Origin of the sequence: Micromonospora sp. NPDC007220, assembly GCF_040634035.1 — a bacterium.
GTDB classification, from domain to species: domain Bacteria; phylum Actinomycetota; class Actinomycetes; order Mycobacteriales; family Micromonosporaceae; genus Micromonospora; species Micromonospora reichwaldensis.
Genome location: NZ_JBEYEU010000001.1, coordinates 223,694 through 1,137,889, shown reverse-complemented (window position 1 = coordinate 1,137,889; position 914,196 = coordinate 223,694). Strand labels below are relative to the sequence as shown.

The window sequence follows — 914,196 nt, the reverse complement described above, 5'->3', positions numbered from 1 at the left end:
CCGGGCGCTCGCCGGCATGGATCTACAGGTCCCCGCCGGCACCGTCTACGGGCTGCTCGGCCCGAACGGCGCCGGCAAGACCACGGCGGTACGGGTGCTGGCGACGCTGCTGCGCCCCGACGGCGGACGGGCCCGCGTCTTCGGGCACGACGTCGTCACCGAGGCCAACACCGTGCGCGCCCGGATGAGCCTGACCGGCCAGTACGCCTCCGTGGACGAGGACCTGACGGGGCTGGAGAACCTGATGCTCCTCGCCCGCCTGCTCGGGCACCGCAAGCCGGCCGCCCGGGAACGGGCGGAGGGCATGCTCGCCGCGTTCGGCCTGACCGACGCGGCCGACCGGCAGGTCAAGAAGTACTCGGGCGGCATGCGGCGGCGCATCGACATCGCGGCGAGCATCCTCAACACCCCCGACCTGCTGTTCCTCGACGAGCCGACGACGGGGCTGGACCCGCGCAGCCGCAACCAGGTGTGGGAGATCGTCCGGGCCGTCGTGGCACACGGCACGACGGTGCTGCTGACCACGCAGTACCTGGACGAGGCCGACCAGCTCGCCGGCCGCATCGCGGTGGTGGACCACGGCCGGGTGATCGCGGAGGGCACCCCGGGCGAGCTGAAGTCCTCGGTCGGCTCCGGCACCGTCCACCTGCGGCTGCGTGACCCCGGGCGGCGGTCGGAGGCGGAGAAGCTGCTCCAGGCGGCCCTCGGCGTGCCGGTGCAGCTCGCACCCGATCCGGTCGCGCTGACCGCGCGGGTCGGCGGCGACGGCAGCGACCTCGACGCCAGCGAGCAGGCGGCCCGCGCGCTCGGGGACCTGGCCCGCGCCGGCATCGTCGTCGACGACTTCTCCCTCGGTCAGCCGAGCCTCGACGAGGTCTTCCTGGCCCTGACCGACCACCCCGCCGTCGCGGCCGACGAGCGGGACGATGAGCTGGAGGCAGCCCGATGACCAACGCCACCACGACCGGGCGGGCCCCGTCCGTCTACGTACCCTCGACGGAGGCCCTCGCCACCGTCCTCGCGCCCGGCGCGCGACCGCCCAGGCCCGGCGCGCTGTCGGCGTCGCTCGCGTTCGGCTGGCGCGCGCTGCTGAAGATCAAGCACGTGCCGGAACAGCTCTTCGACGTGACGGCGTTCCCGATCATCATGGTGCTGATGTTCACGTACCTGTTCGGTGGCGCCCTCGCCGACAGCCCGCGCGACTACCTCCAGTTCTTCCTGCCCGGGATCATGGTGACGAGCGTCGTGATGATCACCATGTACACCGGCGTCGGGCTGAACACCGACATCGAGAAGGGCGTCTTCGACCGGTTCCGGACGCTGTCGGTCTGGCGGCCCGCCCCGCTGGTCGGCATGATCTTCGGCGACGTGCTGCGGTACGTGCTGGCGGCCGTGGTCATCCTCGGCGTCGGGCTGGTGCTGGGGTTCCGGCCCGACGGCGGGCTCCCCGGCGTGCTGGCCGGGATCGGCCTGCTGGTGGTCTTCTCGTTCGCGTTCTCCTGGGTCTGGACGTTCTTCGGGCTCGTCCTGCGCAGCGAGAAGTCCGTGATGGGCGCGAGCATGATGGTGCTGTTCCCGCTGACGTTCCTCAGCAACGTGTTCGTCGAGCCCGCCACGATGCCCGGATGGCTCCAGGCGTTCGTCAAGGTCAACCCGATCACGCAGCTGGTGGCCTCGGTACGCGCCGTCATGTCGGGAACCTCGGACGCGTCGGCGATCATGTGGACGCTGCTGTGGACCGCCGGCTTCCTGGTGGTCTTCGGCACCCTGACCATGTACCGCTACAACCGCCGCTGATCCTGCGGACGACGGGCACCGCCACGCAGGTGGTGGTGCCCGTCGTCGTCCGGTGGCCGGCTAGGAGTCGACCCGGACGGTGGTCACCGTGCCGCCGGCGGCGGCGGTGACGCGTACCTCGGTGGCGTCGGCGGGTAGCAGCGCCGCGCCGCGCCCGGCGTCGTGCCACGGCCCGGCGCCGATCCGGTAGCTCAGCGCCGCGCCCTCGGTGGCGACGAGGACGCCCTGCCCGTCCGGCAGCCGCAGCCGCACCGGCAGCGGCGTGGTCCAGTCGGCGAACCCGCTGACCACCGGTTGGAAGGGCGCGCCGGCGTGGGCGAGCAGTGCGATCGCGCGGGCGGGGTCGTCGTCGTACTGGAGGGTCTGGAGCAGTAACTGCCGGCCGTCGGGGGTCGCCCCGTAGACGGTCAGGCTGGGCGATTCCCCAACCCCGTGGGCGCCGCCGGGATCGACGTAGGCGGCGAGCGCGTCCGTCTCGAAAGGGTTCCTGCCGACCTGCGCGGCGGGGGCGTCGCCCCACACCCGGTCCGCTCCGGGCAACGTGTAGGTGAGCTGTCGCGGCGACGTGCTGTCCTTCCCGTCGAAGAGGATTTCCGTCGCATTGGTGATGTGGACGATGTTCGCCATGCTGACCGGCGTCCGGGAAAGGGCCACGGTCAGCCTGTCGCGCTGGGGCGGCACGGGCAGGACGGCGGCCCCGTCCCGGAAGGCCACCGGCTGGAAGGTGCGCTCGATCCGGCCGTCGTCGGCGTACCGGAGCGTCGGTGAGAACTCCACCGGGTGTCCGACGTCGAGCACGACCAGCACGTCGCGGCGCGGCCCGAGCAGCACGGCCTGTGAGTTGCCGTCCGTGCCGGAGTCCACGAGTGTCTCGGTCGTCATGACCCGCGGTCCGGCGGCGGTGGGCTCGACGAACGCGGCCAGGCCGATCTGGCGGGCGCCGTCCGGGCTGGAGACCACATGGTTGATCTCGGTCCGGTGCGCGACGTAGGCGGCGGGCCCGGCCGGCGTGTCTCCCGCCCAGACCACGTGCGGATCGCCCCGGAGGCCGCTCCCGAGTTGCCTCGCCCGATGCCGCCACGCCTCGCGAACCTGTCGCAGATACGCTTCGTCGCCGGCCAGGTCGCCGCGGGTGGGTCCGTCGAGCAGCGGCGAGGCGACCTCCACCGCCGCCCCGTCGTCGGCGAGGTGAAGCGCACCGCCCACGGGTACCGCCACCAGGGCCGCGCACAGCGCGGCCAGGACCGCTCGACGCCGCAGCAACCGGCGACGCCCACCCCGTCGCACGTCGTCGAGCAGGGTCGGCGGGCCGACGAGGTCGTCCGTCACCCGACGCAGGACGCCCCGCACGTCGGTCTCTTCGATGGTCATCGCGCACTCCCGGTGTCGGTCGGGACGGACAGGACGAGATGTGACCCGGCCAGCGCCTCCCGGAGGTGGGCGAGGCCCCGGGAGGCGTGGCTCTTCACGGTGCCCTCGGAGCAGCGCAGCGCCCCGGCCACGTCGGCGACCGACAGGTCCTCCAGGTAGCGGAGCACGACGGCGGCGCGTTGCCGGGGCGGCAGGGTACGCAGCGCCGCGACGACCGCCTGGCGCAGCGCGATGTCGTCGGCATGGTCCCGGGCGACCACGTCGTTGTCACCCAGTGCCTGCTCCGGCCGCCGGGTCCGTCGCCGCCACCGGTTGATCGACCGGTTCACCAGGGCCCGCCGGGCGTACGCCTCCGGTGACTCCCGCACCCGGCGCCAACGCACGTACATCTGCTCCAGCACCTCCTGGAGCAGGTCCTCGGCCGCGTGCCGATCGCCGACCAGCAGGTAGGCCACCCGCAACAGCGCCACCGACCTCGTACGGACGAAGTCGTCGAACTCCGTGCCATGCGGATCTCGCATCTACCCTCCTGGGTCTCTCAGTCAGCAAGACACCGCGGAGGGCTGCGGGGTTTACCGGCCCTCGCCGACGACGCGCGACCGGTGCCCGGGGGCTAGAGGCGCCAGGGCGGCGGCTCGGGCGGGAGGTAGCGGCAGGTGCTACCCGTGGAGACGGTGTCGCGCAGGTGGGCGGCGAGGCCCGGGTGGCGCTGGTCGAGCTTGCGCAGCGCGTCCCGGATGCGGGCGGTGACCGTCTTGCGGGCCCGCTCGGCCTCGTCGCCCAGGCGTCGGCTGCGGCCGGCCAGCCCGGCGGCGGCGCGCAGCTCGGCGAGCAGAGCGCCGCGCTCGGCGTCGAGGTCGGCCAACCTCCGCTCGTCGCCGCGTTCGGCGGCCCGGTCGATCTCGTCGTCGAGCCGTTCCAGGTGCCGCCGGTAGCGGGCCTTGGCCTCGTCGTCGAGGACCGGGTCGCCGCCCATCCGGCGGGCCGCGACGAGTTCCGGCCCGGCGGCCGGGTCGAGCAACTCGACCGCCGGGACGTCGACGCCCGGCCGGCTGAGCAGCACGTGCAGGTCGCGTAGCCCCTTCGCGTCGGGCAGGTGCACCACCACGCCGGCGTAGGCAAGCTGCCAGACGGGCCCGTCGCGGCGGAACCCGTACGCCTGGCCGGCCTGCCGTCCCGCGGCGGACGGGTGCGGCCCGGCGGCGACCGCCGGCGTGGCGGGCGCCCCGGTCCCCACCGTCGGCGCGCCGGGCGGCCCGGCCATGACGGCCCGCGCCGGAGCTGGGCCGGCGGCCGGAGCGACGGTCGACGCCGGGCGCGGACCGACGACCGCGGCGACGACCCCCGGCCGGCCGGCGGGCGACGCCTCGGCCCCTGTGGACGGCGCGCCGGCCAGGCGGCGGGCCGTCGAGTGCATGCCGAGGTCGTCGGCGTCGCGGGCGGTGGTGGCGCGCAGCGCGGCGGCGGACGCCGCGTCGCCGGGACGGTCCCGCCCGGTCAGCGCGTCGGCCAGCGCGGCGCGGGCCAGGACCGACCACGGGCGGGCGCCCAGCCGGTCGGCGGAGTCGCGCGCGGCGGAGAAGCCGGTCACCGCGTCGTCCCAGCGTTCCTGCGCGGCGTCGACGAGGGCCAGCCAGTGGTCGACGGGGCCGCTGAGGTCGCAGCCGAACAACGCCGACATCCACTGCCCGCGGTGCGGTCGCAGCGCGTCGCGGGCCTCGGCGCAGCGCCGGGGGTCGCGACTGACGGCGGCGACCCCGGCGCGCAGCCGCAGCCACAGCGGCGACACCGATCCGGGGTACGTCGTGCCGGCGGACTCGATGCCGGCGACCACCCGTTGGGCCGTCTCGGCGTCGCCGCGCTCGGCCGCGGTGATGCCCCGGACGAGTTCCGGATGGGGGTAGCCGGTCGAGGACAGCTCGTCGAGCAGGGCGTCGACCTCGTCGGCCCGGCCCTGCAGGTGCAGGCGCGACCAGCGCAGGTGGTGGCCCATGAAGGCGAAGTCGGAGTGGTCCCACTCGGTGAGGGCGGTCAACTCGCCGACCAGTTCGTCGGACCGGGCGAAGTCGCCACGGAAGGCCGCGATGATGGCGTCGTCCATCGTGGCGGCCGCCCGGTGCCGGGCGTCGCCCTGGCGGGCACCGGCGACGAAGGTGGCGAGTTCGTCCTGGTAGCGGGGGTTGCCCAGCTCCAACAGGGCGACCCAGCGCAGCGCGGTCGCCCAGCGCGTCGTCTCCTGGTCGCCACCGCGGCGCGCCACGTCCCGGATCTCGGCGGTGATCGCGGCCCGGTCGCGGGCCGAGCCCAGCCCCCAGGTGGTGTCGTGGCGGGCCCACAGGCTGAAGGTGAGCGCCTCGTCGTCGTGCCCCCGCCGGGCCAGGGACTCCGTGGCGGCGATCAGGTCGGTGACCATCGTGCCGACCGGCACGGCGCCCGCGGACCCGCCGATCAACCGCCGGTACGCCTCCCGCAGCACGTCCTCCGGATCGGCGAGCCGCCCGGGGCCGTCAGTGTGGCGGCGGTGGACGACGAGGGCGACCCGGGCCAGCACCACCGGATCGTCGGCCGCCACGGCCAGCGTGGTGGCCTCGGCGAGCAGCCGCCGGGCCTCGTCGCCCGCGCCCGAGTGGTGCAGCAGCTCTCCCAGCTCGATCATGATCTTCACGCGTCGGGCCGGGTCGTCGGCGACGTCGAGCGCCCGGCGGAAGTGGACCACCGACTCGTCGATGGCCAGCCGGCCGACCGCGGCGCGGGCCGCGGCGACCAGCAGCTCGGCGGCGCGGGACGGGTCGAGGTGGGCGCCGGCGAGGTGGGCGTGCCGGGCCAGGTCGGCGGGGATCAGCCGCTCGGCGAGCGCCGGCGCGCCGTCGACGGCCCGGACGACCGCCGCGTGCCGGGAGCGCCGGTCGTCGTCGGGCAGCGCGTCGTAGAGGGTCTCCCGCACGAGGTCGTGGACGAATGCGAACCGGCCGCCGCCACGGGACACCACGAGCCGGGCGGTCACCGCCCGGTCGAGCAGCCGGTCGGCCTGCGCCGCCGGTGTGCCCGTGCAGGCGGCGAGGACCGGACGGTGGAACTCCCGGCCCAGCACGGCGGCGGCGGTGAGCGCTTCGACGACCGCCGCCGGCAACTGGGCGAGACGCCCTCGCACCGCCTCCCGTACGCCCGGGGGAATCGTGCCGATCCGGCTGTCGGCACGCCAGATCCGGGCGGTCTGCTCCACGAAGAACGGGTTGCCGCCGGTGCGCCGGTGCACCTCGTCGAGGAGGTCGGCGTCGGGTGCCCGGCCGGCCGTCCGGGTCATCAGCGCGGCCACCTCGTCGCGGGACAGGCCGGTGAGGGTGAGTGTGGTCGCCTTCGCCACCAGCGGCATCAGCAGCCCGCACAGCGGGTGCTCGGGTGACTCGACCTCGGCGTCGCGGTAGGTGCCGATGAGCAGCAGCCGCTCGAACCAGGTGTGCTGGGCGGCGAAGCGCAGCAGCCGCATCGAGGCGGGATCGGCCCAGTGCAGGTCGTCGAGCACGACCACGACCGGCCGGCGCTGGGACACCGCGACCAGCGCGGTGGTCACCGCGTCGTGCAGCGCGAACTCCTCCTGGTCGACGCGGTCGTCACCGCTCCGACGGCCGGCCGCGCCGTCGACCACCCCGGCGTCGCCGTCGACCACCCCGGCCGCGCCGTCAACCGCCCCGGCGTCGCCGTCGACCGCCCCGGCGTCGCCGTCCGACGACTCCCCGGCGGTGCCGCCGGCCGCCTCGCCGAGCAGCGCCGCCAGGGCCGGCTCGGCCGACTCCCGGGCCAACGCCCAGTCGTCGGTCGAGCGGCGCAGGCCGCGCAACACCTGCACCCAGGGCCAGTAGCCGGGGGCGCTGTCGGAATCCCAGCAGGCCGCGCCGAGCACCAGCGCGCCTCGTCGGCGGGCCTCGCCGGCCGCCGCCGTGACCAGCGTCGTCTTGCCGATGCCGGGCTCCCCGGCGACGAGGACCAGACCGCCGTGGCTGGTGGCCACCCGGTCAATCTCGGCGCGCAGCAGACCCGCGGGATGCTCCCGCCCGATGACGTCCCCGTCGTACCGCGGATCCATGACGCCCAGACCGTAGCGGAACGGTGGGACATCGCGAGCCCTTTACGCGGGGCGACGCCGCCGCCCGGCCCGTGTGCGCGGGTCCGCCCGGCGGGCGGTCGCCCACGAGCAGGCGGGCGGTCAGGTGCTCAGCGGGCGTCGGTGACCACGTGGGAGCAGGCGGCGCAGGCGGCCCGGCCCTGCTCCGCGTACCACCGGCAGGTCCGGCGGATCGCGCAGCGCGGCAGGTCTTCCTCCGCCGGACCGGCGACCTCCTGGAAGGACGCCGCCACCCGTTCGCCGAGGCCGCAGTGCGCGCCGGTCCAGAAGCCGCACTTCGACGTGACGCACGGGCCGGCCAGCCGGTACCGGGACTCGACCGGGGTGTCCGTGCCGGCCTGGGCGAGGGCGACCTCGGCGGGGAGCGGGGGCGTCACGTAGGCGACCCGCCCCGCCGGAGTGATCATGCCGAGGAACACCGTGGCGTTGGCCGCGGGGGTGCTCGGACACATCCGCTCCGGCGGGTCCGGCCGGTGGACGGTGTCCGTCACCGCTGCATCCAGAAGCCGATGTCGTTGATCTTCTGGCCCAGTTCCTCGGCGAACGGGCCGTCGATGACCCACAGGCCGTACCACTCGGGGCGGAGCTTGATGTTGGCGTGCCCGACGGCGAGCGGGTTGGTCAGCCTCTTGCCGGCGGTGGTGAGGGCGTTGAGGCCCGCCTTCTGGATCTCGCTCGCGATCAGGCTCTGCTGTTCGACGGTCAGGTCGACGCCGTCGACGACGAAACGGAACTCGCTGCGTGCCATGTCCTACCTCCGATGGTCAGTACGAATCGGTCCGCAGCCCGCGCCGCAGACTCGCCCTGGTGAATGCCGCCCAGCCGGAGCGGGAGGTGGGGTCGCCCCCGTGCCCGGCCCGGCTCAGGTGCTCGCGCCAGTCGGTCGCGTCGGCGGCGCGCAGCCCCCACAACTCCCGGCAGGCGGTGGTCGCGAACGCGACCTGTCCGGCCGAGCCGGTCCAGCCGGCGGGGCCGTCGGCCACCCGCAGCGCACCACCCGCCTCGACGCGTACCGACGGGAAGTGGTGGTGCAGGCTGGCGAGGGTGGCCAGGTGTGCGGCGTCCGAGCGCCCGGCGGCGAAGGCGTCCCGCGTCTCGTCGTCACGGGTGACCCGGATGGCGTGCAGCGTGAACGCGTCGCCGTCGCCGCCGGCCTGGCCCTCGACCTCCGTCGGGGTGCTCCAGATCCGGGGCGAGTTGGCCGACCAGAAGGCCAGCCAGGCGTCGAGGCGTTCGTGGAAATCCGCCTGGAGGCGGGCCGGTCCGCCGGCGAGCCGGGCGGTGGCGATCCGGTCCCGGGCGACGGGCCGCCGGGCCGGTCCTGCCGGGGGCGCTGCCCCGGCGGGTGGCGCGGCGTGTGCGGCGCTGGCTCCGGCGACGGTGGCCGCCGAGGCCGCGGCGGCGCCGAGCAGGATCCGGCGCCGGGAAAGTGGGGGATGGGATTCGTTCATGGCCCGCCTTTCATGGACGGCCTTTGCCACGACACGCTATCCACAGACGTAGATCAAAGGAGACGTCGCTCTATCGGTGAACCGACATGAAAACCGGTGATCGACGGCGGCGCATTCCCGCGCACTGTGCACTGCGCCCCCACCGACCGGACGGCCACCTAACGATTGATAAGCATCCATCGGCACTCGTAACATCGTCACCATGCGTGCCCGTCGCGTCACCCTCGCCGCCGTCCTCGCCGCGCTGCTGAGCCCGTTCGCCGTCGGCGCCGCGCGGGCGGACGACGCCCCGGCGCTCACCACACCCGGCAGCCCCGTCGTCGTGGTCGACGAGCCCCACCGCCTCACCCTCTCCTGGACGCCCTCGACCTGGGCGGGCGAGCCGGCCGGCGAGGAACCGATCACGTACGAGGTGCGGGCGCGGCTGGGCCCGTACGTCTACCGGAGCCTCGGCAGCACCACCGCCACCACCCTGACGCTGACCAACCTGGCGCCGGGCAGCGAGTACCGGCTCGTCGTCAGCGCCTACACCCTCGGCGGCTACTCCGACCCCTCCCCCGTCACCGGTGTCCGCACGGCGTACGGGCGGGCCAAGGTCAGTTACCTCAACCTCGACTGGTCGCCGACGGACAACCAGATCCAGCACGTCCTGAAGGTCACCAACACCGGCACCGGGCCGCTCGACCTCACCGCCGTGCGGGTGCGCTACCACCTGACCTTCGAGGGCGGCGACACCTCGCTGGCGCCGAACTGCGACTGGGCGGCGCTGGGCTGCGACCGGATCCGCCGCGACGTGACGTTCTTCCCGCCGCCCCTGCCGCCCGGCGGCCCGCCGACGCCGACGCCGACGCCCACCCCGACGCCGACCCGGTACCCGCTGCCGGGCACGCCGGTCCCCGGCTGGGTGGAGCTGACCTTCACCGGGGGCGTCCTCGCCCCGGGCGCGTCGTCCGGGCCGATCCAGCTGCGCCACCACCGGCCCGGGTGGACCGACATCGACGAACGCGACGACCCGAGCTGGCGCGCCGCCACCGGCCAGTGGACCGACAACAGCCGGATCACCCTCGACGTCGACGGGGTACGCGAGTTCGGTGACACGTTCGCCTGACGTACGCCGGCCGGTGACACCACCCCCGGGTCGGGGCGGCACCACCGGCCGGCACCGAGTGACTACGCCGTCGCGCAGATGGCGTACGCGGTGTTGGTCCAGTTGCCGGTGAACACGTCCTCCTCGTACGCGCCGGAGGTAACGGTGGCCGGCGCGGCGGCCGGGCCGCCGTTGGGGCGGAAGTCGTCGACGACGCCCTCGCCCATAATGCCGTCGAGCGCGTAGCCGGCTCCGGTCAGCACCTTCCCGATCGGGCAGGCCGCGGCGACGCTGTGGAAGTCGTTCGAGTCGCTGGGGCTCACCGCGGCGATGCGGGCCAGGCCGGCGAGGGGGTTGGCGCAGATCGCGTACGCCGTCGCGGACCAGTTGCCGGCGAAGGCGTCGGCCTCGTACGCGCCCACGAAGACCGACGTCGGCGCGGCGGCCGGGCCGCCGTTGGGGCGGAAGTCGTCGACGACGCCCTCGCCCATGACGCCGTTGAGCTCGTAGCCCGTCCCGATCAGCACCTTGCCCGCCGGGCAGGCGGCCGTGACGCTGCGGAAGTCGTTCGAGTCGCTGGCGGTCGTCGCCAAGACCCGCACCAGACCGGCGACGGGGTTGGCGCAGATGGCGTACGCGGTGAGGGACCAGTTGCCCGCGAACGCCTCCGCCTCGTACGCCCCGACGGTGACGGCGGTCGGCGCGGTGGCCGGGCCGCCGTTGGGGCGCAGGTCGTCGACCACCGCCTCGCCGGTCGCCCCGTTGAGTTCGTAGCCCGTCCCGGTGAGCACCTTGCCCACCGGGCAGGTCGCCGTGACGCTGCGGAAGTCGGTCGAGTCGCTGGCGCTCGTCGCGGCGATGCGCACGAGGCCGGGGACGGCGGCCGAGGCGGGAGCGGCGGGAACGACCACCCCGGCCGCCACGGCGACGCCGAGGATGAGGGTGAACGCGTGGGGTCGGAGCCGGCGGGCGGCTGCCTGAGCTGACATGGGGACTCTCCTGTCTGTCGCCTCGGCGGTGACCTCCCGCAGATGTCGGGGGGCGACCGTGACGAGGCGCTGCGATTGACGCGCTCACGCTATGTAGTCACGTGACCAGGCATTATCCCCAAGCTGACTACGTCGGGTAATCGACTGATCGCCCTCGCCCGGGCCGCCACGCCCGCCGGCTTCTCTGATCACCGGCGGGCGGGCGGTCGGCGGGCGGTGCCCCCGACACGGTCCGGTCGCCGTCAGGCGGTGTAGAGGATCTTCACCCCGTTGAGGCTCGTCGCCGAGACGGTGGTGCCGCGGACGCCGGAGTTGAGGTTGCGCCAGCCGGTGTTGCTCGCCGCCTCGTGGATCATGCCCCCGGCCACGGTGTAGACGTGCTTGACGCCGTTGACGTCCATCGCCGCCAGCGCGTCGGGGCTGACCCCGGAGATGCCGGAGTTCAGGTTGCGCCACCCGCTGTTGCTGGCCGCCTCGTGGACCGTACCGCCGGCCACCGTGTAGGCGATCTTCACGCCGTTGTGACTGATCGCGGCCAACGCGTTCGGGCTGACCCCGGAAATGCCGGAGTTCAGGTTGCGCCACCCCATGTCGCTGGACGCCTCGTGGACCATGCCCCCGGCCACCGTGTAGATGATCTTCACGCCGTTGTGACTGATCGCGGCCAACGCGTTCGAGCTGACCCCCGAGATGCCGGTGTTCAGGTTGCGCCAGCCGTTGTTGCTCGCCGCCTCGTGGACCATGCCCCCGATCACGGTGTAGATGTACTTGACGCCGTCGACGTGGATCACGGCGAGCGCGTTGTTGCTGACGCCCGAGATGCCGGTCCACAGGTTGCGCCAGCCCGTGTCGCTGGCCGCCTCGTACACCCGGCCGTCGTTGACCGTGTAGAGCAGCTTGTTCGTGCCCATGACCATCGACGCGGTGGTCGAGCCGGTGATGCTGTTGACCGGCAGCATCTGCCAGCCGCTGTGGCTGCCGGACTCGTACACCTGGCGGTTGGAGCTGACCTGCCCGCAGTTCCGGCTGGTCATGTTCCGGGCCGACGAGACGGGGCCGGAGACGTAGAGCGGCCCGGTGTTCGGGCTGCCGTCGGAGGTGATGCCGGAGGGCACGCCGTTGAAGTACGCCTCGGACTTGACGCCGTCGCGCGTCTGCTCGTAGTGCAGGTGCGGGCCGGTCGAGTTCCCGGTGCTGCCGACCCGGCCGATCTGCTGGCCGGTCGACACCCACTGCCCGGCGCGCACCGGCGGCGACTCGATCATGTGCGCGTAGCTGGTCCGCCAGCCGCCGCCGTGGTCGATCACCACGTACCAGCCGCCGCCGCTGGTCCAGCCGGCGAACGTGACGGTGCCGGCGTACGAGGCGAGGATCGGCCGGCCGTTGCTGGCCCCGCCGGTGAAGGTCATGTCGATGTCGTAGTCGTCATGCCCGTAGTAGGTGGCCATCCGCCAGGTCTCGCCGCAGGGGAACGGCATCTGGAAGTTCGGCCGTGGGCCCGCGGCCTGGGCCGGTGCGGCCACGACAGCGATGGCGCCCACCATGGCGAGCAGCACGGCGCCGACGCCGGCGAGTGCCAGGCGGGCCGAGGCGAGGACGCGGGCGAGTAGACCCGTCATAGGGAAGTTCCCTCCGGAGCCGGATTTGATGTTGATGGATGTTAGGGCAGCCATCACCATCCGGCGAGAGGGGGCGGACGGTTCCGTCCGGCGGGCGGAACCGGCCGGCGGCGGGGGCCGGGTCAGCCGGCCACCGTCGTGCCGGCGAGCAGGGCGAGGATCGTCTGGTTCGCCTCCCAGCCGTCCGGGAACTTGACCGGCACGTCGAGGTGCACGGTCTCCGTCGACGGGTGGGCGTCCAGCAGCTCCCCGATCCCGGCGCGCGCCACCACGATGCACGCCTGACGGTGCCGCGACGTCAACACGCAGAGCCGCCCCGACTCCAGGTGGAACGCGGTGGCGTCGCGCCGCCCCGACAGCGGGTGCAGCACGATCGTCACGTCGTACTCCCGGCCCTGGAGCCGGTTGGCGGTGTCGACGGTGATGCCGGCCCCCGCCGGCCCCAGGTGCGCGCGGATGGCGGCGGCCTGGTCGCGGTGGGCGGCCCCGACGGCGATCCGGTCGGCGGTGACCGGCGCGCCCGCCGGCGCGTGCTCGGAGACGGCGACCGCTCCCCGCTCAAGCACCCGCAGCGCCAGGGCCGCGCAGGCCAAGGCGGCCTCCGCATCGGTACGCAGGGTCTGCCGCGCCGGCAGCTCGTGCAGCGCCCAGCCGGTGGCCGCCGCCAGGTCCACCGTCCGGTCCAGGGCGTCGCCCGCCCCGGGCTCGCCGAGGCGCAACGCCCGGTCGGCCGGGCCGGTGCCGGCGCGGAACCCGGTGAACGGGTAGAACGCCGCCGCCACCACCGGGGCCGCCGAGGCGGGCAGCCGCCACGACACCGGCAGCCGGTGCACCGGCAGCTCCGGGTTGTGCCGCAGCAGCACGGCCACCGCCGACTGCATCGGATCCCAGGTCAGGCCCGTCCACCGGCCCGTCTCCACCGTCGAGAACGGGTCGAGCTGACCGGGATCGCCGACGAACAGCGCCCGCTCGAACCGCCCGGCCACGCGCAGCAGGGCGTCCGAACGCATCTGGTACGCCTCGTCGACGATCGCCCACGGCCAGGAGCCCTCGGCGACCGTGGCCCACTTGGCGGCCGTACCGATGATGACGGCCGGACCGCCGAGGTCGGCGACCTTCGCGGCGACCCGGACCGTCTCGTGGCCCCTGACCCGCTCGGACGGCCGGTAGTCGGCGGCGGAGAGCCGCCCGATGCGCAGCTCGGGCGCCTTGCGCGCCAGGCGGTCGATGAGGTCGTCGACCTGCTCGTTGGTCTGCGCGATGATGATCAGCGGTTCGCCGGCGGCGGCCAGCTCGACGGCGGCGCGCACCACCAGGGTCGACTTGCCGGCCCCCGGCGGCGAGTCGACCACCACGCCGCGATGGTCGCCGGAGCGCAGGTCGGCCAGTACGGCGGCGATGACCCGCTCCGCCTCGACCGCCGGCGGCACCTCCAGCCCGGAGCGCATCGATTCCCCCTCCCACCGATCACCGGGACACTACGCCTGCCCCACCGTCGAGCGGTGACGCCGTGCCCCGGTCACGCCACGCGGGACGGCCAGCCCCTCGGCGGCCGGGGTGTCGGAGCTGGAGGTGCGGGGCGGGCGGGGCGGGCCGCGACGGAACGCCGAAACCGGGCCCCTACCAGCGCGAACCCCTCTAGCGTGAACGTGAGGGCGGGGACGCCTCCGTCCGGTAACCGGCCATGTCGACCATGGGGGTGTCCGTGCGCGGGCCGAAACGTGGTCCGGTCTGGGCGGCCCAACTGTGGCTACGCCAGCGCCGGCGCCGGTGGCGCACCCGACGCGAACGCCGTACGGAGCGGGACAGCCGCCGGCGGACCGACGAGCGGGCCAGCAACCGGGTCAGGTGGCGCTACCGCCGCTGGCTGCGGTGGAGCATCGTCGCCATCGCCTGGACGTTGCTCGGCTGGACCCTGCTCTCCCTGGTCCTGACGGTCCTCGGCACCGAGCCGCACTTCCTGCGGGTGACCCGGTGGTGCGAGGGAGACCAGCCGAGGGCGTACTACTGCGGGCAGGTGCAGGGCTTCGTCAAGCCCCTGATGGCCGCGGCGCTTGGCGTCGCGTTCTTCTACTACTGGCGCTACGTCCCGGTCCGCCGCTGGTACCGGCGCAACGTGCGGCGCAACAGCCGGATGGTGCTGCCCAGCGTCGAACGGGGCCTCGACCCGGCTGACGTCGTCGGCCGCGACGAGCTGTGCGAGCTGCTGATCCAGCGACTGCGCGACCGGGCGACCCGGCGCCCACTGCTGCTGGTGGGCGGCATCGGCACCGGCAAGACGGCCACCCTGGCACGCCTCGCGGAGATGCTGATGGCCGCCGACGTCGTACCGGTCGGGGTCGACCTGCGGTCGGTCACCGACCCGGAGAAGCTGAACTTCCGCGAGCTCGCCGTCGAACAGTTCGGACGCACCATCGACACCCGGCTGCGCGCCTCGGGCGAGGCCGACCGGATCTGGCGGAGGCTCTGGCTGGAGAACCGCCTCGTGGTGCTCGCCGACGGGCTGGAGGAGAGCCTCGCCGACGCCGCCCAGCCCGCCGACCGGGACAGCGTGCTGCGGGACGCCGTCCGGGCCGCCGTCCGCGAGCGGCTTCCCCTGGTGGTCACCTCGCGGCCCGACGACCCGCTGCGCGGGCTGGACGCGCTGCTGCTGCAACTGGAGCCGCTCGCCCAGGGCCCCGCCCTCGAATACGTGCAGGCCCGCAGCCGCCGCTCCGAGACGGGCCACCGGTGGGAGCGCATCACCGAACTGGTCAAGGCCGCCGACGTCGCGGACTCGCCGTTCTACCTGCGGGTCATCGGGCAGCTCCACGAGGTCGACCGGCTGGACCGCGTCGAGCCGGTGGGCCCGGGCCGGGTGGCGCTGCGCTGGTGCCTGCTGGAGGAGTGGTGCGCCGCCACCGTCGCCGGCGACCTGTACGAAGACTACGGCCTGCCGCAGGTCGAACGGTCCGACGCGATCGAGGTGCTCTCCGCCCTCGCCTGCATCGGACTGCGCGACAACCGGCTGTCGGTACGGACGACAGAACTCACCGGCGGCGACGGCGCCACCGACGCCGGCCGGCGGTGGATCCTGACCGAGCTGCGCAACCGGCTGCGCAAGCTCGACGCCGGCAACGCACAGGACGTCGGGCTGGCCGAGACCACCGGGGACGCGCTGAACATCGTGGTGAAGCGGCAGGAGGGCGTGCGTTTCCAGCACGGGGTGATCCAGGCGTACCTCGGCGCGCGCTTCCTCACCGCCGCCATGCGCGACCCCGGCTTCCTCGACCGCGCCTTCGCCCACCACCACGGCCCGGGGCGGGAGCTGCTGGCCGCCCTCACCCTGCACACCCGCAGTGCGGGCGCGTTCGCGCAACTGGACGGGCGACGCCAGCGGACCGTCCGGCCCGGGAACCTGCCCCGCCTCGGCGACGCCGTACGGCGCAGGGTGGGCCTGCCGGCGGAGAGCCGGGACGCGACCGCCACCCGGAAGACGTCGATCGACCTCGTGCGGCGGCTCTGCACCGAGGCGGCGCGCACCCCGAACCGCACCCGGGCGCTGGAGATGTTCGCGGCCGCGCTGGAGATGGACGCCGCCACCGGGCACACCTCGCACCGACGGCTGGCCGACACCATCCACCGCGCCTGGTGTCACTACCAGGGCGACGGGTCCGTCACCGACCGCCCGCTCGAAGACGCCAAGATCGCCCTCGTGCACCGGTACGGCGACGCCGCCCGGCAGCTCGCGGAGCGGCCCCCCGATCCCACCGGGCTCCGGTCGCGGCGACCCGCCCCGCAGTACGACCAACTGTTCCTGATGATGGCCGACGAGGGTTCCTATCTTCCCCGGCTGGCCGCGGCCCGCGAGATCGCCGCCGGCGGCAACGCGGCTGTCCGCGCGCTGCGCGGCCGGCTCTCCGACCCGCCGCGAGCGGACGAGTCACCGGGCCGGGAGCGCCTCGACGAGATACGGACCTGGATGACGCCGGCGCTGTTCCTCTACGCGGACGACGAGCACGAACCCGGCGATCCCAACTGGCGGCACGAGGCCCACCGGGCCCTGCAACGCTGGGTGCACCGGCTGGCCACCAACGCCACCGAGGGGGCCCGCGTCCACGAGCTCACGCTCGCCCAGGGGTTCCGCCTCGCGGCGAACTGCCGGGTCTACCCGGCGCACCGCAGCCTGCTGATCGAGGAGGCCGAGAAGGCGCTGCGGTACTCCCGGTTCTGGTACTCGCACCTGGTGCTCATCCAGGCGCTGACCCTGCTGGCACTGCCCCGCGATCCCGGCGAGACGCTGCGCGAGCGGGGCCACGGATCGGACCCGCGCGGACTGGTCGACTTCTGGACCTCGATCGCCGGCGGCGGCGACCGCGCCCCGCACCGCCACAGCGGCACCGACCACCCGCTCGTACGCAAGGTCGCGGACCTGTGCGTCGAGTCGCTCGTCGACCGGCACCCCGAACGACGCTGCTGGATCGACGAGCGGGAGATAGTCGGTCGGGTGGGGACGGTCAGCCCACAGCCCGGCATCCGCCGGCTCCAGGACTCCTGGCTGCCCGCCTCGCACGGCTGGGCCGTCCTGGAACCACGGGCGCAACGGCTGCTGGCCGACGTGATGCTGCTGCTCAACCTCGCCGACCGGGGCCGGGACAGCACCGAACGGGCCCGCCGGCTCACCCGGGCCAGCCGGCCCGAACTGCCGCCGTGCCTCACCATCGACCGCACCGCCATGCGGGTCACCCTCAGCCGCCGCCAGGCCCACGACGTCCAGCCCGGCTCCACCTGCGTCGACGACTGCCCGTTCCGGCTGTGCCCGCTGCCGCCGAAGGGCGACGAGCTGCCGTACCAGATGGAGGAGGTCTTCTGCGCCCACCAGATCGACCTCGTCGGGCACTGGTTCCGGCCGGGCGCACGGGCCGACTGGCAGGCGGTCAACCGCAGGGACCTGCGCACGTTCTGGCACGAGATGTCCGAGCGGATGGCCCCCGCCTGGCGCAAGTGAGCCGTACGGCGTCCGGCACTAGGCTTCGACGCATGTGGACGTCGCGATGGCACGGCCTGGCGGCGAAGGCGGCCCTGGTGCCGGTGGTCGGCATCGTGGCCGTCGTCGGCCTGGTGGTGCAGGCGTCCGGCATCGACACCGGCGCCGAACGGGTGGCGCTGTTGGCGGTGCTGGCGTCCTCCGGCGCGCTCTACCTCCGCCGCCGCCATCCGGTGGCGGTGGGCGTGCTGGCGCTGGCTGCCGTCGGCGTGTACGGCGCGCTGCTGCACCGGCCCGGGCCGATCATGCTGGTGTTCGTCGTGGCGCTCTACACCGTCGTCGACGAGGGGCATCTCGGGGTCGCCGTCGGGCTCGGTCTCGCCTCGGTGGTCGCCTTCGCCGTCGCGGACAGCTACAACCGGACGGCCGAGAGTGTGAACGGGGCGACGCTGCTGCACGCCGGTTGGCTCGTCGCGGTCATCGTGGGCGTGACCCGCAACCGCCGGGCCTACCTCGCCGAGGCGCAGGCCCGGGTGCTGGCCGCGGAGCAGGGCAAGGAGGAGGAGGCCCGGCGACGGGCCACCGAGGAGCGGCTGCGCATCGCCCGTGAGCTGCACGACGTGCTCGGTCACCATCTCTCACTGATCAACGTGCAGGCCAGCGCCGCGCTGCACCGCCCGGATCCCGACCGGTCCGCGCAGGCGCTCGCCGCGATCAAACAGACGAGCAAGGAGACGCTGCGGGAGTTGCGCACGACGCTCGGCATCCTGCGGCGGGAGGATGCGGCGCCGAGCGGTCCCGCACCCGGCCTCGACCGCCTGTACGAGCTGGTCACGACGGCCGGGCGGTCCGGGTTGGAGATCCGCACCGAGCTGGCCGAGACCCGCGCGCTGCCACCGGAGGTCGACCTGGCGGCGTACCGGATCGTCCAGGAGGCGCTCACCAACGTCACCCGGCACGCCGGTGCGACCGCCGTGGTGATCCGCGTCCGACCGGACCGCGACGACGTGCTGCTGGAGGTCGAGGACGACGGCGCCGGCACGGCGGGCCAACCCGGCAACGGGATCCTGGGCATGGGCGAGCGGGCCCGGGCACTGGGCGGCTCGCTGACCACGGGCCCGGGCGTGGACGGCGGCTTCCGGGTACGCGCCCGCCTGCCGATACCGCCCGTCCCGGTGCCGGCGGGCCCGCCCGCGCCCCGACCGGGTCCGGGGGACGTGGCGTGATCCGGGTGCTGCTCGCCGACGACCAGACCCTGGTGCGCGCCGGGTTCGGGTCCATCCTGGGCGGTGAGGACGGCATCGAGGTGGTCGGCGAGGCCGCCGACGGTGCCGAGGCGGTGCGGCTCGCCCGGCAGCTGCGGCCGGACGTCGTCCTCATGGACATCCGGATGCCCCGGCTGGACGGCCTGGCCGCCACCCGGGAGATCGCCACGAGCTCCGACGTCCGCGTGATCATCCTGACCACGTTCGACCTGGACGAGTACGTCTACGGCGCGCTGCGGGCCGGCGCGAGCGGTTTCCTGGTCAAGGACACCGAGCCCGCAGAGCTCATCCACGGCGTGCGGGTGGTGGCGCGCGGTGACGCGCTCATCGCGCCGTCGATCACCCGCCGACTGATCTCCGAGTTCGCCGCCCGGGCCACGTACCCGGATCCGGGGCCGCGGCTGAACGCGCTGACGGAGCGGGAGCGTGAGGTGCTGGTGCTGGTCGCCGCCGGCCTGTCCAACGACGAGATCGCGGCGCGGCTGGTGCTGAGCCCGGCCACCGCGAAGACGCACGTCAGCCGGATCATGACCAAGACCCGAGTCCGGGACCGGGCCCAGTTGGTGATCCTCGCGTACGAGTCCGGCCTGACCGTTCCCGGCTGGCTCGCCCGCTCCTGACGGCGACCTCCGCGGCGCCGCACCGACCCGGCGCCCCTGGCCGGTCCACGATCAGGCGGTGCGCCGGGAACGCATCAGGGCCAGCCCACCGAGGACCACGGCGACCAGCCCCAGCACCAGGGCCACGTAGGCCCCGCCCCGCCCGTTTCCGGTGCCGATACCGCTGTCGGAGGTGGCCACGACCAGCCCGCCGAGGGCGACGCCCATCAGCCCCGCGGCCAGCGCCACGGTGGCCCCGAGCCGGCCGGAGCCGGTGCCGAACCGACCGCTGGGGCGGGCCAGAGCCAGCCCGCCGACGATCACGCCGGCCAGCCCCAGCAGGGCGGCGACGATGGCCCCGAGGCGCCCGGCGCTCATGGTGTAGGCGCTGGTGGCGGCAAGCAGGTGACGGACGTTCATCGAGGATCCCTTCGCTCGCATGACGAGTACAGCCGGCAGCGTATGTACCGACGTGGTCACGGGTCGTCATGCCGGAGTTGGCGATGGGCCTACCACCTGGGTTGCGTGCGCCCGGGGCGTCGTACCCCCCTGGTTGCCTCACGCCCTCGTCGATGGCAGGGCGGGCAGGACTAGTCGCCGGCACGTCGGGTACCCGCGGCTGGGATACGGAGGTGACGCCCGGATGGCGAAGTTCCTACTCACGTCGACCTACACGGTCGAGGGGATCAACGGGTTGATGAAGGACGGCGGCACGACACGCGCCGAGGTGATCCGAGCGTTGATCGAGAACTCCGGTGGCCGGATGGAGGCGCTGTACTTCGGGTTCGGCCAGTACGACACCTACGTCGTCTGCGATCTGCCGGACCACCGGACCGCCGTCGCCCTGGCCGTCACCATCCGGGCGGCCGGCGGCCTGGACACCCGGGTCAGCCCGCTGCTGACCCCCGAAGACGTGGACGAGGCGCTCGGAATGCAGGTGGCGTACCAGCCGCCGGGAGCCTGATCCGCAGTACGGGCCGGGGGACGCAGTTCCTGGCCGTGCCATTCGGCGTAGTGCGCGGCCCCCGCCTTGACCCGGACGCGGAGCAGGGCGGGCATGAGCCGCTCGGTCATGCCCGCCCTGCCGTCGTCGTCGGTCTCGTTCGTGCCCTTGTGCTGTGACCGCGCGTACGGTCAGCCGACGCGCTGGCGGGGGCGGGTCAGGGCGAAGCCGACCACGCCCGCGACGGCGGCCAGGATGCCGCCGCCGATGGTCCAGTACCAGCGGGACGACAGGCTCGGCCATTGCACCCAGTCGAACCAGCCGTCCTCCTCGCCACCGGCCGCCCCCGGGGCCGGAGTGCTGGCGGCCGGATCGCCGGCGAGCACCTTGCCCGGGTTCACCGCCGGGACCAGGGGCTCCTTCAGGTCGCCGCCCTCCGGCTCGGTGTCGCCGTCGGACTCCACCCCGACCAGCAGGCTCACCTCGATCGGCAGGCCCAGCTCCTGCTCCGGCAGCTCGATGCCGGACAGCCGGACGTAGTAGGTGCCCGGCAACGGGTCACCCGACCACGGCTCGGCCCACGAGCGCACCTGGCGCAGCTCGCAGTCGAGTTCGACGGTGGCGGCACTCTTCGACGCCACCGGAGTCTGCGCCCCCGCCACACACGCCTGCCGGCGGCGCAGCCCGTCGAAGACCTCGATCGTCCAGGTGGAGTCGCCCTTCCGGCTCGCCGCGGCGGGCAGCGACACGGTGGCCGCGACGTGATGGGTGTCCCCCGCCGCAGCCGTGAACGACCAGTACAGGTAGTCGCCCACGGAGGCACCGACCCGCACCGGCTGGCCGGGGCTGATCCCGGCGGCGGTGAGGAACGAGGTGCCGGCCTTGTTGATGGTGGCGGCCCCGGGCGACGGGGTGGGCGTGTCCGCGCCGGCGGCGGCCGGCAGCGCGACGGCGATGCCGGTGGCGGCGAGCAGCACCGCCGCCCGGCGGGCCGAGGTCAGGGCCGGAGCCTTGCGCATCCTCATCGGGTCCTCCAGACCGCTACCCACCAACGGGTCAGCCAACCAACGATCAACCCACTGAGCAGGCCCGCGAGCATGAGTACGCCCAGCAGCACCCAGCCCCGGCCGAGGCCCGGGCTGTTCGGGGCGGGCGACGCGTCGACCAGGTCGATGGTCAGTTCGAGCGGCATGCCCGGAGCCTGACCGGCGCCCGCCTTCGCGGAGAAGGAGTTGCTGACCACCAGGCAGACGACGGTGGGCTCGGGAGCCTTCTCCGTCGACTCCGTGAAGACGCCGCCCTTGTCGTCGTCCTCCGACTTTGCCTCGTTTTCGTCGTCATCCGCCGCCGACCAGCGCACGCCGGTCGACAGCACGTCGGTACGGCCGCTGCCGGCGTCGTTGCCCCGGACCAGTTCCCGCCCGTCGGTGGCGGTGGCCCGCAGCAGTACGCCGTAGTCCCGGTTCAACGGCCGGTCCAGGCCGATGCTCACCGAGGCCCGAAGCTCCTGCCCCGGCTGGACCGGGATCCGGTACCACCGGTGCTCCTCGAAGCGCTCCCGGTCGGTGTAGACACCGGGGGTGAGCACGGGCGCCTTGGCGCAGACGTCGGTGCCGGCCACCTTCGCCGGCGTCTTCGTGTGCGTGTCCTTGGCCCGTTCCACGATCTGCTTGATCCGCCGGGTCAGGTCTTCCTTGCTCTGCGCCGAGGTGTAGGTGCCGCCGGTCGCCGAGGCGATGCAGACGAGCTGCCTGCGTACCTTCTCGTCGGGGATGAGGCCGAGCGTGTCGACCACCAGTTTGGTGCCCTGGGCGGCCAGCTCGCGGGCCACCTCGCAGGGGTCCGGCGGCGCGCAGGTGTCCTCGCCGTCGGTGATGAGCACGATGCGCCGGGTGGTCTCGCCGGTGCCGAGGTCCTTCGCCGCCTCGCGCAGGGCCAACCCGACCGGGGTGAAGCCGGTCGGGCGCAGGGTGGCGATGGCGTTCTTGGCCTTCACCCGGTCGACGGGGCCGACCGGCACGAGCTGCTGGGTGTCCTGGCAGCCGACTTTCTTGTCGTCGCCGCCGTAGGTGGCGCCGAGGACGCGGATGCCGAGATCCGTCGTCTCGGGCAGCGCGTCCACGACGTCGTTGAACGCCTCCTGGGCCACGGCGATACGGGAACGCCCGCCGATGTCCTTGGCGCGCATCGAGCCACTGACGTCGAGCACCAGCTCCACTTTGGGCGGCTCGGCGGGTTCGGTCTCGTGCTCGTCGGCGTAGGCGGGAGGCACGCCCAGTGTCGGGAAGGCCACCAATAGTCCTAACAGGACTGCTGGGAGCCGTCGTTTGATCATCACGGCGCCGATCCTAGTGATCACCAAGCTTTCGGCCGATCCGGCGGCATCGCCATCGTCCATTCCGGATCGGTCGGATCCATCGACAGCCGACTCGCTTTCCCGGTGGTCGTCGCGACTCCTACGCGGCGGCTTCGGAGAGTCGAGCAGGAGCCCGGCCGTCAGGGCGTCAGCTCCGCCGGCAGGTGGATGCGGCCGGCGGGCACCCCGGCGGCGAGCAGCCGCAGCCGCGCGCCGGCGAGCATCGGGGGTGGGCCGCAGACGTACACGTCGTCGTCGGGGCGGCGATGGTCGAGGGCGATCGTGAGGGCGTCACCCTGCTCGGCGGGCTCGGCGCCGGGATCATGGCTGAAGGCGGGCACGACGGTCAGCCAGTCGTGGGCAGACTGAAGCTTGTCGAGGGCAGTCGCGTCGTACAGGTCCGCGAAGGCGCGCGCGCCGACGACCAGGGTCACCCGCCGGCCGTCGGGCGCGGCGGCGACCTGCTCGACCAGGGCGCGCAGCGGCGCCAGCCCGGTGCCACCGGCCACGAGCAGCAGGTCCCGCCGCGCGGACGGGTCCAGGCACAGGCCGGCGTCGCGCGGCGGGCCGAGGTGGAGCAGCTCGCCGGGGCGTACGTCGTGGACGAGGCGGTGGGCGACGGCCCCGGCGGCGATGGCGCGGACGTGCAGGTCGACGGTGCCGTCGGGGCGCGGGGCGTTGGCCGGGGAGAGCCAGCGCCAGCGGCCGGGCCGGCGCGGCGTGCAGACCGGGACCGCCTGGCCGGACTGGAAGGGCAGGCGTTTCCAGGGGCGTACGGTCAGGATCGCGATCGTGTCGCACGGCCGGTCGTGGCCGATCACCTCGGCGGGGCACCAGGCCGGCCCGTCGTCGGCGCGGGCGACTGCGCGGCGCACGGCCTCGTCGGCGCGGCGGCCGGCGCGCTCCCAGGCGTCGGCGAGCCCCGGCGTCCACAGTGGGCGGGCGCGCCGGGCGACGGCGGCGAGCAGCGCGTCGCCGATCGTGGCGGCGTGCGGCAGCAGGCCAAGCTGGCGGTACGCGCGGCCGAGCACCGCCAGCAGCGCCGCCCGCCCGGCCGGGTCGTCTCCGCCGACCGTGAGGCGGCCAAGCGCGGCGAAGAGCAGCGGCACGTCCCGCTCGGGAAGCAGGCCGGGGCGGCGGTCGTCCAGTGTGCACCAGAAGTCGTCGGCGCCCTTCTCGACGGCTGTCTCCCAGGCGGCGACGATGCTCACGCGCCCACCTCGCCAGCGAAGGCCCGGCGGGCGCGGGCGATCCGCTCGTCGGGCACGTCGAGCGCCCAGAACACCCCCGCCAGGTAGTCGACGACGCGCCGATGCTGCTCCTCCGACAGGCCGAACCCGCGCCACGGGTCCTCTCTTGGCTGGCCTTCGAGGGCCGCGGCGAGGCTCGCCGCCAGGTGCGCGCCGAGCCGCTCCAGGTCGACCCCGATGAGGTACGGCGACAGCTCCGCGTCCGCCACCACGAGCCGCAGCCACCGCCCGACCACCTCCTGCACACTCATGCCCAGCTCCTCACGGGGTTTGCCCTTGTCCACGGATTCCGTAGCGGAAGGGCCCTTGCCATCGGGTGGAGTGGCGCCGAGGTGGGCGGGAGCGGAGCTGTGTCGTTCGGGGATCGACGCAGTTCCGGAGCCAGCACCCGCCCCGGGCCATGCGTCCACCCTTTCCGAGCTGCGGAAAGTGCAGAACGACCACGCACTGCACTTGCCCAGTAACTGCACTGCATCTACTGCCGGTAAGGTGCACGATGACCGTTCTCGACCTGATCGAAGGCGGAACGATGACACCCGTGCAGCGATGGACCGGCAGCGAGACGAAGGCACTCCGCTATGCGCTCCGCATGAGCATCCATGACTTCGCCGTGCACCTGGGCGTGGCCGAACGGACCGTTTCCAAGTGGGAAGCCGGCGGGAAGAGCGTGAACCCCCGCCCTGAGATGCAGGCGGCCCTGGACACAGCCCTCGCTCAGGCTGCCGACGAGGCTCGACGCCGATTCGCAGCGACGATACCCCAGACGAACCTGCCGGCCCCGGCTTCCGGCAGCGGGCTCGACCTTGGAGCCGCAGCGTGCGGGCAGGTTGCGCGGACTCGTCAGGCCCTCGGACTGAGCGTCGGAGACTTCGCCGCCGTGCTGGCCCGGACGCTGACCTGGCGGCCCACCGGAAACGACGTCACCAACTGGGAGACGAGCACGGTCCCACCCGGCGACGTGGTTCTCGCGCTCTCCGCGATTCTCGACCCGTCCGGCGCGGGCAACCTGGATGAGGAGCGGTTCGGAGACCTCGTCGCCGTCCACCCGAACCGCTCCGAGTTCTCGACCAACCTTCCGCCCGATCAACTCCTCGGCGGCGCGAGCACCGTGCGCGCCGTTGGCCTGTCGCTCAACCTCCTGTCTCAGGGTTACCCGGATCGCCGCTGGCACGACCTGGTCGAGGCCGGTGCGCACGCCTGCCTCCTGTTCCTCGATCCATCGGGGCAGGCTGTCCAGGCACGTGAGGCGGAAGAAGGCTTTCCGGCAGGGCAGCTGTCCGGACTGACGAAGCTCAACATCGAAACGCTGATGCGTGTGCGTGACCGGCTGCCCGACGGGCTCCAGGACCGCATGGAACTGGCGGTCTACGACGACACGTTGCGCTTCAACGTGATCCTGGTCGACGACCTCTGCGTCGCGCAGCCGTACTTGGCGGAGAGCCGAGGGGTCGACTCCCCCGCGTTCGTCGCCAGACGCAGACAGGCTCGCGGCGGCCTGTATGCGGTGTTCGAACAGCACTTCGAGACGCAGTGGCGACGGGGGCAGCAGTTATGAGCGACTACGGAGCACTGTTGCCCGTTGCGATCGAGGCGGTTGCACGGGCGGCCGAGGACATGCGGCGTAAGCCACCGGGCGCGCTCACAGCCAAGGGCGACCGCGACATGGCGTCCGCGTTGGACTACGAGATCGAGCGCAGCGTCCGCGAGCTTCTCCGTATCGCAACTCCCGACATCGGGTTTCTCGGCGAGGAGGACGGCATCAGCGGGTCGGGAGAGCTGCAATGGGTGCTCGATCCGATCGACGGGACGGCCAACTTCGTGCGAGGCATACCGCTCTGTGCGGTGTCGCTCGGGCTGCTGCACAACGGCGAGGCGGCCCTGGGGGTCATCGAGCTGCCCTTCCTCGGCAACCGTTACGCCGCCGCGCAGGGCGACGGCGCAACGGTCGACGGCAAACCGATTCGGGTGAGCCAGACGAGCCGGCTGAGCGAGGCGATCGTGGCGATCGGCGACTACGCGGTGGGCGAGGGTGCGGCGGACAAGAACCGACTCCGGCTCGCGCTGACCGCACGACTCGCAGAGTCCGTGCAGCGTGTGAGGATGACTGGCTCGGCGGCGCTTGACCTGGCCTGGCTGGCCGAAGGCAAGATCGATGTGGCGCTTACGCTGTCCAACCGTCCCTGGGACATGACTGCGGGAGTGACCATCGCACGAGAGGCGGGAGCTCAACTGATAGACAGGGACGGGACCCGGCACGACGTGAACTCGTCCGCGACCCTTGGCATCACGCCAGCCCTACTCAAAGACACTCTCAGCCTGTTCAAGCAAGCAGCCACTTAACGTAGCCGAACGCGTACAAACACTTGCTCCGCGGCAGAACCTACAACCACAGCAATCGGGCAAAGCGGGTGATTTCGCGCAGAGGTGTGGACGGCCCCTCGTCGCAGGCCGCCGATAGGCTTGGGTGCCCCGGACGACAGACACCTCCAAGGATGACGAATAGCGCCGTCAACGCCTTGCGCGGGCGTCAGCAGCCGAGCATTCGCGTCGGACGTACCCGGCGGCACCGGCAAGTCGATGGACACGCCCCTGTCCACCTTTTGGCAACACGCAGTATTCAGGTAACGTGACGCAACCTGCGAGCAGTAACTACGCACGACCAGCAGAGCTAGCTACTGCAGTTTCTCGATCATCGACCTAGCAGGGAGCCCTTAGATGTTGGCATCCAAGCCCCAAGCGGTTGTACTGCTGAGCGGCGGGCTCGACTCGGCCACAGCCCTCGCTGTAGCAGTCAAGGAGGGCTTTGAGGCCAACGCCCTCAGCTTCCGCTACGGGCAGCGGCACACCGTAGAACTCGAAGCCGCCGCACGGGTCGCGAAGGCTCTCGGGGCGACGCGGCACGTCGTTGCGGACATCGATCTGCGGATCTTTGGCGGCTCCGCACTGACCGACGATGCTCTCGCCGTGCCTCACCACCAGAGTGCTCAGGAGATCGGGAGCGAAATCCCGATCACCTACGTGCCCGCGCGAAACACCATCTTCCTGTCGTTCGCGCTAGCCTGGGCAGAGACCCTCGAAGCCTCTGATGTCTTCATCGGCGTAAGCGCCCTCGACTACAGCGGCTACCCGGACTGCCGGCCCGAGTACATCGAGGCGTACGAGCACATGGCAAACCTCGCCACCAAGGCTGGCGTCGAGGGCAGTCAGCGGATGAAGATCCACACCCCCCTCATCGACCTGACCAAGGCCGACACGATTCGGCTGGGCCTCAGCCTCGGTGTCGACTACTCCCTCACTCATAGCTGCTACGACCCCGTCGATGGTCGGCCATGCGGCACCTGCGATTCCTGCCTGCTACGCACTCGAGGCTTCGCCGAACTCGGCATGTCAGACCCCGCCGCCGGCAGCCAATCATGAGATCCGCGTACCGCATCAAAGAGATCTTTTACACCCTGCAGGGCGAAGGTACTCATGCCGGTCGGCCTGCCGTCTTTTGCCGGTTCACGAGTTGCAACCTCTGGACAGGGCGCGAAACAGACCGTCATCGCGCCATATGCCAGTTCTGCGATACAGACTTCGTTGGCACCGACGGGCCCGGCGGAGGGCGCTTCCGGTCCGCCCAGGACCTGGCTGCTGCAGTGGCCAAAGCCTGGGCTGGTACAGCCCATCCAAAGAGTAAGCCGTATGTCGTCTGCACTGGTGGCGAGCCACTGCTGCAACTTGATGCCGCTGCCGTCGAAGCGCTTCACGACGAGGGCTTCGAGGTCGCCATCGAGACGAACGGGACACGACCCTTGCCCGCAGGCGTCGACTGGGTCTGCGTCAGCCCTAAGGCCGGCGCCGAGCTAGTCCTCACTCAGGGTGATGATCTCAAGCTCGTGTATCCGCAACCGGGCGCGGACCCTGAGCGATTTGAGGGCCTGGACTTCGCTCACTTCCTCCTCCAGCCCATGGACGGACCAGACCAGGCGGCGAACACGCAGGCCGCCATCAACTACTGCCTCGCTCACCCTCAGTGGTCATTGAGCCTGCAGACGCACAAGTACGTTGGGATCGCTTGATGGAAATCTTCCGTGAGTTCACCTTCGAGTCTGCTCATCGCCTGCCGCAGGTGCCTGAAGGACACAAGTGCGCGCGTCTTCACGGGCACTCGTATCGAGTTGAGGTGCACGTGCGTGGCGAGGTCGGCGCAACCTCCGGTTGGGTAATGGACTTCGGGGACATCAAAGCGGCGTTCCGGCCCATCTTGGACCAGCTAGACCACTACTACCTGAACGAGGTGCCTGGACTGGAGAACCCCACCAGCGAGGTACTGGCCCAGTGGATCTGGACGAAGCTTGTCGATCAGCTACCGCTATCGGCCATCGTGGTCAGAGAGACGTGCACGTCAGGGGCGGTCTACCGGGGCGATGCCCCGTGACGGAAGCGGCGGCCGACGAGCATCCACTAGGCGCAACCGTAGATAGAAGCCCGGCGAGACCGTCGACACGCATGCACATCGTCGTGACCTGCGCGAACCGCAAGAACCTCGCCGTGCCGGCCGCACTGCGCGTCGGAGCCCTGACGGGCTACCTGCCGAGACAGAGGCTCACGGAGTGGATTCGAAGGCTTTCCGAACCAGGTCAACCGTCCACTGCCGCCACGTCACTTTACGCCGGCGAGCATTGGACGGCGGTGCGTCAACTAACGACGTCGGTACGGGTGGAGGCGCAACTTTGGGTCTGCTCGGCGGGGTACGGGTTGATCCCTGCTACCGCACACGTCCGTCCCTACGCCGCAACGTTCGCGATGCGGGAAGGAGACTCGGTTGGGCAAAGCTCGACCGAGAACCGCGATTGGTGGCGCGGGCTGAGCGGGTGGGCAGGCCCGGAACCTGGCGCACCGCGATCGTTCTATGACCTCGCCCGAACGAACCCCGACGACACGATCATTGCCGTCCTGTCGAACGCCTACCTTCGGGCGTGCACTGACGATCTCCGTAGGGCGGTGGGGCAACTACGTGACCCGCAGCGGCTGACGATCATCGGCCCGGCACAGACGGATCCCGACCTGGACGAACTGGTCGTCGGCGTGGCCGCTCCGATGAGGTTGGCGGTCGGCGGCAGCCTGCTCGCTCTCAATGTCCGGGTGGCACAGCGCCTCGTTGGCCTCGTTACTGCGGATCCCAGCACCCATCGCCGCTCCCACCTCCGCGCCCTGGCCGGCGAATTGGCAGCCGCGCTGCCCCCGCCAGCGCCTCGAGCTCAGCGCGAGCGCATGACCGACGACGAGGTCAGGGCCTTTATACGGCCACTCACAGTGGCCGGGCCAACCTCGGCAACACGCCTGCTCCGACGGTTACGGGACTCTGGCAAGTCATGTGAGCAGGCACGTTTCAAGCAGTTGTTCGACGAGATCTCTCTGGACGGACGCTGCTGATGCCACCCCCACAGGATTCGAAGGCCATAGCACGCCGTGCGCTGCGAATCGCCCAGCCCGGCACCCCCGCTCTCTATTTGTTCGCGCTGCAAGCGGAAGAGGTCCTGCAAATCGCGGATATCTCCCGCGTCAGTCGGGACGACGCCGGGAAGTTGATCGGCTACCAACGACCGCAGGTGCGGAAACACATACAAGAGATTGTCGAGTACCTCGACACGGAGTCCGCCGTCTTCCCCAATCCCATCATCCTGGCCCTGTCCTCCCACGTGCGATTCCAATCGAGCAGAGGACCGGGCGCCGGAGACGGCCTCGCCACCTCTGGGCTACTCAGCATTCCCTTGTCGCAACCGGGCAAGCCCAAGCCCGCATGGATCGTTGATGGACAGCAGCGTGCTCTCGCGCTGTCCCGTACCCAACGGCAGCGTTTTCCCGTTCCGGTAACTGCATTCGTGGCGGACAGCGTCGGCCTCCAGCGCGACCAGTTCCTGCGCATCAACAACACCCGTCCGCTGCCGCGTGGGCTGGTGACCGAACTCCTGCCGGAGGTCGACAGTCCGCTACCTTCCCGACTCGCCATACGGAAGGCGCCCTCGGCCCTGTGCGACGTTTTGAACGCCGACAAGGCATCACCCTTCTACGGGTTGATCAAACGAGCATCGACGAACAAGCAACAGGCACCGAACGCGGTGATCACCGATACCGTCGTCGTTGAAATGATCCAAGAGAGCTTGACCTCATCGGCTGGCTGCCTCTTCCCCTACCGCGACGTCACCCACAACGAGACCGACTTCGATGGAATACTCCAGGCGCTCTATACCTATTGGTCAGCAGTCCGTGACACCTTTCCGGATGCCTGGGGCAAGCCGCCGAGCAGGAGTCGGCTCATGCACGGTGCAGGCATACGGGCCATGGGACGACTGATGGATCGGGTGTTGGGCACGGTGGACCCTCGCCTCCCCGAGGCGCCCGAACTGGTCAGCAAACACCTCGCGGTGATTGCACCGCATTGCCAGTGGGCGGGGGGAAGGTGGGATGAACTCAACCTTCGTTGGAACGAAATTGAGAACTTGTCCCGCCACGTTCAGGAGTTGTCCAACTACCTGATCCGCGTCTACCTGAACGAACGGGCCGGCATCCGATGAAGTTCTTTTTTCCTGACAGTCAGGACCAGGTCGACCCAACGTTCGACTTCCTGAGCGAAGAGCGCGACCCGTTCAGAGTCCGCCAGCGTGACGATCTGTACGCACACGAACTACTGAAGCCACCGCCCTTCAACGGCCTACTGGTCTCCAAGGCCATCGTCGACGGCAACGCCAGCTCCAGCACCGGCAAGTACACCGGGCCCCAGCGCCATCGACTGTACCGGCAAGGAGCGCGAGAGTTCTTCCGCCTCCACAACGGCAGCGTTCCATTGAAGATAATGGGTGACTGCGGGGCCTTCTCGTACGTCGGGGAAGAACACCCGCCCTACACCGTTGAAGAGGTGGTCAGCTTTTACGAAGGGTGCGGCTTCGATTACGGAATCTCCGTCGACCACGTCATCTTCCAGTACGAACCGAATGTCACCCGTATCGACAAGGCGGCCAAGGAATGGGTCCGCCGTCAACAGATCACGCTCCAACTTGCGGCAGAATTTTGGCAACGCTGTTCATCAAGCGACGTTCACTTCACCCCCCTCGGGGTAGCACAGGGCTGGAGTCCGGAGTCCTACGCTTATTCCGTCAAGGAATTGCAGCGTATCGGATACCAGCGCATCGCACTCGGCGGAATGGTTCCGTTGAAGACGAAAGACATTCTTGCCTGCCTCCGCGCTATCGATGACGCACGCGAGCCCGACACACAGTTGCACCTTCTGGGGATCAGCCGCGTTGACGACATCCCGACCTTCGCCAGCCACGGCGTGACTAGTTTCGACAGCACATCGCCCTTCCGGCAGGCATTCAAGGACGATCGGGACAACTACTACGCGCTCGACCGGACCTACGTGGCGCTCCGCGTCCCCCAGGTCGACGGCAATGCGAAGCTTAAGGCACGGATTCGTTCCGGCGAGATCAGCCAAGGTCAGGCCATGCAACTCGAACGCGCCGCCCTGACACGCCTTCGCGCATTCGACAGAGGCGAGGTCGACCTGGAAACTGCCCTGGAAGCACTGGTTGCCTACAGCGCTGTGTGGGACCGCAAGGCGGACCGGAGCGATCAGTACCGCGACACGCTCGAGAATCGGCCATGGCAGGCGTGCGACTGCTCGATTTGCAACAAGGCCGGAATCGAAACAATTATCTTCCGCGGCGCCGAACGCAACAAGCGTCGCGGCTTCCACAACCTACACGTATTCGGGCAACGACTGCGCCGGCAACTTGGAGATGACGATCGTGACTAAGCAGGGAGACAAGAGCACCATGGCCGGAAGCCGTGGGAAACTGTTACATCTTCCGGCTCTCGAAATCATGCAGGGGCCGAACCGCCGTCTCTACACCTTCGCGGTGGACGGCAAGCAGGTCCCGTCGTTTGCCGCCGTCTCGCGTGTCCGACGCGACAGCGAGCAGCAACTGCACGGCTATCAACGACCGGAGGTCCTGGCGCACGTGGCAGCGATTCGCCGCTATGTGGAGTCCGACGACAACCCCCTGCTGCCCAACGCCATTGTCGTCGCATTCGACGACCGGGTTCGCTTCGTCCCTGCCGGCGCTACTGCCGACGCCCCTGGCTACGTCCGCCTGGGCACCCTCGTAGTACCCGTGAGCGACGACTGGGAAGACGCCGACAAGCCTGGCTTTATCGTGGACGGCCAGCAACGGTGCGCGGCTATCCGTAACGCAGACGTCGAAGCCTTCCCGATCTGTGTCACCGCCTTCATCACCGCCGACCAGGCCGACCACCGATCTCAGTTCATTCTCGTCAACTCCACCAAGCCGCTTCCCAAGGGGCTGATCCACGAGTTGCTTCCGGCCGCGTCCGGTCCGCTACCGAACCAACTACGCGTGCGGCAACTCCCAGCGACGGTGCTCGAGCGCCTCAACTTCGACCAGCGTTCGCCACTGCGCCACATGATCCAGACGCCGACCAACCCTACGGGCGTCATCAAGGACAACTCCATGCTGCGCATGCTCGAGAACAGCATCTCGGATGGCGTCCTGTACCGGTTCCGCGGAAGCGATAAGACTCTGCCCAACATCGGACTGATGGTGACCGTACTGAGCGACTTTTGGACCGCCGTGCGGGAGGTATTCGGTGAGGGTGCCTGGGGTAAGCCCCCTCGCAAGTCGCGGCTGATGCACGGCGCCGGCATTATCAGCATGGGGTATCTGATGGATGCCATTGCCGACACCAACGGCAGTGGCGAGGACGTCCCAGACGCGCAAGGATTCGCCACGGGGCTAAAGACCGTGAAGGACTACTGTCGCTGGACCGAGGGCATCTGGGATCTGGGCGACGGCGTTCCTCGGCGATGGAACGACGTCCAGAACACTCCACGCGACATTCAGCGGATCACTGACTTTCTCGTGTCGACGTACTATGCCAAGCAGGGGAAGCGGCACGATCGGTCGAGCCGGCTTTTCTAGCCGCACGCGCCTCTCCTGGCAAGCGGCGGGACTGTTTTCAGCCCCACCGCTTGTGCCGCAGCCGGCGTGGGGCTACCCAATGCCGCGTCCGCCGCCGCGGAGGCACGACAGTCACGCGGCCTGCTCCTCAGGCGGGATCCGCGCGCTTTAGTGCAGCGGTTGCGGCACGGAGAAGCGAGGCCGAGCCACTGCCGTCCGCCTCCCGAATAACAGTCGCCGGCCTGCTGTGAGACCTTATGAAGCCGGTGGCCGCATGTGTCGCACAACGCGTCGCCATGACGACCACATCCGCCCGGCGTACCCACTGCTTGAACTGACGGCTGCCGACTTGGTCATGGCTCGTGACAACGTTAACCTGTGGCGCGAGCGTCGCCAATGCGGCGGCTACGCGGTCCAAGGCCCTCTCGTCGAGCGAGTACAGAAGGAGTTCCTGTGCCGGCACGGGTGACCACGCCGAGGCCGCCGTTTCCTCAGCCAAGGTGGGCCACGGGAGTTCGATGCCGATCTCCGTGCTCAATTGAGCCGCAAATGCTGCCTGATCTGATTCCAGCCGGCTGCCGTGGTCACTCAGAGGACGCAGCAGCATGTATCCGGCACGGAGCCTGGCGTCATGATCGGGGCAACCGGACCGTGCCAGCAGATCGATCAGATCGAGCACGATTGGTGCCCGGTCCGGGCCTGCCCACCGGGATGCCTCCGCAGTTAGGTCGTCCAGAACATGGGCGTACGTCGCGGCGTCTGGAGCCGACCGGAGCACGATTTCAGTGAGCGCAACAATGCCAGCCAGGTCCGCGGGAGTGAACCGGTCGTGGGTGAGCGCGTTCGTCAAAAACTCCCGCGCTGACCGGGGGGCAGGGCGCAGGTAACGATCCGCGTCCACGAACGGACCGACGAGGGCCCAGACTCGGTCGGCTGCCGCGTCGTCGAGTTGGCCGAGGACGGACGCCATCTCCTCATCAGTATCGGCGGCAGACGACCACAGCCGCCAGCGCTCATCCTTAAGAACCCCTCGGATGTCGGAGTCTGCCGCCACCGCGCGCGCCAACTCGATCCATGACGCTGGGGCAGTTGGCATCAAGGCCAGCCGTGCCGCCGCTTTCTCGGCCTCGTCTGCTGGATTCTTAGGACGCCCGTGGCAGTACCGACCGGCGAGACCAGGTGCTAGAGACTCGACCCGGGCGAGGAGACTGGAGCGTTCACGGAGCAACACCGTGATGGACTTGTTGGGCATATTGAGCGCCGCGAACGCCAGCACAGTGAGCGCTTCCGCACTCAACTCTTCCAGAGGACCATCCATGAGTGCGGGCACCAGTGCCCCCGCCTCAACGAGGCGCACCCGGGCAGTCTCAAACTCCCCAGCGGCGAGAGGTTCAGCCAATATGGTGGTGAAGGTGGCTGCCAGGATGGCGTCGCGTATCGGATTCGGTGGTCGGGTCGTAACAACGTCCGGCAACTCCGCCAGCTGCAGCAGTTCGGCATTTCGGCCGAGGCGGGCGAGGCGTTTGATGCGTAGATAGGCGATGTTGGTCGCGCTCAGGCCGCCGGTGGCCGATAGTTGCTCGAGGAGTGACGCAGATGTGGCGTTGTCGCCCGCCGCCATGGCGACGTCGAACTGGCTCAACAGCCGGCCAACCGGTGTGGGTACATGCAAGGAACGCTTGGGGCGTAACCGAACCGCCTGCTGGAGCAGTCGGATGGCGTTCCACATCGATTTTTCCGCCGAGCGTGGGCTGACGATAACAAAGATCGAGGAGTGACCGGCGAACCGCACCACAGCCTGGTCTATCGGGTCCCGGGGGTCGAGCTTGGCTGGCAGGCCGTGAAAGCGAGCGAAACTCGTTCCAACGAAGGCTCGGAGAAGTTCCCCTACGACGACTGCGTGCCGCTCGTCCAGAGAAATGACGTACGCCATCCATTGCCGGGTTTCTGGGTCTTGGCGCGGAAGGACCACCGGCACGTCGGAGTTCTCGTGCAGCACCTGCAGGTAGGGTAGGAGACGCCGGCCTATGGTTGAGTCCGGGTCGCGGTCCGGCCAGATGGGGTTCCCCCGCCCGAAGAATGCCTCGATGAGGGCATCGACCTTGGCCGCGTGACCATGCGCCGGGCGACGGCCCGTCATTCGAATCCTCCGAATCGGTGCCGGAAGTCGAGGCGGGCGGTCCCGGCGGCTTCGGCGCCGACCTTGTAGGTCATCGCCTCGTCGTTGATCTGCATGCCCCGCATGGTCAGGTTCATGGAGCCCGTAAGGATCCACCCGTCACCGCAAAAGGTCTTCTCGTGTACGTCCTCGTGTTCAAGAACCCGCAGATTAACTTGAATTGCATCGCGGCGGAGCCGGTCCAGGAACGTCACATTGTGGGGATCCGGGCGTACGACGACGGTCACTCGAGCACCGCTAGCGGTAAGTAGCGACAGGATCTCCGACAACGTGTAGAGCCGGTTCGACGGGTCGACGAAGACGCTGTCGTAGCTGCCGCTGGTGTTGTCGATGGCAGGAACGTCGCTGATCCACGGTGAGACCAACCAAAGCTGATCGCTCGGGGCTACCAGTTCGGCGGTGAGGATGGTGGCTAACACTGTATCGATGCGCAGGCCGGTCGTGCGACCGGTGCGGACCACTCTTTCCCAGGTCACTGTGCGGCCTCGCGGATCTCGATCGTCGCCTTCATGAGGCCGCTGTCACGAGAGACGCTGCGTATCTCGCCGTACACGCGCAGCACGTCCCGGTCGACCGCTACTGCGGGCACAGTGCGCAGGGCAGTGGCGAAGGCCGGCGTCCGATGTGCTGGCGCAGCCAGCACGACAGCGCTTCGCTCGCATATGGCCCTTCTGTAGGCAGCTAGCCAGTCCGGGTCCTCCAGGTCGACGACCGGAAGGCGCTCGTCGTGCGCCGCCTGCGCCAGCAGGCGGTCGATGATCGGCGGCCCGGCGTAAGGCTGGTAGTGCTGCAGATGCTGCACACGCGCCTTGCTACCGCGTGGCCACAGCAAGCTAAATACCTGGTCTGCGGTCAGGCTCGCCCCTTCTTCTATGGGAACGGCTAGCCGACCTGCGCTGACCAGGTAGGCGAACACTGCCGCTTCCACCTCGAAGCCGAGCCGTTGCTGGAGTGCGTCCCAGGCCCGTACAAGGTCCAACGCGGTGGCGTCCGTGGCGCTAGTAGTGCCCGGACGCAGGAGGCGGGTCGACACAGCCGCGATCGCCTGGTGCCGCGGATGGCCGGTCAGCGTTGCCCAAATCGTGCGCAACTGCTGCAGTGCGGCGTCGGCGGCACGCGCCGAGCGCGCCTCACGCAGGGCCGACATTGCCTGCGCCGCCGCCCCCGAGGGTTGCGACACGACGTGGTCGAGCAGTGGCAGGACGCTGCTGTGCACGTAGTCGTGGTCGCTCGGCCCCAGCGCGCTGTCGACCAGTCCCCAGAACCGGCGAGGATTCGCCGTGTAGAAGACAACCAGTTGTTCGATGATGCCAATCCCGCCGAGTGACGTCTCGCTAAGCCAGATGCTGGCATGGTCATTCCCTTGGGCCAGCGGTATGACGTCCACGATGAGGTCGCGGTCTTGCGCGTCCGGACAGGCCCGTTGAGTGGCGGCCAGTATCGCGGCGGCCACCGTGTCGCGGTAGACCCGTTGTGCCAGATCGGCGGTGAGCCGTCTGATGTCGTCCGTCCACAGCAGTCGGGCATGATGGTCCAGGCGGTCCGTTAGGCGGTTGTCGGCGCTAAGTTCGGTCAACCCCACGACGAGCCGATCGTGTGCTGCCACCTCCTCCGAGGTGGCATCGCGGTAGAGCGCCCGCAGGACCTGCTGGATGTCGTCGCGCCACTTACCACCACGGAGGGACGCGTGGATGGCCCCCCCCGGGCTGTCGGCCAGGTTCGGCTCGGTAGCCGCCAGGGCGTACGCGGCGGTGTAGACCGTGGTCAACCAGTTCCGCTGGAATGAGTTGGCGATACCGTCCAGGGCCGGATCTTCGGCCATCGCGGCGTTAAATGCCAACAGCCGCCACTCCGGCGATGTCAGGTACTCCGCCACCGCCTTGTTAGTGGCGTCGAGTGGAGCGAGTTCGAACCGGACCGCATCAACGTTCAGGCGGAAGCCCAGCGCGGCAGGTTGCCCTTCGAGGCAGTACCGCACGTTGCTGCTGACCCGGCGCACGGTCCCACGTTCGTAAAGCGTCTCGCATTCGGCGCCGAGCGTCATTCGTCGGACCTCGGCCGGGTTGCCTGCGGCGGTGGTGGCGAAGCCGACCGCAGTGATGCGGTCGGTCCAGGCCGAAGGCTTCGGGATGTTGCCCGCGTACAGGCCACTGGCCGGTTCGAGGATCTCCGATCCCCACACCGGAACACCCTGCGACCGGTCGGCCACCTCCTCGGGTGGTCGCTGGAGCCGGATGACGTATGGACGGAGCACCTCTACCGGTTGATGGCCCACAGGCGCCCACATGCCCTGCGGGCTGTGGGTCTCAACGAAGCTGCTGATCTCAATCTTCCCGTCGACTCCCGGCGCCGGTAGCGGCAACCAGGTGCGGTCAAGGTTGCTTTGGTAGCCGTAGCGTCGGCTAACCCGCCCCGGGACCGCTTCCCGCAGCGCCCGTTCAATCGGAAGGGCTTCCGGGTCCTCGGCGAAGGGCAGCCGGAAGTTCACCTCTGGGACGTTGAGCGGCTCGTACAGGGCAGTGGTCAAATAGTCCGGAAGCAGGCTGCCCGGCTGAGCTCCCGGATCCGGATCTACCGGCCGCCACCTGCTGCGCAGCCGCCGCAGTGCCGTCGGTGCCACGCTCAACAGCAGGGCACGAGGCTGTTCCCACAGCAGCGCCTGGGCTTCGTCGGCCGTGATGCCGAGAGCCCGGCGCAGGTGGACGACAAGACTGTCCTGCACCACGGGATCGGTTATGAGCCGTTCCAGTAGGTTGGCCAGCACCTGCTCCAACTCAGTGTCGGACGGACGAGCCTCCGGCCGCGGAGCCGTCAACAGGCGACGTGGATCGATGCGAGAGTTCGGTAGCGTCGCAGCGAGCCAGTCGAGCAGCGCCTGGGCGCCTTGGATCTTGAGAACGAAGCGGTTGCGGATGGGCAGTCGACGCGCCGTAAGTTCGGGCGAGAACAGACTGTCGTACGCCTGGTACGCCAACCGATCGCGCCCATAGTCAGACAAGGTGACGACCGTCCACGGACGCGTTCCGCGACGACGTCCGGCTCGACCGCGTCGCTGGATAAACGCGGCGGCGTCATATGGCGCCTTGTGCTGGAGCACAAGGCCCACCCGGTCGTCGTCGTAGCCCACCTCGAGCGAGGCAGTGGCAACGACAAGATCCGCACCGTCGTCCACACCGACGTCCTGCGACGACGTACGGCCGACGCGCAACTCCCCGACCACAGCGTTAGGGTCGAGGTTATGTCCGATCTGCCGTACTAGATCCCATGACTGGCCATCGTTGAAGCGTTCGGCCCGAAACGGAGCTTCCGGCGACCGCAGTCCGGCCAGAACGCGCCCCACACGGCCCCGCCCGGACCGGATACCACCCTCCGCGTCACGTAGGTCGTCATAGAAGCGGTTGGTGACATCGAGGTCATCGGTAAACAGAAATCCGCGCGAGCCATACAACTGCTCCCGGTCTCGAAGATCGAGCACCCGACCATAGAGCATGGCCGTCTGGATGGACGTGGACAACTGGCTGGCGCCGGAGACTGGGTCCGCGCGCACGGCTAGAGCGTACTCGCGGCCCTCTTCCTCTAAGTCCTGCGGCTGCGGCGTGACGTAGTCGACCGAGGCATCCGGAAGACCGGTCAGTTGCGCAAAAAAGGCTTTAGCATCGCGCAGCGTAGCGCTGAGCCCAACGAACGTTATCGTATTGCGCATCGCATGGCGCCATCGTCGCAACAGCAGGCCGACCTGGGCACCATGCATTCCGGTATAGGTATGCACCTCGTCGAGCAGGACCAGCGACGGCCGGCGGGGCCCGCGCCACCCGAGAAGGCGACCAAGCCCGGGATCAGTGGCATTGCGGTTGAGCATTTCAGTGGTGGTGAACAGCAAGTCCGGAGCGCTGCTGCGCAACTTGTCGCGGGTCAGCACGACATCGTCGATGACAAGCCCGCAGGCTCCGTATGTGCACCGCAACCGGTCCCGATTGGCGGCTTGGTCGAGGCGCGACCAAACGAGGTCACGCCGGCAGTGGGGGCACGCCAGGTAGGGGCAAAGAAGATCCGCGCCACGCTGGGCCCACGCCCGGGCCGAATGCGATTTCCGCGCCTGCAACTGCTCGGCGTTGTGCGGCGTGGCCCCGTACAGAACACCGAGCCGAAGGCGCCGACCGGCTCCGGGCTTCAAACTAGCGTTGATCCGAAGGACAGCGGCGACCGCTTCCCGTAACTGGTCACGCAGTAGTTCGATGCGCGGATAGAGTGCCAGCGTGTGGACGCCGCCGCCGCCCTTGCGAGCATGCTCGGCCATCGCGGCGAAGGCGGGAAGGTAGAAGCCCAACGTCTTGCCGCTACCCGTTCCGGCACCGACGATCACGCCGTTGCTCTCGCCGGAATGCAGGGCCTGGGTGATTGCCCGTGTGGCGTCGACCTGGAACCTGGCCACGGTGGGATGGTTCAACTGCGCACGGGCGGCGTGGGTGTGCACCTCCGTCCACGCCGCTGTGCCAGCGAGTTCGCGCAGCGCGTCGTCCACGGCGATAGCGCGTCGCGGATAGCGACGACGAGCAGTGTGCAGGCGATAGTCGGCGACTAGCGTTCGCCCCTGCTCCCACCAGTGGGCCGGAGGCGACGTCAGGTCGCGTGGACCGAACAGTTGCCGCAGCCGGGTGGTCAGGCGGACGGTCTCGGCCATCCTCGTGCGGTAACGGGGTGGTGAGGTGGCCGGAATTCGGAACAGCAACGCGGCGTCCTGCAGGGCCGATAGCACCTCGTTAGCGAAGGCCTCGGGCGCCCTCGGGCTGTTAAGTAATCGGTCGTTGATCGCGTCGAGCACCTCGCTGTGGGCGAGGGTGCCGGTAGTCACGCCCCACGCCAGTAGGGGAAGTTCCAAGTCCTCCAAATCGTCAAGGACGTCGGACAGGAAGCGACTGCCGAGTCGCTGCGTCACAAACCCCTCCTGTGAAGTTCTACCTGGTCGGCGAGGCCGTACTCGCGGAGCAGTGCGATGTCCGCGTCCGAGACCTGGTCAAGCATGATCCGACGGCTCAGTCGGAACAACAACTGCTCCAGTTCCGGGTCGGGCTCACGAAGGTTGTCAAGAGCCTCCTTCAATCCTGCATGGGCCGCCGCAAAGGAGGAGATCTCTCGTGCATGCGGAACATCGATTTTGCTTAGGCTCTTCAACTCGCCCAGGGTGGACTGCTCAGCCCGTTGCTCTGCGGCAGACAGCACCGCCAACCGCTGTACCGGCAATTCGGCAATCCGCTCACTCGCCCACTGCAGCCAAATCTGTGTCAATGCAGCGCGGGTCCGCTGTAGGACGGCATCCACGGTACGACGGGCCCCGACGATGGCCTGGACCGACGGCAACCCGTCCGTGGCCAGCCGCGAGAAGCGTTCCCGACCGTCGTCGACTCTTTCGAGGTCGAAATCGACACCCTGCGCCCGCAACGCACGGGCCGCCTCCACGAGTCGGCGCAGCCGCTCCAGTGTACCGCTGAGTTCCTCGGCCTGCGTAAGGACGCGCTTCGCGTTGTCTTCTGCCTCCGACCCTTCCCGCAGCCGATTCGCCTCCGCCGTGAGTGCCCTTGCCTTGTCGAGAACCGAGATCGCCGTCACTGGTCCACCTCCGCCCACTGTCGCTTCAAGTCCTGAACTCGCAGGGTGGCGGACTCGCCCGACCCGCCGGACCGCAACCGGGCCTGGTGGAGTTTCTCGGTCAACCAACCATCACTAAGGGTGAGGAACCGCTCAATCGTCGTGGTGTCGGCACCTCGGTCCACTGCACATGCCGCAACCACTGCGCGATATCGATCTTTGTCGTCCACTGCGGCGTCGATGCGTGCCAGGTCCCGCTCCAGCCGCTCGACGGATCGCCAGTCGCGCTCCCGGACGTTGTTCAGCAGCGACTCGAACCCCGCCAGATCAGCGGGACCTAACCCCTCGCCGACGGCGACGCGAAGAGCCTGGTCCACGGCGGCGACGGTCTCGCTACCACCGACACCCGACGGCAGCAAGCCTCGGATCGTCGTGAGTTGTTCCCGGAGCACGACCAGTTGTGCATCCGTGACGCCGACGAACTGGTTGAAGCCGCCAACGGCCCTCTCGGCCCACTCAGGAAGCCTGTCCGGTCGCCGCCACGTCCAGTCCTGTGCAGCCTCCCGCACCAGAGGCACCGCTCGGGCAGCGTCGATGATCCGCACGCCGCCTCGAGCACCACGGGTAAAGCCGACACCATCCCGCAGCCTGGTAACCAGTTCGCGACGGCCTGCTCGGTGTGTCTCCCAGAGCCGGCTCCACTGCGGGGTGCGTCCGGCGGCGTCCGCTCGTTGCCAGCCACTGCCATCGGCGAGCGCCGCGTCGATCAGCTCAGCGTCCGCCATACCCGGCCAGGCATGCCCGGCTAGTGCGGCACCCAACAGGGAAGCCCGCATCCCCAGCACTAGTTCCTCATCGGAGAAACCACGATAGCGTTGCACAGCAAACTGGAGATCCTTTTGGTGGCGTTCCGCAATCGTCTGCAGGCGGACCACAGCCGCCGCGTTGCCCGTCAAGTCGACGCCGGCTAGAAGCAACTGCCGAAAAAAGGTGGCGTTACCAGGGTTACGCTTGAACCGAATGGGAGCTTCCGCAGTCCCTGGAAGCCGCTCGCCGCCGGCGCCTTCAATGGAAACGACTGTGGACTTCGCCGGCCATGCCTTGTCAACGTCCACGACCAGAGGCTCGGCCATCACCGGGTCGGTCCATAGGCATCTGTTGATCACCGCCTGCCGGATAATGCCTCGGAGGTGGGCCGCGGTGCCCTGCGGAAGCAGGCTCTGACGCCCCTGCCACTCCTCGACGTCTTCGACCATTTTCGCGATGGCCCGAGAGATCTCACCGGTAGATGAAACGACGGACGTCTTGCTTCCCAACGAGGACCGGCCGGCGGCACGCGTCGTGGCGCGGCCGGAGGCGGTTTCCAGGTCGTTCAGGCTGAGAAGTCCGACACCGAACGCCTGGTGCATCTCCGGTTGAAGGTTGATAACTCGGCCTGGCGCATCGCCCCAGAGTTCGAGGAACGTCTTGCGCCGGGTCGCATCGACGACGTCCCGTTCCTCGATCTCCTGGGCCACGGCGCCGAGTAAAAAATCCTCCCCTGGGGGAGTGGGATATTCCTCGCGGAACTGCTGGTCAGGGAACGAACCCTCGCGCAGGGCCTGCGCATGGTCCACCAGCACGGGCCGGATGACCTCGCCAATAACCGCGCGCGGATTAAACAGTTCAGGACTGCTGTGCGCCGGGCGCGCCCGGATAGCGCGCCGCAGCGCCGACCAGTTGAACGGGTAGAGGCCATGGCCTTCGGGCGAAGCACCGAAGGTGGAGTGGCAAGTTTCCTGAAACTCGCACGTGTCACACGCGTTGGGCACGTCGGCGCCGTGTTCAACGTCGGCCTGGTCCAGGGCCTTCCGGCCGACCCGCGCCGCGTTGAGATACCGCCCGACAAAGGCACTGATTTCTGCCTGGCCCTGGTCGTCGTACTTGAGCGGAACGTGGAGGTCGTAGATATAGGGTGTGGCCGCCTTTGCGCGGGTCAGGACCGTCTCGGCGAGCCGGGCGAAGTACCCGGTGGTCACGGCCATGAGCGTGCGGACTGGCGCGAGTTCGGAGCGCCCGCCACGTACGCCCGCCTCGATTAACGCGTCGAGCAAATCCCGCTGAACGCCCTGGAGAACCACGAAATCCTCGATCAACAGCACGATCTCTTTGCCCTGCTCGGCATATCGGCGACGGATCTCGAGCATCGCCTGCTGCAGCCGCCCGCCGCCCATGTTCCATACCGCCGTGACGGCGACTGGGAGTTGCTCGGTAAGGATCTCGACTGCCGCAGTCTGCAGTTCGGGCCGGCTGGTGATGAGGCTCAGCAACCGCTTGGCTTTGTCGGAGGCCTTGTTGACGTCGGCGATGTCCAGGGGCAGGTCAGTCAGCGAGAAGTTGGTCGGCCGGTCGTCCTCTCGCTCGCCCCGGTCGGAGAGCAGACTGGCTGCGAGCCGGGGGATGAGCTTGCCCGGCTGCAGCAGATTGTCGCGGACGTGTGGATCCAGCAAGAGCGACGCCAACTTGTCCGGCCCAGCCAGAATCCGCGCCGGGCCCGGTCTGGGGTCCGCCACCGCGACCGCCTCGGAAAGCTCATTGATCAGACGGCGTTGCAGGCTGTCGACGTCCAGTTCCGAGCTCATCCGATCGACGTCGGCACGCAGTTGTGCCAACTCCGGGGTGTCCACACCCGGGTGATCCAGCAGGGTCCGAACGACCGCGCGCAGACTCGTGCTGGTCTTCGGCAGGTAGATAACCAGGCGCTCATCGGTTGACGGCGTCAACTCGTGGATCCAGCGGACCAGGTGCGACTTCCCCGTTCCCGATTCACCGGTCACCGGCATCAGCAGGACCCCGTTGGCCGTCGGCCGCTGTAGGAAGTCGCGCCGAACCTCCTCCTCGGTCACGGGCATACCCAGGTCGTCGGACTTGGCTTCCGGGTGTCGCCGCCGGATTCGCAGCGGCGCGTGCGTTGCGAAGAAGACCGAGGGTGACGGACTGACTGCCTCCGTACTGATGGTCGTGGCGGCGGTGGCCGGTGACCAGCAGACAACCTGACGGAACTCAGCCATCAATCGGCTCCATGATCTCAAGATGAGTGATACGGCGCGTGCCGGCAGCCCGATCGGGGTCGACGAGTAGAACCTCGTCGTCGGCGTCGGACCGGCGATCGAACCTCAGCCAGCCCTGTTCCTCACCGCAGAAGAGCGCGAACGACAAGGCCGACGACACGTCGGGCGCCGTCTTCTCAAGTTCGAGTTCGAGGCTGTAGCGACCGTCCGGCAACACGGGAAGTGCGTCGAGTAAAGCCGTGACGGCGTCCCGCGCCGCCAGCCGGGCACCATCCGGCCACAGCATCCGGGCGGTACGCCGCACGGCGGGCGTGCAATCGGGCTGGAGCGTCAACTTGGTCGGTGTCAGCAGGACTGGACCGGCCGCGAATCCCAGCGCTTGCGACCAATAGCCGAAACGGTTGCGCCGCACGTCGTTGAAGTTGGGGTCCGGAATGTGCTTTGGCAATGCCTCGCGCAGCAGGGACTCCAGCGCATCCTCGTCGAAGGCGCGGAACGCATCGAGCGTCAGGAAACACGCCAGCGCTCTGACCAGGTCCTTGGGCCCCTGATCACCCGGCTGGGCGATCCCCTCATTGCGATGCGGTTCAAGCACGCGGTTGCGCAACAGGTCGGTGAAGCCTTGATAGCTATCGGCGGAACCGAGGTGTACCTCATCTCGCAGCACGAGATCGTCGCCGTCCTCGGCGACTATGGCCAGATCCCGCAGCATCCGCACCGCGTAGTCGAAGGTCTTGTCCCCGTCGGCCTTGCCAGCCGGCAACAGGCTTGCCGGTTGCAACGCCGCTCGGGCAACCGCGCGGGACCGGCGTCGATGCGGCGAGACCAGCAGGTATCTGACCAACACCCACATCGCGGTCGGAAAGGAGGCACCTTCGTTTAGTAGCGCCATGTCACAAGGCTCCAAGGACGGTTTCAAGCGAGAGCGAAGCATCGCACAACTGCCGCAGCTGAACGTGCGGTCTTTCGGGGTCGGGCAGTTCACGTGGGTGAATCAGATACGTCGGTGCCCCATCCCGCAACCTCGAACGCGCCGCGGCCGAAAGGTCCGGCCCTTCATCCGCCACCCAGACGATGGGTCCGGCGAAGGATTCGGTGAGGTCGTCGTCGTGGTCCAGCAGCACCGGCTTCGGCCACGCCACACGCTGGACCTTACGGGCGACCGCATCCGTCACTCCCGGTCCGGCCAGCACCCCGAGACCACGCCGGGCCAACTGGGCGAGCAGTTCGGGCAGAAGATCGTCGCGCGCGGCCGGTGTGCGCCACCAGATGCTCAGCCAGGGACGGTCGCGGCGCAGTTTGGCGAGCGGGTCCCCCGTCTCCTGCCAGTGCGCCATCCGCGGTAGGGGTTCACCGCCAGCGCGGTAGAGACCGTCGTCCCCGCGGTGGGAGCCGCTGTGGCGGCAGTACGGGCAACCGCGGCAGTTCACCGGCGTGGTCAGTAGGCCGCCCCGCCATGGCATTCGGTAGTAGCTGCCGAGGACTTCGCCGACGCACCGGTCGCCACGGACCAAGGCGTACAACTGATTCAGGGCGGCGCCCTGCTGCTTGATCACCAGCGTTCGTTGCGCCTCGAAGGCCTCGCCCCAGTACGACCGGTCGTTGGTCCGGCCGTCGCGTAGTTGGACGACGACACGGGCGTCGAGCCCGGTGAAGTACTGGTCGAGGCGCGCCTGCCATTGGTCGTCCGGCTCGTCCCGCAGCCGGACCGGGGGCTGTGGCTCCTCGCGGGCGACCAGCCCAGCCCGTGACATGAGGTTGAGCGTACGGACGTTCCATTGCCGGTTCTGCCGCGACTCTTCGAGTAGGTGTGGCGGGAACGTGTCCAGGCTAGTTTCGCGGCGTCCGTCGCCGAGATCGACGGCGGCGCGATACATGGTTCGCCACCGGTTCCATCCCTTGTCAGCGCTGATGACGATGTCGCGGTTCAGCCGGCGTGCGGTGCCGTCGTCGCCCGGTGCGATCGTCAGGTAGACCACCGAGGGGCGGCGGTCGCGGCCGCTGCGCCCTACCTCCTGGTAGTAACGGTCGAGCGTCTCAGGCATGCAAGCGTGGATGACGGTACGGACGTTCGACATATCCAGGCCCAACCCGAACGCCGAGGTACCGACGACTATGTCGTGCCTCGTGGGCGTGGGTCTGCCGGCCTCGTCCTCGCCGCGCCAGCCCATAACCGCGGTCCGGCGCTGGAGGTCGTTCAGGTCTCCGGTGACCTCCGCCACCCGCAGGAGACCGGCTTGCTTCAGCAGTCCGGTCCACCGCCTCGCGTCCTTCTTCAGCGAGGTATATATGATCAGTGGTCGAGGCAGTTTGCCGATCGCCTCCAGGACGGCGGCAATGCGCTTCTGCTCGGTTGCGAACCGGTCGACAAAGTACGACGGCTCGCGACGGGTCTGGGACGCCCACACCACCTCCACCCGGCCGGGCGTGCCGAACAACTCGCACAGTGTTTGAACCTGCTGCTCGGTGAGAGTGGCGCTCATCGCAAGCGTGACCACCTGCCGGCCGGTCGGTGCAATCGCGAGCCAAGACCGGCGCTGCCCACTCATAGCTTGGAACTCGGGTCGGAACTCGTTGCCCCATTGCTCGACCAGGTGCGCCTCGTCGATGACGAGGTGAGTGAGGTAGCCCTGGCGCGCGGCGGCGTCCAGCGCCTGGCTGAGCCCCGTGAGGATGGCTTCCGGCGCGGCGATGACAACCCGCTGCCGCCCGTCACGAACGTCGCGTCGGATGGCTTGCTTGATGTCCTCCGGTGTTCCACCGGTGTAGGCATAGTGTCCACTGGGGCTGGGTTGCTCGCCGAGTGCCGCCAGCAGGCCCCGAAGTCTGCGTTCCATATCCATCGCGAGCACGACCGTCGGCACCACGACGACGGCGACGCCACGCTGCCGGGTGGCGGGCAAGGCGGCCGCCCACGCGACCTCCGTCTTGCCTTGGCCGGTGGGAAGGCAAACGATGGTGCTACTGCCGGGAGGCGCGGTCACGACCGTACGAGCGGCCTGCCGCTGCCCTAGCGAGGTGTAGTGGTCGAAGCCGAGACCAAGCGCCTGCCGCCAAAAGGGATCGGCGGGGTGAGTGTCGGTACACCAGGCAAGGCCTCGGTAGACGTCGCGTATTTCCGCCGAGGACGCCTCGCTACTGGGTGTCGTCGGTTCGCCGGGACACCAGATCACTGCCGTGATCGAGAAACCCAACTCCGTGGACAACGCCTCGCAGCCCGCCTGTTCCCACTGGTGTCGGTCGGGCAGAGCCGGTCCGCTCGGAATGGCGAGAGGCCAACTTCCGCCGTGTCGCGCTTCGTTCTCGAGAAGAACCTGCCGGGTCAGAGCGGCGACGTCCCGCCAGCCAGCAGCGCCCGTGCCCAGACCCACCAGCGCGTCCCGCAGCCGTGCACAGGTGCCTGCGGCGGGGAAGCCCACCGGCACCTGCGGCCACGTCCTCCAGAGTTCCTGGGCACACGCCCAATCGTCACGCGCCACTCGATATCGCTCCCAGTTCGCCGCCCACCACGCAGGTCACCGCCATGAGCCGGATGGCCGGCTGCCCCAACGCGTCGATCAGGGCGGCTGCGACACCTACGTCGGCAAGGTAACTGTCGGTGTCGGACAGCAGCCACCCGGCTTTGCGCCGTGCCTCCGCCTGGGCACGCCGGACCGCGAGCGCACGACCGGCCTCATCACGCGCCTGCTCCGCCCGTTGCAGCAACTGCGCGGAACGGGTCAGCGCGTCGCGCGCGTGTAACTCGGCGCGCCGGGCGGCAGCCGCCAGCCCTTCGACGTCGCCGAAGTAGTTCCAGACGCCGGCGATGCGTTGGTCGTTAAGGTTGACGTCGCCCCGGTCCGGCGCGTATGGAGCGTCCAGCCATCTCAGAAGGCGCTCGTCAGTGACGCCCTGTTCCTCGCCAGAGGGCAGCCAAAGCCGCTGCATCAGCGGCGGCAGAATGAGGTCGGCCTGGCGCCGAAGCGCACGGCTTGCGTCGGGAAGTGCGCCGATGAGTTCCTGTGCTGACTCGATGTCCGCCTCGACGAGAAAGTCAAAACCAAAGTAGGCAACCATGTCCCGGCTGCGCACACCTGGACGCCAGAGCACGCAGGCCTGTCCCCGGTCATCAATCGCAGCCACCCTCGCGAGTGTGTCGACAAACGGGTTGCCGACCCGGAAAAGCCGGGTACCGGGTGCGCGAAGTGCAACGTTGCGGTTAAAGGTTCCCTGCATGACGGCCTTCGGAATGGTGCGTCCTGACAATGCGAACAGTCGTGGGGACACGAGAGGGTCGGCTTGACCACGCGCGAAGCGCACGACTTGCCGGCTCTCCTCGGCGGGCTGTACGGCAAATCGGAGCCCACCGGCTTCGGCTCCGACGTACAGCATGGTCGCCTTCTCGTGAGCTCCCCAACGGGCCTCCATCCTGTTCATTTCCTCTGCGAGGATGCGGCCACGAGACCCTTCGTGGACGGCCTCCAGCGTGTCCATTCCGTCTATCTCACGACGTTCCTGCCGCAGTTTCTCGGCCACGTTCCCGCTCATCGCTAGCATCGCGGCCGGCCCTTCCCGCAGGCCGAACTCCCATACCGTGGTTGTCACGTTCTCGAGGGCGTCCTGCAGGGCAGTGACCGAGTCATCGAACATCTTGACGACGTCTACAAGAAAACACGCCCATGTGGCCCCGAAGGATTGGTCGGCAGGGCCAACGTCGATCACGTACTGCGCTGCGGCTCGTCCGCTGGAGCCAAAGGCTCCAGCGAAGCGGTCCACGCGCCCCAGCCGTTGCTCACATCGATTGGGTGACCAGGGCAGCCGTACGTGGACAACGGCATCGGCGTCCTGCAGGTTTACGCCATCCTCAACGCTGTCGTCCGCGATCAACACACCGCCATGGAAACGCCACCGATCGGCCGCAGCGGCGCTCTCCCCCGCTCCGCGACGATGCGTGTGCTCGGCGACGATGCGTGTGCTCGGCGACGACGAAAGGGCGTCGACGAGGCGACCGGCTAGGCTTCCTCCGCCGCAGAAGACGACGACGCGCCCGTGCTTGGCCAGCACGTGGGCGAGAGGCCGTACATCGAGGTCGCGTCCGTCGGTGTACTCGTCAAGCTTGCTTGACAGGACGCGGTCTGCGGGCAGAACGGCCGTTCCGGCGAGGATGTCGCGTTCCTGGCTGTTGAGTCCCGCGCGTTGGGCGGCCACGCCGTCCCGATACACCCGCCATCGGACAGCGTCGTGGAAGTCGTCGGAGAGGCCGTCGCTGCGTGAGGCCAGGACGGCAAGGACGTGCCCATAGGCAGCAGCCTGGTCCTCCGCATCGTGATCAACGAGCCAGTAGGCGACCTGCTGCTGCCAGGTCAGAAGCAGGTCACCCATTGGCTCCGCGGCGGACGCCCAGAAGCCCAGCACCGTGGGTCGCTCCCTGCCGGTGACCTCAAAGGGCAAAGCGTCTGTGTCGTCTCCGCTCGCCGCAAGGACGTTGTGCCGACGATGCCGGATGATCCGCCGGTGCAGGCGATACGTCTCGCTGATGTGTGCCCGCAACCCGTCCACCCGTGCACGCAAGGCTGGCCGCTGAGCCTCATCGCTCAAGTCTCCGTCCGGTGTAAGGAGGGACAGGACCTCATCGGCAAGGTCGCGGAAGGCAGAGTCTTCGGGCAGCAGGTCCGAGATCTCGGAGATAGCGCTGGGAAGTAGCGGTTCGAAATCCGCGTCCAACCCGAAGACGGCGTTGGCCAACACGCGCCGTGCCTGGAACCTCTCGGCAAAACGCGGCAGGTCATCCCAGCGGTAGAGAACTGGTTCAAGCAGGTGCAACATGCCCAAGTGTGCCTGTGGCCGAGAAATCGTCGGCGTGGCCGAGATAAGCACCAGTCGTTGCGCCGAGTGGGCCAGGGCGGCCAACTCGCGGTAGGGCGATTGCGCGGGGTCCGCCGTGTCAGTCAGGCGATGAACCTCGTCGACGACGACCAGGTCGAAGCCATGGTAGTCCTTCCACCGCTCAGGAGTCTCGTGGCGCGTGATCTTCAGCGTTGCGGCGAGAAAATCGTCAGTGAAGAACTTGTCGCGCAATTCCCGGTTCCATTGTTGCCGCAGCATGTCGGGGGCAACGACGACGATCCGGCTGGTGGGGTCGTCAAGGAGTCGCTGCCGGATGATCAGGCCCGCTTCGATTGTCTTCCCTAGGCCGACTTCATCCGCAAGGAGGTAGCGCTGGACCGGGTCGCTGAGCACAGTCAACGCCGCTTGCACCTGATGGGGGTATATCTCGATCGCCGCCGACAGGAGCGCAGGCAGATTGGCGCAGGCAGCTCGTTGGGCAACGAGGCTCCGCAGCATAGGCAGACGAGCGTCCCGGAAGTACGGCGATTCGTTGGCGCCGGCCGCCAGCACCTCGACAGGAGAAACGATCGGCCGGTCCCAGCGCACCCGGAGGTGCACCTGAGGAATTTGGTGGTCGAGGTCGAGGTTGGGGAGCCGCACGAAGTAGGTGTCTGGCCCTCCACCGACGATCCGTCCGGCCCTCCATCGACCCGTGTCCGGATTTTGCCAGTACACCCTGGTCTGCGGCAGTAACCGCACCGCTTGACACTCTTCAACGTCGACCCAGCAGCAGAACCCTACAGGGATTGCGACGGATTCGAACGCTTCAACCCGCACCTGGTCGCCTTGGCGTTCAGCAATACGCCCAATCCCCTCGATCTTTGGGTGTTCGACGAACTGGCCGACAGGCAGGACGATGGCATCGGCGGCAACTCGCCGACGTTGATGGAGTGACCGCGGGCTCGATCGTTCCTCGGTCCGCCCGGTTTGTGAATCAAATATGATTGCCACCCCCTTGATTGACGCGATCGCCGGACTGCCGGGCAATATGCTTCAGAGCAGCCCCGGTGCCGACGGGTTGTTGAACCACCGAGCACAACTCCGCCATACGGCGGCATGCGGTGCCAGGGTCGTCCTGGTGGCGCACCAAGGCAAGTCCGTCACGCTGCCACAGCGCACGGGTGCCAGCACGCCAGCCATCGCCCGCGCTGCTTCGACGGCGGGTGGCGCATCCAACCCAGCAAGCATCGACCTCACCTCCCCACAAGGTGCGCCAGGGACATTACCGGCGGGAGTCCCCTCAGCGGGACCCTAAGTAAGTCACCCGATCAGCCGGCCTTACGTGACCTGCTTGCGATGTCAATAACCTTCCAAGTTGATATTGCCGTCAAGCAACAGCCACCGTGATCCGTTGTATCGCCAGCTCAACTACGGTTTCGGCGGTGATAGGCAGGCGCTAGACCCGCCCGCAGGCGGACAGGCCCTGCAACAGCCCGAAGGGCCAACTGTCGCCAAGCCGACAGCCTGAGTTGCCCCCGCTGCGAACAGTCCTGCAGCACCACGCCACGCTAGGTTACGAAAGTGACGGATCTTGAACGGGGCATGTACGAGCACCTGATCACCGCTGAGCTGGCCGATCGCCTCCAGCACGTCAACCCCGCTCTCATCCAGCACCACAAGCTCGACCCCGCCGACGCCCCCGACGCCCTCGCCCGTCACATCGCCACCCTGGCCCATCGCGCCCTGCAAGCCGTCCCCAGCGGCGACGACAAGCTCCACCGCCAGATCGCACTCGCCAACCGCATCGCCGACGCCATCGCCGACGAAAGCCCTCAGGCGTCGACGCCACAAGACCAGGTCACCGACGCCAGGCACCTCCTGCACGCCATCGCCGCCCCACCCACCCCGTCCGCGCAACCAGCCTTCCCCCAACGCCCCACCACCCCGCTCTCCACCGGCGCGCTGCTGGTCAACGGCCGCCACCAGCCCCGCATCGGCCACGAGGTCACCCACGAGATGGCGTCGGCGGAGCAGGTCGACCTGCTCTGCGCGTTCATCAAGTGGTACGGGCTGCGCATCGTCGAGCCCGCCATCCGCGAGCTGATCGCCCGGGGCGGCAAGCTGCGCGTCATCACCACGACCTACCTGGGCGCGACCGATCAGCGGGCCCTCGATCGGCTCGCCGAGTTGGGCGCCGAAATCAAGGTGTCCTACGAGACCAGGACCACCCGGCTGCACGCCAAGGCGTGGCTGTTCCGCCGGCGCAACGGCATGACCACCGCGTACGTCGGATCGTCGAACCTGTCGAAGACCGCGCTCATCGACGGCGTGGAGTGGAACGTGCGCGTCTCCAACGTCGAGCAGCCGCACGTCATCGACACGTTCACCGCCACCTTCGAGGATTACTGGAACGACCCGGCTTTCGAGGACTACGACGCCACCCGGGACGCCGAGCAGCTGCGGAACGCCCTCAGCGGGGAGCGGCGCGAGGACCAGCCGACGCAGATCGCCAACCTGGATGTGCGGCCGTACCCGTACCAGGCGGAGATCCTCGCCGACCTGGACGCGGAGCGGCAGGTGCACGGCCGGCACCGGAACCTGGTGGTGATGGCGACCGGCACCGGCAAGACGGTCGTCGCGGCGCTGGACTTCCGGCGCCTGCACCGCAACAACCAGGTCGACTCGTTGCTCTTCGTCGCCCACCAGGAGCAGATCCTCACCCAGAGCCTGGCGACGTTCCGCCAGGTCATGCTCGACGGCAGCTTCGGCGAGACGCTGGTCGGGGGCAAGACCCCGACCAGGTGGCGGCACGTCTTCGCCTCCATCCAGTCGCTGCACCGGCGGGAGATTGACCCCGAGGCGTACGACATGGTGATCGTCGACGAGTTCCACCACGCGGAGGCACCGACGTACGCCCGGCTGTTGGAGCGGCTTCGGCCGCGCGTACTGCTGGGGCTGACGGCGACCCCCGACCGGGCCGACGGTCGGGATGTGCGGCGGTGGTTCGACGGCCGCGTGGCGGTGGAGCTGCACCTGTGGGAGGCGCTGGAGCGGCAGTTGCTCGCGCCGTTCCAGTATTTCGGGCTACACGACGACGTGGACCTGTCGCGCCTGCGCTGGAAGCGCGGCCAGGGGTACGACCTCGGCGAGCTCGACGGCCTCTACACCGGCAACGACGCGCGGGCACGGCTGGTGCTGAAGGCGGTGCGCGACACGGTCGACGTCGACCGCATGCGGGCGCTGGGGTTCTGCGTGAGCATCGCCCACGCCCGGTTCATGGCGGAGTGGTTCACCCGGCACGGCGTGCCGTCGGCGGCGGTGACCTCTCAGGTGGACCGGCCCGTGCAGCACGATCTGCTGCGGGAGTTCAAGGCCGGCAAGCTGCGGGTGCTCTTCACCGTGGACCTGTTCAACGAGGGCGTCGACCTGCCGATGGTCGACACGATCCTGATGCTGCGGCCCACGGAGAGCGCCACGATCTTCCTTCAGCAGCTCGGCCGGGGACTGCGCCTCGACGACGACAAGCCCTGCCTGACGGTGCTCGACTTCATCGGCGGCCAGCACGCCAACTTCCGCTTCGACCTGCGCTGGCGCGCCCTGACCGGGGTCAGCCGCAGGGAGATCAGGGACGCCGTCGAGCAGGACTTCCCGTCGCTGCCCAGCGGCTGCCACATCCAGTTGGACCCGGTCGCCCGCAAGGTCGTGCTCGACAACCTGCGCACCGTTATGCCGACGTCGAAGAATGGCCTGCTGGCGGAGCTGCGACACCTCGGGGATGTCAGCCTCGCCGAGTTCCTGCGGGAGACCGGCGTGGAGATCGAGGACGTGTACCGGTCGGCGACCATCGGCGGGTGGACGGGGCTGCGCCGGCTCGCCGGGCTGGAGTCGTCGACGCCGGGGCCGGACGACCGGGAGTTGGGCCGGGCCATCGGGCGGATGCTGCACCTCGACGACCCGGATCGCCTTGACCTGCTGGCCCGGGTCGCGGCAGGCCAGCGGCCGGGTGCCGGGCGGCTCTGGGACATGCTGCACTTCGACCTGTGGGGGCCGAACGCGGCGCTGGCCTCGCGGGACGAGCGGCTGGCGCGGCTCTGGGCGGAACCGGCCCGCTGCGCCGAGCTGCGGCAGGTGGCCGAGGTGCTGCGCGACCGGATCCACCGGGTCACGCCGCAGCCGCTGTCGGCGGAGGTGCCGCTGCGGGTGCACGCCCGCTACAGCCGCAATGAGGCGTGCGCGGCCTTCGGCATGCCGAACCCGGGCTCGCTGCGGGAGGGCGTGAAGTGGCTGCCCGACGCCCAGGCCGACCTCTTCTTCGTCACCCTGGTCAAGTCGGAGGCGCACTACTCCCCCACGACCATGTACGCCGACCGGGCCATCACCGACAGCCTGTTCCAGTGGGAGTCGCAGAGCACCACGTCGTCGGCCTCGGCGACCGGCCAGCGCTACATCCACCACGCCTCACGCGGCTCGACGGTGCACCTGTTCGTCCGCGAGACCCGGGTCGCGGACCGGGACCTGGGCGCGCCGGCCTACCTCTACGCCGGCCCGATGACCTACCGCGAGCACATCGGCGACCGACCCATGCGGATCATCTGGCGGCTGGCACACGCCCTCCCCGCCGACGTGTACGCCACCGCCCGAACCATCGCCGCATGAGCACCCGCCAGGAGGTGTTGGACCGGCTGACCTCCCTGCGGCTGCATCAGCAGCGTGGCCGACGCGCACCGCACAAGCCGCTGCTGGTGTTGCTGGCCCTCGGGCAGCTCGCCCGAGGCGGCTCCAGCGAGCTGCCGTGGCCGCAGGCACGGGAGCGACTCAACGACCTGATCGCCGAGTTCGGCCCGGCATCGAAAGCGGGGCGAGCGCTCGAGCGCTCAGGCGGCGTCGGCGTTCGGAGCGAACCTGACGTCCAGTTTCATGTTGAGCGCCCGTGCGAGACGCTCCAGGACCGGCAGGGTTGGCACTGTGCCGCCCGCCTCGAACCGGGCAACGGCGGACTGCGTCATACCGGCAGACCTCGCCAACTGGCTCTGGCTCCATCCCTTGTGTTCCCTCAGGAGCCGCACCTCCTGACCGAGCTCGAAGGCGATACGCGTCGCCTCGTACGCCTCGACGGCTCCGGGCTCCGCCATCCGGCGGTCACGCAGGTCGTTCCAGTCGACGCGATCACTCATCGCTCCGCCCCCTTGTTCACCGTGTGCCGCTCCGCCACGCATCGCTCGAACGCCCGGCGGGCTCGTTCCACCTCCCGGTCCTCCCGCATACGCGTCTTGCGAAACACGGTCAGCAGGATGATCCGCCGATCGGAGGCTATCCAGTACGTCACCCGGACCGCATCGCGCTCCAGGTAGAAGCGCAGCTCCCGCAGCTTGCCGTCGAGCTGCCGGGAGTGCGGCTCGCCGAGGAGAACTCCCCTACTCCCAAGTAGGTCGATATAAAACGCCGCTCGCGCGAAGTCTGCGCTTGGCAGCCCCTCCAGCCAGTCTCGAATCTCTGGTTCCAGCTCCACGCTACCCCAGGCCATAGCATCGATGCTATGACCTCGTGATAACTCCCCTGGGCATTGCGCCCCGCATGTCGTTTACGAACTGCTTGTCAGGACGCGTGTGCCGAGGCGTCCACCACGCGATTGCTGGCGATGGCCAACTCCTCGTCGGTGAAGAGCGGACGGAAGCGTGGCCGGATCACGACCGCCTCGGCGGTCAGGTCGACCCGCCCCCGCTCCCAGAGCGCCGTGAACCCGTCGGAGACCAGCGGGTGGTGCAGGAGCTGCCGGGCCGTGGCGAGGCCACCCTTCTCCGTCACCATCCGCAGCAGCAGGCTGGCGTGGTAGTTCGCCTCGTCCCGCGCCCGCTCGTACGTACGCACCATCGCCTCGTGGAACGCGGCTTCGAGCGCCCGCCGGTCGGCCGAGGCCTCGACCGGCTCGTCCGCCGGCTCGGCCTCCTGGTCGTACGCCCGCACCATCGCCTGGTGCAGCGTCTCCTCCAACTCCCGGCGGGCGGGCGTCCCCTCGCCCGCCGGTGCGGGCCGTGGCTCGCCTGGGCCGCGCGGCTCGGGCGCGGGCCGGACCGGCGGCGCGGCCGGGCGAGCGTCGCGGCTCTCGCCGCCCGACAGCCGCAGGAGCCGGGTGACGCTGCGGAAGCGTACGGCGGCGGGGCTGGCGGCCGGGAAGTACTGGACCAGGCCCGCGTGCCGGCCGCGACTGTCCTCCACCGGCATGTCGCGCTTCATCGACGCCGCGGTGATCACTGCCTTCGCCTCGTGCGGGCGCACCCAGCAGACCAGCCGCGCGCCGTTCGGGTGTGCCCGCTCGACGCGGACGTTGGCCCGGTACTTGCGCGCCTCGGCGGAGGCACTGTCGTAGTAGCGGGCCCACCCCAGCACCTTGCCCTCGTGCCGCACCGGCACGTCGCGGCAGTGCTGGTAGCTGTCCAGGGCGGCCACCGCCTCGTACGGCCGCAGCCAGGCCACGTTCCGGTAGCCGGCGGGCACGGGCGCCATGCCGGCGTCCGGGGTCCCCGCCGGCTCGTCGGCCGGTGGCGGGGGCGCGCCGGGCGTGGGCCGCACCGGGGGTACCGCCACCCCGCGCGGCTCCTTGTCGCCGCTGCCCTCGGAGCCGGCGCGGGCAGCCGGCGCCGGAGGAACGGGCTCGACCTCGACGGGCTCGGTCACCACCGACGGCGGTTCGGCGCTGACGGAACCATCGTTGCCGGTCGCCTCCACCGGCGGCAGAACGTCGTCGACCGGCACGGCGGGCACCGGGGCCGGCGCGAAGGTAGGCGTCGCGCGGGTTTCCTCCGTGCTGACCGGCGCAGCCTCGACTATCTCGGCGTCGATGACCGGCACCGTCGTCGGGGACGACACCTCGATGCCCAGCTCGGCGATGCGCTCCCACAGCGGCTCCAGCGCCGCCTCCGGGTCCCGGCTGAAGACGCTCCCCCGGATGCGTACGAAGACGCAGTTGCCGACCCGCTCCAGCACCGCCTGCCGGCGCATGTCGCTCTCCCACTGGTCCGGCCCGTGGTAGGCGTCGCCGTCGCACTCGATGGCGAGCCGCCGCCCGTCGGGTGCGGGGAGGACGAAGTCGATGCGGTACCCGCCGATGCGGTACTGCGGCAGTGGCCGGTATCCCCGGGTCAGGACGCGGCGCAGCACCACGCGTTCGAAGTCGCTGTCGCAGCGCTTCTCCAGGTCGTCGTAGGCCTCCTCGGCGGCGGTGACGTTCTGGCAGTAGGTGAGCAGCAGGCCCCGGGCGTCGTCCTCGCGCAGGTCGGCGGGCTGCACGGAGTGGAAGACCCAGAGCTGGTCGCGGGCGCGGGAGGCGGCGACGTTGACCCGCCGGTGGTGGTCGCGCTTGGTGAAGGCGGAGACCATGCCGTTGTGCGGGGAGACGACCGTGGAGACGAGCACGATGTCGCGTTCGTCGCCCTGGAAGGTGTACGGGTCGCCGACGCGCAGCCGACGTCGTTCCATCTCCTCCTCGCCCACCACCTCGCGCAGGCGGGTGAGCAGGTAGATGGCCTGACCGCTGGTGCTGAGCAGGCTCACCACCCCGATGGTGCGTCCCTCGTACGCGGGGTCGGCGACGATCGCGGCGACCCGGTCGACGAGCGCCTCGGCCTCGGCGACGTTGACGTTGCCGTAGGTGGGCAGGTCCTGGCGGATGCCCTCGGGGACGTGCACGGCGATGACGGGGTCGCCGATGCCGGCGGGCCGGTCGGTGCGCAGGGGCTCGATCTCGCCGCCGTAGTACGTCTGGCTGGAGAAGCCGATGATCGCCGGTACGGAGCGGAAGTGCTCGGTGAGCAGGATCCGCTCGGGTGAGCGGCGTACGGCGTGGTCGTAGAGGCTGCTCTCCGGGTCGAAGTGCTCGGCGGAGGGCACGTCGACCAGGTGCGAGTTGATCAGGCCGGTGACCGTGCCGACGAACGACAGCTGCGGGCCGATCTGCTGGTCGTCGCCGACGACGACGGCCCGTTCGGCGAGGCTGAGGATCGGCAGGGAGAACATGTCCGCCTGCGACGCCTCGTCGACGATCACGACGTCGAAGTGGGCGCCGCCGGCGAACTGCTCGATGGCCCGGTCGACGGACATGACCCAGACGGGCACGGCGTCGACGGCGGAGTTCATGGCCCGCTGGGCGTGCGCCTGCCACTGGGCGGCGTTCTTGCCCGTACCCTTGCCGATCTTGCGCAGTGCGGTGGTCCAGTCGGCGAGCGCGGCCCGGCGCCGGTCGTCGAGCGCCTTGGACACCTCCAGCCAGGACGAGGCGACGACGAGTTCCTGGGTCAGCCGGCGGATCCGTTCCCGCGTCTGCTCGATCCGGCGGCCCAGCGCGACGGGGTCGACGCTGCCGACGACGGTGTCGAACCAGGTCTGTGCGCGGCGCCACTGCCAGCGGTGCGGGCAGTCGGCCCCGGTGCCGCCGATCGCGACGGCGGTGCCGTCCTCGATCTGGGCGGTCCAGCCGGGCGCGACCGGCCGCAGCCGCTCGGTGAGCTGCGCGAAGCGTTGCGCGTCGGGGCGCAGGGCGGCGAGCCGGCGTACCTCGTCGAGGATGCCGTCCCACCCTTCGAGGTCGGCGCGCTGGCGGCTCTGGTCGAGCAGCCGCCACAGCTCGCTGGCGTCCGTGCTCGACATGCCCTCCTGGAGCACCGTGCCGAGGGCCCGCTCGTCGGCGACGAGCCGGTCGTGGTCGAACACGGTCGCGCACCGGGTGACCAGGTCGGCGAGGGCGGTCAGCCGGCGTACGTCGACCGCCTGCTCGGCCCGGGGGACGAGGCGGCGGACGGTGGCGTGCAGGGTGGGCCAGCGGCGGCGGTCCCAGTCGAGCGCGGTGGCGGCGTCGGTGAGCAGCCGACCCACCCACAGGTCGGGCTGGTCGCCGAGGTCGGCGGGGAGGTTGAGCAGTTGCCGCCACTCGGTCCACCGGGTGTTCAGCTCCTGACGCAGCCGCAGCCGGGTGACGTACGCGACGACGATGTCGACGTCCTCGGTGGTGCGCAGGGGCTCGCTGTCGATGCGGCATTCGGTGGCGAGCCGGGCGAGGGTGCTCTGGAAGAGCCGGTTGACGCCCTTGCCGGTCGCGAACCGCTGCCGCAGCTCACCGAGCTGGGCCAGGAGGCGGCGGGGCTCGGCGAGCTGCGCCTCGGGCACGCTCACCTGGTGGCCGGCGAGGGTCCGGGTCGCCGCGGTCAGGTCGGTGAGCGCGCGCTGACAGGCCGCGACGTGGTCCTGCCACATGGTCTGCCAGTTCGGGTCGGCCTGGAGCAGGGTGGCCAGCCGGTCGGTCCACGCCCCCTCGCGGCCGGCGAGCAGGGTCAGCGCCTGACGCAGTTGCCCGACGAGGTCGTCGAGCGCCGGCCGGCCGAACGCGCGTACCTCCGGCAGGACGACCCCGGCGGCGGCGAGCCGGTCGAGTTCCTCGCGGGCGGCGGCGAGTTCGCGCCGCCCGGCGAGGACGGCGGCCTCCGCGGGCAGTTCGGCGGCCGTGGGCAGGTGCCGCAGCGCCTGGGTGCGGTCCTGTCGGACGGTACGCCGGGCGATGTCGAGCAGCTCGGTGAACTCCTCCACGCCCAGCGGCGCGGCCACGTCCGGCGCGAGGGCGTCGGGGATGTCCCCGTAGCGGTCGGCCCGCTCGCGCAGCCAGTTGCCGACGTCGCTCGGCGACAGCCGGATGCCGTCGATCTCGTAGTGCGCGGACTCGTTCTCGGCCATGGTGCGCAGGCCGCCGAGGGCCTGGCCGAGGTCCCGCTCGGCCTCCTCCAGTTGGCGGCGCAGCCGGTCGACGCGCTGCTGTTCGCCCCGCTTGTCGAGGGTCGCCCCACGGTCGGAGAGTTCGCGGGCGGCCAGTTGGAGCTGCACGAGCTGGTCGGTGGAGCGGCCCAGCACCGCCAGGCACAGCGACTGGATCTCCTTCGGCAGGCCGTCGCGCAGGACCCGCAGCGGGTCCTCCTTCTGCGCCACGACGAGCACCCGCTTGCCGTGCGCCATGAGGTGGCAGATCAGGTTGCGGATGGTGTGGGTCTTGCCGGTGCCGGGCGGGCCCTGCACGGCGACGTTGCGGTGCTGCGCGAGCCGGCGCGCGATGGACTCCTGCGCCTCGTTGGTCGGCAGCGGCATGAGCAGCCGCTCCCCCAGCGGCGCCCACCGCGCCGGCTGGTCCTGCGGCATCTCCAGCCGGCTCGGCTCGTGCGCCAGGATGGCGGCCAGCGAGCCGATGCTCGCGGTGTCGCCGGCGAGCAGCCGGGCGCGCAGCTCCTCCAGGAAGCGGCGCAGCATCCGCTGCCGGGGCCGGACGAAGAGCACGCCCGTGTCGTGCACGTGCGGGCCGGCCGGGGCCGCCGCGCCGCTGTCCCGTACGACGGGGTCGTGCCCGAGCCGGCGCAGCGCCCGCTCGAAGAACTCGACGCGGTCGAGGTCGTGCCAGACGTCGAGGTCGAGCTGACCGCCGGAGCCGGCCAACGCGAGCAGTTGACTGAGGTAGCGCTCGTCGAGGCCGGTGAGCGGGTCGGTCTGAAGCCGGGGCGCGCCCTGCGGCGCCACCGTGACCATCGACCGGTCGGCGTCGAACTCGATGGCGACCGGAGTCACCACCAGCGGGTACTGCACCCGGTGCCCGGCGACGTCGGTGCGGATGACGCCGTGGCCCCACACGAGTTCGTGGGTGGCGGCGTCCATGTCGACGCGGTGCTTCAGGTCGAACAGGCTGCGGTGCAGTTGCCGCGTCGCCTCCGTACGCCGGGTCTGGTCGGCCCAGGGGCGCCACTCCCGCTCACGCCACTGCGCGAACCGCTCCTGGAGCCTCTCGATCGTCTCGTCGTCGCCGACGAGCCGGGGTTCCACGGCGTACGACGGCGCACCGGCCAGGTACGGCGCGAACTCCGCGGGCGTCCTGATCGGTCTCGTGGCGGCGGGCAGGCCGACCCGCAGCCAGCTGGCGCCGTCGGTCGAGACGCCCACCTCGCAGGCGGCGTGCGTGGGGAAGTCGTGCTGCCAGAAGGCGTCGGCGGTGGGAACCGTCCGGGCCGGCTTCTCCAGCTGCGCCCGCACGGCCATCAGGTACTCGACCAGCGAGGTGGCCCGGTCCCGGATGAGTGCGGGCGATTCCGTCGAGGACGTGGAGCGGGAAAGCATGCGGCACCTTTGGTTCTGGGTGGGTGGACCGGCCAGGACAAGGTCGGATCGACCTGTCGTCAGGAGGTCGGCCGGCGGGCTCGTCGCGCGAGCAATCGGTCCCGTCCGCGCTGTCGCACGGCTCCCACCTCCCCACTGGCGGTCCCCGGACCCTACCCACAAGAGTCCTACCAGCGGGACCCCCGAGGTTCCACCGATCGGCCGGCCTCGGCTCATCTGTTCCCGCCGTCAATTACCTACGAAGTCGATATTGCGCACACGCAACTACTTGCCGGTAATCCGACGTTTGCCCTGCTGAGCGGAAACAGCGGCTCCAGCGTCGACACTCGGCGCGGCGTCCGTCCCGAGCGAGCTGAGGCACCCGGGCGGAGCGGCGGTGTCAGACACGCGACAGTCGACGCGAAGCCAGCGCGGTGCTACCTGACGGCGTACCCGTCGCTGGGGGTTGCCGGCCCGAGTTGTGCCAGCGCCTGCGCGAAGTAGGTGTCGACGTCCGTGGCGTGGTAGACCCGCTCGCTCGCTTCGATGCCGTCGAGGAACATCGCGTACACCGCCGCCAGCCGCAGCGCCGCGACCGGCCGCAGCAGCTCCACGGCCCGCTCCGGCTCGCACCCCGGCACCTCGGCCCGCCACCGCGCGCACCACTCGGCGAGCACCGGGGCGGCGACGTCGTCGGCGAGCCCCTCCACCAGCCGCAGCGCGTCGAACGCCGGGTGTCCCACGAACGCGTCGCCCCAGTCGATGACGACGTGCCGCCCATCGCAGGCGCGTACGTTGCCGGGGTGCAGGTCGCCGTGCACGAGGGTGTCCGGCAGCCCGCATCCGCGTACCTCGTCGAGCTGCGCCTCCAGCCCCGCCAACAGGGACTGCACCGGAGAGGTGTCCCAGCCAGCCAGCCGGTCGCGGATCCAGCCCGGCAGGGCGTCGGCGCGCAGGTCCGGCACGCCCGCCGCGACCAGCTCCGCCGCGTCCGGGACCGACCGCAGCTGGACCGGATGGAAGTCGGCCGCCATCGCCAGCCGCTCCTCGACGGGGGCGCCGTAGCGGTCCTCGCCGGGCACGTGCTCGATCAGCATCCGGCCGTCGCCGTCGTCGGCGAGCAGCGTCGACGTCTTCCCCGGCGCGGCCCGGCCGAGCCAGCGCAGTACCGCGGCCTCGTGCCGGAAGAACACCGGCACCTGCTTCAGCCAGGCCGTACCGCCCGGCCCGTCGAGCCGCCAGACCGCCGACAGGTTCCAGGTGCGCTGCTGGACGACGGTCTCCGTCGGGCGGCCGAGCCGCCGCAGCCCGGCCATCGCCCACGCGAGGCTGCGCGCCGGGCCGCCGGGCTCGGCGTAGGGGGCGCGCAGCGGGTCCGCCGACAGGTCGAGCTTCGCCGGTACGAGCGGCGTGGCCGGCGGCCCGTCGACCTGTGCGAGGTACGTGACCGTGCCGCCCATCGGCTGCGGCGCGTCGCCGGTCAGCAGGCGGAGCACGGCCACCTCGACGCCGTACCGCCGGCGGGCCTCGGCCACGACGGGGCCGACCTCCTGCCACCAGGGCGACGGGACGTCGAACGGCGGCAGGGCGCCCAGCGGAGCGCCGGCGGCATCGACCAGGACGAGGGTCACGAGGCGGGACACGCCGGCACGCTACCGCCGACCGCCGGACCCGGGCGAGGGGTTAACCGGGCGAGGTCGCCAGCGCCGCCGGGTCCTCACCATGCCGGCGACGGAGCCGTCAGGGGCGGCGGGTGCGGGCGAGGGTGCCGACGACGGCGAGGGAGGCGACCGCCGCCCCGGCGAGCACCACGGCCATCGGCACGGCGCTGCCCTCGCCGCCCAGCCCGACCAGCGGGGCGGCCATCGCCCCCACCAGCGACTGGATGGTGCCGAGCAGGGCGGCGGCCGTGCCGGCGTGGGCGGGGTGCCGGTCCAGGGCGAGCGCGGTGCCGTTCGGCATCACCATGCCGAGGGATCCCATGAAGACGAAGAGCGCCACCGCCACCAGCGGCAGGCTGCCGAGCAGCGCGCCGGCGAGCAGGACGGCGGCGGCCAGCAGCCCCACGCCCAGCGGGCGGAGCAGCAGGGTGCGGGGCGCGAAGCGGTCCAGCAGGCGGGCGTTGAGCTGGCCGGCGGCGACCAGGGCGAGCGCGTTGACGCCGAAGATGAGGCTGAACGCGCCGGCCGAGACGCCGAAGACGTCCTGGAAGACGAAGGACGATCCGGAGATGTAGGCGAAGAGCGCGGCGAAGGCGAGGCCCTGCGCCAGCGCGTACCCGAGGAAGATCCGGTCGGTGAAGAGCGAGCGGCCGGCGGCGGCCGTGGCGGCGAGGCCGCCGGTGCTGCGCCGCGCGGCGGGCAGCGTCTCCGGCAGCCGCCACGCGACGGCGGCGGCGAGCAGCGCGCCGATCACGGCGAGGGCGACGAAGACGGTACGCCAGTCCCCGAAGCGCAGCACCAGGCTGCCGAAGGCGGGCGCGGCCATCGGGGCGACGCCGAAGACCAGGGTGAGCCGGGAGAAGTATTTCGCGGCCTCGCGGCCGGCGTAGAGGTCACGCACGACGGCGCGGGCGACGACGACGCCCATGCCGCCGGCGAAGCCCTGCGCGAGCCGCGCGGCGGCCAGGGTCTCGGCCGACGGCACGGCCGCGCACACCAACGACAGCAGGGTGTACGCGGCGACGCCCACCAGCACGGGCCGGCGCCGCCCGAAGCGGTCGCTGAGCGGGCCGGTGACGAGCTGGCCGAGGGCCATGCCGACGAGGCAGGTGGTCAGCGAGAGCTGGATCTGCGCCTGGCTGGCGGACAGGTCGCGGGTCATCTCCGGGAACGCCGGCAGGTAGGTGTCCAGGGAGAGTGGCCCGAACGCGGTGAGCGTGCCGAGCAGCACCAGCAGCACGACGGCGGCCCGCCCGGTGGGCGCGGCGACGCGCTCGTCCGGTCGGACGGGCGGCGCGGTGGCGTGCGGCATGGCGGTCCCCTCACTGGTGGCTCGGCCCGGATACGATAGCTCTGACTACAGAGCTATTTCGGCGTCGGAGGGCCTGACTGTGACGGAAGAGACGGTCGACCTGCTCGGCGGAGCGCTCGGTGACCTGCACCGGATGCTGCGCCGGACGGCCACCCAGCGGGTCGGCCGCACCGCCCTGCCGGACGCCCAGGTGGAGGTGCTGCGACTGGTGCAGCGGCGCCCGGGAATCGGCGTCCGCGAGGCCGCCGAACGGCTGGGCACCGCGCCGAACACGGTCAGCACCCTCGTCGGCGAGCTGACCACCGCCGGGCTGCTGCACCGCGAGCGGGACCCGGCCGACCGGCGCACGATCCGGCTGGAGCTGACCGACGCGGCGCGGGAGCGGATGGCCGCGTACGGGCGGCACCGGCGCGACCTGCTCGCCGCCGCGCTGGCCGAGCTGGACGCCCCGGACCGCGAGACGCTGCTCGCCGCCGCCCCGGCGCTGCGCCGCCTCGCCGACCGGATGACGGGGCGGGGCTGAGCCACCGGTCAGCGGGTCGAGCGGGGCGTCGTCGCCCGGATCGCGCAGGCCGGCGGCCGGAGCCGGAACGGCCGCCGGTTCGACGCTACGGTGGCGGTGGACGGTGTCGGGTCGTACGTGGAGGGTCGTCGGATGATGGAGCAGCGGATCAGCCTCGTGACGCTCGGCGTCGCCGACGTGGCCCGGGCACGCGCCTTCTACGAGCGGCTCGGCTGGCGCGGCCAGGAGGTCGAGGAGACCGTCTTCTTCCAGGCGGGCGGCCTGGCCCTGGTGCTGTGGAGCCGGGAGAAGCTGGCAGCCGACGCGGGCGTGCCCGACCGGGGCGCGGGCGGGTTCGGCGGGACGACGTTGGCGCAGAACGTCCGCTCCCGGGGCGAGGTCGACGAGCTGCTGACGGCGGCGGCCGACGCCGGGGCGGAGGTGACCGTGCCGGCACGCGAGACCTTCTACGGCGGCTACGCCGGCTGCTTCACCGACCCCGACGGGCACGTCTGGGAGATCGCCTGGAACCCGGGCTTCCCCCTCGGCCCGGACGGCTCACTCACCGTCCCCGACCTCACGCCACCGGACTGAGTGGTCAGGAAGCGATGCGGCGGGGGTACGCGTCGGCTTCGCGCGCCCACTGCTCGGCGGCCACGGAGAGGGCGTCGGCGGATACGGTGAGCGTCAGCGGGTAGACCGCGCCGAGCGGCTGCCGCCGCATCCAGGGTGGCAGCGACTCGTACGAGAACTCGACGGTCAGCGCCAGCCGGCGCCGGCGCAGCACCCGGGTGCGGAAGGCCAGGTTCGGCTCGGTGAAGCGGGCCACCGCCGAGGGCTCCGCCGGGTCACCGGTCGTCTCCGCCTGCTGCCGCAGCCAGCCCGCCAGCGCGTACGCCTCGGCCACCGTCAGGCAGGGTTCGAGGCGCGACCAGGCCTGCCCGTCGGCGGTGCGGGCGTCGGTCTCGACGAGCAGCCAGTCGTCCCAGTCCGCCGCCTCGTCCGGGTCGTCCGGCGGCTCGACCCCGGGCTGGTAGCCCACCGGCCGGATCCTCACCCGGGCACCGTCGTCGGAGCGGATCTCCATCCTGTCATCATGACCGATCCCGAGGCGCGGATGGCGGCATCCCCGCAGCTCAGGGCGCCCCGGCGAACAGCGGCCCCGGGCGCGGGCGCCCCGGTCAGCGCACCGGGTCGTGGGTGCCGCGCGGCACGTCTGGCCGGCAGCGGCGCACCCGGTCGGCGGCCATCCGCCCGCCGACGGCCAGCCCGTAGCGCTCCACGGCGGCGAGCCCGTACGCGCTGCACGTCGGGGTGAAGCGGCACTGCCCGGGCCAGCGCTGCGACAGCCAGCGCCGGTAGCCGAGGATGGCGGCCCGCCCCGCCCGGTCCACCAGCGGCGCCCGCCCGGCGGCGACGGTCGGCGGTGCCGAGGCCCGGCCGGGCGACACGAGCCGGGCGCCCAGCGCGCCCAGGGTCAGCAGGGTGGAGAAGAGCCCCAGGTCGCAGCAGGGGATGTCGCAGTTGCAGGCGTCGCAGTTGTCGAAGCGGCTCTTCTTCTTGCGACGCTGGTTGCTCGGGAGGTAGATCACAGGGAACATCATGCGACTTCCGCGCCACCCCGAATCCCTCGGATGGCGTTCCATCGCCCCGGTGGCGGCCGGCTCGGTGGTGGCCGGCTCGGTGGTGGCCGGCTCGGTGGTGGCTGCCGAGTCGGTCCGCCAGCGAAGGGACCCTACGACGCTGTCGAGCTGAGTCGTCTGTGACATCAGGTGGTGGTGTCCGGCCCGCTGTGCCACCAGAGGGCGGTGAATCGTCTACGACATCAGCTCGACAGCGTTGCGCACGTGAGCCCTCGCCCCGACCGGGAGCGCCGCGGAGCCGAGGGGTGCCGCACAGCCGGGGGGTGCCGCACAGCCGAGGGGTGCCGCACAGCCGGGGGGGGGGTGCCGCACAGCCGGGGGGTGCCGCACAGCCGGGGATGCCGCACAGCCGGGTGCGGACACCCACCTAGCCGGGCGACGACGCGTGGTCTGTCGTCTCCGCCGGTCCGGCGCAGCCCGGCCACCGACCCGGCGCAGCCCGGCCAGGTGGCGCAGCGGGGTCAGGTAACGCAGCCCGGCCAGGTAGCGCAGCGGGGTCAGCGCCGGACCGTGCGGCGCACGCCGTCGTGCCCGGCGCAGGCGTCGCGCCGCCCGCCGGTGAGGCTGACCGAGCCGTCGCCGCACTGCACCAGGTGGCCCCGGCCGGCCCAGAACTCGGGTACGCAGTCGAACCAGTCGCAGACCTCGACGGCCGGCCTGCGGATGCGCTCGCCGCCGCAGAAGTCGTACCCCATCGGGTTGGCCGGGGCGCCGCAGAGCCGCTCGCGGGCGGACGTGGGCGTGGGCGTGGGTGCGGTGGTGCCACGTCGCGGCTTCGACGCGGCGGGCGGCACCTTCGCCTGCGCGGCCGGGAGGGCGACCGGCGGGGCGACGAAGGTCGGCGCGGGAGTCGCGGCGACGGCGACCTCCGAGCCGGTCGGGTCGGCGGGATCGGTGTCCAGCAGGGCGGCGGGCACCAGCAGGGCGATGCCGGCGGCGACGGCCACGGTGCGCCGGCCGCCGGGCACGAACGCGAAGGGCTGGGCCTGCGCCGGGGTCGCGATCTGCGGCCGGAACGGCTTGAGCTGCGCGTGCTCGGCGATCGCCTCGTCGAGCTGGTCGAGCACCGCGCCGCGCTGCTCGATGGCGTCGGCGAAGGCCAGGGTCAGCTTGAACCGGAAGTCGGCGGCGACGTCGGCCGGGAGCATGAGGCCGGAGGTGCGCCGCCGGTCCAGCACCTGCATGAGGGTGACCGGCGCGTGCGGGTCGTGGGCCAGCCCGGTCATCCTCCCGTACGCCCAGTCGCGCCGGCCGCGACCGCCGAGCAGCACCAGCCGGCGGTTGGTGATCACCGCCATGCCGGCGTCGGCGACCCGGACACCGTCCGGCCTGCGGGGCCGCGGCGGCGCGGCCGCCGGGGCGACCGTCAGGTCAGGCGCGGGCAGCACGGTGGTGTGTCGTACCTCCACCAGCTGCGCGGCCGGCAGCACCCAGAACACCACCTCGTCGGGCGCGAGCTCCAGCGCCAGGCCGGCGCCCGCCGCGGCCGAGCCCTGGAACTCCTCGGCGAGGGTACGCAGGCGGCGCAGTTCGTCGTCGCGTCGTCGCCATGCCTTGTCGGCGCTGCGGAACTCCCGCCGCCGCCGTTCGTTCTGCCGGTGCACCCACCGGTACCGCCATGTGGAACCCGTCGAATCAGTCCTTGCCACGCCGACTCCTTCGCCGCGCAGGCCACCAACCGGGGTGTCACAGCTGTCAACGGTGACAACGGCCGACGGGGACACGCCGCAACGGGCAAAATGACCGAACGACGGGCGAAAACGGGCGATAGGTGGATTTCGTCGGGCCGCGGTCAGTGCCGGGGGCGGCCCTCCCCCACCCGGTAGGTGCGCAGGTTCGGGTCGGCCTTGATCTGCGCCTCCGTGTATTTGATGGTGTCCCAGCCCTTGCCCGAGTAGAGCCGGGTCTGGTCGCCGTACCAGGGCGAGTTCGGGTTGCTCGACTGCGAGTAGGTGAGGATCTGCCGCCCCGAGGGGCCGTTGCGGCCCAACTCGACGGCCATCACGAAGGACGAGCCGTGCACCACCTTCGGGTAGCCGACGCCCGGCGCCAACGGACCGATGATCATGTTGAACACGCCGGCCTCGGCGCGTCCGCCGTGGATCGGGATGCGCCGGTCGCCACGCGGCTCGGTCTGGATGTCGCCCAGGCGCGCGTCGAGGGGGATGCCGGCGAGCTTGCGGACGGCGTCGGCGAGCGCGGTGAGCACGCGCGGGTCGGCGGTGTTGAGCCGGCTCGGGGTGCGCACCGGGTCGGCGGCGTCGAACGCGTCGGCGAACCGGATGCCGCCCGACAGGGCGAACTCGGTGAACAGGTGCGCGCCGCGGCTGTCCAGGTCGACCCGCAGGTCCCAGCCCTTCAACGCCGCGCAGGCCCCCCGCAGGTCGACAGTGGTCCCGTCGGAGGCGGTCGCGGTGGGCTGCGCGGCGCAGAGCGCCACCAGGTCGTCGCGCAGCAGCTCGCCGCCGTACGCGCGGTTGCCGAAGACCGTCTGCCAGAGCCGGGACGTGGTGTAGCCCCGCCCGGGCAGCCCGTCGGTGCCGGCGAGCCGCTCCCGCACCTGCTCCACGCCGAGGCGCGTACGCAGGCTGCGCTCGGTGCGCTCGTTGCCGACGATCCGCGGGAAGCCCTCCAGCGGCGCCTCCGGGTTGGCCAGCCAGTGGCTGTCGTTGGAGTTGGTCACGTAGTCGGCACGGAACCGGATCGGCAGGTTGGCCGGGCCGAGGATGCCGGGCACCGCCGCGTCGCGGTCGCGGCCCAGCGCGCAGGCCGACCGGGAGCCGTCGAGGACGGCCTGGCCGCTGCTGGCGTAGAGCGGCTGGAACGGCGCGGGGATGCAGGCGGCGGCCAGCTCGTCGGTGACCCTGGGCACCACCGAGTGGTCGGCGTAGAGCGCCTCGCCACGGGCGTCGGCGGCGATGACGTTCACCCAGGGCAGGAACTGGTGCCGGTCGAGGACCTGCTTCAGCTCGCGGACCGTCTTCGCCCGGCCCATCTCGAGCCAGCCGTCGAAGGCCCGGTTGTTCGTCGCGTTGACGTCGGTGATCGCGTACGCGGCGGTGGTGGTCCAGTCGAAGGTGCCGGGGACGACGACCACCGGACCGAAGTGGGTGTCGTGGAAGGTGCGGCTGACCGGCACGGTGCCGCCACCCGGGGCGGGCACCTGGACGGTGACCGTGCGGGTGGTCATCTTCCGGGCCCGGCCGTCCACGTAGTACGAGGTGGGGTCGCCGGGGACCAGCGCGAGCCGGTGCCAGACGAAGCGGCGGGCGGTGGAGACGGTGTGGCTCCAGGCGAGGGTGCGGTTGTGCCCGATCTCGATGATCGGGTCGCCGATGAGCGCCGCGCCCTCCACGTCGTAGCGGCCCGGGACCTTCAGGTGCATCCGGTAGAAGCGTTCCGCCCCCTCCCACGGGAAGTGCGGGTTGGCCAGCACCATCCCGCCGCCGTGCGTGGTGGCCCGCGCGCCCAGCCCGTACGCGTTGCTGCCGACGCCGGCGGGCGCGCCGTCGCGGGCGGCGACGACCGCCGCGGCGCCCGGCGCGTCGAGGGCGGCGGCCGGGCCGGTGGCCGTGGGCGGGGCGGCGGCGACGATCCCGTCGAGCACCGCCCGCGAGCCGGCCCGCACCATGCTGGCCCAGCTCGCGCGCCACATGTCCAGCTCGGTCAGCGGACGCACCCACGGCTTGCCCCGGCAGGCCGGGTCGGTGAGGTTCGCCGCGCCGGTGCGGCGCAGATAGCTGTTGTAGCCGGCGACGAAGCCGCGGATCTGGTCACGGACCTCGTCGGACGGGGAGTGCACGCCGTCGCGGGGTCCCTGTAGCAGCCGCTCGGCGGTGCGGTCGTCGATCGCCTTGCGGTGGAAGAGGTCGCTGCGGACGTTCGCGTCCGTGGGGCTCGCCGCTCCGAAGTAGCGGGACCGCTCGGCGTTGACCGTGACGGCCTTCTCCGCGATGACGCAGATGTTGTCCTCGGCCTGGACGTGGCCGACGCCGAAGCCGAGGCTGGCGAAGGTGCGGGCGGTGATGTGCGGGACGCCGTACGACGCCCGGCGGATCTCCGCCGAGTAGCCGCCGTCATGGTGCCGCGCGGCGGCCGGCGGGACGCCGGCGACCGCTGTGGTGGCGACCGTGGCGAGGGCGGTGACCAGTGCGCAGAGCGGCCTTGGCCTCATCGGGACTTCCTCCCGTCCGGTGGACGTGTGAGAAGTTCACACGACCGGCATTCTCGCCGGGCGCGGGCGTGCCGAGGAAGACCCGACCGGGAAACCGGGTTGTTCCCCCTACGGACCACCCGGGTGCTGGGTAACGTCGGCGGCAGCCAGGGCCGACGAGGGGGTGGGACCGGTGGGCGACCCGCTCCGCCCGGTGGTGATCGGCGTCGACATCGGCACCACCAGCACCAAGGCGGTCGCGTACGACCTGGACGGCGCCCAGCTCGCCCACCACTCGGTCGGCTACCCCCTCGACGAACCCTTCCCCGGCTACGCGGAGCAGGACGCGCGGCACATCCACGCGGCGGTGCTGGAGTCGGTGCGCGCGGTCGTGGCGGAGCTGGACCGGCCGATCGCCGGGCTCTCCTTCGGCACGGCGATGCACAGCCTGATCGGCCTGGACGCGGACGGCCGCCCGCTCACCCCGTCGCTCACCTGGGCCGACTCGCGGGCCAGCCGGCAGGCCGAGCGGCTGCGCGCGGTCCCGTCCGGGCTGGCGCTGCACCGCCGCACCGGCACCCCGGTGCATCCGATGGCGCCGCTGCCCAAGCTGCTCTGGTTCGCCGAGCAGGAGCCGGTGCTGTTCGGGCGGGCGGCGTACTGGGTGGGCATCAAGGACTGGGTGCTGCTGCGGCTGTGCGACGCGCTGGTGACCGACCACTCGGTCGCCTCCGCCACCGGGCTGATGGACATGCACCAGCTCTCCTGGGACGAGGAGGCACTCGGTGTCGCCGGGATCACCGCGGAGCAGTTGCCGGAGCTGGTCCCCACCACCACCGTGCTGCCCGGCCTCACCGCCGAGGCCGCCGCGGCGACCGGGCTGCCCCGGGACACGAAGGTGGTCGTCGGCGCCGGGGACGGCCCGCTGGCCAACCTCGGGCTCGGCGCGGTCGCCCCGGGCGTGATGGCCTGCACGATCGGCACCAGCGGCGCGATGCGGGTGATGGTGGAGCGCCCCGGCGTCGACCCGCTCGGCGGGGTGTTCTGCTACGCGCTGACCGAGCAACGCTGGGTGGTCGGCGGGGCGATCAACAACGGCGGCGTCGTGCTGGAATGGACCGGCGACGCGCTCGCCCCGGAGCTGGGCGAGGACGCCGAGGAGGAGCTGCTGGCGCAGGCCGCGCTGGCACCGGTCGGCTCCGGCGGTCTGATCATGCTGCCGTACCTGCTCAGCGAGCGCGCCCCGCACTGGAGCGCGCTGCCGCGCGGCGCGTACGTGGGGCTGACCCACGGGCACCGCCGGGCGCACCTGGTGCGGGCCGCGCTGGAGGGCGTCTGCCAGCAGTTGGCGCTGGTACTGGCCTCGGTGCGGGCCGCCGGCAACGAGGTCCGGGAGATTCGCGCCAGCGGCGGCTTCGCGCGCAGCGCGCTGTGGCGGCAGATGCTGGCCGACGTGCTCGGCATGCCGGTGCACTTCCCCGCCACGCGGGAGGGCTCCGGCTTCGGCGCGGCGCTGCTCGGCATGGAGGCGCTGGGGCTGATCCCCTCCATCGAGGTCGCCGCCCACCTGGTGCGCATCGAGGAGACGGCACGCCCGGATCCGGCCGCCGCCGCCACCTACGCCGCCCTGCTGCCGCTCTTCGCCGGGCTCTACGACGCGCTGGTTCCCACGTTCACCTCGCTGCGCCGCCTCGCCCCGGGCCTGCCGCCGACACCGGCACCGGCACCGGCACCACCGACGCGGTAGGGCGCCGCCCGGACGGGTGACGCCGGCGGGGGCGCCGACACCGGCCCGGGCGTCGCCGGCACCGGTGGCCCCGGGGCCCACCGGCCGCCGTGCCACCCGGCGGCCCCGTCAGGGGGCCTCGACCCCGGAGATGAGGTAGCGGTGCACCTCCGCGCCGCGGATCGCCACCTCCTGCTCCGTCGAGGGGCCGGAGCCCCGGAAGTCGAGCAGTTGCTCCTCGGACTCCCAGCGCTCGTAGACGTTGATCCGCCCCGGCTCGACCAGGTCCGCGCCGATCGCGAAGTCGACGCAGCCCGGCGCGGACCGCGCCTGCCGGACGACCTCCACGCAGTCGGCCAGGTAGGCGTCCCGCTGGTCCGGGTCGACGTAGAGACTGCCGGCGACGATGAACACTGCTGACCTCCGGGTACGGCCGCGCGTCAGGCGCGGGTGATGGCGTTGGCGTGGATGGCCTCACCCAGGTACGCGGCCATCCCCGGCCTGATCGTCTCGAAGTACGCGGTGAACCGCTCGTCCGACACGTACATGTCGGCCAGACAGGTGTGCAGCTCGAGCGGGCAGTCGTAGAACCAGCGGCTGATGAGCTGCCGGTGCTCCTCGGCCAGGTCCATGGCCGCCGGCCCGTTCGCGGGCGCCCCGGATGCCATCACCTCGACGAACCGCCGCGCCCAGTCCTCGTTCTCGGCCTTGTTCCGCAGCCAGTCGTCCTTGGTGTAGCGGGCGACCCGCTCGTTCGACTGGCGGTACGCGTCGGTGTCGCCCCAGCGCTGCTCGACCTCCTCGGTGTGCGCGTCCGGGTCGAAGTCGCCGAAGACCTCGAACCGCTCCTGCGGGGTCAGTGGAATGTTCAACTTGCTCGCCTCCATCGCGAACTCGATCGCCGCGACCATCTCCTGGAGCTTCCTGATCCGTACGGACAGCAGCTCGTGCTGGCGACGCAGGTGCGCCGCCCGGTCACTCGCCGGGTCGTCGAGGATCGCGGCGATCTCCTCCAGCGGGAACCCCAGCTCCCGGTAGTAGCGGATGTGCTGCAACCGGTCCAGGTCGGCGTCGTCGTAGCGCCGGTAGCCGGTGCTGCTGCGGTCACTGGGCGAGAGCAGCCCGATCCCGTCGTAGTGGTGCAGCGTCCGCACGGTCACGCCGGCCGCCTTCGCGACCTGTCCCACCGTGTAGGCCATGGTTCCCTCCCTTCCGCCACCGAGGCTCCCGCCTGCCGTTACGTGAGGGTCAAGCCCGATCCATTCTGCGCCCCGCCGGCCGGCGCATCCGCCGTCCCGGCCCGGGTCGGGGCGGTTCGCCGGGCGTCGCCGGCCGGAGACGACGGTGCGGGCCGCCCGAGGATCGGGCGGCCCGCACGGTCACTGCGGTAGGGCGGTCAGGCGGTCACCAGCGGCGGCCGTCCGGCCAGGCGTCGTACGGGCGGGCCGAGAGGATCGGGTCCCAGCCCGTGTTGTTCCGGGCGTCGGGCAGGTGGATCTTGATGTCCGCCCCGCTGTCGTCGAACGGGCTGGCGTCCAGGTGTGCGACGACCAGACCGGAGTCGAACCGCTTGTAGTAGAGGCCGCCGCCGGGCCCGAAGAGCGATGCGGTGTCGCCCCACCCGGTCGCGGCGAGCTCCGCGACGGTCCACACGCCAGCAGCGTCGATGACGTACGCCAGCAGCTTGCCGGTGCTGGTCGTGCCGAGGATCCGGCCGGGACCGGGGGCGGCCAGCGAGGTCAGCGTGAAGTTGCCGGTGATCGCCTTCGCGTTGGTGATGTCGGCGTAGGCCGGCTTCGGCTTGGTCACCGTGTATCGGCGCAGCGCCGAGCCGGCGTTGATGCCGAAGAGCGAGCCGTTGCCGTCGTAGGCCAGCCGGTCCTGCGTCCATCCGGTGTCGGCAAGCTTCGTCGTGGTGAAGGTCAGCGGGTCGGTGCCGGTGACGTCCACCCGGTGGAGCTGCCCTCCCGTGCTGGTCACCAGCAGGGTGTCGGCGTTGAGGGTGGCCATCGCCTTCGGGGTGAAGCCGAGCGGCGCCGCGGCGACCACTTTTTGCTTGGCGCCGGTCACCGGATCGACAGTCGTGTGGGACAGCCGCCCTTCCGGCCCCGTGCCGAAGACCGACACGACACCCGTCCACGGCCGCGCGGAGAGCAGCTGGTGGCGGAACCAGACGCCGCTCACCGGCTCCTCGCCGATCAGCGTGATGTCGTCACCCCGGCCGTCGAACGGGTTGGCGTCGCGGTAGCGCTTGAGACCGTCGGTGGGATTGATGGTGAGATAGAGGCCCCCACCCGGCGAGACCAGCTCCCTGGGCCGGTCCCAGCCGGTCTGGTGGAGATCGGACCGGGACCAGGAATTGGCCCCATTGATCTTGTAGGAGATCAGGGGACCGGCACTGGTGGTGCCGAGGATCCGACCGGGGCCGGGCGAGGCGAGCGTCTGCAGACCGAAGCCGCTGCTGATCGTGGTGGGGGCCGTGAAGTCGGCCGCCGCCGGCTTGGCGCTGGTCACCGTGAAGCGACGCAGGGAGCCCGAGAGGATGCCGTACAGCGAGCCGTGTCCGTCGTAGACCAACTCGTCGAAGGCCCAGTCGGCGGACGCGATCTTCGTGATGGTGTAGGTCAGTGTGACCGTGTTCGCCACATCCACCCGGTGCAGCTCGCCGGCCCCGTTGGTCAGCAGGATGGTGTCCGCGTTGAGTGTGGCCATCGACTTGGGAGCGAAGGGCAGGAGCGCGGCCGCGGTGCGGGTCTGCAGGCCGCCGGTGGCGGAGTCGACGGCGTGGGCGACGAGCCGCCTCTGCACGGTGGCGTCCGGCATGAGCTGATTCGTGACGCCGAAGAGGTGGACGTCGGTGGTCTGCCAGCGGATCCACCAACCGAGGTCGTCGACCCGGGTGGCGGTGGCGCCGTCGCGGGTCTCGGTCTCGGCCAGGCAGCCCTTCTGCCACGAGGTGCTGACGACCGCGACCAGCTCGGCGGACCCGTCGCGGAACGCCGGGCCGCCCGCGTCGCCCTTGCAGAGCGTCGCGCCGGCCGACGCGCCGAGCAGGCCGACCGACGTGGCGTCGACGTCCTGCACCGTGAACGAGCCCTGGTGCAGGCGATCCGGCACCCATTCGGTGGCCGTCCGGCCGTAGCCGGTGACCTTGAGCGTCTCGGCGGCCGACGGCGGCGTGCTGGCGAGCGCGACCGGCGGCACGTCGGTGACCGGGGCGGCGAGGCGGACCAGGGCGACGTTGCGGTCGGGGTGCGGTGCGACCGCCGCCACCGAGCGCTGGTGGCCGGCGGTGCCGGTGAGGTCCGCGCGGCCGACCAGCACCGTGGTCGGCCGGCTGGGCGGGCCGGCGGCGACCGGCGCACTGCCCTCGGCCAGGCAACTCTTCGTCGTCACGACCCAGTTCTTGTCGACGAGCGCACCCGAGCAGGCGCGGAGATCGCCGAAGGTGACCTTGGCGCTGAACCGGTAGGTGCCGTCCGGGACCGGCTGGGCACCCGTGACGGCCTGGGCGGAAGCGCCGCCCAGCAGGCCTGCTGTGACCGTGGCGGCGAACAGGGCGGCACCCCATCGACGCGTTCGGTGAACTGACAATGCATCCCCCGTGATTGGTGAACCGTTGCGATCCGACCAGGGTCGGTTCGATCTCGGTGGATGCTATCGAGGCTGCCACGGCGGGGATGCCCCTGCGCGCATAGGCGTTCGAGACGGGACAAGAGGGCCGTCGGGTGCGGGTCGGTCAGTGCCCCTCCGACGCGGGATCGTCGTCCGCGTCCCCGGCCCCGTCGCTGGCGGCGGCCGGCGGACCACCGTGCGTCCACGGTGTCTCCTCGACCGCCGGGAACGCCCCCGCCGGCATGAACGCGTCCGACAGGGTGGTGTAGCAGAGCCGCTCCCCCACCTCGGGCACGCTGCCCGGCGGCGCGGTCAGCCCCCGGCCCATCCCGCCGGAGAGCTCCAGCACCACCTCGGTCTTGCCGTCCGCCGCCGGGGTCACGAAGACCACCCGGGCCTTCTGCGCCGGCCGGGCCGGCGAGTACAGCGTCGCGCCGATCGGCACCGCCACCGGCTCGGTGGTGACCAGCTGGATCCGGGGGCGCAGCACCGGCCGCTTCCCGGTGTCGTCCACCCGCTTCGGGTCCGCCAGGGTCACCTCGCCGACGAACGCCTCCCCGGTCAGCCGGTGTTCGGCCATCACCAGCGGGTCGTCGTAGGCGCGCTGCACCGCGTAGGAGGTCAGGGCCCGTTCCAGCCGGTGCAGCCGCTGGGCGGCGGAGACCGCCCCGTCCCGGCGGGGTTGCGGCGCGCCGCCCGCGTCGACGTGCTCGGCGTAGCCGGTGAAGGCGTCCTTGTCGCCGTCCCACCGGCCGGCCACCCGGGCGCCCGGGGGCAGGCCGCGCAGCAACCCCACGCCGCGCCACATCAGCTCCCAGGTGGGCGCGAGCTGGTCGCGCAGCAGCCGTTCCAGCTCCGCGTACGCCCCGGCGCGCGCGACCGGGTCGTCCTCGGCGGCGGCGTACGCGGCGATGGCCGGGGCGAGCGACCGGTTGTCGAAGTCCGGGTCGGTGGCCGGGCCGGCGGGCGGGCAGGTCGCCGGGTCCTCGGCCCGGGCCGCCGCCTCGGCGCCGGTGAGCCCGGCGGGCGGGTCGATCCAGCCGAGCAGCGCCGGCAGGTGCAGGTCCTCCACCACGCTCTGCCCGGTGGCCCAGTGCAGGGCCAGCGCGTCGGTCATCGCCAGCAGCGCCGACGAACCGGGATGCTCGGCCCGCTCGGCGAAGAAGGTCAGCCAGCGCCCGAGCACCGGCACCGACGGGTGCACCGGATAGTCCCCGTCGGGCCGGCGGAAGCGGGTGGAGCGGCCGAACAGCCGCAGGAAGGTGATCCCGGCGGGGTTCGGCACCAGCAGCTGCGGGGCGTCGACGTGGCGGTACCGCACGTCCCTGCCCCGGTCGACCGGCACCGCCTCGGAGACGCCCCGGAACCCGTCCAGGTAGGGCAGCACGATCCCGGCCAGCTCGGCGGCGAACGCGAACCGCTGGTCACGGTTGCGGGGCTGCGGCACGATCAGCAGCCGCGCCGCGTCCGGGGCGTCGCCGACCAGCGCCGCCAGTGGCGCGTTGGCCTCGCCGGCCATCGCCAGCGGCACCAGCACCAGCGGCCGCGCGGACAGGTGCAGGTGCCGGACGGTGGCCACCGGCTGGGCCACCCCGGCGGCGAGCGCCTGGGCCCTGGCGAACGCGCGGAGCGTACTCACGCGGGCCCACCCCGCCCGGTGCTCGGGACGGCCGGGCGGGAGTCGCGGGGCGTACTCATGCGGGGGTCCCGGTGAGGGCGTCGGCGCGCAACCGGGCGGCGGCCCGCAGCAGCGCGGCGGCCTGCTCCTGCCCGGGCTCCGGGGCGCGCTCGCCGGCGGCCAGCGCCAGCACCTCGTCGACCTCCGCGACCCCGCCGAGCGCCTCCCGGACCGGCCGGCCCAGCGCCCCGGTGTGTCCGCGCGCCTCGTGCCGGCAGAAGTACGCCAGCTCGCAGGCCGCCAGGCAGTCGGGCGCGTAGCGGGCCTCCACCTGCGACAACGCGGCGAGCAGGGCCGCCGGCTCGACCGTCAGGTCGGCGGTGAAGTCCTCGGGCACGGCGGCCAGCAGCGCGTCGACCCGGGCCATCCGGTCGAGCTGGCGGCGCAGCACCAGCAGCTGCTTGCGCACGTCGACCAGGCTGGCCACCGGCTGGAGGGCGAAGTCGCGCGGGCAGACCAGCACCGCGTCGTGCGACACCAGCTCCGGGTCGTGCCCGGCGGCGGCGAGCAGCTCGCGCAGGGCCAGCACGTAGACGGCGGACTGGATCGCGGCGGCGGACACCTTGGCCGGGTCGGCCTGGCCGTCGACCACCGGGAACGACTTGATCTCGACGACGTGGAACCGACCGGCGAGCCGGGCGGCGACCAGGTCCGGCTCCAGGTGCACCCGGCGGCCGGCGACCTCCAGGCCGAGCAGCGGGTGGTCGAACAGTGCGGCGGTGTCGTCCGTCCCGCCGGGGGTGGCGCCGGTCAGCAGCGCGGCGGAGCGGCGGTGCCGGGCGGCCGTGTCGTCCTCGACGCCGTCGCCGAGGTCCGTCCAGCTCGCCGCCGCCGGCACCGGTACGCCCAGCCGCTCGGCGACCAGCCGCAGCAGCTCGGCCCCGCCGTCGGCCTTGACCTGCGCCTCGAACGCGTTGCCCCGGGTGATGGCGAACCGGGACTGCCCGAACCGGGCGGGAAAGCCGATCCGCTCGGCCAGCTTCGGCTTGTCCACCCCCGCGCCGTCCAGCACGGCCCGCCGGGTGCAGCCCGGGTTGCCGGTCAGGGCGGCGATGGTGCGCGCGTTGTGCCGCCTCGGTGGCACGCCGCCGCGGATCGCGGCCAGTCGTTCCTCGGTGCTCGTCACGATCCGCCACGATAGGCGGTCGCCGCCGCCCGCGCCCGGCGCCGCCCCGGCCGGTGGCAGCCGCCGCAGCCGTCAACCCGGGGCCGGGCCGCGCGGGACCTGCTCAGAGCAGGGTGGTGAACGGCCCCAGGAAACCGCAGCAGATCAGCCCGAAGGCGCCCAACATGACCAGCGCAATGCTGTAGTTCGACCAGAGCCCGAACTTCGTCACGTCGGTGCCGTACCCGTCGTAGGCGCGGTTGCGCCAGCCGCCGAAGCGGAACGACAGATGGTAGGCCGCGCCGGGATGGGCGACCAGCGTGGTGGTGATCAGCGGCAGGCCCATGAAATCGGTGTACCGCACGTCGAGTGACCCGGGAGGAATCACCACGTACCAGGTGCCCTCGCCGGGGATCGGCACCGCCTGGCCGTTGACCTTGAACTTGCTCGTGGCGGGGGCGGGCACGATGTACGGGCCACGGTTCACCGTGACGGCGAGCACCGCGTAGCCGGGCGGGGGCGCGATCGGGTGGGGGTACACCATCGGCGTCACCGGGCCTGGCATGTGTGGGTACGACGCATGAGGGGGGTACGACACCGCCACATCCTGGCACGGTCCCACCAGTCCGCCGCGCCTCGGCGGATCACGAATCGGTCAGCGCCCGGCGGAGCGGTTCCAGGGCGAACGGGGCAGGGCGGTGCCGGCCAGCGGCCGGCGGTCGCGGCGACGACGGCGGCGGCCGGGGGTGCACGGCGGCCGGGAGACGGTGTGCACGGGCGCGGGCACGGCGGGCTGCCGGCCGATCAGCCAGCAGAGGAAACGGGCCATCGGTGGGCTCAGCCGACCGGGAGGCGCTCGGCCTCCGACCGGGAGATGTCGTACTGGGCGCCGCAGAAGGTGCACTGCTGCACGTAGCGGGTGCGGATCGGAATGAGCGGCACGAAGAACAGGCTGAACTTCGTCGATCGGCGCGTGATCACCTGCGCGGCCTGGTTGTGGCAGTTGCGGCAGACCTGCTGCACCACGCCGGACTGGCTGACCTTGGTGCGGAGCCCGAAGATGAAGAACATCGCCCCCCAGTACCCACGAGTCGCCCGACTATCACCTGCGACTTTCGACGGCCCGGGGCGCGCTCCGGCTGGAGCGCGCCCCGGGGGCGTGCGTCAGCTCGTCGCCTTCGCGGGCTCGGGTTCCAGGCCCGGCACCTCAGCGGGGAGCCAGATCGGCTGCCAGTCCTTCATCTCGTGGAACCGGCGCAGCTCGAACAGCGACGAGACCGACCCGGCCCACGCCCCGTACGGCGGGTTCTGCTCGTCGAAGCCGGACTGCACGAAGGTCAGCTTCGTCTTCCCCTGCGACTCGGCCAGCTCCCAGGTGCTGACGCCGGTCGGCCCCCAGTCCACCGACAGCTTCCGGCCCGGCTCCAGGTCGACGACCTTGGCCGCGTAGCCGTGCTCGAAGCCGCCCATGGCGTAGCGGCCGCCGACCCAGGGCTCGATGCCGATCGGGTAGCCGAACCAGGCGCTGGCCTGCTCGGAGTCGGTCAGCGACTCGAACACCTTCGCCGCTGGCGCGTCGATCAGCAGCTCGCCGCGCATCTCGGCGGAGGCGAAGTCGACCTTCGGCAGCAGCGACTGCCCCGCCAGGTGGGCGGCCAGGTTGGCGAGCGACAGGCTCCAGAACGTCTGGAGCACGCCCCGGATGGTGCTGCCGCTCATCGCCTCGGCGAAGTCGAAGTGGCTCTGGGTCAGCGTCAGCACCGTCGTCCCGGGGCCCTCCGCGAGCAGGGCGAACTCGGTGGTGGTCTCCACCCCGTCGAGCAGCCACGCGAAGCGCAGCGTGTCGTCGTCGACGTGTAGCAGCCGCTGGTGCGGCGCGTCGCCTTCCGGGGTGTGGCGCCCCCAGAACTCGTACCGTCGCGGCAGCTCGACCTCGGCGTGCTCGGCGAGCCAGACGCGCAGCTCGGCCGGGTCGGTCAGGGCGCGGCGGACGGCCTCGGCCGGCGCGGCGAGACGGACGGGCAGCCTCATCGGTTCAGTCACGTTCTTTCCCCTTCGGATAGCAGGCCACGGCGAGCTTGAAGGCGTCGCCCTCGGCGCCCCCGTAGCGGGTGAACAGGTCCTGCAGAGTGCTCTGCAGGTCGTGCAGGAACTGCTGGCGGAGCTCCGCCGGCACCCGGATCTCGCCGGCGACCCCGACCGAGGGGAGCTCGGGGGCGGCACGGTCGAGCCCGGCGATGTCTTCCTGGACCTCCTCCATCAGGTCCAGCAGGTAGCCGAGGCTCAGCTCGTCGCGGGCCCGGCGCAGGCCGATCCGGCCGACCAGCCGGGGGGACAGCCAGTAGGACCGGGCGGCGGCCTGGTAGATGCCCTCGGTGATGCCCCGGACCTTGCGTTCGTTGACCAACTCGACCAGCCCGGCGGCGACGAGCTGCTTGACGTGGTAGTAGACGCGCTGCGGCGTCTGCTCCAGCCGGGTGGCGACCTCGGTGCAGGTGCGCGGCTCGGCCAGTTGTCGCAGCACCTCGACGCGGTGCGGCTTGAGCAGGACCTCGGCCTGCTCGATCTGTTCCAGGTACAGGACGTCTCTCATAGCAAAATCAGTTTGTACGTACAAAATTTGTTTGTCAATAGCTTCGGCGACAGCCGCGCCGGCGGACGGCGCGGCTGTCGGACGCGGTCAGGGCAGCCAGTCGGGGCGCAGCGGGTAGCCGCTCGCCCCCTCCGGACCGAGGCGGGTGGCGAGCACCTGGTGCAGCTGGATGCCGTTGCGCTCGAACGCCAGCCGGGACCCGGCCATGTAGAGGCCCCACACCCGCGCCGTGCCGGCCCCCACCTCGGCGACGCAGGAGTCCCAGTGCGCCGCGAGGTTGCGGCACCAGCCGGCCAGCGTCAACGCGTAGTGCAGCCGCAGGTTCTCCTCGTGCTGCACCTCCAACCCGACGTCGTGGATCTCGCTGACCAGGCGCCCCGGGCCGGCCAGCTCCCCGTCGGGGAAGACGTAGCGGTCGATGAACGCGCCCGACCGGTGCGGCGCGCGGTTGTCGGCCCGCGTGATGCAGTGGTTGAGCAGCCGCCCGTCCGGCCGTAACCGGTCCCGCAGGGCCCCGAAGTAGGCCGGGTAGTGGCGCACCCCGACGTGCTCGGTCAGGCCGATCGACGAGACCGCGTCGAACTGCTCGCGCGGCGCGTCCCGGTAGTCGAGGTGGCGCACCTCGGCCAGGCCGGTCAGCCCCTCCCGCTCGATCGCCGCCCGGGCCCACTCGGCCTGCGCCCGGGACAGGGTCACCCCGAGCGCCTTCACGCCGTACTCGCGGGCCGCGTGCCGGACCATGCCGCCCCACCCGCAGCCCACGTCGAGCAGCCGCATCCCGGCCTTCAGCGCCAGCTTTTGCGCCACCAGGTCGTACTTGGCCGCCTGCGCCTGCTCCAGCGTGTCGTCGGGCGAGCGGAAGAGCGCGCAGGTGTACGTCATCGACGGGCCGAGCACCTTCTCGTAGAAGGCGTTCGAGACGTCGTAGTGGTGGGAGATCGCGGTGCTGTCCCGGGTGCGGGAGTGCCGCAGCCCGTTCACCACACGCTTCCAGCGCGGCAGCGCCTCCTGCGGCGGGGGCGGCGGCGGCATCAGCCGCTCCCAGCCCAGCCCGCGCACCAGGGCCAGCCCTTCGGCCAGCGACGGTGTACGCAGCCGCAGCTCGTCCTTGAGCACCCGCAACGCCTCGTACGGGTCGCCCGGGTGCACCCCCTGCAACGCCAGGTCGCCGCCGACGTACGCCCGGGCCATGCCCAGGTCGCCCGGGGCGGTGAGCAGGTACGTCAGGCCCCGCTCGGAACGGATCGACAGGGTGATGCCGGCATCGGCCGGGCCGACCGCGCTGCCGTCGTACCCGGTGACCCGCACCGGCAGGGCGCCGGTCGTCAACGCGCGGACGACGTCCGCCACGGTCGGACCCGGGCGCCGGCTCCCCGCCGGCGGGCTGGCGGGAGCGCTCGCCGCCCCCTGGTCTCGATCGGTCAGGCTCATGCTCTCGCTACCGCCTTCTCGTACAGTCCGGTGAGCCGGTGGTCCGGGTCGTAACGGTCCTTCACCGCGCGCCACGTCGCGCCGCCGTAGAGCCGGTCGAAGGATTCCCGGTCGTAGTACGCGTCGGAGTAGAGCGACTTGTGGCCCCCCGACTCCGACACCATGCGCTCGATCGCCCGGTTGACGTCGCCGTCGGCGGCCCCCGACGCGATCGGCACGCTGCCCCAGAAGCCGACGTTCACGTAGTTCTGCCCGGCCCGGAGCGGATAGAGCGGCCAGGCCCGGGCCGATCCGGGACCGGACGGCTCACGCAGCCGCAACGGGCACAGCCAGACCGGGGTCATCCCGACGGTGCCGGCGAACCAGCGCAGGAACCCGGCCATCCGCTCCAGCGGGATCTCCACGTCCTGCACCACCCGCTCGCGCGCCGGCTGGCCCCGCAGGCGGTCGATCCGGGCGGCCACGCCGTGCCGGTGCTCCCACCGGACCAACCGGTGGTAGACGTCGCTGCGCCGCCACCGCGCCGGCCAGACCCGCCGGAGCACCGGGTGCTGCACCCCGAACGCCGCCGAACACCAGAACCAGTCGGTGTCCCAGCGCCAGAGATAGTCGTACGTGGTCAGTGCGTCGTGCGTGCGCCGGCGCAGCGAGCGGTAGTAGATGTCCTGTCCCGTGTAGTCGCTGGCCGGCGGCGCGTCGTCGGTGAAGGCGCCCAGCACCAGGTACGCCTCGCCGGGGCTGAACATCACCCCGTCCATCGCGTCCACCGCCTCCCCCGCCCAGGACCGGGTCGCGGCGACCTCGGCGATCGCGTCGGCGAGCGCCTCCAGCCGGGTGAACCGGACGTTGCGCAGGGCCACGAAGCGGCGTACCGCCTGGAGTTCGATGCGCAGCCGGGTGGCGTAGCCGAGGCTGCCCAGCGAATTGGGAAACGCCGCGAAGAGGTCGGCGTGCTCCCCCTCCGGGCGGGCGGTCACGATCTCGCCGGCCCCGGTGAGCACGTCCATCTCGACCACCGACTCGTGCGGCAGGCCATTGCGGAACGAGGTCGACTCGATGCCGAGACCGGTCACCGCCCCGCCGAGGGTGATGGTGCGCAACTGCGGCACGACCAGCGGCATCAGCCCGTGCGGCAGGGTCGCGTCGACCAGGTCCTCGTAGGTGCACATGCCCTGCACGTCGGCCGTGCGGGCGACCGGGTCCACGGCGAGCACGCCCGTGAGCCCGGTGACGTCCAGGCCCGGCGCGCTGGGGGCGGACCGGGGACGGAACAGGTTGGAGGTGCGCTTGGCCAGCCGCACCGGCGCGCCCGCGGGCACCGCCGCGTAGGACCGTCGCAACTGGGCCACCGCACCGTCGTGGTCGACCGGATGATGATCCACACGGACCGCACACATGCGATCACTGTACGCGCTGTGGCCCTCGTGACGGGGGACGTCCACTGGTGCGTCCGCGACGTGGTCGGAGCACTGGCCGCCGCCGGGCCGGCGACATAGCGTGGGAACCATGCCGAGAGCCGTCTGGAACGACCTGGTCGTGGCCGAGAGCGACGACACCGTGCTGGTCGAGGGAAACCACTACTTCCCGCGCGCCGCCCTGCGCGACGACCTGCTCCGCGAGTCCGACACGCACACCGTCTGCCCGTGGAAGGGCACCGCGTCCTACTACACGCTGGAACACGACGGCCGGACCAGCGCCGACGCGGTCTGGTACTACCCCGAACCGAAGCCGGAGGCGGAGATGGTCCGCGACCGGGTCGCCTTCTGGAAGGACGTCCGGGTCGTCGACTGACGGGGGCCGCCGGCCCACTCCGCTCGCCCGGGTCGGCGCAGTTCCCGACCTGCTTCCAGCGGCGGTTCAGCCGGCGCGGAGCATGCGCAGTTGGGCCAGGTGCTTCGGCAGGTGGACGCGGGCGTGCAGGTCGAGGGTGCGGCCCCAGGGCAGCGACTCGTCTACGACGAGGTCGAACCCCTCCCGCAGGTGGGTCTCGACCGGGGTCTGCGCCGCCGCGCCGAGCCGCTCGGTCAGCGCGCAGAGCTTCTGGCTGGTGGCCCGCAGCAGGGTGGCCAGCCCGGCCAGCCCGCCGCACTCGACGACCAGCGCGTCCACCTGCGGGCGGTGGATGGTCTCCAGGTCGTAGTACGCGAACGGCGAGCCCGCGATGACCGCCTCGGTCGCCTCGGTCATCAGCTCGTCGTTGGCGGCGAGGTGCGCGACGATCTGCTCGGCGCTCAACTGCCCGGCCGGCGGCGCCGCGAACCCACCCGCCTCGACCTCCGCGAGCACCTCCGCGTACGCCCCCCGCAACGCCCCGCTGTCCATGTCCCCAGTCAATCCCGGCCCACGCTGTCCGGCCCGGAGTTCCCGCGGACGGTTCACCCGGAAGGGGCCCGTCGAATCCGCCAGGTCAGCGACGGCGGGGTTGCCGGGTGCGGAGGTAGTCGGAGACCACGTACTCGCCGAGATCCTCCAGGTCGGGAGTGAACATGCGGCCCTTCGAGCGGCGGGCCACGGCGTCGACGAAGCGGCGCAGGCCGGGATCATCGCCGAGCATGAACAGGTTGAGCGTGGCACCGTAGCGGGTGAGCCGGTCCACCTCGCCCACGGTCGCCGCGATCGTCTCCGGCAGCGGCGGCCAGTGGAACAGCGCCTCCCCGTCGTCCGGGTCCAGGTGGGCGGTCGGCTCCCCGTCGGTGACCACCAGCACCACCGGCTCGGCGTCCGGGTGCCGCCGCAGGTGCCGGGCGGCCAGCCGCAGCGCGTGCTGGAGGTTCGTGCCCTGCCGCAGGTCCGGCTCGACGGCGGCCAGTTCCTGCTGGGTCAGCGGCAGCGCCTCCAGACCGAAGCCGACGATCTGCAACGCGTCCTGGGGGAACCGGGTGGCCATCAGGTGCGCCAGCGCCAGCGCCGTCTGCTTCATCGGGCCCCACCGGCCCTGGGAGATCATCGAGTAGGAGAGGTCGACGCAGAGCACCACCGCCGCCGAGGCCCGCCGCTCGGTCTCCACCACCTCGAAGTCCTCGACGGCCAGCTGGACCGGCACACCGGAGCCGGCGCGGCGGACCGCCCGGGTCAGCGTCCGCACCACGTCCAGGGGCTGCTCGTCGCCGTACTCCCACGGCCTCGATCCGCCGCTGACCTCGCCGGCGGCGCCCGCCGAGCGCAGGTCGTGCTGGCCGCGCGGCCCGGCCGTCAGGTCCGCGAAGACCCGCCGCAGCGCCGTGCCGCCGAGCCGGCGCAGCGCCTTCGGGCTCAGGGTCAGCCCGTCGGCGTCCCGGCTCACCCAACCCTGCCGGCGCAGCTCCCGCTCCAGCTCCCGCAGCCGGCGTACGTCGTCGGCGGCGTCGCGGCCCAGCGTCCGGGCCACCGCGTCGACGTCGACGTCGTCCAGGGTGGCGCCCGCATGCTCCTGGTCGAGCTGGTCCAGCAGCTCGTCCAACTCGGCGATCTCGCCGAGCGCGCCGGCGGCCTCGCCGTAGCCGAGGGGCCGCTCGCCCCGCACCCGCTCGCCCGGGCCCCGGTGCAGGTCGGGGCGGAGCGCCCGGAGGTTGGCGTCCAGCGCGGACAGCTCCCCGGCGAGCCGGTCGCCGAGCGACTGCCGCATCAGGCCGGCCAGCTCCTCGCGCTGGCGGTCGGAGAGCGAGCGCATCAGCCGCTCACCGGCGGCGGAGCGCCGGGCCAGCACGTCGACCAGTTCGTCGACGTCGGCCGGCTGCTCGGGGAAGAACGCGCCGTGCCGGCGCATGAACTCGGCGAAGGCGTCGGTGGTGTCCTCCGACCGGGCGTGCCGGGCCAGCAGGTCGTTGAGGTCGCGCATCATCTCGGCCAGCCGCTGCTGCGCGGCCGGGTCCGCCGAGGCGCGCACCGCGTCGCGCAGCCCGGCGAAGCGCTGACCGAGCACGTCGTCGCGCAGCCCGTCGAGGATCCGCTGGTACGTCCGGCGGGCCTCGTCGCTGCTCCACCGGTACCCGGTCAGCTCCTCCACGGCGCGGGCCGTCGAGCGGGGCAGGTTGTCCAGCACCGCCTCGGCGAACCGCGCGTCGTCGCCGTCGCGCCCGCGCAGCTCGTCCCGCTCGGCGGCGAGCGCCTGGTCGAGCAGGGCCCGGGCCCGGGTGACCGCCCCGTCCAGGTCGCCCCGGCGCAACGCCTCCCGGCGCAGCCGCCTGGCCCGGGCGGCGAGGTCGTCGAGGCCGCCGCGCCCCTGGGGCCCCTGCCGCAGCAGGTCCCGCAGCGCCTCCCGGAGGCTGCCGCCGGCCAGCACCTCGGCGCCGACGGCGTCCACCGCCCCCCGCACGTCGTACGGAGGCGCGAGCGGGTCGGGGCCGCCCCGCCACTGCCCGTACCGGAACCGGTCGCCGGCCATGCTCAGGCCCGGCCGCCGTAGCGGGTCCGGCCGGAGTCGGTGACGTCCTTGCCGAGCCGGCGGGTCAGGTGCAGCCCTTCCAGGACGAACTCCACGCCGGCCGCGACCTGCTCCGGGGTGGGCGCGTCGCCCAACCCGAGCCGGTCCAGCGCCTTGGCCAGGCCGGGCACGGTGCCCACCTGGCGCAGCAGCTCGGCGGAGCCGACCAGCTCGCCGGTCTCGATGACGGCGTCCTCGTCGACGAGGGCGGTGAACCCGGAGAGGTCCAGCCCCGCCAGCCGGGCCCGGACCGTCTCGGCGGTCGCGGTCCGCAGCAGGTGGCCGAGGATCTCGACCTCCCGGCCCTCCTCGCCGCTCTCGAACTCGACCTTGCCGCGCAGGGTGCTGGTCACCGACACCGCGTCCCCCACCCGCGCGACCGCCGCCTCCGGGCGTACCCCGTCAGCCGGCTCCGTGGCCGCCAGCAGGCCGGCGCGGCGCAGCGCGGTGGCGGCGACCGTCTCGGCGGCGGCGATGGCGAACCGGGCGGAGACTCCCGAACGCGGGTCCACCGACGGCGACTCGCGCACCGCGCGGGCGAACCGCGCCAGGACCTCCAGCACGTGCTCCGGCACCTCGGCGACCAGGTCGGCCTCCTGCCGGATCAGGGCCAGCTCCAGGTCGAGGTCGACCGGGTAGTGGGTACGCACCTCGGCGCCGAAGCGGTCCTTCAGCGGGGTGATGATCCGGCCCCGGTTGGTGTAGTCCTCCGGGTTGGCGCTGGCCACCAGGAACAGGTCCAGCGGCAGCCGCAGCTGGTAGCCGCGGACCTGGATGTCCCGCTCCTCCAGCACGTTGAGCAGCGCGACCTGGATCCGCTCGGCCAGGTCGGGCAGCTCGTTGACAGCGAAGATGCCCCGGTTGGTACGCGGTACGAGGCCGAAGTGGATGGTCTCCGGGTCGCCGAGCGTGCGCCCCTGGGCGATCCGGATCGGGTCGACGTCGCCGATCAGGTCGCCGACGCTGGTGTCCGGGGTGGCCAGCTTCTCGCCGTAGCGCATCGAGCGGTGCAGCCACGCCACCGGCAGGTCGTCGCCGGCCTCGGCGACCAGCGCCCGCGAGCCGGGGGTGAGCGGGTGCAGCGGATGCTCGTTGAGCACCGAGCCGGCGATCACCGGGGTCCACTCGTCGAGCAGGCCGACGAGCGAGCGGATGAGCCGGGTCTTGCCCTGGCCCCGCTCGCCCAGCAGCACCATGTCGTGCCCGGCGAGCAGGGCGCGCTCGACCTCGGGCAGCACCGTGTCGTCGTAGCCGACGATGCCGGGGAAGCGGTCGGCGCCGGAGCGCATCCGGGCCAGGAGGTTGTCGCGGAGTTCCTGCTTGACCGTGCGGTACGCGTGGCCGGCCGCCCGCAGCTCGCCGAGCGTGCCGGGCAGGTCGGCCGGAGGTGCCGGGGTAACCGGGGAAGGCGCAGTCACCCGACCAACGCTAGCTCACGGGAGCGGGGGCGCCCGGTCCGTCGACCGGGCACCCCCGCCGGGGGTACGCCTCAGCCCTGTCCGCAGCTCCGGCAGGTGCCCCGGCGGCGCAGGTGGTACGCGTACGTGGCGGCGCCGAGCGCGACGCCCCAGACCGGCCAGAGCAGCATCGGCGCGGTGGCCAGGCTGAGCCCGGCGGAGAAGTCCCAGAAGGCGGGGGTGGCGAGCAGGCCGAGGCTCGCCGCGGTGACCGCCACCGCCACCAGCGTCGCCGGGACGACGGCCAGCCGGACCGGCACCGGGCGCCCGGCCAGGCCGATCATCCAGCGCGGGAACCGTTCGCCCCACCGCTGCACCAGCCCGAGGGTGAGGACCGCGCCCACCAGGGCGAAGCCGCCCAGCCCGGCGCCCGCCCAGACCAGCCCGGACTCGCGCATCTCGTCGAGGAACGACCGTTCGATGCCGAGCGGGACGCCGACCGCCCAGGCCAGCCGGGTGAGGGCGTACAGGGCGGGAACGGTGGCCGCGGTCCAGGCCGCCACGCGCCCCCAGCGGGCCGCCGAGGCGGCCGTGGTCCACCCGTGGTCGGCGCCGTCGCGCCCGCACGTCGGGCAGGCGCCCGCGGTACGCCGCTGCCAGCGCAGCACCGCCCCGGCCAGCAGCACCCCGCCGACCATGGCCGCGCACCGCGCGAACAGCGCCCAGGTGAACACGTCGGCGTAGTCCACCGGCGGCCAGCCGAACGGCGCGCCGACGATCAGGATCGGGAGGTAGCCGAGGATGACCAGCACCTTCACGTCCGGCACGACGACGGCGAGCAGGAACGCGACCGTCCAGGCGTACGCCGACAGCAGGGTGTTCAGCGGTCGGGCCCGGCGGCGGGCCGGGCCGGTCATGGCGAGCGCGGCCACCGCGGCGCCGAGCAGCAGCACGGCGAACAGCGGTGCGCCGACGTCGGTGGGGACCAGCCGGAGCAGGTTGGCCTCGCCGTCGACCGGATCGTTCGCCCCGAACGGGTAGCCGGCACCGGTGACGGCGGAGACCAGGGCGAGCAGCCCCCAGAGGCCGAGCCAGCCGGCGGCCAGCGGGGCGAGCCGGTCCAGCCGGCCCGGGGCCGGGCGATGGGTGGGAACTTCGGTCGTCGTCATGCTTCCCAGCCTCGGCCGGCGGGCCTCTCCCGCCCTCCCGTGCGGCGGTGAACCGGCTCCCCCTCGGGAGGGAACGCTCAGCCCGACGGGGTGACGAACCCCGACTCGTACGCCGCGATCACCGCCTGGGTGCGGTCGCGGACGCCGAGCTTGGCCAGCACGTTGCCGACGTGGGTCTTCACCGTCTCCACCCCGACCACCAGGTGCGCGGCGATCTCCGGGTTGGACAGCCCGGTGGTCATCAGCCGCAGCACCTCGGCCTCCCGGTCGGTGAGCCGGGCGGCCGCCAGCCGGTCGGCGCCCCGCCCCCCGTACGCCCCGGCGAGGCGGCGGATGGCGGCGGGGAAGAGCAGCGACTCGCCCCGCGCGACCACCCGGACCGCCTCCACCACCTCGGCGGGCCGGGCCCGCTTGAGCAGGAACCCGCTCGCTCCGGCGCGGAGCGCGTCGTAGACGTACTCGTCGTTGGCGAAGGTGGTGACCACCAGCACCCGGGGCGGGTCGGCGGAGGTGGCGAGCAGCCGCCGGGTGGCCTGGATGCCGTCGATGCCGGGCATCCGCACGTCCATCAGCACCACCCGGGGGCGCAGCCGGGCGACCAGCGGCGGCACCTCCGCGCCGTCGGCGGCCTCGCCGAGCACCCGCAGGTCGGGCTGGGCGTCGAGGATGGCCCGCAGCCCGACCCGGATCAGCTCGTCGTCGTCGACGATCAGCACGCCGGTGGTCGTCGCGGTTCCGGTCGTCACGGGGTCCCCTCGAACGGCAGTCGCACCCGGATGCGCCAGCGGTCGCCGTCCGGCCCGACGGTCAGCCGGCCGCCGAGCAGCAGCACCCGCTCCCGCATCCCGTCCAGGCCCCGGCCGCCCCGCCCCGGGTCGCCGCGGCGGCGCCGGCCCACCGCGTTGTCCAGTTCCAGCTCCAGCGCGTCGGCGTGCACGTCGAGGCGCAGCGTGACCGGTCCCCGACCGTGCCGGGCCGCGTTGGTCAGCCCCTCCTGGACGATCCGGTAGCCCTCCCGGGAGACCGCCGCCGGCAGGTCGGCCGGGTCGCCGGTACGCCGGGCCTCGACCGGCAGGCCGGCCGCGCGGGTGTCGGCCACCAGCCGGTCCAGGTCGGCGAGCGTACGCTGCGGCGCCGGCGCGGCCCGCCGGCCGTCGGGCTCGCGGAGCAGCCCCAGCACGTGGTCCAGGTCGTCCATGGCGGTCCGCCCGGCCTCCTCGATCGCGCCCAGCGCGCGCCGGACGAACTCCGGGTCCCGGTCGAGCAGCTCGCGGGCGGCCCCTGCCTGGAGGGTGGCGACGGTGAGGGCGTGGCCCACCGAGTCGTGCAGTTCCCGGGCCAGCCGGTTGCGTTCGGCGAGCCGGGCCGTGCGCGCCTCCAGGGCCGCGATCCGTTCCGCCTGGGCCGGGCCGAGCAGCACCGGGGCCATCGACACCGCCAGCGCGCCCAGCCCGGCCACGGCGTAGCCGAGCGCCACCAGCACGACGACGCCGGCGAGGGTCAGCCAGCCGGTGTCCCGCCCGTCGAGCGGCCCGAACCGGTCGCCGCCGGTCATCCCGGTGTCGAGCCCGAACTGCTGCCCGATGAAGGCGAGCGCCATCGGCACGGCGCTGAACAGGGCGGCCACCACCAGCCCGCCGCTGAACAGGTGCAGCCCGATCCAGAGCGCCGAGCGCAGCCGGGTCTCGCGGTCGGCGACGTGCCCGGGGGCCGGGTCCGGCAGGTCGACGCCGAGCAGGGTCCGCGCTGCGGCGATCTCCAGTGCCCGGGGGCCGTCGAGGAAGACCGGGACCGCCGCGATGACCGCCGCGACGCCGAGCAGCGCCAGCACGAGCGGCCGGGGGATGTCCGACCGGGTCAGCAGCTGGGCGAAGGCCACCGCCAGCAGCGCGTACGGCAGCGCGAGCACCCCGCCGAGCAGCAGGAACACGCCGCGCCGCCAGGTGCTGCCGGCCGTCAGCGGGGCGAGGACCGTGCGGGGCTTCACCGGCCCATTCTGTCCCGGTCGTGCCCCGGGGCGACTCCCCCGCGTCGGGGAGATCGACGTTCCGGTCAGCGGCGGTGTTCGTCGACGTAGCGCTGCGGGTCCTTGTCGGCGAAGGCCAGGTCGCGGCCGTTCTTGTGCTCGCCGTGGAAGGTCAGCCAGCGGCGGCCCAGCTCGGCCCGCAGCTCGACGCTCGCGTGCCGGCGGAAGTCGGGCAGCGCCTCGTCCTCCTCCTCGGCGAGGTGCTCGCTGTTCTCCCGGCGGGCGGTACCCACCGCCGCCCACCACTCGTCGGAGCCCACCGGGTGCAGCTTGGACTCGGCGACGGCGTCGCGGATCTTGTTGTGGTCGCCGATCGCGTCGACGGTCTCGGCCTCGCCGTCGTCGCCGTGGCGCACCAGGTGCGGGTAGAGGATCGCCTCCTCCGCCTCGGCGTGCACGTCCAGGTGCAGGGCGAGCGCGTCCCAGATCGCCAGCAGCTCGTGCTCGTCGCGGGCGTCGTCGAGGCGGGCGAAGCCCCGGCGGAAGGCCGCGTGGTCGTCGAGGATCAGCGCGGTGATGTCGTCCATCGGCTCACCTTCCGGCTCGGGCCCGCAGCAGGCGGGGCGCCGCCGCCAGGCCGGTGATCGGGCGGAACTCCTTCGCCGCGCGGGCCAACGCGGCGTGTTCGTCGTCGGCCAGGTCGATGTCGGCGGCAGCCGCGTTGCGTTCGACCTGTTCCACGCCGGAGGCGCCGGGGATGGCCAGCACGTTCGGGTGGCGCAGCAGGTAGGCGAGGGCGATCTGGCTGGGCGTGGCGTCGTGCGCGTCGGCCACCTGCCGCAGGGTCTCGATCAGCGTCGCGCCGCGCTCCAGGTTCTCCGGCAGGAAGTACGGGTTGGCCCGGCGCACCGCCCCGCTCGGCGGGTTCTTCGCGTCGTACCGGCCGGAGAGGAAGCCCTGGGCCAGCGGGCTGTACGCGATGACGACGCGGCCGGCCTGCTTCGCGTACGGCAGCAGGTCGTGCTCGGGCCCGCGGTCGACCATGCTGTAGCGGACCTGGTTGCTGAGCACGCGCCGGCCGAGCGCCGCCTCGGCGACCTGCCAGCGGCGCAGGCCGTAGTTGCTGACGCCGACCTCGCCGACCAGCCCGACGTCCTGCAAAGCGCGCATGCCGCGCATGGTGGTGTGGTCGGCGACCAGCGGGTTGGCCTGGTGCACCTGGTAGAGGTCGAGGTGGGTGACGCCGAGCCGCGCGGCCGAGGCGACCGCCCGCTGCTGCACCACCGGGGCGACCGGCAGGATCGGCAGGATCTTGGTGGCGATCACGACCTTCGGCCGGTCGTCGCCGAGCGCCTCGCCGAGGATCCGCTCGCTGCGGCCGAAGCCGTACAGCTCGGCGGTGTCGAAGACGGTGATGCCGAGGTCGACGGCGCGCCGGACGATGTCGGCGGCCCGGCGCTCGTACTCGGGGCCGTAGCCCCACTCCCGGGACCCGAACTGCCAGGTGCCGAGGCCGATCTTGGACAGGGGCTTGGGGGTGTCGAGCGGGACGAAACGCATGGTCCCGAAACTACCCCGGAGTCCGTTGTCGCAGGCCCGTTCGCCGCGCACGCCCGCCACCGGCGGGGATAGGGTCGGTGACCGTGACCTACCTCGCCGCGGATGAGCGCTACGACCAGATGACCTACCGGCGCAGCGGGCGCAGCGGACTGCGGCTGCCCGCCATCTCGCTCGGGCTGTGGCACAACTTCGGCCCGGACCGGCCGTACGAGCGGCAGCGCGACGTCGTCCGCCGCGCCTTCGACCTGGGCGTGACCCACTTCGACCTGGCCAACAACTACGGACCGCCACCGGGCAGCGCCGAGGAGAACTTCGGCCGGATGCTCGCCACCGACCTGCGGCCGTACCGGGACGAACTCGTCGTCTCCACGAAGGCCGGCTATCTGATGTGGCCCGGCCCGTACGGCGAGTGGGGCTCCCGCAAGTACCTGGTCTCCTCGCTGGACCAGTCGCTGCGCCGCCTCGGGCTGGACCACGTCGACATCTTCTACTCGCACCGCTTCGACCCGGACACCCCGCTGGAGGAGACGATGGGCGCCCTCGACGCCGTCGTCCGGGCCGGCAAGGCGCTCTACGTCGGCGTCTCCAACTACGACTCCGCGCAGACCGAGCGGGCCGCCGCGATCCTGCGTGACCTGGGTACGCCGCTGCTGATCAACCAGCCGTCGTACTCGATGCTCAACCGCTGGACGGAGGACGACGGCCTGCTGGACACGCTGGAGCGCGTCGGCGCGGGCTGCATCGCCCTACAGCCCGCTCGCCCAGGGCCTGCTCACCGACCGCTACCTGGGCGGCATCCCGGCGGACTCCCGGGTGCGCACCAGCGTCTTCCTCAGCGAGAGCGACCTCGGCGAGGAGAAGATGGCCACCATCCGGGCGCTCGGCGCGATCGCCGAGCGGCGCGGCCAGTCGCTGGCCCAGCTCGCGCTCGCCTGGGCGCTGCGCGACCCGCGGATGACCAGCGTGATCATCGGGGCGAGCAGCGTGCCGCAGCTGGAGGCGAACGTCGCCGCCCTGGACGACCTGGACCTCGGCGCCGAGGAGCTGGCCGAGATCGAGCGCCACCTCGGCTGAGGCGCGGCGGCCTCAGTAGATGTCCGCGTACGGCGACGCGCGGGAGAACGCCCTGAGCACGTCGAGGTCGTAGCCCTCCTCGAAGTTCGTCAGCTCCGTCAGCAGGTCCTCCGGCTCGTACCGGTACCGGCCGGCCCAGGTCTCGAACGACTCGACCTGTGCCGGGTCGGCGGCGCTGAAGCAGCGGTAGCCGCGCGGCGAGTTCCGGACCACCTCGTCGACCGCCGGGGCGAACCGGATGTCGATGTTCCACCGGATGCGGTCCGACACGTTGGGCGTCGAGCGGTGCAGCGTGGTGTCCGTGAAGATCACCACGTCGCCGGGCTCCATCCGGGCGGTGCTGACGGGGCCGTCCCCGACGGCCTCGTCCGACGTGCCGTACTCGCCGTTGGGCAGGCGGTCGCGGGAGATCCAGCCCCGGGTGTGCGAGCCGGTGACGAACTGGAGGCAGGCGGTGTCCTCGTCCACGGGCACCAGCGGGATCCACACCGACAGCAGCGGCCCGACCGAGGCGTCCCAACCCTTGTAGTAGTAGGCGTCCTGGTGCCAGGCGACCTGCTGGGTGCGGCCGTGGGGGTCGCGCGGCCGGGCGTTCCAGACGCCGTGCGCGTAGACCTCGTCGCCGAGCAGGCTGCGCACCGGGCCGAGCAGCTCGGGGGTGCGCCACAGGTCGTACACCGGCCGTCCCACCAGGATCCGCCGCCAGGCGGCCGGTACGCGGACCTGGCTGGACTCGATCAGGCGCAGGTAGCGCTGGTCGTACGGCAGGTCGGCGAAGGTCTCGGTGATCATCCCGCGCTGCTGCCACTGCCGGGCGAGGTGGTCGACGACGCGGCTGAACGAGCCGTGCAGCGCGTCCAGCGTCCCGGTCGGGAGCACGCCCCGCAGGATCAGGTGCCCGTCGCGCCGGAACTGGTCCAGTTGCTCGGCTGTCAACGCGTGGGGGTGGTCCACCATCGGCTCCTTCGCTGGCCGCACGGGATCGGGCCCAACCACCGGGCGGGGGAAAGGCCTCCAGTGGGGCGATCGTGACAGAAGGCACGGTGGGCGACAACGCCTCACTTGTGCGACAGGACCCCTATTCCCGAGGGGGACCAGGTCCGGGCCCGAGGAGGACGCCAGCCGACGCCTACCATCCTTGGTTGTGATCTCAACCGTGTGGCGGCTGCTCACCCGCCAGATCGATACGAACCTGGCGCAGGACGACGCCGTGCTGCGCGAGGCGTGCACGCAGGCGCGGTACGGCTCCGACGCCGAAGCCGCCCGGAAGGCTCTGGCTGCCACCCGAGGTGACCACGACCGTCGGGCGCGGTACGTCCGCGTCATGGCCGAATCGACCGCCGGTGGGCTGGGATCCCGGGTCGACCCCGCGACCGGCCGGGTCGACACCGCGGCCGCCTGGACCGACCGCTGGGCGGCGCGCACGCCCACCAGTCCGGATGCGCAACTCGTACGTGCCCGGTCCCTGATGGCACGAGCCTGGGAGGTGCGCGGCGGGGACTGGGCCGCCAGCGTCCGTCCGGAGCAGTGGACCGAGTTCAACCGCCTGCTGCAACTGGCCCGGCAGGTGAACGATCTGGCGATGCGGCTCGCACCCGAGGACCCCACGCCGTACGTGAACCTGTTGGACCTGATGATCGGCCAGAGCACGCCACGGGAGGACGTCGAGGAGACGTGGCGTGAGCTGACCCGGCGCGACCCCTGGCATCGGGAGGGGCACATGCTCAAGCTGACCTACCACTGCCGGAAGTGGAGCGGCTCGCACGAGGCGATGTTCGGCTTCGCCCGGTCGGTCGCCGCCGCGGCGCCTGCGGGCTCGCCGCTGCACGTGCTGCCGGTACAGGCCGCCGCCGAGTGGGCGCTGTGGGAGCAGGAGCGCGCATCCCAGGACAGCGCCGCCGGTGAGGTCAGCGAGCGGTGGCGGCAGGACCCGGTCATGCAGTCGGATCTCGACAACGCGCTGTCCCGGTGGTTCCACCAGCCGGCCACCCGGCACGCCGACTGGCTGAACGATGCGAACATCCTGGCGTACGGGCTGGCGCGCACCGGCCGCGACGCCGACGCCGCGCCGGTCTTCGCCTCGATCGGCCGGTACGTGACCGGCGTTCCGTGGGCCTGGTGGGACGGCGTACGCGGAGACACCGCCTTCATGCAGGCCCGCCGCCGCGCCCGCCGCGCCGCCTGACCGGCCGGAGAACGAATCAGCGGCCTGGTCGAATCTCTCTCGACCAGGCCGCTGACCTGTAAAACAAGGGTGGAGCCGAGGGGACTCGAACCCCTGACCCCCACACTGCCAGTGTGGTGCGCTACCAGCTGCGCCACGGCCCCTTGCCTCGTCCCGGTCACCCGGGCACGACAGAACTATACACAGCGCCCGCCGCATGGTCATCTCGCGGGGGCCCACCCCGCGGCTCAGTTGAGCGCCACGTCCGGCGGGAAGTGCGCGACCGCCGCCATCATGCCGCCCTGGCGGCGCAGCACCATCGGCCACAGGTCGTCCGGCCGGTCCACGAAGGCGTCGCCGGGCAGCGCGTCCAGCACGAACCAGGAGCCGTCCTCGATCTCCTGCTCCAACTGCCCCGTGCCCCAGCCGGAGTAGCCGGCGAAGACCCGGATGCCGGTGATGCCCTCCCGCAGCGGCCCCGGGTCGACGGAGAGGTCGAGGGTGCCGACCGCCCCGGAGACCTGGTGGAATCCCCTGAGCCGCTGCACCGGGTGACGCATCCGGGCCAGGCAGATCGCCGAGTCGGGCTGCACGGGGCCGCCCTCGAAGAGCACCGCCGGGTCGCGGGCCAGGTCGCTCCAGTCGCCGAGCACGTCGGCGACCGGCACCTCGGTGGCCCGGTTGAGCACCACGCCGAGGGCGCCGCCGGGCTCGTGCGCCACCAGCAGCACCACCGTACGGTCGAAGTTCGGGTCCTTCAGCGCCGGCGTCGCGACCAGCAGCCGCCCGGTCATCGACCCCGTCGCCCGCCCGCCGATCGCCTGCCCCTCTCCCTGCATGCCGGACACCCGTCAGACCGACCGGACCGGGACGCCCGGGGGCACCGGTGTCATCCGCGCTGTGAACGCCATGCCTGGCACCATAGCTTGCCCCCGGGGCGGTGGCTAAGGTCTGACGTGCGGTAGATCGGCGGACACGAGGGAGGGCCGATGGGTCCCACGGCGGAACTCGCGGTGATCGGCGGTTCGGGGCTGTACGCGTTGCTCGACAACGCGACCGAGCACGTGGTGGAGACGCCCTTCGGGCCGCCGTCCGACGCCGTCACGATCGCCGAGGTCAGCGGCCGGCGGGTGGCGTTCCTGCCCCGCCACGGCCGGGACCACCGCCACCCGCCGCACCTGATCCCCTACCGGGCCAACCTCTGGGCGCTGCGCTCCCTCGGCGTACGCCAGGTGCTCGCCCCCTGCGCCGTGGGCGGTCTGCGGCCGGATCTCGGGCCGGGCACGTTCGTGGTGCCCGACCAGCTGATCGACCGCACCAGCGGACGGACGCAGACCTACTACGACCGGGGCGCGGTGCACGTCTCCTTCGCCGACCCGTACTGCCCCTCGGGCCGGCGTAGGCTGCTGGCCGCCGCGGCCGGCCGGGACGTGCCCGCGGTGGACGGCGGGACGGTGGTGGTGGTCGAGGGCCCACGCTTCTCCACCCGTGCCGAGTCGCGGTGGTACGCCTCGATCGGCGGCACGGTGGTCAACATGACCGGCCACCCGGAGGCGGTGCTGGCCCGCGAGCTGGCCCTCTGCTACTCCTCGATCGCCCTGGTCACCGACCTCGACGCGGGCGTGGAGGGGGGCGGCGCGGTGACGCAGGAGGAGGTGTTCCGGGTCTTCGGGGAGAACACCGACCGGCTGCGGGGCCTGCTGCTGGCGGCCGTCGCCGCGCTGCCGGCCGAGCGGGACTGCGCCTGCGGGCGCGCGCTGGACGGCATCACCCTGCCCTTCGCGCTCCCCTGAGGCGAGGAGCGGCGAAAGGCCCGGATAGCCCGAGTCGCCCCGATAGCCTGAGGGCGATGGCTACGGTCCGCGACACCACGTACGACCTGCTCCGTGCCCTCGGCCTGACCACGGTCTTCGGCAACCCCGGCTCCACGGAGGAGCCGTTCCTGCGCGACTTCCCGGACGACTTCCACTACGTGCTCGCCCTGCACGAGGCGTCGGCCGTCGGCATGGCGGACGGCTACGCGCAGGCCACCGGCGGGGCGGCGCACGTCAACCTGCACACCGCGCCCGGCACGGGCAACGGCATGGGCAACCTGGTCACCGCGTGGCACAACCGCACCCCGCTGATCGTCACCGCCGGCCAGCAGACCCGGGAGATGCTGCTGATCGAGCCCCGGCTGGCCAGCCGGCGGGCCACCGAACTGCCCCAGCCGTACGTGAAGTGGAGCCACGAGCCGGTCCGCGCGCAGGACGTCCCGGCGGCGTTGATGCGGGCGTACGCGACGGCGGTGCAGCCGCCCGCCGGGCCGGTCTTCCTCTCGCTGCCCCTCGACGACTGGGCGCAGCCGGCCGACCCGCCACCGCCGGTGCGTACGGTGGCGACCCGGTTCGCGCCCGACCCGCGCCGGCTGCGCGAGTTCGCCGCCGTGCTGGCCGCCAGCCGCGCGCCCGCGCTGGTGCTCGGCGCGGCCGTGGACCGGGCCGACGGCTGGCCCGCCGCCGTGGCGCTGGCGGAGCGGCTCGCCGCGCCGGTCTGGTCGGCGCCCGCGCCGGAGCGGGCCGCCTTCCCCGAGGACCACCCGCACTTCCGGGGGGTGCTCCCGTTCGCGATGGGGCCGCTCTCGGAGGCGCTGGACGGGCACGACACCGTGCTGGTGGTCGGCGCTCCGGTCTTCCGCTACTACCCGCACGTGCCGGGCGACCACCTGCCCGCCGGGGCCCGCCTGCTGCACGTCACCGACGACCCGGACGAGGCGGCCCGCGCGCCGGTGGGCGACAGCCTGCTCGCCGACGCCGGGCTGGCCCTGGCCGCCCTGGTCGACCTGCTCCCGGCGGCGGACCGGCCGGCGCCGCCGGCGCGCCCGGATCCGCCCCCGCCGGTGGACGGGCTGCCGTTGGCCCCGGACGCCCTCTTCGCGGCTCTGGCCCGGCACTGGCCGGCCGACGGGATCCTGGTCCAGGAGTCGCCGTCCAGCCTGCCGGCGCTGCGCCGCCGGCTGCGCGCCACCCGCCCCGGGTCGTACTTCACGATGGCCAGCGGCGGCCTCGGGTACGGCCTGCCGGCGGCGGTCGGCATCGCGCTCGCGCAGCGCGACACCGGCCGGGGACGGCCGGTGGTCGCGGTGATCGGGGACGGCTCGTTCCACTACTCGGTGCAGGCGCTCTGGACCGCCGCGCGGCTGCGCCTGCCGCTGGTCGTGGTGGTGCCGGTCAACCAGCAGTACGCGATCCTGAAGGCCTTCGCCGAATTCAAGGACACCCCGGGGGTGCCCGGGCTGGACCTGCCGGGGCTGGACATCACCGCGATCGCCCGGGGCTACGGCTGCACGGCCACCGTCGTGGAGACCCCGGAGCAGCTCGGCGACGCCCTGGCCGCCGGCCTGCGCGCCGACGGCCCGACGGTGCTGCCGGTGCCGGTCAGCACCGAGGTGCCCCGGCTCCTGTGAGCCGCCGCCCGGTCGCTCCCGTCAGCGCGTCGCGAGGCGCAGCGGCGCGCCGGTGAGCACGTCGAGGATCGGCCGGTCGCCCAGCGGCGCCTTCAGCGTGGCGGTGACCGGTTCCATCTTCAGCATCGCGTTGCACACGCCGGTGGCGCGGATCACACTGCCGCCCACCACCACGACGTCGTCGCGCTCCTGCACCATCGGGGTGATCCCGGTGTCGCAGGTGCCCACGCCGAGCCGCCAGGTCAGCTCGGTGCCGTTCACGGACTGGACGTCCTGTGCGCCGACCAGGCCCTCCGGGGCCGGGCGGGCGGGCGGGGCGGGCTCGGGCGGGGCGGTGACGGCCTGCGGCGCCACGGCGAGCCGGGCCACCGGCGCGGTGATCTCCTCGACGGTGAACAGCCACGCCGGCACCTGCGCCTCGCCCCGGCTGGTGCGCACCGGCGCGGTGCCCAGCTTCACGGCCGTGACCGTCAGCGGGACGCAGGCGGTCTGCGAGTTGCTGCTCACCGGGCCGTCGGGCCCCGGCTCGATGGTGGGGCCACCACCGGGGAGCTTGGTCCCGGGGTCCTTGGGGCGGCCGTCGCACGGCGGCGGATCCCCCTGGTCCAGCTGCCCGTACGCGGTGGCGGCGCTGACCAGCGGGACGGTCAGCGTGCCGTCCGGGAACTTGATGGTGCCGTCGGCGGGCTGCGCGACGGGCATTGTTACCTGGTCGCGGTACCAGCCGTTGAGGAAGGCCATCTTGGTCTCCCCGGTGAAGCCCGGGTCGCCGACGAGCACCGTCGGGTCCTGCATGGGCACGTAACCGGACTTCCACGCCGGAAGCGGTCGCCACGAGTCGGCCACCTCGGTGGCCCGCTGGGCGAAGGCGTCCTGACGCGGGTCGGAGGCGACCGGGTCGACGGCCGGGTCGGAGCCGGCCGGCGCGCACCCGGCGACGATCATCAACAGCGGAAGGCCCAGCAGGGCGGCGGTACGGCGCATGTGGGTTGGACGCCGGTACGTCCACGCCGGTTCCCCCTGGTCAGGTCTCTCCGCCGAGATCCGTCTCGTACGCCTCCCAGAGCAGGTCCGCGCCGCGCTGCCGATGCCGGGCGAGGGCCCGTAGCAGGTGCGCGGCCCGACCCAGGAGGTCGTCGAGCGAGGCGTCCGGCAGCTCCGCCGCCTGCTGGAGGGCGCTCAGCGCGGCGGTGATGGCGACGTGCTCCCGGGCCAGCAGCCGCACCCCGCGTTCCAGCCGGGGCGCCTGGCCGAGCACCTCGGCGTAGAGGCCGGCGGGCCCCTCGGTGACCCGGACGTGCTCCGTGAAGCCCCGTCGCACGGGGCCGAGCCCCACGAGGAAACGCTCCCGCCAGCGCGGTCCGGCCGGCGCGACGGCCAGCGCCCGGGCGAGCGGGTGCAGGCCTCCGGGCGGGGTGCCGGGAGGCCGGCGCGCGGCGGGCGGCCGGAGCCCTCCGGGCGGGGTGGGCGGCTGCTGGATCGGACCGGTGACCATGGGCACCTCCCGCGTCGCGTCTGACCGCGTACAGCGATGGTGGACCCGCGCGTCCGCCCTGTCCAGAGGCGGGACGGACCTCATCGGTCCCATCCGCCCCTCCTGTCCCGTGCGACCCGGGCGCCCCAGGCCGACCAGTCCCGACACGACGATGCGCCCCGGTCCGGTGGACCGGGGCGCATCGTCTGGTGGTGGAGGTGCCGGGAATCGAACCCGGGTCCTTCGCCGGTTTGTCAGGGCTTCTCCGAGCGCAGCTCGCTGTGCCTCTACTCGGCCCCACCGCTCACGCGAGCAAGTTGGTGTGACGGGCCCAGTCGCTGATTGATCTCGCCGCACGGACCCCGCGACCGGGTCCGATTGGCCAGCCTTCTAGCTGATGCCGGCTAACTGGGTCGAAGGCGCTCCCAGGCCGACAGACTCACTACTCGCCTCAGGCGGCGAGAGCGAAGTCAGCGCGATTGTTCTTGGCGCTTATTGGTTTCCGACGACCGATTCTCGAGACGACGTCGGCTTCCTCGGCTCGCTTCCCCTGTCGCTGCGTACGAAGTCGAAACCAGTCACCCCCTCGACAGGCCGCCGATGTGGCGGCACTGACAAGCGTAACGCCTGCCGCAACGGGTTTCATCCCGAGCCCCCGGCGGGCGCGCCGAACCGGACAGGACGGACACCTCAGTCATCCATGCCCTTGCCACGCCGGCCGGCGACCCGGGCGATCTCCCGGTCCGCGTCCCGCTTGGCGAGGTCCTGCCGCTTGTCGTACGACTTCTTGCCCTTCGCCAGGGCGATCTCCACCTTGGCCCAGCCGTCGGAGAAGTAGACCTGCAACGGCACCATGGTCAGGCCGCCCTCGCGGGTCTTGCCGATCAGCCGGTCGATCTCCAGCCGGTTGAGCAGCAGCTTACGGGTCCGCCGGGGCTCGTGGTTGGTCCAGGTGCCCTGCGTGTACTCGGGAATGTGCATCCCGTGCAGGTAGAGCTCGCCGTTGCGCTCCTGCGCGAACGCGTCGACCAGCGACGCACGCCCGGCCCGCAGTGACTTGACCTCCGTGCCGGTCAACGCCATGCCCGCCTCGTAGGTGTCGAGGATCGCGTAGTCGTGCCGGGCCTTCTTGTTGGAGGCGACGACCTTGCGTCCCTTTTCCCGTGGCATCGGCGCCACCCCCTTCCGGTGATCCGCGCCGGACGTGACCGGCCGCGGGGCGGAGATCATGCTACCCGAACGGCAACGGCCCTCCCGCGCCGTTTGTTCCTGGCGCAGAAGGGCCGTCGTCGAGCCGTACGGGCGTCAGACCCGCAGGTAGAAGCGGAGGGTGACCCAGGCGGTGACCGCGCTGACCAGGCCGCCGACGCCGGCCATCAGCGGGAACATGAACAGGATGTCGCCCCAGCCGATCGGGGAGAGCAGGCCCTGCAGCGCCTGGAGCGACCCGTCGAAGAGTAGGTACTTGGCCGCGATGAGGGCCACCAGGCCCAGCAACGAGCCGATCAGGCCGGCGACCACGGCCTCCAGCACGAACGGCGCCTGGATGAACCAGTTCGACGCGCCGACCAGTTTCATGACCGCGACCTCACGCCGCTTGCTGTACGCGGCCACCTGGATCGTGTTGGCGACCAGGAGCAGCGCGGCGACGGCCATCACGATCGCGGCGGCCAGGGCGATGTTCTGGATCGCGGTGAGGATGTCGAAGATCTTGTCCAGCAGGCGACTCTGGTCGACGATCTCGTCGACGCCCTCGGTGTCCTTGTACTGGTCGTAGATGTTCTTGTACTGCTCGGGATTGTTCAGCGTGAGCCGGTACGACTCGGGCAGGCTGTCCGCCTTGACCGCGCTGAGCAGGTCGGGAGCGTCCTGGAACATCTCCTGGAAGCGCTTGTACGCCTCCTCCTTGTTGACGAAGATGACCTCCTTGACCAGCGAGTCGGCCTTCAGCTTCGCGTCCAGGGACTCACGCTGCTCGGGGGTCACCTCCTGTGTCAGGAAGATCGAGACCTGGATGTTCTTGTAGTAGAGGTCCTTCATGTCGTCGACCTGGCGGTACATGAGACCGCTGGCGCCGAGCATGGTCAGCGAGACCGCCATCGTGATGATCATCGCGATGGTCATGGTCACGTTGCGCCACAGTCCGACCAGTACCTCGGACAGGACGTATTTCACGCGCATCGGGATTTCCTCCGGGTCTCCGGCATGAGGTGTTCGTCGTCAGGCTGCGCAGGGGTGGCGTCGACTCAGCCGTAGACGCCGCGGGCCTGGTCGCGCACGATGCGGCCGCTCTCGATCTCGATGACCCGGCGGCGCATCTGGTTCACGATGTTGGAGTCGTGCGTGACCATCACGACGGTCGTGCCGGTGCGGTTGATCCGGTCCAGCAGGCGCATGATCTCGATCGAGGTGTCCGGGTCCAGGTTTCCGGTCGGCTCGTCCGCGAGCAGGATCAGCGGACGGTTCACGAACGCCCGGGCGACGGCGACCCGCTGCTGCTCACCGCCGGAGAGCTCGTGCGGGTAGCGGTGCTCCTTGCCACCGAGTCCGACCAGCTCCAGAACCTCGGGCACGACCCGGCGGGCGACCGCCTTGGTCTTGCCGATCACCTCGAGGGCGAACGCCACGTTCTCGTACGCGGTGCGGTTCGGCAGCAGCCGGAAGTCCTGGAACACGCAGCCGATGGAACGCCGGAAGTGGGGTCGCTTCCAGGAACGCATCGACGTGACGTCCTTGCTGTTGACGACGACCCGGCCCTTGTTGGGCGCGACCTCGTGCAGCAGCAGCTTGATGATGGTGGACTTGCCGGAGCCGGATGGACCGATGAAGAAGACGAACTCGCCCTTCTCGATCGAGACGGACACGTTGTCGAGCGAAGGCCGGGACGCCTTCGGGTACGTCTTCGTCACTTGCTCAAGCTGAATCACGGGTCGTGAGTCTACGCGGTGTAACCGGGGAGCCAAGCCCCACGCCCCGCCGTTGCGAGTCGCGTCATCCAATTCGGGCGTACCGGGAAGATCGACGACGCGCTCCGCCCACGGTTGATCACGCAGCGTCGCCGGCGAGCTGCTGCTGCTTGCGCCACCGGATGCCCGCCTCGAGGAACTTGTCCAGGTCGCCGTCGAAGACCGCGGTCGGGTTGCCGGTCTCCTGCTCCGTCCGGAGATCCTTCACCATCTGGTACGGGTGCAGGACGTACGAGCGCATCTGGTCGCCCCACGCGCCGGTGGTGTCCTTCTTCAGGCCCTGGAGCTTCGCCTGCTCCTCCTGGCGCTTGACCTCCAGCAGCCGGGCCTGGAGCACCCTCAGCGCGGACGCCTTGTTCTGCAACTGGGACTTCTCGTTCTGGCAGGTGACCACGATGCCGGTCGGGATGTGTGTGAGCCGCACGGCGGAGTCGGTGGTGTTGACGCTCTGCCCACCCGGGCCGGAGGAGCGGTAGACGTCGACCCGCATCTCGTTCTCGGGGATCTCGATGCTGTCGGTCTGCTCGACCACCGGCAGCACCTCGACACCGGCGAAGCTGGTCTGCCGGCGCCCCTGGTTGTCGAAGGGGCTGATCCGCACCAGCCGGTGGGTGCCCGACTCGACGCTGAGCGTGCCGTACGCGTAGGGCACCTTGACCGTGAAGGTGGCCGACTTCAGGCCCGCCTCCTCGGCGTAGGAGGTCTCGTAGACCTCCGTCGGGTAGCCGTGCCGCTCCGCCCAGCGCAGGTACATCCGCAGCAGCATCTCGGCGAAGTCCGCCGCGTCCACGCCGCCGGCGCCGGCCCGGATGGCGACCAGCGCCTCCCGGGAGTCGTACTCGCCGGAGAGCAGGGTGCGGACCTCCATCTCCTCGATGGCCTTGCCCAGCGTGGCGATCTCCGCCTCGACCTCGGTGAGCACCCCCGGGTCGGACTCCGCCTCGGCCAGCTCCAGCAGCACCTTGGCGTCGTCGAGCCCGGAACGGAGGCTGCCGAGCTTGCTGATCTCGCTGTTGACGTACGACAACTGCGAGGTCACTTCCTGGGCCTTCGCCTGGTCGTCCCACAGGTCGGGCGCGGAGGCCTCCTGCTCCAGGCGGTCCTTGTCCGCGCGCAGCCGGTCGATGTCGAGCACCGCCTCGATGTTGCGCAGGGTGGCGTCGAGGTCCTTGAGCTGTTCGGCGTAATCGGCAGCGGTCACGACAGACAAGGGTACTGCTCGTGCGAGGAGTGAGCTTGCGAGCCCCGCAGTCACGAGCCAAAAAAGACCCAGCTCGTGCGAGGAGTGAGCTTGCGAGCCCCGCAGTCACGAGCCAAAAAAGACCCAGCTCGTGCGAGGAGCGGGCCTGCGAGCCCCGCAGTCACGAGCCAAAAGATCCCGGTGGGAGGCCCTGTGGTCAGGCGACCGGGGCGCTCTTCAGCCAGGACAGGGCGGCCTTGTGGTAGGCGACGGCGAACTCCAGCGCGCTGGCGTCGTACGCGTCGCCCTCCTTCTTGGCGTTCTTGACCTGCTCCCGGACCTTGGCCAGGGCCTCGGTGTGGTAGTCGTTGGCCGCGGCCTGGAGGTTCTTGAGCTGGCTGGCCGAGTGCAGCTCGCCGAAGGCGATCCGCAGGGCGATCGGGTTGCGGATGGTGTCCCGCCCCGGCTCCTCGGCAAGCCAGCGGGAGAATGTCCGTTTTCCCGCTGCGGTGATCGCGTACGGCTGGCTGGAGCGCGGGCCGGGCTTGCCCATCCGGACCAGGCCCCGCTCGGCCAGCACCGGCAGCTCCCGGTAGACCTGACTACGCGTCATCGACCAGTACGGCGCCAGTCGGCGCTCGGCGGCGGCCATCAACTGGCCACCTGTCATGGGGCCCTCGTGGAGCAGCCCGAGCAGGGCCGCCGCCGTGGGGTTGACTCCGGAATCCGCCATGCCCCTCACGCTGCCACTTTGCCGACGCGGCGTCCAGGATTTGGCATTTTCGCCACCCGGTCGGGTTCCTATGTGCACTGTCGGCGCGAGACAGTCCGCCAGGGAGGCGCGGAACGGTCACAGTCGGCTACGCAGCTCCCACAGCTCCGGGTAGAACCGGGTCTCCACCCGGGAGCGCAGGTATGCCCCACCGGCCGAGCCCCCGGTGCCGGGCTTCGTGCCGATCTGCCGCTCGGCCATGAGCACGTGCCGGGCCCGCCACAGCGAGAACGCCTGGTCGTGGGCGACCAGCGCCTCAGCGAGGTCCCACAGCGGCCCGAACCGCTCCCGGTCCCCGGCGATGGTGGCGTACGCCGCGAAGCGGGACTCATCCTCGGTGACGTCGAAACCGGCCCGGCCGAGCACGGCCAGGAAGCCGTCCCAGAGGCTCGGCTCGGCCAGCCGCCGCTCCAGGCGCTCCCGCTCGACGTCGGGCAGGCCTCGGAAGCGGCGCAGGTAGTCGGGGTCCTTCAGGCCGGAGAGGAACTCGATCTCCCGGAACTGGGCGGACTGGAAGCCCGAGGCCGGGGCGAGCTTGGTGCGGAAGGCCAGGAAGTCCTGCGGGGTCATCGTGTCGATCACGTCGACCTGACCGATCAGGACCCGTTCCACCACGTGGCAGCGCTCCAGCCGCACCCGGGGCAGGTAGGTCTCGCCGTCCAGCATCCGGTCCCGGGCGTCGGTCAGCTCGGAGAGCAGCAGCTTGAACCACAGCTCGTAGACCTGGTGGATGGTGATGAAGAGCAGCTCGTCGTGGGAGGCCGGGTCGGACTCCGGCACCTGGGCGGCCAGCAGGTCGGCCAGCCGCAGATAGTCGGTGTAGGTGAGCAGGCCACCCTGCTCGCCGAAGTGGGGATCCTGCGCGGGGGTGGGGTGGGTCACAGCGGCCACGGTACCGCCGCCGACCCACCCCCGCCCGCCGGCAAGGAAGGGCCCCTTCCGGTACGCGAGGCGCGCGGAAGGGGCCCTTCCCTGCACCTCAGCCCATGTGAGGGTAGGTGTGGTCGGTCGGCGCGACGAAGGTCTCCTTGATCGTCCGGGGCGACATCCACCGGACGAGGTTGTGCCAGGAGCCGGCCTTGTCGTTGGTGCCGCTGGCCCGGGCGCCGCCGAAGGGCTGCTGCCCGACCACCGCGCCGGTCGGCTTGTCGTTGATGTAGAAGTTGCCGGCGGCGTACCGCATCTTCTCGGCGACCGCGTCGACCACCCGGCGGTCCGTCGCGAAGATCGACCCGGTCAGGGCGTACGGCGCGATCGACTCGGCCTGGTTGACCACGTCGTCGAAGCAGCCGTCGTCGAAGACGTGCACGCCGAGGATCGGCCCGAAGTACTCGGTGGTGAACGTCTCGTGCGCCGCGTCGGTGCACTCGAACAGCGTGGGCCGGACGAACCAGCCGACGGAGTCGTCGGCGGTGCCGCCGGCGAGGACCCGGCAGGCGTCGTCGCCGGAGATCAGCTCCAGCGCGGCGCGGTGCCGGTCGAACGCCTTGGCGTCGATCACGGCGCCGCCGAAGTTGCCGAAGTCGGTGACGTCGCCGTAGGTGAGGGACTCCGCGGTGGCGGCCAGCCGGTCGCGCAGCCCGCCCTCCCACAGCGACCGCGGGACGTACGCCCGGGACGCCGCCGAGCACTTCTGGCCCTGGTACTCGAAGGCGCCGCGGATCAGGGCGGTGTGCAGGGCGTCGACGTCGGCGCTGGTGTGCGCGACGACGAAGTCCTTGCCGCCGGTCTCGCCGACCAGCCGGGGGTAGCCCCGGTAGCGGGAGATGTTCTCGCCGACGGTCCGCCACAGGTGCTGGAAGACCTTCGTGGAGCCGGTGAAGTGGATGCCGGCCAGGTCCGGGTCGGCGAGCACCACGTCGGAGACCTCCTCGCCGCGCCCGGTGACCATGTTGATCACGCCGGGGGGCAGGCCGGCCGCCTCGAACAGCCGCATGGTGAAGTGCGCGGCGAACTGCTGCGTCGGGCCCGGCTTCCAGACCACGGTGTTGCCCAGCAGAGCCGGCGCCGAGGGCAGGTTGCCGGCGATGGCGGTGAAGTTGAACGGGGTGACCGCGTAGACGAAGCCCTCCAGCGGGCGGTGGTCGAAGCGGTTCCACACCCCCGGCGACGACATCGGCTGCGCCTCGAGCAGCTCCCGGGCGAAGTGCACGTTGAACCGGAGGAAGTCGATGAACTCGCAGGCCGCGTCGATCTCGGCCTGGATGACGGTCTTCGACTGGCCGAGCATGGTGGCCGCGTTCAGCGTGTCGCGCCACGGGCCGGCGAGCAGCTCGGCGGCGCGCAGGAAGATCGCGGCCCGCTCCTCGAACGGCAGGGCCCGCCACATTCCGGCGGCGTCCTTGGCGGCCTTCACGGCGGCGCGGGCGTCGTCGTGGGTGGCGTGTGCGGTGACGCCGAGCACGTGCGCGTGCCTGTGCGGCTGCACGACGTCGATCGACTCGCCGCCGGCCATCCGCTGCTCACCGGCGATGGTCATCGGCAGGTCGATCCGCTCGGCGGCCAGCTCGGTCAGCCGCCGCTGGAGCCGTTCCCGGTCGGCACTGCCCGGCTCGTAGTTGCGGACCGGCTCGTTGCGCGGCTCGGGTACGGAGAACACAGCGTCCATCAAGGCTCCTGGCGATCTCGACAGCGGTGGCGAAACCGGACCCGCGGGCACCGGCCGGGTGACCGGCGCCGAACGCCGTGCCGGGTTGACCGGTCACGGCAGCGGGACCTCTCCCCGATTCTTTCACGCCCCACCCTCGGCCCTCCCACCCCGCGCGGGGCGGGCGACGGGGGCGGGCGTGGTGGACGCGTACGCTGGGTGGCCGGTGAACTGCCGGCCCACCGGGGCCGGGCGTCCGTCGGAGGGAAGACGATGACCAAGCAGCCCGGCAGCTCCGCAGCCGCGGAGTCGGACCGGTCGGCGCCGGCCGCCGACGAGGTTCCCGAGACGACGGACGCCATCGGGGCCACCGCCGCCGCCACGACGGACGCCGCCGGGAACACCGCCGCCGAAGCGCAGGACGCCGCCGGCACCGCACCGGTGGACGAGACCGACGCGACCGGGGCCGGACCCTCCGTCGACCCGCGGGGCGGGACGGCGCTGCCGCTCGCACCCGGTGCGCCGGTGCTGGCGCTCCTGGCGCTCGGGTGGCTGGCCGCGATGCTCTGGTCGACCCGCGAGGTGATCAGCTCCGCGGCGGCCGGGCTCACCGCCATCAGCCTCTCCGCGTTCGCCCTGCCGGGGGTGATCTCGGCGGCGCTGGTCGCCGGCGCCGGCTTCGCCCTCTTCGGTGTCGACCTGCTCGCCCGCCGGGGCAGCGAGCGGGTCACCCTGCGCTTCGTGGCGGCGATCGGCACCGGCCTGCTCGTCGGGCTCGCCGCCGCGTTCGCGATCAACCTGACGTACGCCGACAACGCGACCACCAACGTGATCGCCGCCACCACCGCCGCCGCCGCGACCGTCGGCGGGGCCGTCGCCGGCGCGCGTAGCGGATCCGTGGTCGGGGCCGTGGTGGCCGCCGCCCTCGGCACGCTGATCTTCGTGGTGGCCTTCAGTCGGGCCCGCGACCCGCTCTTCGACCTGTTCGGCGGCGGCGACGGTCAAGAGTCGCTGCTGAGCGCGGCCAAGTGGGTGTCCCGCACCGAGTCCCTGCTCGCCGGCCTGGTGGCCGGGCTGCTGGCCTTCGGGTACCTGACCCTGGCCCGCCGCCGGGCCGCCCGGCTCGACGCGGCGGCGCCCGCGCCCCGCTGGCCCGCCTACCTGCTGGCCGGCGCCGGCCCGGGCCTGCTCCTGATCGTCGCCGAGGTGATCATCCGGGTCGGCGGGCGGTCCCTGCTCGACCTGGCCGGGGCGCTGAGCGAGGCGGACGCGGTGGCCCAGACCTCGCTGGGCACCTCCCGGATCGACAACGCCATCTGGGTGCTCTTCGTGGGCGCCCTGACCGCGATGATCGCCTTCGGCCGCACCCTGGGGCCGGCCCACGCCGACGACGACGAGCCGGTCGAGGCCGCCCCCACCCGCTGACCTCGCGGCACCCGCCCCGCCCCCGCCGCGCCGGCACCGGCCGTCAGGCTGCGCAGGCGGCGCGCGGGAGGTCAGGAGGTGGCGCGGAGCAGCAGGTCCAGCTCGGTGACGTCGTACCACTCCAGCTCGTGGTCCTCGGCGCCGTCGACCGTGAACTGCGCGTCCGGGTCGCCGGCCAGGGCCTCGGTGACCGCCTCCGCCGCAGCGGACACGTCCTCGACCGCGTCGGCGCCGTCCACATGGACGGCCGCGACGGCGCCCACCGGCACGGGAGCGCTCAGCTCGACCGCGCTGGAGCCCAGCTCCCCGTCGCCCCGGCCCACGGCCGAGGCGGGCAGGTCGACCGAGACGACGATCCGGCGGCGGGGCGCGTCGGGGTCGGCCCGGAGCAGCTGCAACGCGTCCTGGGCGGCCCGGGTGAAGGCCACGTACTCCAGCTCCTCCTCGTCGCCCTCGGCGTACCACTCCCGCAGGGTGGGGGTCACCGCGTGCGCGGCGGCCACCGGCAGCCCGGCGCCGCGCAGGAGGGTCAGCATCGGGACGGTCGCCGGCACGTACACCCGGACAAGCTCCTCGGTCACCGGTCGTCTCCCCCGCTCAGGTCCCTGCGCCGGCTTCCGCCGGCCCCGGCCGATCATGCCCTATCGCCGTGACCGTCATACACCGCGCACCTTCTGCGGTGGAAGCGTCCCACCGGTGTGTCCCGGGGCGGGTCGGCGCAGGTCGCGCCCGGGCGGCTGGGCCATGTCGGCCGTCGGTGGCAAACTGAAGCAAACGACGCCAACCCCGGGGGTTTCCGTGGAGCCGAGGTTCCTGCTGCTCTCCGACGTGGCCACCGAGCTGAACGTGTCGGACTCGCAGGTCTACCACATGGTGCGCAGCGGCGAGCTGCCCGCGATCAAGATCGGCGGGCGCGGCCAGTGGCGGGTGGAACGTGCCCGGCTGGAGGAGTACATCGAGCGCAAGTACGCCGAGACGGCCGACTGGGTGCGAAGCAACCCGCTCGCAGACCGCGACCCGGAGTAACCGGTCCGATCCGCAGGGGCATTGACCGTGAGCTCTGCCGTGCCCGAGAATGGAGCCTGTCGAAGGCAAACGAAGGCAAACGCAAGATCGTGGGAGGTTTCCGGATGACCGATCACCGCCGACCCGGGCCGGCGCGGCCTCCCGTCCGGCTACGCCCCGCCCCCTCGTTCGAGCCGTCGTTCACCGACGACGACGCCGCCCACTGGCCGGCCCCGGGCCACGCCCAGCTCGTCCTCGACCTCTTCGAGTCGTCCCGACGCGACGCCGACCGGCCGCCCGGCCGACGACAGCGGCCGGTACCGACCGGCCCCGGCCGTCGGCCCGTCGCCCCGCTGCCACTGGACGCGCTGGTGACCGCCACCCCCGAGGCGACCCGGGCCGCGCACCGGTTCGTCCGCACCTGCCTGGAGGTGCTCAACGGCTACCGCTCGCCCGGGCAGCTCAGGCCGCTGCTCGACCCGGCGCGCGCGGCCGGGCTGCTGCCCGAGCTGGCCCGCGCCACCGCCCGCTCCGGCCCGCTCCGCCGCCGGTCGACCCGCCCGGCCGTACGCCTGCTCCGGCTGCGGGTCTGCGAACCGCGCACCGCCGCCGTCGAGGTGGCCGCGGTGCTCGCCGGCACGGGCGGGCGCACCTGGGCGATGGCGCTGCGCCTGGAGCACCGCCGGGGCAGCTGGCTCTGCACCGCCCTCCAGGTGCTCTGAGCCACCGGGCTCCGGCCACGACGTGCCGGGGTGCGGGCCGCGCATGGTGCCCACCCACGAGCCCGGGGCGGACCTGGTGCGCGCCGACCCGGCGGTCGCCGAGGTGCGCACGCCCGGCCCGGGTGGCCAGCCGCCCGGACGGCGGCCGAGACGGAAGCGAGCCGTGGTCCACGAGGACCACGGCTCGACTGCTCCGGCGGGCGCGCGCCCGCTCAGCTGCCGGTCACGCGCCGCCGTTGGGGGAGCCGTGGCAGCGCTTGTACTTCCGGCCGGACCCGCACGGGCACGGCGCGTTGCGGGACGGGCCGTTGCCGGCCTCCGCCTGCCCCGACGCCGCCCGCCGGTTGTTGCCGGCCGGGACGCCCGGGCCGCGCAGACCCGACGCCGGCCGCTGCGGCGCCGCCGGGGCGGTCGTGCCGGGCGCGGCCGGGGCGGCCGGTGCCGGACGACCGACGCCCAGCGCGGGCGCCTGCTGCTCGGCGTGCTCGACGGCCACCGCACCGGCGCCGGCCTCGCCGTCGATGGTCGGCGCGGAGTATTGCAGGCCCTGCTGCTGCGGGGCCCGGCCCAGGCCCTTGGCCCGGATCTCGACCGGCTTGTCGAGCAGCTGGACCTCCTCGGCCTCGGGCTCCGGCTCGTTGACCTGGACCTCGAGGTTGTAGAGGAAGCCGACCGTCTCCTCCTTGATGCCGTCCATCATGGTGGCGAACATGTCGAAGCCCTCGCGCTGGTATTCCACCACCGGGTCGCGCTGGGCGTACGCCCGCAGGCTGATGCCCTCCTGGAGGTAGTCCATCTCGTAGAGGTGCTCGCGCCACTTGCGGTCGATGACCTGGAGCAGGACCATCCGCTCCAGCTGGCGGGTGCCCTCCTCGCCGAGCTGCTCCTCACGCCGGTCGTACGCGGCGTGCGCGTCCTCCTTGAGGCGGGAGAGCAGGAAGTCCGCGTCGATGCCGGCCCGCGAGCCGCCGGCCTCCTCCTCCAGCTCCTCGATCGTGATGCCCACCGGGTAGAGCTGCTTGAGGTTGGTCCAGAGCTGCTCCAGGTCCCAGTCCTCGCCGTAGCCGTCGGCGGTGGCCCCCCGCACGTACGCGTCGACGACGTCGTCGATCATGTTGCGGACCTGGTCGGAGAGGTCCTCGCCGTTGAGCACCCGCAGCCGCTCGGCGTAGATCACCTGGCGCTGCTTGTTCATGACCTCGTCGTACTTGAGGACGTTCTTGCGGATCTCGGCGTTCTGGCCCTCGATCTGGGCCTGCGCGCTCTTGATCTGCTTGGTGACCATCTTCGACTCGATGGGCACGTCCTCCGGGATGTTGAAGCGCTCCATGACCGCCTCGACGGCGCCGGAGCGGAAGCGCTTCATCAGCTCGTCCTGGAGGGAGAGGTAGAACCGGGACTCGCCCGGGTCACCCTGCCGGCCCGACCGACCGCGCAGCTGGTTGTCGATGCGCCGGGACTCGTGCCGCTCGGTGCCCAGCACGTAGAGGCCACCGGCGGCGGCGACCTCCTCCGCCTCGGTGTCGCAGGCCTGCTTCCACTGGGGCAGGACCTCCTCCATCGCCTTGGCGTACTCCTCCTCCTGCTCGACCGGGTCGAGGCCGCGCTGGCGCAGCTCGTTGGCGGCGAGGAACTCGGCGTTGCCGCCGAGCAGGATGTCGGTGCCACGACCCGCCATGTTGGTGGCGACGGTGACGGCGCCCTTGCGGCCGGCCTGGGCGACGATCTCGGCCTCACGGGCGTGGAACTTGGCGTTCAGCACGGAGTGCGGGATGCCGCGCCGGCGCAGCAGCTGGGAGATGATCTCGGAATTCTCCACCGAGACGGTGCCGACGAGCACCGGCTGACCCATCGCGTGCCGCTCGGCGATGTCCTCCACCACGGCGTTGAACTTGGCCTTCTCGGTCTTGTAGATCACGTCCGGCCGGTCCTGGCGGACCATCGGCCGGTGGGTCGGGATCGTCACCACACCGACCTTGTAGACCTTGTTGAACTCGCCCGCCTCGGTCTGGGCGGTGCCGGTCATGCCGGAGAGCTTCTCGTAGAGGCGGAAGTAGTTCTGGAGGGTGATGGTGGCCAGGGTCTGGTTCTCCTGCTTGATCTCCACCCCCTCCTTGGCCTCGATCGCCTGGTGCATGCCCTCGTTGTAGCGGCGGCCGTGCAGGATGCGCCCGGTGAACTCGTCGACGATCAGGACCTCGCCGTCGCTGACGATGTAGTCCTTGTCGCGCTTGTAGAGCTCCTTGGCCTTGATGGCGTTGTTGAGGTAGCCCACCAGCGGGGTGTTGACCGACTCGTAGAGGTTGTCGATGCCCAGCCGGTCCTCGACCTTGGCCACGCCGCGCTCGGTGACGGCGATGGTGCGCTTGGAGTGGTCGACCTCGTAGTCGCCCTCGCCGTCCTTGCCGGCCTGGAGCCGGGCCACGACGCCCGCGAACTCGCCGTACCAGCGGGCGGAGTGCTCGGCCGGGCCGGAGATGATCAGCGGGGTGCGGGCCTCGTCGATCAGGATCGAGTCGACCTCGTCGACCACCGCGAAGTTGTGGCCGCGCTGGACCAGCTCCTCCTTCGACCACGCCATGTTGTCGCGCAGGTAGTCGAAGCCGAACTCGTTGTTGGTGCCGTAGGTGATGTCGCACTCGTAGGCGGCCCGGTGCTCGGTGGCCGGCCGGTTGGGCAGCACCACGCCGACGGTGAGGCCGAGGAACTCGTGCACCTGGCCCATCCAGGCGGCGTCCCGCTGGGCCAGGTAGTCGTTGACCGTGATGACGTGCACGCCGTTGCCGGAGAGCGCGTTGAGGTAGACCGGCATGACCGAGGTCAGGGTCTTGCCCTCACCGGTCTTCATCTCGGCGATGTTGCCGAAGTGCAGCGCCGCGCCGCCCATGACCTGGACGTCGTAGGGCCGCTGGCCGAGCACCCGGGCGGCCGCCTCGCGGCAGACCGCGAACGCCTCCGGCAGCAGGTCGTCGAGGGTCTCGCCGTCAGCGAGCCGCTCCTTGAACTGGTCGGTCATGCCGCGCAACTCTTCGTCGGTGAGGTTGACGTAGTCGTCCTCGATCGAGTTGACGGCGGCGGCGATGGCCTTGAGCCGGCGCACCATACGGCCCTCGCCCGCGCGGAGGACCTTTTCCAGAATCGACACGGATCAACGCTCCCCTAGACAGTCTCGAACCATCGTAGGCGCTCCATCGGCGCGATGGTCACTGGTGGCGGCCCTCCGAGCCGGCGAAACCGACATAACACGCCCGACTCACGCCGCCCCGCCGAAATCCGGTTACGCCGTCCGCGAACGGTCCGGCACGATGGCTCGGGTGGAACCTGTCGAGATCACCGAGGACGGCCTGTTGCTGCGACCCTGGCGGGCGACCGACGCCGACGCGGTACACCGGGCGTGCCAGGACCCGGACATCCAGCGCTGGACCACCGTACCGCGCCCGTACCTGCCCGGACACGCGCACCGGTTCGTGACCGAGGTGACCCCGGCGGACTGGGCGACGGGCGCCGGGGCGCCGTTCGCGGTCTGCGACGCCGCCACCGGCGAACTGCTCGCCTCCTGCGGGCTCGTCTCGATCGACACCGGCCTGCGCTCCGGCGAGATCGGCTACTGGACCGCGCCCTGGGCCCGGGGCGCGGGCGTGGCCGTCCGGGCCAGCCGGGCCGTCGCCCGCTGGGCGTTCGACGCGCTGGAGCTGCGCCGGCTGATCTGGCAGGCCGAGGTGGGCAACCACGCCTCCCGCCTGGTGGCGCTCCGGGCGGGCTTCCGCGTCGAGGGCCGGCTGCGGCTCGCCGACCCCGCCCCCGGCGGCAGCGCGGAGGGCTGGATCGGCTCCCTGCTCCCCGGCGAGGTGCCCGCCCCCGGGGAGACCGGTCCGGCCGGGCCGGGCACCCTGGAGGCCCGTCGCGCCGCCGTCTTCGGCGGGCCCCAGCCCGTCCTCTTCGCCACGGCCGGCGCCACCGAGTTGCGGCTGCGCCCGATGGAGGAGCGCGACCTGCCCGCGATCGTCGACACCTGCCGCGACCCGCAGACCGTCCGCTGGACCAGCGTGCCCGACCCGTACGAGCGGGCGGACGCCGAGTCGTACCTGCACTTCGGCCGTGGCACCTGGGCGGGCGGCACCAGCGCCTGCTTCGTGGTCGCCGACGGCGAGGACCGGTACGTCGGCACGATCGACCTGCGGCTCTCTTCCGCCGACCCGCTGCTGGCCGACGTCGGCTTCATGGCCGCCCCCGCGGCCCGGGGCCGGGGCTACCTGTCGGCCGCGCTGACCGCGCTCAGCGCCTGGGGCTTCACCACGCTGGGCCTGGCCCGGATCGAGTGGCGGGCCAACGTCGGCAACACCGCCTCCCGTCGGGTCGCCGAGAAGGCCGGCTTCACGGTCGAGGGCGTCGCCCGGGGCGGGCTCACCCACCGCGACGAGCGGGTGGACGTCTGGGTCGGCGCGCTGCTCGCCGGGGACCTGACGTGACGCCCGAGGTGATCGAGGCCGACGGGGTGCGGCTGCGGCAGTTCCGCCCCGCCGACGTCGCCGACCTGGCCGCCGGCTGCGGCGACCCGGTCAACCTGCGGTTCAACCCCGGCATGCCGCAGCCGTACACCGAGGCCGACGCCCGCTGGTGGATCACCGAGGGCGCCCCGGCGGCCTGGGCCACCGGCGGGGCCGCGTACGCCATCGCCGACCGGACCACCGACCGGCTGGTCGGCGGCGCGGGCATCGGCCAGGTCGTGCCGCCGCGCCGGCAGGCGGAGGTGGGTTACTGGGTCGCGCCGTGGGCGCGGCGGCGCGGGATCGCCAGCGCCGCGACGCGGGCCCTGGCCGACGCCGCGCTGCGCCACGGCGTCGACCGGCTGGAGCTGATGACCCACGCCGAGAATCCGGCCAGCCAGCGGGTGGCGCTCGCCGCCGGCTTCACCCACGAGGGGGTACGCCGGTCGGCCGGCCAGCTGCGCGGCGGCGGCCGGACGGACCTGCTCGCGTGGGTACGCCTCGCCGACGACCCGCCCGGTCCCGCCCCCCGGCTCCTGCCGGACCTGCCCGACGGCCGGCTCACCGACGGCGTGGTGACCCTGCGCCGGCTCGGCCCGGACGACGTCGACGTGATGTACCGCCTGCACACGCGGCCGGAGGTGGTGGCGAACCAGGCCCCGCCGGTGCCGCCGACCCGGGCGGCCGTCGAACGGCGTTGCCTGCTGGCCGAGAGCGCGTGGCTCACCGGCGCCATCGCCCGGCTGCTGATCGTCGATGCGGTCACCGGCGAGCCGGCGGGCAGTTGCGGGCTCAGCCTCTCCGACCCGGTGGCCGGTGAGGGCTCGGTCGGCTACGCGCTGCTGCCCGACCAGCGGGGACGCGGGCTGGCCACCAGGGCGGTGCGGCTCCTGGCCGGCTGGGCGTTCGGTCCGGCCGGGATCGCCCGGCTGGTCGCCGGCACCGTGCCCGACAACACCGACTCGCACGGGGTGCTGGAGCGGGTGGGATTCCGCCGGGAGGGCCTGCTGCTCGGGCGGCTGCCGGGACTGGCCGGCAGCCGCACCGACGACCTGGTCTTCGGGCTGCTCCCCGACGAACTCCGCTGACCCGCCCGCCCGCCCGGATCCGGCGTCGGGCGCCCCGGGCGGCGTCGATCTCGGGCGCCCGGCGGGACTCCCCGCCCCGGGCGGCCGTGGTGGCGGGTGGGCCGCCACCACGGCGCCGGAGGGTCAGACGGCGAGGGAGATGATTCCGTAGTCGTAGGCGTGCCGCCGGTAGACGACGCTCGGGCGGCCGGACTCCTTGTCCTGGAACAGGTAGAAGTCGTGGCCGACGAGTTCCATCTGGAACAGGGCTTCGTCGACGGTCATCGGCTCGGCGGGGTGCACCTTCTCCCGCGCGATGTGCCAGGGCTGGTCGTGTTCCTCCTCCTCGACCCGTTCGGCGACGGCGGTGGCCGTCCCGGCGCCGTCGGGGGACGCGCCCAGCGGCGCGTCGAGGCCGGCCACCGGCAGGCCGGCGGTGGCGGCGGCGACGGAGAGCGGCGCGTGCCGGCCCCGGTGGACGCGGCGACGGTCGGCCGCCCGGCGCAACCGGGTGTCCAGCTTGGCGATGGCCGCGTCGAGCGCGCTGTAGAAGTCGTTCGTGCAGGCCTCCGCCCGGATCACCGGGCCACGGGAAACGCAGGTGATTTCGACGCGCTGGCAGTGGTCGGCCTGGCGCGGATTGCGCTCGTGGAACAGCTCCACATCGACACGAATAAGTTTATGGTCGTAGCGTTCGATCTTCGCGAGTTTCTCCGCCACGTGCACCCGGTAATGATCCGGCACTTCGACGTTACGGCCCTTGACCACGATGTCCATGTGACCTCCCTAGTTCGGACGGTCGTTCGTTCCGGCATCCGGTCGCGCGCCCCTGGGGGAGGCCCCACTCGGCGTCGACCGGTCAGTGCGGCTACGCCTCCTTTCACCACCGGGGGTGGATGGAAACACCTCCTACCCCCGACACGAAAACGCTAACTCCTGTTCGCCCGACAGTCACCCCCGGTCGCCGGGACAGCCAACAATTTTTCACAGCTCATACACCAACGGGTGAAACGGAAACACGCACCGTCACAAAGTGCGCCGTCGCTCGGTCGCGGCGAGCACTGCGGCGACCGTCGGTGACAGTCCGCTCGCGGTCAGCGCCCGCCCCACCGCGGCGAGGGTGGACCCGGTGGTCAGGATGTCGTCGAGCACCACCACCGCCGCCCCGTCGGGCGCAGACGGGACCCGCGGGCGGACCCGGAAGGCCGCCTCGGCCGCCGCCGCCCTGCCGGCGCTGTCCAGCGTCACCGAGTCGGGGCGGGGCAGGGCCCGCAGCGGCCGCCGCACCCGCACCGGCCAGCCCGCCCGGCGCAGCCGGTCCGCGCAGTGCCGGGTCAGCCGGCCGAGGTGGTCGCCGTACCGGGCGCGGGCCGCCGCCGCGGTGTCCGGCACCGGCACCAGCGTCACCGGGCGGACCCCGCCCACCGCCGCCGCCACGACCTCGGCGAGCAGCGCCCCCAGCGGCCGGGCCAGCCCGTGCCGGCCGTGGTCCTTGTACGCCAGCAGCGCCTGCCGCAGCGGGCCCGCGTACGGGCCGAGGGCGACGCAGGGCGGCAGGTCGGGCGGGGCGGGAGTGGGTCGTACGGCCCGGGGGCGCAGCGCGCCGAGCACCGCCACGCACTCCGGGCAGACGCCGTGCCGAAGCCCCGGCCGGCGCTCGCGGCAACCGGCGCACTCCACGGGCAGCACCAGGTCGGTGAGGTCCGCCCAGAGCCCGCCGAGATCCCGCACGGAGATCAGTAGAGGAAGAAGGGGGCGGTCGGGTTGCCGGCGCGCGCCCCGGCCGACGGCGGCGTGACCTCCTGCACCTGCTGCGGCTGGATCCGCTCGAACGGGCTGCTGCGGTACGCGACCCCGTTCGCCTCGTACATCGCGGCGCCGAGGCGACCCACCGCGTTCGCCGGGTACGCGGCGAGGTGCGTCACCCGGGCGCCGATCTTGTCCTCCAGCCGGCTCTCCCGGGCGCCGTCCACGCTGACCTCGTAGACCGCTGGGCGACCGACCGCGCCCGCGAGGACCAGGGTGTTCTCGCCGTACCAGTCGACGGCCGACAGGCTGGTCAGCCGGGTGTGCAGCCGACGGGCCGGGCCGGGGGTCGCCCCCGCGCCGTCGGGGCTGAGTGCGGCGACGTAGAGCGCGCCCCCGGCGATGACGGCGATCCGGTGGCCGTCCAGCGAGGCCGCCACGGCGGTCACCGGGCCGGGTACGCCCAGCGGCACGGCGGTGAGCTGCGCCTGGGCGTCGAAGCGGTACAGGCTCCCGTCGGCGACCACGAGCCCGGCCGGTTGCCCCCGGTACGTGGAGCGCAGCCAGACCGGCTGGCCCATGGCGGCGTACCCCTTGGCGCTGCGGGTGAAGGCGGCCACCGGGTCGGTGCCGGTGCCGACGGAGAGCCACTGGCGGTTGGCGTCGGAGACCACCAGCGCCGCCAGGATCTGGTTGTCGGCGCGGCTGATCCCGGCGGAGACGACGTTCCGGTTCGCCTTGGGGTCCACGGGCACCGGGCCGGTCGGCTCTCCCGGGTAGGCCAGCGGGTGGACGGCGCCCTCGTAGACGCAGAACCGCTGGAAGCTCTCCGGGAGCTGGTACACCGGGCGGTCCAGGCGGCGCCGTTCCAGGTCGGGGATGAACTCCTGGGACTGGTTGCGGATCTTGATTTCGAGCGGCCCGTCGAGGTCCGACAGCGACCAGGCGAGCTGCGTGCCGAGCTGCTCCAGCCGGGCCTTGTCCTCCGGCATCTCCAGGTCGACCTCCCAGCGGCCGTCCGTCCGGGTGGCGTTGTTGATCAGGCGGGTGCCGTCCGGCAGCCGGCGCACGGCCGTGCCGAGCCAGGCCGAGGGCCCGGCGGTCAGCCACTTGACCACCTCGCTGACCCGCCGCTCGTCCGGCACGGCGAGCGGAAGGTAACGCTGGTCGGGGACGAGGCGGGTGCGGTCGTTGTTCCAGAAGTAGATCGTCCGGCTCTGGTAGTACGTCTCCAGGGCGTCGACGCTGAGCAGCAGCGCGGTCGGCGGGTTCGCCACGTAGAGGCCCCCGTCCGCCACGCCCTCCTGCCCGGGCTGGCTGCGCAGCTCGAAGGTGTAGGTCGTGGTGCTCGTCTCCGGCGGGGCCAACGTGCCGTCCGTGCGCAGCTGCCCGACCTGCTGCACCTTGAGGGTGACCTCGGTCCGGTCCGGGGCGTAGACGGGCACCGGCTCCTCGGTGAGCCGGACGACGGCCAGCGTGACCTCGCTGCCCTGCTTGGTCTGAAGGCGGTCGCGGTCCGCCGGCACGATGAACTGCCGGACCCGCTGGTACGCCCCGTCCGGTTCGCCGGCCGCGGCGGAGAGGAAGTTCTGGACGAACTGCTCGGCGTCGGTGCCGGCCGCGCTCCGGCTCGGGGGCTCGCCCCGGCTGCCGCTGGTCGAGCCGCCCTCCGCCGCCGGCCCCGGCCCGTCCACCCGGACCTCGGTGTTCTCCGGGATGCCGCAGCCGGCCACGCCGCCCAGCAGCAGCGCGCCGCCGAGCAGGCCGGCGAGCAGTCGACGCCTCACGACCCCACCTCCGCGTGCCCCCCGTTGCCCGGCCGGCGCGGACCGACCGGCAGCGCGCCGTTGGTGCCCGGGCCGATCGTGAGTGTGCCCCCGGTGCCGGGACCGATGGCCAACAGCCCGCCCGCCCGGGGCCCGCCGAAGGGCAGCGTGGCGTCGGCCGGGACCAGCCGCAGCGGCGAGGTGGTCAGCCGGTCGCCGGCCCGCGACGGCAGGGTGAGCCGGAACTGGGCGCCCTGCCCGGGCGCGCCCCACGCTTCCAGCCAGCCGCCGTGCAGCCGGGCGTCCTCCAGGCTGATCGACAGGCCCAGCCCGGTGCCGCCGGTCTGCCGGGCCCGGGACGGGTCGGCCCGCCAAAAGCGGTTGAACACCAGCTTCTCCTCGCCCGGCTTGAGCCCCACCCCGTGGTCGCGGACGGTGATCGCCACCGCCGTGTCGTCCACCCCGAGCGTGATCAGCACCGGCTTGGCCTCGCCGTGCTCGACGGCGTTGCCGACCAGGTTGCGCAGCACCCGCTCCACCCGTCGGGGGTCCACCTCGGCGATCACCGGGGTGCCGGGGACGTCCAGCTCGATGGCCACCCCGACGCGCTCGGCGAGACCCGCCAGGCGGTCGGCCACCCGGTGCACGACCGGCACCAGGTCGGTCGGCTCGGAGTCCAGCATGGCGAAGCCGGCGTCGAAGCGGCTGATCTCCAGCAGGTCGGTGAGCAGCTCCTCGAAGCGGTCCAGCTCGGCCTGGAGCAGCTCGGCGCTGCGGGCCACCGCCGGGTCGAAGTCGTCCCGCTCGGCGAAGATCAGGTCGGCGGCCATCCGGACCGTGGTCAGCGGCGTGCGCAGCTCGTGCGAGACGTCGGAGGTGAAGCGGCGTTGCAGCCGGGACATCTCCTCCAGCCGCAGGATCTGCCGTTGCAGGTTGGTCGCCATCTGGTTGAACGACGCGGCGAGCAGGGCCAGGTCGTCCTCGCCGTTGACCACCATCCGCTGGTCGAGCAGGCCGGCGGAGAGCCGCTGGGCCGTGCGGGCGGCCACCCGTACCGGGGTCACCACTAGCCGGGTGACCAGGCCGGCGAGCAGGGCGAGCAGGAGCACCAGGGCCGCTCCGGTGGCGGCCACGGTGCCCCGTACGTCGGCGGCCGTGGTGTCCTGCCGGGCCAGCGGCACGAGGTAGTAGAGCTCCACCTGGCCGAACCGGGTCGGCACCGGCGAGCCGTAGACCAGGTACTTCGTGCGCTCCTCGCCGAGGCGCCCGGTGCGGATCTGGCTGGCGACCTTGCCCCCGGCGACGGTCTCGCGCAGCTCCCGGCTGATCAGCGGGCGGACGTTGACCGCGGGCGAGGACCGGGGCTGGATGGCCCCGGTGTGGTTGTCGGCGGTGAGCGCCACGATGACGCCGGTGGTCTGCTGCGGGTCACCGCCGGCCAGGTAGTTGACCGTGCCGTCGATGGTCTCCTGGAGCTGCCCCTCCTGCGGCTGGTTGTAGAGGCCGAACTGCTTCGCCGCGTAGTCCGCGCCGTTGCCCAGCCGGATCCGCACGTCGGTCTCGACGTTCTCCACCAGGATGCCGGTGATCTTGTCGGCGATCAGGTAGGCGAAACCGCCCACCAGCAGGCTCGACGCGACCAGTGTGATGGTCACCACCCGCAGCTGGAGCGACCGGCGCCAGCTCTGGTGCAACCCGGCGAGCAGACGCGCGGCCCGGCCGCTCACGCCACGCCACAGCTCCCGCGCGGCGACACGCCGGCGCGGAGCTGCCGTCGGGGGGTCCGGAATCGGGGAGGTGGCCACAGTGTGACCAGGCTATCCGGTGCCCGCCTTGTAGCCCACGCCCCGCACGGTGAGGATGATTTCCGGCCGCTCCGGATCCGGTTCGATCTTGGCCCGCAGCCGCTGCACGTGCACGTTGACCAGCCGCGTGTCCGCCGCGTGCCGGTAGCCCCAGACCTGCTCCAGCAGCACCTCGCGGGTGAAGACCTGGCGCGGCTTGCGGGCGAGCGCGACCAGCAGGTCGAACTCCAGCGGCGTCAGCTTCACCTCCTCGCCGTTGCGGCTGACGGTGTGCGCCGGCACGTCGATGGTGATCTGGTTGCCGGGCGGCCCGATGGTCAGCATCTCCGGGGCGACGTCCTCGCCCCGGCGCAGCCGCGCCCGCATCCGGGCGACCAGCTCCTTGGGCTTGAACGGCTTGACCACGTAGTCGTCGGCGCCGGACTCCAGGCCGAGCACCACGTCGACGGTGTCGCTCTTGGCGGTCAGCATGACGATCGGCACGCCCGACTCGGCCCGGATCGACCGCGCCACGTCGATGCCGCTCATGCCGGGGAGCATGAGGTCGAGCAGGACGATGTCGGGGCGGTTCTCGCGGAACGCGGCCAGCGCCCGCTCCCCGTCGGCGACGAAGGAGGGCAGGAATCCCTCGCTGCGCAGGACGATGCCGAGCATCTCGGCGAGCGCGGGGTCGTCGTCGACCACCAGTACCCGGGCTCTCATGGGGTTAATGTTTCCATCCCCTTCAGTTGGTGGGATCCCCGTCACCCGGCACGGTACTGCCGTGGGACGTCGCCGCCCAGCAACAGGTGCCCGGCGTCGCCGCCCCGACGTGCGGGTCCACCCGATCGGAACGGGCGTGTCACCATGATCCCCGCGTGCGCCGTCACGCGCCACCGCCGTCCGTCCCCAGGAGTACGCGTGCCCGACGCCGGCCCGACCGCCGTGCTTCCGCGCCGCCCCCTCACGGTCGGCGAACTGCTGGACTCCGCGGTCCTGCTGCTGCGTGGCCAGGCCCGGGTGCTGGTGCCGGTCGCCCTCGTACTGGCCGTGGCCGAACAGCTCCTGCTGCACCCGCTGCGGCTCGCCGCCGACACGGCGCCACCCGCCTGGCTGCCGGAGTTCGGGCGGTTCGGCGCGTACTGGCTGCTGCTGGCGGTGGGGGCGGCGACCGAGGCGGTGATCGTCCTGCTGCTCGGAAATCCTGCCGCCCGGGCCGCCGGGGCCGCCCTGTTCGGCCGCGCGCCGGGCCCCCGGGAACTGCTCCGCCCGGCCGGCGCGCGCTGGGGCGCCACCGCGCTGCTCGCCGTCCTCGTCGGCGTGGTGATGTGCGGGGTCGCGCTGTTCGGGCCGGCGTGGATCGTCGGGTTCGCCCTGCTCGGCGCCGTGGCGCCGGCGCTGGTCGTCGACCGGGTGCATCCGCTGCGCGCCCCGCTGCGCGCGGCCGCCCTGGCCGTCCGCGGCGCCGGCCGGGCCGGCTGGATCCGGCTGCTCGGCTACCTCGTGTGGTGGATCGTGCGCGTCGGCCTCGGCGTCGGCGTCTACGTCGGGCTGGACTCGTTCGACCTCGTCGACCGCGCCTGGGCCGGGTGGCTTTCGCTGGCCGTCTGGGCGGGCGTGAACAGCGTCGCCTACCCGGCCCTGGCCTGCCTGGACGCGGTGCTGCACCTGGAGACCCGGATGCGTACCGAAGGGCTGGACATCCGGTTGTCCCGGGCCCGGCCGGGCACGCCGGAGACCGTGCTGCTGGCGGCCGGGCGATGAGCCTCAGCCGGTGGTGGACCGAGACCACGGCGGCGCTCGGCGACCGGGTGCCGCTGACCCTGGTCGCGCTGCTGCTGGTGCTCGCCGCGGTGCTGGTCGCGGTCGGCTGGTACACGTTCCCGGCCTGGGTCCCCCGGCGGTTGCCCCGGCTGCGTCGACGCCGCCGGGAGACCGCGCCGCCGGACGCCCCGCCGCCGGTCGTCCCCGCGCCCCGCGAGCCCGAGCTGCCGGCCGCCGCGTACGTCTCCCTCGCGGACCGGTTCGCCGCCGAGGGCCGGTACGCCGAAGCCGTCCGGGAGCGGCTGCGCGCGATGGTCCGGGAGCTGACCGCCCGGCGCGTGGTGCAGCCGCAGCCCGGCATGACCGTCGCCGAGCTGGTGCGGGCCGCGACGGACACCCGGCCCCAGGTGGGTCCACCGCTGAGCGCCGCCGGCGCGATCTTCTCCGAGCTCTGGTACGGCCAGCGCCCCGCCTCCGTCGAGCACGACCACCGGATGCGGGAGCACGCCGCCGACCTGGACCGGCTGCTGACCGGGCGACCCGAGGACGGGCCACGACCATGAGCGCACAGGCCACCGCCGTACCACCGGCGCCACGCGCGGACGTCGCCCCCCGGCGACGGCGCCGCCGGCACCGGCTGCTGATCCCGCTGGGCCTGGCCGCGGCGCTGCTGGCCACCACCCTGGTCACCCGCGCGGTCGACCAGCCCGACCCCGGCGACCGGGGATTCCTCTCGCCGGTCGCGACCGGGGACGACGGCGGCAGCCGGCTCGCCGACGCGCTGCGCGGGCAGGGTGTCACCGTGCAGCGGGAGACGGACACGCTGCGCGCCCTGCTGGCCGCGCGCGGCGGGGCTGCCACGCTCTTCGTGCCCGCGCCGGGGCTGCTGCACCCGGACACGGTCGGCGCGTTGGACTCGCTGCCCTCGACCACCAGGCTGGTGCTGGTGGACCCGTCGCGACGGGTCCTGGAGGCGGTGAGGCTGCTGCCGGTGCAACCGGCCGGTCGCCGGTGGGCCGCGCAGGCCGTGGGGCCGGACGCGCGGGGCCTGCCCTGCCCGCTGCCCGAGTTGCGGCAGCTCGGGCGGGTGGCGGTCGGGCTGCAGCGCTACGCGCTCGCCCCAGGCGCGTCGGCGCCCGTCCGGTTCTGCTTCGCCGACGGACTCGCCCTGCTGCCCCGGGTCCCCGAGAGCACCGTGGCGGTGGGCGCCAGCGATCCGTTCCGCAACGACCGGATCGACGAGTGGGACAACCGGGCGTTCGCCACCGCGCTGCTCGGCGGGCCCGGCCGGGTGGTGTGGCTCGACCTGGACGGCCCCGAACCCCCGCCGGTCTTCGGCGACGGCAGCAGCGGCAGCCCGGCCTGGTCGCCGACGCCGGGCGGCTCCACCGGGTACGGCGGCCCGGGAAGCGGCACCGGCACCGGCACCGGGGACGGCACCGGCGACGGGCGCCCCGGCGGCCCGGCTGACCCGGGCGGGGAGACCGACGACGACAGCGAGGGGCGGGGCGACAACCGGGCCGACAGGCCCGACCCGCCGAACCCGCTCTGGTCCGCCTTCCCCGGCTGGCTGTGGGCGTTGCTGGCCCAACTCGCCCTTGCCGCCCTGCTGGCCGCGCTCTGGCGGGCCCGCCGGCTCGGCCCGCCAGCGGTGGAGCCGCTGCCGGTCACGGTCCGCTCGGCGGAGACGGTGCTCGGCCGGGCGCGGCTCTACGAGAAGGCGGGTGCCCGGGACGCGGCCGCGCGGACGCTGCGGAGCGCCGCCCTGGACCGCCTGACGCCCCGGCTGCACCTGCCGCCGACCGCGCCGCCGACCGACGTGGCCGCTGCGGTCGCCGCCCGCACCGGCGACGACCCCCGGTGGACCGACGAGGTGCTGCACGGCGCCGGGCCCGAGACCGACCAGGACCTGCTGGACCTGGCCCGCGCGCTGGACCGGCTGACCCGCGTCGCCGCCCCGCACGCCACCGACGGACCGCCCCCACCCGCCGCACCGCACCCGCACCGAGCCGAAGGAGACCCCCGGTGACCCGACCCGCCGGTACCGCCGAGCCGCCGACCATCGACCCCGTCGACCCCCGTGCCGCCCTGCACCGGCTGCGCGCCGAGGTCGCCAAGGCGGTCGTCGGGCAGGACGCGGTCGTCACCGGCCTGGTCATCGCCCTGCTCTGCCGCGGGCACGTGCTGCTGGAGGGCGTGCCGGGCGTGGCCAAGACCCTGCTGATCCGCACCGTGGCCACCGCCCTCGACCTGGGGTCCAAGCGGGTGCAGTTCACCCCGGACCTGATGCCGGGCGACGTCACCGGCTCGCTGATCTTCGACCCGCGCTCCGCCGCCTTCACCTTCCGCGAGGGGCCGGTCTTCACCAACCTGCTGCTCGCCGACGAGATCAACCGGACGCCGCCGAAGACCCAGTCGGCGCTGCTGGAGGTGATGGAGGAGCGGCAGGTCTCGGTGGAGGGCGAACGGCGGCCGCTGCCCGACCCGTTCATCGTCGCCGCCACCCAGAACCCGATCGAGTACGAGGGCACCTACCCGCTGCCGGAGGCGCAGCTCGACCGGTTCCTGCTCAAGCTCACCGTGCCGCTGCCCAACCGGGACGAGGAGCTGGGCGTGCTCCGCGCGCACCACGCCGGCTTCGACCCCCGCGACCTGACCGCCGCCGGCGTACGGCCGGTGGCCGACGCGGCCGACCTGGCGGCGGCCCGGGCGGCGGTCGGCCGGGTGCACGTGGCCGAGCCGCTCTTCGGCTACGTCGTCGACCTCTGCCGGGCCACCCGCAACACCCCGGCGCTGGAGCTGGGCGCCTCGCCCCGGGGCGCCACCGCGCTGCTCAACACGGCCAAGGCGTGGGCCTGGCTGGCCGGCCGCGACCACGTCGTACCGGACGACGTTAAGGCGGTCGCCCGGCCGACGCTGCGGCACCGGCTGCGGCTGCGCCCCGAGGTGGAGCTGGAGGGCGTCGGCGTGGACCAGGTGCTGGACACGGTGCTCGCCACCGTGCCGACGCCGCGATGACCTGGCGGGCGGCGCTCCTGCTGGCGGTCGGCGCGCTGACCCTGCCGGCCTGGCCGTCGCCGTTCGCCGGGCTGCTGGTGATGACCGGGGCGGTGCTGCTGCTGGTGCTGCTCGACCGGGCGCTGGCCGCGCCGCCGGGCGCGCTCACGGCCGCCCGGCAGGGGGACCGCGCGGTCCGGCTCGGCGGCACCGCCACCGTCGCGCTGCTGCTGCACAACCCCTCCGGCCGTACGCTGCGGGCGCGCGTCCGCGACGCCTGGGTGCCCTCCGCCGGCGCCCGCCCCGACGTACCGCCGGGACAGCTCGTACGCGTCGAGCCGGGCGCGACGGTGGCGCTGCCCAGCCGGCTGACCCCGCTGCGGCGGGGCGACCGGCCGGCGGTGGCGCTGACCGTGCGTTCGTTCGGGCCGCTGGGGCTCGGGTTCCGGCAGCGCTCCGGGCGGCCGGCGACCCCGCCGTGGACGCTGCGCGTGCTGCCCCGCTTCGACTCCCGCCGGCACCTGCCGGAGAAGCTGTCCCGGCTGCGGGTCATCGACGGCACCCAGGTGAGCCGGGGGCGGGGCCAGGGCACCGAGTTCGACACCCTCCGCGAGTACGTGGTCGGCGACGACGTGCGCTCGATCGACTGGCGGGCGAGCGCGCGCCGCGCCGACGTGCTGGTGCGCACGTGGCGGCCGGAGCGGGACCGCCGGCTGCTGTGCGTGCTGGACACCGGACGGACGTCGGCGGTGCGGGTCGGCGACGAACCCCGGCTGGACACCGCGATCGACGCCGCGCTGCTGCTCACCGCCCTCGCCGCCCGCGCCGGCGACCGGGTCGACCTGCTCGCGGCCGACGCGGCGGTACGGGCCACTGTCACCGGCACCGGCGGGCCGGCCCTGCTCTCCCGGGTGGTGCACGCCCTCGCCCCGCTCCAGCCGACGCTGGTGGAGACGGACTTCGACCTGATCGCGGGCGAGCTGCTGCGCCGGCAGCGCCAGCGCAGCCTGGTGGTGCTCTTCACCGCGTTGGAGGCCGGCGCCCTCGGCGAGGGGCTGCTGCCGGTGCTCCCCCGGCTGGCCGCCCGGCACAAGGTGGTGATCGCGGCGACGCACGACCCGGTGCTGACCGCCCTCACCACCACCGTCCCGCAGCGCCCGGCGGACGCCTACGCCGCAGCAGCGGCCTGGCGCGCCCTAACCGAACGCGACCGGGTCCGCACCGCCCTGGCCCGCCAAGGTGTGACGGTGGTCGACGCCCCGGCGGGCCGCCTGGCCCCCACCCTGGCCGACACCTACCTCCGCCTAAAGTCCCTGGGCCAACTCTGACCCACCCCACCCACCGGCAGGCCCCCGTTGATCATGAAGTTATTGCCCGTCCGCCCGGCGTGTCACGGCAACAACTTCATGATCAACGGGATCTGAGTGGGTGGCGCGGCGACCGAGGAGCACCACGTACGCCAGGAAGGCGAGCCAGACGGCGGCGCCCACGGCCACGCGGAGCGGAATGGGCACGGGCGCGGGGGTCACGAACGCCTCGATGACGGCGGAGACCGCGAAGAGCCCCACCAGCCCGACGGCGACCAGCACGCCCTCGCGTCCCGCCCGGGCCACCGACTGCCCCCGGGTGAGCTGCGTGGGCGGCGCGATCCACGCCCACCCGATGCGCAGGCCCACCCCGGCGGCCACGAAGACGCCGGTGAGTTCCAGCAGCCCGTGCGGGGTGATCAGGCCGAAGAAGACGTCCGCGCGGCCGTAGGCGACCATCACCCCGCCGACCACGCCGATGTTGAGCGCGTTCTGCCAGAGCAGGTAGAGCACCGGGACGATCAGGACCCCGGCGGCGAGGCACTGGGCGGCGAGCCAGGCGTTGTGCGTCCACAGGTGGAAGGCGAACGTCGGCGCGGAGAACTCGGTGTAGTAGCCGGCGAAGCCGGACTCGACCAGGTCGGCGGCCGCCGCCTCGCCGATGAAGGCCGCCGCCGTCTGCGGGTTGCCCGCGACGAACCAGATGAGGAAGAAGCTGAGCAGGCTGAACCCGGTCGCCACCCCGCACCACCAGGGCCAGGCGCGGTAGACCGCGGCGGGGAAGCCGGCCACGAAGAACCGCCCGACCGCCGCCCACGACGGGCGCGGGCGCCCGGTGAGCCGGGCCCGGGCGCGCAGCACCACCTGGGAGAGCTGGCTGACCAGCGCCGGGTCGGGTGAGCGGCTGCGCAGCACCGACAGCTGGGTGGTCGCCCGCTGGTAGAGGGCGACCAGCTCGTCGACCTCGGCGGCGTCGAGCCGGCCGCGCTTGGAGAGTTCCTCCAGCCGTCGCCACTGCCCGCCGTGTTCCGCGACGTACGCGTCGAGATCCACCGTCACCCCCGTCCGGCGATCATAGTGTTCACTGTCGGGGTGAGAGCACAACCTCGACCGCCGGCCCGACCCGCCCCGTGGGGTGACGCCGGGCTGGTCAGCGGGGAGGCCGTGGAGCTGGACGTCCGGGCCGCCCGGATCGGTTCCCGGGTGCTCGCGCTGCTGCTCGACGTTCTGGCGCAGGCGGCACTCATGCTGGTGCTGTCCATGAGCGTCGGCATCGCGATGCTCAACCTGCCGGAGGGGCTGGTCGACGGCGCCCTGGCCGGTGGGATCGCCACGGTGGGCCTGATCCTGGTGCTGGTCGGCTACCCGGTGCTGTGCGAGCGGTTCAACCACGGCCGCACGCTGGGCAAGATGGCGGTCGGGCTGCGCGTGGTCAGCGCCGACGGCGCTCCGGTCGCGGCGCGGCAGTCGCTGATCCGGGCGCTGGTCGGCGTGGCCGTGGAGTGGCCCGGCCTGGTGCTGCCGCTGGTGAGCTGGGTGGCCGGGGTGACGGTGATGGTGACCGACCGGCGCGGGCGTCGGCTGGGCGACCTGGTGGCGGGCACGCTGGTCGTGCACACCCGCACGGCGACCGCCTGGCGGCCCGTCCCCACGGCGGTACCCGCGCTGGCCAGTTGGGCGGGCGTGGTGGACCTGAGCCGGCTCGACGACGGCCTGGCGTTGGCCGCCCGCCAGTACCTGGCCCGGGTGCACCAGCTGGCGGAGCCGGCGCGGGGGCGCTTGGGGCACGGGTTGTGGACCGAGGTCTCGGCGGTGGTCACGCCGCCCCCGCCTCCGGGCATGCCCGAGTCGGTCTACCTGGCCGCGGTCCTCGGCGAGCGGCACCGGCGGGCGAGGTACCGGCTGGGGCTCGACCGGTCGGCCGCCGCGACGCTCTGGCCGGAGCTGACACTCCACCCGCCCGCGCCACCCCGCGCGACCACGTCCGCCGCCGGGCCCGCAGCCGTCGCCACGTCTGAAGGCGCCGCCGGACCCGACCTCACCGCCGGGCCTGCGGGTGCAGCCGGGCCCGCGGGTGCCGTCGGGTCTGCGAGTGCCGCCGGACCCGACTTCACCGCCGGGCCCGCAGGCGTGGCCACGTCTGAAGGCGCCGTCGGGCCCGCGGGCGCCGTGCCGCCCGGCACGGTCCGTCCGGCGGTGCCCGTCGGGGCGCCGGCCGCCGTGCCGGTGCAGCCCGTTCCGGGGGTACGGCCGGCGGTCGCCCCGGCGGCACCGGGTGGCGTGCCTGTGCCCGACGTCGGCACCTGACCGGCGGGCGGGGGCCGCACACGTCGCGACCTGGGATCCACTCCGTCCAGGAGCGCCGCCGGTCACCCGGCTGTGGCAGGATCCGGCTCGCTCGCCCCTACCGAGACGGGAACATCGTGGCCGACGATCTGTTCACCCCTACCATCGCGCCGGCGGCGTACGGGACGCGACGCCGGCCGTGGCGACCGCAGTCGCTGATCTTCCCCGCCGTCTTCGCCGGTCCGCTGGCCGCCACCGTGCTGGCCCTGGTCAACGGGCACCGGCTGGGCCTGCCCCGTCGGACGAACCTGATGGTGCTCGGCGTCGGGCTGGCCGCGCTGACGGCCCGGTTGGCGCTCACGCTCGCCTTCCTCGACGACTGGGGGGACCGTCCCGTCCGGCTGATCGCGGCGCTGGCCGGCGCCGGGGTCTGGTTCGCCGCCTCCGCCACGCAGAAACGTCCGTTCCGGGCCTACGAGCTGCGTGGCGACGAGCCGGCGTCGCTGTGGCTGCCCGGCCTCGGGGCGGTGCTCCTGTTCGGGGTCGTCGAGGCCCTGCTGTTCCTGCTGGTGGCCGCCGTATGACCGCCCCGGAGGCCCAGCTCGCCCGGGTGGCGCACCTGCTCGAGCTGAACCGCGCGGAGCAGGCCCTCGACGAGGTCGACCGGCTCCCGGCCGCCCTGGCCCTCAGCCCGGCGGCGTTCCGGCTGCGGGCGTACGCGCTGACCTCGCTGAGCCGCTGGGACGACCTGGCCGCCGTCGCCCGTCGAGGGCTCGCCGAGGCCGGCCCGGACCCCGAACTGCTCGGCCGGCTCGGCGTCGCGCTGCGCCACCGCCGCGAGTACCCCGCCGCCGAGCGGGCACTGCTCGACGCGCTCGCCATCGAGCCGGAGGACCCGTGGCTGCTGTGCCAGTACGCGCAGCTCTGCTCGGCCGTGGGGCAGCTCGACAAGGCGGAACGCCTGGTCGCCCGGGCCGCCGCGATCAGCCCGCAGGAGCCGGCCGTCTTCGCGTGCCGCGTCCAACTCGCGTACGCCCAGGGGGACGACCGGGAGGCCGACCGGATCGCCAGGGAGTTCCTCGGGGCGTGGCCGGACAATCCGGCTGCGCTCGCCCTGCACGGCGCCACCTCGGCCCGGCGTGGCCGGTTGGGCACCGCGCGCCGCGCGTTCGGCCAGGCGGTGGCGCACGACCCGACCGATGCCGACTACGCCGAGGCGGCATGGGAGGCGCAGGTGCACGCGCACCCGCTGCTGCTGCCGCTGCGCCCGCTGCACCGGCTGGGGATCTTCCGCACCTGGCTGCTCGCGGTCGGCGTGATCGTGCTGCTGAACGTCGCCGGTCTGGACGTGCTCGCCGGCCTGTTCGCCGTGGCGTGGATGCTCTTCTGCGTCTGGTCGTGGATCGCTCCGCCGCTGGTCCGCCGGCTGGTGCTCGGTCGGTGGCGGTCGTGAGGGCGTTCGGGCCGTGGCTGGCCGTCCTCGCCGTGGTGCTGCTGCTCGACGCGCTGCGGCTGCGCGCGCTGGCCGCCGTGGTCTCGGTGGCGTGGCTCGTCTGGTGCGTGTGGAGCTGGGTCCGCCCCGCCCGTCGCCGCCCCCGCCGGGACTGACCGCCCGGCGGCAGGCGGCCGCCCGCGCTGACGCCGGCCGGCTCGACCCGTGGCGGCGCGCCCGCCCCGAAACGCCGACCGGGCCGGCCGCTCGGAAGGGAGCGGTCGGCCCGGTCGGCGCGGTGGATGTCAGTAGCGGTAGTGCTCCGGCTTGAACGGGCCCTCCACGGAGATGCCGAGGTAGGACGCCTGCTCCTTGGTGAGGGTGCTCAGCTTGGCGCCGAGCGCCTCCAGGTGCAGCCGGGCGACCTTCTCGTCGAGGTGCTTGGGCAGCACGTAGACGCCGATCGGGTATTCCTCGGTCTTGGTGAACAGCTCGATCTGGGCGATCGTCTGGTTGGCGAACGAGTTCGACATCACGAAGCTCGGGTGGCCGGTGGCGTTGCCCAGGTTGAGCAGGCGGCCCTCCGACAGCACGATGATGGCGTGCCCGTCGGCGAACTTCCAGAGGTCGACCTGCGGCTTGATGTTGACCCGCTCGACGTCGGAACGCTTCGCCAGGCCGGCCATGTCGATCTCGTTGTCGAAGTGGCCGATGTTGCCGACGATGGCCTGGTGCTTCATCCGGGCCATGTGCTCGTTGGTGATGACGTCGAAGCAGCCGGTGGCGGTGATGAAGATGTCGGCCTGCTCGACCACGTCGTCCAGGGTGGCGACCTGGTAGCCGTCCATCGCGGCCTGGAGCGCGCAGATCGGGTCGACCTCGGTCACCACGACCCGGGCGCCCTGGCCGCGCAGCGACTCGGCGCAGCCCTTGCCGACGTCGCCGTAGCCGAGCACGACCGCCATCTTGCCGCCGATCAGCACGTCGGTGGCCCGGTTGATGCCGTCGATGAGCGAGTGGCGGCAGCCGTACTTGTTGTCGAACTTGCTCTTCGTCACCGAGTCGTTGACGTTGATGGCGGGGAAGAGCAGGGTGCCGGCGCGGTGCATCTCGTAGAGCCGGTGCACGCCGGTGGTGGTCTCCTCGGTCACGCCCTTGATGCCGGCGGCGATCCGGGTCCACCGCTGGTTGTCCTCGGCGAGCGAGCGGTGCAGCACGCCGAGGATGACCGCGTACTCCTCGGAGTCGGCGGACTCGACCGGCGGCACCGCGCCGGCCTTCTCGAACTCGGCGCCCTTGTGCACCAGCAGGGTGGCGTCGCCGCCGTCGTCGAGGATCATGTTCGGGCCCTGCCCGTCGGGCCAGGCGAGCACCTGCTCGGTGCACCACCAGTACTCCTCCAGGCTCTCGCCCTTCCAGGCGTAGACCGGGACACCGGCCGGGGCCTCGGGGGTGCCCTCCGGGCCGACGACGATCGCGGCGGCGGCGTGGTCCTGGGTGGAGAAGATGTTGCAGGACGCCCAGCGGACCTGCGCGCCGAGCGCGACCAGGGTCTCGATGAGGACGGCGGTCTGGATGGTCATGTGCAGCGACCCGGTGACCCGGGCACCGGCGAGCGGCTGGGCGTCGGCGAACTCACGACGGATCGCCATCAGGCCGGGCATCTCGTGCTCGGCGAGCTGGATCTCCTTACGCCCGAACTCGGCGAGCGACAGATCCGCCACCTTGTAGTCGCCCTCGGCGAGAGTGCTCGGCCGGGCCTCGGACGGCGTGCCGCTGGCGGACGCCGGGAGGGTGCTGGTCATGAAATCTCCTGTCGGACGATGTGCTGCGCGACCATTCACCTTACGCGCGCGAGCCGCCGACGGGAGGACCGGTCGGGTGAAGTGAGCACGAAGACATCAGCGGACAGCGCACGGGGCGGTCGGTCGTGAACGGTGTCCCGTCCATCGGCCGCCCGCCCCGTGCATCCCCCCGGTTTGGTTCCCCCGCGCGTTCTCGGACCTTCGTCGCGATAACGCTGCGTACTCATAGAGTTACACTCGGCCAGAGTCGCGTCAAGCTATTCCGGAAAAGTCGGACTTGCGCGTCGCCGCTGGGCCGGTCAGCGCAGGCCGCAGCTCGCGACGTACGCCTCCCCCGCGCCGCCCAGGCGCAGCGGCCCGGCGGCGGCGCTGCCGACGGCCGCCCGCCCGGGCGCCAGCGTCACCGCGCCGGCCCCGTCGTCGACCGAGACCTCGCCGGAGCGGCAGAGCACCACCCGGGGCCCGGGCACCTCGACCGACACCGCCGGCAGTCCCGCGCCCACCGTCACCCGGTGCAGCGCGAAGTCCTCCACCGGCACCGGCCACGTGACCACGCCCGGGGCGACCTCCAGCGGCGGCACCACCGGGTCGCGCAGCACCTCGAAGCGCAGCACCCGCAGCAGCTCCTCGACGTCCACCCGCTTCGGCGTCAGCCCGCCGCGCAGCACGTTGTCGCTGGCCGCCATGATCTCCACGCCGGTGCCGCGCAGGTAGGCGTGCAGGTTGCCCGCCGGCATCCAGATCGCCTCGCCGGGGGCCAGCCGCACCCGGTTGAGCAGCATCGCCACCAGCACCCCGGGGTCGCCCGGGTAGGCGGCGGCCAGGTCCCGGGCCAGCTCCGCGTCCGGCCCCGCGACCGGTGCCGACGCCACGGCCGCCACCAGCGCGTCGCGCCCGTCGGCGGGCCAGGTCAGCAGCAGTCGTACGGCGTCACGCAGGCCCGCCGGCCCGGTCCGCAGCGCCGCCAGCACCGGCTCCAGCGCGGGTACGCCGAAGCCGGCCAGCGCCGCCGCCGAGGCCGCCGGGTCCCGGAAACCGCAGAGCGCCTCCATCGGCGAGAGCGCGACCAGCAGCTCCGGCTTGTGGTACGGATCGACGTAGTTGCGCTGTCCGTCGGGGCGGGCGGCGTCGGCGGCGTGCCCGGCGCGGGCCTGCTCGGCGTCCGGGTGCGCCTGGAGGCTCAGCGGGGCGTCGGCGGCGAGCACCTTGAGCAGGAACGGCAGCCGGGTGCCGAACCGGCCGACCAACCGCTCGCCGAGCCAGTGGTGCGGCTCGGCGAGCAGCAGGTCGGTCAGGCTCACCCGGTCGCCGTCGCGGTCGACCAGGGCCGGGCCGCCCGGGTGGGCGCCCAGCCACAGTTCGGCCTCCGGGCCGTCGCTCGGCGCCGGCCGCCCCTGCAACTCGGCGATCGCCGAGCGGGACCCCCAGGCGTAGTCGCGGATCGGTCCGTGCAGCAGTTCCACCGGTCAGCTCCCGGACCGCCCGGCGACCTCACCCGGCTCGGCGGGCGACGCGGTCCCGGCGACCGCCCGCTCGGCGGTGGCGTGGTAGATGTCCGGTTCCAGGTAGATCACCCGGGCGGTCGGCACGGCGGCGCGGATCCGACCCTCGACGGTGTTGATGCTCTGCGCCAGCACCTCGGCGGTGACGCCAGCCGGCACGGCGACCTTGGCGGCCACCATCAGCTCCTCGGGCCCGAGGTAGAGCGTCTTCATGTGGATGATCCGCTCGAACTCGGGGCCGTCGGTGACCGCCTTCTCCAGCGCGGCGACGTCGTGCGCCTCGGCGCCCTCACCGAGCAGCAGGCTCTTGGTCTCGATGGCCAGGATGATCGCGATGATCACCAGCAGCACACCGATCATCGCGGTGCCCACCGCGTCCCACCGGCCGTTGCCGGTGATCAGCGTCATGCCCACGCCGAAGAGCGCGAAGACCAGACCGACCAGCGCGCCCAGGTCCTCCAGCAGCACCACCGGCAGCTCGGGGGCCTTGGCGCGCCGGACGAACTTCACCCACGACTGGTTGCCCCGGACGAGGTTGGACTCGACGATCGCGGTGCGGAAGGAGAACGTCTCCATGATGATCGCCGCCACCAGCACCACGACCGGCACCCAGTGCCACGAGGTGATGCCCTCCTCGTGCGACCACTTGTGGTACGCCTCGTAGAGGGCGAACAGGCCACCGACGCTGAACAGCACGATGGAGACGATGAACGCGTAGATGTAGCGCTCCCGGCCGTAGCCGAAAGGGTGCTGAGGAGTGGCCGCGCGCTTGGCCCGACGCCCGCCGAGCAGCAGCAGGGCCTGGTTGCCGGAGTCCGCGACCGAGTGGATCGACTCGGCCAGCATCGACGACGACCCGGTCAGCAGGAACGCGACGAACTTGGTGACGGCGATGCCGGCGTTGGCCAGCAGGGCGGCGACGATCGCCTTCGTACCACCGTTGGCGCTCACGCCGTCGCTCCGTCGTGTCGCGCGGCACCGCCGGGCATCGGCGCGACGCGCCGCTCGACCCGTTCCCTGCTATCGCTCACTGGTTTGCCAGCTCCTTCATTTCGGTGATGGCCGGCACGGCCATCGGGTCCAGTCCGTGTGCCAGGGCGAGGTAGATCGAGGCGAAGTCCGGCACGGCGACCAGCGAGGCGAGCCGCTCCAGCGCGGAGCCGCCCTCGGCGGTCACCACGTCGCAGCGCACGCCGCGCCGCTCGGCGAGGGTCTGCACGGCGTCCGCGCGGCGCTCCTCGACGTCGAGGGGCTCGTCGGCGTCGTCCTCCGGGTTCAGCCCGCCGTCGCGCAGCAGCACCAACCGCAGCCGGGTGCCCGACGGCGCCTCCGCGTCGGGGTCGGCGAAGATGTCGCGCTCCCCCTCGGCCAGACCGCCGAACACGCCGTCGAGCAGGCCGACCCGACCGCGCCCCGCCTCGCCGAGCGCCCCGCTGACCACGGGGTAGCGGGCGTTGGCGGACAGGGTGTCGCCGAACCGGCGGGCCGCGACCGTGGCCAGCGGCGACGAGCCCCAGACGATCGGCACCGAGCCGGCGAGGCCCAGAGCCAGCGACTTCGCGGGGTTGACGAAGGACTCGGCCGTCGGGCGGCAGCGGTCGGCGTCCGCGTCCAGCCGGGCCGCGGTCTCCGCCAGATCCGCCTCGTTGACCTTCACGAGCCCGAGCGTACGGGCGGCGAGCAGGACCGGCACGGTGAGCGCCCAGAGGCTGGCCCGGGCCGGGGCGCGCCGGGGCACCGGGATGAACGGCGCCCGGGCCCGCTCGGCCACGGACTGCAACTGCGAGTCGGGCGCGCCGACGGCGACCAGCCGGGCGCCCCGCCGGTGCGCGGCCTCGGCGGCGCCCAGCGCCTCGGGGCTGCGACCGGACGCGCTGACGGCGATGACCACGTCGGCGGCGCCCACCCAGCCGGGCACACCGGCGCTGCGGTGCGGGATGACCGGCACCGGGCAGCGCGGCCCGGCGACGGTGGCCAGCACGTCACCGGTACGCCCGGCGGTGCCGATGCCGGCGATGACGACCGCCCGGGGGCGGCCCTCGTCGGCGAGCACCTGGAGGTTGGCCTCGGCGGCCAGCGCGGCCGTCTCGCGGACCTGCGCCCCGGCGGAGGCGGTGTGCCGCAGCATGCCGCCCGGGTCGTGCTCGGCCAGCGCGGCCGGGTCGTCGAGCAGTGCCTCGTCGGGCTCGCGTCGGCCGCTGACCCCGGCCACACCGTCGATCACGACTGCTCCGAGGGGCCGCGCGCCTCGTCCAGCAGCAGCACCGGCACGTCGTCGCGGACCTCGAAGATCCGGCCGCACTCGGTGCAGGTCAGCGTCTGCGCCTGCGCGTCGTAGTCGAGCGGGGCGTGATGCGTGTCCGGACAGGCGAGGATTTCCAGCAACTGCGGGTCCAGGGCCACGGCGCGGCTCCTTCCACGTATGCGGTCTCACCGATCGACGGTGCCGACCGGCGCAGGCGATCTTATCGGCGAACGCGGTCGAGCACCTCGTCACGGAGGGCGGTCATCCGCTCCCGCGTCGGGGCCTCGACGTTGAGCCGCAGCAGCGGCTCGGTGTTGGAGGCGCGCAGATTGAACCACGCGCCGTCCGGGAAGCGCAGGGTCAGTCCGTCCATCTCGTCGACGTCGGCCTGCGGGTACGCGGCCCGCACCTCGGCCACCTTCGCGGCCTGGTCGGCCACCGTCGAGTTGATCTCACCCGAGGCCACGTACCGCTCGTACTCGCTGGCCAGCACGGACAGCGGCAGCGACTGCTCGCCCAGGGCGGCCAGGGTGTGCAGCGCGGCGAGCATGCCGGTGTCGGCGAACCAGAAGTCGCGGAAGTAGTAGTGGGCGGAGTGCTCGCCGCCGAAGATCGCGTTCGTCCGGGCCATCTCCGCCTTGATGAAGGAGTGCCCGACCCGGGCGACGACCGGCTCGCCGCCGTGCTCGCGGATGATCTCCGGCACCGCCCGGGAGGTGATCAGGCCGTGGATCACCGTCGAGCCGGGGTGCTTGGCCAGCTCGCGGGCCGCCACCAGGGCCGTGACCGCCGACGGCGAGACCGGCTCGCCGCGCTCGTCGACCACGAAGCAGCGGTCGGCGTCGCCGTCGAACGCCAGGCCGATCTCGGCGCCGTGCTCGATCACCGCGCGCTGGAGGTCGACCAGGTTGGCCGGGTCCAGCGGGTTGGCCTCGTGGTTGGGGAAGGTGCCGTCGAGCTCGAAGTAGAGCGGCACGATCTCCAGCGGCAGGGCCGGCAGGACGGCGTCGCCGAGCACGGCCGGGACGGTGTAGCCGGCCATGCCGTTGCCGGCGTCCACGACCACCTTCAGCGGACGGATGCCCGAGAGGTCGACCAGCTGCCGCAGGTACGCCGCGTAGTCGGCCAGCAGGTCGCGGCGCTCGGCCGGCGCGGCCGGCGTGCCGGTCGGACGCTCGCCCTTGTCCAGCAGCGCCTGCGCCCGCTCGCGGATCTCGGCCAGCCCGCTGTCCTGCCCGATCGGGCGCGCCCCGGAGCGGCACATCTTGATGCCGTTGTACTGCGCCGGATTGTGGCTGGCGGTGAACATCGCGCCGGGCAGCCCCAGCGCGCCGGAGGCGTAGTAGAGCATGTCGGTGGAGGCGAGGCCCAGCTCGATGACGGCGCGCCCCTCGGCGCGCACGCCGGCGGCGAAGGCGGCGGCCAGAGCAGGACCGGTGGCACGCATGTCGTGCGCGACGAGCGCCGCCCCGTCCCGCTCACCGAAGCCGTCCAGCACCTGCGCGAAGGCCGTGCCGAGGGCCTCGGCGGCCTGCTCGTCCCACTGGTCCGGCACCGTCCCACGGACGTCGTAGGCCTTCACGATCTGGGACAGATCAGACACCGGTCTCGCTCCTCGCGCCGCAGGTCCTCAACGGCCTGAGCGTATCGGAGCGGCGCGGCCCGGCCCGGCTCAGCCAGGGAGCCGGGGCATGAACACCGTGTGGTCGCCACCGCCGGTCTCCGGCGGCGGGTCACCGGGCTTGCCCTGGGCGGGCGGCACGGGCGGCGGCGCCCCGTACTGCCCCGGCACCGGGGGCGCCGGCGGGGCCGACACGGGCGGGGAGGCGGGCGCGCCGGGCACCACCTGCGGGGCCTCCGGGGCCGGTCCCGGGCGGCTGCCGTACACGCCGCCGGCGGGGCGCGGAGCGGGCGCGCCGCCGGCCGGCCGCGGAGCGGGCGCGCCGCCGTACAGGCCGGGGGCGGGCGGCTGCTGCCCGTACACCTGGCCGGGTGGGCCGGGGGCGGCGGCCGGGCCCTGCCCGGAGCGGTAGGTGGTGCCACCGGGGTTGCGGGGCAGCGGGACGTGGCCCGGGTCGGCCGGCTCCTTGTCCGCCCGCGAGCGGCGGAACAGCAGGACGATGAGCAGGATCCCGACGGCGACCATGGCGATGCCGAAGAACATGACCACCGAGCCGCCGGAGGACTCCTCCTCGGCAGCGTTGCTGACGGCGCCCGCGCCCTGACCGGCGGCCAGGCTCGGGTCCGCCGCGCCGGCCCGCACCTCGGTGGCGACCGCGCTCGGGGTGGGCGACGGCTTCTTCGACGGCTTCGGCGTCGGCGAGGGCGTGGCCCGGGCGCCGACCACCCGGGACGCCACCGCGCCCCGGCCCAGGGCCCGCCCGAGCGCGTCGCTGGCCGCGCCGCTGACGGCCAGCCGGCCGCCCGGCACCTCCGCGGCGAACGCCACCCGGTAGCGCACCGTGATGCTCTTGCCCTTGCAGAGCCTCGGCTTCAGGGGCGAGGTGGCCGACGTGGCCGCGCTGCCACGAGCACCGGAGAGCGGCACCGGGAACCAGCGTCCGCCCACGTTGACCTGCGCGCTGACCTGGTCGGCGCGCAGGCCGGCCAGGCGCAACCCCAGTGCGGTACGCAGCAGCACGCAGCCGTCGCTGCGCTTGCGCACCTCGATCGAGACGCTCCCGGCGGAACCGCCGGCGGTGAAGCTGCCGGCCGAACGCACCCGGACCGAGTCGCCTGCGGCGAGCGCCGGCGTCGCGCCGAGCGCCACCAGGCCGCCCAGCAACGCGCAGACCGTCGCAAGCCGCGCCGCGTGCCGACGTACCGCCATGATCACCTCGCCGTTCCTCCCCCGACGGGGGTCCGCCGGTCAGGCTACTACCGGGCCCCGTCGGGGCCCGATCATTGAGCGCTCCGGATGTGCGCCGTATTACCCCGCGACCCGGTCCGCGCACCCTGGCCGGCGGCGGAACGGTCACGCGTCCGTCGGTCCGGGCCTACCGAACCCGGCGGCGGCCCGAGGCGGCTCGCGGGCGGTCGCTCCGGCGGCGGCCTCAGGTGGTACGGACGGTCGCCTCGGCGGCGGCCAGGGCGTCGCGGCAGAGCCGGTCGGCGGTACGGGTGGTCTCCGGCAGCCGGTAGCGCGGCGTCAACGCCAGCACCCGCGCGGTCGCGTCGTCGAGGCTCATCCGGTGGCCGACGCTGACGAAGACCGGCTTCACGCCGTCCCGCGTACGCAGCACCCGACCCACGGTCTCGTCCCCGTCGCGCAACGGCGTCCACGCGCCCCGGCGCCCGGCCGGCGGCGTCCACTCCCCCAGCAGGGGCGTCTTGCCCACCCCGATGGAGGGCAGGCCGGTCACCACGCCCAGGTGGCAGGCGAGCCCGAACCGGCGCGGGTGGGCCAGCCCGTGCCCGTCACAGACCAGCATCTCGGGAAGCACGGTCAGCCGGTCGAGCGCGTCCAGCAGCGCGGGCAACTCGCGGAAGGCGAAGAGCCCCGGGACGTACCCGAAGGCGGGCCGGCCCACGCTCACCGCCGAGTCGACCACCGCGAGGGTCCGGGCGTCCAGCACGGTCACGGCCGCCGCCAGCCGGTCACCACTCTCGGCGTACGCAACGTCCAGCCCGGCCACCGTCGCGGGCTCGGCCGGACCGGGCCCGGCCAGGTCCACCAGTGGCCGCAACCGCTCCTGTACGGCAAGCGCCTCCGCCACACTGCCCGGCCTGTCGATCCGGGGATCCGACGCCCCGGTCGTCTCCACCCGCGCGGCTCCGGGTTCGCCCGACGTCACGACGGCCCGTCGGTACGCGACCTGTCGGCGCCCTGCCCGTCGTCGTCCTTGATGTCGTCGCCCTTACTGTCGGCGTCCTCGCTGTCGTCATCCTCGCTGTCGTCGTCCTCGCTGTCGGTGTCCCGGGTGCTGCCGGCTCCCAGGGCGACGGCGAACGCCACCCCCATCGCGATGCCGACGCCCACACCGGCGGCTCCGTCCAGTGCGGCCAGGCCGACGACCAGACCGAGCATGAGGCCGACCGGCCATGCCCAGGCGTTGGACTGCCACCCACCAGGGCCGGGCGACTTCTGCCCATTGTCTGATTCAGCCATTTCGCCATGGTATTCCGGCCCGGCAACCCGCCCCCGAACCCGCGACCCTCCAAGGCTGCGGACGCCTACGGGTCGGGCTCCGAGCAGCAGCGCTTTGCACCCTCCGACCGACGACCGTCCGCCGGAGACGGGCGCTCCACCTGCGTGGACCACCGACCAGGCCGAGTCACGACGGCATCGGCGGTTCTGGCGAACACTCCGGGTACGACTGCCCTTCAGAAGACGCCCTACGCCTGCTCTTCCGAGCCCAGGCTTGGGTCCGCGGCCAGATCGCCCGACTGCTGAAGTTGCTCCTCGAACATGACGAAAGTCCTACGTTGAATTCCGGCAATCAGGGCGAGTTCGGTGGGAGTCGGGTACCGCCTCTCGCGAGCGACCCCGTCTTGGATCGCCCGAACCGTCTCGTAGAGAGCGAAGACAGGGCCTTCGCCTCGAAGGTAGTACCCGCGGTCATGCTCAGTACGTTGGATGAACTCTTCGCGGGTCAATTCCTCGCTTTCATCATCATCGGCAGCAAGCAGCTTGCCCAGGAGATGATTCGCCGAATTCCAGCCACCCGCGTCTTTAGACAATCGCCAGACAGCGACGCCACCGTCACCCGCCGGAACGATCTTCACCGGAGATGAGTTCAGTGATCGGCCCTGCGCTTCGGCGATCACATTGCGTCAAGACCCTTTGCACACAAGCCAATAGCCTGCTGCCACACAGCACTCGCGAGCGGCGGAGCAGGCTGGCGCTCATGGACGCTTCATGATCGAAGATGGCGTCAGCCCTGTCGAGCGCAGTGCCGCCTGAACTCGCGCCAACACGCTCACCCTCTCGGCCTCCGGCAGTGGGGCCACACCTTCCACGTCAAGGCGCCACTCCAGCGAGTCGACGTCGCGCCATAATTCGACCCGGACCATCTGCCCTTGAACTTCCCACGCCGCTTCTCCGAAGAGCTCATCCCAATCGTCCGCCAGCCGACCGAGTCGACTGAGGCCAAGCTCCGCCCGCAACCGTTCAAGAGCGTGGGCGTCAACCGCTCCGGCCAATCTCAACACCCAACTATCGGCCACGATTATCCTCAATCATCCAGTCCTCCGGCTTGAAGTGGGACGATACACCGCCTGAAGATCGATCTGGCGGGCCCACCTTCGGAAATATCGCCGGGACCACATCGCGCCCCAGAACTCGGCTACATCTATCCGCCCAGTCAAAGATGGCAGGAAAACACAGCCTCGCGACCTTCCTGGTTACGAATCCGAATTTCTTGTTCACCACGCGGAGGTCCGGAAACTCGCGCGCGCCAACCGCCACAGCTCTTTCAACCATCACGTCCGACGATATCTGCAAGTCCAAATCACTCGGCTCCTCCAATCCCAACTTGTGCATTGAGTCGAAGGGTCGACGCACCGGCAGCGCACCATCCCCTCGCCACGCCCTCATCCGCTCGACCGATTCTGGATACTCGGAAATCTGATCCTCTGCGGGAAGGGTCTTGTGCGCCCCGGAGAAGAAGTTCGATGAGGAACCTTGAAGTCTGACATCGACCTGATCGCTGCGGATGCCATCTGCCTGGAGCGCGTCAAACAATGCTGCCGTCATCTGCTCGAAAGTCTCAGGTGTCAGGCCGAGTGGAGCACGTCGTTCCGCCCACGCAACTACCGCAGCAGGCGTTATCCCCAGGAACTCACAGTCTCGACGTTGAATCCTGTAACCGGAGTCATCGGATGGCAGCAAAGCCTCAGCCTGTTTCCAGTCCGGCTCGGGCCCGTCCACCTCATGAGTCGCCGGGCCCTCAGACAAGCCCGCCTGTTCCGCTCCCTGAGGAGCCGAGCCCGGTCCGTCCAGGAGGTACATGCGGTTGAGGTGTAGTTCGCCGTATCCCTGGTCGGTGTCGGCGGGTGGGTACTGCGGTAGGTCCGGTCGTTGGCTGAATCGTCCCCGTCGCAGTCCGCCCAGTGGCATTGGTCTGCCGTCGGAGCCGAGTATCAGGACTTCGGTGTCGACGGCGTTGTGGGGGTGCGCGACGCCGTGGTGTCGGTAGAGGGGTGTGGTCGACACGGCGCCGGTCTGTGGGTCGAGGTAGAGGATGGTGCCGTTCTGGTTGAGGGCGACCCAGATGTGGGCGCCGCCCTGTTCCCAGTTGTTGATGACGAAGGCGAAGCTGCCGTGGCCGCCGAGGCGTAGTTGGGCGTGGAGGTTGCGGTATCCGGTGTCGATGGCGTGCTGTCGCTGGGGGCCCTGGATGTCCTGGGTGGGCTGGCAGAGGCGTTGGAAGCGTCCTCCGGTGATGTCCTCCACCCGTCCGATGCCGTCTCGTTCGCCGTTGATGGGGCGTGTGACGTCGCCCGCCAGGTAGGCGTCGAAGGTGCGGGGGGCGGCGACCCGGGGGCGGCCGTGCATCCAGGTGTCGAACATCGACAGGGTGCAGTCGATGCAGTTGATGCCGCGCGTCGGGTCGGCCTGCGGTCCGCCGTCGTTGACCAACCCGAACCAGCCACCCACTCGCGGGTCGGCGTTGCGCCGCACGCTCCCGTCGGGTTCTCGGGGCACCTGCCGTTCGATGTCGCTCTGGTGCAGGGCCAGCGGCGGACGCAGACCGCCGGGCCGGCCGTAGTTCCGGGACCGGTCGATCGGCGGCGGATGGTCGTCACCCGTCAGCGCCGAACGGTCGACGGTCTCCACGGCACCGTATGCCAGGTCACCGACGTCGTCGTTGATTCGGCGGAAGTCCGCGGGATCGACGACGCCGACGACGGACGGCACGACGCCGCCGGCCAGTACGGCTTCCGCGTAGTCCAGGTACTCCCCGTACGCCCGCATCTCGTCGTTCGCTGCCCGCTCCCACCCGTCAGCCTGGCGCGCCTGGCCCGTCTGGTGCAGATGGAAGGCGTGGGCGGCGAAGTCCCGCGCCCTCTGGTGGTGCTCGTCCGCGCGGGCCCTGAGTCGCACAGCTTCGTCATAACGGCGCTTGTCCTCGAACCACGCCCGCTGCGACTCGTAGTAGCCGCGGTAGCGACGTCTCTCGAACGCGTCCCGGTCGAGGGCCCACTTGGCCGCGTACCACTCGGGGCTCCTGACCCGGGGGCCGGCCGAATCATGCTGACCGGCCGCTGCCGGCGTGTCGCTGCGGACGTGCGGATTCGGCTCGGCTGCCGGCGCATCGGGCGGAGGCAGCATCGTCGGTGGTGCCGGCTGCGGCTGTGCCGGCACCGTTCCGGTGGCTCCTCGTGCGACGGCGGGCTCGGGACTGGCGACCGACGGAACCTGGCCCGCACCGGGGACGGAGGCAACCGTTCTCGGCTCAGGGAACGAGGCGGGGGGCGGCCCGACCGTCGCGGTGCCCAGGCCGGTGCTGGGCCCGCTCACCGGCGCCGCTGTCGGCCCATTCGACGGGCCAGCACTCGCGACGTTGACGGAGCCGGCGCTGCTCGCGGCGTTTCCGGAAATGGTCGTCTGGCCCTCCACGCCGACCGGGACGCCCCCGGCGGCGCCGTGGACGGGCGCTGCTGTCGCGACAGAGGAGAGAGTCGGGCTGGGTGCGGACTCTGGCAGCGCGGGCAACGTGGCCGCGACGGTCGCGCCGACCCGTTCGGTTCCGGCAGCGGTCACAGGCGCGGTCGTGTCACCCGCTTGGGCGGCGGCGGTGGTCGTCGCGGGACCGGTCGGCTCCGTCCGGGCCTCCGTCGACGGCCGGGCCGACGGTGCCGTCTCCGCAGCGGTCACACCTCGCTGGCCCTCATCTGGCGCGCTGACCGATGCCCCCGCTCCCTGGGCCGGAGGACCCGCTCCCGCGTCGGGCACGGTGACGGACGGCGCCACCCCCGCGCTGGGCAGGGCGACAGGTGGCCCATCCGCTGCCGGCACTTCGGGAGGCGTCGAGGGCCCACCGGTTCCCGTCGACGTCAGCGACATCCCGGCCAGGGCGCTCATCTGGCCGCTGAGCCGTGCCTGCAGCGCCGCGTCGGCCTGCGCGGTGGCGGAACCACGGACACCGGACGCGGCCGCGCGGGCCGCGTCCTCCACCGAGGTCAGCCCCTGGCCGGTGGCCAGGCGCGCGGCCTGGTCGGCCATCACCTCGCCGGCCATCTCGCGGCCGAAGTGCTCCCCGACCCGGGCACCCCGGCCGGTGGCGTGCCGCCCCAGACCCGCCAGCGGCGCCACCGCCCCGCCGGCCATACCGCCGAGCGCCGTGGTGCCCAACTCCGTCACGTCCAGCCCGTGCCGGCGGCCCGTCGAGTTCTGGTACGCCTGCGTGGCGAGGTTGATGCCGCCCTCCTCGGCCGCCTCCGACACGCCGCTCAGCGCAGCTCGGCGGCTGAACCCCCGCATGCCGCCCTTGGTGACCTCCTTCGCCGCCCGCTCGCCGGCCTCCTTGAGCCCCTGCTTGAGCGACTTACGCGCCAACTGCGCCATCAACCGCTTGAAGATCTGCTGCACGATCAGCCTGGTGGCCGCGATCGCCGCCCCGGCGGCGGGCGAGGCCGCGCCGGCGGTGAGCACCGTCGCCACGGCCAACGACAGCAACTCGACGACCAGGATGCCCAGCTCGATCCACACCTCGAGCTTCGCGCCCTCGATGTCGCAGCCGCATTCCTCCACCAGCCGACCCAGCTCCGTGCTGACAGCCAGCAGCACCGGCAGCGGTGCCTCGTCGCCCTCCGCCACCCGACGCCAGGCGGCGTCGAAGGCCGCCGCGACCGCCCCGACGCCGCCGTACCCGCTGCGCACCTCACCAGCGGCGGCAACGGCGTCGGCACGCGGCCCGACCAGCGCCGCGGCCACCCCGTACCACTGGTCCGCCAACTCCCAGACTGCCCGCTCGTTGCCCTCCGGCCACTCGACACCGATCACCCAGTCGAGGGCCTCGTAGACCCAGCCGGGCAACTGCCAGGGCGAGTAGTCCAGCGGGTGCGGGATGGGGCTCGGCAACACACTCATCCGGGTCTCCTCAGCGGATCAGCGCTGCTGGTGCCGGTCGCCGACGCGGCCGAGCCGCCCCGCACTCGCCGCATCCGTCCGCAGGTTGGCGTCCACCGACCGGACCACATCGGCGCCGAGGCCCTCCAGGTGCCGGCCCACGCCGTCCCACGCGCGCAGGACCAGCTCCTCGAAGCCGCGGTACTTCTGCTCGAACGCGGCCCCGATGTCGTCCTTGCCCCACGGCGACCGGTCGCTCGCCGCCGCGATGGCGCCGCCCATCTGGCGGCGGCGTGCCGTGATGGCCTCGCCGGAGAGCGAGAGGTCGACGCCCCCGCGTCGGGCGCGCTGCGGGTCGAGCCAGAGCTGACCGTCCATCACTCGCCCCGGCGCAGCACGGCGTCGGCCCGGCCCAGCAACGAACCGAAGTCACCCGTACGCAGGAAGTCCGTCGCCCCGGAGCCGGCGGGCAGGTAGCCGGCCACGAGTTCCTGGGTGGCGGCGACCGCCGCAGCGCCGGCCCGGTGAACGGTCGCGGTGATCTTCCGGCTCAACGCCTTCGCGTCCCGGTCGTGGAAGACGGAGGGGTGCAGCTCGACCGAGATCAGCTCGCCACGGGCACCGGCGGTGGCAGTCACCTGACCGTCCTCGGAGCGCTCGGTCACCCGTAGTTCGGCGAGCCGGCCCTGCAGCTCGTCCAGACCGGACCTCAGTCGCTGGTAGTCCCCGTACACCTCGTCGAACCGCGCCCGCAGCGCGCGATTGGCGTCCCGGTCCACACTCTCGGTCAACGCCACCCTCCCCCGGTTACCGTCGGTAGGGCGAACCATACCGGGCGCCACGAATCCGTGGGGTCCGGTACTTTCGAGCCGTGATCGATCGCCAGCAGGCCGAGCAACTCGCCGCCGTGTGGGCCCGCCGCGAGTCACAACGCCTGGGACACGACTGCCGCCCCCACATCGACGAGTTCGACCTCGGCTACGTCATCACCTCCACTGTGCCCGTCGAGGCGAGCACGATGCCCGGCGAGGCGAACACGATGCCCGGCGACCTGCCCACCACCGTCGTCGACAAGCTCACCGGCGAGGTGACCACCTGGCCGCGCGTGCCGACCGACGCGGTCGCGCAGATGTACCGCCGCAGCCGCCCGCAGGGCCCCGGCGTGCCCCGCACCGTCGATCCCGCCAGCCAACTGCTCCGCGAGATCCACCGCCTGCCGACCCCCAACACGGCGGCGCACCTGACGGTCGGGGGACGACTCTTCCGCGCGCAGGGCGCCAAGGGCGACGTCACCCTCAACCACCACCCGCTCCTGCGCTCCTACCTGGACGAGCAACCCGCCGGCCACCTCGTACGCGGCGGCGACCGGCACGCCGAGCTGATCGTCGTCTCCGACGTTCTGCACCACTACGACCACCACCGCGCCGCCGAGGGCATCGCGCCGCTCGGCATGGCCGACGCGCAGGACATCCTGGAGACCGCCCGGTTCGAGGTCCATCGGGTACGCGAGCCGGGCGATCCGAACGGCGGCCTCGCCGACCGCCCGTGCGACTCCTGTGTGGACACCCTTGTGGACTTCCACGTGCTGCCCTGGTCCGACCGGGCCTTCACGATGCCGTGGCAGCCGGACCCGCAGCCCGACCCGGTCCCGGGCCGGTTTGATCCGGACGTCGCGCAGGCACTCGTCGCGGCTGGCTGGCGGCCGCACTTCGGGGACGAGATCGTCGCCCTGTCCGCCATCAGGGACGTCGGTGCCGTCCGGGGTGAGACGTCCGCGCATCCCGACTTCCCCGCGGTCTTGTCGACACTCACCGCCTTCCCGAGCCTGGTGGGCGCGCGACGCGGCCCCGGCGAGCAGGTCTGGATCTCCCGCTTCGACATCCGTCCACGACAGGTCGCGCACACCGCCGACACGCTGGCCGACTTCGCGGCCGTGCTCGGCGTACGGCTCTTCCCCATCGGCACCGAGCGGCAGGAGAGCATCCTCGCCGTCGACGAGCGGGGGCGGGTCTTCGCGCTGGACCAGGCCGGCGAGTGGTTCCTCGGCGACGACATCGACGCCGCGCTGACCACCCTGCTGCTCGGCCGGGCGCCAGCCCGCGTACGCGACGACGGCACCTGGTGAGCGGGCGGCGCTACAGCGACAGGCCGGTCAGCACCATGACCCGGGGCTCCGTGTAGTCCTCCATGGCGCTGCGCACGCCCTCCCGCCCGACGCCGCTGCCCTTCACCCCGCCGTACGGCATCTGGTCGGCCCGGTACGACGGCACGTCGCCGACGATCACCCCGCCCACCTCCAGGGCGCGGTGCGCCGCGAAGGCCGTGTCGAGGCGATGGGTGAAGACGCCCGCCTGCAACCCGTACGCCGAGTCGTTGACGGCGGCGAACGCGGCCTGGTCGTGCGCGACGCGGGCGACCACCAGCACGGGCCCGAAGACCTCCTCGGCGCAGACCCTGGCGTCCGCCGGCACGCCGGAGAGCACGGTCGGCGGGTAGGTCGCGCCGTCGCGCCGGCCGCCCAGCTCGATGGTGGCGCCGGCGGTGACGGCCTCGTCCACCCACGCCTCGACCCGGCGGGCGGCGTCGGCGGAGATCAGCGGCCCGACGTCGGTGAGGGGGTCGGACGGGTCGCCGACCCGCAGCTCCTGCACCGCCGCGACGAGGCGGGGCAGGAACGCGTCGTAGAGCCATTCGTGCACGTAGACCCGCTGCACGGCGATGCACGACTGGCCGGCCTGGTAGTTGGAGAACGTCGCGATGCGGTGCGCGGCGAAGGTCAGGTCCTCGGCGGTGTTCCAGTCCTCGCAGATCACGGCGGCGGCGTTGCCGCCCAGCTCCAGGGTGACGTGCTTCTCGGGCACCGAGCGGCGGATCGCCGCGCCGACCGGCCCGGAGCCGGTGAACGAGACCACCGGCAGCCGGGGGTCGGCGACCAGCTCGGCGGCGCGCTCGTTCGGTAGCGGCAGGACCGAGAACGTCCCCTCCGGCAGGTCGGTCTCGGCGAGCAGCTCGCCCAGCAGCAGCGCCGACAGCGGGGTGGCGGGGGCGGGCTTGACGATGATCGGGGCGCCGACCGCGATGGCCGGGGCGACCTTGTGCGCGACGAGGTTCAGCGGGAAGTTGAACGGCGCGATGCCGAGCACCGGCCCCTTCGGCACCCGCCGGACCAGGGCGATCCGCCCGGTGGCGGCGGGGTCGGTGTCGAGGCGTTGCAGCTCGCCGGAGAAGCGCCGGGCCTCCTCGGCGGCCCAGCGGAAGGTCGAGACGGCGCGGCCGACCTCGGCACGGGCCCACTTCAGCGGCTTGCCGTTCTCGGCGGTGATCAGCCGCGCGAACTCCTCGGCCCGCTCGGCGAGCCGCCGGGACACGTGGTCCAGGGCCGCCGCGCGGGCGTGCGCGGGCAGGACCGCGACCTCCGCGGCCACCCCGGCCGCTGCCGCGACGGCCGCTTCGACCTGGCCGGCGGTGGCGAGGGTGGTACGACCGACGACGCGCCCGTCGTACGGGTGGTGCACGGTCAGCTCGCCCTCGCCGTGTGCGGGGCGGGAGGCGACATGAAAGGCGACCGGGTCCACACGCAGCAGCGTAGACCTCCACGTGGCAGTGAGCCCGGCTGATCCATTACCGCAGTCCGCACCCCTAATACAAGTCCCCCTCACGTCTCCACATTTTGCCGTGGAGGCCCTACGCTCTTGCTCACTTTGATCAATTGCGATCGATGGCGCACCCGCCGTCGTGTAGCGAGAGGAACACCCGAGGGATGACACTCCCCTATCCAGCCGCGCGCCGCTGGCGCGCCGGTGTGCTGACCGCCGCCGTCGCCACCGCCGTGGCGTTCGGCGCCCCGGCGACGGCCGCCCCCGCCGAGGGACAGATCCTCATGGCGGGCGGCGCCACCGCCGTCGACGACTCGTACATCGTGGTGTTCAAGGACACCTCGGTGGGCCGGACCGACGTCACGAAGAAGGCGCGTGACCTCGCCGGCCGGCACCGGGGCGCGGTCAACCGGACGTACCAGAACGCGCTGCGCGGGTTCGAGGCGCGGATGTCCGAGGCGGAGGCCAAGCGGCTCGCCGCCGACCCCTCGGTGCGCTACGTCCAGCAGAACCACACCATGCGGATCAGCGGTACGCAGAGCCCCACCCCGTCCTGGGGCCTGGACCGGCTCGACCAGCGCGCGCTGCCGCTGAACAACTCGTACACCTACCCGAACACCGGCTCGGGCGTGAAGGCGTACATCATCGACACCGGCATCCGGTTCGGCCACAGCGACTTCGGCGGTCGTGCCGTCACCGGCTTCGACTCCATCGACGGCGGCAGCGCGGACGACTGCAACGGGCACGGCACGCACGTGGCCGGCACGGTCGGCGGCACCGCCTACGGCGTGGCCAAGGGCGTCACGCTGGTCGGCGTCCGGGTGCTCGACTGCGAGGGCAGCGGCACCGACGCCGGCGTCATCCAGGGCGTCGACTGGGTAACCGGCGACCACGCCGCCGGCCAGCTCGCGGTGGCGAACATGAGCCTCGGCGGCGGCTTCAGCCAGGCTCTCAACGACGCGGTGGCCCGCTCCATCGCCGACGGCGTCACCTACGGCCTGGCGGCAGGCAACGACTACGGCGCGAACGCCTGCAACAGCTCGCCGGCCAGCCTCCTCGCCGGCATCACCGTCGGCTCGACCACCAACACCGACGCCCGCTCGTCGTTCTCCAACATCGGCACCTGCCTGGACATCTTCGCGCCCGGCAGCTCGATCACCTCGGCCTGGCACACCAGCAACACGGCCACGAACAGCATCAGCGGCACCTCGATGGCGACCCCGCACGTGGTCGGCGCCGCCGCGCTCGTGCTCGCCGCCAACCCGACGTTCACCCCGCAGCAGGTACGCGACAAGCTCGTCGCCGACGCCACCAGCAACGCGGTGACCAGCCCCGGCACCGGCTCGCCCAACAAGCTGCTGTACGTCGGCGACGGCGGCACCACGCCCCCGCCGCCCCCGCCGCCCACCGGCTGCACCCAGACCAACGGCACCGACGTGACGATCAGCGACAACGCCACGGTGGAGAGCACCATCACCATCGCGGGTTGCACCGGCACCGCCGGCTCCACCAGCACGGTCGCCGTGCAGATCGTGCACACCTACATCGGTGACCTCGCCGTCAGCCTCGTCGCTCCCGACGGCAGCGCCTACACCCTGCACAACCGCACCGGCGGCTCCGCCGACAACATCAACCAGACCTACACGGTCAACCTCTCCTCCGAGGTCGCCAACGGCACCTGGAAGCTGCGGGTCCAGGACGCGGGCGCCGGCGACACCGGCTACGTGAACAGCTGGACGCTCAACCTGGGCGGCTCCGGCACGACGAACTGCACCGGCACCAACGCCAACAACGTCACCGTCAACGACAACGCGACGGTCACCAGCAGCATCGCGATCGCCGGCTGCACCGGTACCGCCTCGTCGACCAGCAAGGTCGCCGTGCAGATCGTGCACACCTACGTCGGTGACCTCGTCGTCAGCCTGGTCGCCCCCGACGGCAGCGCCTACACCCTGCACAACCGCACCGGCGGCTCCGCCGACAACATCAACCAGACCTACACGGTCAACCTCTCCACGGAGACCCGTAACGGCACCTGGAACCTGCGCGTCCAGGACGCCGCCTCCGGCGACACCGGCTACATCGACGGCTGGACCCTGACCCTCTAGGGACCGTCAGCTCCAGGCACGGCCGCACCGAAGGGCCCCTCGCCACCGCTCACGCGCGGCGAGGGGCTCTTCTCGTTCGTAGGGTGGCGGGGAGCACCAGTAGTAGCGCGAGCAGGAACATGGCGGTGCCGATGACGTTGACCTGCGGCGGGATGCCCCGCTGGGCGGCGCCCCAGACGTACATGGGGAACGTGACGGTGGTGCCGGCGTTGAAGTTCGTGACGATGAAGTCGTCGAAGGAGAGCGAGAACGCGAGCAGCGCGGCGGCCACGATGCCGGGCAGCGCCAGCGGCAGGGTGATCCGCCGGAAGGTCTGCCACTCGCTCGCGTAGAGGTCCATCGCTGCCTCCTCCAGCCGGGGGTCCATCCCGGCCAGCCGCGCCCTGACGGTGACCACCACGAACGACAGGCAGAACATGACGTGCGCGACAACGACGGTCCAGAAGCCCTGCGGCACCCCGGCGGAGACGAAGAGGGCCAGCAGCGAGGTGCCCATCACCAGTTCGGGGGTGGCCATCGGCAGGAAGATCAGCACGTCGATCCCGGAACGGCCACGGAACCGGTGCCGCGCCAGTGCGAACGCCATCAGGGTGCCGAGCACCGTGGCGACCACGGTCGCGATGAAGCCGATCTGGACGCTGCGCACCACCGCGTCGCACATGTCGGAGGTGGCGCACGGATTGCGCCAGTTGTCGAGCGTGAACTGGTCGAAGTCGTACGACAGGCGGCTGGAGGGGCGGTTGAAGGAGAGGGCGGCGACCACGGCGATCGGCAGGAGGAGGTAGCCGAGCACCAGCAGCGCCACGCCCGCCACCCAACGGTCGGCCAGCCAGCGGAAGATCCGCGCACTCATATGACCTTCTCCGGGCCGGTCCGGCGCAGGTAGCCGAAGACCACCGCGAGGATTGCCGCCATCAGCAGGAACGACAGCGCCGCGCCCTGCGGGTAGTCCAGCCGGACCAGGAACGCCGAGTCGATGACGTTGCCGATCATGTACTCGTTGGGGGTGCCGAGCAGTTCGGCGTTGATGTAGTCGCCGCTGGCCGGGATGAAGAACAGCAGCGTGCCGGCGACCAGGCCGGGCATGGAGAGCGGCAGGGTGACCCGGCGGAACGTCCGCAGCGGACCGGCGTAGAGGTCGCCGGCCGCCTCCAGCAGCCGGGGGTCCAGCCGCTCCAGGCTCGCGTACAGCGGCAGCACCAGGAAGGGCAGGAAGTTGTACGTCAGGCCGAGCACGACCGCGACGGGGGTGGCCAGCAGCCGGCCGTCGGGGGCGAGCAGGTGCACGTCGCGCAGCAGCCCGACGAGCCAGCCGTTGTCCGACAGGATGGTCTTCCACGCCAGCGTGCGCACCAGGAAGCTGGTGAACATCGGCGCGACCACGCAGACCAGCAGCAGGTTCTTCCACCGGCCGGCCTTGCGCGCGATGGCGTACGCGAGCGGGTAGCCGGCCAGCAGCGCCAGCACCAGCGCGGCGCCCGCGTAGCCGAAGGACCGCCCGAACTGCGGCCAGTACGCGGCGAGCGCGTCCGGGTAGTTGCCGAAGGCCCACGTCATGGCGTACCCGGTGGCGAGCGAGCCGGCGGGGTCGTAGAGGCTGGCGGCGGCGAGTTGAAGCAGTGGCACCGCGAAGAAGACGAGCAGCCACGCCGCCGCGGGCAGCAGCAGCAGGTACGGCAGGAGCCGGTGCCGCCCGGGCGGGCGGGGCGGTCCGGGTGCCGACGGCTGGGCGGCATCGTTGGGCAGGCGCGCGGGGGCGCTCACGAGGGTGCGCCGACCGGCTCGTCCCGCGCCGGAGCGGTCCGGTCCTGCCCGCCGGCTTCCCGGGGCAGCAGGAAGGCGTGCCGTGGCTCCCAGTACGCCGCCGCCTCCGTGCCCACGGGCAGCGGACGGGCCGTGCCGCTGTTGGCCACGAACGCGGTCAGCTCGCCACCCCAGCCGGTGCGCAGCAGGTACTGGGTGCTCACCCCCACGTAGGAGGCGTCGGTGACGATCCCGGTGACGTGCTGGCATCCGGCGGGGACCTGGTCGACGGAGTCGACCAGGTGCAGCTTCTCCGGGCGTACGCCCAGGTGGACCGGCCCCCGGTCGACCCGGGCCCGGCCGGCGGGCACCGAGAAGCGGCGGCCGTGCGCCGACACCGCCACCTCCTCTCCGGTCGCGCCGGCCGCCTCGCCGGCGAGCAGGTTGGACTGGCCGAGGAAGTTCGCCACGAACGCCGTGGCCGGGTATTCGTAGAGGTCGGCGGGGGCGCCGAGCTGCTCGATCCGCCCGGCGTTCAGCACCGCGACGGTGTCGGCCATCGTCATGGCCTCCTCCTGGTCGTGGGTGACGTGCACGAACGTGATGCCGACCTCGGTCTGGATCCGCTTGAGTTCGAGCTGCATCCGCCGGCGCAGCTTCAGGTCCAGCGCACCGAGCGGCTCGTCCAGCAGCATCACCTGCGGGCGGTTGACGAGGGCGCGGGCCAGCGCGACGCGCTGCTGCTGCCCGCCGGACAGCTCGGCGGGGCGGCGGCGGCCGTGGTCGTCGAGCTGCACCAGCGCGAGCATGCCCATGACCTCGTCGTCGACGGAGCGGATGCCCCGCCGGCGCAGGCCGAACGCCACGTTCTCGAAGACGTCCAGGTGCGGGAAGAGCGCGTAGCTCTGGAAGACGGTGTTCACCGGCCGCTTGTGCGGACGCAGCCGGGTGACGTCCCGTTCGCCCAGCAGCACCTGCCCGCCGGTCGGCTCCTCCAGGCCGGCGATCAGCCGCAGCGTGGTGGTCTTGCCGCAGCCGGACGGGCCGAGCAAAGCGAAGTACGAGCCCTGCGCGACGGTCAGGCTGAGGTCGTCCACCGCGGTGACGCCGCCGAACCGCTTGGTGAGGTTCGCCAGCCGCAGGTCGCCGGCCGGGCTCCCGCGTTCCGCAGTCGTCCCGCCCATCCCGCTCACGCCCCGATGACCCGCTGGAACTTGCTCTCGTACTCGCGCTCCTGCTTCTCGTCCAGCGCCATGAAGACCGCCGTTCTGGCGAGCATGGCGTCGTCGGGGAAGATCAACGGGTGGGCGGCCAGCGCCGGGTCGATCTTCTCCATCTCGGCCTGCGCACCCTTGACGGGGCAGATGTAGTTGACGTACGCCGCGAGCCGGGCGGCGACCGCCGGTTGGTAGTAGTAGTCGATGAGTTTCTCGGCGTTGCCCTTGTGGGTGGCCCTGTTCGGCACCAGCATGTTGTCCGACCAGAGCATCGCCCCGGACTCGGGTACGACGAATTTGATCTTGTCGTCTTCGAAGCCGAGCTGGATGGCGTCGCCGGACCAGCCGATGCAGGCGGCGATGTCGCCCTTGGCGAGCGCCGGCGCGTAGTCGTTGCCGGTGAACCGGCGGATCTGGCCCGAGTCGACGGCCTTCTTCAGCTTGGCGAGCGCGTCGTCGAACTGGGCGTCGCTGAAGTACGCCGGATCGTGGCCGTTCGACTGGAGCAGCAGGCCCATGGTGTCGCTCATCTCGGCCAGCGCGGTCACCCTGCCCCTGAGATCGGGGCGGGTGAGCAGCTCGTCGACCGTACGGATCTCCCTGGCGACCCGGCCGTTGTAGGCGAGACCGGCCAGGCCCGACTGCCACGGGATGGCGAGGTGGTCCGAGGGGTCGAAGGAGCGGTTGCGCAGCGAGGACAGCAGGTTGGCCTGGACGTTGGGCAGCTTCGACGGGTCGAGCTTCTGGACCCAGCCGAGCCGGATCATCCGCGCCGTCAGCCAGTCGCTGAGCACCATGATGTCCCGCCCGGTGGGCTGGCATCCCGCGAGCTGGTGCTGCACCTTGCCGAAGAACTCGTTGTTGTCGTTGATGTCCTCGGTGTAGGCGACCCGGATGCCACTCTTCGCGACGAACGCGTCCAGGGTGGGCCGCTTGGCGGCGTCGGCGTCGTCCACGTCCATGTACTGCGGCCAGTTGGAGAACGTCAGCGTCTTCTCGGTGCCGGACAGGTCCTCGCTGACGCAGCCGGCCTCCGTCTGGGTGGCGGCCTCGGTGCCGCAGCCGGCCAGCGAGCCGCCCGCCGCCAGCAGTGCCGCCGAGCCGAGGGCGCCGGTCAGCAGCCCACGCCGGGTGAGGGGCCGGAGGGGAGTTCGCATGTGACGACTCCTCTGGGTCATCGTCGGCGGGCAGGCGGGAGTGGCGCGCCGGCGGGACGTCAGGTGCGGTGAACGACAGATATTGGCATGGGCCGACGGCGACGACGGACGGCGGGTATCAGCGTGCGCGAAGGGCGATGACGCGACCACATCCTGCTCGACCACGGGAGCGATGCGGATCGTCGCGGGAGCGATGCGGATCGTCGCGGTGGCGGCCCTGTCCCGCCGGTGCGGCGTTCGCCTGCCGCACGCTGCGCGGGCAGGCGTACGCCTGGGGCACCGCCCCGATCAGCCGGCGCGCCCGTGCCGGCCGGCCGACCCGACGAACGCCAGCCAGGCGTGCGGCGCGAAGGTGAGCACGCCCCCGGCGCGGTCCTTGCTGTCCCGCACGAGCACCCGACCGGGCAGGTTGTCGGCCACCTCGACGCAGTTTCCACCGTTGTTGCTGCTGCGGGTCGCGGTGCGCCAGCGGGCGTCGGTCATGTCCATGTCGTCGCCACTTCCCCGATCAGCTCGATCGACTTGCGTCGCGGCAGCGCCTCGCCGGCGACGCTCTCCCATCTCGCGCCCAGGCTAGCAACGTCGGCACTCTCGGTCACCACCTGACCGCGAAGCTGGTTGTCCACATAGGCCGTCTCGGCGCCGTCGGGCAGGCGGATCAGGGCGAACGGCCCGGCGAGCCCGGTGTGCCACGGCGTCTCGGCGGGGATCACCCGCACCTGCACGTGCTCCTGCGCGGCGATTGCCAGCAGGTGGGCCAGCTGCCCGGCCATCACCGCCCGGTCCCCCACCCGCCGGCGCAGCACCACCTCGTCGATCACGACGACGAGCTGGGGCGGGGCGTCCCGGGCCAGGATCGCCTGCCGGGCCAGCCGGCCGCCCACGATCTCGTCCACCTCGGCCGCCGGGAGCAGGCCGCCGGTCGCCAGCACCGCGCGGGCGTACTTCTCGGTCTGGAGCAGGCCCGGCACCAGCGATGGTTCGTACGACCTGATCGAGACGGCGTCCTGCTCCAGCTCGGCCCACGGCCGGAACCACGGCAGGTCACGGCGGCGGAACGGCTCGGGCCACAGCTCGGCGGCGTCGCGCCCGAGGACCTCGGCGACGGCGATCCGGGTCCTGGGGTGCGGGATCCGCCCCGAGGCGAGCCACCGCCCCGCCGTCTTCGGGTCGACACCCACCTTCTCCGCCAGCGACTCGGCGGTCTCGCCCTTCTCGGCCATCGCCACCCGAAGTACCTCGTTCACCATCCGACCTCCCGCGCCCGCGATCACACTGGGGCGCACGGTAGCCACGCTGAGTGCCCTTGTCGTGACGCTGCCGGCGTGTCGCGGCGGGATCTGTTTCGCGCATCCGAGGTGGCCGACGACCGCCCGGAAAAGGCCCTGGACATGCCTACGCGGCTGCACCCGGACCGGGTTGCGGAACGAGTGGGGCGCAACGGTCCGGTCCCTGCCGCCCGCACCTCGGCCGGCAGGCTGTCGAGTCAGCGCGGACGCCTCGGCGCCCCGCGACCTCCGCCGGAGCGGCGGGTCAGTGGTTCGGGGGGATGACGCGGAGGTGACCCCGGCGGCCCGTCTGGGGGGTCGAGTTGACGGTCTGGTCGTCCTCGGGCGGGCGCGGAGCCACCGGGCGGGCGGCCTCGCGGACGGCCTCGGCGAGGGCGACCAGATCGTCGGTGGTGGGCGGCGGGGGTTCGAACTCGCCCTCGTGCCGGACCACGTCCCAGCCGCGCGGCGCCGTCAGGCTCCGGGCGTGCGGTTCACAGAGGTCGTACGTGTGCGGCTCGGCGAACGCCGCCAGGGGGCCGACCACCGCTGTCGACTCGTTGTAGACATAGGTCAGCGTGGCGACCGCTTGCCGGGGGCAGCCGTTACGGGAGCAGCGCCGTGGTGACCTCACGGCGGCAGGGTATCTCCATTACCGGGTCCGGCGCACTGCTTCGCGTTGCGACACGCCCGTCACGGTGATCACAATTCGGCCGGTTGCGCACCGGCCGGCCCCCGGGCGGGCGAGCGCCACCCCGCGGATGCCGACCGCGCCGCGCCGCGCCAGCGGCGCTGCCGCAGGCCAGGTCGGTGCGGGCGCTAACCTTTCCTCATGACGAGCCCGGAACACCGCCGCCCCGGCCCCGGCCGGCGCGCCCACCGCGACCGGCACGGGCGCGGCCTGCGCGGGCGGCTGGTGCCGGCGACGGTGCCGTTGGCGCGTACGAAGGCGGAGATCTTCGACGATCTGGTGCTGGACACGGTCGAGACCCTCGAACGGCGGTTCGCCAAGGAACTGGCCGGGGTCGAGTTCGCTGTGGAGGACGTTCCGCCGGACCTCAACGTCTACGACTCCGATGTGCTGGAGGACGGCGAGGTACCGCTCGCCCGGCTGCTGCCGGGTCGCCCCGGCCGGCAGGAGGTGCCCCCGCGGATCGTGCTCTACCGCCGGCCGTTGGAGTTCCGGGCGATGGACCGCGAGGACCTCGCGGATCTCGTGCACGACGTGATCATCGAACAGGTGGCCAATCTGCTCGGGGTGGACCCCGACGAGTTGGCCTGAGCCGGGCGGCCCCCACCGCCCCGGCCCGGCAAAGCTCAGGCGACCCGCCGCTTGAGCTTGCGCCGCTCCCGCTCGGAGAGCCCGCCCCAGATCCCGAACCGCTCGTCGTGGCCGAGAGCGTATTCGAGGCATTCCGTCTTCACCTCGCAGCGCGAGCAGATCCGCTTCGCCTCGCGGGTCGAGCCGCCCTTCTCGGGAAAGAACGCCTCCGGATCGGTCTGGGAGCAAAGCGCCCGCTCCTGCCACTCCGGCGCGTTTCCGAGCAGGTCGGCCACCTCAAGCTGGCCGTCCATCAGATGCCTCCTTGTCGCGCACCGGCGTCATCGCCGCTGCAACCCCCCACGCGGAAGGCGTGCTTGTCCGTACGGTCCCGATTTGTTGCGTTCCGTGCGAACAACCCCATTCAAATTACACGCGTGTAATGCGTGCGCCGTCAAGCTGAACTTGATAATGGAGTCGTCCTCCCGACAACACTCCGGACGGCCACCCGGCCACCCGGCCTCGCAACCTGCCCTATCGATTCAGACCCCGGCCGAGTAACGCCCTCTCCGGCGAGTTGCCCGAGTTTTCTCCCGTGGCGCTTCCCCGCCGACCGCACAGGGAAGGCCGATGAGGACGCTCGGAAGTCACCCACCGCGATTCGTTGATCTTGGTGGGGCACAGGTTAACCCGAGTTGCCGCCGACCGCCCGCCGAGCCGGCAACGCCGACGGCGCTGCGCCCACGATGTGGACGCGGCGCGGCGGTGCGCCCGCGTACCCCGAATCGCGGCGGGCCACCAACACGCTGCTGTGCCGGACGGATCCGGCCGTCCCTCCACTTGCGACAGAAATCCCGCCCACCGATGGCCGCTCGTCCCACCAGGCGGTACGGGTGAGGCGGACGAGTCAGGCCGGCGGCGTGCCGCGCGACGTCCGCTATGGACGAGGGCTGCCGTACGCCGTCGTGCGCCTGCGGGCCGGTCGTCCGGCGGCCGTCGCGATGGCGATCAACTGCTCCTCGGTACGGGCCGAGCCGTTGCCGGAGCCGGCCATCCGGGAGATCGTCTCCTCCATCAGCGTGCCGCCCAGGTCGTTGCAGCCGCCCCGCAGCATCGCCGCCGTACCCTCGTCGCCGAGCTTCACCCAGGAGCACTGGATGTTGTCGATCCGGCCGTGCAGCAGCAGCCGGGCCATCGCGTGCACGACCCGGTTCTCCCGCCACGTCGGCCCCGGGCGGGCGATGCCGGCCAGGTAGATCGGCGCGTTCGTGTGCACGAACGGCAGCGCCACGAACTCGGTGAAGCCGCCCGTACGGTCCTGCAACCCGGCCAGCACCCGGAAGTGCGCGAGCCACTGCCCGGGGTGGTCCACGTGGCCGTACATCATGGTGGAGCTGGACCGGATGCCCAGCTCGTGGGCCGTGCCGACCACGTCGACCCAGGCGGCGGCCGGCAGTTTGCCCTTGGTGAGCACCCAGCGCACGTCGTCGTCGAGAATCTCGGCGGCGGTGCCCGGGATGGTGTCCAGGCCGGCCTCGCGCAGCCCGGTCAGCCACTCCCGCACCGGCACGCCGGCCTTGGCGGCGGCGGTGACGATCTCCATCGGCGAGAACGCGTGCACGTGCATCCCCGGCACCCGCGCCTTGATCGCCCGGACCAGGTCGGCGTAGACGGTCACCGGCAGCTTCGGGTCGATCCCGCCCTGGAGGCATACCTCGCTGGCACCGGCCGCCCACGCCTCCTCGGCCCGGTCGGCGACCTGGTCCACCGACAGCCGGTACGCGTCGGCGTCCCGCTCCCGCTGGGCGAAGGCGCAGAACCGGCACCCGACATAGCAGACGTTGCTGAAGTTGATGTTGCGGTTGACCACGTACGTCACGTCGTCGCCGACCGCCGCCCGGCGGACGTCGTCGGCGAGCCGGCACAGCTCGTCGAGCGCCGGCCCGTCGGCGGCGAAAAGCGCCAGCGCGGCGTCGGCGTGCCTGGGCTCCAGCAGCGCCGCCGGGTCGTCGGCCGCCAGCCGCAACCCCGCCCGCAGGTCGAGGTCGGTCCCGCCCCCGGCCCCGGCGGTGACCTTGCCGGCCACCTCCGCCCAGTCGCCGTAGACGTGGTCGAAGTCGCCGCGCCGGTCACCGGTGCGCCCCGTGGTGTCGATGGTCGCGTGCAGGTCGGTCCGGCCGCCGTACGTCTCGTCGGGCTCCTGCCAGGGCCGGCCCACCGGTCGGGCCGCCTCGACGGCCAGCCCGGTCGCCGGATCGGCCAGCGCGCCGACGTGCGGCAACAGGCGCGGATCCAGCCACGGATCGCCGGCCCGCACGTACTCGGGGTAGATCGTCAGCCGCTCGCGCAGGGTGAAGCCGGACTTCTCCGTGTGCCGGGCCAGCTCGTCGATCTGCGGCCAGGGACGCTCCGGGTTGACGTGGTCCGGGGTCAGCGGGGAGACCCCGCCCCAGTCGTCGATGCCGGCGCGCAGCAGCAGGTCGTACTCGCCCGCGATGAGGTTCGGCGGGGCCTGGATCCGGGCCTTCGGCCCGAGCAGCACCCGGGCCACCGCCACCGTGGCGGCCAGATCGCGCAGCTCCGCGTCGGGCATCCCGCGCATCGCCGTGTCCGGCTTCGCGCGGAAGTTCTGCACGATCACCTCCTGGAGATGGCCGTACTCGCGGTGCGCCCGGCGGATCGCGAAGATCGCGTCGACCCGCTCGGCCGGGGTCTCGCCGATGCCGATCAGGATGCCGGTGGTGAAGGGCACGCCGACCCGGCCCGCGTCGTCGAGCACCCGCAGCCGTACCGCCGGCTCCTTGTCCGGCGAGCCGAAGTGCGGGCCGCCCGGCTCCGACCACAGCCGCGTCGCCGTGGTCTCCAGCATCATCCCCATGCTGGGCGCGACGGGCTTGAGCCGCTGCAACTCCGACCAGGAAAGCACGCCCGGGTTCAGGTGCGGCAGCAGCCCGGTCTCCTCCAGCACCGCCACCGCGCAGGCGCGCAGGTAGTCCAGGGTGGAGTCGTAGCCGCGCTCGTCCAGCCACTGCCGGGCCGCCGGCCAGCGCTCCTCCGGCCGGTCGCCGAGCGTGAACAGGGCCTCCTTGCAGCCCTGCGCCGCGCCCGCCCGCGCGATGGCGAGGACCTCGTCCCGGTCGAGGAAGGCCGCCGGCAGCCGGTGCGGCACGGTCGCGAAGGTGCAGTAGTGGCACCGGTCCCGGCACAGCCGGGTGAGAGGAATGAAGACCTTCTTCGAGTACGTGACCACGCCCGGCCGCCCGGCCTCGCGCAGCCCGGCGTCGCGCACGGCGCCCGCCACGTCGAGCAGTTCGTCCAGCGCCCCGCCCCTGGCGGCCAGCAGCGCGGCGGCCTCGTCGACGTCGAGCGCCCGCCCGCTCGCGGCCCGGTGCAGTGCCCGCCGCACGCTCGCATCGGTCGGGCCGGGCACGGTGCGATCAACCATCCGCCCAGCCTAGGCGCTCATCCGCCCCATCCCACCTCACCCACCCGGCCCACACGGTGACCCAGCGCACCCCACCCCCCTGCCACACCCCGCGCCGCTCCCAGGCCCACCCCCGCGCCGCCCGCCGGCTCCCGCTCCCCACCGCACCCCGGGGACTGCTCCCGGGCGTGACTCCAGGGCGGCTTCCGCCGAACGGCTTCGAGGCGGCTCCCGGGCGCGACTCCGGGGCAGCCCCGGGCGGCTCCCGGGCGCGACTCCGGAGCAGCTCCGGGCGTTGATCAAGAGGTTTTGGCCCCAGCGAGTGCCTTCTGCAGGCCAAAACCTCTTGATCAACGCGGCCTGAGGGCGGGGTGGGGCGGGGCAGTGGGGGTGCCGCCGGAGTCGTTGCCGGCCGCCAGGCCGTAGCTCACGCCGGAGTTGTCAGGCAGGGGCAGTGGAGGCGAGACGGGGGCAGTGGAGGCGAGACGGGGGCAGTGGAGGCGAGACGGGGGCAGTGGAGGCGAGACGGGGGCAGTGGAGATGGGACGGCGAGCGCCCCGCACGGGAGCCGTGCGGGGCGCTCGGGTGAGGCGGGGTCGCGGTCAGCGCGGGGCGTCGGGGCTCTCGCCGGGGTTGATGCGCTGGGTCCGGTCGGTCTCGTCGGCGGCGGGACGCGGAATCGCCTGGGTGGGCTCCGCCGGCTCGACGGGCTGGCGCGGGATCGCCTGGGTCGGGTCGGCCGAGGGCGGCTGGCCGAACGGCGGGGCACTCTGCGGCTGGCCGAACGGGGGCGCGGACTGCGGGGCGGGAGCGGCCGGGGGCGCGGACTGCGGGGCGAACGGCGAGCCCGGCTGCGGGCCGCCGGCGTACGGCGCGGGCTGCTGACCGTACGGGGCGCCGTAGGGGCCCGGCGCCTGCCAGCCGCCCTGCTGACCGGGAACCTGCTGACCCGGGACCTGCTGACCGGGAACCTGCTGACCCGGGACCTGCTGGCCGGGGACCTGCTGGCCCGGGACGGGGTAGCCGCCCTGCTGCTGGGGCCAGCCGGGCTGCGGCTGGCCGTACACGCCGGGCTGCGGCTTCGGCTTCGGCACGTGGTAGAGGGTGCGCCAGACCTTGAACACGACGTACGCGGCGACGGCGAACAGCGCCAGCCAGGCTACGCGGCTCAGCAGGCCCAGGAAGGCGTCGAGGATCTCGCCCTCGGCCAGCCGGTCGACCGTCCAGAAGAGGAAGGTCAGCCCGCCGAACAGCGCGCTGAAGGCGTACTCGCCCAGGGCGACCTGGGTGATCAGCTTCGCCTTCGGCACCGGGGGCTTCACGTGCGTGGCGAGCAGCACGGCCAGCAGCGGCAGGAACACCGACTCCACGCCGACGAAGGCGAAGAAGGCGCTGCCCGCCCGGCCCCCGATCGTGCTGTACTCGGTGGGCGTCACCAGCCGGATCAGGCCGACGAAGAGGAACACGGCGTTCGCGCCGAGGAGCACGAACGCGGCGAGTTCACGCAGCGGCTTGGTCAGTTGGCTGGCCTGCGTCGCGTCGGTGGACGCGGGCTCGGCGGGGCTGGTCACGGGATCCCCCTCGGGGCGAATGCGGACAGTTGCCGACGTGAGCCTAGTCTCCCGGCCCACACGCGGACCGGAGGCGGCCCGTACGCGAGGATGGGCGCATGCGCATCGTGGTTCTGACGGGCGGCATCGGAGGTGCTCGCTTCCTGGTCGGCGTACGTGCGTACGCCCGGGAGGTCGGCGCCGAGGTGACCGCCGTGGTCAACGTCGGCGACGATCTGCTCCTGCACGGGCTCAAGGTCTGCCCCGACCTGGACAGCGTGATGTACACGCTGGGTGGCGGCGCGGATCCGGAGCGGGGCTGGGGGCGCGTCGGCGAGAGCTGGACGGTCAAGCAGGAACTGGCCGCGTACGGCGCCGAGCCGAGCTGGTTCGGGCTCGGCGACAAGGACATCGCCACCCACCTGGTGCGGACCACGATGATCAACGCCGGCTACCCGCTGCACGCCGTCACCGAGGCGCTCGCCGCCCGCTGGCAGCCGGGCGTACGCATGCTGCCGGCGACCGACGACCGGCTCGAGACGCACGTGGTGGTGGAGCTCGACGGCGGCCAGCGGGCGATCCACTTCCAGGAGTGGTGGGTACGCCACCGCGGCGACGTCCCCACCCACAGGTTCGTCTTCGTCGGCGCGGAGGCCGCCCGGCCGGCGCCCGGCGTGCTGGAGGCCGTCGCCGGGGCCGACGTGGTGCTGATCGCGCCGAGCAACCCGGTCGTGAGCGTCGCCCCGATCCTGGCCGTGCCCGGGCTGCGCGAGGCGGTCGCTGACGGCCCCGCGCCGGTGGTCGGCGTGTCGCCGATCATCGGCGGCGCGCCGGTGCGCGGCATGGCCGACCGCTGCCTGGCGGTGCTCGGGGTGGAGTGCAGCGCGGCCGGCGTGGGCCGGCTCTACGGCGGCCGGTCGGCCGGCGGGCTGCTCGACGGCTGGCTGGTCGCCGAGGAGGACGCCGGCGCGGTGGTGCCGGAGGTGACGGTCCGCGCGGCACCGCTGCGGATGACCGACGAGGCGGCGACGGCGGCCATGGTCCGCGCCGCGCTGGAGCTGACGTGAGGCTTGAGATCCTGCCGGTGCCGGGCATCGGCCACGTGTCCGAGGGCGACGACCTGGCGGGCCTGATCGCCACCGCCGCGCCCTGGCTGCGCGACGGCGACGTGCTGGTCGTGACCAGCAAGATCGTCTCGAAGGCGGAGGGGCGCCTCGTCGACGTCCCGGCGGACGGGCCCGAGCGGCTCGCCGCGCGGGACGAGGTGCTGGCCGCCGAGACGGCGCGGGTGGTGGCCACCCGGGGCGCGACCCGGATCGTGCAGACCCACCACGGCTTCGTGATGGCGTCGGCCGGCATCGACGCCTCGAACGTCGACAAGACCCGGCTGGTGCTGCTCCCCGAGGACCCGGACGCCTCCGCCCGGGCGCTGCGCGCCGCCCTGCGCGAGCGCCACGGCGTGGACGTCGCGGTGATCGTCAGCGACACGATGGGCCGGCCCTGGCGCAACGGGCTCACCGACGTGGCGCTCGGTGTCGCCGGGATGGACGCGATCCGCGACCACCGGGGCGAGGTCGACCCGTACGGCAACGAGCTCCAGCTCACCCAGATGGCGGTGGTGGACGAGCTGGCCGGCGCGGGCGAGCTGATCAAGGGCAAGTGTGACCAGATGCCCGTCGCGGTGGTGCGCGGCTACCTCACCGCGCCCCAGCCCGACGACGGCGTCGGCGCGTCGGCGCTGGTCCGGGACGCGTCGATGGACCTCTTCTCGCTGGGCACCGCCGAGGCGAGGGCCGCCGGGCTGGCCGCCGCCGCCACCCTGGCGGACGGCCCCAACCCGAGCCCGCCCGACCCGGAGGCCGTACGCCGGGCGATCGGCACGGTCGCGGGCGTGGTCGCCCCCGGCACGGTCTTCAGCCTGGTCTCCGACGAGGAGGCCCACGCCGGGCTGACCTCCCGGGTGCCCGGCTGGCCGGCGGACGCGACGACGCTGGTGCTCGGCTCCCCGGCCACCCCGGCCGGCCCGGTCGACCTGGTCCGCTTCGGCGCCGACCTGCAACGCCTCCGCGCCGCCCTGGCGGCCGAGGGCGTCGCCTCCCTGCTGCTCCCCCCGCCCCCGGGCACCACCGCCAGCGCCGCGCTCGCCCTCTGACGGCGCCCGGGCGGCAGGGGCACAATCACCAGCCGTCCCTCGCCCGGGACCCGGCTGACGGCACCCGGGCGCGCTCAGGAGTTGAGCATCGCCCGCCCCAACGGGGTCAGAGTGTGCAGGACGGTGTTGCGGTCGCGCTGGCTGACCAGGAGGCCGGCGTTGCGCAGCACGGTGGTGTGCTGGCTCGCGGCGGCGGCCGAGATGTTGAGCCGGCGGGCCACCTCGCCGGTGGTGCAGCCGTCGTCGCTGGCCGCCAGCACTGCGGCCCGGGTCCGGCCGAGCAGCGCGGCCAGCGCCTCCCGACCCGGATCCGACGCACCGGGGCCGCCGCCCTCGCCGGGGGCCGGCAGCAGGCCGCCGAGCCGGTCCACCGGATAGACGAGGACCGGGGGCAGCGCCGGATCGAGCAGGGCGACCGGCGTGGCCGCGCAGAAGAACGACGGCACCAGCAGCAGGCCGCGCCCGCCCAGGTGCAGCTCCCGGCTGTGCGGGTAGTCGCGGATCTCCAGCATGCCGGCCTCCCAGCGCATGGCGGGCCGCATGCTGGCCAGCAGCCCCTCCACCCCGCCGTCGAGCAGGGCGCGGGCCCGCCGCGACCGGTCGGCCTCCACCGCGGCCTGGATCCGGGTCCAGTACGGGTCGATCGCCAGGCCCCGGTAGCGCTCCATCGCGCCGGTCAGACCGCGCAGGATGTCCGGCTCCCCCCGGGCCAGCGCCCCGGCGCCGACGGGCAGGGCACTGTTGGCGGCGAGCAGCGCCAGGTCGCGTTGCAGCAGGGCCGTGGGGGTGCTGCGGACCGCCTCCATGCCGGCGTCGAACCCCGAAACGCTCTCGTACGGGGTGAGGAAGTCGGGAAAGTAGCCGCGGGGCGGGTTGAGCGTCAGCAGGAGGCGCAGTCCCGCCGAGTCGCTGACCTCGCGCAGCCCTCGCGTGACGCTACGCCGCCAGCCCGCCAGCAGCGGATCCCGGCCACGGCCGGGCAGCAGGTGCAGGCTGAGAACCAGCTCCCACACCGGATCCGCCGCCGGAGCCACCCGGGTCCGGAGGATGTCCTCGGCGGAAAAGTAGATCTTCAGCATGGACGGCTCCCGCGTCGCCCGGCAGAGGGGATGCCTGGCAACCGTTTGCACTGTACCTGGCCGGCACTTATCTCCGTCTTTAAGCGTGGACTGAAAAACCTCGACGCCTCCGGGGGCCGTTCGGCATGCTCTCACTGCCCGTACACGGGGGCGGGCACGTCACCCGACGCGCCTGGAAACGGGCACCCGGGGGACGGGGAGAGACCGGCGACCGGGCGGCACCACGAGGGTCTGCGGCCGTGTTCCGCGGAGGTGTCGTCCGGCCGCCGGTCCACCACAGCTCAGGCGACCCAGAGCGCCACCCGATGGTCCTCGTCGGTGACGTAGAAGCTCTGCCCGTCCCACTCGGCCACCCCCTCCACGTGGTGGAACGGCGCCAGGTCGGCCACCAGCTCACCGGGGACCAGGTGCTTGTCGCCGGGCGCGGGAAACCGCACGTGCCGGGAGGTGACCTCGCCGCCGGTCGGATGGTCGTCGAGCAGCACCGAGCCCTTGCCCAGCGCGTCGATCGACCCGACGATCGCCGCGTAGCCGCCGTCCTCCGTGGGCGTGATCGCCCGGAAGCCGGCCAGCGCGCCGGGCGGCGTCACCCCCGTCAGGACGTACGCCCCCGCCGCCCGCGGCCAGCTCGGCGCCGGGTCGAACATCTCCGGCACACCGGTCAGCTCGACCAGGATCGGCTCACCGTCGGCGGTGACCGGGAACCGCAGTCCGAGCAGGACCCCGCCGGCCGGCGTGAAGGCCGCCGCCTCCACGTTCAGCGGCAGGTCGTCGGGGACGAGCCGGCTGACCCAGCCCTTCGACCGGGCGGTGCCCCGGGCGACGGTCTCCCCGATGAACCGGGCCCGCACCCGCTCGCCCGGCGGCAGCGGGGTGAAAGCCGCCGCGAGCAGGGCGTCGTTGACCGCCCGGTGCAGCCGGAACCGGTTGCGCACCACCTGCACCGGCAGGGTGCCCGCCGCCGCGTCGTCCTCGCGGAACCGGGCCACGAAGGCGCGTCGCGGGCGCAGCGGTCCCGCTTTCGAACCGAAGTGGGACCCGAAGACGTACACCCAGCCGTCGTGGTGGGCGAGCGCCTCGCCGTCCTCCGTGCGGCCGTTCTCGGCCCCGGCGTCGGCGGCCACGTGGTGGGCGACCCAGCGGCCGTCGTCCAGCTCCAGCAGCAGGGCCAGGCAGTGCTCCACCGGCCCCTCGTCGAGCACGGTCCAGAAGCCCCGCCGGGCACCGTGCGCCCGCAGCAGCGGCACGGAGCGCACCGGCAGCAGGTCGCTGGCCTCGTTGCCGGCCACGACGAACTCCAACAGTCGCAGGGTCACCGGGCCAGGGTACGAAGCGTCGGCTCGTACAGTGTCGACATGGCCGACTTCCCCACCGCCGCCTCCCGACCGACGAACGCGGAGCCGCACGCGGCCGCGCCCGCCGAGACGGACGAGGCGCGGCACGCCGAGGTGTACGCGGCGCTGCACGCCGACGCCGTCGCGACGCTGAGCCGGTGGGAGCCGACCGGCCCGGCCGCCGCCGAGGCCCGCGACCGGACGGTCGCGCTGCTGGCCGCCGGGCCGGTGGCGATGAGCCGGGCGCACCGGCCCGGGCACGTCACGGCGAGCGCGCTGGTGCTCGACGCCACCGGGTCGCGGGTGCTGCTCTGCCTGCACGGCAAGTTCCGGCGGTGGGTGCAACTCGGCGGCCACTGCGAGCCGGCCGACCGGACCCTCGCCGCCGCCGCCCTGCGCGAGGCCGGCGAGGAGTCCGGCATCGCCGGCCTGCTGATCGACCCCGTCCCGATCGACGTCGACATCCACCCGGTGAGCTGCCAGGGCGGCTCGCTGCATTACGACGTGCGCTTCGCCGTGCTCGCCCCGCCCGGGGCCGTGGAGCGGGTCAGCGAGGAGTCCGAGGCGCTGGGCTGGTTCCCGCCGGACCGGCTGCCGGAGCCGCTGGCCGGCGGGACGGCGCACCTGGTCGCCCCGGCCCTGGCGACGCTCAGACGAGCCCCTCTTCGCCCCGTTCCTTGAGCTCGTCGACGACCTTCTTCACGTCCTGCGCCCGGTCGCGGGGGCAGACCAGCAGCGCGTCCGGGGTGTCGACGATGACCAGGTCGCGCACGCCGACGGCGGCCACCAGCCGCCCGGAGTGGGGCACCACCACCAGTCCGGCGCTGTCCCGCAGCAGCACCCCCGGCTTGGCGTCGGCGCCGAGCACCACGTTGCCGTCCGCGTCGGCGGGCAGTACCTCGCCCAGGGTGTGGAAGTCACCGACGTCGTTCCAGCCGAAGTCGCCCGGCACGGTCGCCACCCGGCCGGCGGTCGCCGCGCCCTCCATCACCGCGTAGTCGACGGAGATCTTCGGCAGCGTCGGCCAGACCGTGCCGAGCACGTCGTCCTGCTCCTCGGTGCCCCACGCCTCGGCGATCGCGACGATCCCGGCGTGCAGGGCGGGCTGCTGGCGAGCCAGCTCGGCGAGGAACACGTCGACCCGCCACACGAACATGCTGGCGTTCCAGAGGTGCCGCCCAGAGCGCAGGTACGCCTCGGCGACCTCGGCGCTCGGCTTCTCCTTGAACTCGGCCACCGGCCGCAGCGGGCCACCGTCGACCGGGTCGCCGGTCTGGAGGTAGCCGTAGCCGGTCTCGGCCCGGGTCGGGGTGATGCCGACCGTCATCAGCAGGCCCTGCTCGGCGCCGCGTACCGCCTCCCGGACGACCTCCCGCCAGCGCTCCGGGTCACCGATCAGGTGGTCGGCGGCGAAGGAGCCCATCACCGCCTCCGGGTCGCGCCGCGCGATGACCGCGGCGGCCAGGGCGATCGCCGCGCACGAGTCCCGGGGCGAGGGCTCGACCAGGATGTTCTCCTCCGGCAGCCCGGCGAGCTGGCGCGCCACCGCCGTCACGTGCGCGGTCCCGGTGACCACCAGGGTGCGTTCGGCGGTGGTCAGCGGACCCAGCCGGTCCACCGTCGCCTGGAGCAGCGAGGCGGCGGAGCCGGTCAGCGGGTGGAGGAACTTGGGATGGCCGGCGCGGGACAGTGGCCACAATCTCGTGCCACTGCCACCCGCCGGGATCACGGCGTAGATCACCCGCACATCATGCCCGATTCGCCTGACCGGGGACGCATTCTCGCGCCGCCGGCCACGGCGGTCAGGCCCGGGCCCGGCTCCAGGCGGCGATGTGCACCTCGGCGCTGGACTCCCAGGTGAACTCCTTGGCCCGGTCGAACCCGGCCTTGGCCAGGGACAACCGCCGCTGCTCGTCGTCGAGCAACGCGGCCAGGTCCGTGGCGATCTGGTCGGGCGCCTCGCTGGTGTACGCGACCGCGTCGCCGCCCACCTCCGGCAGCGACAGCCGGGGCGTGGTGAGCACCGGGGCGGCGCACGCCATCGCCTCCAGGATCGGCAGGCCGAAACCCTCCCCGTAGGACGGGTAGGCGGCCACCAGCGCCCCGCCGAGGAAGCCGGGCAGGTCCGCGTAGCGGAGATAGCCGGGACGGAGCAGCCGCAGGTGCGACGGGACCTCCGCCACCGCACGGTCGATGTCGTCGTCGTGCCCCTGGCCCCCGGCGATCACCAGGGCCGGCGGATCCGCCCGGTCGGCCACCGCACGGGCCCAGCCGCGGATCAGGTTCGGCACGTTCTTGCGCGGCTCCTTGGCCCCGAGGAAGGCCACGTAGTTGGTGCCGCCGAGCCCCAGCCGGGCCCGGACCCGGGCCTTCTCCTCGTCGCCGGGCGCGTGGAAGGCAGCGTGGTCGACGCCGTGGTAGGCCACGTCGATCCGGGTGGGGTCCGCGTCGAGCAGCCGGATCAGCTCGTCCCGGGTGGCCTTGCTCGGCACGATCACCCGGTTGGCGCGGCGCAGCGACGTCTTGATCGCGCTGCGGAAGAAGGTGCGCCGCGACTTGTCGTAGTGCTCCGGCTCGGTGAAGAACGTCGCGTCGTGCACGGTCACCGTGACGGGGCAGCCGGCGCGCAGCGGGCAGGTGTAGAAGGGCGAGTGCAGCACCTGCGCGCCCACCTGCTGGGCGAGCAGCGGCAGGCCGGTCTGCTCCCAGGCGAGCCGGGCGGGGCGGTGCGCGACGGCCGCCGGGGCCGGGACGATCTCCGCACCGGGCAGCATCCGGGTGTAGCGCTCCAGGTCGGTACGCAGGCAGACGACGGCCAAGTCCACCCCCGATCCGCACACCTTGCCGAGGGCCCCGAGCAGGCCGTCGACGTATCGACCGACACCACCACGGTCGACGGGGACACTCGTGGCGTCGATGAGCACGCGGGGCGGGCGGCCGGCGGTCACGGGGCGACTCCTTGAACTGACGGAACTGTGGGGAACAACACTCCGGCAAGCCTACGCCGGAGCCCGGCGCGGACGCTGACTGCGACCCGACGGTACGCCGACTTCTCGCTGTCATCGAGTACGGCCGCCGGGCGCGTATCGTTCGCGCCGATGGCCGACAACATTGCCCGGGTCTTCGCCGACGCGATCGCGACCGACCCGACCCGACCGCTGCTGACCTGGTACGACGACGCCACAGGCGAACGGACCGAACTCTCCGGAGCCACGCTGGCGAACTGGGTGGCCAAGACGGCCAACCTGCTCGTCGACGAGGTGGCCGTGGGCCCCGGCGACGTCGCCGGGGTGTTGCTGCCCCCGCACTGGCAGACCGCCGCGGTGCTGCTCGGCTGCTGGTCGGCGGGGCTGACCGTCGCCGACACGCCGGGCGACGTGGACGTGCTCTTCACCGCCGCGACCCGGGTGGCCGAGGCGGACGCCTGGTCGGCGGGCGAGCGGTACGTCCTCGCCCTCGACCCGTTCGCCCTGCCGATGCGCCAGGTGCCGCCCGGCTTCGCCGACTACGTGTCGGAGGTACGCGCCCACGGCGACCACTTCAGCCCGTACGCCCCCGGCGGCCCGGGCGAGGCGGCGCTGCTGGGCCGCGCGACCGCCCGCGCCACGGAACTGGGCATCGCGTCCGGCGACCGGGTCCTGATCGACACGGGGAGGTATCCCGATCCGGTCGACTGGCTGCTCGCCCCGCTGACCGCCACCGCCACCACGGTCCTCTGCGCCAACCTCGACCCGTCCACCCTCCCCACCCGCACCACCACGGAACGGGTGACCCGCCCTCTCCCCTGACGCTCCACCCCTCCCACCCACACCCAGCCCGCCCCACCCCACCTCGGCCGCCCCGCCCCACCTCGGCCGCCCCGCCCCACCTCGGCGTCGATCATGGAGTTGTGGTGGACGGAAGACGTCGTTACGCCCCTTTCGCGGGGCACCACAACTGCATGATCGACGCCCCCCGGCGCAACCACGCACGGCCAGGGGCAGCGACGCACGGGCCCGGGCGGCCACGCGCGGCCGGGGCGGCGAACGCGCGGCCGGGGCGGCGAACGCGCGGCCGGGGCGGCGAACGCGCAGCCGGGGCGGGAGCGGGATGGAGTGCGGGTCAGGGGCGGGGGGTGCGGGTCTGGGCGAGGGTGGCGAAGGCCGTGAGGGACTCCGGGTTGGCCAGGGCGCCCCTGGCCGCCGCCGAGTCCACCGGGGTGCCCGTGAGGATCTTCTTCACCGGCACCTCCAGCTTCTTCGCCGACAGGGTGCGCGGCACGGCCCGTACCTGGTGGATCTCGTCCGGGACGTGCCGGGGCGACAGCGCCGTACGCAGCTCGCGGCAGATCTTCTTCCGCATCGCGTCGTCCAGCTCCAGGCCCTCGGCGAGCACCACGAACAGCAGCAGCTCACCGGCGCCGCCCTCGTCGTCCTCCAGGTGCACGACCACCGAGTCGACGACCTCGTCGAGCCCCTCGACCACCGAATAGAACTCGGCGGTGCCGAGCCGCACGCCGCCCCGGTTGAGGGTGGCGTCGGAACGGCCCGTGATCACGCAGCCGCCCCGGTCGTTGATGGTGATCCAGTCGCCGTGCCGCCAGACGCCCGGGTACAGGTCGAAGTACGCCTCCCGGTAGCGGGTGCCGTCCGCGTCGTTCCAGAAGCCGACCGGCATGCTCGGCATGGGCTCGGTGATCACCAGCTCGCCCAGCTCACCGACGACCGGCGTGCCGTCGGCCGAACGGGCCTCCACCTTGGCGCCGAGCGCCCGGCAGGTGATCTCACCGGCGTGCACCGCCAGCAGCGGCACGCCGCCGACGAAGCCCGTGCAGACGTCCGTGCCGCCCGAGAGCGACTGGAGTTGGAGGTCGTCGCCGACCGTCTCGTACACCCAGGTGAAGCCCTCGGCGGGCAGCGGCGCGCCGGTCGAGCCGACCCCACGCAGCGCGGAGAGGTCGGCGGTCTCCTTCGGCACCAGCCCGGCCTTGCGGCAGGCCAGCAGGAACGGCGCGGACGTGCCGAGGTACGTGGTGCCGGTCTCCCCGGCCAGCCGCCACAGGGCGCCCAGGTCGGGGTGGCCCGGGTTGCCGTCGAAGAGCACGATCGCCGCGCCCACCGCCGGCCCGGAGACCAGGAAGTTCCACATCATCCAGCCGGTGGTGGTGAACCAGAAGAACCGGTCCGCCGGGCCCAGGTCGTGGTGCAGGGCGAGCATCTTCAGGTGCTCCAGCAGGATGCCGCCGTGGCCGTGCACGATCGGCTTCGGCAGCCCCGTGGTGCCGGAGGAGTAGAGCACGTAGAGCGGGTGGTCGAAGGGGACCGGCGTGAAGGTCAGCGGCTCGTCGGTGTCGGCGGCCAGCTCCGACCAGGCCAGCGCTCCCTCGAACGCGCCCGCCGGCCGGTCCGGAGCGTCGCCGGACGGCGCGGTGGCCGGATCCCCGGCCGGGTCGAGGTAGGCGATGCCGACGGTGTGCTTCACCGACGGCAGGGCGGCCCGGATCGCGGCCACCTCGCCGCGCCGGTCGACCGGCTTGTCGCCGTAGCGGTAGCCGTCCACCGCGACGAGGATCTTCGGCTCGATCTGCTGCCACCGGTCGGTGACGCTGCGGGTGCCGAACTCCGGCGCGCAGGAGGAGAAGATCGCGCCCAGGCTGCTGGTGGCGAGCAGCAGCACGTACGTCTCGGGGATGTTGGGCGCGTAGGCGGCGACCCGGTCGCCGGCGGTGACGCCGAGCCGGCGCAGCCCGGCGGCCACCCGGCGGACCTGCTCGCGCAGTTCGGCGGCGGTGAGGGTGACCGGCGCCCGGGTCTGGCCGTGCGCGATGACCACCGGGTCGTCGTCGGCCAGGCCCGGCATCCGCAGCACGTTCTCGGCGTAGTTGAGGGTGGCGCCGGGGAACCATCTGGTCCCGGGCATCTCCCGGCCGCTCAGCGTGGCGGTCGGCGGGGTGTGCGCGACCACCTCGAAGTGGTCCCAGACCGACCGCCAGAACGCGTCCAGGTCCGTGACCGACCAGCGCCACAGCTCGTCGTAGTCGGCGAAGTCCAGCCCCCGGTGCTCACGCAGCCAGCGCAGGTAGCTTCCGATCCGGGACCGCTCGCGTACGTCCGCCGGCGGCGTCCACAGCACGTCACCCACTGCTCCACCCTCCCCTGGCCCCGCACGACACTGTGAAATGGGCCGTGGCGCCATCTTGCCCTACCTCAGAGCGCCATTCTCCGCACCCGACCTCCGTCGGCGCACGTGCCGAACCCACATGCCCTACCGCCCTGCTGTGTGTGCCGCGTCAGGAAGGGCGCCTTCCTGACGCTCTCAGTAGAGAGGAAGGGGCCCTTCCTTGCACCCGGTCAGCCGGCGCGGTGGGCCTGGATGGCGCGACGGCGGGCCAGCCGGTGGGCGCGGCGGATCTCCGCCTCCCGGAACCGGCGCTCGTCCTCCGGGCCCTCCGGCAGCACCGGCCGGACCGCCCGCGGCGCGCCGCCGAGGTCGACGCCCACGAAGACGAGGTACGCCGTGGCCACCCGCACCGGCTCGTCCTCGGCCGAGTCCCACCGCTCGGCCACCACCCGGACGCCGACCTCCATCGAGGTCTGCCCCGTCCAGTTCACCTGGGCGTGCGCGTGCAGCAGGTCACCGACCCGGACGGCCTCGGTGAAGACGATCTCGTCGATGGCCGCGGTGACCGCAGTGCCGCCGCTGTGCCGGGCCGCGGCGGCCCCCGCCACGTCGTCGATGAACTTCATCAGCACCCCGCCGTGCACGGTGCCGTACAGGTTGACGTCGACCGCGGTCATGATCCGGCTCAGGGTGACCCGGGAGTAGGAGGTCGGCTTGCCGGCCGGCGCGGTGGAGGGGTGCTCGGTCATGTCGAAAACGGTACGGTGCGCGGATGCGACATCTCTGGAGCTTCCTCGCGGGGTTGGTGGTGGCGCCCGTCACGTGGGTGCTGGTCACCCTCGGGCAGGACGGGTCGGCGGGCACCGTCGACCGTTGGGTCGAGATCGGCACGTCGAACTCGGCCAATCTCATCGAGCCCGCCGTCTACCTCGCCCTCGGCGGGGTCCTGCTCGGCCTGCTCGGCACGCTGCGCACGTCACCGCTCGGCCCGCTCGTGGCCGGGCTGCTGCTCGCCACCCCGTACGTGGCGATGTTCGTCGCGCCCTTCGAGGTGCGGGACCGCATCCCGGACGGCTGGAAGGTCTTCGGCGACCCCCTGCCGCTGCACCTGCCCGTGGAGAACGGCACGCTCTTCCTGATCGGCCTGCTGCTGGTCGTGGCCACCTTCAGCGGGCAGCGCTGGCGGCGCTGGCCCCGACCGGCGGTCGAGCCGACGCCGGCGCCCGCCGAGGGGCCGGAGCGCAACGACTTCACGCTGACCGACTGGCCGCCGGCCGAGCCGACGGACCGGGACACCGCCCCGCCGAGCCTCGGCTACCCGGACCCGACGCCGACGGAGCCGCTGCCGCGCCGCACCGGCGGGGGGTCGCCGTGGTCGGCGCCGCCGCGCACCGGCAACCGGCCGGAAGAGGACACGACGACCGAGATCCGGTGACGCCCCGGCCGCACGCGCGCCGGGAGCCGGGTGAGGATGCGGGCGGGCCGGACGACCGGCCCGCCCGCCGACCGGCTCAGCCCTTCAGGAGCTGGCGGGCCATCACGATGCGCTGCACCTGGTTGGTGCCCTCGTAGATCTGCGTGATCTTGGCGTCCCGCATCATCCGCTCGACCGGGTAGTCCCGGGTGTAGCCGTAGCCGCCGAGCAGCTGCACGGCGTCGGTGGTGATCTCCATGGCCGCGTCCGAGGCGAAGCACTTGGCCGCCGCGCCGAAGTAGGTCAGGTCGGCGTCGCCCCGCTCGGACTTGCCGGCCGCTGCGTACGTCAACTGCCGGGCCGCCTCCAGCTTCATGCCCATGTCGGCGAGCATGAACTGCACGCCCTGGAACTCGGCGACCGCCTTGCCGAACTGCTTGCGCTCCTGGACGTACCCCTTGGCGTAGTCGAGCGCGCCCTGGGCGATGCCGATGGCCTGCGCGGCGATGGTGACCCGGGTGTGGTCCAGGGTCTTCATGGCGGTGCCGAAGCCGGTGCCCTCGGCACCGATCATGCGGTCCGCGGGGATCCGGACGTTGTCCAGGTAGACCTCGCGGGTCGGCGAGCCCTTGACGCCGAGCTTCTTCTCCGGGGCGCCGAAGCTGACCCCGGCATCGGACTTCTCGACCACGAAGGCGGAGATGCCCCGGGACCGGGCCGACGGGTCCGTCACCGCGAAGACGGTGTAGAACTCCGACACCCCGGCGTTGGTGATCCAGCGCTTCACGCCGTTGAGCACCCAGTGATCGCCGTCACGCACCGCGCGGGTGGTCATCGACGCCGCGTCGCTGCCGGCCTCCGGCTCGGAGAGGCAGTACGAGAACATCGCCTCGCCCGCCGCCACCGGGGTCAGGTAGCGCCGCTTGAGCTCCTCGGAACCGGCCAGCAGCAGCGGCATGGTGCCGAGCTTGTTGACCGCCGGGATCAGCGAGGACGAGGCGCAGGCCCGCGCCACCTCCTCGATCACGATGGCCGTGGCCAGGGCGTCCGCGCCCGCACCGCCGTACTCGACGGGGACGTGCGGTGCGTGGAAGTCGGCGGCCCGCAGCGCGTCGTACGACGCCTTCGGGAACTCGCCGGTCTCGTCCGCCTCGGCGGCGTGCGGCGCCACCTTGGCCGCACAGACCTCACGGACCGCCTCCCGGATCGCCTCGTGCTCCTCGGGCAACCGGTAGACGTCGAACGACTGCTCTGCGGCCATGTCGGCCCCTCCCCTTCACCGCTATCATGCGCAGTCTGTAGCGTCTCCTGACCGCCGACGGCGCAGACTGAAGGATAGCGACCCGGTTCGGGGTCATGTTACCGCCGCGTAGCCTTGGACGTGGCGGAGCGCCGACGCCGCCCGGCGACGATGGAACAGGCAGACGTTAGAGTCCCTCCGGTGCCCGCCCAGGCGCCGCAGCAGAACGCGACGCGACGACGCGACGCCAGCGCGAGCGGAGAAGACAGGCGTGACGATCCCGTACCCCAACACCCAGCCGATGCCCGCCATCGCCGCGGTGACGCCCCCCTCCGGCGCGCAGCGACCGCGGGTGACCTTCCTGGGCACCGGCTATCTCGGCGCGACCTACGCCATCTGCTACGCGGAACTCGGCTACGAGGTCCTCGGCTTCGACGTCGACGCCGACAAGATCGCCATGCTCAACGCCGGCGAGGTGCCGATCCACGAGCCCGGGCTCGACGAGCTGCTCAAGCGCAACCTGGCGGCCGGGCGGCTGCGGTTCAGCACGGACATCTCCGAGGTGGCCGACTTCGGTGACGTGCACTTCATCTGCGTCGGCACGCCGCAGCGCGCCGACGGGATGGGCGCCGACCTGTCGTACGTCGAGGCGTCGGTCACCAGCCTGGCCCAGCACCTGACCCGCAAGGCGCTGATCGTCGGCAAGTCGACAGTGCCGGTCGGCACCGCCGAGTGGGTGGAGCAGCTGGTCAGCAAGCACAGCCCCGCCGACCTGGGCGTCGAGGTGGCGTGGAGCCCCGAGTTCCTCCAGGAGGGCTTCGCCGTCGACGACGTGCTGCGGCCCAACCGGATCGTCGTCGGCGTCAAGAGCGAGTGGGCCAACGGCATGCTCTACGCCGCCCACAAGGGCGTCTTCGACCTGGCTGCCACCGAGGACCGCGAGGTGCCCCTGGTGGTCACCGACTTCGCCACCGCCGAGCTGGTCAAGGTCGCCGCGAACGCCTTCCTCGCCACCAAGATCTCCTTCATCAACGCGATGGCCGAGGTCTGCGAGGCCTCGGGCGGCGACGTCACCCACCTCGCCCGGGCCATCGGCTTCGACCCGCGCATCGGCAACCGGTTCCTCCAGGCCGGGCTCGGCTTCGGCGGCGCCTGCCTGCCCAAGGACATCCGCGCGTTCCAGGCCCGCGCCCAGGAGCTGGGCGCCGGGGAGGCGCTGCGCTTCCTGCACGAGGTCGACCTGATCAACCTGCGCCGCCGGACCCGGGTGGTCCAGCTCGCCGCCGAGCTGCTCGGCCGCCGCTCCGGGCCCGCCGGACCGGATCTCTCCGGCACGCGCGTGGCCGTGCTCGGCGCGACCTTCAAGCCCAACACCGACGACGTACGCGACGCGCCGGCGCTCTCCGTCGCCTCGCTGCTGCGCAAGGCGGGCGCCGACGTACACGTCTACGACCCGCAGGGCATGGAGCGGGCGCGCGCCGTGGCGCCCGAGCTGGTCTACGAGCCCGGCATCAACGAGGCCGTGACCGGGGCTGACCTGGTCTGCGTACTCACCGAGTGGGCCGACTTCCGCAACGCCGACCCGGTGGCCCTCGGCGAGCTGGCCGCCGGACGCAAGGTGGTCGACGGCCGCAACTGCCTGGATTCGGCACTGTGGACGCAGGCCGGCTGGGAGTACCGCGGCATGGGCCGCCCCTGACGATCGACGACCGACGGCCGGTCGCGGAGCACGCTCCGCGACCGGCCGTTCGCCGTACGCGTGGACGATCTTTGCCCCGGACCCGCCGACAACTGTCGAAATCCGCGCCCACATTGGGCATGCTGCCAAGGTGGGAGTCCACAGTGCGGGTGGAGGGGTGTCGTGGCGAGCTTTCAGTGCTCCTCGTGCGGCCGGGAGATCAAACCGGCCGCCAGCTGCCCGCACTGCGGTGCGCACCAGCCACAGTGGGTCGAGCACCTGGCGGAGATCGAGCGCTCCATCGCGGAGATGAAGGCCCGCGAGGCCGCCATCGCCAGCGAGCAGCGGCAGATCGCCGCCAAGATGCAGGCCGCGCTCTTCCAGCGGGACATCCTCGCCCACGCCGGTGAGGAACGTCTCAAGCAGGCCACCCGCCCCCGTCGGGTGCTGCGCCGCAGGCCGGGCCGCCGGCCGCCCACGGCCGCCACCGGCGCCCCGCCCCGGGTCCCCCGGCAGGGCACCCCGGCCGCCCCCGAGGACCCGCCGCCGCCCCCGACGTCGACCGCCACCTGGCTCGACGCCGACGACCCGGAGCACCCCCCGGAGGCGTCCTCCCGCGAGGTGCAGAACATCCCCCTCGGGCTCGGCGCGCTGCTGCTCGGGGTCGCCGCCGTGGTCTTCGCCGCGGTGGCCACCAGCTCGATGGACGCGCTGGCCCGGCTGGGCATCCTGCTGCTCGCGACCGTGCTGATGCTGCTCGCCCCGCCGGTGCTGGCCCGGCGCGGGCTCACCTCGACCGCCGAGACCATCTCCGCAGTCGGCCTGCTCCTGGTGCCGCTCGCCGGGTACGCGCTGTGGGCGGTGGACCGGATCGGCAACGGCGGCGCCTCGGGCGCGATCTTCGCCGGCGTCATCTTCGCCGTCACCGCCGGCGTCTCCTTCGGCTACGCGGGCTGGACGGGGCTGCGCGCGCCTCGGTTCGCCACGGTGCTGGCCGCGCAGCCGGTGCTGCCGCTGCTGGCGTCCGACCGGATCACCGGCCCGGCCGGCTGGGCGCTCGTGCTGACCGCGGTGGCCCTGCTCGACCTCTGGCTGGCGCGGTCCGCGGTCACCGTGGAGCGGCCGGTCCGGCGGGACCTGCCCGGGCCCTCGGCGACACCTGCCGGGTCCCCGGCCACGCCCCGGCAGCGCCGCGCCGACAGCCGGCCGGAGGGGGCGCCCGAGGAGGTCGGCGAGGTGGTCGACGGCGGGCTGCCGGCGCACGAACGGGTGCCGGCCGCCCGCCCGGTGCCGTGGCTGCGCGAGCTGACCTGGGTGCTGCACGGGGTGGCGGTCGCCCTCGCCCTCGCGTACGCCGTCTCCGCCCTGCTCCGCGCGGGCACCGTGCCGGTCGCCACCGGGGCCGGCGTGGTGCTGCTGCTGGCCGCCGCGGTGGGGCTGGCCGGGACGCTGGTGCTGCGCCGGCCGCCGCTGCCCGACCTCGGCGCCGGGATCTTCACCCTCGCCGTGATCGGCGCGCTGAGCCGGATCGCCTCGGTGGCGTTCCCCGGGCGGGCGCTGCTGCTGATCGCGGCGGTCATCACGCTGACCGGGCTGGCCGTGCGGGCGGTGCCGGAGGCGGCCCGCCGCGGGCCGCAGCTCGCCTCGGCGGTGGCGCTCACGGTCAGTGGGGTGGTGGTCGCCGGGGGCGCCCTGCGCGCCGGGGTCGCCCCCGTCCGGGCCGCGCTGCCGGCCTGGGCGGCCGACCTGGACCGCTACCCGGCCGAGCTGTCGGCGGCCGTCGGACCGGCAGCCTGGCAGCTCGCCGCGAGCGCCTTCCTGCTGACCGTCGCCGCGGTGCTGGCCCTGCCGCCCGAGATCCGCCGGGAGTTCGCCGTGGTCGGCGCGGCGCTGACCGCGCTCGCCGTACCGGCGTCGTTCGGTCTCGGCTGGGCGGTGGCGCCCTGGCCGATGGTGCTGACGGCGGTCGGCATCGGGGTGGTCGGGCTCTCCGCCCGCACCGAACGCGCGGCGCTGGCGCACGCGGCGACCGCCGCCGGCGTCGGCCTGTTCGGCGCGGGCGCGGGACTGGCCCGGCCGGCGCTGACCACCGCGGTCCTGCTCACCCTGTTCGCCGCCGGGGTCCTGGTCGCCGTGGCGCCCCGGATGCGGCTCGCCCCGGCGGCGGCCGACACCGTCTCGGCCTGGGCGGCCGGGGGCGCGGCGTTCGCGCTGCCGGGCGCGGTGGCCGCCTTCGTCGCCGCGACCGTGCCGGTCGACCCGACGCCCACCCCGGCGAGCCTGCGCGAGGTCACCGTCCCGGTGCTCGCGGCCAGCTTCCTGGCGGTCTGCGTCACCCTCGGGCACGCCGCCATCGTGCAGGTCTCCCAGCGTCGCATCCCGACGCCGCTGGCGGTGGGTACCGCCCTCGGCGCGGTCACGGTCACCGCCGCCGCCTTCGGGGCCCCGGGCGCCACCGCCGCCGACGCCTGGGTCGGCGGCCTGCTGCTCGTCGCCGCCGCGATGGTGGTGTTCGCTGGCCCCATCGACGCCGGCCGGCGCTCCGACCTCACCCTGGACGGCTCCGACCTGGCCGCCGCGGCGGTGACCGCCGCCCTGATCGCCACCCTGGCCCGGATCGCGGCCGTGCTCGCCCCCGGCGGGCAGCTCGCCGTCGCCGCCGCGCTGGTGCTGGTGGTGGCCGTGGCCGCCCGGGCCATGCCGGAGGAGTGGCGACGGGGGCCGATCGTCGGCCTCGCCGTCGGCGGCGTGCTGATCGGGCTGCTGGCCGGCTGGAGCGCGCTGCGGGGCGGCCTGGGGGTGCTCGCCACCCCGGGCCCGATCTGGGCCGGTGACCTGACCGGTTGGCCGGCCGGGCCGACAGGTGGGTCGACGTGGCAGGCCCCGGTCGCGCTGGCCCTGCTCGGCGTCGCCGCCGCCGTCCTGCTGCCGCCACCGTGGAAGTACGACGTGTCGGGCGCGGCGGCCGTGCTCGCCACGATCGGCGCGCCGGCCGCGTTCGACCTGCCGTGGTGGTCGCCCGTCCTGGTCGGCGGCATGGTCGCCACGGTCTTCGGGGCAGCCGCCGTGGCCGCGGTCGCCCCCCGCGCCGGCCTGTCCCGGGCGGTCGTGGCCGGTGTCGTCGCCCTGCACGCCGCCGGGGCGGGACTGGTCCGGCCGTGGACCACCGCGCTGGCGCTTGGCAGCATCGCGCTGATCGGCATCGTGGTGGCGGCGCTGGCCCGGTCGCTGGCCGTGCCGCTGGTGGAGGACATCGAGACCGAGGGGATGCCGCCGCACCTCGCCCAGATCGGGGGCGCCGCAGCCGGTGCCGCGCTGCTCGCGTTCCCGGGCGCCGTCGCGGCGCTTGCGGCCGAGTTCGGGCGCGCGCCGGAGGTGCTGCTCACCGCCGCGTTGGCCGCGTCGAGCCTGGGCCTGGCGGCAGTGGCCGCCGTCCGGCGACGGATCCCGCAGTACCTGCCCTGGGCGAGCGCGGCGGTGGTCGGCGGCGCCACGGTGAGCGCCCTGGCCGCCGTCCCCGCCGGCATGCCCGTCGGCGTCTACGCGGCCGCGGCGGCCCTGCTCGGGGTGCTCGCCGAGCTGGTGCGGGGCGCGACGGAACCGCCGGTCGGCGCGGCCCAGCCGGTCCGGCGCTGGTCGGTGCTGCTCGACGGCGCGCTGCGGCGACTGCCGGACGACGGCACGCGGCGCCGCTGGCGGGTCAGCCCCGCCGCCGGTGCGCTCGCCGCCGCCGCGCTGCCCACCGCCCTGGCGCTGGTGTCGATCGCGCCGTCCCTGGTCGTCGCCCTGGTCGACCCGCACCGCAGTCTCGGCCGGGTCTGGCAGGGGCCGCCGCCGGAGCTGCTCACCCCGCCCCCCGACGCGGTCGACGCGACCCACGTGCTGACCGCGCTGCTGCTCACCGCGACCGCCGCGCTGGCCGCCACCGGCTTCAGCGGCGGGCGACGCTCCCGGGCCGTGCCGGTGGTGCTGCCCGGCGCCGCCGTCACCCTGCTGATCACCCCGGTCTCGCTCGGCAACGGCTGGCCGGCGAGCACCCTGGCGGCGCTGTCCGTGTTCACCATCTCGATGCTGGGCCTGGCGCTCACCCCGCCCCCGCCGCTGGCCGAGCGGGCCCGCTCGCTGCGGCTGGCCCGGGTGCTCGTCTTCGCCATCGGCCTGGCCGCCGGAAGCGCGGGCCTGGTCGGCGGCCTGGCGACGCGGGAGCTGACCCTGTTCACCCTGGGCGGCGCGGTCGGCGTCGGCGCGGTGGCCGCGATCTTCGGCACCACCCAGCGGGCGCGCATCCTCGGCTGGCTGTTCGCCTCGCTGATGGCACAGCTCTTCGTGCTCACCGCCGGCCTGGTGGCCGGCCTCGCGGCCGTCTGGTCCGCGTTCGGCGTACTGGCGGTCGGCGCGGCCCTCCAGGTGTTCGCCGCGACCCTGCCCCGGCTGCGTCGCCCCGAGGCCCAGCGGGAGGCGGCCACCGTCGAGTGGAGTGGGTACGCCGCCGCCCTGATCGCCCTGGCGTTGGCGTTCGACTCGCCCCGGCACATCGCGGCGCTGCTGGCCGCCTGGGGTGCGGTGCTGGGCGTGGCGGCGACCCGACCGGGCCGCCGGCCGGTGGAGCGGCGCATCCTGTTCTGGGCGGTGGTGGTCTGCGAGATCGCCGCCTGGTGGATCCTGATGCGGGTGGCCGACGTGGCGCTGCCGGAGGCCTACACGCTGCCCTTCGCGGCACTCGCCCTGCTCGTCGGCGTGCTGGAGTTGCGGCACCGGCCCGACCTGAGCAGCTGGGTCGCGTACGGGCCCGCGCTGGTCGCCGCGTTCGTGCCGACCCTGGCGATCGTGCTGGCCACCGACTCCAGCACGCTGCGCCAGGTGCTGCTGCTGCTCGGCGCCGTGGCCGTCCTCGTCTTCGGGTCGATGAGCCAGCAGCAGGCGCCGGTGATCGTGGGCGCCGCCGTGACGGCGATCGCGGCGGTGCACGCCCTGTTCAGCCTGGGCCCGTGGCTGGCCCTGATCCCCGTCGGCATCCTGCTGCTGGCGCTCGGTGCGAGCAACGAACGCCGGCGCCGGGCCCAGGAACGCCTCCAGACGGCCCTGCGCGGCATGCGATGAGATCGGCGGGGGTCCGTCCCCCGCGATCAGTTGCCACTGCTGATTGGCCCCGTCGAGAGGCCGGCCGTTGGATCACCGACCCGGAGAACACGTAGCGTGATTTCTCGGCTCGACCGGGCACTTGCCCCGTCTTCCCTTTGCTCTGCACCCATCGATGCAACAGTCACCGTGCGTGACGAATGCTTGAGGCGTCAACCACCGCGACTTTGCGAAAACCCCAGCTCAGGACGCTGGTGCACGGAGGCATGCAGAGCAAAGGGGCGGAGGAGGAGTTGACTCCCCGAGCCGTCACCGTAACCCTGCGCAACCTCGGCGTCCGTCACCCATAGTAACGAGTCCCAGGGTCCGGCCGGCGCGGAGACGTCAGGCGAGAGAGGCGCGCAGGGCCGCGTCCTTTTCGGCGACCAACTGCTCCAGGTCGGCCTGGTAGGCCGACATCCGGTCGAGCAGGGAACGGTCGGCGGCGGCCAGGATGCGGACGGCGAGCAGCCCGGCGTTGCGGGCGTTGCCGATCGACACGGTGGCCACCGGCACGCCGGCCGGCATCTGCACGATGGAGAGCAGCGAGTCCATCCCGTCGAGGTGCTTCAACGGCACCGGGACGCCGATCACGGGCAGCGGGGTGACCGAGGCGACCATCCCGGGCAGGGCGGCGGCGCCACCCGCCCCGGCGATGATGACCTTCAGGCCCCGGTCGGCTGCGGCGCGCCCGTAGTCGATCATCTTGATCGGGGTACGGTGCGCCGAGACGACCTCGACCTCGTACGGCACCTCGAACTCGTCCAGCACCTCGGCGGCGGCCTTCATCGTCGGCCAGTCCGAGTCGCTGCCCATGATCAGTCCAACGGTGCTCACGCGTGCCTGCCTCTCACTCGCGACTGCGGGGCCCGCAAGCTCACGCCCGCCCCTCCCGCAACCAGCGGGCGGCTCGCGCGGCCCGCGTCCGTACGTCGTCCAGGTCGTCCCCGAGCACCGTGACGTGCCCGATCTTGCGGCCGGGCCGCACCTGCTTGCCGTAGAGGTGCACCTTGGCACCCGGCTCGGCCGCGAAGAGGTGGTGCAGCCGCTCGTCGATCGACATCCCGCCCGGCTCGCCACCGAGGACGTTCGCCATCACCACCACGGGAGCGGTCAGCGAGGTGTCGCCCATCGGGTAGTCGAGCACCGCCCGCAGGTGCTGCTCGAACTGCGACGTGCGTGCGCCCTCGATGGTCCAGTGCCCCGAGTTGTGCGGCCGCATCGCCAGCTCGTTCACCACGATCCGGCTGCCCCCGGGCGCGGCCCGGTCGGCGACCTCGAACAGCTCCACGGCGAGCAGGCCGACCACGCCGAGCGCGGTGGCCAGGTCGATGGCGAGCTGCTGGGCGGCGACCGCCAGCTCCTCCGGCAGGCCCGGTGCGGGGGCGAGCACCTCGACGCAGATGCCGTCGCGCTGCACCGTCTCGACCACCGGGTACGCGGCGACCTGCCCGAACGGCGAGCGCGCCACCTGCACGGCCAGCTCCCGGCGCAGCGGCACCCGCTCCTCGACGATCAGCCGGGTGCCACCGGCCAGCAGGGTCGTGGCCAGCTCCTCGGCCTGCGCCGCGTCGTCGACCATCCAGACGCCCCGGCCGTCGTACCCGCCGCAGGCCGCCTTGAGCACCACCGGCCAGCCGATCTCGTCGCCGAACGCCACCAGGTCGGCGGGCTCGGCGACGGGTCGCCACGCCGGGTTCGGCGCGCCCAGCTCGCCGAGCCGCTCCCGCATGACCCGCTTGTCCTGGGCGTGCAGCAGCGCGTCGGCCGGCGGGAAGAGCTTCACGCCCTCGGCGGCCAGCGTGCGGATGTGCTCGGTGGGGACGTGCTCGTGGTCGAAGGTGACCACGTCGCAGGCCTTGGCGAAGGTGCGCAGCGCGGCGAGGTCGGTGTGATCGCCGTACTGGACGTCGGCGGCGACCAGCGCGGCGCCGTCGTCGGGGGCCAGCGCGAGCACGCGCAGCGACTGGCCGAGGGCGATCGCGGACTGGTGGGTCATCCGGGCCAGCTGGCCGCCGCCCACCATGCCGACAACGGGCAGACCGGTACGGGAATCCATAGCGGCGCCAGCCTATCGGGACGCCCCGCCACCTGCGCCGCCGGATGGCGCATCGAACACCCACCCCCGCTGCTGAAAGGATCATGGCATGACGATTCGCAGTCTGCTCCGTGGCCTGCCGGTGCTCGCGCACGACATGCCGTCGTTCGATCCTGCCGCCGCCCCGGCCGAGCCGCTGCCCCTCTTCGTCGAGTGGATGGCCGGTGCGATCGACACGGGCGTCGACGAGCCGCACGCGATGACCGTTTCCACCGTCGACGCCGACGGCATGCCGGACGCCCGGGTGCTGATCCTGAAGGACCTCGACGAGGCCGGCTGGCACTTCGCCACCAGTTCGGTCAGCGCCAAGGGCCGCCAGCTCGCCGAGAACCCCCGGACCGCGCTCAGCTTCCACTGGCGCGAGCAGGGCCGCCAGGTCCGGGTGCGGGGAATCGCCGCCCCGGCGGACCCCGACGTCTCCCGGGCCGACTTCCTGGCACGGCCCGAAGGGTCACGGATGGCCGGACTGGCCGGCCGGCAGAGCGACGTGCTCACCGACCGCGCCGAGTTGGACCGCGAGCTGGCCCGGATCCGGAAGCGGCTGGCCACCGACCCCGATCTGGTCGCCAAGACGCACACCGTCTACGCGGTCGCGCCGCACCTCGTCGAGTTCTGGCAGGCGGACGCGCAGCGCCGGCACGTCCGGCTGCGCTACCGCCGCACCGGCACGGGCTGGGAACGCGAGCAACTCTGGCCGTGAGCACCGGCACGGACCGGAGGCACCCCCGCACCCAAGCGGCAGCCTGAGCGACGGCCGGAAGCCTCAGGGCCGGGTGAGAGCGTTAGCGCCGGCCGAGCTGGGCGACCAGGTCGTCCACCGTCGTCACCGGGCGCTCGCAGACGAAACCCCGGCAGGCGTACGCGGTGGGCCGCCCGTCGACCATCGGCCGGTCGGCGAGCAGCGGCACCCCGGGCTGGCCCGGGCGGCCCGCCACGATCACCGCGCCGGGCGGGGCATGCCGGTGTGCCGCCGCGACCAGTGGGTCCCCGGTCGGCTCGTCGGTGACCACCGCGATCTCGTACGGCCCGGAGAGCAGCGCCTCGCCGACGGTGGCCGCGTAGCCGGTGAACCGGGCGTGCCGGCCGACGATGGGCGCCACGGTCGACAGGGCGGCCTCGGCGGCCTCCCGGTAGCGGGTCTCCCCGGTCAGCGCCGCGTACGCGACCAGCGCCGCGACTATCGCCGAGCGCCCGGACGGGGTGGCGTTGTCGGTGGGGTCGGCCGGTCGGCTGACCAGCCGTTCGGCATCGTCGGCGGTGTCGTAGAAGGCGCCGCCCGGCGCGGCGAACCGCTCCAGCGCGACGTCGAGCAGTCCACCCGCCAGTTCCAGCCAGCGCCCCTCGCCGGTGAGCTGGTGCAGGGCGCAGAACGCCTCGGCCACGCAGCCGTGGTCCTCCAGCACCCCGGCCGGCTCGCCGACGACGCCACCGCGCGAGACACGGCGCAGCCGCCCGGCCACGATGTGGCGGTCGGCCAGCACCTCGCCGATCCGGACCGCCGCGGCGGCGGTGACGGGATCCCCGGTGAGCGCGGCGTGCTCGACCAGCGCGGTGACCGCGAGCCCGTTCCAGGCGGCGACCACCTTGTCGTCGCGGGCCGGTTGGGGTCGGCCGTCGCGGACCTCGCGCAGCCGGGCCCGGATCCGCTCCCACCGGGCGGCCACCTCGGGGGCGACGTCGTCGACGTCCCGGGCCAGCCGCAGCACGCTCGTGCCGTGCTCGAACGTGCCCTCGTCGGTGACCGCGAACAGGTCGGCGGCGAAGCGGCCGTCGTCCTCCCCCAGCACCTCGACGAGCTGGGCCGGCGTCCAGGAGTAGGTGAGCCCCTCGACGCCCTCGGTGTCGGCGTCGAGGGCGGAGGCCAGGCCGCCCTCGGGGGTGCCCAGGTCGTCGATCATGAACGCGGCGGTCTCGGCGGCGACCCGGGCGGCGAGGGAATCGCCGGTCAGGCGCCAGAGCTGGGTGTACGCCCGCAGCAGCAGCGCGTTGTCGTAGAGCATCTTCTCGAAGTGCGGCACGGTCCAGTGCCCGTCGACGGAGTAGCGGGCGAAGCCGCCGGCCAGCTGGTCGTAGATGCCGCCCCGGGCCATCGCCTCGCAGGTGTGCCGGGCGATCTCCAGGCTGCGCGGCGAGCCGGTGCGCTGGTGGTGCCGCAGCAGGAAGAGCAGGTTCATGTGCGGCGGGAACTTCGGCGCACCGCCGAAACCGCCGTTCACCTCGTCGTACTCCTTGGCGAGCTGGTCGGCCGCGGCGTCGAGCAGCGCGGCGTCCAGCGGCGCGGTGGGCCCGCCCACCGCCTGCGCGCCGCCGATCGCCTCGACCACGGCGGCGCCCTGCTGGACGACGGCGTCGCGCTGGTCCCGCCAGGCCGCGGCGACCGACTGGAGCAGCCGGACGAAGTTCGCCCGGGGGAAGTAGGTGCCGCAGAAGAACGGGGTGCCGTCGGGCGTGGCGAAGACGGTCATCGGCCACCCGCCCTGCCCGGTCATCGCCTGGGTGGCGGTCATGTAGACGGCGTCGACGTCGGGGCGTTCCTCGCGGTCCACCTTGACGCAGACGAAGTCGTCGTTCATGAGCGCGCCGACCTGCTCGTTCTCGAACGACTCGTGGGCCATCACGTGGCACCAGTGGCAGGCGGCGTAGCCGACCGAGATGAGCACCGGCACGTCCCGGCGTTTCGCCTCGGCGAACGCCTCGTCGCACCACGGCCACCAGTCGACCGGGTTGTCGGCGTGCTGGAGCAGGTACGGGCTCGTGGCGTCAGCGAGTCGGTTCACCCGACGACCATAACCACCCGGTGACGCGCCCGCCCGCGCTCCGACGTGGACCGGCCGTGCGGCGGGTGGGGTCAGGAGGCGCCGTCGGCGCGCAGCGGGAAGACGTTGGGGCGGGCCTCGTCGAGCAGGGTGCCGAGGACCGCGCCGATCTTGTCGGCCGGCATCGGCTTGAAGAAGTGGTAGCCCTGGGCGGCCGTGCAGCCCAGCTCGGCCAGCGCGAGGCGTTGCTCGGCGGTCTCCACGCCCTCGGCGACCACCCGTAGCCCCAGCTCGTGGGCGAGGCCGACGGTGGTCCGTACGATCGCCGCCGCCTCCGGGGAGTCGGCCATCCGGATCACGAAGGAACGGTCCACCTTGAGCTCGTCCACCGCGATCCGGGTGAGGAACGTCAGCGAGGAGAAGCCCGTGCCGAAGTCGTCGACGGCGAGCTGCACGCCCATCGACCGCAGGGTGGCGAGCACCTCGTCGATGACCTCCAGCTCGCTCATCACCACAGTCTCGGTGATCTCCAGGACCAGCCGGTCCGGCGGCACCTGGTGCCGGCGCAGGGCGTCGGCGATCTCGGTGGGCAGGCGGGGGTCGAGCAGGCTGCGCGCCGACAGGTTGACCGAGATCGGCACGTCGAGCCCGTCGCGGGCCCAGCCGGCGGCGACGGCGAGCGCCTTGTCCAGCACGTAGCGGGTGAAGGTGCCGAGCTGCTCGCTGTTCTCCACCGGGCGGATGAAGTCGTGCGGCCCGAGCCAGCCCCGGCGCGGGTGCCGCCAGCGGATCAGGGCCTCCACCCCCGTCGGGGCGCCGGTGGTCAGGTCGACCGCCGGCTGCAACGCCAGCACGAGCTGGTCGTCGGTCTTCAGCGCCTCGCGCAGCTCCGCCAGCAGGGCCAGCTGGTCGGTGCTGGCGGCGTCCCGGGCGGAGTCGTACGCGGCGACGCTGCCGCCGCCCTCCTTGGCCTGGTACATGGCGATGTCGGCCCGGCGCAGCAGCTCGGTCAGGTCGGCGGTGCCGGCGTCGGCGACCACCACCCCGACGGAGACCTCGACGGACATCCGCACCCCGGCCACCTCGGTCGGCGCGGCGAGCCGCTCGGCGATCTCGCGGGCCTGCCGCAGCGCGTACGCCATGGGGGCGGCCCGGTCGCCGATCACCGGGACCGACGTCAGCAGCAACGCGAACTCGTCGCCGCCGAGGCGGGCGAGCAGGTCCCCGGGGCGGGCAAGGGCGCCCAGCCGGTTGGCGGTCAACCGCAGCAGCTGGTCGCCGGCCGCATGCCCGAGGGTGTCGTTGACCTCCTTGAACTGGTCGATGTCGAGCAGCAGCAGCGCCACCGGGTGGTCGTGGGCGAGCTGGCGCAGCGCCTGGTCGCCCTTGCTGAGCAGGGCCGACCGGTTCACCAGCCCGGTGAGCTGGTCGTGCACCGCCTCGTACGACGAGCGGGCGGTGACCAGGCGCAGCTCGCGGTGGGTCGCGGCGTCGTGCAGCGCGGCGGCGAGCGCGTCGCCGAACGCGGCCACGGCGTCGCGTTCCCGGGCGTTGGGTGGCGCGCAGCGCGGGAACCGGACCCGCAGCTCGCCCACCCGGGAGGCCCCCACGGAGAGGGTACGCACCAGCTCGTGGTCCTCCGGCTCGGTCCGGCCGGGCGGTGCGACCTCCCGGTCGACCAGCTGGCCGCCCGGGTCGCCCCGGTAGCGCCGCCACCGGCCGTCGCCCCGGGCCACGTCGACGTCGACGAGTTCGGCGTTGAACAGGGTCAGCGCGCCCGTCACGGCGGCCGTGGCGACGCCCCGCTCGTCGAGCTGGTTGAGCGCGGCGGTGGCCTCGGCGAAGGCCCGCCAGGTGCGCCGCTCCTGGTCGGCGCGGAGCCGGTGCCGGTAGGTCTGCTGGAGCAGCCAGAGCGCCGGCGGGAGCAGCAGCAGCCAGCGCGCGTCGAGTTCCAGCAGTGCCACCACGACCAGGCCGACGGCCACGTTGCCGACGAACATCAGCAGCTTGCCCCGCAGCGCGGCGAGCAGCGGCGGCGCCACGGGGATGCCGTGCCGCAGCGCCAGGGTGGCGCCGCCGAGCCAGGCGGTGGCGAGAAGGTAGGCGACCGAGCCCGCGAGCACGGCCAGGGCGAGCGCCGGGGTCGGCGTCGCCAGCAGCGGCTCGCCGAGCACGGTGGTGACGGAGACGGCCAGGGCGGTGGCGGCGGTCAGCGACGCCGTGATCCGGACGACCTCCAGCACCGGCCGCCGGTCGCCGAGCAGCGACATGGCCGACCAGGCGAGCGCGGCGCCGAGGAGCGCGGCGGAGGGGAGCCAGCCGGTGGGCGTCAGGTAAAGGCAGATGATCAGCGCGGCTTCGCCCCAGGTGATGCTCACCATCCCGGCGGCGGTGCGGAAGCGCAGCCGGGCCAACTGGGCGACGGCGAACACGGCGACGGCGAGGCCGAAGCGGGCCGGCCCGCCGAGCGGGTCGTCGGCGGGAAGGTGGGTCGGGGCGGTCCACCCCAGCCCGGCGGCGACCAGCGCGGTCAGCGCGACGGCAGCGGTGAGCAGGAGCAGCCGCGCGGGGGTGCCGCGGGCTTCGACCCGGTCGGTCGACTCGCCGGCCCTGCCGGAGGTCACCGGGCCGCTCCGCCTGCGGGCCGCTCGCCGGTACGACGGGCGACCGGTGGTGTGGTGGTCATCGGCGCCCCCTCCCGCGCACGGCTCGGGAACTCTTGGTCCCCCCGGCGAGAGGCTAAGGCAAACCCGGTGGCCGCAACAGGGGGCGACGACCGGGTTCGACGTGAATCATGGGCGGACTAGCCGTTGCGACGCTGCTGACGCCCGGTGGGAGCGGCGGAGGATGAATCCTGCGTCAGCGCACCTTCTGTCGGATCGACGACTGCCGCGTCCGCCTGGTCGGGGGTCGCCGGCGGGCCCTGCTGGGGGAACCGGTCGGGCAGCCGACGCAGCCGGGAGTTCATGTTGCGGATCAGCAGGACGGTGGCGGTGGCCAGAACGAGGATGAGGAAGAGGCCCATCGGCCCGGCCAGGCCACCCGTGCGGGTGTCCCCGAAGTTGTTCTGGGCGAGCACCTCTGCGGCGGTCAGCATGGCGTTCCTCCGGTGTGCGGTTGGTGACCAGGGTAGCCCCGGCCCGGATCAGCGGGCATGGGCCGTCTCGCGCACCCCGGCGAAGAGGTCCGACTCGGGCAGCGGGCTGTCGACCAGCGAGCGCACCAGCTCGAAGTCCTCCGTCGGCCACGCCCGCCGCTGCATCTCCATCGGCACCTGGAACCAGAAGCCGTCCGGGTCGATCTGGGTGGCGTGGGCGCGCAGCGCGTCGTCGCGGACCGGGAAGTAGTCGGCGCACTCGACCCGGGTCGTGATCCGGGGGCCCTTGTCGGTGCGGTCCTCCCAGCGCTTGATCCACTCCTCGTAGGGCGACGTCAGGCCGGCGGCGAGCAGCGTCTCGTGCAGCGCCATGATCTTGCCCCGGGAGAAGCCGATGTCGTAGTAGAGCTTGAGCGGCTGCCACGGCTCGCCCAGCTCCGGATAGCGCTCCGGGTCGCCGGCGGCCTCGAACGCGGCCACGCTGACCTTGTGGGTCATGATGTGGTCGGGGTGCGGGTAGCCGCCCTCCTCGTCGTACGTCGTCACGACGTGCGGACGGAACTGGCGCATCAGCCGCACCAGCGGGCCGGCGGCCACCTCGACGTCCTGGAGGGCGAAGCAGCCCTCGGGCAGCGGCGGGAGCGGGTCGCCCTCGGGCAGGCCGGAGTCGACGAAGCCGAGCCACGCCTGCTCGACGCCGAGGATCGCCCGCGCGGCGTCCATCTCCGCCCGGCGGACGTCGGCGATGTTGGCCCAGACGTCCGGTCGGTCCATCTTCGGGTTCAACACGCTGCCGCGCTCGCCGCCGGTGCACGTGACCACCAGGACGTCCACGCCCTCGGCGACGTACTTCGCCATGGTCGCGGCGCCCTTGCTCGACTCGTCGTCGGGGTGTGCGTGGACGGCCATCAGTCGCAGTTGCTCTGCCAACGTCGGCGCTCCTCGTCTCTGGCCCCGGCGGACCCCCCGCGGGACCGCCCGGCTGACCTGCCGGAATCTTCCCCCCGCGCCGGGACCTGCCGGTGCCGACCTGTCATATTTGACGACGTGACGGGCTGGGAAGATGGAACCCTGCCATTCTTGCCGATGCCCCCGACAACGACGCCAGGAGATACCCGCCGGTGACCGAGACGCACGCCACACTTCCGCCGGGCGCGCCGGCCTTCCCGCCCGGTCGGTACGGCCGCCGCCGGGAGCCCGGGCGGCGCCGGCCGCTGCTGGTGGCGCTGCTGGTGGTCGCCCTGGTCGCGGTCATGACCCTGGTCGCGGTGCGGCTCTACCGGCAGTACGGCGACCCGAACTACGACGCCGAGGTGATCACCTACACGGGGATCACCGACAGCCAGGTGCTTGTCGACTTCCGGGTCACCGTGCCGAAGGGCGGCTCGGCGGTCTGCCTGCTGCGCGCCCGGGACCGCGACGGCGCCGAGGTGGGCCGGGAAGAGGTGACGGTGACCGCCCGGCCCGACCAGCGGCAGGTGACCGCGCAGCACCGGCTGGCCACCACCGCCCGCCCCTTCGTCGGCGAGGTGCTGCGCTGCCGGCCCGCGGGCTGAGCGGCCGCGGCGCGGGCTCGGGCGCGCGGCCCGGACAGCCTCGGCGGCCCGGGCACCGGGGGTACCGCCGGTGTTCGAGCGCGCCCTGTGTCGTACCGCACTGGTAACTTGGAAGTTCACCTGTCAGCCAGCACGCACGAACGAGGAGAACGCCTGTGTCCACTGGCAACGAGGCGCCCGCCACCTGGCTGTCCCAGGACGCGTTCGACCGGCTCCAGGGCGAGCTCGACGAGCTGATCGCCAACCGGCCGGTCATCGCCGCCGAGATCAACGCCCGCCGCGAGGAGGGCGACCTGCGGGAGAACGGTGGCTACCACGCCGCCCGCGAGGAGCAGGGCAAGGCCGAGGGGCGCATCCTCTACCTCAAGGAGCTGCTCCGCACCGCCAAGGTGGGCGGGGCGCAGGCCGCCGACGCGGTGTCGCCCGGCATGGTCGTGACGATCTACTTCGACGATGACAAGGACGACACCGAGACCTTCCTGCTCGGCTCCCGGGAGATCGCGTCGACCACCGAGCTGACGGTCTACAGCCCGGAGTCGGCGCTGGGCCAGGCGATCCTGGGCGGCCGGGCCGGCCAGACCTGCACCTACACCGCCCCCAGCGGGGCCGACATCAAGGTGACCGTGGTCAGCTTCGAGCCGTTCTCCGGCTGAGCCCCCGCCGCCGGGCCGGGGCGGCCCGGGCTGGCGACACGGCCGCCCGAGCGCCGATCCGGCCGGGCGACGACGAGCGACCCCGCGAGGCGTGGCACCGGTCCCGGTGTCACGCCTCGCCGGCGAAGACCACCTGGTAGCCGCTGGCCCGCAACGCGCTGATCAGCGTGTCGGAGTGCTCGACCCCCCGGGTCTCCACCGACAGGGCCACCTCCACCTCGCCCAGGCGCAGGTGCGGATTGGCCCGCTGGTGCTCCACGTCCACCACGTTCGCCCGGTGCTCGGCGATCTCGCCGAGCAGCGACGCGAGCTGGCCGGGGCGGTCCGAGCAGCGCACCGTCACCCGCAGGTAGCGTCCGGCGGCGGCGAGGCCGTGCTCGATCACCCGCAACATCAGCAGCGGGTCGATGTTGCCGCCGGAGAGCACCGCCACCACCGGCGCCTGCACCTCGACGACGCCCGCCAGCAGCGCGGCCACGCCCACCGCGCCGGCCGGCTCCACCACCTGCTTGCCCCGCTCCAGCAGCATCAGCAGCGCCCGGGAGATGTCCTCCTCGGAGACCGTGACGATCTCGTCCACCAGCTTGCGGACGTGCGTGAAGGTCAGTTCCCCCGGCCGGCCGACGGCGATGCCGTCCGCGATGGTGCCGAACGACGGGAGGCGTACCGGCTCGCCGGCCACCAGGGAGGGCGGGAAGGCGGCGGCGCCGGCGGCCTGCACCCCGATGATCCGCACGTCGGGCCGCAGCGCCTTGGCCGCCACCGCCATGCCGGAGACCAGCCCGCCGCCGCCCACCCCCGTGATGATCGTCCTGACCTCGGGACACTGTTCGAGGATCTCCAGTGCCACCGTGCCCTGGCCGGCGATCACGTCCCGGTGGTCGAACGGGTGGATCAGCGTCGCGCCCGTCCGCTCGGCGTAGTTCTGCGCCGCGACCAGGGACTCGTCGACGGTGTTGCCGACCAGCTCGACCTGGGCGCCGTAGCCCTTGGTGGCGGCGACCTTTGGCAGGGGCGCGTTCACCGGCATGAAGACCGTGGCGTGCGTACCGACGAGGCCGGCGGCGAGCGCGACACCCTGGGCGTGGTTGCCGGCGCTCGCCGCGACGACTCCGTCGGCCCGCTCCGCCTCCGACAGCCGGGAGATCCGCACGTACGCGCCGCGCACCTTGTACGAGCCGGCGCGTTGCAGGTTCTCGCACTTGAGCCACGTCGGCCCGCCCAGCGCCGCGCTGAGCGGCCGGGAGGGCTCCAGCGGGGTGGTGCGGACGACGTCGGCGAGAAGTTCCCGCGCGGCCCGTACGTCGGCGAGACCGACCAGTTCCGTCATGCCCTGATCGTGCCACCCGCCACCCGCGCCGACGCGCGGCACGCCACCCCTCAGACGGGGGCGGGGATCCGCGGGTAGCCGGGGGCGTGCCGGGACCAGGGTGCCTGCATCTCGAACTGGCCGGCGATGCCGAGCAGCAGCAGCTCGCTGCCGGGCGGGCCGATCAGCTGCACGGCGACCGGCAGCCCGTCCGGGCGGCGGCCGACCGGCACCACCAGCGCAGGCAGGCCGGCGATGTTCCACGGCGCGGCGAACGGGGCGTACCGGATGCTGGTCAGCATGTTGGCCCGCCAGGACCGGCCGGACCAGCCGTCGGCCTCCGGTGGCACGGTCGCCAGGGCCGGCGTGAGCAGCAGGTCGATCGAGTGGTCGGCGAAGAAGCCGATCGACCGCTCACGCCAGGCGGCCCGGTCGGCCTCCCGGACGTACCCGCGCCGCTGCGCCCACTCGCCGAGGGCGACGTGCCGGCGGCTGCGCCGCTGGAGGCCGCGCCGGTCCAGCCCGGCGGCGCGGACGTCGGCGGCGGCCGCGGCGAGCCAGGTGGCGATGCCCTGGAGCCCCAGGGCCGTCGGGTAGACCGGGTCGGCCGGCACCGTGTCGTGCCCCGCGCCTGCGAGCAGCCGGCCGGCGGCGGCGACCGCGTCCCGGTTGGGGGCGTCGGCGTGCACGCCCCGCACCGGCGAGCGGAGCGAGACGCCCACCCGCAGCCGCTGCGGCGGCACCAGCTTGTCCGGGCGGCGGCCGGCCAGCACCGAGAAGCCGACGGCCGCGTCGGCGACCGTGCTGGTCAGCATGCCGTGCTCGGTCAGCCCGAACCAGTCGTCCGCGCCGAGCTGGCACGGGACCACGCCCCGGCCCGGCTTGAGCCCGACCAGGCCGCAGCAGGCCGCCGGGATGCGGATCGAGCCGAGGCCGTCGTTGCCGTGGGCGATCGGCACCAGGCCGGCGGCCACGGCCGCGGCCGCGCCGCCGGACGAGCCCCCGGGGGTACGCCGGGTGTCCCAGGGGTTGCGGGTCACGGCCGTCTCGTCGTCGGTGAGGCCCCAGAGGCCGAGCTCCGGCATCCGGGTCACCCCGAGGATCACCGCGCCGGCACCGCGCAGCCGCCGGACCACCTCGTGGTCGGCCTCGGCCACCGGCGTACGCACCGCCGCCGACCCGTTCCAGGTGGGCAGACCGGCGACGGCGGTGTTCTCCTTGACCGCCACCGGCACCCCGGCCAGCGGGAGGTTGGCCAGGTCCTCCTGCTCGTCGACCTTTTCCGCCTCGGTGATCGCCTCCCCGCCGCGTACCGTGCGGAACGCGGCGAGGTCGGCGTCGACCCGGGCGATGTGGTCCAGGTGGTCGGCGACGACCTGGGTGGCCGTGACGTCGCCCCGGCGTACGCCCCGGGCGATCTGCTTGGCGGTCGCCCCCACCCAGGTCGGCATGATGTCCTGCACGGCCACCCTCCCAGCCAGCGGTCAGCCCAGCGCCTGCTCCAGATCGGCGAGCAGGTCGTCGACCGTCTCGATGCCGACAGACAGTCGCACGAGATCGCCGGGAACTTCAAGCGGCGAGCCGGCAGCACTTGCGTGTGTCATCCGGCCCGGGTGCTCGATCAGGGATTCCACGCCGCCGAGCGACTCGGCGAGGATGAAGAGCTTCGTCCGGTTGCAGATCTCGACGGCGTGCTCCTCGCCGCCGGCGGCCCGGAACGAGATCATGCCGCCGAAGCGGCGCATCTGCTTCGCGGCCACCTCGTGGCCCGGGTGCGCGGGAAGCCCCGGGTAGATCACCTGACCGACCTTGGCGTGCCCGTCCAGATAGGCCGCGATCCGCTCGGCGTTGTCGCAGTGCCGGTCCATGCGTACGCCCAGGGTCTTGATGCCGCGCAGGGTCAGCCACGCGTCGAAGGGTCCGTTGATGGCGCCCATCGCGTTCTGGTGGTAGCGCAGCTCCTCGCCGAGCCCGGCGTCGGCCGCGACCAGCGCGCCACCGACCACGTCGGAGTGGCCGCCGATGTACTTGGTGGTCGAGTGCACCACCACGTCCGCGCCGTGCGCGATCGGCTGCTGGAGGTACGGCGAGGCGAACGTGTTGTCGACGACCAGCAGGGCGCCCGCGTCGTGCGCGACGCCGGCCAGCGCGGCGATGTCGGCGATGCCGAGCAGCGGGTTGGTGGGCGTCTCCACCCAGACGATCCGGGTCCGGCCCGGCTCGACGGCGGCCCGGATCGCGTCGGGGTCGGAGACCTTCGCCGGCGTGAAGTCCAGCCCCCAGCGCTCGGCCACCCGGGCGAAGAGCCGGTACGTGCCGCCGTACGCGTCGTCGGGGATCACCACGTGGTCGCCCGGCTTGCAGACGGTACGCAGCAGGGTGTCCTCGGCGGCCAGGCCGCTGGCGAAGGCGAGCCCGACCGGGCCGCCCTCCAGCGCGGCGAGGCACTCCTGGAGGGCGTCGCGGGTCGGGTTGCCGGAGCGGCTGTACTCGTAGCCCAGCCGGGGCGCGCCGACGGCGTCCTGGGCGTAGGTGCTGGTCTGGTAGATCGGTGGGATCACCGCGCCGGTGCGGGCCTCGGGGTCCTGGCCGGCGTGGATGGCGAGCGTGTCGAAGCCGTGACTCATCCCGTGAGGCTAATCCCCCGTCCCGAAGGCTGGAACGGAACGGTGCTGTCGGGTCCGCGCCCACGGCGGCGGGCCGGCGCGGGGACGTCTCCCATCCGGGCGGCCGGCATAGCCTGGACGGATGAGCGGGTGCGTGTTCTGCGGGATCGTGGCCGGCGAGACTCCCGCCTTCCGGGTCGCCGACGAGCCCGACGGGGTGGCGTTCCTGGACACCCGGCCGGTCTTCAAGGGGCACGTGCTGGTGGTGCCGCGCACGCACCTGATCGCCCTGGCCGACCTGCCCGCCGAGGCGCTGGCCGGCTACTTCGGCCTGGTGCGGCGGCTCGCGGTCGCCGTCGAGACCGGCACGGAGGCCGGTGGGACGTTCGTGGCGATGAACAACAAGGTCTCCCAGTCCGTCCCGCACCTGCACACGCACGTCGTGCCACGCACGAAGGGCGACGGCCTGCGCGGCTTCTTCTGGCCGCGCACCCGCTACGCCGACGACGCCGAGGCCGAGACCTACGCCGCCCGCATCACCGCAGCCCTCTGACGCGCCCCAGCCGCCCGGAGGCGGGCGGAGCGGGCGGAGAACCGGGGCGAACGCGACAGCCCACGCGAAGCGGGGCAGGCGTGGCGGGCGGCAGGACTCCCCTGACGCGCACCTCTCGACACCCTTCGTCACATACAGTAACGATGACCATGCGTCACGCTCTGCGACGGGCGCGCGGGGCGCTCCGGGTGCCATCTCGCGCCCTTTGCTCTGCAGCCATATCCGCACCAGGCCACTGACCTGCCACGACACGAAACGCCCGCGCCGCCGCGACAGCACCAGTCACCACCCAGCGTGACTGCTGCATATAGGGATGCAGAGCAAAGCGGGTGAGGCGAGGGAGGCGCGGCCAGCGGGCCATGTCACCGAGAGCGACGGAGCGGGTGGCAGGCGTGACCGGCCCGAGCGCGCCACCGCTACCCGGGGGACGGCTTTGACCTTCTCCTGGGCGGCGGTCGCCTGAGTGTGGGTGGAGCGGGTAAGGAAGGCGGATCCGGCGGTGTTGCACGCTGGGAGAGTTACGAGAGGAGTCCCACCGTGTTCCTGCGCCGCATGAAGGCCGAACTGCCCACCTCCGACCAGGCCCTGCCGGGTCGCCTGATCGCGATGCCGATCGCGGACCGGCACGAGGTGCTGGGCACCCCGCTCAAGGGTCCCTTCCCGGAAGGCGCCCAGGTGGCCGTGTTCGGCATGGGCTGCTTCTGGGGCGCCGAGCGGCTGTTCTGGACGCTGCCGGGTGTGATCACCACGTCCGCCGGCTACGCGGGCGGCATCACGCCGAACCCGACGTACGAGGAGGTGTGCTCGGGGATGACGGGGCACGCCGAGGTGGTCCAGGTGGTCTACGACCCCGCCACGATCAGCTACGAGGACCTGCTGAAGGTCTTCTGGGAGAACCACGACCCGACCCAGGGCATGCGCCAGGGCAACGACGTGGGCACCCAGTACCGGTCGACGATCTACGTGACCACGGACGAGCAGCTCGCCACCGCCCAGGCGTCCCGGGACGCGTTCGCACCGATCGTGGCGCGGGCCGGCAAGGGCGAGATCACCACCGAGATCGACCGGCTCGGCGAGTACTACTTCGCCGAGGACATGCACCAGCAGTATTTGGCGCCCACGAAGAACCCGAACGGTTATTGCAACCACGGCCCGAACGGGCTGAGCTGCCCGGTCGGCGTCGCCCGGGTGCCGTCCGACCTTCACTAGCCTCCTGGACAGAGCCGGCCGCCACCGCTCCCCCGCCGACATCGAGGTGCAAATTTCCCGCCCGAGTGTCGTATCCGCTCGACGCCGTTCGTAGCGGAGATGGTGGCAGACAAAGGTCCGCCCGAGACTAGGGAGCAGACATGGCCGAGTACCTCATCTACTTCAACCAGCAGTGGGTGGGTGACCACACTGAGGAGTGGTTCCGCGCGCGGGGGCCACTCGCCATGGCGGTCGTGGAAGAGATGAAGGCGGCCGGGGCGTACATGTTCGCCGGGGGCCTGGAGGAAGGGGACACCCCCGTCTTCAGTGCCGACGCCACGAGCGGCTCATTGGTGTTCACCGACGGGCCCTACGTCGAGACCAAGGAGTGGCTGGGCGGGCTGACCGTGGTGGACGTGGCCGACGTGGAAACGGCCCGGATGTGGGCCGGCAGGCTCGCGGAAGCATGCGGCTGGCCCCAGGAGGTCCGACGGTTCGGCCACATCCCGCAACCCGGTGACGAGTGAGTGGGGAGTCGACACGGCGACCACGGCCCGAACGGGCTGAGCTGCCCGGTCGGCGTCGCCCGCACCTCGGGCTGAACCCCGCTCGGGGCGGGACCACCGGCACCGTCACGGAGGCCGGCGCGGCACCTGTCGCGCCGGCCTCGGCGCTTCCGAGACTGAGCAATCGATCACATCCGCCGCCGGGCGGAAACCGCCCCATCCGCCACTCCTGACGCGGTCCGCCGCCGGAGCCGACACGTGCTGTGACGGAATCGCGCAGTGTAGCAAAACTTCAAGAAACTGTTATCAGCTCAACGGGCAATCCTCGTTTCCCTCTGGCAGCATTGCCTGGCATGTGCGGACTTGCGGGAGAGTTCCGCCGTGACGGCTCACGCGCCGACGTGGCAGCGGTGGAGCGCATGGCGGCCACGATGAGCGACCGGGGGCCCGACGACAGCGGCGTCTGGGCCCAGGGCCCGACGGCCCTCGGACACCGCCGCCTGAAGATCATCGACCTCTCCGCCGCGAGCGGGCAACCGCTGGTCGACCCCGGTGCGGGACTGACCGGCGTCTTCAACGGGTGCATCTACAACTACCGCGAGCTGCGCGAGGAACTCCAGGCCAAGGGCCACCGGTTCTTCTCCTCCGGCGACAGCGAGGTCGTGCTCAAGGCGTACGCCGAGTGGGGGCTCGACTTCGTCGACCACCTGATCGGCATGTTCGCCGTGGCGATCAGCGAGCGGGACACCGGCCGGCTGGTGCTGGCCCGGGACCGGCTCGGCATCAAGCCGCTCTACCTGGCCGAGACGCCCGGCGCGGTGCGCTTCGCCAGCACCCTGCCCGCGCTGCTGGCCGGGGGCGGCGTCGACACCGGCATCGACCCGGTCGCGCTCGCGCACTACCTGAGCTTCCACAGCATCGTGCCGCCGCCGCGCACCATCCTGCGCGGCGTCACCAAGCTGCCCCCGGCGACCGTACGGGTCTACGAGGCGGACGGCCGCACCTCCGAGCGGGTCTACTGGGACCCGTCCTTCACCCGCTCCGCCGAGCGGGCCGGCTGGTCCGAGAAGGACTGGCAGGACGCCCTGCTGGAGTCGCTGACCACGGCCGTACGGCGGCGGATGGTCGCCGACGTGCCGGTCGGCGTGCTGCTCTCCGGCGGGCTGGACTCCAGCCTGGTGGTCGCCCTGCTCGCCGGCGAGGGCCAGCGCGGGCTGTCCACCTTCTCGATCGGCTTCGACGCGGTCGGCGGCCGGGAGGGCGACGAGTTCCGCTACTCCGACCTCGTCGCGAAGACGTTCGACACCGACCACCACCAGATCCGGGTGGCCGCCGCCGACCTGGTGCCGCCGCTGGAGGCGGCCGTCGCCAAGATGTCCGAGCCGATGGTCAGCCACGACTGCGTGGCGTTCTACCTGCTCAGCGAGGTGGTGTCGCAGCACGTCAAGGTCGTCCAGTCCGGCCAGGGCGCGGACGAGATCCTCGGCGGCTACCACTGGTACCCGCCGCTCGCCCGGGTCGGCCGGGACCGGGCGCTCGACACGTACGCCGGGGCCTTCTTCGACCGGGACGCGGCCGGGCTGGCCCGGGTGCTGAACCCGGCCTGGCTGACCGACGGCGACCCGGCGCGGGAGTTCGTGGCCGCGCACCTCGGCCGCGCCGGGGCGGAGACCGCCGTCGACGCCGGCCTGCGGATCGACACCCAGGTCATGCTGACCGACGACCCGGTCAAGCGGGTGGACAACATGACGATGGCGCACGGGCTGGAGGCCCGCGTGCCGTTCCTCGACCACGAGTTCGTCGAGCTCGCCGCGAGCTGCCCGCCGGAGCTGAAGCTGGCCCAGGGCGGCAAGGGCGTGCTCAAGGAGATCGGCCGCCGGGTGCTGCCGCACGAGGTCATCGACCGGCCGAAGGGCTACTTCCCCGTACCCGGCCTCACCCACCTGGAGGGCAAGCTCCTCGACCGGGTACGCGACGCGCTCTCCGCGCCCGAGGCCCGCCGCCGCGACCTGTTCCGCGCCGACTACGTCGACGCCCTGCTCGCCGACCCGAACGCCGAACTGACCCCGTTGAACGGAAACAAGCTGTGGCAACTCGGACTCCTGGAAATGTGGCTCCAGAGCCACGGAATCGACTCACCGTGACCGACACCCTGGCGACCGGCGCGGCCCGGACCGACCGGTCGCGCAACAGCCGGCGACGGGAGCGGGTGGGCCCCGGCGGCGATCCGATGGCGCCGGAGCCGGCGGAGCCGGCGACCCGGGAGGGCGACACCGACGTGGTGCTGGACTGCGGCTGGGGGCGGCTCGTCTTCGGGCAGACCTTCGTCGACCAGGCCGCCGTCGCCGCCGTGCTGCGCTCCGAGGCCGCCGGTTCCCGGGACATCTGCATCTACCTGCGCGACCCGCACGTGCTGGTGTCCCGGCTGCCCGACGAGCTGTTCATCGATCCGTCGCTGACCTACCGGCTGCCGCTCGACGGTGACCGTCCGACCGGCGACGGCGACGTGCCGGGGCTGACCATCCGCCCGTTGGCCGACGCCGCCGACGCGGACGCGGTCAACCGGATCTACGCCCGCAACGGCATGGTCACCGCCGGGGTCGACGTGCTCGTCGCCAACGCGCGCACCGACCGGTTCCTGCACCTGGTCGCCGAGGACACCACCGGCGAGATCGTCGGCACCATCACCGGCGTCGACCACGTCGCGGTCTTCGACGACCCGGAGAACGGCGCCAGCCTGTGGTGCCTCACCGTCGACTTCAACACCGCGCCGCCGGGCACCGGCCAGGCGCTGATCACCGCGCTGGCCGCCCGGCTGGTCGAGCGGGGCCGGGCGTACGTGGACCTGTCCGTGCTCGCCGAGAACGGCGGGGCGATCCGGCTCTACGAGCGGCTCGGCTTCTACCGGACGGCGACGCTCTGTGTGAAGCGGAAGAACCCGATCAACGAGCGGCTCTTCCTGCCCGCCATGCCCGAGGGGTACGACCAGCTCAACCCGTACGCCAGGATCGTCGCCGACGAGGCGATGCGGCGCGGCATCCGGGTGGAGGTCACCGACCCCGCCTGGGGTGAGCTGCGGCTGAGCAGCGGCGGGCGGACCGTGCTGACCCGCGAGTCGCTGTCGGAGCTGACCTCGGCGGTGGCGATGAGCCGCTGCGACGACAAGCGGGTCACCCGCCGGATCCTCACCGAGGCGGGGCTCTCCGTGCCGCGCGGCCGGACCGCCACCGGCGGCGAGGACGACGTCGCCTTCCTCGCCGAGGTCGGCCGGGTGGTGGTGAAGCCGGCGCGCGGCGAGCAGGGCAACGGCATCACGGTGGGCGTACGCACTCCCGAGGCGCTGGCCGCCGCCGTCGAGTTGGCCGCCCGGTTCTGCCCCGACGTGCTGATCGAGGAGATGCGCGCCGGCGAGGACCTGCGCGTCGTCGTCATCGACCACGAGGTGGTGGCCGCCGCCGTCCGGCGCCCCGCCTCGATCACCGGCGACGGGGTGCACGACATCGCCGAGCTGATCGAGCGGCAGAGCCGCCGTCGGGCCGCCGCCACCGGTGGCGAGTCCCGCATCCCGCTCGACGACATGACCCGCGACGTGCTCGCCGAGGCCGGCCACGAGCTGCACGACGTGCTGCCCGAGGGGCAGGTGCTGGCCGTACGCCGGACCGCGAACCTGCACACCGGCGGCACCATCCACGACGTCACCGCCGAGCTGCACCCCGCGATCGCCGAGGCGTGTGTGGCGGCCAGCCGGGCGCTGGACATCCCGGTCACCGGGCTGGACCTGCTGGTCGGCGCCCCGGACCACCCGGAGCACGTGTTCATCGAGGCCAACGAGCGGCCCGGCCTGGCCAACCACGAACCGCAGCCGACCGCCGAGCGCTTCGTGGACCTGCTCTTCCCCGGCACCCGGGCGCCGCAGCGGCTCTGGACCCCGGCCGGCCCGGGAGGTGCCGCGTGAGCCCGAGGCCCCTGGAGATCGACCTGGACTACCTGCGCCAGGTGCTGGTGGAGCTGCTGGAGATCCCGAGCCCGTCGGGGCGTACGGACCACGTGCAGCAGTACGTCGGCGAGCGGCTCTCCGCGCTCGGCATCCCCTCCACGCTGACCCGCCGCGGCGCGCTGAGCGCCTGCCTGCCCGGCCCCCGCTCGACGGGCGCCGACCGGGCGATCGTGGTGCACACCGACACCATCGGCGGCATGGTGAAGCGGCTGAAGGAGAACGGCCGGCTGGAGCTGAAGACGATCGGTACGCACAGCGCCCGGTTCGCCGAGGGCGCGCACGTGCGGATCTTCACCGACGACCTGGAGCGGGTGATCACCGGCCAGGTGCTGCCGCTCAAGGCCAGCGGCCACCGCTACAACGACGACGTGGACCTCCAGGGCGTCGGCTGGCAGCACGTCGAGGTCCGGGTCGACGAGCCGGTCGAGGACATCGCCGGACTGCGCGCCCTCGGCATCGACGCGGGCGACTTCGTGGCGTTCCTGCCGAACCCGACGATCACCCCCAGCGGGTACGTCAAGTCCCGGCACCTGGACGACAAGGCCGGCGTGGCGGCGGTCCTCACCGCCCTCAAGGCGATGGTCGACGCCGGCGTACGCCCGGCGGTCACCGCGCACCTGCTGGTCACCGTGACCGAGGAGATCGGGCACGGGGCGTCGCACGGGCTCGACCCCGACGTGGCGGAGATCGTCTCCGTGGACGCCGCGGTGGTGGCGCCCGGCCAGCAGTCCCGCGAGGACGCGGCCACGCTGGCCATGGGCGACGGCGTGGGCCCGTTCGACTACCACCTGACCCGCAACCTGGCCTCGATCGCCGCCGAGCACGGGGTGGACCTGGTCCGGGACGTCTTCGAGTACTACCGCTCGGACGTGGCGGCGGCGGTGGAGGCCGGCGCGCACGCCCGGGTGGCGCTGCTCGGCTTCGGCGTGGACGCCACCCACGGGCACGAGCGCACCCACCTGGAGGGCCTGCGCCAGCTCACCCAGCTGCTCTGCCTCTACCTCCAGAGCGACCTGGTCTTCCCCGAGTGGGACGCCGAGCCGGAGGGCGACCTGGCCGACTTCCCGTCGCTGGCCGTGCAGCCGGCCAGCGAGGAGGGCCCCCGCGAGGGCCCGATCGGCATCGCCGAGAACACCTGAGCGCCGGCCCGCCATTCCCCGGCGCTGTGTGATCGAAATCCGTTGCCGGCGGCGCGCGGGCTGGATAGCGTGGCGGTACACGGGAAAGGAGGTGGTCCAGACTTGTATAGCAATCGGACTCGTGAGGTGGCTGTCCGCTAGCCGCTGTCCTCGACAGTGAAACCGTCCGCCGCGAGGCGGGCAACACAGCACCATCGTCGAGACCGTGTGGCAGCGGTGCGGCGAAACCACGACAGCCACCCGACCCCCGGGGTGCCGGCCCAGTCCAGCCGGCCCGTGCGCGAGCACGGAAGCCCCGGGGGTCGACCCTTTCCGCAGGCCGGTTGGCCGACGCAGCCGGAGGTCACCGTGTCGATGCGCGAGCTGGTGGTGCTCGGGACGGCCAGCCAGGCCCCCACCCGGCAGCGCAACCACAACGGGTACGTGCTGCGCTGGGACGGCGAGGTGATCCTCTTCGACCCGGGCGAGGGCAGCCAGCGGCAGCTCCTGCACACCACGGTCACCGCCACCGACCTGACCCGGATCTGCGTCACCCACTTCCACGGCGACCACTGCCTCGGCCTGCCCGGCACCATCCAGCGGCTCTCCCTCGACCGGGTGCCGCACCCGGTGGCGGTGCACTTCCCGGCCGGCGGCGCGGAATACTTCGCGCGGCTGCGGCACGCCGCCAGCTTCCACGAGACCGCCGAGCTGCGCGTCGAGCCCATCGAGTCCGACGGGCAGCGCATCACGCTGGGCGTCGGCACGCTGGAGGCCCGCCGGCTGCGGCACCCGATCGAGACGTACGGCTACCGCCTCGTCGAGCCGGACGGCTGCCGGATGTTGCCGGAGCGGCTGGCCGCGTACGGCATCGCCGGGCCGGCGGTCGGGGAGCTGATCCGCGTCGGCCACCTCGACGTCGACGGGCGCCGCGTCACCCGCGACGAGGTGAGCGTGCCCCGGCCCGGACAGCGGTTCGCCTTCGTCATGGACACCGGCCTCTGCGACGGGGTGTACGCCCTCGCCGAGCACGCCGACCTGCTGGTCATCGAGTCGACGTTCCTCGACTCGGAGGCCGCGCTGGCCGCCGAGGTCGGGCACCTCACGGCGGGCCAGGCCGCGCGGGTGGCGGCCGAGTCGGGCGTACGCCGGCTCGTGCTCACCCACTTCTCCCAGCGGTACGCCGACCCGGCCCGCTTCGCCGACGAGGCCCGCGCGCACTTCGACGGCGACCTGGTGATCGCCGAGGACCTGACGACCGTGCAGGTTCCGCCCCGGCGGGTAGCCTCGGCCGGGTGACGGTCACCCTGCGCCCCGCCACCGTCGACGACCTGATGGCGGTGGGCGCGCTGCACCAGCGTTCCCGGGTCGCCGCCTACGCGTCCTTCCTGCCGGCGCGGGCGCTGGCCGACCCGACGCCCGAGGCGATGGGCGCGTACTGGACCGAGCGGTGGACGTGGGAGCGGGACGAGCACCGGATGACGGTGGCCGAGCGCGCCGGCCGGCTGGTCGGCTTCAGCTATCTCGGCCCGGACGACGAGGGCGACCCGGTGACCGGCCTGCTCAACGCCATCCACCTCGAACCCGCCGAACGCGGCCGGGGCACCGGGCGCACCCTGATGGTCGATGCCCTGGACGCCATGCGCGCCCGCGGCTGGTCCCGCGCGGTCCTCTGGGTGCTGCGGGACAACGCGCACGCCCGGCGCTTCTACGAGCGCGGCGGCTGGACCCCCACCGGCACCGAACGCGACGAGCACATCGGCCCGGCGGTCACGTCCCAACTCCGGTACGCCCGAGGGCTCTGAGCGAGGGTGTGCCTGCCCTCCGGCGCGGGCGCGGCAGGCACGGCGAGGGCCCCTCCCCGGGCGGGGAAGGGCCCTCGTGCGGACGTCGTCCGGGTCAGCGGGCGCCGAGGTGGGCCAGCAGGTCCTGCCGGGTGAGGACGCCCTTCGGCTTGCCGTCGACCAGCACCAGGGCGGCGTCGGACTTCTCCAGGAGGCCGACCGCCTCGCTCACCGGCTGCCCGCCGCCGATCATCGGCAGCGGCTCGGCCATGTGCCGCTCGATGGTGTCGTGCAGGTGCGCCTGGCCGGTGAAGAGCGCGTCGAGCAGGTCCTTCTCGGCGATCGAGCCGGCCACCTCGCCGGTCACCACCGGGGGCTCGGCCTTGAGTACCGGGAGCTGCGAGACGCCGTACTCGCGCATGTAGTCGATCGCGTCGCGGACCGTCTCGGTCGGGTGCACGTGCACCAGCTCGGGCAGGCCGCCCGGCTTGCCGGCGAGCGCGTCGGCGACCGTCGGCTCGGTGCCCGAGTTGTCCAGGAAGCCGTACCGGGCCATCCAGGTGTCGTTGAAGATCTTGGACAGGTAGCCCTTGCCGCTGTCCGGCAGCAGCACCACGACCACGTCGTCCGGGCCGGCCTTGCGGGCCACCTCCAGGGCGGCCACGACGGCCATCCCGCAGGAGCCGCCGACCAGCAGCCCCTCCTCGCGCGCCAACCGCCGGGTCATCTCGAAGGACGCCTTGTCGGAGACCTCGATGATCTCGTCGGCGACACCCCGGTCGTACGTCTCCGGCCAGAAGTCCTCGCCGACACCCTCGACCAGGTACGGCCGGCCGGTGCCGCCGGAGTAGACGGAACCCTCCGGGTCGGCGCCGACGACCTTGACCCGCCCCTCCGACGCCTCCTTCAGGTAGCGCCCGATGCCGGAGATGGTGCCGCCGGTGCCGACGCCCGCCACGAAGTGGGTGAGCTCGCCCCCGGTCTGCTCCCACAGCTCGGGGCCGGTGGTCTCGTAGTGCGAGCGCGGGTTGGCCGGGTTGCTGTACTGGTTCGGCTTCCACGCGCCGGGGATCTCCCGGGCCAGCCGGTCGGAGACGTTGTAGTAGGAGCGCGGGTCCTCCGGCGCGACGGCGGTCGGGCAGACCACCACCTCCGCGCCGTACGCGCGCAGCACGTCCTGCTTGTCCTGGCTGACCTTGTCGGGGCAGACGAAGACGCACCTGTAGCCCCGCAGTTGCGCCACCAGCGCCAGCCCGACGCCGGTGTTTCCGCTGGTCGGCTCGACGATCGTGCCGCCCGGCTGGAGGATGCCCGCCTTCTCCGCGTCCTCCACCATCCGCAGCGCGATCCGGTCCTTCACCGAGCCGCCCGGGTTGAGGTACTCCACCTTCGCCAGCACGGTGGCCTGGATCCCGGCCGTGACGTTGCGCAGCCGTACCAGCGGGGTGTTGCCGATCAGCTCGACGACGTTGTCGTAGTACCGCACCTCGTTGTGCCCTTCTCCTCCGGCGCCGCCGGCGGCGGCCGGGCAGACGTCTTCTCGACGCCCCAGGGTACGTGGGTTCAGGACGCCACGTGTCCGGGGATCACCGAGCTGCGCCGGGCCTCCCACTCCAGGAACCGCTCGGTCTCGGCCAGCACGCTGCCGGCCAGCCAGGTCACCATGACCGCGTCGTCGGCCAGCCCGAAGATCGCCAGCGGGATCTCGGGAAGCAGGTCGACCGGCGAGACGATGTACGCCGTCGCCGCGGTCATCAGGGCCAGCCGCAGGCCGCCGTCGTACTCCCCCCGGGTGGTGGCCCGGATCATCCGCGGCAGCGCGCCAAGCCGCGCCCCGAGCGACGGCCCGCCCCGCGACCCGGCCGCGAGTGCCCGGGCCAGCGCGCTGAACGCCGCCGTGCGCTTCAATGTCTTCCCCATGTTCGGCCCCTCTCCACGTGCCAGGGTGGCGTGCCCGCGCAACCGTCCCCCGGTCACCCGTACAGGTACCCAGGAGCGTCGCCTTCCAGGCACCCGCGAGCCGACACGACGACAGCGGTGTGTCGTGCCGGCGCGATAATGTCGCTGTATGGGGGTCGCTGGTTCCGTCGTCCCGGTTGGTCCGCGCTGGCAGCGCGCCCGGCAGGTCGCCCGCCTCGCGGCGATCGGCACGGGCGCCACCGCCGCGGCCGTGGTGGCGACCGGCGGCGTGCTCCTCGGGCAGGCCCGGCAGGCCCGCCGCACGATCCCGATGGCCGAGGCGCCCCCGCCGCGCTGCGACGGCGTCTACGGCGCGAAGCTGCCCGGCCCGCCGGTCACCGTCGTCGTGCTCGGCGACTCGTCGGCCGCCGGCTACGGCGTGCACCGCCGCCGGGAGACGCCCGGCGCCCTGCTCGCCACCGGGCTGTCCCGCCGCCTGCAACGCCCCGTCCGGCTGCACCGCTTCGCCGTGGTGGGCGCCATCTCGGCGGTGCTGCGGCACCAGGTGGAGGCGGCGCTGGAGTGCCAGCCCGACGTCGCGGTGATCCTGATCGGCGGCAACGACGTGACCAACCGCGCACCGTTCGCCCTGGCGGTGCGCTACCTGGTCGACGCGGTCCGCACGCTGCGCGCGGCCGGCTGCGAGGTGGTCGTCGGCACCTGCCCCGACCTGGGCGCGATCCGGCCGATCCAGCCGCCGCTGCGGTGGCTGGCCCGGCACTGGAGCCGGCAGCTCGCCGCCGCCCAGACGGTGGCCGTGGTCGAGGCCGGCGGCTGGACGGTCTCCCTCGGCGACCTGCTCGGTCCCCGGTTCACGGCGGAGCCGACCCGGATGTTCGCCTGGGACCGTTTCCACCCCTCGGCGGAGGGCTACGCGATGGCCGCCGCCGCCCTGCTGCCGACCGTGCTGTCCGCGCTCGGTGCGGGGCAGGAACGCCGCCCGACCCTCGTCCGGGACGAGGGCGTGCGCTCGCTGCCGCAGGCCGCCCAGGAGGCGGCCCGCCACGCGGGCACCGAGGTCAGCGGCACCCGGGTCAGGGGGCGCGAGCGCGGCCCCGCCGGCCGGTGGGCGCAACTGCGCCGACGGGCCTTCTTCGGTGTCGGCGCGGCGCCGCAGCCCAGCCCCGCCGCCGACTCACCCACACTGGAGGGACTGGCATGAGCGAGCGCTTCATCCCCTCGGGGCTCGCCAATCGACTGGGCCGGGCGGCGACGCTCAGCCTCATCGCCGGCACGGTCGGCGGCGCCGCCGTCCTCGCCGGTCAGGCCTTCGCCGCCCGGCACCGCCGGTACGCCCAGCCGGAGCTGGCGCTCGCCCTGCGCGCCACGGTCGGGCGGGCCGACGCGCCGCCGCTGCGCCTGGTGCTGCTCGGCGACTCGTCCGCCCTCGGCGTCGGGGTCGGCCGCCTCGACGAGACCATCGGCGGGCAGCTGGCCAACCTGCTCGCCGAGGGCCCGAGCGGTCGCCGGGTGCACCTGTCCAGCGTCGGCGTCTCCGGCTCACGCTCGACCGACCTGGCCACCCAGGTGGCCCGGGCGCTGCTCGGCGAGCGCCCCGACGTGGCGGTGATCCTGATCGGGGCGAACGACGCCACCACCCTGCGTCGCCCGGTGGAGGCCGCCGCCTACCTCGGGGCGGCCGTGCACCGGCTCCGCGAGGCCCGGGTGGAGGTGGTCGTCGGCACGTGCCCCGACCTGGGCGCCGTACGCGCCATCGCGCCGCCGCTGCGCAACGTGGTCGGCTGGTCGGGGCGGCGGGTGGCCCGCGCCCAGGCGGCGGCGGTGCTCGACGCCGGCGGCACGGTGGTCGACCTGGCCACCGAGACCGGCGCCGTGTTCCGGGCCGACGCCGGGACGCTGTGCCACGACGGCTACCACCCCTCCGCCGACGGCTACCGGGTCTGGGCGCACGCCCTGCTGCCGGCCGTCGCCGCCGCCGCGGCGGTCGCCTCCCGGCAGTGACCCGCCGGCCGTCCCCGCACGGACGCGGTGCCCGCGTGCCAGCGCTGGTCCACCCGCCGTCCCGGCCGGGCACGGTGGCCGGCTCCCGGCACTGACCGCCGGCTGTCCCCGCTGTCCCGCCGGGCGTGACATTTCCCGGCCGGCGGGCAGCTTCCGCCCGAAGTTACCGACGGGTTAACGTTGGTTCATGCCGACTGAGTCGTCCCGCGACGCCGTCATCGTCGCCACCGCCCGCTCCCCCATCGGCCGGGCACACAAGGGTTCCCTGCGCGACGTCCGCCCGGACGACCTCGCCGCGACCATCGTGCGGGCCGCCCTGGACAAGGTTCCCCAGCTCGACCCGACCGAGATCGACGACCTCTACCTGGGGTGCGGTCTGCCCGGCGGCGAGCAGGGCTTCAACATGGCCCGGGTGGTCGCCACCCTGATGGGCCTGGACACCCTGCCCGGCGCGACGCTCACCCGCTACTGCGCGTCGTCGCTGCAGACCACCCGGATGGCGATGCACGCGATCCGGGCCGGCGAGGGCGACGTGTTCGTCTCCGCCGGCGTGGAGACCGTCTCCCGGTACGCCCGCGGCAACTCCGACGGGCTGCCGAAGGAGGCGCAGGCGCTGGTCGGCGGCGGCTGGGAGAACCCGCGCTTCGCCGCCGCGGCCGAGCGTTCCAAGGCCCGCGCGCAGGGCGGGGCCCCGGTCTGGACCGACCCGCGCGAGGCCGGCGAGCTGCCGGACATCTACCTGACCATGGGGCAGACCGCCGAGAACCTGGCCCAGGTGTACGACGTGACCCGCGCCGACATGGACGAGTTCGGCGTACGCAGCCAGAACCTCGCCGAGAAGGCCATCGCCGACGGCTTCTGGGCCCGGGAGATCACCCCGGTCACCACGCCGGACGGCACGGTGGTCGGCACTGACGACGGCCCGCGCGCCGGGGTCACCCTGGAGGGCGTCTCCGGGCTGAAGCCGGTGTTCCGTCCGGACGGTCGCATCACCGCCGGCAACTGCTGCCCGCTGAACGACGGCGCCGCCGCCGTGGTGATCATGAGCGCCCAGCGGGCCAGGGACCTCGGCATCACGCCGCTGGCCCGGATCGTCTCCACCGGCGTGACCGCCCTCTCGCCGGAGATCATGGGCCTCGGCCCGGTCGAGGCCACCCGGCAGGCGCTCAAGCGGGCCGGCATGACCATCGACGACGTCGACCTGGTGGAGATCAACGAGGCGTTCGCCGCGCAGGTGATCCCCTCGTACCGCCAGCTCGGCATCCCGCTCGAGAAGCTGAACGTCGCCGGTGGCGCGATCGCCGTTGGGCACCCGTTCGGCATGACCGGCGCCCGGATCACCGGCACCCTGCTCAACGCCCTGGACTGGCACGACAAGACGATCGGCCTGGAGACCATGTGCGTGGGCGGCGGCCAGGGCATGGCCATGGTCGTCGAGCGCCTGAGCTGAGCGGACGGCGCCACCACGGGCTGCCCGGCCGGGCGCCGGGGTCGTCCCGAGCGGACCTCGCCGCCCGGCCGGAGCCCGGACGCGGTCGTCGGTCATGGTGAATTCCGGCGGGCTGTGGGTCGCCGTCACCCTTAGAGAGCGTCGCGGGTTGCCGTCGCGCTAGAGAACGTCGCGGGTCGCCGTCACCTCGGCGGCGGCCCGCGCCAGCACCTCCGGCGGCGGGGCGGCGGCGACCAGGTCGGCGGCCACCACCCGGAGCTGGTCGGGCAGCGCCAGGTCGTTGTCGAGCCGGGGCACCGTCCGCCGGGGTCCGCCCTCGACGTCGGCGGCCAGGTTGGCGATCTCCTGCACCAGCCGGTGCACGAGATCGGCGCGGGACACGTTGCCACCGGCGGCTGTGGCCGCCCAGCGGGGCTGCTGCCAGTGCCCGACCTGGCGCACCAACAACTCCACCGCCCGCCCCAACTCCCCACCACCCACACCCAAAGTCTACGAACCCCCGCCCCGCCTCCCCGCCCCGCACCCCGACCCCGCCCTGCCCGCCCGGGTCCTGCCTGCCCTGGCCCCGCCCCGGCATGCCCTGGCCCCGCCCGGCCCCGCCCGGCCCCGGCCCGCCCTGCCCCGGCCCCGGCATGCCCCAGCCCAGCCCGCCCCAGCCCAGCCCGGTCCGGTCCGGTCCGGTCCGGTCCGTCGATCATGGACTTGTGGTGGGCGACTGAGGCGCTTTCGCCCCTTTCGCGGGGCACCACAACTGCATGATCGACGGCGAGAGGTGGGGGCAGGGCTGCGGGGCGGGAGGGTTGGGCGGGATCGGCGGCCAGGGTGGGGCGAGGGCCGGGCCCAGGGACGGTTCGCGCGGAGATCGGGGCGAGTGGGGGTGGGGGCGAGCGGGGTAGACGAGCGGGGGAGCGAGCGAGGGGTGGGGCGAGCGGGGTAGACGACGGCGCCCGCCCTCGCGGATGCGGGGGCGGGCACCGGTCGGTCGCGGGCGACTGTCAGTCGTCGCCTTGGAAGTAGCTCAGCAGGCGCAGGATCTCGATGTAGAGCCAGACCAGGCTGACCAGGATGCCGAAGGCGGCGACCCAGGAGTAGCGCTGGGGCAGCCCCATCCGGACGCCGTCCTCGACCTCCTTGAAGCTGAGCACGAAGCTCAGCGAGGCGACCACGATGCAGACCAGGCTGAACCCGATCGCCAGCGGGCTGCCGTCGCGCAGGCCGGTGTTCACGCCGAAGAGCGCGAACACGAGGTTGATCAGCATGACGGCGAAGAGACCCGCCATCACGGCGATCATGCCCTTGACGAACTTCGGGGTGGCCCGGATGACCTTCGCCTTGTAGAGCATGGCCATCACGAAGAAGACACCGAACGTGGCGGTCACCGCCTGGACCACGATGCCGTCGTAGAGCGAGTTGAAGAACTTGCTGACCATGCCGACGAAGACGCCCTCGACGACGGCGTACGCGACGACCAGCGCCGGGTTCGCCATCCGGGAGAACGAGATGATCAGGCCGAGGACCAGGCCGACCACCGCCGCGCCGATCCAGGCCGCGCCGAGCAGCGCATCGGGCACCAGCACCCAGGCGGCCGCGGCGGAGACGCCGAGGATGCCGAGGAGCGTGACGGTCTTGACCACCACGTCGTCGATCGACATGGTGTTGACGGTCGGCGGGGCCGCCGGGTAGCCGGCCTCCGTCGGGTACTGCTGTGGATAGCCGGGCTGTCCGTACGGCCCGGTCGGGGCGTACCCGGCGGAGCGCTCCCGCTCGGCCGCCTGGCCGAGCCGGGCGAGCACCGGGTTCGAAGTCTTCACTGTCAGGCCTCCCTCAGGGGGTCGTTGCACGTGAACGTGCACCCCCAAGAGTAAACGCCCAGGACAGTCCCGTGGAGATCGCCAAGCTGAGCGGAAGCTGAGAGTGCGGCGTGCCCGGGGCGGGGGTCGAACCCGCACGCCTTGCGGCAGCCGCTTTTAAGGCGGCCGTGTCTGCCGTTCCACCACCCGGGCGGGTGACACCGCGCGGGTCGACACGCGTGGTGCAGTGTCACGGTAGCGGGTCGGCGGCGACCCGGCGTACCCCGGCGGGCGGGTCGCACTAGGGTCGAGACCGTGAGCAGCGCAGCCCCCACGGCCCCCGACGCCGTCCCTGACCAGGCTGTCCTCGCCGTCGACCGGCCGTCCCGCCGGCTCCGGCCGGCGCGCCTGCTGACCGCCGTCCACCGTCGCCGGGCGGACGTCACCGTCGTGCTGCTCTTCGTGGCGCTGGCCGGCTGGCTCACCCACGGGCTCTGGCCCGACCCGGCGGCCCGGGTCCTGGCGCTCAACCCGGAGGACCAGGCCCTCTACGAGTGGTTCCTCGCCGTCGACTCGCGGGCGCTGCTCGGCGACTTCGACCTGCTCACCGGGCGGCTCAACGCGCCGGACGGGGTCAACCTGATGACCAACACCACGGTCATCGCGCTCGGGGTGCTCCTGGCCCCGGTGACCCTGTCGTTCGGCGCGCCGGTGACCTTCGCCCTGCTGGCCATGGCGAACCTGGCCGGCACCGCGATCGCCTGGTACCTGCTCTTCACCCGGGTCCTGCGCGCCCGCCGGCTCGCCGCCGCGCTCGGGGCGGCGCTCTGCGGGTTCGGCCCGGGGATGGTCTCGCAGTCCAACAGCCACCTGCACATGACCGCGCAGTGGCTGGTGCCGTTGATCGTCTGGCTGGTGGTCCGCATGCTGCGGGCCGCCGACCCGGCGGGCACCGCCGACGGGCCGGACCGCCGGCGGGTGGTCAGCTCGGCCGTCGGCCTGGCGGCGGCGGTCACCGCGCAGGTCTTCGTCGGCGAGGAGGTGCTCTTCCTCTGCGCGATCACGCTGCTGGTGATGGCGGTCACCTACGCGGTGGCGGACCGGAACCTGGCCCGCCGCGCCCTGCCCGGCTTCGCCGCCGGGATGATGCTCGCCGCCGGGCTGGCCCTGGTCGTACTGGCCTGGCCGCTGTGGTTCCAGTTCGCCGGCCCGCAGGGCGTCTCGGACGGCATGTTCAGCCCGCACTACTTCTCGGCGGACCTGCGCAGCTGGTGGACCGTCTCGCCGCTGTCGATCGCGGGCGGCGACGGGGCTGCCCGGCTGACCACCGGGCCGGCCGAGTACAACACCTTCCTCGGGCTGCCCCTGCTGCTGGTCGCCGCCGCCTGCGCGCTCTGGCTGGGCCGCCGCCCGCTGGTCACCGCGTGCGTGGTCGGCACGCTCGTCACGGGGGCGCTGTCGCTCGGTCCCCGGGTGGTCGTCGACGGCGAACGCACCGCCGTCCCGGGCCCGTACGCCCTGCTCTCGGGGCTGCCCGTGGTGGACGGTGCGCTGCCGATGCGGTTCGCCCTCGCGGTGCTCCCGCTCATCGCCACGCTGCTGGTGCTGGCGGTCGACCGGGCGCTGCGCGGCACCGGCCTGGCCCGCCGCCTGGTGCCGGCGGCGGTCGGCGTGGCGCTGCTGCCGCTGCTGCCGACCCCGCTGCCCACCGCCGAGCGCCCGCCGCTGCCCGAGTTCGTGACCGGCGGGCACTGGCGCCAGTGCGTCGAGCCGGGCGGAGTGCTGGTGCCGGTGCCGCTCGCCACGCCCAAGCAACCATGGCCGATGCGCTGGGCGACCGCCGCCGACGCGGCGTTCGGCATGCCGGAGGGCTTCTTCATCGGCCCTTACGGTCGCGGCGGCACGGCGGCGATGGGCACCTACGCGCAGCCCACGTCGGCCCTGCTGGCCGAGGTCGGCAGGCGCGGCGGGCAACCCGTCATCGGGGACGAACAGCGCCGGCAGGCCGCGGAGGACGCGGAGTTCTGGGGCGCCTCCTGCGTGGCGCTGGCCGACGGCACCCCGCACGCCGACAGCCTTCGCGGCACGCTGGAGCAGCTCTACGGCCCCGCCACCCGAATCGCCGACGCCTGGACCTGGCGCGTCTGACCCGCACCCGCTGAACGCGCGAAAAGCCCCCTCCGCCGCAGGCGGAGAGGGCTTCGCGTGCTCCGTCAGGCGCGGCCGGCGCCGACCGGCTGGGACGCCTCGGCGAACTCCTCGCGCGGATCGTGCAGCTGGCCGAGGGCGACCACCTCGCGCTTCAGGAAGAACGCCAGCGACCAGTCGACCACGACCCGGACCTTGCGGTTCAACGACGGGATCCGGCTCATGTGGTACGTCCGGTGCATGAACCACGCCGGCCAGCCGGTCATCTTGATCCCGTACACCTGGGCCACGCCCTTGTGCAGGCCGAGGCTGGCGACGCTGCCGGCGTGCTTGTGCTTGTACTCCACCGGCTCCCGGCCACGGACGACGTTGACGATGTTGTCGGCCATCCGGGCGGCCTGGCGGACCGCGTGCTGGGCGCTCGGCGAGCAGTAGTTGCCCGGCTCCTTGGTCAGGTCCGGCACGGCCGCGCAGTCACCGGCGCTCCAGGCGCCGTCGACCACCCGGTCGCCGTCGACCACCTGGAGGGTCGGCAGGCAGGTGACCCGCCGCCGCTCGTCGCGCGGGAAGTCCGTCGCGTCCAGCATCGGCGACGGCTTCACGCCGGCCGTCCAGACGATGGTGTCGGAGCGGAAGCTGTCGCCGTCGGAGAGCTTCACCACCCCGTCGAGGCAGGACTCCAGGCGGGTGTCCAGCCGGATGTCCATGTTCCGCTTGAGCAGCTGCTGCACCGTGTAGGCGCCCATGTCCCGGTCGACCTCGGGCAGCACCCGTTGGGTCGCCTCGACCAGCACCCAGCGCATGTCCTCGGGCTTGAGCTCCGGGTAGTACTTCAGGGCGTCCCGGGCCATGTCCTCCATCTCGGCGAGCGCCTCGATGCCGGCGTACCCGCCGCCGACGAAGGTGAAGGTCAGCGCCGACCGGCGGACGGCCGGGTCCGGCGTGGCGGCGGCCACGTCGAGCCGGTCCAGCACGTGGTTGCGCAGGTAGATGGCCTCGCCGATGGTCTTGAAGCCGATGCCCTGCTCGTGCAGGCCGGGGATCGGCAGCGTCCGGGAGACCGAACCCGGGGCGACGACCACGTGGTCGTACGGGATCTCCCGGGTGGGGCCGCTGATGGGCTGCACCACGGCGGTCTTGCGGTGGTGGTCGATCCGGGTCACCGCGCCCGCCACCACCTTGCACCGCCGCAACTCCCGCCGCAGCGGCACCACGGAGTGCCGGGGCGAGATGTTGCCGGCCGCCGCCTCGGGCAGGAACGGCTGGTAGGTCATGTGGGGCTGAGGGTCCACCACGACGACCTCGGCCTCACGGGAGCTGAGCTTCTTCGACAGGCGCAGGGCCGCGTAGAGACCGACGTGCCCGGCACCCACCACAAGGATCCGCTTCGGGTTCACGTCATCTATCTTTCCCCGCGCGGCCCGGCTAATCCCGCTCGCGCCCCTTCTCTGTGACGGAGCACAACCCCTGTGACCTGCATGACTACCCCGAAAAAGGGCTGTCACCTGCGGCGCAGCAGCCACCCCAGCAACGCCGCCACCGCCACCGCCACGAGCAGACCGACCACCGTCGCCGCCTGGTGTCCAGCGTCACCACCGAGCCTGCCGACCTCGACCAGCAGGACGCCGAGGACGAAGGTGGCCAGCAGCACCGCACCGGCCCGGGCCAGCCACCGCACGATCAGGTTCGGGTCGACCACCGCGTCGTACGGCAGCACGGCGGCCAGCGCGCAGAGGGTGTGGGTGAGGTAGAGCACCGCCGCCACGGCGAGCAGCCGCCAGAGGGCGATCGGCCGGCCGTACCCGTCGGTGGCCATCAGCCAGCCGCCGACCGTGACCAGCGCCGCGAAGGTCGGCCAGAGCCGGCGCGGCCCGACCGCCGGCAGGACCGCCACCGCCACGAGGGCGAGCAGCGGCCGCCCGAGCAGCACCTGCGACGGGTACGCGAGCAGCAGGCCGACCAGCACGGTGAGGAAGATGCCAGCGCGCACCAGCAGCGGCGTCAGGCTGATCCGGGCGGCGGCGTACCGCAACGCCCTGGCCCGTTCGGTGACCGCGCTCACCGGGCCCGCCTTTCGTTCGCGACTGCGGGACTCCGCTGCGCTACATTCCTCGCGCTCACCGGGCCACCCTCGGGGCGGTCGCCAGGCGGGCCACGTCCCGCAGCACCTCGTCGAGGCTGCCCGCGCCGGCCCACCGCACCACCGGCACGCCGTGCTCCCGCAGCTGCCCGATCATGGTGTCCCGGTCCAGCCGCCACAGCCGGTACGCCACCTCGGCCCAGCCCCGGTCCTTCGGCGGGGTGAGGTCCGCCGGCAGGGTGTCCACCGCGACCACGAACCGCCCGGAGCGGGCCAGCCGGGCCAGCATCTGCGCCGACCGCTCGTCGAGCAGCGGGGTGAGGACCACCACCAGCGCGTCCGCCGACAGCAACTGCGGCCCGAACACCTGGTCGTACGGCTCGTGCGGGGAGTGCTCCGCCCGCACCTCCAGCAGCCACTCCAGGACCGTGAGGTACTGCCGGCGGCCGGCGGCGGGACGCAGCCGGCGGGCGGCCGGGCCGTACTCGAGCATCGACACCCGGTCGCCCCGGTGCAGGTAGTGCTCGGCGATCGCGGCGGCGGCCCGGACTGTGGTGTCCAGCACGGAGGCGGCCCCGGACACCCCACCCGAACGGCCCGCCTCGGCGAGCACGTCGAGCAGCAGCACCACCTCGGCGTCGCGGTCGGAGAGGGTGGCCGCCACGTGCAGTTGCCGGGCCCGCAGCGACACCCGCCAGTCGACCCGGCGCAGCCGGTCGCCCGGGGCGAAGACCCGTACGCCGGCCAGTTCGCCGCCCTCGCCGGGCCGGCGCGAGTGGTGCGCGCCGACCAGGCCGGCGGCCCGGGGCATCGCCTCGACGGCGTCGAACGGCTCGGTCCTCGGGTAGACCCGCAACCGGGACGGCTCGGCGATCACGGCGCGGGAGACCAGCAGTCCCTGCGCGGCGGCCGCCCGGGCGCCCGCCGGGCCGATGGGGTGCCGGCCCCAGCGCAGCGCCGTGCCGGTCAGCTCCAGGTCCACGGCCGCCGCCGTCGGGACGGCGGTCACGAACGGCCGGTCGGCGACGGACGGGGCGACGGCCGAAGCCGCCCCGGACGCGGTGGTCGCCCCGGCGATCGTCACCTGCTGCACCCGCAGCCACGGCGAGACCCGGCTGCGCACCACCGCCACGTCGTAGTCGATCAGGTCCGGGTTGCCGACGGTGACCGTGCCGGTCAGCTCGCCGCCCTCGACCAGGTGCCCCTCGTCGGCGGAGATCCAGATCTGCGGCAGGGCGGTCGGCCGACGGCGCAGCGCGTACGCGGTGCCCAGCGCGAACGGGGCGGCCAGCACGACCAGGTCCACCCGGCCGAGCAGCACCCCCGCGATCAGCAGCAGCCCGGTGAGGAGCACCGCCCGGCCGAGCGCCCACGTGGGCACCCAGCCGGTCGCGGGCTCCGGCTCCTGCGGCGGCGACTCTCGGGGCGACACGGCGGGCGCGACCATCAGTGCCCGGCGGCGTAGCTGGGCAGCGCGCCGCTGGCGGGGGCCGGGGTCGCCTCCAGCACCTCGCCGACCACGAAGGACGGATCGACGCGGCGCAGCCACATTTCCGGCCGCAGCGTGATCCGGTGTGCCAGGGCGGGCGCCGCGACCTCCTTGACGTCCTCCGGGACGACGTAGTCGCGCCCGGCCATGACGGCCCGTACGCGGGACAGCAGCAGCAGCGCCAGCGAGCCGCGCGGCGAGGCGCCGACCAGCACCGACGGGTGTTCCCGGGTGGCGGCGGTCAGCGCGACGATGTAGCGGCCGACGGAGTCCTCCACGACCACGTCCTCCAGCGCGGCCTGCATGGCGCGCAGGGTCGCCGCGTCGACCACCGGCTTGATGTCCGCCTCCTCGCGGCGGCGGGACATCCGCCGGCGCAGCACCTCCCACTCCTCCTCGGCTTCGGGGTAGCCGAAGGAGACCCGGAGCAGGAACCGGTCGAGCTGCGCCTCCGGCAGCGGGTACGTGCCCTCGTACTCGATGGGGTTGGCGGTGGCCAGCACGTGGAACGGCTCGTCCAGCTTGTACGTCACGCCCTCCACCGAGACCTGCTTCTCCTGCATCGCCTCCAGCAGGGCCGACTGGGTCTTCGGCGGGGTCCGGTTGATCTCGTCGGCGAGGAGCAGGTTGGTGAAGACCGGCCCGGCCCGGAACGAGAAGTCGCCGCTGCGCTGGTCGTACAGGAACGAACCGGTCACGTCGGCGGGCAGCAGGTCGGGGGTGAACTGGAGCCGGCGGAAGTCCAGCCCGAGCGCCTGGGCGAAGGACCGCGCGGTCAGCGTCTTGCCGAGGCCCGGCAGGTCCTCCAGCAGCACGTGGCCGCCGGCCAGGATGCCGGCGAGCACCAGTTCCAGCGCGTCCCGCTTGCCGACGACGACCTGACCGACCGCCTCCAGCACCGACCGGGCGAGGGGGCCGACCTCGGCGGCGGGCATGCTGCGGTCCACGTCGTTCATCACAGTCTCTCCAGTTCGGCGACGATCGCCGCGAGGTTGCGCGGCGACGGGGTGCGGCGAGGCGGGGTCTCCAGGAACTTCCACAGCTGGTCACCCAGCAGCACCCGGGCCCGGGCCGGATCCGACTCGCGGGTCACGCCGTGCCGCTGGCTCAGCCGCTCGTCGGCCAACTCCCCGAGCCGGGGCAGGATCACGGTGGTGAAGCGTTCGGGCCGGGTGGCCGACCAGTCCAGCGGCAGTTCCCAGCCGTTGATCGCGGTGCGCAGCGCGTCCCTGGCGCCCCAGTTCCAGGTGCCGTCGTCGTCGGAGACGGGGGCCCGACCGCCGCCGCGGGGCGGGGGCGGGGGCGTGAGGGCGGCGACGACGCGACGCACCACGAACAGCGCGACCACCCCGGCCACGAGGATCGGCAGCGAGACCCGCAGGCCCACCAGGCGCAGGCCGGCGACCAGCACGATCACGACGGCCGCGACACCGGCCAGGGGACGGAGCACCCGACCGACCCGCCCGCCCCGCCGGGGCTCGGCGCGTGCCGGTCGCTCGTCCTCGACGCTCAGCAGGTCGTCGATGCTGGTGCTGCTCACGGCGTCACCTCGCCACGTCGGGCGGGCGCCGGCCGCGCCCCGGTCACGCCGGTGGGTGCCCCGGTCACGCCGGCACCTCCGTGTCGTCGGCGACCACGACGGTCAACTCGCCGCGCAGCCGGCGCAGCGCCGCCCGGGCCTGGTCGCGGGTGCGCTCGTCGACCTCACGGGTGGCGTAGCGGGCCTCGCGGTAGACGTGGGCGAACTCGGCCAGCACGTCGGCGCTGGCGATGGCCGGGATGCCCACCGACGGGTCGCCCCGCAGCAGCCGGGTGACCAGGTCGGTGGGGGTGTCGCCGGCCAGCCGGGGCACGCCGGCCCCGGCGGCGGCCTGCTCCAGGCGCACCCAGCAGGCGATCACCGCCGTACGCGGATCGGTGTCGCGGTCGTCCAACTCCTCCAGGCCGGCGTCGAGGGCGGCGGCCACCTCGCGGGCGGTGCCCTCGGGTGTCCGCCGGGACCGCTGCGTTGGCAGCGCCCGGGTGGTGCGGCGTATCGCGCCCCGGACCAACGTCCAGGTGAGATAGCCGAAGACGACGAGGATCGCCAGCCCGAGCAGTACGATGGCGACGGTGGCGATCCACTGCGGGATCGACGCCTGGGTGGCCTGGCCGGCGTCCCTTGGTTCGACGGGGATCGACTCGGCCGGCTCGGCGCTCGGATATTCCGGCACGTACGGGATGCTGTCGGCGGCGGGCGGGATCCGACTGGCGCCGATCGACGAGTGGGCGGACGAGAACGCGGCGACGGCCAGCAGGAGCACCACCGCCGCGACCGGCCACCACCTGCGCAGGGCGCTGAATTCCATCGAGGGCTACCTCCGGGTCGCCGGGGCGTGTCCCACGACTCGACGCGTTCCGTCCGTCATCGCCACCGCCCCCACGCCTCAGTCCGCCCCGGCCAGTTGCTTCGCCCGGGCGAACACATCGTCCAGCATCCCTGGTGTCAGCCGCCCGGTGAAGGTGTTCTGCTGGCTGACGTGGTAGCAGCCGAGCAGCGCCGGTGCGCCCGTGCCGGACCAGTGTGCCCCATGGCCGAACGCCGGTCGCGGGCTGGGCGGGCGCAGACCGTACACCTGGCGCAGCACCGGCCACCACGAGGCCCAGGCGAACGCTCCCAGCGCGACCACGACGCGCAGGGTGGGCCGGATCAGCGCCACCTCGCGGTGCAGCCACGGCGCGCACGTGTCCCGTTCCTCGGGGGTGGGCTTGTTGTCCGGCGGGGCGCAGCGCACGGCGGAGAAGATCCGCAGGTCGCGCAGGGCCAGCCCGTCGTCGGCGGCGACGCTGGTCGGCTGGTTGGCCAGCCCGGCCCGGTGCAACGCGGCGAACAGGACGTCGCCGGACCGGTCGCCGGTGAAGATGCGGCCCGTGCGGTTGCCGCCGTGCGCGGCGGGCGCCAGTCCGAGGATGGCGATGCGCGCGTCGGGGACGCCGAAGCCGGGCACCGGCCGGCCCCAGTACTCCTGGTCCCGGAAGGCCGCCCGGCGGACGCGGGCCACCTCCTCGCGCCACCGCACCAGCCGCGGGCAGGCGAAGCAGTCGCTGACGGCGGCGTCGAGGTCGGCCAGGCCGGTCGCCCGCGCGGCGCGGGCGACCACCTCGTCGGGCGTACGGGGCTCAGCCAAGCTTGGCCCGGAAGAGTTCGAGGGTGCGGGCCCAGGCGGTGGCGGCGGCGCGCTGGTCGAAGTTCTCCGGCCGGTCCTCGTTGAAGAAGGCGTGCGAGGTGCCGGGGTAGTCGTGGACCTGGCAGGTGCCGCCGGAGGTCTCGATGGCGCGGCGGACGGTGCGTACGCCGTCGGCAGCGGAGGTGCCGTCCTCTTCGGAGCAGTGGATGAGCGCCGCCTTGCCCGCGTAGTCGGGCCACTCGGGGCGCATCCCGTCCCACGGCAGTCGGGGGTAGAAGGCGGTGGTGGCGACGATCCGCTCGGACCGGGTCGCCGCCCAGAGGGCCAGGCTCGCCCCGGCGCAGAAGCCCGCACAGCCCACCTTGCCGGCGACCTCGGGCCGGCTGGCGAGGTAGTCGGCCGCGCCGGCGATGTCCGCCGCCGCCTCGTCCATCTGCTGGCTGTTCAGCATCTGCCGGGGCTCACTCGGCTTGCTGGCCGGGCCGCCGTGGCGGAAGTCCGGGGCGAGGGCGACGAAACCGGCCTCGGCGAAGCGGTCCACGACCGCCCGGACGTGCGGCACCAGGCCCCACCAGTCCTGGATGACGATGACCGCAGGGCTGGTCGCACCGCCGGAGGGTATCGCGAGATACCCCTCGCCCGTCCCCCCGTTGCCGCGGTAGCTCACCATCTCGCCCATCGGCCGTCCTCCTAGCGGTCAGTCATCGTTGGCTGGTCGCACAGTGTTGCTACGTGTCGGTAGCCTGCCACGCCGTGAGCGCCCCGGGGAAGACGCCGGAACAGTGGCATACACCTCCTGTCTACGCCCTAGCCACGGACGCCGACGGCGGCGCGGACGATGTCCGCGCCGCCGTCGGCGGTCCTGTCGTGCCGGGGGATCAGGCCTTCTTCGTCAGGCACAGCAGGTAGCCGGTCTTGCCCGGCTCGATGCTGTAGTAGACGTAGCCCTCCTGGCCCTCCTTGATGTACTGCCCGCACGCCTCGCCGGAGCGGGCCTGCGCCTGGGTCTGCCCGTCGACACGGCCGACCACGTTGTAGACGGCGTCGGTGGAGGTGCACTCGACGACCTTCGCGCCGTCGACCTTCTCCTCCTTGGTGCCGGTCACCTCGGGCAGCTCGGCGATGCAGTCGCCGACCTTGGCCTCAGCGGTCTCGTCCTTGTTGAAGAAGTTGCCGATCGCCGAGCCGATGCCGAACTTGAGGCCCGCGACGACCAGGAACACGACGATCGCGCCCACGATGCCGAGCAGCTTCTTGGAACCGGACTTCTCGGCCTGGGGCTCCGCCGGGGGCGGCGCCTGGACGGCCGACGGGGGCTGGGCGGCGTCCGGCGCGGGGGGCGGTGCGACCTGCTCTGACACGCGTTTTCCTTCCGGGGGGTGAGTGAGCAGACGACACCGTAGCGACCGGGACCGACAGCCGTTGCCCCGCTGGACTCATCCGTTCAGCTATTTCCCAGCTTCATTCCATGATCCTGTTCACGTCCGGCTCGGCGCGGGGGTGCCGGTCGGCATGCCCGTCGATGCGGGCGCGGGGGTCGAGGTGCCGGTCGGCGTGGGCGTCGGGGTCGGGTTGCCGCCCGGCGCGGGCGCGGCCTCCGAGGGTGCGGGTACGGGCAGCCCCGGCGGGTTCAGCAGAGGCGGAGTGCTCGCGCCCGGCCGGGGCCCGAACGGCGCCAACTCCGGGCAGTACGGGTACGGGTGCAACAGCGCGTTGGCCAGGTTCAGGTCCGGCGGGTTCGGGCACATCGGACGACCGAGCCGGATCGGGTCGCCGTTCTGGTCGAAGAGCCGGGCGTTGGACACCAACCGCCCCTCGCTGTCGTAGACGAAGACGTCGCGGATGTGGTCGTACCGGCCGTCGATCGAGATCTGCTCGTAGTCGAGGTCGCCGCTGCCGACCCGGTCGTTCATGTCCGCCAGGCCGACCAGCCCGAAGATCACCAGCACCGCCGTGCCGACGTGCAGCACCCGCCGCTTGGGCCGGGTCAGGCCCGGCGTGTGGTGGCCGAGCCAGATCGAGGCGAGCACACTGCCGGCGAGCAGCACCAGGCCGGCCAGCAGGCTGCCGTTGAGCTCGGGCAGCACACCGAACGTGTCGCCGGTCGTGACCACCGTGACGAGCATGGCGGCCAGGTAGCCCCGCAGCACCCACCACGCCGGCCGGAGCAACCGGAGGAACTCGCTCGCTGAGGCGTACCCGAGGGGTGGTCCGAGTTGGACGTCCCAGCGGTGCGCCCGGGCGCGGAGCCGGTCCACGGCGACACCGAGGCGACGGTTGCGGCGCCCGCCGCCGCTGGTGGCGCCGACCCCGGCCGCGACGCGCAGCTCGGCCGCGTACGCCTCGGGCTCGCCGAGCCGGTCGACCAGCGAGCCGCCGGCCTCGGCGGCGACCTCGGCGAGGTGCTCCGGCAGGTCCTCGGTCAACTCGTCGCGCTGCGCCGGCGGCAGGTCGGCCAGCGCGGCCCGGACCCGTGCGGCGTAGTCCGCGATCTCCTGCTCCATGACGGTCATGCCGCCATCCCCCGATCGTCGAGCAGTGCGTCCATGGTGGTGGCGAACGAGCGCCAGAGCTTGCCGGAGCGGGTGAGCTGGTCCCGGCCGGCGGCGTTGAGTGAGTAGTACTTGCGGTGCGGGCCGGACTCGCTCGGCACGACGTAGGTGGTCAGCAGGCCGGCGGCGTAGAGCCGGCGCAGCGTGCCGTAGACCGAGGCGTCGCCGACCTCCTCCAACCCGGCGTCGCGCAGCCGGCGCAGGATGTCGTAGCCGTAGCCGTCCTCCTCGCGGAGCACGGCGAGGACCGCGAGATCCAGCACGCCCTTCAGCAGTTGTGTGGTGTCCACGCAATGCACACTAGTGCGCAATGCACAGTACCGTCAACGACATCGGGCACGAGGAACGGATGCCGGATCAGGCCGCGCGGCGGGCGGCGTCGTCCGCGGTCCGCAGCAGATCCCGGAGTACGTGCACCAACGCGCGAGCCTGCGCGAGGTCGATCGGCCAACGCTCCGGCTCGTCGCCGGCGGACAACTCCAGCAGCACTCCGGACGGGCGCAACCGCCACGGGTCGGCGGCCGGGCCGGCTCGACGCGGCCAGACTCGGCCCCGACTCCGCCAGGCGGGCGCCGAGCGCGGCGGCGATCACGCCGCCGACGACGATCGCTAGGGCTGTCACGCGCCCGTCAACCCACCGGCGCCCGCCGTCGCCCTCGGCGGAAGACCGTCATCCACACGGCTGACCTGCCCGGACAGCCGGCCAACTGCCAGAGCAGCATCCCGAGCATTCGCGGGAAGACTCTTCCCATGAATGTGGCTTTCCTCCGCACTCACTCTGGCGCAGCTCATTGCGGCGCCGATGGGAGCAGCCCTACCGTCGGAGACAGGCCGCAGAGACGGCGTCAAGATCGGGCGCAACAACCGCTTGAAAGAGGGGCACCAGATTATTGACGGCGACAACGAGGAAGTTGCAGGGAATTAGTTGGCCCACAGAAGCAGTCGCCCGGGAGGCCACCCGGGCGCTGCTGGTGACTCCCGCCTCAACGTAAGCCCTGGTAGACGTACGAAAATGGAGCCGACATGAATGTACCCACACCCCCGGAAGGCGTCAACGCTGACGCAGAGGAGAGGCCGGAATGCATCACGCCTGGCGCGCGGGAAAGCGGAGCTGAACGGCGTCACAGGCGACGCGTCGAGCTGTTGAAGCTCGTGCCTCCGCTCCTGCTGGCGTTGGCTGCGCTGATCACCGCTTTTCGGTAGCGGCCGGGATGGGACAGGGGGCCGGGCTCTTCATCGGCCCCCTGATTGTCCAGCCCAGGAACGTGTTGAACAGCGGGTAGGGTCCTGCGTCATGTCGGGTACCTCCTGGCGGGGCCCGGGTTCAGCGCGCCAACGGCGCCTGGGGCCGACTTGTTACAGGATGCTCCAGGCGATGCCGTCGAGGATGTCGTGCTCGGAGGCGACCACCGAGTCCATCCCCGCCCGTTCCATGATCACCCGGAGCACCAGGGCGCCCGCCCCGATCACGTCCGCGCGGCCCGGGTGCATGACCGGGATCGCCAGCCGCTGCTCCCGGCTCTTGCCGAGCAGGTCGGCGGTCGTCGCGGCCACCGCGTCGTACGACACCCGGGCGTGGTGGATGCGGCTCGGGTCGTACTGCTGGAGGCCCTGGGCGATCGCGACCACGGTGGTGACCGACCCGGCGAGCCCGACCAGCGTGGCGGCCTGCCGGCCCGGCACGGCCTCCAGCGCGCGGTCCACCGCCGCCGCGATGTCGGCCTGCGCGGCGGCGACCTCGTCCAGCCCCGGCGGGTCGCCGTGCAGGTGCCGCTCGGTCATCCGGACGCAGCCGATGTCCATCGAGATGGCCGCCTCGACGCCGCCCGCGCGGGTGCCGACGACGAACTCGGTCGAGCCGCCGCCGATGTCGACGACCAGGTACGGCTCGCGCGCGTCGGCGGGCAGCCCGCGCACCGCGCCCGTGAAGGAGAGCCGCGCCTCCTCGTCGCCGGTCACCACCTCGGGCGCGACCCCGAGGGTCCGCTCGACCATCTCCCGGAACTCGGCGGCGTTGGTGGCGTCCCGGGACGCCGAGGTGGCGCACATCCGGACCCGCTCCGCGCCCAGCTTCTCGATCTCGGCGGCGTACGAGGCCAGCGCGACCCGCGTGCGTTCGATCGCCTCCGGGGCCAGCCGCCCCGTCTTGTCGACGCCCTGGCCGAGGCGCACGATCTGCATCCGTCGGCTCAGGTCGGCCAGCGGAGCCTCCGGACCCGCCGAGGCGTCCGGCAGGTCGGCGACCAGCAGTCGGATCGAGTTGGTCCCGCAGTCGATGGCGGCCACACGCGTCGTCACGGCAGCAACCCTACGCCAGGCGCGCTCAGGTGACCCGGCGTAGCCCGCGTCCAGCAGTTCGGTGCCGAGCGGCGTCAACCGGTGCAGCACCGCGCCGCCGTCCCGGACGCTGGCGACCAGCCCCGCCGCCCGCAACGCCCCCGCGTGCTCGGACGCCGAGGAGGTGCTGATTCCGACGGCCCGGCCGAGCGCCGTGGTGGTGTGCCGGCCGGGGCCGGCGAGGCGGCGCAGCACCGCCGCCCGGGTCGCCCCCAGCAGGCGGCCCAGCGGATCGGGGGTGGTGGCCCTCATCAGGCGCGGCATCGGCGCGGGGTACACCACCAGCACCGGCCGACCGGGCTCCACCAGCACCCGGGGATGCGGGCCGGCCAGCGGCGAGGGCAGCAGGAGCAGGCCGTGGCCGGTGCCGGACAGCGAGGCGCTCCACCAGGTCCGCACCGTCAGCGTCGGCGCCTGCCATCGGATCGCCGGGTGCAGCGCGTTCAGCAGCCCGTCCAACCCGTGCGTGGCGAGTTGCGCGGTCGCCCCCGCCACGTGGTGCCGGTGCGCCTCCGTCAGGTCGGCCCAGTGCGGCGCGAGCACCGCGTCGTGCCAGGTGCCCAGGGCCCGGCCGAACAGGTCCATCGTCTCCCCGTCGGCCTCGGCGAACCGCCTGCGCAGCGGCGTCGCGGGCAACTGCGCGTACGCGGCGGTGACCTCCGCCCGGATGCGCCCGACGGGGGCTGCCCGGATCGCCTCCAGACCGGCGACGACCGATTCGAGGCCGTCCAGCGGGGTGAGGAAGTCGGGCAGGCGCCCGCGCGCGGGAAGCAGGTGCCGCAGCACGGAGGCGGCGGACCGGACCGGACCCGACGCGGAGGCCGCGTCCGCCGCGGGGCCCGGCGTCATCCGGGCCGTGTCCGCGTCGTGCAGCGCCTGGCAGGCCAGCAGGGACATGCCGACCGGGTGCAGGCGGTCGGCGAAGCGGACCCGGCACAGGTCCGCCAGTCCCAGGCGGAGACGGAGCATGCCAGCAGACTGCCGCTCTTCGGCCTGGACCGAAAGGGTTGCCCCGTTCAGGCGGGGCCATCCAGTGTGGACCGGGGTCACGGAGGGGGCGGGGCGTGCGACGGACGGTGGCAGTGCTGACGGGGTGCTCTTCGCCGTCGTCGCCACGGCGTGCGGTGGGGACCGGGGTCAGTCCCGGGTCACGCCGGCCCCGTCGCCTTCGGGGGCCGTCGAGCGCCCCGCCGCCGGCGACCACCGGCTCACCCTGGCGCACGGCGGGGCCGACCGCCGGTACCTGCTGCGGGACGACCGACGACGTCGGCTTCCTCAAGGACCTCACCGCCCACCTCGTACGGACGTGGCGGGCTGATCCGGACCGGGTCTACCTCATCGGGATCTCCAACGGCGGGGACATGAGCTTCCGGGCCGCCGTCGAGGGCGAGAGGCTCTTCGCGGCGATCGGCGTGGTCAGCGGCGGCTACAGCGGCCCCCGAGACGTACGTGCCCCGGCGACCGGTCTCGGTGATCACCTTCATCGGCGGGCAGGACCGCTACGCCGACGTCTTCACCGAGGGCGTACGGACCTGGCAGCGACGGCTGCGCTGCACGCCGGCGACCGGCGCACCGCCGGCGGGCGCGCCACGGGTCACCCGCACCGGGCCGGTCAGAGGCGCAGCAGCATCCGGGTGTTGCCGAGGGTGTTCGGCTTGACGCGTTCCAGGTCCAGGAACTCGGCGACGCCCTCGTCGTACGAGCGCAGGAGCTGCTCGTAGACCGGCTGCGGCACGGGCGCGCCGTCGATCTCGGTGAACCCGAACGAGCCGAAGAACCGGGTCTCGAAGGTGAGCACGAAGATCCGGGCCACCCCCAGCTCGCGGGCGCCGTCGATCAGCTCCGCGACGATCCGGTGGCCGAGCTTGCGCCCGCGGCAGGAGGGGTCGACCGCCACCGTACGGATCTCGGCCAGGTCCTCCCACATCACGTGCAGCGCCCCGCAGCCGACCACCGCGCCGTCGCCGGCCCGGACCGCGACCCGGAACTCCTGCACGTGCTCGTAGAGGGTCACGGTGGCCTTGCTGAGCAGCCGCCGGTCGTCGGTGTAGGTGTCGACCAGCCGCCGGATGCCGCGCACGTCCGAGGTGCGGGCCCGCCGCACCACGATCTCGTCGGCCCCCGCCACGCCCCCGTCCGCGCCCGCCATGGTCAGTCCGCCGCCGGCACGTCCACGCACGGGCCGGCCGCCCACCACTTCTCCACCAGCGCCAGCGTCTCGTCGCCGAACGGGTTCACCCCGGGCCCGGCCCCGAGCGCGTGCCCGAGGTGCACGTGCAGGCACTTCACCCGGCCGGGCATCCCGCCGGCGGAGATGCCGGCGATCTCCGGCACCTCGCCGATCGCGTCCCGGCGGGCCAGGTAGTCCTCGTGCGCGGCACGGTAGCGCGCGGCCAGCTCCGGGTCGGCGGCCAGCCGGTCCGCCATCTCCTTCATCAACCCCGCCGACTCCAGCCGGCTGCACGCCGCCGTCGCCCGGGGGCAGGTCAGGTAGAACAGCGTCGGGAAGGGGGTGCCGTCGGCCAGGCGCGGGGTCGTCTCCACCACGTCCGGCAGGCCGCAGGGGCAGCGGTGGGCCACGGCCCGGGTGCCCCGGGGCGGGCGTCCGAGCTGCGCGGCCACCGCGGCCAGGTCGGCCTCGGTGGCCGGTTCGCGCCGCGGCGGGGGTACGGAGTCCGCCGCCGGCTCCTGCGGTGGTACGACAGTCACGATGCTGATCTCTCGTTCGATGCTCGGGTGCTGCTCACCGGTCGGGCTGCTCGCCGTTGGCGGCCTGCACGCTCGACCAGAGGGTGTCGTACCAGGAAGCGGGGGTGACGGGTGCCGACGGGGCCGTGGACGAACCGGCGTCCCGGGCGGCGCCCGCCGGGTCGGAGAGCACCACCAGCAGCGTCTCGCCCGGTGGGCCCATGAAGAACCGCTCCCTGGCCTGGATCTTGATGTATTCCGGGTCCTGCCACTTGGCCGCCCGCTCGGACAGCTCCTCGATCGCCTCCCGCTGGGCGGCCTGGGCGGCTTCCATCCGTTCGATGTCGGCCTGCTGGTCCAGGTAGACGCGCACCGGGTAGGTGTAGGCCAGGGCGAGCGCGATCAGCACCGCGAAGAGCACGGTGGCCCGCCCGGTGAGGCCCCGGGAGCGGGGTGCGGAGAGCCGCTTGACGGTGCCGGCGGCCGTACGACGGGCCGCGGCGGGCCGGCTCGCGGAGCGTACGCCCTCCGCGCCCCGGGCCGCCCCCGGCGCGCGCCCGGCCGTGGCCCGCGACTCGGCGCGGACGCCGCCCTCGCGGACCGACGCCCGGGCGCCCCGGGCCCCGCCCGGCCGGCCGGTGTGACCCGGCCGACGGGCGGGGCGCTGACCGCCCGGTGTGCGGCGCTGCTGCATCGTCACACCCCTCCCCCGAGGCCTCGCGCGTCTCAGGCCGAACGGTAGCGCGGGAAGGCGCCCGCCCCGGCGTACCGCGCCGCGTCGGCCAGCTCCTCCTCGATCCGCAGGAGCTGGTTGTACTTCGCGACCCGGTCCGAGCGGGCCGGGGCACCGGTCTTGATCTGGCCGCAGCCCGTGGCCACCGCCAGGTCGGCGATGGTGGTGTCCTCGGTCTCGCCGGAGCGGTGGCTCATCATGCACTTGAAGCCGGCCCGGTGGGCCAGGTCCACCGCGTCCAGGGTCTCGGTCAGCGAACCGATCTGGTTGACCTTCACCAGGACCGCGTTGGCGGCCTTCTCGGCGATGCCGCGGGCGATGCGCTGCGGGTTGGTGACGAACAGGTCGTCGCCGACGATCTGGATGCGGTCGCCGAGCGAGGCGGTCAGCGTCTGCCAGCCGGTCCAGTCGTCCTCGGCCAGCGGGTCCTCGATCGACACGATCGGGTAGTCGCCGGCGAGCTTGGTGTAGTAGTTGCTCATCTCCTCGGCGGTCTTCGCGGTGCCCTCGAAGGTGTAGGTGCCGTTGTCGAAGAACTCGGTGGCGGCCACGTCGAGCGCGAAGACGATGTCGGTGCCGAGCCGGTAACCGGCCTTCTCCACCGCCTCGGCGATCAGGTCCAGGGCGGCGGCGTTGGTGGGCAGGTTCGGCGCGAAGCCGCCCTCGTCGCCGAGGCCGGTGGAGAGCTCCTTCTTCTTCAGCACCGACTTCAGCGCGTGGTAGACCTCCGTGCCGGAGCGCAGCGCCTCGCGGAAGCTGGGCGCGCCGATCGGCGCGATCATGAACTCCTGGATGTCGACGTTCGAGTCCGCGTGCGCGCCACCGTTGAGGATGTTCATCATCGGCACGGGCAGCAGGTGCGCGTTCGGGCCACCCAGGTAGCGGAAGAGGCTCAGCTCGGCGCTGCCGGCCGCCGCCTTGGCCACCGCCAGGGAGACGCCGAGGATGGCGTTCGCGCCCAGCTCGGACTTGCTGTCCGTGCCGTCGACGTCGAGCATCTTCTGGTCGATCAGCCGCTGCTCGCTGGCCTCGTAGCCGATCAGCTCGTCGACGATCTTGTCCTCGATGTTCGAGACCGCCTTCTCGACGCCCTTGCCCTGGTAGCGGTCGGCGTCACCGTCGCGCAGTTCGATCGCCTCGAAGGCGCCCGTGGAGGCGCCGGAGGGCACCGCCGCCCGGGCGATCGTGCCGTCGTCGAGCCCGACCTCGACCTCGACGGTCGGGTTGCCCCGCGAGTCCAGAATCTCCCGCGCGACGATTCCCTCGATGGTTGCCACTGAGTCGCTCCTCGTTTGTGTGTTCCGGTCCGGTATGGGCCGCGACGGTGCGGCTGAGGCAGTTGTTGAACGCAGCGTATCGGGCGACGCTCGGACGCGGGCGGTCCGGGCGCTCGCCGGCCCGACCCGAAACCTGCCTCCGGGCAATGCTTTACTCGGACATTCCCGGATTCTCGTGCCTCAACCGGCAACGGGTTTGCGCGCGGTTGGCCCGATCGGCCAGGCTGGTCGCCATGCCCGCCGCCTCGACCACCCTCCGCATGCTCGCCGCGTCGGTCATCGCGTCGCTCACGGTGACCGGTTGTCAGACCCTCGACGACGCCGGCCGCACGATCGGGCGGTCCGACCTGGTGAACGACATGGCCGCCCGGCTCGACCGGGCGCTGGAGCTGACCTACTCCGCCGACTACCAGCTCTCCGGCGGGCAGACCGCCACGATCGCCCAGGCCCAGGACCCGGCCCGCTCCGCCTACACCTGGCCCGGCGGCAAGCTCACCGTCACCCCGGAGGCGACGACCCGCTGCGAGACCGGCGCCGGGCGCGCGACCTGCACCCTGGAGGCCCCGCCCGCGCCCAACGCGAAGCCCACGGTGACCATGTTCACCGAGGCCAAGCAGCGGGGGCTGGTGACGCCGCCGGTCGTCGTGGGGCTGCTCACCACCGCCGCGCTGGACCCGGACGCGGTGATCGAGCAGAGCGACACCACCCTCGCTGGCCACCACGCCACCTGCGTCGACGTGGCGCAGTCGGCCGGGGACTTCACCGCCTGCGTGACCACCGACGGGGTGCTGGGCAGCTTCACCGGCCTGGTCGACGGCCGCCAGGTCGAGCTGGCACTGAGCCGCTACCGCGAGACGGTCGACGGCGCGGTGTTCGACCTGCCGCCCGACGCCGGCGTCGTGGACCGCCGCCCGGCCAGCTCGTGACCGACCCCGCCGGCGGTCCTCAGACGCCGAGCAGGGTGCGCAGGTGGCGCGGGGGCGGGCAGTCGTGGGCGAGCATCGCGTCGTGCCACTCGCGCACCGCCACGCCGGCCGGGCGGGCGGCGGCGATCGCGGCCACCTCGCTGTAGCCGACGAAGTACGTCGAGAGCTGCGTCGAGGTGAGCAGGGCGCGCCGCCACTTGCCGGCCGCCTCCCCCTCCTCCTGGAAGCCCCGCCCGGTCATCAGCGCCATCGCCTCGGCCTCCGGCAGCTCCTCGCAGTGCACGAGCTGGTCCAGCAGCGCGTTGATGGTCATCCGGAGCTGCATCTTGAGCTGCTGCAACCGCACCGGCAGGCCGCCGAAGCCGAGGCCGGCCATCAGCTCCTCCGTGTAGACCGCCCAGCCCTCGATGAAGGGGCCCGACTCGGTCAGCGCGCGGACCCGGGTGGGGCCGACGTGCCGGCGGGCGTGGGCGAGCTGGAGGAAGTGCCCCGGCATCGCCTCGTGCACCGTCAGGTTGCGGATCATGTGGTCGTTGTACTCGCGGTAGAACGACTCGACCCGGTGCGCGGGCCAGTCCGCCGGGGTGGGCGCGATGCAGTAGAACGTCGGCACGTCCGCCGTCTCCAGCGGGCCGGGCGAGTCGCAGTAGGCGACCGCCACGCCCCGGGCGAACTGGGGCATCTCCTGGATCACGCACGGGTCGTCGACCAGGGTGACCAGGTCGTGGGCGCGCACGAAGTCGGTCGCCTCGTCCAGGGTGACCGAGGCGAGGTCCACGATGGTGTGGTCGTCCGGGTGCTCGGCGGCCAGCAGGTCCAGCGCCCGGCGTACCGTCTCGTCGTCGGCGGGGCCGCCGACCAGCTCGACGGCCGCCGCGCGGATCTCCTCGCCGACCCGGTCCAGGTTGGCCCAGGCCCGGCGCTGGATCTCGGCGGCCCCCAGCTCCGTGTCGAGGGTGTGCCAGAGCCGCGCCTCCCAGCGGCGGCGGCCCAGCCGCGGGTCCCGCCCGGGGCCGGCGTCGGCGGCCAGGCCCTGACGCAGCCACGCGACGAACTCCTCCAGCGCCGCGATCGCCGCGGTGGCGGCCGGCTCGACCCGGTCGTGCAGGGCGGGGGCCTGCGCGAGCAGCGCCGGCACCTCGTCGCGGATCAGCGCGGCCGCGCCGGTGAACTGCCCGACCGCCGTCTCCGCGTGGATGCGCGGCATGTCGCGCAGCGTCGCGCGCGCGGTCGCCAACGCGTCCGGTACGGCGGCGAGCCGGCCCGCCAGGCTGGTCAGTCGCACGTCGACCGGGGCGTACGGGCGGGCGAGCAGCGCGTGCAGCAGCGGCCCGGGGTTGTGCCGCAGCGGGTCCCACTCGTGCGCGCGGATGTCGCCGGACTCGAACAGCTCCCGGTCCACGAACGAGGTGAGCAGCGCGTGGTCGACGCGCTCCTCGACGTCCAGCGCGTCCGGGTCCAGCTCGGCGAGCGCGTCCGCGGCTTCCTTGAGCATGGTCCGGTCGGCCGCGACCGCCTCGGCGGAGAGGTCCGGCAGCCGGTCGTCGTAACGGTGGTCGCCGGTGGAGGTCGCGACCCCCGGCCGGCTCTCCAGCAACGCGTCGACGATCCGCTCCGCGAGCGGCACAAACGATTCCACCCGCCGACCCTACCGGGTCGACTCAGGCCTTTTCGGCGGCGCGGACCGCGTCCGCGTAGGCGAGGGCGGCGCGGCGCAGGGCCGCCTCCGGGTCCAGGCCCGCCTCGCGGGCCGCCGCGACCGTGGCGAGCAGGCCGGCACCGAGCCGCGCCTCCGGGTCCACCTGGGAATCCGCGAGGGGCGGCGGTACGGCGAGGCCGACCCGCCCGGCGCGCTCGAGGATCTTGGCGGCCAGGGCGAGGGCCGGCTGGCTCAGCGCGATGCCGTCCAGCACCGAGTCACGCGCCTTCTCGGTCCGCTTGATCCGCTCCCAGCTGGCCTCGATCTCCTCCAGGGTGCCGGCCTCGGCGTCGGCGAAGACGTGCGGGTTGCGCCGGACCATCTTGTCGACCAGCCCGCCGGCCACGTCGTCGACGGTCCACCGCTGCTCCTCGGGCAGTTCCTCGGCGAGGCGGGCGTGCAGCACCACCTGGAGCAGCACGTCGCCCAGTTCCTCGCGCAGCGCGTCGGTGTCCCCGGCGCTGATCGCGTCGTACGCCTCGTAGCACTCCTCGATCAGGAAGCCGGCGAGGCTGCGGTGGGTCTGCGCGCGCTTCCAGGGATCGCCGCCGGGAGAGGCCAGCCGGTCCATCACCGCCACCGCGTCGAGCAGCCGGGCGCCCGGCGGGTCCCAGGAGCCGTACATCAGCTCCAGCTCGGCCAGGCCGGGCTCGCGGGCCAGCCGCAGGCCCAGCTCGCGGGCCAGCGACTCGTCGCCGGCCGGGCCGGCCAGCCACACCGCGACGCCGTGCGACGCCGCCGCGTCGAGCAGCGCCTGCGTCGCCCGGCCGTCGACCACCGTGACCTCGGCGCCCGCCACGCGGACCGCCGTCGTCAGCTCGCTCTCCGCCCCTGCCAGCACCGGATGCCGGCGTACGACGTCCCACGCGGCGGCGGTCAGCAGCCCGGCCGGCAGCCGGGGCGAGGTGACGAGCAGGACGATCCGCGCCGGCATGCTCAGCTGTGGGTCCCGCCGGCCGCCTCGGGCGCGACGGTGGGCAGCGGATCCGGGGTGGAGACGTCGGTGACCCCGTTGGAGCCGGCCTCGCCCAGCGGCACGCTCACCGCCGGCGCGTTGCCGGAGAAGCTCAGCACGGGGAACTCCAGCGGGCGGTAGCGGGGGTTGACCGTCACGTCGTACGCGGCGACCGCGTCGGCCAGCGACTTGCGGGTGGCCAGCGCGCCGCGCAACTGCTCGCCGTCGAGCTGGCGGGCGGCCGCCTCGTCGGGCACGTCGGCCGGGATGGCGCCCGCCTTGCGGCCCGCCGCCACCACGTCCGCCAGATCCTGCGCGGTCGGCTCGGCCGGTGCCCCGGTCGGCACCCCCGACAGGCAGTTGTAGAGCTCGGCGGACTGGCGCACGTAGCCGGTGTCGGGCGACAGGCGCAACTGCTGGGCGACCTGCTCCGGCGCGACCTGCCCGCGCGGCTGGTAGTTCTTGTCCGCGGAGAGCCGCTCGCAGACCTCGGTCAACACGAGCATGCTGACGATCTGGCCGCGGTCGGGCAGCTGCGGCACCTGCGCCGGGGGCTGCCCCTCGGGCGCCTCGGGCGCCTCGGGCTGCCCGGTCGGCATCGGGTTCTTCGCCCGCAGGTCGTCGACGATCCCGGTGACGGCATCCTCGGTGATCCGCAGGTCACCGACGTAGGCGGCGACACCGGGCTCGGCACGGCAACCGGAGAGGGCGACGAGGCCGAGCGCCACGCTGGCGACGGCGACAAGACGGCGAGCACGCATGTCGGTCACTCTCTCATGCCGCCCGGGGCCGCCGTGACACCGCCCACCGGTCTCCCCGCGCGCCCGCCCCGCGCGCGCCCGGGTCCCCACCCCCTGCTCACCCGCCGGCTGCCGGTCAGCCATCGTCGACCGCCACTCACCGCGCGGCGGCTCCCGCCGTCGCCGGCTCGCCCAGGACGTCCTTGAGCAACTGGGCGCACCACTCCAGCAGGGCCTGGTCGCGCAGCGGCTCGCCGCCCACCCGCCGGGTGCTGGGCCGGGGCACGCTGACCTGGTCGAGCGCCTGCTTGTAGACCGAGTCGGGGTGGTAACGCTTGAGCCGCAGCTGCTTCGAGTCGGGCAGCGGCAGCGGACCGAACCGGATGTGCTTGCCCTGCATGGAGACGTCGGTCAGGCCGTAGCGGCGGGCCAGCAGCCGGAACCGGGCCACGGCGACGAGGTTCTGCACCGGCGCGGGCGGCTCGCCGTAGCGGTCGGTCATCTCGGCCACCACCTCGCTCAGCCGGTCGGCGTCGCGGGCCTCGGCGAGCTTGCGGTACATCTCCAGGCGCAGCCGCTCCACGGCGACGTAGTCGTGCGGCAGGTGGGCGTCGACCGGCAGGTCGACCTTGACCTCGGTCTCCTCCTCCGGGCGCTCGCCCTTGAACGCGGAGACCGCCTCGCCGACCATCCGCACGTACAGGTCGAAGCCGACGCCCTCGATGTGCCCGGACTGTTCGCCGCCGAGCAGGTTGCCGGCGCCCCGGATCTCCAGGTCCTTCATCGCCACGTACATGCCGGCGCCCAGCTCGGTGTGCTGGGCGATGGTCGCCAGCCGCTCGTGGGCGTGCTCGGTGAGCGGCTTCTCCGGCGGGTAGAGGAAGTAGGCGTACGCCCGCTCCCGGCCCCGGCCGACCCGGCCGCGGATCTGGTGCAGCTGGGCCAGGCCGAGCAGGTCGGCCCGCTCCACGATCAGGGTGTTGGCGTTGGGGATGTCGATGCCGGACTCCACGATCGTGGTGCAGACCAGCACGTCGAACTCCTTCTCCCAGAAGCCGACCATGACCTTTTCCAGGGCCTCCTCGCCCATCTGGCCGTGCGCCACCGCGACCCGCGCCTCGGGCACCAGCTCGCGGAGCTTCCGGGCCGTCCGGTCGATCGACTCGACCCGGTTGTGCAGGTAGAAGACCTGCCCGTCGCGGAGCAGCTCGCGGTGGATGGAGGCGGCCACCTGCCGCTCGTCGTGCGCACCGACGAAGGTGAGCACCGGGTGCCGCTCCTCCGGCGGGGTGGCGATTGTCGACATCTCCCGGATGCCGGTGATCGCCATCTCCAGCGTGCGCGGGATCGGCGTGGCCGACATGCTCAGCACGTCGACCGAGGCGCGCATCGTCTTCAGGTGCTCCTTGTGCTCGACGCCGAAGCGCTGCTCCTCGTCGACGATGACCAGGCCGAGCGACTTGAACCGGGTGGCGGCCTGGAGCAGCCGGTGGGTGCCGATGACGATGTCGGCGGTGCCCGCGGCGGCCATCTCCAGGGCCTGCTCCGCCTCCTTCGGCGTCTGGAAGCGGGAGAGCTGCCGGATGGTCACCGGGAACTGGCTCATCCGCTCGGCGAACGTGTTGTAGTGCTGCTGCACCAGCAGCGTGGTGGGCACCAGCACCGCCACCTGCTTGCCGTCCTGCACCGCCTTGAACGCCGCCCGGACGGCGATCTCCGTCTTGCCGTAGCCGACGTCGCCGCAGATCAGCCGGTCCATCGGGACGGTCTGCTCCATGTCCCGCTTGACCTCCTCGATCGCGGCGAGCTGGTCCGGCGTCTCCTGCCACGGGAAGGCGTCCTCCAGCTCCCGCTGCCACGGCGTGTCGGGGCCGAAGTTGTGCCCCTTGGACGCCTTGCGCGCCGCGTAGAGCTGGATGAGCTGGGCGGCGATCTCCCTGACCGCCTTGCGGGCCCGGGCCTTGGACTTCTGCCAGTCCGAGCCGCCCATCTTGTGCAGGGTGGGCTGCTCGCCGCCGACGTAGCGGGAGAGCTGGTCGAGCTGGTCGGTGGGGACGAAGAGCCGGTCCCCGGGCTGGCCGCGCTTGCTCGGGGCGTACTCGATGACCAGGTATTCCCGCGACGCCCCGTTGACGGTGCGCTGCACCAGCTCGACATAGCGGCCGATGCCGTGCTGCTCGTGCACAACGTGGTCGCCGGCCTTCAGCTCCAGGGGGTCGATGGTGTTGCGCCGTCGGCTCGGCATCTTGCGCATGTCGCGGGTCGAGGTGCCCCGCCCGCCGGTGACGTCGTTGCCGGTGAGCAGCACGAACCGGGACGCCTCGTCGACGAAGCCGCCGGTCAGGCTGCCGCAGGCGACCAGCACCTCGCCGGGGGCGGGCGCGGTCGGGATCTCCTCGGTCAGCCGCGCGCCGAGGCCCGCGTCGCGGAGCACCTCGACCGCCCGCTGGGCGGGGCCGTGCCCCTCGAAGACCAGCGCGACCGACCAGCCCTCGCCGGTCCAGCGCTTGAGGTCGTCGACCACCCGGGCGGTCTCGCCGTGGTAGAGCGGGGCCGGCTGCGCGGAGAGGGTCACCGCGATCGCGTCGTCGGGAGTGACGTCGTACGCCTCCGGCCCGTCCTCCCAGGGCTGCCGCGCCGGGGCGGCCTCGGCCTCCACGAGCCCGAACGGCGACAGCGTCCACCAGGGCTGGCGCAGCTTCGCCGCGACGGCGCGTACGTCGCCCAGGGTCCGGAAGGCGGCGGCGCCGAGGTCGACGGGGGCCTGGCCACCGACGGCGGCCGCGGCCCAGCTCGCCTGGAGGAACTCGTCGGAGGTACGCACCAGGTCGTGCGCCCGGGTGCGGATCCGCTCCGGGTCGCACAGGAGCACGTGGGTGCCGGCCGGCATGGCGTCCAGCAGCAGCTCCATCGAGTCGGCGCCGATCAGCGCCGGGGCCAGGGACTCCATGCCCTCCACCGGGATGCCCTCGGCCAGCTTGTCGAGGATCTCCGCCAGCTCCGGGTGCTCCTCGGCGAGGGCGGCGGCCCGCTTGCGCACCGACGGGGTGAGCAGCAGCTCCCGGCACGGCGGCGCCCACAGCTGCGGCACCTGCTCGATGGTGCGCTGGTCGGCGACGGCGAAGGTGCGGATCTCCTCCACCTCGTCGCCCCAGAACTCGACCCGCGACGGATGCTCGTCGGTGGGCGGGAAGATGTCGAGGATGCCGCCGCGCACGGCGAACTCGCCCCGCTTGGTGACCAGGTCGACCCGCCCGTACGCCATGTCGGTCAACCGGCGGGCGACCTCCTCCAGGTCGGCCTCCTGCCCGGCGGCGAGCTGCACCGGCTCCAGGTCGCCGAGCCCCTTGAGCTGCGGTTGCAGCAGCGACCGGACGGGCGCCACGACCACCCGCAGCGGGCCGGTGCGACCGTGCGCGTCGGCCGAACCGGGGTGCGCGAGCCGGCGCAGCACGGCCAGCCGACGGCCGACCGTGTCGGAGCGGGGCGACAGGCGCTCGTGCGGCAGCGTCTCCCACGACGGGAAGACCGTCACCTGCTCGGGCGGGAGCAGGCTGCCCAGCGCGGCGGCCAGGTCGTCGGCCTCCCGCGTGGTGGCGGTCACGGCGAGCACCGGACGACCCGCGCCACCGCCCGGCCCGCCGTCGCCGGCCTGGTCGGCGGCGACCGCGGCGACCGCGAACGGGCGCAGCGCGGCCGGCGCGGTGATGTCGAGGCCGTCGACCTGCGCGGCACCGGAGCGCGCCAGGTCACGTGCCCGGGCCAGCCCCGGGTCGGCCAGGGCGGCGGAGAACAGACCGGTGAGCATGGGATCACTTCCAGCGGGAGGACACGACGATCACCCCTCGTCCGGCTGGACGGGGGGCCACTGGTCGACACTATCTCTCCGGTCGGACGAACCGCCCCCGCGTAGGTTGGATCGTCGACAATCGGCGCAGGGCCACCCGGGGGGAGAACGGATGCCTGAGGGAACCGGCAGCGACCCACGCCGGAAGACCACGCCGGCCCGGTGGCGGATGCTGGGTCACCCGGACGGGATCCTCATCTACGAGGTCCGCTGCATCGTCGAGAACCACGGCTGGACGACACCGGCCATCGAGCTGAACTACAACCTCATCCTCGGGCGGTCGGGGGCGTACCGGCGGCGGCTCAACGGTCGTACGGCGTTCTCGGACGCCACCTCGGTGCTGCTCACCCGGCCGGGCGACGAGATGTCCGTGTCCCACCCGCTGGGCTGCGGCGACTCGTACACCTGCCTGGAGGTCGACCCGGCGGTGCTGGCCGAACGCCCGGACGGGACCCGCTGGCTGGAGACCGCCGGCTGGGAGGGCACCTCCGACGCGTCGCTCGACCTGGCACACCGGATGCTCATCGCGGAGTTCCGGCGGGGACTGGACCACTTCGAGATGGCGGAACGGCTGCACCGCTTCCTCGACGAGGTGCTCAGCCGTACCGGTGCCCGGGACGAGCCGGGGACGGACCTGGCACGCGCGGTCAGCCGGCGGCCCGCCACCCAGGCCGCCCACCGTCGCCTGGCCGACCGGGCCCGCGAGGTGCTCACCGCCGGCGACTACTCGCTCAGCCTCGACGAGGTGGCCCGCGAGGTGGGCGCCTCCCCGCACCACCTGAGCCGGGTGTTCCACCGGGTCACCGGCAGCAGCCTCACCGCCTACCGCAACCGGCTGCGGGTCCGGGCGGTGCTGGACACCCTCGCCGAGTCGGACGAGCGGCCGCTGCGCGCGGTGGCGGCGGAGCACGGCTTCGCCGACCAGGCCCACCTCACCCGCGTGGTCCGGGACCACGTCGGCCACCCCCCGGCCCACCTGCGCCGACTCCTCACCCAAACCCGACGGACCTGACCCCGCCCTCACCCCCCACCCGCTGTCCCTGCGTTTGAACCGGGTTGGACGGCCGGGTCGGGCCGTCGGGTTGGGTCGGCCGGGTCGGGCTGGTCGGGTCGGGCCGGTCGGGCCGGATCGGATCGCGGGTTCTGAGTTGGCGGTCAACCGAGCATCGATGTTCAAGACCCGGACCGCCCGGCGGCCGAAGATGGAATCCGTCAGCCGGGATCGAGCCGCCGGATCGGCGGTCGCGGGGTGCGCGGACCTGTTCGGGGAGGCCCGCAGCTCCAACCGGCTGCGACCTCGGCGACGGCGAGGCGCCGTCGCCGCCCGCCGGTGGTGCCGTACACCCCCCTGTACGGCACTCCGGTGGGCACGGGGCAGCCCGTTCGAAGGATCTTGACGGGGGTGGCCGGCCGTGATCGGCTGCGCTGATGGGCAACCAGTGGCGGGCACAGTTCGACGCGGAGGTCACCTTCGCCAACGGCGGCGGGCTGCGGACGGACGGGTTCCGTCTGGACATTCCCGGCCGCGACATCGCCGACGACGAACTGGCGGCGCTGTTCGTCCGGCACCTCGGGCTGCTGATGGTGGCCGAGGTACGGATCACCGGCCGGACGATCATCGAGGAGCCGCACAAGGGCGGCCGGGGTGTGGCCGCCGGCCCGGGGGACAGTTCCCGGCGACGGCTGGTCGAGTTGAGCCACGTCGTCACCGACGGCATGACCACCCTGCCGGGCTGGCCGGCGCCACGGATCACCGAATGGCTGACCCGGGAGGCGTCCCGCGCCAACTACGCCCCCGGCACCGAGTTCCAGGTGGGGCGGATCGACATGATCGCCAACACCGGCACGTACCTGGACACGCCCGCCCACCGCTTCGCCGACGGCGCCGACCTCGCCGGCACCCCGCTGGACCGCCTCGCCGACCTGCCCGGCGTCGTGGTCCGGGTACCGGCCGGCACCCGCGCGGTGGACCGGCTGCTGCTGGCACCGTACGACGTCGCCGGGCACGCGGTGCTGCTGCACACGGGCTGGTCGGCGCACTTCGGCACGGACCGGTACGGCGCGCCGGAGGCGCCCTACCTCACCGGCGACGGCGCCCGGGCCCTGGTCGACGCGGGCGCCGCCCTGGTCGGCATCGACTCGATCAACATCGACGACATGAGCCCGGCGGCGGCCGGCGAGCGACCGGCGCACAGCGCCCTGCTGGCCGCCGGCGTCCCGATCGTGGAGCACCTGACCGGGCTCGACGCGCTGCCCCCGACCGGCTTCCGGTTCACGGCCGCCCCACCGATGGTGGCCGGCATGGGCACCTTCCCGGTACGGGCGTTCGCGGTCCTCAATCCCACCTGATCGACGACCGAGGGCCACGTCGACAGCCCGGGATCAACCTTCGGGTCGGCGCGCGGGCGGGCTGTGACAGCAGGCTGCCGGAATGTCACGGGCACCGCGCGTCCCCAGAGAGTTGGCGTTCCTCCCGTTCTCCGGCAGTCGGGCCGTCGCCGCCGGCCTGGTCACGTGGCGGATGCTCCGTGGGCCGTCCTGGTGCCGGCTGCTGCCCGACCTCTACGTCCACGTCGACGGTTACCGTGAGAACGACCACCGGATGTGGTGCGACGCCGTTGCCCTCACCCTGCCGGCGGGGGCCGCCATCAGCGGTCTCAGCGCGGCATTCCTGTGGGGCGTGGAACTCCTCCCACACGCGAGCCCGGTCTTCGTCACGCTCCCGGCGACGGCCCGCCGACGCTCCACTCGGCGTGTGTCGGTCGACCAACGGTCGTTCTCCGCCCGGGAGATCACCCGCTTCGCCGGCTTGCCGGTCACCACCGGCGTCCGCACGGCCTTCGACCTCGGGCGGCAGTTGCCCCGGACGGACGCGCTCGTCGCGGTGGACGCGCTGCTGCATCGGCGGGTGGTCAAGCTCCCGGCGTTGGGCAGCTACCTGGACACGCACAACGGCTGGCCCGGCACCGCCCAACTGCGGGAGGTGCTCACGCTGGCCGAGCCGCTGAGCGAGTCCCCCATGGAGACCCGGCTCCGGCTCGTCCTGCACGACGCCGGTCTGCCACCCCTGACCGCGCAGCACGACGTGTACGGCACCCACCCGCACCGGGGACGCGTCTTCCTCGGCCGCGTCGACCTCGCCTACCCCCGGTGGCGAATCGCCATCGAGTACGAGGGTGACCACCACCGGGAACGCACCCACTTCCAGCGCGACGTGGCTCGGCTCAACGCACTCCGCGCGGCGGGCTGGTTGGTGCTGCGCTTCACCGCGGACGACGCACTGCGGCACCCCGCCCGAATTGTCCGGCTGGTAACTGCCGCAATCCAGGAACGCCGCCCCGGCCAATGCTGATCAGGACGCCATGGACCTTAAAACGGCCAGTTAACGTCCATGGCGTCCTGATCACCAGGGCGCTCGCACGCGCGCACGCCAAGGCGCGGGTGGGTCAGTAGCGGACCGAGATGTGTCGGGTGGTCGCGTCGATGCGGATCTCGCCGCCGTACGGGACGATCAGCTGCGGGTCGGTGTGGCCGAGGTCGACGTCGAAGACCACCACCGCGTCGGGGCAATAGGCGGCCAGCGCCCGGGTGACCGCCTCCCGCTGCGCCTCCGCCCAGTCCCGCCGCTCGTCGGGGGTGTGCTGCCGGGTGAAGTCCCACGCCTTCGGCCGGCCGACGAGGACCGCCGGGAAGCCGGCGAGCAGACCGCGCTCCCCCATGTTGCGCAGGATCCGGAACACCTCGGTGGCCGGGGGCAACTCCTCGGAGGTCTCGACCATCAGCACCGATCCGGCCAGGTCCCCGGCGTCAGGGACCCGGTCGGCGGCCAGCAGCCAGTGCAGGATCTCCAGGTTGCCGCCCCAGGTGCGCCCCTCGACCACCGTCGACGGCCCCTGCCAGCGCCAGCCCTCGCCCGGGAGCATCTCCGGCTCGTCGGCCAGCGTCGCCGGGTCCTGCCAGTCGTTCGGCCGGTCGCCCCACTGCGGCGCGGGAGTGAGGTCGTACCAGCCGGAGGTGAAGAGGGCCGCGCGCAGCGAGTCGAAGGTCAGCGGGTGCGGGCTGCCGGGCCGGCCGAGGTGCACGAGCACGGACCCGCCGTGGTACGACACGACGCCCAGCCGGTACAGGTGGTTGAGGACGTTGGTGTTGTCGGAGTAGCCGAAGTACGGCTTCGGGTTGGCCCGCAGCACGGCGTCGTCCAGGTGCGGGGTGACCGTGATCAGGTCGTCCCCGCCCACCGTGGCGAGCACGGCGGCGATCGTCGGGTCGGCGAAGGCGGCGGTCAGGTCCCGGGCCCGGTCGCGCGGGTCGGCGCCGAGTACCCGGGTGGTCGGGTACTCCACCGGCTCCAGGCCGAACTCCTCGCGCAGCCGGCGCAGGCCCAACTCGTACACGTGGGGGAAGAGGGCCGGCAGGCCGGCGGACGGCGAGACGACCGCGACCCGGTCTCCCGGTCGGGGCTTGGGGGGATAGCTCGGCGACGTCATGATCGGACGCTACCGACCGGCTCCAGCGATTTTCCGCTGGTCCGGCCCGCCGGGACGCTGGCGGACGGCCTCTAGGCTGGCCCCGCCGAAGTTGATCGAGTATTCGGAGGCCGCGTGAGCACCCCCGCCGGACATCCGCCGCAGCCCTTCCACCACGGCCCACCGCACGGCGGCCCGTGGGGAGGCCCCGTGCCGCCGCCGGTGACCAGGCGCATCCCGGAGGACCAGCCCTTCGTGGTACGGCCCAACGTCGCGAAACGCGGCCTGCTGATGATGGGGGTGGTGCTGGTCCTCATCCTCCCGATCGCCTGCTGCGCCGGTCTCGGCATGGTGAACTCGTCCGATCCGCAGCTGCGCTCCCAGTCCGTGGTCGCGATCCTCGGCGTGGTGGGCTGCCTGCTGGCCCTGGTCGCCCTGCCGCTGGGGATCCAGCTCTGGCTGATCGGTTCCGGCGGCCCGGTGCTGGCGCTCGGCCCGGCCGGGCTCTGGATCCGCACCCGGCCGACCCGGGGCCAGGCGATCTGGCTGCCGTGGGAGGGCGTCGCGCGGATCTCCCGGCGCCGGTGGAGCCTGGAGAAGATGCTGGTGGTCACGCCACGCGACGCGCGGGCGCTCCAGCACCTCGGGGCGTTCACGGCGCTCGACAGCGCGGCCCTGAGCGCCTTCTACGGCTCGGGGCTGGTCGCCACGCTCAACTTCGCGGACCGGTCCGAGGCGGAGATCATGGCGGCGGTCGCCCACTACAGCGCGGGCCGCTGCCAGCTCACCTGACCGATGCGGCACCGGCGGCCCAGGCCGGGAAACGTCACATTCCGGGCACGAGCCGCCCTAGGCTGGCGGCGTGGACCAGGAGATGCGCGACGGGCTGCCGCGTACCGCCGCGCTGCTGCTCGGCACCCTGGTGCTCGCCACCGCGTTCATCACCGCGTACGTCGGCGCGCTGCACCGTCCCACGCCCCGCGACGTGCCGGTCGGGGTGGTGCGCGGCGACCAGAAGGCACAGGCCGTCCTCGCCGCCGTACGCAACCAGAGCGACACCCTCGACGCCGTCGAGTACGCCGACCCGCGCGCCGCCGACGACGGCCTGCTCACCCGCGAGGTGTACGGGGTGCTCGCCACCGGCGCCGAGGGCGGGCTGGTGCTGACCACCGCGAGCGCCGCAGCGCCGGCCGCGACCGACGTCGTCGTCCGGGTCCTCGACACCGCCGCCCGGCAGGCGGAGATGCCGCTGCGGGTCACCGACGAGGTGCCGGTGGCCGCGACCGATCCGCGCGGGCTCGTGCCGTTCTACCTGGCCGTCGGGTACGTACTGGGCGGCTACCTCGCCGCCACCGTGCTCGGCCTGGGCAACGGCACCGCCCCGCGCAGCCTGCGCCGCGCCGGGCTGCGGATCGCCGCGCTGGCCGGCTACAGCCTGGTGCTCGGGGCCGCCGGCGCGATCGTGGTGGGACCCGTCCTGGACGTCTGGGACCACGACCTGTTCGGCGTCGCCGCGAGTGGGACGCTGGCGGTCCTCGCGGCGGCGATGATCGCCTCGGCGGTGCAGGGCTGGCTGGGGCTGTTCGGCACCGGGCTGGTGATCCTGCTGCTGGTCGTGCTCGGCAACCCCGGCTCCGGCGGCATCTACGCCCCCGAGTTCCTGCCGACCTGGCTGCGCGGCATGCACCGCTGGAACGTGCCGGGGCTCGCCACCGACCTGCTCAAGTCCGTCGTCTACTTCGACCGCCGGTCGACCGGTTGGCCCATCGCCGGGCTCACCATCTGGACGGCGCTGGGCGTGGCGGGTGTGCTCAGCGCCACCCCGTTCCAGGCCCGCCGTCGCGCCGGCCGACGCACCGCACCCGGCCCCACCAGCGAAGATGCGCCCCGCGCCGGCTGAGACGCGAGGAACGGCTCCTTCCTCTGCCGCAGACGATTGCAAGGGTCCCCTCCTTCCCTGCGGGGGACGCGGATACGATCCAGGGAGTCGGACAGCGCTGTCCTTCGTACTCGCGTAAGGAGCGCATCGTGACCGACCAGCACGACCACGACGGCCCCGACGCCGCCCTGCGGGCCGACATCCGCCGCCTCGGCACCCTGCTCGGGCAGACCCTCGCCCGCCAGGAGGGCAGGCCGCTGCTCGACCTCGTCGAGGAGATCCGCGCCCAGGTGCGCTCGGACGCCCCCACCGCCGCGCAGCGCCTCGCCGGCCTGGACGTCACCACCGGCACCAAGCTGGCCCGCGCCTTCTCCACCTACTTCCACCTGGCCAACATCACCGAGCAGGTGCACCGGGCCCGGGAGCTGCGGCGCCGCCGGGCGGTGCAGGGCGGTTGGCTGGACCAGGCGGCCAAGATGATCGCCGAGCGCGGGGTGCCGGCCGAGGAGATCGCCGCGGCGGCCCGGCGGCTGGCGGTACGGCCCGTCTTCACCGCCCACCCGACCGAGGCGGCCCGCCGGTCGATCCTGTCCAAGCTGCGCGCCATCGCCGACGAGCTCGACACCGAGACCGCGAACGCGATCCTCTACGGCGCCAGCGACGAGGGCCCGGCCAACCGCCGCCTCGCCGAACTGCTCGACCTGATGTGGCAGACCGACGAGCTGCGGCTGGACCGGCCGGACCCGACCGACGAGGCCCGCAACGCCATCTACTACCTGCGCGACCTGTACGCCGAGGCCGCCCCGCAGGTCCTCGACGACCTCGCCGACACGCTGCGCACCCTCGGCGTGGAGACCTCCCCGACCGCCCGGCCGTTGTCCTTCGGCACCTGGATCGGCGGCGACCGCGACGGCAACCCGTTCGTCACGCCGGCGGTGACCCGCGAGGTGCTGACCATCCAGCACGAGCACGGCATCGCGGCCACCGAGAAGGCGATGGACCACCTGATCGACGAGGTGTCGGTGTCCCGGCGGCTGCGCGGGGTGTCGCTCGACCTCTCCGCGAGCCTCGCCGCCGACCTGGACGCGCTGCCCGAGGTGGCGGCCCGGTTCCGCCGGGTCAACGCCGAGGAGCCCTACCGGCTCAAGGCCCGCTGCGTGAAGGCGAAGCTGGCCAACACCCGGCAGCGGCTGCGCCAGGGCACCGCGCACGTGCCCGGTCGGGACTACCGCGGCTCCGCCGAGCTGGTCGCCGACCTGGAGCTGCTGCGCGCCTCGCTGGCCCGCAACGCCGGCCAGCTCACCGCCGTGGGCCGGCTCGCCTCGACCATCCGTACGGTCTCCGCGTTCGGGCTGCACCTGGCGACCATGGACGTCCGGGAGCACGCCGAGGCGCACCACGCGGTGCTCGCCCAGCTCTACGCGGCCGTCGGCGAGGTCTCCGACTACCCGTCGCTGAGCCGGCAGGAACGCACGAAGCTGCTCGCCGACGAGCTGACCGGCCGCCGACCGCTCTCCACGCTGGACACCCCGCTGACCGAGGCGACCCGCAAGACGTTCGACGTGTTCGGCACCATCCGCGAGGCGCAGGACCGGTTCGGCAACGAGGTCATCGAGTCGTACATCGTCTCGATGACGCTCGGCGTGGACGACGTGCTCGCCGCCGTGGTGCTGGCGCGCGAGGCCGGCCTGGTCGACGTGCACAGCGGCCGGTCCCGGATCGGCTTCGTGCCGCTGCTGGAGACCCCGGCCGAGCTGAACACGGGCGGCGAACTCCTCGACGAGCTGCTCTCGCTGCCGGCGTACCGGGCCCTGGTGGCGGCGCGGGGCGACGTGCAGGAGGTGATGCTGGGCTACTCCGACTCCAACAAGGAGGCCGGCATCACCACCAGCCAGTGGTCCATCCACCGGGCCCAGCGCGCGCTGCGCGACGTGGCGGCCCGGCACGGCGTACACCTGCGGCTCTTCCACGGCCGCGGCGGCACGGTGGGTCGCGGCGGCGGGCCGACGCACGAGGCGATCCTGGCCCAGCCGTACGGCACCCTGGACGGCGCGATCAAGGTCACCGAGCAGGGCGAGGTCATCTCCGACAAGTACTCCCTGCCGTCGCTGGCGCGGGAGAACCTGGAGCTGACCCTGGCCGCGGTGCTCCAGGCCACCCTGCTGCACACCGCGCCCCGGCAGCCCGCCGAGATGCTGGAACGCTGGGACGCCGCGATGGATACGGTCTCCGACTCGGCCTTCCGGTCGTACCGGTCGCTGGTCGAGGACCCGGACCTGCCCGCGTACTTCTGGGCGTCGACGCCGACGGAGCTGCTCGGCGCGCTGAACATCGGCTCCCGGCCGGCGAAGCGGCCGAACACCGGGGCCGGGCTCGCCGGGTTGCGCGCCATCCCGTGGGTGTTCGGCTGGACCCAGACCCGACAGATCGTGCCCGGCTGGTTCGGGGTCGGCTCCGGCCTGGCCGCGGCCCGCGAGGCGGGGCTGGAGGACGTGCTGGCCGAGATGCACCGCAACTGGCACTTCTTCCGCACGTTCCTGTCGAACGTCGAGATGATGCTCACCAAGACCGACCTGAGCATCGCCCGCCGCTACGTCGAGACGCTGGTGCCGAAGAAGCTGCACCCGATCTTCCACAAGATCGAGCAGGAGTACGAGCTGACCAAGCAGGAGGTGCTGGCGGTGACCTCCTCGCCGGCCCTGCTGGAGAACTCCCCCGTGCTCCAGCGCACCCTGGCCGTCCGCGACACGTACCTGGAGCCGCTGCACCACCTCCAGGTCGCCCTGCTGCGCCAGTACCGGGAGTCCGGGGCGGCGGGCCGGGCGGTGGCCACGGCGCCGGGCGGCCGGCGTGCGCCGAGCGACGGTACGGCGCTGGAGCGGGCGCTGCTGACCACGGTCAACGGCATCGCCGCCGGCATGCGCAACACGGGCTGAGCAGCGAGGAAGGGCACCTTTCCGCGCTTCCCGCAGCGGAGGGTGCCCTTCCTTCCCCCGGCACCGCCGAGCCGGCCAGCGCCGCCGATGCCGGTCGTGCCGTCGGTGTCGGCCCTACCAGTCGCCGCCGCCGAAGTCACCGCCGCCGAAGTCGCCACCCCCGAAATCTCCGCCGCCGAACCCGCCGCCGCCGAAGTCACCGCCGCCGGCCTCGCCGCCCTGCTCGCCGAATCCGGTGCCGTCGCCGAAGCCCTCCTGGTAGCCGGCCTCGTAGCCGTACCCGGGGTCGCCGAAGCCGGGCGAGAAGAGCGCGTCGGCGATCAGCACGCCGCCGAGGACACCCGCGCCGGCGCCCAGCGCGGTCTTCCACCACGGAGTGGAGTACCAGCCTGCCGGCACCGGCCGGCCCTGGTAGCGCCCGCCCGGGTAGTAGTAGGGAATGTCGCGGCCGGGCTGCGGGCCGGCCTTGAAGGTCTGCCCCTGCACGTCGACCTGGCGCTCCCGGGTGAGCTGCCCGGCGCCCTGCGCGGCGGCCAGCGGGGGCAGCTCGGGGCCGGGGTCGATGCCGAGCGCCACGCGGGCCGCCCGGGCATATGTCAGCCCCTCCAGCGCGGTCTCCCGGGCCAGGCGGTACTGCTCGACGCTGCGGGCCTGCTCCAGCTGGCTGCCGGCCGCGTTGTAACGCTCCCCGGCGTCGACCAGCGCCTGGCGCACGGCCGGGTGGTCGCCGTGCAGGTTCATCACCTGGCCGCCGAGCCGCTCGTACCAGCGCTGGGCGTCGGCCCGCGCGTCGGCCAGGCGGCGCTCCGCCCGGGCGGCGCTCTCCCCACGCCACCAGACGACCGCACCCACCAGCAACACCACGAGGATGAGCAGCGGCAGATATCTCATGTCTGCGACGTTACCCAGGCCAGGCCAGCGCCACGCCTCCGATCGACGCAGCTCGGCTGCGCGGATCGGAGGCAGGGCCGAGGATGTCCGGGCCAGGCCCAGCCGGGCGAGGGCAGGGGCGGGCCGGGGCGGGTCCCGGGCCGGGGCGGGGCGCAGTCCCGGGCCGGAGCGGTCTCCGGCCGGGCTAGTGTCGTCGGCCGAGGTTCCACACGACGGCGTGCACGTCGCCGCCGGTGGCGGCCAGTTGGCCGGCGACGAGCCCCCGGTCGTTGACGAAGCCCACCCGGCCGCCGGAGCGACCGAGATCCAGCGGGCCGAGGTCGACGCCGCGGCCCCGCACCCAGGCCACGCCGTGTTTCGCGCCGCTGGCGACGGTCGCCTCACCGACCACGGTGCCGGCCTCGTTGATCGCCATGGCCTGGCTGTACGAGCCGCCGAGGGTGCCCAGATTCGTGACGGCGCCGTGGTGCCACCGCACGGCGCGCATGTCCGTCGGGGTCTGCGCGCTGCCGGCGACCTGCCCGCGTCCGTTGACGCCCACCGGGTAGCTGTCGGTGCCGCCGAGGGTGCCGAGATCCGTGAAGACACCGTCGTACCACAGGAAGGCGTGCCATCCGGAGCCGTCGACCCGCATGGTGCCGACCACCTGGCCCCGGTCGTTGATGCCGGTGGCCATGCTTGTCGCGCTGGCCGGCGGCGTCAGCCGGACCAGCCTGCCGTCGCGCCACAGCGCCGCCTCGGTGCTGGACCCGTCCGCGCTGTTGGTGAAGCCGACGACGTCGCCGCGGTCGTTGATCGCCGCCGCGAGGGTGTCGCCACCGCGACCGGGCAGGTCCGTGCTGATCCCGTTGCGCCAGCGGAACGCCCGGCCGTACTGGCCGCTGTCGTCGGTGTATCTCGTGCCGATCACCTCGCCGCGCTCGTTGACGCCGAGGGCCGAGGACGGCCCGTGGACGGCGGAGAGGTCGGTCATGACGCCGTCGCGCCACCGGAACGGCCTGGTCCGCCCGTCGGCCAGGACGGTGGTGCCGACCACCACGCCCCGCTCGCTGACGGCGACGCCGTGGCTGTCCGTGCCCAACGTGCCGAGGTCGGTCAGGGTCCCGTCCCGCCACACGAACGCGTGGACGCGGCCGTCGGCGGTCTGGCTGTCGCCGAGGACCAGCCCGGAGTCGGTGAGCCCGACGGGGACGCTCCAGTCGCCGCCCAGCGTCCCGAGGTCCCGCCAGCCGCCTGCGCCCCCGGGCGGTGCGGCGACCACCGCGACCGGCGTGGCCAGGGCGGCGAGGAGGACTCCCGCCGCCGTCACGACGAGTGTCCGTACGGGACGCAACCGACCAGCCATGCCGTCTCCCTCCGAGGCCCTGTCGTCACTCTGAGCCATGTCGTCGCTTCCTGTCTGCCCCGGGACGGCCAAACCCCGCCGCGCCGCTCGGCACGATTGGCCACAACGTCCATCCGCGACAAAGGCGGCGGGTGCGACGAGAGCGGCACGGCGGCGCGCGGCGCGCCGGTCTGGCAAGCTCCGGGGGTGGACTTCTCGACGCTGTCCGTGGTGATCGTCTGCCTCTCCGCCGGGGGCGCGGCGGGCTGGTACGCCGCCCGGACCCGCTCGGCGACCGAGATCGCCCGGCTGGACGCCACGCTGCGGGCCACCCGGGAGGGCGAGGGCCGGCTCGAACAGTCCATGCGGGCGCTGAGCTACGAGGCCACCGCGCAGTCCCAGGAGGCGGTGGCCCGCGCCGTCGCCCCGCTGCACGACACGCTGCGCCGCTACGAGCAGCGCGTCGCCGAACTGGAGCACGACCGGATCGACGCGTACGCCGAGCTGCGCGAGCAGGTCCGCTCCATGAGCACGGTCTCGGGCGAGCTGCGTACGGAGACGAAGCAGCTGGTGGCGGCCCTGCGCGCACCCCAGGTGCGGGGCCGCTGGGGCGAGCACCAGTTGCGCCGGATCGTAGAGGCGGCCGGCATGCTGGAGCACTGCGACTTCTCGGAGCAGGTCACCGCCGCCACCGACCACCAGGGGGTCCGCCCCGACCTGGTGGTCCGGCTGCACGGCGGCCGGTCGGTGGTGGTGGACGCCAAGGCGCCGTTCGACGCCTACCTGACGGCGATGGAGGCCCGCGACGAGCGGGGCCGCGACACCCACCTCGACGCGCACGCCAAGCACCTGCGCGGACACGTGGACGCGCTGGCCGCCAAGACCTACTGGGCCGCGTTCGACAGCACGCCGGAGTTCGTGGTGCTCTTCGTGCCGGCCGACCCGTTCCTCGACGTCGCGCTGCAACGCGACCCGACGCTGCTGGAGCACGCGTTCGCCCGCAACGTGGTGCTGGCGACCCCGGCCACCCTGGTCGCGCTGCTGCGTACGGTCGCCTACTCGTGGCGGCAGGAGGCGCTGGCGCGCAACGCGGTCGCGGTGCACTCGCTGGCCCGGGAGCTCTACGGGCGACTGTCGACCCTGGGTGAGCACGTCGGCAAGCTCGGCTCGTCGCTCGGCGGCGCGGTGACCGCGTACAACCGGGCCGTGGGGTCGTTGGAGGCGCGCGTGCTGGTCAGCGCCCGCAAGCTCGCCGAGCTCGGGGTCTCCGACCAGGAGCTGGCCGCGCCGGCGCAGGTCGAGCTGGCGCCCCGTCAGCCGCAGGCCCCGGAGCTTCTCGGAAACGCTGAGGCCGGGGCGCCGAGCGGTCGGTCGGCACTGGACTGACGGCCGATACCTATCATCGCCGATGTGACAATGGACGCTCACCCATGTCACGAAGTGGTCACAACGAACTCCACGGTAGTGACAGTGACCAGCGGCAGCGCGAAGGATTCGCCTCACGCGTGCCCTGCATCTGAGGGCCCTGTTCTCTGGAGGAAAGAGAACGTGAGCAAACCCCGAAACCTGAGCCGGCGGACCTCCGCCGCGCTCTTCGCGTCGGTCGTGGCGGCCAGCGCGGTGACGGTGGCCGGTGGTGCCGCCACCGCGAGCGCCGCGCCGACCGCCGCACCCGACGCGTCCCAGGCCACCCCTGTGGAGGCGCTGGGCTCGCACGACGCCAAGCTGCTCGCCGAGGCGGAGGCGAAGAAGGCCCCGACCGTCACCCTGATCGTGGCCACCAAGAAGGGCGAGGCGAAGGACGTCGCCGCCGACCTCAAGAGCCTGGGCGCGGCCGTCACCGAGCGGTACGACAGCATCGGCTACGTCCTGGCCAAGGTCCCCACCTCCAAGGTGGTCAAGGCGGCCACGCTGCCCGGCGTCTCCGCCGTCGACCTCGACGAGACCATCCAGCTGCCCGACCCGACGCCCGAGGTCGCCCCCTCCGGCAAGAAGGCGGCGAAGCAGGCCACGACGCTGACCGGCCCGGGGGCCGACACCCCGGCTGCCAACCCCTACATGCCGACCAACGAGATCGGCGCGGTCGACTTCGTCGCCAAGAACCCCCAGTGGGACGGCCGCGGCGTCACGATCGGCATCATGGACTCCGGTGTGGACCTCGGTCACCCGGCGCTGCAGAAGACCACCACGGGCGAGCGGAAGATCGTCGACTGGGTGACCGCGACGGACCCGTTCGAGGACGCCACCTGGCGCCCGATGCTCACCGAGGTCACCGGTCCGACGTTCACCTCCGGCGGCGCGACCTGGAAGGCCCCGGCGGGCACCTACCGGTTCAACCGGTTCAGCGAGTCGATCACGGCCGCCAGCGACCCGGCGGGTGACGTCAACCGCGACGGGGACCGGACCGACACGTTCGGCATCCTCTACGACCCGGCCACCCACAACATCTGGGTGGACGTCAACCAGAACAACGACTTCACCGACGACGCCCTGATGCGGCCGTACAAGGAGAAGTTCGACGTCGGGCACTTCGGCACCGACAACCCGGCCACCCCGGTGGTCGAGCGGATCCCGTTCGTGGTCGAGTACCGCGAGGACGTGGACACCGCCCCCATCGGCGGTCCCGGCCTGGTGGACTACGTCAACATCGGCATCGTCGAGAGCACCCACGGCACCCACGTCGCCGGCATCACCGCCGCCAACGACATGCTCGGCAACGGCGCCTTCGACGGTGCCGCGCCCGGTGCCAAGCTGGTCTCCGCCCGGGCCTGCTCGTGGGGTGGCGGCTGCACCTACGCCGCCCTCACCACCGGCATGGCCGACCTGGTGATCAACCGCAAGGTCGACGTGGTCAACATGTCGATCGGCGGTCTGCCGGCGCTGAACGACGGCAACAACGCCCGCGCCGAGCTGTACAACAACCTGATCACCACCTACGGCGTGCAGATGTTCATCTCGGCCGGCAACTCCGGCCCGGGCCTGAACACCATCGGCGACCCGTCGGTGGCCGCCAACGTGGTCAGCGTCGCGGCGAGCATCAGCAAGGACACCTGGCTGGCCAACTACGGCTCCGCGGTGAAGACGAAGAACGCGCTGTTCAACTTCTCCTCCCGGGGCCCGCGTGAGGACGGCGGCATCAAGCCGAACATCGCCGCCCCCGGCTCGGCCATCTCCACCGCCCCGACCTGGCAGGCCGGCAACGCCGTCCCCGAGGCCGGCTACCCGCTGCCCCCGGGCTACGCGATGCTGAACGGCACCTCGATGGCCTCCCCGCAGGCCGCCGGCGCCGCCGCGCTGCTGCTGTCGGCCGCCAAGGCGACCGACAAGGGCGTCACCCCGGCCGCGCTGCGCCGGGCGATCTACAGCTCGGCCAAGCCGATCAAGGACGTCCCGACGTACGGCCAGGGCTACGGCATGTTCGACGTGCCGGGCGCGTGGAAGCTGCTGCGCAAGGGCGTGGAGACGCGCTCCTACACCTCCGAGGCCCCGGTCTGCACCGTCCTGTCCGGTCAGCTGGGCACCCCGAACCTGGGCACCGGCCTCTACAACCGTTGCGCCTCCACCGAGGGTGGGCAGCGGATCGGCCAGTCGAAGAGCTACCAGGTCAAGGTCACCCGTACCAGCGGGCCGGCCGGCACCGTGAAGCACAACGTGGGTCTGCGTGGCAACGACGGCACCTTCACGGCGCCGAAGACCGTCTCGCTCCCGCTGAACAAGACCGTCACCGTCTCGGTGACCGCCAAGCCCGCCACCGCTGGCGCACACGGCGCGATCATGACGATCGACGACCCGGCCACCTCGGTGATCGACTTCGAGGTCTCCACCGTCGTCGTCGCCTCGAACGACGTGAAGAAGCCGAACTTCTCCTTCTCGACCGAGGGCTCGGTCGACCGGAACGGCTTCACCTCGTACTTCGTGACGGTTCCGCCGGGCACGGGCGCCCTCCAGGTGAACCTCTCCGGCATCGCCACCGGTTCGCAGACCCGGTTCATCGCCTTCAACCCGTACGGCGTTCCGGTGGAGAGCACCTCCAGCCTCGCCTGCTACACCAACTTCTCCGACGCCAACGCCTGCAAGCCGCAGGAGCGCGACTACCAGAACCCGATCGCCGGGGTCTGGGAGATCGAGGTGGAGTCCCGTCGGACCTCGCCGTCGCTGAACAACCCGTTCCAGCTCACGGCGCGGGTGCAGGGTGTCGCGGTCGAGCCGGCCGTGGTCGAGCTGCCGTCGGTCACCGCCGGTGCGGCGACCCCGGTGACCTGGTCGCTGACCAACACCTTCGGCCCGGTCGCGGTGACCGGTCAGGGCGGCCCGCTCTCCAGCGTCCACGCTGAGCGGCCCACCATCACCGAGGGCACGTCGCAGGAGTACACCGTGGAGGTGCCGGCGGGCGCGACCCGCTTCACCGCCCGGATCGGCAACCCGGCCAGCGCCGCGGCCGACCTCGACCTCTACGTCTTCCGCGGTACCGCGGAGGTCGGTCGGGCCGCCGACGGCGACTCCGAGGAGGCCGTGACCATCAACAACCCGCCGGCGGGCACCTACCGGGTGGTCGTCGAGGGCTACGCGGTGGACGGGGCCGGTGGCAGCACCGCCTACGACTACCGGGACTCGTTCTCCGCGGCGGCGCTGGGCACCCTCTCGGCGCCCGCCACCCCGCTCAACCTGGCCCACGGCGCCACCGCCACCCTCACCGGTACGGTGACCGCCCAGTCCACCCCGGTCGCCGGTCGGGCGCTCTTCGGTGAGCTGTCCGTGGTGACCACCGAGGGCGCGGTCGTCGGCCGCGGTGCCGTCTCCATCGGCGCCGTGAACTGACCCGTCCCGCACCGGAACACCGGAGCCCGTCCCCACCCGGGGGCGGGCTCCGCCCGTTGCGGTGACCTCCGTCGCGACGCGGGGTGCTCGGGCCGCCCGACACAGCACGGACGGACGTGCTCGCCACGTCCGTCGCGACGCAGAGGGCTCAGCCCGCCCGACGCCGCCACGGACGGACGCGCTCGCCCCTGGTGGGCAGGCACACCCACGTGCGGCGGGCGGCCGTCCGGTCAGCCCCACCGGGCGGTACCGGTCAGCCCTTGCGGGCGGAGCCGGTCAGCCCCGGCGGGCGGTCTCGACCAGGAAGGGCGTGCCCTGCTGGCAGGTGGTGAGCAGGTCGCGCTGGACCCGGCCGGTGACCGTGACCTTGGCGCCCGGCTTCAGCAGGTCACGCGGGCCGCCGATCAGCAGGTAGTTGTCGAGCAGCAGGCAGTTGGGCTCCACCCCGGAGGTGACGGTCCCGTTCAGGGTGGTGCCGCCGGCCGGCGGCGTCTTCGTCGGCCCGCCGCTGGGCCTCGTGGGCGGGGGCAGGGCCGGCCCCGTCGGGTCCACCGGGTCGCCAGGGGTCGGCGGGACCGCGGGGCTGCTCGGATCAGGGCTGGGCGGGCTGGTCACCGGCTGCGCTCCCGTCGGGGTCGGGGTGGGGGTGTCGCCGGTACCGTCCTGCCCGCCGCAGGCGCTCAGCGCCACGCAGACGGCCAACGCGGAGACGGCGAGCCGAAGAGTCCTCATACCCTGGTCTGACGCAGCGGGACCGCCCACCGTTCCCGCCGGTCAGCCACGGGCCGCGGCGGCGGCCTTCATGTCCCGCTTGAGCTCCTGCGGCAGCGAGAAGGTCAACCGCTCGTTGGCGGTCACCACCTCGTCGACGTCGGTGAAGCCACGCGCGGCGAGGTGGGCGAGGACCTCCTGGACGAGCTGGTCGGGAACGCTGGCGCCCGAGGTCAGGCCGACCGTGCGCGCTCCCTCCAGCCACGCGTCGTCGATCTCGTGCGCGAAGTCGACGAGGTGACCGGCGCGCGCCCCGGCGTCCAGGGCGACCTCGACGAGGCGTACGGAGTTGGAGGAGTTGGCCGAGCCGACGACGATCATCACGTCGCACTCGGGCGCGATCTCCTTGACCACGTGCTGCCGGTTGGAGGTGGCGTAGCAGATGTCGTCGCTGGGCGGCGACTGGAGCATGGGCAGCCGCTTCTTGAGCCGGGCCACCGTCTCCAGCGTCTCGTCGACCGAGAGGGTGGTCTGGGAGAGCCAGACGACCTTGTTCGGGTCGCGGACGGTGATCCGGTCGGCGTCCTCGGGACCGTCCACGAGCTGGATGTGCTCGGGGGCCTCGCCGGAGGTGCCGATGACCTCCTCGTGCCCCTCGTGGCCGATGAGCAGGATGTCGTAGTCCTCGGCGGCGAACCGCTTCGCCTCCTGGTGCACCTTGGTGACCAGCGGGCAGGTCGCGTCGATCGCCCGCAGCGAGCGGGTCCGGGCCTGCTCGTAGACCTCCGGGGCCACCCCGTGCGCGGAGAAGATGACGGTGGCGCCCTCCGGCACCTCCTCGTTCTCCTCCACGAAGATCGCGCCCTGGGCCTCCAGCGTCTGCACGACGTGCTTGTTGTGCACGATCTGCTTGCGTACGTAGATCGGGGCGCCGTAGAGCTTGAGTGCCTCCTCCACGGTCTGCACCGCGCGGTCCACGCCCGCACAGTAGCCGCGGGGCTTGGCCAGGATCACGCGCTTGCCGGTCCGGGACGTCACTTCAGCCTGAGTCACCCGCCCATCGTACGTGCCGTCCCGGAGGGCGACACGGGCCGCGACCGCCACCACGGCGCGATGCCGGCCGCACGCCGCCCACCCCCGGCCGAGCCGCACGGAACTGTCCGGGACGGGCCGTAGGGTGGGCGGGTGAGCACAGGCGAGGTGGGGCGGAGCACGTCCGAGGAGCCGTGGCCGGTCCGGGTGGTCAGCCAGAAGGTCGGCGCCTGGATCGCCCGGCTGGGCTGGGTGTGGGTGGACGGGCAGGTGGCGCAGATCAGCCGCCGACCGGGCGCCAGCACCGTCTTCCTCACGCTGCGGGACCCGTCAGCCGACCTGAGCCTGACGGTCACCACCAACCGGGACGTCCTGGACGTCGGCGCCCCTGAGCTGCGCGAGGGCGCCCGGGTGGTGCTGCACGCCAAGCCGGAGTTCTACGCGGCCCGGGGCACGCTGAGCCTGCGCGCCGACGAGATCCGGCAGGTCGGCCTCGGCGAGCTGCTGGCCCGGCTGGAGAAGCTGAAGAAGCTGCTCGCGGCCGAGGGGCTGTTCGACCGGGCGCGCAAGCGCCGGCCGCCGTTCCTGCCCAACCGGGTGGGGTTGATCACGGGTCGCGCCTCGGCCGCCGAACGGGACGTGCTGACCAACGCCCGCCGGCGCTGGCCGGCGGTGGAGTTCCGCACGGTCAACGTGGCCGTGCAGGGGCCGAGCGCCGTCCCGCAGATCGTCGACGCGCTCAAGGTGCTGGACGCCGACCCGACCGTCGACGTGATCGTCATCGCCCGGGGCGGGGGCGGCATCGAGGACCTGCTGCCCTTCTCCGACGAGGCGCTCTGCCGGGCCGTCTTCGCCTGCCGCACGCCGGTGGTCAGCGCGATCGGCCACGAGACCGACGCGCCGTTGGTCGACTACGTCGCCGACGTACGGGCCTCGACGCCGACCGACGCCGCCAAGCGCGTGGTCCCGGACCTCACCGAGGAGGTGCGCGTCATCCGGCAGGCCCGGCACCGCCTCGAACGCGCGGTGCGCAACCTGGTGGACCGCGAGTCGCACCGGCTCGACGGTCTGCGCTCCCGACCGGTGCTGGCCCGCCCGCAGGTGATGGTCGACCAGCGGCTCGCCGACCTGACCGGGCTGCGCCAGCGGGCGGGGCGCTGCCTGGACCACCGGCTCGCCGCCGCCGACGACGACCTGCGGCACACCCTGGCCCGGCTGCGCGCCCTCTCCCCCGCCGCCACCCTCGACCGGGGCTACGCGATCGTCCAGCGTGCCGACGGCCAGGTCCTGCGCGCCGCGTCCGAGGTGGGCAAGGGCGACCCGCTCCGGGTACGCCTCGCCGATGGCGAGCTGGCGGCGACGGTCGACGGCTGAACGGAAGCGGAAACACGATGGCGAGCTGGCGGCGACGGTCGACGGCTGAACGGAAGCGGAACACACGATGGCGGGCCGGCCGCGACGGTCGACGCTGAACGGCGACGGGATCACGATGTGGTGGGATGGCAGCGATGACTGACGAGAAGAAGGCCGAACAGCTCAGCTACGAGCAGGCCCGCGCCGAGCTGGCGTCGGTGGTCGAGCGGCTGGAGACCGGCGGCACCACGCTGGAGGAGTCACTGGCGCTCTGGGAGCGCGGCGAGAAGCTCGCCGAGACCTGCCAGCGCTGGCTGGACGGCGCCCGCGCCCGCATCGACGCCGCCCGCCAGGACCCCGCCTCCTGACCTCCCCCGCCCGGGCCCCGGCTCGCGCTCCCCTCGCGGACCCGGCTCGCGCCTCGCGCCCCCGCTCGCCCGGCGATCATGGAGTTGTGGTGGGCGATACAGGGCGTTCTGCACCTTGTGTCACCCACCACAACTGCATGATCGGCGCGGGCGGGAGCGGGGGCGCGGGCGGGAGCGCGGGGGTGGGGAGGGGGGTTAGTTGAAGAGGTTGTAGAGCTCGGCGGGGGCCTCGACGACCTGGTCCGCCGGGGGCTTCTGGGCGGCGGTGGCGCTGCCGTAGTCCGAGTACGTGATCTTGATGTCCTGCGCCTGGTTCTGGCCGGCGGCCGGGATCTGGACGACCATCTCGCTGAGCCGGCCCTGCGGGTCGAGCTTCGCGGTGAACGGCACCGACTTCGCCTGCGCCCCGAGGGCCGTGATCACCGTCGGGTCCACCGAACCCGCCTCCGCCGCCTTCGACACGTCGATCGTACCGGCGTACGCGCCGTCGCCGGTCTGGCGTACCTCCGTGATGCCCTGCGTCAGCACCTCGCTGCCGGCGGGGTCGACCTTGTCGAAGTCGAAGCCGAGGTTGCGGTTGCCCTTGATCCGGGTCTGGTCCAGGTGCTGGTACTTGCCGAGGTTGAGCTTCTGCACCCCCGGCACGCTGTTGGCGGTCGTGCCGCCGAGTTCGACCTTCACCCAGCTGTCCGGCTTGTAGTGCACGAGGTCGAGCTTCATGAACAGGTCGTCGGTCGGCTTGCCGATCGTCACCCGCATCTCGGCGCTCTGGGTGGGCTCGTGCACCCGTCCCTCGGCCGTCGAGCCGACGCCGGACATGGTGAACCGGAAGTTGCCGTTGCTGATCTCACGGGTGGAGGCCAGCAGCGCCTGCTTGGCGTCACCGGACGCCGGGGCCGCGCTGCCGGAGGGCGCGGGCGTGCCGGACGCCGAGACGGTCGGGGAGGCGGACGAGCCCGCCGTCGGGGTCCCGGAGGAGTTGCAGGCCGCCAGGCCGGGAGTGAAGAGGGCGGCGGCCACCAGGCCGGCGCTCAGGCGTCGAACAGTCATACGTGTCTCCCACATGGGTCACCCGACGCACCTGGCGGCGGCCGGAAACCGGGCGACGCACCACGTCGGCTGCGCCGCGCGAACCCCCTGAGGCCGGCTGCCGGGGCGACCGGTCCGGGTCCGCCCCACTCCTGTTCCCTGTCGCCGCGTCGCACAATCACCGGGATGTCCGGTTGCCCCGGACGGGTGACCCCGGAACGCGGAAACGGGGCGGCCGGAGCCGCCCCGTTTCCGTGTGTCGCTGTTACTTCTTGAACATCTCGTACGTCTCGGGGGACGCCTCGACCACCTTGTCCGCCGGCGGCTTCTGCGCGGCGGCGGCGTTGCCGTAGTCCGCGTACGTGACCTTGATGTCGTGCGCCTTGGTCTCACCGGCGGCCGGCACCGAGATCACCAGCTCGGTGAGCCGGCCCTCCGCGTCCAGCTTGGCGGTGAAGGGCAGCGTCTTGGCCTGCGCGCCGAGGGCCTTGACCAGGTCGGCGTCCAGGGTGGCGGCGTCGCCCGCGGCGGACACGTCGAGCTTGCCGGTGTAGCTGCCCTCGGCGGTCTTCTGCACCTCGGTGATGCCCTTGGTCAGCTTCGCGCTGCCGGCCGGGTCGACTTCCTCCATGTAGCGGCTGAGCTCGCCGGCGCCCTTGACCTTGGACTGGTCGAGGTGCTGGTACTTGCCCTTCCACTTCTCCGCGCCCGGGATCATGGCGCCCAGTTCGCCGAGGTCGAGCATCACCCAGCTGTCCGGCTCGATGTAGATCAGCTCCATGCCCATCGACATGCCGCCGGACTCGTCGTCGAACTTCATGCTGAACTGGGCGCTGTTGCTGGGCTTGTGCACCAGGCCCTTGCCGCTCAGCCCGGCACCAGTGAGGGTGAAGGTGAAGTTGCCCTTCTCGATCTCCTTGGTGGAGGCGAGCAGCGCCTCCTTGGGGTCGGCGGGCACCGCCGACGCTGCCGAGCCCGCGGCGGTCGGCGCGGGATCGTCCGCCTTGCAGGCAGTCAGGCCGGGAACGAGCAGGGTGGCGGCGAGCACGCCGACGCTCCACCGTCGAATGTTCACAGTCAGTTGTCTCTCTTCACGCGAAACGGTAAGCACCTGGCGGACTTCAGCCGCCGGGCAGTGAGCCGGGGCAGCGTAGCCGATCCGACCGACACCCGGGGGGCAGCCGTGGAAGCGGGCTACCGGATCGCCGAGGCCAGGTGCCGCAGTTCGTTGTCCCGGGCGTCGCCGACCACGATCACGGTCCGGTTCGGTTCGAGCAGGACCAGGGCCTGTTCGTTGCCGCGGGCGGTGTACCGCTGCCAGGAACGCCCGCCCAGGTCCGTCTGGCCCTGCGGTTGCCCCTCGGCGGTCAGCTCGGTGGGCAGCAGCCGCTCCGGAGGCACGCTGCTCTGCACCAACTGGGCGGCCCGCCCCTCCGGGGTGAGGTAGCCGAGGCGAAGGCTCGACCCGCCTTCGACGGTCTGGAAGTTCGCGCTGACGGTGCGCCAGCCGTCGTCCAGCCCCGCCGGCTCGCTGACCGGGAAGGCGTTGGCGGCCCGCGCCGATTCGAGGGCGGGCGCCGGGTCGACGGTCGTCGGCTGGTCGCCGCCGAGGAACCCCCGGTAGAAGGCGAGCAGCAGGGCGATCGGGATCAGCAGCACGAGCAGCGAGATCGCCATGTCCTTCGGCGAGCGCTCCGACTTGCGGGTGTCGACCGCCGGCGGCGGCGCGGGCCGCTCGCCCGTCTCCGCCCCGCCGTCGGGCGGGGCCGCCCCGGGGGCGCCGGCGGGTTCGACCAGCGCCGGCTCCCCTTCCGGTACGGCGGCGGCCCGGGTCGGGGCGACCGGCGGCTGGCCGTCCGGCGGCGTCGAGTCGGCGGGTACGCGTTCGGCAGGCTGTGCGGCTTCCACCCCACCATCTTCGCAGCCTCCCGACCGGCCGTATCCGGGCCATCACCGCCCCGACCCCGCGTCGGGTGAGCGATCGTGTGAGGATCAGCGACAAACCCGGCAGCGGCGACGCCGCACCCTGCCGCCCCGCAACGTCGCGAGGAGGAGCCGTCATGACGAACACCAGGACGCGGATCCCACAGGATCTCGACCGCAACCTCGCCCTCGACCTGGTCCGGGTCACCGAGGCCGCGGCGATGGCCGCCGGTCGCTGGGTCGGTCGGGGCGACAAGGAGGGCGGCGACGGAGCCGCCGTCGACGCGATGCGCAAGCTGATCAACTCGATCCCCATGCGGGGCGTCGTGGTGATCGGCGAGGGTGAGAAGGACAACGCCCCGATGCTCTTCAACGGCGAGCACGTCGGCGACGGCACCGGCCCGGAGGTGGACGTCGCCGTCGACCCGGTCGACGGCACCACGCTGATGAGCAAGGGCATGCCGAACGCGGTGGCGGTGCTCGCCGTCTCCGAGCGGGGCGCGATGTTCGACCCGAGCGCGGTCTTCTACATGGAGAAGCTCGCCGTCGGCCCGGCCTACGCCGACGTGGTGGACATCAACGCCGGGGTGGCCGAGAACCTCCGCCGGATCGCCAAGGTCAAGGGCACCGACGTCTCCGAGGTCACGGTCTGCGTGCTGGACCGCAGCCGCCACGACGACCTGGTCACGCAGATCCGCCGGGCCGGGGCGGGCATCCGGTTCATCTCCGACGGCGACATCGCCGGTTCCATCGCGGCGGCCCGGGGCGAGTCCGACGTCGACGTGCTGATGGGCATCGGCGGCACCCCGGAGGGCATCATCTCCGCCTGCGCGCTGAAGTGCATGGGCGGGGCGATGCAGGCCAAGCTCTGGCCGCGCGACGCCGAGGAGCGGGAGAAGGCGCTCGCCGCCGGGCACGACCTGGACCGGGTGCTCACGACCGACGACCTCGTCACCGGGGACAACTGCTTCTTCGTGGCCACCGGCGTCACCTCGGGCGACCTGCTGCGGGGCGTCCGCTACCGGGCCGGGGGCGCGTACACGCAGTCGATCGTCATGCGCTCGAAGAGCGGCACGATCCGGGTGATCGACTCGTACCACCGGCTGGAGAAGCTCGCGCTCTACTCGGCCGTCGACTTCGACGGCCGCCCGCTGGCCGAGCAGGAGTGAGCGTCGCCGGGACGCTGGCCACTCCAGCCACGTCGGCGGCCCGCCGGATCACCGGCGTGGGCCTCGCGACCGCCTCCGGGCTGGCCGTGGCCGTGCAGTCCCGGATCAACGGCGAGTTGGGCGTACGCCTGGCCGACGGGATCGCCGCCGCGGTCGTCTCGTTCGGGGTGGGCCTGCTGGTGCTGCTGGTGCTGGTCCCCGCCACCCCGGGTGGGCGGCGGGGGCTGGTCGCCCTGCGCGGCGCGCTCACCGACGGCACGTTGCGGCCGTGGCACTGCCTCGGCGGGGCGTGCGGCGCGCTCCTGGTCGCCGCCCAGGGGCTGACCATCGGCACCCTCGGCGTGGCGATCTTCACCGTCGCGGTGGTCGCCGGCCAGTCCGGCAGCAGCCTGGCCGTCGACCGGGCCGGGATCGGTCCGGGCGGTCGCCAGCCGGTCACCGGCCAGCGGCTGGCCGGCGCGGCGCTGACCGTGGTCGCGGTCCTACTGGCCGTCGGCGACCGGCTCGGCGACCCGGGCACCCTCGTGCTGGCCCTGCTGCCGCTGCTCGCCGGGGTGGCCATCGCCTGGCAGCAGGCGGTCAACGGCCGGGTACGGATGGCCGCCGGCAGCGCGCTGACCGCCACGCTCGTCAACTTCTCCGTCGGCACGGTGGCCCTGCTGGTCGCCTTCGCCGTCGACGTCGCGATCCGGGGCTGGCCGGCGGGCGGCGCGCCGGCCGAGCCGTGGCTCTATTTGGGGGGGCCGATCGGGATCGTGTTCATCGCGATCGCCGCGGCGATCGTCCGGTTCACCGGCGTGCTGCTGCTCGGCCTGGCCACCATCGCCGGGCAGATCGTCGGTGCCGTACTGCTGGACCTGCTGCTGCCCACGGCGGCCTCCCGCCCGGGGCCCGTCACCCTGCTCGGCGCGGCGCTGACCCTGGCCGCGGTCGGCGTCGCCGCCCTCGCGCCGACCGCGCCCCGGCCCTCGGTCCGCTGACCGTCGCCGACCGCGCCCGGCGGCCAGGGAACCGCCGGCCGGGCCCCGCACCACACCGGCGGCGGGATCAGCGGGGCGGCCAGGCGGGGCCCGCTGGCCAGGGCGGGTCGGCCCGGTGGGCGGGCGCCGTGACCAGCCGGGCCGCCCGCCAGCCCAGCAGCAGCCCCGGCGCGGTGGCCGCCACGGCGAGCAGCAGCGCGGTGTGGGTGTACGCGGGTCGCCCGTAGAGCCAGCCGACCAGCGGCAGCGCGGCCAGCGCCAGGGCCAGCGCGGCGGCCAGCAGCACCTCCAGCGTCCACCGCCCCGACTGCTCGGCCGGCGTCCGGACGGACAGCAGCAGCACACCGAGCAGGACCGTGAGCAGGGCGACGACACCCGCCTGCGCGAAGAGCAGCGCACCCGACCAGACCACGGCCAGCAGCGCCCAGGCGGCGACACCGAGCGCGGCCAGGCAGATCAGCCGCAGGCGGGCGGTGCCGGCCCGCAGCCCCGCCCGCACACCCGACACGGCGAGCACCGACCCGGCCAGCGTGAGCCCCAGGAACAGCGCCAGGAGCGGATCGTCGCGTCGGTCCCCGGGGGTGCTCCGGCCGAGTGCCGGTGGTCGCCCGTCGAACGCATATCCTCCGGCCTCCTCGGATCCGACGAAGCCGAGCCGCTCCCAGCTCCCGTCGGGCCGACGGACGGCGAAGCCGTCCCGGCCGTTGGCCACCAGCACGACGTGCCGGCCGTCGCCGGTGTCCCGCACCGTCAGCTCCTGCGCGGCGATCCGCTCCCCGCGCGGCCCCGGATCCGGGTACTGCCGGCGGAGCACGGCCCGCTGCGCCTCGGTCGCCCCCCAGGCCGGACGCCAGCTGCGACCCGCGTCGTCGCTCTGCTCCACGGCGAGCCGGCCGGGGACCATCCGGTAGCAGCGCGTCGGCGTGGCGGTCGAGCAGCCCCGGCTGACGGCGCCGGCGACCGGCCCCTTCGCACCGGTCAACGCTTCGACCTCGCCCCGCGTCGGGTCGCGCCACGTCGCCCCGGCGTCGTCACTCACCCGCCAGGCGGGACTGTCGTCGAAGACCTTGTCGGCGTAGCCGTGGCCGATGCCGGCCGCCAACCGTCCGTCGAGGACCGCCGCCCGGACGGCGTCGGGGTGGTGGACGGGGCTGGTGGCCGCCACCGCCAGCGTCGCCGCCGGCAGCAGCACCAGCAGCCGGACCAGCCGGGCGGAGCGCCGTCGCACCGGCTCCCGCCGCGCCCGGGACCAGCTCCACCACGCGACGGCCAGCGCCGGCAGGGCGAGCAGGTCGGTGCCGTCCGCCCGGACCAGCGACGGCCCGCTCACGGCGCTCCACGCCGCCGAGGCGACGCCGGCGGCGTACCCGCTGGACTTGACCGCGGTGAACCCGACGGCGACGAGCCCGAGCCCGAGCCCGGCGGCGGCGCGGGCCGGCAGCCGCGGCGCGAGCAGCGCGAGCAGCACCGCGACCAGCGGCGGCGCGAGGACCAGCCCGGCGACGTCGCTGAGCTTGCCGGTCACCGGGCCGGGGAAGGCCGCCTTGAGCAGGTGGTCGTTGGTCACCAGCAGGACGAGGGCGGCGACCGTCGCGGGGTGCCCCAGCCAGGCCAGGGTCGCGGGAGCGCCGTCGCGGCGCGGGGGCGGAGCGCTCATCGGCCCACGATCACAGTCGTTGATCTCGATCCGGCCACGGCCGGGGCAGCATCCGGTACCGGCGCGTCAGGTGCCGTCGGACGAGTGCCCGGGGAACAGGTGCGCGCTCGGGTCGATGGCCACCGCCGCGTTGTTGACCGCCGTGGCCGCCTCGCCGAAGCCGGTCGCGATCAGCCGCACCTTGCCCGGGTACTCCGTGATGTCGCCCGCCGCGAAGACCCGGGGCAGGTTCGTCGCCATCGCGCTGTCGACGACGATGTGCCGGCGGTCCAGCCGCAGCCCCCACTCGGCCAGCGGGCCGAGGTCGGCGGTGAAGCCGAGGGCGGCCACCACCGTGTCCACGGGCAGCAGCTCCGCCGCGCCGCCGCGTACGGTGATCTCGGCGCCGGTGACCGTGCCGTCGCCGTGCAGCCTCGTCACCTCGGCGTTGACGATCACGCGCACCGGCAGCCCCAGCACCCGGGCGACGGTGGCCGCGTGCGCCCGGAACTTCTCCCGCCGGTGCACCACCGTCACCGAGCGGGCCAGCGGCTCAAGCGTCGACGCCCAGTCGAAGGCGGAGTCGCCTCCACCGACGATCAGCACGTCCCGGTCGGCCAGCTCCGTCGGCTGCGGTACGAAGTAGACGATCCCGGCGCCGGCGAAGTGCTCCGCCACCGGCAGCGGGCGGGGCGTGAAGCTGCCCAGCCCACCGGTGACGATCACCGCCCCGCACCGCAGCTGCCCGCCCCCGGCGAGGCCGAGCACCGGCTGCCCGTCGGCGTACGAGAGCTTCTCGGCGCGGGTGCCGAGCAGGTAGCACGGGTCGAAGGGAGCCGCCTGGGCGACGAGGTTGGCCACCAGGTCCCGCCCCTTGACGGCCGGGAAGCCGGCGACGTCGTGGATCAACTTCTCCGGGTACATGGCGGTGATCTGGCCGCCGGGTTCGGGCAGCGCGTCGACGACCGCGACGGAGAGCCCTCGGAATCCGGCGTAGTAGGCCGCGAACAGCCCGGCGGGGCCGGCCCCGATCACCGCGACATCGACCTCGCGCATGTGCGTACCGTCGCTTTCCGCTCACGGATCAACGCGTGCTGATCCCGACGGTAGGGCCGGCGGCGCACCCGGGGCAAGCATGTCCCACCGGGCCGCGCGGCACCGGCGCGTCGGCGTTCAGGGCATGGTGAGCGTGGACTCCGAGCGGTGGGGGCCGCCCAGGTCTCCCCGGCGGCGCCGGAAGATGATCGCGGCGACCACCCCGCCGAGCAGCCCGAACAGGTGCCCCTGCCAGGAGATCCGCTCGTCCGTGGGGAGGATGCCGACCAGCTGCCAGCCGTAGAGCAGGCCGACGAGCAGGAAGACCGCGAAGTTCCACCAGCTCCGTTCGACGATGCCCCGGGTCAGCAGGATGCCCAGGTAGCCGAAGATGACCCCGCTCGCGCCGACCACCACGGAGGTCGACGAGCCGGTGAACCACACACCCAGCCCGCTGACCAGGATGATGACGAGCGTCGACCAGAGGAAGCGGCGGGCGCCGGCGGCGAGCACGAAGGTGCCGAGCAGGATCAGCGGGATGCTGTTGCTGTAGAGGTGGTCGAAGCCGTGGTGCAGGAACGGCGAGAAGAAGACCCCGTCGAGCCCGTCGATGCGCTTCGGGATGATTCCGGCCGTGGCGTCGAGGCCGACCGCGAGCCCCTGGTCGAGGGCCTCGATGAGGAAGAGGAACGGCACCACCGCGCACATGGCGACGAAGGCCCGGCCGAGCGCGGCGTAGAACGCCTCGGTGCCGAACCGGTGCGGGTCGCCGCTTCCCGGGTGCAGGGTCACCCGTCAAGAGCTATCAGGTGTCGGCCACAGCCGCCACTTCTGCGGCGATCCGTACCCGGAACGACGAGGGCGGGGTGTGTGGACGCCCACACACCCCGCCGTCGAAGGTCGATCAGTACCAGCCCACGTCCTGCGAGTGGGCCCAGGCCTTGCAGGGCGAACCGTAGCGGCCCTCGATGTAGCCGAGGCCCCACTTGATCTGGGTCGCCGGGTTGGTCTGCCAGTCGTCGGCGACGGAGCCCATCTTGCTGCCCGGCAGCGACTGCGGGATGCCGTACGCCCCCGACGAGGGGTTGCGGGCCTTGTGGTTCCAGCCGCTCTCCTTGTCCCAGAGCTTGTTCAGGCACGGGAACTGGTCCATCCCGAAGCCCGCCTTCACCATGAGCGCGCAGCCGACCTCGCGGTTGCCGCTGAACTCGGCGCAGGAGGCCGGGATCGGTCCGGTGTACGGCTTGCTCTCGGCGGCCTTCTCGGCCGCGGCCTTGGCGGCGGCCTCGCGGGCCTTCTTCCGCGACGCGGCGGCGGCCTCGGCCTCGCGGGCGCGCTTGGCGGCCTCCTTGGCAGCCGCGGCGGCGCGCAGCTTCGCCTGGTACTCGGCGGTCCGCTGCTTCGCGGACTGCACCTGCTGGGCGGCCTGCCGCTCGCGCTGGTACTCGAACTCGGCCTGCTCGACAGCGGCGCCGACCTGCGCGGTCAGGCCCTGCTGCTGGGTCTGTCGGTCTTCACCCAGGTAGACACCGCCGGCAACGCCCACGGAGAGCAGTGCGACAGCGGCCGTACGGGCGCCGAACCGGCTCCACAGCCGACTCACGAAGTGGTCCCTTCGTCGGGTGCAAGGACACGGCGCGGGGCGTCAACCCGGGTGGGTCGCGTCCGCGTCGCGAGCGCCCCGACCCGGTGCCGGTCGCAGCCGACGTACCCCGGTGAATGTTGGTGTGTCCTGTGACGAACGATCACCAACGATCTTCTCGGTACGTGGGCGCTCGTGGGACACCATCGCGCACGGTGAGGCTGATGGGAAACGAAGAGCGCCGATTGTGATCTGCGCCACAAAGAGAATGCGGACAAACCCCTACATAACGTCCGTCATTGCGGGATGTCCTCCAGAAGATCCGTCACCATCGCGGCGATCGGCGAACGCTCCGAACGGCTGAGGGTGACGTGGGCGAAGAGCGGATGGCCCTTGAGCGCCTCGATCACGGCGGTCACTCCGTCGTGCCGGCCGACGCGGAGATTGTCCCGCTGGGCGACGTCGTGGGTGAGCACCACCCGGGAGCCCTGGCCGATCCGGGAGAGCACCGTCAGCAGCACGCCGCGCTCCAGCGACTGCGCCTCGTCCACGATCACGAAGGCGTCGTGCAGGCTGCGGCCCCGGATGTGCGTCAGCGGCAGCACCTCCAGCAACCCCCGCGAGGTGACCTCCTCCAGCACGTTCTCGTGCACCACCGCGCCGAGGGTGTCGAAGACCGCCTGCGCCCAGGGCGACATCTTCTCCGACTCCGAGCCGGGCAGATAGCCCAGCTCCTGGCCGCCGACGGCGTAGAGCGGGCGGAAGACGACGACCTTCTTGTGCCGGCGGCGCTCCATCACCGCCTCCAGCCCGGCGCAGAGAGCCAGCGCCGACTTGCCGGTGCCGGCCCGCCCGCCCAGCGAGACGATCCCCACCGACTCGTCCAGCAACAGGTCGAGCGCGATCCGCTGCTCGGCCGAGCGGCCGTGCAGCCCGAACGCCTCCCGGTCGCCACGGACCAGCCGTACGGTCTTGTCGGGCAGCACCCGGCCGAGCGCGGAGCCCCGGCCCGAGTGCAGCACCAGGCCGGTGTGGCAGGGCAGCCCGGCGGCGGCGTCCAGGTCCAGCGCCTCGCCGGCGTAGAGCCGGCCGATCTGCTCCTCGGCGAGTTCCAGCTCGGCCATCCCGGTCCAGGTGGGGTCGCTGGCCTGGCCGTGCCGGTACTCGTCCGCCCGCAGGCCCACCGAGGCGGCCTTGACCCGCAGCGGCATGTCCTTGCTGACCAGGGTGACCTCCCGCCCCTCGGCGGCGAGGTTCAGCGCGACGGAGAGGATCCGGGTGTCGTTGGAGTCGGTGCGGAACCCCGGCGGCAGCACGCCGTCGTCGGAGTGGTTGAGCTCCACCCGCAGCGTGCCGCCGGAGTCGTTGGCAGGCACCGGGCGGTCCAGCCGCCCGTGCCGGACCCGCAGCTCGTCCAGCATGCGCAGGGACTGCCGGGCGAACCAGCCCAGCTCCGGGTGGTGCCGCTTGCCCTCCAACTCCGAGATGACCACGAGGGGCAGGACCACCTCGTGCTCGGCGAATCGGTGGAAGGCCGCCGGGTCGGACAGGAGCACCGAGGTGTCCAGGACGAACGCCTGGCCCGCTGGTCGGGGCTCCTCGGTGTCCACTGGGGCGGCGGACGCGCCGCGGCGGCTCCGGGTGGCGCGGCGGGTCGTGGCAGTCGCGGCCGGGGTCTGGTCGGTCCCGGCGGGCGTACGGCGAGTCGTCACAGGCCTGCTCCGACGGATGGGCACCCGCCACCCGCGTTCCGCCTCCTCCGGTGCCCGGGGACACGGGGTCGGATGCGGAACCCCGTGCGCGAGGTCGCAGATCCGGGCGGACCGGCTGGCCCGGGAGAACCCCGTGCCATGCCTAGACGCTAGCCGCGTCGGACCCCGTCGGCTAGAGGTCGGCGGTGGATCTCCGGGGACCGGCGGGTGAACTCGGCCGGCGGCGGATCCGGCCGGGATGCATGCCCCCTGCGCGCACCCCGGCCGGCGGGAACCACCGTCACCGGTCTGACGTGGTCCCGACGGTGCGTGTCCGCCGCGGACGACGCACCGTGTCCTGGTTCCGGTCGACAGGGCCTCGGGCTCCCCGTCGACCGGGATTCAACCGGTCCGCCGGACCAGGGTGCCGGTCGGGTGCCGCCCGGCGACCGGGGCGACCGGCGTCGAGAACGACGAGCCGGTGTACGTGGTGCCGGGCCGCACCACCGTGCCGGTGACCCGGGCGGTGGCGGGCGACGGGCCGGCCAGGGCGGACGCGATGGCGGCCTGGGCGTCGCGGCGACGTCGGTTCCAGGCCCCCCGGTCGCCGTCGAAGTAGCCCTGCCGGTAGCCGAACCGGTAGCCGATGCGGTAGCTGAGCTGGCCGTGCAGCCGCCCGGCCGCGTAGCTCGTGGCGCCGAGGACGAGGACGAGGAAGACGGCGAGGAAGGGGCTCATCCGGCGGCTCCGGTGCGCCGCGGGTCCCGCTTCATCGCTCCTCCGGCTCGGTCGGCGTGGGCTCGGCGACCAGGAGCCGGTCCAGGTCGTCGGTGCTGACCTCCTCGACCAGCTCGACGCTGATCCGGCAGCCGTCCAGGACGACCTCGGCCACCGAGGAGCGGCGGATCTCCCCGCCGGCGTCGTACACGCGGACGCTGACCTCGGGGCAGCCGAGGTGGGTACGCCAGGCGTCCCACTCGGTGCGGTCGCCGACGCTGAGTGACAGGTAACGGCAGCCCCGGGCGAGATAGAGCCGCCATGGCGCGCTCAGGCCCGTGGCCACCCCCTCCGCGATCAGGCCGAAGGCCTGGGCACGGGTGGCTAGCTCGGTCACCACACCCCCCTCGCGCCGGGGGCGTGACGCATGTGAGCACTGATCGTCTCATGCACGTGACACACCGTAGATTGTCTCATGGGCGTGACAGTATCAGCTTTTCGTCCGTTTACGGCGGCCTCTACGGGCATCTATTCTGCCCAGGTGACACCCCTCAGAAGCGGTGCCGGATCGTTTACCGGCATCCCGAAGAACACGTCACGTCCGCGTGACAACAGCGTGCCAGGACACGCACCGGTGGCCGGATGGTCGTACCGTCACCGGGTGACCGAGACGGCCAACGCACGGAAGATCGCCTTCGCCACCTTCGTCCGGAGGGCGCTCGACGAGGCCCGGGCCACCCGGGCGTGGAGCGGCACCGAGGTGTCCCGTCGCACCGGCGTCTCCCGGCAGACCATCAACCGCTGGGTCCGGGGCGACTGGGCGAGCGACCCGGAGGCCGAACGCGTGGTGGCGTTCTGCGAGGGCCTCGGCCTCAGCCCGGCGACCGCCTTCGCCGCGCTGGGCTGGGAACGCGCGACCGCCCCGCGCAGCACCCCGGCCACGCCGCCGATGGACCCGGACGTGGAGGCGCTGCTGCGGCGGCTCGTGGACCCCGACGTCTCCGACGCGGAGAAGTTCCACATCCGGGAAACCATCAGATATCTCGCGTATCGCCCCACCCTCCCGGTCCATGTCCGAAAACGAGGTAAACAGGCCGGCTAGTTCCTCAGATGGCGAAAGAACGGCAGGTCAGACTCATTCGTTTCGCTCCGGGGCCGGAACGGGCGCGCTAGCGTCCGTACTCGTACTGCTTGGGCTCGTCGTCGGCGGGGGGACGGGACAAGGCCGAACCCAGCCCTGCGGGACAGAAGGAGGGGTCTGTCCATGACCCTGAAGTGGATGGCAGTCGTGATCGCCACCGTGTCGCTGACACTGGGCGTGACCGGAAACGTGGTGACCCTGGCGGTCAACGGCGGGCAGCTTCCCCTGCTCGTCAACCTCGTCGCGCTCACCTGCGCCGGCACCGCGGTGATCCTGGCCGTGGTCGCCGAGCTGCACGACCGGCTCGACAACAAGGTCAGCGCCCTGACCGAATTCCTGGTCAACAAGCTGCAGGAGATCGAGGACCGCACCGGCGACCGCAACAGCGGGTTCGTCGAGGGTTACCTGCTCAACCACGGCCAGGAGGCCGCCGTCGTGCCGTTCGGCCGGCGGGGACGGGGAGCCGCCGAACGCTGACCGTCGGGCCCGTCGCACCCCGACCGCGCGCCCCCCGAGGCGCCGGTCGGAGGCCACCTCTCGGCCGGGGATTGAGCCGCCCCGCCCGGGGTACGCTGTCGCGCGTGCCGCCGTTGAATCTGGGCAACCAGCAGCCGAGGAACCCGTTGGACGCCGACCAGGCCTGGCGGACGACCGCCGGGAGGGCGGCCAGGACCGTGCTCTTCTTCGACTTCGACGGCACCCTGGCGCCTGTCGACGACGATCCCACCGCCGTGCGTCCCGCCCCGAAGGTGCTGGCGGCGATCGAGGCGCTCGCCCCGGTCGTACGGCGGATCGCGATCGTCTCCGCGCGCCCGGTCGACTTCCTCCGCGACCACCTCGGGGGGCTCACCGGCGTCGACCTGTACGGCCTCTACGGCCTGGAGCACAGCCACTCCGGCGGCGAGACCGTGACGGAGCCGGCGGCCCTGCCCTGGGTGCCCACCATGGCCGAGCTGGCCGACCTGGCCCGGGCCGAGCTGCCCGAGGGCGCGCTGGTGGAATACAAGCGGCTCTCCGTGGCGCTGCACTGGCGCACCGCGCCGCAGCTCGGCGCGGCCGTGGAGCGGTGGGGCCAGGCCCAGGCCGAGCGGCTCGGGCTCAAGGTCCAGGCCGGGCGGATGGTGCTGGAGCTCAAGCCCCCGGTCGACCGCGACAAGGGCATGGTGATCGACGAGATCGTCCGGGACGCCGAGGGCGCCTGGTACTTCGGCGACGACGTCTCCGACATCAAGGCGTTCGCCGCGCTGCGGGCCCGGGCCGCCGCCGATCCGGACTTCTTCGGCGTCTGCGTCGCCGTCGCCAACCCGGAGACGGGCCACGAGGTCGCGGAGGCCGCCGACCTGACCCTGGACTCCCCCGCCGCCCTCGGCACGTTCCTCACCGACGCCACCCGACACCTCACCTGACGCCCTCGGGGCCGGCGAGGTGCTCCGGGTCGGTCAGGCGCCGTAGCGGCGCTGGCGGTTGGCGTACGAGCGCAGGGCGCGCAGGAAGTCGATGTGCCGGAAGTCCGGCCAGTTGAGCTCGCAGAAGTAGAACTCCGAGTGCGCCGACTGCCACAGCATGAAGCCGGAGAGGCGCTGCTCACCGCTGGTGCGGATGACCAGGTCGGGGTCGGGCTGGCCCCGGGTGTAGAGGTGCTCGGCGATGTGCTCGACGTCCAGCACCTCGGCCAGTTCCTCGAGGGTGCCGCCGTTGGCGGCGTACTCCAGCAGCAGCGACCGCACCGCGTCGGTGATCTCCCGCCGGCCGCCGTAGCCGACCGCGATGTTGACCTCGGTCCCGCCGCTGCGGTCCCGGGTGCGTTCCTCGGCGGCCTTCAGCGCGGCGGCGGTCGAGGCCGGGAGCAGGTCGAGCGCGCCGACCATGCGCAGCCGCCAGGGATTGCCCTCCTCGGCCAGCTCGACCACCAGGTCCTCGATGATCTGGAGCAGCGGGTCGAGCTCCTTGGCCGGTCGGCGCAGGTTGTCGGTGGCCAGGAGGTAGAGCGTCACGTGCTCGATGCCGGCCTGGTTGCACCAGCCCAGCATGTGCTTGATCTTGACGGCGCCCATCCGGTGACCATCGTTCGGGTCGACGTAGCCCATCTCCCGGGCCCACCTGCGGTTGCCGTCGCACATCACGCCGACGTGCCGGGGCACCGGCTTGCCCGCGAGCTTCGCCGTGAGGCGACGCTCGTACACGGAATAGATCAGGTCCCGCAGAGTCATCACCTTGCAGCGTAGCGACCTGCGCGCCGAATCACCGCCTCGGAGTCCGCTCCCACGCCGGCAGACCGATGCCGATCATGCCCAGCGTGCGGGCGTCGAGCCGCCCGTCGCCCAGCCCCAGCTCCACCACCGTCCGGTAGACGCGGTCGTCCCGACCCGCCGCGCGGACCGCCGCGTCGACCACCCGCCGGCGCCGGGCCAGCCACGCCGCGAGCGAGCTGTGCCGCAGGTGGGTGCCGAGGCGGCGGCGCAGCGTCGCCGCGTACCGTCGGGCGGCCTGCTCGGGCGAGCCCGCCGCCGCCGCGCCGGCGAGCGCGCCGGAGAGCAGCGCGTAGAAGATGCCCTCGCCGGTGAACGGGTTGATCAGGGAGAGCGCGTCGCCGGCGAGCAGCAACCGGCCGCGCCCGGGGGCGGGACGGTGCGTCGACAGCGGCAGGTGGTGGGCCCGCAGGTCGGTGACCGTGGCCGGGTCCGTGCCGGGCAGCAGCGCGCCGAGCCGGTCGACCAGGTGCGCCCGGGTCAGCGGCTCGCCCCGCAGCACCTCCCCGTACCCGACGTTCGCCCGGCCGTCCCCGATCGGAAACGACCAGGCGTACGCCGGCCAGCGCGGCGCCGAGGTGACGATGAGCTGTTCGGGCGGGCCGGGCAGCGCCGGGGCGTACCCCCGGATGGCGAGCGCCAGGTGACGGTCGGGGTTCGGCCGGTGCCCGAGCGTCCGCCGGAGGACGGACCCGGCGCCGTCCGCCCCGACCACCGCCCGCGCCGCCAGCACGCCGTCGAGCACCACCCGGTCGGCCCGCACCTCGACGTGCCGCACCGCGTGCCGGCGCAGCCGCGCGCCGGCACCGACCGCCGCAGCCACCAGCCGCGCGTCGAAGACCCTGCGGGGCACGGTGTACGCCGGCCGGGGCAGCGCCCGGGCCACGGCGCCGCCGCCCGGCCCGACCAGCCGCAGCGCCGGCAGTGGCGCGTACCCGGTCACCGCGTCGGGCACCCCCAGCTCGTCGAGCACGTCCAGCGCGTGCGCGGCGATGCCGTCCCCGCACGCCTTGTCGCGGGGAAAGTCGGACCGGTCCAGCAGCAGTACGCTCGCCCCCGCCCGCCGGGCCGCCAGCGCGGCGGCCGACCCCGCCGGACCGGCCCCCACCACCACCACGTCGAACTCGTCGCCCACGGACTCGTCGCCCACGCGTCGCCTCCCACCGCCGGTCCGGCTCCTGCGGGTCATCCTGCCGCCGCAGACGCACACCGCGCCGAAACCCGCCCGGCACGTCAACGAGGACCCCGAACTCCCCGGCGTCCTCCCGAGACCCTCCCGAAGCCCTCGCGGGACCCTCCCGGGGCCCTCCCGGCGTCTCCTCCCGGGGGCCTCCCGGCGTCCTCCCGGGGCCCTCCCGAAGCCCTCGCGGGGCCCTCCCGAAGCCCTCGCGGGGCCCTCCCGGCGGCCCACGAACCAGACGCCGAGGTCCGTCCGGGGTCCCCCGGACCCTCCCCGGCAGCGACGGCGCCTCCCCACGCATCGCGGGATGACGGCGCGCGCAGGAGATCTTGGTAGTTACGTGCCCCTGGAGGGGCATGTTCCTACCAAGATCGGCGAAGGGCTAGGCGTGACGGGCCCGCGGACGCTTGCGTGGGCGGGGGGACGAGGGGCGGAGCGGGGCGGGCCCGCGGGCGGTCTCGTGGGCGGGGGCGAAGGGCGGGGCGGGGCGGGCCCGCGGGCGGTCTCGTGGGCGGGGGCGAAGGGCGGGGCGGGGCGGGCCCGCGGGCGGTCTCGTCGGCGGGGCGAAGGGCGGGCGGTTCGGGGCGGTCAGCCAGTTCGACGCGCCGTAACCTGAGGGCGGTCTTGTGGGCGGGGCAGGTCGACAGCGCGAAGGCACCGTCCCCGGGCGGGTGGGGAACGGGCCCGTGGCCCTGCTCGGGCTGGGCGGCCTACGCCGGGCGGGTGGCGCGTTCGGCGCGGGTGGCGCGCCAGAGGCCGTAGATCGTTAGCGCGGCGGCAGCCACCAGCGGGCCGCCGTCGCGGACCAGCCCGTCCGGGCCGAGCAGCCACCAGCACAGCGGCAGGTCGACGGCGAGCACGATCGCGGTGACGGCCACCAGCAGCGTGCGCGCCCAGCCCTTGCCGCGCATCAGGAAGGCGGTGCAGAAGAGCACCGCGTAGCTGGTCACGATCCCGGCGGCGAACCAGAGCAGCACGGCGGGCACGGCGGCGAGCCGGTCGTCCAGCACCGCGCCGCCGGCGACCAGCGCCGGGACCAGCATGAGCGGGCTGTACGTGAACGCCGCGACCCGGCTGGTGAGCAGCCAACCGCTGACCTCCGGCCGGCGGGGCGGGGTCTCCCGCCAGGAGATGCCCTCCCGGTCGATGACCAGGCGGGGCCGGTGGCGGACCAGGTGCCCGGACACCGCGGACGAGCGGTAGAGCAGCCAGACCACGGCGGCGCAGAGCACGGTGAGCAGGGCGAACCCGAGCAGCCCCGGCAGCGGCGGCACTCCCTGCCGGGGCACGATCAGCCGGCCGACCGCGAAGACCGTGGTCACCGCCAGGATCAGCCCGAACGGCCGGGCCACCGTCCGGCCCCGACGGACGTGCCCGATCAGCAGCAGGAAGCCGAGCGAACGGAGCATCGCCCAGCCCGTCCGCACCGCCAGCCCGAAGCCCTGCTCCGGGGCGTACCACCAGTTGAGCAGCTCGACCACGACGGTGGCCGCCGCGGTCAGCGCGAGCAGTGCGGTCAGCGCCCGGACGGCGGACGGCCGCCGGACCTCGGTCGCGGCGGCCGTCCTCATGGGATCCGATGATGCCCCGTCGGGGCGTCGGTCACACCTGTCCTCAGCGCTGCGGCGCCGCGTCGAGCCGGGCACGCAGCGCGTCCAGCTCGGCCCAGAGCACGCCCGGCAGCTTGTCGCCGAACTTCTCGAACCACTCGGTGACCATCGGGAGCTCCTTGCGCCACTCCTCCGGGTCGACCTTCAGCGCGATCCGGACGTCCTCCGGGGTCATGTCGAGGCCCTCGACGTCGAGCGCGTCCTGGGCCGGGACCATGCCGATCGGCGTCTCCACCGCCTCGGCGCGCCCCTCGATCCGCTCGATGACCCACTTGAGCACGCGGGAGTTCTCGCCGAAGCCGGGCCAGAGGAAGTTGCCCTCCGGGTCCTTGCGGAACCAGTTGACGTAGTAGATCTTCGGCAGCTTGGACTCGTCGCCGTCGGTGCCCTTGCCCATCTCGATCCAGTGCCGGAAGTAGTCGCCGGCGTGGTAGCCGATGAACGGGAGCATCGCCATCGGGTCGCGCCGGACGACGCCGACCGCACCGGAGGCGGCGGCGGTGGTCTCCGAGGAGAGCGTCGCGCCCATGTAGACCCCGTGCACCCAGTCGCGGGCCTCGGTCACCAGCGGGATGGTGTCCCGGCGGCGACCACCGAAGAGGATCGCGTCGATCGGCACGCCGTTCGGGTCGAAGTAGTCCTCGGCCAGGATCGGGCACTGGGTGATCGGGGTGCAGAACCGGCTGTTCGCGTGCGAGGAGAGGCTGTCGCTCTCCGGCGTCCAGTCGTTGCCCTTCCAGTCGACCAGGTGCGCCGGCGGCTCGCCCATGCCCTCCCACCAGATGTCCCCGTCGTCGGTCAGGGCGACGTTGGTGAAGACGGAGTTGCCGCGGTCCAGCGTCCGCATCGCGTTGGCGTTGGTCTTCCAGTCGGTGCCGGGCGCAACGCCGAAGAGGCCGTACTCGGGGTTGACCGCGTAGAGGCGGCCGTCCGGGCCGAAGCGCATCCAGGCGATGTCGTCGCCGATGGTCTCGACCTTCCAGCCCGGGACGGTCGGCTCCAGCATGGCCAGGTTGGTCTTGCCGCAGGCCGACGGGAAGGCCCCGGCGACGTGGTAGACCTTGCCCTCCGGCGAGGTGATCTTGAGGATGAGCATGTGCTCGGCGAGCCAGCCCTCGTCGCGGCCCATCACGCTGGCGATCCGCAGCGAGTAGCACTTCTTGCCGAGCAGCGAGTTGCCGCCGTAGCCGGATCCGAAGGACCAGATCTCCCGGGTCTCCGGGAAGTGGGAGATGTACTTGGTCTCGTTGCACGGCCACGCCACGTCCTGCTGGCCGGGGTTGAGCGGGGCGCCGATGGAGTGCAGCGCGTGGACGAAGTCCGCGTCGTCGCCCATGGCCTCCAGGACCTTGGCCCCCATCCGGGTCATGATGCGCATCGACGCGACCACGTACGGGCTGTCGGTGATCTCGACGCCGAACATGGGGCTCTCGGCCTCGACCGGGCCCATGCAGAACGGGATGACGTACATGGTGCGCCCGCGCATGCAACCGCGGTAGAGCTCCGTCATCGTCCGCTTCATCTCGGCCGGCGCCATCCAGTTGTTGGTGGGGCCGGCGTCCGCCTCGTCGACGGAGCAGATGTAGGTGCGCTCCTCGACCCGGGCGACGTCCGTCGGGTCGGTGCGCGCGTAGAACGAGTTGGGCTTCTTCTCGGGGTTGAGCCGGATCAGGGTGCCGGCCTCGACCAGCTCGTCGGTGAGGCGCCGCCACTCCTCGTCGGACCCGTCCACCCAGACGACGCGGTCGGGGGTGGTCAGTTCAGCGACCTCACGGACCCAGGCGAGCAGTTTCGGGTGGGACGTCGGGGCCTGATCGATACCCCGAACGGTAGCCGGAGCAACCATGACACATCTCCTTGTGGTCGACGCTGACCGATCTATGGGATGCACGAGTCTTGACGGCGCTATGCGTCGTCTTCGTGGAAACCTGGGATTGGCCTCAGCGTAAACCGGGCGAGGTCACCAGTCAGTGGGACTGGTTGTGAAGAACTGCACAAGGTACGGGCACGCTGCGGCATCACGAGCTAATACCCGCTTTCACGCGCAGTTTCACGCAAATCCTGTGGGGAACCGTCACCGGCCGGGCTGGCGGTGCCCCGGACGGCGGAACCCGTGAACCGCCCCGCAGGCGGTCCGATCTCGTTACGCTCTGTCCACAGGCGCACACCCGGGTGAGCGGTCCGCCGTTGCTACCCGTGCGGGATGACCCCAGCCGGTAGGCTCGCGTCGTGGCCGCGACGACGACCGGGGAGCCCGGCTCTCCGCAGACCCGCCCGGGTCTGGTCCGCGCGCTGGTGGACCGCTTCGGCCACCTGGTCCGCGAGCTGAGCAAGTTCGCCACCGTGGGCGGGATCGCCTTCCTGATCGACTTCGCCCTCTTCAACTACCTGACGAGCGTGCGGGGCGTCGAGCAGGTCACCGCGAAGACCATCTCGACGGTGATCGCGGCGTCCGTGGCGTTCGTCGGCAACCGGTTCTGGACGTGGCGGCACCGCAAGCGCTCCAACCCGGCCCGCGAGTACGCACTGTTCTTCTTCTTCAACGGCGTCGGCCTGGGGATCGCCGTGGCCTGCCTGGCGGTCAGCCGCTACGGCCTGGGCAGCATCTGGCCGGAGGTGTTCCAGACCCCGCTGGCCGACAACATCGCCAGCTTCATCGTCGGGACCGGGCTCGGGACGCTGTTCCGGTTCTGGTCCTACCGACGGTTCGTCTTCGTCGAAGCGGGAACCCCCTCCGTTCCGGAAGAGAAGCACGACCGAGACCACCGGGCGTGACCAACCGCCCACCTTCGTCCCGGCCGGAGCCTGCCGGCCCCGCCCACTGCCCTAAGGTGTTCCGCATGCGTCTTGTCCGTCTGCTGCCTGAGCGCTGGCAGAAGTTCATCCACGAGGCGCTCAAGTTCGGAATCGTCGGCGGCGTCAACACCGTAATCAATTACGCCGTGTTCAATGTGCTCGCACTGACCGTTTTCGTGGACGGTCAACTGAAGGCGACGGTCATCGCGACCGTGGTGGCGACGATCACGTCTTATCTGATGAATCGTCACTGGACGTACCGGGATCGCCCCAAATCGGCCATGCGACGCGAGTACGTCCTCTTCTTCCTCTTCAACGGGGCGGGCCTGCTCATCGAACTGGGCGTCCTGGCCGCCGCCAAGTACGGGCTGGGCCTGACCAGCCTGCTGGCCCTCAACGTGGCCAAGACCGGTGGCGTGCTGCTCGCGACGCTGTTCCGCTTCTGGTCCTACCGCACGTTCGTCTTCCAACCGGCGCCCGCCCACGCGGCCGAGACGTGGCACAGCATCCCGCGCGACGAGTGGGACACCATGGCCGAGATGGACCCGGTGGCCGAGTTGGCCGAGTCGATCTCCGAGCTGGAGGAGTCCGAACCACCGCCCGGCGCCGCGCGGCGTGCCCCACGCGGCAAGCCCGGCCCCGAACCCGCGTCGGCGGCGGGCCCGGCGGCCCCGGTCCAGGGGCGCCCCGTCCCGCTCGACGCCGGCCTCGGCGGCTCCCTCGACCGGGAGCTGGAGGCGGAACTGGCCGCCGAACTCCAGGCCACCACCCGCCGCCCGCCCCGCCGCTGACCCACCCGCCGTCCCGGCCCACCCGCCCGTCCTGACCCATGCGCCGTCCCGGCCCGACCGGTTCCGGCCCGCTCCCGGGCCGCGCCGGTCGGGCCGTACCGATTCAGGCCGTCGGGCCGTGCCAGTTCAGGCGGTCGGGCCGTGCCGGTTCAGGCGGTCGAGGCGCGCAGGTTCAGGCGGTCGGGTCGCGCAGCGGCTTGCCCTCGTGCAGGTCCGCCAGGATGTCGCGCATCTCGTCGTCGCCGAGGGAGTGCTTGTCGTGGTGGGCCTCCACCAGCTCGTAGAGCTTGGTCTGCACGCGGCCGACCCCCGGCACGTCGTGCAAAACGGACTGGCCGCGCTCGCCGGCGGACTCGATGGTGAGCGTCCCGCAGCCGAGCAGACGTTCCACGAACCGCTGGTTCATCGCGTGGTCGTTGATCCGGGTCAGCGGGATGTCCCGCCGGTCGCGCGAGAGCACCCCCTGCTGGAGCAGCACCCGCTCGTTCGTGAAGAGGTAGTGGGTGCTCCGCCAGACCAGGAACGGCCACAGGGCCAGCCACAGCACCGCCAGCAGGGCCAGGCCGCCGATGACGGCGAGCGCGATCGAGCCGCCCCCGCCGGACGGCAGCAGGACCAGTCCGGCCACCACCGCCGCGACGGCGAGCACGAGCACCGCGACCGGCCGGATCAGCGCCTTCCAGTGCGGGTGCAGGTGCAGCACGACGTGCTCGTCCTCGGTGAGCACGTCATCGGGGAACGCCACGGGAACCTCCTCGCAGAAACGGACGCGCTGACCGTAGCCGCTCCCCTCCCGCCGGGGGATCAGCCGCGCGGCGGGAGTCCGCGATCAGCGGAGATGCAGGACGTCGCCGGCCGCCAGGGCGCGGGTGCCGGCGGGGGTGGCGACCAGGAGCTGGCCGTCGGCGTCCACGCCGGTCGCGGTGCCGGTCACCTCGTCGCCGCCGGGCAGCAGCACGCGTACCTGCCGGTCGATCGTCGCGCAGCTCGCCAGGTAGGCGTCGCGCAGGCCGCTGGCGACCGCGTCCCCGCCGGCCGCGCGCCACTCGCCGTACCAGTCGGCGATCCCGCGCAGCAGCGCCCGCAGCAGCGGATCCCGGTCGGTGGCCGCCGCGCCGGCCAGTTGCAGGGAGGTCGCCGGCAGCCCCGTCGGGTTCTCCGGCAGCTCGTCGGCGCGCAGCGTGACGTTGAGGCCGACACCGAGCACGATCGCGGGCGGCCGGGCCGGCGAGGGCCCCGGCACCGCCTCGGCGAGGATGCCGGCACACTTCGCGTCGCCGACGAGCAGGTCGTTCGGCCACTTCAGGCCCGCGTCCAGCTCGGCCAGCCGGGTCACCGTCTCGACCAGGGCGACGCCGGCGAGCAGCGGCAGCCAGCCGTACCCCGTCTGGGGCGCCGACGGCCAGCCACGGTCGGCGACGGCCTCCCCGGGGCGGAGCAGCACGCTGGTGGCGATGCCGGCCCGGGCCGGCGACTGCCAGGCCCGGCCGCGCCGACCGCGCCCGGCGGTCTGCCGCTCCGCGACCACCACCAGGCCCTCGGGCTCGCCGGCCCGGGCCGCCTCGGCGACGTCCGCGTTGGTCGAGCCGGTCTCGACGCGCAACTCCAGGCGGGTCCAGGGCCCGTGCGGGGCGACCAGCGCCCGCCGCAGCCGCGCCGCCGACAGCGGCGGGCGGTCCAGATCGGTGTACGGCGAGCCCGGCATCCCGTCAGCCTACGGCCGCCCCCGTCCGGCCGACCGGGGACGTCGCGGCCCGGCTGAGGCGAACTGCACAGCGGCGACGGCCTGAACCATCGTTATATTCCCAGGGTGACTACCGAGACCGGGATCAACATCCACAGCACCGCGGGCAAGCTGGCCGACCTGGATCGGCGGGTCGACGAGGCGGTGCACGCCGGGTCGGCGCGCGCGGTCGAGAAGCAGCACGCGAGGGGCAAGAAGACCGCCCGCGAGCGGATCGAGATGCTGCTCGACGAGGGTTCCTTCGTCGAGCTGGACGAGCTGGCCCGGCACCGGTCCACCAACTTCGGGCTGGCGAAGACCCGCCCGTACGGCGACGGCGTCATCACCGGCTACGGCACCATCGACGGCCGGCAGGTCTGCGTCTTCGCCCAGGACTTCACCGTCTTCGGCGGCTCCCTCGGCGAGGTCTTCGGCGAGAAGATCGTCAAGGTCATGGACCTGGCCATGAAGATCGGCTGCCCGGTCGTCGGCATCAACGACTCCGGGGGCGCGCGCATCCAGGAGGGCGTCGCCTCGCTCGGCCTCTACGGCGAGATCTTCTTCCGCAACGTACGGGCCAGCGGCGTCATCCCGCAGGTCTCCCTGATCATGGGCCCGTGCGCCGGCGGCGCGGTCTACTCCCCGGCGGTCACGGACTTCACGGTGATGGTCGACCAGACCTCGCACATGTTCATCACCGGCCCGGACGTCATCAAGACGGTCACCGGCGAGGACGTGGGCATGGAGGAGCTGGGCGGCGCCCGTACGCACAACTCGCGCAGCGGCAACGCGCACTACCTCGCCACGGACGAGCAGGACGCGATCGACTACGTCAAGGCGCTGCTGTCGTACCTGCCGTCGAACAACCTGGACGAGCCGGTGGTCTTCGACGCGCCCGCCGACCTCGACGTGACCGACGAGGATCGGGAGCTGGACACGCTGATCCCCGACTCGGCGAACCAGCCGTACGACATGCACCGGGTGCTCGAGCACGTCCTCGACGACGGCGAGTTCCTGGAGGTCCAGCCGCTCTACGCGCAGAACATGGTCATCGGCTACGGCCGGGTGGAGGGCCGTCCGGTGGGCGTGGTCGCCAACCAGCCGATGCACTTCGCCGGCACCCTGGACATCGCCGCCTCCGAGAAGGCCGCCCGGTTCGTGCGCACCTGCGACGCGTTCAACATCCCCGTGCTGACCTTCGTCGACGTCCCCGGCTTCCTGCCCGGCACCGGCCAGGAGTGGGACGGCATCATCCGCCGGGGCGCGAAGCTCATCTACGCGTACGCCGAGGCCACCGTCCCGAAGGTCACCGTCATCACCCGCAAGGCGTACGGCGGGGCGTACGACGTGATGGGCTCCAAGCACCTCGGCGCGGACCTGAACTTCGCCTGGCCGACCGCGCAGATCGCGGTGATGGGGGCGCAGGGCGCGGTGAACATCCTCTACCGCTCGGAACTGGCCGCCGCCGAGGACCCGGCCGCCGTGCGGGCCGAGAAGATCGCCGAGTACGAGGACACCCTCGCCAACCCGTACATCGCGGCGGAGCGCGGCTACGTGGACAGCGTCATCCCGCCGCACGAGACGCGGACCCAGATCGTCCGCGCGCTGCGGGTGCTGCGCACCAAGCGCGAGACCCTGCCGCCGAAGAAGCACGGCAACATCCCGCTCTGACGTCGCCCGCCCGCGGTTCCGCGCGGCCCGCACGGCACGGCCCCCTACCGGCGGACCGCGTCGTGTCGGGGTCGCGCGGAATCGCGCCGGTCCGGCCGTCAGCAGCCCGGGACCGCCGACGCGCACATGCGGCGCGCCGCCGTCCTGCCCAGCGTCTCCAGGTCGGCGTAGCTCAGGCCGTCGCCGGGGCGGGCTCCGTCGACCCTGTCCTCTAGCGCGCCGGGGCCGGTCACGACCACGCTGACCAGGTCACCGACCCGCACCACCATGGTGACCTCGACCGACGCGTCCGGGGCCGCCACCTTCCCGGCGGCCGGATCCTGGGAGCGGAGCGACACGTGGCGCAGCATCACTGACTCGTCGCCGGCGAAGCCACTGACGGGCGTCTCCCAGCGGTGCGTGCGGACGGTGGACTGCCACTCGGCGCAGGCGCCGAGCAGGATCCCGACCAGACCGAAGACCAGCCGGCCCTGGCCCGGGTCGACCCGGTAGACGTCCTGGGTGAGCAGCGCGGGGTGTCGCGTCGTCGGGTCCGCCGACACCCGCAGCAGCGTCCGCGACCGCGAGTAGCGGGACGTGGGCGGGTCCGACGGCACGCCCCGGTCACGGCCGCAGGACTCCAGCACCGGGTCGACACGCACCGGCTCCCGCAGTCCGGCCGCGCCGAGCGACACACCGGTCTTCAGGGGCACGTCCACGGGGGCGAGCAGGGCTTCCTGTGGGATCTCGGCCCGCACCGCGGTCGCCGGCGACGCGAATGTGGCGGCCGACAGGGGGGCCGGGGGCGCCTCCTCGCGCCCGGCCCACCCCCCAACCGTCACGGCGGAAGCGGAGACGACGAGCACCGCGACCGCCGCCAGCACCGCCGTACGCCTGCTGCGCCTGCGGGCCCGGGCGCGGATCTCCGCCGGCTCCGGCCAGCGGACCTCGCGCAGGTCCCGGTGCAGTTGCTCGACGAACGTCGTCTCGTCACGCATCGGCGGCCTCCTCCAGGTCAGAGACGGCGAGCAGCCCGGCGAGCGCGGCGCGCCCCCGGAAGAGTCGGGCCTTGACGGTGCCCACCGGGGCGGCCGTCTGCCGGGCCACCTCGGCGACCGGCATGCCGACGAGGTAGTAGAGGGCGATCGCGGTGCGCTGCTCCTCGGGGAGCCGGCGCAGGGCGGTGACCACCTCGACGGTGGCCGTGTCCGGGCCGGGCACGCTCTCGCCTGGGCCGTGGCGCAGGTAGGCGCGGGCCCGGCTGCGCAGGCTGCGCCACCGGCTGACCGCGATCCGGCTCGCCACCACCCGCACCCACGCCTCCGGCTCCTCGTACGCGCTCACCGTCGACCAGCGCTGCCAGGCCCGGATGTACGCCTCCTGCACGGCGTCCTGCGCCTCGGCGAGGTCGCCCGTCAGCGCGTAGACGTAGCCGAGCAGCCGTTGGCGGCTGCCCCGGTAGAACTCGTCGAATCCGTCGACGTCCGGCACCTGCTACCTCCCCGTGACGGTCGCAGGGGACACGCGTCGGACGGTGCCGCCGGTTGCCCGGTCGACCGGTCAATTTCCGTGCGTCAGGCCGGCGTCGGTGAGGATCGGGCCGGCCAGCAGCAGCGCGCCGGCGCCGAGGGCGGCCAGGTTGACCAGGGCGAAGACGGTGACCCAGAAGAGGGCCGGCAGCGGGGTGAGGCCGGCGAGCTGGTCGGCGTCGGAGGCGGGCATCCGACCCCGCGAGCGCAGCCGTTGCAGCTCCACCACCGGCCGCACGCCGCCGAGCAGCAGGAACCACACCCCGGCGTACGCGAACGCCGCCTGCACCTGCGGCTCGGCGTACCAGGAGACGGCGAGGACCACTCCGCCGGTGACCAGCAGCGAGAGCACGCCGAAGACGTTGCGGATCATGATCAGCATGGCCAGCAGCAGCGCCACGGCGACCCAGAGCAGCAGGGTGATCCGGTTACCGCCGAGCAGCCACGCGCCGGCCAACCCGACCAGCGGCGGGGCGACGTAGCCGGCGAGCAGGGTGAGGATCATTCCGGGGCCGGTGGGCCGGCCGGCGGAGAGGGTCAGCCCCGAGGTGTCCGAGTGCAGCCGGATGCCGTGCAGCCGGCGGCCGGTGAGCAGGGCGACCAGCGCATGCCCGCCCTCGTGGGCGATGGTGATGGCGTTGCGGGCGATCCGCCAGGGCAGTTGGGTGGAGACGACCACCAGGGCGACCGCGGCGGTCAGCAGCACCAGCAGGGGCGGTGGGTCCGGCTGCGCCGCGAACAGCTTGTCCCAGAGACCGCCGAGCCCGTCGATCGACACCATGGGGCGCGAGCCTACCGGCCCCGACCTGTGTCACTGCGTCCTCTCCGGCCCGTATCGTGGAAGCCTGATCCGGTGGCGACAGGAGCGGGAGGTGGACGCCGGTGACTGCGGCACCCCTGGAACCCCACGTCGGCCTGTGGACCGAGGCCGAGTACCTCGCCATGAGCGAGACGTCGAACCGGATCGAGTTGCTCGACGGGAGCCTGATCGTGAGCCCTGCCCCGAGCAAGCGGCACCAGTTGGTGTCGTGGAGCCTGACGAACAGCCTGCGGCCAGCAGCGCTGCCGCAGGGCCTACTGGTCTTCGAGGCGGTGAACGTCCGGCTCGGCGTCGACCGCATTGTCATCCCCGACGTGGTGGTGGCTGACACCGACGACGAGGGCACCGTCGTCGAGGCAGGCGAGGTGGTCCTCGTCTGCGAGATCGTCTCGCCGGGGAACGCGGCAGCCGACCGGTTGGTCAAGATGCAGCTCTACGCGATCGCCGGGATTCCGTGGTACCTGCTGGTGGAGCAGGACGGCGCCGGCCACTCGCTGCGGCTGCACCGGCTCGACGGCGCGCACTACGTCGAGGACCAGGTGGCGAAGCCGGGCGAGGAGTTCCGCCTGGCCGAGCCGATCCGCTGGCGCGTCGACCCGGCCACGCTGCGCTGAGGCGGAGACACCCGCCGTCAGGGCGGCCGACTTCCGCCGTTCCTGAAGATTTCCTTAGCTCCCCTTGCCATTCGGGGCGCTTATCTCCAAAGATGAACGTCTATTCAGTCCGGCGTCCTTGGAGGCATCCATGCCCCGTACCGGAACATCCCTGCGGCAGCTGTTGGCCGCCACCCTCGCGGCCCTCGCCACCGCGGCGGCGGGGCTCGTCGCGACCGCGACCCCCGCGGCGGCCGCCACCACGCCCGGCATCGACGTGTCCCACTACCAGGGCGCCATCAACTGGACCAGCGTCCGCAACGCGGGCATCCAGTTCGCCTTCATCAAGGCGACCGAGGGCACCAGCTACAAGGACCCGCGGTTCAACACGAACTACGTGGCCGCCTACAACGCCGGCGTCATCCGGGGCGCGTACCACTTCGCCCGGCCCAACATCTCCTCCGGCGCGGTCCAGGCGAACTACCTGGCCTCCAACGGTGGCGCCTGGTCGGCCGACAGCCGCACCCTCCCGGCCGCGCTGGACCTCGAAGCCAACCCGTACGCGGGCGGCTACTGCTACGGCCTGAGCACGACGGGCATGCGGAACTGGGTCCAGGACTTCCTCAACACCTACCGCGCCCGCACCGGCCGCTACGCCGTCATCTACACCACCACGAGCTGGTGGAACCAGTGCACCGGCAGCTGGAGCGCCCCGTGGGCGAACCATCCGCTCTGGGTCGCCCGCTGGTCGAGCACGGTCGGCGCGCTGCCGGCCGGGGCGCCGTTCTGGAGCTTCTGGCAGTACACCGACCGGGGCAGCGTCGCCGGAATCAGCGGCGGGGTCGACCGCAACCACTGGAACGGTGACCGGAGCCGGCTGATCGCCCTGGCCAACAACACCTGAGCCTGACTCGCCTGGGGAGGCGGTTGGCGGCAGCGGGATCGGTTGTCACCGTACGGTCGACAACTGGTCCGGCTGCCGCCAGGCCGCTCTCGCGGGCGTCAGACCTGCCGTCGGGCCGCCACGGGCACGGCCGCCGCGTTCTCGCGGGCGAGCGCGTTCCGCCGGGCGAAGCGCCGGACGCCCACCCCGGCGAGGGTGACGGTCACGACGCTGAGCAGCGCGAACAGCAGCGGCAGGCCGGCGGCGGCGAGCAGCAGGACGATGTCGCCGAGGGCCACGAGCATCCACAGTGCCACTCGGGGCCGGGCGTCCCTCCGTCGGTAACCCATGTCGTACCCTCCCTTCCGTCGTGAAGGTCAGATACCCCGTACGGCGGAAGGTCATGCGAGTCGATCTCGCAACGGGCGCGAATCCCGCGGGTCAGTCCTTGCGGTCGGGCACGAAGCCCTTGGCGATCCGGTCGAAGTTGGCCAGGTTGGCCTGCCAGTCCTTCGCGGCGACCTCCCAGCGCAGGGCGTAACCGCGATTCTTGGCCGTGACGAAGCCCCGGTTGCGGACGTGGATCCGCGTGCCGTCGCGGGTCTCCAGCCACTCCCAGTCCGCGCAGGTCTTCCAGTAGTCGCAGCGCTTGATGCTCAGGTACTGGTAGTTCTTCACGTAGTTCTTGCGGGCCGGTTCGGCCCCCTTCCAGTCGGCGTAGGCGTCCGACTTCGGGCTGGACGTCCACTGCACCAGCAGCTCGCCCGGCCCGCCGGGCTCGTCGAAGACGACGGTGTTCGCTCCGGCGTTGCGGCGCACCCAGTTCGCCGGGATCGGCACCGTGAAGCCGCCCGGGTCCTTGTGCAGCTTCCAGCCCGCCGGCAGCGCGTCCGGGGTCGGCGACGGGGTGGCCGAGGGCGTCGGGCTCGGCGCGGCGCTCGTGGGCGGGGCCGGCGCGGACGACTGCGGCGGCTGTCCCTGCGAGGTCGCCGCGCCGGTCGGGTCGGCCTGCGGGGTGCCGCCGCCGTCCCCACCGTCGCCGCTGGTCAGCATCGGCACGATCACCACCAGGCCGATCAGCAGCAGCGCCACCAGCGCCCCGATCAGCACGTTGCGCCGGGTGTTGTTCGGCTTCGTACCGCTGGACGCCACGACCGTCGCCCGGCCGGACGGCGGGCTGACCGGCGCGGGCATCACCGAGGTGGGGTTCGCCGGCCTACCGGGCGCCGGGACCGCCGGCTCGGCCTTCGTGTCGTCGAGCGCGGGCTTCGGCGGGTCGACCTTCGCCGTCGGGGCCGCGTCCGAGGTGGAGGATCCAACCTTGGCGGTCGGCACGGAGTCCGAGGAGAGCGCCGCCGTCGCGTCCTCGGCGGTGGACGCCGCGGCGGCACCGGCGGCCGCCAGCGGCGTGCGCGGCGCCGGCGGGCTGACCGGCTTGTCGGTTCCACCCTCGGCCGGGCGCGGCGCCGGCACCAACGGCGGGCGGGGCTCACGCGGACCGTTCGGCCCCGGCCGGCGTACGCCGTCGAGCAGCGGAATCGTGCGGGTGCGCTTGCCGCCGGCCCGGCGCAGCAACTTCTCCGCCACCTCGGCGGTGATCCGCTCGTTCGGGTCCTTGCGCAGCAGGCCGTTGAGCACCGGCTTGAGCGGCCCGGCGTTCTTCGGCGGCGGCATCGGCTCGGTGGCGAGCGCCGCCAGGGTGGCGATCGCCGACGGTCGCGCGTACGGCGACTTGCCCTCGACCGCCGCGTAGAGGGTGGCGCCCAGCGACCAGAGGTCGGCCTCCGGCCCGGCGGTGCCCTCGCGGGCCCGCTCAGGCGAGATGTACGCGGGCGACCCGAGCACCATTCCCGTGCGGGTCACGTTCGGGTCGCCGGGAATCGTGGCGAGGCCGAAATCGGTCAGCACCACCCGGCCATCGTCGCCGAGCAGCACGTTGCCGGGCTTGACGTCGCGGTGCATCACGCCGGCCTTGTGCGCCGACTTCAGCGCGGCCAGCACGCCCAGGCCGATCTCCACCGCCCGCGCCGGCGTCACCGGGCCGTCCTCGGCGAGGGTGTCCTGCAACGACTTCGACGCCACGTACTCCATGACGATCCACGGGTCGCCGTCGGTGCGCAGCACGTCGAAGATGCGGACCACGTTGATGTGGTTGAGCCGGGCGATGGCCCGGGCCTCACGCAGCGAGCGTTCCCGCATCTCGCGGCGTTCCTCGTCGGTGAGGCTGGGCGGCGGGACGAGTTCCTTGATCGCCACGTCCCGGTGCAGCACCTCGTCGCGCGCCTTCCACACCCGACCCATGCCGCCCTGACCGAGCGGCGAGAGGAGCCGGTATCGGTCAGCGACGAGTTGGGGCAGCGCGTTCGACATCGCCCAGACGGTACCCGGAGCCGACGACGCTCACACCGCCGGCACGCCACTGTGCGGTCAAGGTCAACCTCTTCGCCGCGTACGCTGACGCCATGTCTGCCGAAGAGCCGCTGTTCCGGGTCGTCCGCGGGGTCCCCACCGCCGAGGAACTGGCCGCGCTGGTGGGCGCGATCGTCGTACGGTCCCGCCCGGCCCCCGCGACCCCTCCGGTCGCCGCGTCCGCCTGGGCGCGCTCCGGCCGGCCCGTCGCAGCGACGGTCGCCGGCCCCGGCGCCTGGCGGGCGTCCGGCCTGCCCCGCTGACCTTTTCCGCACGGATCACCGCAGCTCGGCGCCCCTGCACACCCGCAGGGTGGCCGGTGTGTGCCGGGGCGGGGCTGCCGACACCCCCGGGGACCTATTAACCTCACTCAGGGAAACGACGCAGTGACGGGCAGGGAGGGCCGATGATCCCCGAGGAGGACGGTCCAGCGTCCTGGCTCCGCGGCTACGGCGGCATCGAGGCCGACATCCGCCAGCTCCGCGAGTTCGCCGACAAGCTCCAGGCCGAAGTGGAACGCAACTACGACCCACACCTGTCGTACATCGCCGCGGACCTGACAGCACCGGTGCCCAACCCGGCCGACGCGTTCATCGAGCTGGTCGACTTCCTGCGCGCGCACCACGAGACCCAGCAGGCCACCGCCGACATGGTCTGGGGCGTCCGCGACGTCACCGGCCACCTGGCCGTCGCCGCCGGCACCGTCGCCACCCGCTACACCGGGTCCGACGCCTTCGCCGCCGCGCGCGTGACCGACATCGAGCGGGCCCTCGCCAACCCGGCCCCCACGGCGCCTCGCGGCGCGCCGCCGATGCTGCCCGATCCCACCGGGCCGGAACCCGCACCGGGTCAGGGACGGGGACAGGGTCCGGTGGTGCTGCCATGATCGAACGGGGCACCGGCGGCCGCACGTCCGCCCTCACCGACTGGCGGCTGATGGACGTCGCCAGCATGTGGGCCTGCCTCCAGGACCATGACACCACCAACCACTGGAAGCAGGTCGCCGGCTGGCGCAAGATCTGCGACCTCGCCCGGATGCACCTGAGCCGGCTCCAGGAATACCGCAAGGGGCTCGCCGAGGCATGGCCCCCGGAGACCAACGAGGCGGCCCGGGCCTACGTTCGCGAGCTGGACGAGCTCATCGACAAGGTGCAGCGCACGCACGACGCCGCCAGCGCCAACTACACCGCGCTCTCCGCCGCCACGCAGGCCATCAGCGCCACCCGCACGGAACTGAAGAAGATCTACGAGACGTACGCCGTCAAGGTCCAGGAGAAGCAGACGTACGACGCGACGCTCGCCGACCCGAAGGCGGCCATGGGCAGCCGGGTCCCCGATCGCCCCGTGACGGACGCGGACCTCGAACGCCTCAACGTCCAGGCGCGCGGCATCATGTACGGCCTCAGCGGCGAACTCCAACACGCCCGAGTAATGCTCCGCCAACCACCACCCAGGCCTAAGCCTCTGCCTGAGGCGGACCAGCACAACTCCGATATCTACGGAGGCGCCGTTTCGGCCGCTCCGGTAATTCCTCCCGTCGTTCCCGTGCCGTTGTCAAGTTCGACTACTTCGTCCGTTGCACGGCCGACCACTAACGCGCGACAAATCTCCGCACCAACCACCCGTAACGTCGGGCCTGTCCTCGGCGGGGTGAAACCTGGTGTAGCGCCTTCTCCAATCAATCCCGCAATGCCAGGTCCAACTCCACCCGGCCTCCCCGCTGGCTCCGGCAGTGGACCGATGCCTGCGATGCCGCCAGGCGTGCGGCCTGGGCACGGGATCTCTGGGTTGCCGATCGGTCAGCCTGGCCCTAGCAGCCGGCCGGTCAACGGAGCCATTCCGGGGCTCCCGCCTGCCACGCCACCGGCATCACCCCGGCCCATGCCACCAGGTGGTCTGATCGGCGGAACCCCCGGAATGGGATTTGGACCCTCTAGTGGCAGCGGCGCACAGCAACGTCGAGTTAACCCGATTGGTGGAGTAATCGGCGGCGGGGGCGCGGGCACCGCTCCGACCGGGGGCGCAGGCTCCCGTCCTGGGGTTGGCCGCAACCTCAGCGCGGTGCAGGGTATACCGCCAATCGGCGGAGCACCTGGCATGGGCACTGCCCGTTCAGGCGGGATGGCGGGTCGGTCGGGACGGTACGACGGCAGCGACAAGGAGTCGCGGCACTGGGATCCGGACCACCCATGGGAAGTGGACCGAGGCGTAAGCCCGGTAGTCCGCCCTCCGGACGAAGATGGCCCCATCGACCCAGGTCCGGCTATTGGCTTCAACCGTTGAGGACTCGGACCATCCAGGCCGCCTTGGCGCTGTTCACTCTTACGGCAGCACTCCTGCCGCCGACTGCCTCGCATGCTTGGTCTAACCGTGGCGCCGCAAGTCCGCAGGGAGTTGACCGGATCCGAGGGGACCAGTGGCACCTGAGCTTTCTCAGGGTCGCCGAAGCACACAAGATCACTCAAGGCGAAGATGTGACGGTTGCGGTGCCAGACACCGGCGTTCATCCGCATCCCGACCTTGCGCACAATCTGCGCCGAGGCACAGATATTGTTGCTGGAGGTAGTGGCGACGGCCGACAAGACCGAGATAGCCACGGAACCGGCATGGCAGGTCTAATCGCCGCCCACGGGCGAGCTGGCCAGCAAGGCGCCCTTGGCATCGCACCGAAGGCGAAGATCCTTCCCATACGCGTAAAGAATAACGGCCAAGGGGGAACCAGTCACCAATTGAAAGATGCGATCAACTACGCGATCACGCAAAATGCCAAAGTAATCAGCATTTCAGCAGCAGGAGCGGCAGATAGCCGATTACATACGGCAGTCGAGGCCGCAATTCGCGCGGACATAGTTATTGTCGCTGCAGCAGGCAACAAGCCCCTTAGCCGACACGTCGGATTCCCTGCCGCCTACCCTGGCGTAATTGCCGTAGGTGGGGTTGATCGGCTCGGCCAGCGAGCCTCAGTGTCAGTCACCGGACCAGAGATCGACGTGGTCGCCCCGGCAGTTGACATCTTCAGCACAAGCATCGACGGCAAGTATCGCAAGGGCACCGGCACCTCGGACTCCACAGCCATCGTCGCTGGGGCCGTCGCCTTGATCCGGTCCAAGTACCCGTACCTGCCCGCCGCCGAGGTGGCGCACAGGCTCACCGCCACAGCGATCGACAAGGGCCCGCCGGGACGGGACGACGAGTACGGCCACGGGGTCATCGATCTGGTGGCGGCGTTGACGGCTGACGTACCGCCGCTGGGTTTCGGATCGGCGACGGCGAGCGTGCCGGCCCGCACCCCCTCGACCACGACGGCGGTAGCGGAGCCAGCGGGCGACGGGAATGGTGCGGCGATGGCCCGTGGCCTGGTCACCCTCGGCGTGATCGTGGCGGCCGGCGGCGCGTGGACGTTCATCGCCCGTCGGCGTCGTCGTGGCGGCGACCCGCCGCCCCGCGTCAGTCGCTGAGCGACCCAAAAGACGGAGACGGGCGAGGAAGGGTCGACACGTCCTACCCGACACGTCGTCGTCCGGGTCAGCCGGTAACGTCGGCGACGTGCCGAAGTCCTTGCCGCTCCGCCTCGTGCTCGCCTCCGCCAGCCCTGCCCGCCGCAAGATTCTCCAGGCCGCCGGGATCGAGACGGATGTGCTGGTCAGCGGCGTCGACGAGTCCCTCGTGGTCACGGAGCGGGCCGAGGAGCTCTGCCTGGAACTGGCCCGGATGAAGGCGCAGGCGGTACTCACCCGGCTGCGGCCGGCCGACGACCAGCGGACGTTGGTGATCGGGTGCGACTCGGTGCTGGCCTTCGACGGGGAGATCTTCGGCAAGCCGACCGACGCGGCCGACGCCACCCGGCGCTGGGAGCGGATGCGCGGGCGCAGCGGCGTGCTGCACAGCGGGCACTGCCTGATCGACGTCGAGGCCGGGCGGCGGGCCGAGGCGGTCGCCTCCACCGTCGTGCACTTCGCCGACATCGGCGACGACGAGATCGCCACGTACGTGGGTACGGGCGAGCCGCTGGCCGTGGCGGGTGCCTTCACGATCGACGGCCTGGGCGGGCCCTTCGTGGAGCGGATCGAGGGTGATCCGAGCACGGTGATCGGGCTCAGCCTGCCGCTGCTGCGCCGCCTCCTCGCCGAGTTGGACCTGCGGCTCACAGATTTGTGGACGAAGGTCGCGCCCGGCAACCAGACGGTCGAGCCGCTCGGTTAGCGTCCGTTCTTGACTTCCTTCCCACGCCTAGAGGCGGGGGATTCCAGCGGTCGCCCGCTGGGTTTCCTGCTTCACCGACGGCCGCCCCGTCCGGACGTTCGTCCGTTGGGGTCTTACACCGCCTCCACAGGCAATCACGGAGAGCCCCTCCGCGAGAATGTTGCGGGCCGCGTTGACGTCGCGGTCGTGGGTCTGCCCGCATCGGCAGGTCCACGACCGCATGTTCAGCGGCATCCGCTGCGCGAGCGCACCGCACACCGAGCACAGTTTGGACGACGGGAACCAGCGGTCCACAACAACGAGGTTGCGGCCGTGCCAGTCGGCCTTGTATTCGAGCAGGGTGCGGAACTGCCGCCAAGCCGCGTCGCTGACGGCGCGAGCCAGGCTGTGGTTTGTGACCATGTTGCGCACGGTCAGGTCCTCGACGACGATCGTTTGGTTCTCACGAACAAGCCGAGTGGTCAACTTGTGCAGATGGTCCCGCCTGCGGTCGGTGATCCGGGCGTGCACGCGGGCGACCTTGATTCGGGCCTTGGCCCGGTTCGCGGAGCCCTTCTCCTTCTTGGACAGGTTCCGCTGCGCCTTGGCGAGTGCGGCTCGGTCGCGGCGTTCGTGCTTCGGGTTGACGACTTTCTCGCCGGTGGACAGCGTGAGCAGGCTGTCCAGGCCGGCATCGATCCCGACGGCCGGGCTCGGTGCCGGAGCCTGCTCGATCCGGTCGTCGCACAGCAGCGACACGAACCAGCGCCCGGCCGCGTCCTGCGACACGGTCACCGTGGACGGCTTCGCGCCCTCGGGAAGCGGCCGGGACCACACAATGTTCAGCGGTTCGGCCATCTTCGCCAAAGTGAGCTGGCCGTCGCGGTAGCGGAACCCGCTGGTGGTGTACTCCGCCGACCGGCGCGACTTCTTCTTGCTCTTGAAGCTCGGGTACCGGGCTCGTTTGGCGAAGAAGTTGGTGAACGCGACTTGCAGGTGCCGCAGCGTCTGCTGCAACGGCACGGACGACACCTCGTTGAGGAACGCCAGGTCGTCGGTCTTCTTCCACGCGGTCAACATCGCCGACGTCGCGTTGTAGTTCACCCGTTCTTGACGCAGGGCCCACGCCTCGGTGCGGGCCTGCAACGCCATGTTGTAGACCAGCCGGACACACCCGAACGTGCGGGCAAGCTCGCAAGCCTGCCCGGGGCTCGGGTAGAAGCGGAACCTGAACGCCCGCTTCACAGCCCTGGCCATGGCTCACAGCCTAGCAAGATAGCCAGTAAGCTTTACGGTGACATGCGGGTGGACACCCATCCTCCTTGGCCGCGGATCGGCCTTTCCTGTCCCGCTCTGCAAGAGTTCCGTTTCCTCCCCACGGCTAAAGCCAGGGGTTCCACGGAGGTTTTCGATGACCACCAAGTCGATCCCGCTCACGTCGGAACTGCATTCGTACCTGGTCGGGCACGGTGCGCCGCCGGACGAGATCATGCGGGACCTGGCCGAGGAGACCCGCGCGGCCCTGCCGAACGACGCGCAGATGCAGGTCGCACCGGAGCAGGCCGCCTTCCTGACCTTCCTCACCCGGCTACTCGGAGTGCGGCAGGCCGTCGAGGTGGGCACGTTCACCGGCCTCTCGTCGCTGGCGATCGCCCGTGGGCTGCCGGAGGGCGGGCGGCTGACCTGCTTCGACATCTCTGAGGAGTTCACCGGCATCGCCCGGCGGTACTGGGCCCGCGCCGGCGTGGACAACCGGATCGAGTTGCGGATCGGTCCGGCCGGCGACACGCTGCGCGAGCTGCCCCACGAGCGCCACCTGGACTTCGCGTTCATCGACGCCGACAAGACCGGCTACCCGGTCTACTGGGCGGAGCTGGTGCCCCGGATGCGTCCCGGCGGGGTGATCGCGGTCGACAACGTGCTGCGCGGTGGCCGGGTGATCGCCCCGCAGAACGCCGACGACCGGGCCATCGCGGCGTTCAACGACGAGGTGCTCGCCGACGTCCGCGTCGACGCGGTGATGCTCCCGATCGCCGACGGCCTCACCCTGGCCCGAGTGCACTGACCCTGACCGGCCTCTGCGCGATCTTGGTAGGAAACGGCCCCTGGAGGGGCCGTTTCCTACCAAGATCCAGCGGGACCCAAGGTCCACCCGGACGCAAGATCCACGGGGGACGCAAGAACCGTCGGAGGACGCAAGATCCACGGGGGACGCAAAGTCCGCCGGAGGAACCAAGGTCCGCCGGAGATCCAAGATGCGCGGGGGCGCTTGGCGTCAGACGGGGGTCGGGGATCGGAGGTCGGCGGGGGCCGGGCGCAGGGCGCGGCCCAGGCGGGCGGCGAGCAGCGCAGCCGCCGCGATGAAGGCCGGCAGCAGCAGGAAGGCCAGGTGCGGTCCGACGCCGTCGGCCACCCAGCCGAGCGCGACCGGCGCGATCCCGAAGCCCACCCCCATCGAGTACGACGCATAGCCGGCCGCCCGGTCCGCGGCCGGCCCGGCGACGGCGAGCGCGATCGAGATCGCCAGCGGGTAGTGCAGGGCGTTGCCGAGGCCGAGGACGACCAGGCCGGTGACGGCGAGCCAGCCGACCGGCGCGATCCAGAAGAGCGCGAACCCGGCCAGCGAGACGCCCAGCGCGGCCAGCAGCAGCGGCACGGGCCGGTACCGCAGGGCGAGCCGACCCCCGGCGAGCCGGCCCACGAACATGCCGCAGACGATCGCGGCGACGGCGGCCGAGGCGCCGCCGGCCGCCATCCCGGCGTGCGAGCGGAGCACGTCGGCCGTCCAGAGCGACAGGCAGACCTCGATCGAGCCGGTGACCGCCATCAGCACCCAGGCGATCCAGTACGCCACCGGCAGGCGCCGGCCGGATCCATGGGCGCCGGCCACCGAGGCGACCCCGCCGGAACCCGAAGAGCCGGAACCCGAAGAGCCGGAAGCGGAAGAGCCGGAAGCCGAAGAGTCGAGAGCCGGAGAGCCAGGAGCCGGAGAGCCAGGAGCCGAAGAGCCGGGAGCCGCGGCAGCGGGGGCGGGCTGCGGCAGGCGTACGCGGAAGGTCACGGCGGCGAGCGCGACCAGCGCGATCAGGCCGACCTCGACGGCCATCGCCGGTCGCCAGCCCCACCCGGCGTCGACGCTGGCGCCGATGACCAGCGGGGCGAGGATGCCGGCGCCGGCACAGGCGGCGTTGGCCTCGGTCAGCGCGGCGGGCGCGCCGGTGCCGTGCCGGTCGGTGAGTACCACGGACACACCGCTGATCACCAGCATGCCGAAGGTGGCGATCACGGCTACGGCGGTGATCGTGGCGGGCAGGGCGCGGACGACGCCCAGGGCGGCGACGCCGGCCGCCACGCCCGCCAGCCCGACCCAGATCGCCCGGCCCCGGCCGAGGCGGCGGGCCAGGGGTGCGAAGAGCGCCCCGCCGGCCAGCGCGCCGACGGCGATGCCGGTGCTGTGCAGGCTTGCAACGGCGGCCGAGGTGCCCTGTTCGTCGCGCAGCAGCGGCACGACCGGCCCGAAGCCGTAGAGGAAGAAGCCCCACAGCCCGAGCTGGGCGTAGGTCAGCCAGGTGAGCCGGTCACGGGTGAGGCAGGGCACCGGCCTCACGCTACAAGCGTCGGGCCGGTGCCCCGCCCCTGGTGAGAGGCAACTCTCCCCGGCGTCAGGAAGGGCCCCTTCCGCTACCGCAGGCGTCAGGAAGGTGCCCTTCCTTTCACCTCACCGGACGCTGCTGGCGAACTGCCGGGCGGCCCAGACGACGCCGGCGGCGGCGAGGAGCGCGATGATGCCGAGGCCCTGCCAGACCTTGTCGTCGCCGAGCTGGCCGGCGAAGAGGGCCCGGGTGCCGTCGACCGCCCAGGAGAACGGGTTCCACTCGGCGATGCCCTGGAGCCAGCCGGGGGCGAAGGTCAGCGGCAGCAGGATGCCGGAGAGCAGCAGCACCGGCTGGGCCACGGTGTTCATCAGGGGGGCCAGCGCGTCCTCGCTCTTGACCTTGAGCGCGATGCCGTAGGAGACGGCCGAGGTCATCAGCGCGATCAGGGCGAGCATCAGGTACGCCAGCAGCAGGTCGACGAGGGAGACGCGCAGGTCGAACAGGAGCGCGAGCAGGGTGATGATGACCGCCTGCACGATGAGCGACACCACGTCGCGCAGCGAGCGGCCGAGCAGCAGGGCGAGGCGGCTGACCGGGGTGACCCGGGAGCGTTCGATGACCCCGGCGCGCAGCTCGGCGATCAGGCCGAAGCCCTGGAAGAGGCCGCCGAAGATGGCCAGCAGCACCAGCAGGCCGGGTACGAAGATCTTGTAGGCCTCCGCCTGGGTGGGCGCGTTCAGCGCCGGCTTGAGCAGCGGGGCGAAGAGCAGCAGGTACATCACCGGCTGGAAGACGCCGACGAAGACCCAGACGGGGTTGCGCAGCAGTAGCTGAAGCTGGCGCTGGAAGATCAGCCAGGTGTCACGGGCGAGTTTCATGGGATCTCTCCGGTCGGGATCAGGACTCGCGCAGCGAGCGGCCGGTCTTGGTGAGGAAGACGTCGTCGAGGCTGGGCCGGTGCAGCTCGATGGACCTGAGCCCGAGGCCGGCGGTGTCGACGCGGCGCAGGATCTGCGGGATGGCGGTGGCGCCCTCGTCGACGTAGAGGCGTAGCCCGCCCTCCTCGGCGGTCTCCAGCTTGTTGACGTACGGCTCGCCGTCGAGCAGCTGCGCGGCCTGCGGGGTGGCCGCCGCGTCGAGCCCGACCAGCACGACGTCGCCGGAGATCTCGCGCTTCAGCTCCGTCGGGGTGCCCTCCGCGACCACCTCGCCGTGATCCATGATCGCGATCCGGTCGCAGAGCGCGTCGGCCTCCTCCAGGTAGTGGGTGGTGATGAAGACGGTCATGCCGTCGCCCCGCAGCCGGCGGATCTCGTCCCACATGTGCGCCCGGCTCTGCGGGTCGAGGCCGGTCGTCGGCTCGTCGAGGAAGACGATGCTCGGCTCGTGGATGATGCCGAGGGCGATCTCCACCCGCCGGCGCTGACCGCCGGAGTAGGTCTTGCACTTGCGGTCGGCGTACTCGGTGAGCTGGAAGGCGTCGAGGGCGCGGGCGGCCCGCCGGTGCGCGTCGGCCTTGCCGATGCCGTACATCCGGGCGTGCAGGACGAGTTCCTCCCGGGCGGTGGACTCGTCCCAGGTGCTGCCGCCCTGGGCGACGTAGCCGATGCGGCGGCGCACCTCGGCCGGGTCCTTGCGCAGGTCGACCCCGGCGACGGTCGCCTCGCCGCCGTCCGGCTCGATGAGCGTGGCCAGCATCCGCAGGGTGGTGGTCTTGCCGGCGCCGTTGGGGCCGAGGAAGCCGAAGATCTCCCCCTCGGTGACCTTCAGGTCGACGCCCCGCACCGCGTCGACGGTCTTCTTCTGGCGACCCTCTCGGGAGCGGAACGACTTCCGCAACCCTCTGGTCTCGATCATCTCTGCTCCTGGTCGTCCGGGCCGGTGCCACCGGCCACCTGTCTGTCCCTCGGAGACGACGCCGGACGGCATGCTTCCCCCGTGGCGCCCCGGGCAGGCTAACGCGATATAGCTCTTTTAGTCAACGTTGATTATTCGCCCTCCGTCGGCCGGGGCGGCAGCTGCTCCTCCCAGCCCTCCCAGCCCTGCGCCCGCTCCAGCCCCTCGGGCAGGTACGACACCCCCGACTCGATCCGTTCCGCGATCCGCTCGCACCAGGAGATCTCCGCCTCGGAGCGGGCGGTCCACAGCTCGAACATCCACCCCACGTGCACCGGCTTGGTCGAACGCATCCAGCCAGAACTCAACGACGTACGCATCCACTCGACACCGGCGCGCAGCAGGTTCGCCCGGTTGCGCAGGGCGGCCGCCGCCTCCTCGCGCGGCATCGCGGGCAGGAAGGAGAACGCCGCCGCGAACGGGTCCGGCGGCTCGTGCAGCTGCCACCACAGGCCGCGCAGCAGCGACTCGAACTCCTCCTCGCCCTTCGGCGTCACCTCGTACGTGGTGCGGGCCGGACGGGCGCCCACCTGCTCGGTGGCCACCTCGCGCAGAAGCCCTTCCTGGGTCAGCTTGCGCAGGGCGTGGTAGATCGACCCAGGCTGCACGTTCGCCCACCTGTCGGCGCTCCAACTGAGCAGCTCACGGCGCACGTCGTAGCCGTGCACCGGCTGCATCCAGCGCACCAGCCCGAGGATCATCATTCGCGTGGCAGACACCGGATGAGCGTAATAAGCAAATTTGACTAGGGCGCGGTGAACAGTGCGGCATCCCACACTGAGCGATCGTTAGGGTCGCCACGGTGGCCGATACACTCCCGGTCAGTGACCCTCCGGGAGGAGCCAGCAAGGTGCGCAAGGTACTCATCGCCAACCGCGGCGAGATCGCCGTCCGCGTCATCCGTGCCTGTCGCGACGCCGGCCTCGGCAGCGTCGCCGTCTACGCGGACTCCGACCGGGACGCTCTGCACGCCACGCTTGCCGACGAGGCGTACGCGCTCAGCGGGGACACCGCCACCGACACGTACCTGCGGATCGACAAGCTGTTGGAGGTCGCCGCGAAGGCCGACGCCGACGCGGTCCACCCCGGCTACGGCTTCCTCTCCGAGAACGCCGACTTCGCCCAGGCCGTCATCGACGCCGGGCTGACCTGGATCGGCCCCACCCCGCAGGCGATCCGGGACCTCGGCGACAAGGTCACCGCCCGGCACATCGCCCAGCGCGCCGGCGCTCCCCTGGTGCCCGGCACCCCCGACCCGGTCGGCGGCCCCGACGAGGTGTTGGCGTTCGCCGTCGACCACGGCCTGCCGGTCGCCATCAAGGCCGCCTTCGGCGGCGGCGGGCGCGGGCTCAAGGTGGCCCGCACGATGGAGGAGATCCCGCACCTGTTCGAGTCGGCCACCCGCGAGGCGGTCGCCGCGTTCGGCCGGGGCGAGTGCTTCGTCGAGCGCTACCTGGACAAGCCCCGCCACGTCGAGGCGCAGGTGCTGGCCGACCGGCACGGCAACGTGATCGTGGTCGGCACCCGGGACTGCTCGCTCCAGCGCCGGCACCAGAAGCTGGTCGAGGAGGCTCCCGCGCCGTTCCTCACCGACGCGCAGCGCGCCCAGATCCACGACAGCGCCAAGGCCATCTGCCGCGAGGCGGGCTACCACGGCGCCGGCACGGTGGAATACCTGGTCGGCGCCGACGGCACCATCTCCTTCCTGGAGGTCAACACCCGCCTCCAGGTCGAGCACCCGGTCACCGAGGAGACCGCCGGCATCGACCTGGTCCGCGAGCAGTTCCGGATCGCCGACGGCGAGAAGCTGCGGTTCACCGAGGACCCGACGCCGCGCGGGCACTCGATCGAGTTCCGGATCAACGGCGAGGACCCGGGCCGCAACTTCCTGCCCGCCCCCGGCACGGTCACCGCGCTGCGGCTGCCCACCGGCCCCGGCGTCCGGGTCGACACCGGCATCTCCGCCGGCGACGTGATCGGCGGCAACTTCGACTCGCTGCTGGCCAAGGTGATCATCACCGGCGAGACGCGTACCGAGGCGCTGGAGCGCGCCCGCCGTGCCCTGGACGAGATGGTCGTCGAGGGCATAGCCACCGCGCTGCCGTTCCACCGGCTGGTCGTCCGGGACGAGGCGTTCACCGCCGAGCCCTTCACCGTGCACACCCGGTGGATCGAGACCGAGTTCGACAACACCGTCGCGCCGTTCACCGCCGCCGCCGGGCCCGCCGACGCGCCGGCCGAGCGCGAGACCGTCGTGGTCGAGGTCGGGGGCAAGCGGCTGGAGGTCAGCCTCCCCGCCGGCTTCGGCGGGGGTACGGCCACCGCCGCGCCCGCCGCGCGCAAGCCGGCCCGCCGGGGCGGCGGGACCAAGGCCGGCGTCGCGGTCAGCGGCGACGCGCTCACCTCCCCGATGCAGGGCACCATCGTCAAGATCGCGGTCGCCGACGGCGACACCGTGGCCGAGGGTGACCTGGTCGTGGTGCTGGAGGCGATGAAGATGGAGCAGCCGCTGCACGCCCACAAGGCGGGCACGGTCAGCGGCCTCGCGGCCGAGGTCGGCGCCGTCATCACCGCCGGCGCGGCGATCTGCACCATCGCCTGAGGGTGTAAGGAAGGGCACCTTCCTGACGTTTCGGTACAGGTGCCCTTCCTAACGGCGCAGCACGGCACGGCACGGCACGGCACGGCGCAACACGGCGCGGCGCAGCACGGCACGGCCGGCCGGGGTGCGCCGCGGCGTGGCACCAGCCCGCCGGACAGGGCGCGGCAAGCAGCCCGGGCGGTCAGCGCAGTTCGGCGCCCGCCACGGTTCGGACGGCGGCCGTCAGCGCGTCCAGGGTGGCGGAGTCCACCCGCCAGTGCTGCCAGTACAACGGGCGGTCCAGGTGACGCCCGGCGCCGAGGTCGACGCAGCGTCCGGCGGCGACGTCGGCGCGGGCGATCCGCTCCGGGACCATCCCCCAGCCGAGCCCGAGCCGCACCGCCTCATTGAAGCCGTCGAAGGACGGGACGTAGTGGACCGGCGGGTCGAGCCGACGCCGGGTGACGGTGCGGGCGAACCGCTGCTGGAGCTGGTCCTTGCGGTCGAACGCCATCATCGGCGCCGACGCCAGGGCGGCCTCGGTGAGACCGTCGGGGAAGTGGCGCGTGGCGAACCCGGTCTCGGCGAGGGCGACGTACCGCATGGCGCCCAGCCGCTCCACCCGGCAGCCCTGCACGGCCTCGCGCTGCGCGGTCACGGCCGCCATCGCCGTGCCGTCGCGGATCAGCTCCGCCGTGTGGTCCTCGTCGTCCCGGCGGACGTCGAACAGCAGCGCCAGCTCGGTGGGCAGTCGCGCCAGCGCGCCGACGAACCAGGTGCCCAGCGAGTCCCCGTTCGCCACGACCGTCACCCGGGTGGGCGCGGGCCCGCCGAGGGCGGGCCGGGCGGCGTCCAGCGCCTCCCGTTCCAGCAGGGCCACCTGCCCGGCGAGCCGCAGCAGCGGCCGGCCCGCGTCGGTGGCCCGGCACGGCTTCGTCCGCTGGACGAGCACCTGACCGACGGACTGCTCCAGCGCCTTGAGGCGCTGGCTGACGGCCGAGGGGGTGACGTGCAGGGACCGCGCCGCCGCCTCGAAGCTGCCCTCGCGGACCACCGCGGCGAAGGTCCGGAGCTGCGTGGTGTCCAGCATGATGAAGCAGAGCTTATCCGCCATGAGAATCTTTAGCTGGGCTGCATGACGCGGGGCTCGTAGCCTCGGCTCGTGCCCGACATCCTCAGCAGCTCCGTGGCCGGCTCCGCCGCCGCCGGCTTCTCCCTCGCCATCGCGCTGATCGCCGCCATCGGCGCGCAGAACGCCTTCGTCCTGCGGCAGGGCCTGCGCCGCGAGCACGTCCTGCCGGTCGTCGCCGTCTGCGCCGCGTCCGACGCGCTGCTCATCGCGCTCGGCATCGCCGGCATGGGCGGCGCGACGGCGGAGCACCCCACCGCCCTCACCGCCGTCCGGTGGCTCGGCGCCGCGTTCCTGCTCGGGTACGCCGCGCTGGCCGCCCGCCGCGCGCTGCGTCCCGGCGCGCTCTCCCCCGCCGACCGGCCGCCGGCCACGCTCGGGGCGACGCTGCTGGCCTGCCTCGCGTTCACCTACCTCAACCCGCACGTGTACCTCGACACCGTCCTCCTGCTCGGCGGGGTGGCCCGCCAGCACCCGCACCACTGGGTCTTCGGCGCGGGCGCCGTGCTGGCCAGCGCGGTCTGGTTCACGGTCCTCGGCGCCGCCGCCCACCGGCTCGCGCCAGTGCTGGCCCGCCCCGTGGCCTGGCGGGTGATCGACGGGACGGTGGCCGTCGTGATGGTGGCGGTCGCGGCCACCCTGCTGTTCGACTGAGCGCGCCGGTGGCGGCGTTGGTGTTCCGGGCGTGGTCGGGGTGTTTTCGGCTACCACCCGGGGCGCGGGCGCCGGCGGGCGTGAATGATGGCGACGTGCGGTTCCTTCACGGCGCGGTCCCCGCGCACGACCTGACCTACAACGACGTCTTCATGGCGCCCGTCCGTTCCGAGGTGGGTTCGCGGCTCGACGTCGACCTGGCCACCCCCGACGGCACGGGCACCACCATCCCGCTGGTCGTGTCGAACATGACGGCGGTGTCCGGCCGCCGGATGGCCGAGACGGTCGCCCGGCGCGGCGCGATCGCGGTCATCCCGCAGGACATCCCCATCGAGGTGGTGGCGAACGTCGTCGCCTGGGTCAAGCAGCGGCACCTGGTGCACGACACGGCGATCACGCTGGGCCCGACCGACACCGTCGGCGACGCGATCCACCTGCTGCCGAAGCGGTCGCACGGCGCCGTGGTGGTCATCGACGAGGAGAGCCGGCCGGTGGGCGTGGTGACCGAGGCGGACACGGTCAGCGTGGACCGCTTCGCCCAGCTCCGGCACGTGATGTCCACGGAGCTGCACACCGTGCCGGCGGACGCGGACCCGCGTACCGGCTTCGAGCGGCTCTCGGCGGGGCGACGCCGGTTGGCCCCGGTGGTCGACGCCGAGGGGCGCCTGGTCGGGGTGCTGACCCGGCAGGGTGCGCTGCGGGCCACCCTCTACCGGCCGGCGGTGGACGACCGGGGCCGGTTGCGGATCGCCGCCGCCGTGGGCATCAACGGCGACGTGACCGGCAAGGCGGCGGCGCTGCTGGAGGCCGGGGTGGACACGCTGGTGGTGGACACCGCGCACGGGCACCAGGAACGCATGATCACCGCCCTGCGGGCGGTCCGCGCGCTGGACCCGGCGGTCCCGGTCGCGGCGGGCAACGTGGTGACCGCCGAGGGCGTACGCGACCTCGTGCGGGCGGGGGCCGACATCGTCAAGGTCGGCGTCGGTCCGGGCGCGATGTGCACCACCCGGATGATGACCGGGGTGGGCCGGCCGCAGTTCTCCGCCGTGCTCGACTGCGCCGCGGCGGCCCGGCAGCTCGGCCGGCACGTCTGGGCCGACGGCGGCGTGCGACACCCGCGCGACGTGGCGCTGGCGCTGGCCGCCGGAGCCTCGAACGTGATGATCGGCTCCTGGTTCGCCGGCACCTACGAGTCGCCCGGCGACCTCTACACCGACGCCGACGGCCGGCGTTACAAGGAGAGCTTCGGCATGGCCTCGGCGCGGGCGGTCAGCGCGCGGACTGCCGACGACAGCGCGTACGACCGGGCCCGCAAGGCGGTCTTCGAGGAGGGCATCTCCTCGGCGCGGATGTACCTGGACCCGGCCCGTCCGGGCGTGGAGGACCTGATCGACGAGATCATCGCGGGGGTACGGAGCGCCTTCACCTACGCGGGTGCGCGCGACCTCGCGGAGTTCCACGAGCGGGCCCTGGTCGGCGTGCAGAGCACGGCCGGCTACACCGAGGGGATGCCGCTGCCCACCAGCTGGTGACACCGCCGCCACCGGCGGGCCGCGCCGCAGCCGGCTGGCGGTGCCTGTCGGTGAGCGGTGCCCGTCGAGAGCGGTGCCCGTCGAGAGCGGTGCCTGTCGGGCTGAATCGGCTACGACATCAGCTCGACAGGACCGGCACGAGCACTGCCACCTGGCCGTCCCGCGCCCGTCAGGGCTGCGGGAAGAGGCGGTGGATCACCTCGCGGGCCGCCTTCCGGGGGTCGTCGCCGACGCGCGGCGGCAGCGCGCCCGAGATCCAGAGCGTGGCGAAGCCGTGCACGATGGACCAGGCCGCGAGCGCGTCGCCCTGCGGATCCTCCGCCGTCAGGCGTCGCTCGGACAGCCCCGCGACGCCCGAGTGCAGCGCGGCCCCGGCGCGCTGGCGGGCCGCCACCAACTCCGTCGCGTCGGCCCGGTAGAGGTCCGGACGGAACATCACCTCGAAGTGCGCGCGGTGGCGGACCGCGAAGTCGACGTACGCGACGCCCCGGTCGAGCAGTTCGCCGCCGGCGCCGTGCAGCGCCTCGGCCAGCAGGTGGAAGCCCTCGGTGGCGAGGGCGGTCAGCAGCCCGGCCTTGTCGCCGAAGTGGTGGGCCGGGGCGGCGTGCGAGACGCCCGCCCGGCGGGCCAGGTCGCGCAGGCTCAGCGCCGCCGGGCCCGACTCCTCGATCACCTGCACCGCCGCCGCGAGCAGGGCGCGACGCAGGTCGCCGTGGTGGTAGCCGCGCGTTCCGGTCATGCCGCCATCATATCTTGCCATTGACAAGATGACACCTCCGAAGGCAATCTTGTCGGCGACAAGTTGCTACCGAGGAGGTACCGATGGCTCCGTTGATCGCACTCGTGGCCGGCACCGCGCTCGCCCGGCTGGCCGGGCTGGCCGGCGTGGCCACCCTCGACGGCTGGCATCCGGCGCTGCGGGTGGGCCTGGCGCTGATGTTCGTGGTGACCGGTGTCGCGCACTTCGCCCCCGCCTACCGGGCCGACATGATCGCGATGGTGCCGCCGCGCCTGCCCCGGCCCGACCTGCTGGTCACCGTCACCGGCGTGCTGGAGCTGGTGGGCGCGGTCGGGCTGCTGGTGCCGGCGACCGCCCGCTGGACCGCGGCCGGGCTGGCCCTGCTGATGCTGGCCATGTTCCCGGCGAACGTCTCGGCGGTGCGGCGCGGCCTGACCCTGGCCGGCCGCCCGGCTACCCCCCTCGGCCCGCGTACGGCGGAGCAGATCCTCTTCGTCGGAGTGGCCGTCGCTATTTCGTTTGGGGCCTGACGTTCAGGGCGCTAATCTGCCGTCCATGGAACTGTTGACGCTGCGGGACGTGCCGATAGCGCGACTGCTCGTGGTCGCCGGGCACGTCACCGGACAGCGGTGGAATCGTTACCTGGCCGAGGCGCACGGCCTCACCCAGGCCGGGATGGTCGCTCTGATGACTCTCGCCGAGCACGGCGAACTGGCGCACCGCGCGGTCGCCGAGCACTGTTTCGTCCGGCCGGCCACCCTGACCGGCATCGTCGACACCCTCGAACGTGACGGCCTCGTCGAGCGGCAGCGCGACGAGGCCGACCGGCGCAGCGTCAAGATCGCGATCACCCCGGCCGGCCGCGCCCGGATCGACGCGCTGACCGCCATGATCCGCTCCGGGCAGCCGCTGACCTCGGTCGACGCCGACCCGGCGAAGGCGGCGGTGATCCGCGAGTTCCTCCTCGAGGTCATCGGCAACGGCGACCACGGCACCCCGGAAGGGAGCCCGGCATGCTGACCCGGCTGCTGCGTACGCACCTTCGCCCGTACCACCGGCCGCTGGCCGCCGTGGTGCTGCTCCAGTTCGTCGGCACCATGGCGTCGCTCTACCTGCCCAGCCTCAACGCCGACATCATCGACCTGGGCGTGGCCCGGGGCGACACCGGCTACATCATGCGCACCGGCGGCTGGATGCTCGCGGTCAGCCTCATCCAGATCGTCTGCTCGGTCGCGGCCGTCTACCTCGGCGCGCGCACGGCGATGGCCTTCGGCCGGGACGTCCGGTCGTCGATCTTCGGGCACGTCAACCGCTTCTCCGCCCGCGAGGTCGCCCGGTTCGGCGCGCCCTCGCTGATCACCCGCAACACCAACGACGTGCAGCAGGTGCAGATGCTCGTGCTGATGAGCTGCACGATGCTCGTCGCCGTGCCCATCATGAGCGTCGGCGGCGTGGTGATGGCGCTGCGCGAGGACGTCGGGCTCTCCTGGCTGATGCTCGTCAGCGTGCCCGTGCTGGCCGTCGCCCTGTGGCTGATCATCCGGCGGATGGTGCCGGGCTTCCGGCTCATGCAGACCCGCATCGACACGGTCAACCGGGTGCTGCGCGAGCAGATCACCGGCATCCGGGTGGTGCGGGCGTTCGTCCGGGAGCCGTACGAGACGGACCGCTTCGCCACGGCGAACGCCGACCTCACCGCGACCGCCCTGCGGATCGGCCGCCTGATGGCGTTGATCTTCCCGGTGGTGATGCTGGTGCTCAACGTCTCCAGCGTCGCGGTGCTCTGGTTCGGCGCCGAGCGGGTGGACGCCGGGGCGATCCAGGTCGGCGCCCTCACCGCCTTCCTCCAGTACCTGATGCAGATCCTGATGGCCGTCATGATGGCCACCTTCATGCTGATGATGGTGCCGCGGGCGGCGGTCTGCGCCGAACGGATCGTCGAGGTGCTCGACACCGACTCCTCCGTGGTGCCCGCCGCCCGCCCCGTGACCGAGGTGACGAGCCACGGCGAGCTGGAACTGCGCGACGTCGCGTTCCAGTACCCGGGGGCGGCCGAGCCGGTGCTGCGCGACGTGTCGTTCCGGGTGACACCGGGGACGACCACGGCGGTCATCGGCAGCACCGGCGCGGGCAAGACCACCCTGCTGTCGCTCGTACCCCGGCTGGTCGACACGACCGCCGGCGCGGTGCTGGTCGACGGCGTCGACGTGCGGAAGCTGGCGCCGGACGAGCTGTGGCGCCGCATCGGGCTGGTGCCGCAGCGGCCGTACCTGTTCACCGGGACCGTGGCGAGCAACCTGCGCTACGGCAACCCGGACGCGACCGACGCGGAACTCTGGGGGGCGCTGGAGATCGCCCAGGCGCGGGACTTCGTCGAGGCGATGCCCGAGGGGCTGGCGGCGCCGATCGCGCAGGGCGGCACGAACGTCTCGGGCGGGCAACGGCAGCGGCTGGCCATCGCGCGCGCCCTGGTCCGGCGGCCGGAGATCTACCTCTTCGACGACTCGTTCTCCGCGCTCGACCTCGGCACGGACGCGCGGCTGCGGGCGGCGCTGCGCCCCGTCACCGCGGACGCCGCCGTGGTGATCGTGGCGCAGCGGGTCAGCACCATCGTCGGCGCCGACCAGATCGTCGTGCTCGAGAACGGGGGCGTGGTCGGGATCGGCCGGCACGACGAGCTACTACTCACCTGCCCGACGTACGCCGAGATCGTGGCGTCGCAGAACACCACGGAGGTGGTCGCGTGAGCGAGCGGAGCGAGCCAACCGTCAGGCACAGCAGCGCGGGCGCGAGCGCCGTACCGCAGCAGAAGCCGGCCGCCGACGCCGCGACGCCGAAGCGGCTGCCGCCCGGCGGGCAGCGCGGCGGTCCGCACGCGGGCGTCGGGATGCCCGCCGAGCGGTCGATGAACTTCGGGCCCTCGGCCCGGCGGCTGCTGGGCCGGCTGCGCCCGCAGCGCCTCCAGCTCGTCGCCGTGATCGCGCTGGCCGTGCTCAGCGTCGGGCTCAGCGTGGTCGGGCCGAAGGTGCTCGGCTGGGCCACCGACCTGATCTTCACCGGGGTGATCGGCCGGCAGCTGCCGGCGGGCACCACCGCCGACCAGGCGGTGGCCGCCGCGCGGGCGGCCGGCAACGACAACTTCGCCGACATGCTCGCCCGGATGGACGTGGTGCCCGGCGAGGGCATCGACTTCACCGCGCTGGCGCGGGTGCTGCTGCTGGCACTCGGGCTCTACCTGGTGGCCAGCCTGCTGATGTGGTGGCAGGGCTGGCTGCTCAACGGGGTGGTGCAGCGCACCGTGCTGCGGCTGCGCGCCGAGGTGGAGGAGAAGCTGAACCGGCTGCCGCTGCCCTACTTCGACCGGCAGCCCCGGGGCGAGCTGCTCAGCCGGGTCACCAACGACATCGACAACATCTCGACGAGCCTCCAGCAGACGCTGAGCCAGCTGCTCACCTCGCTGCTCACCGTCGTCGGCGTGCTCGCCATGATGTTCTGGATCTCGCCGCTGCTGGCCCTGGTGGCCCTGGTCGCGGTCCCGGTCTCGGTGGTCGTCACCACCGCCATCGCCAAGCGGTCGCAGCGGCAGTTCATCGCCCAGTGGGAGCACACCGGCGAGCTGAACGGCCAGATCGAGGAGGCGTTCACCGGCCACGAGCTGGTGAAGGTCTTCGGCCGGCAGCGCGAGGTGGAGGCCGCCTTCACCGCCAAGAACGACGAGCTGTTCCGGGCTAGCTTCGGCGCCCAGTTCATCAGCGGGATCATCATGCCGGCGATGATGTTCGTCGGGAACCTCAGCTACGTGGCGATCGCCGTGGTCGGTGGCCTGCGGGTGGCGTCGGGGTCGATGAGCCTCGGCGACGTGCAGGCGTTCATCCAGTACTCGCGGCAGTTCACCCAGCCGCTCACCCAGGTCGCTTCGATGGCGAACCTGCTCCAGTCCGGGGTGGCCTCCGCCGAACGGGTCTTCGCCGTGCTCGACGCCGAGGAGCAGAGCCCCGACCCGGCCGAGCCGGCCCGGGTACGCGACCCGCACGGCCGGGTCGAGTTCGCGAACGTCTCCTTCCGGTACGCCCCCGACAAGCCGCTGATCGAGGACCTCTCCCTGGTCGCCGAGCCCGGCCACACGGTCGCCATCGTCGGGCCGACCGGGGCCGGCAAGACCACGCTGGTCAACCTGGTCATGCGCTTCTACGAGCTGGACGCCGGCCGGATCACGCTCGACGGGGTGGACGTGACCACGATGCGCCGCGACGACCTGCGCGGCCGGATCGGCATGGTGCTCCAGGAGACCTGGCTCTTCGGGGGCACCATCCGCGACAACATCGCGTACGGCCGCCCCGGGGCGAGCGAGGAGGAGATCCTGGCCGCGGCCCGGGCCACGTTCGTGGACCGGTTCGTGCGCAGCCTGCCCGACGGCTACGACACGGTGATCGACGAGGAGGGCAGCAACGTCAGCGCCGGCGAGAAGCAGCTCATCACGATCGCCCGGGCCTTCCTCGCCGAGCCGTCGCTGCTGATCCTGGACGAGGCGACCAGCTCGGTGGACACCCGCACCGAGGTGCTGCTCCAGCGGGCGATGGCCGCGCTGCGGTCGGACCGGACGAGCTTCGTCATCGCGCACCGGCTCTCCACCATCCGCGACGCCGACCTGATCCTGATGATGGAGGACGGCCGGATCGTGGAGCAGGGCACGCACGAGGAACTGCTCGCCGCGCGGGGCGCGTACCACCGCCTGTACCGGTCGCAGTTCACCGCCGCCCTCCAGCCCGACCCCGACCCCCAGCCCGGCCTCGACCTCCAGGCCGGCCCCGAGCCCGCGCCGCTCGAAGGGTCGTCCCGGTGACGGGGAGACCGCCGGCGGCGACGGGCGGGCGGTCGACGGGGTCGGGGCCGGGCGGGGGCTCAGCGGGTCGGCAGCAGCGCCGGACCGCGGTCGGCCACCACCGCGCCGATCAGCCGCAGGGCGTCGGCGGCGGGCATCGGGTCCAGGGCCCGGCCGCCGCGCAACCGCAGGGAGACCGCGCCCTCGGCCGCCTCGCGGGGTCCGACGACGGCGGCGTACGGGACCCGGGCGCGGGCCGCGTCGCGGATGCGGGAGCCCAGCGAACCGGCCCCGTCGACCTCGACGCGCAGCCCGGCGGCCAGCGCGTCGCGGGCGAACCGGGCCGCCGCCCCGGCCTGGTCGTCGCCGACGGGCAGCACCACCAGCTGCACCGGGGCGTACCAGGCGGGGAAGGCGCCCTCGTGCACCTCGATCAGGTACGCGAAGAGCCGCTCCATGCTGCCCACGAGGCTGCGGTGCACCATCACCGGTCGACGCCGCGCCCCGGACGCGTCGGTGTACGACAGGTCGAACCGCTCCGGCTTGTCGAAGTCGAGCTGGACGGTGGAGAGGGTGAACTCCCGGCCGGCGGCGTCCCGCACCTGGATGTCGATCTTCGGGCCGTAGAACGCGGCCTCCCCCGGGGACTCGGTGAACTCCACCCCGTCGAGCGCGGCGCGCAGCAGCTCCTCCGCCCGCGCCCACTGGGCGTCGTCCCCGACGTACTTCTCCCCCGGCCCGCGCAGCGACAGCCGGAACCCCGCCGGCCGTACGCCGAGCGCGGCGTGCGCCTCGCGGATCAGCCGGAGGATCTCGGCGACCTCCTCGCCCACCTGCTCCAGGGCGCAGAAGTTGTGCGCGTCGTTGAGCGAGATGGCGCGCACCCGGGACAGCCCGCCGAGCACCCCCGAGCGCTCGGCGCGGTACATGCCGCCCAGCTCGGCGATCCGCAGCGGCAGCTCCCGGTAGGAGCGGCCCCGGGCCCGGAACACCAGGGCGTGGTGCGGGCAGAGCGCCGGCCGCAGCACGAACTCGTCGTCGGCGGAGAGCCGCATCGGCGGGAACATGTCGTCGGCGAAGTAGCCGAGATGGCCGGAGAGTTCGAAGAGTTCCCGCCTGCCCAGCGGCGGGGTCGACACGTGCCGGTAGCCGGCGCGGCGTTCCAGCTCGCGGACGTACTCCTCGACGGCGTGCCGGGCGGCGGCCCCGGCCGGCAGCCAGAGCGGCAGCCCGGCGCCGGCCAGCGGGTCGGAGGCGAACAGCTCCAGCTCCCGGCCGAGCTTGCGGTGGTCGATCATGTCGCGCTCCTTGATCGGGTACGACCCGGAGTCGACCCGGTCACCGGACGCCGCGAGGCCCCGGGGCGGATCGCCCCGGGGCCTCGTCGACGGTCAGGTCAGTACGGCGCGCCGGGGTCTCCCGGCGTCGTGGTGGATACCGCACTGCGCATGCCGCGACGGTACGGCCCTGCCCGCGGGGACCGCAGCCGGTTTTTCCGGGCGCTCCGGCACGGGGGCGGAAGCGCGGACGGGCACAGGGGCGGGCCGCCGGCACGGGACCTGCCGACGGCCCGCGGCGGCCGCACCGTCAGGAACGGGGGACCCGACGGTCGTGGGGCCGCGCCCCGACAACGGTACGCCGGGGTGCCCCGGTCCGCCGACCCTCGCCGCCGCGCCCATCCGTCACCTGCGGCGGTCTCCGCTCGTTGTGTCCGGTGGCCCTGCCGTGTCGGTGGTCACCACGCGCCAGGGTCCCGCCCCGTGACGCCGGGCGACCCGTCAGGCTCGGTACCCGCAATCGGCCCCGTCCGGCGAGGTGGCAGTCGTGCCCGAACTACTCACTGAGGTCGCAACGCCGGCCTGGGCGTACCTCGCACTGCTCGCGCTGCTGGTCGCCGACGCCTTCGTCCCCGTGATCCCCACCCAGGTCGTGATGATCACCGGGGGCGCCCTCACCGTGTACGGCGGGCTGAACCTGCCGGTGACCATCGCCGTCGGCGCGCTCGGCGTCTTCGTCGGGGACCTGGCCTGCTACCTGCTCGGGCGGGGCGCGCCGGACCGCCGGGCGCCGCGCGACGCCCAACGGGGCCGGGCCCGGCGCGTCGCCAGCCGGGTCACCCAGGGGCTGCGCCGACCCGGGCCGCTCGTGATCCTGCTCTGCCGCTTCGTGCCCGGCGGACGGATGGCCGCCTGCTTCTCGGCCGGCCGCAGCCGGTACCCGTACCGCCTTTTCCTGCTCTACGAGGGCCTGGCGGCGCTGGCCTGGGCGACGTACGGCGGGCTGGTCGGGCACCTCGGCGGGACGGCGCTCACCGAGTCCGCGTGGCGGCTGGCGCTGATCGCGGGGGTCGCGGCGGCCGGCTTCGCGGCGGCGGGCTGGGCCATGACCGCCGTCGGGGCCCGGCGGGCGGCCGAGTCGGTCGCGGTGCCGGTCGTCGTCGCGGCGAGGCGGGACGCGCCCGGGGCGGAGTGACCGGCCGCCCCGGCGCCGCCTAGGGGTGGTCCCGGGGACCGATCTCGGTGGGCGGCCCGGATCCGTCTGGGGTCCCTCGCGGGACAGGCTGAGCCATGCGCGGAACCCGGAACAGTGGACTGCTGGCCCTCGGCGGGATCGCCCTGGCGACGCTGCTCGCCGTGATCGGCCACGTCGAGGTGAGCGAGAACCTGGACCCGTGGACGCTGACCGTCAGCGACTACGCCGTCTCCGACCGGGGCGGCGTCATCGACGTCGCCATGCTGGTGCTCGCCGCGGCCACCGCCGTGCTCCTGCCCGCCCTGTGGCGCGGCCACCGGCCGGCCGCCACCGGAGCGGGGCGGGCGGCGGAGGCCTTCCTGGCCGCCTGGGTCGGCGGGCTGCTGCTGGCCGCGGTGGTGCCGACGAACGAGCCCGGCCTGCCCATGGACACCGCCGCCTACGTCCACCGGTACGCCTCGGTGGTCGCCTTCCTGGCGCTGCCGGCCGCCGGTTGGCTGCTCGCCCGACGCCTGCCGGCAGCCGCGGGCCGCCGGGTACGCGGTCTCGCCACGGCCAGCGTGGTCCTGGCGGCGGCGATGGTCTGGTCCGCCTACCCCGGCGACCGGCTGCTGCTCGGCCTGGTCGAGCGCCTGCTGATCCTCACCGAGGTCGCCGTGCTCGTCGTCGTCGCGGTCGCCCTGCTCCGGCGGATCACTCCAGCTCGTGCAGCATGAGCTGGCGGGCGGCCTCGGTGATGGAGCCGGACAGGCTCGGGTAGATCGTGATCGTCTGGGCCAGCTCGTTGACCGTGAGGTTGTTCTCCACCGCCATGGTGATCGGCAGGATCAGCTCGCTCGCCTTCGGCGCCACCACCACGCCGCCGATCACCTGCCCGCTGGCCGGGCGGCAGAAGAGCTTGACGAAGCCGTCGGCGAGGCCGTCCATCTTCGCGCGGGCGTTGCCGTCCAGCGGCAGCATGACCTGCCGGGCCGGCACCTTGCCCGAGTCGACCTCGTCCTGCGAGACGCCCACGGTGGCCAGCTCCGGGTCGGTGAACACGTTCGCCGCGACGGTACGCAGCCGCAGTGGCCGGACCGCCTCGCCGAGCGCGTGCCACATCGCGATCCGGCCCTGCATGGCGGCGACGCTGGCCAGCGGCAGCACCCCGGTGCAGTCGCCGGCCGCGTAGATGCCGGGCACGTTGGTCCGGGAGACCCGGTCGACGGTGACGTAGCCGCCCCGGGCCAGCGCGACGCCGTACTCGGCCAGGCCCAGGTCGGCGGTGTTGGGGATGGAGCCGACCGCGATCAGCGCGTGCGAGCCGGCCACCTTCCGGCCGTCGGAGAGCTCGACCTCCACCCCGTCGGCGGTACGCCGGACCGCGTCGGCCCGGGAGTTGTTGAGGATGCTCATGCCCCGGGTGCGGAAGACCCGCTCGATGGCCATGGCCGCGTCGGCGTCCTCGTGCGGCATCACCCGATCGCGGCTCGACACCAGCGTCACCTGCACGCCCATCGCCAGGTAGGCGCTGGCGAACTCCGCGCCGGTGACACCGGAGCCGACCACGATCAGGTGCTCGGGCAGCTCCGGCAGGTCGTACACCTGGCGCCAGGTCAGGATGCGCTCGCCGTCCGGTACGGCGGTGGGCAGCTGGCGCGGCGTGGCGCCGGTGGCGACCAGCACGGTCGACGCGGCGATGGACTGCTCGCCGCCGCCGTCGGTCGGGGTGACGAGCACCCGGTGGGTGTGCCCGAGGGTGTCCTCGCCGAGCCGGGCGGTGCCCGACACGAAGGTCACCCCGGCCTTGACCAGCTTGGCGTGGATGTCGGCGGACTGGGCGAGCGCGAGGCGCTTGACCCGCTCGTGCACCGCGCCGGCGTCGACCGTGACCGCCTCCAGGCCGTCGGAGTCCACCCCGAACTCCTCCGTGTCCCGGTAGCCGGTCACCACCTCCGAGCTGGCGATGAAGGTCTTCGACGGCACGCAGTCGGACAGCACGCAGGCCCCGCCGGCGCCCTCGGCCTCCACGACGGTGACATCAGCGTCCAGCTGCGCGGCGACCAGGGCCGCCTCGTAGCCGGCCGGTCCACCGCCGATGATCACGATCCGGCTCACAGGGCCATCCTTTCGTTCGCGACTGCGGGGCTCCGCTCCGCTGCGCTCCTCGCGCTCACCGTGCCCGCCCCCCACCAATGCTCACAGTGACTTTCTTCTCCCGAACGCGTCCGACACGCTCAGTCGTATTCTCCCCCAGCCCGTGGGCGGGCTATCGTCATCGCCGTGCGTCATCACGCCGCCTACGGCTCTAACCTCGACCCCGCCCGCATGCGCGCCTACTGTCCGCATTCGCCGATGGTGGGCACCGGCTGGCTGGAAGGCTGGCGGCTCACCTTCGCGGGCGAGGACGTGATCGGCTGGGAGGGTGCGGTCAGCACGGTCGTCGAGTCGCCCGGCGACCGGGTCTTCGTGGCGATCTACGACATCCACCCCTACGACGCCGCCCAGCTCGACGAGCTGGAGGGGGTGACCGCCGGCACGTACCGCAAGCTGCACGTGCGGATCTCCACCCTCGACGGCGACGTGACCGCGTGGATCTACGTCTTCGACGGGTACGAGGGCGGGCTGCCCACGGCGTGGTACCTCTCGGAGATCGCGAACGCCGCCGAGAAGGCGGGCGCGCCGGACGACTACGTCACCGAGCTGCGGTCCCGCCCCACCGGCACCGCGTCGGCCTAGCCCGTACGGTCGGCCCCGCGCGTATCCCACGGCCCCCAGTCTGCTCCGGCACCGGGCGGGGCCCCCATCCGGCCCCGCCCGGCGTCGTCAATCACACACCGGTGGCCGGCACGACCAGCTCGTACATGTCGACCCAGCGCACCTCGCGCAGCCCCACCGACCGGTAGAGCGAGAGCGGGGCGGTCGGGTTGGCCAGGTCGACCCCGAGGCCGACGGTCTCCCGGCCCTTCTCCGCGTACCGGGCGAACGCGTGGTTCAGCAGTGCCGCGCCCACCCCGCGACGCCGGTGACCGGGCAGCACCGCGAGGTTCCTGACCCATCCCTCGTTCCGGTCGAGCGCCTGGTCGGACGACCGGAGTACGCCGGCGGGCTGCCCGTCCACCTCGGCGACGAACCACTCGTCCCAGGCCGTCCCGGGCCTGATGAGGGCCCGCCACCGGTCGTAGCCCGACGGCTCGTAGTCGGGGGTGTCGCGGAAGGCGGTGTCGAAGATCCGGTGGAAGTCGCGCAGCTCCGACTCGTCGCCGGGACGCACCGGCCGGACCGTCACCCCGGGCGGCGGTGGCGGCGGCTCGCCGGGCACCCCCGCCAACGAACGGCGCAGGAGCTGGTACCGCTTGACGAAGTCGAACCCCGCCTCGGTCAGCTCGGCTGCCCACCGGCGCTCGGGCTCGCAGGCGGGGCAGCGCACGGTCAGGTCCGGCAGGCCGCGCTCGGCGGCCCGCGCGGCCACCCGGTCCAGCTGCCGGGCCAGCAGCGGCCCCCGCACCTCCGCGCCCCGGGCCGGGTCGACGAACACGTCGACGAACTCCCGGCCCATCCCGGTCTCGTTCTGCAGGATCGCCCAGGCCACCAGAGCGCCCTCCGGATCGGTCACCACCCAGGAGTCCCGCTCCGGGTCGACGTGCGGCGCGGTGAGCGCGTCGCGCACGTCGTCGGCGTCGAAGTCCGGATAGCCGATGGCGAAGGTGTCGGCGGCGTGCACCACCGCCAGGATCGCCGGTACGTCGTCCAGGGTGGGTCGGCGGGCGTGCCAGCCGGCGGGAAGAGTCACGGGGGCGATCCTGACAGGCGGGCCGGCGGGTCGCCGCCGATTTTCCGGCCCGCCCCGGCGGCCGGGGTCCGGCACGGGCCGGGTTCCGGCGCGGGCCCCGTTCCGGCGCGGGCCGGGGTCCGGCGCGGCGGCTCAGCCCGGGTCGGTCAGGTGGGCCCGGGTCGCGGTGAGCAGCTCCACCAGTTCGGTGCCGTCGGCCGGGCCGAGCGCCGCGAAGGCCGGTGAGGCCAGCCGGTCGGTCACCGCCTCGGCCCAGAGCCGCCTGCGCACCAACGGCCCGACCGGCGGGTACGGCGGCGGCCAGCCGCAGGCGACCGCGCCCGCCTCCCCGTCCGGGCCGGCGAGCACGGCCTCCAGCGGGGTCATCCCGCTGGCCCGGACCGCGATCAGGTGGGCCCCGGCGAAGTGCTCCCGGAGCAGGCGCAGGCCGACGGCCGCCCGGGCGCCGGCCGTCCGGACCGGCACCGGCATGGCGCGCCAGGCCGCGAAGAGCGGCATGCCGCTGGCGTCCGCGGCGTCGACCGCGCGGCTGAGCAGGGCGGCGAGCCGGCTCACCCCGGCGAGGGCGTCGAGCCGCTCCTCGCCCCACCGGCAGCACTCGACCATGGTGGCGGCGGCCACCTCGACCGGCGGGACGACCCGGCGGGCCGCGTCCCAGCCGTCGGCGACCGCTTCGGGGGCCAGGAAGCCAAGGGCGGCGGCGACCGTCTCGGCGCGCACGTCCCCGAGGGCGCCGGCCCGCCCGGTGACGTAGAACGCCCAGCCGGGGATGCCGAGCAGCCGGGCCCGCCGCAGGGTGGTCGGGCAGCGGGTGAAGACGTCGCCGAGGTCCAGCACGATCGGCTTGCTGGCCGCGGCGACCTGTTCCGGCGTCATCCGCCCGCTCCCCGTCCGTCCACAGGGGTCAGTCTGCCGCGCCGCCGCCCGACTCGGCATCCCCCTCTTCGGCGTCGAGGGCCTCCATCGCCGCCTCGACCTCGCCGGCGCGGCGGCGCCGGGCCGTCACCGTGCGTTCCGCCCCGCGCCGGGCCAGCCTCGCCCGGCTCAGGTCCTGCTCGGCGACGGCCCGGCGCCGCTCCAGCTCGGCCAGTTCCGCCTCGATCGCGTCCAGCGCGCCGACGCCGTCGCGCTCGGCCGCCGTCGCGCCGGCCAGCTCCGCCTCGGCGCGTTCCTGGTCGGTACGCGCCCTGGCCAGCTCCTTCTCCAGCGCCCGTCGGCGGCGCGCCCGCTCCGCCCGGGCGGCCCGTTCCGCCTGCTCGGCGCGGAGCGCGGCCCGGTCGACGCCGCCCCGCTGCTTCCCGGTCGGCTCGGGCCGGGGCTCCGGCTCCGGCTCCTCCCCGCCGGTCACCAGCCGCAACTGGGGGCGGGGCACCTCGCCGAAGCCGGCGTACGTGGCGGCCCGCAGCAGCCGGCCGGAGCGGACCTGTTCGGCGACGTCGGTGTCGGCCAGCGCGGCGTTGAGGGTGGCCTCCACCTCGCCCAGCGGCAGCTTCCCGGCCGGCGGGGCCTCCTCCGCCCCGGCCGCCAGCTTGCGTACCTCGGCGACGAGCGCGCCGACCACCGCCCGCCGCTGGGTGGAGAGTTCCCGCAGCCGGGGCCCGCGCAGTTCGCGTTGGGCGGTGCGCAGGGCCTCGGCGAGCTGGGCCAGGTCGGCGACCAGCTCGGGGCGGCGGATGGCGAGCAGGTTGACCAGCCAGGCGGCCACGGTGGGCCGGCGCAGCCGGGCGATCTCCCGGGCGGCCTTCGGGTCGCCGGCGCGGCGGGCCTCGGCGACGGCCTCGTCGCGGATCGCGACGAACCGGTCCGGCGGGGTGGTGTATAGCCGGTGCACCAGCTCTCGGGGCGGGCCGGGCATCGCCGTCAGGCGTCGATCCGGGTGCCCGGTTCGAGCCGGCGGTACTCCACGTCGGACAGCCGGGTGAAGTTGCCGTTGAGCACGTTGAGCCCGTTGTCGTTGAGCAGCCCGTCGTGCAGCGCGTACGCCCGGCGCGGGGCGACCGCCCGGAGGAAGTCCAGCGACTCGGAGAACTTCGTCCACGGCGCGTGGATCGGCAGAAAGAGCGTGTCGACCTGCGCGTCCTCGGGGACGACCAGGCTGTCCCCGGGGTGGTACACCGTGTCGTTCAGCAGGTACGCCAGGTTGTCGATCACCGGGATGTCGGGGTGGATCACGGCGTGCCGGCCGCCGTGGGCGCGTACCGGCACGCCGGCGGCCGTGAACGCCTGTCCGGGCCGGACCGCGTCGAGCGCCTCGGCGGCGTCGCCCAGGGTGTCGGCCAGTGACGCCGGCCCGTGGATGACGAAGCGCCGTCGGTCGAGCTGCCGGGTGACCGCCTCGACGTCGAGGTGGTCGGGATGCTCGTGGGTGATGAGCACCGCGTCGGCCCCGTCGAGCGCAGCCGGATCGCTGAACACGCCCGGGTCGATGACCAGCACTCCCCCGTCGTGTTCCACCCGCAGGCAGGAGTGGGCGTACTTGGTGAGCTGCATCGTGACTCCAAGATTATCGAATCGTGATGTCCTGAGCGCAGTCTGCCGGAACCGACGTGGGGACGCGTCACGTCTGAGGTATCGCCCCGCACGGGGGCGAGGACGATGGAGGCGGAATGGACGGACGGGATCGGCGACGTCGAGGCGTACGGCTGACGGCCGCCGCGCTGGTGGCGCTGTTCGCGCTCGCGGGTTGCGGCAGCGACGCGCGGGACAACGCCGACAGCGGACCGGCGGCGGCCCCAGCGGAGCGGGACCGGGCCGGTGGCGCGGCGGACCAGGCCGGTGGCGCTGCGGACCCGGCGGGTGGCGCGGCGGAGCGGGGCGGTGGCAAGGCCGAGCAGGGCAGCGGCGCCGGCGCACCGGACCTGCGGGTCGACCAGCGCTCCATCATCTACACGGGCACGATGCGCGTGCAGGTGGACGATGTGGACGAGGCGGCGCGGAGCGCGATCGCCACGGTCACGGCGGCCGGCGGTTTCATCGGCGGCGACCAGCGGCGCAGCGCCGACGCGGACGCGCGGGCCGAGCTGGAGCTGCGGGTGCCGGCGGCGAAGTTCCACGGCGTCGTCGACGAGCTGGCGAAGCTCGGCCGGCAGCAGCGGCGGGAGATCCGCACGGAGGACGTCACCGAGCAGATGGTCGACCTGGACGCGCGGATCACCACGCAGCGCGCCCGGGTGGAGAGCGCCCGCAAGCTGCTGGCCCGGGCCACCTCGATCAGCGATCTGGTGTCGCTGGAGAACGAGCTGTCGCGCCGGGAGGCCGACCTCGCCTCGCTGGAGGCGAAGAAGGAGCGGCTGGCGGACCTGACCAGCCTGTCGACGATCACCGTGTCGCTGGTCGGCCCCGACGCGAGCACCGCCGACGAGGAGACCGAGGTCGGCTTCCTGGTGGGGCTCAAGGGCGGCTGGAAGGTCTTCCTGACCTCAATGACCATCCTGCTGACGGTGCTGGGCGCGGTGCTGCCGTGGCTGCTGGCGATCGGCGTACCGGTGGCGGTGCTGCTGGTGGTGCTGCGCCGGCGGCGGCGTACGGCCCCGCCGGCGATGACGCCGACCGGACCGGCCGCGCCGCTGCCGCCTACCGCGCCGCCGCCAGTGCCCGCAGCGCGGTCTGGACCATGAGTCGTACGCCGACCGGGATGGCCCGTTCGTCCGCGTCGAACGAGGCCCGGTGCAGGTCCACGTTCGGGCCGGAGCGGCCGACGCCCAGCCGGGCGAGCGCGCCGGGGACGTACTCCAGGTACCAGGAGAAGTCCTCGCCGCCCATGCTCTGCGGGGTCTCGGCGACGCCCTCCGGCCCGAGCGCGGCGACGGTGGCGCCGGTCAGGACCTGGATGGCCCGGGAGTCGTTGCACACGGGCGGGCGGCCCCGCAGGTATTCCAGGTCGACGGTGGCACCGGTCGGCGCGACGACGTCGCGGACCACCTGACCCACGATCTTGGGGGCCAGCTCCCAGGTGTCGCGGTCCATCACCCGCAGGGTGCCGGAGGCGCACGCCTCGGAGGGGATGACGTTGTAACGGGTGCCGGCCGAGGCGTGGCCGAAGACCAGCAGCAGCCCGCTGTTGGCCGGCACCCGGCGGCTGACCAGGGCCGGCACCTCGGTGATCAGGCGGCCCAGCGCGTCGACCAGGTCGACGGTCAGGTGCGGGCGGGCGGTGTGCCCGCCCGGGCCGGTGAGCCGGACGGTGACGTTGTCGGCGGCGGCGGTGATCGGGCCGACCCGCAGGCCGATCTGCCCGACCGGCAGGTTGGGGTCGCAGTGCAGCGCGAAGATCTGCACCACGTCGTCCAGGCCGCCGGCCTCGATGACCTCCAGCGAGCCGCAGGGCAGGATCTCCTCGGCGGGCTGGAAGATCAGCCGGACCCGGCCGGGCAGCTCGCCGAGGTCGGCGAGCTGGGCCAGCAGCATGCCGACGCCGAGCATCACGGTGGTGTGCACGTCGTGGCCGCAGGCGTGGCAGACGCCGTCCACCGTGGAGCGGTACGGCACGTCCTTCGAGTCGGTCAGCGGCAGGGCGTCGATGTCGGCGCGCAGCGCGACCACCGGGCCGTCGGGGCGGCCGTCGATGTCGCAGATGACCCCGTTGCCCTTCGGCAGCAGCCGCGGCCTCAGCCCGGCCAGGGTGAGCTCCCGGGCGATCAGGGCGGCCGTCTCGAACTCCTCGCCGGAGAGCTCCGGGTGGGAGTGGAGGTGGCGACGGGTGGCGATCAGCCCGGGCACCCGGAGGGCGAGCAGGTGGTCCAGCTCGAACGGCAGGGGCTGGGAGCCGGACGGCGCCTCCGGCCAGGACGACGCCAGCTGGTTGCCGGTGGGCAGCGTCAACGCACTCGTCACGTCGAATTCTCGTTCGCTAGAGATGGATGGATCATCAGGAACAGCAGACAGCCTAGACCTCCGACGGTGACGCTGCGCAACGTCGTTCCGGTAGCCGTCGGACCGCGCAGCGTCACGTATGCCCTGCTCGGAGCGCTCGTAGATCTGCGGGACAGCAGGTAGATCGCGGTCGAACGCCGTCATCCGCCCCCCACCTCCTACAACGCGTAATCGGCCCGGCCGCCGCGAAATCGATGCCGATCGCAGAGGCCGCTTTTCCGAATTGTCGCATTAGTCGGTCACACCGACGGACACTCCGACAATTACCCGACCATCGCCCGAGCGAGGGCACCCGAGACGGTCACACACCCCGTCGCCGACCAACCGCACACCGTGTGCGTCCACGTCCACCCGGTCGGGTTACCCCCGAACCCGTCCGGCACACGCCGTGGCCGGTCGGCCACGTCGCCCCGCACCGCGCGCGGCCCTCCGGCGGCGTCGCCGGGACTGCTCCACGCGCCCGCGCCGCCGATGGGCGGCCAGCGTCTGCTCCGACTGTAGCGCTCCGCCCCGCACGCCCGCGACCAGCAGGAACGCGCCGTGGGCGGGTCGTTACCCGGACGTGCACCGGCCGGTTACGGCGCACGGGTGAAGCGGCGCCGCACCGGACGCCGACGGCCGCCCGCCCCCGACGCGGCGGGAGGTCGGACGGCCGTCGGCCGACGTGATCAGAACCGGTCGCTCGGGCGGTACAGCCCCCACACCTGGCGCAGGGTGCCGCAGACCTCGCCCACCGTGGCGCGGGCCCGCAGCGCATCCCGCATCGGGTAGAGCACGTTCTCCGTGCCCTCGGCGGCGGCCCGCAGCTCAGCCAGTCCCCGCTCGACCGCCCCGGCGTCGCGCTCGGCGCGCAGCCGCGCCAGCCGCTCGGCCTGCGCCGCCTCGATCGTCGGGTCGACCCGCAGCGGCTCGTACGGCTCCTCCTCGTCGACGGTGAACCGGTTGAGGCCCACCACCACCCGCTCGCCGGAGTCGATCTCCTGCGCGATCCGGTACGCGGACTGCTCGATCTCCCGCTTCTGGAAGCCCGCCTCGATGGCGTCGACCGCCGAGCCGTGGTCGGCCACCCGCTCCATCAGCTCGGTCGCCGCCGCCTCGATCTCGGCGGTCATCGCCTCCACCACGTACGAGCCGGCGAACGGGTCGACGGTGGCGGTCAGGTCCGTCTCGTACGCCAGCACCTGCTGGGTGCGCAGCGCCAGCCGGGCCGCCTTCTCGGTGGGCAGCGCGATCGCCTCGTCGAAGCTGTTGGTGTGCAGCGACTGGGTGCCGCCGAGCACCGCGCCGAGGCCCTGCACCGCCACCCGGACCAGGTTGACCTCCGGCTGCTGGGCGGTGAGCTGCACGCCCGCGGTCTGGGTGTGGAAGCGCAGCATCAGCGACTTCGGGTTCTTGGCGCCGAAGTCGTCGCGCATCAGCCGGGCCCAGATCCGGCGGGCGGCCCGGAACTTGGCCACCTCCTCCAGCAGGGTGGTGCGGGCGACGAAGAAGAACGACAGCCGGGGCGCGAAGTCGTCCACGGCCAAGCCGGCCTCCAGCGCGGCCCGGACGTACTCGACGCCGTTGGCCAGGGTGAACGCGATCTCCTGCGCGGGCGACGCGCCGGCCTCGGCCATGTGGTAGCCGGAGATGGAGATGGTGTTCCACTTCGGCACCTCCTTGCGGCAGTAGCCGAAGGTGTCGGCGACCAGCCGCAGCGAGGGCTTCGGCGGGAAGATGTACGTCCCGCGGGCGATGTACTCCTTCAGGATGTCGTTCTGGATCGTGCCGTTGAGGGCCGAGCCGGCGACCCCGTTCTCCTCGGCCACGAGCTGGTAGAGCAGGAGCAGCACCGAGCCGGGCGCGTTGATGGTCATCGAGGTCGAGACCTTGTCGAGCGGGATGCCGTCGAAGAGCAGCCGCATGTCGTCGATCGAGTCGATGGCCACCCCGACCTTGCCCACCTCGCCGTGCGCGATCGGGTCGTCGGAGTCGTAGCCCATCTGCGTCGGCAGGTCGAAGGCCACGGAGAGACCCATCGTGCCGGCCCGCAACAACTGGTGGTAGCGCGCGTTGGACTCGGTGGCGGTGCCGAAGCCGGCGTACTGGCGCATGGTCCAGGGGCGGGAGGTGTACATGGTGGGGTAGACCCCGCGCGCGTACGGAAACTCGCCCGGGCCGCCGAGCCGGGAATCCAGGTCCTCCGGAAGGTCCGCGGCCGTGTAGACGCCCTTGATCGGAAAACCGGACTCGCTTGACCGCGGTTCGCTCATTAGCGGATGGTAGGACGCGCGACGGCGTCGGCGGGTGAGGGATACCGCACACCGGGCGACACGTCGACGGGCATCGACGAGAGGTGAACGCTCGGACACGTACCGTCCAGTTCGACAAACGTCCGCCGCGTCGGGTTTCGCATCGGGCGTCGGAACCAGCAAGATAGGGGGGTTGTGTCCCAGCCCCCCTCGAATTCCCCCGGTGGCTTTTCTGTGACTCAGATCCCGACGTGGAGCGGCGGACCAGTCAGTTCCCCCAACGGACGCGCGACGCCCGGCACGACCATCGGCGAGCGCTACTCGCTGCGCTCGGCGGTGGGCAACGGCGGCATGGGCACGGTCTGGCGTGCCACGGACACACTCCTGCGGCGGGACGTGGCCGTCAAGGAGGTCGTCCTGCCCCCGGGGCTGGCCCCCAGCGACCGCGACGCCATGTACGAGCGCACCCTTCGCGAGGCCCGCGCGGCGGCGGCCATCCAGCACCCGGCCGTCGTCCAGGTCTACGACGTGGTCACCGAGGGCGGCCGGCCGTGGATCGTGATGGAGCTGCTCGACGCCCGCAGCCTCGCAGACATGGTGATCGAGGACGGGCCGGTCGCGCAGCGGGTGGTCGCCAAGATCGGCATCGCCCTGCTCGGCGCGCTGGAGGTGGCGCACGCGATCGGCGTGCTGCACCGCGACGTCAAGCCGGCCAACGTGCTGATCTGCGCCGACGGGCGCTGCGTGCTGACCGACTTCGGCGTGGCCCGGATGCCCACCGACGTGCAGCTCACCACCCCCGGGATGGTGCTCGGCTCGCCGCACTTCATCTCCCCCGAGCGGGCGATGGGCCAGGAGTTCGGCCCGCCGAGCGACCTATTCTCGCTGGGCGTCACGCTCTACACGGCGGTGGAGGGGCGGCCCCCGTTCGACAAGGGCGACCCGATCGAGACCATGCACGCCGTGGTCGAGGACCCGCCCGCCCCGCCGCAGCGCAGCGGGCCGCTGGCCCGGGTGCTGATGGGCCTGTTGGAGAAGGACCCGGCCCGCCGCCTCGACGTGCACACCGCCCGGGCCATGCTGCGCGAGCTGCTCGCCGGCCCGCTGACCAGCAACGCCGCCGCCGTGAACTCGGTGACCGACCCCTACTCGGTGGTCCCGGTGCAGCGGCCCGTGCCGACCCCGCCGGCCGCCGAGCCGGAGCAGCCGAAGCCGAGCGGGCAGATCGGCGGCCGGGCGATGCTCAACCCCGGCGAGTCGCTCACCGACCGGCTGGCGGCGCTGCGCCGGGGCGAGCGCCCCGCGCAGGCCGCCCTCGCCGCGAGCCCCGCCGCGATGGACGACACCAGCGCCGACGCCCTGGCCGGGCCGCTGCACACCCCCACCGGCGCGATGCCCGCGCCGAGCGGGTCCACGCCGGCCGGCCGCACCTACGGCGGCGCCGAGGCGACCCAGCGGATGACGTCCGGCGGGTCGGACGCCACCCAGCAGCTGCGCACCAACGCCGCCGGCCTGGTCGGCTTCAGCGGCCCGACCGAGGCGACCCAGCGGGTGAAGGCGGGCACGCCCACCTTCGGCACCCCGCCGGAGGCCACCCAGCGGGTGGGCGTCGGAGCGCCCGTCTTCGGCGCACCGCCGCCGGAGGCCACCCAGCACCTCGGCGGCACCTACGGCGGCGGCCAGTGGTCGGTACCGGGCACCGGGCAGCCGTGGGCGACCCCCGCCACCGCGCCCGCCACGAGCGACTCGGGCGGTGGCTTCGGCGGCCGGGTCGGCGCCGTCGGCAACCAGCTCGTCGGCACCGTCAAGGGCTGGCCGCGCAAGGTGCAGCTCGCCGCCGCCGGCGGCCTGGCCGCACTGCTGCTGATCGGGGCGGTCGTCCTCTTCACCGGCGGCGACGACCCGGCGCCGACCGTCCCGCAGGCCGCCCCGACGTCGCAGGCCCCGGCCGCCGGCGTGCCCGAGATGAAGGAGCACACCGGCAAGGGCGTACGGGTCATGGTGCCGCAGGGCTGGGAGATCAAGAGCGCCGGCAACTGGGTGGACTACGTCGACCCGGAGGACGAGGGCCGCAAGGTCCGGATCCTGGTGGAGGACTTCCGCACCAACTCGATGCGCTGGGCCGAGGTCGCCGAGGACGGTCTGAAGAACCGCTCCAAGTCCTGCGCCAAGCCGTACGCCCAGCTCGCCATGAACGAGGTGCAGTGGGTCGGCAAGGCGGCGGCCGAGTTCGAGTACACCTGCGGCGAGGGCGAGGCCAAGCGGCACGGCGTGTGGCGCGGCGTGGTCCACGAGGGCAAGGTCTACTCGTTCTACCTCACCTCGACCGACACGAAGTTCGCCGACAGCCGGCCGATCTTCGACGAGATGGTGAAGTCGTTCCAGCTCACCGAGGCCGGCTGAGCCCGGGGGAAGCGCGGTGGTGATCCGCCGGCGTGCTATCAAGAGACATGCCGGCGGAAACCACTGACATCGACGACATTCGCGAGCAAGCACGGCGCTGGCTCGACGACGATCCCGACCCGGCCAGCCGGGAGGAGTTGCGGGCGGTGCTCGACCGCCTGCCGGCGAGCGCCCCGGAGCTGGCCGACCGCTTCGCCGGCCCGCTGACCTTCGGCACGGCCGGGCTGCGCGGCCCGCTGCGCGCCGGCCCCAACGGGATGAACCTCGCGGTGGTCACGCGGGCCGCCGCCGGGCTGGTCGGCTGGCTCGCCGCCCAGGGCGGCTCCGGCCCGCTGGTGATCGGGTACGACGCCCGGCACGGTTCCCGCGAGTTCGCCGAGCGGACCGCCCAGGTCGCCACCGGCGTGGGACGCCCGGCGCTGCTGCTGCCCCGCCCGCTGCCCACCCCCGTGCTCGCGTACGCGGTGCGCCACCTCGGGGCGGTCGCCGGGGTGATGGTGACCGCCAGCCACAACCCGCCGCAGGACAACGGCTACAAGGTCTACCTCGGCGCGGAACTGGGCGGGACGCTCGGCGACGGCGCCCAGATCGTGCCCCCGGCCGACGCCGGCATCGAGGCCGCGATCCGGTCGGTCGGGTCGCTGGCCGAGGTGCCCCTCGGGCCGGCCGGTCAGGTGCTCGGCGACGACCTGGTGGCCTCCTACGTGGAGCGGGCCGCCGCCGTCATCGACCCGGACGGGTCGCGCGACCTGGCGGTGGCGTACACGCCGCTGCACGGGGTGGGCGCGGCGGTGCTCACCGCGGCGTTCGCCCGCGCGGGCTTCCCCGTGCCCGGTGTGGTGCCCGAGCAGGCCGAGCCGGACCCCGCGTTCCCGACCGTCTCCTTCCCCAACCCGGAGGAGCCGGGGGCGGTGGACCGGCTGGTCGCGCTGGCCGAGGCGACGGGCGCGGACATCGCCATCGCCAACGACCCCGACGCGGACCGCTGCGCGGTGGCCGTCCGGGACACCGGTCCCGCGGTGAGCACGCAGGCAGCGGTCGCCGGCCCGGATCAGGCGGTGGGGAACCCGCCCGGCTGGCGGATGCTGCGCGGCGACGAGGTGGGTGTGCTGCTGGCCGACCACCTCATGCGGCGCGGCGTGACCGGCCTGTACGCCACCACGATCGTGTCGTCGTCGCTGCTGCGGGCGATGTGTGCCGCCCGGGGCCTGCCGTACGACGAGACGCTGACCGGGTTCAAGTGGATCGTCCGGGCCGGCGGCGGGACCCAGCCGCTGGTCTTCGGCTACGAGGAGGCGCTCGGCTACTGCGTCGCCCCGGAGCACGTACGCGACAAGGACGGCATCACCGCCGCGCTGACCGTGGCGGAGCTGGCCGCCGGGCTCAAGGCGCAGGGGCGCACCCTGACCGACCGGCTGGACGAGCTGGCCGCCGAGTTCGGCGTGCACCACACGGACCAACTCTCCGTACGGGTGGACGACCTACGGCTGATCGCCGACGCGATGGCCCGGATCCGGGCCGCCACCCCGACGACGCTGCTCGGGCAGCCGGTCACCGAGGCGCAGGACCTGCTCCCCGAGGCGGACGTGGTGATCCTGCGTACCAGCACCGCCCGGGTGGTGATCCGCCCCTCGGGCACCGAGCCGAAGCTCAAGGCGTACCTGGAGGTGGTGGAGCCGGTGGCGGACGGCGACGTCGCCGCAGCCCGCGCCCGCGCCACCGCCGCGGTAGCCACCCTCCGCAAGGAAATGGCCACCACCCTGGGCCTCTGACGCTGCCCCCACCCCCACCCACGGGACCGCGCCGCCGCGCAGCCAGGCGCCCCGGGCGAGGCCAGGTGATCAAGAAGTTTGCGTCAGGGAACGCGCCTCTCCAGGACGCAAACTTCTTGATCGACAAGGGTCGGCGACGGGGGGCCGCCGGGGGCCGCCGGTCGGGGTGGGGGTGGGGGTTGGCGGGTGGGGTGGTCCAGGTCGGGTGGTTAGCGGCGGGGGCCCAGGGCGGCGTCCACGGCGCTGCCCAGGGCGGCCACGACGAGGCCGACGGAGGGGCGGACCACGGAGTCGTCCAGGCTGACGGTGCCGGAGAAGCCGGAGCCGCCGGCGATCTCCTCCAGCCGCTGCCGGGCCTCCCGGGCCGCGTCACCGCTCAGGCCGAGCGCCGGCTCCATCCGCAGCACCGCGACCAGGGTGGCCAGGGCCGCCGTCCGCTCGTCGGGCAGCTCGCCGCTGGCCAGCGCCTCGGCGAGCCGGCGTCGGGTGTCCGCCTCGACGGCCGGGTCCACCGTCGGGTAGCGGTGCACGTGGATGAAGCCCAGCTCGGTCTCGTCGACGTCGCGCACCACGCCCTGGGCGCACAGGTCACCCAGGATCTTGTCGCGCAGGCCGTGCCGCAGCCGCTGCACCCAGGACGAGGGGCTGTGGGGCGTGTCGGCGGCCATGCGGGCGAGGACCCCGTCGACGAGCGGCTCGCCGGTGGGCGTCGGGTCGACCACCGTCAGGGACCCCTCGGAGTACACGATCCGCCCGGCCAGGGCCAGTTCGATCAGCACCGCGGCGGCCATCCCCAGGTCGAGGCTGATCCGCGGCATGGTCGCCTTGCCGGTCTCGTCGTCGTACGCGAGGAGAAGCAGCTCTTCGGCGAGCGCAACACCAGTCATGGCCGGAGACGGTAGCGGCTGCGCGCATCCCGCGCACGGACTCGCGCACGGATTCACGCGCAGCCGCGCGACGGACCTCAGAAGCGGGGCATGCCACCGAACTGGCGGTCGCCCGCGTCGCCGAGCCCCGGCACGATGAACATGCGGTCGTTGAGCCCCTCGTCGATCGAGGCGGTGACCAGGCGCAGCGGCAGCCCGGAGCGCTCCAGCCGCTCGATGCCGACGGGCGCGGCGAGCACGCAGAGCACGGTGATGTCGGTGCAGCCCCGGTCGGCCAGCAGCCGGCAGCAGTGCTCCAGCGAGCCGCCGGTGGCGAGCATCGGGTCGAGCACCAGCACCGGCAGGCCGCTCAGGTCGCGCGGCAGCGACTCCATGTAGGCGCGCGGCTCGTACGTCTCCTCGTCCCGGGCCAGGCCGACGAAGCCCATCGAGGACTCCGGCAGCAGGCCGAGCGCGGCGTCGGCCATGCCCAGGCCGGCCCGCAGCACCGGTACGAGCAGCGGCGGGTTGGCCAGCCGGGTGCCCTCGGTGCCGGTGACGGGGGTCTGCACCGGGTACTTCTCGACGGGGAAGGAGCGCGCGGCCTCGTACACCAGCATGGTGGTGAGTTCGTGCAGCGCCGCCCGGAACGAGGAGGAGTCGGTGCGCGCGTCCCGCATGGCGGTCAGCCGCGACTGGGCGAGCGGATGGTCAATGACGTGTACGTCCACGATCGCTCAACCTACCGGTCCACCCGTCCCGGCACTGCGGGTGCGGCCGGACCGGCGACCTCGCTCACCACCGCGCCGGCGACAGCACGGTGACCAAGATCACTGTCCGGCCGGGTGCGTAGACTTCGGGGCATGACGGCGACAGCGACGTCGGCCCGGTCGGAGCTCTCCGAGTTGGGACGATCCGAGACCGCTCTGCGGACCTTCCTGCACGGCCTGCCCGGCGTGGACCAGGTCGGCGCGGAGCAGCGGGCGGCACAACTCGGCACCCGCTCCATCAAGACCACCGCCAAGGCCCAGGCCATCGACCTGGCGATCCGAATGGTCGACCTGACCACCCTCGAAGGGGCGGACACCCCGGGCAAGGTGCGGGCCCTCGCGGCCAAGGCGCTGCGCCCCGACCCGGCCGACCCGTCCTGCCCGCACGTGGGCGCGGTCTGCGTCTACCCGGCGATGGTCCCGCACGTTGCCGAGGTGCTGCGCGGCTCCGGCGTGCACCTGGCCAGCGTGGCGACCGCCTTCCCGTCGGGCCAGGCCCCGCTGGAGGTCAAGCTCGCCGACACCCGGGCCGCCGTGGCGGCCGGCGCCGACGAGATCGACATGGTGATCAACCGGGGCGCCTTCCTCGCCGGCCGCTACCAGGAGGTCTACGACGAGATCGTGGCCACCAAGGAGGCCTGCGGCGACGCGCACCTCAAGGTCATCCTGGAGACCGGCGAGCTGGCCACGTACGACAACGTGCGGCGCGCCTCCTGGCTGGCGATGCTGGCCGGCGGCGACTTCATCAAGACCTCCACCGGCAAGGTCCCGGTGGCAGCCACCCCGCCGGTGACCCTGGTGATGCTGGAGGCCGTCCGCGACTTCCGGGCCGCCACCGGCCGGCAGGTCGGCGTGAAGCCGGCCGGCGGCATCAAGACCACCAAGGACGCCATCAAGTACCTGGTGATGGTCAACGAGACCGTCGGCGCGGACTGGCTGGACCCGGACTGGTTCCGGTTCGGCGCCTCCAGCCTGCTCAACGACCTGCTCATGCAGCGCACCAAGCTGACGACCGGCACCTACTCCGGTCCCGACTACTTCACCCTGGACTGAGAGCCGATGTTCGAATACGCACCCGCCCCCGAGTCCCGCTCGGTGGTGGACCTGAAAGCCTCCTACGGGCTCTTCGTCGACGGGGAGTTCGTGGACCCCACCGACGGCGGCACGTTCAAGACGGTCAACCCGGCCTCCGAGGAGGTGCTCGCCGAGGTCGCCGAGGCCGGCGCGCAGGACGTGGACCGCGCCGTCCGCGCCGCCCGCCAGGCGTACGAGAAGGTCTGGGGCCCGATGCCGGGCCGGGACCGGGCGAAGTACCTCTTCCGGATCGCCCGGATCCTTCAGGAGCGCTCCCGCGAGCTGGCCGTGCTGGAGTCCCTGGACAACGGCAAGCCGATCAAGGAGTCGCGCGACGTCGACCTGCCCCTGGTCGCGGCGCACTTCTTCTACTACGCCGGCTGGGCCGACAAGCTGGAGCACGCCGGCTTCGGCGCGAACCCGCGCCCCCTCGGCGTGGCCGCGCAGGTCATCCCGTGGAACTTCCCGCTGCTGATGCTGGCGTGGAAGATCGCCCCGGCGCTGGCCGCCGGCAACACGGTGGTGCTGAAGCCGGCCGAGACGACGCCGCTGACGGCACTGCTCTTCGCCGAGATCTGCCAGCAGGCCGATCTGCCCGCCGGCGTGGTCAACATCGTCACGGGCGCCGGCGAGACCGGCCGGGCGCTGGTCGAGCACCAGGGCGTGGACAAGGTCGCCTTCACCGGTTCGACCGAGGTCGGCCGGGCCATCGCCCGCTCGGTCGCCGGCACCCGCAAGAAGCTCACCCTGGAGCTGGGCGGCAAGGCCGCCAACATCGTCTTCGACGACGCCCCCGTCGACCAGGCCGTCGAGGGGATCGTCAACGGGATCTTCTTCAACCAGGGGCACGTCTGCTGCGCCGGCTCGCGGCTGCTGATCCAGGAGAACGTCGCCGACCGGGTGCTGGAGTCGCTGAAGCGGCGGATGGCCCAGCTGCGCGTCGGCGACCCGCTGGACAAGAACACCGACATCGGCGCGATCAACTCGGCCGCGCAGCTGGCGCGGATCCGGGAGCTCTCCGACGCCGGGTCCGCCGAGGGCGCGGAGCGCTGGTCGCCGCCGTGCGAGCTGCCGGACCGCGGCTTCTGGTTCGCGCCGACGATCTTCACCGGGGTCACCCAGGCGCACCGGATCGCCCGCGAGGAGATCTTCGGCCCGGTGCTCTCCGTGCTGACGTTCCGCACCCCGGCCGAGGCCGTCGAGAAGGCCAACAACACGCCGTACGGGCTGTCGGCCGGGATCTGGACCGACAAGGGTTCCCGGATCCTGTGGATGGCCGACCGGCTGCGCGCTGGCGTCGTCTGGGCCAACACGTTCAACAAGTTCGACCCCACCTCGCCCTTCGGCGGCTACAAGGAGTCGGGCTACGGTCGCGAGGGCGGCCGGCACGGGCTGGAGGGCTACCTCAATGTCTGAGCGGGTCGCGGTACGCAAGACGTACAAGCTCTTCATCGGCGGGAAGTTCCCGCGCAGCGAGTCGGGACGGTCGTATCTCGTGCAGGACGCCAACGTTTCCCTCGCCTCCCGCAAGGACGCGCGGGACGCCGTGGTCGCCGCCCGCGCCGCCGTGAAGGGCTGGGCCGGGGCGACGGCGTACAACCGGGGTCAGATCCTCTACCGGGTCGCCGAGATGCTGGAGGGCCGGCGCGAGCAGTTCGTCGCCCTCGGCGTGCCCGGCGACGAGGTCGACGCGGCCGTGGACCGCTGGGTCTGGTACGCCGGCTGGTCCGACAAGCTCCCCCAGGTCTACGGCGGCGCCAACCCGGTCGCCGGGCCGTACTTCAACCTGTCGGCGCCCGAGCCGACCGGCGTCGTGGCCGTGGTGGCCCCGGAGTCCCCGGCGCTGCTCGGCCTGGTCAGCGTGATCGCCCCGGCGATCGTCACCGGCAACACGGTGGTGGTGGCGACCTCGCCGACGCAGCCCCTGGCGGCCGTGACCCTGGCGGAGGTGCTCGCCACCTCCGACCTGCCCGGCGGCGTGGTCAACCTGCTCACCGGCCGGATCGCCGAGACCGTGCCGGCGCTGGCCGCCCACATGGACGTCAACGCCATCGACCTGACCGGGGTGGCCGACGCCGAGCTGGCGACGGAGCTGGAGGTCAAGGCGGCGCAGAACCTCAAGCGGGTGCTCCGGCCGGCCCCGGCCGACCACGACTGGTCCGCCGACCCCGGCATCACCCGGATGACCACGCTGCTGGAGACGAAGACGGTCTGGCACCCCAAGGGGGTGTGACTGTTCTGTCCTGGGGTTTTCCGGGGAGCCCCGCCCGCTCCGGGCGGTCAGGCTTGATCCCTGCGCGGGCGGGGCTCCCCGGAAAACCGTTCGTGGACAGGTTCGTGGGAGAGCTCGGCTCTGGGTGCTGCCTCGGGTGGGGTCGGCTCTGGGGTGCTGCCTCGGGTGGGGTTCAGCGGCTGGGGTGCTGCCTTGGTGGGGTGGTCGGGTGTGCGGGGCGGGGCGGGTCTACTACGGGGGGTAGGATTGCGGCGTGACTCGGCTTGGTGATCTCGAACGTGCGGTGATGGACGTCTTGTGGGACTCGGTCCCGGGCACGTCGGACGGGATCACCGTGCGCGAGGTGGCCGACGCGCTGGACGGCCGCGAGCTGGCGTACACGACGGTGATGACCGTGCTGGACCGGCTCGCCGGCAAGGGCATGGTGCAGCGCGAGCGGGAGGGGCGGGCCTGGCGATACCGGGCCGCCGCCAGCCGCGAGGCGTACATCGCCCAGCTCATGCTCGACGCCCTCGACCTCGGCGGCAGCCGGGACGCCGCGCTGGTGCGCTTCGCCCGCTCGGTGACCGGCACCGAGGCCGAGGTGCTGCGCGCCGCCCTCGGGGCCGAGGCCGAAGGGGCCGGGCACGGTGGGGACGCGCTGACCGACCGGGTCGAGGCGCCGTCGGTCGACGGCCAACCGCCCCGGGCCGACAGGGCAGCGGACAGGTAGGGCGGCGGTCGTGGCGTACGCCCTGCACTTCGCCGCGTCGATGCTGGCCTGCTGGCTGACCGCGCAGGTGCTGTCCCGCTCCACCTGGACGTGGCGCAGTCCCCGGGTCGCGATCGTCTGCTGGCAGGCGGTCGGGCTGGCCCTCGGGCTCTCCGCCATGGGTGTGCCGATGGCGCTGGGCCTGTCCGCCTACGACCGCCCGACCGGCAGCGCGCTGGTCGCCCTCGCCACCGACCTCGCCCACGGCACCCTGCCCGTCGGGCTGGGCGCGCCGCACCTGGCCGCCGTCGGGGTGGGCTTCGGCATCGGCGCGGTGCTGCTGACGACGACCGTCCGCAGCATCCACGGCACCGTACGCGCCCAGCGTCGGCACCGGGACCTGCTCGCCCTGGTCGCCCGCCGGGACCCGACGGTGCCCGGGGCGCTGGTGCTGGACCATCCGAGCGCGGCGGCGTACTGCCTGCCCGGGATGAAGCCCCGGGTGGTGGTCAGCGCGGGCACGCTCGACCTGCTGGACAGCGCCGAGTTGGCGGCCGTGCTCGCCCACGAGCGGGCGCACGCCCAGGAACGGCACGACCTGGTGCTGCTGCCGTTCACCGCGCTCAGCCGGGCGCTGCCCTGGTTCGCCTGGGTCCGCGAGGCGCACGACCGGGTCGCCCTGCTGGTCGAGATGCGGGCCGACGACAAGGCCCGGGAGGCGCACGCCGACGCCCCGCTGGCCGGTGCGCTGCGCCGGTTCGCCGCGGCCGGCAACCGGGTGACTCCGGCCGGCACGCTCGGCCTGGGCGACCGGGACCTCGACGTCCGGGTGCAGCGGCTCCTGGTCGCCGACCGGCCGCCCCGGCTGCTCGGGGCCGCCGCGCTGACCGTGGCGACCAACGTGGCCGCCCTGCCGGTCTCCCTCTTCCTGAACTGACCGGGCGGGCGTCCGCCCCGTCCGCTCCGGCCCACCCGGGGACCGTCGGCGTGCGCTCCGCGCACGGTGGAGTTACCGCCGCGTGGATCGCCGCCGGACATGCTGGGACGGGACCGCGCGCGTACGCGAACCGCCCGGCGCCCCACCCTCCCCCACGGCTACTACAAATCGTCGTAGCATCGTCTACGACGGGCCATAGTAGTTATGCGTAGGGAATCTACGTGTAGGCTCGCTACGACAAGTGAGCCAACCGTACGGAGAGCCGGCCATGGACACCCTGCTCCTCGCCCGCCTGCAGTTCGCGACCACCACCTCGATCCACTTCCTCTTCGTGGCGGTGACCCTCGGCCTCGTGACCCTGCTGGTCGGTCTCCAGACCGCCTGGGTGATCACCAACAAGCCGGTCTACGAACGGCTGACCCGCTTCTGGGGCCAGCTCTACGTGATCAACTACGTGCTCGGCATCGCCACCGGCATCGTGATGGAGTTCCAGTTCGGACTGAACTGGAGCGGGCTGTCGCGCTACGTCGGCAACGTCTTCGGCGCGCCGCTGGCCATCGAGACGCTTGTCGCGTTCTTCCTGGAGTCGACGTTCCTCGGCATGTGGATCTTCGGCTGGCACCGGCTGCGTCGGGGCGTCCACCTCGCCCTGCTCTGGGGCGTCGCGATCACCGCGTACGCCTCGGCGTTCTGGATCATGGTGGCGAACTCCTGGTTGCAGAACCCGGTCGGCTACGAGGTACGCGACGGGGTCGCGCACCTCACCGACTTCTCCGCGCTGCTGGACAACCCCACCTTCCGCGTGGCCTTCGGGCACGTCGTCACGGCGGCGCTGCTCGTCGGCGGAATGCTGATGGCGGCGGTCAGCGCGTGGCACCTGGTCCGGCGCACCGACGACTTCGCCCTGCACCGCAAGGGGCTACGCATCGGCCTGATCACCTCGGCGGTGGCGATCTTCTTCGTGCAGGGCTTCGGCTTCGCCCAGTTCTTCGCGATCAGCGACGTGCAGCCCACCAAGTTCGGCGACGACGCCGCCGCCGCGCCGCTGATCGCCGACTGGACCGCCCGGTTCGGCCCCGGCGACTACACCCCGCCGGCCCTCGCCGACGTCGGCCTCGGTTTCATGATCCTGATCGGTTTCACCCTCGGCCTGCTCTGGCTGATGCTCCCGCTGCTCTGGCGGGACTGGGTGATCCGGCTGCGCGTCCCGCTGTGGATCCTCCAGTTCGCCCTGCCGCTGCCGTTCGTCGCGATGATCCTCGGCTGGATCGCCCGCGAGGTCGGCCGCCAGCCCTGGGCCGCGTACGGGCTCCTGCCCGTGGACCAGGCGGTGTCGCCGGTCAGCCCCTGGCTGATGCTCACCTCGCTGATCGGCTTCAGCCTGCTGCTCGGCGCGCTCGCCGTCACGAACTGGGTGCTGCTGGCCCGGCACGCCGCCCGGGGCGCGCACGACCCGGCCCTGGGCCGGCAACCGGACCAGCCGCCGGCCGACCCCCACCCCGAGCCCGCCTTCGCCTGAGGAGACGACCGTGGAACTCGCCTGGTACGCCCTGCTCGGGCTCTTCTTCGCCGTCTACCTGGTGCTCGGCGGCTACGACTACGGCGTCGGCCTGCTGCTCGCCCGGGGCACCGACCCTGCCCGCCGCCGCGCCGCGCTCAACGCGGTCGGCCCGTTCTTCCTCGGCAACGAGGTCTGGCTGGTGGCCGCCGTCGGCATCCTGTTCGGCGCCTTCCCCGTGTTGGAGGGGGAACTGCTCTCCGGCTTCTACCCGGCGGTGCTCGCCGCGTTGACCGGGGTCATCCTGGTGACCGCCGGCGTGCAGCTGCGCAGCCGCCCCGACGGGCAGCGGGCCCGCGCCTGGTGGGACCGGATCGTGGTCGTCGGCAGCGTGCTCGCCGCGCTCGGCTGGGGTGCCGTGCTGGCCGGGCTGCTCCAGGGCGTACCGCTGCACGCCGACGGCCACGTCGCCGGGGTGACCCACCTCTTCACCCCGTTCGTGGCCGCCGCCGGGCTCGCCGTCGTCGCGCTGGTCGCGCTGCACGGTGCGACCTTCCTCACGCTCCGGCTGCCCGCCGCCGACGCCGCGCCGGTCGGGCGACTGGCCGGCCGGCTCGTCCCGGTCGCGCTCACCACAGTCGGCGCGGCCACCGTCCTCGGCCTGCTCTCCACCGACGTACGCGCCGCCGCACGGCAGCCGGTGGTGGGCGTACTGCTGCTGTCGTTGCTGGTCGCGGCGCTGCTGACGGCCCGGGCGGCGCTCGCGCGGCGGCGGCCGGGGCTGGCCTTCGCCGCCACCTGCGCGTCCCTGGCGCTGCCGGTGGCGCTGGCCGGTGCGACCATCTGGCCCTACGCGCTCGTCTCCACGGTCGACCCGGGCGCGTCGCTGACCGTGGCCGACGCGGCGGCGAGCACCCCCACGCTGCGGCTGCTGAGCTGGCTGACGCTGCCGCTCCTGCCGGCCCTACTAGGCTTTCAGGCGATGTGCTGGTGGGTGTTCCGGGGACGGACCGACGGCAGGGCACCGGTGTACTGGTGAACCGCCGTCCCTTCGACCCGCGTCTGCTGCGCCGGGTCCCGGGGGCCCGGCGCGACCTCGCCGTGCTCGCGCTGCTCGGCGTGCTGGCCGCGGGGCTGGTCGTCGCGCAGGCCACGGCGCTGGCCGCGCTGCTGGCGACCGCGTTCGAAGGGCGGCTCGACCGGCCCGCGCTGGCCGGCTTCGCCACCGCGGTGGCCGCCCGCTCACTGCTGCTCTGGGCGCAGGGCACGGTGTCGGCGCGGGTCGCGGCGACGGTCAAGGCGACGCTGCGGGCCGACCTGCTCGGGGCGGTCGGGCGGCACGGCCCCGGCTGGGTCGCGGGACAGCGCGCCGGGCAGCTCGCCACGCTGACCGGGCGCGGGCTGGACGCGCTCGACGCGTACTTCACCGGCTACCTGCCGCAGCTGGTGCTCAGCGTCACCGTGCCGGTCGCCGTACTGGCCCGGATCTTCCTCGCCGACTGGAGCTCGGCGCTGATCATCGCGGTCACCCTGCCACTGATCCCGATCTTCGGCGCGCTGCTCGGCTGGCAGGCGCAGGCCGCCACCGAGCGGCAGTGGCGGCGGCTCTCCCTGCTCGGCGGGCACTTCCTCGACATGGTCGCCGGCCTGCCCACCCTGCGCGCGTTCGGCCGGGCCCGGGCGCAGACCGACGTGGTCCGCCGGATGGCCGACGGCCACCGGGTCGCGACCATGAAGACGCTGCGGATCGCGTTCCTGTCCGCCCTGGTGCTGGAGCTGGTGGCCACCCTCTCGGTGGCGCTGGTCGCCGTGCCGGTCGGCGTGCGGCTGCTCGGCGGCGGGCTGACCCTCCAGACCGCGCTGCTGGTGCTGCTGCTCACCCCGGAGGCGTACCTCCCGCTGCGGGCCGCCGGCGCCCGGTTCCACGCCAGCATGGAGGGGCTCACCGCGCTGGACGAGGCGCTGACCCTGTCGGCCGCCGCCCCCGCGCCGGCGCGCGGCGCGGGCGCGGCCGTCCCCGACGGCCGCGGCGAGATCCGGTTCGAGGCGGTGACCGTGGCGTACGAGCGGACCACCGCCCTGCGCGACGTCACGCTGACCATCCGGCCGGGCGAGCGCGTCGCCGTGATCGGCCCCAGCGGCGCCGGCAAGAGCACGCTGCTCGGCCTGCTGCTCGGCTTCGTCACCCCGACCGCCGGCCAGGTCACCGTGGGCGGGGTCGACCTAGCCGACGCCGATGCCGACGGCTGGCGCCGCCAGGTGGCCTGGGTGCCCCAGCGGGCCCACCTCTTCGCCGCCCCGCTGGCCGACAACATCCGGCTCGGCGCGCCGGACACCCCCGACGCGGCGCTCGCCACGGCGGTCCACGACGCCGCCCTGGACGACGTGGTCGCCGGGCTGCCCGACGGGCTCGCCACCGTCCTCGGCGAACGCGGGCACGGCCTGTCCAGCGGGCAGCGGCAACGGGTCGCGCTGGCCCGCGCGTTCCTGCGGGACGCGCCCGTGGTGCTGCTCGACGAGCCGACCGCCCGGCTGGACACCGCCGCCGAGGCCGTCGTCCTCGACGCCACCCGCCGGCTGGTGGCCGGGCGGACGGCGCTGCTGGTGGCGCACCGGCCGGCGCTGCTCGCCGACGCGGACCGGATCCTGCGCATCGAGGACGGCCGGGTCACCGAGCTGACGCCCACGGCGGCCGGGGAGGCCACCCGATGACCGACGACCGTCCTCCCGCCGACGCCCGACCCACCCACGCGCCCGGTGCCGCCGCCGACGCCCGACCCGGCACGCAGAGCACCCACGCCCCCGGGGACGCTGCCGACGCCCGGACCGGGCCGGGGCGGGCCGGCTCCGCCGAGCGGGCCGTGCTGCGGCTGGCCAGGCCGTACCTGAACCGGCTGCTCGGCGCGGGACTGCTCGCCGCCGCCACCGAGTTCGCCGGCCTCGCCCTGATGGCCACCGCGACCTGGCTGCTGATGAGCGCCGCCGGCCAGCCCCCGCTGGACCGCCTCACCGTGGCGATCGTGGCGGTCCGGGCGCTGGCGATCAGCCGGGGCGTGCTCCGCTACACCGAACGGCTCGCCGGGCACGACGCCGTGCTGCGGCTGATCACCGACGTCCGGGCCCGGGTCTTCGGCACCCTCGCCGCCCGCCCGACGGCCCGGCAGCGCTCCGGCGACGCGCTGAGCCGGCTCGTCTCCGACGTGGAGGCCGTCCAGGACCTGCTGCTGCGGGTGCTGGTGCCGGCCTCGGCGGCGGCGCTGGTCAGCGTGCTCGCGGTCGGCGGGGCGGCGCTGATGTCGCCGGCCGCCGCCGGGGTGCTCGCGGTCGGGCTGCTGGTCGCCGGGGTGGCGCTGCCCGCCCTGGCCACCGCGCTGACCCGGCGCGCCGCCGCCGAGCTGGCGCCGCTGCGCGGCGCCCTCGCCACCGACGCGGTCGACCTCACCCACGGCGCCGCCGACCTGGCCGCGTTCGGCGCCACCGGGCACGCGCTGGAGGCGGCCGGGGCACGGACCCACCGGCTGGCCCGGTTGGAGCGGCGGCTCGCCGCCACGGGCTTCGCCGTCGACGCGACGGGGGTGCTCGTGGCCGGGCTGACCGCCGGCGCGGTGGTGCTCGCCGCACTCGCCGACGACGTGGACGGGGTGCTGGTCGGCGTCCTGGCGGTCGGCACGCTCGCCGCCGTCGAGATCGCGCTGGCGCTGGTCGGGGCCGCCCGGCAGTGGACCCAGCTGCGGACCGGCCTGACCCGGGTCGCCGCCCTGCTGGACGCCCCGGCCGGTCCGGCCACCTCCGACGGCGCGGAGGTCGGCCCCGGGCCGTACGACGTCCGGTTCGAGGAGGTCACCGTCCGGTACCGGGAGGGCGCCCCGCCCGCCCTGGACGGGTTCAGCCTGGACCTGCCGCCCGGTCGCCGGGTCGCGGTGGTCGGGCCCAGCGGCGCCGGCAAGAGCACCCTGGCCGCCGTCCTCACCGGCGCGGTGCGCCCCGCACACGGCCGGGTCACCCTCGACGGGCGCGGGCTGTCGGCGTACCGGGCCGAGGAACTGCCCCGCGCGGTCGGCGGACTGCTCGCCGAGGCGTACGTCTTCCACGCCTCCGTGCGGGAGAACCTGCTGCTCGGGCGGCCCGCGGCCGGCGAGGAGGAGCTGGCGGCGGCGACCGCGGCGGCCGGGCTGCTGGACTGGGTGCACGAGCAGCCCGACGGCTGGGACACCGTGGTCGGCGAGGAGGGCGGCCAGCTCTCCGGCGGCCAGCGGCAGCGGCTCGCGCTGGCCCGGGCGCTGCTCGCGGCGCCGGGTGTGCTGGTGCTCGACGAGCCGACCGAGGGGCTCGATCCCGCCGCCGCCGACGCGGTGCTCGCCTCCGCGCTGGCGGCCACCCCGGCCGGGCACTCCGTGCTGTTGATCAGCCACCGGCTCAGCGGGCTCGCCGAGCTGGACGAGATCGTGGTGCTGGACGCCGGGCGGGTGGCCCAGCGCGGCCGGCACGCCGAACTGGTCGCCGCCCCCGGCTGGTACCGGGACCAGTGGCTGATCCAGGAGGCGGCCGAACGCGGGTACCTGGCGCTGCGCCCCTGATCTCCGCCCGGCCCGACCGCCCGTCGGCTCCGGGTCGGGCCAGGGTTTGTCCCCGACGACGTCCGGCGGCGACCCGTGACAGGGTGGGGCCATGCGGGGCGAGGACGACGCGACGACGGTGGAGGAACGGCTGCGGGAGCTGGGCGCGCACCTGCGGGGGCCGCGCCGGCTCAAGTCCGACCTGCTGACCGAGGCACGGCACGGGCTGCTGGACGCCGTCGACGCGTACCGGGCGGACGGGCTGCCGGCGACGGAGGCGCAGCACCGGGCGGTGGCCGATTTCGGCTCGCCGGCGGAGCTCGCCCCGGCCTACCAGGCGGAGCTGGCGGCGGGCGCGCTGCGCGGGCTGTCGCTGCGGGTCATCGCGCTCGCCACTGTCGCGTTCGTCGCCGGCGACCTCACCTGGCAGGGGTCGAGCTGGGGCGGCTCCCCGCCGCCGGCCGCCTACCAGCTGCTGTCGGCGTCGGTGGGCTGGATCTGGGCGGCGGCGTTCGCGCTGGCCGCGACAGGGCTGCTGCGGGCCGGCCGGGCGGCGCTGCGCGGCGGCGCCGACCGGGCGGTGGGGGCGGCCCTCGTCGGGGTCCTCGCCCTCGGCGTACTGACCGGCTCGGCACTCTTCGCGTGGTCGATCGGCCTCTGGGACGACGCGCTCACCTGGCCGCCCATGATCATCGGCGCGGCGGTGGCCGCCGCCGGCTACCTCTGGCTCGGCCGGGCCGCCCGCACCTGGCTGCTCGCGGCCCGCTGATCCCGGCCACGGATCGGGCGCCTCGCCCGGGTCGAGGGCTGCCGCCCGTCCCGCACGACGGAGGACGGACGAGGGACACCGGTCTGTCGCGCTGGCCGGTGCCCGTCAGGCCGGCGCCGCCGGCGTGGTGTCGGTGTCGAGGAACCGGCCGACGGTGGAGCGGAACTCGCGCCACCCGGACCGCTCGCCGGCCAGCGCCCGCCGGCCCTCGTCGGTGAGTTGGTACGTCCGCCGTTCCCGCCCGTTGACGGTGCTCCAGGTGCTGGCCACGTGGCCGGCCCGCTCCAGCCGGCGCAGCGCGGGATAGATGGTGCCGGTCGGCAGGTCGAGCTGCCCGTCGCTGCGGTTGCGCAGCGCCTCGATGATCGCGTAGCCGTGCAGCGGGCCCTGCTCGAGCACCGCGAGCAGCAGCGCGTCGAGGTGTCCGTGCAGCGCCTGGGCCTTCATGCGTAGCAACGCTACTTGTCGGCCGCCCGCTCCGCCACCGGGGTGCGGGCACCGGTCTCCCGGAGACGCCCACTAGGGTATGTGCCCAGAGTCACTCGCCGGCGGCGGACGCCGGCGGGCAACCCGAAGCACACGGAGGTCAGCGTGGCCCGCCAGTCGCCCCAACGGCCCGACGCCGACGAGCCCGAGCTCGACGACGCCGACGCCCCGGCCGAGTCCGGCACCGCAACCGTCTCGGCCGAGGCCGCCCGCGCCCTCTGGGACGAGCTGCGGATCGACCCGGTGGAGATCGCGCTGCCCGCCGGCACGGGCTACACCCTGCGGGCCTACCGGCCGGCGCGGGAGCTGACCCCGACCGACGTCACCGAGCGCGACCAGGACGACCCGTTCCTGGCCCGCCGCCAGGTCACGGAGGAGGACGAGGAGGACGACGACGAGGCCGTCGTCATCCTCGACGAGGAGGTCGCCCAGGAGTTCGCCGAGAGCGACGACGAGGAGGCCAAGGGCCGCCGCCGCGACGCGACCGACGACGAGGACGCCGAGACCGCCGCCGAGGACGACGAGGACGAGGCGGGCGACGAGGAGGTGCCGGTCTTCCTCACCCACCGTGGGAAGCTGCTGCTCTTCAAGACGCCCGAGTCGCTGGTCAGCTTCATCCGCTCCGGGGCGCCGAACGACCTGTCTCAACTGGACAGCTGGAATGAACTGTCCGAACGGGTGGAGCCGGCCGACATCGCGCCGCTCGACGAGGACGTCTACGAGCTCGACCTGGTGGTGGAGAACCTCCGCGGCGGGCACGACACCTGGGACTGGACGCTGCTCATCGAGGCCGGTGAGGTGGCCCGCGACCTGGCGTACGCGCTGCGGCTGCCCGCGGTGCTGGACATGCTCTCCGCCGGCTCCAGCCTCGACGACCTGGACGAGGCGCTGCGCGCCTCGGTCGACGGCGGTGTGGGCGGGTTCTTCGGTCGGCGCCGGCTGAGGAAAATCGGGGCACAAACCGCAAGTCTGGGTTGGCGCACCATTGTCGGGAAGATCTCTGCGACGGTGGACTGGCGCGACTGACCCTTTACGGGGAGCATCAGTCTCTGGCAGTGAAAGCCTTGTGTCCCGGGAGGAGGACGACGCCGTGGCGCTCGTGCGCGTGTACTGCGGTCTGGCCTCGGCGGATCCGGCCGACCGACCGGTCTCGGCCGGTTCGACGCTGACGTCCGCTGTGGTCGACGACGCAGGCCGTCTGCTGCATGTCTGCGAGATCGGTGACGACCCCGCTGGCTACGCCCAGCTGGTCGCGCTGCTCGTGGAGCGGTCGGGCGGGCCGAGCGGTGCGGCCATCGCCGCCGACAGCGACGACCACACGGTCACCTCGCTGCTCAGCGCCGCCGGGCGTCCACTGGCGATCGCCGACGACGACTCCGTCGACGACTTCGCCGAGCGCTTCGCCGACGACGACTCCCTGGAGGAGATGCAGTCGCCCCCGGCCGAGCGGCGCGCCGTCGGCCTGGCCCGCGCCCTGCAGGCCGGCGCCCTCTCCGCCGTCACCCTCCCGGCCCCCCGGGACCTCGCCGGCTACAAGCAGGTCCTCGCCGCGCACGCCGCCCTGGCCAGCGGCCGGCACTCCGCCGCCGTCGCGCTGCGGGAGGTGCTCCGCGAGCTCTACCCGGCCGCGTTGCGGGCGTACCCGGACCCGGCCGAGCCGGTCTCGCTGGCCGTGCTGGACGCCCTGCCTGAGCCCGGCATGCTGAGCGGCACCGTGGGCCACGGCGACGACGCCCCGGCCCCCGCCGAGGCGGTCACGGCGCGGCTCGCCGCCGACGGGGTCGCCGACGCCGACGAGCTCACCTCAGCGGTGACCGCCCTGCGGGTGGCCATCAGCGAGACGCCCCGACGCGCCACCGTCAACCGCGCCCTCACCTCCGCCGTGGCGGAGACCGTGCGGCAGGCGGTCGCCTCCGTCCGGGCCTGCGACGCCGGCTGCCAGGCGCTGGTGGGCGCGCTCAACGACCGGGTCGGCACGCCCGCCACCCCGGCCCCCGGCCGCCGCGCCGCGATCCGGCACGGCGAACCGCTCGGCGACGCACCCGGCCTCGCCCCCACCGGCGGCGCTCTGCCCGGCCTCACCCCCGCCGGCAACGGCCTGCGTGCCCTCCGGCCCGCCGAGCCCGAGCCCGCCCCGGGCGGTGGCCGCCGCAGCCGGCCCGAGCCCGCCTCCGGCCCGACGCCGCCCCCGGCCCCCCGGCCGCTCGGCCCGCCGCCGGTCGCACCGGCCCCCGTCAGCCCGCCGCCGGTCGCGCCGACGCCGGTGACGCCGGCAGCGGTCGCCGGTCCCCCGGTCTCCGCGCCCCCCACACGCCCCGGGTCGCTGCCGAGCCGAATCGACGGCCCGACCAACCGCCCGGTGTCCGCGCCGCCGCCTCCGCCGCCGGGGATCACCCCCATCGCTCCGGCGCAGCGGGGCACGGTGCCGCCGGCCGAGGCGGGAGAGCCGTTCCGCCCCACCCTGACCACGGCGGCGATCCAGAGCGCCCGCGCGGAGCGCCAGCGCACCGTGATCCCGCCCCGCCCGAAGACCAACGGCGAGCCGGCCACGCCCACGGGTGGCTTCAGCGCCACCGACCTGAGCGTTCCCGTGCCCACGCCACGCCCCGGCCAGGAACCCACGGCCGACCGGGCGGAGTCCGCTCCCCCCGGGTCCCGGGCGAACTGGCCGCTGGTCAACAACCCGGAGGACCCGGCCGACAGTTCCGCCAAGAACCCGGTCGTCGGCTCCTACGGCGACCGCGACGGGCGCGGCGTCGACGCCCCGACCGATCCGGGGGCGGAGCGCCGGGTCACCCCGCCCTGGCTGGCCGACGACCTGCCCCAGGAGCCTCCGGTGCTGCGGCTGGTCGAGCCGCCGCCGCTGGCGGACCGCGCGCTGCGCGGCGGAACGGGCCCGGCCGCCGACGCCCAGCCCGAGACGCCCCCGCTGCGGCTGGTCGACCGCGAGGAGGCCGCCCGTAATGGCCGGCCCGCCCCCCGCGAGGAGCGACCGCCGACCGAGTACCGGCCGGCACCCCGTGACGAGCGACCGGCCGCCGACTACCGACCGGCACTCCGGGACGAGCGGCCTGCCCTCCGCGACGAGCGACCGGCACCCCGTGACGAGCGACCGGCGGCCGAGTACCGGCCGGCACTCCGCGACGAGCGGCCCGCACTCCGCGACGAGCGGCCCGCACTCCGCGACGAGCGACCGGCGGCCGACTACCGCCCGGCGCCCCCGATGGAGCGCCGCCCGCCGCCCGTGTCCGACGAGGGCGACGGCGACCTGCTGATCTTCGCCCAGGCCAAGTCCGCCTGGTTCGTGGGGCACGACGACGAGTCCGACATGGAATGGTCGACCACGGCCGACACCGGCTGGCAGGCGGCCGAGCAGGCCGCCCGCCCGGCGGTCGGTGCCGAGACCTCGGCAGGGCTGCCGAAGCGGGTCCCCCAGGCCAACCTCGTCCCCGGCTCACCGCTGCGGGACGAGCGACCCCTGCGGATCGTCCGCGACGCGGCGAGCCTCGCCGAGAACACCACCGGCTACTTCCGCGGCTGGCGCCGTGGACAGGAGATCGGCGGGTTCGCGGTCGGCGGCCGACCCGGCCGGGAGGCCGCTGGCGGCTGGGACTTCACCCGCGACACGGGCGACCGCGACGACGACCGGGAATACGAGTACCGCTCCGCCGGCTACCGTTCCTGACCGCCGGGAAACCGCCTCCCACCTGCGTGTTCCTGCCCACACCCGGATAATTTGACGCCATGTCGCGGCGGCCGGGAGCATACCGGCGGAACAGCCGGCGGCAGGGGTCGCCGGGTGGGAAGGCGACTCATGGCGACATCGGCGAACGGCCCCTCCGTGTTCACCCGTCGGGGCCTGCTGGCCGCGACGGCCGGCACGCTCCTGCTCGGCGCCTGCGGGCGCGGCGAGGCGGGCGAGGGCGGTCGCGCCACGGCCGTCGCACCGGGCGGTCAGGAGCTGCTGGTCGGGGTCAGCCTGGAGCTGACCGGTCCCGGCGCCGCGCTCGGCGTCCTCCAGCAGCGGGCGCTGGAGATCACCCTCGAATCGCTCAACGCCAAGGGCGTACCGATCGGCAACCTCCGCCGCGCCGTACGGCTGGAGGTGCGGGACAACGCCGGCAACCCCGCGCTGGCGGCCCGGCAGGCCACCGCACTGGCCCGCGAGGGCGGCGTACACGCCCTGGTCGGCGGCACCATGGCCGAGACCTCGATGGCCCTGGCCGGGGTGGCGCAGAAGGAGCGGGTGCCGTTCCTCTCACTCGCCTTCGGCGACGGGATCGTGCTGCCGCTGGCGCAGCGGACGTACGTCTTCAAGATGACCCCGGACGCCGGCGACATGGCCCGACGGCTCGCCCGGCTCATCGCCTCGCAGCGGCTCTCCCGGGTGGCGCTGCTGGCCGCGGACGGCCTGCACGGCGACTCCGGCGTACGGGCCATGACAGGCGCCCTGCGGACGGCGGGGGTGGCGCTGAGCACCGCCACCCGGCTGCCCCGCACCGGCACGGACCTCCGCCGGGCGGCCCGCGCGACGACGGGCTCGCGCCCCGACGGGGTGGTGGTGTGGGCGACCGCACCGGACTCGGCCGCCGCGGTCGGGGCGCTGCGCCGGGCCGGCTACGACGGGCCGGTGTTCCTCGACGCGGGCGGGGTCGCCGAGCAGACCCTGGAGGGCGGGAACGCGGCCCTCCTGGAGGGCGCGTACGTCGTCCACCCGACCTCGCTGGGCGGGGCGATGCTCGCCAACACCACCATGTCGGCGCTGGACCGCAAGGAGTTCGTCTACCGCTACGTCCAGCTGCACGGCGGGTTCAGCGGCTTCGCCCCGTACGCGTCCGACGCGGTGCAGTTGATCGCCGACGCGGCGCGGCTGTCCACCAGCGTCGACCGTGGACGGATCCGGGCGTTCCTGCAGAACCAGGTCACCGAGGGGATGGCGGGGATGTACTCCTTCACCCCCATCCGGCACGGCGGCATGGACCAGGGCTCACTGGGCGTCTACACCGTCAACGCGGGTGCCTGGACGCGGGTGTCCTGACCCCGCGCCACCCTGGTGCGGGCAGCGACGAGCGCCCGGTGGCGGCCGAGGCCGTCACCGGGCGCGTCGCAGCGATCAGGCCGGCGCCACGGCGCGCGAGCGCCGCATGGTCAGCACGTACTCGACCAGCGAGATCAGCACGTGCTTCGTCGACTCCCGGTTACGGGCGTCGCAGGCCACCACCGGCACGTCGCCGGGGATCGCGAGCGCGTCCCGGACGTCCTGCGGGTCGTGGTACTGCATCCCGTCGAAGCAGTTGATGGCCACCAGGTACGGCAGCCGCCGGTGCTCGAAGAAGTCGATCGCCGCGAAGCAGTCGGCCAGCCGGCGGGTGTCCACCAGCACGACCGCGCCGATCGCGCCGCGGACCAACTCGTCCCACATGAACCAGAACCGGGTCTGCCCCGGCGTACCGAACAGGTACAGGATCAGGTCACGGTCGATCGAGATGCGGCCGAAGTCCATCGCCACCGTGGTCGTCGTCTTGCCCGGCACCTGCCGGGTGTCGTCGACGCCCACGCCGGCGGAGGTCATGATGGCCTCGGTCGTCAGCGGCGTGATCTCCGAGACCGAGCCGACCAGCGTCGTCTTGCCGACGCCGAATCCACCGGCGATAACGATCTTCGCCGACGTCACGCGCCCACTCGGGGTCGGCGGGCGGTGCGACATGTCAGAGCCTGCGAAGTCCACTCAGCACCCTCTCCAGCAGTTCAGTGCCCACCGCGTCGTCCGAGTCGTCCAGAATGGTCGGCTCGTGGACCGCGACCAGGCCGTCCGTCGCCATGTCGGCGATGAGCACCCGTGCCACACCGAGCGGGAGCTGCAGCCGCGCCGCGATCTCGGCGAGCGACTGCACACGTCCATCACACAGCGCAGCGATGTACTGGTGCTCGCGGCCCTGAGCGCCGTTGCCATTGGCAGCGGCGCGGCCGCGCACCGTCGTCTCGACGAGCGCCTCCAGCGCGATGTCGAGGCGGGGGCGGGTACGACCACGGGTAACGGCGTATGGACGGACCAACGCTCCGGTCGGCTCGTCACGATCGACCATGTCGCCGCTCACCTCCCTCGCACCCGGCACCGGCTCCGGATGGAGCCGTCGTCGTCGTTGTCGTTGTCACCCCGCCGACCTCACGGGTCAACGTGTCGTCAGCCCAGCATTCCCGCAGCCGCGCGTGGCTGCGGGGTCAACGCGTCGCCCACCCGGTCGACCAGCAGGGCCATCTCGTAGCCCACCTGTCCCACGTCGCTGCTGCGGGCGGCGAGCACCGCGAACGACGATCCGTCCGAGATGGACATCAGGAACAGGAAGCCATTGTCCATCTCCACCACTGTCTGCAGCACCGCGCCTCCCTCGAAGCAGCGGGCCGCGCCCTGGGTGAGACTGACCAGGCCGGACGCGATCGCGGCCAGCTGATCGGCCCGGTCCCGCGGGAGGTCCCGTGACGACGCGAGGAGCAGTCCGTCCGCGGAGACGGCGACCGCGTGCGCGACACCGGGTACCCGGTCGGCGAAGTTGGCCAGCAGCCAACCGAGATCCTGCGTAGTTGTCATCGTTCTTGCTCCTTCTGCCCGCTCCCGGCCATTGGGCCTGAGCCAGACTGCGAGGATTGCTGCCCTCCCGGAGTCGCCTCCGGGCTGGTCGGGTTGCTGTCCGACGGGTTCGTACGCCCCCGCTGCACGCCCCGATGGTAGGCCGAAAGCAGGCCTCGGACAGCCTCCGGCGTACGCCGCTGCACCGAGGTGGTGGGCTTCTCCACCGCGCCGGGCACCAGCTGCGCCATCGGGGTGCGCTTGGGGAGACCGGTCGAGGTGGTCGCCGCGACGGGCACCTCGGTCGCCGCCGAGGCGGCGCGCCACCCGTCGTCGGCCGCGGTCTGCCAACCCCCGGTCTGTTGGGAGGACCGGCGGTGACCGAAGCTGTCGGCGACGCCGGGGCGGGCACCCCCGTTGGTCGTCGGTCCGTTCTCGCGCGGCGCTCCTCCGGCCGCCGGAGTGTCTGCCATCGGTGCGTTACCTGTCGTCCCGGGTGGTGTCGGCTGCACGGCCCGACCGCCGGCGTCGACCCGGGCGAACTGCTGGGTCGGTGCACCGTTGGTCGGCGTCTTCTCGGCGGCCGGTGCCGCCTCCTCCGGCCCCGGGCGGCGGGTACGGAACCAGGCCGACTCGAGCTCCCGGAAGATCGGCAGCTCCATCGTCTCGTCCGCGTACCGCTGCGGGGTCTGGGCTGGCGGCGTGGTCGGTCGCGCCTGCGGGACGGCCGGTGCCGACCGCTCCGCCGGCGCGGGAGCCTGGGCCGCCGGGGTCGGCGCGCCGGAGCGCGGCACCCGCGGCAGTTCGGTCGTCATGTCCAGCGCGGCGGCCAACCGCTCGGGCACCGGCGGGGTCGCCACGTCCCGGTCCGCACCGGCGACCGGCGGCCAGGCCGGCGGCGCCGGCGTGCTCGGACCCGGCATGCCGGGGGCCGGGCGCTGCGGCAGCGGGCCGGTCGACGGCGGCGAGTACGGCGGGCCGGAGTACGGCGCGGCCGAGACCGGCGGGCCCGAGTACGGGTGGCCGGAGACGGGTGACGCCGAGACCGGCATGCCGGAGACCGGCGGGCTGGACACCGGCGGCGCGGAGTAGGGAACCGGCGGGGTCGACACCGGCGGGCCCGCGTAGGGCACGGGCGGCGCGGAGACCGGCGGGACGGAGTACGGCCGGGCCTCGGGGCTGCTGGGCAGCTGCCGGGGAACGGCCTGCTGCTGGCCCGTGGCGTCCTGGTCGTCGGTCAACCGGCGCTGCGGCAGCGGGTCGATCGGCTCGCCGTTCGACGTGCGCGGCCGGTAGGCCTCGCCGCCGTTGAAGCCGCTGGCGCCGGTCAGGTCCGACCAGGCCGGCATGGACCGCGTCGAGCCGGCCGGCGTGCCGGCCCCGTTGCGCGGCGCCGGGTCGAACGGCCGGCCGCCCAGGGTGACCTGGTTGCCGGACTCGCCGGGGCGCTGCGTGGGCATCGGGTTGGCCGGGCCGTTGCCGAGCGCCGGCAGCGCGCCGAAGGCGGGAGCCGGGCCGTGCGACTGCGGGCCGGGCGCCGGCAGCGCGGGCGACGACTGCGGGCGGCCGGAGAGCGCCCGGGGCACGAGCACCGAGGTCGGCATGACCACCTCGGCGACGGTCCCCCGGTCGGTGCCCGGACGCAGTTCGACCTTGACGCCGTGCCGGGACGCCAGCCGGGCGACCACGACCAGGCCCATCATCCGCGAGACGGCCACGTCGACCTGCGGCGGCGTGGCGAGCCGCTCGTTGAGGTCGTGGAGCTGGTCGGGGCTGATCCCGATGCCCCGGTCCTCCACGTAGAGCGACGCGCGGTCGCCGACGCGCCGGGCCTCCACCATGACGTGCGAGTCCGGCGGCGAGAAGGCGGTGGCGTTGTCGAACAGCTCGGCGACCAGGTGGACCAGGTCGTTGACGGCGTGCGCCGCGACCTCGATGTCCCGGTCGATCACCCCGAACTCGATCCGGGTGTAGTGCTCGACCTCGGACTGGGCCGCCCGGAGCACGTCGATCAGCGCGGCCGGCTGCCGCTGCACGCGGGTGGAGTCGGCGCCGGCGAGCACCAGGAGGTTCTCGTCGTTACGGCGCATCCGGGTGGCCAGGTGGTCGAGCTGGAACAGCTCGGCCAGCCGGTCCGGGTCCTCCTCGCCGCGCTCCAGCCGGTCGAGGTGACCGATCAGGCGGTCGACCAGGATCTGCGAGCGGCGGGCCAGGTTGACGAACATCGTCGCGACGGACGCGCGCAGCGCGGCCTGCTCGGCGGCGGTGCGGACGGCCTCCAGGTGGACCGCGTTGAACGCCTCGGTCACCTGGCCGAACTCGTCCTTGCTGCGCACCGGCAGCGGCTCGGCGATCTGGTTGGCGAGCTGCACCGGGGAGAGCTGACCGGTCACCTTGGGGTCGCGCAGCCGGGCCACGGCCTGGGGCAGGCCGTACTGGGCGATGGAGAGGGCGCCCTGGCGCAGGTCGCGCAGGGAGCGGGCCATCGAGCGGGCGACCAGGTAGGCGAAGAGGATCGCCAGGAGCAGCATGCTGAGCAGCAGGCCGGTCTCCAGGAACACCTGGCGCTGCACGTCCGAGCGGAGGTTCTCGGCGCCCGCGACGACCTCACGGTCGATCTTCGTCTCGACCGTGCGGATCAGCTTGGCGTTGGCCACCATCGCCGCGTCCCACTGGTCGGCGTCGAACGGGGCGCCGGTCAGGCTGTCGGCGGTGGTGATGCCGTTGAGCCAGCTGTTGTAGGTGTTCGCCTCGCGCAGGTCGGGGCCGGCGACCACCTGGGCGTAGTACTCCTGCTCGGGCTGGCTGGCCACCACCTGGAAGCTCTGCAGCCACTGGCTGGAGCCGGTGCTGGTGGCGATGTACTCGTTGCGCAGGTTCGGGGTGAGCCGCTGCTGGATGAACGCCCGGTGCACCACGTCGCGGCGGCGGGAGAGGAACTCCTTGTTCCGGGCGGTGGCGGTCGACGCGCGCATCTTGTCGCTGAGCTCGTTGTCGCCGGCGAGCTGGGTGGCCGAGTCGCGGATGCTGATCAGGTCGTCGATCAGGCCGTCGTAGGCCTGCATGGCCGGGACGAGCCCGAGCTTGCCGTTGAAGACCTGGCTGCGGGTGCCGGGCAGGTCGGTCAGCGTCTGGTCGATCTCGCCCAGCAGACCGTCGAGGTTGGCCGGAAGGTCCTCGACCTCGGCCCGCTGCTGGGAGTACGACTTCTTGGCCTCGTCGACCTCGGCGTTGGCCCGCTCGTACGCCTGCTTGTAGCGAGCGTTGTCCTGGCCGCGCGGGACGCCCAGCAGGCGCAGCGCGTTGGTCCGCTCGTCCTGGAGGGTGTCGACCAGGTCGCCCGAGTAGCCGACGAGGTTGGCCAGGTCGCCGGCCCGGTTGGCGTTGTTGAGGGTCTCCAGGTGGTCGACCAGACCACTGGTGCCCACGACCACCGTGGCGATGGTCGGCACGATCATGATGAGACCGAGCTTGGACCAGATCGGCATGTCGCGGAACCGACCGGCCGGCCGGCGCAGACGCGACAGGAAGGAGCCCGCCGGCTTTGGCCGTTTGCTCACGTCACCGCCCTCGCGATTTCTGGATCCGCGTTGCCCCTGGACAAGGACCAGCGGCCGACCCTACGGGCCGGACCATCCGAGATTCCATCACGCTACCTGCGAAAGAGAAAGCCCAGGTTGGCCGCAGCCAGCGGTGTGATGAGATGTTGATGCAATTTGATAGCAATCCGTCTGGCCGGAGTCACTGAAAGTAATGAAGCAGCCTCATCGCGTTGTCCTGCTCGCCGGTCCTTCCGGGTCCGGAAAGTCGTACATAGCGCAGCAAACCGGCCTTCCGGTGCTCTGCCTGGACGACTTCTACAAGGACGGTGACGACCCTACGTTGCCGCGACGAAACGGCCTGGTGGATTGGGAGTCCCCGCGCTCCTGGGACGCCGCGGCGGCCGTGGAGACGATTGCCCGACTGGCCAGGGAGGGCAAGGCCGATGTGCCGGTTTATGCGATCGGTGCGGACCGTCGGGTGTCCACCCGGCCATTCGAGGTCGCCGGTTCGCCACTTTTCGTGGCCGAAGGGATCTTCGCGGCCGAGATCGTCGAGGAGTGCCGCCGGAGAGGGGTCCTGGCCGGGGCGTACGCCCTGCGGCGCCCCCGGGGGGCGACCTTCGTCCGCCGGCTGGCGCGCGACCTCGCCGAGCAGCGCAAGGCGCCCGCGGTGCTGGTGCGCCGCGGCCTGGCGCTGCTGCGCGCCGAGCCGGCGGTGCTGCGGCGGCAGACCGGCCTGGGCGCCGAGGCGGCCCGGGCGGGCGAGGTGCTGCGCGCGGTGGCCGGCCTGCTCGCCGGCCACCCGCACCGCACCTGACCGGGCCGCCGGAACGCGACGGCCCGCCGTGGTCAGCCCAGCAGCTTGCCGTACGCGGGCTTGATCACCTCGTCGATGATCTTCAGCCGCTCGTCGAACGGGATGAAGGCGCTCTTCATGGCGTTGATGGTGAACCACTGGAGCTCCTTCCAGCCGTAGCCGAAGGCGTCCACCAGCAGGGCCATCTCCCGGGACATCGACGTGCCGCTCATCAGCCGGTTGTCGGTGTTCACCGTCGCCCGGAACCGCAGGTCCCGCAGCAGCCCGATCGGGTGCTCGGCGATCGAGGGGGCGGCGCCGGTCTGCACGTTCGAGGACGGGCACAGCTCCAGTGGGATCCGCTTGTCCCGCACGTACGCGGCCAGCCGGCCGAGCACCGGCTCCGGGCCGGGCGTGATGTCGTCCACGATCCGCACCCCGTGGCCGAGCCGGTCCGCCCCGCACCACTGGATCGCCTGCCAGATCGACGGCAGGCCGAACGCCTCGCCGGCGTGGATGGTGAAGTGGAAGTTCTCCCGCTGGAGGTACTCGAAGGCGTCCAGATGCCGGGTGGGCGGGAAGCCCGCCTCGGCGCCGGCGATGTCGAAGCCGACCACCCCGGCGTCCCGGTGCCGGACGGCCAGCTCGGCGATCTCCTGCGACCGGGCGGCGTGCCGCATCGCGGTGAGCAGCGTGCCGACCCGGATCTGCCGGCCCTCCTCGGCGGCCAGCGCGGTGCCCTCGACGAAGCCGGCCAGCACCGCCTCGACCACCTCGTCCAGGGTGAGGTCCCGCTCCAGGTGCTGCTCCGGGGCGAACCGCACCTCGGCGTAGACCACCCCGTCGGCGGCCAGGTCCTGGGCGCACTCCCGGGCCACCCGACGCAGCGCCGACGCGGTCTGCATGACGGCGACGGTGTGCGCGAACGTCTCGAGGTAGCGCTCCAGGGAGCCGGAGTCGGCCGCCTCGACGAACCAGCGGCCGAGCGCCTCGGGGTCGGTGGTGGGCAGTTCGTGCCCCACCTCGGCGGCCAGTTCGACGATCGTCGCCGGCCGCAGGCCGCCGTCGAGGTGATCGTGCAGCAGCGCCTTCGGGACCTTGACGATGTCCTCGTAACGGATTGTCGCGACCATGCTCAGACCCTAGTCGGCCGCACGGGAACCGGCCGACGGGACCGGCCGGGATCCGGTCAGGGACGCCAGCCGTACAGCCGCTCGACGGCGAGCCGGAGCACCAGCCGGCCGTCGGCGACCATCGCCGCCCGGTAGTCCGCCCAGTCGGGGTGCTCGCCGCGGATGCGCCGGTAGACCTCGACCAGCTCCTCGACGGTGGCGTCACCGGGCGCCGCCGCGGGTGGGGTGAGCGTGACCACGCCCTCCGCGACCGCGTAGGCCCCGCCGTCGGCGGTGGTGACGTGCAGGCTGGCCCGCGGGTCGCGGCGCAGGTTGCGCACCTTGGCCCGGCCGTCCGTGGTGGAGCAGCGGATCAGGCCGGGCTCGGCGAGGAAGTCGAGGTTGGACAGCTGGGGCCGGCCGTCGCGGCGCAGGGTCACCAGCACGCCCCGGCCGCGCTCGCCGAACAGCTCCCACAGCCGGGCGGTCACGCCGTCACCCGCAGCGGGGCGAGGGCGGCGGTGAGCCGGGCCAGCCGGCCCGGCAATCTGGTTGACATGTCACTCACGGTAGGAGGCAGGTTGATGACATGTCAACCAGATGGCTAGGATGATCGGCATGGCACAACCACGCTGGCTGGACGAGCGCGAGCAGAACGCCTGGCGGGGCTACCGGCGGATGCGCCGCCTGCTCGACCTGGAGCTGGCCCGCGAGCTGATGCGCGACGCCGGGCTCTCCGAGCCCGACTACGACGTGCTCTCCGACCTCTCGGAGACACCCGACCAGCGGCTGCGGCTCAGCGAGCTGGCCGACCGGATGCTCTGGTCGCGCAGCCGGCTCTCCCACCACCTCACCCGGATGCAGCAGCGCGGCCTCGTCACCCGCGAGGAGTGCGCCTCGGACGGGCGCGGCGCCGTCGTCGTACTCACCGCCGAGGGCCGGCGCGCCATCGAGGCCGCCGCCCCCGGTCACGTGGCGGCCGTCCGTCGACACCTCATCGACCTGCTGACCCCCGACGAGGTCGCCGCGCTGGACGCGCTCACCCACCGGGTGGTCGACCACCTCACCCGACCCGGAGAATGAGCCGGTGGACCCCCGCATCGTGGACCGGCTCCGCTGCCCGGTCTGCGCCGAGCCGCTGACCGAGGTCGCCACCGGCGGCGCCCGCGCGCTGCGCTGCCCGCGCCGGCACAGCTTCGACGTGGCTCGCCAGGGCTACGTCAACCTGCTCGCCGGCCGCGCCCCGCACGCCGGGGACACCGCCGAGATGGTGGCCGCCCGCGCCGACTTCCTCGCCGCCGGCCACTACGACCTCGTCTCAGCCGCCCTCGCCACCGCCGCGGCCCAGGCCGTACGGCACGTCGCCGAGGCGCGCGCCGACGGGGCGCACCCCCTGGTGGTGGACGCCGGGGCGGGGACGGGCCGGCACCTCGCGGCGGTGCTGGCGGCGCTGCCGGACGCGGCGGGTCTCGCCCTGGACGTGTCGAAGCCGGCGCTGCGCCGGGCCGCCCGGGCGCACCCGCGCGCGGCGGCGGCGCTCGCCGACACCTGGCAGCGACTCCCCCTGGCCGACGCCGGCGCGGCCGTGCTGCTGAACGTCTTCGCGCCGCGCAACGGCGCGGAGTTCCACCGGGTCCTCGACCCGGCCGGCACCCTGCTGGTGGTCACGCCGGCCGAGGACCACCTCACCGAGCTGGTCGGCGCCCTCGGCCTGCTGCGGGTGGACCCGGCCAAGGCGGACCGGGTCGCCGAGAGCCTGGGCGGGCACTTCACCCCGGCGGCGTCCACCCTGCACCGGCGGGAGCTGGCGCTGACCGGCCCGGAGGTCGCGACGCTGGTCGGGATGGGCCCCAGCGCCTGGCACACCGACCCGGCCGGGCTCGCCGCCCGGGTCGCCGCCCTCGCCGAGCCGGTCCGGGTGACCGTCGCGGTACGCCTGACCGTCTGGCGCCCCGCACCGCGCTGAACGCCCGGGTCAGGTGGAGAGGTCGACCTCTTCCCAGCCGGGGGGCTCGTCGTGGTACGGCCCGCGCAGCATCACCGCCCACTCCAGGGCCCACCGGCGCTGGCCGATGGCGTTCGCGTCCACCAGCCCCGGCGGCGTACGGCCGGCCCGTTCCGTCTCCAGGTAGGCCCAGTCCAGGCAGTAGTGCAGGTCCAGCAGGGCGGCCGCGTCGGCGGGGTGCTGCGGGGCGGTGAGGATCCGGGCCCGCCAGTGGCCGAAGGTCTCCCCGTCGTGGATGTGCGGCATCCGCTCCACCAGCCGCTCGTCGACCGGCAGCGTCGGGTCGAGCTGCTTGGTCAGGCCGAGCACCCAGGCCAGCGCGAAGAGCGCGTCGTGGTGCAGCACGAACGACCGGTGGTCGCCCTTGCCTCCGGTCACGAACTGGAACTCCGGCGGCGTGACCATCTCGACCAGGTGCGAGGCGAGCAGCCAGCTCATCGCCGACTGCGGCGGCATCCCGAAGCAGCGGGCCAGGATCAGGTGCAGCACCGCGATGCGGGCCTCGATCTCCACGGTGGGACGGAGCTCGATCTGGTCGCCGGGCTCCCACACGAGCGGGAACTGGGCGGGCGGCAGCGGGAGGCCCAGCCGGGACAGCTCGTCCAGGCTCGCCTCACGCACCTCCCGTGGATCGGGGGCAGGTACGGTCACGGCGAAATTTCCTGTCTGCTCGCGACGACTCGGCGCCGGTTGTCCCCCCTGGCCAGGGAGGATAGCGGTCCGAGCGGGCCGGCACCATGCCGCCCCGGTGACCGCCGCGCTCAGCCGATCCGCTCGATGACCAGCGGCGTCGCGGCGGGTGCGGTCGGCGCGATCCGTACCGCCCGCGCGGCGTCCTCCCGGGCCGCCGGGATCCGGGCGGCGTCCTCCGCCCGCAGTTCGAAGAGGACGTCGCCCGCCCGCACCGGGTCGCCCGGACGCCGGTGCAGCACGACCCCCGCCGGCACGCTGACCGGGTCCTCCTTGCGGGCCCGCCCGGCGCCGAGCCGCCAGGCCGCCACCCCCATGTCGTACGCGTCGATCGCCGCGACGAAGCCGTCCGTGTCCGCGCGGACCACCTCGACCTCGTTCGCGGTCGGCATCGGGGCGTCCGGGTCGCCGCCCTGGGCGCGGATCATCGCCCGCCAGGAGTCCATCGCCCGGCCGTCACGCAGGGCCGCCGCCGGGTCGACGTCCGGCAGCCCGGCCGCGTCGAGCATCTCGCGGGCCAGCGCCAGGGTCAGCTCGACCACGTCGGCGGGACCGCCCCCGGCGAGCACCTCGACGGACTCGGTCACCTCGACGGCGTTGCCGATGGCCAGGCCCAGCGGGGTGGACATCTCGGTGAGCAGGGCGACGGTCCGTACGCCGTGCGCGCCGCCCAGCTCCACCATCGTCCGGGCCAGCTCGCGGGCCTGCTCGACGGACTTCATGAACGCGCCGGAGCCGACCTTCACGTCGAGCACCAGCGCGCCGGTGCCCTCGGCGATCTTCTTGCTCATGATCGAGCTGGCGATCAGCGGGATGGCCTCGACGGTCCCGGTCACGTCGCGCAGCGCGTACAGCTTGCGGTCGGCGGGCGCGAGCCCCGCGCCGGCCGCGCAGATCGCCGCGCCGACGTCCCGGAGCTGAGCGGTGAACTCGTCGTTGCCCAGCGCCGCCCGCCAACCCGGGATCGACTCCAGCTTGTCCAGCGTGCCGCCGGTGTGCCCGAGGCCCCGGCCGCTGAGCTGCGGCACGGCGGCACCGCAGGCCGCGACCAGCGGGGTGAGCGGCAGGGTGATCTTGTCTCCGACGCCGCCGGTGGAGTGCTTGTCGACGGTCGGCCGGTCGACGGCGGAGAGGTCGAGCCGCTCCCCGCTGGCGATCATCGCGGCGGTCCACCGGGCGATCTCCGGCCCGGTCATGCCGCGCAGCAGGATCGCCATGGCCAGCGCCGACATCTGCTCGTCGGCGACCACCCCCCGGGTGTACGCGTCCACCACCCAGTCGATCTGCGCGTCGGAGAGCACACCCCCGTCCCGCTTGACCCGGATGACGTCAACCGCCGTGAAAGCACTCATCAGAAAAGATCTTCCTAGTCGTATGCAGATACCGGCACGCGGACCGCGACCACCGAGGGCTCGGGCCGACCGTGCCCGGCGGAGGGATCAAGCCTGACCGCCCGGAGCCGGGCACGGTCGGCCCGAGCCCCAAAAGCTCAACCCCAGCGGACCGGGATCTCCATCGGCGGCTCACCCTCGCCGGCCCAGAAGATCGCCCCCGAGGCGTCCACGACCACCACCCGGGGCGTACGGGCGAGGCCCCAGGCGATCGCCTCAGCCGGCTCGTCCCAGCTCGGGCCCTCCTCCAGCACGCCGGTCTCGGCGCCGTCGTCGTCGCCCGCGGACCGCTCCCAGTAGCCGGTCCAGACCTGCTGGCCGGCGGAGAGGTCGGGGTGCACGAAGACCGTGCCGCGCCCGCGCCAGGCGGCCAGCCGCTCCGGCACCACGGGCACCGGGGCCTCCCCCGTCACGGCCTCCAGGTCGGTCACGTCGAAGGCGTGCGGCAGCAGCTCGGCCATCCGCAGCGGCCCGCCCCTCGCCTCGATGAGGCACTCCGGGCCGCCCTGCTCCCAGAGCAGCTGGCGGCACCGGCCGCACGGCATCAGCGGCTCGCCGGTGGCGTCGACGCAGGACAGGGCCACGATCCGGCCGCCGCCGGTGGCGTGCAGCGAGGAGACCACGCCGCACTCGGCGCAGAGCACCACGCCGTACGCGGCGTTCTCCACGTTGCAGCCGACCACCACCCGGCCGTCGTCGACAAGCGCGGCCGCCCCGACCGGGAACTTCGAGTACGGCACGTACGCGTGCCGCATCACCTCGGTGGCGGCGGCCCGCAGCCGCTCCCAGTCGATCTCCATGTGGTACTCCCCCGTCAGCCCTTGATGTACGGCTTGCCGTCGGCGGCCGGTGCCCGGACCCGACCGACGAGCCCGGCCACCGCCAGGATCGTCGCCAGGTAGGGCAGCATGGCCAGGAACTGGTTCGGGATCACGCTGTTGATGGCGCCCAGGTAGGTGGCGAGCTGGTCGGCGAAGCCGAAGAAGAGCGCCGCGAGCAGCGCCCCCGTCGGGCTCCACCGGCCGAAGATCAGCGCCGCCAGGGCGATGAAGCCCTTGCCGCCGATCATGTTCTTGGTGAACGAGTAGAGCGCCAGCGTGTAGGACGCGCCGCCGATGCCGGCGACCACCCCGGCGAGCAGCACGTTGCGGTAGCGCAGCCCGAGCACCTTGACGCCCAGGGTGTCGGCGGCGGTGGGGTGCTCGCCGACCGAGCGGGTGCGCAGGCCCCACCGGGTGCGGAACAGCGCGATGTGGATGACCAGCACCAGCAGCAGGCCGAGGTAGAGGAAGATGTTGCCCCGGAACAGCGCCGGGCCGAGCAGCGGGATGTCCGACAACAGCGGGATCTCCCAGTTGCCGAACCGGGGGGCGCTGTTGTACTTCTGCGCGTTGGTCTGCATCAGCCGCTCGTAGAGGAAGCCGGTGACGCCGACGGCCAACAGGTTGAGCACGATGCCCATGACGACCTGGTCGACCAGGTAGCGGATCGAGAAGACGGCCAGCAGCAGCGAGATGAACGCGCCGCCGATCGCCGCGGCGACCAGGCCGACCCAGACGCTGCCGGAGAGGCTGCCGAAGAGCGCGCCACTGAAGGCGCCCATCAGCAGCTGCCCCTCGATGGCGACGTTGACCACGCCGGAGCGCTCGCAGAGCACGCCGGCCAGGGCGCCGAAGACCAGCGGCAGGGCCAGGATGAAGGTGCCCCGGAGGATGTTGACCAGCGGCATGAAGTTCTGCCCGGCCGGCGCGTCGGAGACCTGCCAGCAGAGGAACGACAGCACGAAGCCGACCAGGCCGACGCCGAGCACGAGGGTGAACCAGCGCTTCGGCAGCCCGGCGAGCATCGCGACGCCGGCGGCGACCGCGACGAGGCCGAAGAGGATCGCGCCGACGGTGCCGTGGATCTCGAGCGCGGCGCCGGCGGCGTCCTCGCTGAGGGTGAAGCGGGCCTGCTCGCCGGTGGCGAGCGCCCCGAACAGCACCGTCGCCAGCAGGCCGAGGGCGAGCAGCACGGCGCCGACCTTGCGGGTACGGGTCCAGAATCCCTGGTCGACGGGGGCGACCGCGACGTCTTCGACAGCCATGGTGGACATGAGTTACCAGCCCTTCGCCAGGCTCGTCTGCAACCGGGCGGCGCGGGCGGCCCGGAGCTGGAAGATCGCCTTCACCAGGGCCGGCGCGGCGATGAAGATGACGATCAGCGCCTGGAGCACGGTGACCAGCTCCAGCGAGATCCCCGAGTAGGACTGCATCCGGTTGCCGCCGGCCTGGAGCGCGCCGAAGAGCAGCGCGGCCAGCGCGACGCCCCACGGCTTCACGCGGCCGAGCAGCGCCACCAGGATGCCGTCGAAGCCGATCTGCGCGACCACCAGCGGGGTCAGCGCGCTGGCGGTGGAGCCGAGCACCATGTTGGAGCCGCCGAGGCCGGCCAGGATCCCGGCGAAGACCATGATCAGGACGTACGTCCGGGTGACGCTGATGCCGGCGGTCCGCGCGGCGTCGGGGTTGGCGCCGACGGCGCGCAGCTCGAAGCCGAGCGTGGACCGGTTGAGCAGCCACCAGACCGCCCAGGTCGCCAGCACCGCCAGGATGATGCCGGCGTGCACCCGCAGCCCGTCGCCGAGCAGCCGGGGCAGCTGCGCCGACCCGTCCACCGGGCGGCTGATCGCGTCCGTGCGGTTCGGGTCCTGGACGCCGTTCTGCACGATGATCCAGGTCAGGAAGTACGTGGCGACGTAGTTGAGCATGATCGTGTTGATCACCTCGTGGGCGCCGGTGCGCGCCTTGAGGATGCCCGGGATGAAGCCCCAGATCGCCCCGCCGAGCGCGCCGGCGAGCACCGCGACGAGCAGGTGCAGGCCGGGCGGCAGCGGCAGCAGGAAGCCCGCCAGCGCGGCCAGGATCACGCCCATGGTGGCCTGGCCCTGGGCGCCGATGTTGAACAGGCCGCCCCGGAAGGCCAGCGCCACCGACAGGCCGGTGAAGACCAGCGGCGCGGTGTAGGTGAGCGTCTCCGAGATCGGGCTCATCACCGCCTGGAAGCCGACCGCGTCCGGGTCGAAGACCGCGCCCTTGAACAGGTTGCCGTACGCCTCGCTGACCAGCGTCCAGCTCGCGTTGAGCGCGTCGGCCGGCCGGGCCGTGATGTAGCTGTAGGTGGCGAGCACGTCGGGATCGGACACGATCATCAGGATCGCGCCGACGATCATCGCCAGCACCAGCGACAGCAGGGTCACCGTGAAGGTGTTCGCCGCCCAGAGGTTGTCCAGGAACAGCCGGCCCAGCGAGGGCTTCGCCTCCGGGGCCGGGACCTTCGGGGAGGTGGCCGTACCGGCGCGCTCGGTGTTGCCGAGCGCGGTCTGCGCGGCCTGCGCCTCGGTCGCCGGCTCCTTGTCCGGGGAGCCCGACGGGGGGTTCGGGTTGCCCGGGGAGCCCGACCCGGGGTTCGGGTTCGTCATGCCTCGTCCTTGCTACCAGGGCCCTCGGCGGCGGGGGCCGCCGCACCGCCGTCGGCCGGGGTCGTGCCGGTCGCGGCGGCGGGCGCCGCGTCGGGGGTGATGCCGGCCATCAGCAGGCCGATCTCCTCGCGGGGGGTGTCCGGGCCGACGATGCCGATGATCCGGCCGCGGTACATGACCGCGATCCGGTCGGCCAGGCCGATCACCTCGTCGAGCTCGCTGGAGACCACCATGACGGCGGTGCCGACGTCCCGTTCCCGGATGACCTGGCTGTGGATGAACTCGATCGACCCGACGTCGACGCCGCGGGTCGGCTGGGCGGCGATGAAGAGCTTCAGCGGCCGGGACAGCTCCCGCGCCACGATCACCTTCTGCTGGTTGCCGCCGGAGAGGGTGCCGACGGGGGCGTCGGCCGAGGAGGTGCGCACGTCGAACTGCGCGATCCGCTCCTTCGCCGACTTGGCGATGGCGTCCGGCTTGAGCGCCAGGCCCCTGCCGAAGGGCGGCCGGTCGTAGATGTCGAGCACCAGGTTCTCCGCGACGGAGAACTCCTTGACGACGCCGTCGACGCTGCGGTCCTCCGGCACGTAGCCGACGCCGGCGCGCAGCACCTTCTTGGTCGACCAGCCGTTGACCCGCTGCCCGTCGAGGGTGACCGTGCCGGCGAGCGTCGGGCGCAGCCCCATGATCGCCTCGATCAGCTCGGTCTGGCCGTTGCCCTGCACGCCCGCGATCCCGAGCACCTCGCCCGCGCGTACGGTCAGGTCGATTCCGTCGACCGCCCGGATCTGCCGGTCGTCGTCGACGACCAGGCCGGAGACCTCCAGGACCGGCTTGCCGGGGGTGGCGGTCTCCTTGTCCACGGTGAGCCGGACGCTGCGGCCGACCATCAGCGCGGCCAGCTCGTCGCGGCTCGCCTCGGGGGAGGCGGTGCCGACGGTCTTCCCCCGCCGGATCACGGTGATCCGGTCGGCGATGGCCTTGACCTCGCCAAGCTTGTGGGTGATGAAGACGATCGACTTGCCGGCGGCCTTGAGCGACCGCATCACGGTGAGCAGTTCCTCGGTCTCCTGCGGCGTGAGCACGGCCGTCGGCTCGTCGAGGATGAGCAGGTCGACGTCGCGGGTGAGCGCCTTGACGATCTCCACCCGCTGCTGGATGCCGACCGGCAGGTCCTCGATCACCGCGTCCGGGTCGACCCGCAGGTTGTACCGCTCGGAGACCTCGGCGACCTCGCGCCGGGCCCGCCGCCGGTCCAGGAAGCCGGCGATGCCGCCCCGGACCTGCTCGGCGCCGAGCATGATGTTCTCGGTGACGGTGAAGACGGGCACCAGCATGAAGTGCTGGTGCACCATGCCGATCCCGGCACCGATCGCGTCCGACGGCCCCCGCAGCTTCAGCGGCGCACCGTCGACCAGGATCTCGCCCTCGTCGGGCTGGTAGAGCCCGTAGAGCACGTTCATCAGGGTCGACTTGCCGGCGCCGTTCTCGCCGAGCAGGGCGTGGATCTCTCCAGGCTCCACCGTCAGGTCGATGTGATCGTTGGCGACCAGATCACCGAACCGCTTGGTGATGCCGCGCAGTTCGAGTCTCAGCGCAACCTCCTGGAGTGCGAAGCGATGGTGCAGCGTAGCTGCCGGTGGACCGCTCGCGGCGCGGGGCCGTCGTCGGGTTGGAGCGGATCGGCCGCCCCGGCGCCGTGGGGTGGATTCCCCCACGACGCCGGGGCGGCCGGATCGTCGTGCTGTACCGCCCGCCGGCCTACCGGGGTGATCGTCTCACCACCGGCGGCCGGCAGAGCCTCACTTCGGCTGGGCCGCGGAGGTGACGGCGACGGTGCCGGCGGCGATGTCCGCCTTCAGCTTGTCGATCTCGGCCTTCAGCTCGGCCGGGACCTTGCCGTCGAACTCGTGGTACGGGGCGAGCCCGACGCCGTTGTTGGACAGGTTGCCGAGGTAGCCCGGGGTGGCCGACAGCTTCTCGCCGCCGGCGGCCTTGACGACGGCCTCCTTGACGGCGTCCGGGATGTTCTTCTCGACGGTGGTGATGATCGCCGCGCAGTCCTGGGTGCTCTCGCAGCCGTCGACGTCCACCCAGATGGTGTTGTACTTGCCGCCCGACGCCTTCGCGGCGCCGGTGGTGCCGAGGCCCGCGCCGCCGGCGACCGGCATGACGATGTCGGCGCCCTGGGCGACCAGCGCGTCGCTGACCTTCTTGCCCTCGTCCTGCTTGACGAAGTCGTTGGTGAAGGAGCCCTTCTGGGTGGCCTTGTCCCAGCCGACGACCTTCACGCTCTTGCTCTTGGTCTTGTTGTAGTGCGCGACGCCGTCGGCGTAGCCGTCCATGAAGATGGTGACCGGCGGGATCGGCAGGCCGCCGTAGGTGCCCACCGTGCCGCTCTTGCTCATGCCGGCGGCCAGGTAACCGGCGAGGAAGCCGGCCTGGGCGGTGTCGAACTGCATCGGGTAGACGTTGGTCTCCGGGACCTTCGCGTCGACGATGCCGAACTGCTGGTTCGGGTTCGCCTTGGCGATCTTGGAGGTGGCGTCACCCATCAGGCCGCCGACGGCCAGGATGAAGTCGCACTTCTGGTTGACGTACTGGGTCAGGTTGACCTCGTAGTCCGCCTCGGCCTTCGACGCGACGTACTTGATGTCGATCTTGTCGTTGGCCTTCTTCGCCTCCTCCAGGCCCTTCCAGGCGGAGGTGTTGAACGACTTGTCGTCGATGCCGCCGACGTCGGTCACCATGCAGGCGCTGTACTTCTTGTCGCCACTGCCGGCGTTGTTGTTCTCCTCGGGAGCCTCGCCACACGCGGCGGCACTCAGCACGAGCCCACCCATCGCGAAGACGGAGGCAATCCGCATCCCACGCACAGAGCGCAAGACGTCTCCTTCCCATTGCACACCGCGTCCTGCACGGTGGCAGCCCTTTGAGCCGGCCTGCGCTGCGCCGCCGGCGTCCCACGTTACGGACGGGAGCGTACGCCCGCGCCCACCCACCGGCCGACAATCGTGCACGACTGTTGAGCGCCTGTTACCCCTACGTAACCCTTAGGTGGGGCAGATCACTCTCAGTGCTGGTGGGTGCGCGGCGGGGCGTCGCGAAACGTCCGGTTCTGCGCGTCGTCCCCTGCCGGTGACGTTACCGCCAGAAGACGGCCACCGCCGCGTTGACCAGGGTCAACCCGACGATTGCCAGGAAGTGCCCACGGTTGACCACGTCGCGCTTCCGGGAAAAGAAGACCATGACAAAGATCAGTATGGCGAGCACCAACTTGGTAACAAGTTTCGCGGGGGCCGGCTCGTCGCCGTCACGCAGCGGCGCCGAGAGGCCGATCCCGGTCGCCAGCATGATCACGGACCCCCAGAGCATGGCCGGGTTGATCCGCAGCTTCCCGCTGATGTACTGGACGATCGCGCCGCCGAGCAGCAGGGCGAAACCGATCAAATGGACGTAGCGAAGTATCAGTCTCAGAGCTTCCACGCCCACCATCCTCCCCCATCAACGACGGATTGTAGTAGCGGGGCGGTAGGGGGTCAGGGCAGCCGCCATGCCTGGAAGGTGGGGCCGTCCGCCGGGAGGGTGACCGCGCCGTCGGCGTCGGGGCGCAGGGCGGGGGCGCCGCCGTACAGGTTCTCGGCCGGACCCAGCCCGGTCAGGCGCAGCGGCTCGCCAGCCGCACGGCGGGCCAGCACCAGCACCGTGCCGGTCGGGGCCTCGCGCAGGAAGACCAGGGTGTCCGCGTCGGCGCGCAGCCAGCGCAGGCCGCCGTGGCGCAGCGCGGGCTCCGCGCGACGCAGCGCCACCAGGGCACGGTACGCGGCGAACGTCGCGGCGTCCCAGCTCTCCGGCCGGTGCCACGGCATCGGCGTACGCGAGCCCTCGCCGTTGCTGCCCGTCAGGCCCAGCTCGTCGCCCGCGAAGATCATCGGAGTGCCGGGCATGGTGGCGAGCAGGCCGGCGGCCACCTCCTGCCGCGCGGCGTCGCCGACCACCGTGCGGATCCGGGCGGAGTCGTGCGACCCGAGCAGCTGCCACGAGTGGGTGTACGACCGCCAGGAGACCAGCGAGCGGTAGGCGTCCATGGTGGCGAGCACCGCGTCCGCGTCCCGGCGCACCACCCCGCCCGGCGTGCCGAGGAAGTTCGGTACGGGCTGGTCGCCGTGCCGCAGCCAGGACCAGACCGGGTCGGTGAAGCCGACGTAGTTCATCGTGCCGTGCCAGCCGTTGCGGTCGAGGTCGCCGGTGTGGTCGTGACCGTGCTCGGCCATCAGCAGGGCGTCGGCCCGGGTCCGGGCGACCACCTCGCGCAGCAGCGCCGCCACCTCGTGCGTGTACGCGTCCGCGCCCCGCCGCCCGGTCATGTTCGCCACGTCCACCCGCCAGCCGTCCAGCCCGTACGGGGGGCGCAGCCAGCGGCGCAGCAGCGAGTCGTCGGCGGTGGCGAAGCGCCGGCGCAGCTCGGCGCTGCCCCAGTTCAGCTTCGGCAGCGACTTGACCCCGTTCCAGGACTCGTAGTCACCGGAGACCTCGTCGAAGTAGTACAGCCCCCGCTCGGGCGCGGACACGTCGGAGGCGGCCCTGGTGAACCACTCGTGCGCGTCGCCGGTGTGGTTGCTGGTGATGTCGCCGAGCAGCCGCCAGCCCCGGGCGCGTACGGCGTCGGCGAGGCGGGCCAGGGCGGCGTCCCCGCCGAGCAGCGGGTCGACGGTGTCGAAGCTGGCCGCGTCGTAGCGGTGGTTGGAACGGGCCGGGAAGACCGGGGTCAGGTAGACGGTGTTCACGCCGAGGCGGTCCAGGTGGTCCAGCCGCTCGGCGACGCCGTCCAGGTCGCCGCCGTAGAACTGCCGGGGCGTCTCGGGCCCGCGCCCGATCACCGGGGTGTCCCAGTCGCACGGGATCGCCCAGTCCGGCACCTCGCGGCCCGCGGCGGCGGCGGAGCGGGCGAACCGGTCCGGGAAGATCTGGTAGATCACCGCGTCGCGGGCCCAGGCGGGCGGCGGGGCGTGGGTGACCAGCTTGAAGTCGCCGTTGTCGGGCACGTCGTGGCCCACCACGCCGGCGGCGTTCAGCCAGCGGCTGCCGCGGCTGCCGGTGAGCATGAACCGGTAGTTGCTGACCGGGTTGCGGGCCTCGACGGGCACCCGCCACCAGACGTCGGCGCCGTCGGTGCGGTCGACGACCGCCTCGGTGAACCGGGGCTCGCCGTCGCCGGTGGTGCGCACGTGCACCTGCCGGACGTCGGCGCCGGCCGGCACCCGGACGAAGACGTCGACGACGTCGCCGAGGGCGGGCTCCTGCTCGGGGACGTACAGGGCGGATCCGTCGTGGTGCGGCAACAGGGACATGGTGGCGCCTTTCGCGTCGGTCGGACGGGGAGAGAAATGGGTCTCCCGCCGCGGCCGGTTCCCCGACCGCGGCGGTCGATCCGTGACTGCTCCGGTGTACGTCGGACGCCGACGCCCTTGCCGCAGCGGTGAGCCGAGGAGGCTCAGCCCTTGACCGCCCCGGCCGTGAGGCCGTTGACGATGTAGCGCTGGAGAAGTTGGAACACCAGCACCGTCGGGATGGCGGTGAGCAGGGTGCCCGCCGCGAAGATCCCGAAGTTGTTGTTGCGTTCGCCGGCCACCAGCCCGAACATGCCGACCGCGAGGGTCTTCGAGTTGGTGTTCGTGAGGAACACGTTGGCGATCACGAACTCGTTGATCGAACCGATGAAGGCGAGCAGGCCGGTCACCGCCAGGATCGGCGCCACCAGCGGCAGCATGATCCGGAAGAAGATCTGGGCGTGCGAGGCCCCGTCCATGGTGGCGGACTCGTCCAGCTCCTTCGGCAGCGTGTCGAAGAAGCCCTTCATCAGCCAGGTATTCGCGCCGAGGGCGGCACCCATGTAGAGCAGGAAGAGACCCCACGGGGTGTTGAAGCCGATCACCGGCCACAGTTCGGTGACCTTCGTGAAGATCAGGAAGATCGCCACGATCGCCAGGAACTGCGGGAACATCTGGATCAGCAGCAGGGAGAGCAGCCCGACGCGGCGGCCGGCGAAGCGCATCCGGGAGAAGGCGTACGCCGCCAGCGCCGACAGGAAGATCGACGCGAAGCTGGCCACCCCCGCCAGGAGCAGCGAGTTGAGGAACCAGCGACCGAAGGCGGTCCGCTCGAAGAGGTTGGTGAAGTTCTCCAGCGAGGCACCGGTCGGCACCAGCTCCGTGGAGGAGAGCGTGCCGAGCGGGTTGAGCGCCGCCGAGACGACGAACAGGATCGGGAAGAGGCTGAACGCCACCGCCAGGATGCCGACCAGGTGCCGCCATCCCACCTGGGCGAACCAGCGGTTCCGCCGTCCGGTCGCGTTGCGGTTGGCGATGGGCGCTTCGGTGCGGGTGCTCACGAGTACACCTCCTCCTGCTTGCGGGTCCGGGAGAAGCTGATCGCCGACACCGTCGCCACGATCGCGAAGATGAAGATCGAGACAGCGGCGGCCAGTCCGTACTCGGCGCCCTGGGCGCCGAAGGCCAGCCGGTAGGTGTAGGTGATCAGCAGGTCGGTGGCGCCGGCCGTCGGGTTGTCCGCCGGGAACGGTCCGCCCTCGGTGACGAATTGGATCGCGTTGAAGTTGTTGAAGTTGTACGCGAAGGACGCGATCAGCAGCGGCGAGATCGCCACCAGCAGCAGCGGCATGGTCACCGCGCGGAACGACTGGAACGGCGACGCCCCGTCGACCGAGGTGGCCTCGGTCAGCTCACGTGGGATGGCCTGCAACGCGCCGGTCGTCACCAGGAACATGTACGGGTAGCCGAGCCAGAGTTGCACCAGCAGCACCGCGAGCCGGGCCGACCAGGTCTCGCCGAACCAGTCCACCCCCAGCCCGAACAGGTTGTTGATCAGGCCGAAGTCGGTGTTGAACATGTCCCGCCAGACCAGCAGCATCGCGAAGGACGGCATGGCGTAGGGCAGGATCAGCAGCACCCGGTAGAAGTTCGTGCCCCGCATCCGGGGCGAGTGCAGCGCCAGCGCGATGCCCATGCCGAGCAGGAACGTGAAGCCGGTGGAACCGAGCGCGAAGGCGAAGTTCCAGATCAGCGTGCTGAAGAACGGGCCGGAGATGGCCGGGTCGGTGAGCACGTCGGCGAAGTTGCGCAGCCCGACGTTGACCTGCCAGCCCTGGGCCAGCGTCTCGCCGTCCGCGGCGACGAAGGAGCCGACCTTCCCGTCGGCGGTCCAGGTCTTACCGGTCTCGCTGTCGCGGATGCAGTCGCAGCCCGCGTCGTACGCCCGGACCGCCTTGCCCTCGTAGGCGCGCGACAGGCCGGACGAGCGCAGCGCGCCCCCGGAGGTCGGCACCACCATGTCGGTGATGTCCTTGCTCCGCGTGCTGGCCTCGCCGAAGTTGAGGATCTGGTAGCCGTCGGCGGCGGTGACCTTGCCGCCCGGCGCGACGGTGACGCTGCCGGCGTCGAGCGGGCGCAGGCCCTCGGTGTCGCCGACGGAGACGGTGTTCGTCTGCGGGTCGGTGACCAGGAAGACCAGCGCGCCGGTGGCCGGGTCGCCCTTCGTGGCGACGGTCAGCGGGTACTGGACCGAGCCGGGGACCTGCGTCACCGAGCCGCTCTGGATGGCGACGATGGCGTCGTCCTTGCTGCCCCGGTGGCCGTCGCCGAAGTTCGTGAAGGCGGTGCTCGCGGTGTAGAGCACCGGGATGATCTGGAACGCCACCAGGAAGAGCGTGCCCGGGATCAGGTACTTGACGGGGATGTGCCGGGGCGTCAGGTAGAGGTAGAAGAGGCCGGCGGTGGTCGCCAGCAGGACCGCCAACCCGACCCAGAGTTCGGCCTCGATGAGCGGGAACGCCGCCCAGACCGCGATCCCGGCCACGAGGCCGAGCAGGACCACCTTGACGAGCAGGCCCGTCAGGGTGATCGGCGCGTGGTTCCGCGCGGTACGGGACGTGCGCGGGGACCCGGACCGTACGGGCCCCCGGCCCGGGGGCTGCGTGGCAGTCCCCGGGCCGGACGACGACGTGCTCATTACTTGATCTGGCCGGCGATCGTCTTACCGGCGGCGGTGATCGTCTTGGCCGGGTCGGCGCCGCCGATGATGGCGGCCTCCGCCTTGCCGAACGGGTCCCAGATCGCGGCCATGGCCGGGATCGCCGGGAGCACCTGGCCGTTCTTGCCGGCCTCCTGGAACTTGGCCAGGTCCGGGTCGCTGCCCTTGACCTGGTCGAGCGCGGCGGTCAGCGCCGGGGGACGCGGCTCGGCGTTGTAGAGCGCCATGGCGAGGTCCGGGGTGGTCACGTGGTTCGCGACGAACTCCTGCGCCAGGGCCTTGTTCTGCCCCTTGGCCGCGACGTAGAAGGACTGGACGCCCACGAACGGCTGGGCCTCCTTGCCGCCGGCGAAGCCGGGGACCGGGGAGATGTCGTACTTGATGTTGGCCTTCTTGGCGTCGGCGATGGCCCACGGGCCGGAGACCAGGAAGGCGCACTTCTTGCCGGTGAAGGTGGCGATGGAGTTCTCGCCGGTGATGGAGCGCTTCAGCGCACCCTCGCCCTTCTCACCCAGCTTGGCGATCTTCTGGAACGCCGCGATCGACTCCGGCTTGCCCACGCCCAGGTCCTTCGGGTCGTAGTCGCCGTTGGCGGCGGTGCCGAAGAGGTAGCCGCCGGCCGAGGTGTAGAGCGGGTAGATGTGGTACGCGTCGCCGTTCTGGCCGGACTGGAGGCAGAGGATCTCGCTGGCCTTCTTCTCGGCCTTGAGCTTCTTGCCGGCGGCGACCAGGTCCTCGATGGTCTTCGGCGCCTCGGGAGCCAGCTCGGTGTTGCGGATCAGCGCCAGGTTCTCCATGGCGTACGGCACGCCGTAGAGCTGGCCGTTGAACGTGACGGCCTTGACGGCGGTCTCGTTGAAGGCGCTCTTCTGCTCGGCGGCGAGCTGGACCGGGTCGATGGCGCCGTTCTGCACCAGGTTGCCGATCCAGTCGTGCGCGCCGACCACGACGTCCGGGCCGCTGCCCTGCTGGGAGGCGGTGACGAAGTTGGTCTGGAGGTCCTTGGAGACGGCCTGGACCTCGACCGTGACGCCGTTCTCCTTGCCGAACTTCTCGCCGAACGGCTTGAGGGCGGCGGCGCGCTTGTCGTCGGCCCAGATCACCAGCTTGCCGCCGGTGGCGGCCTTGCTGGATTCCTTCGCGGCCGGCTCGTCGTTGCTGTCGCCACCACAGCCGGAGGCGGCGAGCGCCAGGCCGAGGACGGCGACCACACCCGCGGTACGGATGCGCATCGGTACTCCTGTCGTCATGGCGGCACGCCGGGGGAGAGGCGATCCCGCCAGTGGAAGCTCTGTAAGTTTCTTGCCAACCGGCGCTCGGCGTGCTGCGCCGCTGCTCTCGCGTGTTGCGGGGACGTTAGCAAGAGGTTGCAGAGAATGGAAGGGCTTGCAGAAGTGTACGCAAGAACTTGCCTTTGAGCTAAAGTGCGCCCATGCGCGCTCGACTGTCCGACATCGCCCTACAGGCCGAAGTCAGCGAGGCCACGGTGTCGCGGGTGCTCAACGACCGCCCGGGAGTGGCCCCCGAGACCCGGCAAGCCGTACTCACCGCCCTCGATGTGCTCGGTTACGAGCGCCCGGCCCGGCTACGCAAGCGCAGCGCCGGTCTCGTGGGTCTGGTGGTCCCCGAACTCGACAACCCGATCTTCCCCGCCTTCGCCCAGGTGATCGAGTCGACCCTGGCGCAGAGCGGCTTCACCCCCGTGCTCTGCACCCAGACGGCCGGCGGGGTCACCGAGGACGAGTACGTCGAGATGCTGCTGGACCGGCAGGTCTCCGGAATAGTCTTCGTCTCCGGCCTGCACGCCGACACCGCCGCCAACCACGACCGCTACCGGGCCCTGATCGCCCGCCCGCTGCCCGTCGTGATGATCAACGGGTACGCGCCCGGCATCCCCGCGCCCTTCGTCTCCTGCGACGACGGCGAGGCCACCGAGCTGGCCGTGGCCCACCTGGTGGCGCTCGGGCACCGCCGCATCGGCCTGATCACCGGCCCGGACCGGTTCGTGCCGGTGCAGCGCCGGGTGGCCGGCTTCCGGGCCGCGATGAGCCGGCTGGTCGGCCTCGACGAGGCCGGCCTCGACGAGCTGGCCGAGCTCTCCCTGTTCGGTGTGGAGGGTGGCGAGGCCGCCGCCGCCCGGCTGCTGGAGCGCGGCGTCACCGGCATCGTCTGTGGCTCCGACCTGATGGCGCTCGGCGCGATCCGGGCCGCCCGGCAGCGCGGCATGTCGGTCCCCGGCGAACTGTCGGTGGTCGGCTACGACGACTCCCCGCTGATGGCCTTCACCGACCCGCCGCTGACCACGATGCGGCAGCCGGTGGCCGCGATGGCCGTCGCCGCCGTCCGGGCCCTGGTCGACGAGATCAACGGGCACGCCGCCCCGCACTCGGAGTACGTGTTCCGCCCGGAACTGGTGGTGCGTGGCTCCACCGCGGTCGCCCCCACCGCCGCCGCGCGGCCGGCCCCGGGCGGCGCGACCCGGCAGCGCCCGGCCCCGCCCGCGCTCGCCGTCCCGGCCTGACCGCCCCGGCTCCCGCCTGACCGCCCTCTCCGACCCGGCCGCACGCCCGGAAGGGCTCACCGGGCGTGAGCCGACGGAGTCTTGGCGTGATCATTGCCATTTCTTGCGCAAGGAATGCTTGACTCTTGCAGTCGCGGGCGGCATTCTGCTCAGACACCGCACCCGCACCCGCGCCACGCCGGGTGCCGCCGTCCCGCGCCACAGAACGGGGAACGCCACCGATGACCGTCAGCAACCCCACGCCGCTGACCTCCGACGACGACTGGTGGCGCTCCGCGGTCGTCTACCAGGTGTACGTACGCAGCTTCGCCGACTCCAACGGCGACGGCGTCGGCGACCTCCAGGGCATCCGTGAGCGCCTGCCGTACCTGCGCGATCTCGGGGTGGACGCGCTCTGGCTGACCCCCTTCTACACCTCCCCGATGATCGACGGCGGGTACGACGTCGCCGACTACCGCGACGTCGACCCGATGTTCGGCACCCTCACCGACTTCGACAACATGATCACCGACGCGCACGCCCTCGGCCTGCGGATCATCGTCGACCTGGTGCCCAACCACACCTCCAGCGCGCACCCGTGGTTCCAGGCGGCGCTGGCCGCCGGCCCGGGCTCCGCCGAGCGCGAGCGCTACCTCTTCGCCGAGGGCAAGGGCGAGAACGGCGAGCTGCCCCCGAACGACTGGGAGAGCATCTTCGGCGGCCACGCCTGGACGCGCATCGACGACGGCCAGTGGTACCTGCACCTGTTCGACCCGGCCCAGCCGGACCTGAACTGGCGCCACCCCGAGGTGCGCGCCGAGTTCGAGGGCGTCCTGCGCTTCTGGCTCGACCGGGGCGTGGACGGCTTCCGGATCGACGTGGCGCACGGCATGATCAAGGCCGAGGGGCTGCCGGACGTCGGGTTCAGCTCGATGACCACCGGCCAGCGCCAGGCGGAACTGCTCGGCAAGGGCCGGCTCCCCTACTTCGACCAGGACGAGGTGCACGACATCTACCGCGCCTGGCGGCCGATCCTGGACAGCTACCCGGGCGGCCGGATGGCGGTCGCCGAGGCGTGGGCCGAGACCCCGCAGCGCCTTGCCCGCTACATCGGCCCGGACGAACTGCACCAGGCGTTCAGCTTCGACTTCCTCGACGCGACCTGGTCGGCCGACTCGTTCCGCAAGGTCATCGACACCGCGCTCGCCGAGTCGACGATCGTCGGCGCGCCCACCACCTGGGTGCTGTCCAACCACGACAAGCAGCGGCACGTCACCCGCTACGGCGACGGCGCCGAGGGGCTCCGCCGGGCGCGGGCCGCCACCCTGCTGATGCTCGCCCTGCCCGGCTGCGCCTACATCTACCAGGGCGAGGAACTGGGCCTGCCGGAGGTGCTCGACCTGCCGGACGAGCTGCGCCAGGACCCGGCGTTCCTGCGCACCGGCCAGAGCCGGGACGGTTGCCGCGTGCCGATCCCGTGGAGCGGCGAGCTGGCCCCGTACGGCTTCGGGCCGCAGGGCAGCGAGCTGAGCTGGCTGCCGGCCCCCGCGACCTGGCGTGGCCTCTCGGTCGCCGCCCAGGCCGGCGTGCCCGGCTCGACGCTGGAGCTCTACCGCACCGCGCTGCGGATCCGCCGGGAACACCCGGCGCTGGCCGCCGACGCGGGCGGAGTCACCTGGTTGGAGGCCGGGCCGGGCGTGCTCGCCTTCAGCCGCGCCGCCGGCGACACCGTGCTGACCTGCGTGGTCAACATCAGCGGTGCGCCGGCCCTGATCGACGGGTACGGCGTGCCGATCGCCGCCAGCGAGCCGCTCACCGGGCAGGGCTCCGGCCATCTGCTCGGAGTCGACGCGGCGGCCTGGTTCGAACGGCGCTGAGCGGGTAACCCGTCATCGACCTGGTCGTCCGTTGTGCCCCGCGCCGACGGGCGACTGGGCTACCGACCCCTTGTGGTGGGGGGTGAGGTGGCGCCGGCGCCACCGGAGTCCGCTCCGGCGGCGCCGGCGTCCATCGGAGCGCGTGTCGCCCCCGGCCCCTGCGGGTACGACGGACCCATGGTGGTTCGCGTCGCGCAGTACACCCTCGACGTCGTCGATCTCGACCTGATGGCCGCCTTCTGGGCGGCGGCGCTCGGCTACGCCGTCGATGCCGGCGGCGACGGCAGCGCGAAGCTCCATCCCCCGGACGACCGGGTCGGGGCTCCCACCGTCTGGTTGCAGGGCTCCGGCACGCCCAAGCACGGAAAGAACCGGCTGCACCTGGACGTGGTCGCCGACGGCGATCCGGCGGACGAGGTGAGCCGGTTGATCGGGCTCGGCGCCCGGCCCGCGGACGTGGGGCAGCGCGGCGACGAGGGGTTCACGGTGCTGGCCGACCCCGAGGGCAACGAGTTCTGCGTGCTGCACAGCTCGCCCCACCGCCGCTGACCCGCGCCGCCCGGGCGGCCCGGCCCCGCCCGGGCCGGCTCAGGCGCCGTTGGTGAGTTTGGCGGCGATGCGCCCGAAGCCAGCCCGCAGCTCGGCCTCGGTGGGTGGGGCCAGCGGCTCCGCCAGGTCGGCCTCCTCGGCCGCCGCCTCCAGTTCCTCGTCGATGGTGTCCTCGAAGTCGCCGTAGAGGTCGGCCTGGTCGAGCTGCGCCGCCTCGTCCTCGGCGGCGACCTGCGCCGCGGCGATCTCGCCCCGGATCTCCTCGGCCGAGACCGCGGGCAGCAGCGGCTCGACCACCGCCATCAGCTGCTCCTCGGCGACGATCGCCTCGGCCAGCGCGAGGGCGTGCGGCCGCTCGTAGGGGCCGCAGACCACCGGCTCCCACTCGTCGGCATCGCCGAGCGGGCCGAAGGTGATGATCCACGGCAGGCCGAGCATCGGCGAGTCGTCCGGCAGGTCCAGTGTCACGAGTGCGCCCACGCGCCCATCATGGTCCGTCGCGCCCCCGGGCCGGGAGGCATTCGCCCCTAATTCACCGCCGTCGTGGCTGTCGGGACTCCGCCGTGCGTCAGCCCGGCCGGGCCGCGTCCAACGCCGCGCGGACCAGGGCCAGCGCCGCCGCGGGCGGCACGCCCAACCGGGCGGCCTCGGCGGCGTAGTCGGCCGCGACCCGCTGCAACCGGTCCGTCGCGTCGTCGCGCCCGGGCGCGACGAAGGTGCCGTGCCGGCCGCGGGTCTCCAGCAGACCGGCCGCCTCCAGCTCCCGGTAGGCCCGCGCCACGGTGTTGACCGCCAGCCCGAGGTCGGCCGCGAACGCCCGGACGGTGGGCAGCCGGGTGCCCACCGCCAGCCGGCCCGTCCCGATCAGCTCCGCGAGCTGCCCGCGCACCTGCTCGTACGGCGGCACCGCCGAGGCCTGGTCGACCGAGATCCGCACGCCCGCTCCCCCGCTCATCCGGCCCCGCCCGGGGTGCCGGGATCCGTCTCCGCGTCCGTCTCGGCCGGCGCCGGGCTCGCCGCCAGGTCCACCACCCGACCGCGCGGGCTGGTCGCGGCCAGCGCCGCGCCGAAGAGCACCAACTGGTTGAGCAGGTAGAGGTAGAGCAGCAGGCCCACGGCGCCCGCCACGACCGTGTACGCCGGGTTCCGCTCGGTGCGTACCACGTAGAAGCGCCCGACGGTGTTCAGCAGCGTGATGCCGACCGCGACCAGCAGCACCACGGGGCGTAGCCGGGACCGGGTCATCCGCAGCCTCGGCACCGCCACCAGCAGCAGGGTGGCCAGCACCGCGTTGACCAGCACGCTGAGCACCGCGCTGACCGTGGTCAGGCCCGCCGAGCCGGTGCTGCGCAGCAGGAAGCGCAGCAGCGACTCCAGGGTGTCCACCGCCGCCACCGAGACGCCGAGCAGCACGAAGATGACCACCAGCACGCCGAGGTCGACCAGGCGGCGGACCACCAGGTTGCCCGGTTGCTGGTTGAGCCCGTACATGAGCCGCTGGGAGGAGCGGATCGCCTCGACCCAGCCGATCCCGGTGAACGCCAGGATGATCAGGCCGACCACCCCGACCGTGCCGCTGCTGTCGGCGATCTGCACGGGGTCGAGGAACGGCAGGTTCTCCCGGAGGAAGTCGGCGGCGGCGTCGCTGACCTCGTCGTTGTCCTCCAGGATGGCCCCGAAGATCGAGTACCCGACCAGCGCCAGCGCGAAGACCGCGAAGAAGCCGTAGTAGGCGATCGCGGCGGCCAGCCGCCCGCCCAGCACGTCGGTGTAGAGCACGCCGGCCCGCCACAGGTGGTCCGCGACGCCCCACCGGCGGCGCACCGCGCTGATCCTGCTGTCGATGCCCGCCTCGATGCGGCTCAGCACGTTCACGCCGTCATCCTCGCCGATCCTTCGCCCCCGCGCGGGCAACCGGACGCCGCCCCGCGCCGGGCGGCGGTCGTCCGACGCGGGCCGGCGCCGGGAAGGTGGACGCCGTGGCGCTCGTGGCGCACCCGGGCCGACCGCTCAACCGCCCAGCCGGAAGTCCCGGCGCGGCTGCCACCGGGTCTGCCCGCTGTGCGAGAAGAGGGTGAACGCCTCGACCTCGAACATGGCCGAGAAGTCGGCCAGGTCCTCGTACGCCCTGTCCAGCGCCTCCGGCGCGACGTCCTGTGCGACCGTGACGTGCGGGTGGTACGGGAAGCGCGTCTCGCGGTGCAGCTCCGGGGCGGCCCTGATCGCGGCGGCGAGCAGCTCGCACTCGCTGATCCCGGCGGCCACCGCCACGAAGACGACCTGGGTCACCGGCCGGAACGTGCCGGTGCCCCGCAGGTGCAGGGTGAACGGCAGGTGGGCGGCGGCGACCGCCCCGAGGTGCCGTTCCACCGCCGGCAGCGTCGCCACCGGGATCTCGGTCGGCCCGAGCAGGGTCACGTGCGCGGGCACGACCCGAGGGTCGCCGGCCTCGACCCGCCGCCGGGTGAGCATGCCGCCCCACGGCTCCGGGATGTCGACCGCGATGCCGATCTCGATGGTGTCACCGGCGTCCGGCGTCCCGTCCCTGCGATCCACGCTGTGCGTCATCCCTCCGGCCACCGGCCCGTCCGCCCTCACCCGTCGCGCCGGGGCGCTACTCGCCGCGCACCGGCGGGAAGAAGCCCACCCGCTCGTACACGGTGCGCAGCGTCTCGCCGGCGGTCGCGCGGGCCTTCTCCGCGCCGGCGGCGAGCAGCTTGTCCAGCTGCGCCGGGTCGTCGAGGTAGGTCCGGGTGCGTTCCTGGATCGGGCCGACGAACTCCCGCACCACCTCGCCGAGGTCCTTCTTCAGGTCGCCGTAGCCCTTGCCGGCGTACGCGGCGACCAGGTCGTCGACGCTGCGCCCGCTCAGCGCCGAGTAGATGGTCAGCAGGTTGGAGATGCCGGGCTTGGTCTCGGTGTCGAAGACGATCTCCCGCCCCGTGTCCGTGACCGCGGAACGGATCTTCTTGGCCGAGCGGGCCGGGTCCTCCAGCAGGTTGACGATGCCGGCCGGCGACGAGGACGACTTCGACATCTTGGCCGTCGGGTCCTGGAGGTCGGTGATCTTCGCGGTGTCCTTGACGATGTGCGGCGCGGGCACCGTCAGGGTCGGCCCGAACAGCGAGTTGAACCGCTGGGCCAGGTCGCGGGAGAGCTCCAGGTGCTGGCGCTGGTCCTCGCCCACCGGCACGGCGTTGGCCTGGTAGAGCAGGATGTCGGCGGCCTGCAGGACCGGGTAGGTGAACAGGCCCACGCTCGCCCGCTCGCCGCCCTGCTTCTGCGACTTGTCCTTGAACTGCGTCATCCGGCTCGCCTCGCCGAACCCGGTGATGCAGCCCAGCACCCAGGCGAGCTGCGAGTGCTCGGGCACCTGCGACTGCACGAAGAGCGTGCTGCGCTCCGCGTCGAGGCCGACGGCGAAGAGCTGGGCGGCCGCCATCCGGGAACGCTGCATGAGCGTCTTCGGGTCGTGCCCCGCGGTGATCGCGTGCAGGTCGACCACGCAGTAGTAGGCGTCGTGGGTGTCCTGCAACGCCACCCAGTGCCGCACGGCGCCCAGGTAGTTGCCGAGGTGGAACGAGTCGGCCGTCGGCTGGATGCCGGAGAAGACGCGGGGGCGGGCGGGTACGTCGGACATGGCGGCAATTCTGTCAGCAAGACCCGGTGCGCGTCATGACGGCCCGGCGGGTCGGCTCCGCCCCGTCGGTGTCGGGGCGCCGGCCTCGCGCCGTGGCTCCGGCAGGCGCCCGGCGGTGACCGTGAGCCGGGCCACCCGTCGTCCCTCCAGCGTGAGCACCCGCAGCAGCCATCCGCCGGACGGGTCGTCGGGTGCCGCGCCGCCGTCGCCGGCCGGGCCGGCGGTCACCGGCACCTCGTCGCCGGCGACCGGGAGCCGGCCCAGCGCGGCCATCACGAATCCACCGACCGTCTCGTACGGGCCGGGTGGCAGGCTCACCCCGGTGCGCTCGGCGAAGTCGGCGAGGTTGAGCCGGCCGTCCACCACGGCGGGCAGGCCCGCGTGCACCGGCTCGGGGGCGGTGTCGTACTCGTCGTGGATCTCCCCGATCAGCTCCTCGATCAGGTCCTCCAGGGTGACGATGCCGGCGGTGCCGCCGTACTCGTCGACCACCACGGCGAGGTGGTGGCGTTCCCGGCGCATCTCGCTGAGCGCGGCGAGCACCCGTTTGCTGCCGGGCAGCCGCTTCACCTCCCGGGTCAGCTCGCCGACGGTGGTGCGGGGGTCGAGGTCGGGGCGGAGCAGCACGTCGCGCAGGTGCACGAAGCCGACCACGTCGTCGTGGGTGCCGTCGACCACGGGGTAGCGGGTGTGCGTCTCGGCCCGGACCAGCCGCTCCGCCTCGGCGATGGTGTGCCGGGCGGAGAGGAAGACGACCTCGGTGCGCGGCATCATCACCTCGCGGACCAGGCTCGCGCCCGCGGCCAGCACCTCGTCGATGATCCGGCGCTCGACCGGGTCGAGCAGGGTGTTGGCGGCCACCAGGTCGCGCAGCTCCGCCTCGCTGATCCGCTCCCGGCCGGCCGCCGGGCTGGCGCCGAGCAGGGCCGTCACCGCCCGGGTGGCGGCGTCGGCGGCGCGCACCACCATCCGGGCGACGGCCCGGGGCAGCGGCCCCGGCTCGCGGCGGGGCCGGCCCCGGGCGCGTCGCCGCGGCCCGGGAGCACCCGCTTCCCGCATGACTGTGATGGTAGACAGCACGGCGCCGACAGGCTGTCCGTGTTCGGCTCTGTTCGAAGTTGGGGAATCATGGTGGAATGGCAAGGTCGCCGACGGAGGGCGGCCACCGGGCGACCGGCCGTAGGGTGATCACGACACGGGCCGCTACCGGGCGGCCAGGCTAGGAGGAGACCGACGTGAAACTGCTCGTCACCGGCGGCGCCGGCTTCATCGGCAGCGTGGTGACCCGGATGCTGCTCGACGCCGGCCACGAGGTGGTGGTGCTCGACAACCTGCGCACCGGTCACCGGGAGGCGCTCGCCGCCGACGCGACGTACGTCGACGCGTCCGTCCACGACGCCGCGCGGGTGCTCACCCCGGGCGCGGGCTTCGACGGGGTGCTGCACTTCGCCGCGCTGATCGCCGCCGGCGAGTCGATGACCAGGCCCGAGCTCTACTGGCACGCCAACACGGTCGGCTCGATCGCCCTGATCGACGCCGTCCGGGCCGCCGGCGTACCCCGCCTGGTCTTCTCCTCCACCGCCGCCGTCTACGGCAACCCCACTGAGCTGCCGATCCCGGAGACCGCGGTCAAGGCCCCCACCAACACGTACGGCGCCACCAAGCTCGCCGTCGACATGGCCCTCACCTCCGAGGCGATCGGGCACGGCCTGGCCGCCGTCTCGCTGCGCTACTTCAACGTGGCCGGCGCCTACCTCGACGGCGACGTCGCGCTCGGCGAGCGGCACGACCCCGAGACCCACCTGATCCCGATCGCGCTGGAGGTGGCCGCCGGCCGGCGGGAGAAGCTCCAGCTCTTCGGCGACGACTACCCGACCGTCGACGGCACCTGCGTGCGCGACTACATCCACGTCGCCGACCTGGCCCGCGCCCACCTGCTGGCGCTCGGCGCCGCCACCGCCGGCCAGCACCGGATCTACAACCTGGGCAACGGCAACGGCTTCACCAACCGGCAGGTGGTCGACGTGGTCCGCGAGGTCACCGGCCACCCCGTGCCGGTCGAGGTGGCGCCGCGCCGCGAGGGCGACCCCGCCGAGCTGGTCGCGTCGTCCGCGCTGGCCCGCGAGGAGCTGGGCTGGGTGCCGCAGAAGCCGACCCTGCCCGACATCGTCGCCGACGCCTGGGCCTTCTACCGCACGCACGTCGCGGGGCCGCGGTGACCGACGACGTCGCGGCCCGCGCCACCGCCGGCTTCCGCTCGGCGTACGGCGAGCCGCCCGCCGGCCGCTGGGCGGCTCCCGGACGGGCGAACCTCATCGGTGAGCACACCGACTACAACGACGGCTTCGTGCTCCCCTTCGCCCTGCCGCTGCGCACGGTGGTGGCAGCCGCCCCGCAGCCCGGCGACACCTGGACGGTCTGCTCCGAGCTCACCGGCGAGACGATCACCTTCGGCGCCGACGAGCTGGCCGGGCCCGACCGGGTCGACGGCTGGGGCGCGTACGTGGCGGGGGTCGTCTGGGCGCTGCGGGAGGCGGGGCACGCGCCACCCGGCGCGCGCCTGGCCATCGCCTCCGACGTGCCGCTGGGCGCCGGGCTGTCCTCCTCGGCCGCGCTGGAGGCCGCCGTGCTGGCCGCCCTGGTGGACCTGGGCAGGCTGGACCTGCCCGCCGAGCGACGGCCCCGGCTGGCCCAGCGGGCGGAGAACGACTACGTGGGCGCGCCGACCGGGATCATGGACCAGTCGGCGGTGATCCGGTGCCGCGCCGGGCACGCGCTCTTCCTCGACTGCCGGGACGAGTCCGTCGAGCAGGTCCCCTTCGACCTGGACGCCGCCGGCCTCGCCGTGCTGGTCGTCGACAGCCGGGCCCCGCACCGGCACGCCGACGGCGAGTACGCCGCCCGCCGCGGCTCCTGCGAGCGGGCCGCCGGGCTGCTCGGCGTCGCGGCGCTGCGGGACGTCCCGGCCGACGGACTGGCCGACGCCCTGGCCCGGCTCGACGAGGACGAGACCCGCCGCCGGGTACGGCACGTCGTCACCGAGAACCAGCGGGTGCTCGACACGGTCGCGCTGCTGCGCGCCGGGCGGGTACGCGAGATCGGCCCGCTGCTGACCGCCTCGCACGCCTCGATGCGCGACGACTTCGAGATCACCGTCCCGGAGATCGACACGGCCGTCGAGGCGGCCCTGGGCGCCGGGGCGCTCGGTGCCCGGATGACCGGCGGCGGCTTCGGCGGCTGCGTCCTCGCCCTCGTCGACGCGGAACGGGCCGACGCGGTCGCCGCCGCCGTCACGGCCGCGTACGCCGAGCGGGGCTTCGCCGCGCCCGGCCACGTCACCGTCCTGCCCGGCCCGGGCGCGACCCGGCTGGACTGAGCACCGACGCGGCGCCCCGCCGGCCGCCCGGCGGGCAGCGGCGGCTGCGCGCCCGGGGCCCTGCGCCGGGCGCGGTCAGCCCGGCAGGCGACGGGCGGGTGTCGGCACCCGCCCGTCGGCGGGACTCACTGCGCCTCGACGATCATCCCCGCGCCGACGGTGCGGTTGGTGGCCTCGTCGATGATCACGAAACCGCCGGTGGTGCGGTTGCGGCGGTACTCGTCCGCGAGCAGCGGCACGGTGGTCCGCAACCGCACCCGGCCGATCTCGTTGAGCCCGAGCCCGTCGGCGGACTCGTCGCGGTGCAACGAGTTGACGTCCAGCCGGTAGTGCAGCCCCCGCACGATCGCCCGCGCGGAGCGGGTGGTGTGCTTGATCGCGTACCTGCCGCCGACCTGGAGCGGACGGGTCTCGTCCATCCAGCACACCATCGCCTCGATGTCCTGGGACACCGCCGGCGCGTTGTTGGGACGGCAGATCATGTCTCCCCTGGAGATGTCGATCTCGTCTTCCAGGCGTACGGTCACCGACATCGGCGGGAACGCCTCCGCGACCGGCCCGTCGGCGGTCTCCACGGCGGCGATCCGGCTGGTGAACCCGGACGGCAGCACCATCACCTCGTCGCCCGGCTTGAGCACGCCGGAGGCGACCTGGCCGGCGTAGCCCCGGTAGTCGGTGACGGTGGTGGACTGCGGGCGGATCACGTACTGCACGGGGAACCGGACGTCGACCAGGTTGCGGTCGCTCGCGATGTGCACCCGCTCCAGGTGGTGCAGCAGCGACGGGCCCTCGTACCAGGGCATGTTCTCCGACCGGGCGACGATGTTGTCGCCGCGCAGCGCCGAGATCGGCACCACCGTCAGGTCGGGCACGTCGAGCTTCGCGGCGAACGCGGTGAACTCGTCCGCGATCCGCTCGAAGACCTCCTGCGAGAAGTCGACCAGGTCCATCTTGTTGACGCAGAGGACCAGGTGCGGCACGCGCAGCAGCGAGCAGAGGAACGCGTGCCGGCGGGACTGCTCGACCAGGCCCTTGCGGGCGTCCACCAGGATCAGCGCCAGGTCGGCCGTCGACGCCCCGGTGACCATGTTGCGCGTGTACTGGATGTGCCCCGGGGTGTCCGCGATGATGAACTTCCGCCGGGGGGTGGCGAAGTAGCGGTACGCCACGTCGATGGTGATGCCCTGCTCGCGCTCGGCCCGCAGGCCGTCGGTGAGCAGCGCCAGGTTCGTGTACTCGTCGCCCCGGGCCGCGCTGACCGCCTCGACGGCGGCGAGCTGGTCGGTGAAGAGCGACTTCGTGTCGTAGAGCAGCCGGCCGATCAGCGTCGACTTGCCGTCGTCGACGCTGCCGGCGGTGGCGAAGCGCAGCAGGTCCATCGGCCTGCCGGGCGTCTCGGTGGCCGCGGGCGCGACGGTCTCGGTGGTCATCAGAAGTAGCCCTCCCGCTTGCGGTCCTCCATGGCGGCCTCGCTGACCCGGTCGTCGCCCCGGGTGGCGCCGCGCTCGGTGATCCGGGTGGCGGCGACCTCCTCGATGACCTTCTCGACCGTGTCGGCGTCGGAACGGACCGCCGCCGTGCAGGACGCGTCGCCCACCGTCCGGTAGCGCACCCGCGCCTTGAACCGGTCCTCGCCCGCCCGGGGGCGGAAGAACTCGTTGACCGCGTAGAGCATCCCGTCGCGCTCGACCACCTCGCGCTCGTGGGCGTAGTAGATCGACGGCAGGGCGATGCGCTCGCGCGCGATGTAGTGCCAGACGTCCAGCTCGGTCCAGTTGGACAGCGGGAAGACCCGGATCGACTCGCCCGGGTGGTGGCGGCCGTTGTAGAGCGACCACAGCTCCGGGCGCTGGTTCTTCGGGTCCCACTGGCCGAACTCGTCGCGGAAGCTGAACACCCGCTCCTTGGCGCGGGCCTTCTCCTCGTCGCGGCGGGCGCCGCCGAAGAGCGCGTCGAACCGGTGCTTCTCCACCGCGTCCAGCAGCACCGGCGTCTGGATCCGGTTGCGCATCCCGTCGCCCGACTCCCGCACCAGCCCGCTGGTCAGCGCCTCCGGCACGCTCGCCACCACCAGTTGCAGCCCCAGCTCGGCGACCCGCTGGTCCCGGTATTCCAGGACCTCGGGGAAGTTGTGCCCGGTGTCCACGTGCATGACCGGGAACGGGATGTTGGCCGGGGCGAACGCCTTCTGGGCCAGCCGGAGCATCACGATCGAGTCCTTGCCGCCCGAGAAGAGCAGCACGGGCCGCTCCATTTCGGCGACCACCTCGCGCATCACGAAGATGCTCTCGGCCTCCAGCGCGTCGAGGTGCGACACCTGGTAGGCGGCGGGGGCGGTCATGACACGGGCTCGCTTCGCTCGAATCCGCTCATCGATATTCCAGACCTTTCCGGTCGGGCATGCCAAGAAGTGCCGCTCAGGCTACCCGGAATGACGCTGCAACGCTGCAAGCAACCGACTGGCGAGATCCTCGCGGCAGACCAGCAGGTCCGGCAGGCGCGGATCCGCCTCGTTGTATCTCAGCGCAGAACCGTCGATCCGGGAAGCGTGCAGCCCGGTGGCCGTCGCCACAGCGACCGGCGCGGCCGAGTCCCACTCGTACTGGCCGCCCGCGTGGATGTAGGCGTCCACCTCACCGGTGACCACCGCGGCGATCTTCGCCCCGGCCGAGCCCATCGGCACCAGGTGCGCCCCGACGTCCTCCGCCAGGTCGGTCAGGAACACCGGTGGCCGGCTCCGGCTCGCCGCCAGGCGGATCGTCCGCCCGCCGGGCGCCGCGGCCGCCTCCGGGGTCAGCTGCGGGTACGCCGGCGGATAGTCGGTGCCCAGCACCCGTTGCTGCGCCGGCAGCCCGACCGCGCCCGCCACCAGCCCGTGCGGCGTCGGCGCGTCACGCGCCCAGAGCGCCACGTGCACCGCCCAGTCCGAACGGCCCTCCTCGGCGAACTCCCGGGTGCCGTCCAGCGGATCGATGATCCACACCCGGTCCGCCGCCAGCCGGGAGACCGCCTCGGCGTTCACCTCCGCCGCCCAGGCCAGCCGCGAACCCTCGTCCTCCTCGGAGAGGACCGCGTCACCCGGCCGCCACTTCGCCAGCTCGGTGCGGATCAGGTCGTGCGAGACCTTGTCGCCCGCCGACTTCAACGCCCCCGCGTCGGCGAAACCCATCTCGGACCGCAGGCCGAGCAGCGCCTGACCGGCCCGGGCCGCCAGCCACCGGGCGAAAGCGCCGTCGATCATCGGAGGACTGCCCATGACTCCTGCTCCCGTCGCCTCGCCGTGCTCCGCACCCGGCACGCCGCCGCCGACGAGCCGCCCCGACGGTCGCGTCGCGCCGAAAGGCGAAGACTACCGGCCCCCGGCGCCCGACCCGGCCCTCACACCCCGTGGTAGAGGTTCTGCGTCGGCTCCACGCCCCTGGTGATCACCGACTCCACCACATCCGCGGCCCGGTCCACCAGGAACTCCAGCTCCTTGCGCTCCGCCGCGCCGAAATCCGACAGTACGTAGTCCGCCGGGTCCTGCCGCCCCGGAGGCCGGCCGACGCCGAACCGCACCCGGACGTACTCCTTCGTGCCCAGCGACTTCGACATCGAGCGCAGGCCGTTGTGCCCGCCCTCGCCACCGCCGCACTTCACCCGCACCTGCCCGTACCCGATGTCCAACTCGTCGTGCACCGCGACCACCCGGCCCGGCGGCACCTTGTGGAACTGGGCCAGCCCGGTCACCGGCCCGCCGGAGAGGTTCATGTACGTCAGCGGCTTGACCAGCACCAGCTTCGGCCCGCCGAGCCCGAGCCGCCCCTCGGCGACCTCCGCCACCGCCCGCTTGTGCCGGCCGAACCTCGCGCCGAGCCGGCCCGCCAGCAGGTCGGCCACCATGAAGCCGACGTTGTGCCGGTTGCCGGCGTACTCCCGACCCGGGTTGCCCAGGCCGACCACCAGCCACGGCCCCGTCTCGTCCGTCACGCCCCGTCCCTCCCGCTGCTCGCCGTCACCCGCCCGCCCGGACACCGATACGCCGACAGGCGCCCCCGACCGCGCGGGGACGCCTGTCGCAACGATGCGAACCGATCAGGCCTCGGTCTTCGCCTCGGCGTTCTCCTCGCCCTCCGCGGCCGGAGCCTCGGCGGTCTCCTCGCCGACGCCGGCCTCGGCCTCCTCGGTGGCCTCCTCGACCTCGGGGAGGGTCGCCTCGAGCTGCTCGGCGGTCGGCGCGGCGGTCACCGAAGCGACGGTCTGCTCCGAGTCGGCGGCCAGCTCGACGCCGGCCGGCAGCTCCACGTCGCCGGCGGTGACCTGGGTGCCGGCCTCCAGGCCCTCGATCGAGGCCTCCAGGTGGTCCGGCACCTTGGTGGCGTCGGCGGTGACCGACAGGGTGTCGTGGTCGTGCACGATCAGGGTGTCCCGCGCGGCCTCGCCGGTCAGCTGCACCGGGACCTCGACGGTGACCTTCTCGCCCCGGCGGACCAGCAGCAGGTCCACGTGCTCGAAGGTGTCCTTGATCGGGTCGCGCTGGATCGCCTTCGGCAGCGCCAGCACCTGGGTGCCGTCGCTGACCTCGATCGCGAAGAGCTGGTTGGCGCCGCCCTTGCGGATCGCGGCGGCGAACTCACGCGAAGGCAGCGCGATGTGCTTGGGCTTCTCGCCGTGGCCGTACAGCACGGCGGGCACCTTGCCGGCCCGGCGGGTACGACGGGCACCACCCTTGCCGAACTCGGTGCGGGGCTCGGCGCTGATCTTTACCTCGGACACGGGAGAACTCCTGATGCTTTCGCTGCGGCGGCTTGTCGTCTGGCGGTGCTGGGGCGAGGGGCTCGCTGGGGCTCATGCGTCGAGAACGACTGCCCGGAGCACCGCGTCGATGACGGTGCCTCCGTGCGGCGCTTCTCAGCGGCCCGCCGGGCACCCTCGCCGTGGCAACCGCACCAGTCTACCCGAGGTGATTCCGCGCGTTCCGGCAGTCCCCTTATCACCGTTCCCGCAGGCCCGCAGGGCGATTTCGGCCTGCCCCGGCGGCACCCGCCGCCGGGAGCCGCGCGACGCCGCCGTAGGGCGACCGCCCGGCCGCCGGGCCGGCCCGCCGCCGACCGGCCTTTCCGCCCGTGACCGGTCGATGCAGCGTCGCCGCCACGGCGGTCGACGCCGGACCGGGGCGGCGGTACCCGCCCGGCCCGGCGTCAGACGGTCAGCTCAGGCCGCCGAAGAGGGTCGTCACGGAGCCGTCGTCGAAGACCTCGCGGATCGCCCGCGCCAGCAGCGGCGCGATCGACAGCACGGTGATCTTGTCGAGCTGCTTCTCCGGCGGCAGCGGCAGCGTGTTGGTGACCAGGACCTCGCTGATCGGGGCGTTCTTCAGCCGCTCGGTCGCCGGGTCGGAGAGCAGCGCGTGCGTCGAGGCCACGATCACGTCGGCCGCGCCGGACTCCCGGAGGATGTCCGCCGCCCCGCAGATCGTGCCGCCCGTGTCGATCATGTCGTCGACGATCAGGCAGACCCGGCCCTCGACCTCGCCGACCACCCGGTTCGCCACCACCTGGTTCGGCTTCAGCGGGTCCCGGGTCTTGTGGATGAACGCCAGCGGGCAGCCGCCCAGCCGGTCGGTCCACCGCTCGGCCACCCGTACCCGGCCCGAGTCCGGCGCGACCACCGTCATCGGGCGGCCGGCGTACTTGTGCTGGACGTACTCGGCGAGGATGTCCATCGCGAAGAGGTGGTCGACGGGGCCGTCGAAGAAGCCCTGGATCTGCGCGGTGTGCAGGTCGACGGTGAGGATCCGGTTCGCCCCGGCCGTCTTCAGCAGGTCCGCCACCAGCCGGGCCGAGATCGGCTCCCGGCCGCGGTGCTTCTTGTCCTGCCGGGCGTACGGGTAGAAGGGCAGTACCACGGTGATGCGCTTGGCCGAACCGCGCTTCAGCGCGTCGATCATGATGAGGGTCTCCATGACCCACGTGTTGACCCCGTGCGTGACGGACTGCACCACGAAGGCGTCCGAACCGCGTACCGAGTCCTTGAACCGTACGAAGATCTCGCCGTTGGCGAACTCGTACGCGTCGGCCGGCGTCGGCGCGACGCCGAGCACCTCACCGATCTCCTTGGCCAACTCCGGAAAGCCACGTCCGGAAAAAAGCATCAGGCTCTTGCGGTTTTCGGCGACGATGCTGCCCATGGGCCCGTCTGCTCCCGTTGGTCGGTGGTACCCGGCGGTGGTGGTGGGCCGGGGACTATTCGGTTGCAGTATCCCCCGCGCCCGGGGCCGACCTGACCGGCTCGGCATCCCCGTGGATTGCCTCACCTTCACTTGCCCCGGATCCCGGCGCCGACGCACCCTCATCCGCTGCCTGGGCCCGCGCGGCCGCCTCGGCGGAGACCGTGCCCGCCCGCTTGCGGGCCACCCAGCCGTCGATGTTGCGCTGCGGCGCCCGGGTCACCCCGAGCGCGCCCGCCGGCACGTCCTGCGCGATCGCGCTGCCCGCCGCCACGTACGCCCCCGCACCCACCTCGACGGGCGCGATGAGGCTGGTGTCGCAGCCGACGAACGCGCCCTCGCCGACCGTGGTGCGGTGCTTGTTCACCCCGTCGTAGTTCACGAAGATCGTCGCCGCGCCGATGTTGGCCTTCGCGCCGATCGTCGCGTCCCCCACGTACGACAGGTGCGGCACCTTCGCGCCCGCACCCACCTCCGAGTTCTTCACCTCGACGAACGTGCCGACCTTGGCCTTCTCGGCGAGCCGGGCGTCCGGCCGCAGGTACGCGTACGGCCCGACGCTGGCGCCCGCACCGACCTCCGCGCCCACCGCGTGGCTGCGCAGCACCGTGGCGCCCGGGCCGACGACGGTGTCGATCAGCGTCACGTCCGGCCCGACCACCGCGCCCGTGCCGACCACCGTGCCGCCGCGCAGCTGGGTGTTCTGGTCGACCACCGCGTCCCGGTCGAGAGCGACCGTCACGTCGATCCAGGTGGTGTCCGGGTCGAGCAGGCTGACCCCGGTACGCATCCACGCCTCGTTGACCCGGTCGCGCAGCAGCCGGCGCAGGGCGGCCAGCTCGACCCGGTCGTTGCAGCCCAGCGTCTCCACGTGGTCCGCCGCCACGTGCACCGCCACCGGCTCGCCGGCCGAGCCCAGCAGGGCGAAGACGTCGGTCAGGTACTCCTCGCCCTGGTCGTTGTCGGTCGACAGCTTGCCCAGCGCGTCGCGCAGCCGGGCGGCGTCGAACGCGTAGATGCCGGCGTTGATCTCCCGGATCGCCCGCTGCGCGGGGGTCGCGTCGCGCTCCTCGACGATCTGCTCCAGCCGCCCGTCGGTGTCGCGCACGATCCGGCCCAGGCCGGTCGGGTCGGGCACCTCGGCGGCGAGCACGGTCGCCGCAGCGCGTGTCTCCTCGTGCGCCGCCACCAGCGCGGCCACCGTTTCCGGGCGGAGCAGCGGCACGTCACCGTTGATCACGACCACGGTGCCGGTGGCGTCCGGCGCGGCGTCCAGCGCGATCCGGACGGCGTGCCCGGTGCCGAGCTGCTCGGCCTGGAGCACCGGGGTGGCCTCGGGGGCGATCTCCGCGAGGTGCGCGCGGACCTGGTCTGCGCCGTGCCCCACCACGACCACCGTGCGGTCCGCGGCCAGCGGAGCGGCGGCGGCGAGCACGTGGCCGACGAGAGTACGGCCGAGCAGCGGGTGCAGCACCTTGGGCAGCGCCGACTTCATCCGCTTGCCCTCACCGGCGGCGAGCACGACAACGGTGCGGAGGTGGGGCTGGGACACGACACGGGCTCCCGTCGGGACGGCGAACAGTCTCGCGGCCATGCTAACCAGACATCGTCCGCGACGAACGGAAGCTCCCGGGAGAGGACTCGAACCCCTACAATCAGGACCAAAACCTGACGTCCTGCCATTAGACGACCCGGGACGGTCTAAAACGGGCAAAGGAACAGCTTGCCAGCCCCCTACACCTTAGCGCCCCTCGCCCGTGACGCCATCGCCCATTCCCTTCATGATCCCCTCGACCTTCCAGTAGAGGCGGCTCGATCGCGGGACGTAAACCGTGAGGCAGCCCCGATAGTCCGCCCCGACGTTCTGCCGTTTCGTCGCCGGCCGGTGCCGCTTCAGTGACGAACGCTGAAACTCCGCCGCCGGCACCCCGACCAGACCGGCCCACCATCGCACCGCCTCCGCCTCGTCCGCGCTTTCGTGGATGCTGACCCGGAACCGAAGCGTGGTCCGGGCAACTCCGAGCGCCTCGACGAACCGGAGGAACAACAGCACCAGCGTCGGATCGCTGTTGATGAACTTGAGCCGACAGTCGTTCGGACGCCAGGGTTTCGCCTTGCCCCCCTCGCACCAGTAGATTGCCGCTCCCACCAGGACCAGCTCCCGATATCGCAGGCGCTTGACCCAGGCGGCGACCTTCGCGACCGTCTCCGCCCGTGCTGCGTCGCGGGCAGCACGATATTCACCCCACTGGGCGTCCGTCATCGCCTTCGAGTGCGCTCGTCGGCGCGCCCGAACCTCCTCGGAGTCGCGATCTATCGGCAGGTGCCGCACCCACTGATAGGCGGTGGAGCGGGCCACACCGACCCGTTTCGCGATCTCCGGGACGGTGCAGCCTCGGCGCCGCAGGCGAAGCGCCTCCTCATGCAGATGCGGGGTCGGTCCACGGTATTTCCGAACCGACGGCGGGTGTGGTTGATCAGGTATCGGATCGTTCATGAGCAGCACTTTAGAACAGACGTACGACAGTGTCAGATATTCATGCCTGACGCTGTCCCATGCGCCTCGCCAGCGCCTAAGTTACGGTGACGTAGGCGTAACTTCGTGATCACTCCGTCCCTCTGCGAGGTGCCCATGTCCGCTACGTCCCTCGACCCCGCCGCCGGACCGAAGCCCCTCACCCAGGGCACCCAGTCCCGAGGCATTCTCATCGCCCTATGGGCGTTCGTGGTGATCCCCTTCCTGGCCCTCGTCGCCGCCGTACCGGTCGCCTGGGGTGGCTGGCTGAGCTGGACCGACGTGGCCGTCGCCGGGTTCTGGTACGTGCTCTCCGGGCTGGGCATCACGGTCGGCTACCACCGGTACTTCACACACGGGTCGTTCAAGGCGAAGCGCTGGCTGCGGATCGCGCTGGCGGTGTCCGGCTCGCTGGCCGTGCAGGGCGAGATCATCCAGTGGGTGGCCGACCACCGGCGCCACCACGCCTTCTCCGACCTGGAGGGCGACCCTCACTCGCCGTGGCGGTTCGGGGAGAGCCTCCGCGGCCTGACGAAGGGCCTGTTCCACGCGCACGTCGGCTGGCTCTTCGGCCGGGAGCTGTCCAACCGGAAGCGGTTCGCCCCGGACCTGCTCGCCGACCGGGACATCACCAGAGTGGACCGGCTGTTCCCGCTGTTGGTGGTGGTCTCGGTGCTCGGTCCCGCGCTGATGGGCGGCCTGGTCACCTGGTCGTGGCGGGGAGCGCTGTCCGCGCTCTTCTGGGCCGGCCTGGTGCGCATCGCGCTCCTGCACCACGTGACCTGGTCCATCAACTCCGTCTGTCACGTCTACGGAGAGCGGCCGTTCGCGATGCGCCAGGGCGACCGCGCGTCGAACTTCTGGCCGCTGGCGATCGTGTCGTTCGGCGAGAGCTGGCACAACCTGCACCACGCCGACCCGACCAGCGCCCGGCACGGCGTACTGCGCGGCCAGGTGGACATCTCGGCCCGGGTGATCTGGCTGTTCGAGAGGGTCGGCGCGGCGTGGGACGTGCGCTGGCCGAAGCCCGAGCGCATCGCGGCCAAGCTCGTCGCACCGGCCACCGGCCGGTAGAGCGGTCGATGGGCGCGGAGGTCGCCTGGCAGGATGGCCGGGTGACAGAGCGCCGGCGGAATGACGAGAACATGGCGGATGTCCCTGGCAACGACGGCACGACCGGCCGGCGGCGGGCGATTCCCGCCGCGGCCCCCAAACCCCCCTCACGCGTACGCATGTCGGCGGCCCAGCGCCGGGAGCAGCTGATCTCGACCGCCCGGCAGATCTTCGCCGAGCGCGGCTTCGACGCCACCTCCATCGAGGAGGTGGCGGCCCGCGCGAAGGTCTCCAAGCCGGTGGTCTACGAGCACTTCGGCGGCAAGGAGGGGCTCTACGCGGTGGTGGTGGACCGGGAGGTACGCGCCCTGCTGGACCGGATCACCACGGCCCTGACCGCCGGGCACCCCCGCGAGTTGCTGGAGCAGGCGGCGCTGGCCCTGTTGACGTACATCGAGGAGGAGACCAGCGGCTTCCGGGTGCTGGTGCGGGAGTCGCCGGTGCTGTCGGCGGCGGGCAACTTCAGCAGCGTCATGAACGACGTCGCGCACCAGGTGGAGCACATCCTGGGCGCCGAGTTCTCCAGCCGGGGCTACGACCCGAAGCTGGCCGAGCTCTACTCGCAGGCGCTGGTGGGGATGGTGGCGCTGACCGGCCGCTGGTGGCTGGAGGTGCGCAAGCCGCGCAAGGAGACGGTGGCGGCGCACCTGGTCAACCTGGCCTGGAGCGGGCTGTCGCACCTGGAGGCCAAGCCGGGCCTGATCACGGTGCGGGGTCGCTGACCCCGACGTCGGTCAGCGGCCGTGGGCCTCGGAGACCGGGTGGTGCCGCAGCCGCCGTTCCTCCTCGGCGTGCTCGTCGGTGCCGACCTTGTCGTACAGGCCGGTGCCGAGCAGGAGCAGGCCGAAGAGCATCGACACGATGACCGTGGACATCGAGAAGTTGAGGAAGTTGGCCTCGGTCTGGAGCACGGACATCATGAGGACGCTGGTGACCAGGAAGACGACCCCGGCGGTCAGGTTCATGTAGTGGCCGAGGTTGCCGCGCCGGGACGCGCCGACGATGAGCACGATCCCGAATGCGACGGAGGCCAGCGAGAAGGCCAGGTTGGTGCGGAGCCCGAGGGCCCAGTTGTCGCCCCGGTCGAAGAGCGGGTCGCCGGCCGTCAGGGCGACGCCCCAGACCCCGAAGACCAGGATGTAGAGCCCCACCAGGCCGGCGAGGACCCGGTAGACCGGCCGCGCCGGATGGTTCACGGGAAAGTGCGGCATGACCCCTCCACCAGTCAGGACATTCGCCCCGATTGTCCCAAAGGAGGAGGTCACCCGTCCGCCAAACCGCCCGACAAAGGCGGAAACCACAAAGGTCCCACCCCACCGGGCAGCAACGGCCGGACGGGAGCGGGACCACGACAGGTTTTCGCCGGAGCCCGACCCGCGCAGGGATCAAGCCTGACCGCCCGGAGCGGGTCGGGCTCCGGCGAAAACCCCACAACCACTCAGAGCACGAGCCGGGCCTTCTGCCAGGCCTCCTGCTCCTCGTCCGTGCCGACCTTGCCGTACATGCCGACCATCAGCAGGACCAGGCTGACCACCATCAGCGCGATGACGGTGAAGATGCTGAAGTTGAAGATGTTGGCCTCGGTCTGGATGAAGGCGAGACCGGCGAGGCTGATCACCATGATGGCGTACGCCAGCCACTGGTTGATCATGACGTCGATGTTGCGGCCGATCGCGGTACCGGCCAGCACCACGGCCCCCAGCAGGACGCTGAGCAGCGAGAAACCGAGGTTCGTGCCCTGACCGAGGACCTGGGTGTCATCCTGGGCGAGGGCCTCGTTGCCGGCGCTCGCGATGATGCCGAGCACGCCGAAGGCCACCAGGTACAGACCGGTCAGCCCGCCGATCGCCCGGTAGACCGGCCGCGCGGGGTGGTTGACGGGGGTGTGGGCCATGTCTGAGTCTCCAACGCCGTTCGGGTGAGGGGTCGCCGACGATTGTCCCGCACCCCGAGGTGTGACGCCGCACACGGGGGCCTCCGGTGTGCGGCGCCGCGACCAGGCGGGCGACTCAGGTCGCCGGGATCTCCTCGGCCAGGGCCAGCCAGGACTCCTCGGTCCGCTCCCGCTCGGCCCGCAGTTCCTTGAGCTGGGCGTCGAGCTCGGCGACCTTCGCGTAGTCGGTGGCGTGCGTGGCGAGCTGGTCGAGCAGCGTCGCCTCCTTCTGCTCCAGCTTGCCGACCTGCCGTTCCAGCCGGGCCAGTTCCTTGCGGGCCTGCCGCGCCTCGGCGGCGGACATGCCGGTCGCGGCGGGGGTGTCGGCGCCGCCCCCGGGGGCCGTCTCCGGCATCGCGGGGCCGGGCTGGCCGGCGGCCCGGGCGAGGTACTCGTCGACGCCCCCGGGCAGGTGCACCAGCCGCCCGTCGCCGAACATCCCGTACGCGACCTCGGTGACCCGCTCGATGAGGTACCGGTCGTGGCTGGCCACGATGACGGTGCCGGGCCAGGAGTCGAGCAGGTCCTCCAGCGCGGCGAGGGTGTCGGTGTCCAGGTCGTTGGTGGGCTCGTCGAACAGCAGCACGTTCGGCTCCCCCGCCAGCAGGCGGAGCATCTGCAACCGGCGACGCTCGCCGCCGGAGAGGTCGCTGACGGGCGTCCAGAGCCGCCGGTCGTCGAAGCCGAAGACCTCGGCGAGTTGGGCGGCGGAGACCTCCCGGTCGCCGAGTTGCACCCGCCGGGCGACCTCCTCCACCGCTTCGAGCACCCGCAGGTGGCCGGGCAGTTCGGCCAGCTCCTGGGAGAGGAAGGCCGGCCGGACGGTCGAGCCGGTGGCGAAGCGCCCGCCGTCGGGGCGGGTGATGCCGGCCAGCATCCGCAGCAGGGTGGTCTTGCCGGCCCCGTTGCGGCCGAGGATGGCGATCCGGTCGCCGGGGCCGACCTGCCAGGTGGTGTCGCGCAGGATCTCCTTCGGGCCGGCGTGCAGGGTGACCTGCGCCAGGTCGTACACCTGCTTGCCGAGCCGGGCGGTGGCGAGCCGTTGCAGCGACATGGTGTCGCGCGCCGGCGGGACGTCGGCGATGAGGGCGTTGGCGGCGTCGATGCGGAACTGCGGCTTGGAGGTGCGGGCGGGCGGGCCGCGCCGCAGCCAGGCGATCTCCTTGCGGAGCAGGTTCTGCCGGCGGGCCTCGGTGGCCGCGGCGACCCGGTCCCGCTCGGCGCGGGCGAGGGTCCAGGCGGCGAAGCCGCCCTCGTACGCCCGGACGGTCTGGTCGGCGACCTCCCAGGTGGTGGTGCAGACGGCGTCGAGGAACCACCGGTCGTGGGTGACCACGACGAGCGCGCCCTTGCGGCCGACGAGGTACTTCGCCAGCCAGTCGACGCCGCCGACGTCGAGGTGGTTGGTGGGCTCGTCGAGGATGAGCAGGTCGGACTCGCGGACCAGCAGCGCGGCCAGCGCGACCCGCCGCCGCTCGCCGCCGGACATCGGGCCGACGGGCTGGTCGAGGCCGAGGTGGGGCATGCCGAGGCCGTCGAGGATGGCCCGCACGCCGGCGTCGCCGGCCCACTCGTGCTCGGCGCCCATGCTCTCGCCGAGCCAGGCGGTGCCGAGCACCACGTCCCGGACGGTGGCCTCGGGGGCGAGCTGGAGGCTCTGCGGCAGCCAGGCGACCCGCAGGTCGCGGCGGTGGGTGACCCGCCCGTCGTCCGGTTCCTCGATGCGGGTGAGCAGCCGCAGCAGGGTGGACTTGCCGGCGCCGTTGAGGCCGACCACGCCGATCCGGTCGGCGTCGTCCAGGCCGAGGGACACGTCGGTGAGCAGCGGCCCGGCGGCGCCGTAGCCCTTGGAAACCCGGTCCAGGTTGACGATGTTGGCCACGACCTCACCTCCCATGATCAAGGCGTCCCGGTGCCGGGCCGGCACCTGGGACGCCTGAGTCTCCAGCGTACGCGGACCGCCCCGCCGCCCGCCGGGCGCGGGCTCCACCCGGCGCCCCCTGGACAGGCGGTACCCGGGGGCCGGAAGCGCGGGATCGGGGCGGGGTGGGCCGGTCAGGCGATGCGCGCGCCGGGCACCGGACCGTACGCGGTGCGCGCCTCGCGGCACACGTCGGCGGTGGCCAGCTCCGCGGCGATGCGCTCGGCGTCGGCGGCGTCCGCCGCGAGGAAGACGCAGGTCGGCCCCGAGCCGGAGACGATGCCGGCCAGCGCGCCGGCCGCCTCGCCGGCCTTCAGCGTCTCCGCCAGCGACGGGCGCATGGCCAGGGCGGCGTCCTGGAGGTCGTTGCCGAGGGCCGCGGCGAGCACCCGCGGGTCCCGCTGGCGCAGCGCGGCGAAGAGCGCGTCGGTGCTGCCCAGCGGCTCACCGGCGGTGCCGGCCTCGCGCAGCCGGTCCAGTTCCCGGTAGGCGACCGGGGTGGAGAGGCCGCTGTCGGCCACGGCCACCACCCAGTGCCAGGTGGTGGGGCGGGCCAGCACGGGGCTGACCGACTCGCCCCGGCCGGTGCCGAGCGCGGTGCCGCCGTGGATCAGGAACGGCACGTCGGAGCCGAGGTCGGCGGCGATCCGGGCCAGCTCGTCGCGGGACAGCCCGGTCCCCCAGAGCGTGTCGCAGGCGACCAGCGCCGCGGCCGCGTCGGCGCTGCCTCCGGCCAGCCCACCGGCCAGCGGGATCTGCTTGCGCAGGTGCAGCCGGGCGTGCGGCGGCACCCCCGCGTAGCCGGCGAGGGCGCGGGCCGCCCGGATGGCCAGGTTGGTGTCGTCCAGGGCCAGCTCGCCGGCGCCCTCACCCTCCATGGTGAGGGTGAGCGTGTCGCCCCGGCGGGCGGTCAGCTCGTCGTGGATGGAGATGGCGTGGTAGACGGTGTTCAGCTCGTGGTAGCCGTCGGGGCGCAGCGGTCCCACCCCGAGGTGCAGGTTGACCTTGGCGGGCACCCGGACCCGCACCGGTCCGCTGGCTCCGCGCCGCCGCTGCTCGTCCTCGTCGTCCGGTCCCCAGGCCTCGGTCACGGGCGTCAGCCTACTGCGCGGCGGGTGGGGCGGCCGGGGCCGACGCGGCGATGGCGGCGAACTGCTCGACGGTGAGCGACTCCCCGCGCGCGCCGGGGTCGACGCCGGCGGCGGTGAGCGCGTCGGCCGCCCGGTCCGCGCCGCCGGCCCAGCCGGCCAACGCGGCGCGCAGGGTCTTGCGGCGCTGCGCGAAGGCCGCGTCCACCACGGCGAAGACCCGTTTCCGGGGTACGTCGGCGCGGGGCGGCTCGCGGCGGGTGAAGGCGACCAGCCCGGAGTCGACGTTCGGCACCGGCCAGAAGACATTCGGCGGGACCTTCCCGGCGGCGCGGGACGAGGCGTACCAGGCGAGCTTGACCGACGGCACGCCGTACACCTTGGAGCCGGGGCCGGCGACGAGCCGGTCGGCGACCTCCTTCTGCACCATCACCAGCCCGTGCCGCAGGCTGGGCAGCTCGGCGAGCAGGTGCAGCACCACCGGCACGGCCACGTTGTAGGGCAGGTTCGCCACCAGCGCGGTGGGCGCGGGTTCGGCCAACTCGGTGGCGCGGACCCGCAGCGCGTCGGCGTGGTGCACGGTGAGCCGCGCGGCGTCGGGCCCGGCGTGCCGGGCGGCGGTGTCGGGCAGCGCGCCGGCCAGCGTCGCGTCGAGTTCCACGGCGTGCACGTGCGCGGCGGCCGGGAGCAGGGCGAGGGTGAGGGAGCCGAGGCCGGGGCCGACCTCCAGCGCCACGTCGTCCGGGGCCAGCCCGGCGGCAGTGACGATGCGCCGGACGGTGTTCGGGTCGTGCACGAAGTTCTGGCCGAGCCTCTTGGTGGGGGTGACGCCCAGCCGGGCGGCCAGTTCCCGGATCTCCGCCGGGCCGAGGAGACCGGTCACGCCCCGTAGCCTATGCGGGCGGCGTGGGGGGCGCGCGGGCCAGGGGCCCTCCTGCTCACCACGGGCCGAAGACGCGGTCGCCGGTGGCGGAGACGGCGGCGCAGAGCTCGTCCAGGTCCGTGCCCGTCGTCTCAGCCAGCGACCGTACGGTCAGCGGGATCAGGTACGAGGCGTTCGGCCGGCCCCGGTGCGGCATGGGGGTCAGGTAGGGCGCGTCGGTCTCCACCAGGATCTGCTCGACCGGGGTCAGCGCGGCGGCCTCCCGCAGCGCGGCGGCGCTGCCGAAGGTGACCGTGCCGGCGAAGCTGAGCAGGAAGCCCCGGCGGACGCACTCGCGGGCGAAGTCGGCGTCGCCGGAGAAGCAGTGCAGCACCACGGTGTCCGGCGCGCCCTCGTCGTCGAGGATCCGCAGCACGTCGGCGTGCGCGTCCCGGTCGTGCACGACCAGGGCCTTGCCGTACCGCTTGGCGATGGCGATGTGCGCCCGGAAGCTCTCCTCCTGGACGGCGCGTCCCTCCTCGCCGGTGCGGAAGAAGTCCATCCCCGTCTCGCCGATCCCCCGTACCCGGTCCCGGGCGGCGAGCGCCTCGATCTCGCGCAGCGCCTCGTCCAGGTCGGGCAGGCGGGGGGCCTCGTTCGGGTGCAGCGCCACCGTGGCCAGCACGGCCGGGTGGCTGTCGGCGACGTCGGCCCCCCAGCGGGAGGAGGCGACGTCCACCCCGACCTGCACCAGCCGGTCGACGCCCACCGAGGCGGCGACGGCCACGGCCACGGCGACCGGGTCCTCGACGGGCACGACGCCCGGGTCCCCGTCCGCCTGCGGCTGCGGGGGCACGCCGGCCTCGCTGACGGTGATGTCGAGGTGGGTGTGGCTGTCCAGCACGGGGCGGGGCAGCGGCTCGGGCACGGGCGGGAACTCCCCGGCCCGGCGGGCGGCGCGCTGCTTGCGGGTTTCGGTGGGCTCGCTCATCGCGGCCAGCATCACACACCGCCGGTGGCCCGTGTCGTGGGGACGCCACCGCCTGTTCACCGGGACGGCACATCCCGCGCCTAGCGTCGTCGGCGTGACCATCACCCCTCAGGCCAGCGGAAACGGCCCGCGTGTGACGTACGGGGGCGTGGTGTACCCGGCGGAGGAGATCGCCCGGGGCGCGGCGTACGAGCTGTTCAGTGCCGAGGAGGCGCCCGGCTTCGAGTGGGCGCCCCGGTCCGGCGCCGCGCTGCCGTGGCGCAGGTTCGTGCACGCCACCGAGGTCACCGTCGTGCCTCCCGTGGCCGACCCGGGCGACGAGGCGGAGTCCCCGCTGCTGGTGCCGCTGCACCGCGAGCGGGGCTGGGCGTACGTGCAGCAGCTCAGCCAGCAGCCCGCGGCGGCCGGGGATCCGACGCTGGCGGCGGTGCGCGCCTCCGCGGTAATCCGGCGGGGCACCCGGATGGTGAAGGTGCTCTCCGCGCGGCAGCTCGCCGGTTACGTGCGCGGGTGGCTGCCGCACGGTTTCTGCTACCGGGAGCACGACGTGGCGCACCTGCGTACGCCGTCGGCGACGGCCGTGCTGCGCACCGACGGCGCGGCCGGTACCGACGGCGCGGACGTGACGTACGCGCTGCGCTGGCGGGCGGCCGACCCGGCCGACTACGACGTGCCGGTCGGCGGGGCGCACCGGGGGCTGACCGCGCTCGCGCCCCGGGACCGGCTGGGCGGGGCGGTGCTCGGCACCGGCTTCGTGCCCAGCAGCGCCCAGCTCGTCCCGGAGTTCGTCACCCGGGACTTCGCGGACCTGCCGATGCCGGCGAACGCCACCCTGCTCGCCTATCCGGCCGACGGCGTGGAGGTGGTGCTCTACAGTTACCAGGCCGAGCAGCGCGGCTGGCTGCGGATGGCCGGCCCGCAGTGGCGGCACCTGCTGGCGGCGGTGCCGGGGCTCTCCCCCGACCAGGAGTACGTGCCGACCGGCGAGACGCCCCGCTCCACCCGGCTGGTCGGCGACTACGCCGGCGGCGAGTACGAGGCGGTGGCCGACCAGCCGGGCGGGTTCCGGGTGCTGGCGATGACCCGGGCCGCCCGGTACCCGGTGGAGTCGGCGGCCCGCCGGCTGCGGCTGGCCGACTGGCGGGGCGTGCCCTGCCTGGTGTTGCGGGAGGAGTCCGGGTGGCTGCGCCTGCGCCTGCGTCGGCCCGGCCCGGACGCGGTGGCGGAGACCGGGGCGCAGTGCCAGGAGCGGGGCGTCTACGAGACGTGGGCGCCCGCCTCCGAGGTCACCGACGACCAGGTGGTGGACCTGCCGTACGCGCTGTGAGCGGGGCTGGGCGCCGGTCCCGGGCGGCATAACCTCGGGTGGGGTGGGAAAGCGCGGGCGTCCGATCGTCACGTGACCAGGAGACGCGCATGCCTTTCATCACTGTGGGGACGGAGAACTCCGCCCCCATCGACCTGTACTACGAGGACCACGGCTCCGGTCAGCCGATCGTGCTGATCCACGGCTTCCCGTTCAGCGGGTCGACCTGGGAGAAGCAGACCGGGCCGTTGCAGGCCGCCGGATACCGGACGATCACGTACGACCGGCGGGGTTTCGGCAACTCCGCCCAGCCGGCGTCCGGGTACGACTACGACACGTTCGCCGCCGACCTCGACGTGCTGATGACGGAGCTGGACCTGCGGAACGTCATCCTGGTCGGCCACTCGATGGGCACCGGCGAGGTGACCCGCTACCTGGGCGTGTACGGCTCGCAGCGGGTCGACCGGGCGGTGCTGCTGGCCCCGCTCGCGCCGTTCCTGCTGAAGACCTCGGACAACCCGGAGGGCGTCGACAAGAGCCTCTTCCAGGGCTTCCAGCAGGCCATCATCGACGACCGGTTCGCCTACCTGACCACCTTCTGCGAGGCGTTCTTCAACTACCAGGAGAACAAGGGCAAGCTGGTCAGCGAGGAGGCGTTCCGGGCGCACTGGGAGATCGGCGCCCGGGCCTCGGCGAAGGGCACCCACGACAGCGTGGACGCCTGGCAGACCGACTTCCGGGGCGACGTGTCCCGCATCGACGTGCCGGTGCTGATCGTGCAGGGCGACGCCGACGCGGTGCTGCCGTACCCGAAGACCGGTCAGCGGCTGCAGCCGATGCTGCCCGGCAGCCAGCTGGTCACGCTGAAGGGCGCGCCGCACGGCACCCCGTGGACGAACGCGGCCGAGGTCAACCGCAGCATCATGGACTTCATCGGCGCGCCGGCGATGGCCCGGGCCTGACGCGCACCGGCGCCAGGTCCGGCGCGGCGGCCGGCACGACGGGCGACGGGCGCGGCCCCTTCGGGGGCCGCGCCCGTCGGCACGCAGGCGGCCGTCAGTCGGCCAGGCGGGCGAGTTCCTCGTCGACGATCGACGGGTCGAGCTTGCGGAAGACCGGCTTCGGCGCGGCCAGCGGCCGGCCGGCCTCCAGCGGTACGGACTCCCACCGCGCGCCGACGGTGTAGTCGCCGGTCAGCACCGGGTACGCGGGCCCTCCGTCGAGGTCCTCGACCTCCTCGATGACCGGCATCGGCGCGTGGACGCCGGTGCCGCCGAGCAGCTCGTGCACCTTCTGCGCGGAGTGCGGCAGGAACGGGGTGAGCAGCGTGTTGGCGTCGCTGACCACCTGGAGGGTGACGTGCAGGATGGTGCCCATCCGCGGCTTGTCGTCCTCGCCCTTGAGCTTCCACGGCGCCTGCTCGGAGAGGTACCGGTTGGCCTCGGCGACCACCCTCATCGCCTCGCCGATGGCCTGCTTCTGGCGGTGCCGGGCGATCAGGTCGCCGACGGTGGCGAAGCCGGCCCGGGCGACCGCGAGCAGCGCCTCGTCGGCCTCGGTGAGGCCGGCCGGGTCGACGGGCGGGATCGCGCCGAAGTTCTTCGCCGCCATGGAGACGGACCGGTTGACCAGGTTGCCCCAGCCGGCGACCAGCTCGTCGTTGTTGCGGCGGAGGAACTCGGCCCAGGTGAAGTCGGTGTCGTTGCTCTCCGGGCCGGCGGCGGCGATGAAGTAGCGCAGCGCGTCGGCGTCGTAGCGCTCCAGGAAGTCCCGTACGTAGATGACGACCCGGCGCGACGAGGAGAACTTCTTCCCCTCCATCGTGAGGTATTCGCTGGAGACCACCTCGGTGGGCAGGTTGAGCCGGCCCAGGTCGCCCGGCGCGCCGTCGCGGCTGCCCTCGCCCGAGTAGCCGGAGAGCAGCGCCGGCCAGATCACCGAGTGGAAGACGATGTTGTCCTTGCCCATGAAGTAGTAGGCGCGGGCGTCCTTCCCCTCACCGTCGGTGGACCACCACCGGCGCCACGCCTCGGGGTCGCCGGAGCGGCGGGCCCACTCGATCGAGGCCGACAGGTAGCCGATCACCGCGTCGAACCAGACGTAGATGCGCTTGTCGGGGCGGTCCCGCCAGCCGTCGAGCGGGATCGGCACGCCCCACTCCAGGTCACGGGTGATGGCCCGGGGCTGGAGGTCGTCGAGCAGGTTCTTCGAGAAGCGCAGCACGTTGGGCCGCCAGCCCTCGCGGGTGTCGAGCCACTGCCGCAGCACGTCGGCGAGGGCGGGCAGGTCGAGGAAGAAGTGCTCGGTCTCGACGAACTTCGGGGTCTCCCCGTTGATCCGCGACTTCGGGTCGATCAGGTCGATCGGGTCGAGCTGGTTGCCGCAGTTGTCGCACTGGTCGCCGCGCGCGCCGTCGTAGCCGCAGATCGGGCAGGTGCCCTCGATGTAGCGGTCGGGCAGCGTCCGGCCGGTGGACGGGGAGATCGCCCCCATGGTGGTCTTCGGGACGATGTAGCCGTTGCGGTACATCCCCTCGAACAGCTCCTGCACCACCGCGTAGTGGTTGCGGGTGGTGGTGCGGGTGAACAGGTCGTAGGAGAGCCCGAGGCCGTGCAGGTCCTCCACGATCACCCGGTTGTAGCGGTCGGCCAGTTCGCGCGGGGTCACGCCGTCGGCGTCCGCCTGCACCTGGATGGGGGTGCCGTGCTCGTCGGTGCCCGACACCATGAGCACGTCGTGCCCGGCCATCCGCATGTACCGGCTGAAGACGTCGGAGGGAACGCCGAAACCGGAGACGTGGCCGATGTGGCGCGGGCCGTTGGCGTACGGCCAGGCGACCGCCGCGAGAACGTGACTCATGACCAGCAAGCCTAGTGACCCGCTCGCGGTGACCGCGAACCAATAGGGCCCTCGGGTCGGCGGCCCGGCGGGACCGGATCCGTTGTTCGCCCGATTTGTCGCCGACACGCGGCCTGAGCTGCCTGCGGATGCCCTGGTCGCGGGGTGCAATGAACGCCGTGACTGGCAGACGAGCGGCCCGGGATCGTGACGACCGTCCCTCCGGCCCGACGGACGGCGACGCGGGGAGGGCGCCGCGCGGCACCCGCGCGCCGCACCCCCGGGCGGTCCAGGCCGCCGCGCCGCCGGAGTCGCCACCGGAACCGCCCGTCGAGGCCGCCGGACCGGCGGCGGCCCCGCCGTCCGCCGCGCCCGCCGTCGAGGTGGAGCCCACGACCGGGGCGCCGGTCGACGCCGTACCGCGCCGGGTCCCCGTCCGACAGCCGAACCGCTGGCCCCGCCGGGGACGTCCGTCCGCCGGTGACCCGCCGGACCGGGACGACGGCGGGCGTACGCCGGACGGCGAGGGTGGTGGGCCTGCGTCTGACCGGGGCGACGGCGGGCGTACGCCGGACGGCGGGGACGGGTCCGACGATGGTGACGGGGCGTACTGGCCGCCGATCGAGCTGGTGCACTGGGACGGCACCCCGATCCGGGAGGAACCGCCGCACGAGCGGGAGCGGTCGGCCCGGGAGGAGGCCGCGCGGCGTCGGGCCCGGCGCACCCCGCGTCCGCCCGATCCGCTGCCGGGGCTGGCCGCCCTGCTGGCGCTGAGCCTGATGGCGGCGTTCTTCGCCTGGGTCAGCGCGGGCCCGTTCTGGCTGGCGGTGGGGCACGCCACGCGGGGCACGGTGGTGATCGCCGACTGCACCGGGGGCGGCCTCGCGCAGCGCTGCCGGGGCAACTTCGCTCCCGCCGACGAGACGTGGACCGCGTACGGCGTGCGGGTGAGCGGGGTGGCCGCGGAGCGCACCGCGGCCGGCACGATCCTGCCGGCCCGGATGACCGGCCCGGACGGCGGCACCGCGTACGCGGACACCGGCGCGGCCGGGCACCTGCGCTGGCTGCTCGGCCTGCTGGTGGTGCTGGGCTGCGGCGCGGGGATCGTCCGGTGGACCGGGTCCACCCGGATCGCCGACCCCCGCGCCCGCCGCTGGGCGGTGACGGGCGCCGTGGCCGGCCCGCTGGCGATCACCCTCGGCTTCCTCGTCGCCGCCTGGTGAGCCCGCCCGTCGGGTGCTGCCGGGCGCCCGACGGCCGGGCCGCCGAGGGTGCCCGGCCGGGCCGGGTGGAAATTCCAGTCGGGCGTCAGGCGTGCCGACTCGGGTGTCAGGCGTGCACGACGGCGTAGACGTTGCGGCGGCGCAGGGCGTACTCCGTGGCGACCTCGGTGATCGCGTCCCGGCGGGACAGCCCGGCGGCCTCGCGGGCGGCGACGGCGGCCCGCAGCGTGTCGTCGTCGGGCCGCTCGGGGGCCGACTCGGGCGCGCCGGCCACGACGAGGGTGATCTCGCCGCGCGGCTCCCCCTCGGCCGCCCAGTCGGCCAGCTCGCCGAGCGGGCGGCGGACGATCTCCTCGTACGTCTTGGTCAGCTCGCGGCAGAGTGCGGCGGGCCGGTCGGCGCCGAACGCGGCGGCCAGGTCGGCGAGCGCGGCGGCGATCCGGTGCGGCGCCTCGAAGAAGACCAGCGTCCGCTCCTCGGCGGCCAGCGCCCGCAGGCGGGACCGCCGGGCGCCGCCGGTGCGCGGCAGAAAGCCCTCGAAGCAGAACCGGTCGCAGGGCAGGCCGGACAGTGCCAGGGCGGTGGTGACCGCGCTCGGGCCCGGCGCGGCGGTGACCGGCACGCCGGCGTCGAGGGCAGCCCGGACCAGCCGGTAGCCCGGGTCGGAGACGCTCGGCATGCCGCCGTCGGTGACCAGGGCGACCAGGTAGCCGGCGGTCAGCACGTCGACCAGCTCGGGGGTGCGCCGCTCCTCGTTGCCCTCGAAGTAGGAGACGATGCGGCCGCCGACGGTGACGTCGAGGTCCCGGGCCAGCCGGGTCAGCCGGCGGGTGTCCTCGGCGGCCACCACGTCCGCGGCGGCGAGCACCTCACGGAACCGGGCGGAGGCGTCGGCGGGGTTGCCGAGCGGCGCGCCGAGCAGGACCAGGCGCCCGGTTTCGGACTTTTCACCCACGAGATGCAACTCCTTCATCGACGGCTTTACCGGTATCGGGGACGACGGGCGCCACCGGGCACCTTCGCAGCCTACGATCGCCGGGTGACGAGTGCGTCGACAGCACAGAGCGCGGACCAGGCGGGGCAGGACCTCACGGACGGGAGTCCGCCGGAGGGCAGGTCCCCGGCTTCCGGCGGGATCCCCGGCGTGGTCCGGCGGCGGCTGGCCACCGTCGAGGCCCGGCTGGACGGGCGTTCCTGGCTCGCCACCGGCGTGATCGTCGCCATCGCGGCGATCCTGCGCTTCGTCGGCCTGAGCCACCCGCCGGGCAAGATCTTCGACGAGACCTACTACGCCCGGGAGGGCTGGGGGCTCATCGACAAGGGCGTCGAGTGGAACTACAAGGACGGCGGCGCGTCGTACGTGGTCCACCCGCCGCTGGGCAAGTGGCTGATCGGGTTCGGCGAGTGGGCCTTCGGCTACGCCGACGCCGAGCACGGCATCTCCGTGCCGGGGCACCTGATGACGACCGCCCCGGAGTTCGGCTGGCGGGTCTCGGCGGCGGTCATCGGCACCCTGTCGGTGCTGCTGCTGGTCCGCATCGGCCGGCGGATGTTCCGCTCGACCGCGCTGGGCTGCGCCGCCGGCCTGCTGCTCGCGCTGGACGGCTTCCACCTGGTGCTCTCCCGCACCGCGCTGCTCGACATCTTCCTGCTGTTCTTCGTGCTGGCCACGTTCGGCGCCCTGGTGCTCGACCGGGACGCCCGGCGCCGCCGGTGGGCCCGGGCGCTGGAGGCCGGCCTGGACCCGGGCCAGCCCGGGCGGGCCGGGCGTCCGGCGGGCGGCTGGCGGAACTGGCCGTGGTGGCGGCTCGCCGCCGGGGTCCTGTTCGGCTGCGCCTGCGCGGTCAAGTGGAGCGCGCTCTACTTCCTGCCGGTCTTCGCGCTGCTGGTGATCCTGTGGGAGGTCGGGGTCCGCCGCTCCGCCGGCGTACGCCGACCGTGGCGGGACACCCTCCTCGACGAGGTGCCGTGGCTGGTGCTGGCCGGGGTCCTGATCGTGGTCACCTACGTCGCCACCTGGTCCGGCTGGCTGCTCAGCGACGAGGGCTACTACCGGCTGGCCGAGCGCTACCCGAACGCCCCGCTGAGCGACACCCCGGTCTTCGGCGCGTTGAACAACCTGATCGAGTACCACAAGGCCGCGTACGGCTTCCACACTGGCCTCGACGACTCGCACAAGTACCAGTCGTGGCCGTGGCAGTGGCTGCTGCTCGGCCGGCCGGTCGCCTTCTACTGGGTTGGCAACGGGCCCTGCGGGGCGCCGAGCTGCGCCTCCGAGGTCCTGCTGCTGGGCACCCCGCTGCTCTGGTGGTCGTTCCTGCCCGCGCTGGCGGCGCTGGTCTGGCTGGGCCTGGCCCGGCGGGACTGGCGCGCGGGGGCGATCCTGCTCGTCGTGGCGGCCGGCCTGCTGCCCTGGTTCTGGTTCGCCCTCGACGGCCGGACGATGTTCTCCTTCTACACCGCGCCGATCCTGCCGTTCCTGGTGCTGGCGGTGGTCTACGTGCTCGGCGCGATCATCACGCCGGCCGGTCCACCGGGCGCCGTCGCCGCGCAGCCGGGAGACGGCGGACCTGCCGCCGCGCGCGAGGAGTCGGACGAGATCCGGGACCGCAGGCTGGTCGGCGGGGTGATCGCCGGGGCGTACGTCCTGCTCGTCGCGCTCTGCTTCGCGTACTTCCATCCGATCTTCGTCGGGAAGGTGCTGCCGTACGCCGAGTGGTCGGCGCGGATGTGGCTGGACGGCCGCTGGATCTGAGGACGGCACGGCACCCGCCGCGCGCCCCGGGCGGCGCGGCGGGTGCACAAAGAACGGGCCCGCACGCGGTGGCGTGCGGGCCCGTTCGACGTAGATGCGCGCCCCGATCGCCTGCCACGGGGGAAGCGGGCGATTGGGGCGCGCATCAAGAGCTTAACCACCACCTACCACTGGCACAACGGGTCGACTTCGGTCAGATTTCCGACCAACGCGACACCGCACGGATGGTTTACATCCGGCACTAACGGTCCGTCATCTCGCGCAAACGGTACGGATCGACAGCGCCGGCGGGACCGGGATCTGCCAGATTTCGCAGCTATCGGGATTCCCATCGATGGGAGACTTCCCGTAACGTATCGATCGATTTGGTTCTCCAGTAACCCTGGGTCCGGTCCGTCGGCACCCGGGCCGGTTGCACTGTCAGCCATCCCGATCGATCGGACGGAGTTCACGATGACCCGTACCCTCCGCTGGACCGGCGGCCTGCTGGCCACCGTCACCGCCGCCACCCTCGGCCTGTCCGCCCCCGCCCACGCGGCCACCGTCTCGGTGCCGCTGCGTACCCTCGTCGCCGACCTGCCGGTGGCCGCCGAGAGCCGTACCGGCTACAACCGGGACCTGTTCCCGCACTGGACCGACGCGGACTCCGACGGCTGCAACACCCGCTACGAGGTGCTGATCGCCGAGGCCACCACCCGCCCCACGGTGGGCTCGAGCTGCCAACTGACCGGCGGGCGCTGGCGCTCCTACTACGACGCCGCCTACTGGACCAACCCGTCCGACCTGGACATCGACCACATGGTTCCGCTCGCCGAGGCGTGGGACTCGGGCGCCCGGAACTGGACCACGTCGCGGCGGCAGGCGTTCGCCAACGACCTCGGCGACGTCAGGTCGTTGGTCGCGGTGACCGACAACGTCAACCAGGCCAAGGGCGACCAGGACCCGGCCACCTGGCAGCCCACCAACGAGAAGTGCCGGTACGTCGGCGAGTGGGTGGCGGTGAAGACCCGGTGGCGGCTGAGCGTCGACAGCGCCGAGAAGAGCGCGTTGACCAGCCGGGCGAACTCCTGCACGAACATCACGATCACGGTGACGCACGCGTACTGACCGCCGGGCACCCCGGGGCGACCGGTCGCCCCGGGGTGCGGTCAGGACGTCCGGGGGCTGCGGGGCAGCCAGCCGAGGAACCGGTCCTGCAGGGACGTGCCGGAGGACGGCGGCAGGTCCTGCGCGGCGGCCGCGAGACAGGACCCCAGGTACACGCTGAGCATGGCGCGGTCCCGCCGGTACTCCTCCAGCAGCCGGGACCGTTTGGCCGGGCACGGCCATTCCGCCCCGCACGTGCCGCAGGTCCAGCCGGGAGCGAGTGGAGCGTGCTCGTCCGCCCCGGACGCCGAGGATTCCGCACCACCGGTCATCGCACTCCCTCTCCGGTTCACGTGGCGACCCGCCCCCGGTGGGCTGGTCGACAGTGGACCATTCCCGCCCACCGGCGACGCCCTGTCAGCGCCGCAGGACGCTGCGGTGTTACGCCTTGCGGTACGTTCACCAACCATGACCCTCGCGACGCCGACCGTGGGCGGGGCGCCGGCCCGGCGGTCCGTTCGCCAGCCGCCGCACCGGCCACCGGCCGACGGGCTCGGAGCCGGGCGGGCGCGCGGACGGTCGCACCTGTCGGGGGGCGGCGGTGCGTGACCTGCTGCCGCCGGCCGTGGCGGTGGCCGTGGCCGGGGCGTCGGACTGGGCTGGCGAGCTGCTGCCGGCCGAGCGGGCCTGCCTGGGCGAACGCGCGGTGCAGAGCCGCCGCCGCGACTTCACCGCCGGGCGGGTCTGCGCCCGCCGGGCGATGGCGGCCCTCGGCGTACCCCCGGTGGCGGTGCCGTCGGCCGCGGACCGGTCGCCGGTCTGGCCGGCCGGCGTGGTCGGCGCCATCACCCACACCCGCGGCTACTGCGCGGCGGTCGCGGCCCGCTCCGGCGAGGTCCGGTCGGTCGGCATCGACGCCGAGGGGCACCGGGAGCTCAACGCGGGCGTACGCCGGCTGATCTGCCTGCCCGAGGAGCAGGACCGGTGCGCCCGCCTGCCGGTGGGCACCTCCTGGCCGGCGGTGCTGTTCAGCGCCAAGGAGACCGTCTACAAGGTGTGGCACCCGGTCGTCGGCACGTGGCTGGACTTCCACGACGCGCTGGTGGAGTTGGATCCGGACGCCGGCACCTTCACCGCCCGGATCGCCCCGGCGCGACTCGACGCGGCTCCGCTCGCCCGTCCGCCCGCGCTGGTCACCGGCCGGTTCGCGGTCGACGACGCGCTGGTCCGCACCGCCGCCGTGCTGCTGTCCGGTTGACCCGGGCACGGAATCCGAACAGGGGACGGCGCGGCGCTGCCGGAGACGCGAAGATGGTCCGTTGTCCGCGCACGGTAGCGTCAGCCGCGTTTGCCGTCGTCGTCAGGTGCCTAGGAGTACGGTGAGTCACCCCCCGCCCCCTTACGGGCCGCAGGATCCGAACCAACCGAGCCCGGAGCAGCAGCCGCAGCCGTACCCGCCGGCACCGATGCCGCAGTTCCCCGCCGACCAGGGCGGCCACCCGCCGCAGCCGCCGACCTCCGGCGCCCCGCAGGCCACGGGCGACCCGTGGGCCCCGCTCCCGCCCGTGCCGCCGCAGCAGCCGGCCGGCGACCCGTGGGCCGCGCCGCAGCCGCCGGTCTCCGGGGCACCGCAGCCACCGGTGTCGGGCGCGCCCGGCGAGCCGTGGGCGCAGCCGCCGGTCTCGGGGGTGCCGCAGCCACCGGTGTCCGGGATGCCGCAGCCACCGGTGTCCGGGATGCCGGGCGAGCCGTGGGCCGCCCCGCACCAGCCGACCTCGGGCACGCCGTACCCGCCGGTGTCCGGCACGCCGGGGTATCCGGCCGCCGGGCCCGGCTACCCGCCGCCCGGTGGGCCCGGCTACGCGCCCGGTGGGCCCGGCTACGCGCCCGGTGGGCCGGGCTACCCGGGCGGCGCGCCCGGTTACCCCCTCGGCGCGCCGCATCCGGCCGCGCCGCCGAAGAAGAACAAGACCGTCCTGATCGTCGTGGCCGTGGTGGCCGTGCTGGCCCTGCTCTGCTGCATCGGCGGCGTCGTCGCGCTCATCGCCGGCGCCAACAAGGCGGCGGACGACCTGAATAAAGCCGCCCCGCGAATCACGCTGCAGCCGGACGGCCCGTCCCCGTCGGCCAGGGACGGCGAGACCTTCAACATGAAGCCCGGCGCCACCCTGGTGGTCTCCGACGACGACGGGACCATGGAGATCACGGTCACCCGGTTCACCACGGAGACCAAGGGCTGCCGGTCGTACGCCCCGCCCCCCGACAAGGGCATGTACCTGATCGCCCACGTCACCGCGACGGTGACCAAGGGCAAGAGCTCCATCAACCCGTTCTACTTCAACTGGGTGGCCGCCAACGGCACCACCGCCAACGGCCTGGCGAGCGCGCTCTCCGGCTGCGGCGACACCCTGGACTCCGGCAACAACCTGCCCGAGGGCAGCAGGCGCGCGGGCACGGTGGTGTTCAACGTGGCCGACAAGAACGGCGCGCTGGAGTACCTGCACAGGTTCGAGACCACCGGCTCCTGGCGGCCGTGATCCACAGCTCGTGACGGGAGGCCGGGCCCCTGGGGTCCGGCCTCCCGCGCTCTTCCCGCCGGCCGTCCCGTCGGGGAGGCCGGCGCTCGTCAGCGGCCCTGCTCCAGCAGGTCGGCGACCGTGATCAGCGGGGTCACCAGCGACGGCACCAGGGCGGCGTCCTCCAGCCGGCCGCGCCGGTAGGTGACCAGTTCCGCCCCCCGCACGCTCCACGCCGGCACCGCTCCCGCCAGGTGCGCCGCGATCAGGGTCGGCCCGACCAGCGCCTGCTGCCCCGGGGCCGCAGCGGCCACCCGCCACTGCCGGTCGAACTCCTCGTGCCCGGTGGCGTAGGTGTCGCTGCCGAACAGCGCGCGGCCCAGCTTCGAGAACGCGTGGCGTGGTCCGACCGAGAGCGCCGGGAACGGCCGCCGCAGCCACACCGAGCAGACGACGTACGTGTGGGTGTGCGTGGTGGTCGTCTGGTTGCCGTCCGCGCCGGTCGAGCTGTGCGTCTCGGTGTACGCGTACTCGGCCACGCAGACGGGTCGGCCGTGCAGCGTCCCGGTCAGCGCGAACCGCACGCCCCGGCGGTTGCGGCCCGGCACCCGGTCGGTCCAGGTGATCTGGGGCCGCTCGTCAAAGGTCCAGCCGTACCGGGCGGCCCACTGTCGCCAGTGCTCCCGCCGCTCCCGCTCCCGCCGGTGGGACGCCACGACCAGCGCGACGACGCCCGCCACGAGCAGGACGGCGACTGCCGCGCAGCCACCCGTCCAGAACACACCCGCCATCCGCTCCACGGGCCGCAGCGTAGTGACCGGCCGCACGCGCGCCCGTCCCCGGACGGTGGCGGCCGCGGATCCGGCTGCCGGCCGGGTTGCGGGGTTTCCTCGACGCCGCGCCTCGCATTCGTCACCCGGTGTCGTCGGGACCCCTGTCGATCCACTGATCGCACCCCAGACATCGACGAATCGATTGATCCTCATTTGGCGCGCTGCTTAGCTCCCACCGGCACCCTCGACGACGATGGTCCTGGCCGGTGAGCGTGAACCACCACGCGTGACCCGGCCGGGCCGCGCTCCCGCGCGAGGCGCGTCGACGGAGATCGTGCACCACCACCATGACGGGGAAGTCGAATGACGGCACGGACGAACGACGCGGTCGAGCTGAGCGTGGTCATACCCACCTACCAGGACGCGCAGTGCCTGGCGCTGACGCTGCGGTCGCTGACGCGACAGACGGTGAGCCCCGAGCGCTTCGAGGTGGTGGTCATCCGCGACGGCGGCTCCCCCGCCGGTTACGCCGACGCCGTCGAGGCTGCCACCGGTCTCGACCTCCGCCTGCTGGAGTTCCCCAGACGGCGGGGACGCTCCGCAGCCCGCAACGAGGCGGTCCGGCACACCCGGGCGCCGCTGCTGTTGTTCCTCGACGCCGACTCGTACGCCTCCCCGCAGTTGCTGGAGCGCCACCTGGCCCACCACGCGGTCGCCGGCCGGCCCGCCGTGCTGATGGGCCGGCGCGACGAGCTGAGCCTGGAGCACGTCGAGGCCGCCCTCGACGACCGGGAGATGACCGACGTCCCCCGCCGCCGCGCGGACCGCGCCGGCGACCTGCGCTTCCCGCACGGTCAGCCCCCGGGGCCGGAGTGGCTCCGGGCGGGCTGGGCGCTCGCCTACACCCACAACATCTCGCTCGCCCGTGACCTCTTCGACCGGACCGGCGGATTCGACGAACGCTCCGGGCTGCGCTGGGGCCTGGAGGACATCGAGCTGTTCTATCGGGTGCACCGGCACCTCGGCGTGACCGAACTCAATTTCGCCTTCGACGACGAGGCCCGCGCCTTCCACCTCCCGCACCACCGCAACACCGACCGCAACTGGTCCGACTTCGCGGCCAACCGGAGCCTCCTGACCGGGCAGTACCACGTCATCGAATGGGAGTTCTACGGCCTGCTGGACGTGTACGACTCGCTGGAGCGCATCGTGTACTACCGCTCCGCGGCCACCGACTGCGCGCGGCGCTCGACGTGCCGGATCGGGCCGGCGTTCGACCGGCTCGCCGACCGCCTGCCCGGCCCCCGCGTGCTGTGGGTGGGCACCGGCAGCGATCAGGTCGACCTGCCGACCGGGGCGCTGACCTTCGACTACTCCGCCCCGCCGGGCCCGACGAACCACCACCTGGTCGGCATGGACCCGCCCATCCCGCCGGGCAGCCTCGACGCGGTGGTCAGCGTCGACTTCTGGCGGTACCTGCGGTGGGACGATCTCTGCCGGTTCGTCAACACCTCCGGACGGCTCGCCCGCGAGGTGCACCTGGTCGGCACGGGCGACACCGGATCGGCGCCGCTCACCCCGGGGCCGGCGGTGCTGGACTACCTGCGCCGCGCCCTGAGCGCCGCGTTCGCCACCAGGCTGACCCACGTCGACGGGCTCGGTGAGGTGCTCACCCTGCGGCCCCTGCCTGCCGCCGCTCGGAGGGGCCCGGCGCGCGTGTGACGTCGGCCAGGGACATTGGCGCCCGCTCCAGCCCTATACGGTGACTTGCGTGGATCTCCGGTACACGCGTAGCGGCTCGACCAGAGTGATGGGCAACGTCGCCCTGGCCGCCGGGCTGCTCATCTCGTTACTGATGATCAGCCCGGATAATCCTTCGACCGGGGGATACGTCCTCGCCGCCCTGCTCGTCATGACGGGGCTCGGGCTGCGGCTCGAAGCGGCGCTCCTCGCCCTGCGTGACGACGGGCAGACCAGGTAGCGCCTTCGCCTCGTCGACCGTGTCCTCACGGGACGGACCAGGACCGTAGGCGTCGCCTCCGCCGGCGCGATCTTCGACGCGCCCGACTTCCTTCGCGCCCTGTCCGGGCACGTCTCGGTCGACCTGCGCCCGTAGGCCTTCATCCGGTCGCCCTCGACGGCGCCACCGTCGTGGTGGTCGCCGGTCACGGGCGCCACCTGCGGCGCTGGCCAGCACACCGAATCCTCAAGGTTCCCTCTGGCCGTCGCATCGAAGGGTTGATCAAACGGCTCAGGCGATGCAAAGATCCAGGTCAAGCCACGTCGTCGACGTGAAAGACGCCTCCGCCGCCTCAGTTCCGCCCATGCTCCACACGGTCCTCGACGCGATCCGTCGAGGCCTGGATCGCCGTGGGCGGACACACGACGCACTGCATCCGACGCACCCGGCCCGCTCGCACCCGGCACGATCCTCCGACGCGATCCGTCGGAGCCGGGCTCGTCGTGCGCGGGTGCAGCATGTCCATCTTTGGATGAATCGATGCGGTCCGGCCCGCGCTCGGGCCGGCCGCGACATCACTGACGGCCACAGACAGAAGGAGGGGAGCATGCGAGGTAGACAGCCACGCATCGTGTTCTTCGCGATGTCCGCCCTGGTGGCAACCACTTTCGTCGCGACCGCGCCTGCGGGCGCGGACCCCACGAAGCCCACCGCCACGGGCTCCGAAGGAGCCCACCACGCGGATCATGAGTCGAACCACGTACGCATCAAGCTGACCGGATCCGACATGCTCGACAAGGTGGTAGCCGCCGGCTACGACGTCGAGCACGGCCTCACCCGTGTGCCGGACGGCATCGAGGGCGAGGCGCACGTGGACGCCGGGCAGGTCGCCGAGCTCAAGGCGATGGGCGTCAAGATCCTCGGCGAGAACGAGCGCTTCACCTGGAGCGACGTGGCCGACGGCGGCTTCCGGGCCGCCGGGGCACGGGCCGCCCAGCCGCTCGCCCAGCCGGCGCAGGTGACCGAGGCGAACGACGCGACGGTACGAGTCGTCCGCGCCGACTGGTTCACCACGAAGGGCCAGGGCTTCCTCTACGTCGAGGCACGGACCACCGAAGGCGCGCAGACCAACCCGATCGTCCTGATGCAGCTCGAGAACGACTCGGGCGTCGGTACGCCGTTCGGCTCCGCCCGGACGATGAGCCGCTTCGTCGACTCCGGGCAGTACATGTTCCACCGGAACCTGTTCAAGCTCGACGCGCGTCCTGACCAGATCAAGGTCAGCAGCTCGACCGGCGGCGTCACCACCGGCAAGGTCTCCAACTGGCTCGAGGGCGCCCCGCCGCCGCTGACGGACAACCCGGGCTACAGGTCGGACTTCATCGACGGCTACAAGCATCCGCAGCAGCTCTTCAGCCGCGCCGAGGAGATCGCCCGGCAGTACCCGGACATCGCCGAGATCGTCTACCTGCCGCACAAGACGAACGGCTACCAGCGCAAGGCGCAGGCCACGATCGGCGGTACCGGGCAGGCGGCGGTCGTCGTCAGTTCGGCGGCGTGGGGCCACGAGGGTGGCAACGACGTCACCGTCGAATTCGTGGAGCGGCCGGGGGCGAGCCTCCCGCTCGGCGTCGACGTGTCGGGCAAGGCGGTCCGCGTCCTCCTCGCGAAGGACGCCAACGGCGCGCTCGCCAGCACCGCCGCGCAGGTGGCGGCGGCACTGGAGACCCAGTCGCAGGGCCTGATCGACCGGGCGCACCCGTACCGCAGCAACGCGGGCACCGGGCTCGTCGTGCCGACGTCCGCCCCGGTCGCGCTGAGCGACTTCCTCGACCAGAAGCGCGTCGGCGCGCCGGAGGGCGAGGTGCCCCGCGGCGAGGCCACCATCCCGGTCCTGCGGATCGGCAAGCACCGCGACGGCCGCAACCCCGGTGTCCTGATCCAGGCCCAGGACCACGCCCGCGAGTGGGTGCCCGCGACGACGACGCTGGAGACGGCCGAGCGTCTGGTGCACAACTACAAGACCGACAAGGACACGAAGAAGATCGTCCAGGAGACGGACATCTTCCTCGTCCTGTCGAACAACCCCGACGGCGCGAACTACAGCTTCTACAACTACGCCTCGCAGCGTAAGAACCTGACGAACCACTGCGAGGACGCGAACGCCGACCCGGACCGCCGTAACTCGTGGGGCGTCGACCTGAACCGGAACTACCGGGTCGGGTCGGGCCACGACGGCTACGCCGGTGGGTCGACGGTGTGCACGAGCGGCACCTACCAGGGGCCGGAGAAGCTGTCCGAGCCCGAGTCGAAGAACATCGTCTGGCTGGTCGAGAAGTACTCGAACATCAAGTTCATGATGTCGGTGCACTCCAACGGCGGCCAGCTGTTCTGGCAGCCCGGCGCCTACATCGCGGACGGCCGGGTCACCACGCCGCGTCCGCCGCTGGGCGACGAGGCGTTCTACTGGCAGTCGGCCGGCAGGATCCTGTCGCAGGTCAAGGCGTACCGGGAGACCGTCGTCACGCCGGAGAACGTCGGCGGCTCGTCGGACGTCCTGTACTCCTCCGCCGGCAACGTCCGTGAGGACATGTACCACACCTACGGGATCTACTCCTTCGGCTGGGAGGTCGGCGGCTCGATCTACAACCCGGCCACCGGCAACTGGCAGGGCGGCTCGTTCCAGCCGGCGTGGGAGGGCAATCCGGCGCTCGTCAGCGGCCACTCCGAGACGATGGAGTACGCCAACGGGATCATGGAGATGTTCCGGATCGCGGCAGAGTGGGGCAAGGACAAGAAGAAGCCGACCTCCGAGCTCGTCCCTGGCGGCGGCAGGTACACCGGGTCCGTCGACGTGCGCTTCGAGACGAGCGAGCCGGCCACCATCTACTACACGACGGATGGCAGCCGGCCGACCCTCGAATCGCCGCGCTACCAGGCCACCGAGTTCCGTGAGCCGGGGCAGGTCTTCCGCGTCACCAGCACCACCACGTTCCGCTGGTTCTCGGTCGACGCCTCCGGCAACGTCGAGAAGGGCTACGACCCGGAGAAGAACGGCAAGAACTACCGCTCGGCGACGGTGACGATCGTCAAGTAGGTAGCGCCCATCCGGTAATTCGTTGCCTCGTCGGTGCGGGAGGCCGCACCGACGAGGCAACGAGCGTTTCCATGGTGAGTCCGGGCGCGTCAGCGTCGCAGCCGTGGTGGGTGGGTGGGCGGGTGCGGCACCGACCGAGCGGGAGCCAGTCAGGTCGTCAGTGAGCTCGCAGAACGTGCTCAAGCCGCTGCTCGAGTCGGCTGCGAGCGAGGTCGTCACTGATGCTTAGTCCAGAGTCGCGCCATGGCTGGACGACTTTCACCGGGTCCGGCAGGTAGCCGACAATGTCCATGACGTTCCAGTACCGGCACCCGTCCTCGTCGTGACGGTCATCAGCCCGGCGACGGTACGCGTTCGTGAATCTGGCTCCAGCCTCAACGCCGTGCAACATCGCGAGGTAGGTCGCGGCATGTGCCACGTCCAGGGTCGCCGGTCCCCACGATGTCTCGACCCAGTCCACGACGCCGCTGACACGCCCCTGCGACCACAGCAGATTCCCCAGATGAAAATCTCGGTGCAGGAACGTACCGGCATAGGCCGGTACGGGTTGGTCCAGCAACTCGAACGCCTGATGCCAGAGCTGTCGCCGCTGCGCCCACGGCGGCACGACTCGTTTGTCCGGCGCCGCCCAGGACTGGTACTGCCGTGGCCTGTCCCGGCCGGGCGCGAATTGGTGGATGCTGACGAGGACCTGCGCCATCGCCTCCAGGATGCCGTCCGCGGCAGAGGTCAGGCACAGACGCCCGGGCAGCCAGGACATGAGGTGTGCCGGTGCCCCGGCGGAGTCTCCGGACAGATCGAGGGCGACACTTCGAGGCGCTGGGATCGATGACCGTTGCAGTTGGTGCTGGACAGCCGCCTCCCTGGAAAGCAGCCCGGCAGCGTGTCGGCGCCACGGCTCCTTCGTCATCAGTCGGAGTACAGCCTGTTCGCCGTCGTATCCGGTCAGGCCAAGCATGGTGGACGTGCAACCACCCGTGAGGCGCCGCACCCTGGTGATCCGACGCTGCCAAGCCGACTCAACCCAGCGAATCTCGCGCTCGGTCGCACTGCCCACGAGTACCACTCTGTCATCGGCGCTTCCGGGCGCGTGCCGGGGTGCCGTCCACGCTCACGCCAGGCTCTTGACCTGAACCGACGTTGAGGTTCTACCTTCGTTCCCAATGGTTCCGTCCTCGGCGAAGGAGATCACATGACGACGCTGCAACTGTCCGACGCAGAACTCGCGGGCCAACCGGCCGCCTACTGGACAGGCGTCGCCTACGAATCCCTCATCGCTTTCACCCGAGCCCGGCATGCCGAACTCGGGTTCACTCAGCCCCAGTTCTGGCTGCTGCGGAACCTCTCCAGGAACGACCTCCTGCCCGACGGCGGCGGGATGACACTTCCTGAGCTCCGACGGGCGATGAGCTCGTATCTCAGGGCCGAAGACGATCTGGACGTCGAGGCGGAGGCTCTGCTGGAGCGCGGGTGGCTGACCCGCGACGAGGAAGAAAGACTGTGGATCACCGCGGCCGGAGAAGACGCCCGAGTCAGCCTCAAACAGCACGCGCCGGCAATCCGGGCCCGCATCCACAAGGGCATCGACGACGCGGACTACGTCGCGACCCTCAAGGTTCTCCGGCAGTTGATCCTGAACACCGGTGGCGCGGCATAGCGCGCCCAGCCTGGTCAGTCCAGCTCTGTAACGTGAGGCCATGCCTCTTGACCCGGTAGCACACAACCGCACCGCCTGGGACCGGCAGGTCGAGCAGGGCAACGAGTGGTCACGCCCCGTCTCCAGCGAGACGATCGCCAGGGCGCGGGCCGGTGACTGGTCGGTCGTCCTGATCGGCTACCAGCCCGTCGACCGTTCCTGGTTTCCCCCCGACCTCGCGGGCACGGACGTCCTGTGTCTGGCCTCGGGCGGCGGGCAGCAGGGCCCGACGCTGGCCGCTGCGGGGGCCCGGGTCACCGTCTTCGACAACTCGCCCCGGCAGCTCGAACAGGACGAGTCGGTCGCCCGGCGGGACGGCCTGGAGCTGCGTACCGTCCTCGGGGACATGCGCGACCTGTCGGCGTTCCCGGACTCCTCGTTCGACCTGGTCTTCCACCCCGTGTCGAACCTGTTCGTGCCCGAGCTCGCGCCGGTGTGGCGGGAGTGCTTCCGGGTGCTGCGACCGGGCGGGACGCTGCTGTCCGGCTTCCTCAACCCGGACGTCTTCCTCTTCGACAGCGAGGCGCTGGACCAGCGCGGCGAACTGGTGGTGCGCCACCGGCTGCCGTACAGCGACCTGACCCACGTCCCGGCGGCGGAGCGCGAACGCCTGTGGGGCGCGGACGCACCGCTGGAGCACAGCCACACGATGACCGCGCAGATCGGTGGTCAGCTCGCCGCCGGCTTCGTCATCGTCGGCTTCGAGGAGGCGCCGCACCACTCCGACGCCACCGCCGGATGGCTGCCCGGCTACTTCGCCACCCGGGCGTTGAAGCCGTGACGGCGGGCGGCTGACAGGCGCGCCGTGGCAGGGCTGACCCGACTCGCGGGCCAGCCAGGTGCCCGGGCGCCCGCAGGTGGCAAATCCCTTGCCGGCCGGACTGCCAACTGCGACGCTCCGCCGATGATCGACAAGCCTGGCGTCGACGAACGGCTCCTGGCGGCTGAGGTGGCCGCCGCCTGGGCCGTCACCATCGTCGACATCGTGTTCATGCCGGTCGGGCTCGACGGGCACGCATGGGCGTACCGGGTGGACGCGTCCGACGGCGAGCGATACTTCCTGAAGCTGCGCCGCGGCACGTTCACCCGGGCGGCCGTCCTGCTGCCCGGGTTCCTCAAGGCGCAGGGCGTCGGGCAGGTCGTGGCACCCATCGACCTGCCGGACGGCGGAGCCTGTCACGGCTTCGGGGAGTACCAGCTGCTGCTCTACCCGTTCCACGACGGCGGCAGCCTGTGGCGGCGCGGCCTCACCGACCGCCAGTGGAGCGAGTACGGCGAGTTCCTGGGTCGCCTGCACGCCGTCACGCCGAGCGCAGACCTCGCCGCCGTCCTGCCGGTCGAGACCTACCGATCGGACGCTGGCGAGCGGCTGCGGGCCCTCGGCGGACAGGCTGCGACGAGCGAGGTCCTCGGCGCGTTCTGGGACCGGTACGGTGCCGCGCTGCACCGGTTGGCGGAGACGGTCGACGAGCTGGCCTCCCGCGTGACGCACGCTCGACACGTCATCTGCCACGCCGACATCCATCCCGGCAACCTGATCGCTGACGACGACGGTCCCCTGCACGTCGTGGACTGGGACGCGCCGATCCTCGCGCCACGCGAGCGGGACCTGATGTTCATCCACAGCCAGGACTTCGGCGACCACCCGATCGACGCGCACCGCGCCGAACTCTTCCGCCGAGGCTACGGGCCGCTGGAACCGGACCAGACCTTGCTGAGCTACTACCGCAGCGAGCGGCACCTCGACGATGTCGCCGAATTTCTGCGTAGCATCCTCAACCCCGAGGCCAGTCCGGAATCTCGCGCCAACGACCAGTACTGGCTCACCCGCATCGCCGAGACCGTCGCCGACCCGAACCCCTGACCCCCTCGGTAGTCACTCAGTCCACGGGCGGGCTTGTTTGGCCGCGTGCGTTCTAATGGCCTCGTGCCGAAACCCTCGTCCCCCTCACTTCTCTACTACCTGCGGTTCCCCTTGTGGCTCTTCGTGGTGCCCGTGCTGCTGTTCGCCGGCATTCCTGCCCTGATGTTGGCCGGTCACGGCGAGATTGGCGCAGCTGCGCTGGTCTTGATCGGCAACGTCTACGCGATCATCCTCGGCCGCCTGATCCTCGCTAGAAAGCTTCTCGGGAAGGGAAGGGTGAAGCCCGAGGACCTAGCCTGAACGCCGTTGCTGCACTCAGCTGCCGTACAAGATCGGAAAAGGCCGTCTCCGACGTGCGGAAACGGCCTTGAGCTGGGTGGAGTTGAGGGGATTCGAACCCCTGACCCCCTCGATGCGAACGAGGTGCGCTACCGGACTGCGCCACAACCCCTCCGCCGGCGGACCGGCATCGGTCCCACCCGGCTTTCACCGGGCGGGCCGGCGCCAAGGCTAACAGGTTCACCGCCCCCGCCGCGAATCCACCCCCCGCGCGCCGAGATCTTGGCACGAAACGGCCCCTCCGGGGGCCGCCAGCCACCAAGATCTCGAAGAAGGACCCCAGGCAGGCGGCGGAGGGGGAGCCGATCGGCGCGAAAGTCGGTGGACATCGCGGGTGGTAGTGGGAAGCGTGGGGCGTATGCGACAGGAAGACGTCTGGGACGACGACACCGCCCGCCGCTACGACACCCCGGGCACCGGCATGTTCGCCTCCGAGGTGCTGGGGCCGACCGTGGATCGCCTGGCCGAGCTGGCCGGCGGCGGGGCGGCGCTCGAATTCGCCGTCGGCACCGGCCGGGTGGCCGTTCCGCTCGCCGCGCGCGGGGTGCCGGTCAGCGGCATCGAGCTGTCCCGTCCGATGGTGGAGCGGCTGCGGACGAAGGTGGATGAGGCGACCGTTCCGGTGGTGATCGGTGACATGGCGACCGCCACCGCCCCGGGCGAGTTCTCGCTGGTCTACCTCGTCTACAACACGATCTCGAACCTGCTCACCCAGTCCGAGCAGGTGGCCTGCTTCCGCAACGCCGCCCGCCACCTCGCCCCGGGCGGCCGGTTCGTGATCGAGTTGTGGGTGCCGGAGCTGCGCAAGCTCCCACCGGGCCTGGATGCGACGGTCTGGTCGTCCGAGCCGGGGTACATCGGCCTCGACACCTACGACGTGCTGCGCCAGCAGGTCGTGTCGCACCACTTCCGGTTCGACGAGAGCACGCACGCCCAGCTGTTCCGGTCGCCGCACCGCTACATCTGGCCGGCGGAGCTGGACCTCATGGGTCAGCTGGCCGGGTTCGAGCTGGAGAGCCGGCACGCGGACTGGTCCGGCGCCGAGTTCACCGCCGACTCGCGGTCGCACGTGTCCGTCTACCGCCTGCCAGCCACGAGCTGACGTGGCCGGTCAGGCCGAGTGGGAGCCGCGGCCGGACTGGTAGGGGCGACCGCGCAGGCCACCCGAGCGGCGGTAGGAGACCGAGCCGCCGTTGGCCGCCGCCGGCAGGTCCGCCGGGCGGTCCAGGCCCATCGCGGCACGGCGTACCACCTCGCGCTGGGCCGCCAGGCGGCGCTGCGCCTCGCGGCGGGCCGCCGCCCGGCGGGCCTGCTCCCGCCGCACCTCGGCCTGCCGGGCGGCCAGCCACGCCGCCTCGCGGGCCTGCGCCCGCCGCCGCCGGCGATCCGCCAGCGCCAGCCGCCGCAGGTGTACGACGTACGCGACCAGCAGCGCGGCGGTGACCCCGAAACTGATCCAGAAGCCGGGGCTGACCACGATCACGCCGATGAGCTCGACGAAGTTCAGCAGCAGCAGCGCGGCGAGCACCCGACGGCGGCGGTAGACGGCGGGGGTGTGCTGTCGGCGGGGCGGCGGCCTGCGGCGGCCCTTGCGGGGGGCCGGCGGCACGGCGCGCAGCCGCTTCGACCGGCGCGTGGCGGGGGGCGCGGAGACCGGCGCGGAGAGCCCGCCCGTGTTCGCGTCTTCACTGAGGGTGATGACGAGGCTGCGGGGCAGGTGCACCGGGCGGCGCCCCGGCACAGTGCGGCGCCGCCGGCGGCGCTGGAGCACCCGCGCCGTCGACTGCGCCCGCTCCGCCACCAGCCGCTCGGTGGCGTCGTACCGGCGAACCAGCGCCGGGGCGAGGGCGAGCAGACCGGCGGCGGCGAGGACGGCGAGGAGCACCGAGGTCGGCACCCTCACCCCTCCCGTCACCGAATTCGGAGCAACCGCCGCCCGGCCGCAGGATCTTCCACCGATGGTGGTCGGGTGCGCGGATCGTACGGGTGGAGCAGCGCTTGCCACAGCTTGCAGTTACTTGAGGTTACGGGCCGTGGACGCGGATGCTGACACGCCGCGCCGATCCCGTGCGTGGGACGCCTCACCCCGTGGTGGCGCGGAGCCGGTGCCAGCGGGCCAGCAGCCCACCCTCGGCCGCGACCTCCTCGCTGGTCATCGCGTATCCGATATGGTCCCGCCACGCACCGTCGATGTGCATGTAGCGCACGTGGTACGACTCCTCGCGGAAGCCCAGCTTCTCCACCACCCGCCGGGACGGCCGGTTCTCGGGGCGGATGTTCACCTCGACCCGGTGCAGCCCACCCACGCTGAAGGCATGGTCGACCGCGAGCGCCAGCGCCGTGGGGATGACGCCGCGACCGGCCACCCGGGAGTCCACCCAGTAGCCCACGTACGCCGAGCAGAACGCCCGCCGCACGATGCTGCCGACGTTGAGGTGGCCGACCAGCCGATCCCGGCCGTCCTCGCGCAGGCACACGGCGAACGGCATCCCCTCGCCGGTGCGCGCCGACCGGCGCTGGTCGCGGTACACCCAGCGGAACGCGGCCGGCGAGTTCAGCTCGTGCCAGCTCCCCGGCACGGACGACTCCCACGGCGCGAGCCACTCCCGGTTGGCGCGGCGCACCTCGGACCAGGCGGCGGCGTCCGAACGCCGGTAGGGCCGCAGCAGCACCGGCCCGTCGGCCAGCACCGCCGGCCACCCCGGCGCCCGCCCGACCCCGAACAGACTCACGGAACAGACCTTCCGCTCACGACCGACGAAACCGAAGCTCGGACGGCGCTCACCGGCGCCGGTCCAGCAGGAGGACGTCCACGGTGGACCCGGCCGCCGCGGTGGTCACCCGCTCGCCGAGCACCATCAGCCCGTTCGCCTCGGCCAGCCCGGAGAGGGTGTACGGGCCACCGTTGAGCGGCTGCACCGTGTAGCCGCCGCCGCGCCGCTCGGCGACGTGCGCGGGGCGGAACTCGCGCAGCCCCACCGGGGACGAGATCGTCTCCAGCAGGTGGGCGCGGACGCTGGGCCGGAACACCGGTTCCGCCCCGGCCAGCAGGTTGATCGCCGGGCGGGCCAGCACCTCGAAGCCGATCAGGGCGGAGCCCGTGTCGCCGGGCAGGCAGACCACCGGCACCTCCTCGGCGCCGACCGTGCCGAAACCGAGCGAGGTGCCGGGGTAGAGCGCGACCTCGGTGAAGGTGACCGGGCCGGCCCGGCTGCCCTCCCGCCGGGAGAGGATCCGCCGCACCATGTCACCCGGCCCGGTGCCGGTCCCACCCGTGGTGATGATCAGGTCGGCGCGCAGCGTCTGGTCCTCCAGCAGCCCGCGCAGCCCCTCCGGATCGTCGTCGCAGATGCCCACCCGGTACGCCAGGGCGCCCACCTCGGCCGCGGCGGCGGTCAGCGCGTGCGAGTTGGCGTCGACCGTCTGGCCGGGCTGGCTGCCCCGGCCCACGTCGACCAGCTCGTCGCCGGTGGCCACGATCACCACGCGGGGGCTGGGCCGGACCACGACGTGCCCGATGCCGGTGGCGGCGAAGACCGCCACCAGCGCCGGCGACACGTAGGTGCCGGCCCGGGCCAGCAGGGTGCCGGCGGGCAGTTCCTCGCCGGCCCGGCGCACCCCGTACCCGCGTTTTGGCACGCGGAAGATCTCCACGGCGGCCATGCCCTGGTCGGTCCACTCGACCGGGACGACCACGTCCGCGGCGAGCGGCAGCGGCGCCCCGGCGGCGACGGAGAAGCAGGCGCCCGGGGTGAGCCGGACCGGCCGCCAGCTGGCCGCGCCGAGGTCGCCGACGACGTTGAGCCGGACGTTGCGCCCGCCCGGCCCGCCGGACTGGCTCGGGACGTAGCCCACGCCCCGACCGCCTCCGGAGATGTCCTCCCAGCGGGCGGCGTACCCGTCCACGGCCGACTGGTCGAAGGCCGGGAAGGAGTGCGGCGCGACGACGTCCTCGGCGAGGACGTTGCCGTGCGCCTGGGTGAGGTCGAGGTCGAGCGGAGGCAGCGCGCGTAACCTGCGCAGCACGCTGCCCAGGTAGTCGGCGAGCGGCGTCAACTCGTTCGCGGCCGCCTCGGCGTCGGCCGACGCTGTCATGTACCAGTCACGCCCGACGCGTCGGAGTTGACGAACTCGGCCAGCCACTTGCGGAACTCGGCGCCGAGGTCGTCGCGCTCGGCGGCGATCTGCACCACGGTCTGGAGGTAGCCCAGCGGCATGCCGGTGTCGTAGCGGGTGCCCCGGTAGACGATCGCGTGCACCGGGGTGCCCTCGCTGCGCAGCAGCTCCATGGCGTCGGTCAGCTGGATCTCCCCGCCGCTGCCCGGCTCCGTCCGCCGGATCGCGTCGAAGATGCTGCTCGGCAGCACATAGCGGCCCAGCACCGCGAGGTTGCTGGGCGCGTCCTCCGGCTTGGGCTTCTCCACCATGCCGGTGACCCGGACGACCTCGCCGATGTCGGTCAGCTCCGCCTCGGCCGGCTCCACCGAGGCGATGCCGTAGCGCTTCGTCTCGGCCGGGTCGACCTCGAAGAAGGCCAGCACCACGCCGCCGGTGCGCGCCTGGAGCTCCAGCATGGCCGGCAGGAGCGGCTCGGCCGGCTTGACGAACTCGTCGCCCAGCAGCACCGCGAAGGGCTGGTCGCCGACGTGCGACTCGGCGTAGCCGACGGCGTGGCCCAGGCCGAGCTGCTCGGGCTGCCGGCAGGTGTAGATCTCGGCCAGCTCGCTGGGGCCGCGCACGGCGGCCAGCCGCTCGGCGTCGCCCTTCGCCTCCAGCCGCGCCTCCAGGTCGGGGCGGCGGTCGAAGTGGTCCACCATCGACGTCTTGCCCCGCCCGGTGATCAGCAGGACGTCGCCGATGCCGGCCTGGGTGGCCTCCTCGACGATGTACTGCAGCACCGGCCGGTCGACCACCGGGAGCAGCTCCTTGGGCACCGCCTTCGTGGCCGGCAGGAACCGGGTGGCCAGACCGGCGGCCGGGATGACGGCCTTGACCGCGCGGGAGCGACCGGTTGCGGCGGTCGCCGATGAGGGGTTCGCTGAGTGCTCCGACATGTCGCGAGACTATCGGCCACGGCTCTGTCGTGGAGGGTGAGGACCGGAAGACGCGCCGCCGCAGGGACCCGGCCGCACCGGGTCGGGCGCGCCCGGAGCGCTCCCCGGGGCGGCGTCGGCCGGATCGGCCGGTTCGGGGCGGACCCGCACCGGCTGGCGGGGAGCGCCGGCGCGCGGCAGACCGTCCTCGGGGGTGGCCGCCGCAGCCGGGACGGGGATCTCCCGCGCCGACGGTCCGGCCCGCTCCTCGGCGATGCGCCAGGTGTCCCGGCCGGCCGCCTTGGCGGCGTAGAGGGCGTCGTCGGCGGCGTCCAGCACCTGCTGGCCGGTGCTGCCGTGGTCGGGGTGCACGGCGATGCCGACGGAGACGGTGACACCGATGGCCACGGCCGCCCCGCCGTGCCCGTCGGCGGCGATCGGGGCGTCCCGGATCGCCGCGCCGAGCCGCTCCGCGACGATCGCCGCGCCCCGGGCATCGGTCTCCGGCAGCAGCAGCACGAACTCCTCGCCGCCCTGCCGGAAGGCGAGGTCGACCTCGCGGATCTCGCCGCGCACCCGGCGGGCGAACTCGGCCAGCACGGCGTCCCCCGCCGCGTGCCCGTACGTGTCGTTGACGGTCTTGAACCGGTCCAGGTCGAGGGCGAGGACGCTGAGCATCCGGCCGAACCGGCTCGCCCGCTCGACCTCCCGGCGGATCGACTCCTTCAGGTAGCGGTAGTTCCACAGCCCGGTGAGCGGGTCGGTCAGCGAGAGCCGCTGCGCCTCCTCGTGCACCCGGACGTTGTCCACCGCCACCGCGGCGTGGCCGGCGAAGGTGCGCAGGGTGACGAGGTCGTCGTCGTCGAACTCGTCCGCGCCGAGCCGGTCGTAGAGGGCCAGCACACCGAGCGCCCCGGCGGGGGCGGCCGGCTCCGCCCCGGGGCGCGGAGCGGAGCCGTCGCGGGCGGTGCCGTCGGGCGGGCCCGTCGTGCCGGGGGCCGCGAACGGCACCGCGATGTACGTCCGGCAGTGCGGCTCCCCCGGCGGCGCGACGGAGGGCTCCACCCGCCCCCGGCGCGGCTCCCCGGTCGCCGCGACGGCGCCCACCACACCGCTGCCCAGCGGCACCCGCAACGGCCCCGAGGGTTCGTCCGCCGGGTCGGGCTCGTCCAGCCCCTCGGTGCACTGCGCGACGAGCACCCCGCCGTCGTCGACGAGCAGCACCGCCCCGGCCCGGGCGCCGGTCGCCGCGATCGCGCTGTGCAGGATCACCCGCAGGATGCGTTGCAGGTCGTGGGTGCTGGCCAGGGTGTCCCCCAGCACCGCGAGGTGCCCGCGCAGCTGGTCGCGGCTGCTGGTCAGCGCCGCCACGTAGGTGCCCGTCTCGCGGGTCATCCGGTTGAACGCGCCGGCCAGCCGGCCGATCTCGTCCCGGCTGCGCACCGGCACCCGGGCGGTCAGGTCGCCGCGCGCCACCCGGTCCACCGCGCCCGCCAGCTCGACCAGCGGGCGGGTCGTGACCCGGGCCAGCCGCCAGGCGGCCACCACGGCCAGCAGGGTCGCCACCAGCACCGCCGAGCCCAGTGCGACGTACAGGCCGCGTGGTCGTTCGCTGGGGACCGAGAGCACCAGCGGCAGGGGCTGCCCGGAGGACGGGCCGACCAGGCGGACGTACCGGCCGTCGGGGGTCTCGGCGACGCGCTCGCCGTGCAGCGTGTCGGCGGCGGCGAGCACGGCGTCGCGTACGCCGGTCGACTCGGTGCTGTAGGCGAGCCGGACGGGCGCCGCGGCGTCGTCGATCAGGGTGACCGCCACCCCCGTCACGGCCGCGAGGCGCGCCACGAAGGCCGGGTCGACCGGCTGCGCGGCGGTGACCGTGCCGAGCGGCCCGCCGGCCCGGTCGCGCAGGTCGGCGCGGGCCGCGAGCGCCCGCACCGGCCCGGCTGCCGGCGGGTCGGCGCAGTCCCGCCAGGGCCCCGCGGGGCCGCCGGGGCTGGCGTAGGTGACCCGGCCGGTGACGTCGGCGACCCGCACCGCGGCGGCCAGGCCACGGCGGACCACCTGGCTCGCGGCGGCCGGCCGGTCGCCGGCCAGGGCGACCGCGTCGGCGGCGGCCCGCAACTGCTGGCAGAGGGCGTCGACGGAGGTGCGCACGGTCGCGGCGGCCACCGCGAGCCGCTCGGTGGAGCGGCTCGAGTCGACCGCCGCCACGGTCGCCCCGACGAACATCACCCCGAGCACCACCGGGCCGAGCGCCACCGCCAGGAAGGCTGTGGTCAACCGCCCGCGTAGCGTCACTCGGTCCCCCCGGAAGTTCCGCCGCCGTTGCTTGCGATGCTGACACAGAGCCACCAGGCGACAAACGTTGCGTCAGGAGTGTTGCGTGCCCGATTTTTCTGATGGAGCGCAAGAGGCGAAGCGGGATGTGCGCGCCGCCGTTCTCGCCCGCCGCCGGGCGCTGACCGCGCCGCAGCGGGCCGACGCCGCCGGGCGCGTCCAGGCCGAGCTGGTGGCTCTCGTACGCCGGCTGCGCCCGCTGCGGATGACGGCATACGTGCCGGTCGGCTCCGAGCCGGGCGGGCCCGACCTGCCGGCGGTGCTGCACGCGGCGCTGCCGCCGGGCGGGGAGCTGCTGCTGCCGGTGCTGTGCGACGACCTCGACCTCGACTGGGCGGCCTGGAGCGGGCCGGCCGGGCTGGTGGCCGCCGGGCGGGGGATGCGCGAGCCGGCCGGGCCGCGGCTGGGCCGGGCGGCGGTCGCCGGGGCGCAACTGGTGGTGCTGCCCGCGCTGGCGGTGGACCGCCGGGGGCTGCGGCTGGGCCGGGGCGGCGGCTCGTACGACCGGGCGCTGGCCCGGGTGCCGGCGACCGCCCTGACCGTGGTCCCGCTGCACGACGGCGAGCTGGTGGAGGCGCTTCCCGCCGAGCCGCACGACCGCCCGGTACGCGCGGTCGTCACGCCCGCCGACGGCCTGCGTACGCTGGACGCCGCCCCGGGGGGCGTGGCGGGTGTCGCGCCCCACACTTCCGCTGGACGAATCCGGGGGCGATGACGCACCATTGGCACTCGAATCCGTCGAGTGCCAGAACGGCCGTGCCAGATCCGGAGGAGAACGTGCCCACGTACCAGTACGCCTGCACCGCGTGCGGCCACCAGCTCGAGGCGGTGCAGTCCTTCTCCGACGCACCGCTGACCGAGTGCCCGGCGTGTGAGGGACGGCTGCGGAAGGTCTTCAACTCCGTCGGCATCGTGTTCAAGGGATCGGGCTTCTACCGCACGGACTCGCGCTCGTCCGGCTCGGACAGCGCGAAGAGCGGCGCCGCCGCCAAGCCGGCGAAGTCCGACTCGTCCTCCGGCGGTGACTCCGGCTCGTCCGGCGGGTCCTCGTCGTCGGGCTCGTCCGCCGGTTCCTCGTCCTCGTCGTCGGGATCGTCCCCGTCGTCGGGCTCGGGCGGCTCCACCGGCGGCGGGGGCAAGGCCCCGGCCGCCAGCAGCGCCAGCTCCTCCTGACCCACGCCGCCCCGGCCCGGGGGCCGGCCCCCGAAGCTGGGCCGGTCCCCGGGCCGGCCGCGCCCGTCCACCGGGCGGCGGTGAGCCGCTCAGTCCCAGTGCGGGGGGCGCTCCGCGAGCAGCCAGTCGTCGTTGCCGCCCGAGCGCTCGCCCCAGCCCCGGTCGGTGTCGTCGGCGGTCTGCTCGGGCAGCACCACGAAGTCGTCGCTGAGGTCGACGGCGCGGTCGTCGTCGCCGCGTACCGCCGGCAGGCCCGGATCCTCGGTGATGCTCACGAGCGGCAAGACTAGCGCAGCCACCACCGGCGGGAGCGACGACGAACCGCCGGGCCGCCGCGTCCGGCCGGCCGCCGGGCCGGGGCGTTGGTAGCGTCGGACGGCGTGACGACCCCCACCTCCGGCGGCGCCCCGGACGAGTACTGGCGACGGCCCGACGCCTCGCCCGAGCGGCCCACGGGCGCGCCGCCGGGGCCGGCCACGCCACCCCCGGCGCGTGGGAGCGGCTACGCGGGCCCGCCCGCGACCACCCCGCCACCGGCCGGGTGGCGCCCACCGGTGCACCTGCGACCGCCACCGCCCCGGCGGCTGCCGGCGCAGGACATGGCGGAACTCGACGCGGCGGAGCAGCGGGCGCAACGACTCACGTACGGCGTGGGCACGGTGGCCGGTGTGGTGCTGGTGCTCCTCGTCTGCGTGCTCTGCTCCCGGCTCGTGTTCTGACCTCGGCCCGGTCGCGGCCCGCGCCGCCTGTCGGCCCGACGCGGCCGGCGGGACGTCAGAGGGTGTTGCCCCAGACGGTCTCGGCCCCGGAGTGCCCGGTCAGGTACACGTAGACGAGGCTGACGACGCCGAGCGCCACCACCACGACCGACAGCACCGGGGTCACCCAGGACGGCAGCTTCGGCACCCGCCGGTGCCCGCTCGTCACGAACAGCAGCAGCAGCGACGCCACGGCCAGCGGCAGCACCCAGCGGAACAGGATGTCGCCGTAGCGGGAGTGCGTGAAGATCTGCTCCACGATCGGGCCCTGCATGCCCCGGGCGAGGAACGCGTCCGTCAGCTCCTCCCCCGACTCGACGGCGACGAAGGCCGACACGGGCGCCACCACGGCGAGGATCGCCACCGCCCAGTCCAGCCGCGCCCGGAACCGGGGCAACGCCACGTACGCGGCGGAGAGCAGGGCCAGCAGCGGCACGAGCACGACGACCGCGTGCACCACCAGCACGTGGGCCGGCAGACCCAGGATCTCCTTGAACATCCACACCTCCGGCGTACGCGGTCGCGGGGCCAGCGTACGGTGCGCCGGTCGACCCGCCCAGTCAATCTCGATCGGGAACACGCGCCCGGAGCCGGTCCGGTTCACCGTTCCCCGGCGAGGAACCCGCCGACCCGGCGGCCGGCTCGGGACGACCGGGGTTGTGGCCGGCGCCACCCTGCACCGGAGGCCGGTTGTCGGTCCCCGACCCGCGTGCTGTCATTGGCACATGCCCGGTGGCGAGGAACTGCTCCGGTCGAGGGGCCTGCGGGTCACCCGGCCGCGCCTCGCCGTGCTCGACGTGCTGGCCGCCGGCGGCCACCTCGAGGTCGACGAGATCACCCGCCAGGTGCGCCAGCGCATCGACTCGGTCTCCACCCAGGCGGTCTACGACGTGCTGGGCGCGCTGTCGCGCGCCGGGCTGTCCCGCCGCATCGAGCCGGCCGGCAGCCCCGCCCGCTACGAGGCCCGGGCCGGGGACAACCACCACCACGTCGTCTGCCGGGGCTGCGGGGAGATCGCCGACGTCGACTGCGCGGTCGGCAGCGCGCCCTGCCTGGACCCGGACATCGCCCACGGGTTCGAGGTCGACGAGGCGGAAGTGACGTTCTGGGGCCTCTGCCCCACCTGCCAGGCCCGCCGCTCCGCCGACGACTGAGGGCCGACCGCTCTCCACGCGGCGCGCGGCGGCACCGCGTGGCACCCTTGGTCGGTGGACTCCGATGACCTCGGCCTCTTCGGTCCGGGTTCGGTCACGTGGAAGGTGCACGAGGAGCCGATCCTGATCGTCGCCGGCCTGCGTTCGCTCTACCTCCAGTCGTTGCATCCCCGGGCCATGGCCGGGGTCGCCCAGAACAGCAACTACCGCTCCGACGCCTGGGGCCGCCTGGTGCGTACCGCCACCTACGTCGGCACCACCATCTACGGCACCACCGCCGAGGCGGAGGCCGCCGGGCTCCGGGTACGCCGCCGGCACGCCCGCCTGCGGGCCACCGACCTGTTCACCGGGGAGGAGTTCCGGGTCGACGATCCCGAACTGCTGCGCTGGGTGCACGTCACCGAGGTCGAATCGTTCCTCGACACGGCCCGCCGGGCCGGGCTGCCGCTGACCGCCGACGAGATCGACGGCTACTACACCGAGCAGCGGCGCTCCGCCGCCCTGGTCGGCCTGGACCCGGCGACGGTGCCGGGCACCGCCGCCGAGGTGGCCGACTACTACCGGCGGATCCGTCCGGAGTTGCGGATGACCCGCGAGGCGGCCGAGACGGCGCTCTTCCTCACCGCGCCGCCGATCCCGTGGAAGCTCAGCCTGCCCGCCCGGATCGGGCTCAACCTCGGGCCGCCCCGCTGGGCGTACTTCGGCATCGCCGGCACGGCGCTCGCGCTGCTGCCGGCCTGGGCCCGGCGGATGTACGGCGGGCTGGGCCTGCCCACGACCGCGCTCTCCGCCGACCTGAGCGTCCGGGCGCTGCGGCTGACCCTCGCCACGTTGCCCCGCCGGTGGCGGGAGGGGCCGTTGCAGCAGGCCGCCAAGGAACGCGCCGCCCGGCTCACCGGCACGCCGGCCTGACCCACGGCCGAACCGGCTGCCCGGTGGGCGCCCTGTGCGACCCGGGCCGGCACCGTGTCGCCGGCAGGGTGACCGTGCCTGCGGGGGTGGTCAGTCCTGGCCGGACGCCGGGTCGATCGCGGGCGCGACCACCGGGTCGGCGGCGCGCTCGACGGCCGCCCACGGCTCCTTGCCCGGCGCCTGCGCCCCCACCGGGCAGGTGCGCCGGTAGTCGCACCAGCCGCAGCGCGGGCCCGGCGTGGTCGGGAACGCCTCGTCGGGGTCCTCCCCGTCGGCGACCGCCCGCTCGGCGGCCATGATGTCGCGGGCGGTCTCCTCCGCCCGGGTGAGCTGCCGGGCCAGCGACTCCACGGTGTGCTCGTGGGCGGCCACCGTGCCGGTCGGCAGGTGGTGCAGCTCCACCCGGCGGCACGGCCGGCGGAACACCCGCTCGGCGGCGTACGCGTAGAGCGCCAGCGCCTGCGAGCCGCGCGCGTCGTCGGCGTCCAGTCCCGTGCGGCCCGTCTTGTAGTCGACGATCACCAGCTCCGGGCCGTCGGGCCCGGGGCGGGAGTCGATCCGGTCGGCCCGGCCGTTGAAGGCGAGCACCGCGGTCTTGACCGCCACCACGCGCTCCACGCCGAGCGGGTCGGCCCCGGGCTCCAGGGTCTCGACGTAGGACTCCAGCCAGCCCAGGGCCCGCCGGTAGGCGGCCCGCTCCTGCTCGTCGTCACGGTAGCCCTCACGCACCCAGGTGCCCTTGAGCAACGCGGCGAGCGCCTCCGGCCGACGCCGCTCGGGGCTCAGGGCATACCAGTTCTTCAGGGCGTTGTGCACGCTCGCGCCGAGGGAGTTGTGCGCCCACGGCGGGCCCTTCTGCGGGGCCGGACGGTCGACGTAGGAGTAGCGGTAGCGGCGGGGGCAGTCGGCATAGGCGCCGAGCTTGCTCGGGGTGCAGACGAAGAGCCGCTCCGGCATGCCCTCGAAGCCGAGCTGCTCGGGCTGCTCGCCGCGCGGCCGGGGCGCCCGGCCGCCGCTGGTGGAGGACCGTCCGGCTGAAGAGGCTCGTCGCACACCGCGATCCTGCCATCCACCCCCGACAGAACCGGCCGCCGGTCAGGTCATGTTGGCGTACTGGGTCACGAACGCGGCCACCGCGTCCGCGATGAGCTGCACCGCGATCGCGGCCAGCAGCAGGCCGGCGATCCGGGTCAGCACCTCGATCCCACCGGGTCGCAGGATCTTGACGATCCCGCCGGAGAACCGCAGCACGATCCAGACGGTGACCATCACGGCCACGATCGCGGCGGCGATGGCCGTGACGTCCGCCCCGCCGTCGGCCTGCTGGACGAAGAGCATGGTGGCCACGATGGCGCCGGGGCCGGCCAGCAGCGGCGTACCCAGCGGCACCAGGGCGATGTTCGAGGTGGCCTGCTGGCTCGGGTCGTCGGCCTTGCCGGTGAGCAGCTCCAACGCCACCAGGATGAGCAGCAGCCCGCCGGCCGCCTGCAACGCCGGCAGGTCCACGTGCAGGTAGTCGAGCAGCGTCTGCCCCGCCACCGCGAAGATCACGATCACGCCCAGCGCCAGGGCGACGGCCTGCCAGGCGGCGCGGTTGCGGTCCCGCGCCGTCAGGGGGCCGGTCAGCGCCAGGAAGATGGGCATCATGCCCGGCGGGTCGACGATCACCAGCAGGGTCACGAAGACCTCGCCGAACAGCTTGGCATCCACGTGATCAACGTAGCCGCGCCGCCGGAGGCGGAAACGCGGATCAGCCGGAAGCGACCTCGGTCACTCCGCCCGCCTCGGCGACGATCCGCTCGTACGCCCCGGGATCGGTGGTGAACGCCCCGAGCCGGACGGTCTTGTGGGTGCCGTGGAAGTCCGACGAGCCGGTCACCAGCAGGCCCAGCTCGCCGGCCAGGGCCCGCACGTGCGCCCGCTCGGCCGCGGAGTGGTCCTCGTGGTCGACCTCCAGCCCCGCCAACCCGATCGCGGCCAGGTCGGCGATCAGCTCGTCGGGCGCGATCCGCCCCCGCCGGGTGGCCCGGGGGTGGGCGAAGACCGGCACACCGCCCGCCGCGCGGACGAGCCGGACCGCGCGGAAGACGTCGATGTCCTCCTTGGGCAGCCGGTAGCGCTCGCCCAGCCAGTCCGGCCCGAACGCCTCCGTCGTGGTGGCCACCAGGCCGGCCCGGATCAGCGCCTGCGCGATGTGCGGCCGGCCCACGGTTCCGCCGCCCGCGCCGGTCAGGATCTCCGGCCAGCTCACGTCGATCCCGTCGGCCCGCAGCAGCGCCACGATCCGCTCGCCCCGCTCCTCGCGGGCGGCCCGCACCCGGGCCAGCTCCGCGACGAGTTCCGGGGCGTCCGGATCGAAGAGGTACGCCAGCAGGTGCAGCGGCAGCGCGGGCTCCTCGCCGTACCACCGGCAGGAGAGCTCCGCGCCCCGGACCAGGCTGAGCCCGGCCGGCAGCGCCGCCAGGGCCGGCGCCCAGCCGGCCGTGGTGTCGTGGTCGGTGATCGCCACGACGTCCAGCCCCGACTCCGCCGCCGCCCGCACCAGCTCGGCCGGGCTGAGCGTGCCGTCGCTGGCGGTGGAGTGGGTGTGCAGGTCGATCCGCGGTGCCGCGCTCATCGGCCCGACGCTACCGGCCGGCGGCCCGCCCCGGGCGCGCGGGCGCGGTCAGGGACGGCGGTCGCCGCCCACCGGCACCACGCGTTCTCCGGCGGGCAGGCCGGTCACGGGCACGGACACGGCCACCTCGCCGTCGAGCACGCGGCTCACCTCGACGCGCACCAGGGCGCCGTCCGCGGCCGGGTAGTGGGCCGTCCCCTGCGGCGTCCACGCCACCGGCCCGGCCACGGGCGGACCGGCCGGGCGGGTCGCCGGTGCGGCGGCGAGCTGGTCCAGGTCGACCAGCAACGCGCGGTCCTGCCGGCCCGCCTTCCCGTTGACCAGGAGCCACCGCCCGTCGGCGGACACCCCGCCGGCTCCGGCGCCGGTCAGCGTCGGCCCGCATCCGGTCCGTACCGGTGCGAGGTTCCGGGCCGGGTCGAGCAGGGCGACACAGGGCCGGCGGGGAGTGCCGGCGGACACCAACGCGACCGCCAGCCCGTCCGGGCGGGTGCCGTAGACGTGCAGGGCGGCGTCGCCCGCGCCGCGCGGCGGACCCGCCGCCGGGCGCCACAGGGCGTGGCCGGGCCGGTCGGGGGCGAGGCGGACCAGGACCGTGTCCCCGGCGAAGGCGACCGGTACCGCGTCGGGCGACGCCGGGGTGCGGGCGGCGGCGACGACCTGGGTGCCGACGATGCCCGCGACGACCAGATCCGTCCCCTCCCGCCAGGCGACCTGCCGCGCGTCGGGGCTGAGGACGATGTCCCGGGCCCCGGCCAGGAGCAGGTGTGCCTTGCCGTCCGACAGCACGATCCACAGCGACCGGCCGGCCGCCGTCGGCGCGCCCACCACCGCCCACCCGGCCCGGTCGGGGAGCCGCTGGGCACGCTCGGCGGCCGTGCCCACGTCGGGCAGGGCGAGCCGCTGCCCGCCGGCGGTGACCAGCACGTCGTTGAGGATGAGGTCCACCTCGCCCCGCCCCAGGTCGGCCCGGGGAGCGGCCGACAGCTGCGGGGTCGGGTCCGGCAACGGCGAGGCGTACGGGTCACCGAGCACCACGGTCGGATGGGTGGGTCGCCCGGGCTGCTGCCCGAGCTGGGCCATTCCGGCGCTGACCGTCACGGTGGCCACCGCGGCGAGGGCGATCCCGGTCAACGTCCGCCGGCGCCGGGACCGGTCGGCCCGCCGGATCGCCAGTCCCGCCGGATCGGCGACGAGCGGACGCGCGACGGACACCCGGCGGGCGAACGTCTCCCGTACCGCCTGCGCCAGCTCGTCCTCGGTCACGGCGAATGGACGCGTCGGGCCTTCGGTCCGGTTGTCACCACGACCGACGGGACGGCTCACCGGTGCTCTCCGGAGCCGGCCGGTACGGCCGGGAGGGCGGCCTGCCGGCCGCGCTGCTCGTCACGGGCGGTACGCGACACCGCCCCGGCCCCGGCCCGCGCCCCCGAGGCGACGGGCACAGGATCGCCCGCCGACTCGTCGGTCAGCTCGGCGGCCGACGTGGCACGTCCGGCGTCCGGCGCCGGAGCAACGGTGGCCGGCTGCGCCGGAAGTCCGGTCGCGGCACCGCCCGGAGCGGCGGTGACGCCTCCCGACCGACCCGGGGCGATGGCGCCTCCCGACCTGCTCGGGGCGGCGGTGGTGGTGCCGGCCGGCCGGCCCGCCGTGGCCGGCGCGACGAGCGGCGACGGGGCGTTCGTCGCCGCGACCACGGCCGCCGCGTCCTCGCCCACCACCATCGTCGGCGCCCCGTAGGCCGTCGACGGGCGGACCGGCGCGCCGCCGCGGACCGGAGCGGGACGGTCGGTGCCGCCCTGCGCGGGAGCGGGACGGTCGGCGCGATCGCGGGCGGGGGTGGGGCGGTCGGTGCCGTCGGCCCGGGGCAGGGCCGGGGTCGGGTCGGCCCCGGCCGACAGGTCGAGGACGGCCTCGGCGCCCATCCGGCGGCGCAGGGTGCCCAGGGCGCGCGACGTCTGGCTCTTGACCGTGCCCGGCGAGATGCCGAGCAGCGCGGCGGTCTGCGCCTCGGACATGTCCTCGTAGAAGCGCAGCACGAGCACCGCCCGCTGCCGGCTGGGCAGCGCGCTCAGGTGACGCCAGAGCAGGTCCCGGTCGAGCTGCTGCTCGATCTCGTCGACCCCGGCCCGCTCCGGCAGCACGTCGGTGGGGCGTTCACCGTGCCAGCGCCGCCGCCACCAGCTGGTCGAGGTATTGATCATGACGCGGCGGGCGTACGGCTCGATCGCCTCGATCCCGCCGAGCCGCTTCCAGGCCAGGTACGTCTTGGTCAACGCGGTCTGCAACAGGTCCTCGGCGGTGGCCCAGTCGCCGCTGAGCAGGTAGGCGGTGCGCAGCAGGGCGCCGGAGCGGGCCGCGACGAAGTCGCGGAACTCCTCCTCCAGGGGATCCCTGCTCACCATCGGCCACCTCCGCACCCCGTTGTCCTGGCAGGTTGCCATGCCCGGGGTGGTCGGGTCGACGGCGAATGGTGCGCAGTTCCTCCGATGTTCGGACGAAAAGTTTCACGCCCCGTCGTCGGCCTTGGCCTCGTCGGCCTCCTTGCCCAGCCGTGCCTCGACCGCCTGCGGCTCGTACATCTCCTCGACGACACGCAGGTAGAGCTCGTTGGGGTTGGGCAGGTTCTTGATCTCACGCAGCGCCTGCTCCTGACCGGCGGACTCCAGCACGAAGGTGCCGTAGTTGAGCGCCCTGCCGGTCGGGCTCTGCTCGTACTTCATGTCGGTGACCCGGACCAGCGGCATCATCGCGACCCGCCGGGTGATGATGCCGTTGACCACCATCACCCGCTTGTTCGTCAGGATGAAGCGGTCGTACCACCAGTCGGCGACCTTCCAGGCCACCCATCCCATCACGGCGAACCAGAGCAGCACCGCGATCGTGGTGAGCGCGCCCACGTCCTGCCCGGCGAGGAAGCCGGAGAGGTAGCCCAGCACGAAGGTGGCGGCGATGCCGACCAGCAGCGGGGTGGAGAGGTGGATCCAGTGCCGCTTCCACTCGCCCCGGTAGCGCTCGGTCGGGAAGAGGTAGCGCGCCACCAGCGAGCTGGGCTCGTCCTCCAACGGCAGCACCCGGCGGGGCGCCATGCCGGCGGCGTCGGCCCGCAGACCGGCCAGCTCGTCCTCGGAGATCTGCGGTGGCTGGTAGCCGGCCTCCGGGTCACGGACCCAGGCCCGACCGGACCGCCCCTCCCCTGCGTACGCCGGGCCGTCGCCGAAGCCGGCGTCGTCCGAGAGGGAGGGACCGTCGGAGAGACCCGGACCGGTGCCGTAGCCCGGCCCGTCGTCGGGGCCGATCCGGGGGATCGGCTCCGTGTCCCGCTCCCGGCGCTCCCGATCGGGATCGTCGGGATCGAAGGGTGGACCGGAGGGGTTTCCCATCGGCGGCTAGGCGACGAGGCTGGTGAAGAAGTCGCCGAACCCCTGGGCGATGTCCATGATCCCGCCGCCCAGTGACTTGAACACGTCCGCCGCAGAATTTGGCCGGTATGCGACGAAGAAGATCAAGAATGCGATTCCGGCCCAGGTGAGGACCTTCTTGACCATGGCGGGCCATCCTCTCGCGCGGCGCCGGGTCCCATTACCGCAGCGGCACCCAGAGTATCAGTGTGGTGTCGTACAGTGAATATCTGCGTCCGTTCTCCGACATTCCGGGATGCCTGTCAAGCCCTAGGGCCCGTCAAGCCTTCCCGTGCAGATACGGAGACGGTGCGCCGTACACGAGCTCGGGCGGTGTCCACTCGGTCAAGTCGTGCAACACGACTTCTTCCGCGAGGAGGTGACCCGCACTCGCCGGCCAGGCTATCGCATGGAGCCACAATCCCCGAGCCTCGCCGGCGTACGCGCTTCGATCCGTCGGCGAGTTCACGAGCCACAGTGGAGTCGGATGACCGGCCACCTTGATCCTGGCCTGCCCGACATGCTCCGGATGGCCCGGCCCGGGATCGGTCAACGCCTGTGCGAGTTCCGGGCCCGGATCCGGGCCGGCCAGACCCGCGAACCGGGTGCCCAGGCCGACGCCCGGCTCCTCGGCGACGAAGACCAGGTCCGCGGGACCCCCGCCGAGCGGCTCCGGCCCGGCGCAGGCGACCGCCGTGGCGCGCACCCCGGTGCGGTCGTCGCCGGCGTACGCCACGCCGGTCATGGTCCAGCCCGTCGGCAGCGGCCACGGGCACCACAGCGGCGTCCTCGGCCGGGTCGGCGGGTCGGCGGCGGCGACGATCCGTTCCACCACGCTGGCCACGATCTCGGTCCCGATGTGCTCGGGCACGTGCAGCGGGGAGACCGGCCCGCAGTCTAGGCAGCGCGACTCGGTGTGCATCAGGTCCGGCGCCCGCACCGGTCCACCGCATTTGGGGCAACTCACCGCGACACTCACCATCCCACCGTCACCCCCACACGCCGCCCCGTCAAGCGGAGCGCCGGTTTCGGTGCCGCCGACCACCTCCCGGGGCGGGTCGGCTGAGGTCCCCCGGCGAGCCCGAGGCCGGCGAGCGACAGCGGTCAGCCCGGCGAGTGGCGGCGGTCAGCCCGGCGGCGGTCCGGCGTGCGTACGGATCCAGGCGTGCATGGCGATGCCGCTGGCCACGCCGGCGTTGATCGACCGGGTGGAGCCGTACTGGGCGATCGAGAAGAGCTGGTCGCAGGCGGCACGCGCCGGATCCGACAGGCCGGGGCCCTCCTGCCCGAACAGCAGGACGCAGCGCCGGGGCAGGGTGGTGGTCTCCAGTGGCCGGGAGCCGGGCAGGTTGTCGATGCCGACGACCGGCAACTCCCGTCCGGCCGCCCAGGCGACGAACTCCTCGATGGTCTCGTGGTGCCGGACGTGCTGGTAGCGGTCGGTCACCATGGCACCGCGCCGGTTCCACCGCCGGCGGCCGACGACGTGCACCTCGGCGGCGAGGAAGGCGTTGGCGTTGCGGACGACCGTGCCGATGTTGAAGTCGTGCTGCCAGTTCTCGATCGCGACGTGGAAGTCGTGCCGCCGCCGGTCCAGGTCGGCCACCACGGCCTCGCGCCGCCAGTAGCGGTACCGGTCGACGACGTTGCGCCGGTCGCCCTCGGCGAGCAGCTCGGGGTCGTACCGCGGGTCGTCCGGCGGGTCCCCGGGCCACGGTCCCACGCCGACGTCGAGCTGGTCTCCGGTCACGGTCACGCAGGGTACGGCCCACGGACCCCGCCCCGGGTCGCGACCCCGGCGCGGCACCGGACCGGGCCGACGCGGACGGGACGCCAGGTCGACCGGGGCGGTTCAGCGCAGCCCCAACGCGCCGCCGAGCCGGTCGAGGAAGCGGCGGTCGGCGGGGGCCGGCGGCAGCCCGGGGGCTCCGGCCGTCGCCGCCCTGCACACCCGGGCCGCCACCGACTGCACCCACTGCCGGTACGCGGCCGAGTCGGCGGGATCGGCCCGCCGCCGCAGCACCCGGGTCGCGGCTCGGCAGGCGGCGAGGAGGTCCACCACGTCGGTGAGGCGCTCGACGGGATCGCCCGCCCCGTCGTGCCGGGCGTAGATGGCGGCGACCACCGCGCGTACGAGATCGCTGTCGAAGGCCCGGCCGGCGGCGACCGCGTCCAGGCCGGCGAGCCCGGCGGCGACTCCCGGGTGGGGCCGTCCGGGGCCGGGCGCGGCGGCGGCCACGATCACGCGGCCGGGCAGGCTGGTCAGCAGGTCCCACTCGGCGGCGGAGTAGACGGCGGTGGTCAGCGGTGCGGCACGGCGGCCGGCAGAGGACGGCTCTCCGGCGACGGAGTGGCTCATGGGGACCTCCGGCGCCAGCATATGCCCCGGATCGGAAAAAGGGCCCCTACCACCCGGAACCCGGATGAGAAGGGGCCCGTCGGTCAGCGCGGCTCGGGGAAGCTGGGCCGTTCCGGGTCGACGCCCTCGGGCACCGCCGCCGTCGCGTACTCCTTCTTCGGGACCATCACCCGGCGGCGGAAGACGCACACCATCGTGCCGTCCTGGTTGTAGCCCCGGGTCTCCACGGAGACCACGCCCCGGTCGGGCTTGGAGGACGACTCGCGCTTGTCCAGCACGGTGGTCTCGCCGTAGATCGTGTCGCCGTGGAAGGTGGGCGCCACGTGCCGCAGGGACTCCACCTCGAGGTTGGCGATGGCCTTGCCGCTGACGTCGGGCACCGACATGCCCAGCAGCAGGGAGTAGATGTAGTTGCCGACCACCACGTTGCGCTTGAACTGGCTCGCCGTCTCGGCGTAGTGCGCGTCCATGTGCAGCGGGTGGTGGTTCATGGTGAGCAGGCAGAAGAGGTGGTCGTCGTACTCGGTGACCGTCTTGCCGGGCCAGTGCCGGTAGACCGCGCCGACCTCGAACTCCTCGTAGTAGCGGCCGAACTGCATCCTTGTCCCCTTCGACGGGCGGCGATGGAGTTCGGCACAGCATGCCTTATGGAGTGTTAAGGCGAGGTGCGGGGCGCGGGGCGTGCGGAAATGTCACACCGCCACAACCGGGGGGAGACGCAATGAGCGGCGGGGCCCTCCCCGGCACCCGCCGCCCACGCTCTGATGCGGAAGATTCTGCCGTACGGGAAGGCGAACCGAACAGAGACGGAGGTCACATTTACCTTTTCGTAACACTACTGTGCGTGCTCGGTCGACCGGACCTCGGCGATCTCCGCACGCCGGATTGCCGCTTGTCAACCGCCTGATTGCTCATTCGTTCCGGTCAATCGTGTCGATCTCCCTGGAAACGCTCCCATCACGACCGGTCACGCAAATGCGTCGTGCACTTGCGTACCGCAACGGCGAGCAGGAACCATCGTCATCGATGTGAACGTGACCCGCGCAACGCCGTGACGAGCACGTTTCGGCGGAGACGGGCCGGGAATTCCACGAGGTACGCCCTGGTTCCACCAGACGTAGCTATTCCGCGCCGATCGGAGACTTTCATGGCAACCGTAGAGCTGACCACGGCAAACTTCGACGAGGTGACCGGCAGCGACGGCATCGTGCTGGTCGACTTCTGGGCCGACTGGTGCGGCCCGTGCAAGCGGTTCGCCCCGGTCTACGAGCGCTCCTCCGACAAGCACTCCGAGATCGTGTTCGGCAAGGTCGACACCGAGGCGCAGCAGGAGCTGGCCGCCAAGTTCGACGTCCGCTCGATCCCGACCATCATGGCGATCCGCGACGGCGTCATCGTCTTCGCCCAGCCCGGCGCCCTCCCCGAGTCCGCCCTGGAGAACCTGATCGAGCAGGTCCAGGCCCTCGACATGGACGACGTCCGCGAGAAGCTGGCCGGACACAGCCACTGAGCCGCAGCGCTCCACGACGGCCGGACCCCGACGGGCCCGGCCGTCGGCGTACACCCGCCGGGTGACGGGGAGCGGCCGGCACCCGCACCTCCGCCATGCGCCCGTGGAGACGTCTCCGCCATGCGCCCGAGACGCGGCAGCCCTGGCCCGCCGGCCAGCGGGAAGTGGCCGTCGGAGGGAGCCGAGGCGGGCGGTACATCCCGTATCGTCACGACCCGATGGAAACCTTGACCACCCGCGGTCGCGCCGTCCGGCTCGCCGTCACCGCCCTCGGCCTGGCCGTCCTGGTGGCCGGCACCGCCTGGGGCACCGACGACCACTTCCCGTTCGGCCCGTTCCGGATGTACTCCACGTCCAACCCGCCGAACTCCCCCGCCCCGGACACCCGCGTCGAGGGCGTGGACAGCAGCGGAGCGGTCGTCGACCTGGGCGAGCGGGCCACCGGCATCCGCCGGGCCGAGATCGAGGGCCAGCAGAGCCGCTACGCCGCCGACCCCACGCTGCTCGCCGAGGTCGCCGACGCGTACGCCGAGCGCCACCCGGAGGCGGCGGAGCTGGTCGAGGTCCGCATCGTCATCCGTTGGCACGGCATCCGCGACGGGCGACCCACCGGCCGCTGGACCGACGAGACCGTGGTCGCCTGGCAGGCGGACCGATGAGCCGCTGGTTGACCGAGGCGGTGCCCCGCGGCCGGGTGGCCGCCTTCCGCACGCTGATCTACCTCTTCGTCGCCGCCGACCTGGTCGTCTTCACGCCCTGGGTACGCACCCGGGTGGCGGTGCCCGGCGAGCTCTACCAGCCGCTGCTGGTCGGTCGGGTGCTGCCCCTGCCGACGCCGACCCAGACGCTGGTCACCGTCGTCTTCTGGGCCCTGCTGCTGCTCGCCCTGCTCGCCGCGACCGGCCGGGCACCACGCCTGCTCGGCTGGGCGGTCTTCGCGCTCTACTTCGAGTGGATGATCGTCGCGATGAGCTACGGCAAGGTCGACCACGACCGGTTCGGCCTGCTCGTCGCGCTGGCCGTGCTGCCCACCGCCGGCCGGGCCCGGCACGGCGACACCACCCGCACCGAGGCGGGCGGCTGGGCGCTACGGGTCACCCAGATCGCGGTCATCTGCACGTACTTTTTGGCCGCCTGGGCCAAGCTGCGCTTCGGCGGACTGGACTGGCTGACCGGCTCGGTGCTGGCCCGGGCGATCCTCCGGCGCGGCACCGAGCTGGCCGACCTGGTCGCCTCGGTGCCGTACCTGCTGATCGTCGCCCAGTTCGGCATCGTCGCGTTCGAGCTGTTCAGCCCGGTGGTGTTCCTGCTCAAGGAACGCTGGCGGCTGGCCACGGTGGGTTTCTTCTACTCGTTCCACCTGGTCACCGTCGCGACCATCACGATCTCGTTCGCCCCGCACCTGGCGGCGATGACCAGCTTCCTGCCGCTGGAGCGGGTCCGGCCGGTGGTCTGGGCGCGCCGGCTGCTCACCCGCCGGGGACGGGACACCGCAGCGCCCGCCGGCGCCGCGCCGGCACTCGCGGGTCAGGCGTCGGCGGCCGGGCGACCGGACGGTCCGTAGAGGCGCTCCCGCGCCTCCTGCGGCAGCGCGCAGGCGGCCGTGCCGCCGGGGAGCCGGTGCCGGTTCCGGGCCACCCAGCGGTACGCGGGCCAGGCGGCGGCGCGTACCGGCGGGAAGGCGAGGCCGGCGCCCGCGACCCGCCAGAGCGGACCGCTGTCGCGGAGCAGCCTGGCGATGGCGTCCGGACCGGCCGCGCGGGAGCCGTCGGCGCCCACCCACTGCACCGCCTCCTCGCACTCGGCCTCGCTCAGGCCCAGCGCGTCGAGGTCGGCGAACTGCCACGGCACCACCCGCACGCCCGTCGGGATGCGCCGGTCGATGAACTCGGCGCACCGGGTGCAGAACGCGCAGTCCCCGTCGTAGACGAACGTCGACCTCTCCATGCCCTCCATCCTCCACCCGCCGGGCGCGTGCGGTGCCGCGAGGTGGGCGGGAACACCGCGGGTCGCTTGCGTTCCGCTCGTACGCGTGTTCGAATGAGGGCCATGCGCTGGGACAACCTCGCCGCTCCCCCGGACGAGGGAGTCCCCGACCGGGCAGCGCCGGCGACACCACCCCTGCCGCTGGCGCTGCCCGGAGCGGTCGCCCGCACCTTCGACACGCCGGGCTTCGCTGGCATGACGTTCTACGAGGTGCGGGCCAAGTCGATCATCAACAAGGTGCCCGGCACGTCCCGGGTCCCGTTCGAGTGGACGATCAACCCCTACCGCGGATGCAGTCATGCATGCAAATACTGCTTTGCACGGAACACGCACACCTACCTCGACCTCGATGCCGGGGAGGACTTCGACCGGAAGGTCATCGTCAAGGTCAACGCCGGCGAGCTGGTCCGGCGGGAGCTGGCCGCACCGCGCTGGCGGGGAGCGCACGTCGCGATGGGCACCAACGTCGACTGCTACCAGCGGGCCGAGGGGCGCTACCAGCTCATGCCGCAGATCATCGCGGCGCTGCGCGACTTCGCGAACCCGTTCTCGATCCTCACGAAGGGCACGCTGATCCTGCGTGACCTGCCGCTGCTGCGCCAGGCCGCCGAGGTCACCCGGGTCGGCGTGTCGTACTCGGTGGGCTTCGTCGACGAGCGGCTCTGGCGGGCGGTGGAGCCGGGCACCCCCAGCCCGAGGCGGCGGCTCGACGCCGTACGGGCGCTGGCCGACGCCGGCTTCGACGTCGGCGTGCTGATGGCGCCGATCCTGCCCGGGCTCAGCGACGACGACGAGTCGATCGACGCGACCGTGGCGGCCATCGCCGCCGCCGGGGCGACCAGCGCGACGCCACTGGCGCTGCACCTGCGCCCGGGTGCCCGGGAGTGGTACGCGCGCTGGCTGGGCCGCGAGTTCCCGCACCTGGTCCCCCGCTACCGCGAGCTCTACCGCTCCGGCGCGTACGCCCCGCAGTCCTACCAGCGGGAACTGACGGCGCGGGTGCGCATCGCGGCGCGCCGGCACGGGCTGCCCCGGGGCGAGCGCGGCGACGACCACCGCCGCACCGGACCAGCGCCCGCGCCGCCGCCCGCCGAGCAGCTCACCCTCCTGTAGAGGTCGCGGGAGCACGCCCGGCTGCGCAGCGTGCTCGCGGGCGGCGGCTGAGCGGCGGGGTTAGAGTCGGCGGGTGCGCTCCGCTCAGCAGATCCTCGCCGACTCCGCCGTGATCGCCGTCGTGGGCGCGTCCCGCGACCCGCGCAAGGCCGCGCACAGCGTGCCGTTGCAGATGCAGCGGTACGGCTGGCGGATCATCCCGGTGAACCCGACGGCCGATGAACTCTTCGGCGAGCGGGTCTACCGGTCCCTGGCCGACATCCCGCACCCGGTCGACCTGGTCGACGTGTTCCGGCCGGCGCAGGACGCGGTCGACGTGGTGCGCGAGGCGGTGGCGATCGGCGCTCCGGCGGTCTGGTTGCAGCTCGGCATCGTCTCGGCCGAGGCGCGGCGGATCGCCACGGAGGCGGGCGTCGACTACGTCGAGGATCGTTGCCTGATCGTCGAGCGCGCCGCCGCCGGCCTGACCCGGCTGGGCTGACCGGGTTCGGGAAGTCCCGGCACGGCGGTCGGTCCCGTCCGCCGTGGCGGTTGCACGAGGCGGCTGGGCGGTTGGTCGGGCCCGTACGTTGTCGACGGCTCGTACCCTGCGGTCATGTCTGTCCGCCTGTCCGGCCGGCTGCCGAAGCGCGACGACGGGCTCTGGTCCCGCCGGCTGCTGGCCGCGACGGTGGCCGCAATGGTGGCGGTGCCGATGGCCGCCGCGCTGTTCCGGGTTCCCCGGTTCGATCCCGATGTCTGTGTCTTCTGGCTCTTCGTCGGTGTGACCGCGCTGCTGCGGCGGTGGTGTCCGCGGCAGGACGCCCGGCTTATCTGGCGGGAACGGGTGGCCGGCGTGGACGGGACGGAGCCCGGTCTGGTCGCTCGGCGGTCCCTGGCCGGCTGGGTCGACCTCGTCACCGCGCTGGCCTGGGCGACGGCGGTGATGCTGGTGGTGACGATGGCGCTGCCCGCCGACCCGCAGTGGGCCCGGGTCGTCCGGCTGGTGCTCCTGGTCGCGGTGGCGGCGGCGGGCGGCCTCGTCGCCTATTTCGGCATGCGGTTCACCGGGCGGTTGGCGCTGACGGCGAGTGGGATCCGGCACGGCCGCCAGCGGTACGACTGGTCCAACATCGACCGGGTGAGCCTGCACCGGGAGGACGGCCGGCTCGCCGGGGTGCGGCTGCGGCCGAGGGTGTGGCGGTCGCTGGAGCCGGCGCCGGTGGTCGGGGGCCGTGACGTGGCGGTGCCGGAGCAGCGCCTGGCGGCCGCGATCGAGGCGTACCGGGAACGACCGCAGGTGCTGGCGGCGGGGCCGGTCACCGCACCGGAGCCCGCCGCCGGCGCCGACGTATCAGGAAGGGCACCTTCCTCTACCTGAGGCGTCAGGAGGGTGCCCTTCCTTGCGTCAGAGCTTGTACTGCTTGAGCAGGCCGCGGGAGATGATCGTCTTCTGGATCTCCGAGGTGCCCTCGCCGATGAGCAGGAACGGGGCCTCCCGCATCAGCCGCTCGATCTCGTACTCCTTGGAGTAGCCGTAGCCGCCGTGGATGCGGAACGCCTCCTGGACGACCTCGGCGCAGTACTCCGAGGCGAGCAGCTTGGCCATGCCGGCCTCGACGTCGTTGCGCTGGCCGGCGTCCTTGAGCCGGGCGGCGTTGACCATGAGCGCGTGGGCGGCCTCGATCTTGGTGCCCATCTCGGCGAGCTTGAAGGCGACGGCCTGGTGCTTCGCGAGCGGCTGGCCGAAGGTGTGGCGCTGCTGGGCGTACGCGACGGCGAGTTCGAAGGCGCGGATGGAGATGCCGCAGGCGCGGGCGGCCACGTTGACCCGGCCGACCTCGATGCCGTCCATCATCTGGTAGAAGCCGCGGCCGACCTTCTCCGCGCCGCCGAGGACGGCGGACTCGTCGACGGTGACCCCGTCGAGCACCATCTCGGTGGTCTCGACGCCTTTGTAGCCCATCTTGTCGATCTTGCCGGGGATGGTCAGGCCTGGCGCGGTCTCGCCGAAGCCGGGCTCCTTCTCCAGCAGGAAGGTGCTCATGTTGCCGTAGACGGAGTCGGCGCCCGTGTCGGTCTTGACCAGGGTCGCCACCACCGACGAGTACGCCCCGTTGGTCAGCCACATCTTCTGGCCGTTGATGACGTACCGGTCGCCGTCGCGGACGGCCTTCGACTTGATCGCGGAGACGTCGGAGCCACACTCGGGCTCGGACATCGAGAAGGCGCCGCGCACCTCGCCGGTCGCCATCTTCGGCAGCAGCCGGGCCTTCTGCTCGGCGGAGCCGTGCTGGGAGATCAGGTACGCGACGATGAAGTGGGTGTTGACGATGCCGGAGATCGACATCCAGCCCCGCGACAGCTCCTCGACCACCAGCGCGTAGGTGAGCAGGGACTCGCCGAGCCCGCCGTACTCCTCGTCGATGGTGAGACCGAAGAGGCCCATCTCGCGCATCCCGTCGAGGATGTCGCTCGGGTACTCGTCGGCGTGCTCCAGCCGCTGCGCGTGCGGGATGATCTCCTTGTCGGCGAACTCCCGGACGGTCTCCAGGATCGACCGCTGCACATCGGTCAGGCCGGGCGTCTGGGCGAGTCGGGCCATCTCAGCCTCCGGGGGTCGGCGCCTTACTCATGGGTAACTGAACGCTCCGTCAGTATTGGCCGCACGGCGGTCGAGGCCAAGGTGACCAGTCCACACAACCGCTGTGAAAAGGTTCACCGCTGCGGGTAGCGTCCGGCAAGAGGGGACGCGATCCGCCACCGGCAGGAGGAGACCGTGAGCCAGCCACCGTCGTCGGGGCCGCCCGATCCGGACCGGTCGCCGTCACCCTGGGAGCCCCCGCCGGGGCACGATCCGTCGAGCTACGAGCCCCCACCGGAACCACCGTCGTACGGGCCGCCGTCCTACGAGCAGCCGGCCCACCAGCAGCCCGCGTACGGGCAGCCCAGCTACGAGCAGCCCGGCGAACCACCACACGGGCAGCAGTGGGGGCACCAGCCCCCGTACACCCCGCAGACGCCCTACGGGCAGTACGGCCCGCCGTCCGGTCCCCGGGCCGGCGGGACGAACGTGCTCGCCATCCTCTCGCTGGTCTTCGCGTTCGTCTTCTCCCCGATCGGCATCGTCCTCGGGCACCTGGCCAAGCGGCAGATCCGCACGACGGGCGAGGAGGGCGACCAGCTCGCCACGTGGGGCCTCATCCTCAGCTACGTCATCACCGGGCTCGGCGTGCTGGCCTGCTGCGGCTGGATCGCGCTGATCGCCCTCGCCGGCAACAACGGCCCCAACTACTGAGCCCCGCGGATCAGCGGAACTCGGCCTCACGGACGCTGTTGCCGCCGTCCACCACCAGCATCTGCCCGGTGATGTACGAGGCGGCCGGCGAGCAGAGGAAGACGATCGCCGCGGCCACCTCGTCCGGCGTGCCGGGGCGGCCGACCGGGGTGCCGAGGCCCTGCCGGATCTCCGCCACCGTGGAGGCCGCGGTGTGGATGGTGCCCGGCGCGACGGCGTTGACGGTCACCCCGTCGGCGATCATCTCCATCGCCAGTGCCCGGGTCAGCCCGACCACGCCCGCCTTGGCCGCCGCGTAGGCCGCCTCGGTGGGCAGGGCGTTGACCGGCCCGGCGGTGGCCGACAGGTTGACGATCCGGCCCCAGCCCCGCTCGGCCATGCCGCCGATGAAGGCCCGGCTGCACAGGAACGCGGTGGTGAGGTTGCGGTCGATCTCACCGCGCCACTCGTCGTAGCTGAGCTGGGCGACCGGGCGCAGCACCTCGGGGCTGGCCCGGCTGGCGAGGCCCGCGTTGTTGACCAGCACCTCGACGTCCCCGAGCTGCTCGGCGACCGCGTCGGCGAGCGCGCCCACCTCCGACTCGTCGGTGAGGTCGGCGACGAAGCCGGTCACGCCCAGCTCGCCGGCCCGGTCGTGGATGCGTCGGGTGGTGGAGACGATGGCCACCCGGGCGCCGAGGTCGGCCAGCCGGCGGGCCGTCGCGTACCCGATGCCGTCCGGGCTGCCCGCCCCGGTGACCAGGGCGACCTTCCCGTCGAGGCGCATGGTCACCGGGTCCGGCAGCGGCGCGGGCTCGTCGATGCCGGCGGTGCCCGGCTGGGCGGCGGCGCGGGTGCGCCGGGCCACGCCGGGGCGGCTCGCGTCCCGTCTCGGTCGGCTGCCGGAGCGGTCCGCGGCTCGCGCGTCAATCACCATGCCAGGATCCTGCCCGCTTCCTCCGGCCCGGGCAACGCGGCACACCCGGTGGTGACACCTCGGGGTCTGGGCAGGCCTGACTACCCTGACGGGCGCACCCCGCACCCTACGGAGCAGACGAATGACATATCCCCCGCCCTCCGGCGGCTGGAACGACCCGGCGTGGTCGGGCCAGCAGTCGAGCCCACCCGCCGACCCCGCCCTCCCGGTGAGCGGTCAACCCGTCCCCACCCAGCCCACCGGCCCCGACCCGTACGCGCCGGCCGACCCGTACGCCCCGGACCCGTACGCGGGCGGCGACCCGTACGCCGGGATGAAGCACCCCGCCGGGCAGCCCGGGCCCGCCGCCTACCCGCCGGCCTACCCGAACTACGGCTACGCGCCCTCGTTGAGGACCAACGGCCTCGCCATCGCCGCACTGGTGCTCGCCCTGGTCGGCATCGGCTCCTGCATCACCGCGCCGATCGGCGCGATCCTCGGCCACGTCGCGCAGAAGCAGATCCGGGAGACCGGCGAGGGCGGCGAGGGCATGGCGAAGGCCGGCATCATCGTCGGCTGGATCGTCACCGGCCTCTACCTGCTGGTGGTCCTCTTCTACGTGGCGATCATCATCTTCGCGATCTCCCAGGCCGACACCGGCGGCACCAACTACTGACGCGACGGTGCCGCCCCGGCGCGGACCGGGGCGGCACGGATGTCGGGAGGCGCGGGGACTACTCGGCCGGCGGGGTGAAGGACGAGGTGCGGGTCATGCCCGCGGCCCGGCCCTTCGCCGCCACCACGAGGGCCATCTTGCGGGACGCCTCGTCGATCATCTCGTCGCCGAGCATCACCGCGCCCAGCCGGCCGCCCGCCTCCGACGTGTAGTGCTCGTACGCGTCGAGGATCAGCTCGGCGTGGTCGTAGTCGGCCTGGGCCGGCGAGTAGACCTCGTTCGCGGCGTCGATCTGGCCCGGGTGCAGCACCCACTTGCCGTCGAAGCCGAGCGCCGCCGAGCGCTTGGCCACCTCGCGGAACGCGTCCACGTCGCGGATCTGCAGGAACGGGCCGTCGATGGCCTGCTTGTCGTGCATCCGGGCTGCCATCAGGATGCGCATGAGGATGTAGTGGTAGGGGTCGCCCGGGTAGTCCGGGATGAGCGCGCCGACCACCAGGGACTTCATGTTGATCGAGGCCATGAAGTCGGCCGGACCGAAGATGATGGTCTCGACCCGGGGCGAGGCGGCCGCGATGGCGTCGATGTTGACCAGGCCGGCGGCGTTCTCGATCTGCGCCTCGATGCCGATCCGGCCGACCTCCAGGCCGAGCGTCTTCTCCAGCTGGGTCAGGGTCATGTCGAGCCACTGCACCTGGGCCGCGTTCTGCACCTTGGGCAGCATGACGCAGTCGAGGTTGGCGCCGGCGCCCTCCACCACGTCGATGACGTCCCGGTAGGTCCACGGCGTGGTCAGGTCGTTGACCCGGACGACGCGGGTCTTGCCCGACCAGTCGCCCTCGTTGAGCGCCGCGACGATGTTCTTCCGGGCGTCGGGCTTGGCCAGCGGGGCGACCGCGTCCTCCAGGTCCAGGAAGACCTGGTCGGCCGGGAGCCCCTGGGCCTTGCCGAGCATCTTGACGCTGGAGCCGGGTACCGCGAGGCAGGACCGACGGGGGCGACCGACTGCGGCCATGGATGCGCTCCTTCCAGCGTGCGCGGGCACGCCGACGTCACCTGACGAAATGCGAGGGCTTAACGATCCCAAAGGTCTTTGTGACGCCACGGTAACCTCGTGCCGTGACCGGGGTGAATGGACCTGTGGAAGATCTCACTGGGCGTCGGATCGTGGTGGTGACCGGGGCCAGTTCGGGCATCGGGCTGGCGGCCGCCGTCGACCTGGCGCGCCGCGGTGACCAGGTGGTACTGGTCGGCCGCGACCCGGCCCGACTCCAGGCCGCGGCGGAACAGGTGCGGGAGGCGTCCGGCGAGCGACCGGAGCTGTTCCGGGCCGACTTCGCGGTGCTGGACGACGTCCGCCGGCTGGCCGGCAAGCTGCGCGAGGCGTACGACCGGATCGACGTGCTCGCCAACAACGCCGGGGCGATCGCGCTCCAGCCGCTCACCACGGTCGACGGCTTCGAGCTGTCGATCCAGGCCAACCACCTGGCCCCGTTCCTGCTCAGCAACCTGCTGCGGGACCGGATCGGCCGGATGGTGGTGACCGCCTCGGGCGCGCACCGCAGCGGCGTGCTCGACCCGGCCGACCTCAACGCCGCGCTGCGCCGCTACCGGCCCATGCAGGCGTACGGCACCAGCAAGCAGGCGAACATCCTCTTCACGGCCGAGGCGGCCCGGCGCTGGCCGGAGATCCCCGCGTACTCCTTCCATCCGGGGGTGGTGCGCAGCCGGTTCGGCAACGACAACCGGCTGGTCGCCCTGGGCATGCGGATCCTGCCGCTGCGCAGCCCGGAGAAGGGCGCGGAGACGCTGGTCTGGCTGGCCAACCAGGACCCGGAGCGGCTGGTGACGGGCGGCTACCACGTCGACCGGCGGCTGCGCCGGCCGCTGCCCAGGGCGACCGATCCACAGCTCGCCGCCCGGCTCTGGACGGCCAGCGCCGAGGCGGTCGGCGTCGCCGGATAACGGGGCCCCGCCCGGCAGGCGGCGCCGCCGGATTTGCGGTGTCACCGGGGGCGGGGCGCTGCGATACTCCGCCGCATGACGACCACGGGGAACGACGCCGGCAGCGTCCTTCGGGTGCTCCGCGAGGACAAGGAACTCCAGGCACGGCTCGACGCGGAGCTGACCGTCTTCAACAACCGGGCGACCGGCGCGGACGACGAGGCCGGCCTCTGCGTCCGGGTCGACGACGCCGACGGCGAGCTGGTGGCCGGCCTGACCGGGTGGACCTGGGGCGGCTGCGCCGGGATCAACATGGTGTGGGTGCGCGAGGACCACCGTGCCGAGGGGTGGGGCGGCCGGCTGCTGCGGGCCGCCGAGGACGAGGCCCGCCGGCGCGGCTGCACGGAGATGTCGGTCTCCTCGTTCTCGTTCCAGGCGCCGGAGTTCTACCGCCGGCACGGCTACCTCGACACGGGCCGCCGGGAGGGCATTCCCGGCGGCCACGTCGACCACCACTTCTTCAAGTCGCTGGTCACCGACCCGGCCGCCGCCGTGCGCCTGGTGGCGCTGGTGGAGCTGGCCCCCGACGCGGTCGAGACCGGCCAGCGGTACGAGGACGCGGTGCTCGGCCTGCTCGGGCGGCACGGCGGGCGGCTGGAGCGTCGGCAGCGCACCGGCGACGGGCGTACGGAGGTGCACCTGATCCGGTTCGACACCCGCGCCGGCTACGACGGTTTCCTGGCCGACCCGGAGCGGGTGGCGCTGCGCGGTGAGCTGGGCGACGCCGCCCCGACCACCCGGGTGCTGGAGGTCCACGAGGCCTGAGTCGGCGCGGGAGCGGGTCGGCTCGATCCATGTCGGTGGGTGTGTTCACTGTGGACGGTCTGATACGGTGCATCACAGTGATCAACGCCGATTAGTGAGGGGAGCTCCCGCATGACCGAGCAGATCGAGGCCTTCGAGCCGGTGGCGTCCGACGACTACGACCAGGAACTGACCTGCCTGGAGCCTCCGGTCGAGGTCTGACCGGTCGAAGCCTGAGTAGTCATGCGTGTCCGTGTGTCGCGGCTGGTCGTCTTCCTGTGGCGTGACGGCCAACTGGTCTGCGACGACCCGCTGAGGCACCGGCAGTTCGCGTTGACTGTGGAGGCGGAGAGGCTGCTGCGCGACTATGCCGACTGGGCCGAGCCCGAAGGCCGGCTCGCGCAGCAGCTCCTCGACGCCCACGTGCTCGTCGCCGAGGGTTCGCCGGAGCACGCCCGGGAGGAACGCCTCGGCGCGTGGCGCGACCTGGGACCGGCAGCCACCTACTACCACCTGGCCAGCCGTACGCTCGGCAGCGACGTCTTCCGCTCGGCCGCGCAGGACGCGGCGGTGTTGCGCGCCAAGTCCGGCCAGCCGGATCCGGTCAGGGAGCACGACGGGCCACGGATCGCCCTGCCCCCGGCCGACCCGCCCGCCGTCGACTTCACCACGGTCCTCGCGGCCCGGCGCTCGACCCGATGGTTCGACCCGGACCGCCCGGTGCCGCTGCCCGCGTTCGCGGCCCTGCTGCGCTGGACGGCCGGGGTCCGTCGCGAGGTGGACGTCTCCGGGGTCGGGACGGCGCTGCTCAAGACCGTCCCCTCCGGCGGGGCCCGCCACCCGGTCGAGGTCTACCCGGTGGTCCGCGACGTGGCGGGGCTGGAACCCGGGATCTACCACTACGCGGTGCGCCGCCACGAGCTGGTGCGCCTCGCGCCCGCCCCCGGCGAGGACCGGCTGCGCGAGTGGTGCGGCGGGCAGCCGCACGCCGCCCAGGCCGGCTTCCTGCTGATGTACGCGGCGGTGCTCGACCGGACCGTGTGGAAGTACCCGGCCGCCCGCGCGTACCGTGCGCTCCTGCTCGACGTCGGCCACCTGAGCCAGACCGTGTACCTCACCGCGACGGCGCTCGGGCTCGGGACGTTCTTCACCGCCGCCACCCGCGACGCGCCCGTCGAGGACGCCCTCGGGCTGTCCTGGCCGGACGAGGCCTTCCTCGGCGTCTCCGGCGTCGGCGTGCCGCACCCCGCCGAGCGGGACCGCCAGGCGGCGATGCTCGCCGGCGGCGACGCGGCGTTCTCCTTCCCGCCGGACGCCTGGCACGGGCGCGGCGAATGACGCCGCGGGTGACCGTCGACCTGGCCCGGCTGGACGCGAACGTCGCGCGGTACGGCCGGCGGGTGGCCGAGGCCGGCGTCGCCCTGCGCGCGCACGTCAAGGGGCACCGGAGTCCCGAGATCGCCGCCCGGCAGGTGGCCGCGGGCGCGGTGGGCGTCGCGGTGCACTCGGCGGCCGAGGCCGAGGCCTACGTGGCGGTGGGCGTGACGGACGTGGTGGTGGCGTGGCCCTGGCGTGACGCGTGGCGGTGGACCAGGTTCGCCCAGCTCGCGCGGCACTGCGCGGTGACGGTGCACGTGGACCACCCCGACGCGGTGGCCGGGCTCGGCGCGGCGGCCGAGGCCCACGGCGTCGAACTCGGCGTACGCGTCGAGGTCGACACCGGTCTGCACCGCGTCGGTGTCGACCCCGACGCCGCCGTGGGGCTGGCCGCCACGATTGCGCGGACCGGCGGGCTGCGGATGGCGGGCGTCACCGGCTATGTGGGGATCACCGACCCCGCCGCCGCGCGCGACCGGGTCGAGCTGGGCCGCCGCCAGGCGCGCCTGCTGGTGTCGGTCGCCGAGCGGATCCGCGCGGCCGGGTCGCCCTGCCCGGCCGTCAGCGTCGGGGGCACCCCGACCCTCGCCGGCGTGCTGGACGTCGCCGGCGTGACCGAGGTCTGCGCCGGAGCGTACGCGCTGCTCGACGGCGGGTTCGCCCGGCTGGGCGAGTGCGACCCCGGGGCGGTCGCGATATCCGTCGCCACGACTGTCACCGGCACCGACGGGCAGGTGCTGCGCACCGACGCCGACGAACTGCTGGCGGGCGCCGACCAGACCTGGATGAGCGGTGTCGTGCTGACCGCACCCGACGGCGGGCCGGTCGACGCGGGGTCGGTGTCGGTGGGCGACGAGCTGCGGGTGCTGCCCGGACACGTGTGCCCCGTGGTGGCCCGCCGGCCGCTGCTGCACGTGCTCGACGCCGGCGAGCCGGTGGCGCGGTGGCAGGCGATCGTCCGCCCGGACCGGGCATGACCGACACCGTCGCGTCCGTGGACCGCCCGGCGGACCCGCTGCGCGAGCGCCGGTTCGTCCTGTTCGCCACGGCCAGGACGATCTCCGTCTTCGGCAACGCGATGGGCCCGCTCGCGCTGACCTTCGCCGTGCTCGACCTTCCCGGCGGATCGCCCACGGCGCTGTCGCTCGTGCTCGCCGCGATCTCGGTGCCCCGGATCGCGCTGATGCTGCTCGGCGGCGTCATCGGCGACCGGCTGCCGCGCCACCGCGTACTCGTGGCGGCGGAACTGATGTGCGGTACGGCGTACGGCGCGATGACCGTCCTCGTGCTGAGCGGGCGGGCCGGCGTCGCCACCCTCGCCGTCTGCGCGGCCGTCGCCGGCACCGCCTCCGCGCTGCTGCTGCCCTCGCTCAACGGGCTGACCGCCGAACTCGTCGCGCCGCAGGCGCGCCAGCGGGGCAACGCCCTGCTGCGGCTCGGCACGAACACCGCCACGGTGGCGGGCTTCACGGCGGGCGGCGCGCTGATCACCTGGCTCGGGCCGGGCTGGGCGCTGGCCCTCGACGCCGCGACGTTCGCCGTCGCCGCCTTACTCCTCGCGCGGCTGCGCCTCGCCGCGACGACCCGGCCCGCCGGGCGGAACCTGCCGGCCGAACTGCGCGACGGCTGGCGCGAGTTCGTCCGGCGACGATGGCTGTGGCAGATCGTGCTCGCCGCAGCGGTGATCAACGCCGCCGTCGGGGTCACCTTCGGGCTCGCGGGGCCGCTGCTCGCCAGGGCGCACCTGGGCGGCGCGGGCGCCTGGTCCGGCGTCCTGGCCGGGTACGCCGTCGGCATGTTTGCCGGCGTGCTGGTGGCGATGCGGATCAGGACGACCCGGCCCCTGCGCACGGCCGTCCTCGCCGTGTCGCTGCTGGGGCTGCCGGCGCTGCTGCTCGGAGCCGGTGCCGCCCTGCCGTTCGTGATCCTCGCCGCCGTGCTGGCCGGGGTCGCCTTCGACGTCTTCGGGGTGCTGTGGGAGACGACCGTCCAGTCCGAGGTGCCGACGGAGGCGATGTCCCGCGTGAGCGCGTACGAGTGGCTGGGGGCGGTGGGGCTGGGCCCGCCCGTCATGATCGCCGCCGGTCTCGTCGTACCCGCGATCGGCGTGCGAACGGCCCTGCTCGCCCTGGCCACGGTGATCTTCGTGGCCGCGCTCGTCCCGTTGGCCAGTTCCACCGTCCGGCACTACGAAAGGCAACCCGATGGCCGAGTACGTTGACGCCTTCGTCACGGCGTATGACCGCTTCTGGGCGCCGTACCCCGAGCGGATGGGCGAGGCGTGGCTGCGGCTGCACGCGCACGTCGCACCCGGGTCGGAGCTGAGCCTGCTGGATGTCGGCTGCGGCACCGGCATCGTGGCCGCCCGGTTCGCCGCCGCCGGCTACCGGGTCGTCGGGGTCGACGTCTCCGAGGCGATGATCGCCCGCGCCCGGGAACGGCTGGCCGGCACCGACGCGGTGCTCATCGCCGCGGACGCCGCGGACTTCGAGGTGCCGCGCACCTGCGCGTTCGCGGTCTCCACGTACGACGTCCTCAACCACGTCGGCGACATCGACCGGGTCCGGTCCTACCTGCGCTGCGTGCACCGGGCGGTCGCGCCGGGCGGCTGGTTCGGCTTCGACATGTCCACGACGAAGGGGCTCCTCGCCGACGTCCCCCCGGTCGCCCGGCAGGACGGCACGGTCTCGGTCGAGGTGGCCCGGGGCCCGCTCGACGGCGACCGCCGCCCGCTGCACGTCACCGGGGAGCTACGCACCGACGACGGCCGCACGGCCCCCTTCACCACGACGATCACCAACACCGCCCACCCCGTGGCCGACGTGCTCTCCGCCCTGGCCGACGCCGGCTGGACGACGAGCCACGTCGCCGCCATCGACGACCTGCTCACCCCCGTACCCGACCCGGAGGCGCTGCCCCGGGTCGCCGTGCTCGCCCGACGCGACTGACGACCCGCGCAGACGCCGCGGAGGGAGCTACCCGCCCGGGTGCACCGGGAGGCTGGTGACCACCACCCCCGGCAGCCGGCGCAGCGCCGTACGCAGCCGTTGCTCGGTGCGGCTGTGCAGCAGCCGGTGCCAGCGGCTGCGCACCACCACCTCCGGCACGACGACGGTCAGCACCAGGTCGGCCCGGGAGGCGTGCAGGGCCTCCAGGTAGTGCGCGAGCGGCCCGACCACCGCCCGGTACGGGGACACGATCGTCTCCAGCGGCAGGTGGTCGCCCCACACCCGCCACTGTTCCCGGAACCGGTCCGCCTCCGGTTCCTCGGGGGCGATGTGCACGGCCAGCGTCGGCTGCCCGAGCGAGGCCGCGTACGCCAGGGCCCGCAGCGAGGCCCGGTTCAGCCGGGCGACCGGCACGACCACGAGGTGGCGTACCTGCTCGGGCAGTTCCTCGTCCTCCGGCGCGGCGGGCCCGGTGGCGGGCGGCGGGGCCGGCACCACCGGCGGCCCGGGCGCCGGGCCACCCGGCGGCGGGTGCAGCGCCAGGGACCGGTGCAGCCTCCGGTAGTGCCGGTGGATGGCCCGGAACAGCAGGACCAGCAGCGGCACGGCGACGACCACCACCCAGGCGCCCTCGGTGAACTTGGTGACGGCGGCGGTCACCAGCACCAGGCCGGAGAAGGTGCCGCCCACCGCGTTGATCGTCGCCCGGCGGCGCCAGCCGGGACCGCGTCGGCGTCGCCAGTGCCGCACCATCCCGGCCTGGGACAGGGTGAAGGCGAGGAACACCCCGACCGCGTAGAGCGGGATCAGCGCCTCGGTGTGCCCGCGGAAGGCCACCAGGATCACCGCCGCCGCGACGGTGAGCGCCACCAGCCCGTTGCTGAAGGCGAGCCGGTCGCCCATGTGCAGGAACCGGCGCGGCGCGTGCCCGTCCCGGGCCATGAAGAAGAGCAGGCGGGGGAAGTCGTTGAAGGCGGTGTTCGCGGCCAGCAGCAGGATCAGCGCGGTGGCGGCCTGGATCAGGGCGTACCAGGGACCGCTGGGAAAGGTGACCCGGGCCAGTTGGGAGAGGAGCGACTGCTCGGCGGTGGGCGCCAGCCCGGACAGGTGGATCAACCCGACGAGGCCGCCGAAGAACAGCACCAGCATCGCGACCATCCAGGTGAGCGTGGTGCGCGAGTTGCGCCACTCGGGAGGCCGGAACGCCGGAACCGCGTTGGAGACCGCCTCGATGCCGGTCATCGAGACCGCGCCGGAGGAGAACGCGCGGAGTACCAGCAGCAGCCCCAACCCCTCCACGGCCGGCACCGGCGGCGGGGCGACCGGGACGAAACCCCGCCCGGCCGCGCGGAACCAGCCGACCGCGAGCAGCGCCAGCAGCGCGACCACGAAGGCGTACGTGGGCAGCACGAAGAGGTTGCCGGCGGCCCGTACGCCGCGCAGGTTGCCCGCCAGCAGCAGACCGATCACGGCCAGCCCGAGGGGCACCGTCCAGCCGGCCAGTCCCGGCATCGCCGAGGTGATCGCCCTGATGCCGGCGGAGACGGACACCGCCACGGTGAGCACGTAGTCCGTCATCAGTCCCGCCGCCGCGGCCAGCCCCGCCCCCGCGCCCAGGTTGTCGCCCGCCACGATGTACGACCCGGCCCCGTGCGGGTAGGCGGCGACGGTCTGCCGGTAGGAGACGCCGACCGCGATCATGAGCAGCGCCAGCCCGGCGGCCAGCGGCAGGGACAGCCCGAGCGCCCCGCTGCCGGCGAGCAGCAGCACGGCGAGCATCGCCTCCGGCCCGTACGCCACCGAGCTGAGCAGGTCGGAGGAGAGCACCGGCAGGGCCACCAGCTTGCGCATCCGCTCGTAGACCACGGCGGCGCTGGTCAGTGGCGGCCCGAACAGCGTCCGCCGCAGCCGGGTGGTCGCCCGGCCGAGCCGGCTGCCGGGCAGGTTGGCCGGTGCGGTGGCGACCAACTCGTCCGGCTCCCCGATCCGGAACATCGCGATCGGGGCGAGGCGGCCGAACCGTGTGGGGGCCGGCCGGTCGGGGTGCCGGCGCAGTGTCGGGTCCACCGGCAGCGTGTCCGCGCCGGGGGGTCGGCCCCGCCGGGCGTTCCGCCACCGGTCACCGATCCGGCGTAGGGCCCGCAGCTCGTCCGGGTCGAGCGGCGGGAACTCGGCCGACGGCGTGACGGTCGTGCCGCCCTCGTCGCCGTCCCGCTCCGCCATCCGCCTTCCCGCCGCCGCGTGTCCTCCCTCGCACTCTCACGGACGCCGCCGGATCCGGCAGGCGGAACGGCCGTTCCCGCGCCGAAGGAGTGGCCGTTCGCCGGCCGGGTGGCCGTCCGGCGGCAGGGGGTGGACGGCGGCGGGCCAGGTGGCACCGTTCGGCCGCCGGGTGGACGGCGGCGGGCCGGGTGGCCGTTCGCCGGCCGGGTGGCCGTCCGGCGGCAGGGGCCCGTTCGGCGGTCAGTCGGGCGGTGGGCCGGCGTCGGCGGGGACGGCGGTGGCGACCGGGCGGAGGCGGCGGGCCGAGCGGGCGCCGCCGAGCACCACCACGGCGACGCCGGCCAGCAGCAGCCCCAGCCCGGCCAGGGCGGTCACCCCGGGCAACTGCCCCAGCCAGGCCCAGCCGATCAGGGCGGCGCCCGGGGCCTCCAGCAGGGCCAGCACGCTGACCGTGGTCGCCGAGACCTTCTTCAGGGCGTAGTTGAACATCGAGTGCCCGAGCAGCTGGGCCCCGGCCACCAGGGCCAGCACGACGAGCCAGGTGCCGGTGTCGAAGCCGGTCAGCGGCACCCGGCCGACCAGGCAGACCACGAGCAGGACCAGGGCGCAGACCCCGTAACAGACGGTGGTGTAGGTGGTCGTGCTGATCGTCGTACGGGCCCGCTCGCCGAGCGCGGTGTAGACCGCCGCGAACAGGCCGCCGGCCACCGCGAGCAGGTCGCCGGCCACGGCCCGGCCGGAGACGGCGAAGTCCGCCCCGGTCGCCACGACCGCGCCCGCGACCGCCACCCCGATGCCGGCCCAGACGGCGCCCGGCAGCCGGCGGCCCTGGGCGCGGGCGATCAGCCCCTGCCAGACCGGCTGGGTGGCGCAGAGCGCGGTCGCCGCCGCGACCGAGGTGAGCTTGGTGCTGGGCATCCAGGTGGCGAAGTGCGCGGCGAGCGCGACCCCCGACAGCACGCAGTAGACGCCCTCGCGCCGACCGGCGCCGACGGTCAGCGACCGGAACTCGGCGCGTCGCCGGGCCGCCGAGAACGGGCCGAGCACGGCGACCGAGAGCAGGTTGCGCCAGAACGCGACGGCCAGCGCCGGCGCCGCCGCGACGGCCACCAGCGGCGCGGACGACGAGACGGCGACGACGGCCAGGACGAGCGCCCCGGTGGTCGCCGGGTGGAACGACGGGCGGTGCGCTGCGGGGGACACGGGGAGCAATCCTCACACGCCACGGGCCGACACGGAACGTCAGCACTCCGTTACGATCATGCCTGTCCGCGCCGGCGATTCCCCTACCGCCCGGAGGCGCTCCCCCATGCCCACCTACCAGGCGGTCCTGTTCGACTTCTTCGGCACGCTGACCCGTTCCGTCCAGCGGGGCGAGGCCCACCGGTCGACCGCCGAGCTGCTCGGCTGCGCCCCGCGCACGCTCGTCGACGTGCTCGACCGCACCTACTACGAGCGGGCCTGCGGGCGGCTCGGCAACGCCGAGGCGACCCTGCGCTGGGTCTGCGAGCAGGCCGGCGTGCACCCCTCCGACGACGCCGTCCGCGCGGCGGTCGCCTCCCGCCACCGGGCCATCCGCGCCGACACCCGGCTGCGCGACGAGGCCGTGCCCACGCTCGCCGCGCTGCGGGGGCTCGGCCTGCGTACGGGAGTGATCAGCGACTGCACGCACGAGCTGCCGGCGTTCCTGCCGCAGCTGCCGATCGCCCCGCTGCTCGACGTGCGGGTCTTCTCCGTGCAGGTGGGGCGCTGCAAGCCGGACCCGGCGCTCTACCAGGCGGCGTGCCGGCGGCTCGACCTGGCGCCGGCGGACTGCCTCTACGTGGGCGACGGCGGCAGCCAGGAGCTGACCGGGGCGGAGCGGGCCGGGATGACAGCCGTACGGCTGGCCGCGCCGGACCTGGCCGGCCACATGGTGTTCAACGCCGACGAGGCCTGGATCGGGCCGGTGCTGCGCTCGCTCGACGAGGTGGTCGAACTCGTCGCGCGGGTGCCGGGGCGCGCGACTGGCCTCGTTCCCGCGATCGCCCCCGTGCCGGCCGGCTGCGTCTCCTGAGCCGGCGGCCGGGCGTCTCAGCGGCGGCGGACCCGGTGCAGGCGGAACGGCTTGCGGGTCGCCCGGACGGCCGGGGTCTCGCGGGGTACCTCGGCCAGCGAGTCCGCGGGCAGCCCGGCGCCGGCGAGCGGCTCGCCGGCCGGCTCCAGCCGGTTCACCGCACAGCCGTCGGTCGCCCAGCGCTCCACCAGCTCCGCCGCGGGCCCGGGCGCGTTGAGCCGCTTCGCGGCCACCAACGGCGCGGTCGTCTCCCAGTGCTCGGTGCCGGGCGCCAGGCGGCTCACCCGCGCCGGCCAGGTGACGATCCGCCCGCCGTGGTCACCGCGCAGGGTGACCTGTGCCTCGGTCGCGTCGGCCAGCCCCGGGGCGGACTGCTCCCCGGGGCCGCTGACCACGAAGAGCGCCCCCTCCAGGGGCAGGCACCACAGCGCGAGCGCCGGCCCGCCGGGCACACTCACCCAGGCCACGGCGGCCTTCTTCATCGCCTCGTCGACCAGCGGCGTGCTGGTCCGCTCCGCGTCGGTCACCCTCGCATCCTCCCGCATCCGTCCCCGTCCCGTCAGTGCCGCCCGGGGTCCGGCCGCTCGCCGACGTGGACGCGGTCGGGGCGCACGGCACGGGCACGACGCCGGACGATCCGATCCGGCGGCACGGATCGCGCAGGTCAGCCGACGAACGGCGGGACCATGATCTCGCCCCGGGCCACCGGTACGACGTGCCCGGCCACGGTGGCGCCCACCGCCTGACCGTCCTCGGCGGTCACCGTGCAGGCCAGCACGGACGGGCGGTTGATCTCGATGCCCTGGTGGACGGTGTACTCCGCGCGCCCGTCGGCGGGCAGCAGGCCGCTGGCGACCAGCCACACCCCCAGGCCCAGGGCCGCCGAACCGGTGGCCGGGTCCTCCGGCACACCCAACCCGGGGACGAAGACCCGGGCGTGCGCGGTTTGAGCGGCGGCGTCCCAGGAGAAGACGCTGACGTGCTCCACTCCGTACCGCTGTGCCGCCGCCGCGTTGACCCGTGCGCGGGCCACCGCGTCCGGGCGGACCGGAAGGTAGGGGAACTCCAGCCCGCAGCCGGCCACCCGGGGCGCCGGGCCGACGTGGTCGTCCGCGTTCAGGCCGGCCATCTCCAGCAGCGGCTCCGGGTCCAGCTCGGGGCCGAGGGTGGGTACGCCGCCGGTGAGCGTGGCCCCGGTCGCGGCCACCTCGATCGGCAGCACGCCCGCCCCACATTCCTGGGTGACCTGCCCCACACCGAACATGCCACGGCGGCTGGCGGTCACCGCCGCGCCGACGCTGGGGTGACCGGCGAAGGGCAACTCCTCGGCCGGCGTGAAGATGCGGGCCCGGTAGGTGGCGCCGACCTGGGTGGGCGGGAGCACGAACACCGTCTCGGAGAGGTTGAACTCCAGCGCGAGCGCCTGCATCTGCTCGGTGGCCAGCCCTTCGGCGCCGAACACCACCGCCAGCGGGTTGCCGGCGAACGGGCGGTCGGTGAAGACGTCCACGATCTCGTAGGCCAAGGTCGACATGTTGATAAACACTAGGCGCTTAGGCTGGTGCCCGTGAGCACGCCGACCCGGGTCTACCTCGCCCGGCTCGCCGGGGTGGCCGTCTTCGATCCCAACGGCGACCAGGTGGGCCGGGTCCGCGACGCGGTGGGCAGGCTGCGGCCGACGCAACGCCCGCCCGAGGTGGTCGGTCTCGTCGCCGAGATGCCGATGCGGCGGCGCATCTTCCTCTCGCTGAACCGGATCACCTCCATCGACGCCGACGCGGTCGTGCTCGGCAGCGGCACGCTCAACCTGCGCCGCTTCGAGAAGCGCCCGAACGAACTGCTCGTGCTCCAGGAGCTGCTGGACCGCCGGGTGCAGGTCGAGCCCGGCGGGCAGTCGGGCTCCGTGGTGGACGTGGCGATGGAGTGCAGCCGGGGCGGTGAGTGGTCGCTGGCCCGGGTCGCCGTACGCGAGCAGACCGGCCGGTTGACCCGCCGGGGCCACCTGCACCAGGTCGAGTGGGAACGGGTACGCGGGCTCAGCGGCATCGCCGACAGCCGGGGCACGGCCAACCTGCTCTCGGTGCTGGAGGACATGCGCCCCGCCGACCTCGCCAACGCCCTCCAGGATCTCCCCGACACCCGGCGCAACGAGGTCGCCGCCGCGCTGGACGACGAGCGCCTGGCCGACGTGCTGAGCGAGCTGCCGGAGCGCGACCAGGTGGAGATCCTGGCCGCGCTGGACCGCGAGCGGGCCGCCGACGTGCTGGAGGAGATGGACCCGGACGACGCCGCCGACCTGCTCAGTGAGCTGCCCCCGCCCGAGCAGGACGTCCTGCTCGACCTGATGCAGCCGGGCGAGGCCGATCCGGTGCGTCAGCTGCTCAAGTACACGCCGGGAACGGCGGGCAGCGTGATGACCTCCGAGCCGGTCATCCTGCCGCCGGACGCCACCGTCGCCGAGGCCCTGGCCCGGATCCGGGAACCGCAGCTCTCCCCCGCGATCGCCGCGCAGGTCTTCGTGTCCCGGGCGCCGATGACCACGCCGACCGGCCGTTACCTCGGCATGGTGCACTTCCAGCGGCTGCTCCGCGAGCCGCCGGCCGACCTGCTCGGCGGCATCGTGGTCAACGACATCGACCCGCTGCGGCCGACCACCCCGCTGCCGGAGATCACCCGCCGGATGGCCACGTACGACCTGGTCGCCATGCCCGTCATCGACCGCAACAACCGGCTGGTCGGCGCGGTCACGGTCGACGACGTGCTGGACCACCTCCTGCCCCGGGACTGGCGGGACCGGGACGCCGCCGAGCGCCCGTCCGCCGCCGGGCCGACGCTGGACGGCGCGGATGACTGAGCAGCGACGGGCGCAGCGGCTCGACCAGCCGCGCGAGCCCCGGGGCGTCAAGCTGCCCCGGTTCGACCCGGAGGCCTTCGGCCGGTGGTCCGAGGGGATCGCCCGGGGGATGGGCACCGCGAACTTCATCGTCTACATGACGATCGTGATCGCGCTGTGGTTCGGCTGGAACACCCTGGCCCCGGCGCACCTGCGCTTCGACCCGTACACCTTCACGTTCCTGACCCTGGTGCTGTCCCTCCAGGCCAGCTACGCGGCGCCGCTGATCCTGCTGGCGCAGAACCGGCAGGCCGACCGGGACCGGGTCTCCCTGGAGGAGGACCGCCGCCGGGCGACCATGCAGAAGGCCGACACGGAGTACCTGGCGCGGGAGATCGCCGCGCTGCGCAACGCGATGGGCGAGGTCGCGACCCGGGACTTCCTCCGTTCGGAGCTGGCCCGGCTGGCCGAGGAGCTGGACGAGGCGGGCCGGCGCCGGCAGCGGCTGGAGCGCCGGCAGCAGGACAGGGTCCCGCAGCACGGCGACGGGCTGGAGGAGCCCCGCGACGACCTGGACGGCGATCAGGCCCATGACGGCCGCCCGGAGGGCCGGGAGGCCGAGGCCTGAGCGGCCCGGACGCCGCCCGCCCCGGGGTCCGGCTCGGCGGGATCGACTCGATCGTCCCGCTTCGTCCGGTATGCCGCGCGGCGCAGCCGTCGCCATCGATTCGCTCACACCGCCCCCCGCTGACGGCGGTGGGTCAGGGCCACCGACGTAGCATTGCGGGCATGTCAGCACCCGTCAGCACCGTCTCCGACGCGATCCAGGCCGCGCTGGCCACCGTCAACGACCCGGAGATCCGCCGGCCCATCACCGAGCTGGGCATGGTCCGCTCCGCCGAGGTCGGCGACGACGGCGTCGTACGGGTCGAGCTGCTGCTCACCGTCGCCGGCTGCCCGCTGAAGGACAAGCTGCGCTCGGACATCACGGCCGCCGTCGGCGCGGTGCCCGGGGTGACCGGCGTGGCGATCGAGTTCGGCGTGATGAGCCCCGAGCAGCGCCAGGAACTCCAGGCGAAGCTGCGCGGCGGCGGCGCCTCCCAGGAGCCGGTCATCCCGTTCGCCCAGCCGGGCTCCCGCACCCGCGTGTACGCGGTCGCCAGCGGCAAGGGCGGCGTCGGCAAGTCCAGCGTGACGGTCAACCTGGCCGCCGCGCTGGCCGCCCGCGGGCTCTCCGTCGGCGTGGTCGACGCCGACATCTACGGCCACTCGGTGCCCCGGATGCTCGGCGCGGACGGGCGCCCGACCCGCGTCGAGGACATGATCATGCCGCCGCAGTCGCACGGCGTGAAGGTCATCTCGATCGGCATGTTCACCGCTGGCAACGCCGCCGTGGTGTGGCGCGGCCCGATGCTGCACCGGGCGTTGCAGCAGTTCCTCGCCGACGTCTACTGGGGCGAGCTGGACGTGCTCCTGCTCGACCTGCCCCCGGGCACCGGCGACGTGGCGATCTCCCTGGCCCAGCTGCTGCCCAACTCCGAGATCCTGATCGTCACGACCCCGCAGGCCGCCGCCGCCGAGGTGGCGGAGCGGGCCGGCGCAATCGCGTTGCAGACCCACCAGCGCGTGGTCGGCGTCATCGAGAACATGTCCTGGCTGGAGCTGCCGGACGGCTCCCGGATGGAGGTCTTCGGCGCGGGCGGCGGCCAGGCGGTCGCCGAGTCGCTGACGAAGACCATCGGCGCGCAGGTGCCGCTGCTCGGGCAGGTCCCGCTCGACACCCGCGTGCGCGAGGCCGGCGACGTGGGCACCCCGATCGTGCTGGCCGAGCCGGAGTCGCCGGCCGCGAAGGCGCTGGGCCAGGTGGCCGACCGGCTCGCCCTGCGCCGGGAGTCGCTGCTCGGCAAGCCGCTGGGCCTCAAGCCCGCCGGCCGCTGACCGTACGCCGGCCACGGCCGGCACTGTCGCCACCCGCACGGGGGCGGCGTTCCCCCGGGAGCGCCGCCCCCGTCGCCGTCCGTGGCGACGCCGAGGCGGGCCGGGGTCAGGGCGGCGCGGCGTCGCCGCTGACCGGAGTCAGGTCGCGTCGCGTCGCAGCTGGCCCGGGATCAAGTCGCGTCGGCGCAGCTGGCCCGGGGTCAGGTCGCGTCGTCGTAGCTGGCCCGGGGGGCGGGGGCCGGGGCGGCGCCGGTGGCGGTCGCCGGGCGGCTGCCGTTCGCGCGCACGTCGGCGGCGGAGGCCACGTCCTTCAGCTCGTTGTGCACGCCGGTGACGTCCGCCCGCAGGTTGTCGTAGACGCCCTGGAGGGGCTTCCGGATCGCCTGCTCGTCCTCCTCGCTGAGCAGGTGCTTGCGGATGAACGCCTTCGGGTGCAGGTCCTCCAGCTGGATGTCGGTGCCCAGCTCGCGACTGAGGTCGGTGGTGGCGTTGCTGGCCATCGCGCGCAGGTTGCGCACCATGCGCAGGCCGTCGCTGATCACCGCGGGCAGCCGGTCACCGAAGATCAGCAGCGCCAGGAGCAGCAGCGCACCGATCTCCCACCAGTTCAGGTTCTCGAACACTGCGCGGGCCTCCTTCGGCGTCAGCAGCAAGACTACGCACGTGGGGCACCGGTCGGGGAGGGGGTGACCGGTCCCTACTTGGCGTCCGCGGCCAGGGTCACGGAGGCGTTCTGCCGGTTGGCGCCACGGCGGTACTCCACGGTCACCACCGCGCCGGGCGCGAACTTGCGGACCAGGGCGATCAGGTCGGTCGGTTCGGTCATCGGCCGACCGTCGAGCTTGAGGATCACGTCACCGGCCCGCAGCCCCGCGCCGGCAGCCGGGCCGGACGGCTCCACGGCCGCCAGGCGTACGCCGGCTCCTCCGGTGCCCGCGCCGGACCCGCCGACCTGGGCGCCGATCACCGTGCGCCGGGCCTTGCCGGTGCCGATGATGTCCTGCGTGATCCGCTTGGCCTGGTTGATCGGGATGGCGAAGGCGAGGCCGATGTTGCCCGCCTCCTGCCCCTCGGAGACCAGCGACTTGATCGTCGAGTTGACCCCGATCACCCGGCCCGCGCCGTCGACCAGCGGGCCGCCCGAGTTGCCGTGGTTGACCGCCGCGTCGGTCTGGATCGCCGCGTAGTAGCGCGTCGGGCCGCCGGGCTCACCGGCCCGCATCGTCCGGTCCAGGGCGCTGACGATGCCGGCCGTGACCGTGTTGGCCAGCGAGAGCGGCGAGCCCATGGCCAGCACCGGGTCGCCCACGGCCAGCGCGTCGGAGTCGCCGAACTCGACCGGCCGCAGGCCCGTCCGGGAGACCTTGATCACTGCGATGTCGGACTCAGGGTCCTGCCCGACGACGGTCGCCGGGGCCGAACTGCCGTCGTTGAAGACCACCGACGCCTTGCCGGTCGCCCCCGCCACCACGTGGTCGTTGGTGATGACGTGCCCGTCGGCGCTGGCGATGAAGCCGGAGCCCTCGCTCGTGCCGCCGAGGCCCGCCACCCGGACGGTCACCACGCTGGGCAGCACCCGCTCGGCGACCCCGGCCAGCGACTCGGGCCTGCGCTGGGCCAGGCCGGGCGCCTGCGGGTCCGCGCCGAGCACCGTGCCGGCCACGGCGCCACCGCGGACCGCGAAGGCGTACCCGAGCGCGCCGCCCAGGCTGCCCGCGAGCAGCGCGGTGATCAACGGGATGAGGAGGAGCTGCCGAAGCGTCGGCCGGCCCGGTGCGTCCGGGTCGCTGACCGGCTCCGGCTCGGTGCCGGGGCTCGGCGCGGCCGGCAGCACCACGGCGGCCGGCGCGGTCGGGTCGCGCCACGGGTCGGCCAGCGCGTCGGTCCACCAGGGCGAAGTCGTGCCGCCCCCGGCGCCCTGAGGCGTCGGCGGCGACCCCACCGGCGGATGTCCGGGCACCGGCGGTCGCGCCGGTGTCGGAGTTCCCCCGGGCTGGCGCCAGTCCCAGCCGTCGGTCACGTCGGTGCCCTCCCAGTCCATCCCCGGATCCCGCGCTCCACGGACCTGGCGACAGCGTCGCCCGGTCGCGCTGGCCGGAACACCGCTTCCAGGATTACACGGATGCCGCGGATGGAGTCACCGGTTGCCGACCGTGATCGTCGGGTGGCGGACGCGCGGCTGCGCCCGTTCGACGTCGCCTCTAGGCTCACAGTGCCCACCCGCCCCCGCACCACGCATGCCGCCCGGAGGTGTCCCATCGCCACGGTCGCCGGTTCCGGCAATTCGACGGCCCAGACCCTGCACTTCGCCGAGTCGTACGTGACCGAGGATCTCGTCCTGCGCACCGCCCGCAGCCTGGCCCACGAGGTCGGCCTGGAGGCGGTGACCCCCGGCGCCGGTGCGGCGCTGCGGCTGCTCGCCGCCGCCGGCAGCGCCCGGGCGGTGGTGGAGATCGGCACCGGCACGGGAGTCAGCGGGGTCTGGCTGCTGCGCGGGATGCGCGCCGACGGCGTACTCACCACCATCGACGTCGAGGTCGAGCACCAGCGGATCGCCCGGCGGATCTTCACCGAGGCGGGCTTCGCCGCCGGTCGCACCCGGATCATCACCGGTCGGGCGCTGGACGTGCTCCCCCGGCTCGCCGACGGCGCGTACGACCTGGTCTTCGTGGACGCGGAGGCGACCGGGTTCGCCGCCTGCGTGGACGCCGCGCTGCGGCTGCTGCGACCGGGCGGCGTGGTCGCGCTCAACGGCACGCTGGCCGGCGGCCGGATCGGCGACCCCGCCGCCCGGGACGTCGAGACGGTGACCGTCCGCGAGGCGATCAAGGCGATCCGGGAGTCCGAGCACTGGATCCCGGCGCTGCTGCCGGTCGGCCACGGGCTGCTCGCCGCCGTCAAGTGCTGACCCGCCGCTGACCGGGGGCCCGCCGGGGGCGGGCGCCGCCGGGCGGTCAACCCAGCGAGCCCAGCCAGCGCAGCAGCGAGCGTACGCCCCAGCCGGTCGCGCCCCGGGTCAGCTCGGCGTCGTCGCCGTCGGCCCACGACGGCGCGGACATGTCCACGTGCAGCCACCGGTCGCGCAGCCCGCCGGTGAACTCCCGCAGGTAGAGCGCGGCCATCACGGACCCGGCGCCCCGGTCCGGCGAGCTGTGCAGGTCGGCCAGGTCGCTGCCGAGGTGCTCGGCGTAGTCGGCGGGCAGCGGCATCCGCCAGGCTGCCTCGCCGGCGGCGGCGACAGCGGCCAGCACGTCCGCGGCGAGCCCGTCGTTGTCGCTGTAGAGGGCGCCGGTGCGCTTGCCCAGCGCTACCGCGTTCGCCCCGGTGAGCGTGGCGAGGTCGACCAGCAGGTCGGGCTGGAGTTCGGCGACGGCGTACGCGAGCGCGTCGGCCAGGACCAGCCGCCCCTCGGCGTCGGAGTTGGTGGTCTCGCTGGTCGTGCCGCCGTAGTGGCGGATGATGTCGCCGGGGCGGAACGCCGAGCCGCTCAGCATGTTCTCCGCCAGCGGCGCGAGCGTGGTGATCCGGACCGGCAGGCGCAGGGCCGCCGCGCCGAGGGTCGCCGCAACCACCGCCGCGGCGCCCGCCATGTCCTTGCGCATCAGCTTCATCGACGCCACCGGCTTGATCGAGATGCCGCCGGTGTCGAACGTGATCCCCTTGCCGACCAGCACCACGTGGGTACGCGCGTCGGCCGGCCGCCAGTCCAGCTCGACCAGGCGCGGGCCGCTGGCCGAGCCGCCCCCGACGGCGAGGATCCCGCCGAAGCCCTCGGCCGCCAGCTCCTCCGGGTCGCGGACCCGCAGGTGCAGGTCCGGCACGTCGGCGGCGAGGGCGGCGACCTGGTCGGCGAACCACTGCGGGTTCTTCACCGACGAGGGGGTGTTGGTGAGGTCGCGGGCGAACCGGGTCATCCGGGCCGTCGTCCGGGCCACCTCGAGGGCCGTGGCGTGCGCGTCCGGGTCGGCCACCACGACGTCGACCTCCGCCAGGGCGGGGGCGGTGCCGGCGTCGGTCAGCCGGAACCGGTACGAGGCCAGCAGCAGCCCCTCGACAAGTCCGCGTACGGCCGCCTCGGTGACGTCGGCAGGCATGGCCAACGTGACGTGGATCTCATCCTTCGCGGCCCGGGCCAGAGCCGCGCCGGCCGTCCGCCAGCCCGCCTCGTCGCCCTCGCCGACACCGAGCAGCAGCAGCCGGCCGGGGTCTCGCCCGGGTCGCAGCTGCGCATGGACCTCACCGGGGCGCCCGGTCAGTCGTGCCGCCGGCACCAGGGCGACGGCCTCCTCGGCCACGCCGTCGGGCAGCGTCGCCCCGGTCGGGGCCGGTCGGGCCGGTTCGTCGCCGGCCGCACCTGGCCGGACGGGGAGAACGAGGGTGTCGAGCCGGTCCGGCTCGGCGAGCAGACGGATGGCGAGCACGCGGAGCCGTACCTCCAGGAAGCTCGCGGAGCGTGGCTCCGCGGGAGAATGAAGACCCTGAGCCACCGGCGGGGCCGGTGGCTCAGGGGTTGACGAAAGGCCCACGCGGACGCGCGGACCGTTCCTCGGTCAGCCGGCGGCTGCCTTCAGTGCGTCACCGAGCGCGTTGGCCTCGTCGGGAGTCATCTCGACGACGAGCCGGCCACCGCCCTCCAGCGGGACGCGCATGACGATGCCCCGGCCCTCCTTGGTGACTTCCAGCGGACCGTCGCCCGTCCGCGGCTTCATCGCCGCCATGTTGTCTCCCCTCAGACCTACACCAGGGTCGGTGGGTTGCCCCACAGCCACTTCGTCTTGACCACCGCAACCTACGCGGGGGTGTCGACCAACGATTTTCCCTGATGAACACCGCCGGACCCAAACCGAAGCAGCATTGATGTAACAGCATCTAGCTTATCCTGAGAAGGCCTGTCACAATGTGCGGTCATGCAGGCACGGTCGGCACTCTTCGACCTGTACGGCGACCACCTCCGGGCGAGGGGCGGCCGGGCACCCGTCGCCGCCCTGGTCAGGCTGCTGGCGCCGCTCGGGATCGCCCCGCCCGCCGTGCGCACGGCGGTCTCCCGGATGGTCCGCCAGGGGTGGCTCGACCCGTGTCGGCTGACCTCCGGGCCGGGATATTCGATCACCCCGAAAGCCGCCCGCCGGCTGGACGAGGCGGCGGCGCGGATCTACCGGACGGGTCGGATCACCTGGGACGGGCGGTTCGACCTGCTGGTGCTGGAGGCCCCCCTGTCCCGCCGGGACCGGCAGCGGCTCGCCGCCAACCTGACCTTCCTCGGCTACGGCGCCCTGGACGAGTGCACCTGGGTGGCGACCCGGCCCGGCGAGGACGTGGACGTGCTGCTCGACGAGGCAGGCGTGCGCTTCGAGCGGTTCACCGCCGCGCACACCGCCGGCACCCCCGGCGCGATGGGTGTGGTGCGCCGGGCCTGGGACCTGACGGAGATCGGCCAGGCGTACGAGCAGTTCGTCGCCGAGCAGCGACCGCTGCTGGCCGGGGTCACCGTGCGCAGCCTCGACGAGGAGGCGTACGCCGCCCGGTTCCGGCTCGTGCACGCGTGGCGTACCTTCCTGTTCCGGGACCCGCAGTTGCCCCCGGCGCTGCTCCCCGAGCGTTGGCCCGGCACCGCCGCGGCCAGTTTCTTCGACCGGCACGCGGCGCGGCTGCGGCCGGCCGCCGACCGGTACGTCGAGCAGTGCCTCGACTCCGGCAACCGCATCGCCCGACAGAAGGGTCGTTAGAAGTGACCGAGCCGCTGCTCGTCGACCGAACCGACGCCGTCGTCACCCTGACGCTGAACCGCCCCACGGCGATGAACGCGCTCGACGTCGCGCTCAAGGAGGCGCTGCGGGACACGCTGGCCGAGCTGGAGACCGACCGGTCCTGCCGCGCGGTGGTGCTCGCGGGTGCGGGTCGGTCGTTCAGCGCCGGCCAGGACCTGCGTGAGCACGTGCAGACCCTGGAGTCCACCGACGGCAACCCGCTGGACACCGTCCGCGCGCACTACAACCCGATCGCCGCCCGGCTGGCCAACCTGCCCAAGCCGGTGGTCGCCGCCGTGCGGGGGATGGCCGCCGGGGCGGGCGCCTCGCTGGCCTTCCTGGCCGACATCCGCATCGGCGGGCCGTCGACCAGCTTCCTGATGGCCTTCGCCAAGGTCGGGCTCGCCGCCGACACCGGCGCCTCCTGGACGCTGCCCCGGCTGGTCGGGCACGCCAAGGCCATTGAGCTGCTGATGCTGGCCGAGCCGGTGGGCGCGGCGGACGCCTGCCAGATCGGGCTGCTCAACCGCCTGGTGGAGGACGACGAGCAGGTGCTGCCGACCGCGCAGGAGCTGGCCGCCCGGCTGGCCGCCGGCCCGACCGTCGCGTACGGGGCGATCAAGCGGCAGCTCTCCATCGCCGACGCGGGCACGCTGGCCGACGCCCTGTCCGCCGAGGCGCAGGCGCAGTCGATCTGCGGAGGCACCGCCGACCACCGCGCCGGCACCCTGGCCTTCGTCAACAAGCAGAAGCCGGTCTTCGAGGGCCGCTGACGCCTCCCCGGGCCCGCCCGGCCCCGCATTCCACCGGCCGGTGGGCCGGGCGGCCGTCGACGGTCGGGTCAGTCGTCCTCCTCCGGATCCTGGTTGGCCTCCGCGCCGAGCACGAACGCCTGCATGGCCAGCTCGTCGCCGGAGGGCGAGACGAAGGCCGGCAGCTCGCGGGGGCCCAGCTCCTGCACGTAGGCCCAGAACAGGCGGACCGCCTCGGCGGGTGACGCGGCCTCGATCGGCAGGTCCAGGCTGACCAGCCAGGAGCGCCGCTGCGGCGGCGGGCCGAGCCGGTCGGCCAGGGCCCGGAAGGCCGCCGGGTCCAGCGCGGTCACCGGCCCGTCGAGCGCCAACGCGTCGGCCGGCGCCGGCTCGTCGAAGGCCCGCCGGGTGTACGCCACCACCAGCGGCGCCTCGACCCGCTCGGACTGCGGGTCGTCCGGGTCCTCCCGCTCCTCGCCGCCGGCCCCGGTGACCCGGCCCAGCGCCACCAGCCGGGGCGGCGCGTCGACCAGCACGGCCACCCGGTCGCCGGGGCGGGGTCGGGGGGCGTCGGCCAGGCCGGTCAACTCGAGCGTGTCGTGGTGGACGAGCCGCTCGGCCTCGTAGCGCCCGGTGGGCAGCAGCACCGCCCAGGCGCCCGTGCCGTCGGCGGGGCGCGCCCCGTCCACCCGGTGCGCGGTGTCGGTCGTCATGGCCTCCATCCCATCACGCCGCCCGTGCCGCCACGACGTGGCAGCCCGCAAGGTGGTCGTCGACCATCCCGGTGGCCTGCATCAGCGCGTAGGCCGTGGTCGGGCCGACGAAGCGGAAGCCCCGCTTCTTGAGCGCCTTGGCCATCGCGGTGGACTCGGCGGTCAGCGCCGGCACCTCCGCGAACGACGTGGGTCGGGCCGGCCGGGGCGGCGGGGCGAAGGACCAGAGCAGCGCGGAGAGCCCCTCCGGAAGCTCCAGCGCCGCCCGGGCGTTGGCGATCGCCGCCTCGATCTTGGCCCGGTTGCGGACGATGCCGGCGTCGGCGAGCAGCCGGGCGACGTCGGCGTCGCCGTAGTCGGCCACGGTCTCGATCCGGAACTCGTCGAAGGCCAGCCGGAACGCGGGACGTTTGCGGAGGATGGTCAGCCAGGACAGCCCCGACTGGAACGCCTCCAGCGTGAGCCGCTCGTAGAGCGCGTCGTCGCCGCGCAGGGGCCGGCCCCACTCGGTGTCGTGGTAGGCGGCGTAGTCGGGGGTGCTGTGCCCCCAGCCGCATCGCGGCAGCCCGTCGGCGCCGATCACCAGGTCAGTCACGCGTCCACGCTAGGGCACGGCCCCGACGGGCCCGCGCCCTGCGGCCCCGCGCCGCGCCCCGGCCGCCGGGACCGGTCCGCCCGGGTTCGCCGACATCGGGGCGTCCCGGTCACGCCGACACCCCGATGTCGGCGACATCGAGTCGATCACGCCAAGTCGCCCGACGGGGCACGATCCCCGGCCGCCCCGGTCAGGGGAGCCGGCCCTGCTCCACCAGCCGACCGAACTTCTTCAGCGCCTGGCTCAGGCTGAACTTCGACCCGGGCCAGAGCACCGGCCAGGCCACCCGGCCCGCCGGCCCGCCGGGCAGGTGGAACCACTCGTGCCAGACCACCTGGGTGCGGTTCCGCTCCAGCGGCGTGCAGCGGAGCACGCCGGGGCCGCGCAGCAGCTTCCCGCAGTGCACCACGCCCACCTCGTAGGGCGCGTCCACCCGGACCACCCGCATCTCGTCACGCAGCACGGCGGGGCCGAGCGCCGTGACCGCCTCGACCAGGCTGCCCTCGCCGCCGTCGCCCTCGACCACCCGGACGGTGGTGAAGGGGATCCAGTCCGACTGCCGCTCCCAGGCGGTCAGCGCCGCGAAGACCCGCTCCGCCGGCGCGTCGACGATCACCGTGGCCGTGACCTCGCCCGCGCCGGGCTGCGCCACGTCGCGCAGGTCGTCGCCGGGTTCCGGACCGGTCACTTCGACTCCGACCCCGACCCGACCACCGGGCCGGGGCTGGTCGCGTCACCCGCCGGCCGCGTCGTGCCGTCGCCCGCGTCGGTGCGGTGCGGTGCGGCGTCGCCCGCGCCGGGCCGATCCACGGCGGCGTCGCTCGCGTCAGGCCGGTCCACGACCGCGTCGCCCGCGTCAGGCCGGTCCACGGCGGCGTCGCCCACGCCGGGCCGGTCCACGGCCGCGTCGCCCGCGTCGGACCGGTCCACGGCGGTGTCGCCCGCCCCCGTCCGGTCCACGGGGGTGTCGGCGGCGGTGTCGGCGTCGTCCTCGCCGGTCCGGTCCGCGGCGCGGTCGGCGCCGGGCCGGGCAAAGGCGGCGTCGCCGGAGTGCCTGGCGGCTGCGGAGCCGGCCGGCGTCGCGTCCTTCGCCGCCGACGCGACGGTCGGGCCCGCGAACGCGGGGATCGGCGCGACGACCACGTCGGTGCCCCCCGGTGCGTCCGCCCGGTCGGCCCCGACCGGCACCGTCCCCCGGGCCTCCGGCGACGGCTCGGCGGCGGCGGCCCCGGCCGCCTGCTCCCGCGCCCGGCGCAGGGCGTCGGCATCCGCCGTCCGCCCCTCGCGCAGCGCGGCGACCTCCGCCTCCAGCACGCCGATCAGCTCGGACTTGTAGCCGATGTCGTAGGCCGCCCGGCGCAACGCGTGGTCGACCTGGGCCATGCGGTAGCCCCGCGGCGCCGTGTCGAACCGGACCTCGCCCACGTCGGACTCGGCGAGCGGGCGGGACGCCGGCAGCGGCACGGACCGTCCGTCCGGCTCGGCCGGCACCAGGCCGGGATCCCGGCCGGAGACCAGCACCGTCACCCCGAACACGACCGCCGCGACGGTCAACGCCACGACCAGCAGGAGCAGAACCTGACCCATGCACAGATCGTGGCACGTCGAACCGCCGGGAGCGACCCCGCCACCCGCCGCGCCCCGGATCCGTGCCGAAGACCCCCGCCCGACGCACCCGTACGGAAGGCGGCGACAGCGGACCGGCGGGGCCCGACCCGGGCGGACCGGCTAGCGTCGTCATCGGCCGACGGCGGGGACGGGTCGGCGGTGGACCTTCAGGAGGCGGCATGGCCGGGGCGCTTCGGCTCGGTGGGCGCACGTTCGGCCCGGACGAGCTGGTGGTGATGGCGATCGTCAACCGCACGCCGGACTCGTTCTTCGACCAGGGCGCGACCTTCGCCCAGGACAGCGCGCTGCGCGCCGTGGAGCGGGCGGTCGAGGAGGGCGCCGAGATCATCGACATCGGCGGGGTCAAGGCCGGTCCCGGCGCCGAGGTCGACGTGGCCGAGGAGATCCGTCGTACGGTGGCGACCATCGCCGCCGTCCGGGCCGCCTTCCCCGACGTGGTGATCTCGATCGACACCTGGCGGGCCGAGGTGGCGGTGGAGGCGGTGGCGGCGGGCGCCGACCTGCTCAACGACACCTGGTCCGGCGCCGACCCGGCCCTGGCCCAGGTGGCGGCGCAGACGGGCGCCGGACTGGTCTGCTCGCACGCCGGCGGCCTGGCGCCCCGGACCCGCCCGCACCGCGCGGCCTTCGCCGACGTGGTCGCCGACGTGCTCACGACGGTGACCGGGCTCGCCGAACGCGCGGTCGCGTTGGGCGTACGCGCCGACGGGATCCTGATCGACCCGGCGCACGACTTCGGCAAGAACACCCGCCACTCCTTGGAGATCACCCGCCGGCTCGGCGAGCTCTCCGGCACCGGCTGGCCGCTGCTGGTGGCCCTGTCGAACAAGGACTTCATCGGCGAGACGCTGGACCTGCCGGTGGCCGAACGGCTGGAGGGAACGCTCGCGGCCACGGCGGTCTCGGCCTGGCTGGGCGCCCGGGTGTTCCGCGCGCACCAGGTCCGCCCCACCCGGCGGGTGCTCGACATGGTCGCCTCGATCCGGGGCGACCGTCCGCCGACGCTGACCCGGCGCGGGCTCGCCTGACCGTCGCCGTGCGGGAGCGGCGGCCGCCCGTGGCGGGACAGGGCGGTGAGGGGCTGACCGAGCCCGAGGTCAGGACCAGCGCAGGATGTTCTTCCGCCAGGCGTAGAGGATGCCGAGCGCCAGCACCGCGACGAAGACCGCCATCTCCACGACCGTGACCATGCCGAATCCCGGCCGGTCGAAGACGACCGCCCAGGGGAAGAGGAACACCGACTCCACGGCGAACAACACGTAGAGGTACGCGTACACGTAGTAACGGATCTGCATCTGCGCCCAGTCGGCGCCGACGGGGTCGAGGCCGCACTCGTAGCTGGTGCGCTTGCCGAAGGGATCCGCCGGACGGGCAGGACGTAACACCCGGTTGGCCGAGAACGCCGTAACGAAGAAGAGGACGCTGGCGAGCAGCAGCAGCCCGAGCGTCGCGTACGAGCCCAGGTAACCGGTCACGGTCGCTGAGCCTACCGCTCCTCGTCGCGGCCCGGGTCGAACCCGTTACGGATTCGTTTCCCGGCGGGACTAGTGCCCTCTGGCAACAATTGCCGAATATTGGGATCTCACTCATCGTCACCGGAGGACAGATGGCTCGCGTGGACGTACGGCCCGGCCGGCGGGCGCGTGACCGACGCGTCGTGCCCCTGTTGGCGATCGGCCTCGCGGTCGGGCTGACCATCGCCGCGGTGCCCGGCTGGGCGACCGCCGCACCGACCGGCGCCCGGGCCGCCTCCACCGCGACCGAGCCGGCCGGCGAGCCGGGCGGGGACACGCCCACGGCGGATCCGACGGACACGGGGCCGGTGCCCACCGAGGCGCCCTCGACCACGGCGCCGCCGCCGGAGACCACGCCACCGGCCCCGACGACCGAGCCGGCCCCGACGACGACGGCCCCGGAGCAGCCGGCGCCGACCACCGCCGCACCGACCACCGCCGCACCGCCCCCGGCGCCGTCGGTGCCGCCGGTCCGGCCCTCCGCGCCCGCCACCACCCCGCCGGCGCCCCTGGCCGGGGTCAGCGTCACGACCGACGACATCACCCTGACCGCCGCGTACTGGAACTCGCCGAGCACGGTGACCACGCTCCGGGTGACCATCACGAACACGGGCGCCACGCCCGCCCGGATCGGGCTGTCCTACACGCTGCCGGCCGGGCTGTCCGACGCCGGCACCGCGGGCTGCGCCCCGGTCGGCGGCGGGGAGCGCCGCTGCGGGGAGTGGGCCAGCGCGCCCGGCGCCCGGTTCAGCACCCTGCTCCGGGTACGCGTCGACGGCGACGCCTGGAAGCGGATGCCGCTCAGCGGCTCCGTCCGGGTCACCGCGACCGCCCCCGGCGTGCCCGGCCCGGTGGGCGACGACGAGGGGTTCGCGGTGCTCTTCCCGCCCGGCCCGCCGGTGCCGGGGATCAGGCTGGACGCCGACGCGGTCTCCTTCGACATCAGTGGCGGGTCGAGCGGGCTCGACGTGCGCCTGGGCAACACCGGGAAGGTGGACGCCGAGGGCCGGATCGAGGTGGTCCTGCCGGCCGGGGTGACCGTGCCGACGCCCCCGTCCGGCTGCACCACGGTCGACCCCTCCCGTACGCGCTGCGAGCTGGGCACCCTCGCCGCCGGCCGGACCGTACAGCTGCGACTGCCGGTCTCCGCGACCCCCGAGGCGCAGCGGCAGGCCCCGCTGGCCGGCGCGGTGCTCGGCCAGCTCGACCCGCGCAGCGGCCGGGCCCGGCAGGTGCAGATGAGCTTCCGGATCACCGCCGCCGCCGCGCTGGCGACCCCGGTGGCCTCGCCGCCCGCGCCGACCGGGTCGCAGGGCGTGCTCGCCGCCGACGCCGCGGCCGTCAGCGGCGACGGCGGAGGTGGCTCGGTACGGCGGACGGCGATCCTGCTGATCGTGGTCTCGACGCTGCTGGTGGTGTTCGCCCTCACGCTGGCGACCACGTCCCTGCGGCGGCGGACGACCGCCCCGGCGGGTGGACCGTCCACGGCACCGACCGAGTGACCCGGGCGGCCCTGGTCCGACCGGGTCTGCGTCCCGCCCACCCCGCGACCGGTGATCTGGATTACGGCGGGCGGACGGAAACACCTCAAATCGGGGTGGAATCTCGCTGGATCGCATCCCACAGGGCGGCCTCCGAGAAGGTTGGGGCCGCGATTCGACGTAGGCTCTCAGGTGAGGTAACTACAGCGGACCGGGCCCGCCTCGGCGGGTCTGGTGCAGCGGTGCGTCAAGGAGGTCACGTGGCCGGGCAAGGCGAGGTCACCATCATGTTCAGCCGCCCGCGCGACCGCGCCCAGCGAAGCGAGGTGCAGGCGTGACCAAGCAGATCCGTCAACTGGACCGGGTGGTGATCCGGTTTGCCGGTGACTCCGGCGACGGCATGCAGCTCACCGGCGACCGGTTCACCTCGGAGACCGCGCAGCTCGGCAACGACATCTCCACGTTGCCGAACTTCCCGGCGGAGATCCGGGCTCCCGCCGGCACCCTGCCGGGCGTGTCGAGCTTCCAGGTGCACTTCGCCGACTACGACATCCTGACCCCCGGCGACTCGCCGAACGTGCTGGTGGCGATGAACCCGGCGGCGCTCAAGGCGAACCTCGCCGACCTGCCGCGGGGCGCGGACATCATCGTCAACACCGACGAGTTCACCAAGCGCAACCTGGCCAAGGTCGGCTACCAGTCGAACCCGCTCGAGGACGACTCCCTCGCCGGCTACGTCGTGCACCCGGTGGCGCTGACCTCGATGACGGTGGGCGCGCTCGCCGAGCTTGCCGTGTCCAAGAAGGACGCCGAACGGGCCAAGAACATGTTCGCCCTCGGCCTGCTCTCCTGGATGTACAACCGGCCGTACGAGTCGACGCTGCGCTTCCTGGAGCGCAAGTTCGCCGCCCGCCCCGAGCTGGTCGCGGCGAACGTCGCGGCGTTCCGGGCCGGCTGGAACTTCGGCGAGACCACCGAGGACTTCGCGGTCCGCTACGAGGTCAAGCCGGCGAAGATGCGGCCGGGCACCTACCGCAACATCACCGGCAACGCGGCCCTGTCGCTCGGCCTGGTGGCCGCCGGCGTCCGCTCCGGGCTGCCGGTCTTCCTGGGCGCCTACCCGATCACCCCGGCCTCGGACATCCTGCACGAGCTGAGCAAGCACAAGCGCTTCGGCGTGCTCACCATGCAGGCCGAGGACGAGATCGCCGCGGTCGGCGCGGCGTTGGGCGCGTCGTACGGCGGCTCGCTCGGCGTCACCACCACCAGCGGCCCGGGCGTCGCGCTCAAGAGCGAGACGATCTCCCTCGCGGTGGCGCTGGAGCTGCCGCTGGTCATCGTCGACGTGCAGCGGGCCGGTCCCTCCACGGGCATGCCCACCAAGACCGAGCAGGCCGACCTCAACATGGCGCTCTACGGCCGTCACGGGGAGGCGCCGGTCGCGGTGATCGCGCCGAAGTCGCCGTCGGACTGCTTCCACGCGGCCATCGAGGCGGCCCGGATCGCGCTGACCTACCGCACGCCGGTCATCCTGCTGTCCGACAACTACGTCGCCAACGGCTCCGAGCCGTGGCTGCTGCCCGACGTCGAGTCGCTGCCCGACCTGCGGGTCGAGTTCGCCACGAAGCCCAACGGCGACGACGGCACCACGTTCCTGCCGTACCTGCGCGACCCGGAGACCCTGGCCCGGCCGTGGGCCGTCCCGGGCACCGCCGGGCTGGAGCACCGCATCGGCGGCCTGGAGAAGGCCGACAAGACCGGCGACATCTCGTACGACCCGGCGAACCACGACTTCATGGTGCGCACCCGGGCGGCCCGGATCGAGACGATCCCGGTGCCGGACGTCGAGGTCGAGGACCCGGATGGCGACGCCCGGGTGCTGGTCCTCGGCTGGGGCTCCACGTACGGGCCGATCGGCGCGGCGTGCCGGGGCCTGCGCCAGCGCGGCCACGCCATCGCGCAGGCGCACCTGCGGCACCTCGCCCCGATGCCGGCCAACCTCGGCACGGTGCTGCGCTCCTACGACCGCGTGGTCATCCCCGAGATGAACCTCGGCCAGCTCGCCCATGTGATCCGGGCGAAGTACCTGGTCGACGCGATCGGCTACAACCAGGTCCGCGGCCTGCCGTTCACGGCCGTCGAGCTGGAGACGATGCTGGAAGAGGTCCTGAAGAATGTCTGAGCCCGTCGCCCTCAAGCTCACCGCCAAGGACTTCAAGTCCGACCAGGAGGTGCGCTGGTGCCCCGGCTGCGGCGACTACGCGATCCTCGCCGCGATCCAGCAGTTCATGCCGGAACTGAACATCCCCCGCGAGCGGACCGTGTTCGTCTCCGGCATTGGCTGTTCCTCCCGCTTCCCGTACTACATGAACACCTACGGGATGCACTCGATCCACGGCCGCGCCCCGGCGATCGCCACCGGCCTGTCGGTCTCCCGGCCCGACCTGTCGGTCTGGGTGGTGACCGGCGACGGCGACGCCCTCTCCATCGGCGGCAACCACCTGATCCACGCGCTGCGCCGCAACGTCAACCTGAAGATCCTGCTGTTCAACAACCGGATCTACGGCCTGACGAAGGGGCAGTACTCGCCGACCTCCGAGGTCGGGAAGGTCACGAAGTCGACCCCGGCCGGCTCGGCCGACGCGCCGTTCAACCCGCTGTCGCTCGCCCTCGGGGCCGAGGCCACCTTCGTCGGCCGCACCATCGACTCGGACCGCAAGCACCTCCAGTCGGTGCTGCGGGCGGCGGCGGAGCACCAGGGCTCGGCGTTCGTGGAGATCTACCAGAACTGCAACATCTTCAACGACGGCGCGTTCGACCAGCTCAAGGAGCCGGCCACCCGCGACGACTTCCTGATCCGGCTGGAGCACGGGCAGCCGATCACGTTCGGCAAGGACGGGCAGTTCTGCGTCGTGCACCCGCCCGGCGGGTTCGGCCTGGAGGTCCGGGAGACCGCGTCGGTCAGCCCGGGTGAGATCGTCGTGCACGACGCGACGGTCACCGACCCGGCGTACGCCTTCGCGCTCTCCCGCCTGCCCGGCCTGGACCTGCGGAACACCCCGATCGGCGTGTTCCGCTCGGTGGACCGGCCGTCGTACGACAGCGTGGTGCAGGAGCAGCTCGCCGAGGCGAAGGCGAAGGTCACCGAGACCCCGGAGCAGCAGCTCGCCGGCCTCCTCGCCAGCGGGGACACCTGGACGATCCTCTGACCGGCACGGCCGGCCGCCCCTGAGCGAGAAGCCGGGGAGGCTGGCCGCCCAAGGGGCCAGAACCGCGAGAAGGGTCCGCCACCGACCGGTGGCGGACCCTTCTACGGTTGCCGGAACCCGAGCGCCGGGGCCGCATCGCCGCGTCACGTTGAGTGACAGGCCTCGCCTCCTCGCGATTCACTACGTTCAGTGACAGCGATGTCGGCTTTGAAACGAGCCCTGACTGCCGCCAATGAGGTTGGCAGCCCTGTGAACAGCGAATTCATTGAAAGTCGCGCTGACGGGTCGCCCCGACCTTGTGGGCCCTTTGCTCTGCAGCCGTATACGCACCAGGCACTCAGGGTAGCTGGCGCGTATATGGATGCAGAGCAAAGGGCCCGGACTGCAGTGGCGCTCGGAGGACGAGTTGTTACCGAACGTGACCACAGACGGGTCCGTTAACCATGCGAAGAGCGGTGCCGGCTCGGACCCACGGATCGGACGTCCGCGGCCCGCCACCAACGCCCGACCGATCAAGGGCGACCACGGATCAGGGGGCGGCTGTCGCGTGCGGGCGGTCGTCGCGTACGTGCACCAGCATGTCGCCGGTCTCGATGACCGCGCCGGCCTTGTCGGCCAGGGTGACCACCTTGCCCCGCCGGACCAGGGCGATTACCAGCGATTCCAGCTCCCGGGGCGAGCGGCCCACCTCGGAGCGCTCGGCGGAGCGCATCGCCAGCGCCATGCCCTGGCCGGGGGTGAGCAGGTCCTCCACCACGTCGATCAGCGGCGGGGCCGAGGTGGACAGGCCCAGCAGCCGGCCGGCGGTGGCCGAGGAGACGATCACGTGGTGGGCGCCGCTCTGCTTGAGCAGCGGGGCGTTCTCCGCCTCCCGGGCGGCGGCGATGATCCGCACCTGCCCGGCGGTGAGCTGCCGTACGGTCAACGCCACCAGGACCGAGGCGTCGTCGCTGTCGGTCGCGATGATCACCGCCTTGGCGTTGCGTACGTGTGCCTCGTTGAGCACCGACGAGCGGGTCGCCGAGCCCTCGATCGCCACCAGGCCGGCCGAGGTGGCCTGCCGCAGCGCCGGACCGCTGCGTTCCACCACCACGATCCGGGACTTGTCGAGCCCGTTCTCCATCAGGGCGGAGACCGCGCTGCGGCCCTTCGTCCCGTAGCCGCAGATGATGACGTGGTCCTTCACGGCTCTCCTCCACCGCGACAGGCGACGCCCGGTGCGGTACTGCTCGGTCAGCACTTCCAGGGTGGTGCCGACCAGGATGATCAGGAAGATCACCCGGGCGGGCGTGATGTAGACGACGTTGATCAGCCGGGCCGTCTGGCTGACCGGGGTGATGTCCCCGTAGCCGGTGGTCGAGAGGGTGACCACCGCGTAGTAGAAGCAGTCGAGGAGGGTCAGCGCGTCCTCGTTGACGTCGCGGTAGCCGTCCCGGTCGAGGTAGACCACGGCGACGGTGGCGAAGACCAGGCCGATGGCGGCGGCCAGTCGGAGACTCAGCGCGCTCAGGGGGCCCCGTCGCTGGGCCGGAAAGTGGATCACGTGAGGGCCTGTCCCGGCCCTGTCGTCGCCTGCACGACCACAACATAGCGGCCAGCGCGGATCTCGCACGGCGGGGTCGCCGACCCGGGTCACCACGGCTCACCCCACGGCTCACCCCACGACGCGCGGCACGACGGGACGACCCGCGCGCCCGACAGGGGGCATGATGGGGGTGTCCCGGACGACGAGCCCGAGAGTGAGGCCCGCATGTCGTTGCTGCGACGAGTGATCGGCGGGGTGCTGCGCCGGCTCCGGCTGCGGCAGGGCCGCACGCTGCGCGAGGTGGCCGAGGCCGCCGGAGTGTCGGTGCCCTACCTTTCCGAGGTCGAACGCGGTCGCAAGGAGGCCTCCTCGGAGGTGCTCGCGGCGATCTGCCGGGCGCTCGGCATCCACCTGTCCGACCTGTTGGAGGAGGCGCGCGACGACCTGCGTCGGGTCGAGCCGCGCATCCCGTCCGCACCCCGGGCCGGCCTGGCCCGGCTGGAGCGGGCGGAGGTCGGCCGGCCCGACGCCGCCGCCCCGGCCGTGCGGGTCGCTCCCCGGGCCGGCGGCCCCCTGCTCCACCTGGCTCCGCGTTCGGGCGGCACGACCCTGCGGGTCGGGCGGCCCACCTCCGCCGTGGGCGGGCGCTCCGGTCCGCGTACCCGCGTCGCGCTGGGCTGCGGGCGGACACGGGCGGGCACGCGGACGTTGACCGTCGTCTAGGCCGGCCGGTTCTGCCGTCGGCTGATCTGCCGTCGGCTGATCTGCCGCCGGCAGAATGGCTGGCCCCGCGCGTCCCGTTCCGCGCAGGCTGGAGGTGCCGGTCCCCCGGGCGCCCCTCCGGTCGCCCGCCGGCAGTGCCGGAAGGGCGGACGCGATGATCGGTCTCGACGTACGGATGTTTGACGGTGGGCAGCCGTCCTTCGGCGACCAGGTGTTCGACCGGCTGCTGAAGGAGCGGATCATCTTCCTCGGCACCGAGGTCACCGACGCCTCGGCGAACCAGATCTGCGCCCAGATGCTGCTGCTCGCCGCCGAGGATCCGGAGCGGGACATCGTGCTCTACATCAACTCGCCGGGTGGCTCGGTCAGCGCGGGCATGGCCGTCTACGACACGATGCGGTTCGTCCGCAACGACGTGGCGACGGTGGCGCTCGGCTTCGCCGGCTCGATGGGGCAGTTCCTGCTCTGCGCGGGCACGGCCGGCAAGCGTTACGCGCTGCCCCACTCACGGATCATGATGCACCAGCCGTCCGGCGGGATGGGCGGCACCGCCGCGGACATCACGATCCAGGCGGAGAACATGCTGCACGTGAAGCAGACCATGCAGGAGCTGATCGCCCGGCACAGCGGGCGCAGCCTGGAGGAGATCCAGCGGGACTGGGACCGCGACCGGTGGTTCACCGCCGAGCAGGCCCGCGAGTACGGCCTGATCGACCGGGTGGTCACGAGGGCCGAGCAGCTCCCGGGGAGCTGACGGAGCCGGGCCGCGACGGGAGGCGGCGACACCGGCGCCGGACGCGCCCCCTCGATCCGCGTCCGACCTCCGGTACGCGATGGCCATCGCCGTGCTGGCCGCCGATACGACGGAGCCTATTCCCGCCAGTGGGAATCCGCGCGGACTGCTGGCGCAGCGTCTTGTGCACGAATCTCGTTACGTCCGCCTACGCCGCGTAGCGCAGGTGTTCGCCGTTCGGCGCGCAGGACCGGTAGCGTGCCTGGGCGTGATCGAATCCGAGCACCCGCATGACACCCGATCGTCCTACGACGCCCTGGCCGTCGACTACGCCGAGCGGTTCCAGGACGAGCTGGTCGCCAACCCGTGGGAGCGGGCGGTCCTCACCGCCTTCGCCGACCTCGTGCGCGCCGCCGGGAACGGGCCCGTCGCCGACGTCGGCTGCGGCCCCGGCCGGCTCACCGGGTACCTGCACGGGCTCGGGCTCGACGCGTTCGGCATCGACCTCTCCCCGCGGATGGTCGAGGTCGCCCGCCGGGTCCACCCCGACCTGCGCTTCGACGTGGGCGCGATGCCCGATCTGGGGCTGCCCGACGCCTCCCTCAGCGGCGTCGTGGCCTGGTACTCGACCATCCACGTCCCGGACGACCTGCTCCCGGCCACCTTCGCGGACTTCCACCGGACGTTGACGCCCGGCGGTCACCTGGTCCTGGCGTTCCAGGTCGGCGACGAGCCGCTGCACCTGACCGAGGCGCTCGGCCACCCGGTCTCGCTGGAATTCCGGCGCCGCCGACCGGACCGGGTCGCCGAGCTGCTGACCGACGCGGGGCTGGACGTCCGCGTCCGGCTGGTGCGCGAGCCCGAGGCCTTCGGGAGCCAGCCGGAGCGCACGCCGCAGGCGTACCTGGTGGCCCGCCGGCCGGCCGGCTGAGGCGCCGGGTCAGCGTGCGACGGTGAGCACCACCTTGCCGAGCGCCCGGCGTCCCTCCAGGTCGTCGTGCGCGGTGGCGGCGTCGGCCAGCGGGTAGGTCGAGACCAGCGGTCGCCACCAGCCCTGCCCGGCCAGCTCCAGCGACCGGGCGGCCAGCGCCGGGATGCCGCCGGGCAGGGCGCGAAGCCGCTGACCCAGCCAGCCCACGGTCAGGCCCCGGCCGATGACGTCGCCGGTGTCGATCCGGGTCGCCTCGCCGGCCGACCAGCCGAACATCATGAACCGGCCGCCCGGCCGCGTCAGCTCCAGGGCGGCCCGGCCCACCGCGCCGCCCACCCCGTCGTACACCAGGCTCAGGCCGCCGACCCGGTCCCGCACCGTCCCGACCCAGTCCGGCTGGCCGTAGTCCACCACGAGGTCCGCGCCCAGCTCGCGCAGCTTCGCCGTCCGGTCGGCGCCGCGCGCCGCCGCCACCACGGTGGCGCCGGTCGTCCGCGCGGCCTGCGCCAGCAGCCAGCCGACCCCGCCGGCCGCCGACGGCACGAAGACGACGTCGTCCGCCGTCGGCGGCTCCAGGTCGAAGATCCCGAGTGTCGTACGGCCCGTGCCGACCGCGGCCACCGCCTCGGCGTCGGTCAGCCCCGGCGGTACGGCGTACAGCGAGCCGACGTCGGTGACCGCCTGCTCGGCGTACCCGCCCGGCACCATGCCCAGGTGCGCGACGACCCGCCGCCCGCGCCACGCCCCGTCCACGCCCTCGCCCAGCTCGTCGACGACGCCGGCGACCTCCCGGCCGGGGATGGTGGGCAGGTCGGGCAGCGGGAGCGGGCCGCCGGCCTCGCCCCGGCGCAGGGTCGTGTCGAGCAGGTGCACGCCGCTGGCCGACACCGCGATCCGGACCTGGCCGGGGCCGGGTGTCAGGTCGGGCAGGTCGTCGAGCACCAGGTTTCCGGGGGGACCGAACTCGTGAAGCCGAATGGCACGCATGTCCCCATCCGACAACCTCAATCCCGCTTCAGGTCAACCCCGGAGTCAGACGGTCGGCACCACCATCGGGGTCCCCGTCGCCGGGTTCGGCATCACCAGGCTCGGCAGGCCGAACACCTCGCGCATGAGGGCGGCGTCCACCACGTCGGCCGGCGGCCCCTGCGCGACCACCCGGCCGTCCTTCATCGCCACGATGTGGTCGGCGAACCGGCACGCCTGGTTGATGTCGTGCAGGACGGCGACGATCGTGCGCCCCTCGTCGCGCAGCCGCGCGAAGAGCGCCAGCAGCTCGTACTGGTGGGTGATGTCGAGGAAGGTGGTGGGCTCGTCGAGCAGCAGGTACGGCGTCTCCTGGGCCAGCACCATCGCGATCCAGACCCGTTGCCGCTGGCCCCCGGAGAGCTCCTCGACGGGCCGCTCGGCGAGGTCCGTGACGCCGGCCACCGCCATGGCCGACCGGACGGCCTCCTCGTCGGCGGCCGACCCGGTGGCGAGCAGGGACTGGTGCGGGTACCGGCCCCGGGCGACGAGCCGCCGGACGACGATGTCCTCCGGGGCGACGAGGCCCTGGGGCAGGAAGCCGACCTGACGCGCGAACCGCTTCGGCCGGTGCTCGGCGACGTCCCGGCCGTCGAGGCGGATCGTGCCCGACGAGGGCGTGAGCAGCCGGACGAACGCCTTCAGCAACGTCGACTTCCCGCACGCGTTGGGCCCGACTATCGCCGTGAACGTGCCGTCCGGCACGGCCAGGCTCACCCGCGTCGACACCACCCGCTCGCCGTAGCCGAGCGTGACGTCCTCCGCGGTCAGGCGGCTGGTCACCGTCGTTTCACCTCCATGCCGAGCAGCCAGATGAGATAGCAGCCGCCGATGGCCGTCGTGACCACGCCGACCGGCAGCGCGACCGGCGCCAGCAGCACCTGCGCGACGAGGTCGGCGGCCAGCAGCAGCACCCCGCCGGTCAGCGCCGCCGGCACCAGGGGCACCCCGGCGGCCCGCGCGAGCCGCCGACCGATCTGGGGCGCGGCGAGGGCGATGAACACCACCGGCCCGGCGATCGCGGTCACGGTCGCGGTGCAGCCGACGCCGGCCAGGACCATCAGCAGCCGGAGCCGGCCCAGGCGTACGCCGGTGGTGCGGGCGACCTGGTCGCCCAGCGCCGCCTGGTGCATGGCGTGGGAGATCACGACGAGCAGCAGCACGAACAGCCCGATGACGGCGAACGGGAGACGGACCTCGGCCCAGTCGACGCCGTTGAGCGAGCCGGCGCTCCACCCGGTCGCGGCGAGCGCCACGTCGATCTCGGCCCGCAGGACGATCCAGGAGTTGAGCGCCGTCAGCATCGCGTTGACGGCGATTCCGACGACGATCAGCCGGAGGCCGCTGAGCCCGGAGTCCAGCGACAGCACGTAGATGACCGCGGCGGCCAGCAGTCCGCCGGCCACCGAGCCCGCCGCGAGCTGCCCGGCGGTGCCGTTCAGCACCGTGATCGCCACCAGCGCCCCGGTGTACGCGCCCGCGTCGAGGCCGATGACGTCCGGGCTGCCCAGCGCGTTGCGGGTCAGGTTCTGGAAGACCGCCCCGGCGAGCCCGAGGGAGGCGCCGAAGACCAGCGCCGCGGCCACCCGGGGCAGCCGCCACTCCCGGATCACGAAGGCGGACTCGCCGCCCCGGGTCAGTGCGGTGAGCACCTCCGCCGGGGTGGCCCAGTCCTGCCCCTGGCACAGCCCCAGCAGGGCGAGGCCTGCGGCGACCGCGACGAGCGCCGACGTCACGACGGCCGTACGCCGTTCGACCTCGACCATCACCGGCCCAGCCCGCAGCGTCAGCGTGCTCACAGCGCCGCCGTGCCGTAGCGACGGACGGCCCAGATCAGCACCGGGCCGCCCAGGAACGCCGTGACGATCGACACCGGCACCTCGCCCGTGGGCAGCAGGATCCGCGACCCGATGTCGGCGGCGAGCAGCAGGAACGGGCCGAGCAGCATCGAGTACGCCATGATCCAGGGAATCGAGTCGACGGCGAGCCGCCGCGCCAGGTGCGGCACCATGAGGCCGACGAACGCGATCGGCCCGGCGACGGCCGTGGCGACTCCGGTGAGCAGCGTGACGAGCACCAGGACGGTGACCCGGATCCGCGTCACGTGGGCGCCGAGCGCGTGGGCGACGTGCTCGCCGAGCGCCAGCGCGTTCAACGGCCGGGCCGCGACCATCGCGGCGACCAGGCCGGCCACGGTCACCAGTACGGGCAGCGCCAACGGGGTCTGCTCGGTGCCGGCCATCGCCCCCACCGACCAGAACCGGTACCGGTCGAAGACGTCGGGGAAGGTCAGCCGCAGGCCGAGCGAGACGCCCATCAGGACCCAGCTCAGCGCGACGCCGGCGAGGACCAGCCGCAGCGGCGAGGAGCGCCCGACGGCGTGGACCGCGACCGCCGCGGCGACGGCACCGGCCACCGCGAGGCCGAGCTGACCGGCCTGTGACCCGGCGACGCCCGCCAGGACACCCAGGTTGATCGCGAAACCGGCCCCGGCGGTCACGCCGAGGATCCCGGGCTCGGCCAGCGGGTTGCGGGTCAGGGTCTGGATCAGCACGCCGGCCGCGCCGAGGGCGGCGCCGACGCAGACGCCGAGGATCGTGCGGGGCAGCCGGATGTCGCGTACGACGAGGTGGTCGGTGGTGCCCGCGAAGTCGGTGAGCGCCCGCCACACCTCGGCCGGCGCGACGGGGCGCGCCCCCACGGCCATGCTCGTGCCCGCCGCGACGACGAGCAGCGCGGCGGACACGAGCAGGAGCGTCGCCCGTCGGGGCAGGTCAGTCTTCAAGCCCGGCGATCCCGCGTTTCCAGTACCCGGTGATCAGCGAGTCCAGGCGGTCCCGGCTCCAGGCGCGCAGGGGCCTGATGTCGGTCGCCTCGCCGGCCGCGAAGAGGAACGTACGCCCAGCCGGCAGGCGCAGCGACCGCACCTCCTCCGCCAGCGTCGACCCGGTGCCCTCGCGCACCAGCCACGTCACGGCCACCCGGTCGCGCGGCGCCAGCGGGTAGCCCCGTTCGGCGGCGTCGTCGACCTCGGCCACCAGGTGCGCCGACACGTCGGCCGGCGATTCCTCCAGCCACCGCGCGACGGCCGGCAGGGCGGTGGCGTCGACGGCGAGGACGTAGTGGTCGTAGGTGTGCGGGAACGCCTTCGCTCCGGGCGGGCCCGCGATCGTCACCTCGTCGCCCACGGCCGCCGTGGCCGCCCACGTCGAGGCGACGCCGCCGTCGTGCAGCACGAAGTCCAGGTCGAGTTCGTTGGTGGCGGGGTCGTACCGGCGCACCGTGTACTTGCGGGTGGTCGGCAGCGGGCGTGGCCAGTCGAGCATGCCCCGGCCGTCCGGGACGGGGTCGCGGCGGGTGCCGTCCGGGTCGGGGAAGACGATCTTGACGTGGTCGTCCGCCTGGTAGGTGTGGAAGTCGGCGAGGGCCGGGCCGCCGAGGGTCAGCCGCAGCATGCGCGGGGTCAGCTGCCGCCGGGCGACGACCCGGACGCCGCGCACCCCGATCGGGTAGCCGATCCGGGCCGTACCGCTGCCGGCGCGGTGGTGGGCGGCGACCCGGCCGGCCGGATCGTGGCGGTCGACGGTCATGACGCGAGCAGCGGCGCGAACGCCTTGTCGACGGAGTCGAGGGTCCTGAGGGCAGACTCGTACGTCGCCGCCTCCGTGTACTGCAACGGGAACACCCGGCCGGCCTTGACCGCGGGCAGGTTCTTCCACAGTGCGGAGTCGAGCACCTGCTTCACCGCCTCGGCGGGGGTGCCGTCGGGCTGGAGCGTGTACGTGATCGCGTCGGCCGCGCCGAGGCTCTCCGGCAGTTCCTCGATCGCCGGGTACTCGGTGACGTCGAGCCCGCCCCCGCCCTGCTCCTTGACCTCGCCGTAGTAGGTCACGCCCACGTCCTGGGCGATGTTGGTGCCCCACGACTTGGCGAACTCGCGGTGGAACGTGCCCTTGGAGATGTCGCCGTACGCGCCGACGTGCCCGAACTTGAGGCTGGCGAGGGCGTCGCCGTACTTGGCCTTCAGCTCCCCCGCCTTCTTCTCGTACGCGTCCTTGGCCGCCTGGAAGTGCGTGGTGCGCCCGGCGGCGTCGGACTGGCGGCGGGACAGCTCGCGCCAGGCGTCGGGGACCGTCGGGCCGATCGCCACGACGGGCGCGATGCTCTCGAGCCGCTTCATGTCGATGTCGCCGAGGACGGGCTTCGGCACGCCGATCACGATGAGGTCCGGCTTGGCGGCGGCGATGGCCTCGTAGTTGGTCTCGGCGGCCGCCTCGCCGGCCACCTTGGGCAGCCGGTCGTAGGTGGCCCGGTCCTGCGCGGTCATCATCGCCAGGCCGCGCTTCCAGGTGGAGATCCCCACCAGGGCGGCGTCCGCCTCGATGAGGACCGGCACCGCGTATCCGGTGGCGACGACGCGCTCAGGGTCGACCGGGATGGTGATCTCGCCGTTGTCGGCGGAGAAGACGCGGGTCCCGGCGGAGCCGTCGGACGTCGCGGCGGATTCGGCGCCGTCGGAGCCGCAACCGGTGACCACGGCGAGCGCCAGGGCGGCGGCGGCCAGACGCCAGTGCTGTCGTACGGACATCTACTGATCCTTCGAGGGGCTGCAAGGGGGTGGCAGCCCCGCTGGGCTGCAAAGCTTAGGCTAGCCTTACCAAAGGTTCCGGGATGTCGACGAGAGGTCAACCCATGTCGGGGAGAGGTCAGAGCGTCACCGTCACGGAGCCCCTCGCGGCGGATCCCGTCAGCTGCGAGGAGTTCGGCTACGGCCTCGGCCAACCCGACGGCATCCTCGTCCTGAGATACCGCTCGGTAACCCGCCTGGCGTTCGGCGAGAACCGGCAGGACTTCCTGCACCAGCTCTACTGGTCGCCCGACGGCCTGCTCTCCGCCCGGCACGGCCGGCACACCAGCTTCACCGGCCCCGACGAGGTGTTCTGGGCCCACCGGGCGGTGACCCACGAGGTGCAGGCGGCGGACCGGCAGACCGTCTACCGGATCTGCCTGCGCGAGGTGCCCGCCGCCCTCGACGGGCTGCGGGCCGGCGTCGCCGCCATCGACGCCGAGGCGGCACGGCTCGTCCTCGCGCTCACCGACCCCGGGTACGACGAGCGGGACGCCCCCGAGGCCCGCAGCCGCATCATGGCCGGCATCGGCGTCCCGTCCCACCCGGCCGACGACCGGCAGGCCGGCCGGCCCGGCGTCGCGGTGACTGTCGCCATGGCGCTGGCACACGACCCCGGTGACACCACCAGCCTCGCCGAGTGGGCCGAACGCCTGCACGTCAGCGTCAAGACCCTGCAACGCGACTTCACCCGCGAGTTCGGCATGTCGTACTCGCAGTGGCGGACGAAGCTGCGCCTGCGTGCCTCGCTGGCGCTGCTGGAGACCCGGCCCGTCGGGGAGGTTGCCCACCGCATCGGCTACGCCAGCCCGTCCGCCTTCATCGCCGCCTTCGCCCGGGAGTACGGCTACACGCCGGGCCGCGCCGCCGCGATGAGGCACACCGCCGACGAGCCCGGAGGGGCCTCCCGCCCGTAGCTGACGTTCCCACGCCGAAGACACCCCCCGGAAAGGTTGGGTCGGACCCCGATCCGGGTACCAGAAGACACCCGGGCGAGACGCGGTTCCGGTCCGTCCGGGATTCGGTCCCCCGGGACGACCTTTAGACTAAGGTCACAGTCCGTAATCCGGATTCCCCGGACAATCGGAAGGACTACACGTGATCGAGACCATGCAGATGAGGCCGATCAACCCCGAGTCGGTGCCGGAGGCCACGGGCGGTTACCACAACGCGCTGGAGGTCCAGACCGCCGGGCGGATGCTGTTCATCAGCGGGCAGATCCCCCAGTCCCGGGACGGCCACGTCCCGGCCACCCCCGAGGCGCAGTGCCGGCTGGTCTGGGACAACATCCGGGCCGTCCTCGCCGACGCCGGCATGGACGTCGACAATCTGGTCAAGGTGACCACGTTCCTGGCCGACCGCCGGCACGCCGACGTCAACACCAAGGTCCGCAACGAGGTGCTCGGCGCACACCGCCCCGCCCTGACGGTGATCGTCACCGGAATCTTCGACCCGGAGTGGATCATCGAGATCGAGGCGATCGCCGTCGCCTGACCGGCCCGTCCGACGGCCGACCCGGCGACGATCACCCGCCGGCAGCCGGGCCGCCGTGCCGCGTGCCCGTCCGGGCCGGCTCACCGGCGCGGTCGGGCAGTCGTGGTGGGATGCTGACCGCGCAGGGCCACGACCTGGTCGCACTCGGGGCTGCGGCCCAGTTCGCGTACGTGGGCACGGACGAGCTCGGGGATCCGGTAGCGGCCGTCGGGCAGCGCCTCGGCGAGCCCCGCGTCGACCAGGCGTTCGGCGGCGACCTCGGCGGCGGCCATCGGCTGGCCCGACAGCGCGGCGAGGTTCGACACGCCGACCAGGCCCCGGTCCAGTCGACTCAGCAGCCGCAGGGCCCGCAGCGCCACACCGTCGCCGTCGCCGTACCGGGTCAGCACCCGTACCGCGCCGGCGAGGCAGTCCCGGATCGACATCGACTCGCAGACCAGGGCGTCGAGCCGGGCGGCGGGATCGGCCAGCCGGGCGGCGAAGGCGGCGAGGGACCAGTTCTGCCGCGTCGCCAGCCGGGCGGCCACGATCCGCAGGGCCAGGGGCAGTGCGTCGCAGCGCTCCACGAGCGTCCGCGCCGCCTCGGGCTCGGCGTCCACCCGCTCGGCGCCGAGGTGGTACCGGAGCACGTCGAGCGCGTCGTCCGTGTCCAGGGCGCCGACGGAGACCCGGGTGGCCCCGTCGAGGGTGGTCATCCCGGAGCGTGAGGTGACGATCAGGGCGCATCCGACGGGCACCGGCCCGAGGACGCGTACCTGGGCGGCGGTCGCCACGTCGTCGAGGACGACCACGACCCGACGGCCGGTCAACAGGGCGGACCAGCCCGACGCGGGGTCGTCGCCCGTCGGCGACGACAACCCGAGCGCCTCGGCCAGGACCCGCACCGCCCGGGCGGCCTCCGCCGGCCCCTCGGGTGTCCCCCCGCCCATGGGCACGAACACCGACCCGCCCGGGTGCTCCGCGGCCAGCTCGTGCGCGGCGCGCACCGCCAGGGCGGTCTTGCCGGCGCCGGCCAGCCCCTGGACCACGCCTGGCCGCCCGGACCGCACTCCCTTGACCAGCCGGCCCAGCTCGACCCCCCGCCCGTGCAGGGCCACCGGGTCGGCGGGGAACCGGGAGGCCGGCGGGCTCGGCGTGACCACCCGCACGGGTGGGCGGGCCCCGGGGTGGTGCAGCCGCAGCGCCGGATCGTTGCGCAGGATCCGCTGTTCCAGGTCGCGCAGGGACTCGCTGGGCTCGATGCCCAGCTCGTCGACCAGCAACCGCCGCAGGTCGCGGTACGCGCCCAGGGCGACCGCCTGCTGGCCGTCGCGGTACAGGGCGGTCATCAGGTGGGCGTGCAGGCGCTCCCGCAGGGGATGCTGGCTGACGAGCACCTTGAGTTCCGGCAGCAGCATGCCGTGCCGGCCCAGCTCCAGCTCGGCGCCGATGCGGGCCTCGACCGTCGCGATCCGGGTCTCCTCCAGGCGGGCTACCTCGGCCATCACCAGCGGGGTCGGCCGGACGTCGGCCAGCGGGGCGCCGCGCCACAGCGCCAGCGCCGCGTCGAACCCCTCGACGGCGGCGTCCGGCAGGCCGGCCGCGAGATCGGCGTGGGCCTGCCTGATCAGCCGCTCGCACTCGCCGATGTCGATCGTCTCCGCGGCGACCACCAGGCGGTAGCCGGGACTGCGGGTGGTCAGGACGCGGCCGTCGCGGTCGTTCAGGGCGCGGCGCAGCCGCCACGCGTACCCGGCGACGAGGCCGCTGGCCGAGGCCGGCGGGTTGTCGTCCCAGAGTTCGGCCACCAGTTGTTCGAGCGACACCACCTGATCGGCCTTGAGCAGCAGCATCGCCAGCAACGCGCGCTGTTTCGCCGAGCCGATCCCCCGCCACTGGACGCCGTCGTGGAACTCCACCGGCCCCATCAACCGGAAACGCAGGCGGGCGGGTGGTGCTTGCCGCGGGATGGGCATCTCTGCTCTCGATTCGTGAGCGTGGTGGGAGTCGGCGCCGCTCAGACCAGTCCGACGTCCGCTGCCAGCCGCCGGCGGTCGACCTTGCCGTTGGCGTTGACCGGGAAGAACTCGACCCGGTGGTACCGCGCCGGCGCCATGTAGGGCGGCAGGTGGTCGGCCACCAGTTCCGCCAGGGCCGCCTCCGCCACGGTGTCGCAGGTGTAGAGCGCGTGCAGCTCGACCGCTCCGGCACCGGGCAGCGCCAGGACGACGACGTCGTGCACCCCCGGGTGCCGGCGCAGGACGGACTCGATCTCGCCCAGCTCGATGCGGTAGCCGTGGATCTTGACCTGGTCGTCGAGCCGCCCCAGGTGGACCAGCTCGCCGTCCTCCCGGCGGACCCGGTCCCCCGTCCGGTACCAGCTCGCCGGGCCGGGCGGGCCGTCGACCGGCGTCGACTGGCGGCCGTCGTGGTCGACGAACCGGCCGGGGTTCTGCGCGGGGTCGAGGTAGCCGTCGAACCGCTGGCCGCCCCGCACGCAGAGCTCGCCGTCGTCCCCGGCGGCCCCGTCGGCCGCCAGCAGGACCCCCTCCAGGTGCGGATGGATCCGCCCGATCGGCACGGTGTCGTTGCTGGTGCGGGGCCACCGCGCCGGATCGGCGGGAAGCTGGTAGCGGGTGCAGGTGACGGTGAGTTCGGTGGGCCCGTACAGGTTCTCCAGGGTGCTGCCCGGCGCGGCGTCCGCCCACGCCCGCGCCTGGGCCAGGGTGAGCTGCTCACCGGCGAAGAGGCTCCACCGCAGGCCCGGCATGCTGCCGGGACGCAGGGTGCGCAGGCGGCGGGCCAGGGAGATCACCGACGGTACGGAGAACCAGTGGGTGATCTGGTTGTCGTTCACGTAGCGGACGGGGGCCAGGGTGTCGCCGGGCGCGGCGACCACCAGCAGCGCGCCGGACGACCAGGCGACGAACATGTCGAACACCGACGGGTCGAAGGTCAGCTCGAAGGTCTGCGACAGCCGCGACCCCGGCCCCACCTGGTAGGCCTGCACGCAGTGCGCGAGGTAGGGGGCGAGGTTGCGGTGCCGGATCGGCACCCCCTTGGGCGTGCCGGTGGATCCGGAGGTGAACAGGGTGTACGCGACGTCGTCGGGGCCGCCGGCGTACGCGTCGGTCCACCGCTCGGCCGGCACGTCGTACCAGCGCTGCTCCGGGGTGTCGGGCAGGTGCAGGACGCCGACCGGCCCGGCCGCCTCGTCGGCCACCCGGCCGCCCGCGTCGTCGGCGAGCAGGGCGTCCACCCCGGCGTGGGCGCAGGTCCGCCGGATCCGTTCCGCCGGCGCGTCGGGGCCGAGCGGCACGACGGTCGCGGCCAGCCGCAGCGTGGCGAGATAGCCGACGTACGCCGCGAGGCTGCGCGACGCGCAGAGCCCGACGACCCGGGGCGGGCGGCCGTGCAGGGCGACCAGCCGGGTGGCCAGCCGCTCGACCCGGTCCAGGAGTTCGGCGTACGTCAGCTCGTGCCCGGCGACGCGCAGCGCCGGGGCGTCGGGATGGCGGCGGACCGTGTCGGTGAACCCCTGGAAGAGCGTCGGGTCGTCCGCGCTCACCGGGAGCCGCCGGTGGTCGCCGCCTCCGGCCGGTCCCCACCGTCGTCGGCGGTGCCGGCGCCCCCGCTGTCGTCCGGGTCGCCGGACGCCGGGGCGGCGGCCGGGCCGTCGACCTCAGCCATGCGCTCCCGGGTGACCACCTTGAAGAACGGGTAGATCAGCAGTACGCAGAGCACCGCGAAGAAGCCGAACGCCACCTGGTAGGAGAAGAACTCGGCGAGGATGCCGGCGAGGATCGCGGCGACCGGGGTCATGCCCCAGGCCACGAGGCGGCTCGCGGCGCTGAACCGACCGAGCATGTCGGCCGGCACCAGGGACTGCGTGATGAACCGGGAGTTGACCGTCCACATCGTGCCGCCGGCGCCGGCGAGGAACGCCGCGGCGCCGATGGCCCAGGCGCTGGACGGCGCGGCGGGCAGCAGCGCCGGGGCCGCGACGAGGGCGAAGGCGCCGACGATGTCGGTGAACATGGACCAGCGTCGGCCGATCCACCGGTTGACCGGCCCGACGATGACGGTGCCGATCACCCCGCCCGCGCCGAGGCCGGTGAGCAGGAAGCCGTACTGCCGTTCGTCGAGGCCGAGCGGGCCGCCGACGGCGTAGACCGGGATGAGGGCGAGCCACGCCGCCCAGCAGCCGGCCATGATCGCGATGAGCAGCGCCATCGTCCGGAGCAGCCGGTGCTGCCAGAGGAACCGGAGGCCCTCGCGGATGTCCTCGTTGACCGAGCGCTTGCGCTCGGGGGCCGCGACCTTGAAGTTGCCGACCAACAGGAGCAGCAGGACCGCGCCGGCCACGTAGGCGAACCCGGTGACGCTGAGCGCGAGCCCGAACCCGACCGCCACCAGGAAGCCGCCGATCGGCTGCCCGGCGAAGCCGTTGAACAGGTATTCCAGGGCCGTGATCCGCGCGTTGGCGGTCTCCCAGCGGTGTTTCGGCACGGCCGACGGGACGATGGAGACTCCGGCGATCCCGGCCACCACGTCGGCCAGGCCGATGACCAGGGCGGCGGCGTAGATCAGCGCCAGGGTGGGGCTCGCGGCGAGCACGGCGACGAGGAGCGCGCCGACGGCGACCATCCGGGCGATCTCGGCGCCCATCAGCAGGGCCCGCCGGTCCATCCGGTCGACGAAGACGCCGACGTGCAGCGCGGCCACCAACCACGGCAGGCTCATGATGGCCGCGACGGCGGTGACGACGACGGGTGATCGACTGATCTGGGCGGCGAGCAGCGGGAGGGCGATCCGGGCCACCGCGTCGGCGATGTTGGTAGTGCCCGTGAAGATGACCAGAATCCATTCGTTTCGCCTGGCTCCGGGCGGATCCGCCTGCGCTGTGGTTTGAGCTGTGGCCACGACAATCCCTCGCACGGTCTTGAATTGGGAGAAGTGAATCAGAACTCCGCCGCGGAGTTCGCACAGCACCCGGACAAACGATAAGGGACCATTTACCCGACCGTGCTTGTCAATTAGCTGACACGCAATGCCGGGCGGGTCGGGGACCGATCCCGCACTTCCGCCCCGGCCATCGCCGGCAATTCCGATCGGACCGGTCGCCGGGGCTGAACGGAGTCGCAGGTCATCGGGGTCCGCGCGTTGACAGGGTGGTCGTACGGGTATCGGCAGGCGGCTCCAACAATCGCGGAAAGTCCTTTTCGCACCTTATGGGAATACTCTGCGTTGCGCTGGTTGCACCATAGGTCATCCGGGGGAACGTGTCCATCCTCACGTCAGTGCGTCGGCCGGCCCTTCCGGCGGCGGCCACGGCAGCCCACCGGGACCCGAATAATACGTACGGGGGTTTCTGTCGCCCGGTGCCGCATCTGAGGCGATTACGGCGGCATTGCCGCCCCGCCGGGCCCCGCCTCCAGGCTCGCGCCACTGGCCAGCGCCCCTTTTACGCCGCCTCCGCCCGGTACCGGACGGGCTCCGGGATGCCACCCGAATCAGCGACCAACGACATTCCATCCCGGGAACATCGAGAGAACATCGGCGCCGGGATGCTCGGACCCGTAGAACTTTCAAGCGCAAATTCAGTCGACCCCCACCTCGATCGGCGGCCCGGCTCCTCGCCCGGTTTCCGATCATTGCGGCGCGGCCGACCTCAGGTGAACGGGAAGCAGGGATGACGACTCCAGCTGACCTCGACACGACGATCGCGAAGTACGCGTCGGTGGCCTTCGACGACTCGACCCCCCTGCTGGAGGCCGGCCTCGAATCGCTGTCCCTGCTGCGGCTCGCCGTCGAGCTGGCCGACGACGACGACGCGGAGATCGACGCCACCCGCCTGGTGGACCTCCGCACCGTCGGTGACCTCAAGCAGTGGCTACGCGAGCTGAGCGCCGTGGGCGCCGAGACCGGGGGCGCACGGTGACCACGACGGCCGGGACGGAACCCGCGACGGACACCGGGCCGGTGCGACTGCCGATCACCGAGTCGCAGAAGGGGCTGCTGGTCGTCAACGAACGCTCGCCCGGCCGCGCCGTCTACAACCAGCTCGTCCGCTTCGACATCGACCCGTCGATCCCCGACGAGACGATCGAACGCGCGCTGGCCACGGTGGTCGCCGTCCAGCCGGCGATGCGCCAGGTCTTCGGGCTGCTCCCGGAGATGCACGCGCGGCTCACCCCGCCGCCGGGTCCGGAGGACTTCCCGCTCGAACGGGTCACGGCTCGGCTGCGCGACTTCGAGGAGGCCGTCGGCGCGGCGCAGCGGCGGATCGGCCGACCCGAGTTCGACCTGGCCAATGGCCCCGCGTACCGCTTCGCCGTCGTCCGCTGCGTCGACGAGCCCCGGGTGGCCGTCCTCCTCTGCGACCACCACATCATCCTCGACGGCGTGTCGATGGGGCCCCTGGTGCGGGACCTCCAGGAGGCACTGTCCGGCCGCCTCGCCGGGGCGGAGGTCGAGCAGCGGCGCGCCGCCCGCGAGAAGGCCTTCGTCAAGGAGCTGGCGGCGCAGAACCGCACCGCCACCTCCGACCGCGTCGTCGACCGGTCCCGGGAGTGGGCGGCCCGGTTGCGGGAGGTCCCGCCCCTGGTGCTGGCCCCCCTGCCCGGCCGCGCCGCGCAGACGGAGTTCACCGGCGACCGGGTCAGCTGGTACCTCAGCCAGGCCGAGACGGCCGCGCTGTCGGAGACCTGCCGGCGGCTGGAGATCTCCCCCTTCGTCTTCTTCTCCGGCATCTACGGCACCGTGCTGGCCCGGCACGGCAACGTGTCCAGCGTCCTGGTCGGCAGCCCGTTCATGGCCCGCCGCACGATCGGCGCCTTCGACCTGGGCGGCTTCTTCGTCAACACGCTGCCGGTCACCGTCGACGTGGAGTGGAGCCGCACCGTCGACGAGCATCTCGGCAAGGTGGTCCGGGAGTCCATCGACTTCTGCCGCGCGAACGTCGACGTCACCTTCAACCGGCTCGTCGCCGACGTACGGCCCGACCGATCCAGCAACCGCAACCCGCTGTTCTCGGCGATGCTCGCCATGCAGGACACCTTCACACCCGAACCGGGCGGGGCCGTGCTGCGGGTCCTGGAGCCCGGCAACGGCACCGCCAAGTTCGACCTCTGGCTGGGCGCCACCCCCGTCGACGGCCGCTGGCTGCTCGAACTCGAGTACGACCGGCAGCTCATCGCACCCGTCGTCGCCGACGGGCTGCTCACCTCGCTGCGCGACGCCGTACGCGGAACGGTCCGGGACGGCTCGCAACGGCTCGGTGACCTCTTCGCCGACGCCTCCGCCACGGCCAGCGTCCGCTCCGACGGCTGGACCAGCCCGCTGACCGGCGACACGCCGTGGGACTGGGTGACGGCGGCGGCCCGGCAGCGACCCGACGCCCCCGCGATCGAGGACCCGACCCGCCGGCTCGACTACCGCCAGTTGCTGGCCGAGGCCGAGCGGATCAGCGCCGGGCTCGCCGCGCACGGCGTGGGCCCCCGGGCCGTGGTGGGCCTCGCCGCGACGACGCTCTGCGACACGGTGACCGCCATCCTGGCCATCCTCCGCCGGGGCGCGGCGTACCTCCCCCTGGATCCGGGCCTGCCCGCCGAGCGGCTGGAGTACATGGTCCGGCGGGCCGGCTGCGAGTTCGTCGTCGGCGAGGCCCTGGTGCCGGACGTGCCCACGGTCGCGGTGGCGGACCTGGCCGCCACGACGGAGCCGGTGCCCGACCCGCTGGCCGATCCCGACGCCCCGATCTACGTGATGTACACGTCGGGCTCCACCGGGCAGCCCAAGGGCGTCCAGATGGGACACCGCCCCCTGGCCAACCTCACCAGCTGGCAGATCGCGGCCCTCGGCATGGACGCCGAGACCCGCTTCCTCCAGTACGCCCCGCTCGGCTTCGACGTCTCCTTCCAGGAGATCCTGCCGACCCTGGCGGCGGGCGGGACGGTGGTCTCCCGCGAGCCGGCCGACCGGCGGATGTTCACCGCCGTCCTCAGCCGGATCGCCAGGACCGAGGTGACCCACGTCTACCTGCCGGTCGCGGCGCTGCGACCCCTGGTGCAGACCGCCGCGAGCCGGGGCACCCGGTTGCCCGCGCTGCGCTACCTGTGCGTCTCCGGCGAGCAGCTCATCGTCGACGACGAGATCCGCGACTTCTTCCTCGCCCACCCGCACTGCACCCTGGTCAACCTGTACGGCCCCACCGAGACCCACGCGGTCACCTCGCACCGGCTGTCGTACCGGGACGCGGTGTGGCCGACCCACGTGCCGATCGGCCAGCCGTACCCGCGGGTGAGCGCGTACGTGGTCGACGCCACCGGCCACCTCGCCCCGCCCGGCGTCGCCGGCGAGCTGCTCCTGGGCGGGGACTGCCCCGCCGACGGCTACATCAACGACCCGGAGATCACGGCCGAACGGTTCGTGCCCGACCGGTTCTCCGGTGCGCCCGACGCGACCATGTACCGCACCGGGGACCTCGTGGTCCGCGACGACCGGGGCGACCTGGTCTTCCTGGGCCGGATGGACACCCAGGTCAAGATCCGGGGGTACCGGATCGAGCTGGGCGAGATCGAGGCGGTCGCGAACCAGGTCGACGGCGTCCGACAGTCGGTGGCCGTGGTCCGGGGCTCCGGGTCCGACCGGGAACTCGGGCTGTTCGTCCGTCCCGACGCGGACTCGACCGTCGACCCGGAACAGGTCCGCCAACGGCTGACCACGGCGCTGCCGGTCTACATGCGTCCCCTGTGGATCTTCCCGGTCGACCGGGTCCCGACCACGCCGACCGGCAAGACCGACCGCGACGCCCTGCTGCGGCTCGCCGACGAGCTGCTGGTCGAGCAGCAGAGCGCCGACACCGCCGAGGTCGCGTACGCCGACGACCTGGAGCGGGAGCTGGCCGGGCTGTGGGGCGGGGTGCTCGACGTCGAGGGCATCCGGCCGGACCGCCCGCTCATCGAGTACGGCGCACACTCGCTGAACATCTTCACCACCCTCGCCGAGGTGCAGGAGCGCTACGGGGTGGCGGTGCCGCTTGTCGACTTCTTCGCCGCGCCCACCGTGGCCACCCTGGCGGGGCTCGTCCGCGCGGGGCGGGGCGGCGACGATGCGGCGGTGACGCCGTGACGACCAGGCTGCCCGGCCGGCTGGTCCCCCTGCTGCGGCGGGGCGCCCGACCGGCGTGCGTACTGCTGCCGGGCGCCGGTGGCGGGCTGCACCCCTACCTGCGGCTCGCCGCGGCCATCGGCAAGACCCACAACGTCGCGGCGGTACGCGCGGCCGGCCTGCTGCCCGACGAGGAGCCGGAACTCAGCATCGCCGAGATGGCCGACGCGGCGGCGCAGGCGCTGGACGCGGACGGCACGGTCCCGGCGGCTGTCCTCGGCTGGTCCCTCGGCGGCTCGGTCGCCTGGGAGCTGTGCGTCCGGCTGGCCGAGCGGGGGCACCTGCCCGACCTGGTGCTGGTGGACGCGACGCCGCTGCCGCGCCGCGCCACGGCCGAGGAGGACGCCCGGGTCCGCGAGACCGTCGTCGGGATGCTCGGGCCGCGCCCCGCCCCGGCGACCGTCGAGCGGGTCCGGCGGGTCTTCGACACCCAGGTCGCCGCCCTCGCCGACTACCGGGCCGAACGGCCGTACGCCGGCCGGGTGCTGATGCTGATGTGCACCGACGAGGAGTTCGGGTTCCGCGCCGAGGCCGAGGCCCGGTGGCGGGAACTGGCGCCGGAGCTCAGCGCCGGGCGGCTCGACGCGGGGCACTTCGACGTCTTCGACCCCGAGCGCCTGCCGCAGCTCGTCGACGAGGTGACGCCGTTCCTCGGCCGCGCCTCCGGTGCGGTGCTGCGATGAGCCCGCTCGCGGTCGTCAGCGGCGGCACCCGGGGCATCGGGCTCACCTTCAGCCGCCGGCTGGTGAAGCTGGGGCACCGGGTGGTCGCGCCGTACCGGGGTGACGCCGTCGCGGCGGCGTCGGCAGCGGCCGAGCTCGGCGCCGCGTTCCACCCGGTCCGGCTCGACGTCGGCGACGCCGACGCGGTCAACGCCGCCGTGGAGACGGTCCTCGCGGAGCACGGCCCGCCGACCGTGCTGGTCAACAACGCGGGCATCAACATCGACCGGCCGTTCCTGGAGATGTCGACCGAGGACTGGCGGCGGGTGCTCGACACCAACCTCTCCGGCGTCTTCCACCTCACCCGGGCGTTCGCGCCCGCGATGCTGGCGGCCGGGCGCGACGGCGTGATCGTCAACGTGGGGGCCACCACCGGCATCCGCCCCCGCCGCAACGGCGTGAACTACTGCGCCAGCAAGGCCGGCCTGCTCCAGCTCACCAAGTGCCTGGCGCTGGAGCTGGCGCCCCGGATCAGGGTCAACTGCCTGATCCCGGGCATGACCGAGACCGACGAGCTGGTGACCCGGTTCCGGCTGGACGACCCGGCCGCCCGGGCGGCGGTGGTCGCGGAGATCCCCCGGGGCCGCATCGGCACCACCGAGGAGATCGCCGACGCCCTGGAGTTCCTCGTCGGGCCGGCGAGTGGATACCTGACCGGGCAGAAGCTGATCGTGGACGGTGGGCAGTTCATGTGGTGACCGATGTGGACGAGATCCTGGACGGCGCGACGCGGGCCCGGGCCGAGCTGCCCCCGCCCGGCGACGTGCGCTACGACCGGTACTGCGCGGCGCTCGCCGACCGGCTCGCCGCCGGCTGGGCCGACGTCCTGGCGGCGAACGCCACCGACGTGGCCCGGGGCACCGAGGCGGGCCTCGGCCCCGAGCTGGTGGACCGCCTGGCGCTCGGCAAGCGCCACCTCGACGCGCTGGTCGACCTGATCGCGCGGACCCGTGCGGCGCTGCCGACGGTGACCGCGCCGAGCGCCGGACACCGGGCCGGCAACGGCGCCACCGTACGCCGGCTGCCCAAGCCGCTCGGCGTGGTTCTGATGATCTTCGAGGCGCGGCCGACGGTGACGGTGGAGGGCGCCCTGCTCCCGGTGGCGGTCGGCAACGTGGCCGTCCTGCGCGGCGGGTCGGAGATCGCGGCCACCAACCGGGCCCTCGCCGTCGTCGTCGGGCAGGCGCTGGCGGACGCGGGGCTGCCCGACGGCACCGTACGGATCGTCACCGACCCCGACCGCCGGCTGGTGCGGGCCCTGCTGAAGCGGCACGACGCGGTCGACGTGCTGATCCCCCGGGGCAGCCCGACGCTGATCGACTACTGCCAGACCAGCTCCACCATCCCGGTGATCGCCAGCGGCGGCGGGGTCAACCACCTCTACGTCGACCGCAGCGCCGACCTGGAACTGGCCGCCCGGATCGCGCTCGACAGCAAGCTGGGCGAGCCCACCGCGTGCAACACCCTCGAACTGGTGCTGGCCCACGCCGACGTGGCCGAGGAGCTGACCCGGGCCCTGCTGCGGGCCGGCGCCGGGCTGACCGAGCCGTGGCTGCTGCGGGTCGACCCCCGGCTGACCGCCGCCGTGCCCGCCGGGGCGCCGGTGGCCGAGCTGACCGCCGCCGACGACGGCCGCGAGTTCCTGGAACGCGCGGTCGGCATCCGGCCCGTCGCCGGCCTCGACGAGGCGGCGGCCCACATCCGCCGCTTCGGTTCCCGGCACACCGAGGGCGTGGTGGCCACCGACCCGGCGGTCGTGGACGGGTTCCTGGCCAGGGTGGACGCCGCCGCGCTGGTGGTCAACGGCTCCCTGCGCCTGCACGACGGTCCGACGATGGCACTGGGACCGGAGCTGTCCATCAGCACGGGCCGGCTGCACGTACGCGGGCCCGTCGACCTGTCCGCCCTGCTGACCTGGAGCTGGGTCGTCGACGCCGGGGGCAGGCTGCGCGGCGACGGGACGGAGGCGGCATGACGGACCGGTCCCTGATCAACGAGGCGGTGAAACGGCTGGTCGTACGCGAGTCCCGGCTCGCGGTCGACCCCGGCACGGTCGACGACCACGAGCCCCTCAACGGCGACCTGCTGCGGGTCAACTCGCTCGGTTTCCTCGGCATGCTCGTCCGGCTGGAGGACGAGCTGGACGTGACGCTGCCGGACGACATCTTCGCCGGGCGGGTCTTCACGACCGTCGCGGACCTGGTCGACGTCGTCGCCGACGTGGTGAAGGAGGAGTCGTGACCGAGACGCCCCGGGCCTGGCGCAGCGTCCTGCCGCACCTCGGCTACGAACTGCCCGCGGACGTGACGCCGGAGGACACCGACGGCCCGGTGACCGCCACCCTGCCCCTGGAGCTGATCCGGCAGAGCGTGTCGGCCCGGGAGTTCTGGCCGATCCCGGAGCCCGTGGCCGAGCGCTACCGGGCCTACCGGCCGGCGCCGCTGTGGCGGGCCCGCCGCTTCGAGGCCGAGATCGGGGCCACCGTCCCGATCTACGTCAAGTACGAGGGCGGGAACATCTCCGGCAGCCACAAGTTCAACACCGCGCTGGCGCAGGCCCACTACTACCACCGGGCGGGCTTCCGGGAGCTGGTCACCGGCACCGGCGCCGGGCAGTGGGGCAGCGCCCTCGCCGCCGCCTGCGCCGCGTTCGGCATGGCCTGCACCGTCTTCATGGTCGGCGGGAGCCTGCGCGACAAGCCGTACCGGGGCAGCCTGATGCGGCTCTACGGCGCGGAGCTGCACGCCAGTCCCAGCCCGCTGACCGGGGTGGGACGCGCCGCCGCCGAGCAGCCGGGGCAGGGCAACAGCCTCGCGCTGGCCATCGGCGAGGCCGTCGAGTACGCCCGGGCGGATCCCAAGCGGGCGTTCTGCATCGGCAGCGGCGAGACGTACAGCATCCTGCACCAGTCGGTGATCGGCCTGGAGGCGATCGACCAGCTCGCCGCCATCGACGCCACCGTGGACGCGGTGATCGGCTGCGTGGGCGCCGGCAGCAACTTCGGCGGGCTGGCCCTGCCGTTCTTCGCCGCCTGGCGGGCCGGCGAGCTGGACGTGCCCGCCGACCTGATCGCGGTCGAGTCCAGCGCCACCCCGAAGCTGACCCGTGGGGTGTACGCCTACGACCACACCGACTCCACCGGCACCGGCCCGATGGAGCCGATGTACACGATCGGCAGCGGGTACGCGATCCCCGCGTCGCACTCGGCCGGGCTGCGCTTCCACGGCGCGGCGAAGCTGATCTCCGCCATGCGGCACCGGGAGCAGATCTCGGCGCTGGCGGTGGGCCAGCGGGAGGCGCTGACCGCCGGCCGGACGTTCGCCCTGACCGAGCTGGTGCTGCCCGCGCCGGAGTCGGGTCACGCGCTGGCCGCCGCCGCCCGCGTGGCGACCGGGCGGGAGTCCGGGCACCCGGCGCGGCACGGGGTGCTGGTCTGCGTCAGCGGGCACGGCCTGCTCGACCTGGCCGCGTACGACAAGCTCCTCGCCGGTCTGCCCGAGGACCGGCCGGCCGACGCGGACGCGTTGCGGGCGGCGACGGCGTCGCTCCGCGCGGTCCACGAGATCTGAAGGGCGTGACATGGTCGCTGTGCCTGCGGTGCCGACGCGCAGCCGGGAGTGGACGCCGGTGCTGACCGGTCTCCGCGCCGACGTGCTGGACTGCGTGCAGGTGAACCTGGCCGCGCTGGCCGACCGGGCCTACGGGCCCGGGGCGCACCTGGCGCTCGGGGCCACCCTGCGCTTCCACACCGCCGAGGGGCCGGCCGGGACGCCGGCGGTGACCGCGTCGGTGGACCAGCGGCTGGCCGAGGCGGCCGACCTGCTCGGCCTGCGGGTCGCCCGACGCTGGGACGACGTGCCGGGCGCGCGGCTGCGCGAGCTGGTGGCCGAGCACTCGCCGCTCTACGTGGTCGCCGACACGTTCACCATGAGCTGGCTGCCGTACGCCGGAAACCAGCACATGGAGCACAGCTTCCTGCTGGTCGACGCCGGTGAGCACTGCGTCGTGGTCGACGGCTACCACAACTCCACCCAGTGGGGTGACGCGCGACCGGGGACGTGGCGGATGTCGGCCGCCGACTTCGACGCGGCGGTGCCCCGAGCGACCGCGATGACCGTCGTCGCCGACGGCGCCCCGGTGCTCGACCGGGCGGCGGTGCTGCGGGACAACGCCGCCGCGTTGCGCGCCGAGGCCGACCGGATCGAGGACTACCTGGCGGCCGTCCGACGGCGGGCGGGCGAGGCGGAGGTGGCGGCCCAACTGGTGCTCGACGTGTGGCTGCTCGGCCGGTCCCGGGCCCTGCACGCCGCCTGGCTGGCCGGCGACCCGGACGCCGCCGACGCGGCACGGGAGGCCGCCGGTCGCGCCGACGCCTGGCTCGCGCTCGCCGGGCAGAGCTACGTGGCGATGCGCCGGGTCCGCCGGGGCGGCGTCTTCCCCGCCCCCGTCCTCGACCAGCTCGCCGGCCTGCTGCGCGACGACGTGGCGCTCGCCGGACGGCTCGCCGACGCCGGGCCGGTGCCACCGCCGAGGGGCGGGCCGACCGCCGACCTGGGCCGGATCCGCGAGGTGCTGGCCGACGAGGTGCGTGGCGTCCTCGGTGTGGGCCCGGAGGTGCCGGTCGACGGGCGTCCGCTGCGGACGCTGTCGGGCTTCAACTCGTTCCGGCTGGTCGAGGTGATCGAGCGGGCGGAGACCCGGCTGGGGGTGGAGCTGGACCCGGACGACCTCACCGGGACGGCCCTGCACGACCTCGACTCGCTGGGCGCCGTGTTCGAGCGGGCCCGGCCGGCGACGCAGGGGGTGTCGGGCCGGTGAGCGGGCTGCTGCACGAACTGCTGGACCGCACCGCGGCCGCCCGGCCGGACGCACCGGCGATCGCGCACGGCGACCTGGTCCAGAGCTACGGCGAGCTGGACGCCGCCAGTCGGCGGGGCGCCGGCTGGCTCGCCGGGCGGGGTGTGGGCCGGGGCGAGCGGGTGGTGGTCTGCCTGCCCACCGACCCGCTGCTGCCCGCCCTGCTGTACGCCTGTTCCCGGGCGGGCGCCGTGTTCAGCGTCGTCAACGACCAGTCCCCCGCGATCGCCCTGGCCCACGTGCTGACCGACGCCGAGCCGGCGCTGCTCGTCAGCGACAGCCCCCGGGCGCTCGCCGTGGCCGCCGAGCACGGGGTGCCGGCCGTCGGCTCGGCGGAGCTGCGCCGGATCGTGCGCGACGGCCCGGACGCCGAGCCGGCGGCGGCCCCGCTGGCCGTCGATCCGGTCTGCCTCATCTACACCTCCGGCAGCACCGGCATGCCGAAGGCGGTGGTGTCCACCCACGCGCAGGTGGTCTTCGCCGCCGGGGCCATCGCCGCCCAGCTCGGCTACCGGGCCGACGACGTCGTGTGGTGCGCCCTGCCGCTCTCCTTCGACTACGGCATGTACCAGATCTTCCTCAGCACGCTGGCCGGCGCCCGGCTGCACCTGGCCTCCCCCGCCGACACCGGCCCGACGCTGCCCCGGCACCTGGTGAACAGCGGCGCGACCGTGCTGCCCGCCGTGCCCGCCCTCGCCCGTGGCCTGGCCCGGATGCTGTCCCGCCCGGGCACGGCCGTGCCGGCGCTGCGCCTGCTCACCAACACCGGCGCGGCGATGCCGCCCGAGGTGCTGCGCGACTTGCGCGCCCGGATCCCCACGCTGCGCGTACAGCTGATGTTCGGGCTCACCGAGTGCAAGCGGGCCGCGATCATGCCGGTGGACGAGGACCTGCGCCGGCCCGGCGCCTCCGGGCGGGCCCTGCCCGGCACCGAGATCCTGATCGTGGACGCGGACGGCGCGGCGGTGCCGCCCGGCACCGTCGGCGAGATCGTGGTCCGCGGCCCGCACGTGATGGCCGGCTACTGGCGTCGCCCGGACCTCACCGCGCAGCGCTTCCCCCGCGCCGAGGGGCTCTTCCCCCAGCTACGCACGGGCGACCACGGCTGGCTCGACGCCGACGGCTACCTCTACTTCGTCGGCCGGCGCGACGACATCTACAAGGAACGCGGCATCCGCGTCAGCGTCACCGAGGTCGAGGCGGCGGCGCACCGGATACCGCAGATGCAGGCCGCCGCCGTGCTGCCGCCCCGCGCCGAGGACGGCGGCGACTCGGCCACCCTGTTCGCGGTGACCGAGCTGACCGCGCCGGAGGTGCTCGCCGCGCTGCGCACCGAACTCGACGAGATCAAGACGCCCCGGACCTGCCTGGTCGTGCCGGAGATCCCGCTGACCCGCAACGGCAAGGTCGACCGGGCGGAGCTGTACCGGATGTGGTCGGAGCGCGCCCGTGTCTGAGCTCGCGGAACTCTTCGACCGGCCGGACGCGCCGCAGACCCCGGCGTACCTCTACGACACCGACGAGCTGGCCCGCTCGTACGCCGCGCTGCGGGCCGCCCTGCCCGGGCCCGCCGAGCTGTTCTACTCGCTCAAGGCCAACCCGCACCCGACGGTGGTCGCCGACCTCACCGCCGCGGGGTGCCGGGCGGAGGTCTGCTCCCCCGGCGAGCTGCGCGTCGCGCTGGCGGCCGGCTGCGATCCGGCCGAGATCCTCTACACCGGCCCCGGCAAGCGGGACGTCGACCTGGTCGAGGCCGTACGGGCCGGCGTCGGGCTCTTCTCCGTCGACTCGCCGTACGGGCTGGACCAGCTCGACCGGGTGGCCCGCGAGCACGACGTCGAGGTCCGCACGCTGGTGCGCATCAACGACGACACCCCGGCCCCCGGGCAGGGCCTCACCATGACCGGCGTCGCCTCGCAGTTCGGCGCGGACGTGCGCTGGGTGCTGGACCGGCCCGAGCTGTTCGGGCCGCGCCGGAACGTGTCCCCGGTCGGGTTCCACCTCTACATGGGCAGCAACGTCGACGGCGAGGACGCCCTGCTCGCCCAGTTCACCCAGTCCGTCGACACCGTACGGCGGCTGGCGGCGGCGACCGGGACGCAGCCGGAGCTGATCGACCTGGGCGGTGGCTTCGGGGCGCCCTTCGCGCGGGCCGGCGACCGACCGGAGCTGCCGAAGCTGGCGGACCGGCTGACGGCGTTGCTGGGCGACGCCTTCCCGGGCTGGCCGGAGCGCGGGCCGGGCGTGGCCTTCGAGTCCGGCCGGTACCTGGTCGGCACCTGCGGCACGCTGGTCACCCGGGTCCTGGACGTGAAGCGGTCGCAGGGCGCCACCGTGGTGGTGCTGGAGTCGGGCATCCACCACCTCGGCGGGATGTCCGGGCTGCGCCGGCTGCCGCCGATCGTGCCGGACCTGGTCACCGTGGACGCGGCGGCCGGCGCGCCGGTGCCCGGGACCATCGTCACCGGTCCGCTGTGCACGCCGCTGGACACGTGGGCCCGCGCCGCGGCCCTCCCGCCGCTGGTCCCGGGCCAGCTGGTCGCCGTGCCCAACGTGGGCGCGTACGGCCTCTACGCCAGCCTGGTGGCCTTCCTCGCGCATCCCATGCCGGTCGAGGTCACCGTCGCCGGGGGCCGGATCACCGGCGTGACCCGGCTGGAGCTCACCCGGCACACCGTCATCGGCAGCGACAGGGGTTGATCTGACAATGGACGCCGCTTTTCCGGACCTGCTCAAGCCGTTCCTCAAGTACGCGGGAACGCAGCCCATCACCGCCGAGGCCTCGCTCAACGAGCTGGGCCTGGACTCGATGCGCGCGATCGAGCTGCTGTTCACCATCGAGGACACCTACGGCGTGTCCATGCCCGACGAGCTGCTGACCGACAGCACCTTCGCCACCGCGGGCAGCCTGTGGAACACCATCGAGTCGCTGCGGGGGCGGGCGGCGTGAGCGCCGCGACCCGCCACGAGGCCGCGCTGGAGCAGGTGCTGGCCGCCGCCGCCGCGCACGCGGAGCAGGCCGACGAGGCGGCGGAGTTCCCCGTCGCGGCGCTGGACGCGATGCGGGCCACCGGCCTGCTCGGCCTGCTCGTGCCGGCGGAGCACGGCGGCGGGGGCGGCGGGCTCGGCGACCTCGTCGACGTGACGCTGCGGCTGGCCCGGGTGGACATGTCCGTCGCGTTGATCTTCGCGATGCACTGCCAGCAGGTGGTGGCGGTGGTCCGGCACGCCGACGGGCCCCTCGCCGCGCGGCTCCTGCCGGAGCTCGGCAAGGGCGACGTCTACCTCGCCTCGGTGACCACCGAACGCGGCAAGGGCGGACACCTGCTCAGCTCGGAGTCGACGGTCCGGCAGGACGCCGGGACGTTGACGATCGACCGGGACGCCCCGATCGTGACGGGCGGCCAGCACGCCGACGCGTACCTCATCACCACGCTGGCGCCGGACGCCACCTCGCCCAGCCAGGTCTCCCTGGTGTACGCCCGCCGCGACCAGCTGACCCTGGAGGTGCGCGGCGGCTGGCAGCCGCTCGGGATGCGGGCCACCCAGAGCGTGCCGATGCGGCTGACCGGGCGGGTGCCGGCCGACCAGGTGATCGGCGCACCCGGGAAGTTCCGCGAGATCGTCGCCCCCACCTTCGGGCCGCTGGCACACATCGGCTGGTCGGCGGCGTGGCTCGGCGCGGCGACCGGCGCGCTGTCGCGGATCCTGCACCACATCCGCGACGCCGGCCGGGGCCAGTTCGATCCCTCCTCGGAGCTGCTGCTGACCCGGCTGGCCCGGGTCCGGGGCCGGCTCGACCTGGTCAACGCCCTGCTGCGGCACACCGTCGCCGCCGTGGAGGGCACCCCGGACGTGGCCGACCCGTCGACCCAGCTGCTGGTCAACTCCCTGAAGGTGCACGCCGCCGAGCAGTGCTTCGCCGCCGCCGACGAGATGGTGGAGCTGGTGGGCCTGCGGCACGGCTACCTCAGGTCGTCGCCGCTGTACCTGGAGCGCGTCTTCCGGGACCTCCGCTCGGCCTCGCTGAACTACGCCAACGACCGGCTGCTGCTCGTCAACGGGGCGCTGACACTGCGCGACCGGCAGGTGCACCTTGCCTGAGCTGCGGACGGCACCGACGACGGCCCCCACGGCGCCCGTCCCGGCGGCACCCGATCCCGGCGCCGACGTGGCCGCGCGTACCGAGGCGGCGCTGCGCGGGCTGGCCACCCCCGCCGACGCCCGCGCGGTGTGGCGGGCGCTCGGCGAGCACGGCCTGCTGCGCGACCTCGGGCCGGCCGAGCTGCCGGGGCTGCTCGGCACCCTCGACGCGTACTGCCCGGTCGGGGTGGTGCTGTCGGTCTGCGTCCAGGTCGCCAGCGCGCTGCCCGTCCTGCGCGAACAGGTCGACGCGGAGCCGGCGGACGGGCCGGTGCGGGCCGCGTACCTCGACGCGGTCGCCGGTCGCGCGACGCTCGCGCTGGCCGCGACGGACCGCGACGGCGCCGGCTCCGACCTGATGGAGCTGGGCACGACGGTACGCCTCGACGACCGGTCGCTGGTGCTCGACGGCGGGAAGCGGTGGATCACCAACGCCCGCACCGCCGGCCACGCGCTCGTGCTGGCCCGGCACCGCCCGCAGCGGCACTTCACCAGCTTCGTGTGGGTACTGGTGCCCACCGACGCCCCCGGCGTGCGGGTGTCCGCGACCCGGGGCACCCCGCTGAGCGGCGCCGGCCTGGGCGACCTGCACTTCGACCAGGTGTGCCTGGACCGGTCGTACCTGGTCGGCCGGCCCGGCCGGGGCATGGTCAGCTTCGCCCGGCACATCGCCACGGAACGCTTCGCGGGCGGCGTGTGGGCCGCCGCGATGTGCCGGCGGGTGCTCGCCGACACCCACCGCCGGCTCGTCGAGCGTCCCCTCGGCGACGGCCGGGCCTGGGACAACGCGGCGATCCGGGAGCGGTTCGCCCGGTGCGTGGTGGAGGCCTGGCGGATCGGGGCGGCCTGCGACGCCCACCGGAGAAGCACCGAGCCCCTGGTGACCAGCATGCTGCTGAAGACCTCGGTGGCGCAGGGCCTGGACGTGGTGCTCGGCGAGTGCGCCGCCCTGCTCGGCGCGGAGGCGTACGCCGAGGGCGGGCTGGCGCAGCTGCGGGCCGCCGCCGGTATGTTCGCCACGGCCGGCGGCGCCACCGGCGCGATGCTCGCCGGGATCGCCGAGCACGTGCCGGACCTGCTGCGGGACCGGCCGTGGTGACGGCCCGGCAGCGGACGGCGCTGGCCTGCCGGGCACGGCCGCGCCGGGACCCGACGGGCCGCCACCGGGGCATCGTCCGGCTGCGGCTGGGCGCCCGGGTGCGGGTGGCCGTGGCCGAGCAGCGACTGCTCGCCCACCTTCCGCCGGCCCCGGCGGACCTGGCGACCGTCGGTGACCTCCCCGCCGGCCCGCGCGCCGAACGGCTGGCCGCGCGGGCGCTGCTGCGCCTGCTGCTCGCCGCCGAGCTGGGCCGGGCGGCCGGCGCCACGCCGATCGCCGCCCGCGACGGCGGCCAGCCCCACCTGCCCGAGTGGCCGGGGATCAGCGTCAGCCTGTCCCACGACGCCGGGACGGTGGCCGCCGCGCTCGGCCGGGGCGTGCCGGTCGGCGTCGACGTCCAGGTGCCCGTGCCCGCGCCGCCGGCCCTGCTGCGCCGTTGCTGCGCCCCGGCGGTCCGCGCCGCCCTGGACCGGCTGCCCGCACCGGCCCGGGACCGCGAGTTCGCCTGGATCTGGACGGTGCAGGAGGCGTGCGTGAAGGCGACCGGCGCAGGCCTCGCCGGCCGGCCCTGGGCCATTCCAGTGCCGGCGGGACGACGGACGGGCCGCTGGGCCGACCTGCGGTGGGTGAGCCTGCGCGGGCACAGCCGGGTGCCGGCGAGCGTGGCGCACGTGGTGGGTACGCGATGACCGCCCCCGACCCCCGCTTCGCCGGGCTGAGCTGCTACACCGCCAACCTGGCCGGCTACCGGGCCGGCGAGTTCGCCGACACCCCCGACCGGTTCGCCGACTCGGTACGCGTCGCGGTGCGCACGGACCTGCCGGAGGGGCAGCTCGCCTTCTCCCACCACCGGGTGCCGCTCGACCGGCTGCCGGACGGCACCCGACTGGCGTGGGCCACCGCTCCGGCCGACGGCATCGTCGAGTCCGTCGACGCGGAGCTGCGGCGCCACGGCCGGGTGCTGGTGGTCACCGACAACGTGGCGCTGCCCTGGTCCCCCTCGACCGGCGGCACGGCCCACGCGCCGCACTGGCTGCTGGTCGACGACCGGCGCGGCGACGACTGGCACGTGGTCGACGGGTTCAGCGGGCTGCTGCCCGCCGGCGAACAGGAGCCGTACGCCGGCTGGCTCGGAACCGCCGGGCTGCTCGCCGCGATGACCCCGCCGCCCGCGTGGCGCCCGGAACAGGACCGGCGCAACGCGCTGGCCTTCGGCTTCTGGATGCCCCCGCCAGCCGGCGGGCACCCGCACTGGCTGGTCCGTACGGGCAGCGCCGGGGACGAGCCGGAGCTGCCCGGCGACTGGCTGCTGGACGAGGACGCGGCCCTGGAGTTCCTCCGCGACCACGTCGTCGCGCACCCGGAGGCCGCCGGGGCGCACCTGGACGACCTGTGGGCCGTCGCGCAGCACCGGACGTTCCGGTACCGCCACCTCGGCGACGACGAGGCGGTGCGGGCCTGGGCGGACCTGCCCCGGGCCCTGCGCTTCGCGGTGGAGTCGGCCCGCCGTGGACGCCCCCGGTCCGCGCTGGTGCGGACCACCTTCGACCACCTGCGGCACCTGGAACGAGACCGGTCGACCACCCCAGCGCCGGCGGCGGAACGCCCGCACCGGCAGACCTTGTGAAGGATGTGCGATGCAGACCCGTACCCTCTACGACTGGTTCCGTACGTCGGCCCGGCAGTACCCGGACAACGTGGCGATCGAGGTCGCCTCGGACGCACTGACCTACGCCGAGTTGCGGGCCGCGGCCGAGCGGTTGTCGGCCGCCATGCAGCGCGCGCCGGGGCGGCCACCCCGACGGGTCGGGCTGCTCACCTCCCGCAGCCTCGTCGGCTACATCGCCTACCTGGCCGCCCTGCGGCTGGGTGCGACGGTGGTGCCGCTCAACCCCGCCAATCCGGCGGCCCGGAACCTCGCCATCTCCGACGAGGCAGGGCTCGACCTCGTCATGGTCGACGACACCTCCGGCGACGGGCTGGCCGAGTTCCGGGCGCAGACCACCGTCACGGTCCTCGACCTGACCGGTGAGGGCTGGCGCCGGTTCCTCGCCCCGGGCGACGCGACGGAGATCCCGCCGGAGGTGGAGCGGGGCCGCGACGACTTCGCGTACATCATCTTCACCAGCGGCACCACCGGTAAGCCCAAGGGCGTGCCGGCGACCCACGCCAACGTCGACTCGTTCCTGACCGAGGTGACCAAGCGGTACCGGTTCCGGCCCGAGTCGCGGGTCTCGCAGACCTTCGAGATGTGCTTCGACGGCTCGATCCTGGCGATGTTCGGCGCTTGGGGCACCGGCGCCACCCTGTGCGTGGCGCAGCGCGGCGACGTGCTGACGCCGGTGCGCTTCATCAACACGAAGCGGCTCACGCACTGGCTGTCCGTGCCGTCGCTGATCTCGTTCGCCAAGCGGTTGCGGGCGCTGGCGCCGGAGAGCATGCCGACGCTGCGGCTGAGTTCCTTCGGCGGGGAGCCGCTGACCATCGAGCAGGTCAACGACTGGACGGCCGCCGCGCCGAACACCGCCGTGATCAACTGCTACGGCCCCACCGAGACCACGGTCATCGTCACCGCGTACGAGGTGCCCGCCGACCCGGCCGCCCGGATCGAGTCGTCGAACCGGTCGGTGCCGATCGGGGACATCTACCCGCACCTCGACTACGTGCTGCTCGACGAGGACCTGCGCCCGTGCGACGACGGCGAGCTGTGCGTCCGTGGTGAGCAGCGCTTCCCCGGCTACCTGGACCCGACGGAGAACGCGGGCCGGTTCGTCTCCTTCGACGGCGACCGGGCCCGGCTCTACGACGGCACCGGGCCGCTGACCGCCGCGCACTGGTACCGCACCGGCGACCGGGTCCGTCGCGAGTTCGGCGAGCTGGTGCACCAGGGCCGCATCGACCACCAGGTGAAGGTGCGCGGCAACCGCGTCGAGCTCGCCGAGATCGAGGCCGCCCTGCGCGCCCACGCGGACGTGGTGGAGGCCGTGGTGCTCACCGTGGCCGGCTCCGACGGGGAGCTGGACCTGCACGCCGTCTACACCGGCGCCGCGCTCGCCGACGACGACCTCACCCACCTGGTGGGACACCTGCCCCCGTACATGCGGCCGCGGGCGTTCCACCACCGGGCGGAGATCCCGCTGACCGAGGTGGACAAGGTCGACCGCAAGCGGTTGACCTCCGAGCTGCTCGCCACCCGTGGCTGAGCAGCACGCCGGGGCGGCCCCGGGCCCGGTCCCGGCCACCGGCATGCAGGAGGCCCTGTGGTGGGTGCACCAGCGGGCCCGGAACCGGTCCGTCTACCACCTCACCTGGCGGCTCGCGGTCGACGAGCCGCTCGACGAGGCGGCGCTGGCCGTCGCCTGGCAGGCGATGGTCGACCGGCACGAGGCGTTGCGGACCTCGGTCGTACGGCAGGCGGACGCCGTCACGCTGGTGGTGGCGCCCCGGATCGTCGTGGGCCTGCACCGGGTGGAGGTGGACGATCCGGGGCCGGCCGACCCGGGCACCCTGCTGCGGCTCGTCGCCGAGGAGGTGCACGCCGGGCCGATGGAACCGGAGGCGGCGCCGCTGGCCCGGATCACCCTGGTCCAGGTCGGCGACCGGCACGAGGTGCTGCTGACCGTGCACCACGTGGTGCTCGACGGCTGGGCGGTCCAACTGCTCGTCGGCGAGCTGTCCGAGGCGTACGCGGCGACTCGGGAGGGCCGTGCCGTCAGCTTCCCGGCCGACCCGGTGCCGTTCAGCACGTACGCGCGGGAGCAGGCCGCGGCCCGCACGGACGGCCGGTGGGACAAGAGCCTGGCGTACTGGCGCGACGCGCTCGCGGGCGCCACCTCCGCCGTCCTGGAACCCGACCTGCCGGGCGAGGTGGCCAGCGGCGCGCCCGGCGCGATCCTGCGCTACGGCTTCAGCGCCGAGGCGGGCGCCGGGATCGCCGCCCTGGCGAAGGCCACCTTCGCCACCCCGTTCGCGGTCATCCTCGGCGCGGCGCAGATCGTGCTCGCCCGGGCCGGCGCCGGGCCGGACGTGGCGGTGGGCGTGGTGACCGCGAACCGGATGACCGCCCGCGACCAGGCGCTGCTCGGGTACACCGCCAACCTCTGCGTGGCCCGGGCCACGGTCGACGGGGCGGACACCGTCGCGGGGGTGGTGGGTGCCGCCCGGGACGGGATGTGGCAGATGCTGACCCACCAGGCGGTGCCGTACCCGGTGGTGTTCGGGGCGCTGCCCGAGGCGACCCGGAGCGCGCTGGGCGATCCCGCGCCGCTGCTGCTGAGCTACCTCGGCCCGATCGGCACCGACCTGCGGCTCGGCCCGGTCCCGGCGACGCTGCTGCCCAGCCCGAACCGGGCCGCCCGGGCCGACCTGGCGATGTCCGTCTGGGAGGCCGACGGCGGCTACCTCGCCGAGATCGAGTACCACACCGGGCGCTACCGGGAGAGCAGCGTGCTGGCCCTGCTGCACGACCTGGACGAGGTGCTGGCCGACGGCGGCGCCGAGCCGCAGCGTACGGTCGGCTCGTTCGACGTCGCCACCCGCGCCCGGGCCGGCCGCGCGGCCCCGGCCACCGTGGACCGCGACCGGGCGACCGGCCCGCTGCCCGAGTCGGCGGACTGGCAGCACGTCGTCGCCGCCTGGACCGACGTGCTCGGCGGCCCGCCGGCCGACGCGGACGTCGACTTCTTCGCCGCCGGCGGAAACTCGCTGAGCGCCCTGCGCCTCGTGGACGCGCTGACGGCCGACGGGCGACCGGCGGTGGACGTCGTGCGGTGGCTGGGCGAGCCGACCCCCCGCCGGCTGGCCGACCTGCTGGGCAACGGGTCGCAGCCGGTGGCGGCGGAGTCGACGCTTGTGGAGTTGCGGGCGGGCCCGGGGCCGCACCTGCACCTCGTGCACGGCGCCGGGGGCAGCCCGCAGGACTACCAGGACCTGCTGGCGGAGCTGCCGGAGCACTGGCGGGTGACCGCCTCCCGCGACAGCGCGGAGCTGCCGACGGTGGCGGCGCTGGCCCGCCGGTACCGGGCCGACCTGGACGCGGCGGGGCTGGTCCCGGACCTGCTCGGCGGGTGGTCCTTCGGCGGTCAGGTCGCCTACCAGATGGCCGCCGACCAGGCCGGACGGCGCTCGGCGCTGGTGCTGCTGGACTCCGCCCCGCCCGTCGGGTACGAGCTGCCGGCCGACGAGGTCCGGGACCGCTTCGACACCTTCACCGAGAACATCCACCGGGCCCTCGACCTGGAGCCGGACGCCCCGAGGCCCCGGGTGACGGGTGGCCCGGAGCCGGCCGGCTTCGACGAGCGGCTGGCCCTCGGTGCGCTCGCGGCCAGCCTGGCCGCCGTCCAGCAGCCCGTGCCCACGGCGCTGCTGGCGCACCGGTGGCGCAGCTACGAGCGCCACGTCCGGGCCAGCGCCGAGTACGTCCACGACGGCCCGGTCGACACTCCCGCGCTGGTGATCGGCGCGGACCTGCTCGACGCGCAGCTCGCCCAGTGGACGGCGCGGGTCGGGGCGGCCCGGTCCCAGCGGATCGGCACCGACCACTTCGGAGTGTTGCATTCCGCCGCCGTGACGCAGGTGGCGGCGGCCGTCATCGATTTCGCGCGCGTCGCGGCGGCGCGAGGTTAACCAAGGAGGATCCGTGTTCGACTCGAGAGTCTTGTACCAGGAACTGCGGGAGCACGTGGAGCGCGACGTGGCGCCGGACGACATCGCCACGGCCCGCCGCGACTTCTCCTACCTGGGGCACGCGAAGGTCTCCTTCGTCGCCCCCGACAGCGTCAAGAAGGCCGTCGCCGACGAGGTCAACGAGCTGATCGACAAGGCCGGTACGCGCCGGGACCTGCGGTTCGCCGAGACCGACTACACGCCGCGCCGGATGCGCAACGTGACCCGGGCCGAGATCGCCGAACTGGGCACCGTCATCAACGGGATCTACACCGCGGAGCCGATCCTGCGGGTGTTGTCGGAGGTGGCCGGCGAGCCGGTGCACCCCTGCCCGTACGAGCCGGAGCAGTTCGTCATCACCTGCCTGGAGAAGGACGGCGACACCCACGGCTGGCACTGGGACGACTTCACCTTCGCGCTGGTCTGGGTGGTCGAGTGCCCGCCGGTGGAGCACGGCGGCTTCGTCCAGTGCGTGCCCAACACCGTCTGGAACAAGGAGCGTCCGGAGATCAACCGGGCGCTGGTCAGCCGTCCGATCTACTCGATGGAGCTGTTCCCCGGCGACCTGTACCTGATGCGGACCAACACCACGCTGCACCGGGTCGCCCCGGTCCGCCAGGGCCGCCGCAAGATCATCAACATGGGGTACGCCTCGACGTCCGACCTGACCCGCGACTTCACCCACGAAACCATGGACCAGCTGTGGGCGACCGTGCCCGCCGGAGAGGTGTGACCATCATGTCGACTCGGAACAACATCGCCCCCCAGCACATCGTGCTCGCCTTCTCCGGCGGGCTCGACACGTCGGTGGCCCTGGTCTGGCTCAAGGAGCGGTACCGCTGCCGGCTGACCGCGTTCATCGCGGACCTCGGGCAGGGCGAGGAGCTGGACACGGCCGCCCGCAAGGCCGAGAAGCTCGGCGCCGACGAGGTGCGGGTGGTCGACCTGCGCGAGGAGTTCGCCCGGGACTACGCCTTCCCCATGTACCGGGCCAACGCCCTCTACGAGGGGCAGTACCTGATGGGGTCCTCCATCGGCCGGCCGCTGATCGCCGCCGCGCAGGTGCGGGTGGCCGAGGAGGTCGGCGCCGACGCCGTGGCGCACGGGGCCACCGGCAAGGGCAACGACCAGATCCGCTTCGAGATGACCTTCGCCGCGCTGCGCCCCGACCTCACGGTGATCAGCCCGTGGCGGGAGTGGGACCTGGCCTCCCGCAGCGACCTGCTCGCGTACGCCGGCAGGCACGGCATCGAGCTGGACCTGAGCAGCGGCGAACGGCCGTACTCCATCGACAGCAACCTGCTGCACACCTCGTACGAGGGCGAGGCGCTGGAGGACCCGGCGCAGCCCGCGCCCGAGGGGCTGCTGTTCCGGGTGCGCGACATCGCCGACACCCCCGACGAGCCCGAGACCGTCGAGATCCACTTCCAGGGCGGCAACCCGGTCGGCGTCAACGGGACTCCCTTGTCCGCCAGCGCCGTGCTGGAGGCGCTCGACGAGATCGGCCGCCGGCACGGCATCGGCCGGCTCGACATCGTGGAGAACCGGATCTTCGGCATGAAGACCCGCAACATCTACGAGGCCCCGTCGGGCAGCCTGCTCTGGCACGCCCACCGGGCGGTGGAGTCGCTGGTGCTCGACCCGGAGGTGGCGCAGCTCAAGGAGGAGCTGATGCCGAAGTACACCGCCCTGGTCTACCGGGGCCTGTGGTTCGCCCCCGAGCGGCTGATGTTGCAGACCGCCATCGACTTCAGCCAGCAGGACGTCACCGGCGACGCGATCCTGCGGGTGCACCGGGGCACCGTCCAGGTGATCGGCCGCCGCTCCCCGCACAGCCGCTACGACACCGCGTTCGCCACCTTCGAGGCGGACGACGTGTTCGACCAGCGCGACTCCTCCGGCTGGCTGCGGGTCAACACCGTCCGCTTCCGGGCCGGGCGGGCCACCCGGGCGGCGAAGCCGTGAGGATCGTCTTCTTCGGGTACGGCGAGCTCGGCGCGACCGTGCTGCGGGGCATCGCACCGCACCACGAGGTGCTGCTGGTGCTCACCCACCGGGCCGAGTTCAGCGGGCTCGGCGAGCCGGACGTGGAGCTGGCCGCGGCGGAGCTGGGACTGCCGGTGCGCTACTCGGCCACCGCCCGCGAGCCCGACCTGCACGAGCAGCTGCGCGACCTCGCACCGGAACTCATCGTCTCCACCAACTGGCGGACCCGGGTGCCGGCGGAGGTGCTGCGGATCCCGGAACGCGGCGCGGTCAACACGCACGACGCGCTGCTGCCCGCGTACGCCGGGTTCGGGGCCGTCAACTGGGCCATCCGCAACGGCGAGGAGGAGACCGGCCTCACCGTGCACTACATGGCGGAGGAGCTGGACACCGGCCCGGTCATCACCCAGGCCCGCGTGAAGATCGGCCCGCACGACACCGCCGGGCAGATCCTGGAACGGCTCCTCGCGGAGTACGTGCCGGTCACGCTCGAGGCGTTGGAGCGGGTCGCCGAGGGCCACCGGGGCGAGCCGCAGCCGCCCGAGGGCGCGTCGTTCTACCACCGGATCGGGGTCGAGGACACCCGCATCGACTGGCGGGACAGCGCCACCACCATCTGCGACCTGGTGCGCGGCCAGTCGGACCCGTTCGTCAACGCGTGGACGACGCACCGCGGGTTCCGGCTGTGGGTCAAGGCCGCCACCCGGCCGACCCGGGCGCACGGCGGCACGCCCGGCCGGATCGTCAAGGCCGACTACGGCGGTGTGGTCGTCGCCAGCGGCGGACCGGGCGACGGCGACGACCGCGGGGTGGTGCTGCTCCAGGTCTCCACCGAGACCGGGCCACCCGTGCGCGCCATCGACTACTTCACCACCTTCGGCGAGTACCTTCACTGACACGGTGACCGGGGGCGCCGGTCATCGCGCGTACGACGATGACGGGAGAGGTCGGATGATCGGTCGACTGCACTCGGTGGTGCTGGACTGTCCGGACGCCGAGAAGTTGGCGGAGTTCTACGTCGAGCTGACCGGCCTGGAGTGGGCCGACAGCGACGGGTACTGGGTGACGTTGAAGGGCGCGGACGGGCATCCCCGCCTCTGCCTCCAGAGCGTCTCCGACTACCAGCCGCCGCAGTGGCCGGATCCGGCCTTCCCGCAGCAGGCCCACCTCGACGTGGAGGTGGACGACATCCAGGAGGCCGAGGAGGCGGTGCTGCGGCTGGGCGCCACCCGGCTGCGCGGCGGCGGCAGCCGCAACCACGGCTTCCGGGTCTACGCCGACCCGGTGGGACACCCGTTCTGCCTGGTCTGGGGTCAGGACTGACGCCATGACCAACCAGGACCGGGCAGTGGAGTTCCGCCGTACCGCCGGGGCGTTCGCCACCGGCGTCGGCATCGTCAGCAGCGTGTACGACGACATCCCGCTGGCGATGACGGTCAACTCGTTCACCACCGTCTCGCTGTACCCCACCCTGGTCCTGACCTGCCTGAAGCACCGGAGTCGACTGCTCGCCCAGATCCGCGACTCAGGCATCTTCGCGGTCACCGTGCTGGCGGCGGACCAACGGGACGTCGCCCGTTGGTTCGCCGACGCCCGGCGGCCCTCCGGCGCGGCCGCGTTCGCCGGCGTCCGGGTGCACCGGGCACCGGCCACCGGCTGCCTCGTGTTCAGCGAGGGACTGGCCTACTTCGACTGCCGCGTACGCGACCTCTCCGACCAGGGCGACCACTCGGTGGTCATCGGGGAGGCGGTCTCGTACGGCCCACTGAATCCGGCGAAGGCGCCGCTGCTCTATCTCCACGGGTCGTACCGGTCGATCGCGCCGGTGCCCCCGGCGGTGTCGGCCGCGTAAAGGCCCACCCCACCCGGCGGCGTCCGCCGCCCCGCGCCGCGCGGGCCGCGATTCGGGTACGACGACGGAGTACAGGGGATGGCAACCAGACAAACGAGCCCCTCCCTTTCGGGACGAGCACTGTCGCGTCATGGCCAATTCCCTTCGCCCGGCCAGGATCCGAACCTGCGACAACCAGCCCGGTCAGGAATACCGCACGACGCACGCCTCGTGCGGGCCTATCACCTGCTGCCACGGAAGGCGCTCCAAGCCATTAGGGCAAGAGCGAGCTGCCAATGGTCCAACGCCCATGGGCGGCTCGACCGCGACTCGGCAAATCGCCCCGCACCGGTCGCCATAACCACCTCGATCGCAGCCAACAACAGCATGGTGCGCCAGGTCGAACGACCAATTACTAACCGGCCCGCGCCGCCCCAAGGTCGCGCCCTCTGGGATCGGCCCAATTTGACGGACCGTGACCATCGACTACGTCCGCCACGGCACCACCGACCTGTTTGCCGCGGTGGACGTGGCCCATCGGCCAGACCCAGCGCATACGCCGCGACCAGGGAGTTGTGCGCTTCCTCCGCACCATCGACCGGGCGGGCCAGGACCGAACTGGAACCACATATCATGCTGGGCAGATACGCCAGCCCGCCATCCAGCAGGGACTCATTGAGCACGCCAGTTCCACCTGAACTTCACCCCGAACTACTCGTCGTGGCTGAACCTGGGCGAACTGGTTCCGCGAACCAACCTACCGCAACCACGTCGGCTTGCCCGGCGCAGTCTCACCGACCTGAAAGCAGATGTGACCGCCTGGATCGCGGCACGAACGCCGCCTCAAGCCGTCTACCTGGGCGGGGGTAGCAGACGACATCCTCGAAACAGCTCTCGCGCCCCACGAACGATTTAACAACCGTCAACACCAGGCGCGATTTAATTGACAGTGGTTGATTCTCGTGGCAGGCTCAGGGCATCCCTTCGAACAGAACGGAGCTTCAATGCGCGCGATTCGAAAGATCCTCGCTGCCACCGCCGTCACCGGCGCGACCGCGGTGTCCCTGCTGACGGGTGCGGCTCCCGCGTCCGCCGACGCTGGAGCCAACGCAGTCGGCTGGTACACGGGTTACGGCTCGGGATCCTCCGCCTCGCTCGCCATCTGGTCGGCGGAGAACGACGCCAAGTGGAAGGCCCAGATGGGCGGCTTCAACACCTACCTCGACTGCCGCACGACCTACAGCAGCAGCACGAAGGTCAGCGACTACTACTACACCGCCAACGTGCAGTTGTACTGCTACACCTTCAACTGAGCCACCCCTCGCCGATCGCCGGAAGGAGTTCGTCGGGCACCACCAGGCGCACTCCTTCCGGTCGTCGGCGATCTGCCCGGGGCGCGGAGGACGTACCAGCTCGTCCGCAAGACGCACAACGTCGCCGCGGTGCGTTCGCTGGTCGTCCGACACTCCGCTCCCCGGACCGCTTTTCTCGCCGCCACCCCAACAAGATCGTTATCTGGTTCGACGAGCCGTGCCGTCGAGCAGCGCGAAACAGCCGCCCACGTGGACACAAGGCTGACTACCCTGGCCGCCGTGACGACCATCGAGCAGCTTGAGCGGGAGGTATGGCCGGACCCCGACCCGGACAGCACCCGTGCCGCCCCTCGGCAGCCTGCACGCCACCGATCGACCGCGCCTCGGTCCCGCCTCGGTGATCTTCACCGGTCAGGCCCCGCGCCTGACATACGGCGACGAGGGCAGCATCATCGCGGTCGTCGGCGCGGACGCCGACCGCTACCGGATCATCAAAGGCGAAATCGAGGCTCAAGCCGGCGAGGACACGGTGCTGTCTCCCGACGGTCGCCGCGTCGCCTTCACATCAGTCGGCTTCACGAACACCCGAGTGGAGATCGTCGACCTGGTGACCGGGCGCAGCCGTACCGTGACCAGCGGCGTCGCCGGCACCGCCATGGCCGAACCGGCGGGCTGGTCGCCGGACGGGCGGGCGCTGGTCGTCCGAGACACTGTGCCGGCCAACCCGGAGCGCAGCGCCTACCGGCAGGTGCTCAGCATCGTCTGGCTGACTGGCGACCGCCGGACCCGGCTGGCCGACGATCACGAGGGGCACGGGTCCCCGATCGCGTTCGCCCCGGACGGTGCACGGCTCGCCTTCCAAACCGGGCGGACGGTCACCGTCGCCGACCTCGACGGCCGGCGGCTCTCCTCGTTCACCCTCGCGTCCGACACGGAGTTGGCCGGCAAGGGTGCCTGGAGCACCGACGGTAGGACGCTGACGGTCACCCGGCGGGACGGCGACAGCTGGAGCCTGTGGCGGATCGACGCGGCCACGGGCAGGGACCTCGGCGCGACCGGCACGCCGGCCGTCTCCGGTGTGACCGCCATCAGGCTGCTGGGCTGGGCGGTGGATGGGACTGCGTGGGTCGTCGCCTACCAGCCCGCACCCCACGCTCCGGCCGCGTTCGACAGGCCCCTCGAGATGGAGCAACGACTGGCGTACGGCAACGTCGGCACGGTGCGGGTGCTGGCCCTCGGTCGTGGCGCGGACGCTCCCGCCACCCTGCTCACCGCCCCAAGGGACGTCGTCGCGATCGACGTTTCCGACGACGTGATCCGCAGCGGCCGCACCCGTGAGGCAAGCCCGCCCCGCGTGGGCCCCCGATTCTGGTTCTGGACCATCCTCATCCCCGTCCTGGTGACCGGCATCGCCGCGTACCGCTGTCGCGAACGGATAGCACTTTGGCTCGACGCCCGGCGTGTCAGGCGTGCGCGCGGGCGGGTGGATGTTCTTGATCGCAAAGGTTGGAAGATTGAGTAGAGCTTGGCGGATCTTCACCCGAGCCGGAAGACCGCTCACGGATGGACGACCCCTTCGGGGAAAGTGACCTGACGTAGTGGCGAGTGTGGTCAAGTGCCGTACCGCGTGGTCAGACGTACCGGTCGTGCCGTCGAGCATGATCGATAGTTGCCACGGGGTACGGCTTTCGCTGAGAATCCGCTGACTTCCGGATGACGGGCTGCGGGCGTCTGAGGACGGCCGGAGGCGCCCGCAGAACGGTCCGCAGCGCGTCTTGATCAGGGTTAGGAATGGAGTACGGCTCAATGCGCATACGGCCCTCTGATCTGCTGCAATGAGTCACGTATGCCACCCCGTGGGCAAGATCAGTCCGTAAATAGTCCGCGACCTCGGTAGGCCACAGCGTCCGCCGTCACTGCCCTTCGGCAGTGGGCGCGGAGCTATTCAGCCAACCGATGAGCGACAGGTACTGGCGGAGTTCGTCCGGGATTGGCCCCGGCTGGCAGACCCATTCGTCCGCCAGGGTCGCGACGAGCAGCTCGGTCCGGTCGAAGCGCAGCAGGAGCCCACCGACAGCCGGAATCGTGCTGTATCCCTGGAGGAGCCCTACGTCAACGAGGTGCTGTCCAATGACCTCGCCGAGCAGGTCTGTGAGTTGGACCGGCCCAACTGCGGTCCGCCCGTACTCCTGCATGTCGTACGACGAGTAGGGATCTTCCTCTGTGAGCTTCAGCAGCTCACCGCAGCCGTGAGCCATGATGGCTGGCGCTCCCTCGAAGTGCAGCCAGAAATGCAGCAGGCCGTCAATTCCCGTCGCCGGCTTGTCGTCGAACCAGTGCCGCGCCTCGGTCACCGCAAGCAGTCGTCGACCCAGGAGCGGGCGAAGTGAAGCGGCAACGGTCACGGGATCCGGCACGGCCGCACCATAGCAGCGCCAGATCGCCAGTTTTGAAGATCAATCTCGGCTGTCGTGATGTATCCGGTACGCCTGGTCAGCGGGTGCACGACCGCGTGGGTTGAAGCACCGGGCGGCGGCGGAGTCGCGGGTCGTGCCGATCCCGCCGGAGCTGGTGGGGATCCTGCGGCGACACGTCAACCGGTTCGGCGCCGCCGATGATGGTCGGTTGTTCCGCAGCGACAAGGGAAACGTGGTGGCCGCGTCGACATACTCGCGGGTGTGGAAGGCGGCGCGAGGGCTGGCGCTGAAGTGCCCCGCACGGGCGGCGACGTCGATTGCCGGAACACCGGAGTTCAGCCGCAGCGACACCGCCGCGTGCCGTAGGGTCGTACGGCCGCCTGGCCAGCGGGGACACCACCTGCACCGGAGTTCCGTGGACGTGCTGCTGAAGGTGTACGCCAAGTGCATCGACGGCCAGGAGGCGACGGTCAACGAGCGGATCGAGGCCGCGTTGGGTGGTCCGGGTGCGTAGTCTGCGAGCTGTCCTCACCAGTCCGGATCTTGGCGGAAACAGCCGGCGCGACCTGGGAAAACGCAGCCAAGATCAATCCGTGAATAGTCCGTGGGCAGCGACGAACGGCGGCTTCGGGTGGCATCCGGTTGCACAGGTCGATCGATCGACGCACGAACGTATCCGCTGCTCAGATGGCGTTCTGGCTGATCTTCGAGGTGCCCCCGGCAGGATTCGAACCTGCGACACACGGTTTAGGAAACCGATGCTCTATCCCCTGAGCTACGAGGGCGCGAGGGCCTAGTCTAGCGACCCGGGCGTTCACCTGGGGTGGCAGGGAGTGGCCCACGTTCACCCGCGTCACCCGGACCCCTGTCCTCCCAGCCCAGGAGCACACCCGGAGCACACGAACCCCGGGTTGCGACCGGCGGTCGTCCGCAATGACCCGCGTTGGCGCCGGTTGACCCCGGGTGGCATCCGCTGGAGAGCACACACCGCGCACATCACGCAAGATCATGGTGTGCCGCCCGCTCCACCGATTGGGGAGTCGCCGGCCGACAGGAGCGCGCCTGAGCGGCGTCCCTCCACGGGCTTTGAGCGCTGGCTCATGTCTCAACGCGGACGCCGGGCCAGCGTTCGGCGAGGCGGTGGCGGGCGAGTCGTTGCCGGGACGTCTCCGGGCTGACCCTGGTCGGGTTGCGGCGCCACACCCCGTCGAGCAGGTCGTCGAGGCCGTGCGGCGCGTATACCGTGATCTGGTCGTGAGCGTCGAGGCATACAGCCGCGGCGGTGGTAGTTGTGGCCCCTTGACGAACCAGCGAGGCCCGGCACGCCGCAGGACAGGCATTCCGATTCCTGAGCCCGTTGAAGGCCGTGATCGCGGACGCGAGCGGCAGGTCGGACATTCGGGCGGCCACGACGAGGTCGATGTTGCTGTAGGTCGGCGCTGCCTCGCCCGAGAGATCCCACGAGCCACGTCGCGTCCACGAATCGCCGCTGCCGTAGCGCGTCGACAGTGGCGGCGAGCCAGGCCGAACGGGCTTCGACCACGGCTGTCAGCTGCGCAGCTTCCCTCCGCAGGAATGGCTGTGGAGCCTCAGCGGGTCCCGCCGGCTCATGCCGGATCGCCCCTACCGCATGATCATTCCGCTAACGCGGTACGTGTCCCACCAGGATGGCCGGTGTTCGTGTAGTTCTCCTGCGACTCGCGTCAGCAGGAGCCAGTTGCCGTTGAGTACGAGTGCGGCGTCTTCCTGTCCGCTGTCGAGGACACGGGCGACGGCCGACACCATGTTGGGGACCACGTCCTCGGGTGGGTCGTTCTTGCGCAGATGGAAGACGACGTTTGCATACGTGTCGGGTTCCCACTCCCATTGGGTTCCGTCATCGTCTTCGGCATCGAAGTAGCCGTGCTTGCCGCCGGAGATGGTGATGGTGTAGCCGAGCTCTTCTGCGAGGTCGGCGGTGAGGAGCCGGGGGTAGCCGGGCAGTGTCGACTCCTCGACGCCGTGCGGGGCGACGAGGGGAGCGAGGTGCTCCAGCGGGATGTCGCCGGCCAGTGTCAGTCGGTACTCGATGCCCACGTCTGCCTGCTTTCTCAGTCTCGTCGGATGATCTGAATGATCGCACCGCTTCGGGTCACCGCTGCCAGTTCCTTGAGGTGCGGGATCGGCCAGTTGTCGAACTGCTTCTGTAGGGCGGTGATGTCGCCGCGCCAGTCCTGCAGGTTCAACACCACACGTTGGGTCTGCTGCCTGGCCACCTTCTCTGATACTTCCGTCCATACCCCGCGTACCGCTTTGCCGGGGGTGGGTGAGTAGCAGTCGAAGACGTGGCCCTCGATGAGGTAGTCCGGCTCCTTGTCGGGATTGCCTACGTCGCCGGTGCTCTGGCGCGCGTCGGCGATCTCCCGCCGCGTCGGGTTCTGGTGCACGCGGTAGCCGTCGTGGGCGAGAGTGTCGGCGCACTCGTTCTCCAACTCGAGCGAGCGCCGTACCGCGGCGTCCTGCTGCGGTGGGATCCTGGTCCGTGGTCCGGTCGGTGAGCCGCCGGGAACGCCGGTGGGCAGCCTGCTCCACGGGGTGGGGCCCGATCCGGGGAAGTCGGGGTCACCCTCGGTGGGTGCTGTCGTAGTCGAGCCGTCGGCGGCGTCGGGGGTAGGGCTGGCCGGCGTGGGACCGCCAGCCCCGGTCAGTTTCCCGACGACCCCAGCCGCCGCGCTTCGCCGGCCGCCGCCTCGATGACCTGTCGGGTGGAGCCGGTACGTTGAACGATCAGCACCACGACCTGCTTGGCGCCCTCCAGAGCCTGCAACAGGGGACCTGGCTCCCCGCCGTGCAAGACGGCTGTGACGAGCTGCTGCGCCTCGCCGACCTGACCGATCACTCCGGTCCCCGCATCGCGGGCGCTGTCCAGAGCACTCCCCACCGGTGCCAGCCCGGCGACCGTCTCCTGCGGCGTGCCTTGACGAGGCACCGCCGCAGCAGCCTGCGCCGCCTCTCCGATCGAGGTGGATAGGCGGCCCAGACCAGCCTGGATCTCCGTGATCGCGTCGCGGACCCGGACCATTCCAACGGCCACCGCCGCGAAGCCAGCGCCCGCGGCACGAAAGCCGACCTCCTGCGCCTGGTTACCGGCAGCAGCGGTAAGGCCGCGGGCCCTGTCGGCACCGGCTGTCAGGGCACCCAACTCAGCGTTGATCTTCTCGATGTTCGACACGTGGAACAGTTCTCCAATCGGCGACGACATGGCTGTGCATCTTGTTGGGGTTCTGGTACAGGTTGACCTCGAGCCCTACCGGTGAGCCGGAAGTCCGCGAGTTCGACGGGTACGTGCGTCACCGACTACCGCTGGCGGCGGTGTAACCCCCATGACCGTTGGCCCTATCCGCCATCACCGAGCGGTAGTGAGCCAACTCCGCCTCCAGCGCCGCGCCCGCTCGGCTGGACGTCGCCACATAGTGACCGACATCAGGAAGGAGCAACACCTCGGGCGCCATGCCGAGAGACGTCAACTCGTCGGCGAGTTCGCGTACGTCCTCGACCACGGCCACCTCGTCGGCGATGCCATGGATGAGCAGCACCGGCCGCTGGACAGCGGCGGCACGGATCTGACCGGCACCACCTCGCAGCCGCATCGCGTGCGCCCGCTGGAACCGCGGCACCGTCTCCGCCCACCCAGTCAGGATCCACGATCGCCGACACGGCGGTGGCGGCGGCGAACGGGCCGTCCTGTGCCACCGCGTGCAACGCGGTGTATCCGCCGGCGCTGGCACCACGGATGAACACCTGCCCCGGCACTGCCCGCCCGGTAGACAGCAGGTGGCCCGCCACCGCCGCGCAGTCATCGACGTCGTCCAGACCCCATCGGCCGTACAGCCATTCTCGGAACGTCCGGCCGTAGCCGGTGCTGCCGAGGTAGTCGACATCAACGACGGCGAACCCGCGGCTGGTGAAGAACTGCGTCTGCCAGTCGAGGCGCAGCAGGCAGGAGGCGGTAGGCCCGGGATGCGCCCGGACGATTACCGGTGCCCGCCAGTCAGCCGCCGAGCCCGTCGGCGGATACACCAGGGCGAGCACTTCCCGATCGTTCGCCACTCGAACGCGCAGCTCCGTCGGCGTGGATACTCGTGCCCCGTCGAGTTCGGCGTGCTCGGGCCGGGCAAGAACCTCGACCTGGGAATCGGCGTTAGCCAGGTCCACGAGCGCGACCTGTGGGGCTGCGGTCGGTGACGATCCGATCAACGCCACCGTCGTCCCTCGGACGGCCAGATACGGCTTGATCGACGTGTACGGGAGGTCGACCGGGCGGACAGTGCCGTCGGGCTCGATGAGGACAAGGCGGTGTCGCGGCCCCTCCTGCACTGCCACGACGATCCGTTCGTCGTCGAGGAAGCCGTACGACGCGTAACCCAGCTCCCATGGCTCCGCGGCGCACTCACCCGCGATCGGTGCCACCGCCTTCACCTGGTGGCCATCCCACCGGTAGAGGTTCCACCAGCCACTACGGTCGGACACGAAGTACAGCGCCCCGTCGGGTCCCCACCCTGGCTCCACCGCCGATTCATCCGGGCCGCCGGCCAGTTTCACCGGGTCCTCGATGACGCCACGCGGCGAGTAGGAGGCCACCCAAATCTCACACGCGTCCCAGGGCATGTCGCGCTCGCTCCACGCGGTCCAGGCCAACAACTCCGGACCTGGCCGAGGCGCACCGAGAAACCCCCGAGACACGGCGAGAGTCCGGATCTGCGGAGCACCGGTGAGCGATACCGCGACGAGTTCGTCACCCTGCTCCGACTCCCGCACAGCCAGCAACTCGCCGTCACCGATTGTCAGGTCACCGAAGGATCCCTGGCTGACCAAGTCGAGTTCCTCGCCGTGCCGACGGCTCCGGTAGAGGCCATCTCCGCCGACACACCACAACGTTTCATCGGTGACAGCGAACGATCCGCCTCCGTACGCGTGAACGCCGCTGCTGATATCGAAGCCCTCCGGGCTGACATCACGTTTGCCCTCGCCGGCCCGCCAACGTGTCACCGTCGCAACCCCGCCGGCTTCGGGGCGAGTCTCCAGCCAGTACAGGCCGTCATCACCGGTACGCAGTTGGTCATAGCTCACCGACGCGCGGACGGCGTCGTCCACCGACGCTGCAACGATCCTGTCCGCCAGCCTCACGGGTCCTCCTCGAACAGCTTTCACGCGGGCCGGATGACGGCGGGCGGGTCAACCAGTCGCCGGGCACCGGCAAAGCCAGCGGAGTCTCAATTCTCCAGGTCGAACCATCTTGATCTTGGTTCCGGCTGGCCACGGCTCCCTGTATCCCTCTTTGCCGGCTTCACGTCAGCCCTACCGGGAACTGGCGGCCATCGCGCGGCAGATCAGCTCACTTCTTGGCATGAGGCTGGCCCTGAGAAACAGCCGCAAGGGCTGCATCGACGGCGCGGTCGTGGACAACTCCCGATCTCGCAATCTTTGCCTGCGTTTCGGTGCAATCGACAATAGTTAGGTGATTGGCCAGTGGGCTGATGCCGCCGTCTATGCAGTAGGCGACGCTGATCTCAGACTTCGCCACAAAGCTTTCAACCTCCGCTGCTGTGATCGCTGGCCCAGACGTGCCGGTCGGATCAGAAAAATTGGCAGTGGTGGCAGCGATGGGAACGCGGCTTTGCCGAGCAATTTGGCCGAGTGGGCCCGGATCGAGGTTAACGAGAGCATTGGGGTCGCCGACCGGCTGGTGCTGCCGAGCGTGTTCGGAGTCTCGCCAACGGAGGATCATAGCCAAGTCGCCGGGCCAGAAGACCGAGGCGAGTTGAATCGCGGCCGGCGTCATGACGAACAGCTCGTCGGCTGCATCGGGCGATGGCAGTACGTAGGCCAACGACTTCGAGCGTGGCCGGCCCTTGCCAGCGTAGATGCGGGCGCAGGCATCGTGGTCGCGCGCGTTGGCGCAGATCATGTACCAGCGTCGAGTTGGGACAACGACAAGTTCGCCGGCTTCAAGCGCTTCAACTGCGAGCGGGAGTTCGTCCGGACGGATCAATTTCACGACATCAGCCCTTCAACCCTCGGAGTGGGTTCTGCTCTGCGTGGTCATGGTTCTGCCGTATTGCGGCATCGCATGGCCCCGAATCTGGACGAACGCGAAGGCAGGACGGTGCTGGCAGGCGTCCGACGCCACCTGTGGGAGAAGGCATCGTCCTTGGATACCAGGATCAGCTATCGCGCTTGCGCCGTGAGTGGCGGGAAGTCCAGCCACGGGTCGCGAAGTGCGTCGAGACGTCGGCTGGCGTGGTTCACGTGGGATACCCGGAAATAGGCCATGATCCGCGGGATAGCGGTCAGGTTGCGGCCAACGGCGTGGGGGACCAAGTGATGCATCAGCAGTACATCACCAGGCTTGCCGAGTAGCGGGGTACCCTGCTCGGCGTCGATGTGCGGGGGAACCTGGGCGGTGATGCCCAGTGACCATTGAGTCCGGAACCAATCCGCCATCCGGAGGTGTCCCCCGACGACGTAACGCAGGGCGCCACCGGCTGGGTCGCTGATGTCGGAAAGCACGACACCCACGAGGAGCGAAAAGGTGCGCAGTTCGGCGGGGTCGAGGTGTGGGCAGGCGACGCCATCCACGTGCATGGCCTTTTCGGGCTGCGCTTGGCCGAGTTCGCGTTCCGGAACGCGAATCTGGATCTGCGTAGTGGTGATCGGTGCCAGGTCGCCGATGAGGTCGCCTGCGAGCCCGGCCACACCGGACTCACTGAACAACGCGAGCAGGTTCTTGTGGTCGCCAAGGTGCGGGGCGAAGGTCCGCTGCGTGAACTCGGCGAGTCGGCGTTGATTTAAGTCGGTGCGGTACCAGTCGGTTACCAGCGCCGTCGCGCGGTCGATCAAGTGAGCCGGAACGAAGTTTCGTTTGACGACCATTCCTCTGGTGGCGAAGGTGGACAGGTCGTCAGCGGTGAGGGGCATGGTCGTTCCCATCATTGAGGACTACAGATGTTGTAGAATATGATCGGATGCGTCCAGGGCGCTGGTGATGATGGCTTCCCCCAGTTCAGCGGAGGCCAGCCGTGGGTCACCGCCAATGATGCCGAGGCTGGCGATGCAGTCGTCGCCCGAACTCCACGGCCAGGTGGTGCCGCGGTCGAGGATGAGTCGCTGAATTTCGTCGCGGTGGGCTGGGTCGGCGGCGAACGTCTCCGGTAGCCGGTCCAGGTGAACGTCGTTGGGGGCGAGGGTCAGCATGATGCTGGTCTCTTTCATGCCCGCGTGGATCTCCGGCAGTCCGGACGTCGCATGTGCGGTCGAGAGTGAGCTGGGGTGGATGACGCCGACCCGCACCTGATGCGTGGTCTGCAGTTCGTAACTGAATGCCTCGAGGATGCCGCGATTGCCGCCATGCCCGTTGACGATGAGCAGCCGACGGGCCGGGGTGGCCCGCGCGTACTCGCCGAAAATGGCATTGAGCAGGGTGGTAAGTGCGCCGACCTTTAGGGAAACCGTGCCGAGAGCCCAGGAATGTTCCAGGGACAGGCCATAGGGCAGCGCGGGCAGCGCCCAGAGGTCGTGTTGGTCGCCGTAGCGGTCGACGAGGCGGTTGGTGAACTGCCCGGCGATTACGGTGTCGGTGTGCAGGGGCAGGTGCGGGCCGTGCTGTTCATATGAGCCGATGGGCAGGCACAGGATCGATCTCTCGGTTAGCTGCATGGCGATCTCCGGCGCTGAGAGCGATCCGTACCATCGGTTCATGCCCGTTCTCGCCGGCCGATGCGGATGAGGAACTCGTTGTCCTCGGTGAAGGTGTCGGTGTCGCTGTATCGGGCGAGGGTGGCACGGACGGCGCTGTCGAACTCGCCGAGCCGGTCGCCGAACAGTTGTGGCGCGGCGAACGAGGTGGAGTACAGGTACCCAAGGATGCTGTTGGCGGTCCAGGTCCGGTTCACGGGCACGCTGTGCTCCTCGACCTGGCTGAACGGCGACTCACGCATGATCTCGCTATACGGGCGGTTGTGGTGCTGGAACGTGCGTTCGCCGGCGCGACGCTGCTCGCCGAGGAAGTCCTGAATGACCGTGCGGATTGCGGCCTTCCAGTCGCTGGTTGCGGTCCAGAAACTGTTGTCGCCGAAGATTGCGACCGCGCCGTCGGGGCTGACCTGCGCGTCCAATCGGGTCAGGATCGCGGCCTGGTCGAGCCAGTGGAACGCCCGGCAGATCGTCACCAGTTCGGCCTGCCATCCCGCCGGTGGCGTGAACTCCTCCGCCGTGACCTCCTGCAGGCGCAGCTGAGTGTCGGCGGGCAGCTGCGGGCGGAGCGCGTCTTCGGCAGCGGCGAGCATGTCTGCATCGTTGTCGATGGCGATGATGTCATCAAAACGGCCAAGCAGGGCCTCCACCACGAGGCCGGTGCCGGTGCCTACGTCGAGCAGGCGCCGCGGCGCACCGGTAGAGACCGCGCCATCCAACACGTCGGCAACGGTCGTCGGGATGCCGGGCCGGTACTGCCGGTAGAAGCGAACGGTTCCGTGGAACATACTCATGATCTTCTCCCAGTGGCGAGGTCGGTGAGGTGCTGGCTGGCGGCGATGAGATCAGTGGCCACGAGCACGCCGCCGTCTTTGAGCCATTCGGGCTCGGGCACCGGCCGTCCGTTCGACACCCAGATGACGGTCACCCCGGCGGTTCGGGCACCAATGACGTCGCAGGCCCAATCGTCGCCGATGTGCACCATATTCGCCGGGCTGGTCCGGCATGCGGTGGCCACGCATTGGAAAGCGGCTGGATCGGGTTTGGCGTAGCCGGTCCGGTAGGAGGGGAAGTAGTCGATTACCCACGGATGCAGCAGGGCACGCAAACGGCCAGTATCGGCCTCCAGGCAGCTCACGTTCGACAACGTGACCACGTTGGCGTGCCGACTCATGGTTCGCAGCGCCGCGCCCGCCCCTGGCAGCAGCTGTGGAGGCGAGGACTCGACGGGTGTCGGAAAGGCACTAGCCGGAAGCTGCAGAGCATCGCAGACCTCGGCAATGACTGCGGCGTCGATCGAGGCTCGGGTGTACAGCTGCTGGCGGATGACGCGGCGCGCGTCGGCAGGTCTGAGCGGCGAAGCCGTCGCCAGGATCGTGGCTACTGTGGGTCCTTCGATCCGACAAAGGGTCCCTCCGACATCGATGCTTAGCAGTAGCCGTGTCACGGGGAAGTATCCGCCGCTGGTAGGGCATTGACGATCGCTTCGATCCTGGCCTGCCGGATCGCCGGAGTGCTTGCCTCGGCGAGGAACGTAAGCGCGTAGCGGCTCTCCGCCTCGTCCAAGGCGGTTAGGTCACGGCGTGCGGCGCGGGCTGCGGTCGCTAGGTCCTCAGGAACCGACCGGGTGCGCCAGCCGTGCGGTAGGTGCAGGATGCCGGCCCACGGTCCGGCGGGAGGCACGTGCGTGGGGTCGAGCAGGCGCAGGACGGTGACGTCGTCAAAGCTCAAGATCTGGACCTGTACCGGCCGAGCGGCGGGGAGTTGGAGCTGGCCGGTCAGAAACGTGTCGTGTCCGTCGAGTCGTTCGGACAGCACGAGGAACGTGCCGTTCGAGTCGGCGGCGACGGTACCGGTGATGGGCAGGCGCTGAAGGGTCTCGGGCATCAGCAGCTCCTCGGCGTGGCACCCAGGCCCGGAGACCTGGGAACGGTGATCGCTCCGTCGATGGGTAGCCACGGCTGCGCATACACCTGCTGCCGAACCGGTTCCCATTGCAACCGGTACTCGACTGCGGCGATCGCATCCGGATAGGCGGCGGCGAGGTGAACGGCCGGAACGAACGAACGGCCGTGCGGATAGACCGGCACGCCGCGCATGTGTGCCGCACCCACCAGGTCGACGGCGCGTGTGAGACCGCCGCACGCCACTACGTCAAGTGTGAACGCCTGCAGCTTGAGCCTGAGCATCGCCTCAGAGTCGGCATGCAGGGGCAGCCGTTCGCCGAGGGCCAACGGGATGTTTATCGCCAACGCCTCATACGTTTTAAGATCGCACTGTGGAAGTGGGTCCTCCAGCCAGCGCACCGAAGCCGAGTCCAGCTCATCGAGAAACAGCCAGGCGAATTCGGCATCCCAGGTGAAGACGGCGTCGAACGCAGCTTCCCGCCTGAGCGCCGCCGCAATACCCCGTACCGCTGCGGCAAGCCGGCCGGCCTCCGCCCTGCGGTCGTCGGTTGCTGGATTCCTGCGCAGGCCCCATTTCGTGAATTGCCATCCCTCGCGGTTGACCCGCTCGACAGCCGCGAGGGGTATGCCCTTTGCGACGTCGAGGCTCAGCCAGGAGGCGTAGAGCGGCACCTGCCGCTGCGGTGCCGCCGCAAGCAGGTCCGCGACGGGCACTTGGGCAAGCCGGCTACGTAGATCCCAAGCGGCGCAATCGACTGCACCGACGGCCCATGACGCCACCACGCTTGCATCTGTCCGGGTCGCCCTGCACAACGCCGCATGAAGTCTCCACGGGTCGTCCACCGGCTCGCCGAGTGCCGGCTGAGCCAGGATCGCCTCCACGTACCGTCCAATCTCCGCCGTCACCGGCCCGTACCAGCCGATCGCCCCGGCCGCGTGGAGGGCGACGAACGTGTCGTCCTCGCCCGACCGGGCTTCGGTGGTGACGACAAGGACCGCTCCAATCCTGGCTACCATCAGCGCTTCCGCTTGGCTAGCAGTGCCGCGGCCGCCGAGGTGACACCCGCGACATCCAACTCGGCGTGCGCCGCCAACCTGGCCTGTGGCATCGGGAACGGCGGCTCGGCCCAGCCGATTACGTCGACGTCGCGGTGCAGCCGCCCGCCGAGCAGCCCCCAGATCGCGGCCCGATGCCCGAGCGTCACGATGAGCACGGCGGCGTGAGTTCCGATGTAGTGATGCAGGTCCGGGTCTGTAAGCGCTGTCAGGTCGTGGACGTTGACCACTCGGACCCGACAGCCAGAGTGGCTGCGGATCCTCGTAGCGGCATCCGTGACCACTGCCGCGGCCAGATCGCCGGCACACACCAGCGTCAGGTCTGGCTCGCCAGGGTCGCTCAGATGGTGCCAGACCGCCAAGCCGCGGTGACGCTCCTCATCGACCGTCTCCCGGGGGTAGTTCACGGTGGTGTGCTTGCCCGTGACGATGACGTTGACTCGCCCTGTTGACCGCAATGCGTCGTTGAGCACGACAGCGACCCGGTCCGAGTCGGCGGGTGTGAAAACATGCACGGCCGGGTCGCCCATTCCCAACAGTGCCGTGATCAGGGAAGGGTCTCCGTGGCTGTACACGTTGTGCCAGCCATACGAGGTCAGCAGCAGATTGATGCTCGGCAAAGCGTCCTTGTTGAGCCGCCGTTGCTTGAGCTGACCGACCAGTCCGGTCAGCAACAGCGGGGCGAATGCCTCATACGAGATGATCAGGCCGCGACGGCCTGTCGCTGTCCACCCGGCAACCCAGCCGAGCAGCACTTCCTCAGCAAGCACCTCATGTGCCCAAGCTTCGCCCTGCAGTTCACCGAGACGATTCGACCGCAGTTCGTCCGGGCTGAACACCTTGATGCCGCCGGTTGCGGCGTACGCCCGCAGCACCGCGGTTACCTCCGTCGCAAAACCCCGGCCCGTTGCCGGTACTGACGGCGGCAGTGGCGGGGCATCCGGCAGCGCGCTGCCAACGTCAATGGTGTCCAGCGCGGACGCGAGCGCACCAATGGGCTGCGCGTCGGCGTCGAACAGCTCACTGGGTCGGTAGGACGACAGCCAGGCACGCAGCGCCGCTAGCTGGCTGGGATCGCCGGCCAGGTCAGTGAGTGGTGTCTTGTGCGCCCCGATGGGGCCGGACCAGCCCTTCACGCACCGTAGGAACACCACGCGATGTGCTCCACGGGCGGATGCCTCGACGCCGGCCATCAGGGCACGGTGGAACTCGGCATGCTCGGCCAAGCCGGGGCCTGTCCCAACCTCGACGACGACCGGCTCCCAGCCCAGACCGCGTGCGTAGGCGCTCACCTGCTCGTCGTTCATGGCACCCAGCAGAGACGGACCGCCCATTCGATGACCGTTGAGATGCACGATCGGTAACAACCTGGTGTCACCTAGCACGCGGTGGGCCAGCCAGGAGGCCGCAGTGGAAGGCGTCTCGCATTCGCCGTCACCGATGATTGGCAGGACGACCCGGTTCGGAGAGTCCAGGGCCATGCCCTGGGCGAAGGCGAGCGCGCCGCCGAGCCACCCGCCCATGTACGCACCGGCTGGCAACTCCGGATGAACCTCGGAGCCGAGCGCATCCCCGTCCGGGAACGCCGCAGCCAGGGCGGCCAGTCCAGCAGCGTCTCGGCCGTACCGCGCATCTATCTTGGCCATGTCCCCGGTCAACCAAGCCAACGCACGCTGGACGACACCGGCATGGCCGGCGCCCAGAACTGGAACAATCTGCACACCGATGCGGCAGCCGGCGGCGAGGCCGGCATGCGCCAGCGCCCATGCCGTGCCGGGCACGGTGCCCCAGTGGCCTGCCGGGCGCTCCTTGACATCGGAGACGTCGAGGCAGTTGGCAGCGAGCACGTTCGATCGCAGGTGCAACTGCGCAACCGACAGGTATGTGAGCGCCCGCCAGAGCGCGTCCGCACGATGGGCGAGATTCACCGACACTTCAGGCTCCCAGCAGTCGTTCACCAGCGAAGCTGAAGTACCACAGCGGCCGATAGCACTCCCAAGCCAGTGGCCGCAGCCCGCGCCCGCCCAGCAGTTGTTCTATGGATGCCCTGGCCTGCAGATAGAACTCCAACTGCTCGGCGCCCGGCGTCCGGAGACCCGCCATGATCGAGTTATGGGCCTGGTACACCTGGAAGTTGGGAAACTCGGTCACGTGTTCGCCGAGCGCGGCCACACCGGTGCGCAGTTCGGTGAGCGGATCGAGACCCACAATGTACGTAAAGGAGGTGCCGAGTCCCGCGTGGCGGGCCCGACGGAGCAGGTCGGGCATGTCGGCGCGCCGTAGCCGCGCCTTGCTCGCCTTCAGCAGCAGGTCACGCCGGGTAAAGCACTCGGCGGTCAACCGCAGCACGAACGGCGCGACGCGAGCAGCGAGATCGGCGAAGGCGCTGTCTGACTGGATGACCGACGTCAGGAAACCTATCCGGGCGCCGATGCCCCGCAGCCCGAGCGCGGTCCGCATGCCTACGAGGTGAGCAACGGCGGCGTCTTCCCGCTCGAAGCATCCGGTCGAGACAGTCACCTCCCGGAGTTCGCTCAAGTCCCGGCGCGGGTGCTGCTCAACCATCGCCGCCAGTAGTTCGGTGAGCTCCCGCTCCTCAGAGAATCGTGGGTCGGCGGCAGCTTCCAGAGTGTTCGGGCAGAACGCGCAGCCCACACAGCGGCTTCGGGCGTTCGGGTTCAACGTCGCGGCCCTGCCGCCATCTCGAAAGTAGCCGCCAACCGCCTCGTCGGCATCGATCCGCTGCACACTACCAATGCATTGCTGTCCCAAATACAGATCGTGATCGCGGAGCCGGAACGGCGACCCCACCGCATTCAGGGGCACAATCACCTTCCATGCCACCTTTGAGGCCGAGGCAAGCGTTATACTCACCCGGGCTCGGTGCTGACAGTGAGCCGACGAGATTCCGTACAGGTTAAGCGCGATCAGCACAGCGTCCTCGACTGGCACCTCATAACGAGCGGCCAGCCTGGCTACCTCATCGACCTCCAGTTTGGTGTCGGGCGTCGCTATGGGCATCCGAACCCCTCTTCGAATCGTGGACCAAGTTCCCGCATGTCGCCGTTGGTCGAACCCCAGGGCCTCTGACCGTTGCTGCGAGGCCAGCGCGACAGCCATGCCACCACTTGTTTGCGCCGACCTTTACGGATCGGCGCTTTCATCGGGAATTACCTCGGTTCCAGCCCGCTCCAATGCGCCTCACCCTGCACTCCTTGTTAATTGCCGGGAGTCGCTCAAGTATTTCGAGCGCGTCGCGCGCTGTCGACCCCCACGGTGGGGGGCCACGATGGGGGTGACGGCTGCCACTACGGCGAGGATCATCTGAGGAGCTGCCACCTGTCGCAAGGCACCGAATCGACTTGTCGCCAGGGACGCGAAGTGATGACATATTGATCGGAACCGTTTCCATTCGACGGGAGGTTGTCGTGGGCGCCCAAGTCGATCCGGCTTGGTGGGCGTCGGGCGTCTGGGAGGGTCGACCGATCCGCGAGTTCCTGGAGCGCCGTGACGTCGCCGCCACGTTCCGATTCCTGCATGCCCGTGGCGTTTCCTACGGCACTATCGCCGCGTTGGTCGGCGTGTCCCCGAATCGAGCCGCCGAGATCACCAAGGGCACGCGCCAGGTAACGGCCTACGACGTGCTCGAACGCATCGCGGTCGGACTAGGTGTTCCCAGAGCCTGGATGGGCTTGGGCCAGGACGGAACGGGTGATGCGAGTCGCCCGCTCGACGGAGAGGTGGGAGCTTCAGCGGACTTCTCGTCGGCCCACCAACGAGCAGGGGTCCGGCCGGATGAAGCGATCGCCGCGCTCGCCCGGCTTCGTACTGGGCTGGACGAAGCGCTTGCTTCATCGACCGTCGCTTTGCGACAACTCGACCTGATTGAGGAAGCGGCCGGTGAGCACATGCGGATTTATCCGGCAGCTCCCCCGAGGGCGATGCTGTCGCGGCTGGCCACCGAGTGCGCCGAGGTGCAGGTCCTGTCCCGACGTAGACAGCCGGCGGCGGTCCAGGCGCGGCTCTCCGGCACAGCGGCTCTGTTGGCGACCATGTGCGCCGACGCGCTCATGCGGCTCGGGAACGCCGACGAGGCACGCCTGTGGTACCGGACAGCGATCCACGCGGCAGATGACAGCTCGGACAGCCGGCTACGGGTGCTGGTCCGGGCCCAAGCGGCGATGCTGCCCTACTACTTCGGTGACCCCCGGCAGACGGTCGTCCTAGCGGAGGCGGCGCTGGCGGTCACCGCGATGCCGTCGTCCTCGGCGGCGCTTGCTGCGGCGGGACGCGCACGGGCGCTGGCCCGACTCGGATCGGCTGAGCAGGCGCGGCGGGCGATCGTTCAGGCCCGGCAGATGTTCGACCAGGTCGGCGATGACGACAGTGACACGGCCTTCCGCTTTCCGATGAAGCGCCTGTTGTTCTACCTCTCCGGAGCGAGTACCTGGCTGGGCGACACGGGCGAGGCCTACCGGGTGCAGGACGAGGCCCTGCGACTCTACGGCCCCACACCTTCGGTGCCGATCGATCCCGCTCTCCTCGCGCTAGACCGATCGATGTGCCTGGTGGGTGACCGGCGAGCGGCAGAGGCCGCAGCGTCGGCGCTCGACGCCGTCGCCACCCTGCCCGAGACGCAGCGCACGGAGATCATCCTGACGAGAGCGAGCGACGTGGTCTCGGCGATTCCGGCTAGACATCGCGGCAGCGAGACCACCGAGCTGACGGACTATGTGCGAGCCTGCCGGGAGCGAGCCCGTACGCTTGCTGCCGGAACTGCCGCGCTCGATCCCTAGGGGCCCCATGTTCGTCGAAGCGCGAACACGTCCGGCGCTCGCCGAGGTGTGTCGTCGCCTGGAGCTGTCTGACGCCGACGCCGTCCTGATCCGGCATCACACGAACGCGGTTTACGCGGTCGGTGACGTGGTGGTCAAGATCGCTCCGGCGGAATTCGGCGTGGAGCGCATGAACGCCGTGGTGGCCGTCGTGCGGTGGCTGGTTGGTCAGGGGTTCCCGACTGTTGGCCTCAGCTCGCGGCTGCCACAACCCCTGCTCGTGGGCGAGCATGCTGTGACCGTCTGGCAACGGCTCGATCCGGCGAACGACACTCCGGTCACCACGGCCGAGCTGGGCGCTCTGCTCCGGCAGTTGCACGCGCTGCCGGCTCCTCCGGTGAGCCTGCCGACCTTGGAGCCGGTGGACAACATCCGACGGTCGGTACAAAGTTCGACGATCCTTACCTCGGAGGACCGTCACCTGCTGATGAAGCGTCTCGAATCGCTCGCCACCCACTGGAGCGGAATGAGCTTTCCCCGGGGCGCAAGCCTGATCCAGTCCGATCCCCAGAGCCGTAACGCACTGCGCCGCTTCGACGGCACGCCAGTGCTTGCCGACTGGGACGGTGCCGCTGTCGGTCCCCGGGAATGGGACCTGGCCACCGTCGCTGTGCACTGTCGCCGGTTTACCCCACCGGGCCCTGCCGCCTTCTCTGACTTCACCGCCGCATACGGCTGGGATGTCACCTCGTGGCACAGCTTCGAGAAGTTGTGCCAACTCCGCGAACTACAGATGATCGCCACCAACGCCCGCAAGTCCCGTCCCGGCACCGATGCCGAAGCCGAGGTGCTCCGCCGCATCAGCGCACTCAGACGGGGCGACCAGGAACTCGTTCAGTGGCGCATCCTCTGACATTCCGGACCGGCTTGACGGTCGGACAGCTGAGCCGGGATGGCCGTTCCACCCCAGGTGTCGGCATACAGGTCATGGGGCTGGACCAACCGGCCTCACTTCGGATGTCATGGAGCGGGTTGCTTGTCGACGTCGAGCCGATCCAGTGTTCGGCGGACGTGCGCAATGAGGAGCGGCTCTGCTCGCTGAATCGCCCGGTGAACGGGGCTCTGCGGAGAGTACCGGCGGAGGATCTCCTCGATGCGCTCGGCGACCTCGAGACGTTGTCCCAGCGGTCCGACCGTGAGGTCGGCGGTGACGAGCGCGTCCATCAGGGGTCCCTCTTCGAGCGGAAAGGCCGCGAGTTGGTCCGCCAAGCCGCGCTCGGCCGCTTCGATGCGGGCGCAGGTGTGGTGGGCGACCAGCCCGACTAGCCGCTGCGGGTAGCCGTTACGTCGCAGGTATCGGGCGCCGTCGAGGGAGTGCAGACCGGTGTCCACGAGGTCCGGCGCATAACCGACATCGTGCAGCCATGCGGCTGCCACCAGCAGGTCACGATCGGCCGGCGCCACCGTGCTCGTCAGTTCCGTGGCCCGCTGGCCGACACCCTGGACGTGTGCCCATCGCCGGGCCATCTGTGGGGAGTAGAGGAGACCAGCAGCAAGGTCCTTGGCATTGGCCGTCAGGTCAGACACCCCCCGAACGTAGCCGCACCGCGGGCCGCCGTCCTACCGGCTCGGCGAGACGGTTGGGACGTCCCCGGATTCGGGAAACGCCCCTCCGACGTCAGCCGATGTACGGCGCGGTCCGACTGTCGAGGGCGTGGTCGATGCGCAGCCGCATTGAGGGGTGGATGTCCAACTGGTCGAGTTCGGCGGGATGCACCCAGCGGACCTGACGTGACTCGCTGGAGGTCGTCAGATTCCCACCGACGGGTCTGGCGGTGAAGCACAGTGAGAACTGCTGGCGCACCTCACCGTCGTCGTAGGCCATCACGTGGTGAGGGTTGGTGTATGTGCCGACCAGGCCCGTGACCTCCACCTCGATGCCCGTCTCCTCATGTACCTCCCGCACCACCGTGTCGGCGATCGACTCACCGATGTCGTGACCACCGCCAGGAAGAGCCCACAGGTTGTTGTCGGTGCGGTGGATCATCAACAACTCGCCGTGCTCGTTCTGAACTGCCGCGACCACCGACGGCACCACGCTGTTGGCTTCGGGGGCATCAGGGTCGTTGAAGAAGTCGCGGCGTGGCATCCGTCATCTCCCGTTGAACGCGGCTATTGCCGCATTGATGTTCGAGGTGGGCTCAGCCTGGGCCCAGACCCGGTCGAAGCTGGCGAGGTAGTGGTCGACGACCCGGCCCCCAGGTACGCGCCGGAGATGTATCACCGGGTTGTGGGCGGCAGTGGATCCGTACACGTGGGTGTTTACCAGCATGGCTTCGTCCACCCGGAAGATGGACGCGTACAACGTCGTGTCGTGCAGCCGGACCTGCACGCCAGGGATGGTCGAGATCGGCTCGTAGTAGCGCAGGCTCAGCAACACCCGGTGGGCGAGCCCAACCCCGAAGCCCTCCTCATCTCCGCGGCGACGTACTGCGGCACCGTTCGGATCGGCCAGTAGCACCCGTATCCGGCAGCCCTGGCGGGCCCGGTCACCGAGCTGGGTGATGTCGTGGAGCTCGGGCAGGAACAGCCCGGCGTAGACGAGGATGTCGACCGACTCCCGCGCCTGCTGGATCAGCGACCGCCACAGCTCCAGCGGCACCGCCGACCGGGATGGATAAAACTCCACCATCTCGGCCCGCCCCGCAGACACCGTCCTGGGATCGTCCACGACCGAAGGCCACAGGTATGTCTCGTCCACGCCCAACAGATCTGCAGCCGCGACGCGGTGTGCGCGATGCGGGACACGATCGCGGGTGATCCAGCGTTCCACCGTCTTCGGGTCGACTCCGAGCAGTTCCGCACACCGCTGTGTGGTCAGCCCTTTCGCTGACACAGCTCCTCGCAGACGTTCGTTCGGCATCAGAGGTCGAGACCTGGCAAGGGACGCATAGGGGCGTTTATACCCCACCGGGACGTCCACGACAGTCCCTGACCGGGGGTGGCCACATCCCCACGATCAGCGATCGGATGTCGAGGCGAGGGTGATCGCCGGAGAAGCGCACCTTGGTCACCCCAGCGGCCCGCCGCAGAAGCTGACGCGCTGGCATCACCCCACACCTTCAGGAGAGAGCGCTTTGACCATCATGGCCATGAACACCCGTACCGCCACCACCGCTGTGCTCGAGTCACAGTCTGCGGGGTACCCGGGGTGGCGGGCACACAGCCAGGCTGATCCAAACTGGTGGATCGACGGGCACTTCGGGGGTCGCTCGCTTGCCGACCTGCTCCGTCAGCGCGACATCGGCTCCCTGTTCCGCTTCCTCAAATCGCGGGGATGGAGCCAGGCGACGATTGCTGCGGCGACCGGAACGACCGAGAACCAGGTCCGAGCGGTTATCCAGGGCCGCCAACGAGTTACCTCATATGACGTGCTCGAACGAATCGCCGAAAGCCTGGGCATTCCGCGAGGTCTCATGGGGCTCGCGTACCTGCCCTGATGCACCTCGGCCGGAAGCGCCGGGATCCCGCGGCCTGGTTCTGGCCAACTGTCATGGTGAGGGCTCATGGTGGCCTGCCGCGGTGGTACTGGTTCTGGCTCGATGACGACGCAATCATCGACGTTCACAAGGGCATCAACGGCCAGATGTCTGGACCGATTGCCAAAGGGCTACCAGCCAGAGCCGTCAGTGTGACCTGAACCGGAAACCACCCAGTTAGACACCGGCCCGGAACGGTGCCGGCGCTACACGGTCTCCGCTTCCGATTCACGTGGCAAGGTCCCGCCCGCCTCGGTGCCTTGGCTGCGCCCGTTCAAGCTCTCGAACCAGGAAGGACTGTTGTGCCTGTTGCTCGGAGGCTTGCGCTCCTGCTGCTGGTCCCGTTGGTGGCGACTCTGGTTTTCGCCTCGTGGGGTGTGGCATCGACGAGCCGTCAGGCGCGCGGTGCCGACCGCCTGCAGTCGCTGGTGGCCGTGTCGGCCGCAGTGGGTGAGGTCCTGCACGAACTTGACCGGGAGCGGCAGGTCGCCGGCGGGCTGGTCGTTGATTCGGCGGTTGGCCTCAACGGTTATCTCGAGCAGGTCGCGACATCCGACAGGGCGGTCGACGCCTACCGGCAGCGCCGCGGCGAGCTCGATGCCTCGGATTCGGTGAGTCGGCTGGTGGGGCCGTTCGACGAGCAGCTGCGGTTGCTTCCGGTGTTCCGGGAGCAGGTCAAGGCACGGTCAGCGTCGCTGACGGCGGTGCTGGTGCGGTATCGGGCGGTGGTCGCGCAGGGGCTGGCGGTACGGGAGACCGTGGGCCAGGTCGGCGGTGCGGACGGTGCGGTGGCCGACCAGTTGCGGGTGGCGGCGGCGTTGTCACAGGCCGGGCAGTACGCGGGTATCCAACAGGCAGCTGTAGCCGCCAACAACGACGCTGTGGTGTCGCAGGCGGTGCAGCGGGAGCTGGCCGCGACCCGTGCCGGGTATGACGAGGCGTTGCTGGCGGTGTCGCAGCGGTCGCCGGCGCGGTGGCGGTCGTGGCTGGACCAGGCGCTGTCCGGGCCGCAGGTCCTCGCGGCGCAGCGTCTCGACGACGAGGTTGCCCGCACTCAAGTGGGTCAGCGGTTGCGGGTGAATGCGTCCCGGTGGGCCGCGGTCAGCAATGAGCGGCGCGATCGGCTGTATGAGGTGCAGACCCGCGTCGACGCGGACATCGCCGCCGAGGCGGGGCGTCAACGCCGACAGCAGTGGGTCACCACGGGCGTGCTGTCGGCGGTCGCCGTGGCGCTGACCGTGGTCGCGGCGGTGCTGGCGTGGCGACAGGGTCGGGCGTTGGCGCGGCGGCTGCGGCGAGTCCGTGACGCGGTCACCCGTGTCGCCGAGCAGGACCTGCCGGACCTGGTTCGTCGCGTCGACGCGGCGGACCCTGCCGACCCGGCGTCGGTTCCGCCGCCGCCTGCCGCGCTGGCACCCGGTTCGGCGCGGGACGAGGTGGCCGAGGTGGCCGCCGCGTTCGACACGCTGGCGTTGAACACGTACCGCATCTCGACGGATCTGGCGCGGCAGCGGCGGGTGGCCGCCGGTGCGGTGGAGGCGGTGGGGCGGCGGTGTCAGGGGATGACGCACCGGCTGCTGCGCGAGTTGGACATGGCCGAGCGGGACGAGAAGGACGCCTCGACCCTGGCGACGTTCTTCGCGGTGGACAGTCTCGCCGCGCAGTTGCTGCACGCCACGCAGAGCCTGTTGGTGCTGTCGGGCCGGTCGCTGGGGGCGGTGCACCCGCAGCCGGCGGAGCTGGTGACGGTGGCGCAGGCGGCGCAGGGCCGGATCCAGGAGTACCGGCGGGTGCTGCTCGGGATGATCGACGAGCGGGTTCTGGTGCCACCACCGATGATCGACGACCTGGTGCACCTGTTGGCGTCGCTGTTGGACAACGCGACCCGCTACAGCCCGGGCGACGCGCTGGTCACCGGGCACCTGCTGGGCAACCGGGCGATCATCCAGGTCACCGACACCGGCCCCGGCATCAAGCCGGACCTGCTGGCCCGGCTCAACGCCGAGCTGGCCGAGCCCGCGCCGATGATCGAGGTGGAGCACATCCGGCGCCAAGGCCTGGCCACCGTCGCGCTGCTAGCCGCGGCGCACGGGCTGCGCGTGCGGCTGCTGCCGGGACAGCCGCACGGCACGGTCGCGGAAATCGAGATCCCCGCGGCCAACCTCCTGATCAGCATTCCCGAGCCGGCCGCGCTGCCCACCGGCCCTATCGCCGGCCGGCGTGCTCCCGGCGGCACGCCGGCGTCCACCCTTACCCTGCCCGCGCCCACGGCGGTGCCAGCCCGGCGCGGCGGTCCGACCGCGCTGCCCGCCCGACGCCGGCCGCCCGCCCCGAGCACGACCGATGGCCCTACTCAGGCGCTACCGGTGATTCCGGTGCCGCAGCGGGTGACTGAGTCGGAGCCGACGCCGGCCTACGACGAGACAGCCCGACACCTGCCGCCACCGGCGTGGTTCGTCGAGGGAGCCACGGTGCACATGCCCTCCACTCCTGCGCGCGGGCTGCCCGGACAGGACACCACCACGGCCAACGGCCTGCCAAAGCGACAGCCCAAAGCCACATTCACACCCCCGCCCCCGCCCCCGCCCGCTGCCGACGCGCCGGTCCGCTCGATGGGTGGCCTGGCCAGTACGGCGGGGGCCTACCAGCGCGGCCTCGACCGCCGCTTTCCCCAGTCGAAGGGCCAGTCATGAGTGATCTGAGTTACCTGCTGAACAGCAACCTGGTCGCCCGCGTACCGGGGATCAGCCAGGCCGTGGCCGTGTCGGCCGATGGGCTGCTGCTGGCCTGGACCGATGGGCTCAACCGGGAAGCCGCAGAACGCCTCGCCGCGGTGGCGGCCGGGATGAACAGCCTGCTCAACGGTGCCGCCCGCGACCTGTCCGCGGGCGGGGTGCGGGGCAACCTGACTGAGCTGGCTCACGGGTTCCTGATCCTGGTTGCGGTGAGCACCGGTGCGTCGCTGCTCACCCTGGCCACCCGCGATGCCGACCTCGCGTTCGTCACCGAAGAGCTCGGTCGTTTCGCCGACCAGGTCGGTGACCAGCTCACTCCCGCTTTCGCGGGTGCCCACGCCGTGGTGGGAGCCGGCCGGCGATGAGCACACGCGCCCTCGCGGCCCGCCCGCCTGCGGGCGCGCCGCCGAACTTGAAGATCGTGCTGACCGGGCCGTTCGGCGTCGGGAAGACCACCCTCGTCGGGGCGGTCTCCGACATCGCGCCGCTGACCACCGAGGCCGCCATGTCGCCCGGCAACGCCGACGACACCTCCTATACCCCGGCCAAGACCACCACCACGGTGGCGATGGACTTCGGTCGTCTCGAGGTCGACGGTGTGACTCTCTACGTCTACGGCACCCCGGGGCAGCACCGCTTCTGGTTCATGTGGGACGCCATCGTCCGTGGCGCCGCCGGCTCGGTGGTCCTCGTCGACACCCGTCGGCTGCAGGACTCGTTTCGGCACCTCGACTACGTCGACCACGTCCGGCTGCCCTACGTCGTCGCGGTCAACCAGTTCCCCGGCGCCCGTTCCTATTCCGTTTCCGCCATTCGTGAAGCCCTCGCCCTGACCGCGGACGTGCCGATCGTCGGCATCGACGCCCGCGACCGCGACAGCGTCCGCCGGCTGCTGATCGCCCTCGTCGAGCACGTTCTCACCCGCACCGCGCCCCGCTCGGCAGCCACGCAGTCCTGACCCCACCGAACCCACCTGTCACCCCGCACGAAGGAGCACCTTCATGTCCGTTCCCCGCCCACGCCCGCGACGCGGACTCGCCGCCCTGACCGTGGCCGGTGTCCTGCTGGCGGGTGCCGCGTGCAGCAGCACCGCCACCGACTCCGGCACGGTCCGTGTCGGGCTGCTGGTGTCGCTGTCGGGCACCTACGCCACCGTCGGCGAGGACATGCGACGCGGCTTCCAGCTCTACCTCGACACGCACGACGGCAACCTCGGCGGCCGGAAGATCGACCTGATCGTCGGCGATGAGGGCGACGGTCCGGCCACGGCCGTCCCGGCCGCGCAGAAGCTCCTCGAACGCGACCGGGTCGTCGCCCTGACCGGCCTGGTTGGTGGCGCGACGGTCGACAAGGTGCAGACCCTGACCACCGAGCGGAAGGTTCCGCTGCTCGGGTCGAACGCGAGGCCGGCGTTCGCGCCGGTGGGCGGCAAGCCCCGCGACCTCGGCTACACGTGGCACACCTCGTACAACTCCGACGAGCCCGGCATCGCCATCGCCTCCTACATCAAGTCGCAGGTCGGCGACGGGACGGTGTACGCGATCGGCCCGGACTACCAGGGCGGCTGGGACGAGCTCCGCGGCTTCACCGACACCTTCACCCGCCTGGGCGGGAGACTCGCCAACCCGGACGGCAAGACGCTGTTCACCCCGTTCCCGGCGACGGAGAACTTCCTGCCGTACCTGAATCGGGCCGCCGAGTCGAAACCGAAGGCCGTCTACACCTTCTACGCCGGGGCGGCGGCGGTGGCGTTCGTCAAGCAGTACGCCCAGTCCGACCTGCGCGACGTTCCCCTCTACGCCGCCGGCTTCCTCACCGAAGGGTCCGTTCTCGCCGCGCAGGGTCCTGCCGCGACCGGAATCCGTAACGTCCTCAACTACAGCCCCACCCTCGGCAACCAGGCCAACCAGGAGTTCGTCGCCGCCTGGTCCGCCGCCGGACACCCGGGGCAACCGACCACGTTCGCGATGGCCTCCTACGACGCGGCCGCCGTCCTCGACCGGGCGCTGTCCGCCGTCGACGGGCAGGTGACCGGGGAGAAGCTCAACGCCGCGATCGGGCAGGTCGGGCGGGTCGTGTCGCCGCGCGGGGACTGGCAGTTCGAGCCCACCGAGCACCGTCCGGTGCAGCGCTGGTACCTGCGCGAGGTCAAGCCCGACGGCCCGGTGCTGTCCAACGTCCTGCTGCAGGACCTCACCACCCTGCCCTGACCGAGACAGCCAGAACGAAAGGGGGCACGGTGCGCGTGGACGCCTACCTGATACCCGCCGTCGACGGGGTCGCCTACGGGCTGCTCCTGGCGATTGCCGCCGCGGGCTTGACCGTCGCGTTCGGCGCCGGAGGTGTGCTCAACCTCGCGCACGGCACCCTGATCGCCGCCGGCGGCTACGTCGCCGCTGCCACCAGCGCGGGAACCTGGGCCAGCCTCGCCCTCGCCGCCGGCTACGCCACCCTCGTCGGGGCCGCCGGTGGTGGACTGCTCGCCGCCGCGACCGCCGGCCTGCGCGGCCGCGGGCATCTCGACCAGGCGCTGCTCACCTTCGGTGTCGCGCTCATCGGCGCGGACCTGCTCACCACCGCCTACGGCCACGACACCCTGAGACCCCGCCTGCCCGGGGCGCTGGAGACGACCGTGCGGGTCGCCGGGCACCGGTATCCGGTCGACCGGCTCGCCGTGCTCGGCATCGCCCTCGTGGTCGTCGCGACGGGGTACGTGCTGCTGCACCGCACCCGCGCCGGGCAGCTCGTCCGGGCCACGGTCGACGACCGGGCCATGGTCGCCGGCATCGGTGTGAACCCCCGCCTGGTGGACGCGGCGGTGCTGGTGGCCGCCGGGGCTCTCGCCGGTCTCGCCGGGGCGTTGACCACCCCGATCCTCGGCGTCGGCCCGCACACCGCCGACACCACCCTGCTGCTGTCCCTGATCATCGTGGTCTGCGGCGGTCTCGGCTCCGTTCCCGGCGCGCTCGCCGCCGCCCTCGCCGTCGGACTCGTGCAGACCGTCGGCGTGACGTCCTTCCCCACGGTTGCCCCGTACCTGCTGATCACCGCCATGGCCGTGGTGCTGCTGGCCCGCCGGACCAGCCTTCCCGGACGGGCACCCGCATGAGCAGCCCGGGACCCGGCATGCCACCGACGGTGGCACGGGCGCTGGCGCGACGCGGCCGGCCATGGGTGACACCTGGTCTGGCTGCTGCGGTGGTGGGCGTTGTGGCGTTGTCACCGAATCCGTATCTGCACGCCACCGCGGCGCGGATGCTGCCCCTGGCGGTGTTGGCGGTCAGCGTCGCGGCGGTCACCGGCCACGCGGGCCTGCCCACCCTCGGCCAGGTCGCCCCATACGCGGCCGGCGCCTACACCACCGCACGCCTCGCCCTCGCCGGCACCGACCTCGCCCTACTTCACCTGCTGGCAGCGGCCGGCGCGGGAGCCCTGACCGCCGCAGTGATCGGCGCGGTGCTGGTCCGCCACCGCCCCACGGTGTTCCTGATGCTCAGCCTCGCCGCCGCGGAACTGACCGCGATCACCGCCGCCCAGCGGCGGACGGTCAGCGGCGGCACCGACGGGCTCGCCGGGATCCCCGCCCCCCGCCTACTGCCCGGCGTGCCGCCACTGCTGGCCGACCGCACGGTACTGCTCTACGCCGCCGTCGTCGCGATCGCCGCAACAGCCGCCGCGATAGCGCTGCTCGGCGGTGACCGGCGGACGCTGCTGGCGGCCGTACGCGGCAACGCGGCCCGCGCCACGGCCAGCGGCCATCGAGTCACCACCTACCTGTGGGCGGTACATGCCGGCGCGGGCGCGGTGGCCGGCATCGGCGGGGCACTGCTGATCCACACCCACCGGTGGATCACCCCAGCCGACGTCGGCTTCACCACCGCCGCCCTCGCCCTGCTCGCCGTGGTCATCGGCGGCGCCATGTCGCTGCCCGGCGCCGCCACCGGCGCGATCGCGGTCCTCACGGTGCGAGACGTGGTCGCCGCCCCGCTGCCCGGCCACGCGCCCCTGCTGCTCGGTGCCCTCTTCGTCACCGCGGTGTATCTGCTGCCCGGCGGCCTCACCGCCCTACCCAACCGCCTCTCCCTCCGCCTTCACCCTCGCTCTGCCCACGGCACGGGCCACCCGGCCCCGGCAGACGAGGCGGGCCGATCCACTGTCAGGAGCACGCTGTGAAGACCGTCCACCGCATCGATCCCGACAACGTGCCCTCGCAGCGCCTACCGAGCGACATCGACCGTGCCCACGGCAACGGCCTGGTCGCCACCGGACTGCGTCACGCCTACGGCCGGCTGACCGTCCTCGACCTGGACGCGTTCACGGTCGCCCCCGGCGATCGGCACGCCGTCATCGGCCCCAACGGTGCCGGCAAGTCCACCCTGCTGGACCTGCTCGCGGGCACCACCCGCACCCAGACCGGCGCCATCACCTACAACGGGCAGGTCATCACCCGTCGCGGCGCGGCCTGGCGGGCACGCACGGGCATCGGGCGTACCTTCCAACACCCCATCGTCTACCCCGACCTCACGGTCCTCGACTGTGTGCGGATGGGCGGCTGGCACCACCGCCACCAGCCCGACCGCACACCAGCCGAGGTCCTCGACCTCGTCGGCCTCGCCGATCACGCCGGACAGGTAGCCGTCACGCTGTCGCACGGGCATCGCCGCATGCTCGACCTGGCCGTCGCGCTCGCCGGGCAGCCACGGGTGCTGCTGCTCGACGAACCCGCCGCCGGCCTCACCGACACCGAAACCAGCCGGCTCCTCGACATCCTCGGCAGCCTGCCCGGGTGGATGGCGGTCGTGCTCGTCGAGCACCACATGGACGTCGTGGCCGCCCTCGCGGACTGGATCACCGTGCTTCATAACGGCCGCCGCCACACCGACGGCCCCGCCGACACGGTGCGCGCCGACCCTGCCGTCGCCGCCCTCTACCTCGGCGCCGGGGGTGACGATGCTGCGCATCGGTGACCTCGCCGCCGGCTACCACGCCGACACCCCCGTCCTCCACCAGATCAACGTCGATTTGACGGCCGTCGCCGTGCACACGGTGGTCGGTCCCAACGGCGCCGGAAAGACCACCCTGCTGCACACCCTCGCCGGGCACCTGCGCCCCACCGCCGGGTGGGTCCTGCTCGACGGCCGCGACGTGACCGGCTGGACGCCTGTCCGCGCCGCTCGCGCCGGGGTCGCCCTCGCCCCGCAGGGCCGGCGGCTGTGGCCGTCGCTGACCGTCGCCGAACACCTCACCGTCACCCGGCCGCCCGCTCGCCACCCGAACACCCGCACCTGGACCGTGGACGAACTGCTGGAAATGTTCCCGGCCCTCGGGGCCCGGCTGCGTCACCGCGGCCACCAACTCTCCGGCGGGGAGCAGCAGATGCTCACCATCGCCCGCGCCCTGCGCACCGCGCCGCGGCTGCTGCTGTGCGACGAACCCACCGAAGGACTCGCCCCCGCCATGGCCGCGCACGTCACTCAAGCGCTGCGGGACCTGCCCCGCCACGGCGTGACCGTCCTCGCCGCTGTTCCGCACGCCCGCGCCGCCGCCACCCTCAGCGACGCCGTGCACGTCCTAGCCGGGGGGCGCCTTACCGGACCGATCACCACCAGCGGCGGGCAAGCCGAGCAGGCGCTGCGTGACCGCCTCGCCCTAGTCTCACCCACCCTGCCCAACCGTGAGCAGGCCCACCGGTGACCCCGGCAGCTGCGGCAACGACGGCCCTGGTGATGCTCGCCGCCACCGCCGTACCCGCCGCGACGATGCCGGCACCGATCCCCGCCCAGCCCAGGGCCGCGCACTGTCCCACCTCAGCGGCCCCGCAGCCCCGGCTTGCAGCGGCAGATACCACCACCGGCCATCAGGGCACCCCGGTGGCGTACCCGCAGCCGGCGCGCGCCCCGTTGCGGGCGCTGGCGGCACGCCTGCGGGCCAGCGCGTGCGACACCGCTGCGGGCCGGTATGACCTCGTGCACTACCGGCAGTGGAACAACCCCGCCCTCTCCGGGGCGGCGGTACGGGAGGTGGTCCGGTGGCGCGGCGACGACGGGTCCGGCGGCCAACTCGCCACCCAGCACCCCGCCAGCGTCGTTCCGGTCACCCACGACTGGTGGCGTCCCGGCGGCCTGTACCACGTCGGACCGATCGCCCCCTTCACCCGCACCGACGTGCTGCGGCGAGACCTCGGCATCAACGAGCTCCCACGAGCCGATCCCACCGAGATGCTGGCGGACCTGGCATATCTGTCGACCTGGTACAGCCCTCGTCGTGACGGCCGCGCCGCCGCCCTGACCGTTCTGGCCAGTCTGAGCCCGCTCACCTACTACCCGCGCGTGGTCGATCGTTCCGGCCGCCCAGGCATCGCCGTCGCCGCCACCAGCGGTGACCGGCGCGCCCTGCTCGTCCTGCATCCAATCACTGGGGAAGTCCTCGCCTACGAGTCCGCCCACCTGAGTCTCTCCGGGTGGCGCGCGGAGACGTACCTCCTCTACCTCGCCCACAGCCACGCCACCCGCCGCTGGTGGGAACCCGAAGCCCTCCCCCGGCCAGCCCCGCCACCCCGACCGCTGCACCCGCGACCGCAACAGCACTGGCTACTGACCACGCCCCTGCCCTGCCACACCACGACGACACGAGGAGCCACTCCATGACGGCCACCGCACCCACGCAGCGCTACCAGTTCCGCAACAGCCCCCACCAGCTCCACCCCCTGCAGGAGATGCTCGACCCGGTCACCCTCGACGACCTGACCCGCCTGGGCGTCACCGCCGGGCACACCGCCCTCGACGTCGGAGCCGGCGCCGGCTCCATCGCCCAGCACCTGTGCGAACTGGTCGGCCGCACCGGGAAGGTAATCGCCGTCGACATCGACACCAGCATGCTCAACCCCACCGGCGTTCTCGACGTCTACCAGCGCGACCTGCGCACCCAACCACTGCCGGTCGAACCCGGCACCATCGACATCGCCACCGCCCGCTGCGTCCTGGAACACCTACCGAACCGGCACCTGCTGCTCCACCAGATGATCAACGCGCTGCGCCCCGGCGGGCACCTCGTTCTCGGCGAGATCGTCTACGCACCCGTATCCGCGCACGCCCCCGCCGACAGCGACAACGAACTCATCACCCGCGTCGTGCACACCATCCTCGACGTCCTCGCCGGCCGCGGTGTCGACCTGCACTGGGGCGACAAGGTTCCGTCGGTCCTGCTCGCCAACGGCTTCGAGCAGGTCCACACCCGCTGGGCCGCCGAGACCTGGGCCGGGGGCAGCGCCGGCTGCCGCCTGTACGCCGACAACGCCACCCAGCTACGCGACCGGCTCCTCGCCCAGGACCTGTCCCACGACGAGCTGGACCGGTTCGCCGAGCTGATGGCCGACCCGGCGGTGCTGGTGCGCGGGTACCAGTTCGCATCCACCACCGCCCACAAGCCCCGCTGAACCCGGCACGCCGGGGGCAGCCGAAGCCGGTCGCCCCCGGCTGGGCCAGGAGATTATCGGGCCATCCGCGTGACCCCTCGCCGCAAAATACCTGGCGGAGCCACACCATGGTTCTTTATCCAGCCTGAGTTCCCCCGGTAGCTCGGAGACTTTCGATCGTGGTCTTATAGGCCCTGACCAGGAGGTTCTCTATGCCCGGGGTGAGTCAGTTGAGAGCTCGCTGCGCATGCGGCAGCGAGACTTCCCGCTCCGCAAAAATGGAAGCACGAGTACGTTCTCGATGTGAGTAGCTTCCCGGCCCAGGCCGCTCGCGTCCGAGACAGTCAGTTACCGCTGCGACGCCGGCTGCTCGCGCTACGCGAATGCGTCCTGCACTTCGCCCCATACGGGTTCCGAGCCACCTGGCACCACCTGGTCATCGCGGCTCACCTGCCCGCCAGGCTCGAGTCGGATCCAGACTCCCTGCTTCGGGCGGTCGCGGAAGTTGAGCGGGCTCGCCGGCTCTGGCTCACCGAAGCGCAGGCCTACACGTCGCGCCGCCGAGCGGAGAAGACGGCCGGGCGGCGCCAGCCACTCCCAGGCGACTGCTGGAACCGTTGGCCACATTGGCTGGCCTTCTGCCCGGATCCGGCAGTGCACCCCACGGAACCCATGGCCACCGTCGTGCGGCGGCTGATCACCGCATACCGATCAGGACAGGTCTCGGCGGACCGTTGCCCAGTGTGCGGAACGTCCCGCCTACCCTTGCAAGCCTTGCCCGACCTGCGGAGTGCGCTCCTGGAACCCGTCGGCCTATCCCTGGAACCTCGCCGCCACCCAGCCAGCAACCCCGTCAGGCATCGGGTGGCCGTGGAACCTGATCTGGCACCGGCTGGTTCCGACGAACACCACCGTGGGCGGCGGCGATGTCACCAAGTTCCGGGCGGAATGCACCCCGACTAGCCACGACGGGCGCTTCGGCATCTTCCAGCTCTACGGCCGCGGAACAGCTCTCGGCGATGCGACCGCTACCGCCCTATATCCCCACGTCAAGAACCTGCGGGCCCTGTGCGATGCGGCCAAAAGCGTAGGCACACGGCGACCGAAGCCGCTCATCCTCGGCGACACCTTCGATCACCTAACCCTTATGCTGGAGGCCACCGAGCAAGACCTGATCTTTCACTTCGCCACGGCTCCAGCAAACCAATGGGCCGAACCACCGCCATGGGCACCGCCACCAGAACGGGAGATACGCCTTCTGGTGAGGCGCACCGAGGTAATCGAGGCATGGCATGCGGCGGAGCCGGCCTTCCAGCGCATCCTCAGCAGATCCTGACTGCTGCGGCGCGCGCCACACCAAAGCTTTTGGACCGTTTGGGGTCTGGGCTGCCGGGTGGCTGCGTCGGTAGATTACGTCGGACGTGTCTAGACCGCTGCTGGCCATCCGATTGATGGCAGCTGTTGAGGGGCGAGGTCGGGTATGGAAGACCAAGTGATCATTCCTTCACGGGCCGACGACATGGTGCGGTCCGTCGGCCGCGAGTTTATCGACGTCGGACTTGGTCAGGCCCGATCGGTCTTCCTTCCCGGTAGATCTGTGTGGACGCAGGCGGCCGCAGCGGAGCTGTTCCGTGTCTACAACGAGCGCCCGGACGAGGGCTCCGACCCGTTTATGGTCAAGCTGCGAGGACAACTCGATGGCGCTTCCGATGAGGCGAAGCTGTTAGCTGCGGAGCTCTTGGCGCTGCATGCGCTGCCGCTACGCAACCTCACCGCAGCAACAAAGCGGAGGCGGGTCGAGTCCGTGCTGGCGTGGATGCGCACGCCTGCGGCGGTGCCGGAGGCCGTCCTGGCTGCGTTCCAGCAGCATACTTGGAATGGCGGCACCGGGGCACACACGATGCTGTGGAAGTGGCTCGCCGACGCGGTCGAGTTCCTCCTGGCATGGTGGGCGCTGCCCGAAGAACGGCGCGCCTCGGCCCTGACTGATCCATGGGTATGGCAGGAAGTCGTGTACGGGAAGAAGTTGATGGCGTCGCTCCGGGAGGCGCTGCTCTACCTCGGGTTTCCGACGCACTTCTTGCCGATCGTCAACGTCGCCCATAAGCGGGCGATTCGCGACGCGTTCGCCCTGAGTGCAGACGTGGTGCCCACCAACGACCTCAATCGGGACCTTTTCCAGATCACCGTTCGGGTGCAGGAGCAGGTTGGTGGGCAACGGGTTGACTTCTATCGACCCCCGTTTGCTAGCCAGTGGAAGTCGCCTCCTCAAGGGCGGCGTGCTTGGCTGGTTCGGCCGCGGGGAGCCGACGACATGCTCGACGCCTGGAAACGCGACGGGGCGGTCTGGCTCGTGGCCACCCATCTTGGCGAGGTCCGCCCGGGCGCCGAGCGGTCCGACGTCCGGGCCGCCGTAGATGCCGGTTTCGGGCATCTGGACTACGCTGGCCGGCTGGTGCTCGCCACGGAGTACCACGCCTTCCTGTCGCTGATGAATGTTGAGGACATCGTGGCGACGGTCGTGGACGACCGACTCCACCTCGGTGTAATCGATGGCGATCCAGAATACGTCTCGGATGACGACGGTGTTTGGCTGCGCAGGTCGGTGCAGTGGGTTGCAATAGAAGCCCTCACGGTGGACACTCTTCCGGCACCGCTGCCCGCTGAGCTGGATCAACAGGGCATCGTCGTCGATCTGACCGGCGCTCTTGAGGTACTCACCGCGCTGGTCGAGAAGGTGGTCGAGCCGGCGAATCCGGGGGCGGACGATGGCGGACGCGGGCCGGAGTTGGGGCAGGTGATGCCTGTGCTGGCGGCCGCCACCGACGACCTCGCTGATCGTCTGCACCTGTCTCGACGTTGGTTGCAGGACCTACTGGCTCTGTGGCATGAGCGCTCCCAGGTTGTGCTCTTCGGCCCACCCGGCACTGGTAAGACGTTCATCGCCCAGGCCATCGCCCGGCACATCGCCGACCGGGACGCCATTCGGTTGGTCCAGTTCCATCCCTCCTACGCCTACGAGGACTTCTTTGAGGGGTTCCGGCCGGTCGAGGGCGCGGACGGCGGAGCCGTGGGTTTTGCCAAAGTGCCGGGACCACTGCGGGAGGTCGCCGCTGCGGCCAAGGCGAACCCTGGCAAGCCGCACGTCCTGGTCATAGATGAAATTAACCGGGCAAACCTGGCCAAGGTTTTCGGTGAGCTGTACTTTCTCCTGGAATACCGGCAGGCCACCGTCCGCCTTCAGTACTCGCCGGCGGAGGCGTTCAACCTGCCGCCCAACGTCTTGCTCATCGGCACCATGAACACCGCAGACCGGTCGATTGCTCTAGTTGATGCCGCCATCCGGCGCCGCTTTGCGTTCGTCGAGCTGCACCCCGACGAGGAACCGGTCAGATCAGTGCTGAACGAGTGGCTGAAGAAGCGGGGCAAGGCCGATGATGCACGGCCGGCACTGCTGCGTGCCCTCAACGAGGCGATCGGGGAGTCGGACCACGACTTCAAGATCGGCCCCTCCTACCTCATGCGACCAGGCGCAGACCACGAGGGCGGACTCGACCGAGTCTGGGACCACGACCTGCTGCCGCTGCTGGAGGAGCACTACGCAGGGCGCCTGTCACGCGCGGCGGTTCGCAGCAAGTTTGGCCTCCCGGCTATCCGTCTGCGGCTGAGCGCCGGGCTGCCCAACGGCCCGCATGGCGGTAACGGCACGGACCCCGGATACGTTTTGGCGGTGCCAGACGGTGCCAACGCAGCTGCGGGCGAGGCGTGAACTCCATCAGTGTGGCGGAACCTGTCGTCCTGACAGAGGTCGGGACCAAGGAGGTCGTGCTGCCGCTGGACGACAACCAAGTGGCGGCCCTGCGCGCGGCCGACCTGGTGACCGTGCGCCGAACGGCCAGCGGTCAATGGAAGCTCAAGGCTGGCCGCAAGGTCGGTGCGATCCGGATCGGCAACATCGAGATCGAGGTGACGCCGAAGGTCGGCATTGCCAACATGCTCTTCTTCCTCGGCTACGCGACGCACCCGGGATTCCGCCCCGAAGACGTGGCAGGCATCCCGACCACCGGCCTGTGGCCCGCGCTGGCCACGTCGCTGATCCGCCATATCCGCCGGGCACTGGCCTCGGGTCTACTGCGCGGATACACCACCGTCGACGACGCCCTACCACTCGTCCGCGGACGGATCCGGTTCGGTGACCACATAGCCAGCCGCCCAGGCATACCGCTGCCCGTAGAGGTGCAGTACGACGAGTACAGCGAAGACATCCCCGAGAACCGAATCTTACGCACGGCCATACGACGTATGCTCGCCGTGCCGCGGCTTAGGCCGGCCGACCAGGCCGATCTGATCGAGCTGGACTCACGCATGGCCGGCGTGACCGTGTTGCCGCCAGGCGCCCTACCGCCCATCTGGCACAACAGCCGGCTCAACGCCCGTTACGCCCCGGCGCTCCGCCTTAGCGAGCTGATCCTGCAGCACTGCTCCGCCGATCCAGGCGCCGGCCCCCACACCATCGCGGCTTTCGTGGTCAACATGGAGAAGGTATTCGAAGCGTTCATCGGCGCCGCGCTGCGCGAGGCACTGTCGATCTATCCCGGCCACACCGAAACCCCAGCCAAGGGCGCGCTCGATGAAGAGAAAGCCATCCGGATCGAGCCGGACGTCCTGCACGTCATCAACGGGCAACCGGCTGCGGTGTTCGACGCCAAGTACAAGATCGAACCTGGCGCGGGAAAGCCCACCAACCCCGACGTCTACCAGATGCTCGCCTACTGCACCGCGCTGAACCTCCGCATCGGATGGATCATCTACGCCGAAGGTACAGAACCGCCCACAACGTGGCGCATCCGCAACTCTGGCACCATGATCGGCTATCGGCCCCTCAACCTGCGCCAACCACCTGACGAACTACTGAAAGACGTGCGGTACTTCGCTGACTCGGCCATGCGCGAAGCTGTACCACTTCGCCATCGTGCTTGATCCGTGGTGGCCGTTTGCCGGCGTACAGGTCCGAGCACAGAGGTAGGTACGGCGCAAGTGCACACCGCGCCGATCTCGACCTGCGCACGGCGACTGCCCGGACGCACTGTTGACATCTTGATCTTGCCGGTCACGTAGTGTGTCGCGCCATGACGATGACCGATGACGCTCCGGACGCTGCGATCGAGCGGGTCTTGGACGAGGCGTACGCGGCGTTCGACGCCGAGCGGTACGACCGCGCCGGTGAGCTGCTGGCGGGGGTGGCCGCCGGGGTGGCGCCCGGTCTCGCCAAGGCGCTCTGGTTTGATGCCGCGTTGTGCGCTCTGCGGATGCGGGACTGGCCGTCCGCCCGTGACCGTGGCTTGCAGGCGGTCCGGTTTGTCGAGCGCGGTGCGAACGAGCCGGCGTACTGGAACCTCGGCACCGCCGCGACCGCACTGCGGGACTGGGACCTGGCCCGTGACTGCTGGGCCGGCTTCGGGATGGAGCCGCTACCGGGCACCGGCCCGATCGACATCGACGGTGGACCCACCTGCGTCCGACTCGGCATCGGCGAGGTGGTCTGGGCCAGACGGATCGACCCTGTCCGGGCTCGTGTCCTCAACGTGCCGTTCGATCCGTCGCGCCGGTACGGCGAGATCGTCCTGCACAGCGGCGCCCCGAGCGGCGAGCGGGTCTCCGGCGGTGTCACCTACCCCGTCTTCGACGAGATCGAACTGTTCGAGGCGTCGCCGCTGGCAACGCTGGCCGTCAGGGTCACCGCCCGAGACGCCGACGACATCGAGGACCTGTCGGCGCGGTTCGCGCGGGACGGATACGGCATGGAGGTCCTCAACAGCCGGGTTGACCGGTGCTCCTGCTGCAGCGAGGGCACCCACCGCAGCGAACGGGGCCGCTTCGACGGCGAACAACCGCTGTTCATCGCCGCACCCGAGGACACCGCCCACGCGGTCCTTGACACTTGGACGCGGGACCGCCCGGACGCACGCTCCTGGACAGACCTACATCCAGCGTGACGTGGCCCCGATCAGCGGGCTGAAGTGAGCCGATGCCGAGGATCCGGACGACTACGACGATGAGTAGACGGATCGGCCGGGAGTGCCCGCTCTCCGCGCCGGGGTGCGGTGGGCACCCTGGCGCCGCCGCCGTGCACGTCTCGGCCATCGGACTTCCGTCTTCCGTTACGCGGTCTTTGGGCGGCGTCGGTCGATCGTGTTGGCCACCGCGTCGGCGGCGCTGCGGTGCAGTTCCTTGGTGACGCTCTGGTAGGTGTCGCGGGTGAGGGTGGTGGTGGAGTGGCCGAGTTGTTCGGCGAGGACCTTGATGTCGACGCCGGCATCGAGGGCCACGGTGGCGGCGCCGTGGCGGAGGTCGTGCAGCCGGATCGGAGGCAGCCCAGCCTTGCGGACGAGCCTGCGGAAGCGTTGGGTGACGGCGTTGGGGTGCCAGGGCTGTCCGTCGGGCCGGACGAAGAACAGGCCGGTGTCGGGCCAGCTGCTGCCGGCGGCAAGCTGCCAGGCGGCGCGGCGGGCCTTGTAGGCGGCGAGGACCTTGACGGTCTCGGCGTCGAGCATCAGGTCGCGGGTGCCGGCCCTGCTCTTGGGGGGCTTCTGCACCGCCGTGTAGCCGTGGGTGGCGATCTGGTTGTTGATCGTCGTCTCGCGGCGGTCGAGGCGGACCTCGCTGTCGCGCAACCCGCACGCCTCACCCCGGCGGGGCCCGCGGTAGGCCATGTAGTGCCACATCGGGTACAGGTCGGGGGCGTGAGCGGCTGCGTAGTCGAGGAACCGCACGATCTGCGTGTCGGTCCACACCATCACGGGGCCGGGCACCTCCCCGGTGGCCTCCCACCGCCGTACCCGTTCGTCCTCCCAGACGACGGGCAGCGGCCGGCTGGCGGGAGTCTTGACCAGCGCCGCGGGATTGGAGCCGACGATGAGTTCGTCGGCGAGGGCGTCGTTGATCGCCTTGCGTAGGCAGGCGCGGATGCGCTGACGGGTCGAGGGCCCGGTCGAGCGGACACCGGCGACCGTGGCGCGGACCGCGGGATCGGTGCTGGCTTTCGCGGTACGGATCTCCTCGTTGCGGTTCTCGATGGCGGTGAACATGGCACGGACGTGGCCGGTACGCAGCTTGTCCAACGGGATCTGGCCGAGATGCGGGATGAGGTGTACCCGCACGATCGACTCGTAGCCACGGATGGTGTTGGCGTCGATGGTGAGCTCGCTGACCCATTGGATGAGGTACTCGGCCACGGTCGGCATCTGTCCGAGTGGGCCGTCGCCGCGCAGCCGCTGACGTACGCCGTCGATGTCGGGAAGGATGCCGCCGGCACGGACCGTGGCTTGGAGCAGGTCGGCGATCTCGGTGCGGCGGCGGCGGTCGTGTCCGGCCAGCGCGAGAAGCGTGCGGGCGTGGTCGAGTTCGGCGGCGGCCTCGCGTCGGCTGTCCAACCCGGCGCGGCGCAGTTGCCGGCGGCGGCCGTCGCCGGTGGCGGGAAGTTCGAGTTGGTAGGCCCAGTGGCCGTGCTCGGAACTCCAGGCGCGGTTCGGTCGGCGCAGCTTCGGGCAGGCGTTGCCGAAGGGCTTGCCGGTGTCGGGCTGGCGGCATCCGCAGCGTTTGAAGATGCTTCCGTCTGGCATGGCAGGTGGTGCTCCCGTTCGTGAGGGGGCCGGGGCATCGGTTTCGTCGATCGACATCCACGCGTGACGGGCGGGCGGAATCAAGTCGTGACGCCCGGTCCGGCCGGCTGGCTCGCGCCTGGCTGGGAAGGTGGGTCGTGGGTGGGCTCAGCGCGGTTCCCGGCCGGTGGCGTCCGTGCCGCCGGCCACGTGCCCGCCGGTGTCATTCCCCGTAACGTCGTCGGTGCCGTCGACCGACGGCGCTGGTGGCTCAAGGTGCAGGGCCCGCAGGATCGGGGCGGTTGGTACGCGATAGTGGGCACCGGCGCGGAACAGGGGCGTTGGGAAGGCGCCGCGTGCTGCGAGCTTGTAGGCCGCCGAGCGGGATATGCCGAGAATGGCCGCGGCGGTCGCGAGATCCGTGGTCGTGCCCAGCGCCGTGATGCGTTCCACGGTCCACGTCATGGGCGTGCTGCCGGTCGCTGAGGTCGATGTGGGTCTGCGGGTTCGTCGTGACGGCACGGGAGTGGCTCCTTACGGGGGCCGTCGTCGCGCTGCGCGACGACAGCGGCGAGGAATCGGCTGCGTTCACTGCTGATGCGAACAGAAGAGGCCGCCTGCCCTGGGCGACCAGCAGCGGGAGCGTGGCACTCTGCACACTGGCGCCCAGGGACAGGTAGCGGTGATCGGGTGCGGTCAGAGCACCGTTCCGGCTTCCGTCGCCGGACTCTTGATGAACACGAGGACGTCCTCGTGCGCGATCAGGTGCATGGGGGTGCCGGCCGCCCGCGCCCTGCGTACGGCCTGTAGTTGGAAGAACGACGGTCGGGCCACGAGCCCGCCGTCGCGGACAGCGGCGAGCAGCGCCACGCACCGGTCGACGGGAGTGAGGCCAGCCCGTGTGCCAGCGCCGATGACGGCTGACGGAAGATCCACCAGTTCGCCGTGCTTGCGCCACGGTCGGGCGGTCACGACGACGACTCCGCCGGGCTTGAGCAGGGTATGGCAGCCGGCGAGGATCCGGGCGAATCCGTCGGCGAGCCCGGTGAGGTCGCGGTAGGCGAGGTTCCCCCGATCCGTACCGTCGTTGTAGGTGTTGTCGAACTTCGCCACGCCGTCGGTGCCGGGCCGGACCAGGCCGTGCACGGTCGGCCCGTACGGCGGCGAGGTCACCACGAGAGCTACCTGGCCGGCCAGGGCCGCCGGCACCAGCGACAGGATGCTGGTGGAGTCGCCACGGATGACACCGGCGCGGCCGGTGGCGCCATGGGTGTGGGCGTGCTTGATGTTGGCGTCGGCGATGTCGGACCAGCGGGACTCGTACTCGACCCCGATCGCGTCGCGGCCGGCGTGGATCGCCTCGACCAGGGTCGTGCCGATCCCGCACATCGGGTCGAGCACCAGGTCCCCGGGCGCGGTGTAGGCGGCCACGGCGTGCGCGGCGATCGCCGGAAGCATCCGTGCCGGGTGTTGCACCGACTCGCGGACGTACCGGCCGCGGCGCTGGACGGGGCCGGTGGCCTGCGCGGTGGCCCACACCGACAGCCGCTCCGCCGCAGCGGGGTGCCGTTCTCCGCCGGTACTGTCCGCGGCGCCGCTGGTGGTAGCCCGCTCGTCGGGCTCGGCCGCTACGGGGTCTCTGCGGTGCTCACCCACGGCGACCACCGCCGTCACGCCCACCCCGCCGATGCGAGGGCTGGCGCTGGCCCTGGGCCTGGCTGAACACCATCAGGTCCGCGTGGGCCCGCAGGTGCGCCACCTGCCGCCGCTGGTTGGCGGTGCTGGCGAGGGTGAGCAGTTCCTCGTCGGTGACGTGGTAGACGAACGCGTCCCCGTCGGTCTCGGCGGTGACCGCCACGAGGTGCTGCAGGTAGCCCAGTCCGACGCTGGCGGCGGCCCGGACCACACCGGAGTAGTCCTCCGGGGTGGCGGTGATGCCGGCCGGGACGGTGCCGACGAGGATCAGGCAGCCGCCCGGTTGCAGCAGCGCGGCGCAGGCCGTCAGCAGCCGCGGCAGCCGGGCCTGGTGGGCGGTGGCGTTGGCGTCGAGCGGCCAGCAGGTGACCACGAGACTCGTTGCTGCCTGCAGGGAGTCGCCAGACGGCAGATCGGCCACCGGTTCGGCCGGCGGGTGCAGATCGGGGTCAGTCAGGTCGTCACCGAACCAGGCGCCCATCTCCGGAAGCTCGTCCTCCTCGTCCAGGTCCGCGCCCGTGGTGATACCAGCGGCCGGCGAGATCGGGGTAGCCGGGCCGACGATCAGGCTGGACGCCCCGGTGAACCAGGCCGGATGGTGACGACGGTCCCCCGCCGCGCAGGACCGGGCGAGAGCGTGGCCGGTGGTGAGATCGACGACCGCCTCACCAGGACGGCTGTAGGCGCTGATGAGCCGGGCGGCAAGCCGGGCTCCGACGCTGTGGCCGGCGTCCTCCGGGGTACGGGCGGTGCGCCAGACGGTGAGTGGTACCGGCGGGTCGCCGGCGACCAGGTCGGTCGGTGTCGGGTCGACCTCGGCGTACGGGCCGGTGTCGACGGTCGGGCCGAGACGGGGATCGTGGTGCTGCGACGTGTGCTCGCTCATGTGGCGTCGGCTCCACGCCGCGCCGTGATGCGCTGACACCCTCAAACCGGTTTTTGTCAGCGGTGGCGAACACCTACCGTCCTTACGGCGATCTCTCACACTTCTGACAGCGGACGCCCCGCCCCGCTGCCGGGACTGCTCTCGCGACGCCCGCTCCGCCGTGCCGGGTCGCCGCCGCGAGGCTCGCCAGGACCACCATCGCCGCGTGCTGTCAGACTCAGGGCTGTGACAACGCACCCGTGTCATCGACCTGTGCCGATGACACGGGGGTGACCGGTCTTGTCAGGCCGCTGCTGGAGTCCGGACGTCAACGGCGTCACCGAGCCGCGCGCCGCCGCATTGTCACCCGGACGGCGGTCTCGTCAGACCGTCCCGGCCAGCCGGATGGGCACTGTCAGCCGGCCCGTCGATGACAGCGTGAGATGACGACGCCCTCGATGGCGGCGCCCCGCCGACCACGGTCGGGTACCGGTATGCCGTCGGCGTTGTCAGGTGCTGTCAGGCCGGCGGAGGGGCGTTGTCACTCCACAGTCCTCTCTTCACCGCCTCGTCGCCGCCGGCACCGTGTCCGCCGCCACGTGTCCGTGTCAAAGCGCAGGTCGAAGTGACGTCGACGTGGCCATGGCACACGGCGGCGCCCGGTGGCCAGCGGCCGGCGAGCCGGGACGGACGGCGCTGCCGAACCGCCGCACGTGCCCGCCGGCCTGCGCTGTCAGAGGACCGTGAGAGCGGGATGTCGCAATTGCGGTCAGCCGCGCCGGCCACAGACGCCGGCCGCGAGATCCCCGACGAGGAGTTCGTGACATGACCGCATCCGGCAAGGACTGGCCCGACTCACCCCTGGACACCGTGGACACCGCGTTCGCCCAACTGACCTGTGACCCTGCTCCGTTGTCACTGGATCTCGACACACTGGCCGACCAACTCGATGACACCGCCGGCCTCCCCGGCGGTGTCATCGCCCTGCCGGCGTTACGCCAGTGGCTGCTGGCGCACCCGGACGCCTACACGGCTCGCGACGTGGTGTGGCGGGAACTGATCCGCCGCGCCCGCGTCGAGGGGCCCGCCTGGGTCATCGCTGCCGTCGCCCTCGCGATGCCCGCGCTGCGCCGCTACGCCGGCCGGCTGCGCACCGGCTGGGCCGGCGACGCCCACGACCTGGACGCCGAGATCCTTACCGGCTTCCTGTCCGCCCTGCAGGACCGGGTCGACCTGGCGAAGCCAGCACCGTACGCGGCGCTGTGCATGGCGGCATGGCGGGCCGGGCACGAGTTGCGTCAGCGTGACGGCGCTGAGGCGATGCCGGTGGACAACCTCGAACACGTCACCGGCCCCCGCACGCCGAAGCGGCCCTACGGGCATCCCGACCTGCTGGTGCGACGCGCGGTCGAGCTGGGCATCGTCGACGAATGTGACGAGCAGCCTTACATCGACCTGCGGCTGGGCCGCCGGGCCATCGAACCCATCGCCGTCCTTGTCGGCCTGGAGGTCGACACCCTGCGGCGGCGCGTCGAGCGCATCGACAACCGCATCGCCGAGGCGCTTGCCGCCGGAGTTCTCACCGAGGTGACCTCGCCCCGGGTGCGGGAGGACCTCGCCGCAGCCGCCGAGCGACGCCAGCGCATCCGGGCCGCCCGTAGTGGCGGCGCACGACCGGCTGCCGCGCAGGCGAGGCTGGCAGCAGCCTGACCGCTGACCGATCCCCGACGCGGGTCCGACCATCTGGTCGGACCCGCTGTCGGCGTACGGCTCCGAGTGCAGAGCCGGGTACGCCACCGAGCGCACGGCAGCTATCGACATCCGCGAGTGCGGCTGCGCTTGCGGCCGAACTTGCTCTGCAAGATCAACTACAGCCAGTCATGCTGGTCGCCCCGGCAGCGTCCGGATCTGGCGAAAAGCGGATGCCCGGCGAAGAGCCTCGCGTGGGCTCGCGAAGGATCAGGATCCCGACGGAAGCCAGTCGTAGCCTTGCCCAGGTACGGCGAACCATGCCGGCGCGGCGGTGTCGAAAGCGGTATCGATGCGTAGCCGGTCGACCGCATCGAGGTCCGGCAACGTTTTAGGGCTGTACCAGCCCACGGCCAGGGATTCCTCGTCATTGACGCGCGCGTCACCCCCGACCGGCCTGCAGCGAAACCACACCGTGAGGTACTGACAGATGTCGCCGTGGGGATAGGTGACCTCGCGAAGCGCCACCCCGGCGAGGCGCTCAACAGTGATGTGCACGCCCGTCTCTTCGTACACTTCGCGTACTGCCGCATCTGCCGGCTGTTCGCCAGGGTCGATCGCTCCCGCCGGCAGGGACCACCTTCCAGTATCGGCACGCCGGCCCAACAACACGCGTCCGCTGTCGTCAACGACGACGGCACAGGCGCTCGGCAGCATGAGCAGATCCTTGCCCACAAGCTTCCGAAGGCCAGCCACGTACTGTGAGATCGCCATTCGCAAGATCGTAGCCGCAGCGCCGGCGGCGTCGTGAGGACTCAGCGCAGCCCTCTGCATGATCGCGTGCACTGATCTGCCGCGATTCGGGCGACGCCCACGTCCACCGGTTACTCATCGTGAGCAACGGACGTGCGTCGCCGGGGCGACCGGCGCCGCAGGGTCCCCAGCGCCGCTCGCCCATGCCTCTGCACATTTGGCGTACCTGGAACCCGTACGCCGCCACCCGCGGTTGCGTGTGACGGAGCAGCCGCCTCCACCACTGCGGCCGGCTGCCCGACGGTGCGGAAACCAGCCCGGGTCCTGTCAGGCGTCGGATCCCGCCCGACCCTGACGGCAGCGTCCCACGGGGCGACGTCCGGCTGCTGTGAGACTCTCGCGCCGTCCCCACAGCGGATCCTTTCCGAGCGGCATGATCGTCAGATTTCGCCGGTGAGCCGGGCTGTCAGGCCTCCGCGAGATCGTGTCGGATCGCTGTCGGACCGGCAGGTGTCCGCTACAGCTCACAACGGCCGTTTTGAGGGTGCGGGACTCCTCCGGCGCCACCATGGCGCCATGGAGAGCTGGTCCCGCCGCCGCCGGGCCGGGACACCTGGCCGACACGGGATCGGGCCCCTCGGGTGCCGCGCCACGTTGATGCGCTGACACCTCATCGATCACCGCCAACCCGAATGGGAGGACGAGCTCCTCCCGAGGTTCGCCGCGGTCCCCGTCCGACACGTGATTCCCAGCCCGGCGGCGCCTTCATGACCCGCTTCGAGTGTCGCCCCGGCTCGTGCCGGGGCGGGAGGTGCAGCCACCCATGTTTTCCACGATGAGGGCACGTCTCCGTGCCCTGACCACCGCCCTCTACACATCCCGCGTGCTTCACCGCCTCGTCCGGTTCGCCGTGCCCGTCGCGGCTGCCGCAATGGTGCTGGCCGCGTCGACCGCCGCCTACGCTGCCGCCCCCGACAAGCCGGTCACTCCGGCCCCCAACGACCTACCGACCGTCATCATCAACCTGCAGACCTGGGTAATGGGCATTCTCGCCGCCGTCGCCACCCTGTTCCTGGTCCTGGCCGGGGTGTACTGGGCCACCGCCGGTGGCGACCCGGCCCAGGTCGACAAGGCCAAGGGCGCACTGAAGAACGCCCTGGTCGGCTACGGCCTCGCCGTGCTCGCTCCGGTCCTGCTGCAGGTGGTCCGGGGAATCGTCGGAGGTTGACGATGACCTGGACGCTCAACCAGATTCTCGACTGGTTCGCCAGCCTGCTACTGGACTGCCTGAACGGGCTCATCACCGCGATCACCCACGCGCTGCTGATCACCCCGGACGTCACCAGCCTGCCGCAGGTGCAGGCTCTCACCGGACGGTCGATCTGGGTTGTCGACACCGTGTTCGTCCTGGCGTTCGTCGCCGTCGGCGTCCTCACCATGGTCGCCGGCGGCGACGAACGCGCCCGATACACCGCCAAGGATCTTCTGCCACGGTGCGTCGTCGGATTCGTCACCGCCCACTTCTCCCAACTGATCGCCGGCAGGCTCATCGAGTTCGCCAACGCCCTCACCACCGCACTGACCGCACAGGACTTCAAGGGAGACAGGGCCCTCGACGCCGTCAAGACCCACCTGACAGCGTCGCGTGACCAGACCGCCGGTCTGCTGTTCATCGTCTGCCTGGCGATCATCGTGTTCCTGCTCGCCACCACTGCCTGCAGTGTGATCGTCCGGTTCGCGGTCGCGCTGGTGCTCACCGCGGTCGCGCCGATCGCGCTGGCGTGTCACGCCCTGCCGCAGACTGACCCGGTCGCCCGCATGTGGTGGCGGTCGTACGTCGCCATGCTGGCGATCCCGGTGGTGCAGGCGTTCGTGCTCTTCGCCGGTCAGTGGATGCTGCTGGACACCGGCGCCATGCTGCCCGCCCTCGGCCTACCGGGCGAACCGGGCGGTGTGCTCAACCTCTTCGTCGTGATGGTCCTGCTGTGGACCACGGTCAAGGTACCGGGGCTGATGCAGCACTTCGCCACCAGCGGCGGCGCGCGTGGCGGCAATCCGATCGGCGCGGTCGTGCGGGTCGTCGTCGTGCAGCAGCTCACCCGCGGGCTGCGCATCCCCGCCCTTGGGTCGGTGCGACGATGAACCCCGACCGCCGCGACGAACAGGCCGTCACCGCCCGGATGCCCGCCGACGTGGACGCGCCGGACAAGGTGCTCTACGGGCTGACGTTCCGGCAACTCGCGATCCTGGCCGTGGCCGCCGTCGTCTTCTACTGCGGCTGGAATGCCCTGCACACCGTCGTGCCCGCGCCGGTGCTGCTCGGCGCAGCCGTCGTCCTCGGCGGCTTGGTGTTCGGTCTCGCTGTCGGCCGCCGCGACGGGCTGCCCATGGACATGTGGCTGGCCTCCGCGGTGCGCCACGTCCGGGCGCCACGCGCGTTGTCCACCACCGACACCACCGCGAGGACACCCGACTGGGTGCAGGCCCCGGCGGCGAAGGTGATGCTGCCGGCGCCGCTGAAACTGCCCGCCGACGCCATCGACGAACATGGCGAGATCAGTCTCGGGGCGGTGAAGGCGGCGATGGTCGCGGCAACCAGCGTCAACCTGGCGCTACGCACCGCCGACGAGCAGGCCGCCCTCGTCGACACCTTCGGCCGCTGGCTCAACAGCCTCTCCACGCCGACGCAGATCGTCGTGTCGGCGCAGCCGGTCGACCTGCACTCCGCCGCCCGCACCCTCGCGCAGGCGGCGGAAGAGATGCCGCACCCGGCTCTCGCGGACGCGGCAGCCGACCATGCCCGGTTCCTCGACGACCTCGCCGAGCGGCGGGATCCGCTGCGCCGGCAGGTCCTCATCGTCACCCGCGCGAACCCGGGCGAACGCAGCGAGCATGCCGCCCGACGCCGCGCCGACCAGACGGTCCGGTCCCTGTCGGGGCTGGGCGTGACCACCCGTGCCCTGGACGGCCACGCCACGACCGCCGCCCTGGCCGCCGCCGCCGATCCCTACCGGCCGCCCCGCCCCGGCGGACTGGCCGCCTCACACACCATCATCACCGCGACTCCCGCCAGGGGGCCGCGCATCAGGAGGACATCGTGATCTCCGTCAGGCGCCGACGCGCCCAGAACGACGACCACCCCGGTCCCAGCCCGCTGTCCACCGGACTGGCGGCGACCGTAGCGCCGGCCTCGGTGGAGGTCACGCCCCGGTTCCTGCGGGTCGGGGACGGCTACGCCGCCACCCTGGTGGTGACCGGCTACCCGGCCGAGGTCGGGCCGGCGTGGCTGGAACCGCTGCTGTCCTGGCCGGGCAGGCTGGACCTGGCTCTGCACATCGAGCCGATTCCCACCCCGGTCGCCGCCTCGCGGCTGCGTAACCAGCGGGCCCGGTTCGAGTCCTCCCGTCGGGCGGACGAGCAGCGGGGCAAGCTGACCGACCCGTACGTGGAGGCCGCCGCCGACGACGCCGCCGACCTCGCCGAACGCCTCGCCCGCGGGTCGGCGAAGCTGTTCCGCGTCGGCCTGTACCTGACCGTGCACGCCCGCACCGAGGCCGAGCTCCTCGAAGCCTGCGCGCAGGTGAAGGCCGCTGCCGCATCCACCCTGATCGAGGTGCAGCCCGCGACGTGGCGGCACCTGCCCGGCTGGACCACCACCCTGCCGCTTGCCACCGACAGCCTGCAGATGCGCCGCACCATGGACACCCAGGCACTGGCCGCCGCGTTTCCCCTCGCCTCGGCGGACCTGCCCGCGCCGCTACCCGGTGACCCCGCGACCACCGGAGGGGTGCTGTACGGGGTGAACCCCGACTCCCAGGGCATCGTCTGGTGGGACCGCTGGGCGCAGGAGAACCACAACAGCGTGGTCCTCGCCCGCTCCGGCGCCGGCAAGTCCTACTTCGTCAAGCTCGACGTGCTCCGCAACCTGTACCAGGGAGTCCAGGTCGCCGTCGTCGACCCCGAAGACGAGTACCTGCGCCTCGCCGACGCGGTCGGCGGCACCATCGTGCGACTCGGTGCACCCGGCGTGAAGATCAACCCCCTGGATCTGCCGGCCGGGGACACCCGCCCGGACGTGCTCACCCGACGCGGCCTGTTCCTGCACACCCTCACCTCGGTGCTGCTGGGGCAACTGCCGCCGCCCGCCGAGCGCGCCGCCCTGGACCGGGCGATCCTCGCCGTCTACCGCCAGGCGGGAATCACCACCGACCCGGCCACCCACCACCGGCCCGCACCCCTGCTGAAGGATCTGGTCGCGACACTGCGGGCCGACGACAACGCCGCTGCCCACGAACTCGCCGCCCGGCTCGCCCCGTGGGTAGCCGGCTCGTTCTCCGACCTGTTCGACTCACCAACCACGGCCCGCCCGGACGGGCACCTGGTCGTCTGGAGTCTGCGGCACCTGCCGGACGAACTGCGCACCGTCGGCACGCTGCTCGCCCTCGACTCGATCTGGCGGTCAGTAGACGCACCAGGTCGGGCCCGACTGTCCACCCGCCGCCTCGTCGTGGTGGACGAGGCGTGGCTGCTGATGCGCGACGGTGAAGGCGCCCGGTTCCTGTTCAAGATGTCGAAGGCCGGACGGAAACGCAACGCCGGCCTGTCGGTCATCACCCAGGACGTCGCCGACGTGCTCGGCACCGACCTCGGCCAGGCCGTCGTGTCGAACGCGGCCACGCAGGTGCTGCTCAAGCAGGCCCCGCAGGCCATCGACCAGGTCGCCGACGCGTTCGGTCTGACCGGCGGGGAACGGCGGATGCTGCTCGCGGCCCGGGTCGGGCACGGCCTGCTGATCTCCGGCACGAACCGGACCGCGTTCGAGTCGATCTCCTCGCAGGCCGAACACCTTCTCGCGACCACGAAGCCGTCCGACCTCGCCGACCTCGACCCCGACGACGGGGAGGAGGAGTTGTGACACCACCCCTTGTCGTGCCGCCAGCACCGGCGCCCAGCCCTTCCGGGCCGGGCGCCGGTGTCATTTCCCCGCCCGACGCGCCCACGCGCTGGGTTCCGCACGCCGCGCACTGGGCGGTGGACCGGCCGTGGCTACTCGGCGTCGCCGCCGCCCTGCTGGTCGCGTACATCGCCGGGCGCAACCTGCTCGACGGGTGGCGGCACCGCCGCCACGCCGACGGCGCCCGCCTCGTCATCGTCGCCCCACCACCGGAGGTCGACCCGCACAGCGCCGCCGCGCTGTGGGCGAACCTGCACGGCACCCTCACCCCGTCCCGCCGACGCCGCCTGCTGTACGGCAGCCCGCACGTGGTGTGGCAGTACACCTGGACCGGCCGGCAACTGCTCATCAGCATCTGGGTGCCCGGCACGGTGCCGCAGGGAGCGGTCGAGGCCGCCGTACGCGCCGCCTGGCCCGGCGCCGCCTGCACCACCGACGACCAGGCGCCCCCGCCGATCCCGCGCGACGTGCCGGCCGCCGTCGGCGGGCACCTGCTGCCGACGGCCGCCGAGTGGCTGCCGTTGCACACCGACCACGACAACGACCCGCTACGGGCGCTGATGTCCGCCGGGTCGCAGCTCAAGCCGGACGAGTACGCCTGCACACAGGTCCTCGCCCGCCCCGCCACCCCACGCCGCGCCGCACGGGCCCGGCGCGCGGCAGGAAGGCTACGCGACGGCAGGACCGCCGTACCGGCCATCAATCCCGCCGCGCCGCTGCTGTGGCTGATCGAGGTGTTCCTTTCCGGCCACACCACCACCCGGAGCGGCGGCCAGCCAGCCAGCCGCCGGGACCCCGGCGTGGAGCGGGATGTGCGGGCGATCCTCGACAAGATCAACCACCCGCTGTGGACGATCGGCATCCGCTACGCGGTCGCCAAGAACACGCACCGCGCCGGCAGCGACCCCTACCCGAGACTGCGGGGCGTCGCGGACGCTCTCGCCTCGTCGTTCGCCGTGTACGCCGGCCGCAACCGCCTCGCCCACCGGGCGCGGATGCCGCAGCCGGTCGCCGCGCTGGCCACACGGCGGCTCGGAGCAGGGTTCCTGGCCTCCACCCCCGAACTGGCCGTCCTCGCCGCCCTACCGCAGGATCTGGCCGTACCGGGGCTGGACCGGGCGCGGGCGAAGTCCATGCCGGCCCCCGTGGCGGTGCCGACCGGTGGCCGAGGGACGAAGGTCCTCGGCGACGCCGAAGTCGGTGGCCACGCGGTGGCCCTGACCGTCGCCGATGCGAGGTACCACATGCATGTGGTCGGATCGACGGGCTCCGGGAAGACCACCCTGCTGGTCAACATGGCCGTCGACGACATCAGAGCCGGCCGGGGCACCGTCGTCATCGACCCGCACGGCGACATGGTCCTCGACATCCTCGACCGGCTCCCCGCCAGCGTCGCCGGGCGGGTGGTGCTCTTCGACCCCGACCAGCCCAACCCGCCCACCCTCAACCCGCTGTCCGGCAACGACCCGGACCTCGTCGTCGACAACCTCGTGTCGATCTTCGGGAACATCTTCGCCAAAGCGTGGGGGCCGCGGATGGACGACGTCATGCGGGTGGCCTGCCTGACCCTGCTGCGGCACGCCAACGTCACCCTCCAGCACATCCCGCCCCTGCTGAACTCCGCCCAGTTCAGAAGCGCGATGACCGTCGGCCTGGACGACCCGGCCGGCCTGTCCGGGTTCTGGCAGTGGTACGACGGCCTCAACCCGGCCCTGCGCTCCCAGGTCATCGGCCCCGTCCTGGCCCGCCTGCGGGCGTTCCTGCTGCGGGACTTCGTCAAGCGCAGCATGCGCTACCCCCGGTCCAGCTTCGACATGGGCAAGGTTCTCGACGGTGGGGCGCTGCTGGTACGCATCCCGAAGGGCCAGCTGGGCGAGGACACCAGCAAGCTGCTCGGCTCCCTCGTCCTGGCACAGGTGTGGCAGGCCGCGACCGCCCGCGCCGCCGTGCCGGCGGACAGACGCCGCGACGCCACCCTGATCATCGACGAGTGTCAGAACTTCCTGACCCTCGCCAACTCCCTCGACTCCATGTTGGCGGAGGCGCGGAAGTACCGGCTGTCGATGGTCCTCGCGCACCAGGACCTGGCCCAGTTCCCGAAGGACCTGCTCGCCGCAGCGTCGGCCAACGCCCGCAACAAGCTGTACTTCTCCGTCGCCCCGGAGGACGCCCGCGTCCTGGCGAGGCACACCCTGCCCGAACTCGATGAGCACGACCTGACCCACCTCGACGCCTACACCGCCGCCGGGCGCCTCGTCGTCGACGGGCGGCAGACGCCGGCGTTCACCCTCAGGACCCGGCCGCCGAAGCCGGTCGTGGGCGAGGCGACGGTGATCCGGCAGGCCGCGGCGCGGGCGGTGCCGGCGCAGGACACCAGCGCGATCGACGATCTTGTCAACCGGTTCTCGACCCCACCCGACGGCAACCGCCGCCCCCGGGTCAGGAGCGGCCCGAAGGCGGATGCCTGAACGCCGCAGCGCGGCTGGAGCGAGATCGACAGACCGGTCGACCGGAGTCGCCCGCGTCCCGGTCGCCCCTTCCGTGAGGGCTTCACCAGCCCTTCACCACCGATCACCACGCGGCACTGACAGATCCGGCCGTACGGGTCTGTCAGTGCCGCTCACCGGCGATCACCAGCTCGCGGTGACCACCCCACCGAACTCAGACACCCTCCCCTCGGAGGGACTCCTCTTCCGCCTGGAGCATCCACCGTGCCCGCCAGCAACTCCGCGTCCCGCTCGTCCTCCGCCTCTTCTGCCTCCCGTCCGTCTCGTCTGGCTCGTCTTGACCGGCTTCGTCGGCTCACCGTCCGGGACCACCAGCTGCTGCGGTGGCTCGCCGAGCACTACGTGCTGTCCACCGACCAGGTCGCGACGGCCCTGTTCCCCTCGCTTCGCGCAGCCCGGCTGCGCCTCGCCCGGTTACACCAGATGGAGGCGGTCAGCCGGTTCGTCGACGTCACCACCGGCAGCAGCCAGCACCTCTACACCCTCGGCCCTCTCGGCGCCGTGGTCCACCCCACCCAGTTCAACGACCCGAACCAGGCCGGCGCCCGCGCCCCCCGGACCAGCATCGACCGCACCGAACGCATCATCGGCAGCCGCCGCCTGGCCCACCTGCTCGGCACCAACCAGCTGTTCATCGACCTCATCGGCCACGCCCGCACCCACGAGCACGCCCGGCTGGCGCGCTGGTGGTCCGAACAGCACACCACCGCCGCCTTCGCCGCCGCCTCCTACGCCGCCGGCAGCGGAACCGGTGTCCAGCCCGACGGGCACGGCATCTGGCACGCCGACGGGCGCACCGTCGGGTTCTTCCTCGAACACGACAACGGCACCGAACCCCTCGCCACCGTGCTGCGCAAGCTACGCGGCTACGAGCAGCTCGCCACCTACGGGCCGCGCTACCCGGTGCTGCTGCACGTCCCCGGCCGCCGCCGCGAACACCACCTCCTCGACGCCCTCGCCGGAGTACCCACCGCCATGCCCGTCGCCACCGGCCTCCACGGCGAACACCCCGCCGGACCCACCTGGACCCTCACCACCGACCCTGGTCATCGCCACAGGCTGCACGAACTGCCCTCCGACCACGGCCCGGACAACCCGCCCACCAACCCGCACCGCTTCCCCGACACCGAACCCGGCGGCACCGACCCGCAGCCCTGACATCCACCCCCACCGCGCGCGGAGGCAGGTTGCCCACCGCTCGTGGGCGACTGTGAGACCGACGAGATCTCACAGTCCCGCAGCCCCTCACCCGCGGAGCCGGACAGTCGTCTGACAGTGCAGGCCAACCGCACTACTGACGATCATGACGGTGGCCGGCGCTGACAGATCCGGCCGCTACCTTCATCGGCACCACCCTCACCCACATATCGCTCCACCCGGTCCGGTCCCACCTCGGGAACCATCGCCGCACCCCACGGTGCCTCCGCCCACCCGCCTTCCCGGCCGGTCGGCGCCCGCGCCGCGCGGCGACCCCCAGGTCGCACCGCACCACCAGCACCACCCCGCTGCACCCGCCCCCTGTTCGCTTCGCGAGCCGACCCATGCACCCGGTGGGCCGGCCACTTCCGCGCGCCCACAGCGCGCACGACCGAAGGAGAACCCCAGATGACCGCAACCAACGGTGCCGCGACTCCCCTGAGCCGCTACGGCACCCGCGTACCGACGGTGACGACCCGCAAGGGCCGCACGACCGCCCCCACTGCCACCGGCAGCACCACGGCCGCCACCACCCCGGTGGTCACGCCGACCGCGACGATCAACACCATGATCGTCTGCCTGCCCGACGGCCTACCGTCGCAGGCCCTCACCGCCACCCAGCTCGACCGGCACTTCGGTGTGTCCGGCACCCTGCAGCCCCGCTTCTGGGCCACCCCGGGCATGTGGCTGTGGCAGCGCGGCCACCTCGTCGCGCCCCGCAAGGGACGCCCGGTGTACTGCGCCGGTGGGCCGGTCAAGCTGCTCGACCTCGCCGCCATGCGCCACGCCGCCGGGGTCGGTGCCGGCATCCGACACCAACTGTGGCAGCAGGTCGTGCACGGCACCCGGCCGGCCACCCCGTGGTCGGCCCTGCTGGCCCGTCACCTGGCGGACCCCGCCCGGTATCCGCGCGAGCGGGCCGAGGCGGACTTCCACAACCAGGCCCGTGTCTGCGCCATGCGGATGCACAACGCGGCCAACTACGGCGCCGCCCACCTCAGCGTGGGAGAGCTGGAGATGTTCCAGGCAGGTCCGATGGCCTACCAGCACTACAGCGCCACCACGGCAGTGTGCGGCGACGCCCTGCTCATGCCGGACGGGCACAAGCTCACGCCAGCGAGCGACGCCCTCGCCCACCGGGTGACCTACCTCGAACAGGCAAACCGCTACCTCACCACCCTTGAGGCTGACCAGCGTCTGCTCGCCGTCGCCCTGTAGCAGCACCGAACCGGGAACCGGTCGGGCCGCCACCCGTCCCCTGCCTCCCGGGGATCGGCGGCGGCCGACCGGCTCCACCAACCCCACCCGCGCCGCGCCGGCCCCCGGCAGCAGAAACGAACTCTGCAGCCGGGCCCCTGCCCTGCGACGCACACCCGGCCAAACGAGTGCGGCCACAGCCGCCTCGCCAAGCCCACCGCCACCTGAACCACGCCCGCCCGGAGTGCATCCGACCCGCCTCTGCGGGCCACGCACCGTACCCCTGGGCCGGAGCAGCGTGGCGTGGACCCGCTGCGGCCCGGGCGGCACCGCCCGGCGCCCCGGGCCGGGGTGCCCCGCAAGCTCCGGCCGGCAGAAGCGGCCGACCTTTCCCTCTTCCACGATCACGACCAGGAGATCTCCTCGCCATGTCCGACCGACTGTGGTTCCGCCTCGACGACGTCCTGCCTCTCGCCGAACACGCCGCCGCCACCCACGCGCACCTCAGGACCCGGCAGCAGTGCCGGGCCGGCCTGCCGGACCAGGCCGCACTCATCTGGTCCCACGACACCGACGGCGACTGGTTGTCCTCCAACGGCGTCCCCCGCTGGTACGACGCCGACGGCACCGACCACCGCGTCCTCGCCGAAACCTGGACCCACACCGCCACCGGCGCGACCGGCAACCCGGTCCCCGCCGACGACGGGCACGGATTCCTGCCCCTGCACACCGAACACCTCGACGGCCGGCGGAACCTGCTCGACCTGCTCCGCTACGCCCGCCACCACGGGATGCACTGGTTCGGGCTGCACCCGGACCCGGCGAGCGAGGCCACCAACGACCGCTACCGCATCTCCCGCAGCCGTGGTGACATCAGCCCGTCGCCTGCCACCTGGACCCCGGCGACCGTCACCTGTGGGGTGCTCGGCGGCGGCGCCTACCGCGCCATGGTCGCCGCCGGCTACACCACACTCACCCGCACCGGGGTGCTGTGCCGCTTCCCCCGGTTCGCGGTGCAGCGCATGGCCGCCCACCTCGACGCCCTCTGTCCCGGTGACATGCCGGGCGAGCATCCCCGCCTGCGGTTCGACGGCGACGAGGTCGTCGTCGAGTGGGAGGACGACGGCCTGGACAGCCGCTGGGTCGAGCACGACCGGGTCGCCCCGGACGCCAACCGCTGCTACGCCATCGGCGCCTACCAGTGGCCCTGGGTCCTCGTCGCGTCCGGGGCGACCACCGCCGCCAGCGACCCGGCGGACCGGTCGCGGTGATCGTCGACGAGGTGTTCCACCAGGGTGGCCACGGCACCTACGAGCTGACCCGGGTGCACCACACCGACGGGTACGTCCTGCGGGTGCGGGTCTGCCGCGACAGCTACGCCACGCAGAGCACGGCGGTCGCCGAGGTTCTCACCCCGCTGTCCACCTGGACGGCCATCGCCAGCAGCCCCGGTGGCGGCTGGCACCGCACGACCCCGACCGCTTCACCGGACGCGGCGCCGCTGGTCCCGGTCGCCGACGAGGTGCTCCAGCGGGCGCGGCGGATCCTTCCCGTGCCGCCGCCGTTCATCACGCCCGGTTGGTAACCCGCCGGGGCCGCGCCCTCCCCCGCGGCCCTGTCCGCCCGGTCGCACCTCGCGCACCAGCGGACGCAGCCCGGCGCCACGCCTTCCGAGCCTCCATCCGCCCGCCGCACCACGGCGGCTGATCAGCGCGTCCGCGGCCCACCGCCGCCGACCCGCTCCTACCACTGGCACCACCTGGCCGATGCCCGGCCACCCGCGCACCGCGCACACCCGGGCACGGCCGTGCCCGGGTTCCCACCTGCAGAAGGGAACCGATCATGACATCCAGCACCATGTCGGCCTCCGGCCGGCAGCCCACCATCGCCGTCGTCGGCGGCAGTATCACCGGCCCCGTCACGGCGCTGCTGTTGCTGCGCGCCGGATTCGACGACATCACCGTCTTCGAGGCCGCGCCCGCGTCCGCGCCCCTGGGCGGTGGCCTTATCGGCCTGGAACACCCCGCCCTCGACGTGCTCGACCGCCTCGGCATCCCGCAGCACGAGATCGTCGCCCACGCCTCCGAGGCCATCGTCCAGATGAACGTCCGCGACCGTCAGCCGGCCGAAACCATCCGACGCACCTACCCGGGGCGAAACACCACCTGGACGCTGCTGCACCAGGCGCTGACGCGCCGCCTGCCCGCCGGCGTCCTGCACTCCGGCATGAAGGTCACCGCCCTGGCCGAGGAGGCCGGCCATCTGGTGCTGCGGTTCCGCGACGGCCACACCGCGTCCGCCGACCTGGTCGTGTTCGCCGACGGCCGGTCCTCCACCGGCCGCCGGCTGCTGGATCCCGACCGGAGCCTGCGCTACGCCGGCTACGTCGCCCACCGTGGCATCGCCGACATCACCCCCGAGCCCGGCCTGCGGGACTTCCTGCGGCTGCAGCCCTGCCCCGGCGTGCAGTTCAACCTCGCCCCGGTACCCGGCGGCTGCGACTGGACCTTCTACCTCAACTGCACCAGCGCCGAGTACGCGCAGCGGTTCGGCGCCGACCCCATCCGCCGGGTGTTCGCCCTGCCCCGGCACGTCAGCCCCGCCGCCCGAACCCACGTCGACACCCACGCCGACCTGCTCCTCCCGGCCGGCCACGCCGCCGTCGTCCACACCACCACCACCCGCATGGCGGTACCGGTCCTCGACATCACCCCACCGGACCGCATGGTCTGGCCGATCGGAACTGGTCACGCCGTCCTCCTCGGCGACGCTCTCGCCCCCGTGCGCCCCCACACCGCGCGCGGCGCCAACAACGGCATCGAACAGGCCGCCGGCCTCGCCGCCGCCCTCACCCAGCACCGCAAGTACGCCGCCGACCTCACCGCTGCCCTGCACGGCTGGCAACGCCGCCACCTGCCCGTCGCCGTCGCCTCCGTGCACCGCGGGCCCGTCATCGGCCGCCGGCTCGGCCTCGGCACCCACCGACCCGCCCAGTAGCCCACCCCGAGAGGAAAGGAGGTGGCTCCCTCATGGCCACCAGGATCACCGCGATCCTCGTCGACGACCTTGACGGCTCCACCGACGACGTCGCCACCTACCAGTTCGCCTTCAACGGCGCCACCTACGAGATCGACCTGTCCGCCGGCAACTTCGACCGGATGGCCGCGGCATTCGGCCCGTTCATCACGGCCGGGCGGCGTCTGCCGAAACAGCCTCAGGCACCACGGCGGAAGGGCGGCACCGCGACCGGCCGCACCCAGAGCCATGAGATCCGCACCTGGTGGTGGACCGCCGACTGGGAAGGACTGAACCTGCCCCGGCCACGAACCGGGGGCGTCATCCCCGCCGCGGTGCGCGACGCGTACCACGCCGCGCACTGACCCGGCTCCCAACGTGCCGCCCGGCGAGCGATCACCGGGCGGCACACCCGTACGCGTCGCCGCAGTCCCACGTTCCGGGCAGACGACTTGATCAATACCCGGATCGAAGCGTGCATCAGTGCACACGCCTCACTCACCAACACCTGCCGCCGGCAGGAGAAAGGGGGCCACGCGCCCATGACCAGCGCCCCGACCAACACGACCACCGATACGCCCGCAACAGCGCCCAGCGTTGCGAAGGTCCTCGCCGCGCTGCACCGGCTCGGCGAGGCCACCGCCGCCGCCATTGCCACCGAAGCCGGCCTCGGCTACTCGACCACCACCCCGAAACTGCGCACCCTGCTGACCGCGGGACTGGCCGAGTCCGCCCGAAGCGGCACCGGACGCAGCCTGTGGCGGCTGACCGACACCGGCCGCGCGCACGCCGAACAGGGCGATCACGGCCAGGCCGCAGCGGAGCCCGCCACCCGCGACGCCGGCACGTCCGGGACCGCCGCAGAACCAGGGCCGCGCGGTGACGAACCGCAGGAGAGCCAAGAGGCTGCCGGGCAGGAGCATGACCAGCGGCCGACCACCGAGGGTCCCACCGACGGGCAGCCGGAGGCCACCTGGGAGTCGGCATCGCCGGCTCCCGGTGACGTCGAGGCGGCGCCCGACGAATTCACTGAAGCCGCGGACACCGGAGCCGAGCATGGCGACGACAGCGGCCCCTCGATCGCCGAGCCCGAGGTGCCGGGCGCGACCGGCGGCACGGGGCAGGCCACCGGCACGACTCCCGCAGCGGACGATGCGGACGCCGGGCCGGCCGTATCGGACGAGCCGGCCAGCGGCAGCACCACCGGCGACCCGGCCACGGACGAATCACCCGCCACGGCGCCGGCCACGGAGGCGGCGGGCGAGGCGGCACATGCCCCTACCCGGCGGGCATCGGGTTCCCTGCGCGGCGCGATCCTCGACATCCTCGAGGCCAACCCCGGCCAGCAGTACAAGGTCAGCGAGCTGTGCAGGCTGGTCGACCGGGCCAACGAGGGAACCGGCGCGAAGAAGGCCAGCGCGGGCGCGGTCCACAACGCCGCCGTGAAGCTCGTCGGAACCGGGCGGGCGGTCCTGGCCGCCGAGAAACCCGCCGCGTTCGCCCTCGCCGACACCACCGCCTGAACGACCCCGCCAGCCGGTAGCCCGGGGGCGGGCGTCGAACTTCCCGGAACCACGCCCGCCCCCGGTGCTCCTTACACGACAAGGAGCTCCCGAAGTGTCTCCCATCCTGACCTCGATCGTCACCGCCGTCGGTGGAATCCTCGCCGGTCTCGCCCTCGCCGCTGTGCTGCTGTGGCGCCAGCAGCAGGCGCTGACCCGCGCCCGCTACGCCGCCGAGCACGACGACACCACCGGTCTGCCCAACCGGCGGGCCCTGCTCGCCGCCGTCGGCCGCGCCGCACAGCGCGGCACCCCGTTCGGGCTCGTCCTGCTCGACCTCGACAGCTTCAAAGCCATCAACGACACGCTCGGCCACGAGGCCGGCAACGACGTCCTCACCGAAGTCGGCCGACGCCTGGCCGCACTGCGAGCGCCGGTGCGACTCGCCGCGCGGCTCTCCGGCGACGAGTTCGCCCTGCTGGTCGACGGCAACCGCGACGACGTCGCCGCCGTCGCCCGCGCCGCCTGGCGGGCGGTCGGTCGTGACCCCGTCGACCTCGGCGCGCACGCGCTGGCCGTGCGCGCCAGCGTCGGGCACACCAGCGCCGCCCTCGGCGTCAGCCTCCGTACCCTGCTGCACCAGGCAGACACCGCCATGTACCAGGCCAAACAAACCGGAACCGGGGTACGCGGCGCCACCGCCACCACCGGCCACACCAGGCCACTGCCGGGTACCCGCCCGCGGGACCTACACCGCCGCTGACCGCTCACGGAAACGCCAAGAGGACCTCGCGCCCGTCGACGTGCGCGAGGTCCTCACCATGCGCCGCTCGGCGGCAACGAGGGCCACTACCGGCGCGGCGTCTCCCGCCACTGCTCACCACCGTCGACCCACCCGCGTACGCCTCCGCCCTGAGCAGCGACCCCGCACCGCCGTGCCGGGCGGGCAACGTCCTACCCGCCCGACACGACTTGACCTTTATCAAGAGATGAGCGTCGATCAGCTCCGGTCGTCGTCCGCCGGACGGACATCAGCATCCCCAGAGGCCCCGACTCGAGTCGGGCGACGACCACGCATGCCCGCGATCCGCCGACCGAAGGGCCACCCGCCATGGCACACCCCGCACACCCCGAGAACCGCAGCCAGCGTCCCAGCGACCGCACCGCAGTACCGGACGACGTCACCGACAGGCTTCTGTGGGCGCTCGCGGTCGACGTCGCCGCCGCCCACCGACCCGGATCCGACGGCGCCTGCACGAACCTGCAGTGCCGCGGGCAGCACGGCCCCTGCTGGGCGCTACGCACCGCCCGCCGCGCCGAACAACGCGCCCGCCGCGCCACCACCCTCGCCCCGCCGTCCGCACCGCCCTCCTCGCGCCCGGTCGGCGTCGCGCGCGGACGCGCCTCCGTTCCCGCCGTGCCGCGTCGCTTCACCGGCTGGTTCACCCCCGCCCACCCGCCGACGCCCCTGATGCGGCCCACGCCCGTACCGCACGCGGCGCCGGCGGAGTCCAGGCTCCACCGGCGTCCACCCGTCGCAGCACTGGCCGCCTGAACACGCATCAGCTCATCTGGATCGCCCCCATCAAAGACCCGACGGGCGTCCCTGCTTCACGGCGAGACACCCGGCGTCCTCGCCCGCTGAGCCCCGTACTCGTCCGAAGGCCGCGCGACGCCCCTCCACGGGTCCGCGCGGCCTTCGCCGTCTCCGCGCTGCACCGGCCCGCCGCCCGCCTGGCATGAAGGAGTGACCAGTCATGACCACCCGCGTGCTGTCCTGGATCGCCATCGCGGTCGCCGGCGTCCTGCTGTTGTGCTCAGGGTTGGCCACCACCCTGATCTTCGGCGGCGGCGCCGGCACCTGCGGTACGACCGGCAGCGTCACGGCCACCGCGTCGTCGGCGCTCGACGCCGCTCCGGACGGGACCGCTCCGATCGGTGACTGGAGCGCCGAGCAGGTCGGCAACGCCGCCACCATCACCGCCGTCGGCAAGCGCCTCGGCGTCCCACCCCGCGGCTGGGTCATCGCCGTGGCCACCGCGATGCAGGAATCCTCCCTGATCAACACCCCGGGTGGGGACCGTGACTCGGTCGGCCTCTTCCAACAGCGACCCTCCCAAGGCTGGGGCACCCCCGAACAGTTGCAGGATCCCCGGTACACGGCGACGAAGTTCTACCAGAGGCTGCAGGCCGTCCACGGCTGGCAGGCAATGCCGCTCACCGAGGCCGCCCAGGCCGTGCAGGTCAGCGCCTTCCCCGACGCCTACGCCAAGTGGGAGGGACCGGCCACCCGGTTGGTCACCGCGACCGCCGGCACCGCCGGCCTATCCACCGAAGGCCTGGCCGTGTGCGGGACCACCGGCCCGTGGACGCAGCCGGTCCTCGCCCCTGTCGGGTCGGGGTTCCGTAGCTCGGACCGACCGGGCCACGACGGCGTCGACCTCAGTGTCCCGCGCGGCACCGTCATCCGCGCGGCGTCCGCCGGGACCGTCCGCACCGTCCGCTGCAACGCCGTCCACGCCGACACCGGCGCCGAATGGGGCTGCGACCGCGACGGTGACCCCGTTCTCACGCGCGGCTGCGGCTGGTACGTCGACATCGACCATGCCGGTGGGCTACTCACCCGCTACTGCCACATGGACCAGCCGCCGATGGTGGCGGTCGGGCAGCCGGTCGCTGCCGGTCAGCCCCTCGGCGTCGTCGGCTCGACCGGCCACAGCTCCGGCCCGCACCTGCACTACGAGGTGCACCACAACGGCGATGCCAGCCCGAACGGCGCGATCGACCCGGTGCCCTTCATGGCCGCTCAGAACGCGCCGCTCGGCACAAGGCCCTGAGCGATACCGGCGGATCCATGGCCACCCAAGCTCGGCTGCCGTCCCGCCGGGGACGGCCGCCCCAACCCTCATCCACAGATTCCCAAGGAGGAAGGCACGTGAGCACACCCACGCTGATCGGCGTTGCCGAGTTCGGCGGCAGGTACACCGCCCGCCTGATCCAGTTCGGCGAGAGTCCGGAGGTCCTGGTGCCGCTGCTGCGCCGGATCTGGACCGACACCTTCCGCCGCGACACCGACACCATGGCCGCCGCCCTGCTGGCCCGCGACTGGTGGCCCCTCGCCATCAACCCCAGGCACAGGCGCTGGGACCCGCAGCCGCCCGTGCCCGGACTGGGCTACCCGGCCGTCACCGAGGACGACACGATCCGGCAGGGCTCGCTGCGGGAGAACCTCGGCGGTTTTCTCGAGTGGCTGTATCTGCTGCACCTCGACCAGCGGCTGGTGGTGGTGTACGAGGCGACGGTCCACGGCCGCTGGCTGCGGCACAGCGCCCACCACCTCGACCCGGTCGAGGATCTGTTCGTCACCGCCCCCGCTCTCGATGAGGGCGGTCCGGAGATGACGGTCTGCACCGTCTGCGGCGCGGTCGACGAGATCGACCACGTCGAGGTGCCGTCCATGGCCGGCTACGGCCACGACACCGCCACCAGCTGCACCCGCTGCGGCTCCTCGGTCGCCACCGACCCGGTATCCGGCGGCCACGTCACCCGTAAGCCCTGGCCACCGCACACCCCCACGACGGGCAGCACCCGGTGAACACCGACCACATGCCGCCACCGGCCGCCGATGACGCCGGCCCTTCCACCGACCCCGGAGACCGATCGGAGACCACCATGACCAGCTACCAGGCCGGACAGCGCGTCGCCCTGCTCCACACCAACGACCCGTACACCCTGCTGCGGCCCGGCGACACCGGCACCGTCCGCCGCCACGACCAGGCGCACAACATCGTCGAAGTCACCTGGGACAGCGGCTCGACACTGTCGATGTGCCTCGACGACGGTGACCGCATCGCACCGGCCGCCACCCCACCACCCACCGGCGATCCGGTCGCCGAGGCCGCGGGATGGGCCGCCGCGCTGCAGCGGATGCGCGCCGCCGGCACGGAGGCCGGCCGTACCGCCGCCGAGCGGTGGGCGCAGGACACCATCGGCGCCCGCGCCAGCGGCGGCACCCGCCTGACCGCGCGCCGGAACCTGGCCGGCCTCGACGAAGTGGATCCCGTCGTCCTCGACGCCCTGCCCCGCTTCTCCTCGGCGGGAGATTCGGTCGACACCGCCGGGTGGGAGTTGTTCGCCGACGCCACCGGCGACGTGTCCGGCTGGTTCGGGCTGGGCATCCAGACGCGCGACGAGGCGATGGCCGTCTACCGCGACGCCTACGACACCGCCGTCACCGACCGCGTCGCTGAACTGTGTCACCTCGCGGCCAGCCCCACCGGCCGCGACCTATCCCACCTGCGCCCCGACCGGGTCCGTATCGGCGGTGTCGGCGTGTTCTCCGGCGACTGGGCGCGCACCACCGGCCCCGACGGCGACGACCGGATCGAGGTCGGGTTCGTCGGCACCCTGATCGATCACTGGAACGGGTGGGCGGTGTTCTCCTGCACCCGCGAAGTGGCCGAGGCGATCGTCGCCGACCAGCAGCGCCACCGTGACCGGTACCGCCACCGCCTGCGCGAGCAGGGCGTACCGGCCGACGACCTGGACCGGCGGGTGGACTCGGAACTGGCCGACCTGTCCTTCGACGGCGACGTCATCGTCGCCGACCAGCGCGCCCTGTCCGACGACCCGGAAGCCATCGAACGCATCCCTCCGGACGGTGACGGTCGGTACGTGGTGATAGGCCGCAGCTGGTGCTGGGAGGCCGTCGACCCGTACGCCTGCGACCGGATCGTCGGCGACATGCCCGACGCCGACCAGGCATAGGCCGGCACCCCAACCATACGGCATCTGCCGGGGCTGAGCCGGATTCGGCGACGGCATCCCTCACCCCACGACAGGTAAGACCAACAGGAAGGAAACCCCAGTGACCATCCGTACCCAAGAGGAGATCGTCACCCGGGTCTGGGCTCTCCGGGCCGGACGCGGGGACATCTTCGGCTTCCGGGAGGAGGTGCTCGTGGAGGCACTCGACCTCGACCATGCCCGCCAGGTCATCGCCCCTCGACACCCGGGCGAGTGGACCCAGCGGGTCGACCACGAGACCTACGCCCGGGACTACCTGCGATTCGCCGTCGGGAAGATCCTCGACCACCGCGGCAACTCGGCGAGCCGGTCGGTGGACAAGCTCGGCGAACTCGCCTGGCTCCTCGGCCGCGACGACATCGTGGCGGCGATGAACCACGCCGGCTACCCGATGTACGGGGCGCCCAAGGTCAAGGCGTTCGCCGACGGGTTCGGCTGGCCGTTCCTCGACGACCTCGACGGCGACGACAGGCTGGCGCTGGCCCGGATGGCCGAGGGACAGCAGTGCGACCCGCAGGGCTGCGAACGGGGCTGCGCCGACTGACCACGACCGCGCTGTCAGCAAGTCTCCCGGCCCTCACGGTGCACGCGTAATCAGCCGGCGCTCCCGCGATCCCGCACCGCGCACCCATTCGACTTGATCGATTGAGAAGGTGGGGGTTCCATCGTCGGCGCCGACACCGCCCGCGCGGCCTCGACACCGACCAGCACGCACCAGCGGCGATCCAGCGCGTCGCCGTAACCCTTCAGCACCACCGGGGTGTGGTCGCCCTCCTGCCCGGCCCGGGCCGGCAGAGGTTGGCCCCACCCGTCTCCGCTGTGCGGTACCCACCGCCCGCGCACCCGGAGACGGGTGCGCGGGCCCGACCCTGGAATCGAGGCAACCCCATGACCACACCACACCCGCCGGCCGGTTCACCGCAGAACGACCCGGCCCCGGCCAGCGGCGCCGGCACTCCCACCACCGAGGCGGGCACCGTCCGGTCCGGCTACCTCTACCGCAAGGTCGCCCTGCACCTGGCCGACCACCCCGATGACATCCTCAAGGTCGGCGAGATCACCCGGGGCATCGGCGCACCGTCGTCCGGAGCGGTGTTCGAGGCGCTGAAGAAGATGGCCACCGCCGGACACGCCACCCACCACCGCGACCCGCACCACCGCTTCCAGATCACCCAGGCCGGCATCGACGCCGCCGGCACCCTCCCACCCGCCGCACCCCGCACCCGCTCCAGCGGCAGTGCCGGTGGCGGCCGGCAGTCCCGGCCCGCGCCGGTAGCACGACCGAACGGGACGCTGTACCACCCACGGCGGCTCGGCAGGGGCTGGGACGTCGAGGAACTGCGACGGCTCCGCGCCCAGCAGGTGCCCGTGCTGCTGTACGGACCACCCGGCACCGGCAAGACCGCCATGGTCGAGGCCGCGTTCCCCGACCTGCTCACCGTCGCCGGCACCGGCGACACCGTCGTCGACGACTTCCTCGGCTCCTACAACCCGGTCCCCGGCGGCGGCTACGAGTTCGTCCACGGCCCCCTCGTCACCGCGATGCGGGAGGGGCGCGTGCTGCTGGTCGACGACGCCACCCTCATCCCGCCCCGCGTCTTGGCCGTGCTGTACCCGGCCATGGACGGCCGCGGTGTCATCACCATCCCCGCCCACGGCAACGAGACCGTGGAAGCCGTCGACGGGTTCTACATCGTCGCCGGCCACAACCCGGGCGTGCACGGCGCGGTCCTCACCGAGGCCCTGGCCTCCCGGTTCACCGTCCACCTGCACGTCACCACCGACTGGGACCTCGCCCGCCAACTCGGCGTCCCCAAGCAGGTCGTGGCCGCGGCGATCGACCTCAACGCCGACCTCGCCGCCGGCAAGACCGTCTGGGCGCCGCAACTGCGCGAGCTGCTCGGCTTCGTCAAGGTCCGCGACCACCTGGGCACGACCGCAGCCCTGGCCAACCTGGCCGGCATCGCCCCCGAGGACGCCCGCGACGACGTCACCGCCGCCCTGTCCCGACACACCGGCACGCCCATCACCGCGCTGGCCCTCGGCAAGCGCTGACCCTTCACCCCTTTCTGGAAGGAGCCACTCCGTGTCACACCCGCACACCCACCTGCGCCGGGGCACACCACCGGCACCGGCTGGCACCGCCGACTGGCGGGCCTGGTCGCAGGCGTGGACCCAGCACGTCCCGCTGCTGACCGGCCGCACCGACCTCACCGTCCTCGTCGCCCCCGGCGCCGCCGGAGACGCCCCCGAATGCTTCTACCCCAACCTCAACCGCATCGAGGTCGACGCCACCTACATCGCCGAGCGCCCCGACGTCACCGACCCGGCCAAGGCCCGACACAAGCGCCTCGTGCCCACCGGCTACGGGCTGCTCGTGCACGGCGCCGCGCACGCCGCGCACAGCCGCTGGACCACCCCAGCCGGCACCCCGCCGATCCTCGCCGACGTCGCCGCCATGCTGGAGGAATCCCGGGCGGAGGGACGCCAACGCGCCCGCCGCCGGGGCGACCGCCGCTGGCTGCGTCACGTCGTGAAGACCCTCCTCGACCCCGACGACGCGGCCGTCGACGACCCGTGGCACGCCGGGCAACTCGCCGCCCTGCTGCTGGCCCGCGTCGACGCCCGCATCGTCACCAGCAAGGACGTCCGCCCGGTCCGGGCGGCGGTCACCAGCGTCCTCGGCCGCAAACGCCTGCGGCAACTGCGCGACATCTGGCGCGAGGCCCACACCTGCGACGACACCGACGCCGACACCATGATCACCCTGGCCCGCCGATGGTGCCAGGTCCTCGGCATCGACCCCGACCAGCAGTACGACACGCCCGTACCGGACGCCGGCCTGTTCCCCGGCCGCCTCGCCGCGGCCCTCGTCGACTACCTCGCCGTCGCCGCCGGTGTCACCCCGACCGAGTACGCCACCGCGCTGCTGGCCCACCGTCACAGCCCACCAGCCCAGTGGGACCGCACCGACCCGACCGAGCACGAACACCGCGCGGCCCGCGACCTGTCCAACCGGCTGCGGCAGGCCCGCACCCAGCACCCCGAACCCGGCCGGCGCCCCTCGGCCATCCCACCCGGTCGTCTACGGACCCGGCAGGCCATCACCGCCGAAGCACAAACCGCCGCCGGACAACTCCCGACAGCCGCCCCGTGGCAGCAACGCGCGCAACTGCCTCCGGAGAAACCCCGCCTGCACCTAGCGGTCCTGGTCGACCTGTCGGGGTCGATGAGCCGCTACACCGAGGCCATGTCCTCCGCCGCGTGGATCTTCGCCAACGCGGCACGCCGTGCCGAGGCGACGACCACCACCATCGGGTTCGGCGACCGCACCACCGTCCTGGTGCCTCCACGCACCTACCCCAGGCAGGTGCTGCACATGCGCACCGGCCTCGCCACCGCCACCTTCCCGGAAGCAGTCAAGGTGGCCGACCAGCTCCTCGACCTGCGCCACGGCCGCACCCTGCGGATGCTGGCTGTCGTCTCCGACGGCTACCTCGACGACATCCCCGCCGGGCAACAACTCGTCACCACCCTGCACCGCGCCGGCTGCGCCGTGCTGTGGCTACACCCCGCCGAACCGCCCGCCAGCGGCGATCCGGCCGACCCGGACAAGATCTGGGGGCACACCTTCACCCACGCCACCACCCTGACCGTCACCGACCCGACCGGGGCCATCGCGGCGATCGCCGACACCGCCGTCACCGCCCTCACCCAGGCCTGATTCCCGGCCGGGGCCGGCCCTGAGCCAACGGCCGACCAGTCCCACCCCGCGCCACGGTGCTGCCCGGCCGCGTGGCCGGGCAGCACCGCGCGCCGGGACCCACGACGTACCAGGGCCGGGAATGCGGGGCTGCCACAGGCCGCCCGACTCGTATCTCGCGGAGGGCCGATGCCGAACGGCCTCGCTGCGTCTCCGCGACTTGACCACCCCGCGCCATCGAAGCGTGCATGCATCGCGTCCCGACCGACCCCGGGTCCGGGACGCGATATGACGCTGCCCAACAAGGAGTTCCTCATGCGTTACGGCACCGACGACGAACACCCCTTCGACACCGACAACCGCGCCTGGCGGCGCCTGCGCGACGTCACCAGCGAACACTTCGACGCGATCACCTGGACCCGGGACCCGGACGGACGGCCGGTCCTGCTCACCCTGCGCGACATGCGCACCGGAGACACGGTCACCCTCGCCGTCCTCGATTCCCTGGAGATCCGCGATCCGCACGCGCTGCTGGCAGTCCAAACCAGTGGCGAACTCGGCGCCCACGGCCCCACCAGCGGCGCCGAAGCGGCCCGCTCCCACGCCGCCACGCTCGCGCTCGACAGCACCACGCTGACCGTGACCAAACCCGTGCCGCTGCACGACCCCGTCGTCACGGCGCTACCCGCAACCGGCTGGGTCGGCCTACCGCCCGACCTCGTCCCGGTCCTGCGGCCAGCCCCCGACGACGCGCGGGCCGTTATTCTCGTGCTGCTCGACCGTGCCGAAGGCTGGCTCGCCGCCGTCGGCCCGTTCGCCACCCGCGCCGCCGCCGGCAGGTGGCAACCCGCGGACGGGCCCGGCCGCGCCGCCGACCGGCTCACCGTGCCGCTGCACCCGGTCACCATCGAGCAGGCCCAGCGGTGACCAGCACCCGACCACTGGCACAGCCCGCCTCACCCATCGTGGCCATCGACGTCGACGGCGTCCTCAACCCCGCCGACCCGGCCCACGCCGATACGCTCGGCTACCGACCGCACCGCTACGACGGGCCCGACCCGGACGGCCGGCGCGTCACCGGCACCGTCTGGCTGCACCCCGACCACGGGCCGTGGCTGCGGGAACTGGCCGAGCACGCCCAACCGGTGTGGTGCACCAGGTGGAACCACCTCGCCGCCGCATGGATCGCGCCACGACTCGGCCTGCCGACCTGGCCGCACATCCCCACCCACGCCGGCAGTGTCCGCTTCGGCCACCAGAGCAAACTCGCCGACCTGTACGCCTGGGCTGCGCGACGGCCACTCGCCGTCCTCGACGACGAGTTCGGCGGCAAGGACCCCACCGCCGCCGGCCAGCGCACCGCCAGCGGCGCACCCACCCTGCTCCATCCGGTCGACCCGTACGACGGGCTGCGCCGTGCCGACGTCGACACGGTGCTGACCTGGCTGGGTCAGCTCTGACCAGGCCACACGGGCGCCACCCGGCGCCGAGGCATTCCCCTCACCCGGATCCGCCGGCCCCGCATCCACAGATGTGGGCTCCGTGCCGCAGTGACAAGGAGTTGGCTATGGACAGCTTGTCCGATCCCGCTGACGAACCAGGTATCGACCGGTCACCCGGACTCAGCGTCGGCGACCCGGAACTGGGCAAGACCCGACGGCTTACCCGTGAGTGCGCCACCTGCATCTTCAAGCCCGGTAACCCGATGCACCTCGAACCCGGTCGGCTCAAGCAGATGGTGGCCGAGGCGCGCGGCGGCGCCGGCTACATCATCTGCCACTCGACCCTGCCCTACGCCGGTAGTCCGGTCCCGCCCGCGGTCTGCCGTGGTTTCGCCGACCGCTACCGCACTTGGCAACTCGAGGTCATGGAACGGCTCTGGGGCTTCGTCGACGTCGAGCCACCCGACCCGGACTCCGCCCGCACCCCCGAATGATCAGGAGACACCCTCGTGCGTGACATCGACGACTTCCTCCGACGCCAAGAAGAGATCATCGAAGCCGCCGGCTGGGCCGTCACCCACGTGCTGCCCACCGACGACGCCACCGTTCCGTTCGCCTACACCGTCGGACTCACCGCCCACGACTACCCCGAACTGATCACCGCCGGACTGCCACCCGAGGTCGCCCACAGTCTCCTCAACGACCTGGCCCGCCGGGTCTACGACAAGGCCGAACGGTTCACCCACGGCCAGCGCATCAGCGACCTCATCGCCGGCTACGACGCGATCGTCATCGGCGGACCACCCACCGACGAACTGCCACCCGCGATGGCGATCAACCGCTACGGCCGCGACCGGATCCGCCTCCAGCAGCTCGTGTGGCCCGACCGGCACAACCGGTTCCCCTGGGAAGACGGGTACAGCTTCGCCCCGCAGGCACAGCCGCTGATCGCCCAGCCATCGCCATCGCCGCTGACTGGCCATGGACCAACGCCCTAACCGGCGCAATCAGCCGTCTCGCCGCACTGCCACGACCCGCCGGCTGACCCCGAACCCTCACACCTCGACACGCAGCACGGAGGAACCCGGCCCAGCGTCGGGCCATCAGCGTGCCAGCGAACCGGCCGACCAGCCCAAACCAACATCGTCGACCAGCAGCTGTCAGCGACCGCCGTGATGGAGGACAGAGGCTAACCGTTCCGGCGGTCGGGCCAGAGCCGGATCAGGTACTGCTCGGTGCCGTCGAGGCTTCGCCAGGCGGCGAAGGAGTCGTCGGAGGAGGCGGAGAGGGTCGCCCCGCCCACCCGGGCGGCCTCCTGCTGCATCTTGGCGCGGCCGGTGTGTCCGAGTGCGACGGCGTAGCGACCCGGCCCGTCGGGCAGGTGGACCTCCGGTACGTCGAGCGGGAAGCTCGGGTCCGCTTCCACCACGAGCCGTCCGGTGGCGAGTTCCAATGTGGTGCGTGGTTCCCAGTGCCAGGGCGGCTCGTCGGCGGGCGCGACGTCCAGAACCTCGATTCGGATCCGGGGGCAGGTCATCTGGTGGGCGCCACGGACGAGGAGGATGCCGCTGGCGGCGGCGCAGAGACGTCCGCGACGGCTGTTGGGAATGCGGGAAGCCTGGAAGGCAGCCAGCCGGGCTGCACGGCTGGTGGCATCGACATCCCGAACCAGAAATAGGCCGTTGTCGGTGGGAATGACAGCGTCGACGACCGTCGGCACGGATCCAGCTCCTTCGGAACGCGCTCGGGGCCCCGCGTCGGCGTGACGCGGAGCCCTGAGCCGTTGGATCAATTCCTTGTACGTCGTCTCGGGCTAAAAGGCGCCAACCTATTTCGCGGAGCGACTGGTGTCGTGCTCGTTCGCGGTGCGCGGCACGGGTGGCCAGTAACGGCGGACGGTGCGCTCAGACCGACCGATTCTAGTGGCGATCTCGGCCGGATGCAGCGACGGATCCCTGCGGTACCAGTAGGCGACGGCCCCAGCGGTGCCGGGCGGCACCTCTGCGCTGCTTCTGCCGCCCTCCGGTACGGGGCCACATCCCTGACCTTCGCAGGGTTCTAGCTCAATTCTGTGGGCAGCGCCCGGAGGATGGGCCCTGTTCTGCTCGTTCGCCTTCTCGACGGGGGTGCCTGGAGAGCCAGTGGTGCGGGACCTGCTGGTTCCAGATCCTTCTGTAGCGTGGTGTGAGGGTTCCGTGCCCCGCAGCGGCGGTGCGTGCGGGGGCGCCGCGGCGTCGTCACCGGTCCGGGCGAGGTGAGCGTCCTCGTGGTCGATTGCACCGGTCGGCTTGTGCCCGCTGGTGTCCGCGATCGGAGGCGCGCTCTCGTCCCTGCGGATCTCGGCCTCCGGCATGTCCGTCGGCGGCACGTCGAGGCCTTGGGCCATCTGCGCTGCCGGAGGCGTCCCTGAGGCAGGGGCCGGTGCCTTCAGGCTCTGGGGCTCGGCCGTCTCGAACGGCATCTCCGCTGGCACGGTGGCGGAATGCTCGCCTTCGGCCGGGCTGACGGAGGGGGCGCGGATTCGTCCCGCGATCTCGACCAGGCTGATGCTGGCCACTACGACCAATCCGTCGACGGAGATGGGCAGCAGGTAGGAGGCGGCGGCGCTGGTTTCGCCGTACCGGGCGGCGACGCCGACCATGTGCCAGTAGCTCACCCAAGCGGCGATGCCGGCGATGACACCGGCGGCGATCAGTCGTACGGCGGCCAGACCGCGTCGGTCTGCGGGGACCCGCGAGATGAGTTCGACGGTCAGCAGCAGCGCCAGCGGTGGCCAAGCAGCGATGATCTGGCTAATGAGGTTCGGCCGGGCGTGCAGGACGTTCGCCGCGACGGACGCGGCAACGCCGAGGGTGAGCACGGCCCGCACGGCCCACCGGAGGCGGGTCAGGTTCCTGGGCTCGACGTCCGCCACCTGCGGGGTGCGGGCGGAGTCTTGCGGGAGTAGCGGTGCGGCGGTCACGAGGCCGCTCCGTCACCAGGCCGGGACGCTGGTCGAAGGTCAGAGCGTCGGGTGGAGCGCTGCGTCTGGGCGACCAACTGGTCGGCCAGGGCCATGGTCTCGTCGCTGGGCTCGGCATCGATGTCGCTAAGAGCGCGGGTCAGGGCGCGGCGCAGGGCGCGGATCGCATCGAGGTGTCCGAGCGCGGCCCGCGCCCGCATCGCCTGCTGGTACAGCTCTTCGGCGTACGGGTTGTGGCGGATCGCGGCGTCGAGAACCGGGAGCTGCTCAGCCGGGCTGCCAGCGAGGGCGTCAGCGAGGGCCAGATAGGCGTCCAGTGCCTGCTGTCGTACCGCTTCGCGGTAGGGCTCGATCCATTCGTAGTCGGCGCCTTCGGCCAGGTGACCGCCGTAGGTGTCGACCGCGCGGCGCAGCGCGGCGAGACGTTCGCTCGGGTCGGTGGCCTGGTTGGCATCGCGTATCGCGGCGCGCATGCGCCACAGGTCCACGTCGATCATGTCGCGGTCGAGGGCGTACCGGTGGTTGGGATGGGTGAGGTAGGTGCCTGGTCCTGCGGTGCGGCGCATGGTGGCGCGCAGGTCTGATACGTAGGTGTAGAGCCGGCCGGGTGCCTTGTTGGCCGGGGCGTCGGGCAGCAGGTCGTCGAGGATCGCCTCGGCGGAGGCGTTGCCGTCGTGTACCGCCAGGTAGACGAGCACCTCGAGGGCCTTCTTGCGCAGGGTCGGCCCGGGTGGCACGTCGGCGATAGCGGCCGGGCCGAGCACGGTGACCTCCACTCGACCCGAACCGGCCTGCCGGCTGCTCCCGGCTGTGCCGTCGATGTCCGGCTTTTCTAAGGCGCGCGTCGCCACGCTGTCGCCGGCCCCACCGTCATCGGTTGTGTCCGCGTCGGGTGCGGTGGCAGTGCCGGCGCGCGTGGTGGCCGCCGCCGTCTCGGTGGTCGTCGTCTGTCCGCTGTCGGAGGGAGTCGGTGTGATCGTCGTGACGGCAGGCACGGGTCCGGGGCCGGATGCCGGCAGTGCGGCGCCATCCTCGAGGAAAGAGGGGATGTCTGCCTTCGGCTGGACGGCCTGGGACGGGGTCTTTTGCTCTGTCGGTCGGCTGGGGTGGTCCGGTTCCTCGGCAGCGGTGCTGGCTGGCTCGATCGGTGCGGGTGTGTGCGGCTGGCCGGTGTGGGACTCGGCGAGTGTGATGAGCAGGTCGATGGTCTCGGTAGGGGTGAGGACGGCCAGCCGGCCGATGTCGGCCGGGTGACCGCTGTGGTCGGCGTCCTGGCCGTCGGCGCGGCTGGTGGTGCCGTCTGCGGCGATGACGATGGCTTGGCTCGGGTCGAGCACGGCGAGTCGAGCGGCGTCAGTGGGCGGGGCGCCTTCGGTGTCGGTGGCGGTAGCGGTAGCGATAGCGGTGTGGTTCTCGGGCCAGGTGCCGAGCAGCACCCCGTAGATGTCCAGGTGCTTTCCCTGGGCGAGGAGGCCGGCGATGCGGGCACACTCTCGGCGGTTCGTGGCGGCGGTCAGCAGCATGACCGGCGGAAGCGGTTCCTCGTGGGGGTCGACGCGGCGCAGCTCGGTGACGCTGTCGACCTCGTGCTGGTGCAGCAGACGGGTACGTCGCATCGTCTGGGCTTCCAGGAGCTCCAGTGCCTCGTCCACGCTGGCGGTGATGGTCAACCGGGGCGTGTGCGGCAGGGTGAGGGCCGCGGTGCCCAGCAGCATGACTGCGGTCGTTGACGGGACGACCACCTCGGTGGGGACTTCTGGGTGCTGCGCGCCGTCGGCGGCCAGGGCTGCGGTAAGGAGTCCCCGAGCTGCGGCCTCCGCGCCGGGACCGGTCAGTTCCAATCCGGTTGACGGCCACAGCGCCGACGGCGGGTCGTCCAACGTCAGCGGCGGCGCGGGTTCGCCGCCGCCGCCGGAAGAGCGGGCGGTTGCGCCTTGACTGTCGGCTTCCTGGGCGTCGCCGCCGTCGCCAGTGCCGGTAGATGGCGGCTCGTCCACGAAATCGTGCGCGTCATCGTCGTGGCCGCCGTGCCAGTCGTACGGGGTGGGGTTGTCCCCGGCGGCGCGGCGCAGGCCGCGCAGGATCTGCCTGACCACCTGAGGCATCGGAGCCAGGGCCGGGGCGTTCATGTGGGGAGTTGCCGTGGGCTCGCGGGGCACGTAGCGGCGCCGCCGGTTCGCCCAGACCAGCGCGACCGCAGCGGCGATCGCGAGGGCCAAGCTGAGATCGACCCAACTGCCGCTGGGCAACCACACTTCCCGCGTCGTCCGGTCGCTGGTGCGGCTGGTGTCGTGTGTCGCCGGGCTCGCCGTGCCAGGGGCGGCGGGGGCCGGTGCCTCGGCACTACGGCTCGGAGCCGTGGTGCTCTGGGGTGAGGCAGTGGGCGCGCGGGGCGTACTGGTGACCGGCTCCGGACTGGTCGGGGGTGCCTGCGGGGCCTGCGGCGACGGCTGGGTGTGGGCCGGGCCTTTGCGCGGTGGCCGGTCGATCGGTGTACGGGTGGGTGGGGCCGCGTCGGCGGGCAGGTCGAGCGTCCAGCCGGGGTGGATGAGGTCCGGGTCGCGCAGGGTGCCGCCGATGCGGGGAAAGTGTGTGCCGCGGTTGAGCGCATAGATTTCCGGCCAACGGTCGGCGTCGCCGAGTGTCCGCTCGGCGATCCGGCAGAGGCTGTCGCCGCGGTTCACTGTGTAGGTGGGCCCTGCCCGCGTGGTCCGCGGCGGATCCGGGTGGCTCAGTTCCCTAGTTGGCGGGGTGGACGCAGTGGGGGCGGGCTCAGCGGCGGGGAGATCGCCGCCGCTGGTGGTGACAGGAGCGGCGTGGGCGGTGGCGCCGGCGACTGTGGTCACGGCGGTCGCGCCGAGCAGCGCCGCCGTGAGGCTTTGGATCGGGCCGGGAAGGCGGACCTTGGCCGTCCAGCGAAGCTGGTGGCCGAGTGCGCGGTAGGCGTGGGTGAAGATGGCGGTGGCCAGCAGCAGCCACAGTGCCGTCGCAGCGGTGACGGCGAGAGCCGCGATGAAGTCGGCGCTGATCGGTTGGGCGATCCACTGCCGCACGGCACCCGGTGCGGGTAGTGCCGGTGTCCAGGTGCCGGTGACGGCGAGGACGAGGGGTACAGCAGTCGTGGAGAGGACGCTGGTAGCGATCGCGAGAATACGGGCGGCGCGGGAAGTCATGTGGCGTCCGTTCGTCGTCCGACCCGCGACGTGAGGCGGCGTCGTCAGGCGGGATGGGCGGTGCCATGACGCTATGACTACTGGGACAGCGGTGGGATGGGATGCCGGCTGACAGCGCCTTACACCGCCTCACACGGCCTTACACTCGCAGGCCAACCCGGTGGCGGGTGGCCGCGTTCCTGCACACGTAGACCCTCCAGTGCCGGCGGTGTGGGCCGTGTACCGGCCCGGTCAGCGGCGGGTGCCGACTGGTGTCTCGCTGGCGGCGACACCGCTGCGGTGCAGAAGCTGCTGATGGGCGTGCAGGAGCCGCTCGGCGGCGACCGGGTCGCCGAGCGCGGTGAGTTCGTCTGCGGCGCGCTGGTGTAGGTCCTGGTTGTAGGGGTCGACGAGGATCGCCGCCTGCAGGGTCCGCAGCCGGTCGTGCGGGTCGTTGTGCGCTGCCGCGAGGCTGGCGTAGGCGTCGAGGGCCAGACGGCGGATGGCCTCGCGGGGTTGGTCGATCCACGGCCAGGTGTGACCTGCGGCGAGGTCACCGGTGTAGGCGTCAATCACCGATTGCCAGGCGGGCGCCGGATCGGTCAGGCTGGCGGCGGCATGGTGGGCGGCTGTGCGCAGCCGCCACAGGTCCACATCGACACGGTCGGGATCCAGGTGGTAGCGGTCGTCGGTGCTGGCGAGCACCGTCACGGGGGTCGCCGCGCGGACGGCGACGCGTAGGGCGCTGACAGTGGTGTACAGGCGGCCGGTGACGGTGTGGACGGGCACGCCGGGCCAGATGGATTGAACCAGTTGCGTGGTGGTGGCGCCGTCGGGGTGTACGGCGAGGAGGACCAGCACCTGCAGGGCGGCGCTGCGTCGGATGGTGACCGGCTGTCCGTCGATGGTCAGGGCGGGGCGGCCGAGCACCCGCAACTGGACCGCTGGCGACGCGGCGGGTGGCGGGATGACCGCGGGTGGGTTGTCACTGCCAGGCTGGCGGGGAATCCGAACGCTTACGTCAACTGCCGGCTTCTGTGGTGCGGGCGCCGATGAGGTGTCTTCGGGCATCGGGGTCGTGGGGTGGGCGAGGACGGTGAGCAGGTCCGTCGCGGCGGTGCGATCGAGGACGCACAGCCGCGGCCCCGCCTGCCCGGTCCGGGCGTCGATGGTGTGACCGTGGCGGTCGATGTGCCAGGTGTACCCGAGTGGTGCCGCGCCGAGCGCGACGACTTGTGCTCGCCTCGTCAGGCCGGTCAGCCGGTCAGTCGTTTCTGCGGAGGGCGGGGCGGTGATCAGCACCAGGGGGCCGCTGTTGCCCTCGATCAGTGCGGGCGCGCCGGCTGGGGACGGTAGCAGCGAAATGGCTTCCTCGAAGGTGTCGGCGACTCTCAGCCCGGGGATCGTGATGGCTGCTGCGGCGAGGTCGGGCAGCAGGGTGGTCAGCGTGGTGCGGGTGACGAGCACCCGGGCGGTGTCGGGTGGGTCGCGTAGGGCGGCGAGTAGGCGCGTGACCAGGACACCGCGGGTGGCGTCGGCGGCACCGTCACCGATGTACGCCACCCCGGTAGCGGGCAGGTCCGGCGCTGCGGCCTTGGTGGTGGCCGTTGGCGTTTGGCGGTCGGCGACGGCTGCCCGCGCGGCGTTCACCGTGTCCGGCATCGGCGTCAGCGGTGCGGCTTCGCCGGAATCGCGGCCGGGTTGGTAGGCGCGACGGCGGCGCAGCCACACCAGGGCTGCTGCGGCTGTGACCTGTCGGGCGGTCTCGTCGGGAAGCCAGCCCCCGGCAACCGTCACTCCTTCGCCGGCCCGAGCTGTCGCGTCGGAGGGGAGCTGGTGGGGTCCCTCGGTGGCCGCCGGGAGAGGCACGTCCGGCAGCTCGGAGGCGGGGGCGTGGGCGTGGGCGGTCGTAAGGGCGGCGGCGCCGGCCATGCTCGTCGCAGCGGCCTGCCACGGCGTGGGCAGCGGGAGGCGGCGCAGCCAGCGGGCCCCGGCCCGTAGCCGACGGGCAGCCGTCACCGCGACCGTGTAGGCCACCGCCAGCCAGAGCAGCCATGCCAGGGCGGTGAGTCCGACGGTGAGTGCCTGCGGGGTCAGCGGGTTCGCGATCCAGTCGCGGAACTGCGCCCCGGTCGGCCATCCGGGCAGCGGCGGCCCGACGACGGTGGCCAGCAGCCATGGCGGAGCCGCCAGCACCAGCAGTACGAGCGCGATGCCCATCGCCCGGCGGGGCCAGCTCATCCCCGCCACCCCTTCGCGTGGACGCGGCAGCGCGCCGTGGCCGACAGGCTCATCGCAGCGGTCGACCAGCTCTGCCGGGCAGGATGCAAGTCCACAGTTGACGCAGCCACCATGCGGCCACCGCGATGGCGTAGATGACCCCGAGGATCCCCGAGGCCGGCCTGCTGACCAACGCGGCGGTGATGACCCCCAGTGGTGCGCCCAGGATCAGCCGCAGGATCGGCTGGGGTACCACCGCCATGACGGTTCCAACGCCGAGAAGCAGGCCACCAACACGACCGGCGAGGTCGATCCACACCACCATGTCGGGCCAGCGGTCGGCGGTCAGCGAGTACTGGATCATCGCCATACCCAGCCCGGCGGCGATCACCGACCCGGTCGGAAAAGCGAGCATCTGCGACCAACCGCCCACCGGCGTGCGCCACTGCCGGGCCGCGACGAGGGCCATCACCGCAGATGCGGCGACGATCGGGGCAACCGGCAGCAACGACCACCGCAGGAATCCCGCGACGGGATCACCGATATACAGACTGCCGACGACGGCGTACATGCCGACGACGGCGACGCCGAGGGACGCTGACGCCAGAATCCCGGTGCCGGTCTGCGAGCCAGGACTGAGCGACGGTCCCGCCGCCAGGCTGGTCCGGGCGGCGACCGCCGAGCCGAGGACGGTGCCGGCGCCAAGGCTGGCGGTAACCGCGAACACCGCCGCGACCGCGAGCTCGCCCCAGTTGAGCACCGCTGACCGGTACATCATGGCGCCGTTCCACTCCGGCGTGAGCAGGAACTGCGAGACCAGGCCCAGCGACGCGAAGCCGGGCACCGCGATCGCCACGGCGCGCCGTACCGGCGGCACCGGCACCTCCGGCGGTACCGCCGCCGCTCCGGGGCTGATGGCGCCGACATCGGCAGCGCCACGTACCGCCGCCATCGCCGGCTCCGGAACAACGGTCAGGGCCACCGGCACCGCGTCGGCGAGGACCTGCCGCAGCAGCGGTAACCGGGCGACACCGCCCACGCAGTACACGCCGACGAGGTCGTGCACGCTGATCTCCGCCGCGGCGATCGCCTCGGCCGCCAGGTGCGCGACGCGCTGTAGGACAGGATGAGCGGCCTGGTCCAGCAGCCCGACGGTGAGCACCGTGGCCGAGGCGTCGGGCAGGGGCAGAGTCACCGCGGCATGGTCGGCCAGGGCGTGCTTCGCGGCCCGGACGCTGGCAGCGAGAGCCCACCGGCCGCCGTCCCCATCGTGCGGACCGTCGTGGGCGGTGAGGGCCATGATGATGGCGTCGTCGATCGCCGTGCCTCCGGCGGCCGGGTCGGCCAGGGTGGCGAGAACCTCGAATCCGGCCGGGCCCCGGCGCAGGACGGTGACCTCCGCCCCCGCTCCGACGTCGCAGACCACGAGGAACGATCCGACCGGCAGTTGTACGCCGGTGGCGAGCAGATGCTCGGCGACAGCGACCGGCGCCTCGACCAGTCGCGGTTGCGCCAGACCCGCGCGATGAGCGGCCTGCCGCAACCAGGTGCGCCGTCGAGGCCCCCACCCGGCGGGCACCACCAGCCGCACATCCTCCACCCGCGCCCCGACCGCGTTATATGCCTCATGTGCGACGCGGCGCAGCGTCGCGGCCACCAGGTCGACGCCGTCCACCTGGGTGTCGGCGATGGCCAGGCGGTGCTCGTCAGGTGAGTGACGCGGGGCCGGAACGAACCGGTCCGGGACGCTCGCGGCCGCCTGCCACGCCTGATGACCGGTCAGCATGGCACCGTCAGGGGCGAGCAGTACAGCGCTCGGCAGGTCCGGCTCGCCGTCGAACAGCAGCGGCGTCCAACTGCCGTCCGGCCACGCCACCGCCGCAGTCGTACCCAGGCTTCCACAGTCGATTGCCAGCCGCGCTACCCCCGCCCGCATAGATCCAGTCAAACATGAGGGTCACATTCACGTAACCCACAAGACGCCCTCAGCCAACGGCGCTCGGCCGCGTGGGACCGCTCATCTGGCGGCAGCCCCATTTCGTCGATGACCCCCGTCACTCGCCGGCCACGTTTGGACGGCAGTTGCCACAACCGCAGCGTTACCACCGCCGCCGGGAAGGACATATCCATTGAGGCAGATGCTGACGAGAACCTGCCCAACGACGGGTGACTACGGCGTCACCGCCGAGATCAGGTGACTCCGAAGGCTTTCGACGACAGCGAGAGCCTCTTCCTCCTCGATGTCATCAGCCCATCGCAGTCGCCACGCTGAACCATTCGCGAGCACTTCGCCGAGCGCTCGCACGGCCAGGTCTCGAATTGATGACTCGACTGCCATGGCCCCTCTGTCGGCCAGGAAGCGTGGAGCGTACGCCGAGTTCGAGAACGGCACGCCGCTGAGCGATTGGAGCGCCGCGGCGGCCGCCGCCACCGCTCGAGCGGCTTCCCCCGCCGTGAGGGCCCGCCCGGCCGCCGCCACCGCAAGGGTGTCGCGTACGAGTTCGGCGCGCCGGTCGGCGGTTGCGGCCTCAAGGGCATCGCACCACTCGACCGCGTCGTCGTTGTCGAACGGACCGAGCTGCCAGGTTGCCATCACCCTCCTCCTGATGGCGATACCCAACCACACCCCGAGTCGCGCGGATGCCGCGGCTCGGACGGACTCAGCCGACACCAAGACCCGGCGGCTGCGACGATCGCGCGATTCGCCTTTTCAAGATCGACAACTCCGCGGTATGATCCCCGCATGTCTGAGCCGCCTGGAGAGCAGATCAGGGACCGCACTTCGGTTGAACTCTTCGCGGGCGGTGGCGGCTTGGCGATGGCTGTTCACCGGGCGGGCTTTCGCCCCCTCCTGGTCAACGAACTGGTCAAGTACGCGTGCGACACGCTTGAGGCCAACGTCGCCGTTGACCGTGGGGAGACCGAGCGGGTGCCCCTCCCCGGTGAGAGGTGGCCCTTGGTCAGGGGCGACGTCAGTAGGGTCAAGTTCGACTACCTATGGGACCGGGTGGATCTCCTCGCCGGGGGACCCCCCTGCCAGCCGTTCAGCCTGGGCGGCGTCGCGAGGGGCGACGAGGACAAGCGGAACATGTTCCCGGAGATGTTTCGCGCCATCCGCAAGATCCAGCCCAAGGCCGTCATGTGCGAGAACGTGCGAGGCTTGCTGCGCCCGTCCTTTCGACCATACTTCGAGTACATCGAGCGCGAGTTGCGGCTCCCCTTCCAGGAGCGTGACCACGACTCGACCTGGCGCGACCATGACGAGGTACTCAAGGAACGCCTGGCAGAGGATCCGCCGGACCCCAAGCGGCGATACGACGTCGTCACCACCACGGTCAACGCCGCCGATTACGGCGTTCCGCAGATCCGCAACAGGATTATCATGGTGGCGTTTCGGTCGGATCTGGGAGTCGACATCGAGCGCTTCAAGCGGTCGGTGCGTCCGCGGTACTCGGAGGCGGCGCTGGTTCGATCGATGCTCGACGGCACCTACTGGCGGAGGCATCCCCAGGTGCCCGAGCACGTACGCGAGCGCGTCATGTCCCGACTACCAACTACCCCTCCCGAGGATGACGGCAGGCTTCCGTGGCGGACCCTGCGGGATGCCCTCCAAGGACTTGACGGACAGCCCCCCCTTCCGCCCGTACCTTGGGATCGGCTCGATCGGCGAGAGCACAATCTCGGTGGGTTCACCGACCACATCGGCTGGCCGGATGCGCGCATCTACGCCGGCCATACACCGAACGAGCTCGACCGACCCGCCAAGACGGTCAAGGCGGGGGTGCATGGCGTCCCTGGCGGCGAGTCGGTGATGTTGACCGACGACCTGTTGCCTGAACCGGCCCGCGAGAAGCAGTATCCCTACCGGCATCGGTACATGACCGTACGGGAGACAGCGCGCGTCATGACCTTCCCAGACAACTGGCTGCTCGCTGGTCCTCGGGGTGAGAAGATGCGCCAGCTCGGCAACGCTGTACCCGTCGTCCTCGGCGAGTTCTTCGCGAAAGCCATCGCCGCAGCCCTCGACGAGGCCGAGATCCAACGGTGACCACCACTGCGGCCAGATCCGAAAGTCACTGGGCGGATAAGCCCCCAGACTCAAGAGCCTGGAGGGGCCGGCGCGGCCGCAGCCGAAAAGCGGCATCCCTAGAGCAGGACCGTGCCGCCGGAGGACCCGATCGGCGATGGGTTGACCTCGGCGATGGACGTCGGGCCCGCGCCTCCGTGGAGCTCAAACTGCTGCCCCGGACTCGCCGGATTCGGGCCTATCTGCGATGGTCTGACAGGGGTCGCTCGCCCGCTCGATACCTGGGCGAGGTCGAACACGCCACCCGGGCCGACAACCTGGCCGAGGGATGGCGGCTGGCCTTGGCCCGAGGCCTTCTCACTCCATCGGACACCGCCTCATCGGGTTGGGCAAAGAGCCCGGCCGTTCGGACCGTCATGCGCGCGAACAAGGCTCGGGACACAGGCCCGGAGCGACGAGTACGCTCGCTTCTGCACAAGATGGGCTTGCGGTACCGGATCAACGCCAGACCATTGGCCGGCCTGCGTCGAACCGCTGACGTCGTCTTTCCCGCAGCTCGCGTCGCGGTCTTCATCGACGGCTGCTACTGGCACGGCTGCCCCGAGCATTACCGTCCCGCTCGCGCCAACGACCGCTTCTGGAGCGACAAGATCGCTGGGAACCGCGCCCGCGACGCGGAGACCAATGGACTACTCACCGAAGCCGGCTGGACCGTGATCAGGATTTGGGAGCACGAGAATCCCACCGAGGCCGCCGATCGCGTCGCGACTGCGGTCCGGGAGGCGGCTTCCAACCGGCGGGCTCGTCCAAAACGATCCTCTTTGTCGTCTTGATCTTCCTCACGATGCGAGTAGTTGACCGCTGTACGTGGCAGCTAACCACGGCGGCTCGACGCCTCGAAAGGACGACCCATGCCAAGCCGATACAGATGCGGAGAACCGCCAGGACCGGACATGCCTACCGACGGGGAGTACCGGATGCCGTCGATGGCGTGTCTCCATAGATATGCAGGTGGTGCCACGTTAGGTACCTCGCCCGCGGAGGCGGCGCGGCTGCGGGCAGGAGGAGACGGTCAGCCAACGGCGGTCGACCGAAAGCGGCGCGGGTCGCCGTGTCCGTCCGTACGGCGTCCGCGAGTGAGGGCTTGAGATGGATACGTAGGCCGCCGTTGACAGTCATGAGGCCAGTGTCGAAGGCGACGTCATGCGTAGGGCAGGCGGTAAGGCCGTTGCGCGCGTCTAGGCGCTCTGCCGGGGTGCTCGTCCGCCATGGCTTGATGTGACTGGCAACCAGCATCCGGGGAGCCTTATCGCCTGCCACCTTCACCGACAGGCCGCAGAAGACGCAGCGGTGACCGTGGTTGCGCAGCACCTCCTTGGCGAATCGGTGCTGACCGATGCGGGCAGCGGCGACGAGGAGGCGTTCTGTCGTCTGTTCGTCGAGATCGGCGCGCGACTCGAGCCAGGCAGCCGAGGTCGCCTGTACGGCCTCCTCGACTTCCGCTGCCTCGAGTTCGTCCTGACCGATAAGCCGAAGGTCAGTGTCGTCCTCGGTGATGCCAAGAAAGTCCGGCAGGTTCTCTGAGCCGATACCGACGTCGCGCGCTGCGGCGAGTATGACCCGGTAGACGGCGCCCAGGCGCCCCGGAACCGCGAGGAGATGAGCGGCTACCTCGATCTCGTACTTGGCGCCGTTGCGTCTACTGCCGTCAAGGTTCGCCATCTTCGCCAGGACGCTGCTGTTGGGGCGTTCAAACAGACGCCCGAGTGCGGGGACAGGCTCCTCGGCCCTATGCGCGGTCGAGCCGCCGTACTTGCGGTGGTTGACCAGCAGGCTCGCGGCGAGGCACGTCAACGTCTCGACAGGAAGGAAGGCCACCTGCCGGCCGGCAGTGACCGGTGTGCGCGTGAGAATGGCCCGCCACTGGTCTCGTGCGGCGGCGGGACTAATCTCCACGTAATCGACGAAGGTGGGCACTCGCGATCGACGCCTCTCAGTAATGCAAGTTACGTGTCGAGTTCGAAGAGCGAGCCGGCGTCGGCAGCACTCACGTCCGCTGTCTCCGCGTCCACCGCACCTGCTGCGAACTGGCGGGGACCCGGGGTGTACTGCACGTCACCGCCCGACTCCCGTCGCCACCAGCCAAGGGCACTGTCATACCGACGACGCTCTTGATACAAGATGAGGTAGCCAGGCAACGCCGTCAGCTGCCATCCAGCGGGTAGAGCGGCAACCAACTGCTGGGCGAGATCTCTCGCGGCCAAGGGCTGGGCGGGCACAACCATCAACGCGTCACGGTAAGTCTTCTTGGCTGCCGCGCCGCTGTCGAACCGCAGCAGATAGGGCAACTGGCCCTTCGCGGCCTCCAAGACGGCCGCTACCGACTGCATCCCCGGCTCCGGACGGCACTGGTATTCAAGATCAATGGGATAGGTAGCGTCGAAGTGCGCCGCCTTGACCACGCTCGTGTCGCGATTGCGCCCCGGGTCCTTGTTACCGAAACCGTTGGTGTTCCACGGGATGCTGTCATGTTCCCGATACTTCTTGATGAGCAGCTTTTCCGGCGCTGCCGCGTCAAGGTCCTCGTCAACGTAGACGCACACGAATCGAACGGCTGCGGAGTCGAACCCAGTGCGACCGGACAGCTTGCGGAGATGTTGGGTCAGCCGGTCCTGCAGCGATCCGGCGGCCTTCCCGACGTAGACGCGCCGTTCGTTGAAGAACAGCGCGTACACGCCGGGACGACTCAGGACCGCAGAGAGGTTAGCCGCTGTCAGGGGGGTGGGCTTGAGGGGCCGCAGGGTGGTTTCCAGCTGGTCGGCGAGTGCGCGGGTGATGCTGAGGCGAAAATCAGCCGCCCACTTGTCTGTCAACGCCGCCTCCGAGCTCGCCGATCTGGGTTCCGCAGTCTGACACGTCAGACCTCGGGTGCCAACCGCATGGTGGGGCGGCGTTGACATCTGGATCTAGACTTCGAGTTGCACGATCCGTGGGCAGAGGACGCCCGCCATGTCGGCCACACGGTTCCCGCGCTTCTCGAGCGATTCATCGCCGGCAGCGTCCACAACTCGTTGACTCGGGAGATAAGCGACCGATGACCGCTCGGCTCAGCAGCCTCAACCTCACGCCGTCGCCACGAATCTTGGAGATGATCGCCGAGGTCGACCTGCAGCTTCATCAGTGCCTCGGGGAGTTGATCGACAACTCGCTGGACGAGCTGATCGAAGCCTCGACGCGAGACCGATCGCTGGAGCCTCGAATCGACATCACGCTGCCGACCTCCGGCGCAGCCGGTAAGTCGTCGGTCATTACGGTGGGCGACAACGGTCGGGGCATGTCGCCCGAGCGGCTGCAGCGGGCGCTTAGCGCCGGCACCTCAGGCAAGCAGCGCTTTGGCAGTCTCGGCCTGTTCGGCATGGGGTTCAACATCGCCACGGCGCGTCTCGGAGCTGTAACCGAGGTCAGGACCGGGTGTCGGGGTGACGATCAGTGGGTGATCGCGACGATCGATCTCAGGGCGATGCAGCGCGAGTCCACCTACCAGGTCCCGTTGCGTTACGAGGACAAGTCGCGTGAAGAGCACGGCACGCTGGTCACCATCACGAAACTACGCGAAGACATGGTGACTCGGCTGAAATTCACCCGCGCGATCAAGGAGACGATGAGCCTCTTGGGGCGCGTGTACACGTACATGCTGCGGGATCCACAGGCTGGCCACTCGGGCGCCGAGCTTATGGGTGGGGCCAATCAGCGCCTGTACGTCAACGGTCGCGCCGTCGCGCCCCACCTTCCATGCGTCTGGGACCCAAGCCGTTCGGTGCCCTACAAGGGCTCGGACGTCCACGCCGGCATCAGGATCAACATTCCGCTCACCAACGCGTACGCCTGCATGAACTGCGGCCGCTGGTACAGCTTGGCCCACGAGGAGTGCGTCGACTGCGAGAGCGCCGACATCGAGGAGCGGGAACGGCGGATCTGGGGCTGGCTCGGCATCCAGCGGTACGCCGACAAGTCCGACTTCGGGCTGACATTCCTGCGCCACGGCCGGGCGATCACGTACCAGGACAAGTCCCTGTTCAGTTGGGAGACCCCGGACGGTGACTTCGAGCTGGAGTACCCGGTGGAGCTCGGGATGGGGCGGATCGTCGGCGAGATCCATCTCGACCATGCGCCGGTGAACGTGAGGAAGAACAACTTCGATACCTCATCCCACGAATGGCGTTTCATGGTCGAGAAGATCCGCGGGCCGGAGCCTCTCCGGCCGCAGATCGCCATGCGCCTGGTCGGACGCGAGAACGCGTCTCCGTTGAGCCGCTTCTTCAACGCCTACCGCGAGAACAAGCCGGGACTTCGCTACCTCGTCCCGGGTAACGGCACAACCTCGATCCATGAGACCGCCAAGGGCTGGGCGAGCAAGTTCCGCTCCAACGATCCTGAGTACCTCACCGATGAAAAGTGGTACGAGGCCGTCGAGGCGCACGACAGCATCAAGAACGGTCCGCCGCCCGGCCCGCCGCCGGCGGCGGCCGACGATGACGACTGGCTTGACGACGAAGGCCTCGGACACCTCGGCGGGGAAAGGGACGAGCCGGCCGATGAGCCGGAACCGATCACACCGGAGACCGAGGAGGAGCGGTTCGCGCGGTGGCGATCCGCCGCGACGCTCTTGCCGGACACCGACCGGGAGGTGCGCATCGGCCACGCGCAGCCCGTTCTGCGTGTTTACATCACGTCTGGAGTCGAACTGAGCATGGACGGCCAGAGACAGCCGTCCGCCATTCGGATCGTCGCCGGCGAGATCGAGATCTACGTCGACGCCGAGGCGACACTCATCCGCCAGTACGGATGGTCACCGATGAACCTCGCCCTGGTCTGCTGCGCGCCACGACTCAAAAACGTCTACTCCGTCGACGGATCCTTCGACAATCTGGTGACCTCGATCCTCGAGCAATTCCCCGACCGCCGGGTTGACGCCGCCGCTGTGCGGGCTCGCGGCGAAGCCCTGCTCGAGAACATGCGCGAGCGCCTCGCCCATCTCGCGCCGAAGAGTCCACACGCTTACTGGAGCGCCCTGTCCGCCGAGTCCAGGCGAGCCGCCGAGGCGATCGCGGTGAGCATCACGCCCGACGTCGACTGGAGCGGCGCGATCGAAAATGGGGAGTTCGCGCGCTATCTCAGCGCGGAAGGCGTCTACGACCTGGTGACCAACAGTCCCGCCCTCGTGCTCGACGCCGCCTTGTTCCGGACCACCTACGCCTCCCTCAGCGAGGACACCCAGGCGGACCAGATCTCCCGGATCGCAGCACTGCTGGCCGACCTGCGAAGGATGGTCGCGGGGTCGCCCATACGTAAGACGCTGGAGCTGTCTCGGCTGCTGCTGACCGCCGATCTCCTCGACGACGAGGTCGTCACGATATGACGAACTCGTTTCTCGATTCGGCGTTCCTGGTCGACGAGGGGCCGAAGGGCTTCACGCGGCAGCTCGAACGACTGCTTGGTCTCATCGCGTTCACCGAGGTCGTCAACATCGACGGCCCAGGTGACAAGGGCGCCGACATCATCGCTCGCCTGAAGGAGCAGGACTGGGTCTTCCAGGCCAAGTGGAAGAAGTCGGGGTCAGTCGACTACGACGCCGTGCACGAGGCCCACACGGCGATGCGCCACTACGGCATCCACCGGGCGGTGGTCGTGACGAACAGGGCTTTCACCCGAAAAGCCCATGAGCGCGTTCAGGCGTTGCGGGACGTAGGAATCAACATCAGCCTATGGGACGGACGCCGACTCGCGACCGTCTACGACCGCGCCCCCGACAACGTCAAACCGTTCGACCTGCATCTGTACCAGGACCGCGCGGTGGAGGCCACGTGGGCGGCCCTCACCGATGCCGGCCAGGCTCTGGTATATCTGGCCACCGGCCTCGGCAAGACCGTCGTCGCCGGTCGAGTACTGAGACGCTTCCTGCTGGCTAACCCGGGCGCGCGCGTGCTGGTCACCGCACATATGATCGATCTTGTGGAGCAGCTGGAACGCGCCATGTGGCGTGACATTCCCAAACAGGTCCCCACGCGGCTCCTCCACGGTGACTCGAAGCCGCACGCCTTGCCCGGCGTGACCTTCGGGGTCGCTCCGACGGCCCGCAGCTACGTCGAGTCCGGCTATTCGCCCGGCCTCGTCATCGTGGACGAGGCCCACCACGTCGGCGAAACCGGCAACTACGCCTCGCTGCTCGAACGTTTGCCCGAGGCCAAGCGGCTCGGGGTGACCGCAACGCCGTGGCGTGGCGACAAGTACGACATCGAGCGGACGTTCGGAAACCCGGTCGTCCGGGTGTCCATCTCGCAGGGCATGAACCTCGGCTACCTGGCCGACGTCAAGTACAGCGTCTTCGCCGACAACATCGACTGGGACTTCGTACGTGAGGCATCCGAGCACGGCTACACCATCAAAGACCTGAACAAGCGTCTGTTCATCCCCGAGCGCGACGACGCGGTCAAAGGGCACATCGAGAAGATCTGGGACCAGACGCCGAACCCGCGAGCCATCATCTTCTGCCAGACGATCGAGCACGCGGAGCGGATGCGCGCCTTGATCGCGTTGCGTCCCGGTTGGGAGCGGGCTGCAACGCTGCACGCGAACCTGAAGACCAGAGAACGACGCAAGCGGCTCTTGGGCTTCCGCTCCGGCGAGGTACCGATCCTGGTAGCCGTGGACATCCTCAACGAGGGCGTCGACGTCCCCGACGTCAACATCCTGTGCTTCACCCGGGTCACCCACAGCCGGCGGATCTTCGTGCAGCAACTCGGGCGAGGCCTACGCCTATCGAAGGGCAAGAGCCGCGTGGAAGTTCTCGACTTCGTCAGCGACATCAGGCGCCTCGCCGAGGTCTACGACATGCGCGAGCAGGTGTCCGAGGCCGAGATCGAACAGGTATCGGTCGGGCGCAGCCAGTTCGTCTTCGAGGACCTGCGCGTACGGGACCTGCTGGAACAGTGGATGGCCGACGTCGGGGATCTCGGTGGCGCCGACGACAGCGTACGCCTTGAGTTCCCACCCATTGGGGGGATCTGATGGCGGTGCTTCCACCCCAGGTACGGACCGAGGTACTCAGGGAGATCGTCGGCCAGATGGACACGGCACGCTGGGAGGAACTATCCGCACCGGCCGCCACCGATATGTACAACCGCTTCGTGAAGGACCCGAAGATCGGCGGCAGACTGGCGCCGTTCATGACGGCGCATCAAATCAGGGTCTGGATCAAGGACGGGCCGGCGAAGGAGTATCGTCGCGCGCTCGAGGGCATCGGGACGATCGCGACCTTTACAAAACGCGCCTACCCCGGCCCAGCGTCCGTCGTCCGTCTCGCGCTCGGAGACCAGTGGTCGCCCAGGCCGGACACGATCGAGATAAAGCCCATGAGGTGCTTCGCCGACGGCCCCACCGGCGCGTCCATGTTCATCATCTGGGGGCCGCTCACCGCCCTTCAAAGCTTGATCTGGAATTCTTGCCTGATTCGCGCCCATGATCCACTCCAACCGATCACCGTGGTCATCACCAAGCCCAACAGCGCGCCCCTGCCCCCCGCCGACTGGGAGTTGGTAAAAGCGCTCAGCGCCATCGTCGACGCCAACTGCCAGCAGATCACGTACGCGGTGAGCCGGAAGCCCGGAAACTAGGCTGCGGGCCGTACCTGTCGCTCACGTCGCCGCCTGGTCCGGTGTCGTCTACGTCGCGTTCGTCGTTGATGTCTACTCCAGGGCGATCGGGGGATGGTCCGCGGCGGCGAACAAACGCACCCCGCTGGTCCTGGCCGCCGCCACCTTCCACCAGTTCTTCCACGCCATTCGAACCGTCTGCGATCCGGGCCAGCGCGGATTGTGCCGCGAACAACCATCTGGCTTCATCCCGCGTTGCCACGAGCGCCGACAGCATCTGGGCACGGCAGCGGTGGCCACCAAGCTGGAGTGGCCGAAGAGATTCTGCAGGGCTCGTGGGTCGGCTGGGCCACGCCAACGCCCGCTCATCCAGATCGGCGGGCGGCCACCGTCGCTGCCCGCTCAACGCGGGGACAACATCCCGGTCCATGTCGCGCAGGGGTATCACCACCAGCGGCTCCTGACCTTGATCTCGCGTACGGGTATCTCGGAGGGGTGTAGGGGGCGTTCGACGACGGGGCGCATCGTGTGGGGTGTTATGCGGTCGCGTTCGTGTTCCTCGGCGAACCGGGCGGCCTGTTCGTGTTCGCCGAGGGTGTCCAGGGCCTTGAGGAGGTCGGTTACCAGGATGTCGAGGCGGTGGGTTTCGGCTTCGGCGGCGAGGAACCGTTCGTGGTGAGTGACTGCCCGGTGGCCGCACCACTGGCGTAGTAGTTCGTGACCGGGCCGGTCGTGGCGGCGGTACCAGTCGTACTCCCATTCCGGTGTCGTCGACCGGCTGTCGCGGCCGACGCGGTGCTCATCGCCGAACTTGCATTTGCGGCGGGACTGGGCTTCCTGCTCGATGACGAGGTCGAGGACCTGGGTCGGATGGGCACGGCACGCGGCCTCGACCAGTTGGAGGGTACCGGCCGGTGACAGGATGGTCCGGCCGTCGTGGTCGAACCATTCAGCCGAGGCGAGGACGTCGTCGATCGGGCCGCCGATGATCTCGCTCAGCCGAGCCCTGCCTCGGATGTCGGTGGCGCATGACACCGGCGACCAGAGCAGTTCGGCTACGTCATCGCTGATCAAGAGGCCGAAGATCTCCTCGACGCAGGCTTCCTCTGTGCGATCGAGGCTCAGATCGTCGATGCGTTGCCAGTTACCCATCAGCGCGTCGAAGGTCCCGACCTCGCTCCACGGCACCCGCAACCGCGACCCGGGGACCTTCTCCACCCGTTCGTCGGGGTCGTCGAGGAATCTGATCTCGAGGCGCGCGCTGTTCTTCTTCGGCTCGACTGCCAGGATACGGACGCGTTCGGACGGGCCGTGGTCCGACTGCCGGTACGCCCATTCGTCGCCGACCGTGAAGCGGGAGGGGTCGATTCTCATCCAGCCGTCCTTCGGGTAAGCGTCGCTTGTTGCGTGGTACCGGGTCGTGCTGGCGGTTCGCGCCGCGATGGCGGCAGGTCCCGGCGCAGGCTCGTGCGCATCCGGCCGGAGTGTGGTGGCGGTTGAGGTGTGGACGCACTTCAGGCGCCGCGGTCGAGCAGCCCGTGGTGCCACGATTCGGCCTGCCGGTCGTGATCAGGGCGCTGCTCCTTGCGTGGTCCGTGAGGGCTCCAGTCACCGAGGAACGGACGCAGGTCGTCGGGTCCGGGTTCGGGGTTGTAGTCGATGTCAGCCAGCACGCGTGGGTTGCGGATGGGGTCGATCCGGTCGGCGGCGGCCCTGCCCCACGCGACCCAGCTGGCGAGGTACCCGCCGGCGCCGGTGCGCCCCTCGGCCGCTTGTTCAAGGGCGGTGCAGAACGCGCGGATGTCAGCTGCGGTGGTCCACGCCCGGTAGGCGTTACCGAAGGTGTCCACGCGGATCTTGTCCACGGCCCGGACGCGGGCGTCGGCCATCGCGGTGTGCCATTGCGCGAGGGTGGCCTCCTCCTGCCGTCTGCGCTCGGCCGCGGCTTCCTCCTGCCGCCGCCGGTGCTCGGCCGCGGCCTTCTCCCGCGCGGCTTCGGCTGCCCGCCGTTGCTGTTCGTCGGCGGTGACACCCGCCTCGAACCCTTGGATGATCTGCGCGACACGCTGTTCCAGACGCACGCGTGCGGTGTCGGTCCAGGTGTCCCGGTTGTCGTATCCGGCCCGGGCGATCTCCAATCGGAGCCTGCCGGAGTCGACGACGTCGAACTCCGCGGGTTTCATCCACGGCCGCAGGCGCAGCACCTTCAGTTCCTCGGCGGTGGGCTCGTGCGGGACCTGGTCGCGTTCCTCGGTCAGGGTCACCGTGCGTCGAACCTGCCCGGCCTGGAGGAACACCCGCGGGTGTTTCGCCTTGGTGTTGACCCCGAGCCGGTGCCCACGCCGGGCCGCCTCGCCGGCGAGCTGCCGGATCAGCAGCAACGCCCGGGGCAGTAGGTCCGCGCTGACGGCGAGGTTGGTCGGATCGGCTTCGAGGGCGCTGAACGCCAGATGCGGGTCGGTGGTGACACGTCGGGTGTTGAGCCGGATCCGGTTCCAGTCGGTCTCGTCCGGACCGGCGTCGGTGTATAAGCGGATGACGATGTCTCCGGCGTCGCGGCCAGTGTGGCGCAGGTGGTGACCCGAGGGCACAAGTCCCTGCTGCTTGAGCGCGTGAATAATCCGGCGGTACCGCGCCCGGGTTCCACTGTCGGGACTCTCGATACGCACCATGCCGCCCTCACGCTGCAGGCGGTCGAGCAGTTCGCGAGCCGATCGCAGCAGGTCCGCCGACGAAGCGCCACCGGCGATGCCGCCAGGCGCCGGCGCCTCTGACCGCGGGAGGAAAGAACGGTGGTCGGGATGATCGGGATGGTGACCATGCTCAAGGTAGAAGCGACCGGCATCGGTCGAGCACGCCCTCCACACCCCTGCCTTGCGTGTCACCATCACCAGGTTCCGGTCCTGCAGCGCACGCGCCGACCGGCGGTACTCCACGCCGTCCGGGCCGCTGAGGTCATCGCCGCCGTGGATCCGGCGAAGCAGGTCGAGCTGCCGCTCATTGAGCGAATCCCATCGCTGCACCACCCGACAGTAAGGGGCACGGCGTATTCGATGGAGCTCAACACGGCTGTATGAGGCAGCCCGGTCTGGCGAGGCGGCCGAACCGGCCTGCCGCACCTCTTCCCCGCGAGGGCAGTGCCACACCTACGGGCAGCACAAGACCCACTCATTCAGGGTGGCTGCGGCTGATTGCCGTCGGCCCCGCCCTCCTGGCTTATCGCCGTGTGAAGGGCGGAGCGCGCTGTCATGCGGGGCGCTGCCGGCGGCCGTCGAACGACAGCCAACGTCCCGGACGGAGCCCTAATACTCCAGCAGGAGCAGCGGCGCCAGAGTCACGAGCAGTCCGGGCTGTGGCTTACAGGTCAGGGCATCTGACCACCAGAACCATCCAGACGATGATCCTTCGGCCCACCAGATCGGTCAGCCACACACACCTGAATGTCCTCCAACCCCGTCGATCGAGCCCTTTCCTACTGCCCGGAGCACACCTAGATTGGTGCGGTGTCGGTCAATTCCTCAGTCTCTCGGCCCAGGCACACAAACACCGTCGAATGGCTGAACCGCGCGGTCGACGACGGACCCGTCCGGACATCAGCAGCGTCCGGGCGGTCAGGGCGGGCCGGACGGTAGCCCCGACCGGACCGAGGGCTTGCACGCCAGGCCCGCCCCTCGGCCCTTCGCCACGTCGGCCGAGGCCGTCGGTCCGGCCTCGTGACAGCGGCCGCCGGAGACCGGGACCCCATTCGGTGGCTCCGGTCCCACCCGGCCTCCACGCTCTATTGAGCACACTTGACGGCGTTGCCGCAGGACGGGCGGGGCTACGGAACAGTCCGCGTCGATCACGGAGGATGACAGTGCGCACGCTCGGCGGATCAGTCCGGCGGTTCTTTCCTGATCCTGGTGTCCTCGCGGTCACTCATGGATATCACCCGCTGGTGACGGATGCGACCGCCATGCTCGCAACCGGGCTCTTCACTGACGTACTGGCTCTCGGCGCCGATCTGCCCGATCCTGCGGGGTCGGTCGAGCGGGTGAGGCAGATCGTCGTCCCAGCGGTGAGCCTGCCTGAAGGGGTCTACTGGTTCGGGGGCCTAGATCCGGCTCCGCTGCTCGTGGTCACCTCGGGTGCGATGCCCGGTGCGGGGATCCAGGAGCCGGCTGCCGAGGTGGCCGAGGACTCGCCCGTGGCCTCTGCACTGGGCTGGTTCGACCACCTCTGGGAAAGCGCCGACGAGGTGCCGCTGCCCCGGTTCGACGTCACCGATGAGGTAATCACCCGAGCCGGGCAGGACGGCATGGTCAAGTCCCGTCAGTTCGCGCACGGCCGTTGGATCTACCAGGTCTTCGCCGGCAGCCGCGTCCAGCGTGTCGAAGAGGGCGCCCTGCTGCCGAGGCCGACGGTCGACTCTCCCGAGGCATGGGTGCGCACCGAGCCCGCCCCCGCCGAGCGCCTCGCCGCCACCCTGACAAGGGCGAAGCTTGAGAAGCAGTTCACCGACACGGTCTTTTCGTTCCGGGCGACGCGCACCATCTTTCGGCCGTACCAGTTCAAGCCAGTAATGAAGTTGCTGAGCACAGGGTCACTGCGGTTGCTCATCGCGGACGAGGTCGGTCTCGGCAAGACCATCGAAGCCGGACTGTTGTGGACTGAACTCGATGCCCGCAGGCACGCGAATCGAGTGCTCGTCGTGTGTCCCTCCGTACTGCTGGCCAAATGGCAGCACGAGATGCGCGAGAGATTCGGCTTCGAGTTGACCGAGCTCACCGGCACGGGGCTGGCCGACCTCAAGGACCGGCTCGAGTCGGATCGCCTGCCCAGGAGGATGGCCTGGATCTGTTCGGTGGAGCGGCTGCGGGCGTGGAAGGGGCTGGCCGACATCGAGCAGCTGGGTCTCCAGCTGGACCTGGTGATCGTGGACGAGGCCCACGTTTTCCGCAACTCGAACACCAAGAGCCACGCGTTGGGCGAGCTGCTGTCCCGCTGGGCGGATGCGTACGTCTTCCTCTCCGCTACCCCGGTGAACCTGCGCAACAACGATCTGTACAACCTCCTTGAGCTGTTGGTGCCTGGCGAGTTCCAAGACCTGGCGGACCTGCAGGAACGGATCGAACCCAACAGGGTCCTTAACCGGATTACGGGTTCGCTGCTCGACGCCTCGGTCAGCAACGCCACACGTAGGCGGTGGCTGTCGGACCTGTCCGACAGCACGTTCGGCCGAGTCATCGCCATGCGGCCCGATTTCGTTCTGCTGTGCGAGATCTTGGAGCGGCCTCACCTGTCCTCGACCGACGTGGTTCAGGTGAAGCGGATCTGCAGCGAGCTGGGCGGGCTGTCGGCGCAGGTCACGCGCACCCGCAAGATCGAGGTCCAGGAAGACAAGGCGATGCGGGAGCCGCGCCCTGTCCTGGTGGGTTGGACCGGGCGTGAGCACGACTTCTATCAGGCGTACCTGCAGTGGTGCATCGAGCGGGCGAGGGTCAGAGACACGCCGCTGCACTTCGGCATGCAGATGCCGCTCCGCCTCGCGGGCAGCTGTCTCCCCGAGGCGGCGGCACTGGTTCTGGCCTGGGGGCAGACACCCGGCGTGCAGGATGAGGTGAACGCCTCGGCGAGACCGTCGGCTGCTGTGCGCGGTCCGGATGTGCCGCCGTCGCCGCGGTTGCGAGAGCTGGCAGCCGGCATCGACGTGGACACGAAGCTCGAGCAGTTCCTCGACGTGGTCGACGATCTGATCAGCCAGGGCAAGCAGGGGCTTGTCTTCACGTTCTCCCGTAGGACGTTGTCCTACCTCGAGCGGCATCTGCGGGGCCGGTGCAGGACCGCGGTACTGCACGGTGGTGTGAGTAGGGAGGACCGGGCCAAGGTCATGGCCGATTTCCGGGCGGGCGGCTACGACATTGTCGTGGCTACCAAGGTCGCGAGTGAGGGCTTGGACTTCGAGTTCTGCTCCGTCCTGGTCAACTACGACCTGCCGTGGAATCCGATGGAGATCGAACAGCGTATCGGTCGGATCGACCGGATCGGCCAGACCGAGCAGAAGGTCGTGATCATCAACTTCACGACTCCCGGAACGATCGAGTCGGACATCCTCGAGCGGGTACTCACCCGGATCGGCATCTTCGAACACGCCATCGGGGCACTGGAACCGATCATCGAGAGCATGTGGCCCGACGTCGAGTCCTCCCTGCTCGACTTCGCCCTGACTACCGCCCAACGGGCGCAACGCACCCAGGAGTTCCTGGTGGCGGTCGCAGAACGGAAACGGGCCGCCGCCGAGATCGAGTCGGCCGCACCCCACCTCATATCGAGTGACGGCGTCGATATCGAGGGTCTCGAGCCCGACCTGCTCGCATCCGGCCGGTATGTCGGGCAACAGGAACTGGCCCTGCTGGTGAGCGACTGGGTGGGTAGCTACGACGGACGCTGCCGGATCAGTGGCGACCACGTGACCGTGATCGGCAACAGCGAGCTCGCTGGTCACGTTCGTGATCTCGCACAGCGTGGGGAAAGGACGAGGTCCGAGGTGGATCAGGTCCTCAGCGACCTGACACATCAACTGCCGATTCAACTGTCCCTGGACCAGGAGGCGTCCCGAACCACCGGGGTGCCGCTCCTGACGGCCAACCACCCGTTGGTACGGGCGGCGTTGGATGTACCGGGGCACCGGCAGACCAGATTTTCCGCCATTACGATGCCGGCGCACGACGTCGGGGCGGCCCCGGGCACCTATCTGGTCCATCTGTGCGTCGCCAATTGGAACGGTGTCAGGCCGCTGCACGAGGTGTGGACCGTCACCGTTGACGCCCGGACCCTGCAGGTCGCCCACGACCTTGGCGACCGGTTGATGGCGGCGGTGGCAGCCGGAAACCTGCAACCCGCGTGGTTCGACGGGGCAATCGACCTACGCCCAGCGCTCCGCGTGAGCAGTGACCTGCTGGTGCAAAGACAGGTCCGGAGCCAGAGCACGTTGGCCGCCGAGAACCAGGCGTTCCTCGCCTCACGGCGACTCAGCCTCGAGCAGGTGCATCAACGGCGGACACAGGCACTGGACTCACGCATCGCCACCCTACGAGCCCGCGGCAGGGGGCGCATGGTGCCGCTCTTCGAGGCCCAACAGCAGCGAGAGGACAACCGCTACGCGGGCCTCCTGCAGGACATAACTGCACGATCGACACCCATGCTCAGTACCGAGAACCTGGCCGTCTGCGTAGTGGAGGTGCAGTAGGTGGCCAAGATCAGCGACGAGGAACTCGCCTACGAGGTCGCCACCAACCGAAGCTACCTGCGGGCGTTGGAACGACGGCTCGCCCGAAAGAATCCCGAAATCTCCGTCACCGCGAACGAGCGCTACGTCGACAACGTCCCTCGAGGTGAACGGGCAAGCGTCGGCCCCCTCTACGGCCGAGTCGGCCTTGCCGGTCCCGACAGGGATCTCGGGGTTGCCTTCTACATCGGTACGCGGTACCTCAACAGCGCGGACTGGGACTATCCAGTCATCAACTGGGCTGCACGGACAGCGAAGGTATTTTTCGACCCATACACCACACATGAGCTAGACGCAGACGTAGTGGTTCGCCGAACACTGACGACGCGCGGTGCGGAGGTGGTACACGCCTCCGACGACTGGGCGGTCACGGTGCCGGCCGGCCAGTCGCCTTTCAAGGCAGGAAAGCTGCACGTCCCTCCGGCACCGCCTCGCCGGAAGGTCAGCCGCCCTACCAACTCAACGTCGTCTTCTGCCCGCACCGCCGCGTCGACAGGCCACCCCGGAGGGCAGGTGCCCCCAACTCGGCGGGCCACGGCACCCGCCTTGGTGCCCGGATCGAGGACAGCGAGGAAGGAACAGTCACCGGATGCGCCCGCAGCGCGTCCGGCCGCCGTGGCGGGAAAGAACACCACAAGCCGGCTACCACTGCCGGGCAAACCGGCGGACCTGGCAACATGGCAACCGCATGCACCGCTTGTCGTCGCCTTCACGGAGGACTCCCGGGCGGATCCCGACGGTATCGCGGCCGTGCGCGCAGTCGAGATGGTGCGGCACCTCGCCCGCAAACAACGGCGTGTGCTCATCGTGTCAGCATGGACCACTCCGCTGCCGAAGATCGTCCGCAGGATCCACACCGCAGCGGCGCTCGTCGGACTGCCAAGTGCGGATATATCCAAGATCATAACCGTCATTCAGGACACCGCGTGGCTGGTCAGAGTCGCCGGCTACCCCCGCTTCACGGACACCCGAGAACCAGACGCCCTTGACGTGGGCCGGTACGTCAAGGACATCGTGGAGCAGGCCGTACAGATCTGTCGCCGACGCCTGGGATGGGCCCAGCGCGAAGTACACCTGTCGACGAAGCTCGAGGTCACCTACGAGGTGATCCGAATGGGCGGAGTGCCCACTGAACCACTGAAGCTCGGCAAATACTCCGCAAGATGGATCGCTACCCTGCCGCCGTTTGGAGCCGCGTGGGGGCAACTGCGCTATCTCGCACTGTTCGCCCAACTGGTCACCTCGATCAAAGGCCCCGACAGCCGGAGGCCCTACGGCCACGTCATCGTCCACGGCGAACACGATCTCTCTGGCCTGTCCTGCGCCGTCCTACGAGCGAACAACCCCACCGCCCAGTGGACGATCCTCACCGAGCTGACCGGCCCCGGATCACCAACCATCGACAAAGGTCGCGCGCTTAACATCGCGGAACGCCTCGGCGTCCAAGGCAACCGCGGAGAAGTTGACGCGATCACCGTCCACGGCGCCAGACTGACCAGACACACGGTCGCCCTGCCCATACCGAAAGCCGCCCCCGCCACGCCATCCGGAGTCCACGACCGGGCACCCGACCGCCGACCCCAACCGACCGAGCACCGACAGCGGTCCGCCTCCGCGGCCGGCGACCTCGAGAGCGGCATGCGTGCCGTCGACGCGGTCCGTTACGCCCTGCACGCGCCCCGAACGGAGGCGATGACCTCCGTGCTCGCCACTCTTCAACCCGACCAGTACCGCCTGGTCACCCAACCGCCAACGATGCCCCTGATCATCCAGGGGCATCCGGGTACCGGGAAGACGATCATCGCCGTGCACCGTGCGGGCTACCTGGTCAACGAGGAGACAACCAAGAAGAACCCCATCCCACGGGTGCTCCTGCTCGGACCTACCGAACAGTATGTTCGCCACGTATCGCCAACGGTGCGGGAGCTCGACCCGGCCGGCGCCGTAACGGTCAAGTCACTTCCCGAGTGGCTCGCCGAACTGGCCGGTCTGGGCACCACCACCATACAGCCGGGTGAGGGGACAGCGGAGGACGTCGCTGGCTTTATCGTGGCCTTGGCGAAACACGCGGTGGCAGAGTGCCAGAACCGACCGGGGTGGAACGCGAGCCGCCTGGTTGACAAGGTCAAGATGGCCTACGAGGCCCTCCGCAACAGCAACGACCCACACAGACGACCACCGGCAAGCCAGACGGAGCAGCGGTGGATCGAGAGCCTCCCACCTTTCCCGAAGGTCTGGGGAAAACGTCGCTACCTCCCTCTCCTCGCGCAACTGGGTCTGCTCCTGAGCGAGAACAAGTCCCGATACGGGCACATCGTCGTCGATGAGGCCCAGGACGTCTCGGAACTTGAATGGGAGATCATCCAGGCCCACAACACCGGACGATGGACGGTCGTCGGAGACCTGAACCAACGCCGCCGGCTGGACATCGGCCACCTCGACTGGCGCCAACTGGCGGAAAGGCTTCACATACTTCCCGATGCCCAGCTGTTCGAACCTGAGGTTGTGGAACGGGGATACCGCTCCACCCAGCCGATTCTCGACTTCGCCAACCGTCTTCTGCCACCCAGCGAGAACCAACCCTGTTCACTCCAGACAGATGGGCCGGAACCGTCCGTCATCCGAGCCAGCACACCCGGCAAGCGCGACCTTCGGGCCGTCGGTGAGGCGAGCAGACTGCTGGACTCGTACCCGGGCGGAACGGCAGCGATCATCACCACCGATCCGGACGCCATCGACAAACTACTTCTCAGCGACGGGTGGCGACGAACCGATACGGCAGCGGGTGCGGGTGACTGGACCAGGGAGGGACGCCGGCTAGCCGTCCGCACGCCCGACTCGGCAAGGGGTGTTGAGTTCGACGGGGTCGTGGTCGTGGAGCCGCGCTACTTCGTGCGACAGGAGGAATTTGCCGGGACCCTGTACACGAGCCTGACCCGGGCGAATCGGGAGCTTGTCGTGGTACACAGCAAGCCACTGCCTGAACCGCTCACACAACGCTGACAGCCAACTTGCTGGCTCCATCTGGCCAAGTCTCTCGAGGTGTGGCGCGGTGTCGGCTGAGCACTCGTGCTGATCTTCGGCAGGCGACCACAGCAACACCCTGATGCCACCGGTACAGGACAGGTGCCATCGCCGTGATGCCGAAGGTCGGGCGAGGATCGGACGTAGAGAACTCCGAATCGGATCCGAGCATCCCGGCTGCACAGAATAGGGCAAGCCGGACCAAAGCTACCATTTCTTACGCTCACTCCTACAGCCACGTCATGTAGTTGATTAACCGCTCGCGGTATCATGCTTGATCCAGGAAGTTCCACCTAAGCCAAAGCCCGGAGCCCGCGCGCGACAGCAGAACCTGAAAGGCTAAGAATGCCCCAACTGTACGTGAATATGGATGCCCTCGTACCTCGCGATGATTTCGAAGTCGATTCTGAAGAGCCAATGATGGAGCAGTCCAAGCTTGGCCAGACCATGAGGATCACAGATCTTGGCGTGGACGGCCTCATCTATCACGTACTTCGAAAGCCAGACTTTCAGCGGGAGACAGCAAACTGGACACCTCAAAAGGTGGCCGACCTGGTCAAGAGCTTCCTTGACGGAGATCTAATACCCGCGCTCATCCTTTGGCGCTCACCGAAGAGCGGAAACATTTTCATCATCGACGGGGCGCACCGACTCAGCGCTCTCACTGCATGGGTTCACGATGATTACGGCGACAGCCATACGTCAATGCGATTCTTCGAGAACAATATTCCGCCCGATCAAAAGCGTGCTGCGGAGACGACGCGGAGTCTGATTAACCAGACCGTGGGCTCATACAGCGACCTGCTACTTGCGCTCCGCAATCCGGACACCGCGCCCAAGGATCGACTGCGCCTTGCCAGGAATTTGAGCATTCTTGCCATGGATCTCCAATGGGTCTCAGGAGGCGCAGAGAAGGCAGAAAATTCCTTCTTTAGAATTAATCAACAGGCAACTCCGATTGACCAGACAGAACTGGACCTGATTAAAGCCCGAAAGAAGCCCAACGCTCTTGCCGCACGTGCCTTTATTCGGGCAGGCACGGGTCACAAATACTGGTCAGACTTCGACGACCACACCAAGGGCATAATTGAAAAATTGGGCAAGGAAGTTTACGACCTGATCTTCAAGCCCAACGTTGAAACATCAATCAGAACAGCCGACCTCCCGATCGCCGGCCGAGGCTACTCTTCAGATAGTCTCAAAATGGTGTTCGAGTTGGTGAATTTCGTCAATAAGCTCACACCAGACATGTGGCGGGAAGTCGAATCAAAACCAGCTAGGGCCAAGGCTGGAACGCCTCCCCCCAGCCTTCTTGTGGACGACATCGATGGTTCGGAAACGATCCGCTTCATGCGCGCTGTACGAAGGGTTGCCGGGAGGATGTCAGGCAACGAGCCAGCTTCTCTAGGCCTACACCCGGCAGTCTACTTCTACGGCGCCACGGGAAAATTCCAGCCTGCGGCCTTCTTGGCCGCAGTTGAATTCGTTCTCGACCTAGAGAGAACTCGCTCGGTCGCGAAATTTACCAACGTAAGAGCAGAATTCGAAGAGTTTTTGATCAAATATCGCCACTTCTTTAACCAAATAGTTCGCAACTATGGAAGCTTTAGCAAGGCGGCACCGCATGCAGTTAAGATGCTCCGGACTATATTCGAGGCGCTGAGTGACGGGTGTGGTGAGTTGATGATTCTTGAGCGCCTAAAGGCGGAGCCCACGCTCAAATCTCTGAGGGAGATAACAGATGACGACCGCCTGCACGGGCGGAACTTTTCCCAAGAGACCAAGAATATGCTTGTGCTCAACGACCTGCTTGAGCGTGAGACGAGATGCGGCATCTGCGGGGCAAGGGTGCCCCGCAATTCAATCTCCTTTGACCACCTACTGAGAAAACAGGACGGGGGCACGGGCGCACCCGAAAATGGGCAGCTAACTCACCCATACTGCAACACCGGATATAAGGAGTCGGCGCATTCGAAGAGCGTTTCACAACCGGCTTGATCGACGTTGCGGGTGCCGAAAACCTCATCCGTATTGGACGGCGGCTTTTTTCGTATTCATGAAGGCCGCCGAGTCGGTCGTCGATGCAGGCGTGCAGCTTTGCAGGGCCGGTAATCTTTTCGGGCAGCGGCCACAGCAGCGTTGATCCGATGGCGCATGGGTCGATGCCTGCCCCCGTGCTGCGAGGCTTGCCATAGGTGGGCTCCGCGCCGCCGCCTCACCCGTTCGGACTGCGGTGGGCATGCTCGAGCAGCGCCAGCGCGTATTCGGGTTGCCCATTAGAAGAAGGATCATCAACCATCAGCTGTTTCCGTAACCAGTCGGGGTTCCCACCGGTCCCTGGGGGTTGAAGGTTGGGCTAAGGGACGTCTGAGGCGCACCAGAGATCTTGGACATGTCATCGGCCGTTCGGACAACTGGCGGACCACCGAGAGGACCTCGGCCATCCGCCGCTCGTCAGCGAGCCGCGCGGCCACCTCGTCGGCGAGATCACCACCGGCGTACCGCTCCGGAGGTAGACGCCGGAGCAGCGCTCCGAGGACGTCACCCAGGCGACGTTCCTCGTCGCCTGGCGCCGCCGGCACGACGCCCGGCTGGTGGACGGCTCGGCGCTGCCGCGGCTGCTGGTCGTCGCCACCAACGCGGTCCGCTCCGAGTGGCGGTCGGCGCGCCGGTGGCTGTCCGTCGACCACGACCCGGTCAACCGGAACGCGTGGTTGTAGACCGGACGGGCGTACCGGTCGAAGAGCCGACCGAACGCCGGCTCGTCACCGGCGGCGATCGAGGACCACAGTTCCTCGTCCGACGGCCGTACCTGATGCCTCACACCCCACTATGACCGCCCACGCCGACTCTGTTGCAGGTCGCGGCGCACCTCTCGAACGAATACGTGGATCCAAATCTTCGATGCGCGGATGGTTGGCGAGGGCAGGGTAGCGCTATCGGGTGATTCGTTCGTTGCTGGGTGTGGCGTTGTGACTGGTGCCGGACATAAGCACGGTAGGAGGTGCCATGGACGTCGCGGAGAAGCAGTTCACCGAGTTGTTCGAGCGCCATCACGGGGACGTGTGGCGGTACGTGGCTCGGCGGATCGGCGGATCGGACGTCGGTGATGTTGTTGCCGAGGTCTTTCTGGTCGCGTGGCGACGTCTGGGTGATGTCCCGGCCGGGTCGGCGTTGCCGTGGCTGTACGGGGTGGCTCGACTGGTGCTGTCGAACGCGACCAGGGGCCAACGGCGGTGGCAGGAGTTGACGCTGCGGGTCGCGGCGGAGCCGGACGGGTCGGTGACCGTGGATCACGCGGACGAGGTCGTCAGCCAGCGTGACGTCGCGGTGGCGTTCGGGCGGTTGTCCGCCGCGGACCAGGAGGTGTTGCGGCTGGTGGCCTGGGAGCGGCTGAGTGTCGCTGAGGCTGCCGTCGTGCTCGGCCAGTCGCGGGCGACGTGTGCGATGCGGCTGATGCGGGCCCGCCGCCGGTTGCGGACACAGCTGGGCATGGTCGGTGACGGAGCGCAGCAGGCGCGGCGGGCGACGCCGTCGATGTCGAATCGGGGTGCATGAGATGAAGGCTGTCAATGAGGTGCGCCAGCTGCTGGGCGGTCTGGATCCGGCACGAGATGTCCATCCTGCAGACGAGAACCGCCGCGTGCGGGACCTGTCGCGCATTCTCGCCTCTGACCGGGTCGCGATCAGTGGGAGGCGAGGGGTTCCCCGGCGTCGTCTGGTGTTGGCGGCGGCCGGCACGGCGGTCCTGGCGGTGGCGGCTGGCGGGGTGGCGCTGGAGACGTTTCGGCAGCCGCAGCCCGCGTTCGCGGCGACGCCTGCGATCCTGAGCTACGGTCCGCCCGCGAGCGCGGAGCCAGCCAGCGCGAGGTTGCGACGGCTCGCCGCCTCGGCAGCGGCTCAGCCGGCGCCGCAGCGGCCAGCAGGAACGGTGGAGCACCTCGAGTCCGCGAACTGGTTCCTGAACTCGTCGATATCGGGCGGTCGGACGACGTCTGCGGTGGTGCCGCAGCAATGGCGGTCCTGGCGGACCGACAACGACGCTGGGCGGATGGTCAAGAGGGACCTGCCGCCGACGTTCCGCACAGCTGCCGACCGGCGGGAGTGGCAGCGGCGGGGTGGCCGCGTCGACTCCGTCCAAGAGGTACGCGACTCCGCCGCCGGTGACTTCTACACCCCCTTCCAGGGGCCGGTCCCGACTGAGGCCGGGGCTCTAAGACAGTGGCTGACGGCGGGTGCGTCCGCGCCTGAGGCCCCCGTGCAGTATCTGGAAGATGTCGCCGAGCTTGCCGGTGTGCGGCTGTTGAACCCGGCGCAACGCGCGGCGGTGCTCATGCTGTTGGCCGATCTACCGGGGATCACGGCTGCCGGAACGGTCACCGATCGAGCCGGGCGTCACGGGGAGGCGTTTTCGATCGTGTCCGATGCCCATGGCTTGCCTGCCCAGTACACCGTGATCGTCGATCCCGGTACCGGCGCGCTGCTGGGGTATGAGGAGATGCTGACCACGACGGCGGGAAAGTTGAACGTCGTGATTCCTGCGGTCATCAGCTATCGGTCTTACCTGATCGCCGAGTACGCCCCCATGCCGCGTTGACGTCCTCGGCCGTCGACCAGGACCCGGTCAACCTCATCGTCCACGTCCATCACGCAAGGTTAGGACGCATCACTCGGCGAAACGGTTCTCTCCACCGCGCCACACGCACCGCGGACACCGATGACGGTCTCCGTTCTCTACGCTGCTCCCATGGCAGCGTGTCCCGAGCTGACCAGGCCGCTCCCCCACGCGGGGTCCGGTCACGGTCTCTCCGGGGCAACCCCGGGGACGGACCACTCACCTCGGCACCACACCACAGGTGCGTCGGCACGCTCCGCGAGCCTGTGCACCCGCACGACCGGGCATCGTCGGGACACGCTGCCGCCACCGGCCCGCTCGTGACCACTATTCACGCCCTCGCCACCGCGCTCGCCGACGCGTTCCTCGCCGGCGACGGCTGGCGCCGCGCCGACCTCGTCGACCAGGGTGGGCTCGTCCTCGGGGTCCGGCGGCGATGGCTGTGGCCGGTCGCCGACGCGGTGCAGGTCGCCTACCCGCGCCCACCCACCGACCGGCCACGCGAGCTCGCCGAGTTCCTGAGCACCCTCGATCCGCTCCGCGCGGCAGTCGCCGCATCCCGCCAGCACCAGCGGCCCATTGTCATCCACACGCGGCCCGTGACGCCGACCCGCACCGTCCGCCGACCCTGGCACACCCCGGCCATCGACACAGTCGGCGACCTGGCCGGGATGCTCGACCTGAGCATCGAGCACCTCGACTGGTACGCCGACCGACGGGCCATGAACCGACGCGCCATCGCCCACCGGCTGCATCACTACCACTACCGATGGACCGACCGAGGCCGGTTGATCGAGGCACCGAAATCTCGGCTTCGCGCCCTGCAACGCCGGCTGCTCGCCGAGGTCCTCGGGCCGATCCCGGTCCACCCCGCGGCGCACGGCTTCGTACCCGGTCGCTCCGCGCACACCTTCGCCGCCGCCCACACCGCACAGCCGGTCGTCGTCCGGATCGACCTGCTCGCCTTCTTCACCCACATCCCCGCCACCCGCGTCCACGGCCTGTTCCGCACCGCCGGCTACCCCGAACCCGTCGCCCACACCCTCACCGGACTCTGCACCACCCGCACTCCGTCCCCCGTCCTCCGCCGGGCACCCACCGACCTACCGCACCGGGCGGCCCGGCTCGCCGCGCTGCGCACCGGCCACCTGCCACAAGGCGCTCCCACCTCGCCCGCACTGGCCAACCTGTGCGCCTACCGACTCGACCGACGCCTCACCGGCCTCGCCAAGGCCTTCGAGATCACCTACACCCGGTACGCCGACGACCTCGCCTTCTCCGGCGACCTCACCACCCGCCGCACCCACGACCTGATCGCCGCCGTCACCGACATCGCCCGCGACGAAGGCTTCCAAGTCCACCCAACCAAGACCCGCGTCCGCGGCCGAGCCGACCGGCAACTCCTCGCCGGACTCGTCGTCAACCACCACCCCGCCACACCACGCGACGAATACGACCAGCTCCGCGCCATCCTCCACAACGCCGCCCGCACCGGCCTCGCCTCGCAGAACCGGAACGGCCACCCCGACTTCGCTCAATACCTCATCGGACGAGTTCTCTGGGTCGGTCATCATCATCCGGCACGCGCAGCCAAACTCGCCATGCTGCTGGCCCACGCTCTCGCGGCACCGTAAACTGACGCGGCGCGACAACTTCACCGGATCCCGGCAAGGACGCGTCGAACCGACCGAGGCGCGGCCTGAGCAGGACTTACACCTGTTCTGCTGATCTTCGGCAAGCGAGCACAGCAACGGGCGCGTGCGACCCGATAATGGGAAAACTGAATAAGAACCCGCAGGTCATCAGCCAATGGGCACAGATAGAGCTTCGTCTTAGGAAACCGATGCTCTATCCCCTGAGCTACGAGGGCGCGAGGGCCTAGTCTAGCGACCTGAGGGTTCACCTGGGTGGCAGGGCGTGGCCCACGTTCACCCACGCTTCTCGGACCGCCGTTCTCCCAGCCCAGGACTACACCCGGAGCACACGAACCCGGTTGCGGCCGATGGTCGGCAGCGGTGACCCACACTGGCACCGGTTCGCCCATGTTGGCACCCGCCGGAGAGCACACACCGCGCACCTCATCGAAGATCAACGACATTCAACTACGAGCCATCCCGCCCGCGTACGCACCGGCGCGTCTCGCTGCCAAGATCCTCGCGTGCGCCGCCGCCTGCACAGGCAGGCAACAACGGGGTGGTCCCACACCTGGCGCTGGCCGCGACCCCACTGGCACCGCATACCTCCGAGTCGTTGGTCGCCCGGTGGAGCGCGACGTTCTTGACCAAGCCGGCCACAGCCGCACCCGGGTCGGGATCGCTGTCTGATCCACCACCAACCGGGGCGGTGCACGGCGGGTATCGCCGCAGCCGGGTCCGCCGTCAGCGCAGCGAGTGGCTGGGCGTCGCCCAAGCACGCAGCAACCGGCCCGGTCCACCCGGCGATCTTCCTGGAAGCGACCGACGCGCAATGTGACCTACGAAGACGCATGCCCTGGCCTGGCTACTTCACGGAGAGGGCTCGCGTGACGCCCCAAAGCGAATCGCAGGGAAACCCTTGCCCTCCAACGGAAGTAGCCTTAGGTTGCATCGATGATCCTCAGCGAGGAGCCTCGCCCTGACCCTCCTCAGGGTGTCAGCCACGATCTGCCGCCCGAGGATCTCGGTGGCATCGCCTATCTGCGTGGACTTTCGAGACGGGGGTTCATCACAGGCGCTGCGTTGGCGGCATCCGGGGTGTCGGCCGCCTTTGCTCTGCTGCCCGGCTCCGCTCAGGCTGCCGGCAGCTATCAGAGGCCGTGCGGAAACGTCCGGATCTCGAGCTCTGGCAAGACCACCGGAACCGGACGCCGCCCTCGGGTGAGCCGGGCACCGACTATGCGGTCGGAACCGGTACTCCCGTCAAGGCCGCGGCGAACGGCACGATCCGTTACGTGAAGACCGACACCTCCACCGCGACCGGGCGCGTCGTGGGGATGGCCCACGATGATGGCAACTACACCCGGCACCTGCACCTGTCGACGATCGCCGTCTCGACCGGGCAACGTGTGTCGCGAGGCCAGACGATCGCGTACTCCGGCGCCTCGGCGAACGGCAGTGACCGTGGTGTCGGGCCGCATGTGCATACGAGTCTCTGGCTGAACACCGGCAGTCCGACGAATTTCCGCGCGACGGTCAGCGGGACCGTCGTCCGCGAGAGCCGTCGGCGCAGCCCCGGCCCGCCGTCCCGTCGATATCCGCTGACGCCCGAGGCGGGCAGTGGGTCAGGAGGCTGTGGCGGACTTCGTGGCGGGGCCGGCCGAGGCGGCGCCCTGAGTGAGGCGGCGGGTCAGGACCTGAGGGCCGGAAGCCGTGATGGCGACGGTGTGTTCGGAGTGGGCGGTGCGGGAGCCGTCGGCGGAGCGGATCGTCCAGCCGTCCTTGTCGAACTTGATCTTGTCCGTGGAGCGGCAGAACCAGGGCTCGATGGCGATGGTGAGGCCGGGGTTGAGCTTCAGGCCGCGGCGGGGGCGGCCGTCGTTGGACACGTGCGGGGCCTCGTGCATGGTGCGGCCGATGCCGTGGCCACCGAACTCGGCGTTGACGCCGTAGCCGTAGGAGCGGGCGACCTCGCCGATCGCGGCGGAGATGTCGCCGAGGCGGCCGCCGGGCTGGGCGGCGGTGATGGCGGCCTCCAGTGCGACCTCGGTGGCCTCGATCAGCTTCAGGTCGGCCGGGTCGGGGGTGCCGACAACGACGGAGAGCGCGGAGTCGGCGACCCAGCCGTCGATGCCGACCGCCATGTCGATGCTGAGCAGGTCGCCGTCGCGCAGGACATAGTCGTGCGGCAGGCCGTGCAGCACCGCGTCGTTGACCGACAGACACAGCACGTTGCGGAACGGGCCGCGGCCGAACGAAGGGGCGTAGTCCCAGTAGCAGGATTCGGCGCCGCGTTCCTTGATCCGGCGGCGGGCGTGGTGTTCGAGGTCCATCAGGTTGACGCCGACCGCGGCGACGTCGCGCAGTTCGGCGAGCAGTTCGCCGACGAACTGGCCGGTCACCGCCATCCGGTCGATCTCCTCGGCGGACTTGAGCTCGATCACGACAGCCTCCCTCTCCCCTGTGCGGTATTTTTATACCACGCCAGGTCGGGATGCTCCGGGGGTATCCTGCTGGCATGGTTCGCCAACCACTCACCGCCGAACAGATCGCAGCGGGCCAGCGCCTCGGAGCCGCCCTCCGGGCCGCGCGGGCGGGCCGCAGCCTCGTCGAGGTGGCCCTGGCAGCCGGCATCTCCCCCGAGACGCTGCGCAAGATCGAGGCGGGCCGCCTTCCCGCACCGGCGTTCGGCACCGTGGTCGGCCTCAGTCAGGCGCTCGACGTCCCGCTCAGCGACCTGGCCGACGTCTGGCGGGCCGACATGCCCGTCCGCCAGGCTTCCTAGGGACCAGCCGCTCAAGGCGGTGATGACTGACGGAGCGGGAACCGCGCCCGTGGAGGGAACGCTGCGGCCGGACGGCGCCGGCTCGGGGCGGGTCGTCATCACCTCGCGGGTCCATCAAGGCCATGGCCTCGGGCTCATGCCGGTCCGACGGTCTGGCCGCCGTCGATGACCATGGCGTGGCCGATGACGAAGGCCGCGGCGTCCGAACAGAGCCAGAGCACGGCTGCGGCGATCTCGTCGGCGGTGCCCATGCGCCCGATCGGTTCCTGGGCGATGACGCGGTCGCGTCCTTCGGAAGTGCCGCCGGTGAAGCGGTCCATCATCTCGGTGGCGACGATGCCGGGGCAGACGGCGTTGATGCGTACGCCGGAACGGGCGTAGTCGAGGGCGGCGGACCTGGTGAGCCCGACGACGCCGTGCTTGGCGGCGGTGTAGGCGGCCTGTCCCGCGATACCGACGACCCCGGCGCCGGAGGAGGTGTTCACGATCGCGCCACCGCCGTGCTGGAGCAGCAGCGGGATCTCGTGCTTCATGCACAGGAACACGCCGCGCAGGTTGATCGCGACGGTCCGGTCCCAGTCGTCCTCGGTGATGTCGGCGGTGGGCGTGACGGGCTGCTCGACGCCGGCGTTGTTGAAGGCGACGTCGAGGCGGCCGAACGTCTCGACGGTCTGGGCCAGGGCGGCGGTCACGTCCTGGGACGAGGTGACGTCGCACCGGACGGCGAGCGCCCGACCGCCGAGTTCCTCGATCATGCGCGCGGTTTCCCGGACGCCTGGCTCGGAGACGTCGGCGGCGGTGACGCTGGCACCGGCGCGGGCGAACGCCAGTGCGGTGGCGCGGCCGATGCCGCTGGCCGCGCCGGTGACGAAGGCGACCTTGCCCTCGTAGTCGGCGGTCTTGCCCGTGGCGGTCATGGTCTGCTCCTCGTCGTCGGGGTCGGTGGCGCCGGCTCGTGCCCTCGTGGGTGCCGGCGGGTGGCTGTCAGGCGTGGTGCTGGTTCGCGATCAGGTACTGCTCCTCGGTGTGCTGCTCGGCCAGGGGCGAGGCAGCGCCCTGCTGGCGCGGGCGCTCGTCATGGCCTCGCAGCCCGGTGCGGAAGCTGCGGGGCCACCGGCTGGCTTCCCTCTAGCCGGGTGTTGAATCTGCTCGCGGTGCCAGCCGGCGTCAGCGATGGTGACGGTGGGACCGCCCTGCACCCTCCCGCGCTGTGGCGCCGTCGCTGTCGGGCGGCGCGAAGGATCACGGACGTAGCAGCACCTTGATGGCGCGGCGCTCGTCCATGGCCCGGTACGCCTCGGCCGCCCGGTCGAGGGGCAGGTCGAGGTCGAAGACCTTGCCCGGGTCGATCTGCCGGCTCGTGATCAGATCGACCAGTTCGGGCAGGAAGCGGCGCACGGGTGCGGGCCCGCCGTGCAGGTGCACGTGGGAGAAGAACAGCTCCATGCCGGGCAGCCGCACGTCGTGGGTGACGCCGACGTAGCCGACATGCCCGCCGGGGCGGGTGGCGCCGATGGCCTGCATCATCGACTCCTGGGTGCCGACCGCCTCGATGACCGAGTGCGCTCCCAGGCCGCCGGTGAGGTCCTTGATCCGCGCCACCCCGTCGGCGCCGCGCTCGGTGACGATGTCGGTGGCCCCGTACCCGATGGCGAGCTTCTGCCGTGGCTCGTGCCGGCTCATGGCGATGATCCGCTCGGCGCCGAGCTGCCGGGCCGCCAGGACGCCGAGCAGCCCGACGGCGCCGTCCCCGACCACCGCGACCGTCCGGCCCGGGCCGACCTCGGCGGCCACCGCGGCGAACCAGCCGGTCCCCAGGACGTCGGAGGCGGTCAGAAGGCTCGGGACCAGGTCGTCCGACGGCATGTCCGGGGTGGCGACCAGGGTGCCGTCGGCCAGGGGTACGCGCAGGTACTGCGCCTGGGCCCCACCGACGCCCTCCCGGTGGACACACGCGCTCTGGTATCCGGACCGGCAGATCTCGCAGGTGTTGTCGGAGGCGAAGAACGAGCCGACCACGAACTGCCCCGGCCGCACCGTACGGACGTCGCGGCCGACCTCCTCGACCACGCCGACGTACTCGTGCCCCATCGGCCGCGGCCCGTCGAGCTTCTCGATCCCCCGATACGGCCACAGGTCGGAGCCGCAGACGCAGGCTGCGGAGAGGCGGACGATCGCGTCCGTGGGCGCGAGGATCCGCGGCTCGTCGAGCCCTTCGACCCGGACGTCACCAGGGGCGTGCAGGACGGCACCACGCATGGCGGTTCTCCTCTGTCTCAGGTTGAACTCTGACCACGTTTCCCAGGCCGGCCAGCGGGTCGCGCGGCCAGCCACGGGACAACGACCACCAGCAAAGCGCGGATCCCGCCGAACAGGGAGTTCCTGCTGAGAGGTGTACCGACAGGGCACTCCCAGCGCCGCGCCACGCGACGTACCGTCGGAGCCGTGGACAACCGCACCGAGGTCCGCGAGTTCCTCGTCTCGCGCCGCGCCAAGATCACGCCCGAGCAGGCCGGCCTGCCCGCCGGGACCAACCGCCGCGTCCCCGGGCTGCGCCGCACCGAGGTCGCTGCCCTGGCCGGGGTCAGCATCGAGTACTACTCCAAGCTCGAACGCGGCGCCCTGGCCGGGGTGTCCGCCAGCGTGCTCGACGCGGTCGCCCGCGCCCTACAGCTCGACGACGCCGAACGGGCACACCTGTTCGACCTCGCCCGCGCCGCCGACGGCAGCGCTCTGCTGAAGCCCCGGCGCCGCCGCACCAGGCAGTGGACCCCGCACCGCAGCCTGCAATGGACCCTCGACGCCGTCACCGCCGGTCCCGCGTTCGTCCGCAACGGCCGCATGGACCTGCTCGCCGCCAACCAGCTCGCCCGAGCCTTCTACGCCCAGGCGTACGCCGATCCGCAGCGCCCGGCGAACATCGCCCGGTTCACCTTCCTCGACGACAACGCCCACGACTTCTATCCCGACTGGGACTCCGCCGCCGACGTCTGCGTCGCCATCCTGCGTACCGAGGCCGGCCGCGACCCGCGGGACAAGGACCTGCACGACCTCGTCGGCGAGTTGTCCACCCGCAGCGCCGAGTTCCGCACCCGGTGGGGAACCCACGACGTCCGCCACCACGGCACCGGCGCGAAACGGTTCCACCATCACATCGTCGGCGACCTCACCCTCGCCTACGAGGGCCTGGAGATGGCCGCCGAACCCGGCCTCACCCTCACCATCTACGCCGCCGAACCCGGCTCCCCGTCCGAGGACGCGCTGCGCCTGCTCGCCTCCTGGGCCGCCTCCCAGGAATCGGACACCACCGCGCGGAAACTGCCCACCGAGTAGTTTCAGCCCGACCTGGACGTTCGGCCGCGCCGGCACTCACGCTGCGCGAGTGCCGGCGTCGGAACGGCCGAGGTGCTCAGGCGCAGCCCAACCCCTGGGCGTACGCGGGCGGCGGGTTCCCGGCGGCGACCTTGTCGGCGATCTCCCAGAACACCTCCGGCCAGTCGCCCTCGTCGTTCATCTGGTGCAGCACCCGCCAGTTGTGGCTGCTGCGCAGGGCGTCGCCGGCCCGCTGGAGTGCGGCGTCGTCGCCGGCCCGCTTCGCGCGTAGCCATTCGGCGATCCACGCGCAGCCGACCCGGGAGGTCACCTGGGCGCCGAACTGGTAGGAGTCGTTGGTGCCGACGTCACCCAGCGCGGTGGGGTCGAAGTTCGGCGGAAGCGGCACGTCGGCGAGCACCTTGGCCGCCTCCTCGTTTACCCGCGCGGGCGTGACGATCTCCGCCGGTAGCGCGGCCAGCCAGGTGCGTACGTCGACACGGACGACGGCGGCGAGGACCTCGTCGAACTCGTCCCGGCTCCAGCCTCCTCCGGTACGGAGCTCGACGAAGGCACCGTCGCGGGGGCGGAGCATGACCGCGAAGTCGTCGGCGCTGTAGCGGAACAGGTCACCCGGCCAGCCGTCGACCCGCACCGCTTTCGGGGGGCTGACATTGCGCCGGTCGGCGTGGTAGCCCTCGTACTGTGCGGCCGGGTACCAGTTCATCTCCAACTGGCGCCCGCCGTTGCTGAACGCGATGGTGCCCTGCTGCTCGGTGAACCCGTAGACGGTGGTCACCTTCCAGCCCGGCTGGTCGATGAGCAGCCGCGGGTTCCCCTCGGCGGCCTTCATCGCCACGGGCGAGTAGACGACGGGGGCGCCCGCGCTGGCGGCGTCCGTGGGAGGGGACTGGCTGTCGTCCGGATGCTCTCGGAACACGGTGGAGACGACGAGGACACCGGTGAGGACGGCGGCGGCGGTCAGCGCGCCGGCGAAGCGGCGGACCGTGCCGCGGCCCACGCGGGAGCGTGGTGGCGGTGATTCGACGACGCGTTCGAGCCTCGGCTCGGACATGATCTCCTCCAGGAGGATCTGCTTCGCCCCGTCCAGGTGCCCGACGACATCGGGTCGGTAGGGGTCGGCGTCTCGAACCATCCGGTCGAGGTGCTCCTCGGTCATCGGTCCTCCTTCGGGGTGGGTGCGGTCAGGACGTCGAGTACATGTCCGGCTGGGTCGGGGTCGTCACGGACGAGGTCGCGCAGCCTGGCCCGGGCGCGCGAGAGGCGGGTACGGACCACGGCCGGGTTCACCCGGAGGACCGCGGCCGCCTCACGGGGCTCCAGGCCCTCCCAGACGGTCAGCATCAGCACCTCCCGGTCCAGCTCGCACAGGCGGGCCAGCGCGGCCCGGACGGCGAGCCGTTCCGGCACCTCACTGCCCGGGTCGGCGGCGATCGCGGCCGTGATCCCCTGCCGTAGCCGCTCGCCCAGCCGCTGCCGGCGTCTGCCGCTGCGGTGGTGGTTGGCGAGCACCCGCCGGGCGACGCCGTACAGCCACAGCCGGGTCTCGGCGTCCGTCGGCATCTCGTGTCTGCGCCGCCAAGCCACGAGGAAGGTCTCCGCGACCACGTCGGCCGCGTCCTCGGGATGCTCGACGCGCCGCAGGGCGTACGCCAGCAGCGGCTCGAAGCCGTCGGCGTAGACGCGTCGGAAATGGTCCTCGTGCTCGGTCGCGGAGGTCACGTCCATTCCATGTCCGGTCGGACGCCGATCGTGACGGCCCCGGCCCGGAATGGGCCTCGATCCGTTCCCGCGAGTCGTCCCGGCCGGCCCTCGCAGAGCTGCCGGGGCCCTCCGGTCAGGAGCGGCCGGAGCTGATGCGGTCCAGGTGGGGCGCGAGTTCGTCGGTGATCAGCAGGTCGCGGCGGATCTCGTCGTGCGGGTAGCCGGCCCGGCCCACCATGTGCGCCGCGACGGGCGCGGTGGCGAGTTGGAAGGCGCCGACGAGCACGAGGGTGGTGATGTCCACCCCCGTACGCAGGCGCAGCGCGCAGCCGAGCAGGACGAGCAGCAGGCCGAGCACCTGGGGCTTGGCCGCCGCGTGCATCCGGGCGAGCAGGTCGGGGAAGCGCAGCAGCGCCGCCCCGGCGGCGACGCAGAGCAGCGCGCCGGCGATCAGGCACACGCCGGCGGCGACGTCGAGGACGGCGTCGAGCGTCACTTGTCGTTCCTCCGGGCGGCGAACCGGGCGACGCTGACCGAGCCGACGAACCCGAGGATGGCGAGGACGACCAGCACGGGCAGCGCGGTGGCGTCGCGGCTGTAGGCGGCCTCGGTGGCGATGGCGGCGACGACGACGGCGAGCAGGACGTCGGTCGCGACGGCGCGGTCGAGGATGGACGGTCCGCGGATGATGCGGACGAGGGTCAGCCCGACGGCCACGGCGAGCAGCGCGGCGACGGTCACGGCGACGACGGTCATCTGGGTACCCCTTCCGGGTGGGCCGGCTCCGACGGGCCGGCGGCGTGGGGTTGCGTCACGCGGCGCAGTTCGTCGGGCGAGCCGATGGCGGCGACGATCCGCGCTTCGAGGTCGAGCACGCCCTGCCGGAACCGCTCGACCTCCTCGCGGCTGCGTACGCCGATGACGTGCACGTAGAGGGTGCCGGTCGTCCGGTCGGCCTCGATGATGAGGCTGCCGGGCACCAGGGACAGCGCCTCGGCGGTCAGCGTGAGGTTGAGGTCGGTGTTGACCCGCAGCGGCACGGCGATGATCGCGCTGAGCGGGGGTTTCCCGATCCGCACCGCCAGCCAGGCGATCTGGGCGGAGGCGACCACGAGGTCCCGCAGGAAACGCACCCAGAACCGCGCGAGCGGCACGGGGCGGATCCGCCCGGCGAAGGTCACCGGCGGCAGTGGGAAGACCGCCAGCAGCACGACGGAGAGCACCAGCCCGCTGATCAGGTTGGCCCAGGAGAGGGTGCCCCACAGCAGCACCCAGACGCCGGTCAGCCCGGTCACGGCGACGATCCGGTTGCGCCGGAGGGCCGTGCGGGTCAGCGGCGGGTTCGTCGGCGCGACGGGCTTCGGCGGGCTCATCGGGTCACTGGTCACGGGGCACCGTCCGGAAACACGGCCTCGACGTACGGGGTCCGGCGCAGCAGGTCGTCGGCCGCGTCGGTGCTGATGTCGAACAGCGGCCCGGCCACCACGGTCAGCGCCAGGCCGAGCACCACCAGGGCGGCGGTCGACCCGATCATCAGCCGCGGCAGCACGGCGCCCGACGCCTCGGGGTCCGCTTCCCGGTGCGGCTGCTCGGCGCCCTCGGTGCGGGCGGCCCGCACGGCGTCGCCGGCGGCGGGCATGTCCGGGTGCGGGGCACGCCAGAAGGCCAGGTTCCAGACGCGGGCGATGGCGTAGAGGGTGAGCAGGCTGGTGAGCAGACCGCCTACGACGAGCGTCCAGGCCAGCGGACCGCCGTCGTCCACGCCGGCCTGGACGAGGCCGAGCTTGCCGAGGAAGCCGGAGAACGGTGGGATGCCGGCGAGGTTGAGCGCGGGCAGGAAGAACAGCACGGCCAGCAGCGGCGAGAGTCGGGCCAGCCCGCCGAGCCGGTCCAGGGCGGTGCTCCCGCCCCGGCGTTCGACGAGGCCGGCGGCGAGGAACAGGGTGGTCTGGATGGTGATGTGGTGCACCACGTAGAAGATCGCCGCGGACAGCCCGAGGGAGGTGCTCAACCCGACGCCGAAGAGCATGTAACCGATGTGGCTGATGAGGGTGAACGACAACAGTCGTTTGACGTCGGACTGGGCGACCGCGCCGAGGATGCCCACCACCATCGTCAGCGCCGCCACCACCAGCAGCAGGTCGGCGGTGCGCCCGCCGGGGAACAGCAGCGTCTCGGTGCGGATGATCGCGTACACGCCGACCTTGGTGAGCAGGCCGGCGAAGACCGCGGTGACCGGCGCCGGGGCGGTGGGGTAGCTGTCCGGCAGCCAGGCCGACAGCGGGAACACGGCCGCCTTGATGCCGAAGGCCAGCAGCAGCATGCCCTGCAGCACCAGCCGGATGTCGTCCGGCAGCGCGTCGAGCCGGTCCACGAGCTGGGCCAGGTTGAGGGTGCCGGTCGCCGCGTAGACCAGGCCGATCGCGACCAGGAAGATCAGCGACGAGAGCAGGCTGACCACGACGTACGTGGTGCCGGCCCGGATCCGGGTCTCCGTGCTGCCCAGGGTCAGCAGCACGTAGCTGGCGACCAGCAGGATCTCGAAGCCGACGTAGAGGTTGAACAGGTCGCCGGAGAGGAACGCGTTGCACACGCCGGCGGTCAGCACGAGGTAGGTCGGGTGGTAGACCGACAGCGGCGTCTCCTCGTTGCCGTCGGCCGTGCCCTGCCCGATCGAGTAGACGAGCACGCAGAGGGTGACGGCGGCGGAGACGACGAGCATCAGCGCGGCGAGCTGGTCGGCGACCAGGACGATGCCCAGCGGCGCCACCCAGCCGCCGACCTCGACGACCAGCGGCCCGTCCACGGAGGAGCGGACCAGCAGCGTGGCCGCCACGGCGACGGTGGCGGTGAGGACCGTGAGGCTGACCCAGCGCTGGGCGCGGGGCCGGCCGACGAGCAGCAGCGTCAGGGCCGCGCCGAGCAGCGGCATCACCACCGGCAGGGGTACGAGCCAGGTCATCGGCCCCTCCCCGCGTCCCCGGCCGGGCTGGCCGTGGTGTCGTCGGCGGGCACGGTGGCCAGGGCGACGTCGCCGTCGCCGTCACCGTCACCGGCGTCGTTGTCGGCGGTGCCCGGTCCCTCGTCCCGGTCGGCCAACTCCATGATGCGGCGGTCCTCGACGTCGTCCTGCACCTCGTCGTGCCCGTTGAGGTGCCAGCTGCGGTACGCCAGGGCGAGCAGGAACGCGGTCATGCCGAGGGTGATGACGATCGCGGTCAGCACCATGGCCTGGGGCAGCGGGTCGCTCATGTCCCCCTCGGCGGTGGTGCCGACGATCGGCGGCCCGCCGGCCTTGCCGCCGGTGAGCAGCAGGAGGTTGGCGCCGTTGCCGAGCAGGATGACGCCCATCAGCACCCGCGTCAGGCTGCGCTCCAGCAGCAGCGTCACCCCGGCGGCGAAGAGGACGCCGACCACGAGGACGTAGGTCAGGTTCGGGTTCACACCAGCTCCTTCGTCCGGTCGTCGGCCTGTTCGGTCTCGCGTTGGTCGGTCTCCTGTTGCCGGTCCATCTCCGCGCCCAGGCTGCGCAGGATGTCCAGGACCAGGCCGACCACGATGAGGTAGACGCCGACGTCGAAGAAGACCGACGTGACGAAGTGGACGTGGCCGAAGACCGGCAGGTGCAGGTCCAGCAGGGCGCTCTGGAGGAACTCCCCGCCCAGCAGCATCGCGGCGACGCCCGTGCCGACCGCGACGAACAGCCCGGCGCCGAGCACCGCGCCGGCGTCGACCGGGGCGGCCCCGTTGAGTTCCGTGCGCCCGCCCGCCAGGTAGCGCACGGCCAGCGCGAGCCCGGCCACCAGTCCGGCGGCGAAGCCGCCGCCGGGGGCGTTGTGCCCGGAGAAGAGCAGGTAAATCGAGAAGAGCACGATGGCGTGGAACAGCAGCCGGGTGACGACCTGGAGGATGACCGACTGCTGACGGGTGGTGGCGCCGGTGGTGAGCCAGCGGGGCCGCGCCGACTCGGTGCGGCCGACGCCGGGGATGCCCCTGCGCAGGTCGAGGTCCCGGGAGTGGCGGAAGATGAGGCTGGCCACGCCGGTGGCGGCCACCACCAGCACGGCGATCTCGCCCATGGTGTCCCAGGCCCGGATGTCGACCAGGGTCACGTTGACGATGTTCTTGCCGCCGCCGTAGGAGACGGCCTCGTCGGGGAAGTCGACGGAGATCGGGGTGGCGATCCGCGCTCCCGCCGCCACGTACGCCATGCCTGCGGTGACCACGCCCACGGCGACGCCGAGCGCGATGCGACCGCGCCGGCTGGACCGGATGGGCCGTTCGGAGAACTTGGCGGGGAGGTGGCGCAGGACCAGTACGAACATGACGATCGTGACGGTCTCCACCAGGAACTGGGTCAGGGCCAGGTCCGGGGCGCCGTGCAGGATGAACAGCAGCGCGGTGCCGTAGCCGGCGACGCCGACGAGGATCATCGCGGTCAGTCGGCGCCGGGCGCGGGCGGCGGCCACGGCGGCCACGATCACCACCGCGGCGGCGACGGCCTGCAACGGGGTGTCCCACAGTTGGAACCGCTGCGGCCAGGGCATCCCGGCCAGCAGCGCCCCACCCGGCAAGGTGATCATCACCAACAGGATGACGCCGAGGTAGAAGGGGAGGGAGCCGCGCTGCGTGGCGCCGGTCAGCTCCACCGCAAGCCGGTCCACCCCGCCGATGAGCCGGTCGTAGACCGCGGCCCCGTCGAAGGGCAGTCGAACCGACGCGCCCAGCCGCCCCCGGTGCCGCAGGAGGAACAGCCCCACGCCGCCGGCGACCGCCAGCGCCGACAGGCCCAGCGCCAGGGTCGGCCCGTGCCACAGCGCGAGGTGGTAGCCGGGCTCGGCACTCTCGTACAGGTCCGCGTACGGGGCGAGGACCTTGTCGACGGCGGGCGCGAAGAGTCCCACCGCCAGGCCGGCGGCGGCGAGCACGACGGCCGGCGCGAGGAAGGGCCACCCGGCCGACCGGGCCTCGGTGGCGGGCACGTCGCCTTTGGTCGCGAACGCGCCCCAGACGAAACGCAGCGTGTACGCCACGGTCAGCGCCGAGCCGAGCACCAGGCCGGCGAGCACCACCAGGTCGCCGGTGCCGCCGTGCAGGAACGCCTCGACCGCCGCCTCCTTGGCGACGAATCCGGCCAGCGGCGGGAGGCCGGCCATGGAGGCCGCCGCGAGGCCCGCCACCACCGCGAGCGCCGGCGCCCGCCGCCCGAGGCCGCTGAGTTCGCGCAGGTCACGGGTGCCGGCTACGTGGTCGACGACCCCGACGACGAGGAACAGGGTGGACTTGAACAGCGCGTGGGCCAGCACCATCGCCGCGCCGGCCAGCGCGGTGTCGCGGGTGCCGGCACCGAGGACCACCATCAGCAGGCCGAGCTGGCTGACCGTGCCGTAGGCCAGCAGCAGCTTCAGGTCGGCCTGCCGCAGCGCCGCCCAGCCGCCGAGGAACATGGTGATCAGCCCGCCGGCCAGCAGCACCGGCCGCCACGGCGTGACCCCGACCACGGCCGGTCCCATCAGCGCGACGAGGAACACACCCGCTTTGACCATCGCCGCGGCGTGCAGGTAGGCGCTGACCGGGGTGGGCGCGGCCATCGCGCCGGGCAGCCAGAAGCTGAAGGGGAAGATCGCCGACTTGCTCAGCGCGCCGAGCAGGATCAGCACCAGGGCCACGGCCAGGTAGCCGCCGCCGGGCAGGTCGGTGGCGATCTGCGACCAGCGGTACGTGCCGGCGTGCTGGCCGAGCATGACGAACCCGGCGAGCATCGCCAGGCCACCCAGGGTGGTCACCAGCAGCGCCTGCATGGCCGCGCGCCGACTGGCCCGCTTGGTGGGGTCGCTGCCGATCAGCAGGTAGGAGAGGACGGTCGTCAGCTCCCAGAACACGTACAGCAGCAGCAGGTCGTCGGAGACCACCAGGCCGAGCATCGCCCCGGCGAAGGCGACGAAGACGGCCGCGAAGCGGCCCAGGCCCGGGTCGTCGGAGCGGAAGTAGCGGGCGCTGTAGGCGAGCACCAGCGCCCCGACCCCGCCGACGAGCACCACCATCAGCCAGGCCAGGGTGCCCATCCGCAGGGCGATCTCCAGGCCGAGCTGGGGAACCCAGGTGACCGTCTCGACGACCGGATTGCCGGAGCGGACCGTCCCGGTCCGGGTCAGCGCCCAGACCAGGGTCGCCGCGGGGGCCAGGGCCACCAGGTAGAGCCCTTTTCGGCCCCAGATACGTATCAGTCCCGGGGCGATCACGGCTGCGAGTGCGTGGACCGCCACCAGAACCAGCACATACCCTCCCCAGAGTTCGACAACCGGTTAGCCAACCCTAACCGGTAAGGAGCGAATCTGCATATCGGCGATACGGCGCCGCCAGCGTGCCCGTGCCCGCCGGCGGCGCGAACGACCGGCCGTCGGCCTCCCGTCGGGAGGTCCACGGGGGCCGATGCGGCGGCCTCGTCGCCCGCGCCCCTCCTGCTTATCATGATCAGGAGGCGATCGCCCACCTTGCGGATACCCTTGGCGACCTGGCGAGCAGGGCGACGACGCGCACCCGGGCGCGACGCGACGGCGCCGGAAAATCGAGGGCGACGGATGGGTGGGGCGATGCGGAGTGGGATGCTGGTGTCGACCCGGACGGCTCTCGCCGGGGCGACGGGCAACGCCCTCGTGATGGGTGTGGCCGAGGTGAGCACGCCGCTCGGCTGGGTGCTGCTTCCGGGGCTGCTCGGCGTGTCCACCCGCCCCCGGGTGGCGGCGCTGATCTCCGCCTGGGCGGCCGTCCTGCTGGCGGCGTCCGTGGTCGTTCCCGTCGTACCCGGGCACCGCGCCGATCCGTGGGCGCTCGGCGCCTCCGCGGCGAGCCTGGCCGCCGTACCGCTGCTGGCCTGGGCCAGGCGACGCCGCGAGGCGCGGGCCGTCGCCCGCGTGCCCGCGCCCCGCGACGTCGCCGTGTTCACCATGCCCGCCGGCACGGGACGCGCCGCGCTGGCCGTCTGCCGCGCCCCCGGGGAGGTCGCGGCGGCGGTACCGCTGCGCCGGGGTGGCCTGCGCGTCCTCCTCGGCGTGGCGCACGGCGCCACCCTGGCCCGCCCGGAGCACACCCGGGCGCTGGAGTCGGCCTTCCGCGACGAGGCCCTGCGCGGCGGCGGATCGCTGCCGCGGATCGCCGGGGCCCTCGACGACCTCGTGCGGGGCATCGCCCCGGGCGGTTACCTCGCCGCCACCCTGGTGGAGGTCTCCCCCGAGGGGCGCGTCACCCTGCTGCGCTGCGGCGGCCCGGACGCCACCGCGCACGCCGGAGACGGGGCCCGTCCCGCGGACCTGCCCGACGCCGGCCCGCTCGGCCTGACCGGGGCGGCGACCAGCGTGACGGAGGCGCCGGCCGGCGCCCGGCGACTGACGGTCGCCCCGGCCGACGCCGGGCCGCGCCGGCCGACCGAGGAGGCGCTGCGGTCCCCGCGTGCCGCGGACGCCGTGGTCGCGCTGACCCGACGCCCCGGCGACCGCCGCCGGACCGGCCCGGCACTGGTGGTCGACCTGCCGCCCGAGCGGCCCGCCTGACCGCCGACCCCGGCCCGGCGGGCGAACGTGGGGTGGCGGGCAAGGGGCGACCCCGAGCGACGGCCCCGGTCAGCGCTGCCAGCGCACGACCCCGCCGACCACGGTGAGCGCCACCGTGAGGTCGCGCAGGTCCGCCGGCTCGACCCGGTACGGGTCGGTGGGCAGCGCGATGAAGTCCGCGAGCATCCCCGGGGTCAGCCGCCCCTTCAGGTGCTCCTCATAGGAGGCGTACGCGCCCGCCTCGGTGAAGCAGCGCAGCGCCGTGTCGAGATCGACCCGCTCGTGCGGGTCCACGCCGCCGGGCGGGGTCCCGTCGGGCTGCTGCCGGGTCACCGCGGCGTGGATGCCGAAGAACGGATCCGGGTCCTCCACCGGGGCGTCCGAGCCGAAGGCCACCGTCGCGCCGGCGTCCAGCAGGCTGCGCCAGGCGTACGAGGCGAGGTCCCGGCCGGCGAGCATCCGGCTGGTCAGGGGAATGTCGCTGGTGCAGTGCGTCGGCTGCATCGAGGCGATCACGCCCAGCCGGGCCAGCAGCGGCACGTCCGCCGGGCGCAGGTGCTGGGTGTGCTCGATCCGGTGCCGCAGCCGCCGTACCGCCGTCGGGTTGGTGCGCGCCGACTCCTGCCAGTTGGCGTACGCCCGCAGCACCATCCCGTTCGCCGCGTCGCCGATGGCGTGCGCCGCCACGGCGATGCCGGCCCCGGCCGCCTTCGCCACCAGCCGCTCGAACTCCTCCGCCGGGGTGACGGCGATGCCGTGGTTGTCGGGCTCGCCGTCGTACGGCTCGGTCATCAGGCAGGTGTGCGAGCCGAGCGCCCCGTCGGTGAAGATCTTGACGGGGCCGGTGCTCAGCCAGCGGTCCCCGTCGCCGGTCGCCCAGCCCAGGTCGATCACCTCGTCCAACGCGGTCGACGGGATCGACTTGTGCACCCGCAGCGGCAGCTCGCCCCGGGCGTACAGGGTCTCGTAGGCGGCCCGGCAGTCCTGCCCGTCGATGTCGTGGATGCTGGTCAGGCCGACGGAGAGCAGCCGGGGCAGGTGGGTGCGCAGTTGCGCGACCAGGTCACCGCTGAGCGAGGTGCGCATGACGTCGTACGCCGCGTCGCCGGCCGCCTCCCGCAGGATGCCGGTCGGCTCGCCGCGTTCGTCGCGGACGATCTGCCCGCCGATCGGATCGGGGGTGCCGGCGTCGATGCCGAGTCGCCGGAGCGCGGCGGTGTTGACCCAGGTGGTGTGCCCGTCGATGGTGGGCAGCACGGCGGGCCGGTCCGGGCAGACGCGGTCCAGGTCGGCCCGGGTCGGCTGCACCGGGCGGTCCCACTTGTGGCTGTCCCAGCGCCCGCCGAAGAGCCAGGCGTCGGGCGGCAGGGTGGCCGCGTGCCGGGCGATCCGCGTCAGCGCCTCGTCGAGGCTGGTGGTGCCGCGCAGGTCCACCTGCTCCAGGCCGCGCACGTAGAGCGCCGAGTGCAGGTGGCTGTCGATCAGGCCGGGCAGCACCGTCATCCCGCCGAGGTCGACGCGGCGCGCACCGGCGCCGGCGCGGTCACGGCACTCGTCGAGGTCCCCGACGGCGACGATGCGCTCGCCGCGCACCAGCATCGCCTCGGCGTGCGGACGGGCGGGGTCGAGGGTGTGGATCCGGGCGTTCTCGAAAACCGTACCGGTCATGGGCTGCCTGCTTCGACGGTCGGGCGGGGCCGTCCATGCTAGACAGCAGCCCTCGGCGACGGGCGCGGTGGCACCCGGCGGCGGGGGCGTCGGGGAGGGTCGCCACCGGGCCGCTTGCGGTACGCTACCGACCAGTCACTACTACGACCCGTCGTGATCACCGTCGGGCACCCGCCCTCCGGTGGCCGACACGGAGGTGCCGGATGGCTGACGACGCGGAGCTGACCGCGTGGGCGCTGGCCGCCGGCCGGGGTGACCGGACGGCCGCCGCCTGCTTCGTCCGGGCGACGCAGCAGCAGGTCCGCCGCTTCCTCGCCGCGCTGGTCGCGCCCCGCGAGGCGGACGACCTGACCCAGGAGACCTTCCTGCGGGCGATGCGGTCGCTGCCGTCGTACGCCGGACGCTCCTCGACGCGGACGTGGCTGCTCGCCATCGCCCGCCGGGTCGCGGCGGACCACGTCCGCACCGTCACGTCACGGCCGCGCACGGTGCCGATGCCCGACGGGTACGACGTCCCCGACCCGGCGCGCAGCGGCTTCGACCGGCAGGTCGTGCTCGAACGCCTCATCGCGGCGTTGCCCAGGGACCGGCGGGAGGCGTTCGTCGCCACCCAGGTGCTGGGCCTGTCATACGCCGAGGCCGCGGAGGTGTGCGGCTGCCCGGTGGGCACCATCCGCTCCCGGGTGGCCCGGGCCCGGGAGGATCTGGTCGCCGCCGCGCACGGCTGGTCGGAGCCGGACGCGGGCCGGGGCGGCGACGCCACCGGTTGACCCACCCGCCCGCGCTGACCTGCGGGAAGGCTACGGCCCACGAAACTGCGCGGGAACCAACGACGGGTCCGGGACGACTACCGGTACATGGGGTGTGAGCAGTGGCGTGAGGTGCTGTCGGCGCAGTTGGACGGGGAGGAGACCGCCGCCGAGCGGACAGCCGTGGCGGCCCACCTGGCCGGCTGCGCCGGCTGCCGGACGTGGTACGACCGGGCCACGGCGGTGACCCGCCGGGCGCGGCTGTCGGTCGCCGTCGCCGGTGACGACCGCACCGACGCCATCCTCGGCGCGCTGCCCGCCCCGGCTCCGCGCCGCCGGCGGGAACGGGTCGTGCTCACGCTGCGGGCGGTCCTGGGCCTGGTCGGGGCGCTGCAACTCGTGCTGGGCCTGGCGCAGATCGGACGCGGCACGGCGAGCGCCCACGCACACGCGGCGACCGGCGGGCTGATGTCGGGGCACCTGTGGCACGAGTCGGCGGCGTGGAACGTCGCCGTGGGCGCGGGCTTCCTCTTCGTGGCCGCCCGGCGCACCCCGCCGACCGGACTGGTGCCGATGTTGAGCGCCTTCGTCGGCATGCTGGCGCTGCTGTCGGTCAACGACCTGCTGACCGGGCGGGTGGACACCGCCCGGCTGGTCAGCCACGGCTTCCTGCTCGCGGGCTACGTCATCGTCGTCGCCCTGTCCCGCCCGGGGCTGCGCCCCGACGGCCCGGCGCGGCGCAGCCGCCCGGACGAACCCCGCTGGAGCCTGCCCGCCGACGAGCCCACGGAGGCACCGGGGCTGCGGCTGCTCCCGTCGCCGTATCCCGGCTCCGCCCACGTCTCCGACCGCCGCGCGGCCTGACCGGTCACCAGCTGCCCGGCCGACCACCACCAACCAGGAGAAGCGCCAGACATGCACATCCCGTCCCGCCGCCCGACCGTCGCGGCCCTCGTCGCCGCCGCGCTGGCCGCCGCGCTGCTGCTCGTACCGGCCGCCCCCGCCGCCGCGCACAACACGCTGCGGGCCGCCAGCCCCGCCGACGGCGACCGCCTGACGACACCACCGACGCGGGTCACGCTGGAGTTCGCGCAGCGGCTCGACCCGACCTTCACCACCATCGCGCTGACCGACGCCGCCCGGCGGAAGATCCCCACCGGCGGGCCCACCGTCGACGGGACGAAGGGCACGGTGACCGTCGACGAGACGCTGGGCGAGGGCACCTACACCGTCGCCTACCGGATCGTCTCCGCCGACGGGCATCCGGTGCAGGGGTCGTACCGGTTCACCGTCGCCGGCGGCGGCGACACCACCGGCGGGGCGGGCACGGCGACCGGGGCGGTCACCGATCCGCCGGCCGCCGCCGCGTCTGCCGCCGCCGCACCGACCGCTGCCGCGGCCCCGACCGCTGCTGCCGCCCCGCCGGCCGCCGGGTCGGTCGACCCCGCCGCCGCGACCGGCTCCGGCGGCCTCGGGACGGGCGGCGTGCTGCTGGCCGCCGGGGTCCTGGTCGCCGTCCTCGGCGGGACCGCGCTGCTGCTGCGCCGGCGCCGCGAGACCCGCTGACCGGCAGCACCCCGACCCCGCCCCTCCGGCACCGCGCCCCGGGCCGCCCCCGGACGCGAACCGCCGCCCTCCCCGAACCCAAGGGACACCGACGTGCCAGACACCACCTCCCGCCCCGCCCAGCCCGCCCGGGGCCCGGACGCCGACGCCGTGGCGACGACGCCGCCCGGTGACGCCGGGCCGGTCGCGGGCCCGCCCGGCGCCGGCGTCCGTCCCGGCTCCCGGGGGCGGGGCGCGTGGCTCGTACCCGTCGCGGCCGTGGCGTCGGCGGTGGCCGTACTCCTACTCGGTCTGCGGGCCGGCGACGCGCTCGCGGTCGCGATCCCCGGGCTGCCGGATCCGGGGCCGGTCACGGCGTGGGCGCTGCCCGTGGTCCGGCTGCTCGCCGACGGCCTCGCCACCCTGACGGTCGGGATGCTGGTGACGGCCGCCTTCCTGCTGCCCGGCGACGGGCGGAGCGTCTCGGCGTACGGCTGGCTGCTGCTGCGCCGCGCGGGCACGGCGGCGGCGGGCTGGGCGGTGGCCGCGGTGACGCTGATCGTGCTGACGGTCTCGGACCTGCTAGGCGTCCCCGTGGACGGGCTTGGCGCCCCCACCGTGGTCAGCTTCGCCACCTCGATCTCGCAGGGGCAGGCGCTGCTGCTCCAGGCGGGGCTGGCGCTGGCGGTGGCCGTGCTGGCCCGGGCTGGCGTGTCGCGCGGGCTCGCCGCCGTGACGGCGTTGGTCGCGCTGGTCGGGGTGCTGCCGCCGGCGTTCACCGGGCACGCCGCCGGGGCGGGCAACCACCAGATCGCGGTGTCCAGCCTCGCCCTGCACGTGCTGGCCGCCGCCCTCTGGGTCGGCGGGCTGGTGGCGCTGCTGATGGTCCGTCGCAGCCGGCAGCTCGCCGACGCCGCCCACCGGTACGGCCGCCTCGCCCTGGGCTGCTTCGTGGCCGTCGCGGTGAGCGGATCGGCCAACGCGGCCGTACGCCTCGGCGACGTGGCCCAGCTCTGGCAGTCCCGGTACGGCTGGCTGGTCCTCGGCAAGCTCGTCGCCCTGGCGGTCCTGGGCACCCTGGGCGCCGTGCACCGGTCGCGGACCCTGCCGGCCCTGCGTACGGGTCGACGCGGCGCGTTCGCCCGGCTTGCCGCCGGCGAGGTGGTCGTGTTCGCCGCCACCGTCGGGCTGGCGGTGGCGTTGTCCCGCAGCCCCACCCCGGTGACGCAGGACCCGCTCGACGCCGATCCGATCACCGAGCTGCTCGGCTTCCCGATGCCCGCCGCGCCGACCCCGGAACGCCTGGTGGGCCAGCCGCTGCCGGACATGTTCTTCCTGACCCTCACCGTCCTCGGCATCGGCGGCTACCTGGCCGGGGTGTGGCGGCTGCACCGGGCCGGGCACCGCTGGCCGCTGGCCCGGACCGCGAGCTGGTCGGCCGGTCTGCTGCTGCTGGCCGCCGTCACCAACCTGGGCGTGGCCCGCTACGCGTACGTGCTGTTCAGCGCCCACATGGTGCAGCACATGGTGCTGTCGATGCTGGTGCCGATCCTGCTCGTCGGCGGCGCCCCGGTCACCCTCGCGCTGCGCGCCCTGCGTCGCCCCGCCGACCCGCAGGTCCGTGGTGCCCGGGAGTGGCTGCTGCTGGTGCTGCACAGCCGGCCCGCGAGGCTGCTCACCCATCCTCTGGTCGCGCTGGGCATCTACGCCGGCAGCCTCTTCGGTCTCTACCTGAGCGACCTGCTCGGCACGCTGATGCGCTCCCACCTCGGCCACCTGGCCATGCTTACGCACTTCGTGGTCGCGGGGTACCTGCTGTTCTGGGTGCTCATCGGGGTCGACCCGGGCCGGCCGAGGCTCCCCCACCCCATCCTGGTGATCATCCACCTCGCGGCGATGATGGCGCACGGCTTCTTCGGCCTCGTGCTGATGCAGACCACCAGCGTCATCGCGCCGGACTGGTACGTCGCCGTCCACCCCGACTGGGCGTCGTCGCTGCTGGAGGACCAGCGGCTGGGCGCGGGCATCGCCTGGGCGTTCGGGGAGATCCCCGCCGCGATCGTGCTGGTCGTGCTGGTCCGCCAGTGGATCCGCGCCGACCGGCGGGAGCAGGCCCGCCTCGACCGGGCCGCCGCCCGAGCCGAGGCCACCGGCGAGCCGGACGACCTGGCCCACTACAACTCGTTCCTCGCCGCCGCCGGCCGCGCCGACGCCGCCGACTCCGGTGGTTCCGCCGCGACGTCGGCCCGTACCCCGTAGGCGTCGGCGCGCGGCCCGGAGGAGGCGGGCCGGTCAGGGCTGCGGCGGGAACGGCAGGTCGACCACCCGGGTGGCCCAGCGGGCCATCAGCGCCGGATCGTGGGTGATGAGCAGGACCCCGGCGGCGTGCTCCCGCTGGTAGTCGGTGATGACGGCCGCGAGGTGCGCCTGGGTGGAGGCGTCGAGCATGGCGGTGGCCTCGTCGCAGAGCAGGTAGTCCGGCCGGTGCACGAGCGCGCGGGCGAGGCAGGCGCGTTGCAGCTGCCCGTCGCTGACGGCGTGGGGGCGGCGGGCGAGCAGGTCGGGCGTGAGGCCGACGAGGTCGGCCAGCTCCGCCGCGCGGGCCCGCGCCTGCGCCTCGGGCGTGCCGGTGGCGCGCAGCGGTTCGGCGATGATGTCGGCGAGGCCCAGCCGGGGGTCGGTGGCCGCGCGGGGGCTCTGGAAGAGGATCGCGACGCGGGTACGGACGGCGGCGGGCAGCCGGTGCCGGGCCCCCACGATCCGGTGGCCGTCGAGGGTGACGTGCCCGGCCTCGGGGGCGTGCAGCAGGGCCAGCACCCGGGCGAGGGTGGACTTTCCGCTGCCCGAGGGCCCGCGCAGGCCGACCGTCTCGCCGGGGGCGACGCGCAGGTCGACGCCGTCGAGGACGCGCCGGCCACCGTAGGAGACGGCGACCTCGTGGGCGGCGAGCGCGGTGGTGGTCATGCCGGCGGTGCTGCTCATGGCCGGTGCTCCGGCGGTGCTGGGCACGCCGGCAGTGCTGCTCATGCCGGCAGTGCTGGTCATGCCGGCGCTCCGAGGGTCAGCGGGTGGTGACAGGCGATCCGGGCCGGGGCGCCCGCCGAGGGCGCGGGCGGGGTGCGGCAGACGTCGGTGGCGCGGTCGCAGCGCGGGGCGAAGGCGCAGCCGGGAGGCAGGTCGGTGAGCATCGGCGGGTGGCCGGGTACCGGCCGGAAGGCCCGCTCGGGCAGGGCGTCGAGCAGGCCGGCGGTGTAGGGGTGGGCGGGTGCCGCGAAGAGTTCGGCCGTCGGCCGCCGCTCCACGATCCGGCTGGCGTACATGACGGCGACCGTGTCGGCGACCCGGCGGGCGGCGGCCAGGTCGTGGGTGATGAGCAGGACGGCGCCGCCGGCGTCGCAGCGGCGGCGCAGCAGGTCGAGGGTGTGGTCGACCAGGGGCCGGTCGAGGCCCGTGGTGGGTTCGTCGGCGAGCAGCAGCGGCGGGTCGGGGGCGAGGGCGAGGGCGGTGGCCAGGCGTTGGGCCATGCCGCCGGAGAGCTCGTGGGGATAGCGGTCGAGGTCGGCGGGGTCGAGCCCGACGTCGTCGGCGACCCGCTCGGCCGCCGCGGGCGCCTCGCGCCGGGTGCGCCCGTGGGCGCGCAGGGTCTCCTCCAGCAGCCGCCGGCCCGTCCGTACGGGGGTGAGGGCGGTGGCGGGGCTCTGCGGCACCAGCCCGACCGCGCGGCCGCGTACGGCGCGGGCGAGGTGTCGCTCGGAGGAGTTGACCAGGTCGACCTGCGCTCCGGTGGGCGGGCGCAGGTGGGCGTGACCCGTGACGGTGGCGTTGCCGGGGAGCAGGCCGAGCAGGGCGTGCGCGAGCACCGACTTGCCGCAGCCGGACTCCCCGACCACCGCCAGGAGTTCGCCCGGGTGGATGGTCAGGTGCAGGTCGGTGACGGCCTGCACGACGGCGTCCCGGAGTTGGAAGCGGACGGTGAGCCCGTCGACCTCCAACAGGCCCGGCCGACCGTCGGCGGCGGCACCGGCCGGGGCGACGGCGTCGCCCGTGGCGGCGCTGCCGGCGGGGGCGGCGGTGTCGGCCCGGGCGGCGGTGGGCTCGCGGGTGGTGGTCACAGGTGCAGCTCCGCTCGTACGCGCGGGTCGAGGCGGTCGCGCCACCGGCCGGTGAGGGCGGCCAGGGCCAGCGTGACGACGACGAGGAGCAGGCCGGGCACGATGCTGGCCCACCAGGCGCCGGTGAGCAGGGACCGCTGCCCGTCGTTGATCATGTTGCCGATCGAGGCCAGGTGCGGGGGCAGGCCCAGGCCGAGGAAGGACAGCGCGGTCTCGTGCCAGACGGCGTGCGGCACCATCAGCGTGGTGGCCAGCGCCAACCGGGGCAGCACGTGCGGGAGCAGGTGCCGGGTGATGACCCGGGCACGGCTCGCGCCGCCAGAGATCGCGGCGTCGATGAACGGCCGGGTGCGCAGGCTGAGCAGCTCCGACCGGACGATGCGGGCGGTGGAGAGCCAGTGCGTCAGCCCGATCGACAGGATCACCGCGCCGAGGCTCGGACGCAGCATCGCGACGATGAAGATGCCCAGCAGCAGGTGCGGCAGCGCCGCGATGGTGTCGACCACCCGCATCAGCACCCGGTCGACCCAGCCGCCGAGGGTGCCGGCCACCGCGCCGACGAGGCCGCCGATCACGGTGGCGACGAGCGCGGCGACCGCGCCGACGAGCAGCGAGACCCGCAGGCCGTAGAGGCTGCGGTGGGCCACGTCGCGGCCCAGGTCGTCGGTGCCCGCCGGGTCCGCCCAGGATGGCGCCAGCCGGGTACGGGCCAGGTCCACCGCGCTCTCGTCGAGCGGCCAGAGGACGGGGGCGAGGAGGCAGGCCAGGCCCGCGCCGACGAGCACGGCCCAGGCGACGGCGGCACCGACCCGGCCCGTACGCGGCTTCGGCCGCCGGAGCCGGGCTGGCAGGGCGAGGTCAGTCATCGAGGCGTACCCGGGGATCGGCGGCGGCGTAGGCGAGGTCGGTGCCCAGGTTCGCGGCCAGCACCACGACGGTGGTGGCCAGGGTCGTGGCGGCCAGCAGCGGGAAGTCGCTGCCCAGCGCGGCCTGTACGGTCACCGCGCCGAGGCCGGGCAGGGAGAACACGGTCTCCACCAGGACGGCGCCGCCGATCAGCTCCGGCAGGTGGGTGCCGACGAGGGTGAGGAACGGCAGCAGGGCCGTACGCAGGGCGTGGCCGAACAGGACGGTGCGGCCCGGCAGGCCCCGGGCCCGGGCGGCGAGGACGTGGTCGTCGCGGAGGCTGTCGGCGACGGCGTCCCGGATGAACAGCACGAACCACGGCATCTGGGCGATCGCCAGCACGCCCACCGGCAGGATCAGGTGCCGGGCCACGTCGGCGGGGTCGGTGCCGGTGGCGGTGATGTCGGTGAGCCCGCCCGCCGGCAGCCAGCCGAGGGTGAGGGCGAACAGGGCGATCGCGGCCAGCCCGATCCAGAACACCGGCATCGACTGCACGGCGTACGCGGTGGCGCGCAGCGCCCGGTCGAACCAGCCGCCCCGCCGGTACGCGGCCAGCGTGCCCAGCAGCAGGCTCGCCACGAGGACGAGGGCGAGGGCGGCGCCGACGAGCAGCAGGGTCCAGCCGGCGCGGGCGGCGAGCACGGCGGTGACCGGTTCGTGGCGGCTGGTGGACCAGCCCAGGTCGCCCTGGAGCAGGTTGCCCACCCAGCGCAGGTACTGCACGGGCAGCGGGTCGTCGACGCCCCAGTTGGCGCGGATCTGCGCCAGGTTCTCCTCGGTCGCGGTGAACGCCGCCGCGCCCGCGTACTGCTGGGCGGGGTCGATGGGCGAGGCCGCGCCGAGGGCGAACATGCCGACGCTGGTGGCGGCGAGGATGGGTACGGCCACCAGCAGCCGCCGGCGGACCACCGTGCCGGCTCCCGCCAGCCGCCGCGGCCGGCGCCGGGCGGTGGTCCTCGCCGCGGGCGGCGCGGCGGTCGGGGCGGGGGTCTTCGCTGTCGGGGCGGGCGTCGTCACGACTTCCTCGTCCAGGTGTGGATGTTCCACCAGAGGCTGTTGGCGACGTCGTGCTCGTGCGGCTCCACCCGGGGGGTCACGCCGACGACCGCGTCCTTCACCACGTAGGTGTGCTGGAGGTAGGTGAGGAAGACCCACGGCATGTCGGTGGCGAGCTGCTTCTGGAACGTGGCGTACGCGGCCTTGCGGGCGGCCGGGTCGGCGTTGGCGCGGCCGTCCTGCAACGCCTTGTCCACCACGGGCGACCGGTAGGAGCCGGGGTTGAAGAAGCCCTGGCCGGCGAAGGCGGAGCCGAACAGCTTGTAGGAGACGAAGTCCGGATCGTACGGGGTGCCGTAGCCCATCATGAGCGCGTCGCTGCCCATCCGGGGGGTGATCGCGTCCCAGGTCAGCCCCTCAGGGGTGATCTTGATGCCGACCTTCTTCGCGTCGGCGGTCACCGCGAGGGCGAGCTCCTTGCGGAGGCTGTCCGTGGCCGGGTACATCAGCGCGAACGCCGCCTGCCGGCCGTCCTTGGCACGGATCCCGTCCGGGCCCGGCTTCCAGCCGGCGGCGTCGAGGGCGGCGGTCGCGGCGGCCGGATCGGCGGCGGGCCTGCCCACGATCGACGGCTCGGCGAACTCCGACGTCGGCGGGACCGGCCCGAACGCGGGCTCGCCCGCCCCGCCGAGCAGCCCGGTGACCATCGCCGCGCGGTCCACCGCCGCGTTCAGTGCCCGCCGCACCGCGAGGTCGGCGGTGACCGGGTTGCCCATCGGCAGCATCACGCCCCGGTAGTCGGCGGTGGGCACCCGCTGCACCCGGTAGCCGGCCTGCCCGTCGAAGCCGGTGGTCAGCTTCGGCGCCAGCTCCGCCGCGTCGAACTCCCCCGCCCGCATCCGCTGCGCGCGTACGTTGTCGTCGGCGACGAACGCCACCACCACGCCGCCGTTGGCGGGCTTGCCGCCCCACCAGCTCTCGTTGGCCGCGAGCACGAGCCGGTCGCCCGGGGTCCACGACGTCACGCGGTACGGGCCGGTGCCCACCGGCTTGCGGTTGAACTCGGCCTTGTTGATGTCCTGCCCGGTCAGCGCCTTGGCCGGCACGATGCCGAGGGCCAGCCGCTGCGCGAAGGGCGCGTAGGCGTACTTCAGGGTGAACACCACGGTCGACGGGTCGGGCGCGGTGACCGAGGCGAGCATGTCCAGGTCGGAGCGGAGCGTGGAGTCGACCTTCGGGTCCAGCACCGCCTGGTAGGTGAAGACCACGTCCTGGGCAGTGAACGGGCTGCCGTCGTGGAACAGCACGCCGTCGCGGAGCTTCGCGGTGACCGTCCTGCCGTCCGCCGACACGGTCGGCAGCTCCCGGGCCAGCGCCGGCACCAGCTCGTTGCGGGCGTCGCGGGCGACCAGCCCGTCGAAGATCAGGGAGCCGCCGTCGACGCCGTAGTTCAGCACCGGGTTCAACGCGTCCGGCTCGCCCGCCGTCGCCACGACGAGCGTGCCGGCGCCGGCCGCGCCCGTCGACGTGGTCGTCGGCGAGGAGCAGCCGGCCACGGCGAGGACACCGGCGACGGCCACCGCCGCCACGCGCTTGGACACAGGCGTACCCATCACATGCTCCCGGGTCTGTTCTTCGCACGACCGCCCGGCGTCGCACTCGGGCCGGCGTCCTGATCTTGGCCGACGTGCCCGCAGCGGTCCACGGTCACGAGCGGGCGGACGCCCCGGCCGTGGTCTGGATCATCGCGCCCGGGGCAGCCGGCCACTAACGCCAGCATTCCGCAATTGCCAATCTCGTGCAACAAGCGCCAGGCGGCCATGTAGCCCAGGCCACACCCCGTCCACGCGGGAGCGCGGCGGTCAGCCGGCGGCGCCGCGGTCGTACGCGGCGCGGGCGCGATGAACCTGCTCGATGTGCGTCTCGGCCCAGTTCTTGATCGCCTGCTGGATCGGAAGCAGGGTACGACCCAGCGCGGTGATCCCGTAATCGACGCGCACCGGCACCGACGGCGTGACGGTGCGGGTGAGCAGGCCGTCGCGTTCCAGCTTGCGCAGCGTCTGGGTCAGCATCTTCTGGCTGGCCCCGGGGATGGTGCGGCTCAGGTCGCTGTAGCGCAGGGGCCCGTCGGCGAGGGCGGCGAGGACCAGCGTCACCCACTTGTCGCTGAGCGTCGCCAGCAGCTGGTGACCCGGGCACTGCGCGAGGAAGGCGTTGTACTCGTCGCGCTGGTGCTCCCGCAGCTGGGCGGCGCTGAGGGTCGCCATGACGGACCTCCGGGAGGGTTACGCACCTTCGGGTACCTACTTACCGCCGGAGAGTAGCAGCCCTAGCGTGAGCGGCATGAAGGCTGTTGCCGTACGCCGCTTCGGCGGCCCCGAGGTCCTGGAAATCGTCGACGTACCTGCGCCCGAGGCCGGGCCCGGCCAGGTGCGCGTCCGCGTGGCCGCGGCGGCGGTCAACCGGATCGACCTGTCCACCCGCAACGGGGCGCTCAGCGAGGCCGGACTGCTCGCCCCCGCCCCGGTGGTGTGGCTCGGCTGGGACGTGGCCGGACGGGTCGACCAGGTCGGCCCCGGCGTCACCCGGTTCGCCCCCGGGGACCAGGTGATCGGCCTGCGCGACGTGCTGTCGGCCGGCGGCGCCCAGGCGGAGTACGTCGTCCTGGACGACCGCGCGGTGGCCCCGGCGCCGGCCGGCGTCCCCGCCGCGCGGGCCGCCGCCCTGCCGCTCGCCGGGCTCACGGCCGACCGGTCGCTCACCCTCACGGGCCTGCGCGCCGGGCAGACGCTGCTCGTCACCGGCGCCGCGGGCGGCGTCGGCGGGCTGCTGCTCGAACTGGCCACCATGCGGGGCGTGCGCACCGTGGCCGTCGCCGACTCCGACGACGAAGCGGTCGTCCGTGGCCTGGGCGCGACCTGGTTCGTGCCGCGCACGCAACGGCTCGCCGAGGCCGTACGCCGAAAGGTGCCCGGTGGCGTCGACGCGGTGGTCGACGCCGCGGTGGTCGGTGTCGCGGCGCACGAGGCACTGCGGCCGGAGGGCACCTTCGTGGCCCTGGTCGCACCGTTCGCGCCGCCGCCCCTGCGGGCCACGCGCGTCGTCGTGCAGGAGGTGTTCGCCGACGGCGCGCGGTTGACCGAACTGGCCGCGCTGGTGGGCGCGGGACGGCTCAGCCCGCGCGTCGCGGACACCCTGCCGCTGGACCAGGTCGGCGTGGCCCACGACCGCCTCGCCGGAGGCGGCCTGCGCGGGCGCCTCGTCCTCACGCCCTGACCACACCCGGACGCCCGGCGGGGCCGGCCCGGCTCCCACCGGGCAGCGCCTGCCGGGCGGCCGGATCGGCCCCCGTCCACCACCCGGGCGTCCGGGCCGGCCCGTCCGCCGGGCGTTCTCGTCGTCGGGGTCAGCCGACGGGCAGGGCGGCCAGCCAGTCCTGCCAGGCCCGCTCGCTCCGGGCCGGGTCCTGCCCGGGGGCGAAGACGTGGTGGCCGAGGACCAGGGCGTCGCCGCGCTCGGCACCGGAGTGCAGGAACCGGTAGAGCGCGTCGGCGGTGCGGACACCGACGTAGGTCGGCAGGCCGGCCAGGTCGACGACGCCCTCGATCGGCGGCAGCCCGGCGACGGTGAACCGGACGCGCTCCCCCTCGGCGAGCGGACCGGCCGCGCCGAGGGCTTCGGCCACGGCCGCCCACGCCCGGTCCGCGCCGCCGACGCCCGGGCGGAAGGCCGAGACCGGGGTCGCGGTCCGGCCGGGGAAGTGGGCGAGGTACGCGGCCAGCGTCCCGAGGTACATGTCCCAGCCGATCCCCATGGCCTCGTACTCGGTCTCCCAGTCGTCCCCGAGGACGCCGCTCTGGACGAGCCGCAGGGTCGTGCTGCCCCGCTCGCGGCCCTCGATCAGGTATTCCATGGCCATGAACGTGCCGTCCGGGGCCGGTTCGGTGCGGTCGGCGAGCCGCTTGCCGGGCTCCCACGCGGTGATCGTCGACTCCTCGACGTGGCCGGCCATCGTCAGGCGGGTCCGGCCGCCCACGCCCGGCTCGACCTCCGTGCGGCCCATGAACCAGGAGTCGATGCCCGGACCGGTGGCGATGGCCTCCCACACCTGCTCGGGCGTGGCGGCCAGCTCGACGTCCTTGCGCAGCTCGAAGTGATGTCCCATGTCAGTCAGTGCTCCTCGTTCGCGGTGCTGTCGTCGGGGTCGGCGCTGGGGTGCAGGGCGACCACCACCCGGTGCTCGCGGCCGCCGGGGGCGTTCTCGTCGTGGTACCTGCCGACCAGGGCGGTGACGGTGGCCGCCAGTTCCTCGGCGAAGGCCGCCCGGTCGGCCGCCGAGGCGAACCGGACGGTGCCGTCGACCGCGAACGTCGCCACCCGCTGCTTCGCCCGCTCCGCGCCGGTGATGAGCGCACCGACGTCCTGCACCAGGCGGGCGGCCAGCGCCAGCAGCCACCGCGCCGACAGCCGGTCCGGCGACTGCGCCGGGTCGGGCCGGACGGCGGCGAGGGCGGCGGGCGAGATCACGTACGACGCCGCGGTCGCCCGCATGACCCGCTCGGTCACGTTGCCCTTCCGGCGCTCCTCCACCAGTTCGACCAGGCCGTGCTGCTCCAGCGCCCGGAGGTGGTAGTTGACCTTCTGTCGGGGCAGGCCGACGCGGGCGGCGAGCATCGTCGCCGAGGCCGGCTCGGCGAGCGCGGCCAGCAGCCGGGCCCGCATCGGGTCCAGCGACGCCTCGGCCGCCGCCGGATCCTCGATCACTGCGATGTCGAACATGATCACAGCGTCCCACCGACAATTTTTCTTGTCAAGACAGCTGCAATTGTCGGTCGCTACCCACCTCGGCCTGCGATGACGGGGCACCCCGCCCCGCAGGCCGGTCACTCCTACCGGTCGACGAACGTGGCGTCGCGCCCCGCCTGGTAGACCCGACCGCCGAGAGTGGCGGACGCGTGCTGGGTGACGGTCACGGGCTGCGTCGGAGCGTTGGCCGCCGACACGATCCGCTCCACCAACGAGACGCGGTCGGGATAGTCGGTCAACCGGGTCAACAGCACACCGGCGACCTGTTCGCGCAGTGCGTCGGTGGCCGCGTCCCGGTCGCGGCCGGGCAGCGTCGCCAGGTCCTGCCGCCGCTTCTCAAGCCACTCCAACGCGACCGCGTCACGCTCGTCGCTGCCGCCGACCAGCCGGGCAGCCGTGCCGCGTACGGCGGTCCATGCCTCGGTCGCCATCGCGGCCACCAGCGCGGCCGCCCCGGCCTGTGCAAGTTCCGCCCATTGGCTCGGATCCATCGATGCCCTCCTCGTGGTCAGATGTCGCCTTCGGCTGATGTCCTGGACGACGCCCGGGCACCGTTGACCCGGCCGTTTCGTGGTCGGGTCGTCGGTGCGTCGTCGGAAGCCCCTGGCTGGGACGCCGCCGACCGTCGCAGACGTTGAGCCAGATCCTGCACCGCCCTGCTCCCCTCGGCCTCGATCTGCGCGGTGTGCCTGCGCACCTCGAAGTCGATGCGCTGGCGCCGCATGTCACCGTCGGCCCGGGCGCGGTGGCGCTGGACATCGAGATCCTCGGCCACGGTCGACTCGGCACTGCGCGTCGCCTTCTCGTGAAGGCGCTCGGTACTCGCGACGCGCTGGTCCACCAACCGGTCGTACGCCGTGGCTCCGGTAATGAACTTCACCAGCACCGGAAGGCAGTCGATCAGGATGAAGAAGATGCGGATCAGCCAGGTGGCCGCGAGCAGGGACGGCACGTCTTCCGTGAGATCACCGAGTGCCTCCAGTCGCTCCAGGAACCCGATCGCGCCCTGATGGCTCGCCAGTTCGGCCACCTGCCTGTCGATCTCGGCGGCCCGTTGCTGCTCGGCGGTCTCGGTCCCGGTACGAACCTGCGACTCCAGTTCCGAGATCGTTCTCTGCAGGGCCACGAGACGTTCGTTGTCCGCCCCGATCGGGTGTTCCGCCTCGAACGACTGGGCCTGGCGTTCCAGACGTCGGCAACGAGGGCCCTCGCCGACCTCACCGCTGAGTCCGCTGCCGCTGGCACCCGCACATTCCCGCCGGGTCAGATCCCGCAGGCGGCGCAGTTCCGCAGTGTCCTCGTCGATCTGCTTGCGCAGCGCTGACGCGTCTTTCCGGGCAGCGGACAGTTGGCTGGCGGCACCGGTCGGAGATGCTCCCGACGCGACGACGAAAGGCCGGCAGTCCGACGGCGTCGTGATCGTCCTCTCCCGAGAATCCGTGGGCAGCGGATTGCAGGCGACGATGCTTCCGCGGAGGTCGTCGAGTTCCTGTTTGCGGCCGTCCTGGATGTGCTCCACCACCGCCGTGTGAAAGATCTTGAGCACCAGGGGTTCGGCCACCACGACACCCAGGAACACCGCGACGACCAACCTGGGTACCAGCACCGACGCCCGCCGCCGCCACTGCGACCCGGTCGACGTGGCCACCAGCCAGCGGTCGAGGTTGAGCACGAACAGCATCCACGCGAGCACCGGCAGGGCGAGCCACCAGTAGTTGCGGCCGAACACCGCGCTGAGTGCGTTCCACATCGAGAACCCGGCGAGCACCGCCGTCCCGAGCACGACCCCGCCCAGTGCGGTGTATCGGGCGCGTTCGGTCGGCACCCACGCCAGCATCTCCTCGTCGACGCCGGTCAGCACCCGCAGGTAGCGGCCGGGGCCTCGGTCCGTCGGGGCCTTCTCCACGTGGAAGCTGGCGTCACTGTCGGTCGTCGGCTCCTGCACGGCAGCCGCCTCCGGCGACGGTCCCTCCTGGGGACTACGGCTGTTCATCATTCAGTTCGTCCTCGTCCAGGAGCAGATCGTCGCCGCCCTCGGCGGTTATGCTGCGGGGCCGCTGCCCAGGCCCGCCGCCGGACTCGATCCCGGAGGCGGGCTCCGACCGACGCAGTCGGAGGCTGTCGGTGAACGCCTGCACGAGCAGGCTCGGATCGACGTTCAGACGCTCCAGGTGGCCGTCCTTCTGCAGGATGGCCAGCAGTTCCGTGATCTTGCCCTGGTCTTCCGCCGATCGGGCGTAGGCCCGGTCGGCGGCGTGGGACACCCTGGTCTCGCCACGGGCGATGGCCAGGGCCTCCAGCACCTCGGGGCCGGTACGGATCAGGTCGGCCAGTTCCTCGGCCTGCTTCGTGACGAACCCGCCCTCAAGGTCCTTCAGGTTCTGCTGCCACTTCGTGTCGCGGATTTTCGAGGCGTGGTCGACGAGCGCGGACGGTGTCGCCACCTCGACCATCCCGAACTCCACCTCCATTCCCCGGATCCGAGGCGGGTGGATGGTGCAGTACGCACTCAGCTCGGCGTTGACCTCGTCGCGGACCTCGTTGATGGCGTCGACGGGATAGCTGACGCCCAGGCTGTCGAGCTCCCGGTCCCGCTTGATGTGGTCGAGTAACGGCCCGGTCACGTCGAGCAGGCCGTCCCGGACGACGGTCTCGGGGTCGGTGACGCGGCACTGGAAGGCCACCCGGACGCGGAACACGTCCGCCGGGCTCTTCGACGGGATCCGTACGTCGACCGTGACCCGCCTGGGGCGTACGTGAACGAGGCTGACGGCGACGGCCTCCACCACCGCCTCCTCACGGCCGGTGAGGTGCCGGCGGTCCTCGAAGACCGCATACCGACTGCCCAGATCGAACACGAGGACCGTCCCCGGTTCCTGCCGCGGCAGCTCGGACAGGTCCCGCCGGGCGAACTTCAGGAAGGACGAGCGGGGTCGGTCGAGTGGGCGTTCGCAAATCACCGGATAGGTACTGTCAGTCATCGGGCTCTCCCTACGGCCAGGTGGTGGTTGTCGATAACCGGCACCCGAGCAGCGCCGTCAGCACGGTGGTGAGAGGCAGCCCGTTGTCGGCACGGTCCGCCTCCTGTCGCAGGCCCCCGTCCAGGTCCGCCCACTGCTGCGGAGAGAGGACCTCGCGCATCGCCTCCCCCAGTCGACGAACGGCAGGCAGGGAGTCCTGGTCGCCGTTCAGCGCCTGTAGCGCGGCGAACAGCGTCGTCCGGGTCCGGCTCCGGTGCGGGGCGCTGCAAAACAGTTCGCCCCACAGCGAGCCGAGCCGAGCGGCGTTTCGCTGGTCCTGCCGGATCACGGTGGCCGCCACCAGCGCGTCCGTCGGCTCCTGCCGGGCGGACAGGACGTTGAGCACCGTCTCGAAGGTGGCCCGACGGTCTCGCTGGCGGGAGCCGGGCTCGAGCGAGCGCCGCAGTTGGATCTGCAGGAACTTCAGCACCCGACGGGTGGTGTCCGGATCCTCCACGGCGGTGGCGAACAGCATGCCCAGCGCCGCGCAGGCGACCATGCGGATACTGACGCTCCGCATCGCGAGGGCCCACAGCCAGCGCAGTGCGTCGGACGAGTACCGTGCGCCCAGAGGTCCGCCGAGTGCACTCGCGGCTGTCGTCGCCCGTCGCTGGCCGGAGTTCTGCGCCCACCGCTTGGTGATGCCGAGCGCCGCGGAGGCGTTGCGGCCGTCCAAGCCGATCCAGGACAGCGTCGAGGCCGCCGCGAGGCGTTCCGGGGCGGTGCCGTCCGCCCACCGATCGAGGATCGCGTGTCCGACCTCCTGAAAGGACAGCGTGCTGTAGAGCGCCATACCGATGCCGAGACGTATGTGCAGCGAAGACGGCGGGCGGGCAGCGACCTCGTCCAACCAGTCGCGAAGCGGAGCCCACAACTCGTAGCCGTAACGGTCGTGCAGTTGCCGCAGCACCAACTCCTGCATGCCGGGCTGCGCGAAGGACACGCTGCGCCCGGCAGCCTCACCGTCCAGATTCAGCTGCTTCCTGTTGTCGACGGCGATCAGGCTGTCGTTCCGGTCGCGGCGTCGGGACTGCGGCATCACGGTGCCCACGGCTGCGGCTCCGGTCTCCACGCGGGCCGCCGGGACGGGACCGTTCCTCTGGCGGTAGAGCGCCTTGAGGCGGTCGAGCAGGAATTCGTACGTCGGCTCTGGCGTGCCCGCGGCGAAGGTGAGCGCGGCGACCCCGAGCACCTCGTCAACGCTCGGTTCACGATCGAACCAGGCTGCCACGCGTTCCTGCTCGGAACTCCTCAACCCGGCGAGCGCCTGCTCCGGGCCGTCCGCCAGCAATTCCACGACCTTGAGGACGTCCCGGGGACAGATCAGCGTGCGGACGTGCTGGCGCAACTGCTCGAACGCGGGGGTGTTGCAGACCTCGCCTGGCATCTCGGCAAGCCACTTGTCGAACAACCTGACAGGATCGGGCGCCGCCCAGTCGACCATCAGATCGGCCATCGGGCCCCGGGGCCGCACCCCGAGGTTGGTGGTGATCACCAGATGCGCCTGTCCCCGCAGCGCGGCGGTGAGTCGTTGCACCTCGAACTGCTGGACGGCGCTGGCCTCTCCGTCGCGCAGTTGGTCCCGCACAATGTAACCGCCGGCGTTGCCGAACTTGAGCCGCGCCAGTTCGGTCAGGGACAACGCCGGCGAGATGTTCGTGGGTGGGATCTGGTCCGACGCCACCTCGTGCAGCAGCGCGATCGCCCCGGTGTACTTGCCGATGCCGTCAGGACCGCAGAGGACCACCATGCCGCACCGGTTCAACACGTCCCGCGCCTTGCGGAACGCCTCCGGCGGCCGGAGGTAGCAGCGAAGGGCGTGCCGCACATCCTCGGGCCGCATGGGCCCGGTGGCTGCGGCAGGACGGCGCGAGGACCCGTCGAACGACATGCCGAAGTTCGAGTTCGACGCCGAGACGCCGTAGAAGTACTGGTAGTTGATGTACCTCGCATGCTCATGCACCTCGTCGCGGAGGTCCTCCTCGGACTCCGCCGCCGGCGCCGTCCCCTGCGGCGCCGGGGCACCTGGTGGGTTCTCGTCGGTCGGCTTCTCCTCCGCCGGCGGAACTGGGGCGCCCGGCTCGTCGTCAACCATTTCGTTCGCCCCCGAAGTTGAAACCGATGACGCCGCGATCGACCGTCACGCCCTCCTCGAACGTGGTGTGGTTGACGTACGTCGGGCCCTCGCCCCCGCCGTAGCGCGCGCCGGTGAGGTCGCGGCCGGCCTGCTGTACCCGGCCCTCGCTGTCGGCTGTCGCTGCCTGCCGCAGCCTGCCGCGGCCATCTGCCGCAGCGGCATCCTTACGACCCTCGGCCGCGGCGGCCTTCTTACCGAACACACGCTTCAGCACCGACGGCGCGAGGCCCGGCACCCGCACCCAGCCCACGTGATCGGATTCCTTGGCGCGGACCCGCACGGGCACGAAATCGGTCGGCTCAAGGCTGGTGTGCGCGGCGACCACGGTGTCCTCGTAGACCTGGCGGGACAGCATCACCGCGAGGAACGTCTCATCGGACGCATGGAGGGCCTGCCGCAACTGGTCGCTGTTCAGCAGGCGCCCCACGGTGACCGGCGCACTTCCGGCGAATCCGTTCGCGGCACGCCACGCCGGCCCGTGATGGATCGCCAGGCGCAGGCGGATGCACCAGTCAGCCTTACGCCCTTCGTTGACCCGGCGCAGCCCGGTGTTCAGCTCGCGGACGAAGTCGTCGACCAGCAACTCTTCGCGCTGACCGGTCGGAAGCACCGAAAGCTCGCCGTCTCCGCTGCGCTGCGTATCCCAGGTGTCGTGGTCGAGACCCACACACGACGCCGCGTCGGCGATCAGTGAAACCAAATTCTGCTGGATGTCGGTGTGTTGACGGCCGGCCCGGCGGCCGTAACCCTGCATGTCGACGGCTACGCACAAACGACGGTCGGTACTCGTAGATCGGGCCACCATGATCCGTTCTCCTGCCGCATCGGTTCGGTGGCCCCACTCTGACGCCGATCCCCCAAGATCAATCCGTCTCAGTGCGGGATCTCGTCACACATCTCCGCCGCCCGCCGCAGGCCCGCCAGATCAGTGATCACCATTCGTCGGTATCCGCGGGCGACGAGACCGTCCTTGTTCAGGCCGTGCAGCACCTTCTCGGCGGTGCGCAGCGCGACACCGGCAAGGGACGCCAACTCGGCCTGAGTCAGGGCCACGCCCAGGTCCCAGCCGTCGGCTGCCCGGTGGCCGTAGATCCGCCCGATCTCCAGGATGATCCGGCTGAGCCGCACCCCGGCGGGGCGGGTGGTGATGTCCACCCGTCGACTGTTGGACCAGCGCAGCCGCTCGCTCATCATGCGCATGAGTTCCAGCGCCGCATCCGGGTACGAGCCGATGAACGCCGTCAATTCGGCACGGCTGATGATCCGGGCGCGGGTTTCCACGGACGTGACCACGCTGGCGGAGCGGGGTCGCCGCTCCAGCGCCGCCATCTCTCCGACCATGTCACCGGAGACCCGCACCGCGAGCATCGATTCCTGGTCCGCCTCCGTTGTGGTGACCTTGACGATGCCGGAGAGCAGAAGATAAACGTGACTGTCACGGTCACCCTGCCGGATGATCACACGGTCAGGCGGGAACAATACGCCGGTCCCGATTCCCAACAGTGCTCGGCTCGTCGTCGGATTCATCCGGCCGAGGAGCGTCGCCCTCGGCCAGGCCCGGAATTGCGCCTGCCCATTGCCCGGCCCGTTCAACGCGCCTCCGAATTGTTCCCGCACGCCCCATGCGAAGCGCAGTCCAGAAGACATGAGAGCAGCAGGAACAGTCAAGAGCACGATCGACGTACGCCACCTGGACCTTCACGCCAGATCAGCCTCGGTCGGTCGGAGCGAAATGATGGCGGACGGGCCGGCAGATCAGGCGTTACGTCGGCGACTCCCCACGGCCGTCTCATAACGAGCGACGTTGCCGGAGATCATCGGCAGCCGATCGAATGGCCGGTGACGGATAAATGACGGTTCCCGCTGCTGTCCGCTCGTCACCCCTCGACGGGACGCAGACGCACGCGGCGCAGCAGTTGGGCGTTGAGCGCCACCACGATCGTCGAGGCGGACATCAGGATCGCGCCGACCGCCGGGCTGAGCGTCACCCCGGCCCAGGCCAGCACGCCAGCGGCCAGCGGAAGGGCGACGACGTTGTAGCCGGCCGCCCAGCCCAGGTTCTGGATCATCTTGCGGTACGAGGCCCGCGACAGCCGGATCACGCCGGTGACGCCCCGCGGGTCGGACGAGGCGAGCACCACCCCGGCGGACTCGATCGCCACGTCGGTGCCGGCGCCGATGGCGATGCCCACGTCGGCCCGGGCCAGCGCGGGGGCGTCGTTCACCCCGTCGCCGACCATCGCCACCCGCAGCCCGCGCCGTTGCAGGTCGGCCACGGCGTCGTCCTTGTCGGCGGGCAGCACCTCGGCGAACACCTCGTCGACGCCGGGACGGAACCCGAGGTCGGCGGCGACCGCCTCGGCGACCGGACGGGCGTCCCCGGTGATCATGACGATCTTGCCGACGCCCTGCTCCCGCAGCTCGGCGATCGCCTCCCGGGCCTCGGGACGGACCTGGTCCTCTAGCGCCAGGGCGCCGAGGACGGTGGCCGTGTCGCCGTCGAGGCGCAGCAGGTGCAGCACCGCCGCGCCCCGACGCGACCACTCGCCCTGCCGGTCGGCCAGGTCGTCCGGCACCTCGGCGCCCAGCTCGCGGAGCAGGGCGGGACCCCCGACGGCGTACGCCGTGCCGTCGACCTCGGCGCGGACGCCGCGCCCGGTCAGCGAGCGGAACCCCGTCGCCCGCCGGGCCACGCCGCGCCCGGCCCCGGCGGTCACGATGGCCCGGGCCAGCGGATGTTCGCTGTCCGCCTCCACCGCCGCCGCCAGGGCGAGCACCTCGTCCTCGCTGCCGTTCCCCGTGGCCGCCACCCCCGACACCACGTGCTCGCCCCGGGTCAGGGTGCCGGTCTTGTCGAACAGCACCGCGTCGACCGTGCGCATCCGCTCCAGCGCCAGCCGGTCCTTGACCAGGATCCCGCCCCTGGCCGCCACGGCGGTCGACAGCGCGATCACCAGCGGGATGGCCAGGCCCAGCGCGTGCGGGCAGGCGATCACCAGCACGGTGACGGTACGCACCACGGCCCCGCCGAGGTCGCCGAGCACGGCCCAGGTCACCAGGGTCGCCAGGGCCACCACGGTCGCGACGTAGAACAGCCAGGCGGCGAAGCGGTCGGCTAGCACCTGCGCGCGACCGCTGGACTGCTGGGCCTGGGCCACCAGGCGCTGGATGCCGGCCAGCGCGGTGTCCTCGCCGACCGCCTCGACGCGTACCCGGACCGCCGCGTCGGTGGCCACCGTGCCGGCGACCACCCGGTCCCCGACGCCCCGGGAGACCGGCCGCGACTCGCCGGTCACCATGGACTCGTCCAGCTCGGCGCCGCCCTCGACGATCCGGCCGTCGGCCGGCACCCGCGCACCGGGCCGGACCAGCACCAGGTCGTCGACCCGCAGGTCCGCCACGGACACCCGCTCGACCCCACCGTCCGCCGCCACCCGCTCGGCGTCGTCGGGCAGCAGCGCCGCCAGGGCGGACAGCGCGCCCTGCGCCTGCCCGATGGCCTTCATCTCCTGCCAGTGCCCGAGCAGCATGATCGTGACCAGGGCGGCGAGTTCCCACCAGAAGTCCAGGTCGAAGACGCCGAGCGCGGTGGCCGCCGAGGCGACGTACGCCACCGTGATGGCCATCGCGATGAGCAGCATCATGCCGGGCGCCCGGTCGCGCACCTCCCCCACGGCCCCGGCCAGGAACGGCCAGCCGCCGTAGAGGAAGACGACCGTGCCGAGGACCGGGCCGACCCATGCCATGCCCGGGAACTCCAGCCGGTAGCCGAACCAGTCCATCACCATCTCGCTGGTCAGGACGATCGGCACGGTGAGCGCCAGGCTCAGCCAGAACTTCCGGCGGAACATCTCCGGGTCGTGCCCGGCGTGCTTGTCGTGCCCGGCGTGCCCGCCCGCGCCGTGGGCGTGCTGGCCGGCGTGCGTGTCGGAGGCACCCGTCGCGCGGGGCGGGTGGCCGTCGTGGTGGTGCGTCTCGTGGGGCATCTGCGCCTCCTCCCGACCCACGATATACCCCCTCCGGGTATACGTCGTCGGATCGCTTCGAGAAGCCGGCCCCGGGGCCCGCGCCTCCCCGGCGATCCCGCACGGCAGCCCCGGGTTTGGCTGACCCCCGGCGGGTCACCTGGGAGAGGCGGGCGGAGGGTTTGCGGCGGTGGGCGCCGGGAAGCCCGACGGTCGAACCCGCGCGAGAGGGAGATGACGCCATGCACGTGCTCCATGAGGATCCGCGTCGGGTGAGGGACGAGGCCGCGCCGCGTCCCGGGGGCGCGTCGTGAGCGGGCCGGTCGCCGCCGAGCCGGTCGGCGAGCTGGAACTCGTCCACGCCTTCACCGGCCCGATGCCCACCGGCGTGAGCGTCTCGCACACCGGCCGGATCTTCGTCAACTTCCCGAAGTGGGGCGACGAGGTGCCCGCCACGGTGGTCGAACTGCGCGACGGCCGAGAGGTGCCCTTCCCCGACGAACGGTGGAACAGCCCGTCGGGCGACGACGACGCGGAGGCGTTCGTGTCGGTGCAGAGCGTCGTCGTCGACCCCGCCGACCGGCTCTGGGTCCTCGACACCGGCAGCCCGATGTTCCGCCCCACCACGCCCGGCGGCCCGAAACTGGTCCGCGTCGGCCTGGACACCGACACCGTCGCCCAGGTGATCACCTTCCCGACCGACGTCGCCCTGCCCAGCACCTACCTCAACGACGTGCGCTTCGACCTGCGCCGCGGCGAGGCGGGCACCGCCTACATCACCGACTCCTCCGACTCCGGCCCGAACGGGATCATCGTGGTGGACCTGGCCAGCGGCGCGTCCTGGCGGCGGCTGCACGACCATCCGTCCACGAAGGCCGAGCCGCTGGAGACGTTCCGGCCCGTGGTCGAGGGCCGGCCGTTCCTGGAGCGCCCCGCCGACGGGCCGCCGAAGCCGGTGACGATGGGCGCGGACGGCATCGCCATCTCCGCCGACGGGTCCCGGCTCCACTACTGCCCGCTCGCCTCCCGCCGCTGGTACAGCGTGTCCACCGACGCGCTCACCGACCGCTCGACTGCCGACGACCAGGTCGCCGCGTCGGTGGTGGACGAGGGCGACAAGGGCGGCGCCTCCGACGGCCTGGAGACCGACGACGTCGGCCGGCTCTACCTCACGTCGTACGAGCACGACGCGGTGCTGCGCCGCCTCCCCGACGGCGGATACGAGACCGTGGCCCACGACCCGCGGCTGCTGTGGCCCGACACCATGTCCGTGGCGAGCGACGGGCACCTGTACGTGACCGCCAACCAGTTGCACCGCCAGGCGAAGTACCAGCGCGGGCAGGACCTCCGGCGCAAGCCGTACGCCCTGTTCCGCATCCGGATCGACGCCGGCCCGGTCCGGCTGCGCTGACCATCGCCGCTGACGGCACGGCGCCGGCACCCCACGCGGGATGCCGGCGCCGTGTCCTCCGGGGACGGTCAGCTCATGGTGGCGAGCAGGTCCCGGCAGGCCCGCTCGCACGCGCGGCAGGCCTCGGCGCAGATCCGGCAGTGCTCGTGCATGCCCGCGTGGCCGGCGCACTCGTCGCCGCAGGACTTGCAGGCGGTGGCGCACGCCTCCAGCAGCGTGCGGGTGATGTTGGCGTCGTAACCGGTGTGCCGGGACAGCACCCGGGCGGTCGTCGTGCAGATGTCCGCGCAGTCCAGGTTCGTCCGTACGCACTTCGTCAGCTCGGCGACCATGTCCTCGCTCAGACAGGCGTCGGCGCAGGCGGTGCACGCCTGGGCGCAGGTGTTGAGCGCCTCGACGACGGCGGCCAGCTTGGCCCGGTCCAGGTTGATCGACTTCGGGTACGTCTCGAGCATCGGCATCGTGGTGCTTGGCACGGCGTTCTCCTCTCGGTCATTGCCTGTGCACTACCCGCGACCGTCGCCCGGCATGCGGCCCGCGGCGGTACCGGTCGATACCGCGTCCGGGGCGACACCGCTTCCGGGTCCCACCGGCCGGTCGGCTCCGGGGGCGACAACGCGTCGGGCGTCGCATTGGCCGATGATCGGACCGTGATGTTCAGACGCCTCCGGGAGACGGCCCGCGAGAACCGCCGGCAGCAACGGCTCATGTCGAAGTCGAAGAACCCCGACGGCTGCTGCGACTGCTGCGACCTGGGGCTGTTCTCGACCCTGCTGACGCTCGGCGCGGCGACGGCGGCGACGACCCGGGCGCCGGTGCTGGACCGGGCGGGGGTGGCGGCGATCCGGGGCTACCGCCGGTGGCTGTCGCCGCACTGGCCGGGACGGTGCCGCTTCACACCGACCTGCGGGGCGTACGGGTTGACGGCGGTGGAACGGCACGGGTTGGCGGTGGGCGGACGGATGGCCGCCGAGCGGGTGCGTCGCTGCCGCCCGGGGGTGCCCCGGGCACCCACGATCCGGTGCGCCGACCGATGAGCCCTGGAGTGAGCCGGCCGGAGATCGGGTAGAACGAGACCATGGGCCAGCTGAGCAGTTCCACACCCCCGCCGCAGGCCGTTGAGCTGCGGCGGTGGACGTTGCAGGAGGCGGTGGACCTGCGTGCCCTGCGGGCGTCCCTGCACGAGGAACTGACCGGCGACGTGCTCGGGGAGGGCGAGGCCCTGGAGGAGGTTCCCGAGCTCGTCGCGCTGATCGCCACGGAGCTGGCGACGAACGCCCTGCGCCACGGGATCCCGCCGACCATCGTCCGGCTGCTCGCGACCGACGACTGCCTCATCCTCGACGTCGCCGACCACGACCTGGGGTCCCTGCCGCAGCTCGCCGAGGCCCGGCCCGTCGGCGACGGCGGGCGCGGCCTGGAGCTGGCCCGCGCCCTCTCCCTCGACGTCGGCTGGTACGCCACGGGCACCACCAAGAACATCTGGGCGTCCTTTCCCCGCACCGAGCGCCTCAGTGGCGCGCGGAGCGCCTGACCGGGCACCGGCCGGCGCGGCGGCGCAGCCCCCGGGGGGCGGAACGGCCGGCCGGCCCACCGTCGGGCAACGAACCGGTCGAAAGCGTCCGCCCCCGGCGTCCCGGCAGGTCGCGGACCCGGTGCCCGTTCCGGGGCGGCCTACACTGGTCAGCGTGAGGCGACCAGCATGATCAACAGCGAACGGCGGACCGCGCCGGGCAGTCACATCTGCTGGTCGTACGACGACCTGGAATCCCTCGCCGACCAGGCGGAGCGCCACCTTGCCGCGGGCCTCGCGGCCGGCGAGCGCTTCTGGTACGTGACACCGCGCCCCTCGGACCTGGTGGCCGAGCGGCTGCACGCGCTGCCGAGTTTCACCGACGCGGAGCGCCGGGGCGCCGCCGCGGTGGTCCCCCTGGTCTCGACCTACTCGCCCGACCAGGTCGTCGACCCGGCGGCGCAGGTCGCCGCCTACGCGGCCGCCACGGACGAGGCGCTGGCCGCCGGCCACACCGGGCTACGCGTGGTCGCGGAGGCCACCGAACTCGTCCGCACCCCGGCCCAGCTCGACGTCTTCACCCGCTACGAGCACCAGATCGACCGCTACATGCGCACCCGGCCGTTCAAGGCCATGTGCGCCTACCACCGGGTGAAGCTGGGCGACCGGGCGGTCACCGAGCTGGCCTGCATGCACCCGCAGACCAACGTCGAGGACCTGCTGTTCCAGTTGTACGCCGTGGCGCCCGCCGACGGGCACGCCGCGCTCGCCGGCGAGCTGGACATGTCGAACCACGACCTGTTCCGCACCGCCTTGGACCGCGCCGACCTGCGGCCCACCGACGGTGAGCTGGTGCTGTCGGCGGCCGGCCTGCGTTTCGTGGACCACCGCGCCCTGACCCACCTGGCCGAGTACGCGCACCGCCGCGGCGCGACCGCCGTGCTGCGCACCCCCCGCTCGGCCGCGGCCCGCCTGGTGGAGCTGCTGGACCTGCCCGGCGTGCGGGTGGAGGTCACGCCATGAGGACGGGTGCGGCCGCCCAGCACCACGGCTACTACCACGAGGCCGTGCGCTACGACTCCGACGACGAGCTGCTCGCCGTGGCGGTGCCGTTCCTGCTCGGCGGCGTCGAGGCGGGCGAGCCGACCTTCGTGGCCCTGGGCGAGCGCACCGGCGGGCTGGTCCGCTCGGCGCTGCCGGCCGGTTCCGGGGTCGAGTTCCTGCCCGGCGGCGACGTCTACGCCCGGCCCGCCGCCGCCATCCGCTCCTACCGCCAGCTCCTCGCCGAGCAGGTGGCCGCCGGCGCCGGGCAGATCCGGATCATCGGTGAGGTGCCCTCGGTCTCGTTCGGCGCGACCTGGGACTGGTGGGCCCGCTACGAGTCGGCGATAAACCACGCGTACGACGACTTCCCGCTGTGGAGCATGTGCGCGTACGACACCCGGATCACGCCGCCGGAGGTGCTGGCGGACGTGGCCCGGACGCACCCCCGGTTCGCCACCCCTGACGGGCGGCACGTGCCCAGCCCGACCTGGACGCCGCCGAGGGAATTCCTGCGGCAGGGCCCCCGGGTCGTGCCCGACCCCCTCCAGGCGCAGCCGCCGGCCGTGGAGCTGACGGACCCGACGGCGGCCGAGGCGCGCGCCGCCGTGCACAAGGCCGACCAGGGCCAGGTGCCGGACGACGACGTGGAGGATCTGGTCGTCGCGGTGAGCGAGATCGTCACCAACGCGCTGCGCCACGGCAGGCCGCCGGTCCGACTGCGCGTGTGGGCCGGCGACGACCGCATCGTGGCGACGGTCAGCGACGGCGGCGACGGGCCGGGCGACCCCTTCTGCGGGCTGCTCCCCGTGTCCGACGGCACACCCGGCGGGCTCGGCCTCTGGATCACCTACCAGTCCTGCAACCACGTCACCTGGCAGCGCGACGACACCGGGTTCACGCTCCGGCTGACGGCCGGAAAGGCGTACACCGGCTGACCGGGACGGCCTCGCCTCCGGGCGGGCCCGCGCCGGCGGAGGGTGCCGGTCGGCGGGGTCGGCGCCGGTGGTACCAGGCCGCGAAGAGGGCGGTGGCGAGCAGCAGTTCGGCGACGTCGCCGCCGTAGTACATGAACCGGGCCGCCGCGCGCAGCGCGTCGACGTCCCGCTCGGGCAGCCCGGGCGGCAGGGTGGCGGCGTGCGCGTAGAGGTACTTGGCCAGCACGGCGTGCCCGGCCCCCGCCGCGAGCAGGGCGCCAACCCGCACCGCCGGGCCCGGCCGGCGCGGCGCCGGGTCCGGGCCGGCCACCGACCAGGCGAACAGGTAGCCGGCGGCCACGTAGTGCGCGTGCAGGGCGTGGTGCAGCACCGGGTTCCGCTCGGCCGCCGCGTAGAGCGGCGTGAGCAGCACCAGCGCCAGCCCGCCGGTGGTGAGCAGCGCCGCCGTCACCGGATGGGCGAGCACGTGCACCGGCCGGGCCCGCAGGAACCGGCCCACCCGGCGGCCGGCCGCCGGCGGCACGACCCGCAGCAGCAGGGTCACCGGGGCGCCGAGGGCCAGCGCGAGCGGCGCGACCATGCCCAGCAGCAGGTGCTGGGCCATGTGCACGCGCGGGTCGCCGGGCCCGCCCGCCAGCGGGCCGAGGGCGACCGCGAGCACCCCGCAGCCGGCCAGCCAGGCGACCGTACGCCGGCGACGCCAGCCGCGCCCGTCGCGGGACACGGCCAGCAGGTAGCCGGCGGCGAGCAATGCGACCGCCGCGAGCGGCAGCGGGGCGGGCCCCGCGGCGGCACCGGTGTGCGCGAGCGCCGTCACCGGGCGTCGCGGCCGGAGCGGGACCGCACCCGCCAGGTCACCCACGCGCCGAGCAGCAGCAGCGCCACCGCCGCCACGTTCCACACCACGTCGTACGGGAGCAGGTGCACCCCGTAGCGGATCTGGTGCAGCCGCAGCACCTTGTGGTCGACGATCCCGTCGAAGAGCTGGAACGCCCCCGCGCCGAGCAGGAACCCGCCCCAGGCGGCCCGGGGCACCAGGGCGTCCCGGCGGCGCAGGTCGGCGAACCAGAAGAAGCCGCCGACCAGGGCGAGCAGCTCGGCCGAGTGCAGCAGCCCGTCGGAGAACAACCCGACGGAGAGGGTGGACCGGTCGTAGAAGTGGTGCCAGCCGAGGATCTGGTGGAAGACGATCTCGTCGACGGCGGCCATCACCGCCACCCCGATGACCGCGGCGGCGAGGACCGACCGGCGAAGATCAGGTGCGCCGGAGCCGTTGCCCGAAAACCGCGATCCCGCCATCCCACCACCTCGCATCGCTCGACACCCCCCGAACTACCCAGGGCTGGCCGAACCATGCGGAAGTTCCCCGTCGACGGGGCGGCCGGGCCGGGGCCTTCCGGTGGCACGGATCACGACCGGCGGACGGCGCGCGGGCCCGGCGGTACCTTCGGCGGGCGGGCGGGCGACGATCGTTTCCCGGCGCGGAAGAAGCAGACCCCAGGAGGACACGGCCGTGCCGGACGCCGAGGAACTGGTCAACGACGCGCTCGCGGCGGTACGCGGCACCGACGTACGCCTCGCGGAGCGGCAGCTGGACCGGCTGATGATCGGGACGGGCGCCGCGGACGGCGCGGCGGCGGTGGACGCCGCGCTCCTCCGCCGCCTGGCGCGGGGCGTGGGGCGGCTGGCCCAGCACGGCTGGCAGCCGGTGGACCTCGGCCGGCTCGCCGCCCGCCGGCTCGACCCCCGGGCGGCCGGGCTGGTCACCGACGCGCTCGCCGCGCAGCGCCGCGAGCTGACCGACCCGGTGCCGCCGTGGTGGGACGACCAGCTGCGCGACCTGGGCGCCGGGGTGTGGTGGGACGCCGACGAGAGCCACCTGGCCGCCTGGTCCACCCGCGTCGGGTGCGACCGGTTCACCGCGCTGCGGGCGGCGGTCGACGCGCTGGCCCTGGTCGAGGGACTCCCGCCGATCGCCGTGCTGCGCCCGCCGCCCGGCGCGCCCGGTACGGCCGTCGCGCGCGGCGGGTCGGGCAGCGGCTCCCGGATGCTCGACCGGGTGCGGGCGCTGCTGGCCAAGGCGGAGTCGACCACCTACCCGGCCGAGGCGGAGGCGCTGACCGGCAAGGCCCAGGAGCTGATCGCCCGGCACAGCATCGACCAGGCGCTGCTGGCGGGCGTCGCCGAGCCCGCCGACCGGCCCGGCGGGATGCGCCTCGGCACCGAGCCCCCGTACGCGGGCGCGAAGGCGCTGCTGGCGCAGGAGGTGGCGGCGGCGAACCGCTGCGAGGCCGTCTGGTCCGACGACCTCGGCTTCACTACCGTGCTGGGCTGGCCGGCCGACCTGGAGGCGGTCGAGCTGCTCTACACCTCGCTGCTGGTGCAGGCCACCACCGCGATGCTGCGCGGCCGGGGGGAACGGCGGGCCAGGAGCACCGGCCGGCGGACCCGGGACTACGACGAGTCCTTCCTCAACGCCTTCGCGCTGCGGATCGGCGAGCGGCTGCGGGCCGCCACGGACGCGGCCGACCGGGAGGCGACGGCGCAGGCCGGGCCGGAACGGCTGCTGCCGGTGCTCGCCACCCGCGCCGAGGCGGTACGCGAACGCCTCGACACGCTCTTCCCCGGCGTCGTCCGGGGGCGGCTCACGGTGCGCGACGCCGAGGGCTGGTCGTCGGGCACCTCCGCCGCCGACCGCGCCTCGCTCGGCGCCGGCCCCGCCCCGAAGCGCCAGGTACGCGGCCGGCGCTGAGATTCCGTACCGCCGGCTGTCGGAACCGGCGGGTCGGCTCCGACCCCTCACCGGAAACGCGCCACCATGGGCTCGGCCGAGGAAACGAGGAGCACCCGATGAAGTACATGCTGCTGATCTGGAACCGCCCGGGGTTCGTGGACGGGCTGTCGGAGCAGGAGCGCAGCGCGCTCTTCGGCGAGGTCGACGAGCTGATGCGGGAACTGACCGAGTCGGGCGAGTTCCTCGGCGGCCAGGCCCTGGCCGACCCGTCGCAGGCGCGTACGGTCCGGCTGGCCGGGGACCGGCCGGAGGTGACCGACGGGCCGTACATGGAGAGCAAGGAACAGTTCGCCGGCTACCTGATGGTCGACTGCGACAGTCCCGAGCGGGCCGCCGAGATCGCCGCCAGCTGGCCGGACGTGCGGCGGGGCTTCGGCGTGCTGGAGGTGCGGGCGATCATGGATGAGGCCGGGACGGAAATGTGAGCGGAGGCCACCTGGAGGACCTGCTGCGCGACCTGGCGCCGCAGGTCCTCGGCCTGCTCGTCCGCCGGCACGGCCAGTTCGACGCCGCCGAGGACGCCGTGCAGGAGGCGCTGCTCGCCGCCGCCGTGCAGTGGCCGCGACAGGGCGTGCCGGACAACCCCCGGGCCTGGTTGCTCACCGTCGCCACGCGCCGGCTGACCGACGAGTGGCGCAGCGAGCGTGCCCGGCGCAACCGGGAGGCCGCGCTGGCCGCCCGCGAGCCGGCGTACGCGCCGGCCGTCGACGAACAGCCACCGGCGGGGGACGACACGCTGGCCCTGCTGTTCCTCTGCTGCCATCCGGCGCTGGCCCGGTCGGCTCAGGTCGCGCTGACGCTACGGGCGGTCGGCGGCCTCACCACCGCGCAGATCGCGAGGGCGTACCTCGTGCCCGAGGCGACGATGAGCCAGCGCATCCGCCGGGCCAAGCAGCGGATCGAGGCCGCCGGGGCGCGGTTCACGATGCCCGCCCCCGGGGACCGGGACGAGCGGCTGCGGGCGGTGCTCCAGGTGCTCTACCTGATCTTCAACGAGGGGTACACCGCGTCCAGCGGGCCGGACCTGCACCGGGCCGACCTGACCACCGAGGCGATCCGGCTGGCCCGGCTGGTGCACCGGCTGCTCCCGGGCGACGGCGAGGTGACCGGGCTGCTCGCGTTGATGCTGCTCACCGACGCGCACCGGGCCGCCCGCACCGGGCCGGCCGGGGAGCTGGTCCCGCTCGCCGAGCAGGACCGCGACCGCTGGGACCACGAGGCCATCGGCGAGGGGACCGCGCTGGTCACCGAGGCGTTGACCTGGTCACCGCCCGGCCCGTACCAGCTCCAGGCGGCGATCGCCGCCGTGCACGCCGAGGCCCCGTCCGCCGGACGCACCGACTGGCGACAGATCCTGGCGCTCTACCGGCTGCTCGCCCGGACCGCCCCGAGCCCGATGGTCACCCTGAACCAGGCCGTCGCGGTGGCCATGGTGGACGGTCCGCGCGCCGGCCTGGCCCTGCTCGCCCCGCTCGACGACGACGACCGCACGGCCGGGCACCATCGGCTCGCCGCCGTCCGCGCCCACCTGCTGGAGCTGGCCGGCGAACCGGAGCGGGCCCGGGCGGCGTACCTGGCTGCGGCCCGGGGGACGACGAGCCTGCCGGAGCAGCGCTACCTGGAGTTGCGGGCCGCCCGGCTGACGGGGACCGACGAGTCCCGGCGGCTGCGGGAGCCGCACTGACGGACGCCGGCCGGCGTGCGGCACGGGGGTGCATGCCGACCGGAGTCCCGGGTCAGGTGTCGACGACGCCGGGCGACGTGCCCGTCGGCCTCAGGCGCGGCACTCGCGGGTCAGCTTCGGGGGGATCGCGGTGAAGGTGGAGTCCATCCAGGCGGCCGGCCGGGACGCCCGGGAACCGGCGTCGATCCGGTCGGCGGTGTCCTGGATCAGGGCGCGGATCTCCGGGTCGGCGGCGCGGCGGGCCTGCGCGCGTACGTCGTCCGCCAGCCCCGCCAGGTTGCGCCGGAGCTGGTCGGCGACCTGCTCACCGGTCAGGTCGCGGGTGACCGAGGCCGCCGAGTCGGTGGCGATCCGCCGGCTGCCGGCGAGGATGAGCTGGTCGACCTCGCGGCAGACCTCGACGGTGTTGGCGGCGGTCGTGGCGACCGGGGAGGGGCTCGGGGCGGCGCTCGCCGGGGCCGTCGGGCTCGGCGGGGCCGCGCCGGTCCGGGCGGTCTCCTCCCGCGCGGTGTCCTGGCATCCCACGGCCAGCACCCCGAGCGCCACTGTGGCGGCGGCGCGGCGCGCGTAGACGACGGATCGGGACACGGGACCTCCCGTTCGGGGTCTCGGCCTTCCCGGGGGTGACGGCACGGGTGCGGCCGGCGCCGGGCGGCGGGACGTCGACCTGCCAACGAGTGGCGCCTGCCGGGGGAAACGTCCGCCGGGCGCGCCAGTACGCCCTCCGCCGGGTCGGCTGGTGACCGATCCGGCGGAGGGCGCGTACGCGGGTCAGCTCTTGAAGGCGTCCTTGATCTTCTCGCCGGCCTGCTTGAGCTTGGCGCTGGCCTGGTCGTTGCGCCCCTCGGCCTCGAGCCGTTCGTTGTCGGTGGCCCGGCCGGCGCCTTCCTTCAGCTTGCCGGCCGCATCCTCGGTCGTGTTGTTGACCTTGTCTTCGAAACCCATGTCGACCTCCCGATTGGCGGTGCCGGTACGCCCCTCGAATACCCCGCACCGCCAGCGTCCAACCGTCCGGTCACCCACCGCCGCCGGCCGGCGGGCCGCCGGGCCCGCCACGACCGGTGCCGCCGGCCCTTGACGGACGGGGCCGGCGGCACGGTGCGCAGGGGTCAGGAGACCGGGCGGAAGCCCCGCAGCCGGAGGCTGTTGGCAACCACGAAGACCGAGGAGAAGGCCATCGCGGCGCCGGCGATCATCGGGTTCAGCAGGCCGGCGGCGGCCAGCGGCAGGGCCGCCACGTTGTAGGCGAAGGCCCAGAACAGGTTGCCCTTGATGATGCCGAGGGTGCGCCGGGCGAGCCGGATCGCGTCCACGGCGGCCATCAGGTCACCCCGGACCAGGGTCAGGTCGGACGCCTCGATCGCCACGTCCGTGCCGGTGCCCATGGCCAGGCCGAGGTCGGCCTGGGCCAGCGCGGCGGCGTCGTTGACCCCGTCGCCGACCATCGCCACCACCCGACCCTCGTCCTGGAGCCGCCGCACGACGTCGACCTTGTCGGCGGGCAGCACCTCGGCGACCACCTCGTCGATGCCCAACTCGGCGGCCACCGCGTGGGCGACGGTGGTGTTGTCGCCGGTCAGCAGCACCGGCGTCAGGCCGAGCGCGCGCAGCTGTGCGATCGCCGCCCGGCTCGTCGGTCGGACCACGTCGGCCACCGCGAGGACCCCGCGGGCCCGACCGTCCCAGCCGGCCAGCACCGCCGTCCGTCCCTGGGCCTCCGCCGTGGCCGCCGCCCGCGCGACCTCCTCCGGTACGTCGAGGCCGTGCTCGCGCAGCAGTCGGGGCCGACCGATCAGCATCTCCCGACCGTCGACCGTCCCGCTCACGCCGAGCCCCTCGGCGTTGACGAAGCCGGTCACCGGCGGCAGCGTGCCCGCCTCGGCCGCCCCGGCGGCGACGGCCCGGGCGATCGGGTGCTCGGACGCGGACTCCAGCGCCCCGGCGAGCCGCAGCAGCTCCGCACGGTCCTCGCCGGCCGCCGGGACCACGTCCACAAGCGTCATCCGACCGGTGGTGACGGTGCCGGTCTTGTCCAGCACGACCGTGTCGACCTGCTTCGTGGACTCCAGCACCTCCGGCCCCTTGATCAGGACGCCGAGCTGCGCGCCCCGGCCGGTGCCGACCAGCAGGGCGGTCGGCGTGGCCAGCCCGAGGGCGCACGGGCAGGCGATGATCAGCACCGCCACGGCGGCGGTGAACGCGGCGGTGCCGCCCGACCCGTTGCCGAGCCACCAGCCGAGGGTGCCCACCGCGAGGGCGATCACGATCGGCACGAAGACGCCGGAGATCCGGTCGGCCAGCCGCTGCACCGCCGCCTTGCCGGTCTGCGCCTGCTCGACCAGCCGGGCCATCTGGGCCAGTTGGGTGTCGCCGCCGATGCGGGTGGCGGTGACCACCAGCCGGCCGCCCGCGTTGACGGTCGCGCCGACCACGGGCTCGCCCGGGCCGACCTCGACCGGGACGGACTCGCCGGTGAGCATGCTGGCGTCGACCGCCGAGGTGCCCTCGTCGACCACGCCGTCCGTGGCGATCTTCTCACCGGGCCGCACGACGAACCGGTCCCCCACCACGAGCTGGTCCACCGGGATCCGGGTCTCCGTGCCGCCGCGCAGCACCGCGACGTCCTTGGCGCCGAGTTCGAGCAGGGCCCGCAGGGCCGCGCCGGCGGTCCGCTTCGCCCGCGCCTCGAAGTAGCGGCCGGCGAGGATGAACACGGTCACCCCGGCCGCCGCCTCCAGGTAGATGTTGCCGGCGCCGTCGGATCGGTTGATGGCGAGACTGAACGGGTGGGTCATCCCCGGCGTACCGGCGGTGCCGAGGAAGAGCGCCCAGACCGACCAGCCGAACGCCGCCAGGGTGCCGAGCGAGACCAGGGTGTCCATGGTCGCCGCGCCGTGCCGCAGGTTGATGAAGGCCGCCCGGTGGAAGGGCAGCCCGCCATAGGCCACGACCGGGGCGGCCAGGGTGAGCGACAGCCACTGCCAGAACTCGAACTGCCAGGCGGGCACCATCGCCAGCACGATCACCGGCACGGTGAGCACGGCCGAGACCCACAGCCGGGTACGCAGGCCGCGCAGCTCGTCCACCGGCTCGGCGGCCGGTTCGCCGCCGGCGGGCGTGGGCGGGGGCGGCAGGGCCGCCGTGTAGCCGGTCTTCTCCACCGTGGCGATCAGCTCGTCCGGGGTGACCTCGTCGGCGTACCGGACGGTGGCCTTCTCCGTGGCGTAGTTGACGGTGGCGGTCACCCCGTCCATCCGGTTCAGCTTCTTCTCGATCCGGGCCGCGCAGGAGGCGCAGGTCATACCGCCGATCGCCAGCTCGATCTGGTTCGGCGCCGTCAGCAAGGGCTTGGTGGTCATCATGCTTCCCGTCAGTCGTGCCCGTGACCGGGGACGCCGTGGCCGGCGCCGGCGGTCGGGGAGCTCGTGGCGGCGGGCGTGCCCGCCGTCGGGGAGCTGGTCGCCGCCGGGACACCCGGCGCGGTCGGAGGGCTGCCGGCGACGATGGTGAACTCGGCGGTACGCACCACGCCGCCGTGCTTGAAGTCCAGGTAGAGGCGGTAGGCGCCGGCCGACGGCATCTCCGCCGAGAAGCTCACCTCGGGGCCGGGCCGCGTCCGCCCGTCGCCCGGCTCGCCGTGCGGGTGCACGTGCAGGTAAGCCAGGTCGCCCTGGCGCAGCGCCACCAGGTGGCCGTACGCGCCCAGGTAGGGCTCCAGGTCGGTGACCGGGGCGCCGGCGCGGCTCACGGTCAGGGTCAGCTCGGCGGTGCGGCCGGGCTCCGGGGCGCCGGCGAGCGTCACCGTGTAGCCGTCGACCGTGGTGCTGGTCGCCGGGGCGGGCAGGGGCCGCCCGGTCAGCGCGCCGGGGACGGTCACGTCGACGCCGAGCGTCAGCGCCTCGCCCCCCGTCGGGGTGAAGTCGGCGAACGCCCGCCAGACGCCGGGCCCGGCGAGCGGCGAGTCGACCCGCCAGGTGCCGTCCGGCGCCATCTCGGGGTGCACGTGCCGGAAACCGGAGAGGTCGCGGCGGGCCACGATCAGGTGCATGCGCTTGTCGTGCGCCACGTCGTACGCGGTCACCGCCCCGCCGTCCGGGCCGGTGACCTGGAAGGCGAACTGCCCGGCCGGGGCGTCCACCGGGCGCAGGGTGTAGCCGCGGTCGGAGACGAGCAGGCCGCCGGGCAGGTGCGCCGCCGCGCCGTTGTCGCCCCCGTGTCCGGCTCCGCCGTCCTCGCCGTGCCCCCCGCCGGCCTCGTGCGGGGCCTCGGCGGGCGGCGCCACGGGGTCGGCCACCCGGCCGACCCCGTACGTCGCGCCGAACACCACCGCGAGGCCGAGGGCGAAACCGCTCAGCTTCGTCGCCGTGTTCATGGTGTGCCTCGTTTTCCCCGTGCCCGATCTCAGGCGCCGACGAGGTCGTAACCGGCCTCGTCGACGGCGGAGCGCACGGTGTCGGTTTCCAACGGGCCCTCGCTGGTGACGGTGACCCGACCGGCGGCGACGTCGACCTGGACGTCGCTGACGCCCTGGATCGCGCCGACCTCGGTGCTGACCGCGGTGGCGCAGTGCCCGCAGGTCATGCCCTGCACCTGGTACGTCGTGGTGATCATCGAACTCTCCTCTCGCCGCCCCCAGCCTATACCCCCCAGGGGTACATCGGAGGCGGACCGGTGCCCGTGCCTTGTACCGGTACCCGGTGGGGGTATCCCGGCCAGGAACGAACGTACCATACCCCCGAGGGGTACGGTATCCTCGACCCCATGACCACACCGACGCCCACCCCGACCAGGGGTTACACCGCCAGCAAGGATCAGCTGCTCGCGCGGCTGCGCCGCGTCGAGGGGCAGGTCCGTGGCATCGAGAAGATGGTCGACGAGGATCGCTACTGCATCGACGTGCTCACCCAGATCTCCGCGATCCAGGCCGCCCTGGACAAGGTCGCGCTGGGCCTGCTCGACGGGCACGCCCGGCACTGCATGCGCGAGGGCGCGGCCGAGGGCCGCGCCGACGAGATGGCCACCGAGATGATGGCCGCCGTCGGCCGCCTGATGAAGCGCGGCTGACCCGTCCCGGCACCCGGCCCCGCGAGGCGCGGCCCCACGGCGACGCCACACCTCCGACACCACACCTCCGACACCACCCGCACGACCTGCGCCCGGATGCCGGGGTGGCTACCATTCGGCCGGTGGCCCTCCGGATTCCGCACCGCCCGCCCCGCGCGCCCCGCCGGGCGGCGGCACCGCCCGCCCGCGACCGGACGGGGGCCCAGGACCGCGGTACGTGACCGCACCGCCACGCGGAAGCGATCCCCGTCCCGGCCACGCGGCGACGGGTGAACCGACCGGCCCCGCCGGCACGTACCCCGCCCTGGATTCGTAGGGAGACACTCGATGGGCGCCGACCACACCCGTCCCGCTCCGTCCGCCCCGCCGAGGGTGCGGCGGATCCTCGTCGCGACGGTGGTGCCCCTCTTCGTCGCCACGCTGATCGCCGCCCTGGTGCTGTGGCCGTGGAACGCGCCCGACCCGGCGACCGGCACCGACGCGCCCCGCTACCACGGCACGGTGACCCGGGTGGTGACGGAGCCGTGCCCGCCCGCCCCGGAGACCCCGGAGGGGAGCCCCGACGCGCCACAGGGCCCCTGCGGCACGGTCACCGTACGGGTGCAGGACGGCCCCGACGCCGGCCAGCAGGTGGAGACGCCGGTGCCCGTGGGCCCCGGCGCGCCGACCGTCGCCGTGGACGACGAGATCATCCTGGTCGAGCTCACCGACCCCGCCGACCCCACGGCCAGCACCTACAACATCGCCGAGCACCAGCGCGGCAAGCCGCTGGTCTGGCTGGTGGCGCTCTTCGCGGCCGCCATCGTCGCCTTCGGGCGGTGGCGTGGGCTGGCCGCGCTGGGCGGCCTGGCGGCGAGCTTCGCCATCCTGCTGACCTTCGTGCTGCCGGGCATCAGCGCCGGGAACCCGCCCCTGCTGGTCGCGGTCGTCGGCGCCGCTCTGATCATGTTCGTGGTGCTCTACCTGACCCACGGCGTGACGGCGCAGACCTCGGTCGCCGTGCTCGGCACGCTGGGCAGCCTGGTGCTGACCGGTGTCCTCGGCACGATCGCCACCGCCGCGACCCACCTGACCGGGTTCGGCTCCGAGGACGCCACCACGCTGTCGATGTACCAGGCCGACGTCGACCTGCACGGGCTGCTGCTGGCCGGGATCATCATCGGCTCCCTCGGCGTGCTGGACGACGTCACGGTGACCCAGGCCGCCACGGTCACCGAGCTGGCGCACGCCAACCCCGGGCTGTCCCGGACGCAGCTCTACCGGGCGGCGACCCGGGTCGGCCGGGCGCACATCGCCTCGACGGTGAACACCATCGTGCTGGCGTACGCCGGCGCCTCGCTGCCGGTGCTGCTCCTGCTGACCGCCGACTCGCGGGCGGTGACCCAACTTCTCACCAGCGAGTTCCTCGCCCAGGAGATCGTCCGCAGCGCGGTCGCCACCCTGGGTCTGATCGCCGCCGTGCCGCTGACCACCGCGCTGGCGGCCCTGGTGACCACGGCCGGCCGACGCGGCGGGGACGCGACCGACCACGCCGCCACCGCGCCCGCGCCGACGCCCCGGCCGGCCACCGACCGGTCCGAGGCGCTGGAGGCCCTCAGCGGGCCGCGCGGGGACACGCCGTCCGCCGCTCCCGCCGGATGGCCCGATGGGCACAGAAGTACGGACACCGCATGGTGACGCTCCTCAGCGTGACCGAACAGGACGTTCGTCCTGATAAATGCGTCACTGGTCACCGTCCGCCATTACGAAATAACGCATTTAGTCGGCTTAGGGACGTAGATCCCCGGGAGCGTTCTCGGGTAACCTCGCTGCCGGTCACCGCCGAAGGCGCGCAGCGGCGCCTGCGGTGCCGCCGCCCAATCGCCGCGAGGCGAACCGGGGACCCAGGTACGTGGGGTGAATCCGCGACAGCGGTAGGGGCCACTTCCGCCCCGAACCCGTCAGCTAACCCGGTCGGCGGTCGACGGAAGGGAAAACTGTGACGGCACCCCTACGCCGCTGGCTGACGCCCGTGGTGGCCGTACTCGCCGCTCTGGCGGTCTTCGCCGGGCCTCTCCCGGCGGCGGCCGCGCCCACCCCGCCCAAGCCCTCCGGGCACGGGGACGACGAGCCCAAGCTGCTCGACGACCTCATCGAGGCCCGGAACCGGTCCTACGTGCAGGCCAAGGCGAAGCTGGCGAAGTCGAAGAAGCGCCAGCTCGAACTGGCCCTGGAGGTCTCCCGGGCGCAGGCCGAACTGAACGCGCTGGCTCCCCAGGTCAGCCAGATCGCCGCCCAGTCCTACCGCACCGGGCGGATCGGCGCGGTGTCCATGCTGCTGGACACTGCCAGCCCCGACTCGTTCGTCAAGCGCGCCGCCGCCCTCGACGAGCTCAACCTGGTCAACTCCAAGAAGCTCGCCGAGGTGAACGCGGTCAAGGACCGCGCCGAGCAGGCCAAGCTGGCGCTCGACACCGAGGTCCGCGAACAGCAGAAGCTGACGAACGAGATGGCGCGCGGCAAGCGGGAGGCGGAGAAGGCGCTCGCGCTGGTCGGCGGCAGAGGGCTGACCAGCGGCAAGGTGGTCGCCACCTCGCCGGTGGCGAAGATCGCGCCGGGGCGGGCGGCCGACGGCGACTGGACGCCGCTGTCACCCACCGAGGCCGACCCCACCACCTCCGGCCGCATCACCGCGCGCACCCTGCACATGTACAAGGAGGTCAAGCGAGCCGGCTTCAACCGGTTCGTCGGCTGTTACCGCCCCGGCGGGCCGTACGAGCACCCGAAGGGCCGGGCCTGCGACTGGTCGCTGCAGAAGAGCGGCTTCTCCCCCTGGCACAACGACGACACCTACATGTACGGCAACAACCTGACCGCGTTCCTGGTCCGCAACGCCGACCGGCTCGGCGTCTACTACGTGATCTGGAACAGACAGATCTGGTTCCCGGCGACGGGCTGGAGCTCCTACAGCGGTCCGTCGAACCACACCGACCACGTCCACGTGTCCCTCTGGTAGGCACGCACGCGCGCGGCACAGCCGAGAGCGCGGACAGGGCCGCCCCGCCGAACGCGGGGCGGCCCTGTTTCGTCGTACGGACCCGCCCGCCAGGGCGGTGACGGGCGGGCGGTGGGTGGATGGTTGTTCAGGCGAGCGCGGCGCTGGCCGCCGCCTCCGGCGCGTCGGCCGCAGCGGCGGGCACCTCGGCCACCGTCCGCACCTCGCCGGCGGTCAGCCGGTACGACATGCCGACCACCCCGCAACGGCCGGCGGCCACCTCCGCGGCGAGGACGGCGGAGCGGCCCAGCATCGCCTCGACGGTGTGCGCGATGTGGATGTCGACGATCCCGTCGATGTCGTCCACGCCCTCGGCGGCGGCCCGGCGCAGGCTGGGCACCACGGCGTCCACCACGGCGCACAGGTGCCCGACCGGCGGGGTGCCAGTGGCGGCCGCCGTACGCGCCGCCTGGACGGCCCCGCAGGAGTCGTGCCCGAGCACCACCACCAGCGGCGTGCCCAGGACCGTGACGGCGTACTCCACGCTGCCCAGCACCTCGGGACCGATGGTGTGCCCGGCGGTGCGGACCACGAAGAGGTCACCGAGGCCGCGGTCGAAGATGATCTCGGCGGCGAGCCGGGAGTCGGAGCAACCGACGATCACCGCGAAGGGGTGCTGCCCGTCGGCGACCGCGGCGCGGTGCCCGGCGTCCTGGTTGGGGTGGCGCGGGGCGCCGGTCACGAACCGCCGGTTACCGGCGTGCAGCTCGGCGAGCGCCTGCTCGGGACTCGCGGGGACGGCGAACGCGGTGCCGACGTCGGCCGGGGTCCCGCCCGTGGCCGGCGCCGGGAGCGTCCGCTCCGGGCCCGGTTGGGTTCCTGGCGATCCGGGACGACTCATCCCACACCTCGCTACCTCGCGTGAACGGCCTGGTCACCCGGGCCGACGCTGGACGCGGGCTGCCACCACCGTCACACGCACTGCAAGATACGTCAAGGGATGCGTGATATGCATTTCATATGTCCGGCGGGCCCGGTGCGACGGCGGCCGGGCCTCCGCGCGTCCCTCGGCCGCGAGGGCGCGCAGGAAAACACGAAGCAGGGGCCATACGATGGCGGGCATGGCGACGACAGGGGAGAACGGGAGCACCCGCAACTGGACCTTCCTCACCAACCACGGGCACGTGCTGCTCGCCATCGCCCGCAACCCCACCGCCCGGCTCCGCGACGTCGCCGACGAGGTGGGCGTCACCGAGCGGGCCGCGCAGGCGATCGTCGCCGACCTGGAGGCCGGCGGCTACCTGAACCGCACCCGGGTGGGCCGACGCAACGAGTACACGCTCAACCCCGCCGGGCGGTTCCGACACCCCGCCGAAGCGGACCGGCAGGTCGGCGCCCTCCTCGCCCTCTTCGCCGACGACCAGGAGCCGGCCGAGGCCAGCGAGCGTTCCTGACGAGGGGTCCGGGCGGCGGCACGCCGCTCCGGCCCTCGGCGGTAATCTCACCGCGTGCGCGAGAGTTTCCGACCGGGCGGGACCGGGCCGGCCCGCCGAGGCGGGCGCGGTGCCCGCGCGGTCCTCGGTGGAGCGGCCGCGGTCCTGCTCGGCACCGCCGTCATCGCCCCGTCGCCCGCCTCGGCGGCGGTCCCCCGCTGCGGGCCCCCCGGCGTCGCCGCCCCCGCCGAGACGCCGTGGCCGCTGAGGAGACTCGAACCCTCGTCGGCCTGGCGGATCTCCCGGGGCGCCGGCATCACGGTGGCGGTCATCGACTCCGGCGTCTCCGCCCTCCATCCCGCCCTGAAGGGCCAGGTCAAGGCGGGCCGGGACTTCAACGGCCTGCCGCAGCAGCAGGGCCGCTGCGACCTCGCCGGCCACGGCACCATCGTCGGCGGCATCATCGCCGGGAAGGAGGGCACCGGCGCGTCGTTCAGCGGCATCGCGCCGCAGGCCAGGATCCTCCCGGTACGCGTCCTGCCCGACACCAGGACCACCGCCGACGAGGGGCTGCCGGGGCAGATCGCCGAGGCGATCCGCTGGTCGGTGCAGAACGGCGCCGACGTGATCAACCTGTCGCTGGTGACCCTGGACCGGCAGGACCTCGCCGACGCCGTCCGCTACGCCCTCGACGAGGGGGTGGTCGTGGTGGCCGCCGCCGGCAACCGCCAGGAGAACCAGCAGGACAGGCCCGCGTTCCCGGCTGCCTACCCGGGAGTGATCGCGGTCGCCGGGGTGGACGAGGAAGGCGGTCACGTGGGCAGCTCGGTCAGCGGGGACTACGTCGACCTCGCGGCACCCGGGCTGAACATCCTCGGCCCGGCCCCCGGGGGCGAGGGCTTCCTCGCCGAGCCGCAGGGCGGCACCAGCTTCGCCGCCGCGTACGTCTCCGGGGTGGCCGCGCTGGTCCGGGCCGCCCACCCCGACCTCGACCCGGAGCAGGTCGCCGACCGGCTGATCCGGACGGCCGACAGCCCGCCCGAGGGGAAGAACGCCGAGGTCGGCCACGGGGTGGTGAACCCGTACCGGGCGGTGGCGACCGTGCTCGGCACCCGTACCGACCCGCCGGCCGGCGCGATGCCGGCACCGCCCTCCACCGAGGACCCGCTCGCCTGGCAGGGCACCGTCGCGGTCTGGGCCGCCGTCGTCGGCGCGCTCGTCGCCGCGCTGCTGCTGTCCGTCAAGCCGATCCTGATCCGCGGGCGACGCCGGGGCTGGCGCCCGGGCCGCCGCCCGTCCGCAACGGACGCCACGACCGGCTGACGCCCTTCTCCCGCACCGCCCCGATCCCGCCCGGACAACGTCGAGCGCCGCCCACCGGTGCGGTGGACGGCGCTCGGCGTGACTCCGTCAGCGCAGGATGCCCGGCGTACCGCCGCCGTCCGCGCCCCAGACGTCCTCGTCCTCCTCCAGCCAGGTGTTGCGAGGGGTCTCCTCCTCGCCGTAGCCGGCGCCCATGCCGGCCATGCCACCGACGCCCCGCGCGCCCGCACCGACGCCCTTGGCGCCCACGCCGGCGGCACCCGCGCGCCCGCCGCCACGGCCGGCCCCACCGGCCGCGCCGCCCATCATCGGGCCCATGCCACCCGCACCGAGCTTGCCGCCGGCGCCGAGCTTGCCACCAGCGCCCCGGCCGCCACCGCGATTGGCGCCGGCCGCGCCGCCGCCCATCATCGGGCCCATGTTGGGGCTCACCGGCCGGCCGAGCGAGCCGCCGCCCGGGATGACGCCCCCGCCGCCCAGCCCGCCACCGCCACCGCCGCCGAGCCCGGTGGTGCCGGGCAGGCCGCCGCCACCGCCACCGCCGCCGAGCGCGGGGACCGTCGGAGCGCCGGCACCGGCCAGACCGCTGCCGTAGTCGTCGGCGAGGCTGCCCGTGCTCGGGTCGTAGCCACCGTTGGGGTCGTAACCACCGCTCGGGTCGTAGCCGCCAGTGGTCAGGCCGGGGTGCGCGGTGGAGCCGATCCCGGTGGTCCCGGTCTCGGGCACGCCGGCCCCGCTGAGCGACGGCATGCCACCGCCCGGCATGCCACCGGTCGAGGGCATCCCGCCCATGCTGGGCGCGCCGCCGGTGCTGCCGGCGCCGGGGCCGCCGCCGAGGTCCGGGGTCTGCACGTCCGGCGACTGGGTGGTGCCCGGCGTGGTCTGGCCGGGCGTGCCCGAGTCGATGGTCACGTATTCGCCGCTGACCTGGTTGTAGACCTTGGCCGCCTCGTCGGACTTGTCGTTGAGCCAGTCGGCGAGCGAGGTGAGCGGGTCGAGCAGGCCCAGGAAGTCGGGCTTGACCTTCATCTCGAAGAGGCCCGTGTCGATCACGATGCGGCCGTTGCGCGCCTCCAGCACGTCGTTGACGCAGCTCGCGGGGATGGGGAACTCGGCCTGCGCGGCGCTCAGCTTGTCGGCGGCGGTCTTCAGCGACTGGACGATGCCGTTGTGCTTCTCGGCGTCGTCGACGACCCGGCCCGTGTCCGTGGCGATCTGCTTGACGTGGGTCTTGAAGGACTCGTACGCCGGGCCCTTCCACACCTCACCGAGATCGGCGACGTTCGTCTCCAGGCTCTCCTTGACGGAGTTCAGGTTCTTCAGCAGCTGCTCCCAGCCCAGGGCGGCGCTGGTGACGTCGCCCGGCCTGCCCGCGACGACGATCTGCTGGCACATCTCTTCCCAGCTCGGCATCCTGTCACCCTCCCGATCAGCCGTTGGATCCGTTGGTGGCGGCTTGGCTGAAGGCGCGCTCCATCTCGGCGGCGGACATGGCGTTCGCCTTCTCCGCCGTCTCGTAGTTCTCCTTGACCTCGCGCAGCGCGTTGGCGGCCTGGTAGAGGTCCTCGGCGAGCTTGCGGACGCTCTGCTGCGTGGTGGTGAAGAGGCTGCCGTGCTTGCGGGCCAGGTCGCCCGCCCGGTCGAAGGCGCCGAGCGGGCTCGTCGCCCCGCCCCCCACGCCGTTCATGCCACCCGACGCCGCCGCGCCGCCCATCCGGTCCTGGATCTCGACCATCGTGTACGACTGCTTGTTGAGAAACGAGGCGTGCGACTCCAACCACTCGATGGCCTTGTCCAGGCTGGACGCGTCCCACTCCGTGTTGTCGCCGCTCTCGCCCGACCCCGGCACCAGGCCGGAGGGGGTCTGCGCCCGGTTGACGTTGTCCATCGTGATGCCGCTGACATGCACGGTGGGTGCCAGCGGGGTGATGGGCATGTATGGGGTGTCCACCCGGATCTCCTCCGGCTGGTCCGTCCTATCGTCCGTCATCGGTTCCTCCCCGTCGCCGACTGACAATGTGGCTTACTGCTGGTGTCCGCCGGGGGCCGGCGGAGGTGGTGCCGGCGGCGCACCGTACGGGTGGGTGCCGCCGGTGGGCGTCGGGCCGTACCCGGGCGGGGGTCCCGCCTGGGGCGGTGCGGGCGTGCCCGGTGCCCCGCCGGGCGGCGGATAGCCGGGCGCGCCGAACTGCGGGTTGCCGTGCGATCCTCCCGGGGCGCCGCCGGCCGGCGGGTGGCCGGGGGGCGGCGGGTAACCGGGCGGACCGGCCTGCGGATAGCCCGGCGGCGGATAGCCGGGCGGGCCGCCGGGCGGCGGGTAACCCGGCGGGCCGGGCCGGGCGACGGCCGCCTTCCGGCGGGACCGGCGCACCAGCACGATCACGAGGATCAGCAACGCGACGGGCACGAGCAGGCAGAGCGCCCCCTGCACCAGCGCGCCGGTGTCCTTCTTCATGCTGATCGACACCGCCGGCCCGTCGTCCTTCTGCGGCGTGGCCGCGCCCGCGGACGGGGCGGCGCCGTCCGGGGCGCCGGCGAGCAGCGGGTGCGCGTCGACCGCCGGCACCGATCGCGTCAGCGCGGCGAGCGGGTCGACCGCGCCGAAGCCGTGCTGACTGTCGCGGCCGGCCGGGCCCAGGTCGCGGGCGGTGCGGATCAGCCGGTTCACCACGTTGGCCGCGTCGAGGTCCGGGTACTTGGCGCGGACCAGCGCCGCCACCCCGGAGGTGATGGCGGCGGCGTCGCTCGTGCCGCTGCCGATGCCGTAACCGTTGGACGACACGGACGCGGACCGGGGAGAGATGATCTCCTGCATCGGCGCGGCGAGCACGGCCTCCCGACCGGTGGCGCTCTGCGCGAAGAACTCGCCGTTCTTCGCCAGCCCGGTCACCGCGATGACGCCGGGGATGTTGGCGGGGCTGGTGACGACGCGGTCGTTCTGCAGCCGGTTGCCGGCCGAGGCGATCAGCACGACGTCCTTGTCCAGGGCGTAGCGGACGGCGGCGATCTCGTCGGGGGTCGCCGCCGTGCCCGTCCCGACGGACATGTTGATCACGTCGGCGCCGGCGTCGGCCGCCCAGCGGATGCCCTTCGAGAGGTCTGCCGAATCGAAGGAGTCACCCATCGCGACGGGTAGGATCTTCGCCTCCGGGGCGATGCCCAGGTGCCGCATCGCGCCACCGCCCCGGGACGCGATGATCCCGGCCATCGCCGAACCGTGGGCCTTCCTGGCGTCGTCGTCGCGGCGACCGTCGGCCGCCGTCCCGGAACCGATGCCCTTGCCCGGCAGGACCTGACCGCGCAGGTCCGGCAGGTTGGGGTTGACCCCGGTGTCGATGACCGCGACGGTCACGCCCCTGCCCTTGGTGAGCTTGTGGGCCTGCGGGATCTTCAGGGTGTCGAGGTACCACTGGAGGCCGCGCACCGTGTCGGCGCGGGCCGGGGCCGGCGCGGCCAGTGGACCGGAACCGGCGCCGACGACGACCACCGCCAGCGCCGCGACGGCCAGCCGGAGCTTGGACCGCGAAGGCTTGCCCGCACGCATGATTCTCCCAGGACCTATCGGCGCACAACGCGACGCGGCTCCGGCCCGGTCGAACCGGACCGGAGCCGCGTCGGCGACTGTGTCAGTTCCACGCCTTGGCGTTGCTCATCTCGGTGCTGACGTAGTTCTCGCGGGCGATGCCCACGGCGCCACCGATGTCGTTCAGGATCTTGTTGATATCCCGGACGGCGGCGTCCCACTGCGCCTGGTGCTGCTCGTAGGCGGCACGGTCCTCGCCGTCCCACTGGAGCTTCGACAGCATCGAACGCAGCGTGTCCAGCTTCTCGTCGATGGTCTTCGAGATGGCCATCATCTGCTGGTTGCTGCTCTCGAGGACCGCGTAGTCGACCTTGATGCTCATGAGTTCCTCCTCTGCTCGTCTCGGCGGATCACGGGTTGAGTGCAGAGTGGAACTTGTCCAGCATCTGCTGCTGCTCTTCGTCGTTGACCTGGTGCGTCGTACCCGACTTGTCGAGCAGGTCGGCGATGTTGTCCATCGCCGTCAGCAGCTTGCCCGTGTCCTCGTTCCAGCGCTGCATGAGCGACTGGAAGCCGGTGGACGCCTGCCCCTTCCAGGCGATGGCCAGGTCGTCGACCACGTTCCACAGCTTCTTCAGCTCGCCGTCGACATCGCTGCGCGTGGAGCGCACGTCACCCGCGGCGGTATGCAGAGTCGCTGCTTCGACCTCGAACGCCATGCTTCACACCCTTCCGTCTTCTTGTGGCGGCGCAGTCGCCGCGTCCTCCCCCGCCGCAAGGCAATCACCCCACCGACGGACACTCAGTCAAGACCGTAGCGGACGGTGTCCATGCCCCGCAGCCCTGCCCCGAGTGGGTCGCCCGACCGCCGCCGGAGCGGCCCCTCGCACCTATCCGGAGCGGGAGTACGAGCGCACGTGCAGCACCACCCCGACCACGAAGGTCAGGGCGAGCATCGATGCGAGCAGCCACTGCACCGCGTCGTCGGCGAGGGTGCCGAGGGCCACCGCGAATGCCGCCACCCCGCTGAGCAGGACGAGTTCCATCGCCCTGCGGGCCAGGCGCGACCGGGTGAGCTGCGCGACCAGCCCCAGGACGATGAAGACCGGGATGGTCACCAGCGCGTACCCGAACAACATGCTCTGCCACACGGTGGCCCCCACCTCTCGGCCCGGTCGGTCAGGCCCGGTAGAAGCCCGGGTCCTGCACCCAGTCGATCTGGATGTCCTGGATGTCGGGGTCGGCGTCGCCGGTCGCCCAGCCCGGGCGCGAGTCCGAGACGAAGTTGTACTGACTGTTACCACGGAACGCCGACGCCACCGTGGAGAACAGCGCGCCGATGTCCGTGAAGATGAGCCCGAGGATCGCCGCGGTGGCGGTGAGGCCGGCCACCCCGATCGCCTGCGCCAGCGGCGCGGTCGCGGGGAACGCCTGGAGGGCCACGGCCGCGATGACCGCGATGAGGATCGGCACCAGCGCGCCGACCAGGGCGTCGATCGAGGCGTTGAAGTGGTCGCGGACGGCGGTCAGCGCGTCCTTGTTGGCGTTGAGCGCCTCCGCGAGCGCCCCGATCTCGGCGTTCAGCTTCTGCACGAAGGCGTCGAACGCGTCCCGGTCGTCGAAGTCCCACTCCTCGCTGGACGGGATCACGCTCTCCAGCGCCGCGCCGAACTGGTCGCCGCCCAGGAAGCGGGCCGCGTCGCCCCACTCCTTGATGGACTGGTTGACCTCGTCGTTGTCGAACGTCTCGAGGTGGATGATGGCGGCGGTCAGGAAGGCGGCGCCGACCAGCCACACCCAGTTGGCCCGGGCCGCCCCGGCCAGCGAGCGGACCGGCGCGGTCTGCGCGGCGACGCTGTGCGTCCCCACCACCGAGCCCGAGGAATTCGCGATCAGGATCTCCGGCATCGAGCCCTCCCTACGTCCCGCACCCGCGAGGTCACTTGACCACCCAGGGCTGGTCCGACTTCTCCCAGTTGAGCGCGCTCTGTTCGAGGTTGGCGGCGGCCCTCTCCAGGTGCTCGACGCCGGTGCGCAGGTTGTCGAGGTGACCGTCGACGGCATCGTTGTGCGCGCTGACGGCGGACAGGCCGAGCAGCGTCATGGACATGCCCGACAGCTTGACGCCCTCCAGTGCCCGCTGCGCGTTGCGCAGGTAGGCCATCGGGCCGTCGGCGGCCGCGAGCTTCTGCCCGGCCTTGCGGATGGCGTCGACGTCGACGACGTTGGCCACGGGACCCTCCCTCTCGTCAGCCGCGCAGCCGGCGCAGCGGGTCGTTGAGATCCACCCCGAACTGCTGGAACCACTCCTCGGGGGTGACCTTGCCCGCCTCGGCCCGCCGGACCAGGTCGGCACCGCCGAGCATCTCCTCCAGCAGCTCGCGCTGCCGCTCGGCGTGCGCGTCGTAGGCGGCGTCGATGGCGGCCTGGAGCGACTCGGCCAGGCTGAAGCTGTCCAGCCGCATCGCCCGGGCGTCGATCTGGATGTCGCCGACCTTCATGTCGCCGTCGACGGTGACCTGGACCAGGCCGTCCGGGCTCTCCCCGACGATCCGCAGCTCGGCGCGCTGCCGCTGGAAGTCCGCGAGCCGGCGCTGCTGCTCCTGCGCCTGACGCAGGATGCCCTCCAGACCGGCCCCGCCCATGCCGCCGGGCGTCCACGATGTGCTCAAAACGGTCCTCTCGTCGGCTGCGACGCTCGTGCCGCAGGTTACCGGATGCCGTCACACCGGGGCGGTCCCGCCGACCGCCGCATCGGTGGGCGCCCCTCAGGCCGGCTCCGACCAGGCCGTCTGGATGAGCTGCTGGCCGTCGCGGCGGCGCACCAGGGTGCCCCGGCCGGGCGGTTGCGGGCTCGGCCGCAGCGTGCCGAAGACCGCGCCCTCCTCCCGGTTGCCGGACATCAGCAGGCCGGGCTGGTCCAGCTCGCGCAGGCGTTGCAGGACCGGCTCGTAGAGCGCCCGGGCCACGCCACCCGCGCGCCGGGTGACGATCAGGTGCAGGCCGATGTCGCGAGCCTGGGGCAGCAGCTCGTGCAGGGCGCTGAGCGGATTGTTCCCGCCCGAGGCGACCAGGTCGTAGTCGTCGACCAGGATGTAGAGGTCCGGCCCCTTCCACCAGCTGCGGTCGCGCAGCTGCGCGGTGGTGACGTCCGGGCCGGGCAGCCGGTTGGACAGCGCGCTGCGGATCGAGGCGAGCCCCTGCGCGAACACCTGGTTCGACGGCGCGTAGTCGAGCAGGTGGTCACCCTCGACCGCACCGAGCAGCCCGCGCCGGTAGTCGGCGATGACCAGCCGGGCCTGCGCCGGCGTGTACCGCTCCGTGATGCCCCGCGCGATCAGCCGCAGCAGGTTGGTCTTGCCGCACTCGGCGTCGCCGAAGACCGTCAGGTGCGGCTCGTTGGCGAGGTCCAGGTAGACCGGGGCCAGCGCCGACTCGTTGACGCCGATCGGCAGGCCCGGCGCCGAGCGGTCCACGACCCGGGCCAGCTCGCTGAGGGGCAGCCTGCGCGGCAGCAGCCGTACCTTCGGCGCCGGCTGGCCCTTCCAGGCCTCCGCGACGTGCCGGGACAGGGCGATGGACGCCTCGGTCAGGTCGTCGATGTCGCGCCGGCCGTCGATCCGGGAGATGGCGGTCAGGAAGTGCAGCTTGTCGCGGGTCAGACCCCGGCCGGGCGAGCCGGTCGGGACGTTCGCCGCCGCCCGCCGGTCGATCTCCGACTCGTTGGCGTCACCGAGACGCAGCTCCAGCTTCGTGCCGAGCAGGTCCCGCATGTTGATCCGGATCTCCGCCCACCGCACGGCGGTCAGCACCACGTGCACGCCGAAGCCCAGGCCACGGTTGGCCAGGGTGGTGATCGTCTGCTCCAGCTCCTCGTACTCCTGGCGCAGGGTGTTCCAGCCGTCGACGACGAGGAAGACGTCGCCGAACGGGTCGTCGGCGAACTCCCCGGCCGCCCGGCGGCGGCGGTAGCTCGCCACCGAGTCGATGCCGTGCTGGGCGAACCGGTTCTCCCGCTCGTCCAGGACGGCCACCACCTCGGCCACCGTACGGCGTACCGCCTCGGTGTCCCGCCGCCCGGCCACGCCGGCCGTGTGCGGCAGCCCGTCCAGGCTGCGCAGCGCGCCGCCACCGAAGTCCAGGCAGAAGAACTGCACCTCGCGTGGGGTGTGGGTGAGCGCGAGCGAGGCGAGCATGGAGCGCAGCATCGTGCTCTTGCCGCTGAGCGAGGCGCCGACGATCACCACGTTGCCGCCCGCGCCGGCCAGGTCCACGAGCATCGGGTCACGGCGTTGCTCGTACGGCCGGTCCACGATGCCGACCGGAGCGGCCAGCCGCCCGCGACCACGCCACGAGGCGGTGCAGAGGCCGTACCTCGGGTCGACGCTCAGCGGCGGCAGCAGCTCGCCCAGGCCGGGCGGCTCCGCCAGCGGCGGCAGCCAGACCTGGTGCGCCGGGCGGCCCCGCCCCTTCAGCCGGTCGATCAGCACGTCCAGCATCGCCACGGCCTTGCCGTCGGCGGGCTGCTCCGGCTCGGGCGCGTCCGGCACCGGCAGGGTCGGGTTCTGCACCGGCACGAAGTCCACCCCGTACCGGACGATCCGGCGCTGCACCAGCGCCCGCGACGACGCGGCGGCCTGCCCCGGGGCCCGGTACGGCCCGGACACGTACGCGGCCCGGAACCGCAGCATGGTGCTGGTGTCGGTCTTCAGGTAGCCGTGGCCGGGGGCGTTGGGCAGCTCGTACGCGTCGGGCACGCCGAGCACGATCCGGCTCTCCACCGCCGAGAAGGTACGCAGACCGATCCGGTACGACAGGTGGGTGTCGAGGCCGCGCAGCTTGCCCTCCTCCAGCCGCTGGCTGGCCAGCAGCAGGTGCACGCCGAGCGACCGGCCCAGCCGGCCGATCATCACGAAGAGGTCGATGAAGTCGGGCTTCGCGGCGAGCAGTTCGCTGAACTCGTCGCAGATGATGAGCAGGCTGGGCATCGGGTCCAGCGGCTCGCCGGCCGCGCGGGCCTTCTCGTAGTCGTAGCGGGAGACGTAGTTGCCGGCGGCCCGCAGCACCTCCTGGCGGCGGGTCATCTCGCCGGCCAGCGCGTCCTTCATGCGGTCGACCAGCGGCAGTTCGTCGGCCAGGTTGGTGATCACGGCGCTGGTGTGCGGCAGCGCGTCCAGCGAGGCGAAGGTGGCGCCGCCCTTGAAGTCGACCAGGACGAAGTTGAGCTCCTCGGAGGAGTGCGTCACGGCCAGCGCGCCGACGATCGTGCGCAGCAGCTCGCTCTTGCCGGAGCCGGTCGCGCCGATGATCAGGCCGTGCGGGCCCATGCCCTCGTGCGCGGACTCCTTGAAGTCCAGCTCGACCACGTTGCCGTCCGGCCCGACGCCGAGCGGGATGCGCAGCCGGTCGCGGTGGCTGCGCGGGCGCCAGGTCTGCTGCACGTCGACCGCGGCGGCGTCGCCGACGCCGAGCAGGTCCGGCAGCTCCATGCTCTTCGCCAGGGGCTCCTCCGACGTGGTCTGCTGCTGCGACAGCCGGTACGGGGCGATCTGCCGGGCCAGCCCCTCGGCGGCGGACTCGGTGAGCCGGTCCGGCCGGCCGAGCCGCGACGAGGAGGTGCCGCGGACCAGTTCGAGGGAGCTGCCGTCGCCCACGTCGAGGCAGAGCAGCCAGCGCCCGGCGTCCCGGGGCACGGTGCCGGAGAGGTCGATCACGGTCGCGCCGAGCAGCCCCGGCCCCATGAGCTGGCAGGCCGCCGAGACCTCGCCGCCGTCGATGACCACCACGAGGTGCGCCGCGCTGGTCAGCGGCTTCGCCTCCGGCGCGAACCGGGGCCGGCCGGCCAGCTCGCCGGCGAGCGCCTCCTCGGCCTCGGCGAGGCTCGCGAAGACCATCCGGCGGGCGCCCGCCGCGTCGGTCCGGGCGCTGTGGTGGTTGTGCGGCAGCCACTTCACCCAGTCCCAGGACGGCTGCCGGTCGGGCGCGGCGACGATCGCGACGACCATGTCGTCCGGGGCGTGGAAGGTGGCGAGCTGGCCGAGCGCCGCCCGCGTCAGGTCGAGCACCGGCTCCCGGTCGCCGCGCAGGACCACCCGGCTGAACGCCCGTACGGAGAGCGCGGTCGGCAGGTCCGGCACGCTCGAGTGGGCGCGGACGAAGCGCCGCAGCGCGATGGCGCTCATCGGCTCCAGGTCCTCGACCGGCTTGGTCTCCGGCGGGACGATCTCCACGGCCAGGCGCTGCGGCCCGGTGGCGATCCGGGTCTCGCCGAAGTCGTCCTCGGTGATCCGCCGCTCCCACAGCCGCCGGGAGGCGGCGATCGACCAGAGCGCGTCGGGCTCCGGGTGCCGCCAGGCCATCGCCGCCCGCTGCTGCTCGGCGGCGCGCCGGGTGCGCTTGCGCATCTGGGCCAGGTAGCGCATGTAGTCGCGCCGGTCGGCGTTGAGCTCGGCCTTGTCGTTGTTGCCGTTGCTCAGCGACCCGATCGCCATGCCCAGCATCGAGACACCGAAGAGGCCGCCGGCGATGTAGGTCATCGTGCCGCCGCCCCGGCCGGCGTAGAGGAACGCCATGGCGCCCACGCCGCAGACCATCGGCAGGATCATCAGCAGCTGCCCCATCCCGCGTGGGGTGGGCTCGGGCAGCTCCGGAGGCGACTCCAGCAGCACCTCGCCTCGCGGCAGCGCAGGCCCCGGCTGACGCGGGAGCCGGCGGAACACCACCGTGCTCACGGCTGTCTCCTCCCCAGAAGCGGCCCTGATGAAGTTCGGCGAGCGACCGGAGTCGTCGGGTGGGCATCGTACGTGCCCGCCATCGTAGGTAATCTCCCGTGGGCGTCAGGAACCCGTGCGTCGGCGCCGCCGGCCAGGGGTGATCGTAGAGAGCGCGAGGAGGCCACTGTGGCGACGAAGACGGCGACCGGCGGCCTGAGCCGGATCACCATCGTGGCCCCCCGTACCCGGATGGACCTCGCGCTGCCGTCGGACGTACCGCTCGCCGACCTGCTGCCGACCCTGCTCCGTTACGCGGGTGAGGACCTGGCCGACGAGGGGGTGCGGCACGGCGGCTGGAGCCTGGCCCGGCTGGGCGGCCAGCCGCTGGACGGCGGCCGGACCGCCACGCAGCTCGGCGTCCGCGACGGCGAGGTGCTCTACTTCAACCCCCGGTCGGCCACCGCGCCGGAGATCGTCTTCGACGACGTGGTCGACGCCGTGGCCACCGCCACCAACCAGCGCCCGGGCGCCTGGCAGGTCGGCACCACCCGTTCCTTCGCGGTGCTCTTCGCCGCCGCGGCGCTCGGCGCCGGCGCGGTGGCGGCGCTGTTCACCGGGCCGCCGCACCTGCCGGGCGCGCTGGCCGCGCTGGTCGTCGCGGTCGCCCTGGTGGTCTCCGCGGCCGTGCTGTCCCGGGCCGCCGCCGACAGCGCGACCGGGTCGGTGCTGGGGGTCGTCGGCCTGGCGTACGCGGGCGTCGGCGGTTTGCTGCTGCTCGCCGGCGACCGCCCGCTGACCGGGCTGGGCGCCCCGCACGTGCTCCTCGGCGCCACGGCGGTGGTGCTCTGCGCGGCGGTGGCCGCGCTGGCCGTCGGCGACCGGCTTCCGCTCTTCTTCGGCGCGGTCGCGGTCGGCGCGGGCACCGGCCTCGGCGCAGTGGTCAGCCTGGCCTTCGACACCGACGCGCCGGCCGCGGCGGCCGTCGTCGCCGCGGTCGCGTTCGGCGCGGTGCCGGCGCTGCCGATGGCGGCGTACCGGCTGGCCCGGCTGCCGGTGCCGTCCATCCCGACCGGCCCCGACGACCTGAAGAGCGACACCGAGTCGGTGGACGGCCGGCAGGTCCTCCAGCTCAGCGAGCGGGCCGACGGGTTCCTGACGGGCCTGCTCTGGACGGTGTCGCTGCTGGTGCTCGGCGCCCAGGTCGTGCTCGCGCTGCACGGCAGCCTGCCGGCGGTGCTGCTCTGCCTCGTGCTGGCCCTGCTGTCGCTGCTGCGGGCCCGGCCGTTCCTGGGCCGTGCCCAGCGCACCCCGGTGCTGTTCGCCGGGACGGCCGGGCTCGGCCTGACCGCCGCCGCCACGTTCGGCAACGGCTCGACGGCGGTACGCCTCGGCCTGATCCTCGGCGGCCTGGTGCTCGCGGCCGTGGTGAGCCTGATCTACGGGCTCACCGTGGCCGGCAAGCGGATCTCCCCGGTCTGGGGCCGGCTGCTCGACATCGTGGAGATCATGCTGATCATCGCGCTGGTCCCGCTGGCCTTCTGGGTCGTCGGCCTCTACGGCTGGATCGTCAACCTGCGCCCCTGACCCGCGCTCGGCGTCCCCGGTCCTCAGTCGGTCGGGTGCAGGGTCGTGATCGTGGTGGCGGCCGGGGCGGTGGCGTAGACGCCGGGGCCGTGCTGGCCGTCCACGGGGCGGGCCGGGGCGCCGGACCGGCGGGCCACCTCCCGTACCGCCTTGACCAGCGCCTCCACGTGGTCGTCGAGCGCCGCCACCCGGAGCATCGGCGGGGCGACGCGCCCGCCCGGCTGCACCACGACGGCCAGGGTGTGCGAGGGGGCGGACGTGGCCGTCACCGCGTCCACCAACGGGCCGAACGGCGCGTCGGCCCGGGGCCGCAGGACCAGGCAACGCTGGGTCCAGCCGCCGCCGCGCAGCCCCGTCCAGGTCTCCGCCGGCGGCGCCGGCGCCAGGTCCAGCCCGGCCGCCGAGACGACCGCTGCGCGCAGCTCGTCGCGGCTGAGGGGGCGGTGGGCGAGCCCGGCGCCGGTCAACGCCTTGCCCAGCCGGCCGATGCCGGCGGAGAGCGTGCGGTGCACGCCGGGCATGCCGCCGCCCCGGCTGACGGTCTCGACGCGGGCGTCCCGTACGGAGAGCCGCAGCGCCAGCCAGACCGTCCGGTGGGCCGCGGGTGGCGCCCCCGGCGCCGGGTACCAGACCAGGGTGTGCGAGACGACCTGGGTGCGGGTGACCGGGCCGGTGAAGTCGGCGAGCACGCGCAGCGCCCGGTCCAGCACCGACGCGTCGACCGATCCGGCGGGTGCCCCGGCGTGGCCCTGCAACGCCACCGCCGCGAACCAGCCCTGCGCGTCCTGCCCGATGCCGAGGCGGGTGCCGCGGTCCGTGAGCTCGGTCACAGTCAGCTCCGGGGCCAGGGGTGCCAGCCTCGGATCGGTCCCGCCGCCCGCCGCAACGGCGCTCCTGGCCGCCTCCCGACGCCGCCGCAGCCGCCGGCGCAGCAGCAGGTCCTCGTACCACCAGCGGCCACCCCGGCGGGCGAAGACCGCGCCCACCACCGCCAGCGACAGCACCCCGACGGTGGCGGCCAGCCAGACCTGCCCGCCCAGCGCCGCCCAGACGGCCAGGGCGCAGAGTTCCAGCACCACGAGCTGCCCCACGGCCACGGGCCCGATCCGACCACGGCCGCGCCGGTCGGCCGGGACGACCGGCCGCTGGGCGACGCCGGACGGCTGCGGTGCCGGACGACCGGGTGGCGCCTGAACCTGCGTCATCGCTGACAGTCCCTTTCTGGACGGCGGAGCGTCCGCCGGATCGGGTCGGGCGCTGGTCCCGGTGACCCGTCGACGGCCCCTTATCGTAGGGAAGCCCGCGACACCGACTCGGACCTGCTCGTCGCGGACCCACCCCCGCCGGAGGTAAGTCATGCGGACCCGCCGCGACCAGGTGCAGGCGTACCGCTTCGTCACCCGCCGGATCGTCTCGGCGTTGCTGTCGGGCGACCCGGAGACCAGCAACCTGCCGATGCGGCGGCTCGGCATGGCGGTCTTCGGCAGCGTCATCGCCGCGGCCGTGGTGCTCGGTGGCGTCGGCGCGTACGGGCAGTTCACCGGCAACACGGCGCCGCTGGAGCCGAACACCCTGGTGATCGAGCGGGAGACCGGGGCGACGTACGTCTTCGTCGACGGGCAGCTGCACCCCACCCTCAACTACGCCTCGGCCCGACTGATCATCAACGAGCCGGCCCCGCAGGTCCGCACGATGTCCCAGGCGTCGATCCGGGACCGGCCCCGGGGTCGTACGGTCGGCATCGTCGGCGCCCCCGACGCGCTGCCGGACCGCAAGTCCCTGACGGGCCTGCCGTGGTCCGTCTGCGACGTTCCGGACCCGGCCGATCCCCGCCGCTCCGGCACCCGGGTGGTGATCGACCGCCCGCTGCCCGGTGGTGCGCCGCTCGGCGACCGGGCCGTGCTGGTGGAGGCCGACGGCCAGCGGCACCTGCTCACCGGCGACCGGCGATTGCAGGTGACGGGCGGCGACTCCGCGCTCGCCGCGCTGCGGATGGCCAACGCGCCCCGCCTGCCCGTGGGGCAGCAGCTGCTCAACGCCGTGCCGGCCGGGCCGGTCATGCGGCAGCCGACGATCGCCGGCGAGGACGAGGCCAGCACCCTGACCGAGCGCCCGGCCAAGGTCGGTCAGGTCTTCCGGGCGGCGGGTCAGCACTACGTGCTCACCCGGGAGGGTCTCTCCGCGATCGGCGAGATCAGCGCGCTGCTGCTGCTGCGCGACGGCGGCCAGGTCACCGACATCACCCCGGCGCAGGCCGGCAAGCTGCTGACCGACCAGCGGGCGGAGGAGGCCGGGATGCCGCAGGCCCTGCCCGCGCTGCACCCGGTCACCGCGGGCCGGACGGCGGTCTGCGCGACCTACCGGGCGGGCGCCGACGGCGGGCCGCCCACCACCACACTGGAGGTCTTCGACCGGGTGCCGGCGGAGCTGGCCGCGCCCGGCGGGGTGCCCGTGCGGCAGAGCGCGCGCGACGGCGTGCGCACCGCCGAGGGCGTGCTGCTGCCCGGCGGCAAGGGCGTGCTCGTGCAGGCCACGCCCGGGTCCGGCGAGAGCGGCACGGCCGCCCCCGGCGCCACCGTCCACCTGATCAGCGCCCAGGGCGTCCGCTACCCGCTCGGCGTCGGCGCCATGTCGGCGCTGGGCTACGAGGGGGTCGCCCCGCTGGCCGTACCCGCGTCGCTGCTGGCCCTCGTGCCCACGGGGCCGACGCTCTCGCGGGACGACGCGCTCGCCCACTTCGCGCCCGGCCCCGCGCCGTCGGCCCCGGCGAAGCCGTCGGCCGGCGCGGCGAAGCCGACGGGCAGCCCCGGGCCGGAGCGGTCCGGTACGCCGGTGACGCCCTCCGGGCAACCGGCGTCGGACGCGCCGGCCTCGCCGGACGGCTCGTCCGCCAGCCCGGGAGCGGACGGCTGAGGTCAGCCCGCGAGCGGGGCCGGACCCGCGCGTGACGGATCGACGCCGGTGGCGGGTCGCCCGCGTCGCACCCGTCGACTAACCTGAGCCCTGCCAACGGTTATCGACGATGACGTACGGGGATGCTGCCATGACCGGGCGCACGACAGTCGACCTGCTGTCCCTGGAAGACTTCCACCAGAAGTTGGCCAACCGGCTGACCGAGGCGGAGAAGGCGTTGCGGAAGCTGAGCACCGAGATGCAGTGCCGGCCCCCGGCGCTGGGCTCGTTCGCCGACGCCACCGAGAACTCCCGCCGCTACTCCGAGATCCACCAGTCCTACGTGGACCAGGTCGACCGGCTGCGTGCGGCGGTGAAGGCCGCGCAGAGCGCCACCGCGACGATCCTGGCCAACTACCGCACCGCCGAGGAGCGCAACGCGGCCAACTCCGCCGACATCGCCGCCGCGCTGAACGGCGTGGACGACGCGTTGAAGCGGAAGGAGGATCCGCGTGTCTGAATACACCCAGCGCTACCAGCACGTCAGCCACCAGCAGCTCTACGACGCCGTGATGGCCGGCCAGCCGGGCCAGATCGACGGCGTCGCCGCGCAGTGGACGGCGCTCAAGGGCATGCTCGACGGGCTGTCCCGCGAGCTCAGCGGCGACCTCGACAAGCTCGCCAACACCTGGACGGGCTCGGCCTCGCAGGAGTTCCAGCGGCGGTTGACGCTCGTCACCGACTACGCCGACAAGCTCGGCGAGGGCATGGCGGACGTGAGCCGGGGCCTGACCCTGATGTCCGGCGAGCTGCGCACCGCCCGCACGCAGGCGGAGAGTCCGGCCGAGACCGACGACCACGACCAGGCGCTCTCCGGCGCGGCCAAGGGCGCCGTGTTCGGCGTGCCGGGCATCGTGGTCGGCGGGCTGCTGGGGCACCAGCAGGACAAGGCCGAGCAGGAGAAGGCCCACCAGCGCATGGTCAACGTGGTGGCCGAGCTGGCCGCCGGCTACGACCTCTCGGCGTACGGCCGGCTCGTCCCGCCGCCGCCACCGCATCCGGACACCCCGGGCACGACCAGCCGCGATTCGACGCCCCCGCGCAGCGGCCCGGGCGCCAGCACGCCGACGGCCGCGCCGACCACCTCCGGCCTCGCCGGGCAGCCCGGCGGCGCCACCGTCGCGGCCCCCGACCGGCCGAGCTCCGGACCGGGCGGCGGCGCGACCGGGACGCTCGTCCCGGGCGCCGTCGGCGGCGGGCAGCCGGGCGGCGGCGTGACCGACGGCGTTCCCGGCGGCGTCCCGGCCGGCACCTCCCTCGCCGGTGCCACGGCACTGACCGGCACGCCCCCGACGACGGGTCCCGTCGGGCTGGGCGGCACCTCGACGGCCTCGGCCGGCGGGCCGGGCCTCCAGTTCGGACCGTCGGGCGGCGTGCTCGGCACCGGAGCCCTCGCCGCGAGCGGCAACGCACCGGCCTCGGCGGTCCGGTCCGTCGGCGGCACTCCGGTGGCGGACAACCGGTCCGCGACCGGGATGGGCCGGCGCTTCGACAACGGCGCACGACAGGGCGGCGACCGGGCGGCCAGCGGGACGGGACGTGCGGGCGGCGCACGCGGCGGGGCGGGTCGCCCCGGCGTCCTGGGCGGCACCCGGGGCACGCACGACGACGACGCCGACGGCCGGCTGACCTGGCTGACGGAGGACGACATGGTCTGGGGCGACGGCGCCGCCGCCGCTCCGCCCGTGCTCGGCACCGACAGCTGACGCGCACCAGCACGACGACGGCCCACCCGGCGGGCGTACCACCGGGTGGGCCGTCGCACGTGCGGCGTCGGTCCCGGCGGGCGCCGTCACACCCGCTCGACGATCCTTTTCGGACATCGTGGCGGCGGTCACCCGATCCCAGGTCGTCGGCGCGCTGCACGAGCCCGGCCCGGGCGATAGGTTGGACGGGTGCCCTCCGTAGCGTCCGTCGACCCGTTCTGGTCGTTGACGCTGCGCTCCCTGCGTGAGCTGACCCGGCTGGCGATCGCCGCGCTGGTGCTCGCTGTGGGCCTCGGCGCCGCGAGCGCCGCACCGGCCCCGCCACCGTTCGCCGCCGGCCCGGCCGCCGTCACCGCCCCCGTTCCGGCCGCCGGTCCGGCCGTCGCGAGCGCCCGGCTCACCCCACCGCTGTCGCGCCGCGAGCCGGTGGCCGAGCAGGCCGACGGCTTCGCCGCCCCGTCGGCGGTCCGGCGCGACGACACTCCGGCCGACACCGCCGCCGTGGCGGTCGCCCGCCCGGACGGCCCCGCCCGCGACCCCGGCAGGGGCGTCCCCGCCCGGCGCGGTCCGCCCGCCGCCTGAACCGTCGGCCCACCGGCTCCGCGGCCGGGGCGACGGACGGCGACGGACCACCGGCACGCGCGTCCGTCCGCCCCGTGCCCCGGCCGCCACGTCACCGGCGGCCACCCGTCGGTCCGTCGCCGGAGCGGCCACCGCCGCGGTACGCCCGCACGCGCGCCCACGATGCCCACCCGCCCGTACGCCGGGCACAGACCCTGTCGATTCCCTCGATCGACCGCGAGGTGCTGACCATGGAAAACGTGTTCTCCTCCGTCCTGCTCGACGTGCCCCGGGCCGCCGTGATCTGGCTGAGCCTGCTCGGGGTCGTCGCCGTCACCGTGGCCGGCCTGGTGCTGCGTCCCGGTCGCCTCCGCTTCGACGCCGGCTCCCGCATCCGGCGCGCCGCGATGCCGAGTGAGCTGGAACGGGCCGAGGAGGAGCGCGAACGTTCCCGGTACGCGGGGGAGGTCTCGGTCGCCGCGGAACGGGCCGCCACCACCGCCGCCCGCCTGCGGGCCGAGTGGCTGACCGCGCAGGAGGAGGTCGAGGCGGCCTGGCAGGCGTACGAGGCCGCCGAGGTGGACGTCCGCCGGCTGGCGGTCACCGAGGCGATGCCCCTGCCGCGTACCGTCCGGACGCCCGCCGAGTACGCCGAGCGCGAGCGCTTCCTGCACCGGGCCGCCCTCGACGCGTACTGGCGCAAGGAGTTGTCGGTCGAACAACTCAGCGACGTCTTCGCGCACCGCGACGGGTGGGACCCCCGGCTGCACCCGGTCGAGCAGGAACTGGTGCTGCGCCGGGCGGTACGCGACCACCTGCTCGCCCGGCAGCGGGCGGCCCGGGAGCGGGAGCAGGCGGCGTGGCGGGCGGCCGAGAACGCCGCCGAGGCGGCGCGCAGCCTGCGGGACGAGGCGTTCGCCGCGGTCAACCGCCGCCCCGAGGAGTCGCAGTCGCTGCTGCCGCTTGTCGAGGGCGCCGCAGTGGCGGAGCAGACCCGGGAGTTCCCGGTGCTGACCGGCCGCGAGGTGCCGTCGGTGGCCCGGGGCCGGGCGGCGGTTCCCGCGTACTGACCGGCATGGCCGGGCGGAACCGGTCCCGCTGGGCTAGCGTGACGGCATGTCCAGGGAGGCGTGGATCGTCGTCGGCGTCGTGGCGGTCGTCACGTTGGTCGGCGCGGTGGTGCTGGCCGTCCGCGTGATCCGCACCCGCCGCCTGCTCGGCACGCTCGGGCTGAACGGCAAGCTCGCCTTCTACGGGGCGATGCTCTACACCGTCCTGCCGATCGACCTGCTTCCCGACCCCATCTACCTGGACGACATGGCGGTGCTGACCGGCGCGCTGCTCTACCTGGGTCGGCTGGTCCGGCAGCGCCGCGCCGCGAGCGCGCCGCTGCCCGGGGCACCCGACGCGCCGTCCGGCGCCGACCGGGCGGACCGTCGCGTGCCATGATCGGCGCCGCACCGCGAGACAGGGGACGGACATGCCCGGCGACCATCGGTTGGCGCCCCACGACGAGCGGGTCGTGGCGTTCTGCCGGGAACGGCACCTGGCCACGTTGACCACCCTGCGCCCGGACGGCACCCCGCACGTCGTACCGGTGGGGGTCACCTTCGACGCGTCGACCGGGCTGGCCCGCGTGATCACCGGCGGCGCGTCCCGCAAGGCGCGGCACGTCGCCGCCGCCGGCCCCGGGGGCGCCCCGGTGGCCGTCTGCCACGTCGACGGGCGGCGCTGGCTCACCATCGAGGGGCGGGCCGTCGTGCGCTCCGACCAGCCGGCCGTCGCCGAGGCCGAGCGCCGGTACGCCGAGCGCTACCGGACGCCCCGCCCGAATCCGGACCGGGTGGTCATCGAGATCACGGTGACGCGCCTGCTGGGCAGCCTGTGACCGGTTGACCGGTTCGTCCCGTCCCGCGCCACCCACGTACGCCTGACCTGTCCGGGTGTGACGCGGGGCATCCGTACGCCGGAATCCTGCCGCCCGTGGCCCGGTTGAACCTCGACGTGCGGCCGGTGCGCCCCCGGTCGCGGGCCCGGAATGCCCACCGGAGCAGGGCCGTTGCATCCCTGAGTACGCCCCGTGGGCCGACCGCCCCGGGCCGTCGAATTCCCCGAGCCGAGCGCCTCTCCCGGTGCTGTGCGCCCCGGTCCCCCCGGCGGCGTCGACCCCCGATTGGAGCCCGACCATGAATCCGATCGTCCAGAAGAGCGGTCTCTCCGTCGCCGGCCTGCTGGTGGCCGGCGGATGCCTCGCGGGTCCGGCGGTGACCGCCCAGGCGGCGCCGGCGACGACCACCCCGGTCGGCGCGGTGCACACGGACGACCGCGCCGCCAAGAACGGCCGCCCCGACCGGCGTGCCGAGCGCGCCGTGGGCATCGAGTACCAGGCGCAGCCCAACTTCTACTACTGCGGTCCGGCCGCGACCCGGATCGCCCTGTCGGCGCTGGGCCGGGCGCTCCCCCAGGACGAGGTCGCGAAGAGGCTGGGCACCACCGAGGCCGGCACCGACTCCGCCCTCGACATCACCCGCGTGCTCAACGAGCTGACCGGCGGCGGATACCGGACCACCGAGATCCCGGATCCGGTGGCCAAGCCGGAGCAGGTCGACCGGCTGCGGTCCGACGTCGTCGCGGCCCTCGACAAGGGCCGGCCGGTGGTGGCCAACATCAAGGGCACCGCGGTCGACACGGTCGGCAACCCGCACTCGTACGAGGGCGGGCACTACCTGACCCTGGTCGGCTACCGGGACGGCGGCGACCTGATCCGGATCGCCGATCCGGCCGCCCCCGAGGGGGAGTACTGGATGACCCTGGAGAAGGTCGCCAACTGGACCGCCGAGCGCGGCTACTCGTCCTGATCCGACCCGCCGAGGGCCGGCCTCCTACGGGGGCCGGCCCTCGGCGTACCGGCGCGACGGGCGCCCGCCGAGCACCGGACGCGGGTCGGCGACACATCGATGACCGGTGGGTTCGGTGGACGGTTCCCGGGTACCAGGCCCACAACCGACCGTTCCGCAACCGGTAAGGGGCAGACATGACCAACCCACAGGACATCAGGGGTCAGGACGTCGTGGACGTCCTGACCGCCGACCACCGTGAGGTCGAGGCGCTCTTCGTGCAGTTGGAGAGCCGGCACGGCACCCCCGAGCACCGCCGGCAGCTGGCCGACGTGGTGATCGCCGAGCTGGTCCGGCACGCCGTCGCCGAGGAGATGCACGTCTATCCGACCGCCCGCAAGGCGCTGCCGGACGGCGACCAGATCGCCGAGCACGAGATCTCCGAGCACGCCGACGCCGAGCGGACCATGAAGGAGCTCGAGTCGGTCGACCCGTCCGACCCGCGCTTCGACGAGCTCCTGGCGCACCTGACGAGCACGATCCGGCACCACGTCAAGGACGAGGAGTCGGACCTCTTCCCCCGCCTGCGCGCCGCGGTCGCCACCGAGGAGATGGTCGAACTGGCCGGCAAGGTGGAGGCGACCAAGAAGACCGCCCCGACCCGGCCGCACCCGGCCGCACCCGACCGGCCGCCGGCGAACCGGCTGCTCAACCCCGGCGCCGGCCTGGTGGACCGGATGCGGGACGCGCTGAGCGGCCGCGTCACGTCGACGGCGGAGCTGGGCCAGCAGCAGCGCTGACCGCCCCCGCTCATGGTGGCCACGCCCGGCCCGGGGCGTGGCCACCGGCATGTCACCGGCCGGCTCAGGTCTCCGGGGCGATCCGGCGCAGGCCGTCCGCCTCGGACACGATGACCGCCTCCATCGGGCAGGAGTCCGCCGCGTCCACCAATGCGTCGTCCGGCGCCACCCGCTCGGCCAGCGGGCGGGCCAACCCGTCCACCAGCACGAAGTGCCTCGGCGCGGTGCCCGCGCAGATCCCCGACCCGATGCACCGCGTCGGGTCCACGTGCACCCGCCACTGCTCGTCCGTCGCACTCATCTGTTCACCAACTCACCGGCATGGCGACGAGCCCCCGGACCAGCAGGCCGCTCTTCCAGGTCAGCTCGGATTCCGGCACGGCCAGCCTCAGGTCGGGCGTGCGGGCGATCAGCGTCTCCAGGACGACCTGGAGCTCCATCCGGGCGAGCTGCGCGCCGACGCAGTGGTGCACCCCGTGCCCGAAGCCGAGGTGGGGGTTGACCTGCCGGGTCAGGTCGAGCCGGTCCGCGTCGGCGAAGACCGTCTCGTCCCGGTTGGCCGACGAGATCGACACCACCACCGGCTCGCCGGCCCGTACCAGCACGCCGCCGACCTCGACGTCTTCCATCGCGTAGCGGGCGAAGGCCGAGGACGCGCCGAGCGGCACGTACCGCATCAGCTCCTCGACGGCAGCCGGCACCAGGTGCGGCCGCGACCGTAGCCGGGCCCACTCGTCCGGGTGGGTGAGCAGGGCGTACACGAAGTTGGGGATCTGGGTCACCGTCGTCTCGTGCCCTGCCGCGAGCAGCCCGGCGGCCAGGCGCACGACCTCGTCCTCCGCGAGCCGGTCGTCGGCGTCCCGGGCCCGGACCATCGCGCCGATCAGGTCGTCGGTGGGTTGCTCGCGCCGCCGCGCGATCAGCTCGCCCATGTACGCGAGGAGACTGTCGATGTACTCCTGGGCCTGCTCCGGGCTCAACGAGGTGGTCGACACGATCGCCTCGGACCAGGCGTGGAATCGGTCCTGGTCGGCCACGGGTACGCCGAGCAGGTCGCAGATGACCCGGATCGGCAGCGGGGTGGCCAGGTGCTCCACCAGGTCGGCCGGTGGACCGGCCGCGAGCATGCCGTCCACCAGCTCGTGGGCCACCTCCCTGGTCCGGGGCCGCAGCTCCTCCACCCGGCGGGCGGTGAACGCCTTCGCCACCAGCCGACGCAGCCGGGTGTGCTCCGGCGGGTCCATCGACAGGATCCCGCCCTCCTGCTGTCGCGGCGAGTTGCGGGGCTCGTCCCGACCCACCGAGGCGGCCCGGCTGAACCGGGCGTCGCCGAGCACGGTCCGGACGTCGGCGTGCCGGGTGGCGAGCCAGGCCGGCTCGCCGAACGGCATCCGGATCCGGGTGAGCGGTTCGTCCCGGCGCAGCCGGGCGTAGCGCGGGTCGAGGTTGAGCCGGTCGGGGTCGCTGAACGGATAGCGGTGGGGGACGGTCGTCTCGGGGGCCTCGGTCACCGGATGGTTTCCTCTCGTCACGGCGCCCCAAGGGGAGGGCGCCGGTCCGGTCGGGGACGACTCCACGTTGAGTCATGTTCCGACTGCGGATAGTAGCGAGAGTCATCGATCCTTGGCTAGCGGTACGCGTCGATCCGTCAGGAAACAGTCGTCCCGGGCCACCTGCCTGCGCGGCGACCCGGGACGCTACGAGGGGTTCAGCGGACCTGGTCGCCTTCGCCGGTGCGCGCCTGGGCCTGGTCGACGCCCTTGTCGATCTGCTCGTCGTACTTGCCGCCCGTGCGCTTGTCGGCCATGTCGCCGCCCTTCTCCATGCCCTTGTCGACCTGCTCGTCGTGCTTGTCGGCGAAGTCCTTGGCCTTGTCCATGAAGTCGCTCATCGGGGTCCTCCTCGAAGCCGGTTCCGATCCCTGCCTTCCCTGGGCCCGGGGGCCCAAACGCGACGGAGCAGCGGCCCGGGGGCGGTCGGGAAACGGCGGTCGCCCCCGACGCCCCAGCCGCCCATCTAGCGTGAAAGGGGACGCGGGTGTCGAAGGGACGCCGGCCGGGTACCGACTCGCCGGAGATCGAGGAGGGCCGACGTGGTCGCAGACGATGCCGGGCGTACGCCCGAGAGAACGCCCGGCCGGGGCGCCGGCTCCCGACAGACCTGGGCCGCGCTCCCCTGGCTGGTCCGCTCGGCCGTGGTGTGGAGCGCCTGCCTGGTGGTGATCGTCGCCGGGCTGTACCTGCTGGGGAAGATCGCGGTGCTGCTCGCGCCGCTGGCCATCGCGCTGGCCGTCACCATCTTCCTCACCGCGCTGCTCGACCCGGTGCAGCTCGCGCTGCGCCGGCTCCATCTGCCCGCCGCACTGGCCGCCCTGCTCACCGTACTGCTGCTGCTCGGCCTGCTGTTCGGCGTCGGCGCGCTGGTGTGGAGCCTCACCGCCAACCAGTTCAGCGAGTTGAGCGAGGAGCTGGGGCAGGGCCTGCAACGGACCCGGGACTTCGTGACCTCGACGCTGCCGGTCAGCGACACTCAGCTCGACCAACTGCTCGACCAGGCCCGCCAGGGGCTCGGGCAGGGCTCGGTCGACCCGGTCTCCGGCGCCAGGACGGCCGCGGAGGTGCTCGGCTCGGCGCTGCTCGCGCTCGTCCTGCTGTTCTTCCTGCTCAAGGACGGCAGGTCCATGTGGCGCTGGACGCTGTCCCGCACGACCGGGCCGAACCGGGAGGTGACCGCCGAGGCGGGCCGGATGGGTTGGCGGACGCTCGGCGCGTACAGCCGGGGCACCATGCTGATCGCCGCGATCGACGCGATCGGCATCGGCCTGGCGCTGGTGGTGCTCCGGGTGCCGCTGGCCTTCCCGCTCGCGCTCATCACCTTCTTCGGCGGCTTCATCCCGATCATCGGGGCGACCGTGGCCGGCGCCGTGGCGGTGCTGGTCGCGCTCGCGGCGAAGGGGCCGGTGACCGCACTGCTCGTCCTCGCCGCCGTGATCACCGTCCAGCAGGTGGAGGGCAACCTGCTGGAGCCGCTGGTCATGAAGCGTCAGGTGCGCCTGCACCCGGCGGTGATCCTGGTGGCGGTGACCGCCGGCACCCTGATCGCCGGCATCGCCGGGGCCTTCGTCTCGGTGCCGATCACCGCCGTCGTCTGGCGGGTCATCGACACCATCCAGCAACACCGCCAGCGCCCGACGCCCGCGCCCCCGACCCCCGCCTGACCACCCTGCCGGGTGGGGTCCTCAGTGGGGGGAGGGGAGGTGGGTGGTGAACCAGTCGGCGGCGCTGTGTGCCACCTGTTCCAGGGTGCCGGGCTCCTCGAAGAGGTGGGTCGCCCCCGGGATCACCGTCAGCTCGGCCGTGTCCGGCAGCGCCTCCTGGGCCTGCTCGTTGAGCGTGATCACCTGCTCGTCCAGGCCGCCGACCAGCAGCAGCGTGGGCGCGCGCACCTGATCGAGCGCGGCACCGGCCAGGTCGGGACGGCCACCACGGGAGACCACCGCGCCGACGAGGTCCGGCCGGGCCGCCGCCGCCACCAGGGCGGCTGCGGCCCCGGTGCTGGCCCCGAACAGCCCGATCGGCACGGCGCCGAGGGGTCGCTCCGCCGCCAGCCAGTCCACGATCGCCGCGAGCCGACGGGCGAGCAGGGGGATGTCGAAGCGCAGCTCGGCGGTACGGGCATCCACCTGGTCCTCGGCCGGCGTCAGCAGGTCGACCAGCACGGTGCCGAGGGCACTGCGGTTGAGCACGTGCGCCACGGCCGTGTTGCGCGGGCTGTGCCGGGAGCTGCCGCTGCCGTGTGCGAAGAGCACCACGCCGGCCGGCTCCGCCGGGACCAGCAGGTCGGCCGGAAGTTCGGCGTCCCCCGCCGGGATCGCCACCGCGCTGCTGCGCACGTCCATCTCGCCTCCGTACGTCCTCGGTCGTCCCCGTTCCGGCCGCATACCCGTCCCCGGCGCCGGCAAGCGGCCCCGGCACCCCCGGCGTTTGTCGCCGAGGGGCCCGGGTAGGCGTCGGGTGACCGCAGACCGTACCGGCGCAGCCGCGCCCCGACGGATCGCGAGGATCGCCATGGCCCAGCAGCAGCGGGAGACCCGGCAGCAGACCACCGACCGGGACCGGCGGGAACAGGACACCGAACGCGGCCGGGACTGGGCGGACGACGCCGCCCAGGCGCGCACGGCCGACGACCCGCGGGCGATGGCGCCCCGCGACGCGGCGGACCGCCCGTCACAGGGCAGGCCGCTCTGACCGAAGCCGCCGGGCGACCGGCACCAGGGTCCTACACCGCCGGGCCGCCGTCGTCGACGGCGGGCCGGCGGTCGGTCACGGCTCGCTCTCGGGCAGGCGGAGCAGGGGAGCCCGGCCGGGGGCCTGCTCCGGGACGGGGCCCGACACCTCCGCCGCGGGGATCGGCATCGTCACCGGCTCCCCGCAGGTGACCCGGACCGGCTCACCGTGGTGCCGCAACTCCAGCACGTCTCCCGGGTCGCCGTAGCGCAGCGCGTACGTGGTCTGGTGCCGCCGGACGTCGACCCGCAGCCGCATCCCGCGCCACTGGAGGGAGAACTCCAGCCGCTCGAGCCGGCTCGACAGCCGCGGCGCGAAGGAGAGGTTGCCGTCGTGGTCGCGCAGCCCGCCGAACCCGCCCACCAGGGCGATCCAGGCGCCGGCGAGCGAGGCCATGTGCACCCCGTCGCGGGTGTTCTCGTTGAGGTCGTGCAGGTCCATCAGCGCGGCCTCGCGCAGGTACACGTGCGCCAGTTCGGGGTGGCCCACCTCGGCCGCCAGCACGGCCTGCGTGCACGCCGACAGCGACGAGTCGCGCACCGTACGCCGCTCGTAGTAGAGGAAGTTGCGCAGCTTCTCCTCCGGCGTGAAGGCGTCGCCGCGCCAGTGCATGGCCAGGATCAGGTCCGCCTGCTTGACGACCTGCTTGCGGTAGAGGTCGAAGTACGGGTAGTGCAGCAGCAGCGGGTACTTCTCCGGCGGCGTGTGCACGAAGTCCCACTCCTGGAGCCGGGTGAAGCCCTCCACCTGCTCGTGGACGTCGACCTCCTCGTCGTACGGGATGTGCATGGACGCCGCCGCGTCCCGCCAGGCTGCCGCCTCCTCGTCGGTCACGCCGAGGTGGAACGCCTCGTCCCGGTAGCGCATGACCGCGTCGGCCGCGCTGATCAGGTTCCGCTGCGCCATCAGGTTGGTGTAGATGTTGTCGTTCTTCACCGCCGTGTACTCGTCGGGGCCGGTGACCCCGTCGATGTGGAACTGGCCGTGCCGGTCGTGGTGACCGAGCGACCGCCACAGCCGGGCGGTCTCCACCAGCAGCTCCAGCCCGATCTCGCGTTCCAGCTCGGTGTCCTGGGTGACCTGGACGTAGCGCCGCAGCGCGTCGGCGATGCCAGCCGCGATGTGGAAGGCGGCGGTGCCAGCCGGCCAGTACCCCGACGACTCCGGCCCCTCGATGGTGCGCCAGGGGAACGCCGCGCCCTCCAGGTTGAGCGTCCGGGCCCGCTCGCGCGCGGCGGCCAGGGTGCCGTGCCGCCAGTGCAGCGCGTCCCGCACGGCGGCCGGTTGGGTGTAGGTGAGCACAGGCAGGACGAACATCTCCGTGTCCCAGAACGCGTGCCCGTCGTACCCCGGACCGGTCAGGCCCTTCGCGGCGATGGGCCGCCGCTCCGCCCGGGAGCCGGCCTGGAGGACGTGGAACATGCCGAACCGGACGGCCTGCTGGATCTCCGGGTCGCCCTCCACCACCACGTCGGCGGCGTCCCAGAACTCGTCGAGGTATTCGCGCTGCTCGCGGAGGAGCCCGTCCCAGCCGTCGATCCGCGCCCCCGTCAGGGCCGCCTCGACCTGGTCGCGCATCGCCGGCAACGACCGGCGGCTCGACCAGCCGTACGCGAGGTACTTGACCACGCGCAGCGTCTCGCCGGGCTGGAGCACGCACCCGATCGTGGTACGCACCCAGTCCTCGTACCCCTCGGACTGGCTGGTCGTGCGCCCCGGTGCGTACACCTCGTGTTCCATGGCGGCGGCCACCCGCAGCCCGGAGACCTTGGTCCGGTGGATCAGCAGCCCGCCGTCGGCGGTGGTGAGTTCCTCCTCGGCCTGCAACGGCGACTCCAGCACGGCCGCGACCCGCGGGTCCCCGCTCTGCGCGGGCAGCGCCTCGTTCGCCACGAGTTCCGACTGGAGGATCAGCCGCAGCGGGCCGTCCACCGCCTGGACCTCGTAGCTGATCGCGGCGACGGCACGCTGGGTGAACGAGACGAGCCGGGTGCTGCGGACCATGATCTCGCGGCCGGCCGGGGAGCGCCAGTGCAGTTCCCGGTGCAGGGTGCCGGCGCGCAGGTCGAGGACCCGTTCGTGGGCGAGGAGCTCGCCGTAGCGGACGTCGAGCGGCTCGTCGTCGACGAGCAGCCGGATCAGCTTGCCGTTGGTCACGTTGACGACCGTCTGGCCGGACTCGGGGAACCCGAAGCCGGCCTCGGCGTACGGCAGCGGGCGCAGCTCGTAGAAGGAGTTGAGGTACGTGCCGGGCAGGCCGTGGGGCTCCCCCTCGTCGAGGTTGCCGCGCAGCCCGACGTGCCCGTTGGAGAGGGCGAAGACCGACTCGGACTGGGCCAGGACGTCCATGTCCAGCCGGATCTCCCGGACGTGCCACGGCTCGACCGGATAGGCCCGTTCCCGGATCACGCGGTCTGCCCGGTGTCGAGCAGGTCGGCGAGGTCGGTGACCACGACGTCGGCGCCGTGGGCCAGCAGCTCGGCGGCCTGGCCGACCCGGTCCACCCCGATCACGTACCCGAACCCGCCGGCGCGGCCGGCGGCGACCCCGGCGAGGGCGTCCTCGAAGACGGCGGCGTTGCGCGGGTCGACCCCGAGCAGTTTCGCGCCGGCCAGGAACGTGTCCGGCTCGGGCTTGCCGCGCAGCCCCTCGGCGCGGGCGACGAGCCCGTCCACCCGCGCCTCCAACAGTGGTTCCAGCCCGGCGGCGGCGACCACCTCCCGGCCGTTCGCGCTGGCCGTGACGACCGCCCGGCGCAGTCCGGCGGCGGTCGCCGCCTCCAGGTACGCGACGGAGCCGGGGTAGACGTCCACGCCGTGGGTGCGCAGCCGCTCCAGCAGCAGCACGTTCTTGCTGTTGCCGACCCCGTTGACGGTGTCGGCGTCCGGCGGGTCGTCGGGCGACCCCTCGGGCAGCACGATGCCCCGGGAGGCGAGGAAGGTGCGCACCCCGTCGGCGCGCGGCCGGCCGTCGACGTAGCGGTTGTAGTCCGGCCCGGGGTCGAAGGGACGGAACTCCGCGCCGGTGGTGGCGGCGTGGCGGCGCAGGAAGGCGTCGAACGTCTCGGTCCACGCGGCGTTGTGCACCCGGGCGGTCTGCGTCAGCACACCGTCCAGATCGAAGAGACAGGCGGTCACGTGAGCAGGTAGGCCCAGCACGGTACGAATCTATCCAGACCTCCGCGCCCGTAAACCGCTTTCGGTGCGCTTGCCGCGCGGCTCAGTTCGGGCGCAGCGTCCAGACCACGGTCATCCCGCCGGTCGGCTTGCCCTCCTCGGTGGCGATCTCCACCTGGACCGGGAACTCCGGCCGGCGGCCGGACTCCAGTTCCGCGACCACCTCGGCGACCGGCCGGTCGAGGCGCGCGGTGGCCAGGACGGGGCCCATGGCCAGCTTCCGGTACGCGATCTCGGCCCGCACGGCCAGCGGCGTGGCCCGGTCGAGCAGTTGCCCGAACGCGGCCAGCACGACCGCGCCGGAGGCGGTCTCGCCGAGGGTGAACATGGCCCCGGCGTGCGGGCCGCCGACGTGGTTGTGGGTGGCCGGCGAGTCGGGCAGTCGGACGGTCACCCGTACCCCGCCCTCCGCCTCGGGGGCCACTTCGACGAATTCGATGCCGAGCGTACGGGCGAACGGCACAGCCTCCAGCATGCCGGCCGCCACCTGGCGCGAGTCGATGGTCATGGCCCGACGTTACTAGCCGGTAACTTTGTCGGCAAGGACCGCCCCCGTCAGCGCCAGCCCACGTCGATCCGGTCGCCGCGCTCGTCGAAGAAGTGCAGCGCGTCCATGCGTACGGAGACGGCCAGGGGGTGCCCGGCGGCGATCCCCGGGTACGGCGCGAGCCGGACCGCGAGCTCGGCGGGGCGCCGGTGGTGCCGGCCCGGGTCGTTGAGCACGCTGGTGCGGGTGGCAGCGACCGGGGCGGGGGCCTCCTCCTCGGGGGCGCGCCCGGTCAGCCGCTGCATCACCTGCCCGAAGCGGCGCAGGCCGCGCTGGCCGGTGGGCGCCTCCTCCGTCCGGGTGCCCATCTCGTCCACCACGATCGCGGTGGCCCCGATGTCGAGGAAGGCGAGCGACTCGTGCCCGTGGTGCTCCAGGTAGCGGATGCGGCCGTGCAGCACGGCGCCCTGGGTGTCCGGCGCGACCGGGGTGAGCGCCTCGGCCCGCATCCCGACCACGATCCGCTCACCGTGGTAGTGCGCGACCGCCCGGCTGCGGATGTCGTCCCACGGCAGGTGGAGCGCCTGGTCGCCGAGGGTGAGGGTGACGTAGCGGTCGAGGTGGACGTAGACCGAGGCCTCCAGCAGGTTCATCCGCGGGCTGCCGAGGAACGCGGCCACGTAGAGGGTGGCCGGGCGGCCGTAGACCTGGGTGGGGGTGCCGACGTCCTGGAGGACGCCCTTGCGCATGATGGCGACCCGGTCGGCCATGGTCAGCGCCTCGGCCTGGTCGTGCGTGACGTAGATGGTGGTGACGCCCAGCTCCCGGGTCAGGCCGGAGATCTCGGCGCGCAGTTCGGCCCGGAGCCCGCTGTCGAGGTTCGACAGCGGCTCGTCCATCAGGAAGAGGCCCGGACGGCGCACGATCGCCCGGCCCATCGCGACCCGCTGGCGTTGCCCGCCGGAGAGCTGGCTGGGCTTGCGGCCGAGTACGTCGCCGATGCCGAGCGCGCTGGCCACGTCGGTGACCCGCTCGCCGCGCGGCTCGGGCTCCAATCCGGCCAGCTTGAGCGGGAAGGCGATGTTGTCGCCGACGGTCATGTGCGGGTAGAGCGCGAAGTCCTGGAAGACCATGGCGATCTTCCGGTCGCGCGGCGGCAGGTCGTTGGCCAGCTCGCCGTCGAGCATCACCGCGCCCGACGTCGGGTCCTCCAGCCCGGCCACCATCCGCAGCACGGTGGACTTCCCGCAGCCCGACGGGCCGAGCAGCACCATGAACTCGCCGTCGTTGACGTCGAGATTGACGCTGTCGACGGCGAGGGTGCCGTCCCGGAACACCTTCGTGACATCCTTGAGTGCGACGGTTGTCACCGTGCCCTCCCCCCACCTCGTCGACCGAATCCCGAATGACTGTGACGAGGATCATGCGGTTCGCACATCGGGTAAACGTGCCATGTTCGGCTTGTGACGGCCCTGTGACGCCCACCCGGCGGGACGAGCCGGCGTCAGCGGGGTCCGCCTCCCGCCTGCGACGCCGGGGCCAGCGCGCCGACTCCGCGCGCCGGCCGGCCGGCGGTGGCCGGTTCGCCGAGGAAGACCCGGCGGACGACCCGCTCGGCGGCGTGGCCGTCGTCGAGCGCACAGAACCGGGCCCGGAACCGCTGCCGGGCCGCGCGCGCCGCCGCCGAGTCGACGCCGCCGGCGCGGAACAGGTCGAGCAGGTCGGCGAAGCTGGTGGCCACCGCGCCCGGCGGCTCCGCCGTCACGTCGAAGTAGACGCCCCGGGCCAGCCGGTACGCCTCCCAGTCGGGGGCGTAGACGACGATCGGCCGGTCGAGCACGGCGTAGTCGAACATCGCCGAGGAGTAGTCCGTGATCAGCACGTCCGCGACGAGGTAGAGGTCCTCCACGCGCGGATGGCCGCTGACGTCGCGTACGCGGTCCCGGTCGGCGGGGCGCCGGGCGCGTAGGTCCCGGTCGTGGAAGTAGTGGCTGCGGATCAGCAGCCGACCGGCCGGGCCGAGCACGTCGAGCAGCCGCTCCGGGTCGAAGGGCGGCCGGTAGCCGGGCAGGTGCTCCCGGTGCGTCGGGGCGTACAGGACGACCCGTTCGTCGGGCCCGAGGCCGAGTTCGGCACGCAGCCGGCGCACCTCCCCCGCGGTTGCGGTGACCAGCCGGTCGTTGCGCGGGTAGCCGACCTCCAACGTGGTGTACGCGGCCGGGTACGCGCGCTCCCACATCTGGCTGGAGAAGCTGTTCGCGCTGACGCTGTAGTCCCACCGGTCCACCCGGCGCAGCAGCCCGGCGAAGTCCATCCCGACCGCGCCGACCGGGTACCGCTGCTGGTCCAGGCCCATCACCTTCACCGGCGTGCCGTGGTGGGTCTGCACGTGCACGCTGCCCGGCCGCTTGCGGACGTGGTCCGGGAAGTTCACGTTGTTGACCAGCCACCGCGCCCGGGCCAGCGCCCGGTAGTACGCGGGCGTCCCGGCGACCACGTACGCGACGCCCTCGGGCACGGTGTGCACGCGGTCCCGCCGGACGATCCACACCCCGCGCACCTGCGGCGCCAGCCGCCGGGCCGCCTCGAAGATCGCGGCCGGGTTGTCCGAGTAGCCCCGGTACCAGTAGGCCGCGTAGACGGCCAGCGTCGGATCGACCGGGCGGCGCAGTTCGGCCCGGTAGTACTCGCGCAGCAGGGCGTCCCGGGCCAGCCGGGCCGCGCGCCGGGCCGGGGGCGCGACCCGCCGCTTCGCGCTCCGCGCGGTACGCCGGGCGACGTCCCGCGCGCGGTAGGCGGTGCGCAGCGCGCTGAAGGTACGCCAGCGCCCGGCCGCCACCAGCCGGTGCTTGAGCCCCTCCGCGCCCGCCGGGGCCGGATGGCCACCGGGGGGCAGCCAGCGCGCGTGGTCGGCGGTGATCTGGGCGAAGAAGGCCGGCCGCAGCTCGGGGTCGATCCGCTCCCCGTTGCCGAGCACGCTCAGGTAGTGCCAGATCATCCGCTCGAACAGCGCGGGACGCAGGTCGTCGACCGCCGGCCCCCAGGCGTCCATCAGCCGGAACACCCGGTGCCACTGGTCGAAGACCTCGAAGTGCCGCTCGCCCCTGGTCCTGGTGATCGCCCCGGTGCGGCGCTGCCGGTAGTTGACGCAGACCCGGTCCAGCACACCGATCCGCTCGGCGGCCATCAGCACGGGATAGCTGAACGAGACGTCCTCGTACCAGCCGGGGGCGAAGCGCAGCCCCTCCTCGATCAGGAACTGCCGGCGGACCAGCCGGTTCCAGGCGGTGTGCAGCAGCCGCAGCGTCTCGGGCCGGTCCCGCAGCCGGAAGGTCTCCTCGCCGGGCGGCTCCGGGAACACCTCTTCCATCGCGCTGCGGCTGGTGGCGTCGTTCCAGTGCGTCCGGACGTGGTCGACCAGGAGCACGTCGGGGCGGGTCGCGCGGAGGCGCTCGACCACCTCGGGCAGGCACTCCGGGGCGAGCCAGTCGTCGCCGTCGACGAACCAGACGTACTCGCCGGCGGCCCGGTCCAGCCCGATGTTGCGGGCCGGACCGAGCCCCACGTTCTCCGTCAGCCGGACGGCGCGCATCCGCGGGTCGCGGGCCGCGTACTCGGTGAGGATCTCGCCGCTGTCGTCGGGCGAGCAGTCGTCGACCCCGATCACCTCGATGTCGGTGACGGGCTGCCCGAGGATGGAGTCGAGGCATTCGCGCAGGTAGCCCTGCACCCGGTAGGCCGGCACGACGAAGCTGATCAGTGTCATCGGCCGGCCCCTGTCGTCAGCCCGGCGAGCGACCTCCCGCGCCGACCAGGCCCACCGACGCCCGCGCGGCGCGGGCGGGCAGGACGACCCAGGCGAGGGCGACACTCCCCACGAAAACCACGAGAAGGTACGTACCGAGTGTAGCCATCCCGATACCCGCAAAACCGACGATCGCCGCCAGGGCCAGCAGCACGGACCGGCCCTCCCAGCCCAGCGTGCCGCCATGCAGCGGCGGGGCGGACTGCCGCTTCTCCAGCCGCGCGGTCAGGTCGTAGTGGTGCAGGGTCAGCACGAAGACGTACCCGAAGATCAGCCACGGCGGCACGTCGCCGACCACCCCGACCGCGATGGCGAACAGGAACTCGCCCGCCCGCAGCGCGGCCGGCACCAGCCAGTCCAGCGGCCCGGCGTGCGTCGCGCCCGCGCCGAGGCCGGCGACCAGCAGCACCAGCAGCGCGACCGGCACCGCCCACCGCGGGACCTCCGCCCCGTCGCGGGTCAGCAGCGCCGCCACCAGCAGCGCCGCCGGGCCCAGCGCCGCGACGACCGCCAGCGCCAGCGGGCCCACCGGCCGGAGCGCCGGCAGGAACCGGGCCAGCGGCCCGTCGTCGCGGTGCAGGGTGGCGTCGACCGTGTCCAGCACCGGCACCCGCATCCAGCGGGCCCGCAGCGTACGCAGCGCCCCGGTGTACGCGAAGGCCAGCACCCCCCAGGCCAGCACCGTGTACAGGCTGACCAGCGGGCCGAACAGCGCCACCGTGATCGCGATCAGCGCCCACCGCTCCCCGATCGGGAAGACCACCGTGCGCTTCAGCCAGTACGAGACCGAACCCGTGTCGGCCTGCACCCGGTTGGAGGCGGCGTTCAGCTTGTCGCCGATGCCACCGCCGGCGGTGCCGACCGCCTTCGGCCGGCGCGCCGCCTCGTCGTGCAGCACGCCGTACCAGGTGTCCGTCATGTGCCGGACGGTCTGGAGGGTGATCGCGGCGATCGCCAGCGCCCAGCCGTACCGGAAACCGGCCTGGGTGGCCCCGTAGCCGAGGCCGGCGTAGACCACGTACTCCTTCGCCCGGTCGGCCATCGTGTCCAGCCAGCCGCCCCACGCGCTGAAGTGCCGGGTGTAGCGGGCGACCTGGCCGTCCACGCAGTCCAGCACGAAGCCGAGGTAGAGCAGCACCGCCCCGGCGACCAGCGCCAGCCGGCCGCCCGTACCGAAGAGCACGGCGGCGGCCACCGCGAAGGCCACCGAGATCATCGTGACGGCGGTCGGGCCGAGCCCGAGCTTCGCCGACGCCTTCGTCACGTACGGCGACCAGGTGCTGACGAAGAAGGTGGTGAAGAAGTCGTCCCGCTCCTTCACCGAGAGCTTCAGCTCGGCCCGGTCCTCGTCGACGGCGGCCACGGCCGCCTCCGCGGCGGCCAGCCCCGCCGGGTCGCCCACCCGGTGCGCCACGAGCAGGCGTACCCGCTGGGCGAAGGTCAGCACACCGAGCCCGGCGAGGCCGGCGAAGAGCCGGTCCACGGCGGGCCCGGCCGGCGGCGGCGCGGCGGCCGACGGCGCGCCGACGGGCACCACCCCGGCGGCGGCCGCGCGCGCGGCGGCGGCGAGCGACGGCAGGTCGTCGACGCCGACCCGCAGCGCGCCACCGAACACGCCGGTGGCTTCGCCGTCCAGCGCCTGCGCCGGTCCGGCCCCGACCACCTGGCCGCGCTCCTCGCGCACGGCCGTGTGGCCGTCGCCGGGCGGGTCGGTGAGCACCAGCGCGACCGTCGGCCCCACCGGGCTGGTGGCCAGGTGCCGCAGTACGGCGGTGTGCGCGACCAGGTCGGCGCCGGTGACGAGCACCGGCTGCGTGGCCGCGTCGACGAGGTCGGCCAGCTCGTCCAGGCCGGCGGCGTGGCGCACCTCGTGCGCCCCGGCGCGCCGGAGCTGGTCGGCCAGCCGGTCGGCGAGGTGCTCGCCCGAGCGGGTCGGCAGGCTCGCGGCCGGTGCGTCGGCGGCGAGCACGATCGCGAGCGTCACCGCGGAACCGCGACGTGGTACGCGTGCAGCGCCTCGGCGATCGTGCCGTCGACGCCCACCCGGCCCCCGTCGAGGTACAACCCCCGACGGCAGAACCGGGTCAGGTCCTTTTCGTTGTGTGACACCAGCACCAGAGTGCGCCCCTCCCCGAGCAGACGGTCGATCGTCGCATAACACTTCTTGCGGAACTCCTCGTCCCCGACCGCGGTCACCTCGTCCATGAGCAGGATCGGGTGCGGCAGGTGCGAGATGATGGCGAAGCCGAGCCGGACCTTCATGCCGGACGAGTAGTGCCGCACCGACGTGTCGACGGCCCGCTCCACCTGCTCGCCGGCGAACGAGACGATGTCGTCGAAGTGCCGCCGCAGGTAGCCCGACGGGAGCCCGTGCAGGCCGCCGACCAGGTAGAGGTTCTCCCGCCCGGTCAGGTCGTTGGAGAACCCGGCGGAGAGTTCCAGCAGCGGCGCGACGTCCCCGCGCACCCGGATCCGGCCCTCGTCGGGGATGAGCACGCCGGCGATCAGCCGCAGCAGGGTGCTCTTGCCCGTGCCGTTGCGGCCGACCACGCCCACGGTCTCCCCGGCCCGGACCGAGAACGACACGTCCCGCAGCGGCCAGAACCGCCCGTCGTCCGCGCCGCGCCGCCCCCGGTGGATCAACAGCTCCCGCAGCCGCAACTGCCGCCGCCGGTTGCGGACGAACCGGATGCCCAGCCCCTCCGCCTCGATGATCGGATCGGCCATCCCTACAGTTCCTTGAGCACGGCGGGTTCGAGCCGGCGGAACGACCACCAGCCGGCGGCCAGCACCAGCAGGCTGACGCCGACGGAGGTGGCGAGCAGCCGGGCGTCCGGGAACTCGTCCGGGTACCAGACCGAGTGGTGCAGCTGGAAGATGCCGACCAGCGGATTCAGCTCGTAGGCGACCTTCAGCCAGCCCGGCAGGTCGGCGTCGCGCACGAGGCTCAGCGGATAGATGATCGGGGTGGCGTAGAAGAGCACCCGGACGACCAGCCGCATGAAGCGCTCGACGTCGCGCATCAGCACGTTGACCGCCGAGAGCAGCAGCGCCAGCCCGACCAGCAGGACGGCCTGCACCGCCACCGCGAGCGGCAGGGCCAGCAGCGACCAGCCCGGCTCGACCCGGCCGGCCGCGGCGTACCCGACGGCGACGGCGAGCAGGATCGGCAGGCCGGCGGCGTACTCGGCGAAGCGGCCGGTGACCCGGCCGATCGGGAAGACCTGCCGCGGCACGTTCATCGTCGTGATCAGCCGGGCCTGGCCGGTCAGCGCGTTGGTCGCCTCGCTCAGCGCCGAACTGGTCCACATCCAGGCGAAGATCCCGGTGAGCAGGAACAGCGGGTACGAGTCGGCCGCGTCGCCGAGGTGGCGGTTGGTGTCCCGCGAGTAGAGGACCCCGAAGACGAACCAGTAGATCGCCCCCAGGCCGAGGGGCTCGATCAGCGACCAGAGATAGCCGAGCACGGACTGCTGGTACTTCACGGCGAGGTCGCGCCGGACGAGGATGCGCAGCGAGGTGCGGTGCGACCACAACGCCGCGACGCCAGAGGTCACCGCCGCCTCCCGCCTCACCGGACGGACGACAGGCTAGCAGTCGATGAACGAACGCCCCCTCAGCACTCGATCACGTTGACGGCCAGTCCGCCGCGCGCCGTCTCCTTGTACTTCACCTTCATGTCCGCGCCGGTCTCGCGCATGGTCTTGATGACCTTGTCCAGCGAGACGTGGTGCACCCCGTCGCCGCGCAGCGCCAGCCGGGCGGCCGTGATCGCCTTGATGCTAGCCACCGCGTTCCGCTCGATGCAGGGGATCTGCACCAGACCACCGACCGGGTCGCAGGTCAGGCCCAGGTTGTGCTCCATGCCGATCTCGGCGGCGTTCTCCACCTGCGCGGGGGTGCCGCCCAGCGCCTCGGCCAGCCCGGCCGCGGCCATCGAGCAGGCCGAGCCCACCTCGCCCTGGCAGCCCACCTCGGCGCCGGAGATCGACGCGTTCTCCTTGAACAGCACGCCGATCGCGCCCGCCGCCAGCAGGAACCGCACCACCCCCTCCTCGCAGGCGCCCGGGGAGAACCGGGTGTAGTAGTGCAGCACCGCCGGAATGATGCCGGCCGCCCCATTGGTCGGCGCGGTGACCACCCGGCCGCCGGCCGCGTTCTCCTCGTTGACGGCGAGGGCGAACAGCGTCACCCAGTCCATCGCCCGCAGCGGGTCGGCGGGATCGGACTCCGTCTCCAGGCTGCGACGCAGCTCGGCCGCGCGGCGGCGGACCTTCAGCCCACCGGGCAGCACCCCGTCGCGCGAGCAGCCCCGCTCCACGCACTCCCGCATCACCCGCCAGATCTCCAGCAGGCCGGCGCGCACCTCACCCTCGCCGCGCCACGACAGCTCGTTGGCGAGCATCACCTCGCTGATCGACAGCCCCGTCGACGCGGTCACGCCGAGCAGCTGCGCGCCGGTGAGGAACGGGTGCCGTACCCGGGTGGCGTCGGGCTTGATCCGGTCCGCCCCGGCCGCCGCCTCGTCCACCACGAAACCGCCACCCACCGAGTAGTACGTCCGGGTACGCAGCTCGACGCCGTCGCCGTCGTACGCGACGAAGGTCATCCCGTTGGGGTGGTACGGCAACGACCGGCGCCGGTGCAGCACCAGGTCACGGTCCGGGTCGAAGTCGATCTCGTGCGCGTCGAGCAGGCTCAGCCGGCGCTCGGCACGGATCCGGGTGATCCGCACGTCGACGGTGTCGGTGTCGACGGTCTCCGGGGCCTCGCCGGCCAGCCCGAGCAGCACCGCCCGGTCGCTGCCGTGGCCGTGCCCGGTCGCGCCCAGCGAGCCGAAGAGCTCCGCCTGCACCCGTGCCGTGCCGGTCAGCAACCCGTCGGCCTTCAGGCCCGCGACGAAGGTACGGGCGGCCCGCATCGGCCCCACCGTGTGGGAGCTGGACGGCCCGATGCCGACACTGAAGAGGTCGAAAACGCTGATCATGGCTGCACTTCCTCGCCGTCGTACCTCGTGGGTCTCCGGCACGGTCGTGGCCGGCCCGGTCGGGGCGGCCGTCCGGCACCCGGGGGTGTGGGTGCCCGACCGGCGAGCCTACCCGCCCAGCTCAGCCCCTGCCGCCAGCCGCGACCGCTCGGCACGGCCCGGCGGGTCCCGGGGGCGTCGCGGGGCCGGTTCCCGGGTAACCACCTACGGGTACGGGCACCGTCGATCCTCCTCCGGACCGAGGGCGCGGTGGCCACCCCTTCCTACCGTTGAGGGCAGAGGCGGCGAACGCCGCAGAGTGGGAGTACGACGATGAGTCGCAAACTGGTCCGCCCCCGTCAGGGGCGCATGATCGCCGGCGTCTGTGCCGGCCTGGCCCAGCGTTTCGGCAGGTCGGCCGGCTTCATCCGGCTGCTGTTCCTGCTGTCGCTGCTGCTGCCCGGCACCCAGGTGGTCGTCTACCTGGTGCTCTGGGTCCTGATGCCGAACGAGGACCGCTACGCCGCCGCCCGCTACTGAGCCCCGCCCCCGCCCGAGGCGGGGGTGAGCACGAGGCGCCCGTCCCGTCGACCGGGGCGGGCGCCGTCGCGTCGTGGGCCCACCGTCACGGGGCGGTGTAGGTGACCGTCACCTTCTCGTAGCCGAGGGAGCGCAGCAGCCCCTCCAGCATCTTGCGGGTGTTCTCCTCGGCCCGCTGGGTCAGGCCGCTGTCCCGGGCGGCGGTGGTGATCCGCTCCTCGGCGAGCTGGTAGACCTGCTGCTGGCGGTTGGGGTCGCCCTTCACCAGCTCGCCGACCCGGTTGAGCAGCCCGCGCTCCTCGGCGAAGACGTAGCTCTTCTCCAGGTCGAGGTTGGTCTTGCCGAGCTGCGGCGCCGGCAGCCTGATCTCCACCGACTTGCCGTCGGCCGACTCCACCACCGCACCCTCGGAGATCTTGGCGAAGTCGACGTACGCCTCCACGCTGCCCGCCCCGACGAAGAGGGTGCGCTGGCTGAGCAGCCAGTCGGGCACGTTGCGCCGGTCGTTCTGGAGATCGACGACCACCTGGAAGTTGCCCTCGGCCGCGACGTAGCGGCTGAGATCCTGGATCGACTTGAGCAGCGGCGGCTGGCTGCGGTCGGTCTGTTCCTTGGCGAACGGGTTGCGGAAGTCCGGCAGCAGGCCGGTGGCCTGCACACCGAGCAGCACCACCACCGCCAGCGCCGCCGCGCCGAGCACCCAGAGCAGGCCGCGCGCGGGCCCGCCCGCCGGTGGTGGTGGCGCACCCGGATCCGGTTCGGTTGTGACAGCCGACCGCTCCTTGAGCGCCTCGCCGGTCGGATAACCGGGGAACTCCCTCGTGGGCTCGTTGATGTCACCGTCGCGGGCCATGGCCCTCACCGTCCTCGTCAGACACGTCGTCTGGAGATGACGGTACGGCTCCGGTGCGACAGCCGCTCGTCGAAGGGCGCCGGCAGACGAAACCGCCGCGTCGAATCCGCGAAATCGCAGGTCAGTACGGGTCGGACGGCCGGCGGGCCGCGCTCACTCGATCGGGCCGGAGAGGACGAGCACCCGGGCGTGGATCTGGTTGCGCTGCTGGAGCGCCGCCCGCAGGGCGCGGTGCAGCCCGTCCTCCAGGTAGAGCCCGCCGTTCCACTGCACGACGTGCGGGAAGAGGTCGCCGTAGAAGGTGGAGTCCTCGGCGAGGAGCTTGTCCAGCGCCAGCTCACGCTTGGTGGTGATCAACTGGTCCAGGCGCAGTGGCCTCGGCGGGATCTCCGCCCACTGCTTGAGCGTCAGGTTGTGCTCCGGGTAGGGACGCCCGTCCCGGACCGCTCTGAAGATCACGACGGCACGCTCCCCTCCCCCTGGCCGGGCCGACCCACGACACCGGGTCGGGTCGCGGCGCGGCACCGCGACCCGCGGCACCGATGACCGTGCCAGCGTAGCGGGCTGCACCACACCGCGTTCTGCTCCCCGATGTCAGTTTCGCCACCCGCCATCCGGATCGCCACCGGAGGAAACACCCGACGGCCTGTCCGGCGCCGGTCAGCTCCAGCGCCCCCGCCGGACCACCTCGTCCACCGGGCGACGCCCCCGGCGCAGCGACGGTGACCGGTGGTCAGCCGCACGATAACCCACAGTGACGGCACCGACGGGCTCGTACTCCCCCGGCACCCCGAACGCCTCCCGGTAGGCGTCGAGGCGCTGCGCGGGGATGCCGAAGAAGCACGCCCCCAGCCCCTCGTCCACGGCGGTCAGCAGCATCAGCAGGGCGGCGAAGCCGGTGTCCACGTACCAGTAGGGCACCGGCCAGCGCTCGGTCGAGCGGTCCGCCCAGCCCTTGTCCGGTTCCGCGTAGCGCTCCAGGTAGGCCGACCGGTTCGCGTGCGGAACGACGATCAGCGGGGCCCGGCGCATCCCCGCCAGCCACCGCTCCCGGCCGCCGCCGCCCGGCGTGGTCGCCGCCCAGAACCGCTCCCGGTCCTCCGGCGCCTCCAGCACCAGGAAGCCCCAGCCCTGGGCGAAGCCGGCCGACGGCGCGCGGACCGCGTGGTCGAGCAGCCGCTCCACCACGTCGGGCGGGACGGGCCGGTCCGGGTCGTAGTTGCGCACCATCCGGCGTCGCCGGACCACCTCGCCGAACTCCATGCGCTCCCCGCCTCAGGCCCCGGGCCGTACGCCCCAGGCACCCCGCCAGGTCGCGCCCGGCTTCAGGGTGATCACGTCCCGGCCCGAACGGAACGCGTCCGGCGGGCAGGTCATCGGCTCCACCGCCACGGAACGGCGCCGCCGCTCGCCGGGCAGGGCGTCGCCGGTGAACACCTGCCACCAGCCGAACTCCCGGTCCGCCCAGATCCGTACGCCGGCCGTGCCGTCCGGGGCCGCCAGGCTGACCACCGAACCGCCGTCGTCGTCGCGGATCACGTCGCCGAAGCAGAGGTCGAGCCGGGCGCCGCCGATCCGGCGGGGGCTGGTCCAGTCGTACTCGGTGCCGGCGACCGGGGTGCCCCCGATCGGCAGCAGCCGGCCGTCCACCTGCAACCGCGTCCGGGCCGGCAGCCGCATCGACAGGTCGTCCACCGCCACCCCGGGCACCCGCAGGTACGGGTGCACCGCGAAGCCGAACGGCGCGGGCTCGGCACCGAGGTTCGTCGCCTCGTGCTCCGCGCGCAACCCGTCCGGGCCGACGCTCCAGCGGGTACGCAGCCGCAGCGGCCACGGGTAGCCCGGCTGCGGCGGCAGGTCGTAGCCGACGGTCACCGCGTCGGACGACTGCTCCACCAGCCGCCACGGCACCCAGTTGACCAGCCCGTGGATGGCCACGCCCCGGTCCGGCTCGCTGAGGGTGAGCTGCAACGACCGCTCACCGAAGGTGTAGCGCCCGTCGCGGATCCGGTTCGGCCAGGGGGCCAGCACCTGTCCCGCGCAGCCGGGACAGATCTCGTCGGCGGCGTACCCGTCGAGGTGGTCGGTCCCGTCGTGCCGGTATGTCCGGACCCCACCGCCCACCTCCACGATGACGGCCTCGTGGCCGGCGGCGGAAATGGTCCACTGCGCGCCCGAGGGCGGACGCTGGTCGGGGGTGTCCATGCGGGCGACCCTAACGGTTCCCGCCCCGCCGTCGCTCGCCCCGACCCGTCCCGTCACGCCTTGTCACCGCCGGAGGGGTCCGCCGCCCGGTAGCGCAGCAGCACCGGGAAGGCCACCGCGAGCAGCACCGCGAGGGCCGCCGAGAGCAGCCCGCCGCCGACCCAGGCGACGCCGCCGCCGAAACCGGCCGCCACCGCACCGGCCCGCAGGTCGCCCAGGCGCGGGCCGCCGGCGATGACCACCGTGTTGACGCCCATCAGCCGCCCGCGCATCCGGTCCGGCGCGTAGACCAGCAGCATCGACTGCCGCAGCACGGCGCTGACCAGGTCGGCCGCCCCGGCCACCGCGAGCAGCAGCACCATCAGCCAGAGCTGGCCGGCGAGGCCGGCCGCCGCGATCGCCAGCCCCCAGCCGACCACCGCCAGCACCAGCACCAGCCCCTGCCGGCGCAGCCGCCCGATCCACCCGGAGGTCAGCCCGCCGAGCATCGCGCCCGCCGCGATCGCGCTGTAGAGCCAGCCGACGGCCGCGCCGCCGCCGAACCGGGACTCGGCGATCTCGGGGAAGAGCGCCCGGGGCATGGCCAGCACCATGGCGATCAGGTCGATGACGAAGGAGAGCATCAGCACCGGGGTGGTGGCCAGGTAGCGCAGGCCGTCGACGATGCTGGCCAGCCCGGCCCGCCGTGGGGCGGCGGACGCGTCCGGGTCCGGCTCCGGCGGCATGGCCGGCAGCTTCACCGTCGCCCAGACGGCGACCGCGTAGAGCACCGCGTCGGCCGCGTAGGCGATCGGCAGGCCGAGGTCGGTGCCCCACCAGGCGAAGATCAGGCCGGCGGCCAGCGGGCCGACCACCGAGGCGGCCGTGTAGGTGGTGAAGTTCAGCGTGGTCGCCGCCGGCACCAGCTCCGCCGGCACCAGCCGGGGCAGGATCGCGTTGCGGGTGGGCGAGCTGATCGCGAAGGCGATCGACTGCACCGCCACCAGGACGAGCAGCAGCAGCGGGCTGCCGATCCCGAGCACCGCCTGCACCGCCAGGCCGAGCGTGGCGGCCCAGAGCACCGCCGCCGTCGCCAGCAGCACCTTGCGCCGGTCGTGCGCGTCGGCCACCGCGCCGCCCCAGAGCCCGAAGACCAGCAGCGGTACGAACGCCGCGATCCCGATCAGGCCGACCCAGAGCGAGCTACCGGTCAGCGCGTACATCTCCACCGGCACGGCGACGGCGGTGAGCTGGATGCCGAACATCGCGATGCCGTTGCCGAGCCACATCCGCCGGTACGCCGGCACGGCCAGCGGGCGCACGTCGATCGCGAACCGGCGCAGCCCGGTCGGCCGCGCGTCCTTGAGCTGGGTCACGGCGCCAGCCGCTCGACGGTCCACTCCCCGGGCCCGGTGAGCCGGAACCGCAGCCGGTCGTGCAGCCGGCTGACCCGGCCCTGCCAGAACTCCACCGACTCCGGCCGCACCCGCAGGCCGCCCCAGTACGGCGGGGCGGGGATCGGCTCGACCTCGGCGAACCGCTCCGCCGCCGCCCGGTACGCCTCGTCCAGCACGGTCCGCCCGGGGATCACCCGGGACTGGGTGCTGGCCCAGGCCCCGAGCTGGGAGCCGCGCGGCCGGCTGGCGAAGTACGCCTCCGTCTCCGCCCGGTCGACCCGCTCGACCCGGCCGGCCACCACCACCTGCCGGTGCAGCGGGAACCAGGGGAAGACGAGGCTCACGTGCGGGTTGACGGCCGCCTCGGCGCCCTTGCGGGACCCGTAGTTGGTGAAGAAGACGAAGCCCTCCGGGTCGTACCCCTTCAGCAGCACGGTGCGCGCGCTCGGGCGGCCCGCGGCGTCGGCGGTGCCGACCACCATCGCGTTCGGTTCGGGCAGTCCGGCGGCGACCGCGTCGGCGAACCAGCGGGCGAACTGGCCGTGCCAGTCGGCGGCCAGGTCCGCCTCGGAAAGGCCCAGCTCCGGGGCGTACTCGTTACGCATACCCGCCGGCCGGACTGTGTCCCCCGTCACGTTCCCCCTCCTCCTCGTCGACCCGGCCCGCTGCCTGCGGCGCTGGCCAGCCCGCACCGCACAGTGTCGCCGACGCGGTCCGGGCCGCCCGGACCGGGGATGTCGTGTGCGGCACAGTCGCAGTGGGTCGCGAATCCGGTTACCCAGCAGGCAAGATGTCACGAACACATCCCTGAGGGTCGCCTAAGGCGCTCGCCCGGCTGGGCCGGGACCGGAGCCCCGGGCGGGCGCACCGAGCAGATCCAGGAGAGCGACATGGCCGATTTCAAACCCGGACTGGAGGGCGTCGTAGCCTTCGAGACCGAGATCGCCGAACCCGACCGCGAGGGCGGCGCGCTGCGCTATCGCGGCGTCGACATCGAGGATCTGATCGGCCAGGTCTCCTTCGGCAACGTGTGGGCGCTGCTGGTCGACGGGCGGTTCGGCCCGGGTCTGCCGCCGGCGGAGCCGTTCCCGGTGCCGGTGCACTCCGGTGACATCCGGGTGGACGTGCAGTCCGCGGTCGCGATGCTGGCCCCGTACTGGGGTCTCAACCAGCTGCTCGACATCTCCGAAGAGCAGGCCCGCGAGGACCTCGCCCGGGTGTCGGTCACGGCGCTCTCCTTCGTCGCCCAGTCGGCGCGCGGCCTGGGCCTGCCGGCCGTGCCGCAGAAGGAGATCGACAAGGCGTCCACCATCGTCGAGCGCTTCATGAAGCGCTGGCGGGGCGAGCCGGACCCGCGGCACGTCAAGGCGGTCGACGCCTACTTCATCTCGGCCGCCGAGCACGGCCTGAACGCCTCCACCTTCACCGCCCGGATCGTCGCCTCCACCGGCGCGGACGCCGCGGCCTGCATCTCCTCCGGCATCGGCGCCCTCTCCGGCCCGCTGCACGGCGGCGCCCCGTCCCGCGTGCTCAGCATGCTGGAGGCGGTCGAGCGCAGCGGCGACGCCGAGGGCTACGTCAAGGGCGTCCTCGACCGGGGCGAGCGGCTGATGGGCTTCGGCCACCGCGTCTACCGGGCCGAGGACCCGCGCGCCCGAGTGCTCCGCCGCACCGCCAAGGAGCTGGGCGCGCCGCGCTTCGAGATCGCCGAGGCGCTGGAGAAGGCCGCCCTGGCCGAGCTCCAGGCCCGCCGGCCGGACCGGGTGCTCGCCACCAACGTCGAGTTCTGGTCGGCCGTGGTGCTGGACTTCGCCGAGGTGCCGGCGCACATGTTCACCTCCATGTTCACCTGCGCCCGGATGGGCGGCTGGAGCGCGCACATCCTGGAGCAGAAGAAGCTCCAGCGGCTGGTCCGCCCGTCGGCCCGCTACGTCGGCCCGGGCACCCGCAAGCCGAGCGACGTCGAGGGCTGGGACGCCATCCCGCACGGCGTCTGAGATGTGAGGAAGGGCCCCCTCCCAACGCCTGGCGTACAGGAGGGGGCCCTTCCTTGCCTCCGGGTGCGGCGCACTGGCACGGATTGTGGTGGACGCCTCAACGTCGCTGGTGGGATCAGCGGTCGGCGCGGCCGGCGCGGGTGGGAGGATGAGGGCCGGCAGTGACGCCGGACCGGGCCCGGGTCCCGGCCACGTCGTGCGCCTGAGCGCGCGTCCGCCGTCGATCCGTGCCCGCCTGAACACCGGGCCCGCCCTCGCCCATGCGGAAGGATCTCGACAACCGTGGCTGACGCACCGACCATCCGGATTCCCGACGACCTCAAGCCCGCCGACGGGAGGTTCGGCTGCGGGCCGTCCAAGGTCCGTCCGGCGGCGGTCTCCGCCCTCGCCGAGGTGGCGACCAGCTACCTCGGCACCTCGCACCGGCAGAAGACCGTCCGCGACGAGGTGGCCCGGCTGCGCCGCGGCATCGCCGACTTCTTCTCCCTCCCCGAGGGCTACGAGGTGGTGCTGGGCAACGGCGGCACCACGGCCTTCTGGGAGGTCGCGACGTTCGGCCTGGTCCGCGACCGGGCGCAGTTCGCCAGCTTCGGCGAGTTCGGCGCCAAGTTCGCCAAGTCCGTCAAGGACGCCCCGTTCCTCGGCGAGCCCACCGTCCGCAAGTCGGAGGCCGGCACCGCGCCCACCCTGACCGCCGAGGCCGGGGTGGACGTCTACGCCACCCCGCACAACGAGACCTCGACGGGTGTCGCGGTGCCGATCAGCCGGGTGGCCGGCGCCGACCCCGGCTCGCTGCTGCTGGTCGACGCCACCTCGGGCGCCGGCGGCCTGGACGTCAACGTCGGCGAGACCGACGTCTACTACTTCGCCCCGCAGAAGTGCTTCGGCTCCGACGGCGGCCTGTGGCTGGCCCTGATGTCGCCGGCCGCGCTGGAGCGGGCCGGCGAGATCAAGGCGTCCGGCCGCTACATCCCGGCCTTCCTCGACCTGGTCACCGCGATCGACAACTCGCGGCTGGAGCAGACCTACAACACCCCGGCGCTGGCCACCATCTTCCTGGCCGCCGAGCAGACCGACTGGATGAACTCCCAGGGCGGGCTGGCCTGGGCGGCCAAGCGCACGGCTGAGAGCGCCGCGATCGTGTACGGCTGGGCGGAGCGCTCCGAGGTGGCGACGCCGTTCGTCACCGACCCGGCGCTGCGCTCCAACGTGGTCGCCACCATCGACTTCGCCGAGTCCGTCGACGCCACCGCGATCGCCAAGGCGCTGCGCGCCAACGGCATCGTGGACACGGAGCCGTACCGGAAGCTGGGCCGCAACCAGCTCCGCGTCGCGCTCTTCCCGGCCGTCGAGCCGGCCGACGTCGAGGCGCTGACCGCGTCGATCGACTACGTGGTCGAGCGACTCTGATCGCCGTCACGGTCGGTGGCCGCCGGACGCGTCGGCGGCCACCGACCGTGATCATCGTCGCAGCTCAGTCGCGACATGCGGGTGTCGCATCCCCCACCTGCGGACAGATGCGCGTACGGTGGTGCGAGGACGCCCGGGTGGCCGGCTCGTGGCGTGACGGCCAGCGAAGCGGGACGGAGGCTACGCCATGCGCCCAGTACGCTTCGTCGCCCTCTCCGAGGACGGCCAGGCCCTGGTGCTCGCCGACGAGGTCGGGCGACTGCTCGCCCTGCCCATCGACGAGCGGATCGCCGGCGCGTTGCACGCCGAGCCCGGCGCCCCGCCGCTCGCGGTGGCCCCGACGGCGACCGCCGACCCGGTGCCCTCACTCTCCCCACGGGACATCCAGGCCAAGATCCGTTCCGGCGAGTCCGCCGAGGACGTCGCCCGGATCGCCGGCGTGCCGGTCGACCGCGTGCTGCGCTACGCCGGCCCGGTGCTCCAGGAGCGGGCCATGCTCGCCCAGCACGCCCGCCGCACCCGGCTGAAGGGCGCGGAGAAGCCCACTCCGCTCGCCGAGGTGGTCAACGGCCGGCTCGCCCAGCACGGGATCGACACCGAGAAGATCTCCTGGGACGCGTGGCGCCGCGACGACGGCACCTGGCGGATCGTGGCGACCTGGCCCTCGGGCAAGGCGACCGCGCAGGCGATCTGGGATCTCGACAAGACCCGGCAGTCGGTCACCCCGCACGACGACATGGCGCAATACCTCTGCGCCGAGCGGCCCACCCCGATCCTCGGCCAGGAGCCGGCACCGGAGCGGGGCGGCCACGCGCTGCCCGGCCCGTCGCGCGGCGAGCCGAGCCGGGGCGGGCACGGTCTGCCGGCGGCGGCGGAGCACAGCCGTCCCGGCCGCGACCCGATCCGGGCCGGGCGGGACGCCCTGCTCGCCTCGCTCGACCGTCCGCTCGGCTCGACCTCGGGTCGTGGGCTCGAACCCCGCACCCCGGCCGCCCTGGCCGGGCAGGACGCGCCGCGCCAGCGGCCGGTCGGTGGCGGGGCGGCGGCACTGCTCGGCGGTGGCCAGGGTTCCGCCTTCGACGACGACTCGGACGCGCCCAAGGAGGTGCCGGCCGTGCCGTCGCTGGCGGTGCTCCGGCCCCGTCGCACGGGCGCGCCGGCGGCAGCGTCGGGCGAGTCGACCGACGCCAGCGGTAAGCCGCGCAAGCGCCTGCCGAGCTGGGACGACGTGCTCTTCGGCAGCGGCCCGGCGGCCCGCGAGTCCTCGTGACCGCCTGACTCCGGCGACCACCCGGTCGCCGGAGTCAACGCGAGGCGCTCCAACTGCCGCCGTGGCAGGGTGGCCTCATGGAGTACACGAACCTCGGCCGTACGGGCCTGTCGGTCAGCCGCCTCTGCCTCGGCACGATGAACTTCGGGCCGCAGACCACCGAGCCGGACAGCTTCGCGATCATGGACCGGGCCCTCGACCACGGCATCAACTTCTTCGACACCGCCGACGTCTACGGCTGGCAGACCGGCGAGGGGATCACCGAGCAGATCATCGGGCGCTGGTTCGCCCAGGGCGGCGGCCGGCGGGAGAAGGTCGTGCTGGCCACCAAGGTCTACGGCAAGATGGGCGAGTGGCCCAACCAGCAGGGCCTCTCCGCCCGGCACATCGTCCGGGCCTGCGAGGACTCGCTGCGCCGCCTCCAGACCGACACCATCGACCTCTACCAGATGCACCACGTCTCGCGGAGCACGCCGTGGGAGGAGATCTGGCAGGCCATGGAGACCCTGGTCGCCCAGGGCAAGGTCCTCTACGTCGGATCGTCCAACTTCGCCGGCTGGCACATCTCCGTGGCGCAGGAGGCGGCGGGTAAGCGCCACTTCCTCGGCCTGGTCTCGGAGCAGTGCATCTACAACCTCATGACCCGGTACGTCGAGCTGGAGGTGGTGCCCGCCGCGCAGCACCACGGGCTGGGCGTCATCCCGTGGTCGCCGCTGCACGGCGGGCTGCTCGCCGGAGTGCTGCGGAAGATGGCCGAGGGCGGGGCCGCGCGGGGCGCCAGCGGCCGCTCCGCCGACGCGCTCGCCGAGCACCGGCCGACCATCGAGGCGTACGAGAAACTCTGCGGCGACCTCGGTCACGACCCGGCGGACGTGGCCCTCGGCTGGCTGCTGTCCCGGCCCGGGGTGACCGCCCCGATCATCGGACCGCGCACCACCGACCAGCTCGACCGTTCCCTGGGCGCCCTGACCGTCGACCTCGACGAGGACACCCTCACCCGCCTGGACGAGCTCTTCCCGCCCGTCGGCAACGGCGGCCCCGGCCCCGAGGCCTGGGCCTGGTGACCGGGGAGCGTCAGAGGGGCCAGGCGGCCAGGCGGTCGTAGGTGGGGCGGGGGCCGGGGTGGCTGCGCACGAGGACCATCTCGCCGGCCGGCCACTCCGGGCCCTCGTAGTCGTCGAGGGTGGCGACGTCGGCGGCCACGTCGGCCGGGGGCACCCGGTCGCCGGGGCGCGCGACGGTCAGGTGCGGGCGGAACGGCTTCTCGTCGTGCGGCAGGCGGGCGTGCCGCAGCCGGGAGCGGATCAGCCGGGCCAGCACCAGCACCGGCTCCACCTCGCCCCGCAGGTCGACCCAGAGCACGGTGAACCGGCCCCGCCCGAACCGCCCGCCGCCGGCCAGCCTGAGCCGGGGCGCGGCCTGGCGGCCGTCGCGGGACCACTCGGCGGCGAGCCCGAGCGCGCTCTCCACCGCGACCAGCCGGTCCGCCTCGACGTCGCCGAGGAAGGCGAGGGTGACGTGCGCGTTGGCCGGGTCGGCGAGCCGGACGTTGGTCCCGGCGGCGGCCGCCGCGCCGATCCGCAGGCGGGCGACCTGCGCGCCGAGGTGCGCGACCGCCTCGGGCGGCGGGTAGAGCGCGACGAAGAGCCTCACGCGGGCCCCGCCCTCAGCGGTGACGCTGCCAGTGACCGGCCCGGGCGGCCGGCAGGGTCAGCCCGGCGGCGTGCAGCAGGCCCTCCACCCGGACGCGTTCCAGCTCCAGGTCGACGCCCTCCAGCTCCGTCAGGTGCTCGGCCAGCCCGAGGGCCCGGCAGGCCAGCCGGAGCCGGTCGTCGTACGCCTGGAGGACCATGGCGTGCCAGACGGGCTGGCGGCCGTCGGAACCCACCCCCTGGCTGCGCAGGCGGCGCAGGTCGGCGGCGAGTTCCTCCAGCGGGCGCCGGTCGGGCCGGTCGAAGGCGGTGAGGTCGATGTCGCGGGTCAGCGCGTCGGCCTCGACGGCCCGGTCCAGCCGGACGATGGTGCGCCGCTCCCGCCGGCGCTCACGCCACTCGGCGTACCCGCAGGCGACCCGGTCGATGATCTCGTCCGCGCAGAAGACCAGGGCGATCAGCGCCGGCAGGCTGGCCATGGCGACGATGGCCAGGATCAGCAGCAGCGCGCGTCCGAGCTCCACGTATCGACGCTAAGCCGCTTTCCCCCTTACCGCCACCGCTTTCGTGTCATCCGCGCCCTCGGTCGAGGAAGCGATCGGCCCGCCCGGGCGACGGGCTCAGCAGTCGGCGGAGGTGACGTAGAAGCGCGGCATCGGCAGGATGCGGAAGCGCAGCCGGGCACCGGAGCGGCGCAGCTGCCAGGTGAGCGCGACCAGGATGGTGGCCAGCGAGATCAGCCCACCGATCCAGATGCTGGCACCGGCGCCGTAGGTCTCGGCGACCCAGCCGATGAGCGGCGCACCGACCGGGTTGGTGCCGAGGAAGACCAGCACCCACAGGGCCATCACCCGGCCGCGGAAGGCGGCGTCCGTGCCGAGCTGGACCCGCTGGTTGGCCGCCTGGGCGAAGAAGACCATGAAGAACCCGGTCGGCAGCAGCAGCGTCACCACCATCCAGTACGCCGGGGCGAGCCCCACCAGCGTGCCGAAGCTGGCACAGCCGACCCCCGCGCCGAGCACCAGCCAGACCGACGGGCGGCTGCGCCGCCCGGTGCCGGCGAGCGCCCCGACCAGCGCGCCGACCGCCAGCGCGGTGCTGAACAGCCCGAACGAGGCGGCACCGGTCTGGAACACGGTCTTGGCCAGCGCGGCGAGGGTCAGCTGGAAGTTGAACAGCGACATGCCGATCACCGACATCACCGCCATGGGCAGCAGCAGGTCGGGCCGGCGCCAGACGTAGCGCAGGCCGTCGACGACCTTAGCCGACGCCCGCTCGTCACGCGGCGGCAGCGCCTCCCGGTGCAGCTCGGCGGGGCGCATCCGGATCACGGTGACCAGTGGGGCGATCGAGCTGAGCGCGGTGAACATGAAGACCGGCCCGACGTCGAAGGCGGCGATGGCCAGGCCGGCGACGGCCGGCCCCACGATTCGGGCGGAGTTGAACACGGCCGCGTTGAGCGAGAGCGCGTTCGGCAGCAGCGACGTACCGACCAGCTCGGAGACGAACGCCTGCCGGACGGGGGTCTCCACGGCGTTGGCGACGCCGAGCAGGGCCGCGAACGCGAAGACGTGCCAGAGCTGCACGAGGCCGGTGATCACCAGCAGGGCCATGGCGAGGGCCAGGACGGTCCAGAACGCGTTCGCGACGAAGAGCAGCATCCGCTTGTCGTAGCGGTCGGCGAGCCGCCCGGAGAGCAGGGTGAGCAGCAGCACCGGGGTGAACTGGAGCGCGGTCACCACGCCGAGCGCGGTGGCGGAGTTGTCGGAGAGCTCGAGGACCAGCCAGTCCTGGGCGATGAACATCATCCAGACGCCGATCAGCTTGATCAGTTGCCCGGATGCGAAGAGCCGGTAGTTGCGGACCTGTAGGGACTGGAACATCGTGCTCAGCTTCGCCTGCACTCTTGGTGCGCCTCCTCGCGGTCGTACGCGTCATCGACGGCGGACGGCGCGGTGGCACGACGCGCGGATCAGGCGCGGGCGAGCTGCTGAAGGATCTCGGCGGCCTGCCGCAGGGTTTCCCGCTCGGCTTCGGTCAGGTCGGCCAGCCGGCGGGCCAGCCACTCGTCACGGACCCGCTCGAACTGGTCGAGCACCGCCCGTCCCCCCTCGGTCGCCGCCAGGATGACCTGCCGGCCGTCGGTCGGATGGGGGGTGCGCTGCACGAGGCCGCGCTCCTCCAACTTCGCGACGATCCTGGTCATCGTGGGCGGCTGCACCCGTTCCACGTCGGCCAGTTCCCGAGGCGTCAGCGCACCCGCCAGCCGGAGGCTGGTGAGCGCGGAGAGCTGGGTGACCGTGAGGTCGCCGACCGGCCGGGCCTGGCGGACCCGCCGGTTCAGCCGGGTGATCGCATCACGCAACTGAGGTGCCAGCTGCGCCGGTGGCACGCGTTTCGCCGTCACCGTCCGCTCCGTCACGATAGTTAGCCTAACTAATTAGCTTGGCGAATGACCACTGATATGACCACGCTCACGAGAAGTTTGTCCTGCTCCGGGCCGGGTACCCCGTTCGGTCACCGGCCCGGAGCAGGCCGTGTTCAGAGCACCGACTCGATCGGCCCGCGCAGGAAGTAGAGCACGAAGAGGGCGGCCACCCCGTACAGCAGCGGGTGGATCTCCCGTGCCTTGCCCCGGGCGAGCTTCACCACCACGTACGAGATCAGGCCGGCGCCGATGCCGTTGGAGATCGAGTACGTGAAGGGCATCAGCACGATCGTTAGGAACGCCGGGATCGCGATCTCGTAGTCGGACCAGTCGATCGTCCGCACCGCGGTCATCATCAGGAAGCCGACCACCACCAGCGCCGTCGACGCCGCCTCGAACGGCACCACCACGACCAGCGGCGCCAGGAACATCGCCAGCAGGAACAACCCGCCGGTGACCAGGTTGGCCACGCCCGTACGGGCGCCCTCCGCCACACCGGCGGCACTCTCGATGTACGACGTGTTGCTGGACGTGCTCGCCGCACCGCCGGCAGCCGCCGCGATCGAGTCGACCAGCAGGATCTCCTTGGCCCGCGGCGGGGTGCCCTGCTCGTCGAGCATGCTCCCCTCCTGGCCGACCGCCACCATCGTGCCCATGGTGTCGAAGAAGTCCGTGATCAGCAGGGTGAACACGAACATCAGCACGACGACCCAGCCGGCGCGGCCCCACGAGTCGAACAGGTTGAAGTTGCCGAGCAGCGACAGGTCCGGCACGTCCACCCAGGTCTTCGGCAGCTCGGGGACGTTCAGCGCCCAGCCCTTCGGGTTGGGCTTGCCGTCGACGAAGGACGGCCCGATGTTCAACAACGCCTCGACGACGATCGCCAACGCGGTGGAGCCGAGGATGCCGATCAGGATCGCGCCCTTGACCCGCCGCACCATCAGCACGATGGTCAGCAGCAGACCCACCACGAAGACCAGCATCGGCCAGCTGCCGAGGCTGCCGTCGATGCCCAGCCCGACGGGGACCGTGGTGTTCTCCGAGTCCGGCACCCGGCGGACGAAGCCGGCGTCGACCAGGCCGATGATGGTCAGGAAGAGGCCGATGCCGACGCCGATCGCCGTCTTCATCTGCGTCGGCACCGAGCGGAACACCGCCGTACGCAGGCCGGTCAGCACCAGCACCGCGATGATCAGGCCCTCGATCACCACGAGGCCCATCGCGTCCGCCCAGGTCATCTCCGGGGCGATCTCGTACGCGACCAGCGCGTTGACGCCGAGGCCGGCGGCGAGCGCCAGCGGGAACCGGCCCACCACGCCCATCAGGATGGTCATCAGGCCGGCGACGAGGGCGGTTGCCGCGGCGAGGGCGGCGATGGAGAGCTTCTTGCCGTCGCCGTCGACGGCACCACCAATGATGAGCGGGTTGAGCACCACGATGTACGCCATCGTGAAGAAGGTCGCCAGGCCCCCGCGTACCTCGCGGCTCATCGTCGAGCCACGGGCGGAGATCTCGAAGTACCGGTCGAAACCGTTACGGGGGTGCGCTGGGTCGGGTGGTGTGCCGTTCTCGGGCGGCGCTACTGCCATCAGGTCCTCGCAGGTGGATCTTCCGTTGTCGCGCGCATCGTCGCAGATCACCGGCCAGCAGGAAAAGTTGATCGCGTACGCTTGCCGCGTGCCGAAGGAGCAGCCCCCGCGGCCCGAGCCGCTCGACCCGCCGATGGTGCCGTTCGCCCTCGCCGGGATCGCGGCCTGGGCGCTCGCCGGGCTGGTACTGCTGGTCTTCTTCCGCGACTGGCTGACCGCGCACGATCACCAGGACTGGCTGTGGACCTGCCTGGCCGGTTTCCTGTGGGGTTTCCCCGGTCTCGCCGTGATGATGCGGCACGACGCCAACCGACGTCGCCGCCGCGCCGGCCGCTGACCTGCGACGACACCGGTCCGCCGGACCGGCGCCGTGCCAACGGCGTCAGGGGTGGCCGTACGGCTCCGCCGGCTCCGCGGCCTCGACGGAGCCCGGCGCCCGGCTGACCGCCATGGGCTCGACCGCGCTGTCGTCGTAGACCGTCGGCATCTCCTCGACCGGGGTCTCGGCCGCCTCGATCAGGGTCTCCGAGTGCGCCCCGCAGCCGTGGTCGGCGCTGACCACCCGGCCGTCGTCGGGGGCGTAGAAGTTGCCGCAGGCCCCGAAGGACTGCCGCAGGGCGCCGGCGAGCGGCAGGTAGAAGCCGCAGGTGCCGCAGCGGGCGGCGGCGGGGGCCGCGGCCGAGATCGCGGCGGACGGGCCGTGGTCGCCGTCGTACCAGCGCTGGGCGGCCTCGCTGCGCCCCTCCCGGGAGAGCACCCGGGCCCGACCGAGACCCAGCTCCCACGCGGTCTCCTCGACCGCCGGGTCGTCGGAGAGCAGGTAGCCGGGCTGGAGCCGGTCGTCGTCCGCCGGGGTGGGCAGCAGGTCGCCGGGGCCGAGGTCGCCCGGCTTGAGCCGCTCCTGCCACGGCAGCCAGCCGGGCGCGAGCATCGCGTCCGTGCCGGGGATCAGCACCGTCTCGCAGACGGTGACGTGCCGGCTGCGCGGCACGCGGGTGACGGTGACCGCCCACCGCCAGCCCCGGTAGCCGGCGAGCCGGCACTCGAAATAATGGGTGACGAGTCGATCGCCCTCCGCGACGGCCTGCAGGTGGTCGCCGATGTCCGAGGGGTCGACCTCGGTGATGGCGTCACGTGCCACCTCGACGGCGGCGGCGCAGACCTGGTCGAGACGAGCGGCACGGGCGGAGGCAGGCCTGGTCACCCAACCATTGTTCCCCATGCGTACGGCCGACCGACAGGCACCCGCCGACGACGTTCTGGGACAGTGGTGCGGCACGGACGGACCGGATGGGTGAGGATGGTGGGCATGCCGCTGTTCTCCCGCTCCGGGCGGTCCGTACTCGGGCGGACCGTCGGCACCGGCATCAAGGCCGTCCGCCTGCTGTTCCGTGGCTCGGTCAGCAGTGGTCGCTGGATGACCCGGCGGGCGGGCCGGGCCCGCACCCGGGGCGCCGGGGGCGAGGTCGGCATGGTCCGCCTCTTCGACCTGCACGCCGTCTCCTGCGCCGGGGACACGCTGATCGCCATCGGCCTCGCCGGGACGATCTTCTTCAACGTCCCGCTCGGCGAGGCGCGCAGCAAGGTCGCCCTCTACCTGCTGGTGACCATGGTGCCGTTCGCCATGCTCGCCCCGGTGGTGGGCCCGCTGCTCGACCACTTCCGCCACGGCCGCCGGTACGCGCTGGCCGCCACCATGCTCGGCCGCGCCTTCCTGGCCTGGCTGATCTCCGACTACATCCACGGCTTCGGCCTCTACCCGGCGGCCTTCGGCGTGCTGGCACTCTCCCGCGCGTACGGGGTGGCCCGCTCGGCGGCCGTCCCACGGCTGCTGCCGGAGGGGCTGGGGCTCTCCCAGGTGGGCGCCCGGGCCAGCGTCTACGGCACGGTGGCCGGCGCCCTGGTCGCTCCGATCGGGCTGGCCGCCTTCTGGTTCGGGCCGCAGTGGCCGCTCCGGGTCGCCTCGATCATCTTCCTGGTCGGCATGGTGATCTCCCTGCGCCTGCCGCCGAAGGCCGACTCCGAGCCGCCGGAGCGGGTGCCCCGGCCGCTACGTGCGCTCTGGCGGCGCACCGGCGACCGCCCGCTGGGACGGGGACGGCCGGCCGGCCGGCTCGTGATCGCCACCCTGATCGGTGCCGCGACGCTGCGCGGGCTGTACGGGTTCCTGCTGCTCTTCCTGGCCTTCGCGATCAAGGCCGGCGACCTGACCACCGTCGTCTTCGGCCGGGACCTGGGCGACGAGGGAGCTCTGGGCCTCGTCGGCGCCGCGCTGGCCGTGGGCACCTTCCTCGCCACCGCGATCGGCACCCGGCTGCGCATCCACCGACCCGTCGCGATCCAGTCCAGCGGCATGATCATCGTGGGTGGGGTGGCGGTCCTCGCCGCGTTGAAGTTCTCGCTGCCGATGGTCGCCCTGCTCTGCCTGGTGGCCGCGCTGATGAGCGGCATCGCCAAACTCACCGTGGACGCCTCGATCCAGGAGCGCATCCCGGAGCGGCTGCGGGCCAGCTCCTTCGCCCACTCCGAGACCGTGCTGATGCTCGCGTTCGTCGCCGGGGGCGGGCTGGGGCTCGTACCCTTCGACGGCCGGATCGGGATCGCGGTCGCCGCCGGGGCCGGCACGCTGGCCGCCGTCCGAGGCGTGGTGGTGGCAAGCCGCCTGCGCGCCGAGCGGCTGGCCGGTCGCCCGCTCGCCGACGACGAACTGTCCGACGAGACCGACGAACCCGGCAGCGACACCGGCACCGGCAGAGGTAGCGGGGAAGACCCGGCCGGCACGGACGCCGGCGCACGCGCCGAGGCAGGGGGCGGCCCCGACACGGGGGTGGCACCGGTCTCGCCCGCTCCGGCGCAGGGCGGCTCGCCGCTGGACGACCCGGCCCTGGCCCCGCCGGGGTACCACATCTACCGGCCGTCGTCGGCCGTCGGCGGGCCGGGCGGGGCGGACGACGAGACCCGGCGGGAGCCGCAGGGGCCCCTGCCGTGACGGGCCTGCTGGTGGTCACGGCGGTGCCCGCCGAGGCCGAGGCGGTCCGCGCGGGCCTGACGGATGCGTCGACGACGGTGCTGCCCGTGGGCGTCGGCCCCGCCGTCGCCGCCGCCACCACCGCCCGGCTGCTGGTGCTCGCCGAGGCGGCCGGGCGCCCGTACCGCGGTGTGGTCAGCGCGGGCGTGGCGGGCGGCTTCGCCGGCCGGGCGGACGTCGGCGCGACGGTGCTGGGCGCCGTGTCCGTCGCCGCCGACCTGGGCGCCGAGTCGCCGGCGGGCTTCCTCCCGGTGGACGAGCTGGGCATGCCCCCGGAGTGGCTCGGTGGCGGCATCGCGCTCGCCGCCGACCCCGGCCTGCTGGCCGCCCTGCGGGCCGCGCTGCCGACGGCGACGGTGGGCGCGGTGCTCACCGTCAGCACGGTGACCGGCAGCGCCGCCAGCACCGACGCCCTGCGCCGGCGTCACCCCGACGCGGTCGCCGAGGCCATGGAGGGGTACGGCGTGGCCGTCGCCGCCGCGCAGGCCGGCGTCCCCTTCGCCGAGCTGCGTACCGTCTCCAACCCGATCGGCCCCCGCGACCGCGACGCCTGGCGCATGCGCGAGGCGCTCGCCGCCCTCACCACCGCCGCCACGGCCCTGACCTCACCCGCCCTGCCCTGACCTCACCCGCCCTGCCCTGACGGTCGGTTCCCCGTCGCGGGCCGACGGTCGTGCCGCAGGGCCCACAGCCGGCTCGTCTCGAACTGGTATCCGCAGGCGAGCAGCAGGTCGACACCACCGCCCTCGGCGATCGCGTGGGCCGAACGGATGCCCGAGCGGTCCATCTCGGCGGCGAGCATCGCGACCAACCGGCGCCCGATGCCGAGCCGTCGACAGGCCTCGGCGACGAGAACCCCGTCGAGCACGATCTCCCGCTCGTCGCTCGGGTCGTCGCCGTCGATCAGGTGCGGGCTGCGCTCGTGTGCCCGCAGCTCACCGACCAGCCCGCCGCCCGGCAGCTCGGCCACGAATCGCCACGACGTCGCCGGCAGGCCGCCGCCCGTCACCCGCCGCAGCCGTACCGTCCGCCGAACCTCCTCGGCCCGTCGGCGCAGATCCCGGTATCGACGATTCCGCTGGTACGTGGCCGGCGGTACCGGTAACGGCCAGAGTGCCGGCGGCAGGTTGTACCAGTTCGCCCACCAGGCGCCCGGCCAGTCCTTCGGCTCCTTGACCTCCCAGGCGTCGAGGTGCGCCGGGTAGCGCCGCCCTGCTCCGTCCCGCAGCGGGTCATGCGGCACCGCCGGCAGCGACAGATCGGCAGCTCCGGAGGTTACGGCCGCTCCGGCGGTGCCAGCGGTACCGGCGGTTACGGCGGTTGCGGCGGCTCCGGCGGCTCCGGCGGCTCCGGCGGCTCCGGCGGTGCCGCTTACACGGATCGACACTTCCCCACCGGCGGCCCGGACGAGCCGCTCCACCGTGCGAAATCGTGGATCGGCGGCCCGGCCCGACTCGATCCGGGCCAGGGTCGCCTGGGGCACTCCGGACCGCTGGGCCAGTTCGCGCTGGCTCAGGTCCGCTCGGCGTCGTAGGGCCCGCAGGGCTGCGCCAAGGTCGACGGCTTCCGTCAGCTCTGTCACGAGAACATGTTTCCCGGCTTGGCGCGACGTCCTCAACATCCACCCGCCACCTGTGGACAAACCTGTGGACAACGTCGACCATCAACGGATCGACCATCGCACGGCTCGGCGACCGGCCAGGACAGCCCGGCCAGGATGGCCCAGCAGGGACGGCCCGGCCAGGGACGAGGACCCTGCTCCGACGCTGTCGAGCTGAATCGTCTACGACATCAGGAGCCGCCTGCCGCCCGTGCCACGCGACGGGTGCCCCTGGGTCCCGTCACACCCGAGGTGCACAGCCACGCGCCGCGGGCGAGTGGGCGGGGATGAATCGTCTACGACATCAGCTCGAAAGGGGCTACCGGACGAGGTCTGCCGGCAACGCGGCACACGCGCTCCCGTCCGCCGGGCACACAGGCTCGCGGAGCGTGCGTTCCGTCCGGGCGGAGGGACGGGCGGCGGGGCGGGCGGCGGGGCGGGCGGAACCCACCTGGCAAGGTGGCCGTCGGCTCGGCGCCGGTGGGCCCAGGTCACACCGAACCTGCCACGGTCGGGCGACCCACCCGGGGCGGGGATACGGTGAGGGCGTGGCGCTCTCGCTGGCTTTCTCGCCCTGCCCCAACGACACGTTCGTCTTCCACGCCCTGGTGCACGGTCTCGTGCCCGGCGCACCGCCGGTCGACGTCACGTACGCCGACGTGGACGTCACCAACACGGCCGCCGAACGGGGTGCGTTCGACCTGGTCAAGGTGAGCTACGCGGCGCTGCCGTGGCTGCTGGACGACTACCACCTGCTGCCCTGCGGGGGCGCACTTGGCCGCGGCTGCGGCCCGCTGGTGCTGACCCGTGGCGACCAGCCCGACCGGCCCGACGGCCCCGGGCGCGCCGACCTGAGCGGCGCCACGGTGGCGGTGCCGGGCGACCGGACGACGGCGTACCTGCTCTTCCGGCTCTGGGCGGCCGACCGGCCCCCGGCGCGGATCGAGGTCGTGCCGTTCCACGAGATCATGCCGGGCGTCGCCGCCGGCCGGTACGACGCCGGGCTGGTCATCCACGAGGCCCGGTTCACCTACCCACGGCACGGCCTGACCGCCCTGGTCGACCTCGGCGAGTGGTGGGAGGCCGACACCGGCCTGCCCATCCCACTCGGGGCCATCCTGGCCCGGCGCGGCGCGGTCGACCCGGAGGCCGCAGCCGGGTGGATCCGCGAGTCGGTACGCCAGGCCTGGGCCGATCCGGCCGCCAGCCGGGAGTACGTGCTGACCCACGCCCAGGAGATGGAGCCCGACGTGGTGGACCGGCACATCGGGCTCTACGTCAACGAGTTCACCGCCGACCTGGGGGACGCGGGGTTCGCCGCCGTCGAGGCGTTGCTCGGCCGGGCCGCCGACGCCGGGCTGGTGCCTCAGACCTCCAGCTCGTTGGCGACCGCGTGGACCAGCTGAGCGATCTTCTGCGCCGTCTTGCGGTCGGGGAAGCGACCCCGGCGCAGGTCCGGCTGGACCTTCGCCTCCAGCACCTTGATCATGTCCTCGACCAGGCCGTGCAGCTCCTCGGCCGGCCGGCGACGCAACTCCGCCATCGACGGCGGGGCGTCGAGCAGCTTGACCCCCATCGCCTGCGCGCCCCGGCGGCTGTCCACCACGCTGAAGTCGATCCGCTGACCGCCCTTGAGGTCGGTGACACCCGTCGGTAGCGCGCCCTTGGGCAGGAACACGTCGCCACCCTCGTCACTGGTGACAAACCCGTATCCCTTGGCCGCGTCAAACCACTTCACTCGACCCGTCGGCACCTGAGAACCCCTGCTTCGCTTGAGCTTGAGACGTCTACCGCTCCAAGGCTAGCCGGATCATGCCGTCCAGCGCCGCCGGGAATCCGGTGAGATCATCCAGCACCACCGCCGCCCCGGCCGCGCGCAGCTCGTCGGCGGCACACGGGCCCGTGGCGACCCCGATGCCGGGTACGCCCGCCGCCCCCGCCGCCACCATGTCGGCCACGTGGTCGCCGACGTAGTGGGTCGCGCCGTGCTGCCGCAGGGCGGTCGCCTTCCCCTCCGCGAACAGGTCGCCGGCCACCTCGTCGACCACCAGGCCCAGGTGGTCGAGGTGCAGCCGGGCCAGGCGGCCGTGCTTGGCGGTGACCACCAGCACCCGCCCGCCGCGTTTGCGTACCGCGTCGATCGCGGCGACCGCCCCGGGCAGCGGGACGGTGGGTGTGATCGCGTACGCCGGGTACAGCTCGCGGTACGTCCGGACGGCCTCGTCGACCTGCTCCGGCGGGAACCAGCGGGCGATCTCCGTACGCAGCGGCGGGCCGAGCCGCGCCACGGCGGCCGCCGCGTCCACGTGCACCCCCGTGCGGGCCGTCAACGCCCGGAACGTGTCGGCGATGCCGGGACGCGAGTCGACCAGGGTCATGTCGAGGTCGAAGCCGACCGTCAGCGCTGCCATGCGGGAGAACGTACCCGCCCAACCCCGGGTCAGCCGGACGTCCGAGGGGCGGGAGGACCCTCTGCCGGGCTAGCGTGGAACGACGATGACCACCTCACTCGCCGACCACCTGCGGTCACTTCCCGACGAGTCGCTCGCCGCCCTCCTCCAGTTGCGGCCGGACCTCGTCGTACCCGTGCCGGCCGACGTCTCCGCGCTCGCCACCCGGGCCCAGTCGCGGGTCTCGGTGGCCCGCGCCCTCGACGCGCTGGACCAGTTCACCCTGCTGATGCTCGACGCCGCCCGGCTGACCCGGGACGCGGCCGAGCAGACCACCTCCACCGACGCGGTGCTCGCCATGGCGACCGCCGGGCCGCAGCCGCCCGCCCCCACCACCGTCCGCGCCGCCGTGGACCGGCTGCGCGCGCTCTTCGTGCTGTACGGCCCCGAGAGTGCCCTGCGCGTGGTGGCGAGCGTCGACGAGGTCTCCCCGTACCCGGCGGGCCTGGGTCGACCGGCGGCGGAGCTCGGCCCGCGGGCGGCGGCGCTCTGCGCGGACCCGGCGAAGCTGCGACGGACGCTGCTGGCCGCGCCGCCCTCAGCCCGGGCGATCCTGGACCGGCTGGCCGCGGGGCCGCCGGTCGGCAGCGTGCCGGCGGGCGCGTTGCAGGCGCCCCCGCTCGGTGCGGAGGCCGACCTGCCCCCGGACCCGACGAACGGCGGCGTGCCGACCGGCTCGCCGGTGCGCTGGCTCGTCGACCACCACCTGCTGGTGCCGGTCTCCGGCGGCCGGGCCGGCGCCACGGGCACCGTCGAACTGCCCCGGGAGGTGGGCCTGCTGCTGCGCCGCGACAGCGGCCCGCTCGGCCCGCTGCGCAGCAGCCCGCCGCCCGTGGCCACGGCGCCGCGCGAGCCGAAGGCCGCCGACTCCGCCGGGGCCGGGCAGACCATGGAGGTGGTACGCCACACCGAGGCGCTGCTGGAGCAGCTCGCCGCCGAACCGGCGCCGGTGCTGCGCTCGGGCGGCCTGGGCGTCCGCGACCTGCGCCGGCTCGCCAGGGCCGTCGGGGTGGACGAGTCGACGGCGGCCCTGCTGCTGGAGGCGGCGTACGCGGGCGGGCTGGCCGGCGAGGTCGACCTGCCCGGGGCCACCACCACCCGGCACGGCGCCGACCAGCAGGTCCTGCCCACCGCCGGGTACGAGGTGTGGCGGGCGGGGACGCTCGCGCAGCGCTGGGAGCAGCTCGCCCGGGCCTGGCTGACCATGACCCGGCAGGCCGGGCTGGTCGGGCAGCGCGACGACCGGGACCGGCCGATCACGGTGCTCTCCGCCGAGGCGGAACGGGCCGGCGCGCCGGCCGCCCGACGGGCCGTGCTGGACGTCCTCGCCGACCTGGAGCCGGCCACCGGGCCCACCCCCGGGGAGGTGCTGGCCCTGCTCGACTGGCGGGCGCCGCGGCGCAGCCGGGGGCGGGAGGCCGCGCACCGGGAGGTGCTGGTGGAGGCGGCCACGCTGGGCGTGACGGGGCTGGGGGCGCTCACCTCGTACGGGCGGCTGCTGCTCGCCGACGTGACCGCCGCCGACGAGCGGGGCGGCGACGACCCGCTCGGGCTGCGGGCGGACACCGAGAGCGGCGACCCGACCAGCACCGTACGCGCGCTGGACGCGCTGCTGCCCGCCCCGGTGGACCACTTTCTCGTGCAGGCGGACCTGACCGTCGTGGTTCCCGGCCCGCCCGACCCGGCGCTGGCCGCCGAGTTGGAGGTGGTGGCGGAGCACGAGTCGGCCGGCGGGGCCAGCGTGCACCGGGTCACCCCGGCCAGCGTGCGCCGGGCCCTGGACGCCGGCTACTCGGCCGACGACCTGCACGCCCTGTTCCGCCGGCGGTCCCGCACCCCCGTCCCGCAGGGGCTGACGTACCTGGTGGACGACGTGGCCCGCAAGCACGGCGGGCTGCGCGTCGGCTCCGCCGGGGCGTACGTGCGGAGCGACGACGAGGCGCTGCTGACGGAGGTGCTCGCCGACCGGCGGCTGGAGCCGCTGGCGTTGCGCCGGCTGGCGCCGACGGTGCTGTCGACGCCGTACCAGGTGGGTCGGATGCTGATGGTGCTGCGCGACGCCGGGTACGCCCCGGTGCCGGAGGACGCGAGCGGGTCGGCGGTGCTCGCCCGCCCGAAGACCCGGCGGGCCCCGGCCCGGGTGCCGGTGACGACCCGGACGGTCGACCCGCTGACCACATCGAAGCTGGCCATGCCCCGCCTGCTCGGCGTGGTGGAGCAGATCCGGCGGGGCGACGCCGCGGCTCGGGCCGCGCGACGGGCGCCGGCCATGGTCCGGGGCGGGGTCGGGCGCACCGGTCCGGCGCCGGTGTCCTCCCACAGCGACGCCCTCGCGGTGCTTCAGCAGGCGATCCGGGACCGGGCGCGGGTCTGGGTCGGGTACGTCGACGCGCACGGGGCGAGCGCGTCCCGGCTCGTCCGGCCGGTCTCGATGGGCGCGGGCTACCTGCGCGCCGAGGACGACCGGACGGAGATGCTGCACACGTTCGCCCTGCACCGGATCACGGCGGCGGTACTGGAGGACTGAGCGGGTCGGGTCAGCGCCGGCTGCGGCGTACGGTCCCGACGACGGAGACGATCAGCAGCAGCGTGAACCCGGCGCCGGCCGACTCGCCGACCGAGTCGACGAAGCCCTGTTCGAGCACCAGCCAGCCGAAGAGGAACCAGCCGACGAGCACCACCGCCGCCACCCCGTACGCGACGACGGTGGCGGTGGAGACCTCCTCGACGGGCGACCGGTCGGGCGCGGGACTGTGCTCCGGTATCACTTCACGGTCGACCGTCATCTCCAGCCTCCCCGTCCGGTTCGACGCCTGGCATCCAGCGTGACACCGCCGTGGCGGGAGTGACAGGGGATAAAACCCGGATCGGACGAGTTGTGCGACCTCGGGGTGGCGCGGGCGGCCGGGCGGCTCAGGTGCCGGGGCGCCGGCCCACCAGCACCACCTTGCTGCCGACCTTGCCCAGCTTCCAGTAGCGGATGGCGTCGCCGGGCAGCAGGTTGACGCAGCCGTGCGACCCGATCGACTTCTCGTGCAGGTAGGTCGTGGTCTGGTGGAAGCCCATGCCCTGGGTGAAGTGCTGCCAGTACGGCAGCCACACCTCATACGGGTCGGACCACTCCTTGACGTTGCGGTAGTTGATCGTGAACGTGCCGGCGGGAGTGCGGTAGCCGGGCATGCCCGTGCGGGTGACGGTCGGCGGCACGAGCACCTTGCCGTTGCGCATGACCCAGGTGGTCTGCCGGGTCAGGTCGATGCAGAAGGTGGTGCCCGAGCCGGCCCGGCAGCGCGCCGTGTCGGTGGTGGCGAGCCGCTTCGCCACGTCGTGGGTGGTCGGCCCGGCGCGACCGTGGGCGGGGCGGATGTCGTACCGCTTCTGGAACTTCCTGATGGCGGCGCAGTCGGCGGCGGACTGCCGGCCGTCGACGGTTACCCGCCCGAACCCGCCCAGCCGGGCGAGGTACGCCTCCACCTCGCGCTGGTGCTCGCCCTGCGGGCAGCCGGCGACGGACGGCGACGCGGTGGGCTTCGTCGCGGGGCGCGTCGGCTCCGCCGTGGGGCGCGTCGGTTGCGGTGTGCTCCGCGTCGGCTTGACCTTGGGCTTCGGCGGCGCCGTGGTCGGCTGCGCCCGCTGGTCCGGCCCGGGCGTACCGCTCGCCCCCGTTACCCGCTCCGCAGCCCCGGCCGCGACGGGTCCCCCGCCCCCACCGCCACCGGCCTGCGGATCGAACGTGCACGCACCGGCACCGACCAGCGTGACCACTGCCAGGGCGACCAGCCGGCTGCTGATCCGGACGTGTTTCATGCTGCCTCCCTGACAGGTGTTCCCTTTGCTAGACGTTGCGAGTACCGCTCCGGTTGCTCCAGGTGACCAGATTTTTCTGCGGTCACCCGGCTGCGTGCAACACTGGTGGGTCGGCCTGGGCGGGTCAGTCGCCTCCCGGACAGCCGGCGACCCGAGGTGGAGGAGAGGCACTGGCGTGAGCGGTGGACCCCTGATCGTGCAGTCGGACAAGACCCTGCTGCTGGAGATCGACCACCCGGATGCGCAGGCGTGCCGGATGGCCATCGCGCCCTTCGCCGAGTTGGAGCGCTCCCCGGAGCACGTGCACACCTACCGGCTGACCCCGCTCGGGCTGTGGAACGCGCGCGCCGCCGGCCACGACGCCGAGGGCGTGGTGGACTCCCTGATCAAGTACTCCCGCTACCCGGTGCCGCACGGGCTGCTGGTCGACGTGGCCGAGACGATGGACCGGTACGGCCGCCTCCAGCTCGCCAACGACCCGGCGCACGGCCTCGTCCTGCGGGCGCTGGACCGGCTGGTGCTGATCGAGGTGGCGAAGAGCAAGAAGCTCGCCGGGATGCTCGGCGCGAAGCTCGACGACGACACGATCGCGGTGCACCCGTCCGAGCGGGGCCGGCTCAAGCAGGCGCTGCTCAAGCTGGGCTGGCCGGCCGAGGACCTGGCCGGCTACGTCGACGGCGAGGCGCACCCGATCGAGCTGGCCGAGGCCGGCAAGGACGGCCGCAAGCCGTGGACGCTGCGGTCGTACCAGCGGGAGGCCGTGGAGGCGTTCTGGGCCGGCGGGTCGGGCGTCGTGGTGCTGCCGTGCGGCGCCGGCAAGACGCTGGTCGGGGCGGCGGCGATGGCCGAGGCCAAGGCGACCACCCTGATCCTCGTCACGAACACGGTGGCGGGCCGGCAGTGGAAGCGCGAGCTGATCGCGCGCACGTCGCTGACCGAGGAGGAGATCGGCGAGTACTCGGGCGAGCGCAAGGAGATCCGCCCGGTCACCATCGCCACGTACCAGGTGCTCACCTCGCGCAAGAAGGGCACGTTCACCCACCTGGACCTGTTCGGGGCCCGCGACTGGGGCCTGGTCGTCTACGACGAGGTGCACCTGCTGCCCGCGCCGATCTTCCGCTTCACCGCGGACCTCCAGGCCCGCCGCCGGCTGGGCCTCACGGCGACGCTGGTACGCGAGGACGGCCGGGAGGGCGACGTGTTCAGCCTGATCGGCCCGAAGCGGTACGACGCGCCGTGGAAGGACATCGAGTCGCAGGGCTGGATCGCCCCGGCCGAGTGCACCGAGGTACGCGTGACGCTCACCGACGCGGAGCGCATGTCGTACGCGACGGCGGAGGCCGAGGAGCGCTACCGGATGGCGGCCACCGCCCGCACCAAGCTGCCCGTGGTGAAGGCGCTGGTCGACCGGCACCCGGACGACCAGGTGCTCGTCATCGGCGGCTACATCGACCAGCTCCACCAGCTCGGCGAATACCTGGACGCGCCGATCGTGCAGGGCTCCACGACGAACAAGGAACGCGAGCGGCTCTTCGACGCGTTCCGCTCCGGAGAGGTGCGCACGCTGGTCATCTCGAAGGTCGGCAACTTCTCCATCGACCTGCCCGAGGCGGCGGTGGCGATCCAGGTCTCCGGCACGTTCGGCTCCCGGCAGGAGGAGGCGCAGCGGCTCGGCCGGGTGCTGCGGCCCAAGGCCGACGGTCGCCAGGCGCACTTCTACACGGTCGTCTCCCGCGACACCATCGACACCGAGTACGCGGCCCACCGGCAGCGCTTCCTGGCCGAGCAGGGGTACGCGTACACGATCGTCGACGCCGACGACGTCCTCGGCCCGAAGCTGCCCACGGTCGACTGACCTCGGGGCGTTCCCGATGTCCCTCGCGCTCGCTGTAGAGCTGATGTCGTAGACGACTCAGCCGTAGGTGCCTCCGGCCGGACCTAGTCGTCGTGTACTGGCCGGAGGTGCTCCGACTGTGGGTCGTAGCAGACAAGTCCATGCCTGTCGGCCAGTCGGGCGGCCTCAGCCGACAGCTTCCCAGCCAGCCCGTCAGGCATGGTCAGGTAGATCATCGGGCCGGAGGCGTCGTCAAGCAGCGACCCCCAGCCGGAGGATCTGCCTTCGGTCATGACGGCCCAACGCTCAGCCAGCGCTTCGGCATAGGCAAGGATGCTCGGCGTCGGAACGCGCTCCTCACCCTCCATGTACTCCTCATAGAGCCTTTCGTAGACAACGCCACCCTCTCCGTCGTCGCCAGGCTGCACGCCCTCCCACACCGCCAGGTCGTAACTCATTTCGGCAGTCTGTCAGCCACGCAGCAGGAGGCGGCGAAGGCCAACCTCGACCTCAGGCGGCTCGGAGCTTGCGGAGGACGTACTGGTTGAGGCTCATCCCGTCCTCGGCGGCCTGGATGGCGAGTTCCCGGTGCAGGCTCTCTCCGACACGCAGGTTGACCTTGCCTGAATAGCTGCGCTCGGCGAACGGCTGCGGCACCGGTTCGGCCCGAGCGACACGCTCAGGGCCGGGTGGACTCCGCGACGAAAACGCCGCGCCCCGGACGACCAATCAGCACACCCTGCTCCCGCAGCGTTGCCACTGCGCGATGGATCGTCGAGACCGACACGTCGTAGTGATCGGCCAGTTGCTGGGTGGACGGAATCTTTGTCCCGGGCTGAAACTCGCCCACCTCGATCCGCCTCAGCAGATCCTTGATCAACTCACCCATCGTCGGGGGAATCGGCACGTGAAGGCCCCTTGCAGTCGGTTGGCCCTCCCAGTATCGAGCAACAGGTGAAAGAGCGGCAATAACTGATGCAGGAGAAGCAGGTTTGCGCAGCAGCTAGATTCGACAGGTAAGAGAGCGTTGACAGAGGTGATAGGTATCGGTAGCGTCACTGTCGGTGATGCGGTGCTGCTGCGGTCGGTTGGCGCCTCTCGTACCGGTCTCGCATCGCCCACGAGACCCCGCTCCCCGCGCTCCCCCGGCGCGGCCCTGTCGCCGTACCGCCGATCGAGGCTGCGGCGGCAGGGCGGGGCGGCCTCCGTCGCCCGCAACCGGCGGAGGCCGCCCCTCCACTTCGACATGAACCACCGAAGGCACGAACCGACGAAGGGCGGTCACCCGTGCGCAACCTGATCCGTCGGCTGGACCGGTGACCGACCGCTGGGTGATCCACCTGCCGGTCACGGCGCCCGATCTGCTCCGGGCCCGGATCCTCGCCCGGACCGCCGCCCGCGTGCTGGCTCAGCTCAGCGCCCGCGTCGAGCCCGGCGTGGGGTCACCGTCTCGGCTGAGGACCAGCAGGGGGTACGACACTGGGTCTTCTGTGACCGGCCACTGCCCGGCGGCGCGCGGTGTGCGCTGCCCACCGATCACCTCTCGCCCTGCACGAGGCGGGTCCGGCCGGGCGTCTGACGGCGCCGCCGTCACGACGTCGGCGGCGGGTCAAGGGTTGCGTCGAACTGGGCGCGGGCCTGGAAGACGCGGTCCATGTGCGTCTCCGCCCACGTCTTGATCGCGACCATCACCGGGAACAGGTCGTGGCCGAGCGGGGTGAGCGCGTAATCGACGCGGACCGGCACCGACGCGGTCACGGTACGGGTGAGCAGACCGTCGCGTTCCAGCTTGCGCAGGGTCTGGGTGAGCATCTTCTGGCTGACGCCGGCGATGCGGCGGGCAAGTTCGCTGTGCCGCTGCGGGCCACTGGCGAGCGCCGAGATGACCAGCGCCGCCCACTTGTCGGCGAGGGTGCTCAGCAGCTCCCGGGTCGGGCAGCCCGCCAGAAACGCGTTGTAGTCGCGCCTGGCCTGCTCCCGTCGTTGTCCGGCGGTCGTCGTCGCCATGTTGCCACCCCTCCGGCGCCCTAGGCACTAACAGGTACCTACTTACTCGCGGTTCCCAACGATACCTACGGTATTGGCGAACATGACATCGAGTGGAGGCATGACGATGCGCGCAGTCAGCTATGCACAGTTCGGAGGTCCGGAGGTCCTGCACGTCGCGGCGGACGTGCCGGTGCCGGTGCCCGGGCCGGGGCAGGTGCGGGTACGGGTCGCCGCGTCCGCCGTACACCCGGTCGACCTCATGATCCGCGACGGTCGGTTCCCGGCACCGCTGCCGAGCGGGCTGCCGTACGTGCCCGGCTGGGACGTGGCGGGCACCGTCGACGCCGTGGGTACGTCCGTCGGAAACCTCGCCGTGGGTGACGAGGTCGTCGGTTTCTCGCACTGGCTGCGCACCACGGTCGGCGCCCACGCGGAGTACGTGGCGCTCGATGCCGCGTCGCTGACCGCCGCGCCGGCCGGTGTTCCCGCCATCGAGGCCGCGACCCTGCCGACCAACGGTCTCGCCGCCGCCCAGGCCCTCGACCTGCTTTCGCTCCCGGCGGGCTCATCCGTGCTCGTCACCGGCGCCGCGGGGCAGGTCGGCGGGTTCGCCCTCGCGCTCGCGCGGGTCGCCGGCCTGCACGCCACGGGAGTCGCGGCCCCCGGCGACCGCGAGTTCGTCGAGTCGCAGGGCGCGGCGTTCGTCCCGCGCTCGGACGGCCCGCTCGCGGTGGCGGCGGGGAGCTTCGACGCGGTCGTCGACCTGGCACTGATCGGCCCGTCGCTGTTGGACCTGGTCAGGGACGGCGGCGGCTACGTGGCCGCGTCACCCCCGCTGCGCCCGGAACCGGTGCGGGGGATCCGGACGCTCGCCTTGGAGGTGGAGCCGGACGGCACCCGGCTGGGCGAGCTGGTGAAGCTGGTGGAGAGCGGCGACATCCCGCTGCGCGTCGACGGTGTGTACTCCTTCGCGGACGCGGCGGCGGCGCACGACAGGCGGGCCCAGGGCGGCGTACGAGGCGGAGTGGTGCTGGTGCCCTGATCCGCCGCCACGGACACGGCGGAGGGGCCGACGGGCCGCCAGTAGCAGCCCGTCGACCTCTCCGGGGCTGATCTATCAGCCGGCGCCGCCGGCTCGGAAGGCGACCCAGGCGTCGCTCATCCGGTCCGCCTGACCCGGCGTGAACATGTTCATGCAGGAGTCCTGCGTGTAGTCCATGAAGTTGTGGATCGGGTCCAGCCCGGGTGCGGTGCAGGTGTCCGCGCCCACCGGGCAGTTGAACTGCGGCGCCGCCTCGCGCGGGGTGTCCGCGACGAAGTCGCCGGCGGCGGAGCAGCCGTGCGCGAAGGTGTGCTCCAGCATCAGCCAGTGCCCGACCTCGTGCGTCAGCGTGTCACCGAGGGCGTACTTGCCGGCCGTGCCGCCCGGCATCGACTCGTCGAGCATGACCACGCCGTCGATGTAGTCGCGGCCGTTGTTGTAGCCCTTCGGGAAGTACGCCCAGCCGAGCAGGCCGCCGCCGATGTTGGCCGCGTACACGTTGAGGGTCTCGGAGTCGCCGGTGTACAGCGCCTTCTTCATGTCGCGCTCGTTCTTGCCCGGCACGACGGTGTACCAGTTGCTGTTCACCGTCCACGTCGTGTCGACGAGGTCGAACCGGAACGGCGTGTCGGAGGCGTTGGCGGCGGTACGGCCCGCGAACGAGTCGTTGAGCACCTTCACCTGCGCCGCGATCAGGGTGTTCCACCGGGTCGTCTCGGCCGCGCTGAGCGGGTGGTCGGAGATCATGTGGAAGACCGTCGGCACGGTGACGCTGCCGTTGGCCAGGCGCGGGGCGTCCTTGATGACGCCGTAGGCCTTCGCCTCGTTCTTGGAGTACAGCTCCGGCTCCTTGGCCGTGGCGCCCTCGGCGAGCCGGGCCGCGCCGTGCCCGTGGGCGTCCGGCTCGCACTCGGCCGCGCCCGGGGAGACGGGCAAGGGCGCCGCCGACACCGCGCCGTAGGCGCCGCCGGACGCCAGGAGCGTCGCGGCGGTGGCGGTGAGGACCGCGAGTCGGAAGATGGGTCTCCTGTGCATCGGTGCACCTTTCAGGAGGATGGAGGCGGTGCGAAGTCGACGCGGGGTTGTCATGACCAGGTCGATGACGTCGTCTCCCCGGTATGAGACCACGTCGATCGCCCATGCAACAGACCTGCGGAAAGAGCCTGTTTTCCCTGTAACGCCAGGGGGCCGGGGAGCGCTGATCGAAGGCGCGCGGGGCGTTCCGCGGCCCGCGCCACGCCTGTTCGGGGCGTACCGGCGAGGCTCGTTTCGTCCTTTCGGACGGCTACCGTCGGCGGACCCGGTAGTAGAGGTGGGTGACCCGGTCGCCCTCGACGACCGTCGGGTTCGACAGCTCGACGGGGGCGTCGCGGACGTGGTCGAAGAACGGCACGCCGTCGCCGAGCAGGACCGGCACCAGGTTGACCCGGATCTCGTCGAGCAGCCCGGCCGCCAGGCACTGGCGGGCGATGCTGCCCCCGTTCACCGCCACCCAGCGGTCGCCGGCCAGCTCCCTGGCCTGCGCGACGGCGGCCTCCACGCCCTCGGTGACGAAGGTGAACGGCGCGCCCGGCCGGGGCCAGCCGTCCGGCACGTGGTGGGTGACGACCACGACGGGCTTGTCCATGGGGTGCCGGCCGTCCCAGGCGTCCACGAGGTCGAACAGCCGTCGGCCGACGACCAGGGCGCCGGTGTCGTCCAGGGTGTGCCGCAGGTGCCCGGCGCTCGCCTGCGAGGTGCGGAACGTCATCTCCGGCTTGGCGGTTGCGGTGGCGACGTCGCCGTTGCCGTACCACTGGAAGAGGTGGTCGAAGCCGCTCTCGCCCGGGCCGGCGATGTAGCCGTCCAGCGACATGCTCGCCTCGGTGTAGATCCCGGCCATCTACAGCACCCGGGTGATCTGCTCGGCGGCGATCCGGGCGTCGAGCCGGGCCGGGTCCAGGTTGGCGCAGAGCACCACCGACGCGCCGACGGCCAGTGGCGCCAGCAGCCAGTAGACGGGTTGCTCGTGCTCGGCGACGTCGACCAGCAGGCGGTCGCCGGCCCGCAGGTCGAGCCGTTCCGCCACGGCCAGCGCGACGCTGCCCCACTCGCGGTAGCTCGTGCCGTCGGGGCTGGCCGCGTCGGTGCTGGTCAGCGGGGCGGACGCGGGCAGCGCGTCGGTGTGCCGGCCGACCTCGGTGAGCCAGTCCAGGTAGCCCAGGGGCCGCTCCCCACGCGGCGCGGCGCCGAGGGAGAGCACGTAGCGGTGCCGCGCCTCGGGCACGTCCTCCAGCCAGTCGTCCAGCCGCTGCGCGCTGACGAAGAGCGCGTCGTACGGCCGGTCGGCGCCCGGTTCGAGCGACGGCAGGCCGGCGGTCGCCCGGGGGCGGAACGACACCGCCACCCCGGCCGACCAGGCGCCCAGCAGCACGGCGGCGGTCTGCCAGTGCGCCGGGAGCATCACCGCCGCCCGGTCGCCGACACCGAGCCCGCAGCCGTCGCGCAGCAACCCGGCGGCCCGCGCCGCCCAGCCGCCCAGCTCCGTCGCGGTCAGGTCGACCCGCTCGCCGGTCGCGTCGTCGAGGTAGGTCAGCAGGGGCCGGTCCACCTCCGCCGTCCGGCCACCGGCCAGCGGCTCCCGAACGAGGGCATCGGTCATGTTCATCTCGCACTCCTCGGCAGGCTGCGGCCACCCTACTCAACGGGCGACGGGCCGACGGGGCACCGACGCGCCGGTCCCGGCACCCGCGCCGACACCGCGGGGGCACCGCACAGGCACTGGCACCGCACCGTGCGTGACACTCCCGGGTGCGGTGGGTCGGGCAGGCAGCGCCGCCGCACCGGCACGGGCATTGACCGGCGTTGCCACACTCGTGACGCGGACACCTCCGCCGAGGCCCAGGGAGGCTGCGTCATGCAGACAGACGGACGTGTGCCCCGGACCCGGCGGGGCGGGACGCTACGGGGCGCCGTGGCGCTGGCGGTACTGCTCGCCGGGGCGGCGCTGGCCCGGCCGGTGCCCGCCGTGGCGGACCCGCTGCCGGACCCCAACCCCACGGTGACCGCCACGGTCTGGGCGCACGCCCCGACCACGACCGAATACCGCATCACCGGCGGCTACAGCGCCCACTCCGGCGACGGAGACGTCGTGGTGCGGCGGACCGGCACCGGGGCGTACACGTTGATGCTGGAGGGGGCGGCGACCAGCGGCGGGGTGGCGCACGCGGTGGCGTACGGGGGCGGGCCGGTCCTCTGCACGGTGGCGAGCTGGTACCGCAGCCCGATCGGCGCCCCCGACCTGCTGATCCAGGTGCGCTGCTTCGCCGCGACCGGCAGCCCGGCGGACAGCCGCTTCGTGGCCACCTTCACCAACGTCCGGCAGGTCGGTCAGGGCCGGCTGGCGTGGTTCGTCACCGACCAGGCGCAGCCGACCGGCGTACGCACGCTGCCCGCCGCCTACCGGTACGACTCGACCGGCGGCACGGTCTCCTACGAGCGCCTCGACAAGGGCCGGTACCGCTTCCTGATGAACCCGAACCCGCCCAGCGAGGGCGGGGCGATCTTCCCGATGGCGCACGTGACCGCGCTGGGCGGCACCGCCGTGCACTGCCAGCTCGATCCGCCGGACGGGTGGGTGGTCCACTGTGCGAACGCCGCCGGAAACCCGGTGGACGCCCGCTTCGTGGTCACGTACGGCTCCCGGGTGGACCTGTTGGGCCGGGCGTTCGGGCCGCGCTTCGCCAGCGGCGTGTTCCACGGCGAGAACGTCAGCGGCACCTGGATCGGCGGCGAGAGCTACAACTCGACGATCCCGGGCTTCGGCGGCGTGACGGGCACGGTGCTCGGCACCGGCCGCTACCAGGCGCGCTTCGCCGGCACGGCCACCGGTTACGGCACCGCCTTCGTGAACTCGTTCGTGACCAGTCTCCAACGTCCGCCGCGCGGCTACTGCGTACTGGCCGGGTGGTCCCCGTCCGGGGCCGACACCGTCGTCTCGGTCAACTGCTACACCTGGCTGGGCGTGCCGGCCAACCTGAACGCGCGGATCTCGTACACCACCTGGCCGGCCGCCTGACGCCGCTGCCCGGCCGGCCCGCTCCCGCCGGCCGGGTTCTGTCAGGGGGCGGGCAGTTCGGGGCCGCCGTCGAGTAGCGGGGCCAGCAGGTCGCCCTGCTTCTCCACCCGCTTCAGCACCTCCCCCGCCGTGTACGGCTTCGTCGCCGGCCTCTTCCCTGCCGCGCCCGCCTCGACCTCGTCCCAGGTCAGCGGGGTGGAGACGGACGGCACGGACTGCGCCCGCAGCGAGTACGGCGACACGGTCGTCTTGGCGGCGTTGTTCTGGCTCCAGTCGATGAAGACCTTGCCCGGCCGCAGGTTCTTGGCCATTTTCGACACGACCAGCTTCGGGTGCGCCCGCTCCAGCTCCTGCGCGATCCGCTTGGCGTAGTCGGACACGTGGTCGGAGGACTGGCTGCCGGCGATCGGGCAGCAGAGCTGCATGCCCTTCTTCCCCGACGTCTTGGGATACGAGGAGATGCCGTCGTCGGCGAGCCGGTCGCGCATCAGCAGCGCCACCTGGCAGCACTGGCGCAGCGCCGCCGGCGGCCCGGGATCGAGGTCGACGACCATCATGTCGGGGTGCTCGCCGACCTTCCACTGCGGCGTGTGCAGCTCCAGCGCGGCGAGGTTGGCCAGCCAGACGAGGGTGGGCAGGTCGTCGGCGACCACGTAGTCGATGGTGTCCCGGCCCTTGCTGGACCCGGGCGCGGGCAGCGTCTCGGTGCGTACCCAGCCGGGGGTGGCGGCCGGGACGTTCTTCTCGAAGAAGGAGCCGCCGGTGACCCCGTTGGGGAAGCGGATCCGGGTGAGCGCCCGGTCGGCCAGGTGCGGCAGGAGCACCGGGGCGATCCGGGTGTAGTAGTCGATCACCTCGCCCTTGGTGAACCCGGCCTCGGGATAGAGCACCTTGTCCAGGTTGGAAAGCTCCAGCGCGCGTCCCTCGACGTCCACCTTGAACCGTTCAGCCGGCATCGTCGACCTCCTCGGCGGGTTTGTCCGGCCGCAGCCGGAGCACCCGGGGGAACCGCAGTCGCCCGTCCGGGGTGCGCTGGCCGTATTTGACCTCCACCACGACCAGGGGTGTTACCCAGATCGCGCCCCGGGCATCCTCGCGCGGCACGTCCCCCGCGAACGGCGACGCGCCGGCGCGCAGCGGCTCCAGCTCGCGGAGCAGCTCCCGCTCGATGGCCGCGCCGATGCCGCCACCGACGCGCCCCCGATAGGTGAGCCGCCCGTCCGGGCGCGGCACCCCGACCAGCAGGCCGCCGATCCGGCGCGCCCCGGGCCGCCAGCCGCCGACCACGAAGTCGCCGGTGACCTCCAGCTTGACCTTCACCCAGTCCGGCGAGCGCACGCCCGGCCGGTAGACCGAGTCGACCCGCTTGGCCATCACCCCCTCCAGGCCGTGCTCGCCGGCCGCCTCGTAGGTGGCCGGGCCGTCGCCGAAGAGGGGAGACACCGCCCACCGGGCACCGCCGAGCCCCAGGCCGTCCAGGGCCTCCCGCCGGCGGGCGTACGACCGGCCGGTCAGGTCCTCGCCGTCGAGCCGGAGCAGGTCGAAGATCATGTACGTCACCGGGGCGACCGCCGCCAGCCGGGCGGCCTTGTTCCGGTCGCGCACGTGCATCCGCTCCGCCAGGGCCGTGAACGAGGGCTGGCCGGTCTCGCCGAGCAGCACCACCTCGCCGTCGAGCAGCGCGTCGCCCGCCTGCTCGTGCAGGGTGGCCAGCTCGGGGTACGCGACGGTGATCTCCACGCCGCTGCGGGCGTACAGGTGCTGCCGGCCGCCGGAGATGTCGGCGAGCGCGCGGACGCCGTCCCACTTGAACTCGTACGCCCAGCCGGCACCCGCCGGGAGCTGCCCGGTCATCGCGAGCATCGGCTTGAGCGGCGCGCCGGGCACGTCCCGACTGTACTTGCGCACCGAAGCGCTCGCGTGGCCTTCGATCATTTGCGATCCTGGGCTGTACCGGCGAGAGGAGCACGGGGATGCGGGCCATCTGGAAGGGAGCCGTCTCGTTCGGGCTCGTCTCCATCGGGGTCAAGCTCTACTCGGCCACCGAGGAGAAGGACATCCGCTTCCACCAGGTGCACCGGGAGGACGGCGGGCGCATCCGCTACAAGCGCACCTGCCAGGTCTGCGGCGAGGAGGTCACCTACGACGACATCGCCAAGGGCTACGACATCGGCGGCGGCGAGATGGTGATCCTCACCGACGAGGACTTCGCCGAGCTGCCACTGTCCAGCTCGCGCGCGATCGACGTGCTGGAGTTCGTCCCCGCCGAGCAGGTCGACCCGATCCTCTACAACAAGGCGTACTTCCTGGAGCCGGAGGGCACCGCCACCAAGCCGTACGTGCTGCTGCGCGACGCGCTCGCCGACTCGGAGCGGGTGGCGATCGTCAAGGTGGCGTTGCGCCAGCGGGAGCAGCTCGCCACGCTGCGGGTCCGCGAGGGCGTGCTGCTGCTCAACACGATGCTCTGGCCGGACGAGATCCGGAAGCCCGACTTCGGCTTCCTCGACGAGGACCTGAAGGTCCGCCCGCCGGAGCTGGCGATGGCCAGCTCGCTGATCGACTCGATGGCCGGCGAGTTCGAGCCGGACGCCTTCACCGACGACTACCGGGCGGCCCTGCAGGAGGTCATCGACGCCAAGGTGGAGGGTCGCGAGGTGGTCCAGCCGGAGGAGGTCGAGGAGGCCCCGGCCGCGGCGGTGGACCTGATGGCGGCGCTGAAGGCGTCCGTCGAGCGCGCCCGGTCCGCCCGGGGCGAGGCGCCGGCCGGCGGCGGCGGGGAGCCGACCCCGATCTCGGCCGCCCGCTCGGCGCAGAAGAAGGCCGCCGAGAAGAAGGCGGCGAAGGCGCCGGCCAGGAAGACCGCCGAGAAGAAGGCCGCGCCGAAGAAGGCCGCCGCCAAGAAGGCCGCCCCGAAGAAGGCCGCCGAGGGCGAGAAGAAGCCCGCCGCCAAGAAGGCCGCCGCGAAGAAGGCGGCCCGCAAGACGGCCTGACCCCTGGTCGTACGCGTACCGCCGCCCGCCCGGCCGAGGTTGCCTTGACGCCGGTGACAAGGTCTAGCGTCGGTCGGGTCGGACGAGGGAGGTCGGATGCTGATCGGTGAGCTGGCGGAGCGCGCCGGCACGAGCACCCGGGCCCTGCGTTACTACGAGACGCACGGCCTGGTCCGGGCGGCCCGCTCGGCCAACGGCTACCGGGTCTACGACGAGGCGGAGCTGCACGTCGTACGCGAGATCCGGGCGCTGCTGGCGGTGGGCTTCGGCCTGGACGACATCCGCCCGTTCGTCGCCTGCCTGCGGGCCGGAAACGCCTCCGGTCACGTCTGCCCCGACTCGGTGGCCGTGCTGCGGCGCAAGCTGGCCGAGCTCGACGCCGGCATCGACCGGCTGCACGCGGTCCGCCAGGAGCTGCGCGACCAACTCGCCCACGCCATCACCCACCGGGAGGAAACATGCTCGAGACTGCGCCGGACGGCTCGCTGACCGCTGTCACCGACGACACCTTCGCCACCGTGGTGCTCGCCGCCGACCGGCCGGTGGTGGTCGACTTCTGGGCGGACTGGTGCCCGCCGTGCCGGGCCATCTCCCGCAGCCTCGCCGAGCTCGCCGAGGAGTTCGCCGGGCGGCTGGTCGTGGCCACGATCGACACCGACGCCAACCCGACGGCCACCCGCACCTACGGCGTGATGTCCCTGCCCACCCTCCTGGTCTTCCGCCACGGGCAGGTGGTCGGCTCGATCGTCGGCTCCCGCCCGAAGCACCACCTGCGCCAGGGGTTGGCACGGCATCTCGAGGGCTGAACCGCCGGCCGGCGCGGTGCGGTCTCGCGGGTGCGGATCGCCGCGGGTACGCTCCGCCGGCCCCCGCCGCGAGAGGAACCCCATGCCGTACACCCCCGACCTGGACCGGCTGCTGACACCCGGCGCCCGCTTCGCCGACGAGCACGCCACGTACGTCATGGAGGTGCACCCGCTGGGCGACGTCGTGCTGCCGACGGGGCGGGTGGTCGGCTGCGACCCGGTGGCCTGCCCCGAGGACGAACCGTTCACGGTCGGGGTGGCCCCCGGCCGCTACCCGGCGCGGGCCTGGGTCGCGGTGGTGCGGGGCGAGGACACCGAGGCGGACCGGCGGGTGGCCGCCCTCGAACTGGTGGTCCACGACGAGCCGACGGCGCGCTGGGAGATGGCGCTGGTCGGCGACCAGGACGTCTCGGCCCTCAAGCCGGACGGTTGGTTCGGCTACGGGGTGGACACCGGCATCGGCACCCTGGCCGATCCCACCGCGCTGGCCGCCCTGGAAACGTGGGACGAGGGCGCGGTGACGGACGTCTTCGTCGCGGACGAGCCCGCGGGCGGGCCGGTGCCGGGGCACGTCGCCGCGGTGCTCGACGAGGCGACCGGGGCCAACGTGGTGACGGTCTGGTCCGGCTGGGGCGACGGCTGCTACGGCACCTGGATCGGGCGGACCGCCGACGGCCGGGTCACCTCGTTCGTGACCGACTTCATGGTGGTGCCGGGGCCGGCGTGACCCGTGCGGCGGGAGCGGCCACGGTCGAGGCGGCGCGGTGGGCGGCCGGGCGGGTACCGTGTGCGTCGGCTTTCCCCCCGGCACTCCGATGCCGGCCACCACCTTCGCAGCAGGGAGTCGACGCCGTGAGCGAGCGTACGCAGAACCGGTCCCAGAAGTCGGAGCGGCGGCTGGCCGCCCAGTTGGCCGCCCAGAAGGCGGCCGAGGCGAAGCGCCGCCGGCAGGCCTGGGCCGGCGGGCTCGCCGGGGTCGCGGTCGTCGCGGTGCTGATCACCGTCTTCGTGACGATCGGGCGCAACAGCGACGGTGACAAGGACCAGACGGCCAGCGCCCCCTCGGCCGGCCCGTCCGCCAGCGCCCCCGCCGCCGACGCGCCCCCCGCCCCGCAGCTGCCGGAGGGGGCCGACCCGGCCCTGGGCACCAAGCCGAAGGTCACCGCCGGCGAGGGCGAGCTGAAGAAGCTCGTCGTGACCCCGATGATCAAGGGCACCGGCCCGGCGGTGAAGAAGGGTCAGATGATCACCACGAACTACGTCGGCGTCTTCTACAAGGACGGCAAGGAGTTCGACTCCTCGTGGAACGCCGGGCAGCCGGCCTCCTTCGCCATCGGCGTCGGCCAGGTCATCCCGGGCTGGGACCAGGGCCTGGTCGGGGTGACCGTGGGCAGCCGCGTGCAGCTCGACCTTCCGGCCGAGCTGGCGTACGGCACGAACCCGCCCGGCGGCCGTCCCGCCGGCCCGCTGCGCTTCGTGGTGGACGTGCTCGCGGCCCAGTGATCCGCCGGTCGGCCCGTGACCGGGCCGTTGCCCCGCGATAGCGGCCCGGTTCGCCCGGGATGTCGCCCGTCGTTGATGCAGTAGCCCACAGAGGGCTTCCGGCCCCTCAGCCACCGGCAGTAGGTTCAGCGTCACCCCGGGCGGTCCGACCGTCCGGGGTGATGACCGGACCGGACGCGGAGGTGCACGTGACGGCGCTGGACGACGCGGGGCGGACCGCCCGGGTGTTGTGGACCCACTACGAGCCGGTCCACGCGATCACCTACTTCCACCCCCGCGCCCGGGCCGCCTTCGAGGCGGTCGGGCTGCGGGGCTTCTGGCGCGGCTACTTCGCCGGCCGGGCCGCGCCGCTGGGGGCCGCCGAGCCCGCCCCGGTGACGGCGGCGTTCTTCAACTTCGCCCCGCACACGGTGGCGCGGGCGCTGCCGGCCGTCTGGCGGCTGGCCACCCCGGAGGAGGCGCTGCGGGCGCGGCTCACGGGCGCGGTGCAGGCGCTGGCCGAGCTGACCTACGAGCTGCCGGAGTCGCACCTCGTCGAGGCGGCCGAGCTGCTGGAGGCCGCCGCCGCCGAGGCGGAGCCCGCCGGCCGGGTGCTGGGCGCCGCCAACGCCGCCCTGCCGCGCGGCGAGTACCCGCTGGCCCGGCTCTGGCAGGCCGCCACCACCCTGCGCGAGCAGCGCGGCGACGGGCACATCGCCGCCCTGGTCGCGGCCGACCTCGACCCGGTGGAGACGCTGGCCTGGCGGGTCGCGGTCGACATCTCGCCGCTGAACCTGCTCGGGCGCGGTTGGTCCGAGGAGCAGTGGGCCGCCGCCCGCGCCCGGCTGGCCGAGCGGGGCTGGCTCACCCCGGACGGGAAGCCGACCGAGGAGGGTCTCGCCCGGTTCCAGGCGATCGAGGACGCCACCGACGCCGCCGCCGCCCGCCCGTGGCGGACGCTGGGCCCGGAGCGCGCCGAGCGGCTGCGGGAGCTGCTCGAGCCGATCGCCCGCGCCGCCCACACCGTCATCCCGGAGGGCAACCCGATCGGCCTGCCCGCGCTGCGGAGCTGACCCCCGCCCGCCGGCCCGGACGCCGCCGATGGGGCAGGATGGGTTCGTGGCGGATGCGGTGGTCTTCGACCTGGACGGCGTGATCGTGGACTCCGAGCCGGTGTGGGAGGAGGTCCGGCGGGCGTACGTCGCGGCGCACGGCGGCACCTGGCAGCCCGACACGCAGCGCCGGCTGATGGGCATGAGCACCGGCGAGTGGGCCCGCTACCTGAGCGGTGAGCTGGGCGTCGACCGCAGCCCCGAGCAGGTCGCCGCCGAGGTGATCGAGGAGATGACCCGGCGGTACGCGCAGCGCGTACCGCTGATCGACGGGGCCGACCAGGTCGTGCGCCGGCTGGCCGAACGGTGGCCGCTGGGGCTGGCCAGCTCGTCGCCTACCCGGCTGATCGCGGCGGCGCTGGCCGCGACGGACCTGACCGGGGCGTTCGGCGCCACGCTGTCGACCGAGGAGACCGAGCGGGGCAAGCCGGCGCCCGACGTCTACCTGGCGGTTGCCGAGCGGCTGGGGGTCGACCCGGCCCGCTGCGTGGCCGTGGAGGACTCGTCCAACGGCGTCCGCTCGGCCGCCGCCGCCCGGATGACTGTGGTGGCGGTGCCGCACGGGGCGTACCCGCTGGACCCGGACGCCGAGCGCCTCGCGACGCTGGTCCTGGGCACGGTCGGGGAGGTGACCCCGCAGGCCGTGGACCGCCTCGGGTAGGCAGCGTGCCCGGCGCGGGCATGAGCGCGGATCCGCCGGGTACCGCAGCCACGGCGCCCCGGCCGGGGCCGCCGGGTGAGGAGACGGGGATGAAGGCGATCGTGTACGAGCGCACCGGCGACGCCTCGGTGCTGCAACTGGTCGACCGGCCGGTGCCGGAGCCCGGCCCCGGCGAGGTCCTGGTGCGGGTGGCGTTCTCCGGGGTGAACCCGACGGACTGGAAGGCCCGCTCGCAGGGGCCGATGCCGGGCGACTGGCAGACGCCCGGGCAGGACGGCGCGGGGGTGATCGAGGCGGTGGGCGAGGGCGTCGACCGGGACCTGATCGGCGAGCGGGTCTGGCTGTGGGAGGCCGCGTGGCAGCGGCCCTGGGGCACCGCCGCCGAGTACACGGTGGTGCCGGTACGGCAGGCGGTGCCCCTCGGCGACGCCTCCTTCGAACTGGGGGCCAGCCTGGGCATCCCCTTCCTCACCGCGCACCGCTGCCTTACCGCCGGCGAGTACACGCCGGACCGGCTGCGCGCGGGCGCGCTCAGCGACCACACGGTGCTCGTGCAGGGCGGGGCGGGCGCGGTGGGCAACGCGGCCATCCAGCTCGCCCGCTGGGCGGACGCCTGCGTGGTCGCCACCGTCAGCAGCCCGGAGAAGGCGCAGTTGGCGGCGGCGGCCGGCGCGTCCTTCGTGGTCGACTACCGGGAGCAGGACGTGGTCGAGGAGGTCCGCAAGATCGCGCCCGAGGGGGTGCACACGATCGTCGAGGTCTCCGCGGCGCGTAACGCCGCCGACGACGTCCAACTGCTCCGGCGCGGCGGGGCGGTCTGCGTCTACGCCGACGACGGCGGGGACGAGGTGACCCTGCCGATCCGGCCGTTGATGGCGCCGAACGCGCGGTTCCAGTTCGTTCTCGTCTACACCGAGCCGAAGGCGGCCAAGGCCCAGGCGGTGGTGGACGTGGCCGCCGCGGCGGCGCAGGGCGGGATCCGGGTGGGCGAGGACGCGGGCCTGCCGCTGCACCGTCACCCGCTCTCGGCGGCCGTCGCGGCCCACGAGGCGGTGGAGAACTCGGTGGTCGGGAAGGTGCTGATCACCACGAGCGGGGACGAGTGACGGCCGGAGGCCGAAAGCCCTCTGAGCTGGGCGGATTTCCCCGTAGTGGGCACAGAGGCGAACAAGTTTCGCAACAATGACGGTGCGGGTACCCCGCATGGAGCGGGCGGCCCCGGCGCGGTGCGAACGCCGGGGCCGCCCCTGGGGAGGGAATTCAGGAGTGTTCCCTACCCCAACAGGCGACGGTGCGCCTGAGAACGTTACGGGGCGGTCAGCTCCCGGACACTCAGTTCGCCCCCGGCGTACCGGGAACGGACGACCTTCTTGTCGAACTTGCCGACGCTGGTCTTCGGCACCGCGTCGATGACGGCCCAGCGTTCCGGCAGCTGCCAGCGGGCCACCGACCCGGCCAGGAACTCCCGCAGCTCCTCGACCGTCGCCGACGCGCCCTCGCGGAGCACGACGGTGGCCAGCGGCCGCTCACCCCAGCGCTCGTCGGGCACCCCCACCACGCAGGCCTCCAGCACCGCCGGGTGGGCCATCAGGGCGTTCTCCAGCTCGACCGAGGAGATCCACTCGCCGCCGGACTTGATGACGTCCTTGGCCCGGTCCGTGAGCGTGATGTAGCCGTCCGGCGAGAGGGTGCCGACGTCGCCGGTACGCAGCCAGCCGTCGCGGAACTTCTCCTCGTCCGGCACGTCGTCGCCGACGTACCGCGCGGTCACCCACGGCCCGCGGACCTCCAGCTCGCCGACCGACGCCCCGTCGGCGGGCAGCGGCTCGCCCAGCGGGCCGACGATGCGGGCCTCGACCCCGGCCGGCACCCGGCCCTGCGTGTAGCGGTAGCGCCAGGCCTCCTCGCCGGTCGCGCCGGCCGGCGGCCGGGAGACCGAGCCCAACGGGGACATCTCCGTCATCCCCCAGGCGTGGATGACGTCGATGCCGTGCCGCTCGGCGAACGCGTGCATCAGCGCCGGCGGGCAGGCCGAGCCGCCGACGATCACCTCCCGCAGCGAGGAACTGTCCACGTCGTGTGCGTCCAGGTGGGCAAGCAGGTCGGTCCAGATGGTCGGCACCGCGCCGGCCAGGGTGGGCCGCTCGGCGGCGATCATGTCGGCGATCGGCCCGGCCTGGAGGAACCTGTCCGGCATGATCAGCGACGCCCCCGAGAGGAAGGCCGCGTACGGCAGGCCCCAGGACATCGCGTGGAACATCGGCACGATGGCCAGCTCGCGGTCGGTCGGGCCAAGGCCGAAGCCCTCCGGCATGCAGACCTGGAGGGAGTGCAGGTAGATCGAGCGGTGCGAGTAGGCCACGCCCTTCGGGTTGCCGGTGGTCCCCGAGGTGTAGCAGAGGGCGGCGGCGTCGCGCTCGTCCACCTCGGGCCAGTCGAAGACGTCCGGGCGGTCGGCCAGCAGCGCGTCCCAGTGGTGCACGGCGATCCGGTCGCCGGCCGCCGCCGCGAGCGGGGCCGGGTCGCCGCCGCCGACGACCACCACGTGCCGCACGGTGCCCATCTCGCCGATCACCCGGGCCAGCAGCGGGATGAGCGTCGAGTCGACCAGCACCACCCGGTCCTCGGCGTGGTTGGCGATGTAGGCGACCTGGTCGGGGAAGAGCCGGAGGTTGAGGGTGTGCAGCACCGCGCCCATGCTGGGCACCGCGAAGTACGCCACCAGGTGCTCGGCGTTGTTCCACATGAAGGTGGCGACCCGCTCGTCGCCGGTGACACCGCACTCGTCGCGCAGCGCGTGGGCCAGCCGGGCCGCCGTGCGCCCGACCTCGGCGTACGTCATCCGGCGCGGCTCGCCGCCCGTCCAGGTGACGACCTCCGCCGTGCCGTGCACGGTGGCGCCGTGACCGAGGATCCGGGAGACCTGGAGGGGAGCGTCCATCATCGTGCTACGCATGGGTAACAAAGTAGTGTCGGCGGTCACAGGTTGGGAACCCTGGAATGCCGGTCGAGACCGTAACGGCACCGTAAATTGTCCGGGTGAGCATCTCCTGGGCCGATTCGTACGTGGGACAGCTACGCGCGCTCGCCGGTGACCGGACGCTGATGTTCGTCGGCGCCCGCGCCGTGGTCCGCGACAAGGCGGGGCGCCTCCTGCTGATCCAGCGCTCAGACAACGGGCAGTGGGCCCTGCCCGCCGGGGCGATGGAGCTGGGCGAGTCCATCGCCGACTGCGCCGTCCGGGAGGTACGCGAGGAGACCGGGCTGCGCGCGCTGCGGGTCAGCGCCTTCGCCCTCTACACGGGCCCGGACCGCACCCACACCAACATGTACGGCCACACGTACCAGATCTTCACGACCGCGTTCCGCGTCGACGAGTGGGACGGCGCGCTGACCCGGATCACCGACGAGACGACCGACGCGGGCTTCTTCCACCGGGCGCAACTGCCGGCCCCGCTCTCCGCGAGCGTCGCCGAGACCGTCGCCGACCTGGACGTCTTCGAGCAGACCAACCGGCTGATCCTCAAGTAGGCCGCCCGACCCGGCCCCGACCGGTCCCGACTCGGACCCTAGGTCGGGACCGGAGCCGAGGCCGAGGTCGGGAGCCGGAGCCGCGGTCGGGCCGGTCAGAGCATCGTCTGGCTCTTCGCCTCCATCTCGGCGGCGGCCTCCTGCTTCGACTCCCTGTCCAGCGGCTTGCCGCCGGGCGCCGGGCCCTCGCCGCCGAGGCCGTCCGTGCCGCCCGTGGCGCCGCCCGGGCCCGCACCGCGCAGCTTCTCGTTCGGCAGCGCCAGCGTGACCAGCACCGCCACGATCGCGATCAGGCCGGTGGTCAGGAAGACCAGGTGCAGCGACTCGACGAACGCCGCCTGGACGGCCGCGCGCACCGGGGCGGGGAGCGCCAGGATGGTCGCCGGATCGTTGACCGAGACGTCCGCCCCGCCGCTCGCCGCGACCGCGGCCTGCTGCTCCGGCGGCAGTACGGCGATCGCGCCCGGCAGCCGGTCCGCGAGTTCCGAGGTGAGCCGCGACGACAGCACCGCGCCGAGGATGGCGACGCCGAACGAGCCGCCCAGCGACCGGAAGAACGTCGCCGACGAGGTGCCGGCGCCCAGGTCGCGCATCGACACGGAGTTCTGCACGGCCAGGATCAGCGACTGCATGCAGAGCCCCAGCCCGACCCCGATCACGACCATGTAGCCGAAGGCCACCCAGAGCGAGGTGTCCACCTCCAGCCGGGTGAACAGCAGCATGCCGACCAGCAGCACCGCCGCGCCGGATACCGGGAACCACTTGTACCGCCCGATCCGGCTCATCGCCCGGCCCGTCAGCACCGAGGTGACGATGATGCCGGCCATCATCGGCAGCATCAGCAGGCCGCTGCGGGTGGGCGAGGCGCCCCGGACGATCTGGAGGTAGAGCGGGATGAAGATGATCGAGCCGAACATCACCAGGCCGAGCACGAAGCCGGCCGAGTTGGCCAGCGCGAACGTGGCGCTGCGGAACAGCCGCAGCGGCAGGATCGGCTCGGCCACCCGGGCCTCCTGGAGCACGAAGAGCACGCCGAGCACCGCGCCCGCGACGAAGAGGCCGATGATCACCCCGGAGCCCCAGGCGTACTCGTTGCCGCCCCAGCTCAGCGCGAGCAGCAGGCTGCTCACCCCGGCGACCAGCAGCGCCGCGCCGAGCCAGTCGATCGAGTGGTCGCGCCTGGTGAACGGGATCAGCCGCAGCACCCGGGAGCACACGATGATCGCCAGGATCCCCAGCGGCACGTTGATGTAGAAGATCCACCGCCAGTCGGTCTCGGCGAAGTAGCCGCCGACCAGCGGTCCGGCGACCGACGAGAGGCCGAAGACCGCCCCGAACAGGCCCTGGTAGCGACCGCGCTCCCGGGGCGACACCACGTCCGAGATGATGGTGAACGCCAGCGTCATCAGGCCGCCGGCGCCGAGGCCCTGGACCCCCCGGGTGACGATGAGCTGGGTCATGTCCTGCGACAGGCCGGCCAGCAGCGAGCCGAGCAGGAACGTGCCGATGGAGAAGAGGAAGACGGGGCGTCGCCCGTACAGGTCGGCCATCTTGCCGTAGAGCGGCGTCGAGGCCGTGGAGGCCAGCAGGTACGCGGTCACCACCCACGAGTAGTGGTTGATCCCGCCCAACTCGCCGACGATGGTCGGCAGCGCGGTGCCGACGATGGTCTGGTCGAGCGCGGCCAACAACATGCCGGTCATCAGGCCGAACATCAGCAGCCGGATCTGTCGCCCGCCGAGCGCCGGGGCTTCCGTGGTCATCCCGCCTCCTTTCCCCGCTCACCCGAAACATGCGTGCGGAGCGTAGGGCACCTTGTCGATCGTGGGGCCGGTGGCGCTCCGGCCACCGACCTCACGACCAACGATCGGTCAGCGGGACGAGTGCGGGCCCTCGGCGAACTCTTCGACGATCTTGGCGCAGAAGGCCGGCAGATCGTCCGGCTTGCGGCTGCTGACCAGGCCGCCGTCCGTGACGACCTGCTCGTCGACCCAGTCCGCGCCGGCGTTGGCCAGGTCGGTGCGCAGGCTGGGCCAGGAGGTGAGCCGGCGGCCCCGCACCACGTCCGCCTCGATGAGTGTCCACGGCCCGTGGCAGATCACCCCGACCGGCTTGCCGGCGTCGAAGAACGCCCTGACGAAGCGCACCGCGTCCGCGTCGGCCCGCAGGAAGTCCGGGTTCGCCACCCCGCCGGGCAGCACCAGCGCGTCGTAGCCGCCGGCGTCCGCGTCGGCCGCGGTCACGTCCACGTCGTACGTCTTCGACTGGTCCAGGTGGTTGAAGGACTGGATGGTGCCGGGCTTGAGCGAGACCAGCTCCACCGTGGCGCCGGCCTGCTCCACCGCCTCGCGGGGCTGGACGTACTCGACCTCCTCGACGCCGTCGGCGGCCAGGAACGCGATCCGCTTGCCCTGAAGTGTCGTCGCTGCCATCTCGGTCTCTCTCCTCTCCGGGGGTACCGTCCGTCCCTTCCCGGGGCCCGGTGCCCGAAACCCCTACCGGCGGCGGCAGGTTTGGCCCGGATGCCCCGGGGGACCCGGGACGGCATGGCAGGAGGAGCAGCGGAACAGCGCCGGCTCGCCGCGGTGGTGGAGGGCTGGCTGGGTCGTCCCGTCCTGGTTGTCGGGGACGCCATGCTCGACGAGTGGCGCTTCGCCGAGTCCGACCGGCTCTGCCGGGAGGCGCCAGCCCCGGTCCTCACCCTGCGCCGGCGGATCTCCGCAGCCGGCGGGGCGGCGAACACCGCCGTGAACGTCGCCGCGCTCGGGGGTCGGGCGGTGCTGGTGGCGCCGGTCGGCGCGGACGTCGCCGGCGACGAACTGCACGACTGTCTGGACCGGGCGGGCGTCTGGGACCGTACGGTCAACCAGCCCGCACGCCCGACGCCGGTGAAGCGGCGGATGCTGGCGGGCAACCAGATCCTGCTCCGGGAGGACTCCGGCGACCCCGACGACGTGCTCGACGCCGACGGGGTGGCCCGGCTGCTCACCGCGCTGGACTGCGCCACCGAGGAGCTGCGCGCCGCTGGCGGCGAGGCGCCCACCCTGGTGGTCTGCGACTACGGCCTGGGCGCGCTGCCCGCGCCCGTGCGCGCCTGGCTGGTGACCCACCGGGAGCGGTACGCGACGGTCGCGCTGGACGCCCACGACCTTGCCGACTGGCGCGGCCTGGCCCCGACGGTGGTGACCCCCAGCTTCGCCGAGGCGACCCGGCTGCTCGCCCGGGCCGCCGGCGCCCGTCCGGCACCCGGTGCCGGGCTGCACCTGGACCACCCGGACGGCGACCCGGCCGACGGCCCCTCCGAACTGACGGTGGGCGTCTCCCCCGGCGGTGTCGCGCCGCACCACGCCGTCCACCGCCCCGGCCCGACGAACCCGACCGGCGAGCCGACGGCCGGCGAGGGCCGGGTGGCGATGACCGGGAACGGGCTCACCGTGACCGGCACCGGCGTCACCGTCAACGCCACGGCCGGCGAGGGCGTCGACCGGGCCGTGCTGGCCGAGTCCCGCCTCGCCGAGCTGCGCGCGCACACCGGCGCCGACGTGGTGGCGGTGACCCTGGACACCGACGGCGCGGTGGTCGGCGGGGCGGACGGCGAGCCCCGACGCAGCCACAGCACCCCCGTGCCGGCCAGCCACGCGGTCGGGGCGGGCGACGCGTACCTGGCGGCGATGACGCTGGCGTTGGCCGCCGACGCGCCGCTGCCCACCGCCGCGCAGCTGGCCCAGCTCGCCGCGACCATCACCGTCTCGGACACCGGCACCTGCGTGTGCCGCCGGGAGGACCTGCTCGTCGCGCTGGACGCACCGGTCGACGGGGCCGGCCACCGGGCGCTGGTCGGCATCGACGAGCTGGCCGCGCTCGTCGAGGAACACCGCCGGGCGGGCCGCGCGATCGTCTTCACCAACGGCTGCTTCGACGTGCTGCACCGGGGCCACGTGCGCTACCTGGAGCAGGCCCGCGCGCTCGGCGACCTGCTGGTGGTGGCGGTCAACTCCGACGGCAGCGTACGCCGGCTGAAGGGCCCGGACCGGCCGGTCAACCCGGTGGAGGACCGCATCGCCCTGCTCGCCGCGCTGGCCTGCGTCGACCACGTGGTGGTCTTCGAGGAGGACTCCCCGGCGGAGCTGATCGAGGCGGTCCGCCCCGACGTGTACGTCAAGGGCGGCGACTACCCGCCGGAGATGGTGCCCGAGGCGCCGCTGGTACGCAGCCTCGGCGGGCAGGTCCGCACCCTCGGGTACGTCCCCGACCGGTCCACCTCGGCGATCATCGACCGGATCCGGGCGCACGGCCAGGAGCCGCAGGAGGACACCTCCCTGACGCCCGAGCCGTCGTGAACCGCCCGCTCGACCTCGGCACGGCCGGCGGGTTCCGCGCGGATCGGCTGCTCGACGTGCTGATCCCGACCCGCAACCGCCCCGCCGAACTGGCGGTCACCCTCTCCGGGCTGGCCGCCCAGGAGGGCGTACCCGGCTTCGGCGTGGTGGTCAGCGACCAGTCCGACGGCGACGCCGCGTACCGGCACCCGGCGGCGGCCACCATGGTCCGGGCGCTGCGCCACCGGGGGCACCCCGTGCTGCTGACCCGCCGGCTGCCCCGGCGCGGGCTGGCCGAGCACCGGGCGTACCTGCTGGCCGCCTCCGCCGCCCGGTACGTGCTCTGCCTCGACGACGACGTCTGGCTGGAACCGGGCACGTTGCGCCGGCTGGTCACCGCCATCGAGGAGCTGAGCTGCGGCTTCGTCGGCAACGCGGTGCACGGGCTGTCGTACGCCGACGACGTCCGGCCGGAGACGCACCGGCACTACGAGGAGTGGACCGGCCCGCCCACGCCGGAACGGATCCGCCCCGGCACGCCGGAGTGGGAGCGGGCGTCGATCCATTCGGCGGCGAACCTGCTGCACGTCACGCGGCAACTGGACCTGCCGTCGGGTGGCTGGCGGGCGTACAGGGTGTCCTGGATCGGCGGCTGCGTGCTCTACGACCGGGCGAAGCTGGTCGACTCCGGCGGGTTCGACTTCTGGCGGCGGGTGGACGAGAAGCACCAGGGCGAGGACGTCGCCGCCCAGCTCGCCGTGCTGGCGCGCTTCGGCGGCGCCGGCGTCCTGCCCAGCGGCGCCTACCACCTGGAGTCGCCCACCACGGTCACCGACCGGGAGGTGGAGGCGTGGGAGGTCGTGCTCGCCGAGGAGGAGACGGCGCAGCCGGCCTGAGCCGACGCGCGCCCGCCCCGGGGCCGTTCAGGAGGCGCCGGGCTCCGGGCGGAGCAGCTCGCGGGCCGCCTCCAGGACCTCGACCACCGGCACGTCGGTGACGAAGGAGTCCCGGTGCGGGCACTCGCCGTCGCCGGGGCGGTGCGGGTAGATGCCCGGGGTGCAGTCCACGCCGCAGACCGGGCAGAGCACCGTCCACGAGCTGATCGGCCGGTGCCGGCCGCGCAGCAGGTTCGCCACCGTGATCAGGTTGCCGACCCAGAAGATGCCGACGGTCGCGGTGCCCACGGCGGCGGCCAGGTGCAGTGGCCCGGTGTCGTTGGAGACCACCAGCTCGCAGCCGGCGTAGCAGCCGGCCAGGCCGCCGAGGCTGAGCGTGCCCACCTGCGGCCGGACCGGCACCCCGGCCGCCGCGACCACCCGGTCCACCACGTCCTGCTCGGCGGGCGTGCCCGTGACCAGCACCTCGTACCCGTCGCCGACCAGCTCGCGGGCCACCTCGGCGAAGCGTTCGGCGGGCCACCGGCGGCGGGTGTCGGTGGCGCCGGGGTGCAGCGCCACTCTCGGCCGCTCCGCCGGGCCGAGCACCTCGGCCGCCTCGGCCCGGTCGGCGTCGGTCACGGCCAGCGCCGGGACGATCGTGGTGGCGCCCGCGCCGACCAGGCCGGCCACCTCCAGGTAGCGGATCACCTCCTGCTGGTAGTAGACGTACCGGATCCAGCGGTCCAGCGGCGGCGCGTCCTCGGCGCGCAGCCCGGCGGTGACCCGCGCCCCGAGGGCGGCGACGAACGGGTTGGAGTTGGCCCCGCCGCCGTGCAGCTGCAACGCCAGGTCGAAGCGTTCCCCGCGGGCCGCGGCCAGGAAGTCGTCAAGCGTCGACTCCGGCTCGCCCGGATCGGGACCCCGGATCCCCGGCGCGGGCGGCACCACCAGCACGCGGTCCACCGGCCCGGGCCGGTCGCGCCAGAACTTCGCGTGCCACGGCGCGCCGAGCAGCACGATCTCCGCTTCCGGGTACGCGGCCCGCAGCGCGTCCAGCGCCGGCAGGACGAAGATGAAGTCCCCGAGCGCGTTGGCGCGCAGCACGGCGATCCGCTCGACGTCGGGCACGCGGCCGCTGGCCGGGCCGAGCAGGTTCGGGGTGCCCACGCGGCTCGTTACGGCCGGTCGGTCTCGCCGACGGCGATGTCCGGGTGGTGCATCTCCCGGTCCGCGGCCGGGTCGAGGACGCTCGGCGTACCCCCGTCGGGGCCGGCGGGTCGGGGGCCGGTGCGGCCGACGGTGATGGTGCGCGGCGCGGGCCGGGCGGCCCGGGGCAGCCGCACCCGGAGCAGGCCGTGGTCCATGACCGCGTCGATGCTGTCGGGGTCCACCCGGGACGGCAGGTCGACCCGGTACTCGAAGCCCCTGGTCTCGAAGCCGCCGGGGATGCCGTGGTCGGCGTTGACCTCGGCCTCGGAGCGGGCCCGGACGCAGAGCTCGCGGTCGTCCAGTTCGACGGCCACCTCCTCCGGCGCCACGCCGGGCAGCCGCACCACGACCTCCCAGCCGTCGGCGGTCTCGGCCATCTCGACGTCCGGCGGCCCGGCCCGGCCCCCGACCAGCCGGCGCAGCTCCGAACGCAGCGACTGGAGTTCGCCCATCGGATCCCAGCCCTGCTGACGGCCGCGCCAACCCCGGCCGGTCCCGCCGCTCTGCTCGCTCATGCCGGCCCTCCGCTGACGACCCGCTCGCTGCGCTCGCTCATTGCACCTCTCCGATCCGGTGGGTGGCCGCCGGGGATCGCAGTGAGCTGGGCGCGTCCAGCCCGGCCTCCCGGTCCACGCCGACGCCGAGCCGGTCGACCAGTTCCCCGCCCAGCCAGGCGCTCACGCCGAGGATGGCCAGCGCGACCACCTCGATGGCGATCAGCGCGCCCCCGGCGGCCCGGGATTCGGCGTTGAGCCGGACCACCCAGATCGCGGCGAAGAGCAGGATCACCGCCACGTTGGCGGCGGCGTGGGTCAGCGCCACCCGCTTCGCGCGGGTGGCCGACGGGATGGCCAGCAGGTCGAACGTCCCGGCCGCCGCGGCCAGCAGGCCGCCGATCAGGCCGACGGTGATGTTCCAGTACGCGACCTCGCCGAGGAAGTCCGGCCCGCCGACGGTGTCCACCAGGTCGAACAGGACCGCGGTGACCAGCAGGCCGACCGGGAACATGACCAGCATCGGGTGGACGGGATGACCCAGCACCTTGAGCCGGCTCTCCATCGGGCCTCCACTGCTCGATATCTCCGGGCGGGTCGGGTCAGTCTCTCCGGGCGGGTCGGTCTCTCCGGGGCGGGTCGGGTGAGGCGGTACCCCCGCCCTGGAGGGACAAACCTCGCGCTGGTCGCGCTCTAGGCTGACTCGTGGCGGACACCCCGCCACCGGAGTCAACGCACGGGGGAGGATCACGTGACGGTGGACATCACCTCGCACGAGGAACTGCGCGAGCTGCTGGGGGCGCCGATGCCGCGCGCGGTGACCAAGGAGCGGCCCGTCCTGCACGCCCGGGACCGGGACTGGCTGGCCGCGTCGCCGTTCTGCCTGGTGGCGACGGCAGGCGCGGACGGCAGCTGCGACGTCTCGCCGAAGGGCGACCCGCCCGGCTTCGCGCTGGTGCTGGACGAGCGGACCATCGCCATCCCGGAACGGCCGGGCAACCGGCGCGCCGACGGCTACCGCAACATCCTGGACAACCCGCACGTCGGACTGATCTTCCTGATTCCCGGGCGTACGGACACGCTGCGGATCAACGGCCGGGCCCGGCTGGTCCGCGACGCGCCGTGGTTCGACGACATGGTGGTCAAGGGGCACCGCCCGATCCTCGCCGTGGTGGTGGAGATCGAGCAGATCTTCTACCACTGCGCCAAGGCGTTCCTGCGCTCCGAGTTGTGGCAGCCGGAGAGCTGGCAGCCGGACGCACTGCCGTCCCGGGCCCGGCTGATCAAGGAGGTCGAGAACCCGGCCGAGAGCCTGGCCGACCTGGAACGCCACTACGGCCCGAACTACGCCACCACCATCTACACCTGACACCTCGCCGTCAGCCCCTGAGCCCTCCCCTGTCCGCACTTGCCGCCTCGCCGTCAGCCCCTGAGCCCTCCCCTGTCCGCACTTGCCGCCTCGCCGTCAGCTTCTGAGCCCTCGCTCGTGCACACCTGACGCTTAGCCGTCAGCTCCTGAGCCCTCCCCCGCACTGGGCCATGTCTCCCGGGCCGCGTCCCCTGGCCGCCCGCGCGGGTGAGACACCGCGCTGCCACCCGCCGCAGATGTGGCACGCCGTTGGCCCCACCGCGCCACCCGCCAGGGCACCCACCCCAGTGAGCCCCTTGGTGATCAGGACGCCATGGACGTCAAGGGGCGCTTTTGACGTCCATGGCGTCCTGATCACCTCCGGTTGATGCGGTGTTGGGCGGCCATCGGCGGGTGGGTGTTGGGTGGGTGAGCGTGGTGGCGGCTGGGGTGTTGCTAAAGGGTTCTTTATAAAGATAGCTTTAGAGTATGTCGTTGCCCGAGGTGAAACTCTCCGACCCCAAGGCCCTGCGCGGGTACGCACACCCGCTGCGGATGGCGCTGATCGGTCTGCTGCGCCAGCAGGGCCCGATGACCGCGACCCAGGCTGCCGAGCGGCTCGGCGAGAGCGTCCCGAACTGCTCGTTCCACCTCCGGCAGCTCGCCAAGTACGGGCTCGCCGAGCGGGCACCCGGCGCCGACGCCCGCGAGCGGCCCTGGCGGGCCACCGCCCTCAACACCTCCTGGGACGACGTCTCGGACGACCCGCAGACCCGCGCGGCCGTCGACGAACTGAGCGCCGTCCAGCTCGCCCTCTACGTCCGCAAGGCCGAGGAGTTCCTGGCCCGACGCGCCGAGGAGTCGACGGCCTGGCGGGCGGTCACCGGCTTCGCCGACCGGCCGGTCTACGTCACCGTCGACGAGATGGCCGCGCTCAGGGCACGGATCGACGCCCTGGTCACCGAGTACGACGACCGGATCGCCGACCCGGCGAAGCGTCCGGCCGGCAGCCGGAAGGTCAGCCTCATCCGCCTGGCCCTCCTCGCCGACCCGCCACCCACCGATGCCCTCGCCGACGCCACCGGCCCTACCACCACCACCAATGACAGCCCGACCACCGCCAACACCAACACGGCCGTCGCCGGAGCCAGCCCGACCACCGACCACGCCAACGCGGCCACCACCGGCGCCGGCGGCGGGGACGGTGACGGTGGCGGTGACGGGGAGCTTCCGGTCAGCGGACCGGTTGCCCGCGACCTCGGTGAGCAGAGGGGCGACCGGTGAGTGGTCAGGCGACCGGCATCCCGGTTGCCGCCCCACCCGACGGTCCCGCCCGGCGCGGCCCGCTGCCCCGGTTGCTGCGCGAGCGCGTGTTCCGTCGGTACTGGTCGGCGCAGACCGTCTCGTACTTCGGCGACGAGATCTCCACTCTGGCCCTGCCGCTGCTGGCCGTGCTGGTCTTCGAGGCGACCCCCGCCGAGATGGGCTACCTGACCGCCGCCGCGCTCGCCCCGAACCTGCTCTTCTCGCTGCTCGCCGGCGCCTGGGTCGACCGGTACCCGCACAAGCGCCGGCTCATGATCCTGACGGACCTCGGGCGGGCGCTGCTGCTCACCGCCGTGCCGGTGGCGTACATGCTGGACCTGCTGACGATGCCGCAGCTCTACCTGGCGGCCTTCGCGGTCGGCACGCTCGCCGTGATCTTCGAGGTCGCCCGGGGGCCGCTCTTCGTCTCCGTGGTCGGGCGCGCCGACTACGTCGAGGCGAACACCCTCATCAACGGCAGCCGGGCGATGTCCCTGGTGGCCGGGCCGAGCATCGGCGGCGTCCTGGTGCAGGTGCTCACCGCGCCGATCGCCCTGGTCGCCGACGCGCTGTCGTACCTCGTGTCCGCGTACTTCCTGGTGCGCATCCGGCCGACGGAGCCGGCGCCCGCGCGCGGCGGTGGGCTGGCCCTCGGCGCCGGGCTGCGGTTCATCGCGCGGACGCCGATGATGCGCGCGACCGTGCTCGGCACCACCACGATCAACCTGTTCAACTTCATGTTCATCGCGCTCTTCGTGCTCTACGCCACGCAGGAGCTGGGCCTCGCGCCCGGCCTGCTGGGCGCCGTGCTGGGCGCGGGGGCGGTGGGCGGCCTGATCGGGGCGGCGCTCACCGGCCGGCTGGTCCGCCGCTTCGGCGTCGGCCCGACCCTGCTGGCCGGGTTCGTCCTCTTCCCCGCCCCCCTGGTGCTCATCCCCCTCGCCGGCGGGCCGACACCGCTGATGGTCGGGATGCTCTTCGCCGCCGAGTTCCTCTCCGCCGCCGGGGTGATGCTGCTCGACATCACGGTCGGCTCGGTGCAGACCGCGCTGACCCCGGAGGCGCTGCTGGCGCGGATCGCCGGGGCCCGGCGCACCATCAACTACGGCATCCGGCCGATCGGCGCGCTGCTCGGCGGCGCGCTCGGCACCGCCCTCGGCGTACGGCCGGCGTTGTGGATCGCGACGGCGGGCGCGCTCGCCGGGGTGCTGTGGGTCGCCTTCTCCCCGGTACGCCGCCTTCGCGGGCTCCCCGAGCAGGCCGACTGACCGGCCTCGACGGGCGATCGGCGGCCCTCCGATGTGGGGTGTCGGCAGGTCCGCCGGTTGAGTGCCCTCGGTCGGGGTAGGAGTTTCGTCGACGATGACGGCTCAACCTGACGAGGAGGATTGCCCGTGACCACGAAGGTCGAGAAGTCCATCGAAGTACAGGTTCCGGTCAGCACCGCGTACAACCAGTGGACGCAGTTCGAGGAGTTCCCCCGCTTCATGGGGGGCGTCCGTGAGGTGCGCCAGCTCGACGACAGGCGCATGCACTGGGTCGCCGAGATCGGTGGCGTCCAGCGCGAGTGGGACGCCAGGGTGCTGGAGCAGGTGCCCGACCGGAAGGTGGCCTGGGCGGCCACCGAGGGTGTGACCAACGCCGGCGCGGTCTACTTCCAGCCCGTCGACGCCGACCGCACCATGGTCAGCCTGCACCTCGAGTACGAGCCCGAGGGCCTGCTCGAGAAGGCCGGCGACAAGCTCAACATCATCGAGCGGCAGGCGGAATCCGACCTGCGGAAGTTCAAGACGTACATCGAGGAGCGCGGCGTCGAGAGCGGCGCCTGGCGCGGCTCGGTCGACAGCGGCCTCGGTGTCGGCACCCCGGGCGTCGAGCATGCCGCCGCCACCCGCGGCGACAGCGGCAGCGCCGGCGTGTCCGGCAAGGCCGTGGCGGCGGGCGCCGCCGTGGCCGGGGCCGCCGCAGCCGCCGGAGCCGCCGCGGCGGCGAAGCGCCGCTCTGACGCCGACGACCGGCCGGCCACCACGACGACCGACACGGAGTACGTGGTGACCGAGGTCGAGGTCGTTCCGGAGCCCGGCACCGCCGGCTACCCGCACCGCACCCTCTGACCTCCCCGCACGCCTGCCCCTGTCGGCGGACGGCCCGGTTCCCCGCGAACCGGGCCGTCCGCTCGTCTCGGTCCGGTCGGTGGCGTCAGCGCCCGTCGGCCTGCACAGTCCAGAGGTGACCGTCCGGGTCGGCGAAGGTGCCCGTGTAGCCCCAGGGCTGGGCAGCCGGCTCGACGACGACCTGCGCGCCGGCGGCCCGGGCCCGCCCGACGAGTTCGTCGACCTCGGCCGGCGTCGCGGCCGGGAGGCTGACGAGGCACTCGCTCTGCCCGCGCGGGGCCACCTCGTGGTCGCCGATGACCCAGCCGAAACCGCCGGTGGGCACCAGCATGACGCGGAGGCCGTCGTTGATGGCGTACTGCAGGGGCTCGGGGATGCCGTCCTCGGCCAACTCGCCGATGGCCTCCAGGCCGAGCCCCTCCGAGTAGAAGCGGTACGAGGTGGGGCGGTCGGCGATCGGCAGGGCGACGACGACGGGTGCGTACTGCATGAGGCTGCCTCCGGAGGGTTGACGACTGCGTACGGTCAGTGTGCGGGCCGTCGCGCGGAACTCCTGGTTGCCCCCGCCGTGGCGGGCGTGGTGTCAGGCGCTCCAGCCGGCCGGGTTGGTGCAGGACTCGCGGGAGATGCCCGAGCCGGTCTCCGGCCAGGCGCCGAAGCGCTCCCTGTGCAGCCTGGCGAAGAAGTAGCACATGGCCTCGTACGCGGTGTCGGGCAGAGCGACGGTCGGATCGGCGTGCACCGCCTCGTAGAAATCCCGCCCGAGCGCGACGATGTGGCCCCGGGAGTAGAGGAAACCGTCGTCGGAGCCGTCGGTCACCTCGTGCACGTCGGCCCGGTCGATGTCGTGCAGTTTGCGCTCGAGCACCCGGTCCAGGTCGGTCAGCTCCCGGCTGGACAGTCCCTCGGCGAGCTGGCGCAGGTTGTCGAGGAACCGGTCGAGCCACGCGTCGATGGCGTAGAGGCCCTCGTCGCCGGCTGCCGGGTCCCGCGTCGGCAGCGCGCGCCGGAGCGCGGCGGGCTCGTCGCCGAGCCGTTCCCAGGCCGCCTCGACGAGGGCCCAGAACCGGGCCTCCTCCTCGACGCTCGGCACCCGCACGCCATCCACCAGATCAGTCACGCCGGGAGGGTAGCGACGAGGACCGACAAAAGTCGTGGGTCGCCGACGTACGCCATGCCTCCCGGCCGTGGTCGCCGCCGGCAGGGCCGCGGCACCGCGCGGTCGGGTCGGGCCCGCCGGGGTCAGCGACCGTCGGCGCGGGCGTGCCGGCCGCCCGCGGCGGGCGCCGCCGGGACCGCGCCCTGCTCCGGGTGCCGGGCGGCCCGCTCGGAGACCAACTGGCCGAACAGCCCGCTGGGTCGGCCGCAGTCTCCGCACAGGAAGTTGTCGTCGAGTCGCCCGCCGCCGCAGTGGTCGCAGCGACCCCGGTCGCGCGGGTCGTGGTACGCCCGCAACGCCTCCACCAGGGCGCGGGCGACCGGGGCGCTCAGCGCCAGCCGCGACTCCACGCCCCGCAGGCCGACGACCAGCTCGCCCTGCGGCGCGGCGGCCGGATCGAGGGCGTCGACGCGGGCCACGAAGTCGCGGAGGGCGGCCAGGACGTCATCGGGTGCGGGCATGCGTCGACCGTACGACACGCCTCGCCACCTCGGCGGCCCGTCGTCGCCCGCGAGATCCACCGGCATCTCCCCGCACCCGTCACGCCCACCCGCCCTGCCATCCATAGGGGCATTCGACCCGCAGCGCGTCTCCAGGTGCGCGGCCGATAGGGGTCACCTCTCTGTGTGATTGCCGGCATCATCGTGCCTGCGACGACCGTCCGGTCCGCCAGCCGCCGGCGCCTGCGGGAACTCTCGCGAACATCCTGGGAAGGGACCAACTTGTCCACTCGTCGTCAACTGCTGCGCCTCGGTGCGGCGTCGGGCATCATCGGGGCGACCAGCGGCCTGGCCAGCCTCGCCGGAAGGTTGGGCGCAGCCCCCGCAGCGGCAGGGGTAGCCTCCCCGACGCCCCCGCCCGTGACCCCGTTCACCGTCCCGTTGACCGTGCCGCAGACCCTGCGCCCGGTGCTGCGGACCGCCACCACCGACTACTACTCGGTCACGATGCACCGCAGGCGCCTGGAGATCGTGCCGGGCACCCGCACCGAGGTGTACACCTACAACGGCGACCTGCCCGGCCCGACGATCCGCGCTACGTCGGGTCGGCGGGTGGTGGTACGCCAGCGCAACCGGCTGGACATGCCCACGGCGGTGCACCTGCACGGCGGCGCCACCGCCCCCGGCGACGACGGCTCGGGCGACGCCACGATTCCGCCCGGCGGCGAGCGGGTCTACAACTATCCGAACCGGCAGCCGCACGCCACGCTCTGGATGCACGACCACACCCACCACATGGAGGCCGAGCACCTCTACCGGGGCCTGTCCAGCCTCTACCTGCTCACCGACCGCACCGAGACGGCGCTCCCGTTGCCCCGCGGCCGGTTCGACGTCCCGCTGGTGCTACGCGACGCGCACCTGGACGCCAACGCTCAGCTGGTCTGGACCATGGACGACGCCGACAACCGGACCACCCTGCTGGTCAACGGGCGGCCGTGGCCGCGCTTTGAGGTACAGGCCCGCCGCTACCGTTTCCGTTTGGTCAACTCAAGCAATCTGCGGTTCTTCCTGCTGCGGCTCGCCGACGGCGGGGACATCACGGTGATCGGTTCCGACGGAGGCCTGCTGGAGGCACCGGTCACCATGCAGCACCTGCTGTTCTCGCCCGGCGAACGGCTCGACGTGGTGATCGACTTCGCCCGCTACCAGCCTGGCACCTCGGTGGTGCTGCAGAACCTGATGGGGCCGGGCCCGGCCGAGCAGGTAGGCCAGGTGATGCGCTTCGACGTCGTACGGGCGAAGGGGCGGGACCGCACCTCGGTACCGCAGCGGCTGCGCACCCTGCCTCCACTGCCCACGCCGACCGTGCGCCGCAACATCGAGCTGCGGATGGACGAGCCGGGCTCCGGTGGGCACCAGGCGTACATCGACGGCAAGGTCTTCGATCCGGCGCGGATCGACACCACCATCGCCTGGGGCAGCACCGAGGAGTGGACGGTGACCAACGCCAACGCCTTCATGCCGCACAACTTCCACATGCACCTGGTGCAGTTCCGGGTGCTCGGCCGCAACGGCGCACCGGCCGATCCCACCGAGTCCGGCCTGAAGGACACTGTGATCGTCTGGCCCGGGCAGAGCGTACGGCTCCAGGCCACCTTCGACACCTGGCGCGGGGTCTACCCGTACCACTGCCACATGGTCGACCACAGCGCGATGGGCATGATGGCCAATCTCAAGATCGTCTGATCCGACCCGCTGGGAGAGTCACACGGGCCAGGACCCGGCCCCGGGCCTTCGGTGCCCGGGGCCGGGTCGTTGCGCGGGCAGCTTGGCGTGGCACGGGGGTGCGGGCCATGTGCGGACGGGATCTCGACGGGCGTGACCGACCTGGAGAAACGAAGAAGCCCAGGTCGTTGACCTGGGCTTCTTCACCGAGCCGCCTGACGGAATCGAACCGTCGACCTACGCATTACGAGTGCGTCGCTCTAGCCGACTGAGCTAAGGCGGCAACGATCAGCAAGTGTACGGCACGACCCGCCGGCGGGCCGAGCGGGTTCCCCATCCGGACATCCGACCCCGAACCGTCGTCCGCCGGACAGCGACCGCCGTCGGCCGGGACTACGCTGCGGCGGGTGAACGACGATCGCGCCCCCGACGTGGATCCACAGGACGGCGCGGCGGAGAGTGCCCACACGAGCGAGTCGGCGGGCGGGCGGGCGGCGCGCCGGCCACGCGGCACCGATCCCCGGGAGCTGGGCTTCACCCCGCGCAAGCCGGTGCCGTGGCTCGCGCCGTTCCTGCTGATCAGCACCGGCATCCGTACGCTCCTGGCGATGCTCTTCGGGGCGTACCTGGACAAGCGCGAGCTGCAGAACTCCCTCGACGCGGGCATCGCGCGGCAGGTCGGGCCGGACGGCGGGCTCTGGCTGGACTACGTGGCCGACCTGGGCGACGGATTCAACGCCACCTACTCGGTGGCGTACCTGATCGCCCAGCCCGAGCTGGAGGTGGACGGGCACCGGCTGCCCCGCGCGCAGACCCTGGTGATGGGCGGTGACCAGGTCTACCCATCGGCGGCCTTCGAGGCGTACGAGGACCGGTGCAAGGGGCCCTACCAGGCCGCGCTGCCGGTCACCCCGCCCGAGCGGCCCACGCTCTTCGCGGTGCCCGGCAACCACGACTGGTACGACGGCCTGACCGCCTTCCTGCGGCTCTTCGTCCGGTCCCGGGACCGGCACTTCGGCGGCTGGGAGACCGGGCAGTCCCGCTCGTACTTCGCGGTGGAGCTGCCCGCCGGCTGGTGGCTGCTCGGTCTCGACGACCAGTCCGGCTCGTACCTGGACGACCCGCAGCTCACCTACTTCGACCGGGTCGCCGAGCGGCTGGGCCCGCAGAGCCGGGTGATCCTGGCCGTGCCGGCGCCGACGTGGGTCAAGGCCGCCGACCACCCCACGGCGTACGACTCGATCGACTACTTCATCCGTACGATCGTCGCGCCCACCGGGGCCCAGGTGCGGCTGCTGATCTCCGGCGACCTGCACCACTACGCCCGCTACGCCGGCCCGGACCGCCAGCTGATCACCTGCGGGGGCGGCGGCGCGTACCTCTACCCGACGCACCAGCTCCCAAAGCGCATCGAGGTGCCGCCGCGCGACACCCTCGCCCGGCGGGCCAGCGTCTCCCACCCGTACGAGCTGGCCGGCCGCTACCCGGAGCAGGCCCGCTCCCGGCGGTACGCGTGGGGGATCTTCCCCCGCCTGCCGCTGCGCAACCCGGGCTTCACCACCCTGCTGGGCACCCTGCACACGCTGCTGATGCTGGCGATGGCCGGCGTCGCGACCAACCCGAGCGGGACGGACCAGCGGCTGTTCAGCGTGCCGCTGATGGCGATGCTGATCGTCACGATGCTCGCGGCGGCGTTCTTCGCCAAGCCGCCCAGCTCCGGCGGCAAGCGGCACGCCCGGCACTGGATCCTCGGCGTGGGCCACGGCCTGGCCCAGATCGGGCTGGCCGCCGCCGGCACCTGGGCGTGGCTGGCCCTGCCCTTCTACGACTGGCCGTGGCCGCTGCCGGCCGTCGCCGCGGCGGTGCTCTACGGCCCGGTGAGCGGGCTGGTGGCGAGCCAGTTGGTGGCCGCGTACCTGCTGGTGGCGGGCGCGTTCGGGGTGAACCTCAACGAGCTCTTCGCCGGGCAGGGCATCGAGGACGCCAAGGCGTTCCTGCGGCTGCGCATCGATCCCGACGGGACCCTGACGATCTACCCGATCGCCGTCGACCGGGTGTCCCGCGACTGGCAGGTCAACCCCGACCAGTCCCCGGAGTCCTCCTGGCTGGCTCCGAAGCGGCCGCTGCGACCCCGCCTGGCCGAACCCCCCACGACCCTCACCTGACCCTGCCCCGGGGCAGGGCAGGCGGGGGTGGAGGAAGGGTGGGCTAGGAGGTGTAGTGCTGGTCGTGGGCCTGGCGGGGGCCGCAGACCGAGGCGCGGGAGCAGGAACAGCGGGAGCCGTCAGCGTCGAGACGTACCGTGACGGAGTCCCGGGGAACGCTGTGGCCGACGACCCGGCCGTCGCCCTCCGGCGTCGACACGCGCGTGCCGATCGCCGGGGCCGACTCCTGGAACCGTTGGTAGAGCGGGTGCTCGTACTTGAGGCAACACATGAGCCGGCCGCACGCCCCGGAGATACGCAGCGGGTTGAGCGGCAGGTCCTGGTCCTTCGCCATCCGGATGGTGACCGGCTCGAAGTCGTTGAGGAAGGTGGCGCAGCAGAGGTCCCGGCCGCAGGAGCCGATGCCGCCCTGCACCCGCGCCGAGTCCCGGGCGGAGAGCTGCCGCAGCTCGACCCGGCAGTGCAGGGTGGCGCCGAGGTCCCGGACCAACGCGCGGAAGTCCACCCGGTGCGGGGCCGTGAAGTAGATGGTGCTCCGCTCGCCACCACCCTCGGCGGCGCCCAGCACATGGTCGATCGCCACCACCTTCATCGGCAGGGCGTGCTCCCGGATCAGCCGCTTCGCCGCGACCTTGGCCTCGGCCTTGCGGCGGCGCACCGTCTCGTCGCGACGCAGGTCCTCCTCGCCGGCCAGGCCGGCCAGCCGGGGGAAGCCCTCGGTCTCCTCGGTGACCCACTGCGCCGCCCAGACGCACTCGGCCACCTCGGGCCCGTCGTCGGTGGGCACCAGCACCTTGTCGCCGACCTGGGGACGCAGCTCGCCCGGGTCCAGGTAGTAGAGGCGCCCGTACCGCTGGAAGCTGACCGCGCAGAGCATGCCCATGCCTCACACCCTACGACGCGCGGGCCGGGGCGGCCGGGCCGGCAGTCGCCATCCGGCTACCGCGCGTGCATCCGGGGTCCGTCACCAGCCGACGCGGGTGGGGGTGTCGTAGCGGGGGCGGTCGACCACGGGCGCCCGCCAGCGGGACTCGGCGAGGCTCGGCGCCCACTGGCGCAGCAGGGTCTCGGCCCCGTCGTACGCGACGCAGAGCACCGCCAGCACCCGCGCGGCGATCTCGGCGGCCTCGGTCGCGCCCGGACCCGCGGCTGCCCGGTGCCCCGGTGCGCCGCCCGGCGTCGACGTCGCGGCGACCACGGTCACCGCCTCGGCACACCGGAGGACGTCGGCGAGCGCCCGGGCCAGTGCGAGCCGGCTGCCCTCCACCCAGTCGGCGAGCGCGTCGGCGTAGCCGGCCGTCGACTCCAGCCGGCCGACCAGGCTCTCCGGCCCCTCGTCGAGGTGGCGCAGCAGGGCCGCCCGGGCCTGCCCGTAGGACGACGCGGCCGGGCCGGACCAGAGCACCGGGTCGGTCAGCGCGGCGCAGGCGTCGTCGTAGCCCCGCATCAGGCGGCGCGCGGTGTGGCCGGCGGCGGCCAGCGGTGCCGGATGCAGGTCGAGGAAGTTGCGGACGGCCTCGCCGGGAAGCACCTGCATCCGGCGCAGCAGCGGCCACACGCGATGCCCCTCGGGGGCCCCCGCAGCGAGCAGCGTGTCGACCCGGCGGAGCAGGTCGAGGCCGGGCTCGGCGAGCCGGTCCAGCGCGTCCATCACGCCTCCCCGGTCAGCCGGTGGCGAGCGGCGCGGTCGACGTCCGCGTAGTGGTCGGCGGCGGCCCGCACCGCCGCTGCGGCGGCGGCCAGCCGCTGGGCGGCGACGTGCGCCTCCCGGGCCCGGTCGCCGGTGGCGGCGGTCCACTGCCGGTGCAGGGCCCGCCCGATCTCCCCGGGCCGGCCGGGGGCGTAGACGCCGAACGCGGCCTGCGCCGGGTCGCCGGCGGTGACCGTGCGGGACACGGCGGTCATGGTCTCGCTCGCCTCGTCGAGCCGGGCGGCGAGGGCGCGCAGGCTCTCCATCTCAGGCTCCCGCCAGCGGCCGGTAGGCGGCGAAGGTCTCGTTGTGCAGCTTCTCCCGGGCCCACTGGGCGGCGTCGGCCGCCGCGGTGACCGCCGCCTGCACCGAGCCGGCGACGTCGCGGGGGTTGCGGGTGTGCAGCGGGCCCAGGAAGCGCACGTCGGTGATCCGCCCGCCGGCGGTGACCACCACCTCGACCAGCCCGTCGGGCGACCGCACGGTGACCTCGACGGTCGACACCGCCTGGTCGAACTCGGTCTGGAGGGACTCGATCCGGCGGTAGCGCCGCACCGCCTCCTCGATCCAGGCCTCGTCGATCTCCCCCCGCGGCATCGGCGGACCCCTCCCGGAACAGGAAAATCACTGTGCGTGCTGCCACCGTCACGGCGGCACACCGGACCGTACCGCACAGCAATTGCGCCTGTCGATGCCTGTGGACAACCGGTCCGGCCGCCGGGACTCCGGGGGCGGGTCGGCCGCTGAAGCCCCGGCTCGGGCGGTCCGGTCGGCGGGCTCAGCCCTTCCAGAGCGAGAGCATCATCGCCTCGACGGCGATCCGGGGCTTGACGTTCGCCTCGATCGCCGCCCGGCACTCCAGCACCGCTTCCAGGCGGCGCAGCGCCCCCTCGGCGTCCCATTTCTGCGCGCCCGCCCCGGCCAGCGCGGCGGTGTCGGTGTGCACCGGCGCGACGGGGGCGCGCAGCGCCATGGTGAGCGCGTCGCGGTAGAAGCCGGCCAGGTCGACCAGCGCCCGGTCCAGCGCGTCCCGCTGGGCCCGGGTGGCCCGGGACTTCTGCCGCTTCTCCAGGTCCTTCAGTTGCCCGGCGGCGCCCCGGATGGCGCCGGCCGCGCCCCGCCCGGTGCCACCGGCGCCGAGCGCGGTCTCCAGCGCCGCCCGCTCGGCCGCGGCGGTCTCCGCGACGGATGCCTCGGCCTCCGCCTCGGCCGCCTCGATCAGCGCCGACGCCGCGTCGAAGGCGGCACCCACGCCGGTCAGCCGGCGCGGCACCGCGAGCACCGCCTCCCGGCGCGTGCGCGCCTCCGGGTCGCGGGCCAGCCGGCGGGCCCGTCCCACGTGCCCCTGCGCCGCCGCCGCGGCCCAGCGCGCCACGTCGGGCGCGACGCCGTCCCGGCGGGCCAGCACCTCGGCCACCGCCTCCGGTGCCGGCTGCACCAGCGGTACGACCCGGCAGCGCGACCGGATGGTCACCGAGATGTCGTCCGGGTGGGTCGACGGGGCGCAGAGCAGGAAGACCGTCCGCGGCGGCGGCTCCTCGATGGCCTTGAGCAGCGCGTTGCCGGCCGCCTCGGTGAGCCGGTCCGCGTCCTCGATGACCACCACCTGCCAGCGCCCGCCGGACGGGGTGCTGGCGGCGCGCAGCACCAGCGCCCGCATCTCGTTGACGCCGATGGAGAGCCCCTCCGGCACCACCATCCGGACGTCGGCGTGGGTGCCGGTCATCGTGGTGTGGCAGCCGGGGCACCCGCCGCAGCCGGTGCCGTACGCGCACTGGAGGGCGGCGGCGAAGGCCCGCGCCGCCACCGACCGGCCCGACCCGGGCGGCCCGGTGAAGATCCAGGCGTGCGTCATCCCCGCCCCCGCGTCGACGACGGGCGCCGGCTGACCGCCGTCGGACTCGTCGGCGAGCGCGTCGAACTCGTCCCCGGCGGCGTCGGTCGTGGGTGGGGCGGCGGCGCGCAGCACGGCGGACGCCGCGGCGGCGGCCCGGCGCAGCGTGTCGACCGCCTCGTCCTGCCCGACCAGGTCGGCGAAGACGTCGGGCATCAGGTCCGGCGCTCCATCGGTACCAGCTCCGATTCGGATAACTCCGGCTGCACCGAGGTGTCCGGTCCCTGCGCGGGGCGCGGGTGCACGATGCCGCCGGGGCTGCCGAACATCTCCTCGACCCGCCGGGCCACCTGCCCGGTGATCTCCTCGACCGGGCGGGACGCGTCGAGCACCAGGTAGCGCTTCGGGTCGGCGGCGGCGAGGTCGAGGAAGGCGTAGCGGACCCGCTCGTGGAAGGCGACGGACTCGGCCTCCAGGTGGTCGGCCGCCTCGGCACGCGCCGCCACCCGGGCCAGGCCGGTGTGCGGTTCGACGTCCAGCAGCACCACCAGGTCGGGCTTGAGCCCGCCGGTGGCCCACGACGAGAGCCAGGAGACCTCGTCGACGGGGAGCGTCCGCCCTGCCCCCTGGTACGCCAGGGACGAGTCGACGTACCGGTCGCTGATCACGACCGCGCCCCGGACGAGCGCCGGCCGGACGACGGTGGCCACGTGGTGCGCCCGGTCGGCGGCGTAGAGCAGCGCCTCGGCGCGCGGCGACGGCACGTCGGAGCCGGGCGCGCCGAGCAGCAGCGACCGGATCCGCTCGCCGACGGCGGTGGCCCCCGGCTCGCGGGTCACCACCACGTCGCGCCCCTGCCCACGCAGCCGCTCGGCGAGCGCGGCGAGCTGCGTGGACTTGCCGGCGCCCTCGCCGCCCTCGAAGACCACGAAGAGGCCGGCGGAGACGAACGGCTCGGCCGGCATCAGCGGGCGTCCCCGGATCGAGCCCCAGAGGTCGGCCAGGACGGGAACGCCCTTCTTGTCGTCCATCTGCCCGAACGCGCTGATCCCGGCGAAGATGCCGGCGGCGCCGGCGGCGAGCAGCAGCAGTCGGGTGGACGAGATCGACACGCCCAGGTCGGCCAGTTCCAGCCGGCGCGAGCCGCCGACGCCGGCGAGCAGGCTGCTGAGGCCGATCGCGAGGATCAGCACCAGCCGGGTGCCGATCTGCACCACCGCGAAGACCCGGCCGCGCACCTCGTCGGCGATCTCGCCGCCGAGCAGGGTGGTGCCGGAGAGGAAGGCCATGCCGGCGCCCGCGCCGACCAGGACCGCGCCGACCATCGCCATGGAGAGGTGGATGGCGAACGCCAGGGCCATCACCGATGCGCTGGCCAGCACGATGCTCATGCCGAACCAGCGCCGCCGGGACATCTCCTTGACGATCATCGGGCCGAGCCCGATGCCGAGCGCGAGGCCGACGAAGATGGCGCCGAAGAGCAGGTAGAAGGCGGCGTCACCGGCGCCGAGCGAGGTGGCGAAGAACTTGGCGGTGCCGATCACGATGCCGCCGCCGGCGAACGCGCCGAAGATGCCGAGCACCAGGCCGCGGACCAGCGGGGTCTGGCCGATGTAGCGCCAGCCCTCCTTGAACTGGCGCATCATGCTCTGCTCGGTGCGGTCCGTCTCGGCGGACTGCCCCTGGCTGATCTCCTTGATGCCGTACGCCACCACCAGCGCGGTGGCCAGCCGGGAGAACGCGTTGAACCAGAGCGCCAGGTCGGCCGGCGCGGCCCAGTCCGGCGTCGAGCCCCCGGTGGCCCCCCGCACGATGCCGTCGAGCGCGGCGAGGATCAGCGCGGCGAGGATGGGGGTGAGGCCGTACGTGGTGATCAGCGTGAGCTGGTTGGCGGCCTCCAGCCGGGCGCGCGGGATCAGGTTGGGGACCGCGGCCTCCTTGGCCGGGATCCACAGCAGCGTGATCGACTCGATCAGGAAGGTGGCGATCGCCGCCCAGCCGACCACGACCGGCCCGCTCGCCCCGAGCAACGCGACCAGCGGGATCGAGGCGAAGAGCAGGAAGCGCAGCACGTCGCAGATGACCATGGTCCAGCGCCGGTCGAACCGGTCGGCGAACACGCCGGCGACCGGGCCGAGCACCAGCGCCGGCAGCAGCCGGATGGCGATCACGCCACCGAACGCGGCGCCCTGGGCGGTGCTGCCCTCGACCTGGGAGGCGGCGAAGACGCTGGTGGCGAGCAGGCCGAACCAGTCGCCGAAGGAGGCCGCGCCGAGCACGATCCAGAGCCGGCGGAACGGGGTGATCCGCAGCACCGAGCGGATGGCGGCGTAACCGGAGTGGTCCGGGCCGGGCTTCTCGGTGGCGCCGCTGGGCTTGGACGAGGACGACGACACGCCGGGCGACTCGCCGTTGAACTGGCTTTCGATGGCCGTACCTCCACGTGCCGGCCCATCGCTGGGCAGTCCCGGTGGAACACTCTAGACCCGGCGGGGACCCACCCCGCCGCGACATTCTCCTGTTCGTCGAGCCTAGGCCGCCGCAGCCACCGCCCGCAGCCCGGACAGACGCGAGGGTATTTCGCATTGGCTCCCAGACAGTTAGCGTGCACACGTGGCCATCGAAAGCGACAAACTTCGTGACCGCCTCGACCGGGCGACCGCGCACCTCGACCCGCCGTACGCCGTCGTGGACCTCGCGGCCTTCGACGACAACGCCGCCGCGCTGGCAGAACGGGCCGACGGCAAGCCGGTCCGGATCGCCAGCAAGTCGGTCCGCGCCCGGGACCTGATCGGCCGGGCGCTGGGGCGTCCCGGCTGGCGGGGCGTGATGGCCTTCACCCTGCCCGAGGCGCTCTGGCTGGTCCGCGCCGGCGTGACCGACGACGCGCTGGTGGCGTACCCCACGGCCGACCGGGGGGCACTCGCCGCGCTCGCCGCCGACCCGGCGCTCGCCGCGGCCGTCACGCTGATGATCGACGGCACCGACCAGCTCGACCTCGTCGACGCCGTGTGCCCGCCCGGGCGCCGCCCCGAGCTGCGGGTCTGCCTCGACCTGGACGCCTCCTGGCGACCGCTGGGCGGGCGGGTGCACGTCGGGGTGCGCCGCTCGCCGGTGCACAGCGCCCGGGCCGCCGGTACGCTCGCCGCCACCGTCGCCGACCGCGCCGGCTTCCGGCTGGTCGGGCTGATGGCGTACGAGGCGCAGATCGCCGGCCTCGGCGACGCGCCGCCCGGGCGGGCGGTGCTCGGCTCCGCGATCCGGCTGGCCCAGCGCGGGTCGTACCGCGAGTTGCTGGCCCGCCGGGGCGCGGCGGTGGCCGCCGTACGCGAACACGCCGACCTGGAGTTCGTCAACGGCGGCGGCACCGGCAGCGTGGCCGCGACCAGCGCCGATCCCGCGGTCACCGAGGTCACCGCGGGATCGGGCCTGTACGGACCGACGCTGTTCGACGCGTACCGCGCCTGGCGCCCCACCCCGGCGGCGGCCTTCGCCTGCGCGGTGGTCCGCCGCCCGGGGCCCGGCCTGGCCACCGTGCTCGGCGGCGGCTGGATCGCCTCCGGCCCGGCCGAGGACAGCCGGCTGCCCCGGCCGTGGCTGCCGGAGGGCCTCAAGCTGATCGGCACCGAGGGGGCCGGCGAGGTGCAGACCCCGCTGGCCGGCACGGCGGCCGGCGCGCTGCGGGTCGGCGACCGGGTCTGGTTCCGGCACGCCAAGGCCGGCGAGCTGTGCGAGCGCGTCAACGAGTTGCACCTGATCGAGGGGGACGCGGTCGTGGCCACCGTGCCCACCTACCGGGGCGAGGGCCACGCCTTCCTCTGATCCGGCCGCCCAGCGCGGCACCGCCAGCTTGCGCCCGCGTCGGCGAGACCCTCCGTCGGGCTGGTCAGCCGTCGGCCGGGTTGATCGCCGTCGCCCGCCGGCCGGGCTGGTCGACCGCGGCCCGGCTGGTCGGCCGTCGGCCGGGTCAGCCGGACTGGTTGGCGTCGGCCGGGGCGTCGACCTGGCGGTGCAGGTACTCCCGGATCAGCGCCTTCGCCTCGGCCAGGACCCGGTCGTCGCCCTCGGGCAGCCGGCGGAACGCCAACTTGATCAGCGCGTCGGCCGCCTCCACGGCGATCTCCAGGTGGAACCGGAGGTCGGGGACGTCGAGCCCGAAGCGCTCGGCGAGTACGCGGGCCAACTGGTCCGCGATCACGCCGTTGTTGTCCCGCTGCTCGTCGAGCAGGTGCAGGTCGACCACGTCGCCGAAGTGCAGGGTACGGAATCCCGGAACGGTGCGGTGCATCGTGATGTACTCGTCGATGCCCGCGTCGACCCCGTCCCACCAGTGGGTCAGGTCGTCGGAGGCGAACCGCTCGTCGAGCCGCTGGAGGTAGGACTCCATCGTGCGCAGGGTCAGCGCCTGCACGATCGCCCGCTTGTCCGGGAAGAACTGGTAGACCGACCCGATCGCCACCTCGGCACGCTCGGCGAGCAGGGTCGTGGTCAGACCCTCGTACCCCACCTCGTCGACGAGTTCTGCACAGGCGTCCAGCATCCGCTGGACCCGTGCGACACTTCGACCCTGCACCGGTACGCGGCGCAGCGGCCCGGCTGTGGCGGCTGGTGTGGACACTCGCCACCCCCCTTCGACGGATGAACATATCTGCACGTCACGGGTTCGTGACTACCGGTACAACGAGCAAACCTCGATTGCGGTATTTACCTGCGACAACGTTGCTGATATGAAGTCAGTTCACATTCATGTGGAGGAGTGCGCATGGCCGGTACCACACCGCCCACCCTGGCAGCCTGGTCCAACTGGGCCGGCAACCAACGCGCCACCGCCACCACCATCCTGCGCCCCGCCTCCCTCGCCGACGTCACCGAGGCTGTCCGCGCCGCCGCGGCGGCCGGGGACCGGATCCGGGCGGTGGGCAGCGGCCACTCCTTCACCGGCGTCGCGGTCACCGACGGACGACGCATGGAACTGACCCACCTGGACACCGGGGTACGCGTCGACGCCGACCGCCGACTGGTCACCGTACCGGCCGGGATCACCCTGCGCGCACTCAACGAACTGCTCACCGCACACGGCCTGGCCCTACCCAACCTGGGCGACATCGACGCACAGACGATCGCCGGCGCGATCTCCACCGGCACCCACGGCACCGGCGCCGCCTACGGCTGCCTGTCGACGTTCGTCGAGGCGCTCACCCTCGTCACCGGCACCGGCGAGGTGCTGCGCTGCTCCGCCGACGAGCACCCCGACGTCTTCGCCGCCGCCCGGGTGTCGCTGGGCGCGCTCGGGGTGCTCGTCGAGGTGACCCTGCGCTGCGTGGACGCCTTCGTGCTGCGCGCCCACGAGCGGCCGGCGCCGCTGGCGGCCGTGCTCGACGAACTGCCCGCGCTGATCGACAGGCACGACCACGTCGAGTTCTACTGGTTCCCGTACACCGCCCGAGTGCAGGTCAAGGCCAACGACCGGGTGCCCGAAGACGACCGGCCACTGCCCCGGTGGCGCGGCTGGCTGGACGACGAGTTCCTCTCCAACACTGTCTTCGCCGGGGCCTGCCGGCTCGGCCGCGCCGTGCCGGCGCTCGCCCCCGGCATCAGCGCCGTCTCCGCCCGCGCACTCACCGAACGCCGCTACACCGGCCGCTCCGACCAGGTCTTCTGCACCCCGCGCCGGGTCCGCTTCATGGAGATGGAGTACGCCCTGCCGCGCGACGCCCTGCCCGAGGCGCTCGACGCGCTGCGGCGCATCGTCGACGGGCTGCCGTTCAAGGTGCTCTTCCCGGTCGAGGTGCGGTTCACCGCCGCCGACGACATCTGGCTCTCCCACGGCTACGGGCGCGAGTCGGCGTACGTGGCCGTCCACCAGTACGTCGGCATGCCGTACGAGCCGTACTTCCGGGCCTTCGAGCAGGTCGCCGCGAGCCTCGGCGGCCGGCCCCACTGGGGCAAGCTGCACTGGCGCGACGCGGAGTCGCTCGCGACGGCCTACCCCCGCTGGGCGGACTTCCAGGCGCTACGCGCCCGCCTGGACCCACACCACCTCTTCACCAACCCCCACCTGACCCGAACCCTCGGCTGACACACCGCCCCCGCCCTGGCGCGCGGCGGCGCCGCTCGCCGCTCGCCGCTCGCCGCTCGCCGCTCGCCGAGCGATCTTGGCAAGGAGCGGCCCTCGGAGGGGCCGGGAGCTGCCAAGATCTTGTGGCGGGCGTCAGCCCGGCCAGCCCGCTCTGCGCAGTGCCGTACGGAGTTGGGCGATGACCTCGGCCGGGTGGGCGCGGAGGGCCCAGGACGGGAATCGAAGGACGCGATCCCCTTCGACCCACAGGTCGTTCTGACGGCGCATGTCGGCCCAGGCCGCACGCGGGTCGAGATGCTGGCCGCCGTCGATCTCGACGTGCACTCTCCACTCCTCGAAGTACGCGTCGAGGTAGCGGCGCCGTCCCGTGGTGTCGTACCTGATCTTCTGTCGAGTGGGTTCGGGCAGCCCGGCGCGGCGCGTCAGAGTCAGGAAGTCCAACTCGGCCAGGGAGTGCGCCCCGCCGCCCGCGTCCGTGGCGACGCTCAGGATCAGTTTCCGGCGACGCAGCCGTGGCATCCGGTCGAGGACCTCGCGCAGCTCCTCCTCGCACACGATCCGTTGCTGGAAGCCTGCCGCGACGATCGCCCGGGCCTCCGCGTCGGTACGCGCCCACTGCGCCGCGTCCACGACCGACCGGGCGGGCATCGTCCGACGTGGCTGCCCGACCGCGAGCACGTCCCGCTCCGGCAGATGGGTCGTCCGGTGCGCCACCACACGTTGCGGCAGCTCTCGCCGCCGGCCGGCCGGCAGCAGGAGGTGGATCGCCAGGTCGGAAAAGCCGCGCAGCCCTCCCGCCTGGGCGGCGGTGAGCCCACCGAGCATCGCGCCCGGCCCGGCGGCCAGCACCGCGATCCATCGGAGCTGGGCGGGACCGATCGGCCCGCTGTGGGCCACGAAGACGGCACGGTGGACGTGTCGCCACCGTCTGCTGGTCACCCGGTGCCGGATCGCCTTGTGGGACAGGTGTCGCAGCGCCTGGTCGAGGCTGATCACCTCGTCCTGCCGGAAGAGCAGCCAGGTCAACTCGTCGGCGTCGTCGCCGGGCACCGCCCGGCCCAGGGCCGCCGGGGGTTGCGTGAAGCGCAATCTCACGCCCTCCACCCTGCCCACGAGGCACCGCCACGCGCTGCCCCTGTGGACAATGCAAGAGATCTTGGCAGGCGGTGGCCCTTCGAGGGGCCTGGACCTGCCAAGATCTCTTGCGACGCCAGCTTGCGAGGCGGCCGGGGGGTCAGTCGGGGCTGGGGGTGGTGGCCTTTCTCGGGGCCGCCTTCTTTGCCGGGGTCTTCCTGGCGGTGGTGGCCTTGGCCGTCGTGGTCTTCTTCGCCGCCGTCGACTTGGTCGCCGCGGCCGTCTTCTTCGCCGCCGTGGCCTTCTTCGCGGGCGCCTTCTTCGCGGCGGCCTTCTTCTTCGGCGCCGGCCCCTTCGCCCGCTTCTCGGCGAGCATCTCGGAGGCTTCCTCGATGCTCAGCGCCTCCGGGGTCTGGCCGCGCCGCAGCGACGCGTTCGTCTCGCCGTCGGTGACGTACGGGCCGAACCGGCCGTCCTTGATGACCAGCGGCTTCTCGGTCAGCGGGTCGACGCCCATCTCCCGCAGCGGCGGCGCGGCGGCGCGGCGCTGGCGGGCCTTCGGGGCGGACAGCAGGGCCAGCGCCTCGTCCAGCGTGACGGTGAACATCTTCTCTTCGGAGTCCAGCGAGCGGAACTCGTCGCCCTGCTTGACGTACGGGCCGTAGCGGCCGTTGTTCGCCAGGACCTCGGCGCCGTCCGGGGCCACCCCGATCAGCCGGGGCAGGCTCAGCAGCTTCAGCGCCTCGTCGAAGGTCAGCGAGTCCGGCGACTGCGAGCGCAGCAGCGACGACTTGCGCTCGCCACTGGCCACGTACGGGCCGAAGCGGCCCGACTTGAGCAGGATCGGCTCACCGGTGGCCGGGTCGTCGCCGAGCTTGCGCTCGCCCCCGCCGCCGAGGAACAGCTCGTGCACCTTCTCCGGGGTCAGCTCGTCCGGCGCCAGCCCCTCGGGGATCGGGGCCCGGTCGCCCTGGCCACCGCCCTCCTCACCCTCGGCGGCCGGCGCCTGCTGCTCGCCCGGCACCGCCCGCTGGAGGTACGGCCCGTAGCGGCCCACCCGCACGACGACCTCGCGGCCCTCGTCGTCGGTGAACAGCGGGATGGAGTTGACGCTGCGCGCGTCGATCTCGTTGATGTTCTCGGTGACCAGCTTCTTCAGCCCGCCCGAGCGGGCGATGTCCCGGTCGCCGGCGCCGTTGGCGCCGCCGAAGTAGAACGCGGTGAGGAAGTCGACGGCGGCGTGGTCACCGCCGGCGATCTCGTCCAGCTCGTTCTCCATGCTGGCGGTGAAGTCGTAGTCGATCAGGCGCGGGTAGTGCCGCTCCAGCAGGCCGATCACGGCGAAGGCCAGGAAGGTCGGGATCATCGCCTGGCCGCGCTTGGTCACGTAGCCGCGGTCCTGGATCGTCTGCATGATCGACGCGTACGTCGACGGGCGGCCGATGCCCAGCTCCTCGAGGGCCTTCACCAGCGACGCCTCGGTGTAGCGCGACGGTGGCTGGGTGTGGTGGCCCTGCGCGGCCAGTTCGTCGGCGGTGAGCGGCTGGCCCTTGACCAGGTTGGGCAGGCGACGCTCGGCGTCCTCGGCCTCGGCGTTCTCGTCGTCGCTGGACTCGACGTACGCCCGCAGGAAGCCCGGGTCGGTGATGGTCTTGCCGGTGGCACCGAAGTCGGCCTCCTCCTGGGCGGAGGAGACGGCGCGGATGCGCACCGAGACGCTCGAGCCGACGGCGTCGGTCATCTGCGAGGCGATGGTGCGCCGCCAGATCAGCTCGTAGAGCTTGAACTCCTCGGCGGAGAGCTCCTTGGCCACGTCGCCCGGGGTGCGGAAGTTGTCCCCCGCCGGGCGGATCGCCTCGTGCGCCTCCTGCGCGTTCTTCACCTTGCCGGTGTAGCGGCGCGGCTCCGGCGGCACGCTGCGCTCGCCGTACAGCTCGACGATCTGCCGGCGGGCCGCCGTGATGGCGGTTTCCGACAGGTTCACCGAGTCGGTACGCATGTAGGTGATGTAGCCGTTCTCGTAGAGGCGCTGCGCGGTGCGCATCGTCTGCTGCGACGAGAACCGCAGCTTGCGGGCCGCCTCCTGCTGGAGGGTGGAGGTGATGAACGGCGCGTACGGGCGGCGGCGGTAGGGCTTCTCCTCGACCCGGGTGACGGTGAACGGCCGGCCCTCCAGGCGGGCCGCGAGGCCCCGGGCGCCCCCGGCGTCGAGGTGGACCACGCCCGCGCCGGCCTTCACCCGGCCGGTGGTCGGCTCGAAGTCCTTGCCGGTGGCGATCCGGTCGCCGTTCAGCGCGACCAGGGTGGCGTTGAAGTTGCGGGGCCCCTCGCTGGCGTCCGTCACGGCCAGGGTGGCCAGGATGTCCCAGTACTCCGCCGTGCGGAAGGCCATCCGCTGCCGCTCGCGCTCCACCACGATCCGCGTCGCCACGGACTGCACCCGGCCCGCCGAGAGCTTCGGCATGACCTTCTTCCACAGCACGGGCGAGACCTCGTAGCCGTAGAGGCGGTCGAGGATGCGCCGGGCCTCCTGGGCGTCGACCAGGTCCCGGTCGATCTCGCGGGGGTTGGCCACCGCGGCCTGGATGGCCGGCTTGGTGATCTCGTGGAAGACCATCCGCTTGACCGGCACCTTGGGCTTGAGCGTCTCCACCAGGTGCCAGGCGATCGCCTCGCCCTCGCGGTCCTCATCCGTCGCCAGGAAGATCTCGTCGACCTCCTTGGCCAGCTTCACCAGCTTGCTGATCTGCTGCTTGCGGTCGGCGGAGACCACGTAGAGGGCGTGGAAGCCGTTGTCGACGTCCACCCCGAGCCGGGCCCACGACTCGCCCTTGTACTTGGCCGGCACGTCGGCGGCGTTGCGCGGGAGGTCCCGGACGTGGCCGAAGCTGGCCTCCACGACGTACCCCGGGCCGAGATAGCCCGAGATCGTCTTGGCCTTCGCCGGTGACTCGACGATGACCAGACGGGTGGTTCCAGCGTTGCTCGGCACGTCTCTCCCCGACCTCACTCCTGCTCGCAGCCACCGGCGCCCGGTTCGGGCCACTCTCTGCCCGCCGACCCCCGGCGGCCCGGATGTCCAACGTAACGCGCCGTCCGCGTTTCGGGTTTCGCGGGCGGCAAACCGTCCCGGCGGGGCGGCCTCTTTCTCCGCCGGCGGCGGGGCGTGCCGGACGGCGCCACCGTACACCGTGCGTGTGCCGCTGGGCGGGACACTGTGACGATGGCGGACCCTCGGTCGAGGCGCCACCCGGCTGTTTTCCGCGAAATTGCGCACTTGTTGTCCCTCATCGGACAGGCCCGACCGGCGCGACGAGGCGGGCGCCGACGGGCGGTCAGGAGCGGGCCGGCCAGTCGGTCGCGGGGGCGGCGGGCGGCGGGTCGCCCACCAGCTCGGCCAGGCGGGCGAGCCGCCGCCGGCCGGTGATCCGGTACGCCGGCCCGCCCTCGCCGGGCCCGAGCAGCGCCCCGGCCAGGCCGACCGCGTCGAGCGCCCCGCCGACCGGCACCCAGCACTCCTCGTCGGTGGCGCCGAGCCGGAGCAGGAAGCCGGACGGTTCGGCGGCTCCCGCCGCGGCGAGCCAGAGCCGCAGCCGCCGCCCGTTGAGGTGGAAGCCGGCGGGCGGTCGCTTGCCCGTACCGCGCAGCCAGGCCGCCGCGAGCGGCTTCAGCGTGCGGGCGTACGAGGTGCGCACCGCGTGCCGTCCGTCGGTGGTCGCCTCCCAAGTGGCCGCCACCCCGCGCAGCGCCAGCTCGGCGACGAGGACGTGCACCCGCCAGGCCGCGTCGACCACGATCGAGAGCCGGGCCGTGCCGCCCATCCGGACCGCCTCGCCCGGGCCGGCCAGCAGCCCGGCGAGATCGGCGATGGACGGGTCCGCCGCCTCCGCGCCGAAGAAGGTCAGCTGCCGGGCGGACTCGTCGGCGTCGGCCGGCGGGGGCGGTACGGGTCGGCGGGCGACCGGCGCGACCCGGTCCGTGGGGGCCGGGAAGAGCACCGGCAGCGCTTCGCCGCCCGACGGGTCACCGGTCCCGCTCAGCGACACTCCGGCACCTCGTCGAAGGCGCGTTTCAACTCCTCGGAGTTGAGCTGGCTGGTGTCGAGCGCGCTGGCGTCGTACTCCTTGTTCAGGGTGTCCACGGCGGCCCGGACGCCGTCGTAGAAGACGGTGGGCTGGCCGGTGCCCAGCCCGTCGATGGTGTCGCGGGCCCTGCCGTACGCGTCGCGCACCTTCGCCAGCGAGGCCTGGAAGCCCGCCGAGACCTCCTCGCCGCGCTCGGCGTCCGGTACGCCGGCCTCCTCGACCTTGCGTCGGGCGGTCTCGCTGGCCTGCTCCGCGCCGCCGAAGAGCCGCACCAGGTTCTCCTTCGCCTGCGCCGGGGTGGTCTGGGCGGTCATCTGCTGGTCGGTGCTGCTGGTCAGCTTGCTGATCTCGGCCCGCCACGGGGTGAGCGCGGTGCAGACCGACGCCGCCCACGCCCGGGAGTTGGTGCCGCCGCCGCATCCGGCCAGCACGAGAACGAGCGTGGCCAGGACCACCGTGAGCTTTCCGGCGGCTGCCGCCCGGCACGTGCGCATGCGTTGCAGCGTACGGCCTCTGTCGAGTCCGGGCACCGGACAGGTTTGCCGGGTGGCACGGGCGGTCCCCGGCCGGCCGCGCGGGCCGACCGGGGACCTCCGATGTCGGACGGATCAGGCGTTGACCGTCTCCGGCCGCTGGTCCGGACTGCCCGCACCCGTGCCGGAGTCGGCGTCGGACATGGCCACGCCCTTGCGCTTGCTGAACACCACCGCCGCGGCGATGATCAGCGTCGCCACCACGGCGATCCCCACCCGCAGGGCGGTGTTCCGCTCGTCGCCCACGCTCCAGGCCACCACGGCCGGCGCGATCAGCAGCGAGACCAGGTTCATCACCTTGATCAGCGGGTTGATCGCCGGGCCGGCGGTGTCCTTGAACGGGTCGCCGACGGTGTCGCCGATGACCGTGGCGGCGTGCGACTCGGAGCCCTTGCCGCCGTACGCGCCGTCCTCGACGAGCTTCTTGGCGTTGTCCCAGGCGCCGCCGGAGTTGGACAGGAAGACCGCCATCAGCGTGCCGGCGCCGATCGCACCGGCCAGGTACGCCGCCAGCGCGCCCGGCCCGAGGCCGAAGCCCACCGCGATCGGCGCGAGGATGGCGAGCAGACCGGGGGTCACCAGCTCGCGCTGCGCGTCCCGGGTGCAGATGTCGACGACCTTGCCGTACTCGGGGCGCTGGGTGCCGTCCATGATGCCGGGCAGCTCGCGGAACTGCCGGCGTACCTCCATCACGACCGCGCCCGCCGAGCGGGAGACCGCGTTGATGGCCAGGCCGGAGAAGAGGAACACCACCGCGGCGCCGATGATCAGGCCGACCAGGTTGCGCGGGTTCGCCACGTTCAGCGAGTTGAGGATCTCGGTGCCGACGTCGCCCACTCCGGCGTCCGAGTACGCGGTGCGCAGCGTGTCGGTGTACGAGCCGAACAGCGCCGTCGCGGCGAGCACCGCCGTGGCGATCGCGATGCCCTTGGTGATCGCCTTGGTGGTGTTGCCGACCGCGTCCAGCTCGGTGAGCGTCCGGGCGCCGTGCTCGTCGATGTCGCCGGACATCTCCGCCACGCCCTGGGCGTTGTCGGAGATCGGGCCGAAGGTGTCCATCGCGACGATCACGCCGACCGTGGTGAGCAGGCCGGTGCCGGCCATCGCCACGGCGAACAGCGAGAGCGTGATGGAGCTGCCGCCGAGCAGGAACGCGCCGAACACGCCGGCGCCGATCAGCAGCGCCGAGTAGACCGCCGACTCCAGGCCGATGCTGATGCCGGCGAGGATGACGGTGGCGGCGCCCGTCTGCGAGCTCTTGCCGATGTCCTGCACCGGGCGCCGGTTGGTCTCGGTGAAGTAGCCGGTCAGCGCCTGGATCGCCGCCGCCAGCACGATGCCGATGACGACCGCGCCGATGGCGACCGTCCGCGGGTTCTCGCTGACGTCGGTCAGCCCGCCCTCCAGCTCGGCGAAGGTGGCCGGCAGGTACGCGTACGTGGCGATCGCCACCAGCACCGCGGAGAGCACCGCCGAGATGTAGAAGGCCCGGTTGATCGCGGTCAGGCCGTTGCGGTCCGAGGCGCGCAGCCGGGTGATGAAGACGCCGACGATCGCGACGAGCACGCCGATGGTGGAGACGATCAGCGGGAAGACCAGGCCCTGCTCGCCGAAGGCGGCGCGGCCGAGGATCAGCGCGGCGACCAGGGTGACCGCGTACGACTCGAAGAGGTCGGCGGCCATGCCGGCGCAGTCACCCACGTTGTCGCCCACGTTGTCGGCGATGGTGGCGGCGTTGCGCGGGTCGTCCTCGGGGATGCCCTGCTCGACCTTGCCGACCAGGTCGGCGCCGACGTCGGCGGCCTTGGTGAAGATGCCGCCGCCGACCCGCATGAACATGGCGAGCAGCGCGGCGCCGAAGCCGAAGCCCTCCAGCACGGTCGGCGCGTCGCTGCGGTAGAACAGCACGACCAGCGCGGCGCCGAAGAGGCCGAGGCCGACGGTGAGGAAGCCGACCACGCCACCGGTGCGGAAGGCGATCTTCATCGCGGCCTCCCGGCCGCCTTCGCGTTCCCGGGCGGCGGCGGCGACCCGCAGGTTGGCCCGGGTGGCCAGCCACATGCCGGCGCCGCCGATGAACGCGCTGAACAGCGCGCCCACGACGAAGAAGACGGACCGGCCGATCTTCACCGCCACTTCGCTGCCGTCGGTGCCGTGCACCGGCAGCAGGAAGAGCAGCACCACGGCGATGACCACGAAGATCGCCAGGGTCCGGAACTGCCGGAGCAGGTAGGCCGAGGCGCCCTCCTGGACCGCGCCGGAGATCTCCTGCATTTTGTTGGTGCCCTTGCCGGCGGCCAGTACGGCCTTCGTCAGCGCGCCGGCGAAGGCGAGCGCCACCAGCGCGATGACCGCGGCGATGACGACGTACGTGACGTTGTTTCCGGTGAGGGAGATCCCGCCGCCATCGGCGGCCAAGGTGTCGGACATCTGTGTCCTCCTGTACCGAACGCTCGCGCCGGCCGGTGGAGACGCACCGACCCGGCGCCTGGATGCGGAGTCGCAAGCGCGCGCCACTCCACCCCGGTCGGACCAGCGATGAACAACCGTTCCCGCTGGCCGCGGGATGGATCACTTGCTGACAACTCGCGTACTCTAGCCCTCCACAGTGTTGGAGGTCACACCGAGGGGGCACCGCGCCGCGATGATCTTCGTCGCTGTGTTATGAGGAAAAATCTGATATAGGAGCCCATCCATGCCAAGGAGGCCGCGCCCCGGCGGGACACGGCCTCTCACGGCGTACGACGCCCTCGGCGAGGGCGGTGGAAGATCAGCTCACCGGCCGACGGGCCAGACCATCCGCACCTCGGTGCCGACGCCCTCGTCGACCGGGCGCACCTGGAGATCCTCGACGAAACCGGCCAGCAGCGCGAAGCCCACGCCGGTGGTGAGGTCGTCCTCGTCGAGCGACTCGTTGGCGAGCTGGTCGGCGTTGAGCGCCGCCAGGCCGAGACCGGCCTCGATCGGCGCGCGGTCGACGACGCGCACCGCGTACGCGCCCGTGTCGGACATCTCGACGAGCACGGGCTCGGACACGCCGTACTGGCGGTGCAGGGCGACCGCGCGGGTGCACGCCTCGCCGATAGCCAGCCGTACCTCGTCCAGCAGCTCCTCGCGGACCCCGGCCCGCCGGGCGACCGCCACGCCGACCAGGCGCGCGGTGCGCACGTGCACCGGGGCCGGCGAGAAGGAGAGCTTGACCGTGGCCATCAGACGCCGGTGCCGGCCGGGTCGGTGCCGACCGCCGCGTCGACCGTGGGATGCAGCGGGAAGACCTGGTCGAGCGCGGTGATCCGGAAGATCTTGAGCAGCGGCTCCTTGTCGCAGACCAGGGCGAACGAGCCACCGGCCGCGCGCAGCCGCTTGAGCGCGCCGACCAGCACGCCCAGCCCGGTGGAGTCGAGGAAGTCCACCCGACCCAGGTCGACCACGACGTGACGGGCCCCACCGTCGATCAGCTCGAGGAGCCGCTCCCGTAGCCGGGGCGCGGTGTAGACGTCCACCTCACCGCCGACTTCGAGCACCGTGTGCTCGCCCACGGTGCGGGTCGCCAGCGACAGCTCCATCGGTCCTCCCTCGCAAGAGCCGTAAACTCTCCTGGGCATCTAACCATCCCCGCCGGAGACCGGCTCTGCTCACCGGCGGAGCCTCCCCTTACCCCGGCCCCCCGCTTTCCATCTCCGAACACCAGTGCGAGAGTGCAGGACGTGACCACCGACGGCTCCAGCTCGGCGCAGCCAGTGCCGCGCCACGACCTGAAGCCGTCGCCCGACCGCTCCGGCCCGGCGCACCCGGCGCCGGCCGACCTGCTGGGTCGGCTGCGCGCCCGCGCCGGCGCCGACCCGGTCACCCACGTCGAGCGGGTGCCGGCACGGGCCGGCGAGCCCGCCCCGTGGCCGGACTGGGCACCGGAGGAACTGCGCGCGGCGTTCGCCCGACGCGGCGTGGTCGCGCCCTGGCGGCACCAGGCGGAGGCGGCCACCCTGGCGTACGACGGCCGGCACGTCGTGGTGGCCACGGGCACCGCGTCCGGCAAGTCCCTGGCCTACCAGCTTCCCGCGCTGGCCACCCTGCTCGCCGACCCCCGGGCCACCGTGCTCTACCTGGCGCCGACGAAGGCGCTCGCCGCCGACCAGTTGCGCGCCGTCGCCGCGCTCGAACTGGAGGGGGTACGCCCCGCCTGCTACGACGGGGACACCCCGCGCGCCGAACGGGAGTGGATCCGCAAGCACTCCCGGTTCGTGCTGACCAACCCCGACATGCTGCACCACGGCATCCTGCCCGGGCACGCCCAGTGGTCCGGTTTCCTGCGCCGGCTCACGTACGTGGTGATCGACGAGTGCCACACCTACCGGGGGGTCTTCGGCTCGCACGTCGCGCACGTGCTGCGCCGGCTGCGGCGGCAGTGCGCCCGGTTCCGCAGCACACCCGTCTTCGTACTGGCCTCGGCCACGTCCGGCGACCCGGCGACGGCGGCGGGGCGGCTCACCGGAGTGCCCGTGACCGCCGTCACCGAGGACACCTCGCCCCGCGGCGGGGTGACGTTCGCGCTCTGGGAGCCGCCGCTGCTGCCACGGGACTCCGCCGCCGACCAGCAGGCGGACCTCACCCAGGTCCGCCGGTCGGCGCTGCGGGAGACGGCCGACCTGCTCGCCGACACGGTCGCCGAGGGGGTACGCACGCTGGCCTTCGTACGCTCCCGGCGCGGCGCCGAGGTGGTCGCGGCGAACGCCCGCCGGTCCCTCGACGAGGCGGTGCCCGGGCTCGGCGACCGGGTGGCCGCCTACCGGGCCGGCTACCTGCGCGAGGAGCGACGCGAACTGGAGCGGGCGCTGCTGCACGGCGACCTGCTCGGGCTGGCCTCGACCAACGCGCTGGAGCTGGGCGTCGACCTGGTCGGCCTCGACGCGGTGCTGATCTGCGGCTACCCGGGCACCCGCGCCTCCCTGTGGCAGCAGGCCGGCCGGGCGGGGCGCTCCGGGCAGGAGGCGCTCGCCGTGCTAGTCGCCCGGGACGACCCGCTCGACACCTATCTCGTGCACCATCCCGAGGCGGTGTTCGGGCGGCCGGTGGAGGCGACCGTGCTCGACCCGGCCAACCCGTACGTGCTGGCACCGCAGCTCGCCTGCGCCGCGGCCGAGGCGCCACTGACCCCCGACGACCTGGCACTCTTCGGCGACGGGGCGAAGGAGGCGGTGGACCAACTGGTGGCGGCGGGGGCGCTGCGGCAGCGGCCGACCGGCTGGTACTGGCGGCACCGGGAGCGGCCGGAGGTGGACCTGCGCGGCGAGGGCGGCGCACCGGTCTGCGTGGTGGAGGCGGCGACCGGGCGACTGCTCGGCACCGTCGACGGCGGCTCGTCGCACTTCCTGCTCCACCCCGGCGCGGTCTACCTGCACCAGGGCGTCTCGTACGTGGTCGACTCGCTCGACCTGGCCGACGGGTGCGCGCTGGTGCACCCCGAGGAGCCGGACTGGTCCACCCACGCCCGCGACGTCACCTCGCTGTCGGTGGTGTCGGTCCGCTCGTACGTGGACGCCGGCCCCGTCGGGCTCTTCCTCGGCGAGGTCGACGTGACCAGCCAGGTGGTGTCGTACCAGCGGCGACGGATCGCCACCGGCGAGGTCATCGACACCCGCCCGCTGGACCTGCCGGCCCGGGAACTGCGTACCGTCGCGGTCTGGTTCACCCTGTCGCCGCAGTCCCTGACGGCCGCCGGCGTGGAGCCCGCCGACGTGCCGGGCGCGCTGCACGCCGCCGAGCACGCCGCGATCGGCCTGCTGCCGCTCACCGCGACCTGCGACCGCTGGGACATCGGCGGACTGTCGACGGCGGCGCACCCGGACACCGAGGCCCCGACGGTCTTCGTCTACGACGGGCACCCGGGTGGGGCGGGCTTCGCCGAGCGCGCGTACGGGACGGCGGCAGCCTGGCTGCGGGCCACCCGCGACGCGATCGCGGAGTGCGGCTGCGAGGCGGGCTGCCCGTCCTGCGTGCAGTCCCCGAAGTGCGGCAACGGCAACAACCCGCTCTCCAAGCCGGACGCCGTCAAGGTGCTGGACGTGGTGCTCACCAACCTGCCCGACGCCGTGCCGGCACCCCGCCAGTCCGACGGCCCCTCCCACTTTCCCATTCCGGGGGAACGCGCCGCTGCGGACGATGCCGCCACCGGCGGCCCCGAGGGCTCGGGCGGCTTCCGCTCCCCGGTGATGGCGGAACCGCCTGCCGGGGACGCCCCCGTCCCGGGTCGCGGGAAGCAGGCATAGAACCTCTTCCCCCCGGGCATCAAGGGTGTGGGAGCGCTTCCATGCAAGCTCGCGGATCCCCAGCTGCCCTTCCCGCCCGAAGGAGGAGTCGTGGCCGACACCATCGCCGAGACCGTCGACCTGCTCTACACGATCGACCAGGAGAAACTCACCCTCGACCAGCAGATCGCCCTGGGCTCCGCGCTCGCCGGGCTGGCGCAGGCCGAGCGCCTGGAGCAGATCAACGAGCGGCTGCGCAGCATCCACCAGGTCCTCAACGCGTGGGCGCTGAAGGCGACCGTCGACGGCGGGCGCTGAGACCGGTGCACGCGGGCCGACCGTTGCGGCTGCCGGTGCGTGGCTGGCCGGGTTGCGGTGCCGGTGCGTGACTGACCGGGTGCCGGTGCCGGTGCCTGACTGACCGGGTTGCGGTGCCGGTGCGTGACTGACCGGGTTGCGAGTGGCGGAGCCGGGCGGGCTGCGGGTGGGGCCGCGTGACCTGTGGGCGGCAGCGCGGTTGAAGCTGTGCGACACTCCGGCGACCCCTCGAAGGAGAACCCATGCAGCCCGACAACTTGCAGGCCCAGCAGCAGTTCCACATCCGGCAGCGAATCCGGATGATGGTCAACCAGTACGAGGTGCACTCCGTCGCACCGGACGGCTCGGAAGGTGGGCTGCTGGCGTTCGCCCAGCAGAAGCGGCTCGCCTTCAAGGAGCAGGTGACAATCTACACCGACGACTCGAAGCAGCAGCCCCTGCTCGGCTTCAAGGCCCGCCAGCGTCTCGACCTCGGCGCCACGTACGACGTGACCGACCACGCCGGCAGCCCGATCGGCCTGTTCCGCAAGGACTTCGCCCAGTCCCTGCTGCGGTCCACCTGGCACGTCGAGCAGCCCGGCCTGCCGCAGGTCACCGGCCAGGAACGCAGCATGCCGGTGGCCCTGCTCCGCCGGTTCGTCGACTCGCTGTCCTGGCTGCCCTACCACTTCGACTTCGTCGCTGGCGGTCAGCCGGTCTTCTCCGTCATCAAGAAGTGGGGCCTGCGCGACCGGTACATCGTCCAGATCCACCAGCCGCAGGTCGACCGCCGCCTCGTGATCGCGATGGCCATCGCCCTCGACGCACTCCAGGGACGCTGATCCGTCCGGGCCGAGGTGTCGACTTCCGGCACCCGGCCCGGGCACGGCCCGAGCCCGGCATAGCGAGAGGTTATTAGGCTTGCTCGCATGTCAGATCCGATGCCCGACACTCGTTCGGCTCGTCAGTTGGTGCGAGCCTCCGACGACGTGATCGACGGCATCACGCAACAGGTGCAGTCACCGCCAGGCCTGCCGAACCCGAACCGGAACCCGATCACGACAGCGGTATGGGCCTTCCTTTTCACCTGGCCGCCGACCCTCGTCGTGCTTGTGGCCGCGACAGTCGCCGTGCCTTCGCAGACCAACGACGCTGGCGTCGGTACGGCAGCGATCTGGGCGCTGGACATCGCCCTGCTGATCGCGATCGCGGCGTCGGTCAGCACGATCTGGCAGCGCGACCCCAAGCCCGGCCCGGACGGCACGGCACAGCCAATTCAGCGGGTTCTGCTGCGCGTGGCGGCCCAGGCGCTGCTCACCGGCGCCTGCGCCTGGCTGGTGCTGGCGCTGCACGGGCTCGCCACCGGCCAGATCGTCTCGTTGGTGGTCGCGCTCATTGTCGTGCTGAACCTGCTGCCCGTGATCGCCGCCCGGCTGCTGCGCCGGGGTCGCGGGCGCAGCGGGACGCCGCCCACCCGGGCCTGAAACACTCGCCGCCGCGCTACCCGCCCTCGCCGCCGCGCTACCCGCCCTCGGCGCCAGCGATCCGGGCCGCCTCTTCGCGCGCCCGGTTCACGATCGTCTCCGCCTCCCGCCGCGCGGTGTCGACGAGTTCCTCGGACTCACGCCGCGCCGCGTTGCGGTGGTCTTCCCCCTGTTTCTCTGCGAGCCTGAGAATCTGTTCCACCCGGTTGCCGAGACCACTGAGCGTGGGCCGCGTCTGATCCTGCCACCGTTGCTCCGCGGCAGCCGCTCTCTCCGCGGCCGTCATGGAAGTGGTCAACCAGGCGTCCCCGTCAGGGTCGACCAGGTTGTCCCCCGTTGGAGCGGATCCCGCTGTGCCGACCAGGGACAGGCCGACACCGAGCACGGCGACCGCGACGCCGGGCCAGGCGGCGTCCGCGCCGAGGGACGAGCCGACGGCGACGCCGGCACCCAGCCCGAAAAGGATCCCAGCGGTCCTGACCGGCTTTCTCATGGAGCCTCCTCCAGCGGTGCGGTCGGAGCTGAGCTTCCTGTTCCCAGCATGGCGAGCGACGTCCACCCCGAACGACACCCCTCCGCACGAGCCAGCGAGTGAGGTAGGGGCCATCCCGAGGCAGGTGAGAGCGAATTTCCGTGCCGTCTGTGCGACCGTCCCTCCGGTTGGCGGGTTGATCACCAACCCCGCTGGTCGTACGAAGATCGCCCATCGTGCCGTTGCCGCCCCCTTGGCATCCACGATCAACGAAGCTCGGCTGCCGGGACGGTAAGCCTCCGCTCTGCCCAGCCCGGCGGCCTGGGCCTGACACGCAGCAGGGGTTCAGCCGCGCACCGGGCCGGCACGGGCACTGGCCGTCGCCACCCGCGCCACCCTCGACAGTGGTTTGACGGCAACCTCCACGGTCACCAGGACATCGAGACCGTCGAGCCGACAGGCGAGCAGCCGGCCACCGTTGGCGGCGGCGATGTCGGCCGCCCGCCCGCAGGCGCCCGCCTCGCCCCACAGCCCGCGGCCCGCACCGGCCAGCGCGGCGAAATCCGCCGCCACCCGGGCCTGTTGCCGGGCGACCCGGGCCGCGCCGACGGCGGCACCGAGCGACCCGACCAGGACGAACACCAGCCCCACCGCGAGCAGACAGACGGTCGCCCCACCACGCTCCCCCGCGCTGCCGCCTGAGCCTCGGGCCGACCGGTCTCCGAAGCACCGGCGCCCGCTCACCGTCCACCCGCCGGGGCACCCGGGGCAGGTATGGCAGCTCCCGCGACCCCGGGTTCGAGGGCCGCGACCGCCGTGGCGGTCACGGCGATCCGGGGCAGTCGGGAGCCGAGCGCGCGTACGGGCGCCCGGACGGTGGCGACGACCCGCTGTCCGTCGACGGTGACGGTCACCTCCGCTCCCGGCGGCGCCGCCCCGCTGGCAGCGGCCGCCCCGTCGGCGCCCCGGGAGGCAGCCAGTGCCGCCTCCCGGGCCGCGTGCAGGCAACCCGCCCTCGTGCCGACGGCGTTGACCGCCGACAGGCCGGCGAGCAGGAGCAGCAGGAGCGCCGGCAGGCCGGCCGCCAGTTCGGCGGTGAAGGAACCCCGGTCACGGCCGGCCGGCCGGCGCCCGGTCACTTGAGCGCCCGGTCGATGACGGCGGCCAACGCGGACTGCACGTTGCCGGAGGTCAGCACCTTCAGCAGGATCCCGGCGAAGGCGACCGCGGCGAGGGTGCCGACGGCGTACTCGGCGGTGTTCATTCCGGCGTCCCCGCGTAGACGGGCGAGAAGTTTGCGCACGTTCCTGTCCTTTCTCGACGATGGTCAGAGCACGTCACCGAGGACGGCGACGATCACCGGCACCAGGCCGGCGAGAATGAAGGCCGGCAGGAAGCAGAGCCCCAGCGGCAGGACGATGAGCACGCCGGCGCGGCGGGCGGCCGCCTCCGCGGCCGTGGAGCGGTCGGCGCGGAGGTCGTCGGCGAGCCGGGTCAGCGCGCCGGCCAGCGCGGCTCCGCTGTTCGCGCTACGAAGCACGGCGGCGGTCAGCCGCTCGGCCCCCGGCACCGCCGCGAGCGGAGCCCATGCCTCCTCGGGGCCACCGCCGAGCCGCAGCAATCGGCCGACCCGGGCGAGCCGGTCGGCGAGCGGACCGTCGAGCGCCCCGGCCACGGCCAGGATCGACCTGTCCACGGGCGCTCCCGCCCGCATGGCCGCCGCCAGCAGGTCGGCGGCGAGCGGAAGATCGGCCGCCTCGCGCAGCCGCCGGTTCCGCACGGCCGGGGGCTCGATCCGACGAAGCAGCCGGTCGAGCAGCAGCGTCGTCGGCAGGGCCGCCAGCACCCCGGGCCAGCCGCCGACGATGACGGCCACGGCCACGCCGGCCAGACCGGCGGCGACGCGGATGGCGTCCGGCCGCCGCCGAGGCGGGACGTCACCGGTCGGGTCGTCGTCGGGACCGACCGGTCGGCGCAGCGAGGCGGCCGGGTGCACGCCGACCGGCGCCCGGCGCAGCGCGCGCAGCCGGCGCAGGGGCCGCCGGCCCGCCGCGAGCATCGCGGCGAGCAGGACCGCTGCCGCCACGAAGCCCGCTGCCAGCGCCATCCGGGGCATCAGCTCAACCGTCCCGGCGACGCGCCGAGCCGCTCGGCCCAGAACAGTCCCGCGACCTGGAGCGCGATGGCGACGACCGCGCACGCACCACCGACGGGGGTGTGCAGCAGCACCGCCACCGGATCGACGCCGATGCCGTAGCCGAGCCCGATACCGCCGAGCGGCAGGGCGGCGAGCAGCAGAGCGGTGGCCCGCGCCCCGGCCGCCTGGGCCTCCGCCGCAGCCAGTCCACGGTCGGTCGAGCGGGCATCCGCCTCGATCCGCTCCAGCAACTCCGCCAGCGGCGCGCCCGTCTGGTCGGCGAGGCGTACGGCTGCGCGGGCCAGTCGATCCAGGCGTCGTGCCCCGCCCCGCTCGTCGCGGGCCGCCGCGTCGCCGCCCGGGGATCCGCGATCGGTTCCCACCGGGCCAGGGGTGAGCCGCTCGGCGGCGACCGGTACCGGCAGGCCGGCCCGGAGGTCCGCGGCCAGCCCGCAGAGCTGATCCAGCCGGCGCCGCCGGGCCCGGACGGCGTTCCGGCCGTCCTTGCGTCGGAGCAGCGCGCGAGCGGCCAGCGTGCCGTAGGCGCCGACGGCCACCGCCGCGACCGGACCGGCCAGCAGCAGCCCGGCTCCGGTACCGGCCGACGCGGCGAGCAGCAGGGTGCGCCTGGGGGACGCCGCCAGCGCGTCCGGCCGGAGCCACCCCGGTCGCCGGCCCTCGCCGGGCGGATCGGTCACCGCACCGGGCCCGCGCGGCGGGGTGGCCGCCGGGGCGGGCGTTCCGCCGGGTCGCCGGGCGTCCCGCCGACCGGGTGGCCGGAGCCGTCCGGGGTCTCCGCCACCGCGCGGCGTGTCCCGGTGGTCGAGGTGGCGCACGGGTCGGGTCGGGCCCGCGGGTCGCGTCAGCCGAGGACCGCCATCCCCTCCTCGCCCCGGGCCACGGTCGTCACCGGCCGGCCAGGGCCAGGGCGACCGGTCGGCCACGTCCCGCAACGCCCACCGATTCCCGCCGAACGCGTCGGCGCTCGGGTGGTCGTCAAGGCGAAGGTCAAGGTCGGTGGCCGAGGCCTCCGGCTCGCGCCCACTTCCGGGAGCGCCGCTGGCCGGGACGTCCGGGCCTGCCGGCGACTGCCGGAGGCGCACCCGGGACTCGTCGCACGGGTCGCGGCGACCGACGGCCGGCATACCCTCGCCGGTGCGCGCCGCCGTACCGTCCACGCCCCGACCGGGTGTCTGGCGCAGCTCGGTGACCCAGGCGACGAGCGGGTCCTCCCCGCCGGCACGCGCGCTCCCGCCGACGCCGGCGGCCAGCACGCCCCGCCGCATCCGGCCACCACGCACCGCCCCCGCCACCAGCACCGCCGTCACCAGGACCGAGAGCAGCGCCACCAGCGCGTACGGGGCGTTCACCTCGGGCCCGCCGATCCGGGCCACGGCTCGGTCAGGACCGGCGGAACCGGTACGGCCCGCTCCCGCAGCAGGTCGGCGAGCGCCCGGGCGGCGCGGTCCGGCCCTCGCCCGCGTACCCAGGCGGGAACTGCCGTGACCAGCCGGTCCGGGCCCTCCGGCAGGAGCAGGCAGACCGATTCCAGTACGCGCCCCTCGGTGTTCCGGCGCACCTGGAGCAGTACCTGGAGTGCGGCGGCCACCTGGGCGTGGAGCGCGGGACGGGGCAGCCCGCCGAGCATCCCGAGGGCCTCCAGCCGCGCCGGCACGTCCGACGGGGCGTTGGCGTGCAGGGTGCCGGCTCCGCCTTCGTGGCCGGTGTTCAGGGCGGCGAGCAGGTCGACCACCTCCCCGCCCCGGCACTCGCCGACCACCAGTCGGTCGGGCCGCATCCGCAGGGCCTGCCGCACGAGGTCGGTCAGCCCGACCGCGCCGGAGCCCTCCACGTTGGCCGTCCTCGCCTGCAACCCGACGACGTGCGGGTGCCGGGGATGCAGCTCGGCCGCGTCCTCCACCAGCACGATCCGTTCGGTGGCGGGGACCAGTCCGAGCAGCGTGTTCAGCAGCGTCGTCTTGCCGGAGCCGGTGCCACCGGTCACCAGGTACGCCAGCCGGGCCGCCACCACGGCGGAGAGCACCGGCGCCACCGGTCGGGGAACCGTCCCCCGGCTCACCAGCTCGTCGAGGGTGAAGGGCCGCTGCCGGAAGGTCCGCAGGGACAGGTAGGGCCCGTCAGTCGCCACCGGCGGCAGCACGGCGTGCAACCGGGTGCCGTCGGGAAGCCGGGCGTCCGCGTACGGGGAACCGTCGTCGAGCCGCCGACCGGTGCTGGCGGCGAGCCGCTGCGCGAGCCGGCGTACGTCGTCCACCGTGCCGATCGGCACCGCGACCTGATGCAGGCCCCGCCCCCGGTCGACCCAGACCCGGACGCCGTTGACCAGCACGTCGGTGACCTCCGGATCGGCCAGCAGCGGGGCGAGCGGACCGGCTCCCACCAGGTCGTCGTGCACCTGGTCGGCCATCCGCAGCACGGCGGTGTCGCCGAGGACGGCGGCGGTGGGCTCCGCCCGTACGGCTGACACGATCGCGGCGGCGGTGACCGGCGTCGCCGCGGCGGCCATGCGCTGTCGCACCCGCGCGGCGAGGGTGTCACCCTCGGACGGCCCGGTCATGCCGCACCCGCCACCGGCGCGCCGGTCAGTTCGGCGACGATCCGCTGGCAGAGCGCCGCCAGCGGGCCTCGGCCGTGCGCGGCCGGCGCCTCGCCCCGCTCCAACCCGCGAGCCAGCGCCGGTTCCGGGCGCAGCGTGCCGGCCAGCGGCAGCCCGAGCGCCCGGGCCACGACCCATTGCACAATAACGGGCTCCCAATTACGGTGCCCCGCATGACCCGCCGACGTGCAGCGAAGTACCGCCGGATCAGTGACGACCGCGAGGGCCGTGAGCTGGGCATTACCCGGCAGGATGAGGACCTTGATGCGCTGGCCGAGCGCGAGAATCTGGTGTACGTAGCGGACTACGTCGACAACGACATCAGCGCGTCTACCCGGTCCACCAAGCGCCGACCTGAGTACGAGCAGATGTTGGCAGATGCCGAGGCCGGTCACTTCGAGGTCATTGCGGCCTACACCACAGGTCGCCTGACCCGGCGGCCAATGGAACATGAAGCACAGATCAAGCTAGCCGAGCATCATGGAATCGAGTTTGTCTACGTCAAGTCCCCTTCGTTCAACCTGAAGGACTCCGCTGGGCGGCGCGTTGCCCGGATCCTGGCCGCGAACGACGCGGGTGAGGCCGAGGACATCTCGGAACGGGTCGAGCGGGACGTCAGGCGCCGGGCTGAGGCTGGGGAGTTCCACGGCGGTACGCCGCCCTTCGGCATCGACGGCGACCGCGAGATCGTCAAGGGCAAGCTGCGGTACGTCAGGTTCCGGCACCACACCACCGACGCGCCACGGGTGCGCGATGCAGTGCGCCGGCTGTTGGCCGGTGAGACGGCTTACGGGATCGCCAAGGAACTCGGGATGCAGCGCCGGACCCTGCTGCGTGCCTTGGTAAATCCCGCCATCGCTGGGCTACGCGAGTACAACGGTGAGCTGTTCCCGACGCCTTGGGAGCCGATCGTGGACCGCGACGACTGGCAGCGAGTACGGGAGATTCTGGCCGATCCGTCCCGGCGCAAGAGCGAGACCAACCAACGCAAGTACATGTTGTCGGGGCTGGTCTACCACGAGTGCGGATACCGGATGACCTCGACCAGCGCCAAGAGCACTGAGGGGCCTACGTACGAGTGCAACCCCGGCAGGAACCCGTCTGGCGGGTGTGGACGAGGGCGGATCGTGATGAGGCCGCTGGAGGCGTATATCGCTGAGCAGGTCTTCGTTCGACTCGACTCCCCTGCCCTACAGCAAGCGATGGCGCGCGACCGGGAGGGCGTGAACGACACCGAGCGTGAGTTGCGGAAGGCCGTCCGGGACGATGAGGACGCCTTGACGCGCCTTGGGGACGAACGCGACGACAACCTGATCAACGAAGCCGAGTACCGCCGACGCCGGGCACGACTGACCGACCGGCTGGAAGCGAACCGCGCCGCGCTGGACAAGGCTACCCGTGCACAGGTCCACACCCGCCTGCCGTCCGGAACCCAGCTGCGCGCCATATGGGCGGAGCAGGACCAGATTATCCGGGACGCGGAGAACAGTAAGCCCAAGCGAACTGAAGTGATCCGGGCTGCGAACACCTGGAAGCGCACCATCCTCGCCTCCGTAATCGAGCGCATCGAGATTGGCCCCCAGCCGATCAACCCGGAAACGGGCCGGTTGTTCACCAGCGCACCCCCTAGGCGACGAGGTGAGGACGAGGAAGCCTGGCGTCAGCGGTTCGAGCTTCACCGGGCGAAGGTGTTTTCCGAGCGGGTCACCGTGACATGGCTGGTGTGAGGGCCGCGGATTCCGCGACTGCCGGTTCTGATCCGGATGGAATTGACTAACGTAAACCTCGGAGAAAACGCGCAATGCGATAATGCCAGTATGGCAAGCATTGACGAGGTCGCTCGCCTCCGCCGGATGACCGGTCTGACCGAGGCCGACGAGACCTACACAAGTGATTTGCTCGGGCTGATGATCGATGACCTGGGCATGGAGATGGCTGCCGCCCAGGTGTGGCGGGAGAAGGCGGCTAGTTACGCTGGCCTGGTGGACGTGACCGAGAGCGGATCGTCGCGGCGGCTGAGCCAGCTCTACGACCACGCGCTCAGGGTCGGAAACTCCTTCGTGCCGGACCCGACCGACGACACGCGCGGACGTTCCTTCACGGTGGACGTGGAGCGGGCATGAGCGAGCTAGAGGCTCAGCGGCGTATGACGTTGGCGCTGGTGAACCACGACCCGACGGAAGCGGTCCTGATTCCGCGCGTGAAGACCTTGACGGGGTCGGGGGCGTCCACGTACACCGACGGACCGCCACGGGCCTCTCAGCGGTTCAAGCTGTCCCTGCTGAACTACGACCAGCGCCCGGATGTCACGCTGGCCGGTGGTGTGGTCCGCAAGGCCGACTACCACCTGATCGGACCACACGATATGCAGGTCGAGCTCGGGGACCACTGGACCGGGCCGGACGGCACGCGGTACGACGTGGCCGGCTTCACCGAGGGGTGGGGCTACATGCGGAAGGCCTTCGTGGTCCGAACGCTGAAAGGCGAAAGGGTGGTTCCTGCGCTATGAACGGGCGGGGCAACGGTAGGGTCAACCGTCCACACTGACGCCACCGTGACGTGGCCGGTCTAACGCGTGGCGAAGATGTCGGCCAGGAAGGCAATTATTGTAACCACTATTGATGCCACAGCCGCAATCAAAGCGCCAACCGACTGCCAGCGAGCCTCGGTCACCACGACGCGACTTGCCTGTTCTGATAGCTTCCGTTCCGGAGCTTTGGTTCCGTTACGTTGCCAAACGAGACCTGAACTATCAGTGAAAACGATGATCGGCTCAAAAAACGGGAGCGGATCGTCCTTACCCCTGTGAAACAGCTTCTTAAGCTCGGCAGCGCCTTGTTCTACGCCGGTGCTCAACTCGGTCATGAAACCCTCTACCTCCACTGGCCCGTCGAAAACGAGGCGGAGACCAAGGATCGGCAGACTGCTGTAGTTCTCGATCTTCCACTTCACGTGAGTGACAGCTGTCGGATATTCGGTACTCTGCATCAGACATTCGGTGACGACGGGAACGATCAACCGGGCCTGAGCAGCTTGACGGTCTGCCGCCTCAGCCTCCCGGTGCGCCTCGTCCAGTCGGCGGGCACGAACCTCGTGACGTAGAAGCCAACCGGTGAAGATCACGGCCAGTCCCGACACTAGGACAGCAGCGATGCTCCCCCAGCCCTGCATCCAGTCGGTGACCTTCGGGATCTCTTCGGCAGCGAGCACCGAGCCAGGATAAGACGCACCGTCCACACTGGGCTATCACCGTCGGGCACCCCGTGACATGGCTGATGTGACCTGACTCACAATCGTTTCGTACCGGGGGGTCTGATGGTGTCTACGGTCAGGAGTCATGTTGGACATCCGAGAAGACATGACCCGTGAAGAAATCGAGACCTTCGTGCAAGACATGGAGACCATCTGTCGCCTTGGCTTGTTGCAGTACACCACCGCCGGGGGATTGACCTATACGCGCATCGAGGACTCTGACGGCGGGGTGGCGTACGTGTGCGAGGGGTCGCTGATGGCCCGGTGGTACCGCCAGGCGCACGGGCTGATCCCAACAGATGAAGACGAAGTCTAGGCCAGATGGGAGGGGTATTAGGCCAGGTCATCAGTCCTCTTACGTTCGCTGGGCAATGGACCAACGAGGAGGACACCATGACGGACCAGCCCCCCGCCCCCGATGCCAAGCCGACTACCGCCAAGAAGACCCCGGTCAAGAACGCTGCCCCCGACGCCAAGCCCGAGTTCGCGCCTAAGGTCACCGACAAGGGCCGCCTGGACCACTCCGACTGCGGACACCCCCGCGACCTCAAGGGCCGGGCTGCTTGCCGGGCCAATCACAAGGCGGCAGAGGTCAAGTGACCCGCACGATGCTCGCCTACGTCCGACGATCCAAGAAGAACCGCAAGCGGCCTGACGATCCGGCCTACGGGATCGAGGCGCAACGGACCACCATCCGCAACGCTGCCGCCGCGAACGACTGGCGGTTGGTGTGGGCACCTGCCGACGATGGCGCTACGGGTGCCCACACCCGCCGGGCTGGCTTGACATGGGCCCTGGATCAGCTCGCGGCCGGGCACGCTGACGGCCTGGTCGTCGCCAAGCTCAACCGGTTGTCGCGGTCGGTGGCGGACTTCGCCGAGGTGCTACGGGTGGCGAAGAAGCAGCGGTGGTCCGTCGTCGCGCTGGATCTCGGCATCGACACGTCTACCGTTAACGGTCGTTTGGTGGCCAATATCGTCATGAGCGTTGCCGAGTGGGAGCGCGACATCATCAGCCAGCGGACCGTCGAAGCGCTCGCCGAGGCCAAGGAGTCCGGTGTCAAGCTGGGCCGACCCATCCTCGTACCGAAGCCGATCATCCGACGCATCCGCCGGTTGAGGTCCAACGGCCACACCTTGCGGGCCATCGCTGACCAGCTCAACGCCGATCAGGTGCCGACCGCGCACGGCGGCGACCGGTGGCACAGCTCCACGATTCGGGGCGTTCTCAGCCGGTCCGGCGGAGATCCGCACGCCCGTACCCGTCCGACGACACCCGCCCCGGTGGGTTAACGCCTCTGCGGCGAACTGGACCGCCTCTGTTGCCCGACCGGCACGGGGGCGGTCCGCCGTTGGATGACCAACCCCGCTGATTGAACGAAGATCGACCGACGGGCCACCGCGTCGCCCCTGGCGTTGAGCTGGTAGCCGTCGAGCCAGATCCAGCCGTCGTAGGTGATCCAGTCCAGCACCCTGATGACCCGGAACATGATCGGGTTGATGAACTGCACGCTGGCCGCGCGGGTCACATGGAGCAGATCACCGGCTTTGGGCTTCACTGCCAGCCCCAGAGGTGTCGGCACCTGCGCCACGCCATGATCTGACCGCGAGCGGCCTCCACCCTCGGGCATGGGCCGTCCTCTGGGCAGTCACCACAACGGCCGTGACGGTGGTGGTCTAGCCGGGACCAAGCGAGCTGCACCAGGAACGGCACTTCGCGGCGTGTGGTCATCGACCCTCACCTGGCCAGTGCCCCCGGTTGATCGGAATCCGGTGCCTGACCCGGCAGGGCAGGTCTGCCCCGCATCGGCAGATCCGCCGCCACTTCTGCCATGACCACACCGGCCGGTGTCGTCGCGCCAAGGTGAGGGCCGTAGCGACCAGATACTCCTCATATCGCACGTTTCGCGGCATGGAGCCACGATCCCCGTCAGCCAGCCGGTTAGTCAACTGGCAATAGCCATCAGACTAGCAGGTGGCTACCTACGTTCAGGTCATGGACCGAGGGCCGGGGCAGCTCATGGGGCCCTACGAGATCACTCAGCGCCTCGGCGTCTCGCGGCAGCGGTTCCAGCAGCTCGCGCGCTATCCCACCTTCCCGAAGCCGTACCAAGAACTTCGCGGCATGAAGGTGTGGCTCGCCGAGGACATCGAGCAGTGGATCAAGGAGCATCGACAGCCTCGTCCGACGGAGGACGACGCCCCAGCCTGAGCGCAGCCGTAGCGCAGCCCCAGGGTCGTGTACGGTCAGCCCGATCTTGCGGCATGAGGCAGCCCCAGGGGAGGGACCTTGAAACTGCCAGAGCTGGATGCCACGGATTACGCCGCCCTTGGCAGCTACCTCGCCATCCTGGTAGGCGGATTCTTGGCCTGGCGACAACTACGCCACGCTCAGAAGATCCACCGCGAACAGACCCGGCCGTACGTCATCGTGGACTTCGAGTTCCGGAGCATTCTGGTTTACCTGTCCATCCGCAACATCGGCACGACTATCGCCCGCAATGTTCGGATAACTTTCGACAAGAAGCTTGAGTCGTCCCTCGGCAAAGACTCTGAACTGAATGACTCGCCGCTATTCCGCGAGCCCATCCCGATGATCGCCCCAGGCAGGAAGATCAGCGTCCTGTTCGACTCTTACCCGAGCCGACACGGCCAGAAGAATCTTCCCATGCAGTACACCGTCACTCTGGAGTACACAGACACGGACGGCAAACGCCACCTCGACCCGCCCTACCCTCTCGACCTCGCTATGTACGAGGGCTCATCGGTTGATCCGAAGGGCATCCCCGAGCTGGTGGATGAGGTGCAGAAGATGCGACGGACGATGGAGAAGTGGACCCAAGGCACAAAGGGCCTTCTCGTTCACGCGGTCGATCATGAGAAGTACGAGAACCGGAACGTTCGACCTCACGTCCTCCGACACGCCGGCCAGGTCCGGCGCGAAAAGGGATGGCTAGGACTCGGCCGCTGGGCGCTTGATCGACAACTGCGAATTTACGGCTGGAAGCGTTAGCCGACACGGCGGCGTGCCGGGTGTGGTGATTGTCAGTGACCACACCCGGCTACCGCACGTCCGTCGACTGATCAGCCGGCGTTGCCGAGTACCAACCGCGTGCCCTCGCTGATCTCAGTCGCCCACTCAGTCACCTCGGGCTCACCCAGCGGCTCGCCACCGGCCGCACGCCATCGGCTGGCCAGAGCGTCCTTCACGACATCGACGGGCTGCCCTCCGTACTCCTGCAAGACCGAGTCGAGGACTGGCTGCATCTGGCGGTTGAAGTTCTCGACCGCCTCGCGACCGATCTTGTCAAGGGCGTTCTGGTCGAAGCTGAAGCTGGCCAAGGCGATCTCCGTCCGTTGGTGGGTACTCCTCTGTGGAGGCCAACCCACTCGGCAGGTGGAGCATTCCCCGGGCCGAGACGATCACCGACGCCACCGGAATAGCTCAGCCACGGCCTTGATGATGCCGGGCCGGTCCTTCGGGTCGGTGCCGCGAAGGGCCAAGGCTGTGATGACGATCTTCCCGGCTACCGGCACTCCGATAGCAGCAGCAACGACATACGGGCTTGCCCCGACGAACGGCTCAAGATTCGCGAGCCCCACGATCACGTCTCCTCGCTTCAGACCGAGCGAGGCACGCAGGACTCAGCTCGGCCACGACAGGCCAAAGGCTGAGGCCCCGCGCCGACTGCGCAGAATCCCAGGTGTTCCTCTGGCCCTCGTCAGTTTCAGCAGAGTCTTAAGAGTCTTCGGGGTCGCATCTCGCCGGTCGTCGGCACCGACGGGACGCTGATTCGAGGGCGGGCCAGACGCCGTCCACGGGGGACGGACACTTGCTAACAGCGTACCGGGTCAGCACAAGACCGCATCACGGCTCGCACCGTCAGAACTGCCTCCTCCTACGCTGCCCCTCCGGCAACGTCGACGCAGGGTCAGCCCCCGACCCCTCCTCACGATCAGCAACCCGAGCGTCCAGTGGGCGTCGTTGTAGGTAAGGAGCACCGCCAGCCCTGCCCGACCGACGAGGACTGACCGGGCAGGACGAAGCCCGCCCGGCCACCCGTCACCTGGTTAGCGTCGCCACCAGCGGAACAGCTCGGATACGGCCTTCACGATCGCGGCACGGTCCTTGGACTCAGCACCCCTCAGGGCGATACCGGCCACGATGACTTTGCCGGCTACCGGAAGCCCTACAACGACAGCAGCGATCAGCGGGCTAGCTGCGGCGATGGGCTCGATGCTGGACAATCCCACTGCTTACCTCTCCTCACTCTGGTCGAGTGAGGCACGCAGGACTCAGCTCGACCAGTACGCAATGACTGGTGAAGCCGAGGTCCTGCACCGACTGAGCAAGATCTCAGATGTTGCGGGGTGCCTTCAGGGCACCCGGGTACGGTAACTACCACCTAAGACTAGAGAGGACTCTGACCCGGCATCGCCCGTCGGTCGACGAAGCCAGGGCGCAAGCCGCTACTCGATGAGCAGCAGTCGCCCGCGCACTCCTTGCCGGAGAGGGAGTTCTCAGGCCCTCTCTCCAGGGGAGACGTCCGTCAGTGTAACTGCACGCGCAACCCGCCGGACTGGCCAACACCCCCCGACCGTGACGGCGGGAGGCGCTGGCTAAGGATCTTCAGTTGGCCGTAGAGGCGTGGTCATGGCGTGGCGGGGGTACCGGCCACACCCGCCGGGGATCAGTACGGCTGGACGGTGATGACACGATTGGCGAAGTTGGCCGTGCCGCCGTTGAACGACTCAGCGCGGTACTTGGCGGTGAAGTTGTAGGTGCCGGGGAACAGCCCTTCGATGAAGACCTGCACGGAGGCGCGTCCGTTCATGGCGATTAGCTGGGTTGCGTCACCCCCGCCGATCGACAGGCTGTCGAGGTCATCCGGCGCGATGCCAAAGCTGCCGTCGGACCTCTTCACCTCCACGCCCATCAGAGCCATGCCGCCGGAGGGTGCATCCATGTACGCCGACAGAGTCACGACCACCCGCCCCAGGTCCCCGATGGTCACGCCATTGATCGCCGGGCCTACCCCATCGCTCAGGTTCGTGTAAGTGGTCGTGGTGGTCCACCCCAAGCCGTCCTTGGTGGCCTTCCGCATCCCGAAGATGAAGTCTTCCAGCTTGACCAGTTCCCCGGCCGGGTTAATGACCGCCAAGCCGTAGTCGCCATCCGTCAGCTCCCCGGCCAGGACCTTGACCGAGCCGCTCTCGTCGCAGATCTCCATGCCTACGCGGTCGGTGCCGGGGAGCGCACCGAGGCGGGCCATCGGCTGGCCGTTGGGGTAGCACACTTCGAAGCCAGGGCGAGAAGGTGCGGTCACGCCGTCGAGATGGCTGCCGAGCTTCACCGCCTTGGTGCCGTTGCCGAAGTACACCTCCACCCCATCCGGATTCATCTCAGTCCGAGCACCCGTGGTCGCCGTACGGATTGAGGCGCCAAGGATCGTGTTGGCCGTAAGCGTGCCTGCCGTCAGCTTGGAAACGGTCAGACTGTCGATGTACTCGTCCTTGATCAGGCGGGGAGTGCAAGGTGTGGCCTCACTCGGACCGGAACGGTTGCCTGAGGCGTCCACAGCCACGACCCGCACATAGCCGGGCTCCGTCTGGTCAACCTGGAACGAGGCGACCGCCGGGATCTTCCCCCGTAGGTTGGAGACGTTAGCCGGGATCCTGCCGACCAGCGTTCCTTCATCGGGAAAGAACGACTCCGATCCTCCGAAGTGGATCTCTAGGTGATTGAGGTCGGGTTGAAGGTTGAAGTCTCCGCCGCTGGCCTTGCCCAAGTTGTGCTTGACCATGAAGCCAAGAACTGCGGACTCCATCACGCCGTCTCCTTCCGGACCACACCCGGCCCGAAGAAACCATCCGGTCGCTGCTCGTGCGGCCACCCGCAGATCAGGGCCTCGACCGGCGAAGGGCAGCCGAGAACCCCCGCGACCCGCGTAGCGCACGACCGGAAAAGGTCGCCGTGTGGCCCCCCGTTGATCCCGGTACCTCCGCTCCCATCCGGAGAGATCGCGTACTGGATCTGGTGAGTGATCTCGTGCGTCATCACGTCCCGCACCAGTAGCGGCACATGGGCGATCTGCTCCGACACGTACAGCCGGCCAGTTTCGGGGTACCACCCGCCGAGGGTGTCCAGACCCCATGACCCCCAGCCAATGAACTTGGGGATCTCGATCCGCACGCCAGCGGCAGCGAGCTTGCCCGCGAGATCGCCCCACGTCTCCATCAGTTTGACCATCGTCGTTCCTTCCTCATTCATGACGAGATTCGCCCGTCGTCGTGGGCCTCCTGGAGGTACTGAGGCATCCGGTCCTCGTCGTCCACGGCATCGGGCGGGATTCCGGGATCTTTCAGGCGCGGGGGACCGGTGGCAGGCGTGGGCGAGGTGTCCTGCCCGGTGCCGAGCCGCTGCTTGACCGTGGCGAGCGCAGAGTCGAGCAGGGCGAGAACCTCAGCCGGCGTGTGTGGGTTGGTCGCCAACTCGGCGAGGACCTTGCCCAAGACTTCCGGCCTCGGCTTGGGGGCCGAGAGCGTCGCCTCCTTGTGCCTGCGCAACGCCTCAGCTTCGGTCTGCTCTTTCCGCCATGAAGGCGTCAGACCAGAAAACGTACCTCGGCTGTTCCGCGGCTTACCCCTAGCCAGTTCCTCGTCATCCCACTCAGACACGGGCTTGTATCCGGCTTCCTCCAACATGGCGAGGTCTCGTTCCAGGTTGTCGCCCCTCCGGAGCCGCTTCCGGATCTCCTTCGGCTTCCGCGACAGTTCCCGCTTGCCCACACCCACACCTCCCGTGTGCGAAGGGAGGGCCAGGCGCGGTAGCCCGACCCTCCCCGATCGTCAGTTCTCCGGATCCTGCACCTGGCGGACGTAGTCGCCCAGGGTGCGTCCGGAGTTCGCCATGACGGGGAACCGCCCCCGCAGTTCCGCCTCTGCCTCTTCCTGAAACTCGTGCAGCGGCTTGGCGTGGAGGTCAGCGAGCTGGTTGTCGTCCTCGGTCAGCGACCGGTGCAGGTTGGACAGGCGTTCGTGTTCCTTGACGAAGTTCCGCATCCTGCCCTCGGCTTCCTGGGGCGTGATGCGTCCTTCCTCCAGGTCCGTCTTGAGCTGTCGAAGCTCCTTCGGCCCCTCCTTCTTCGCCCGGTAGACCAGCTCCTCGTCAGCCTCGTCCCGGGCCCTGATCCCTGCCCGGTACTGCTTCTTCCGCAGGACCCGCCACTCCTTCTGAGCAGCGGCATAGGCCCGTTCCAGGACCTCGCGGTCAACGGCGTTGAGTTCCGCCTGGTCGATCTCCGCCCGCATGTCAGCGAGCCGCGTGACGTTGAGGTTCATCAGTAGCTCCCGTGTGGTGAGGGCGTCTGCTGGTCGGTGTCGACGTGCGCCGTGTGGTCGGTCGTGTCGGTCTGGTAGATCGCCCGGAGCCTCTCCGAGGCGGTCGGTTCGTGCGGGTACGGCTGAGTCAACCCGGCCACACCGCCGAACTCGCTTTCGCCCGTGCGATCGACGAGGGAGTTCAGGTGGTCGGTGGCCGACTGATAGGGGTTCACGACTTGCCCCCCACTGCGGGCCAGCGGTTGAGGTCGACGGCCTGTTCCTCGGCCGGGTCGTCCTCAGTCCGGTACGCCTGCCGGGCCTTCGCCTGCAAGATGGCGTCCTCCACCTCGCTGATCGTTCGATGGAACAGACCCAGTGCGGTGACGCGGCCCTCTTTGTCAGCCCTTACGTGCGGCATCCTTCGCCCCTTCGTTAGTCGTGCGGTTTTCCCATTCCTTGTCCACCAGCCAGCGCACGGTTCCCGCCAAGGAATCCGAGCGCCGCGCGGCAAGGCTTCTCAACCGGAACCGCTGCGCCTCCGACATCGAAATATCCAGCGAGACCGGATACTCCGGCAGCTTCCCCCGAGCACCCATAGCGCTCCTTCCGGTCCGTCGAAACGTTCCGGGGAACATTTTGCCGCACATTTCTGGGAGTTTGATTCAGGAGCCATTTACCCAGACAAGCGGGCGTTAACTAATTGAGGGTGTCGCACGACCGAGGTAGGCTGCCCGGCATGGGGTGGCATGCATGGCTCAGTGGGCACGAATACGACCTTGAAGACCTCGCACGTCTCTTCGCTTCCGGAAACACGCGAGTGGTTCGGGAAGGCGAAGGCCACTATCTGACCTCGTCCGTTATCGATGACCGCCCTCAAGGTGTGGCGTTCTACGAGGCAGCACAGATCGCGTTAGCGCTTGTGAACGGCGCTGGCCGAGCACACGACAGCTCTTTCAAGCCCGTCAGGCTCACGGGCAGGTACACCGATGGCGACAAGACGCACCACGTCGTCAGCGTCGAGGGCATCGAAACGAGGAGCCGCGTAGGAATCGCCACCGTTACCATCCCCGGTCAGGCTGTAACGCCACCACCGCCACCGCCCGGCCCCACCCTTGTCGCCTTAGCGATCCAGCATCCAGACGTCTCGGATGCCCTAATGCTGCTTGGCAAGCCCGAGCCACTGAACTGGGTCGAGCTATACAAAGTCTTCGAGGTCATCCGTGACTCGGTTAAGCCCACACCGCTGGACAGGTCGGGCTTGGCGACGAAGGACGAGATCAGCGCGTTCACCTGCTCGGCCAATAGGCCGGACGTCAGCGGCCCCGACGCGAGACACGCCCGCATGCGCGGCGGCCCGCCACAGCGGCAGATGGCCCTTAGGGAAGGCCGGGACTTCATTAGCCGGCTGGCCAAGGCGTGGATGGAGTCACTGTAGTAATCGCACGTTGGCTGTCCACACCGCCGATCACGCTTCGTGGTGGTCGCCTCAGCCCGTTCCAGAGGCGTCGTGATGCGCCGGACCCGTACCGATGCCCGACCGGTCGCGCCGTGCCCTCTGTGGACACTTGGAGATGGTCCCGTGCGTGTTGGCGGGTGGATGCGCCGCCCTGGACGAGGGCCGTCAAGATAGCAAGGTGACCAAGTTCTTGGACCGGATCGCTCGGCGGCTGGACCTATGGATGACAGCCAGCGCCGCGCTGGCCCTGATCTCCTTGGTGTGGATCCTCAGCGCACGGACCGGCGTCGACTGGGGGGATGCCCCCGCCTGGGCGGCCTTCGCCGTCTCGCTTGGAGGTACGGCTATCGCCCTTCACGCCGCGCGGTCTTCCAGGACCGCTGCACGGGCTGCCGAGGTGTCAGCCCAGGCGGGCGTGCGTCAAGCAGCCGCAGCAGAAGAGCAGGTGTCCATCGCGAAGCGGACCTTGGAGCTGGCCGAGCAACAGGGTCGCCCGAACGAGGCGCCGGTTCTCATGGATCGGCTCAGGGATGCTCTCACCGAGGAGCCTCCGTATGTTGCCTGGTGGCTTGGGCAGCGATCGAAGAACACCTACATTCTGCGCAACATCGGCACCGACACCGCCCGCACGGTAGAGATCGACCAGTCGCGGATCAAGTGCGCTGTGAGGGGCACTACGACGGCCGACGAGATCGCACCACAAGCCTCGATCGAGATCCTCCTGATGCCCGCGTGGGGAGCGCCGAAGCCCAATGAGCTCTGGGTGCGCTGGGAGGGCCACCCGGAGTGGAAGGCCGTGCCCCTTCCATGATCCAGACGCCACACCCCCGACGAGAACTGGCACGAGCAGTTGAGACGACTACGCTGCGATCGTCGCCGGAACCCCACCGCCAGACGCGTGTCTTTGACTCGGCCGACTCCTGATTGGACGCGATCATGACCGATCCTCATCCCGCGGTCTCTGCCGACTGGCATGCACGCCAAGCCGAAACCCTCGTTGGCCTCGCTCGGTCAGAGGCCATGTCCGGCTGGCTGAAGCGGGGCCGCCGGCGCGAGATCTTGGCTGCCGCACAGACCCACGCCACACTCGGCGCTGCCGCCGCCCGTCTGGGTGAACCCGCCTCAACCACAACGAACGTCAAGCTGGTCACTGAGCAGCTTGCCAACACCGAAGCGCAGCGCGAAGCGGCCACCGTCCGAGCGCGCCAGCTTGAGGACGAGCTGGAACAAATCCGCCGGACCCTCGCAAACTACGGCGTGCACGTTGGGGACGTACTCGACGTCGCTCACGCAGTGGAGCGGCTACTGGAAGACCGGTACGCGAATGCGGAGCCGCCGCAGCACGCGTGACGCGCGCCGATGCCTGGACTTAGTGGCCCGACGCCACCGTGCCCTCTTGGGAGGGTTGGCCTGGCCAACCGAGCCTTAGGCGCCGACGTGGCTGTGTGCTAACCAAGCCTCTACGGGAGCGGCAGCGCGACCCAGTCGCCGCTACCCCGCCATCGAACCTTGATTTCATGGATGTCCGGCAGTTGGTCGGCGGTAACCATCCAGAAGGGAATCACCCCGCCAGGCTTCAATTCTGACGCCTTCAATTTCCCATCGTCGGTAGGGCGCAGCCTCCCACCGTCGGTATGGACCTCAACATCTAGAGCGGGCTCCGAGCCCACGTTGCGGAGCAGGAAACTCTCTTCTCCCCTGTAGTGGACCACTTTCCAGGCGACAGGCGGTGGCGGTGGCGGTAGTGCTGCTTCAGCCGCTGCCGCCTGCCGCTCTGCTGCGTCTGCCGACCGCTTCGAGGCGTCCGCAGACCTCTTCGACTGAACGGCACTGACCACCGACACCACGAACGCCGCAAGGGCGATCCCGAGCGTTGCCACGTTCTCCCAAGCCATGACACGAAGCTATCTGCTCGGGCCAACCCCGGCGTGCAACGCCCAGACGGCCTGGCTTGGTCTGATCGCCCACTGCTGCGAGGATCGACGGGTGGCTGATGACTTCGAGAAGACTGACCGGAACCTCAAGGTCACCTTGGACCTTGACAACCAGCTCACCTGGGGCGAACTGATCCGCTTCGTGAACCTGGCGCAGAGTGCGGGCAACGTGTCGCCGGACCAGCCGGTAGGCATCGAGTACGACCCGAACGAGTCGCTGCCGCTGATCAACGGCCTGTTCGTCTACCTCGACGCCGAGAGCATGTCGCAGGGCTCCTGATCGAACCTTCAGCCCGCCCCAGAGACATTGGCGTGGCCCGGGGCCATGTGGGACACCCGTGACGGGTGGACGGGGCTCTGTGCACCTCTGAGCACGCTCCACACACGTGATGGGTCGGGGTTGGTGGGCGGTTTCAACCGCTAGAGCACCGACAGTCGAAGCGCCGACCCTTCATCTTCAGAAGCTGATCGTGCCGCCCGTTCCACTTTTCTACTATCGAGAACCACCTAACTGAACGGTGGGACGTGAACGGTGGGACAGTGGGACGTCCCACCGTTGCCAAACGTTTGGACAACCCGTATATGCATGGCCTTGATGATGATAGTTATTATCATGTCCGTTTCGGAGTGTCCGATATGGTGGATTTATGGTGGGACACTTCCCGTACGGGCACTGTCCCACCGTCCCACCGTCAAATCACCCCAAATCCAGACGCCTCATTCGCAGGCCACCCTGCTTGGCCCCGGCAACCTCGATAAGCTTTCCGTCGAGTTCTTCGATGGCCTTGTCGAGGTAAGGCTTCAGGTTGGACCGCAGGTGACTATTGGCGAACTTGCTACGTGAGATCCACGAATCCCCGACGTGCTTACCGATCGCGCGCTTGCAGGCTTCGATACGCTTCCCCTGCAATTCGTCTTCGGCCTCACGCTGGGCCAGCTTCGAATGCGCGTACCGTCTGCCACCCTCGGCAGCTTCCCTGAGTCGGACGACGGTCAGGGTCCGTTGCACCTCGTTCCGCATGTTGTCGGAGACCGTCATGACGAGTTGAGCCAACCGCCAGTCAGCCATCGTCACGTTGGCCCGGCCTGCCAGGAGGGCGAGCGCCACGGCCACGCGGAGCTGCACCGATCCGGCGTGTGCGTCGAGGGGGTTGTCCTCACTGGCGTTGCGCTGCACGATCCCGTCATCGATCGCCTCGACGACCGACTCAGCCACCCTCAGCTCGGCGAACCGGCGACCCTTGCGCGCGGGCCAAGGCGGCTCCACCCAGATGGCGGGCGGTGGCGCGGTTGGCTTGTCGGCGGTCATCTCGGGGTCTCTGGCGGGCATCCACAGGTACCGCTGCGGCGTGCCGCCCCCTGCTTCCCCCATCAGCGGACCCGCCTGCTCGGGCTGCACGTCCATGACCATCGAGACCCTGTAGGTGTGGGCGTTGACGTTGACGCTGGTGTCACCTCGCGCGTTGGTGAAGCCGAGCTGGCTGCCGCTGAACGCCGACCGCAGGATGCCCGTCAGGGTCGATCCCTGGCGTGACTTCAGGGCGCTGATGACGTCTACCTCGCCACCGTCGACTAGCACCGCTTCCGATCGCTTCTTACTGTCCGGCACCGCGAGCAGACGGCACAGCCCTTCGCCCGTTCCGAGGGGTCGTTGCTTCACCTCGCCCATCAGTACGGCTTCCTCAGCGATGGCCCGAGCGACGCCCTTGCCTGCACCCGATCGGCCAGTCAGATTGACGAACAGGTTGAGCGCGCCCACACCACCGACGATGGCGGGGGTCACGACGTAGTGAGGGACGCGGACCATCATGCGAGCCATGACGACCCCCAGCACCGCCCACGGGTTGCCCCGACGGGCCTTGGCAAACTGGTGGATGTGCTGAAGCTCGGGACGCTTGTTCCAGAAGTCGAACAGCGCCACCCCTGGCCCCTCACCCACAGATGCGGTCGTCTTCTGGTGCCGGGGGAAGTACCCCTTCTCGTAGTTCATGCCCGGCGACAGGTCCTCGGTCTCCAACACCTCGGAGAAGTCGATCTTTCGTTTGGTTGCCCCCATCACGCCACCTTCTTCTTCAGCGCCCGGATGCGGACGGCCTGGCGTTCCTTGGTGATAGCCCGGCAGATCGGGTACATGTCACTCAGCAGCAGCGCCACGGTCAGGGTGGAGGCCACGCCGAACAGCGAATCGAGGTAGCGCTTGTATGCGTTCAGGTCGCTCATGTAGCCAGTGAAGTGATACGGCATCACCCACACGATGCGCTGGTCGATCGCACCGTCCGACAACCGGTCTACAGGGCCCTTCAGATGGTCGGGGAGCCACATTAGCCCCGGTCGGGGTGCAGCACCCCCCATCAATGGCTGAAGTCGCTTCAGGATGACTGCCAGTTCATCGCCTTCCGGGCAATCCCGGTAATGAGCCATTGGCATGGGAAGCGGCGGAGGGGGAAGCTTGTTGGTTTGCGGCGCTCTTTGAGTAGGCATTACGATCGTCGTATCCTTTTCGTTCGTTCTGAGGGCTCTCGCATTCGCACTGCGGGAGCCCTCACCTCTTTCCGAGGGCCGCGATCTTGTCCAGGGTGGGCCGGTCTTCGATCCGGTCGGGCAATCCCTGCTTGCGGGCACGCTTGATGGCGTCTTGAGCCGCCTGCTCCTGCCACGTCTCCGGCACGTACCACTCGGGCTCAGGCCACGACAGCGACCCGTTGAAGCTGAAGTCGATCTTTCGCCTGGTCGCCATCGACGGGAGCGCCTGACGGAAGCCGTCGTTCTCGCGGGTCTGCTCCAAGAGGATCACGATCGCACCGGCTTCCAGGGGTTCTTGCTGGGGTCGTACGGCTTGGCGAGGACATCAGCCGTGAACAGATCAGTAACCGGTCGCCCAACGAGCCGGGACAGGCCAATCTTGACCTGCTCCTTCGGTCGGGTCCTGCCATAGACCACGTTCTTCAGATGCCACTCCGACACGCCGATCTCCCGCGCGGCGAGCGGGATTGTCCACCGCTCTTGCCGGAGAAACTCAAGCGCGGGTTGGCATCCCCACTGCTTCGAAATCACCATGTCTGGTCCTGTCCCGCCCCGGAGACAGCAAGGAACCCACAGGCCAAGGACGGGGCTTACCCCTCGGTGTGAGTTCCCGGTTTTTGTCTCGCATGGGCGGGAGGCCATCGCGGCACAACCAGGCGACCGGCAGACCGGTGGGCGTGCGTCGGATCGATCATACCCGCCACTGTGCAACTAGTGGGCTCTGAGTTCGTCACAGTCCGTAGCGGGGTGCCCACACCACCGGGGCACACCGACCCCCGCCCACCAGCGGCTCTGTGGCGATCTCAGGCATCTCTGTGCACGGTCGTCGCGTCCATGGCGGCGGACGGGTACGCTGCCCGCAGACCACCCGAGCCGCAATGGCTGGGTGCCCCCTCGGGCCAGCGTCCGCAATGGAAGCAAACGGCGCAATGCCGGGCTACGAGGTTCAGTGGCCTTGTGCTCCGGCGGCAGGGCTGCTCAAGTCGCCCATACACAGTTGGTGATGCAACGCCCTTGCTACACCTGGGACGCACTCGCGCCCCTGCACTGAGCCCCGATCGCCGGAACGCGGACTCAGCCAGACCAGTGTTGACGCACTGGCCGGGCTGGGTTGACGCACCCTCGCCCGTCCAGGGAGGAGGGGTAAGAAGTGTGGATCGCCAACCTTGAGATGTTGGTCAACTCGGGTCCCGAACTGGTGCTGGCTGCCATCGGTCTGCCAGTCGCAGGAAAGCTCATCGCCCTAGCTGTAGCCACGCGGGGCGCAGACCCCAAGGACCGGCCGAACATCATTAAGGCGGTGGCCGAGCTGTTCCGATGGCGTCGGTGAACTTGACCTCTAAGCCAGCGCCCACCACGCATCGAACGGGTCCGGTCGGGGCGGTAGGTGGTCGTACTCGGTCAGGTACTCGGGCCAGTAGCCTCCGTCGGTCCGCTGGCCTGGGATCTGCGGTCGGCCTTCCCGACGACGGGCAACCATACCCAGATCAGCGTCGTCATCGGGAAAGCTGGTCAACAGCTCTCTTGGCGACGCAAGAGGCAAGTGAAGGAAGGACGTGGTGGAGAGCCCATCGGCAGGGATGATCGGCAAATCAGCCGGGGCTCTCCTACCCACGCCGACGTACCTGACCCCGTATCCCTCGCGGTTGTCACTTGCTCGACGACAGGCTGCCCTTGCTTGAGGGGTTGCGGGGTGGTTGCAGTAGCTGTGGTCGATGCGAGGCATGTTTCCTCCGGGTGCCCGTTGTCGTGCCACACGACACCTCCGCCGCTCCCAGGCGGCCCGGTGCCGGGCCGCGCACGATCACCGACATCGCGGTGCAGTGCGGGGCGGCGGCGGCCACAACCCGGGCCGCCGCGGCGGTGGCCCGCAGCTCGGCCGGGACCACCACGTAGACCTGGTCCGCCGCCTGCAGCGCCGTCACGGCCGCGTCGTCCAGTTGCCGGGGCAGATCGACCACCACGAGGTCCCGGCCCCGCCGGGCGGCGTCGACGGTCGCCGCCATCGCCTGGGCGGGGAGGGCGAGCAGGTCGCCGCGGTCCCAGGAGAGCACCACCAGGTCGCCCCGGCTCGGCAGGGCCCGTACCAGCGCCGGCGCGTCCACCCGGCCGTCGGCGCCGGTCAGCGCCGGCCAACGCAGCCCTTCCAACTGCTCCCAGCCGAGCACCAGATCGAGCCCGCCGCCGAGCGGGTCGGCGTCGACGAGCAGAGTGCGCAGCCGGGCCCGGGCGCCGGTGACGGCGAGCCCGCCCGCCAGGATGCTCGCCCCGGCGCCGCCCCGCCCGCCCAGGACCGCGACGATCCGGGCGCCGCCACGCTCGGCGCCCTCCGGCCCGCACTCGGCGAACCGGTCGACCAGCCAGGGCTCGGCGGCGGGCAGCGTCGCCACGTGCTCCGCGCCGATCAGCTCGGCGACCTGCCAGCCGGGATCGAGCTCCCCGGACCGCCCGACCAGCACCATCCGTGGCCGCTGCGGCAGCCGCGCCCGCAGGCAGGGCTGGGCCTGGTCAGCGCCGACCAGCACGAGCGGGGCCGGCAGCCAGCGGGTGCGGGCCGCGGCGGGGTCGGCGGCGAGTTCCACCTCGACTCCGCCCGCTGCGGCGAGCCGCAGCAGGTCGTCGAGCAGGTCGCCGTCCGAGGTGACGAGCAGCGGCCGGGGCCGGTGCGGCGGGACGGAGGTACGGGGTGGCATCGCGGCCTCCAGCGGTCGGGCTCGGGGTTGCTGACCCGAGACCCTGCTCCGACGCCAGCCCGAACGCCGCCCCGTCCCCACAGCCTGTGGACAACCGCGTGCCCTGTGGACAACGCCCGCCGGACGAGTCGATCTGCTATGGCCCGGGTGGACCACCTTCCGCTTCGGCCATGCGGGTACGGGCAACCCGGATCGCCTGGTCGAGACCGTCACCGCCGGGGCGCTTCGCCTGTCCCGGGGACGAGTTGGCCAGCCTCGAATAGCGCCACACCGGGCAGGCGAGGGTCTCGTTTCTGTGCGGTATACGGCGGCCGAGCCAGGTCAACGGAGGCTGCTGGTCTTCACTCGGGCCGCTACGGGTGCTGCCGCGCATCGAGCGCCTGGGGCGGCACTCACACGCCCTCTTGCCGACGCCAATAAACCTAGCACGCGCTGATAGTCCTCGGAATCGGGCGAAAAAGCGATAACGACTTCCGGGGCATTCTCGCTAGGTTGACCGAGCCAACAAAAGAGAAGGATCCCAATTCCGTGCATGTTCTGCAGAATCAGCGGACCAGTAAACTTTCCAAGCGCCACGCGGTCGACGATGACGGGCGAGAACGGTCGAGGCTGTTCCGACGCGGGCTGATTCCTGAAACGCGTCCTCAGCAGATTCTCGCGTTGGCGACGTTCGTCAACATGCTTGGCAGCGGCGTCTTCATGGTCAGCGCCGCGCTCTACTTCACTCGGGTCGTCGGGCTCCCATTGACCCAGGTCGGCCTGGGAATGGGCGTCGCGGCTGGCATTGGCCTTTTCGCTGGCGTGCCAGTGGGGCATCTGGCTGACCGGCGAGGTCCGCGAGGGGTCTACCTGTCGATGCTCGTCGTTCAGGGTGTGGCGATGGCGGCGCTGGTACTGGTTCAGTCGTTCTGGCTGGTCCTGGTGGCGCTGTGCATCGGGGAACTTGCCCGTTCAGCGGGCGGAGCGGCGCGCGGTCCGTTGGTTCGCGGGATCGGCGGTGCGCACCTCACCAGCTACCGCGCATACCTACGCTCGGTCGCCAATCTCGCGGGGAGCTGTGCCGCCGTGGCTGCCGGCTTCGCCGTGCAACTGGACACGCGTCCGGCCTACCTGACCCTGGTGCTGGCCAATGCGCTCAGCTTCGTGGCCAGTGCCGCCATCATCGCCACGCTGCCGCCGCTACCACCCGTGCCCGCACTGCCGACGGCCAACTGCTGGGAGGTGTTGAAGGACCGAGGGTACGTCGCCATAACCGTGCTCGACGGCATCCTGTCCATTCACCACCAGGTCCTGCTCTTCGCCCTGCCACTCTGGATCATCGGGCACACCACCGCACCTCGGTGGCTGGTTGGCGCAGCAGCGCTGACAAATACCGCCCTGGTGGTACTGCTCCAGGTCAAGGCCAGCCGAGGGGTCGATGACAGCGCCGCCGCCGGGAAAGCCATACGCCGTTCCGGAGTGGCGTTCTTCATCGGCATGGCCCTGATCGCCGCAGCGGCAGGACTTCCCTCGTGGCTTGCGCTCACCGGCATCGTCGCTGGCATCTTCGTCCACACGATCGGTGAACTCTGGCACACGGCGGGCTCGCTGGAACTGCGATTCAACCTCGCTCCCGCCCATGCCCAGGGGCAGTACATGGGGCTGTTCGGGTTCGGAGCCGGCCTGGCGAACATGGTGGCGCCCACCGTACTGGCGCTGTTCTGCATCACCTGGGGAGTGCCTGGTTGGCTTGTGCTCGGCGGGGTGTTCATCCTGGCGGGCCTCGTGATGCCGTACGTGGTGCGGTGGGCGGAGCGGACCCGCCCCAACGTTGAACAACCCGCCTAGCGGACCTGTCCATCCGGGACGGACGGAAGCGACCTGCGACCCGTGGGGAAGCGCTCCCGCCGGAAAGGGACGTCGGCTTGGCCGTACGAATGCCGTACAGCTGTCAGCCTCGATCCGTCCTGGCGTGCCTGCTTCGCTCCTGGAGGCGCCGCAGCCTGCGGAGGTACTGCCCGGCGTAGGAGCGCTGCGCATCGTCCAGCGCCTGCGCATCCGGGTCGGCAAACTCTTCGTAGTAGGAGATCTCGGCCGGGTCGTGGTCGTGCTCAATCAGTTCGCCGAGCGCCTGGACGTCATGCGCCAGCGGCGACCTCCTCGCCGCCTCATCCCGCCAGATGTGCCCACTGATGTCGTCCTCCTGCACGCGGGCGATGGTAGAGCCAACGAGGCTCGGCACCCGCGGCGTACGGCCTCGGGACCTCCGGGACAGATCGGCATCAGGACGGGCGTTGCACTCCGCCTGTTCGTGTAATGCGAAGGACGACCGTGGGAAGGCCTGGCAGTGTGAGCTGGTGCCGGATATCGACCCCAGTGAGGCGGAGTACCTCCGCGAGATAGAGCTCCTTGCCAACGACGTCGTCAATCGGGCACTGGACGAAGGCTGGCTCAGCTTTGATCCCGATCCTGACGATGCGACGCCCTTGCAGCGTGCCGTCAACGCGCTGGGACGCCAACTCCAAGACCACCACTTCGAGCATGATGGCTGCGTCGATCCGGACGCCCCGCTCGTCGGCCTGGCCGGGGCCCTCCTGGTCCGTCCCACGACCATCATGAGCGAGCAGGAGTACATCGACGTCTGCGAACGGCTGGGCGTTGAGGCCCGGCCGCAGGGGTGGGCGTTGTGGCACACCTGGGATCAGAAGGGCCGACGAATCACCATGGTCACCACCAGGATCAGCACCACTGAAGGAATGCTGCTGGTCTGGTCGAAGGGCCGCCACCTGGTCCCGGTCAAACCGCCACGGGCCGCGGTGGCCGCCACCGTCAGGGGCTGGATCGGACCAGCGGTCCGATCTCCCGGATACGTTGCCGAGACGGGAGTAAAGGAAGCGGCCGGCGCTGCCACGCGGTACGGCGTTCGCTGACGATCCGCTGACTCTCGGATGACGCGCTGCCTGCGTAGGTCAACCAACCGGTCCTGCCACTATGAGCTGGTGGACCCTGCAAGCCTCGGCCCGTACACACACCTCTGGGATGGCAGCGACCCGAACTGGGTCGTCCTGTCAATCTCCGACACCGACGACGATGCCGGCTCGCCTTACAACCGCCGGGCCGGAATGGTCGAACTCATCTGCGACGACCTCCTGGCCGCCGCCGTGTTGCGGACCATGCGGAGCCACGGCGTTCCCACAGTGCAAATTGACGCACTTGGTGATCAGGCCGCAGGGAACCAGTTCCTGTAAGCCGTTGGCGGCAGCGATTGCCCGAACCACGACGGCGGCGGAGTGCCCTCGCAATCGATACGGCCCGGACTCCGTCGTATGGCTCTGTCACGCTCTCGTCATGCCTGAGCGACCGACAGCCCGGTGGCTGCGCTATGTCGAGGAGCAGACCGCCCAACTCCAAGCGGGAACTTTGCAGGAGCCAGAGGAGGCCTGGGCCTTGTCCGACTTCCCAAGGCCGCTTATCACGGCGACAGATGCAGCATTGTCCGACTTCGAGCGGCGACTGGTGCAGATCGACCCGGAGTCTGATGCCGTCGTCCTCGCTGTGGTGCAGCAAGTCGTCCTCGCTCTCAACGCGGTCAACGAGGATCCGGCGAGCCCCACCTATGACACCGATGGGCGTGAGGATCTCTGCGGGTACATCGACGAGGCACTCACGAGCGCTGGCGTCGACGTACCAGCACTGGCCGCCAGACACGGCCTACAGCCATGGGGGATTACTGATCGGTGGCGTGACTGGTAGCCAACGCGCTGCGGCGGCGGCACTCGTACATCACGTGGCTGGTGACCGACGGGGTGCCGGTCAACGTGGTGCGGCGGGTCGTGGGGCACGAGAAGGCGTCAACGACGCTCAATCGTTATACGCACACCCCGGACGACTACGTCGACCGGGTCCGGCTGACGTTCGCTGACTTTCCGCCCGGCGCCCCGGCCGACCGACCTCGGAGAAGTGCTTCCACCTGGTCGGGAGCGCTTCCGGGAAAGGGACGACCCCCGTCGGGGGGAGACGGGGGTCGTCGAAGGTTCGGCTCCGGGGGGGTCGAGCCGAACCCACTCAGCGGTCACGGGGGGGTGCAACCGCCGAGGGTCTGCCTGTCGTACGAGATGTGAACACTCGTCGCATCAGCAAGTCTGCCTGAGCGAACCTGTATACGTCGAGTGGCGTCTCCTCCACTCCGTGCGAAATAATGTTCGCAGAGTGTGACCATCATCACGATGAGCGAGGGTGGCGGAGGGTCGGCCCGCAGGTCCGAGGGGTCGCCGGGCCCCGGGCACCCGCCGACCATAGACCATCCGGCTAGACTTTCGCGCCGTGGGCCGAAGTGCCGCTTTCTTCGATCTGGACAAGACCGTCATCGCCAAGTCGAGCGCCCTGGCGTTCGGTCGGCCGTTCTACCGGGACGGCCTGATCACCCGGCGTGACGTGGTCAAGTCGGCGTACGCCCAGCTGATGTTCCGGCTGGGCGGCACCGACGCGCAGACCATGGCCAGGACCAGGGACTACCTCGCCGCGCTCTGCAAGGGCTGGCAGGTGGAACAGGTCCGCCAGATCGTCGCGGAGACGCTGCACGAGCTGATCAACCCTTACGTGTACGCCGAGGCCGCCGCCCTGATCGAGCAGCACCAGGCCGCCGGCCGGGACGTCGTCCTGGTCTCCGCCTCCGGCGAGGAGATGGTCCGCCCGATCGGCGTGCTGCTCGGGATCACCGACGTGATCGCCACCCGGATGGGCGTGGTCGACGGCCGCTACAGCGGCGAGGTCGAGTTCTACGCGGCCGGCTCGAGCAAGGTCGACGCGGTCGGCGAGCTGGCCGCCGAGCGCGGCTACGACCTGGCCGACTCGTACGCCTACTCCGACTCGTACAGCGATCGGCCGCTGCTGGAGTGCGTCGGCCATCCCTCGGTGGTCAACCCGGACCGGCAGCTGCGCCGGCTCGCGGTCGAGAACTCCTGGCCGGTGCTGGAGTTCCGGCACCCGATCCCGCTGGGGCGGCGGCTGCGCGAGCGTCCGGCCGTCCCGGTCGCGGCCGCGGCGCTGGGCGTGGGTGTGGGCGTGGCCATCGGCATCGCCTGGTACGGCCGGCACCGCCGCACCCGCACCGCCCCCGCACCCGCCTGAGCCCGCCCGGCCCGGCGACCGAGCACGACCACCTGAGCCCGTCCGCCGAGCCGTGAGTCCGGCGCCCGCCCCGACCAGGCGACCGCGCGCAACCCGCAAGGCATGGACGGGCCAGCTCAGGCCGCCGCGAGGACCTCGTCGCCGATGGTGGTGAGCTGGTCCGCGCCGACCTCCACCGCCGCCATGTAGTGGCGCAGCCAGGAGCGCAGTCCGTCCGGGGTGCCGGTGGCGAAGGCGCCGGCCGAGCCGACGTACTCCGGTTCGCGCTCGTGGTGACCGACGTCCACGGCGAGCAGGCCGCGCGGGTCCAGCCCGCTGGACAGCAGCACCAGGCGGGCGGCGCCCCGGGCCACCACGCCGGACGGCCCGGCGAAGGGGCGCAGGTTCAGCAGCTCGCCGTGCACGACTGCGGCCAGCACCAGCGGCGAGACCTTCGTGCCGCCGGCGACGAGCCCCGCCAGCCCGTCCAGCCGGGCGGCGACGACCGGGTCGGCCACCGGACGGCCAAGCTCGGCCTCGTCGACGACGTCGCGGGCGGCGAGCACGTGCAGCCTGGCCAGCGCCTGCCGGGGTGCCTTCGGCCAGAGCTCGGACAGCCCCGGCAGCGCCCCGGCGACCCGCAGCGCGCCCTGCACCACCGGCTCGGTCACCGTCCCGGCGCGGACCGCCTCGCGCTCGCGGGCGTACCCCTCCAGGGCGGCGCTGGCCACCGCGGACCGGAGGCTGACCTCGGCCGCGACCTGGCCGCCGTGCCGGCGCAGCGCGCGGTGCCCCAGGGCCTGGTCGAACCGCTCGCGGGCCCGCTCCACGGCGGGGGCGACGTCGGCGAGCGCGAGCAGCGGGGCGAGCGGGTCAGCGGTCACCCCGTCACGCTATCGACTGCCCGGCGCGACCCGCCGACGAGCCGCCCGGAAGCGACCGGTGCCACCCCGTGAGCGTCCGGCCGGCGAGCTGCCCGGACAAATGGCGTCGAGGCGGCGGCCCGCGTCGCCGTCCGGCGCGCGGTGGGGGCCGCTCGGCGCGTGTCGGCCGGACCGGCGGTCGCCCGTGCCGGCCGCCCCGACTAACCTCGTGCCCTAGAGAGACGCAGGTCACCCGAGCGACGAGGGAGTACGGCATGAGCGAGGCATTGGCCAATCTGCTGAACGAGACGCGCCAGTTCCCCCCGCCAGCCGAACTCGCCGCGAACGCCAACGTCACCGCCGACGCGTACGCGGACGCGGACGCCGACCGGTTGGCGTTCTGGGAGCGGCAGGCCGGGCGGCTGACCTGGGCGAAGCAGTGGGACCAGGTGCTCGACTGGTCGAAGCCGCCGTTCGCGAGGTGGTTCGTCGGCGGGCAGCTCAACGTGGCGTACAACTGCCTGGACCGGCACGTCGAGGCCGGGCTGGGCGACAAGGTCGCCATCCACTGGGAGGGCGAGCCGGGCGACACCCGGACCATCACGTACGCCGACCTGCACCGGCTGACCTGTCAGGCGGCGAACGCGCTCACCGAGCTGGGCGTCACCGCCGGCGACCGGGTGGCGATCTACCTGCCGATGGTGCCGGAGGCGGCGGTCGCGATGCTGGCCTGCGCGCGGATCGGCGCCACGCACAGCGTGGTCTTCGGCGGCTTCTCGGCCGACGCCCTGACCAACCGGATCCAGGACGCCAGCGCGAAGGTGGTGATCACCGCCGACGGCGGCTACCGCCGGGGCAAGCCGTCGGCGCTGAAGCCGACCGTGGACGAGGCGGTGGCGAACTGCCCGTCGGTCGAGCACGTGCTGGTGGTGCGCCGCACCGGCGAGGAGGTGGCCTGGTCGGGCAGGGAGCGCTGGTGGCACGAGACGGTCGAGACCGCCCCGGCCGAGCACGCCGCGCAGCCGTTCGACGCCGAGCACCCGCTGTTCATCCTCTACACCAGCGGCACCACGGCCCGCCCGAAGGGCATCCTGCACACCACCGGCGGCTACCTGACCCAGACGTCGTACACGCAGCACGCGGTCTTCGACCTGAAGCCGGAGACCGACGTCTACTGGTGCACCGCCGACATCGGCTGGGTGACGGGGCACTCCTACATCGTCTACGGCCCGCTCTCCAACGGCGCCACCCAGGTCATGTACGAGGGCACCCCGGACACCCCGCACAAGGGCCGGTTCTGGGAGATCGTCGACAAGTACAAGGTCAGCATCCTCTACACCGCCCCGACGCTCATCCGCACGATGATGAAGTGGGGCGAGGACATCCCGGCCGGTTACGACCTGTCCTCGCTGCGGCTGCTGGGCAGCGTGGGCGAGCCGATCAACCCCGAGGCGTGGATGTGGTACCGGCAGCACGTCGGCGGGGGTGCGCTGCCCATCGTGGACACCTGGTGGCAGACCGAGACCGGGGCGATCATGATCTCGCCGCTGCCGGGCGTGACGGCGACCAAGCCCGGCTCCGCGATGACGCCGCTGCCCGGGATCGTCGCCGACGTGGTCGACGACCAGGGCCAGTCGGTGCCGAACGGCGGCGGTGGCTACCTGGTGCTGCGCGAGCCGTGGCCGTCGATGCTGCGCACCATCTGGGGCGACGACGACCGGTTCATCGAGACGTACTGGTCGCGGTTCGAGGGCATGTACTTCGCCGGGGACGGGGCGAAGAAGGACGACGACGGGCACATCTGGCTGCTGGGCCGCGTCGACGACGTGATGCTGGTGTCCGGGCACAACATCTCCACCACTGAGGTGGAGTCGGCGCTGGTCTCCCACCCGTCGGTGGCCGAGGCGGCGGTGGTCGGCGCGACCGACCCGACCACCGGGCAGGCCATCGTCGCGTTCGCCATCCCGCGCGGCACCACGGACATCGCTGGCGACGCCGGCGAGAAGCTGATCGCCGAGCTGCGCAACCACGTGGCGAAGACGCTCGGCCCGATCGCCAAGCCCCGGCAGATCATGCTGGTGCCGGAGCTGCCGAAGACCCGCTCGGGCAAGATCATGCGCCGGCTGTTGCGCGACGTGGCGGAGAACCGCTCGCTCGGCGACGTCACCACGCTCCAGGACTCGTCCGTGATGGACCTGATCTCGTCCGGCATGGGCGGCGGCAAGTCCGACGAGGACTGACGCAGGCGTACGCCCCGATGGGTGGCGGTCCCACGCGGACCGTCACCCATCGTCGTTTCTTACGGGTGTGCGACCGGCCGGATGCGCGCTGTCACATCGGTCGGTCGGGTGAGCCGGGTGAAGCTGAACGGCCACAGGGAGAGGTCGACCCCTGTCGTTCCCCTGTTTTCTGTTCTAGGTTCACGCTCGTCGGTGTCGGTTCGATGGACGTCGCATCGATGGAGGCCGACCGACTCCCTCCTCCCCATGCCCGAGAAACGGAGCGGCATGAACAGAAACCCGCAATCCGGGTCGCGTCGACGCCTGCTCGTCGCGCTGCCCGCCATCGCCCTCGCCGCCTCGTCACTGACCGTGACCGGCGGCGCGGCGGCGGCGGAGCCCGGCCCCGCCCGAGCCACGATCGGGGCGGACGAGCACTACATCAACTACGCCGAGCCCGCCGTCCAACCGGACAGCAGCGGCCGTGAGGTCAAGGGCAAGGGCGGCGTCTACGCCCCGGCGGTCGAAGAGGCGCGCGCCTACGACCGCAAGTACGCCCGCGGCAATCCGGTCGCCGCCGGGCAGCTCGCGAAGCACGAGGCCAAGTCGATCATGACGGGCAAGAGCCCGCGGCAGATCAAGAAGGCCCCGAGCACCCAGACCGCCAAGCTGCTGACCCTGCTGGTGGAGTTCAACGACCAGGCCAACGACGACTTCACCGGCGTCATGGTCCCCAGGACGGTCTTCGAGGACCGGACCTGCGTCCCCGGCACCGTGCAGAACGGGCCGAGGCACAACAAGATCCCGAACCCGGCGAACCTGCCGCACGAGGACAACAACTCGATGTGGGTGCCGGACTTCTCGCCCACCCACTACGACAAGATGCTCTATTCGAAGAAGGGCATCACCGAGCGGGTCCGCAAGGACCTGAAGGGCCCCGACGGCAGGCGGGGCGTCGACCTGACCGGCCGCACGATGCACAACATGTACCTGGAGATGTCCAAGGGCGCCTACACGGTCGACGGGCAGGCCAGCCCGTGGGTCACCGTGCCGCACTCCGAGGGCTGGTACGCGGCCTCGCGCTGCTTCCAGGACGAGAACGGCAACTGGGTCCCCGGCCGCCAGCAGTCGATGAACGGCCACCCGGACAACCCGCAGGGCGCGGGCCGGCTCGCCACCGACGCGATCGGCGCCCTCGCGCAGGCGGACCCGAACTTCCCGTGGGCCGACTACGACATCGAGGACCAGGGCGACCGCGACGGCGACGGCAACCTCTTCGAGCCGGACGGCGTGATCGACCACCTGGTGCTGGTGCACGCCGGGCAGGGCAAGTCCCGCGGCGGCGGCGCCGAGGGCACGTACGCCGTCTGGGCGCACTCGTCGACGGTGACCGGCGGCTACACCATCCCCGGTACCAACCTCCAGGTCTCGAACTACATCGTGCAGCCGGAGGACGCCGGCGTCGGCGTCTTCGCCCACGAGTTCGGCCACGACCTGGGCCTGCCGGACCTCTACGACACCTCCGGCAACGCCGACTCCGACGTCGACTTCTGGGACCTGATGGCCTCGGGCTCACACTCGGGTGAGATCTTCCAGGCGCTGCCGACGCACATGGGCCTGTGGGACAAGTGGGTGCTCGGCTGGGCCGACCCGCTGACCTTCGCGCCCGGCTCGAAGCCGCGTGCCGTCCAGCTCGGCCAGACCTCGCGGACCCCGCGCGGCACCGAGGACGGCATCAAGGTCGACCTGCCGGACAAGGTGATCACGCTGGCGACGCCGCACAGCGGCGCGAACATGTGGTACTCGGGCGCCGACCAGGACTGGGCGGACGTCAAGATCACCCGTCAGGTGGCCGTGCCGGCGGCGGCCGACTCGAAGTTCTGGATGTGGAACAACTACGTCATCGAGGCCGACTGGGACTTCGGCTTCGTCGAGCTCTCCACCGACGGCGGCGCCACCTGGACCGAGCAGAAGGTCTACGACGCGGCCGGCAACCTCGTCACCACGAACGACGGCTACGCCGACCCGAACGGCCGGATGGTGGACTTCGGCAACAAGAAGTACGGCCTCACCGGTGACACGCACGGCTGGCGGCACGACTACGTCGACCTGTCGGCGTACGCCGGGCAGACCGTGCAGGTCCGGCTCCGCTACGCCACGGACGAGGCGTTCGCGGAGCGCGGCTGGTTCGCCGACGACTTCTCGGTGACCGGCGGCGGCGCCACCACGTGGAGCGACGACGTCGAGGGCGGGGCGAACGGCTGGACGGCGACCGGCGGCAGCTTCGTCGACACCACCGGCCAGGGCTGGCACATCGACACCGGCACCTCGACCCAGGCGCACTACTACCTGGCCGAGTGGCGCAACTTCGACGGCTTCGACAAGGGCCTCAAGTACACCTACGACACGATCTACTCGCGCGACGCGTGGAAGGTCGACCGGGTCTCCTACAACGCCCCGGGCATGCTGGTCTGGTACCGGGACACGGAGCGGGGCGACGTCAACCACACCACGGCGCAGATGACCGCGCTGCCCAGCTACGGCGCCAAGGGCGGTCTGCTGATCGTCGACTCGCACTTCGACCCGTACCGCCGCAAGGGCGAGGCGGCCGTGAAGGACCCGTCGGTGCTGGACAACCTGCCCAGCCGCCCGCAGTCCGCGAACGCGGCCTTCTCGCTGAAGCCCACGTACCCCTTCAAGGAGTGCCTGGAGGCGGCGGACGAGCCGTACAGCGAGTACTGCACCAGCTTCGGTCCGCAGGCGCCCGTGAAGGGCTTCACCGACGCGAAGACCTGGTACCCGGGCATCGAGATGCGTGACGGCTCGCCGTACGCGCGGGACAACGACGCCTCCGTGGTCATCCCGTCGAAGGGCAACGCGCCGTACACGACCCGGGTCACCAACCCGGACGGTACGCCGGCGACGTCCTACTACGGGGTCAGCCTGGGCAGCGGCATCGTGCTGGGCACCGGGAACCCCGGCGACCAGGGTGTGTCCTACGGCGTCACCATCACCATCAAGCGCGCCGCCCGGGACAACTCGTACGCCACGGTGTACGTCACCCCCGCGAGGAACTGACCCCAGGGTCGGCCGAACGGAAAACGGGCGGGGCCCGTCCGGAGAGCATCCGTGCTCGCCGGGCGGGCCCCGCCGCGTGTACACGTCGCCGACGGTCGTAAAGGCCCACCGGACCACCCGTGGGACGGCCGACGGGCACGTCGCCGCCCACTTTTCCGTCACGCGATCACGCTTATCGAAAACCGTCTCTTTGTCCCCAGGTGGGGCCGTTCGCGCTGCTCACCGTGTTGGTGAACGGCCGGGATGTGACGGTGAAAAGCATTCCCAACAAAACTTTGCAACAAATCGACGCACGCATCTTCCCACCGGTCACACGAGTGTCTATGTTCACCATTGGTCCCACTAGTGGGATCGGTAGCACCGGCCCGTACCCCCGTTGGGCCGGTTCCCTCAAACCGGAGGTACCACGTGCGCAAAGTCGCAGTGGGTCTGCTCGGGCTTTCGCTGACGGCGACGGGACTGGCGTTCGGTTCGTCCGCCACCGCCGCGCCGCAGCCGAAGTTGCCGACGGCCGCTCCGTCGGTCGCCGAGCCAGCCCATGTCGACCACGACCTGCCGAACCCGCTGGAGGACAAGCGTCGCGCCCTGCGCCAGGAGGGCCTGAGCGACGTCCTCTCCGGCCGGGCCAAGCCGCAGAAGGTCAACGGCAGCACGGTCGTCAAGGTCGGCAAGACCCAGGCCGAGGGGGCTGCCGCCCGCTCGACCCGGGCCAACGCCGCCACCCAGACCGAGGACCAGTACGTCGAGCTCTCCCGGGAGAAGACGGACCGGATCTTCGTCATCCTCGCCGAGTTCGGCAACGAGCGGCACCCGAGCTACCCGGACCAGGACACCGACCCGGACACCGCGGGTCCGACCCGGTTCGACGGGCCGCTGCACAACGAGATCCCCCAGCCCAACCGGGCGGTGGACAACTCCACGGTGTGGCAGGCGGACTACAACGCCGACTACTACCGCAAGCTCTACTTCGGCACCAACCCCGGTGACGAGTCGGTGAAGCAGTACTACGAGGCCCAGTCCTCGGGTCGCTACAGCGTCGACGGCACCGTCACCGACTGGGTGAAGGTGAAGTACAACGAGGCCCGGTACGGCCGCTCCGGCGGTTACCCGTGCGCCTCGAACGTCTGCACCAACACCTGGGCGCTGGTCCGCGACGCCGCCAACCAGTGGGTCGCCGACCAGAAGGCCGCCGGCCGCACCGACGCCCAGATCACCGCCGACCTCAAGGCGATGGACCAGTGGGACCGGTACGACCACGACGGCGACGCCAACTTCAACGAGCCGGACGGCTACATCGACCACTTCCAGATCGTCCACTCCGGTGGCGACGAGGCCGACGGTGACCCGCACCAGGGCGAGGACGCCATCTGGAGCCACCGCTGGTACGCCTTCGCGTCCGACCAGAACTCGACCGGCCCGGTCGGCAACCTGGCCGGCGGCACCCAGATCGGCAACACCGGCATCTGGATCGGCGACTACACCATCCAGCCGGAGAACGGCGGCCGGAGCGTCTTCTACCACGAGTACGCGCACGACCTCGGTCTGCCGGACGATTACAACGTCACCAGTGGTGGGGACAACAACAACGAGCACTGGACCCTGATGGCCCAGAGCCGGCTCGGCGCCAAGACCGACGCCGGCATCGGTGACCGTGGCGGCGACCTCGGCGCGTGGAACAAGCTCCAGCTCGGCTGGCTCGACTACGAGGTGGTCGTCGCGGGGCAGAAGCGGACCATGACCCTCGGCCCGCAGGAGTACAACAGCGACGAGGCGCAGGCCGTCGTCGTGGTGCTCCCGAAGCGTGACTACACGTTCGAGCACGGCGCGCCCTTCGAGGGCAGCAAGCAGTTCTTCTCCGGCAACGCGGACGACCTCAACAGCACGATGACCCGGACCCTGGACTTCACCGGGAAGTCGTCGGCGGCCCTGTCGATGAAGGGCCGCTACAACATCGAGGCCGACTACGACTACCTGTTCTTCGAGGCGTCGCTGGACGGCGGCCAGTCCTGGGTGACCCTGCCCGGCACGGCCAACGGCCAGCCGCTGAAGGAGATCTCCGCCGGTCGCTACGCGCTGGACGGCAGCAGCGGCGGCGAGTGGGTCGACGTCAACATCCCCATGGACGTGGCGGCGGGCAAGGTCGCGCAGTTCCGGCTGCGCTACCAGACCGACGGTGGCGTCTCCGAGGGTGGCTTCTACGGTGACGCGATCACCGTGACGGCCGACGGCCAGACCGTCCTCTCCGACGGCGCCGAGACCGGTGCCGCGGGCTGGACGCTCGCCGGTGGCTTCGAGACCGCCGAGAAGAGCTACACCAAGGCGTACGACAACTACTACATCGCGGGCACCCGGCAGTACATCTCGTACGACAAGTACCTGAAGACCGGCCCGTACTTCTTCGGCTACTCGAACACCCGCCCGGACTACGTGGACCACTACGCGTACCAGGAGGGTCTGCTGATCTCCTACTGGAACACCCGCTGGGCGGACAACGACACGTTCGCGCACCCGGGTGAGGGTCGCAACCTGATCATCGACGCGCACCCGCGGCCGATCTACAACCTGACCGGCCAGCCCTGGCGGTCCCGCGTCCAGGTCTACGACGCGCCGTTCAGCCTGAAGAAGGCCGACTCGTTCACGCTGCACCTCAACAGCCAGCCGCAGTACATCCGTGGCCAGGCGGCGCAGCCGCTGTTCGACGACACCCAGCAGTACTGGTTCCCGGAGCTGCCGAACCACGGCGTCAAGCTCCCGGCCACCGGCACCAAGATCAAGGTCCTGGAGAAGGACGGCAACAACACCAAGATCCGCATCTCCTGATCGCTGATCCCGCACCACCAGCACCACGCGATGCCCGGGCAGGTCACCTGCCCGGGCATCGCCCTTTCCGCCACCCACCGACCCGACGGCCAGGCGGCACGGTGGCCCCAGCGCCGCCAGCCGGGGCGGGGAGTCCCGCGAGCGATCCCGACCACGACGTGGGTCGGCGTCGGGGGTGACCGGCACCGGGGTCCTAGGCTGTCTGCCATGACCGAGCAGCGCGGCGGGCCCGTCGACGAGTCCTGCGTCCTCACCGAGGGGCCGTGGACGCACCGGTTCGTCGGCGCCAACGGCAGTCGCTTCCACGTCGTGGAGGCCGGCACCGGCCCGATGGTGCTCTTCCTGCACGGCTTCCCCGAGCACTGGTGGGCCTGGCACGAGATGCTGCCGGCGATCGCCGACGCCGGCTTCCGGGCCGTCGCGGTCGACCTGCGCGGCTACGGCGCCAGCGACAAGCCGCCCCGGGGGTACGACGGCTACACCCTCGCGGCCGACGTCGCCGGCCTGATCCGGGCCCTCGGCGAGCGCTCCGCCACCGTGGTGGGCACCGGCGTCGGCGGCATGATCGCGTGGACGGTGGCCTCGTTCCACCCGTCACTGGTCCGCCGGCTGGTGGTGCTCGGCGCCCCCCACCCGCTGCGGCTGCGGGCCGCGATCTTCGCCGACCCGCGCGGGCAGTTCGCCGCCGCCACGCCCACCCTGAAGTTCCAGCTGCCCCGCTACGAGCACGTGCTGACCCGCGACGACGCGGCGGCCGTCGAGGAGATGCTGCGCCGCTGGGGCGGGCCGCGCTGGGTCGAGGGGCCGGGCTTCGAGGCGTACGCCCAGCGGTGCCGGGAGGCCATGCGCATCCCGCAGGCCGCGTTCTGCGCCCTGGAGGGCTACCGCTGGGCGTTCCGCTCGGTGCTCCGCCTGCACGGCTACCGCTTCGTCCGGCTGATGCAGAAGCCGCTGATCACGCCGACCCTCCAGCTGCACGGCGCGCTCGACGAGGCTTCCCTGCCGCGTACCGCCCAGGGCTCCGGCCGGTACGTGGTGGCGCCCTACGAGTGGCGGCTCCTGGACGACATCGGGCACTTCCCGCACATGGAGGCCGGCGACCTGGTGCTGGGCGAGGTCCTGCGCTGGGCGAAGTCCTGAGTCAGACCCGCTGCTCGCGCAGGTCGGCGACCTCGGCGGCGGGCGCCCAGCCCTGGTAGACGCCGAAGTCGAAGACCTCCAGCCCCATCGCCCGGGCCACCGGCCAGCGTCCGCCCGTGTACTCCACCCGCAGCCAGCCGTCGTGCTCGCCGAGAACGATGAACGGCTGCCCCTGCCAGGTGCAGGTGGTCCGCACGTACGCCAGGTCGTCGAGCTCGGTGGCCGGCAGCACCCGGACGTAGCGGCCGGGGCGGATCTCCTCGAAGCCCTCGCCCGGCTCCGGCTGGTAGAGCCGGACGTCGTCGCCGTCCGGGCTCGCCTGGTACTCCCGGCCCTTCCAGCGGGCCACGTAGCCGTCACGCGTCACTGCTCACCGACCTGTCGCCACCGCAGCGCGTCCGTGTCGAGGATGGCGACCACCCGTTCGGTGCCGTCCGCGCCGATCCGCCACAGCTGCGCGCCGTGCGGCAGCCGGGCGCTGTCCACCTTGAACTCGGCCACCACGTCGCTGCTCTCGCCCGGCGCGAACCCGTTGCCCCGGAACGGCGGGCGCTCGATGACCCAGCCCTCCATGGCCCGCATGGCGGCCTCGTTCTGCCCGCCGTACGGGATGCGGTAGAGGCTCGGCCGGTGCGCGGGCCAGCGCAGCACGTAGATCTCGCCGGCGTCGCGGGCGAAGGGGGAATCCGGGTAGCCCAGGCCGAGCGCGTCGTGCAACTGGGCCGGGGTGTTGAGGTGGGCCAGCTCGCCGGCCCGGTGCACGAAGCCGGAGACCCGGTCGTAGCCCCGCTCCAGGTAGTACGCGAGCTGGCTGGGCGCGACCGCCTTCTGCATCACGATCGGCCGCGCCGGGTCGGGCGCGGGCGGGGCGTAGCGGGGGCGGCTCACCGGTTCCTCGGCGGCGGGCGGCTCGGTCTCGATGTCGTCGCCGAGTCCCACCTCCGCCGCCCAGTTGGCCAGCCCGACGATCTGCTCACCGGGCAGCTTCGCCCCGACCGGGGTGCCCGGGTTGACCGCGAACGACCAGGACTCGTCCGGCCAGCGACGGATCAACTGGACGAACTTCACCTCGATGGTCTCGACGGTCGCGTCGGTGTGGTCGGCGAGCCGCTCCGGCGAGGTGTGCACCACCACGAACTTCTCGCCGTCCAGTTCCTCCGTACGCCAGACGAAGCCGGGCTCGCCGGGCCGGCTGCCCGGCGCGGAGTCTGCCGCCACCGGCAGCAGCACGCGGGCCAGCAGCAGGGTGGACAGGAAGGTGTCGGTGCTGCCGGCGCCGGCGGCGTCGAGCAGGTTCTCCTCGACCTCGTTGGCCGGCTCGAAGGCGACCGGCACGGGACCGGCACCCGACGACACGTCCGCGCTTCCGGTCAGGGGAGCGGTGACCGGCTCGTCGGCGGCCGGCGGACCGGGGTCCTCCGCCGGCCCGGCGTCGGGAACGCCCTCGTCGGTCGCGTCCCCCTGTCGGGCGGCGCCGTCCGTCGCCGGTGCGGGCGCGGCGACGCTGGTCGGCACCGTCGGATCCCCGGACCACGCGTCGGCGGGCGGCCCGGATCCGAGGGAAACGGTCGGGTCTCCGGGCCACGCCGCGTCGGCGGGCGGCCCCGGATCGAGGGACACGGTCGGGTCCAGAGACACGGTCGCGTCGCCCGACGACACGACCGGCTGCGTCCGGTCCAGGGACACCGTCGGGTCCAGAGACACCGTGGCATCGGCCGACGACACGACCGGCTGCGTCCGATCGAGGGACACGGTCGGATCCAGGGACACGGTCGCGTCGCCCGACGACACGACCGGCTGCGTCCGGTCCAGGGACACCGTCGGATCCAGGGAAACCGTCGCGTCGCCCGACGACACGACCGGCTGCGTCCGATCGAGGGACACGGTCGGATCCAGGGAAGCGGTGGCGTCGCCGGACCACGACGGGGCGGCGGACCGCACGGTGTCGGCGGGCGACGACGGGTGGGCGGGCGCGGGCGGTGCGGGTTCGGCGGTGGCGGCGGTCACCGGTTCCCGGCGGCGCCGGACCGGCTCGAACAGCGAGACGGTCTCCTCGGCGGGTGGGGCCGACTCGGGGGCAGGCGGTCCGGTGAGGTCCCGCGACTCGATGACGGTGCCCTCTATGACGATGGGCGTGAACCCGCGACGGGGGGCGGGTGGCCCGGAGACCGGTTCCGCGTCCGCCACCGGCTCCGGCCCGACCGGCTCGGGGGTGGTCTGCCGGCGCGGCAGCGCCTGGGTGAGGTCCTCGGCCGGCTGCGGTCGGTCTGCGCCGTACGCCGGTGATGGCGGGCCGGGATCCGAGGCGGGGGCCCGGAGGTCCCGGGTGGCGTCCTCGCCGGGCCCGCGCGGCGGCAGCACCTGCGTGGCCTCGCCTCCGGGCATCGCGAAGGCCCGGGTGGGCTCCCCGCCGGGCGCCGCGAAGGCATGGGTCGGTTCCGCGGTCGGCGACGTGAAGGCGTGGGTCGGCTCACCGGCGGGCACCGTGAACGCGTGGGTCGGTTCCGCGGTCGGCGACGTGAAGGCGCGGGTCTCTTCCGCGGTCGGCCCAGTGAAGGCGTGGGTCGGCTCGCCGGCAGGCGTCGTGAAGGCGTGCGTCGGTTCCGCTCCGGCCGGGGCGCTCGGGATCGGGTGGGTCGCCTCCCCCGGTACCGGCTCCCCGAGCGGCCGGCGGCGGGGGAACGGCTGGCTGCCGGGTGCGAGGCGGGACGGCGGAACCGCCCGCTCGCCCGAGCGCAGCGCCTCCTGCCGGTGGGCGGCCGCGCGACCGGAGGCCGGCTCGAAGAACGACCGGTTCGGCCGCTCCGGGGCCTCCCCGGCCGGGCGACCGTTTGTCGACGGCGAGGGGTGGGCGTCGGGCGTCGGCAGGCCCCTCGGGCGCTCGGTGAGCGGCGCGGGGCGCGGCGGCGGGAGCCGGTCGGGGGCCGCCACGGCGTCGAACCGGGCGGGTCCGCCGGCCGTCGGGTCGCCGCGCCGCGCATCCAGGTGGTCCGCCGGGGGCGTGGGCGGGACGAGCGGGTGGGCCGGGCCGGGTCGGGCGGGTGCGGGGATCCGGCCGGTGGCCGACGCGGCCGTGGGCTCGGGCCGGAGCGTGCCGTCGGGCCGGGCCACACCGGTGGTCGGCCCGGTCGCCGGCCCGCCCGACGTGTCCTGACCGGTGGCCTGGGCCCGCGCCCGGGCGGCCGTCTCCACGCGTTCCAGCCGGGCCCGCGCACCCATGGTGCGGCCGGGCAGCCGGACGTCGCCCCGGGAGAGCTGGGCGACGAACCAGGCCGGCAGGTAACCCTCGATGGGCAGCCCGGGATTGACCGCCAGCCACCACTCGTGGTCGGGCCAGCTGTCGGACAGATCGGCGTACGAGATGCGCCGGACGGCACCGCCGTGCTCGCCGAGGCAGGCGCGCACCGCCGCACCGGAGGTGAACGCCAGCACGTGGGTACGGCCACCTGTGCTCCAGGTGCCCCAGCCCACAGGTGCCGTCCCCGCGAGCGCCTCGGCGGAGACCGGCAGCAGCAGTTCGGTCCGGGCCAGGACGCGGAAGTAGAGCTGTTGGTCGTTGGCGCGTAGCGCGTCCCGCATCGCCGCTTCGGCGTCGGTGGCCGGCTCCCACTCGGTCACGGCCACCCCTCCTCCCGCGCACAGGCCATAGGTATCGCGTACAACCTACAAGGTAGAAGCAAGATCACAATCGCTGGCCGGCAGCGGTGCGCCCGGGGCCGCCACAAGCGCTAACATCCCGTTCCGGAGTCGACACGATACGGAGGCGGTCGATGTCCCGGTCCCCCTCACGCCCGCTCCTCGCCGCCCTCACGACGGCGTTGCTGACGGCCGTCCCGGCCGCCCCCACGATCGCCGGCCGCCCGGCCGGGCCCGCCCCCGGCCCGGTGCCGGCCGGCTGGTCCGCATCCGCGCCGACCGCCGCGCGTGCGGCCCCCGGCTGCGCCTCGCCCCTCGCCCCGGTTCGGCCGGTGTCCGCGCGCCCCTGGCCCCAGCAGCGGTACGCCCCGGAGCGGCTGGCACCGCTCGCCACCGGCACCGGGGTGACGGTGGCGGTGATCGACTCGGGGGTGGACCGGCGGCACCCGCAGCTGGCCGGCCGGGTGCTCGACGGCACCGACCTGCTCGACCCGGGTGGCGACGGCCGCCGGGACTGCGCCGGCCACGGCACCGGCGTGGCGAGCATCATCGCCGCCACCCCCCGCGACGGCACGGCGTTCCGGGGGCTGGCCCCGGGCGCCCGGATCCTGCCGGTACGGGTCAGCGAGCAGCAGGTGGTCGAGGGGCGGGAGTCGGGGCGCACGGTCAGCGCCGGGGACTTCGCCCGTGCCGTCCGCTGGGCGGTCGACCACGACGCCGACGTGCTCAATCTCTCCGTCGTCCTGTACGCGGACGACCCGGCGGTGCGGGCCGCGATCGGCTACGCGGTCGACCGGGACGTGGTCGTGGTGGCCGCCGCCGGGAACCTGCACGACGCCGGTGACCCCCGGCCCTACCCGGCCGCGTACGAGGGGGTGCTCGGGGTGGGCGCGATCGGGGCGGACGGGGCACGGGCACCGTTCTCCCAGACCGGCTCGTACGTCGACCTGGTCGCGCCGGGCAGCGACGTGCTGATGGCCGCCCCGGGCGAGGGCCACCACCGGGCCGAGGGCACCAGCTATGCGGCGCCCTTCGTGGCGGCCACCGCCGCGCTGCTGCGCCAGTACCGGCCGGAGCTGACCGCGGCGCAGGTGGCGCAGCGGATCGTGGCGACCGCCGATCCTGCCCCGGGCGACGGTCGGGGCGGCGGGTACGGCGCGGGGGTGCTGAACCCGTACCGGGCGGTCACCGAGACCGGGGGTACGTCGGAGCTGGCGCGCCAGGTCAGCGCGCTCGCGGACGACCGGGCCGAACCGGCGGTGCTGGCGCAGCGGGCCCGCCGGGCGGCGGCCCGGGACCGGGCGCTGCTGGTGGCGGGGGCCAGCGGGGCGGTGGTGGCACTGGCGGCGCTGCTGGCGCTCGTCGTGCCGCGCGGGGCCCGCCGCCGCTGGCGGCCGGCCGACCCCGCCTGACCCGGCCGGTGGTCTACGCCCGTCGCCCCGCCTGACCCGGCCTGCGGTCTACGGCTGTCGCGTCCGGGGTCGTCCACCGTCGGCGGTCGCCCGGAACGGCCGATGGTGGCGTCGACCGGCTCACGATCGACGCCACCACCGGGCGGGGCCTACTGGAACAGGCCGACGTTCTTCTTCTCCGTGTCGAGGTAGTCGGCGGCGGAGTCGTCCACCGCGAGCTTGATGTCGCGCAGCATGACCTGGAGGTCCTGCGAGGCCGACCGCCAGCGGCGCTGCCGCTGCTCGTAGGCCTGGAGGGCCTCGCCGGACCAGCTCGCCACGAGCGGGGCGGCGTCCCGTTCGAGCTGCCCGAGCTGCGAGTCGAGCGCGTTCAGCGCCTTCTGGATGTCCGCGCTCGCCTGTTGCAGGGCGGCGAAGTTGACGACCAGTACACCGTCCATCGGATGTCTCCTCCCCCGGGACCGGGTCAGAGCGGCAGCTGGATGCCGCCGCGGTTGGTGGTGGACACCCGGCTGGCGGCCTCGGCGTCCGAGACGTCGTAGTGCCGGCCGGCCGTGCGGACGGCGCCGGCGGTCTCCCGCAGCGCCCGCTGAAGCGCCGCCTGGTCCTGTGCCCACTGCTGCTTGACCTGCTCGAACGAGCGCCCGCCGGCACCCCGCCAGGCCTGCTGCAACACCTCCAACTCGGCCATCAGGCTGCTCAGCATGGACTGCAGGGACTGGTCGACCTGCTCGAACTTCGCGGCGGTCTGCTGCATCACCGCTGCTTCTGCCTGGGTCTGGGACACCCGGGACGTCACCTCGTCTCCTCGGTCGTGGCTGGCCGTGAGCGCACCCGCCCACCGGGCGCGCCGCTCGCGCCGCCCGGACATCGAGCGTGGCGGGCGCGGGGTCAGCGAAACTCGTCGCTGACGGTAGCGGTACCGTCGCGGTTCTGCTACCCCGTGGCCATCCCCTGTGGACGACTGCGGCCCCCATCCCGCCGGACGCTCCCCTTACGATGGGCGGCGTCGATGTCGCGGCGAGTGACCGGTCGAGGAGGCACGGTGACGGTGACCACCGGCCCGGGCCCGCACCGGCCGGCCCCGGGCCACGATCCCGCCCCGACCGCCGCGCCGCTCGTGCCGGCACCGCCCGGGTCGGCCGGTCTGTCCGGCCTGGCTGGCCCGATCGGCTCGCCTGGCCCGTCCGGCACCGTGGCCGGCGCGCCGGCACCGCCGGCCGCCCTGCCGCCGTCGCGGAACCCGGCCGGCCGGCGGAGGGGCGCCGGTGTCCGGGCCGGTCAGGTCGTCGCCACGCAGGTGGCGGTGGCCGCCGTGGTCGCGGCCGCCGGCCGGGGCGTGCTGGTGACGTTGGCCGCCGTGGGGGTGGCCGCGCTGCTGCTGCCCCTGGCCTGGGTGCGGCTGCGGGGGCGGTGGCTCTTCGAGTGGCTGGCCACGGGCCTGGGCTACGCCATCCGCCGCCGCGCCCTGCCTCCGGCCGCCGGCCCGGCGGCCCTGCTGGACCTCGTCGACCCCGGCGCGGTCGTGCGTCCCGCCGAGCTGGCCGGCACGCCGGCCGCCGTGCTGGACGACGCCGCCGGGATGGTGGCCGTGCTGGAGGTCGGCGATCCGGCCGACCTGCTCGGCGACGCTCCCCGCGCGCTGCCCGTCCCGGCGTCCCTGCTGCCGGCAGCCGCGCCGGACGGCCCCCCGGTGCGGCTCCAGCTCCTGCTGACGGGCTCTCCGGCGCCGACCGTCGGCGCGGGTGGCGGTGCCGTCGCCACCTCGTACCGGCAGCTCACCGACGGGCGGCTCGCCGGCCGGGAACGGGCCGTGCTCGCCGTGCGGGTGCTGCGTGCCGAGGGCTGGACGGCAGAGGAGCTGCGGCGGGCGCTCGCCGGAACGGTGCGCCGCATCGTGCGCCGGGTCGGGCCCGTCACCGCCCGCCCGCTGGGCGAGCACGCGACGCTGCGGGTGCTGGCGGAGCTGGCCCACCACGACGACCGTCCCGCGCAGGAGTCCTGGCAGGCGGTCCGGGCGGGCGACCTGCTCCAGACCACGTTCCGGCTGCGCCGCTGGCCCGACCCGCGTACCGACGCCGGCAGGCGGCTGGTGACCCGGCTGCTCGCGCTGCCCGCGACGGCGACCAGCGTCTCGCTCGGCGTCGGGCCGTGGGCCGGCACCGATCCCGCGTCGGCGCCGACCGAGCTGGCCGTACGGCTGGCTGCCGCCACCCCGGCGGAGCTCTCGATCGCGGCGCAGGCGCTGCGCCGGCTGGTGGCCGAGGTGGGCGGCGAGGTGCACCGGCTCGACGGCGCGCAGCTCGCCGGGTTGGCCGGCACGCTGCCGCTCGCGGCGGCGGGCGCGGCGGGTCCGGGTCCGGCGCCCGACGGCCTGGAGCTGACCCTCGGCGAGGCGGGGCTGATGGTCGGCACGAACCGGCACGGCGGCGCGGTGACCGTCCGGCTGTTCCGGCCGGAGAGCACCCGGGTGATGCTGGTCGGCGGGATACGCGCGGCGCAGCTGGTGGCGGTGCGGGCCATGGCGCTCGGGGCCCGGGTGGTGGTGCAGACCGCCCGCCCGCGCGGGTGGGAGCCGTTCGTCCGGGGCGTCGGCACCCCCGGCGCGATGATCCCGGTGGTGCCGCCGGGCCGTCCGGTGGGCGAGCCGGGGTCGCCGCTGTGCCCGCTGCTGGTGGTGGTGGACGCCGGTCCCACGCCCGCCGAGCCGGAGCAGGGGTCCCCGTGGCGGACCACGCTGCTGGTGCGCGACGAGTTGACCCCCGCCGACGCCGACGCGTTGGGCCGCGCCGACCTGGCCGTGCTGCAACCGCTCGACCCGGCCGAGGCCGCCGTGGCGGGCGCCGCGCTGGGCCTCGGCGGGTCGGCGGAGTGGCTGACCCGGATCCGGGACGACATGGTCGCGGTGGTCAACCGGCGGGCGCTGCGCTGGGCGCTGCTCTCCCCCACCCCGATCGAGTCGCAGCTGATCGGCCGCCCGTCCCGCCGCTGAGCGGGACGACGGTCGCGGCTTCCGCAGCTTGTCCGTCCGTGGCACGATCCGGCCATGGGTTTCCTCAAAGGGCTGCTGATCCGGCTGGGCAGCACGGCGCTCGCCTTCTGGCTGGCCACGCTGCTCATCCCGGGCATCACGCTGGAGTCGGCGTCCGTCGGCGAGACGGTCGTCACGCTGGTCCTCGTCGCGGTGATCTTCGGCGTGGTCAACGCGGTGCTCCAGCCGATCATCAAGACCGTCGGCTGCGGCTTCTACCTGCTGACCCTCGGGTTGATCGCGCTGGTGGTCAACGGGCTGCTGTTCCTGCTCACGAGCTGGATCGCCGACCAGGCCGGGCTGCCCTTCCACGTCGACGGCTTCTGGCCGGAGGCGGTGCTCGGCGCGCTCTTCGTCGGCATCGTCACGTGGATCCTCGGGGCCGTCCTGGACCGGGACTGACCCGCCTCGACCAGAGGGCGGGAATTGGCCGCTGATCGGGCCGGGTGGCCGGGTTAGCGTCGCGGGCATGTTCACCCTGACGCGCGACGACGGCTACCTGCTCAGCACCGACCCGGCCCGGATCGACCTGGGCCTGGTGCACCACTGGCTCTGCACCGACGCCTATTGGGCGCTCGGGCGGGACCGGGAGACGGTGGCGCGGGCGTTCGCCGGGTCGGTGCCGTTCGGCGTCTACCGCCCGGGTGACGGCCGCCAGGTCGCGGTCGCCCGGGTGGTCACCGACCACACCACCTTCGCCTGGCTATGCGACGTCTACGTCGACCCCGGCGAGCGCGGCCGGGGACTGGGCACCTGGCTGGCCGGGGCGATCCGCGACCACCTCGCCGAGTTGGGCGTACGCCGGATCCTGCTGGCCACCGCCGACGCCCACGCGGTGTACGCCAAGGTCGGGTTCGCCCCGATGACCGATCCGCACCGCTGGATGCAGCTCGACCAGCGGAACCAGCCGGTGAGTCCGGTCACCGGAAAGGAACCGGGTGACCTCCCGGCCCTTACGGTGGAAACGTGACGCCACTCCGCCTCGGCTACCTCTACGGCTTCGTCGCGTACCTGCTCTGGGGGTTCTTCCCGCTCTACCTGCGGCTGATGCGCCCGGCGGGGCCACTGGAGATCCTGGCCCACCGCATCGTCTGGTCGGTGGTGTTCGTCGCCCTGCTGCTGGCGGCGATGCGCAACGTCGGTTTCCTGCGGGCACTGCTGCGCCGGCCCCGGGCACTGGCCGGCATCGGCGTCGCCGCCGCGCTGATCGCGGTGAACTGGGGCACCTACATCTACGGCGTGACCTCCGAGCGGGTGGTGGAGACCGCCCTCGGCTACTTCATCAACCCGCTGGTGGTGGTGCTGCTGGGCGTCACCGTGCTGCGCGAGCGGATGCGGCCCACGCAGTGGGTGGCGCTCGGCATCGGCGGGCTGGCCGTGGCCGTGCTGACCGTCGACTACGGCCGGCTGCCGTACCTGGCGCTGGTGCTGGCGTTCAGCTTCGCCGGATACGGCCTGGCCAAGAAGCAGCTCGGGCTGCCCGCCGCCGAGGGGCTCTTCGTCGAGTCGGCGGTGCTGGCGCTGCCCGCGCTGGGGTACGTGGGTTGGCTCGCCGCCCGCGGCGAGGGCACCTTCGGGGAGGTGTCGGTCGGGCACACCCTGCTGCTGGTGTCGGCGGGGGCGGCGACCGCGATCCCGCTGCTGCTCTTCGCCGGGGCGGCGAACCGGCTGCCGCTGACCGGTCTCGGCATGATCCAGTACCTCGCCCCGATCCTCCAGCTCGGCTGCGGGGTGCTGATCTTCCACGAGCCGATGCCGCCGGCCCGGATCGCCGGCTTCGCCCTGGTCTGGGCCGCGCTGATCGTCTTCACCGTCGACGCCGTCCGCAACTCCCGCCGTACCCGCGCCGCCACCCTCGCCGCCCGCCGGGCCGAGGCCGTCGCCGCGCCCCACTGACCGGCGCGGGTCAGCGGACGTCGTAGACGAGGACGGGGGTGCCGTCTGCGCGCAGCAGCTCCAGCCGGACCAGCTCCGCGTCGGTGAACCGGGTCGCGCCGGTGATCCGCAGGTCGTCGCCGGGAGCGGCGAGCCAGGAACCGATCTGCTCCGTCGCGCCGTCCGGGCCGTGCGCCACCAGCCGGAAGGTGTACGCCTTGGCGTAGCCGGCCTTCGCGTCGTACCCGCAGCGCATCCGCACCTCGGTGCCCCAGTCGGTGCCGTTGAGGGCGATCTCGGCGTGCACCGGCACCGCGCCGGCGACCGGCTGCATGGCGACCATCCGCACCTCGACCGGCGTCGGGCCGGCCGCCTCCCGGGGCAGCAGGGCGGCGGTGCCGACGCCGACGACCAGGGCCGCCACGGCGGCCGCGAGCGTGGTGAGGGCGTACCGGCGGCGGGTGGCCGACCGATCGCGGCGGCGGCGCTCCCGCGCGGCGGCGAGCAGTTCGGGCACCCGGGGGTTCTCCGGCGGCGGCAGGAACTGCTCCAGCCCGGCCGGGTCGAGCCGGCCGAGCAGCCCGGGCAGGACGGCGATCTCGGCGACCGCCTCCCGGCAGGCGGCGCAGCCGGCGAGGTGCCGCTCGTAGGCCATCCGGTCGGCGGGAGCCAGCGCACCCAGCACGTACGCGCCGTCGTCGTGCGCGAACTCGCACCGGGTCATTCCGTCACCCCCATCTCGGCCAGGACCAACCGTAGTGAGCGCAGGGCGTAGTGGGTCCGGGACTTGACCGTGCCGGGCGGCACGCCCAGCCGGGAGGCCGCCTCCGCCACCGACCGCCCCTGGTAGAAGCACTCGACCAGCACCTCCCGGTGGGTGGGGCTGAGCCGGTTCAGCGCCTCGGCGACGGTCCACGCCTCCACCGCGCGTTCCGCCTCGTCCACGGCCTCGGGAGGCTCGGGCAGCTCGTCGGTGTAGACCTCGCCGACCCGGGCGGAGCGGCGCCGCCAGGCGTCGATGGCCAGGTTGCGGGCGGTGGTGAAGAGCCAGGACCGGATCGAGCCGCGCGTCGGGTCGAGCGCCTCCGGGTGCCGCCAGGCCCGCAGCAGCGTCTCCTGCACCAGGTCCTCGGCCCGCTGCCGGTCGCCGTTGACCAGCCGCAGGGCGTGCGCGTACAGCGCCTCCGCGTGCTCGTCGTGCAGCGCGCGGAGCAGTTGGGCGTCGTGGTCGCTGATGGCGGTCTCCTCGCTGTCGGCGCGAGTCCGGCGGTGGCGTTCGCACGGGAATACGTGCCGCCGCCCCGAACGGTTCAGCCGCAGGTCACCGTGGCACCCCCGGCCGAGGTGTTCACGCCCGGTTCATGCCGCCGCCGACGGTCGCTCACCGCGCCCTCCTAGCGTCCGGCGGGTACGCACGCCAGCGGCTGGTCCGGCGTGCACCGACCCCCATCAGGAGGCTCCTTCCATGAGCGACCGTCCCCGGCTGCTCCCGTTGCTGGGCGCCACCCGCCACGGCAGCCGCGACGCCATGACCTGTCTCTACCGGTGCGGCAACGCGTGCGACCACCCGGTGCCCAACACGTCCGACAACGCGTACTTCGGGGACGTGGTGAACGCGGAGGTGTCCCGGCGCGGCGTGGTCCGGGCCGGCGCGGTCGGCGCGCTGGTCCTGGGCTTCGGCGGCGCGGTGGCCGGCGCCGCCCCCGCCGCGGCGGCCCCCGCCACCCCCGTGGTCCCCGGTGCCGCCGGCTTCGACCGCCCCGCCGGCGGCGTCGGCAGCGGCGCGCTGACCTTCAAGCCCGTCCCGCCGAACACCCTCGACAGCCTCGTCGTGCCCAACGGGTACGACCACGCGGTCGTCCTGCGCTGGGGCGACCCGGTGGTGCCGGGCGCTGCCGAGTTCGACGTGCGCGCCCAGAGCGCCGCCGCCCAGGCCCGGCAGTTCGGCTACAACAACGACTTCGTCGGGGTGCTGCCGCTGGACGGGCGCCGCCGCGCGCTGCTCGTGGTCAACCACGAGTACACAAACGAGGACCTCATGTTCCCCGGCTTCAGCAACCAGGACGCGCTGAGCGTCGAGCAGCTGCGGATCGCGATGGCGGCGCACGGCATGTCGGTGGTGGAGCTGGAGCGGGTCGACGGCACCGGGCAGTGGCGGCCGGTCACCAAGGGCCGGCGGCCGTACAACCGGCGGGTCACGGCGCTGGCCACGAAGTTCGAGCTGACCGGGCCGGCCGCCGGCTCGGTCCACCTGCGGACGGCCGCCGACCCGAAGGGCCGTACGGTCGTCGGCACGCTGAACAACTGCGCCGGCGGGGTGACCCCGTGGGGCACGGTGCTCTCCGGCGAGGAGAACTTCAACCAGTACTTCGTCGGCGGCGACGCGGTGGCCGAGGAGGCCAAGCCGAAGCTGGCCCGGTACGGCATCACCACCACGACCCGCTACCCGAGCGGCAGCCGCAAGTGGGAGCGCGCCGACGAGCGGTTCGACCTGGCGAAGCACCCGAACGAGGCAAACCGGCACGGCTGGATCGTCGAGATCGACCCGTACGACCCGGAGAGCCGCCCGCGCAAGCACACCGCGCTGGGCCGGTTCAAGCACGAGGGCGCGAACGTCATCGTCGCCGGGAGCGGGCACGTGGTCGCGTACATGGGCGACGACGAACGGTTCGACTACCTGTACAAGTTCGTCTCCGACAAGAAGTTCATGAAGGGCAACTCCTGGGTGGCCCGCCGGCACAACCTGACCCTGCTGGAGTCGGGCACCCTCTACGTCGCCGAGCTGAAGCAGAGCAGCGCCGGCGAGATCGACGGTTCCGGCAAGCTCCCCTCCGACGGGGCGTTCGACGGCCGGGGCCGGTGGATCAAGCTGGTCAGCGGCAACCGCTCGTACGTCGACGGGATGACGGCCGCCGACGTGCTCACCTTCACCCGGCTGGCCGGCGACAAGGTCGGCGCGACCAAGATGGACCGCCCGGAGGACGTCGAGCCGAGCCTGCTCACCGGCAAGGTGTACGTGGCGCTGACCAACAACACCGACCGGGGCAGGGCCGGCAAGCCGGCCGCCGACGAGGCGAACCCGCGCAACTCGAACAAGCACGGCCAGGTGCTGGAGCTGGTCGAGGACCGTGGCGACAACGCGGGCGAGACCTTCGCCTGGTCGCTGCCGATCGTCGCCGGTGACCCGGCGGACCCGTCGACCTTCTTCGCCGGGTACGACAAGACGAAGGTCTCCCCGATCTCCTGCCCGGACAACGTGGCGTTCGACGCCACCGGGAACCTCTGGATCTCCACGGACGGCAACGCGCTGGGCAGCAACGACGGCCTCTTCGCCACGGCCGTCGAGGGGCCGGAGCGGGGCCACCTGAAGCAGTTCCTCACCGTCCCGGTGGGCGCGGAGGCCTGCGGCCCGTTCATCACCGGGGACAACCGCTCGGTCTTCGTGGCGGTGCAGCACCCGGGCGAACTCAGCGGCGCCTCGGTCGAGAAGCCGGCCTCGAACTGGCCGGACGGCGACTACGCCAAGCCGGGCGTGGTGGTCGCCTGGCGCCTGGACGGCGGGCCGATCGGCAGCTGACCACCCGTCGGGCGGTCCGCCGCCGGACCGCCACCGTGGCCCTCTCCCAGCCGGGGAGAGGGCCACGGCCGTCGCGGCCCAGCCGGGGCGGGGCCGGGTCAGCTGTCGGCGGCCAGGCCGTCGGCGATCGTCCGGGCGACGGTGAGCAGCTTCGCCCGGACCACGCGGGCGGAGGTCATCATCTCGCCGGCCGGCAGCGCGCAGGCCAGCACGACCCGGCGCTCCATGTCCTTGTCGGGGCTGACCAGCACCGCGGCGCAGGCCACGCCCTGCCGGAACTGCCCCAGCTCCAGCTGCATGCCCCGCCGGTCCCCGGCGGCCAGGTCGACCTCGAACGCCTCGGAGGTGGTCAGGGTGGCGGTGGTGAAGGGACGCATGCCGTAGTCGCGCAGGTAGCGGAAGCGCTGCTCGGCGGTCATCGTGGCGAGCAGCGCCTTGCCGAGGGCGGTCGCGTGCGCTCCCTCGTCGAACCCGGGCACCAGGTCCTCCAGGTACGGCGAGCGCGGGCCCTCGGCCACGGCCGTGACCGCCACCTGGCCGCCCACGAACCGGCCGAGGTAGTGGCTGTAGCCGGTGTCCATGGCGGCCCGGCGCAGGCTCTCCCCGACCGCGGGCGGCCCCCGGAACGCCGTCACCAGCTCGCGGTAGCGGTCGGCCACCTCCAGGCCCACGATGTACGTGCCGTCCTCGCGACGGATCACGTAGCCCTCGTAGGCCAGGGTGCGGACCAGGTGGTAGGTCGTCGCCACGGTCAGCTCGCAGCGCCGGGCGATCTGTTTGACGGTGAGCCCCTTCGGGGCGCGACCGACCGACTCGAGCACTCGTAGCGCGCGGGACACGCTCCGGATGAGATCCGAAGGTTCCGCCAAGGGGTCGCGCACAACCACCTCCGCCGCCGGGGACTTACACCATATGAAAAACAGGCCCGGATCGAAATGCCCGTTCGGGTGGAGGATGCCAGATCGTCATGAACGTCGCGTTGCTCGACAGGCACGTTCTGTGACGAAAACCCCGCTCGCGTAGGTTTGCCGGACCATGACCGACATCGCGCTCCAGCCCGCCCCGGGCGTCGCCCCGCCCCGGCCCGCGCGGGCCGTGACCGGGGCCGTCGCCGTCACCATCGCCTGCGTCCTGCCGGTCTTCCTGCTCGGCGGTCTCGCCGTGCAGATGGGCGAGGACCTCGGCTTCTCGCCGGCCGGGCTGGGCCTGGCCGTGTCGGTCTACTTCGGCGTGGGGGCGCTGGCCTCGGTGCCCTCCGGCGTCCTCGCCGAGCGGCACGGGCCGACCGTGGTGGCCCGGGCCGGCATCCTGCTCTCCGCCGCCTGCCTGCTGGCCGTGGCGGGGCTGGCCCGGTCGTACCCGGTCCTGCTCGGGCTGCTCGCGCTCGCCGGCACCGCCAACGCCCTCGGTCAGCTCGCCAGCAACGCCACGCTCGCCCGGCACGTGCCGACCCGCAGGCAGGGGTTGTCGTTCGGGGTGAAGCAGGCCGCCATCCCCGTCGCCACCCTGCTGGCCGGGGCGGCGGTGCCGACCGTGGCGCTGACAGCCGGCTGGCGCTGGGCGTTCGTCGCGGCCGCCGGCGCGGCCCTGGCGGCGCTGCCGGCCGTACCCGCGCGGGAGCCGCGCCCCGCCCGGGCGGCCACCCCGACCCGCGGCGGCCGCGCCACCGCGGCCCTGGTGGTGGTCGGGGCCGCCGGAACCTTCGCCGCGGCCGCCGCGAACGCGCTCGGCACCTTCGTCGTCGACTCCTCCGCCGACCGGGGGCTGTCACCCGGGCTGGCCGGGCTGACCCTGACGCTGGGCAGCGCGGTCTGCGTGGCGGCCCGGGTCGTCGTCGGCTGGCTCGCGGACCGCCGCGCCACCGGGCACGTCGCCCTCATCGCCGGCATGCTCGTGGTCGGCGCGGCCGGGCTCGGCCTGCTCGCGACGGCCGGGCCGGTGCCGCTGGTGGCCGGCGTGCTGCTCGGCTTCGGCCTGGGCTGGGCGTGGCCGGGCCTGATGACCTTCGCGGTGGTCCGGCTGCACCCGCAGGCCCCGGCCGCCGCCACCTCGGTCACCCAGACCGGGGTGTACGCGGGCGGCTGCCTCGGCCCACTCGGCCTCGGTGCCGTGGCCGCACACGCCGGCTACCCGGTGATGTGGCTCGTGGCCGCCGGGTCGATGCTGCTGGCCGCCGCCCTGATGCTCGCCGGCAGTCGCCTGCTCGCCCGCCACTAGCGGACCGGGCGTCAGCTGGTGCGGTCGGCGATGTAGTCGCAGAGGGATTCGAGGGCGCGGCGGGCCGGGCCCTGCGGGAGCGGCGAGAGCTGCTCCCGGGCGTCCTCGGCGTAGCTGCGGACCGTCTCCCGGGCCCGCTTGAGCGCCGGGCTCTCGCGCAGCAGACCGAGCGCCTCGGCGTGCAGGTCGTCGTCGGTCAGCGGCCCGGTGGCCAGGATCTCCCGCAGCCGCACCGAGGCGGCGTCGGCGTCGTCCGAGCCGAGCGCGTAGAGCACCGGCAGGGTCGGCACGCCCTCGCGCAGGTCGGTGCCGGGCGTCTTGCCCGACTCCACCGACTCCGAGGCGATGTCGAGCAGGTCGTCGGAGAGCTGGAAGGCCACGCCGATGGTCTCGCCGTAGCCGGCCAGCGCCTCGGTGTGCTCCGGGGCGGCACCGCCGAACATGCCGCCGAAGCGGGCCGACGTGGCGATCAGCGAACCGGTCTTGCCCGCGATCACGTCGAGGTAGTGGGCCACCGGGTCGTCGCCGGGGCGGGGACCGACGGTCTCGGCGATCTGACCGTGCACCAGCCGCGCGAAGGTGCGCGCCTGGAGGCGTACGGCCTCGATGCCCAGGTCGGCGGCGATGTCGGCGGCGCGGGCGAAGAGATAGTCGCCGACGAGGATGGCGACCGAGTTGGTCCACCGGGAGTTGGCGCTCGGCGCGCCCCGGCGCACGGCGGCCTCGTCCATCACGTCGTCGTGGTAGAGCGTCGCCAGGTGGGTGAGCTCCATCACCACGGCGGCCGGCACGACCTGTGGCCCCGTGGGATCGCCGAACTGGGCGCCCAGCGCCACCAGCAGCGGGCGGAACCGCTTGCCGCCGGCCTCCACGAGGTGCCGGGCGGCCTCCGTCACGAACGGGTCGGCGCTGGCCACGCTCGCCCGCAGCTCGGACTCGACGCCCTCCAACAGGCCCAGCACGGACGCCTCGACGCGGGGATCGGCGAGATAGAGGCCGAGCGCGCCGAACTGACTCGTGCTCACCCTGGTCCGACGGCCGCCGGACCCGGAGGCACCTGAACGCTCGCCAGCCGGATTCACCACGCCATCAACCATGCCACACCCCTCCGACCTGCCAGGGACGGGGGATACGGCGCGGGGGCCGGCACGCCGTGGCGTACCGGCCCCCGCGGGCGTGAGCGTCGGTCATCTGACAAATTCGGCGGCGCCGGTTGCCAGGTCGAGCAGCGGCGCGGGCGCCACACCGAGCACCAGCGTGGCGAGCACGCCGATCATCAGCGCGGCCGAGGTCAGCCCGCCGGGCACGGCGACGGTCGGCGTCGACTCGCCGGGCTCGGAGAGCCACATCATCACCACGACCCGCAGGTACGGGAAGGCCAGCACCATGCTGGTCAGCACGCCGGCGATCACCAGCCACGCCTGCCCGCCCTCGAGCGCCGGGCCGAAGACCGCGAACTTGCTCGTGAAGCCGCTGGTCAGCGGGATTCCGGCGAAGGCCAGCAGGATGAAGGTGAAGATCCCGGCGTAGAACGGCGAACGCCGTCCCAGCCCGGCCCAGCGGGACAGGTGGGTGGCCTCCCCGTCGGCGTCGCGCACCAGGGTCACCACGGCGAACGCGGCGAGCACCGAGAAGCCGTACGCGACCAGGTAGAACATCGTCCCGGAGATCCCGTCGGCGCCCGGCGCCAGCACGCCGACCAGCAGGTAACCGGCGTTGGCGATGGAGGAGTACGCCAGCAGCCGCTTGATGTCGGTCTGCGTGACGGCCAGCACCGCGCCGACCAGCATGGTCAGCACCGCCACGACGCCGAGGACGGGGGTGAAGTCCCACCGGGCCCCGTCGAACGCGACGTGGAACACCCGCAGCAGGGCGCCGAACGCGGCGACCTTCGTGCAGGCGGCCATGAGACCGGTGACCGGGGTCGGCGCGCCCTGGTAGACGTCCGGGGTCCAGACGTGGAAGGGGGCCGCCGCCGCCTTGAAGAGCAGCCCGATGGCGAGCAGCGCCATGCCGGCGAAGAGCAGCACCGGGCTGGCCGGGGAGTTCTCGACCGCGGCGTCGATGGTGGCGAAGTCGACACCCGCCTGCCGACCCGGGATGCCCGCCGTGAAGCCGTAGATCAGGGCCACGCCGAACAGGAAGAAGGCCGAGGCGTACGCGCCGAGCATGAAGTACTTCAGCGCGGCCTCCTGGCTCAGCAGCCGCCGGCGGCGGGCCAGCGCGCAGAGCAGGTAGAGCGGCAGCGAGAAGACCTCGAGCGCGATGAACATGGTCAGCAGGTCGTTCGCCGCCACGAAGATCAGCATGCCGCCGATCGCGAACGTCGTCAGCGGGTAGACCTCGGTGAGTCCGTTCTTGCCCTCGGCCTGCCGCCGGTCGTCGGCCGACTCGGCGGTGACGGCGGCCTGGGCGACGAACGCCCCGCCCCGCTCCACCGAACGCTCGCCGATGAGCAGCAGCGCCATCGCGGCGAGGACCAGGATCGCGCCCTGGAGGAAGAGCGTCGGCCCGTCCACCGCGATCGCCCCGCCGATCGTGATCTTCCGCTCGTCGGCCGCCAGCACCACCATGGTCAGCGCGGCGAGCACCGCCAGCAGGGCCATCGACAGCTGGACCACGTGCCGGAGCCGGCGGGGCACGAACGCCTCGACCAGCACACCCAGCAGAGCGGCGCCCAGCATGATCAGGGTCGGAGCGAGCGCCGCGTAGTCGATCGACGGCAACTTGAGCTCGGTCACTGCGCAAACCTTTCGTTCGCGACTGCGGGGCTCACTCGCTCCGCTCGTTCACTCCTCGCGCTCACCGCTGCAAACCTTTCGTTCGCGACTGCGGGGCTCGCAAGCTCGCTCCTCGCGCTCACTTTGCCGCCTCCTGGACGGTTCCGCCCGACGTCGGGGCGGGGTCGGTCCGGCCGACGTCCTGCATGGTCGCCTGCACGGCCGGGTTGATCACATCGGTGACCGGCTTCGGGTAGAAGCCGAGCAGCACGATCAGCGCGATCAGCGGCGCGACCACGAACTTCTCGCGCAGGTTCAGGTCACGCTTCATGCCGTCGATCTGGGTGAGCGCCGGGTTGAGCGTGCCCTGGGTGGTGCGCTGCACCATCCACAGCACGTACGCGGCGGCCAGGATGATGCCGAGCGTCGCGATCACCGCGACCGGCTTGTTCACCGTGAACGTGCCGATCAGCACCAGGAACTCGGAGACGAACGGCGCGGTGCCGGGCAGCGCGAGCGAGGCCAGACCGGCGAAGAAGAGCACTCCGGCCAGGATCGGCACCAGCTTGCCTGCGCCGCCGAAGTCGCTGATCAGCGCCGAGCCCCGCCGGGCGATGAGCATGCCCACCACCAGGAAGAGCAGGCCGGTGGCGAGCCCGTGGTTGACCATGTAGAGCACCGCGCCGGTGCCGGCCTGCGTGGTGAAGGCGAAGATGCCCACCCCGATGAAGCCGAAGTGCGCGATCGAGGTGTACGACACCAGCCGCTTCAGGTCGTTCTGGCCGACCGCCAGCAGCGCGGCGTAGATGATGCCGATCACGCCCAGCGCCAGCGCCCACGGGGCGAACCACTTGGCCGCGTCCGGGAACAGCGGCAGGCAGTAGCGCAGGATGCCGAACGTGCCGACCTTGTCGAGCACGCCGACGAGCAGCGCCGCCGCACCCGCCGGGGCCGCGCCACCGGCGTCCGGCAGCCAGGTGTGGAACGGGAAGAACGGCGCCTTGATCGCGAACGCCAGGAAGAAACCGAGGAACAGCCAACGCTCCGTGCCGGTGGAGATGTCCACCTGGGACAGCGCCTGCCAGTCGAAGGTCTTCCCGCCGACGACCCAGAGGCCGATCACCGCGGCGAGCATGAACAGACCGCCGACCAGCGAGTAGAGGAAGAACTTAACGGCCGCGTACTGCCGCTGGTGGCCGCCGTAGCTGCCGATGAGGAAGTACATCGGCACCAGCATGACCTCGAAGAACACGTAGAACAGGAACACGTCGGCGGCGGCGAAGACGCCGATCATCGTGCACTCGAGGACGAGCAGCAGGGCGAAGTAGACCGGCACCGACCGCTTGGACGACTCGGCGTCGTGCCAGGACGCCAGGATCACCAGCGGTACGAGCACCGCGATCAGCATCAGCATCACCAGCGCGATGCCGTCGGCGGCGAAGGTGAAGCTGACGCCCCAGTTCGGAATCCAGGTGTAGGACTCACGGAACTGGAAGCGGTCGCCACCAACCTCGAAGGTCACCCACATGACCACCGACAGCACCAGCACCAGCAGCGACCAGCCGAGCGCCACCTGCTTGGCCAACTCCGGCCGGCTGCGCGGCAGGAAGGCCACCACCAGGGCGCCGACCAGCGGTGCCACGGTGAGCACCGAGAGGAACGGGAAGTCGGACATTATGCGGCCTTACCTCCGTCGTCACTGCGCGGTCCGCCGGAGACGGCCGCCTGGAAGAGGTCGATCACGCCAGCCACCCCGCCTCGACGGCCAGGAACGCCGCCAGGACCAGCAGCGCGCCGGTCAGGATCGAGGTGGCGTACGACCGGACGAAGCCCGTCTGGAGCCGCCGGAGTCGACCCGAGCCGCCACCGATCCCCGCCGCGAGGCCGTTGACCAGCCCGTCGACGCCCCGGTTGTCGAGGTAGACCAGTGCCCGGGTGAGGAAGATGCCCGGCTTCTCGAAGATCGCCTCGTTGACCGCGTCCGTGTAGAGGTTGCGGCGGGCGGCGGTGACCAGTACCCCGGCCGGCTGCGGCGCGGTGGCCGTGCCGCTCCGGAACAGGAACCAGGCCAGCCCGGCACCGAGCACGGTGACCAGGATCGACAGGATCGTGATCACGGTGTGCGAGAGCACCGGGTGGTGCTCCCCCTCTGCCGCACCGAGTCCGGCCGTGGCGGTGAGCCAGTCCGGCACCGAGGTGGAGAGCAGCCAGCCCGCCCCCACCGAGCCGACCGCCAGCAGGATCAGCGGGATGGTCATCAGCTTCGGCGACTCGTGCGGCTGCCCGATGTCCTCGGTCCAGCGCTTCGGCCCGTGGAAGGTGAGCACGAAGAGCCGGGTCATGTAGAACGCGGTGAGCCCGGCACCGAGCAGGGCCGCGCCGCCGAAGAGCCAGGCGGTCCAGTCCTCCCGCTCGAACGCCGCCACGATGATCGGCTCCTTGGAGAAGAAGCCGGACAGCGGCGGGATGCCGATGATCGCGAGCCAGCCCGTCATGAAGGTGATCCAGGTGACCTTCATGTACTTCGACAGCCCACCGAACCGGCGGATGTCGACCTGGTCGTTCATGCCGTGCATGACCGAGCCGGCGCCGAGGAACATGTTGGCCTTGAAGAAGCCGTGCGCCAGCAGGTGCACGATCGCCAGCGCGTAGGCGCCACCGCCGAGGCCGACGCCGAGGAACATGTAGCCGATCTGGCTCACGGTCGACCAGGCCAGCACGCGCTTGATGTCGTCCTTGGCCGCGCCGATGATGCAGCCGATCAGCAGCGTCAGTGCGCCGACGCTCACCACCACCAGCTGGAGGGTGGAGTTGGCCGAGAAGATCGGGTTCGACCGGGCGATCAGGTAGACGCCGGCGGTGACCATGGTCGCGGCGTGGATGAGCGCCGACACGGGGGTCGGGCCCTCCATCGCGTCCGGCAGCCACGCCTGGAGCGGGAACTGGCCGGACTTGCCGGTCGCGCCGAGCAGCAGCAGCAGGCCGAGCACCAGCACCGTGGTCGCGGTCAGCGAGCCGACCCCGTTGAAGACCTCGTCGTACTGGGTGGTGCCGAGGCTGGCGAACATGATGAAGATGCCGATCGCCAGGCCGGCGTCGCCGACCCGGTTCATCAGGAACGCCTTCTTGCCGGCGGTGGCGGCGCTGGGCCGCTCGTACCAGAAGGAGATCAGCAGGTACGACGCCAGACCGACGCCCTCCCAGCCGAAGTAGAGCATCACGTAGTTGTTGCCGAGCACCAGCAGCAGCATGGCGGCGACGAACAGGTTGAAGTAGGCGAAGAACCGCCTACGCCCCGCGTCGTGCGACATGTACTCGACCGCGTAGAGGTGGATCAGGAAGCCCACGCCGGTGATCAGCAGCACGAAGACGGCGGCCAGCGGGTCGAAGAGCAGACCGAAGTCCACCCGCAGGTCGCCGACCGTGATGAAGTCCCACAGGCTCAGCTCGACCGACTTGTTCTCCAGGCCACGCAACTGGAGGAAGTAGGTCAGGCCCAGCACGAACGCGGCGCCGATGGCGGCCACCCCGAGCCAGTGCCCCCAGCGGTCCGCCCGCCGGCCGAGCAGCAGCAGGACCGCCGCGCTGAGCAGCGGAATCGCCACCAGCAGCCAGACGCTGCCCAGCAGCCCGTCCGCCGTCGCGTAGGCGACGGTGCCCACCGGCTCAGCCGGGGCGTTCGTCAGAATCGTTCCCACCGCAGGACCCCTCAGTACTTCAGCAGGTTGGCGTCGTCGACACTCGCGGAGCGTCGGGTCCGGAAGATCGCCATGATGATCGCGAGCCCGACCACGACCTCGGCCGCCGCCACCACCATCACGAAGAACGCCATGATCTGGCCGTTGAGGTCACCGTTGATCCGGCTGAAGGTGACCAGCGTCAGGTTGGCCGCGTTGAGCATCAGCTCGATGCACATGAAGAGCACGATCGCGTTGCGCCGGATGAGCACACCGACCGCGCCGATGGTGAAGAGCACCGCGGCCAGCACCAGGTAGTAGTCCGGCGTCACTTTTCCGTCCCCTTCAGGGTCGTCTCCCGGGCGTCCAGCTCGCGCACCGGCAGGATCTCCGGGGTGCTCCGCTCGGTCAGCCGGCCGTCCGGCAGACGGGCCGGGGTGGCCACGGAGGAGGAGGTCGCGTAGACGCCCGGGCCGGGCTTCGGGCCCGGGTAGTTGCCCGGGGCGAAGCGCGCCCGCATCGTCTTCGGCTGGTCCAGCCTGTCCTCCTTGCGCCGCTCGATGTGGGCCAGGACCATCGCGCCGATGGCGGCCGTGATGAGCAGCGCCGAGGTGAGCTCGAACGCGAAGACGTACTTGGTGAAGAGCAGCCGGGCGATGCCCTGCACGTTGCCCTCGGCGTTGGCCTGCTCCAGGCCGACCGCCGTGGTGCCCTCCAGCGCGCGCCACAGCCCGCCGCCGGCCAGGCCGGCGAAGCCGAGCCCGAGCACCACCGCCGCGACCCGTTGGCCGCGCAGCGTCTCGATCAACGAGTCCGAGGCGTCGCGGCCCACCAGCATCAGCACGAACAGGAAGAGCATCATGATCGCGCCGGTGTAGACGATGATCTGCACCATGCCGATGAACGGCCCGGCCTGCAGGACGTAGAACACGCCCAGGCAGAGCATCGTCAGCACCAGCCAGAGGGCCGAGTGCACGGCGTTGCGCGCCGCGACCATCCCGATCGCGCCGATCAGCGCCAGCGGAGCCAGGATGTAGAAGGTCACCTGCTCCCCGCTGGAGACCTCGCCCGCCGCGGCGAGCACCGTCTGCGTGGTCATGCTCCGTCTCCCTTGGCGGCTGCCGCCCGCTGGGCGTGCTGCTCGGCGCCCGGGAAGGTCACACCGGGGTGCTCCTCCACCTGGTACCGGCCCGGGTTGTTGGCCGAGTGCTCCGCGCCGGCCGAGGTGCCCGGGTTGGTCAGCGCGCCGACGTAGTAGTCCTTCTCGCTGTCGCCGAGTCGCATCGGGTGCGGCGGCTGCTCCATGCCCGGCAGCAGCGGCGCGAGCAGCTGCTCCTTCGTGAAGATCAGATCCTGCCGGTTGTCCCGGGCCAGCTCGTACTCGTTGCTCATGGTGAGCGAGCGGGTCGGGCAGGCCTCGATGCAGAGCCCGCAGAAGATGCAGCGGGCGTAGTTGATCTGGTAGATGCTGGCGTACCGCTCACCCGGCGAGAAGCGCTGCTCGTCGGTGTTGTCGCCGCCCTCGACGTAGATCGCGTCCGCCGGGCAGGCCCAGGCGCACAGCTCGCAGCCGATGCACTTCTCCAGCCCGTCCGGGTGCCGGTTGAGGATGTGCCGCCCGTGGTAGCGCGGCGCCGACACCGGCGGCTTGAACGGGTAGTCGGTGGTGATGACCTTCTTGAACATGTGCGAGAAGGTGACACCGAATCCCTTGAACGTTCCGGTGATCGCGCCCACGTCACACCTCCCTGGAGTCCGGGCCGGCGGCGATGTTGGCCGGTTCCCGCTCGGCGACCACGCGCCTCGTGCGCGGGCTCGGTGGTACCTGCAGGTCCATCGGGGGCAGCGGGAAGCTGCCGTGCGGCCGGTCGTTGACCTGCTCCTGGACCGTCGGCTTCGGCTGCTGCTTCCGGCTCGGCCAGAGCAGCGTGGCGAGCAGCAGGATGCCGGCGGGGATGCCGACGGCGATCAGCTTGCTGCGCGAGTCCCAGTCCTCGATCGAGCGCAGGCCGGCCAGGACCAGGATCCAGACCAGGTTGATCGGGAGCAGGACCTTCCAGCCGAAGCGCATGAACTGGTCGTAGCGCAGCCGGGGCAGGGTGCCCCGCAGCCAGACGAAGACGAACACCAGCATGACGACCTTGCCGAAGAACCACAGCATCGGCCACCAGCCGGAGTTGGCGCCCGCCCAGATGCTGGTGATCGGCCACGGCGCGTGCCAGCCGCCGAGGAAGAGCGTCACGGTGAAGGCCGACATGGTCACCATCGCGACGTACTCGCTGAGCATGAAGAGCGCGAACTTCAGGGAGCTGTACTCCGTCTGGAAGCCCGCCACCAGCTCCGACTCCGCCTCGGGCAGGTCGAACGGCGCCCGGTTCGTCTCACCGACGATGGCGATGAAGAACATGATGAAGCTGGGGAGCAGCAGGAGCGCGTACCAGCCGGGGGCCGGGATCTCGAAGCCCCCGATGCTCAGCCGGGTGCCGTCGCCCTGGGCGGCGACGATCCCGCTGGTCGACATGGTGCCGGCGGTCATGAAGACCGCGACGACGCTCAGGCCCATCGTGACCTCGTACGAGACCAGCTGGGCGGCGGAGCGCAGGCCGCCGAGCAGCGGGTACGTGGAGCCGCTGGCCCAGCCGCCGAGCACGATGCCGTAGACGGCCAGCGAGGAGAGTGCCAGCACCACCAGCACCGCCACCGGCACGTCGGTGACCTGTAGCGGCGTCCGGTGCCCGAAGATGCTGACCATCGGCCCGAACGGGATCACCGACAGCGCGGTGATCGCGCAGACCACCGAGATCACCGGGGCGAAGAAGAAGACGACCTTGTCGGCGGTCCGCGGGAGGAGGTCCTCCTTGAAGGCGAGCTTCAGGCCGTCGGCGAGGGTCTGCAGCAGACCGAACGGGCCGGCCTGGTTGGGGCCGGGTCGCACGGCCATGCGGCCCACGACCCGGCGCTCGAACCAGACGCCGAGCAGCGTGGCCAGCACGGCGACGACGAACGCGAAGACGATCTTGCCGAGGACCAGCCACCAGGGATCCCGGCCGAAGTCGGCCAGCGTCGGATCCTGGGCCAGGTAGACCGCGTTCACTGCTGTACACCCCCTGCGTTGAGGAGCGGGCCCGGGCGGTCCGCCGCGTCGGCGGCGACCGCGGCGGCGGAGATCCGCACGAGCGCTCCGGACGTCGCGCCGAGGCTGCGTCGCACGGTCGAACCGGGCGAGTTGGTCGGCAGCCAGACGACGCCGTCCGGCATCTCGGTGATCGCCGCCGGCAGGGTCAGCGCCCCCCGGTCGGTGCCCACCGTCACCGGGTCGCCGTCGGCGACGCCGAGCGCCTCCGCGGTGCCCTTGCCCAGCCGGACCACCGGCGGGCGGGCGGTGCCGGCGAGGTGCTCGTCGCCGTCGGTGAGGCTGCCCAGGTCGATCAGCTGGTGCCAGGTGGCGAGCACCGCCTCACCGGCGCCGGGCTCCCGCACCGCGGCCGGCTCCACCGACGGGGTGGCGGGACGGTCGGTCCGGGTCCGCGGCAGCGCGCCCAGCTCGCGGCGGACGCTGAGCACGTCACCGGTGCCGAGCTGCACGTCGAGCTGCGCGGCGAGCGCGTCCAGCACGCGGCCGTCGGTCATCGCGGCGGTGCGCAGCACCGCCTCGAAGGTGCGCAGCCGGCCCTCCCAGTCCAGGAAGCTGCCGGCCTTCTCGACCACCGGGGCGACGGGGAAGACCACGTCGGCCCGCCGGGCCACCGCGCTCATCCGCAGCTCCAGGCTGACCAGGAACGGCACCTCGTCCAGGGCCTTCTCGGCCAGCCGCGGGTCGGCCAGGTCGGCCGGGTCGACCCCGGCCACCACCAGCGCGCCGAGCTGACCGCCGGCGGCGGCGGCGAGGATCGCGTCGGTGTCCCGGCCGGCCTGGCTCGGGATCACCCCGGCGGGGATGTCCCACGCCTCACCCAGCTCGGCCCGGGCGGCCGGCTCGTTGACCAGGCGGCCGCCGGGAAGCAGGTTGGGCAGGCAGCCCGCGTCGACCGCGCCGCGGTCACCCGCGCGCCGCGGCACCCAGGCCAGCTTCGCGCCGGTACGCCGGGCCACGTCGGCCGCCGCGGAGAGGCCGCCCGGCACGCTGGCCAGCCGCTCGCCGACGATCAGGATCGCGCCCTCGGCGCTGAGCGCCTCGGCGACCGTCGCGTGCTCGGCGAGCACGGTCGCCTCCTCGCCCGGCACCACCCGGGCCAGCTTGGCCCCGAGCTTCTCCAGGCCGCGGGTGGCGAACGGCGCGATCGCGTAGACCGTCAGCTTCTTCTTCAGGTACGCCTTGCGCAGCCGCAGGAAGAGGATCGGGCACTCCTCCTCCGGCTCCAGCCCGACCAGCACCACGGCCGGCGCCTTCTCGACGTCGGCGTACGTGACGTCGGTGACCCCGGCGACCGAGCTGGCCAGGAAGTCCGTCTCCTCGCGGGAGACCGGCCGGGCCCGGAAGTCGACGTCGTTGGTGTTCAGCGCGACCCGGGCGAACTTCGCGTACGCGTAGGCGTCCTCGACGGTCAGCCGACCGCCGGTGAGCACCGCCGTGCCCCGCCCGCCGTCCCGCGCCGCGCGCAGCCCCTCGGCGGCGACGGCCAGCGCCTCGCTCCACGCCGCCTCACGCAGCTCGCCGGTCTGCGGGTCGCGGACCAGCGGGGTGGTGAGCCGGTCGAAGGCGCGGGTGTACTGGAAGCCCCACCGCCCCTTGTCGCAGTTCCACTCCTCGTTCACCGCCGGGTCGTCGCCGGCCAGCCGGCGCAGCACCTTGCCCCGCCGCCAGTCGGTGCGCTGGGCGCACCCGGCCGAGCAGTGCTCGCAGACGCTCGGGGAGGAGACCAGGTCGAACGGCCGGGCCCGGAACCGGTACTGGGTGCCGGTCAGCGCGCCGACCGGGCAGATCTGCACCGTGTTCCCGGAGAAGTACGAGTTGAAGGGAACGTCGCCGGAGTCGGCCCCGGCGTCGGCGCCGGGGCAGCCCGCGCCCGTCTCCACGCCGTAGTCCTCGTCCCGGTAGATGTTGATCTCCTCGGCGGACGACCGGCCCATCAGGTCGATGAACTTGTCGCCGGCGATCTCCTCGGAGAACCGGGTGCAACGCTGGCAGAGCACGCAGCGCTCGCGGTCGAGCAGCACCTGCGTGCTGATCGGCAGCGGCTTCGGGTACTCCCGCTTGTGCTCGTGGAACCGCGAGTCGGAGCGTCCGGTGGACATCGCCTGGTTCTGCAGCGGGCACTCGCCGCCCTTGTCGCACATCGGGCAGTCGAGCGGGTGGTTCAGCAGCAGCAGCTCCATGACCCCCTCCTGCGCCTTCTTGGCGACCGGAGAGGTGAGCTGGGTGCGTACCACCATGCCGTCGGCGACGGTCTGGGTGCAGGAGGCGACGGGCTTGCGCTGCCCCTCCACCTCGACCAGGCACTGCCGGCACGCGCCGGCCGGGGCCAGCAGCGGGTGGTCGCAGAACCGGGGGATCTCGGTGCCCAACTGCTCGGCGACCCGGATCAGCAGCGCCCCCTTCGGGGCGGTGACCTCGACGCCGTCGATGGTGAGCGTGACGGTCTCGGTCTGCTTCGCTACGTCGGTCATTAGTGGGCTCCCACCAGCTGCTTGTCCGACAGCTTCGGCGCGGTACGTCCCTCGATGTAGTCGAGGTAGTCCTGCTTGAAGTACTTCAGCGACGAGGTCACCGAGCTGGTCGCGCCGTCACCCAGGCCGCAGAACGAGCGGCCGAGGATGTTGTCGCAGGTGTCCAGCAGGGTGTCCAGGTCCTCGTGGGTGCCCTGACCGGCGAGGATCCGCCGGTAGACCCGGACCATCCAGTAGTTGCCCTCGCGGCACGGGGTGCACTTGCCGCACGACTCGTGGTGGTAGAACTCCAGCCACCGGTACGTCGCGTAGACCGGGCAGTCCTGGTCGGAGAAGATCTGGGTGGCCGTGGTGCCGAGGATCGAGCCGGCCGCCGCCACCCCCTCGAAGTCCAGCGGCACGTCCAGGTGCTCGGCGGTGAGCAGCGGCGTCGACGAGCCACCCGGCGTCCAGAACCTCAGGTTGTGACCGGGCTGCATGCCGCCGGCCAGCTCGATCAGCTCCCGCAGGGTGACGCCCATGCCGCACTCGAACTGGCCGGGGTTGGCGATCCGGCCGGAGAGCGAGTAGATCATCGGGCCGGACGACTTCTCCGTGCCCATGGTCTTCCACCAGTCGGCGCCGCCCAGCACGATGTAGGGGACGCTGGCGATGGTGCCGACGTTGTTGACCACCGTCGGGCTCGCGTACAGGCCGTGGGTGGCCGGGAACGGCGGGCGCAGCCGGGGCTGGCCCCGGAAGCCCTCCAGCGAGTCCAGCAGCGCGGTCTCCTCGCCGCAGATGTACGCCCCGGCGCCCGAGTGCACCACCAGCTCCAGGTCGTACCCGGAGCCGAGGATGTTCCGGCCCAGGTAGCCCTTGGCGGTGGCCTCCCGCACGGCGTTGCGCAGCCGGCGCGCGGCGTGCACCGCCTCGCCCCGGATGTAGATGTAGGCGCGGCTGGCCCGGATCGCGTACGACGCGATGATCACGCCCTCGACGAGGGCGTGCGGGTCGTGCGTCATCAGCGGGAGGTCCTTGCAGGTGCCCGGCTCCCCCTCGTCGGCGTTGACGACGAGGTAGTGCGGCTTGCCGTCGCCCTGCGGGATGAACCCCCACTTGAGACCGGTCGGGAAGCCGGCGCCGCCGCGACCGCGCAGGCCGGAGTCCTTGATCAGCTGGATCAGGTCGTCCGGGTGCGCCTTGAGCGCCTTGCGCAGGGCCGCGTAGCCGTCGAGCTTCTCGTAGGTGCCGATCCGCCAGGCGTCCGGCGACAGCCAGCGCTTGGTGAGTACCGGCGTCAGCTTGGCCAGGGTCTCCGGCCGGGGAGTGGTCACTTCTGGACCCCCGTCTCGCTCGCGACGGCGGAGCCCGCGCCACCGGCGCCCGCCTCGGCTTCCTTGAGGTTGCGCTGCTGCGCACCGGCCGCGTCGCCGGCGGGCTTGCCGTCGCCGGCCGGCGCGTTGGCCGCCGCCCCGGCGGCCTCCGCCTCCTGCGCGTCGCGGGGAGCCGGCGGGGCGCCGTCCACCGGAACCTTGGTGCCCGGGGCGTCCGGCACGGCGGTCGCCGCGTCGGGCTGGCGGGTCTCGGCGGTACGCACCTCGGGCGACTTGGCGTCCGGCGCCTTGACGTCACGGGTGGTGCTGCCGGCCGCCTCGGCGGCGGGGGCGGGCTCGCCGGTGCCCGCGTTGCCCGTGGCGGGCCGGGTGCCGTTGCCGCTCGGGGCCGGCGCGGCCTTGGCCGGCTCGGGAGCCGGCTTCGCGGCCTCGCTCCTGGCCTTCGCCTCGGCGGCGGCCTTGTCGGCCTCGGCCTTGCTGCGGATCGGGGTGTTCGGGTCGAAGCCCGGCACCGAGATGCCGTGCTCCTGCGCCAGCCGCAGCCCCCGCAGGGTGGGCTCTCCCGGCCCGCCGTCGGCGACCGCGCCCTCCCGCTCGTCGGCGAAGCCGGCGAGCTGCACCGCCATCTCCTTGAGGGTGCAGAGCCGGGCGCCCCGGGTCGGCATCGGCCGGCCACCGGCGCGCAGCTCGTCGACGACGCCACGTGCGGTCTGCGGGTCCACCCCGTCGAAGAAGTCGTAGTTGACGGTCATCACCGGGCCGTAGTCGCACGCCGCCAGGCACTCGGCGTGCTCCAGGGTGATCTTCCCGTCGGCGGTGGTCTCGTCGTGCCCCACGCCGAGGTGCTCCGTGAGGGTGTCGTAGACCTCCTGGCCGCCGAGCACGTTGCACATCGTGTTGGTGCAGACGCTCACCAGGTAGTCGCCGGTCGGCCGACGCTTGTACATGGTGTAGAAGGTGGCGACCGCCCCGACCTGGGCCTTGTTGAGGCCCAGCACCTCGGCGCAGAACGCCACGCCGGCCGGGGAGACGTAGCCCTCCTCGGACTGCACCAGGTGCAGCAGCGGCAGCAGCGCCGACCGGGACCGGTCGGCCGGATAGCGGGCGATGATCTCCCGTGCCCGTTCGCGGGTCTCGTCAGTGAACACACTCATCGGTCACAACCACCCATCACGGGGTCCAGCGATGCCCCACCGGCGATCACGTCGGCGATCAGGCCGCCCTCGGCCATCGCCGGGAGCGCCTGGAGGTTGACGAAGCTCGGCTCCCGGTAGTGCACCCGGTAGGGCCGGGTGCCACCGTCGGAGACGGCGTGCACGCCCAGCTCGCCGCGGGGCGACTCGATGCCGACGTAGACCTGGCCCGGCGGCACCCGGAAGCCCTCGGTGACGAGCTTGAAGTGGTGGATCAGCGACTCCATCGACTGACCCATGATCTTCGCGACGTGCTCCAGCGAGTTGCCCATGCCGTCGACGCCGATGGCGAGCTGCGCCGGCCAGGCGATCTTCTTGTCGGCCACCATCACCGGGCCCGGCTTGAGCCGGTCCAACGCCTGCTCGACGAGCTTGAGCGACTCCCGGATCTCGGCGAGCCGGACCAGGTAGCGGCCCCACACGTCGCCGTCGGTGTGCGTCGGCACGTCGAACTCGTACGTCTCGTAGCCGCAGTACGGCATGGTCTTGCGCAGGTCCCAGGCGAGGCCGGCCGAACGCAGCACCGGGCCGGTCACGCCGAGCGCGAGGCAGCCCGTCACGTCGAGCACCGCGACGTTCTTGGTCCGCTCGAGCCAGATGGGCTGCCCGGAGAGGAGGTTCTCGTACTCCTTGAGCCGCTTCGGCAGCAGCTTCAGGAACTCGCGGATCTTGACGATCGCCTCGTCCGGCACGTCCTGGGCCACACCGCCCGGCCGGACGTACGCGTGGTTCATCCGCAGGCCGGTGATGATCTCGAAGATCTCCAGGATGTACTCACGCTCGCGGAAGCCGTAGAGCATCATGTTGATCGCGCCCAGCTCCATGGCCGTGGTGGCCACCCAGACCAGGTGCGAGGAGATCCGGTTCAGCTCCATCATCAGGACCCGGATGGTGTTCGCCCGCTCGGTGATCTGGTCGGAGATCCCGAGCAGCTTCTCCACCGCCAGCGCGTACCCCGTCTCGTTGAAGATCGGGGCGAGGTAGTCCATCCGGGTCACGAAGGTGCTGCCCTGGACCCAGTTGCGGTATTCGAGGTTCTTCTCGATGCCGGTGTGCAGGTAGCCGACGACCGAGCGGGCCTCGCGGACCGTCTCGCCCTCCAGCTCCAGGACCAGCCGGAGCACGCCGTGCGTCGACGGGTGCTGCGGACCCATGTTGACGACGATCCGCTCGTCGTTGATCGGGTCGGTCCCCGAGACGACGCTGTCCCAGTCCCCACCGGTGACGGTGAAGACCTTCCCCTCGGTGGTGTCGCGCTCGGTGGCGTAGTTCGACGTGGTCACAGTGCCGGCCCTCCGTTCACGACTGCGGGGCTCGCAAGCTCACTCCTCGCGCTCACTGGTAGGACCTCCTCCGGTCCGGCGGCGGGATCTCAGCGCCCTTGTACTCGACGGGTACGCCGCCGAGCGGGTAGTCCTTGCGCTGCGGGTGCCCCTCCCAGTCGTCCGGCATGAGGATCCGGGTCAGGTTGGGGTGACCGTCGAAGACGATGCCGAACATGTCGTACGCCTCGCGCTCCTGCCAGTCCGCCGTCGGGTAGATCGACGTGACGCTCGGCAGGTGCGGGTCCTCGGCGGAGACCGCGGCCTCCAGCCGCACGGTGCGGCGGTAGGTCATCGAGGTGAGCTGGTAGACGACGTGCAGGCGGCGGGCGTCGGCGCCGAGGTAGTCCACCCCGGAGACCGAGGAGCAGAGCTCGAAGCGGAGCGCCATGTCGTCGCGCATCACCTGGCAGACCTCGGCGATCCGCTCGGGGCGGATGTGCAGGGTCAGCTCGCCCCGGTCGACCACGACCTTCTCGACGGCGTCGGCGAAGTCCGGGTACGCCTCCTCCAGCGCGTCGCGGACCTCGTCGAAGTAGCCCCCGTACGGCCGGGGGGCGTCCTCGATGGTCCGGCGCTGGCGGACGAGGCCGCCGAAGCCGGACACGTCGCCAGAGCCCTGGTTGCCGAACATGCCCCGGCCGGCCGGGCTGGCCGGGGGGTACTCGGCGGGTGCGGTGCTGCTGGTACCGGCCGGCGTGACCGGCACCGGCACGCCGCCGTCGTCTTGCCTGTCCTGAGGCGCGGTCACTTCTGGACACCCCCGTGCTGCAGGTGGTTCTGGGCCTTCATCCAGTTCTCGATCCGCAGCTGCTCCTCGCGACCCTCACGGACCGCCTTGGTCCACTCGGCCCGCCGGGCCTTGTCGCTGCGGTACGACGACGGCATCGAGCCGTAGGGGACGACCGGGACGTCACCGCGGGCCTTGCGCGCCTCGAGCATCTTGCGACCGTTCGGGCCGAGCGGCTCGTGCCCGATCTTCTCGCGCAGCTTGAGGACCGCGTCGATGAGCATCTCGGGCCGGGGCGGGCAACCGGGCAGGTACATGTCGACCGGGACGATGTGGTCGACGCCCTGCACGATGGCGTAGTTGTTGAACATGCCGCCGCTGCTGGCGCAGACGCCCATCGAGATGACCCAGCGGGGCTCCGCCATCTGGTCGTAGATCTGGCGCAGCACGGGGGCCATCTTCTGGCTCACCCGGCCGGCCACGATCATCAGGTCGGCCTGCCGGGGCGAGGCCCGGAAGACCTCCATGCCCCAGCGGCCCATGTCGTAGTGCGGACCACCGGCGGCCATCATCTCGATCGCGCAGCAGGCCAGACCGAAGGTGGCCCCCCAGACCGACGTCTTCCGCGACCAGTTGACCAGCTTCTCCACCGAGGTGAGCAGGACACCGGCGGGAAGCTTCTCCTCGATACCCATCTGAGGTTCCTCCCTCAGTCCCAGTCCAGGCCGCCACGCCGCCAGACGTAGGCGTAGGCGACGAAGACAGCGACGATGAACAGGACCATCTCCACGAAGCCGAAGATCGGCAGGGCGTCGAACGAGACCGCCCAGGGGTAGAGGAAGATGATCTCGATGTCGAAGACGATGAAGAGCATCGCCGTCAGGTAGAACTTGATCGGGAACCGGCCGCCGCCGACCGGCTGCGGGCTGGGCTCGATGCCGCACTCGTACGCCTCGAGCTTGGCCTTGTTGTAGCGCCGGGGACCGGCGAAGCGGGCAGCGGCCACGGAGAACAGCGCGAACCCCGCGGCGAGGGCGAACAGCCCGATGATCGGTGCATAAGGCGAGAGCGACATCGTTTTCTCCTGCTCGTCCTTCCCTGCCCCTGGTCCTTGTCAAAAATCACACTATTCACGTCCCTCGCGACGGTCGTCGGCGGGGGTCGATCTCCCCTGTCCGCACCTGCGGTCATCGCAGACCGTGGACGGGGCCGTCACACGGGGCTGCCTTCGTCGCGACCGCGGGCGCTCGCAGGCTCGTTCCTCGGGCTACACGGCGGGCGCCACTCTCGTCATCGTGTTGATGACGCGGTCCATCGCGTCCCCGTCGCGGGGGTCGGTCAGGTTGGCCAGCAGCTTGAGCACGAAGCGCATCAGCATCGGGTGCGGCATCCCGTGCTTCGTGGCCATCCGCATGATCTCGGGGCGGCCGATGAGCTTCACGAAGATGCCGCCGAGCCGGTAGTAGCCGCCGAAGCGGAGCTTCAGCTCCGTCGAGTACGCCGTCAGCGCACGCTCCCGGTCCGCGCCGGCCGGGCGCGCGAGCGCCTGCACGGCGACCTCCGCGGCCAGCTCGCCGGACTCCATCGCGTACGCGATGCCCTCGCCGTTGAACGGGTTGACCATGCCGCCGGAGTCGCCGACCAGCATCACGCCCCGGGTGTAGTGCGGCACCCGGTTGAAGCCCATGGGGAGCGCGGCGCCGAGGATCGGCCCCTCCGCGTTCGCCTCGTCGGTCATGCCCCAGTCGGCGGGCGTGTTGGCCAGCCAGTCGGTGAGCAGCCGGCGGTAGTTGGTCTTGCCGAACGCGGACGAGGAGTTGAGCACCCCGAGGCCGACGTTGACCCGGCCGTCGCCTAGCCCGAAGATCCAGCCGTACCCGGGCAGCAGGTTGTCGCCGCTGTCCTTGCTGCGCAGCTCGAGCCAGGACTCCAGGTAGTTGTCGTCGTGCTTGGCGGGCGAGCGGTAGTAGCGCCGGACGGCGACGCCGATCGGCCGGTCCTCGCGCTTGGCCAGCCCGAGGGCGAGCGGGAAGCGGCCGGAGACCCCGTCGGCCGCGACGACCAGCGGCGCGTGGAAGGTGGCGGGCTCCTTGCCCGGGCCGACCTCCGCCTCGACGCCGGTGACCCGGCCGTCCGGGCCCAGCACCGGGCCGGTGACGTTCACGCCGGTACGCAGCTCGGCGCCGGCCTCGACGGCGCGCCGGGCGAGCAGGTCGTCGAAGTCGAGCCGGGTGCGCACCAGGCCGTAGTTGGGGAAGCTCGCCAGGTCGGGCCAGTCCAGCTCCAGCCGGACGCCGCCGCCGATGACCCGCAGGCCCCGGTTGTGCAGCCAGCCCGCCTCGGGCGAGGTGTCCACGCCCATCCGGATGAGCTGCCGCACCGCGCGCGGGGTCAGCCCGTCGCCGCAGACCTTCTCCCGGGGGAACTCGGTCTTCTCCAGCAGCAGCACCCGTACGCCGTGCCGAGCCAGGTGGTATGCGGTAGCCGACCCACCGGGACCGGCGCCCACGACGATCACGTCGGCGTCATGCTCCACCGCGGCCATCCCGCGCCTCCTCCCGCATGCTCGTGAAATGCTTCACAAGCCAGACGGTGGGAGTCTATGACCGACGTCATGACCACGCCGGACCAGGGGTACCTAACTTGCCGGAGACACGTCGGCCGAGGTCGGAGGCGGGGCGCCGGGGCGGGCCTCAGTGCCGGGCGGAGGCGGCCGGATCCAGGCCGGCGTCGTGCCGGATCGTCTCCGGCAGGTGCTCGCGCAGCGCGCCGCCGGCGGCGCGGTCCAGGGCGGCCAGCACCTCGGCCACGACCTGACGGACGTCGGCGGGATCCGCGCCGGCCAGCTCCTTGAGCTGGGCGATGAGCTCGGTCGCGTCGTCGTCGGTGGCCTCCGCGCCGACCGCCTGGTGTCGTCCCGTCATGGGGGCGAGCTTACGGAACAAAGTGGAACAAAAACGGATATTCAGGGAAAGGGCGCCGAACAGGTCTAGACGCGCACCGCGCGGTGCAACGCCGCGATCCCGCCGGTCAGGTTGCGCCAGGCCACCCTGCCCCAGCCCGCCGCGCCGATCCGCGCGGCCAGGGCCGGCTGGTCGGGCCACGCCCGGATCGACTCCGCCAGGTAGACGTACGCGTCGGGGTTGCTGGAGACGGTGCGGGCCACGCTCGGCAGCGAACGCATCAGGTACGACAGGTAGACCGTGCGGAACGCCGGGTTCACCGGGGTGCTGAACTCGCACACCACCAGCCGGCCGCCCGGCCTGGTGACCCGGGCCAACTCCCGCAGGGCGGCGTCGGTGTCGTTCACGTTGCGCAGCGCGAACGAGATGGTCACCGCGTCGAAGCTGGCGTCGGCGAAGGGCAGCTTCAACGCGTCCCCGGCCAGCAGCGGCACCTGGGGACGGGTGCGCTTGCCGACGCGCAGCATGCCGAGGGACAGGTCGGCGCCCACCGCGTACGCGCCCGACTGGGCCAGTTCCTCGGTGGACACGCCGGTGCCGGCGCCCACGTCGAGCACCCGCTCACCAGGCCGCAGGTCGAGCGCGGCCCGGGTGGCCCGGCGCCAGAACCGGTCCTGCCCGAAGGAGAGGACGGTGTTGGTCAGGTCGTAGCGAGCCGCCACGCCGTCGAACATCGCGGCGACCTCGTGCGGCTGCTTGTCCAGGTTGGCGCGCTGGCCCTGCGGGGTACGGCTCACCCCTCCACTCTGCCAGTCCGGCCCGCGCGGGCGGCCGGTGGGTCGGCCGCCCCACCACCCCGGACACGCCGCGGGGGCGGGATGGTCGCCCACCCCGCCCCCGCGTCGCCGTACGTCAGTCGGTCGACTTCTCGTCGCCGGGCGCCACCAGGACGACCCTGCGCCGCCGGGAGAGCAGCAGCAGCGCGCCGCCGGCCAGCAGCACGGCCGCGCCGATGCCGCCGATCAGCCCGGCCTGCACGCCGGTCACCGGCAGCCCGCCGTCGCCGCCGCCACCGCCACCGGGGGTGGTGGTCGGGGCCGCCGTGGGTACGCCGGTCGGGGTCGGCGTCGGCTCACCGGTCGGCGTCGGCGTCGGGGTCGGGGTCGGCTGCGCCGACAGGTCGACGAAGGCCTCGAAGAACGTGTGGTTGTCGCCCATGTCGGCCTCGGAGAAGGCCTTCCGCTGCGCCTGGCCGGCGATCCGCGGCTCCTCCTCCGGCTCGCCCTCGGCGACGTCCAGCCCGTACGCGAAGAGGTCGCCCTCCCGCAGCACCGGCTCGGTCACGTCGTCGCCGACCTTCACCGTCACGTCGGCGGTGTAGTACTGCCCCCGGCGGATGGTCGCGCCGGCGTCCTCGCAGAACGCCTGCTCCTTGCCGAGGTACACCTGCGTGACGCAGCCCTGCGGCACCGTCACGAAGCTCACACCCGCCGGGAGGGTGATGCCGTAGAAGACGCCGGTCGCGGGCCGGCTGCCGTCGTTGTAGACCGCCCAGTCCAGCGGGACGGTCTCGCCCCGGCGCACCGGCCTGAGGTCCGGCTCGTCGGCCACCGCGCCGTTGACCACGACGCCTGCCTGGACGTCCTGCGCCCAGGCGGTGAGGTCGTAGCCGGGCTTCGTCACGGTCACCGGCACGACGACCTTGTCGCGAACCTTGCCCCCGGGCGTCGCGGTGACGACGTGGACGACCAACTTGCCGCCGTCGCCCCGGCCGCCCGTGCTGAACAGCGGGACGCCGAAGTCCTTGCTGGTGCCGGCGGGCAGGTCGCCGAGGGAGCACTGGTAGAGGTGGCTCTCGATGGCGCGGCAACCCTCGGGCACCAGGAAGCCGACGCGCTTCTCCTTGAGCTGCTGGGTGTTGACCCGCAACGAGACGTCCTCCGCCGTGGCCGTGCCGGCGTTGGTGACGGTGAACTTGAACGGCTTGCTCCGGGCCGCGTCGACACCCTTCGCGAGCTGGGTGCTGATCGGGATCAGGGCGAGGTCCGGCCCGTCGGCGGCCTGGGCGGGAACGGCGACGGTGGTCAGGCCACCCGCCGCGAGGAGTGCCACGGCACCGGCGCGGGCCAGGGCCGAGCGATGGAACAGGGTCATCGGTCCCCCGGGGGGTTAGGGAAGAAACGGATGGTTGCGGAACCCGGGCGGACGCTATCGAAGGTCGAAGCGGCACGCCAGCAGGGAGATCGTGTTTCATCCGTCCGGCCGATCCGGTCGGACGGGACGGCCCGACGCACAGCGGGGGCGGGATGGTCACCCATCCCGCCCCCGCTGCCGTGCGTTATGTGAACGACCCTCGCGGGTCGATGGAGGACGACCGTCAGGCCGTCGGCTTCTCGTCGCCCGGGGTCACCAGGACGACCCGGCGCCGCCGCGCCACCATGAACATGGCCGCGCCCGCGATCAGCACCGCGCCGCCGATGCCGCCGATCAGCGTGGTCTGCGCGCCGGTGACCGGCAGGCCGCCGTCGTCGTCACCGCCGCCGCCCGCGCCGCCCTTGGCCGCGACGATCACGGCGTACGCGTCGGAGTTGTCGGTGGCGTCCACGTCGGTCGCCCGCAGGCCGGTGACGTTCTCCGGCAGGGTGACCGCAGCCGCCCGCATCCGGCTGGGCGCGGACCCGACCGGCTCGACGCTGACCAGACCACCCTTGAGGGCACCCGGCTTCACGTCCGCCGCCACGTCGAACACGTGGTAGAAGCCGTAGGCCGAGTAGAGCTTGTCCTCGGGGTTGGTGTCCTCGTCCTGCGGGATCAGGCCGAAGTTGGCGTAGGTGCAGGTGAAGGTGGACTTGTCGGCCGCGTACTCGCAGCCCGGCTCCACCTCGGTCGGGGTGACGCCCTTGGGCAGCTTGACGCTGATCTTCAGACCGGCGGCGGCCTTGTCACCCTGGTTGGTGATGAAGTACGTCAGCGCCGAGCGGCCGCCCGCGTGCAGGTCGCCGGAGTAGACCGGGTTGCCGTCGACGATCTTCACGGCCTGCTTGACGTCCTCGGCGACGACCGAGAGGTCCGGCCCGCTGGCGTCGGAGAAGTCCAGCGTGGCGGTCTTGGTGTTGTTCGCCGCGTTGGTGTCGTCCTTCGAGATAAGCTTGAAGGAGAGCGGGGCCTTGTAGGTGCCCTCGGCCTCGAACTTGAACAGGACGATCGGCAGGTCGGTGGTCTCACCCGGGCCCGGCAGGCCCTTCTCCGTCGCGTGGCAGATGAACGCGGTCGGCTTCTCCCCGACGAGCTCGATGTCGCAGCCGTCCTCGACGGCCGGCACGGCGGCGACCTTGTCGAAGTCGACCTTGGACACGTCCACCCGCACCGACAGTTCGCTCGGGGTGTTCTTGCCGGTGTTGGTCACCTTGGCGTAGGCGAACTTGCCCTGCGCGTTGGCGGCGACCCGCGTGCCGGCCACCTCGATCGCGAGGTCCGTCTCCGTGCCCGAGGCGTGAGCCGGGCTACCGAGGACGGTCAACGCGCCGGAGGCGAGCAGCGCGCCGGCGCCGATACGCGCCAGCGAACGGTTACGGAAGATCATGGAAGAGTTCCCCCCGTTGGGGTGAAGGAAAGGTACGGCCGGGGACGTTAGCGGTAAGCGATCACGCCCGCCACCCCGCAGGACGGGCGCGTTGAACAGCCTGGCTAAGAATCACTTAAGGAATGCCCGGATTGATATGTCTTGCTGCCCCGGCCACCCCGACACCGACTCCGAACGGCAATCTAATTGAGATCAACGGCCGACGGGAATTCACCCGATCGGACAGCCGAGCGACTCATTTACCGCCACTTTCCGTATTCCCATGATCCACGCAGTGGTCCACGTACGACGACACCCCACCGCCGGACGGCGGTGGGGTGTCGGTGGTGCGGGTGCCTGCGGACGCCCCGCTCAGCGGGCGTCGACCAGCGGCAGGGACTTCCCGGCGCCACCGCCTGGCATGGCGATCGAGGAGAAGTGCGAGACGACCCGCTCGTCGGTCGGGTCGTCGGCCGGGGTGCGGTGCACGGCCAGCCGGTTGTAGAGGGTGTCGCGCTGGGCGGGGATCCGGTCCGCCGAGCGGATCATGCCGATCAGCTCGTGCAGGTTGGAGCGGTGCCGCGCGCCGGCCGAGGAGATGACGTTCTCCTCCAGCATGATCGAGCCGAGGTCGTCCACGCCCATGTGCAGGGCGAGCTGCCCGACGTCCTTGCCGGTGGTCAGCCAGGACGCCTGGAGGTGCGGCACCGTCTCGAAGAAGAGCCGGGCCACCGCGACCAGCCGCAGGTACTCCAGGGTGGTGGCCTGGGTCCGGCCCTTGAGGTGGTTGTTCTCCGGCTGGTACGTCCAGGGGATGAACGCCCGGAAGCCCTTCGTGCGGTCCTGCACGTCGCGGATCATCCGCAGGTGCTCGATCCGCTCGGCGGCGGTCTCGCCGGTGCCCATCATCATGGTGGCGGTCGACTCGACGCCCTGCCGGTGCGCCAGCTCCATGACCTCCAGCCAGCGCTCGCCCGACTCCTTCAGCGGCGCGATGGCCTTGCGCGGGCGGGCGGGCAGCATCTCCGCGCCGGCGCCGGCGATCGAGTCCAGCCCGGCCGCCTTGATCCGGGCGATGGCCTCGTCGAGGCTGACGCCGGAGACCTTGGCCATGTGCAGGATCTCGCTGGGGCCGATCGAGTGGATCGCCAGCTGCGGGTACGCCTTCTTGACCGAGGAGAACAGCTCCTCGTAGTACTCCACGCCGTAGTCCGGGTGGTGCCCGCCCTGGAGCATGACCTGGGTGGCGCCCAGCTCGACCGCCTCGCCGCAGCGGCGCAGGATCTCCTCGGTCGGGTGGGTCCAGCCCTCCTTGTGCTTGGGGGCCCGGTAGAACGCGCAGAACTTGCACGCCGTCACGCAGACGTTCGTGTAGTTGATGTTGCGGTCGATCAGGTACGTGACGACGTTGTCCGGGTAGCGGCGTCGGCGCACCGCGTCGGCGGCCTCGCCCAGGGCGTGCAACGGCGCCTCGGTGTAGAGCAGCAGGGCCTCCTCGGGCGTGATCCGCCCGCCGTCCGCGCCACGCTGCAGGATGTCGTCGATCTCCCGGCTCACACTCACCCCCCGAGCCTACGTCGCCCGCTCGGGGGACCGGTCGATGGCCGCCGAACAGCCCGCCCGGCGGCGCGTCGGGTGTGACGGTGTTCACCCTCGCCGGTGGTGCGGCGCCGCCCGTCCGACGACGGACGACGCCGCACCCTCCGGTCAGAAGACGCGCGGGATGCTGCTGGGCGTCCAGCCGCTGCCCACGGCACTGGTGCTGGTGGCGTAGAGCTTGAAGTCGGCGCTCAGGTCTCCGGTCGACTGGAAGCCGAGCATGACGCCGGCGGAGTCCTGGCCGATCAGGTCGGTGCGTCCGTCGCCGGTGAGGTCCCCCACCAGGATGCGGGGCCGGTTCGTCGTGCCCCAGTTCGTGCCCACGTACGGGTAGGGCCCGGAGAACAGCAGCCCCTCGCCGGTCATCGCCCCCGACGACCGGTACGCCCGCAGCCGTCCGTCCGCGAGCTGGGCGACCAGGTCGGTGGTGCCGTCACCGTCGAAGTCGGCCGGCAGGATCCGAGGAATCGAGGAACTGCGCCAACCGGTGCCGACCACCTTCGCCACGAGAGTCGTCGGGAAGAGCCTCATGTCCATGGAAAGATTTCCGCTGGACGGGTAGCCCTTCATGGTGCCGTCTGCGTGCTGGGCGATCAGATCGGTCCGCCCGTCGCCGTTGAAGTCGCCGGTCAGGATGCGCGGCACCTCCGTGGTGGTGAAACCCGTGCCGACGTCCCTCGTCGTCCCGGCGAACAGCTGGGCGTCGGCCGACAGGTCGCCCGTGGACGTCCAGACCCGTAGCGTGCCGTTGAGCAGCTGGCCGAGGAGGTCGGTGCGGCCGTCGCCGTTGAAGTCGCCCGGGATCAGGCGGGGGATCGAGCCGCTGGTGAAGGCGGTGCCGACGATCGCGGACGCCCCGGCGAAGAGCCGGTAGTCGGCGGAGAGGTCGCCGGTCGACTCCCAGGCGGTCAGGGTGCCGTCGCCGCTCTGCGCGATGATGTCCGTCCGGCCGTCCCCGGTGAAGTCCCCGGTGAGCGCCCGCGGCCGGTTCGCCCCGCCCCAGTTCGTCCCCACGTAGCGGTAGGGCGACGGGAAGAGCGGGGCGGTGCCCGAGAGGTCGCCGCTCGACGGGTACGCCCGCAGCCTGCCGTCGGCGAGCTGGACAAGCGCGTCGGTGCGGCAGTCGCCGGTCCAGTCGCCCAGGATCACCACACCCGCCTGGTCGGCCGGGCCGTGACTCGCGCCACCGGCACTGCAGTTGTTGGGCGTGTTCTGGCGGATCCAGCCGGCCAGGTCGTCCGTGCGGGTCTCGATGGCGTCCCGCCGGGTCTCCGTCTCGGCGAGACAGCCGCCCTGCCAGGAGGTGGCATGCACGGCAACCAGCTCGGGACGCCCGTCCACCACCCGCACCGCCGGCCCTCCGGCGTCGCCCTTGCAGGTGGTCGGCCCACCCTGTTCGTTGCTGATCGCGACCGAGGTGGCCGAGACGGCGCCGACCGTGACCGGCGCACCGTGCAGCTTGTCGGGCACCCACTCGGTGGCGGTACGACCGAAGCCGAGCGCCTGCAACGTCTCGCCCGGCACGGGTGCCCCGGTGGCGAGCGCGACCGGGGTGACGCCGACCACCGGCAGCGTGAGCCGGAGCAGCGCGAGGTTCCGATCCGGGTGCGACACCACGAGATTGGCACGCTGCACCCGGCCGTCGTTCGTGGTCAGATCCAGCCGGCCCACGGTGACCGTGGTGGGCCACGCGGGCGCGCTCGCAGTCGAGCGCGGGCCCGGGGTGGGGGGAAGGCATGAGTGGGCCGTCAACACCCACTGGGGCGCGACCAGCGCCCCGGAGCAGGCGCCCATCTCACCGAAGGTGACCTTCGCCGCGAAGGCGTACGCGCTGTCCGTGACCGGGCTGCCCCCGCTTACCGCCCGGGCCGGCGCACCTGCGACGGCCCCTGCCGTCAACGCGGCGGCGACACCGATGACGAGGGCTCTTCGCCGTCGTCGTACCTGCTGATCCATCGACTCTCCCGTTCCTCGGGCACGGCGGCCGGCCACCCGCGCTCCGGCACCGGCCGGCTCGACCCGCCGGTCTGCCCGGGGCGCACGGTCGGCCGCGTCACCTGTCGGTGACGGACTGGAATATAGATGTTGGGCGGTCGCCGCACCGCCCCGCTCGACCGCCGCGATCAGGCCCTCCCGACGCACCCATCGAACCATTAACATTCGTGAATGATTGTGAAGGCGTCCTCCCCCACCCGTCCTCCCCTATGTCGCCTCGCCGACCTGATGGCAACCTGATGGCGACCATCCCCTGGCTCGCCGACGTGCTCCGCGCCGCCGGCGTCACGGTGGTGGAGCACGGCAACTGGCTCGGCCGGGTCTCCGGCAGCTCGTTCAATCCGATCGGCGTGCTCTGGCACCACACCGCCGCCACCTCCAGCGCCGGCAACCCGCACCCCGCCCTGAACATCTGCATCAACGGCCGCTCCGACCTGCCCGGCCCGCTCTGCCAGGCCCTGGTCGACCACCACGGCGTCTTCCACGTCATCTCCGGCGGGCGGGCCAACCACGCCGGCGTCAGCCGCGGCAGCGGCCCCATCCCGGCCGGCGACGGCAACACCCTGATGGTCGGCTGGGAGATCGACTACAACGGGGTCAACCAGGCCATGACCGGCGCCCAGTACAGCGCCTCGGTGCTCGCCACCGCCGCCGTGCTGCGGCGGCTCGGCCGCGACGCCAGCCACGCCCGGGGCCACCGGGAGACCAGCACCAGCGGCAAGATCGACCCGTCGTTCATCGACCTGGACTCGATGCGCGCCGACGTGGCCCGCCAGCTCGCCGGCAACCCACCCCTCGACCTCACGGAGAACGACATGAAGCTCATCCAGTCACCCGGCCGCGGCATCGCCCTCGTCGGACCCGGCTACTTCCGCCAGCTCCGCAACGACGAGGAGGTGCACGCCGCCGTCGCGCTGGCCGGCAACCCGCTGGTCGGCAACGACCGCCAGTTCGACCTGTGGCGCAGCATCGCCTACGACGGCCAGGTCAAGGCCCCGAGCTGACCGCACGCAGGGGGGTCGGCGGGTGCGACGCGGTGCCTGCGCCGACCCGCCGACCCGGCTGCGCCCGCCGAGCGGCGGGCGGACCGGTCAGGCGTCGTAGTCGACGGTGAGCCGGTCGGTCGTCGGGCTGGACTGGCAGGTGAGGACGTAGCCGGCGGCCACCTCGTCCGGCTCCAGCGCGTAGTTGCGGGCCATCGTGACCGCGCCGTCGACCACCTTGGCCTTGCAGGTGGAGCAGACCCCGCCCTTGCAGGCGTAGGGCAGCTCGCCGCGCACCTTCAGCGCCGCGTCCAGCACCCGCTCGTCGCGCCGCATCGTGAAACGCGACGACCGGCCGTCGAGCAGGATGGTCACCTCGGCGCCGCCGCCCGGCTCGTCGGCCGGGCGTCGCGGTGGGGCCGGGGCCTCGGCAACGTGGAACAGCTCCGTGTGCACCGCCGACTCCGGCACGCCGCGCGCGGCGAGCACCTCCCGGGCGTCCACCACCATGTCGTACGGGCCACAGAGGAACCACTCGTCGACGGTGTCGCCGGGCACGATGGTGTCCAGCAGCCGGCCCAGCCGGTCGGCGTCGATCCGGCCGGAGAGCAGCGCCGACTCGCCCTGTTCCCGGGAGAGCACGTGCACCAGGTGCAGCCGGGTGGGCCACCGGTCCTTCAGGTCGGCCAACTCCTCGGCGAACATCACCGTGTTCGCCGTGCGGTTGCCGTACACCAGCGTGAACGTGCTGGCCGGCTCGACGGCGAGCGCCGTCGCGACCAGCGCGAGCACCGGGGTGACGCCCGAGCCGGCGACCACCGCGCCGTAGTGGCGGGCCCGGTCCGGCGCGAGGGCCGTGGTGAAGTGCCCGAGCGGCGGCAGCACCTCGATCGTGTCGCCGCCGCGCAGCGCGCCGCAGGCGAAGGCGGAGAACGCGCCGCCGGGAATCTCCCGCACGCCGATCCGCAACCGGCCGTGCCGGGCCAGGTCGTCGGGCGTGGAGCAGATGGAGTACGACCGCCGCACGTCCTCACCGGCGGCGCCGGGGCGGCGGACGGTGAGGTGCTGGCCGGCGGAGAACGCGAACGTCTCCCGCAGCTCCGCCGGCACGGCGAAGGTGACCGCCACGGCGTCGTCGGTGAGCCGGTCGACGGCGGCGACGGACAGCGGGTGGAAGACCGGCCGGCGACGGACCGGGCGGGTGATGGTGACAGTCACAGCGCCTTCAGGTGGTCGAAGGGTTCACGGCAGGAACGGCAGCGCCAGAGCGCCTTGCACGCGGTCGAGCCGAAGCGGCTGACCTGCTCGGTCTCGGGCGAGCCGCAGCGCGGGCAGCGGACGGCGAGGGTCAGCGGCACCACGTTGTCGGCGCGTACGGGCGACGGCGGGGCGATGCCGGCGGCGGCGAGCTTGGCCCGGCCGGCGTCGGAGATCCAGTCGGTGCTCCACGCCGGGCTGTAGACGGTCCGCACGTCGGCCTCGGGACGCCCGGCGGCGGCCAGCGCCCGCCGGATGTCGGCGCGGATCACGTCCATCGCCGGGCAGCCGGTGTAGGTGGGGGTGATGGTCACGACCACCCGGCCGGTCGCCGGGTCCTCGTCGACCGCCCGCAGGATGCCGAGGTCGTCGATGGTGACCACCCGGATCTCCGGATCCACCACCGCCGCCACGGCCTCCCGCGGAGTCACCAGTGCCGCCTTCCGTTCGCGACTGCGGGGCTCCGCTGCGCTGCACTCCTCGCGCTCACCAGTGCGCTCCGGGGTGGGCGCGGTGCAGCACCTGCATCTCGGCGAGCAGGAAGGACAGGTGCTCGGTGTGCACGCCGTCCCGCCCGCCGCCCGGCGCCCAGCCGGACTCCGGCCGGGTCAGCGTGGCCTCGTCCAGCACGGCGCCGACGGTGGCGTCGAAGTCGGCCCGCAGGGTGGCCGGGTCGACCGGCGCCGCCGGGTCGGGGGCGAACAGCTCGTGCACGTACGGCCAGACCTGGTCGACCGCCGCCTGCATGCGCCGGTGCGACTCCTCGGTGCCGTCGCCGAGCCGCCGCACCCACGTCGAGGCGTGGTCGAGGTGGTAGGCCGACTCCTTGCGGGCCTTGGCCCCGATCGCGGCCAGCCGCTCGTCGGCGCAGCCGGCCAGCGCGGTGTAGAGCGGAAGCTGGTAGGCCGCCAGGAAGAGCAGCTTCGCCATGGTGACCGCGAAGTCGCCGTTGGGCAGCTCCACGAGCAGGCAGTTGCGGAACTCCCGGTCGTCGCGGAGGAACGCCAGCGCGTCCTCGTCCCGGCCGGCGCTCTCCACCTCGCCCGCGTACGACAGCAGGAGCCGGGCCGCGCCGAGCTGGTCGAGGGCGATGTTGGCCAGCGCGATGTCCTCCTCCATCTCCGGCGCGCGGGTGGTCCACTCGGCCAGCCGCTGCGCCGCGACGAGCGCGTCGTCGCCGAGGGCGAGGGCGAAGTCGAAGGGGCCGTTCACGCCGCCACCTCGCTCCGCTCGGCGGCGGCGCGACGCGCCCCGGTGCGGAGCCGAATGGTGCGCTCGCTGCGCTCGCTCACAGGTGGGCCACTCCGTCCGGCACGTCGTAGAAGGTGGGATGCCGGTAGACCTTGTCGGCCGCCGGGTCGAAGAAGGCGTCCTTCTCGTCGGGGCTGGACGCGGTGATCGCGCCCGCCGGCACCACCCAGATGGAGACGCCCTCCTGGCGGCGGGTGTAGAGGTCCCGCGCGTTGCGCAGGGCCAGCTCGGCGTCGGGGGCGTGCAGGCTGCCGACGTGGGTGTGCGACAACCCGCGCCGCGCCCGCACGAAGACCTCCCACAGGGGCGAAGGACCGCTCACGCCGCGCTGGTCCGTCCGCTCGATACGCTCGCTCACGCCGCTACCTTCTCCTTCTGCTCCACCCGCTTGGCGGCGTACGCCGTGGCGGCCTCCCGCACCCACGCGCCGTCGTCGTGGGCGCGGCGCCGGTGCTCCATCCGCTGCCGGTTGCACGGGCCGTTGCCCTTGATCACCCGCATCAGCTCGTCGTAGTCGGGCTGGGTGAAGTCGTACGACTGCCGGGACTCGTTCCAGCGCAGGTCGGGATCCGGGATCGTCAGGCCGAGGATCTCCGCCTGCTGCACGCACATGTCCACGAAGCGCTGGCGCAGCTCGTCGTTGGAGAAGCGCTTGATCTTCCAGGCCATGGACTGCGCCGAGTGGGTGGAGTCGGTGTCCGGCGGGCCGAACATCGCCAGGGACGGGTACCACCAGCGGTCGAGGGCGTCCTGCGCCATCGCCTTCTGCGCCGGCGTGCCGTGCGCGAGCGTGTGCAGGATCTCGTAGCCCTGCCGCTGGTGGAACGACTCCTCCTTGCAGACCCGGATCATCGCCCGCGCGTACGGCCCGTAGGAGCAGCGGCAGAGCGGGACCTGGTTGACGATGGCGGCGCCGTCCACCAGCCAGCCGATGGCGCCCACGTCGGCCCAGGTCAGGGTGGGGTAGTTGAAGATCGAGCTGTACTTCTGCCGGCCGTTGAGCAGCAGCTCGACCAGCTCGTCCCGGCTGATCCCGAGGGTCTCGGCGGCGGCGTAGAGGTAGAGGCCGTGCCCGGCCTCGTCCTGCACCTTGGCCAGCAGGATCGCCTTGCGCTTGAGCGAGGGGGCGCGGCTGATCCAGTTGCCCTCCGGCTGCATGCCGATGATCTCGGAGTGCGCGTGCTGCGCGATCTGCCGGATCAGCGTCTTGCGGTACGCCTCGGGCATCCAGTCGCGCGGCTCGATCTTCTGGTCGGCGTCGATGACCTCGGCGAAGTACGCCTCGAGGTCCTCGTCCGCGCCGGGGGCGCCGCCCCGGCGGCCACGTGCGGCGGCCTCCCGCAGGGCCGCCTCCGCCGCCTCGACCTCGCCGAGCAGGCCACCGCCGGGTGCGTCCTCGGCGGAGAAGTCGTTGCCATACATGAGGTCAAGTGTTACAGCTCGCCTCTCGGGACACCAGAGGGTGTAACAGGTTTCCGGAGACAGTTTCGGCACGGGGCGGGGACTCCGGCAGCCGGGCAAACTATGACTTGGGTCACTATGAGAAGGTGAATCCTCTCAACAACCGCATAGCGGCTCGATATCCCGCCTACATGGCAAGTTGCCAGGTGTCGGGTCCTGGCGCGCCGCCGATCCGCACGTAGACTTCCCCCGTCACACCGATCGGCTGCCGACGATCGCCCGAGAAACACGGAGGGCGGATCCCCCCGGCCCTCGGCCAGCCGCCGATCCGTCCGACAACCAGCCGGTCCCCCCGGCCTGACATCTGGAGCTCACCCACTCATGCGATCCCGCGTGACCCTGGTGCTCGCCGTCGTGGCGGTCCTCCTCGGTGGCGGCCTGCTCGTTCCGGCCGCGTACGCCCGACTCGCCGGCGACGACGCCGCGAGCGGCGGGAGCGGCGGCGGAAGCGTCGCGGCCCCCGCGCCCACCCCGCCCCCGCCGCCGACCCTGGCCGCCGGCCCGGTCACGGTGAACTTCAAGGGCGAGTTCTTCTCGTGGGCGCTGATGGACCGGGAGACCGGCGAGATCTCCGGGTCGAAGAACCTGGCCTCGACCAGCTCCACCGAGTCGATGATCAAGGCCTGGTTCGCGGCGGACTACCTCAACCAGCTCGGCGACAAGCCGCTGCCGGCCGAGCGGAAGAAGCAGATCACCACCGCCATCCGGGACAGCAACGACGACGCCGCCAACGCCCTCTACAGCGCGGCGGGCCGGGCCGGCACGATCAGGCGGATGGTCAGCACCTGCAAGCTCACCGACACCAAGCCGGGCAACGTGCCCGGTTACGTGGGCTGGTGGAGCTTCACGCGGATGTCCCCGCGTGACGCCGTCCGGCTCGGCGACTGCATCGCCGACGGCACGGCCGCCGGCCCCAAGTGGACGAAGCTCCTGCTGGACGAGATGAGCAAGGTCAGGGGCAGCACGGCCGCCAAGGACCAGAATCCCCGCTTCGGCGGCGGCCGTTGGGGCATCATCGACGGCCTCCCCCAGTCGATCGTCAGCCAGGGCCCGGTCAGCATGAAGAACGGCTGGACCCCGCTCAACTACGACGGCAACTGGCACGTGAACTGCCTCGCGGTGACCGACAGGTGGAGCCTCGCGGTGATGCTCCGCTACCCGCAGAAGAGCGGGCTGAACTACGGCGCGCAGGTCTGCGCCTCGGTCGCCAGCCAGCTCGTGACTCCGCAGCCGGGCGCCGCCCTCAAGGTGCCTCAGCAGCCCGCCGGGAAGCTCTGATGACGCGACGGCGTCGGGCCGACGAGCCCGCCGACGCCTCCCCCCGCAGGCTCATCGCCATCGCGGTGGTCCTCATCTGCCTGGTGCTCGTCTCGCTGCGGCTGCTGCCGGGCTCGCCGTTCGAGTCCCGCGCCGCCGCCGAGTGGGGCACCCCCGCCGGCCCGGCCGACCGCGCCACGACCGCCCCCAGCGACCGCAGCTCCCGACCCTCGCCGTCGCCGAGCCCGACGCCGGAGCCGGAGCCGCTGCCGTTCGAGGCCAAGGAACTCGACCTGGACATCGAGGGCTGGTACTCCTGGAGCGTCCTCGACCGCCGCACCGGGGAGATCATCGGCTCCGACAACATGGACGAGACCAGCACCACCGCGTCGCTGATCAAGGCATGGATCGTCGCCGACCACCTGCGCCGCGCCGACGAGAACGGCCAGACCCCGAGCGCCGCCAAGCTGGCCGACGCCACGAAGATCATCCGGGACAGCGACAACACCCGGACCCAGCAGTTCTACAACGCGCTGGGCGGGTCCGCCTCGATCAAGCGGCTGCTCTCCAAGTGCGAGCTGACCGACAGCAGCGTCGCCAGCGACGGCGGCTGGAGCCGGACGAAACTCTCCCCCCGGGACACCGCCCGGATGGGCGCCTGCATCGCCGACGGCCGCGCCGCGGGCCCGAAGTGGACCAAGTGGCTGATCAACGAGATGCGTCTGGTCAGGGGCGGCGGCGACTTCGGCATCCGCAAGGCGTTCCCGGCCGCCGAACGCAAGACCATCGCCATCAAGAACGGCTGGATCGACCGGACCAAGGAGCAGGAGATGCACATCAACTGCCTGGCCATCGGCGACACCTGGACGATGGGCGTGATGGTCCGCTACCCGATCGGCAAGGGCTACGAGTACGGCATGAAAAACTGCCAGAAGATCACCGAAGCCCTCCTCCGCCCCACCACCTAGCCCCGCCCACCGCCCCGGGCCGGCCAGAGGTTCAGCCCGTGAAGAAGGCCGGGCCGGAGGCGGGCAGGGGCGGGGCGGCGTCGATGGCGGCGGCGCGACGCGCGAACTCGCGCAGGCCGGCCACCTGGCGCTCGCCGAGGGAGAAGTCCAGCGCCCGGAAGTACGTCGCCAGGGTCGCCGCGTCGAACGGCTCCCAGCGCGCGGCCGCCTCGGCCACCTGGTCCAGCTCGGCCAGGCAGAGGTCCCGGGAGCGCAGGAACGCCTCATGCACCTCCTTGACCAGGCCGGGGTGGGCGGCGGCGAAGTCGCGGCGTACCGCCCAGACGGCGAAGACCATCGGCAGGCCCGTCCACTCCCGCCACGCCTGCCCGAGGTCGGTGACCTCCAGCCCACGCTTCGGCGCCTCGTAGAGGGCGCGCAGCGCCACGTCGCCGATCAGCACCCCGGCGTCGGCCTCCAGCAGCATCTGGGTCAGGTCGGGCGGGCAGCGGAAGTACTCGGGGTTCACCCCGTACCGCTCGCCGAGCAGCAACTGGGCCAGCAGCACCCCGGTCCGCGAGGTCGAGCCCAGCGCCACCTTGCCGTGGCCGAGCTCGGCCAGCGGGCGGGTGGAGACGACGTTGACGGACAGCACCGGGCCGTCGCTGCCGACCGCCAGGTCGGGCAGGAGCAGCAGCTCGTCGGCGTGCCGCAGGTACTCCACCTGGGAGATCGGACCGATGTCCAGGTCACCGGCGACCAGGGCGGCGCTGAGCCGGTCCGGGGAGTCCTTGTGCAGGTCGACGTCGATCAGGGCGCCGGAGCGCATCAGCCCCCAGTAGATCGGCAGGCAGTTCAGGAACTGGATGTGCCCGACCCGGGGGCGTGCGACGTGCTCAGCCATGCCCCGACCGTATCCCCGCCACCGTTGCGTGGCTCAGTGGGCCGGGGTGGGAGTGGCCAACCCCGCATCCGCCGGGTGGTCGCCGTCCCCCGCCTCTCCCGGCACGCCGTCCGTACCGCCCGCCCGGGTCGCCGCCGTCGACCCGGCGCCGGCCGCCCGGACCCGTCGGACGGACCGGACGACGGCGGGCACGAACGCCACCACGACCAGCAGGCCGACCGCGCCGGCCGCCGCGATCAGGGGTCGCGGCGACAGCAGCGCCAGCAGGGCGCCCCCGATCAGGTAGCCCCCCATCGAGCCGCCCTGCACGGCCGCGCCGTAGAGGGCGTACGCCCGGCCGCGCGACGCCTCCGGCACGCGCCGGGCGGTGAGCAGGTTGGCGAAGACGTTCTCCCCGCCGTTCGCCGCGCCCGCGACCAGCCAGAGCGGGACCAGCAGCGCGGCCGTGGGCACGGCGGCGGCAACCATCACCATGAGGCAGATGCCGCCGAGCGTCGCCAGCACCCCGTACACCAGGGCGCCGTCGTCGGTGAGCCGGTGGGCCAGCCGGGCGCAGAGCCAACTGCCGGGCAGCATCCCCGCCATCCAGGCGGCACCGACCAGCCCGTACACCGTGGGCGAGCTGTCGAGGGTCTCGCGGATGAAGAAGACCTCGACCACGTTGATGCCGCCGACGGCGGTGATGACCGCGGCCGTGCTGACGACGACGGCCAGCAGCAGCGGGTCGCCGCGCAGCCGCCACGCCGGGGTCCGTTCCGTCCCGGACGCGGGTGCGGCCGTGGTCCGCCGGCCGCCCCTGCGGGTGCGCAGCAGCAGGCCCGCGGCCACCAGGGCGAGGTAGCTCCCGGCGTCGATGAGCAGGGGTACGCGCGCGCCGAACTGCCCGACCAGCAGCCCGGCGAGTACCGGGCCGCCGAGCGCGCCCAGGCTGCTGGCCGTCTGGCTGATCGCGCTCGCCCGGGGCAGGTCGGCGGGGCGCACCATCGCCGGCAGCAGCGCCGCCAGGCAGGGGTGGGTCACGGCCAGCCCGCCGGCGAGCAGCGCGACGAGCCCGATGATCAAGGCCGGGTGGGTGGCGAAGGCGAGCAGGGCGCAGACGGCGGCCTGCCCCAGGCCGGCGGCGACCAGCAGCTTCCGGCTGTCCACCCGGTCGGCGAGCCGCCCGGTGAGCGGGGCGAGCACCACCAGCGGCAGGGTGGCCGCCAACAGCAGTCCGGACACGGCGATGCCGCTGGCGCCGGCGGACTGGAGGGCAAGCGCCAGGGCCGTGGCGGCGAGGAAGTCACCGCACATCGAGGTGCCGCGCGCGGTGGCGGCGAGCCAGACGTCGGACCAGCGCGACCCGTCAGTTGCGAAGGACATACTTCGAAAATAATCCTTCACAACTGACCGAAGCAACCCCCTTACACCAGCGGCACCGCCCGGTACTGCACCGCCACCGTGCGCGCCCCGGCCGGCGGATCCGCCTGGCGGTTCCGTTGCCGGTACGGCTCGAACAACGCGCTCACCGCCTCGTTCAGCCCCGCCAGCTCGTCGGCTGTGAGCAGCAGCAGCGTGTCGCTGAACAGCGCGACGTCGTACCACTCGGCGGGCTCGTCGCCGGCGCGGCGCAGCCATTCCCGGGTCCGCTCCATGTCCCGGGCCGCGTGCGCCTCCACCAGCGCCTCCTCGGCCGCGCGCGCCTCCGGGCCGGCGGACTGTCCCGCGTCGACCATCAGGCCCCGGCCGACCGTGCGCCACAGCCGCTCGCGCGCGTCCCCCCGGCTCGGCGCCTGCTCCACCAGGCCCGACTTCGCCAGCGCCCGGAGGTGGTAGCTGGTCGCGCTCGGCGACAGCCCGGCCACCTCCGCGCACTCCGTGGCGGTCGCGCCGCCCTCCACCACGCCCAGGTGTTCCATGATCGCGATTCGGGCCGGATGGGCCAGCGCCCGCATCACCTGCGGGTCGCTGATCGTGATCCGGCGCTGTTCGGGACGCGCCTCCGTCATGTGTCCATGATTCCTGGTCGCCCGCCCACCGCGGGTCGCCGGTCGACCGGCACCGGAGGTACAGCGGCGGGCGGCGGCGCCACGGTCGAAATCCGGTGGAGCGTCACGCGCCCGGCGCGTAGGCTGTCAGGTCGCTTGACGGCCAGGGTGAGGTGACCACCGCATCGGACGTCCCGCGCCGGGGGCCGGCCCATCCGCCCGCCGGACACGCGAGCGACCGGCAGATGACCCGATGGGATCCACCGTGACCGCAATCGACCCCGACCTCGACGCCGACCTCGCCGCCGAACGCGAGCACCTCGCCACCTCCCGGGCCGCCCTGACCCAGATGCGGGAACGCGCCCAGGCCCTCTTCTCCACCGGCGACCAGGTGGCCGGCGACGCGTACGCGGCCGAGACCCTCGGACGCACCCTGGCCCGCCGGGTCGCCGAACTCGCCGACGACCCGACCACGCCGCTCTTCTTCGGCCGCCTCGACTTCGGTTCGGCGACCGGGGCCCCGCCCGCCGACGCCCCGCCCGGCGACCCCGGCGACGGGCCGGACGGGTGGCACGCGGACCACGCCGGGCGGCGCTACCACGTCGGCCGGCGGCACGTCACCGACGACCGGGGCGAGCCGCTGGTGCTGGACTGGCGGGCCCCGGTGTCCCGGTCGTTCTACCGGGCGAGCGCGCGCGACCCGCAGGGCGTGGCGGTACGGCGCCGCTTCGGCTTCAGCAACGGGGTGCTGACCAGCTTCGAGGACGAGCGCCTCGACCGGGGCGAGGAACTGGGCACGACCAGCCGGATCCTGACCGCCGAGATCGAACGGCCGCGCGTCGGGCCGATGCGCGACATCGTCGCCACCATCCAGCCCGAGCAGGACGAACTGGTCCGGGCCGACCTCGCCGACTCGATCTGCGTGCAGGGCGCCCCGGGCACCGGCAAGACGGCCGTCGGCCTTCACCGGGCCGCGTACCTGCTCTACCTACACCGGGAGCGGCTGCGCCGCTCCGGCGTGCTGATCGTGGGACCGAACCGGGCCTTCCTGTCGTACATCGCGGCGGTGCTGCCGGCGCTCGGCGAGGTCGAGGTCGAGCAGGCCACCGTGGAGGACCTGGTCGCCCGGGTGCCGGTGCGGGCCGTCGAGGACCCGGCGGTGGCCGCGGTCAAGCACGACGCCCGGATGGCCGAGGTGCTGCGCCGGGCCGTCGACGCGCACATCGGCGAGCCGATCGAGCCGATCATGGTCTCGGACGGCTCGTTCCGCTGGCGGATCGGTCTGGACCCGCTGCACCGGGTGGTCCAGGAGACCCGCCGGGAGCGGCTGCCGTACGCCACGGGGCGCGAGCGCGTCCGGGCCCGGGTGGTGGCGCTGCTGCAACGGCAGGCCGAGGCGCGGCGCGCCGAGTCGCCGAGCGACGCCTGGCTGCGCCGGATGGGCAAGGCCACCCCGGTCACCGCCTTCCTCGACGCGGTCTGGCCGGCGCTCACCCCGGAAGGGCTGGTGCACGCCCTGCTCGGCGACCCGCAGCGGCTCGCCGCGGCGGCGGACGGGCTGCTCGACGCCGAGGAGCAGGCGCGGCTGTGCGGGCTCGCCGCCCCGACCCTCGCTGCCGACCCGACGGCGGCGGCCGGCACCCCGGCCCCGGCGGCCGGCCCGACCACGGCAGCCGAGGCCCCGGCTCTGACGGCCGGCACCACGCGGGCCCCGGCGCGGCGTCCCGCCCCGGCCGGCACGAAGCTCGGGCGTACGCCGAAGGCCACGAAGTGGACGGCGGCCGACGCCGTGCTGATCGACGAGGCGGCCGGGCTGATCGAGCGGCCGGGCGGCTTCGGGCACGTCGTCGTCGACGAGGCGCAGGACCTCTCCCCGATGCAGTGCCGGGTGATCGCCCGGCGCAGCGAGCACGGGTCGATCACCCTCCTCGGCGACCTGGCCCAGGGCACCGCCCCGTGGGCCGCCGCCGACTGGCGGGAGTCCCTGCGACACCTCGGCAAGCCGGACGCCGTCGTGGTGCCGCTGACGGTCGGCTTCCGGGTGCCCGCCGCCGTGGTGGCGTTCGCCAACCGGCTGCTGCCGGCGCTCGCCGTCGACGTCCCCCCGGCCGAGTCGCTGCGCCGCGACGGTGCGCTCGACGTGCGTACCGTCGACGACCTGGTCGCCGCGACGGTGGCCGAGGTGCGCGCGGCGCTGGCGTTCGACGGCTCGGTGGCGGTGATCGCCGCCGACGACGCGGTCGGCGGGCTGCGGGCGGCCCTGGAGGCCGCCGGCGTCGACACCGCGACCGTCGACGAGCCGGCCGCCGCGGCGCGCGTCACGGTGGTGCCCGCGACCCTGGTCAAGGGCCTGGAGTACGACCACGTCATCGTCGTCGAGCCGGCGGCGATCGTGGCCGCCGAACCGCGCGGCCTGCACCGGCTCTACGTGGTGCTCACCCGGGCGGTGTCCCGACTCGCCGTGCTGCACGCCCGCCCGCTGCCCGCGCCGCTGGGCTGACCGGCGACATGACTACGACGCCGACCGTGACCTGCACGACAGACGCTTCGCTCGGACGACGCGTCGCTTGCGCCGGGGCGATAGACAGGGTCCGTGACACCCACGACGAGTCTCCCGTGATCCTCGCCCGCGCCGAGGCGGTCAGCCGCCGCTACGGCGACGTGCTCGCCCTCGACCGGGTCGACCTGGAGGTCTCCGCCGGCGAGCTGGTCGGCCTGCTCGGCCCGAACGGGGCCGGCAAGAGCACCCTGCTGAACCTGCTCGTCGGGCTGCGCCGGCCCACCGCCGGCCGGGTCGAGCTGTTCGGCGGCGACCCGCGCGACCCGGCGAGCCGGCGGCAGATCGGAGTCACCCCGCAGGAGACGGGCCTGCCCGGCACACTGCGGGTCGGCGAGGTGGTGGACTTCGTCGCCGCCCACCACCCCGACCCGGTCCCCCGGGGCGAGTTGCTCGACCGCTTCGGCCTGGGCGAGCTGGCCCGGCGGCAGACCGGGGGCCTCTCCGGCGGGCAGCGCCGCCGGCTCGCGGTGGCGCTCGCCTTCGTCGGCCGGCCCCGGCTGGTGCTGCTCGACGAGCCGACCACCGGCCTGGACGTCGCGGCGCGGCACACCCTGTGGGAGGCGATCCGGGCGTTCCACGACGACGGCGGCACCGTGCTGCTGAGCAGCCACTACCTGGAGGAGGTCGAGGCGCTGGCCCGGCGGGTGGTGGTCATCGGGCAGGGCCGGGTGCTGGCCGACGACACGGTCGACGCGATCCGGGGCATCGTCGGCGTACGCCGGGTCAGCCTGGTCGCCGACGCGCTGCCCGCGCTGCCCGGCGTCGTCCGCACCGAGCGGATCGACGGCCGCACGCACCTGCTCACCACCGACGCCGACGAGCTGGTGCGGGCCCTGGTCACCGCCGGGGTGGCGTTCGCCGACCTGGAGGTCCGCCCCACCTCGCTGGAGGAGGCGTTCCTCGCCATTACCGCGCCCGGCTCCGGAGCCGACCGTCCGACGACCGCCGTGGCCGGCCCGCCGGCCACCGCCTGAGGGGACGGATCTCCCATGCGCCTCGCCCTGGTCCACGCCCGCTACCAGCTCCTGGAGACGGTCCGCATCCCGGTCGCCGTCGTCGGCAGCGCCTTCTTCCCGGCCGTCGCGATGCTCTTCTTCGTGGTGCCGTTCGCCGGGAAGGACCCGGTCGGCGCCACCTACGCCACCGCCGCCATGGTCACCTTCTCGGTGATGAGCGCGAACATCTTCCAGTACGGCGTCGGGGTCGCCGAGGACCGCGACCAGCCCTGGAACCCGTACACCCGGACCCTGCCGGCCGGGCCGGCGCCGCGCTTCGCCGGGCGGGTGCTGGCCGGGCTGGCACTCACCTACCTCTCCCTGGTGCCGGTGGTGGCGATCGGGGCGGCGCTCACCGAGGCGCGGGTCAGCGCACCGGCGTTCCTGCTGGCCCTGGCGATCGTCACGGTGATCTCGGTGCCGTTCACGCTGCTGGGTCTCGCCATCGGCTACTCGATGCCCAGCAAGGCGGCGATCGTGGTGGCGCAGGTCGTCTTCTTCCCGCTCGCCTTCGGGGGCGGGCTGCTCTCCGCACCGGACCAGGCGCCCGGCTTCGTCGAGGCCGTCGCGCCGTTCCTGCCGACCCGGGGCGCGGTGGAGCTGATGTGGGCGGCGGTCGGCGACTACCCGGTCAACCCGCTGTCGATGGTCATGCTCGGGGTCTGGGTGGTGCTGCTGGCGCTGCTGGCCGGGTGGGCGTACCGGCGCGACGAGGGTCGACGGTTCAGCTGACGTTTCGGCCGATCCGCCACGTGGCGCGGCGGGTCGGTGCCACGATTCCGGCAGGGGCGTGCCGGCGTGGCCGTCCCCCGCCGAGAGGGGGGTCGACGTGAGCATCGTCCCGCCGGGCACACCCTGCTGGGTCGACCTCGCCACCCCGGGCCTCGCCGAGGCGCGACGGTTCTACCCCGAGCTGTTCGGTTGGACCGGCCGGATCGACCCGGAGCCCGAGGCGGGCGGCTACACGGTCTTCCTGCTCGGCGGGCGGGCGGTGGCGGGCGCGGGTCCGCCGGCCATCCCCGACCAGGTGCCGATCTGGTCGACGTACCTGGCGACGGACGACGCGGACCTGGTGGCCGGCCGGGTCGAGCGGGCCGGCGGGCAGGTCGTGGTGCCCCCGTTCGAGGTCTTCGACCAGGGACGGATGGCGGTCTTCGCCGACCCCGCCGGGGCGTCGTTCAGCGTCTGGCAGCCGATGTCGATGCCCGGGGCCGAGGTCTTCGACGTCCCGGGGGCGCTGACCTGGACCGAACTGGTGACCCCCGATCCGGAGGGCGCGAAGGTCTTCTACGAGCTGGTCTTCGGCTGGCAACCGGACGACCAGCAGGCGGGCCCGGTCACGTACACCGGCTGGCGGCTCGGCACCCGGATCGTGGCCGGCATGGTGCCACCGCTCGGCGACGGATTTCCCGCGGACACGCCCGCGTACTGGTCGGTGTACTTCGCCGTGACCGACGCCGACGCGGCCGCCGCCCGCGCCGCCGAACTCGGCGGCACCATCCTCGTCCCGCCCCAGACCACCCCGGCGGGCCGCTACGCCGCCCTCCGCGACCCCCACGGCGCCCTCTTCAACATCCTCACCCGCCCCTGACCCCCGCCCCCACACCCCGTTGATCATGAAGTTGTTGCGGCGACACGCCGAGCGGAGCGGCAACAACTTCATGATCAACGGGAGGAGCTCGGTGGGCGGGGGCGGATGGGGACCACCAGGGGGCCTTGGGCGCCGGGGATAACGCGGACCGTGGCGCGGTACCAGGTGGCCAGGAGTTGCTCGGTGAGCACCTCGCGGGGGGTGCCGGCGGCGACCACCCGGCCGTCGGCCAGCAGCACCATGCGGTCGGCGTACTCGCCGGCGATGGAGAGGTCGTGCATGGTGGCGAGCACGGTCAGGCCGTGCTCGCGGCGCAGCCGGTCGACCAGCTCCAGCACCTCCTGCTGGTGGCCGATGTCCAGGGCGCTGGTCGGCTCGTCCAGCAGCAGCAGGGTCGCGCCCTGGGCCAGCGCCCGGGCCAGGAAGACCCGCTGCCGCTCGCCGCCGGAGAGGGTGGCCAGCTCCCGGTCGTGGAACCCGGCCAGGTCCAGCCCGTCGAGCACCTCGTGGGCGGCGGCCAGGTCGGCGGCCGACTCCCGGCCCAGCGTCGGGATGTAGGGGGTGCGTCCCAGCAGCACGTAGTCGAGCACCGTCATGCCGGCCGGCACGACCGGGGACTGGGCGACCGTGGCGACCACCCGGGCGCGGTCGCGGCGGCGCAGCGCCTCGCTCGGCGTACCGAAGAGGGAGACGGCGCCCGGCGCGGGCAGCAGGCCGCCGACGGCGCGCAGCAGGGTCGACTTCCCGGCGCCGTTCGGGCCGATCACGGTGACCCACTCGCCGGCGGCGACGGTCAGGTCGACGCCGGCCAGGACCGGCGTGCCGTCCAGGCGCACGTGCAGGTCGCGCACCTCGACGGCGGGCACGGCGGCCACGTCGGGGGCCCCCACGGCCCCACCGTCCGCCGGCCGCGCGGCCCGCCCGCGCCGCGCGCTCACCCGAGCATCCGGCGGGAGGTGCGCAGCACCAGCACGAAGAACGGGCCGCCGAGCAGTGCGGTGACCACGCCGATCGGGATCTCCGACGGGGCGGCGGCGGTACGGGCCACCACGTCGGTCAGGGCCAGGAAGGCCCCGCCGAAGAGCAGCGAGAGCGGCAGGATCACCCGGTAGCTCGACCCGGCGAGCAGCCGGACGGTGTGCGGCACGATGATCCCGACGAAGCCGATCAGGCCGGACGCGGAGACGGCGGCGGCGGTGCCGAGCGAGGCGGCGGCGATGAGCAGGTAGCGGGACCGCTGCGGGTGCAGCCCGAGGCTCGTGGCCTCGTCGTCGCCGACGGAGAGCACGTCGAGCTCCCGCCGGTGCAGCAGCACCACGAACGCGGTGAGCAGGAAGTACGGCAGCACCAGCCGCACGTCGTGCCAGCCGGCGGTGGCGAGCCGCCCGAGCAGCCAGGAGTAGACCTGCTGGATGCTGTCGGAGTTGCGTTGCAGCAGGTAGGTCTGCCCGGCCGAGAGGAACGCGGAGACGGCCACGCCGGCGAGGATCAGCGTGGCGGTGGAGCGGCCGCGCCCGCCGGAGACGCCCAGCAGGTAGGTCATCGCCACCGCGCCGATCGAGCCGACGAACGCGGCCAGCGGGATGGTGAGCGGCAGCCCGGTCAGCGCGCCGCCCACCCCGGCGCCGAGGGTGATGACCGCCGTGACCGCGAGCCCGGCCCCGGCCGCCACCCCGAGCAGGTACGGGTCGGCCAGCGGGTTGCGGAACACGCCCTGGTAGCAGCCGCCGGCCAGGGCCAGCAGCCCGCCGACCAGCAGCCCGAGCACCACCCGGGGCAGCCGCAGCTCGGTGACGATGGCGATCTCGCGCTCGGAGAGCCCGCTGTCGAGGCGTACCCCCGGGATGAGGTTCAGCAGCTCGGCCGCGACGCTGCCCGGCGGCAGGCTGACCGGGCCGAGGGAGACCCCGGCGACCAGGGCGACGAGCACCGCGGCGACCCCGGCGGCGAGCCAGCGGGGCCGCAGCCCGGCGGGCCGGGACGCGGGGAGCGTCCCGGCCCGCCGGGCGGGTGGCGCCTGCGCGGGCGAACCGGTCATCGACGGGTGCGGGTCACGCGGGGACCTTGGCGGTGGCGTCGACGATCACGCGGAGCAGGTCCACCACGCGGGGTCCCCAGCGGGAGGCGACGTCGTCGTCGAGGCCGACGACCTGGTTGTTCTTGACCGCCGTGACGCCCGACCAGCCGGCGCGCGCCTTGACCGTCTCCGCGCTCTGCTTGCAGCACTTGGTGTCGGCGAGGAAGACGAAGTCCGGGTCGGCCTTGACGATGACCTCCTGGGAGAGCTGCGGGTAGCCGCCCTGCTTGCCGTCGGCGTCGGACGCGTCGGCGATGTTCTCCAGGCCCACCATGGTGTAGAGCGAGCCGATGAAGGTCTTGCTGGTGGCCGTGTAGAGCTCCGGGCCCAGCTCGTGGTAGTAGGTGAGCTTCTCGGCGCGCTTCGGCAGGTCGGCGACCAGCTTGGTGATGTCGTCCTTCATCCGCTTGGTCACGTCGGCGGCCTCGTCCGCGTGGCCGGTGAGGGCGCCCAGCTCGGTGATCTGCCGGTAGCTGTCGTCGAGCGTGGTCGCGGCCGGGGTCTGGTAGACCGGGATCTTCAGCGCGGTGAGCTGATCGACGATCTTGTTGCGGTCGTCGGAGAGGACCACCAGGTCGGGGCTCTTGCCGGCGATCGCCTCGGCGTTCGGGGTGAAGCCCGAGAGGTCGCTCTTCGGCGCGTCGGCCGGGAAGTTCGACTGGTCGTCGACGGCGGTGACCTGCTTGCCGGCGCCGATGGCGAAGAGCATCTCGGTGGCCGACGGGGAGAGCGAGACGATCTTCTCGGGCCGCTTCTCCAGCGTCACCGTGCCCACGGTCACGGGGAAGGCGGCGCCGGCCGAGCTGGCGCCGGCGGCGGGGGTGTCGTCGGAGCTCTTCTCGGCGCAGGCGCCGAGGGCGAGCGCGGCCACCGCGAGGGTCGCGGCGAAGAGCCGGGGGGTACGTCTGAGCACGGGTCCTCCTGTCGGTCGAGGAGCGTGGTGCTTCGCCGACAGGGAGCGGTGGCGCCCGTCCGCGAGGCGCCCTTCCTCGAGAGCGCGTGTCGCGACCACGGACGCAGGCGACCTGGCTCGTCCCCGCCACGCCCGGGTGCGGCCGGTGGCGGGTCATCACAGTTGCGGGACAGCGCCGGTTTCGCACCGGCTTCGCTGCGCGTGGTCGGTAGAACCGTAGCGCACGCCCCGGACGTGCCTCGACGATCCAGGGCGCATCGGCGCTCGTTGATCACCAACGGCGGCGACACGCCCTGGATCGACGTCTGCGGAACGGGGTGGTGGGGCCCCGCCAGGGGCGGAACGGGGCCCCGCCGGGTCAGGAACTGGTGATGGTGACGTTGTCCACAGCCGCCTCGACCAGGCTCGCGCCCGAGGCGTCCGCCGCCTCGACGAGGATCCGCACCGACTGACCGGCGTACGGGGTGAGGTTGGCGTTGGCCACCGCCCAGGCGCCGTTGCGGTTGGTGGCCGCCCCGGACTGGGTGAACAGGGCCGTGGTGCCGCCGTTGTGCACCACGCTCACCCGGAGGTAGTCGGCCGACGAGGCGTTCGAGCCGTGGGCCAGGTACCAGGCGAGGGAGAGCGTCAGCGTGCCGCTCGACGGCAGGGTCACCGCCGGCGACCGGGCGCTGGTCACGCCGCCGTCGAGGTCGTAGTCACCGGCCGCCGTGCCGGCCAGCCGACCGGTGACGAGGTCGTTGGCGCCAGCGTACGGGGCGAGCTGCTTCGCCCCGCTGGAGTTGGTCGCCTGGGCGGCGCCCCGCTCAAACGCCCCGGCGGTCGCGGTGTCGGTGCCGTTCGGGTTGATGGTCCAGCCGGTGGCCGTCTCGAAGGTGTCCGACCAGACCGTGGTGCCGCCGCCACCACCGCAGTACTGGTCCTGCTTGCCGATGGCCCGGTACGGGCAGTCGGCGTACTCGCTGATCAGGAGAACCGCCTCCCGGTTCCGCGAGGTCTGGGCGGGGATCACCTCGTCGGGCGGGTAGAAGCCGCCACCGCCGGCCGAGCCGGGGTACATCTCGAACGTGTACGCCCAGATGCCGTGCTGGCCCCACATCCAGTCGATGCTGTCCCCGTCGGTGATGTAGAGGTCGCTGGACTGCTGCGGGGTGTAGCCGTTGGTGTTGGCCATCTGCTGG

Annotated in this window: 833 protein-coding genes, 6 tRNA genes, 1 other RNA gene, 12 pseudogenes and 2 riboswitches (2 of these 854 only partly in view); of the genes and pseudogenes, 366 read left to right on the top strand and 486 right to left on the bottom strand. The window is 72.6% G+C overall.

The window, feature by feature from the left end; genetic code table 11:
- Positions 1-949, top strand: the 3' portion of a protein-coding gene (locus tag ABZ573_RS05375) for an ATP-binding cassette domain-containing protein (protein ID WP_151454235.1). The gene continues 62 nt to the left of window position 1, outside the view; the window shows 949 of its 1,011 coding nt (coding positions 63-1,011); its start codon lies beyond the left edge, outside the window; the stop codon is at positions 947-949.
- Positions 946-1,797, top strand: coding sequence for an ABC transporter permease (locus ABZ573_RS05370; RefSeq protein WP_151454236.1), 852 nt, complete (start codon positions 946-948; stop codon positions 1,795-1,797). The genes ABZ573_RS05375 and ABZ573_RS05370 overlap by 4 nt, the downstream gene beginning before the upstream one ends.
- A gap of 60 nt (positions 1,798-1,857) precedes the next feature.
- Here the strand turns inward: ABZ573_RS05370 and ABZ573_RS05365 are convergent, their stop codons facing one another.
- From ABZ573_RS05365 to ABZ573_RS05340, 6 genes are all read right to left on the bottom strand, one after another.
- Positions 1,858-3,168: a hypothetical protein gene (locus ABZ573_RS05365; RefSeq protein ID WP_358115792.1), complete on the bottom strand. Its 1,311-nt coding sequence runs from the start codon at positions 3,166-3,168 to the stop codon at positions 1,858-1,860.
- Positions 3,165-3,689, bottom strand: a complete 525-nt coding sequence (locus tag ABZ573_RS05360) for a SigE family RNA polymerase sigma factor (protein WP_327030612.1) — start codon at positions 3,687-3,689, stop codon at positions 3,165-3,167. The genes ABZ573_RS05365 and ABZ573_RS05360 overlap by 4 nt, the downstream gene beginning before the upstream one ends.
- A gap of 92 nt (positions 3,690-3,781) precedes the next feature.
- Positions 3,782-7,252 carry an AAA family ATPase gene (locus ABZ573_RS05355; protein WP_358115789.1) on the bottom strand — a complete coding sequence of 1,157 codons (3,471 nt, stop codon included), beginning with the start codon at positions 7,250-7,252 and terminating at the stop codon, positions 3,782-3,784.
- A gap of 128 nt (positions 7,253-7,380) precedes the next feature.
- On the bottom strand, positions 7,381-7,782 hold the full coding sequence (locus tag ABZ573_RS05350) for a hypothetical protein (protein ID WP_358115786.1): 402 nt from the start codon (positions 7,780-7,782) through the stop codon (positions 7,381-7,383).
- Positions 7,779-8,039, bottom strand: coding sequence for a hypothetical protein (locus ABZ573_RS05345; RefSeq protein WP_151454240.1), 261 nt, complete (start codon positions 8,037-8,039; stop codon positions 7,779-7,781). Before ABZ573_RS05345 ends, ABZ573_RS05350 begins: the two co-directional genes overlap by 4 nt.
- Before the next feature lie 16 nt (positions 8,040-8,055).
- Positions 8,056-8,742 (bottom strand): hypothetical protein, encoded by a 687-nt coding sequence (locus ABZ573_RS05340; protein WP_358115783.1) that lies wholly within the window; start codon positions 8,740-8,742, stop codon positions 8,056-8,058.
- A gap of 202 nt (positions 8,743-8,944) precedes the next feature.
- On the opposite strand from ABZ573_RS05340, the gene ABZ573_RS05335 reads away from it, so the two are divergent.
- Complete coding sequence (locus ABZ573_RS05335; protein ID WP_358115780.1) at positions 8,945-9,850, top strand: cellulose binding domain-containing protein; 906 nt, start codon at positions 8,945-8,947, stop codon at positions 9,848-9,850.
- Positions 9,851-9,912: 62 nt separating this feature from the next.
- Here ABZ573_RS05335 and ABZ573_RS05330 read toward each other — a convergent pair whose 3' ends face one another.
- From ABZ573_RS05330 to ABZ573_RS05320, 3 genes are all read right to left on the bottom strand, one after another.
- On the bottom strand, positions 9,913-10,818 hold the full coding sequence (locus ABZ573_RS05330; protein ID WP_151454243.1) for a hypothetical protein: 906 nt from the start codon (positions 10,816-10,818) through the stop codon (positions 9,913-9,915).
- A gap of 242 nt (positions 10,819-11,060) precedes the next feature.
- Entirely contained in the window at positions 11,061-12,437 is a 1,377-nt protein-coding gene (locus tag ABZ573_RS05325) for a M23 family metallopeptidase (protein WP_358115777.1), read from the bottom strand.
- 122 nt (positions 12,438-12,559) lie between these two features.
- A complete protein-coding gene (locus ABZ573_RS05320) occupies positions 12,560-13,885 on the bottom strand; it encodes an AAA family ATPase (protein WP_358115774.1) in 1,326 nt (441 codons plus the stop codon).
- A gap of 236 nt (positions 13,886-14,121) precedes the next feature.
- On the opposite strand from ABZ573_RS05320, the gene ABZ573_RS05315 reads away from it, so the two are divergent.
- Genes ABZ573_RS05315 through ABZ573_RS05305 form a run of 3 tightly spaced genes read left to right on the top strand, consistent with a single transcriptional unit; the run spans position 14,122 to position 19,288 of the window.
- A complete protein-coding gene (locus ABZ573_RS05315) occupies positions 14,122-17,424 on the top strand; it encodes an NACHT domain-containing protein (RefSeq protein ID WP_358115771.1) in 3,303 nt (1,100 codons plus the stop codon).
- 32 nt (positions 17,425-17,456) lie between these two features.
- Positions 17,457-18,629, top strand: a complete 1,173-nt coding sequence (locus ABZ573_RS05310; protein WP_358115768.1) for a sensor histidine kinase — start codon at positions 17,457-17,459, stop codon at positions 18,627-18,629.
- The gene (locus ABZ573_RS05305; RefSeq protein WP_358115765.1) at positions 18,626-19,288 is read left to right on the top strand and encodes a response regulator transcription factor; all 663 of its coding nucleotides are present in this window, start codon (positions 18,626-18,628) and stop codon (positions 19,286-19,288) included. Before ABZ573_RS05310 ends, ABZ573_RS05305 begins: the two co-directional genes overlap by 4 nt.
- 51 nt (positions 19,289-19,339) lie before the next feature.
- Here ABZ573_RS05305 and ABZ573_RS05300 read toward each other — a convergent pair whose 3' ends face one another.
- Positions 19,340-19,687, bottom strand: coding sequence for a DUF6223 family protein (locus ABZ573_RS05300; protein WP_358115762.1), 348 nt, complete (start codon positions 19,685-19,687; stop codon positions 19,340-19,342).
- Positions 19,688-19,910: 223 nt separating this feature from the next.
- Here ABZ573_RS05300 and ABZ573_RS05295 point away from each other — a divergent pair, with 223 nt between their 5' ends.
- Positions 19,911-20,231, top strand: a complete 321-nt coding sequence (locus tag ABZ573_RS05295) for a GYD domain-containing protein (RefSeq protein ID WP_358115759.1) — start codon at positions 19,911-19,913, stop codon at positions 20,229-20,231.
- A gap of 170 nt (positions 20,232-20,401) precedes the next feature.
- Here the strand turns inward: ABZ573_RS05295 and ABZ573_RS05290 are convergent, their stop codons facing one another.
- The 4 genes from ABZ573_RS05290 to ABZ573_RS05275 form a co-directional block, all read right to left on the bottom strand.
- Positions 20,402-21,235, bottom strand: a complete 834-nt coding sequence (locus ABZ573_RS05290; RefSeq protein WP_358115756.1) for a peptidase — start codon at positions 21,233-21,235, stop codon at positions 20,402-20,404.
- Positions 21,232-22,545 carry a VWA domain-containing protein gene (locus tag ABZ573_RS05285; RefSeq protein ID WP_358116153.1) on the bottom strand — a complete coding sequence of 438 codons (1,314 nt, stop codon included), beginning with the start codon at positions 22,543-22,545 and terminating at the stop codon, positions 21,232-21,234. Before ABZ573_RS05285 ends, ABZ573_RS05290 begins: the two co-directional genes overlap by 4 nt.
- Before the next feature lie 161 nt (positions 22,546-22,706).
- Positions 22,707-23,777 carry an FAD-binding oxidoreductase gene (locus ABZ573_RS05280; RefSeq protein ID WP_358115753.1) on the bottom strand — a complete coding sequence of 357 codons (1,071 nt, stop codon included), beginning with the start codon at positions 23,775-23,777 and terminating at the stop codon, positions 22,707-22,709.
- A complete protein-coding gene (locus ABZ573_RS05275) occupies positions 23,774-24,067 on the bottom strand; it encodes a hypothetical protein (protein WP_358115750.1) in 294 nt (97 codons plus the stop codon). Before ABZ573_RS05275 ends, ABZ573_RS05280 begins: the two co-directional genes overlap by 4 nt.
- A gap of 245 nt (positions 24,068-24,312) precedes the next feature.
- Here ABZ573_RS05275 and ABZ573_RS05270 point away from each other — a divergent pair, with 245 nt between their 5' ends.
- The 9 genes from ABZ573_RS05270 to dbpB (ABZ573_RS05230) all read left to right on the top strand — a co-directional run bounded on the left by ABZ573_RS05270 (position 24,313) and on the right by dbpB (ABZ573_RS05230) (position 32,797).
- Positions 24,313-25,371: a DUF5919 domain-containing protein gene (locus ABZ573_RS05270; protein WP_358115747.1), complete on the top strand. Its 1,059-nt coding sequence runs from the start codon at positions 24,313-24,315 to the stop codon at positions 25,369-25,371.
- Complete coding sequence (locus ABZ573_RS05265; protein ID WP_358115744.1) at positions 25,368-26,156, top strand: inositol monophosphatase family protein; 789 nt, start codon at positions 25,368-25,370, stop codon at positions 26,154-26,156. The genes ABZ573_RS05270 and ABZ573_RS05265 overlap by 4 nt, the downstream gene beginning before the upstream one ends.
- A 375-nt stretch (positions 26,157-26,531) precedes the next feature.
- Positions 26,532-27,233, top strand: coding sequence for a 7-cyano-7-deazaguanine synthase QueC (gene queC, locus ABZ573_RS05260; RefSeq protein ID WP_358115741.1), 702 nt, complete (start codon positions 26,532-26,534; stop codon positions 27,231-27,233).
- Positions 27,230-27,877 carry a 7-carboxy-7-deazaguanine synthase gene (queE, locus tag ABZ573_RS05255; protein WP_358115738.1) on the top strand — a complete coding sequence of 216 codons (648 nt, stop codon included), beginning with the start codon at positions 27,230-27,232 and terminating at the stop codon, positions 27,875-27,877. The genes queC and queE overlap by 4 nt, the downstream gene beginning before the upstream one ends.
- Positions 27,877-28,236: a 6-carboxytetrahydropterin synthase QueD gene (queD, locus tag ABZ573_RS05250; protein WP_358115735.1), complete on the top strand. Its 360-nt coding sequence runs from the start codon at positions 27,877-27,879 to the stop codon at positions 28,234-28,236. The genes queE and queD overlap by 1 nt, the downstream gene beginning before the upstream one ends.
- A gap of 71 nt (positions 28,237-28,307) precedes the next feature.
- The gene (locus ABZ573_RS05245; RefSeq protein ID WP_358115732.1) at positions 28,308-29,234 is read left to right on the top strand and encodes a hypothetical protein; all 927 of its coding nucleotides are present in this window, start codon (positions 28,308-28,310) and stop codon (positions 29,232-29,234) included.
- A complete protein-coding gene (dbpB, locus tag ABZ573_RS05240; RefSeq protein WP_358115729.1) occupies positions 29,234-30,376 on the top strand; it encodes a DGQHR domain-containing protein DpdB in 1,143 nt (380 codons plus the stop codon). The genes ABZ573_RS05245 and dbpB (ABZ573_RS05240) overlap by 1 nt, the downstream gene beginning before the upstream one ends.
- A complete protein-coding gene (dpdA, locus tag ABZ573_RS05235) occupies positions 30,373-31,614 on the top strand; it encodes a tRNA-guanine transglycosylase DpdA (RefSeq protein ID WP_358115726.1) in 1,242 nt (413 codons plus the stop codon). The genes dbpB (ABZ573_RS05240) and dpdA overlap by 4 nt, the downstream gene beginning before the upstream one ends.
- Entirely contained in the window at positions 31,607-32,797 is a 1,191-nt protein-coding gene (gene dbpB, locus ABZ573_RS05230) for a DGQHR domain-containing protein DpdB (protein ID WP_358115723.1), read from the top strand. Before dpdA ends, dbpB (ABZ573_RS05230) begins: the two co-directional genes overlap by 8 nt.
- Before the next feature lie 127 nt (positions 32,798-32,924).
- Here the strand turns inward: dbpB (ABZ573_RS05230) and ABZ573_RS05225 are convergent, their stop codons facing one another.
- The 8 genes from ABZ573_RS05225 to dpdE form a co-directional block, all read right to left on the bottom strand.
- On the bottom strand, positions 32,925-34,775 hold the full coding sequence (locus ABZ573_RS05225) for a hypothetical protein (protein ID WP_358115720.1): 1,851 nt from the start codon (positions 34,773-34,775) through the stop codon (positions 32,925-32,927).
- Between the two features lie 137 nt (positions 34,776-34,912).
- Positions 34,913-35,431 (bottom strand): phospholipase D-like domain-containing protein DpdK, encoded by a 519-nt coding sequence (gene dpdK / locus ABZ573_RS05220; protein WP_358115718.1) that lies wholly within the window; start codon positions 35,429-35,431, stop codon positions 34,913-34,915.
- The gene (gene dpdJ, locus ABZ573_RS05215; protein ID WP_358115715.1) at positions 35,428-39,891 is read right to left on the bottom strand and encodes a protein DpdJ; all 4,464 of its coding nucleotides are present in this window, start codon (positions 39,889-39,891) and stop codon (positions 35,428-35,430) included. The genes dpdK and dpdJ overlap by 4 nt, the downstream gene beginning before the upstream one ends.
- The gene (locus ABZ573_RS05210) at positions 39,888-40,562 is read right to left on the bottom strand and encodes a hypothetical protein (protein ID WP_358115712.1); all 675 of its coding nucleotides are present in this window, start codon (positions 40,560-40,562) and stop codon (positions 39,888-39,890) included. Before ABZ573_RS05210 ends, dpdJ begins: the two co-directional genes overlap by 4 nt.
- On the bottom strand, positions 40,559-43,591 hold the full coding sequence (dpdH, locus tag ABZ573_RS05205) for a protein DpdH (protein WP_358115709.1): 3,033 nt from the start codon (positions 43,589-43,591) through the stop codon (positions 40,559-40,561). The genes ABZ573_RS05210 and dpdH overlap by 4 nt, the downstream gene beginning before the upstream one ends.
- Complete coding sequence (gene dpdG, locus ABZ573_RS05200; protein WP_358115706.1) at positions 43,584-44,483, bottom strand: protein DpdG; 900 nt, start codon at positions 44,481-44,483, stop codon at positions 43,584-43,586. Before dpdG ends, dpdH begins: the two co-directional genes overlap by 8 nt.
- Before the next feature lies 1 nt (position 44,484).
- Entirely contained in the window at positions 44,485-47,070 is a 2,586-nt protein-coding gene (gene dpdF / locus ABZ573_RS05195) for a protein DpdF (RefSeq protein WP_358115703.1), read from the bottom strand.
- Positions 47,060-50,410, bottom strand: coding sequence for a protein DpdE (gene dpdE, locus ABZ573_RS05190; protein WP_358116150.1), 3,351 nt, complete (start codon positions 50,408-50,410; stop codon positions 47,060-47,062). The genes dpdF and dpdE overlap by 11 nt, the downstream gene beginning before the upstream one ends.
- Before the next feature lie 570 nt (positions 50,411-50,980).
- On the opposite strand from dpdE, the gene ABZ573_RS05185 reads away from it, so the two are divergent.
- Together ABZ573_RS05185 and ABZ573_RS05180 are read left to right on the top strand one after the other, a co-directional pair.
- Positions 50,981-54,055: a DUF3427 domain-containing protein gene (locus tag ABZ573_RS05185; RefSeq protein ID WP_358115700.1), complete on the top strand. Its 3,075-nt coding sequence runs from the start codon at positions 50,981-50,983 to the stop codon at positions 54,053-54,055.
- Positions 54,052-54,264: pseudogene (locus ABZ573_RS05180) on the top strand (restriction endonuclease); the annotation flags it as partial. The gene ABZ573_RS05185 and the pseudogene ABZ573_RS05180, both read left to right, overlap by 4 nt.
- A gap of 9 nt (positions 54,265-54,273) precedes the next feature.
- Here the strand turns inward: ABZ573_RS05180 and ABZ573_RS05175 are convergent.
- The 5 genes from ABZ573_RS05175 to ABZ573_RS05155 all read right to left on the bottom strand — a co-directional run bounded on the left by ABZ573_RS05175 (position 54,274) and on the right by ABZ573_RS05155 (position 63,490).
- Positions 54,274-54,573 carry a helix-turn-helix transcriptional regulator gene (locus tag ABZ573_RS05175; RefSeq protein ID WP_358115697.1) on the bottom strand — a complete coding sequence of 100 codons (300 nt, stop codon included), beginning with the start codon at positions 54,571-54,573 and terminating at the stop codon, positions 54,274-54,276.
- Positions 54,570-54,923, bottom strand: a complete 354-nt coding sequence (locus ABZ573_RS05170; protein ID WP_358115694.1) for a type II toxin-antitoxin system RelE/ParE family toxin — start codon at positions 54,921-54,923, stop codon at positions 54,570-54,572. The genes ABZ573_RS05175 and ABZ573_RS05170 overlap by 4 nt, the downstream gene beginning before the upstream one ends.
- Positions 54,924-54,994: 71 nt before the next feature.
- Positions 54,995-60,538 (bottom strand): AAA domain-containing protein, encoded by a 5,544-nt coding sequence (locus tag ABZ573_RS05165; protein ID WP_358115691.1) that lies wholly within the window; start codon positions 60,536-60,538, stop codon positions 54,995-54,997.
- Positions 60,539-60,954: 416 nt separating this feature from the next.
- A complete protein-coding gene (locus tag ABZ573_RS05160; protein ID WP_358115689.1) occupies positions 60,955-62,160 on the bottom strand; it encodes an aminoglycoside phosphotransferase family protein in 1,206 nt (401 codons plus the stop codon).
- Between the two features lie 97 nt (positions 62,161-62,257).
- A complete protein-coding gene (locus ABZ573_RS05155) occupies positions 62,258-63,490 on the bottom strand; it encodes a multidrug effflux MFS transporter (RefSeq protein WP_327030575.1) in 1,233 nt (410 codons plus the stop codon).
- A 133-nt stretch (positions 63,491-63,623) separates the two neighbouring features.
- Here ABZ573_RS05155 and ABZ573_RS05150 point away from each other — a divergent pair, with 133 nt between their 5' ends.
- Both ABZ573_RS05150 and ABZ573_RS05145 read left to right on the top strand, forming a co-directional pair.
- Positions 63,624-64,013 carry a MarR family transcriptional regulator gene (locus tag ABZ573_RS05150; protein ID WP_327031153.1) on the top strand — a complete coding sequence of 130 codons (390 nt, stop codon included), beginning with the start codon at positions 63,624-63,626 and terminating at the stop codon, positions 64,011-64,013.
- Positions 64,014-64,145: 132 nt separating this feature from the next.
- On the top strand, positions 64,146-64,586 hold the full coding sequence (locus ABZ573_RS05145) for a VOC family protein (RefSeq protein WP_327030573.1): 441 nt from the start codon (positions 64,146-64,148) through the stop codon (positions 64,584-64,586).
- A 4-nt stretch (positions 64,587-64,590) separates the two neighbouring features.
- On the opposite strand, the gene ABZ573_RS05140 is transcribed toward ABZ573_RS05145, so the two are convergent.
- From ABZ573_RS05140 to ABZ573_RS05125, 4 genes are all read right to left on the bottom strand, one after another.
- On the bottom strand, positions 64,591-65,079 hold the full coding sequence (locus ABZ573_RS05140) for a hypothetical protein (protein WP_151454450.1): 489 nt from the start codon (positions 65,077-65,079) through the stop codon (positions 64,591-64,593).
- A 94-nt stretch (positions 65,080-65,173) separates the two neighbouring features.
- Positions 65,174-65,593, bottom strand: coding sequence for a membrane protein insertion efficiency factor YidD (gene yidD / locus ABZ573_RS05135; protein WP_358116146.1), 420 nt, complete (start codon positions 65,591-65,593; stop codon positions 65,174-65,176).
- Between the two features lie 539 nt (positions 65,594-66,132).
- Positions 66,133-67,284, bottom strand: a complete 1,152-nt coding sequence (locus ABZ573_RS05130; protein WP_358115685.1) for a hypothetical protein — start codon at positions 67,282-67,284, stop codon at positions 66,133-66,135.
- Positions 67,285-67,427: 143 nt separating this feature from the next.
- Positions 67,428-69,809, bottom strand: a complete 2,382-nt coding sequence (locus tag ABZ573_RS05125) for an acylase (RefSeq protein ID WP_358115682.1) — start codon at positions 69,807-69,809, stop codon at positions 67,428-67,430.
- Positions 69,810-69,981: 172 nt separating this feature from the next.
- Between ABZ573_RS05125 and ABZ573_RS05120 the strand changes: the two genes are divergently transcribed.
- On the top strand, positions 69,982-71,535 hold the full coding sequence (locus ABZ573_RS05120) for a gluconokinase (protein ID WP_358115679.1): 1,554 nt from the start codon (positions 69,982-69,984) through the stop codon (positions 71,533-71,535).
- A 108-nt stretch (positions 71,536-71,643) separates the two neighbouring features.
- Here the strand turns inward: ABZ573_RS05120 and ABZ573_RS05115 are convergent, their stop codons facing one another.
- From ABZ573_RS05115 to ABZ573_RS05060, 12 genes are all read right to left on the bottom strand, one after another.
- Entirely contained in the window at positions 71,644-71,928 is a 285-nt protein-coding gene (locus ABZ573_RS05115) for an antibiotic biosynthesis monooxygenase family protein (RefSeq protein WP_151454445.1), read from the bottom strand.
- 26 nt (positions 71,929-71,954) lie between these two features.
- Complete coding sequence (locus ABZ573_RS05110) at positions 71,955-72,713, bottom strand: MerR family transcriptional regulator (protein WP_151454444.1); 759 nt, start codon at positions 72,711-72,713, stop codon at positions 71,955-71,957.
- Positions 72,714-72,918: 205 nt separating this feature from the next.
- Positions 72,919-75,108 (bottom strand): S1 family peptidase, encoded by a 2,190-nt coding sequence (locus tag ABZ573_RS05105; protein ID WP_358115675.1) that lies wholly within the window; start codon positions 75,106-75,108, stop codon positions 72,919-72,921.
- Positions 75,109-75,253: 145 nt separating this feature from the next.
- Positions 75,254-76,768, bottom strand: coding sequence for a hypothetical protein (locus ABZ573_RS05100; RefSeq protein WP_151454442.1), 1,515 nt, complete (start codon positions 76,766-76,768; stop codon positions 75,254-75,256).
- Positions 76,769-76,823: 55 nt separating this feature from the next.
- Positions 76,824-77,933, bottom strand: coding sequence for a hypothetical protein (locus ABZ573_RS05095; RefSeq protein WP_327030568.1), 1,110 nt, complete (start codon positions 77,931-77,933; stop codon positions 76,824-76,826).
- 103 nt (positions 77,934-78,036) lie between these two features.
- Positions 78,037-78,456, bottom strand: coding sequence for a hypothetical protein (locus ABZ573_RS05090; protein WP_327030567.1), 420 nt, complete (start codon positions 78,454-78,456; stop codon positions 78,037-78,039).
- 111 nt (positions 78,457-78,567) lie between these two features.
- Positions 78,568-78,741: a hypothetical protein gene (locus tag ABZ573_RS05085; protein WP_192581430.1), complete on the bottom strand. Its 174-nt coding sequence runs from the start codon at positions 78,739-78,741 to the stop codon at positions 78,568-78,570.
- Positions 78,742-78,749: 8 nt separating this feature from the next.
- Positions 78,750-78,983, bottom strand: coding sequence for a zinc-ribbon domain-containing protein (locus tag ABZ573_RS05080; RefSeq protein ID WP_132233650.1), 234 nt, complete (start codon positions 78,981-78,983; stop codon positions 78,750-78,752).
- 93 nt (positions 78,984-79,076) lie between these two features.
- On the bottom strand, positions 79,077-79,955 hold the full coding sequence (locus ABZ573_RS05075) for an SRPBCC family protein (protein WP_358115668.1): 879 nt from the start codon (positions 79,953-79,955) through the stop codon (positions 79,077-79,079).
- Positions 79,948-80,505: a helix-turn-helix domain-containing protein gene (locus ABZ573_RS05070; protein ID WP_151455158.1), complete on the bottom strand. Its 558-nt coding sequence runs from the start codon at positions 80,503-80,505 to the stop codon at positions 79,948-79,950. Before ABZ573_RS05070 ends, ABZ573_RS05075 begins: the two co-directional genes overlap by 8 nt.
- 87 nt (positions 80,506-80,592) lie before the next feature.
- Positions 80,593-81,936 (bottom strand): class I SAM-dependent methyltransferase, encoded by a 1,344-nt coding sequence (locus tag ABZ573_RS05065; protein WP_358115664.1) that lies wholly within the window; start codon positions 81,934-81,936, stop codon positions 80,593-80,595.
- On the bottom strand, positions 81,933-83,333 hold the full coding sequence (locus ABZ573_RS05060; protein ID WP_151455160.1) for an FAD-binding oxidoreductase: 1,401 nt from the start codon (positions 83,331-83,333) through the stop codon (positions 81,933-81,935). The genes ABZ573_RS05065 and ABZ573_RS05060 overlap by 4 nt, the downstream gene beginning before the upstream one ends.
- A 109-nt stretch (positions 83,334-83,442) precedes the next feature.
- Between ABZ573_RS05060 and ABZ573_RS05055 the strand changes: the two genes are divergently transcribed.
- Positions 83,443-83,727, top strand: coding sequence for a DUF427 domain-containing protein (locus ABZ573_RS05055; RefSeq protein ID WP_132233640.1), 285 nt, complete (start codon positions 83,443-83,445; stop codon positions 83,725-83,727).
- A 66-nt stretch (positions 83,728-83,793) separates the two neighbouring features.
- Here the strand turns inward: ABZ573_RS05055 and ABZ573_RS05050 are convergent, their stop codons facing one another.
- From ABZ573_RS05050 to ABZ573_RS05015, 8 genes are all read right to left on the bottom strand, one after another.
- Complete coding sequence (locus ABZ573_RS05050) at positions 83,794-84,258, bottom strand: hypothetical protein (RefSeq protein WP_151455161.1); 465 nt, start codon at positions 84,256-84,258, stop codon at positions 83,794-83,796.
- Positions 84,259-84,343: 85 nt separating this feature from the next.
- On the bottom strand, positions 84,344-86,299 hold the full coding sequence (locus tag ABZ573_RS05045) for a VWA domain-containing protein (protein WP_151455162.1): 1,956 nt from the start codon (positions 86,297-86,299) through the stop codon (positions 84,344-84,346).
- Positions 86,300-86,301: 2 nt separating this feature from the next.
- Positions 86,302-87,756: a magnesium chelatase gene (locus tag ABZ573_RS05040; RefSeq protein ID WP_358115659.1), complete on the bottom strand. Its 1,455-nt coding sequence runs from the start codon at positions 87,754-87,756 to the stop codon at positions 86,302-86,304.
- A 71-nt stretch (positions 87,757-87,827) separates the two neighbouring features.
- Entirely contained in the window at positions 87,828-88,904 is a 1,077-nt protein-coding gene (locus tag ABZ573_RS05035; RefSeq protein ID WP_358115656.1) for a hypothetical protein, read from the bottom strand.
- 77 nt (positions 88,905-88,981) lie between these two features.
- Positions 88,982-89,650 carry a response regulator transcription factor gene (locus ABZ573_RS05030; RefSeq protein WP_151455165.1) on the bottom strand — a complete coding sequence of 223 codons (669 nt, stop codon included), beginning with the start codon at positions 89,648-89,650 and terminating at the stop codon, positions 88,982-88,984.
- Positions 89,647-90,891: a histidine kinase gene (locus ABZ573_RS05025; RefSeq protein WP_327030563.1), complete on the bottom strand. Its 1,245-nt coding sequence runs from the start codon at positions 90,889-90,891 to the stop codon at positions 89,647-89,649. Before ABZ573_RS05025 ends, ABZ573_RS05030 begins: the two co-directional genes overlap by 4 nt.
- Before the next feature lie 65 nt (positions 90,892-90,956).
- Complete coding sequence (locus tag ABZ573_RS05020; protein ID WP_358115652.1) at positions 90,957-91,457, bottom strand: hemerythrin domain-containing protein; 501 nt, start codon at positions 91,455-91,457, stop codon at positions 90,957-90,959.
- 4 nt (positions 91,458-91,461) lie between these two features.
- Entirely contained in the window at positions 91,462-92,430 is a 969-nt protein-coding gene (locus ABZ573_RS05015; protein WP_327030561.1) for an aldo/keto reductase, read from the bottom strand.
- Between the two features lie 77 nt (positions 92,431-92,507).
- Between ABZ573_RS05015 and mgrA the strand changes: the two are divergent.
- Positions 92,508-93,504: pseudogene (mgrA, locus tag ABZ573_RS05010) on the top strand (L-glyceraldehyde 3-phosphate reductase).
- Between the two features lie 12 nt (positions 93,505-93,516).
- On the opposite strand, the gene ABZ573_RS05005 reads toward mgrA, so the two are convergent.
- On the bottom strand, positions 93,517-94,458 hold the full coding sequence (locus ABZ573_RS05005) for a phytanoyl-CoA dioxygenase family protein (protein WP_327030559.1): 942 nt from the start codon (positions 94,456-94,458) through the stop codon (positions 93,517-93,519).
- A 190-nt stretch (positions 94,459-94,648) separates the two neighbouring features.
- Between ABZ573_RS05005 and ABZ573_RS05000 the strand changes: the two genes are divergently transcribed.
- Positions 94,649-95,689 (top strand): DUF4034 domain-containing protein, encoded by a 1,041-nt coding sequence (locus tag ABZ573_RS05000; RefSeq protein WP_327030558.1) that lies wholly within the window; start codon positions 94,649-94,651, stop codon positions 95,687-95,689.
- Positions 95,690-95,759: 70 nt separating this feature from the next.
- On the opposite strand, the gene ABZ573_RS04995 is transcribed toward ABZ573_RS05000, so the two are convergent.
- Positions 95,760-95,832 (bottom strand) — tRNA-Ala (locus ABZ573_RS04995).
- 84 nt (positions 95,833-95,916) lie between these two features.
- Positions 95,917-96,507: a YqgE/AlgH family protein gene (locus ABZ573_RS04990; RefSeq protein ID WP_089001872.1), complete on the bottom strand. Its 591-nt coding sequence runs from the start codon at positions 96,505-96,507 to the stop codon at positions 95,917-95,919.
- Between the two features lie 150 nt (positions 96,508-96,657).
- Here ABZ573_RS04990 and ABZ573_RS04985 point away from each other — a divergent pair, with 150 nt between their 5' ends.
- Both ABZ573_RS04985 and mdlC read left to right on the top strand, forming a co-directional pair.
- Positions 96,658-97,461 carry an S-methyl-5'-thioadenosine phosphorylase gene (locus ABZ573_RS04985; RefSeq protein ID WP_358115646.1) on the top strand — a complete coding sequence of 268 codons (804 nt, stop codon included), beginning with the start codon at positions 96,658-96,660 and terminating at the stop codon, positions 97,459-97,461.
- Between the two features lie 56 nt (positions 97,462-97,517).
- Positions 97,518-99,113 carry a benzoylformate decarboxylase gene (gene mdlC, locus ABZ573_RS04980; RefSeq protein ID WP_327030557.1) on the top strand — a complete coding sequence of 532 codons (1,596 nt, stop codon included), beginning with the start codon at positions 97,518-97,520 and terminating at the stop codon, positions 99,111-99,113.
- 21 nt (positions 99,114-99,134) lie between these two features.
- Here the strand turns inward: mdlC and ABZ573_RS04975 are convergent, their stop codons facing one another.
- The 10 genes from ABZ573_RS04975 to pruA all read right to left on the bottom strand — a co-directional run bounded on the left by ABZ573_RS04975 (position 99,135) and on the right by pruA (position 108,113).
- Positions 99,135-100,097, bottom strand: coding sequence for a hypothetical protein (locus ABZ573_RS04975; RefSeq protein WP_327030556.1), 963 nt, complete (start codon positions 100,095-100,097; stop codon positions 99,135-99,137).
- A gap of 40 nt (positions 100,098-100,137) precedes the next feature.
- Positions 100,138-100,608 (bottom strand): hypothetical protein, encoded by a 471-nt coding sequence (locus ABZ573_RS04970; protein WP_327030555.1) that lies wholly within the window; start codon positions 100,606-100,608, stop codon positions 100,138-100,140.
- Between the two features lie 189 nt (positions 100,609-100,797).
- Positions 100,798-101,173: a transfer-messenger RNA gene (gene ssrA / locus ABZ573_RS04965) on the bottom strand.
- A gap of 104 nt (positions 101,174-101,277) precedes the next feature.
- Positions 101,278-101,757 (bottom strand): SsrA-binding protein SmpB, encoded by a 480-nt coding sequence (gene smpB / locus ABZ573_RS04960; RefSeq protein ID WP_088964850.1) that lies wholly within the window; start codon positions 101,755-101,757, stop codon positions 101,278-101,280.
- Positions 101,758-101,892: 135 nt separating this feature from the next.
- On the bottom strand, positions 101,893-102,768 hold the full coding sequence (gene ftsX / locus ABZ573_RS04955) for a permease-like cell division protein FtsX (protein WP_151456889.1): 876 nt from the start codon (positions 102,766-102,768) through the stop codon (positions 101,893-101,895).
- Positions 102,769-102,833: 65 nt separating this feature from the next.
- Positions 102,834-103,514 (bottom strand): cell division ATP-binding protein FtsE, encoded by a 681-nt coding sequence (gene ftsE, locus ABZ573_RS04950; RefSeq protein ID WP_091622236.1) that lies wholly within the window; start codon positions 103,512-103,514, stop codon positions 102,834-102,836.
- 118 nt (positions 103,515-103,632) lie between these two features.
- A complete protein-coding gene (gene prfB, locus ABZ573_RS04945) occupies positions 103,633-104,754 on the bottom strand; it encodes a peptide chain release factor 2 (protein ID WP_151456888.1) in 1,122 nt (373 codons plus the stop codon).
- Between the two features lie 196 nt (positions 104,755-104,950).
- Entirely contained in the window at positions 104,951-105,466 is a 516-nt protein-coding gene (locus tag ABZ573_RS04940) for a PadR family transcriptional regulator (RefSeq protein ID WP_132233606.1), read from the bottom strand.
- 117 nt (positions 105,467-105,583) lie between these two features.
- The gene (locus ABZ573_RS04935) at positions 105,584-106,387 is read right to left on the bottom strand and encodes a tryptophan 2,3-dioxygenase family protein (protein ID WP_327030554.1); all 804 of its coding nucleotides are present in this window, start codon (positions 106,385-106,387) and stop codon (positions 105,584-105,586) included.
- Positions 106,388-106,484: 97 nt separating this feature from the next.
- Positions 106,485-108,113 (bottom strand): L-glutamate gamma-semialdehyde dehydrogenase, encoded by a 1,629-nt coding sequence (gene pruA / locus ABZ573_RS04930; RefSeq protein ID WP_327030553.1) that lies wholly within the window; start codon positions 108,111-108,113, stop codon positions 106,485-106,487.
- Between the two features lie 252 nt (positions 108,114-108,365).
- On the opposite strand from pruA, the gene ABZ573_RS04925 reads away from it, so the two are divergent.
- Positions 108,366-109,517, top strand: a complete 1,152-nt coding sequence (locus ABZ573_RS04925) for a hypothetical protein (RefSeq protein ID WP_327030552.1) — start codon at positions 108,366-108,368, stop codon at positions 109,515-109,517.
- A gap of 71 nt (positions 109,518-109,588) precedes the next feature.
- Here the strand turns inward: ABZ573_RS04925 and ABZ573_RS04920 are convergent, their stop codons facing one another.
- Positions 109,589-110,098, bottom strand: a complete 510-nt coding sequence (locus ABZ573_RS04920) for a hypothetical protein (RefSeq protein WP_132233598.1) — start codon at positions 110,096-110,098, stop codon at positions 109,589-109,591.
- Positions 110,099-110,315: 217 nt separating this feature from the next.
- On the opposite strand from ABZ573_RS04920, the gene ABZ573_RS04915 reads away from it, so the two are divergent.
- Complete coding sequence (locus tag ABZ573_RS04915; RefSeq protein WP_121396459.1) at positions 110,316-110,543, top strand: helix-turn-helix domain-containing protein; 228 nt, start codon at positions 110,316-110,318, stop codon at positions 110,541-110,543.
- 104 nt (positions 110,544-110,647) lie between these two features.
- Positions 110,648-111,244, top strand: a complete 597-nt coding sequence (locus ABZ573_RS04910) for an Rv3235 family protein (RefSeq protein ID WP_358115636.1) — start codon at positions 110,648-110,650, stop codon at positions 111,242-111,244.
- A gap of 223 nt (positions 111,245-111,467) precedes the next feature.
- Here the strand turns inward: ABZ573_RS04910 and secA are convergent, their stop codons facing one another.
- Positions 111,468-114,389 (bottom strand): preprotein translocase subunit SecA, encoded by a 2,922-nt coding sequence (secA, locus tag ABZ573_RS04905; RefSeq protein ID WP_358115633.1) that lies wholly within the window; start codon positions 114,387-114,389, stop codon positions 111,468-111,470.
- Positions 114,390-114,549: 160 nt separating this feature from the next.
- On the opposite strand from secA, the gene ABZ573_RS04900 reads away from it, so the two are divergent.
- Together ABZ573_RS04900 and ABZ573_RS04895 are read left to right on the top strand one after the other, a co-directional pair.
- Positions 114,550-115,713: a GNAT family N-acetyltransferase gene (locus tag ABZ573_RS04900; protein WP_358115630.1), complete on the top strand. Its 1,164-nt coding sequence runs from the start codon at positions 114,550-114,552 to the stop codon at positions 115,711-115,713.
- On the top strand, positions 115,710-116,819 hold the full coding sequence (locus tag ABZ573_RS04895; RefSeq protein WP_327030550.1) for a GNAT family N-acetyltransferase: 1,110 nt from the start codon (positions 115,710-115,712) through the stop codon (positions 116,817-116,819). The genes ABZ573_RS04900 and ABZ573_RS04895 overlap by 4 nt, the downstream gene beginning before the upstream one ends.
- 123 nt (positions 116,820-116,942) lie before the next feature.
- On the opposite strand, the gene raiA is transcribed toward ABZ573_RS04895, so the two are convergent.
- From raiA to mtrA, 5 genes are all read right to left on the bottom strand, one after another.
- The gene (gene raiA / locus ABZ573_RS04890) at positions 116,943-117,575 is read right to left on the bottom strand and encodes a ribosome-associated translation inhibitor RaiA (protein WP_151457608.1); all 633 of its coding nucleotides are present in this window, start codon (positions 117,573-117,575) and stop codon (positions 116,943-116,945) included.
- A 249-nt stretch (positions 117,576-117,824) separates the two neighbouring features.
- Positions 117,825-118,529 (bottom strand): ComF family protein, encoded by a 705-nt coding sequence (locus tag ABZ573_RS04885; protein WP_358115626.1) that lies wholly within the window; start codon positions 118,527-118,529, stop codon positions 117,825-117,827.
- 5 nt (positions 118,530-118,534) lie between these two features.
- The gene (locus ABZ573_RS04880) at positions 118,535-120,331 is read right to left on the bottom strand and encodes an LpqB family beta-propeller domain-containing protein (protein WP_151457606.1); all 1,797 of its coding nucleotides are present in this window, start codon (positions 120,329-120,331) and stop codon (positions 118,535-118,537) included.
- Positions 120,328-122,115: an MtrAB system histidine kinase MtrB gene (gene mtrB / locus ABZ573_RS04875; RefSeq protein ID WP_358115622.1), complete on the bottom strand. Its 1,788-nt coding sequence runs from the start codon at positions 122,113-122,115 to the stop codon at positions 120,328-120,330. Before mtrB ends, ABZ573_RS04880 begins: the two co-directional genes overlap by 4 nt.
- 12 nt (positions 122,116-122,127) lie before the next feature.
- A complete protein-coding gene (gene mtrA, locus ABZ573_RS04870) occupies positions 122,128-122,817 on the bottom strand; it encodes an MtrAB system response regulator MtrA (RefSeq protein WP_089001893.1) in 690 nt (229 codons plus the stop codon).
- 198 nt (positions 122,818-123,015) lie between these two features.
- Here mtrA and ABZ573_RS04865 point away from each other — a divergent pair, with 198 nt between their 5' ends.
- The 5 genes from ABZ573_RS04865 to ABZ573_RS04845 are packed head-to-tail and all read left to right on the top strand — an operon-like array spanning position 123,016 to position 128,183.
- Positions 123,016-123,858: a hypothetical protein gene (locus ABZ573_RS04865; protein ID WP_151457048.1), complete on the top strand. Its 843-nt coding sequence runs from the start codon at positions 123,016-123,018 to the stop codon at positions 123,856-123,858.
- Entirely contained in the window at positions 123,855-124,421 is a 567-nt protein-coding gene (locus ABZ573_RS04860; protein ID WP_151457047.1) for a DUF4129 domain-containing protein, read from the top strand. The genes ABZ573_RS04865 and ABZ573_RS04860 overlap by 4 nt, the downstream gene beginning before the upstream one ends.
- Positions 124,418-125,887: a DUF4350 domain-containing protein gene (locus ABZ573_RS04855; protein ID WP_358115618.1), complete on the top strand. Its 1,470-nt coding sequence runs from the start codon at positions 124,418-124,420 to the stop codon at positions 125,885-125,887. The genes ABZ573_RS04860 and ABZ573_RS04855 overlap by 4 nt, the downstream gene beginning before the upstream one ends.
- Positions 125,884-126,876 carry a MoxR family ATPase gene (locus ABZ573_RS04850; RefSeq protein ID WP_192581560.1) on the top strand — a complete coding sequence of 331 codons (993 nt, stop codon included), beginning with the start codon at positions 125,884-125,886 and terminating at the stop codon, positions 126,874-126,876. Before ABZ573_RS04855 ends, ABZ573_RS04850 begins: the two co-directional genes overlap by 4 nt.
- Positions 126,873-128,183 (top strand): DUF58 domain-containing protein, encoded by a 1,311-nt coding sequence (locus tag ABZ573_RS04845; RefSeq protein ID WP_327030544.1) that lies wholly within the window; start codon positions 126,873-126,875, stop codon positions 128,181-128,183. Before ABZ573_RS04850 ends, ABZ573_RS04845 begins: the two co-directional genes overlap by 4 nt.
- Before the next feature lie 39 nt (positions 128,184-128,222).
- Here the strand turns inward: ABZ573_RS04845 and ABZ573_RS04840 are convergent, their stop codons facing one another.
- Positions 128,223-129,221, bottom strand: coding sequence for a stage II sporulation protein M (locus ABZ573_RS04840; RefSeq protein ID WP_225852409.1), 999 nt, complete (start codon positions 129,219-129,221; stop codon positions 128,223-128,225).
- Positions 129,222-129,254: 33 nt separating this feature from the next.
- Between ABZ573_RS04840 and ABZ573_RS04835 the strand changes: the two genes are divergently transcribed.
- The 4 genes from ABZ573_RS04835 (at position 129,255) to ABZ573_RS04820 (ending at position 132,056) form a co-directional block, all read left to right on the top strand.
- Complete coding sequence (locus ABZ573_RS04835; RefSeq protein ID WP_225852410.1) at positions 129,255-130,469, top strand: RDD family protein; 1,215 nt, start codon at positions 129,255-129,257, stop codon at positions 130,467-130,469.
- A 116-nt stretch (positions 130,470-130,585) separates the two neighbouring features.
- The gene (locus ABZ573_RS04830) at positions 130,586-131,032 is read left to right on the top strand and encodes a hypothetical protein (protein WP_151456581.1); all 447 of its coding nucleotides are present in this window, start codon (positions 130,586-130,588) and stop codon (positions 131,030-131,032) included.
- Positions 131,029-131,901: a tetratricopeptide repeat protein gene (locus tag ABZ573_RS04825; protein WP_151456582.1), complete on the top strand. Its 873-nt coding sequence runs from the start codon at positions 131,029-131,031 to the stop codon at positions 131,899-131,901. The genes ABZ573_RS04830 and ABZ573_RS04825 overlap by 4 nt, the downstream gene beginning before the upstream one ends.
- A complete protein-coding gene (locus ABZ573_RS04820; protein WP_192581536.1) occupies positions 131,898-132,056 on the top strand; it encodes a hypothetical protein in 159 nt (52 codons plus the stop codon). The genes ABZ573_RS04825 and ABZ573_RS04820 overlap by 4 nt, the downstream gene beginning before the upstream one ends.
- Before the next feature lie 129 nt (positions 132,057-132,185).
- On the opposite strand, the gene ahcY is transcribed toward ABZ573_RS04820, so the two are convergent.
- The 13 genes from ahcY to ABZ573_RS04755 all read right to left on the bottom strand — a co-directional run bounded on the left by ahcY (position 132,186) and on the right by ABZ573_RS04755 (position 147,242).
- Positions 132,186-133,685: an adenosylhomocysteinase gene (ahcY, locus tag ABZ573_RS04815; protein ID WP_151456583.1), complete on the bottom strand. Its 1,500-nt coding sequence runs from the start codon at positions 133,683-133,685 to the stop codon at positions 132,186-132,188.
- 299 nt (positions 133,686-133,984) lie between these two features.
- Positions 133,985-135,148 carry a mannose-6-phosphate isomerase, class I gene (gene manA / locus ABZ573_RS04810; protein WP_151456584.1) on the bottom strand — a complete coding sequence of 388 codons (1,164 nt, stop codon included), beginning with the start codon at positions 135,146-135,148 and terminating at the stop codon, positions 133,985-133,987.
- Positions 135,149-135,151: 3 nt separating this feature from the next.
- A complete protein-coding gene (locus tag ABZ573_RS04805) occupies positions 135,152-136,138 on the bottom strand; it encodes a cation diffusion facilitator family transporter (protein ID WP_151456585.1) in 987 nt (328 codons plus the stop codon).
- Between the two features lie 76 nt (positions 136,139-136,214).
- Positions 136,215-137,411, bottom strand: a complete 1,197-nt coding sequence (locus tag ABZ573_RS04800) for an SIS domain-containing protein (protein ID WP_151456586.1) — start codon at positions 137,409-137,411, stop codon at positions 136,215-136,217.
- Positions 137,408-137,590, bottom strand: a complete 183-nt coding sequence (locus tag ABZ573_RS04795) for a Trm112 family protein (protein ID WP_121396478.1) — start codon at positions 137,588-137,590, stop codon at positions 137,408-137,410. Before ABZ573_RS04795 ends, ABZ573_RS04800 begins: the two co-directional genes overlap by 4 nt.
- A gap of 62 nt (positions 137,591-137,652) precedes the next feature.
- On the bottom strand, positions 137,653-139,035 hold the full coding sequence (locus tag ABZ573_RS04790; protein WP_151456587.1) for a phosphomannomutase/phosphoglucomutase: 1,383 nt from the start codon (positions 139,033-139,035) through the stop codon (positions 137,653-137,655).
- Between the two features lie 69 nt (positions 139,036-139,104).
- Positions 139,105-140,262: a hypothetical protein gene (locus ABZ573_RS04785; RefSeq protein ID WP_358116143.1), complete on the bottom strand. Its 1,158-nt coding sequence runs from the start codon at positions 140,260-140,262 to the stop codon at positions 139,105-139,107.
- A 223-nt stretch (positions 140,263-140,485) separates the two neighbouring features.
- The gene (locus ABZ573_RS04780) at positions 140,486-141,196 is read right to left on the bottom strand and encodes an endonuclease V (RefSeq protein WP_358115609.1); all 711 of its coding nucleotides are present in this window, start codon (positions 141,194-141,196) and stop codon (positions 140,486-140,488) included.
- Positions 141,197-141,222: 26 nt separating this feature from the next.
- A complete protein-coding gene (locus ABZ573_RS04775; RefSeq protein WP_358115606.1) occupies positions 141,223-141,540 on the bottom strand; it encodes a hypothetical protein in 318 nt (105 codons plus the stop codon).
- 227 nt (positions 141,541-141,767) lie between these two features.
- Positions 141,768-142,199, bottom strand: a complete 432-nt coding sequence (locus ABZ573_RS04770; protein WP_358115603.1) for a hypothetical protein — start codon at positions 142,197-142,199, stop codon at positions 141,768-141,770.
- 388 nt (positions 142,200-142,587) lie between these two features.
- Positions 142,588-146,466, bottom strand: coding sequence for a toxin glutamine deamidase domain-containing protein (locus ABZ573_RS04765; RefSeq protein WP_358115599.1), 3,879 nt, complete (start codon positions 146,464-146,466; stop codon positions 142,588-142,590).
- Positions 146,467-146,484: 18 nt separating this feature from the next.
- Positions 146,485-146,823, bottom strand: a complete 339-nt coding sequence (locus ABZ573_RS04760) for a hypothetical protein (protein ID WP_225852389.1) — start codon at positions 146,821-146,823, stop codon at positions 146,485-146,487.
- Positions 146,823-147,242: a YbaB/EbfC family nucleoid-associated protein gene (locus ABZ573_RS04755; protein WP_358115595.1), complete on the bottom strand. Its 420-nt coding sequence runs from the start codon at positions 147,240-147,242 to the stop codon at positions 146,823-146,825. Before ABZ573_RS04755 ends, ABZ573_RS04760 begins: the two co-directional genes overlap by 1 nt.
- 74 nt (positions 147,243-147,316) lie before the next feature.
- Here ABZ573_RS04755 and ABZ573_RS04750 point away from each other — a divergent pair, with 74 nt between their 5' ends.
- Positions 147,317-148,570: an SUKH-3 domain-containing protein gene (locus ABZ573_RS04750; RefSeq protein ID WP_358115592.1), complete on the top strand. Its 1,254-nt coding sequence runs from the start codon at positions 147,317-147,319 to the stop codon at positions 148,568-148,570.
- Positions 148,571-148,580: 10 nt separating this feature from the next.
- On the opposite strand, the gene ABZ573_RS04745 is transcribed toward ABZ573_RS04750, so the two are convergent.
- Positions 148,581-150,020, bottom strand: coding sequence for an aldehyde dehydrogenase family protein (locus ABZ573_RS04745; RefSeq protein ID WP_151456359.1), 1,440 nt, complete (start codon positions 150,018-150,020; stop codon positions 148,581-148,583).
- 185 nt (positions 150,021-150,205) lie between these two features.
- On the opposite strand from ABZ573_RS04745, the gene ABZ573_RS04740 reads away from it, so the two are divergent.
- A complete protein-coding gene (locus ABZ573_RS04740; protein ID WP_358115587.1) occupies positions 150,206-152,149 on the top strand; it encodes a proprotein convertase P-domain-containing protein in 1,944 nt (647 codons plus the stop codon).
- Between the two features lie 49 nt (positions 152,150-152,198).
- On the opposite strand, the gene ABZ573_RS04735 is transcribed toward ABZ573_RS04740, so the two are convergent.
- The 7 genes from ABZ573_RS04735 to ABZ573_RS04705 form a co-directional block, all read right to left on the bottom strand.
- The gene (locus ABZ573_RS04735) at positions 152,199-153,002 is read right to left on the bottom strand and encodes an ABC transporter permease (protein WP_358115584.1); all 804 of its coding nucleotides are present in this window, start codon (positions 153,000-153,002) and stop codon (positions 152,199-152,201) included.
- The gene (locus tag ABZ573_RS04730) at positions 152,999-153,913 is read right to left on the bottom strand and encodes an ABC transporter permease (protein ID WP_358115581.1); all 915 of its coding nucleotides are present in this window, start codon (positions 153,911-153,913) and stop codon (positions 152,999-153,001) included. The genes ABZ573_RS04735 and ABZ573_RS04730 overlap by 4 nt, the downstream gene beginning before the upstream one ends.
- Entirely contained in the window at positions 153,910-155,076 is a 1,167-nt protein-coding gene (locus ABZ573_RS04725) for an ABC transporter ATP-binding protein (RefSeq protein WP_358115578.1), read from the bottom strand. The genes ABZ573_RS04730 and ABZ573_RS04725 overlap by 4 nt, the downstream gene beginning before the upstream one ends.
- A 5-nt stretch (positions 155,077-155,081) precedes the next feature.
- The gene (locus ABZ573_RS04720; RefSeq protein WP_151457481.1) at positions 155,082-156,266 is read right to left on the bottom strand and encodes a spermidine/putrescine ABC transporter substrate-binding protein; all 1,185 of its coding nucleotides are present in this window, start codon (positions 156,264-156,266) and stop codon (positions 155,082-155,084) included.
- Positions 156,267-156,554: 288 nt separating this feature from the next.
- The gene (locus tag ABZ573_RS04715) at positions 156,555-156,755 is read right to left on the bottom strand and encodes a DUF397 domain-containing protein (protein WP_358115575.1); all 201 of its coding nucleotides are present in this window, start codon (positions 156,753-156,755) and stop codon (positions 156,555-156,557) included.
- Positions 156,746-157,513 carry a helix-turn-helix transcriptional regulator gene (locus ABZ573_RS04710; RefSeq protein WP_358115572.1) on the bottom strand — a complete coding sequence of 256 codons (768 nt, stop codon included), beginning with the start codon at positions 157,511-157,513 and terminating at the stop codon, positions 156,746-156,748. Before ABZ573_RS04710 ends, ABZ573_RS04715 begins: the two co-directional genes overlap by 10 nt.
- 286 nt (positions 157,514-157,799) lie before the next feature.
- Positions 157,800-158,168, bottom strand: coding sequence for a DUF3499 domain-containing protein (locus ABZ573_RS04705; RefSeq protein WP_132233538.1), 369 nt, complete (start codon positions 158,166-158,168; stop codon positions 157,800-157,802).
- A 198-nt stretch (positions 158,169-158,366) separates the two neighbouring features.
- On the opposite strand from ABZ573_RS04705, the gene ABZ573_RS04700 reads away from it, so the two are divergent.
- The gene (locus ABZ573_RS04700) at positions 158,367-158,816 is read left to right on the top strand and encodes a metallopeptidase family protein (RefSeq protein WP_089001916.1); all 450 of its coding nucleotides are present in this window, start codon (positions 158,367-158,369) and stop codon (positions 158,814-158,816) included.
- 35 nt (positions 158,817-158,851) lie between these two features.
- Here ABZ573_RS04700 and ABZ573_RS04695 read toward each other — a convergent pair whose 3' ends face one another.
- The 3 genes from ABZ573_RS04695 to ABZ573_RS04685 all read right to left on the bottom strand — a co-directional run bounded on the left by ABZ573_RS04695 (position 158,852) and on the right by ABZ573_RS04685 (position 163,790).
- Positions 158,852-159,109 carry a WhiB family transcriptional regulator gene (locus tag ABZ573_RS04695; RefSeq protein ID WP_088980572.1) on the bottom strand — a complete coding sequence of 86 codons (258 nt, stop codon included), beginning with the start codon at positions 159,107-159,109 and terminating at the stop codon, positions 158,852-158,854.
- Positions 159,110-159,732: 623 nt separating this feature from the next.
- Entirely contained in the window at positions 159,733-162,240 is a 2,508-nt protein-coding gene (locus ABZ573_RS04690; RefSeq protein ID WP_358115569.1) for a bifunctional FO biosynthesis protein CofGH, read from the bottom strand.
- Positions 162,241-162,821: 581 nt separating this feature from the next.
- A complete protein-coding gene (locus ABZ573_RS04685; RefSeq protein WP_327030529.1) occupies positions 162,822-163,790 on the bottom strand; it encodes a hypothetical protein in 969 nt (322 codons plus the stop codon).
- A 98-nt stretch (positions 163,791-163,888) separates the two neighbouring features.
- Here ABZ573_RS04685 and cofD point away from each other — a divergent pair, with 98 nt between their 5' ends.
- Both cofD and ABZ573_RS04675 read left to right on the top strand, forming a co-directional pair.
- A complete protein-coding gene (gene cofD, locus ABZ573_RS04680; RefSeq protein WP_151456820.1) occupies positions 163,889-164,836 on the top strand; it encodes a 2-phospho-L-lactate transferase in 948 nt (315 codons plus the stop codon).
- Positions 164,833-165,921, top strand: coding sequence for a coenzyme F420-0:L-glutamate ligase (locus ABZ573_RS04675; RefSeq protein ID WP_327030528.1), 1,089 nt, complete (start codon positions 164,833-164,835; stop codon positions 165,919-165,921). Before cofD ends, ABZ573_RS04675 begins: the two co-directional genes overlap by 4 nt.
- 74 nt (positions 165,922-165,995) lie before the next feature.
- On the opposite strand, the gene ABZ573_RS04670 is transcribed toward ABZ573_RS04675, so the two are convergent.
- Both ABZ573_RS04670 and ABZ573_RS04665 read right to left on the bottom strand, forming a co-directional pair.
- Positions 165,996-167,000, bottom strand: coding sequence for a winged helix-turn-helix domain-containing protein (locus ABZ573_RS04670; RefSeq protein WP_327030527.1), 1,005 nt, complete (start codon positions 166,998-167,000; stop codon positions 165,996-165,998).
- A gap of 281 nt (positions 167,001-167,281) precedes the next feature.
- Positions 167,282-168,316: a hypothetical protein gene (locus ABZ573_RS04665; RefSeq protein WP_358115564.1), complete on the bottom strand. Its 1,035-nt coding sequence runs from the start codon at positions 168,314-168,316 to the stop codon at positions 167,282-167,284.
- 39 nt (positions 168,317-168,355) lie between these two features.
- On the opposite strand from ABZ573_RS04665, the gene ABZ573_RS04660 reads away from it, so the two are divergent.
- Positions 168,356-169,015: an NUDIX domain-containing protein gene (locus tag ABZ573_RS04660; RefSeq protein ID WP_358115561.1), complete on the top strand. Its 660-nt coding sequence runs from the start codon at positions 168,356-168,358 to the stop codon at positions 169,013-169,015.
- Here ABZ573_RS04660 and ABZ573_RS04655 read toward each other — a convergent pair.
- Positions 168,984-170,075 carry a sugar phosphate nucleotidyltransferase gene (locus ABZ573_RS04655; protein ID WP_151456825.1) on the bottom strand — a complete coding sequence of 364 codons (1,092 nt, stop codon included), beginning with the start codon at positions 170,073-170,075 and terminating at the stop codon, positions 168,984-168,986. The two genes, ABZ573_RS04660 and ABZ573_RS04655, sit on opposite strands and share 32 nt — an antisense overlap.
- 61 nt (positions 170,076-170,136) lie before the next feature.
- Positions 170,137-171,282: a glycosyltransferase family 1 protein gene (locus tag ABZ573_RS04650; RefSeq protein WP_151456826.1), complete on the bottom strand. Its 1,146-nt coding sequence runs from the start codon at positions 171,280-171,282 to the stop codon at positions 170,137-170,139.
- Positions 171,283-171,432: 150 nt separating this feature from the next.
- Here ABZ573_RS04650 and ABZ573_RS04645 point away from each other — a divergent pair, with 150 nt between their 5' ends.
- Positions 171,433-172,122 carry a TIGR03089 family protein gene (locus tag ABZ573_RS04645; RefSeq protein WP_327030525.1) on the top strand — a complete coding sequence of 230 codons (690 nt, stop codon included), beginning with the start codon at positions 171,433-171,435 and terminating at the stop codon, positions 172,120-172,122.
- Positions 172,123-172,435: 313 nt separating this feature from the next.
- Here the strand turns inward: ABZ573_RS04645 and ABZ573_RS04640 are convergent, their stop codons facing one another.
- Positions 172,436-174,454, bottom strand: coding sequence for an acetoacetate--CoA ligase (locus ABZ573_RS04640; protein ID WP_327030524.1), 2,019 nt, complete (start codon positions 174,452-174,454; stop codon positions 172,436-172,438).
- A 209-nt stretch (positions 174,455-174,663) separates the two neighbouring features.
- Positions 174,664-175,182 carry an acyl-CoA thioesterase gene (locus ABZ573_RS04635; protein WP_132233514.1) on the bottom strand — a complete coding sequence of 173 codons (519 nt, stop codon included), beginning with the start codon at positions 175,180-175,182 and terminating at the stop codon, positions 174,664-174,666.
- Positions 175,183-175,205: 23 nt separating this feature from the next.
- Here ABZ573_RS04635 and ABZ573_RS04630 point away from each other — a divergent pair, with 23 nt between their 5' ends.
- Positions 175,206-175,868: a hypothetical protein gene (locus ABZ573_RS04630; RefSeq protein ID WP_151457236.1), complete on the top strand. Its 663-nt coding sequence runs from the start codon at positions 175,206-175,208 to the stop codon at positions 175,866-175,868.
- A gap of 76 nt (positions 175,869-175,944) precedes the next feature.
- Here ABZ573_RS04630 and ABZ573_RS04625 read toward each other — a convergent pair whose 3' ends face one another.
- Complete coding sequence (locus tag ABZ573_RS04625) at positions 175,945-177,108, bottom strand: acyl-CoA dehydrogenase family protein (RefSeq protein WP_132233510.1); 1,164 nt, start codon at positions 177,106-177,108, stop codon at positions 175,945-175,947.
- Between the two features lie 250 nt (positions 177,109-177,358).
- Here ABZ573_RS04625 and ABZ573_RS04620 point away from each other — a divergent pair, with 250 nt between their 5' ends.
- The gene (locus ABZ573_RS04620) at positions 177,359-178,786 is read left to right on the top strand and encodes a UDP-glucose/GDP-mannose dehydrogenase family protein (RefSeq protein WP_151457237.1); all 1,428 of its coding nucleotides are present in this window, start codon (positions 177,359-177,361) and stop codon (positions 178,784-178,786) included.
- Positions 178,787-178,948: 162 nt separating this feature from the next.
- Complete coding sequence (locus tag ABZ573_RS04615; RefSeq protein WP_358115554.1) at positions 178,949-183,865, top strand: permease; 4,917 nt, start codon at positions 178,949-178,951, stop codon at positions 183,863-183,865.
- 363 nt (positions 183,866-184,228) lie between these two features.
- On the opposite strand, the gene purE is transcribed toward ABZ573_RS04615, so the two are convergent.
- Both purE and ABZ573_RS04605 read right to left on the bottom strand, forming a co-directional pair.
- Entirely contained in the window at positions 184,229-184,720 is a 492-nt protein-coding gene (gene purE / locus ABZ573_RS04610; protein WP_358115551.1) for a 5-(carboxyamino)imidazole ribonucleotide mutase, read from the bottom strand.
- 40 nt (positions 184,721-184,760) lie between these two features.
- Complete coding sequence (locus ABZ573_RS04605; RefSeq protein ID WP_358115548.1) at positions 184,761-185,942, bottom strand: 5-(carboxyamino)imidazole ribonucleotide synthase; 1,182 nt, start codon at positions 185,940-185,942, stop codon at positions 184,761-184,763.
- An 88-nt stretch (positions 185,943-186,030) separates the two neighbouring features.
- Between ABZ573_RS04605 and ABZ573_RS04600 the strand changes: the two genes are divergently transcribed.
- Positions 186,031-186,681, top strand: a complete 651-nt coding sequence (locus tag ABZ573_RS04600) for a pyridoxal 5'-phosphate synthase (protein ID WP_358115545.1) — start codon at positions 186,031-186,033, stop codon at positions 186,679-186,681.
- An 82-nt stretch (positions 186,682-186,763) separates the two neighbouring features.
- Here ABZ573_RS04600 and ABZ573_RS04595 read toward each other — a convergent pair whose 3' ends face one another.
- The 4 genes from ABZ573_RS04595 to mca form a co-directional block, all read right to left on the bottom strand.
- Positions 186,764-188,758: a thioredoxin domain-containing protein gene (locus ABZ573_RS04595; RefSeq protein WP_358115542.1), complete on the bottom strand. Its 1,995-nt coding sequence runs from the start codon at positions 188,756-188,758 to the stop codon at positions 186,764-186,766.
- Between the two features lie 71 nt (positions 188,759-188,829).
- The gene (locus tag ABZ573_RS04590; RefSeq protein WP_327031151.1) at positions 188,830-191,298 is read right to left on the bottom strand and encodes a bifunctional diguanylate cyclase/phosphodiesterase; all 2,469 of its coding nucleotides are present in this window, start codon (positions 191,296-191,298) and stop codon (positions 188,830-188,832) included.
- Between the two features lie 242 nt (positions 191,299-191,540).
- Positions 191,541-191,834 (bottom strand): hypothetical protein, encoded by a 294-nt coding sequence (locus tag ABZ573_RS04585; RefSeq protein WP_151454219.1) that lies wholly within the window; start codon positions 191,832-191,834, stop codon positions 191,541-191,543.
- 48 nt (positions 191,835-191,882) lie between these two features.
- Positions 191,883-192,764, bottom strand: coding sequence for a mycothiol conjugate amidase Mca (gene mca, locus ABZ573_RS04580; RefSeq protein ID WP_151454220.1), 882 nt, complete (start codon positions 192,762-192,764; stop codon positions 191,883-191,885).
- 191 nt (positions 192,765-192,955) lie between these two features.
- Between mca and ABZ573_RS04575 the strand changes: the two genes are divergently transcribed.
- Together ABZ573_RS04575 and greA are read left to right on the top strand one after the other, a co-directional pair.
- Positions 192,956-193,390, top strand: a complete 435-nt coding sequence (locus ABZ573_RS04575) for a DUF4307 domain-containing protein (protein WP_151454221.1) — start codon at positions 192,956-192,958, stop codon at positions 193,388-193,390.
- A 155-nt stretch (positions 193,391-193,545) separates the two neighbouring features.
- Positions 193,546-194,043, top strand: a complete 498-nt coding sequence (greA, locus tag ABZ573_RS04570) for a transcription elongation factor GreA (protein ID WP_132233490.1) — start codon at positions 193,546-193,548, stop codon at positions 194,041-194,043.
- Positions 194,044-194,152: 109 nt separating this feature from the next.
- On the opposite strand, the gene ilvA is transcribed toward greA, so the two are convergent.
- Genes ilvA through ABZ573_RS04555 form a run of 3 tightly spaced genes read right to left on the bottom strand, consistent with a single transcriptional unit; the run spans position 194,153 to position 197,979 of the window.
- Positions 194,153-195,373, bottom strand: a complete 1,221-nt coding sequence (ilvA, locus tag ABZ573_RS04565; RefSeq protein WP_151454222.1) for a threonine ammonia-lyase — start codon at positions 195,371-195,373, stop codon at positions 194,153-194,155.
- Between the two features lie 50 nt (positions 195,374-195,423).
- Positions 195,424-196,821 (bottom strand): amidase family protein, encoded by a 1,398-nt coding sequence (locus ABZ573_RS04560; protein WP_151454223.1) that lies wholly within the window; start codon positions 196,819-196,821, stop codon positions 195,424-195,426.
- Positions 196,822-196,836: 15 nt separating this feature from the next.
- Complete coding sequence (locus tag ABZ573_RS04555) at positions 196,837-197,979, bottom strand: cystathionine gamma-synthase (RefSeq protein WP_121396518.1); 1,143 nt, start codon at positions 197,977-197,979, stop codon at positions 196,837-196,839.
- A gap of 121 nt (positions 197,980-198,100) precedes the next feature.
- Between ABZ573_RS04555 and ABZ573_RS04550 the strand changes: the two genes are divergently transcribed.
- The 8 genes from ABZ573_RS04550 (at position 198,101) to ABZ573_RS04515 (ending at position 207,125) form a co-directional block, all read left to right on the top strand.
- Positions 198,101-198,511, top strand: coding sequence for an HIT family protein (locus ABZ573_RS04550; RefSeq protein ID WP_327030517.1), 411 nt, complete (start codon positions 198,101-198,103; stop codon positions 198,509-198,511).
- A 537-nt stretch (positions 198,512-199,048) separates the two neighbouring features.
- Positions 199,049-199,720: a peptide-methionine (S)-S-oxide reductase MsrA gene (gene msrA, locus ABZ573_RS04545; RefSeq protein WP_151454225.1), complete on the top strand. Its 672-nt coding sequence runs from the start codon at positions 199,049-199,051 to the stop codon at positions 199,718-199,720.
- 140 nt (positions 199,721-199,860) lie between these two features.
- Positions 199,861-200,226 (top strand): YciI family protein, encoded by a 366-nt coding sequence (locus ABZ573_RS04540; protein WP_358115534.1) that lies wholly within the window; start codon positions 199,861-199,863, stop codon positions 200,224-200,226.
- A gap of 332 nt (positions 200,227-200,558) precedes the next feature.
- Complete coding sequence (locus tag ABZ573_RS04535; RefSeq protein WP_358115532.1) at positions 200,559-202,349, top strand: N-acetylglutaminylglutamine amidotransferase; 1,791 nt, start codon at positions 200,559-200,561, stop codon at positions 202,347-202,349.
- Positions 202,346-204,160 (top strand): N-acetylglutaminylglutamine synthetase, encoded by a 1,815-nt coding sequence (gene ngg / locus ABZ573_RS04530; RefSeq protein WP_358115529.1) that lies wholly within the window; start codon positions 202,346-202,348, stop codon positions 204,158-204,160. Before ABZ573_RS04535 ends, ngg begins: the two co-directional genes overlap by 4 nt.
- A complete protein-coding gene (locus tag ABZ573_RS04525; RefSeq protein WP_151454229.1) occupies positions 204,157-205,341 on the top strand; it encodes an osmoprotectant NAGGN system M42 family peptidase in 1,185 nt (394 codons plus the stop codon). Before ngg ends, ABZ573_RS04525 begins: the two co-directional genes overlap by 4 nt.
- 348 nt (positions 205,342-205,689) lie before the next feature.
- Complete coding sequence (locus ABZ573_RS04520; protein ID WP_151454230.1) at positions 205,690-206,619, top strand: ribonuclease Z; 930 nt, start codon at positions 205,690-205,692, stop codon at positions 206,617-206,619.
- A complete protein-coding gene (locus tag ABZ573_RS04515) occupies positions 206,616-207,125 on the top strand; it encodes a GNAT family N-acetyltransferase (RefSeq protein WP_151454231.1) in 510 nt (169 codons plus the stop codon). Before ABZ573_RS04520 ends, ABZ573_RS04515 begins: the two co-directional genes overlap by 4 nt.
- Before the next feature lie 94 nt (positions 207,126-207,219).
- On the opposite strand, the gene ABZ573_RS04510 is transcribed toward ABZ573_RS04515, so the two are convergent.
- The gene (locus ABZ573_RS04510) at positions 207,220-208,590 is read right to left on the bottom strand and encodes a cystathionine beta-synthase (RefSeq protein ID WP_132233468.1); all 1,371 of its coding nucleotides are present in this window, start codon (positions 208,588-208,590) and stop codon (positions 207,220-207,222) included.
- A 77-nt stretch (positions 208,591-208,667) separates the two neighbouring features.
- Entirely contained in the window at positions 208,668-209,024 is a 357-nt protein-coding gene (locus ABZ573_RS04505; protein WP_101414212.1) for a YkvA family protein, read from the bottom strand.
- Positions 209,025-209,172: 148 nt separating this feature from the next.
- Here ABZ573_RS04505 and ABZ573_RS04500 point away from each other — a divergent pair.
- From ABZ573_RS04500 to ABZ573_RS04490, 3 genes and pseudogenes are all read left to right on the top strand, one after another.
- A pseudogene (locus ABZ573_RS04500) lies at positions 209,173-210,233 on the top strand (SGNH/GDSL hydrolase family protein); the annotation flags it as partial.
- The gene (locus tag ABZ573_RS04495; protein ID WP_132233462.1) at positions 210,222-211,025 is read left to right on the top strand and encodes an SGNH/GDSL hydrolase family protein; all 804 of its coding nucleotides are present in this window, start codon (positions 210,222-210,224) and stop codon (positions 211,023-211,025) included. The pseudogene ABZ573_RS04500 and the gene ABZ573_RS04495, both read left to right, overlap by 12 nt.
- A 187-nt stretch (positions 211,026-211,212) precedes the next feature.
- Positions 211,213-212,475 carry an acetyl-CoA C-acetyltransferase gene (locus ABZ573_RS04490; RefSeq protein ID WP_132233460.1) on the top strand — a complete coding sequence of 421 codons (1,263 nt, stop codon included), beginning with the start codon at positions 211,213-211,215 and terminating at the stop codon, positions 212,473-212,475.
- A gap of 159 nt (positions 212,476-212,634) precedes the next feature.
- Here ABZ573_RS04490 and ABZ573_RS04485 read toward each other — a convergent pair whose 3' ends face one another.
- From ABZ573_RS04485 to ABZ573_RS04475, 3 genes are all read right to left on the bottom strand, one after another.
- The gene (locus ABZ573_RS04485) at positions 212,635-212,955 is read right to left on the bottom strand and encodes a hypothetical protein (protein ID WP_358115524.1); all 321 of its coding nucleotides are present in this window, start codon (positions 212,953-212,955) and stop codon (positions 212,635-212,637) included.
- 515 nt (positions 212,956-213,470) lie between these two features.
- A complete protein-coding gene (locus ABZ573_RS04480; protein ID WP_121396533.1) occupies positions 213,471-214,286 on the bottom strand; it encodes a Bax inhibitor-1/YccA family protein in 816 nt (271 codons plus the stop codon).
- A gap of 111 nt (positions 214,287-214,397) precedes the next feature.
- A tRNA-Leu gene (locus tag ABZ573_RS04475) sits at positions 214,398-214,478 on the bottom strand.
- 102 nt (positions 214,479-214,580) lie between these two features.
- On the opposite strand from ABZ573_RS04475, the gene ABZ573_RS04470 reads away from it, so the two are divergent.
- Entirely contained in the window at positions 214,581-216,413 is a 1,833-nt protein-coding gene (locus tag ABZ573_RS04470) for a hypothetical protein (RefSeq protein ID WP_151457020.1), read from the top strand.
- 65 nt (positions 216,414-216,478) lie between these two features.
- Here ABZ573_RS04470 and ABZ573_RS04465 read toward each other — a convergent pair whose 3' ends face one another.
- The 13 genes from ABZ573_RS04465 to ABZ573_RS04405 all read right to left on the bottom strand — a co-directional run bounded on the left by ABZ573_RS04465 (position 216,479) and on the right by ABZ573_RS04405 (position 227,987).
- Complete coding sequence (locus ABZ573_RS04465; protein WP_151457019.1) at positions 216,479-217,810, bottom strand: NAD(P)/FAD-dependent oxidoreductase; 1,332 nt, start codon at positions 217,808-217,810, stop codon at positions 216,479-216,481.
- 104 nt (positions 217,811-217,914) lie between these two features.
- Positions 217,915-218,475 carry a hypothetical protein gene (locus ABZ573_RS04460; protein WP_151457018.1) on the bottom strand — a complete coding sequence of 187 codons (561 nt, stop codon included), beginning with the start codon at positions 218,473-218,475 and terminating at the stop codon, positions 217,915-217,917.
- A gap of 55 nt (positions 218,476-218,530) precedes the next feature.
- Entirely contained in the window at positions 218,531-219,925 is a 1,395-nt protein-coding gene (locus ABZ573_RS04455; RefSeq protein WP_358115519.1) for a DUF58 domain-containing protein, read from the bottom strand.
- A gap of 14 nt (positions 219,926-219,939) precedes the next feature.
- Positions 219,940-220,938, bottom strand: coding sequence for a MoxR family ATPase (locus ABZ573_RS04450; RefSeq protein WP_151457016.1), 999 nt, complete (start codon positions 220,936-220,938; stop codon positions 219,940-219,942).
- Positions 220,938-221,522, bottom strand: a complete 585-nt coding sequence (locus ABZ573_RS04445; protein WP_327030510.1) for a hypothetical protein — start codon at positions 221,520-221,522, stop codon at positions 220,938-220,940. The genes ABZ573_RS04450 and ABZ573_RS04445 overlap by 1 nt, the downstream gene beginning before the upstream one ends.
- Positions 221,523-221,586: 64 nt before the next feature.
- Positions 221,587-222,330, bottom strand: a complete 744-nt coding sequence (locus tag ABZ573_RS04440) for a DUF4129 domain-containing protein (RefSeq protein WP_151457707.1) — start codon at positions 222,328-222,330, stop codon at positions 221,587-221,589.
- 78 nt (positions 222,331-222,408) lie between these two features.
- On the bottom strand, positions 222,409-223,122 hold the full coding sequence (locus tag ABZ573_RS04435) for a uracil-DNA glycosylase (protein WP_151457709.1): 714 nt from the start codon (positions 223,120-223,122) through the stop codon (positions 222,409-222,411).
- Positions 223,123-223,141: 19 nt separating this feature from the next.
- Positions 223,142-223,828, bottom strand: a complete 687-nt coding sequence (locus tag ABZ573_RS04430; protein WP_358115514.1) for a dienelactone hydrolase family protein — start codon at positions 223,826-223,828, stop codon at positions 223,142-223,144.
- A gap of 199 nt (positions 223,829-224,027) precedes the next feature.
- Positions 224,028-224,510, bottom strand: coding sequence for a hypothetical protein (locus tag ABZ573_RS04425; RefSeq protein WP_327030509.1), 483 nt, complete (start codon positions 224,508-224,510; stop codon positions 224,028-224,030).
- Between the two features lie 117 nt (positions 224,511-224,627).
- Positions 224,628-225,662 (bottom strand): hypothetical protein, encoded by a 1,035-nt coding sequence (locus ABZ573_RS04420; RefSeq protein ID WP_358115511.1) that lies wholly within the window; start codon positions 225,660-225,662, stop codon positions 224,628-224,630.
- The gene (locus ABZ573_RS04415; RefSeq protein WP_089001967.1) at positions 225,659-225,991 is read right to left on the bottom strand and encodes a PadR family transcriptional regulator; all 333 of its coding nucleotides are present in this window, start codon (positions 225,989-225,991) and stop codon (positions 225,659-225,661) included. Before ABZ573_RS04415 ends, ABZ573_RS04420 begins: the two co-directional genes overlap by 4 nt.
- Positions 225,992-226,058: 67 nt before the next feature.
- Positions 226,059-226,205, bottom strand: coding sequence for a hypothetical protein (locus ABZ573_RS04410; protein WP_192581514.1), 147 nt, complete (start codon positions 226,203-226,205; stop codon positions 226,059-226,061).
- An 852-nt stretch (positions 226,206-227,057) separates the two neighbouring features.
- Entirely contained in the window at positions 227,058-227,987 is a 930-nt protein-coding gene (locus ABZ573_RS04405; RefSeq protein WP_358116138.1) for a Ppx/GppA phosphatase family protein, read from the bottom strand.
- 1,115 nt (positions 227,988-229,102) lie between these two features.
- On the opposite strand from ABZ573_RS04405, the gene ABZ573_RS04400 reads away from it, so the two are divergent.
- Positions 229,103-229,759 carry a PHB depolymerase family esterase gene (locus ABZ573_RS04400; protein ID WP_358115508.1) on the top strand — a complete coding sequence of 219 codons (657 nt, stop codon included), beginning with the start codon at positions 229,103-229,105 and terminating at the stop codon, positions 229,757-229,759.
- Here ABZ573_RS04400 and ABZ573_RS04395 read toward each other — a convergent pair.
- Genes ABZ573_RS04395 through eno form a run of 4 tightly spaced genes read right to left on the bottom strand, consistent with a single transcriptional unit; the run spans position 229,651 to position 232,736 of the window.
- Positions 229,651-230,187, bottom strand: a complete 537-nt coding sequence (locus ABZ573_RS04395; protein ID WP_151456306.1) for an amino-acid N-acetyltransferase — start codon at positions 230,185-230,187, stop codon at positions 229,651-229,653. The genes ABZ573_RS04400 and ABZ573_RS04395 overlap by 109 nt on opposite strands.
- 2 nt (positions 230,188-230,189) lie before the next feature.
- Entirely contained in the window at positions 230,190-230,747 is a 558-nt protein-coding gene (locus tag ABZ573_RS04390; protein ID WP_311414780.1) for a DUF501 domain-containing protein, read from the bottom strand.
- Between the two features lie 34 nt (positions 230,748-230,781).
- Entirely contained in the window at positions 230,782-231,420 is a 639-nt protein-coding gene (locus tag ABZ573_RS04385) for a septum formation initiator family protein (RefSeq protein ID WP_151456310.1), read from the bottom strand.
- Positions 231,421-231,452: 32 nt separating this feature from the next.
- Entirely contained in the window at positions 231,453-232,736 is a 1,284-nt protein-coding gene (gene eno / locus ABZ573_RS04380) for a phosphopyruvate hydratase (RefSeq protein ID WP_151456304.1), read from the bottom strand.
- Between the two features lie 233 nt (positions 232,737-232,969).
- On the opposite strand from eno, the gene ABZ573_RS04375 reads away from it, so the two are divergent.
- A complete protein-coding gene (locus tag ABZ573_RS04375) occupies positions 232,970-233,662 on the top strand; it encodes a hypothetical protein (protein ID WP_358115504.1) in 693 nt (230 codons plus the stop codon).
- A gap of 19 nt (positions 233,663-233,681) precedes the next feature.
- On the opposite strand, the gene ABZ573_RS04370 is transcribed toward ABZ573_RS04375, so the two are convergent.
- From ABZ573_RS04370 to mfd, 4 genes are all read right to left on the bottom strand, one after another.
- Positions 233,682-235,301 (bottom strand): DUF885 domain-containing protein, encoded by a 1,620-nt coding sequence (locus ABZ573_RS04370; RefSeq protein ID WP_151456302.1) that lies wholly within the window; start codon positions 235,299-235,301, stop codon positions 233,682-233,684.
- Positions 235,302-235,323: 22 nt separating this feature from the next.
- Complete coding sequence (locus ABZ573_RS04365) at positions 235,324-236,295, bottom strand: nucleoside triphosphate pyrophosphohydrolase (RefSeq protein ID WP_327030501.1); 972 nt, start codon at positions 236,293-236,295, stop codon at positions 235,324-235,326.
- Positions 236,296-236,297: 2 nt separating this feature from the next.
- Positions 236,298-237,077 (bottom strand): hypothetical protein, encoded by a 780-nt coding sequence (locus ABZ573_RS04360; RefSeq protein ID WP_358115499.1) that lies wholly within the window; start codon positions 237,075-237,077, stop codon positions 236,298-236,300.
- Between the two features lie 136 nt (positions 237,078-237,213).
- Positions 237,214-240,864, bottom strand: a complete 3,651-nt coding sequence (mfd, locus tag ABZ573_RS04355) for a transcription-repair coupling factor (protein WP_358115496.1) — start codon at positions 240,862-240,864, stop codon at positions 237,214-237,216.
- Positions 240,865-241,015: 151 nt separating this feature from the next.
- Between mfd and ABZ573_RS04350 the strand changes: the two genes are divergently transcribed.
- From ABZ573_RS04350 to ABZ573_RS04340, 3 genes are all read left to right on the top strand, one after another.
- The gene (locus ABZ573_RS04350; RefSeq protein ID WP_192581608.1) at positions 241,016-241,915 is read left to right on the top strand and encodes an AraC family transcriptional regulator; all 900 of its coding nucleotides are present in this window, start codon (positions 241,016-241,018) and stop codon (positions 241,913-241,915) included.
- Between the two features lie 416 nt (positions 241,916-242,331).
- Positions 242,332-243,252 (top strand): cyclase family protein, encoded by a 921-nt coding sequence (locus tag ABZ573_RS04345; protein WP_327030498.1) that lies wholly within the window; start codon positions 242,332-242,334, stop codon positions 243,250-243,252.
- A gap of 82 nt (positions 243,253-243,334) precedes the next feature.
- Positions 243,335-244,255, top strand: a complete 921-nt coding sequence (locus tag ABZ573_RS04340) for a DUF559 domain-containing protein (protein ID WP_358115493.1) — start codon at positions 243,335-243,337, stop codon at positions 244,253-244,255.
- Between the two features lie 94 nt (positions 244,256-244,349).
- On the opposite strand, the gene ABZ573_RS04335 is transcribed toward ABZ573_RS04340, so the two are convergent.
- Positions 244,350-245,390 (bottom strand): S66 peptidase family protein, encoded by a 1,041-nt coding sequence (locus ABZ573_RS04335; protein WP_358115490.1) that lies wholly within the window; start codon positions 245,388-245,390, stop codon positions 244,350-244,352.
- 114 nt (positions 245,391-245,504) lie between these two features.
- Here ABZ573_RS04335 and ABZ573_RS04330 point away from each other — a divergent pair, with 114 nt between their 5' ends.
- The 3 genes from ABZ573_RS04330 to ppc all read left to right on the top strand — a co-directional run bounded on the left by ABZ573_RS04330 (position 245,505) and on the right by ppc (position 250,184).
- Positions 245,505-246,161 carry a hypothetical protein gene (locus ABZ573_RS04330; protein WP_358115487.1) on the top strand — a complete coding sequence of 219 codons (657 nt, stop codon included), beginning with the start codon at positions 245,505-245,507 and terminating at the stop codon, positions 246,159-246,161.
- Between the two features lie 70 nt (positions 246,162-246,231).
- On the top strand, positions 246,232-247,269 hold the full coding sequence (locus ABZ573_RS04325) for a hypothetical protein (RefSeq protein ID WP_358115484.1): 1,038 nt from the start codon (positions 246,232-246,234) through the stop codon (positions 247,267-247,269).
- A gap of 128 nt (positions 247,270-247,397) precedes the next feature.
- Positions 247,398-250,184 (top strand): phosphoenolpyruvate carboxylase, encoded by a 2,787-nt coding sequence (gene ppc / locus ABZ573_RS04320; protein WP_327030493.1) that lies wholly within the window; start codon positions 247,398-247,400, stop codon positions 250,182-250,184.
- 114 nt (positions 250,185-250,298) lie between these two features.
- On the opposite strand, the gene ABZ573_RS04315 is transcribed toward ppc, so the two are convergent.
- Both ABZ573_RS04315 and ABZ573_RS04310 read right to left on the bottom strand, forming a co-directional pair.
- Entirely contained in the window at positions 250,299-251,075 is a 777-nt protein-coding gene (locus ABZ573_RS04315) for a hypothetical protein (protein WP_358115481.1), read from the bottom strand.
- 184 nt (positions 251,076-251,259) lie between these two features.
- Positions 251,260-252,420: a hypothetical protein gene (locus ABZ573_RS04310; protein ID WP_358115478.1), complete on the bottom strand. Its 1,161-nt coding sequence runs from the start codon at positions 252,418-252,420 to the stop codon at positions 251,260-251,262.
- 186 nt (positions 252,421-252,606) lie between these two features.
- Between ABZ573_RS04310 and ABZ573_RS04305 the strand changes: the two genes are divergently transcribed.
- Both ABZ573_RS04305 and ABZ573_RS04300 read left to right on the top strand, forming a co-directional pair.
- Positions 252,607-253,785 (top strand): DNA recombination protein RmuC, encoded by a 1,179-nt coding sequence (locus ABZ573_RS04305; RefSeq protein WP_358115475.1) that lies wholly within the window; start codon positions 252,607-252,609, stop codon positions 253,783-253,785.
- Positions 253,786-253,947: 162 nt separating this feature from the next.
- Positions 253,948-257,217, top strand: a complete 3,270-nt coding sequence (locus ABZ573_RS04300) for a S8 family serine peptidase (protein ID WP_358115472.1) — start codon at positions 253,948-253,950, stop codon at positions 257,215-257,217.
- Positions 257,218-257,493: 276 nt separating this feature from the next.
- Here ABZ573_RS04300 and ABZ573_RS04295 read toward each other — a convergent pair whose 3' ends face one another.
- Complete coding sequence (locus ABZ573_RS04295) at positions 257,494-257,949, bottom strand: hypothetical protein (RefSeq protein ID WP_327030488.1); 456 nt, start codon at positions 257,947-257,949, stop codon at positions 257,494-257,496.
- Between the two features lie 42 nt (positions 257,950-257,991).
- Positions 257,992-258,981 (bottom strand): 4-hydroxy-3-methylbut-2-enyl diphosphate reductase, encoded by a 990-nt coding sequence (locus ABZ573_RS04290; protein WP_132233380.1) that lies wholly within the window; start codon positions 258,979-258,981, stop codon positions 257,992-257,994.
- Between the two features lie 186 nt (positions 258,982-259,167).
- On the opposite strand from ABZ573_RS04290, the gene xseA reads away from it, so the two are divergent.
- A complete protein-coding gene (xseA, locus tag ABZ573_RS04285; RefSeq protein WP_358116135.1) occupies positions 259,168-260,334 on the top strand; it encodes an exodeoxyribonuclease VII large subunit in 1,167 nt (388 codons plus the stop codon).
- A 134-nt stretch (positions 260,335-260,468) separates the two neighbouring features.
- On the top strand, positions 260,469-260,681 hold the full coding sequence (locus tag ABZ573_RS04280) for an exodeoxyribonuclease VII small subunit (RefSeq protein ID WP_151457736.1): 213 nt from the start codon (positions 260,469-260,471) through the stop codon (positions 260,679-260,681).
- Between the two features lie 195 nt (positions 260,682-260,876).
- Here the strand turns inward: ABZ573_RS04280 and ABZ573_RS04275 are convergent, their stop codons facing one another.
- The 3 genes from ABZ573_RS04275 to ABZ573_RS04265 form a co-directional block, all read right to left on the bottom strand.
- A complete protein-coding gene (locus ABZ573_RS04275) occupies positions 260,877-261,731 on the bottom strand; it encodes a hypothetical protein (RefSeq protein ID WP_151455777.1) in 855 nt (284 codons plus the stop codon).
- A 244-nt stretch (positions 261,732-261,975) separates the two neighbouring features.
- Positions 261,976-262,785, bottom strand: a complete 810-nt coding sequence (locus ABZ573_RS04270) for a hypothetical protein (RefSeq protein ID WP_225852319.1) — start codon at positions 262,783-262,785, stop codon at positions 261,976-261,978.
- Positions 262,786-262,904: 119 nt separating this feature from the next.
- Positions 262,905-263,618, bottom strand: a complete 714-nt coding sequence (locus ABZ573_RS04265; RefSeq protein ID WP_358115467.1) for a DUF4245 domain-containing protein — start codon at positions 263,616-263,618, stop codon at positions 262,905-262,907.
- 152 nt (positions 263,619-263,770) lie between these two features.
- On the opposite strand from ABZ573_RS04265, the gene glpX reads away from it, so the two are divergent.
- Complete coding sequence (gene glpX / locus ABZ573_RS04260) at positions 263,771-264,802, top strand: class II fructose-bisphosphatase (RefSeq protein WP_151455779.1); 1,032 nt, start codon at positions 263,771-263,773, stop codon at positions 264,800-264,802.
- A gap of 14 nt (positions 264,803-264,816) precedes the next feature.
- On the top strand, positions 264,817-265,782 hold the full coding sequence (locus ABZ573_RS04255) for a DMT family transporter (protein ID WP_151455789.1): 966 nt from the start codon (positions 264,817-264,819) through the stop codon (positions 265,780-265,782).
- 67 nt (positions 265,783-265,849) lie between these two features.
- Here the strand turns inward: ABZ573_RS04255 and ABZ573_RS04250 are convergent, their stop codons facing one another.
- From ABZ573_RS04250 to ABZ573_RS04220, 7 genes are all read right to left on the bottom strand, one after another.
- Positions 265,850-267,439, bottom strand: coding sequence for a hypothetical protein (locus ABZ573_RS04250; protein ID WP_151455780.1), 1,590 nt, complete (start codon positions 267,437-267,439; stop codon positions 265,850-265,852).
- A 66-nt stretch (positions 267,440-267,505) separates the two neighbouring features.
- Positions 267,506-268,474 carry an NAD(P)/FAD-dependent oxidoreductase gene (locus ABZ573_RS04245; protein WP_151455781.1) on the bottom strand — a complete coding sequence of 323 codons (969 nt, stop codon included), beginning with the start codon at positions 268,472-268,474 and terminating at the stop codon, positions 267,506-267,508.
- A gap of 117 nt (positions 268,475-268,591) precedes the next feature.
- Positions 268,592-269,245, bottom strand: coding sequence for a rhomboid family intramembrane serine protease (locus ABZ573_RS04240; protein WP_151455782.1), 654 nt, complete (start codon positions 269,243-269,245; stop codon positions 268,592-268,594).
- A 112-nt stretch (positions 269,246-269,357) separates the two neighbouring features.
- A complete protein-coding gene (locus ABZ573_RS04235) occupies positions 269,358-270,056 on the bottom strand; it encodes a lytic transglycosylase domain-containing protein (protein WP_132233366.1) in 699 nt (232 codons plus the stop codon).
- A 275-nt stretch (positions 270,057-270,331) separates the two neighbouring features.
- Positions 270,332-271,747, bottom strand: a complete 1,416-nt coding sequence (locus ABZ573_RS04230) for a PhoH family protein (RefSeq protein WP_132233364.1) — start codon at positions 271,745-271,747, stop codon at positions 270,332-270,334.
- A 381-nt stretch (positions 271,748-272,128) separates the two neighbouring features.
- Positions 272,129-272,464 carry a hypothetical protein gene (locus ABZ573_RS04225; RefSeq protein WP_151455783.1) on the bottom strand — a complete coding sequence of 112 codons (336 nt, stop codon included), beginning with the start codon at positions 272,462-272,464 and terminating at the stop codon, positions 272,129-272,131.
- Between the two features lie 31 nt (positions 272,465-272,495).
- Positions 272,496-272,840, bottom strand: a complete 345-nt coding sequence (locus tag ABZ573_RS04220) for a hypothetical protein (RefSeq protein WP_089003683.1) — start codon at positions 272,838-272,840, stop codon at positions 272,496-272,498.
- A gap of 264 nt (positions 272,841-273,104) precedes the next feature.
- Here ABZ573_RS04220 and ABZ573_RS04215 point away from each other — a divergent pair, with 264 nt between their 5' ends.
- The 3 genes from ABZ573_RS04215 to otsB all read left to right on the top strand — a co-directional run bounded on the left by ABZ573_RS04215 (position 273,105) and on the right by otsB (position 274,990).
- Positions 273,105-273,545: an XRE family transcriptional regulator gene (locus ABZ573_RS04215; RefSeq protein WP_151455784.1), complete on the top strand. Its 441-nt coding sequence runs from the start codon at positions 273,105-273,107 to the stop codon at positions 273,543-273,545.
- Between the two features lie 162 nt (positions 273,546-273,707).
- Positions 273,708-274,061: a hypothetical protein gene (locus tag ABZ573_RS04210; protein WP_151455785.1), complete on the top strand. Its 354-nt coding sequence runs from the start codon at positions 273,708-273,710 to the stop codon at positions 274,059-274,061.
- A gap of 104 nt (positions 274,062-274,165) precedes the next feature.
- Positions 274,166-274,990 carry a trehalose-phosphatase gene (gene otsB / locus ABZ573_RS04205; protein WP_358115459.1) on the top strand — a complete coding sequence of 275 codons (825 nt, stop codon included), beginning with the start codon at positions 274,166-274,168 and terminating at the stop codon, positions 274,988-274,990.
- A gap of 33 nt (positions 274,991-275,023) precedes the next feature.
- On the opposite strand, the gene ABZ573_RS04200 is transcribed toward otsB, so the two are convergent.
- From ABZ573_RS04200 to ABZ573_RS04185, 4 genes are all read right to left on the bottom strand, one after another.
- Positions 275,024-275,794, bottom strand: a complete 771-nt coding sequence (locus ABZ573_RS04200) for an isoprenyl transferase (RefSeq protein ID WP_132233354.1) — start codon at positions 275,792-275,794, stop codon at positions 275,024-275,026.
- Between the two features lie 31 nt (positions 275,795-275,825).
- On the bottom strand, positions 275,826-276,983 hold the full coding sequence (locus ABZ573_RS04195) for a geranylgeranyl reductase family protein (RefSeq protein ID WP_327030484.1): 1,158 nt from the start codon (positions 276,981-276,983) through the stop codon (positions 275,826-275,828).
- A 740-nt stretch (positions 276,984-277,723) separates the two neighbouring features.
- A complete protein-coding gene (locus ABZ573_RS04190; RefSeq protein WP_151457546.1) occupies positions 277,724-278,584 on the bottom strand; it encodes a hypothetical protein in 861 nt (286 codons plus the stop codon).
- A 43-nt stretch (positions 278,585-278,627) separates the two neighbouring features.
- Positions 278,628-280,469: a phosphoenolpyruvate carboxykinase (GTP) gene (locus tag ABZ573_RS04185; protein WP_151457547.1), complete on the bottom strand. Its 1,842-nt coding sequence runs from the start codon at positions 280,467-280,469 to the stop codon at positions 278,628-278,630.
- A 383-nt stretch (positions 280,470-280,852) separates the two neighbouring features.
- Here ABZ573_RS04185 and ABZ573_RS04180 point away from each other — a divergent pair, with 383 nt between their 5' ends.
- Together ABZ573_RS04180 and ABZ573_RS04175 are read left to right on the top strand one after the other, a co-directional pair.
- Positions 280,853-281,398, top strand: a complete 546-nt coding sequence (locus tag ABZ573_RS04180; protein WP_151457548.1) for a GtrA family protein — start codon at positions 280,853-280,855, stop codon at positions 281,396-281,398.
- Positions 281,399-281,463: 65 nt separating this feature from the next.
- Positions 281,464-282,210 (top strand): GtrA family protein, encoded by a 747-nt coding sequence (locus ABZ573_RS04175; RefSeq protein ID WP_327030482.1) that lies wholly within the window; start codon positions 281,464-281,466, stop codon positions 282,208-282,210.
- Between the two features lie 172 nt (positions 282,211-282,382).
- Here the strand turns inward: ABZ573_RS04175 and ABZ573_RS04170 are convergent, their stop codons facing one another.
- Both ABZ573_RS04170 and ABZ573_RS04165 read right to left on the bottom strand, forming a co-directional pair.
- On the bottom strand, positions 282,383-282,955 hold the full coding sequence (locus tag ABZ573_RS04170) for a PH domain-containing protein (protein WP_132233342.1): 573 nt from the start codon (positions 282,953-282,955) through the stop codon (positions 282,383-282,385).
- A gap of 84 nt (positions 282,956-283,039) precedes the next feature.
- Positions 283,040-283,915 (bottom strand): biotin--[acetyl-CoA-carboxylase] ligase, encoded by an 876-nt coding sequence (locus ABZ573_RS04165; RefSeq protein WP_327030481.1) that lies wholly within the window; start codon positions 283,913-283,915, stop codon positions 283,040-283,042.
- Positions 283,916-284,020: 105 nt separating this feature from the next.
- Here ABZ573_RS04165 and ABZ573_RS04160 point away from each other — a divergent pair, with 105 nt between their 5' ends.
- Positions 284,021-285,604 (top strand): acyl-CoA carboxylase subunit beta, encoded by a 1,584-nt coding sequence (locus ABZ573_RS04160; RefSeq protein ID WP_151454415.1) that lies wholly within the window; start codon positions 284,021-284,023, stop codon positions 285,602-285,604.
- Positions 285,605-285,702: 98 nt separating this feature from the next.
- Here ABZ573_RS04160 and ABZ573_RS04155 read toward each other — a convergent pair whose 3' ends face one another.
- The 3 genes from ABZ573_RS04155 to ABZ573_RS04145 form a co-directional block, all read right to left on the bottom strand.
- Positions 285,703-286,581 (bottom strand): hypothetical protein, encoded by an 879-nt coding sequence (locus ABZ573_RS04155; protein ID WP_358115450.1) that lies wholly within the window; start codon positions 286,579-286,581, stop codon positions 285,703-285,705.
- Positions 286,574-287,074: a SigE family RNA polymerase sigma factor gene (locus ABZ573_RS04150; protein WP_132233334.1), complete on the bottom strand. Its 501-nt coding sequence runs from the start codon at positions 287,072-287,074 to the stop codon at positions 286,574-286,576. The genes ABZ573_RS04155 and ABZ573_RS04150 overlap by 8 nt, the downstream gene beginning before the upstream one ends.
- A gap of 69 nt (positions 287,075-287,143) precedes the next feature.
- Positions 287,144-287,893: a M50 family metallopeptidase gene (locus ABZ573_RS04145; RefSeq protein WP_358115447.1), complete on the bottom strand. Its 750-nt coding sequence runs from the start codon at positions 287,891-287,893 to the stop codon at positions 287,144-287,146.
- Between the two features lie 101 nt (positions 287,894-287,994).
- Here ABZ573_RS04145 and ABZ573_RS04140 point away from each other — a divergent pair, with 101 nt between their 5' ends.
- Both ABZ573_RS04140 and ABZ573_RS04135 read left to right on the top strand, forming a co-directional pair.
- Positions 287,995-288,546, top strand: a complete 552-nt coding sequence (locus ABZ573_RS04140; protein ID WP_192581384.1) for a Uma2 family endonuclease — start codon at positions 287,995-287,997, stop codon at positions 288,544-288,546.
- Between the two features lie 130 nt (positions 288,547-288,676).
- Positions 288,677-289,429: a GH25 family lysozyme gene (locus tag ABZ573_RS04135; RefSeq protein WP_358115444.1), complete on the top strand. Its 753-nt coding sequence runs from the start codon at positions 288,677-288,679 to the stop codon at positions 289,427-289,429.
- A gap of 98 nt (positions 289,430-289,527) precedes the next feature.
- On the opposite strand, the gene ABZ573_RS04130 is transcribed toward ABZ573_RS04135, so the two are convergent.
- Together ABZ573_RS04130 and ABZ573_RS04125 are read right to left on the bottom strand one after the other, a co-directional pair.
- Entirely contained in the window at positions 289,528-289,758 is a 231-nt protein-coding gene (locus ABZ573_RS04130; RefSeq protein WP_327030478.1) for a hypothetical protein, read from the bottom strand.
- 91 nt (positions 289,759-289,849) lie between these two features.
- Positions 289,850-291,778: a protein kinase gene (locus tag ABZ573_RS04125; protein WP_358115441.1), complete on the bottom strand. Its 1,929-nt coding sequence runs from the start codon at positions 291,776-291,778 to the stop codon at positions 289,850-289,852.
- A 92-nt stretch (positions 291,779-291,870) separates the two neighbouring features.
- Here ABZ573_RS04125 and ABZ573_RS04120 point away from each other — a divergent pair, with 92 nt between their 5' ends.
- The 5 genes from ABZ573_RS04120 (at position 291,871) to ABZ573_RS04100 (ending at position 296,020) form a co-directional block, all read left to right on the top strand.
- Positions 291,871-292,080, top strand: a complete 210-nt coding sequence (locus ABZ573_RS04120; RefSeq protein ID WP_151454421.1) for an acyl-CoA carboxylase subunit epsilon — start codon at positions 291,871-291,873, stop codon at positions 292,078-292,080.
- A gap of 143 nt (positions 292,081-292,223) precedes the next feature.
- Positions 292,224-292,703: a hypothetical protein gene (locus ABZ573_RS04115; RefSeq protein ID WP_151454422.1), complete on the top strand. Its 480-nt coding sequence runs from the start codon at positions 292,224-292,226 to the stop codon at positions 292,701-292,703.
- Positions 292,700-294,100 carry a hypothetical protein gene (locus tag ABZ573_RS04110; protein WP_151454423.1) on the top strand — a complete coding sequence of 467 codons (1,401 nt, stop codon included), beginning with the start codon at positions 292,700-292,702 and terminating at the stop codon, positions 294,098-294,100. Before ABZ573_RS04115 ends, ABZ573_RS04110 begins: the two co-directional genes overlap by 4 nt.
- Positions 294,101-294,291: 191 nt before the next feature.
- Positions 294,292-295,275, top strand: a complete 984-nt coding sequence (locus tag ABZ573_RS04105; RefSeq protein ID WP_327030475.1) for a S8 family serine peptidase — start codon at positions 294,292-294,294, stop codon at positions 295,273-295,275.
- A gap of 88 nt (positions 295,276-295,363) precedes the next feature.
- Positions 295,364-296,020: a nucleoside triphosphate pyrophosphatase gene (locus ABZ573_RS04100; protein ID WP_151454425.1), complete on the top strand. Its 657-nt coding sequence runs from the start codon at positions 295,364-295,366 to the stop codon at positions 296,018-296,020.
- Positions 296,021-296,047: 27 nt separating this feature from the next.
- Here ABZ573_RS04100 and ABZ573_RS04095 read toward each other — a convergent pair whose 3' ends face one another.
- Positions 296,048-297,256 carry an RNA-guided endonuclease TnpB family protein gene (locus ABZ573_RS04095; RefSeq protein WP_358115436.1) on the bottom strand — a complete coding sequence of 403 codons (1,209 nt, stop codon included), beginning with the start codon at positions 297,254-297,256 and terminating at the stop codon, positions 296,048-296,050.
- A 154-nt stretch (positions 297,257-297,410) separates the two neighbouring features.
- Here ABZ573_RS04095 and ABZ573_RS04090 point away from each other — a divergent pair, with 154 nt between their 5' ends.
- Positions 297,411-298,064 (top strand): O-methyltransferase, encoded by a 654-nt coding sequence (locus ABZ573_RS04090; RefSeq protein ID WP_151454426.1) that lies wholly within the window; start codon positions 297,411-297,413, stop codon positions 298,062-298,064.
- A gap of 210 nt (positions 298,065-298,274) precedes the next feature.
- On the opposite strand, the gene ABZ573_RS04085 is transcribed toward ABZ573_RS04090, so the two are convergent.
- The 4 genes from ABZ573_RS04085 to ABZ573_RS04070 form a co-directional block, all read right to left on the bottom strand.
- Positions 298,275-299,597, bottom strand: a complete 1,323-nt coding sequence (locus tag ABZ573_RS04085) for an MFS transporter (protein ID WP_358115433.1) — start codon at positions 299,595-299,597, stop codon at positions 298,275-298,277.
- Positions 299,598-299,717: 120 nt separating this feature from the next.
- On the bottom strand, positions 299,718-300,473 hold the full coding sequence (locus tag ABZ573_RS04080; protein ID WP_151454428.1) for an ABC transporter permease: 756 nt from the start codon (positions 300,471-300,473) through the stop codon (positions 299,718-299,720).
- A 19-nt stretch (positions 300,474-300,492) separates the two neighbouring features.
- Entirely contained in the window at positions 300,493-301,452 is a 960-nt protein-coding gene (locus ABZ573_RS04075; RefSeq protein WP_151454429.1) for an ATP-binding cassette domain-containing protein, read from the bottom strand.
- Between the two features lie 131 nt (positions 301,453-301,583).
- Positions 301,584-302,195 (bottom strand): PadR family transcriptional regulator, encoded by a 612-nt coding sequence (locus ABZ573_RS04070; protein WP_132233960.1) that lies wholly within the window; start codon positions 302,193-302,195, stop codon positions 301,584-301,586.
- 146 nt (positions 302,196-302,341) lie between these two features.
- On the opposite strand from ABZ573_RS04070, the gene ABZ573_RS04065 reads away from it, so the two are divergent.
- Entirely contained in the window at positions 302,342-304,093 is a 1,752-nt protein-coding gene (locus tag ABZ573_RS04065) for a biotin carboxylase N-terminal domain-containing protein (protein ID WP_358115429.1), read from the top strand.
- 181 nt (positions 304,094-304,274) lie between these two features.
- Here the strand turns inward: ABZ573_RS04065 and ABZ573_RS04060 are convergent, their stop codons facing one another.
- On the bottom strand, positions 304,275-305,162 hold the full coding sequence (locus ABZ573_RS04060; RefSeq protein ID WP_151454438.1) for a LysR family transcriptional regulator ArgP: 888 nt from the start codon (positions 305,160-305,162) through the stop codon (positions 304,275-304,277).
- Between the two features lie 96 nt (positions 305,163-305,258).
- On the opposite strand from ABZ573_RS04060, the gene ABZ573_RS04055 reads away from it, so the two are divergent.
- Positions 305,259-305,855, top strand: a complete 597-nt coding sequence (locus ABZ573_RS04055) for a LysE family transporter (protein WP_327031146.1) — start codon at positions 305,259-305,261, stop codon at positions 305,853-305,855.
- A 95-nt stretch (positions 305,856-305,950) separates the two neighbouring features.
- The gene (locus ABZ573_RS04050; protein ID WP_327030470.1) at positions 305,951-307,390 is read left to right on the top strand and encodes a GuaB1 family IMP dehydrogenase-related protein; all 1,440 of its coding nucleotides are present in this window, start codon (positions 305,951-305,953) and stop codon (positions 307,388-307,390) included.
- A gap of 169 nt (positions 307,391-307,559) precedes the next feature.
- Here ABZ573_RS04050 and ABZ573_RS04045 read toward each other — a convergent pair whose 3' ends face one another.
- Entirely contained in the window at positions 307,560-308,129 is a 570-nt protein-coding gene (locus ABZ573_RS04045) for a TetR/AcrR family transcriptional regulator (RefSeq protein ID WP_151454432.1), read from the bottom strand.
- 83 nt (positions 308,130-308,212) lie between these two features.
- Between ABZ573_RS04045 and ABZ573_RS04040 the strand changes: the two genes are divergently transcribed.
- The 4 genes from ABZ573_RS04040 (at position 308,213) to ABZ573_RS04025 (ending at position 312,972) form a co-directional block, all read left to right on the top strand.
- Positions 308,213-308,659, top strand: coding sequence for a DoxX family membrane protein (locus tag ABZ573_RS04040; RefSeq protein WP_358115426.1), 447 nt, complete (start codon positions 308,213-308,215; stop codon positions 308,657-308,659).
- A gap of 25 nt (positions 308,660-308,684) precedes the next feature.
- Complete coding sequence (locus ABZ573_RS04035; protein WP_151454434.1) at positions 308,685-309,149, top strand: MarR family transcriptional regulator; 465 nt, start codon at positions 308,685-308,687, stop codon at positions 309,147-309,149.
- Complete coding sequence (locus ABZ573_RS04030; RefSeq protein ID WP_327030469.1) at positions 309,143-310,876, top strand: ABC transporter ATP-binding protein; 1,734 nt, start codon at positions 309,143-309,145, stop codon at positions 310,874-310,876. The genes ABZ573_RS04035 and ABZ573_RS04030 overlap by 7 nt, the downstream gene beginning before the upstream one ends.
- Before the next feature lie 140 nt (positions 310,877-311,016).
- Complete coding sequence (locus ABZ573_RS04025) at positions 311,017-312,972, top strand: ABC transporter ATP-binding protein (RefSeq protein WP_358116129.1); 1,956 nt, start codon at positions 311,017-311,019, stop codon at positions 312,970-312,972.
- A gap of 59 nt (positions 312,973-313,031) precedes the next feature.
- Here the strand turns inward: ABZ573_RS04025 and thrS are convergent, their stop codons facing one another.
- Positions 313,032-314,249 carry a threonine--tRNA ligase gene (gene thrS / locus ABZ573_RS04020; RefSeq protein WP_358115422.1) on the bottom strand — a complete coding sequence of 406 codons (1,218 nt, stop codon included), beginning with the start codon at positions 314,247-314,249 and terminating at the stop codon, positions 313,032-313,034.
- A 526-nt stretch (positions 314,250-314,775) separates the two neighbouring features.
- Between thrS and ABZ573_RS04015 the strand changes: the two genes are divergently transcribed.
- Positions 314,776-315,423 carry a DedA family protein gene (locus ABZ573_RS04015; RefSeq protein ID WP_327030467.1) on the top strand — a complete coding sequence of 216 codons (648 nt, stop codon included), beginning with the start codon at positions 314,776-314,778 and terminating at the stop codon, positions 315,421-315,423.
- 95 nt (positions 315,424-315,518) lie between these two features.
- Positions 315,519-316,139 carry a DUF998 domain-containing protein gene (locus tag ABZ573_RS04010; RefSeq protein WP_358115418.1) on the top strand — a complete coding sequence of 207 codons (621 nt, stop codon included), beginning with the start codon at positions 315,519-315,521 and terminating at the stop codon, positions 316,137-316,139.
- Here the strand turns inward: ABZ573_RS04010 and ABZ573_RS04005 are convergent.
- Positions 316,117-317,520, bottom strand: a complete 1,404-nt coding sequence (locus tag ABZ573_RS04005) for an NAD(P)H-quinone dehydrogenase (RefSeq protein ID WP_151455642.1) — start codon at positions 317,518-317,520, stop codon at positions 316,117-316,119. The two genes, ABZ573_RS04010 and ABZ573_RS04005, sit on opposite strands and share 23 nt — an antisense overlap.
- Positions 317,521-317,685: 165 nt before the next feature.
- On the opposite strand from ABZ573_RS04005, the gene ABZ573_RS04000 reads away from it, so the two are divergent.
- Positions 317,686-318,141, top strand: coding sequence for a gamma-glutamylcyclotransferase (locus ABZ573_RS04000; protein ID WP_132233291.1), 456 nt, complete (start codon positions 317,686-317,688; stop codon positions 318,139-318,141).
- A 91-nt stretch (positions 318,142-318,232) separates the two neighbouring features.
- Here the strand turns inward: ABZ573_RS04000 and ABZ573_RS03995 are convergent, their stop codons facing one another.
- The 4 genes from ABZ573_RS03995 to ABZ573_RS03980 form a co-directional block, all read right to left on the bottom strand.
- Positions 318,233-319,195 (bottom strand): GNAT family N-acetyltransferase, encoded by a 963-nt coding sequence (locus ABZ573_RS03995; RefSeq protein ID WP_151455641.1) that lies wholly within the window; start codon positions 319,193-319,195, stop codon positions 318,233-318,235.
- A 132-nt stretch (positions 319,196-319,327) separates the two neighbouring features.
- On the bottom strand, positions 319,328-320,071 hold the full coding sequence (locus ABZ573_RS03990; RefSeq protein WP_132233287.1) for a hypothetical protein: 744 nt from the start codon (positions 320,069-320,071) through the stop codon (positions 319,328-319,330).
- A 28-nt stretch (positions 320,072-320,099) separates the two neighbouring features.
- Positions 320,100-321,050, bottom strand: a complete 951-nt coding sequence (locus ABZ573_RS03985; RefSeq protein WP_358115413.1) for a hypothetical protein — start codon at positions 321,048-321,050, stop codon at positions 320,100-320,102.
- A 5-nt stretch (positions 321,051-321,055) separates the two neighbouring features.
- The gene (locus ABZ573_RS03980) at positions 321,056-321,685 is read right to left on the bottom strand and encodes an MBL fold metallo-hydrolase (protein WP_151455639.1); all 630 of its coding nucleotides are present in this window, start codon (positions 321,683-321,685) and stop codon (positions 321,056-321,058) included.
- A gap of 116 nt (positions 321,686-321,801) precedes the next feature.
- On the opposite strand from ABZ573_RS03980, the gene ABZ573_RS03975 reads away from it, so the two are divergent.
- Positions 321,802-322,812: a DUF4349 domain-containing protein gene (locus ABZ573_RS03975; protein ID WP_151455638.1), complete on the top strand. Its 1,011-nt coding sequence runs from the start codon at positions 321,802-321,804 to the stop codon at positions 322,810-322,812.
- On the opposite strand, the gene ABZ573_RS03970 is transcribed toward ABZ573_RS03975, so the two are convergent.
- Together ABZ573_RS03970 and ABZ573_RS03965 are read right to left on the bottom strand one after the other, a co-directional pair.
- Positions 322,769-324,028, bottom strand: coding sequence for an amidohydrolase (locus tag ABZ573_RS03970; RefSeq protein ID WP_132233279.1), 1,260 nt, complete (start codon positions 324,026-324,028; stop codon positions 322,769-322,771). The genes ABZ573_RS03975 and ABZ573_RS03970 overlap by 44 nt on opposite strands.
- 707 nt (positions 324,029-324,735) lie before the next feature.
- On the bottom strand, positions 324,736-326,319 hold the full coding sequence (locus ABZ573_RS03965) for a methylmalonyl-CoA mutase family protein (protein ID WP_358115409.1): 1,584 nt from the start codon (positions 326,317-326,319) through the stop codon (positions 324,736-324,738).
- A 213-nt stretch (positions 326,320-326,532) separates the two neighbouring features.
- On the opposite strand from ABZ573_RS03965, the gene ABZ573_RS03960 reads away from it, so the two are divergent.
- Complete coding sequence (locus ABZ573_RS03960; protein ID WP_327030465.1) at positions 326,533-328,701, top strand: protein kinase; 2,169 nt, start codon at positions 326,533-326,535, stop codon at positions 328,699-328,701.
- Positions 328,702-328,748: 47 nt separating this feature from the next.
- Positions 328,749-330,473 carry a phospho-sugar mutase gene (locus ABZ573_RS03955; RefSeq protein WP_358115405.1) on the top strand — a complete coding sequence of 575 codons (1,725 nt, stop codon included), beginning with the start codon at positions 328,749-328,751 and terminating at the stop codon, positions 330,471-330,473.
- Between the two features lie 209 nt (positions 330,474-330,682).
- On the opposite strand, the gene ABZ573_RS03950 is transcribed toward ABZ573_RS03955, so the two are convergent.
- Together ABZ573_RS03950 and upp are read right to left on the bottom strand one after the other, a co-directional pair.
- Complete coding sequence (locus ABZ573_RS03950; protein ID WP_358115402.1) at positions 330,683-331,360, bottom strand: GPP34 family phosphoprotein; 678 nt, start codon at positions 331,358-331,360, stop codon at positions 330,683-330,685.
- Between the two features lie 77 nt (positions 331,361-331,437).
- Positions 331,438-332,070, bottom strand: coding sequence for a uracil phosphoribosyltransferase (upp, locus tag ABZ573_RS03945; RefSeq protein ID WP_089002050.1), 633 nt, complete (start codon positions 332,068-332,070; stop codon positions 331,438-331,440).
- Between the two features lie 132 nt (positions 332,071-332,202).
- On the opposite strand from upp, the gene deoC reads away from it, so the two are divergent.
- From deoC to ABZ573_RS03895, 10 genes are all read left to right on the top strand, one after another.
- On the top strand, positions 332,203-333,162 hold the full coding sequence (gene deoC, locus ABZ573_RS03940; protein WP_311413747.1) for a deoxyribose-phosphate aldolase: 960 nt from the start codon (positions 332,203-332,205) through the stop codon (positions 333,160-333,162).
- Positions 333,163-333,168: 6 nt separating this feature from the next.
- Positions 333,169-334,599 carry an aldehyde dehydrogenase family protein gene (locus tag ABZ573_RS03935; protein WP_151457507.1) on the top strand — a complete coding sequence of 477 codons (1,431 nt, stop codon included), beginning with the start codon at positions 333,169-333,171 and terminating at the stop codon, positions 334,597-334,599.
- Complete coding sequence (locus ABZ573_RS03930; protein WP_151457508.1) at positions 334,592-335,416, top strand: aldehyde dehydrogenase family protein; 825 nt, start codon at positions 334,592-334,594, stop codon at positions 335,414-335,416. The genes ABZ573_RS03935 and ABZ573_RS03930 overlap by 8 nt, the downstream gene beginning before the upstream one ends.
- 253 nt (positions 335,417-335,669) lie before the next feature.
- Positions 335,670-336,128, top strand: coding sequence for a BlaI/MecI/CopY family transcriptional regulator (locus ABZ573_RS03925; RefSeq protein ID WP_358115398.1), 459 nt, complete (start codon positions 335,670-335,672; stop codon positions 336,126-336,128).
- 10 nt (positions 336,129-336,138) lie between these two features.
- Positions 336,139-337,044 (top strand): M56 family metallopeptidase, encoded by a 906-nt coding sequence (locus ABZ573_RS03920; protein ID WP_358115395.1) that lies wholly within the window; start codon positions 336,139-336,141, stop codon positions 337,042-337,044.
- A 268-nt stretch (positions 337,045-337,312) separates the two neighbouring features.
- Positions 337,313-338,563 carry a cytochrome ubiquinol oxidase subunit I gene (locus ABZ573_RS03915; RefSeq protein WP_327030462.1) on the top strand — a complete coding sequence of 417 codons (1,251 nt, stop codon included), beginning with the start codon at positions 337,313-337,315 and terminating at the stop codon, positions 338,561-338,563.
- A gap of 10 nt (positions 338,564-338,573) precedes the next feature.
- Positions 338,574-339,581 carry a cytochrome d ubiquinol oxidase subunit II gene (locus ABZ573_RS03910; protein ID WP_151457432.1) on the top strand — a complete coding sequence of 336 codons (1,008 nt, stop codon included), beginning with the start codon at positions 338,574-338,576 and terminating at the stop codon, positions 339,579-339,581.
- The gene (gene cydD / locus ABZ573_RS03905) at positions 339,578-341,254 is read left to right on the top strand and encodes a thiol reductant ABC exporter subunit CydD (protein ID WP_151457431.1); all 1,677 of its coding nucleotides are present in this window, start codon (positions 339,578-339,580) and stop codon (positions 341,252-341,254) included. Before ABZ573_RS03910 ends, cydD begins: the two co-directional genes overlap by 4 nt.
- On the top strand, positions 341,251-343,119 hold the full coding sequence (cydC, locus tag ABZ573_RS03900; protein ID WP_327030460.1) for a thiol reductant ABC exporter subunit CydC: 1,869 nt from the start codon (positions 341,251-341,253) through the stop codon (positions 343,117-343,119). The genes cydD and cydC overlap by 4 nt, the downstream gene beginning before the upstream one ends.
- A 91-nt stretch (positions 343,120-343,210) precedes the next feature.
- Positions 343,211-343,867, top strand: coding sequence for a permease prefix domain 1-containing protein (locus ABZ573_RS03895; protein WP_327030459.1), 657 nt, complete (start codon positions 343,211-343,213; stop codon positions 343,865-343,867).
- Between the two features lie 105 nt (positions 343,868-343,972).
- Here the strand turns inward: ABZ573_RS03895 and ABZ573_RS03890 are convergent, their stop codons facing one another.
- On the bottom strand, positions 343,973-344,314 hold the full coding sequence (locus tag ABZ573_RS03890) for a helix-turn-helix transcriptional regulator (protein WP_327030458.1): 342 nt from the start codon (positions 344,312-344,314) through the stop codon (positions 343,973-343,975).
- 144 nt (positions 344,315-344,458) lie between these two features.
- On the opposite strand from ABZ573_RS03890, the gene ABZ573_RS03885 reads away from it, so the two are divergent.
- The 3 genes from ABZ573_RS03885 (at position 344,459) to ABZ573_RS03875 (ending at position 349,391) form a co-directional block, all read left to right on the top strand.
- Positions 344,459-345,379, top strand: coding sequence for a DNA primase (locus ABZ573_RS03885; RefSeq protein WP_151457504.1), 921 nt, complete (start codon positions 344,459-344,461; stop codon positions 345,377-345,379).
- 40 nt (positions 345,380-345,419) lie between these two features.
- Positions 345,420-348,038, top strand: a complete 2,619-nt coding sequence (locus tag ABZ573_RS03880; protein ID WP_358115389.1) for a transposase — start codon at positions 345,420-345,422, stop codon at positions 348,036-348,038.
- A gap of 129 nt (positions 348,039-348,167) precedes the next feature.
- Positions 348,168-349,391 carry an ABC transporter substrate-binding protein gene (locus ABZ573_RS03875; RefSeq protein ID WP_358115386.1) on the top strand — a complete coding sequence of 408 codons (1,224 nt, stop codon included), beginning with the start codon at positions 348,168-348,170 and terminating at the stop codon, positions 349,389-349,391.
- A 75-nt stretch (positions 349,392-349,466) separates the two neighbouring features.
- Here ABZ573_RS03875 and ABZ573_RS03870 read toward each other — a convergent pair whose 3' ends face one another.
- The 4 genes from ABZ573_RS03870 to ABZ573_RS03855 all read right to left on the bottom strand — a co-directional run bounded on the left by ABZ573_RS03870 (position 349,467) and on the right by ABZ573_RS03855 (position 354,481).
- Positions 349,467-350,060 (bottom strand): ATP/GTP-binding protein, encoded by a 594-nt coding sequence (locus ABZ573_RS03870; RefSeq protein ID WP_132231432.1) that lies wholly within the window; start codon positions 350,058-350,060, stop codon positions 349,467-349,469.
- Position 350,061: 1 nt separating this feature from the next.
- Complete coding sequence (locus ABZ573_RS03865) at positions 350,062-350,439, bottom strand: DUF742 domain-containing protein (protein ID WP_151454479.1); 378 nt, start codon at positions 350,437-350,439, stop codon at positions 350,062-350,064.
- A 98-nt stretch (positions 350,440-350,537) separates the two neighbouring features.
- Positions 350,538-350,942: a roadblock/LC7 domain-containing protein gene (locus ABZ573_RS03860; RefSeq protein ID WP_007455462.1), complete on the bottom strand. Its 405-nt coding sequence runs from the start codon at positions 350,940-350,942 to the stop codon at positions 350,538-350,540.
- Positions 350,939-354,481, bottom strand: a complete 3,543-nt coding sequence (locus tag ABZ573_RS03855; RefSeq protein ID WP_358115382.1) for a nitrate- and nitrite sensing domain-containing protein — start codon at positions 354,479-354,481, stop codon at positions 350,939-350,941. Before ABZ573_RS03855 ends, ABZ573_RS03860 begins: the two co-directional genes overlap by 4 nt.
- A gap of 460 nt (positions 354,482-354,941) precedes the next feature.
- Here ABZ573_RS03855 and ABZ573_RS03850 point away from each other — a divergent pair, with 460 nt between their 5' ends.
- Entirely contained in the window at positions 354,942-355,280 is a 339-nt protein-coding gene (locus ABZ573_RS03850; protein ID WP_225852173.1) for a hypothetical protein, read from the top strand.
- A gap of 32 nt (positions 355,281-355,312) precedes the next feature.
- Here ABZ573_RS03850 and ABZ573_RS03845 read toward each other — a convergent pair whose 3' ends face one another.
- Both ABZ573_RS03845 and ABZ573_RS03840 read right to left on the bottom strand, forming a co-directional pair.
- Positions 355,313-356,392 carry an adenosine deaminase gene (locus ABZ573_RS03845; protein WP_132231438.1) on the bottom strand — a complete coding sequence of 360 codons (1,080 nt, stop codon included), beginning with the start codon at positions 356,390-356,392 and terminating at the stop codon, positions 355,313-355,315.
- A 56-nt stretch (positions 356,393-356,448) separates the two neighbouring features.
- Positions 356,449-356,862, bottom strand: coding sequence for a PPOX class F420-dependent oxidoreductase (locus tag ABZ573_RS03840; RefSeq protein WP_151454473.1), 414 nt, complete (start codon positions 356,860-356,862; stop codon positions 356,449-356,451).
- Positions 356,863-356,989: 127 nt separating this feature from the next.
- On the opposite strand from ABZ573_RS03840, the gene ABZ573_RS03835 reads away from it, so the two are divergent.
- Together ABZ573_RS03835 and ABZ573_RS03830 are read left to right on the top strand one after the other, a co-directional pair.
- A complete protein-coding gene (locus tag ABZ573_RS03835) occupies positions 356,990-357,454 on the top strand; it encodes a MarR family transcriptional regulator (protein WP_151454472.1) in 465 nt (154 codons plus the stop codon).
- Between the two features lie 4 nt (positions 357,455-357,458).
- Positions 357,459-358,337 carry a putative RNA methyltransferase gene (locus ABZ573_RS03830; protein WP_358115377.1) on the top strand — a complete coding sequence of 293 codons (879 nt, stop codon included), beginning with the start codon at positions 357,459-357,461 and terminating at the stop codon, positions 358,335-358,337.
- A 9-nt stretch (positions 358,338-358,346) separates the two neighbouring features.
- On the opposite strand, the gene ABZ573_RS03825 is transcribed toward ABZ573_RS03830, so the two are convergent.
- The 12 genes from ABZ573_RS03825 to ABZ573_RS03770 all read right to left on the bottom strand — a co-directional run bounded on the left by ABZ573_RS03825 (position 358,347) and on the right by ABZ573_RS03770 (position 373,198).
- On the bottom strand, positions 358,347-359,027 hold the full coding sequence (locus ABZ573_RS03825; protein WP_132231450.1) for a DUF4272 domain-containing protein: 681 nt from the start codon (positions 359,025-359,027) through the stop codon (positions 358,347-358,349).
- A 110-nt stretch (positions 359,028-359,137) separates the two neighbouring features.
- On the bottom strand, positions 359,138-360,418 hold the full coding sequence (locus ABZ573_RS03820) for a thymidine phosphorylase (protein WP_358115374.1): 1,281 nt from the start codon (positions 360,416-360,418) through the stop codon (positions 359,138-359,140).
- Between the two features lie 137 nt (positions 360,419-360,555).
- Positions 360,556-361,257: a cytidine deaminase gene (locus tag ABZ573_RS03815; RefSeq protein WP_151454468.1), complete on the bottom strand. Its 702-nt coding sequence runs from the start codon at positions 361,255-361,257 to the stop codon at positions 360,556-360,558.
- A gap of 14 nt (positions 361,258-361,271) precedes the next feature.
- Positions 361,272-362,552, bottom strand: a complete 1,281-nt coding sequence (locus ABZ573_RS03810; RefSeq protein ID WP_151454467.1) for an ABC transporter permease — start codon at positions 362,550-362,552, stop codon at positions 361,272-361,274.
- Positions 362,553-362,555: 3 nt separating this feature from the next.
- Positions 362,556-363,917 carry an ABC transporter permease gene (locus ABZ573_RS03805; RefSeq protein WP_327030450.1) on the bottom strand — a complete coding sequence of 454 codons (1,362 nt, stop codon included), beginning with the start codon at positions 363,915-363,917 and terminating at the stop codon, positions 362,556-362,558.
- Positions 363,914-365,452: an ABC transporter ATP-binding protein gene (locus ABZ573_RS03800; protein ID WP_358116125.1), complete on the bottom strand. Its 1,539-nt coding sequence runs from the start codon at positions 365,450-365,452 to the stop codon at positions 363,914-363,916. Before ABZ573_RS03800 ends, ABZ573_RS03805 begins: the two co-directional genes overlap by 4 nt.
- A 267-nt stretch (positions 365,453-365,719) precedes the next feature.
- Positions 365,720-366,784, bottom strand: coding sequence for a BMP family ABC transporter substrate-binding protein (locus ABZ573_RS03795; protein ID WP_358116122.1), 1,065 nt, complete (start codon positions 366,782-366,784; stop codon positions 365,720-365,722).
- A 277-nt stretch (positions 366,785-367,061) separates the two neighbouring features.
- Positions 367,062-367,403, bottom strand: a complete 342-nt coding sequence (locus tag ABZ573_RS03790) for a hypothetical protein (protein ID WP_132231464.1) — start codon at positions 367,401-367,403, stop codon at positions 367,062-367,064.
- 53 nt (positions 367,404-367,456) lie between these two features.
- Positions 367,457-369,268 carry a glycoside hydrolase family 13 protein gene (locus tag ABZ573_RS03785; RefSeq protein WP_358115369.1) on the bottom strand — a complete coding sequence of 604 codons (1,812 nt, stop codon included), beginning with the start codon at positions 369,266-369,268 and terminating at the stop codon, positions 367,457-367,459.
- 143 nt (positions 369,269-369,411) lie between these two features.
- Positions 369,412-370,308, bottom strand: a complete 897-nt coding sequence (locus tag ABZ573_RS03780; RefSeq protein ID WP_358115366.1) for a sugar ABC transporter permease — start codon at positions 370,306-370,308, stop codon at positions 369,412-369,414.
- Positions 370,305-371,945 carry an ABC transporter permease subunit gene (locus ABZ573_RS03775; RefSeq protein WP_151454463.1) on the bottom strand — a complete coding sequence of 547 codons (1,641 nt, stop codon included), beginning with the start codon at positions 371,943-371,945 and terminating at the stop codon, positions 370,305-370,307. Before ABZ573_RS03775 ends, ABZ573_RS03780 begins: the two co-directional genes overlap by 4 nt.
- Positions 371,945-373,198: a maltose ABC transporter substrate-binding protein gene (locus tag ABZ573_RS03770; RefSeq protein ID WP_327030448.1), complete on the bottom strand. Its 1,254-nt coding sequence runs from the start codon at positions 373,196-373,198 to the stop codon at positions 371,945-371,947. The genes ABZ573_RS03775 and ABZ573_RS03770 overlap by 1 nt, the downstream gene beginning before the upstream one ends.
- Before the next feature lie 200 nt (positions 373,199-373,398).
- Between ABZ573_RS03770 and ABZ573_RS03765 the strand changes: the two genes are divergently transcribed.
- From ABZ573_RS03765 to ABZ573_RS03755, 3 genes are all read left to right on the top strand, one after another.
- Entirely contained in the window at positions 373,399-374,487 is a 1,089-nt protein-coding gene (locus ABZ573_RS03765) for a LacI family DNA-binding transcriptional regulator (protein ID WP_358115363.1), read from the top strand.
- Positions 374,488-374,708: 221 nt separating this feature from the next.
- Positions 374,709-376,343, top strand: coding sequence for a glycoside hydrolase family 13 protein (locus ABZ573_RS03760; RefSeq protein WP_358115360.1), 1,635 nt, complete (start codon positions 374,709-374,711; stop codon positions 376,341-376,343).
- A 177-nt stretch (positions 376,344-376,520) separates the two neighbouring features.
- Entirely contained in the window at positions 376,521-376,892 is a 372-nt protein-coding gene (locus ABZ573_RS03755; RefSeq protein ID WP_358115357.1) for a VOC family protein, read from the top strand.
- Between the two features lie 39 nt (positions 376,893-376,931).
- Here the strand turns inward: ABZ573_RS03755 and ABZ573_RS03750 are convergent, their stop codons facing one another.
- From ABZ573_RS03750 to ABZ573_RS03725, 6 genes are all read right to left on the bottom strand, one after another.
- Positions 376,932-377,372 carry a hypothetical protein gene (locus tag ABZ573_RS03750; RefSeq protein ID WP_151453448.1) on the bottom strand — a complete coding sequence of 147 codons (441 nt, stop codon included), beginning with the start codon at positions 377,370-377,372 and terminating at the stop codon, positions 376,932-376,934.
- An 88-nt stretch (positions 377,373-377,460) separates the two neighbouring features.
- The gene (locus ABZ573_RS03745) at positions 377,461-377,847 is read right to left on the bottom strand and encodes a GntR family transcriptional regulator (RefSeq protein ID WP_311413716.1); all 387 of its coding nucleotides are present in this window, start codon (positions 377,845-377,847) and stop codon (positions 377,461-377,463) included.
- Positions 377,844-378,767 carry a YihY/virulence factor BrkB family protein gene (locus ABZ573_RS03740; protein WP_151453450.1) on the bottom strand — a complete coding sequence of 308 codons (924 nt, stop codon included), beginning with the start codon at positions 378,765-378,767 and terminating at the stop codon, positions 377,844-377,846. The genes ABZ573_RS03745 and ABZ573_RS03740 overlap by 4 nt, the downstream gene beginning before the upstream one ends.
- A 135-nt stretch (positions 378,768-378,902) precedes the next feature.
- Positions 378,903-379,460, bottom strand: coding sequence for a 2'-5' RNA ligase family protein (locus ABZ573_RS03735; RefSeq protein WP_151453451.1), 558 nt, complete (start codon positions 379,458-379,460; stop codon positions 378,903-378,905).
- Positions 379,461-379,506: 46 nt separating this feature from the next.
- Positions 379,507-380,532: a tryptophan--tRNA ligase gene (gene trpS, locus ABZ573_RS03730; RefSeq protein WP_151453452.1), complete on the bottom strand. Its 1,026-nt coding sequence runs from the start codon at positions 380,530-380,532 to the stop codon at positions 379,507-379,509.
- A 33-nt stretch (positions 380,533-380,565) separates the two neighbouring features.
- Positions 380,566-381,591 carry a hemolysin family protein gene (locus ABZ573_RS03725; RefSeq protein WP_358115351.1) on the bottom strand — a complete coding sequence of 342 codons (1,026 nt, stop codon included), beginning with the start codon at positions 381,589-381,591 and terminating at the stop codon, positions 380,566-380,568.
- A 176-nt stretch (positions 381,592-381,767) separates the two neighbouring features.
- Here ABZ573_RS03725 and galE point away from each other — a divergent pair, with 176 nt between their 5' ends.
- Together galE and galK are read left to right on the top strand one after the other, a co-directional pair.
- Complete coding sequence (galE, locus tag ABZ573_RS03720; protein ID WP_151453454.1) at positions 381,768-382,751, top strand: UDP-glucose 4-epimerase GalE; 984 nt, start codon at positions 381,768-381,770, stop codon at positions 382,749-382,751.
- Positions 382,748-383,908 (top strand): galactokinase, encoded by a 1,161-nt coding sequence (gene galK / locus ABZ573_RS03715; RefSeq protein WP_358115348.1) that lies wholly within the window; start codon positions 382,748-382,750, stop codon positions 383,906-383,908. The genes galE and galK overlap by 4 nt, the downstream gene beginning before the upstream one ends.
- 125 nt (positions 383,909-384,033) lie before the next feature.
- On the opposite strand, the gene ABZ573_RS03710 is transcribed toward galK, so the two are convergent.
- The 9 genes from ABZ573_RS03710 to ABZ573_RS03670 form a co-directional block, all read right to left on the bottom strand.
- Complete coding sequence (locus ABZ573_RS03710; protein WP_151453456.1) at positions 384,034-385,338, bottom strand: GTP-binding protein; 1,305 nt, start codon at positions 385,336-385,338, stop codon at positions 384,034-384,036.
- A complete protein-coding gene (gene cysD, locus ABZ573_RS03705) occupies positions 385,338-386,249 on the bottom strand; it encodes a sulfate adenylyltransferase subunit CysD (protein WP_151453457.1) in 912 nt (303 codons plus the stop codon). Before cysD ends, ABZ573_RS03710 begins: the two co-directional genes overlap by 1 nt.
- Positions 386,250-386,330: 81 nt before the next feature.
- Positions 386,331-387,164, bottom strand: coding sequence for an inositol monophosphatase family protein (locus tag ABZ573_RS03700; protein ID WP_151453458.1), 834 nt, complete (start codon positions 387,162-387,164; stop codon positions 386,331-386,333).
- A gap of 122 nt (positions 387,165-387,286) precedes the next feature.
- Positions 387,287-387,877, bottom strand: a complete 591-nt coding sequence (gene pth / locus ABZ573_RS03695) for an aminoacyl-tRNA hydrolase (protein WP_151453459.1) — start codon at positions 387,875-387,877, stop codon at positions 387,287-387,289.
- Between the two features lie 105 nt (positions 387,878-387,982).
- Positions 387,983-388,663 (bottom strand): 50S ribosomal protein L25/general stress protein Ctc, encoded by a 681-nt coding sequence (locus ABZ573_RS03690; protein WP_358115343.1) that lies wholly within the window; start codon positions 388,661-388,663, stop codon positions 387,983-387,985.
- A 433-nt stretch (positions 388,664-389,096) separates the two neighbouring features.
- Positions 389,097-390,077: a ribose-phosphate diphosphokinase gene (locus ABZ573_RS03685; protein WP_151453461.1), complete on the bottom strand. Its 981-nt coding sequence runs from the start codon at positions 390,075-390,077 to the stop codon at positions 389,097-389,099.
- Between the two features lie 55 nt (positions 390,078-390,132).
- A complete protein-coding gene (gene glmU, locus ABZ573_RS03680; protein ID WP_358115340.1) occupies positions 390,133-391,710 on the bottom strand; it encodes a bifunctional UDP-N-acetylglucosamine diphosphorylase/glucosamine-1-phosphate N-acetyltransferase GlmU in 1,578 nt (525 codons plus the stop codon).
- A gap of 32 nt (positions 391,711-391,742) precedes the next feature.
- Positions 391,743-391,813: transfer RNA gene (locus tag ABZ573_RS03675), tRNA-Gln, on the bottom strand.
- Between the two features lie 44 nt (positions 391,814-391,857).
- Entirely contained in the window at positions 391,858-392,613 is a 756-nt protein-coding gene (locus ABZ573_RS03670; protein ID WP_225852029.1) for a helix-turn-helix domain-containing protein, read from the bottom strand.
- Between the two features lie 135 nt (positions 392,614-392,748).
- Here ABZ573_RS03670 and ABZ573_RS03665 point away from each other — a divergent pair, with 135 nt between their 5' ends.
- Both ABZ573_RS03665 and ABZ573_RS03660 read left to right on the top strand, forming a co-directional pair.
- Positions 392,749-393,705 (top strand): acyl-CoA desaturase, encoded by a 957-nt coding sequence (locus tag ABZ573_RS03665; protein WP_358115336.1) that lies wholly within the window; start codon positions 392,749-392,751, stop codon positions 393,703-393,705.
- 71 nt (positions 393,706-393,776) lie between these two features.
- The gene (locus tag ABZ573_RS03660; RefSeq protein ID WP_151453464.1) at positions 393,777-394,466 is read left to right on the top strand and encodes a TetR/AcrR family transcriptional regulator; all 690 of its coding nucleotides are present in this window, start codon (positions 393,777-393,779) and stop codon (positions 394,464-394,466) included.
- A 12-nt stretch (positions 394,467-394,478) separates the two neighbouring features.
- On the opposite strand, the gene ABZ573_RS03655 is transcribed toward ABZ573_RS03660, so the two are convergent.
- From ABZ573_RS03655 to ABZ573_RS03630, 6 genes are all read right to left on the bottom strand, one after another.
- Positions 394,479-394,955: a DUF4383 domain-containing protein gene (locus ABZ573_RS03655; RefSeq protein WP_151453465.1), complete on the bottom strand. Its 477-nt coding sequence runs from the start codon at positions 394,953-394,955 to the stop codon at positions 394,479-394,481.
- Positions 394,956-395,182: 227 nt separating this feature from the next.
- Positions 395,183-395,638 carry a DUF4383 domain-containing protein gene (locus ABZ573_RS03650; RefSeq protein WP_151453466.1) on the bottom strand — a complete coding sequence of 152 codons (456 nt, stop codon included), beginning with the start codon at positions 395,636-395,638 and terminating at the stop codon, positions 395,183-395,185.
- 115 nt (positions 395,639-395,753) lie between these two features.
- Positions 395,754-397,559 carry an ABC-F family ATP-binding cassette domain-containing protein gene (locus ABZ573_RS03645; protein ID WP_151453467.1) on the bottom strand — a complete coding sequence of 602 codons (1,806 nt, stop codon included), beginning with the start codon at positions 397,557-397,559 and terminating at the stop codon, positions 395,754-395,756.
- Positions 397,560-397,732: 173 nt separating this feature from the next.
- A complete protein-coding gene (locus tag ABZ573_RS03640) occupies positions 397,733-398,689 on the bottom strand; it encodes a 4-(cytidine 5'-diphospho)-2-C-methyl-D-erythritol kinase (protein ID WP_327030439.1) in 957 nt (318 codons plus the stop codon).
- Positions 398,690-398,699: 10 nt separating this feature from the next.
- Positions 398,700-399,569: a 16S rRNA (adenine(1518)-N(6)/adenine(1519)-N(6))-dimethyltransferase RsmA gene (rsmA, locus tag ABZ573_RS03635; protein WP_358115332.1), complete on the bottom strand. Its 870-nt coding sequence runs from the start codon at positions 399,567-399,569 to the stop codon at positions 398,700-398,702.
- Between the two features lie 55 nt (positions 399,570-399,624).
- Positions 399,625-400,551 carry a TatD family hydrolase gene (locus tag ABZ573_RS03630; RefSeq protein WP_358115329.1) on the bottom strand — a complete coding sequence of 309 codons (927 nt, stop codon included), beginning with the start codon at positions 400,549-400,551 and terminating at the stop codon, positions 399,625-399,627.
- 82 nt (positions 400,552-400,633) lie between these two features.
- On the opposite strand from ABZ573_RS03630, the gene ABZ573_RS03625 reads away from it, so the two are divergent.
- Both ABZ573_RS03625 and ABZ573_RS03620 read left to right on the top strand, forming a co-directional pair.
- Complete coding sequence (locus tag ABZ573_RS03625) at positions 400,634-401,866, top strand: hypothetical protein (RefSeq protein WP_358115326.1); 1,233 nt, start codon at positions 400,634-400,636, stop codon at positions 401,864-401,866.
- An 89-nt stretch (positions 401,867-401,955) separates the two neighbouring features.
- Positions 401,956-402,807: an alpha/beta hydrolase gene (locus ABZ573_RS03620; protein WP_327030435.1), complete on the top strand. Its 852-nt coding sequence runs from the start codon at positions 401,956-401,958 to the stop codon at positions 402,805-402,807.
- A 94-nt stretch (positions 402,808-402,901) separates the two neighbouring features.
- Here ABZ573_RS03620 and metG read toward each other — a convergent pair whose 3' ends face one another.
- On the bottom strand, positions 402,902-404,704 hold the full coding sequence (gene metG / locus ABZ573_RS03615; protein ID WP_358115323.1) for a methionine--tRNA ligase: 1,803 nt from the start codon (positions 404,702-404,704) through the stop codon (positions 402,902-402,904).
- Positions 404,705-404,853: 149 nt separating this feature from the next.
- On the opposite strand from metG, the gene ABZ573_RS03610 reads away from it, so the two are divergent.
- Entirely contained in the window at positions 404,854-405,906 is a 1,053-nt protein-coding gene (locus ABZ573_RS03610) for a hypothetical protein (RefSeq protein WP_358115320.1), read from the top strand.
- A 106-nt stretch (positions 405,907-406,012) separates the two neighbouring features.
- Here ABZ573_RS03610 and rsmI read toward each other — a convergent pair whose 3' ends face one another.
- Positions 406,013-406,861: a 16S rRNA (cytidine(1402)-2'-O)-methyltransferase gene (gene rsmI, locus ABZ573_RS03605; RefSeq protein ID WP_358115317.1), complete on the bottom strand. Its 849-nt coding sequence runs from the start codon at positions 406,859-406,861 to the stop codon at positions 406,013-406,015.
- Positions 406,862-406,945: 84 nt separating this feature from the next.
- On the opposite strand from rsmI, the gene ABZ573_RS03600 reads away from it, so the two are divergent.
- On the top strand, positions 406,946-408,661 hold the full coding sequence (locus ABZ573_RS03600; protein WP_358115314.1) for a phospholipid carrier-dependent glycosyltransferase: 1,716 nt from the start codon (positions 406,946-406,948) through the stop codon (positions 408,659-408,661).
- A 453-nt stretch (positions 408,662-409,114) separates the two neighbouring features.
- Complete coding sequence (locus ABZ573_RS03595) at positions 409,115-409,768, top strand: HNH endonuclease family protein (protein ID WP_358115311.1); 654 nt, start codon at positions 409,115-409,117, stop codon at positions 409,766-409,768.
- Positions 409,769-409,809: 41 nt separating this feature from the next.
- Here ABZ573_RS03595 and ABZ573_RS03590 read toward each other — a convergent pair whose 3' ends face one another.
- Positions 409,810-410,079, bottom strand: a complete 270-nt coding sequence (locus ABZ573_RS03590; RefSeq protein WP_358115308.1) for a hypothetical protein — start codon at positions 410,077-410,079, stop codon at positions 409,810-409,812.
- Between the two features lie 269 nt (positions 410,080-410,348).
- On the opposite strand from ABZ573_RS03590, the gene ABZ573_RS03585 reads away from it, so the two are divergent.
- Complete coding sequence (locus ABZ573_RS03585) at positions 410,349-411,005, top strand: 4'-phosphopantetheinyl transferase superfamily protein (RefSeq protein ID WP_358115305.1); 657 nt, start codon at positions 410,349-410,351, stop codon at positions 411,003-411,005.
- Positions 411,006-411,126: 121 nt separating this feature from the next.
- Positions 411,127-412,284 carry a hypothetical protein gene (locus tag ABZ573_RS03580; RefSeq protein ID WP_358115302.1) on the top strand — a complete coding sequence of 386 codons (1,158 nt, stop codon included), beginning with the start codon at positions 411,127-411,129 and terminating at the stop codon, positions 412,282-412,284.
- Between the two features lie 89 nt (positions 412,285-412,373).
- Here the strand turns inward: ABZ573_RS03580 and ABZ573_RS03575 are convergent, their stop codons facing one another.
- Positions 412,374-413,063, bottom strand: coding sequence for a hypothetical protein (locus ABZ573_RS03575; RefSeq protein WP_151453480.1), 690 nt, complete (start codon positions 413,061-413,063; stop codon positions 412,374-412,376).
- Between the two features lie 336 nt (positions 413,064-413,399).
- Between ABZ573_RS03575 and ABZ573_RS03570 the strand changes: the two genes are divergently transcribed.
- The 3 genes from ABZ573_RS03570 to ABZ573_RS03560 all read left to right on the top strand — a co-directional run bounded on the left by ABZ573_RS03570 (position 413,400) and on the right by ABZ573_RS03560 (position 418,093).
- Complete coding sequence (locus tag ABZ573_RS03570) at positions 413,400-414,758, top strand: glycosyltransferase (protein ID WP_151453481.1); 1,359 nt, start codon at positions 413,400-413,402, stop codon at positions 414,756-414,758.
- Positions 414,759-414,807: 49 nt separating this feature from the next.
- The gene (locus ABZ573_RS03565) at positions 414,808-415,017 is read left to right on the top strand and encodes a hypothetical protein (RefSeq protein WP_358115299.1); all 210 of its coding nucleotides are present in this window, start codon (positions 414,808-414,810) and stop codon (positions 415,015-415,017) included.
- 586 nt (positions 415,018-415,603) lie between these two features.
- The gene (locus ABZ573_RS03560) at positions 415,604-418,093 is read left to right on the top strand and encodes a M14 family metallopeptidase (RefSeq protein WP_358115296.1); all 2,490 of its coding nucleotides are present in this window, start codon (positions 415,604-415,606) and stop codon (positions 418,091-418,093) included.
- Between the two features lie 157 nt (positions 418,094-418,250).
- Here ABZ573_RS03560 and ABZ573_RS03555 read toward each other — a convergent pair whose 3' ends face one another.
- Positions 418,251-419,150, bottom strand: coding sequence for an aminoglycoside phosphotransferase family protein (locus tag ABZ573_RS03555; RefSeq protein WP_358115293.1), 900 nt, complete (start codon positions 419,148-419,150; stop codon positions 418,251-418,253).
- A 135-nt stretch (positions 419,151-419,285) separates the two neighbouring features.
- On the opposite strand from ABZ573_RS03555, the gene ABZ573_RS03550 reads away from it, so the two are divergent.
- From ABZ573_RS03550 to ABZ573_RS03535, 4 genes are all read left to right on the top strand, one after another.
- Positions 419,286-419,750 (top strand): MarR family transcriptional regulator, encoded by a 465-nt coding sequence (locus ABZ573_RS03550; RefSeq protein WP_151456797.1) that lies wholly within the window; start codon positions 419,286-419,288, stop codon positions 419,748-419,750.
- Between the two features lie 40 nt (positions 419,751-419,790).
- A complete protein-coding gene (locus ABZ573_RS03545) occupies positions 419,791-420,570 on the top strand; it encodes a methyltransferase domain-containing protein (RefSeq protein WP_358115290.1) in 780 nt (259 codons plus the stop codon).
- A gap of 123 nt (positions 420,571-420,693) precedes the next feature.
- The gene (locus tag ABZ573_RS03540) at positions 420,694-421,653 is read left to right on the top strand and encodes an aminoglycoside phosphotransferase family protein (RefSeq protein WP_358115286.1); all 960 of its coding nucleotides are present in this window, start codon (positions 420,694-420,696) and stop codon (positions 421,651-421,653) included.
- A gap of 132 nt (positions 421,654-421,785) precedes the next feature.
- A complete protein-coding gene (locus tag ABZ573_RS03535; protein WP_327030424.1) occupies positions 421,786-421,953 on the top strand; it encodes a hypothetical protein in 168 nt (55 codons plus the stop codon).
- 77 nt (positions 421,954-422,030) lie between these two features.
- On the opposite strand, the gene ABZ573_RS03530 is transcribed toward ABZ573_RS03535, so the two are convergent.
- Positions 422,031-422,104: transfer RNA gene (locus tag ABZ573_RS03530), tRNA-Ala, on the bottom strand.
- A gap of 246 nt (positions 422,105-422,350) precedes the next feature.
- Here ABZ573_RS03530 and ABZ573_RS03525 point away from each other — a divergent pair.
- Complete coding sequence (locus tag ABZ573_RS03525; RefSeq protein ID WP_358115283.1) at positions 422,351-423,094, top strand: class I SAM-dependent methyltransferase; 744 nt, start codon at positions 422,351-422,353, stop codon at positions 423,092-423,094.
- A gap of 9 nt (positions 423,095-423,103) precedes the next feature.
- On the opposite strand, the gene ABZ573_RS03520 is transcribed toward ABZ573_RS03525, so the two are convergent.
- The 5 genes from ABZ573_RS03520 to ABZ573_RS03500 form a co-directional block, all read right to left on the bottom strand.
- Positions 423,104-423,895, bottom strand: coding sequence for a hypothetical protein (locus tag ABZ573_RS03520; RefSeq protein WP_192581548.1), 792 nt, complete (start codon positions 423,893-423,895; stop codon positions 423,104-423,106).
- A gap of 178 nt (positions 423,896-424,073) precedes the next feature.
- Entirely contained in the window at positions 424,074-424,724 is a 651-nt protein-coding gene (locus ABZ573_RS03515; RefSeq protein ID WP_358115280.1) for a GNAT family protein, read from the bottom strand.
- A 49-nt stretch (positions 424,725-424,773) separates the two neighbouring features.
- Positions 424,774-426,087 (bottom strand): gephyrin-like molybdotransferase Glp, encoded by a 1,314-nt coding sequence (glp, locus tag ABZ573_RS03510; protein ID WP_151456791.1) that lies wholly within the window; start codon positions 426,085-426,087, stop codon positions 424,774-424,776.
- On the bottom strand, positions 426,084-427,046 hold the full coding sequence (locus tag ABZ573_RS03505; RefSeq protein WP_327030423.1) for a UTP--glucose-1-phosphate uridylyltransferase: 963 nt from the start codon (positions 427,044-427,046) through the stop codon (positions 426,084-426,086). The genes glp and ABZ573_RS03505 overlap by 4 nt, the downstream gene beginning before the upstream one ends.
- A gap of 9 nt (positions 427,047-427,055) precedes the next feature.
- Positions 427,056-429,323, bottom strand: a complete 2,268-nt coding sequence (locus ABZ573_RS03500) for a diguanylate cyclase (RefSeq protein ID WP_358115276.1) — start codon at positions 429,321-429,323, stop codon at positions 427,056-427,058.
- A gap of 85 nt (positions 429,324-429,408) precedes the next feature.
- Here ABZ573_RS03500 and ABZ573_RS03495 point away from each other — a divergent pair, with 85 nt between their 5' ends.
- Positions 429,409-430,077, top strand: coding sequence for a 5-formyltetrahydrofolate cyclo-ligase (locus ABZ573_RS03495; protein ID WP_327030421.1), 669 nt, complete (start codon positions 429,409-429,411; stop codon positions 430,075-430,077).
- Positions 430,074-430,280: pseudogene (locus ABZ573_RS03490) on the top strand (FmdB family zinc ribbon protein); the annotation flags it as partial. The gene ABZ573_RS03495 and the pseudogene ABZ573_RS03490, both read left to right, overlap by 4 nt.
- Positions 430,281-430,294: 14 nt before the next feature.
- Here the strand turns inward: ABZ573_RS03490 and ABZ573_RS03485 are convergent.
- Together ABZ573_RS03485 and ABZ573_RS03480 are read right to left on the bottom strand one after the other, a co-directional pair.
- On the bottom strand, positions 430,295-430,606 hold the full coding sequence (locus ABZ573_RS03485; protein ID WP_358116161.1) for a hypothetical protein: 312 nt from the start codon (positions 430,604-430,606) through the stop codon (positions 430,295-430,297).
- Positions 430,607-430,624: 18 nt separating this feature from the next.
- Positions 430,625-430,819, bottom strand: a complete 195-nt coding sequence (locus tag ABZ573_RS03480) for a hypothetical protein (RefSeq protein ID WP_151456751.1) — start codon at positions 430,817-430,819, stop codon at positions 430,625-430,627.
- 96 nt (positions 430,820-430,915) lie between these two features.
- Here ABZ573_RS03480 and ABZ573_RS03475 point away from each other — a divergent pair, with 96 nt between their 5' ends.
- Positions 430,916-431,254 (top strand): hypothetical protein, encoded by a 339-nt coding sequence (locus ABZ573_RS03475; protein ID WP_151456752.1) that lies wholly within the window; start codon positions 430,916-430,918, stop codon positions 431,252-431,254.
- A 55-nt stretch (positions 431,255-431,309) separates the two neighbouring features.
- Here the strand turns inward: ABZ573_RS03475 and ABZ573_RS03470 are convergent, their stop codons facing one another.
- A complete protein-coding gene (locus tag ABZ573_RS03470; protein ID WP_151456753.1) occupies positions 431,310-431,792 on the bottom strand; it encodes a DUF2231 domain-containing protein in 483 nt (160 codons plus the stop codon).
- A 226-nt stretch (positions 431,793-432,018) separates the two neighbouring features.
- Here ABZ573_RS03470 and ABZ573_RS03465 point away from each other — a divergent pair, with 226 nt between their 5' ends.
- Together ABZ573_RS03465 and ABZ573_RS03460 are read left to right on the top strand one after the other, a co-directional pair.
- Positions 432,019-432,447, top strand: a complete 429-nt coding sequence (locus ABZ573_RS03465) for a Fur family transcriptional regulator (protein WP_151456754.1) — start codon at positions 432,019-432,021, stop codon at positions 432,445-432,447.
- Between the two features lie 54 nt (positions 432,448-432,501).
- A complete protein-coding gene (locus tag ABZ573_RS03460; protein WP_151456755.1) occupies positions 432,502-433,359 on the top strand; it encodes an oxygenase MpaB family protein in 858 nt (285 codons plus the stop codon).
- Positions 433,360-433,449: 90 nt separating this feature from the next.
- Here the strand turns inward: ABZ573_RS03460 and ABZ573_RS03455 are convergent, their stop codons facing one another.
- From ABZ573_RS03455 to ABZ573_RS03405, 11 genes are all read right to left on the bottom strand, one after another.
- Positions 433,450-434,412 (bottom strand): PD-(D/E)XK nuclease family protein, encoded by a 963-nt coding sequence (locus tag ABZ573_RS03455; protein WP_151456756.1) that lies wholly within the window; start codon positions 434,410-434,412, stop codon positions 433,450-433,452.
- A 42-nt stretch (positions 434,413-434,454) separates the two neighbouring features.
- The gene (locus tag ABZ573_RS03450; RefSeq protein ID WP_151456757.1) at positions 434,455-435,069 is read right to left on the bottom strand and encodes a MarC family protein; all 615 of its coding nucleotides are present in this window, start codon (positions 435,067-435,069) and stop codon (positions 434,455-434,457) included.
- A 40-nt stretch (positions 435,070-435,109) separates the two neighbouring features.
- On the bottom strand, positions 435,110-435,976 hold the full coding sequence (locus tag ABZ573_RS03445) for a PHP domain-containing protein (protein ID WP_358115270.1): 867 nt from the start codon (positions 435,974-435,976) through the stop codon (positions 435,110-435,112).
- 48 nt (positions 435,977-436,024) lie between these two features.
- On the bottom strand, positions 436,025-437,242 hold the full coding sequence (locus ABZ573_RS03440) for a hypothetical protein (protein ID WP_358115267.1): 1,218 nt from the start codon (positions 437,240-437,242) through the stop codon (positions 436,025-436,027).
- A gap of 56 nt (positions 437,243-437,298) precedes the next feature.
- Positions 437,299-438,381: a SigE family RNA polymerase sigma factor gene (locus ABZ573_RS03435; protein ID WP_358115264.1), complete on the bottom strand. Its 1,083-nt coding sequence runs from the start codon at positions 438,379-438,381 to the stop codon at positions 437,299-437,301.
- A gap of 102 nt (positions 438,382-438,483) precedes the next feature.
- On the bottom strand, positions 438,484-439,359 hold the full coding sequence (locus ABZ573_RS03430; protein WP_132231592.1) for a PH domain-containing protein: 876 nt from the start codon (positions 439,357-439,359) through the stop codon (positions 438,484-438,486).
- Between the two features lie 6 nt (positions 439,360-439,365).
- Positions 439,366-439,524 (bottom strand): hypothetical protein, encoded by a 159-nt coding sequence (locus ABZ573_RS03425; protein WP_007455302.1) that lies wholly within the window; start codon positions 439,522-439,524, stop codon positions 439,366-439,368.
- A gap of 133 nt (positions 439,525-439,657) precedes the next feature.
- On the bottom strand, positions 439,658-440,359 hold the full coding sequence (locus ABZ573_RS03420; RefSeq protein ID WP_327030417.1) for a DUF6758 family protein: 702 nt from the start codon (positions 440,357-440,359) through the stop codon (positions 439,658-439,660).
- 144 nt (positions 440,360-440,503) lie between these two features.
- Positions 440,504-441,127, bottom strand: a complete 624-nt coding sequence (locus ABZ573_RS03415; RefSeq protein WP_311410700.1) for an RNA methyltransferase — start codon at positions 441,125-441,127, stop codon at positions 440,504-440,506.
- A gap of 102 nt (positions 441,128-441,229) precedes the next feature.
- Positions 441,230-441,757 carry a hypothetical protein gene (locus tag ABZ573_RS03410; protein ID WP_192581417.1) on the bottom strand — a complete coding sequence of 176 codons (528 nt, stop codon included), beginning with the start codon at positions 441,755-441,757 and terminating at the stop codon, positions 441,230-441,232.
- A gap of 62 nt (positions 441,758-441,819) precedes the next feature.
- On the bottom strand, positions 441,820-442,335 hold the full coding sequence (locus tag ABZ573_RS03405; RefSeq protein ID WP_132231598.1) for a MaoC family dehydratase: 516 nt from the start codon (positions 442,333-442,335) through the stop codon (positions 441,820-441,822).
- A gap of 548 nt (positions 442,336-442,883) precedes the next feature.
- On the opposite strand from ABZ573_RS03405, the gene trxA (ABZ573_RS03400) reads away from it, so the two are divergent.
- The 3 genes from trxA (ABZ573_RS03400) (at position 442,884) to ABZ573_RS03390 (ending at position 444,810) form a co-directional block, all read left to right on the top strand.
- Positions 442,884-443,246 (top strand): thioredoxin, encoded by a 363-nt coding sequence (gene trxA, locus ABZ573_RS03400; RefSeq protein WP_151454943.1) that lies wholly within the window; start codon positions 442,884-442,886, stop codon positions 443,244-443,246.
- A gap of 218 nt (positions 443,247-443,464) precedes the next feature.
- Complete coding sequence (locus ABZ573_RS03395; RefSeq protein WP_327030415.1) at positions 443,465-443,905, top strand: hypothetical protein; 441 nt, start codon at positions 443,465-443,467, stop codon at positions 443,903-443,905.
- Complete coding sequence (locus tag ABZ573_RS03390; RefSeq protein ID WP_151454941.1) at positions 443,902-444,810, top strand: HTTM domain-containing protein; 909 nt, start codon at positions 443,902-443,904, stop codon at positions 444,808-444,810. The genes ABZ573_RS03395 and ABZ573_RS03390 overlap by 4 nt, the downstream gene beginning before the upstream one ends.
- Here ABZ573_RS03390 and ABZ573_RS03385 read toward each other — a convergent pair.
- A complete protein-coding gene (locus ABZ573_RS03385; protein WP_311410661.1) occupies positions 444,774-445,193 on the bottom strand; it encodes a DUF393 domain-containing protein in 420 nt (139 codons plus the stop codon). The genes ABZ573_RS03390 and ABZ573_RS03385 overlap by 37 nt on opposite strands.
- A 102-nt stretch (positions 445,194-445,295) precedes the next feature.
- On the opposite strand from ABZ573_RS03385, the gene ABZ573_RS03380 reads away from it, so the two are divergent.
- The 3 genes from ABZ573_RS03380 (at position 445,296) to ABZ573_RS03370 (ending at position 447,705) form a co-directional block, all read left to right on the top strand.
- A complete protein-coding gene (locus tag ABZ573_RS03380) occupies positions 445,296-446,345 on the top strand; it encodes an Rv2578c family radical SAM protein (protein WP_358115257.1) in 1,050 nt (349 codons plus the stop codon).
- A gap of 73 nt (positions 446,346-446,418) precedes the next feature.
- The gene (locus ABZ573_RS03375) at positions 446,419-446,826 is read left to right on the top strand and encodes a CoA-binding protein (protein ID WP_121396731.1); all 408 of its coding nucleotides are present in this window, start codon (positions 446,419-446,421) and stop codon (positions 446,824-446,826) included.
- A 114-nt stretch (positions 446,827-446,940) separates the two neighbouring features.
- Positions 446,941-447,705: a hypothetical protein gene (locus ABZ573_RS03370; protein ID WP_358115254.1), complete on the top strand. Its 765-nt coding sequence runs from the start codon at positions 446,941-446,943 to the stop codon at positions 447,703-447,705.
- Between the two features lie 27 nt (positions 447,706-447,732).
- Here ABZ573_RS03370 and ABZ573_RS03365 read toward each other — a convergent pair whose 3' ends face one another.
- Complete coding sequence (locus ABZ573_RS03365; protein ID WP_132231612.1) at positions 447,733-448,929, bottom strand: acyl-CoA dehydrogenase family protein; 1,197 nt, start codon at positions 448,927-448,929, stop codon at positions 447,733-447,735.
- 174 nt (positions 448,930-449,103) lie between these two features.
- Between ABZ573_RS03365 and ABZ573_RS03360 the strand changes: the two genes are divergently transcribed.
- The gene (locus ABZ573_RS03360; protein ID WP_358115251.1) at positions 449,104-449,622 is read left to right on the top strand and encodes a DUF4190 domain-containing protein; all 519 of its coding nucleotides are present in this window, start codon (positions 449,104-449,106) and stop codon (positions 449,620-449,622) included.
- A gap of 10 nt (positions 449,623-449,632) precedes the next feature.
- On the opposite strand, the gene ABZ573_RS03355 is transcribed toward ABZ573_RS03360, so the two are convergent.
- On the bottom strand, positions 449,633-450,538 hold the full coding sequence (locus ABZ573_RS03355; protein WP_151454935.1) for an SDR family NAD(P)-dependent oxidoreductase: 906 nt from the start codon (positions 450,536-450,538) through the stop codon (positions 449,633-449,635).
- Positions 450,539-450,659: 121 nt separating this feature from the next.
- Here ABZ573_RS03355 and ABZ573_RS03350 point away from each other — a divergent pair, with 121 nt between their 5' ends.
- Positions 450,660-451,193, top strand: a complete 534-nt coding sequence (locus ABZ573_RS03350; RefSeq protein WP_358115248.1) for a DUF4190 domain-containing protein — start codon at positions 450,660-450,662, stop codon at positions 451,191-451,193.
- A 58-nt stretch (positions 451,194-451,251) separates the two neighbouring features.
- On the opposite strand, the gene ABZ573_RS03345 is transcribed toward ABZ573_RS03350, so the two are convergent.
- Positions 451,252-452,208: a CoA ester lyase gene (locus tag ABZ573_RS03345; RefSeq protein WP_132231620.1), complete on the bottom strand. Its 957-nt coding sequence runs from the start codon at positions 452,206-452,208 to the stop codon at positions 451,252-451,254.
- 125 nt (positions 452,209-452,333) lie between these two features.
- Between ABZ573_RS03345 and ABZ573_RS03340 the strand changes: the two genes are divergently transcribed.
- The 6 genes from ABZ573_RS03340 (at position 452,334) to ABZ573_RS03315 (ending at position 458,266) form a co-directional block, all read left to right on the top strand.
- Positions 452,334-453,158, top strand: a complete 825-nt coding sequence (locus tag ABZ573_RS03340) for an SDR family NAD(P)-dependent oxidoreductase (protein WP_311410652.1) — start codon at positions 452,334-452,336, stop codon at positions 453,156-453,158.
- 75 nt (positions 453,159-453,233) lie between these two features.
- Complete coding sequence (locus ABZ573_RS03335; RefSeq protein WP_358115244.1) at positions 453,234-453,962, top strand: GNAT family N-acetyltransferase; 729 nt, start codon at positions 453,234-453,236, stop codon at positions 453,960-453,962.
- Between the two features lie 222 nt (positions 453,963-454,184).
- On the top strand, positions 454,185-455,279 hold the full coding sequence (locus ABZ573_RS03330; RefSeq protein WP_358115240.1) for a SagB family peptide dehydrogenase: 1,095 nt from the start codon (positions 454,185-454,187) through the stop codon (positions 455,277-455,279).
- 8 nt (positions 455,280-455,287) lie between these two features.
- Positions 455,288-456,295, top strand: a complete 1,008-nt coding sequence (locus tag ABZ573_RS03325; RefSeq protein ID WP_327030407.1) for an alanine racemase — start codon at positions 455,288-455,290, stop codon at positions 456,293-456,295.
- Positions 456,292-457,539 (top strand): MFS transporter, encoded by a 1,248-nt coding sequence (locus ABZ573_RS03320; protein ID WP_151454712.1) that lies wholly within the window; start codon positions 456,292-456,294, stop codon positions 457,537-457,539. The genes ABZ573_RS03325 and ABZ573_RS03320 overlap by 4 nt, the downstream gene beginning before the upstream one ends.
- Complete coding sequence (locus ABZ573_RS03315) at positions 457,523-458,266, top strand: methyltransferase domain-containing protein (RefSeq protein WP_358115237.1); 744 nt, start codon at positions 457,523-457,525, stop codon at positions 458,264-458,266. Before ABZ573_RS03320 ends, ABZ573_RS03315 begins: the two co-directional genes overlap by 17 nt.
- Before the next feature lie 27 nt (positions 458,267-458,293).
- Here the strand turns inward: ABZ573_RS03315 and ABZ573_RS03310 are convergent, their stop codons facing one another.
- Both ABZ573_RS03310 and ABZ573_RS03305 read right to left on the bottom strand, forming a co-directional pair.
- Positions 458,294-460,489 carry an APC family permease gene (locus tag ABZ573_RS03310; protein WP_358115235.1) on the bottom strand — a complete coding sequence of 732 codons (2,196 nt, stop codon included), beginning with the start codon at positions 460,487-460,489 and terminating at the stop codon, positions 458,294-458,296.
- 240 nt (positions 460,490-460,729) lie between these two features.
- Positions 460,730-461,692, bottom strand: coding sequence for a DMT family transporter (locus ABZ573_RS03305; protein WP_358115232.1), 963 nt, complete (start codon positions 461,690-461,692; stop codon positions 460,730-460,732).
- 106 nt (positions 461,693-461,798) lie between these two features.
- Here ABZ573_RS03305 and ABZ573_RS03300 point away from each other — a divergent pair, with 106 nt between their 5' ends.
- Positions 461,799-462,545, top strand: a complete 747-nt coding sequence (locus ABZ573_RS03300; RefSeq protein WP_151454715.1) for an HAD family hydrolase — start codon at positions 461,799-461,801, stop codon at positions 462,543-462,545.
- A 17-nt stretch (positions 462,546-462,562) separates the two neighbouring features.
- Here the strand turns inward: ABZ573_RS03300 and ABZ573_RS03295 are convergent, their stop codons facing one another.
- Entirely contained in the window at positions 462,563-463,072 is a 510-nt protein-coding gene (locus tag ABZ573_RS03295) for a hypothetical protein (protein WP_358115229.1), read from the bottom strand.
- A gap of 137 nt (positions 463,073-463,209) precedes the next feature.
- On the bottom strand, positions 463,210-464,079 hold the full coding sequence (locus tag ABZ573_RS03290; RefSeq protein ID WP_358115226.1) for a PhzF family phenazine biosynthesis protein: 870 nt from the start codon (positions 464,077-464,079) through the stop codon (positions 463,210-463,212).
- Between the two features lie 33 nt (positions 464,080-464,112).
- Between ABZ573_RS03290 and ABZ573_RS03285 the strand changes: the two genes are divergently transcribed.
- From ABZ573_RS03285 to ABZ573_RS03275, 3 genes are all read left to right on the top strand, one after another.
- The gene (locus tag ABZ573_RS03285; protein WP_327030401.1) at positions 464,113-465,399 is read left to right on the top strand and encodes a CBS domain-containing protein; all 1,287 of its coding nucleotides are present in this window, start codon (positions 464,113-464,115) and stop codon (positions 465,397-465,399) included.
- On the top strand, positions 465,392-466,006 hold the full coding sequence (locus tag ABZ573_RS03280; protein ID WP_358115223.1) for a DUF1003 domain-containing protein: 615 nt from the start codon (positions 465,392-465,394) through the stop codon (positions 466,004-466,006). Before ABZ573_RS03285 ends, ABZ573_RS03280 begins: the two co-directional genes overlap by 8 nt.
- A gap of 161 nt (positions 466,007-466,167) precedes the next feature.
- A complete protein-coding gene (locus ABZ573_RS03275; RefSeq protein WP_151454720.1) occupies positions 466,168-467,316 on the top strand; it encodes an Mrp/NBP35 family ATP-binding protein in 1,149 nt (382 codons plus the stop codon).
- A gap of 200 nt (positions 467,317-467,516) precedes the next feature.
- On the opposite strand, the gene ABZ573_RS03270 is transcribed toward ABZ573_RS03275, so the two are convergent.
- A complete protein-coding gene (locus ABZ573_RS03270) occupies positions 467,517-467,939 on the bottom strand; it encodes a preprotein translocase subunit TatB (RefSeq protein ID WP_151454721.1) in 423 nt (140 codons plus the stop codon).
- A gap of 74 nt (positions 467,940-468,013) precedes the next feature.
- Positions 468,014-469,357: a trypsin-like peptidase domain-containing protein gene (locus ABZ573_RS03265; protein WP_151454722.1), complete on the bottom strand. Its 1,344-nt coding sequence runs from the start codon at positions 469,355-469,357 to the stop codon at positions 468,014-468,016.
- A 279-nt stretch (positions 469,358-469,636) separates the two neighbouring features.
- Between ABZ573_RS03265 and ABZ573_RS03260 the strand changes: the two genes are divergently transcribed.
- Positions 469,637-470,224: an O-methyltransferase gene (locus tag ABZ573_RS03260; protein WP_089003702.1), complete on the top strand. Its 588-nt coding sequence runs from the start codon at positions 469,637-469,639 to the stop codon at positions 470,222-470,224.
- 46 nt (positions 470,225-470,270) lie between these two features.
- Here ABZ573_RS03260 and ABZ573_RS03255 read toward each other — a convergent pair whose 3' ends face one another.
- Together ABZ573_RS03255 and ABZ573_RS03250 are read right to left on the bottom strand one after the other, a co-directional pair.
- The gene (locus ABZ573_RS03255; protein ID WP_358115218.1) at positions 470,271-471,737 is read right to left on the bottom strand and encodes a leucyl aminopeptidase family protein; all 1,467 of its coding nucleotides are present in this window, start codon (positions 471,735-471,737) and stop codon (positions 470,271-470,273) included.
- Positions 471,738-471,866: 129 nt separating this feature from the next.
- Positions 471,867-472,034 (bottom strand): DUF3117 domain-containing protein, encoded by a 168-nt coding sequence (locus tag ABZ573_RS03250; RefSeq protein WP_007455245.1) that lies wholly within the window; start codon positions 472,032-472,034, stop codon positions 471,867-471,869.
- 189 nt (positions 472,035-472,223) lie between these two features.
- On the opposite strand from ABZ573_RS03250, the gene ABZ573_RS03245 reads away from it, so the two are divergent.
- Positions 472,224-473,042, top strand: a complete 819-nt coding sequence (locus ABZ573_RS03245) for a PaaX family transcriptional regulator C-terminal domain-containing protein (RefSeq protein ID WP_151454724.1) — start codon at positions 472,224-472,226, stop codon at positions 473,040-473,042.
- Between the two features lie 2 nt (positions 473,043-473,044).
- Positions 473,045-473,836, top strand: a complete 792-nt coding sequence (locus ABZ573_RS03240; protein ID WP_151454725.1) for an enoyl-CoA hydratase-related protein — start codon at positions 473,045-473,047, stop codon at positions 473,834-473,836.
- A 68-nt stretch (positions 473,837-473,904) separates the two neighbouring features.
- Here ABZ573_RS03240 and ABZ573_RS03235 read toward each other — a convergent pair whose 3' ends face one another.
- From ABZ573_RS03235 to ABZ573_RS03220, 4 genes and pseudogenes are all read right to left on the bottom strand, one after another.
- A complete protein-coding gene (locus ABZ573_RS03235; protein ID WP_358115214.1) occupies positions 473,905-474,528 on the bottom strand; it encodes a hypothetical protein in 624 nt (207 codons plus the stop codon).
- A 13-nt stretch (positions 474,529-474,541) separates the two neighbouring features.
- Positions 474,542-475,123 (bottom strand): DNA-3-methyladenine glycosylase I, encoded by a 582-nt coding sequence (locus ABZ573_RS03230; RefSeq protein ID WP_151454727.1) that lies wholly within the window; start codon positions 475,121-475,123, stop codon positions 474,542-474,544.
- A gap of 190 nt (positions 475,124-475,313) precedes the next feature.
- Positions 475,314-475,811 carry an SRPBCC family protein gene (locus tag ABZ573_RS03225; RefSeq protein ID WP_132231660.1) on the bottom strand — a complete coding sequence of 166 codons (498 nt, stop codon included), beginning with the start codon at positions 475,809-475,811 and terminating at the stop codon, positions 475,314-475,316.
- A gap of 542 nt (positions 475,812-476,353) precedes the next feature.
- Positions 476,354-476,710: pseudogene (locus ABZ573_RS03220) on the bottom strand (DivIVA domain-containing protein); the annotation flags it as partial.
- A 200-nt stretch (positions 476,711-476,910) separates the two neighbouring features.
- Here ABZ573_RS03220 and folP point away from each other — a divergent pair.
- Positions 476,911-477,780: a dihydropteroate synthase gene (gene folP, locus ABZ573_RS03215; RefSeq protein ID WP_151455522.1), complete on the top strand. Its 870-nt coding sequence runs from the start codon at positions 476,911-476,913 to the stop codon at positions 477,778-477,780.
- Positions 477,781-477,849: 69 nt separating this feature from the next.
- Here folP and ndhC read toward each other — a convergent pair whose 3' ends face one another.
- Positions 477,850-478,227: an NADH-quinone oxidoreductase subunit A gene (ndhC, locus tag ABZ573_RS03210; protein WP_121396759.1), complete on the bottom strand. Its 378-nt coding sequence runs from the start codon at positions 478,225-478,227 to the stop codon at positions 477,850-477,852.
- A 131-nt stretch (positions 478,228-478,358) separates the two neighbouring features.
- On the opposite strand from ndhC, the gene ABZ573_RS03205 reads away from it, so the two are divergent.
- The 3 genes from ABZ573_RS03205 (at position 478,359) to ABZ573_RS03195 (ending at position 482,956) form a co-directional block, all read left to right on the top strand.
- The gene (locus ABZ573_RS03205; RefSeq protein WP_358115210.1) at positions 478,359-479,768 is read left to right on the top strand and encodes a hypothetical protein; all 1,410 of its coding nucleotides are present in this window, start codon (positions 478,359-478,361) and stop codon (positions 479,766-479,768) included.
- Positions 479,769-480,081: 313 nt separating this feature from the next.
- Positions 480,082-481,929 carry a 2-oxoacid:acceptor oxidoreductase subunit alpha gene (locus ABZ573_RS03200; RefSeq protein WP_358115207.1) on the top strand — a complete coding sequence of 616 codons (1,848 nt, stop codon included), beginning with the start codon at positions 480,082-480,084 and terminating at the stop codon, positions 481,927-481,929.
- On the top strand, positions 481,922-482,956 hold the full coding sequence (locus ABZ573_RS03195; RefSeq protein ID WP_151455526.1) for a 2-oxoacid:ferredoxin oxidoreductase subunit beta: 1,035 nt from the start codon (positions 481,922-481,924) through the stop codon (positions 482,954-482,956). Before ABZ573_RS03200 ends, ABZ573_RS03195 begins: the two co-directional genes overlap by 8 nt.
- 529 nt (positions 482,957-483,485) lie before the next feature.
- Here the strand turns inward: ABZ573_RS03195 and ABZ573_RS03190 are convergent.
- The gene (locus tag ABZ573_RS03190; protein ID WP_151455527.1) at positions 483,486-484,499 is read right to left on the bottom strand and encodes an NAD-binding protein; all 1,014 of its coding nucleotides are present in this window, start codon (positions 484,497-484,499) and stop codon (positions 483,486-483,488) included.
- A gap of 207 nt (positions 484,500-484,706) precedes the next feature.
- Here ABZ573_RS03190 and ABZ573_RS03185 point away from each other — a divergent pair, with 207 nt between their 5' ends.
- From ABZ573_RS03185 to ABZ573_RS03175, 3 genes are all read left to right on the top strand, one after another.
- Positions 484,707-485,204, top strand: a complete 498-nt coding sequence (locus ABZ573_RS03185) for a helix-turn-helix transcriptional regulator (RefSeq protein ID WP_327030396.1) — start codon at positions 484,707-484,709, stop codon at positions 485,202-485,204.
- A gap of 154 nt (positions 485,205-485,358) precedes the next feature.
- Positions 485,359-485,958, top strand: coding sequence for an ATP-dependent Clp protease proteolytic subunit (locus tag ABZ573_RS03180; RefSeq protein ID WP_151455529.1), 600 nt, complete (start codon positions 485,359-485,361; stop codon positions 485,956-485,958).
- A 247-nt stretch (positions 485,959-486,205) separates the two neighbouring features.
- Positions 486,206-486,868 carry a class I SAM-dependent methyltransferase gene (locus ABZ573_RS03175; protein ID WP_225852290.1) on the top strand — a complete coding sequence of 221 codons (663 nt, stop codon included), beginning with the start codon at positions 486,206-486,208 and terminating at the stop codon, positions 486,866-486,868.
- 9 nt (positions 486,869-486,877) lie between these two features.
- Here the strand turns inward: ABZ573_RS03175 and ABZ573_RS03170 are convergent, their stop codons facing one another.
- From ABZ573_RS03170 to ABZ573_RS03145, 6 genes are read right to left on the bottom strand one after another with little or no spacing between them, the layout of a single operon-like run.
- On the bottom strand, positions 486,878-487,855 hold the full coding sequence (locus tag ABZ573_RS03170; protein WP_151455531.1) for a zinc-binding dehydrogenase: 978 nt from the start codon (positions 487,853-487,855) through the stop codon (positions 486,878-486,880).
- Positions 487,856-487,900: 45 nt separating this feature from the next.
- The gene (locus tag ABZ573_RS03165) at positions 487,901-488,677 is read right to left on the bottom strand and encodes an ABC transporter ATP-binding protein (protein ID WP_327030394.1); all 777 of its coding nucleotides are present in this window, start codon (positions 488,675-488,677) and stop codon (positions 487,901-487,903) included.
- Positions 488,674-489,693 carry an iron chelate uptake ABC transporter family permease subunit gene (locus ABZ573_RS03160; RefSeq protein WP_358115200.1) on the bottom strand — a complete coding sequence of 340 codons (1,020 nt, stop codon included), beginning with the start codon at positions 489,691-489,693 and terminating at the stop codon, positions 488,674-488,676. Before ABZ573_RS03160 ends, ABZ573_RS03165 begins: the two co-directional genes overlap by 4 nt.
- Positions 489,690-490,679 (bottom strand): iron chelate uptake ABC transporter family permease subunit, encoded by a 990-nt coding sequence (locus ABZ573_RS03155; protein WP_358115197.1) that lies wholly within the window; start codon positions 490,677-490,679, stop codon positions 489,690-489,692. The genes ABZ573_RS03160 and ABZ573_RS03155 overlap by 4 nt, the downstream gene beginning before the upstream one ends.
- Entirely contained in the window at positions 490,669-491,484 is an 816-nt protein-coding gene (locus tag ABZ573_RS03150) for a siderophore-interacting protein (protein WP_358115194.1), read from the bottom strand. The genes ABZ573_RS03155 and ABZ573_RS03150 overlap by 11 nt, the downstream gene beginning before the upstream one ends.
- Entirely contained in the window at positions 491,481-492,482 is a 1,002-nt protein-coding gene (locus ABZ573_RS03145) for an ABC transporter substrate-binding protein (RefSeq protein WP_358115191.1), read from the bottom strand. Before ABZ573_RS03145 ends, ABZ573_RS03150 begins: the two co-directional genes overlap by 4 nt.
- Before the next feature lie 104 nt (positions 492,483-492,586).
- Between ABZ573_RS03145 and ABZ573_RS03140 the strand changes: the two genes are divergently transcribed.
- Together ABZ573_RS03140 and ABZ573_RS03135 are read left to right on the top strand one after the other, a co-directional pair.
- On the top strand, positions 492,587-493,438 hold the full coding sequence (locus ABZ573_RS03140) for an AraC family transcriptional regulator (protein WP_358115188.1): 852 nt from the start codon (positions 492,587-492,589) through the stop codon (positions 493,436-493,438).
- Positions 493,439-493,619: 181 nt separating this feature from the next.
- Positions 493,620-494,015, top strand: a complete 396-nt coding sequence (locus ABZ573_RS03135) for a RidA family protein (RefSeq protein WP_151455537.1) — start codon at positions 493,620-493,622, stop codon at positions 494,013-494,015.
- Positions 494,016-494,095: 80 nt separating this feature from the next.
- Here ABZ573_RS03135 and ABZ573_RS03130 read toward each other — a convergent pair whose 3' ends face one another.
- The 3 genes from ABZ573_RS03130 to ABZ573_RS03120 are packed head-to-tail and all read right to left on the bottom strand — an operon-like array spanning position 494,096 to position 498,917.
- Entirely contained in the window at positions 494,096-495,970 is a 1,875-nt protein-coding gene (locus ABZ573_RS03130; RefSeq protein WP_358115185.1) for an AfsR/SARP family transcriptional regulator, read from the bottom strand.
- A 41-nt stretch (positions 495,971-496,011) separates the two neighbouring features.
- Positions 496,012-497,562: an amino acid adenylation domain-containing protein gene (locus ABZ573_RS03125; RefSeq protein ID WP_358115182.1), complete on the bottom strand. Its 1,551-nt coding sequence runs from the start codon at positions 497,560-497,562 to the stop codon at positions 496,012-496,014.
- Complete coding sequence (locus tag ABZ573_RS03120; RefSeq protein WP_358115179.1) at positions 497,559-498,917, bottom strand: MFS transporter; 1,359 nt, start codon at positions 498,915-498,917, stop codon at positions 497,559-497,561. The genes ABZ573_RS03125 and ABZ573_RS03120 overlap by 4 nt, the downstream gene beginning before the upstream one ends.
- A 769-nt stretch (positions 498,918-499,686) precedes the next feature.
- Between ABZ573_RS03120 and ABZ573_RS03115 the strand changes: the two genes are divergently transcribed.
- The 24 genes from ABZ573_RS03115 (at position 499,687) to ABZ573_RS03000 (ending at position 526,302) form a co-directional block, all read left to right on the top strand.
- On the top strand, positions 499,687-499,935 hold the full coding sequence (locus tag ABZ573_RS03115) for a phosphopantetheine-binding protein (protein ID WP_151453764.1): 249 nt from the start codon (positions 499,687-499,689) through the stop codon (positions 499,933-499,935).
- On the top strand, positions 499,932-503,126 hold the full coding sequence (locus ABZ573_RS03110; protein WP_358115176.1) for an amino acid adenylation domain-containing protein: 3,195 nt from the start codon (positions 499,932-499,934) through the stop codon (positions 503,124-503,126). The genes ABZ573_RS03115 and ABZ573_RS03110 overlap by 4 nt, the downstream gene beginning before the upstream one ends.
- A complete protein-coding gene (locus ABZ573_RS03105) occupies positions 503,123-503,848 on the top strand; it encodes an alpha/beta fold hydrolase (protein ID WP_358115173.1) in 726 nt (241 codons plus the stop codon). The genes ABZ573_RS03110 and ABZ573_RS03105 overlap by 4 nt, the downstream gene beginning before the upstream one ends.
- Complete coding sequence (locus ABZ573_RS03100) at positions 503,845-504,585, top strand: SDR family oxidoreductase (protein WP_358115170.1); 741 nt, start codon at positions 503,845-503,847, stop codon at positions 504,583-504,585. Before ABZ573_RS03105 ends, ABZ573_RS03100 begins: the two co-directional genes overlap by 4 nt.
- A complete protein-coding gene (locus ABZ573_RS03095; RefSeq protein WP_358115167.1) occupies positions 504,582-505,862 on the top strand; it encodes a glutamate-5-semialdehyde dehydrogenase in 1,281 nt (426 codons plus the stop codon). Before ABZ573_RS03100 ends, ABZ573_RS03095 begins: the two co-directional genes overlap by 4 nt.
- Positions 505,859-506,128, top strand: a complete 270-nt coding sequence (locus ABZ573_RS03090; protein WP_151453759.1) for an acyl carrier protein — start codon at positions 505,859-505,861, stop codon at positions 506,126-506,128. Before ABZ573_RS03095 ends, ABZ573_RS03090 begins: the two co-directional genes overlap by 4 nt.
- Positions 506,125-507,456, top strand: coding sequence for a TrpB-like pyridoxal phosphate-dependent enzyme (locus ABZ573_RS03085; RefSeq protein WP_358115164.1), 1,332 nt, complete (start codon positions 506,125-506,127; stop codon positions 507,454-507,456). The genes ABZ573_RS03090 and ABZ573_RS03085 overlap by 4 nt, the downstream gene beginning before the upstream one ends.
- Positions 507,457-507,466: 10 nt before the next feature.
- Positions 507,467-508,705, top strand: a complete 1,239-nt coding sequence (locus ABZ573_RS03080) for a phosphopantetheine-binding protein (RefSeq protein ID WP_358115161.1) — start codon at positions 507,467-507,469, stop codon at positions 508,703-508,705.
- Positions 508,702-510,201: a class I adenylate-forming enzyme family protein gene (locus ABZ573_RS03075; protein ID WP_358115158.1), complete on the top strand. Its 1,500-nt coding sequence runs from the start codon at positions 508,702-508,704 to the stop codon at positions 510,199-510,201. Before ABZ573_RS03080 ends, ABZ573_RS03075 begins: the two co-directional genes overlap by 4 nt.
- Positions 510,194-511,444, top strand: a complete 1,251-nt coding sequence (locus tag ABZ573_RS03070; protein WP_358115155.1) for a type III PLP-dependent enzyme — start codon at positions 510,194-510,196, stop codon at positions 511,442-511,444. The genes ABZ573_RS03075 and ABZ573_RS03070 overlap by 8 nt, the downstream gene beginning before the upstream one ends.
- Before the next feature lie 7 nt (positions 511,445-511,451).
- Positions 511,452-511,694, top strand: coding sequence for a phosphopantetheine-binding protein (locus ABZ573_RS03065; RefSeq protein ID WP_089002193.1), 243 nt, complete (start codon positions 511,452-511,454; stop codon positions 511,692-511,694).
- Positions 511,691-512,848 (top strand): acyl-CoA dehydrogenase family protein, encoded by a 1,158-nt coding sequence (locus ABZ573_RS03060; protein WP_358115152.1) that lies wholly within the window; start codon positions 511,691-511,693, stop codon positions 512,846-512,848. The genes ABZ573_RS03065 and ABZ573_RS03060 overlap by 4 nt, the downstream gene beginning before the upstream one ends.
- Complete coding sequence (locus ABZ573_RS03055; protein WP_151453753.1) at positions 512,841-513,986, top strand: acyl-CoA dehydrogenase family protein; 1,146 nt, start codon at positions 512,841-512,843, stop codon at positions 513,984-513,986. The genes ABZ573_RS03060 and ABZ573_RS03055 overlap by 8 nt, the downstream gene beginning before the upstream one ends.
- A complete protein-coding gene (locus ABZ573_RS03050; RefSeq protein ID WP_327030379.1) occupies positions 513,980-514,675 on the top strand; it encodes a 4'-phosphopantetheinyl transferase superfamily protein in 696 nt (231 codons plus the stop codon). The genes ABZ573_RS03055 and ABZ573_RS03050 overlap by 7 nt, the downstream gene beginning before the upstream one ends.
- Positions 514,672-515,613: a hypothetical protein gene (locus ABZ573_RS03045; RefSeq protein ID WP_358115148.1), complete on the top strand. Its 942-nt coding sequence runs from the start codon at positions 514,672-514,674 to the stop codon at positions 515,611-515,613. Before ABZ573_RS03050 ends, ABZ573_RS03045 begins: the two co-directional genes overlap by 4 nt.
- Positions 515,614-515,623: 10 nt before the next feature.
- Positions 515,624-517,189 (top strand): amino acid adenylation domain-containing protein, encoded by a 1,566-nt coding sequence (locus ABZ573_RS03040; RefSeq protein WP_151453750.1) that lies wholly within the window; start codon positions 515,624-515,626, stop codon positions 517,187-517,189.
- The gene (locus tag ABZ573_RS03035; protein WP_358115145.1) at positions 517,182-519,611 is read left to right on the top strand and encodes a condensation domain-containing protein; all 2,430 of its coding nucleotides are present in this window, start codon (positions 517,182-517,184) and stop codon (positions 519,609-519,611) included. The genes ABZ573_RS03040 and ABZ573_RS03035 overlap by 8 nt, the downstream gene beginning before the upstream one ends.
- 13 nt (positions 519,612-519,624) lie before the next feature.
- Positions 519,625-520,383 carry a 2OG-Fe(II) oxygenase gene (locus tag ABZ573_RS03030; RefSeq protein ID WP_151453749.1) on the top strand — a complete coding sequence of 253 codons (759 nt, stop codon included), beginning with the start codon at positions 519,625-519,627 and terminating at the stop codon, positions 520,381-520,383.
- A 5-nt stretch (positions 520,384-520,388) separates the two neighbouring features.
- A complete protein-coding gene (locus tag ABZ573_RS03025; RefSeq protein ID WP_151453748.1) occupies positions 520,389-521,615 on the top strand; it encodes an argininosuccinate synthase in 1,227 nt (408 codons plus the stop codon).
- Entirely contained in the window at positions 521,612-522,532 is a 921-nt protein-coding gene (locus ABZ573_RS03020) for a methionyl-tRNA formyltransferase (RefSeq protein WP_358115141.1), read from the top strand. The genes ABZ573_RS03025 and ABZ573_RS03020 overlap by 4 nt, the downstream gene beginning before the upstream one ends.
- Before the next feature lie 55 nt (positions 522,533-522,587).
- Complete coding sequence (locus tag ABZ573_RS03015; RefSeq protein WP_358115138.1) at positions 522,588-522,959, top strand: VOC family protein; 372 nt, start codon at positions 522,588-522,590, stop codon at positions 522,957-522,959.
- A gap of 4 nt (positions 522,960-522,963) precedes the next feature.
- A complete protein-coding gene (locus tag ABZ573_RS03010; protein ID WP_358115135.1) occupies positions 522,964-523,488 on the top strand; it encodes a flavin reductase family protein in 525 nt (174 codons plus the stop codon).
- Positions 523,489-524,471: 983 nt separating this feature from the next.
- Positions 524,472-524,780, top strand: coding sequence for a hypothetical protein (locus ABZ573_RS03005; RefSeq protein ID WP_151453745.1), 309 nt, complete (start codon positions 524,472-524,474; stop codon positions 524,778-524,780).
- Positions 524,781-525,078: 298 nt separating this feature from the next.
- Positions 525,079-526,302: a hypothetical protein gene (locus ABZ573_RS03000; protein WP_358115130.1), complete on the top strand. Its 1,224-nt coding sequence runs from the start codon at positions 525,079-525,081 to the stop codon at positions 526,300-526,302.
- A 391-nt stretch (positions 526,303-526,693) separates the two neighbouring features.
- Here the strand turns inward: ABZ573_RS03000 and ABZ573_RS02995 are convergent, their stop codons facing one another.
- Complete coding sequence (locus ABZ573_RS02995) at positions 526,694-527,197, bottom strand: hypothetical protein (protein ID WP_358115127.1); 504 nt, start codon at positions 527,195-527,197, stop codon at positions 526,694-526,696.
- A gap of 133 nt (positions 527,198-527,330) precedes the next feature.
- On the opposite strand from ABZ573_RS02995, the gene ABZ573_RS02990 reads away from it, so the two are divergent.
- Entirely contained in the window at positions 527,331-527,711 is a 381-nt protein-coding gene (locus ABZ573_RS02990; RefSeq protein ID WP_192581328.1) for an integrase, read from the top strand.
- Positions 527,712-527,909: 198 nt separating this feature from the next.
- Here the strand turns inward: ABZ573_RS02990 and ABZ573_RS02985 are convergent.
- The 15 genes and pseudogenes from ABZ573_RS02985 to ABZ573_RS02915 all read right to left on the bottom strand — a co-directional run bounded on the left by ABZ573_RS02985 (position 527,910) and on the right by ABZ573_RS02915 (position 540,912).
- Positions 527,910-527,982, bottom strand: a tRNA-Arg gene (locus tag ABZ573_RS02985).
- Positions 527,983-528,295: 313 nt separating this feature from the next.
- Positions 528,296-528,595, bottom strand: a complete 300-nt coding sequence (locus ABZ573_RS02980; protein WP_358116119.1) for a nucleotidyltransferase family protein — start codon at positions 528,593-528,595, stop codon at positions 528,296-528,298.
- Between the two features lie 225 nt (positions 528,596-528,820).
- Positions 528,821-529,273, bottom strand: a complete 453-nt coding sequence (locus ABZ573_RS02975) for a SitI3 family protein (protein ID WP_358115124.1) — start codon at positions 529,271-529,273, stop codon at positions 528,821-528,823.
- A gap of 14 nt (positions 529,274-529,287) precedes the next feature.
- A complete protein-coding gene (locus tag ABZ573_RS02970; protein ID WP_358116116.1) occupies positions 529,288-529,710 on the bottom strand; it encodes a hypothetical protein in 423 nt (140 codons plus the stop codon).
- Between the two features lie 170 nt (positions 529,711-529,880).
- A complete protein-coding gene (locus tag ABZ573_RS02965; RefSeq protein WP_358116113.1) occupies positions 529,881-530,408 on the bottom strand; it encodes a DUF6244 family protein in 528 nt (175 codons plus the stop codon).
- A 118-nt stretch (positions 530,409-530,526) separates the two neighbouring features.
- Positions 530,527-531,715 (bottom strand): annotated as a pseudogene (locus ABZ573_RS02960) (prolyl oligopeptidase family serine peptidase).
- Positions 531,716-532,571: 856 nt separating this feature from the next.
- On the bottom strand, positions 532,572-533,234 hold the full coding sequence (locus ABZ573_RS02955) for a Sua5/YciO/YrdC/YwlC family protein (protein ID WP_358115122.1): 663 nt from the start codon (positions 533,232-533,234) through the stop codon (positions 532,572-532,574).
- A 170-nt stretch (positions 533,235-533,404) separates the two neighbouring features.
- A complete protein-coding gene (locus ABZ573_RS02950) occupies positions 533,405-534,166 on the bottom strand; it encodes a phytanoyl-CoA dioxygenase family protein (protein WP_358115119.1) in 762 nt (253 codons plus the stop codon).
- A gap of 9 nt (positions 534,167-534,175) precedes the next feature.
- Positions 534,176-534,934 carry a creatininase family protein gene (locus ABZ573_RS02945; RefSeq protein ID WP_358115116.1) on the bottom strand — a complete coding sequence of 253 codons (759 nt, stop codon included), beginning with the start codon at positions 534,932-534,934 and terminating at the stop codon, positions 534,176-534,178.
- On the bottom strand, positions 534,931-535,722 hold the full coding sequence (locus ABZ573_RS02940; protein ID WP_266317583.1) for a class I SAM-dependent methyltransferase: 792 nt from the start codon (positions 535,720-535,722) through the stop codon (positions 534,931-534,933). Before ABZ573_RS02940 ends, ABZ573_RS02945 begins: the two co-directional genes overlap by 4 nt.
- Positions 535,719-536,375 (bottom strand): HAD hydrolase-like protein, encoded by a 657-nt coding sequence (locus ABZ573_RS02935; protein WP_358115113.1) that lies wholly within the window; start codon positions 536,373-536,375, stop codon positions 535,719-535,721. Before ABZ573_RS02935 ends, ABZ573_RS02940 begins: the two co-directional genes overlap by 4 nt.
- Entirely contained in the window at positions 536,372-536,815 is a 444-nt protein-coding gene (locus ABZ573_RS02930; RefSeq protein ID WP_266317581.1) for a hypothetical protein, read from the bottom strand. Before ABZ573_RS02930 ends, ABZ573_RS02935 begins: the two co-directional genes overlap by 4 nt.
- Complete coding sequence (locus ABZ573_RS02925) at positions 536,815-537,852, bottom strand: enolase C-terminal domain-like protein (protein WP_358115110.1); 1,038 nt, start codon at positions 537,850-537,852, stop codon at positions 536,815-536,817. The genes ABZ573_RS02930 and ABZ573_RS02925 overlap by 1 nt, the downstream gene beginning before the upstream one ends.
- Entirely contained in the window at positions 537,852-539,825 is a 1,974-nt protein-coding gene (locus tag ABZ573_RS02920; RefSeq protein ID WP_358115106.1) for a hypothetical protein, read from the bottom strand. Before ABZ573_RS02920 ends, ABZ573_RS02925 begins: the two co-directional genes overlap by 1 nt.
- Before the next feature lies 1 nt (position 539,826).
- A complete protein-coding gene (locus tag ABZ573_RS02915; RefSeq protein ID WP_358115103.1) occupies positions 539,827-540,912 on the bottom strand; it encodes a hypothetical protein in 1,086 nt (361 codons plus the stop codon).
- A gap of 407 nt (positions 540,913-541,319) precedes the next feature.
- Here ABZ573_RS02915 and ABZ573_RS02910 point away from each other — a divergent pair, with 407 nt between their 5' ends.
- Complete coding sequence (locus tag ABZ573_RS02910; RefSeq protein ID WP_358115100.1) at positions 541,320-542,687, top strand: hypothetical protein; 1,368 nt, start codon at positions 541,320-541,322, stop codon at positions 542,685-542,687.
- Between the two features lie 7 nt (positions 542,688-542,694).
- Positions 542,695-543,579 (top strand): phosphotransferase, encoded by an 885-nt coding sequence (locus ABZ573_RS02905; RefSeq protein ID WP_358115097.1) that lies wholly within the window; start codon positions 542,695-542,697, stop codon positions 543,577-543,579.
- Positions 543,580-543,686: 107 nt separating this feature from the next.
- On the opposite strand, the gene ABZ573_RS02900 is transcribed toward ABZ573_RS02905, so the two are convergent.
- The 3 genes from ABZ573_RS02900 to ABZ573_RS02890 form a co-directional block, all read right to left on the bottom strand.
- Positions 543,687-544,253: an HD domain-containing protein gene (locus ABZ573_RS02900; RefSeq protein ID WP_266317575.1), complete on the bottom strand. Its 567-nt coding sequence runs from the start codon at positions 544,251-544,253 to the stop codon at positions 543,687-543,689.
- A 91-nt stretch (positions 544,254-544,344) separates the two neighbouring features.
- Entirely contained in the window at positions 544,345-544,815 is a 471-nt protein-coding gene (locus tag ABZ573_RS02895) for an NUDIX domain-containing protein (RefSeq protein WP_358115094.1), read from the bottom strand.
- Positions 544,816-544,818: 3 nt separating this feature from the next.
- A complete protein-coding gene (locus ABZ573_RS02890; RefSeq protein WP_358115091.1) occupies positions 544,819-545,499 on the bottom strand; it encodes an XRE family transcriptional regulator in 681 nt (226 codons plus the stop codon).
- 313 nt (positions 545,500-545,812) lie between these two features.
- Between ABZ573_RS02890 and ABZ573_RS02885 the strand changes: the two genes are divergently transcribed.
- The 15 genes from ABZ573_RS02885 (at position 545,813) to ABZ573_RS02815 (ending at position 562,350) form a co-directional block, all read left to right on the top strand.
- The gene (locus ABZ573_RS02885) at positions 545,813-546,166 is read left to right on the top strand and encodes a helix-turn-helix domain-containing protein (RefSeq protein ID WP_358116110.1); all 354 of its coding nucleotides are present in this window, start codon (positions 545,813-545,815) and stop codon (positions 546,164-546,166) included.
- 416 nt (positions 546,167-546,582) lie between these two features.
- Positions 546,583-548,898 (top strand): nitrate- and nitrite sensing domain-containing protein, encoded by a 2,316-nt coding sequence (locus tag ABZ573_RS02880; protein ID WP_358115088.1) that lies wholly within the window; start codon positions 546,583-546,585, stop codon positions 548,896-548,898.
- The gene (locus ABZ573_RS02875) at positions 548,895-549,305 is read left to right on the top strand and encodes a roadblock/LC7 domain-containing protein (RefSeq protein WP_358115085.1); all 411 of its coding nucleotides are present in this window, start codon (positions 548,895-548,897) and stop codon (positions 549,303-549,305) included. Before ABZ573_RS02880 ends, ABZ573_RS02875 begins: the two co-directional genes overlap by 4 nt.
- Positions 549,302-549,898: an ATP/GTP-binding protein gene (locus tag ABZ573_RS02870; RefSeq protein WP_358115082.1), complete on the top strand. Its 597-nt coding sequence runs from the start codon at positions 549,302-549,304 to the stop codon at positions 549,896-549,898. Before ABZ573_RS02875 ends, ABZ573_RS02870 begins: the two co-directional genes overlap by 4 nt.
- A gap of 43 nt (positions 549,899-549,941) precedes the next feature.
- Positions 549,942-551,150, top strand: coding sequence for an ABC transporter substrate-binding protein (locus ABZ573_RS02865; RefSeq protein ID WP_358115079.1), 1,209 nt, complete (start codon positions 549,942-549,944; stop codon positions 551,148-551,150).
- 29 nt (positions 551,151-551,179) lie between these two features.
- On the top strand, positions 551,180-552,049 hold the full coding sequence (locus ABZ573_RS02860; protein WP_358115076.1) for a branched-chain amino acid ABC transporter permease: 870 nt from the start codon (positions 551,180-551,182) through the stop codon (positions 552,047-552,049).
- Between the two features lie 101 nt (positions 552,050-552,150).
- Positions 552,151-553,113: a branched-chain amino acid ABC transporter permease gene (locus ABZ573_RS02855; RefSeq protein ID WP_358115073.1), complete on the top strand. Its 963-nt coding sequence runs from the start codon at positions 552,151-552,153 to the stop codon at positions 553,111-553,113.
- On the top strand, positions 553,110-553,907 hold the full coding sequence (locus ABZ573_RS02850; protein WP_358115071.1) for an ATP-binding cassette domain-containing protein: 798 nt from the start codon (positions 553,110-553,112) through the stop codon (positions 553,905-553,907). Before ABZ573_RS02855 ends, ABZ573_RS02850 begins: the two co-directional genes overlap by 4 nt.
- Complete coding sequence (locus ABZ573_RS02845; protein ID WP_358115068.1) at positions 553,891-554,634, top strand: ATP-binding cassette domain-containing protein; 744 nt, start codon at positions 553,891-553,893, stop codon at positions 554,632-554,634. Before ABZ573_RS02850 ends, ABZ573_RS02845 begins: the two co-directional genes overlap by 17 nt.
- The gene (locus tag ABZ573_RS02840) at positions 554,631-555,587 is read left to right on the top strand and encodes a hypothetical protein (RefSeq protein ID WP_358115065.1); all 957 of its coding nucleotides are present in this window, start codon (positions 554,631-554,633) and stop codon (positions 555,585-555,587) included. The genes ABZ573_RS02845 and ABZ573_RS02840 overlap by 4 nt, the downstream gene beginning before the upstream one ends.
- Positions 555,584-556,375 (top strand): methyltransferase domain-containing protein, encoded by a 792-nt coding sequence (locus ABZ573_RS02835; protein ID WP_358115062.1) that lies wholly within the window; start codon positions 555,584-555,586, stop codon positions 556,373-556,375. The genes ABZ573_RS02840 and ABZ573_RS02835 overlap by 4 nt, the downstream gene beginning before the upstream one ends.
- Positions 556,376-557,144: 769 nt before the next feature.
- A complete protein-coding gene (locus ABZ573_RS02830) occupies positions 557,145-557,690 on the top strand; it encodes a hypothetical protein (protein WP_358115059.1) in 546 nt (181 codons plus the stop codon).
- 156 nt (positions 557,691-557,846) lie between these two features.
- Entirely contained in the window at positions 557,847-560,123 is a 2,277-nt protein-coding gene (locus ABZ573_RS02825) for an AAA family ATPase (RefSeq protein WP_358115056.1), read from the top strand.
- Positions 560,124-560,179: 56 nt separating this feature from the next.
- A complete protein-coding gene (locus ABZ573_RS02820; RefSeq protein WP_358115054.1) occupies positions 560,180-561,334 on the top strand; it encodes a restriction endonuclease in 1,155 nt (384 codons plus the stop codon).
- Positions 561,335-561,483: 149 nt separating this feature from the next.
- A complete protein-coding gene (locus ABZ573_RS02815) occupies positions 561,484-562,350 on the top strand; it encodes a hypothetical protein (protein ID WP_358115051.1) in 867 nt (288 codons plus the stop codon).
- 165 nt (positions 562,351-562,515) lie between these two features.
- Here the strand turns inward: ABZ573_RS02815 and ABZ573_RS02810 are convergent, their stop codons facing one another.
- The 4 genes from ABZ573_RS02810 to ABZ573_RS02795 all read right to left on the bottom strand — a co-directional run bounded on the left by ABZ573_RS02810 (position 562,516) and on the right by ABZ573_RS02795 (position 566,536).
- Complete coding sequence (locus ABZ573_RS02810) at positions 562,516-563,976, bottom strand: tyrosine-type recombinase/integrase (protein WP_358115048.1); 1,461 nt, start codon at positions 563,974-563,976, stop codon at positions 562,516-562,518.
- Between the two features lie 147 nt (positions 563,977-564,123).
- Positions 564,124-564,408 carry a DNA-binding protein gene (locus tag ABZ573_RS02805; RefSeq protein ID WP_358115045.1) on the bottom strand — a complete coding sequence of 95 codons (285 nt, stop codon included), beginning with the start codon at positions 564,406-564,408 and terminating at the stop codon, positions 564,124-564,126.
- Positions 564,409-564,651: 243 nt separating this feature from the next.
- Entirely contained in the window at positions 564,652-565,620 is a 969-nt protein-coding gene (locus ABZ573_RS02800; protein WP_358116107.1) for a DNA methyltransferase, read from the bottom strand.
- Positions 565,604-566,536, bottom strand: coding sequence for a hypothetical protein (locus tag ABZ573_RS02795; protein WP_358115042.1), 933 nt, complete (start codon positions 566,534-566,536; stop codon positions 565,604-565,606). The genes ABZ573_RS02800 and ABZ573_RS02795 overlap by 17 nt, the downstream gene beginning before the upstream one ends.
- A gap of 804 nt (positions 566,537-567,340) precedes the next feature.
- Here ABZ573_RS02795 and ABZ573_RS02790 point away from each other — a divergent pair.
- The gene (locus tag ABZ573_RS02790) at positions 567,341-568,225 is read left to right on the top strand and encodes a hypothetical protein (RefSeq protein ID WP_358115039.1); all 885 of its coding nucleotides are present in this window, start codon (positions 567,341-567,343) and stop codon (positions 568,223-568,225) included.
- A 249-nt stretch (positions 568,226-568,474) separates the two neighbouring features.
- Here the strand turns inward: ABZ573_RS02790 and ABZ573_RS02785 are convergent, their stop codons facing one another.
- The gene (locus tag ABZ573_RS02785) at positions 568,475-568,978 is read right to left on the bottom strand and encodes an NUDIX domain-containing protein (RefSeq protein WP_358115036.1); all 504 of its coding nucleotides are present in this window, start codon (positions 568,976-568,978) and stop codon (positions 568,475-568,477) included.
- A gap of 802 nt (positions 568,979-569,780) precedes the next feature.
- Between ABZ573_RS02785 and ABZ573_RS02780 the strand changes: the two genes are divergently transcribed.
- From ABZ573_RS02780 to ABZ573_RS02695, 18 genes are all read left to right on the top strand, one after another.
- Positions 569,781-570,185, top strand: coding sequence for a pilin (locus ABZ573_RS02780; protein ID WP_358115033.1), 405 nt, complete (start codon positions 569,781-569,783; stop codon positions 570,183-570,185).
- 2 nt (positions 570,186-570,187) lie between these two features.
- The gene (locus ABZ573_RS02775; RefSeq protein WP_358115029.1) at positions 570,188-571,099 is read left to right on the top strand and encodes a conjugal transfer protein TrbL family protein; all 912 of its coding nucleotides are present in this window, start codon (positions 570,188-570,190) and stop codon (positions 571,097-571,099) included.
- Complete coding sequence (locus ABZ573_RS02770) at positions 571,096-572,058, top strand: PrgI family protein (RefSeq protein ID WP_358115026.1); 963 nt, start codon at positions 571,096-571,098, stop codon at positions 572,056-572,058. The genes ABZ573_RS02775 and ABZ573_RS02770 overlap by 4 nt, the downstream gene beginning before the upstream one ends.
- 53 nt (positions 572,059-572,111) lie before the next feature.
- Positions 572,112-573,872, top strand: coding sequence for an ATP-binding protein (locus tag ABZ573_RS02765; RefSeq protein WP_358116104.1), 1,761 nt, complete (start codon positions 572,112-572,114; stop codon positions 573,870-573,872).
- Entirely contained in the window at positions 573,869-576,379 is a 2,511-nt protein-coding gene (locus ABZ573_RS02760) for a DUF87 domain-containing protein (RefSeq protein ID WP_358115023.1), read from the top strand. Before ABZ573_RS02765 ends, ABZ573_RS02760 begins: the two co-directional genes overlap by 4 nt.
- A 306-nt stretch (positions 576,380-576,685) precedes the next feature.
- Positions 576,686-577,576, top strand: coding sequence for a replication-relaxation family protein (locus tag ABZ573_RS02755; RefSeq protein ID WP_358116101.1), 891 nt, complete (start codon positions 576,686-576,688; stop codon positions 577,574-577,576).
- A 447-nt stretch (positions 577,577-578,023) separates the two neighbouring features.
- Complete coding sequence (locus tag ABZ573_RS02750) at positions 578,024-578,833, top strand: hypothetical protein (RefSeq protein WP_358115020.1); 810 nt, start codon at positions 578,024-578,026, stop codon at positions 578,831-578,833.
- A 407-nt stretch (positions 578,834-579,240) separates the two neighbouring features.
- A complete protein-coding gene (locus ABZ573_RS02745) occupies positions 579,241-580,083 on the top strand; it encodes a hypothetical protein (protein ID WP_358115017.1) in 843 nt (280 codons plus the stop codon).
- Complete coding sequence (locus ABZ573_RS02740; protein ID WP_358115014.1) at positions 580,080-580,397, top strand: hypothetical protein; 318 nt, start codon at positions 580,080-580,082, stop codon at positions 580,395-580,397. Before ABZ573_RS02745 ends, ABZ573_RS02740 begins: the two co-directional genes overlap by 4 nt.
- A gap of 257 nt (positions 580,398-580,654) precedes the next feature.
- A complete protein-coding gene (locus ABZ573_RS02735; protein ID WP_358115011.1) occupies positions 580,655-581,809 on the top strand; it encodes an FAD-dependent monooxygenase in 1,155 nt (384 codons plus the stop codon).
- A gap of 32 nt (positions 581,810-581,841) precedes the next feature.
- Entirely contained in the window at positions 581,842-582,192 is a 351-nt protein-coding gene (locus tag ABZ573_RS02730; protein WP_358115008.1) for an Lsr2 family protein, read from the top strand.
- A gap of 87 nt (positions 582,193-582,279) precedes the next feature.
- Positions 582,280-583,350, top strand: a complete 1,071-nt coding sequence (locus ABZ573_RS02725; protein ID WP_358115005.1) for a MarR family transcriptional regulator — start codon at positions 582,280-582,282, stop codon at positions 583,348-583,350.
- 94 nt (positions 583,351-583,444) lie between these two features.
- Entirely contained in the window at positions 583,445-584,092 is a 648-nt protein-coding gene (locus tag ABZ573_RS02720) for a GGDEF domain-containing protein (RefSeq protein WP_358115002.1), read from the top strand.
- Positions 584,093-584,440: 348 nt separating this feature from the next.
- The gene (locus ABZ573_RS02715; protein ID WP_358114999.1) at positions 584,441-584,884 is read left to right on the top strand and encodes a hypothetical protein; all 444 of its coding nucleotides are present in this window, start codon (positions 584,441-584,443) and stop codon (positions 584,882-584,884) included.
- A 202-nt stretch (positions 584,885-585,086) separates the two neighbouring features.
- Entirely contained in the window at positions 585,087-586,166 is a 1,080-nt protein-coding gene (locus ABZ573_RS02710) for a peptidoglycan DD-metalloendopeptidase family protein (RefSeq protein ID WP_358114996.1), read from the top strand.
- A 98-nt stretch (positions 586,167-586,264) separates the two neighbouring features.
- Positions 586,265-586,924 (top strand): hypothetical protein, encoded by a 660-nt coding sequence (locus tag ABZ573_RS02705; protein WP_358114993.1) that lies wholly within the window; start codon positions 586,265-586,267, stop codon positions 586,922-586,924.
- 77 nt (positions 586,925-587,001) lie between these two features.
- Positions 587,002-588,096 (top strand): DUF4314 domain-containing protein, encoded by a 1,095-nt coding sequence (locus tag ABZ573_RS02700; RefSeq protein ID WP_358114990.1) that lies wholly within the window; start codon positions 587,002-587,004, stop codon positions 588,094-588,096.
- A gap of 100 nt (positions 588,097-588,196) precedes the next feature.
- The gene (locus tag ABZ573_RS02695; protein WP_358114987.1) at positions 588,197-588,679 is read left to right on the top strand and encodes a hypothetical protein; all 483 of its coding nucleotides are present in this window, start codon (positions 588,197-588,199) and stop codon (positions 588,677-588,679) included.
- A gap of 50 nt (positions 588,680-588,729) precedes the next feature.
- Here ABZ573_RS02695 and ABZ573_RS02690 read toward each other — a convergent pair whose 3' ends face one another.
- Positions 588,730-588,888, bottom strand: a complete 159-nt coding sequence (locus tag ABZ573_RS02690) for a hypothetical protein (RefSeq protein ID WP_358114984.1) — start codon at positions 588,886-588,888, stop codon at positions 588,730-588,732.
- A 135-nt stretch (positions 588,889-589,023) separates the two neighbouring features.
- Here ABZ573_RS02690 and ABZ573_RS02685 point away from each other — a divergent pair, with 135 nt between their 5' ends.
- The 6 genes from ABZ573_RS02685 (at position 589,024) to ABZ573_RS02660 (ending at position 594,278) form a co-directional block, all read left to right on the top strand.
- A complete protein-coding gene (locus ABZ573_RS02685) occupies positions 589,024-590,190 on the top strand; it encodes an AAA family ATPase (protein WP_358114981.1) in 1,167 nt (388 codons plus the stop codon).
- A 31-nt stretch (positions 590,191-590,221) separates the two neighbouring features.
- Positions 590,222-591,859, top strand: coding sequence for a VWA domain-containing protein (locus tag ABZ573_RS02680; protein WP_358114978.1), 1,638 nt, complete (start codon positions 590,222-590,224; stop codon positions 591,857-591,859).
- Between the two features lie 267 nt (positions 591,860-592,126).
- Positions 592,127-592,765: a hypothetical protein gene (locus tag ABZ573_RS02675; protein WP_358114975.1), complete on the top strand. Its 639-nt coding sequence runs from the start codon at positions 592,127-592,129 to the stop codon at positions 592,763-592,765.
- Entirely contained in the window at positions 592,762-593,298 is a 537-nt protein-coding gene (locus ABZ573_RS02670) for a hypothetical protein (protein WP_358114973.1), read from the top strand. The genes ABZ573_RS02675 and ABZ573_RS02670 overlap by 4 nt, the downstream gene beginning before the upstream one ends.
- Positions 593,299-593,405: 107 nt before the next feature.
- Positions 593,406-593,774, top strand: a complete 369-nt coding sequence (locus tag ABZ573_RS02665) for a hypothetical protein (RefSeq protein WP_358114970.1) — start codon at positions 593,406-593,408, stop codon at positions 593,772-593,774.
- Positions 593,775-593,789: 15 nt separating this feature from the next.
- Complete coding sequence (locus tag ABZ573_RS02660) at positions 593,790-594,278, top strand: DUF4262 domain-containing protein (protein ID WP_358114967.1); 489 nt, start codon at positions 593,790-593,792, stop codon at positions 594,276-594,278.
- A gap of 191 nt (positions 594,279-594,469) precedes the next feature.
- On the opposite strand, the gene ABZ573_RS02655 is transcribed toward ABZ573_RS02660, so the two are convergent.
- From ABZ573_RS02655 to ABZ573_RS02630, 6 genes are all read right to left on the bottom strand, one after another.
- On the bottom strand, positions 594,470-595,000 hold the full coding sequence (locus tag ABZ573_RS02655; RefSeq protein WP_358114964.1) for a hypothetical protein: 531 nt from the start codon (positions 594,998-595,000) through the stop codon (positions 594,470-594,472).
- Between the two features lie 108 nt (positions 595,001-595,108).
- On the bottom strand, positions 595,109-596,170 hold the full coding sequence (locus ABZ573_RS02650) for a DUF2637 domain-containing protein (protein ID WP_358116098.1): 1,062 nt from the start codon (positions 596,168-596,170) through the stop codon (positions 595,109-595,111).
- Positions 596,171-596,238: 68 nt separating this feature from the next.
- The gene (locus ABZ573_RS02645) at positions 596,239-599,415 is read right to left on the bottom strand and encodes a BTAD domain-containing putative transcriptional regulator (RefSeq protein ID WP_358114961.1); all 3,177 of its coding nucleotides are present in this window, start codon (positions 599,413-599,415) and stop codon (positions 596,239-596,241) included.
- A 231-nt stretch (positions 599,416-599,646) separates the two neighbouring features.
- Complete coding sequence (locus ABZ573_RS02640) at positions 599,647-601,635, bottom strand: hypothetical protein (protein WP_358114958.1); 1,989 nt, start codon at positions 601,633-601,635, stop codon at positions 599,647-599,649.
- Between the two features lie 49 nt (positions 601,636-601,684).
- Positions 601,685-603,490, bottom strand: a complete 1,806-nt coding sequence (locus ABZ573_RS02635) for an Hsp70 family protein (RefSeq protein ID WP_358114955.1) — start codon at positions 603,488-603,490, stop codon at positions 601,685-601,687.
- A 294-nt stretch (positions 603,491-603,784) separates the two neighbouring features.
- Positions 603,785-604,234, bottom strand: coding sequence for a DUF4259 domain-containing protein (locus ABZ573_RS02630; protein ID WP_358114952.1), 450 nt, complete (start codon positions 604,232-604,234; stop codon positions 603,785-603,787).
- A 123-nt stretch (positions 604,235-604,357) separates the two neighbouring features.
- On the opposite strand from ABZ573_RS02630, the gene ABZ573_RS02625 reads away from it, so the two are divergent.
- Together ABZ573_RS02625 and ABZ573_RS02620 are read left to right on the top strand one after the other, a co-directional pair.
- On the top strand, positions 604,358-605,662 hold the full coding sequence (locus ABZ573_RS02625) for a DNA cytosine methyltransferase (protein ID WP_358114949.1): 1,305 nt from the start codon (positions 604,358-604,360) through the stop codon (positions 605,660-605,662).
- A 395-nt stretch (positions 605,663-606,057) separates the two neighbouring features.
- The gene (locus ABZ573_RS02620) at positions 606,058-606,474 is read left to right on the top strand and encodes a very short patch repair endonuclease (RefSeq protein WP_358114946.1); all 417 of its coding nucleotides are present in this window, start codon (positions 606,058-606,060) and stop codon (positions 606,472-606,474) included.
- Between the two features lie 124 nt (positions 606,475-606,598).
- Here the strand turns inward: ABZ573_RS02620 and ABZ573_RS02615 are convergent, their stop codons facing one another.
- Both ABZ573_RS02615 and ABZ573_RS02610 read right to left on the bottom strand, forming a co-directional pair.
- Positions 606,599-607,618, bottom strand: coding sequence for an HNH endonuclease (locus tag ABZ573_RS02615; protein ID WP_358114943.1), 1,020 nt, complete (start codon positions 607,616-607,618; stop codon positions 606,599-606,601).
- 29 nt (positions 607,619-607,647) lie between these two features.
- Positions 607,648-608,514 carry a GIY-YIG nuclease family protein gene (locus ABZ573_RS02610; protein WP_358114940.1) on the bottom strand — a complete coding sequence of 289 codons (867 nt, stop codon included), beginning with the start codon at positions 608,512-608,514 and terminating at the stop codon, positions 607,648-607,650.
- Positions 608,515-608,735: 221 nt separating this feature from the next.
- On the opposite strand from ABZ573_RS02610, the gene ABZ573_RS02605 reads away from it, so the two are divergent.
- From ABZ573_RS02605 to ABZ573_RS02595, 3 genes are read left to right on the top strand one after another with little or no spacing between them, the layout of a single operon-like run.
- On the top strand, positions 608,736-611,060 hold the full coding sequence (locus ABZ573_RS02605; RefSeq protein WP_358114937.1) for an ATP-binding protein: 2,325 nt from the start codon (positions 608,736-608,738) through the stop codon (positions 611,058-611,060).
- Positions 611,057-612,709 (top strand): helicase-related protein, encoded by a 1,653-nt coding sequence (locus ABZ573_RS02600; protein ID WP_358114934.1) that lies wholly within the window; start codon positions 611,057-611,059, stop codon positions 612,707-612,709. Before ABZ573_RS02605 ends, ABZ573_RS02600 begins: the two co-directional genes overlap by 4 nt.
- Before the next feature lie 56 nt (positions 612,710-612,765).
- Positions 612,766-613,314, top strand: a complete 549-nt coding sequence (locus tag ABZ573_RS02595; protein ID WP_358114931.1) for a hypothetical protein — start codon at positions 612,766-612,768, stop codon at positions 613,312-613,314.
- A gap of 423 nt (positions 613,315-613,737) precedes the next feature.
- Here the strand turns inward: ABZ573_RS02595 and ABZ573_RS02590 are convergent, their stop codons facing one another.
- Together ABZ573_RS02590 and ABZ573_RS02585 are read right to left on the bottom strand one after the other, a co-directional pair.
- The gene (locus ABZ573_RS02590; RefSeq protein WP_358114928.1) at positions 613,738-614,667 is read right to left on the bottom strand and encodes a hypothetical protein; all 930 of its coding nucleotides are present in this window, start codon (positions 614,665-614,667) and stop codon (positions 613,738-613,740) included.
- 140 nt (positions 614,668-614,807) lie between these two features.
- The gene (locus tag ABZ573_RS02585) at positions 614,808-616,316 is read right to left on the bottom strand and encodes a hypothetical protein (RefSeq protein WP_358114926.1); all 1,509 of its coding nucleotides are present in this window, start codon (positions 616,314-616,316) and stop codon (positions 614,808-614,810) included.
- A 914-nt stretch (positions 616,317-617,230) separates the two neighbouring features.
- Between ABZ573_RS02585 and ABZ573_RS02580 the strand changes: the two genes are divergently transcribed.
- The 8 genes and pseudogenes from ABZ573_RS02580 to ABZ573_RS02545 all read left to right on the top strand — a co-directional run.
- Complete coding sequence (locus ABZ573_RS02580) at positions 617,231-620,521, top strand: helicase-related protein (RefSeq protein WP_358114923.1); 3,291 nt, start codon at positions 617,231-617,233, stop codon at positions 620,519-620,521.
- Positions 620,522-623,563: an AAA family ATPase gene (locus tag ABZ573_RS02575; protein ID WP_358114920.1), complete on the top strand. Its 3,042-nt coding sequence runs from the start codon at positions 620,522-620,524 to the stop codon at positions 623,561-623,563.
- Positions 623,564-624,004: 441 nt separating this feature from the next.
- Positions 624,005-625,582 carry a DUF262 domain-containing protein gene (locus tag ABZ573_RS02570; protein WP_358114917.1) on the top strand — a complete coding sequence of 526 codons (1,578 nt, stop codon included), beginning with the start codon at positions 624,005-624,007 and terminating at the stop codon, positions 625,580-625,582.
- A 596-nt stretch (positions 625,583-626,178) separates the two neighbouring features.
- On the top strand, positions 626,179-626,304 hold the full coding sequence (locus ABZ573_RS02565; protein ID WP_358114914.1) for a hypothetical protein: 126 nt from the start codon (positions 626,179-626,181) through the stop codon (positions 626,302-626,304).
- A gap of 289 nt (positions 626,305-626,593) precedes the next feature.
- Positions 626,594-627,142: a sigma-70 family RNA polymerase sigma factor gene (locus tag ABZ573_RS02560; RefSeq protein ID WP_358114911.1), complete on the top strand. Its 549-nt coding sequence runs from the start codon at positions 626,594-626,596 to the stop codon at positions 627,140-627,142.
- Between the two features lies 1 nt (position 627,143).
- Positions 627,144-628,181, top strand: coding sequence for a CU044_5270 family protein (locus ABZ573_RS02555; RefSeq protein ID WP_358114908.1), 1,038 nt, complete (start codon positions 627,144-627,146; stop codon positions 628,179-628,181).
- A 338-nt stretch (positions 628,182-628,519) separates the two neighbouring features.
- Positions 628,520-629,833 (top strand): reverse transcriptase family protein, encoded by a 1,314-nt coding sequence (locus ABZ573_RS02550; protein WP_358114905.1) that lies wholly within the window; start codon positions 628,520-628,522, stop codon positions 629,831-629,833.
- 1,160 nt (positions 629,834-630,993) lie between these two features.
- Positions 630,994-631,326: pseudogene (locus tag ABZ573_RS02545) on the top strand (M23 family metallopeptidase); the annotation flags it as partial.
- A gap of 132 nt (positions 631,327-631,458) precedes the next feature.
- On the opposite strand, the gene map reads toward ABZ573_RS02545, so the two are convergent.
- Positions 631,459-632,277 (bottom strand): type I methionyl aminopeptidase, encoded by an 819-nt coding sequence (gene map, locus ABZ573_RS02540; RefSeq protein ID WP_327030371.1) that lies wholly within the window; start codon positions 632,275-632,277, stop codon positions 631,459-631,461.
- 74 nt (positions 632,278-632,351) lie between these two features.
- On the opposite strand from map, the gene ABZ573_RS02535 reads away from it, so the two are divergent.
- Entirely contained in the window at positions 632,352-632,618 is a 267-nt protein-coding gene (locus ABZ573_RS02535; protein WP_132231774.1) for a helix-turn-helix transcriptional regulator, read from the top strand.
- A 134-nt stretch (positions 632,619-632,752) separates the two neighbouring features.
- Here the strand turns inward: ABZ573_RS02535 and ABZ573_RS02530 are convergent, their stop codons facing one another.
- Together ABZ573_RS02530 and ABZ573_RS02525 are read right to left on the bottom strand one after the other, a co-directional pair.
- Positions 632,753-633,535 (bottom strand): SDR family oxidoreductase, encoded by a 783-nt coding sequence (locus tag ABZ573_RS02530; RefSeq protein ID WP_358114902.1) that lies wholly within the window; start codon positions 633,533-633,535, stop codon positions 632,753-632,755.
- A 325-nt stretch (positions 633,536-633,860) separates the two neighbouring features.
- Entirely contained in the window at positions 633,861-634,877 is a 1,017-nt protein-coding gene (locus ABZ573_RS02525; RefSeq protein WP_358114899.1) for a zinc-dependent alcohol dehydrogenase family protein, read from the bottom strand.
- 186 nt (positions 634,878-635,063) lie between these two features.
- On the opposite strand from ABZ573_RS02525, the gene ABZ573_RS02520 reads away from it, so the two are divergent.
- Positions 635,064-635,951 carry a helix-turn-helix transcriptional regulator gene (locus ABZ573_RS02520; protein WP_358114896.1) on the top strand — a complete coding sequence of 296 codons (888 nt, stop codon included), beginning with the start codon at positions 635,064-635,066 and terminating at the stop codon, positions 635,949-635,951.
- A 76-nt stretch (positions 635,952-636,027) separates the two neighbouring features.
- Here ABZ573_RS02520 and ABZ573_RS02515 read toward each other — a convergent pair whose 3' ends face one another.
- From ABZ573_RS02515 to ABZ573_RS02480, 8 genes are all read right to left on the bottom strand, one after another.
- Positions 636,028-637,110: a hypothetical protein gene (locus tag ABZ573_RS02515; RefSeq protein ID WP_358114893.1), complete on the bottom strand. Its 1,083-nt coding sequence runs from the start codon at positions 637,108-637,110 to the stop codon at positions 636,028-636,030.
- Entirely contained in the window at positions 637,107-637,679 is a 573-nt protein-coding gene (locus ABZ573_RS02510) for an RNA polymerase sigma factor (protein WP_327030367.1), read from the bottom strand. The genes ABZ573_RS02515 and ABZ573_RS02510 overlap by 4 nt, the downstream gene beginning before the upstream one ends.
- 109 nt (positions 637,680-637,788) lie before the next feature.
- The gene (gene mnhG, locus ABZ573_RS02505; RefSeq protein ID WP_151453966.1) at positions 637,789-638,151 is read right to left on the bottom strand and encodes a monovalent cation/H(+) antiporter subunit G; all 363 of its coding nucleotides are present in this window, start codon (positions 638,149-638,151) and stop codon (positions 637,789-637,791) included.
- Complete coding sequence (locus ABZ573_RS02500; protein ID WP_089002241.1) at positions 638,148-638,411, bottom strand: monovalent cation/H+ antiporter complex subunit F; 264 nt, start codon at positions 638,409-638,411, stop codon at positions 638,148-638,150. The genes mnhG and ABZ573_RS02500 overlap by 4 nt, the downstream gene beginning before the upstream one ends.
- Positions 638,408-639,043 carry a Na+/H+ antiporter subunit E gene (locus ABZ573_RS02495; RefSeq protein ID WP_225852118.1) on the bottom strand — a complete coding sequence of 212 codons (636 nt, stop codon included), beginning with the start codon at positions 639,041-639,043 and terminating at the stop codon, positions 638,408-638,410. The genes ABZ573_RS02500 and ABZ573_RS02495 overlap by 4 nt, the downstream gene beginning before the upstream one ends.
- Entirely contained in the window at positions 639,040-640,617 is a 1,578-nt protein-coding gene (locus ABZ573_RS02490; protein ID WP_151453965.1) for a Na+/H+ antiporter subunit D, read from the bottom strand. The genes ABZ573_RS02495 and ABZ573_RS02490 overlap by 4 nt, the downstream gene beginning before the upstream one ends.
- Positions 640,614-641,099: a Na(+)/H(+) antiporter subunit C gene (locus ABZ573_RS02485; RefSeq protein WP_225852117.1), complete on the bottom strand. Its 486-nt coding sequence runs from the start codon at positions 641,097-641,099 to the stop codon at positions 640,614-640,616. Before ABZ573_RS02485 ends, ABZ573_RS02490 begins: the two co-directional genes overlap by 4 nt.
- Positions 641,096-643,933: a Na+/H+ antiporter subunit A gene (locus tag ABZ573_RS02480; RefSeq protein ID WP_327030365.1), complete on the bottom strand. Its 2,838-nt coding sequence runs from the start codon at positions 643,931-643,933 to the stop codon at positions 641,096-641,098. The genes ABZ573_RS02485 and ABZ573_RS02480 overlap by 4 nt, the downstream gene beginning before the upstream one ends.
- A gap of 315 nt (positions 643,934-644,248) precedes the next feature.
- Between ABZ573_RS02480 and ABZ573_RS02475 the strand changes: the two genes are divergently transcribed.
- A complete protein-coding gene (locus ABZ573_RS02475) occupies positions 644,249-645,205 on the top strand; it encodes a hypothetical protein (RefSeq protein ID WP_358114888.1) in 957 nt (318 codons plus the stop codon).
- A 69-nt stretch (positions 645,206-645,274) separates the two neighbouring features.
- Here ABZ573_RS02475 and ABZ573_RS02470 read toward each other — a convergent pair whose 3' ends face one another.
- Positions 645,275-646,873: an amidohydrolase gene (locus tag ABZ573_RS02470; RefSeq protein WP_151453963.1), complete on the bottom strand. Its 1,599-nt coding sequence runs from the start codon at positions 646,871-646,873 to the stop codon at positions 645,275-645,277.
- A 203-nt stretch (positions 646,874-647,076) separates the two neighbouring features.
- On the opposite strand from ABZ573_RS02470, the gene ABZ573_RS02465 reads away from it, so the two are divergent.
- The 4 genes from ABZ573_RS02465 to ABZ573_RS02450 all read left to right on the top strand — a co-directional run bounded on the left by ABZ573_RS02465 (position 647,077) and on the right by ABZ573_RS02450 (position 651,426).
- On the top strand, positions 647,077-647,643 hold the full coding sequence (locus ABZ573_RS02465) for a sigma-70 family RNA polymerase sigma factor (RefSeq protein WP_151453962.1): 567 nt from the start codon (positions 647,077-647,079) through the stop codon (positions 647,641-647,643).
- Positions 647,644-647,730: 87 nt separating this feature from the next.
- Positions 647,731-648,486 carry a zf-HC2 domain-containing protein gene (locus ABZ573_RS02460; RefSeq protein WP_327030364.1) on the top strand — a complete coding sequence of 252 codons (756 nt, stop codon included), beginning with the start codon at positions 647,731-647,733 and terminating at the stop codon, positions 648,484-648,486.
- Between the two features lie 51 nt (positions 648,487-648,537).
- Positions 648,538-649,188: a copper resistance CopC family protein gene (locus ABZ573_RS02455; protein ID WP_151453960.1), complete on the top strand. Its 651-nt coding sequence runs from the start codon at positions 648,538-648,540 to the stop codon at positions 649,186-649,188.
- 93 nt (positions 649,189-649,281) lie between these two features.
- Entirely contained in the window at positions 649,282-651,426 is a 2,145-nt protein-coding gene (locus ABZ573_RS02450) for a bifunctional copper resistance protein CopD/cytochrome c oxidase assembly protein (RefSeq protein ID WP_358114883.1), read from the top strand.
- Between the two features lie 33 nt (positions 651,427-651,459).
- Here the strand turns inward: ABZ573_RS02450 and ABZ573_RS02445 are convergent, their stop codons facing one another.
- The 6 genes from ABZ573_RS02445 to ABZ573_RS02420 form a co-directional block, all read right to left on the bottom strand.
- Entirely contained in the window at positions 651,460-652,212 is a 753-nt protein-coding gene (locus ABZ573_RS02445; RefSeq protein ID WP_358114880.1) for an ATP-binding cassette domain-containing protein, read from the bottom strand.
- Positions 652,209-653,279: an ABC transporter ATP-binding protein gene (locus ABZ573_RS02440; protein ID WP_358114877.1), complete on the bottom strand. Its 1,071-nt coding sequence runs from the start codon at positions 653,277-653,279 to the stop codon at positions 652,209-652,211. Before ABZ573_RS02440 ends, ABZ573_RS02445 begins: the two co-directional genes overlap by 4 nt.
- Positions 653,276-654,145 (bottom strand): ABC transporter permease, encoded by an 870-nt coding sequence (locus ABZ573_RS02435; RefSeq protein ID WP_327030361.1) that lies wholly within the window; start codon positions 654,143-654,145, stop codon positions 653,276-653,278. The genes ABZ573_RS02440 and ABZ573_RS02435 overlap by 4 nt, the downstream gene beginning before the upstream one ends.
- Positions 654,138-655,202, bottom strand: a complete 1,065-nt coding sequence (locus tag ABZ573_RS02430) for an ABC transporter permease (protein WP_358114874.1) — start codon at positions 655,200-655,202, stop codon at positions 654,138-654,140. The genes ABZ573_RS02435 and ABZ573_RS02430 overlap by 8 nt, the downstream gene beginning before the upstream one ends.
- Positions 655,199-656,794 carry an ABC transporter substrate-binding protein gene (locus ABZ573_RS02425; protein ID WP_358114871.1) on the bottom strand — a complete coding sequence of 532 codons (1,596 nt, stop codon included), beginning with the start codon at positions 656,792-656,794 and terminating at the stop codon, positions 655,199-655,201. The genes ABZ573_RS02430 and ABZ573_RS02425 overlap by 4 nt, the downstream gene beginning before the upstream one ends.
- A gap of 249 nt (positions 656,795-657,043) precedes the next feature.
- On the bottom strand, positions 657,044-657,448 hold the full coding sequence (locus ABZ573_RS02420; protein WP_151455135.1) for a helix-turn-helix domain-containing protein: 405 nt from the start codon (positions 657,446-657,448) through the stop codon (positions 657,044-657,046).
- Positions 657,449-657,524: 76 nt separating this feature from the next.
- Here ABZ573_RS02420 and ABZ573_RS02415 point away from each other — a divergent pair, with 76 nt between their 5' ends.
- Positions 657,525-658,457 carry a zinc-binding dehydrogenase gene (locus ABZ573_RS02415; protein WP_358114868.1) on the top strand — a complete coding sequence of 311 codons (933 nt, stop codon included), beginning with the start codon at positions 657,525-657,527 and terminating at the stop codon, positions 658,455-658,457.
- A 130-nt stretch (positions 658,458-658,587) separates the two neighbouring features.
- Here the strand turns inward: ABZ573_RS02415 and ABZ573_RS02410 are convergent, their stop codons facing one another.
- The 9 genes from ABZ573_RS02410 to ABZ573_RS02370 all read right to left on the bottom strand — a co-directional run bounded on the left by ABZ573_RS02410 (position 658,588) and on the right by ABZ573_RS02370 (position 669,130).
- Positions 658,588-659,346, bottom strand: a complete 759-nt coding sequence (locus ABZ573_RS02410) for an SRPBCC domain-containing protein (RefSeq protein ID WP_151455133.1) — start codon at positions 659,344-659,346, stop codon at positions 658,588-658,590.
- A gap of 5 nt (positions 659,347-659,351) precedes the next feature.
- The gene (locus ABZ573_RS02405; protein ID WP_192581427.1) at positions 659,352-659,960 is read right to left on the bottom strand and encodes a helix-turn-helix domain-containing protein; all 609 of its coding nucleotides are present in this window, start codon (positions 659,958-659,960) and stop codon (positions 659,352-659,354) included.
- 110 nt (positions 659,961-660,070) lie between these two features.
- A complete protein-coding gene (locus tag ABZ573_RS02400) occupies positions 660,071-660,478 on the bottom strand; it encodes a hypothetical protein (protein ID WP_358114865.1) in 408 nt (135 codons plus the stop codon).
- Between the two features lie 17 nt (positions 660,479-660,495).
- A complete protein-coding gene (locus ABZ573_RS02395) occupies positions 660,496-661,932 on the bottom strand; it encodes a DUF4407 domain-containing protein (protein ID WP_358114862.1) in 1,437 nt (478 codons plus the stop codon).
- 34 nt (positions 661,933-661,966) lie between these two features.
- Entirely contained in the window at positions 661,967-662,968 is a 1,002-nt protein-coding gene (locus ABZ573_RS02390; RefSeq protein WP_358114858.1) for a hypothetical protein, read from the bottom strand.
- A 10-nt stretch (positions 662,969-662,978) separates the two neighbouring features.
- The gene (locus ABZ573_RS02385; RefSeq protein WP_358114855.1) at positions 662,979-665,102 is read right to left on the bottom strand and encodes a hypothetical protein; all 2,124 of its coding nucleotides are present in this window, start codon (positions 665,100-665,102) and stop codon (positions 662,979-662,981) included.
- Positions 665,095-665,898: a hypothetical protein gene (locus ABZ573_RS02380; protein ID WP_358114852.1), complete on the bottom strand. Its 804-nt coding sequence runs from the start codon at positions 665,896-665,898 to the stop codon at positions 665,095-665,097. Before ABZ573_RS02380 ends, ABZ573_RS02385 begins: the two co-directional genes overlap by 8 nt.
- Positions 665,899-666,017: 119 nt before the next feature.
- Positions 666,018-666,791 (bottom strand): Crp/Fnr family transcriptional regulator, encoded by a 774-nt coding sequence (locus ABZ573_RS02375; protein ID WP_358114849.1) that lies wholly within the window; start codon positions 666,789-666,791, stop codon positions 666,018-666,020.
- A 230-nt stretch (positions 666,792-667,021) separates the two neighbouring features.
- The gene (locus tag ABZ573_RS02370) at positions 667,022-669,130 is read right to left on the bottom strand and encodes a heavy metal translocating P-type ATPase (protein ID WP_358114846.1); all 2,109 of its coding nucleotides are present in this window, start codon (positions 669,128-669,130) and stop codon (positions 667,022-667,024) included.
- A 289-nt stretch (positions 669,131-669,419) separates the two neighbouring features.
- Between ABZ573_RS02370 and ABZ573_RS02365 the strand changes: the two genes are divergently transcribed.
- Positions 669,420-670,520, top strand: a complete 1,101-nt coding sequence (locus ABZ573_RS02365) for an L-dopachrome tautomerase-related protein (RefSeq protein WP_358114843.1) — start codon at positions 669,420-669,422, stop codon at positions 670,518-670,520.
- Positions 670,521-670,588: 68 nt separating this feature from the next.
- Here ABZ573_RS02365 and ABZ573_RS02360 read toward each other — a convergent pair whose 3' ends face one another.
- Complete coding sequence (locus tag ABZ573_RS02360) at positions 670,589-670,996, bottom strand: four-helix bundle copper-binding protein (protein WP_225852248.1); 408 nt, start codon at positions 670,994-670,996, stop codon at positions 670,589-670,591.
- 357 nt (positions 670,997-671,353) lie between these two features.
- Between ABZ573_RS02360 and yidD (ABZ573_RS02355) the strand changes: the two are divergent.
- The 4 genes and pseudogenes from yidD (ABZ573_RS02355) to ABZ573_RS02340 all read left to right on the top strand — a co-directional run bounded on the left by yidD (ABZ573_RS02355) (position 671,354) and on the right by ABZ573_RS02340 (position 674,012).
- Positions 671,354-671,589 (top strand): annotated as a pseudogene (yidD, locus tag ABZ573_RS02355) (membrane protein insertion efficiency factor YidD).
- 9 nt (positions 671,590-671,598) lie between these two features.
- The gene (locus ABZ573_RS02350) at positions 671,599-672,054 is read left to right on the top strand and encodes an ATP-binding protein (RefSeq protein ID WP_327030354.1); all 456 of its coding nucleotides are present in this window, start codon (positions 671,599-671,601) and stop codon (positions 672,052-672,054) included.
- A 168-nt stretch (positions 672,055-672,222) separates the two neighbouring features.
- Positions 672,223-673,056: an MEDS domain-containing protein gene (locus tag ABZ573_RS02345; protein WP_151455129.1), complete on the top strand. Its 834-nt coding sequence runs from the start codon at positions 672,223-672,225 to the stop codon at positions 673,054-673,056.
- Positions 673,053-674,012, top strand: coding sequence for a sensor histidine kinase (locus tag ABZ573_RS02340; RefSeq protein ID WP_151455128.1), 960 nt, complete (start codon positions 673,053-673,055; stop codon positions 674,010-674,012). Before ABZ573_RS02345 ends, ABZ573_RS02340 begins: the two co-directional genes overlap by 4 nt.
- Here ABZ573_RS02340 and ABZ573_RS02335 read toward each other — a convergent pair.
- Positions 673,972-674,829, bottom strand: coding sequence for a cytochrome c oxidase assembly protein (locus ABZ573_RS02335; protein ID WP_358114837.1), 858 nt, complete (start codon positions 674,827-674,829; stop codon positions 673,972-673,974). The two genes, ABZ573_RS02340 and ABZ573_RS02335, sit on opposite strands and share 41 nt — an antisense overlap.
- Positions 674,826-675,311 (bottom strand): DUF2243 domain-containing protein, encoded by a 486-nt coding sequence (locus ABZ573_RS02330; protein ID WP_358114834.1) that lies wholly within the window; start codon positions 675,309-675,311, stop codon positions 674,826-674,828. The genes ABZ573_RS02335 and ABZ573_RS02330 overlap by 4 nt, the downstream gene beginning before the upstream one ends.
- A 214-nt stretch (positions 675,312-675,525) precedes the next feature.
- Here ABZ573_RS02330 and ABZ573_RS02325 point away from each other — a divergent pair, with 214 nt between their 5' ends.
- The 3 genes from ABZ573_RS02325 (at position 675,526) to ABZ573_RS02315 (ending at position 678,490) form a co-directional block, all read left to right on the top strand.
- A complete protein-coding gene (locus tag ABZ573_RS02325; protein ID WP_151455125.1) occupies positions 675,526-676,764 on the top strand; it encodes a DUF2786 domain-containing protein in 1,239 nt (412 codons plus the stop codon).
- Between the two features lie 98 nt (positions 676,765-676,862).
- A complete protein-coding gene (locus tag ABZ573_RS02320) occupies positions 676,863-677,231 on the top strand; it encodes a YciI family protein (protein WP_151455124.1) in 369 nt (122 codons plus the stop codon).
- A complete protein-coding gene (locus ABZ573_RS02315) occupies positions 677,228-678,490 on the top strand; it encodes a sigma-70 family RNA polymerase sigma factor (RefSeq protein WP_358114830.1) in 1,263 nt (420 codons plus the stop codon). The genes ABZ573_RS02320 and ABZ573_RS02315 overlap by 4 nt, the downstream gene beginning before the upstream one ends.
- Before the next feature lie 90 nt (positions 678,491-678,580).
- On the opposite strand, the gene ABZ573_RS02310 is transcribed toward ABZ573_RS02315, so the two are convergent.
- The 5 genes from ABZ573_RS02310 to ABZ573_RS02290 all read right to left on the bottom strand — a co-directional run bounded on the left by ABZ573_RS02310 (position 678,581) and on the right by ABZ573_RS02290 (position 683,101).
- Entirely contained in the window at positions 678,581-679,078 is a 498-nt protein-coding gene (locus ABZ573_RS02310) for a hypothetical protein (RefSeq protein ID WP_358114827.1), read from the bottom strand.
- Between the two features lie 183 nt (positions 679,079-679,261).
- Positions 679,262-679,435, bottom strand: a complete 174-nt coding sequence (locus tag ABZ573_RS02305; protein WP_151455121.1) for a CsbD family protein — start codon at positions 679,433-679,435, stop codon at positions 679,262-679,264.
- A 164-nt stretch (positions 679,436-679,599) separates the two neighbouring features.
- Positions 679,600-681,852 carry a heavy metal translocating P-type ATPase gene (locus tag ABZ573_RS02300; RefSeq protein ID WP_358114824.1) on the bottom strand — a complete coding sequence of 751 codons (2,253 nt, stop codon included), beginning with the start codon at positions 681,850-681,852 and terminating at the stop codon, positions 679,600-679,602.
- 8 nt (positions 681,853-681,860) lie between these two features.
- A complete protein-coding gene (locus ABZ573_RS02295; protein ID WP_327030346.1) occupies positions 681,861-682,862 on the bottom strand; it encodes a hypothetical protein in 1,002 nt (333 codons plus the stop codon).
- 29 nt (positions 682,863-682,891) lie between these two features.
- Positions 682,892-683,101 (bottom strand): cation transporter, encoded by a 210-nt coding sequence (locus ABZ573_RS02290; RefSeq protein WP_151455118.1) that lies wholly within the window; start codon positions 683,099-683,101, stop codon positions 682,892-682,894.
- Positions 683,102-683,251: 150 nt separating this feature from the next.
- Here ABZ573_RS02290 and ABZ573_RS02285 point away from each other — a divergent pair, with 150 nt between their 5' ends.
- The 3 genes from ABZ573_RS02285 (at position 683,252) to ABZ573_RS02275 (ending at position 686,549) form a co-directional block, all read left to right on the top strand.
- The gene (locus ABZ573_RS02285; protein WP_327030345.1) at positions 683,252-683,554 is read left to right on the top strand and encodes a metal-sensitive transcriptional regulator; all 303 of its coding nucleotides are present in this window, start codon (positions 683,252-683,254) and stop codon (positions 683,552-683,554) included.
- Between the two features lie 327 nt (positions 683,555-683,881).
- Positions 683,882-685,231 carry a YibE/F family protein gene (locus ABZ573_RS02280; protein ID WP_358114819.1) on the top strand — a complete coding sequence of 450 codons (1,350 nt, stop codon included), beginning with the start codon at positions 683,882-683,884 and terminating at the stop codon, positions 685,229-685,231.
- A gap of 166 nt (positions 685,232-685,397) precedes the next feature.
- Positions 685,398-685,529: riboswitch (cyclic di-AMP (ydaO/yuaA leader) on the top strand.
- A 3-nt stretch (positions 685,530-685,532) separates the two neighbouring features.
- Entirely contained in the window at positions 685,533-686,549 is a 1,017-nt protein-coding gene (locus ABZ573_RS02275) for a hypothetical protein (protein WP_151457617.1), read from the top strand.
- Between the two features lie 127 nt (positions 686,550-686,676).
- On the opposite strand, the gene ABZ573_RS02270 is transcribed toward ABZ573_RS02275, so the two are convergent.
- Positions 686,677-687,429, bottom strand: a complete 753-nt coding sequence (locus ABZ573_RS02270) for a carbonic anhydrase (RefSeq protein WP_151457618.1) — start codon at positions 687,427-687,429, stop codon at positions 686,677-686,679.
- Between the two features lie 211 nt (positions 687,430-687,640).
- Here ABZ573_RS02270 and ABZ573_RS02265 point away from each other — a divergent pair, with 211 nt between their 5' ends.
- Together ABZ573_RS02265 and mycP (ABZ573_RS02260) are read left to right on the top strand one after the other, a co-directional pair.
- Complete coding sequence (locus ABZ573_RS02265; protein ID WP_151457619.1) at positions 687,641-687,982, top strand: MarR family winged helix-turn-helix transcriptional regulator; 342 nt, start codon at positions 687,641-687,643, stop codon at positions 687,980-687,982.
- Positions 687,983-688,036: 54 nt separating this feature from the next.
- Positions 688,037-689,284, top strand: coding sequence for a type VII secretion-associated serine protease mycosin (gene mycP / locus ABZ573_RS02260; protein WP_327030343.1), 1,248 nt, complete (start codon positions 688,037-688,039; stop codon positions 689,282-689,284).
- Positions 689,285-689,371: 87 nt separating this feature from the next.
- Here mycP (ABZ573_RS02260) and ABZ573_RS02255 read toward each other — a convergent pair whose 3' ends face one another.
- The 10 genes from ABZ573_RS02255 to eccCa form a co-directional block, all read right to left on the bottom strand.
- Entirely contained in the window at positions 689,372-690,697 is a 1,326-nt protein-coding gene (locus tag ABZ573_RS02255; RefSeq protein WP_327030342.1) for a hypothetical protein, read from the bottom strand.
- A gap of 16 nt (positions 690,698-690,713) precedes the next feature.
- Entirely contained in the window at positions 690,714-691,274 is a 561-nt protein-coding gene (locus ABZ573_RS02250) for a hypothetical protein (RefSeq protein ID WP_132231850.1), read from the bottom strand.
- A gap of 33 nt (positions 691,275-691,307) precedes the next feature.
- Complete coding sequence (locus ABZ573_RS02245) at positions 691,308-692,828, bottom strand: S8 family serine peptidase (protein ID WP_358114813.1); 1,521 nt, start codon at positions 692,826-692,828, stop codon at positions 691,308-691,310.
- An 82-nt stretch (positions 692,829-692,910) separates the two neighbouring features.
- Positions 692,911-693,189 carry a WXG100 family type VII secretion target gene (locus tag ABZ573_RS02240; RefSeq protein ID WP_101413905.1) on the bottom strand — a complete coding sequence of 93 codons (279 nt, stop codon included), beginning with the start codon at positions 693,187-693,189 and terminating at the stop codon, positions 692,911-692,913.
- 28 nt (positions 693,190-693,217) lie between these two features.
- On the bottom strand, positions 693,218-693,526 hold the full coding sequence (locus ABZ573_RS02235; protein WP_089002280.1) for a WXG100 family type VII secretion target: 309 nt from the start codon (positions 693,524-693,526) through the stop codon (positions 693,218-693,220).
- A gap of 171 nt (positions 693,527-693,697) precedes the next feature.
- Positions 693,698-693,958 (bottom strand): hypothetical protein, encoded by a 261-nt coding sequence (locus ABZ573_RS02230; RefSeq protein WP_327030340.1) that lies wholly within the window; start codon positions 693,956-693,958, stop codon positions 693,698-693,700.
- A 28-nt stretch (positions 693,959-693,986) separates the two neighbouring features.
- Positions 693,987-694,715 carry a hypothetical protein gene (locus tag ABZ573_RS02225; protein ID WP_132231854.1) on the bottom strand — a complete coding sequence of 243 codons (729 nt, stop codon included), beginning with the start codon at positions 694,713-694,715 and terminating at the stop codon, positions 693,987-693,989.
- Between the two features lie 31 nt (positions 694,716-694,746).
- Positions 694,747-695,040, bottom strand: coding sequence for a hypothetical protein (locus ABZ573_RS02220; RefSeq protein WP_121396953.1), 294 nt, complete (start codon positions 695,038-695,040; stop codon positions 694,747-694,749).
- 16 nt (positions 695,041-695,056) lie between these two features.
- A complete protein-coding gene (locus ABZ573_RS02215) occupies positions 695,057-695,479 on the bottom strand; it encodes a YbaB/EbfC family nucleoid-associated protein (protein ID WP_225852345.1) in 423 nt (140 codons plus the stop codon).
- Positions 695,480-695,575: 96 nt separating this feature from the next.
- Complete coding sequence (eccCa, locus tag ABZ573_RS02210) at positions 695,576-699,538, bottom strand: type VII secretion protein EccCa (protein WP_151456008.1); 3,963 nt, start codon at positions 699,536-699,538, stop codon at positions 695,576-695,578.
- 168 nt (positions 699,539-699,706) lie between these two features.
- Between eccCa and eccD the strand changes: the two genes are divergently transcribed.
- Positions 699,707-701,104, top strand: coding sequence for a type VII secretion integral membrane protein EccD (gene eccD, locus ABZ573_RS02205; protein ID WP_151456009.1), 1,398 nt, complete (start codon positions 699,707-699,709; stop codon positions 701,102-701,104).
- 23 nt (positions 701,105-701,127) lie between these two features.
- Here the strand turns inward: eccD and ABZ573_RS02200 are convergent, their stop codons facing one another.
- Entirely contained in the window at positions 701,128-702,309 is a 1,182-nt protein-coding gene (locus tag ABZ573_RS02200) for a type VII secretion protein EccE (protein ID WP_358114807.1), read from the bottom strand.
- A 151-nt stretch (positions 702,310-702,460) separates the two neighbouring features.
- Between ABZ573_RS02200 and eccB the strand changes: the two genes are divergently transcribed.
- The 9 genes from eccB (at position 702,461) to ABZ573_RS02155 (ending at position 709,960) form a co-directional block, all read left to right on the top strand.
- Complete coding sequence (eccB, locus tag ABZ573_RS02195; RefSeq protein ID WP_151456011.1) at positions 702,461-704,017, top strand: type VII secretion protein EccB; 1,557 nt, start codon at positions 702,461-702,463, stop codon at positions 704,015-704,017.
- Positions 704,018-704,147: 130 nt separating this feature from the next.
- Positions 704,148-704,516 carry a hypothetical protein gene (locus tag ABZ573_RS02190; protein ID WP_151456012.1) on the top strand — a complete coding sequence of 123 codons (369 nt, stop codon included), beginning with the start codon at positions 704,148-704,150 and terminating at the stop codon, positions 704,514-704,516.
- Positions 704,509-705,762 (top strand): WXG100 family type VII secretion target, encoded by a 1,254-nt coding sequence (locus tag ABZ573_RS02185; RefSeq protein WP_151456013.1) that lies wholly within the window; start codon positions 704,509-704,511, stop codon positions 705,760-705,762. The genes ABZ573_RS02190 and ABZ573_RS02185 overlap by 8 nt, the downstream gene beginning before the upstream one ends.
- A gap of 189 nt (positions 705,763-705,951) precedes the next feature.
- Positions 705,952-706,344 carry a hypothetical protein gene (locus ABZ573_RS02180; RefSeq protein ID WP_358114803.1) on the top strand — a complete coding sequence of 131 codons (393 nt, stop codon included), beginning with the start codon at positions 705,952-705,954 and terminating at the stop codon, positions 706,342-706,344.
- A 230-nt stretch (positions 706,345-706,574) separates the two neighbouring features.
- Positions 706,575-707,393: a hypothetical protein gene (locus tag ABZ573_RS02175; RefSeq protein ID WP_151457276.1), complete on the top strand. Its 819-nt coding sequence runs from the start codon at positions 706,575-706,577 to the stop codon at positions 707,391-707,393.
- Positions 707,394-707,439: 46 nt separating this feature from the next.
- On the top strand, positions 707,440-707,772 hold the full coding sequence (locus tag ABZ573_RS02170) for a YkvA family protein (protein WP_151457275.1): 333 nt from the start codon (positions 707,440-707,442) through the stop codon (positions 707,770-707,772).
- Between the two features lie 31 nt (positions 707,773-707,803).
- A complete protein-coding gene (locus tag ABZ573_RS02165; RefSeq protein WP_358114799.1) occupies positions 707,804-708,211 on the top strand; it encodes a TIGR03618 family F420-dependent PPOX class oxidoreductase in 408 nt (135 codons plus the stop codon).
- A 298-nt stretch (positions 708,212-708,509) separates the two neighbouring features.
- Positions 708,510-709,181 carry a C39 family peptidase gene (locus ABZ573_RS02160; RefSeq protein WP_327030335.1) on the top strand — a complete coding sequence of 224 codons (672 nt, stop codon included), beginning with the start codon at positions 708,510-708,512 and terminating at the stop codon, positions 709,179-709,181.
- A 176-nt stretch (positions 709,182-709,357) separates the two neighbouring features.
- Positions 709,358-709,960, top strand: coding sequence for a hemerythrin domain-containing protein (locus ABZ573_RS02155; protein ID WP_358114795.1), 603 nt, complete (start codon positions 709,358-709,360; stop codon positions 709,958-709,960).
- Positions 709,961-710,024: 64 nt separating this feature from the next.
- Here ABZ573_RS02155 and ABZ573_RS02150 read toward each other — a convergent pair whose 3' ends face one another.
- From ABZ573_RS02150 to ABZ573_RS02140, 3 genes are all read right to left on the bottom strand, one after another.
- Complete coding sequence (locus ABZ573_RS02150) at positions 710,025-710,261, bottom strand: ferredoxin (RefSeq protein ID WP_132231878.1); 237 nt, start codon at positions 710,259-710,261, stop codon at positions 710,025-710,027.
- Between the two features lie 4 nt (positions 710,262-710,265).
- Positions 710,266-711,471, bottom strand: a complete 1,206-nt coding sequence (locus tag ABZ573_RS02145; protein WP_151457271.1) for a cytochrome P450 — start codon at positions 711,469-711,471, stop codon at positions 710,266-710,268.
- Positions 711,472-711,668: 197 nt separating this feature from the next.
- Positions 711,669-711,851 (bottom strand): antitoxin, encoded by a 183-nt coding sequence (locus ABZ573_RS02140; RefSeq protein WP_151457270.1) that lies wholly within the window; start codon positions 711,849-711,851, stop codon positions 711,669-711,671.
- A gap of 201 nt (positions 711,852-712,052) precedes the next feature.
- Here ABZ573_RS02140 and ABZ573_RS02135 point away from each other — a divergent pair, with 201 nt between their 5' ends.
- The gene (locus ABZ573_RS02135; RefSeq protein ID WP_358114790.1) at positions 712,053-713,177 is read left to right on the top strand and encodes an AI-2E family transporter; all 1,125 of its coding nucleotides are present in this window, start codon (positions 712,053-712,055) and stop codon (positions 713,175-713,177) included.
- A gap of 21 nt (positions 713,178-713,198) precedes the next feature.
- On the opposite strand, the gene ABZ573_RS02130 is transcribed toward ABZ573_RS02135, so the two are convergent.
- On the bottom strand, positions 713,199-713,858 hold the full coding sequence (locus ABZ573_RS02130; RefSeq protein ID WP_327030333.1) for an alpha/beta fold hydrolase: 660 nt from the start codon (positions 713,856-713,858) through the stop codon (positions 713,199-713,201).
- A gap of 169 nt (positions 713,859-714,027) precedes the next feature.
- Here ABZ573_RS02130 and ABZ573_RS02125 point away from each other — a divergent pair, with 169 nt between their 5' ends.
- Positions 714,028-714,207: a hypothetical protein gene (locus ABZ573_RS02125; RefSeq protein WP_132231888.1), complete on the top strand. Its 180-nt coding sequence runs from the start codon at positions 714,028-714,030 to the stop codon at positions 714,205-714,207.
- A gap of 75 nt (positions 714,208-714,282) precedes the next feature.
- On the opposite strand, the gene ABZ573_RS02120 is transcribed toward ABZ573_RS02125, so the two are convergent.
- The 9 genes from ABZ573_RS02120 to ABZ573_RS02080 form a co-directional block, all read right to left on the bottom strand.
- Positions 714,283-716,655 (bottom strand): glycosyl hydrolase family 65 protein, encoded by a 2,373-nt coding sequence (locus ABZ573_RS02120; RefSeq protein ID WP_358114787.1) that lies wholly within the window; start codon positions 716,653-716,655, stop codon positions 714,283-714,285.
- Positions 716,652-717,404 carry an HAD-IA family hydrolase gene (locus ABZ573_RS02115; protein WP_358114784.1) on the bottom strand — a complete coding sequence of 251 codons (753 nt, stop codon included), beginning with the start codon at positions 717,402-717,404 and terminating at the stop codon, positions 716,652-716,654. The genes ABZ573_RS02120 and ABZ573_RS02115 overlap by 4 nt, the downstream gene beginning before the upstream one ends.
- Before the next feature lie 61 nt (positions 717,405-717,465).
- Complete coding sequence (locus tag ABZ573_RS02110; protein WP_311410536.1) at positions 717,466-717,930, bottom strand: DUF4442 domain-containing protein; 465 nt, start codon at positions 717,928-717,930, stop codon at positions 717,466-717,468.
- 47 nt (positions 717,931-717,977) lie between these two features.
- A complete protein-coding gene (locus tag ABZ573_RS02105) occupies positions 717,978-719,279 on the bottom strand; it encodes an ABC transporter ATP-binding protein (RefSeq protein WP_327030330.1) in 1,302 nt (433 codons plus the stop codon).
- Positions 719,280-719,413: 134 nt separating this feature from the next.
- Positions 719,414-721,675: a bifunctional glycosyltransferase family 2 protein/CDP-glycerol:glycerophosphate glycerophosphotransferase gene (locus ABZ573_RS02100; RefSeq protein WP_358114780.1), complete on the bottom strand. Its 2,262-nt coding sequence runs from the start codon at positions 721,673-721,675 to the stop codon at positions 719,414-719,416.
- A 16-nt stretch (positions 721,676-721,691) separates the two neighbouring features.
- On the bottom strand, positions 721,692-723,653 hold the full coding sequence (locus tag ABZ573_RS02095; RefSeq protein ID WP_358116096.1) for a DUF5941 domain-containing protein: 1,962 nt from the start codon (positions 723,651-723,653) through the stop codon (positions 721,692-721,694).
- A gap of 41 nt (positions 723,654-723,694) precedes the next feature.
- Positions 723,695-724,441 (bottom strand): ABC transporter ATP-binding protein, encoded by a 747-nt coding sequence (locus tag ABZ573_RS02090; RefSeq protein ID WP_151454135.1) that lies wholly within the window; start codon positions 724,439-724,441, stop codon positions 723,695-723,697.
- Between the two features lie 2 nt (positions 724,442-724,443).
- Positions 724,444-725,271 carry an ABC transporter permease gene (locus ABZ573_RS02085; protein WP_358114776.1) on the bottom strand — a complete coding sequence of 276 codons (828 nt, stop codon included), beginning with the start codon at positions 725,269-725,271 and terminating at the stop codon, positions 724,444-724,446.
- Positions 725,272-725,330: 59 nt separating this feature from the next.
- Positions 725,331-726,701 (bottom strand): L-serine ammonia-lyase, encoded by a 1,371-nt coding sequence (locus ABZ573_RS02080; protein WP_358114773.1) that lies wholly within the window; start codon positions 726,699-726,701, stop codon positions 725,331-725,333.
- A 312-nt stretch (positions 726,702-727,013) separates the two neighbouring features.
- Between ABZ573_RS02080 and ABZ573_RS02075 the strand changes: the two genes are divergently transcribed.
- Complete coding sequence (locus ABZ573_RS02075; protein ID WP_121396981.1) at positions 727,014-727,220, top strand: PspC domain-containing protein; 207 nt, start codon at positions 727,014-727,016, stop codon at positions 727,218-727,220.
- 85 nt (positions 727,221-727,305) lie between these two features.
- On the opposite strand, the gene ABZ573_RS02070 is transcribed toward ABZ573_RS02075, so the two are convergent.
- The 6 genes from ABZ573_RS02070 to pdxH all read right to left on the bottom strand — a co-directional run bounded on the left by ABZ573_RS02070 (position 727,306) and on the right by pdxH (position 732,259).
- The gene (locus ABZ573_RS02070; protein WP_151454138.1) at positions 727,306-728,073 is read right to left on the bottom strand and encodes a DUF4230 domain-containing protein; all 768 of its coding nucleotides are present in this window, start codon (positions 728,071-728,073) and stop codon (positions 727,306-727,308) included.
- Between the two features lie 153 nt (positions 728,074-728,226).
- Positions 728,227-728,532, bottom strand: a complete 306-nt coding sequence (locus tag ABZ573_RS02065; protein ID WP_089002310.1) for a type II toxin-antitoxin system VapB family antitoxin — start codon at positions 728,530-728,532, stop codon at positions 728,227-728,229.
- Between the two features lie 201 nt (positions 728,533-728,733).
- Positions 728,734-729,336 (bottom strand): nitroreductase family protein, encoded by a 603-nt coding sequence (locus ABZ573_RS02060; protein ID WP_151454139.1) that lies wholly within the window; start codon positions 729,334-729,336, stop codon positions 728,734-728,736.
- A gap of 12 nt (positions 729,337-729,348) precedes the next feature.
- Positions 729,349-730,278: an aldose 1-epimerase family protein gene (locus ABZ573_RS02055; protein ID WP_327030326.1), complete on the bottom strand. Its 930-nt coding sequence runs from the start codon at positions 730,276-730,278 to the stop codon at positions 729,349-729,351.
- A 53-nt stretch (positions 730,279-730,331) separates the two neighbouring features.
- The gene (locus ABZ573_RS02050; protein ID WP_151454141.1) at positions 730,332-731,633 is read right to left on the bottom strand and encodes an MFS transporter; all 1,302 of its coding nucleotides are present in this window, start codon (positions 731,631-731,633) and stop codon (positions 730,332-730,334) included.
- On the bottom strand, positions 731,630-732,259 hold the full coding sequence (pdxH, locus tag ABZ573_RS02045) for a pyridoxamine 5'-phosphate oxidase (protein WP_358116093.1): 630 nt from the start codon (positions 732,257-732,259) through the stop codon (positions 731,630-731,632). The genes ABZ573_RS02050 and pdxH overlap by 4 nt, the downstream gene beginning before the upstream one ends.
- Positions 732,260-732,544: 285 nt before the next feature.
- Between pdxH and ABZ573_RS02040 the strand changes: the two genes are divergently transcribed.
- The 4 genes from ABZ573_RS02040 to ABZ573_RS02025 all read left to right on the top strand — a co-directional run bounded on the left by ABZ573_RS02040 (position 732,545) and on the right by ABZ573_RS02025 (position 737,395).
- Entirely contained in the window at positions 732,545-733,651 is a 1,107-nt protein-coding gene (locus ABZ573_RS02040) for a citrate synthase 2 (protein ID WP_151454142.1), read from the top strand.
- 282 nt (positions 733,652-733,933) lie between these two features.
- Positions 733,934-735,061: a phosphoserine transaminase gene (gene serC, locus ABZ573_RS02035; RefSeq protein ID WP_151454143.1), complete on the top strand. Its 1,128-nt coding sequence runs from the start codon at positions 733,934-733,936 to the stop codon at positions 735,059-735,061.
- A gap of 187 nt (positions 735,062-735,248) precedes the next feature.
- On the top strand, positions 735,249-736,331 hold the full coding sequence (sepH, locus tag ABZ573_RS02030) for a septation protein SepH (protein ID WP_151454144.1): 1,083 nt from the start codon (positions 735,249-735,251) through the stop codon (positions 736,329-736,331).
- 77 nt (positions 736,332-736,408) lie between these two features.
- Positions 736,409-737,395: an aldo/keto reductase gene (locus tag ABZ573_RS02025; RefSeq protein ID WP_151454145.1), complete on the top strand. Its 987-nt coding sequence runs from the start codon at positions 736,409-736,411 to the stop codon at positions 737,393-737,395.
- 10 nt (positions 737,396-737,405) lie between these two features.
- Here the strand turns inward: ABZ573_RS02025 and thpR are convergent, their stop codons facing one another.
- From thpR to ABZ573_RS02000, 5 genes are all read right to left on the bottom strand, one after another.
- Positions 737,406-737,984, bottom strand: a complete 579-nt coding sequence (gene thpR / locus ABZ573_RS02020) for an RNA 2',3'-cyclic phosphodiesterase (RefSeq protein ID WP_327030325.1) — start codon at positions 737,982-737,984, stop codon at positions 737,406-737,408.
- A gap of 13 nt (positions 737,985-737,997) precedes the next feature.
- Entirely contained in the window at positions 737,998-738,507 is a 510-nt protein-coding gene (locus ABZ573_RS02015; protein ID WP_151454147.1) for a hypothetical protein, read from the bottom strand.
- A 96-nt stretch (positions 738,508-738,603) separates the two neighbouring features.
- Entirely contained in the window at positions 738,604-739,887 is a 1,284-nt protein-coding gene (locus tag ABZ573_RS02010; protein ID WP_151454148.1) for an MFS transporter, read from the bottom strand.
- A 68-nt stretch (positions 739,888-739,955) separates the two neighbouring features.
- On the bottom strand, positions 739,956-740,405 hold the full coding sequence (locus ABZ573_RS02005; RefSeq protein WP_192581363.1) for a MarR family transcriptional regulator: 450 nt from the start codon (positions 740,403-740,405) through the stop codon (positions 739,956-739,958).
- Positions 740,406-740,524: 119 nt separating this feature from the next.
- Positions 740,525-742,000, bottom strand: a complete 1,476-nt coding sequence (locus ABZ573_RS02000) for an NCS2 family permease (protein ID WP_151454149.1) — start codon at positions 741,998-742,000, stop codon at positions 740,525-740,527.
- An 88-nt stretch (positions 742,001-742,088) separates the two neighbouring features.
- On the opposite strand from ABZ573_RS02000, the gene ABZ573_RS01995 reads away from it, so the two are divergent.
- Entirely contained in the window at positions 742,089-742,337 is a 249-nt protein-coding gene (locus ABZ573_RS01995; protein WP_151454150.1) for a DUF2530 domain-containing protein, read from the top strand.
- 45 nt (positions 742,338-742,382) lie between these two features.
- Here ABZ573_RS01995 and ABZ573_RS01990 read toward each other — a convergent pair whose 3' ends face one another.
- On the bottom strand, positions 742,383-743,222 hold the full coding sequence (locus tag ABZ573_RS01990) for a DUF3027 domain-containing protein (protein WP_151454151.1): 840 nt from the start codon (positions 743,220-743,222) through the stop codon (positions 742,383-742,385).
- 87 nt (positions 743,223-743,309) lie between these two features.
- On the opposite strand from ABZ573_RS01990, the gene ABZ573_RS01985 reads away from it, so the two are divergent.
- Positions 743,310-744,989, top strand: a complete 1,680-nt coding sequence (locus ABZ573_RS01985; RefSeq protein ID WP_358114762.1) for an MFS transporter — start codon at positions 743,310-743,312, stop codon at positions 744,987-744,989.
- Positions 744,986-745,651 carry a futalosine hydrolase gene (locus ABZ573_RS01980; RefSeq protein ID WP_358114759.1) on the top strand — a complete coding sequence of 222 codons (666 nt, stop codon included), beginning with the start codon at positions 744,986-744,988 and terminating at the stop codon, positions 745,649-745,651. Before ABZ573_RS01985 ends, ABZ573_RS01980 begins: the two co-directional genes overlap by 4 nt.
- Positions 745,652-745,653: 2 nt before the next feature.
- Here ABZ573_RS01980 and ABZ573_RS01975 read toward each other — a convergent pair whose 3' ends face one another.
- Both ABZ573_RS01975 and ABZ573_RS01970 read right to left on the bottom strand, forming a co-directional pair.
- A complete protein-coding gene (locus ABZ573_RS01975; protein WP_358116090.1) occupies positions 745,654-746,271 on the bottom strand; it encodes a GNAT family N-acetyltransferase in 618 nt (205 codons plus the stop codon).
- 210 nt (positions 746,272-746,481) lie between these two features.
- Positions 746,482-746,649 (bottom strand): annotated as a pseudogene (locus ABZ573_RS01970) (helix-turn-helix domain-containing protein); the annotation flags it as partial.
- Between the two features lie 527 nt (positions 746,650-747,176).
- Here ABZ573_RS01970 and ABZ573_RS01965 point away from each other — a divergent pair.
- Positions 747,177-748,034 (top strand): 1,4-dihydroxy-6-naphthoate synthase, encoded by an 858-nt coding sequence (locus tag ABZ573_RS01965; protein ID WP_358114756.1) that lies wholly within the window; start codon positions 747,177-747,179, stop codon positions 748,032-748,034.
- Here ABZ573_RS01965 and ABZ573_RS01960 read toward each other — a convergent pair.
- Together ABZ573_RS01960 and ABZ573_RS01955 are read right to left on the bottom strand one after the other, a co-directional pair.
- Positions 747,995-748,381 carry a cold shock domain-containing protein gene (locus ABZ573_RS01960; RefSeq protein ID WP_132231948.1) on the bottom strand — a complete coding sequence of 129 codons (387 nt, stop codon included), beginning with the start codon at positions 748,379-748,381 and terminating at the stop codon, positions 747,995-747,997. The two genes, ABZ573_RS01965 and ABZ573_RS01960, sit on opposite strands and share 40 nt — an antisense overlap.
- Before the next feature lie 34 nt (positions 748,382-748,415).
- Entirely contained in the window at positions 748,416-749,039 is a 624-nt protein-coding gene (locus ABZ573_RS01955) for an HAD family hydrolase (RefSeq protein WP_358114752.1), read from the bottom strand.
- A gap of 85 nt (positions 749,040-749,124) precedes the next feature.
- Between ABZ573_RS01955 and ABZ573_RS01950 the strand changes: the two genes are divergently transcribed.
- Positions 749,125-751,605: a helicase-associated domain-containing protein gene (locus ABZ573_RS01950; RefSeq protein ID WP_358114749.1), complete on the top strand. Its 2,481-nt coding sequence runs from the start codon at positions 749,125-749,127 to the stop codon at positions 751,603-751,605.
- A 10-nt stretch (positions 751,606-751,615) separates the two neighbouring features.
- Here the strand turns inward: ABZ573_RS01950 and ABZ573_RS01945 are convergent, their stop codons facing one another.
- Complete coding sequence (locus ABZ573_RS01945) at positions 751,616-751,864, bottom strand: hypothetical protein (RefSeq protein WP_151457787.1); 249 nt, start codon at positions 751,862-751,864, stop codon at positions 751,616-751,618.
- Positions 751,865-751,991: 127 nt separating this feature from the next.
- Positions 751,992-752,885, bottom strand: coding sequence for a L,D-transpeptidase family protein (locus ABZ573_RS01940; RefSeq protein ID WP_358114745.1), 894 nt, complete (start codon positions 752,883-752,885; stop codon positions 751,992-751,994).
- A gap of 175 nt (positions 752,886-753,060) precedes the next feature.
- Between ABZ573_RS01940 and ABZ573_RS01935 the strand changes: the two genes are divergently transcribed.
- The gene (locus ABZ573_RS01935) at positions 753,061-754,740 is read left to right on the top strand and encodes a DNA repair helicase XPB (protein ID WP_121397005.1); all 1,680 of its coding nucleotides are present in this window, start codon (positions 753,061-753,063) and stop codon (positions 754,738-754,740) included.
- Positions 754,741-754,823: 83 nt separating this feature from the next.
- Here ABZ573_RS01935 and ABZ573_RS01930 read toward each other — a convergent pair whose 3' ends face one another.
- Genes ABZ573_RS01930 through ABZ573_RS01920 form a run of 3 tightly spaced genes read right to left on the bottom strand, consistent with a single transcriptional unit; the run spans position 754,824 to position 755,626 of the window.
- The gene (locus ABZ573_RS01930) at positions 754,824-755,177 is read right to left on the bottom strand and encodes a hypothetical protein (protein ID WP_358114741.1); all 354 of its coding nucleotides are present in this window, start codon (positions 755,175-755,177) and stop codon (positions 754,824-754,826) included.
- A gap of 52 nt (positions 755,178-755,229) precedes the next feature.
- On the bottom strand, positions 755,230-755,376 hold the full coding sequence (locus ABZ573_RS01925; RefSeq protein WP_358114738.1) for a toxin-antitoxin system HicB family antitoxin: 147 nt from the start codon (positions 755,374-755,376) through the stop codon (positions 755,230-755,232).
- 22 nt (positions 755,377-755,398) lie between these two features.
- Positions 755,399-755,626 (bottom strand): winged helix-turn-helix domain-containing protein, encoded by a 228-nt coding sequence (locus ABZ573_RS01920; protein ID WP_358114735.1) that lies wholly within the window; start codon positions 755,624-755,626, stop codon positions 755,399-755,401.
- Between the two features lie 409 nt (positions 755,627-756,035).
- Here ABZ573_RS01920 and ABZ573_RS01915 point away from each other — a divergent pair.
- Positions 756,036-756,298 (top strand): annotated as a pseudogene (locus ABZ573_RS01915) (hypothetical protein).
- Positions 756,299-756,309: 11 nt separating this feature from the next.
- Here the strand turns inward: ABZ573_RS01915 and ABZ573_RS01910 are convergent.
- Positions 756,310-756,726, bottom strand: coding sequence for a helix-turn-helix domain-containing protein (locus ABZ573_RS01910; protein ID WP_151456861.1), 417 nt, complete (start codon positions 756,724-756,726; stop codon positions 756,310-756,312).
- A gap of 100 nt (positions 756,727-756,826) precedes the next feature.
- Between ABZ573_RS01910 and ABZ573_RS01905 the strand changes: the two genes are divergently transcribed.
- Positions 756,827-757,750 (top strand): NADP-dependent oxidoreductase, encoded by a 924-nt coding sequence (locus ABZ573_RS01905; protein WP_358114732.1) that lies wholly within the window; start codon positions 756,827-756,829, stop codon positions 757,748-757,750.
- A gap of 75 nt (positions 757,751-757,825) precedes the next feature.
- Here the strand turns inward: ABZ573_RS01905 and ABZ573_RS01900 are convergent, their stop codons facing one another.
- The 3 genes from ABZ573_RS01900 to ABZ573_RS01890 form a co-directional block, all read right to left on the bottom strand.
- On the bottom strand, positions 757,826-758,785 hold the full coding sequence (locus ABZ573_RS01900) for a zinc metalloprotease (RefSeq protein ID WP_151456862.1): 960 nt from the start codon (positions 758,783-758,785) through the stop codon (positions 757,826-757,828).
- A 250-nt stretch (positions 758,786-759,035) separates the two neighbouring features.
- Complete coding sequence (locus ABZ573_RS01895) at positions 759,036-759,632, bottom strand: dihydrofolate reductase family protein (protein ID WP_358114729.1); 597 nt, start codon at positions 759,630-759,632, stop codon at positions 759,036-759,038.
- Positions 759,633-760,391 (bottom strand): TIGR03089 family protein, encoded by a 759-nt coding sequence (locus ABZ573_RS01890; protein WP_358116087.1) that lies wholly within the window; start codon positions 760,389-760,391, stop codon positions 759,633-759,635. It lies immediately after the preceding gene.
- A 255-nt stretch (positions 760,392-760,646) separates the two neighbouring features.
- On the opposite strand from ABZ573_RS01890, the gene ABZ573_RS01885 reads away from it, so the two are divergent.
- The gene (locus tag ABZ573_RS01885; protein ID WP_358114726.1) at positions 760,647-761,807 is read left to right on the top strand and encodes a hypothetical protein; all 1,161 of its coding nucleotides are present in this window, start codon (positions 760,647-760,649) and stop codon (positions 761,805-761,807) included.
- Positions 761,808-761,848: 41 nt separating this feature from the next.
- Here the strand turns inward: ABZ573_RS01885 and ligD (ABZ573_RS01880) are convergent, their stop codons facing one another.
- Together ligD (ABZ573_RS01880) and ligD (ABZ573_RS01875) are read right to left on the bottom strand one after the other, a co-directional pair.
- Entirely contained in the window at positions 761,849-762,763 is a 915-nt protein-coding gene (gene ligD / locus ABZ573_RS01880; protein ID WP_151457491.1) for a non-homologous end-joining DNA ligase, read from the bottom strand.
- Positions 762,753-763,694: a non-homologous end-joining DNA ligase gene (ligD, locus tag ABZ573_RS01875; protein WP_151457492.1), complete on the bottom strand. Its 942-nt coding sequence runs from the start codon at positions 763,692-763,694 to the stop codon at positions 762,753-762,755. The genes ligD (ABZ573_RS01880) and ligD (ABZ573_RS01875) overlap by 11 nt, the downstream gene beginning before the upstream one ends.
- A gap of 86 nt (positions 763,695-763,780) precedes the next feature.
- Here ligD (ABZ573_RS01875) and ABZ573_RS01870 point away from each other — a divergent pair, with 86 nt between their 5' ends.
- The 8 genes from ABZ573_RS01870 (at position 763,781) to ABZ573_RS01835 (ending at position 769,964) form a co-directional block, all read left to right on the top strand.
- Complete coding sequence (locus tag ABZ573_RS01870; RefSeq protein WP_151457490.1) at positions 763,781-764,797, top strand: Ku protein; 1,017 nt, start codon at positions 763,781-763,783, stop codon at positions 764,795-764,797.
- Between the two features lie 96 nt (positions 764,798-764,893).
- Positions 764,894-765,286 (top strand): MerR family transcriptional regulator, encoded by a 393-nt coding sequence (locus ABZ573_RS01865; RefSeq protein WP_151457489.1) that lies wholly within the window; start codon positions 764,894-764,896, stop codon positions 765,284-765,286.
- Complete coding sequence (trxA, locus tag ABZ573_RS01860) at positions 765,256-765,603, top strand: thioredoxin (protein WP_151457488.1); 348 nt, start codon at positions 765,256-765,258, stop codon at positions 765,601-765,603. Before ABZ573_RS01865 ends, trxA (ABZ573_RS01860) begins: the two co-directional genes overlap by 31 nt.
- An 82-nt stretch (positions 765,604-765,685) precedes the next feature.
- On the top strand, positions 765,686-766,330 hold the full coding sequence (locus tag ABZ573_RS01855) for a DUF4241 domain-containing protein (protein WP_358114720.1): 645 nt from the start codon (positions 765,686-765,688) through the stop codon (positions 766,328-766,330).
- A gap of 125 nt (positions 766,331-766,455) precedes the next feature.
- On the top strand, positions 766,456-767,106 hold the full coding sequence (locus tag ABZ573_RS01850) for an FKBP-type peptidyl-prolyl cis-trans isomerase (RefSeq protein WP_327030308.1): 651 nt from the start codon (positions 766,456-766,458) through the stop codon (positions 767,104-767,106).
- A gap of 161 nt (positions 767,107-767,267) precedes the next feature.
- Positions 767,268-768,158: a hypothetical protein gene (locus ABZ573_RS01845; RefSeq protein WP_358114717.1), complete on the top strand. Its 891-nt coding sequence runs from the start codon at positions 767,268-767,270 to the stop codon at positions 768,156-768,158.
- 46 nt (positions 768,159-768,204) lie between these two features.
- The gene (locus ABZ573_RS01840; protein ID WP_358114714.1) at positions 768,205-768,858 is read left to right on the top strand and encodes an HAD family phosphatase; all 654 of its coding nucleotides are present in this window, start codon (positions 768,205-768,207) and stop codon (positions 768,856-768,858) included.
- Positions 768,859-768,947: 89 nt separating this feature from the next.
- Entirely contained in the window at positions 768,948-769,964 is a 1,017-nt protein-coding gene (locus tag ABZ573_RS01835; protein ID WP_358114711.1) for an NADPH:quinone reductase, read from the top strand.
- Between the two features lie 200 nt (positions 769,965-770,164).
- Here the strand turns inward: ABZ573_RS01835 and ABZ573_RS01830 are convergent, their stop codons facing one another.
- Positions 770,165-771,814 (bottom strand): fatty acid--CoA ligase, encoded by a 1,650-nt coding sequence (locus tag ABZ573_RS01830; RefSeq protein WP_327030306.1) that lies wholly within the window; start codon positions 771,812-771,814, stop codon positions 770,165-770,167.
- A gap of 83 nt (positions 771,815-771,897) precedes the next feature.
- Here ABZ573_RS01830 and ABZ573_RS01825 point away from each other — a divergent pair, with 83 nt between their 5' ends.
- Positions 771,898-772,389, top strand: a complete 492-nt coding sequence (locus ABZ573_RS01825) for an NUDIX domain-containing protein (protein ID WP_151456579.1) — start codon at positions 771,898-771,900, stop codon at positions 772,387-772,389.
- A gap of 95 nt (positions 772,390-772,484) precedes the next feature.
- On the opposite strand, the gene ABZ573_RS01820 is transcribed toward ABZ573_RS01825, so the two are convergent.
- Both ABZ573_RS01820 and ABZ573_RS01815 read right to left on the bottom strand, forming a co-directional pair.
- Positions 772,485-774,152, bottom strand: coding sequence for an MDR family MFS transporter (locus tag ABZ573_RS01820; protein ID WP_151456578.1), 1,668 nt, complete (start codon positions 774,150-774,152; stop codon positions 772,485-772,487).
- Positions 774,153-774,260: 108 nt separating this feature from the next.
- On the bottom strand, positions 774,261-774,821 hold the full coding sequence (locus ABZ573_RS01815; RefSeq protein WP_327030305.1) for a type 1 glutamine amidotransferase domain-containing protein: 561 nt from the start codon (positions 774,819-774,821) through the stop codon (positions 774,261-774,263).
- Positions 774,822-774,935: 114 nt separating this feature from the next.
- Between ABZ573_RS01815 and rfaE2 the strand changes: the two genes are divergently transcribed.
- Positions 774,936-776,729, top strand: coding sequence for a D-glycero-beta-D-manno-heptose 1-phosphate adenylyltransferase (gene rfaE2, locus ABZ573_RS01810; RefSeq protein ID WP_327030304.1), 1,794 nt, complete (start codon positions 774,936-774,938; stop codon positions 776,727-776,729).
- Positions 776,726-777,604 carry a glycosyltransferase family A protein gene (locus ABZ573_RS01805; RefSeq protein ID WP_358114705.1) on the top strand — a complete coding sequence of 293 codons (879 nt, stop codon included), beginning with the start codon at positions 776,726-776,728 and terminating at the stop codon, positions 777,602-777,604. Before rfaE2 ends, ABZ573_RS01805 begins: the two co-directional genes overlap by 4 nt.
- 27 nt (positions 777,605-777,631) lie before the next feature.
- Here ABZ573_RS01805 and ABZ573_RS01800 read toward each other — a convergent pair whose 3' ends face one another.
- From ABZ573_RS01800 to ABZ573_RS01790, 3 genes are read right to left on the bottom strand one after another with little or no spacing between them, the layout of a single operon-like run.
- The gene (locus tag ABZ573_RS01800; protein ID WP_358114702.1) at positions 777,632-778,753 is read right to left on the bottom strand and encodes a glycosyltransferase family 9 protein; all 1,122 of its coding nucleotides are present in this window, start codon (positions 778,751-778,753) and stop codon (positions 777,632-777,634) included.
- Between the two features lie 8 nt (positions 778,754-778,761).
- On the bottom strand, positions 778,762-779,310 hold the full coding sequence (locus ABZ573_RS01795; protein ID WP_151456573.1) for an Hsp20/alpha crystallin family protein: 549 nt from the start codon (positions 779,308-779,310) through the stop codon (positions 778,762-778,764).
- A gap of 37 nt (positions 779,311-779,347) precedes the next feature.
- Positions 779,348-779,854, bottom strand: coding sequence for a DUF2231 domain-containing protein (locus ABZ573_RS01790; protein WP_151456572.1), 507 nt, complete (start codon positions 779,852-779,854; stop codon positions 779,348-779,350).
- Positions 779,855-780,040: 186 nt separating this feature from the next.
- On the opposite strand from ABZ573_RS01790, the gene ABZ573_RS01785 reads away from it, so the two are divergent.
- The 4 genes and pseudogenes from ABZ573_RS01785 to ABZ573_RS01770 form a co-directional block, all read left to right on the top strand.
- Positions 780,041-780,658 carry a pyridoxamine 5'-phosphate oxidase family protein gene (locus ABZ573_RS01785; protein WP_132232018.1) on the top strand — a complete coding sequence of 206 codons (618 nt, stop codon included), beginning with the start codon at positions 780,041-780,043 and terminating at the stop codon, positions 780,656-780,658.
- A 468-nt stretch (positions 780,659-781,126) separates the two neighbouring features.
- Complete coding sequence (locus tag ABZ573_RS01780; RefSeq protein ID WP_358114698.1) at positions 781,127-781,921, top strand: helix-turn-helix domain-containing protein; 795 nt, start codon at positions 781,127-781,129, stop codon at positions 781,919-781,921.
- A gap of 62 nt (positions 781,922-781,983) precedes the next feature.
- Positions 781,984-783,210: an MFS transporter gene (locus ABZ573_RS01775; RefSeq protein WP_358116084.1), complete on the top strand. Its 1,227-nt coding sequence runs from the start codon at positions 781,984-781,986 to the stop codon at positions 783,208-783,210.
- Between the two features lie 126 nt (positions 783,211-783,336).
- Positions 783,337-783,786: pseudogene (locus ABZ573_RS01770) on the top strand (SRPBCC family protein); the annotation flags it as partial.
- Between the two features lie 355 nt (positions 783,787-784,141).
- On the opposite strand, the gene ABZ573_RS01765 reads toward ABZ573_RS01770, so the two are convergent.
- From ABZ573_RS01765 to ABZ573_RS01755, 3 genes are all read right to left on the bottom strand, one after another.
- Entirely contained in the window at positions 784,142-784,546 is a 405-nt protein-coding gene (locus ABZ573_RS01765) for a VOC family protein (protein WP_358114695.1), read from the bottom strand.
- A 93-nt stretch (positions 784,547-784,639) separates the two neighbouring features.
- A complete protein-coding gene (locus ABZ573_RS01760; RefSeq protein ID WP_327030300.1) occupies positions 784,640-785,176 on the bottom strand; it encodes a DUF4240 domain-containing protein in 537 nt (178 codons plus the stop codon).
- 122 nt (positions 785,177-785,298) lie between these two features.
- On the bottom strand, positions 785,299-785,676 hold the full coding sequence (locus ABZ573_RS01755) for a hypothetical protein (protein WP_327030299.1): 378 nt from the start codon (positions 785,674-785,676) through the stop codon (positions 785,299-785,301).
- Between the two features lie 261 nt (positions 785,677-785,937).
- Between ABZ573_RS01755 and ABZ573_RS01750 the strand changes: the two genes are divergently transcribed.
- Positions 785,938-787,401, top strand: coding sequence for a multicopper oxidase domain-containing protein (locus ABZ573_RS01750; protein ID WP_358114692.1), 1,464 nt, complete (start codon positions 785,938-785,940; stop codon positions 787,399-787,401).
- A 188-nt stretch (positions 787,402-787,589) separates the two neighbouring features.
- Here the strand turns inward: ABZ573_RS01750 and ABZ573_RS01745 are convergent.
- Positions 787,590-787,663 (bottom strand) — tRNA-Thr (locus ABZ573_RS01745).
- A 148-nt stretch (positions 787,664-787,811) separates the two neighbouring features.
- On the opposite strand from ABZ573_RS01745, the gene ABZ573_RS01740 reads away from it, so the two are divergent.
- Positions 787,812-789,545 (top strand): metallophosphoesterase, encoded by a 1,734-nt coding sequence (locus ABZ573_RS01740; RefSeq protein ID WP_358116081.1) that lies wholly within the window; start codon positions 787,812-787,814, stop codon positions 789,543-789,545.
- Between the two features lie 43 nt (positions 789,546-789,588).
- On the opposite strand, the gene ricT is transcribed toward ABZ573_RS01740, so the two are convergent.
- The 6 genes from ricT to tmk form a co-directional block, all read right to left on the bottom strand.
- Positions 789,589-790,428, bottom strand: coding sequence for a regulatory iron-sulfur-containing complex subunit RicT (gene ricT / locus ABZ573_RS01735; RefSeq protein WP_151453437.1), 840 nt, complete (start codon positions 790,426-790,428; stop codon positions 789,589-789,591).
- A gap of 81 nt (positions 790,429-790,509) precedes the next feature.
- On the bottom strand, positions 790,510-791,196 hold the full coding sequence (locus ABZ573_RS01730; protein WP_151453436.1) for a hypothetical protein: 687 nt from the start codon (positions 791,194-791,196) through the stop codon (positions 790,510-790,512).
- Positions 791,196-791,501: a hypothetical protein gene (locus tag ABZ573_RS01725; RefSeq protein WP_358114688.1), complete on the bottom strand. Its 306-nt coding sequence runs from the start codon at positions 791,499-791,501 to the stop codon at positions 791,196-791,198. Before ABZ573_RS01725 ends, ABZ573_RS01730 begins: the two co-directional genes overlap by 1 nt.
- Position 791,502: 1 nt before the next feature.
- Positions 791,503-791,832, bottom strand: a complete 330-nt coding sequence (locus ABZ573_RS01720) for a YbaB/EbfC family nucleoid-associated protein (RefSeq protein ID WP_121397041.1) — start codon at positions 791,830-791,832, stop codon at positions 791,503-791,505.
- Between the two features lie 181 nt (positions 791,833-792,013).
- Positions 792,014-793,285 (bottom strand): DNA polymerase III subunit delta', encoded by a 1,272-nt coding sequence (locus ABZ573_RS01715; RefSeq protein WP_358114684.1) that lies wholly within the window; start codon positions 793,283-793,285, stop codon positions 792,014-792,016.
- Positions 793,285-795,384: a dTMP kinase gene (tmk, locus tag ABZ573_RS01710; protein ID WP_151453445.1), complete on the bottom strand. Its 2,100-nt coding sequence runs from the start codon at positions 795,382-795,384 to the stop codon at positions 793,285-793,287. The genes ABZ573_RS01715 and tmk overlap by 1 nt, the downstream gene beginning before the upstream one ends.
- 298 nt (positions 795,385-795,682) lie before the next feature.
- Here tmk and ABZ573_RS01705 point away from each other — a divergent pair, with 298 nt between their 5' ends.
- Complete coding sequence (locus ABZ573_RS01705; RefSeq protein WP_358114681.1) at positions 795,683-796,891, top strand: amino acid deaminase/aldolase; 1,209 nt, start codon at positions 795,683-795,685, stop codon at positions 796,889-796,891.
- A 145-nt stretch (positions 796,892-797,036) separates the two neighbouring features.
- On the opposite strand, the gene ABZ573_RS01700 is transcribed toward ABZ573_RS01705, so the two are convergent.
- Positions 797,037-797,609: a TetR family transcriptional regulator gene (locus tag ABZ573_RS01700; protein ID WP_151453433.1), complete on the bottom strand. Its 573-nt coding sequence runs from the start codon at positions 797,607-797,609 to the stop codon at positions 797,037-797,039.
- 222 nt (positions 797,610-797,831) lie between these two features.
- Between ABZ573_RS01700 and ABZ573_RS01695 the strand changes: the two genes are divergently transcribed.
- A complete protein-coding gene (locus ABZ573_RS01695; RefSeq protein WP_358114678.1) occupies positions 797,832-799,148 on the top strand; it encodes a D-arabinono-1,4-lactone oxidase in 1,317 nt (438 codons plus the stop codon).
- 132 nt (positions 799,149-799,280) lie between these two features.
- Here the strand turns inward: ABZ573_RS01695 and ABZ573_RS01690 are convergent, their stop codons facing one another.
- The 7 genes from ABZ573_RS01690 to ABZ573_RS01660 all read right to left on the bottom strand — a co-directional run bounded on the left by ABZ573_RS01690 (position 799,281) and on the right by ABZ573_RS01660 (position 808,406).
- Positions 799,281-800,243 carry a DUF559 domain-containing protein gene (locus ABZ573_RS01690; protein ID WP_358114675.1) on the bottom strand — a complete coding sequence of 321 codons (963 nt, stop codon included), beginning with the start codon at positions 800,241-800,243 and terminating at the stop codon, positions 799,281-799,283.
- A 139-nt stretch (positions 800,244-800,382) separates the two neighbouring features.
- Positions 800,383-803,214, bottom strand: coding sequence for a type I DNA topoisomerase (topA, locus tag ABZ573_RS01685; RefSeq protein WP_151453430.1), 2,832 nt, complete (start codon positions 803,212-803,214; stop codon positions 800,383-800,385).
- A gap of 343 nt (positions 803,215-803,557) precedes the next feature.
- On the bottom strand, positions 803,558-804,127 hold the full coding sequence (locus tag ABZ573_RS01680) for a hypothetical protein (protein WP_358116077.1): 570 nt from the start codon (positions 804,125-804,127) through the stop codon (positions 803,558-803,560).
- 131 nt (positions 804,128-804,258) lie between these two features.
- Positions 804,259-804,801 carry a hypothetical protein gene (locus tag ABZ573_RS01675; protein ID WP_358114672.1) on the bottom strand — a complete coding sequence of 181 codons (543 nt, stop codon included), beginning with the start codon at positions 804,799-804,801 and terminating at the stop codon, positions 804,259-804,261.
- 114 nt (positions 804,802-804,915) lie between these two features.
- Entirely contained in the window at positions 804,916-807,270 is a 2,355-nt protein-coding gene (locus ABZ573_RS01670) for a sodium-translocating pyrophosphatase (protein WP_358114669.1), read from the bottom strand.
- A gap of 345 nt (positions 807,271-807,615) precedes the next feature.
- Positions 807,616-808,050, bottom strand: coding sequence for an ATP-binding protein (locus ABZ573_RS01665; protein WP_151453427.1), 435 nt, complete (start codon positions 808,048-808,050; stop codon positions 807,616-807,618).
- Positions 808,050-808,406 (bottom strand): STAS domain-containing protein, encoded by a 357-nt coding sequence (locus ABZ573_RS01660; RefSeq protein ID WP_151453426.1) that lies wholly within the window; start codon positions 808,404-808,406, stop codon positions 808,050-808,052. Before ABZ573_RS01660 ends, ABZ573_RS01665 begins: the two co-directional genes overlap by 1 nt.
- Positions 808,407-808,580: 174 nt before the next feature.
- Here ABZ573_RS01660 and ABZ573_RS01655 point away from each other — a divergent pair, with 174 nt between their 5' ends.
- From ABZ573_RS01655 to ABZ573_RS01640, 4 genes are all read left to right on the top strand, one after another.
- Positions 808,581-811,106 carry a DEAD/DEAH box helicase gene (locus tag ABZ573_RS01655; RefSeq protein WP_358116074.1) on the top strand — a complete coding sequence of 842 codons (2,526 nt, stop codon included), beginning with the start codon at positions 808,581-808,583 and terminating at the stop codon, positions 811,104-811,106.
- A gap of 90 nt (positions 811,107-811,196) precedes the next feature.
- Positions 811,197-811,403, top strand: coding sequence for a hypothetical protein (locus ABZ573_RS01650; protein ID WP_151453425.1), 207 nt, complete (start codon positions 811,197-811,199; stop codon positions 811,401-811,403).
- Positions 811,404-811,645: 242 nt separating this feature from the next.
- Positions 811,646-812,224, top strand: a complete 579-nt coding sequence (locus ABZ573_RS01645; RefSeq protein WP_151453424.1) for a hypothetical protein — start codon at positions 811,646-811,648, stop codon at positions 812,222-812,224.
- Between the two features lie 87 nt (positions 812,225-812,311).
- Positions 812,312-812,866 carry a hypothetical protein gene (locus ABZ573_RS01640; RefSeq protein ID WP_151453423.1) on the top strand — a complete coding sequence of 185 codons (555 nt, stop codon included), beginning with the start codon at positions 812,312-812,314 and terminating at the stop codon, positions 812,864-812,866.
- Between the two features lie 37 nt (positions 812,867-812,903).
- Here the strand turns inward: ABZ573_RS01640 and ABZ573_RS01635 are convergent, their stop codons facing one another.
- The 8 genes and pseudogenes from ABZ573_RS01635 to ABZ573_RS01600 form a co-directional block, all read right to left on the bottom strand.
- The gene (locus tag ABZ573_RS01635) at positions 812,904-813,359 is read right to left on the bottom strand and encodes a hypothetical protein (RefSeq protein ID WP_151453422.1); all 456 of its coding nucleotides are present in this window, start codon (positions 813,357-813,359) and stop codon (positions 812,904-812,906) included.
- Between the two features lie 324 nt (positions 813,360-813,683).
- Positions 813,684-814,082 (bottom strand): Rv3654c family TadE-like protein, encoded by a 399-nt coding sequence (locus ABZ573_RS01630; RefSeq protein WP_151453421.1) that lies wholly within the window; start codon positions 814,080-814,082, stop codon positions 813,684-813,686.
- On the bottom strand, positions 814,079-814,477 hold the full coding sequence (locus ABZ573_RS01625; RefSeq protein WP_327030292.1) for a TadE family type IV pilus minor pilin: 399 nt from the start codon (positions 814,475-814,477) through the stop codon (positions 814,079-814,081). The genes ABZ573_RS01630 and ABZ573_RS01625 overlap by 4 nt, the downstream gene beginning before the upstream one ends.
- Positions 814,474-814,641 carry a DUF4244 domain-containing protein gene (locus tag ABZ573_RS01620; RefSeq protein ID WP_358114661.1) on the bottom strand — a complete coding sequence of 56 codons (168 nt, stop codon included), beginning with the start codon at positions 814,639-814,641 and terminating at the stop codon, positions 814,474-814,476. The genes ABZ573_RS01625 and ABZ573_RS01620 overlap by 4 nt, the downstream gene beginning before the upstream one ends.
- 24 nt (positions 814,642-814,665) lie before the next feature.
- Positions 814,666-815,397 (bottom strand): type II secretion system F family protein, encoded by a 732-nt coding sequence (locus tag ABZ573_RS01615; protein ID WP_358116071.1) that lies wholly within the window; start codon positions 815,395-815,397, stop codon positions 814,666-814,668.
- A gap of 56 nt (positions 815,398-815,453) precedes the next feature.
- A complete protein-coding gene (locus tag ABZ573_RS01610) occupies positions 815,454-816,311 on the bottom strand; it encodes a hypothetical protein (RefSeq protein ID WP_327031135.1) in 858 nt (285 codons plus the stop codon).
- A 530-nt stretch (positions 816,312-816,841) separates the two neighbouring features.
- Positions 816,842-818,053 carry a TadA family conjugal transfer-associated ATPase gene (locus ABZ573_RS01605; protein ID WP_358114658.1) on the bottom strand — a complete coding sequence of 404 codons (1,212 nt, stop codon included), beginning with the start codon at positions 818,051-818,053 and terminating at the stop codon, positions 816,842-816,844.
- Positions 818,050-818,223 (bottom strand): annotated as a pseudogene (locus ABZ573_RS01600) (septum site-determining protein minD); the annotation flags it as partial. The gene ABZ573_RS01605 and the pseudogene ABZ573_RS01600, both read right to left, overlap by 4 nt.
- Positions 818,224-818,265: 42 nt before the next feature.
- Between ABZ573_RS01600 and ABZ573_RS01595 the strand changes: the two are divergent.
- From ABZ573_RS01595 to ABZ573_RS01585, 3 genes are all read left to right on the top strand, one after another.
- Positions 818,266-819,819 carry a recombinase family protein gene (locus ABZ573_RS01595; RefSeq protein WP_358114655.1) on the top strand — a complete coding sequence of 518 codons (1,554 nt, stop codon included), beginning with the start codon at positions 818,266-818,268 and terminating at the stop codon, positions 819,817-819,819.
- Positions 819,820-819,945: 126 nt separating this feature from the next.
- The gene (locus tag ABZ573_RS01590) at positions 819,946-820,215 is read left to right on the top strand and encodes a hypothetical protein (RefSeq protein WP_358114652.1); all 270 of its coding nucleotides are present in this window, start codon (positions 819,946-819,948) and stop codon (positions 820,213-820,215) included.
- Positions 820,212-820,601, top strand: coding sequence for a hypothetical protein (locus ABZ573_RS01585; RefSeq protein ID WP_358114649.1), 390 nt, complete (start codon positions 820,212-820,214; stop codon positions 820,599-820,601). Before ABZ573_RS01590 ends, ABZ573_RS01585 begins: the two co-directional genes overlap by 4 nt.
- Before the next feature lie 59 nt (positions 820,602-820,660).
- Here ABZ573_RS01585 and ABZ573_RS01580 read toward each other — a convergent pair whose 3' ends face one another.
- Positions 820,661-821,302: a hypothetical protein gene (locus ABZ573_RS01580; protein WP_358114646.1), complete on the bottom strand. Its 642-nt coding sequence runs from the start codon at positions 821,300-821,302 to the stop codon at positions 820,661-820,663.
- A 127-nt stretch (positions 821,303-821,429) separates the two neighbouring features.
- Here ABZ573_RS01580 and ABZ573_RS01575 point away from each other — a divergent pair, with 127 nt between their 5' ends.
- The 3 genes from ABZ573_RS01575 (at position 821,430) to ABZ573_RS01565 (ending at position 822,636) form a co-directional block, all read left to right on the top strand.
- Positions 821,430-821,660 (top strand): hypothetical protein, encoded by a 231-nt coding sequence (locus ABZ573_RS01575; RefSeq protein WP_358114643.1) that lies wholly within the window; start codon positions 821,430-821,432, stop codon positions 821,658-821,660.
- Positions 821,661-821,737: 77 nt separating this feature from the next.
- Positions 821,738-821,944, top strand: a complete 207-nt coding sequence (locus ABZ573_RS01570) for a hypothetical protein (RefSeq protein ID WP_358114640.1) — start codon at positions 821,738-821,740, stop codon at positions 821,942-821,944.
- A complete protein-coding gene (locus tag ABZ573_RS01565; RefSeq protein WP_358114637.1) occupies positions 821,941-822,636 on the top strand; it encodes a recombinase family protein in 696 nt (231 codons plus the stop codon). Before ABZ573_RS01570 ends, ABZ573_RS01565 begins: the two co-directional genes overlap by 4 nt.
- On the opposite strand, the gene ABZ573_RS01560 is transcribed toward ABZ573_RS01565, so the two are convergent.
- A complete protein-coding gene (locus tag ABZ573_RS01560) occupies positions 822,633-822,902 on the bottom strand; it encodes a hypothetical protein (RefSeq protein ID WP_358116068.1) in 270 nt (89 codons plus the stop codon). The two genes, ABZ573_RS01565 and ABZ573_RS01560, sit on opposite strands and share 4 nt — an antisense overlap.
- A 437-nt stretch (positions 822,903-823,339) precedes the next feature.
- On the opposite strand from ABZ573_RS01560, the gene ABZ573_RS01555 reads away from it, so the two are divergent.
- A complete protein-coding gene (locus tag ABZ573_RS01555) occupies positions 823,340-823,555 on the top strand; it encodes a hypothetical protein (RefSeq protein ID WP_358114634.1) in 216 nt (71 codons plus the stop codon).
- A gap of 78 nt (positions 823,556-823,633) precedes the next feature.
- Positions 823,634-824,356 (top strand): hypothetical protein, encoded by a 723-nt coding sequence (locus ABZ573_RS01550; RefSeq protein WP_358114631.1) that lies wholly within the window; start codon positions 823,634-823,636, stop codon positions 824,354-824,356.
- Positions 824,357-824,427: 71 nt separating this feature from the next.
- Here ABZ573_RS01550 and ABZ573_RS01545 read toward each other — a convergent pair whose 3' ends face one another.
- The 8 genes from ABZ573_RS01545 to ABZ573_RS01510 all read right to left on the bottom strand — a co-directional run bounded on the left by ABZ573_RS01545 (position 824,428) and on the right by ABZ573_RS01510 (position 829,262).
- Positions 824,428-824,685 carry a hypothetical protein gene (locus ABZ573_RS01545; protein WP_358114628.1) on the bottom strand — a complete coding sequence of 86 codons (258 nt, stop codon included), beginning with the start codon at positions 824,683-824,685 and terminating at the stop codon, positions 824,428-824,430.
- An 81-nt stretch (positions 824,686-824,766) separates the two neighbouring features.
- Positions 824,767-824,952 (bottom strand): hypothetical protein, encoded by a 186-nt coding sequence (locus ABZ573_RS01540; protein WP_358114625.1) that lies wholly within the window; start codon positions 824,950-824,952, stop codon positions 824,767-824,769.
- Between the two features lie 1,082 nt (positions 824,953-826,034).
- Entirely contained in the window at positions 826,035-827,174 is a 1,140-nt protein-coding gene (locus ABZ573_RS01535; RefSeq protein WP_358114622.1) for a hypothetical protein, read from the bottom strand.
- The gene (locus ABZ573_RS01530) at positions 827,171-827,593 is read right to left on the bottom strand and encodes a hypothetical protein (RefSeq protein ID WP_358114619.1); all 423 of its coding nucleotides are present in this window, start codon (positions 827,591-827,593) and stop codon (positions 827,171-827,173) included. The genes ABZ573_RS01535 and ABZ573_RS01530 overlap by 4 nt, the downstream gene beginning before the upstream one ends.
- Before the next feature lie 17 nt (positions 827,594-827,610).
- Positions 827,611-828,132: a hypothetical protein gene (locus tag ABZ573_RS01525; RefSeq protein WP_358114616.1), complete on the bottom strand. Its 522-nt coding sequence runs from the start codon at positions 828,130-828,132 to the stop codon at positions 827,611-827,613.
- A 60-nt stretch (positions 828,133-828,192) separates the two neighbouring features.
- On the bottom strand, positions 828,193-828,684 hold the full coding sequence (locus ABZ573_RS01520; protein ID WP_358114612.1) for a hypothetical protein: 492 nt from the start codon (positions 828,682-828,684) through the stop codon (positions 828,193-828,195).
- Entirely contained in the window at positions 828,684-828,899 is a 216-nt protein-coding gene (locus ABZ573_RS01515; protein ID WP_358114609.1) for a hypothetical protein, read from the bottom strand. Before ABZ573_RS01515 ends, ABZ573_RS01520 begins: the two co-directional genes overlap by 1 nt.
- Positions 828,900-829,064: 165 nt before the next feature.
- Positions 829,065-829,262 carry a hypothetical protein gene (locus tag ABZ573_RS01510; RefSeq protein ID WP_358114606.1) on the bottom strand — a complete coding sequence of 66 codons (198 nt, stop codon included), beginning with the start codon at positions 829,260-829,262 and terminating at the stop codon, positions 829,065-829,067.
- A gap of 284 nt (positions 829,263-829,546) precedes the next feature.
- Here ABZ573_RS01510 and ABZ573_RS01505 point away from each other — a divergent pair, with 284 nt between their 5' ends.
- From ABZ573_RS01505 to ABZ573_RS01495, 3 genes are all read left to right on the top strand, one after another.
- Complete coding sequence (locus ABZ573_RS01505; protein ID WP_358114603.1) at positions 829,547-830,101, top strand: hypothetical protein; 555 nt, start codon at positions 829,547-829,549, stop codon at positions 830,099-830,101.
- 199 nt (positions 830,102-830,300) lie between these two features.
- On the top strand, positions 830,301-830,933 hold the full coding sequence (locus tag ABZ573_RS01500; RefSeq protein WP_358114600.1) for a hypothetical protein: 633 nt from the start codon (positions 830,301-830,303) through the stop codon (positions 830,931-830,933).
- 125 nt (positions 830,934-831,058) lie between these two features.
- Entirely contained in the window at positions 831,059-831,472 is a 414-nt protein-coding gene (locus ABZ573_RS01495) for a hypothetical protein (RefSeq protein WP_358114597.1), read from the top strand.
- 110 nt (positions 831,473-831,582) lie between these two features.
- On the opposite strand, the gene ABZ573_RS01490 is transcribed toward ABZ573_RS01495, so the two are convergent.
- Positions 831,583-832,017 carry a hypothetical protein gene (locus ABZ573_RS01490; protein ID WP_358114594.1) on the bottom strand — a complete coding sequence of 145 codons (435 nt, stop codon included), beginning with the start codon at positions 832,015-832,017 and terminating at the stop codon, positions 831,583-831,585.
- 91 nt (positions 832,018-832,108) lie between these two features.
- Here ABZ573_RS01490 and ABZ573_RS01485 point away from each other — a divergent pair, with 91 nt between their 5' ends.
- Complete coding sequence (locus ABZ573_RS01485) at positions 832,109-832,336, top strand: hypothetical protein (protein ID WP_358114591.1); 228 nt, start codon at positions 832,109-832,111, stop codon at positions 832,334-832,336.
- 417 nt (positions 832,337-832,753) lie between these two features.
- Here the strand turns inward: ABZ573_RS01485 and ABZ573_RS01480 are convergent, their stop codons facing one another.
- The 4 genes from ABZ573_RS01480 to ABZ573_RS01465 form a co-directional block, all read right to left on the bottom strand.
- Positions 832,754-834,112: a hypothetical protein gene (locus ABZ573_RS01480; RefSeq protein WP_358114588.1), complete on the bottom strand. Its 1,359-nt coding sequence runs from the start codon at positions 834,110-834,112 to the stop codon at positions 832,754-832,756.
- Positions 834,112-834,477, bottom strand: coding sequence for a hypothetical protein (locus ABZ573_RS01475; protein WP_358114586.1), 366 nt, complete (start codon positions 834,475-834,477; stop codon positions 834,112-834,114). The genes ABZ573_RS01480 and ABZ573_RS01475 overlap by 1 nt, the downstream gene beginning before the upstream one ends.
- Before the next feature lie 121 nt (positions 834,478-834,598).
- Positions 834,599-834,850, bottom strand: a complete 252-nt coding sequence (locus ABZ573_RS01470) for a hypothetical protein (RefSeq protein ID WP_358114583.1) — start codon at positions 834,848-834,850, stop codon at positions 834,599-834,601.
- Complete coding sequence (locus ABZ573_RS01465; protein ID WP_358114580.1) at positions 834,847-835,113, bottom strand: hypothetical protein; 267 nt, start codon at positions 835,111-835,113, stop codon at positions 834,847-834,849. Before ABZ573_RS01465 ends, ABZ573_RS01470 begins: the two co-directional genes overlap by 4 nt.
- Positions 835,114-835,729: 616 nt before the next feature.
- Here ABZ573_RS01465 and ABZ573_RS01460 point away from each other — a divergent pair.
- The gene (locus ABZ573_RS01460; RefSeq protein WP_358114577.1) at positions 835,730-835,909 is read left to right on the top strand and encodes a hypothetical protein; all 180 of its coding nucleotides are present in this window, start codon (positions 835,730-835,732) and stop codon (positions 835,907-835,909) included.
- A 319-nt stretch (positions 835,910-836,228) separates the two neighbouring features.
- Here the strand turns inward: ABZ573_RS01460 and ssd are convergent, their stop codons facing one another.
- Positions 836,229-837,272, bottom strand: a complete 1,044-nt coding sequence (gene ssd, locus ABZ573_RS01455) for a septum site-determining protein Ssd (protein ID WP_358114574.1) — start codon at positions 837,270-837,272, stop codon at positions 836,229-836,231.
- A gap of 492 nt (positions 837,273-837,764) precedes the next feature.
- Here ssd and ABZ573_RS01450 point away from each other — a divergent pair, with 492 nt between their 5' ends.
- Positions 837,765-839,099 carry an MFS transporter gene (locus ABZ573_RS01450; protein WP_358114571.1) on the top strand — a complete coding sequence of 445 codons (1,335 nt, stop codon included), beginning with the start codon at positions 837,765-837,767 and terminating at the stop codon, positions 839,097-839,099.
- Positions 839,100-839,202: 103 nt separating this feature from the next.
- On the opposite strand, the gene ABZ573_RS01445 is transcribed toward ABZ573_RS01450, so the two are convergent.
- On the bottom strand, positions 839,203-839,460 hold the full coding sequence (locus ABZ573_RS01445) for a hypothetical protein (RefSeq protein ID WP_358114568.1): 258 nt from the start codon (positions 839,458-839,460) through the stop codon (positions 839,203-839,205).
- Between the two features lie 148 nt (positions 839,461-839,608).
- Here ABZ573_RS01445 and ABZ573_RS01440 point away from each other — a divergent pair, with 148 nt between their 5' ends.
- The 5 genes from ABZ573_RS01440 to ABZ573_RS01420 all read left to right on the top strand — a co-directional run bounded on the left by ABZ573_RS01440 (position 839,609) and on the right by ABZ573_RS01420 (position 842,381).
- The gene (locus tag ABZ573_RS01440) at positions 839,609-840,181 is read left to right on the top strand and encodes a hypothetical protein (RefSeq protein WP_358114565.1); all 573 of its coding nucleotides are present in this window, start codon (positions 839,609-839,611) and stop codon (positions 840,179-840,181) included.
- Positions 840,182-840,250: 69 nt separating this feature from the next.
- A complete protein-coding gene (locus ABZ573_RS01435; protein ID WP_327030288.1) occupies positions 840,251-840,499 on the top strand; it encodes a hypothetical protein in 249 nt (82 codons plus the stop codon).
- 100 nt (positions 840,500-840,599) lie between these two features.
- Positions 840,600-841,004, top strand: a complete 405-nt coding sequence (locus tag ABZ573_RS01430; RefSeq protein WP_327030287.1) for a hypothetical protein — start codon at positions 840,600-840,602, stop codon at positions 841,002-841,004.
- Between the two features lie 41 nt (positions 841,005-841,045).
- Positions 841,046-841,372, top strand: a complete 327-nt coding sequence (locus ABZ573_RS01425; RefSeq protein ID WP_358114561.1) for a hypothetical protein — start codon at positions 841,046-841,048, stop codon at positions 841,370-841,372.
- Between the two features lie 202 nt (positions 841,373-841,574).
- On the top strand, positions 841,575-842,381 hold the full coding sequence (locus ABZ573_RS01420) for an HAD-IB family hydrolase (RefSeq protein ID WP_151454927.1): 807 nt from the start codon (positions 841,575-841,577) through the stop codon (positions 842,379-842,381).
- Positions 842,382-842,497: 116 nt separating this feature from the next.
- Here ABZ573_RS01420 and ABZ573_RS01415 read toward each other — a convergent pair whose 3' ends face one another.
- The gene (locus tag ABZ573_RS01415) at positions 842,498-843,244 is read right to left on the bottom strand and encodes an oxidoreductase (RefSeq protein WP_327030285.1); all 747 of its coding nucleotides are present in this window, start codon (positions 843,242-843,244) and stop codon (positions 842,498-842,500) included.
- 254 nt (positions 843,245-843,498) lie between these two features.
- On the opposite strand from ABZ573_RS01415, the gene acs reads away from it, so the two are divergent.
- From acs to ABZ573_RS01395, 4 genes are all read left to right on the top strand, one after another.
- The gene (acs, locus tag ABZ573_RS01410; RefSeq protein WP_358114557.1) at positions 843,499-845,463 is read left to right on the top strand and encodes an acetate--CoA ligase; all 1,965 of its coding nucleotides are present in this window, start codon (positions 843,499-843,501) and stop codon (positions 845,461-845,463) included.
- A 267-nt stretch (positions 845,464-845,730) separates the two neighbouring features.
- A complete protein-coding gene (locus tag ABZ573_RS01405) occupies positions 845,731-848,520 on the top strand; it encodes an immune inhibitor A domain-containing protein (protein WP_358114554.1) in 2,790 nt (929 codons plus the stop codon).
- 423 nt (positions 848,521-848,943) lie between these two features.
- Positions 848,944-851,340 carry an immune inhibitor A domain-containing protein gene (locus ABZ573_RS01400; RefSeq protein WP_151454934.1) on the top strand — a complete coding sequence of 799 codons (2,397 nt, stop codon included), beginning with the start codon at positions 848,944-848,946 and terminating at the stop codon, positions 851,338-851,340.
- A 207-nt stretch (positions 851,341-851,547) separates the two neighbouring features.
- Entirely contained in the window at positions 851,548-852,480 is a 933-nt protein-coding gene (locus ABZ573_RS01395) for an alpha/beta hydrolase (protein ID WP_358114551.1), read from the top strand.
- A 1-nt stretch (position 852,481) separates the two neighbouring features.
- Here the strand turns inward: ABZ573_RS01395 and ABZ573_RS01390 are convergent, their stop codons facing one another.
- Positions 852,482-852,847, bottom strand: a complete 366-nt coding sequence (locus ABZ573_RS01390; RefSeq protein ID WP_101413782.1) for a hypothetical protein — start codon at positions 852,845-852,847, stop codon at positions 852,482-852,484.
- A complete protein-coding gene (locus ABZ573_RS01385; protein ID WP_358114548.1) occupies positions 852,844-856,098 on the bottom strand; it encodes an SseB family protein in 3,255 nt (1,084 codons plus the stop codon). Before ABZ573_RS01385 ends, ABZ573_RS01390 begins: the two co-directional genes overlap by 4 nt.
- 152 nt (positions 856,099-856,250) lie before the next feature.
- Here ABZ573_RS01385 and mycP (ABZ573_RS01380) point away from each other — a divergent pair, with 152 nt between their 5' ends.
- Positions 856,251-857,528, top strand: coding sequence for a type VII secretion-associated serine protease mycosin (gene mycP, locus ABZ573_RS01380; protein ID WP_358114545.1), 1,278 nt, complete (start codon positions 856,251-856,253; stop codon positions 857,526-857,528).
- A gap of 149 nt (positions 857,529-857,677) precedes the next feature.
- Here mycP (ABZ573_RS01380) and ABZ573_RS01375 read toward each other — a convergent pair whose 3' ends face one another.
- Together ABZ573_RS01375 and ABZ573_RS01370 are read right to left on the bottom strand one after the other, a co-directional pair.
- Positions 857,678-857,968, bottom strand: coding sequence for a WXG100 family type VII secretion target (locus tag ABZ573_RS01375; RefSeq protein WP_132232078.1), 291 nt, complete (start codon positions 857,966-857,968; stop codon positions 857,678-857,680).
- A gap of 26 nt (positions 857,969-857,994) precedes the next feature.
- Positions 857,995-858,315 carry a WXG100 family type VII secretion target gene (locus ABZ573_RS01370; protein WP_132232452.1) on the bottom strand — a complete coding sequence of 107 codons (321 nt, stop codon included), beginning with the start codon at positions 858,313-858,315 and terminating at the stop codon, positions 857,995-857,997.
- 438 nt (positions 858,316-858,753) lie between these two features.
- Between ABZ573_RS01370 and eccE the strand changes: the two genes are divergently transcribed.
- The 4 genes from eccE (at position 858,754) to rarD (ending at position 862,455) form a co-directional block, all read left to right on the top strand.
- Positions 858,754-860,520 (top strand): type VII secretion protein EccE, encoded by a 1,767-nt coding sequence (gene eccE / locus ABZ573_RS01365; RefSeq protein WP_358116064.1) that lies wholly within the window; start codon positions 858,754-858,756, stop codon positions 860,518-860,520.
- Between the two features lie 54 nt (positions 860,521-860,574).
- Positions 860,575-860,961 carry a phage holin family protein gene (locus ABZ573_RS01360; protein WP_358114541.1) on the top strand — a complete coding sequence of 129 codons (387 nt, stop codon included), beginning with the start codon at positions 860,575-860,577 and terminating at the stop codon, positions 860,959-860,961.
- A 67-nt stretch (positions 860,962-861,028) separates the two neighbouring features.
- Positions 861,029-861,529 carry a GNAT family N-acetyltransferase gene (locus tag ABZ573_RS01355; RefSeq protein WP_327030279.1) on the top strand — a complete coding sequence of 167 codons (501 nt, stop codon included), beginning with the start codon at positions 861,029-861,031 and terminating at the stop codon, positions 861,527-861,529.
- Entirely contained in the window at positions 861,526-862,455 is a 930-nt protein-coding gene (rarD, locus tag ABZ573_RS01350) for an EamA family transporter RarD (RefSeq protein ID WP_327030278.1), read from the top strand. Before ABZ573_RS01355 ends, rarD begins: the two co-directional genes overlap by 4 nt.
- Positions 862,456-862,465: 10 nt before the next feature.
- Here the strand turns inward: rarD and ABZ573_RS01345 are convergent, their stop codons facing one another.
- Together ABZ573_RS01345 and ABZ573_RS01340 are read right to left on the bottom strand one after the other, a co-directional pair.
- A complete protein-coding gene (locus ABZ573_RS01345) occupies positions 862,466-863,158 on the bottom strand; it encodes a zf-HC2 domain-containing protein (RefSeq protein ID WP_358114537.1) in 693 nt (230 codons plus the stop codon).
- Positions 863,155-863,649 carry a sigma-70 family RNA polymerase sigma factor gene (locus ABZ573_RS01340; protein WP_255474788.1) on the bottom strand — a complete coding sequence of 165 codons (495 nt, stop codon included), beginning with the start codon at positions 863,647-863,649 and terminating at the stop codon, positions 863,155-863,157. Before ABZ573_RS01340 ends, ABZ573_RS01345 begins: the two co-directional genes overlap by 4 nt.
- A gap of 250 nt (positions 863,650-863,899) precedes the next feature.
- Here ABZ573_RS01340 and ABZ573_RS01335 point away from each other — a divergent pair, with 250 nt between their 5' ends.
- Entirely contained in the window at positions 863,900-866,011 is a 2,112-nt protein-coding gene (locus ABZ573_RS01335) for a PhoX family phosphatase (protein WP_358114534.1), read from the top strand.
- Positions 866,012-866,109: 98 nt separating this feature from the next.
- Here the strand turns inward: ABZ573_RS01335 and ABZ573_RS01330 are convergent, their stop codons facing one another.
- Positions 866,110-866,892, bottom strand: coding sequence for a helix-turn-helix domain-containing protein (locus ABZ573_RS01330; RefSeq protein ID WP_151454895.1), 783 nt, complete (start codon positions 866,890-866,892; stop codon positions 866,110-866,112).
- A gap of 154 nt (positions 866,893-867,046) precedes the next feature.
- On the opposite strand from ABZ573_RS01330, the gene ABZ573_RS01325 reads away from it, so the two are divergent.
- Positions 867,047-868,228, top strand: coding sequence for an MFS transporter (locus tag ABZ573_RS01325; RefSeq protein WP_358114531.1), 1,182 nt, complete (start codon positions 867,047-867,049; stop codon positions 868,226-868,228).
- Between the two features lie 11 nt (positions 868,229-868,239).
- On the opposite strand, the gene ABZ573_RS01320 is transcribed toward ABZ573_RS01325, so the two are convergent.
- The 22 genes from ABZ573_RS01320 to ABZ573_RS01215 all read right to left on the bottom strand — a co-directional run bounded on the left by ABZ573_RS01320 (position 868,240) and on the right by ABZ573_RS01215 (position 894,813).
- Entirely contained in the window at positions 868,240-869,325 is a 1,086-nt protein-coding gene (locus ABZ573_RS01320; RefSeq protein ID WP_132232098.1) for a polyprenyl synthetase family protein, read from the bottom strand.
- 90 nt (positions 869,326-869,415) lie between these two features.
- Positions 869,416-870,969, bottom strand: a complete 1,554-nt coding sequence (gene nuoN / locus ABZ573_RS01315; RefSeq protein ID WP_151454893.1) for an NADH-quinone oxidoreductase subunit NuoN — start codon at positions 870,967-870,969, stop codon at positions 869,416-869,418.
- Between the two features lie 118 nt (positions 870,970-871,087).
- Entirely contained in the window at positions 871,088-872,623 is a 1,536-nt protein-coding gene (locus ABZ573_RS01310) for an NADH-quinone oxidoreductase subunit M (protein WP_132232102.1), read from the bottom strand.
- Positions 872,624-872,687: 64 nt separating this feature from the next.
- Positions 872,688-874,646 (bottom strand): NADH-quinone oxidoreductase subunit L, encoded by a 1,959-nt coding sequence (gene nuoL / locus ABZ573_RS01305; protein ID WP_192581415.1) that lies wholly within the window; start codon positions 874,644-874,646, stop codon positions 872,688-872,690.
- A gap of 11 nt (positions 874,647-874,657) precedes the next feature.
- Positions 874,658-874,957, bottom strand: a complete 300-nt coding sequence (nuoK, locus tag ABZ573_RS01300; RefSeq protein WP_132232104.1) for an NADH-quinone oxidoreductase subunit NuoK — start codon at positions 874,955-874,957, stop codon at positions 874,658-874,660.
- Positions 874,954-875,724 carry an NADH-quinone oxidoreductase subunit J gene (locus ABZ573_RS01295; protein WP_327030274.1) on the bottom strand — a complete coding sequence of 257 codons (771 nt, stop codon included), beginning with the start codon at positions 875,722-875,724 and terminating at the stop codon, positions 874,954-874,956. The genes nuoK and ABZ573_RS01295 overlap by 4 nt, the downstream gene beginning before the upstream one ends.
- Positions 875,721-876,362, bottom strand: coding sequence for an NADH-quinone oxidoreductase subunit NuoI (nuoI, locus tag ABZ573_RS01290; RefSeq protein WP_089002426.1), 642 nt, complete (start codon positions 876,360-876,362; stop codon positions 875,721-875,723). Before nuoI ends, ABZ573_RS01295 begins: the two co-directional genes overlap by 4 nt.
- A gap of 1 nt (position 876,363) precedes the next feature.
- The gene (nuoH, locus tag ABZ573_RS01285; RefSeq protein WP_132232110.1) at positions 876,364-877,719 is read right to left on the bottom strand and encodes an NADH-quinone oxidoreductase subunit NuoH; all 1,356 of its coding nucleotides are present in this window, start codon (positions 877,717-877,719) and stop codon (positions 876,364-876,366) included.
- Complete coding sequence (locus tag ABZ573_RS01280) at positions 877,716-880,232, bottom strand: NADH-quinone oxidoreductase subunit G (protein WP_151454891.1); 2,517 nt, start codon at positions 880,230-880,232, stop codon at positions 877,716-877,718. The genes nuoH and ABZ573_RS01280 overlap by 4 nt, the downstream gene beginning before the upstream one ends.
- Positions 880,232-881,548 carry an NADH-quinone oxidoreductase subunit NuoF gene (nuoF, locus tag ABZ573_RS01275; protein ID WP_132232114.1) on the bottom strand — a complete coding sequence of 439 codons (1,317 nt, stop codon included), beginning with the start codon at positions 881,546-881,548 and terminating at the stop codon, positions 880,232-880,234. Before nuoF ends, ABZ573_RS01280 begins: the two co-directional genes overlap by 1 nt.
- Positions 881,545-882,702: an NADH-quinone oxidoreductase subunit NuoE gene (nuoE, locus tag ABZ573_RS01270; protein WP_358114522.1), complete on the bottom strand. Its 1,158-nt coding sequence runs from the start codon at positions 882,700-882,702 to the stop codon at positions 881,545-881,547. The genes nuoF and nuoE overlap by 4 nt, the downstream gene beginning before the upstream one ends.
- A complete protein-coding gene (locus ABZ573_RS01265) occupies positions 882,699-884,024 on the bottom strand; it encodes an NADH-quinone oxidoreductase subunit D (RefSeq protein ID WP_151454890.1) in 1,326 nt (441 codons plus the stop codon). Before ABZ573_RS01265 ends, nuoE begins: the two co-directional genes overlap by 4 nt.
- Before the next feature lie 52 nt (positions 884,025-884,076).
- On the bottom strand, positions 884,077-884,814 hold the full coding sequence (locus ABZ573_RS01260; protein ID WP_358114518.1) for an NADH-quinone oxidoreductase subunit C: 738 nt from the start codon (positions 884,812-884,814) through the stop codon (positions 884,077-884,079).
- Positions 884,811-885,488, bottom strand: coding sequence for an NADH-quinone oxidoreductase subunit B (locus ABZ573_RS01255; RefSeq protein WP_132232122.1), 678 nt, complete (start codon positions 885,486-885,488; stop codon positions 884,811-884,813). The genes ABZ573_RS01260 and ABZ573_RS01255 overlap by 4 nt, the downstream gene beginning before the upstream one ends.
- A 14-nt stretch (positions 885,489-885,502) precedes the next feature.
- Positions 885,503-885,868, bottom strand: a complete 366-nt coding sequence (locus tag ABZ573_RS01250) for an NADH-quinone oxidoreductase subunit A (protein ID WP_111134310.1) — start codon at positions 885,866-885,868, stop codon at positions 885,503-885,505.
- Between the two features lie 192 nt (positions 885,869-886,060).
- Positions 886,061-887,338 (bottom strand): geranylgeranyl reductase family protein, encoded by a 1,278-nt coding sequence (locus ABZ573_RS01245; protein ID WP_132232124.1) that lies wholly within the window; start codon positions 887,336-887,338, stop codon positions 886,061-886,063.
- A gap of 148 nt (positions 887,339-887,486) precedes the next feature.
- Positions 887,487-887,717: a hypothetical protein gene (locus tag ABZ573_RS01240; protein WP_121397089.1), complete on the bottom strand. Its 231-nt coding sequence runs from the start codon at positions 887,715-887,717 to the stop codon at positions 887,487-887,489.
- Between the two features lie 65 nt (positions 887,718-887,782).
- Positions 887,783-888,493: a demethylmenaquinone methyltransferase gene (locus ABZ573_RS01235; protein ID WP_151454888.1), complete on the bottom strand. Its 711-nt coding sequence runs from the start codon at positions 888,491-888,493 to the stop codon at positions 887,783-887,785.
- A 115-nt stretch (positions 888,494-888,608) separates the two neighbouring features.
- Entirely contained in the window at positions 888,609-889,850 is a 1,242-nt protein-coding gene (locus ABZ573_RS01230; RefSeq protein ID WP_358114512.1) for a cell wall anchor protein, read from the bottom strand.
- A 223-nt stretch (positions 889,851-890,073) separates the two neighbouring features.
- On the bottom strand, positions 890,074-891,279 hold the full coding sequence (locus tag ABZ573_RS01225; protein ID WP_358114509.1) for an LPXTG cell wall anchor domain-containing protein: 1,206 nt from the start codon (positions 891,277-891,279) through the stop codon (positions 890,074-890,076).
- 351 nt (positions 891,280-891,630) lie between these two features.
- Positions 891,631-892,821 (bottom strand): cyclic dehypoxanthinyl futalosine synthase, encoded by a 1,191-nt coding sequence (mqnC, locus tag ABZ573_RS01220; RefSeq protein ID WP_151456466.1) that lies wholly within the window; start codon positions 892,819-892,821, stop codon positions 891,631-891,633.
- A 144-nt stretch (positions 892,822-892,965) separates the two neighbouring features.
- Positions 892,966-894,813, bottom strand: a complete 1,848-nt coding sequence (locus ABZ573_RS01215) for an FG-GAP-like repeat-containing protein (RefSeq protein ID WP_358114506.1) — start codon at positions 894,811-894,813, stop codon at positions 892,966-892,968.
- A gap of 278 nt (positions 894,814-895,091) precedes the next feature.
- On the opposite strand from ABZ573_RS01215, the gene ABZ573_RS01210 reads away from it, so the two are divergent.
- Positions 895,092-895,856: an N-acetylmuramoyl-L-alanine amidase gene (locus ABZ573_RS01210; protein WP_327030267.1), complete on the top strand. Its 765-nt coding sequence runs from the start codon at positions 895,092-895,094 to the stop codon at positions 895,854-895,856.
- A gap of 87 nt (positions 895,857-895,943) precedes the next feature.
- On the opposite strand, the gene paaE is transcribed toward ABZ573_RS01210, so the two are convergent.
- The 5 genes from paaE to paaA form a co-directional block, all read right to left on the bottom strand.
- Complete coding sequence (gene paaE, locus ABZ573_RS01205; protein ID WP_358114502.1) at positions 895,944-897,053, bottom strand: 1,2-phenylacetyl-CoA epoxidase subunit PaaE; 1,110 nt, start codon at positions 897,051-897,053, stop codon at positions 895,944-895,946.
- Positions 897,050-897,526 (bottom strand): 1,2-phenylacetyl-CoA epoxidase subunit PaaD, encoded by a 477-nt coding sequence (gene paaD / locus ABZ573_RS01200; RefSeq protein ID WP_151456469.1) that lies wholly within the window; start codon positions 897,524-897,526, stop codon positions 897,050-897,052. The genes paaE and paaD overlap by 4 nt, the downstream gene beginning before the upstream one ends.
- A 52-nt stretch (positions 897,527-897,578) precedes the next feature.
- Complete coding sequence (gene paaC, locus ABZ573_RS01195; protein WP_151456470.1) at positions 897,579-898,304, bottom strand: 1,2-phenylacetyl-CoA epoxidase subunit PaaC; 726 nt, start codon at positions 898,302-898,304, stop codon at positions 897,579-897,581.
- A gap of 76 nt (positions 898,305-898,380) precedes the next feature.
- Positions 898,381-898,701: a 1,2-phenylacetyl-CoA epoxidase subunit PaaB gene (paaB, locus tag ABZ573_RS01190; RefSeq protein ID WP_358114498.1), complete on the bottom strand. Its 321-nt coding sequence runs from the start codon at positions 898,699-898,701 to the stop codon at positions 898,381-898,383.
- Positions 898,698-899,765, bottom strand: coding sequence for a 1,2-phenylacetyl-CoA epoxidase subunit PaaA (gene paaA, locus ABZ573_RS01185; RefSeq protein ID WP_358114495.1), 1,068 nt, complete (start codon positions 899,763-899,765; stop codon positions 898,698-898,700). The genes paaB and paaA overlap by 4 nt, the downstream gene beginning before the upstream one ends.
- Positions 899,766-900,125: 360 nt before the next feature.
- Between paaA and ABZ573_RS01180 the strand changes: the two genes are divergently transcribed.
- Entirely contained in the window at positions 900,126-901,082 is a 957-nt protein-coding gene (locus ABZ573_RS01180; protein WP_327030265.1) for a hypothetical protein, read from the top strand.
- Complete coding sequence (locus ABZ573_RS01175; protein WP_327030264.1) at positions 901,082-902,029, top strand: hypothetical protein; 948 nt, start codon at positions 901,082-901,084, stop codon at positions 902,027-902,029. The genes ABZ573_RS01180 and ABZ573_RS01175 overlap by 1 nt, the downstream gene beginning before the upstream one ends.
- A gap of 31 nt (positions 902,030-902,060) precedes the next feature.
- Here the strand turns inward: ABZ573_RS01175 and ABZ573_RS01170 are convergent, their stop codons facing one another.
- The 3 genes from ABZ573_RS01170 to ABZ573_RS01160 are packed head-to-tail and all read right to left on the bottom strand — an operon-like array spanning position 902,061 to position 904,900.
- Positions 902,061-902,912, bottom strand: a complete 852-nt coding sequence (locus ABZ573_RS01170; RefSeq protein ID WP_132232150.1) for a menaquinone biosynthesis protein — start codon at positions 902,910-902,912, stop codon at positions 902,061-902,063.
- 33 nt (positions 902,913-902,945) lie between these two features.
- A complete protein-coding gene (locus ABZ573_RS01165) occupies positions 902,946-904,274 on the bottom strand; it encodes an MFS transporter (protein ID WP_358114491.1) in 1,329 nt (442 codons plus the stop codon).
- A gap of 41 nt (positions 904,275-904,315) precedes the next feature.
- On the bottom strand, positions 904,316-904,900 hold the full coding sequence (locus tag ABZ573_RS01160) for a helix-turn-helix domain-containing protein (protein WP_327030262.1): 585 nt from the start codon (positions 904,898-904,900) through the stop codon (positions 904,316-904,318).
- A gap of 244 nt (positions 904,901-905,144) precedes the next feature.
- Here ABZ573_RS01160 and ABZ573_RS01155 point away from each other — a divergent pair, with 244 nt between their 5' ends.
- From ABZ573_RS01155 to ABZ573_RS01140, 4 genes are all read left to right on the top strand, one after another.
- Positions 905,145-907,379, top strand: a complete 2,235-nt coding sequence (locus ABZ573_RS01155; protein ID WP_358114488.1) for an AAA family ATPase — start codon at positions 905,145-905,147, stop codon at positions 907,377-907,379.
- 116 nt (positions 907,380-907,495) lie between these two features.
- Positions 907,496-908,413 (top strand): ABC transporter ATP-binding protein, encoded by a 918-nt coding sequence (locus ABZ573_RS01150; protein ID WP_358114485.1) that lies wholly within the window; start codon positions 907,496-907,498, stop codon positions 908,411-908,413.
- Between the two features lie 15 nt (positions 908,414-908,428).
- A complete protein-coding gene (locus tag ABZ573_RS01145; RefSeq protein WP_132232160.1) occupies positions 908,429-909,166 on the top strand; it encodes an ABC transporter permease in 738 nt (245 codons plus the stop codon).
- Positions 909,167-909,263: 97 nt separating this feature from the next.
- Positions 909,264-910,025 carry a VOC family protein gene (locus tag ABZ573_RS01140; protein ID WP_327030259.1) on the top strand — a complete coding sequence of 254 codons (762 nt, stop codon included), beginning with the start codon at positions 909,264-909,266 and terminating at the stop codon, positions 910,023-910,025.
- 74 nt (positions 910,026-910,099) lie between these two features.
- Here the strand turns inward: ABZ573_RS01140 and ABZ573_RS01135 are convergent, their stop codons facing one another.
- The 4 genes from ABZ573_RS01135 to ABZ573_RS01120 form a co-directional block, all read right to left on the bottom strand.
- Positions 910,100-910,891: an ABC transporter ATP-binding protein gene (locus ABZ573_RS01135; protein ID WP_358116060.1), complete on the bottom strand. Its 792-nt coding sequence runs from the start codon at positions 910,889-910,891 to the stop codon at positions 910,100-910,102.
- 68 nt (positions 910,892-910,959) lie between these two features.
- Positions 910,960-912,063 carry an iron ABC transporter permease gene (locus tag ABZ573_RS01130; protein ID WP_327030257.1) on the bottom strand — a complete coding sequence of 368 codons (1,104 nt, stop codon included), beginning with the start codon at positions 912,061-912,063 and terminating at the stop codon, positions 910,960-910,962.
- A 13-nt stretch (positions 912,064-912,076) separates the two neighbouring features.
- Positions 912,077-913,015, bottom strand: coding sequence for an ABC transporter substrate-binding protein (locus ABZ573_RS01125; RefSeq protein WP_327030256.1), 939 nt, complete (start codon positions 913,013-913,015; stop codon positions 912,077-912,079).
- 111 nt (positions 913,016-913,126) lie between these two features.
- Positions 913,127-913,206, bottom strand: a riboswitch (cobalamin riboswitch).
- Positions 913,207-913,373: 167 nt separating this feature from the next.
- A protein-coding gene (locus ABZ573_RS01120) for a M14 family metallopeptidase (protein WP_358114480.1) crosses the window boundary here: on the bottom strand, positions 913,374-914,196 show its 3' end. 1,055 nt of this gene lie beyond the right edge of the window; 823 of the gene's 1,878 nt are visible here — the last part of the coding sequence; the start codon falls outside the window, past its right edge; the stop codon is at positions 913,374-913,376.

Excerpts from the sequence above, each read along its gene's own strand:
- nuoE (WP_358114522.1), bottom strand. The coding sequence starts at position 882,702 with ATGAGTGTGTTCACTGACGAGACCCGCGAACGGGCACGGGAGATCATC.
- ABZ573_RS04420 (WP_358115511.1), bottom strand. The coding sequence starts at position 225,662 with ATGACCGTCATGGAGCAGGAGATCGCGGACTACGCCGCACGGGTCCGG.
- ABZ573_RS03115 (WP_151453764.1), top strand. The coding sequence starts at position 499,687 with ATGACGACTCCAGCTGACCTCGACACGACGATCGCGAAGTACGCGTCG.
- ABZ573_RS02235 (WP_089002280.1), bottom strand. The coding sequence starts at position 693,526 with ATGGCGTTCGAGGTCGAAGCAGCGACTCTGCATACCGCCGCGGGTGAC.
- glp (WP_151456791.1), bottom strand. The coding sequence starts at position 426,087 with ATGACAGCGTCGGCCGACGCCGAGGCGGCCGCGAACGAGTTGACGCCG.
- ABZ573_RS01835 (WP_358114711.1), top strand. The coding sequence starts at position 768,948 with ATGAAGGCGATCGTGTACGAGCGCACCGGCGACGCCTCGGTGCTGCAA.
- ABZ573_RS03990 (WP_132233287.1), bottom strand. The coding sequence starts at position 320,071 with ATGACGCCGGAACAGGTCGCCGCGGCCAGCAAGCCGATCGTGCTGGAC.
- ABZ573_RS04760 (WP_225852389.1), bottom strand. The coding sequence starts at position 146,823 with ATGGACGGTCAGCTCTGGCTCGACCCGCAGCGCGCCCGACGCGGGGGC.
- ABZ573_RS02595 (WP_358114931.1), top strand. The coding sequence starts at position 612,766 with ATGGACACGGCACGCTGGGAGGAACTATCCGCACCGGCCGCCACCGAT.
- ABZ573_RS03875 (WP_358115386.1), top strand. The coding sequence starts at position 348,168 with ATGGCGACATCGGCGAACGGCCCCTCCGTGTTCACCCGTCGGGGCCTG.
- ABZ573_RS04350 (WP_192581608.1), top strand. The coding sequence starts at position 241,016 with ATGCCTGAGGGAACCGGCAGCGACCCACGCCGGAAGACCACGCCGGCC.
- ABZ573_RS05090 (WP_327030567.1), bottom strand. The coding sequence starts at position 78,456 with ATGGTGTACCCCCACCCGATCGCGCCCCCGCCCGGCTACGCGGTGCTC.
- ABZ573_RS02950 (WP_358115119.1), bottom strand. The coding sequence starts at position 534,166 with ATGGGAACGACCATGCCCCTCACCGCTGACGACCTGTCCACCTTCGCC.
- ABZ573_RS05370 (WP_151454236.1), top strand. The coding sequence starts at position 946 with ATGACCAACGCCACCACGACCGGGCGGGCCCCGTCCGTCTACGTACCC.
- ABZ573_RS02300 (WP_358114824.1), bottom strand. The coding sequence starts at position 681,852 with ATGATGACCACCAAGCCCTTGCTGACGGCGCCGAACCAGATCGAGCTG.
- ABZ573_RS02730 (WP_358115008.1), top strand. The coding sequence starts at position 581,842 with ATGGCCACCAGGATCACCGCGATCCTCGTCGACGACCTTGACGGCTCC.
- ABZ573_RS02835 (WP_358115062.1), top strand. The coding sequence starts at position 555,584 with ATGACGGCCACCGCACCCACGCAGCGCTACCAGTTCCGCAACAGCCCC.
- sepH (WP_151454144.1), top strand. The coding sequence starts at position 735,249 with ATGCGCCCAGTACGCTTCGTCGCCCTCTCCGAGGACGGCCAGGCCCTG.
- ABZ573_RS02245 (WP_358114813.1), bottom strand. The coding sequence starts at position 692,828 with ATGCGTGCGGGCAAGCCTTCGCGGTCCAAGCTCCGGCTGGCCGTCGCG.
- ABZ573_RS03595 (WP_358115311.1), top strand. The coding sequence starts at position 409,115 with ATGACCCGTACCCTCCGCTGGACCGGCGGCCTGCTGGCCACCGTCACC.
- ABZ573_RS04735 (WP_358115584.1), bottom strand. The coding sequence starts at position 153,002 with ATGAGTGCGCGGATCTTCCGCTGGCTGGCCGACCGTTGGGTGGCGGGC.
- ABZ573_RS03870 (WP_132231432.1), bottom strand. The coding sequence starts at position 350,060 with ATGTCGCACCGCCCGCCGACCCCGAGTGGGCGCGTGACGTCGGCGAAG.
- ABZ573_RS03390 (WP_151454941.1), top strand. The coding sequence starts at position 443,902 with ATGAGCCGCTGGTTGACCGAGGCGGTGCCCCGCGGCCGGGTGGCCGCC.
- ABZ573_RS03150 (WP_358115194.1), bottom strand. The coding sequence starts at position 491,484 with ATGACCGTCGACCGCCACGATCCGGCCGGCCGGGTCGCCGCCCACCAC.
- ABZ573_RS04060 (WP_151454438.1), bottom strand. The coding sequence starts at position 305,162 with ATGCTGGACACCACGCAGCTCCGGACCTTCGCCGCGGTGGTCCGCGAG.
- ABZ573_RS04505 (WP_101414212.1), bottom strand. The coding sequence starts at position 209,024 with ATGGGGAAGACATTGAAGCGCACGGCGGCGTTCAGCGCGCTGGCCCGG.
- ABZ573_RS02560 (WP_358114911.1), top strand. The coding sequence starts at position 626,594 with ATGGACGTCGCGGAGAAGCAGTTCACCGAGTTGTTCGAGCGCCATCAC.
- ABZ573_RS03410 (WP_192581417.1), bottom strand. The coding sequence starts at position 441,757 with ATGCTGGCGCCGGAGGTCCCCATGAGCCACTCCGTCGCCGGAGAGCCG.
- ABZ573_RS05245 (WP_358115732.1), top strand. The coding sequence starts at position 28,308 with ATGCACATCGTCGTGACCTGCGCGAACCGCAAGAACCTCGCCGTGCCG.
- ABZ573_RS05150 (WP_327031153.1), top strand. The coding sequence starts at position 63,624 with ATGCTGCGCCGGACGGCCACCCAGCGGGTCGGCCGCACCGCCCTGCCG.
- ABZ573_RS04720 (WP_151457481.1), bottom strand. The coding sequence starts at position 156,266 with ATGCGAACTCCCCTCCGGCCCCTCACCCGGCGTGGGCTGCTGACCGGC.
- ABZ573_RS01940 (WP_358114745.1), bottom strand. The coding sequence starts at position 752,885 with ATGAAACACGTCCGGATCAGCAGCCGGCTGGTCGCCCTGGCAGTGGTC.
- ABZ573_RS02165 (WP_358114799.1), top strand. The coding sequence starts at position 707,804 with ATGCCCGGCGACCATCGGTTGGCGCCCCACGACGAGCGGGTCGTGGCG.
- ABZ573_RS03015 (WP_358115138.1), top strand. The coding sequence starts at position 522,588 with ATGATCGGTCGACTGCACTCGGTGGTGCTGGACTGTCCGGACGCCGAG.
- ABZ573_RS02445 (WP_358114880.1), bottom strand. The coding sequence starts at position 652,212 with ATGACCAGCACTGCCGGCATGAGCAGCACTGCCGGCGTGCCCAGCACC.
- ABZ573_RS02330 (WP_358114834.1), bottom strand. The coding sequence starts at position 675,311 with ATGGCGGGATCGCGGTTTTCGGGCAACGGCTCCGGCGCACCTGATCTT.
- ABZ573_RS01795 (WP_151456573.1), bottom strand. The coding sequence starts at position 779,310 with ATGAGCGAGCAGAGCGGCGGGACCGGCCGGGGTTGGCGCGGCCGTCAG.
- ABZ573_RS01295 (WP_327030274.1), bottom strand. The coding sequence starts at position 875,724 with ATGACCACGCAGACGGTGCTCGCCGCGGCGGGCGAGGTCTCCAGCGGG.
- ABZ573_RS04275 (WP_151455777.1), bottom strand. The coding sequence starts at position 261,731 with ATGACTGTTCGACGCCTGAGCGCCGGCCTGGTGGCCGCCGCCCTCTTC.
- ABZ573_RS04725 (WP_358115578.1), bottom strand. The coding sequence starts at position 155,076 with ATGGGCGGGACGACTGCGGAACGCGGGAGCCCGGCCGGCGACCTGCGG.
- ABZ573_RS03525 (WP_358115283.1), top strand. The coding sequence starts at position 422,351 with ATGCGACAGGAAGACGTCTGGGACGACGACACCGCCCGCCGCTACGAC.
- acs (WP_358114557.1), top strand. The coding sequence starts at position 843,499 with ATGAGCGAGGCATTGGCCAATCTGCTGAACGAGACGCGCCAGTTCCCC.
- ABZ573_RS02905 (WP_358115097.1), top strand. The coding sequence starts at position 542,695 with ATGTTCGTCGAAGCGCGAACACGTCCGGCGCTCGCCGAGGTGTGTCGT.
- ABZ573_RS05275 (WP_358115750.1), bottom strand. The coding sequence starts at position 24,067 with ATGAGTGTGCAGGAGGTGGTCGGGCGGTGGCTGCGGCTCGTGGTGGCG.
- ABZ573_RS03620 (WP_327030435.1), top strand. The coding sequence starts at position 401,956 with ATGCCTTTCATCACTGTGGGGACGGAGAACTCCGCCCCCATCGACCTG.
- ABZ573_RS04715 (WP_358115575.1), bottom strand. The coding sequence starts at position 156,755 with ATGGACATGACCGACGCCCGCTGGCGCACCGCGACCCGCAGCAGCAAC.
- ABZ573_RS04490 (WP_132233460.1), top strand. The coding sequence starts at position 211,213 with ATGCCGACTGAGTCGTCCCGCGACGCCGTCATCGTCGCCACCGCCCGC.
- ABZ573_RS01820 (WP_151456578.1), bottom strand. The coding sequence starts at position 774,152 with ATGACCACGGAAGCCCCGGCGCTCGGCGGGCGACAGATCCGGCTGCTG.
- ABZ573_RS01715 (WP_358114684.1), bottom strand. The coding sequence starts at position 793,285 with ATGCCCGACGTCTTCGCCGACCTGGTCGGGCAGGACGAGGCGGTCGAC.
- ABZ573_RS05315 (WP_358115771.1), top strand. The coding sequence starts at position 14,122 with ATGTCGACCATGGGGGTGTCCGTGCGCGGGCCGAAACGTGGTCCGGTC.
- ABZ573_RS03065 (WP_089002193.1), top strand. The coding sequence starts at position 511,452 with ATGGACGCCGCTTTTCCGGACCTGCTCAAGCCGTTCCTCAAGTACGCG.
- glpX (WP_151455779.1), top strand. The coding sequence starts at position 263,771 with ATGACGAACACCAGGACGCGGATCCCACAGGATCTCGACCGCAACCTC.
- ABZ573_RS01245 (WP_132232124.1), bottom strand. The coding sequence starts at position 887,338 with ATGGCCGCGGTGGAGCATGACGCCGACGTGATCGTCGTGGGCGCCGGT.
- ABZ573_RS03670 (WP_225852029.1), bottom strand. The coding sequence starts at position 392,613 with ATGAACGATCCGATACCTGATCAACCACACCCGCCGTCGGTTCGGAAA.
- ABZ573_RS04200 (WP_132233354.1), bottom strand. The coding sequence starts at position 275,794 with ATGACTCTGCGGGACCTGATCTATTCCGTGTACGAGCGTCGCCTCACG.
- ABZ573_RS04045 (WP_151454432.1), bottom strand. The coding sequence starts at position 308,129 with ATGACCGGAACGCGCGGCTACCACCACGGCGACCTGCGTCGCGCCCTG.
- dbpB (WP_358115729.1), top strand. The coding sequence starts at position 29,234 with ATGCCACCCCCACAGGATTCGAAGGCCATAGCACGCCGTGCGCTGCGA.
- ABZ573_RS03235 (WP_358115214.1), bottom strand. The coding sequence starts at position 474,528 with ATGACGACCGACACCGCGCACCGGGTGGACGGGGCGCGCCCCGCCGAC.
- ABZ573_RS02570 (WP_358114917.1), top strand. The coding sequence starts at position 624,005 with ATGGAGCAGTCCAAGCTTGGCCAGACCATGAGGATCACAGATCTTGGC.
- ABZ573_RS05080 (WP_132233650.1), bottom strand. The coding sequence starts at position 78,983 with ATGTTCTTCATCTTCGGGCTCCGCACCAAGGTCAGCCAGTCCGGCGTG.
- ABZ573_RS04630 (WP_151457236.1), top strand. The coding sequence starts at position 175,206 with ATGCGACATCTCTGGAGCTTCCTCGCGGGGTTGGTGGTGGCGCCCGTC.
- ABZ573_RS03570 (WP_151453481.1), top strand. The coding sequence starts at position 413,400 with ATGACGGCACGGACGAACGACGCGGTCGAGCTGAGCGTGGTCATACCC.
- glmU (WP_358115340.1), bottom strand. The coding sequence starts at position 391,710 with ATGGCCGCGAGACTGTTCGCCGTCCCGACGGGAGCCCGTGTCGTGTCC.
- ABZ573_RS02710 (WP_358114996.1), top strand. The coding sequence starts at position 585,087 with ATGACCACCCGCGTGCTGTCCTGGATCGCCATCGCGGTCGCCGGCGTC.
- ABZ573_RS03195 (WP_151455526.1), top strand. The coding sequence starts at position 481,922 with ATGTCTGAGCCCGTCGCCCTCAAGCTCACCGCCAAGGACTTCAAGTCC.
- ABZ573_RS02980 (WP_358116119.1), bottom strand. The coding sequence starts at position 528,595 with ATGTCCGACCTGCCGCTCGCGTCCGCGATCACGGCCTTCAACGGGCTC.
- ABZ573_RS01985 (WP_358114762.1), top strand. The coding sequence starts at position 743,310 with ATGCCGCTGTTCTCCCGCTCCGGGCGGTCCGTACTCGGGCGGACCGTC.
- ABZ573_RS03810 (WP_151454467.1), bottom strand. The coding sequence starts at position 362,552 with ATGTCCACCATGGCTGTCGAAGACGTCGCGGTCGCCCCCGTCGACCAG.
- ABZ573_RS04145 (WP_358115447.1), bottom strand. The coding sequence starts at position 287,893 with ATGGTGTCGATCGACGGGCTCGGCGGTCTCTGGGACAAGCTGTTCGCG.
- ABZ573_RS03335 (WP_358115244.1), top strand. The coding sequence starts at position 453,234 with ATGACGACCACGGGGAACGACGCCGGCAGCGTCCTTCGGGTGCTCCGC.
- yidD (WP_358116146.1), bottom strand. The coding sequence starts at position 65,593 with ATGTTCCCTGTGATCTACCTCCCGAGCAACCAGCGTCGCAAGAAGAAG.
- ABZ573_RS02895 (WP_358115094.1), bottom strand. The coding sequence starts at position 544,815 with ATGCCACGCCGCGACTTCTTCAACGACCCTGATGCCCCCGAAGCCAAC.
- ABZ573_RS02525 (WP_358114899.1), bottom strand. The coding sequence starts at position 634,877 with ATGCGTGGTGCCGTCCTGCACGCCCCTGGTGACGTCCGGGTCGAAGGG.
- ABZ573_RS01475 (WP_358114586.1), bottom strand. The coding sequence starts at position 834,477 with ATGGCTCATTACCGGGATTGCCCGGAAGGCGATGAACTGGCAGTCATC.
- ABZ573_RS03895 (WP_327030459.1), top strand. The coding sequence starts at position 343,211 with ATGCGGGGCGAGGACGACGCGACGACGGTGGAGGAACGGCTGCGGGAG.
- ABZ573_RS02415 (WP_358114868.1), top strand. The coding sequence starts at position 657,525 with ATGAAGGCTGTTGCCGTACGCCGCTTCGGCGGCCCCGAGGTCCTGGAA.
- ABZ573_RS03245 (WP_151454724.1), top strand. The coding sequence starts at position 472,224 with ATGCAGGCACGGTCGGCACTCTTCGACCTGTACGGCGACCACCTCCGG.
- ABZ573_RS01845 (WP_358114717.1), top strand. The coding sequence starts at position 767,268 with ATGACCGGACCGGACGCGGAGGTGCACGTGACGGCGCTGGACGACGCG.
- ABZ573_RS04010 (WP_358115418.1), top strand. The coding sequence starts at position 315,519 with ATGCGCGGAACCCGGAACAGTGGACTGCTGGCCCTCGGCGGGATCGCC.
- ABZ573_RS05035 (WP_358115656.1), bottom strand. The coding sequence starts at position 88,904 with ATGACGACGACCGAAGTTCCCACCCATCGCCCGGCCCCGGGCCGGCTG.
- ABZ573_RS05300 (WP_358115762.1), bottom strand. The coding sequence starts at position 19,687 with ATGAACGTCCGTCACCTGCTTGCCGCCACCAGCGCCTACACCATGAGC.
- ABZ573_RS01780 (WP_358114698.1), top strand. The coding sequence starts at position 781,127 with ATGTCGTTGCCCGAGGTGAAACTCTCCGACCCCAAGGCCCTGCGCGGG.
- ABZ573_RS01870 (WP_151457490.1), top strand. The coding sequence starts at position 763,781 with ATGCGGGCCATCTGGAAGGGAGCCGTCTCGTTCGGGCTCGTCTCCATC.
- ABZ573_RS02605 (WP_358114937.1), top strand. The coding sequence starts at position 608,736 with ATGACCGCTCGGCTCAGCAGCCTCAACCTCACGCCGTCGCCACGAATC.
- ABZ573_RS04605 (WP_358115548.1), bottom strand. The coding sequence starts at position 185,942 with ATGGATTCCCGTACCGGTCTGCCCGTTGTCGGCATGGTGGGCGGCGGC.
- ABZ573_RS03350 (WP_358115248.1), top strand. The coding sequence starts at position 450,660 with ATGACATATCCCCCGCCCTCCGGCGGCTGGAACGACCCGGCGTGGTCG.
- ABZ573_RS03630 (WP_358115329.1), bottom strand. The coding sequence starts at position 400,551 with ATGCTGGCCGCGATGAGCGAGCCCACCGAAACCCGCAAGCAGCGCGCC.
- ABZ573_RS05085 (WP_192581430.1), bottom strand. The coding sequence starts at position 78,741 with ATGGCCCGTTTCCTCTGCTGGCTGATCGGCCGGCAGCCCGCCGTGCCC.
- ABZ573_RS01830 (WP_327030306.1), bottom strand. The coding sequence starts at position 771,814 with ATGCGTAGCACGATGATGGACGCTCCCCTCCAGGTCTCCCGGATCCTC.
- ABZ573_RS03685 (WP_151453461.1), bottom strand. The coding sequence starts at position 390,077 with ATGGGCAGCATCGTCGCCGAAAACCGCAAGAGCCTGATGCTTTTTTCC.
- ABZ573_RS03330 (WP_358115240.1), top strand. The coding sequence starts at position 454,185 with ATGCGTGTCCGTGTGTCGCGGCTGGTCGTCTTCCTGTGGCGTGACGGC.
- queE (WP_358115738.1), top strand. The coding sequence starts at position 27,230 with ATGAGATCCGCGTACCGCATCAAAGAGATCTTTTACACCCTGCAGGGC.
- ABZ573_RS04340 (WP_358115493.1), top strand. The coding sequence starts at position 243,335 with ATGTCACGGGCACCGCGCGTCCCCAGAGAGTTGGCGTTCCTCCCGTTC.
- ABZ573_RS03820 (WP_358115374.1), bottom strand. The coding sequence starts at position 360,418 with ATGAGTGCTTTCACGGCGGTTGACGTCATCCGGGTCAAGCGGGACGGG.
- ABZ573_RS04600 (WP_358115545.1), top strand. The coding sequence starts at position 186,031 with ATGACGATTCGCAGTCTGCTCCGTGGCCTGCCGGTGCTCGCGCACGAC.
- ABZ573_RS01180 (WP_327030265.1), top strand. The coding sequence starts at position 900,126 with ATGCGATCCCGCGTGACCCTGGTGCTCGCCGTCGTGGCGGTCCTCCTC.
- ABZ573_RS02645 (WP_358114961.1), bottom strand. The coding sequence starts at position 599,415 with ATGACTTCCCGCGCCGCCCGTATTCTCGCGATCGCTACCAGCGTCCTC.
- ABZ573_RS03345 (WP_132231620.1), bottom strand. The coding sequence starts at position 452,208 with ATGGCCGCAGTCGGTCGCCCCCGTCGGTCCTGCCTCGCGGTACCCGGC.
- ABZ573_RS03545 (WP_358115290.1), top strand. The coding sequence starts at position 419,791 with ATGCCTCTTGACCCGGTAGCACACAACCGCACCGCCTGGGACCGGCAG.
- ABZ573_RS05155 (WP_327030575.1), bottom strand. The coding sequence starts at position 63,490 with ATGCCGCACGCCACCGCGCCGCCCGTCCGACCGGACGAGCGCGTCGCC.
- ftsX (WP_151456889.1), bottom strand. The coding sequence starts at position 102,768 with ATGCGCGTGAAATACGTCCTGTCCGAGGTACTGGTCGGACTGTGGCGC.
- ABZ573_RS05060 (WP_151455160.1), bottom strand. The coding sequence starts at position 83,333 with ATGTGTGCGGTCCGTGTGGATCATCATCCGGTCGACCACGACGGTGCG.
- ABZ573_RS02875 (WP_358115085.1), top strand. The coding sequence starts at position 548,895 with ATGAGTGATCTGAGTTACCTGCTGAACAGCAACCTGGTCGCCCGCGTA.
- ABZ573_RS02155 (WP_358114795.1), top strand. The coding sequence starts at position 709,358 with ATGACCAACCCACAGGACATCAGGGGTCAGGACGTCGTGGACGTCCTG.
- ABZ573_RS02435 (WP_327030361.1), bottom strand. The coding sequence starts at position 654,145 with ATGACTGACCTCGCCCTGCCAGCCCGGCTCCGGCGGCCGAAGCCGCGT.
- ABZ573_RS02750 (WP_358115020.1), top strand. The coding sequence starts at position 578,024 with ATGACCGCAACCAACGGTGCCGCGACTCCCCTGAGCCGCTACGGCACC.
- ABZ573_RS04540 (WP_358115534.1), top strand. The coding sequence starts at position 199,861 with ATGGCCGAGTACCTCATCTACTTCAACCAGCAGTGGGTGGGTGACCAC.
- ABZ573_RS04775 (WP_358115606.1), bottom strand. The coding sequence starts at position 141,540 with ATGGCTGAATCAGACAATGGGCAGAAGTCGCCCGGCCCTGGTGGGTGG.
- ABZ573_RS02285 (WP_327030345.1), top strand. The coding sequence starts at position 683,252 with ATGACCACACCGACGCCCACCCCGACCAGGGGTTACACCGCCAGCAAG.
- ABZ573_RS02320 (WP_151455124.1), top strand. The coding sequence starts at position 676,863 with ATGAAGTACATGCTGCTGATCTGGAACCGCCCGGGGTTCGTGGACGGG.
- ABZ573_RS04765 (WP_358115599.1), bottom strand. The coding sequence starts at position 146,466 with ATGAGTGTGTTGCCGAGCCCCATCCCGCACCCGCTGGACTACTCGCCC.
- ABZ573_RS01930 (WP_358114741.1), bottom strand. The coding sequence starts at position 755,177 with ATGAGTTACGACCTGGCGGTGTGGGAGGGCGTGCAGCCTGGCGACGAC.
- rfaE2 (WP_327030304.1), top strand. The coding sequence starts at position 774,936 with ATGGCAGGAGGAGCAGCGGAACAGCGCCGGCTCGCCGCGGTGGTGGAG.
- ABZ573_RS02940 (WP_266317583.1), bottom strand. The coding sequence starts at position 535,722 with ATGAGTATGTTCCACGGAACCGTTCGCTTCTACCGGCAGTACCGGCCC.
- ABZ573_RS02715 (WP_358114999.1), top strand. The coding sequence starts at position 584,441 with ATGGCACACCCCGCACACCCCGAGAACCGCAGCCAGCGTCCCAGCGAC.
- ABZ573_RS05110 (WP_151454444.1), bottom strand. The coding sequence starts at position 72,713 with ATGGCCTACACGGTGGGACAGGTCGCGAAGGCGGCCGGCGTGACCGTG.
- ABZ573_RS02255 (WP_327030342.1), bottom strand. The coding sequence starts at position 690,697 with ATGCCGAGCTGGGAAGAGATGTGCCAGCAGATCGTCGTCGCGGGCAGG.
- ABZ573_RS05145 (WP_327030573.1), top strand. The coding sequence starts at position 64,146 with ATGATGGAGCAGCGGATCAGCCTCGTGACGCTCGGCGTCGCCGACGTG.
- ABZ573_RS02265 (WP_151457619.1), top strand. The coding sequence starts at position 687,641 with ATGGCGGGCATGGCGACGACAGGGGAGAACGGGAGCACCCGCAACTGG.
- ABZ573_RS04670 (WP_327030527.1), bottom strand. The coding sequence starts at position 167,000 with ATGCTGAAGATCTACTTTTCCGCCGAGGACATCCTCCGGACCCGGGTG.
- ABZ573_RS05355 (WP_358115789.1), bottom strand. The coding sequence starts at position 7,252 with ATGGATCCGCGGTACGACGGGGACGTCATCGGGCGGGAGCATCCCGCG.
- ABZ573_RS01900 (WP_151456862.1), bottom strand. The coding sequence starts at position 758,785 with ATGCACAGGAGACCCATCTTCCGACTCGCGGTCCTCACCGCCACCGCC.
- ABZ573_RS04075 (WP_151454429.1), bottom strand. The coding sequence starts at position 301,452 with ATGATCGAGACCAGAGGGTTGCGGAAGTCGTTCCGCTCCCGAGAGGGT.
- ABZ573_RS04280 (WP_151457736.1), top strand. The coding sequence starts at position 260,469 with ATGACTGACGAGAAGAAGGCCGAACAGCTCAGCTACGAGCAGGCCCGC.
- ABZ573_RS04440 (WP_151457707.1), bottom strand. The coding sequence starts at position 222,330 with ATGGAATTCAGCGCCCTGCGCAGGTGGTGGCCGGTCGCGGCGGTGGTG.
- ABZ573_RS03660 (WP_151453464.1), top strand. The coding sequence starts at position 393,777 with ATGGCGGATGTCCCTGGCAACGACGGCACGACCGGCCGGCGGCGGGCG.
- ABZ573_RS04855 (WP_358115618.1), top strand. The coding sequence starts at position 124,418 with ATGAGCGCACAGGCCACCGCCGTACCACCGGCGCCACGCGCGGACGTC.
- ABZ573_RS01855 (WP_358114720.1), top strand. The coding sequence starts at position 765,686 with ATGCCGTACACCCCCGACCTGGACCGGCTGCTGACACCCGGCGCCCGC.
- cysD (WP_151453457.1), bottom strand. The coding sequence starts at position 386,249 with ATGACCGCCCCCGCCGCCTACCAGGTGTCGCACCTCGACGCGCTGGAG.
- ABZ573_RS02140 (WP_151457270.1), bottom strand. The coding sequence starts at position 711,851 with ATGAGCGACTTCATGGACAAGGCCAAGGACTTCGCCGACAAGCACGAC.
- ABZ573_RS01885 (WP_358114726.1), top strand. The coding sequence starts at position 760,647 with ATGCAGACAGACGGACGTGTGCCCCGGACCCGGCGGGGCGGGACGCTA.
- ABZ573_RS02295 (WP_327030346.1), bottom strand. The coding sequence starts at position 682,862 with ATGAACACGGCGACGAAGCTGAGCGGTTTCGCCCTCGGCCTCGCGGTG.
- ABZ573_RS01730 (WP_151453436.1), bottom strand. The coding sequence starts at position 791,196 with ATGGACGCGCTGGACCGGCTCGCCGAGCCCGGCCTCGACCTGCTCCGC.
- ABZ573_RS04190 (WP_151457546.1), bottom strand. The coding sequence starts at position 278,584 with ATGAGGACGGCCGCCGCGACCGAGGTCCGGCGGCCGTCCGCCGTCCGG.
- ABZ573_RS02515 (WP_358114893.1), bottom strand. The coding sequence starts at position 637,110 with ATGACCGAGGAGCACCTCGACCGGATGGTTCGAGACGCCGACCCCTAC.
- ABZ573_RS02270 (WP_151457618.1), bottom strand. The coding sequence starts at position 687,429 with ATGAGTCGTCCCGGATCGCCAGGAACCCAACCGGGCCCGGAGCGGACG.
- ABZ573_RS04985 (WP_358115646.1), top strand. The coding sequence starts at position 96,658 with ATGGGTCCCACGGCGGAACTCGCGGTGATCGGCGGTTCGGGGCTGTAC.
- ABZ573_RS02925 (WP_358115110.1), bottom strand. The coding sequence starts at position 537,852 with ATGGTAGCCAGGATTGGAGCGGTCCTTGTCGTCACCACCGAAGCCCGG.
- ABZ573_RS02885 (WP_358116110.1), top strand. The coding sequence starts at position 545,813 with ATGGCCATGAACACCCGTACCGCCACCACCGCTGTGCTCGAGTCACAG.
- ABZ573_RS04360 (WP_358115499.1), bottom strand. The coding sequence starts at position 237,077 with ATGCGTGCTCGCCGTCTTGTCGCCGTCGCCAGCGTGGCGCTCGGCCTC.
- ABZ573_RS03445 (WP_358115270.1), bottom strand. The coding sequence starts at position 435,976 with ATGAGCGCGGCACCGCGGATCGACCTGCACACCCACTCCACCGCCAGC.
- ABZ573_RS04120 (WP_151454421.1), top strand. The coding sequence starts at position 291,871 with ATGTCTGCCGAAGAGCCGCTGTTCCGGGTCGTCCGCGGGGTCCCCACC.
- ABZ573_RS01890 (WP_358116087.1), bottom strand. The coding sequence starts at position 760,391 with ATGACCGATGCCCTCGTTCGGGAGCCGCTGGCCGGTGGCCGGACGGCG.
- ABZ573_RS03025 (WP_151453748.1), top strand. The coding sequence starts at position 520,389 with ATGTCGACTCGGAACAACATCGCCCCCCAGCACATCGTGCTCGCCTTC.
- ABZ573_RS01945 (WP_151457787.1), bottom strand. The coding sequence starts at position 751,864 with ATGACGGTCGACCGTGAAGTGATACCGGAGCACAGTCCCGCGCCCGAC.
- ABZ573_RS03465 (WP_151456754.1), top strand. The coding sequence starts at position 432,019 with ATGCCCGGTGGCGAGGAACTGCTCCGGTCGAGGGGCCTGCGGGTCACC.
- ABZ573_RS01755 (WP_327030299.1), bottom strand. The coding sequence starts at position 785,676 with ATGCCCGCACCCGATGACGTCCTGGCCGCCCTCCGCGACTTCGTGGCC.
- ABZ573_RS01645 (WP_151453424.1), top strand. The coding sequence starts at position 811,646 with ATGCAGCCCGACAACTTGCAGGCCCAGCAGCAGTTCCACATCCGGCAG.
- ligD (WP_151457491.1), bottom strand. The coding sequence starts at position 762,763 with ATGCCGGCTGAACGGTTCAAGGTGGACGTCGAGGGACGCGCGCTGGAG.
- ABZ573_RS05340 (WP_358115783.1), bottom strand. The coding sequence starts at position 8,742 with ATGAACGAATCCCATCCCCCACTTTCCCGGCGCCGGATCCTGCTCGGC.
- ABZ573_RS01360 (WP_358114541.1), top strand. The coding sequence starts at position 860,575 with ATGGGTTTCCTCAAAGGGCTGCTGATCCGGCTGGGCAGCACGGCGCTC.
- cofD (WP_151456820.1), top strand. The coding sequence starts at position 163,889 with ATGCGCATCGTGGTTCTGACGGGCGGCATCGGAGGTGCTCGCTTCCTG.
- ABZ573_RS04035 (WP_151454434.1), top strand. The coding sequence starts at position 308,685 with ATGGAACTGTTGACGCTGCGGGACGTGCCGATAGCGCGACTGCTCGTG.
- ABZ573_RS01950 (WP_358114749.1), top strand. The coding sequence starts at position 749,125 with ATGACCACCTCACTCGCCGACCACCTGCGGTCACTTCCCGACGAGTCG.
- ABZ573_RS02555 (WP_358114908.1), top strand. The coding sequence starts at position 627,144 with ATGAAGGCTGTCAATGAGGTGCGCCAGCTGCTGGGCGGTCTGGATCCG.
- ABZ573_RS04535 (WP_358115532.1), top strand. The coding sequence starts at position 200,559 with ATGTGCGGACTTGCGGGAGAGTTCCGCCGTGACGGCTCACGCGCCGAC.
- ABZ573_RS02460 (WP_327030364.1), top strand. The coding sequence starts at position 647,731 with ATGGGGTGTGAGCAGTGGCGTGAGGTGCTGTCGGCGCAGTTGGACGGG.
- ABZ573_RS01595 (WP_358114655.1), top strand. The coding sequence starts at position 818,266 with ATGACCCGCCGACGTGCAGCGAAGTACCGCCGGATCAGTGACGACCGC.
- raiA (WP_151457608.1), bottom strand. The coding sequence starts at position 117,575 with ATGGACATCGTGGTCAAGGGCCGTAACGTCGAAGTGCCGGATCATTAC.
- ABZ573_RS03205 (WP_358115210.1), top strand. The coding sequence starts at position 478,359 with ATGGCTCGCGTGGACGTACGGCCCGGCCGGCGGGCGCGTGACCGACGC.
- ABZ573_RS01165 (WP_358114491.1), bottom strand. The coding sequence starts at position 904,274 with ATGTCCTTCGCAACTGACGGGTCGCGCTGGTCCGACGTCTGGCTCGCC.
- ABZ573_RS04785 (WP_358116143.1), bottom strand. The coding sequence starts at position 140,262 with ATGGCGGTACGTCGGCACGCGGCGCGGCTTGCGACGGTCTGCGCGTTG.
- ABZ573_RS04130 (WP_327030478.1), bottom strand. The coding sequence starts at position 289,758 with ATGGGTTACCGACGGAGGGACGCCCGGCCCCGAGTGGCACTGTGGATG.
- ABZ573_RS04690 (WP_358115569.1), bottom strand. The coding sequence starts at position 162,240 with ATGGTTGATCGCACCGTGCCCGGCCCGACCGATGCGAGCGTGCGGCGG.
- ABZ573_RS01510 (WP_358114606.1), bottom strand. The coding sequence starts at position 829,262 with ATGGGTGCTCGGGGGAAGCTGCCGGAGTATCCGGTCTCGCTGGATATT.
- ABZ573_RS01910 (WP_151456861.1), bottom strand. The coding sequence starts at position 756,726 with ATGGCGACGACGACCGCCGGACAACGACGGGAGCAGGCCAGGCGCGAC.
- ABZ573_RS01465 (WP_358114580.1), bottom strand. The coding sequence starts at position 835,113 with ATGGTGATTTCGAAGCAGTGGGGATGCCAACCCGCGCTTGAGTTTCTC.
- ABZ573_RS03170 (WP_151455531.1), bottom strand. The coding sequence starts at position 487,855 with ATGCGTGCCATTCGGCTTCACGAGTTCGGTCCCCCCGGAAACCTGGTG.
- ABZ573_RS01320 (WP_132232098.1), bottom strand. The coding sequence starts at position 869,325 with ATGGTTGATGGCGTGGTGAATCCGGCTGGCGAGCGTTCAGGTGCCTCC.
- ABZ573_RS01130 (WP_327030257.1), bottom strand. The coding sequence starts at position 912,063 with ATGACCGGTTCGCCCGCGCAGGCGCCACCCGCCCGGCGGGCCGGGACG.
- ABZ573_RS02100 (WP_358114780.1), bottom strand. The coding sequence starts at position 721,675 with ATGACACTGATCAGCTTCGTCGTGCCGGCCTACCGGGTGCAGGGCTAC.
- ABZ573_RS02375 (WP_358114849.1), bottom strand. The coding sequence starts at position 666,791 with ATGTCTTCTGGACTGCGCTTCGCATGGGGCGTGCGGGAACAATTCGGA.
- ABZ573_RS05070 (WP_151455158.1), bottom strand. The coding sequence starts at position 80,505 with ATGAGAGACGTCCTGTACCTGGAACAGATCGAGCAGGCCGAGGTCCTG.
- ABZ573_RS03130 (WP_358115185.1), bottom strand. The coding sequence starts at position 495,970 with ATGCCCATCCCGCGGCAAGCACCACCCGCCCGCCTGCGTTTCCGGTTG.
- ABZ573_RS03815 (WP_151454468.1), bottom strand. The coding sequence starts at position 361,257 with ATGGAGATCGACTGGGAGCGGCTGCGGGCCGCCGCCACCGAGGTGATG.
- ABZ573_RS03145 (WP_358115191.1), bottom strand. The coding sequence starts at position 492,482 with ATGTCCGTACGACAGCACTGGCGTCTGGCCGCCGCCGCCCTGGCGCTC.
- ABZ573_RS04070 (WP_132233960.1), bottom strand. The coding sequence starts at position 302,195 with ATGATGATCCTCGGGCTGGTGCGCTGGATGCAGCCGGTGCACGGCTAC.
- ABZ573_RS02385 (WP_358114855.1), bottom strand. The coding sequence starts at position 665,102 with ATGGTTGACGACGAGCCGGGCGCCCCAGTTCCGCCGGCGGAGGAGAAG.
- ABZ573_RS03755 (WP_358115357.1), top strand. The coding sequence starts at position 376,521 with ATGGTGGTTCGCGTCGCGCAGTACACCCTCGACGTCGTCGATCTCGAC.
- ABZ573_RS01640 (WP_151453423.1), top strand. The coding sequence starts at position 812,312 with ATGTCAGATCCGATGCCCGACACTCGTTCGGCTCGTCAGTTGGTGCGA.
- ABZ573_RS03435 (WP_358115264.1), bottom strand. The coding sequence starts at position 438,381 with ATGGTGAGCAGGGATCCCCTGGAGGAGGAGTTCCGCGACTTCGTCGCG.
- ABZ573_RS02685 (WP_358114981.1), top strand. The coding sequence starts at position 589,024 with ATGACCACACCACACCCGCCGGCCGGTTCACCGCAGAACGACCCGGCC.
- ABZ573_RS04585 (WP_151454219.1), bottom strand. The coding sequence starts at position 191,834 with ATGCTGACCGCCGCAGAGGTGCTCGCCCAGAACAACTTCGGGGACACC.
- ABZ573_RS05045 (WP_151455162.1), bottom strand. The coding sequence starts at position 86,299 with ATGGCCGGCGACCGGTTCCGGTACGGGCAGTGGCGGGGCGGCCCCGAC.
- ABZ573_RS04550 (WP_327030517.1), top strand. The coding sequence starts at position 198,101 with ATGAGCGGGTGCGTGTTCTGCGGGATCGTGGCCGGCGAGACTCCCGCC.
- ABZ573_RS03405 (WP_132231598.1), bottom strand. The coding sequence starts at position 442,335 with ATGCAGTTCGGCCGCTACTACGAGGAGTTCGAGGTCGGCGCGGTCTAC.
- ABZ573_RS02125 (WP_132231888.1), top strand. The coding sequence starts at position 714,028 with ATGGCCCAGCAGCAGCGGGAGACCCGGCAGCAGACCACCGACCGGGAC.
- ABZ573_RS04845 (WP_327030544.1), top strand. The coding sequence starts at position 126,873 with ATGACCTGGCGGGCGGCGCTCCTGCTGGCGGTCGGCGCGCTGACCCTG.
- ABZ573_RS01905 (WP_358114732.1), top strand. The coding sequence starts at position 756,827 with ATGACGATGCGCGCAGTCAGCTATGCACAGTTCGGAGGTCCGGAGGTC.
- ABZ573_RS03275 (WP_151454720.1), top strand. The coding sequence starts at position 466,168 with ATGTCAGCACCCGTCAGCACCGTCTCCGACGCGATCCAGGCCGCGCTG.
- ABZ573_RS03140 (WP_358115188.1), top strand. The coding sequence starts at position 492,587 with ATGTCGGGGAGAGGTCAGAGCGTCACCGTCACGGAGCCCCTCGCGGCG.
- ABZ573_RS02945 (WP_358115116.1), bottom strand. The coding sequence starts at position 534,934 with ATGAACCGATGGTACGGATCGCTCTCAGCGCCGGAGATCGCCATGCAG.
- ABZ573_RS01175 (WP_327030264.1), top strand. The coding sequence starts at position 901,082 with ATGACGCGACGGCGTCGGGCCGACGAGCCCGCCGACGCCTCCCCCCGC.
- ABZ573_RS02380 (WP_358114852.1), bottom strand. The coding sequence starts at position 665,898 with ATGCAGGGTTACGGCCGCCGGGCCGGCCGTCAACACACCGACATCCAG.
- ABZ573_RS03185 (WP_327030396.1), top strand. The coding sequence starts at position 484,707 with ATGTCGTTGCTGCGACGAGTGATCGGCGGGGTGCTGCGCCGGCTCCGG.
- ABZ573_RS03915 (WP_327030462.1), top strand. The coding sequence starts at position 337,313 with ATGGACACCCTGCTCCTCGCCCGCCTGCAGTTCGCGACCACCACCTCG.
- ABZ573_RS05345 (WP_151454240.1), bottom strand. The coding sequence starts at position 8,039 with ATGGCACGCAGCGAGTTCCGTTTCGTCGTCGACGGCGTCGACCTGACC.
- ABZ573_RS05020 (WP_358115652.1), bottom strand. The coding sequence starts at position 91,457 with ATGGACGACATCACCGCGCTGATCCTCGACGACCACGCGGCCTTCCGC.
- ABZ573_RS04375 (WP_358115504.1), top strand. The coding sequence starts at position 232,970 with ATGCCCGCCGCCTCGACCACCCTCCGCATGCTCGCCGCGTCGGTCATC.
- ABZ573_RS04495 (WP_132233462.1), top strand. The coding sequence starts at position 210,222 with ATGAGCGAGCGCTTCATCCCCTCGGGGCTCGCCAATCGACTGGGCCGG.
- ABZ573_RS01255 (WP_132232122.1), bottom strand. The coding sequence starts at position 885,488 with ATGGGTATCGAGGAGAAGCTTCCCGCCGGTGTCCTGCTCACCTCGGTG.
- ABZ573_RS02530 (WP_358114902.1), bottom strand. The coding sequence starts at position 633,535 with ATGACCGCCACGGGCAAGACCGCCGACTACGAGGGCAAGGTCGCCTTC.
- ABZ573_RS02420 (WP_151455135.1), bottom strand. The coding sequence starts at position 657,448 with ATGGCGACCCTCAGCGCCGCCCAGCTGCGGGAGCACCAGCGCGACGAG.
- ABZ573_RS02775 (WP_358115029.1), top strand. The coding sequence starts at position 570,188 with ATGACCTGGACGCTCAACCAGATTCTCGACTGGTTCGCCAGCCTGCTA.
- ABZ573_RS04635 (WP_132233514.1), bottom strand. The coding sequence starts at position 175,182 with ATGACCGAGCACCCCTCCACCGCGCCGGCCGGCAAGCCGACCTCCTAC.
- ABZ573_RS01225 (WP_358114509.1), bottom strand. The coding sequence starts at position 891,279 with ATGATCTTCCGTAACCGTTCGCTGGCGCGTATCGGCGCCGGCGCGCTG.
- ABZ573_RS05065 (WP_358115664.1), bottom strand. The coding sequence starts at position 81,936 with ATGAGCCTGACCGATCGAGACCAGGGGGCGGCGAGCGCTCCCGCCAGC.
- ABZ573_RS02040 (WP_151454142.1), top strand. The coding sequence starts at position 732,545 with ATGGCCGATTTCAAACCCGGACTGGAGGGCGTCGTAGCCTTCGAGACC.
- ABZ573_RS02465 (WP_151453962.1), top strand. The coding sequence starts at position 647,077 with ATGGCTGACGACGCGGAGCTGACCGCGTGGGCGCTGGCCGCCGGCCGG.
- ABZ573_RS01280 (WP_151454891.1), bottom strand. The coding sequence starts at position 880,232 with ATGACCGACGTAGCGAAGCAGACCGAGACCGTCACGCTCACCATCGAC.
- ABZ573_RS01635 (WP_151453422.1), bottom strand. The coding sequence starts at position 813,359 with ATGAGAAAGCCGGTCAGGACCGCTGGGATCCTTTTCGGGCTGGGTGCC.
- ABZ573_RS01520 (WP_358114612.1), bottom strand. The coding sequence starts at position 828,684 with ATGAACCTCAACGTCACGCGGCTCGCTGACATGCGGGCGGAGATCGAC.
- ABZ573_RS04025 (WP_358116129.1), top strand. The coding sequence starts at position 311,017 with ATGCCCGCCGAGCGGTCGATGAACTTCGGGCCCTCGGCCCGGCGGCTG.
- ABZ573_RS03745 (WP_311413716.1), bottom strand. The coding sequence starts at position 377,847 with ATGAGCGGGGGAGCGGGCGTGCGGATCTCGGTCGACCAGGCCTCGGCG.
- eccB (WP_151456011.1), top strand. The coding sequence starts at position 702,461 with ATGCGGACCCGCCGCGACCAGGTGCAGGCGTACCGCTTCGTCACCCGC.
- ABZ573_RS03290 (WP_358115226.1), bottom strand. The coding sequence starts at position 464,079 with ATGTCGACCTTGGCCTACGAGATCGTGGACGTCTTCACCGACCGCCCG.
- ABZ573_RS02785 (WP_358115036.1), bottom strand. The coding sequence starts at position 568,978 with ATGGCGATCTCACAGTACGTGGCTGGCCTTCGGAAGCTTGTGGGCAAG.
- ABZ573_RS02340 (WP_151455128.1), top strand. The coding sequence starts at position 673,053 with ATGAGGACGGGTGCGGCCGCCCAGCACCACGGCTACTACCACGAGGCC.
- ABZ573_RS02370 (WP_358114846.1), bottom strand. The coding sequence starts at position 669,130 with ATGCCCCACGAGACGCACCACCACGACGGCCACCCGCCCCGCGCGACG.
- ABZ573_RS04860 (WP_151457047.1), top strand. The coding sequence starts at position 123,855 with ATGAGCCTCAGCCGGTGGTGGACCGAGACCACGGCGGCGCTCGGCGAC.
- ABZ573_RS03470 (WP_151456753.1), bottom strand. The coding sequence starts at position 431,792 with ATGTTCAAGGAGATCCTGGGTCTGCCGGCCCACGTGCTGGTGGTGCAC.
- ABZ573_RS03250 (WP_007455245.1), bottom strand. The coding sequence starts at position 472,034 with ATGGCGGCGATGAAGCCGCGGACGGGCGACGGTCCGCTGGAAGTCACC.
- ABZ573_RS02640 (WP_358114958.1), bottom strand. The coding sequence starts at position 601,635 with ATGAGCTGGCCCCGCCGGGCGATGGGCATCGCGCTCGTACTGCTGGTG.
- ABZ573_RS01695 (WP_358114678.1), top strand. The coding sequence starts at position 797,832 with ATGGCCGGTACCACACCGCCCACCCTGGCAGCCTGGTCCAACTGGGCC.
- ABZ573_RS04165 (WP_327030481.1), bottom strand. The coding sequence starts at position 283,915 with ATGCCGGGCTCGCCGTACACCGATCTGGACCGCCCGCCGCTGTCGGCG.
- ABZ573_RS04335 (WP_358115490.1), bottom strand. The coding sequence starts at position 245,390 with ATGACGTCGCCGAGCTATCCCCCCAAGCCCCGACCGGGAGACCGGGTC.
- ABZ573_RS04345 (WP_327030498.1), top strand. The coding sequence starts at position 242,332 with ATGGGCAACCAGTGGCGGGCACAGTTCGACGCGGAGGTCACCTTCGCC.
- ABZ573_RS04700 (WP_089001916.1), top strand. The coding sequence starts at position 158,367 with ATGACGAGCCCGGAACACCGCCGCCCCGGCCCCGGCCGGCGCGCCCAC.
- ABZ573_RS01670 (WP_358114669.1), bottom strand. The coding sequence starts at position 807,270 with ATGTCCGACACCTTGGCCGCCGATGGCGGCGGGATCTCCCTCACCGGA.
- ABZ573_RS02290 (WP_151455118.1), bottom strand. The coding sequence starts at position 683,101 with ATGATCACCACGACGTACCAGGTGCAGGGCATGACCTGCGGGCACTGC.
- ABZ573_RS01815 (WP_327030305.1), bottom strand. The coding sequence starts at position 774,821 with ATGGCAGCGACGACACTTCAGGGCAAGCGGATCGCGTTCCTGGCCGCC.
- ABZ573_RS02625 (WP_358114949.1), top strand. The coding sequence starts at position 604,358 with ATGTCTGAGCCGCCTGGAGAGCAGATCAGGGACCGCACTTCGGTTGAA.
- ABZ573_RS03090 (WP_151453759.1), top strand. The coding sequence starts at position 505,859 with ATGACGGACCGGTCCCTGATCAACGAGGCGGTGAAACGGCTGGTCGTA.
- ABZ573_RS01895 (WP_358114729.1), bottom strand. The coding sequence starts at position 759,632 with ATGGCCGGGATCTACACCGAGGCGAGCATGTCGCTGGACGGCTACATC.
- ABZ573_RS03315 (WP_358115237.1), top strand. The coding sequence starts at position 457,523 with ATGGCCGAGTACGTTGACGCCTTCGTCACGGCGTATGACCGCTTCTGG.
- ABZ573_RS03865 (WP_151454479.1), bottom strand. The coding sequence starts at position 350,439 with ATGGTCGATCGTGACGAGCCGACCGGAGCGTTGGTCCGTCCATACGCC.
- ABZ573_RS02865 (WP_358115079.1), top strand. The coding sequence starts at position 549,942 with ATGTCCGTTCCCCGCCCACGCCCGCGACGCGGACTCGCCGCCCTGACC.
- ABZ573_RS03835 (WP_151454472.1), top strand. The coding sequence starts at position 356,990 with ATGGCACAACCACGCTGGCTGGACGAGCGCGAGCAGAACGCCTGGCGG.
- ABZ573_RS02200 (WP_358114807.1), bottom strand. The coding sequence starts at position 702,309 with ATGACGCAGGTTCAGGCGCCACCCGGTCGTCCGGCACCGCAGCCGTCC.
- ABZ573_RS03590 (WP_358115308.1), bottom strand. The coding sequence starts at position 410,079 with ATGACCGGTGGTGCGGAATCCTCGGCGTCCGGGGCGGACGAGCACGCT.
- ABZ573_RS04975 (WP_327030556.1), bottom strand. The coding sequence starts at position 100,097 with ATGCGCCGTACCGCCGCCCTGCTGGGCCTTCCGCTGTTGATGATCGTC.
- ABZ573_RS03955 (WP_358115405.1), top strand. The coding sequence starts at position 328,749 with ATGCCGGCGGAAACCACTGACATCGACGACATTCGCGAGCAAGCACGG.
- ABZ573_RS04395 (WP_151456306.1), bottom strand. The coding sequence starts at position 230,187 with ATGGCGGGCGCGGACGGGGGCGTGGCGGGGGCCGACGAGATCGTGGTG.
- dpdH (WP_358115709.1), bottom strand. The coding sequence starts at position 43,591 with ATGGCTGAGTTCCGTCAGGTTGTCTGCTGGTCACCGGCCACCGCCGCC.
- ABZ573_RS04245 (WP_151455781.1), bottom strand. The coding sequence starts at position 268,474 with ATGCGCGAGGTCGATGTCGCGGTGATCGGGGCCGGCCCCGCCGGGCTG.
- ABZ573_RS03725 (WP_358115351.1), bottom strand. The coding sequence starts at position 381,591 with ATGCGGGAAGCGGGTGCTCCCGGGCCGCGGCGACGCGCCCGGGGCCGG.
- ABZ573_RS03935 (WP_151457507.1), top strand. The coding sequence starts at position 333,169 with ATGTTCGAATACGCACCCGCCCCCGAGTCCCGCTCGGTGGTGGACCTG.
- ABZ573_RS03700 (WP_151453458.1), bottom strand. The coding sequence starts at position 387,164 with ATGGGCAGTCCTCCGATGATCGACGGCGCTTTCGCCCGGTGGCTGGCG.
- pruA (WP_327030553.1), bottom strand. The coding sequence starts at position 108,113 with ATGGACGCTGTGTTCTCCGTACCCGAGCCGCGCAACGAGCCGGTCCGC.
- ABZ573_RS03760 (WP_358115360.1), top strand. The coding sequence starts at position 374,709 with ATGACCGTCAGCAACCCCACGCCGCTGACCTCCGACGACGACTGGTGG.
- ABZ573_RS03505 (WP_327030423.1), bottom strand. The coding sequence starts at position 427,046 with ATGTCGGAGCACTCAGCGAACCCCTCATCGGCGACCGCCGCAACCGGT.
- ABZ573_RS02915 (WP_358115103.1), bottom strand. The coding sequence starts at position 540,912 with ATGCCCATAGCGACGCCCGACACCAAACTGGAGGTCGATGAGGTAGCC.
- ABZ573_RS01700 (WP_151453433.1), bottom strand. The coding sequence starts at position 797,609 with ATGCTGGACGCCTGTGCAGAACTCGTCGACGAGGTGGGGTACGAGGGT.
- ABZ573_RS01345 (WP_358114537.1), bottom strand. The coding sequence starts at position 863,158 with ATGACCCGGTGCGAGTTCGCGCACGACGACGGCGCGTACGTGCTGGGT.
- ABZ573_RS03180 (WP_151455529.1), top strand. The coding sequence starts at position 485,359 with ATGATCGGTCTCGACGTACGGATGTTTGACGGTGGGCAGCCGTCCTTC.
- ABZ573_RS02175 (WP_151457276.1), top strand. The coding sequence starts at position 706,575 with ATGGAAAACGTGTTCTCCTCCGTCCTGCTCGACGTGCCCCGGGCCGCC.
- ABZ573_RS02280 (WP_358114819.1), top strand. The coding sequence starts at position 683,882 with ATGGGCGCCGACCACACCCGTCCCGCTCCGTCCGCCCCGCCGAGGGTG.
- ABZ573_RS04365 (WP_327030501.1), bottom strand. The coding sequence starts at position 236,295 with ATGCCGGCGCGGATCGTCCTGCTCGTCACCTCGCCCCGGCTGCCGGCC.
- ricT (WP_151453437.1), bottom strand. The coding sequence starts at position 790,428 with ATGGGCATGCTCTGCGCGGTCAGCTTCCAGCGGTACGGGCGCCTCTAC.
- ABZ573_RS01250 (WP_111134310.1), bottom strand. The coding sequence starts at position 885,868 with ATGTCGCTCTCGCCTTATGCACCGATCATCGGGCTGTTCGCCCTCGCC.
- ABZ573_RS01335 (WP_358114534.1), top strand. The coding sequence starts at position 863,900 with ATGAGCGACCGTCCCCGGCTGCTCCCGTTGCTGGGCGCCACCCGCCAC.
- ABZ573_RS03710 (WP_151453456.1), bottom strand. The coding sequence starts at position 385,338 with ATGACCACCGAGACCGTCGCGCCCGCGGCCACCGAGACGCCCGGCAGG.
- ABZ573_RS03560 (WP_358115296.1), top strand. The coding sequence starts at position 415,604 with ATGCGAGGTAGACAGCCACGCATCGTGTTCTTCGCGATGTCCGCCCTG.
- ABZ573_RS02425 (WP_358114871.1), bottom strand. The coding sequence starts at position 656,794 with ATGGGTACGCCTGTGTCCAAGCGCGTGGCGGCGGTGGCCGTCGCCGGT.
- ABZ573_RS03985 (WP_358115413.1), bottom strand. The coding sequence starts at position 321,050 with ATGCCCGGCCCGCCCCGAGAGCTGGTGCACCGGCTATACACCACCCCG.
- ABZ573_RS02060 (WP_151454139.1), bottom strand. The coding sequence starts at position 729,336 with ATGGAGTTCGGCGAGGTGGTCCGGCGACGCCGGATGGTGCGCAACTAC.
- ssd (WP_358114574.1), bottom strand. The coding sequence starts at position 837,272 with ATGCCACCCCGTACCTCCGTCCCGCCGCACCGGCCCCGGCCGCTGCTC.
- ABZ573_RS01240 (WP_121397089.1), bottom strand. The coding sequence starts at position 887,717 with ATGACGGGACGACACCAGGCGGTCGGCGCGGAGGCCACCGACGACGAC.
- ABZ573_RS05165 (WP_358115691.1), bottom strand. The coding sequence starts at position 60,538 with ATGCTTTCCCGCTCCACGTCCTCGACGGAATCGCCCGCACTCATCCGG.
- ABZ573_RS01675 (WP_358114672.1), bottom strand. The coding sequence starts at position 804,801 with ATGCGCACGTGCCGGGCGGCAGCCGCCGGAAAGCTCACGGTGGTCCTG.
- ABZ573_RS03370 (WP_358115254.1), top strand. The coding sequence starts at position 446,941 with ATGTCTGTCCGCCTGTCCGGCCGGCTGCCGAAGCGCGACGACGGGCTC.
- ABZ573_RS01480 (WP_358114588.1), bottom strand. The coding sequence starts at position 834,112 with ATGGGGGCAACCAAACGAAAGATCGACTTCTCCGAGGTGTTGGAGACC.
- ABZ573_RS05320 (WP_358115774.1), bottom strand. The coding sequence starts at position 13,885 with ATGCGCTCCGGGCTGGAGGTGCCGCCGGCGGTCGAGGCGGAGCGGGTC.
- ABZ573_RS02250 (WP_132231850.1), bottom strand. The coding sequence starts at position 691,274 with ATGACGGACGATAGGACGGACCAGCCGGAGGAGATCCGGGTGGACACC.
- ABZ573_RS04090 (WP_151454426.1), top strand. The coding sequence starts at position 297,411 with ATGACCACCAAGTCGATCCCGCTCACGTCGGAACTGCATTCGTACCTG.
- dpdA (WP_358115726.1), top strand. The coding sequence starts at position 30,373 with ATGAAGTTCTTTTTTCCTGACAGTCAGGACCAGGTCGACCCAACGTTC.
- ABZ573_RS02225 (WP_132231854.1), bottom strand. The coding sequence starts at position 694,715 with ATGCCGGAGATCCTGATCGCGAATTCCTCGGGCTCGGTGGTGGGGACG.
- ABZ573_RS04555 (WP_121396518.1), bottom strand. The coding sequence starts at position 197,979 with ATGAGTCACGGCTTCGACACGCTCGCCATCCACGCCGGCCAGGACCCC.
- ABZ573_RS03080 (WP_358115161.1), top strand. The coding sequence starts at position 507,467 with ATGGTCGCTGTGCCTGCGGTGCCGACGCGCAGCCGGGAGTGGACGCCG.
- ABZ573_RS02790 (WP_358115039.1), top strand. The coding sequence starts at position 567,341 with ATGACCGCATCCGGCAAGGACTGGCCCGACTCACCCCTGGACACCGTG.
- ABZ573_RS01605 (WP_358114658.1), bottom strand. The coding sequence starts at position 818,053 with ATGACCGGGCCGTCCGAGGGTGACACCCTCGCCGCGCGGGTGCGACAG.
- ABZ573_RS02770 (WP_358115026.1), top strand. The coding sequence starts at position 571,096 with ATGAACCCCGACCGCCGCGACGAACAGGCCGTCACCGCCCGGATGCCC.
- ABZ573_RS03300 (WP_151454715.1), top strand. The coding sequence starts at position 461,799 with ATGCCCACCTACCAGGCGGTCCTGTTCGACTTCTTCGGCACGCTGACC.
- ABZ573_RS02620 (WP_358114946.1), top strand. The coding sequence starts at position 606,058 with ATGCGCGCGAACAAGGCTCGGGACACAGGCCCGGAGCGACGAGTACGC.
- ABZ573_RS02500 (WP_089002241.1), bottom strand. The coding sequence starts at position 638,411 with ATGACCGTCGTCGCCGTGACCGTCGCCGCGCTGCTCGCCGTGGCCGTC.
- ABZ573_RS04040 (WP_358115426.1), top strand. The coding sequence starts at position 308,213 with ATGGCTCCGTTGATCGCACTCGTGGCCGGCACCGCGCTCGCCCGGCTG.
- ABZ573_RS02055 (WP_327030326.1), bottom strand. The coding sequence starts at position 730,278 with ATGGACACCCCCGACCAGCGTCCGCCCTCGGGCGCGCAGTGGACCATT.
- ABZ573_RS03785 (WP_358115369.1), bottom strand. The coding sequence starts at position 369,268 with ATGTCCCTGTTGCCGCACCACGACGGATCCGCCCTGTACGTCCCCGAG.
- ABZ573_RS03775 (WP_151454463.1), bottom strand. The coding sequence starts at position 371,945 with ATGAGCACGTCGTCGTCCGGCCCGGGGACTGCCACGCAGCCCCCGGGC.
- ABZ573_RS02780 (WP_358115033.1), top strand. The coding sequence starts at position 569,781 with ATGTTTTCCACGATGAGGGCACGTCTCCGTGCCCTGACCACCGCCCTC.
- ABZ573_RS02190 (WP_151456012.1), top strand. The coding sequence starts at position 704,148 with ATGACCGGGCGCACGACAGTCGACCTGCTGTCCCTGGAAGACTTCCAC.
- ABZ573_RS04225 (WP_151455783.1), bottom strand. The coding sequence starts at position 272,464 with ATGAGCCCCTTCCTCGCCGTCTTCCTCGTCCTCGTCCTCGGCGCCACG.
- ABZ573_RS01865 (WP_151457489.1), top strand. The coding sequence starts at position 764,894 with ATGCTGATCGGTGAGCTGGCGGAGCGCGCCGGCACGAGCACCCGGGCC.
- deoC (WP_311413747.1), top strand. The coding sequence starts at position 332,203 with ATGACGGCGACAGCGACGTCGGCCCGGTCGGAGCTCTCCGAGTTGGGA.
- ABZ573_RS05310 (WP_358115768.1), top strand. The coding sequence starts at position 17,457 with ATGTGGACGTCGCGATGGCACGGCCTGGCGGCGAAGGCGGCCCTGGTG.
- ABZ573_RS02745 (WP_358115017.1), top strand. The coding sequence starts at position 579,241 with ATGTCCGACCGACTGTGGTTCCGCCTCGACGACGTCCTGCCTCTCGCC.
- ABZ573_RS05330 (WP_151454243.1), bottom strand. The coding sequence starts at position 10,818 with ATGTCAGCTCAGGCAGCCGCCCGCCGGCTCCGACCCCACGCGTTCACC.
- ABZ573_RS03950 (WP_358115402.1), bottom strand. The coding sequence starts at position 331,360 with ATGACTGGTGTTGCGCTCGCCGAAGAGCTGCTTCTCCTCGCGTACGAC.
- mtrA (WP_089001893.1), bottom strand. The coding sequence starts at position 122,817 with ATGAGAGCCCGGGTACTGGTGGTCGACGACGACCCCGCGCTCGCCGAG.
- mycP (WP_358114545.1), top strand. The coding sequence starts at position 856,251 with ATGTCCCGGTCCCCCTCACGCCCGCTCCTCGCCGCCCTCACGACGGCG.
- ABZ573_RS02675 (WP_358114975.1), top strand. The coding sequence starts at position 592,127 with ATGACGCTGCCCAACAAGGAGTTCCTCATGCGTTACGGCACCGACGAC.
- ABZ573_RS01375 (WP_132232078.1), bottom strand. The coding sequence starts at position 857,968 with ATGGACGGTGTACTGGTCGTCAACTTCGCCGCCCTGCAACAGGCGAGC.
- ABZ573_RS05295 (WP_358115759.1), top strand. The coding sequence starts at position 19,911 with ATGGCGAAGTTCCTACTCACGTCGACCTACACGGTCGAGGGGATCAAC.
- ABZ573_RS02240 (WP_101413905.1), bottom strand. The coding sequence starts at position 693,189 with ATGAGCATCAAGGTCGACTACGCGGTCCTCGAGAGCAGCAACCAGCAG.
- ABZ573_RS02815 (WP_358115051.1), top strand. The coding sequence starts at position 561,484 with ATGACGATGACCGATGACGCTCCGGACGCTGCGATCGAGCGGGTCTTG.
- ABZ573_RS02590 (WP_358114928.1), bottom strand. The coding sequence starts at position 614,667 with ATGAGAATCGACCCCTCCCGCTTCACGGTCGGCGACGAATGGGCGTAC.
- ABZ573_RS04940 (WP_132233606.1), bottom strand. The coding sequence starts at position 105,466 with ATGGCGGATTCCGGAGTCAACCCCACGGCGGCGGCCCTGCTCGGGCTG.
- ABZ573_RS03040 (WP_151453750.1), top strand. The coding sequence starts at position 515,624 with ATGCAGACCCGTACCCTCTACGACTGGTTCCGTACGTCGGCCCGGCAG.
- ABZ573_RS02070 (WP_151454138.1), bottom strand. The coding sequence starts at position 728,073 with ATGGCCCGCGACGGTGACATCAACGAGCCCACGAGGGAGTTCCCCGGT.
- ABZ573_RS03610 (WP_358115320.1), top strand. The coding sequence starts at position 404,854 with ATGAACGCCGTGACTGGCAGACGAGCGGCCCGGGATCGTGACGACCGT.
- ABZ573_RS01405 (WP_358114554.1), top strand. The coding sequence starts at position 845,731 with ATGAACAGAAACCCGCAATCCGGGTCGCGTCGACGCCTGCTCGTCGCG.
- ABZ573_RS03425 (WP_007455302.1), bottom strand. The coding sequence starts at position 439,524 with ATGGTCAAGAAGGTCCTCACCTGGGCCGGAATCGCATTCTTGATCTTC.
- ABZ573_RS01665 (WP_151453427.1), bottom strand. The coding sequence starts at position 808,050 with ATGGCCACGGTCAAGCTCTCCTTCTCGCCGGCCCCGGTGCACGTGCGC.
- mfd (WP_358115496.1), bottom strand. The coding sequence starts at position 240,864 with ATGCTCACCGGTCTGTTCTCCGCCGCCCTGGCCGACCCGGGGCTGGCC.
- ABZ573_RS02795 (WP_358115042.1), bottom strand. The coding sequence starts at position 566,536 with ATGAGCGAGCACACGTCGCAGCACCACGATCCCCGTCTCGGCCCGACC.
- ABZ573_RS03010 (WP_358115135.1), top strand. The coding sequence starts at position 522,964 with ATGACCAACCAGGACCGGGCAGTGGAGTTCCGCCGTACCGCCGGGGCG.
- ABZ573_RS04900 (WP_358115630.1), top strand. The coding sequence starts at position 114,550 with ATGGCTCGGGTGGAACCTGTCGAGATCACCGAGGACGGCCTGTTGCTG.
- ABZ573_RS01210 (WP_327030267.1), top strand. The coding sequence starts at position 895,092 with ATGGCGACCATCCCCTGGCTCGCCGACGTGCTCCGCGCCGCCGGCGTC.
- ABZ573_RS02455 (WP_151453960.1), top strand. The coding sequence starts at position 648,538 with ATGCACATCCCGTCCCGCCGCCCGACCGTCGCGGCCCTCGTCGCCGCC.
- ABZ573_RS05360 (WP_327030612.1), bottom strand. The coding sequence starts at position 3,689 with ATGCGAGATCCGCATGGCACGGAGTTCGACGACTTCGTCCGTACGAGG.
- ABZ573_RS01170 (WP_132232150.1), bottom strand. The coding sequence starts at position 902,912 with ATGGCTGAGCACGTCGCACGCCCCCGGGTCGGGCACATCCAGTTCCTG.
- ABZ573_RS01230 (WP_358114512.1), bottom strand. The coding sequence starts at position 889,850 with ATGACCCTGTTCCATCGCTCGGCCCTGGCCCGCGCCGGTGCCGTGGCA.
- ABZ573_RS05365 (WP_358115792.1), bottom strand. The coding sequence starts at position 3,168 with ATGACCATCGAAGAGACCGACGTGCGGGGCGTCCTGCGTCGGGTGACG.
- ABZ573_RS05175 (WP_358115697.1), bottom strand. The coding sequence starts at position 54,573 with ATGAGTGATCGCGTCGACTGGAACGACCTGCGTGACCGCCGGATGGCG.
- ABZ573_RS03395 (WP_327030415.1), top strand. The coding sequence starts at position 443,465 with ATGGAAACCTTGACCACCCGCGGTCGCGCCGTCCGGCTCGCCGTCACC.
- ABZ573_RS01555 (WP_358114634.1), top strand. The coding sequence starts at position 823,340 with ATGGACCGAGGGCCGGGGCAGCTCATGGGGCCCTACGAGATCACTCAG.
- ABZ573_RS03795 (WP_358116122.1), bottom strand. The coding sequence starts at position 366,784 with ATGCGGATTGCCTCCGTCTTCGCGATGGGTGGGCTCGTGCTGAGTGCC.
- ilvA (WP_151454222.1), bottom strand. The coding sequence starts at position 195,373 with ATGACGGAACTGGTCGGTCTCGCCGACGTACGGGCCGCGCGGGAACTT.
- ABZ573_RS02350 (WP_327030354.1), top strand. The coding sequence starts at position 671,599 with ATGGGCCAGCTGAGCAGTTCCACACCCCCGCCGCAGGCCGTTGAGCTG.
- ABZ573_RS02665 (WP_358114970.1), top strand. The coding sequence starts at position 593,406 with ATGGACAGCTTGTCCGATCCCGCTGACGAACCAGGTATCGACCGGTCA.
- ABZ573_RS03265 (WP_151454722.1), bottom strand. The coding sequence starts at position 469,357 with ATGGACTGGGAGGGCACCGACGTGACCGACGGCTGGGACTGGCGCCAG.
- ABZ573_RS02735 (WP_358115011.1), top strand. The coding sequence starts at position 580,655 with ATGACATCCAGCACCATGTCGGCCTCCGGCCGGCAGCCCACCATCGCC.
- ABZ573_RS01145 (WP_132232160.1), top strand. The coding sequence starts at position 908,429 with ATGCGCCTCGCCCTGGTCCACGCCCGCTACCAGCTCCTGGAGACGGTC.
- ABZ573_RS03355 (WP_151454935.1), bottom strand. The coding sequence starts at position 450,538 with ATGGTGATTGACGCGCGAGCCGCGGACCGCTCCGGCAGCCGACCGAGA.
- ABZ573_RS03380 (WP_358115257.1), top strand. The coding sequence starts at position 445,296 with ATGCGCTGGGACAACCTCGCCGCTCCCCCGGACGAGGGAGTCCCCGAC.
- ABZ573_RS05050 (WP_151455161.1), bottom strand. The coding sequence starts at position 84,258 with ATGGACAGCGGGGCGTTGCGGGGGGCGTACGCGGAGGTGCTCGCGGAG.
- ABZ573_RS03430 (WP_132231592.1), bottom strand. The coding sequence starts at position 439,359 with ATGGGAAACCCCTCCGGTCCACCCTTCGATCCCGACGATCCCGATCGG.
- ABZ573_RS04385 (WP_151456310.1), bottom strand. The coding sequence starts at position 231,420 with ATGCAGCAGCGCCGCACACCGGGCGGTCAGCGCCCCGCCCGTCGGCCG.
- ABZ573_RS03980 (WP_151455639.1), bottom strand. The coding sequence starts at position 321,685 with ATGCAGCTCACCAAGTACGCCCACTCCTGCCTGCGGGTGGAACACGAC.
- ABZ573_RS04110 (WP_151454423.1), top strand. The coding sequence starts at position 292,700 with ATGATCGAACGGGGCACCGGCGGCCGCACGTCCGCCCTCACCGACTGG.
- ABZ573_RS01955 (WP_358114752.1), bottom strand. The coding sequence starts at position 749,039 with ATGGCAGCGCTGACGGTCGGCTTCGACCTCGACATGACCCTGGTCGAC.
- cydC (WP_327030460.1), top strand. The coding sequence starts at position 341,251 with ATGACCGACGACCGTCCTCCCGCCGACGCCCGACCCACCCACGCGCCC.
- ABZ573_RS01160 (WP_327030262.1), bottom strand. The coding sequence starts at position 904,900 with ATGACGGAGGCGCGTCCCGAACAGCGCCGGATCACGATCAGCGACCCG.
- ABZ573_RS04155 (WP_358115450.1), bottom strand. The coding sequence starts at position 286,581 with ATGCGTGACGAGACGACGTTCGTCGAGCAACTGCACCGGGACCTGCGC.
- pdxH (WP_358116093.1), bottom strand. The coding sequence starts at position 732,259 with ATGCGTAACGAGTACGCCCCGGAGCTGGGCCTTTCCGAGGCGGACCTG.
- ABZ573_RS02075 (WP_121396981.1), top strand. The coding sequence starts at position 727,014 with ATGAGTCGCAAACTGGTCCGCCCCCGTCAGGGGCGCATGATCGCCGGC.
- trxA (WP_151454943.1), top strand. The coding sequence starts at position 442,884 with ATGGCAACCGTAGAGCTGACCACGGCAAACTTCGACGAGGTGACCGGC.
- ABZ573_RS03845 (WP_132231438.1), bottom strand. The coding sequence starts at position 356,392 with ATGGTCGCGACAATCCGTTACGAGGACATCGTCAAGGTCCCGAAGGCG.
- ABZ573_RS01790 (WP_151456572.1), bottom strand. The coding sequence starts at position 779,854 with ATGGAGAGCCGGCTCAAGGTGCTGGGTCATCCCGTCCACCCGATGCTG.
- ABZ573_RS01395 (WP_358114551.1), top strand. The coding sequence starts at position 851,548 with ATGACCGAGCAGCGCGGCGGGCCCGTCGACGAGTCCTGCGTCCTCACC.
- ABZ573_RS01765 (WP_358114695.1), bottom strand. The coding sequence starts at position 784,546 with ATGCAGTACGCACCCGTCGTCGTCGCCCTGCCGATCGCCGACCGCCCC.
- queD (WP_358115735.1), top strand. The coding sequence starts at position 27,877 with ATGGAAATCTTCCGTGAGTTCACCTTCGAGTCTGCTCATCGCCTGCCG.
- ABZ573_RS02130 (WP_327030333.1), bottom strand. The coding sequence starts at position 713,858 with ATGGACGTGCGCAGCAGCGCGGTGGCGATCCCGGCGGGGGACGCCGAA.
- ABZ573_RS02150 (WP_132231878.1), bottom strand. The coding sequence starts at position 710,261 with ATGAGTGCGACGGACGAGCAGTGGCGGGTGCACGTGGACCCGACGCGG.
- ABZ573_RS04925 (WP_327030552.1), top strand. The coding sequence starts at position 108,366 with ATGACCAAGCAGCCCGGCAGCTCCGCAGCCGCGGAGTCGGACCGGTCG.
- ABZ573_RS01615 (WP_358116071.1), bottom strand. The coding sequence starts at position 815,397 with ATGCTCGCGGCGGGCCGGCGGCCCCTGCGCCGGCTGCGCGCGCTGCGC.
- ABZ573_RS03320 (WP_151454712.1), top strand. The coding sequence starts at position 456,292 with ATGACCGACACCGTCGCGTCCGTGGACCGCCCGGCGGACCCGCTGCGC.
- ABZ573_RS03100 (WP_358115170.1), top strand. The coding sequence starts at position 503,845 with ATGAGCCCGCTCGCGGTCGTCAGCGGCGGCACCCGGGGCATCGGGCTC.
- ABZ573_RS03770 (WP_327030448.1), bottom strand. The coding sequence starts at position 373,198 with ATGCGCATCCGTACCGCGGGTGTGGTCGCCGTCCTCGGCCTGGCGCTC.
- ABZ573_RS04175 (WP_327030482.1), top strand. The coding sequence starts at position 281,464 with ATGCGTCTTGTCCGTCTGCTGCCTGAGCGCTGGCAGAAGTTCATCCAC.
- ABZ573_RS03805 (WP_327030450.1), bottom strand. The coding sequence starts at position 363,917 with ATGACGAACCCGAACCCCGGGTCGGGCTCCCCGGGCAACCCGAACCCC.
- ABZ573_RS04310 (WP_358115478.1), bottom strand. The coding sequence starts at position 252,420 with ATGGCTGGTCGGTTGCGTCCCGTACGGACACTCGTCGTGACGGCGGCG.
- ABZ573_RS03965 (WP_358115409.1), bottom strand. The coding sequence starts at position 326,319 with ATGAGCGAACCGCGGTCAAGCGAGTCCGGTTTTCCGATCAAGGGCGTC.
- ABZ573_RS01990 (WP_151454151.1), bottom strand. The coding sequence starts at position 743,222 with ATGGGGAACAATGGTTGGGTGACCAGGCCTGCCTCCGCCCGTGCCGCT.
- ABZ573_RS04740 (WP_358115587.1), top strand. The coding sequence starts at position 150,206 with ATGACACTCCCCTATCCAGCCGCGCGCCGCTGGCGCGCCGGTGTGCTG.
- smpB (WP_088964850.1), bottom strand. The coding sequence starts at position 101,757 with ATGCCACGGGAAAAGGGACGCAAGGTCGTCGCCTCCAACAAGAAGGCC.
- ABZ573_RS02700 (WP_358114990.1), top strand. The coding sequence starts at position 587,002 with ATGACCAGCTACCAGGCCGGACAGCGCGTCGCCCTGCTCCACACCAAC.
- ABZ573_RS02160 (WP_327030335.1), top strand. The coding sequence starts at position 708,510 with ATGAATCCGATCGTCCAGAAGAGCGGTCTCTCCGTCGCCGGCCTGCTG.
- ABZ573_RS03650 (WP_151453466.1), bottom strand. The coding sequence starts at position 395,638 with ATGGCCCACACCCCCGTCAACCACCCCGCGCGGCCGGTCTACCGGGCG.
- ABZ573_RS04625 (WP_132233510.1), bottom strand. The coding sequence starts at position 177,108 with ATGGCCGCAGAGCAGTCGTTCGACGTCTACCGGTTGCCCGAGGAGCAC.
- ABZ573_RS03860 (WP_007455462.1), bottom strand. The coding sequence starts at position 350,942 with ATGACAACTACGCAGGATCTCGGTTGGCTGCTGGCCAACTTCGCCGAC.
- paaA (WP_358114495.1), bottom strand. The coding sequence starts at position 899,765 with ATGTATGGCAACGACTTCTCCGCCGAGGACGCACCCGGCGGTGGCCTG.
- ABZ573_RS02305 (WP_151455121.1), bottom strand. The coding sequence starts at position 679,435 with ATGGGTTTCGAAGACAAGGTCAACAACACGACCGAGGATGCGGCCGGC.
- ABZ573_RS02810 (WP_358115048.1), bottom strand. The coding sequence starts at position 563,976 with ATGCCAGACGGAAGCATCTTCAAACGCTGCGGATGCCGCCAGCCCGAC.
- ABZ573_RS04645 (WP_327030525.1), top strand. The coding sequence starts at position 171,433 with ATGGCCGACAACATTGCCCGGGTCTTCGCCGACGCGATCGCGACCGAC.
- ABZ573_RS02025 (WP_151454145.1), top strand. The coding sequence starts at position 736,409 with ATGGAGTACACGAACCTCGGCCGTACGGGCCTGTCGGTCAGCCGCCTC.
- ABZ573_RS02345 (WP_151455129.1), top strand. The coding sequence starts at position 672,223 with ATGATCAACAGCGAACGGCGGACCGCGCCGGGCAGTCACATCTGCTGG.
- mdlC (WP_327030557.1), top strand. The coding sequence starts at position 97,518 with ATGGCTACGGTCCGCGACACCACGTACGACCTGCTCCGTGCCCTCGGC.
- ABZ573_RS04030 (WP_327030469.1), top strand. The coding sequence starts at position 309,143 with ATGCTGACCCGGCTGCTGCGTACGCACCTTCGCCCGTACCACCGGCCG.
- ABZ573_RS05335 (WP_358115780.1), top strand. The coding sequence starts at position 8,945 with ATGCGTGCCCGTCGCGTCACCCTCGCCGCCGTCCTCGCCGCGCTGCTG.
- ABZ573_RS01355 (WP_327030279.1), top strand. The coding sequence starts at position 861,029 with ATGTTCACCCTGACGCGCGACGACGGCTACCTGCTCAGCACCGACCCG.
- ABZ573_RS02390 (WP_358114858.1), bottom strand. The coding sequence starts at position 662,968 with ATGACTGACAGTACCTATCCGGTGATTTGCGAACGCCCACTCGACCGA.
- ABZ573_RS04095 (WP_358115436.1), bottom strand. The coding sequence starts at position 297,256 with ATGGCCAGGGCTGTGAAGCGGGCGTTCAGGTTCCGCTTCTACCCGAGC.
- ABZ573_RS01325 (WP_358114531.1), top strand. The coding sequence starts at position 867,047 with ATGACCGACATCGCGCTCCAGCCCGCCCCGGGCGTCGCCCCGCCCCGG.
- ABZ573_RS01590 (WP_358114652.1), top strand. The coding sequence starts at position 819,946 with ATGACCGGTCTGACCGAGGCCGACGAGACCTACACAAGTGATTTGCTC.
- ABZ573_RS03765 (WP_358115363.1), top strand. The coding sequence starts at position 373,399 with ATGCGCGCTCGACTGTCCGACATCGCCCTACAGGCCGAAGTCAGCGAG.
- ABZ573_RS05270 (WP_358115747.1), top strand. The coding sequence starts at position 24,313 with ATGACCGTTCTCGACCTGATCGAAGGCGGAACGATGACACCCGTGCAG.
- ABZ573_RS01495 (WP_358114597.1), top strand. The coding sequence starts at position 831,059 with ATGACCGATCCTCATCCCGCGGTCTCTGCCGACTGGCATGCACGCCAA.
- ABZ573_RS04080 (WP_151454428.1), bottom strand. The coding sequence starts at position 300,473 with ATGAAACTCGCCCGTGACACCTGGCTGATCTTCCAGCGCCAGCTTCAG.
- ABZ573_RS03280 (WP_358115223.1), top strand. The coding sequence starts at position 465,392 with ATGACTGAGCAGCGACGGGCGCAGCGGCTCGACCAGCCGCGCGAGCCC.
- ABZ573_RS04115 (WP_151454422.1), top strand. The coding sequence starts at position 292,224 with ATGATCCCCGAGGAGGACGGTCCAGCGTCCTGGCTCCGCGGCTACGGC.
- ABZ573_RS01490 (WP_358114594.1), bottom strand. The coding sequence starts at position 832,017 with ATGGCTTGGGAGAACGTGGCAACGCTCGGGATCGCCCTTGCGGCGTTC.
- ABZ573_RS04135 (WP_358115444.1), top strand. The coding sequence starts at position 288,677 with ATGCCCCGTACCGGAACATCCCTGCGGCAGCTGTTGGCCGCCACCCTC.
- folP (WP_151455522.1), top strand. The coding sequence starts at position 476,911 with ATGGCCGGGGCGCTTCGGCTCGGTGGGCGCACGTTCGGCCCGGACGAG.
- ABZ573_RS04185 (WP_151457547.1), bottom strand. The coding sequence starts at position 280,469 with ATGGTTGCTCCGGCTACCGTTCGGGGTATCGATCAGGCCCCGACGTCC.
- ahcY (WP_151456583.1), bottom strand. The coding sequence starts at position 133,685 with ATGACCAGCACCCTCCCGGCGTCCGCCAGCGGCACGCCGTCCGAGGCC.
- ABZ573_RS04660 (WP_358115561.1), top strand. The coding sequence starts at position 168,356 with ATGGCCGACTTCCCCACCGCCGCCTCCCGACCGACGAACGCGGAGCCG.
- ABZ573_RS04695 (WP_088980572.1), bottom strand. The coding sequence starts at position 159,109 with ATGGACGGCCAGCTTGAGGTGGCCGACCTGCTCGGAAACGCGCCGGAG.
- ABZ573_RS04295 (WP_327030488.1), bottom strand. The coding sequence starts at position 257,949 with ATGAGGACTCTTCGGCTCGCCGTCTCCGCGTTGGCCGTCTGCGTGGCG.
- ABZ573_RS02845 (WP_358115068.1), top strand. The coding sequence starts at position 553,891 with ATGCTGCGCATCGGTGACCTCGCCGCCGGCTACCACGCCGACACCCCC.
- ABZ573_RS02405 (WP_192581427.1), bottom strand. The coding sequence starts at position 659,960 with ATGTTCGACATCGCAGTGATCGAGGATCCGGCGGCGGCCGAGGCGTCG.
- ABZ573_RS03930 (WP_151457508.1), top strand. The coding sequence starts at position 334,592 with ATGTCTGAGCGGGTCGCGGTACGCAAGACGTACAAGCTCTTCATCGGC.
- ABZ573_RS02410 (WP_151455133.1), bottom strand. The coding sequence starts at position 659,346 with ATGGGACATCACTTCGAGCTGCGCAAGGACGTCGAGCTGGCCGCCACG.
- ABZ573_RS04430 (WP_358115514.1), bottom strand. The coding sequence starts at position 223,828 with ATGGGCGAGATGGTGAGCTACCGCGGCAACGGGGGGACGGGCGAGGGG.
- ABZ573_RS05170 (WP_358115694.1), bottom strand. The coding sequence starts at position 54,923 with ATGGCCTGGGGTAGCGTGGAGCTGGAACCAGAGATTCGAGACTGGCTG.
- ABZ573_RS05125 (WP_358115682.1), bottom strand. The coding sequence starts at position 69,809 with ATGAGGCCAAGGCCGCTCTGCGCACTGGTCACCGCCCTCGCCACGGTC.
- ABZ573_RS02930 (WP_266317581.1), bottom strand. The coding sequence starts at position 536,815 with ATGCCCGAGACCCTTCAGCGCCTGCCCATCACCGGTACCGTCGCCGCC.
- ABZ573_RS03975 (WP_151455638.1), top strand. The coding sequence starts at position 321,802 with ATGGACGGACGGGATCGGCGACGTCGAGGCGTACGGCTGACGGCCGCC.
- trpS (WP_151453452.1), bottom strand. The coding sequence starts at position 380,532 with ATGTCCGACGTACCCGCCCGCCCCCGCGTCTTCTCCGGCATCCAGCCG.
- ABZ573_RS01660 (WP_151453426.1), bottom strand. The coding sequence starts at position 808,406 with ATGGAGCTGTCGCTGGCGACCCGCACCGTGGGCGAGCACACGGTGCTC.
- ABZ573_RS04970 (WP_327030555.1), bottom strand. The coding sequence starts at position 100,608 with ATGGTCACCGGTCCGATCCAGCAGCCGCCCACCCCGCCCGGAGGGCTC.
- ABZ573_RS03890 (WP_327030458.1), bottom strand. The coding sequence starts at position 344,314 with ATGAAGGCCCAGGCGCTGCACGGACACCTCGACGCGCTGCTGCTCGCG.
- ABZ573_RS01530 (WP_358114619.1), bottom strand. The coding sequence starts at position 827,593 with ATGGTCAAACTGATGGAGACGTGGGGCGATCTCGCGGGCAAGCTCGCT.
- ABZ573_RS03385 (WP_311410661.1), bottom strand. The coding sequence starts at position 445,193 with ATGGAGAGGTCGACGTTCGTCTACGACGGGGACTGCGCGTTCTGCACC.
- ABZ573_RS04210 (WP_151455785.1), top strand. The coding sequence starts at position 273,708 with ATGACCCTGAAGTGGATGGCAGTCGTGATCGCCACCGTGTCGCTGACA.
- ABZ573_RS03540 (WP_358115286.1), top strand. The coding sequence starts at position 420,694 with ATGATCGACAAGCCTGGCGTCGACGAACGGCTCCTGGCGGCTGAGGTG.
- trxA (WP_151457488.1), top strand. The coding sequence starts at position 765,256 with ATGCTCGAGACTGCGCCGGACGGCTCGCTGACCGCTGTCACCGACGAC.
- ABZ573_RS05285 (WP_358116153.1), bottom strand. The coding sequence starts at position 22,545 with ATGATCAAACGACGGCTCCCAGCAGTCCTGTTAGGACTATTGGTGGCC.
- ABZ573_RS05055 (WP_132233640.1), top strand. The coding sequence starts at position 83,443 with ATGCCGAGAGCCGTCTGGAACGACCTGGTCGTGGCCGAGAGCGACGAC.
- ABZ573_RS01585 (WP_358114649.1), top strand. The coding sequence starts at position 820,212 with ATGAGCGAGCTAGAGGCTCAGCGGCGTATGACGTTGGCGCTGGTGAAC.
- ABZ573_RS03665 (WP_358115336.1), top strand. The coding sequence starts at position 392,749 with ATGTCCGCTACGTCCCTCGACCCCGCCGCCGGACCGAAGCCCCTCACC.
- ABZ573_RS04250 (WP_151455780.1), bottom strand. The coding sequence starts at position 267,439 with ATGAGCGCTCCGCCCCCGCGCCGCGACGGCGCTCCCGCGACCCTGGCC.
- ABZ573_RS01215 (WP_358114506.1), bottom strand. The coding sequence starts at position 894,813 with ATGGATCAGCAGGTACGACGACGGCGAAGAGCCCTCGTCATCGGTGTC.
- ABZ573_RS01575 (WP_358114643.1), top strand. The coding sequence starts at position 821,430 with ATGTTGGACATCCGAGAAGACATGACCCGTGAAGAAATCGAGACCTTC.
- ABZ573_RS04825 (WP_151456582.1), top strand. The coding sequence starts at position 131,029 with ATGACCGCCCCGGAGGCCCAGCTCGCCCGGGTGGCGCACCTGCTCGAG.
- ABZ573_RS04990 (WP_089001872.1), bottom strand. The coding sequence starts at position 96,507 with ATGCAGGGAGAGGGGCAGGCGATCGGCGGGCGGGCGACGGGGTCGATG.
- ABZ573_RS01310 (WP_132232102.1), bottom strand. The coding sequence starts at position 872,623 with ATGTCCGACTTCCCGTTCCTCTCGGTGCTCACCGTGGCACCGCTGGTC.
- ABZ573_RS05290 (WP_358115756.1), bottom strand. The coding sequence starts at position 21,235 with ATGAGGATGCGCAAGGCTCCGGCCCTGACCTCGGCCCGCCGGGCGGCG.
- ABZ573_RS03550 (WP_151456797.1), top strand. The coding sequence starts at position 419,286 with ATGACGACGCTGCAACTGTCCGACGCAGAACTCGCGGGCCAACCGGCC.
- ABZ573_RS02600 (WP_358114934.1), top strand. The coding sequence starts at position 611,057 with ATGACGAACTCGTTTCTCGATTCGGCGTTCCTGGTCGACGAGGGGCCG.
- ABZ573_RS02510 (WP_327030367.1), bottom strand. The coding sequence starts at position 637,679 with ATGGACGTGACCTCCGCGACCGAGCACGAGGACCATTTCCGACGCGTC.
- ABZ573_RS01725 (WP_358114688.1), bottom strand. The coding sequence starts at position 791,501 with ATGGAGAGCCTGCGCGCCCTCGCCGCCCGGCTCGACGAGGCGAGCGAG.
- ABZ573_RS02400 (WP_358114865.1), bottom strand. The coding sequence starts at position 660,478 with ATGGATCCGAGCCAATGGGCGGAACTTGCACAGGCCGGGGCGGCCGCG.
- ABZ573_RS04450 (WP_151457016.1), bottom strand. The coding sequence starts at position 220,938 with ATGAACGACGTGGACCGCAGCATGCCCGCCGCCGAGGTCGGCCCCCTC.
- ABZ573_RS02110 (WP_311410536.1), bottom strand. The coding sequence starts at position 717,930 with ATGACCATCGACTCGCGCCAGGTGGCGGCCGGCATGCTGGAGGCTGTG.
- ABZ573_RS02090 (WP_151454135.1), bottom strand. The coding sequence starts at position 724,441 with ATGGCCGATCCGATCATCGAGGCGGAGGGGCTGGGCATCCGGTTCGTC.
- ABZ573_RS04125 (WP_358115441.1), bottom strand. The coding sequence starts at position 291,778 with ATGTCGAACGCGCTGCCCCAACTCGTCGCTGACCGATACCGGCTCCTC.
- thrS (WP_358115422.1), bottom strand. The coding sequence starts at position 314,249 with ATGATCGACCACCGCAAGCTCGGCCGGGAGCTGGAGCTGTTCGCCTCC.
- ABZ573_RS02470 (WP_151453963.1), bottom strand. The coding sequence starts at position 646,873 with ATGACCGGTACGGTTTTCGAGAACGCCCGGATCCACACCCTCGACCCC.
- ABZ573_RS03655 (WP_151453465.1), bottom strand. The coding sequence starts at position 394,955 with ATGCCGCACTTTCCCGTGAACCATCCGGCGCGGCCGGTCTACCGGGTC.
- ABZ573_RS05325 (WP_358115777.1), bottom strand. The coding sequence starts at position 12,437 with ATGACGGGTCTACTCGCCCGCGTCCTCGCCTCGGCCCGCCTGGCACTC.
- ABZ573_RS01720 (WP_121397041.1), bottom strand. The coding sequence starts at position 791,832 with ATGCCGCGGGGGGAGATCGACGAGGCCTGGATCGAGGAGGCGGTGCGG.
- ABZ573_RS03420 (WP_327030417.1), bottom strand. The coding sequence starts at position 440,359 with ATGGTGAGTGTCGCGGTGAGTTGCCCCAAATGCGGTGGACCGGTGCGG.
- ABZ573_RS02535 (WP_132231774.1), top strand. The coding sequence starts at position 632,352 with ATGGTTCGCCAACCACTCACCGCCGAACAGATCGCAGCGGGCCAGCGC.
- ABZ573_RS05140 (WP_151454450.1), bottom strand. The coding sequence starts at position 65,079 with ATGGAGATCCGCTCCGACGACGGTGCCCGGGTGAGGATCCGGCCGGTG.
- ABZ573_RS03005 (WP_151453745.1), top strand. The coding sequence starts at position 524,472 with ATGCGCGCGATTCGAAAGATCCTCGCTGCCACCGCCGTCACCGGCGCG.
- ABZ573_RS03365 (WP_132231612.1), bottom strand. The coding sequence starts at position 448,929 with ATGGCCCGACTCGCCCAGACGCCCGGCCTGACCGATGTGCAGCGGTCG.
- dpdG (WP_358115706.1), bottom strand. The coding sequence starts at position 44,483 with ATGGCGCTACTAAACGAAGGTGCCTCCTTTCCGACCGCGATGTGGGTG.
- ABZ573_RS03735 (WP_151453451.1), bottom strand. The coding sequence starts at position 379,460 with ATGACGCACAGCGTGGATCGCAGGGACGGGACGCCGGACGCCGGTGAC.
- ABZ573_RS04315 (WP_358115481.1), bottom strand. The coding sequence starts at position 251,075 with ATGAGATATCTGCCGCTGCTCATCCTCGTGGTGTTGCTGGTGGGTGCG.
- metG (WP_358115323.1), bottom strand. The coding sequence starts at position 404,704 with ATGAGTCACGTTCTCGCGGCGGTCGCCTGGCCGTACGCCAACGGCCCG.
- ABZ573_RS02475 (WP_358114888.1), top strand. The coding sequence starts at position 644,249 with ATGCGGAGTGGGATGCTGGTGTCGACCCGGACGGCTCTCGCCGGGGCG.
- ABZ573_RS05265 (WP_358115744.1), top strand. The coding sequence starts at position 25,368 with ATGAGCGACTACGGAGCACTGTTGCCCGTTGCGATCGAGGCGGTTGCA.
- ABZ573_RS03045 (WP_358115148.1), top strand. The coding sequence starts at position 514,672 with ATGACCGCCCCCGACCCCCGCTTCGCCGGGCTGAGCTGCTACACCGCC.
- ABZ573_RS03310 (WP_358115235.1), bottom strand. The coding sequence starts at position 460,489 with ATGGCGGAGCGGGACGGCGACGAGGGCGGCACGACCGTCACGCCGTCG.
- ABZ573_RS02080 (WP_358114773.1), bottom strand. The coding sequence starts at position 726,701 with ATGATCAGCGTTTTCGACCTCTTCAGTGTCGGCATCGGGCCGTCCAGC.
- ABZ573_RS04910 (WP_358115636.1), top strand. The coding sequence starts at position 110,648 with ATGACCGATCACCGCCGACCCGGGCCGGCGCGGCCTCCCGTCCGGCTA.
- ABZ573_RS02170 (WP_151457275.1), top strand. The coding sequence starts at position 707,440 with ATGTCCAGGGAGGCGTGGATCGTCGTCGGCGTCGTGGCGGTCGTCACG.
- ABZ573_RS05015 (WP_327030561.1), bottom strand. The coding sequence starts at position 92,430 with ATGCGTTTCGTCCCGCTCGACACCCCCAAGCCCCTGTCCAAGATCGGC.
- ABZ573_RS01570 (WP_358114640.1), top strand. The coding sequence starts at position 821,738 with ATGACGGACCAGCCCCCCGCCCCCGATGCCAAGCCGACTACCGCCAAG.
- queC (WP_358115741.1), top strand. The coding sequence starts at position 26,532 with ATGTTGGCATCCAAGCCCCAAGCGGTTGTACTGCTGAGCGGCGGGCTC.
- ABZ573_RS02870 (WP_358115082.1), top strand. The coding sequence starts at position 549,302 with ATGAGCACACGCGCCCTCGCGGCCCGCCCGCCTGCGGGCGCGCCGCCG.
- ABZ573_RS02000 (WP_151454149.1), bottom strand. The coding sequence starts at position 742,000 with ATGGCAGTAGCGCCGCCCGAGAACGGCACACCACCCGACCCAGCGCAC.
- ABZ573_RS01430 (WP_327030287.1), top strand. The coding sequence starts at position 840,600 with ATGCCTGAGCGACCGACAGCCCGGTGGCTGCGCTATGTCGAGGAGCAG.
- ABZ573_RS02490 (WP_151453965.1), bottom strand. The coding sequence starts at position 640,617 with ATGACCTGGCTCGTACCCCTGCCGGTGGTGATGCCGCTGCTCGGCGCG.